Here is a 901,265-nt window from a genome sequence, read left to right on the forward strand (position 1 = left end):
CAGCCTGAGTGGAGCGGCGGACGCGCCGTACCGCCTGACTCGGACTGACGCCAAGGGCGAACGCCCAGGGGTCGGGCGCAGCTCTATGACGCCGCTCTCCGCTTGGCTTGTCGGAGGATGGCGAAAGACAAGAGGCCCGGCGTCGCCGCCGGGCCTCTGTTCAGTCGGGGCGGGACCTTACAGCCGTTCGACCTTGAACCCCCGCGCCGTCAGCATGTCGATGACGCTGTCCTGATCCATCAGGTGGGCGGCGCCGACGGCGACGAAGGCCGTGCCGGAACCCTGCATCATCGCTTCGATCTGCTTGGTCCAGTCGGCGTTGCGATCGATCAGGGCGGCGCGGTGGATGTCTTGGTGAATGTCGCGGGTGTTGATGCGGTTCAGGCGGCCCGCCTCGGCGGCGTCGCCCTTCAGCCAGGCGGCGACGGTGGCATCCAGATTGGCGACGATGCCGTCTGCATTGCGGACATAGTTGTTCAGATAGGCGACCTGCGCCTCTTCGCTCATGCCCGCGATCAGGCGCACCTGGACGTCGGCGGTTTCAAAGCCGTGCAGCGCCTTGCCCTGCGCCCTGGCGCGATCCATCAACGTCTTGTCGACGCCTGCTTCGGACCGATAGCCCGCGTTGGTCGGGCCCGACATGGAGATCATGAAGGCCGCCAACCAGGGGCGATAGGCGTCCAGCGCGGCGCCTGACGCGCCATTGGCCTGGGCGACCTTGTCGAAGGCGGCGAACTCCTCGGTCGATAGGATCGACGACAGAGGGCGGGAGGGATCGACGCCATGCTGCTGAATAACCGGCATGACCACGGCCTGATCGTCCTGATCGGCGACCTCGACCCAAATGTCCGAGGCGCTGGCGAAGGCGGCGTCCACCTTGTCCGAGCCCCAGGCCGTGCCGGGACGCAGCACATGGACCGTGCCGAACAGATAGACGGTGGAGTCCGCGTCCCTGACCACCCACAGCGGCGGGCCGGCGCCCTCGGCGCGAGGGATGGGCGCGGCGGCCGGAGCGGGCGCCGCCTGTTCAGCATGAGCGGCCCCGGGCGCGGCGGCGAGGGCGGCGGAGGCGGCCAGGGCGGCCAGCAGTCCGGCGGCGAAGCGCGAGACACAGTTGGCCGACTGGCCCATGCGGTGTGCGAGGGTCATTGCAAAGTCCTTGGATTTTAGGGGTTTGGATTAAGGTGAGGCCGGATCAGGCGATGAAGATGGCTTCGATCGGCTGGCCGAAGAGGCGGGAAATGCGGAAGGCGAGGGGTAGGGAGGGGTCGTAGCGGCCCTTCTCCAGCGCCTGGATGGTCTGGCGCGAGACGCCCAGGCGCTCGGCCAGATCGGCCTGGGTCCAGTCGCGCTCGGCGCGGAAGACCTTCAGGCGATTGACGAAGGCGCTGGTCATCGACGGGCGAACCACCAGCCGCACCAGGCGACGCCATAGCCCACCGCCTGGGCGGCGAAGGCGGCGGCGACGCCCAGGGCGATCAAGGCCGCATCGGTGTGCGGCACGGCGGCGGGCAGCAGGTTCACGCCTGCGAGGGCGGCGATGACGACGGCCGCGCCGCCGACGACGAAGCCCAGATTGCCGCCCCACCACCAGGCCCATTTGTGCGCCTCCTTGGCGGCCTCATCCAGGCCGCGCCACCAGTAGAGGGTGTGCAGGGCGGTGAAGACGGCCAGTCCGGCGGCCAGGACGACGACGCCGATCGACGGCGCGCGGCCCCAGGCGTCAGGCCAGAAGGGCGTGGCGGCGGTGGCGCTGACGCCCACCACGGTGAGGGCGCACAGAACGACGGTCAGGTCGTCCATCTTCTTCTTGTTACGGGCGGCGGCTGCGCCGGCGGCGGTGATCTCGGTATTCATGACAAGCTCCCCTGTCGTGTTGACAAGTGAGCTTTACCAACGAGGCCGCGTTTACGTCAAGCGCCTTTTACACAGAGACAAGCAGATTTTCCGTTCTTTGGAATTCAGCCTTACAAATCAGGGATCCAGTCGGGCTTCTCGACCCGGACGGGGCGGCCCTCGACGGTCAGATCGCCGTCCATGCGGTCCAAGCGCATCAGGGCGATGGCGCGCCCCTCGGCGCCGGTCATGACTTCGCCCGCCCGCAAGTCCCCGTTCAGCACTTCGGCGCCGCGTTCAGGGGCGGGGCCGTCGAAGGCGATGGCCATCATGCGGTTCTTGATCGTGCCGCGCCGTTTCATGCGCGAGGTCGTTTCCTGACCGATGAAGCAGCCTTTGTGGAAGTCGATGCCGTTCAGCAGGTCGAAGTCCGCCTCGATCGGATAGGTCTTGTCCTGCAGCGTGTCGGCCGTGGGATCGGGCACGCCCAGTGTCAGGCGGTGCGCCTGCCAGTCGGCCTCGGTCGCGTCGGTCTCGCTCTGATCGCCCCAGCGGCGGCCGCCCAGCGCCGGCAGGCGGGGATCGTCGACAAAGCCGTCCGGCCTGTCGGCGCCCCAGGCGACGAAGACGGCGTCGGGAATGGCCATCACATCCACGCTGGAGCGCAGCCTGTACATCGACAGGCGCTGGAGCAGGGCGTCGCGCCGGTCGGCCGCCACATCCAGGATGACGCCGTCTTCCTCGCCCCAGATGAACAGGTCGAACATCAGCCGTCCCGGCGGCGACAGCAGAGCGCCGAAGCGCAACTCGCCGGGCTGCAGCGTCTCCACGTTCTGGGTGAGCAGATTATGCAAGAAGGGGCGGGCGTCGGGGCCGCTGATGCGGATCAGGGCGCGACTGTCGAGGCGGGCGATGGGCATAAGGCCTAGATAGGCGGCCCGAGCCGCTTCCTCCAGTGCGTCACGCGGCGCCCCCGCCTTATCAGGCGAGACATCTGCTCACGGATTGTTGCGCCTGCAGCCTCGCCTTCGCAGGTGCAGCGCGCTAGTGAGGGCGTCCGTAAGGCGGGACTCAGAATATACCCGCACCCTTATACATATGCGGGGCTGGCACCCGCAGTCAGACCACGGTTCAGGAACTGCGAAATGACCAAGTGGGTGTACGGCTTTGGCGGCGGATCCGCTGACGGCGACGCTTCGATGAAGAATCTTCTCGGCGGCAAGGGGGCGAACCTGGCCGAGATGTCGTCCCTCGGCCTGCCGGTGCCGCCGGGATTCACCATCACGACCGAGGTCTGCACCTGGTATTACGCCAACGAAGAGACCTATCCGACCGACCTGACCGATCAGGTCAAGGCGGCCCTGGCCCATGTCGAGGGCGTGGTGGGCAAGACCTTCGGCGACGCCGCCAACCCGCTGCTGGTCTCGGTGCGCTCGGGCGCCCGCGCCTCCATGCCGGGCATGATGGACACCGTCCTGAACCTGGGCCTGAACGACCAGACGGTCGAGGGGCTGGCCCAGCTGTCGGGCGACCGCCGTTTCGCCTTCGATTCCTACCGCCGCTTCATCACCATGTACTCCAACGTGGTGCTGGGCCTGGGTCACGACTATTTCGAAGAGGTGCTGGACGACCACAAGGACCGTCTGGGCGTCTCGGTCGACACCGAACTGACTGCCGAGAACTGGGAGAAGGTGGTCGCGGACTACAAGGCTCTGGTCGAGCGCGAACTGGGCCAGCCCTTCCCGCAGGACCCCCAGGCCCAGCTGTGGGGCGCCGTCGGCGCCGTGTTCGAAAGCTGGATGAACGACCGGGCGAAATTCTATCGCCGCATGCACGACATCCCCGAAAGCTGGGGCACGGCCGTCAACGTCCAGTCGATGGTGTTCGGCAACATGGGCGAGACCTCGGCCACCGGCGTCGCCTTCACCCGCAACCCCTCGACCGGCGAGAACAAGCTGTACGGCGAGTTCCTGATCAACGCCCAGGGCGAGGACGTGGTGGCGGGCATCCGCACGCCGCAGTCCCTGACCAAGGCGGGCCGCGAGGAGATGGGCGAGACGGCTCCCTCGATGGAAGAGGCCATGCCGGAGGTCTTCGCCCAGTTCGTGGACGTGGTGGGGCGGCTGGAAAGCCACTACCGCGACATGCAGGACATCGAGTTCACGGTCGAGCAGGGCCGCCTGTGGATGCTGCAGACCCGCAACGGCAAGCGCACGGCCAAGTCGGCGCTGAAGATCGCCGTGGACCTGGCCTCCGAAGGCGTGATCTCTCAGGACGAGGCCGTCAGCCGCGTCGAGCCGGCCGCGCTGGACCAGTTGCTGCACCCGACGCTGGACCCCAAGGCGGCCCGCACCGTGGTGGCGGCGGGCCTGCCCGCCTCGCCGGGCGCGGCGACCGGCAAGATCGTGTTCGATTCCGATGAGGCGGAACGTCTGGGCCAGCAGGGCGACGCCGTCATCCTGGTCCGCGACGAGACCAGCCCTGAGGACATCCACGGCATGCACGCGGCGCGCGGCATCGTCACGGCGCGCGGCGGCATGACCAGCCACGCGGCGGTGGTGGCGCGCGGCATGGGGCGCCCTTGCGTCTCGGGCGCGGGCGAAATCTCGATCGACGAGAAGGCCGGAACCTTCACCGCGCGCGGCCGCACCTTCAAGGCGGGCGAGATCATCACCATCGACGGCGGCAAGGGCGAGGTGCTGGACGGCGCCGTGGCCATGATCGAGCCGGAGCTGACGGGCGACTTCCAGACCTTGATGAGCTGGGCCGACGGCATCCGCCGCCTGAAGGTCCGCGCCAACGCCGAGACCGCTCTGGACGCCAAGACCGCGTGGGGCTTCGGCGCCGAGGGCATCGGCCTGTCGCGCACCGAACACATGTTCTTCGACGAAGACCGCATCGCCGCCGTGCGCGAGATGATCCTGGCCGACGACGAGGCGGGCCGCCGCGCCGCCCTGGCCAAGATCGCGCCGTTCCAGAAGGCCGACTTCACCGAACTGTTCGCCATCATGAGCGGCCTGCCGGTGACGGTGCGTCTGCTGGACCCGCCGCTGCACGAGTTCATCCCGCACACCGAGGCTGAGATCGACGCCCTGGCCGTGCATCAGGGGCTGGACGCGGCCAAGCTGAAGCGCCGGGCCAAGGAGCTTCAGGAAACCAATCCCATGCTGGGCCACCGCGGCTGCCGCCTGGGCGTGGCCTATCCGGAAATCTATGAAATGCAGGTCCGCGCCATCCTTGAGGCGGCGCTGCAGGTGAAGGCGTCCACAGGCGTCGCCCCGATCCCGGAGATCATGCACCCGCTGGTCGCCCTGGGTCTGGAGATGAAATATCTGCGCGAGCTGACCGACCGCACGGCCAAGGCCGTCTTCGCCGAGGCGGGCGACAGCGTGGACTATCTGGTCGGCACCATGGTCGAGCTGCCACGGGCCGCCCTGCGCGCGGCTGATCTGGCCGAATACGCCGAGTTCTTCAGCTTCGGCACCAACGACCTGACCCAGACGACCTTCGGCATCAGCCGCGACGATTCCGGCCGCTTCCTGCAGGTCTATCTGGACAAGGGCATCTTCGAGAACGACCCCTTCGTCCGTCTGGACCAGAACGGGGTGGGGGACCTGATCCGCATCGCCGAGCAGCGGGGTCGCGCGGCCAAGCCGGGCATGAAGATGGGCATCTGCGGCGAACACGGCGGTGACCCGTCGTCCATCGCCTTCTGCGAAGAGGTGGGGCTGGATTACGTCTCCTGTTCGCCCTACCGCGTGCCGATCGCCCGTCTGGCGGCGGCGCAGGCGGCGCTGTCCGCCCGCTCGGGCGTAGAGCGCGAGAAGGATCGCTAGGGTCCGCTCTCAGCATCGATAAGGAAAGGGCGATCCGAAAGGGTCGCCTTTTTCTTGTCTTATAATAGTCGCTCTTGAAGGAACGTCGTGTGTGCTTCCTATTGCACAGTCATCGACTTCTTCATGAAGGGTAAGGAACGTCTGCGGGCGTGCGAGCTTTGTTTCTCCGCAAGGTGATCAGGCCAGTCCTGCTCATCGCAATAAGGAGTGATTGAAGCTCATGCGTAATGTTATTCTCACCGCCGCCGCGCTGTCTGTACTTGCCCTGCCGGCTGCGGCCCAGGTCGTGCAGCCGGGCGGCCCCACCTACTACGGTACGCTCGGCTATTCGCAACTGGACCATTCTGATGGGGACCTGGGCGCGGTGACCGGTCGTCTGGGCGCCAAGTTCAACCCCTATTTCGGCGTCGAGGGCGAGGGCTCGATCGGGGTGAAGGACGACGACTTCACCGTCGCCGGCGCCGAGGGCAAGATCAAGCACGACTATGATCTGGCCGCCTATGCGGTCGGCACGCTGCCGCTCACGCCCAACTTCGAACTGTTTGCACGCGGCGGTTACGGCACGACCCGTATCAAGGGCGAATTGGCCGGGTTTGAGAGCAAGGCCGACGGTGAAAGCTGGAACTACGGCGTCGGCGCCAACTACTACTTCGACGCTCAAAACGGCCTGCGCGGCGATTGGACCCGCCGTGACTTCACCGACGATGGCGGCGAGGTGGATATCTATTCGGTCAACTACGTCCGTCGTTTCTAAGCCGACTTATCAGCGACCGGATGGGGCGCGCTTCTCGGCGGAGCGCGCCCTTCTTTTTGAGATATAGATGTAACACCGTATGTGTCATTGGTGCACCATCGATCTGTATCTTTGATGATGGGTATGGAACGCCAAGTCCCGCCTACCCATTTGTCTCTGTGTTGGATGGGGCATGTGATCACAGAAGTCACATCATCTAAGGAGTATGAAATAATGCGTAACGTTATTCTCGCCGCCGCCGCTATGTCTGTTCTTGCCGTTCCGGCGTTTGCTCAATCGAATCCTGAGCCGCGCGGCTATGGCTCGCTGGGCTACACGCACATGGAAGGCGACGCCGCCCAGACCGGCGCGGTCAGCGGTCGCCTGGGCGTCGATCTGAACCGCTACCTGGCCGTCGAGACGGAAGTCGGGGTCGGGGTCAAGAATAAGGACATCACCGTCGCCGGCGTCGATGGCCAGATCAAGCACGAGTGGGACGCTGCCGGTTATGTCGTCGGCAAATACCCGATCGGCGACAAGCTGGAGCTGTTTGCGCGCGGCGGCTACGGCCACACCGAGCTGAAGCAGGAACTGGCCGGCGCCGAGACCAAGGTCGGCGGCGACAGCTGGAACTATGGCGTCGGCGCCAACTACTACCTGGACGGCGTGAACGGCGTCCGCGCTGACTGGACCCGTCGTGACTTCCGCGACGACCGCGGCGAGGCTGACGCCTATTCGGTCAGCTACATCCGACGCTTCTAAGAGCGCTCGCTCTTAAAATGACGAAGGCCCGCTCCGGTCGGAGCGGGCCTTTTTCGTTGACGGAACCCTTGAGGCGTCAGGCGACGTCAGGCGCCAGGGCCCAGCGCAGGGAGCCTTCGCCAAACGGGCGCACGAACAAGTCCCGATATCGCTCGAACACCTCGATGATCTTCATCTTGAGGTCGTGAGTGACCGACTCGCCGCGTTGGCGCTTCAACGCCGCGACGCAGTTGATGACGATATCCTGATGGGCGGAGCCGCCCATGCGTTGCAACACCGTGGCCACGTCGTGCGCCAGCGGATCACTGAGTTTTTCAGCCCAAGGCAAAGCTGTCTGAGTCATTCGGGCTTCATCCCCCCTGTTTCTCGACGCGTAACGGTTTGCAAAATTTTCCGAACAGTGCAAGCGCCGCCGGAAATATTGATTCCTGATTGGCGGGATCAGGGCCGCTTTTGCACAAAAACCGTGCCCGCTGAATAACCTGCGCCGAAGCTGCAGATCAGACCCGTATCGCCCGGCCCGAAGCCGTCGTTGTGCAGGTGGAAGGCGATGATCGACCCCGCCGAGGAGGTGTTGGCGTAATCGTCCAGGATGATGACGTTCTCGCCGGGCTCAGGCTCGCGACCCAGCACCTTCCTACCGATCAGGGTGTTCATGTTGATGTTGGCCTGGTGCAGCCACAGGCGCTTGAGCCCATGCGGGTCCAGGCTCAGTTCGGCGGCGTGGTCGAGGATCATCTCCGACACCATCGGCACGACTTCCTTGAACACCTTGCGGCCCTGCTGGACGAACATCTTGTCGCTCAGGCCGTCGGACGAGACCGGCTCATGCCCGTCAGTCGGCAGGGCGGCGCGGTTCAGGAAGCCGAAATTGTTGCGGATGTTGTTCGAGAAGCTGGTCTTCAGCTTGGTCCCGACAATGTCCCAGCCGCCCGGTCCGGCCTGATCCTCGGCCTCGATGATGACGGCGGTGGCCACGTCGCCGAAGATGAAGTGGCTGTCGCGATCCTTGAAGTTCAGGTGCGCCGAGCAGATTTCCGGGTTCACCATCAGCACGGCCTTGACCGAGCCCGAGGCCACGAAGTCCGCCGCCGTCTTGATGCCGAAGGTGGCCGAACTGCACGCAACGTTCATGTCAAAGGCGAAGCCCTCGATGCCCAGGGCCTGCTGGACCTCGATGGCCATGGCGGGGTAGGGGCGCTGCATGTTGGACGCGGCGCAGATGACCGCGCCGATCTCGCTGACGGGCTTGCCCCAGGCCTGGATGGCGTCCTCAGCGGCCTTCACGGCCATTTCGGCCAGGATCGACAGTTCGTCATCGCCGCGCGCGGGTAGATTGGGCAGCATCCGCTCCGGGTCGATGATCCCCGACTTGTCCATGACGTAGCGTGCCTTGATGCCTGACGCCTTTTCAATGAAGGCCTCGGACGAGGGCGTCTTGGCCTCGATCTCTCCGGCGGCGATCGCTTCAGCGTTGGCGGCGTTCCAGCGTTCGGCCCAGGCGTTGTAGGCGCCGACCAGCTCCTCATTCGAGATCGACTGTTCCGGCGTGAACAGGCCGGTGGCGGAGATGACGGCTTTTTGCACTTCTTGTTTCCCTAACGCTCGGCGCGCGGCGCCTCGCTGCATGAGGGAACATGGAGTCCCCGGCGCTCGACAAGCCTTATGTCGGCGCCTCGCGGCGAAGTTCGGGCGCCTCGCGGGCCGGACTCAGTCCGTTGCGATGACGAACCCTTCAATAGGCCGGGGGAAGGCTGCGGTCGAGACTGGCCTTGATCCCTCGCCACCATCGGTTGACCCGGCCGCGCGGCGGGGCGGGCAGGGGATGGTCGCGCGCGGCGATCAGGGCCTCGACCAGATCCTCGGCCTCGCACGGCCAGCCGTCCGGCGTGACATAGACGGGATAGCCGATCAGGGCCGCGTGGATCAGGCTCTGCAGGGAGGCGCGGCGGGTGCGGCGCTCGAACGTCAGCTTGTCGTCGGTCAGGCCCCAACCCGCATAGAAGGGGCGGCCATAGACGCTGACCGGCTTGCCCCGCATCAGGGCCTCGAACCCGGTCAGCGACGTCAGGGTGGCCAGCCGGTCGCAGGCGTTCAGGCAGTCGATGATGTCCAGATCGTCGGCCGAGGCGTCGACCTCCTCCATCGCCGCATGGTCCAGCAGGCCCGGCCGGTTGCCTGCCGTCACGTCCGGGTGGTTGCGATAGATCAGAAAGGCGTCCGGATGATCCGCTCGCGCCGCCTTCACCAGACCCGAGTTGGTGCGGATGTCCGGCCCGCAGCCCATCATGATCGAGCGGTCGTTCTCGACCTGACCCACGACCAGCAGGATCGGCCTGTCTTTCGGCCAGTGGGGCGGGACGCCCGCGCCTTTCAGATTGTATTTCGACAGGCCCGCCTCGACCACGCGGGCGCGAAGGGCCTCGGCGCGCGCGGCCTGATCCGGCGAGGGCTCGTCCGCCTCGATCAGGCTTTCCAGACGGCTGGGCCGGGTCGGGTCGTAGTAGACGCCCTGGTCGTCCAGCGCGACCGACAGGGCGCCGAAGAAGTCGGACCCCAGCCCGCGCGAGCGGATGAAGCCGTCCTCCATGCGCACGACCGGCCCTTCGAAGGCGTCGGCGGCGGCGCGGATCTGCGGCGTCTCCTTGCCGGCCCACCAGATCAGCTTGCCGCCCGTCGCGCGCGCATGGGCGACGGCGGCGGATGAGCGCCAGAAGTAGCGGACGCGGCCCTTGGGCGAGTTCAGCAGGCGGCGCACCGGCGGTCGCTTGGCCGGGGCGAAGCCGACGGCGGCCCAGTCGCCCGCCAGCCGGTCGGCCCGGTCGCGCAGCGCGATCAGCCGCTCCAGCGCCTGTTCGGCCTCGCACCGCTGGCCGGTTACCGGATCGACGTAGCGGGTGTAGGCGATCAGCGCCGCCGCCGCGACCTGATCCAGATCGCGCAGGACGCCGCGCCGCCCGGTCTGGACCGCATCCGTCGTCAGTCCCCATCCCGAATAGAAGGGCGCGCCGAAGCAGCGCACCGGCAGGCCCCGCAACAGGGCCTCGAACCCCAGGGCTGAGGTCACGACATAGACCGCGTCCACCGCCGCCAGCAGGTCGGAGGGCCGCACGTCCGTGTCGATCAGGGTGACGCCCTGAAGCTGATCGGCCGGGATGCAGCCCTGTTTGCGCCCGGCGGCCACCGCCGGGTGGCGCTTGACGATCAGCTGGGCGTCAGGCTCGTCGCGCCGGGCGGTCGCCAGCATTTCGGAGAAGCTGGCCTCGGTCGCCAGCCCATAGCCGATGGAGGCGTCGCCGAAGGTCTGGTCCACGATCAGCACCCGACGGCCGGGTTTCAGCAGGGCGGCGGGGGCCAGCGGCCCGCCCATATTGGTCTTGGACACGCCCGAGGCGACGATGCGGTCGATCAGGCCGCGCGCGCGGGCCTTCATGGCGGCGTCGCACCAGTCAGGGGCTGTGTCGATCAGTTGCTCCAGCCGACTGGGTCGGGTGGCGTCGTAATAGACGCCCAGATCATCGACGATCAGGCTCAGGCTGGTCGCCCCGCTCTCGCCGATGCCGACCGAGCGCAAGAAGCCGTCCTCCAGCGCGATGTAGGGTTTGCCGTGCTTCGCCGCCCAGCGTCGGCCCGCCTCCGCCGTCGGCTTCATGCCCCAGCCGAGAACGGCCTCGATCGACGATCCGGGCAGGGCGGACAGGTCGTAATCGGGCAGGAAGGCGGACAGGAACGGGACCTTCATCACCCCCGGCGCACAGACCCAGGAGCGGGGTTTCGACAGGGGCGGAAGCGGTGCGGTCATGGGGGGTGTCTACGGTTTGCCGTAAGAAGGCGCCACCCCTACGACCGCTCATCCCGGCGGACGCCGGGACCCAGTGAGAGCCACGCGCTCTGCATCCGGCCATAAGGGGAGCGCTAGATAAAACCTAGGGTTTGAAGCCAAAGCACTGGGTCCCGGCGTCCGCCGGGATGAGCGGATAGTTAGCGGTCGGCCAGAAGTGTTTCGGCGGCGTGCAGATGCAGCCGCTCCACCATCTCGCCCTCGACGCGGATGACGCCAAGCCCGACGGCTTCGGGTGCGGCGAAGGCGGTGACGACCTTGCGCGCCCATTCGACCTCGGCGGGAGACGGGCCGAACGCCGCGTTGGCGCCCTCGATCTGCGACGGATGGATCAGGCTCTTGCCGTCGAAACCATATAGCCTGCCTTGCACACACTCCGCCGCGAATCCGGCCTCGTCCTTGATGCGGTTGAACACGCCGTCGATGACGTTCAGGCCGTTGGCGCGGGCGTGGGCCACGATCGCCGCCAGCCACGGCTTCAGCGGCTCCCGGTCGGGCGCGGCGCCGGTCTTCAGATCCTTGGCCAGATCGTTGACGCCCAGCATCAGGCCGCTCAGGGCGCCGTCCGCTCCGGCGATGTCGCGCAGGTCCACCAAGGCTCGCGGCGTCTCGATCATGGCCCACAGGGCGACGCCGGGACGCAGCGCCGCCGACAGGGCGTGGACCATGGCCGCGCTCTCGACCTTGGGCGCGACGATCAGGTCGACCGGGGAGTCATGCAGGGCCTTCAGGTCGTCGGCGCCCCACGGCGTGTCCAGACCGTTGACCCGCACGCCGAGGCGCGGGCCGAAGCCGCCTTCCTGCGCCGCTGCGACGGCGGCCGCGCGGGCCTCAGCCTTCATTTCGGGCGCGACGGCGTCCTCCAGATCCAGCACCGCCACGTCGCAGGGCAGGGCGCGGGCCTTCTCGATCGCTCGCGCGTTCGAGGCGGGCAGGTAGAGGACGCTGCGCGCGCGCATCAGACCTTGCCCGTGACGGGGATCAGGGCGCCCGTCACCGCCCGCGCCTCGGGCGAGGCCAGGAACAGGATGACGGCGGCCAGATCGGCGGGCGCAACCCACTTGGCCGGATCGGCGTCGGGCATGTCGGCGCGGTTGGCCGCGGTGTCGATGATGGAGGGCAGGACGGCGTTGACCGTCACCGAGGTCGACTTCAGCTCCTCGGCCAGCGCCTCGGTCAGGCGGTGGACCCCGGCCTTGGAGGCGGCGTAGGCGCCCATGCCGTGCCCGGCCTTGATCGCCCCGTTGGCGCCGACGTTGACGATGCGGCCCTCGGCCGAGGCCTTCAGATGGGGCAGGGCGGCGCGGCTGGCGTTCAGCGTCGTCTTGACGTTGAGGGCGTGCATCCGATCGAATTCGTCGCCGTCGCCCTCGACCGGGCTCCAGACGAAGCCGCCGGCGATGTTCAGCAGGGCGTCCAGACGGCCGAGGCGGGCGACCACGGTCTCGATCGCCGCCTTGGCCTGAGCAGGGTCGGTCAGGTCGACGCCGCCGACCTCCAGCACGCCGTCAGGGACGACGTGGCCGCTGGCGTGATCGATGACGGCGATGGTCCAGCCGGCGGCCAACGCGGCCTCGACCACGGCTCGCCCCAGGGCGCCGTGCCCGCCGGTGATTGCTGCAACCCGTTCGCCCATCGTCTCGCTCCTGAATGGTTCGGCGCGGACCATAGCGGCGCCCGTCGCGGGATCAATCGGCGATCAGGCGTCCCACAGCCGCGCGGCGCCGCGCACGCCCGAGGAATCGCCCCATCTGGCCGGAACGATCCGCCCCTCCCAGTGGTCGGAGAAGACATGGCGGGCCACGACCTGCGGCAGGCGATCGTAAAGCTCGCCCACATTCGACATCCCGCCGCCCAGCACGAAGAGCTCCGGGTCGGCCAGATTGACCACCATGGCCAGCCCGCGCCCCAGCCGGTCGATGTAGCGCTCAAGCGCGGCGGCGGCCTGCACGTCGCCCTTGCGGGCGGCGTTGATGATGGCCTGCGCCTTCCACGCCCGCCCGGTCGCAGCTTCATGATCGCGCTGGAAGCCCGTCCCGGACACCCAGGTCTCCAGACAGCCGCTCAGGCCGCACCAGCAGGCGGGGCCGGGCGCTTCGTCCGCTGCGGGCCAGGGCAGGGAGATGTGGCCGATCTCGGCGGCGACCCCGTGCGCACCCTCGACCAGCTTGCCGTCGATGACCAGTCCTCCGCCGCAGCCGGTGCCGAGGATGACGCCGAACAGGCTGGCGGCGCCCGCGCCTGCGCCGTCGGCGGCCTCCGACAGGGCCAGGCAGTTGGCGTCGTTGGCCAGCCGCACCGGGCGGCCGAGCGCGGCCTCCAGATCCTCAGCGAAGCGGCGGCCGTTCAGATAGGTGGAGTTGGCGTTGCGGATCAGACCGGTGCGCGGCGAGGGCGATCCGGGAATGGCCAGGCCGACCGAGCGCGCCGGCCCTGCCTCGGCCTCGACCCGGCGCACCAGGTCGGCGACCAGGGCCAGGGCGGCGTCATAGCTCCCGGGGTTGGGCTCCCGGATGCGCGCGGCGAAGGCGCCCGCCGCGTCCAGCGCCGCCGCCTCGATCTTGGTGCCGCCGAAGTCGATTCCGATCCTCATGCGAGGGAGGTAGCACGGGTGGGGGCAGGCGTCGTGTGCGGAACCCTGTCCCGTCGGGAGAGGGGCAATGCCCTCAGCTCGCGCCGAACACCTTGGCTATCAGCCGCTCCAGCGCCTCGGCGTCCACGGCGTCGAAGGCCCCCTTCTCGGTCGCGTCCACGTCCAGCACGGCGATCAGGTCGCCCGCCGCGTCCAGCACCGGAACCACGATCTCGCTGGCCGAGCGGCTGTCGCAGGCGATATGGCCGGGGAAGGCGTGGACGTCCTCGACCACCTTCGTCTCGCGCGTCCGCGCCGCCGCGCCGCAGACGCCGCGGCCGAACGGGATGCGCAGACAGCCCAGCGTGCCCTGATAGGGGCCGACCACCAGTTCCTCGCCCTTGTCCCCATCCACGACGTAGAAGCCGGTCCAGAAGAAGGCGGGGAAGGCGTCAGCCAGCATCGAAGCGACCGTGGCCATGCGCGCGGTCAGGTTCGGCTCCCCGTCCAGCACGGCCATGATCTCGGCCTCGACCTCGGCATAGCGTTCGGCCTTGTCGGCGGGGCGGTCGTCACGGGCGACGTAGGACATGAAGCAGGCTCGGCGAAATCAGGACAGGTTGAACGCGCCGCGATCGAGCCGCGGCGTGTCGGCAACATAGGTCATTGCCGCCGGATCGAAAGGGGGCGGGCGTCAGTCCTCCGGCGGACCGTCGGGTTCGCCGTCCTGATCCTTGTCCGCAGCGCGCCGAGGTCCAGTGATCGCGCGATCCAGCCCGGTGAGCAGGACCGCCAGCAACAGAACGCCAAAGAAGAAAAGGCCAAGGTTCATGGATTCAGAACGGTCTTTGGTTTGCCGAGGTTCCCCTGAACGCGGCGCAGGGGAAGCGGGATCGGCGAGGCGCGCAGCGTCTTCCGCGCCGCGCCGAAACCCGGGCCGCTTATGGAGCCTTCGCCTCTTGAATCAGCGCAGCGGCTGACCGGAGCGGATGCGGGCGATCACGGCCTCCAGCTGGGCCTGGGGGATCCCGCCGGGGATCAGATTGCCGTTGATGACGAAGGCCGGCGTGCCGTTGAGGGCGAGGGCGGCGGCCTCTCGGCTGTTGAGCAGCAGGACGGCGTCGATGTCCTCGCGATGGGCGGCCAGGTCGCGGTCCAGCTGCTCCATGTCGACGCCGGCTTCCGTGGCGAGCTGACGCGCCTTCTGATTGGTCTGGATGCGATCGGGCGCGCTCATGAAGGCGTTGTGCACCGCGTGGTACTTGTCCTGATAGCCGGCGGCCAGCGCGATGCGCGCCAGGTTCTCGGACACCGGGCCGAAGATCGGCCATTCCTTGTACAGCACCCGCACCTTCGGATCGGCTTCCATCAGGCCGTTGAGCTCCGGGATCATCATTTTGCAGTAGGGGCAGTTGTAATCCATGAAGCCGATGATGGTGATGTCGGCCTGTTGGGCGCCGATGAAGGGCGTCGCCGGATTCTTCAGAAGGTCGCTGAAGCCGACCTCTGCGATCATGGGCATGTCCTGCGCGGCGCTGGCGTCGGCCGGACCACAGGCCGCCAGGCTCATCGTCGCGGCGATCATCAGGGCGAGCGCGGGCTTGTTCATGATCAGACTTCTCCGGGTGATGTGACGGCCATCCAGGGCCATGATCTTGGCGAGGCGCGCGCCTCAAAGGTGTGGGCTTCGTCCACGCCCGGTCTTAAGTCAGGCTTAAGACGCAGACGGGTGGGGGATGTTTCGTTTCATTCCAGCCGCGCGATTTCGGCGGCGATGCGCTCCGGCCCGATCTCGCCCAGATGGGCCTTGGCCAGCCGCCCGTCGCTTCCAAGGAAGAAGGTGATGGGCAGACCCACCGTGCCGTAGTGGCGCGGCAGATCCATGTGCGGGTCAAGCAGGACATGCTCCAACGTCAGGCCCTCGCGCGTCAGATAGGTCCGCACCGTCGCTTTGCCCTCGCCCTGATTCACGAACAGGAAGCGCACGTCGGGATGGGCCTTCTGGGCGGCGGCCAGGGCCGGCATCTCGCGGCGACAGGGCGGGCACCAACTGGCCCAGATGTTGATGACTGTCGGGCGACCGGACGGCGCGGCCAGGTCGAGCGGGGCGCCGTCCAACTGCGCCAGGGTGATTTCGGCGGGAGGCAGGGGCTCGGTCGCGGACGCCAGCTGATGCGCTGCGACCCAGGCCAGGGCGCTGACGGCGACGGGGGCCAGAGCCCAGGCGCGTTCCCTGGCGGTTTTGAGCAGCAAGGCGGTCGCCAGTACGACGACCGGGATGACCCAAAGCCAGGCGAACCCGCCCTGCCAGACGGCGAAGGCGCGCAAGGGGTCGGCCCTAAAGTGCGGCCAGTTGGCGGCCACATAGGCCAGGCGCGCGACCAGAACGCCGCCAAAGACGACGACAGAGCTCCATGCGTTGAAGCGGATGCTCACCCGGCTGGCCAGAAGGCCCGAGCCGATGACGAAGACGAAGATGCCGATGAGGATGGAAAGCCGCTCGCCGGACAGGACGAGGGGGCCGAGCTCTAGCGCGTTCATCGGGCGGCCTGCGCGCTGTCGAGGGAGGCCAGCACCTTGCTCACGGTGGTCTTGCCGACCAGGCGGGTGGACGCGGGCTCCTGTGATGCGGCCGAAAGGAAGACCAGCGTCGGCGGGCCGACCACGCCGTAGGTTTCCATCAGCTGGTGCGTTTCCGGGGTGTTGTTCGTCACATCGACCTTGATCAGATCGACGTTCTGCAGGGCGGCGAAAACCTGGTCGTCGGCGAAGACGTCCCGGTCCATCTGCCGACAGATGACGCACCAGTCGGCGGTGAAGTAGATCATGGCCGGGCGTGAGCGGCCGCCTGCTTCCTGAATGGCGCGCTTCAGCCCGGCGGAGTCAACGACCACGGCGGCGGGGACCGGCGCCGCCCCAGGCCCGGCGACGCCGGGCGCCGAGCGGGACGCGAGCGGGGCCAGCGGGCGCCAGGGATCGGCGGCGCCCATGCTGAGGCCGATCAGAAGCATGATCCCCCAGGCGGCGACGGCCAGTCCCGCGGCGCGGGCGAGGCCGGCCGGACGGCTGGCCGCGGGGCCGCTGAACAGGCCAAGGGCGGCGGCGGCGGCCAGAGCCAACATCGCGCCCAGCGTCAGCACGACGGCAGGCGGCAGGATGCGGCTCGCCAGCCACCATGCCATGCCCAGGAAGATGAAGCCGAACAGGGTCTTCACCCGATCCATCCAGGCCCCGGCCTTGGGCAGGAAGCGGGCGCCGGCCGTGCCGAAGACGATCAGCGGCGCGCCCTTGCCCAGCCCCAGGGCGAACAGAGCCGCCGCGCCGAGCCCGGCTTCGCCGGTTTGGGCGATGTAGAGCAGGGCGCCCGCCAGCGGGGCGGTTACGCACGGGCCGACGATCAGGGCGGAAGCGAAGCCCAGACCGGCGGCCGAGCCGACGGAGCGCCGCCCGGTCCCGTTGTCGCGCGAGAACCGGCTGGTCCAGGCGGACGGCAGCTGCAGCTCGAAACCGCCGAACATCGATGCGGCCAGCAGCAGGAAGATGATCGACAGGGCGCCGACGGCCCAGACCGATTGAAGCGCCATCTGCAGATTCTGACCGGACCAGGCGGCGACGACGCCCAGCAGGCCGAAGGCCGTGGCCAGTCCCAGGACATAGGCCGTGGAGAGCACCAGCCCGCGCTGGGTCCCGCGGCCATCGACGCCCCGTCCGATCACGCCGGCCAGGATCGGATACATGGGGAAGACGCAAGGCGTGAAGGCCAGCAATACGCCGAAACCGAAGAAGGCCAGCAGGACCCAAGCGAACCCTCCCTGATCCGCCAGCCGATCGACGAAGCCTGCGTTCTGGTCCAGCCGGACGGCGGGCGCGGGCGCTGCATCGGCGGCTTCAGCGACAAGGGATGCTTCGGGCTCTGAAACCGGCGAGGCAGCAGGGGCAGGCCGGGCCTCGGGCGCAGGCGGCGCCTTCAGGGCCAGTGCGGCGGCCGGTTCGGCAGGGGGCTGGGCCGCGCCCTCCACGGCCTGTCTTGCCGCGCCCGGCAGGGCGGGAACTGCGATGGTCCGCGTGGTCGGCGGATAGCAGATCGAGTCTTCCTTGCACCCCTGATAGGTGATGTTGATCGATCCGGGCGCGCCCGCGCGCTCCAACGTCGCCGCCGACAGGCGCGCCTGTCCGGCCGCGCGCCAGATGTCGACCACGCCGAAGCCGGGGTCGTCCTTCTTCTCGCCGGGCTGCAACTGCAGGCTGAGGCTCTCCTCGCCGCCCGGCGCCGTGGCGACGGTGTGATCCCGATAGAGATAATGTCCCGGCGCTATGGTCCAGCGGAAGGCCAGATCGCCGTTGGTCTCGCGCGAAACCTTGAGCGTGAAGGCCTGGTCCGGGGACAGGAAGGACTGGTCCAGGGACGCGAAGGCCTGGGCGCGCCCGACAGCCGGGGCGGCCAGCATCAGGGCGAACAGGATCGCCAGAAGGCGCCAGGAAATGAACTTCATGCGTCTCGGGTCGGCGTAAGAGCTTAAGTCAGGCTTAAGCCGGGCGGCGGAAGGCATAAGGCATGAGACTGCTCATAGTGGAAGATGATCCGGTGCTTTCGGACGGCCTTCAGGTCGGCCTGACGGCTTGCGGCTGGACGGTCGAGGCCACGACGCGCATCGAGGACGCCCTGGCTGCGCTTGAAAGCTCGGCGTTCGACGCTGTCGTCCTGGACCTCAATCTGCCCGATGGCGACGGTCTTCAGGTCCTGCGCTTCGTGCGGCAGCGCGACATGGACGTCGGGGTGGTCATTCTGTCGGCGCGCGACGAAAGCCGGGATCGGATCGGCGGTCTGGACGCGGGCGCGGACGACTATGTGGGCAAGCCGTTCGATCTGGACGAACTGGCGGCGCGGCTGCGGGCGGTGCGGCGTCGGCTACTGGGACGGTCGCGCCCGGCTCTGACGCACAAGGACGTTACGCTGGACCCGAAGGCGCGGCTGGCCTGGCGCGGCGAAGAGGATTTGCCGCTGTCGCGCCGCGAGTTCGCCATCCTGGAGGCTCTGATGGAAAGGCCGTCGGCTGTGCAGTCGCGGAGCCAGCTGGAAGAGCGTCTGTATGGCTGGCAGGAGGAGATCGGCTCTAATGCCGTGGAGGTTCACGTCCACCACCTGCGGGCCAAGCTGGGTTCCGCCTTCATCCGCACGGTGCGCGGCGTGGGATACACCCTGCGATGACCTCCATCCGGCTTAGACTGTTCGCCATTCTGGCCGTTGTGACCGCATTGGTATGGGGCGCAGCGGTGGTCTGGGTGGAGGTCCATACCCGCCATGAGGTTCAGCGCGTGCTGGACCGGCGTCTGATGGAATCGGCGCGCATGGTGTCGTCCCTGATGCGCACGGGCGAGATGACGCCGGTGGCGAACCCGGCCCTGCCAGGGCCTGTTCCGGCCTATGAGCGGCAGCTGTCGTGTCAGATCTGGACCATGAACGGCGAGTTGATCGCGCGCTCCCAGAACGCCCCCGCCGAGAGCCTGGCGCCGGACGAAGACGGCTTTTCCGAGCGTGTGATCCAGGGCGAGCTCTGGCGGGTCTACACCGTCAACGTGCCCGAGGGCGGCTATCGGGTGATGGTCGGCGACAGTCTGACGATCCGCGAGCATCTGGTCAGCAGCGTGGTCGCGGGTCTGCTCGGCCCGGCGGCCCTGGGGTTGGCGGCCCTGGGCGTGCTGATCTGGTGGTCGGTAGGGGCCGGGCTGCGGCCGGTCCGCCAGATGACCCGCATCCTGACCGAACGGGACGCTGACGACCTGTCGCCGATCGGCGTGGCGCCCGGCGGGTCTGACCTTCAGCCCTTTGTGCAGTCTCTGGACGCCCTGATGGACAGGGTGCGCGCGGCCCGATTACGGGAGACGGAGTTCACGGCCGCCGCCGCGCATGAGTTGCGCACGCCGCTGGCGGGGCTGCGTATCCAGGCCCAGATCGCCGCCGCGACGGCTGATGAGCAGACGCGCCGACATGCGCTGGAGCAGATCCAGGTCTCGGTCGACCGAACCGCGCGTCTGGTCGCCGGCCTGCTGGCCCTCGCGCGCGAGGATGTGACCGCCATCGACGATCGGGCAAAGCGGTGGACGGGGCTGGCGGCGCCTTTCCAGGCTCAGGGGCCGGAACCCCGCCTTGAGGCGCCGCAGGGCGGGATAGAGGTCTTCGCCGAGCCTGACCGTTTCAATCTGGTGGCGGCCAATATTATGGCGAATGCGCAACAGTTCGCCCGAAGCCGCATCCGCGTGTCGGTTGAAGGAGAGGGGCCGTCCGCCGTCATCGCCATCGATGACGACGGCCCCGGCGTTGCCGCCGCTGATCTTGAGAGGCTGGGCCAGCGATTTTTCCGACCGGCAGGCAGCCCCGGCGGCGGCAGCGGACTGGGCCTGTCGATCGTGGCGTCGGCGATGAAGGCGCACGGGGGCGAGGTTCGCTTCGTTCCCTCGCGGTTGGGCGGCTTGCGGGTGGAACTGCGCGGTCTGCCGGTCAGGGCGCGAACGGAACACAGCTGAAAAGCGACCGCCGCCCCTCCGGCGGACGGGCGGCGGCTTGCAGGCCAGGGTTCAAGGCCGATCTTAAGTGATTTTCTTGGCCACTGTGAAGCCAAGCACCAGGAAGATCGCAAAGATGATCAGCGCCAGAACAGCCAGGAATTTGGCGATGCCCGCCGCGGCGCCCGCGATGCCGCCGAAGCCCAGCAGACCGGCCACTATGGCGATGATGGCGAAGATAATGGCCCATTTGATCATGTCGTTCTCCTTCGTACCCGAGCGCAACGGGAGGGGGCGCTGAGGGTTCCGCCTGGCTTGGCCGTTGGCAAAAGCGGAAGCCGCTTGCCTATCGGACATCCAGATACATTATTCGATCGAGGCGCGCCTTCGGCTTGCGCTTGCGCGCGTTCAGTGTTCTGAACGCCCCTGTTAAATCGTCGGAGGGGGAAGCCGATGTTACGCAAGGTTCTGCTGGCGAGCGTCGCCGGTCTGGTGATGCTCGGGGCGTCGGCTCAGGCGACAGCGCAGTCTGCGCCCGCGACGGCGGCGGCCACGTCGGCCTGGCAGGACGGCCTGTTCGGCGTGCGGCTGGACCGGGAGAAGGGGCGGGTTCTGGCGCGTCTGTCGCCACCGGACGCCGAGGGCGTGATCGGCCGCTACCTGTATCAGCCGGGCCTGTCGGCAGGGCTGGGCATGGATAACGCCGGGCTGGACCGATCCGGTCTGGGCCAGACGCAGATCGTAGCCTTTCACAAGGTCGGCGGCCGGGTGTTCGCCCGGTTCGAGAATCACCGCTTCCGCGCCTTTGACGCCAGCGACGACGAACAGAGGGCGGTCGCCGCCTCCTTCGCCCCCTCGACCGTCTGGGCGACGGATGTGATCGAGACGGGCGCCGACGGCTCGGTGGTCGTCGATCTGTCGGGCTTCCTGACGCGCGATGCGGTCAATATCGCCGGGCGGCTGAAGCGAGCCAACCTCGGTTCGTTCAAGGCGGCGCAGGATCTGGGGCATCTGGCGCTGGAACAGACCCTGGTCTTCCCCGACAACGTCGAACTTCAGACCGTCCAGACCTTCACCAGCGACGAGCCGGGCGGCGAGCTGTCGCGCATCGCGCCGGATTCGCGCGCGGTGACCCTGACGGTCCAGCACTCCTTCATCCGTCTGCCGGACGACGGTTTCCAGCCTGTGCCGCACGATCCGCGCGGCGGCAGCGTCGGCCAGGCGATGGCCGTCGACTTCGCCGCGCCTCTGGACCAGCCGGTGATGAAGCGGATGGCGCGCCGCTTCCGGCTGGAGAAGACCGATCCCTCGGCCGCCCGTTCGCCGGTCAAGAAGCCGATCGTCTTCTACGTCGACCGGGCCGCGCCGGTCGCCATCCGCGAAGCCCTGATCGAGGGCGGCAACTGGTGGGCGCAAGCCTTTGAAGAGGCGGGATATCAGAACGCCTTCCGGGTCGAGGTGCTGCCTGAAGGGGCGCATCCGATGGACGCCCGCTACAGCATCATCGCCTGGGTCCACCGCGAGACGCGCGGCTGGTCGACCGGCAGCACGGTCAGCGATCCGCGCACCGGCGAGATCGTGCGCGGCGTGGTGCAACTGGGCTCGCTGCGCGACCGTCAGGACAAGATGATCATCGAGGGGCTGGTCGGCGCCGCGCGCGCCGGGACGGGCGCCGAGGACGATCCGGACCGTCTGGCCTATCACCGCCTGCGTCACCTGTCGGCGCACGAAATCGGCCATTCGATCGGCCTGGCTCACAACTTCGCCGCCTCCAGGTATGAGGGCCGCGCTTCGGTGATGGACTATCCCGCGCCCTGGGTGATCGCCGACGGCGACCGGCTGGATTTCAGCCAGGCCTATACGACCGGCGTCGGCGCCTGGGACCGCTACGCCATCGACTGGCTGTATGGCGACACGCCGGGGCAGGACCCGCAGGCGCGCCGTCTGGCCTTGGCGGCTGAGGCGCAAGGAAAGGGCTATCGCTTCGTCGGCGACAGCGACACCCGCCCGCTGGGCAGCCTTCAGCCCTATGGCGCCATGTGGGACAACGGCGAAGACCCGGTGGCCGAGTTCGCCAACACCCTGGCGGTGCGCCGCATCGCCCTGTCGCGCTTTGGTCTGGGCAACCTGCCGGCCGGAGCCCCGGCGGCGGACCTGCGCCGGGTCATCGTGCCGATCTATCTGTATCACCGCTATCAGACCACGGCGGTCGGGCGTCAGATCGGCGGCGTGGACTACAGCTACGCCGTCAGCGGCGCCGGGCATGAGCGGGCCGAGGTCGTGCCCGCCGACAAGCAGCGCGCGGCGCTGGAGGCCCTGATGCAGGCGCTGTCTCCGGCCGAGTTGGACCTCAGGGACGACCTGATCGACCTGCTGTCCTCGGTCCAGTCGGGCAATCCGGATCGCCAGACCCAGATCGAGCTGTTCGAAGGCAAGACCGACGCCGTGTTCGACCCGTCCTCGGCGGCGGCTGCGGCGACCGAGGTGGTGTTCGAGACCCTGTTGGCGCCCGAGCGGCTGAACCGCCTCATCGAACAGCAGCGCCGCGATCCGGGCCAACTGGGCCTGGTCGAGACGTTGGATCGGGTGGCGCTGGCCGTCGGTCCGGGCGCCGTCCTCAGCCCGCGACAGGCCGAGCTGCGCCGCGTCGCCCGCGCCCGCTACGCCGCCCATCTGTCGGCCCTGATGCAGGGCAAGGACCTGTCTTCGACCGCCCAGGGCGTGGTGCGCGACAGCGCCCGCCGCTTCGGCGAACAGTTGAAACGCTGCCGTGGCGATCGGCTGGAGACGGCGCAGTGCGCCTATCTGGCCGACGCCCTGATAGGACCGGTCGAGGGGCTGAAGGCGCTCAGCGCGACCCTTCCGGTTGCGCAGCCGGTTCCGCCGGGCGCGCCGATCGGCGGCGGCGAGTGGCATTGACGCAGGCCCAGGCTTCGGCCGACGCCCGTGCTGGTAAGAATAGGAACAGTATCATGAGAACCCTGCTGCTGACGGCCTGCGCCGTTTCGTCCCTTCTGGTCGCGTCGGACCCGGCCGCAGCGTTGGCCGCCGAGGCGTCTCCGTCCGCCGCGCAGATGCAGCAGGCCGGAGCGCGGCTGAAGGCGCTCTATGAGGCGGAAACGGAAACCAGCATGGCCCGCACCGGCCGGGTCAAAGGCGCTGACGGCGAGTATGGCCCAGCGGATCGTCTGGCCGACGTCAGCCCGGCGGCCCAGCAGCAGCGCCTGACCTATGTGCGCGAGCTGTTGCAGCAACTGGACGGCATTACGCTGGACGAACTGTCGGCGGAGGACCGCATCAACGCCGCCGTCTTCCGCACCAATCTGGAGCATGCCCTGATCGACGGTCAGGCTCGCCAGTGGGAGATGCCGTTCAACAGCGACAGCTCTTTCTGGACCTACCTGGACCAGTCGCGCAGCCTGCGGACCGCCGAGGACTACAGCGCCTTTATCTCGCGGATGCGCGACATCCCGCGCTATTTCGACCAGCAGAAGGCCAATATGCGCGACGGCCTGGCGCGCGGTTTCAGCGTGCCGCGCGTGACGCTGGAAGGCCGCGAGGCCTCCATCACCAACTTCATCACCGACACGGCCGAGGCCAACGCCTTCTACGCGGCCTTCCGCCAGATGCCCTCGACCGTATCGGCGTCCGACCAGGCGCGCCTGCGCGCCGAGGCCGCGACAGTCATCAATGAGGCGGTGATCCCGGCCTATCGGTCGCTGCTGGACTTCTATCTGAACGAGTATCAGCCGCGCGCCCGCACCACCTTGGCGGCCCGCGACATGCCCGACGGCGTCGCCTTCTACGAGTCCCAGGTCCGCAAATACACGACGCTGGAACTGAGCGGCGAGGAGATTCACCAGATCGGCCTGTCCGAAGTCGCCCGCATCCAGGCCGAGATGCGCCAGACGATGGCCGACGCGGGCTTCACCGGCTCGTTCGACGAGTTCCTGCATTTCCTGCGCACCGACCCGCAGTTCTACGCCAAGACGCCGGACGAACTGATGATGGTGTCGGCCTGGGTCGCGGTGCGGGCCGATGGCGAGATCGGCAAGCTGATCGGCAAGCTGCCGCGTCGTCGCTACACCATCATTCAGGTGCCTGAGGCGCTGGCCCCCTTCTACACGGCGGGGCGCGGCGGGCTGGAAGCCTGCCAGATGAACACCCACAACCTGCCTAGCCGGCCGCTGTACAACATCCCGGCCCTGACCCTGCATGAGTGCGCGCCGGGCCACAGCTTCCAGATGGCGCTGGCCGAGGAACAGGACGCAGGGCCGACCTTCCGTCGCCACACCTACTTCTCGGGCTATGGCGAGGGCTGGGGCCTCTATACGGAATGGCTGGGCGTCGAGATGGGCATCTATCGCACGCCCTATGAGAACTTCGGCCGCCTCAGCTACGAGATGTGGCGCGCGGCGCGTCTGGTGATCGACACCGGCGTGCACCTGAAGGGCTGGTCGCGCGAACAGGCCATCGACTATCTGGCGGGCCATACCGCCCTGTCGCGCCACGAGGTCGAGACCGAGGTGGACCGCTACATCAGCTGGCCCGGTCAGGCCTTGTCCTACAAGCTGGGCGAGCTGACCATCCGCCGTCTGCGCGGCGAGGCCGAGGCCGCTCTGGGCGAGCGTTTCGATCCGCGCCCGTTCCATGACGAAATCCTGGCTTTGGGCTCGGTGCCGCTGAACACGCTGGAGGAGCATATGCGCGCCTTCATCGCGCGCGGCGGCAAACCCGCTGAGACGGCCAAGGCGGTCGCCGCTCAATAAATACGGGCGACAGCCGAAAGAAGGCGAGGGCGCGTCAGGGCTTGGACGCGCCCTTCGTCTTCTGGTCGATCAGAACGGCCTTTTGCCATCGGCTGGGCGCCTTGTCGGTGCGATGGATGCAGCCCGCCCAGCAGCAGGGACGGCGCTTGCCCTCCCGCAGTTCCTCTACGGTCCGCCGGATGCGTCGCTGGCGCGTGGCAGGTTGTTTGGCGTCATCGACCCAGCAGATGAACTCGTTACGGCCCAGCGGGGTCAGGTTTCGCCACAGGTCGAAAATCTCGTCGTCTGCTTTCAGGGCGTTCTGAAGGTCGGCGGCCGCCTGATGCACGGTTCCCTGCGGAAAACCGTCTGGCATGGGCGCCTCCTGGAACTCGCGACCGATGTGTCGGCCTCTCTAGAATATAAGCGGCAACCCGATCGCGACCGCAAGATCGGGTCGCGCGCCGGACGAGACTTAAGCCTTCGCAGTGGTGAGGGGCAGCGCCAGCTCCACCGCCAGTCCCGGCTGATTGTCGTCCAGTCGAAGCTCGCCGCCATGGGCCCGCGCGACGGCCGCCACCATGGCCAGACCCAGACCTGCCCCGGACGTATGGTCGCTCGCGCCCTGATCCAGGCGATAGAAGCGGCGCAGGACCTTGTCGCGCTCGGTTTCCGGCACGCCGGGGCCGTGGTCGGCGATGCGGATGATCGCCCGGCCGCCCTCGCTGGTCGTGGATACCTCGATCTGCCCGCCGCCGTGGAAGACGGCGTTCTCGATCAGATTGGCCAGCGCCTGTTGCAGCAGGGCAGGGTCGGCCTCGATCGTTCCTGTTGGGGCCAAGGCGATGATCAGGCGCCCGCCCGCCTCTTCGACGAAGGGGCTGTAGATGTCTGCCACCGTGGCGGCCAGGGCGGCGAGATCCAGCCGTTCGGTCTGCAAGGCGGCGTCGTCGCTCTCGATCCGCGCCAGGGTCAGCAAGGCCTCGAACAGGGCGCTGACCTGGTCCGTTTCTTCAAGCGCGCGCTCGACAGCGGCTTCGCGCGCCTTGGCGTCATCCAGATTGGCGGCCAGGTCCTCCAGCCGGTGGCGAACCCGGCTCAGCGGCGCGCGCAGTTCGTGGGCCACGCCCTCGGACAGGGTCTTCAGCGTCGTCAGCGCCGCCTCCTGCCGGTCCAGCATTCGGTTGAGATTGGCCGACAGCTCATTGAACTCCCGCCCCAGGCCGACGGCGGGCAGGCGGGCCGAATCCTGACCGGCGATGATGCGGCCGACTGCCTGATTGACGTCTTCCAGCCGCCGCAGGAACAGCCGGCCGGCGAACCAGCCTCCGGCCAGGGCGAGCAGGATCAGCACGATCCCGCTCATCAGGGCATAGCGGCGGATGCCGCCGCGCAGTTCGTCCAGGTGCTGGATGTCGCGTCCGACCGCCAGCAGGCCGCCGTCGGACGCCCGCGCGCTCAGCGTCAGCATGTTCGGCGTCTGGTCGGGCCAGCGGGCGGGGCGCGCCTTGTTCGGCAGGTTGCGACGGAAGCCGGTCTCATTGACCGCCAGCCGCGTCAGACCGTTGGAGAAGGTGCGGCCGTCCGGCGCCTCGACCAACAGCAGATAGCGCCGGGCGTCGCGGTTGCGGGCCTCGGCGTTCAGCTCCTGCACCAGTTGGGCCGTGCCGTGCCGGTTGGCGTCGGCGCGCATGACGTCCATCTGGTGGTTCAGCCCGTCGCGGACCTCGGCCTCGGCGAAGCGCATCAGGCCGTAGTCCACCCCCGCGATCATCACCGCCGCGCCCAGGCCGAACAGGACCGAGAAGGCGGCGGCGTAGCGCAGGCTGGCCGTGGACCAGACGGAGGGGCGCTTCGGCTCAGTCGGGGGCCTTGAGGACATAGCCCACCCCCGAATGGTGTGGATCAACTCCTGATCGAAGCCACGATCGACCTTGGCGCGCAGGCGGCTGATGTGGGCGTCGATCAGATTGGCGCGCGGGTCGAAGTGGAAGCCCCACAGGCTTTCCAGCAGCATGGTGCGCGTTACGGCGTGACCGGCGTTGCGAGCCAGCCGCTCCAGCAGTTTGAACTCATGCGGGGTCAGGTCCAGCATCCGGCCTGCGCGGGTCGCCCGGTGGGCGGCCACGTCGACCTCAAGATCCGCCACGCGATGCCGCGTCGATGTCTCGGCCAGCGGCGGACGGCGCACCAGGGCCTGAAGCCGTGCGCTCAGCTCGCTGAAGGCGAAGGGCTTGACCAGATAGTCGTCGGCGCCCGCGTTCAACCCCGCCACCCGATCATCCACCGAACCCAGCGCCGTCAGCATCAGCACCGGCGTCTTCAGCCCGCCTGCGCGCATGGCCTGAACGGCCTCCAGGCCCGGCAGGCCAGGCATCATGCGATCCACGACAAGGGCGTCGTACTGGCCCTCCATCGCCATGTGCAGGCCCGTCTCGCCGTCGCCGGCTTCATCGACGGTGTGCCCTTGCTGGCGCAACCCTTCGGCCACGAAGGCGCGGGTTCGGGCATCATCGTCAATGACTAGCATTCGCATGAGCGCCCTTCTAAACCTCTGCGGCGAAACGACCAGACCGGCTTGGAATTAATCTGGCCGCAAGACAACGCGAAGGTTGCTCCGCTATAGGCCGATTGTTGCGAATGATATGCAACAGCTTGAGTGCAGCAGGGATCAGCATGGAGTCGAGAGTAGCGGAGTTTTGGGGCGCGCCCGATCTGTCGGTTCAGATCGGCGGCGGCGCATCCGAACGGCAAGAGGCCGCCGCTCCCAAGGACGACATGGACTGGGCCTTTGGACTGAGCACGCCCGAGCTTCGCCTTTTCACCACCGGTCTGAAGCAGCGCCTGACGCCGGGGCCGGCGGCGACGCTGGGGGCGCGCGTGCGCGGCTTCTTCGCTGATCTGCCCGTCGCGCCGGAAACCGATGAGCCGTCGCCGCGCCTGCTGGTCGGCGCGCTTCCGTTCGACCGCCGCGCCGACGACTGCCTGTTCCTGCCCGAGCGCGCCGCCAACCGTATCTGGGATATGCGCTCGAGCGCGCCGCGCCCCTCGATCCGCGCCCTGACGCCCGAGCCGTCGCGCGCGGCCTATGAGGCGGCGGTGACGCAGGCGCTTGCCGCCATGCGCGCTTCTCACGGCGGCGCCGAACCGATCAATAAGGTGGTGCTGTCGCGCAGCCTGAAGGTTCAGGGCGACGGCGCGATCGACCCCTTCGCCCTGTGGCGCGACCTGAAGGCCGACCCGACCGCCGCGCGCTTCCTGACGCCGCTGGGCAAGGGAGCCGGGGGGGCGATGCGCCGTCTGGTCGGCGCCACGCCGGAACTGTTGGTTTCCAAGCGTGGGCCCGCAGTCTTCTCTCACCCCCTGGCCGGGTCGGCGCGTCGCAGCGTCGACGTGGTGCAGGACGAGGCGGCGGCACAGAGCCTTTTGGCTTCGGACAAGGACCGCCGCGAACACGCCCTTGTGGTCGAGGCCATCATGGACCTGTTGGCGCCATACTGCAGCGACCTGCGCGCGCCGCCCGGACCGGCGCTGGTCTCGACGCGGACCATGTGGCACCTGGGCACCCGCATCGAGGGGCGGCTGCATCGTCCCGATGAAACCTCGGCCGCCGAACTGGCCGCCCTGCTGCATCCGACGCCCGCCGTCTGCGGCTCGCCGCGCGACCGCGCGGCTGAGAGGATCCACGCGCTTGAAGGCTATGACCGGGGCTTCTATGCCGGGGCCGTGGGCTGGACCAACGCCTTTGGCGATGGGGCGTGGTACGTCTCGTTGCGCTGCGCCGAGACGTGCGGCGATCAGGCGCGTCTCTATGCCGGGGCGGGCATTGTGGAAGGCTCCGACCCCGCCGCCGAGGCGGACGAGACGTCGGGTAAGTTCCAGGCCGTTCTGCGCGCCCTGGGCGTGGATGAGGCGAGCGTATGATTCCCCTGCAACAGATCTGGCCGGACGACATGGCGGCGCGTTATCGGGCCAAGGGCTATTGGCGCGGCGAGACCTTCTCCCAACTGCTGCGCAGCCGCGCCGAGGTGCAGGGCGACGCCGTCGCCGTGGTCGGCATGGACCAGCGCTGGACCTATGGCGAACTGCTGGAAAAGGCCGAGACGGCCGCCGCCGGTTTCCTGGCGCTGGGGCTGAAGCCCGGCGACCGGGTGGTGGTGCAGCTTCCCAACCTGCCTGAGTTCCTCAGCGTGATCTTCGGCCTGTTCCGGGCCAAGCTGATCCCCGTCTATGCGCTGCCCGCGCACCGTTCGACCGAGATTGTCCACTTCCTGCGTCGGGCCGAGGCCTCGGCCTATGTCGTGGCCGACCGACACGAGGGGTTCGACTACCGGGTCCTGGCCCGCGCCGTTCAGGCCGAGGTTCCCGAACTGCGCCATGTGGTCGTGGTGGGCGAGGCGGAGGAGTTCGCATCCTTCGAAGCCTTCCGCGCCCATCCGGCGTCTCTGCCGACCGAGGACGCCGATCCGTCCGATGTGGCCTTCCTGCAGATTTCGGGCGGCTCGACCGGCCTGTCCAAGCTGATCCCGCGCACCCACGACGACTATCTGTACAGCGTGCGCGAAAGCGCGGTGATCTCGAAACTGAGCGCGTCCAGCGTCTATCTGACGGCCCTGCCGGCGGCGCATAACTTCCCGATGAGCTCGCCGGGTTATCTGGGCGCCCTCTATGTCGGGGCGACGGTGGTGATGTCGCCGTCGCCGTCGCCGGACGCCTGCTTCCCCCTGATCGAGCGCGAAGGGGTGACGATCACTGGCCTGGTCCCGCCGCTGGCCTTGCTGTGGATGCAGGCGGCGCGGCGAAAGACCCACGACATCTCCAGTCTTGAGGTGCTGTTGGTCGGCGGCGCAAAGTTCCTGCCAGAGGCGGCGCGGCGCGTGCGCGCCGAACTGGGCTGCACCCTGCAGCAGGTGTTCGGCATGGCCGAGGGTCTGGTCAACTACACCCGGCTGGATGACCCCGAGAGCCTGATCGTCGAGACGCAGGGGCGACCGATCAGCCCTGACGACGAAATCCTGATCGTCGACGATGCGGGCGCGCCGGTCGCTGAAGGTCAGCCGGGCAACCTGCTGACGCGCGGCCCCTATACGATCCGCGCCTATCACAACGAACCAGCGGCCAATGCGCGGTCCTTCACCGACGACGGCTTCTATCGCACTGGCGACGTGGTGCGCCGCACGCCCGAGGGCTATCTCGTCGTCATGGGCCGGGCCACCGACCACATCAACCGCGCGGGCGAGAAGATCTCGGCCGAGGAGGTCGAGGATCACCTGCTGGCCCACCCGGCCGTGTTCGACGCCGCCGTGGTGTCGGTGCCGGACGACTATCTGGGCGAGCGCATCTGCGCCTTCATCATCCCCAACGGCGCCCCGCCGCGCGGCGTCGAGCTGAAGGCCTGGATGCGCAAGCGCGACATCGCCGACTTCAAGGTGCCGGACCAGATCGTCTTCGTCGACGACTTCGCCGTGACCGCCGTGGGCAAGGTCAGCCGCCGCGAACTGCGCGCGGCGCTTCGTCAGCGCATTCTGGAAGAGGAGGGCAAGGCGTGACCGCATCAAAGGGCCTGCCCACCGTCCCGGCCTACGCCCTGCCGACCGAGGCGGATATCCCCGCCTCGCGCGCCCAGTGGACGTTGCAGCGGGATCGCGCCGCCCTGCTGGTCCATGACATGCAGCGCTATTTCATGCGCCCCTATGCGCCGGGCGCCGAGCCGCTGCCCGGCCTGATCGCCAACATCGCCCGGTTGATCGCAGCGGCGCGGGCGGCGGGCGTGCCCGTCTTCTACACCGCCCAGCACGGCGATCAGGACCGCCGCGACCGGGGCCTGCAGGCCGACCTGTGGGGACCGGGCATGAGCCGCACGCCTGAGCATGAAGACATCCTGCCCGACTTGGCCCCGGCGCCGGGCGACTTTCCCCTGGTCAAGCACCGCTATAGCGCCTTTCAGCGCAGCAACCTCGAGACGCTGATGCGGGTGCGGGGGCGGGACCAGCTGATCGTCTGCGGCGTCTACGCCCACATCGGCTGCCAGCTGACGGCGGCCGAGGCGTTTCAGCGCGATATCGAACCCTTCTTCGTCGCCGATGCGCTTGGCGACTTCTCGCGCGACAAGCATATGGGCGCGGTGGCCTGGGCCGCCGACACCTGCGCCGTGGCCCTTTCGACGGCGCGCGTTCTGGAACGACTGACATGACCAAGCTGACCCCGCAGGATCTGACGCTGGAGCGGATGCGCGCCGATGTCGCCGCCCTGCTGCATGAAACGCCGGATTCCATCCTGGACGACGACAATCTGATGGACCTGGGCGTCGATTCCTTGCGCGCCCTCAACCTGTCGCTGGCGTGGAGCGAGGCCGTGCCGCTGGAGTTCAGCGAACTGGCCGAACACACCACGCTCGCAGGCTGGTGGAGCGTGGTTCAGGCGCGCCTGCGCGCCGCCGGTCACGACGCCTGACGCCTGTATCATGGACGACGGACGCATGGCGGCGGTGCTGGAACACCCGCTGACGGAAGCCCAATCCGGCCTGTGGTTCGCCCAGAGGCTGGACCCGGCCAACCCGATCTTCAACACGGCCCATTATCTCGACATCCGGGGCGATCTGGACGTCGAGGCCTTCCGCGCCGCCGTCGATCAGACCGCCGCCGAGGCCGAGGCGCTTTCGCTGCGTTTCGTCGAACGAGACGGCGAGGTGTTCCAGACCCTCGACCCGACCCATCGGCCTCTGCTTCAGATCGTCGACGTGTCCGCCGCCGCCGACCCGGTCGCCGAGGCCATGGCCGCCATGCGCCGCGACCATGAGACGCCGCTGGACCCGACGCGCGATCCGCTGGCCGCCAACATCCTGTTCCTGATGGGACCGCAACGCTTCCTGTGGAGCCTGCGCGTCCATCACCTGGCCACCGACGGCTTCGGCATGGCCCTGCTGACCAACCGCGTGGCCGAACTCTACAACGCCGCGCGCGGCGGCCCGGCGCCCGGCCCGGTCTTCAACCCCATCGCCAGGGTGTGGGACGAAGACGCCGCCTATCGCGCCTCGGACAAGCGCACGGCCGACGCCGCCTACTGGCGCGAGATCATGGGCGACGCGCCCGAGGTCGCTTCCCTGGCGCCCGGCAAGGCCACGACCGCCCACCGCTTCCACCGCATCGAACACGCTCTGCCGCCCGAGGTCACGGCCCGTCTGCGCGCCCGCGCCGACGCCGGACGCCTGTCATGGCCCGACGTGTTGACCGCCATCGGCGCCGCCTATGTTCGCCGTTTCTCGGGCGCGGAAGAGGCGGTGATCGGCGTGCCGTGGATGGGCCGGATGGGCAACGCCTCGGCGCGCACGCCCGCCATGATCATGAACGTCCCGCCGCTGCGCCTGACGCTGGACGAGGACGCGCCGCTGGACGAGCAGCTGGTCCTCGCCTCCAAGGCCCTGATCAAGACCCGCCGCCACGGTCGCTATCGCAGCGAGCAGTTGCGGCGCGACCTGGGCCTGATCGGCGGGGCGCGGCGTCTGTATGGGCCGCTGGTCAACGTCCTGCCGTTCGACCTGCCGCCGCGCTTTGCGGGACTGGACACCACGCTGAAGGTGCTGGGCACCGGCCCTGTCGACGACATCAGCTTCACCTTCCGTGGTGACGCTGCCCCGGCCCTGACGCTGGAAGTCGACGCCAACCCCGACCTCTATACGCTGGAGGAGGCTGCCGCCCACGCAGAGCGTCTGGCCGCCTTCCTGACGAACGCTCTGGACGCCGAAACGCTGGGCGAAGTCCCCATCGCCACGCCGCAAGAGGCCGCACGCGAACTGGACGCCTTCAACGCCACCGCCCATCCGGTTCCCCACACGACGCTGACCGCCCTGCTGGAGGCGGCCATGAAGGCGACGCCGGACGCCCCGGCGCTGACCTTCGGCGATCAGACCCTGACCTACGCCGAACTGGACCGCCGCACGGCGGCGCTGGCCTCGGCGCTGGCGGCGCGCGGCGTGGGGCGCGAAAGCCTCGTCGCCGTGGCCCTGCCGCGTTCGCTGGAGCTGGTGATCGCGCTCGTCGCGACCCTTCGCGCAGGCGGCGCCTATCTGCCGCTGGATCTGGAGCATCCGGCCGAGCGCATCGCCGCCATCGTCCGCGCCGCCGGTCCGAGCGTCGTCCTGGCCCATGACGACATCGGCGGCGCGTTTGGCGAGGCCCTGCTGGCGCCCGCCAAATGGCCGCTGGACGGGGCTGCGCCTGCCGTGGCGCACGCGGGCGAGGACGCGGCCTATGTCATCTACACCTCGGGGTCGACCGGGGATCCCAAGGGGGTGCTGGTCGAGCATCGGGCCATCGTCAACCGCCTGCTGTGGATGCAGGCCGAATACGGCATCGGCGCCCACACCCGCATCCTGCAGAAGACGCCCGCCACTTTCGACGTGTCTGTGTGGGAGTTCTTCCTGGCGCTGATTTCCGGCGGCGAACTGGTCGTGGCCCCGCCCGGCGCGCACCGCGATCCGGCCGCCATCGCCGGGCTGATCCGCCGCCATGCGGTCACCGACCTGCACTTCGTCCCCTCCATGCTGTCGGCCTTTCTGGCCGATCCGGCGGCCAAGGGGATCACGGTCGCCCACGTCTTCTGCAGCGGCGAGGAACTGCCCGCCGAACTGCGCGACCGTTTCCACCAGACGGTGAGCGCCGAACTGCACAACCTCTACGGCCCGACCGAGGCGGCGGTGGACGTCAGCTATTGGGCCGCCGGGCCGGAGGATACGTCCCGCCCCATGCCGATCGGCTGGCCGGTGTGGAACACCCGGCTGGTCATCCTGGACGAGCGGCTGCGCCCCGTGGCGCCCGGCATGGGCGGCCACCTGCATCTGGGCGGCGTCCAGTTGGCGCGCGGCTATCTGAACCGGCCCGACCTGACCGAGGCCGCCTTCATCCCCGACCCGCACCATCCGGGCCAGCGCCTGTATCGCACCGGCGACGTGGCGCGCCGGCGCGCCGACGGGGCGGTGGTCTATCTGGGCCGCAGCGACCATCAGGTGAAGATCCGCGGTCTGCGCATCGAACTGGGCGAGATCGAAGCCGCCGTCATCGCCAGCGGCCTGGCGCGCGAAACGGTGGTGCTGGCGCGCGAAGACCGTCCCGGCGAGCGCCGTCTGGTCGCCTATCTGGTCCCGGCCGAGGGCTATGACCCCGCCGCCCTGAAGGCGAAGCTGGCTGCGCGCCTGCCTGACTATATGGTGCCGGCCGCCATCGTGGCGCTGGACGCCCTGCCGACGACCTCCAACGGCAAGCTGGACCGCAAGGCGCTGCCCGCCCCGGTGTTCGAGGCCGCTGCGGGCCGGCCGGCCGAGACGCCGACCGAGAAAGTCATCGCCGAACTGTTCGCCGAGACGCTGGGCCGGGCCGAACCGGCGGGCGCCGACGACGACTTCTTCACCCTGGGCGGCGACTCCCTGCTGGCGGTGCATCTGATGATGCTGATCCGTGAGCGGTTGGGGCGCGATCCGGGGCTGGGCGCCCTGTTCGACCGACCGCGCGTGGCGGAGCTGGCCGCCCTGATCGACGCGGAGGCGCTGGACTTCGACAACGGGCTGGGCGTGCTGATCCGTCTGGCCGACGGCGATCCGGCCCTGGCGCCGCTGTTCCTGATCCACCCGGCGGGGGGGCTGTCGTGGGGCTATCGCACCCTGGCGCGCGCCCTGTCGCCGCGCCGTACGGTGTGGGGCGTGCAGTCGCCCGCGCTGGACCCCGATAACGCTTTGCCGGACGGTATCGAGGCGCTGGCGTCGGTGTATGTCGATCAGATTCTGGCGCTTGGCGCGCCCGGCCCGGTCCATATCGCCGGCTGGTCCGTCGGCGGCATCATCGCCCAGGCGGCGGCGGTCGAGCTGGAGCGGCGCGGGGTCAAGGTCGGCCTGATGGCCATGCTGGATTCCTATCCGGCCGAGTGCTGGCGCGCCGAGCCTGAGCCAGACCCGGTGGACGCCCTGCGCGCGCTTCTGGCCATCGCCGGCTACGACCCGACCCAGTATCCTGAACTGCGCAGCCGCGCGGCCATCCTCGCCTTTTTGAAGGCGGGCGACAGCGCCCTGGGCGGCCTGCCCGAGGCGGCTCTGGACGGGGTCATCCGCGTGGTGATGGACACCAATCGGCTGGTGCGCGAACACCATCACAAGCCTTTCGGAGGCCGCACCACCCACGTCCGCGCGGCTCTGGATCACACGGAGCGCGACCTGACGCCGGGCCTATGGCGCCCCTACGCCGCCGATCTGGACGTGGTCGAGGTTCCCTTCCTGCACCCGCAACTGACCGGCCCGGCGGCGACGGCCCTGATCGCCCCGGCGTTGGACGCCCGCATGACCGCCGCAGAGGATACGACACGATGAGAGACAGCGGACTGTCCGGCCGTCTGGCCCTGGTCACGGGCGCGGGCGGCGGCATCGGCGCGGCGGTGGTGCGCCTGCTGGTCGAGGAGGGCGCGCGCGTGGTCGCCACCGACCTGCCGTCCACCGCACTGTCAGGTCTGGCCTTCCTGAAGGGCGTCCGCATCGAGCCGCTGGACGTATCCGACGGCGCGGCGGTCGAGGCCCTGTTCGAGCGCATCGAGGGCGAGGACGGCCCCATCGACCTGGTGGCAAGCGTGGCGGGCGTCCTGTCCAATGTGACGGTGGATCAGACCTCGGACGCCGAATGGCGCCGCGTCTTCGCGGTCAATACGGATGGGCCTTTCCACCTGGGCCGTGAAGTTTCGCGCCGGATGGGCGAGCGAGGCAAGGGGGCCTTCGTCACCGTCAGCTCCAATGCTGCGGGCGTGCCGCGTCATGCGATGGCGGCCTATGCCGCGTCCAAGGCGGCGGCGACCATGTTCACCCGCTGTCTGGGGCTGGAGTTGGGGCCCAAGGGCGTCCGCTGCAACATCGTCGCCCCGGGCTCGACCCTGACGCCGATGCAGACGGGCATGTGGGCGGATGAAGATGGCGCCGCCCGCGTCATCGCCGGCTCGCCCGAGACGTTCAAGGCGGGCATCCCGCTGCAGAAGCTGGCGACGCCCGAAGACATCGCCGAGGCTGTGGTCTTCCTGCTGTCCGACCGCGCCGCCCACATCACCATGACGGATCTCTATGTCGACGGCGGAGCCACGCTGCGGGCCTGAACTGCAGCGGAGCCGTTTCAGGACATGGGCGGGGGAGGCGGCGTGCGGTCGGGCGGCAGGGGGATGAACTCCTGATCGTCCATGTCGGGCAGCTTCATGCGCCCGGCGCGCCAGTCAGCCTTGGCCTGTTCGATCCGGTCCTGCGACGAAGAAACGAAGTTCCACTCGATGAAACGCTCTCCCACCGGCTCGCCGCCCAGCACCATGACGGTGGTCGGCTGCAGGGCGTGGATGACCGATGGCGATCCCTTGGACAGCACCGCCATCTGCCCGTGGCCCAGGGGCCTGCCGTCGTCGATCTCGACCAGCCCCTGAACGACGTAGACGGCGCTTTCGGAATGGTCGGTCGGGGTCTGGAACCGGGCGCCGGGCTCAAGCTCCAGGTGCAGGTAGTGCAGGGGCGAGAAGGTGCTGACGCCCGCCTTCATGCCCATGGTCTCGCCCGCGACCAGACGGCCTTTGACGCCGTTCTCGATCCAGGTCGGCAGGTCGCCGGGGACGACGTGCTGGAAGGAGGGATCGATCTCTTCCTGACCATTGGGCAGGGCGACCCAGGCCTGGATGCCTTCAAGACGCAGACCCTCCATCCGCGCCCGCTCAAAGCGTTCGGAGTGGGTGACGCCGCTGCCGGCGGTCATCCAGTTGACCTCGGCCGGGCGGATGTCCTGCTGGACGCCCAGGCTGTCGCGGTGGGTGATCTCGCCGTCGAACAGATAGGTCAGGGTCGAGATGCCGATGTGCGGGTGCGGACGGACGTCGACCGTCTTGGGAATGCCCGCAGGCATATCCACCGGGCCCATATGGTCAAAGAAGACGAAGGGGCCGACCATGCGGCGCTTGGCGTAGGGCAGGACGCGGCCGACTTCAAAGCCGCCGAGGTCTTTGCGGCGCTGGTCGATGACGAGTTCGATCATGGGGGGCCTCCTTGAAAGGGCGGCGGCCCGGCGATGGCCGGGCCGCCTGTTGCTTAGTGTGTCACGCTGCGGCGGGGATGTCGCCGAAGCGGCCGCTGTTGAAGTCCGTGATGGCGGTGCGGATCTCGTCCTCGCTGTTCATCACGAAGGGGCCATAGCCGACGATGGGCTCGTCGATCGGCTCTCCGGTCAGGATCAGCAGGGTCGTGTCCGTATCGGCGCTCAGGGTCACGCTGTCGCCTTGGCGGTCCAGCAGCAGGGCCTCGGCGGCGCCGGCCGGCTGGTCGCCGTTGACGGTGACATGGCCCGACAGAACCACCACCATGGCCGTGTGGCCTTCGGGCAGATCCAGCGTCGTCTCGGCGTCCCGGTTCAACCGCACGTCCCACACATTGATGGGGGTGAAGGTGGTGGCCGGGCCTTTGGAGCCCTCCATCGCGCCGGCGATGATCCGCGCGGTCCCTGCATTGTCAGGCAGAGCGACAGACGGAATGTCGGCGTTCAGGATCGCCTGGTAGCCGGGGCGGGTCATCTTGTCCTTGGCGGGCAGGTTGACCCACAGCTGGACCATGCGGAACGGGCCGCCGGTGCGCGAGAAGGCCGGGGAATGGAACTCCTCGTGCAGGATGCCGCCGCCCGCCGTCATCCACTGGACGTCGCCGGGGCCGATGATCCCGCCCTGGCCGGTCGAGTCGCGGTGCTCGACCTCGCCGTCATAGACGATGGTCACGGTCTCGAAGCCGCGGTGCGGATGCTGGCCCACGCCGCGCCGCTCGGTCGTCGGCTCGAAGTTGTACGGACCGGCGTAGTCGAGCAGCAGGAAGGGGCTGACCTGTTTGCCCACCGCGTTGTAGGAAAACAGCGAACGGACGGGGAAGCCGTCGCCGACCCAGTGGCCGCGTTCGTTGCCGTAACGGCCCAGAACCTTCTTCATGGTCTTGTCTCCATTCGTTGGATCGGCCGCTGGGGGCAGGGCCGATCGCGTTGGAGACTTTATGACGCTGGAACGCCGGGCTGGACAGATTGCGAAATCGCCTCGCTGCGTCCTATCAATAGGACGATGAGAGACCTTAACGACCTCTATTATTTCGTGCAGGTGGTGGACCACCTCGGCTTCGCCCCGGCGGCGCGGGCGCTGGGGATGCAGAAATCCAAGCTCAGCCGCCGCATCGCTGCGCTGGAACACCAGTTGGGCACGCGGCTGATCCAGCGGTCCTCGCGCAGGTTCTCCGTCACCGAGATCGGTCAGGCCTATTACCAGCACTGCCTCGCCATGCTGGTCGAAGCCGAGGCCGCTCAGGCCCTGATCGACGGCGCCCGGTCCGAGCCGTGCGGCACGATCCGCGTCGCCTGCGCGCCCGGCCTGCTGACCTATCAGATGAGCGGGCTGATCGTGCGCTTCATGGCCCTGTATCCCGAGCTAGAGGTGCAGCTTCACAGCACCAGCCGCCGGGTGGACGTCATCGGCGAGGGGTTCGACCTGGCCATCCGCGTTCGCGAGCCGCCGCTGGAGCAGACTGATCTGGTCATGCGCAAACTGGACGAGAGCGTGCATCGCCTGGTCGCCAGTCCGGACCTGATCGCCCGCATGGGAGCGCCGACCGGCCCGGCGGATCTGGCGGGCTGGCCCAGCGTGGATTTCGGCCCGGCGCATCGCGATCATGTATGGGCCCTGCACCATAAGGACGGCATGACGGCGTCGGTGCGCCATGCGCCGCGTCTTGTCACCGACGACCTGCACATGCTGCACGAAGGCGCTCTGAACGGCCTGGGCGTGGCCCTGCTGCCCAGCGTGGCGGTGATGCGCGACCTTGAGGCGGGGCGGCTGATCGACCTGCTGCCGGACTGGCGGCCCAAGAAGTGGATCGTCCACGCGGTCTTCCCGTCCCGGCGTGGGCTGCTGCCTTCGGTGCGCATGCTGCTGGATTTTCTGGTCGAGGGTTGCGCCGAGCAGCAAATTCACGGCGAAAGGCTGTCGTCGCCTGATATGGCGGCGCTAGCGAAGACGAAGGACTGAAATGCGCCTGGTCGGACTGTCGGGCAGCCTGAGGGCGGCCTCCTACAACAGCGCCCTTTTGCGCGCGGCGCAGGAGACGGCCCCGCCGGACGTGGAGCTGATCGCCGCGACCATTCACGGCATCCCTCTTTATGACGGCGACCTGGAGGCTGAGCAGGGTCTGCCCGACGCCGTGGTCGCGCTGAAGGATCTGATCGCCGACAGCGACGGACTGATGCTGTTCACGCCCGAATACAACAACTCCATCCCCGGCCCGTTCAAGAACGCCATCGACTGGCTGAGCCGGCCCAGTTCAGACATCGCACGGGTGTTCGGCGGGCGGCCGGTGGCGGTGCTGGGCGCCTCGCCCGGACCGTTCGGGACGCTGATGAGCCAGGCGGCCTGGCTGCCGGTGCTGCGCACCCTGGGCGCGGCGCCCTGGTTCGGGGCAAGGGTGATGGTCACACGCGCGGGCGACGCCTTCGACGCCGAGGGGCGCCTGATCGACGCAGATACGCGCCGTCGCCTGACCGCCTTCGTCGCCGGTTTCGCTGATCACTGCCGGGGGCTGTCGGCATGAGCGGGGAAGCCTTCGCCATCGTCGCCTATCGGCCGGAGCATCGCGACGCCTGGCGGACCCTGAACGAAGCCTGGCTGGCCGAGGGCGGCTTCGCCATCGAAGCCAAGGACCGCAAGGTGCTGGGCGACCCCGAGGGGCAGATCCTGACGCCGGGCGGCCGCATCTTCTTCGTCGAGCAGGCGGGTCAGGCCGTCGGCTGCTGCGCCCTGATGGCGATGGACGACGGCGGCTATGAGGTCGCCAAGATGACTATTGCGCCGTTCGCGCGCGGTCAGGGGCTGTCGCGCCGGCTGCTGGACGCCTGCGAGGCGGCGGCCCGCGAGGCGGGCGCGCATCGTCTCTATCTGGAGACCAGTTCGACGCTCGGCCCGGCGCTGGCGCTTTATGACAGCTTCGGCTTTGTCCGCCTGCCGCCGCGCGACACGCCCTATGTTCGGGCCGACGTCTTCATGGAGAAGACGCTGGGTTTCTCCTCCCCATGACATGGGGAGGTGGATCGGCGGCCTAGCCGCCGAGACGGAGGGGCCGCTTGGTTCCGTAGCTCTAAGCCCCTCCACCGCTACGCGGTCCCCCTCCCCACGCAGTGGGGAGGAAAGATTCTACTCCTTCGACAGGTCCTGCCGCTGGAACCACGCCAGGGCCAGAAGGAAGGGGCCGAAACTCCATAGCGCTAGTCCCGCGATGGCGCGCCAGGCGGCGCCTGCGGGGACTAGGGCGGCCTCCATGCCGCCCTTGATCAGAAGCTTCAGCACTTCATAGGCGTCGCCGGGCAACAGCAGCATCGTCGCCCAGTCGCCCATCTGCCAGCCGAACAGCGGGCTCAGCTTGGCCAGGAAGAACTGGCCGACGCCGATGACCAGGGGCACGAACAGCGCCGCCAGCAGGGACCGCGTCACTGTCGCCGCCAGCAGGCTGAGCAGCAGGAACTGCACCACCCGCACATAGGACAGAAGCGCCAGCAGGCCGAACGCCTGCGCCTGTTCGCCGCCGAAGCCGAAGGTGAAGCTGCGTCCGAAGATCACGCCCTTGGCGACATCGGCGCCCAGGCCGGCGATCAATAGCAGGATCAACCCGGCCAGGGTCATCAGCTTGACCGCGCCCACCTTGCCCATGATCAGGTTCGGCCGGGTGTTGCGCGCCGTGATCAACCGCCAGGTCTCCCAGCGGTAGTCGCCGGCGAAGACGGTGGCCGCGCCGATCAACAGGAAGGCCAGCACGCCCGGATTGGCCAGCCCGCCGGCCGCATCGACCAGCGACTGGCCCAGATCGACGGCGCTGGCGGTCAGTTTCAGTTCGACCGGCAGGGTCTGCATCGCCCCGTCCATCTTGGACCGAATGAACAGGAAGCTTGCGGTCGCCAGCCCCAGCGAGATCAGGGGCACGAACACGACGCTCCAGAACACCGCCGTGCGGTTCTGCAGCAGGCGCCAGGTTTCGGCGCGGATGGCGTCAGCCAGCATCATGGGCGGCCTCCTGCGGCGGAAGAGGTTTCGGTCATGAAGACGCTTTCCAGATCGGCGCCGACCCAGCGGGCCTCGTCGATGTCCACGCCCTGTTCGATCAGGGCGCGCAGCAGGGCAGGGGCCTCGGCGCGGGAAATGGCGGCCATGACGGCGTCGTCCTGAACGCTGCCCCGCTCGCCCAGCACGGCCATGACCTTGGCCAGCGGCGTGGCGGACAGGCGCAGGCGCTCGCCCGAGGCGGTCAGGTCGCTGACCTTGCCCTCGGCCGCCAGCTTGCCCCGGTTCAGAATGGCGACGCGGTCGCACACGCGCTGGACCTCCAGCAGCTGGTGGCTGGCCAGAACGACGGTGACGCCGTCGTCGTCGGCCAGGCTGCGGATCAAGGCGCGCATCTCCTGAATGCCGGGGGGATCCATGCCGCTGGTCGGTTCATCCAGGATGACCAGATCGGGCCGGGTCATCAGGGCGGCGGCGACGCCGAGCCGTTGCATCATCCCGACCGAGAAGCCGCGCACCTTGCGGTCGGCCGCCTCGGCCAGGCCGACCCGATCCAGCCAGCGGTCGGTCTCAGCGTCAGCGCCCATGCCGTGCGCCAGCGCCAGCCAGCGCAGCGCCTGACGCGCGGTTAGATAGGGCGGATAGCGCGGCGTCTCGATCATCGAGCCCATGCGCCGGGTCACGGCCGGATCGCCGGCGTGCTGGCCCATCACCCGCACCTCGCCGGCCGTGGGCCGGATCAGGCCCAGCAGGATGCGGAACAGGGTCGACTTGCCCGCGCCGTTGGGCCCCAGCACCCCATAGACCCCGCCGCGCGGTATGCTGAGACTGAGGCCGTCAAGGGCGCGCACCGCGCCATAGGTCTTGGTCAGGCCGTTCGTTTCGATAACGCTGGTCATGAAGGGGAACGTGGCCCGCGGTTGAAAAACCGGCAAGCCGTCTTCTGTCTGTCGCGGATTAAGCTTAGGCAATGTTCGCGAAAGTCGGTTTGTCGGAGTTCCTCATGTTTGATCGTCTGTTCGGGCTGGCGCGCGCCGCCGTCCTGACGCTGGCCGTCGCCGCCTGCGCCGCCACGCCGCCCGTCGCGCCGGTCGAAACGGCTCAGGCGCCGAACGTCATCATGATCTCCATCGACGGCTTCCGTGCGGACTATCTGGAACGCGGGGCGACGCCGGTGCTGGCGCAACTGGCGGCCGACGGGGCGTCGGGGCCGATGAAGCCGTCCTTCCCCAGCGTGACCTTTCCCAATCACTATACGCTCGTCACCGGCCTGCATCCCGATCACCACGGCATCGTCGGCAACAATATGGTCGACGCTGAACTGGGCCGGTTCTCGCTTGGCAACAAGCAGGCGGTCACCGATCGCCGCTGGTGGGATCAGGGCGAGCCGATCTGGGTCTCGGCCGAGCGGCAGGGCGTGAAGACGGCCACCATGTTCTGGCCGGGCTCCGAGGCCGACATTCGCGGCGTGCGTCCCACCTATTGGACGCCTTTCGACCAGTCGATGCCGGGCGACGCCCGCGTTGATCAGGTGCTGGCCTGGATGGACCTGCCCGCCGCCCAGCGCCCGGCGCTGACCACCCTCTATTTCGATATCGTCGACACCATGGGCCACAATCACGGCCCCGACGCGCCGCAGACGTTGGAAGCGTTGCGTTCGGTCGACGCCTCCGTCGGGCGTCTGGTCGAGGGGCTGAAGGCTCGGGGCCTGTATGACAACACCATGGTGGTGGTGGTGTCGGACCACGGCATGGCGGCGACTTCGCCCGACCGCGTCACCGTGCTGGACGACATTATCGATCCCGAGGCGGTGCAGATCGTCTATTCGGGCGCGGTCGCCTTCCTGAACCCCGTGGCGGGCCGCGAGGCCGAGGTGGAGCAGGCCCTGCTGGGCTCGCGCCCGCATCTGGACTGCTGGCGCAAGAACGAGATTCCGGCGCGCTTCGTCCTTGGCTCCAACCCGCGCGTCTCGGCTATCGTCTGCGCGTCTGAGCCCGGCTGGCTGCTGGCGACCAAGGCGCGGCCGGTGAGCAAGCCCGGCGGCGCCCACGGGTATGATAACGCCGCGCCCGAGATGCAGGCTGTCTTCATCGCCCACGGTCCCGGCGTGATCGCGGGGCGGCGGTTGCAGAACCTGGACAGCGTCGACGTCCAGCCCTTCCTGGCGCGCCTGCTGGGCGTGACCGCGCCGCGCGGCGACGGCGATCCGAACGACACCCTGCCAGTCACGGTGCGCTGATCGGCGATCTCTCGGCACGCGGCGGAACGGGACGGGGTCACGTCCGTTTGATCGCCGCCGCGCCTTTGAGCGAACGAGGGCCTTGATCCTGTCGAAAAGCCGAGGCGGAATGAACGAAACGCCCAAGCTTGATAAAAATCGGGACGAGATGAGAACTTCCAGACTGGCCATCGCCGCCGCCCTGATCCTGTCCGCCTGCGGCCAGCCGCAGCCCACCAAGGCGCAGGAAGGCGTCTTCGCCGAACAGCCCCGCGTCGCCCCGCGCGACGCCGGGGCGCTGAAGACCAGCTTCGCCCCCGTGGTGCGCGAGGCCGCCCCCGCCGTGGTGAATATCTCGGCGCGCGGCATCCAGCAGGTGCGTGATCCCTTTTTCGAACTGTTCGGCGGCGGGCCGCAGTCGCGCGTCACCGGCTCCATCGGTTCGGGCGTGATTGTGCGCCCCGACGGGATCGTGGTGACCAACAACCACGTCATCCAGAACATGCAGCAGATCCGCGTCACTCTAAATGACCGGCGCGAATATCCGGCCAAGGTGCTGCTGGCGGACGAGCGGTCCGACATCGCCGTACTGCAACTGGAAAACCTGGACGGCGACCTGCCGGTCCTGCGCATCGACGATCAGGAACAGCAGCAGGTCGGCGATCTGGTGCTGGCCATCGGCAACCCGTTCGGCGTCGGCCAGACTGTGACCAACGGCATCATCTCGGCCTTGAACCGGACCGAGACGGGCATCAGCGATTCCGGCTCCTTCATCCAGACCGACGCGCCGATCAATCCGGGCAACTCGGGCGGCGCCCTGGTGGACATGGACGGCGAACTGATCGGCATCAATACGGCGATCTTCTCGCGCTCGGGCTCGTCCAGCGGCGTCGGCTTCGCCGTCCCTGCGGCCATGGTCAAGCGGGTGGTGGACTCGGCGGTCGGCGGGGCCAAGGCGGTCGAGCGCGCCTGGCTGGGCGTCAAGGGCGACACCGTCAGCGCCGACATCGCCCGCAGCCTGGGCCTTGAGCGACCGCAAGGATTGATGGTCACCGACGTTTACCCCGGCGGCCCGGGCGCGCGCGCAGGCATCCAGCAGGGCGACGTGATCACCGCCATCGACGGCGCCGAGGTCAATGATCAGGGCGGCCTGAACTTCCGCGTCGGCACCAAGTCGCCGAACTCGACGGTCGCCGTCACCGTGCTGCGCGACGGTCGGACCCAGACGCTGAACGCCCGCGTCTCGACTCTGCCGGGCGATGCCGATCCGGGGCAGGGAACGGTCGTGGGGCAGGGGGCTCTGGCGGGTCTTCAGGGCGTGGCGCTCAACCCGGCGCTGGCGGACCGTCTGGGCGGCGATCCCTTCACCAGCGGCGTGGTGGTGACGGGCCTGCAGCGCAACAGCATCCCGGCCCGCATCGGCCTGCGTCCCAATGACCTGGTGGTGCAGATCGACGGCCGCGCCGTCACGACGGTCGCCGCCCTGGGCCGGGCGCAGCGGGGCTCGGAGCTGGTGATCGTACGCGGCGGCCGCCGCCTGACGGGGCGCCTGCCGTAGGAAAACAGGCCACGCGTTTCTCCCTCCCCGTCTCGGGGAGGGTGGTCGCGCAGCGACCGGGTGGGGAGGGCCAGGTGATCCGAGTGCGGCGCTTGAATAGCCTCGCCGCCCCCACCCGGCTTCGGCTTCGCCTCAGCCACCCTCCCCATGAAGGGGAGGGAGAGGGTTGCGTTTCTATGGCTTACGGCAGCGGGGTCTTACCCCTTCACCGGCCCGCCGATGCTCCACAGGTGGCCGAACGGATCGCGGACCTGACCATAGCGGTCGCCCCAGAACTGGTCCTCCAGCGGCATGACCGGGATGGCTCCGTTGACCAGGGCGCGGCCCCACCATTCATCGGCGTCGTCGACCTGAAGGTGCAGGCTGACGCCGACTGGCTTGATGTCGGCCTCGCCGGTCCATTCGGGGAATTCGTCGGCCAGCATGAGGCTGCCGCCGTTGATGCGCAGATGGGCGTGCATTAGGCGCTCGCCGTCCTCGGCGGGCATCCGCATGACTTCCTCGGCTCCGAAGGCGCGGGCGTAGAATTCGATCGCTGCGGCCGCGCCGCGCGAGGGAATGGTCAGATGGGGCGTCACCCCGCCGCGCGGTCCCTGATCGGGCTTGGGTTCTGTCATGCGATTCCTCCTTGGAGGCGTTGTAGCGGGTGCAGTCGCCCGAACGAACGCCTATCTAGAGCGTTCCATGACTGATTTGTTCGAAGCCTCCGGCATTCATCCTCCCGACGCGCCGCTCGCCGACCGTCTGCGCCCGCAGGCGCTGGACCAGGTGGTGGGCCAGGATCACCTGCTGGGCGAGGGCGGCCCCATCCGCCGCATGATCGAGGCCGGGCGCCTCGGCTCCATGATCCTGTGGGGGCCGCCGGGGACGGGCAAGACCACCATCGCCCGCCTGCTGGCCAAAGCGGCGGGCTATGAATATCAATCCATTAGCGCCGTCTTCTCGGGCGTGGCCGACCTGAAGAAGGCGTTCGAGGCGGCGCGGATGCGCCGAGCGGCGGGGCAGCAGACCCTGCTGTTCGTCGACGAGATCCACCGCTTCAACCGCGCCCAGCAGGACGGCTTCCTGCCCTTCGTGGAGGAGGGGATCGTCACCCTGGTCGGCGCTACGACGGAGAACCCCAGCTTCGAGTTGAACGGCGCCCTGCTGTCGCGCAGCCATGTCTATGTGCTGAAGCGGCTGGACGACGCCTCTCTGGACCGGCTGCTGGACCGGGCCGAGGCGCTGATGGGCAAGCCTCTGCCGCTGACGCCGGAAGCGCGGCAGGCCATGCTGGCCCTGGCGGACGGCGACGGCCGCTACCTGCTGACCATGTCCGAGGTGCTGTTCGATCTGACAGACGTGCAGCCGCTGGACGTGCAGGCCCTGGCGGGCGTGCTGCAGAAGCGCGCCCCCGCCTATGACAAGTCGCGCGAGGAGCACTACAACCTCATCTCGGCCCTGCATAAGTCGGTGCGCGGCTCGGACCCGGACGCGGCGCTCTACTGGCTGGCGCGAATGCTGAACGGGGGCGAGGACCCGCTGTATCTGGCGCGGCGCATCGTGCGCATGGCGGTCGAGGACATCGGTCAGGCCGACCCCCTGTCCATTCTGGTCGCCAATGCGGCCAAGGACACCTACGATTTTCTCGGCAGCCCCGAGGGCGAGCTGGCCCTGGCGCAGGCGGTGGTCCATCTGGCCACCGCGCCCAAGTCGGTTGGCGTCTACGAAGCCTTCAAAGCGGCGAAGAAGGCGGCCCACGAGACCGGCTCTCTGATGCCTCCGGCGCATATCCGCAACGCCCCGACCAAGCTGATGAAGTCGCTGGGCTACGGCAAGGGCTACCAATACGACCCCGACACGCCCGAGGGCTTCTCGGGCGCCGACTTCTTCCCCGACGAAATGGAGCGCCGCACCTTCTACAAACCCAAGGGCGAGGGGCACGAAGAGAAGGTCAAGGCGCGCCTGGAACGCTGGGCGGCGATGCGGGCGCGGATGCAGGCGGATAAGACATAGGCCTTGCCGCTTTAGCGGGTTCTGTTCGCCGGGCGCACGACAGAGCCATGGGGCGTGAGATTCATCCGAAACCCTTGTTGCGGCGACCTATTTCGGCGTAGCTATTGGCGCTCAGGCTGTGGGGGAAGAATGATGGTCGATATTTCGAAGCGCCCGACGGCGCCGTGGCATCTGTGGGCCATCGCCGCCGCCTCGGTGCTCTGGAACGGCGTCGGAGTCTGGCAATGGTACCAGAAGGTGACCGGCGCGCAGGCCTATTGGAGCGCCCTGACGATGGAGCAGGTCTTCTATCTGCGCTCGGCGCCGATGTGGACGGACGTGGCCTTCGGCGTGGCGGTGTGGTGCGGCCTGCTGGGCGCGCTGATGCTGTTGCTGCGGCGCAAGCTGGCGTTCAACGCCTTCGTCGCGGGCCTTATCGCCATGCTGGCGCACTCCGTCTATGTGCTGGCGCTTAGTAACGGGCGAGAGGTGTTGGGCGCCGCGGGGCTGGCTTCTGTCGGGGCGGTCGCCGCCGTTTTCGTCATCCAGATCGCCTATTCCCACTGGGCGCGCCGCAAGGGTCTGATCCGCTGAGAAGCATGGCGAAGCGGGCCTTGCTCGGCTAAAGGCTAGGCGGGTGAAGACTCGCCAGCCTGTTTCCCTGACCGAAGAAGAGATCGCCGCCGTCCGTTCCTGGGTGGTGCATGAAGACGCGCATCTGATCGCCTTCAACAAGCCGGCGGGCCTGTCCAGTCAGGGCGGCCGCATTCAGGCGCATACGCTGGACGACTTGCTGTGGGCCTTCGCTCGCTCGAACGGCAAGCGGCCGGAGTTGGTCCATCGGCTGGATCGAGACACCTCGGGCGTCATCCTGGCCGCAAAGACCAAGCCCGCCGCCGGTTTCTTCGGCAAGGCGATGCAGATGCGCAAGTTCCAGAAAACCTATCTGGCGCTTGTCGCAGAGGCGCCGGAGCCCAAGGCTGGCCGCATCACCTCCGCCCTGCGCCGCGAAGAGATCGGCCGTGAAAGCTATATGCGGGTCGTGGCTTTCGATGCGCCGGGCGCGCAAGGGGCCGCCAGCAGCTACCGCACTCTGGCCTCCGGTCCGGACGGGGCGGTGGTCGAACTCTCGCCCGAGACGGGGCGGATGCACCAACTTCGCGTCCACATGGCTTCCATCGGTCGACCGCTGGTCGGCGATGTGCGCTATGGCGGGGCCCTGACCTTCGCCGGGCGCGCGGCGCCGCGCCTGATGCTGCACGCGGCGAAGCTGAGTTTTCCCCACCCCGACGGCGGCCGCGTGACGGTCGAGGCGCCGGAGCCTGAAGATTTCCAGTCCCTGCGCGAGGCTGCGGGCCTTTAGCAGATTCGGTGCGCTGTGCGGCGTGACGGCCTGCTCACCCGCCGTGATCCTCGGCCTTGAGCCGAGGAGGGGCCGACCTCCCGCGCGACGCGGATGATCCGAGCGCCCCGTACGCTCGACCCTCGGGTCAACGCCGAGGATGACGGTGGAACTGCGAGAGACGCCGGCGGCGCTTCATCCCCTATTCAGCTTCACAGCGGAACAATCCGGCCGGCCCGCGCGCTGTTCGGGCGTGGGAGACACGCGCATGAAACGCCTCGCCATCGTCACGATCGCCGCTTCGGCCTTGGCCCTGACCGCCTGCGCCAGCCTGGCGCCCTATGGCCAGCAGATGGGACCGAACGGGCAGGGCTATTCCGACCAGCAGATCGAACGCGACCGTTTCCGCGTGACCTACAGAGGCGTCGGCGCGCCCGGCCCGGTGGCCGACATGGCCCTGTTCCGCGCCGCTCAGTTGACGGTCGAGCAGGGCTACGACTGGTTCGAGGTGACGCAGCGCTGGATCGACGGCCGTCCCGACAGCGCCGGGGGCGTCCGTCCCAGCGTATCGGTGGGCGCCAGCTCCGGCCGCTACGGCGGATGGTCGACCTCGGGAGTCGGCGTCGGCCTCGGCTTCGACCTCAGCGGGCCGCAGCCGACATCGACGACGCTGGAGATCGTCATGGGGCGCGGCCAGCGCCCGGACCGTCGGGAATCTTATGACGCGCGAGGGGTCCAGGACGCCATTCGTCCGCGCCTATAAGGGTCTGGAACAGCCCAGCGCGGGATCGCCGCAACCTGGCGGCCTTCGCAAATGACGTCGGAACAGTATAAGCCGCCAGCATGACACGTTTCTTGCTGGTGGCGATCGGCGGCGGCCTGGGGGCAATGGCGCGCTATGGGCTGGGTCTGGCGGCGGGCCGCCTGGCGCCGGGCGCGGCCTGGCCATGGGCGACCCTGACCGCCAATGTCGTCGGCGGCCTGCTGATAGGACTGCTGACCGGATGGCTGGCGTTGAAGGCGGGGGCGGGGCAGGAGAACATCCGCCTGTTCGCCGCCGTCGGCGTGCTGGGCGGCTTTACGACTTTTTCCGCCTTCTCGCTGGAAACGGCCCTGATGATCGAACGCCGTGAAATCGTCTCGGCTTTGGTTTATGCGGCGGGTTCGGTGGTTCTCGCCATCGCCGCCCTGTTCGTCGGCCTGATGATCGCGCGCAAACTGTTTACCGGAGTGGGCGCATGAGCCGCGAAGTCCAGACCCTCTATGTCGCCGAGGATGAAGACGACATCCGCCTGGATCGCTGGTTCAAGCGCCGCTGGCCGCACCTGACCCACATCCAGGTCGAGAAGATGGCCCGCAGCGGCCAGATCCGCGTCGACGGCTCGCGCGTCAAGCCGCAGGACCGCCTCACCGCCGGCGCCGCCGTGCGCGTGCCGCCGCTGCCCGAGGCCAATCCGCGCAAGCCCGGCGACCTGCATGAACTGACCGAGCGCGATATCGCCTACGCCAAGTCGCTGGTGCTGTACGAAGATCACATGGTCATCGCCCTGAACAAGCCGCACGGCCTGGCCGTGCAGGGCGGCACCAAGACGACCAAGCACGTCGATCGCCTGCTGTCGGCCTGGGGGGAGGGGATGGACCGGCCGCGGCTGGTTCACCGCCTGGACCGCGACACCTCGGGTGTGCTGCTGCTGGGCAAGGGGCCGGAAGCGGCCAAGCGTCTGGCGGGCGCCTTCGCCCGTCGTCAGGCCAAGAAGACCTATTGGGCCATCGTCATCGGCAACCCCAAGCCTTCGGCCGGTCAGATCGACATGGCGTTGAAGAAGACGGGCATCAACGACTTCGAGATGATGCGCCCGGCCGAGCCCAAGGACCCCAAGGCCGAGCCGGCCGAGACCGCCTTCGCCACCATCAGCCGCGCCGCCCACCGCGCGGCCTGGATGGCGCTGCGCCCCTTCACCGGCCGGACGCACCAGCTGCGCGCCCACATGGCGGCCATCGGCCACCCGATCCTGGGCGACCCCAAATACGGCGACGACAAGTCCCGCGAACTGTCCGGCCCGCTGAAGCTGCAGCTTCACGCCCGACGCATCGAGCTGGACCACCCCGGCGGGGGCAAGCTGATCGTCGAGGCGCCGTTGAGCCCTGAGATGAAGGCCGGTTTCAACCACTTCGGCTTCTCCGAGGACGAGGCCGACGAGGATCCCTTCGAGGGCGTGCGGCGGATGCGATGAGTACCGCGCCGGAGGTTCATATGAGGCTCCAGCGGGCTCAGGCCCTGGCTCAACAGGGCGACCTGGCGGGTGCGCTGGCGGAGCTGGAGCAGGCGCCGCCGGCCAAACGCGCGGGCGTCCTGTCGTTTCAGGTCGATCTGCTGAAGGCGATGGAGCGTTTCGAGGACGCGCTGGCCATCCGGCGTGAGCAGGTCCAGGCGGCGCCGAACAGCGTCGCCGCACGGCACAATCTGGCCGCCCTGCTGGGCGACATGGGCCGCAATGCCGAGGCGGTCGAGACGGCGCATCAGGCATTCGCCAACGGTGGCGATGCGCCCGAGACCTGGCTGGTTCTGGCGCGCGCCCTATCCGGCTGCGCCCGGCTGGATGAGGCCGAAGACGCCTATCGCCGCGCCGTAGAACGCCGCCCTGCTTATGGCGAGGCGGTTCGCGAACTGGCCCAGCTGATCTGGATGCGCGGCGGGGATGTAGGGGCCGCCAGAGCGCCGGTGGTGAAGGCGCTGGCGACGGCGCCGGGCGACGGCGATCTGCTGACCTGTCTGGCCTTGGTGCTGATGTATGGCGGCGGCGATCCGCGCGAGGCGTGGGCCGAACTGACGCAGCGGGCCAAGGCGGGCGGCGCCCGTTCCGCGTCGGTCGAACTGGCGGCCGGACAACTGGCCCTGACCTTTGACCCGGCGCTCGCGATCGGACATGCGCGCAGGGCGACCGAGCTGGCGCCGCAGACGATCGATTCCTGGATCAGCCTGGCCGAAGCCCTTGTCGCCACGGGCGACGCCGACGGCGCCTTCGAAATACTGGACCAGCTTTCGGGCGCGCCGGTCGTGCATCAGAAGGTTCTGGCCCTGCACGCCACGGCCAGCCGGGTGAAGGGACAGGCCGATGCGCTGGGCCTCGATGATATGGACGGTCTTGTCAGCGCACAGACCATCGACACCCCGCCGGGCTGGAACGATCTGGGCGCCTATCTGGCGGACCTGCAGGCGGCCCTGCTGGCGCAGCACGCCTATCAGAACCATCCGCTGGGTCAGAGCCTGCGTCATGGGACGCAGACCCCGGTAGATCTGACCCTGGTCGATGATCCGGCCATCCGCGCCTTCTTCACCGCCATCGACGGGCCGATCCGTCGTCATCTGGCGCGGCTGGGACAGGGCGGCGACCCGGTTCGGCGTCGCAACAGCGGCGATTACAGGCTGAACGGCTGCTGGTCCGTGCGGCTGGCGCCCGGTGGTTTCCACGAACACCACATCCACCCCAAGGGCTGGTATTCCTCCGCCTGCTACATCGACGTGCCGCCGGTGGTCGAGGCGGGCGGTCGCGAGGGCTGGCTGGCCTTGGGTCAGCCGCCGTTCCCGACGCCGCAGCCCCTGGAGCCGCTGCGGTATGAAAAGCCGGAGCCCGGCAAGCTGGCGCTGTTCCCGTCCTGCCTGTGGCACGGCACCGTGCCCTTCACTGGCGACCAGCCCCGTCTGTCCGTCGCCTTTGACATCGTGCCTGTCTGACATGATCGCTTCCGACGCTCCCCTCGCCGTCTTCGACATCGACGGCACCCTGGTCGACAGCCGCGCCTCGATCCATCGCGCGGCCTGCGAGGCGGCGCTGGTGCTTGGCCTGCCGGAACCGGAATACGACCGAGTGCGCCAGATTGTCGGTCTGAGCCTGCCTCACGCCCTGCATGTGCTGGAGCCGGCGCTGACGGACGCCGAACTGGCGGACTTCGTCGCGGCTTTCCAGGCCAGCTTCCGCGCCATGTACGAGGCGGGGCATGAGGAGCCGCTCTATCCCGGCGTCATGGACACCCTGCGGCGGCTGAAGCGCGACGGTTGGCGGTTGTCGCTGGCGACGGGGCAGAACCGGCGCGGGGTGGCTCGCAACCTGGCGCGACCTGAGTGGAGCGATCTGTTCCTGTCCAGCCACTGCGCCGAGGATGGACCCGGCAAGCCGGACCCGGCCATGCTGCGCGCCGCCATGCACGCTTGCGGCGCCGACGCCGCCTCGACCGTCATGATCGGGGACACCAGCCACGACATCACAATGGCCGTAGCGGCTGGGGTGCATCCGCTGGGGGTCGGCTGGGGCTTTCACACGGTGGAGGAGCAGGCCGCTGCGGGCGCGCTGCACATCGCCGCCGATTTTCCTGATCTGGAGGCGGCGCTCGATCGTTTCGCCTCGACCAAGCTGTACGCCTAGAAGTTCATCATGTCCCACATTCCTCCGCTTGATCCCAACGTCGCCGCCCAGAAGGGCTTCCGTGAATCCGAGGAGCGCATCAAGCGCTTCTGGAAGGCCGCCGGGGTCGAAGCCCGCGACGGCGGCTGGATCGTCCTGCTGGACGGCCGCGCGCCCAAGACGCCCGCCGGAAACGCCATCGTCCTGCCGACGGAGACCGCCGCGGGACTGGTGGCCGAGGAGTGGAACGATCAGGGCGAGCACCTGTTGCCGGCCACCATGCCCGCGACCCGTCTGGCCTCGACCGCCATCGACCGGGTCAGCCAGACGCGCGGTCCCGTGGCCGAAGAGATCGCCCGCTACGCCGGGTCGGACGTGCTCTGCTACCTGGCCGAGACGCCGTCGGGGCTGATCGAGCGCCAGCAGGCGGAGTGGGGGCCGTGGCGCGACTGGGCCGCGCGCGAACTGGGGGTCGAACTGCAACCGGTCGAGGGCATCATTCATCGGCCGCAGGCGCCGCAGGCTCTGGCGCGGGTCGAGGCCCTGGCCCTCGAGATGGACGACTTCGCCCTGACCGGGCTGGCGACGGCCGTGCCTCTGTTCGGCTCGGCGGTGCTGGGGCTTGCGGTGCAGCGCGGCGCGCTGTCGGGCGAGACGGCGCTGGACCTGTCGCGGCTGGACGAAGCCTTCACCGAGGAGCGCTGGGGCGTGGACGAAGAGGCGGCTGCCCGAACCGCTGCTCACCGCGCCGAAGCTGCATTGCTGCAGCGGTGGTTCGAGGCGCTCAGATAACTTTCCCTCCTGGAAAGTTATGACTTGACGAAGTGGAAAGTCATCGTCATTTTCCGCTCTGGAAAGTGAGGGATTCATCCATGTCAGATACGCAAGACGCGAAGGCCGCTCTGGAGCAGATTCGCCAGACGCGCGAACAGGCGCTCGGAAAAATGAACTATTGGCCGTGGTGGTATGACGCCGGCTACGCCCTGGCGTGCGGGCTTCTCGTGGCGGGGCAGGGCTTCCCGACCGCGATCGCGATGGCCTGCGTGGTTGTCGCCATCGCCATTCTGGCGACGATCATGCGGGTTTGGCAGGATCGCACAGGCGTTTGGGTGAACGGATACGCCCCGCGTCGCGCCCGCTGGGCCGCCTTTGGCCTGGCGGCGATCCTGATGGGATTGATGGGCGTCAGCATCTGGTTCGGCCGGGTGCAGGGCGTCGTCTGGGTTCCCTTCGCCAACGGTTTGGCGGCCGCCGCTCTGGGCGTCGTCGGCATGAGGGTCTGGATGCGCCTGTACCGCATCGACGTGCGGAGCCTGTCGTGAAGCCGCCGGTTTTCGATCCTGTGATCCATGCGCCGGGCAGGCTGCAGATCTGCGCCATCCTGTCCGCCGCCGAAGCCGAGTTCGCGGTGGTGCGCGACGCCATTCAGGTGTCGGACTCCGTCCTGTCGAAACACGTGAAGACGCTGGAGGAGGCCGGTTACCTTGCTGTCCGCAAGGCGGCGCAGGGCGGGCGGCAGCGCACCTGGCTCAGCCTCACCGAGGCGGGCAAGGCGGCCTTCGCCTCTCATGTCGCCGAGCTGAGCCGCCTGGCGGCCATGACGGCGCCGATCAGCCCTTGATCAGCGCCGCCCGCTCGTCGGCCGTCAGCATCCGCCAGCGGCCTTCGGGCAGGTCGCCCAGCTTCACCGGGCCGATGCGGATGCGATAGAGGTCGACGACCTCCAGTCCGACCAGTTCGCACATGCGGCGGATCTGGCGGTTGCGGCCCTCGCGCAGCAGGAAGCGCAGGCGCTGGGGCTCCATCTGGGTGACGCGGGCGGGCTTCAGCTGGCGGCCGTCCAGCTCCAGCCCGTGGCGCAGTTGGGACAGCTTTGCTTCGGTCACGGCACCGGCGACGCGGACCAGATATTCCTTGTCCAGGTCCGACTGAGGGCCGATCACCGCCTTGGCCACCACCCCGTCCGACGACAGCAGCAGCAGGCCGCGCGAATCTTCGTCCAGCCGGCCGACCGGGGGCAGGGAGGCGTCGCGCGCCGGGACTTCGCCTTCACCGACCTTGTTGGCGGCGGTCAACAGGCGCGCGGCGGGGATCTTGCCGGGTTCCGGCTGGCCCGAGACGTATCCGACCGGCTTGTGCAGCAGGATGGCGACGCCCGCCGCCAGCGCCGCCTCGCCCTTGTCGTTCAGGGTCAACGTCTGGCCCGGTTCGATCTTGCGGCCCGCGTCGCGCACCACCTCGCCGTCGATGCTGACCAGGCCATCCGCGATCAGCCCCTCGGCCTCGCGGCGCGAGCAGACGCCGGTCTGGCCCAGCCATTTGTTGATGCGGACGGGTTCTGCGCCGTCATAGGTGCGGACGAAGGCCATGAGCTGACTGACTCTCTGCGATGCGATCGGCTGTGTAGGGCGGGGTTGTGGGCTCAGGCAAGGCTGGCCGCCGCTCGCCAGAGCCCAGATTGTCCGCCTTTGTGTTTCAGGTCACGTTTTCGTCGCCAAGTTGACCTTGAGCATCATAAGCCTATATCAGCAGTCACCCTGATGATTTTGACACGTTCGCTGCCGATCGATTCGGATCGCGACGTTTGCCGTGTCTGACCGAATTTCGACACGCAGGGCGCGACGGTTTTTAGGAACTGTCCGCGAATATTGATCGATAACCTTTGAAGGAGACGTTTTGTACGCTCAACGCAAGACCGCGACTGGCCCTCGTTCCCGCCAATACGGCAACCGCCCCGCACCGACCCGCCTGCGCTTCGGCCTGATCATGCGCAAGGGCATGGATTTCGGCGAATTGGGGGACATGGAGACCGCTCTGCGCTTTGAAGGCGTGTCGCTGGCTCCGATCTCGTCGGGCGAGGGCAGCTTGAATTCCGGCGGGTTGACGGTTCTGGCCACGGCGACGGCCGACGACATCACCGGCGGCCGTGTTCAGGGCGTGGTGGTTCCGGGCGGCGACTCGGACGAAGCCAGCCTGGTTCAGGTCAAGGCGCTGGTGAGCCTGGCCAAGGCGCAGGGACTGCCGGTTCTGGCTTTCGCCGACGGCGTGGCGTTGACGGCCGAAATCTTTGGCCAAGCCGCCGATGCGCCGGGCGCGGCCTTCCGCGACGGCAAGGTCGCCCTGCTGAACGACCGCGCCGAACTGACGGCCGTCGTCGCCGCCATCTAAATCCGGCGGAAGATCAGGCTCAGGTTGTTGGCGGGCATGGCTCGCCGCAGCGTCAGGGCTAGGCCATGCGACCGGGCGAGCGTTTCGACCTCGCCCCGGTCGCGTAGGCCCCAGGCCGGATCGCGCGCCTTCAGGCTCTCGTCGAAGGCCGCGTTGGACGGCGCCAGCGGAACCTCAGTCTCGCGATAGGGGCCATAGAGATACAGCAAACCGCCGGGACGCGTCAGCGACCGCTCGGCCAGTTGCATCAGGCCTTCGGCCGCCGTCCACGGGCTGATGTGGATCATGTTGATGCAGACGATGGCGTTCAGCCGCTGCGACGGCCAGCTGGCCTCGTCCAGCATGTCGACGGCTTGTGCAGGGTGCAGGTTTGCGACTCCTGTATGCGTCCGCCACGCCTCGATGCTGGCGCGGGCCTGAGGGCTGGGGTCGCTGGGGATCCAGTCCAGGCCAGGCAGGGCGGCGGCGAAGGCGGCGGCGTGCTGACCCGATCCGGCGGCGATCTCCAGCACCCGGCCCTGGGCGGGCAGATGGGCGCGCAGAACCTGAAGTATCGCCGCGCTGTTGCGTTCGGCTGCCGGCGAAATCAGCGCGTCAGGCGCGCCCGCCGATGTCGATATTGCAGAATCCATCGTCTTCACGCCGAAGGAGATAGCCCTTGGGGCGCGCTCTGACGATTTAATTGTGCGCGTGGGCGGCCTGGCCCGGATAACGGGGGAATGAAACGTGCAGCGGTTGACCTTACGTCCCGTCGGGTTCATTGCCCGCGTAACACAGCGTGATCAGCTTATTGCGTGACGGCGACGACAGATCGGCGCGCGCAGCTTCAGGAGAGCAAGACGTGACGCAATCGATTCCCGGACTCCATCCGGCGCCCACCGAACACAAGGGCCTTGTCGCCTGGGTGGAGCAGATCGCCGCCCTGACCAAGCCGGACCGTGTTCACTGGTGCGACGGCTCGGACGCCGAGAAGTCGGCCATCGTGGCCGACCTGATCGGCAAGGGCACGCTGAAGGAACTGGATCAGGCCAAGCGCCCCGGCTGCTACTACGCCGCCTCGGATCCCAAGGACGTGGCCCGCGTCGAGAGCCGCACCTTCATCTGCTCGCAGGACGAGGCTGACGCCGGCCCGACCAACAACTGGTCCGATCCGGTCGAGATGCGCGCCCGTCTGGACGGCCTGTTCGACGGCTGCATGAAGGGCCGGACGATGTATGTCGTTCCGTTCTGCATGGGGCCGCTGGGCTCCAAGATCTCCGCCCTGGGCGTCGAGATCACGGACAGCGGCTATGTCGCCGTGTCGATGGGCATCATGACCCGCATGGGCAAGGGCGCGCTGGACATGCTGGGCGCCGACGGCGTCTTCGTCCCGGCCGTGCACACCTTGGGCGCGCCGCTGGCCGAGGGCCAGGCCGACGTGCCGTGGCCCTGCAACGACGACAAGTGGATCGTCCACTTCCCCGAGACGCGCGAAATCTGGTCCTACGGCTCGGGCTACGGCGGCAACGCCCTGCTGGGCAAGAAGTGCTACGCCCTGCGCATCGCCTCGATCATGGCCCGCGACGAGGGGTGGCTGGCCGAGCACATGCTGATCCTCAAGCTGACCAGCCCCGAGGGCGTGTCGAAGTATGTGGCGGCCGCCTTCCCGAGCGCCTGCGGCAAGACCAACCTGGCCATGCTGCAGCCGGCGCTGGACGGCTGGAAGGCCGAGACGGTCGGCGACGACATCGCCTGGATGCGCTTCGGCGACGATGGCCGCCTGTACGCCGTGAACCCGGAAGCGGGCTTCTTCGGCGTGGCGCCGGGCACCAGCCGCAACACCAACAAGAACGCGCTGGAGACGCTGGCCAAGGACACCGTCTTCACCAACGTCGCCCTGACCGCCGACGGCGACGTCTGGTGGGAAGGCCTGACCAAGGAAACGCCCGAAGGCCTGACGAACTGGAAGGGCCAGCCGCACGATCCTGCCTCGGGCGAGCCCGCCGCCCACCCGAACGCGCGTTTCGCCGTCTGGGCCGGTCAGTGCCCGTCCATCGCGCCTGAGTGGGAAGACCCGGCGGGCGTGCCGATCGACGCCATTCTGTTCGGCGGCCGCCGCGCCTCGGCCGTGCCGCTGGTGACGGAAGCCTTCGACTGGGAGCACGGCGTCTTCCTGGGGTCGACCGTGGCCTCGGAAGGCACCGCCGCGGCTGAGAACAAGGTCGGCGAACTGCGCCGCGACCCCTTCGCCATGCTGCCCTTCTGCGGCTACAACATGGGCGACTACTTCGGTCACTGGCTGAAGATGGGTCAGAAGACCGACGCCGCGAAGCTGCCGCGCCTGTTCTTCGTCAACTGGTTCCGCAAGAACGACGAAGGCAAGTTCGTGTGGCCGGGCTTCGGCGATAACGCCCGCGTGCTGAAGTGGATCGTCGAGCGCCTGGAAGGCAAGGCCGAGGCCGTGGACACCCCGGTCGGCCGCGTGCCGTCCAAGGATGCCCTGGACCTGTCGGGCCTGACGCTGTCAGACGCCGATCTGAAGATCCTGCTGGACGTCGACGCCGACGTCTGGACCGAGGAAGCCGCCCTGATCCCCGCCTTCTACGAGAGGTTCCGCGATCGCCTGCCCAAGGCCCTGTGGGACCAGCACGCCGCCCTGACCAAGCGTCTGGAAGAGGCGCGCGCGGCCAAGCTGGCTGCTGAATAAAAGACCGCCATCGACGGTTGAAATCGGGGCGCGGGAGGTCGAAGGACATCCCGTGCCCCTTTCTAATTCTCCCGAACCTTCCTTCGACGCCGTGGTCATTGGCGCGGGCGCTCTGGGCCTGTGCGTGGCGGCGGAGCTAAGGCGACGCGGACGCCGCGTGGCGGTGGTCGACCCCGGCGGCGTCAACGCCTCGGCGGTGGCGGCGGGCATGATCGCGCCCGCGATGGAATGCGCCATCGACGATCTGTCGCCGGAAACGGCGCAGGTGCTGCGGCGAGCGCGCGACCTTTGGCCAACCTTCGCCAAGGCGACCGGCGTGCGGCTGTATGGCGATGTGGCTGAATGGCGCGGCGGGAACGTCGCCGAACTGGCGGCGCGGATGGCGGCGCTGGGTTTTCAGCATGACTACGACGAAGCCTATGCGCGCCTGACCACGCATGAGGACGCCAAGGTCGATCCCCCTCAGGCCCTGGCCGCCCTGGCGCAGGGGCTGACCCTGATCGAGGCGCCGGCGCAGCGCGTGGCGCGAGACGACAAAGGCTGGCGCGTCGAAACCCCGGCGGGCGCCTTCCGCGCCGATCATCTGGTGTTGGCGACCGGGGCCGAACCGGCGCTGGCGGGCCTGCCGTCCGAGGCGCAGGCGCTCGTGGCGCTCGTCACGCCTGTTCGCGGCCAGATCGGCCTGGTTTCGGAGGCTCTGGTCGACCACGTGGTGCGCGGGCCGGGCGCCTATGTCGCGCCTATGGGCGAGGGCAGCGTGATCGGGGCGACGATGGAGCCGGGCGAGCGGTCCCTGACCCCCGACGCCGCGCGCTGCGAAGCCATGCTGGCTGCGGCATGGCAGGTGCTGGGGCAGACGCCGCGCCCGCTGACGATCCACTGGCGCGCAGGGGTGCGGGGGACGACGCCGGACGGCCTGCCGATGGCGGGGCAGGTCGCGCCCGGCCTGTATGTCGCGCTGGGGCCGCGACGCAACGGTTGGCTGCTGGGGCCGCTGGTCGGCGCCGTCATCGCCGATGCGACAGAGGGTCGGCCCGTCGGCGAGCCGACCCTCCATCCCTCGCGGTTTCTTTAGTCTTTGGGCGGGTCGAAGCGGATGGCCATGGTGACGCGGGCGCCGTCCACAGCCTGTCCGTCCACCGTGCGCGGGCTGAGGCGGAAGTAGCGGCTCAGGCTGAGCGCCGCCCGGCCGAACCCCTGATCGCCGGGCGTCTCTGACGTGACCGAACAGCCGGTCAGGCTGCCGTCCACGCGCACCAGACAGGACAGTTCCGCCACCCCGCCGATGCCGCGCGCCTCGGCGGCGGACGGATAGGCGCGCATCAACTGCTCCGCCGTCGGCTTTCGCACCCAGTCAGGCTGGGTGATGACCGGCGCGGGCTTGGGCGGTTCGGGCGTGGCCGCCGTGCCGGTCGAAGGTTCGGCCGCAGGCGCGGTGATGTTGATGGCCGGCCCGGCTTCAGGGCTGACGACCGGGGCGACCGGGACCTCCAGGGGCGCGACATCGCTGGGCGTGACCTGCGTCGGCCGGTGGATCGGCGGCGTCGGCGCGGGCGAGGCCTGGGGCGGTGTTTCCGGTTTGGGCGGCAAAGGCGGACGGATCAGATCGATGATGGTGGGCGGCGGCTCTGCCGGCGCGGGCGGGGCTTCGGCCATTTCAAACCGTTGCTGATACAGCCAGACGCCGGCGCCCACGTGGACCAGGGCCGACGCGCCGATCATCGCCCACATCAAGGGGGACAGCGGCTTGCTGCGTTGTTGGAAGTCGAGGGGGCTGACCACGCCGTGGCCGCCCGCGATACGCATCATCATGACTTACGCGCCTCCTGTCGCGGGCCCTCCCCAGCGCCCCACGGAACGAAGTTCGCGCTTGGCTTGCGGCCTTATTGTGGCGCTTCGAATTGTTAATGGCGACGCTGCTGCGTTAAGGTTTGGTTTACCTAGGTTAGCGACCGTTCACACATGAGCGTGAAAGCGATTCCATCATCCGGCGGCGTGGAGGCGGCCATTCGGCGCGCCTCGACCTCGACCGGCGTGGACTTCGACTTTCTGATGAAGACCGCGCGTCGCGAAAGCGCGATGAACCCCAATGCGCGGGCGCCGACGTCTTCGGCCTCTGGCCTGTTTCAGTTCATCGAGCAGACCTGGCTGGGCACGGTGAAGCGGCACGGCGCCAAGCATGGCTACGGCCAGTATGCGGACCTGATCTATCAGGGCGGCGACGGGCGTTGGCAGGTGCGGGGCTCGGCCCGCAATGTCGTGCTGGACCTGCGCTTCGACCCCCACGCCGCCTCGACCATGGCCGGCGAATTGACCGCCTCCAACGCCGCCTATCTGCGCGGCCGCACGGGACGCGAGCCGAACGGGGGCGAGCTTTACGCCGCGCATTTCCTCGGCCCGGCGGGCGCGGCCAAGCTGATGGAGGCCATGCAGACGCGGCCCCAGTCCAGCGCCGCGGCCCTGTTCCCGGAAGCCGCCTCGGCCAACCGCTCGATTTTCTACCGCAACGGTCGGGCCGTATCGGTGGCCGAGGTGCACGCCAATCTGCAGCGCACGGCGGGCGAGGTCGCGCCTGCCGCAGGCGTCGGCGCCGTCAAGGCTGGACCCGAACTGGGCGACAAGGAGCGCGCGCTGGCCGCGCGCCTGGATCGTCTGAAGCAGGATCAAGGCCTGCTGGCCCTGCTGCTGGGTCAGGACGGGCAGGGGACGGGTGGCGGCTTCGGCGGCGCCTATGGACCGCCGCCGGACAGGTCGGTCTGAAGACCTTTGTTCGGCCGTTATTCCTAACGAGGCTTTAACTATGTAACGCTATGGGTGACGATTGATTCTTCGCCGCCCTGAGCCTCATCCATGACCGCCTACCGGGCCCGCCTGACGGAAAGCGACATCCGGCGCCTGATCAAGTCCGACGTCGAGGACGAACGGGCGGCGGCGGCGCACAAGCTGTTGCGCAGCATCGATCGCATGACGCTGGACGAGGCCGAACGGGCCGCGGCGCAGAAGATTCTCACAGTGCTGGCCGTCGATGCGGCTGAACTGGTGCGCCGCGCCCTGGCGGTGACGCTGAAGGCCTCCAGCCTGATGCCGCGCGACGTGGCGCGCCGCCTGGCGGCCGATGTGGACAGCGTGGCCCTGCCGGTCATCAACTGCTCGCCTGTCTTTTCCGACGATGATCTGATCGAGATCGTCCGCGCCGGGTGCGCGCTGCGTCAGGCCGCCGTGGCCTCCCGTCCAAAGGTGCCGCGCGATGTGGCGACCGTCCTGGCCGCCGAGGGGCGGCAGGAGGCGGTGCTGGCCCTGGCGGCCAACGACAACGCCGACCTGTCCGAGGAAGCGCTGGGCGTAGTGGTCGATCGCTTCGGTCATGCGCCGGAGATCGTATCGGCTCTGGCCTATCGCCAGGTTCTGCCGCTGTCGGTGACCCAGCGTTTGGTGGAACTCGCCGCCGACGCCGCGCGCGAGCATCTGATCACCCGCCACGCCCTGGCGCCTGAAACCGCCATTCGGTTCGCCGATTTCGCGCGGGAGCGGGCGACCGTGGACCTGATCGATCAGGCGCGGACGGCGACCGACCTGCCCGCCTTCGTCGCACGCCTGTATGGACGCAAGGCGCTGACGCCGTCGTTGCTGCTGAGGGCGCTGGCGCGCGGCCAGATGAGTTTGCTCGAGCACGCCCTGGCCGAACTGGCCGGCACGCCGCATCACCGCGCCTGGCTAATGGTGCACGATGCGGGGCCGCTGGGGTTCAAGGCCCTTTATGACCGGGCGGGGATGCCGCCGCGACTGTTCCAGGCGTTCCGCGCGGGCGTGGACACCTGGCGCGCGCTTCAGGCCGAGGGCGGCGACACCTCTGGCGAGCGCTTCCGTCAGCGTATGCTGGAACGCTTCCTCAGCCAGCGCCCCGACGCCGCGCGCGAAGACCTGGCCTATCTGATGGAGCGTCTGGATCGCCCGGCGCCCGAGATGCAGGCAGCGGCCGGCGCGGCATAGAAAAAGGGGCGTCCGACCGAACGCCCCTTCGTTATCTACGAGACTAAGATCTCAGCCGAGATGCTCGGCCACCCGCGCTTCCAGCGTCTCGGCCAGATCGCGTCCCACCGGGTGTTCGTCGGTTTGAATCTCATCGCGCACCACGGCCTTGATGGCGTCGATATGGGCGTCAACGAGGGGCAGGGGCGCCTGCAGCCGCTTGTCCGCGTGGTCCAGTATCCGGCACAGGGAGCCGGCGATGCGCGTCACCAACGGATATTGGTAGGTCGCGCCCAGTCCCTTGAGGTCATGAGCGCGGAAATACAGCGCCTCGGCCGTTTCGGCCGTATAGCCCTTGGCGCGGATGTCGGCCTGGGCCTGATCCAGCTTCGCGAGCTCGTCCTGCAGCCACTGGCCGAACTGGGACGACATCGCCTTCAGCGCCTCTTCGGCCTTGGCGATGGCGTTGGCGTCAATACCCCCGAAGCCGCCGCCCACCTTGGCGCGCAGGGCGTTGGGCGGGCGAAAGACGTTGGACGAATTGCTCACGGGCGGACTCCTGAACTATAAAATCCAATCTGCCGCGAGAGTTCTAAAAAATCGTGACGTTCAGGAGGCGAACTGCTCGGCCATCACGCGCTCCTCATAGGACCGGCCGGCGTCAAACAGCATGGTCAGGGCGATGTCGCGACGTTCGCGCACCTCGACGCGCGTGACGCGCCGCACTTCGAAGTTGTCGGCGGTGGCGCTGACGGGGCGCTTGTCGGCCTCCAGCACCTCGAAGCGGACGCGGGCCGTGTGCGACAGCAGCGCCCCGCGCCAGCGTCGGGGCCTGAAGGCGCTGATCGGGGTCAGAGCCAGGCTGGGCGCATCGAGGGGAATGATCGGCCCGTGCGCCGATAGATTATAGGCGGTCGATCCCGCCGGCGTCGCCACCAGACAGCCGTCGCAGGTCAGTTCTTCCAACCGCACCTTGTCGTTGATGCTGATGCGCAGCTTGGCGCTCTGGCGGGTCTGGCGCAGCAGGGAGACCTCATTGATCGCCAGGCCGCTGTGGACCTGACCGCTCTCGGTCCAGGCGTCCATCTGCAGCGGATGCAGGACGGTGCGATCCGCCTGGATAAGGCGATCCAGCAGGTCGTCTTCCTCATAGTCGTTCATCAGGAAGCCGACCGAGCCGCGGTTCATACCGTAAACCGGCGTCTGCAATTGCAGGTTGTTGTGCAGGGTTTCCAGCATGAAGCCGTCGCCGCCCAGGGCCACGATCACCTCAGCCTCGGCGACGGGAACGGAGCCATATCGTTCGGTCAGCCGCAGGCGCGCTTCTTCGGCCTCGGGCCGGTCGCTGGCGAGGAAGGTGACGGCGGTGGGGCGGAAGGGCTGGCTCACCAGCCTAGGCAAGCGGAGCCGGGGCCGCCTGTCAAACGGGATGACTGTCTTCAGGCGCCATCAGCAACTGGAATTCATAGGCCGCCTGCGCCGCCGAACGATGCGCCAGGCGCCAGTCGCCGCCGTCCGGATCGTGCGGGAAGCCGTTGTTCATCCGCCGCACCTCGTTCAGGACTGCAGGGAAGGCCGCGCGATCGAGGCCCGCAGCGGTGCAGGCCAGAAACAGCGGGCGGGCGGTGTCGGCCCGCAAGGCGCGACGCACCTGATCCAGATCCAGCCGGGCCAGGCGGCTCAGGGCGTGGATGAAGACCTCCAGTCGGTCTTCGCGCAGGGCCCGGATCAGGGTGGCGGGCCGAAGCTGGTCCGAGGCCTGAAGCTTGGCCGTCAGGCGGGCGGCGGCGACATCGGCGGGCGCGGTTTCCTGTGCGGCGGCGTGCGCCGCCTCGGCCAGCCGCGCTGGATCGAGGGTGAAGCGGTCCATGATGGCCTGGCGCAGGGCCTCGCCCACCCACTGATACAGGCGCGCGCCCAGTTCAGGCGTCATCTGCGGGTGGCGGGCGAGGGGCGCGCGCAGGGCGGCCAGTTCCCGCGACCGGCTGACCAGTCGGCTCATGCCTTCGGCGCCCAGGGCCGCCGTGCGGTTCGAGGCCAGGGCCGTCAGCACGGTCGGATCGTCGGCGCTGATGATGGCGCGGGCGACGGCGGCGCCGAGGCCGGGTCTCAACGCGACCTGGATGCGGTGATCCAGCGACGCCTCGGCCAGCAGGGTCAAAAGGTCGTCGTCCTGCAGCAGGGGGCTGGCCGCGATGACCGGGCGGGCGATTTCTATGGCGTCGGCGGCCAGCATCCGCACCAGGGCGACGGGAACCCAATCCGCATCCGCCAGTCGTTCCGACAGGGCCTGGCGAATATCCGCCTCAACCACGCGGACAAGAGCGATGAAGGCGTCGCCGAGCGCCTGGGGCGCGCGATCGCGCCCTCCTGTCGAGCGATACAGATCCGCCACGCCGATCAGCAGGCCGTGCTGACGCTCCGGCGGCTGTCCCTTCGCCAGGTCGACCAGTTGTTCAAGACTGTTCAGAGGCAGGGCGCCGTGCGTCTGCGGTCCGTTGCGCGTCACATTGGTGGGTTCCACGTCGCCCTCGCGGAAGAACTGCCTGCCCCTGAGGCGAAGGCACCTTGAGGCGGGGCTGTGAAAACAGGGTTAACGAAGTCTTGGGAAAGCGCGGCCTTGCGTCTTGACGCCGACGCCTGCCGGGGGGACGTTCACCTGAACGCTGATCAGGGGAGTGGTCATGGCGGATGGGATAAGCGGGGCGCCCTCGTTGCAGGGGCGGGTTTCGGAAGACGAATGGCGCACGCGCGTCGAACTGGCGGCCCTTTATCGGCTGGTGGCGTTGCACGGGTGGGACGACATGATCTTCACCCACATCTCGGCCCGCGTCCCGGGGCCCGAGACGCATTTTCTGATCAACCCCTACGGCTGGTATTTCGACGAGATTACAGCGTCGTCGTTGGTAAAGGTCGATCTGGACGGCAACATTGTCCAAGAGACCGACAGCTTCATCAATCCGGCGGGTTTCACCATCCACTCGGCCGTCCATGCGGCGCGCGAGGACGCGCATTTCGTCATCCACCTGCACACGGTGAACGGCGTCGGGGTGGCGGCCCAGAAGGACGGCCTGCTGCCCATCAGCCAGAACGCCTGCCTGTTGCAGCATCAGGTCGCCTACCACGGCTATGAAGGTCTGGCGCTGAACCATGACGAGCGCGAGCGTCTGGTCGCGGACCTGGGCGACCGGTCGCTGATGCTGCTGCGCAATCACGGCACGATGGCGGTCGGCAACACGGCGGCGCAGGCCTGGGTCGGCATCTTCTTCCTGGAACGCGCCTGCGCCCAGCAGGTCGCCGCCCTGTCGGCCGGGCGCGACAATGTCCTGATCGCCCCGGACGCGGCTCAGGCCGAGACCAAGGAACAGGGACGCGGCATCGGCTTCGTCTCGTCCCTGGCCTGGCCCGGCGCTCTGCGTCAGCTCCAGCGAAAATCGCCCGGCTACGACGCGTGAGGCCGCTGGGGGGCGGATCAAGGCGCAGCCCGATCGGCCTTCTGGCCGGTCTGGCGTGCATCGCTGTCGGCTGCCCGGCCCATGCGGGCGCCTGGAACCTGCCCAAGGGCGAAGGGCAGGCGATCGTCAAATATGAGACCATCCGCGCGGACCAGGCCTTCACCTCCGATGGCGAACGGGTTGACCTGTCGCACGACCGGCTGGACCGCTCGCTCTCCATCTTTGCCGAGTATGGGCTGGACGACCGCTTCACCCTGCAGATGAAGGGCGAGTGGCAACAGGGGCGCGACGCCTTCGTCGACTATCAGGGACGCGGCCCGATTGAGATCGGCGTGCGCTGGCAGGCCTATCGCGATACGCGCAACGCCGCCGCCGTCTATGTCGGCTACGCTCAGGGCGGCGAGGGGCGCAACGCCGGCTATGCGCCGCCCGGCGCCGGCGATCACGACTGGGAGGCGCGGGTGATGGCGGGGCGCAGCCTGGGCGCCGACGGGCAGGGCGGCTTCATCGAGGCGCAGGCGGCGAGGCTATTGCGCGCGGGGCTGAATGACGAGACGCGGCTGGACCTGACGGCGGGCCTGTATCTCGCGCCGGACTGGCTGCTGCTGGGCCAGGCCTATGCCGGAGCGGCGGATAAAGACGGGCCGCGCTGGCTTTCGCTGGAAACATCAGTCGTGCGACGACTCGGCGACTGGGGCCTGCAGGCCGGCTGGCGAACGGCGGTCGCAGGGCGCGAAACTCCTGCGGGGCAGGGACCCGTTATCGGAATTTGGCGACGCTTTTGAAGCAAATTTACGCGACGGAATCAGAGAGGACCCTCGTTACAGATACGTTATTTGCGTAACGGCGATGACCCGTTAAGCGATAGCGCTTGTTGTCGGGGAGACTGCGTCGCGTGTTCAAACGCCATTTTTTCATTATCGGCGCGGCCTGTCTGTTGGGGCTGATGATCGTCGCGGCGGTCTTGAAGATCGCCTTCAGCGACGGCGGCGCAGGCGATCGCAAGGGTCCGCGCGGGCCGGGCGCCGGGCGCGGCCAGGTGGTCGCCGAGGTCGTGGCCCAACGTCGTGAGTTTGCGGACCAGATTCGCGTTCTGGGCGTGGCGCGGGGGCGTCGCTCGGTCAACATCACCTCCAACACCACCCAGTTGGTGACCCAGGTCATGTTCTCTGATGGGCAGGCCGTGGCGGCGGGCACGCCCCTGGTCGAGTTGCAGGCGCGTGAGGAAGACGCAGACCTGATCCGCACCCGGGCCCAGCTGGAGAACGCCCAGCGCGAGTACGACCGCTACCGCATTCTTGCCGAGCGCGGCGTAGCGCCGCGCGTCATGGCCGAGACGGCGGAAACGGCTCTGAAGACGGCGCAGGCCGCCGTGGCGGCGGCGGAAGCCCGTCGCGGCGACCGGATCCTGCGCGCGCCTTTCGCCGGCGTGCTGGGGCTGACCTCGGTGACGCCGGGGACCCTGATCTCGCCGGGTTCGGTCATCACCACTCTGGACGACATCAGCGGCGTGCGCGTCGATTTCCCGCTGCCGGAGCGCTATCTGGGCGTGCTGCCGGTGGGTGCGCCGCTGACGGCGACGACGGACGCCTTCCCTGGCGAAGAGTTCAACGGGCGCATCGCCTTGTTGGACACGCGCGTCAACGAACAGACCCGCGCGATCATCGCCCGCGCTGAATTCACCAATCCTGGCAATCGCATCCGCCCCGGCATGATGATGCGCGTCGCCGTTCAGCAGGGCCGCCGCCAGAGCCTGGCCGTGCCTGAGGCCGCCGTTCAGTATGAGGGGCAGGGCGCCTTCGTCTATCGCATCGCGCGCGGCGAAAAGGGCTCTACCGCCCAGCGGGTCGAGGTCCAGACGGGCGCCGTCGAGGGCGGCTATGTCGAGATTGTTTCGGGGCTGGCCAACAACGACCACATCGTCGCCTCGGGCCTGAACCGCATTCAGCCCGGCGCTCCTGTCACCGTCGAGGGTGAAGCCGCTCAAGGGCGTGCTCCGAGCAAGGGCGGCGCCCGCGCGACGCAGGCGGCCCGCCCATGATGCTGTCCGATGTTTCGGTTCGGCGCCCCGTCTTTGCGGCGGTGGCGGCGATCGTCCTGTGCGTCATCGGCCTGGCGGCCTTCTTCTTCCTGCCGGTGCGCGAACTGCCGGACGTGGACCCGCCGATCGTTTCGGTCAGCACCGGCTACGCCGGGGCCTCCGCCGAGGTGATCGAAAGTCGGATCACCGAGCCGATCGAGCAGCAGATCGCCGGGATCCAAGGCGTCCAGCGTATCAACTCGACCAGTCGCGACGGCCGGTCCAACGTCAACATCGAGTTTTCGCTGGATCGCAACATCGACGATGCGGCCAACGACGTGCGCGACCGCATCTCGCGCGTGCTGGGCCGTCTGCCGGACCAGGCGGATCCGCCCGAGGTGGCCAAGGCCGACTCCGACAGCCAGCCCATCCTGATCATGTTCCTGCGCTCCACGACGATGGATCGTCTGGAGCTGACCGATTACGCCCGCCGCTATCTGGTTGACCGCTTCGCCACCGTGCCGGGCGTGGCCCAGGTCAATATCTTCGGCGAGCAGCGCTACGCCATGCGCATCTGGCTGGACGCCGGGGCGATGGCCGCGCGCGGCCTGACCGTCACCGACGTCGAGACCGCCCTCAACAACCAGAACGTCGAACTGCCCGCCGGCTCGCTGGAGTCGGCGCAGAAGGACTATACCGTCCGCGTGGCGCGCAACTACGCCGACCCGGCGGATTTCGCTCAACTGCCGATCGGCACGCGCGGCTCTGCCTCGACCGCCACCGGCGCGCAGGCGTCCGGTACGCTGGGCGCGGCGTCGGCGGCCATGACCAATGGCGTCACCGGCGCCCTGATCGGCAACGCCGCCTATGTCACCCGGCTGGGCGACATCGCCCGTATCGAGGAAGCGCCCGCCGAAGCGCGCCGCCTGTTCCGCGGCAACGGCATCGACCAGATCGGCCTGGCCATCACCCGTCAGGCCCAGTCCAACGACCTGCAGATTTCTGAAGGCGTGCGTAAGCTGATGGAGGAGGTGGGCCCCAGCCTGCCGCCGGGCACGACGCTGGAGATCGGTTCGGACAACTCGGTCTTCACCTCCCACGCCATCGACGAGGTGTGGGTGACGATCGGCATCTCCATGGCCCTGGTGGCTCTGGTCAACTTCATCTTCCTGGGCAGCCTGCGCGCCGCGATCATTCCGTCGGTCGTAGCGCCCATCTGCCTGCTGGCGACCTTCATCGTCCTGGCGCCGCTGGGCTTCTCGCTGAACCTGCTGACCCTGTTGGCTCTGGTGCTGGCGATCGGCCTGGTCGTCGACGACGCCATCGTCGTGGTCGAGAACATTCAGCGCCGCCTTGACGGCGGCGAGCCGCCGCTGGTCGCGGCTGAGCGCGGGGCGCGCCAGGTCTTCTTCGCCGTGGTGGCGACGACCGTCGTCCTGCTGTCCGTGTTCGCGCCTCTTCTGTTCCTCCCGGGCTACGTCGGACGGCTGTTCGTCGAGCTGGCGGCGGCGATTGCGGCGGCCGTGGCCTTCTCGGCCTTCCTGGCGCTGAGTCTGTCGCCGATGCTGGCGTCAAAAATCCTGAAGCCGGCGCAGACCGGCGGCTGGGTCGCGCGACGCGTGGATGCAGGCATGGAAGCGCTGAAGCGGTCCTACGCCGCTTCGCTGGACGCCTTACTGGGCCGCCGGGTCGCTGTCGGCGGGGTGGCCGCTTTGATCGTCCTGGTGGCGGCGGGCGCGACCGGCATCTTCCTGCATCTGCCCAACGAACTGGTGCCGAACGAGGACCGCGGCCGCGTCACCGTGCGGATTGCAGGGCCGGAAGGCACGGGCTTTGACTATACGCGCGAGATCATGCTGGGGCTCGAGCCCCTGCTGGCCGAGTATCGCGAGAACGGCGAGGCGGCCAACTACATGATTTCCTCGCCAGGGTTCGGCGGCTCTGGCTTCAGTTCGGGCAGCGCCGTGCTGAACCTGGCTGACTGGTCCGAGCGCGACCGCTCGGCGGACGAGATCGCACAGGAGCTGAACGGCAAGCTGCGCAATCAGACCGGCGCACAGGTCAACGCCTCGACGCCCGGCGCCTTCCAGCGCGGCGGGGGCAACTCCAACTCGATCGACATGATCGTCACGGGGTCGGAGTATTCCGCCATCTATAACTGGCTGCAGCCCATTCTGGCGGCGGCGCAGGACAACCCCGGCTTCTCGCGTCCGCGCCTGAACTATGAGCCGAACGCGCCGCGCCTGCTGGTCGATGTCGATCCGCAGAAGGCGGCGGCGCTCGGCGTCTCGTCACAGCAGATCGGCCGCACGCTGGAGACCATGTTCGGTTCGCGCCGCGCCACCACCTACATCAAGGGCGGCCAGGAATATGACGTCATCCTGCAGACCGACCGCGACAGCCGCCGCGAGGTTTCGGACCTTGAGGCGCTCTATGTCTCGACCGGCACGGCGCAGCTGGTGCCGCTGTCGGCGGTGGTCACCACCAAGACCTCGGGCGACACGCCGGATCGTCGCCGTCTCGATCGCCAGCGCGCCATCACCCTGCAGGCCGACCTGAACCCCGGCACCACCATCGACGACGCCGTCCAGTTCCTGATGGCCGAGGCCGCCAAACAGCCGCAGGGCGTGACCAATATCCGCTGGGGCGGCGCCGCCCGCGACCAGCAGGAGGCGGGCAGCGCCGTGGGCTGGGCCTTCGCCCTGGCTCTGCTGCTGGTCTTCCTGGTCCTGGCGGCCCAGTTCGAGAGCTGGATCACCCCGGCGGTCATCATGCTGACGGTGCCGCTGGCGGCGGCGGGCGGGCTGTTCGGCCTGCTGATGGCGGGCTCCAGCCTGAACATCTACAGCCAGATCGGCCTGATCATCCTGATCGGCGTCGCGGCCAAGAACGGCATCCTGATCGTGGAGTTCGCCAACCAACTGCGCGACCAGGGCCGGAGCATCCGCGAGGCCATCATCGAGTCCTCCAGCTTGCGTCTGCGCCCGATCATCATGACCTCGATCGCCACCGCCTTCGGCGCCCTCCCGCTGGTGCTGTGGCAAGGCGCGGGGGCGGGCAGTCGTCAGACCATCGGCGTGGTGATCTTCACCGGCGCCATGTTCGCCACGGTGCTGACCCTGTTCGTGGTGCCGGTGATCTACGGCGTGCTGGCGCGCTTCACCAAGTCGCCGGAATACACCGCCCGCAAGATCGAGGAGTGGGAAGCGCAAGAGAAGCGCCAGGGCGTCCAGCCGGACATGAGCCCGGCGGAATAGACCGCTCTGGTCCTTGCATATGCGAAGGGCGGCGGATCTCCATGGTCCGCCGCCCTTTTGCTTGTCTGGCTGTCTCGGCTCACTCGGCCTGGGGTTTGAACCCCGTCTCGACCTTCAGGAAGGCGATGACGTCGCGGCGGTCCGTGGCGTCGGGCAGGCCGGCGAAGCTCATCTTGTTGCCGGGCAGGAAGGTGCGGGGGTTCTGCAGCCAGTGGTCCAACGTCTCGGCGTCCCAGGTGAAGGCCGCCGTGCGCATGGCGTGGGAATAGCTGTATTTTTCCTTGGCGCCGGCCTTGCTGCCGAACACGCCATAGAGGTTCGGCCCCGTCATGTTCGGCCCGCCCGGCGTGATGGTGTGGCACGACCGGCAGCGCGCGAAGGCGCGGCGGCCGTTGTCCAGGTCGGCCTCGTTGTACGGCGCGGGCAGGGCGGCGAGCAGGGCCAGCTTTTCGGCTTCGCTGGGCGACGGCGCCTTGGGCGCTTGTGGCGCGCTGTCGGCGGGCGCGGCGTCGTTCGGGCCGCAGGCGGCCAGCGTCAGCGCGGCGCTCAGGGCGACAGCTGGGGCCGCGATGTTGCGCATCCAGGGGAAGGACGAAAGACGGGACATGACGCACTCCTAAGCCAACGATCATGCTTACCCCAGGAAGGCGCCGCCGCAATGGACAGCTTGTCCAAGCCAGCCAGGGGCGTCAGCGCCCGGTGGTCAGCTTCACAACGACATGGGCGGTGGTTTCGATGATGGCTTCGGGCGTGTCGGCGCGGCGCATCAGGTCGAAACCGGCGGCGACGGACTCCACCAGGTTCGCGGTCTCATAGGAGGCCAGCCGGGGATTCAGGCCTTGGGGGTGCAGGCCGTTCGCGTGGGCCTGGGCGATGCGGCGCTCCAGCGCCAGGTGAAGGCGCCGCAGGCGCCGGATACGGCTTTCGGCGAAGGCGGGCTCGCCCATGTCGGCCAGCATCTGTTCGACGCGCAGCACCGGCCCGTGGTCGTTCCAGAGGTTCAGCACCTCCAGCACATACGCCCGCGCGGCCTCGAACGCCCGGTCGCCCGACCAGTCCGCGTGGATGTGGGCGGCCAGCCGCTGAAAGTCCTCGCCCGCCTCTTCGCACAGCAGTTGCAGGCCTTCCTCGACCGAGGCGAAGTAGGTGTAGAAGGTCGGCGCCGATACGCCCGCCGCCATGGCCACGTCGGCGGCGCGAATCTCGCCCAGATGTTTGGTGTTCAGCAGGGCGCGCAGGGCGTCCAGCAGGGCGCGGCGGGTGCGCGCGCCGCGCGTTCGGATCCTGTGACCCAGTTTATTGGTCGTCTCGGACATGGGGGAGGCCGCGAGAGTGGTGCCGGTTGCAGGAATCGAACCCGCGACCTTCGGTTTACAAAACCGCTGCTCTACCAGCTGAGCTAAACCGGCGTGGCCCGCCTTATGCTGGCGGAATCTCTTTGACGCAAGCACACTGATCGAATGCCCACGCTGCCCTATCTCGCGCCCATCGTCATGCTGGCCCTGTCGAACGTCTTCATGACCTTCGCCTGGTACGGCCATCTTAAATTCGGGGCCAAGCCGCTGTGGATCGTGGTCCTGATCAGCTGGGGCATCGCCTTCTTCGAATACTGGCTGGCCGTGCCCGCCAACCGCATCGGCCATCAGGTCTATTCGGCGGCCGAGTTGAAGACCATGCAGGAGGTGATCACCCTGCTGGTCTTCGCGATCTTCTCGGTGCTCTATCTGGGCGAGAAGCTGACGGTCAATCACCTGATCGGCTTCGCCCTGATCGCCGGCGGGGCCTTCTTCATCTTCAAAGGGCCGCTGTAGGAGACGCTCAGTCGAGCGCGGCGGCGATCTTCCGGGCCAGGATTTTCAGCTCTTCGGCGTCGGCCATCGGGGCGTGGCCATGGCCTTTCATCGGGCGGTCGGACCAGCGCGGCACGATGTGGAAATGCAGGTGGAACACTGTCTGGCCGCCTGCGTCGCCGTTGAACTGCATCAGGCTGAGGCCTTCGGGCTTCAGCGCCTTCTCGACCGCGCGGGCGGTGCGCTGCACGGCGGCCGTCAGCTTGGCCAGCGCCTCGGGTTCGATCTCCAGGATGTTGCGGGCGGTCGAGGTCTTGGACACGATCAGGACGTGGCCCTCGGACTGGGGGAACACGTCCATGAAGGCCAGGACGTCGTCGTCCTCCCACACCTTCACGCTGGGCATGTCGCCGCGCAGGATCTTGGCGAAGATGTTGTCCGGGTCGTAGGCGCCGTGAAGGCTCATGGAAGTCTCCTTCGGGATAGGGCGGCCAGCCTAGCAGGCGATCCGGCCCGACGCACGGAGCGGAACGCCGCGATATGCGCTTATATGGTCAAGGTTCAACCGACGGAGGCGTCATGCTGGGTTTCATCGTTCAGGCCGTGGTTACGGCGATCGGCCTGTGGGCTTCGGCCAAGCTGGTGCCGGGAGTAGAGTTCACCTCGACCGGCTCGCTGGTCGCGGCGGCGATCATTCTGGGCCTGGTCAACGCCTTCGTGCGGCCGTTGATGGTGATCCTGACTTTGCCGCTGACCATCGTCACCTTCGGCCTGTTTCTGCTGGTGGTGAACGCGGCCATGATCGGGCTGACGGCCATGTTCCTGGGCGGCTTTGTCGTCGACGGTCTGTGGGCGGGGATCGGGGCGGCCATCGTCACCGGCGTAGTCAGCTGGATCGCCGGCGCCCTGTTCGGCGGCATGGCTGATCGGGCCTGACGATCTCTCCTGAAGGCCGCCGTCCCGGCGCTCGCGACAGCATCCGACCAGCCTCGTCCACGCTCATTCAGGACAAGGCCGGGGCGCCGGGAAGCACCGCCTTAGCTGGGACGCACCACCATGCAGGTGACCCGGCGTTCCGATAGGGCTTCGCACGCCGCCTCGGCCGCCTGCTGGGTCATGCCGGTGAAGCGCGAGCGATACCAGCCGTTGGCCGTCTGCACGTCACGCTGGGCGTTCGAGAATTGGCCGGAGAAGCGGCGGCTGATGTTGTTCAGCCAGTCGCGGGCCACGGCTTCTTCGCGGAAGGCGCCGACCTGGACGGTCCAGCGACCCGTCGGCGCCGGGGCGGCGGCGCGCGCGGGGGTGTTGCGGGTCGCACGGGCAGGGGCCGCCGACGTCGCAGCCGATCCGCCGTTCAGCGCGGCGGTGAGGTTTTCAGGCGGGCGGTTCTCGGCGCGGCGAGCCGACGGCGGCGGCGTCACCTCGGTCGGCAGGCTGCGCGGCGGCGGGCCGGAGACGTAGGCCACTTCGGTCGAGCCGCTGACGCCTTCGCCGTCCTCGTCGGATAGGGAGGCGTAGGCGACCGTGGCGGCAGGCTCGCTGCTGATCCCATAGCCGCGCTGTTCGAAGAAGGCCTGAGCCAGTTGGATGGTCTCGCCCTGACTGCGGCGACGCTGGACCTCGAAGCCGGTATCCATCAGCTCAGCAACGTGAGCGTTGCGGCTGGCCGTCGAGCGCCCGCCCATGACGATGGTGATCAGCCGCTTGCCGTCGCGCACCGAAGACGCCGCCAGATTATAGCCCGAGGCGTTGGTGAAGCCGGTCTTGATGCCGTCATAGCCGCGCCCGGTGGCCAGCAGGCCATTGGTGTTGCGGTAGTCGCGGCCTTTGTAGAACCAGTCGTGCAGGCCGAGGTAGCGATAGTATTGCGGATAGTCGCGCATCACCGCGCGGCTGAGGATCGACAGGTCGCGCGCCGTGGTCGCCTGGCGCGTGTCGGGCAGGCCGTTGGCGGTGGTGAAGCGGGTGTGCTCCATCCCCAGCTCGCGCGCCTTCTCCGTCATCATCTGGGTGAAGCGGCCCTCGGAGCCGCCAATGTGTTCGGCGATCACCACGGCCATGTCGTTGGCGCTGCGGACGGCGGTGGCGCGCATGGCGTCGTCCAGGCTGATCGTCTGACCGGCCGCCAGGCCCAGCTTGGACGGCGGCTGAGAGGCCGCCCGAGGCGAGACGGTCAGGTTGTCGTCCAGCTTGACCTTGCCCGACTCCAGCGCCTCGAACGCCAGATACAGGGTCATGACCTTGGTGATGGAGGCCGGATACCGGCGAGCATCGGCAAAGCGTGAGAACATCACCTCGCCCGAGGCGGCGTCCACCACAATGGCCGCGTATCGGCTGTCCGAGGACTGGGCTTCCGGAGGAGCGACGCCGACCGTCGGCGTCAGGACGATGCCCCCCAGGACCAGGGCGGCCAGGAAGCGACGGCGGAAGAGGGCGTTCATGGGCAAGCTACTAGCCTCGTCACTGTGGCGCGAAGACGGCTGCGATCACGCACGTTACAAACGCTAACATCGGCTCGCCCGGTTTCGAGAGGGTTAACGGCGCGTCAACAGACTTGTGATCGCTCCTGCGAAGTCGGCGGGAAGGTTATCAATGATAATATTGTGCAGCGCACAATTTTCACTTGAAGTCTTTTCGCAGGTGCACCATATCGCCGTTGTCGCGATGGGCTCCGCCTGTCGCAAGAAACCTTTCGCTTCAGGAGACTCCCCATGGCTGACGCCGCTGAGACCGTGAAGAAGACCGTCGAACAAACGACCGCCAAGGCCAAGGCCCAGGCTGAATCCATCCAGGCCGCCGGCGCCCAGGCGTTCCGCGAAGGCGTGGACAAGTCCGTCGCCTCGCTGAGCGAGCTGAATGCGCACGGCAAGAAGAACCTGGAAGCCGTGGTCGAATCCGCCGCCGCCGCCCAGAAGGGCGCCGAGGCCCTGTCGCAACAGGCCGTGGCCTACGGCAAGAAGACCTGGGAAGACGGCGTCGCCGCCGCCCAGTCCTTCTCGCAGGCCCGTTCGATGCAGGAACTGTTTGAGCTGCAGACCAACTGGGCCAAGTCCGCCGCCGAGGCCTATCTGGCCGAGTTCGGCAAGGCGACCGAGACCATGACCGCCTCGGTCAAGGACAGCTTCAAGCCGATCAACGAGCGCGTTTCGGCCGCTGTCGAACAGTTCCAGGGCGCTCGCTAAGACGCGCCTGCGTAACTCAGACTTTCGGAAAGGCCCCGGTGGAAACGCCGGGGCTTTTTCACGTTTAGCTATCAACTGGGCGTGCGTGAGCGTCTGCGGGCTGGACGCCTCTACAAATCAGGCCATCATTCCCTATCTGATCCTCGACACTCCCCGATTACGGACCACGAATGCCTAACAGACGGCCAGGTGAACAAGGCGGAGGCGCAGGCGCCGCCGTCGTCACCGAGACAAAGCCGAAACTTCAGCGCCCCTCGCTTTATCGGGTGCTGATCCTGAATGACGACTACACCCCCATGGAGTTCGTCATCTACGTGCTGGAGCGGTTCTTCCAGAAGAGCCGCGAGGACGCGACCCGCATCATGCTGCACGTGCACCAGCATGGCGTCGGGGTCTGCGGCGTCTTCACCTACGAAGTGGCCGAAACCAAGGTCGCCCAGGTGGTCGAGACGGCGCGGCGCCACCAGCACCCCCTGCAATGCACGATGGAAAAGGACTGAGAGGAACCTGCCATGCCTTCGTTTTCCCGTCCTCTCGAAGAGACCCTGCACCGCGCGGTCCACTACGCCAACGAGCGCCGGCACGAATACGCCACGCTTGAACACCTGCTGCTGGCCCTGATCGACGATCCGGACGCCTCGGCCGTGATGACGGCCTGCAACGTCGATCTGGGCGCGCTGAAGGCTGCGCTCGGCTCCTATGTCGACACGGACCTGGCCGCCCTGGCCACGGCCGACGGCGACGACGCCAAGCCGACGGCGGGCTTCCAGCGCGTGATCCAGCGCGCGGTCATCCATGTCCAGTCGTCCGGCCGCGAGGAAGTGACCGGCGCCAACGTCCTGGTCGCCATCTTCTCCGAGCGCGAAAGCCACGCCGCCTATTTCCTGCAGGAGCAGGACATGACGCGCTACGACGCGGTCAACTTCATCGCCCACGGCATCGCCAAGAAGGCCGGCGCCAGCGAAGCCCGCTCGGTGCGCGGCGCCAGTCCTGAAGAGGCCGAGGACGGCTCGGTCGTCAAACAGGGCGGCGAGGCGCTGGAGGCCTATTGCGTCGACCTGAACGAGAAGGCCCGCAACGGCAAGATCGACCCGCTGATCGGGCGTCAGGCCGAGGTCGAGCGCTCGATTCAGATCCTGTGCCGCCGCACCAAGAACAACCCGCTGTTGGTCGGCGACCCCGGCGTCGGCAAGACCGCCATCGCCGAAGGCCTGGCGCGCAAGATCGTCAACGGCGAGGTGCCGGAAGTCCTGAAGGACGCGACGATCTACAGCCTCGACATGGGCTCGCTGCTGGCGGGCACCCGCTATCGCGGCGACTTCGAGGAGCGGCTGAAGCAGGTCGTCAAGGAACTGGAGAGCCACGACAACGCGGTCCTGTTCATCGACGAGATCCACACGGTGATCGGCGCGGGCGCGACCTCGGGCGGAGCGATGGATGCGTCCAACCTGCTGAAGCCGGCGCTGGCGTCGGGCAGCCTGCGCTGCATGGGGTCGACCACCTACAAGGAATATCGCCAGCACTTCGAGAAGGACCGCGCCCTGGTGCGTCGCTTCCAGAAGATCGACGTCAATGAGCCGACGATCGAGGACACGGTGAAGATCCTCAAGGGCCTGAAGACGACCTATGAGACGCACCACAAGCTGCGTTTCACCGACTCGGCCATTCGCACGGCGGTCGATCTGTCGGCGCGCTACATCACCGACCGCAAGTTGCCGGACAAGGCCATCGACGTGATCGACGAGGCGGGGGCGTCGCAGATGCTGCTGCCGGAATCGAAGCGCAAGAAGGTCATCGGCCAGAAGGAGGTCGAGGCCGTCATCGCCAAGATGGCCCGCATCCCGGCCAAGTCGGTGTCGAAGTCGGACACGGAATCCCTGCGTGAGCTGGAGACCGATCTGAAGCGCGCCGTCTTCGGTCAGGAGCAGGCGATTGACCAGGTGTCGTCGGCGATGAAGCTGGCGCGAGCGGGTCTGCGCGACCCGAACAAGCCCATCGGCGCCTTCCTGTTCAGCGGTCCGACCGGCGTCGGCAAGACCGAAGTCGCCAAGCAGCTCGCCGCCACCCTGGGCATCGAGATGCAGCGCTTCGACATGTCCGAATACATGGAGCGCCACACGGTCAGCCGCCTGATCGGCGCGCCTCCGGGCTATGTCGGCCATGACCAGGGCGGCCTGCTGACCGACGCCGTCGACCAGCATCCGCACTCCGTCGTGCTGCTGGACGAAATCGAGAAGGCGCACCCCGACGTCTACAACATCCTGCTGCAGGTGATGGACAACGGGACGCTGACCGACGCGGTGGGCAAGAAGGTCGATTTCAGGAACGTCATCCTGATCATGACGACCAACGCGGGCGCCGCCGACAACGCGCGCGCGGCCATCGGCTTCGGCCGGGGCAAGGTCGAGGGCGAGGACGAAAAGGCCATCCAGCGCCTGTTCGCCCCTGAGTTCCGCAACCGTCTGGACGCCATCGTGGCCTTCAAGCCGCTGGGCGCCGAGACGATCCGCTCGGTGGTTACCAAGTTCGTGCTGCAGCTGGAAGCCCAGCTGGCGGACCGCAACATCACCATCGAACTGACCGACGAGGCGGCCGACTGGCTGGCCAAGAACGGCTTCGACGAACTGTATGGCGCGCGTCCGCTGGCCCGCGTCATCCAGGAGCACATCAAGAAGCCGCTGGCCGACGACATCCTGTTCGGCCGCTTGACCCGCGGCGGCCACGTCAAGGTCGAGCTGAAGGACGGCAAGATCGCCTTCGACATCACCCCGGCCAAGGGCGCGGCGGTGAAGGAAGCGGAAGAAGAAACGGCCTGATCTCGATCAGGCGCAAAAGAGAAAGGCCCGGGCATAACGCCTGGGCCTTTTTTCTGTCCTTCTCCCCTGGAGGGAGAACACGGCCCGTCCGGGCCTGGATGAGGGGTCTCGCGACGCAAAAGGGGTTGCGAGACTTGGATGCCTCGCAACCCCTCATCCGTCACGCTTCGCGAGCCGCCTTCGCCCGCAAGAGGAGAGGGCTTTGTTTAACGGCGACGGCCCAGAGCGCCCAAGAGCATCGCCGCGCCGGCGATGATGCCGGTGGTCAGCAGGGGTTTGCGGCGGGCGAAGTCCAGGCCCTTGCGGGCCGGGTCGCGCAGGTCGACGGGGGCCTTGTCGACCATGCCGTCGAGGCCGTCGATGACGCGGCCATAGGCGTCGAGCGCCTTGCCCTTGACCTCGTTCAGCTTGCCTTCGACTTGGAGCTTGCTGTCGCCCGTCACGCGACCGAGGCCGTTCTGGGCCTTGCCTTGCAGTTCGGTCGCGACGCCTTCGATACGTTGATCGGTCATGGTGATTCCTGATGTGAGGAGGGTACTCACAGGGAAAGCGTATTGCGACGCAGCAAGTTCCGTAGAAATTCGCGATGCGACGCCCTGTCAGCGGGCGCGATAGGGCGACAGAGCCGCCGTCATCGCGTCCATCTCGGCCTCGACCGCCGGGCGCTCGTTGTCGAGGTAGCGGGCGACAGGATCGCGCAGCGCCGGATCGGCGATGAAATGGGCGGAATAGACGGGCGAGGGCAGGTAGCCGCGCGCGATCTTGTGCTCTCCTTGCGCCCCCGCCTCGACACGCGACAGGCCGCGCGAGATGGCGAAGTCGATGGCCTGATAATAGCAAAGCTCGAAATGGAGGAAGGGCCGGTCGACCAGCGTCCCCCACTGGCGTCCGTAAAGCGCATCCCGTCCGATGAAATTCAGCGCCCCGGCTACCGGCGTCTCGCCTTCAAACGCCATCACCAGGGCGATGCGGTCAGCCATGGTCGCGCCGACGCGGGCGAAGAAGTCGCGCGTCAGATAGGGCCGTCCCCATTTTCGGTCGCCCGTGTCCATGTAGAAGGCGAAGAAGGCCTCCCAATGCGCCTCGGCGATCTGGGCGCCCGTCAGCACGCGGATGTCGAGGCCGGCTTGCGCCTCACGCCGCTCGCGCCGGATGGTCTTGCGCCGGTTGGAAGACAGGGCGGCCAGGAAGTCGTCGAAGCTCTGATAGCCGTCGTTGCGCCAGATGAACTGGATGTCGCGGCGCGGCAGCAGGCCCGCTTCGGCCATGGCGCGCCATTCGGCCTCTAGGGGAAAGTTGACGTGCAGGGACGACACGCCCAGCCGCTCGGTCAGCGTCAATGCGCCTTGCAGCAGCGCTTCACGCACCACGACGGCGTCCGTCCCCGGCGCATTCAGAAACCGTGGGCCCGTCGCGGGGGTGAAGGGCACAGCCCCCAGCAGCTTGGGATAGTAGCGCCCGCCTGCGCGCTGATAGGCGTCGGCCCAGCTGTGGTCGAAGACGTACTCGCCCTGGCTATGACCCTTCAGATAAAGGGGCATGACGCCGATCACGGCCCCGTCTTCATCGTGCAGGGACAGGTGGCGCGCCGCCCAGCCTTCAGACGGGACGGCGCTGCCGGACGCCTCGCAGGCGTCGAGGAAGTCGTAGGAGACGAAGGGATCGCCGGTCGGGGCCGCGCAGGCGTCCCACGCGTCCCGGCCTATCGCGGCGATCCCGTCGTGAACCTGAAGGGTGAAGCTCACTTCACCTCGATGACGGCGTCCACTTCGACGGCGAAGCCGAGCGGCAGCTTGTACACGCCGACGGCCGAGCGCGAGTGCTTGCCGGCGTCGCCGAAGACCTGGACCATCAGGTCCGAGCAGCCGTTGATGACCGCGGGGATGGCCTCGAAGTCCGGCCCGGCCTGGACGAAGCCGCCCAGCTTGACGATGCGGACCACGCGATCCAGGTCGCCGTCGACGGCGGCGTTGATCTGGGCCAGCAGGTTGACGCCGCACAGACGGGCGGCCTCGGCGGCCTGCTCCGGGGTCACGTCAACGCCGACGGTGCCCTTGATGCCGCCATTGGCGTCGTTCGACAGCTGGCCCGAGATGAAGATCTGCTCGCCCGAGCGGACGTAGGAGACATAGCTGGCGACCGGCTTGGCGGGCTCGGGCAGGGTGATGCCGAGTTCAGCAATGCGGGCGTGAATGCTCATGGGGCGACTCCGTATGAAAGGGTGCACGGGGTTTAGCGCGGCGCGGCGGCCGCGTCATCCGGGGCGTTCGTTGGGACGTTTCAGAGCGCGCCCCGCGACGACGGCGCCCGCCCCGAACTTGTCGCGTAGGGCGTCGATGGCGGTCTCGGTCTTCAGGGCGCGGGTCTCGGCCGTGGCGAACAGGCTGGCTGGCGCGTCGTGGGCGTCGGCGATGTCAGCCATGCCGATGCCGATCAGCCTGTAGGGCACGCCGATTTCGGGTTTCAGCAGGTCTCGCCCGGCGGCGAACAGGGCCCGCGCCGTCTGCACGGGCTCAGCCAGGGTGATGCGGCGGGTGACGATCTTGAAGTCCGTCTTGCGCAGCTTCAGCACCAGCACGCGGCTGGCGACGCCGTCTCGGCGGGCCTTGGAGGCCAGCTTCTCGCACAGGGGCCACAGTTCGGCCTCCAGCGCTTCGGCGGCGATCAGGTCTTCGTTGAAGGTGGTCTCGGCGCTCATGCCGCGCCGGTCGTGGTCGGGGTTCACCGGGCGGCTGTCGCGGGCGTGGCTGAGATCGTGCAGCCGCAGGCCCGTCTCGCCATACCGCCGGACCAGATCCTTCACCTCGGCGGCGGCCAGATCGCCGATGGTGGCGAAGCCGTCCGAGCGCAGGGTGCGGCCGAACACTGGCCCGACGCCGGGCAGGGTGGTCACAGGGCGCGGCGCAAGCAGACCTTGCGCCTCCGCCGCGCCGATGACGGAAAAGCCGCGCGGCTTGTCCAGTTCAGACGCGATCTTGGCCAGGAAGCGGTTGGGCGCCAGGCCGATGGAGACGCTCAGCCCCGTCTCATCCTCGATCCATTTCTGCAGGCGCGCCAACTGGAAGGCGGGCGGCCCGCCGTTCAGCCGCTCGGTGCCCTTCAGATCGATCCACGCCTCGTCCAGCGACAGGGTCTGAACCAGCGGCGTCAGGCGCTGCACGGCGCCGAAGATGCGCGCGCTCTCGGCATTGTATTTGGCGAAGTCCGGCTTGATGACCACGGCGTCGGGACAGGCCTTCAGCGCCTTGAACATCGGCATGGCCGAGCCGACGCCGTACAGCCGCGCCACATAGCAGGCGGTGGAGACGACGCCGCGCTTGCCGCCGCCGACGATCACGGGCCTGTCGCGCAGTTCGGGTCGGTCGCGCTTTTCGACCGAGGCGTAGAAGGCGTCGCAGTCCAGGTGGGCGATGTGCAGATCGCTCAGTTCGTCATGGGCGATCACCCGGCGCGACGTGCACGACGGGCACCGCGCGACCTTGCGGTCGCCGGTCCACAGGCAGTCGCGACAAAGGGCCGTTATGGCCAAACCCGAACTCCGTTTCCTCAGCTTCACGTCAACTTAAGACTGACGCGCCCACAGTGCACCCAAGAAGGCGTAACAGCCCGACGCGAAAGCGAATGAACCAGAGGCGCAACAGCCGGGTGGCGGATGTCCAAGAAGATCCTCATCGTCGAGGATAACGAGCTGAACATGAAGCTATTTCATGATCTGCTCGATTCTCAGGGGTACGAAGTGCTGCAGACCCGCGAAGGGCTGCAGGCGCTGGCGATTGCGCGCGAGCATCGCCCTGATCTGATCCTGATGGATATCCAGCTGCCGGAGATTTCGGGGCTCGAGGTGACCAAATGGCTCAAGGACGATGAAGAGCTGAACCATATACCCGTCATCGCCGTTACCGCCTTCGCCATGAAGGGTGATGAAGAACGAATTCGTCAGGGGGGCTGCGAGGCCTACATCTCCAAGCCGATTTCCGTCATCTCCTTCCTGGAAACGGTGCGGAAGCACCTGGGGTAGGGGATGAGTGCGCGAATTCTCGTGGTCGACGACGTAGAGGCGAACGTCCGTCTGCTCGAAGCCAAGCTGACTCTTGAATACTATGACGTCCTGACCTGCGGCGACGGGACCTCGTGCCTGCGCATCGCCCAGGACGAACAGCCCGACCTGATCCTGCTGGACGTCATGATGCCCGGCATGGACGGGTTCGAGACCTGCCGCCGCCTCAAGGCCGCCGAGGAGACGCGTCATATCCCGGTGGTGCTGGTGACGGCCCTGGACGGGCGTCATGACCGCATCCGGGGACTGGAAGCAGGCGCTGACGACTTCCTGTCCAAGCCGCTGGACGACGTGATCCTGATGGCGCGGGTCAAGAGCCTGACGCGCCTGAAAATGGTCATGGATGAACTGCGTGAGCGCGAGGAAAGCAGCCGCCGCCTGGGCATGGACGCAGGCGGCGTCGGCCATCTGAAGGGCTCGGGCGGCCGGGTTCTGGTCGTCGACGACAATGAGCTTCAGGCCGAGATGATCGCGCGCGAGCTGTCGATCGAGCACCGTCCCATGATTGCGGACACGCTAGCCGACGGTCTGGATGCGGCGCGCGGATCGGTCGATCTGGTGATCGTCAATGTGTCGTCCGAAGGGTTCGACGGCCTTCGACTGATCGCTCAGCTGCGGTCCAAGGAGGCGATGCGCCGCATCCCCATCCTGGCGCTGATCGACACCCATGACCGGCCGCGTCTGCTGAAGGCGCTGGATCTGGGCGCGCACGACATCCTCGCCCGCCCCGTCGACCCCGAAGAGATGTCGGCGCGGGTCCGCACCCAGGTGAAGCGCAAACGGTACGGCGACTTCCTGCGCGATAAGCTGGATTACAGCCTGGAATTGGCGCTCACCGACCCTCTGACGGGTCTGCACAACCGCCGCTACATGACTGGCCAGCTTCAGGCTCTTGTCGCGCGCGCCGCGCGGGGCGGGGACCCGGTGGCGGTGCTGGTGCTGGACATCGACCACTTCAAGGCTGTGAACGACACCTTCGGGCATGACGTGGGCGACGAGGTGCTGCGCGAGTTTTCGGTGCGGCTGGCGACCAATGTGCGCGCGGTCGATCTGCCCTGTCGGTTCGGCGGCGAGGAGTTCGTGGTGGTCATGCCGGGCACGACGCTGGAAGACGCACATCGCATCGCCGAACGTATTCGCCGCGACGTGGGGGCGGCCCCCTTCCGTATCAGCGGCGGGGATGTGCTTGGCGTGACCGTTTCGGTCGGCGTGGCGGCCAGTCTGGGCATGGACGACACGCCCGAGGCGCTGCTCAAACGGGCCGATGAGGGCGTCTATGAGGCGAAAGCTCAGGGGCGCGACCGCGTCGTAGCTCGGGCCGCCTGACGCAGCCTCGCTCTAACAAACGACCAAAGAAAAACGCCCGGTCGTGCGACCGGGCGTTTCGATTCTTGCAGATTCAAGCGGAGGGCGAAGCCCTTACTTGATCTTGCCTTCCTTGAACTCGACGTGCTTGCGGACGACCGGGTCGTACTTCTTGACGACCATCTTCTCGGTCATCGTGCGCGCGTTCTTCTTGGTGACGTAGAAGAAGCCGGTGTCGGCGGTGGAGTTCAGGCGGATCTTGATGGAAGCCGGTTTGGCCATCGGAATTAACCTCTGCGACGGCGAAAGCCGCTTGAAATAAGAGGCGCGGAACATACCCAGGACAGGCTCAAAGTCAACGGCTTCGATGTCGCGTTGAGCCTGGCCATACAGACGCTAGTGTTTCGCCATGAAAAAGCCCTGCTTCAAGCCCGCCTCCGCCCTTTCCGCCGCCGTTCTCGCCGCTGGTCTGGCCCTTTCCGCCTGCTCGTCCGAGCCTGCCGCTCCGGCGGCTGCGACTGCTGAGGCCCCAGCCACGGCGCAGGACGCCTTCTTCGCCAATCTGACCGCCCTGTGCGGCCAGCGATTCGAGGGCAAGGTCGTCACGAACGAGGCCGCCGATTCCGATTTCGCCGGCAAGCGCCTGCTGATGCACGTGCGCGACTGTTCGGCGGACGAGATCCGCATCCCCTTCTGGGTCGGCGAAGACCGCTCGCGCACCTGGGTGGTGACCCGCACCGATTCGGGCCTGCGCCTGAAGCACGATCACCGCCAGCCGGACGGCAAGACCGATCCGCTGCACTGGTACGGCGGCGACACGGCGAACGAAGGCACGGCCGAGCGTCAGGAGTTCCCGGTCGATCAGGAATCCATCGACCTGTTCAACGCCAACGACGCCTCGGTCTCGACGACCAACGTTTGGGCGATGGAGGTCCATCCCGACAAGACCTTCACCTATGAACTGCGTCGGCCGAACCGCCACTTCCAGGTCCATTTCGACCTGACCAAGCCGGTCGCCGAATAAGGCCTTGAGGCCGCCGCGTCAGTCCTGATGGTCGATGACGTGGCGGCCGCGCGCCATATGCACGAAGGGCAGGGGGCGCTGAGGCGTCTCCAGCCGCTCGGCCACCTCGCTGAGCACGAAGCGGGTAATGGCGGGCAGGTCCAGCCCTTGCGCCTCGTCCAGCGCAATCCAGGCGATCTCGTCCAGTTCGCCTGAGCCTTCGATGCGGTCCGGGTCGCGCAGGGCCTCGACCGGCGCCATGAAGAAGCGGGCGTCGAAGCGGCGCGATCGGCCCGGCGGCGTGATGGCCCGCGCCACATAGGACAGCACCGACAGATCGGGCAGGGCGCCGGCCTGGCGATACTCCCGCCACGGCCCGGCGACCGAGGCCGCCGGCGCGGGGCGCCCCAGGATCAGCCCCGTCTCTTCAAACGTCTCGCGTACGGCGGCCAGGGCCAGGGCGCGGGCGCGCCGGGCGGGCATTTCCGCCTCCAGCCGGCGTGCAGCGTCATGCGATAAGGGGCCGGCGTCCGCTGCGGTGAAATCCGCCCGCTCGATGCGCCCGCCCGGAAACACCCATTTCGACGCCATGAAGACATGGCCCGGCGCGCGGCGGCCCATCAGCACTTCGGGCCGTTTTGCCCCGCGCGTCAGGATCAGGGTGGCGGCGTCCTTGGGGCGCTGGGCGCCGCCGGTGCGGGGCGCGTCGGCCAGGTCTTGGGCCGCGTCGAAGGGGAGAGGTTTCATGGATGTCCTTCTCCCCTCGGGGGAGAAGGTGGCTCGCGCAGCGAGACGGATGAGGGGGACGCTGGCTGCGTCGTCACCATCAGTCGTTTTGCTTGCGGATAGAGCCCCCTCATCCGACCTGCTTCGCAGGCCACCTTCTCCCCCGAGGGGAGAAGGGACATGAGATTATTCAACGCCGCTTGCCCTTTCTGACGCCCTTCAGGCCGCCGGAGGGCTTGGCGCCGTTGCGGGGTTTGGGCCCGCCGGGGCGGCCCTTCCCACGCTTGGGCGGGCCGTCGCCGCCTCTCCCGCGCATGCCATAGCGCGGGGCCGGGGCGTTGGGGTCGCGCGGGTCCGGTTCGGACAGCATTTCCAGCACCAGACCGCCGGTGACGGGCGTGGCTTCCATCAGCCGGACTTCGACGCGGCGCCCCAGCGGGAAGCGCTTGCCGCTGCGCTCGCCGACCAGGGCGTGGGCGCGGTCGTCGTGGGTGAAGTATTCGTCGCCCAGCGTCGAGACCGGCACCAGGCCGTCGGCGCCCGTCTCGTCCAGCCGGATGAACAGGCCGAAGCGGGTGACGCCGGTGATCCGGCCGCTGAAGGTCGCGCCGACGTGTTCCTCAAGGAAGGCGGCGATGTAGCGATCCATCGCGTCGCGCTCGGCCGCCATGGAGCGGCGTTCGGTCTCGGTGACGTGCTCGGCGATGCCGCCCAGTTCGGCGATTTCCCGGTCCGTCAGGCCGTCCGACCCCAGTTTCAGCCCCCGGATCAGCCCGCGATGGACGATCAGGTCGGAATAGCGCCGAATGGGCGAGGTGAAGTGAGCGTAGCGGTCCAGGTGCAGGCCGAAGTGGCCGACGTTCTCGGGGCTGTAGATGGCCTGCATCTGGGTGCGCAGGACGACTTCGTTGACGACCTCGGCGTGCGGGGTGTCGCGGGTTTCCTCCAGCAGCTTGTTGAAGCGCTTGGTGTTCGGCGCCTCGCCCTTGTTCCAGGGTTTTCCAATGGTGTGCAGGAAGTCGGCCAGGTTGAAGATCTTTTCCTGACTGGGCGTGTCGTGGACGCGATAGATCAGCGGCGTGTGCGTTTTCTCCAGCGTCTCGGCGGCGCAGACGTTGGCCTGGATCATCATCTCTTCGATCAGGCGGTGGGCTTCCAGCGACTTGCGCGGCTCGATGCCGGCGATGCCGCCGTCGGGTGACATGATGATGCGGCGCTCGGGGCTTTCGATGGCCAGGGGGCTGCGGCGCTCGCGGCCCTTCAACATGGTGCGATAGGCGTTCCACAGCGGGTAGAGGATGGCCTCCATGATCGGCCCGGTGGCGTCGTCCAGCAGGCCGTCGATGGCGGATTGCGCCTGTTCGTAGGACAGCTTGGCGTGCGAGCGCATCAGCCCGCGCGTGAACTTGTGCCCGGTCTTGCGGCCGTCCTTGTCGAAGACCATGCGCACGGCCATGCAGGCGCGGTTCTCACCCTGCTTCAGGCTGCACAGGCCGTTGGACAGGACCTCGGGCAGCATCGGCTCGACCCGGTCAGGGAAGTAGGTCGAGTTGCCCTTGGCCCGCGCCTCGCGGTCCAAGGCCGTGTTCGGGCGCACATAGGCGGCGACGTCGGCGATCGCGACCCAGACGATCCAGCCGCCCGCATTGGCCGGGTCTTCGTCGCGCTCGGCATAGACGGCGTCGTCATGGTCGCGCGCGTCGGCGGGGTCGATGGTGATGAAGGGGACGTGGCGCAGGTCTTCACGCCCTTTCAGCGTCGGCACGTCCTGATCCTCGGCCTCGCGCTCCACGGCTTCAGAGAAGCCAGTCGGCACGCCGTGGGCGTGGATGGCGATGATGGAGGCGGCGCGCGGGTCGTCTTCACGCCCGATATTCTCAAGGATCTTGCCGCGCTTGGGGCCGTAGCGATGCTCGCCCTTTTCGATGGCGGCCAGCACCAGATCGCCGTCGCGCAGGTCCGCCGCCTGGGCGGCCGGCACAAGCAGAACATCCTTGGAGCGTTTGTCGACCGGCTCGACCCGCGTCTCGCGCCCGCCCTTGCGGATGACGCCCAGAACCCGGTTTCCGCCGGTGTCCAGCCGTTTGACCAGACGCGCCTCCCAGCCGTCGACGCCCTGGCTGAACTTGACCAGCAGGCGGTCGCCCATGCCGGGCGCCGGGCCGCGCCCTTCGCGGTCGGGCATCAGGATCGCACGCGGCGCGTCCTCGCCGCCCTTGACCAGTTGAACGTAAAGCTCGCCGTCGGCGTCGCGATCCACCACGTCGGCGACGCCGACCGGGGGCAGGGCGCCGACCTCGGAAAAGCCCTTGCGGCCGCGTTTGCTGAGCCGGCCCTCGGCCTCCAACTCCTTCAGCATTTCGCGCATCTGGCGCCGCTCGGCGCCTTTCAGGCCGAAGGCGCGCGCGATGTCGGCCTTTTCGGCTTCTCCGGCCTCACGCAGGAAGGCGATCAGGGATTCTTTGTCGGGCAGGCCCGCAGCGGGGCGTTTCGGAGTCTTGACCATTGCGCCCTTTCTAACGCGCTTCGCGCCGAAAGGGTGAAAACTTGCAGGAGTTGACCGCAGAGGGGCGGACGCCCAGCTTCACAAGTCACCCGTGCAACGGAGCCTGCTCTCATGTCGATGACCGACGCCCCTGTTCTCAGCCGTCCGGCCAAGTCCCTGCTGGACCTGATCGGCAAGACGCCGATGGTGGAGGTGACGCGGATCGACACCGGGCCATGCCGCCTGTTCCTGAAGCTGGAGAGCCAGAACCCCGGCGGCTCCATCAAGGACCGCATCGCCCTGTCGATGATCGAGGCCGCTGAGAAGGCGGGCTGGCTGAAGCCCGGGGGCACCATTGTCGAGGCCACGGCGGGCAATACCGGCCTGGCCCTGACCCTGGTCGGCAAGCAGAAGGGCTACAAGGTTCTGCTGGTCATCCCCGACAAGATGTCGAAGGAGAAGATCCAGCACCTGCGCGCCATGGGCGCCGACGTGCGCCTGACCCGCTCGGACGTGCCGCATGGCCACCCCGAATACTACACCGACATGGCCGAGCGCCTGGCCCAGCAAATTCCGGGCGGCTATTTCGTCAACCAGTTCGCCAACGACGCCAACTCCGAGGCCCACTTCAAGACGACCGGCCCCGAAATCTTCGAGCAGATGGAAGGTCAGGTCGACGCCTTCGTCGCCGGTATCGGCTCGGGCGGCACCATCACGGGCATCGCCCGCTATCTGAAGGCGCAGGGCTCGGACGCCAAGATCATCCTGGCCGACCCGGTCGGTTCGGCGCTGGCGGGCCTGATCAACGAAGGCGTGCCGGGGCCGGACGGCAGCTATACCGTCGAAGGCATCGGTCAGAACTTCATGCCCGAGACGACCGATCCCGACCTGATCGACGTCGCCTATTCCATCCCCGACGCCGAGGCGATCGCCACGGTGCGCGAGCTGCTGTTGAAGGAAGGCATTCTGGCGGGGTCATCCTCGGGCACCCTGATCGCCACGGCCCTGCGCTGGTGCCGCGAGCAGACCGAGCCGAAGCGGGTCGTGACCTTCGTCTGCGACACCGGCGCCAAATATCTGTCCAAGGTCTACAACGACGCCTGGCTGGCCGACCAGGGGCTGGCGGAGCGGGAATTGCACGGCGACCTGTCGGACCTCATCAACCGCAAATACGCCGCCGGCGACGTGGTGGTGATCGGGCCTGACGACACCTTGGACACGGCCTTCAAGCGGATGCGCGGCGACGGCCTGTCGCAACTGCCGGTCATTCAGGACGGTCGTCTGGTCGGCATTCTGGACGAGAGCGACATCGTCCACATCATGAACACCGACGACATCACCCGCCAAGAACGCTTCGCCAAGCCGGTCGCCTCGGCCATGACGCGCGATCTGGACACGCTGCAGGTGACGGAGTCGCTGGACGCCTTGATCCCGGTCTTTGACCGAGACCGCGTGGCCATTGTGCTGGACGGCGAGAGCTTCGTCGGCCTGATCACCCGCACCGACCTGATCAACCACCTCAGCCTGAACCGGTAAGCCCATGTCTGAACTGAAGAACCGCCAGGGCTTCTCGACCCGCGCCATCCATGCGGGCCAGCGGCCGGACCCGACGACGGGCGCGGTGATGACGCCGATCTACGCCACCTCGACCTATGCGCAGGAAAGCCCCGGCGTGAACAAGGGCTATGAATACGCCCGCGGCAAGAACCCGACGCGCGAGGCGTTCGAGGCCTGCATCGCCGATCTGGAGGGCGGGGTTCAGGCCTTCGGCTTCGGCTCGGGCATGGCGGCGACCTCGACGGCGCTGGAGCTGCTGGACGCCGGGTCGCACATCATCACCGGCGACGATCTTTATGGCGGCTCATGGCGGCTGTTCGAGCGGGTGCGCCGTCGGTCGATGGGGCTGGACTTCAGCTATATCGACCTGACCGATCTGGCGACGGTCGAGGCGGCGATCACCGACAAGACCCGGATGCTATGGGTCGAGACGCCGACCAACCCGCTGATGAAGCTGGCCGACATCGAGGCCCTGTCGCGGATCGCCAAGGCGCACCAACTGATCCTGGTCGTCGACAACACCTTCGCCACGCCGTGGAGCCAGCAGCCGCTGGCGCTGGGCGCCGATGTGGTCATGCACTCGGCGACCAAATATCTGAACGGCCACTCCGACATCGTCGGGGGGGTTCTGGTCGCCAAGGACGCCGAGATGGCGGCCCAGCTGAAGTTCCTGCAGAACTCCATCGGCGGCGTCATGGGGCCGTTCGACGCCTTCCTGGCCAATCGGGGGCTGAAGACGCTGGGCCTGCGCATGAAGGCGCACAATGAGAACGCCCTGGCCGTGGCCCGCTGGCTGGAAGACCGGGCCGATCAGAAGAATGGCGGCGTCGCCAAGGTGCTCTACCCGGGCCTGATCAGCCACCCGCAGCACGAACTCGCCGCGCGCCAGATGAACGGCCGCTTCGGGGGCATGGTCACATTGCTGATCGACGGCGACCTGGAGCGCACCAAACGCGTGCTGGAACGGGTGCAGGTCTTCACCCTGGCGGAATCGCTGGGCGGCGTCGAAAGCCTGGTGAACCACCCGGCCATCATGACCCACGCCAGCGTGCCGAAAGAGGTGCGCGAGGCGGGCGGCGTCACTGACAACCTGATCCGCCTTTCGGTCGGGGTCGAGGACATCGACGACCTGATCGCCGATCTGGATCAGGCCATCGGCTGAGACTGATTGAGGCGCCGGGGTTCAAATCCCCGGCCAGCCTGCCTAGGCTGCGGCCATGTTTAATTTTGACGCCATGCGCGAGCGCCTGGCGGAGTTCCCGACGGCGGAGATGCTGATCGGGCTCTGTCTTCTTGTCCTTGTCGCCCTTATTGCGGACTTTGTCGTCCGCCGAGTCCTGACCCGACTGATCCTGAAGGTCGTCGGGCGGGCGGTGCAGGATCTCGACGTCCTGTTGCAGCCGGTGGTCCGCAGCTTCACCCGCGTCGTTCCAGCCATCATCATCTACCGGGGCATCGGCGGCGTGCCCCATCTATCGCCCGGCGTCTTCACTCTGATCCAGAATGTGGCTGGGGCCTTTATGATCGTGGCGGTGGCTGTCGGCATCGGCGCCGCGCTGGACATGGCCAACGCCATCTACGCCCGCTCGCCGCGCGCGCATCGACGCAGCATCAAAGGCTATCTCCAGGTCCTGAAGATCGTCATCTACGCCGTCGCCACCATTCTGGTGATCGCGGCGCTGATCGACCGCTCGCCGTTGCTGCTTCTGTCGGGCCTGGGCGCGCTGGCGGCGGTGCTGATGCTGGTGTTCAAGGACACGATCCTGTCACTGGTGGCGTCGGTTCAGTTGAACTCCAACGACATGCTGCGCGTCGGCGACTGGATCGAGATGCCTCAGGTCAACGCCGACGGGGACGTCATCGACATCGCCCTGCACACGGTGAAGGTTCAGAACTGGGACAAGACCGTCACCACCATCCCCACATGGCGGATGATCAATGAGTCCTACAAGAACTGGCGCGGGATGCAGGAAAGCGGCGGGCGCCGGATCAAGCGCGCCCTGCTGATCGACCAGACCAGCGCGCGCTTCCTGACCGAGGCCGAGCGCGATCGGATGCGGCGCTTCCTCCTGATCGACGACTACCTGGCCGACAAGGCCGTCGAGATGGCCGACTGGAACGCCAAGCTGGTCGCGGCGGGACGGGACCCCGTCAATATGCGCCGCTCGACCAACATCGGCGCGTTCCGGGCCTATGTGCAGAACTATCTGGAGAACCACCCCCGCATCCGCCAGGACATGACCCTGCTGGTGCGCCAGCTGCAGCCGACGGAGACGGGCCTGCCGCTGGAGATCTACGCCTTCACCGCCACGGTCGCCTGGGCCGAGTATGAGGCGATCCAGGGCGATATCTTCGATCACCTGCTGGCGATCCTGCCCGAATTCGGTCTGCGCCTGTTTCAGTCGCCCAGCGGCGCCGACTTCGGCCAGTTGAAACCCGCATAAGAAAAGCGCGCAGAGGGCGACCTCTGCGCGCTTCAATCCTTGTCGCCTACGCCCGTCGTTGCCGACGGGGAGGGGACGGCTGGATCAGCCTTCGGTCTTCAGTTGACCGGCCGATTCCTTGCCCGAGCGACGGTCGCGCTCGATTTCGTACGAAACCTTTTGGTTTTCGTCCAGGCCGCGCAGGCCGGCTTGCTCGACGGCCGAGATGTGGACGAAAACGTCCTTGCCGCCGTCATCCGGCTGGATGAAGCCGTAGCCCTTGGTGGAGTTGAACCATTTAACAGTGCCGGTAGCCATTTTCAGGACCTCCGCTAGAAGTTGGCCTCAGAGAACGTCCCTGATGGCCTGTCGGGTCTGTATGGATCGGCTTAGACCTCGGTGCGCGGGGCAGAAGGCAGAGCGTTACGCAGTGAGATCGACCCCGATAAAGTGGACCGTTCCTCGTCCTAATGCAAGGGGCGCGGTTCAGGGCTCGGCGGTTTCGGGGGGCGAGACCCAGTTCTCCTGACATAATTTACGCAGGGCCGAGGTGATGGTCGAGCCATACAGGGCATCCTGGATCCGCTCATACCCCTCGGTCTTCAGGGCTTGTTTCACATCGCCTACCGTCCGGCAGGCGCCGCTTTGGGCCAGTTGGTACGCACGTTCCAAAGTCGTCGGTCGAAAAGTCATGGCGTCAGCCTAAGCCTTTTCGCGGCAAAGATGAAACCGGCGCCTGAAACGCGGCGCGGCCGGTCAGAAATAGACGCTGATTCCCGCCACCAGGGCGTCGGCGTATTGCTCGCCCGGAACCTTGGCGTTCGTGCCGTGCCAGCGCAGTTCGGCCTCCAGATTGGACGTCAGGGCGTAGGTCGCGCCGATGTTGTAGCCGGTGTAGTCGACGCTCTCGTCCTGCTCGCGGCGGCCGATCTCGGCCGAGACGTTCAGCTTGTCGGTGAAGTCCCAGCCGCCGCGCAGGGCGACCCAGGTCCAGGCCTTCACCGAACCGGCGCCGTCGGGCGAGTGCTGCAGCCGCAGGCGGGCGCTGGCCGGGCCGATCGAGCGCTTCATGTCGGCCGTGAATTCCCAGGCGTTGGCGTCATAACCGGGGGCGGCGTCCACCCGCCACTTGTGCGCGGCGTTCAGGTCGAAGTCGAAGCCGGCCCACTGCGGACGCACCCCGCCGGTCAGCTCCAGCTCCAGCTCCGAGCCGCCGCTCTTGATCGTTTCGGCGGCGGGGCTGACGTAGAAGAGGCCGCTGTCGCTTTCCCACTCGGCCGCGCCCCAGACGAAGGGATCGCCGTCGGACTTGGAGGCGTCCTTGGAGCGGTTGTCGCTGGCGGCGCCCGCGCTGAAGCTCCAGCGGCCGGGCATGTCCTGGGCCTGGGCCGTCGAGGCTAGGATCAGGAGCGGGGCGGTCGCCAAAAGGGCGGTCGTCAGGATGCGCATGGTCGGCCTCGTCAGGGGAGTGTCGAGGCCGCTTCCTAGAGACGCTTCTTGTCGAATTTATCACAGGCCTGCGAAAACTCGTCCGTCAGCCGAGCGACAAGCTGGGCCGTGGTCGGCACGTCGTGGATGGCGCCCGACCCCTGACCGGCCGACCAGACGGTCTTCCAGGCCTTCGCCTCTTCGCCCATGTCCAGCTTGTGCTCGGGCAGGGACTTGGGGTCGATGTTGTTCTCGACCAGCGACGGGGTCAGGAAGTTGGCCGGGATGCCCGACACGGCGGGGGTGTAGGTGATGTCGGCCGAGCCCGCCTGGACGATCATCTCCTTGTAGTGTGGCTGGGCCGCGCTCTCGGTCGTGGCGATGAAGCGAGTGCCCATATAGGCGAAGTCGGCGCCCATCATCAGCGCCGCCGCCACGTCCTGACCGGTCGAGATGGCGCCCGCCAGGATGATGGTCCCGTCGTAGAAGCTGCGCACTTCGTTGATCAGGGCGAACGGGTTGACGACGCCTGCGTGTCCGCCCGCGCCGTTGGCGACCAGGATCAGGCCGTCGACGCCGGCCTCGGCGGCTTTGCGCGCATGACGCACATTGGCGATGTCGTGGAAGACCACGCCGCCATAGCCGTGCACCGCGTCCACCACGTCGCGCACGGCGCCCAGCGAAGTGATGATCAGCGGCACCTTCTCCTCGACCGAGACCATCATGTCGGTCATTAGGCGCGGATTGGTCGGGTGGACGATGTGGTTGACGCCGAAGGCGGCGGCGTCGGGGTTCAGGCGCGCCTTGATCTCGTGCAGCCACTCCCGATAGCCCTCGGTCGTGCGCTGGTTCAGCGAGGGGAAGGTGCCGATCACGCCCGCATTACAGGCCTCCACCACCAGATCCGGCCCCGACACCAGGAACATGGGCGAGGCGATCACCGGCAGCTTCAGGCCGGACTGCAGGGAAGCGGGAATGGCCACGGGTCGTCTCTCCTGAGTTGCTTTTGGCTACGCTAACCGGCTGTCGTCAGGGAAGGCAATGCGTTCCAGCGCCCTTCTCCCCTTGTGGGAGAAGGTGGCAGGCGGAGCCTGACGGATGAGGGGTGTGAGCGCCCTGGCGGCCGATGATCGCACGGGACAGGCGCAGGACAGCAAACCTCGCGCCGACACCCCTCATCCGAGCGCCTCCGGCGCCCACCTTCTCCCACAAGGGGAGAAGGAGAAAAAAGAGAGTCCAATTCGTCTGAAATTCGCATCAGTGGATGCTGAAGGGCACGGTGACGACGAAGGTCGATCCGACCTCTTCGGGTTTGATCGTGGCGGGGTCCAGCCGGCCGCGAAGGACGATTTTGACGGCCGCCTCGCCGAAGCCGCTGCCGCGAGGAACCTCGCCGATCACGACGCAGTTGGTCGGCTTGCCTGAGAGCGCCACTTCGCAACGGACGGCGGCGCCGCCGGAAAGACCGCGATCGACCGCCCTTTGCGGATAATCCGACGCCTTCGGCTGGGGCGGCGTCAGCCATCGTGATTCAATGTTGGCCAACGTCCGGGGCGGTTCCTGCGGGGGCGGCTCGGGGGCGAGATTGAACGGCACGCGGACGGCGAAACGGCGAGAGGCCGCGTCAGCGCCGCCATCGCTGACCACCACGCGCCCGCGCTGGACGATGCCCAAGGCGGCCGGACCAAAACCCATGCCCGGCGGCGTTTCGGAACGGACTTCGCAGTTGACGGGCCGGCCGTCCGGCGCGGCGTCGCAGGCGATCACGGCGGCGCCGCTGACGTCCGCCTGCAGGGCCGCTTCGGGGAAGTCATCGACCGAGGCCTGCGGCGGGACGCTCCAGCGCGGGGGCGCCAAGGCCTGATCGGCCTCCTGGGCCGAAGACGCCGGGGGCAGGGCGGCGACGCCTGATGCGATCACCAGCGCGCTCAAGGCGAAGCCAAGCTTGGTGGGCAAGATCATGGATGCTCCTGAAACAGGCCGCCGAAATGTCTCTGCGGAAAAAAGAGAGTCCAATTCGTCTGAATCGTCTGAAATCGCCTCGTCACCGCACGGCCGGTCTCCCTCGGCCGGGGCGCAGTCTAGCACAGGTGAAACCGGGGGATGGCCGATTGCAGCGGGGGCGGCGTTTTCTTTGGCGGGGCGAAGGCCTAAATGGCGGGCATGACCCACTATACCGACAGCCTCAGCCAGCTCGGCGTCCAGACCGCCGCCCCGACGAACCCGCAAGAGGCGGTGCTGGAGCGCGTGCCCAATCCGCACGCCGACACGCTTTATGTGGCGCGCTTCACCGCGCCGGAGTTCACCAGCCTGTGCCCGGTGACGAACCAGCCCGACTTCGCCCACCTCGTCATCGACTATGTGCCCGGCGACTGGCTGGTCGAGAGCAAGAGCCTGAAGCTGTACCTGACCAGTTTCCGCAACCACGGCGCCTTCCACGAGGACTGCACCGTCGCCATCGGCAAGCGCCTGGCCGAGCTGCTGCAACCGAAATGGCTGCGCATCGGCGGCTATTGGTATCCGCGCGGCGGCATCCCCATCGACGTCTTCTGGCAGACGGGCGCGCCGCTGGAGGGCGTGTGGCTGCCGGATCAGGGCGTGGCGGGGTATCGCGGGCGGGGGTGAGGGTTAGTCACGGGAGTTCTGTTTGTGACTCAACAGGGACGTTCTGAAAATCTGCTTTGTCGCCCGCGACTAGGCAGCCTCTGGCTTCACTAAGGTTTGGATTTCAGCCACTGCCTCCTTGAAGCCGGCGCTCGTCAAACGGTAGCCGACCTTGGAGTCACCGTGAACGAACTTGGCCTGCTCCAGCTCTCGCAACTTATTGCCTGCTGTCGATGGCCCGCGCCGACTAAGGCTCGCTTTCACGACAGCCAGCGGCACAGCGTCGGGATAGTGGCTATGCAAGAGGATGAGTAGCTCTGACCTGACGCTAAGGTCCCCGTGCACCAGCCGGACGCCATCGATCTCCTCCACCAAGTCGCCAACTGGAGCTTGCAGGAGCGCGATTAGACGCCCGGCCTCCTCCATGCTGATCGCCGTCGAAATGCGGACAAGCTCCGCCATGATCCATGCAGCCGCATGATGTGCATAAGCTAAGTCGATCGTGTTCGGGTCTACTTCGCCTTTATGCGCAATATTTCTCTTGTTGCGAACGGTGTAGACGGATCGCGCTATCCTTGGTGCCGTAATCCGAAGGCTCTCGGGCAGCTTGCCTTGTGTCGCGGCCACCTTGTCGAGATAATGATCGACCTTTGGAACTGCGTCGTACGTCCCCGAAGCTATCTGCTGGAGGCATTGAACGAAGGTCTCCACAAACTTCCCGGGGGAGGCGCGTTCCAAGGTCTTGGTCGCGAGATCCGCTCGCATCTTGCGGAAGTCACGGACCAGCTCTCTAGCTAACTTGTCGCCAACCATAGCCTCGATGGCGGCGACGATCCGATCCTCCGCCATGGATCTAAGCCTCGCTCTTCAGCATACGTTCCACCGCTTGGATGCCGGCGGTTGTCAGCTTAAATTTTTTGCGGGCCTGTTGCGACTTGCCCGACTTCAATAGCTGTCGGACGAGCTGCGGCTTCGAAGACTTCAGCTTATCCATAGCCCGAGTGATATTTCCGACGGCCTCGCCGGTATCCTTGAGTTTATCGTTCACGGCCTGCGACGTGAAGTCCTCAGCACCTCCGACGACCTGAAACCAGTAGCCTCCAACCAGCGCCTTGTCGGCATCCGTCTGAGGCTGCGCTTCACCAAGCAGATCCGCGAACTCAGTAAAGGCGCTCGACCTCCGAGCGCCACCGGCTGGTGATGCCGCGTCTTCACCTTCATCAGAGTCCGTGTCGCGGTTCGTACCACTGTGGATCGAATTGCCGCCTGCCCCTGACATGGGCACTTCCAACGCGCCTACTGCCCATGCGATCGCACGGCTACGCCCCTCCGGCGACAGAGGCAGCAACGCCTCGTGTAGAGACTTCATTGCCGATAGCTCTTTGATCGGGTCGGCACCTTCACTCTCGTCCATTGCGATACTCCGTTCTAGCTTTGTACCAAAAATCGGTTGGAAGTGTCGGGCTGTCAAGAGTGTGTAGAAAGATTTGCAAAGTTGGTTGCAGGTGACCCTGACTGAAGCAGTCCATATTCTTACCACGCAGCACGTATTGGAAAAAATATTGTTTTAATTCAATAAAATACACCGTCATGTGGTGTGATCTGAATGTGCGTGTCATGGTATATTGTCCTAGGATGCCCGCGCGGGGGAGGCGGGGGGCGTCGAGCGCCGGAGCCAGTTGGCAAGGTTCGGTCTCGGACGTGGTCCTAATGTTGCCCCCTGGCGCTCAGCCGCTGTCGGTCTGACAAGCTTGTTCTGATGCTTTTTTTGATGTTTCTCCTTAGTCTCCGCACATGACTCCATCCCCCCGCCTCCCGCTCGAAGCTTGGGGTCGTCGCCTGATGACGCGCGCGGAGGCGTGGGCCGACCGCTCGCGGCTTCGTCGATACGCCTATGAGTTCCTGTGGTTCGGGCTGAAGCAGGGGTGGGCGTGTCTGTTCGGCGGGGCGATGCTGGCGCTGATCCTGGGGACGTTTCTGTTCTGGCCCGTCTTGTGGCCTGAAGGTGGGGCGCCGCTGGCGCGCTATGATTTTCTGGTGCTGGGGGCGCTGGGGATACAGGCGCTGATGCTGGCCTTCCGGCTGGAGAGCTGGGAGGAGGCGCGGGTCATCTTCCTGTTCCATGTCGCCGGGACGATCATGGAGCTGTTCAAGACCTATCACGGGTCGTGGATCTATCCGGAAGAGTCGGTGCTGAGGATCGGCGCCGTGCCGCTGTTCTCGGGCTTCATGTATGCGGCGGTGGGCAGCTACATCGCGCGGGTGCAGCGCATCTTCCATATCCGGGTGCGGAACTATCCGCCGCTGTGGACGACGTGGGTGCTGGCGGCGGCGATCTACGTCAACTTCTTTGCGCACCACTGGCTGCCGGACGTGCGGCTGGCGCTGTTCGCGGCGACGGGGCTGCTGTTCATGCGGGGGTGGTTCTACTTCACCGCCGACCGGACGCGGCGGTCGATGCCGCTGCTGCTGGGCTATGGGCTGGTGGCGCTGTTCATCTGGTTCGCGGAGAACCTGGGGACGTTCGCGCGGGCCTGGGTCTATCCGGGGCAGAGCGACGGATGGGAGATGGTCAGCCTGAACAAGCTGGGGGCGTGGTTCCTGCTGATGATCATCTCGGTGGTGCTGGTGTCGATCGTGCACCGGCCGGAGGAGGAGGCGGGGTAGGAAGGCCTTCTCCCCTTGTGGGAGAAGGCGGGCGCCGGAGGCGCTCGGATGAGGGGCGGCGGCGGGGCGTTTGCCGCCTGTGCTCGCCAGATGACGTAATCGGATGCCGGGGCGCTGACACCCCTCATCCGTCTCGCTGCGCGAGCCACCTTCTCCCACAGGGGGAGAAGGGGCGTTACGGCCTGACCGTCACCTTGTGCGCCAGGTTGGGGCGGGGGCGCTCCAGCGGGGGCTCGGACAGGGAGCCGACGTGGATGAAGCCGGCGATGCTCTCGCCGTCCTCGACGCCGAACAGGGCGACGGCGGCGGGGTCGTAGGCGTACCAGTCGGTGATCCAACTGGCGCAATAGCCCAGGGCGTTGGCGGCGTGCTCAAGGTTCATGCAGACGGCGCCGGCGGACAGCTGCTGCTCCCACACCGGAACCTTGTGGCCTTCGATGGGGGTCGAGACGACCAGGATGGTCAGCGGCGGGTTGGCCAGCTTGGCCAGGGAGGCGATCTCCTTGCCGGTGCGGTTCTGGGTTTCGCCCAGCACGGCGATGGCCTCGGACAGCTCGGCGCGGCTTTGGGGGCCAAGGATGACGAAGCGCCAGGGGAACAGCTTGCCGTGGTCGGGGGTGCGGGCGCCCAGGAGCAGGATCTGCTCGACCTCGGCGTCCGAGGGGCCGGGCAGGCTCAGCAGCTGGGCCGAGGCCGAGCGGCGCACGGCCAGACGCGACAGCAGCTCTTGCGAACGGACGGGCAGGGGCAGGGGGGCGGACAGGTCTGACGGGCTCATGGCCGCTTAGCTAGGATTTCCCGGCCTCCGGCGCCATAGCAGGGGCATGAGCAAGATCCGCGACATCAAGCCTCGCTGGGCCGAGGGCCTGCCTGACACGCCGCCGTGGCGCAGTCTGGGGACGAGCGTGATCGTCGATACGCCCTGGATGCAGGTGACGCGCCATCCCGCCGTGGCGCCGACGGGGGCGGATGCGGACTATATGGTCATGCGGCCCAAGAATGTCGGCACGGGGGTGCTGCCGCTGCATGACGACGGGACGGTCAGCCTGGTCGGGCAGCACCGCTTCGCCCTGATGCGCTACTCCTGGGAGATGCCCGAGGGCGGGGCGCCGCAGGGGGAAGACCCCTTCGAGGCCGTGAAGCGCGAACTGGCCGAGGAGGCGGGACTGACGGCGCAGCACTGGCGCGCGGCGCTGGACATGGACTTGTCCAACTCCATCACCGACGAGCGGGCGATGACCTGGGTGGCGTGGGGGCTTGAGGCGACCGAGACGGCGCCGGACGAGACGGAGGTCTTTCTGTCGGCGCGCGTGCCCTTCGGCGAACTGATGGCCGAGATCGCGCGCGGCGCGGTGCGCGACAGCCTGACGGTGGCGACGGCTTACCGCGCCTACCATATGGCGCGGGAGGGCGAACTGCCCGCCGCGCTGGCGCGTTCCATGCTGGGCGCGTAAGATCGCCGCCGAATGCGAAGGAAGCCGGATGGCCAAGCTGGAAGTCGTGCCGCAACAGCCGGACCTGTGGGCGCAGTTGCGCGCCGCAGCCCAGGACGCTGCGCGCGAGGAGCCTCGCCTGGCGTCGCAGCTGAACGCCGTGGTGCTGGCGCACGATGATTTCGCGGGGGCGCTGAGCTTCCAGATCGCGCGCAAGCTGGGCGATGCGGAACTGGGCGCCATGACGGTGCGCGAGGTGGCCCTGTCGGCCTTTACCGCCGATCCGGGCATCGTGGCCGCCGCCGAGGCGGACCTGAAGGCGGTGCAGGAGCGCGATCCGGCGATCCGCTCGCTGTTGCAACCCTTCATGTATTTCAAGGGGTTCCAGGCGCTGCAGGCCTGGCGCGTGGCGCACTGGCTGTGGACCCAGGACCGCGACACCCTGGCGTTTCACTTCCAGAGCCGGATTTCGGAGCTGTTCCAACTGGACATCCACCCGGCGGCGCGGATCGGCTCGGGCGTCTTCCTGGACCACGGCACGGGCATCGTCATCGGCGAGACGGCGGTGATCGGCGACGAGGTGTCGATGCTGCACGCCGTGACCCTGGGCGGGACCGGGGCCGAGCGCGGCGACCGCCATCCGAAGATCGGGCGCGGCGTCCTGCTGGGCGCCGGGGCCAAGGTGCTGGGCAACATCACGGTCGGCGACTACGCCAAGGTGGCGTCCGGCTCGGTGGTGCTCAAACCCGTCCCGGCGGGCTGCACCGTGGCGGGGGTGCCTGCGCGGCTGGTCAACTGCCCCACCGACGCCACGCCGGCGCGGACCATGGACCATACGCTGTCCGACATCGTCTATGACTTCGTGATCTGAGACTCTGCTGTGGGCTGATCCTGTCCGGGCTTCCAATCGGCAGACGGCTTCTCTACCCTTCGCGGCCAACGAGTTGAACGAGGCTACCCCGTGACCGAGAACGATCTGAAGCGCGTCGAGACGCACCTGAAGCGCACCTTCAACCACGGCGGCATCAAGGTGAAGGGCCGCAAGGTGGCCGATTCCGCCGAAGTCTATGTCGACGACGAGTTCATCGGCGTGGTGTTCGAGGATGAAGACGAAGCCGGTTCCTACATGTTCGAAATGGCGATCCTGGCGGAAGACCTGCCGCCGGCCTGAGGCCCGCCTGACGACGTGAATTGAAAAAGGCCGGAGAGGGCGTCCTCTCCGGCCTTTTTTCTTGGCGCTCAGCGCCGGATCACAAGCCGAACAGACGGGCGAAGAAGCCCTTCTTCTTTTCGGGGGCGGGCGTGTCGACCGGCTTCACCGGCTCGACCGCCGCAGCGGCGGCGGCGGGCGCCGTGGCCTGAACGGGCGGCTCGACCGGGGCGACGACGGCAGCCACGGCCGGCTCGGCCTTGGCCTCTGAGGCGGACGGCGCGGCTTTCACGGCGGGCTTGGCTGCGGGGGCCTTCTTCGGCGCTGCAGCCTTCTTGGGCGCGGCGTCCTTGGCGGCGGCCGTCTTCGCGGTCTTGGCGGCCGCCGGCTTCTTGGCCGGAGCGGCTTTGGCGGTCGTCGCCTTGGCGGCGGCGGGCTTGGCCTTGGGCTCAGCCTTGGGCGCGGCCGCCTTGGCGGGAGCCTTGGCCGCCGCAGCGGCCTTTACGGTCTTGGGCTTGGCGTCAGCTTTTGTCGCTGCGGCGCTCGACTTTGCCGCTGGTTTCGGCTTGGAAGCGACAGAAGCCGCTTTCGCGGCAGGTTTCGTCTCAGACGGTGCTTTGGCCATAAACTCCCCGACCCCTCGTTGGACGCGGGCGTGTGATCCAAGCCCGCACTGGCGATTCGTTATTATAACGGTGTTTGAAAAATGTCCGAATCCGCAGTTCAGGTGATCGCCCGCGGCGACCGCGCCCCGGCCGAAGCCGCCGCCGCCGCCATCGACGCCAACCCCCTGCTGGAAGGCGCCACCTACTCGATCCTGGAAGAGGATGAGGACAAGGAAATCTGGCGCATCGACGCCTTCCCGACCAGCGACGAGGAGGCCGAGGGCATCGCCGAGATCCTGCGCGCCACCCCGGGCCTGGAAGTGGTGGTCGAGAAGCTGGCGGACGCCGACTGGCTGGCCATGAGCCTGTCGGGCCTGCCGCCGGTCGAGGCGGGGCGCTTCTTCGTCTATGGCGCGCACGATCAGGGCAAGATTCCCGAGGGCCGGGTCAATCTGAAGATCGACGCGGGCGCCGCCTTCGGCACCGGCCACCACGGCACGACGGTCGGCTGTCTGGAGGCTTTCGACAAGCTGCTGGAAACCGAGAGCTTCGAAAAGGTGCTGGACGTCGGCTGCGGCACAGGGGTGCTGGCGATTGCGGCGGCCAAGACCGGCTCGCCCATCGCCGTCGGCACCGACATCGACGAGCCCTCCGCCCGCATCGCCAATGAGAATGCGGCGATCAACGACGCCAAGTGCGAGTTCTATTTCGCCGACGGCCTCAGCGACGCGCGCATCGCCCAGCACGCGCCCTATGATCTGGTGTTCGCCAATATCCTGGCCGCGCCGCTGGTGTTCCTGGCGCCCGAGATCGCCGGGGCGCTGAAGTCGGGCGGTGTCGCGATCCTGTCGGGCCTGCTGCGGACGCAGGAGGAGCGGATTCTGGAGGCCTATCTGCCGCTGGGCTTCGTGGTGGAGCAGACGATCCATCATGACGCGTGGAGCGCGTTGCAACTGCGTAAGAAGTAGGCGCACCGATTCTCCCTCCCCGTCCCGGGGAGGGTGGTCGCGTAGCGACCGGGTGGGGAGGGCCTGGTGATCCTGGCCTCGGCGCTCGAATAGCCTTGCCGCCCCCACCCGGCCTCGCCTTTGGCTCAGCCACCCTCCCCGGGACGAGGAGGGAGAATGTCTTGCCTCTCCTCAAACGCTGCAGGGAGAGTATATGGGCTTCATGCGCCAGACATTCGACGAAACCACCGATCCGTCCTTCGGGGCCAAGCACCTGCCTCTGCTCCGCGCCGAGATGGCGAAGCAGGGGCTCGACGGCCTGCTGGTCCCGCACGAGGACGAGCATCAGAACGAATATCTGCCCGACGCCAATGAGCGGCTGGCCTGGGTCAGCGGCTTCACCGGCTCGGCCGGGGCGGGCGTGGTGCTGATGGACAAGGCGGCGGTCTTCGTCGACGGCCGCTATACCGTCCAGGCCAAGGCCCAGACGGACGAGGCCCTGTTCGAGCGCCAGCCGCTGAACGCGCTGACCGACTGGCTGGCGGCCGTGCCGTCGGGTTCGGTGATCGGCTATGATCCGCGCCTGCACAGCCCCGATGCGCTGGCGACCCTGAAACGCGCGGTCGAGAAGGCCGGGGCGACGCTGAAGGCGGTCGAGGCCAACCCGATCGATCTGGCTTGGGGCGACGCTCGCCCGGCCCAGCCGCAGGCGCCGGTGGTCCCGCATGAGGACCGCTATTCCGGCGAGGGGGCCGCGTCCAAGCGCGCCCGCATCGGCAAGGCCATCGCGGACGCCGGGGCCGACGTCGCCGTGCTGACGGCGCCGTCGTCGCTGGCCTGGCTGTTCAACATTCGCGGCGGCGACGTGATCCGCACCCCCCTGCCGCTGGGCCAGGCGGTGGTGAAGGCGGACGGGACGGCCAAGGTTTTCCTCGATCCCGCCAAGGTGACCAATGAACTGCCCGGCTGGCTAGGCGACGCCGTGACGCTGGAGGCGCCCGAGGCGCTGCCCGGCGCGCTGGACGCCCTGGCGGGCCGCAAGGTGATGATCGACCCGGCCGTGTCCTCGGCCTGGTATTTCGACCGGCTGGAAGCGGCGGGCGCGGACATCGTGCGCGGCATGGATCCCTGCGCCCTGCCGCGCGCCTGCAAGAACGCCGTCGAGATCGAGGGCGCCCGTCAGGCGCACATCCGCGACGGCGCGGCCCTGACGCGGTTCCTGCACTGGGTCGATACGGTCGCACAGAAGGAGCTGCCGGACGAGCGGGCGGTGGTCGAGGCGCTGGAAGGCTTCCGCGAGGCGACGGGGATGCTGAAGGACCTGTCCTTCGACACCATCGCCGGGGTCGGGCCGAACGGCGCCCTGCCGCACTACAAGCCGGTCGGGGCCAAGATTCGGCCGATGGAAAAGGGCTCGCTGCTGCTGGTGGACGGCGGCGGCCAGTATCTGGACGGGACCACGGACGTGACCCGCACCATGGCCATCGGCGAGGGCGCGGCGGATCAGCGCCGGATGTTCACCCTGGTGCTGAAGGGCCATATCGCCATGGCGGTGATCCGCTTCCCGGCCGGGACCAGCGGGCGCCAGTTGGACGCCATCGCGCGCCAGCCGCTGTGGAACGCGGGCTTCGACTTCGACCACGGCACGGGCCACGGCGTGGGGTCGTATCTGGGCGTGCACGAAGGGCCGCAGCGCATCGCCGGCTGGGGCACGGACCAGCCTCTGCTGACCGGCATGATCCTGTCGAACGAGCCGGGCTATTACCGCGAGGGCGAGTGGGGCATCCGCATCGAGACGCTGCAGGTCGTCACGGAGCCGACGCAGGTTCCGGGCGGCGAGCGGCCGATGCACGGCTTTGAGCAGCTGACGCTGGCGCCGCTGGATCGCAAGCTGATCGACACAGCGCTGCTGACGGCGGACGAGCGGGCCTATGTCGACGCCTATCATGCCGAGGTTCTGGCCAAGGTCGGGCCTCTGCTGGCCGAGGGCGTGCAGAAGGACGCGGCGGCGCTGGAGTGGCTGAAGGCGCAGACGGCGCCGCTGTAAGGCGAGCGCGCAAGCGTGGATATGAAGATGCCTCCCTCGCGATCGCGGGGGAGGCGTTTTTCGTTGGCCTGTGCGCCTTGATTACTGGACGCGGGTCCAGGTCTGGGTCTTGCACAGGGGGGCGACGATGCAGCCGCGCAGGCGCAGCGTATTGTCGTTGGTCAGGGTGATGGTCCCGCGATAGGTCCCGCCGTCCTCGGGATTGTAGACGCTGCCGCCGCGCCACTCGGTCGGGCCGCCGGTGAAGCCCGACAGCATCCGCAGGCCGCGTAAGGGACGGTCGCGCAGGGCGGCGTCTTTGTTGCGAGCGTCGCGGGCGTTCGGATCGGCGCGGATGTGGCTGGAGGTGACGAGCGTGCCGCACAGGGCCTGGCCGCAGCGCTCGATGCGGACCTGGCCGCCGTTGGTCGGGGTCTGCCACAGGCCGGTCGGGTCGCTGGCGAGGGCGGGAGAAGCGAGGGCGGCGGCGGCGACGGCGAGCGCCGTCAGGACGGAGGTCTTCATCGGCGTTTTCCTTGCTGCGGATCGTTGAGCCGATCCCTTGGCCGGAGGGTGATCCGGGTTTCGGACGGAAACAAGGCCGAAATCTTGAAGTTCGCCAAAGGATTACGTGACCTTAGGTCAAGAGTTCTTCGCGCGCGTTCTCCTCCCCATTTCATGGGGAGGTGGATCGGCGGCGTAGCCGTCGAGACGGAGGGGCCGCTTGGTTCCGCTGTCGCAAAGCCCCTCCACCGCTAGGCGGTCCCCCTCCCCATTCCATGGGGAGGAAAGCGTCAGCCGCCGATCAGCGCCAGCCACTCGTCCTCGGTCAGGACGGCGACGCCGTGTTTTTCGGCGTCCTTCAGCTTGGACCCCGCGCCGGGGCCGGCGACGACGTAGTCGGTCTTCTTCGACACCGAGCCCGAGACCTTCGCCCCGAGGCTTTCGGCGCGGGCCTTGGCCTCGTCGCGGGTGAAGCGTTCCAGCGAGCCGGTGAAGACCACGGTCTTGCCCGCCACCGGGCTGTCGGTCGTGGGGGCGGCCACGTCCTCGACGCGCTCGAGCTCGGCCAGCAGGGCGTCGACGACCTGGAGGTTGTGCGGCTCGTGGAAGAAGTGTGCCAGGGCCTCGGCGGCGACCGGGCCGACGCCGGAGACGCCGGCGATCTGGTTCAGAATTTCGGATGGGCCTTCGTTGCGCGCGACGGCGGCCCAGCGGGTGAGGTCGCTCCAGCCGTCCGAGATTTCCGCCAGCGAGCGGCGGGCGGGCGCGGCCATGCCGGGGAAGGCGAGGGCGATCTTCTGATCCATGGGCGCTTCCGGCCACGGATCGTCGGCGGCGGGTCGGGCTTCGGCCATCAGCGTCAGGACGCGCGGCGAAATGGCGTGGGTCGCCGCCAACGTCTTCCAGTCGTCGCTGGCGAGGCCGTTCGCGGCGGCCATGCAGGCCCCCTGGAAGGCGGTCCAGCTGCCGAAGGCGCGGGCCAGGACGAGCGAGGTCTGTTCGCCGATCTCTCGCACGCCCAGGCCGAAGATCAGGCGGTCGAGGCTGATGACGCGGCGCGCGTCGATCCCGGCCATCAGGTTGCCGACGCTGGTCTCGCCATAGCCGTCTTCGGCGCGCAGCAGGGCCAGCTTCTGCTCGTCGCGGGCGAGGCGGAAGATGTCGGCGGGCTCCTTGATCCAGCCGCGCGCGTGGAAGGCGATCAGCTGCTTTTCGCCAAGGCCTTCAATGTCGAAGGCGCGGCGGCTGACGAAGTGCTTGAGGCGCTCGACGATCTGGGCGTCGCAGATCAGGCCGCCGGTGCAGCGGCGCTTGACCTCGTCACCCTCGCGCACGGCTTCGGAACCGCAGACGGGGCAGGTGGTGGGGAAGACGTAAGGGACGGCGCCGTCGGGACGCAGGGTTTCGACCACGCCGACGATCTGGGGGATGACGTCGCCGGCGCGTTGCAGGACGACGGTGTCGCCGATGCGGACGTCCTTGCGGGCGATCTCGTCCTCGTTGTGCAGGGTGGCGTTGCGGACCACGACGCCGCCGACGGTGACAGGGTGCAGGCGCGCGACGGGGGTCAGGGAGCCGGTGCGGCCGACCTGGATGTCGATGCCTTCCAGCACGGTCGTCGCCTGCTGGGCCGGGAATTTGTGGGCGATGGCCCAGCGGGGGCTGCGAGCGATGAAGCCGAGGCGCTGCTGCCAGTCCAGCCGGTCGACCTTATAGACCACGCCGTCGATGTCGTAGCCGAGGCGGCTGCGGTCGGCCTCCAGCGTCTGATAGACGCCGATCAGGCCTTCGGCGCCCTCGACGCGGGCCGAGCGGTCGTTGACCTGAAAGCCCCAGCTGCGGAAGGCCTCCAGCGCGCTGTGTTGCGTCTCGGCGAAGGGGGCGGAGGTCTCGCCCCAGGCGTAGGCGAAGAAGGTCAGGGGGCGCTGGGCCGTGATCTTCGGGTCCTTCTGGCGCAGCGACCCGGCGGCGAAGTTGCGCGGGTTGGCGTAGGTGCGCTTGCCTTCGGCCTCGGCCGCCGCGTTGAAGGCGTCGAAGGCGGCGTTGGGGGCGTAGACCTCGCCGCGGATCTCGATGACGTCGGGCCAGCCTGAGCCGGCCAGGGTCTGGGGAATGGCGGCGATGGTGCGCAGATTGGCGGTCACGTCCTCGCCCGTCTTGCCGTCGCCGCGCGTGGCGCCCTGGACCAGGACGCCCTTTTCATAGCGCAGGCTGGCGGAGAGGCCGTCGATCTTGGGCTCGGCGACGAAGGCGATGGGCTCCTCGCCGGGCAGCTTCAGGAAGCGGGCGATGCGGGCTGCGAAGTCGCGCACCTCGCCCTCGTCGAAGGCGTTGTCCAGCGACAGCATGGGCACGCCGTGGCGGACCTCGGCGAACTGGGTCGAGACGGGGGCGCCGACGCGTCTGTTGGGAGAGACTGTGAATGTGAGGGTCGGGAATTGCGCGACTATATCAAGCGAACGTCGTTTGAGAACGTCGTAGTCAGCGTCGGAAATCTCCGGCGCATCTTCGCCATAGTAGAGCGCCTCGTGACGCGCGAGTTCGTCTGATAGCCATGCCAGCTCTTCACGGGCTTCCTCGCGCGTCAAGGTGTGAACTGGTGTTTGGAGCATGGGAATCGAGGTCACTTTTAAAGATCGAATAAGCTCTTTAGCACCGCGACGTTCCACGCCCAGCCACCGCCATGACAGAAACGTAATCTGACGCAGCGGCCCGGGGCCGCTAGCGTCGCGCCTCAAAGATTCCTGCCGGAGCCCTCCATGCGTCCTGTCCTCGCCAGCCTGTCCGTGATCGCCGCCGCCCTGACGCTGGCCGCCTGTGAGACGACGACCGCGCCTGTGGTCGAGACGCCTGCGGTCGCGGCGTCGCCCTCGGTCGATTACGCCCAGTTGATGGAGGACCTGCGCATCCTGTCGGCCGACGACATGCAGGGGCGCGACACCGGTTCGGAGGGCGGGGCCAAGGCGCGCGCTTACATCGTCGGGCGGTTGGAGGCGCTGGGCGTGCAGCCCTCGCCGATGGGGCGGCTGCAGCCGTGGGAGATGCAGGGGCGGACGCGCGAAGGGACCAAGACCTTCAGCGGGACCAACATCATCGGCGTGATCCCCGGCACGCGGGTGGGCGACAAATACATCGTCGTGACCGCCCACTATGACCATGTGGGCGTCAACGACGGCCAGATATTCAACGGGGCGGACGACAACGCCTCGGGCGTGGCGACCATGCTGGAGCTGGCCAAACGGCTGAAGGCCAACCCGCCCGAACACAGCGTGCTGATCGTGGCTCTGGACGGCGAGGAGCGAGGCCTGCTGGGCGCCAAGCATTTCGTCGAGGCGCCGCCGGTGCCGCTGCACGCCATCGCGATGAACCTGAACTTCGACATGACGGCGCGGGCCGACAGCGACGGCAAGCTGTGGGTGACGGGGACGTATCAGCATCCCTATTTCCGCCCGGTGCTGGATCAGGTGGCGGCGCGTCCGAACGTGGCGTTGGCCTTCGGCAAGGACACGCCCCAAGATGAGGGCGCCGACAACTGGGTCGAGGCGTCGGACCACGCCGCCTTCCACCGCGCGGGGCTGCCGTTCCTCTATTTCGGGGTGAACTATCACCCGGACTATCACCGCCCCAGCGACCACTTCGAGAAGATCAACCCGGCGGTGTTCCAGGACTCGACCGAGCTGGCCATCGCCGGCTTCCGGGCGCTGGACCGGTGGCTGGATCAGTGACGGCTGTCGCAAAACACTTGCAAAGATAGGCCTTGAATCCGCCGTCAGAGCGGCGTTCTGTCGCAGCCTCAGCAGTCGAGGAATACAGTGATGTCGGCGACGCAAGGGTTTGACCTTCAACGGGTGCAGAAACTGCGCAAGGCGGCGCTGCTGGTCGGATTGATCGGCGTGGTCGGGCTGGCCTTCGTCAGCCGGTCCATCGGCGGCGAGACCATGCTGCACGAAGGGCTGGAAGCGTTCGGCCTGGGCCTGATCGTCGTCTGCATCGTCGGGCGGGCCTGGTGCTCCCTCTATATCGGCGGACGCAAGAAGGCCGAGATCGTGGATCGCGGGCCGTATTCGATCAGCCGCAACCCGCTGTATGTCTTCAGCTTCATGGGGGCGTTCGGCGTGGGCGCGCAGACGGGCAGCGTGACGCTGGCGACCGTCTTCCTGCTGCTGACGGTGGCGGTCTTCTACGCCACGGTGAAGCGCGAGGAGGCCTGGCTGGCGGGCGCCTTCGGCCAGACCTATGCGGACTATTGCGCGCGGACGCCGCGGTTCGGACCGGACTTCTCCAAATGGCGCGACGCCGACAGCCTGGAGGTGCGGCCGCAGTTCTTCCTGACGACGCTGCGTGATGGTCTGGTGTTCCTGCTGGCCGTGCCGCTGTTCGAGTCGGTCGAGCGGCTGCAGGATCTGGGCTGGCTGTCGACGCTGCTGCGCCTGCCATGAGGGCGTTGTCGATTCTGCTGGCGGGGGCCCTGGCCCTGACGGTCGCGGCCTGTGATCGGGGCGCCGTGCCTGACAAGGCTCCCTCGGCGACGGCGTTCAAGCACGACCTGCCCGAGGACGTGTCCGGTTACTACATCCCCACGACGGTGGTGCAGGTCGGCGACTGGCGGCTGCATCACCTGTTCATAGGGCAGGTTCCCGACTTCATGGCCTGGCGCGACGGTCAGCGCACGGCGGGGTTCGCGCCGATCATGATGGAGTTCGAGACGGGCGATAAGGCGCGGCGCACGCGGCTGATTCCGACGGCCTATGACGTGACCGAGGACCGGGTGCGGTTTGAGGCGTCGTCGCGCGAGCTGGGCGCGGTGTCGTTCGAGGGAGCGCTGGACCAGGGCGCGCTGGCGACGGCGCGGCGCAACCTGGGCGATCAGGGCGTGGTCCTGAAAGGACGGCTGAAGGTCGGGGACCGGACCTTCGACGGGGTGTCGATGCGGTGGTGGGCGGGGGACTGATCTTCTCCTCCCCATTTTATGGGGAGGTGGCGCGGCGCGTAGCGCCGTGACGGAGGGGCTGCCCGGTTCCGCTGTCGCAAGCCCCTCCACCACTTTGTGGTCCCCCTCCCCACGCCGTGGGGAGGAGATTTATGATCAGGCGACGGTCGCCTTGACGATCTTGCCCGGCGCGCGCGGGGGCTCGCCCTTGGGCAGGGCGTCGACGTGTTCCATGCCTTCGATCACTTCGCCCCAGACGGTGTACTGGCCGTCCAGGAAGCGGGCGTCGTCGAAGCAGATGAAGAACTGCGAGTTGGCGCTGTCCGGGTTGGCGGTGCGGGCCATCGAGCAGACGCCGCGGACGTGCGGCTCTTTCGAGAATTCCTGCTTGAGGTTCGGCTTGGACGAGCCCGAGGTGCCGGTGCCCGTGGGGTCGCCGCCCTGGGCCATGAAGCCCGGAATCACGCGGTGGAAGACCACGCCGTCATAGAAGCCTTCCTTGGCCAGGTCGGTGATCTGCTTGACGTGGTTCGGCGCCAGATCGTCGCGCAGCTTGATGACGACGTTGCGGTCTTCGCCGTCGCCGGTGTCCAGGGTGAAGGTCAGGGTTTGGTCGGCCATCGGGCGCTCCTTGAGGTTATGCGAGCCGGAATTGTGCGCGGGTCATAGCGGCTGAACGCCGTCAGGGCTATGTGGGAAGCATGAGTGAAGACGAAAAGCCCGCCGACAAGCCGCAGGAACGCCGCCGCATGGTGCGTCTGCCCACGGGCGGCACGGCCTCGGGCCGCAAGGTCGGTCAGAAGATCAAGACAGCCGACAAGAAGACGCTGTCCAGCCAGGCGTGGATCAAGCGTCAACTGTCGGACCAGTGGTCCGAGCGCGCCCGCGCAGAGGGCTGGCGCAGCCGCGCCGCCTTCAAGCTGATGGAGATCGACGACAGGTATCGGCTGATCAAGCGCGGCTCGCGGGTCATCGACCTGGGCGCGGCGCCGGGCGGTTGGGTGCAGGTGGCGCTGGATCGCGGCGCGGCGGCGGTGGCTGGCGTGGACCTGCTGATGATCGAGCCGATTCCGGGCGCGACGCTGATTCAGGCCGACTTCACCGATCCGGGCGTGGATCAGCAGATGCTGGACGCCATCGGCGGTCCGCCGGACCTGGTGCTGTCTGACATGGCGCACAACACCATCGGCCACCGCCAGACGGACCACCTGAAGATCATCGCCCTGATCGAGATCGCGGCCGATTTCGCCATCCGCACGCTGCGGCCGGGCGGGAACTTCGTGTCGAAGAACTTCCAGGGCGGCGACGCCGGCGGGGTGCTGACGCGCCTGCGCGAAGAGTTCGAGACGGTGAAATACGTGAAGCCGGAGTCGAGCCGAAAGGGCAGCGCCGAGGTCTTCCTGGTGGCGCTGAACAAGCGCTAGGCCGACGCGCCTTCCGCCTCGGCCGCAGCGCGCCGGGCGGCTTTTTTCGCTTCGGCGCGTGTCCACAGGCGGTCGTGCAGGGTGAAGAAGACCGTCTGCACCAGAGGCTCGATCGTGCCGATGGCCAGGGCGATGCGGATGTCGCGCGTCAGGGCGAAGGCCACCAGCACCGCGACGGCGAAGTGCATGACGCCGTAGGTGACGGTTTTCAACGCCACCTGCTTCAGGTTACGGGGCAGGGCGTGGCTGTGTCCGTGGCCGTGGTGGTTGTGGGCGCGGTTCTGCTCGTGCGCGTCCATCAGCTCCAGACGGGCGGTGAAGGCCTCGGCCGTCTCTTCCACCCCGGACAGCATCTTGCGGCGCTCGACCCGGTGCCAGACGCGGTCGTGGATCGAATAGGCGATGGTCTGGAAGATCGGCTCGACCACCCCGACCGCCAGCGCCAGCCGCCAGTCGCGCGTCAGGGCGAAGGCCACCAGGATCGCCACGATCAGGTGCATGGCGCCGTAGCTCGCAATCTTGAGAGCCAGCTCCCGCGCCGTGTTGATCAAGATGCGAACCATTATCGCGCAATGCGTCCCTTCGCCGCCCGTTTCAAGGCAATTCCTCTTATATGGACGATAGCGCGGGCTTGGGGTTGCGGTTCCCCGCCAACGGGGGCTATACGCGGCCCGCAAAATGGAGGCTCCAAATGGAGATACGCGAAGGCCTAACCTTCGATGACGTTTTGCTCGAACCCGGTCCGTCCGAGGTCATGCCCGCTGATGTCGATGTCTCGACCCAGCTGACGCGCGAAATCAGATTGAACATCCCGCTGCTGTCGTCCGCCATGGACACGGTGACGGAAAGCCGCCTGGCGATCGCCATGGCGCAGGCGGGCGGCCTGGGCGTGCTGCACCGGAACATGACCATCGAGGAGCAGGCCGAAGAGGTCCGCGCCGTCAAACGCTACGAAAGCGGCATGGTGGTGAACCCGGTCACGGTCGCCCCCGACACGACGCTGGGCGAAGTGCTGCAGATCGTCGAACGCAAGAAGATCACCGGCTTCCCCGTGGTCGATCCGAAGAGCGGCAAGCTGGTCGGGATGCTGACCAACCGCGACATGCGCTTTGAGACGGACCTGAATCTCAAGGCCGCCGATCTGATGACGACGGGCGAGCTGATCACCCTGCGCGAAGGCTCGGCCGGGCGCGAGGCGGCGCGCGAACTGCTGCGCACGCGCAAGATCGAGCGGGTCATCGTGGTGGACGACGCCTATCGCGCCGTCGGCCTGATCACCATGAAGGACATCCAGAAGGCCCAGGCCTTCCCCAACGCCTGCAAGGACGAGCAGGGCCGCCTGCGCGTCGGCGCCGCCTCGACCGTCGGCGACGCCGGGTTCGAGCGCGCCATGGCGCTGGCCGATGCGGGCGCCGACGTGGTGGTGATCGACACCGCCCACGGCCACTCGGCCTCGGTCGCCCAGGTGGTCGAGCGCATCAAGCGCGAGAACAACCGCGTCCAGATCATCGCCGGCAACGTCGCCACCTATGACGCCACGCGCGCCCTGATCGACGCGGGCGCCGATGCGGTGAAGGTCGGCATCGGGCCGGGCAGCATCTGCACCACCCGCATCGTCGCGGGCGTGGGCGTGCCGCAGCTGACAGCCATCGTCGACGCCGCCCGCGCGGCGCAAGGCACGGGCGCCTCGGTCATCGCCGACGGCGGCATCAAGTTCTCGGGCGATCTGGCCAAGGCCATCGCGGCGGGCGCCAATGTCGCCATGATGGGCTCGATGTTCGCAGGGACCGACGAAAGCCCCGGCGAGGTCTTCCTGTACCAGGGCCGGTCCTACAAGTCGTATCGCGGCATGGGCTCGGTGGGCGCGATGGCGCGCGGCTCGGCCGACCGCTACTTCCAGAAGGAAGTCTCGTCCGAGAAGCTGGTCCCCGAGGGCATCGAGGGCCAGACACCTTACAAGGGGCCGATCGCCCCGGTGGTGCACCAGCTGGTCGGAGGGCTGCGCGCCTCGATGGGCTATGTCGGCGGCGCCACCATCGCGGACTTCCAGGAGCGCGCGCGCTTCGTCCGCATCACCAATGCGGGCCTTCGTGAAAGCCACGTCCACGACGTGATGATCACGCGCGAGGCGCCGAACTATCGTCAGGGCTGACCTGATCCGCTCCCGGCCCCGGTCGGGAGCGGTTTTGTTTTGGGCTAGTGAAACAGGAGAAGAGCGTGACCACTGAACTCACCTATCTGGCGGCGACGCTGGTGCTGGCCCTGGTGCAGATCTTCCTGCCCGCCTTTGCCCGAACGCGCGAGTTCGGCCTGTCGTGGAACGCCGGGGCGCGGGACGAAACGCCCGAAGCCAAGAGCCCCGTCGTCGGCCGTCTGGAGCGGGCCCAGGCCAATCTGTTCGAGACCCTGCCGCTGTTCATCGGCGCCGTGCTGATCGCCCAGATGGCGGATCGGACCGGCGCGCTGACGGCGTGGGGCGCAGGCCTCTACTTCTGGGCGCGCGTCGCCTATATCCCGCTGTACGCCCTGGGCGTTCCCTATATCCGGTCGCTGGTGTGGCTGGTCTCGCTTGCGGGACTGGCGCTGTGCCTTCTGGCCCTTTTCATCCGAGTCTGATTTGACCCCAGCCGCCCGCCTGGCCGCCGCCGCCGCCATCATCGACAGCATTTCGCAAGGCCGCCAGCCCGCCGACGCCGTGCTCAAGGCCTGGAGCCAGCAGAACCGCTATGCCGGTTCGGGCGACCGCCGCGCCATCGCCGAACGCGTCTATCAGGTGCTGCGCGCGCGCGGCCGCCTGTCGGCCTTCATGGGCGGGCGTCAGGACGGACGCGCCCTGATCGTCGGCGCCCTGTCGCTGCTGGACGGCGCGACGCTGGAGGAGATCGAAGGCCTCTACAACGGCGAGGGCTATGGCCCACGCCCGCTGTCCAAGCACGAGCGCGGCCGCATCATGGCGCACGAGGACGCGGCCGATCTGGCCGAGGTCGCGCTGCCGGACTTCGTGACGGCCGACCTGAAGGCGGTTCACGGCGACCGCTGGCGCGACGAGGTGGAAGCCCTGAGCGGTCGCGCGCCGGTGGACCTGCGGGTCAATGGTCTGCGGGCCACGATCGAGGAGGTCGAGGCGGAGCTGCGCGGCGCAGGCCTGTCGCCCCAGCGCACCGAACTGTCGGGCTGGGGCCTGCGGCTGGACGCCGAGCCGGCGCCGAACGTGCAGCCGCTGGACGGCTTCCAGAACGGCCATTTCGAGATTCAGGACGAAGCCAGTCAGGTCGTCGGCTGGCTGTCCGGCGCCTTCCCCGGCGCGACGGTGGTGGACTATTGCGCGGGCGGCGGCGGCAAGACGCTGGGCCTGGTGCAGGCCATGCAGGGGCAGGGGGCGCTGATCGCCTGCGACGTCTCGGCCAAGCGTCTGGACAATGTGAAGCCGCGCCTGGCCCGCGCGGGCGTCGAGGCCGACCTGCGCCTGCTGGGCACGAACGGCGGCGGGGTCGAGGATCTGAACGGTCAGGCCGACGTGGTGTTCGTCGACGCGCCCTGCTCGGGCTCGGGCGCCTGGCGGCGTCGGCCGGAGGACAGCTGGCGCCTGACGGCCGAGGAAGTCGCGCGTTTGCACGCGCTGCAACTTCGTATTCTGGGGCAGGCGACCAAGCTGGTGCGGCCGGGCGGGCGTCTGGCCTATGTCACCTGCTCGGTGCTGGGCGCGGAGAACGAGGCTACAGCAGCCGCCTTCGAGGCCGCGCACGCGGACTTCAAGCCCGTCCCCATCGCCGATGCGGCGCACAGCGCGGATTTGACCGAGGCGGGGCGCGAACGCCTGACCGCGCTGGCGCAAGGCAACCGCCTGCGCCTGTCGCCCGCCGCCACGGGCACGGACGGCTTCTTCATCGCGCTTTATGAGCGCGCCGCATGAGGCTGGAACGCTACGGCGCCGTCACGGTCCTGCCCGTGATGGCGGCGCCTGCGGAATATGGCGAGCATCTGCGCGCCCGCGTCGACCCGCTGATGACCGGCATCGGGCCGGTCGAGGGGGCGGTGGCGCTGACGGCGGCGCTGGCGCGGCTGGAGGCGAGGGGAGAGGCGCCGGACCTGATCCTGTCGCTGGGCTCGTGCGGGTCGCGCGTGCTGCAACATGCGGCCGTCTATCAGGCGTCGTCGGTCGCCTATCGCGACATGGACGCCAGTCCGTTGGGGTTCGAGAAGGGCGTGACGCCGCTGCTCGATCTGCCCGCCGTTCTGCCGCTGCCGTGCCCCATTCCGAGCGTGCCGAGCGCGCGCCTGTCGACGGGCGCCAACGTCGTCTCGGGCGCCGCCTATGACGCCATCGACGCCGAGATGGTGGACATGGAGACGTGGGCGCTGGTGCGCGCGGCCCAAAGCTTCGGCCTGCCGCTGGTCGCGCTGCGCGGCGTGTCGGACGGCAAGGCCGAACTGACGGGCCTGCACGACTGGACCTCGACCCTGCATCTGGTGGATGAGAACCTGGCCCGGGCGTTGGACGGCCTGATCGCGGTGCTCGCGGATCAGGGCCTCTCGGCCCTTGAAATTCCGGCCCTGCAAGGCCAAACCCTCGCCCAATCGCTCGCCCCGGATTCGACCTCATGACCCAGCCGACCCAACACCAGAAGGTGCTCATCGTCGATTTCGGCAGCCAGGTGACGCAGCTGATCGCGCGCCGCCTGCGCGAGGCCGGCGTCTATTGCGAAATCCATCCGTTCAACAAGGCGGGTGAAGCCCTGAAGGCGATGCAGCCGCAGGCCATCATCCTGTCGGGCGGCCCCAACTCGACGACTGACGCCGACAGCCCGCGCGTCGACCGTTCCGTCTTCGACTATGGCGCGCCGATCCTGGGCATCTGCTACGGCGAGCAGCTGATCTGCGCGGAGCTGGGCGGCAAGGTCGAGAGCGGCCACCACGCCGAGTTCGGCCGCGCCGAGATCGTCATCACCAAGGACAGCCCCCTGTTCGCGGGCATCGGCGCCATCGACCACCGCGAGCCGGTGTGGATGAGCCACGGCGACCGCGTGACGGCTCTGCCGGAAGGCTTCCATGTCATCGCCACCTCGGAAGGCGCGCCCTTCGCCGCCATCGCCGATGAAACGCGCAAGATCTATGGCGTGCAGTTCCACCCCGAGGTGGTCCACACCCCTCGCGGCGCACAGCTGCTGAAGAACTTCACCCACGGCGTGGCGGGCCTGACCGGCGACTGGACCATGGCCGCCTATCGCGACGAGCAGATCGCCAAGATCCGCGAACAGGTCGGCGACGCCAAGGTCATCTGCGGCCTGTCGGGCGGGGTCGATTCATCGGTCGCCGCCGTGCTGATCCACGAGGCCATCGGCGACCAGCTGACCTGCGTCTTCGTCGACACCGGCCTGATGCGCAAGGGCGAGGCCGATCAGGTCACGACCCTGTTCCGCGAGCACTACAACATCCCGCTGGTGCATGTTGATGCATCTAAGGATTTCCTCGGCGAGCTGGCCGGGATTTCCGACCCGGAAACCAAGCGCAAGACCATCGGCCGCGTCTTCATCGAGGTGTTTGACCGCGAGGCGAACAAGATCGAAGGCGCCGCCTTCCTGGCCCAGGGCACCCTCTATCCCGACGTGATCGAGAGCGTATCCCCGACGGGCGGCCCCTCGCACGTGATCAAGAGCCACCACAACGTCGGCGGCCTGCCGGACTTCATGAAGCTGAAGCTGGTCGAGCCCCTGCGTGAACTGTTCAAGGACGAAGTCCGGGCTCTGGGCCGTGAGCTGGGCCTGACCGACGCCTTCGTCGGACGCCACCCCTTCCCCGGACCGGGCCTGGCCATCCGCATTCCTGGCGAGATCACGCCGGAGGCGGTCGCCACGCTTCAGGACGCGGACGCCATCTATCTGGACGAGATCCGCAAGGCGGGTCTGTACGACGACATCTGGCAGGCCTTCGCCGTGCTGCTGCCGGTCAAGACGGTCGGCGTCCAAGGCGACGCCCGCACCTATGAAAAGGTGCTGGCCCTGCGCGCGGTGACCTCGACCGACGGCATGACGGCCGACTTCTACCAGTTCCCCTGGGACGTCCTGGCCAAGACCGCCACGCGCATCATCAACGAAGTCCGCGGCGTCAACCGCGTCGTCTACGACGTGACGTCCAAGCCGCCCGGCACGATCGAGTGGGAATGAGAACGGGGGGGGTAGCGGTCGCGTTCGGCGAGTGCGGTCCCTCGGGTCTGCGGTAGTAGATCTACGGAGGCGGAAGGGGCGCAGTGGGCTTGATGCGGCTCATTAGGTCAGCTTCCGACTCATTTGAAAAAGGCGGCTGCTGAGATCGCCGCTTGAAGCGGACGCTGCGGTTTGCTCCCGCCTCACGCGGTCGCCGACGTCGGCGTCGGTCTCGGCGATGCCGCGGGCGAAGTCCTGGGCGCCTAGCGCTGGGTGTCACGAGGCGGGGCCTGGGTCCGGGGCGTCGAGAAGCCACGCCGACCGTGAACCCGCCAGTCCAGCATCTCGGCCGAGCCATAGGCCATGTCCGCCCCCAGCCGAGCGGGCCACAGATCATGATGCTCGCGCGCACGCTCGATCATGGTGCGGGCCGCCGTCGCTTCGGCCTCGTCCAGCACGGCCAGAGTACTCGTCGATAGCGCGGCTGGCGGCCTCGGGCGGCAGGCCTTGGTCGTCCGGGCACGCAGCGTTGGCGGCTGGCGTCGGCCTTGATCAGGCTGGATGCATCGCCGCAGCACCGTCTCGAGCAAAGCGCGCCCTTATGCAGGCGTTATGCTCGGCCGCGCTTTCCACATGGCCCGCTTAGGTCCTCAGGGCGTCTCTTCCGGCTCTCAGTCGAGCTGGAGGTGTCGGCATGGCCGATGTGATTTTTCTGGCGATCGGCGGCGGGGCTTTTCTGGCCTTCGCCGCCCTCGCTGTTGCGTTGAAGAGGTTGTGACGATGCTGCTGAACGTCCTGTGGGGCGCCGGCGCCCTCGTCATTGCTGGCTACATGGTCGCGGCCCTGCTGCGCCCCGAGCGGTTCTGAACGGAGCCGCCTTCTCATGAATATTCAAGGTTGGGCGGAAATCGCCCTGACCCTCGGCCTCGCCGTCATGCTCGGCTGGCCGATCGGGATCTATATGTCGCGCGTCTGGAACGGCGAACGCACCTGGCTGGACCCGGTGCTTAGGCCGGTCGAGGGCCTGTTCTATCGCGCCGCCGGGGTGGACCCGACGCGCAGCCAGGGCTGGCTGGGCTATGCCGGCGCCCTGCTGGCCTTCAACCTGACGGGGTTTGTCCTGCTGTACGCCATGCTGCGTCTGCAGGGCGTCCTGCCGATGAACCCGCAGGGGTTTGACGGCGTCAGCCCGCATCTGGCCTTCAACACGGCCGTCAGCTTCGTCACCAACACCAACTGGCAGAGCTATGGCGGCGAAACGACGCTGTCGACCTTCACCCAGATGGTCGGCCTGACGGTGCAGAACTTCGTCTCGGCGGCCACCGGCGCGACCATTGCCGCCGCGCTCGCCCGCGCCTTCATCGCCAATCGCGGCGAGGGCGTCGGCAACTTCTGGGCCGACCTGACGCGCACCAGCCTCTATGTCCTGCTGCCCATCGCCTTCATCGTGGCCGTGGTTCTGGCCGGACTGGGCGTGGTGCAGTCGCTGGCGGCCTCGGCCCAGGCGACGACGCTGGAAGGCGGATCGCAGACGATCAGCCTGTTCCCGACCGCCAGCCAGCTGGCCATCAAGCAACTGGGCATCAACGGCGGCGGCGTGTTCAACGTCAACTCGGCCCACCCGCTGGAGAACCCCACGCCGCTGACGACGCTGATCACGGCGATCAGCATCAACGTCCTGGGCTGGGCGGCCTTCTTCGCCTTTGGCCGCAGCGTCCTGGCCAAGAAGGACGTGCGCGCCCTGGTGATCGCGGCGATCCTGCTGCTGGGCGCCGCCGGCTCGGCGCTCTACGTCATCGAAAGCCAGCCCGCGCCGGCTCTGGTCGCCGCAGGGGTCGAGACCTCGGTCGGCAATATGGAGGGCAAGGAGGTCCGCTTCGGCGTCCCGGCCTCCGTGGCCTGGGCGGCCCAGACGACCGGCGCCTCGAACGGCTCGGTCAACTCCATGCACGCCAGCTACATGCCGCTGGGCGGGGCTGTGACCATGTTCCTGATGCAACTGGGCGAGATCCTGCCCGGCGGGATCGGCTCGGGCATCGCCGTCATGGTGCTGATGGCCATGCTGGCGGTCTTCGTGGCGGGCCTGATGGTCGGTCGCACGCCTGAATACCTGGGCAAGAAGATCGAGGCGCGCGAGATCCAGTTCGCCATGCTGTCGGTTCTGGTCGTGCCGCTGTCGGTGCTGGGCTTCTCGGCCGTGGCTGCGGTCCTGCCCGAAGCCCTGGCCGGTCTGCTGAACAAGGGGCCGCACGGCCTGTCCGAGGTCCTCTATGCCTATACCTCGGCGACCGGCAACAACGGTTCGGCCTTTGCGGGTCTGACCGCCAATGCCCCCTGGTGGAACACCACCCTGGGTCTGGCCATGCTGCTGGGCCGGTTCGTGCCTGCCATCGCGGTTCTGGCCGTCGCCGGCGCCCTGGTCGCCAAGCCCAAGCTGGCCCCTTCGACCGGGACCCTGCCGACCCATGGCCCGCTGTTCATCGGCCTGTTGATCGGGGTGATCCTGATCCTCGGCGGCCTGCAGTTCTTCCCCGCCCTCTCGCTGGGTCCGATCGGGGAGCATTTCGACATGCTCCAGGTCGTGGCCCGGTTCTGATCGGATAATCCTATGACCCAAGTCACGCTCGATCCGTCGAGCCCCCGGTCAACGCCCATCGCGGGCGGGCTGTCCGGGGCCATGCTCGGCCGGGCGCTCGGCGACGCCGTCGCCAAGCTGAACCCGACGAAACTGCTCAACAACCCGGTGATCTTCGCCACCTGGATCGTCGCCCTGCTGGCGACCGCTTCGGCGGTCGTGGCGGTGGCCAGCGGCCAGGCGGCGGGCTTCGCCATCCAGCTGGCGCTGTGGCTGTGGGCCACGGTCCTGTTCGCCAACGTCGCCGAGAGCATCGCCGAAGGGCGCGGCAAGGCGGCGGCGGACTCCTTGAGGGCCACCCGCGTCACCACCAAGGCCAAGCTGATCGTCGATCCCAAGACCGGCACGGTGGTCCCGACCCCGGCCGGGGAGCTGGAGATCGGCTCCATCGTCCTGGTCGAGGCCGGCGACGTCATCCCCTCGGACGGCGAGATCATCGAAGGCGTCGCCTCGGTCAACGAGGCCGCCATCACCGGCGAAAGCGCGCCTGTCATCCGTGAAAGCGGCGGCGACCGCTCGGCCGTCACCGGCGGCACCACGGTCGTCTCCGACTGGATCAAGGTGCGCATCACCTCGGCCCCCGGCGCCACCTTCCTCGACCGCATGATCGCCATGGTCGAGGGCGCGGACCGTCGCAAGACGCCGAACGAACTGGCGCTTTCGGTGCTGCTGGCCGGGCTGACCCTGGTCTTCCTGATCGCGGTGGCCAGCCTGCTGGGTCTGGGCGCCTATTCCGGGATCAAGCTGGACCCCATCGTCCTGGGCGCCCTTTTCATCACCCTGATCCCGACGACGATCGGGGGACTGCTGTCCGCGGTCGGCATCGCCGGCATGGACAGGTTGCTGAAGGTGAACGTGCTGGCGACCTCCGGCCGTGCGGTGGAGGCGGCAGGCGACGTCGACACCCTGCTGCTCGACAAGACCGGCACCATAACCCTCGGCAACCGCATGGCCTCCGAGGTCATCACCGTGCCGGGCGTGCGTCCCGACGCAGCGATGCGGGCAGCGGTGATGGCTTCGCTGGCGGACGAGACGCCGGAAGGCCGCTCGATCGTCGAGCTGGGCCGCAACGCCGGCGTGATGGGCGACCTGCCTACCGGCGCCAGGACCATCCCGTTCAGCGCCGTGACCCGCCAGTCGGGTCTGGAAGCGGACGGCCAGTCGTGGCGCAAGGGCGCGGTCGACGCCGTGCTGAAATCTCTGGGCATGGCCGAAGGCGCCGCGCCCGCCGAGTTCCGCGCCGCTGTGGACCGCATCGCCCGCTCGGGCGGCACGCCTCTGGCCGTGACCGAGAACGACGCCCTGGTCGGGGTCATTCACCTGAAGGACGTGGTCAAACCGGGCGTGAAGGCGCGCTTCGCCGATCTGCGCCGCATGGGTCTGCGCACCGTCATGATCACCGGCGACAACCCGGTGACGGCGGCGGCCATCGCGTCCGAGGCCGGGGTCGACGACTTCCTGGCCGAGGCGACGCCCGAGGACAAGATGCGCCTGATCAAGGCCGAACAGGCCAAGGGACGCATGGTCGCCATGTGCGGCGACGGGGCCAACGACGCCCCGGCTCTGGCTCAGGCTGACGTCGGCGTGGCCATGCAGACCGGGGCCCAGGCCGCCCGCGAGGCCGGCAACATGGTCGACCTCGACAGCGACCCCACCAAGGTCATCGAGATCGTCGAGGTCGGCAAGCAACTGCTGATCACGCGCGGCGCCCTGACCACCTTCTCCATCGCCAACGACGTGGCCAAGTATTTCGCCATCATCCCGGCGATGTTCGTGGTCGGCCTGCCGTCGCTGGCGGCGCTGAACGTGATGAAGCTGTCCAGCCCGGAGAGCGCCATCCTGTCGGCGGTCATCTTCAACGCCCTGGTCATCGTCGCCCTGATCCCGCTGGCGCTGCGCGGGGTGAAATACCGCGCCGTGGGGGCGGGCAAGCTGCTGGGCCGCAACCTGCTGATCTACGGCCTGGGCGGTCTGATCGCGCCCTTCGTCGGCATCAAGCTCATCGACATCGTCATCTCCGCCCTCGGCCTGGCCTGAAGCCCGCCCTGAGCGATCAAGGAAACCACCATGCGTAAACGCAAGAAACTCGACGGCTCGGACCTGAACAACGCCCTGGTGGGCGGGGCCTGCCTGGTCGCCGTCATCACCCTGGGCCTGTGCACGGCGCCCACGGACGCCAAGGCCCAGGACTTTGCGAAGGGCGCCCGTCCCGAGGTCGCCTTCAACGCCGCCATTGGATCTGACTACGTCTTCCGGGGCGTCAGCCAGAATGAAGGCGATCCGGCGATCTCGGCCGGGGTCGATGTGACGCAAGGCGTCTTCTACGCCGGGGCCTGGGCCGGGAACGTCTCCTTCGCCGGGGACGCCGACACCGACGCCGAGATCGACCTCTACGCCGGCGTCCGGCCCGAGTTCGGCGGCTTCAACTGGGACTTCGGCGTGGTCGGCTATGTCTACGCCGGCCAGCCGGACGGGGCCGACTACGACTATGTCGAGCTGAAGGCCGCGACCTCGCGCGCGGTCGGCCCGGCCACCCTGGGGGCGGCGATCTACTACTCGCCGGACTTCTTCGGCGCGTCCGAGGACGAGGCGACCTATGCCGAGATCAACGGCGCGATCAGCCCGGCCGACAAGTGGACGATCTCGGCGGCGGTGGGGCGCCAGTGGGTGTCGTCTGACTTTGACTACACAACCTGGAACCTGGGCGCGGCCTACCAGCTGACCGACAATCTGGCGCTGGACGTCCGCTATTTCGACACCGACGAACACGACTTCGGCGCCGCCTATGACGGTCGCGTCGCAGCCAGCCTGAAGGCGACCTTCTGATGCTGAACCACATCCGTCCGGCGGTCGTGATGATCGCCCTGTTCACCGGCGTTCTGGGCGTCGCCTATCCGTTCGCGGTGACGGGCGTGGCCCAGACGGTCTTCTCGGAGCAGGCCGACGGCAGCCTGGTCCGAGACAAGGCCGGCAAGGTCGTGGGCTCGGCCCTGGTCGGCCAGACCTTTGCGGAGCCGGTCTATCTGCATCCGCGCCCTTCGGCGGCGGGCAACGGCTATGACGCCTCGTCGTCTTCGGGCGCCAACCTCGGCCCTCTGAACCCGGACCTGATCGCCCAGGTCAAGACGGACGCCGATGCCTTGCGCGCCGCAACGGGTGCGGCGGTTATCCCCGCCGACGCCGTGACGGCCTCGGCTTCGGGCCTCGACCCGCATATCTCCCCGGCCTACGCTAGGCTTCAGGCCGCCCGCATCGCCCAGGCGCGGGGCGTGGCGGTGCAAGAGGTGAGCAAGGTGATCGAACAGCATGTCGAAGGCCGAACATTCGGTGTGCTGGGCCAGCCGCGCGTCAATGTGCTGCTGACCAATATGGCGCTGGACGCGCGCTTCCCTCGTCCCGCCGCGGAGGGCTGATGGCGCCGCCCATCCTCCCGACGACCAAGACCCCGGCCGCCCCGCGAAAGCGTGGGCGGCTGAAGGTTTTTCTGGGCATGTCGCCTGGCGTCGGCAAGACCTACGAGATGCTGCGCGCCGCGCGCCGCCGCAAAGCCGAGGGCGATGATGTCGTCGTCGGCGTGGTCGAGACCCACGGCCGCAAGGAGACCATGAGCCTGCTGCGCGGGCTGGAGGTCATGGCCCGCAGCCCCATCGCCTATCGCGACCGAACCCTGCTGGAGTTCGACCTGGACGGCGCCGTGGCGCGCCGCCCCGGCCTGTTGCTGGTCGACGAATACGCCCACTCCAACGCTCCCGGCTCGCGTCATCCCAAGCGGTGGCAGGACGTGGAGGAGATCCTGGACGCCGGGATCGACGTCTGGACCACGCTGAACGTCCAGCACCTGGAAAGCCTGTCGGACGTGGTGCTGCGCATCACCAGCGTCAGGCAACGTGAAAGCGTGCCGGACAGCGCCCTGTCGCGCGCCGATGACATCGAACTGGTGGACATCACCCCGGAGGAGCTGCGCAAGCGGCTGGCCGAGGGCAAGGTCTATGTGCCGGAGACGGCGCGGCTGGCCTCGGACAACTTCTTCAAGGTCGAGAACCTGACGGCCCTGCGCGAACTGGCCCTGCGCCGGGCGGCCCAGACGGTGGATGATCAGCTGGTGGCCCGACTGCGCGAGCAGGGGGTGCCGGGGCCGTGGGCGGCGGGCGAGCGGATTCTGGTGCTGATCGCGGGCGACGCCATGGCCGCGCCCCTGGTCCGCGCCGGTCGACGGTTGTCGGACATGATGATGGACGCGCCCTGGACCGTGACCCACGTCGACCGGCCCTCGGGCGCGCGGCACGGCGTGGGCTCGGCGGGCAAGCTGTCCGACGCGCTGAAGCTGGCCGAGCAACTGGGCGGGCGGACGGTGGTCCTGAGCGGCGACGACGTGGTGCGCGCCGTCATGGATCACGCCCATCAGAACAACGTCACCCAGATCGTCCTGGCCAAGGGGCGCGACAGCCGCCTGTCCGAATGGCTGGGGCGGTCGCTGGCGGCGGAACTGCTGCGTCAGGCCCGGGGCGTCGCCATCCACGTCATCACCGACGGGGTCGATCTGGAGGAGAAGACGCTGCGGGAGCCGCGTCTGCGTCTGACCGGCGGCTGGCGCGGCTATGCGGTCGGCGCCGCCTGCGTCGTGGCGGCGACGGGCCTGGCCCTGCTGCTGGATCGCACGTTCGAGCGTGTCGATCTGGGCGTCATCTACCTATCGGCGGTGCTGGCGGCGGGGGTGCTTTACGGCCTGAAACCGGCCCTGGCGGCGGCGACGGTCGCCTTCCTGACCTACAACTTCCTGTTTCTTCAGCCGAAATATAGTTTCGCCATCGGGTCGCCGACCGATGTCCTGACCCTGATCGTTTTCTGGGCCGTGGCCCTGACGACAGGCTTCCTGGCGGGTCGGGTGCGCGAGCAGGCGAAGACGGCGCAGCGCCGGGCCTCGGCGGTCTCCGCTCTGCTGGCCGCCAGTCAGAGGCTGACTGGCGTCGGCGATCGGACCACCGCCGCGCGCATCCTGGCCGAGCAGACGGCGGCGGCGGCGGGGGCGGGGGCCGTCGTCCTTCTGCCCGTCAACGACGAACTGACCCTGGTCGCCGGCGCGCCGACCAAGACCCCGCTAGACGCCGAGGCCATGGCCGCCGCGCGCTGGGCCTGGGAGAAGGGGGAACCGGCGGGTCACGGTACCGGCACCCTGCCGCAGGCGCGCTGGACCTTCCGCCCCCTGCAAGGCGTGCGCGACCGCGCGGGCGTGGCCGGGATCGAGGCCGCCGCCCTGTCGCCCGGCTCGGACGAGGAGAAACTGGCCCTGGCCCTGCTGGATCAGGGGGCGGTCGCGGTCGAGCGCGCCGATCTGGCCGGTCAGGCGGTCGAGACCGAGACCCTGCGCCGCACCGACCGTTTCCGGGGCGCGCTGATGAACTCGGTCAGCCATGACCTGAGGACGCCCCTGTCCACAGTGCTGGGCGCCTCGACCACGCTGATTGATCTCGGCGACAAGCTGAAGCCCGAGGTCCGCGCCGACTTGCTGTTGTCGATCCGCGAGGAGGCCGAGCGACTCAGCCGCTATGTCGGCGACCTCTTGGACATGACCCGGCTGGAGGGCGGGGGGCTGAACATCCGCGCCGACTGGGTCGATGTGCGCGACGTGCTGAATGCGGCGGGCAAGCGGGTGGCGCGGCGTCTGGGCGCGCGCAAGATGACCCGCGACTTCCCGGCCCAGCTCAGCCTGGTCATGGTCGATCAGGGGCTGCTGGAACAGGCCCTGGTGAACATTCTGGAAAACGCCATCGTCTACAGCCCCGACGGCTCGACCGTCGAGCTCGCCGCCTATGAAGACCGGGGCTCCGTAGTCATCTCCATCGAGGACGAGGGCAAGGGCATCCCGACCGCCGAACTGGAACGGGTTTTCGATAAATTCCGCCGCATGGAGGAGCCGTCGGACCGCACCAAGGGCGCCGGCCTGGGTCTGGCCATCGCCAAGGGCTTCGTCGAGGCCATGAACGGCCGCATCGCCGCCGCCAGCCCGATCATGGACGGAAAAGGGACCCGTATCCTGATCAGTCTGCCCAAGGCCGTCGTCACCCACCCGAGCCTGCTCTAAGGTCCGCCGATGGCCGCCGTTCGTCCCCAGATTCTCGTCATCGACGACGAGCCCCAGATCCACCGCTTCCTGTCCCCGGCGCTGGACGCCGCCGGCTATGAGCCGCGCCGCGCCGACAGCGGGCAGGAGGGTCTGCGCGGCATCGCCTTATGGAGCCCCGACGCCGTTGTGCTGGACCTCGGCCTGCCCGACATGGACGGCAAGGACGTTCTGGCGCGGGCGCGAGAGTTCTACGCCGGCCCCATCATCATCCTGTCGGCGCGCGACAGGGAGGCGGAGAAGATCGCGGCGCTGGATCTGGGCGCCAACGACTATGTCGAAAAGCCTTTTGGCGTCGGCGAACTGCTGGCCCGGGTCCGCGCCAACCTGCGGCAAGCTGCGTCGCGCGTCGAGATGCAGGGGCCGCTGACGGCGGGCGAGGTGATCATCGATCTGGAGCGCCGCCTGATTACCCGCGCCGACGTCGCCGTGCGCGTCACGCCCAAGGAATACGACGTCCTGGCCCATCTGGCGCGCAACGTCGGCAAGGTGGTCAGCCATCGCGACCTGCTGACCGCCGTCTGGGGCAAGGCTCACGCGGACGACACCCAGTACCTCCGCGTGGTCATCGGCCAATTGCGCCAGAAGCTAGAGATCGACCCCGCACAGCCCCGGTTGATCGTCACCGAACCAGGGGTCGGTTATCGCCTGGTGGATTGATCAACGCCTCAAGGCGCGACTTTGGGAGTACGGCTAAGCGCGTCTAGAGGTCAGCTTCGAAGGCGGGGCGCCATTGTCTGCATGGGGAGCCAGCCAGTCTTCCCCTGGCGCTTATCCGTGGGCGGCCTAATCGCAAAGCTATCTTCATCCAAACTTGGCGCGAATGTAGCTGAAGCGTGAGCGAGCGATCATGAACCCGCCCTAGACCCCCAGGCTGTCGCAGGGGGCAAGGATGAAGTTCAGTATTGCGCCGCTGAAGCGGGCGGGCGTGGCGTTTGTGACGGCGGCGCTAGTCGCGTGGCAGCCGCATCAGGCTACGGCCTCGACCGCCGAGCGACAGTCTCTGCTGCGGCTGCCTTTGAGCCAGAATGGCGGGACGTGGGACGCCGGCCATGTGCAGGGCGTCGCCGTCGATCTCGAAGGCGGCTTCATCTATTATTCCTTCACCAACCTGCTCGCCAAATACGACCTCGAGGGTCGGTTGGTGGGGACGCTGGTCGGGTGGACCGGGCACCTGGGCGACCTAGCCTTCAATCCAGCCGACGGAAAGCTCTACGGCTCGCTGGAATACAAGGCGGATCAGGCGTTCTACATCGCGGTGATCGATGTCAGCGGACTGGATCGGGTCGGGGTCAAGGCCGGCCGCAGCGACCTGTTCAAGACCGTTCATCTGGCCGAGGTCGCGCGGGACTACGTCGCCGACATGGACGGGGACGGACGCTTCGACGGCGATACGGCCAAGACGCGCGACCATCGCTACGGCGCCTCGGGCATCGACGGGGTGGCCTTTGGGCCGCGCTTCGGGCGCAGGGACGGACCCTCGCTGCTGACGGTGGCCTACGGCGTCTATGGCGATGTGACGCGGGCCGACAACGACCACCAGGTCCTGCTGCAATACGACATCGCCGACTGGGAGCGTCACGCCCGTCCGCTGTCCGAGGCCGCGCCGCATCGCGAGGGCCCCGCCGCCGTTGACGGCAAGTATTTTGTCCGTACCGGCAATACGACCTATGGGGTGCAGACCCTCGCCTACGACGCCGAACTCGGGCGCTGGTTCCTGGGGGTCTATCAGGGCCGCAAGGCGGAGTTTCCCAACTATCTGCTGTTCGCCGTCGAGGCCGGGAGCCGGCCCGTGCGCGGCGACCTGATCGGCGTGCCTGCGTCGTCCGGCCCAGGATGGGAGCAGGGGATGCTTCTGCCCCTGGCGGCCGATGGCCTGGAAGATCCAGCCACTGGCTTGCGCGGCTGGCGCTGGAAGGCGGATGTCGGCCTGGAGTCCTTGGGACGCGGCCTCTTCTATCTGGCGATGAATTCCGGCGGGAAGGGGAGCCAGACGGCCGACCTGACCCTGATGCGCTGGACCGGCGATCCGCAGACGCCGTTCGCGCCCGTCGACGCCGAAGAGCGCCGGCGACGAAGCTCCACGCCCTGAGCTGCGCCCGCCCTCTCGGCGCGCCGCTCGCTGTGAGCGGCATCCCCCTCGCTTTTTCTCTTCCCTCCTAGTTGTTCGAGTAAACTCCCATGAAGGCCCGTTCTCGCCACCTCGCCAGCGCCAGCCCGCGAGCCCTCTTGCTGTATCCGCTGATGGCGGCCGCCTTTGCGTCCGTGACGCCTCAGGCGGCGGTGGCGCAAACGACCAGCCAGCCCGCGGCCCAGGCGCCCGCCGCCGCCGGCGCCCTGCGCGGCCGGGTGCTCGACACCGTCAGCGGCGAGTATCTGCGCAATGCCGAGGTTCGCGTCGAAGGCACGGGCATCGTCGCCTATTCCGAGGACGGCGGCGCCTTCCGTCTCAGCGGCGTGCCGACGGGCGAGGTCACGCTTGTGGTCCGCTACGCCGGCCTGCAGGACGCGCGGGCCACAGCCAGCGTCGTCGCAGGCCAGACCACGGTTGTCGACATCGCGCTGAAGGCCCCGCTCTATGCTGGCTCCGATGAGGCGTCTGCCGTGGAGGACATCGTGGTCACTGCCGCACGCGGAGGCCAGGCCAAGGCGCTGATGGAGCGCCGCGTGGCGATGAACGCCAAGAACGTGGTCCCGGCCGACAACTTCGGCGCCCTGACCATGGGCGACGTGGGCGAGTTCATGAAGTCGATGCCGGGCCTGTCGATCGACTACACCGAGGTCGACGCCACCGCCGTGCGCATCGGCGGCCTGCCGCCCAAATATTCCACCTTCACCATGGACGGGGCCAGGATGGCCACGGCCACCTCGAACAACAACTCGGGCCGTCAGAACTCGTTCGAGCAGATGTCGATCACCGGCATCGAGACGATCGAGCTGAACCACACCCTGCTGGCCAGCATGGACGCGGACTCGCCGGGCGGCAGCATCAACCTGCGCAGCAAGTACGCCTTCCAGCTGCCCGGGCGGCAGCTGCGCTTCCAGGTGGGCGGGGTGGCGACCTCGGACTCGGCCCTGTCGCGTCACTACATGCCCGACGACAAGAAGCACGCCAGCCTCTATCCCTCGGCCCAGTTCTCCTACGCCGACGTGTTCCTGGACGGCCGCCTGGGCGTCGCGGTCAGCGCCAGCCATAACGCCAACTATGTGCAGCAGGATCGCATCCAGACCGACTGGTCCTATCTGGCTGACGGCCGGGTGATCCCCTACCAGGTCATGTGGCGCCCGGGGCCGAAGCTGACCAGCCGATCCGCCGCCAACTTGGCGGTGGACTACAAGTTCACCGAAGACCTGATCTTCTCGCTGCGCAGCAACTACTCGTTCTATGACGTCGAGTATTTCAACCAGTACACCTATCTGACGTTCGGCACGACGACGAAGTCCTACGCCACGCCTGAATCGACGGGCACGCATATCGTGGTCAATCCGGATGGCCGGAACACCCGTCTGCACACCGGCTATTCGCACCGCTACGCCGGAACGCCGACCTATCTGATCGCGCCGAAGCTGGAATATAAGGGCGAGACGTGGGAAGCGGCGCTGCGCGCCAGCTACTCGTCGGCGGAGTTCAACTTCCGCGACACCAGCAAGGGCTTCTTCCAGCGAACCGACAACCACCTGACGGGGATCGGCTTCGAGATGGAGCGCGAGTCCACGGACTCCAACGCCTGGTATCTGCGCCAGACGGCGGGTCGTTCGTGGAGCGATCCGATGAACTTCAATCGCGACATCGACATCGGCAACAACGTCCGCACGGCGGAATCGGACGCCGTCAACGACATGTATTCGCTGAACCTGGACGCGAAGAAGCGGCTCAGCCTGGGCGACGTCCACTTCACCCTGATGGGCGGCCTGGGCGCGCGCAGCAATGACTGGCGTACGGACGAGGGCTCCTATCAGCAGTTCCAGTATGTCGGCTCGACCGGCGATCTGACCCAGACCGCCGCCGAAGCCGTGGTGCCGTGGACGCAGAAATACCGCTTCGAGATGATCGGCTTCGATGCGGGCAACATGAACGCCCAGGGCTGGCGCGCCGACAGCCACTACGGAATGTACGACATCTACCGCGAACACCCTGAGTATTTCGTGGCGGACGAGGTCGGCAACCTGAAGCGCCGTCTCGACAACAACAAGCGGGTCAAAGAAGACATCACCTCGGCCTACGTCGAGGCCCAGGCCGACGCGGGCCGCGCGCGCTTCGACCTGGGGCTGCGCTATGAGAAGACCGAGACGGCGGCCCGTATCGCCGTCATCCGTCCGGCCAAGGAGGTCGCGGACGCCGGCCTGTCGGTCAACACGGTCGAGGGGCTGCTGTACCAGTACAACAACGGGACCTATCAGGATCGCAAGGGCGAGTACGACGACTGGTTCTGGAGCGGCGGGGTGAAGTACGACTTCACCGACAAGCTGGTCGGCCAGCTGTCCTTCAGCCAGGCGGTCCTACGCCCCGACTACGGCAACCTGGGCGGGGTGGTGTCGGTCAACGACGACACCATGATCGTGACCGTGCCGAACCCCGAGCTGAAGCCGGAGCATTCGACGAAGTATTACGCCAGCCTGCAGTATTATCTGGCGCCGGCGGGCATCATCGGTCTGTCGGCCTACCAGCTCGACATGCAGGACATGCAGGTCACCGGCATGACGGTGAACCCGGAGGACGTCGGCTTCGATCCGGCCGAGTACGCGGGCTACACCTTCCGCAGCGCCCAGAACCTGCCGGGGACCAGCACCAACCGGGGCTATGTCGCGGAATACAGCCAGCAGCTGACCTTCCTGCCGGGCGCCTGGCGCGGCCTGGGCCTGCATGGCTCGGTGACTTACCTGGATCCGGACGGCGAGCGTCAGGGCACGCCGAAACAGGCGGCCAACTGGGGCGTGCGCTACAACATCGGCCGCTTCGACTTCCAGCTGAACGGCAACTGGCAGTCGAAGTATCGCGTCAGCGGTCTGAACAACACGCCGACCACGGCCAACAACGGCGTCCTCTACCACTCGCCGCGCGAGCTGTGGAATGTCAGCGTCAACTACAAGATCAACGACCACTTCGACCTGATGCTGGCCGGTCGGAACATCTTCAACTCGCCGGACGTCATCTACTCCAACGAGCGTGATCGGGTGCAGCAGTACACCGTCTACGGCTCGATGTGGAACATCGGCGTCAAGGGCGTCTTCTGATCCGCCCGAACGTCTGAAGGCCCGGCGGCCGCGTCGTCTCGCGACGGCGCGGTCGTGCTGGGTCGAACCGGGCGGCCCTGTCGCTCGATTGCATTTCCAAAGGATATGGCATGCCTCTGATGCTTGATCGACGGCGGCTGGTGCTGGGCGGCGGCCTGGGGCTGGCGGCGCTGGGCCTGCCGGGCGGCGCGGCGCTGGCGCGCGAACTTCTCAGCGCCTCCGGCTTCACCCACGGCGTGGCCAGCGGCGAACCAGGGCCGGACTCCCTGCTGCTGTGGAGCCGCTACGTTCCCTCGGGCGGCGTCGACGAGGTCCGCCTGGACGCCGAGATCGCCCTGGACGCAAGCTTCCATCAGGTCGCGGCGCGCGGCGTGGTGCGGACCGGCGCCTATCGCGACTGGACGGTGAAGATCACCCTGGACGGTCTGCAACCGGGCACGACCTACTGGTATCGCTTCATCGGCCCAGACGGCTCGCGGTCGCAGACGGGGCGGGCGCGGACCCTGCCGGTCGGTCGGGCCGAGCGGTTCCGCATCGGCCTGTTCTCCTGCTCCAACCTGCCGATGGGCTGGTTCAACGCCTATGCCCATGCGGCGGCGCGCGACGACGTCGACCTGTGGCTGCACGTCGGCGACTATGTGTATGAGTACGGCCTGGGCTCCTACGCCGTGGACGACCGGATCGCCGAGCGCGCGGTCCTGCCCGCCCATGACCACGAGATGGTGGCTCTGGCCGACTATCGCCTCCGCTTCGCCTGCTATCGCGCCGACCCCGACCTGCAGGCCGTGCATGCGGCGGCGCCCATGGTCTGCGTCTGGGACGATCATGAATCGACCAACGACAGCTGGGAAGGCGGGGCGCAGAATCATCAGGCAGCCACCGAAGGCGACTGGAGCACGCGCCGCGCCGCCGCCGCTCAGGCCTATCTGGAATGGATGCCGATCTCGGAAGAGCCGTGGAAAGCCTATACGATCGGCGATCTGGCCACCCTCTATCGCACGGAATCGCGCCTGATCGGCCGCACGCGCCAGGCCGACATCGGCGCCGCCTATCGCGAGGGGACGGAAGCCGCCCTGACCGCCTTCCGCGACGGCGCCTGGCAGGACGCCTCGGCCTCCATGCTGGGCTCGACCCAGGAGGCCTGGTTGGCGCGCGAACTGCGGATCAACGCACCCAAGACAGCCTGGCAGGTGGTGGGTATGGGCACGATCATGGGGCGCACCGTCATGCCCCACGACGCCGTCAGCTGGCTGCGCTCGGACCTGAGCGAAGGCGCCGTCCGCTCCTTCACCAACGCCGCGCGGGCGGGGCGGGTCGGCCTGCCCATGTGGATGGACCGCTGGGACGGCTATCCGGCGGCGCGCTCGCGCTTCCTCAAGGCGGCGCAGGCGGCCGACGCGGATCTGGTCATGTTGGCCGGCGACAGCCACAACGCCTGGGCCTATTCACTGTCCGAGGACGGTCGCCCGGCCGGGGTGGAGTTCGCCGGTCAGGCCGTGACCTCCAACGGCATCGAAAAACAGTTGGGCGTGGCCCCCTCGGTCGCCGCCCGTTCCTTCGTCGCCGCCAACCCGGAGATGGCCTGGGCCCAGACCAGCGGGCGCGGCTATATGATGATCGACATCACGCCGGACCGCGTCGGCGGCGAGTGGATCTTCATGGAGACGATCAAGGCGCGCAGCACCGCCGTCGCAGGCGCGCACCGGATGACAGTCCAGAAGGGACGGCGACGTTTCGTCGCCTGAGGGTTTGCTGGTCTTCAGGCAGATCGACGCGCGGGCCCACCCGGACCGGCGTATCCGATCAGAAGCGGAACCGAGGTCCGGCCGTGAATTGGCGCTCAGCTACGCCATAGACTGCGGCTTCGGCCGTGGAGGTCACTTGGGCGTTGGCTCCGTCCATCACCCCACCCAGACCGGCGGCTTGCGCAGGTCCCATTGCAACTCGCGTTCAAGCTCGAAGGCTAGTTGAAGCAGGATGGCTTCGCCCCCGGGGCGGGTTGAGAACTGCAGGCCGAGAGGCAGGCCGTCACGACTCTGGCCCATCGGCAGGGTGATCGCGGGCGTGCCGGCGACGTTGTCGAGCCACGTCGGGGCGTAGCCGAACAGACGTTCCATCTGGGTTTCGACCGGCAGGGCCTGATCCAGATAGGACAGCGGGACCGGCGGCTTGTTCTGCGTCGGGGTGATGAAGACATCGATGCTGTCGAACTGGGCGAGGTAGCCCTCCATAGACCCGCCGAGGATTCCTAAGGCAGCGCTCATGGCTTCGGGGGCGAGCGTCGGCCGATCTCGGCCAGGGCGAGGGTCAGGGGCTCTAGGTCGTCGGGGCCTGCCTCGCGCCCCAGGTCGACCCTTGGGCTCGAGCTAGCGTCGCTCTTAGTGAACCATGAAGCTGACGGTCCCGGTCATGCGGTGGCCGTCCGGCGCCTCGGCGACCCATATCGCCCGATAGGTTCCGGGCGCGAGACGCGGCAGGGGCGCGCCGACGCTGAGCGCGGCAGGCGCTTCCGGCGCCGTGACCACGATCGGAGCATGGTCCTCCATCGTCAGGGTGACGGTCCTGAGCATCATCGGATGGGGGAAGGTCACGTTGAAGCGCTCCGGCGAGCCGTGCGTCATGGCGCCGTCGGCCGGGCTGGTGACGATGCCCGAGGCGGCCGATGCCTGCGGATGCATTCCAGCGTGGCCGGAATGGGGATCCTGCGCGAAGGCTGCGCCGGCGGTGAGAGCCAGCGCAGTGGTGAAAGCCAAGGTGCGCATCATTGTCAGCTATCCTTCAGTGTTAGAACCAGGCCTTCAGGCCGACCACGAAACGCATGTCCTCGGCGTCTTGGCCGCGGGCCTTGGCGTAATCGGCCGTGTCGCCCAGCGAGCGGCTCCACTCGACGCCGGCATAGGGCGCGAACTCCTTGCGGATTTCATAGCGCAGGCGCAGCCCCGCCGTGACCGAGGTCAGGCCCGAGCCCACCTCCAGTTCCGGGATGTCGCTCGCCGACATATGCAGTTCGACCGCCGGCTGCAGGATCCACTTCTGGGTGATGCGCTGGTCGTATTCGGCTTCGAAGCGGGCGGTCAGGTCGCCCTCGGTCGACAGGAAGGCGGCGGCGCCCATCTCGAACCAATAGGGGGCCACGCCTTGGACGCCGACGGTCAGATGGGTCGTGTCGTCGCCGTCGGGACGGATGTCCTGGCGCAGGCCTGCCTGCAGATCCCAGAAGGGGGCGACGGCACGGCTGTAGAGGGCCTGGAACTCGGCCTCGTGCAGGTTGCCGCCGAACTCGCCTTCGCCCTCGGTCTTCCACCAGAAGCGGTTGATGTCGCCGCCGGTCCAGCCCTGGGCCTCCCAACTGTAGCCGTCGGCGCCGTCGCCGAAGTTGGCTTCGAGGGAGTCGATGAATACGGCGGTCGAGCGGATGTCGCCGTTCTCGGCCAGCAACTGCTTGCGCGCCGCAGCCATGACGACCGGGTCGAACAGCAGGTCAGCGGCGTGGGCGGGGGCCGCGCGCGCGGCGGCGGGGGGAGGAGTCTCGACCATGCGGCCGCCGACGGCGTCCACGCTGGTCGGGATGTTCGGACCACCGCGTGTCGCGCCCATGTCATGACCGGCGTGCGGGTCGGCCTGAGCCGCTGGGGCGGAAGCCATGGCGTGGCTCGCGTGGGGATCGGCCGCAGCAGCGCCGTGTCCGGCGTGGCTGCTCATGTCATGACCGGCGTGCGGATCGGCTTGGGCCGCTGGGGCTGGAGCCGTGGCGTGGCCCCCGTGGGGATCGGCCGCAGCAGCGCCGTGTCCGGCATGGCTGCTCATGTCATGACCGGCGTGCGGGTCGGCCTGAGCGCCGGTGGCGGCTGCGCCGTGCGTGGGGCAGGGCTTGCCGTCACGCATCATCGGGCGGTCATGCGCGGGCTTGGCCGGCGGAGTCGCCGCTTGAGCAGCGGGAGCATGGCCGGCATGTCCGGCATGGCTCTGGGTCAGGGCGGGCCCGCCGGCGGCCACCATCAGCGGGGCGAGCGCGAGCGAAAGAGAAAGGGACTTCACGAGACGGTTCCATCCAGCGGGCGAACAGTGACGACGTTGAACATGCCCGCATGCATGTGCATCAGAAGGTGACAGTGGAAGGCCCAGTCGCCGGGTGCGTCGGCGGTTAGGTCGAAGGTGACCTTGCCGCCCGGGGCGACGTTGACCGTGTGCTTCAGCGGCTGATGTCCGTCGTGGCCGTTGACCAGTTCGAAGAAATGGCCGTGCAGGTGGATGGGGTGGGCCATCATGGTGTCGTTGACCAGGGTCACGCGCACCCGTTCGTTCAGCTCGAAGCGGATCGGCTCGACAACTTCAGAGAATTTCCGTCCGTCGAAGCCCCACATGAACCGCTCCATATTGCCGGTCAGGTGGATCTCCATGGAGCGCGAGGGCGCGCGATGGTCCTTGTTCGGCGTCAGCGAAACCAGATCGGCGTAGACCAGCACGCGGTGGTCGACGTTATCCAGACCCTGAGGCCTGTCGGCCAGACGGTTGGAAGGAGCGGGCGAAATCATGTCGACGCCGACGCCGACCGCCATGTCGGCCGGGGCGTTGTTCGGATCGCGCATGCTGTGGCTCATGCCGCCGTGGTCCATCGGCGCGGCGGTTGCGGCCGCGCCTGCGGCCGTACCGTGGCCTATGGCCGCGTGGTCGGCGCCGGCAGCGCCGTGGCCCATGGCGCTGTGGTCCATTCCGCCGTGATCCATGCCGCCCATGCCCATGTCCTTCATGGTCAGGTTCGGGACCTGGCGCAGCGGCGGGACCTCGGCCGTCATGCCCAGGCGCGGCGCCAGGGTGGCGCGGCCCATGCCCGAACGGTCGATGGCCTCGGAAACGATGGTGTAGGCGCGATCCTCAGTGGGACGGACGATGACGTCATAAGTCTCGGCGACCGAGATCTGGAACTCGTCCACCTCGACCGGGCGCACGTTCTCGCCGTCGGCGTTGACCACGGTCATGGCCAGCCCCGGAATGCGGACGTTGAAGATCGACATGGCCGAGGCGTTGATGATGCGTAGCCGCACGCGCTCGCCGGGCCGGACCAGGCCGGTCCAGTTCTCGTCCGGCCCGTGGCCGTTGACCAGATAGGTGTAGGTCGAGCCGTTGACGTCCAGGATGTCGCGCGGGTCCATCCGCATGGAGCCCCACATCCGCCGCTCGGCCAGGTTCATGCGATCAGATCCGTCGATCAGGCCCGCCAGCGTCGTCTTCTGCTGGTTGAAGTAGCCGGGGCTCTTCTTCAGTTTGTCGAGGATTTCGTGCGGATGCAGGAAGCTCCAGTCCGACAGGACCAGGACATGCTCGCGGTCATAGGCGACCGGGTCGGCGCCCGCCGGATCGATGACGATAGGGCCATAGTGGCCCATGGCTTCCTGAAGGCCGGAATGGCTGTGGTACCAATAGGTGCCCGACTGCTTGATCGGGAACTCATAGACGAAGGTCTCGCGCGGCTTGATGCCAGGGAAGCTGATGCCCGGCACGCCGTCCATTTGGAACGGCAGCAGCAGGCCGTGCCAATGGATCGAGGTGTCCTCGTCCAGGGTGTTCGTCACCGACAGGCGCACGTTCTGGCCCTCGCGCATCCGCAGCAGGGGGGCTGGCAAAAGGCCGTTCACCGTCACCGCATGGCCGGTGCGGCCGCCGACGGTGAAGTCGGAGCGCCCGACCCTCAAGTCGATGTTCGGCCCGGTCAGGGTCGGCAGGTCGGCGCGAAGGCCCGGCGATCCGGTCTGGGCCCAGGCGGGCAGTAGGCCCTGCAGGCCCAGGACGCCGCCGCCCAGGGCGGCGCCTCTCAATAGGGTTCGACGGTCCAGGGATGTTGTCGCCATGTCGTCCAGGTCTCAAGGAAGCCGTTCGCCAAGGGATGGCGGGCAGGGAAGAGGTTTGATCGGGATACGCGAAGAATGCGATGGCCCCTCGCCCCGCCGTTGCGGCAGGGCGCCGCAGGCTCGGCCAAGGTCCAGGTCTAGGGTGTCCGACGTGCGTCGGTCTCAACCCCTCAGGGCCAGGTTCAGTTTCTGTCGCGCGCGGGCGATGCGGGTTTCCACCGCCTTGGGGGTGACGCCGAGCACTTCGGCGATCTCTGCGTGAGAGCGGCCTTCCAGGGCTGCCAGCAGAAGCGGCGCCTTCAGCGCGTCGGGCAGGTCGGCCAGGACGCGATCAAGGTCGGCCATGCGGCGGCCGGCGTCCAGACGGGCCTCGGGCTCGGGCGCCTCCTCGCCCACGGCCATGGCTTCGGGACCGTCCAATCCCATGACGCCGCGCACGATGCGCCGCACCGTCCGCTTTCTGCCCCAGTCGCGGCACTTGTTGACGGCGATGCTGCGCAGCCACGTCGCAAAGGGCCGCGCCGGATCGTAGCGCCGGATGGCCATCCACGCGGAGGCGTAGGTTTCCTGCAGCAGGTCCTGAGCCTCGTCCGCATCGCCGACATACCGGCGGACGAAGCGGTACAGCTCGCCGCTGGTCGCCGCCATCAGGGCGGAGAAGGCGCGTCGATCGCCCTGCGCGGCCCGGATTTCGTCTGTGTCGTCGTCGGCCGCCACCCCGGGCTTACCTGGGCTCTTGCGTCAGGGCGCCGGCGATTTCCCTGTCGAAGACGCGAGCCTGTTCCGGCGTCAGCACCGCGCGCATCTCGAACACATGGGCGATGGTCGCTTTCTGCAGCGCGCCCATGGCGTCGTGGAAGTGATCGACCGCGGCGCGCACCTCGGGGCTGTCGCCCTGGCTGGCGGCGATGGCCTGGGCCAGTTCGCGGTTGGCGGCGCGAACGTCTGCCTCCAGAGCCTCGCGCCGAACGGCGAAGCGGGCTTCGATCTCGTCCAGGCGGACATCCTGTTCGGCAGTGAGGTCCAGCTTCTGATGCACGATCTCATGCAAGCCGGGCGTCTCATGCCGCTGCATCATCCAGCCGGCGCCAAGCCAGGCTCCGCCGGCGCTCGCCAGGGCCGCCATGACCACGGTCAGGGCGATCGACTTCCAGTTCGAGCTCATCCGCCAACCTCGACGCTCGTCATCGGCGACAGGCCGGCGGAGACGCTGAAGACCTGGATGTCGGACGGCCGGGGCTTGAAGGCCTGGCCCAGTACGCCGCCGTTGGTCACGCCGACCAGCAGCGCGAAGGCCAGGACGGCCAGGCGCACCTGACCCTGGCGGCGTTGCGCCTGCCGCTCCTCGATGCGGCGCCAGACGCGCCCTTCCAGCCCGGTCAGATGCGCGGTTTCGTCGCTTGAAAGCGGCGTCGCCAGCATGCGCTCGATGTCGTCGGTCATTGCAAATCCTCGCGGCCCCGACGGTGAATACGCAGCCCGTCGTTCCTTCCCTTGAAAGCGCATGAGGGGGCGCGCGTCGATAGGCGTATAGGGTTCATTCGGCCGTGGCGGCCGCGGCGCCTTGAGCTTGAGGGGAAGCTATGAAGGTCCTGCGTTATTCGACCCAGATTCACAAATGGGTCGGCCTGGTGGTGGGCTTGCAGGTGTTGTTCTGGGTCGGGGGCGGCCTGGTCATGACCGCAATCCCGATCGAAGCGGTGCGCAGCGAGCATCGGCTGAAGGCGGCGGCGCCGGTCGCCCTGGCCCTGGATCAGGCCTTGCCGCTGGCCGAGGCCGCGCGCCTGTCGGGCGTGGCGCCCGCGCGCGCCGAGTTGAAAACCACGCCGCGCGGACCTGCCTGGGTCCTGACCCCGCTTGAGGGCGCGCCTGTCACCGTGGCCGCCGCGACCGGCCGATCCTTCGCCGCCATGAGGGAGGACGAGGCCTCGGCCCTGGCAGCGGCCGCCTATCGGGGCGGGGCGGCGCCCAGGCAGGCGGTTCTGCTGGATCAGGCGCCGAAGGAGACGGGCCGCGAGGGGCCGATCTGGCGCGTGGAATTCAACGACGCCGAACGGACGGCTTTCTATCTGTCGCCGCAGACGGGCGATGTGGTGACGCGGCGCTCGGCGGTCTGGCGCTTCTACGACTTCTTCTGGCGGCTCCATATCCTGGACTTCAAGGACGGCGACAACTTCAACCATCCCTTGCTGATCGGCCTGACGGCACTGACGCTCAGCATCGTGATCACCGGCTTCATCCTGCTTTGGATACGCCTGGCGCGCGACCTGAAGACGGCGCGGGCGGTGCGGGCGGCCCGCCGCAAGGCCGCCCTCTAGGACTCGTCGCTACAGGGCTGCGGGTGGCGGCAGCGTTCCCATGACCGCGATCACGGCCAGAATCCCCAAGGCCGCAGCGAACTCGATCGTCAGGCTCTTCTTCAGATGGGGAAGCGCCTGGCCGGCGTCCCTGGCCATCAGAGGCGCGAGGCGAAAACGGTGGATCGCCGCCAAGCCGAGCATCAGGCCGAACAGGACCAGTTTGATCATCAGAAGGACGCCATACGGGCTGGTCCACAGTTCAAGCGCCTTCGACGGCCCGACCAGGAAGGCGCTGTTGATCAGGCCGGTGACGATCAACGTGCCGACCGCCGTCGCGCCGACCCCGGCGAACCCGGTCAAGCTGCGCGCCACGCTCGCCTCCCAGGCGGGATCCTCCGCAGGTCGCCGCACGACCAGGACCGCGAAGGCGGCCAGGGCGCCGATCCAGATGGAGGCGGCCAGGGCATGGAGGACGTCGGAGATCAGATGCGCCGCATGGCCTGCGCCTTCGGTCGCGGCGCCGTGGCCGGTCCAGGCGAAGCTGGCCGAGACGATGACGCCCAGCAGCGTCAGCACGCTCCACATCGGACGTCCGGGCCGCAGCAGCAGGGCCGCCCCCAACGCCAGGACGGCCGCCAGCGTCCGCACCATCAGCGCCTGGCCCAATCCCATGCCTGTGACCATAAACGCCAGGGTGGCGGGCTTGACGGCTTCGCTCAACGACCCGGCCATCATTGCGGTCTGGGTCACCAGGGCGGCGGGCGCGGCCACCGCCGCCGCCGCCGCCGCCCAGATCAGGACCTGACGCGGCCAGCGCAGACCCAGCGGCCCGACCGCCTGCTGACTGTAGAGCATGAAGGCGGGCAGCCCCAGCAGCAACGCCCCGGCGGCGTATTGCAGGCCGCGCAGGACGACGATCCAGACGTCGGCCATTTCAGCGGACGGTGAAGCCGTGGCGGCCGGTCATGCGGTGGCCGTCGCTGGAAGCGATGCGCCAATTGACGACATAGGCGCCGGCAGGCAGCGGCCGAGCCAGCGTTCCGGTCAGGGTCTTGCCGTCCTGTGACACAGCGACCCTGATCGCGATTTTCGCACCCGCGGCGTTTATCACGTCGAAGCTGGAAAAGGCCGCCATGGTCCGCTCGCTGAAGGTCAGGCTGATGGACCGGGGCGCCGACACGGCGGAACCGGGCGCCGGCGTCGCGCTGACGAGACGGGCGTGCGCCGCCGCCGGGCCGGCCGCGATCGTCACGGCCGCGACGGCGACGAAGGGGACGATATTTGAGTAACCCACGCGCGGTCTCCACGGTATTGGCCGATATTGGCCGCGTGATCATCTACGCGTCGGGCGGGCGCTTCCCTCATCGGATCGGTGTTGGCTGGCCGAAAGTGAAGACACAGTAGTCGAGCGTGACTCATTCAGGCCGTCCAGGAGGCGCCGGTATTGCTTCCGAAAGAGCCGAGGTCGCTGACATAAAAGTGGACTTTGACGCGGTCCTTCCAAGTTTTTCGGAGGGGCTCGCCTGATCGCCCAGGCCCGCGAAAAGCCTATCGACGTTCGTGGTGAACGTCCCGCTCCCGAGCGGAGGCGCGGCGGCGGCTCGGCCTCAGCCTGAGCTTCTTTTGCGCAGGATGTTGGACGCAAGCTTCGCGAGAAAGTCTTCGACGCGGCGGAACGGTTTGAATCCGGGCGGCTTCCTTCAACACCTCATCAAAGGAGAAAGTCCATGACAAGAGCCCTCATCGGCCTGGCGGGAGCCGCCCTTCTGCTCGGAGCGTGCGGCAATGGTCGCGACGCCGAGGCGCCTGTTGAAGGGCCTGTGGTGTCCGAGTCCGAAACGCCCAGGAACCCCGCCGTCGACACGACGCAGAACGCTGCAGACGGGACGCTCACGCCGGGCGCGAACTCCTTCACCGAGGGCCAGGCGCGAAGCGCCATTGAAAAACAGGGCTACGCCCAGATCGGCGCCCTGAGCCAAGGCCAAGACGGCGTCTGGACGGCGACCGCCGTCAAGGACGGCGTCCAGTCCAAGGTTTCCGTCGACTACAAGGGCGTTGTCAGCGCCTCGCCCGCTTCCTGATGCTTAAGGAGATTTCCATGTCCACGATCACGCGCCTTTACGATACTCACACCGAAGCGATGGATGCCGTGTCCGCCCTTGAAGCTGCAGGTTTTGCAGAGGGCGACATCAGCATCATCTCCAACAACTCCGATAACTGGCATGAGGGCCACCGCCATCACGGGCGCTCGCCGGGCGATATGAACGGCGATGGCGAGAACGACGTCGCAGAAGGCGCTGGCAAGGGCGCGGCGACGGGCGGCGCGCTCGGCGTGGGCGCCGGCGTTCTGGCAGGCTTGGGCATGCTGGCGGTGCCGGGCTTGGGCCCCGTGGTGGCTGCCGGCTGGCTCGCGTCGGCGGCGGCTGCGGGCGTCGCGGGCGCCGCTGCAGGCGGCGCGGTCGGCGGCATCCTCGGCGCGCTCAAGGAGGCGGGCCATGATGACAATGACGCCCACGTCTACGCCGAGGGCGTGCGTCGGGGCGGGACCTTGGTCAGCGTCCGCGTCGATGAAGCGGAGCGGTCCAGGGCGCAGGCGATCCTGGACGAAAGCCGGGGCTGGGACGCCGGCGCTCGAGGCGCAGCCTACCGCGAAGCCGGCTGGACGAACTTCGACCCTGCCGCCGCGCCCTATACCACCGAAGAAATCGCTGCCGAGCGCGCGCGATATCGATAAGGCGAAGAGGGGAGGCGGCGCGAACGCAATCGCGCCGCCTTCACGCCTAAGGCGGATCGCAGGACGGGGCGATGACGCGCAGATAAGGCTTCGTTCTGGCGCCCTGCCGCCGCGTGGCATGATCACGAGGGGGGCTCTCGAAGCTTCACCTAGGCGCAACGGCCGTTGCGCAGCTTAAGGGCGGCTTTGTGGTTTCGCGCTGGCCGCGGGGGCGGCCGATGTCTTCTTAAACGTGTCGCCAACCTCGCGGGCGTCAGGTCCGTCAGGCCCGGCGCGACGGCTGGATTCTCGTCCCACCCGACGCACGGCTTCATCGGACGTGGCCGCATCGGGCTTGCCGCCCGGAATGGCGGCGTTCTCCTCTCGACCTTTCGACTGCTTCGGTTGTCCCATCGGACTCTCCCGTCATGGCTTTGCCTCTGATGAGGGGACGGCGCCCGAAATGGTTCCCGCCCGGCAACAGGCGACTGGTGTCTATCGCTCGACGGTCGAACGGCTTGGGCGCTCCCCGTAGTCGCCGAACTGACCGCATTATGGGAGGTGCATCAAAAGCCGCGTGACTTCCAACGACGAGCGGAGTGCTTGGGCTAGTGATCCGCCCCACAGGCGGTCCACGTAACCGCGACGATCACTAGCTGGAGCCCCGCTTGAGGTCAGGCCTTGGAGTTCAGGGGGACGAAACTCTGGCCCAGCAGGCGTCCGAAGGTCAGGGCGGGCGTCGCCATCATGCCTCCGCAGACGGCGCGTCCCATGGTCTGGCTTGCGCCCAGCAGTTCGCCGGCGGCCCACAGCCCCGGTATGGCCGAGCCGTCGGGGCGGATCACCTGAAGCTGGTCGTTGACGGCCAGGCCGACCGCGCTGCTGACCGCCGCGCCCTGCACCCGGATGGCGTAGAAAGGGCCTTGCGCGATCGGGAGAGGCAGATGGCGGCGGCCCAGGAAATCGTTGCCGGAATGGACGCCGTAATTATAGCCGCGCACGGCGCGCATCAGGCCATGCGCGTCGACGCCCGCTTTCTGAGCCAGCGTCTCCAGATCATTCGCCTTGTAGAAGAAGGGGCGATCGTCCGCGAACAGAGCGCGTATTTCGCCGGCGTCGAAGCCGGCGATGAACGGCGGCGCCTCCGTCAGGATCCGCTCGTCGAACACGACCCAGTAACGTTGCACGGGCTGCTCCAGCAGCGCGTTTTCGCGGGCATCGACGGACTCCATGTCTTCGCGCACGAAGCGGTCGCCGTGGGCGTTGACGTAGATCTCCCACGGCGGACGACGCTGGGGATAGGTGTTCAACCGGCCGACCATGCCGGGGCGCGGTCCTTCGCCGTCCAGCAGGAAGCCGAAGTTGATGAAGAAGTTCTCCTGACCTCGCAGCCATCCGCCGACGCTGCAGCCCAGCCTGTGCCCGACCCCCTGCGAATAAGCATAGGGCAGATTGGTGTAGAGAGGGACGCCGTTCAGGGCCTGATAGACGTCGGGCGAGGCGGAATAGCCGCCCGTCGCCAGCACGGTCTGGGCGGCCTCGAAATGATGTTCGGCGCCTTGGGCGTCGCGGGTCGTAACCCCCGTCACGGCGCCGCCGGGGTTGGTCGTCAGGCTCAGTGCTTCATGGCCGAGCCGCAGGCTGATCCGGCCGTCCGCGACGGCTTGCTCGATGCGCGGGATCAGGACATCGCGCAGCGAGGCGCCGCCGTTTCGGCCCCAGTAGTAGCGGGCGCGCGAATAGGGCTCGTGGCCGACGCCGTCGACCGGACAGGCGGGGTCGATGTCGAACCCCTGTTCCATCAGCCAGTCGAACGTCTCGGCGGCGTTCCACACCGCCAGCCGTACCAGGGCCTCGTTCGCCGTGCCCCGGCTTAGGCGCATGATGTCGTCGAAATGCGCCTGGGCGTCGTCTTCGATCCCCTTGTCGCGCTGTAGGCGCGTGCCAGCCGCGCTCAACTGGCCGTTGGCGACCCAGAGGGTTCCGCCCAGCACATCGGCGTGGTCGATCAACAGGACGCGAGACGTGCGCTCCGCCGCGAAGATGGCGGCGGCCATACCGGCGGCCCCTCCGCCGACGATAACGAGGTCCCAGGGAGCGGCGCCTGAGGCCCTGTTCAACGCAGGGTCATTTCTTCATAGACCGGCACGCGGTGGCGGATTTTCACGTGGCCCACCCTGGGCGTATAGGCGAACAGGTCCTGGTGCTCGATCAGGAACAGCGAAGGCGCCGCCTCCCGGTACAGTCGACCCAGCGCCTGATAGGCCTTCAGCCGCTCGTCATCGTCCATGATCTCGCGCGCGGTCTTCAGCTTGTCGGTGATTTCCGCGTTGCAGAAGAAGGGCGTCGGCCGCATGCAGGAGAAGTCCTCCATGGCGCGGGTGACGTCGTAGTACTGGAAGCTGTTCCACGACAGGGCCAGCGCCTCGCCCGACCAGCTGTTGGTCTGATACTTCACCAGGAAGTCCGGCATGGTCATGACCTTGAGGCGGGTATCGACCCCGACGGCGCGCCAGTATTCGGCCACCGCCTGGGACATCATGTCGTCGCCCGGCGCCGCGTCGGTCAGGACCTCCATCGTCAGATTGAAGCCGTTCGGGTAACCGGCCTGCGCCAACAGGCGGCGCGCCTTGGCGGGGTCATAGGGGTAGGGCGCGATGGTCGGGTCGTAGCCGAACACTCCCTTGGCGGCAGGCTGGCCCGACGGCTTGGCGTTCTGCGGCAGCAGGGAGGCGATCGCCTCCTTGTCGACGGCGTAGTTGAGCGCCTGACGCACGCGAACGTCGCGCAAGGGCGAGGACGGATCGCCGCCCACGTTGCGGAAGGAGTAGGCCTTCACCTGCATGGAGGGTCTGTAAAGAACGTGGAAGCCGTTGCGCTCCAGCCGCTCCGTCTCCTCCAGGTCGACCAGAGACAGATCCACATCGCCCGACAGCAGGGCCTGAGTCCGCCCCGCCGCGCTCGGCAGTTCGTAGAAGACCACGCCGTCGATCGTCGACGACCGCCATGATTTCGGGTTTCGGGCCAGGGTCAGGCGGCGGGTGCGCTGGTCCCAGCCGGTCATGACGAAGGCCCCGGTGCCGACCGGCTTCTGGGCGTAGGCGTCCATGCCCACCTCGGCCAGGGCTTTCGGCTCGATCATCATGATGGCGGCCAGGCGGCGCGGCAGGACCGGGTCGGGACGCTCGGTGCGGATCTCCAGTTCCAGCGGTCCGACGGCGCGCGCTTCGACGATGCCGCGCGCTTCGGAGCCGATCAGGGTGCGCTTGCCCTGATCCGAGCGCAGGAAGGCGAATACCTCGGCCGCGACCTCGGCGTCGAACGGGCGATCGTTGGAATAACGCACGCCTTCGCGCAGCTTGAAGCGCCAGACCGTCGGTTCGATCAGCGTCCATTCGGTCGCCAGGCCCGGCCCCAACTGGTCGTCGTCGTTGATGGCGGTCAGGCCGTCGTAAATGGCCAGCCACAGCAGGGAGCCGGGACGGCTGTTGCCCCGGAACGGATTGCCGAGGCTGGAAGGCAGGCTGGCGGCGGCGACGCGCAGCACCTGGCTGCCGGTCGCAGGCGTCGGCTTGTTCGCGGCGCCCTGGCTGCAGGCGGCGACCAGGGCGGCGCCGAGACAGGCGGCGATGAAGCGGCGAAGGCGGTTCGGCGTCATGAGGGGGACTGCTCCTGCATGAGGGCGTTCGCGCCGATGATGTCCATCACGCCGGCCAGCGCCTCGTCCGTGATCGGGCCGCCGGCTTCCAGGGCGGCGCTCAGGCGCGGGTCGGCCAGGGCGGCGGCCGGATTGAGGGCGGCGGCCAGCAGCAACTGCGTATAGGCGCTCTTGGGGTGATAGAGGACCTCTGCGACCGGCCCCTGTTCGACCACCTGACCGCCTTCGATGACGCACACGTGGTCGGCCATGCGGCGAACGCTGCGCATGTCGTGCGAGACGAACAGCATGGCCAGATTCAGCCGATCCTTCAGCTCCAGCAGCAGGGCGGAGACCTTGTCCTGATTGGCGAAGTCCAGGGCCGACAACGCCTCGTCGGCGATCAGCAGGCGCGGCTCCATCGACAGGGCGCGGGCGATGGCGACGCGCTGTTTCTGCCCGCCGGACAGGGCGGAGGGCCGCAGGTCCAGCAGGCGACGGTCCAGATGAACGAGGTCCATCAGTTCTTCGACCCGCCGCCGTCGCGCCGCGCCGTCCAGCCTGCCCACCACGATCAGCGGCTCTTCCAGCACGGTGCGGATCGACTGGCGCGGATTCAGGCTGGCGCCGGGGTCCTGAAAGACCATCTGGATGCCGTGCAGCATGGCCTTGGAGCGCTTGCCCAGGGGCGGCAGGGCGACGCCTTCGAACATGATCCTGCCTTCAGCGGGCGTCGCCAGGCCGGCGACGGCGCGCACCAGGGTCGACTTGCCCGATCCCGACTCGCCGACGATGGCCATGACCTGACCGGGCGCCAGGTCGAAACCGGCGCCGCGCAGAACGAAGCGGCGGTCACGTCCGCTGCCGTAAGCGACCCCCAGGTTCTGAATCGACAGAAGCGGCGCGGTCATGCCCGTCTCCCCAGGTGAGCGGCGTCCCGCAGGCTGCGGGTGAAGGGATGCCGGGGCTCGTACAGCACCTGCGTCGTGGGACCTTCCTCGACGATCTCGCCTTCCAGCATGACGGCGATACGGTCGCAGACAGCGCCGGCGGCTGCGATGTCGTGGGTGATCATCAGGGCGGCGGCCTGCTGGGCCTGACGCCGCAGCAGGGCCAGAATCTGTAACTGGACCGTCGGGTCCAGCGCCGTGGTCGGCTCGTCGGCCAGGATCAGCGCGGGCTGATTGATTAGCGCCAGGCCGATCATGGCGCGCTGGCGTTGCCCGCCCGACAACTGGTGCGGGAAGGCGTCGACGCAGGCGTCGGCTCCCGGCAGGCGCATCGCTCGCAGGGTTTCGACGGCCAGGGCGCGGGCGGCCGCCTTGTCGAGGCCGCGATGGCGACGCGCCGATTCGATCAGAATGGAGCCGACCGTCTTCACCGGGTTGAACGAGGACAGGGGGTCCTGGAACACCATGCCGATGCGGCCGCCGCGCACGGCGCGCCAGTCCGCCTCGGCCAGATTGTCGATGCGGCGGCCTTCCAGATGAATCTCGCCGCCCGCAACGCGCACGCCCGGCGGAACCAGGCCGCCGACGGCGAAGCAGGTCAAGGTCTTGCCCGACCCCGACTGGCCGACCAGGCCGACGATCTCGCCGCGGCGGATCGTCAGGTCGAGGTTGGGGATCAACACGCGGCGGTCGGCGACGGTCTCCAACCTCAGCTTGCGGATATCCAGCACCATTTCGTGCGCCGTATTCAGCTCAGCAACGCTCATCGGGTCAGGTTCCGCAGGTGCTGGCCCACGCTGTGGGCGGCCACGATGATGATGACCATGGCGAAGGCCGGGCCCAGCGTCAGCCACGGAGCCTGAAGCATGAAGGCGCGCCCTTCGCTCAGCATGGCGCCCCAGGTCGCGGCCCCCAGCGGTGCGCCGATGCCCAGGAAGGACAGGGCGCTTTCAGCCACAATCATCTCGGCGAAGTGGAAGACCACCAGCACCGACAGCGTCGGGACGAGGGCCGGCAGAACGTGGTGGGCGTAAAGACGCGCGACGCCCATGCCGGTCATTTCGGCGGCCTGGACGTATTCACGCTGAAACAGGCTGCTGGCCTCGGCGTAGACGACGCGGGAGAAGACCGGCCAGGTCACCAGGCCGAGCGTCAGCGTGACCGCCCAGAAGCCGCTGTCGCCCAGCAGGGCGATCACCGTCACCGCCATGACGAAGGACGGAAAGGACTGGGTGAAGGTGGTCAGCAGCTTCAGGGCGCCGCCCAGCCAGGCGCCCTTGTGCGCCGCCGCCAGGCCGAAGGTCGTGCCGATGCTGAAGGCGATCAGGGTAGCGCACAGGGCCGATCCTACCGACCAGCGCATTCCGTTCAGCAGACGCGCCAGCACGTCGCGCCCCAGTTCGTCCGTTCCCAACAGATGGCCCGGCGCCAGCGGGGCGGCCAGACGTATCGACAGGTCGATGGCGCGGTGGTCATGGCCGGACAGGGCGTCGCCGAAGATCATGACGGCGAGGCAGAACAGGCCCACCACGCCGGCGCCGACAATGGCGGGGGACAGGCTGCGGCTCATGATGCAGCCCTCGCGCGGCTGCGGATGCGCGGGTCCAGCAGGGCCTGCACCGCCTCGGTGACGGCGTTGCTGAGGAAGACGCTGACCACCATGACGAAGACCACGGCCTGCACCACGGGGAAGTCCAGGTTCAGCGTGGACTGCACCAGCAGCCAGCCGATGCCGGGCCAGGCGAAGATGGTCTCGATGACCACCAGCCCCGTCAGCATGAAGGCCAGTTCAGCCCCGATCAGGGCGACGGCGCCCAGCAGGGCGTTGGGCAGGACATGGCGCCACAGGATCTGGTTCTCGGACGCCCCGGTCGAGCGCGCGGTGCGCACGAAGTCGGCGGCCAGGGCGGCATGAGTGTTGGCCTCGACCACGCGGATCAGCTTGGGGGCCAGGAAGGAGACGACCGAGATCACCGGCAGCACCCAGGTCGCCGGTCCGCCGTAACCGATCGAGGGCAGCCATTCGAGCCCGGCGGCGAACAGGTTGATCAACAGCAGGGCGATGACGAAACCGGGAAATCCCTGCATCACCGTCAGCACGCCGCGCACCGCACGACGCGCCGCCCCGGTGCGCTTCTGCCCCAGCCAGGCGCCCAGCGGCAGCGAGATCAGCAGGTTCAGACTCAGCGCCATGGCGGCCAGGAACAGGGTGGCGGGCAGGGAGGCCAGGACCTTGCCCAGAGCCGGGCTTCCATCGGTCAGCGACTTGCCGAAGTCGCCCTGGAGCAGACGCAGCATGGTCTGGCCGTACTGGACGATCAGGCTCCTGTCGAAGCCGTATTCGACGCGGATCGCCTCGATCTGAGCCGGAGAGGCGCCTTCGCCCGCAATGACCAGGGCCGGGTCGCCGGTCAGCCGCAGCAGGAAGAACAGCACTGTCATTGCGGCGATCAGGACAAAGGCGAAGTCCCTCAAGCCGCCAAGCATACGAGAAGAGGAAAACATCAGGGGCGGCGGCTCGCTTTGCTGCGGGCCGAAACGCTCGGTAGAGGCTTGGGCATGTCCTGAACGGTCTCCGCCGCAGAGTCGTATCTAAGTTAAGACATCATCCTTAGGGTAAGCGAAGCGCCTGTCAACGGCGCTCAATCGCCGGACATGAGATCGCTCAGCACATCTTCCGTATCCTGCCCCAGCTTCGGCGGCGGGGCGTCGTATCGCACCGGCGTCTTCGACAGGCGGATGGGCGAGGCGACGGTGCGGATCGGACCGGCCAGGTCGGCCCGGGTCTGTTCGACCATGAGGCCGCGATGGATCGCCTGAGGCTCGGCGAACACCTGATCGATGGTGTTGACGGGCCCGCAGGGCACGCCCGCCGCCTCCAGCGCCTGCATCAGCCCCTGCATGGTGAAGCCCGCCGTCTTCGCCGCGATCAGCGGCCCCAGCGCCTCGCGCTCGGCGACCCGCAGGGCGTTGGTGGCGAACCGATCTTCGACCTCCAGCCCCAGGGCGCCGCACAGGGCGCGGAACTGGCCGTCGTTGCCCACGGCGATGATCACCATCCCGTCAGAGCAGGCGAAGGGCTGATAGGGGGCCAGATTGGGGTGGGCGTTGCCCATCCGCGTCGGCGCGGCGCCGGACACGAAGTAGTTGGTCGCCTGATTGGCCAGCATGGCGGCCTGAACGTCGAACAGGGCGATGTCGACGTGTTGCCCCTCGCCGGTCGCGCGGGCGTGCCACAGGGCGGCAAGGATAGCGTTGGAGGCGTAAAGGCCGGTGAACAGGTCCACGACCGCCACCCCGACCTTCATCGGCTCGGCGCCCGGCGCGCCGTCGGGCTGGCCGGTGATGGACATCAGCCCGCCCATGGCCTGGATCATGTAGTCGTAGCCCGCCCGAGGCGCGTCCGGCCCGTCCTGTCCGAAGCCGGTGATCGAGCAGTAGACCAGCCTCGGATTGATCGCCGCCAGCGAGGCGTAGTCGAGGCCGTATTTCTTCAGCCCGCCGGTCTTGAAGTTCTCGACCACCACGTCGCAGGTCGCGGCCAGACGGCGCACGGCCTCGGCGCCCTCCGGACGGGCGATGTCCAGCGCGACCGACTTCTTGCCCCGGTTGGCGCACAGGAAATAGGCGGCGTCGCCGGGCGCGCCGTCGGCCGTGGTGGTGAAGGGCGGGCCCCAGTGGCGGGTATCGTCGCCGGCGCCCGGCCGCTCGATCTTGATGACCTCGGCCCCCAGATCGGCCAGGGTCTGCGTCGCCCACGGCCCCGCCAGCACCCGCGACAGGTCCAGAACCCGCACGCCGTGAAGCGGGCCGCAGGCTGTCTCGTAAATCGCGGGGCTGGGGGTCATGACAGTCTCCTGATCAGAAAGCGGCTTCGCCGGTGATGGCGCGGCCCAGGATGAGGGCGTGGACGTCGTGGGCGCCCTCATAGGTGTTGACGGTTTCCAGGTTCATGGCGTGGCGCATGACGTGCAGTTCGCCGGTGATCCCGGCGCCGCCGTGCATGTCGCGGGCCTCGCGCGCCACGGCCAGGGCCTTGCCGCAGTTGTTGCGCTTCATCAGGCTGATGGCCTCCGGAACCCAGGCGCCCGTGTCCAGCAGGCGGCCCAAGGCATAAGCGCCCTCGAAGCCGAGGAAGATCTCGGTCTGCATGTCGGCCAGCTTCTTCTGCACCAGCTGCCGCGCCGACAGCGGGCGACCGAACAGGGTGCGCTCGGCCACATAGTCGCGGCTGGCGTGGAAGCAGAACTCGGCGGCGCCCATCGCGCCCCAGGCGATGCCGAAACGCGCCTTGTTCAGGCAGGAGAACGGCCCGCGCAGACCCTGCACGCCCGGCAGGATATTGGCTTCCGGCACGAAGACGTCGTTCAGGCCGATGTCGCCGGTGATCGAGGCGCGCAAGGACAGCTTGTCGCCGATCTTGCCCGTGGTGAAGCCGTCGAAATCGCGCTCGACGATGAAGCCCCTGATGGTCCCATCCAGCTTGGCCCAGACGATGGCCAGGTCGCTGATGGGCGAGTTGGTGATCCAGTATTTGCCGCCGTTCAGGCGATAGCCGCCGTCGACCGCGACCGCCGTGGTCTTCATTGAGGCCGGGTCCGACCCGCCGTCGGCCTCGGTCAGGCCGAAGCAGCCGACCAGTTCGCCCGCCGCCATCTTGGGCAGGAACTTGGCCTTCTGCTCGTCCGAGCCGAAGGCGTAGATCGGATACATGGCCAGCGACGACTGCACGCTCATGGCCGAGCGGTAGCCGCTGTCGATCGCCTCGACCTCGCGCGCGATCAGACCATAGGCGACGTGCGACGCTTCGGAGCCGCCGTATTGCTCGGGCAGCATGGCGCCCAGGAAGCCCATCTCGCCCATCTCGGTCATGATGGCGCGATCGAAGACCTCGTCGCGGAAGGCGGCGACGACGCGCGGCAGCAGGGCCTCGCGCGCATAGGACCGGGCGGCGTCCTGCACCATCCGCTCTTCGTCGGTCAGACGCCCCGTCAGGTCGAAGGGATCATCCCAGCGGAACGTCTGGCCCGAGGGTTGTGGGGCGGAAGAAGCGGCGGGGTTCGACATGATGAGCGTTCCTGACGGACTGGAAGGTGCGGGAAGGCGCTTGCCAAGGCTGCGCGTTTAGATGATATAAAACTATATCATTTGATCCAGCAATGCCCTTGTGCGGCGCATCATCGGGAGAAGGCATGGGTCGGGGCTCCACGCTCGTTGAAAAGATCATCGCCCGGGCGGCCGGCGTGGACCGGGTTGCGCCCGGCCAACTGGTGACGGCTCAGGTCGATCTGGCCTTTGCGCACGACAGTTCGGGGCCGCGTCGCTGGGCGCCGATGCTGCGCGAACTGGGCGTGGGGCTGTGGGATCCGCACAAGGTCGCCATCGTCTCTGACCATTATGTCCCGGCGGTGGACGCTGAATCCGCGCGCATCCTGAAGCTGGCGCGAGAGTTTGCGGCCGAACATCAGGTCGGCGCCTTCTTCGACATGGTGGGAATCTGCCATCTGGTCCTGCCCGAGCACGGGCTGATCCGGCCGGGCGCCTTCGTGGCGGGGGGCGACAGTCACTCGCCGACGGCGGGGGCCTTCGGCGCCTATGCAGCAGGCTATGGCGCCACCGACATGGCCGCCATCGTCGCCACCGGCGAAACCTGGCTGGCGGTGCCCGAGACGATCCGCGTCGAGTGGTCGGGCCGGTTCGGCGCAGGCGTTGCGGCCAAGGACATCATGCTGTTCCTGTGCCGCGAACTGGGCATGGACAACGCCTTCAAGGCCATTGAATACGGCGGCGACACGGTCGAGGGCCTGTCGATGGCCGAGCGCATGGTCCTGTGCAACATGGCCGCCGAACTGGGCTGCGAAGCCGGGGTCGTGGCGCCGGACCGGACCACCTTCGACTATCTGCGCGCGGCCGGGCGTCCGGTCGAGGATGAGGCGGCGGCTCTGGCGCTGGCGTCGGACCGCGATGCCGCCTACGCCGCCGTTCATCGCTTCAATGCGGCGACGCTGCAGCCCCAGATTGCCGCGCCGCATGATCCGTCGCGCACTCAGGACGTGACCGAACACGCCGGGATCAAGGTGGATCAGTGCTATATCGGCGCCTGCGTCGGGGCCAAGATCGAAGACCTTCGCATGGCCGCCGCCGTGTTGAAGGGCCGCAAGGTGTCGCCGGATACTCGCCTGCTGATCGCTCCGGCGTCTCAGAAAACCACGACGACAGCGACGCAGGACGGCACCTTGCAGACGCTGATGGAGGCGGGCGCGGTCCTGCTGCCCTCCGGCTGCGGCGCCTGTGCTGGCTATGGCGCCGGGGTGCTGGCGGACGGCGAGGTCTGCATCTCTTCGACCAACCGCAACTTCAAGGGGCGCATGGGGTCCAAGGAGGCGCAGGTCTATCTCGGCTCGCCCTATTCCGTGGCCGCCGCTGCCGTTGCAGGCCGCATCGCCGATCCGCGTCAGTTCCTGGGAGAGGCGGCATGAGCGGTCGGGCCTTCGTCTTCGGCGACAATATCGACACCGACGTCATGGCGCCGGGGACGCTGATGAAGCTGCCGCCCGAGGAACTGGCGCAGCATTGTCTGGCCGCAGTCGATCCTGACTTCGCCCGCACGGTTGCCAAGGGCGACTTCGTCGTCGGCGGTCGCAGCTTCGGCATCGGCTCGTCGCGCGAGCAGGCGGCGGTGTCGTTGGGCCTGCTGGGCGTGCGCGCCGTGATCGCGCGCTCTTTCGCCCGCATCTTCTGGCGCAATGCGATCAATCTGGGGGTGCCCTGCATCACCCTTGAGCAGGCGGGCGAGATTTCCGCAGGCGACCGGCTGGAGGTCGATCTGGCGGCCGGGCGTCTGACGAATCTGACGACGGGGCAGGGTTATGATTTCACGCCCCTGCCGCCGCACCTTATGGCCATGATGGATGACGGGGGGCTGATGCCGCACCTGAAGAAGAAGCTGGCGGGCGCCGCATGAGCGAGCGTCTGAACCTGCGTCGCCGGCTCAAGCAGTCCCCCGCCCTTCTGGCACCGGGATGCTATGACGCCCTGTCCGGCCTGCTGATCCAGCAGGCGGGATTCGAGGCGGCCTATCTGTCGGGCGCCTCGGTCGCCTATACCCAGCTGGGGCGGCCGGATATCGGCCTGGTCAGTCTGGATCACGTCGTTGACGTGGCGGCGCGCATCACCGAGCGGATCGACATTCCCCTGATCGTCGACGCGGATACCGGCTTCGGCAACGCCCTGAACATGGGCCGCACGGTGCGGCTGTTCGAGCGAGCGGGCGCCCGCGCGATCCAGATCGAGGACCAGACCTTTCCCAAGCGGTGCGGCCATCTGCGCGGCAAGGGCGTGATTTCAGCGCAGGAGATGGCGGGCAAGGTCCGCGCCGCCGTCGATGCGCGCCACGACGACGACACCCTGATCATCGCCCGCACCGACGCCATCGCGGTCGAAGGCTTTGAAGCGGCGATGGATCGCGCCGAACTGTTCCTGGAGGCCGGGGCCGACGTCCTGTTCGTCGAGGCGCCGCGCGATCTGGAGCAGATGCGGGCGGTGGCCGAACGCTTCGCCGCCCGCGTTCCCCTGCTGGCCAATATGGTCGAGGGCGGAGACACGCCGCTAAGCTCGGCGGACAGCCTGTCCGAGTTGGGCTATCGCCTTGTCATTGCGCCGGGCGCGATTGTGCGGGCCGTCATTCCGGCTGTCGAAGCCTTCCTGTCGGTGCTGAAGCGCGACGGCGGCACGGCGGCGCACCGCGCGCACATGACCGACCTGATGGGGGTCAACGCCCGCATCGGTCTGGATGAGATGATGGCTCTGGGACAGCGATACGAAGCGCAGGAAGAGGAGAAGGCATGACCGTCGCGGACCCCAACCTCTACGACTACTGGCCCTATCGAGACCGGCCGAAGATCGTCTGGCCGGGCGGCAAGAAACTGGCCTTCTGGGTCGCTCCGAACATCGAGTTCTATGAGTTCGATCCCGCGAAGAATGCCGGCCGCGCCGGCTGGCCCAAGCCTGCGCCCGATGTCGTCGCCTATTCCCAGCGCGATTGGGGCAACCGGGTCGGCCACTGGCGGCTGATGGAATTGCTGGACAAATACGGCCTGCGCGGCTCGGTGTCGCTGAACGTCGCCCTTTGCGACCACCATCCCGAGATCATCGAGGCCTGCGTCGAGCGGAACTGGGAGTTCTTTTCGCACGGCGTCTACAACACCCGCTATTCCTACGGCATGGACGAGGCGCAGGAGCGCGCCATCATCGAGGACGCCATCCGCACGGTCGAAAAGGCCAGCGGCCAGCGTATTCGCGGCTATCTGGCTCCGGCTCTGACGCACACCGAACGGACGCTGGACCTGATCGCCGAGAACGCCTTCTGGTACACCTGCGACCTGTTCCAGGACGACCAGCCGCAGCCGGTGAAGACGGCGTCGGGCAAGCTGATCTCGCTGCCCTATTCGCTGGAGGTGAACGACGTCATCACCTACGGCGCCCTGGGGATGAGCCCGGCGCGCTACACCGACATCCTGAAGCGGCACTTCGACCAGTTGCTGGAAGAGGGCGAGCAGAGCGGCACGGTCATGTGCATTCCTTTGCACGCCTATCTGGTCAGCCAGCCGCACCGCATCGGCCCGTTCGAAGAGGCGCTGAAACACGTGATGGGCCACGCCGACGACGTGTGGTTCGCCACCGGCGCCGAGATCGCGGGCTACTATCGCGACCACTGCTGGGACCAGACGCAGGCCGATATTGCGGCCAAGGGCTGCGCGACCGGAGGAAAGGGGTTCGGCCATGGCGCTGCCTGAGGACTATCTGACCTATCCGCACCGCTCCTACGGCATGGATCAGACGCTGTATCCGTGGCGTCCGGCGACCGAGCGGCCGAAGATCGCCTGGCCGGACGGCAATACTGCCGCCGCCATGATCGTGGTCCCGCTGGAGTTCCATCGCCTGAACCCGCAAGGCAAGCCGTTCAAGCACCCCGGCGCCATGCAGACGACCTATCCGGATCTGCGCCACTTCACGACCCGGGACTACGGCAATCGGGTCGGGGTGTTCCGCATTCTGGACGCGCTGAAAGCGAGAGGGTTGAAGGCGGTGTTTCCGATCAATGCGGTCCTGCTGGAGCGTGCTCGACCGCTGGTCGAGGCCATCCTCGCCGACGGGCATGAGATCGCCGCCTATGGCTGGGAAGCGGACTGCATCCACTGGAGCGGGCTTGAGCCGGGCGTCGAGGCGGAATGGATCGGCCGTACGCGCGACGCCTTCGACAGGGCGGGGCTGAAGCCGCGCGCGTGGATGAGCCCGGCGCGGCAGCAGTCGTTCCAGACGCTGGAGCTGATCGCCGAGGCGGGCTTCGACATTTGTCTGGACTGGGAGCAGGACACGGTTCCCGTGCCGATGCAGACTGACAAGGGCGTGGTCTGGGCGGCGCCTTTGTCGAATGAACTGGATGACCGCACCCTGCTGACCGTGCGCCTTCAGACCGAAGACGAATGGGCCGATCAGGTGCTGGAGGCGATCCGCCTGCACAAGGCCGAGGCCGACCGCTTCGGCGGCCAGGTCGTCGGCTTCATCCTGACCCCCTACGTCAGCGGCCTGCCGTTCCGGATGAAAACTGTCCGTCGCGTGCTGGACGGTCTGGCGCAGGACGACGCCGTATGGACCGCCGGCGTCTCGGAGATTGTCGAGGCGGCGCGCGGCTGAGGCCGCCGTCGTCCCGGCTCCTGGCTCGGCCGTCGCCCCCAACCTTCGGCCGGGAAGCGTAAAAGCGTAAAAAGAAGGGCGGCGGATTTCGGTCCGCCGCCCTTCGATTCTTCAGGCTGCCGTCAGCTCAGCGCGCGGCCAGCCAGTCCAGCACTTCCCGTGCCGACACCACGTCGGCGTACTTCAGCTGAAGGTCGGTCAGATTGGCGTAGTGGTAGCTCTCGTGCTTGTCCGCCACGCACTCTTCGGCGACGATGGTGCGGAAGCCATAGGACAGGCTGTCCACCGCCGTGGCGCGCACGCAGCCCGAGGTCGAGCCCCCCGTCACCAGCACCGTGTCCACCTTGTGCCACCGCAGGTAGGAGTTCAGCGGCGTCTCGAAGAAGGCCGAGGGCATCCGCTTGGTGTAGATCAGGTCGGCGGCCTCATCGATCTGACAGCGCGGATCGAGGGCGTGGCGTTCGGAACCGTATTTGATGTTCTGCAGGCTGTCGGGCGTATCGGTGCGCGTGCCCCAGACGCCTGCGTCCCCGGCGTCGGCCTTATAGCCGACATGGCTCCAGATCACCGGCATCCCCTTGGCGCGCGCGGCGGCCGAGATGCGGTTGGTGAAGCCGATCTGGTCAGGGTGGGTCACATAGGCCGTCTTCGGAAACAGATCGGGGCGGGTGTAGGACTGCTGGAAGTCGACGTTCACGACGGCCAGTTTCTCGCCGAAGCCGAAACGGGCGCGGGCGGGATTGGCCTTGACCGCCTCGAACAGTTCGCGCGCCGTCTTGTTCTCGCAGATCATGGTCGGTTCGAAGACAAGGTCGCTCACGGTCGGTCTGTCCTTAATGGTATAAAGATATGCCAACTATAGACCGTCCTGCGGCGGGCGCCAGCCGGTCCTGAGGCGGTGCAGCGGAAATCAGGCGCCGTCCTGCCAGTTTCCGTCTTCGCGACGGCTGAGCAGGTGATAGCGGAAGCGGTCGGCGTGATAATGGGCGTGAATATACTGGACCGGTTCGCCGTCGGCCCGGCGCATGATCCGCTCGACCCTGAGCAGGGGCGACCCGATCGCCACCTGGAGCGCCGAGGCCGCAGCAGTGTCTGCGCCGACTGACGAGATCCACAGTTCAGCCTCATGCGGCGTCGCCCCGGCTCGCTCCAGCAGGTCCAGCATGGACTGTTCAGCGAAGGCGGCGTCGTCACATCCGCTGGCGACGAACTCCGGCAGCCACGACACCAGATAGGAAAAAGGCGTCTCGCCCAGCCGACGCAGGCGGATGATGCGCCGCACGGGCGCGCCGGGGCTGACCGCCAGCGCGTGCGCGACGTCGCTATCAGCCGCGACGGACCGGCTTTCCAGCAACTCGACCTGGGTTTCGTGCCCCATGGTCTTGAGCGAATCCATCAGGGTGGAGAAGGATCCTGTCACCACAGGCAGTTCGACCTGCGGCGCCACCACCGTGCCGCGGCCCCGATGGCGCGTGACCAGGCCCGCATCGGCCAGTTCATTCATGGCGCGCTTGATCGTGATTCGCGACGCGCCCAGCAGTTCTGCGATCTGATGCTCACCGGGCAACAGGCAGCCGGGCGGAAACACGCCGCGCCGGATCCGCTCGGCGAGCAGCAGCCGAACCTGATGATACAGGGGGATCGGCAGCCGGTCGTCCAGAAGCTCGGGACGCAGGTCCAAGGCGTCGTCTGTCGGCGGGGATGAGGTCATGCCGCCTTGTGTGGCGTGCGGCGGCGATGGAGACAAGCCGGAGTGGCCAACCCGCTAAGGTCTGATAATAAGCACAAGTTCGCTAATTGACGACGCAGGCCCTGACGCCGGCGTGTGGAGGATGAGCTTGGCCAGACAGGGCGCTGGGGCAGGGACCGATATCGGTCGACGCAGCCTCAAGGCGGACGGCGGTTCCAGCAGCCTGCCGATCTACCACCAGCTGACCACCATTCTGCGTCAGCAGATCAAGGACAGCGCCTTTGCGCCGGAGCAGCCGCTGCCGTCCGAAATGCAGCTGGCGGCGGCCTATGACGTGTCGCGCGTGACGGTGCGGCGCGCGCTGGATCTGCTGGAACGCGAAGGCTGGATTCGACGCAAGCATGGCGTCGGCACCTTCGTCGCCCCCCGTGCTGATGAGGCGCAGCGAGAGGAAAGCCGGGTGTCGGGCCTGGTCGAGAACCTCATCACCCTGGGGCTTGAGACGACGGCGCGGCTTTTGGCCTATGAACCCGAGGCGCCCACGCCGGCCGCCGTGCTTCAGGCGCTGGGCCTTCCCGCCGACGAGCGGGCGCTGCGGATCGAGCGCCTGCGTTTCTTCAAGGACAAGCCCCTGTCGGTGACGACGGTGTGGCTGCCTCGTTCCGTCGCCTCCCTGACGCCCCGCAGCGTCATCGATGACCGGCCGATCATGCGCATTCTGGAAAGCGGCGGAATACGCGCCCAGCGCGCCGAACAGACCATCAGCGCCATTCTCGCCGACGACGCGGCGGCCAATAAGCTGAATGTGGCCATCGGGGCGCCGCTGCTGCGCCTGCGCCGCACCGTGTTTGACGGCGACGGCCGCCCGTTCGAGCATCAGGTCGGCCTCTATAATCCCGATCAGTATGAGTACCACATGCTGCTGACGCGCGATAACAGCTCGGCCCGTCCGCAGTGGCGCCACATCGGCTGACGCGAAGCGCGGCGGGACAGGCCCGCCGCGACCCAGTCGGGATCAGACGCCGAACTTGCGCAGCGGCACGTCGGCCAGAGGAATGGTCGTCGTCTTCTCTTCGGTGAAGAAGGCCATGGAGGCGGCGGCGCCGTCGCGGCCCAGGCCTGAATCCTTCACCCCGCCGAACGGCGCGCGCAGTTCACGCACCATCGGGGTGTTGACCCACATCAGACCGGTACGAACAGCCTGACTGACCCTCAGGGCCTTGTCCACGTTCTGCGTCCAGCAATAGCCGACCAGGCCGAACTGGCTTTCATTGGCCATGCGGACGGCGTCCTCCATGTCGCTGAACTTCACGAAGGCGGCGAAGGGGCCAAAGATTTCCTCCTGACAGACGCGGTCGCTGTTGTTGGGCGCCAGGACGGCGGTCGGCTCGATGAAATAGCCCGGTCGGTCCAGCGCCTTGCCGCCGGTCAACAGGGTCGCGCCCTGACTTTTGGCGATGTCGACATAGGACAGGATGTGCTGACGGTGGCGGGCGGAGGCGATGGGGCCGATCTCGGTGGCGTCGTCCAGCGGGTCGCCGACGCGGATCTTTCGCGCCCGCTCGACGAAGCGATCAACGAACTCGTCGAAGATGGAATCCTGGACCAGGATGCGCGACCCGGCCAGGCACTGTTGCCCGTTGTTCGAGAAGATGGAGATCAAGGCGCCGTCCAGGGCCCGCTCCTGATCGGCGTCGGCGAAGATGATGTTGGCCGACTTGCCGCCCAGCTCCATCGCCGCCGGTTTCAGCCGCCGTCCGGCCGCCTGCATGATGTGGCGGCCCGTCTCGGTCCCGCCGGTGAAGGAGATCAGATCGACCTCGGGGTGATCCACTAGGGCGGCGCCCGTCACCGCCCCGCGGCCGTTCACCAGGTTGACCACGCCCGGCGGGGTGATGGTGTTGATGATCTCGACCATGCGGGCCAGGGACAGCGGAGTCTGCTCCGACGGCTTCAGCACGCAGGTGTTGCCGAAGGCGATGGCCGACGCGACCTTCATCGACGCCAGCGCCAGCGGCGAGTTCCACGGCGCGATCAGGGCAGCCACGCCGACGGGATGGCGCGTGACGAAGGTCAGGTGATCCTTGATCTGCTGCCAGACCTGGCCGGGCTGCTGGCTGATCGCCTCGGCGAAGAAGCGGAAATTATAGCCTGCACGCACGACCTGGCGGCTGAGAACGTCGCGCAGGACGATGCCGGCGTTCAGCGTTTCCAGCGTCGCCAATTCCACGGCGTGGGCGTCGATGGCGTCAGCGATCCGGTAAAGGATCGCCTGTCGGGCCTCTACCGACATCTCGCGCCAGGCGGGATCGTTGAAGGCCCGGCGGGCCGACCGGACCGCACGATCGACTTCCTCGGCGTCGGCTTCCTGCAGTTCGGAGATGACTTCTCCGTTGCCCGGATAATAGGCGGGCAGACGATGGCCGCCGCGCTCTGCGACATAGGCGCCGTCAATCAGGCTGGTGACCGTTTTGGGAGCCCAGTCGAACGGGGAAGCGGGGAGGGACATGAGCGGTCATCCTGATACTGTGGCGACTTGTGTTGTGTTTAAGCTAATACGTGATCGATGCGGATCGCAAGGCGAGAGGGTGCGGTGAGGCAAAAGCTGCTTCATTGGCTCTTTGAGGCGTCGAAGTTTCCTTAAATGCGCGAGGCTGCAGGGAAGTCTGCGACTCTTCCCTTGCTGGAATGCTGAACAAATGTATTAAGTCAGATACAAGTAGGCATGAGGTCGCCAATATGCAGCAATGGGACGCCCAAGTGGTCATCGTCGGCGCCGGCCCGGTCGGGTTGAGCGCGGCCTTGAGGCTGGAAGCTTTCGGGATTTCAGCCATCGTGCTTGAGGCCGAAACGGAGTTGCCTGAAGACCTGCGGGCGTCGACGTTTCATCCCCCGACGCTGGACATGCTGGCGCAGTACGGACTGGCCGAGCCGCTGATCGCTCAGGGGCTGAAGTGCGAACAGTGGCAGATCCGTCATCATGAAACCGGGGAACGCGCCGTATTCGACCTGTCCTATCTGCAGGGCGAGACGCTGCATCCCTTCCGGCTGCAGTGCGAACAGTTTCGTCTGTGCCGCATCCTGGCCGACCACCTGTCAGATGCGCGTCATGTCGAAATCCGTATGGGCGCAACGGTGTGCGCCGTGGATCAGGATGCAGACGGCGTCAACGTCACCTATGAGCAGGGCGGTCAGGAGCAGACTCTGCGCTGTCGCTATCTGATCGGGGCGGACGGCGCCCGTAGCGCGGTGCGGACCCTGCTGGGGTGGGAGCTTGACGGCAAGACCTATCCTGAGACGACCATCCTCGCGATCACGGACTTCCCCTTTGAAGACCATCTGGAGGGGCTGTCGAACGTCAACTACTGCTGGACGGACGGCGGCACCTTCTCCCTGCTCAAGCTGAAGGATTTCTGGCGCTGCAGCCTCTATCCGCGCGGCGAAGAGTCCATCGAGGACGCGCTGGACCCCACCAGCATCGAGCGCAAGCTTCAGGCCATCGTCGCCAGGGACGAGCCCTATAAGGTGCTGGAGATCCGTCCCTATCGCGTGCACATGAGGATCGCGCCTGATTACCGCAGCGGACGGGTCGTGCTGGCGGGCGACGCCGCCCACATCAACAGCCCGTCCGGCGGGATGGGCATGAACGGCGGCGTCCATGACGCCTTCAACCTGACCGAAAAGCTGAAGGCCGTTCTGGACGGCGCCGACGAGAGGCTGCTGGATCTCTACACCCGCCAGCGCCGCCCTATCGCCGAGCAGGAGATCCTGGCCCAGGCGGATCGCAACCGTGGCCGGATGCAGGAGCGCGACCCGGAGCGCCGCAAGGTCATGATGGCCGAGATGCAGGCCATGCTGGCCGATCCTGTGCGGCACAAGGATTATGTGATGCGGTCATCCATGATCGACGGCCTGCGCAAGGCGGCGACGCTGACCTGAGGCGAGCTCCTCCGTGCGTCGCTGCTTGAGGGAGCATCGGCGAAAGCGGAAGGGGGGGCGCGGGCGACGGGCCGGGATGCGAAGGCGTCCCGGCCCGTTTTCGCATCAGGCGCCTAACTGTCCCTTGAGGGCGTCGACCTCTTCCTGAAGTACGTAGAACACACGGTCGGTTAGCGCCGCGTGGCGCGCGCGGCGCGCGGCCTGTTCCTGCTCGGTCAGGACATGATGATCGACCGCGTCTGGCGACAGAACGCCCTGGGCGGCCAGCAGGTTTTCCAGCGTCGCCACCCGGTCGCTCAACCCGGCCACCTCAGTCACCAGGGCGGTGATGATGGCGGTCAGCCGGTCATTGGCGGTGTCTTCGAAGAAGGTCGGGCGGGGCGGCTTGGGCGTGGACATCGGGAAACTCCTCGAAACGAAATCAGAATAGGGCGTCAGGCGCTCTTCAGCCGGGCGTGAACGGCGGGGAAACGGCTCCATAACCGTTCGCGCCAGGGGGCGTCGGGCGCGAGCCAGTCCGTGATCAGCGGCCGCTCTTCCAGTCCCAAATGACGCGCGACCGACCAGGCTGTGGCCAGGTTGGAGGACAGGATCGGGATATCCGTTTCCTCGCTGGCGACGGCCAGGGCGGCCAGGCTTGGCGCGCCCGTTCCCATGACGATCACGGCGTCGGCGACGCCCGCCTTCAGGCCTTGGCGCAGCCCTGTCAGCAGGGTGGCGGCCGTCTGGCCGTAGATCGGGTGGGTCGCGCCATGCGCGAGGGGCGACTGGATGACAGCGGCCACATCATATCCCGCCGCGCGCCAGTGGTCCTGAGCGGCCTCGGTCAAGGCAGAAGGGTAAGGGCTGACCAGGGTGATGCGCTGCGCCCTCAGCGATTGCAGGCCATCCTTCAGCGCATCGGCGGCGCAGACGACGGGGCAGGGCCCGTGGCGACGCTCCAGCGCTTCCGGCCGACGCCGCGAAGGGCCCAGCAGATAGGTCGAGCCGGTGCAGGCGAACGCAACGGCGTCCAGCGGCGCGTCCCCGAAAGGGGCCAGCCATTCCTCAAGCCGCGTCTCATAGGCCCTCAGCCTGGCGCTCATCTCGGAAGCGGGCGCATACATGCGCGCTGTCAGCAGGTTCACGTCCGGCGGCAACAGCAGCGACAGCTCGGGCTCGGCGGTCGGGTTTTCGGCCGGGGTCAGCAGGGCGACCACGCCGCGCGCGCCCAGATCGGGCCGATCGTGCTCCACACCGGATGCAGCGTGAACAGGGGGCGGCGAGATTGAAGGCATGGTCCGATCCGACGAAGAGACTTCCGCATAAGAGGTATTTGAGATAATACATCATGAAAGGCTGAACGCCAGTCGAACATGGAGGAGAGCGCATGATCATCGACCGTACGGCCACCCATGAGCTTCTGGCGCGGCCGCTTCACGACGAGGCGGCGCGCACCCAGTACATCGTGCAGTTGAAAAACCGGCTGCGCCGCTATGAGGACGCCAACAAGGTCGCCCTGGACGCCCGCGCTGGGCCCGCCTTCAAGGCCGCCTCGGGCAGGGCGCCCGAAACCGTCGAGGACATCACGGCGGCCATGGTCCGTGATCCTTTCTATCAGATCTGGAGCGCCTTCAGCCGCAGCGCTCAGGACGTCATGTGGAACTCGGTGGGAGAGACCATTCATCGCGAACTGCCGCGCATGAAGGAGGTCGCCGTCAGTCTGGCCCAGGCGCCGGCGGGCGGCAGCTGCGAAACCAGCCCCGACTTTGCGGCTCCGGCCGACGCCTATGCCGGCCACATCCACGGCCAGCCCGGCGGCTATATGCTGGGCGAGGGTTCAGCCGACGACTTCACGGCCGGGGCCTTCTATGAAAGCGGGGGCAACGCCTATTCTCTGGGCGTCGGCATCGGCACGCGCGACTCCAAGTCTGCGGCCGTCATTGAATTCCTGGCTGAGCGTTATCCCGGCTTCAAGCCGCGTCGCATTCTGGATCTGGCCTGTTCTTCGGGCGGCGCCACGGTCGGCTATGCGGCGGCCTTTCCCGAGGCCGAGGTCTACGGCGTCGACGTGGCGCCGGGCCTGCTGCGCTACGCCCATATCCGGGCCGAGGCGATGGGATTGAAGGCGCACTTCCGTCAGATGGATGCGGGCGCCATGCCGTTCGAGGACGAAAGCTTTGATCTGGTCGTGTCGCACAACATGATGCACGAGGTCTCGCGCGCTTCGCTCGGCCGCATTTTCAGCGAGGCGCGCCGCGTCCTGCGCCCCGGCGGCGTGGTCGTGCATCAGGACGTGCCGATGAAGGGCGCCGATTTCAGCGCCTTCGAGAAGTTCATCTTCGCCTGGCAGACCAAGAACAACGACGAACCCTTCTGGGACGAGTTCCTGGCGACACAGGCGCCGGACGTCATGCTCGAAGCGGGTTTCGCGGCTGACGAAGTGCTGGAGACGACGGTGCGGATGCGGGACGGCCCGCGCGCCTGGTATATCGTGCTGGGCGAGAAGCCCGACGCTGAGGGACGTCGCGGCACGGCTCTCACCCGCTGATCGACCCGGCGATCAAATGATGAAAAAGGCCCCGGACGCATCGCCGTCCGGGGCCTTTTTGCATCACCGGCCAGAAGCTGCCCGAGGCCGGGGCCTCAAAGAAAAAGGGCCCGCAGCGTGAACTGCGGGCCCAACCAACTTCCGGAAGGCAGGTCAGAAGTTGGCTTCGTAGGTCAGGCCGATCTGACGACCGCGCGGCAGGGAGCCCACAAAGCCGCGACGGTTGGTGGTGAAGTCCGAATAGCGGACGATGCCGACAGGATCGATGTTGTCGAAGATGTTGCGGCCGAACAGGATCACCCGGTGCGGGCCGCGCTCCCACCCCAGCTGCACGTTGGCGGTGTCGCGGCCGTCCACCCAGGCGAGGTTGGCGACCTGATCATACTTCTTGGAGCGGAAGGAATAGGTGCCGTCGACGAAGAAGCGGTTCTCGCCGACGTACCAGGCGTAGTTGCTGCCCAGGGAGTACTGGATCTTGGGCGCGTTGGGGATCGCCTTGCCGCTGACGTCGCCGTCGCCCCCGGTCAGGGTGGCGAAGTCCGGGTCGAACGCATTGGTGTATTCGGAATCCGCATAGGCGAAGGTGCCGCGCACGGACCAGTCGGAAGTGATCTTGGCCTGGGCCTCGACCTCGACGCCCTTGACCTCGACCTCGCCGACATTGCGGATGAAGGAGACGGTTTCGGTCGAGGACAGGTTGGCCACCTGGGTCATCTGCTGGTTCGACCAGTCGATATAGTAGCCGGCGACGTTCAGGCGGACACGGCGATCGAACAGATCGCTCTTGAAGCCCAGTTCATAGTTCCAGGCGGTCTCTTCGCCGTAGGAGCGATCCGCGGGGCTCAGGCGCACGTCGGTGTTGAAGCCGCCCGGCTTGTTGCCGCGCGCCACCAGGCCATAAAACATCAGGTCGTCAGTGGCCTTATACGACATGGTGAAGCGCGGGTTGGTCGAGCGATAGGTCGCTTCGTAATCGAAGTTGGAATCGCCGCCGGTCAGGTGGAGCTTTTCTTCGGCGACCCGCACTTCGGCCGTGCCCGACAGCTTGTCGGTGAAGTCGAAGCCGACCAGGCCGAAGGCGGCCAGGTTTTCCGTTTCGATCGTGCCGTTGTCCTGCAGGGCGCGTGAGACATAGCGATAACGCCCGTCCCAGCGGTCGCTGTTGAAATAATAGGCCCCGGCCATCCAGTGCAGGCGTTCGCCGCGCGGCGAGGCGATGCGGAACTCCTGGCTGAAGCCCTTGATGTTCACCCGGTCGTCGACATGCAGCGAGCCGCCCAGCAGGCGCTGGGGCAGGTAATCAAGGTCGGCCTTTCGGTGCTCTTCGGAGTCGTTATAGGCGCTGATCGAGGTCAGGGTGTAGCCGCCGTGATCGTATTCGGCGGTCAGGCTCAGACGGCCGGTCTTGCGTTCAACGCCGCCGCCGCCGATTTCATCCAGATTCAGGCCGATCATGTCGGGCGTGACGTTGATGGCGCCGCAATAATACTGGGTGCGCGTGTTCAGATAGCAGTTGTTGGCGCTCGAGCGTTGGATCGCCATCGGCTCGTGGCCGTCGTTGTTATGGGCGTACGAGCCGCGCAGGATGAAGCTCAGTTCCGACGTCGGCGTGTACATCAGCGCCAGGGTGCCGCCGACGGTCTTTTCCTGACCGGTGGTCTTGCCGTCGCTGGGCGTGCCGGGCGCGTTGTTCCGGTACTCGCCGCCATAGGTGTAGTAGTTGACGGACGCCTGGGCCGACAGCACGTCCTTCACCAGCGGCCCGCTGAGGCCCATCAGGAAGTTGTATTCGTCATGCTCGGCCGCGGTGGCGCGGATCAGGGCCTCGACGTCCTGCGACGGCTTGCGTGTCGTGTAGCTGATCGCGCCCGAGAAGGTCTGGCGGCCGTACAGGGCCGACTGCGGTCCCTTGATCACCTCGACCTGATCGACGAAGGCCATTTCGGTGGCGAACAGGCTGTCCGGGATATAGACGCCGTCGATGAAGGAGGCGGCGTTGGGCGCGCCGAAGACGTTGGCCTGGCCGCGAATGACCGGGCGCTCGAAGCGGCGGCCCTGGTCTTTCTCGATGTTCAGACCCGGCGCGATCGAGGACAGATCCGTAACGTCTCGAATGCCGCGACGCTGCATTTCCTCGGCATTCAGGGCGGTAATGGCCAGCGGGACCTCTTGCAGACGCTCGCTGGTCTTGCGTGCGGTGACTATGATGTCATCGACCTGGGCGGTTTCTTGGGCTGCGGCGACGCTGGCCAGGACGCTGAAGCCGGCCGCGACGGCAGTCATGGCTAAGGCGTGGGTACAATGTTTCACGGTGGCTCCCCTGTCATGCCCTCTTGGCCGAGCATGTATCTTTATGAATACGTGCGATGTCGACATAACCTGAGCTTTCTGTCAATCAGTCCGCGTGAAAACCTGACAAACGCACGCGACGAGCCGTGCCGTTCGGTCGTCCCAGGGCTGGCCTAGAATTTAGAGGTATTCAAATGCACTCGTCATGGCTGGGCCGTGCGCGCAAGGCGCTGTCGTGCGGGCCCGCCCCCCGATAGCGCACGGTGGTCCGCTCGACGCCCAGAGCATGACCCTCCCGACTTTCGCCTAACTCCTAGGCGGACTGCAGGTGACCGGTCGCCTCGCGCCAACCGGCGGGCCTGACCGCCTTTCTCTCCAGCAGGTCCTTTCGAGGTTCAGCGTGTGACGCCAGCGCGGCTGATCCAGAGGTCGGGATGGGGCGTATTGTGCGCGGGTGCGGTTTGGAGTTCCGACGGTCGTGAAGCGCTTACCTCATCAGGCAGAGCCGGCGGATTCCGGGATGATCGTCTACTACGACGGCGGGTGCCCGCTCTGCTCTCGGGAAATCAGGGTGATGCGGCGGCTGGACCGTCACAGGCGTTTGTCCTTCCTCGACGTGACGCGGCACGATGTGGGGGATATGGACCGCGACGCGCTGCTCCGTCAGTTTCATGTGCGCGGGACCGACGGTCAGACCGTTAGCGGAGCCGCAGCCTTCGCCGCCGTCTGGCGCGAGCTTCCGGCCTTGAACTGGCTTGGCCGACTGGCGACAATCCGACCTGTCGCCGCAGTTCTGGAGTGGGCCTACCGAGGCTTCCTGCGCCTTCGTCCTCGCCTGCAGAGGGTCGTTCGCCGCCTGGAACGCGAAGGCGAGGGGGTATGATGCAGGCCCCGCGCTCAGCGATGATCCTGGGCTGGTCCGGCATTATACCCTTCGCCGGCCTTGTGGGGGCTCTGGCGTTTGGGCTGGGCGATTCTGATCAGGTCGCGGGCGCCCTTCGGCTGTACGGCGCGATTATTCTGTCCTTCATGGGCGGCGTCCACTGGGGCGTCGCGACGTTGAGAAATGAAGATAAGGCGCCGCCTTATGCCGTCAGCGTCCTGCCCGCGCTGTGGGCCTTTGCCATGGGGTTCGCCCCGACGACGATCGGTCTGGTCGGGCTCGCCGCCGGTTTCTGCCTCCTGCTGGCCTATGATCTGAGATGCGTCCGGCGTGGCGACCTTCCGCAATGGTATGGTCGGATCCGTGTATGGCTCACCTTGGCAGTCTGCGTTTGCCTGATCGCGGCGTCCGCCGTGCTCCTGACCGCTAGACTTTGACGCCGAGATCGCGGGTCTTCCCCAGGATCTGAGCCGCATCGTCGCCGAGCGCCGCGCTGACCTTCACCGGCCTAAGCCTTCGTCCGCGCCGCTGATCGGCGCAGCGCCGAGAGCCAGCCGCGCGGCTTCCGCCTCTGCCAGCAAGGCGGCGCGTTTCGCCTCTCCGAAGCCGTCCAGCGTGCGATAGGGCATGGCCAGGCGGGCGTTGTGGCGAAGGCGCGGGCGATTGCGTTCCAGGAAGCCCCAGTAGAGACGGTTGAACGGACAGGCGCCATCGCCGCTCTTGCCCTTCACGTCATAGCGACAGCCGCCGCAGTAGTCGCTCATGCGCTGGATATAGGCGCCGGACGCCGCGTAGGGCTTGGAGCCGACGATCCCCCCGTCCGCAAAGGTCGCCATGCCCCGCGTGTTCGGCATCTCGACCCACTCATAGGCGTCGGCATAGACGGTCATGTACCAGTCATCGACGGCGTCGGGATGAACCCCCAGCATCATGGCCAGATTGCCGGTGATCATCAGGCGCTGGATATGGTGGGCGTAGGCGTTGGCGCGGGTGGCGGACACCACGTCGGCGACGCAGGCCATGTCCGTCTCGCCTGACCAGAAGAACCAGGGCAGGGTGCGGTCCGCGTCCAGAAAGTTCATGCGCCCGTACTCGGGCGTTTTCAGCCAATAAACGCCGCGCACGAACTCTCGCCACCCCAGAATCTGGCGGATGAAGCCCTCGACCGCGTTCAGGGGCGCGGCGCCGGCCCGATAGACGGCTTCGGCTCGTCGGCAGACGTCCAGCGGGTCCAGCAGGCCCATGTTGATCGCCGTCGAGACCAGGCCGTGCCACATCCAGGGCTCGCCGTGGGCCATGGCGTCCTGCCAGTCGCCGAAGGCGGGCAGGATGCGCGCCAGAAAGGTCTCCAGCGCGGCCTCGGCCTCCTCGACCGTGGTCGGCCATCCGAAATCGTCCAGATCGCCGAAATGGTCGGGAAACAGGCGCGCGACGTCAGCGATCGCGCCTTGGGTCGTCGCCGAAGGGGCGGTGCGCAGCCGGGTCGGCGGGCGCAGTCCCCGGGTCAGCTTCTTGCGGTTCTCGGCGTCGAAGTTCCAGCGACCGCCCGCAGGCTCGGCGCCGTCCATCAGCAGGCCCGTTTCGCGGCGCATCTCGCGATAGAAATACTCCATTCTGAGTTCGCGCTTGTCGGCGGCCCAGCGTCGAAAACGGGCATGGGAACAGATGAAGCGCCGGTCCTCGCGGATCTCGACCGGCAGGCCGGCGGTCGCGGCGAATGCCGCGAAGGCTTCGGCCAGCCTGACCTCGCCGGGCTCGGTGATCACGACGCGGGCATAGGCGCCGTTCGTCAGCGCGCGGTGCAGCTCGCCTATGATGGAATGCGTGTTGTCGGGGTCGTCGATGCGGACATAGCGAACCGTCACGCCTTGCGCCGCCAGCCGGTTCGCGTGCGCGCGCATGGCGCCGAAGGTCAGCGCGATCTTCTGCTTGTGATGGCGCACATAGGTCGCCTCGTCCCGCACCTCCGCCATCAGCACGACGTCGCGCGTCGCCTCCAGATCAGTCAGGCCGGCAAGGCTGTCTGAAAGCTGATCGCCGAGTACCAGCCGCAGGACCCTCGCGTCATCCACCCGCGTCATGACGGCATCGACGAAGAACGGACAGGCTTGCCCGCCTCTTCGACGGGCGTCTTTCGGGAGGCGCAACGCGCGCTGCAGTAGATCACGTTCGGCCAGTCTCTTTGCCATTTCTTGCGCCACGCGAAGGGCCGGGCGCAGACGGGGCAGGTCTTGGAAGGCAGGTCCTTCTTCTGAACTCGCCGCATCCAAGTCACCTACCGCCCTGCAAGAGGGGTCCCGCCTCAGTCCGGCTTTATTACGCTCCAGCCCTTGGTTGGATCAGGTCTAGCCGCCTCCATTGAGCGGACCGTCGAGGAAGGGGCGGCTTTGGGGCCTGTCGAGGGGCCCTTTCTCTTCACGAGGAGGAGGCCTCAGAGGACCGGCCCCGCGTCTTCCAGAGCGACCACAACACCCCGGCGGCTAGGATGAAGGCTGTGATGGCCAGCGACCATTCCGCAGGAAACTTCTCCCAGCCCAAGAGGTCGGCCACAAAAACCTTGCCGCCGATGAACACCAGCAGCACGGCCAGCGCCTGCTTGAGATAGGCGAAGCGGTGGATGATGGCGGCGAGCGCGAAATAGAGCGCCCGGAGCCCCAGGATGGCGAAGATGTTTGAGGTGTAGACGATGTAGGGGTCAGTGGTGATGGCGAAAATCGCCGGCACCGAGTCCACAGCGAAGATCACGTCCGCGATCTCGATCATCACCAGCGCCAGGAAAAGCGGCGTGGCCCAGAGGGCCGGGCGTCCGGTCTTCGGGTGGGGCTCCCGCACGAAGAACCTCTGGCCGTGCAGCTGGTCGGTGATTCTGAGATGCCCGCGCATCCACTTCACCAGCGGATTGGCGCCCACGTCGGCATGTCCGTCGCCGGCGAAAAACATCTTGATGCCGGTGAAAATCAGGAAGGCGGCGAAGATGTAGAGCACCCAGCCGTACTGGCTGACCAGGGCCGCGCCCGCGCCGATCATGATGGCTCTGAGCACGATCACGCCCAGGATGCCCCAGAAAAGCACCCGGTGCTGCAGCGCCCTGGGGATGGCGAAGTAGCCGAAGATCATGGCGATGACGAAGACGTTGTCCATCGCCAGCGACTTCTCGATCGCGAAGCCTGTCAGGTATTCCATGCCCGACTGGCTGCCCAGCTCCCGCCAGACCCAGCCGCCGAAAAGGAGCGCGACGGCGATGTACATGCTGGAGAGCAAGAGGCTCTCACGCACGCCGATCTCGTGCTGGTCGCGGTGCAGGACGCCCAGGTCCAGCACCAGCAGCGCCACGACCACGCCCATGAACGCCAGCCACATCCCGGCCGGCTTGCCCAGCCATTCGGTCAGGAAGAAAGTCATCAGGTCCATAAGGACACCCCTTGTTCAAGGAGCGACCCCGGCGCGCAATTTGGGGGATCGACCAGAAGGGGGGTAGTCGCGCACCGAGATCACTCGATGCGGTCCGACATCACGTCTGCCATCAGACGTCAGAGGGGCCCGGTCCGCTGATCCATAATTTACCGGGCCCGAACTTTCCCGGCAAGCCGAAACCGATGCGGGGCGGCGGCGCCCTCGACCGAGAGCGGTCAGGCGCTGGTCTGGCCTGTTCCGCGCCGGGCGTCCTATCAGCCAAGCGAGGCGCCTGGGACCGCCTTTGCGCCGTCCCAGGCGGAAACCCCTCAGTAGGTGTAGGTCAGGTCGACGCCCCACATTCTGGGTTCGGTGATGTTCACGAACGGGGTGCCCAAGGTGGTGGCGGTGATGTTGTTCACGCCGGTCACATACTGGTTGTCGAACAGGTTGTTGACGTAGAAACCGACCTGATAGCGCTCGTCCGCATTGCGCCAGTAGAGACGAACGTCCGTTCGGTTCTGCGCCTCGGAGGGATCGAACCAGGGGGTCTGAAGGCAAGAACCCTGACCCGTGGACGTCTTGTTGCAGCGACCTTCGCCACGATAGGCGTGGATCAGCTGCATGTCGAGCGAGCCGGCGCCGCCGAGGTCGCGCCGATAGGAGGCGCCCGCCGCTGCGGACCACAGGGGCTCGCCGGTCGGCTGGCCGGCCAGATCGCCGTCGTCGGTCATTTTTCGCTTGTAGGTGGCGTCGATGTACTGGGCGTTGGCGAACAGGTTCAGGCCGTCCAGAGGCTGCACGTCCAGTTGCATGTCGAGGCCCCAGGCGGTGTCGTCGCTGGTCTCGACCAGATACTGCGGCACATTGGACCCCGCCGGCGTGACCAGCCGGATCGATTGCTTGCCGTCGTAGTCATACTGGAAGGCCGAGATGTTGACGCGGGCGTTGGGGCCCAGGCTGCTCTTCAGCCCGATCTCGAAATTCTGCACGTCTTCATTGTCGAAGCGCGAGGCGACCTCGACGCTGTTGAAGCCCCCGGCCTTATAACCCTTGGCGTAGGAGAAGAAGACCATGGCGTTGTCGGTCAGGTGATAGTCCGCGACGAAGCGCGGGCTGAGGTCGGACCAGGAGTCGGACAGCTTGCAGGCCACGCCTTCCTGGACCGTGACGCCGTTGTCGCACTGGACCCCCGCCAGGCCAGACAGGTCGAAGACGAAGTCGGAATACAGATAGCCCAGCGCCGGCCCCATGTAGGTATCCAGCACGAAGTTCACCGTGGGGTCGTTGAGCACGGCGTCCAGTCCGGGCGCGACGCGCGGGCCGTTCAGCCACTGGAACGTCTTCTTGTCGCGGGTATAGCGCAGGCCGAACGTCAGGTTCAGGCGGTCGTTGGCGGCCCAGATGACGTCGGCGAACACGGCGGTCGCATCGAAATCGCCCTCGTTGATCATGTCCTCCTGCCAGCTGTGGCCCAGCGTGCTGGCGGGGATTCCGGCCATGCCCAGGATCATGTCGGCCAGCGAGAACAACGGCTGTCCGGCCGCATTGGTCAGGATGGTGTTGATGCTGTCGGTGGTGGCGTAGGTGTCGCTGCGCTGTTCGGCGTGTTCGCTGTAGTAGCTGGCGCCGGCGATCCAGTTGAACGCGCCGTGTTCGCCGGCGAAACGGAATTCCTGGTACCAGGACCGGTTCTTTTCGCGGTTGTTGGTGTCGAAATACAGATCCGGCCGGTTGGTGCCGTCCTCGTCCTCGCGGTTCTCGGTGCTGAAGCGGCGAGCCGAGGTCAGGGAGGTGAAGTCGATGTCGCCGAAGGCGTGGGTGATCGTCAGCGTGCCCTCGTCCAGGCGACGCGTCTCGTGGTTGTCGATGACGTCGTTGCGGATTCCGGCCTTGAACGGGTTCAGATAGTTTGCCGGGTTCGACGGAAAGGTCGGCAAACCCGGTGCGGCGGGCAGGGGGGCGACGCCGATCGCCGGGCGGGCGTCCTGATCGATCTCGTCATGGGTCCAGCTGAGGATCATCTGCGTCTGGGGACCGACATCCCAGCGCAGGGCTGCACGCGCCGCCCAGTTGTCTTCGCGGTCATAGTCCTGGCCGGTGGCCTGATCGATGAGCCAGCCGTCGCGGCGGTTCACCAGGGCGTTGACCCGCAGGGCCAGGGCGTCGTTGATCGGCAGATTGACCAGACCCTCGAAGCGGCGCTTGTCGTATTCGCCCAGCCGGACGCCGAGGCGGGCTTCGAATTCGTCGCTGGGCTTGTTGGTGGTGATGGACACGGCGCCGGCGGCGCTGTTGCGGCCGAACAGGGTGCCTTGCGGCCCTTTCAGCACCTCGATCCGGGCCACGTCGCTGAACGCCAGCAGGCCGGCGCCCGAGCGCGCCGCATAGACGCCGTCGACATAGACGCCCACCGCCGGGTCGGTGCCGACGCCGAAGTCCGACGTCGAGACCCCGCGAATGCTGTACGTGGCCTGGGTCGGACTGGTGTTCGACACTGAGAGGCCCGGCACGAAGGCGGAGACGTCGCCCATGTCGTCCGCCGCCAGCGATTCCAGGGTCTTGGCCGTGACGACGCTGACCGTGATCGGGACTTCCTGCAGGCTCTGTTCGCGCCGTTGCGCGGTGACGACGACGTCATCGAGGGTCGTGGCCTCCTGCGCCGTCGCCAGACCCGGCGCGGCCAGGGCGGCCAGCGCCACGCTCCCCGCCAGCGTCGCCTTGCGACAGTGTTCCATCTTGATCATCGCAGCCCCTCCCAAAGCCCCGTTTCTCAAACTTCAAGAAACAGAATATTATTCCGTTTGACAAGGGGCTGTGGCTCGATGCGGCGTATGGAAAGGCGTCAAGTCATGTTAGACGGCCTGCAGACTGGAATGGAGGGCGGCAGTGACCTCGCGCGCGTCGCAAGAAATCATCACCACGCTGGAACGCCGCGCCGCGCCGATGCAGCAACGTGCGCGCGATAGAATCACCCGGGTGCTGGCGGCGACCGAGAAGCTCCTGGCCTCGACTTCCGTCGATACGATCACCACCAGCGCCATCGCGGCTGAAGCCAATGTGCCGGTCAGCTCGATCTATCGCTACTTCCCGAACGTCTTCGCCATCTACAAGGAGCTGTTCGAGACCCTGGTGGCGCAACTGCACGCCCGCATCGCCGAGATCATGGAGAACCCTGAGTTCACATCATGGCGCGAGCGCCATCTGCAGGTGATGCGGACCCTGCGCAAGATGCTGGACGAGGACCCCGCCTATCGCCCCCTGTTCCATCTGATGCTGACGACGCGCGAACTGCGGATCGTCAAGGAACAGGCCAACGCCCAGATCGCGGCCTATCTGGCGGCGCGGTGGGAACAGGGGCTGGACGGCTTCCATGGCGACGCGCCCCTGGCCGTCGCCCGCATGGCCACTGAGATTTTCACCTCGTTTGAAACCCTGACCAGCGGCGAGGCCCAGTCGGAATGGACCGACCGTCTGTTCGCGGAGGCGACCGTGGCGCTGGAGCGTTATCTGTCAGCCTATCTGCAGGACTGATCCGGCCCAGACGGCTCAGGCCATGCGTCGGAAAAGCGCCAGCTTGCCCGGGGTGAAGGGCGGATAGCGGATGCTGGCGTCCAGTGCGAAGCCGCGTTTCAGCACGGCGCGCCGATGGCTGAAGGCCTCGAAACTGTAGCGTCCGTGGTAGGCGCCCATGCCGCTGGCCCCCACGCCCCCGAACGGCAGGTTCGGATTGGCCATGAAGATTACAGCATCGTTGATGGTGGCCGAGCCGGATCGCGTGGCGGCGATGATCCGGTCAGCCGTCGCCTTGTTCCGGGTGAAGGCGTAGAGCGCCAGGGCGGGGGCGCGGGCGTTGATCGCCGCCAGGGGTTCGTCCAGCGTCTGATAGGGCAGCACCGGCAGGATCGGACCGAAGATCTCCTCGGCCAGAACCGGCGCATCGGCCGCGACATCCGTCAGGATGGTGGGCGCGACATAGCAGGCGTCGACATCGGCCTGGCCGCCCGTGACGGCGCGGCCGTCGGCCAGCAGGCTCTGCAGGCGCGCGGCGTGACGCGCGTTGATGATGCGGCCGTAGTCCGCGCTTTGCCGTGGATCGGGGCCGAACATGGCCGTGACCGCGCGCTTCAGCTCCTCCAGCAAACGGGCCTCGACCGAGGCGGCGACATAGACGTGATCCGGCGCCACGCAGATCTGGCCGGCGTTCAGGAACCGGCCCCAGACGATGCGCCGGGCGGCCACCGTCAGATCAGCGGTTTCATCGACGATGCAGGGGTTCTGCCCGCCCAGCTCCAGCACGACCGGGGTCAGATGGCGGGCGGCGGCCGCCATGACGATCCGACCGACCCGTTCGCCGCCGGTATAGAAGATCAGGTCGAAACGCTGGTCCAACAGGGCTGTCGAGACTGCGGCGTCACCCTCGACCACGGCGAAGGCGCGCGGGTCCAGATAGCGCTCCACCAGACGCTTCAGCAGGGCGGAGGACTGGACCGCCATCTCCGAGGGCTTGATGACCGCGCAGTTGCCCGCCGCGATGGCCCCGACCAGAGGGGCCAGCACCAGCTGGAAGGGATAATTCCACGCCCCGATGATCAGGGTCACGCCGTATGGCGCCGACTCGATAAAGCTCTTGCCGGGTTGGATCGCCAGGGGGGTGCGGGTCCGCTGGGGGCGGCTCCAGCGGCCCAGATGCTTGCGCGCGAGGGCCGCCTCGCTGGAGACGAGGTCGATCTCGGCCGTACAGGCCTCGGCGAACGGCTTGCCCAGATCCGCCTTCAGCGCAGAAGCGATCTCCGCTTCGTTCTCGACCATCATCCGTTTGAGGGCGGCGAGCTGGGCGCGGCGCCAGGCCAGGTCGCGCGTCAGGCCGCTGTCGAAGGCGGCCCGGAGGCGATCCAGGATCGCGGGGATCTGAGGGTCAGGGGGCTGAGGGGCAGGGGTCTGGTGCACAGGGGTCTGGGCCGCGTCTAACGACATGATCCCTCCAGTGAATCGATCCAGGACCGGATCAGGGCGACGCCTTCGTCATGGCGGGTCGAGCGGCCGATCTCGGGCATCATGACGGCCGGATGGGTCGAGTCCATGCGGTAGGCCATGATGGATTCATCCGCCTTGCCCGGCACGATGTCGAACCGCAGGTTCCCCGTGCCCGCGCCCGCCGCGACGGGCGGTTTGCACAGGCCTGCGGACCCGGACAGCGGCGAGGGCGCATCCAGATAGAGCCCCGAGGTGGCGGCGGCTCCCTTGGGGTTGTGGCAATGGCCGCAGTTGACGTCGAGATAGGCCCTGGTGCGGGCCTCGGTCGATGCGGCGGCGTCTGTCCAGGACACCTGAAGCGGCGCCTGGCCCGGATCGGCGACGCCCTTCAGATAGCCCATGGCGGTCAGGCGGCTCAGCTGGTTCTCCGTCCTGTCCGAATAGGCGAAGTCGCGGTTGAGCAGACGGGCCTTGGGGCCGATGGGCTGGATTTCGCGGGTGGCGACATTGGTCGCATGGCAGGCCGAGCACTGGGTCGCATTGGGGACGATGTAGGAGAAGGTTTCGTCCTTGCCGTCCGAGCCCGTCATCGTCAGCGGGACCGCGGCGCCGACGCGGTGCAGGACGGCGTCGGTCTGGGCCTCGTTCCACAGATAGGTCAGGGCGGTCCAGCCCTCGGGCCGGCGGATTAGCAGGCGGGTTTCGATCATGCGAACCTGCTTGAGCTTCAGGCCGTCGCCATCATGGAATTGCCTGGGGTCCCCCTGCCGCAGCACGCGGCCCTTGGCGCCGGTCGGGTAGAAGAAGGTCTTGGTGATGACCGTGCCGACCGGGAAGGACAGCGCGTCGTCCGGCGTGTAATCGGCCGAAACGCCCGGCGGCATCCAGATGGTCCGCAGCTTCTGCGCATAGTCGGTGAACAGCGGCGTGGTCAGGTCATAGGGCGTGACCCGGGCGCCGAGGACCAGAGCCCCGTCCGACGTCTGAACCATGCCCCATTCCCGAAGGGATTTGGGATTGGCGGCCTCGAAATAGGTCGGCTCCGCCAGAGGCTGGGCCGGGGCCGGAGGCTTGGAGCAGCCTGCTGCTCCGATCAGGAGCAGCAGGCCCAGCGAGAGCAGGCGAAGCGGTTTCATGGGCCGTGTCAGGCTTGCGGCAGGACGACCGGCTTGAGCCGGGGCAGGGTGCAGCGATGCGGCGTGATGTCGGTGTTGGGCTTGGCGTATTTGTTGGGCCCGTCGACGTTCAGGATTCCGGCGTCGCCGTTGTCGATGCAGATCCGCAGTTCAGCGGGCAACTGGCCGTTCACCAGCTTCTTCGGATTGACATAGCCGTCCCACAGGATGTCGGGGAAGCGGCCGGTGGGGCCGAATTTGGCGATGCGCAGAGCCTGGAAATCCATGCCGTCCGGCGCATTGCCGCCGCCGCTGAAGCGGTTGTCCTTGATCAGGATGGCCTCGGGATAGGGGTCGAAGTCCGCGCTCATGGCGCTGTCGGAATAGCCGGCGGAGAACAGGGCCGAGATGATGATGTTGGCCGTCTTGTTGTCGGCGATCTCATTGTCGAAGATCTCGACCTGATCGTTGGAGTTGACGATCACGCCCGTGCCTGCGGGCACGCTGGCGACCGGGGTGCCGGCGTGGCCGAAGTTGCGCGTGTTGTTGGCGATGGCGCGGTTGTTGTAGACGCGCGTCCGATAGCCGGCCTGCTGAAGCTGGGGCATGTTGAAGACCAGAATGCCGCCGGTGTTGTTGGTCGCCAGGTTTTCATAGACGTCGGCGTCGATGCAGTTCTCGATCTCGATGCCGGCCACGTTGAACTCGGCGCGGTTGCGGCGGACCACCACATTCTGCGACTGGCCGACATAGATTCCGGCGTCGGAGGCGCCGATCGCCACGCTGTCTTCGATCAGGACATTCTTGGTCTGAACCGGATAGATGCCGTAGGCGCCGTTTTCCGTCTTGGGGCCCTGAGTCCATTCCGTGCGGATCTTGCGCACGATGATGTTCTCGCCCTTGTTGATCTTGATGGCGTCGCCCTTGGTGTCCTCGATCGCCAGGTTTTCGATGGTGAAGTTGCTGGCGGTGACCAGCAGCCCCTGGGCGCCGGCCGCCTGGTTGCGGAAGTTCAGGATGGTCTTGTCCATGCCCTGGCCTCGGATGGTCACGCCGTCGACCACGAGGCTCAGCTCGGTATCGATGGCGAAGACGCCGGCGGGGATCTCGATCACCGCGCCCGGCTTGGCGTCCATCAACAGCTCCATCAGTTCGTTCTGATAGGTGGTGTTCGCCTTGCTGAGGTCCGTGCCCTTCTCGGCCGGTTTCGACCCGCAGGCGCTCAGAAACAATATCGCCGCGACCGGCAGCCAGATGCGCATTTTCATGATGTCCCCTCCAGAACGCTCGTGAGTGTTCGCCCAGCCCAAGGCTTTCACAAGCTTCATTACGCCGCAAGAAGAAAATGAAACTGTTTCTGTTTTTGGCTACGCTCGACGAATCGTCGGGGTTGTCTCGAGGGCCTTGGTCGCCAAGACCTTCGCTCCCGCGCCGCAGTTTCGGCTCGGAAAGGCGTTGCTTTACGTAGGAGCAGGCGGCCACGAATGTGATTTTTCCGCGCGCGCCGCCATTGGGTCGCGCATCCATATGCAGGGTCGCCTGACCCTTTCATCCAGGGATGAAGCCCTATGCTGACCGCATCCGCACCGCCACGGTTCGCCATGATCGGCGGCGTTCGTATCCCCTTTTGTCGGTCCAGCGCCGCCTGGGCCGTTGGGGCGAACCGGGCCAGGCTGACCGCCGCCCTGCGCGTCCATTGTCGCGAGGCGGCCGCAGGGCGCCGGTCGGCGTGGGCGGTCGAGAAATGAGCGCCGTGACTGATTCCGCTGACGACCTGGACCAACTGTGGGCCGAGCGTTTCTGGACGAAATTCTATCACAAGGGCGTGCCCCGCTGCATTGAGGACGAGCTGGCGCGCTGGACGTCGGTCCCTCAGTTGTTCGAGGCGGATGCGCTGAAGTTCGCCGACCGGCCCGGCTTCGTCAGCCTGGGTTCGGCAGTGACCTACGGCGATATGCTGAAGGCGGCCAAGAGCTTCGGCGCGTGGTTGCAGTCGATCGGCGTGCAGCCGGGCGAGCGGGTGGCGCTGATGATGCCGAACTGCCTGCAGTATCCGGCGGCCCTGTTCGGCGCGCTGTTCGCCGGCGCCATCGTGGTCAACGTCAATCCGCTCTACACCCCGCGCGAGTTGAACCATCAGCTCAAGGACAGCGGGGCGGTCGTCCTGGTGGTCATGGACATGTTCGCCGCCACGGTGGAGCAGGCGCGCGAAGGGACCCATCTTCGGGATGTCGTCGTCACCGCCATGGGCGACATGATGGGCGGCCTGAAGGGCGTCGCCGTCAGCGCCATGATGCGTCATGTTCAGAAGATGGTTCCGACCTATCGCCTGCCGGGCGCGCATCGGTGGACGCGCCTGATGGCCAAGGCGCGGCGAATGAGCTTGCAGCCGGCGCCGATCAGTCCCGAGGACATCGCCTTCCTGCAATATACGGGAGGCACGTCAGGCGTGGCGAAGGGGGCGATGCTGACCCATCGCAACATCCTGGCCAACACGATTCAGGGGCGGGTCTGGCTGCTGGATCAGATTGATCAGACACGGCCTTTAGGCAATGTCACCATGCTGCCGCTGTACCATATCTTCTCGCTGACCGCGAACCTGATGATGTTCACGGGGGCGGGCGGGCGCAACATCCTGATCGCCAATCCGCGCGACGCCAAGCGGGTGGAATGGATCCTGCGCAAGGAGCGCTTCGTGGCCATGACCGGGCTGAACACCCTGTTCGTCAGCCTGATGAAAAGCCAGGCGTTTCGAGACCGCGATTTCTCGGATCTGAAGCTGACCATCGCCGGCGGCATGGCGACCCAGAGCGTTGTGGCCCAGGAGTGGCAGGCGGTGACGGGCGCGCCGCTGATCGACGGCTATGGCCTGACGGAGACATCGCCGGTGGTCTGCATCGGGCGCGTCGATCTGGAGCATCCGGAAGGGATGGGCTTCGACGGAACGGTCGGCCTGCCGGTGCCCTCGACCGAGGTTCGCATGCGTCGCGAGGACGGCAGCTGGGCCGGGATCGGCGAAGAGGGAGAGCTGCATGTGCGCGGCCCCCAGGTGATGCTGGGCTATTGGAAACGGCCCGACGAGACAGCCAGGGTGCTGTCGGACGACGGCTGGCTGGCGACGGGGGACGTCGGGGTGATGCAGGCGGACGGGCGCGTGCGTCTGGTGGACCGGATCAAGGACATGATCCTGGTGTCCGGCTTCAACGTCTATCCGGGCGAGATCGAGGATGTGGTCGCCAGCCATCCTCTGGTCGAGGAGGTCGCCGCCGTCGGCGTGCCGGATGCGGCGCAGGGCGAGCGGATCAAGATCGTCGTCGTGCCGCGATCGCCTGAGCTGACGAAGGAGATGCTGATCGCCCACTGCCGCGCGCAACTGACCGGCTACAAGGTGCCGCGCATCGTCGAGTTCCGCAGCGAACCCCTGCCCAAGACGGCGGTGGGCAAGGTGCTGCGCCGCGAGCTGCGCGGCTGATCGCCTTCAGCCTGCGACGGCTGTTGCGCGCTTGCGGGTGATCAGCAGGCCGAACGCCGCCGCCAGGGGGAACATCAGCACGCCATAGACGGCGCCCGGCAGGGTCATCTCCGGGCTGCGCAGCACCGATTGGGCGATGACGATGGCGAGGGTGGCGTTGTGCAGCCCGACCTCGAAGGCGCTGGCGATGGCCTGCGGGCGTTCGATCTTCAGCAGGCGCGGCACGGCGAAACCTATGCCCAGGCTGAACAGGCAGAACAGGATGACGATCCCCGCCAGGGCCTGGAAGTTGGCTAGCAGCACATCCAGGCTGGACGCCGCCGCGCCCAGGATCACCAGGGTCAGGATCAGTATGGAGGCGATCCGCACCGGCCTGTCCATCGCCTGGGCGAAGCCGGGTTTCAGGCCGCGCACCAGCATCCCCAGCGCCACGGGAACCAGCACGATCATGAAGACCTCGAGGGTCTTGGTCAGCTGCAGGCCGACCTTCATGTCGCCGGGCTGGAAATAGGCCACGGCCAGGTTGACGATGACCGGCAGGGTCACGACGGCGATGACGGAGTTGATCGCTGTCAGGCTGATGTTGAGGGCCACATCGCCGCGGAACAGGTGGCTATAAAGGTTGGCCGTTGTCCCGCCCGGCGAGGCGGCCAGCAGCATCATGCCGACCGCCAGAAGCGGCGGCAGCTGGAACGCCAGCACCAGGGCGAAGCAGATCGCCGGCAGCAGAAGCAGCTGACAGGCCAGGGCCACCGCCGCCGCCTTCGGCTGTCGGCACACCCGGACGAAATCGGATGGCGTCAAACTCAGGCCCAGGCCGAACATGATGATGCCCAGCGCGATCGGCAGCCCGATCAGGGTCAACGGCGAGCCCATAGGTCATTCCCCCTGTCGTCAGGTCCGCCCTGACAGCGCCCCTTCCGCCGCCGAGCCCGGAAGCTTCGCCAGCGGTATGGAGACCTTCCAGCACAGGGTCGTCGCGCGTCAAGACGGTTCGGAACAGGGCTGGAATCCGGCTAGAACGCCTTTCCTCAAGGCGAGCGGGCGCGGCCCGTGCTTGCTTGACGCAACGGCGGCGCGTCAGGATCGTTGGGGCCGGACGTGATACGGGGTGAAGCGATGGTGATCAGTGGTGTCGGGCTGTGCGTCGCGCTGGCTGCGGGGCCGATGGCGAGCAGCCAGGAGGCGGAGCCGCAGGCGCAACTGACCGCATCTGCGCCTCGAAACGCCGAAACGTCCCGCACCCCGCTGAGCTATGCAGAGGCCGAGGCGCGGCTGCGTTCGACCTCCAGCCTGAACCGGGCGGCGGGTTATGCGGTGGAGGCGGCGGAAGCTCAGGCGCGCGCCGCAGACGGCCTGAACCGACCGACGGTGTCGCTGGACGCTCAGTTGATCCGCTATCGCAAGACGTTCGACCTGTCTCTGGGCGAGCCGCTGGACCGGGCGCAGTCCGACATCAGCGCGGCCATTCCGGGTCTGATTTCAGGTCTGCCCGGCGTGCCGGGCGATGTTCTGGGCGTCGTGGAGCAGAGGCTGCAGGCGGCTCTGCCAGAGATTTTCGCCGCCCTGCCGCACGATATCCGGCTGCAGGTGGACGACACGACGTTTCGCCCGACGGTGACGGCGCTTCAGCCGATCTATACCGGCGGCGCCATTCCGGCCCTGCGTCGGGCGGCGGAGGCCAATCTGGATATGGCCGAAGCCAAGCGTCGCGAAGCCGTCGATCTGGAAGGCGTCGGGCTGGCCCAGGCCTATTTCGGCCAGGTGCTGGCGGCGGAGGCGCTGAAGATCGCCATCGAAACGCGCGACGGCTTTGATCTGCATCTGAACAACGCGCGCCGCATGGAGAGCGAGGGTTTCCTCAGCCGCGCCCAGACGCTTCAGGTCGAGGTGGCGCGCGACGCCGCCCAGCGTCAGGTCAACCGCGCCGAACTGGAGCATGAAAACGCCGTCGCCTCGCTGGCGCGCGTGACGGACCTTGAGGACGGGGCGACGCCGACCACGCCGCTGTTCGTCAACCGCGGCCCGGTGGGACCGGCCGACCTGTTTGTGGACAGCGCGGGGCAGTCGAACGCGCGGGTCATTCAGGCGCAGGCCGGGCGCGATCTGGCCGAGGCGGGGGCGGATCTGGCGGCCTCGCGGCTGAAGCCGTCGGTGTTCGCCTTCGGGACCTACAACCTGAACCCCGATGATTCCCTGCCGACCGAGCCGGACTGGGCCTTTGGTCTGGGCGCGCGCTACACCCTGATGTCTTCGGTGGACCGGCGACGGCTGCTCGGCGCCGCGCGCGCCCAGGCCTCGGCGGCGTCCCAGATGGAGCGCAATGCCCGCGACGACGCCCGGCTGATGGTCACGCGCGCCTATAATCAGGTCGATCTGGCGCGGCGGCAGTTCCTGAGCATGGACAGCAGTCTGGAGGCCGCGCGCGAAAACCTGCGCGTGCAGGAGGTCGGCTTCCGCGAGGGCGAGGCGACGGCCGCCTCGGTGATCGACGCCCGCAACCTGTTGGGAACCGCGCGCCTGCAACGGGCGGCGGCGGCCTATGAATACGACCTGAGCCTGGCGGCGCTGTTGGCGGCGTCGGGCAATGGTCAGACCCTGAACGATTATCTGCAACGCGACGACCGGATCAGCGCCCCATGACTCAGCGCCCCATGAGCGAGACGCCTTCTTCGGCCTATACGCCGTCCAAACCCGCCGAGGCGCCGCCGCCGAAACCGCGCCGTCCGCTTCTGCCGTTGATCGTCGCGGCGGGGGTGGCGCTGCTGCTGGTCTTCATCGTCGTGGGTCTGTTCCTGGCCGCCCGTCCAGCGCCGGATCAGGTTCAGGGCATGGTCGAGGCCGAGACCTTCACTGTCGCCACCAAGGTGCCCAGCCGCGTCGAACGCTTCATGGCCGCCGAGGGCGATCGGGTGACGGCCGGGCAGGAACTGGCGCTGATGAGCAGCCCCGAGGTCGAGGCCAAGGACGCCCAGGCCCGCGCCCTGCTGCAGTCGACGCAGGCCATCCAGTCCATGAGCCGCGAGGGCGCCCGCGTCGAGGACGTGCAGACGGTCGAGTCCATCTGGCGCGCGTCTCAGGCGACGGCCCGTCTGGCCGATCAAACCGCGCGCCGGGCCGAAAACCTGTTCGCCGAGGGCGTCATTTCCGCCCAGCGCCGGGATGAGGCGGTGGCCGCCCGCGCCGCTACGGCGTCTCAGTCCGAGGCCGCGCGCCAGCAGTATCTGAAGGCGCAGGCCGGAACCCGTCCGCAGGAGAAGTCGGTCGCCGACGCCAATGTCAGCGGCGCCCGCGCCGCCGTCGCCGAGGTCGAAAGCCTGCAGGGCGAGACCCGCCTGACCGCTCCGCATGGGGGCGAGGTGTCGGAACGCTTCGCCAATGTCGGCGAGCTGGTGCTGACGGGGGTGCCGGTGTTCACCATCGTCGATACGGCCGAGCCGTGGGTCGCCTTCAGCGTGCGCGAGGATCAGTTCCGCGATCTGAAGATCGGCGCGACCGTGCGCGGGGACGTGCCGGCGCTGGGCGTGAAGGGCGCCGCCTTCCGCGTCACCGCCATCAGCCCGCAGGGCGAGTTCGCCACCTGGCGCTCGACCCGGCAGTCCAGCGGCTATGATGTCCGCAGCTTCCAGGTGAAGGCCAAGCCTGTCCGGCCGATCGAGGGCCTGCGGCCGGGCATGAGCGTCCTGTTCGACTGGTCGGCGCGATGAAGGGCGGGGCGGCCGTCTTTCTTGCGGCCGTTCAGGACGAGTCGCGGCGGCTGGCGACCCGCCCGTGGGACGCCTTCGTCGCTTTCGGCCTGCCGCTGATCCTGCTGGCGGTGATCGCGGCCATGCTGGCGCCCGGCGTGATCCGTCAGGCGCCGGTCGCCGTGGTGGATCAGGACAACTCAGCTTTCAGCCGGGCGGCCATCCGCAACATGGAGGCCAGCCCCGGCGTGCGGGTGGCCCACGCCCCGGCGACGGTGGATGAGGCCGTCGCCCTGATGCGGCGCGGCGAGGTCTACAGCATCGCGCACTTTCCCTCGGGCTTCAGCGAAGGCGCCTTCCGTCGTCCGGAGCAGGTGACGGTGTCGTTCAACGGCGCCTTCCAGACCGTCGGCGCCCTGTCGGCCTTGGGGCAGTCGGCGGCCATCGCCTCGGCCGCCGCGCCGCGACTGGAGGAGCGCGCGCGCCAGATGGGCCTGCCCGCCACGGCGCTGGAGCCGCCGGCAGTCCAGGTGTCGATCATCGGCAATCCGCAGTTGAGTTTCGAGCTGTTCCTCGGCGGCCTGCTGGCGCCCGGCGTGCTGCATCTGCTGGCGGCCTGTTCAGCGGTGCTGGCGGTGGGGCGGCTGATGCAGGGCGGCTCCTTCCAGACGTTCAAGGCCCAGAACGACGGGCGGACGACGGCGGCCCTGATCGGGACGCTGATCCCGCATTTCGTCATCTTCACCCTGTGGGGGCTGGCGTGGATCGGCTGGCTGTGCGGGATCAGAGGCTGGGGCGTGGCGGGGTCGTTGCCACTGCTGATGCTGGGCGTGGTCGCCCTGATGGCGGTCAGCGTCGCCCTGTCGGCCCTGCTGGTCGCCCTGCTGGGCGATGTCGACATGGCCTTCTCGGGCACCGCCATCTATTCGGGCGCGGCCATCGCCTTCTCGAACGGCACCCTGCCGCTGGATCACGGGCCGCGCTTCGCCCGGATCTGGAGCGACATCCTGCCCTACACCCACTATCTGCGCCTTCAGACCGGCCAGATGGTGACCGGCGCAGCGCCCGGCGGGGCCTGGCGGGACCTGATGATCCTGAGCTTCGTCGCCGTCATCGCCCTGATCCTGGCCGCCGTACTGATCCGCCTGCGCGCCCGGCGCGCGCCCAAGGCCGAAGCGCTGGCCTTTCCCCTGCCCGAACAGGGCGTCGGCGCCGCCTTCATCGCGACCTTCCGCAATCTGCCGCGCGCCCGGCCTGTCAGCAGCCTGCTGATCCTGGCTGTGGTTCTGTACGCCTTCTACTATCCGGCGGCCTATGCCGGGCAGGCGGCGACGGGGCTGCCGGTCGCCGTGGTGACGCCGACGCAGAGCGCCCTGACCCGCGCCCTGGTCGAAGACCTCAACGCCTCTCACGCGATCGAGGTCGCCGCTGTGATCCCCTCGACCGCCGAGGCGTCCGACCTGATGCGGCGCGGCGTTGTGGACGGCGTCGTCATCTTGCCGGACCGGTTTGAGAGCGACCTGGCGCGCGGCGCGCCCAGCGGCGTCGCCGTCTGGCTAAACGGCGGCTATCTGGTTCGGGTCACCTCGGTCGGCAAGGCGGTCGCGGCCGCTGCGGCCCACGTCGCCGAGACGCGGCTGGAGGGCCTGCCTCAGGCCGCCCGCGCGGCAAAGCTGGCCCCGACGCTGAAGCAGGAATCCCTGTTCAATCCGACGGAAGGGTATGGCGATTATGCCGTGCCGGCGGTCAGCCTGATCATCCTGCAGCAGACCCTGCTGCTGGGCGCAGGCGTCATCGCCGCCCTGCGCCGCGAGACCGGCGCAGCCCCCATGCGGCGCAGCGCAAGACTGGGTTTATGGCTGGCGCTGACGGCGATCGGCACGGGGTCCTGCCTGTTCTATTTCGGCTTCGTGTTCTGGGTGCAGGACTATCCGCGCGGCGGCGATCTAGGCGGGGTCGTCCTGTTGTCGCCCGTGTTCGCAGCCGGGGTTTCGGCGCTGGGGCTGCTGCTGGGCGGATTGTTCGATCGTCACGAGCGGGTCTTGCAGGTGCTGGTCGGAACCTCGGCGCCTCTTTTCTTCCTGGCGGGGGCGGCGTGGCCGCATTTCATGATGCCCAAGCTGCTGGTCTGGCTGGCTTGCCTGTCGCCCTCGACCGCCGCCGTCCAGGCCTTTGTGCCGATGAACGCCATGGGCGCCAGTCTGGCGGAGGTCGCGCCTCAGGCGGCGGGGCTGGTGGCATTGGCGGCGATCTTCGGCGCCCTGTGGTTGCTGCTCGATCCGCCGCGTAGCAGCCTCGTCCGTCGCAGCGGTAAATGATTAGTTAAAATTGACTAGTCCAAGATGAGTATCAACCTTGGGGATGTTGGCCTCTGGGGGGAGGTTTAAATGGCGAGATTGTGGCGATTGGCCGCAAGTCCAGACATCGGAAGCGACAGTCTGGAGTCTCGTTTAACAACCCATTCCCGGAGGCGAAGATGCGTACTTTGATGATCACTGCGGCCGCCACCGCCGCAGCAGCCCTGCTGGCTCTGCCCGGCGTTTCCAGCGCGCAAACCAATGTGACGGTCAGCACCAGCGTGACCAACTTCTGCGGCATCGGCCTGGCCAACGTGGCTGGCGGCAATGTCGCGGTGGCCAACGGCCAGCGCCAGAAAGTCACCACGCTGCGGATGTCGTGTAACGCCCCGACGGGCGCCAAGCTGACCTCCAGCGCCGCCAACGGCGACTTCAAGTCGGTCGACGGCGTGCTGATCAACTACGACTGGGACCTGGTGGTTCAGCAAGTGCCGACCCTGGGCTTCCCGGCTCAGGACACCTGGCCCGGCAGCCCGGCGATCGTCACCAACTCGGGCGGCTATAGCCAAGCCCTGGCTGACGGCATCTTCGCCGATCTGTTCCTGAACCTTTGCTACAACGTTCCGGGCGGCACCGGCGTCGGCGGCACGCAAGGCGACAACACCAACCCCGGTTCGACGGGCTGCGCGGCTGCGCCGTCTGGTCCGGGCGCGGCTACGGCCCCGGCCGGCACCTATACGGAGACCTTCACCTTCACGCTGAACCCGGCTTGATCGAGCCAGAACGGGGAGCCCGCAAGGCTCCCCGTTTTTCTTTCGCATTACTGCAGGGGAGATGCAGTTATGAGAGTTCAAGTCATCGCAGCTTCGGTGCTCTGTCTGATGATGGCCATGACGGCGCCGTCAGACACGCGCGCCATGGACGTCTCGCCGATGGTGGCCAAGATCACGCCTTCAGGAAGCGGATCCAGCTACCGACTGACCGTGCGCAACACCGCCACGGCGCCGGCCACGGTGGAGATAGAAGTTTATCGGATGAGGGTCGACGAAAACGGCGTCCGCAGCCTGGTCCCTGAAGAAGACGACATCGGCGTCTTCCCGGTGCAATCCGTCATTCCGCCCAATCGCGAACAGGTGGTGCAGGTGCGCTATCTCGGCGACAGCGGGCCGGAAGGCAAGATGTACCTGGTGCGTGCGGCGCAACTGCCGATCAATATGCAATCGGTCACCGGCGAGGACGAGGCCGGCGCCGACGTCAAACTGGCTTTCACGATCAACACCTATGTCTTCGTGGCGCCGACCAGCGCCAGGGCGGCGGTCGAGGTGACCTCCGTTTCCCGCGCGCCGAACGGCGACATTCTTCTGACGGCGCGAAACACGGGCGACGGCTTCGCCCATCTGCGCGAGGCGCGTTTCACGCTCAAGACGGCGGACGGGAAGACGCATGAGGTTCCTGCTGCCAATATTGATGTCGGAGAGGTCAGCGTGATGGCGGGCGGCGCCACGCGCAACATGCGTATCCCGGCTGCGCTGGCGGCTGACGCCAGCGGCGACGTGACCGCCTCGATCGTGCTGCTGTGAGATGTCCGGCCGCAAACGGATCTGGCGGCGCCTGGGCGCCGCGGCCTGCCTGGGCGGCAGCGTCGCCTCGGCCAGCAACGCCGAAGCGCCCTTCGCGGGGGATGAAGTCATCCGCACGGCGCGCAACTATTCCGAAGTCACCTACGGCGCCGCCGCCGTAGTCCCGGTCGAGCGAGACGCCCCTGACGTCCTGCTCGCCGCCGGCGCCGCGTCGAGTGTTCCCCCGCGCTCGATGCGGCGGCCGGCGGACCCCAGGATCAGGCGCCCTCGGCCCGGCCGACGCCGGTGCTGAGCCCGATCCAGGGGCCGCTGACCCTCGATGGCCGCTATCTGGGCGACCTGGCGGGGGAGGTGGATCTGCAAGGCCAGGGGCTGGTCGACGCCGAGGGGCTGATGGACCTTCTGGGTCCCAGTCTGGCGCCCGCCCAGCGCGACCGGCTGAAGACGATCATCGCGTCGCAAAAGCGCGTCAACATGGCGGACCTGAGAGGCGAGGGCTTTTCCTTGAGCTTCGATCCACTGGCCCTGACCTTCGTGGCAGAACTGTCGGCCGGGGCGCGTGCGCGTCGGGACGTCAGCTTCAACCGCAACGAGTTGGTCGATCCGGCGGCCTTTGATCAGCCCGCCAATTTTTCGGCTGGAGCGAATATCACCATGGCTCAGCAGTATTCGCATTCGGAGAACAGCTTTGCGCCCCTGGCGGGCGGGGTGGACATGTTCGCCAACTTCGGCGGCTTCGACGGCGTGACGTTAACGGCAGGCGTCGACTACGACGGCTCATCCGATGAGCGCTGGCGCCGCCGCGAAATCCGCCTCACCAAGGATCTGTTCCAGTCGGCGGTGCGCCTGACGGCCGGCGAGTTCGCACCGCCGGTTGAGAGCTTCCAGGGTTCGCGACGATTTCTGGGCCTGTCGGCGGCGCGGGCCTATTCGACGATCCGACCGTTCCAGAACGTGCGGCCATCTGGGCGGCGCCAGTTCGTGCTGGATCGCCCCGCCCTGGTGGTGGTCGAGGTCAATGGCGTGATTATCGAGCGGCTGCGCCTGGACGCCGGGCCCTATTCACTGGGCGACTTTCCGTTCGGCCAGGGCGCCAACACCGTGCGCCTGCTGGTCGAGGACAATACGGGCCAGAGAGAGATCGCCGTGTTCGACCTGTTCGGCGGCGCAGGACTGCTGGACCCCGGCGTGCTGGATTTCGGCGTCTCGGCGGGCGTGCTGGAGGAGGGCGGATCGCTGGAATACGGCTCCGCCTTGGGCGCGTCGGGCTTTGTCCGCAAGGGGATAAGCGACGTGCTGACCGTGGGCGCCAACGCCCAGCTGGCCGAAGGACGCGGCCAGGCCGGCGGGCTGGCCGTATGGGGCAGCCGCCTGGGCCTGATCCAGGCGAGCGCCGCTGTCAGTCATAACGGCGACACCGGACGGCAGGGCTATATCGGCTCGATCGACTATCTGCGCGAGACGACGTTCGGCCGGGAAGCTGATCTTCGCCTTGTAGCGTCAGTCCAGGCGACCAGCCGCTATTTCCAGAGCGCCTTCGAAACCAATGGCTTCAACCGTGAGAGATGGCGCGCCGCCGGCCAGGCGTTGTTGCGGTTCCGCGCCTATACGATGGGCTTTGGCGCGGCCTATGTGAAGGGGCGGGGCGAGCGGGATCGGACCGACCTCAATCTGAACTTCGGCCGCAGTTTCCGCCGTTTCGGCGTCAATATGACCGTGCAGCGCACGACCGCCCTGGACGGGCGGGAGGACACGCGGTTCGGCATCAACCTGACCACTCGTTTCGGCGGGCGGTGGAGCGGCGTGGCCCGCTACGACAGCCAGAACGACCTACGCGAGGTCGGTCTTTCGCGCGCCTCGTCAGGCCGCCTGAACGATCTGAGCGGGGATCTGCGCTTCTCCGAAGACGGGACGCAGCAGACCATCGCCGGCGACCTGCGCTACATCAACAACCGCTTCGATGCGGAGATCATCTCAAACCGCCTGGTTTCGAACCTGAACGACGGCGAGACGCGGCAGGAGTCGCTGTGGCGGCTCTCGACCATGGTCGGTTATGCGAACGGCGCTTTCGGCATTGGCCGATCGGCGCGCGAAGGCTTCGTCATCGCCACCGGCCACCCGACATTGAAGGGCGCGCAGGTCAGCTTGACGGACTCCAGCGGCTATCCGGTCGCCAAAAGCGGCTGGTTCGGCCCGGCGCTGGCGGGCATTGATCGCGGCTATGGCGTCCGGCGCTATGAGTTGGAGGTCGATCCCTTGCCGGAGGGGTATGATCTCGGCGCCGGCGTGATCCAGGCCTTTCCTGGTTTCGGCAATGGGTATCGTTTTGTCGTCGGCAGCGACGCCTCGCGTACGGCGCGGGGCTATCTGATTTCGCCCGAGGGGCCGGTGGCCTTGATGGGCGGCCTGATCGTCCCGGCCGGTGCAAAGGACGACGCACAGGGCAAGCCCTTCTTCACCAATCGCAACGGGCGTTTCATCGCCGACGGCCTGGCCCCCGGACAATACCGACTGGTGATCAAGGGGCGAACGGTGGGCGAATTTGTCATTCCGGACAACGCGGAAGGAGTAAGCGATGTGGGAGAAATCAAAACCCCTGGCCCGGTGTCATAGGGCGCAAGGGCGGCTGATGATCGGGACAGCGGGCCTGCTTGCGGCTGCAGCCCTGGCGTCCAGCGTCTCGGCCCAGACATGCGAGCTGGCGGCGCGGGACGGGCCGCAGACGGTGCGGATCGAGTACAACCCCTTCGCCATCGGACCGTCGTCCGGCGCGCTGGACATCGACCTGGAGAACCGGGGCGACGCCGCCTGCGATGTGCGGATGTCGTTCACCGACGACGTCGGCGTTGAAGTCACCAGCGTGATCCTGGGTAATGTGGGCGTGCAATTCCGGCCGCGTGAGGCGTCGGGCGTGCAGATGGCCGATGTGCAGACAGCCGTGTTCCAATATCAGCTCGCTCCGGGCGCCAAGGGGCAGGCCCAGTTCGACGCCGCTGTGGTGCAGGGAGCGGTGGCCGACGCCGGCGAATACGGCGTGAATCTGCGTCTGGTCGTGAAGACGGCGGACGGCGAACCGATCGGAGCGCCGATCCCGGTGCGGCTGATCCTTCAGGCGACGCCCAGAGCGCAACTGAATCTGGCGGGCGCAGCGGGAGCCTTCGGCACGGGCTCCAGCGTTGAGGTCGTGGATTTCGGCGAGGCGATCGCCGGCGTCACCCGGCGGATATTCCTTCAGGTCCGCGCCAATACGATGGCGACGGTGTCGGTTTCGTCTCAGCACGGCGGCGTCATGCGCCGGGTGGAGGAGGCGCCCGACGCCCCGGCCTTGCCCTACACAGTGGATTTGGACGGTGATGGTGTTGATCTGTCGACCCTGTGGACAAAACAGATTGATCCGCCGCGGACCCTGGCCGGTATTTCCATTCCGATGACCTTCATTTTGGGGTCTGTCGCCGGCGCCATGGAAGGTCGTTATGCGGACGTTCTGACGATAGACATCTCCCCCAAATGAACTGACCCATTTTGGGACTTTATAGCGGCGTGTTAAATTTCGTGCCAGAACGAATTTGTTTACAGCGCCAAGTATGCTGTTTGTCAGATCTGTGAAGTCATCGAAGTTTTTTATTTAGTGTTGATCAAACGTACCCACTAGGGAGAATCTTTAAAGCGCAGCTTATTAAAATCCCGATTTCTCATTTTGAACCTTGAAAAGCCACCGATATGCGACCAACAATGTGGAATTAGAGGATGCGCTGTTCAGCTTTCAGGAGCTGATGGTCCTTAGGGCCTGGCGTGCGGGAGGTTAGGGCGATGATCGGAGAGCAGACCACGACGACGCTTGGATCGGATACGGGGAGCCCCGTTGACGGGTTGTGGATAAGCCGATCTGAAGCGGCCTTCGGCGATATCCGCTCGTTCCATCCCCCTTCCGCGCCTAGCGATCTACCGGAAGCGGACGCTTGGTTTGAGGCCGATGATACGGCCCGCTTTATTCTGGATTCAGACGGTCGGGTTCTACGCACCAACGCCAAGGCGCGCGCCCTGGCTGACTGCGGCATGGTGGGGTCGCGCGGTCTGTTTATCTGCGCGGCGCATCGCAGCCGGGCGGAGCTGGACGCGCTGTTGCGGGACCTGGCCGATGGAAATCGGTCGAGCGGACGCATTCTGTTCCGCACCGGCGACGACGAGTGGTGCATCCTGGATCTGATGACGACGCCCGAGGCGCCGTGCCGAGTGTTCGCCACGGCCCAGCCGGTCAAACCGCTGGACGTGGCCAAGATCACGGCTCTCGGGGCGGTCTTCGGTCTGACCCGCGCTGAGACGGCGGTGCTGCTGCACCTGACCGCCGGCGCCACGCCCAAGGACATCGGCCGCAAGCTGGATATGTCGATCCATACCGTGCGGGCGCACCTGCGCTCGATCTGCATGCGGATGGGCGTCAAGGGCATCAACGGCGCCCTGCGGCTCAGTTTCCAGATGAGCTGACGCGCGGATCAGACGTCCAGGTCGGCGACGGCGAAGCGGGCGTTTTCCTGGATGAACTGATAGCGGGCCTCGGCTTTGCGGCCCATCAGGCGCTCGACCAGATCCTCGATCTCTTCCTCGCTGTCGGGCAGGGAGACGCGGGCCAGGGTCCGCTTCTTCGGGTCCATGGTGGTCTCTTTCAGCTGAGAGGCCATCATCTCGCCCAGGCCCTTGAACCGGCCGATCTCGGTCTTCTTGCCCTTGAAAACGGTGGCCAGAAGCTCGTCGCGGTGGGCGTCGTCGCGGGCGTACTCCGACAGCGGACCCGCCGAAATCCGATAGAGCGGCGGCAGGGCCATATAGAGCCGTCCCTGACGGATCAGGTCCGGCATGGAGCGGTAGAAGAAGGTGATCAGCAGGGCCGCGATGTGGGCGCCGTCGACGTCGGCGTCGGTCATGATGACCACGCGCTCGTAGCGCAGGTCGTCGACGCTGAAGCGGCTGCCCGCCTGCACGCCGAGCGCCAGCATCAGGTCGGTCAGTTCGATGTTCTGGCGCAGCTTGTCCGCCGTGGCCGAGGCGACGTTCAGGATCTTGCCGCGCAGGGGCAGGATGGCCTGGGTCGTGCGGTCGCGCGCCTGCTTGGCCGAGCCGCCGGCCGAGTCGCCCTCGACGATGAAGAGTTCGGTGCCCTCGGCGGCTTGTCGTGAGCAGTCCGACAGCTTGCCCGGCAGGCGCAGCTTGCGCGTGGCGGCGGCGCGCTGGACTTCCTTGTCCTTGCGGCGGCGCAAGCGGTCCTCGGCGCGGTCGACGACGAAGCCGAGCAGGGCGTTGGCCTGTTTCGGGCTTTCCGTCAGCCAGTGATCGAAGGGGTCGCGCAGCAGTTGTTCGGCCAGGCGCGCGCCCTCGGGCGATGACAGGCGGTCCTTGGTCTGACCCTGGAACTCGGGATTGCGGATGAAGATGGAGATCAGGGCGCCCGCATTGGCGATGACGTCTTCCGCCGTGATCTGGGCGGCGCGCTTCTCGTTGATCAGCTCGCCATAGGCCTTCAGCCCCTTGACCAGGGCGGCGCGGAAACCGGCCTCGTGGGTGCCGCCGTCGGGGGTCGAGACGGTGTTGCAGTAGGAGGCGACGAAGCTGTCCGCGTCGCCGAAGCCGATCGGCGACCAGGTGACGGCCCATTCCAGCGCGCCCGCCTCGCCCTTGCGCTCGACGCGCCCGGCGAAGACGGGGGTGACGGTTTCCAGTTCGCCCACGCGCTCGGCCAGGGCGTCGGCCAGGCCGCCGGGGAAGTGCAGGGTCGCCTGGGCGGGCGTCTGGTCGGTGATGCGCTCAGGGGCGCAGCTCCAGCGGATCTCGACGCCGCGGAACAGATAGGCCTTGGCCCGGGTCATGCGGAACAGGCGGGCGGGCTTGAAGGTCGCGCCGACGCCGAAGATCTGCTCGTCCGGCTTGAACCGGATCAGGGTGCCCTTCTTCTTCGACGGGCCGACCTGCTGGATCGGGCCTTGCGACAGGCCGCGGCTGAAGGATTGGCGCCATTCGAAGCCGTCGCGCCACACCGTGACGTCCAGGCTTTCCGACAGGGCGTTGACGACCGAGACGCCGACGCCGTGCAGGCCGCCCGAGGTCTCATAGGCCTTGCCCGAGAATTTGCCGCCCGAGTGCAGCACCGTCATGACGACTTCCAGCGCCGACTTGCCCGGATGGCGCGGGTGCGGATCGACCGGGATGCCGCGCCCGTCGTCGCGCACCGACAGATAGCCTTCGGCGTCCAGATCGACGGTGATCAGCTTGGCGTGCTTGGCGACGGCTTCGTCCATCGCATTGTCCAGCACTTCGGCGAACAGGTGGTGCAGGGCGCGCTCGTCGGTGCCGCCGATATACATGCCGGGGCGTTTGCGGACGGGCTCAAGCCCTTCCAGCACCTCGATCGAGGAGGCCGAATAGCCGGTGGCGGCCGCCGTCGCCGTGCTGGCGTGGGACGTCAGCTCGACCTTCGGCTCATGCACCGGCGCAGGCGCCGCCTGAAGGGCCGCAGGGGGCGTCGCCGCAGGAGCGGGCGCCGCAGCGGGAGCGGCGGGCTTGGTCGGTTCGGCGTCGTCGAGCTTGGAAAACAGATCGTCCATCAGGGCATTTTGCGGCGATTCGGGGCAGGGTCTGGTAGGCTTCGCAGAGAGCGGGGGCAAGCGTCGCTTCATTCAGGCCTGTTGACCATCAGGTTGCGGGTCATCAGGGCGACGAACAGGGTCCAGGGCAGGTCCTGGTGCCGCATCAGCACGCTCTCCGACAGGCTGAGCAGCAGGAAGGCGGCCAGATAGGCCAGGCTCCAGTAGCCCTCCTGTCGCCCCAGGCCGGTAAGGCGGATCAGGACGGCGGTCGAGGTCACGGCGACGACGGCGCCGACCAGGCCGACGCCCGTCCAGCCCAGTTCGGCGCGCAGGTCCAGCCAACCCTGGTGAGCGGACGGCACGCGCCAGCCCGTCTCATGGCGGATCCATTCCATCGGCTCGGCGTGCGGCAGCCAGAAGGCGCTGTAGCCATAGCCGAGCCAGGGTTTGCGCTCAGTCATGCGGCCGATGGCGTCCCAGATTTCGGTTCGGCCGGTGAGGCTGGGGTCCTTGCCGAACAGGGCCAGAATCTCCACGGAGAACTCGCTCCAGATCCACAGGCCGCCGAACAGGGCGACGCCCAGACACCAGACGGCGATGACGCCGAACACCGGACCCATCCGCCGGATCGCCAGACACAGGACCACCAGCCCGGCGCCCAGCATGGCCATGATGAGGGCGGTCTTGGATTGCGACCCCAACAGCGCCAGGGCGCAGACGCCCAGCGCGATCAGCGCCAGGTTCCGGTCGGCCTTCTGCTCCTGAGCGGCCACCAGGGCGGCGGCGGAGATCAGGCCCACGGCCATGACCATGCCCAGCTGGTTCTTTTCATACCACAGGCCGCGCCACATCCCGGCGTTGACGTCGGCGTGCACGCCAAAGCCGGGAAAGGCGAAGACGGAGATCAGGCTGCCGACGCCAAGGGCCAGGAAGGCGGCGGTCAGCATTCGGGGCAGGGCGATCCCGCGGAAAACCGCGCCCAGATAGATCGCGAAGACGCCGGTCAGAACCAGGGCCAGCACGCGGCGCTCGGTCACCTCCGGCGCCTGGGACCACAGGCTGGACGCCAACGCCAGCACCGCCATCAGCAGCAGGGGAATGAAGGCGGGCCAGGCCGCCGCCATGCGCCGCGCGCGAAAGGCGGCCAGCCCCAGGATCACCAGATAGATCGGCGGCCAGATCAGCCGAAGCACTGGCGTTTCCTGCTGCTGTGGTGCGAAGATCGGGCCGAGCAGGGCGCCGGACAACAGAGCCAGAATCAGAGCCGCCGCCGCCTGTTCCCACAGCGTGGGGGTGTCGGAGACCGGATGTCGAAGGGCGTCGGCCCCCGTCACGCCTTCTCCACGAAGGTGTCGATGACCTTCTTCTCGCCGGCCTTGTCGAAGGTGACGACCAGCTTGTTGCCCTCCACCGCGCGGACGTGGCCGTAGCCGAACTTCTGGTGGAAGACGCGATCGCCGCGGGACCAGCCGGACGCTGCCTTGGGATCGGCGGTGGCGATCAGGCGGCCTTCGCCCTCGATCACGGCGCGGCGGGCGTAGGCGGGCTTGGGCGTCTGGGCGGCGGTGTAGGTCTGGGCGCGCTTCCAGCCGGGGCTGGAATAGCCGCCGCCGAACGAGGGAGCCTCGTCCCAGCGGCTCTTGGCCTCCTTCATCCCGCTCGAGGCGCCGTAGTAGCCGGTGTCCGACTGCGGCTCGACGTGGGCCAGGGGCAGTTCATCGACGAAGCGGCTGGGCAGTTGCGAGGTCCAGCGGCCGTAGACCATGCGGTTGGCGGCGAAGCTGATGCGCGCGTCCTGCTTGGCGCGGGTAACGCCGACGTAGGCCAGGCGGCGTTCCTCCTCCAGCCCCTTCACGCCCTTCTCGTCGATGCTGCGTTGGCTGGGGAAGACGCCTTCCTCCCAGCCTGGCAGGAAGACCAGCGGGAACTCCAGCCCCTTGGCGCCGTGCAGGGTCATGATCTGCACCGAGCCTGAGCCGTCGGCGTTCTCGTCGCGGCGCTCCAGGTCCATGACCAGGGAGACATGCTCCAGATAGGCCTGCAGCGTCTCGAACGACTGCATCGACTGGGTCAGTTCCTTCAGGTTGTCGAGCCGCGTCTGGCCGCTGGTGCGGTCGGCCTTCTGCATGGCGGTATAGCCGCTCTCGTCCAGCAGGGTCTCCGTCACTTGCCAGTGCGGCGTGCCCATGGCCATCAGGTCGCGCCAGCGGTCCAGATCGCGCACAAAGTTGGCCAGCGGCGTGCGCGTGCGCGCCTGAAGCTCGTCCGTCGTGATCAGATGGCGCACCGCCCGCATGGCCGAGACGCCGTTCTCGCGCGCGATGTGCAGGATTTTCTGGACGCTGGTGTCGCCGATGCCGCGCTTGGGCGTGTTGACGATGCGCTCGAAGGCCAGATCGTCGTCCTCGGACTGGATCAGCCGCAGATAGGCGTGGGCGTCGCGGATTTCCGCTCGCTCGAAGAAGCGCGGGCCGCCGATGACGACATAGGGAATGGCCAGCATCAGAAAGCGTTCTTCAAACGCCCGCATCTGAAACGACGCGCGAACAAGGACGGCCATGTCCTTGTAATTCATGCCCTGCTTGCGCGCGGTCTCGATCTCGTCGGCGATCAGGCGGGCCTCGGCCTCGCCGTCCCAGACGCCGCGCACGCGGACCTTGTCGCCGCTGTCGTCCTCGGTCCACAGGGTCTTGCCCAGTCGGTCCTGATTGGCCGCGATCAGGGCCGAGGCCGCGCCCAGGATGTGCTTGGTCGAGCGGTAGTTGCGCTCCAGTCGGATGACCTTGGCGCCGGGGAAGTCGCGCTCGAAGCGCAGGATATTGTCCACCTCGGCCCCGCGCCAGCCATAGATAGACTGATCGTCATCGCCGACGCAGCAGACGTTGCCGGTCGAAGAGGTCAGCAGCCGCAGCCACAGATACTGGGCGACGTTGGTGTCCTGATATTCGTCCACCAGGATGTAGCGGAACCGGCGGCGATATTCCTCCGCCAGATCAGCGTGTTTCGACAGGATGGTGATGTTGTGCAGCAGCAGGTCGCCGAAGTCGCAGGCGTTCAGCGTCGCCAGCCGCGCCTGATAGGCGGCGTAGAGCGCCGGGCCCTTCCCGTTGGCGAAGTCTTCGCCGGGCGGCAGCTTGTCGGGCGTCCAGCCGCGGTTCTTCCAGTGGTCGATCATATGGGCCAGCGACTTGGGCGTGAACCGCTTGGTGTCGATGTTGGCCGCTTCCAGCAGCTGCTTCAGCAGCCGCTCCTGATCGTCGGTGTCCAAGATGGTGAAGCTGGACTTCAGCCCGACCAGTTCCGCATGACGACGCAGGATCTGTGCGGCCACCGAGTGGAAGGTGCCCAGCCAGCGCAACCCCTCGGCCGACGGGCCGATCAGGTGGCCGATCCGTTCGCGCATCTCGCGCGCAGCCTTGTTGGTGAAGGTGACGACCAGCAGCTCCCACGGCTTGGCCCGGCCGGTCGCCAGAATGTGCGCCAGACGGGTGGTCAGGACGCGCGTCTTGCCCGTGCCGGCTCCGGCCAGCACCAGAACCGGCCCCTCGGTCGTCTCCACCGCCTCGCGCTGTTCGGGGTTGAGCCCGGCCAGATAGTCGGACGTCGCGCCTTGCGGAGCACCTTGCGGACTCTGGGCGCGGGCGAGGTCGGAAATGCGGGGAGCGGGCAGGTCGGTCACAGGGGCGGGTACTCGGGACAGCGTCTGGGCGTCTGGGGCGGGCGGGGCGCCCATGCGGAATCTGGAAGAGGAGAACATAAGCAGCACAGCGGCCAAAGTCAGTCCCCTTCAGCCAGGGAATGAACGGAACCGTGAAGCCAGAGCGTCGTTGTCCCAAATGACAGGGACTACATAGGAAGGGATGCCTGATGGCGGAGAACTCAAGCAGCGGCGGCAACGCCGGTCTCGCCTTTATCGTAGGCGGTTTGGTGGTGGTGGTGGCCATACTGGCCTGGTTCCTGCTGGGCCGAGGCGCCGCGCCGGAGACCAAGAACGTCGATGTCGACGTCAAACTGCCTGAAGTTTCGGCGCCGGCCGTCCCGGGCGGCAACTGAGGTCGCGCGATGACGGACCCTAACCTCCCGCCCGAGCGCGTCGTTCATCAGACGACCATCAACACCGCCCCGCCGCCACGCAAAGGCGGGGGAGCGGGCCTGGCCTTCCTGGTGGGCGGGCTGCTGGTCGCCGTGGCGGTGATCGCCTGGTTCGTCTTCGCCGGGGGACGCGCGCCTGCGCCGGAGGCGCCGAACCTCGATGTGGACATAAGCGTACCCGCGCCGCGCATGCCCGACGTTCCAGATCGCCCCGCGCCGCCGGAACTCCCCCGCCCCAGCGAGACCCCTCAGGTGACGACGCCGGAACCCAAGGCCTGACGCCGTGACGGTCGGCCTGAAGCGCGTCTATGAGCCTCCGTCTCAGGCGGACGGGACGCGCATTCTGGTCGACCGCCTGTGGCCCCGCGGGCTGAGCAAGGACAAGGCGCAAGTCGACCTCTGGCTGAAAGAGGTCGCGCCCAGCACTGAGTTGCGCCAGTGGTTCAACCACGATCCCGAAAAATGGCCCGAGTTCCAGCGTCGGTACCGCGCCGAGCTGCGGGCGAACGGGGAGGCGGTCTCGAAGCTGAAGGCCGCGCTGGCGAGCGGTCGAGCGACTCTGCTCTATGGTGCGAAAGATGAAGCGCACAACGACGCCGTCGTGCTCGCGGCCTTTCTAGGCGGCGCCTGAGCCGGGCGGCTCACGCCAGCCCGGCAGGCGGGCCCGACTATTTCAAGCGGTAGCTGATCGTCGTGACCACGCGCACCTTCTTGTTGGGGGAACTGGCCTCGTCGCCCGTTCCGTCGCGCGAGAGGATCTCGAAAGACCCCTGGCCAGCGGTCTTGATGGGGCCGAGCGGCGCGCCGGAATCCTTGGCGAACTGTTCAGCGCCGCTGCGCGCGGCGGCGGTGGCCTCGGCGATCATCGCCGGTCGCACGTCGTTGAGCTTGGTGAACATGTAGGACGGGCCGTTGAAGTCCTGCAGCACCACGCCCTGACGCACCAGATCGTTCAGATTGCGCGTGGTCGTCTGCACCCGGTCCACGTCGGTGGTGCGCACGATCACGGTCTGGGTCAGGATGAAGCGCGGCCCGCCGGTCTGGCTCATGTATTCGCGCGAACGGGTGTCGGCGACGCCCAGCTGGCCCAGGTCGACCGCATCGTCAGGATAGCCCTGCGCCTTCAGGAACTGGCGCACGATGGCCAGGTCGCCGTCGATGCGGCTCTGGACCTCGGAAAGCACGTCGCCCGAGGTGGTGAAGCGGATCGGCAGGACGGCCAGGTCGGCCTTCACGTCCTTTTCCGCCAGGCCGCGCACCGTGACCGAGCGGTCGCCGGCGCGGGCGTTGACCACGCCCTGTCCGATCAAGGCGCCGCCGCCGATCAGGCCGATAGCCATCAGCCCGCCGAAGACAGCCGCCGGGATCAGGCGTCCGGTGTCGATGCGATTATCGCTCATGGGGTCTTCTCTTCTGCAAAGCTGCGGTCGCCGCCCGCCCATTGCAGGGCGAGGACGCGGCAGGATGACGCCAGGGGGCGGCGGCCCCGCCAGTCGTCGATACGGATCATCAGTCCGGCGCGGCTCAAGGAAAGCTCCGCCCCGATGGCGTCCAGAATGGCCCAGAACTCAGGCTCCAGCGCCACCGATGTGGCGTGGCCTGACAGCAGGACGGATCGTTTAATGAGACCGCTCAAGGCTTACCGCACGCCCACCATGACGATGTCGGCGCTGTTCGACGCGCCGCGGGTCAGCACCGAATGGCGTGTGTCGGTCGTGAAGCGCAGGGCGCCGGCGGCATCGCGAATTTCTGCGCGGGCGGCGTATTCAAAGCGGCTGTCGATCTCGTCGTTCGGAACGGACAGGGTGACGGCGTAAGGGGGCGCGCGGCCATCCAAAGGCTGCCGCGTCTCGGCGAGCACGCGCGATGGAGCGTCGGCGCGACTGACGTCCTCGATCCTGACCGTCAGGGTATGGCCGGGCGGAAGCATGATGCGCTCACGATAGGTCGCGGTGACCCGGACTTCGGTCGTGTCGCTCGAAGGTTCGGGCGAGGTGGTGCAGGCGGCCGCCATCAGGGCAGGGATCATGACGAGCGGGGCGAGAAAAGAGCGCATCAGCGCCTCCATTGCATAAGTTCAGCTTAGCAGAACGCATCAGCGCGCCATATGGCTGCAACGCTTGAGAGACGGGACGCCCGAGCGGTGGTATCGCCATGTTTCGTTTAGTCCTGTCGAGTGCGCCTGAGTGCCCCAGTCTGATGCTCCATCGCCAGAAGGCGGATCGTCGTTTCTCCGGTCGCCGGCCATGCTGGCCTTCGGCGGCGTGGGCGTCTGCGCCCTGATCTGGGGCACGACCTGGTACGCCATCACGTTCCAGTTGGGCGCCGTGGACCCGGTGGTGTCGGTGGTGCTGCGGTTCGGGATCGCCTCGGCCCTGCTGGCGCTGGTCGTCAAGGCGACGGGCGGGCGGCTGGCCCTGACGCGCACTCAGCATCTGGCGGCGCTGGGGCAGGGGCTGTTCTCGTTCGCCATCAGCTACGCCTTCGTCTACGCCTCGGAGGAGAAGATCGCCTCGGCGGTGGTGGCGGTGATTTTCGCCGCCCTGGCCTTCCTGAATCTGATCCTGTTCCGCGTCGCCTCGGGCCAGAAGGCGGCGCCGTCCGCCTGGCTGGGCGCGGGGATGGGCGTGGCCGGCGTCGGCGTTCTGTCTGCGGGCGAGGTGATGGGCGCGGGGCTGGGCGTCCATGCCGTGGCGGGCGTCAGCTTCGCCGTGATCGCCGTCGTCGCCTCGGCCTTCGGCAACTGGTTCGCCTGGCGCGGCCAGCAGGCGGGCTCGCAGGTTCTGCCTTCGACCGCCTGGGCGATGGCCTATGGCACGGGGACGCTGGCGCTGTACGCCTTGATCACCGGGGTGTCGTGGTCGGTAGCGTGGAGCCCGGCCTATATCGTTTCCCTGCTGTATCTGGCGGTGTTCGGCTCGGTCATCGCCTTCGGCCTGTACTTCACCATCGCCAGGGCGAGGGGCTATGCGCTGGCCAGCTACATCTCGGCCCTGACGCCGCCGATCGCCATGCTGGTGTCGGTGATGTTCGAGGGCGCCCGCTTCGGCGTCCTGGCCTTGGCGGGCCTGGCCCTTGTGCTGGCCGGGCAGCTGTTCCTGATCCGCGCGCCGAAGCGATCTGCGGCCTAGGCGTCGTCAGGCTTTTCCAACTTGTGACCGTCCAGCCGGGCGGCGTCGCGCTCGCGCTCCGTCTGGGTGGTCAGTCGTTCGGCCTTGGTGCGGCCGAAGGTCAGGCGGTTGGCCTCGGCCGTGCGTTTGGCGTCGACCTTGGCGCGCGCCTTGCGCGCCCGGTTCAAGTTGACGATCTCGGCCATCAGGCGCGTCCCGGCATCGGGCGGGGCATCGACATTGTGAACTCCCACGATAGGCTTGGCGGTGAACCCATGGCGGGCGGGCTCGTTGTCTCAGCGTCCCTCACAGCCATTGGAGTCAATCATGATAAACGCCTCGATGATCAAGGAACATCAGGAAGTCGTCGGTTCCGACGGCGGCCACGTCGGCCGGGTGGACCACGTAAAGGGCGATCAGATCGAGCTGGCCAAACTGGATCTGGGTTCAGGCCTGAAGCACCATATGATCCCGGTCAGCTGGGTGTCCCGCGTCGACGAGCACGTTCATCTCAACCTCAGCAAGGACGAGGCCAAGGCGCGCTGGACCGAGAAGCACTAGCAACGCCTTGCCGTGATTTCATCGAAGGCCCCGCTGCAATCAGCGGGGCCTTTCGCCATATGAGGGAGGTGGTCACGCGAAAGGGCCGATGATTTGATCCGATTGATCCTCAATCTGCTGTGGTTCTTCCTGGGCGGCTTCGCCTCGGGTCTGGCTTGGTTGTTCGGCGGACTGCTGCTGGCGTTGACCATCGTGGGCCTGCCGTGGGCGTTCTCGGCGTGGCGGATCGCCAGCTATTCCTTCTGGCCGTTCGGGCGCGAGATCGTCTGGCGCGATCCGAACCCGGCCGATCTGGGCGCAGGCTGTCTGGGCGTGGGGCTGAACGTGATCTGGCTGGTGCTGGCGGGCTGGTACATCGCCCTGGCGCATATCCTGATCGCCGTGCCGCAGTTCGTCAGCCTGATCGGCATTCCGTTCGCGCTGAAGAATGTCGAACTGGCGCGGCTGTCGCTGGCGCCTGTCGGGCGGACCATCCGCGACAAGGGCTGAACATGAAAAACGCCGGCCGGGGCGAACCCGACCGGCGTCTTCATATCTGGCGATGAGCGCGGCTTACTGCGGCGCGATCATCTTCTCGGGGCGGACGTATTCGTCGAACTCGGCGTCGGTCAGATAGCCGCCGCCGACGGCTTCCTGGCGCAGGGTGGTGCCGTTCTTGTGCGCCGTCTTAGCGATCTTGGCGCAGGTGTCGTAGCCCAGCTTGGCGTTCAAAGCGGTGACCAGCATCAGGCTGTTTTCCAGGCCATCCTTGATGTTGTCCTCGCGCGGCTCGATGCCGACGACGCAGTTGTCGGTGAAGCTGACGGCCGCATCGGCGACCAGACGCACCGACTGCAGGAAGTTGTAGGCCATCACCGGGTTGTAGACGTTCAGCTCGAAGTGGCCTTGCGAACCCGCGAACGAGATGGCGGCGTTGTTGCCGAACACCTGGGCGCAGACCTGGGTCAGGGCTTCGCTCTGGGTCGGGTTGACCTTGCCCGGCATGATGGACGAGCCCGGCTCGTTTTCGGGTAGCGACAGCTCGCCCAGACCGGCGCGCGGGCCCGAGCCCAGGAAGCGGATGTCGTTGGCGATCTTGAACAGCGAGGCGGCGACCGTGTTGATGGCGCCGTGGGTGAAGACCATCGCGTCGTGGGCGGCCAGGGCCTCGAACTTGTTCGGCGCCGTGGTGAAGGGCAGGCCGGTGATCTTGCCGATGTTCTCGGCGACCTTCTCGGCAAAGCCGATCGGCGCGTTCAGGCCAGTGCCGACGGCGGTGCCGCCCTGGGCCAGCTCCATCAGGCGCGGCAGGGTCAGTTCGATGCGCTCGATGCCCATGGCGACCTGGTGGGCGTAGCCGCCGAACTCTTGGCCCAGCGTCAGGGGCGTGGCGTCCTGGGTGTGGGTGCGGCCGATCTTGATGATGTGGGCCCAGGCCTTGGCCTTGGCGTCCAGCGCAGCGTGCAGGTGCTTCAGCGCAGGCAGCAGGTCGTTGACCACCTGCTCGGCGCAGGCGACGTGCATGGCCGTCGGATAGGTGTCGTTCGACGACTGGCTCATGTTGACGTGGTCGTTGGGGTGGACCGGCTTCTTGGAGCCCATCTCGCCGCCCAGCATCTCGATGGCGCGGTTCGAGATCACCTCATTGGCGTTCATGTTCGACTGGGTGCCCGAACCGGTCTGCCAGACGACCAGCGGGAAGTGGTCGTTCAGCTTGCCCTCGATCACTTCATTGGCTGCGGCGATGATGGCGTCGGCCAGCTTGGCGTCCAGCTTGCCCAGGTCGCGGTTGGTCTCGGCGGCGGCGCGCTTGACGACGCCGAGCGCACGCACGATCGGCAGCGGCATCTTCTCCCAGCCGATCTTGAAGTTGCCGAGCGAGCGCTGGGCTTGCGCGCCCCAATAGCGATCAGCGGCGACCTCGATGGGGCCGAAGGTGTCGGTTTCGATACGAACGTTGCTCATGTGCGCGGGACTCGTCTCTCAGGCGTGGCGGGAAGATGCCGGGCGGTGTAGCACGCAGGCGCGGCGGAGCAAGGCGAGCCGCTGATCACGAAAGGCGGACGGCGCGTGCACGGCTGGATCGGAACCGGAAAGGTCAGGGCGCGGGAGCAGGGCGAGGCGGTCGAGATCACCATCGACGGCCTGACCACCCAGGCCAAATACTACAAGCCGCTGGTCTATGAGTTCATGCGCAAGGAGTGGGCGTCGCGTCCCTCCTGGGGCGACTACGTCGTCGAAATCGTGATGGAGCACGTCGGCGACCCGCCGTGGATGGACCTGGACAACCTGGCCAAGGCCCTGCTGGACGCCATTAAGGGCTATCTGTTCCACGACGACAGCCAGGTCGCCCGCCTGCTGGTCGAACGCCGCGAAGGCGAGCGCGAGCGGATCAGCATCAGGGTGTTTCCGAGGGGGTAAAGGCAGGGGCGCTCGGTCCGTCTGGACAGGGGCCGGTTTCGGGACGGGGCCTAAGTCAAAAAGCGCCCGGTTGCGAACATTCGATATCTGCGCATATCGTCAGCGAATGCGGGCACCCGAGACTTTTGAAACCGAGCGATTGCGCCTGCGTCCAGTCCAGAGAATGGATGCTGCGGACATTTTTCAATATGCGGGCGAGATCCCTCCGACCCGTTTCATGCCGTTCCAACGCCATCAAGATATTGCTGACAGTCTGGCGTTCGCGCAGCGTTGTGAAGGCTGCTGGATCGAGGGCTCGGCTTTCCCTTGGGCTGTTACCGAGAAGATGTCTGAGCGCTTTTTAGGGGTGCTGGAACTGCGATTATCACCGCCCAAGGCTGACTTCGGCTACATCTTCGCTGAACCCTTCTGGGGAAAGGGCTTCGCCACCGAAGCCGCATCCGCCGTGGTCGCCTGGGCAATTGCTCAGCCCTCAATCCTTCGCGTCTGGGCAACATGCCATCCTAGCAACGTGGCGTCGGCTGCGGTCCTCCGTAGGGCGGGGCTAAGCTACGAAGCGACGCTGGCGAGTTGGGAAGCGCGCCCTCAAATTGGAGAAGTCGCCGGCCCGAGCGATTGCTACGCTCTCACGAGGTCCGCGACAGGATGATCGCCTTCACCCGTAGGCGAACCTCGCTTCACGACCCTGTGTGGATGTTTATGGAGCCTGAGTAACCTGGGGGTACCGGCGCTCGGGCGCTGAGGCCAAGGCGACGCTTGAAGCCTATTTCTTCCGGAACTGGTCCAGAGAGACGACCTTGGGACCGTCGTCGCCGGACGGCGGCGGGGCGGCCGCATCAGGGTCGCGCGCGGGCGGCGACAGGGGGGCGATCTCGGCCTCGACGATTTCCGGCTCGTCGAACTGCAGCAGGAACTGCACGCTGGGATCGTAGAAACGAACCACGGCGCTGTAGGGCACGGTCAGTACCTTGGGCGCGCCGCCGAACTTCAGCATCACCGAGAATAGGTCAGGCTCGACCGCCAGATCCCAATACTGGTGCTGCAGCACCACCGTCATCTCGTCCGGATATTTGGCCAGGACGTCGGGCGGGACGCTGACGCCCGCCGCGCGGGTCTTGAAGGTGATGTAGAAATGGTGGGCGCCGGGGATGCCCTCGGGCATGGCCGCGCGCTCCAGCGCCAGGCGGATCACGCCGCGCAGGGCGTCCTGGGCGAGCTGCTCATAGTGCATCTCGTCGACAGGGGGAGTTTGATCCGTCATCAGGGCCTCAAAACAGGGGAACGCGTGACTGTTACCCGCCAAGCGCAGGCGACGGAAGACGCAGAGTCGCCGCCGGATCAGGAATTTCGATTTTTGCGAGAAGCGCCGGGATTCTGTTGCCAGGCTCCCGACAGGCCCCGCCTAAGGATCTGAACCCCTAGGACTTAAGTGTTCGAAATCAACCGAACCGCATTACGCGGCGAGGCGGACTTCTCCAGCGAAGTTATCGTTCGCAGTTAGATAAAGGCCCGATACGGTGGGCCAGGACGAGCGAAAGCAATCCTCTTTACACGTCCGTCGATGCTAGTCGGCCCCATGCTGCCTCCGCCGATAACGCGGGGAAGAAGTTGGTGGAGCCGCCGGGATTCGCACCCGGGTCCGGTCCGCTTATTACAGGCGCGTTTATCGCCATAGCCCGGGCGAACCCGAGCAGGATCAATATAGTATGCGCGACGCCGCGTTCCAAGGGGCTGGCGCAGAAGTTCAGGCGAAACCGGGATGGCGGGGCCAGTCTCGCTGCTGGTTGCGGAACCAGGTCAACTGGCGCTTGGCGTAGTTGCGGGTGGATTGCTTCACGGCGGCGACGGCGTCGTCCAGCGACAGGTCGCCCGCCAGATGCGCCGCCAGCTCCCGCACGCCGACGGCCTTCATGGCGGGCAGATCGGGGGGCAGGTCCCGGGCGACAAGGGCGCGCACCTCGTCCAGAGCGCCGTGGGCCATCATTACATCGACGCGGGCGTCGCAGGCGGCGTAAAGGCGTTCGCGCGGGGGCTCCACGACAACGGCGTCATAGCTGCCGGGCGCCAGCAGGGAGCGGGTGTCGGCCTTCCAGTCGCTGAGGGCGCGGCCGCTCGCGCGATGCACGCTGAAGGCGCGGACCAGCCGCTGGCGGTCTGCGGGAAAGATGGCGGCCTCGGCGGCGGGGTCGACCAGCGCCAGGCGGCGGCGGAAGACGGCCTCGCCCTCGGCGTCGAACTCGGTCTGAACGGCGTCGCGGACGGCGGCTGGGACAGGCGGGATTTCGGCCAGCCCCTTGGTCAGGGCGTTGAAGTAGAGGCCCGTCCCCCCGACCAGCAGGCCCGGGCGGCCCTCGGCGGCCAGTTCGGCGAGCAGATCCATCACCGCACGGCTCCAGCGCCCGACGGACCAGGCGTCGGCGGCGTCGGCGACGCCGTAGAGGCGGTGCGGAATCTTGGCCTCGTCCTCGGCGGACGGCCGGGCGCTGAGCACGCGCAGGTCGGCGTACAACTGCTGGCTGTCGGCGTTGATGATGACGGCGCCCGTTTCGCGCGCGCGCTGCATCGCCAGCCGCGACTTGCCCGAGGCGGTGGGGCCGGCGATCAGGGTGAGGAGGGGTTGGGACAAAGGATCAACTCGCGAACGGACGCTTAGGGCGATAGAACGCCTGTCATCGGCCCGGCAAGTCCGTCGGGTCTTCAAGGAGTCTTCATCGTGACTGACCGCGCCGCCGTCCTCGCTGTCCTCGACGCCGTGACCGACCCCAGGTCGGGGCAGGGGTTGGCGACCGCCGGGCTGGTGCAGGGACTGGTGGTGGCCGAGGGGCGCGCGGGCTTCGTCATGGAGGTTCCCGCCAGGGAGACGGCGCTTTACGCCCCGGTGCGCGATGCGGCCGAGGCGGCGCTGAAGGCCATGCCGGGCATGGAGCGGGTGTCGGTCGTGCTGACGGCCGAGGCGGTGGCCGCGCCGGCGCGCCGCACGGCCGGACTGTCGAAGGCGGCGACGGATCAGGGGCGGCCCAAGGCGCCGGTTCCGACCGAGCGCCCGGCCCATGTGAAGCGCGTGCTGGCCGTGGCGAGCGGCAAGGGCGGGGTCGGCAAGTCGACGGTCTCGGTCAATCTGGCGGCGGCGCTGGCGGCGCGCGGCCTGTCGGTCGGGGTGCTGGACGCGGATGTTTATGGCCCGTCGCTGCCGACCATGCTGGGGATCTCGGGCCAGCCCGCCTATGAGGACGGGGCGATGGTTCCGCACGTGGCGCATGGGCTGAAGGCCATGTCGGTCGGCCTGCTGACCAAGGCCGAGGACGCCATGATCTGGCGCGGGCCGATGGCGTCGCAGGCCATCAATCAGATGCTGACCCAGACGCGCTGGGGAACGCAAGAGCAGCCGCTGGATGTTCTGGTCATCGACCTGCCGCCCGGCACCGGCGATGTGCAACTAACCCTGATCCAGAAGACGCCGCTGGACGGGGCGGTCATCGTCTCGACGCCGCAGGAGGTGGCCCTGGCCGATGCGCGCCGGGCGCATACCCTTTTCGACAAGGTCGGCGTCCCCACGCTAGGCTTGGTCGAGAACATGAGCGGCGAGGTGTTCGGAACCGGCGGCGCCGAGGCCGAGGCGGCGCGTCTGGGCGCGCCCTATCTGGGCGATCTGCCGCTGGACGGGGCGCTGCGGCGAGCCGGCGACGCGGGGCGGCCATTGGTCGCCGTTGACCCGCAGCATCCAGCGTCCGAGCGTTTCAGGCAGATCGCCGCGAAGGTCGCCCAGTCCTTGGGTCTTTAGGTCGCGGGCTCTTAGAGGGAGGCCATGATGGCTGAGCAGGAACAAGCCGTGGTCGTCTGCGGCATCGACGGCAGCGCGCACGCTGAAAGCGCCGTGCGCATCGCGGCGCAGTTCGCCAGGGTGAAAGGCGCCAGACTGGCGCTGGTGGCGGTCAATCCGCTCAGCTCGGCCAGCGGACACCCGGACATTCGCGCCTGGAAGGCCGAGGAGCAGGACGCCATTCTGATGCGGTCGATGACCGAGGCGCGGCGTTATTGCCCGTCGGTTGAAGCGGTCACGACCGAAGGGCACGACGTGGCTGACGCCCTGATCGCGGCCGCCGCCGCCCTGGGCGCGGATCACATCGTGGTGGGCACAGGCGACCGCAAAGGGCTGGTCAACTGGCTGATGGGCTCCACCGCCGAGGCTGTCGCCGCCCGCGCCCCGGTCAGCGTGACGATCGCGCGCTAGGGTCTCGGCTCAGGTGGGCTCGAATATCCCGCCGGGCATGATCTCATTGGCGTGTTCCCGAGGACCTCCTGAGGTTCAGCGGCGGTCCAGAACGGTGAAGGCGAAGGCGTGCTCGTCCTTTTCGCCCGCCTCATGCGGTTCAAACGCGGTGCGGACGAAGGCGGTTTCGTCAAAGGCGGGGAAGACGGCGTCGCCCTCCGGCTCGGCCTCGACTTCGGTGATGTACAGGCGTTTGGCGCGCGGCAGGGCGGCGGCGAAGACGGCCGTGCCGCCGATGACGCAGACCTCGTCCACGCCGTCGTCGGCGGCCTGTTCGCGCGCGATCGACAGGGCTTCGTCCAGCGTCGAACAGACAACAGCGCCCTTGGCCAGGCCCGCCTCGGCGTAGGATTCGTCCTTGGTCAGGACGATGTTCAGCCGATCAGGCAGGGGACGCAGGGGCAGGCTCTCCCAGGTCTTGCGGCCCATGATGCAGGGCTTGCCCATGGTCACCGCCTTGAAGCGCTGCAGGTCCGAGCGCAGCCGCCAGGGCAGGTCGCCGTCCCGGCCGATGACGCCATTACGGCCGCGGGCGACGACGAGGGCGATGCGGGGCAGGGCCAAGGCGGTTCTCCGAAGCGAATCGGGAGCCGCGCGACGCCGCTCCCGTCCGCAGGAGTTAGGCGTCCGGCTGGAGCAGTTTCAAGCCTCGGTGTTCAGCCAGCTCAGCCATTTGCGCTGCATCGCGGCGTTCAGGTCGACGCCGGCGCGGTCGCAGTAGATCAGCAGCATGCCCAACACGTCCGCCGCTTCATCGGCCAGCGCCTGAGCATCGGCGGCGCCGCGCGCCCTTTGGGTCAGGCGCAAGTGCTCGGCGGTCAGCTCGCCCAGCTCTTCCTGCAACTTCAGCAGGGCCCAGTCGCGGTCGCGGTTGATGGCGTGTTCGCGCGCGTAGATGTCGGAGATGCGCAGCACATCCGCCTGCAGGTCGGTCAGCTTCATGCGGGGATCAGACGGCGACGGCGGCCTTGATGTGCGGCCAGGATTGGTAGTCGTTCAGCACGAAGTCCGACAGCTCAAAGCCGAACAGGTCGGTCTTGTCCGCCACGCTCAGGGTCGGCAGGGGCAGGGGGGCGCGGCTGAGTTGAAGCTCGGCCTGCTCCAGATGGTTCAGATACAGGTGGGCGTCGCCGAAGGTGTGGACGAAGTCGCCCGGCTCCAGCCCCACGACCTTGGCCAGCATGTGCGTCAGCAACGCGTAGGAGGCGATGTTGAAGGGCACGCCCAGGAAGACGTCGGCCGAGCGTTGATACAGCTGGCAGCTCAGCTTTCCATCGGCGACGAAGAACTGGAACAGGCAGTGGCAGGGGGGCAGGGCCATGTCGTCCACGTCGGCCGGGTTCCAGGCGCTGACGATGTGGCGGCGGCTGTTGGGGTTGGTCTTCAGGCCGTGAACCAGCTTGCTGATCTGGTCGATGCTTTGGCCGTTCGGGGCGGCCCAGGAGCGCCACTGCTTGCCATAGACGGGGCCGAGGTCGCCCTCGGCGTCGGCCCATTCGTCCCAGATGCTGACGCCGTTGTCCTTTAGCCAGGCGATGTTGGTCTCGCCGCGCAGGAACCACAGCAGTTCGATAAAGATCGACCGCGTGTGCAGCTTCTTCGTCGTCAGCAGGGGGAAGCCCTTGGACAGGTCGAAGCGCATCTGACGGCCGAAGACGCCCAGCGTCCCCGTGCCGGTGCGGTCGTCACGCCGCACGCCGTTGTCGAGGATGTCCCGTAGCAGGTTCAGATACTGCCATTCGGGATGGTCGGCGGGCGCGGCCGCCGTGCGGGCTTGCAGGTCTGCGATCTGGACGGCGGCGTTCATGCCATGAGGATGCCGCTGATTCTCTCCGGAGGGCAGGGGCCTGATTCTCTTGCTCACAGAAAAGAGAAAACGCCCGCTGACGGATCAGCGGGCGCCCTCGGTTTTTAAGCGTTCGGCCGTTACTTGCCGGGCGCGAGGCGTTCGTTCTGGACCCAGCCGACGTTGTCGTTGTCGTCCATGACCTCCCACCAGGCGCCGTCGCGCTGGCCGGTCGGATAGAGGCGCAGGCCGGCGGGCAGGGCGCGCACGACTGAGCCGCCGTTCGGGGCCGAACGCAGCGTCGACGCCGTCTGGACCGTATAGCTCTGGATCGGGGCGGACTGGGCCGCCGAGCCGCCTTCCAGGCCGCCCATCTGGGTCACCATGTCGGTGTAGGCCTGTATGAAGGACTGGGCCACGATGCGGCCGATCTCGGTGTTTTCATAGCTGCCGCCGCCCAGGGCGCCTGCGCCGAAGCCTGCGGCGCCGACGCCCCAGCTCAGGTCGCGTTTGGAGGCGTAACCTTCGGTCACCAGCTCGGTTTCCGAAGTGCGGACGTTGGTCAGCGACAGGACGGTGTTGGCTTCCATGCTGCGCGTGCGCAGGCCGCCGACGAGGGCGCCGGCGCGCCCGCCCAGCGCCGCGCCGGCCAGACCGGCCAGGGCGTTGCCGCCGCTGTTGGCGTTCTGGCTGGCGATTTCGCCGACCAGCACATAGTCGGCCGCGCGCACCTGGCCGCCGCCGACGTTGGAGCCGCGCTGCAGGTCGCCGCCTGCGGCCATCTCGCGTTCGCGCTGGGCGACGCTCATGCCGGCGCCGCGATCGACCAGGGTGAAGCAGCCCGAACGCTGGATCACGACGCGCAGCAGGCTCTGCGGCGGCGACAGCTGCAGCTCGCGCCAATAGTCGGACTGGCCGTCAGTGATGGTGATGGAGCCGAGGCTGGACCGGCAGCGCGGGATCTGCGCCATCTGCGCGTCCTGGGCGCGCTGCGCGCCGCTGCGCGCCTGGGCCAAGGATGCGCTCGGCAGGGCCAAGGCGGCGATCGAGACGGCGAGGGCCGGGGCGATAAGATAGGTCTTCAAAACGTGATCTCCTGGTTTCGCTATCAAGCTTCACGGCCCTTGGCGCCGACACGCGGCGGGCGCGAACGCCGTAGCAATACGGTGAAGCTAAGGGAACCTTGTTTATTGAGCGTCGACCAATCGGTCCTGCGGCAGCCAGCCGATGTTGTCGTCAGCGTCCAGAACCTCGACCCATTGGTCATCAGACTTTCCAGTCGGGAACACCGCCGCCCCCGCCGCCAGGGGGCGAATGGCCTCGCCGTCTGGAGCCTTGCGCAGCACCGTCGGCAGGGCCAGTTGACGGCTGGCCAGGCTCTGCGCTGCGTCGGTGCGGCGACGGAGTTCGTCTTCCCGCCGGATTTCTTCGCGCAGGCGGCGTCGTTCTTCTTCGCGCGCGCGATCGAGACGCTCCTGCTCGCGGCGTTCCGCCTCGGCCTTGCGAGCGGCTTCGGCCTCGCGCTCGGCGGCGGCGGCGCGCACAGCCTCATGGTTGGCGAGCGTGACGTCCGGCGTCTGCGCGCCCGTGCCTCCAAGGCTGGTCACCAGATCGGCGTAACCGCGCACCAGGGCCAGGGCGATCACCTTCCCCTCATCCTGGCTTTCATAGCCGGCGCCGACGCGGCCGCCGAAATGGTTGTCGCGGATACGAAGGCGACGCAACTCGTCCTTGTTAGCCACGGCGCGCGTAGTGCCGACGGTTTCAGCCAGAGGCACGCTGGCCAGCGAAAACACGATCTGGGCGTCTTCCTTGCCGCGACCGATGTCCTTTTTCAGGTCGCGAATCCGCTCAACCGTATTGGCGTTCAGCGCCTGGGCCGGGGCGGCCTGAGCGCCCTTCGGGCCGCCGAGGGCGTTGCCGGCCATGTTCATGGCCGCATTCATGGCCTGCATCTGCAAGGGATTAAGCCCGGCCTCGGCGCCTAGACCGCCCAGACCACCGAGACCTCCGCCCAGATCGCCGCCCGTGGCTGCGGCCAGGCCGGCCGTGAGCAGGGCGCGCCCGCCGACCGCCGCCAGCGAGCCAAGTAGACCCGACCTGCGGTCGCTGTCGGTCGATTCGATGGGGTTCGCCAGTTCGGCGACCAGGACGAAGTCGGCCGTGCGGACGCGCGCGGCGCCGCCCAGGCTGCGCTCGCGCTCGACCAGATCCATCCCGGGGCCGCGCTCGATCAGGGTGAAGCAGCCGGAATCGCGAATCACGGTGCGCAGCAGTTCCGTCGGCTCGCCCAGCCCCATCTGCTCGAACAGGACGCCCTGGGTTTCGGCGATCGCCACGGTTCCCAGATTCTGGGTGCAGCGCGGCGCTTCGTTCACGACCTGAGCCGCTTCCGCGTTGGATCGGCGGTTGAAAATCTGCGCTTCAGCCGGGGACGCCGAGACGGCGAACAGGGCCGAGGTTGCCGTCAGGGCGAGCGCGAAACGATACATGATGAACAGGCCGATTGTGAAAAACCGGCCCGCCCTTAGCTTTGCCGTTGCTGCAAAGCAATCGACGTCTAGCCGGAAAAGCCGCCTGCGCTGAGGAAGGCCGCCTCCTCTGCGGATGTCACGCGGCCCAGACAGGCGTTCCTGTGCGGGAAGCGGCCGAAACGGGCGATGATGTCCCGATGAATCACGGCGAACTTGTACGTCTGCGCTTCGGTCGCTTCATCCAGCAGAGCCAGAAGGTGGTCCTGATCCTCCAACGACTCGGAGTGCATCAGAGGCATCAGCATGAAGGGGCGCAGTTCCGCCGCGACCTGGCGATCATGTCCGCGCTCAATCGCTTTCTTGGCGAAGGCGACGGCCAGGGGGTCGGTTGCGAACATGTGGGCGGTGTCGCGAAAGGCGTTTCGCGGCAACTGGTCCAGCAGGATGATCAGGGCCAGGGCGGCGTCGGGCGTCTCCAGCCAATCATCCAACTGGCGCGCGGCGGCGGCGAATTGGCTGTCGCGGCACAACTCAGTGAACGCGCGGTCGAAGGCGGCGTCCTTGGCGAACCATTTTTCGGGGCCGGCCTCGGTCCAGAAGGCGACGACTTCGGCGGGGGTCAGAACTTGGGTCATGCCGCCAGCCTAGCAGCCGCGCGCCAGCGGGCGCGACCTTGCGACGGCTCTGACTTCGCAATTAGAGAAAGAAATGGTCGGAGTGGCAGGATTCGAACCTGCGACCCCCGCGTCCCGAACGCGGTGCTCTACCAGACTGAGCCACACTCCGACTTTACGCAATCAGACGAGCCGTGGCCGCCGCTTGCGTCGAGGAGGGGGCTTATAGCCATGCCGACCGGCCCTCGCAAGCGGGTAAATGAGCCTCCGGAAAAAACTCTTGGGCCGATGAAAATTCTTTCCTTTTCAGGTGTTGCATCCCCCGAAACCTTGGCGTATCTGACCGCTCCTCGCCGGGACGCACTGCGCCGGCGGGAACACCGGACCGCTGGGGAATGGTGTAATGGTAACACTACGGTTTTTGGTACCGTCATTCTAGGTTCGAGTCCTAGTTCCCCAGCCACCGTCCGATAAGGGTAGAGCGCATCACGCGCCCCCTTCGGGGCTCAGGTTTTACATCGGGTTTTACAGTTGATCTTCTGTTCCGGGTCTCCTGGAGCCGCGCGATCGTGCTCAGGCCGATGGCCTCTCCCGTTACATAAGGCCGCGCGATCTCCTTCACGCGGTTGAACTCTCAGCCCAGGATCGTGGCGACATCATCCAGCGGCAGGCCTGCACGGACGAGTTGGTGGCGGCCGTGCCGCGCAGATCGTGGAAGCGCAGACCCTCAAGGCCGGCGCTGGACCTGCCAGACCGTTTCGCCGCCTCATCCGCCTCAAGGCGGGCGCGCCTCACGCCGCTATCCAGGCCGTTGCCGGGCGGCGTCCAGGGCAGACCATCCGACGTCTGCAGGACGGTCGGGCATTCGCCGCGATCCAGATCATCCAGCACGGCCCTGACATGCGTTGAAACCCACACGGTGGCCTCGTCTTGCGCCCTGGCTGCGCGCGGCGTCGGCGTGGCTATCGTCAACGAACGACTGGCGCAGGCCTATGTGCGGGATCAAACCGTGCTGGGTCGGTTCAATCCAGACATTCTGCATGAACACGCCTTCGTGGTGTCCAGCAGCGTCAAGCCGTCGCGTCTGGCCGAGGAGTTTCTTAGAATGCTGTCACCGGCTCAAGAACCGGCTGGGGACTCGCTTGGGGGCGATTTCGGTCCGTAGGTTTCATGCCGAAATCAGCCTAGTTAATCACAATCAGACTGGTGAATCCGCGATTGCCTATAAGGGCTGGGAAAGCAGGGGGGGCCGTCGGGTCATGGCCCCCCGCCCGATCTTGGGCCCCCGCTCGTGTCCGGGACGGACTTGATTTATGCGCTGCAGAGCTAGGCGACCCAAATCAGACGCTGCTTCACCCGGACCGGCACGATACGCGGAAGAGGTGCTTAACGCCGGGTTGCGTCGGCGATCAGGGCGCGTCCGCGCTCTACAGCAGCTTGGGCAGTCAATGTCCCTGCATTGATCTGGTCCGCCAGATCCATCAGAGGGGCGCTGGTGACGGCGCCGGTTTCGGCGACCTCCTGAACATGGACGCCTCCCTCACGTGCGATCACGGCGTCCCATGCGGCGCGGACCTCAGCCCAGTAGTCTTTGGTCGCGGCCCAATAGTCGTCGCCGGGCTTGGGCTCGAAGGCCGTCGAGGCGTCATAGGTGTTGACCACGTCTTCCTGAACCACGGCCTGAGGACCACCGCCGTTACGCCCAGTCATCTTGACGTTGTCTTGAATGTGGACCCAGCCGCCCGGACGGATAACGTGGCGATTGGTCCCAAGATAACGGTCATAGACCGGGTTGCGCACGGCGTCGCGACGGGCCAGCGGACGCCAGGTCGGGCCGGACGTCCACACGGTCATGCCATTGTCGTAGCTCCAACGTCCGACGCCGCCATAGCGAGGCGAATCGTCCGTTTGCCAGACAGTCTGGGACCAGGCGCCGCGACGCTCTTCGGCCGACACAGGAGTCAGGGTCCACTGGTTCGGTCCGGCGTAGGTCAGCACGGTCTCTGGCTGATAGGCCCAGTCCTGACGCCAGTGTTTGACCAGTATGGTCTGGCCCTGGTGATACATGACCAGGATGTGCTGAAGGCTGATGCGATCGCCGGTGTCGTAGACGATACGCACGATCTCGGTGCCGCCAGACCGCTTGGGCTCGAGCGGCTGATAGTCCGCCTGCAGGCCAACCGTCTCGCGCATGTCGAAACGCACGCGATAATCGCCGACCTGGGCCAGGATGGCCTGACGGTCCTGTTCAAAGGCGCTGGCGGGCGGCTGGGTCTGGCCTGTCGCCGGCGAGGCGGGCAACGCCTGGACAGCCGGGGCGCCGGTCAGAAGGGCGGCCGCGATCAAGATTGCGCGCATGGGGGGTCCATTGGTTTGCGAAGGACGGGGTTTCAACTGACGCTTCCGGGGCATGGTCGAGCTCACAGGCGCACGCTCAGAGACACGCCGAAGTTGCGGCCGGGCTGGGTAAAGGCGTCCAGCGTCGCCGGTCGGGCGCCGACGGCCGGGCTGTTCAGGCCGCGCACGTCGCTCCACCAGGCGTATTTCTCGTCAAAGACGTTGAAGGCGCCGGCGCGCAGAGTGGCCCGTTCGGTCACGTTCCAAAAGGCGGTGACGTCCAGCAGGGTGAAGCGCTCGCCCGGCCAGCACAGACCGCCGCCGCATTCGTGGTTCGACTTGCGGTCCGACCAGGTGACCGTGGCGCTTCCGCCCCAGACGCCCGAGGGGGCGGCGTAGTTCAGCCCGCCGACCAGCTTGATCGGATCGACGCTGGTCAGGGCGCCGCGTTCGCCTTCCGTCTCCTGTTCGCCGTTGGCGAAGGAGGCGGCGACGATGGTCGAAAAGCCGTTGTCCCAGTGAATGTCGCCGCGCGCTTCCAGGCCCCAGATCTCGACCTTGGTCAGGTTGACGTACTGATAGATCAGCGGATCGACGCCCGGCACGCCGGTCCCGCTCACCACGACCTGATTGATGAAGTCGTCGTATTCCGTGCGGAAGGCCGTGGCCTGCAGCGAAAGGGCGCCGCCGAAGGCCTCCAGATTGCGGAAGCGGAAACCGCCCTCGATGCTCTCGCTGGTTTCGGGCTTCAGGTCGGGGTTCGGAATGGACTCATAGCCGAACACCGGGTTGGCGAAGAAGTTGTTCACCTGCATCGGGGAGGGCGCCTTGAAGCCCTGGGCGTAGTTGGCGAAGACGCCGAAATGATCGTCGGCCCAGTAGATGGCGCCGATCTTGGGCGACAGATGGCTGTCGCTCTGCCCCTCGGCCGGGGCCGGGAACAGGGCGTCGGCCTGCGGCGTCAGCTCGTACCAATCATAGCGCAGGGCCGGGATGATGCTGAGGCGGCCGCCCAGCAGATCGATCTCGTCCTGGATGAACAGGCCCGCCAGGTCGAACTCGGTCTTGGGGAAAGGCCGGGCGGGGAAAGGCTCGCCCATGGGCGGGACCGTGCCATCGCGGATGCCTTCCTGGGTGGTGCGCGACCAGTCGGCGCCGAAGGTGACCCGGTGACGAACGGCCTCGCCGCCGAAGCTTCTGGAGCCCTGCGCCGCCAAGCCCCAGACGGCGTTGTCGAACGTCACGTCGCGCGTGCGATCGACCGCAGGCGTACGGTCCTCATAGGTGAACTGGCGCGTGGTCGAATCCTGCCAGAACGCGGCCACAGAGCCCGAATCCAGACCCAAAACATCATCGAAACGCCAGTCGAGGCTGACGCGATCGCGCCGGGTCTCGTCATGAGCCGTCAAGCCGACGACCGTGGCCGAATAACTGCTCAGCGCCTCGCCATCCATGTCCTGATCGAAGTGATCGTAGGTCAGGCGCAAGGTGTGATGGTCATTCACATCCCAGACCAGCTTGGCCAACACGGCGTTGGAGGCGAAGTCCTGGGGATTGGGCTGGGTTCGGGCCGCGCCGACGCCGCCGGTCTCAGCCCTGTTCTCGGTCTCTTGAGCGTCGCGGCGGGTGTAGGCCAGCAGACCCGACAGGGCGCCGCTGCGCCCGGCCAGGGCCAGGCCTTCGGTCCAGCCCTCATCAGCCGAACTGTAGCCGACCCGCGCACGGGCGCCGAAGCTGCGGCCCGCCTCGATGAAGTCGGTCGGGTCCTTCGAGGTGAAGCTGACCGCCCCGGCGATGCCATCCGAGCCATACAGAGCCGAAGCCGGACCGCGCAGAATCTCGACCGACTTGACCAGATCCAAGTCATTATAGCCGCCGCGTCCGACCGCCTGGGCGCCGAAGGCGAAGCCGTCCGGCACCCTCACGCCGTCCTGGACGATCAGGACGCGGTTGCCGCCCATGCCGCGGATGGTGAAACCCGAATTGCCGTCCCGCCCGGCGCCCGACAGGGCTGCCGAGAAGCGGGCCGGACTGGTCGGAACGCTAACGCCCGGCTCGAACCGGATCAGGTCCTTGATGTCCGTGACGAGGTTGGTCTCGATGTCTTTTGCGGTGATGACGCTGACGCTGGCGGGCACCTCGTCGACGCGTCGTTCGGTGCGAGTGCCGACGACGGTGACCGGAGCCACCCGCACCGGTTGATTCAGGTCGATCTCAAACCCGTCCTCCGCGCTGGCCGGCAAGGCGGCCCCAAGAGCCGCGGCCCCGGCGGAAATCATCAATAGCGAACGCATAGGCGGCACCCCGTTTGAAAGAGGCCTCGCCTTTAATGCGAACGATTATCAGAATCAATAGCACTATTTCTATTTGGCTAAGCACTCTTAGGCGATGGCATGTGGCAGCGTGTTCCGCATTCGCTCATGTCGACCGGACAGCGCTACCTTCGCACCGAAACAACAATCCCGCCGACGAAGTCATTGATTTTAGGGGAACCGGAAGTTGCCCGTTTTCCTGCCTAACGATTGATTCGGCATCACTCAGTCTCGGACTTCCAAATGGAAGGCCGAGCTTGGCGGACTCGACGTGTCGAGGCTCGGCGGCTGTATCGAGTTGTTGAACCGGCTTGGGTGATCGTTGGGTCGACGCCCGGCCTTGGACGGTTCTGTCGATCTCATCAGGTCGCCGACGTAGCGCGGGTTCCCTGACGAAGGTTCGTCAGGACATGAACCAGTCAACCCTCGAGACATCAGCTCACGACGGGGGCATGAAGCGGGATGGGCGCGATCCTCCGGTTCTGAAGGCCACTGGATCGCTAGACGGGCCTGGAGGTCTCCAGGAGTTTGACGGCGCGTCTGAGCTCGGCATCGTCGAGGCTGGCGAAGCCGAGCCGGAAGGCGTTCATTTGGCCATCCTCTTCCAGGCAAAGCTGGCCGCCATGTGTCAGCAAGAGACCCGAGCCCTCCGCGGCGGCGGCCCAGGCCGAGGCGTTGATCGACGGATGAACTTTCACCCAGAGAGCCAGTCCCCCTGCGGGACGATCGAAGGCGACGGCGTCGCCGAGCCGTGCAGTGAGTTCATCCGCCAGGTGGTCGCGGCGCTGTTCGTAGACCTTTCTCGCCTTGCGGGCGTGACGGCCGAGATCGCCTTCGTCGATCAGCTTGGCGAGAGCGGTTTCCAGGAGGACATCGCCTTGACGATCAATCGCTTCGCGCAGATCTTTCATTCTTTCCAACAAGGCGGAGGTTCCGGTGGCGTAGCCTATCCTCAAGGCAGGAGCGAGCAGTTTTGACACCGAACCGATGTGTATTATCCGGTCTTCAGCCTGCGCACGCGCCGCCATGGGCAGAACCGGCCGGCCTTCGAAACGGTATTCGTGGTCATAGTCGTCTTCGATCAGCGTCAGTCGGCGCCGGCGCGCAATGTCGAAGAGCCGCAGGCGGCGCCCTGCGCCAAGAGTCACGGTGGTGGGATACTGGTGATGCGGCGTCAGATAGATCGCGCGGATCCCCGGGTCCTGGTCGAGCAGGCTCTCCAGGCGGTCGATATCCAGACCCAGGCCGTCCACAGGAGCGCCCACGACGCGGGCGCCCGCGGCGCGAAATGACTTCCAGGCCATGGGATAGCCCGGGTCTTCGACGGCGACCGCTTCACCTGGCCTGAGAGCGGCGCCCGCCACGAGGAAGAGCGCCATCTGACTCCCACGCGTGACCAGGATGTCGTCGGCGCCGACAATCAGGCCGCGTTCCGAAGACAGATAGCGGGCGAGGGCCGATCGCAGGGGCGCTGCGCCGCGAGGATCGCCATATCCCGTCAGCATTCTCAGCCCTGAGGCGGACACGGCGCGGCGGAAGGCGCGCGCCAGTTCTGCGCCAGGCATCAGCCGGGCGTCAGGCGCGCCGTCGGAGAATTTCAGGGGAGGCAGAGCGGTTCGCGCTTTGATCGGTGCAGCCCGGGCTTTGGCATGCCCTGCCCAGCTTCGGGCGCCCAGGTCCGGCAGGTCCCTTGCGACAAATGTGCCGCGGGACGCCTCGGAAACCAGCCAGGCCTGAAGCACCAGCTCCTGATAGGCGGCGTCGACCGTATTCCGGTGCACGCCGAGCGTCCCAGCGAGAGCCCTCGTCCCCGGGAGGCGATCTCCAGGCTTGAGCCGGCCACGTTCAATCTCGCGGATGATCGATTCCGCCAGGTTGATGAAGATGGGCCTGGAGGCGTCTTCTATCAGTTCAATGACGACGGTGCTGCGCGCCATAATCCGGCCTATCAGGTTTCGAAATAGCGGCACTTATCACGGGGCCGTTTCGCCGGTTATCCCAGCCGCTCTCCCATTCAGCAACACCGCTGCGGGACCAGAAACACGAGAAAGCGTCATGTCCGGGAAAGCTGTTTTCTATCACGCAGGATGCACCGTCTGCCTTGATGCCGAGAGGGGCTTCGCGGGCGCCCTGGACCCGGCCGCCTACGCCGTTGAAGTGGTGCATCTTGGAGAGACGTCCGAGCGCCTGGCGGAGGCCGAGGCCGCCGGCGTCAAGTCGGTGCCCGCCTTCGTCATCGACGGCGCCGTGTACCACATCAATCACGGCGCGGATCTCTCGGCCCTGCGCGGGTGATCTGTTCGGCTACGCTTCTTCCCCCGAAGCGCGGCCGCTGGGCGGGCGGCCTCCCTCTCGTCAAGCCGCCCGCCTCTTTTTGTCAGACGGAGACGGCATGACTTCCGACCTTGCGACGTGGGCTCTGGACCCGCAACTGGCCCAAGCCCTGATGCAGGAGCGCCAGCGCCAGCAGGACAGCATCGAATTAATCGCGTCCGAGAACATCGTCAGCGCCGCCGTGCGTCAGGCGCAGGGCTCGGTCCTGACCAACAAATACGCTGAGGGTTATCCGGGCCGCCGCTACTACGGCGGGTGCGAGGCGGTCGACATCGCCGAGAAGCTTGCCATCGAGCGCGCCTGCACCCTGTTCGACACGGCCTACGCCAACGTCCAGCCGCACTCGGGCGTCAACGCCAATCTGGCCGTGCTGTTCGCCCTGATCAAGCCGGGCGACCGCATCATGGGGCTGGACCTGGCCTGCGGCGGTCACCTGACGCACGGCTCGCCGGTCAGCCTGTCGGGCCAGTGGTTCGAGGTCAGCGCCTATCGGGTGCGCGAGGACGACGACCTGATCGACTATGACGACATGGAACGGCGCGTCCTTCAGGATCGGCCGCGCCTGATCTATGCAGGCGGCTCGGCCTATCCGCGCCGCATCGACTTCGCCCGGATGCGCCAGATCGCGGACAGGGTCGGCGCCTGGCTGGTGGCCGATGTGGCCCACTACGCCGGGCTGATCGCGGCGGGCCTCTATCCCAATCCGACGCCGCACGCTCATGTCACCACCTCGACCACGCACAAGACTCTGCGCGGCCCGCGCGGCGGCCTGATCCTGTGCAACGACGCGGAACTGGCGCGGCGCATCGACAAGGCGGTCTTCCCCGGCACGCAAGGGGGGCCGCTGATGCACGTCATCGCCGGCAAGGCGGCGGCCTTCCACGAGGCGCTTCAGCCCGATTTCGTTGAATACTCCAGGGCGGTGATCGAGAACGCCCGCGTGCTAGGCCAGACGCTGGCGGACGGAGGCCTGCGCCTCGTGTCGGGCGGAACGGACTGCCATCTGGTGCTGGTCGACCTGCGCCCCTTCGGCCTGACCGGCAAGGCGGCGGTCGAGGCGCTGGAGGATCACGGCCTGATCGCCAACAAGAACTCGGTCCCCTATGACACGGCCTCGCCCATGGTGACGTCGGGGCTGCGGCTGGGTTCGCCGTCCTCGACCTCGCGCGGGTTCGACGCCGAGGCGTTCCGCACGGTCGGCGGCATGATCCTGACCATCCTCAAAGGCCTGCGAGACGGCGATCTCGACAGCGCGGCGGTGAAGGCGCAGGCAAGAGAACTGACGCGGGCCTGGCCGATCGCCGGACCGGCGCTGACGCCCGCCTAAGGAGGTTCTGAAGGCGCGTGCGGGTCATCTCGATTCAGAGCCAGGTCGTCTACGGCCATGTCGGCAACAGCGCGGCGGTCCAGCCGATGCAGGCCATGGGGCTGGAGGTGGCGGGGGTGCCGACCACCCTGCTGTCCAATCACCCGCACTATCCCACCATGCGCGGCCGGATTCTGGAGACGGAGCTGGTCGCCGACCTGCTGCTGGGGGTCGAGGAGCGCGACCTGCCGATGACGGCCGGGGCGGTGGTCACGGGCTATATGGGCTCAGCCGCCAATGCGGCGGCGACGGCGGGCTTCCTGCGGCGCTGGAAGGCGGAGAATCCGGCCCTGCTGCACATCTGCGACCCGGTGATCGGCGACGATGATCTGGGCGTCTTCGTCGCCGAGGGCCTGATCGAACAGTTCCGCGACGCGCTGACGCCGATGGCCGACATCATCACCCCCAACCAGTTCGAACTGGGCCGACTGGTCGGCGAACGGCCTGATACGGTCGCGGGGGTGATCGAGGCGACGCGCATCCTGAGCGCGCGCGGCACGGGGCGGACAGTGGTGACGGGCTGCGTCCTGACCGACACCGCGCCAGGCGAGGTCGAGACGGTGGCCGTCGAGGGCGGCGTCGCCCATCGCACCTCCATCCCCCGCATCCCGATCCGGCCCAGCGGCACGGGCGACCTGTTCACCGCCTATCTGACCGGCTGGCTGATGCGCGGCGAGGGGCTGGCCGAGGCCGCCGCCCGCGCCACCGCCGGGGTCCAGACCGTTCTGCTGCGGACCCAGGCGGCGGGCGCCTTCGAGATGCGCCTGACCGAGGGCTAAAAGCCCTCAGTCGAAGCTGGCGACGGCGGCGATCACCCGATCCTGCACGGCCTCGTCCAGATAGGCGCTCATCGGCAGGCTGATGACCCGTTCCGCCTTGGCCTCGGTCACGGCCAGACCGCCGGGGCCGACCGGGTGTTGGCGATAGGCGGGCTGGCGGTGCAGGGGGATCGGGTAATAGACGGCGGTGGGCACGCCTTCAGCCTTCAGATGGGCGGCCAGGGCGTCGCGATCGTCATGCTCGACGGTGAACTGGGCCCAGACCGACCGGCCGCCGGGAATGACCACCGGCGTCGCCGCCACATGACCGGCAAGCCCCTGCACATAGTGCTCGGCGATGCGGTTGCGGCGCTCGATCTCGTCCGGGAAGATCTTCAGCTTCTCCAGCAGGACGGCGGCCTGCAGCGTGTCCAGCCGTCCGTTCATACCCAGACGCGGGTTCAGGTATTTCGGGTCGTGGGCGAAGCCCTGCGCCGCTGGATCCGCCGCCGTCGCCTGACCGTGGACGCGTAAGGAGACGAGGTGATCCATCAGGGCCGCCTCCTTCATCAGCACGGCCCCGCCGTCGCCATAGGCGCCCAGCGGCTTGGCCGGAAAGAAGCTCAACGTCGTGGCGTCGGCCCAGTGGATGGGGTGCTGGCCGTTCAGGGTGCAGCCGAACCCCTGAGCCGAATCCGCGATCAGCTTAATGCCGTATTGCTGCGTGATTGCCGACAGGGCGGGATAGTCTGCGGGCTGGCCGAACAGGTCCACGGCGATGACGGCGCGGGGTTTCAGCACGCCCTCGCGCTCGACCGCCTCGACGGCGGCGCGCAGGTGGTCGGGGTCGATCGTCCAGGTGTCGGGACGGATGTCGATGAAGACGGGCGTGGCGCCCGCCAGCGCCACCACCTCGGCCGTAGCCGCAAAGGTGAAGGCGGGGCAGAAGACGGCGTCTCCCGGCCCCACGTCCCACGCCATCATCAGCAGCACCAGTGCATCCGTCCCGTTGGAGCAGGAAAGGGTGTGCGGCGCCTGTCCGAAGTCGCACAGGGCGTGTTCGAAGGCGCCGACCGCCGGACCCATGATGTACTGGCCGCTGGCGGCGACCTCCAGCAGGGCGGCGTCGATGGTCGCGCCGATGCGGCGGCGCTGGCTGAGAAGATCGATGAAGGGAATGGTCACGCGGTTACTCCGGGGAGTGGAGGAAAGTCAGGCCCAGTCGGCTCAGGCCCAGTCGGCTCAGGGCAAGTCAGCTCAGGCCAGACCTGGCCAGTAGTGCCCGTTCGGCGTCGGGCGCGGGCCGAAGATGGCCTGGCCGACGCGGACCACGGTCGCGCCTTCGCGCACGGCCAGTTCGTAGTCGCCGGTCATGCCCATCGACAGGCCGGTGATCCGCGCATCGATGCGCTCGGCCATGTCGCGCAGGGACCGCAACAGGGTGAAGCAGGGCCGCACCCTGTCCGGGTCCTCGCTGAAAACCGCCAGCGTCATCAGCCCCTGCGGCTTTAGCCGGGGAAAGGCTTCCAGCCGTTCGATGAAGTCCAGGGCATCATCGGGATGCAGACCGAACTTGCTCTCCTCGCCCGAGGTGTTGACCTGGACATAGACCTTCATGTCGCGGCCGTCGGTCTCCAGCCGCTTGTTCAGCACCTCGGCCAGCTTGAGACTGTCCAGCGCATGAAACTCGTCGGCCAGACGGGTCAGGTATTTGACCTTGTTCGATTGCAGGTGGCCGACGACGTGCCAGCGCATCGACAGGTCGGCCATGGCCTCGGCCTTGTCGCGGGCCTCCTGTAGCTTGTTCTCGCCGAAGTCGGTGACGCCCGCGGCCCAGGCCAGACGCAGGATCTCGGCCGGAACCGTCTTGGTGATCGGCAACAGACGCACGCTGTCGATCGGCCGTCCGACCTGTTCGCAGGCGGCGGCGATGCGGCGATGGACCAGCGCCAGATTGGCGGCGAACCGCTCGCGCGGGTCAGCACCGAAGCGTTCGAGGTTTTCAGGCGAAAGGGTCACGAAACATACTCCCGACACAGGCGGCGGCCCAGCCGCGCGATGACTTCATAGTCGATGGTCGCGCCGTCCCGAGCCAGTTGTTCCGGCGTGCGATTGGGGCCCAGAAGTTCGAGCTGATCGCCCGCTTTCAACGCATCGGGCGGCAGGTCGCTGATGTCCACGACCAGACTGTCCATCGAGATGCGCCCGACGAAGGGCAGCAACCGCCCCTCGAATGCTGCGCCGCCGGTGGCCGACAACTGACGCGGCCAGCCGTCAGCATAGCCCACGCCGATGGTGGCCAGACGCATTCCCTTCGCCGCCGTGACGGCCCAGCCGTAGCCGACCCCCGCGCCCGCAGGCACGGCGCGTGTCTGGATGACGCGGCCCGTCACCTCGACCACCGGCTGCATGGCCTTGGCCGAGGGCGAGGCGTCCAGACCGAACAGGGCGGCCCCGACCCGGCACACGTCATAGTGATAGTCTTCGCCCAGCCAGCAACCGGCCGAGTTGGCCAGCGAACGCGGAACGCCCGGCCGCGCGTGGGCCAGAATGCGCTCGAAGGCCTGACGTTGCCGTGCATTGCCCGCATGGCCGGGCGTGTCGGCGACGGCCAGGTGGCTGAGGATCAGGCGCGGTTCGATCCAGCGGATCGGGCCCTCTGGGTCGAAGGCGAAGGCGGCGTCCCCGGCCGGCAGGCCCAGCCGCGACATGCCGGTGTCGAACTGGATCGCCGCCGCCAGCGGCCGCCCGACCGCCCGGCCCAGACGCGCCCAGTCCTCCATCTGTTCGCGGCTGTTCAGCACCGGGATCGCTCCGGCGGCGAGGGCGGCGTATTCGGCGCCCGGCGCCAGACCGTTCAGCACGAACAACTCGGCGTCGGCGGGCAGGACGCGGCGCAGATCCACCGCCTCGAACAGATGGGCGACGAAGAAGGCGCGGCATCCGGCGTCATAGAGGGCGGGCGCGATGCGGGCCGCGCCTAGACCATAGGCGTCGGCCTTGACCACGGCGGCACAGGCGGCGGGCGCGATCCTGTCCCGCATGGCGCGATAGTTGGCGGCGACGGCGCTCAGGGAGACGCGTATCCGGCCGCCGCCGTGGTCGGATCGGCGGCCCGGCTGGTCGGTCGGGAACAGGGCGAGGGCAGGCAAGGGACGGAAGCTTTCACGGCGTCGGCTCACCGCCGACCTCTGCACCCTAGCCAGCGCCGCCCCGGCCATTCCCCGCCACGTCGGCGCAGATCGTCAGACCGCTTTGTAAGCGTCGATCACGCGGGGAACAGCTTCGCCAGCCGACCGACGGCGGCGTCGATCTCGGCCGGGGTCGAGGCGGCGAAGCCCATCAGCCAGCCGGGACGGCCTGCGCCTGCGTCGTGCAGGGGCGTCAGGCCGGTCAGGTGGACGCCCACGCGCCGGGCCGCGCGCACCGTCTCGGCCTCGTTGAAACCGTCCTTGAGAAAACAGGGCATCTGCAGCCCTCCGGCGGGCCGGTCGGGCGTGACGACGTGGGACAGACGCGCCGTAACCGCCGCCTCCAGCGCATCCAGCCGTTCCTCATAGACGCCGCGCATGGTGCGGACATAGGCGCCGAACCGGCCGTCCTCGATGAAGCGCGCCAGCGTCAACTGGGACACCGAGGCGGTGAAGCCGTCCATCAGGCTGCGGGCCGCGACCATCGGCTCGACCAGCCGGCGCGGCAGGATCAGATAGGCCAGCCTCAGCCCCGGAAACAGCGATTTGGTGAAGGTGCCCAGATACAGGGTCCGGTCGTGCGGGTCCAAACCCTGCACACAGGCGGTCGGCCGCCCGGCGTAGTGAAACTCGCTGTCGTAATCGTCTTCCAGAATCCAGGCGTCATGATCCGCCGCCCACTGGATCAGGGCCAGACGCCGGTCCAGCGACAGGGTGCGGCCTGTTGGAAACTGATGCGAGGGGGTGACGAAGACCGCCCGCCCGTCCTCACGCCGGGCCAGCAGGTCGTCGGTGCGCAGCCCCTGCGCATCGACCGCCACGGGCAGGCGCTTCAGACCCGCCGCGTCTATCGCCTTGGCGGCGCCCTGATAGGCCGGGTCTTCGATGAAGACGCCGTCGCCGGGATCGGCCAGCACCCGCGCGCACAGGGACAGGGCCTGCTGCGAACTGGTCAGGACCAGTATCTGGTCGGGATCGGCGCGCGCCCCGCGCTCCAGATTGGCGTATTCGGCGATGGCGCGGCGAAGGCGCGGATGCCCCTGCGGATCGCCGTGATGCAGGGCGGCGGCGCCTTCCTCGCGTAGGGTCAGGCGGTGCAGCCGGTCCCACTGAGCAAAGGGAAACAGCCGCGTCTCCGGTACGCCGGGCGAGAAGGCCAGCGGGGCGTAGGGGTCGCGCAAACGGCCGCTGTCGGCCATCGCCTGTCCGCGCCTGCTCAGGGTCGGCGCCGTTGCGGGTTGCAGGGCGGGACGGCGACCCGCCGGGCGCAGCACCCCGCGCTTCAGGCCCAGTTCGGTCAGTTCGCAGACGAAGCTGCCGCTGCCGACGCGCCGCTCGATGAAACCCTCGGCGTGAAGCTGGGCATAGGCCGTCTCGACCGTATCGCGCGACACGCCCAGCGACCGGGCCAGAGTGCGCGACGAGGGCAGGGGCCGCCCCGCCGTCAGCGACCGCTCGACGATCAACTGGCGCACGGCGCGCTGGATGCGGGCGTGCAGGGGCAGGCCGGACTGGGCCGGGTGGTCCATGAAGGCCTGGACGGAGTCCAGCTGGGCGCGCTTCAGCAATGGTCTGGGGCTTCTTTCCAAAGTGGCCGGAATGGCCCAGCCAATGCAGCGCTAGGTGTCACGCCCCCGGCGGGATGGCAATGTCGCCGCCCGTCCTGTGATGGGATTTGATGTCATGGGCGCTTTCGATTTCGCCGACTTCTTCAGCCGCGATCTGGACGACCTGAAGCAGGAGGGCCGGTATCGCGTCTTCGCCGATCTGGAGCGGCTGTCGAAAGGCGCGCCCTACGCCTGGGATCATCGGCGCGGGCGGACCATCACCATCTGGTGCTCGAACGACTATCTGTCGATGGGCGTCCATCCCGAGGTGGTCGAGGCGGCGCAAAATGCGATCCGCACTTATGGCGCGGGCGCGGGCGGCACCCGCAACATCTCGGGCACCAGTCACGAGCACGTCCTGCTGGAACGCGATCTGGCCGATCTGCACGGCAAGGAGGCGGCGCTGCTATTCACTTCGGGCTATGCGGCCAATGACGCGGCCCTTTCGACGCTGGCCTCGCGCCTGCCGGGCGCGGTGATCTTTTCCGACGCCCTGAACCACGCCTCCATGATCGAGGGCATGCGCCGCTCGGGCGTGGAAAAGCACATCTTCGCCCACAACGACTGGCGCGACCTGGACCGGCTGATGAGCGGGGTCTGCCGCTATCGGCCCAAGCTGGTCTGCTTCGAGAGCTGCTATTCGATGGACGGCGACTTCGCTCCCATCGCTGCCATCTGCGACGTGGCCGAAAAACACGGCGCCTTCACCTATCTGGACGAGGTCCACGCCGTGGGCCTGTACGGCGCGCGCGGCGCCGGCGTGGCCGAACGCGACGGCCAGTCGCGCCGCATCAGCATGATCCAGGGCACCCTCAGCAAGGGGTTCGGCGCCATGGGCGGCTACGTGGCGGGCGATGCGGCGGCGGTCGATTTCGTGCGCAGTCACGCGCCGGGCTTCATCTTCAGCACCGCCCTGCCGCCCTCGGTTGTGGCCGGGGTGCGGGCGGCTTTGCGGCATTTGAAGGCCGACGGCGCGCCGCGCCGGGCTCTGGCCGCGCGCGCCGCCTCGATCAAGACGGGGATGCAGCGACTGGGCCTGCCGGTCCTACCCAGCCCCAGCCACATCCTGCCGGTGATGATCGGCGACGCGGCTACGGCGCGGGCGGTGACGGACGCCCTGATGGATGAGCACGGGGTCTATATCCAGCCAGTCAACTTCCCCACCGTGCCGCGCGGGACCGAGCGGCTGCGCATCACGCCCACACCCCTCCATGATCAGGAGGACGAAGAGCATCTGCTCGAGGCGTTGGCAAAGGTCTGGCGCGAGAATGCCGACTGGCGTCGTTTTTCTTCTCTGGCGTTGATGAACCATCAGTACAGGGAACAGGTCTGGCCGTAGGTTTCCGTCCACCGCATCGCCTGACCCGTCAGGTATGCGTGTCTTGGGTGTAAATACACCTTGAAGCCTGAGGTGTAACCCTTTGTCATTATTAGGTTCTCTGCCATGGAGAATGTCACTTGTTCTTCTGATTATGAGTTCTGAGCCTGAGTCGTTCATCTTCGGTGGTTAAGAGGCTTGCTTGAGAGCGATCCAATCGTTGACGACGGCTTCAAGCTGGTCGAGCGGCAGTTGACCCTGCTGAAGGATAAGGTCGTGGTAGGCGCGAATGTCGAACGCTTCGCCCAGGGCCGTTTCGGCGCGGCGTCTTAGGTCGATGATTTTCAACTCGCCGACTTTATAGGCTACCGCTCCGGCGGGAGCGCCGATGTAGCGAGCCAACTCGGTGTCGATGTTGATGTCCGCCAGAGCGGAGTTCTCAGTGAAACACGCTCGGGCCTGTTCATAGGTCCAGCCAAGGGCGTGAATTCCCGTATCGACCACCATCCGGCAGGCGCGCCACATCTCGGTCGACAGGCTGCCAAAGCGTTCGTAGGGGCTGCGATAGACGCCCATCTCGTGGCCGAGTCGCTCCGCGTACAAGGCCCAGCCTTCGCGATAGGCCAGCATGTCGCGCGCTTGGCGGAAGCTGGGCAGTTCCGGGTTTTCTTTCGCCAGCGCCATATGGGTGTGGTGGCCCGGGGCCGCTTCATGAAGGGCTAGAGCGGGCAATTCATACAGGGGGCGCTGGTCCAGATGGGAGGTGTTGACCAGAAAGCGGCCGGGCTGTCCCGCCGCGAAGTCCCCGCCGCCGTAGCGGGCCGTGGTGTAGTTCTCTTCTACATCCAGAGGCACGGCTTCCACAGCAAAGGGTTGGCGAGGGAGTTGAGAGAACCAGGCGGGCAGGACGCCATCGATGCGTTTGGCGATGATGGCGGCCTGGTCCAGCAGAGCCTGCCGTGATGTGGCGTAGAACTGAGGATCGGTTCTGAGAAATTCCAGCCAAGCCGCGAAATCGCCCTGGAAGCCCGTTTCGGCGATGACCGCGTCCATCTCCTTGCGGATCCGCGCGACTTCGGACAGGCCCAATGCGTGGGTCTGCTCAGCCGTCATGTCGGTGGTCGTGTAATAGCTGAGCAGGAAATCGTAATAGGCCCGGCCGTTTGGTACGGTGTTGATGCCAAGTGCTGGGCGGGCGGCTGCCCGATAGGGACCCTCGATGTAGGCCAGGGCCGAGAGTTGGGCGGGCCGAACATGATCACGCAGAGCCGCTATGGCTGCGAGGCGAAGGTCTCGGCGTCGTCGCTCCGGAATGGTCGAGGCCAGGTGCTCCAATGGAGCGAGCAGTGCGTCATCTTCGATAGCGCGCCGGGTCTGAGCGCCCAGAACATCCATGGCGACGCGAACGACGATATCGGGATGCGTCCAGCCCGTTGCGACCCCACGCTGAAGATTGGCCTGCTGCTGCTCGAAATAGGCGGGAATGGCTGTCAGTCGCTCAATCCAAGCCTGGGCTTCAGCTTCGGTGCGGGTTCGAAGGCCGCGCGCCGTATAGTAGGGCACATTGTAGAAGCCGTCGTGCGCCACGAAGGCGAAGCGATGTTCGTCCATCGCCAGGCCGTCGAGCCGCCAGTCGATCAGGCGAGCCATATAGTCGCGGTTGAGCGCGTCTTCCCCCGTCAGCGCTTTGATGTGCGGCGACCCAAGGCGTTCTTTCAGCGCCTTCAGCGCCTCCGTACGCGCCGCCAAGTCCTGCGGAGCTTCCATGGGCCAGTGCAGGCGCGCTGAAGGTTGATCGGACCGGCCCGTCTCGATGGGGTGGGTGGTGCTGAAGCGCTCGTAATCAGTGAACAAGGTCTGCAACTCGGGCGACGTCGCCGATGCTGCGCCAGTTGGCGATATAACGCCTACCACGATGAGAGGCAGCAAAAGCCGTCTGCCGAGTTGGATAGTGTTCGCCATCATGGTCTTTCCTCCCTTATCTAAAATTAATATAACCAAAATCACGCGATTGTAGAGATATTTTTTGGCATCGTCCTTGATTGCGGCTAATGAAATTATATAACCATATTCACGCGATTTTGGGTTCGGTTGGTCCGGTCTCGTTATGAGCTGGCCGATTTGATCGAGGGGAAAGTGATCATGAAATGGCCTGCGCAACGTCTGTCGAGCGGATCCAAGAAGAGCTTCGGCATGTATCAGGAGGCGTCAGAACTGGCGCGAAACGGCGCCGATCTGATCCGCCTGGAGGTCGGCCGTCCATGGGCCGACACGCCGCTGCATATCAAGGAGGCGGCGAAGGCCGCCCTTGATGCGGGCATTGTGCATTATGGAGATTTTCGCGGAACCCTCAGCCTTCGTCAGGCGCTGGCGGCCAAGCTCAAGAGCTTCAACAGGATTGACGTTGATGCCGACGAAATCCTGATCACCAATGGTCTGACTCATGCCTCTTATGCAGCCTTTATGGCTGCTATCGACCCCGGCGACGAGGTCATCCTGCTTGAGCCCTATTATCCGCAGCACATCGGCAAGGTGGAGATGGCGGGCGGCGTCGTGGTGTCTGCGCCTCTCGATGCCTCGGACAATTTTTCAATCAAGCGCGAACTTATTGAAAGCCGGATCACGCCGCGAACGCGCATGATCGTCCTGGTGAACCCGTCCAATCCGACCGGGCGGGTCTATACGCGCGCTGAACTGCAGATCATCGCCGATCTGGCCCTTCAGTACGATTTGCTGGTCCTGTCGGACGAGGTCTATGAGTTCATCACCTATGAGGGCCACCAACACCTGAGCATTGCGGCCCTGCCAGGAATGCGAGAGCGCACCATTTCCTGCTACGCCTTCACCAAGGCCTACTCGATGGATGGCTGGCGGATCGGCTATGTCGTGGCGGACAAGGCGTTGATGCCCGCCCTGCTGTCGGTGACGATGAACGATGTCACCCACGTCAACGTCTTCGTTCAGGAGGGCGCTCTGGCGGCGGTGACGGGCCCTCAGGAGCCTATGCTGGCCATGGTCGCGGCGGATCAACGCAAGCGCGACATGGTGGTCGAGGCATTGAACCGCATTCCCGGCATCACCTGCGAAGCGCCTCAGGGAGCCATTTATGCGTTCCCGGACATCAGTGCGACGGGGATGGCGTCCGCAGATCTGGCGCGTGCGATTTTGCGCGACGTGCATGTCGTGACCGAAGCCGGGGGCTTCTACGGTCCAGCGGGTGATCGCCATCTGCGCGTCTGCTTCGGGTCGGAATCGCAGGAGCGGCTGGTCGAAGGCATGGCGAGGCTGACCGCCTTCTTCAGCAAGCTCTGACAGTCCCATCCCTGCATCGCCCGGAGGGGGAAGGCGATGCAGGGGCGATCTATTTTGGCAGGAGAGGGGAAACCAGATGAAAAAGATGAGGGTAGGTCAGCTCGCCGGCGCTTTGGCGCTTGTGTTGGCGTGGGGAGGCGCAGGCGTCGCCGCCGCCAGTGACCATGCGGCCCTGATAGGTCTCTATGATGAGTTCCGCAGTCTGACGCAGCCAGCGATCAAGAGCGGCGTGCCGGATTATACGCCCCTCGCGATGGAGCGGCAGCTGGACGCGCTCGAAGCGCTTAAGGCGCGGCTGGAGGCTATCGACGATTCGCGCTGGCCGGTGTCGGAACGGGCGGATTACATGCTGGTGCTCGCCGAGATGCGTGGACTGGAGTTCCAGCATCGCGTTCTTCAGCCGTGGAAACGCGATCCCGCCTACTATAGCGTCACCAACCTGGGCTTTGGCCCCAAGCTCCATAACGCCTTTGATGTGCCGCAGCTTCCGATCGCCGCTCCGGCGGTCGTCCAGTTGAAGGCGAGCCTAGAAGCGGCGCCAGCCATTCTTGCTCAGGCGCGGCTCAATCTGACCGATCCGCATCGTGATCTGGCGATGTTGGCCATTATTCAGAAGGACGTGGAGATCAACGTCTTTTCGCGACTGGCGGAGCAGGCGCGCCTTCATCACCCGGAATTGGTTCAGCCTGCACTAGCGGCGGCTGAGGCGTCACGTGAGTTCCGGGATTGGTTGAAGGAAATCCAGGCGGACCTTCCCGTTTATGCTGGCGTCGGCGACGCCAACTACGACTGGTATCTGAAGTACGTCCTGCTGTTTCCTTATAGTGCAGATGAAATCCGCATCATCGGTCAGCGAGAGCATCAGCGGACGACCGGCTGGCTGGCTATGGAAGCGCACCGGAACCGCAACCTTGAGCGGGTTGAACCCGTCGGATCGCGTGAGGCGTTCGATCGGGAGCGGGAGGAAGCGGATAACGAACTGCTCGCCTTTCTGCGCGACAATCAGATCGTCACTGTACCGGATTACCTGAGGCACAATCCTGATGAGGGGCCTTACATCCTGCCGTCGGAACGCGATCCGGCCCGAAAGGGCCTGTTTGAGCCGCCGCTTGACCTGCACTTCTTTTTCCAGGCCGAGTTCCGTGATCCGCGACCGTTACGCGCTCATAACCTGCCAGGTCATGCGTTCGATCATCTGGAATGGATGCGGGACGAGCGTCCGATCCGCGGCAAGCCTCGGCTGTTCTTTGTCAGCGGGGTGCGATCCGAAGGATGGGCCTTCTATCTGGAGGAACTGATCCTGCAGATGGGCATGCTGGACGGCCGGCCTACGGGACGCGAAATCGATTATGTGCTGGCGGCCAAGCGCGCGGCCAGACTGGAACCCGAATTGAACATGCACGCCAACCGCTGGACCTATGCTCAGGCAAAGGATGCTTTGGTGAAGGGCACGCCGCGATGGATGGAGGCGGATGACGCCATCGCCGCCTTCGATATCGAGCTTTATCTGCGCCAGCCCGGCTACGGCATCGGCTACTACATGGGCAAGGTCGAGTTGGAAAAGCTGCTCTCTGAGCGGTTCATGGATCAGCGTGACGACTTTGTCCTGGGCCGTTTTCACGACGAATTTCGTGCTTCGGGCGCCTTGCCTATCTCGCTTATCCGTTGGGAGATGACCGGCCGAGATGACGAAGTGCGTGAAATGCGTCAGGCGCCGCCTATCCCGCAGCCGCGTCCTTAGGCGGGGCTGAAGCCTGCGCGGAAAAAAAACGGGCGGGTCTGTTGCAGACCCGCCCGTTTTTTCGGTCAATCCTGGCTCAGGTCGACCTCGGACAGCGGAGTGTGATCCCACAGCTTTGATATTTCGTCGTCGTAACCCGTCAGGTCGTAACGCAACAAAGACACGGGGAGGCGGCCTGCGCGCATCAGGTAGTCGTGGAAGTCTTTCAGCACGAATTGATCGCCAAGTTGTCGAGCGCGATCCACCAGCAGTTTCTGTAGCTGGAACATTCCGACCGTATAACTCATCCCATAGCCGGGTGGTCGGCGCAGATAGATGGCGGCATCGACCCGAGCCACGTTATCGTCGAGGAACGGCGTCCACGTCTTCCAGTATTCCATGGTTTGCTCGACGGTCATTTCGTTGCGCTGCATGCGCACATCGCCGATGGTGCGCGCGGCGCGAAACAGGCCGAAGACATAGATGAACTCCCGCGTCCGGGGGCGTTCATCGAACAGGCCCAGTTGCAACGGAACTTCTTCGACATAAAGGCCCCAGCCTTCGGTCCGGCCGCTGTCGCTGATGTGCGCGCGGATCGGATGGGTCACGCGCCGGGCCATGTGGCCGTCAAAACGGTGTCCGGGAATGGTCGCGTGCAGATGATCCGGGGAGACGTCTCGGTACATGATCTGTTCCCAGAACATCGGCCCATCGCGGCGAACGACCCAGGGCGCGTTGAAGCCCATCTCCTGCCAGGTCTGCGGCACGAAGTCGGGAATGGTGATGAACCCTTCCTCGACAAGCCACTTGCGGATCAGGGCGTCGCTACCGGCCAATTGCCCATGATACGCCTCTGCCGAGGTCGGCAGGTCGAGTTCCGGCAGATCGCGATTGCGATGACGCTCCAATACATAAAAGGCCCAGGTTCGATCCAGTTCTCGTTGGGCGAGATCAACGATCTGATCCGAGTCGTAGGGCATCAGTCGGACATTGGTCAGGAACCAGTCATAGGCCTTGCGCCCGACGCCAGCCTTACCCGTCATCGAAGGACGGTTCCTGATCAACCAGTCTTGGTAGTCAGCAATGGCCCTGCGCGAGGCCTGGATGGCGGGAAGCAGTTCCGGCTGGTCCGTTGCTGCCCTTTGCTCCATGTCAGCATACCATCCCATCAGCCCGGCGGGTTCGACCGCTCGATAGGGCATGCCGTGGCCGACGCCGTCGCCGTTCGACAGGTTGTGAATGGCTAGATCGGCGTAGTCGGCCGCGACTGAGTCCAGATTGATCCGAGCCTGAGCCAGAAAGGCCGGGATGACCTCCAGGCGTGCGTGGAAGGCGGCCTTTTCATCGTCTGCGACCGGCAGGCTCGTATAGGCGAGTTGTTGTAGTTGATCGATGTAATAGCCGGGATCGCGGGCCCAAGGTTTGGTGACCTGCAACAGAAAGTCTCGCTGGTCCATCTGGGCGCGTACGGCCAAATAGTCGACTTTTTCGGACCGTCGCCACGAACCGGGATCCAGGGACGCAAAGCGAGCCTGCAGGGCCTGGAGCTCTGAAAGGCGGCGCTGGCTGGCGGCGGGGCTGTGGTCAGGCCAGGGGCCGACGCCTTGGTCCGCCGTTACGGCGCGAAACTCGGTGAACAGGTTCACCAGGGCGCTGTACTGGGAATGGCTCGCTACAGCCTGAGCCTGCGCGTCGGGTGTAGTGATTCTGGCCGATGCTCCGGACGCAATGGATAACGCTCCGATGGCTGTCAGGCTGAGTGCTAATAGGCGCGCTCTGGTCATGAAATCTCCCTCCTCCATTTTGGAATAACCAAAATAATACGATTTCGGTGATGATTGCATAAAATTATTTTAGAGATAAAGTATTTTCGCATCACCAATATCGAGAGATTGATGCTCCAATTAGACATACTCTGATAAAAAATTGCTAGTTGGATGGTTCCTGAGGATGGCTGTCGAATTTTTCTGGCGAGCGCTGGTCGCTTGACGGTCGGCAATTTGTCCATATACAGAATGACAATATAACCAAAATCACACGCTTATGGGTATGGTGGGGCGCTGTGAGGGACGAGGGGCGGCATGGAGGGGCGGCGGCATGTCGGCATCCAGGCCGAGTGCGGATTCAGCGTTGCCGTCGCCGAAGGGTGCGGACGCAAAATGGAGGTGAAGCTAATGAATAATCGAGTGTTTGGATTCAGGGCGTCGCTGCTGTGTGGGGCGGCCATCTTGTCCGTGACGTCGTTTGCGTCGACGGCGGTCGCGCAATCGGAAGAACAAGCGTCCAGCGTCGCCGATATTGTCGTGACAGGGTCGCGCATCCCGCGTCCGGACGTCGTTTCGAACAGCCCCGTGTCTGTCGTGTCGTCGGAAGAGATCGCGCGCTCTCGGACCGGCGAGGTGGAGCAGGTGCTCAATACCTTGCCGCAGGTTGTGGCCGGCTTCGGCGCTCAGTCCAATAATCCCGGCAACGGCACGGCGACGGTCGATCTGCGTAATCTGGGCGCGGTTCGCACCTTGGTCCTGGTGAATGGCCGCCGCGTGGTCGGTTCAGGCAATGACGGGGTCGTGGACCTGAATATCATCCCGCCGTCTCTGGTCAGTCGCGTAGAGGTAGCAACGGGCGGCGCCTCGGCTGTTTATGGTTCGGACGCCATGGCCGGGGTTGTCAACTTCATCATGAAGGACGACTTTGAGGGCGCTGAGCTAGGCGTTCAATATGGCGTCACCCAGCATGGAGACTCCGCGCGGGTCAACGTTGACTTTACAGTTGGGACCAATTTCGCCGACGGTCGCGGCAATATTGTCGGATATTTAAACTACTTTGACCGAGAGCAGACGACCGGCGCAGCGCGGGACTATACGTCTGAGTATCTGGTTGACGCCTTGGACGCCAATGGCAATCCGATCCTCGTGCCCGGCGGCAATGCGGTTACGCCGCAAGGCACTCTTGTTGCGCCGGGCCTGGTGGGGCTGAAGGATCCGTTCGGCGCCACGATTACTGGCTCCGGTATTTTCTTTGCCCCGGAAGGCTGGCGCGCCTACCAGGCGTCAGATGGCTATAATGACCGTCCGGTCGGCAATATTCAGCTGCCGATGGAGCGGTTCCAGGCCAATACTCATTTCAAATATGATCTGACGGATGCTGTCCGCGCTTATGGAGAAGTGTCCTTCGCCCGCACGGCCGTAAATTCGACCCTGGGCGCCCTGCCGATGGGATCTTCAGGCTTCATCCCTGGCTTCCAGCTTGATCTTCGCAATCCCTACCTCCCCGGTGATCTGCGTAACTTTCTGAGCACAAATCTTGACCAGGATGGTAACGGCCTGGTTCCGGTGAATATCAATCGCCGCATCGTGGAGTCCGGACCGCGAACAAACGATCAGACGCGCAATTTTTACCGGACGGTCTTTGGCCTTGAAGGCACCCTGGCCAATGGCATGAGCTGGGACGTCTTCTATAACTACGGTCGGAATGAGCTGACGGAAGTTCAGGGCGGCGGCTTGCTGATCGATAACTTCGCCGCAATGTTCCTGACTAATCCGAACGATCCTTATAAGTGCGCTAACGGCGACCCCAAGTGCGTCACCATAAACCCGTTCGGCCTGAATTCTCTGACCCAGGAGATGCGCGACTATTACGGCGTGACGCTGACTAACCGTAATGAGGTCGAGCAGAAGCAGTTCGGCGCCAGCATTGCGGGGACCCTATTCACCCTGCCTGCCGGTGATCTCGGCATCGCTGTCGGCATCGAGCGTCGCGAAGAGAACGCCCAGTTCAATCCGGACGCCTTGTATATCCAGGGCAAGGCCATTTCGCGGTCGGCCGGGATGCAGCCCACGGGCGGTGGATATGATGTTTCGGAAATCTATGCAGAAGCCTATGTGCCGTTGATTGCTGATCGACGAGGCATTGAGATGCTGGCCTTTGAGGGCGGCATCCGTTTTTCAGACTATTCGACCGCCGGGGCCGTCACGTCCTACAAGTACGGTGGGGAATACTCTCCGATGCCGGGCCTGAAGTTCCGCGGTTTGGCGCAGCGAGCGGTTCGCGCTCCGAACGTGACTGAGCTGTATTCCGGTCAGACCAACACTGCGCCAGTGGCGACCGACTTCTGTAATGCCGGTCCGGGCCGCACTGCGGCGGAACGCGCCTTCTGCCTGCAACTGGGTGTTCCGACCCAGGTGATTGATGTTTTCCAGCAGGAGAACACTCAAATCCGCATCATCACGGGGGGGAACCCAAACCTGGGCGTCGAAACCTCGGATACCTGGTCCTTGGGTCTCGTCTATCAGCCGCATTTCCTCAACAATGCGACGCTGACCCTCGACTACTATGATATCCAAATTCAGGATGCGATCGCCAACTTTGGCGGCGGACTGCCGACGACTATTGCAGCCTGTCAGGCTGACATGCGGTTGGACAACCCGTTCTGTGTTCCGTTGCGTAACCGGAACCCGGACGGCCAGCTGCAAGATCTCCCGATGCTCAACCAAAACATCGCGGACATCGCGTCCAAGGGCGTCGACTTCCGCGTCGACTATCGCCATTCGCTGGATAGCTGGGGTGATCTGACCTACTTCATCGCTGGCAGTTACCTGCTTGAGAACACCATTCAGGGCAGCCCAGTCGTCGATCCCATCGATTGCGCGGGCTATGTGGCCAATGGCGGTTGCGCCAGCGCCAACCCGGAGTGGCGCTTTACCCAGCGTCTGACCTGGGAGCATGGCCCGGCCAGCGTGTCGCTGCGTCATCGCTACATTGGGGAGGTGACGGATGGTCGTTATGCCGCCGCCATCGCCGCCGGGACCGCTATGCCCAAGCTGGCCAAGCCTGTTGCGCCAGCCACTCACTATGTGGATCTGAGCGGCGACTGGGAAGTGAACGAACGTGTCACCCTGTATGGCGGCATCGACAATCTGTTGGATCAAGAACCACCGTATCTGCACGAACGTCAGACCTATGACGTCCTCGGGCGGCGCTTCAACATCGGCGTCCGCGCGCGGTTCTGATCGCCTAGTGTTGGAAAGGGGCGGCGGCGTCCGTCCCTTTTTCTCGAAATCCCGCAGCTTGGTCTCGGGAGAACTTTCGATTGAGTGAGGGGATGATGCGTATAAAGGGTTTGATGACCGCTGCAGCGATGGCGGTTGTAATGGCTGCGCCTGCGAGCGCGGCGTGGGCTGCTGAAGCGTCCCAGGTCGCCAGCACCGCCGCCCCTCACATGTCGATCGATAACCTTTATCGGACGCAGAGTCTGGTCGGTACGACGCCCGAAGGTTTTGCCTGGTCGCCGGACGGTTCTCGGGTCGCTTTCCTCTGGAACGAGGAAGGCTATCCGTTCCGCGACGTCTGGGTGTTCGATCCTGTGACGGGCGACAAGGCCCGCCTGACGCACCTGGGGAGTGCTGAAGCAGCGGGCGCTGGCGTCAGCCAGGTCGTCATGAACGACGATGGCTCGATCTTCTACGTTCTGCAGGGCGAGTTGCATCATCGTGACGCCTCAGGAGAGGGGCGCCGGATCGAATCCGACAAGGGCGCCATCCGCCAGCTTACGCTCTCTCCGGATGGCCGGAGCCTGGCCTATGTTTCCGGGGGCGCCATAGATTCCCGCGCGGATCGCTATCTGGCGGGAGGCGGTCTGTGGATCAGGCCGGTGTCGGCGCAGGCCGATATCTCCTCACGTCATCTGGTCGGCTACGAGGATCCCAAGGTCTATGTCGAGCAGTTCAGCTACTCGGGCGACGGTTCGCACATTGCGTTCGTTCGCGCCGACAATCGTCCTTTGCCGGTTCGTGACATTCATTACGACGCCAACGGAGGGCAGGCGCAGGTCAGTCGGGTGGCTCGGCCATTTCCCGGCGAGCCGACCACCTTGTTCACGGCGGGCGTCGTCGACCTGTCTGCGAGCCGGGTCCGTTATTTCGAACGTCCGGCCGACGATCACCATATCTGGGATATCGGGCTAAACACGGACGGAAGCCGGCTGTTCATCAACAGTTCGGACCAACTGGCCGATGACCACACCATCTACATGGCCGACACGGCGACGGGCGCTCTGGAGATCTTTTATCACGAATACGATTTTGGCCACACACGGCCGGACTGGCGCGCGGCCTGGGCTCCGGATGACGATGGTCTGATCATCCTGACGGACCGGGACGGATACCTGCACCTCTATCACCAGCGGGCAGCGGGAGAGCCGCTGAAACGCCTGACCGACGGCGAGTGGGAGATCGAACAATTCCAGGTCGACCGTGCCAACCGCCAAATCTACTTTACCTCGAACCAATCGCACCTGGCGGAGCGGCAATTGTATCGGGTCCCTGCGGCTGGCGGGCTTGTCGAGCGTGTCAGCCCGGATCGGCCGGGCGTGCATGCTCCAGTTTTCTCGCCGGATCATCGCCGCGTCGCGAGTTTCTTTTCCGACGACAATACGCCGCCGGAGCTCTTCGTGTTCGACACGCGAGGCGGGCAGGCCGTGCAGGTCACGCGATCACCTCGGCCGGATTTCGATCAGTTTGCCTGGGCGGACATCCGTTATGTGACGTTCAACAGCCATGTCGACGGCGCCCGACTTCTGGGCCGCCTGACCATGCCGCCGAATTATGATGCGTCCCGTCGTTATCCGCTGATTGTCGGATCGGTGTATTCTGACGCCGTGAAGAACCAGTGGGGAGGGCGCCGGGCCCACCCGACCTGGGGGCTTGATCAGCATCTTGCGGCTCAGGGCTACATTGTCCTGAACGTCAATATCGCCGGAAGCTGGGGGCAGGGGCGCGCGCACGCCAAGCGCATGCATCATTCTTACGGCACGATGGACATTGACGATCTGGAGAGCGGGGTCCGCCACCTGGTCGCGCAGGGCATGGTCGATCCGGCGCGCGTCGGCATATGGGGGTCCAGCTACGGCGGACTGATGACCCTGATGTCGCTGTCGAAGAAGCCGGATGTCTATGCCGTCGGCATAGCGGGCGCGCCGGCCACCAATGTCTGGCACGCCTATCCTTCGCAAATGTGGATCATGGGGCCGCCGGACGGAGAAGACATGCCGGCGCGTTACGAGGCTCAGTCCGCGCTCTATCAGGTCCAGGGCATTCAGGATCCGGTGATGATCATCCACGGCACCCGCGATCAGGTGGTGCTCTATGCTGACACGGTCGCGGTCGTGGAAAAGCTGATCGCCGCGGAGACCCCTCATGAGGTGTTGACGATTCCGGGGGGCAGCCACAGCTGGGCGACCGACAATCTCGCCCAGACCCGTTACGCCTTCAAAAAGATGGTGGAATTCTTCAACCGCGCGCTGCGGCCTGACGCAGATGGAGGCGTCAAATGAGGCGCGTTCTGGCGGGAATCTCTGCGGCGCTGATCCTGTGCGCAGGCTCGGCCGCATCGGCCGAAACGGTCGCCGAACTGGGAGCGGACTTTTGGGCCTGGCGGGCCCAGACGCAGCCGGCTTCGGGAGATGATATCCCTCGTATAGTTCGCCCTGCGGTCTGGGTGCCGGATTGGAGCGCAACGTCGATCGAGGAACGCTATCGCCGCCTTGGCGACTATGAGGCCCGCTGGCAGGCGCTGGCAGGCGAAGCAAATGGGGCGGAGGCGGCTACGGACCATAGGCTGGTCGGCTCTGCCCTTGCGCGTGTGCGTTGGGAACTCGATCACGTGGCGGCCTGGCGTCGCCAGCCGCATTTCTACATCGAGCAGGCCCTGATCCCGATCTTTGAGGCGCTGCTTCCGCCGCCGCCGGTTCAGGCGGACAGAATCGACACGGTGCTGCGCCTGCTGGAGGCGGCTCCGGCCGTGCTGGAGGCGGGCAAGGCCAATCTGGATGATATGCGTTCTCCCTTTGCGGCTGCGGCCCTTGGTCAGTTGGAAGACGTGCCGGCCAGCCTGCGCGGCATGGCTGAGGGTTTGAAGCCCTATGCTGATCGGCGTCGCGGGGCGCGGCTGGATGCTGCGGTCGATCGCGCATTGACGGCCTTCGAAGCCTATAGAGATTTCGTCGTCAGCCGTCAGGATGGGCTGCCGCAACAGACGGCGGTCGGCCGCGAAGGATATGAGTTCTTCCTGCGGGAAGTTGCGGTCTATCCCTATTCGCCCGAACAGCTTCAGCTCATGGGCCGTCAGGAGTGGGCGCGCATGGTTCAGTTCGAGGAACTGGAACGCAACCGCAATCGGGCGCTTGAGCCGCTGCCGATCCGGACGCCTATCGACGCGGTGACAAGTCGCCTGGATGTCGAAGAACTAGACGTTCGCGCCTTCCTGGAGGCGGAGGGCCTGCTGTCTGTCAACAACGGCGTGGGCCACTACAACGCTCAGCCCTTTCCAGATTATCTGCGCCCGATCGGCTGGCTGGGCCGAACCTTTGATCTGACAAATCAGCATCGTCTGGACGAAAGTGCGACGGTCTATCTGCCTGATCCGTCGCCAAATCTGGGCTATTTCAATCTGTCGATCACGCGCGATCCGAAGCCGATCATCGTGCATGAAGGCGTGCCGGGACATTATTTCCAGTTGGCGACTTCCTGGTCCCACCCCAACCCCTTGCGGCGTCACTATTATGATTCAGGCGCGAACGAGGGCACCGGCTTCTACGCCGAGGAAATGATGCTGCAGGCGGGCCTCTTCGACGGAACGCCTCAAAGTCGCGAGGTGATCTATAACTTCGGGCGTCTTCGCGCTTTGCGCGTCGAGGTGGACGTGAAACTGGCCCTGGGCGAGTTCACCGTCGCGCAGGCGGCCGATTATCTGGAAACCATGGTGCCGATGGATCGGCAGACCGCCGAGGAAGAAGCCGTCTTCTTCGCCGCAGCGCCGGGCCAGGCGATCAGTTATCAGATCGGCAAGCTGCAGACGCTGGAGTTTCTGGCTGAGGCGCGAGTGCGTGAGGGCGATGCGTTTGATCTGAAGGCGTTTCATGACTTCCTCTGGCTTAACGGCAATGTGCCGATCAGCCTGCTCAAGTCGGAATACTTCCAGCGGCGCTAGCCCGATCAGGGGCGCGCGGGCGCTCTGTACAATATAACCAAAATCATGCGAATAAGGTCATATAAGGAGTCGGCGCGAGCGTGAAGCGTTCCGCTGACGAAGGGAGATGAAATGCGTCGGATCCGATTTGTTGAAGAGCGCTCAGGGCTGTCCGCGTGTTGCGATCTTTTGGAGAACGAAGCGCCCGAGTCGGCGGCTTTCCTTTGGGAGTTGGCGCAGCGTGGTCAGAGCTTCGACGCGATCCACGCCATGTGGACCGGCCCGGAAATTTCCGTCCCCATGCCGGCGGCGACGCTGCCGGAGGATCTGTCGTGTCGAGTCATACCGGAAGAGAACGCAACGTCGTTTCCTGCGGTTGGCGAGATTGTCCTGGCCTATGCGGGGGCACGTACGTTGAGGGGTTTGCCGCCGGGCCCCTTCTTCGACATCGGACTCTTCTACGGGGAGGGCGGGCGACTGCTGATGCCGTTCGGCTGGCTGAGAGCCAATGTCTGCGCGCGTATCGTGCAGGAAGACCTGGCGAAGGCGCAGGCCGATATGAAGACTATTCGGCGTAATGGTGCATGCCGCCTCGTCATTCAGACGGCCTGATCGGGGCGCAGCTAGAATGAATGAGATCACTATCATGAGCCTGTTGGGAGACTGGGTCCTTCCCGGCTCCCTCATCTGCATCATGTTCGCCATGGGCCTGTCGTTGACGGTCCGTGACTTTCAGGCGGTCTTCGGCAATCGGAAGGCTCTCGCCGTAGGCGTTGCGGCGATGCTGATCATTCCCCCGGTTATCGGGGTGACCATGGCCGCGCTGTTTGCTCCCAGCGCAGCCTTGGCTGTTGGATTTGTGCTGCTGGCGACGTGTCCAGGCGGGATGCTGTCGAACCTCTTTACAGATATGGCCAAGGGCGATCTGGCGCTTTCGATGTCGCTGACAATTATCGTCAGTCTCATCTATATTTTGGTGGTGCCCTTCTATGCTCACCTTGCGCTGTCCCATTTCATGGGTGTTCAGGCCGAGGTTTCCGTCCCTCTCGGCTCTTTTGTCTGGCAGATTTTCTCCATAACCATCCTGCCCGCCGGCGCAGGCTTCATTCTTCGGCATTATAACCCGGCTATTGCTTTGAAGTTGAAGGGGCCCGTGAAGCTGATGGGGGCCATTGTTCTCTTCACCGCGTTCGGCTTTATATTGGTCGATCAGATCCCAATGATCCGAGATCATTTTGGACAGCTATTGTGGATAACGGTCGCCATCAACGTTCTGACCCTGGGCGCAGTGCTGATGCTATGCCGCTTCATGAACCTGTCTGGTCCCGAAAACACTGCGATCGGCGTCGAGCACCTTATCCGCCAGGAGGGAACCGCTATCTATATCGCCGTATCGATCATCGGGAGTAATGAGATGTCGCTGCCCATGATCATGAATACGCCTGTCGCCTTGCCGATAGCGTTTATTTTCATGACGCTGGCGCGGCGCTATTTCTCGAAGTCGTCTCCTCAGGTTGCTCGGGCCTAGGGGAATGAAATTGAAGCGCGAGAGAGAAGCGATGCTTCCAGATAAAAATGACCCCGCAAAAGACAGCTTCGATCTTTTTTCGTCGCCATTTTACTTAATTGCTCATGCCGAATTCAAGTATCATGAAGATCTTGATAAGGCGATTTTGAAATTTGACCTGGACCGAGCCACATACCGTATTCTTACGGTTCTGATGCAGAAGAGTCCGATCAACATCAAAGAGCTTGCCCATCTCTCCTTGCTGAAGAGATCGACAGTGAGTCGCGCCTTGACGCGGATGAGCCGTGAGGGATGGGTTGAGACCTTCCTGAACGCAGACGACAACCGGATCACGGATGTCTATCTGACGCCTGGCGGCAAGGCCTTGTCGGCTGAGGTGATGAAATTGGCCAGCCGTCAGTTGCAACGTGCGGTGGCCGGTCTGGAAGCCGCGGACCTGGATGAGCTGACTCGCATACTCAAGCGCCTGATCGGCAACCTGTCCAAGCTTTCTATCGAGTAGGCCGAAAGTTGGCGCCTGTAGCGGCGCCGACGCGGTCAAGTTTCTGGTGATCTACATGCAGTCTCAGCCATCAGGCGGAGGCGGGGTTTCCCTGCGCCGTTCCCTGTGGACCTATCTTGCCTCCGCGCCCGAACGTTATGCGCCCCTGACCGCGGATCGTTCTACGGATGTGGTGGTCGTCGGAGCAGGTGTGGCTGGCGCCTCGACTGCTCTTCATCTGGCTTCAGCCGGCGTGAAGGTGGCTGTTCTTGAGGCAGAGCAGCCCGGAGCGGGCGCCACAGGACAGAGCGGCGGCCTGGTGGCGCCGAACTTTATCGGAATGACCCCGGACGGAGCCGATAAGGCTTTCGGTCTGGAACGTGGGGCGCGCCTCACCCGACTGATCGGGGGATCCGCTGGACAGCTTTTCGATCTGATCCGCCATCTGGATATCGCCTGTGATGCGCGCCAGGAGGGCTTTTGGACACCCGCCCACACCGCAGCCTTGGCGCAAGAGCAACGGCATCAGGCGAAGCAGTGGCAGGCGCGGGGTTTCGCCGTCAACTTTGTCGATGCGGATCACACTCGCGATGCGCTCGGTTCTGATCGGTATCATGGCGGGTTATATTTTGCCGATGGCGGCCAGGTGAATCCGCTGGCCTTGGCCTGTGGTCTGATCGAGCGGGCGATTGAGCAAGGCGCGCATGTATTTGGCGATAGCCCTGTTCTAGGTATCGAGCATGATGGAACCAGTTGGACGGTCAGAACAGCGGGGGGGAGCATCAGGGCTGCGAAAGTCGTGTTGGCGGCGAACGGGGGCAATGCGCAACTGCATCCGCGCCTGAGGCGCACGACTTTGCCGCTCCATGTGATGGAGTTCGCCACCACGCCGTTGAGCGCGGCGCAGAGAGCAGAAATCCTGCCGCGAGGCGGCTCGTTTACCGATAAACAGTCCTATCTGTTCACCGCGCGGTACGACGAGGAGGGGCGATTGATCTCTGCCGTTCCCTTGTCAGCGGCCCTGCGAGGACGTCAGGCTTATGAGCGCGAAGCTCAGGGGCGATTGATGCGGCATTTCCCGTCTCTGGGTCGCGAAGGCATTGAACATCTGTGGGTCGGCACGGCCTGGCTGAACACGTCATTCCTGCCTAGCGTTTATGCAGTAGATGACGGTCTCTACGCCATTCAAGCCTGCAATGGTCGAGGTTTGCCGACGAATGTCGTGTTAGGAGAAGAAGTCGCGCGCAGCCTTTCATCCGGCAGCTTCCAAGCCTTGTCCGTTGCTTTGCAGGAGCCGGATTCTATTCGTTTTCATGCGCTGGCTCGCTTTGCACCCTATGCGATGATGACATTCGCGTATCTGCAAGGAAGGTTGTGAGACGCTGGCAAGGTCACCACCTGAACCGCCTCCATGAATAGCTTGGGGTCGCCTTAGCTGACGACGGATAGGCGGCGATCATGTTTCGGGATTGAAGACTGGCGTCCACGCCAGACGGAAACAGGTCATCGGGATGCTGCGGGAGCAGGAGGCTGGGGTAACGACGGCGGAGGTTTGTCGGCCCGGCGGGGTCAACTCGGCGACCATTACAAATGGAAGGCCAGTTCGGCGGGTTCGACGCGTAGGAGGCTCTGCGGCAGACGACGCTTCAAGACGAGAACGCGCGGCTCAAGCGGGTGCTGGCGGACGCGATGCTGGACAATGCGGCTCTGAGCACCTGCTGACAAAAAGTGTTGGCGCCCACCGGCTGGCGCGACCGGCTGAAACCCCTCGCCCAAGAGCATCGCCGGTGCGGCTATCGCCCCCGGCGAGTCCTGCTGCCGCGCGAGGGCTATGCTGTCACCAAGAAGCGCGTGGATTGATCTAAGCTATTGATTTTAAGTGAAACAGGTTGTGCCCGTTTTCCTGCCTAACGATTGATTTCGATCACTCAGTCTCGGATTTTGGTACCGTCATTCTAGGTTCGAGTCCTAGTTTCCCAGCCACCGTCCGATAGGTGTAGAGCGCATCAAGCGCCCCCTTTGCGGTTCAGCTTCTATATCGGGCAGCTACGCCGCGGCGCATCGGGCGACGAGTGATGTAGTGCGCGACCGGCCGCTCGGGGACTTGAATCCGGCTGAGGGCGCTGTTCAGGGGCGCTGGGCATCCGATCGCGTCACTCGGCCACGCCGGGCCAGTAATGGGCGTCCGGAGTAGGACGCGGGCCGAAAATGGCCTGGCCGACGCGGACCATGGTGGCGCCCTCGCGGATCGCCAATTCATAGTCGCCGGACATCCCCATCGACAGCTCCGTCATCTGGGGATGAAGCCGCTGCGCCTGATCGCGCAGGCGACGCAGCAGGGTGAAACAGGGGCGCACCCGGTCGGCGTCGTCGCTGAACACGGCCAGCGTCATCAGGCCCTGCGGCTTCAGGCGCGGAAAGGCCTCTAGCCGTTCGATGAAGTCCAGGGCGTCGTCGGGGTGAAGGCCGAACTTGCTCTGCTCGCCCGAGGTGTTGACCTGGACATAGACGTTCATGTCACGGCCGTCGGCTTCAAGGCGGCGGTTCACGGGTCGACGGGAATGGGCGGCGGCCTTAGTTCCGCCGTTTCAAACGCGCTGCGAGCGCCTGAGGGGCGCAGGCCCCGTCGCCGGGCGCAATCAGCATCTGGCTCGTGCTTCGGCCCCAGGCGCGCTGTCGTTAGGCCATCAAGGCCTGCGCGCTCTGATAGAGCATGTAGAGGGCCACGACGAAGATCAGGCCCGCGAAGACGGTGTTCAGCAGGCCCTTGCGGCTAGACATCGTCTTGGCCAGCCGCGCGCCGATCAAGCCGCCGAGCACGCCGCCGCCGATGAAGACCGCCGCCAGCGGCCAGTCCACCCATCCCGCCAGCGCATAGTTGAAGGCGGTGGTCAGGCCGAAGGCGGTGACGCCGACCAGAGACGAGCCGACGGCGTAATAGATGGGCATGCCGGTCGAGCCCATCAGGCTGGGCACGATCAGGAAGCCGCCGCCGATGCCGAAGAAGCCCGACAGCATCCCCGTCGCCGTCCCCGTGCCGATCAGCTTGGGCGCATTGCGCGCGGTCAGGATCACATGCGGGTCCCCCGCCGCCGAGCGGCCGCGCAGCATCAGGGCGCCGACGACCAGCATCAGCACGGCGAACAGGGCCAGCAGCTTTTGCCCGTCCACCGCCTTTCCGAGGCTGGAGCCCAGGGCCGCCCCGACCACGCCCGCCGCCGCGAACAGCAGGGCGATCTTCCACTTCACCGCCCCGTGGCGGGCGTGGTTCAGCAGGTTGGCGAAGGCGTTGGCGGCCACGGCGAAGGCGCTGGTGCCGATGGCCAGATGCGGATCCTTCACCCCCACCAGATAGACGATCAGCGGTACGGCCAGGATCGAGCCGCCCCCGCCCACCAGGCCCAAGGTGAAGCCGACCAGCGACCCCGCCCCGGCGCCCAGTCCGTATTGCAGCAGGCTGAGCGGCTCGCCCATCAGGCGGCGCTCTTGGCGCGGGGGGCGACGCCCGGCTCGACGCAGTCGGGGGCGCACAGCCACTCGCGGCCCTTCAGCATCCCCACCCAGTAGATTTCCGGCAGGGCCTGCGCCTTCAGGTGCCAGGCGCGGCGCGTCGGCTGGCGGCCGTCCAGCATCCAAGCCGGGAAGCTGGGCAGCAGCTTGCCGCCATAGCCGAACTCGGCCAGCACGATCTTGCCGCGCTCGACCGTCAGGGGGCAGGAGCCGTAACCGTCGTAAACGGCCTTCAGCGCCTTGCCGTCCAGCAGGGAGATGACGTTCTCGGCCACGACCGGCGCCTGTTTGCGGGCGGCGGCGGCCGTCTTGGCGTTGGGCGCCGAGCAGGCGTCGCCCAGGCCGAAGACGTTGTCGAGGCGGTTGTGATGCAAGGTGGCCTGATCGACGTCGATCCAGCCGCTGTCGGCCGCCAGCGGGCTGTTGCGGATGAAGTCGGGCGCGGTCTGCGGCGGGCAGACATGGAGCATGTCGAAGTCGCGGTCGACTTCGCTGACGGCCCCATCGGCGTCGGTGACGGCAAAGGTCGCCTTGCGCGCCTCGCCATCGATGGCGGTCAGGCGCGAGTTGAAGCGCAGGTCGACGCCGTAACGCTCTATGTATTTCATCAGGGCGGGGACGTAGTCCTTGACCCCGAACAGCACGGCCCCGGCGTTGTGGAACTCGATGTCCACGTTCTTGAGGGCGCCGGTGCGCTGCCAGTGGTCGGCCGACAGATAGAGGGCCTTCTGCGGGGCGCCCGCGCATTTGATCGGCATGGGCGGCTGGGTGAACAGGGCGCGGCCGTCCTTCAGTTCCTGCACCAGCTTCCACGTATAGGGCGCCAGATCGAAGCGGTAGTTGGAGGTCACGCCGTTGCGGCCCAGCGTCTCGCTCAGGCCGGGGATGGCGTCCCAGTCCAGCTTGATGCCCGGCGCGGCGACCAGGGCGCGATAGCCGATGCGGCGGCCGTCCGACAGGCGCACCTGATCGGCTTCCGGCGTGAAGTCGACGACGCTGTCCTTGATCCAGCGGGCGCCGGTGGGGATCAGGCGGCAGGTCTCGCGCATGGTGCGCTCGGGCGTGAAGACGCCTGCGCCGACCAGCGTCCAGCCGGGCTGGTAATAGTGGCGCTCGGACGGCTCGACGATCACCACGTCAAGGCCGGGGCGGCGGCGCAGCAGGCTGGCCGCTGTGGCGATGCCGGCGGCGCCCCCGCCGACGATCAGGACGTCGCAGGTCTCGGGGCAGGTCTCGGAAGCTTGCGGATGGGCCATGCCTCAGCCCTCCAGGCGCGGGCCGAGCGGCGAGACGTCGTAGCCGGCGGCGGCGGCCAGGGCGACGATCTCTTCGGCCGGGCGCTCGCCTGCCTGCGACAGGGCCCACAGGAAGGTGGTGCGGGTGCCCGAGCGGCAGTAGCCGAGGATGGGCTGGGGCAGTTCGGCCAGCGCCGCCTTGAAGCGGGCCACGTCGTCGGGGGTCATGGCCCCGCCGCGCACCGGGATGTGGACGAAGGGCAGGCCCGCGGCCTCGGCGGCGGCGCGGATGTCCTCAGTCATCGGCTGGCCCGGCTCTTCGGCGTCGGGGCGGTTGGAGATGATGGCGCGATAGCCCTGGGCGGCCGCCGTCGGGACCTCCTCAGGCAGGATCTGCGGCGAGACGTGCAGGCGGTCTTCCAGGGTGCGGATGTCCATGAGGCTTCTCTGGCTTGAGGAAAGGGGTGCTCGGGTTAGAGCGCGTTGATGGGCACTTTCAGATAGCGGACGCCGTTGTCTTCAGGCTCGGGCATCCGGCCGCCGTTCATATTGACCTGAACCGAAGGCAGGATCAGGCGCGGCATGGACAGAGTGGCGTCGCGAGCGGTGCGCATGGCGACGAACTCATCCTCGGTCACGCCGTCGCGGACGTGGATATTGCCCTCGCGCTGGGCGCTGATGGTCGTCTCCCACGCGAACTCGGTGCGGGCGGGCGGCGCCTTGTAGTCGTGGCACAGGAAGACGCGCGCCGCCGGGGGCAGGGACAGCAGCCGCTGGATCGAGCGATACAGCGTCCGCGCGTCGCCGCCGGGGAAGTCGCAGCGCGCCGTGCCGTAGTCGGGCATGAACAGGGTGTCGCCGGGGAAGACGGCGTCGCCGATCACATAGGCCAGACAGGCCGGGGTGTGGCCGGGCACGTGCAGCACCGTGGCCTGAAGCCCGCCGATGGCGAAGCGGTCGCCGTCGTCAAACAGCTGGTCGAACTGGCTGCCGTCGCGGCGGAACTCGGTCCCCTCGTTGAAGACTTTGCCGAAGACGTCCTGCACCTTGATGATGTCGCGGCCGATGGCCAGACGGCCGCCGAGGCGCTCCTGCAGATAGGGCGCGGCCGACAGGTGATCGGCGTGGGCGTGCGTCTCCAGCAGCCACTGAACCTCAAGGTCCTCGGCTTCGACATAGGCGATCAGGGCGTCGGCCGAGGCGGTCGAGGTGCGGCCCGCGGCCTGATCATAGTCCAGCACGCTGTCGATGATGGCGCAGGCGTTCGAGCCGGGGTCGCGCACCACATGGCTGACGGTGAAGGTGGCGGGGTCGAAGAAGGATTTGACCACGGGGCGCTGGGCCGGGTTCGTCAGGGCGGTCTCGATCACTTCCCTGGCGTGATCACGGGCATGATCGCGGGCGGGGTCGATGGGGGCGTCGGTCACGGCGTCTCTCCGCATTGATCTGCATCAAGCAATTAGATATTTACATAGTATATGCAAGTAAATGTTTTCAAGGTGCGTCAGACCTCGGCTGCGCGTAGCCCTATGACATGGAAACCGACTCGATGACGGACACGCCTTTGCTGCGGCCGCTGCGGATCAATGAGGCGGCGCCGGATTTCGCCGCACGCACGACGCGCGGCCAGCGCCGGCTGAGCGACTATCGCGGGCATTGGCTGGCCTTCTTCTCGCATCCGGCGGATTTCACCCCGGTCTGCACCAGCGAGTTCATCGCCCTGGCCCGGCGTCAGGCGGACTTCACGGCGATCGGCTGCGAGCTGCTGGGCCTGTCGGTCGACAGCCTCTATTCTCACCTGGCGTGGCTGAAGGACATCCGCGACCGTTTCGGCGTGACGGTGGAGTTTCCGATCATCGAAGACCCCTCAATGGTCATCGCTCAGGCCTATGGCATGATCGACCCGGCGGCGCCCGACAGCGCCTCGGTGCGCGCCACCTTCGTCATCGACCCGAACGGGGTGGTGCGGGCGATCAGCTGGTATCCGATGAACGTCGGCCGTTCGGTCGAGGAGTTGCTGCGGCTGATCACGGCCCTGCAGACGGCGGATCGGGAAGGGGCCTCTGCGCCCGAAGGCTGGACGCCGGGGGCGCCTTTGCTTCAGGCGGCGCCGACCGACTTTGGCGACGTGCTGGCGGGCGATGACGCCTGGTATTATCGGCCGGGGCCGAAATGACGCGTGGCGATGTCGATCTGGAGCGGTTGAAGGCCGCCGCGCCCGAGGCGGCCGAACTGTTGCGGCAACTGGCCAACGCCAACCGCCTGCTGATCCTGTGCCATATCGCGCAGGAAGAGCGTTCCGTCGGCCAGTTGGAACAGGAGCTGGGTCTGCGTCAGCCGGGCCTGTCGCAGCAGCTGGCCGAACTGCGCCAGTCGGGTCTGGTGAAGACCCGGCGGGAATCCCGCTCCATCTACTACTCCCTCGCCGACGAGCGGGCGCAAGGGGTGATGGCCATGCTGTTCGAGATCTTCTGCCAGGACCCGGCGGCCCTGGCCGAAAGACTGCATCAGGCGCCCGCGCCGGAACCCACGCGGCCTGCAGGCGACGCAGCCCGGTTCGCCCGGATCCTTCCTCCGCGCGCGTGATGCGGCCCTTGCTGCCCTAGCCTCAGCTCAGGCGGTCTTCGACGATGCGGGCGAAGATCGACGAGGCGACGGGCAGGACGGCGTCGTTGAAGTCATAGACCGTCTGGTGGACCATCGGTCCGCCCTGGCCGAAGAACATATAGGCCCCCGGCGCGTGCTGCAGCATATAGGCGAAGTCGTCGGTGAAGGGATAAGGCTTCAGATCGCGCAGCACCTTGTCCGCGCCCAGCACGGCGGCGCAGGCGTCGGCGGCGATGGCGGCCTGAGCCGGGGCGTTGATGCAGGGCGGCACGCCGGCGATTTCCGTCACGGTGAGGGTGCAACCGGTCATGCGGGCGACGCCGTCGCAGATGGCCTGAAGCTGGCTCCACATGGTTTCGATCACCTCGGGCGAGGTGGCGCGCAGGGTGCCGGCCAGGCTGGCTTCGTGCGGCACGACGTTGTGCGAGGCGCCCGCCTGCAGCTTGGTGACGGTGAACAGGGCCGGCTCCATCGGATCGACATGACGGCCGATGATGGACGAGATTTCCGAGGCGACGCGGACGGCCGCCTGCAGCGGGTCCTTGGTCTTGTGCGGGGCCGCGCCGTGGCCGCCGACGCCCTGAATGTCGATCTCCCAGATCTTGTAGCCGTTCAGGGTCGCGCCCGGACGCACCGCCGCCTCGCCGAACGGCAGCAGGGGCATGTTGTGATAGGCGTAGATTTCGTCGCACGGATAGCGGTCGAATAGGCCGTCGTCGATCATGGCCTTGGCGCCCAGGCCGTTCTCTTCGGCGGGCTGGAAGATCAGCACCACGCGGCCGCGCGCAGGCGGATTGGCGCTCAGGTAACGGGCGACGCCCAGCAGGGTCGCCGTGTGGCCGTCGTGGCCGCAGGCGTGCGAGACGCCGGGCTTGGTCGAGGCGTGCTCGGCGCCGCTGTCGTCGTTCATGGGCAGGGCATCCATGTCGGCGCGCAGGCCGATGGAGGGGCCGGGCTCGCGTCCCTGAACCACCGCCACGACGCCCGCGCCGCCGATGCCGCCTTCGGGCGACAGGCCCATGTCCTTAAGGGCGTCGAAGACGATCTTCGCCGTGCGGCTTTCCTCGCCCGAGAGCTCGGGGTGGGCGTGGAAATCCCGACGCCAGGCGGTCATGTCCGAGGCGAGGGCGGCGAGGGCGGGCAGGGGCTTCATAGGTCTCAGGCATCCGGCGAAAAAGACGACGCCCAGACCCTTAGCACCCCCGCGCCGTCGGGGACATGGCGGCCCCCGGTCACGGTTCAGGCGGCGTCGTCTCGTCCGATGGCGGCCGGATCGTAGTTCAGGATCGGCGCCAGCCAGCGCTCGGCGGTCTGCACGTCCCAGCCCTTGCGGGCGGCGTAGTCCTCGACCTGATCGCGGTCGATCTTGCCGACGCCGAAATAGTGGCTGCCCGGATGGCCGAAGTAGAGGCCGCTGACTGAGGCCGGGGGGGTCATGGCATAGGATTCTGTCAGGCTCATCCCGGCGTTGGCGCCTGCGTCCAGCAGACGGAACAGCGCAGCCTTTTCCGTGTGGTCGGGCTGGGCCGGATAGCCGGGGGCGGGGCGGATGCCCTGATACTTCTCCTCGATCAGGTCCTGCACCGAGGTCTGTTCGTCGGGAACGTAGCCCCACAGCTGGGTGCGGACTTCCTTGTGCAGCCGCTCGGCGAAGGCCTCGGCCAGACGGTCGGCCAGGGCCGTGGCCATGATGGCGGAATAGTCGTCGCCCGCCGCCTTGAACTCGGCGGCCTTTTCCAGCTCGCCGTGACCGGCGGTGACGGCGAAGGCGCCCAGATAGTCGGCGCCGTCTTCGGCGACGAAGTCGGACAGGCACAGGTTCGGCTTGCCGTTGGACTTCTTGATCTGCTGGCGCAGGCCGTGGAAGCGGGCGGCCTCGGTCGTGCGGCTCTCGTCGGTCCAGACGATCACGTCGTCGCCGCGGGCATTGGCGGGCCAGAAGCCGACGACGCCCTTGGCCGTGAACCACTTCTCCTCGACAATGCGCTTCAGCATGGCCTGGGCGTCGCGGAACAGGTCCTGCGCCGCCTCGCCGACGATCTCGTCCTCCAGGATCAGCGGATAGCGGCCGATCAGCTCCCAACTGGCGAAGAAGGGCGTCCAGTCGATGTGGTCGGCCAGATCCTGAAGGTCCCACGCCTCATAGGCGCGCACGCCGAGGAAGGACGGCGCCGGGGCAGGGCTTTGCGCCTCGTCGGGCCGCCAGCGGTTGTCGCGCGCCTGTTCGATGGTGGCGCGGGCCTTCACCTCTTGCCCACGGGCGTATTGCTCGCGGATGCGGATGTATTCGTCGCGAGTGGCCGCTTCGTTCTTCGCCCGGTCGGTTGGAGACAGCAGGCCCGAGACCACGCCGACGGCCCGGCTGGCGTCGATGACATAGGTGGTCGAGCCCTTGCGATAGGCCGGTTCGATCTTCACCGCCGTATGGGTCCGGCTGGTCGTGGCGCCCCCGATCAGCAGGGGAATGTCGAAGCCGCGCCGCTCCATCTCGGCGGCGACGAAGGTCATTTCGTCCAGCGACGGCGTGATCAGGCCCGACAGGCCGATGATGTCGACCTTGTGCTCAATGGCGGCGTCCAGAATGCGGTCGGCGGGAACCATGACCCCCAGATCGACGACCTCATAGTTGTTACATTGCAGCACGACGCCGACGATGTTCTTGCCGATGTCGTGAACGTCGCCCTTGACCGTGGCCATCAGGATCTTGCCCGCCGCCTGCCGCTCCTGACCGGCCTTCTCGGCCTCCATGAAGGGCTCGAGGTGGGCCACGGCTTGCTTCATCACCCGCGCCGACTTCACCACCTGGGGCAGGAACATCCGTCCCGAGCCGAACAGGTCGCCGACCACATTCATGCCGTCCATCAGCGGGCCTTCGATGACGTGCAGCGGGCGCTCGGACGCCTGTCGGGCCTCTTCGGTGTCCTCGACGATGTAGTCGGTGATGCCGTGGACGAGGGCGTGTTCGATGCGCTTGGCGACCGGGGCGTCGCGCCATCTCAGGTCCACGACCTTGGCCGCGCCCTTCTCGCCCTTGTAGCGGGGCGCCATGTCCACCAGCCGCTCGGTGTTGGACACATTGGTGCGCTGTGGCCGGTTGAGGATCACGTCCTCGACCGCCTCGCGCAGTTCGGCGTCGATGTCGTCATAGACGGGCAGGTCGCCGGCGTTGACGATGCCCATGTCCAGACCAGCGTTGATCGCGTGATACAGGAACACGCTGTGGATCGCCCGGCGCACCGGCTCATTGCCGCGGAAGCTGAACGAGACGTTCGACACCCCGCCTGAGACACGGGCGTGGGACAGGGTGGCCTTGATGACCCGCGTCGCCTCGATGAAGTCGACGGCGTAGTTGTCGTGCTCCTCGATCCCCGTCGCCACGGCGAAGATATTGGGGTCGAAGATGATGTCCTCGGGCGGGAAGCCGACCTCGTTGACCAGGATGTTGTAGGCGCGGGTGCAGATCTCGATCTTGCGCGCGGCGGTGTCGGCCTGGCCGACCTCGTCGAAGGCCATGACCACGACGGCGGCGCCGTAGCGCAGGCACTGGACGGCATGGTGTCGGAAGGCATCTTCGCCCTCCTTCATGCTGATCGAGTTGACGATCGGCTTGCCCTGCACGCACTTCAGGCCCGCCTCGATCACCTCCCATTTGGAAGAGTCGATCATGATCGGCACCCGCGCGATGTCGGGCTCGGCCGCGATCAGGTTCAGGAAGGTGCGCATGGCGGCGGGACCGTCCAGCAGGCCCTCGTCCATGTTGACGTCGATGATCTGGGCGCCCGCCTCAACCTGCTGACGCGCGACCGACAGGGCGGCGGGATAGTCGCCCGCGATGATCAGTTTCTTGAACTTGGCCGAGCCGGTGACGTTGGTCCGCTCGCCGACGTTGATGAAGACAGGACGCATCAGCACGCACCAAAGGCAGTCCTTCTCCCCTTGGGGGAGAAGGTGTCATGCAGCGCATGACGGATGAGGGGTAGGGTTCCGCAGGCTGAACGGCTGAGGGTGAGCGCGTTGTGGGCAGCCCCCTCATCCGACCGCTTCGCGGCCACCTTCTCCCCCGAGGGGAGAAGGAAGGGGCAGGTGGTCGTCACGACACGAGCTCGAACGGTTCTAGGCCCGACAGGCGCAGGGCGACCGGGCGCTCCGGCACAACGCGCGGGGGCACGTCCGCGACCTCTTCGGCGACGTGGCGGATATGGTCGGGGGTGGTGCCGCAGCAGCCGCCGACGATGTTGACCAGACCCGACTGCGCCCATTCCTCGAGGAAGTGAGCCGTTTCGTGCGGCTGTTCGTCATACTGGCCCATGGCGTTGGGCAGGCCCGCGTTCGGATAGGCGCTGACCAGGGTGTCGGCCACCCGGCTCAGTTCGGCGATGTGGGGCCGCATCAGCTCGGCGCCCAGGGCGCAGTTAAAGCCGACGGCGAACGGCCTGGCGTGGCGGATCGAGTTCCAGAAGGCTTCCGCCGTCTGGCCGCTCAGCGTGCGGCCCGAACGGTCGGTGATGGTGCCCGAGATCCACAGGGGCAGGGGCTCCAGCCCTTCGTCCTCCAGATCCTTGATCGCCTTGATCGCGGCCTTGCAGTTCAGGGTGTCGAACACCGTCTCGATCAGGAACAGGTCGACGCCGCCGTGGTGCAGGGCGCGGGCCTGCTGCTTATAGGCCTCATAGACCTCGTCATAGGTGACGGCGCGATAGCCGGGGTCGTTGACGTCGGGGCTCAGCGACAGGGTGCGGTTGGTCGGGCCGATGGCGCCGGCGACGAAGCGGGGCTTGTGCGGCTCCTTCTCGGTCCAGCGGTCGGCGACCTCGCGTGCGATGCGGGCGCCTTCATAGTTCAGGTCATAGACCGCGTCTTCCAGCCCGTAGTCGGCCTGGGCGATGGTGGTCGAGGAGAAGGTGTTCGTCTCCGAAATATCGGCCCCGGCGGCGTAATAGACGTCGTGCAGGTCGGCGATGATGTCCGGGCGCGTCAGGATCAACAGATCGTTGTTGCCCTTCTGCGGATGGCTGTGGTCGTGGAAGCGCTCGCCGCGGAAGTCCTCTTCCGTCAGCTCGCGGCGCTGGATCATCACGCCCCAGCTGCCGTCAAGCACCAGGATTCGCTCTTTCGCCGCCGCGTGCAGGGCGGCGATCCGGTCGGGGCGGGTCAGGGGAGACGTCATCTACGCAACAGCCTTGGTTTCGCGCACGCCCAGGACCCGGCAGATCGCATAGACCAGCTCGGCCCGGTTCAGGGTGTAGAAGTGGAAGTCCGAAAAGCCCTCTTCCTGAAGGCGGGCGCAGGTTTCGGCGGCGATGGAGGCGGCCAGCAGCTTGCGCGTCTCCGGGTCGTCGTCCAGCCCGTCGAAGTGGCCTGCCAGCCAATCGGGCAGGGCCGCGCCGCACGCCGCCGTCATCCGTTGCAGTCCCGCGAAGTTGGTCACCGGCATGACGCCGGGGATCAGAGGAATGGTCACGCCCGCCGCCCGCACCCGGTCGCGGAAGCGCAGGAAGGCCTCGATGTCGAAGAAGAACTGGGTCACCGCGCGCGTCGCGCCTGCGTCGACCTTGGCCTTCAGCACCTCGATGTCGTGGTCGATCGACGGGCTTTCCGGGTGCTTTTCCGGATAGGCGCCGACCGTGACCTCGAACCCGCCGATGCGACCGAGGGCGGCGGTCAGTTCGGTGGCGTTGGCGTAGCCGTCGGCGCGCGGCGTATAGGCGCCGCCGATGCCTGCGGAGCCAGGCGGGTCGCCGCGCAGGGCGACGATGTGATCGACGCCGATGGCCTTATAGCCTTCGATGACTTCATCGACCTCGGCGCGGCTCGCCTCGACGCAGGTCAGGTGGGCGGCGGGGCGCAGGGTCGTTTCGCTGATGATGCGCTGGACGGTGCGGTGCGTCCGCTCGCGCGTCGAGCCGCCCGCGCCGTAGGTGACCGAGACGAAGGCCGGGTTCAGCGGCTCCAGCCGCCGGATCGCCGACCACAGATTGGCCTCGGCCGCGTCGGTCTTGGGCGGGAAGAACTCGAACGAGACGTTGACGGCGTTGCGGTTCGATCCGGCGCGCGCGACTGGGCCTAGCGGCGACAGCAGTAGGGCGCGGGCTTCGGCGAGAGAGGAGGGGGCCATCAGGCGGTCTTTCTGACGGGGCTCGCGGCGCGTTCGCCGGTCCAGATGTGAACGGTTAGCCCTTCCGTGTCGGGCGGCAGGGCGATAGGCGCCGAGGGCGTCAGGCCCGCCTCGGTCAGCCATTCGCGGATTTCAGCGTCGGGGAAGCCCAGGCGACGGTGCTGATGCGCCTCGCGCAGGTGCTCGAAGGCGTGCGGGGCGAAATCGACGATCAGCAGCTTGCCGCCCGGCATGACCAGACGCGCGGCTTCGGCCACGGCGGCGGCGGGATCGGCCAGGTAGTGCAGCACCTGATGGACGATCACCAGGTCGGCGCTCTCGTGCGGCAGGCGGGTCGAGAAGATGTCGCCGTGGCGCAGCTCGACCTTGTCCAGCCCGGCTTTGGAGACGTTGGCGCGGGCGATGTTCAGCATGTTCTGCGACAGGTCCAGGCCCACCGACATTTTTGCCTTCTTGCCGAACAGGGTCAGCATCCGGCCCGAACCGGTGCCCAGGTCGACCACCCGATCGAACGGGCCGGGACCAGCGGCGCGTTCGACCGCCGCCTCGACCGCGCTTTCGCAGACATAGAGGCTGCGCATCTGGTCCCACTGAGGCGCGATCTGCTCGAAGTAGCGGGCGGCGTCGATGGCGCGCTCCTTGCGCACCTCCTCCAGGCGGCGATGGTCGGCCTCGCCCTCGCCGTCGTCCAGCAGGTCCAGCACGGTGTCGATTAGCCGCCGCGACAGGGCGTCGTGCGACAGACGGTAGAAGACGCGCGCGCCATCGGGAAACCGCTCGATCAGACCCGCGTCGGCCATCAGCTTCAGATGGCGCGAGACGCGCGGCTGGCTCTGGTCCAGAACCCGCGACAGCTCCATCACCGACAGCTCCTCCGCAGCCAGCAGGGACAGGACGCGCAGGCGGGTCGGTTCGCCGGCGGCGCGCAGGGCTTCTACGGTCTGGTCAGCAGTCAGTGTCATAGGTCGTATAAAGATATCCTTATACGCTTATGCAAGCAAAATCTGGTCGCGTGCGTCCGCCAACCACCGAACGCAGGCACGGATCGTTCTTCTTGTGTCTGAATTCAGGGTCGAGAGCGCCCCAAAGAGCAAATCTCAGTCTGCGACAGGCGTCTGCAGCGGCTCGTTCGCAAAGTGGGCGGACAGATTGTGCAGGAGCAGCATCAGCATGCCCTGCACCGCTTCGGTCGTGGCGCCGCCGGTATGGGGCGTCAGGACGGTGTTGGGCACGCCCGCCCAACGCGCCGCGTCGGTCGGCTCCTCAGCGAAGACGTCGAGTGCTGCGGCGCCCAGGCGGCCCTCTCTCAGGGCGGCGATGACGGCGTCTTCGTCCACCAGTTGCCCGCGCGCGACGTTGACCAGCAGACCTAAAGGCCCAAGCGCATCGATGACATCTTGAGAGATGAGCCCCCGGTTGCTCTCGTCCGCGCGGCAGGCGACGACAAGAATGTCCGAATCGCGCGCCAGGGCGATCAGGCTGTCGGCGCGGGGCCAGGCGGCCTCTTTGGCGCGGGGCCCCCACCAGCGGACGTCCATGCGCATGACCTCGGCGCGCCGCGCTACGGCCTCGCCGATGTGGCCCAGACCGACGATTCCCAGACGCTGACCGCTCAGAGATGTGGTGATGCTGCGGCTGGACAGGCTCCATTCGCCCGCACGGACGGCGCGGTCGCCCTCGGCGATCTGACGGCGTGAGGCGAGGATCAGGCCGATGGCGTGGTCGGCCACGTCCTCATGGTTTACGCCGGGCGCATGGGTGACGGGCAGGCCGCGCGCGCGGCACCACGCGACGTCGATGCCGTCATATCCAGCGGTGAAGCAGGCGACCAGCGACAGGTTCGGCAGGCGCTCGATCAGATCCTTGTCGAGCTCGAACTCGCCGGCGACGATCAGGGCGCGAATGTCGCCGGCGGCCTCGATCGGCGGGCCTTCCCAGAAGCAATAGACTTCGTAGGCGCCTTCCAGGAAGGCGCTCAGCGGGGCCAGATGCCGCTGCATGATCAGGACGGCGGGACGCTGGGTCATGCTCGAACCTCCACCAGACGTGTTTCCTCGAGTAGGAGGGCCAGGATGGACGGCCAGCGTGGTTCAAGCCAGGCCAGCAGAGAGTGGGTCGTGGCGTTGCCGAGACGCAGCCAGACGACCTGGGGCCCAGCCCGGCGGGCCGACGCCCAGACGGCGAAGTCTCGGTCCTTGGTGACGATGACGCGGTCTTCGCGCTTCGCAGCGTCCCAGACGGCGGAGTCCGGCGCATGAACGCCGACCGAGTTCATGGCGTGAACAGCGTCATGCCCCTGGCCCCCTAGCCATTCGGCCAGGGCGGGAGGCAGTTGCGCGTCCACGATGAACTTCACGCGGCGATGACGGCCGTGTCGCCGATCGCCGCGGCGGCGTAGGCGAGGCTGGCTCGGATATCGTCCGCTTCGAGATAGGGAAAATCGGCGAGGATTTCCTCCGCCGTGGCGCCCCCCGCCAGCATGTCGAGGACATCCTGAACGCGAATGCGCATGCCGCGAATGGACGGACGGCCGCCGTTCTGCTCGCGGTCGATAGTGATGCGGGACAGGAGATCGCTCATGCCCCGCATCCTATCACAGTTCGATCAGCGGCCGAACTTCTGGTGCTGGACGCGCTTGGGAATGATGCTGTCCGCGCCCAGGCGGCGCATCTTGTCCTGCTCGTAGGCTTCGAAGTTGCCCTCGAACCATTCCACATGGCCGTCGCCTTCGAAGGCGAGGATGTGGGTGGCCAGGCGGTCCAGGAACCAGCGGTCGTGGCTGATGACCACGGCGCAGCCGGCGAACTCTTCCAGAGCCTCTTCGAGGTTCTGCAGGGTTTCGATGTCCAGGTCGTTGGTCGGTTCGTCGAGCAGGATCAGGTTGCCGCCAGTGGCCAGGGTCTTGGCCAGGTGGACGCGATTGCGCTCACCGCCCGACAGCTGGCCGACCTTCTTCTGCTGGTCGCCGCCCTTGAAGTTGAAGCTGCCGACATAGGCGCGGGTGTTAATCTCGCGCTTGCCGACCATCATGATGTCGGTGCCGCCCGAAATGGCCTGCCAGATGGTGTCGTCCGGCTTCAGGTCGTCGCGCGACTGATCGACATAGGCCAGCTTGACGGTCTCGCCGACCTTGATCGTGCCGCCGTCGGGCTGTTCCTGGCCGGTGATCAGCTTGAACATGGTCGACTTGCCGGCGCCGTTGGGGCCGATGACGCCGACGATGCCGTTGGGCGGCAGCTTGAAGTTCAGGTTGTCGAACAGGACCTTGTCGCCATAGGACTTCTTCAGCCCCTCGACTTCCAGCACCACGTTGCCCAGGCGCGGGCCGGGCGGGATCTGAATGACGGCGAAGGACTGGGCCTGACGGCTGTTTTCCTGCTCGGCGACCATCTTCTCATAGGCGGCCAGACGGGCCTTGGACTTGGCCTGACGGGCCTTGGCGCCCGAGCGGACCCATTCCAGTTCGCGGGTGAGGGCGCGCTGGCGGGCTTCGGATTCCGACTGCTCCTGCACCACGCGCTTGGTCTTGGCTTCCAGCCACGAGGAGTAGTTGCCCTCGTGCGGGTGGCCCTTGCCGCGGTCCAACTCCAGCGTCCACTTGGTCACCAGGTCCAGGAAGTAGCGGTCGTGGGTCACCAGGATGACGCAGCCGGGGAAGTTCTCCAGGTGATGCTGCAACCAGGCCACCGACTCGGCGTCCAGGTGGTTGGTCGGTTCGTCGAGCAGCAGCATGTCGGGTTTCGACAGCAGCAGGCGAGCCAGCGCGACGCGGCGCTTTTCACCGCCCGACAGATTGGTGACTTCCCAGTCGTCCGGCGGGCAGCGCAGGGCGCCCATGGCCTGATCGATGCGGCTGTCGATGTCCCACACGTCGCCGGCGTCGATCTTCTCCTGGAGGGCGGTCATCTCCTCCATCAGCTCGTCGGTGTAGTTTTCGCCCAGTTCGTTGGCGACTTCGTTGAAGCGGTTGACCCACTGCTTCTCTTCACACCAGGCCTCGACGTTCTGGCGAACGTTCAGGTTCGGGTCGAGCTGCGGCTCCTGCTCCAGGTAGCCGCGCTTGACGCCGTCGGCGGCGCGGGCCTCGCCCTGGAACTCGTGGTCCAGGCCGGCCATGATCTTCAGCAGGGTCGACTTACCCGAGCCGTTGACCCCGACGACGCCGATCTTGGCGTCGTTGTAGAAGCTGAGCCAGATGTTCTCGAAGACCTTCTTGCCGCCGGGATAGGCCTTGGTCAGGCCCTGCATCTGGAAGATATATTGTTGCGCCATGCGTCGCGTCGCGCCTTTGATTCAGTGCGGATGGGAAGTTGCCGGGGGATGTAGCGATCCCGAAGGCTTTGGGCAAATCTTCGGACGCCGACGCGGCTTTTCAATGGCGGCGTGGGCGCCCCGCCTTAGGCGTAGTTGAAACTGATGGAGATGCGCTGTTCTTCGGCGCGGTTAGCGGGCACTTCGTGGCGCAGCCAGCTTTCCCACATCAGCACCGTGCCGGGCGCCGGCTTCAGATAGACGAAAGGCTGTTCCGCCTCGCCGGCTTCGGCGGTCAGGCCGGGGCGGGCCATCATCATGGCCAGGCGCGGGTCCTCGATCTTCAGCGAGGAGGCGCCGTCGGGCACATGGATATAGAGCGTGCCGGACAGCACGGCGTGGGGGTGGATGTGTCCGGTGTGGCCGCCGCCGGGCATCAGGACATTGACCCACAGATTGTCCAGCCGCAGCTTCTTCGCCAAGTCGAAATGCAGGCTCTGCGCGAAGAGCGCCGCATGCTTGTCCAGCAGCTTCTTCAGCTCGCCGAACTCGGGAAACCGCTGAGGCAGGTCGTTGATCGAGCCGTAGGAGGTATAGCCGGGATAGTGGTTGGCCCGGCACCATTCGATCCCGGCCTCGTCCTCTTCCGCCATGACCAGGCACAGGTCCAGCAACTCCTCGTGCAGTTCCGTCCACCCGCGCGCCGAGGCGAGGGAGGCGTCATACACCTGGGTCGGGAAGAGGGAGCGAGAGGGCATGGCCCGCGATACCGCGTCTGGATTTATGCGAGAAGACGAAAACGGTCGCGCAGGGCGGGCGACGCGGTGTTTTCCGGCCCCTCGGCGGCGCCTTTCCGGCGAAACAGGTCGGGTATTTTAGTACCAACTATAAATAGATGATATTTTTCAACGAATTGCCCTGTTTTGCGCATCAAGGTCGGCGTTGACCTGTGCGCGTGGACCCTCTATCAGCACGGCCTCCGCCCGATCCATCTGGTTCGGGCCGCGTTTTTCGTCTTCCAGGACCCTCATCATGCTGAAGAGCACTACGGCTTCGCTGAAGCCGGCCGAGGTCGAGAAGAAGTGGATCCACATCGACGCCGAAGGCGTCGTGGTGGGCCGCCTCGCGACCTTCATCGCCAACCGCCTGCGCGGCAAGCACCTGCCGACCTACACCCCGCACGTTGACTGCGGCGACTACGTCGTCGTCACCAACGTCGACAAGGTGGTGTTCACCGGCAAGAAGAACACCGATAAGGTCTACTATCGCCACACCGGCCACCCGGGCGGCATCAAGCAGACGACCCCGGAGAAAGTCCTGGGCGGCCGCTTCCCCGAGCGCGTGCTGGAAAAGGCCGTTGAGCGCATGCTGCCCAAGGAGTCGCCGCTGGCTCGCAAGCAGATGACCCACCTGCGCCTGTTCGCCGGCGCTGCGCACGACCACGAAGCCCAACAGCCCACGACCATCGACTTCAAGTCGATGTCGTCCAAGAACACCCGGAGCGCCTGAGCATGACCGACGTGACTCAAGACACCGCCGCCGGCTTTGACGCCCTTAAGGGCCTGGGCACCGCTGCTGCCGAGGAAATCGTCCGCGAGCCGAAGATCGACGCCCTGGGCCGTTCGTACTCGACCGGCAAGCGCAAGAACGCCATCGCCCGCGTGTGGGTGAAGCGCGGCACCGGCAAGATCACCGTCAACGGCAAGGACGTGGCTGCGTATTTCGCTCGCCCCGTGCTGCAGATGATGGTTGCACAGCCGCTGAACGTTTCGGACCGCGCCACCCAGTACGACGTGATCTGCACCGTCGAAGGCTCGGGCCTGTCGGGCCAGGCCGGCGCCATCCGCCACGGCCTGTCGCACGCCCTGACCCACTACGAGCCGGAACTGCGCAAGGTTCTGAAGCCGCACGGCTTCCTGACCCGCGACAGCCGCGTCGTCGAGCGTAAGAAGTACGGCCGCGCCAAGGCGCGCAAGTCCTTCCAGTTCTCGAAGCGCTAAGTCGCGAACCCGCGACTGGGAATACAAAGGGCGCTTCGGGGAAACCCGAGGCGCCTTTTTCTTTTTGCATGTCCGAGGGCCCCAGATGACCCACACCATCTTCATCGACGGCGAGGCCGGTACCACGGGGCTGGAGATCCGCGAGCGTCTGGAGGCGCGCGGCGATCTGGAGCTGATGCTGCTGGGCGACCGCCGACGCGATGTCGAGGCGCGGCGCGAGGCGCTGAACAGCGCCGATGCGGTCATTCTGTGCCTGCCGGATGATGCGGCCCGCGAGGCCGTGTCGATGATCGAGAATCCGTCGGTGCGGGTCATCGACGCCTCGACCGCCTATCGCGTGGCGGACGGCTGGACCTATGGCTTCGCCGAGATGGATGCGGCCCAGCGCGCGGCCATCGCCGCCTCGACGCGGGTGTCGAACCCCGGCTGCTATCCGACCGGCTTCATCGGCCTGATGCGGCCGCTGGTGAAGGCTGGGCTGGTCCCGGCGGACTGGCCGGTTACGATCAATGCGGTGTCCGGCTATTCCGGCGGGGGCAAGGCGATGATCGCCGAGTTTGAAGCTGAGGGCGCATCCACCGCCTTCCGCGCCTATGGCCTGACGCTGAAGCACAAGCATGTGCCGGAAATGACCAAGCACGCGGGGCTGTCGCGGCCGGTGCTGTTCTCGCCCGCTGTCGGGAATTACCGCCAGGGAATGCTGGTCGAGGTTCCGCTGCACCTGTCGGCCCTGCCGGAGACGCCCTCGGTCGAGCGGCTACACGGCGCGCTGGTCGAGGCCTATGACGGCCAGCGTTTCGTCGAGGTCGCCGAGATCGACGAGACCGAGGCCATGACCGGCATCGAGCCCGAGGGCCTGAACGGCACCAACCGGATGCGCCTGCACGTCTTCGGCGATCGCGGCGGGGAGCAGGCGCGTCTGGTCGCCCTGCTGGACAATCTGGGCAAGGGCGCCTCGGGCGCGGCGGTTCAGAACCTTAACATCATGCTGGGTCTGGACGAGGCGACCGGCCTCAAGTGAAGCCGGTCCGGGCGCGCGATCAGCGCGCCCGCGCCGCCTTGATCGCTGACTCTACTGTTCCGCCGAAGAAGATGGCGGCGATGATGATCAGCAGGCCGTAGTCGTGGCCGGGAAAAACCACCGGCACGCCCGCCGCCAGGATGATCAGCGCCGGAAACAGGCTGGCCCAGACGGCGGTCGAGGCGGCGTGAGGATGGATCATCGGCGGGCGCTGCATGCCCATCCGCCGGGCCATGATGCCGTTCAGCGGCACGAAGGCCGCCGGCACGATAATGGCGATCGCCAGATACTTCACCAGCTGGCCGGGCGCTCCGAACAGGGTCGCCGTTGCGATCAGCAGGATCAGCGGAATGGCCGTGGCGACGGCCAGCAGCAGGTTAGGCTCGATACGCTTCAAGACTTTACTTTCACATAGGCGCCGGGCGCCGGTTCGATGGGCTTCAGCGGCCCGGCCTTGGGATCGCGAGCGGCGATCTTCTCGCCGGACTTCGCGCCCAGCCAGTCGGCCCAGTGCGACCACCAACTGCCGGGATGCTGTTGCGCCTCCGCTTGCCATTCCTCGAGCGTTTCGGGAAGGGCGGCGTTGACCCAGTGCTGATACTTGTTGGCCGATGGCGGGTTGATGACCCCGGCGATATGGCCCGACCCGGCCAGCGTATAGGTCACCGGCCCGCCGAACAGCCGCGCCGAGCGATACACCGAGTTCATCGGCGCGATGTGGTCCTCGCGGCTGGCCTGGAAGTAGAGGGGGATGCGGACCTTCGACAGGTCGATGGCCTCGCCGTCGATCTTCAGTTCGCCCTTGGCCAGGGCGTTCTGGCCGTACATCAGACGCAGGTATTGCAGGTGCAGCCGCTTGGGCATCCGCGTCTGATCGGCGTTCCACGCCAGAAGGTCGAAGGCGGGCGGCGCTTTGCCCATCAGATAGTTGGACACGAAGAAGGACCAGATCAGGTCGTTGGCGCGAAGGGCGTTGAAGGTGTCGGCCATCGCCGTGCCGGGCAGGACGCCGCCCGCCTCGTCCATCATGCGCTCGATCTCGGCCAGCCAGTGCTCGTCGGTGAACAGCAGCAGGTCGCCCGCCTCGGCGAAATCATGCTGGGCGGCGAAGAAGGTGGCGGAGCCGACGCGGTCGTCCCCCTTGGCCGCCATGTGCGCCAGGGTGGCCCCTAGCATAGTGCCGCCGATGCAGTAGCCGACGGCGTTCAGATGCTTCTGGCCGGTCTGTTCCAGCGTCTTCTCGACGGCGCGATAGACGCCCTTCTTCATATAGTCGTCGAGGCCGAACTCGGCCTTGTCGCGGTCCGGATTGACCCATGAGCAGACGAAGACGGTGAAGCCCTGCGCGCTCAGCCAGCGGATGAGGGAGTTCGCCGGCTGCAGGTCCATGATGTAGAACTTATTGATCCACGGCGGGAAGATCAGCAGCGGAATGGCGTGCTGCTGCTCCGTCGCGGCGTCGTACTGGATCAGTTCGAACAACTCGTCGCGCCAGACGACCTGACCCGGGGCCGTGGCGACGTTCTCGCCCAGGACGAAGCGGCCGTAGTCGGCCTGGCTGATCTTCAGCGAGCCAGCCCCGCGCTCCAGATCGGCGGCGAAGTTCTGCATCCCGCGCACCAGAGACTCGCCGCTGGTTTCGGCCAGCGCCTTCAGCGCCACGGGGTTCGAGGCCAAGAAATTGGCAGGCGAGAAGGCGTCGGTCAGCAGGCGGGTGAAGAACTCAGCCCGGCGTTTCACGCGCGGGTCCACGTCCTCGACGCTGGAGACCAGATTATTCATCCAGTCCGAGGTGGCCAGATACGACTGGCGCATCATATCGAACATGGGGTTTTCGGACCAGGCCGGATCGCGGAACCGCTTGTCGAACGGGGCGGGGCTGTCGACCGTCTCGCCCATCGCCCGGCGCGTGGTGGTCGACCACAGCTCCATATAGCGGCCGAACAGATCGGCCTGGGCCTGAAACAGCTTTTCGGGTCGGGCGGCCAGACTGGTCATGACCGAGGACATGGCCGGGGCCACATTGAACGGGTCGGGCGACAGGGCGGCGGGGCGGTCGGCCTGCGACAGAGCCGCCTCGGCCACCGCTGTCTGGGCCATCATCGCCGCCTTGGCGAGGTTCAACGACAGGGTCTCCAACTGCTGACGCTGTTCGGCGCTGAAGGCCATGAAGTCCGGCGTAGAGGCGGGGGCTTCGTGCTGCGGCGTCGGTTCCGGGGCGGGCGCCGGTTGCGGCTGTTCAGGCGGTGCGGCGGCCTTCTTGGCGCGCGGCTTGGCCGAGGTCGGGCGGCCGGCCTTGCGCGGGGCGGGCGCCGTTGGCTGGGGCGGGGCCTTGGTCGGGCGCTTGGCCATGGCGAACCTCCGTTGGGGACGAGCGAATGCGCGCGCCTTCCTCCCGACGCGATGATGGCATATGTCAGTGACGGAAATGAACGCGCTTATGCTGAAAAAGACGGGATGGACGGCAGCCTGGGGGGCGACCCTCGGTTCGGCCCTGATTTTGGGCGGCTGCGTCGGGGCTTTCGAGCCGAAGACCGACCCGACCTCGCCGTTGGCGCCCCGCATCCAGCAACTGGTGGATGAGAATCGCCAGTATCCGCGCTGGGCCGATTTCCCGCGCAGCAGCACCCCTTTGCCGGCGCCGACCGAGATCGCCGCCGATGTGGGACGCATGCAAGGCCGCAGCGCTGCTCTGACGGCTGAGATGGCCCGTATCGACTGGACGCTGAACAGCGATCCGGCCGCCTTCCTCGCCGAGATCAACCGCCGTTTGGACGCCAGCCAGATGTCGCCCCAGACGCTGAAGACCGCTCAGGAAGTCGAAGCCTACGCCGAAGAGCTGCGCCGCCGCGCCACGGCGCCGCCGCCTATCGACCGTCCGCGCTTCTGAGACGCACGACCGTATCAGGCGCAGTCGCGATATAAGGGGCATGAGGCGCGCAGATCGCGTCCGGCCTCGAATCCCGCGATCCTGAACGCTTCGGCCGCAGGCCGACGCTCGAATCTGCTGCAAAGGTCCGCATGGCCCGTTCTGTCTTCATTGTCGCTATTTTCGTCGGACGGACCTTCTGATGGCGGACGGTTACGGCCTGCCCGCCTTTCTGGGGGTCAGCCGCTCTCTGTCGGGGCGGGCGTGGCGGCAGCGTCCGGCGGAGACGGCGACGACCCGCGCCCATATGCAGGCGCTGGGGCTGGACGAGGTGATGGCTCGCGCCCTGTCGGCGCGCGGCGTGGCGGCGGATCAGGGCGCCGACTTCCTCAAGCCGACGCTGAAGGCGCTGTTCCCCGATCCGTCCAGCTTCATGGACATGGACGCCGCCGCCGCTGCCATCGTCGACGCCTTGCAGAGCGGCGCCAGCATCCACGTCTTCGCCGACTACGATGTGGACGGGGCGTCCAGCGCGGCCTTGCTGGTACGCTGGTTCCGGGCGCTGGGCGCCGACCTGCCGATCTATGTGCCGGATCGCCTGACCGAGGGTTACGGCCCCAGCGCCAGGGCGTTCGACACGCTGAAGGCGCGCGGCGCCGATCTGGTCATCACCGTCGATTGCGGGGCGGCGGCTAACGAAGCGGTGGCCCATGCGGCGTCCATCGGCCTGAAGGTCGTGGTCATCGACCACCATATGATGCGCGAGGAGCCGCCTGCCTGCCTGGCCGTGGTCAATCCGAACCGGCCGGGCTGCGGCTCGGGGCAGGGCAATCTGGCGGCCGCGGGGGTGGTCTTCGTCCTGCTGGCCGCCCTGAACCGCGAGGCGCGCGGGCGCGGCCTGTTCGAGGGCAAGACTGAGCCCGATATCCGTCAGTGGCTGGACCTGGCCGCCATGGGCGCCATCTGCGACGTGACGGGCCTGACCGGCTTCAACCGCGCTTTGACCAGTCTGGGGCTGGGGGTCATGTCGCACTGGCGCAATCCGGGCCTGCGCGCCCTGCTGGCGGCGGCGGGGGCTGAGCCGGGACCAGCCAAGACCAACCATGCGGGCTTTATCCTGGGGCCGCGCATCAATGCGGGCGGTCGGATCGGCAAGTCGGATCTGGGCGCGCGCCTTCTGTCCACCGACGATCCTGACGAGGCGCAGATGCTGGCGCAGGAACTGGACGCCTTGAACCTCGCGCGCCGCGAGGTCGAGGCCGAGGTGACGGAACAGGCTGTCCGCCGCGTCGAGGCGACGGGCGCCCATGCCGACGACAGCGCCGCCGTGGTCGTCTCGGGCGAAGACTGGCACCCCGGCGTGGTCGGCATCGTCGCCGGGCGCCTGCGCGAACGCTGGAGGAAGCCGGTCATCGTCATCGGCATCGACGCCATCAACGGCGTGGGCAAGGGGTCGGGCCGATCGCAGCCGGGAATGAATCTGGGCCGAGCGGTGCAGGCGGCGTGGACCGACGGCCTGCTGATCGCCGGCGGCGGCCACGCCATGGCCGCGGGTCTGACGGTGGCGGCCGGCCGCATCGACGAACTGCGCGCCTTCCTCAATGAGCGACTGTCGGACGAACGCGTCGAGGCCGTGGCCCAGGACTGGGTCGAGGTCGACGCCCTGATCGACCCGCGCGCCGCCACCCGCGATCTGTTCGACGCCTTTGAGCAACTGGCCCCCTACGGCCCCGCCAACCCAGAGCCTCTGTTCGCGCTGGAAGGGGTTCAGGCCCGCGAACCGGTGGCCATGAACGGCGGCCATGTGCGGTGCCGTCTGGTCGGGCCGGACGGCGCCTCGGTGCGCGCCATCGCCTGGCGCTGCGCCGACCTGCCGACGGGCAAGGCGCTGCTGGCGGGGCAGGGCGGCCTCAACGTGGCGGGCCGCCTGAAAGCCGACGACTGGAACGGCCGACGCGGCGTTCAGTTCGAGATCGAGGACGTCGCCGATCCGCGCATGGTCTGAAAGCGTCAGCCTTGGCTGTGAAACGACGCAGGTCTTTGAAAAAGTCGCATAAATCGCCTCCACCGAGCTTGCCATAAGCGGAATCGGCGGCTATTTACACGGTCCTCCGCGCAGCGGTCCCTTCGTCTATCGGTTAGGACGCCAGGTTTTCAACCTGGAAAGAGGGGTTCGATTCCCCTAGGGACTGCCACGCGGAGTTTATCTCCCCCTGACATTTAGATCTGTCGTCGCTCGTGAATACGCACGTTTGCCGTGTCGATTTTGCGCGATCGATCCGGCGTCTGCGTGCGGCTTTGTCGTTTTTTTGAAAAAGCGCGAAGCAGCCTCTTGCGTCGCCGAAAAGGGACGGCTATCAGGCCGCTCCTCCGCGCAGCGGTCCCTTCGTCTATCGGTTAGGACGTCAGGTTTTCAACCTGAAAAGAGGGGTTCGATTCCCCTAGGGACTGCCACGCGGAGCAAACACTTCCCCAAAATCTCCAGCCCCAAGACCGCCTGTGCAACGCACGGTTGCGCGCGTTTGTCTTGCGCCCGTGACGATAATGTGGCGTAAAAGGGGCGGCAAGATTGCCAATCTTGACATACCCGTGGTATGTCGACTGTCCCGGAGTGCTCGGGCGGGGAGTAGGTGATGAGTTTCGAAGAGAGCGATACGCTTGAGACCGTCAAGGTCGCCGGTAAGGTCAAGTGGTTCGATGCTGGCAAGGGGTACGGCTTCATCGTCCCGGACGATCCGGCTCTGACGGAAGGTCGCGACGTCCTGCTTCATGTCACCAGCCTGCGCCAGGCGGGGCGCGAGCTGGCGGGCGAGGGGGCGGCCATCACCTGCGAATGCGCCAAGCGGACAAAGGGCTGGCAGGTCGTGACGGTCATTGATCTGGAAGCGGCTGAGGCGACGCCTGTGACGCGGCGGGAAAACGTCCGGCCCTCGTCTATTGGTCAGGCTTTCTCTGCTGACACCCCGCTGGAAGCCGCCGTGGTCAAATGGTTCAATCGCACCAAGGGCTATGGATTCGTGGTGCGTGACGGCCAGGACGGCGATATCTTCGTTCACGTCGAGACGCTGCGACGCTGCGGCCTGGACGACCTGCTGCCGGGCGATCCGGTCAGCGTTCGCTTCGCCGAAGGTCCCAAGGGCCTCGTGGTGGCTGATATCAGACCGGGCGGCTGAGTTCGTCCGTAGAGGACGATGATGATGAACCTCACTCGCCGTTTCGCCCTGGGGGCCGCCCTGGGGATCGCCGTGATGGCTTCGGCCTGCGCGCGCACAGGGCCGATGGATGGCGCGGGGCAACCGCTTGAAGTTCTGTCCATCGTCACGTCGACGGGCGAGCACAAATTCATGGTCGAGATCGCGGACGACGACACTGAGCGCGCGCGCGGCCTGATGTTCCGCCCGCCGCTGGAAGACGATCGCGGGATGTTGTTCCAGTTCCCGACGGCGTCCGAGCAGAGCTTCTGGATGAAGAACACGCCCAGTTCGCTGGACATCCTCTATATCGACCCGCGCGGCCGCATCGTCTCCATCGCCAGCCATACCACGCCCAACTCAGAGACGCCGATCCCCTCGAACGGCGCGGCTAATGGAGTGCTGGAACTGCGCGCAGGGCGGGCTGACGAGATCGGCGCCAAGCCGGGCGACACGGTGAAACATCCTTTCTTTCGCCCTTGACGACTAAGGCGCCGCTTAGGCCGTTGCGGCGCCGCCGCCGACGTGCCATGAGAGCGCTCCGTCGGTCCGGGGTGTGGCGCAGCCTGGTAGCGCATCTGGTTTGGGACCAGAGGGTCGGAGGTTCGAATCCTCTCGCCCCGACCACGGTTTAAGCCCGTTTGGGCTGGATGAGTTTTACACTCGTCCCTGCGGCGGACGCGCTGCCTCTCAATTAAGTTTTCTCGATCGGCGCGGGCTTTGGTTGCGCAGAGCAGGCCCTTTGAACTTCGGCTATGGGTGGGAAGCGGACTTAAGGTCCCTTATGGTTGCCCTCTCGCGTGAGGAACGATCACAATGGACTTCACCTATTATGTGGCGTTCGCCCTTTCATTGGTTATCGGGTTCGTGGGCGCGCTGATTTTCGTCATGTTGAAAGGGCGCTCCTACTGGCGGTTCGCATTGACGACCTTGCTCGTTGCCGTGTTTGCCGACTTCGCGCTTCTTATCGATTGGAGCTACGCGGACGAAATGACCGATGTGTTGCTACTGGACGCCGCTTTTTTCACGGCTTACGGATTGGTCGGCTGCGCCATAGGCGCGGTGCCTGTTTTGGGCGCGCGTGGGATATATCGACTGGTCCGAGCACGCCGGACAAGGTGAGCCGGATGTCCGCTACGGGTCGTGAAGCGAAGTTCGCTTCGGCCTGTAAGACGGGCTTCGCGATCCATATGGACGATGACGCGGCTTCACTTATCGCCGCATCGCCCCGACCCGCGTCAGGTCGAGGCGTAGCCGCCGTTGATGGCGTAGGAGAAGCCGATCGGCAGGGCGGCGCGGAACTGGGTGAAGAAGGCCGCCAGTTCGCCCAGCGTCGAGCGCGGAACGAAGAGGATGTCGCCGCGACGCAGGGGCAGAATCTCGCCGCGCGGCGCGCGCAAGTCCAGCACCTTCAGCATGCGCAGATCGCCCGGCCCGCGACGGATCAGGGCGCAGTTTCGAGTGTTGGACGTCGGCAGGGCGCCGCCCGCCATGATCAGGGCCTGATAGGCGTCGATCGGGCCTGGCATGTCGAAAACGCCAGGATTGCGCACCTCGCCGTCGACCCAGACCTTGAGCGGGCCGGCCTGGCGCAGCGTCACCTCGACTTCGGGGCGCAGCAGGTGAGGGGCATAACCGGCCGAGATATCGCCCTCAAGCTCAGACAGGCTGCGCTCGGCGGCGGTCACATGACCGACGAGGGGCAGGGAGACACGGCCGTCCGGGCCGATCTTCAGCTGACGGGTCAGTTCGGTCGCGGTGGGCAGGGCGACCTCGATCTCGTCTCCGGCGTAGAGACGGTATTCAGGCTCGATATCGGTCCACGGCGCGAAGGGCAGGTCACGCGGCAGGTCGGCCACTGTCTGAGGCCTGGGCAGGACAGCGGCGGACTCGTTGCGCCCGCTTGACGCGCAGCCGGTCAGGCCGGCGCCCAGCGCCAGAAGAAGCAGGCGGCGATCAACGTCCATGAGCGGCCGGGTCCGATCGATTGCGAAACTGAAGTTCCGCCAAGTTGACGCCTTATGGGTAACGGCCGGTTAACGCCAACGCTTCAAGCTGTCCCGGTCTGACACTGGTGGATGATCCGGCCCGTATGCGTTCGCACGTCACAGCAACCCGTCCCCGGTACGGCGTCATGGACGTCGTGGCCCTGCTGTTCCGGGAGCTGCTGTTGATGGTCATCATCTTCGCGGTGATCTTCGGCATCGGCGCCGCTGTCGTGATGACGATGAAGAAGACCTACACGGCAGGAGCCAGCCTGTTTGTCGGCGTCGGCCAGGAATATGTCTACCAGCCGCGCGTCGGCCTGGGCGAGCGGGCGATGCCGCCTTCGGCCGCCGAGGTGGCTCAGTCCGAGGCGGCCATCCTTAACAGCCTTGAGGTCAAGCGTCGCGTGGTGCGCGCCCTGGGCGTCGAGAGCTTCCAGAGCCCCGATGCGCCCCCGCCCGCCGATCCGGCCCGCCGCGAGGCCTCGGCTGTCCGCGCGGTCGCCAGCGGTCTGGGCGTCGAGGTGACGCCGCTGAGCCCGGTGATCGGCCTGAGCTACAAGAGCGATGATCCGGCCAAGTCGGCGCGGGTCTTGAACACGGTCATCGACCAGTATCTGACCTATCGCCGGGAAGTGTTTCAGGACCGCGCGACGGCGGCGATCCGCACTCAGCGCCAGACGTTCGAGGACGAGCTGGGCGACGCTGACCGCGCGTATGAAGACTTCCTGCGCACCAATAATATCGGCGATTTCGCCACGGCCAGGGCGACGGTCGCCAGCACCTATCAGTCGATCTTCGCCGAGCGGATGGGCGTTCAGGCCCAACTGCAGCAGGCGTCGCAGCGTCTGGCGACGCTGGTAAGCCAGCTGTCGCGGACCCCGGCCGAGGTGGCCCTGTATAAGGATCTGAACGTTTCGGCCCAGGATCTGATCCTGCAACTGCGCACCGAGCGTGAGAGCCTGCTGGCCCGCTATCAGGCCGACGCCCAGCCGGTGCGCGAGATCGACGCCAAGATCGCCCAACTCCAGACCTATGTCGGCACCGGCACGGCGGTCGGCGCCAAGGAGGTCCGCACGGGACCGAACCCGATCTGGGTCGAGCTGGAGACCACCCGCATCAACGCCCAGGCCGAGCGGGACGCGCTGGCGGCGCGGCTGGCCGTTCTGGATCGGCAACTGTCGGACCTGCGCGCGCGTCAGTCGCGCCTGACCGAACTGGAGTCGCGCAACTCGACCCTGGCGGGCAATCGCGAGGTGCTGACCGCCTCGATCCGCGAGTTCCAGCAGCGCGAGACCCAGAGCCGCGCCGACAACGAACTGGTCAAGGCGGGCGCCGACAACGTCACCGTCATCGAGCGCGCCCAGCCGCCGTCGAAGGGCAAGAGCCTGAAGGCGCCGCTGATGATCGCCGTTTTCCTGTTCGCCGGCTTCACCGCCCTGTGCGTCGGCCTGCTGCGGGTGCTGCTGCGGCCGGGATTCGCCATGCCCGCGACCCTGAGCCGCACCCTCAACGCGCCGGTGCTGGCCGTAGCGCCCGCCAAGAGCATCTGAGCGCGTATGACGCGGATACGCGGCGATGACCGGCGGACGGCCCGTGCTAGGTTTCGCCAAATGGCGCGCGCGTAACCGATTCGCATGGTCGATCTGACGACAGAAATGGCTGGCCTGTGGGCTGCGTTGGGGCCGGCCCCGGCGCATCGCGGTCGCGTGATCCTGTTCGCCGCCGCGACCTCGGGCGAGGGCGTCTCGACGGTGGCGCGCGAGTTCGCCCGTATGGCTGCCGTGCGCGGACGCCGTCCGGTCTGGCTGATCGACGGCGACCTGTCGCAGCAGGGCCAGATGGAGCAGATCGCCGTCGAGCCGGATCGGTTCGGGCGCCTGGGGGCGTCTGTGCGGGCGTCGCCGGACGGGTCGGCCTTCTACGCCGTGTCGCCGCCGTTGCGCGGCCGTGACGGCAAGCCCGCCGCGCCGGGGCGCATCCTGACGGCCAAGGCCTGCCTGGGAGGGCGGCTGTATGTCACGCGCTTCCATATGGAGCTGCTGCGCGCAGGCCAGCGGGTCGAGGCGGTGGATGATCCGCGCTATTGGACCCGGCTGCGGGCGCATGCCGACACTGTGGTGATCGACGCCCCGGCGGCGGACCGTAGCGACATGGCCCTGACGCTGGCGCCGCTGGCGGACTCAACGGTGATGGTGGTGGCGGCCGATAGCACCGGCGCAGCCGCGCCTGCCGCCCTGCGTGAAGAGATCGACGCTGCTGGGGGCCGTGTCGCGGGTCTGGTGATGAACCGTTCGACCTGGAGCCCGCCCAAACTGCTGAAGCGGTTCTTCAGCTAGGCGCGCGCTGGCGGTTCAGGCGGTCCAGTTCGCTCTGGCCGTAGAAGCGCGGCTCGAAGCCCTTCATCCACATGATCTTGCCCAGACCGCGCGCGGCGCGGTCGGCCATCTGGGCGCGGCTGGCGCGGCCCATAACGGTCATGGCGAGGGCTGCTGCGCCCCAGACCAGCGTCTGTACCGCGCCGATGGCCATCCAGCGGCCGACGCCGAGCCAGTCGCGCGCCTCGGCGGCTGTCTGGCTGGGGCCCTGGCCATAGGCGAAGGCGCGGGTCAGGGCGTAGCGCAGGGTCGCCCGATGCGGAGGGGCGAACTCGTCCACCCAGGCGTCGGCCGCCCAGCCGAACCGGCCGCCGCGCGCCTTCAGCGCGGCGAACAGGACATCGTCCTCGCCGCCGATCTGATCCGAACCGACGTGGAAGGGCGCCTCGCCGGGCAGGGCGGTCGCGCGCACCAGAAGCGAGTTGCCGCAGCCATAGGGCTCGTCGATCAACTGGTCGCCTTCAGGTCCTTCGCGGCCGAAAAAGCGCTCCAGATAGGCCGTCGCCCAGCCGGTTCCGTCCGGTACGCGACCCTGGATCGGGCCGAACACGGCGTCGGCGCCGGTCGTCGCCTGACCGCGCAGCAGGGCGGCCAACCAGCCGGGGCTGGCGGCCTCATCATCGTCGAGAAAGGCGATCAGCGGCGCCTGGGTGGCGGAAAGGCCTGTGTTGCGCGCGGTGGCTACGCCGGGGCGCGGCGCATGGGTCCAGATCAGGGGAACTGGCGATTCAGCCTTCAACGCCTCGACAGTCGCGCGGGCGCTGGCCTCGGGGTCGTTGTCGGCGACGATGATTTCGCGCAGGCGGCTGTCGACGTTCCGTTGAGCGAAGACCGAACGCAGGGCGCGGGTCAGTTCGTCCGGGCGACGCAGGGTCGGAATGACGACGGCGACGTCAGGGCTGCTCATATCGCCTCTGCATAGAGGGCGGCGCGATACAGCCGCAGGCTGAGGCCGCGAACGGCGGGGGGCAGCAGGCCGACGCGCGCCGCCTGCTTGAACAGGGGCCGGATCAGGCGCAGGCCGGGCACGGCCTTCAGCTTCTTCGCCACGCGATAGCTGGGATAGGCGGCGACGAAGTCAGGGTGCCGGGCGGCCACGCGTGCGAAGTTGGGCGCCGATTGCTCATATTTGGCGGCGAGGGCCTCGACCGTGTCCAGACCCATGTGGGTGGCCGGATTGTCGATGTGCGTGACCGTGAACCGGCGCGAGACGCGCATGGCCCATTCGACGTCCTCCCAGCCCCAGCCGCTGAAACCGGCGTCGAAGCTCTCGGTGTCGAAGACGTCCCGGCGCACCAGAAGGTTGGAGGTGAAGACGTATTTTTCCGGCTGTAGCGCCCTCTGATCGGCGGGGATGCAGTCGGAGCGCGCCGCCATCTGGCGATGGACGGCGAAGCGCGCGTCGCCCGGCGCCTGAAGCAGGGAAAATCCGCCGAACGCCACGGCCGGTTCATCCTTCATCGCCAGATCGACCCAGTCGCTAAGGAAGCGCGGATGGTCGGGGCGCATGTCGCTGTCCAGGAACAGCAGGAAGCGGCCGCGCGCGGCCTCGGCCAGGCGGTTGCGGCCTTTTGAGCGCCCCTCGTTGGCGTTCAGGGTGATCAGTCGGGCGGGCAGGGACAGGGCGTCGATCAGGGCGGTCAGTCGCGCGGTCAGGGCCGGGTCCGCTGTGCCGTCGTCGAGAATGATCAACTCGGCGCGCTCTGCGACGGCATGAGCCTCGCGGTCCAGCATCCGCAGCAGCACTGACGGATCGTCGCGCAGGAAGGGCATCAGCACCGACAGGACGGGCGTCGCCGCCGCCCATGCCGTGTTGTCGTGAACCGAGACGCTCATGCCGCCGCCTTTCGCGCCTGCAGGAAGCCGCGCAGGCGACGCAGCAGGTCGCGCACGCCCGCGGCGTTCAGGGCGTAGGCGACGACGCCGTACACGGCTACGCCTACGGCAGCGTCCATCATGAGTTCCGCGAAACCTCCAATCGGCGGCAGCAACAGTACGACCGCAGCCATGACGGCGGCCGCCAGGCCGCAGCGCGCCAGCGCGTTCCACGGCACGGGCAGCGGCAGGATGCGGCGGCCGATGGTCATGGAGGCGCTCAGGCCCAGTGCAAAGCTGATCGCCGTCGCCCAGGCCGCGCCCATGACGCCGAAGCGCGGGATCAGCAGGATGTTCAGGATGATGTTGCTGCCCGCCGGAATGCTCATGGCGAGCAACAGCCAGCCGGTGCGGCGGCCCAGCGTGAAAGCCTGTCCGAAATAATAGGTCGTCATGCCCGACAGGAAGGCGCCCAGCGCGACCCACGGCGTGACGGAGGCGGCGACCGTGCGCAGGTCTTCGCCGATCATGAACTCGGCCAGCGGCCGTGCGACCAGGGCTACGCCCACGGCGGCGGGCAGGCCGATCAGCACCAGGGTCGAGGCCTGTTCGCGCGCGGCGGCCTGAAGATTCTCGCGCCCGCCGCGCTCCAGCGCCATGACGAGGGCGGGAGCGCCCGCTGCGCCCAGCCAGACGAACATGACGTCCAGCGTCCGGTTGGCGATGCTGTAGGCGGCGTGATAGGCGCCGACCGCCGCCTCGTTCATGAACAGTGCCAGCAGAAAGCGGTCCGTCGAGGCCAGCACCACGGTCAGCCCCAGTCCGACGGCGATGGGATAGCCATAGGCGGCGTAGGCCTTCAGCCGCTGGCGATCCAGCCGTCCGCGCTTGGCCTCGCGCAGTTCGGCGGGAAGGATGAAGGGCAGGGCGGCCAGCGGCGCCAGCAGCATACCCGCCAGCGGGGCCTCAGCCCCCAGCCCCAGCAGGGCCAGGCCGACGCCGAAGATCAGTCCGGCGACCGCGCTCCAGATATCGATGGCGGCGGCGGGGCCGACATCCCCCGCCGCGCGGAACCGTTCCTGCGCCAGCTTCAGGAAACAGCGCACCGGCACGCCCGCCAAGGCCACCGCTAGCGGCAGGCGGAAGCTGTCCGGCATGGGCCACAGCCACACCATGAGGCCGACGACGGGCACGAAGACGGCGGTCATAATTAGGGCGGCGCGATACAGGCTGGCGAAATGCCCTGCCATCTGCGCCTCGTCGGACTGGGCGGCCCAGAACCGGGCCATGGACGCTTCCAGCCAGCTGAACGTCGCCACATGAGCCAGTGTCAGCACTGAATAGGCCAGGGCGTAGCGCCCGAAATCCTCGGGCGACAGCAGGCGCGTGAAGATGATGATGGTCAGAAACCCGACCACGCCCTGCACGATGTTGGCCGGCAGATAGCCGAACACCCCCCGCCAGAACATCAGCGCACGGCCATCCGGTCGCCCAACAACACGGGGACGGTCACGGCTATGATCCACAGGTCCAGCCAGAAGGACTGGCGCTCGATGTATTCGATATCGAGCTGCACGCGGCGGCGCACCTCATCGGCCGTGTGTAAAGGCCCGCGCGAGCCCTTGATGGCGGCCCAGCCGGTCATCCCGGGCTTGATGCGGTGGCGATGAGCGTATTCAGCGACCAGACGCGCCGACTCGGCGTCGCCGGTCTTCATGCCGATAGCGTGCGGACGCGGCCCGACAAGCGACATCTCGCCGCGCAGGACGTTCACCAGCTGCGGTAGTTCATCCAGGCTGGTGGCGCGCAGGAACTTGCCCAGACGGGTGACGCGGTCGTCGTCGGCTGTGACCTGACGGCTGGCGGTGGCGTCGGAGGCTTCCTGACGCATGGTGCGGAACTTCCACACCACGATCTCTTCCTGGTTGAAGCCGTGGCGGCGCTGGCGAAACAGGGCCGGGCCCTTGCTGTCCAGCCGCACGGCCAGGCCGATCAGGAACAGAACCGGGCCGAGCGTGACCAAGGCCAGCGCCGACAGGATGATGTCGAGGATGCGCTTGTTGAACGCGCGCCGCTCGCCGTCCATCGCGCCGCCCAGCAAGGGCAGGGAGGCTGAAGCCAGCTTCTCCAGCGCCTCATTGCGTTGAGCGGCGCCCTTGGGATCGACCAGAAGCGTCAGCGGGATGGGCAGGACTTCCAGCCGGCGCGTCAGGGCGCGCACCCGCGCCTCGGCCTTGGGGTCGATGGCCAGGATGACGCGGTCGATATAGGGCGTCAGTCGATGGTCCAGCAGGGCGTCGGCGCCGCCCAGAACCGGCACTCCAGCCAGGGCGTCAGGCGTACGGGCCAGGCGGTCGTCGAAAACGCCCAGAATGTTCAGGTCGCGGCGATCCAGCGCCTCGCGGATCAGAGATTCGGCATGGCGCGTGGCGCCGACCACGACGACGTTGGGCGTTAAGTCGCCGCGGCTTCTCCATTGCGCCACCAGCATCCGCCAGATGGTATGCAGGCCGGTCACCACCACCGTGGACGCAATCGCCCACCAGCCGTACTCGGCCACGGGCGTTTCGCCGGGTAGGACGAGCCCCAGCGCGCAAGCGATGGCTCCGCCCAGGGCGGCCACGACAGCGACCCCCGCCAGATGGCGCGCCGGCGCCCGGCTGCTGTCAAAACGATATAGGCCCAGCGAGCGCATCAGGCCCAGAGTGACCAGTGCGCCGAGCAGGATCGGCAGGGCTTGAAACAGCCCGACCTGCATCAGACCGCCTGGGGCCAGCCGCTCGATCGCTACGACGCACAAGAAGGACGAGGCGACGATGTCCACCCCACGGAAATAGAAGACCCGGCGTCGCGCCGCAGCCCGCTGTCGGGTATTCAGCCAAACCTCTGGACGCAACGGCCCGCGCCGCGTCCGCCCGGTCGACCCTGTCGGCGCCGCGGCGCGCGATTCGGTTGTCGCGGCGCGAGATGCGCGCGCGCCATCCGTCGCGGATGCCAGGGTGTCAGCAGGGGTGATGGCCAATTCTCTTTCCCAAAATCGAGCAAAATGGGGCGATACCCCCCTCACACATGCCACTCTTATGCCGGGTTAACACAAAGGGCGTCAGTTCCGCATTGCGAAGCGTCGCGCGACTCGCTATCCACGCGGCCTGCCGGAGACGTGGCCGAGTGGCTGAAGGCAACGGTTTGCTAAATCGTCGTACCCTGTAAGGGGTACCGAGGGTTCGAATCCCTCCGTCTCCGCCAGAACCTTTCATTTTCATAATGATGATGTAGCCTCAGCCTTCGTTGGACGGGGCGGCTTTGGCGTCGGTGGGGCGGCGTACAGGGACGCCGTGCTGGCGCAGGATGCGACGGGCGACTTCGGGCGCGCCGACCATCGGCAGCGGTTGCCCGAAACGCTCGCGCCACAGTTGATCCAGGCGAACTTCCTCTGGAGTGAGCAGGCGAGTCATTGACGAGTCCTTGTTACGCAGACGCCTTGCTTTTAGGCCGTCCCGCCGGGGGCGAACGCAAACTCATGTAACCTGAGCCATATGTGAGGGGAGCCGCAGGTTGGGCCTCTTCAGGGGCGAGCTTCCCTAAGGTGATCTTGGCGCCGCGCGGCGCGCGGGTTAGGCCTGTGGCTCAACTTCTCAAAGGGAGAAACGCACATGGCCGATCTGGCCCTCGCCACCGACAAGATCCGCGCCGCCGTCGGCGAAAACTCGGGTCTGGGCAAGACCGTGAAGCTGGACTTCGGCGATGACGGCAAGATCTTCATCGACGGCGCCTCGGCTCCGAACACCGTCAGCAACGACGACAAGCCCGCCGACGCCACGGTCTCGATCAAGTGGGACGACTTCGTCGCCCTGGCCGAGGGTCGCCTGGACCCGATGATGGCCTTCATGCAGGGCAAGCTGAAGATCGCCGGCGACATGATGATCGCCCAAAAGCTGGCTCCGCTGCTCAAGGGCTAACGACAGGCTTAGGCCTGATGATCAACGGCGCGGCTCCGATGGGGCCGCGCCGTTTTCGTTTGGGGGGATGGCTCGCGCCAGGTTGGGGGTGGCGCGGGTCGTTCTATCCTGCCTTATCAGGCGGATTCCTGTGGTGGTGATGGACAGAAGGCGAACTGAAATCGCCATCGACGATGTCGCCCAAATAAAGATTCGTGCTTGATTTTTTGGGCGGAGCTGGCGGCCGGCCGAACAGCCAGTCCATAAGGCCGCGCTTGGCCGGACGGGGGTTTTGAGGTGGCGAAGGGTGTTGCGGAGTCATCATGGCGGACTCTCCTAAGGCTGGGAATTAAACCCCTTCAGAGAGGCGCTGTTCCTGCGGCGCCGCTGTTGCGGCCAGTATTATTTTAGCGTCATCGCCGACCCGGTTGCGCCGCCGGCCGATCACCTTCTTTTCCGTACGCCACGTGGCGACGCTGAGCCTCCGCCAGGGTCCGATCACGACTTAAGGAACCCCCTGCGCGCCGGCTGCATTTCGAGAAGGTGGCGACCGTCGAAATCAAAATGGGGGCGAAGCGGCTTCATGGGCAGCATGCAGCATAGGGCGACCGCACCCGTCGATGACCTGGAACGTTATCGCCGGACCCGCAGCGTGTTGCCGATACTGGCGGCGTCGCTGACGGATGAAGACCTGCAGGCTCAGTCGATGGCGGAGGCCAGTCCGGGCAAATGGCACCTCGGCCATGTGAGCTGGTTTTTTGAAACCATGCTGCTCGAAGAGCCGGGCTATCAGCCGATCGACCCCAGGCTGGGGCGGGTTTTCAACTCCTATTATGAGGCTCTGGGCGAACGGATCGGGCGCGCCGAACGGGGTCTGATGACGCGGCCTTCGCGGGCTGAGGTCATGGCTTATCGGGCAGAGGTCGATCGGCGAATGGAAGCGCGCCTTGCCGACGCTGCAAGGCCGCTTGGCGCGTTAGAACAATATCTCTTTGAGCTGGGGCTGAACCACGAGCAGCAGCACCAGGAGCTGTTCCTGATGGACATTCTCCATCTGATGTCGCGCTCGCCCCTGGATCCGGCCGTCTATGACGAAGAGCCGCGGTCATCGCCGTTGGAGGCTCCGCACGGCGGCTGGCAAGCTTTCGAAGGCGGGCTGGTCGAAATCGGCGACGCCGGCCACAGCTTCGCCTTCGACAATGAGCGGCCCGCTCACCGCGTATGGATGGAGCCGTTCGACCTGGCTGCGGACATGGTCACCAACAGCGAGTGGCTGGTCTTCATCAGCGACGGTGGCTACGCGCGGCCCGATCTGTGGCTGAGCGACGGCTGGGCGACGGTCCAAGCGCAGGGCTGGACGGCGCCGCTCTATTGGAGACGTGAGGAAGACGGCGGCTGGACGGTGATGACGCTGGCGGGGCGGCGGCCGGTCGATCCGGCGGCGCCGGTGCGTCATGTCAGCTTCTATGAGGCCGACGCCTTCGCGCGGTGGTCGGGGGGGCGCCTGCCGACCGAGGCGGAGTGGGAACACGCGGCCCGCAGCCGACCCGAGGCCTTCTCCAATCTGGACACCGAGGCGTGGCAATGGACCGCCAGCGCCTATGCCCCTTACCCCGGCTTTCGCCCGACCGAAGGCACGGCGGCCGAGTACAACGGCAAGTTCATGGCCAATCAGATGGTGCTGCGCGGCGGCGCCTTCGCCACTGCGCCGGGCCACGCGCGGCCGACCTATCGCAACTTCTTCTATCCGGACCAGCGATGGGCCTTCACCGGCGTGCGGCTGGCGTCGGACGCTGACGAGGCGAGGCGACGGGGCGAGAGCGACGACGAACATGAGGCGTTTCGTCGCGATCTGGTCGCCGGCCTGGCGGCGCGGCCCAAGAGCCTGCCGCCCAAGTGGTTCTATGACGCGCGAGGCTCGGACCTGTTCGAGGCGATTACGCGGCTGCCGGAATACTATCCGACCCGACAGGAAGCGGCGCTGCTGCGGCGGGTCGCGCCGCAGTGGGCGGGGCGGTTCGGCCCTGACGCCGTGCTGGTCGAACTGGGCTCGGGCGCCAGCGAAAAGACCCGGATCGTGCTGGACGCCGCGCCTGATCTGGCGGCCTATGTGCCCATCGACATCAGCCCTACGGCCTTGGAGGACGCGGCGGCCCGGTTGCGACAGGCCTATCCCGCGCTAAGGGTCCTGCCGCTGGTCGGCGATTTCGAGCATATGGGGGTCTTGCCGGCCGAAGCGGGGCAGGGGCGTCGCGTCGGTTTCTTTCCCGGCTCGACCATCGGCAACCTGACGCCTGAGGCCGCCGAGACCTTGTTGCGCGACGCGCGCGAGATGCTGGGGCCGGACGCCTTGTTCATTCTGGGCGTCGATCTGATCAAGGAGCCGTCGGTCCTGGTCCCAGCCTATGACGACGCGCAAGGCGTGACCGCCCGCTTCAACCTGAACGTGCTGGCGCGGGCCAACCGCGATCTAGGGACGGACTTTGATCTGGACGCCTTCGCCCATCGGGCGGTCTGGAACGAGGCCGAGGCGCGCATGGAGATGCATCTGGAGGCCCTGCGCCCCATGACGGTGCGCCTTGGGAAGCTTGTCTTCCGCTTTGCGCAGGGCGAGACGATCCATACCGAAAGCTCGCGCAAGTTCGACGAGGCCCGCGTGCGCGCCCTGGCCGAGGCGGCAGGCTGGCGGGTGGAGGCGTTCGAGGTCAGCGACGCCCCGCGCGTGGCCCTGGCGTTGCTGGCCAGCTAATCCTCGGGTCATAACGGTCAAAGAAAAACGGCGAGGTTTCCCGCGCCGTCTGTAAAGTCTGAAACGGGGTCGCTGGGATCAGCGCTTCGGCGTCGCCGGATCCTGAGCGGCCTTGTTGCGCGCGCCGTGTGAAGCTTCGCCGCCCTTGCGGCCGGCCTGGGCTGCAAGAGAGCGATCCTGAGAGAAGCTGCGCTTCTCGCTGGGGACGCTGGCGCCGCCCTTGCGGGCGATTTCGCGCTGACGTTCCGGGTCCATCGAGGCGAAACCTCGCTTGGAAACACCGGAGCCGCGAGTGGGCTGACCTTCGGCCATTTCGGATGTTCCTTTCGTAGACGGTGGCGCTTGCGAAAGAGAACCCAGCCCCGGCGCGGAGGTTCCGAGAAAGGATTAAAACCCTGTTCGGCGGCGCGCCTCGACAAGACGGAACCGCGCGGACTTCGGCGGGTTCATCGAGGCTCGGAGTGCAGTATTCAGGAGCTCAGTTCATGTCGGCATCCAACGACCCCTTCGCCCATACGGACGGCGCGCCATCGCCCGAGGACATCATCGAGGATCGCTCCACCCTTGGCGATCGTCTTGAGGGCGCCGCCGACGAGATTCTGGCCGCCGGGGCGCGGCCACGCCCCTTACGTCAGGCCGTGCGACAAGATGCGGCCGAGGTGCGCGACTGGGCGCGCCATCGCAGCTCTGAGGCCCGCGACGCGATTCGCGATGAGCCGATCCGTATGTCGCTCTACGCCCTTGGCATCGGCGTCCTGATCGGCCTGCTGGCCGCGCGTTAGACGACTATCAGGGAGGTCAGGCCGGCCCGGAGGCGGGGCGCGGGATCGGCGTCGCCTGCATGGCCCGATCAGAGACGAAGGGGTTGCTGCGCCGCTCGGCCCCGAAGGTCGAATGCGGCCCGTGGCCGGGCACGAAGGTTACGTCGTCGCCTAGCGGCCACAGCTTGGTGGTGATCGCGCTCAGCAGGGCCTGATGATCGCTCCGCGGGAAGTCGGTGCGGCCTACCGAACCCTGAAACAGAACGTCGCCGACCTGGGCGAAGCGAGCCTCGCGGTTAAAGAAGATCACGTGGCCGGGCGTGTGGCCGGGACAGTGGAAGACCTCCCACGTCGTCTCGCCCAGGGTCAGCACGTCGCCATCGTCCAGCCAGCGCGTGGGGGTGAAGGTGCGGGCTTCCGGCAGGCCGTACTTCTGGCCCTGGGTGGGAATCAGGTCGATCCAGAACTGGTCCTCAAGATGCGGGCCGACGATGTCGAGACCGGTCTTCTCCTGCATTTCGGCGGCGGCGCCGGCATGGTCCAGGTGGCCGTGGGTGATCCAGATGGCGTCCAGAGTCAGTCCGCGCCGCGCGACCTCGCCCAGGATAGCGTCGACCGAGCCGCCGGGATCGATGACGGCGGCCTTGTTCGTCTTGGTGCACCACACGGTGGTGCAGTTCTGCTGAAGCGGGGTGACGGGCGTGACAAAGACGCCGATAGGGGCTGCGAAAGAGGCTGACGACTGGCTCATGGGCCATCAGATAGCGGCCCTCTGACCACAAAGGAACCGCGTTGCGTTGACGTTTCAGCCCCTTCTCGACATAAGGGCGGGCTCCGAGGCGCCGCTCCCGAAAGGGGCGGCCCTGTTGCTTTATCCACCGCGCGCCTTTGCGGCGTCGCCACAGAGCGTCAGATATCCGACCATGCAAGTCGTCGAAAAGTCGAACGAAGGCCTCAGCCGCGTGATTGCGGTGACCATTCCCGTCGCCGAGCTCAATGAAAAGCTCGAAGCCCGCATCAAGGAAGTGGCCCCCCAGATGAAGCTGAAAGGCTTCCGTCCGGGCAAGGTGCCGGCCTCGTACGTCAAGAAGACCTTCGGCCGTGACTTCATGGGCGAAATCATCAACGCCTCGCTGAACGAGACCAGCCAGGGCGCTCTGGAAGAGCTGAAGCTGCGTCCGGCCGCGCCGGCCGAGATGAACCTGACCTCCGACATGGACAAGGTCATCGCTGGTCAGGAAGACCTGGCCTATGAAATGTCGCTGGAAGTCATGCCGGAATTCACCCCGGTCGACCCTAAGACCCTGAAGCTGACCCGCCCGACCTATGAGGCCTCGGAAGAGGACCTAGACGAGGCGCTGAAGGAACTGGCCTCGCAGGCGAAGTCCTACGAGGACAAGAAGGGCAAGACGGTCAAGGCCGCTGACGGCGACCAGCTGACCATCGACTTCGTCGGCAAGATCGACGGCGAAGCCTTCGACGGCGGCGCCGCCACCGACGCGGACCTGGTGATCGGCTCGGGCCGCTTCATCCCCGGCTTCGAAGAGCAGCTGAAGGGCGCCAAGGTCGGTGAAGAAAAGACCATCGAAGTGACCTTCCCGGAAGAGTACCAGGCCAAGCACCTGGCCGGTAAGGCCGCGACCTTCGACGTCACCGTCAAGGCCATCAAGGCCGAGGTCGAATCCAAGATCGACGACGAGTTCGCCAAGCGCATCGGCCTGGAGTCGCTGGACCAGCTGAAGGAACTGCTGAAGTCCAACCTGAACCAGCAATACGCCGGCGCCACCCGATTCAAGCTGAAGCGCGCCCTGCTGGACATCCTGGACGAAGGCCACGACTTCGCCCTGCCGCCGAAGATGGTCGACGCCGAGTTCGAAGGCATCTGGGCTCAGGTTTCGGCCGACAAGGACGCGGGCCAGCTGCCGGAAGAAGACGCCAAGAAGTCGGAAGACGAACTGAAGGCCGAGTACCGCAAGATCGCCGAGCGCCGCGTGCGCCTGGGTCTGGTGCTGGCCGAGATCGGCCGCGCCAACAACGTCGGCGTGACGGATCAGGAACTGTCGAACGCCATCATGGCCGAGGCCCGCAACTATCCGGGTCAGGAAAAGATGGTGCTAGACTTCTACCGCCAGAACCCGAACGCCGCGGCCCAGCTGCGCGCGCCGATCTATGAGGAAAAGGTCGTCGACCTGATCGTCTCGGTCGCCGAGGTGAAGGACGAAGCCATCACCAAGGAAGAGCTGATGAAGGAAGAAGACGAGGCGTAAGCCTTTCTTCCTCAGGCCCTGAGCCTTGCGATCCCCGCTCCGGTTTTCCGGGGCGGGGATTTTGCTTTCCGGCGCCGCCTTGCGCCGAGGCCTCATGAACGCGATATCGTAGGAGACAGGCGCGCGCCGTATGAGTCGTGCGACCCTCCTGAATTCGAGAAGGCCTTCATGCGCGATCCGATCGACTACATCTCCAATAACCTGGTGCCGATGGTGGTGGAGCAATCCAGCCGCGGCGAGCGCTCCTTCGACATCTTCTCGCGCCTGCTGCGCGAGCGGATCATCTTCCTGACCGGCCCGTTCGAGGACGGCATGGCCTCGTTGATCTGCGCCCAGCTGCTGTTCCTGGAATCGGAAAATCCGAAGAAGGAAATCAGCATGTACATCAACAGCCCCGGCGGTCAGGTGACCTCGGCGCTCGCGATTTACGACACAATGCAATACATCAAGTCGCCGGTCTCGACCGTCGTCATGGGCATGGCCGCATCGGCTGGCTCGCTGATCCTGACGGCCGGCGAGGCGGGCCAGCGCGTCGCCCTGCCGAACGCGCGGGTGATGGTGCACCAGCCCTCGGGCGGCTTCCGCGGCACGGCCTCGGACATCGAGCGCCACGCCGAGGACATCATCGCCACCAAGCGCCGCCTGAACGAAATCTACGTCCAGCACACCGGCCGCACCTATGAAGAGGTCGAGCGCACCCTGGACCGCGACCACTTCATGACCGCCGAAGAAGCCAAGGCCTGGGGCATCGTTGACCACGTCTATGACAAGCGCACCCAGGCCGACGACGACGGCGTCAAGGCTCCCTAAGCCTTAACCGCTCCGGCTGCGACAATTGGCGAGGCGGGATTCGGCGACGGATCCCGCCTCGAATCGTGTTTGAGACTCCGTATCAGCGGGAGGGGGCCTCATGGCGACGCAGTGGAGAGATGACGGCTTCAGATACGGCGCCGTGACGCGCGCCCTGCACTGGGCGATGGCCCTGTTGCTGGCGTGGCAGTTTACGGGCATGGCGATCAAGCTGACCGTCGGCAAGGCGCCGATCACCGCCTTCTGGGTCGGCACGCACAAGGGGATCGGCGTCATTCTGCTGGCCCTGATCGTGCTGCGCGCGCTGTGGGGGCTGTACAACATGAAGACGCGTCCGGCGCATGGCGGCGGCTTCTGGGGGCTGGCCGCCAAGGTCGGTCATCTGGCGCTCTACGCCCTGATGCTGATCGTCCCGGGGCTGGCCCTGCTGCGGCAGTATGGATCGGGCAAGCCGCTCGACGTGTTTGGCGTGCGTCTGATCGACGGGGGCTGGGCCGAGGTTCCGTGGATGACAGCCCCGGCCAACGCCGCTCATGGCCTGCTGGCCTGGGTGCTGCTGGCCGCGATTGCGGGCCATATCCTGATGGTGCTGGTCCATCGCTTTATCTGGAAGGACGAGACGACCCAGCGGATGATCGGCTAGCGATTATGGGCGGCCGGTGAAGACGCGGTAGCCCTTTTCGGCGGCCGCCGCGATCATCTCGGCATCGCCCGAGGTGTCGCCGTAGGCGGCGGCCAGCGTCATGTCGTCGCCGTAGGCGGCGCGAAGACGGCTCATTTTCTCTTCGCCCCGGCAGTTGCCGCCGAGGAAGCTGCCGGCCACGCGATCCTGGGCGTCGAACGCCAAGCGTGTGCCGATCAGGTTCTCGGCGCCCAGCCTGCGGGCGAAGGGGGCGACGGTTGTCTCAGGCGAGGCGGTGACGATGACGCGATGGGCGCCGCGACGGCCCCAGTCCTCCCAGGTCGCCAGCGCGTCCGGGCGCATGAAGCGCGGCCAGATCTCTGCGGCGAAGCGTTCGGCGTCAGCCTCCAGCGCCTTGCGGTCGACGTTCATCAGGAACTCGCGCACCGAGGCGACCTTGATCCGGCCCCGGTCGCGGTCGCCCAGATAGGCCAAGACCGCCGGGATCATCTGCGCCAGACCGGTTAGCCAACGAAGCGGCCCGGCTCGCCACTTCAGGAAACTGGTGAAGCTGTCGCGAATCGTCAGGGTGCCGTCGAAATCGAAGGCGACGATGGGCTGTCCGGGGTCAGGGGACTGGTGAAAGGCTTTTTGGCTTCCCATGTCAGACATTAGCCGTGATCCCCATATTATCTGTCCTGTCCGTCCCTGAAGCGCGTTGCAGCGCCGCAACGGGGTTGTGGCGGAACGTGTGATGGGTGATTGTCATTTTTTGAAGACCTTCGATGATAGATTCCCTGGATCGATCGTGAAGGAAGCGCTTTTCGTCTCAATGTCGGGGCGGATTGCGGATAGTGAGAAGGGTCTATGACCAAAGCCGCCGGCACAGACGCCAAAAGCACGCTCTACTGCTCGTTCTGCGGCAAGAGCCAGCACGAAGTCCGCAAACTGATCGCCGGACCGACCGTTTTCATCTGCGATGAATGCGTCGAACTGTGCATGGACATCATCCGCGAAGAACACAAGATCGCCTTCAAGACCTCCAAGGACGGCGTGCCTACGCCCAAGGAGATCCGCGACGTCCTCGACGATTATGTGATCGGTCAGAGCCACGCCAAGAAGGTTCTGAGCGTCGCCGTTCATAACCACTACAAGCGCCTGAACCACGCGACGAAGAACAACGACGTCGAACTGGCCAAGTCGAACATCATGCTGATCGGGCCGACCGGCTCGGGCAAGACGCTGCTGGCTCAGACGCTGGCGCGCATCATCGACGTGCCGTTCACCATGGCCGACGCCACCACCCTGACCGAAGCTGGCTATGTGGGCGAGGATGTCGAGAACATCATCCTGAAGCTGCTTCAGGCGTCCGATTACAACGTCGAACGGGCTCAGCGCGGCATCGTCTACATCGACGAGATCGACAAGATTTCGCGCAAGTCGGACAACCCCTCGATCACCCGCGACGTGTCGGGCGAGGGCGTGCAGCAGGCCCTGCTGAAGATCATGGAAGGCACCGTAGCCTCCGTGCCGCCGCAGGGCGGGCGCAAGCATCCGCAGCAGGAGTTCCTGCAGGTCGACACCGCCAACATCCTGTTCATCGTCGGCGGCGCCTTCGCCGGCCTTGAAAAGGTGATCTCGGCGCGCGGGGCAGGGGCCTCGATCGGCTTCGGCGCCAAGGTCAAGGAGATCGACGAGCGTCGCACCGGCGAAATCCTGAAGGGCGTCGAGCCGGATGACCTGATGCGCTTCGGCCTGATCCCCGAGTTCATCGGCCGTCTGCCGGTTCTGGCGACGCTGGAAGACCTCGACGAGACGGCGCTGATCACCATCCTGACCGAGCCGAAGAACGCCCTGGTCAAGCAGTACAAGCGCCTGTTCGAGATGGAGAACGTCACCCTGACCTTCACCGACGACGCCCTGTCGGCGGTGGCGAAGAAGGCGATCACCCGCAAGACCGGCGCCCGCGGCCTGCGCTCCATCCTGGAGGGCGTGCTGCTGGAGACCATGTTCGAACTGCCCACCTTCGAGGGCGTCGAAGAGGTCGTGGTCAACGCCGAGGTGATCGACGGCAAGGCTCAGCCGCTGCTGATCTATTCGGAAACCAAGAAGAAGACGGCCGACGGCGCCGCCTGACGCTGACGTCCGATCCAAGCGAAAAGGGGCGGCTCGCCACGGGCCGCCCCTTCATCGTTTCAGCGATGGCCCAGGCGGCCGTCTGAAATCACACGCTTTTTCACGCTTCTGTGGGCTGCCGGCCCGCCACGCTTGAACCGCGTCCAGACAGAACCACATACTCACACGAAAGCCGCTGAAAACAGCGGGTCGAGTCGGGACGAAGAGGCAGTAACGCCAAATCAGACCGGTTCGGCGGGCCGGAGATTCACGATGGCCCCGGAAAGTACGCATCATGACCGAGAGCAAAATCCTCCCTGTCCTGCCGCTGAGAGACATCGTCGTCTTTCCGCACATGGTCGTGCCGCTGTTTGTCGGGCGCGAGAAGTCCGTGCGCGCCCTCGACGAGATCATGAAGGGCGAGAAGCAGATCCTGCTCGCCACCCAGATGAACTCGGTCGATGACGACCCGGCGACGGACGCCATCTATTCGACCGGCGTGCTGGCCACGGTGCTGCAACTGCTGAAGCTGCCGGACGGCACGGTGAAGGTGCTGGTCGAGGGCAAGTCGCGCGCGCGCCTGACTCGCTTCACCGACCGTGAGGACTACTACGAAGCCGAGGCCGTCGAGATCGAAGACGAAGCCGGCGATCCGTCGCAGAGCGAAGCCTTGCTGCGCGCCGTGATCGAGCAGTTCGAAAACTATGTGAAGCTGAACAAGAAGGTCCCGCCCGAGGCCCTGAGCGCCATTCCTCAGATCACCGACCCGTCCAAGCTGGCGGACTCGGTCGCCGCGCATCTGTCGGTCAAGATCGCCGACAAGCAGGCCCTGCTCGAAACCGTCGTCATCCCGGCGCGGCTTGAGAAGGTCTACGGCATGATGGAAGGCGAAATCAGCGTCCTTCAGGTCGAGAAGAAGATCCGCAGCCGCGTGAAGCGGCAGATGGAGAAGACCCAGCGCGAATATTATCTGAACGAGCAGATGAAGGCGATCCAGCGCGAGCTGGGCGAGACTGACGACGCGCGTGACGAACTGCTGGAGCTGGAAAAGCGCATCAAGAAGACGCGCCTGTCCAAGGAGGCCCGCACCAAGGCCGAGGCGGAGCTGAAGAAGCTGCGCAACATGTCGCCGATGTCGGCGGAATCGACCGTGGTGCGCAACTACCTCGACTGGCTGCTGTCGATCCCGTGGTCCAAGACCCGGCCCAAGCCCATCGACCTCCAGAAGGCCGAGGACATCCTCGAAGAGGATCACTATGGCCTGGAGAAGGTCAAGGAACGGATCATCGAGTATCTGGCCGTTCAGGCGCGCACCGGCAGCCTGAAGGGGCCGATCCTGTGCCTCGTCGGCCCTCCGGGCGTCGGCAAGACCTCGCTGGCCCAGTCCATCGCCAAGGCGACGGGGCGTGAATACGTCCGCATGTCGCTGGGCGGCGTGCGCGACGAGGCCGAAATCCGCGGCCACCGCCGGACCTATATCGGCTCCATGCCCGGCAAGATCATCCAGTCGATGAAGAAGGCGAAAACCACCAACGCCTTCGTCCTGCTGGACGAGATCGACAAGCTGGGCGCCGACTGGCGCGGCGACCCGTCCTCGGCGCTGCTGGAAGTGCTGGATCCGGCCCAGAACTCGACCTTCGGCGACCACTATCTGGAGGTCGACTACGACCTGTCGCCGGTGATGTTCGTCACCACGGCCAACAGCCTGAACATGCCCCAGCCCCTGCTGGACCGCATGGAGATCATCCGCGTCTCTGGCTACACCGAGGATGAGAAGGTTGAGATCGCCCGCCGCCACGTCCTGCCCAAACAGCTCAAGGACCACGGCCTGAAGGAGGGCGAGCTGATCGTCCCTGACGACACGATCCGCGAGCTGATCCGCTATTACACGCGCGAAGCCGGCGTGCGTTCGCTGGAACGCGCCCTGGGCGGTCTGGCCCGCAAGGCGGTGCGCGAGATGGCCAGGACCAACGCCGCCTCGATCACCGTGGATGCGGCCAAGCTGGCCGAATACGCGGGCGTGAAGAAGTTCCGCTACGGCGAGACGGATGCGGAAGACCAGGTCGGCATCGTCACCGGCCTGGCCTGGACCGAGTTCGGCGGAGACATTCTGACCATCGAGGCCCTGAAGATGCCGGGCCGCGGCCGCATGACCGTGACCGGCAACCTGAAGGACGTCATGAAGGAGTCGATCTCGGCGGCGGCGTCCTACGTCCGCAGCCGCGCCCTCAGCTTCGGCGTCAAGCCGCCGCTGTTCGAGAAGACCGACATCCACGTGCACGTGCCGGACGGCGCCACGCCCAAGGACGGCCCCTCGGCGGGGGTGGCCATGACGGTGGCCATGGTGTCGGTTCTGACCGGCATTCCCATCCGCAAGGACATCGCCATGACCGGCGAGATCACCCTGCGGGGGCGGGTCACGGCCATCGGCGGCCTCAAGGAGAAGCTGCTGGCGGCCCTGCGTTCGGGCGTGAAGACCGTCCTGATCCCGCAGGAGAACGAGAAGGACCTCGAAGAGGTGCCGGAGAACGTCAAGGCGGCCCTGGAGATCGTGCCGATCTCTAACGCCGACGAAGCGCTGAAGTGGGCCTTGACCGGCACGCCGACCCCCGTCGAATGGGACGAGGCGGCCGAACCCATGACCCCGACGCCGCCGGCGCCGCTGGCCGGCGAGGGGGCCAGCATCAGCCACTGATACGGGCCTTGGCCTGAGAGTGAAGAGAGGCGGCTCGGGGCAACCCGAGCCGCCTCTTTTTTGACCTGCGCCCCAATAGCCGCTTAAGTTCCGCCTTCGTTCGCGAGGGGGCTTTCGACGTGACCAAGACTGAACTGATCGGCCGCATGGCCCAGGCGGCGGGGATCAGCCGCGACCAGGCCAAACTGGCGCTGGAGGCTTTCACCGATCAGGTGACCGCCTCGCTTGTCGAGGGGCGGGTGGTTCGCCTGGTCGGCTTCGGCAGCTTCGTCGCCGCCGAGCGCAAGGCGGGCGTGGCGCGCAATCCTCAAACCGGCCAGGAGATCGCGCGGCCCGCCTCTCGCACCGCGCGCTTTCGCCCGGGCGAAGGCTTGAAAAGCGCCTTGAACGGCTGATCGCCACAGGGCATGAAGCCTGTCCTCGACCTTGAGTCGAATGATGCGGGCGGCTAGCTCAGCTGGTCAGAGCACCTCGTTTACACCGAGGGGGTCGGCGGTTCGAACCCGTCGCCGCCTACCATCACTTCCGTTCGGACGGGCAGGGCGCTCTATTCTTCGGCGCCGGCGAGGCGGGCTTCACGCCAGGCGGCAGTGGTGAGGGCAGGCAGCATGGCCACGGCGTCGGCGGCCTTTGCGCTAGAGGCGTTGCCCGACAGCATTCGCTTTTTCACGCCCTGGATGATGCCGATCAGGCGGAACAGGTTGAAGGCGAAGTGCCAGTGCAGGTCCGGCAGGGTATCGCGCCCGATGGCGGCGCAATATCGCCGGGCCATGTCGTCCAGCGAAGGAATGCCCGCGGCCTCAAGGTCCAAACCGTTTAGCCCGGCGCGGCCGTCGGCGGGCAGAATCCAGTTCATGGCCAGATAGGCGAAGTCGGCCAGAGGGTCGCCCAGCGTCGCCAACTCCCAGTCCAGCACGGCCCGGACCGTCATGGAATCGGGGGCGTAGATCAGGTTGTCGATGCGATAGTCGCCGTGGATGATGGCGGTGCGGGTCTGTTCCGGCGCCGTGCGCGGCAGGAAGTCGATCAGGCGTTCGACCTCGGGCAGGTCGTCGGTCTGGGCGGCGCGATATTGCTTGGTCCAGCGCGCGACCTGACGCTCGAAATAGTTTCCGGGGCGCCCGAAATCCTCCAGTCCCACGGCGACCGGATCGACGCTGTGCAACTGGGCCAACGTATCGACCATGGCCTCATAGGCGGCGCGGCGCTCGGACGGCGACAGGCCCGGCAGGGCGCCGTTCCAGAAGGTGCGTCCCTCGACCAACTCCATCACATAGAAGGCCGAGCCGATGACGGCGTCGTCCTGACACAGGGCGAGCGGCGCAGGCACGGCAAAGCCGGTCGGATGCAGGGCGCTGATCAGCCTGTATTCACGCTCGACCGCATGGGCCGAGGGCAGCAGGGGGCCGAACGGGCGGCGGCGCAGGACATAGTCCCGGCCGTCGACGGTCATCCGATATGTCGGGTTCGACTGGCCGCCGGGGAATTTCTCCAGATGGATATCGGCGGGCGCGGCGGGCAGGACGCCCGCCAGCCACTGTCCCAGACGCGCGACGTCCAGATCGCTCATCGCGCCGCCTCAGCGTGGCGGGCGAACTCGGACCGGGCGATGGCGCGGGCGTGCACCTCGTCGGGGCCGTCGGCGAGGCGCAGGGTGCGGATACCCGCCCAGGCCGCCGCCAGCTCGAAGTCCTGGGACACGCCGCCGCCGCCGTGGGCCTGGATGGCGTCGTCGATTATGCGCAGGGCCATCATCGGCGCCTGGACCTTGATCATGGCGATCTCGTCCTTGGCCGCCTTATTGCCCGCGCGGTCCATCATGTCGGCGGCCTTGAGGCACAGCAGGCGCGTCATCTCGATGTCGATGCGGGCGCGGGCGACGCGCTCTTCCCAGACCGAATGCTCGCCGATCCGCTTGCCGAAGGCGACGCGAGACATCAGGCGGCGCGTCATCGCCTCCAGCGCCTCTTCGGCCGCGCCGATGGTGCGCATGCAGTGGTGGATGCGGCCGGGGCCAAGGCGCCCCTGCGCGATCTCGAAGCCGCGCCCCTCGCCCAGCAGGATATTCTCGACCGGCACCCGCACGTCGGTGAGGCTGACCTCCATGTGGCCGTGCGGGGCGTGGTCATAGCCATAGACGCTCAGCGGCCGCTCGATCTTCACGCCCGGCGCATCCATCGGCACCAGGATCATCGACTGCTGGCGATAGGTCTTCTCGTCCGGGTCGGTCTTGCCCATGACGATGGCGACGCGGCAACGCGGATCGCCCGCGCCCGACGACCACCATTTGCGGCCGTTGATGACATAGCAGTCGCCGTCGCGACGGATTTGCGTCTGGATATTGGTGGCGTCAGACGAAGCGACGGCCGGTTCGGTCATCAGGAAGGCTGAGCGGATCTCGCCGTTCATCAACGGAATCAGCCACTGCGCCTTCTGAGCGGGTGAGCCGTAGCGGTGCAGCACCTCCATATTGCCCGTGTCGGGCGCCGAGCAGTTGAACACCTCGCTGGCCCATTCGATGCGGCCCATCTCTTCGGCGCACAGGGCGTATTCGAGGTTGGTCAGCCGTTCGCCCGTGAACTGGAAATCGTCCGGCTCGGCCATGCCTTCGGGGGCGGGGGGCATGAACAGGTTCCACAGGCCGGCGGCGCGCGCCTCGGCCTTCAACGCCTCGATCGAGGGCAGGGGCGCGGCCCAGCGGTCGCCTTCAGCGATCTCGGCGTGGACGGCGGCGACGCGCGGACGCACCTTGTCGGCCATGAAGGCCCGGACGCGCGCCTGAAACGAACGCTCGCGTTCCGTCAGGGTGAAATCCATCGCTTAACTCCCTTAGGCATGGCCACAACGCCGAGTCGGTCTTTCAACCGGTCGAAGATTCTCGACAGGCTTCACCATGCCAGACCGTTCGTCATCTGAAATCGGCTGAAGCGTCCAAGGCAGAGGGCGCGCTCCTCCGTCTGCATGGGGGAGCGCGCCGGTCGCCTGAGCCTATTCCGAGGTCTTGCCGTCGAAATGTTCTTCGGCTTCGTCGGCCTTGGTCGGGTGGACCACGTCGTGGCGATGCTCCGGCGGGCCATAGATGGTGTAGAGCTTCAGCGGCTGCGAGCCGGTGTTGATCAGGTTGTGACGGGCGCCGGCCGGAACGATGATGCCGGACTCAGCCTTGGCGGGGCGCGACTGCCCGTCGATGACGATCTGTCCTTCGCCCTGTTCGATGCGGAAGAACTGGTCGTGGCCTTCGTGGACCTCTTCGCCGATCTCTTCGCCCGGTTGAAGCGTCATCAGCACCAGTTGCAGGTGACGGCCGGTGTAGAGCACGCGGCGATAGTCGTCGTTGTCGAGCGTGGCCCGTTCGATGTCGTCCAGATAGCCTTGCATGGCGGATCCTCATGAAGAACTGGGAGAGTTCGACTCATAACGCGCCTGATGCGGCCGGGTCTTGATCTTTCGCAAAGCCAAGAAAAAACGCCGGAGCTTTCGCCCCGGCGTTTGTGCAGTTTTACGCTTTTGATCGCTTAGCCGCGCTGGGCCAGCGGGACGTAGTCGCGCTCGGTCGGCCCGGTGTACAGCTGACGCGGGCGGCCGATCTTCTGCGACGGATCGGCCATCATTTCCTGCCACTGAGCGATCCAGCCCACGGTGCGCGCCAGGGCGAACAGCACGGTGAACATGGTGGTCGGGAAGCCCATGGCCGACAGGGTGATGCCCGAGTAGAAGTCGACGTTCGGGAACAGCTTGCGCGAGGTGAAGTATTCGTCCTGCAGGGCGACGGCTTCCAGTTCCTTGGCGACCTGGAACAGCGGGTCGTTCTCGCGGCCCGTGGCGGCCAGCACTTCATAGGCCGACTGCTGCATGACCTTGGCGCGCGGATCGTAGTTCTTGTACACGCGGTGGCCGAAGCCCATCAGCTTGTACTTGCGCGCCTTCACGCCCTCGATGAACTCGGGGATGCGGTCCGGGGTGCCGATTTCCTTCAGCATGTTCAGCGCCTCTTCGTTGGCGCCCCCGTGCGACGGGCCCCACAGGCAGGCGATGCCGGCGGCGATACAGGCGAACGGGTTGGCGCCCGACGAACCGGCCAGGCGGACGGTCGAGGTCGAGGCGTTCTGCTCGTGGTCGGCGTGCAGGATGAAGATGCGGTCCATCGCGCGCACCAGCGCCGGATCGACGTGGTAGTCCTCGGCCGGCACGGCGAAGCACATGCGCAGGAAGTTCTCGGCGTACGACAGGTCGTTGCGCGGCGAGATGAAGGGCTGCCCGATGTGATACTTGTAAGCGCGGGCCGCGATCGTCGGCATCTTGGCGATCAGGCGGATGGCCGAGATGTTGCGCTGCACCGGATCATGGATGTCCAGGCTGTCGTGATAGAAGGCCGACAGGGCGCCGACGGTGCCGACCATGATCGCCATCGGGTGGGCGTCGCGGCGGAAGCCTTCGAAGAAGCGGTCGAACTGCGCGTGCAGCATGGTGTGGCGCGTGACGCACTGCTCGAACTCTTCGTATTCGGCGGCGTTCGGCAGCTCGCCATGCAGCAGCAGGTGGCAGACTTCCAGGAAGTTGGACTTCGAGGCCAACTGGTCGATCGGATAGCCGCGGTGCAGCAGCACGCCAGCGTCGCCGTCGATATAGGTCAGGGCCGATTCGCAGGCCGCCGTAGAGGTGAAGCCGGGGTCGAAGGTGAAGGCGCCGGTGCCGCCGTACAGCTTGCGGATATCGATGACGTCCGGGCCGGTCGAGCCGGAAAGGACGGGGAGCTCTACAGTCTTGTCCTGATAGGACAGGGTCGCCGAGCCGGCGGGTTTCGCTTGTTCAGTCATCTAGGCCCCTTGTTCTTCCTTGGACCGGCGCGGGGAGGCGGTCGGCCTGAGTTGGTTATGGGAGATCACTTAGTCTGTTGCAGCGCATCATCCAAGCGTCCGAGACTTTCGTCACGCCCGAGAGCGCAAAGAGTTCGTGCGATATCGGGCGAGGTCGAACCGCCCGTCAAGGCGGCGCGCATGGAAGGTCCTATTTTTCCGAAACCTACGCCTTCTTCCTCGGCAAAAACCTTAAGTTCGGCTTCAAGGGCGAAGACATCCCAGCTTTGGAAAAGAGCCAGACGTTCACGCAGTCGTGAAATTCTCTGCCCGCTTTCGCCTTGCAGCAAACCGGCCGATTTCTCGTTGAGCGCGAGTGGACGCGCCTGCAACACGAATGCCGTTTGATCCGCCAGCTCGGGGATGGTCTTGGCGCGATCCTTGACGAAAGGCATGGCCCGCAGCAGCCGTTCCTCGTCGTCCGGCTCCAGGGTGCGGCCGCGCGCCAAATGGGCGTCGAGCGTCAGTTTGGCGAGGCGGTCGTCGTCCGCCAGCCGCAGCCAGTGGGCGTTGACGTGGGCCAGTTTGTCGAAGTCCAGGCGGGCGGGCGCTTTGTTGACGCCCGCCAGGTCGAACCAGGCGAGGGCCTGTTCGTCGCTGAACAGTTCATCGTCGCCGTGCGCCCAGCCCAGACGGGCCAGATAGTTGCGCATGGCTTCGGGCAGATAACCCATGTCGGCGTATTCGTGCACGGCCTGGGCGCCGTGGCGCTTGGACAGCTTGGCGCCGTCGGGGCCGTGGATCAGGGGGATGTGGGCGAAGGTCGGTCGGGCCCAGCCGAGCGCGTCGTAGATCAGGCTCTGGCGGGCGGCGTTGTTCAGATGGTCGTCGCCGCGGATGACGTGGGTCACGCCCATGTCGTGGTCGTCCACCACCACGGCCAGATTATAGGTCGGCGCCCCGTCGGAACGCAGGATGACCAGGTCGTCCAGCGACGCCGATTCCCAGCGCACCGTCCCCTGCACGGCGTCCTCGACGACGACGGCCTGATCCAGCGGCCGACGGAAGCGCACAGTGTGCGGCTTGGCCAGGTCATCGACGCTGGGCTCGCGGTCGCGCCAGGGCGAGACGAAGTCGCGCCCCTCGGCCTTGGCCTGGTCGCGCAGGGCCGTGGTCTCGTCGGCCGTCAGGAAGTCGCGATAGGCGTGGCCTGTCGCCAGCAGCTCATTGATCACCTCGCGGTGGCGGTCGGCGCGGCCGAACTGGAAGACGGGCTCTTCGTCGCCGAACAGCTCAAGCCAGGACAGGCCGTCAAATATGGCCTTCACCGCCTCGTCCGTCGACCGCTCGCGGTCGGTGTCCTCGATGCGGATCAGGAATTTGCCGCCGCGTCCCTTGGCGTAAAGCCAGTTGAATAACGCGGTTCTCGCCCCGCCGATATGCAGGTAGCCTGTGGGCGAGGGGGCGAAGCGGGTGACGACGGTCGATGAAGGGGAGGTCATAGAGGCAGCATCCATAGGGCAGGGTCTTATACGCCCGCCTGTGGGGAAGCGAACCCTTATGGCCCGGTTATTTGCCAGCTTGCTCGCGGACGCGCGGGCGCAGGCCGAACGCTGGCCGCTATGGTCGTCCGTCTGCTTTGGCGCCGGGTGCGCGGCCTACTTCGCTCTGAAGGGCGAGCCGGCGACCTGGCCGCTGGCGCTGGGCGCCGTCGTCCTGCTCGGCGCCTGGATCATGGGGCGGGCCAGAGGCCTGCCGCGTTGGGCGATCCTGATCCTGCTGATGCTGGCCTGTTTCGCGGGCGGACTGGCGGTGGCCAAGCTGAGAACAGAGACTGTGGCGGCGCCGATCGCGCTCGCGGACATGGCGCCCACCCAGGTCGAGGGCTGGGTCATCGACGTGGACTCGTCCGGCCAGAACGGGGCGCGCGTCGTGGTGGCGCCGGCGCGCGTGCGGGGTCTGACGCCTGAGCAGACGCCCGAGCGGCTGCGCGTGACGGTGAAGGGGGCGCCGCCGCCGCCGGGCGCGCCGATCCGGGTGTTCGGCATCCTGAACCCGCCGCCGCCGCCCGCCAGCCCCGGCGCCTACGACTTCGGCCGCAACGCCTATTTCAAGGGGATGGGCGGAACCCTGTTCGCCCTGGGGCCGACCCGTCCGGCGGTGCTCGCCCCGCCCCCGTGGCGGGTGAGGGCGGCGATGAAGGTCAATGCCGTCCGCTATGCCCTGGCTGCGCGGATCGTGGCGCGTCTGGGCGAGCGGACCGGCGGAGTGGCGGCGGCCATGACGACCGGTCACGAAACATGGATTCAGGATCCGGATCTGGACGCAATGCGCGATTCCGGGCTGGCGCACATCCTGTCGATCTCGGGCCTGCATATGGCGGTCGTGGGCGGCTTTGTCTTCTTTGCGGCCCGCCTTCTGGTTGCGGCGTGGCCGTGGCTGGCGCTGCGCGTCTCGGGCAAGAAGGCGGCGGCGATCGCAGGGTTGATCGCGGTCGGGACCTATCTCGTCATCTCGGGCGCGCCGCCGCCGGCCGAGCGCGCCGCGATTACCGCGTCGATCGCCTTTCTGGCGATCCTGACGGATCGGCAGGCGGTGACCATGCGGGCGCTGTCGGCGGCGGCTTTTGTCGTGCTCTTGTTGCGGCCAGAGGCGGTCGTGACGCCCGGGTTCCAGATGTCGTTCGCGGCGACGGCGGCGCTGGTGGCGCTTGTCGAGGTCTGGCCGCGCCGTATCCGCGAATTCGCCGCGCCCTGGCCTATCGTCGCCGCGCAGCGGTTCGGCAGTTGGCTGATGGCCGCCTGCGCCGCCAGCCTGGTGGCGGGCATGGCGACCGGACCGTTCGCCATGCAGCACTTCAATCGCACGGCCGTCTACGGGCTGATCGCCAATATGGCGACGGCGCCGCTGGCGGATTTCGTCATGATGCCCGCCCTGGCGCTGGGCGCAGCGCTGGAGCCTTTGGGACTGGGCGCGCCCTTCCTGTGGGTGGCGGGTCAGTCAGTCGACGCCATGCTGATGATCGGACACTGGGCGGCCAGTCTGCCCGGCGCCGTGAAGGCGATCCCCAGCGCTCCTGCGGCCGCCCTGCCGGTCGCCTTTCTGGGCATATTGTTCATGTGCCTGTGGCGGGGGCCGTGGCGGTTTCTGGGCTTGCCGTTTGCGGCGGCTGTGCTGATCTGGCCGCGCCCGGCCCCGCCGGATATCTGGATCGGCGATGGTGGAGCGAATGCGGCCTATCGGCTCGAAAGCGACGCGGTCGTGGTGCGGCCGGCAGTGCGCCAATTCGCCAGCGACCTTTGGTCCCGGCGTCGAGGGCTGGAGCCGGTCGCACGGTCGCCCGAGGGCTGGACCTGCAAGCGTTCCTACTGCGCGCCGGACGGCGAACCGGGGCCGCTGGCGCTGTGGTGGGGCAAGGCGGCGCCGACGCCCGAGCAGCTGGATCAGATGTGCCGTAGCGCGCAGGTGATCAGCGTGCGCGCCGTGATCACAACCCTGCCGTCGTCGTGCCAAGGGCGGCTGGTGCTGGACGGCGCCGACTATGCGCGCGGCGGTTCGGTGGAGTTATGGCGCGACGGCGCCGGCGGCTGGCGCGCCCTGTGGGCGGCGGAAGTGCGGGGACGGCGACCGTGGAGCGGTGGAGGAGCAGAATAGGCGCCGTCTCTTAATCCCGCTCATCCCGGCGGACGCCGGGATCTAGTAAGAGATACGCGTGCTGTCGCTGGCCAGATGAGGCGAGGGGACAATCAAACGGCCCCGTTTGAAGCCAAAGCACTGGGTCCCGGCGTCGGCCGGGATGATCGGAGTTTATAGGGCTGCGCCTCAGTGATACCGGCGCAGCAGGCCGACCAGCTTGCCTTGAACCTCAACCTGATCAGGGCCGAAGATGCGGGTCTCATAGGCGCTGTTGGCGGGCTCCAGGGCGATGGACTGGCCCTTCTTTCGCAGGCGTTTGAGCGTGGCCTCTTCGCCCTCGACCAGGGCGACGACGATTTCGCCGGAAGAGGCGTTCTCCACCCGCTTGATGATGACCGTGTCCCCGTCGAGGATCCCGGCCTCGATCATGGAATCGCCCTCGATTTCCAACAGGTAGTGTTCGCCGGCGCCCAGCATGGACTCCGGGACCGGCAGGCGCTCGCGTTCGTGCTGGATGGCGGCGATCGGGGTGCCGGCGGCGATCTTGCCCAACAGGGGCAGGTCACGAACGTCGTTGGCGGCCTCGGCCGCGGCCGGGCGCGGGCCCAGGCCGCCGCCCTGGATCACGTCGGGCTTGAAGGGAGCGCGCCCCTTGGCCGGAGCAGCGGTCGTCGCCTGTTCCGGCAGCTTCACGACCTCCAGCGCGCGAGCGCGGTGGGCCAGGCGGCGGATAAAGCCGCGTTCCTCAAGTGCCGTGATCAGGCGGTGGATGCCCGACTTGGACGCCAGGTCCAGCGCCTCCTTCATCTCGTCGAAAGAAGGCGACACGCCCGTCTCGCGGATGCGCTCATGAATGAACATCAGGAGTTCGTGCTGTTTCTTCGTGAGCATGGCGGCGAATCCAGAACAAGGCGTGAACCGTTGGTGATGTTCTGTAAGTGTTCTGGTTAAAAGTCAACTAACGTCACGCTTGAGGCCCTCAAAGCAGAAACCCGCGCCTGCCGTTCGACGGCGGGCGCGGGCTTCAGGGCTGGCGGAACCTGACCTTAGCGGGCGGGCGTCGCCGGAGCGCCGTCCTTGTAGCGCTCGAACCACTCGATCATGGCGTTCATCCGGGCCGCGTTCTGGGACGGGCGCACGGCCAGGCTGTGGCCGACGCCGGGGATCTTCACCAGGGCCGTGGGGACGCCGCGCAGTTGCAGGGCGGTATAGTACTGCTCAGACTCGCTGACCGGGGTGCGGTAATCCTCGTCGCCGACGACGACCATGGTCGGGGTCTTGACGTTGCCGACCAGCGACAGCGGCGACCGGCGCCAATAGGCCTCCGGGTTCTCCCACGGGAACTCGCCGAACCAGTAGCGGGCGAAGAAGGCCGGGTTGTCGGCCGTGAGCACGAAGCTGGCCCAGTCGATGACGGGCTTCTGGACCACGGCGGCCTTGAAGCGGTCGGTCTTGCCGACGATCCAGCTGGTCAGCACCCCGCCGCCCGAGCCGCCGGTGACGAACAGGCGGTTGGGATCGGCGACGCCCTGGGCGATGACGGCGTCCACGCTGCTGATCAGGTCGTCATAGTCGTTCGACGGATAGTTGTGGTGGATCAGGTTGGCGAACTCGTCCCCATAGGAGGTCGACCCGCGCGGGTTGACCGACAGCACGGCGTAGCCGGCAGCCGCGAACAGCTGGTTGTCGGTGGCGAAGTGCGGGCCGTAGGCGGCGAACGGGCCGCCGTGGATTTCCAGCACCAGCGGATAGCGTTGCCCCTCGACATAGTCGGCTGGAAGGGTCAGCCAGCTTTCGACCGCGCGCTGATCGTGAGACGAGGCGACCTGGATGCGGCGCACCTCGCCCAGACGCCGGGCGCTGAGGAAGTCGGCGTTGAGGCGCGTCAGCTGGGTGCTGCGGCCGCCCTTTAGCACATGGACGTCGGCCGGGCGTGTGGGCGTGCCGCGCGTGAAGGCGATGGCGCCGTCGTCGGCCACGGTGAAGTCGCCGCCGGTGTAGGGACGGCCGAAATCGTCGCCCGTCAGGTCGTCGATGAGGGGGGTGACGGCGCCGTCCAGCGAGACGCGGGCGACCTTGGTGCGGCCCTGATCGTCATAGGCGACATAGACCGAGCGGCCGTCGCGGCTCCACACCGGTGATTTGACCGACCGGTCCAGGTTCGCCGTCAGCACCCGGCTGTTCGCGCCGTCGGCGTCCATCACATAGAGGCGGGTGTTGTGATAGCCCATCCGCTTGTCGTCATAGCCGAGATAGGCGATGCGGCGGCCGTCGGGCGAGGCGACGGGCTGGTTGTCGGGACCGGCGCGGCTGGTCAGGGCGGTCAGGCCGCCGGTCTGCACGTCCAGGGCGAAGACTTCGCTGTCGGCGGCTTCGCGCTGCCAGTCGGGGCGACGGTTGGCGCTGAGGTACAGGGTGCGAGAATCAGCCGACCAAGACAGGCCGCCGCCGTGATTGAAGTCGCCGTGAGTCAGTTGGCGCGCGCCGCCGCCCTGGGCGCCGACGACGAAGACGTGACGGAAACCGGGCTTGAGATAGCCCTGACCGTCCGAGCGATAGGATACGGTGTCGATGATCTCCAGCGGCGGGGCCCATTTGGCGCCTTCCGGTTTGGCCAGAGGCGAGCCGATCTTGGGCTTGTCGCCGGGCACCAGGACCGAATAGGCCAACTGCTCGCCGTTGGGCGACCAGCTGATGCTGGACGGGGTGTTCGGCAGGTTGGTGACGCGCACCGATTCACCCGACGCCATCCAGCGCACGAACAGCTGGGGCGCGCCGCCCTCGGCGTTCGAGATGTAGGACAGGCGCGTTCCGTCCGGCGACCAGCGCGGCTGACGGTGGGAACCGGCCGAGGCGACCAGCGGCGAGTGCTGGCCCGTCTTCACGTCAATCAGCCAGATGGTCGGACGCATCTGATCGGTCATGATGTCGGCCGTCTGGCGGACATAGGCGATCCGGCTGCCGTCGGGGCTGATCTGGGCGTCGGAGGCGACCTCCATGCCGAACAGGTCCTGGGCCGTGAACAGGCCTCGGTCGGCGGCGGGCAGGGCGGTCTGACCGGCCGGCGCCGTCTGGGCCGGCACCGTTTGGGCCAGCGCCGGGGCATGGGCGCTAAGGATCAGGGCGCAGGCGGCCCAGGCGAACTTGTTCATATGAATCCCCCTCTGAACTGACAGGGATCATAGGAAGACGCGAGGCGACGACAAGATACGGAAAAGGCCGCCGGAACGAATCCGACGGCCCGTTTTGATCCGAATCCCGAAGAAGAATCAGAACTTGAAGCTGGCCCGCAGCAGCAGGGTGTAGCGGACGTAGTCTTCCAGCAGTTCGGCGTCGCCGGTGATGGCCAGCATCCCCAGCTCGTTGCCCACATTCAGACGGAAGCCCAGGATCGGGCCGCCGCCTTCGATGCTGGCGGGCGTCAGAGTGAAGGCGTCGCCGCCCGAGGCGAAGCGGGCGATGGTGGTCCCGGCGTCGACCGAGAAGTTCTGACGCCAGCCCAGACGGACTTCCGGGCGGATCCAGCCGTCCTTGCCGAAGCCGTAGCCGATGTTGACGGCCGCCACGCCCGAGAACAGGTGGCCGTCGCGCTCATCGATATCCAAGTCGAAGCCGTCGCCGCCACCGCGTTCGGAGCGGGCGTCCTCGCTCAGCGAGAAGTATTCGACATAGGCTTCAGGGCGGACGTTCACACGACCGAAGTGACGTTCGTAAGAAGCCCCGCCCGCTGCGGCCAGGGTGAAGCCGTGCCAGTCGGATTCATTCTTCAGGTTGACGCCTTCGGCGACCAGTTTGCGCGTCGCGCTGAAGGAGGCGTAGCCGCCCGCCGCGCGCGCCCAGGTCGACCAATACTGCCCTTGGGCGCGCCAATAGAGGCCCAGTTCCAGCAGGTTGGCCGACAGCACTTCTTCAGCGGCCGATTCCGGGTCTTCCAGATCGGACGAGGTGAAGGCGGCGGTGAGGCCAAAGGCGCCCATCGAGGTGCCGCGCTCGACGCCGCCCGCCAGGCCGAAGCCCTCCGAACGGAAGCCGTAGGTGTCGGTCTTGTCCTTGTCGGCGTAGAAGTTGATCTCCTGAACCCAGGCGCTGGTCTCGCCCGGCGTCGCCGCGGCGTTGCGGCCGGTCAGGGCGCGGGTCACGGCGTCGACGCCGCTGGCCAGCGACAGCAGGGGGCCGCCCGAGTGCTCGGGCAGCAGTTGCTGATAGACGTTGAAGAAGCCTTCCCGATCCGTCTGGTTCAGCAGGGCCGCGCGGATGATCTCATTATCGGCCAGCCCGGCGTAGAGCACGTCGTAGGCGGCGGCTTCCGAGTTGATCATCTTGGCCTCTTCGGCCGTGATCCTGCGGGCGTCGATCGACAGTTCGTTGCCGGTCACGTCGCCGATCTCGACGACAAAGGCGTACGGAGAATTGGACTGCAACTGCTCGGACGTAAGGTCTCCGGCGTTCAGGTCGCCGGCCTTGATCACCTTGAAGCTGGTCGTGCCTTCGGCTGCGATCAGGGAGTTGAAGCGCACGCCCAGGCTGCTGGCGCCCGCCAGGTCGGCCGAGCCGGACACGTTGTAGCGGAACTCGTCGGCCGTCGCCTCGTCCAGGGTCACGATCAGCTTGCCGTCTTTGCCGACGTTCAGGCTGGAGATATCCAGGCTGGTGGTCTGCTGAGCGTCCAGGACCCCCTTGGAAATGTCGATGTCGAGCTGGCCGTCGTCGTTCGACAGCTTGCCCTTGACCACGGCGCCGCCGCTGATCGACAGGCGGTCGGCCCCGGTCCCGAACGAGATGTCGCCGTTCACCGTGCCGTTGCGCAGATCCAGCACGTCGGCACCTGAGCCGAAGCGGATGTCGCCGACGATCCCAGGTTCATTGGCGTCCGGCACCCCGTCGCCGTCAGCATCAGGCAACTTGTTGTCCGGGATGACCACGCCGTCCTGGACGAAGGTCACGCCGGTCGTATTGGCGCTGACGTCCACGGCGATGGCGGAACCGGTGCGCTCGACATCCTTTTCGGGCGTGACGACGGCGATGATGCGACCGGTGTTGTTGATCGTGGAAAGCGTGCCGGATTCGTCGCGGATCGCCACGGCGGAACCCTTGGACCCGTTCAACGCCACGGCGATGTTGCCCGAGTTCGAGATCGAGCCGACGTTGGCGCCGCTCTGGATCAGGACGCCGCTGGCCGTGTCGGCGTCTGAGGTGGCGATGGAGCCCTGGATGGCGCCGCTGTTGAAGATGGTAGGCAAGGAAGCGCCGCTGCCGACCAGGACGGTGCTGCTGTTCGCGGAAACGGCGGACGAGACGATGGTGCCTTCGTTGCGGAAGCCGCCGACGACCGTCACGTCCTGCCCCGTGCCGCCGATCTGAACGGCCTTGGCGTCGACGTCCTTGTAGACGCCGGCTGCTTCGATGGAGCCGCGGTTGATCAGGCCATAGGCCGAATCGCCCGTGCCGGCCGCGCCAAGTGTGATCGCGCTGTCGGATGAACCGACAAGCACGGCCGCCGACCCGCCGAACGAGCGGATGGTAGCGGTCGTTTCCTGGGCGTCGGGGATGCCGTCGCCGTCGCGATCGTCGTCTTCGCGGTTCTTCTTGCCGTCGCCGTCGTCGTCCTCGTCGCCATTCTTGACGCCATCGCCGTCGTCGTCGCCGTCGATGCCGCCCGAGCCGTAGGACGGGGCGGTGTCGAAAACGACGCCCTTGCCGACATCGCCGGCGATTCGCACAGCCGGGCCGCCCTGCAGCAGGTCGTCCGCATCCAGGTTTTCGAGATAGGTCTGGCCGGGCCACGGTTCGCCCGTCGTGGGCTTGGACGGCGGGGCCGTGGTGTAGCGATAGCCGGTGGCGGTCACGGCGCCTTGAATCTTGACCTGGCCGCCGACATCGCCGTCGATGGCCACGCCGGTCGAGTTCTCGCCGACCACGCCGATGCCGCCCAGCAGGGTGACGTCGCCGCTGACATCGCCGGTCGTGCGGACGCCATAGCCGTTGTCGCCGATGACGTTGATCTGGCCCAAGCTGACGATATTGCCGGTCAGGGGCGCTTCGACCGACAGACCGGCGGAATTGTTGCCCTCAACCCGGATCGAACCGGAGTTCTCGATCCGAATGTTGCCCGTCAGGGGCGAAGCGCCGGTGACGCGAACGCCATAGCGGTTATTGCCCTCGGCGAAGGGACCGTCCAGGTCGCCGTCCTTGTCGTCGTCCTTATATTCGTCGATCGCATCGGTGATGGTGATGGGCCCGCCGATGGTGATGTCGCCGGTGTTGCCGCCGTTGGCGAGTATGCCCGTGGCGCCGTCGGCGGCCTTCAGCATGTCGATCTTGGAGCCGGCGTCGAGTTTGACGCTGTTGCTGGAATCCAGCGTCACGGCTGCGCCGGAGGTGACCGCGATGGAGCCGCCGTTGGCGATCCGCACGTCGTCGCGGGCGCCGTTATTGGCGGTCGAGGTGCTGATCGGCGTGGTGCGGCCGTTCGAGATGACCTGTTCGGCTTGGGCGCCGGCCGCAACCATCAGGGGAGCGATCGCTACAGCGGTCGCGAGCAGAATACGCATCGGTAGGAAACCCCTCGTGGTCGCACGCGCAAGGACTGAGCCGACCCTCCTAACAGGGTCCGCACCCACATGCCCCAAATTTCTTGAATTTGAGGCGATTGCAAGGCCTGGCGTTAGGCGGCTGAAGCTGAACGGCAGATGAAAACCACAGCGAGGCCGGGATGCAAGCTCGGCCTTGTGCGCTTCCGCCTTGCAGCGTAGCCGGGGACGGATATAGGGCGGAAAATCTGCAGGATGCTGATTTGCACCGTCCCGCATCCAAAGTCGGAGCCTTGGCGTTAGCGTGAAGAAGTTCAGCGGAAAGGCCCCAGGCATGAGCGTTAGCCCGATCAACGTCCAGGAAAGCGAACTGCGCCTGTTTCCGGGCTTGGATGACGAGGTCGCTGCGACCCTTCGCGCGCTGAAGGCTTGCGCGGCCCAGGATCGCCCCCGGCTGGTGGACACCACCATGCTGTTTGCGCCGCGCTCGGGCGGGGTGAAGCGTTACCTGCTGTCCAAGAAGGCGTGGCTGGCGGACAACCGCCCCGACGTGGCGCACAGCCTTGTCGTGCCCGGCGCCGGCTATAAGGCGAGCGCCGACGGCGTGGTGCGGCTGCAGGCCCCCAAGCTGCCGTTCGGCGACGGTTATCGTTGGCCCGGTTCGGTGCGTCGTTGGGGCGCCTGGGTGTCGTCGCTGAATCCCGCGCTGATCGAAGCGGGCGATCCCTATACGCCGGGGCAGGGCGCGCTGGAGGCGGGCCAGAGGGTCGGCTGTCCGGTCGTGGGTTTCTGTCATTCGGACCCGGCGAGTCTCGCGGCCCTGCATTTCGGCGAGTGGGCCAAGAAGCCGGTCGAGAAACGCTGGGCCAAGCTGTTCTCTCAGTTCGATCGCGTCGTCTCGCCCAGCCGCTTCATTGCCCGGCGGCTGGAAGAGGCCGGCGTCGGCGGCATCGTCGTGCGCCCGCTGGGCGTGGAGGTCGATACCTTCCATCCGGATCGTCGCGATCGCGACTGGCTGCTGAAGAAGCTGGGTCTGGGCGCCGACGCCCGCCTGCTGTGCTTCGCCGGGCGTCCGGCCAAGGAGAAAAACGTCGGCGTGCTGATCGACGCGGTCCAGCGTCTGGGCGCGCCCTATCATCTGGTGCTCGTCGGCGCGGGCGCCGGGATGCCGCCGGAAGATCGGGTGATCTCCCTGCCGTATGAGAAGGACCCGCGCGCCGTGGCCCGCATCATCGCCAGTTGCGACGCCTTCGTGCACGCCAATGACAAGGAGCCGTTCGGCCTGATCGTGCTGGAGGCGATGGCCTGCGGCAGGGCCGTGGTCGGCGTCAACGCGGGCGGCGTGGCCGAGACGGTCGATGATAGCGTGGGGCAACTGGCCGCCTCGGCCGACCCGGTCGACTACGCCGCAGCCATTGAGGCGCTGTTCGCCCGCGACGTAGAGGCGCTGGGCGCGGCGGCGCGGGTCAAGGCGGTCGAGCAGTTCGCCTGGAACCGCGTGTTCGAGGACCTGACCATGCTGTACGGCGAACTGACCGGGCAGGCCGCCTTTGTCACGCCGCGAGAGCGACTGCCGCTCAACTAGGGCTTGGGATGGACTGAACTGCGGGCGTGCGAAAGCGGCGCTTGCGGTCGGTTTCGATTTTCAGGAGAAGAGGGAAGGGCGGTGCGCCACTCCCTCAAAGCCTTGAGAGGAGTGGCGCGAGTGACGGGGCTCGAACCCGCGACCTCCGGCGTGACAGGCCGGCACTCTAACCAACTGAGCTACACCCGCGTTCCCATCCGAAGCGACTGTGCGCCCCGGCGAGGGGCGTCGTTTAGGCGGGGCTGCGCCGAAGGTCAAGCGACCTGGCTGTGGATAAATCAAATCATCTTGTCGGAGCGGCTGCGGCGGCCTGAGGCGGGGCGGCGGGACCGGCGATTCCGCCGTCCGCCGGAAGCTGAGAGGCCGTGGCCGGCGGGGGCGGTTCGTAGTGCACGCCCACGCCCGGCCCTAGCGGCAGGTCCAGCGCCACCCAGGCCGCCACCATGATCAGGCCCGCAACCAGGAAGGCTCCGGCGTAGGGCAGCATGGTCGCCATCAGCGATCCCAGGCCGAATCTCGGATCCCAGCGCTGGGCGAAGGTCAGGATCAGCGGGAAGTAGCTCATCAGCGGCGTGGCGATGTTGGTGACGGAATCACCCATGCGGTAGGCGGCGGTCGTCATCTCCGGGCTGATGCCCAGAAGCATGAACATGGGCACCACGATGGGCGCCAGAGCCGACCACTTGGCCGAGGCCGAGCCGATGAACAGGTCGAAGATGCAGGACACCAGCACCACCATGATCAGCAGCAGCGGCGTCGGCAGGGCCAGTTCGCGCAAGGAGGCGGCTGCATTGACCGCCAGGATCGGTCCCAGGCCGGACCAGTTGAACATGGCGACGAAGTGGGCGGCGAAGAAGGCCAGGACGATATAGGGCGCCAGTTGGCTGATCCCCTCGCGCATCATCCGCACCAGGTCGTGGTGGCTCTTGATCGAACCGGAGCCCGCGCCGAAGGCCGCGCCCGCCATGAAGAAGGTCAGGGCGAAGAAGGCCACCAGCGAGCGATACAGGGGATTGAAGCGCTGCTCCGGCTCGGCGTCGGCGTCGACAAACGGGGAGCCGGGCAGGAAGGTCACCGCGGCCCAGACGGCGATCATCGCCAGGATGGTCAGGCCGGCCCAGGCCAGGCCGCGCTTCTCGGCGGCGGTCAGGGGCGTCTTCTCCTCGGCCGCGACCGGGGCGGCGTCGTGTGGGCTCCAGGCGCCCAGGCGCGGCTCGATGACGCGGTCGGTCAGGAACCAGACAATGGGGGTGAAGACAATCACCACCCCGACGATGAAGAACCAGTTGCCCGCGATGCTGACGGCGTAGGACGGGTCGATCAGATGGGCCGCCGGCTCGGTGATGCCCAGGATCAGGGCGTCGCTGGCGCCGGGGAAGAGGTTGCCCGCATAGCCGCCCGACACGGCGGCGAAACCAGCGGCCAGGCCCGCCAGCGGATGGCGGCCGGCAGCGGCGAAGATGACGGCCGCCAGTGGAATCACCACGACATAGGAGGCGTCCGACGCGTGGTGCGACACCATGCCGGTGATCACCACGATCGGCGTCAGGATGAAGCGCGGCGCATTCAGCAGCGCGCCTCGGATCGCTGTCGAGAACAGGCCGGTCCGCTCGGCCACCGAGGCGCCGTAGATGATGGTGATGACGATCCCCAGCGGCGGGAAGTCGGCCAGGGTGCGCGGCATGCCGATGAACAGCCGCTCCAGATTGGCGGGCGACAACAGGCTTTGCGCCTGCAGCACTTCGCCGGTCACCGGGTTGACGGCGGACCAGCCCAGGCCGGCCCCGACCAGGCTCAGCACGACCAGACCGAGGATCAACCATAGGAACAGGAAGACAGGATCTGGCAGCCGATTGCCGATACGCTCGACGGTGTTCAGCAGGCGGGCGGCCAGGTTCATGCGCAAGCTCTGGGTTCAGGATAGACGACAGCGCATTTCGCGGATCACCGGCATAGGAGGCAATCGAAAGGGCTGCGGCAAATCGCGCAAAGAACTGCGAACCGTTCGCAACAAAAAACCTTTGCCGACATGGGTTTGAACCCTGGCGAGGTTGGGTCTAAGAAGCCCCGAATCCGCCCCCTACCTCCCGGCGGGCGAGGCAGCTCGAATGAACGAATTTCTTCTAGAATATCTTCCGATCGTCGTTTTCCTGGGCATCGCCATCGTGCTCGGCGCCGGCTTCATGCTGGCGGCCTGGGTGCTGGCTCCCAAGAACCCCGATACCGAGAAGCTCTCGGCTTATGAGTGCGGCTTCAACGCCTTTGACGATGCGCGCATGAAGTTCGACGTGCGCTTCTATCTGGTGTCGATCCTCTTCATCATCTTCGACCTGGAAATCGCCTTCCTGTTCCCGTGGGCGGTGTCGATGTTCGACCTGTCGCACGGCGGCATGGTCTTCGCCTTCTGGTCGATGATGGTCTTCCTGGGCGTCCTGACGGTCGGCTTCATCTACGAATGGAAGAAGGGAGCCCTGGAATGGCAGTGATCGCCCCCTCCAGTCCTCTGGTCCCCGCAGGTTCGGCTGCGCGTTCGACCGTCGAGGGCTATGATCCCAAGATCCACGACAAGTTCTTCGAGTCGGTGAACACCGAGCTAGGCGAGCGCGGCTTTCTGACGACCTCGCTGGACGACGTCATCACCTGGGCCCGCACGGGTTCGCTGATGTGGATGTCGTTCGGCCTGGCCTGCTGCGCCGTGGAGATGATCCACCTGTCGATGCCGCGCTTCGACCTGGAGCGCTTCGGCACCGCGCCGCGCGGTTCGCCGCGCCAGTCGGACCTGATGATCGTCGCCGGGACGCTGACCAACAAGATGGCTCCGGCCCTGCGCAAGGTCTACGACCAGATGCCGGACCCGCGCTACGTCATCTCGATGGGCAGCTGCGCCAACGGCGGCGGCTACTATCACTACAGCTACAGCGTCGTGCGCGGCTGCGACCGCGTGGTGCCGGTGGACGTTTACGTTCCGGGTTGCCCGCCGACCGCCGAGGCCCTGCTGTACGGCATCCTGCAGCTGCAGAAGAAGATCCGCCGCACGGGGACCATCGAACGATGAGCGAACTGGTGCGCGTTGCGGAGCGCGAATCCGCCCTGACGCCCCTGGGCACGGAAATGGTCGCGGCGCTCGGCGTCGAGGCTGTGGTGGCCTATGGCGAACTGACCCTGATCGCCCCGCGCGAGAACATCGTCGAGATCATGACGGCCCTGCGCGATCAGTTCGGCTTCCAGCAGTGCATGGATGTCTGCGGCGCCGACTATCCTGACCGCGCCGAGCGGTTCGAGGTGGTTTACCACCTGCTGTCGCTGACCCGCGCCGCGCGGGTTCGCGTCAAGGTGTCGACCGATGAGGTCAAGCCGGTCCCCAGCGTGACGTCGGTCTATCCGTCGGCCGGCTGGTTCGAGCGTGAGGCCTTCGACATGTACGGCATGATCTTCTCGGATCACCCGGACATGCGCCGAATCCTGACCGACTACGGCTTCCAGGGGCATCCGCTGCGCAAGGACTTCCCCATGACGGGTTATGTCGAGGTCCGCTACGACGAAGAGCAGAAGCGCATCGTCTATGAGCCGGTGAAGCTGACGCAGGAATTCCGCAACTTCGACTTCCTGTCTCCGTGGGAAGGCGCCGACTATCCGACATCGGTCCTGCCGGGCGATGAAAAGGCGGGAGCGCAGTAATGGCCGACGTCAAGAACATGCCCGCGCCGCTCGGTTCGGCTATCGACCCGTTCGAGGACTATGAGGACGGCCTGACCCCGCACGCGCGGGCGATGGACGACCGCAAGTTCACCATCAACTTCGGCCCGCAACACCCGGCCGCGCACGGCGTGCTGCGTCTGGTGCTGGAGCTGGACGGCGAGCTGGTCACGCGCGTTGATCCGCACATCGGCCTGCTGCACCGCGGCACCGAGAAGCTGATGGAGGCGCGCACCTACCTCCAGAACATCCCCTACCTGGACCGGCTAGACTACGTCTCGCCGATGAACCAGGAGCACGCCTTCTGCCTGGCCATCGAGCGCCTGCTGGAGATCGACGTGCCGTATCGCGGCCAGCTGATCCGGGTCCTGTACTCGGAGATGGGCCGCATCCTGAACCACCTTCTGAACGCGACCATGCAGGCCATGGACGTGGGCGCCCTGACCCCGCCGCTGTGGGGCCACGAAGAGCGCGAGAAGCTGATGGTCTTCTATGAGCGGGCCTGCGGCGCGCGCCTGCACGCCAACTACTTCCGTCCGGGCGGCGTCCACCAGGACCTGACGCCCGAGCTGATCGACGACATCGGCCGCTGGTGCGCCGAGTTCCCGGCCGCGCTGAACGACATCGAAAGCCTGGTCACCGAGAACCGCATCTTCAAGCAGCGCAACGTCGACATCGGCGTGGTGTCCAAGGAGAACGCGCTCGCGTGGGGCTTCTCGGGCGTCATGCTGCGCGGCTCGGACATTGCCTGGGACCTGCGCAAGGCCCAGCCGTACGACTGCTACGCCGACATGGAGTTCGACATCGCCGTCGGCAAGAACGGCGACTGCTGGGACCGCTACCTGTGCCGCGTCGAAGAGATGCGCCAGTCGGTGCGCATCATGGAGCAGTGCATCCACAAGCTGCGCAACTGCCCTGGCGAGCCTGTCCTGACCGAGGACAACAAGATCGCCCCGCCGCGTCGCGGTGAGATGAAGCGTTCGATGGAAGCGCTGATCCACCACTTCAAGCTCTACACCGAGGGCTTCCGCACTCCGGAAGGCGAGGTCTATGCGGCCGTCGAGGCGCCGAAGGGCGAGTTCGGCGTCTATCTGGTGTCGGACGGCACCAACAAACCCTACCGCGTCAAGCTGTCGGCGCCCGGCTTCCGTCACCTGCAGGCGATGGACTGGATGAACCGCGGCCACATGCTGGCGGACGTGTCCGCCATCCTCGGCTCGCTCGACATGGTGTTCGGAGAAGTGGACCGATGAGCGTTCGTCGTCTCGCCAAGGAGCAACCGTCCTCTTTCGAGTTTTCGAAGGAGACGATGGAAAAGGCTCAGTGGTGGATCAAGAAGTATCCGGAATCGCGTCGCCAGTCGGCCGTGATCCCGATCCTGTGGCTGGTCCAGAAGCAGGAAGGCTGGGTCTCTGAACCCGCACTGCGCGCCATCGGCGACCTGCTGGGCATGGCCTATATCCGGGTGCTGGAGGTCGCGACCTTCTACACCATGTTCCAGCTGACGCCGGTCGGCACGACCGCGCTGATCCAGGTCTGCGGCACGACGCAGTGCATGCTGCGCGGCTCCAATGATCTGATGCGCGTGTGCCGCGAGAAGATCGGACCCAAGGACGAGCTATCCGCCGACGGCCGCTTCACCTGGCAGGAAGTCGAATGCATCGGCGCCTGCTCGAACGCGCCGGTGGCCCAGATCAACGACCTCTATTACGAAGACCTGACGCCTGAGAACATGGCCCAGATCATCGACGACTTCGCCGCGGGCAAGACGCCGAAGGCGGGCAGCTATGTCGGCCGTCATACGTCTGAGCCGGTGGGCGGCCCGCGCGTTCTGACGGACCCGGCGCTGTATGACGGCTCGGCCGCCCAGAAGATTACGAAGCTGCCGAACTCGGAGCCCGTCGCTGAAAAGGCGCCGGCCTGATGGCGCGGCCGGACCTCGAGACAGATGCGGGCAGGGCGGCCTATCGGGCTGAACTGCGTCGCGTGGGCTGGCGTCAGCGTTGGGCTGGCCTGGCTTGCATCGTGGTCGCGGCCGCATTGGTTTTGTTCGCGCGCGACGGCCGTTTCGGCCTGACTGACAACGCGGTGATGGCGGCCTATGGCCTGTTGGCTATCGGATGGGTGCTGGTGATCTACGCCGTCTTCCAGCGCACCCGCCACCATAAACGCCGCATGGCGGAAGGACTTTAAGGGATCATGGTCGGCATCCTCCAAGACAAGGATCGGATCTTCACCAACCTCTATGGCTTCCACGACTGGGGCCTTGAGGGTGCGAAGACGCGCGGCGCGTGGAACGCCACCAAGGACATGCTGGACCTTGGCGGCGACTGGATCATCAACAACGTCAAGAACTCGGGCCTGCGCGGACGCGGCGGCGCCGGTTTCTCGACTGGGCTGAAGTGGTCCTTCATGCCCAAGGAAGTGAAGGATCGCCCTCACTACCTGGTCATCAACGCCGATGAGTCCGAGCCCGCGACCTGCAAGGACCGCGAGATCATGCGTCATGATCCGCACCTGCTGATCGAAGGCGCTCTGATCGCCTCCTTCGCGATGAAGGCCCACGCCTGCTACATCTACCTGCGCGGCGAATACATCCTCGAGCGCGAGCGCATGGAAGCCGCCGTCAAGCAGGCCTATGAGGCCAGGCTGATCGGCGACGACAACGTCCACGGCTGGGACTTCCACGTCTACATCCACCACGGCGCGGGCGCTTATATCTGCGGCGAGGAGACGGCCCTGCTGGAGTCGCTGGAGGGCAAGAAGGGCCAGCCGCGCCTGAAGCCGCCGTTCCCGGCGGGCGCCGGTCTCTATGGCTGCCCGACGACCGTGAACAACGTGGAATCGATCGCCGTGGTGGGCACCATCCTGCGTCGCGGCGCGGACTGGTTCGCCAGCTTCGGTCGTCCCAACAACACCGGCACCAAGCTGATGTCGCTGTCGGGTCACGTGAACACGCCCTGCGTGGTCGAAGAGGCCATGTCGATCCCGCTGCGCCAGTTGATCGAGGATCACGGCGGCGGCGTGCGCGGCGGCTGGGAAAACCTGAAGGCCATCATTCCGGGCGGCGCGTCCTGCCCGGTCATCACACGCGAACAGGCTGAAGTCGCCCTGATGGACTTCGATTCCATGCGCGAGCATCGCTCGTCGCTGGGCACCGCCGGCGTGACGGTCATGGACCAGTCCACCGACATCGTGAAGGCGATCGCCCGCATCAGCTACTTCTTCAAGCACGAGAGCTGCGGCCAGTGCACGCCGTGCCGTGAAGGCACTGGCTGGATGTGGCGCGTGCTGGAGCGTATGGCCATCGGCGACGCCGACCCGTCCGAGATCGACCTGCTGCTCGACGTGGCCGGTCAGGTCGAAGGTCACACCATCTGCGCCCTCGGGGACGCCGCCGCCTGGCCCGTGCAGGGCCTGATCCGGCACTTCCGTCACGAGATCGAAGAGCGCATCCACACCTACCGCAGCCGCCGCGCGAACTTCGCCGGCCACGCGATCGCGGCGGAGTAATCGTAATGCCTATCGCCAAGGTCAACGGCGTTGAAGTCGAGTTCGAACCGGGCATGACCGTGCTGCAGGTCGCCGAGCGCGCCGGGCAGGAAATCCCGCGCTTCTGCTACCACGAGCGCCTGTCCATCGCCGGCAACTGCCGCATGTGCCTGGTCGAGGTGAAGCCTGGACCGCCGAAGCCGCAGGCTTCGTGCGCGCTGCCGGCCGCCGACGGCCAGGAGATCTTCACCGACACGCCGATGGTCAAGAAGGCCCGCGAAGGGGTGATGGAGTTCCTGCTCATCAACCACCCGCTCGACTGCCCGATCTGCGACCAGGGCGGCGAGTGCGACCTGCAGGATCAGGCCGTCGGCTACGGCCGCGACGGCTCGCGCTACGGCGAGAACAAGCGCGCGGTCGAAGAAAAGAACATGGGCCCGACGGTCAAGACGTTCATGACGCGCTGCATCCAGTGCACGCGTTGCGTTCGCTTCATTACCGAAGTGGCTGGCGTGCCGGACATCGGCATGATCTCGCGCGGCGAAAGCGCTGAGATCACGACCTATCTGGAAAAGAACATCGACAGCGAGCTGTCGGGCAACGTCAACGACCTGTGCCCGGTCGGCGCCCTGACGCACCGTCCGTGGCAGTACCACTACCGCCCGTGGGAGCTGAAGAAGACCGAGACCATCGACGTGATGGACGCGCTCGGCTCCAACATCCGCGCCGACTCGCGCGGCGCCGAAGTCATGCGCGTGCTGCCGCGCGTGAACGAGGGCATCAACGAAGAGTGGCTGTCGGACAAGAGCCGCTACGCCGTCGATGGCCTGCAGGCGCGTCGTCTGGATCGCCCGTGGGTGCGCGAGAACGGCAAGCTGCGTCCCGCTTCGTGGGAGGAAGCCCTGTCGGTCGTGGCCGACAAGCTGAAGGCCGCTCCGGCTAACCGCATCGGCGCCATCGCCGGCGATCTGCAGGACGCCGAGTCGATGAAGGCGACGCTGGACCTGTTCCGCGCCCTGGGCTCGGCCAACACCGACTGCCGTCAGGACGGCGCGGCGCTGGGCGGCGAGGCTCGCGAGGGCTGGCTGTTCAACTCTGGCCTGCAAGGCATTGAAAACGCTGACGCCATCCTGATCGTGGGCGCCAATCCGCGCACGGAAGCGCCGCTGCTCAACGCCCGTATCCGCAAGAGCTGGCTGAAGGGCGGCGTCGAAGTCGGCGTCATCGGCCCGCAAGCCGACCTGACCTATGATTACGCCTGGCTGGGCGCCGGTTCGAAGACCCTGGCCAAGCTGCCCAAGGCCGCGACCGACTTCCTGACCCAGGCGGAACGTCCCGCCATCATCGTCGGCGCGGGCGCCCTGATCGGCGAGACCGGCCCGGCCGTGCTGAACGCCCTGGGCGCGCTGGCCAAGAAGGTCGGCGTGGTCAAGGACGGCTGGAACGGCTTCAACGTCCTGCACGCCGCCGCCGCGCGCGTCGCCGGTCTGGACATGGGCTTCCTGCCGGGCGAGGGCGGTCTGGACGTGGCCGGCATGCTGAAGCCGGGCGCGCTGGACGTGCTGTTCCTGCTGGGCGCCGATGAGGTGAACGCGGACGCATCGGGCGCCTTCCGCGTCTATCTGGGCTCGCATGGCGATCGCGGCGCGCACGGCGCGGACGTGATCCTGCCGGGCGCGGCCTACACCGAGAAGTCGGGCCTCTACGTCAACACCGAAGGCCGGGTGCAGATGGCCGAGCGCGTGGTCTTCCCGAAGGGCGAGGCCAAGGACGACTGGGCCATCATCCGCGCCCTGTCCGAGCGGGTCGGCCACAAGCTGCCGTTCGACACCCTTGAGCAACTGCGCGCCAAGCTGATGGGCGACCATCCGACCTTCGGCCGCATCGACTATCTGGCTCCGGCCGCGACGTTCGACGTCGCCAAGCTGGGCGCCAAGGGGGACCTGGGCGACGTCGCCTTCGTCTCCGTCATCGCCGATCCCTACCTGACCAACCCGATCGCGCGCGCCAGTGAAACGATGGCCCAACTGTCCGCTGAGCGGACGGCGCCGGTCGCCCTGGCGGCGGAGTAAGACATGGACGCTGCGACTTCCTTCTGGGCCACTCCCGTCGGCTGGACCCTCGCCACTCTGGGCGGGATTCTGCTGGTCGTGGTCGGCATCCTGATCTCCCTGGCCTTCCTGCTGCTGGCCGACCGCAAGATCTGGGCGGCCGTTCAGCTGCGCAAGGGTCCGAACGTGGTCGGCCCCTTCGGCCTGCTTCAGTCCTTCGCCGACTTCTTCAAGTTCGTGCTGAAGGAGATCGTCATTCCGGCCGGCTCGGACAAGGTGGTCTTCATCCTGGCGCCGCTGATCAGCTTCGTGCTGGCCTTCATCGCCTGGGCGGTGATCCCGTTCGCGCCGGGCTGGGTGGTGTCGGACCTGAACGTCGGCATCCTGTACATCCTCGCGATCAGCTCGCTGGGCGTTTACGGCATCATCATGGGCGGCTGGGCTTCGAACTCGAAGTATCCGTTCCTCGGCTCGCTGCGTTCGGCGGCGCAGATGGTGTCCTATGAGGTCTCGATGGGCCTCATCATCATCAACGTCATCCTGCTGGCCGGGACGATGAACCTGACCGAGATCGTGACCCAGCAACAGGGTTGGATCTGGAACTGGAACGCCTTCGGCGGCGGCCTTGAGACCCTGCCGACGATCATCGTCATGCTGCCGATGACGATCGTCTTCTTCATCTCGGCCCTGGCCGAGACCAACCGCCCGCCGTTCGACCTTCCGGAAGCGGAGTCGGAACTGGTGGCCGGTTATCAGGTCGAATACTCCTCGACCCCGTACCTGCTGTTCATGATCGGCGAGTACGCCAACATCGTCTTCATGTGCGCCATGATCACCCTGCTGTTCTGCGGCGGGTGGAATCCGGGCTTCCCGACCGACTTCCTGAACAGCGTCCCGGCCTTCGTCGCCAACCTGTTCTACCTGGCGGTCTTCGCCGCGAAGGTGGTCTTCTGGTTCTTCATGATCGCCCTGGTGAAGGCCTTCGTGCCTCGCTACCGGTACGACCAACTGATGCGTCTGGGCTGGAAGATCTTCCTGCCTGCCTCGCTGGTGGCCGTGGTTTTCGTGGCGGCGTGGCGCGTGTTCGTGGTGGGCGGCTGATGAGCATCCGCGTGCCCCTTCTGATCGGCCTGGCCGTCGCCGCGACGGCTGGCGCCTGCGCGCCCTATGAGGCCGAGCCCGTCTCGGTCTATCAGTGGGAGCGCAAGGTGCAGGAAGTTGAACGGCGCGAGGCGGAACGCCAGCGCCTGTGCCAGACTCTCGACAAGGAAAGCGCCCGCTATGAACGCGAGTGCGCCGGAGTGAAATCGTAATGCTGACCCGTATCGTTCAGGCGGCCAAGGGCGCGATGCTGACCGACGTGTTCGGCGCCGTCGGCCTGTCGCTGAAGTACATGGCCAAGCCCAAGGCCACGGTGAACTATCCGTTCGAGCGCAACCCGCAGTCGCCGCGTTTCCGCGGCGAACACGCGCTGCGTCGCTATCCGAACGGTGAAGAACGCTGCATCGCCTGCAAGCTGTGCGAGGCCATCTGCCCGGCGCAGGCCATCACCATCGAGGCCGAACCGCGCGCCGACGGCAGCCGCCGCACGACGCGCTACGACATCGACATGGTCAAATGCATCTACTGCGGCCTGTGCCAGGAGGCCTGCCCGGTGGACGCCATCGTCGAGGGACCGAACAGCGAGTTCGCCACCGAGACGCGCGAAGAACTGCTCTATGACAAGGCGCGCCTGCTGGACAACGGCGACCGCTGGGAGCGTCTGATCGCGAAGAATCTGGAACTCGACGCTCCGTATCGCTAAACGGAGCGGCGATTCCGCCACGCTGACCCTGACCTTCGGGCCGGGGCCGATTTCTGGAAGGGTCCGAGGCGTTCGCCCGGGCCATTGGTTTTGAAGAGGGGCGTCGTCCCGCACATGTTGCAAGGCCTGGCCTTCTATCTTCTGGCGACGGTCGCCGTGGTTTCCGCCCTTCTGGTGGTGACCGCGCGCAACCCCGTGCACTCCGTCCTCTGGCTCATCCTGACCTTCTTCTCGGCGGCCGGCCTGTTCGTGCTGCTGAGCGCCGAGTTCCTGGCGATGCTGCTGGTCGTCGTCTACGTCGGCGCCGTGGCGGTGCTGTTCCTGTTCGTCGTCATGATGCTGGACGTCGACTTCGTGAAGCTGCGCGAGGGTTACGCGCGCTACCTGCCGCTGGCGGGCATTGTGGCGGGCGTCCTGCTGGCCGAGATGATCATGGTGTCGATCAGCGTCGTTCAGGGCGGAGCCGCCCGCGACGCCGCCTCGCCGGTTCCGGCCGGGCCTGACGCGACCAACATCGAGACGATCGGCCGCGTGCTCTACACGGACTACGTCTACTTCTTCCAGGCGGCGGGCGTGGTCCTGCTGATCGCCATGATCGGCGCCATCGTCCTGACCCTGCGTCACCGTCCGGGCGTGCATCGCCAGGATCTGGCGGCCCAGGCCAACCGCGAACGCGCCAAGGCCGTCGAGGTCAAGTCCGTGACCACGGGCCAGGGCGTCACCCCCGAGGAGCTTCTGTGATGGATATCTCGCTCCAGCACTATCTGGCGGTCGCCGCCATGCTGTTCACCATCGGCGTGTTCGGCATCTTCGTGAACCGCAAGAACGTCATCATCATCCTGATGTCGGTCGAGATGATCCTGCTCGCGGTGAACATCAACTTCGTGGCCTTCTCGACCCACCTGAACGACGTGTCGGGTCAGTTGATGGCCATGTTCGTCCTGACCGTCGCCGCGGCCGAGGCCGCCGTCGGCCTGGCCATTCTCGTGACCTTCTTCCGTAACCGCGGCGACATCGCGGTCGACGACGCCTCCGTGATGAAGGGCTGATCGGAACCGTGACTATCCAGACTCTCGTCACTCTCGGCGTCTTCGCCCCCCTGCTGGGGGCCATGATCGCCGGCTTCTTCGGTCGCCGGATCGGCGACATTCCGTCTCAGGCCGTGACCACGGGCCTGCTGTTCTTCTCGTGCGCGGTCTCGTGGATCGTGTTCGGACAGTGGACCTGGGGCGGGCTGGAAGCCTTCACCGTCAAGATTGCGCCCTTCATCCACGTGGGCGACTTCCAGTCGAACTGGTCGATCCGCGTCGACGCCATGTCGGCGGTCATGCTGATCGTGGTGACCTCGGTGTCCTCGCTGGTTCACCTCTATTCCTGGGGCTACATGAAAGAGGACGACAGCCGTCCTCGCTTCTTCGCCTATCTGTCGCTGTTCACCTTCATGATGCTGGCGCTGGTGACGGCTGCCGACTTCGTGCAGATGTTCTTCGGCTGGGAAGGCGTGGGCCTGGCGTCCTATCTGCTGATCGGCTTCTGGTACAAGAAGGCCTCGGCTTCGGCCGCCGCCATCAAGGCCTTCGTCGTCAACCGCGTCGGCGACTTCGGCTTCCTGCTCGGCATGATGACCGTGTTCTGGATGTTCGGCACGATCGAGTTCGCCAAGCTGTTCCCGCTGATCGAAGGCAAGGTCGGCGCGGGGTGGGAGTTCCTGGGCTACACCTGGTCGGCGCTGGACCTGGCCGGTCTGCTGCTGTTCGTCGGCGCCATGGGCAAGTCGGCGCAGTTCTTCCTGCACACCTGGCTGCCGGACGCGATGGAAGGACCGACGCCTGTGTCGGCCCTTATCCACGCGGCCACCATGGTTACGGCCGGCGTCTTCATGGTCTGCCTGCTGTCGCCGCTGTATGAGCACGCGCCGGTCGCGTCGCAGTTCATCGCCATCATCGGTGGGATCACGGCCATCTTCGCCGCGACCGTCGGCATGATGCAGAACGACATCAAACGGGTGATCGCCTATTCGACCTGTTCGCAGCTGGGCTACATGTTCTTCGCTGCGGGCGTCGGCGCTTACCAGCCCGCCATGTTCCACCTATTCACGCACGCCTTCTTCAAGGCCTTGCTGTTCCTGGGCGCCGGTTCGGTGATCCACGGCATGCACCACGAGCAGGACATGCGGAAGATGGGCGGCCTGTGGAAGCTGCTCCCCGTCACCTATGCGACCATGATGATCGGCACCATCGCCATCACCGGCCTGGGCATGCCCGGCGTCGGCGGCTTCGCGGGCTTCTACTCTAAGGATTCTATCCTCGAGAGCGCCTATGCGGCGGCGACGACCGGCCACTCGGCTGCTGGCATGTTCGCCTTCGTCATCGGCATCTCTGCCGCCCTTCTGACGGCCTATTATTCGTGGCGTCTGGTGTTCATGACTTTCCACAACAAGCCCGTTTGGAAGGAAGAGGAGGGCGCGCACGCTCACGCGGGCGACGACCACGCCTCGCACGCCCAGATCGAAACCCATTCCGAACCTCTGGACGGCGACGATCACGCGCACGACGATCATCACCATGGTCCGCTGAAGCCGCACGAGAGCCCGTGGGTCATGGTGCTGCCGCTGCTGCTGCTGTCGATCGGCGCGGTGTTCGCGGGCATGATCTTCGCCCCGCACTTCATCGGCCATCATGAGGCCGAGTTCTGGCGCGGCGCCATCTTCGTCGGCGGCGACAACCACGTCCTGCACGAGAGCCACAATGTCCCGACCTGGGTGAAGTGGGCGCCGCTGATCGTGACTCTGCTGGGCACGGCCATCGCCTACTGGCTGTATGTCGTGAAGGAAGGCGCGGCCAAGGAAATGGCTGAGCGCAAGGGCCCGCTGTGGACCTTCCTCTACAACAAGTGGTTCTTCGATGAGCTGTATGACGCCGTCTTCGTGAAGGGCGCCAAGGCGATCGGCGACTTCTTCTGGAAGATCGGCGACGTGAAGATCATCGACGGCCTCGGCCCGAACGGCGCGGCCTGGGCTTCGCTGAAGTCGGGCGGCTGGTTGTCCCGGTTCCAGTCCGGTTTCGTCTACTTCTATGCATTCGTGATGCTGATCGGCGTGGCTGCGTTCCTTGCCTTCGCCATCTTCACGTGGGGAGCCTGAGCCTCGTGCCTCACATTCTGAGCATCGTCACCTTCCTGCCGCTTCTCGGCGCGGCCGCGATCCTGGTCGCGCGCCTGCTGAACAAGGGCGGTCAGGACGCCGCGGCCCCGGCCGCCCGCTGGATCGCCCTGGTCACCACCCTGGTGGTGCTGGCCGTGTCTGTCCTGCTGGTCGCGCAGTTCGACCCCTCGAACCCGGCCTATCAGTTCGTCGAGAATTACGCCTGGTTCGCCGGCGCCGGCTATCACCTGGGCGTGGACGGGATCTCGATCCTGTTCGTCTTGCTGACGGCCTTCCTGCTGCCGATCTGTATCGTGGCCAGCTGGAAGTCGATCCAGACGCGCGTCGTCGAATACATGATCGCCTTCCTGATCCTGGAGACGCTGGTTATCGGGGTGTTCACCTCGCTGGACCTGTTCCTCTTCTACATCTTCTTCGAAGGCACCCTGGTCCCGATGTATCTGATCATCGGCATCTGGGGCGGCGCCAACCGGATCTACGCGGCGTACAAGTTCTTCCTCTACACCTTGGCCGGTTCGGTCCTGATGCTGCTGGCCATGCTGTGGATGGCCCACACGACCGGCACCACCAGCATCCCGGAGTTGAAGCAGTACGCCTTCGACGCCTCGGTGCAGCCGATCCTGTGGCTGGCCTTCTTCGCCTCCTTCGCGGTGAAGATGCCGATGTGGCCGGTGCACACCTGGCTGCCCGACGCCCACGTTCAGGCGCCGACGGCCGGTTCGGTCATCCTGGCCGGCATCCTGCTGAAGCTGGGCGGCTACGGCTTCATCCTGTTCAACATCCCGATGTTCCCGTTGGCGTCGCAGATGTTCACGCCTCTGGTGTTCGCCCTGTCGGTGATCGCCATCGTCTACACCTCGCTGGTCGCCTTCCGTCAGACCGACATCAAGAAGCTGATCGCCTATTCGTCGGTCGCCCACATGGGTTTCGTGACCATGGGCGTCTTCGCCGGCAACGACACTGGGGTGCAGGGCGCCGTCTTCCAGATGCTGAGCCACGGCCTGATCTCGGGCGCGCTCTTCCTGTGCGTCGGCGTGGTCTATGACCGGATGCACACGCGTGAGATCGCCTTCTACGGCGGCCTGACGGCGCGGATGCCCTGGTATGCGGCCATCTTCCTGATGTTCACCATGGCCAACGTCGGCCTGCCGGGCACCTCGGGCTTCATCGGCGAAGTGCTGACCATGACGGGCGCCTATCAGGCGTCGACGTGGACCGCCCTGATCGCCGCCTCTGGCGTGATCTTCTCGGCGGTCTACGCGCTGACGCTGTTCCGCAACGTCATGTACGGCGAGATCACCAATCCGGCGCTGCAGACCATCACGGACATCGACAAGCGCGAGCTGTTGATCTTCGTGCCGTTGATCGTCGGCACCATCTGGCTGGGCCTCTATCCCAACGCCGTCCTCGACTACACCGGGCCAAGCGTTGAGGCCCTGACGACCGCCTATCGCGCAGCCATCGGCGGGTGAGAGCATAATGACTGATCTGTCTTCCGCCCTTCATCTCTCGGCCCCGGAACTGACCCTTGCGGTCGGCGGTCTGGTGCTGCTCATGGTCGGCGCCTTCTCCGGCGAGAAGTCGACGCGCCTGGTTTCGGGCCTGTCGGTTCTGCTGCTGCTGGCGGCGACGGCGTTGGCCGTCATCGGCCCCCTGGGTTCGGCCTTCAACGGGGCCTATGTGGCCGATCCGCTGGCCGTTTACGGCAAGGCGCTCATCTTCCTGTCCGCCGCTGTGGCCGTGGTGCTGGGCGACAGCTGGATGCACCGCAACAACATCGCCAAGTTCGAATATCCGGTCCTGATCGTGCTGGCCTCGGTCGGCATGGGCATGATGGCGTCGTCGGGCGACCTGATCTCGCTCTACATCGGCATCGAGATGCACTCTCTGGCCCTCTATGTTCTGGCCGCCTATCGCCGCGACGACCTGAAGGCCTCGGAAGCCGGTCTGAAGTACTTCGTCCTGGGCGCCCTGTCGTCGGGTCTGCTGCTGTACGGCGCCAGCCTGATCTACGGTTTCGCCGGGTCGATGCGGTTCGAGGACATCGCCGCCTTCGCCAGCGCCAACCCCGGTCCGGGCCTGATCTTCGGCCTGGTCTTCCTGATCTGCGGTCTGGCGTTCAAGGTTTCGGCCGCGCCGTTCCACATGTGGACGCCGGACGTCTATGAAGGCGCCCCGACCCCGGTCGTGGCCCTGTTCTCGACCGCGCCCAAGGTGGCGGCCATGGTGCTGATCATCCGCGTCCTGATCGAAGGCTTCGGCCTGGCGCACGCCCAGTGGGCCCAGGTGCTGATCCTGATCTCGCTGATCAGCTTCGCTGTCGGCGCCTTCGGCGGCCTGATGCAGAAGGACATCCAGCGCCTGCTGGCCTATTCCTCGATCATCAACATCGGCTACGCCCTGCTGGGCGTGGCGGCGGGCACGCAGGTCGGCGTGCAGGCGACCCTGATGTTCATGACCCTGTACGTCGTGGACCAGATCGGCTTCTTCGCCATCCTTCTGTCGCTGAGCCGCAACGGCCGTCCGATCCGCAAGATCGCGGATCTTGCGGGCCTGAAAAAGGACCGCCCGCTGACGGCCGTCGCCCTGACGATCCTGTCGCTGTCGGCCATCGGCATCCCGCCGATGTCGGGTTTCTGGGGCAAGTTCTACGTCTTCGGCGCAGCCGCCGACGCCGGTTACTGGATGGCGGGCGCCGCGGGCCTGGTGGCCTCGGTCGTGGCGGGCTTCTACTACCTGCGCATCATCAAGGTCATTTGGTTCGACACGCCCGAGTTCGACGTGACGACGGACAAGGCGCCGGTCAGCGCGCAGTGGATCGGCTGGGCGGCTGCGGCCTTCAGCTTCCCGGTGCTGCTGGTCGCACTGACCTGGCTGGAGCCGCTGACGCGCGCGGCGGCCGCAGGCGTCGGGATCGGATAAGGGGCCTTGGCGGCTCCGGTCCTGATCCTCGAAGAAACCGACTCCACCAACGCCGAGGCGCGTCGTCGCGCCGAGGCGGGCGAGGCCGGGCCGCTGTGGATCGCGGCCCGGCGTCAGACCGCCGGGCGGGGCCGGCGCGGCCGGGCCTGGGACAGCCGGGACGGCAACCTGGCCACGACCCTGTTGCTGACGCTGAACCGCTCGCCGGCCGAGGCGGCGCAACTGACCTTCGCCGCCGCGCTGGCTGTGGCGGACCTGCTCGATCTTTATGTTCCGCCCGCGCTGGTCCGCATCAAATGGCCCAATGACGTGCTGCTGGACGGGCGTAAGTCGTCCGGCATCCTGATCGAATCCGGTCCTGCGCCTTCCGGCGGCCTGTGGCTGGCCGTAGGCATCGGCGTGAACCTGTCCCATGCGCCCGAAGGGACCGAGCGGCCTACAACCTGCATCGCCGAGCACCTGCGTCACGACGTGGCGTCCGGGCCGTCTATGGAGGAGGGGGCCAGGGCGCTGGCCGAAACCTTTGACGCCTGGCTGGAACGCTGGACGCGGTTGGGCTTTCAGCCGGTGCTGGACGCCTGGGTGGCGCGGACGCCGGGTCTGTTCGGGCCGTGCACCGCGCGATTAAGCCATGAAACCGTGAGCGGGATCGCCGACGGCGTCGAGGCCGACGGCGCTCTGCGTCTGAAATTGCCGGACGGAAGCCTGCGAGTGATCTCTGCGGGCGACGTCTTCTTCGGAGAGGCCGCCTGATGCTGCTGGCGATCGAGCAAGGCAACACCAACACCCTGTTCGCCGTCCATGACGGTCAGGAGTGGATTTTCCAGTGGCGCACCGCCACCGATCCCATGCGCACGGCCGATGAATACGCCGTCTGGCTGCATCAGCTGTTCGAGATGCGCGGTCAGGGCCTGACGATGGCCGACATGGACGGTTGCATCATCTCCAGCGTGGTGCCGCAGTCGATCTTCAACCTGCGCAACCTGGCGCGTCGCTATCTCAGCGTCGAACCCCTGGTCATCGGCGAGAACGTCGAGCTGGGCATCGAGGTGCGCATCCATAAGCCCAGCGAGGCCGGGGCCGACCGCCTGGTCAACGCCATCGGCGCGCTACAGGCCTATGAGGGCGACCTGCTGCTGATCGACAGCGGCACGGCGACCACGTTCGACGTCGTCTCCGGCGCCAACGGCAAGGGCGGGGGCGCCTTTGAGGGCGGGTTGATCGCGCCGGGCATCAATCTGTCGCTGCAGGCCCTGCATGAGGCGGCGGCCAAGCTGCCGCGCATCGCCATTCAACGTCCCGAGACCGTCATCGGGCGCGACACCGTCACCTCCATGCAATCGGGCGTCTTCTGGGGCTATATCGCCCTGATCGAAGGGCTGGTGGACCGCATCAAGGCCGAGTGGGGCAAGCCCATGACGGTGATCGGCACCGGCGGCGTCGCCTCACTGTTCGAGGGCGCAACTGACTCTATCGACCGGTTCGATCCGGACCTGACCATCCGCGGCCTACTCGAAATCTGGCGGCGGAACTCCCATCTGTAAGGCCGTATGACTAAGAAAAATCAAAACGACGAACTCGTCTTCCTGCCGCTGGGCGGCTCGAACGAGGTCGGAATGAACCTGAACGCCTATGGCTTCGGCCCGGCGCATGATCGCAAATGGATCATCGTCGACGTCGGCGTGACCTTTGGCGACCAGTCCACGCCGGGCGTGGACGTGATCGTGCCCGATCCGACCTTCCTGGAAGGCGAGAACATCCTCGGCATCGTGCTGACGCACGCGCACGAGGACCATATCGGGGCCCTGGGCTGGCTGTGGCCGCGCATTCAGGCGCCTCTGTACGCCACGCCCTTCACCGCCTTCCTGATCCGCGAGAAGCTGCGCGACGCGGGCATCTATGAAGATGTCGAACTGATCGAGGCCCCGCTGGGTTCGACGGTGAACCTGGGCCCGTTCGAGGTGACCTATGTCACCATCACCCACTCGATCGCCGAGCCGAACGGCCTGGCCATCAAGACCCCGCTGGGCACGGTGCTGCACACCGGCGACTGGAAGATCGACAACGATCCGGTCGTGGGCGAGCGCACCGACGTCGACTTCATCCAGAAGCTGGGCGACGAGGGCGTCCTGGCCATGGTGTGCGACTCCACCAACGTCTTCGTCGACGGCGTCGCAGGCTCCGAGGGTGACGTAAAGGTCAAGCTGGCCGAGCTGATCCAGGGCCTGAAGGGCCGGGTGGCCGTGGGCTGCTTCGCCTCCAACGTCGCGCGCATGGACAGCGTGATCCGCGCGGCAGAGGCCGCCGGACGCCGCGTGGCCCTGGCCGGTCGCTCGATGCACCGCATCACCGCCGCCGCCAAGTCGGTCGGGATGTTGAGCGACCTCAAGCCCTTCCTGTCCGAACAGGAAGCCAGAGTCTGGCCGGCGGACGAGATCCTGTACCTGTGCACCGGCAGCCAGGGCGAGGCGCGTGCGGCTCTGTCGCGCGTGGCCGAAGGGACGCATCCCTTCATCAAGCTGGGGCAGGGGGATCACTGCATCTTCTCGTCGCGCGTCATTCCCGGCAACGAACTGGCCATCGGCCGGCTGCAGGACAAGATGGCCGAGCGCGGAGTACGCATCTATACCGAAAAGGATCACCCCGGCATCCACGTCTCGGGCCACCCGTGCCGCGACGAACTGCGTCAGATGTATCAGTGGGCCCGGCCGCAGATCGCCGTGCCGACCCACGGCATGCGCCGCCACCTGATCGAGCACGGCAATCTGGCCAAGGACATGCAGGTCCCCGAGACGGTGACGCCGCGCAATGGCGACATGGTGCGCCTGGCGCCTGGACCCGCGGCCATTATCGATGAAGTGCCCTCGGGCCGCCTGTTCGTCGACGGCGGCATGCTGGTCGAGGAGGGCGGCGAGGCCCTGCGCGAGCGCAAGCACGCGGCCAACAACGGCATCCTGATCGTCAGCTTCGCTCTGGATAAGCGCGGCCGCATCGCCAGCGACATTGACGTGCGCGGCATCGGCCTGCCTGGCGACGCGGATCGTCCGCTGGGCGACGTGCTGGACGACATGGCCGAGCGCGTCGAGAACACGGTGCGCGGCCTGAAGGGCGAGGCGCTGCAAGACGAAATGGTCATCGAACAGGCCGTCAGCCGGACCCTGAAGAAGGCCAGCCAGCAGATCTGGGACCGTCGTCCGATCGTCGAAACCGTGGTGCTGAGGCTCTGATGGCGGATCGGCTGTATCTACTGAACCCGGATTGGTTCGACGATCAGGGCGGGCCGTGGTTCTGTCCGCCGGGCGCGCGGATCGAAGGCGTGTTGGGCCTTTATCCGCGCCTGCGCGAGCACCTGACCGTGACCTATCTGGATCACCCGCGCCCGCGTCCGGCCGTGATCGCCGAGGTGGGGGAGGCGAACCAGAGCTGCCCGCTTCTGGTGCTGGACGGCGAGTTCGACTGGCCTGACGCTCAGGTCAGCGAGGAAACGGGCGCGCGCTTCCTGCAGGACGACGACATCCTGCCGTATTGGGCCGCGCGTTACGGCATCGGGCGGCCGCATCCGTAACCAGCGAATCCTTCTCCCTATGGGAGAAGGTGGCCCAAAGGGCCGGATGAGGGTCCCCGGCTGAAGTCGGCGTAAGCCGTCGACTGAACGGCTGATTGCGGAACCCTCACCCTTTCGCTTGGCGGATCGCCTTCGGCTTTCCGAAGCTCAAGCCCTCTCCCACCGGGAGAGGGTTTAAAGCGTGACCTTGCGATAGTTGTCGCGGTCCAGATTACCGATCTCGACCGAGATCTGGCGTGGGCCGTCATAGGGCGCGACGCCGGCCAGCAGGGCGGCTTGCACCGCTTCGCCCAGGGCGGTCTTCTGCTCCTGGGTGCGGCCGCTGAGGATGGGCAGGTCGCAGTGGACCATGGCCTGTTCCGGGGCGCCGTCGGCGACGATCAGGTTTTCGCAGCGCACGATGCGCGTCTTGCAGGCGGGCAGGGTGGCGCCGACCACCTCGACACAGAGGCGATGGATCTCCAGCGCCAGGGCGCGCCAGTCGGTCGCGTCGAAATGGGTGGGGTGTTCCAGCGTAATCTGTGGCATTCAGGGCGTCCTAGTTGCGGAGCCCCTCCCTATCGCCCCGCGACGATGATTGCGATGAACGGACTTTTGAGACGATGCCCCTTGGCCCCTTCACCCTGGTCGCCACTTTCCTGACGGTGTGGTGGATCGTGTTGTTCGCCATCCTGCCGCTGGGGATGTCTGATCAGGTCAAGGATCCGCCGACGGACGGCACCCAGTGGGGCGCGCCGAAGAATCCGAACCTGAAAAAGAAGTTCATCACCACGACCTGGGTGTCGATCATCGTCTGGCTGGTGATCGTCGCCTTCGTCTGGGTCGGTTGGACCCCAATCCCCGACATCACCCACGCGAACGCGCTCTAGCTTTCGTCCCCCTTGCCCGGTTAAACCTCGGGCCTGACTGAATTTGCCGAGAATCCTCCCATGCGCCTGTCGCGCTACTTCCTGCCGATCCTGAAAGAAGCCCCCTCCGACGCCCAGATCGTGTCGCATCAGCTGATGCTGCGCGCGGGCATGATCAAGCAGGAGGCCGCCGGCATCTACGCCTGGCTGCCGCTGGGCCTGCGGGTGCTGCGCAAGATCGAAAACATCGTGCGCGAGGAACAGGTCAAGGCCGGCGCTGTCGAGCTGCTGATGCCGACGCTGCAACTGGCCGACCTGTGGCGCGAGAGCGGCCGCTACGACGCCTATGGCCCGGAGATGCTGCGCATCACCGACCGCCACGAGCGCGAGCTGCTGTACGGGCCGACCAATGAGGAGATGGTCACCGACATCTTCCGCGGCTTCGTGAAGTCGTACAAATCCCTGCCGCTGAACCTCTTCCACATCCAGTGGAAGTTCCGCGACGAGCGCCGTCCGCGCTTCGGCGTCATGCGCGGCCGCGAGTTCCTGATGAAGGACGCCTATTCCTTCGACATCGACGAGGCGTCCGCCCGCATCGCCTACAAGCGGATGTTCGCCGCCTATCTGAACACCTTCGCCCGTCTGGGCCTGAAGGCTGTGCCGATGCGCGCCGACACCGGCCCGATCGGCGGCGACCTGAGCCACGAGTTCATCGTCCTGGCCGAGACGGGCGAGAGCGAAGTCTTCTGCGACCGCAAGCTGGTCGAGATGGCGCCGCCGGGCCACGACCTCAGCGTCGAGCAACTTGAAGGCGTGTTCACCGAGCGCACGGCCCTGTACGCCGCAACCGAGGAAATGCACGACGCGGCTCAGTTCGAGACCCAGACCGCCGAGGGCGACCGCCTGTCGGCGCGCGGCATCGAGGTCGGCCACATCTTCTACTTCGGCACCAAATATTCGGCGGCGATGAAAGCCAATGTCCAGGGGCCGAACGGCAAGGACGCGCCGGTCCACATGGGCAGCTACGGCGTCGGCGTCTCGCGCCTGCTGGGCGCCATCATCGAGGCCAGCCACGACGCTGGGGGCATCATCTGGCCGGACGCGGTCGCCCCGTTCGACGTGGTGGTGATCAACCTGCGCGCCAGCGACGAGGCCGTCTCGGCCGCGTGCGAAGAGGCCGTGGCCAAGCTGGAAGCGGCGGGCAAGGACGTCCTCTACGACGACACGGACGAGCGACCGGGCGGCAAGTTCGCCACCGCCGACCTGATCGGCGTGCCGTGGCAGCTGACGATCGGACCCAAGGGCCTGGCCGAGGGCGTGGTGGAGCTGAAGCGCCGCGCCACCGGCGAGAAGCAGAGCCTGTCGCTGGACGCCGCTCTGGAGCTGCTTACGAAATGACCGACGCCGCGACGGCTTCCGCTCCGCCGCCCGTATCCAAGCCCGCTGGCCCCTTCTCCAGTTGGGAGATCGGGCTGGCCCTCCGCTATCTGCGCGCCAAGCGCAAACAGGGCGGGGTGGCGCTGATCGCCATGATCAGCTTCATCGGCATCATGCTGGCTGTCGCCGTGTTGATCAGCGTCATGAGCATCATGGCGGGCTTTCGCGGCACGCTGATGGACCGCATCCTGTCGTTCAACGGCCATATGTACGTGCAGGGGCCGCTGCTCTATGCGCCTGACCGCGACGCGGCGTTGAAGCGGATCGCCGACGTACCCGGCGTCGTGGCGGTTACGCCTTTGACCGAAAGCGCCGCCATGTTCCGCGCGGGCAATCTGGCGACCGGGGGCATGGTGCGTGGGGTGAGGCCCCAGGATCTGGCCTCGATGAAGTTCGTCTTTGAAAGCCTGAGCCCCGAGGCGCGCGAGCAGTTCGGCAAGGGCGAATACGGCGGCGATCACGTCCTGATCGGCAAGACCCTGGCCGCAGAAGCGGGCCTGCGCGAAGGCGATCCTATCTCGCTATATTCGCCGACCGGCGCCGACAGCGCCTTCGGCAATCTGGGCGGGCTGGAGAAAACCTATATCGTCGGCGGCGTCTATACGTCGGGTGCGGCCGATTACGACCGGGCCTTCATCTTCATGCCGTTGGAGCAGGCTCAGCTCTTCTTCGGCAAGGACGGCGTCTGGGACATCATCGAGATGAAGGTGGCCGAGCCGGATAAGGTCGAGAACCTGCTGGCGCCGGTGCAGCGCGCGGCCGGGGCGGGCAACGTCGTGACCGACTGGCGCAACCGTCAGGCGGCAATCTGGGGCGCGCTTCAGGTCGAGCGCACGGCCATGAGCATCATCCTGGGCATGGTGGTCGCCATCGCCGCCATGAACATCATCAGCGGCATCGTCATGCTGGTGAAGAACAAGACGCGCGACATCGCCATCCTGCGGACCGTGGGGGCGAGCCAGTCGTCCATCCTGCGCATCTTCTTCGTCTCAGGCGCGGCCATCGGCATCGGCGGCACGATTGCGGGCCTGGTGCTGGGCCTGCTGTTCTGCTGGAACATCGGCGCGATCCAGCATTTCCTGGAGGGGCTGCTGGGCGTCCAGCTGTTCAACGCCGAAGTCTATATGCTCGATTCCGTCCCGGCCAAGGTTGATCTGTGGGACGTGGTCGGTGTGACCGTCTTCTCCTTCCTCATGAGTTGCCTGGCCAGCTTGCCCCCGTCGTGGAATGCGTCGCGCATCGATCCGGTGGAGGCCCTGCGTTTTGAATAGGCTGCTGAAGAAGAAGCCCGTCGTCGCCGCTGAGACGAACGGCGCCATCCTGTCGCTGCGCGGGGTCACGCGCACCTATCCGACGGCGCAGGGCGGGCTGACGGTGCTCAAGGGCGTCGATCTGGAGGTCATGCCGGGCGAGGTCGTCGGCCTGATCGGACCGTCCGGCTCGGGCAAGTCCAGCCTGCTGCACGCGGCGGGCCTGCTGGAGCGGCCGACCAGCGGTCAGGTGTTGATCGACGGCGAGGATGTCGGCGGGCTGGACGAGCGGGCGCGCACCCGCCTTCGCTTGCATCGCATCGGTTTTGTCTATCAGTTCCACCACTTGCTGCCGGAGTTCGACGCTCTGGACAACGTCGCCCTGCCGATGCGCATTGCAGGCGTGCGGGAAGGGGAGGCGCGTCGCCGCGCGACCGAGCAGCTGACCGCGCTCGGCCTTGGTCAGCGGATTACGCACCAGCCGGCGCAACTGTCGGGCGGCGAACAACAACGCGTTGCCATCGCCCGCGCCCTGGCCAACAGTCCGCGTCTGCTGTTGGCGGACGAGCCGACCGGCAACCTGGACCCAACCACCAGTCAGGCGGTGTTCGAGGCCTTGCGCGAACTGGCCAAGACCACGGGCGTCGCGGCTTTGATCGCCACGCACAACATGGAACTGGCCGGTCATATGGACCGCGTCTTCGCGCTGAAGGACGGCCATCTGGTGCAGCGCGCCGCCGAAAGTCAGGCCTATTAGCGGTCGACAAGCCTGTTCGCAGGCTTAAGCCCTCGTCCGATGGGGCGGCATGACCCAGGTCGCCTTCCTCGCGGATTGAGGGTTGACGAGAACAAATGAGCAACCTAGAACAAAAGGGCAACATCTGATCTGGGGATAAAATCAATGGCGCGTTGGGTGAGGGATCTTCTGTCGCTTGCGTCCTGCGGCGGCTTCGTCTGGATGGTCTGGCAGGCGGCCTTCCTGGTGACATGACCGCGCCCCGCTGAGGGGCGACTCCCTGCATGATGAAGAAGCGTCGTCTAAGCGGCGCTGCGATGCGGAGTTTTCGATTGGCGGATGCGGTGAACAGTCAGGGCTTTGTCCACCTGCGGGTCCGCAGCGCCTATTCGCTCCTGGAAGGGGCGATCAAGGCGAGCAAGATCGGCAAGATGGCCGCAGAGGCGGGCATGCCGGCGGTGGGGGTTGCGGACCGGGCCAATCTGTTCGGCGCGCTTGAGTTCAGCCAGACGACAAAGGAAGCCGGCGTCCAACCGATCGTCGCCTGCGCCCTGCCTGTTCTCGACATCGGCGGACAGTCGGCCCAGCGCTGGGCCAAGACGCCGACGATCATTTTAATCGCGCAGAACGAGCAAGGCTGGCTCAACCTGTGCGCCCTGTCATCCGCCGCCTACCTCGACGCAGGCGAAATGGCCGAGCCAGGGGTGCCCTGGGGGCAGGTTGTGGATAAGTCCGAAGGGCTCATCCTGCTGTCCGGCGGCCCTGACGGTCCCGTCGACCCTCTGTTCGTGCAGAAGAAACCGGTGGAGGCCGCCGCCGCCCTGGCTGAGATGAAGCGGGTCTTCGGCGATCGCTTCTATGTCGAGCTTCAGCGCCACGGCCTGGACAGCGAGACGGCGGCCGAGGGCGGGCTGGTCGAGTGGGCTTACGCCCACGATGTCCCGTTGGTTGCGACCAACGACGTCTATTACGCCAGGGCGGCGCAGGCGAAGTCGCACGACGCCTTGCTGTGCATCTCCGACGGCGCCTTCACCGGCCAGGAGGATCGCCGCCGCGTTACCGGCGAGCACTGGTTCAAGTCGGCGCAGGCGATGCGCGAGTTGTTCGCGGACCTGCCCGAGGCCTGCGACAACACCATTCAGATCGCCCGTCGTTGCGCCTTCCTGGTCAAGACGCACAAGCCGATCCTGCCGCGCTTCGACACCGGGGCGGGCCGTTCCGAGGCTGACGAACTGGCCCACCAGGCGCGCGAGGGGCTGAAGGCGCGGCTGGAGAAGAACAAGGCTTATGCGCCCGAGCAGGACTATTGGGACCGTCTCGAGTGGGAGGTCGGGATCATCCAGCAGATGGGGTTCCCCGGCTACTTCCTGATCGTTGCCGACTTCATCAAATGGGCCAAGCTGCATGACATCCCGGTCGGGCCCGGGCGGGGTTCGGGGGCCGGCTCCCTGGTGGCCTGGTCGCTGACCATCACCGACCTGGATCCCTTGCGGTTTGGTCTGCTGTTCGAGCGTTTCCTGAACCCGGAACGCGTGTCGATGCCCGACTTCGACATCGACTTCTGTCAGGAGCGGCGCGAAGAGGTCATCGACTACGTTCAGGACCGTTACGGCAAGGACCGGGTGGCCCAGATCATCACCTTCGGCACCCTGCAGGCGCGCGCCGTGCTGCGCGACGTGGGGCGGGTGCTGCAGATGCCGCTGGGCCAGGTGGACCGTCTGGCCAAGATGGTTCCGGCCAACCCGGCCAACCCCGTGACCCTGGCCCAGGCCATCGACCTGGAGCCGCGCCTGCGCGAGGCGCGCGACGCCGAAGCTTCAGTCAAGGCGCTGCTGGAGACGGCGCTGGAACTTGAGGGGCTGTACCGCAACGCCTCGACCCACGCGGCCGGCATCGTCATCGGCGACCGGCCGCTGACGGAACTGGTGCCTCTGTACCAGGACCCGCGCTCCACCATCCCGGCCAGCCAGTTCAACATGAAGTGGGTCGAGCCGGCGGGCCTGGTGAAGTTCGACTTCCTGGGCCTGAAGACCCTGACGGTTCTGGATCGGGCCAAGGGCTATCTGGAACGGCGCGGCGCGGCTCAGGACTGGGGCCTGCTGCCGCTGGACGATCCCAAGACCTATGAGCTGATGGCCTCGGGTCAGACCGTCGGGGTGTTCCAGCTGGAATCTCAGGGCATGCGCGACACCCTGCGCAAGATGCGTTGCGGCTCGATCGAGGAAATCACGGCCCTGATCTCGCTCTATCGGCCGGGGCCGATGGAGATGATCGACACCTATATCGACCGGAAGTTCGGCCGGGCCGAGGTCGATTACCTGCACCCCAGCCTGAAGGAGGTGCTGACCGAGACCTACGGCGTCATCATCTATCAGGAACAGGTGATGAAGATCGCCCAGATCCTGGCGGGTTACAGCCTGGGCGAGGCCGACCTGCTGCGGCGCGCCATGGGCAAGAAGAAGAAGGAGGAGATGGACTTCCAGCGCCTCCGCTTCGTGAAAGGGGCCTCCGAGAAGGGGGTGCCTGAGGCGCAGTCCGGCTCCATCTTCGATCTGGTGGCCAAGTTCGCGGGCTATGGCTTCAACAAGTCGCACGCGGCGGCCTATGCGCTGATCTCGTTCCAGACGGGCTGGCTGAAGGCCAATCATCCGGTCGAGTTCTTCGCCGCCTCCATGAGCCTGGACCTGTCGAACACGGACAAGCTGGCGGTCTTCTATCAGGACTGCCGCCGGTTCGAGGTCCCGGTGCTGGCGCCCGACATCAACCGCTCCTCCGCTGACTTCGACGTGTCGTGGAAGGACGGGCAGGGCAGCGTGCTGTATGCGCTCGGCGCCATCCGCAACGTGGGGCTTGAGGCGATGCGTCACGTGGTCGAGGTGCGCGAGACGGGCGGGCCGTTCGCCGATATTTTTGATTTCCTGGAGCGGGTCGATCCCAAGGCCGTCAACAAGCGGGCGCTGGAAGGGCTGGCGCGGGCGGGCGCGTTCGACAGCATTCATCCGAACCGCCGTCAGTTGTTCGAACAGGCTGACGTTCTGATCGCCTATTGCCAGAGCGTGGCGGCTGAACGTGCCTCGGCCCAGGTCAGCCTGTTCGGCGCCGATCAGGCGGGGGCTGCGCGTCCACGGCTGAAGAGCGTCGAACAATGGGCCGGCCCGGACAAGCTGGATCAGGAACTCTACGCCGTCGGCTTCTATCTGTCGGGCCACCCGCTGGAAGAACTGACGCCGGCCTTGAAGCGCAAGCGCGTGACCTTCGTGGCCGAAGCGCAGGGGCTGGCCGAGGCGGGGCACGAAGCGTTTCAGATGGCGGGCGTGGTGCGTCGCCGTCAGGAACGGGCCAGCGCCCGCACCGGCGAGAAGTTCGCCTTCGTCACCTTCTCGGACCCGACCGGCGAGTTTGAATGCCTGTTCCCGCCGGAGCAACTGCGGCGCTGCCGGGAGGTTCTGGAGGTCGGCACGTCGGTTCTGGTCAGGGTGCGGGCCAAGGCGGCGGACGGGGAGGTGCGTTTCTTCGGCGATGACGCCAGCCGCATGGACGTATTGCTGGACGACGCCCAGATCGGTTTGCGCGTCATCCTGTCGGCGCAGTCGGCCGATGCCGAGGCGTTGAAGGCGCGGTTGGACCGGGCGCGGGCGCAGGGCAAAGGCGGCGAGGTCTGGCTGCAGGCGACGCTGGGTGGCCGCACCGAGGTCGAGATTAAGCTGCCTGGACGATACCGGCTGGACGCGGCGCTGCGCGGCGCGTTGAAGTCGGCGCCGGGGGTGGTGATGCTGGAGGATGCATGATGAGCGAGACGAGCGTGAAGACCCATGCCGGGTCCTGCCACTGCGGCGCGGTCGCCTATGAAGTCGATGTCGGTCTGGATGGACTGGTCGAATGCAACTGCTCCCATTGCTACCGCAAGGGATTCGTTCTGGCGTTCGCGCCGCGCTCGGCGTTCCGCCTGACGAAGGGAGAGGGTGAAATGACATCCTACTTCTTCAATCAGCACAAGATCGATCATCGCTTCTGCAAGACCTGCGGTGTGCAGCCGTTCGGCTACGGCGTGGGGCCGGACGGAGCCGAGGTGGCCGCGATCAATATCCGCACCCTGACCGATATCGAGCCCTGGACCTGGACGGCGCAGCGCGTGGACGGCCGCAGCTTCTGATCCGGCCCAAGCGTCGGCTCGCGGGGTGACGTAGGGCCCGCGACGGCTGATGCGGCCATCTTGTTCGGCCGCTTGTGTTTTTCAGGCCTTTCGCCTATATGCGCGGCGCACTTCGCACGTGGGCGTGGCGTGGTTCGGGGAGACATCCCGGCCTGCACCGTTCCGAGGGATCAGCCGATCCTTTTAACCGCCCGCGCTAGGTTTGATCGGAAAAAGGAAAACACGATCATGGCTCTGCCTGAATTCTCGATGCGTACCCTGCTGGAAGCCGGCGCTCACTTCGGTCACCAGACGCACCGCTGGAACCCGAAGATGGACCGCTACATCTTCGGCTCGCGCTCGAACATCCACATCATCGACCTGTCGCAGACGATGCCGCTGCTGCACCAGGCTCTGGTCGCCGTGCGCGACGTGGCCGCCAAGGGCGGTCGCGTTCTGTTCGTCGGCACCAAGCGTCAGGCCGCCGACCCGGTCGCGCAGGCCGCCACGCGCTGCGCCCAATACTACATGAACAACCGCTGGCTGGGCGGCACCCTGACCAACTGGCGCACCGTCTCGAACTCGATCCAGCGCCTGCGCGAACTGGAAACCATCCTTCAAACCGGCGAAGGCCGTAACAAGAAGGAACTGCTGACCCTGCAGCGCGAGAAGGACCGTCTGGAACTGTCGCTGGGCGGCATCAAGGACATGGGTTCGGTGCCGGACATCATGTTCGTGATCGACACCAACAAGGAATCGATCGCGATCCAGGAAGCCCGCAAGCTGAACATCCCGATCATCGCCATCCTGGACACCAACTCGGACCCGGACGGCATCACCTATCCGGTGCCGGGCAACGATGACGCCGCCCGCGCCATCCAGACCTACTGCGACCTGATCGCCGACGCCGTTCTGGACGGCCTGGCCGCCGGCGCCGTCGCCCAAGGCATCGACCTGGGCGCTTCGGAAGCTCCGGTTGAGCCGATGCTGCGCGAAGCCTCGGCCCCCGTGGCCGCCGACCCGGCTCCGGCCGGCACGGAAGGCGTGGCTGAAGAGATGGTCGCCGCCGAGGCCGCTGCCGTCGAGACCCCTGCGGTCGAAGCCGCCGAGGCCGAGAAGGTCGAAGGCTAAGGACTGACGTTCCGGCGCCGCCAGCGCGCTGGACCGACGTCAACTTGACATGCGGCCGGGCTAAACAGTCCGGCCGCCCATTTTGAATTTCAGGAGAAAGACATGGCCGAGATCACTGCCGCCCTCGTGAAGGAACTTCGCGAGCGTTCGGGCGTCGGCATGATGGACTGCAAGAAGGCGCTGGTTGAGAACAACGGCGACATCGAAGCAGCCATCGACTGGCTGCGCGCCAAGGGTCTGTCCAAGGCCGCCAAGAAGGCCGACCGCGTCGCCGCCGAGGGCCTGGTGGCCGTCGCCGTGCGCGAAGACGGCAAGGGCGAAGTCGCCTCGGCCATCGAGTTCAACGCCGAAACCGACTTCGTGGCCCGCAACGACCTGTTCCAGGCTGCGGCCAAGGAATTCGCTCAACTGGGCCTGCACCATGACGGCGTCGACGCCATCCACGGCGCGACCCTGGAAAACGGCAAGACCGTCGAGGCCGAAGTCACCAACCTGATCGCCACGATCGGCGAGAACATGCAGCTGCGTCGTGCGGCTCGCCTGTCGGTTGGCGAAGGCGCGGTTGCGACCTACGTCCACAACGCCGTGTCGCCGGGCGTCGGCCGCATCGGCGTGCTGGTCGCCCTGGAAGGCGCCGGCGATAAGGAAGCCCTGCGCGAAGTGGGCCGCAAGATCGCCATGCACGTGGCGGCCACGGCTCCGCTGGCGCTGGACACCTCGGACCTGGACCCGGCGGCGATCGAGAAGGAACGCGCTGTCCTGATCGAGAAGGCCAAGGAAGAAGGCCGTCCGGAAAACATGATCGAGAAGATCGTGTCGGGCCAGATCGCCAAGTTCCAGAAGGACGTGGTGCTGACCAAGCAGCCGTTCGTCATGGACCCGGACGTGACCATCGAACAACTGGTCGCCAACACCGGCAAGGAGCTGGGCTCTGAGCTGAAGCTGGCCGGTTTCGTCCGCATGGCCCTGGGCGAAGGCGTCGAGAAGTCCGACGCTCCCGACTTCGCGTCGGAAGTCGCCTCGATGACCGGCGGCAACTAAAAAGACCTCTCCCTCCCCGCGACGGGGAGGGAGAATTATGCGTTTGGGCGCGTTCGGCTTTGAAGGCTGACGCGCCCTTCGTCTATGATGAGCCGCCGATTCACTTCGCGCGGATGCTAACCCCTGTATCCACGGACCCCTGACCATGCCCGACGCCCCCTCTGAGTTTCGTTACAAGCGCGTCCTGCTGAAGGTCTCGGGCGAGGTTCTGATGGGCGATCAGCCCTATGGAATCGACATGAAGACGGTGGACGTGGTCGCCGCCGCCGTCGCCGCCGTGGCGCGTCAGGGCGTGGAAATCTGCCTGGTCATCGGCGGGGGCAATATCTTCCGGGGCCTGTCCAAGGCCGCCGAGGGCATGGACCGCGCCAACGCCGACTACATGGGCATGCTGGCCACCATCATGAACGCCCTGGCCATGCAGGGCGCGCTGGAAAAAATCGGGGTCGACACGCGGGTCCAGAGCGCCATTCCGATGGCCGCGATCGCCGAGCCCTACATCCGTCGCCGCGCGCTGCGTCACCTGGAAAAGGGCCGGGTGGTGATCTTCGCCGCCGGCGTGGGCGCGCCCTTCTTCACCACGGACTCCGGCGCCGCGCTGCGGGCGGCCGAGATGGGCTGCGACGCCCTGCTGAAGGGCACCAGCGTTGATGGCGTCTACACGGCCGATCCGAAGAAGGACCCGACGGCCACCCGCTATGAAACGCTGACCTATCAGGATGTCCTGGCCAAGGACCTGCGGGTCATGGACGCCTCGGCCATCGCCCTGATGCGCGACAGCGGCATTCCGATCGTGGTCTTCTCGATTCGCGAGGAAGGTTCGCTGCACAAGACCTTGACGGGGCAGGGGACCTATACCGTCATCACCAACAAGCCCGCCTGAGCGGCTTCGCTATTCAACGACAGGACCAAGGACATTCGTCATGGCCAAACCCGATCTCAAAACCTTTCGTGACCGGATGGAAAAGTCGGTCTCCTCGCTGAAGGACGACTATGCGGGCCTGCGCACGGGCCGCGCCAACGCGGGCCTGCTGGAACCGGTCGTCGTCGAAGCCTATGGCGCGACCTCGCCGCTGACCGCCGTCGCCGCCATCAGCGTGCCGGAACCGCGCATGATCTCGGTCAGCGTCTGGGACAAGGGCATGGTGGTCTCGGTCGAGAAGGCGATCCGCTCCGCGGGCCTGGGCCTGAACCCGATCGTCGACGGCCAGAACCTGCGTATTCCGATCCCGCCGCTGACCGAAGAGCGCCGTAAGGACCTCGCCAAGCTGGCCGCCAAATACGCCGAGGACAAGAAGATCGCTGTGCGCAACGTGCGCCGCGACGCCAACGATGAGCTGAAGAAGGCTGAAAAGGCCGGCGATATCAGCCAGGATGAACAGAAGAAGATGGAAGCTGAGGTCCAGAAGGACACTGACGCCGCCATCAAGCGCATCGACGAGACCTTGAAGGCCAAGGAAGTCGAGATCATGCAGGTCTGACGCCCGCGTCAGGTCTGTCCAAGGAAGGTCTCATATGTCGGCCGAGCCCGTCGCCACGGCGCCTGCAAAGGGGCCTCGTCACGTCGCCCTGATCATGGACGGCAACGGCCGCTGGGCGCAGCGACGGGGCCTTCCGCGCGCCGTGGGCCACCGCGAGGGGGTCCAGGCCCTGCGCCGGACCATCAAGGCTGCGCCTGAACTGGGCGTGCAGTGCCTGACGGTGTTCGGTTTCTCGACCGAGAACTGGAGCCGTCCGGCCGATGAGGTGTCCGACCTCATGGGGCTGGTGCGCGCCTTCGTCGGCAGCGATCTGAAGCGGTTGGAGGCTGCGGGGGTGCGGGTGAAGGTTCTCGGGCGCCGGACGGGTCTGCCTGAAGATATCGCCGGCATCGTCGCGCGGGCCGAGGCGCAGACGGCTCACAACGACAAATTCCTGCTGCAGGTGGCCTTCAACTATGGCGGCCGGGCGGATCTGGCCGATGCGGCTCAGCGTCTGGTCGATCGCGCCCGCGCTGGCGAAGACTTCATCGTCGACGAAGAGGCGCTGGGCGCCGGCCTGTCGACGGCGGGCGCGCCCCCGGTCGATCTGATCGTGCGAACCTCGGGCGAGCAGCGCCTGTCCAACTTCCTGTTGTGGGAGGCGGCTTACGCCGAGATGGTTTTCCAGGACATCCTCTGGCCGGACTACGGCGCTGAAACCCTGGCCGAGGCCATCGCCCAGTTCGCCTGTCGCCAGCGTCGCTATGGCGGGCGCGAGGTCATGGACACCGCTTATGGCGAGGCGGCGGTCTGATATGGCGTTAAAGCCTCGCGACATCGCCCTGCGCGCCGCCTCTGCGGTCGTGCTGGCCCCGGCGGCGGTTCTGGCGACCTGGGCCGGGGGCGACTGGTTCTGCGCCTTAGTGGTCGCGGGCGCGGTGTTGCTGGCCTTCGAATGGGCCAGGATGTGCGCGCCCAGGCTGTGGCGGCCGATCGGCGTCGCGGTGGCTCTGGCCCTGGTCGTGGCGGTGATCGCCGCCCACGTCGGCCAGATTTCGCTGGCGCTGGTGTTGATGGTGTTCGGGGCGCTGGCGGCGGGCCTGTTCGCCCGGACGCGCGGCCAGTCGGCGCTTGATACCGCCTATGGCGTGCTCTACCTCGGCTGGCCCTGCGTTCTGTTGATCTGGCTGCGCGACCTGCATGAAGTGCAGGGGCTGTACTGGACCGTGCTGGTCTTCGCCGTCGCCTGGTCGGCGGACATTCTGGCCTATCTGGTCGGCAGCTTCGTCGGGGGCCCGAAGCTGTGGCCGCGCTTTTCGCCGAACAAGACCTGGTCCGGCTTCATCGGCGGGCTGACCGCCGGGATGATCGCCGGCGCCGCAATGGCGGGCTGGCTGGACATGGGGATGCTGACGGCCGTCTGGGGCGGGGTGCTGGGCCTGACCGCCGCCCTGGCCACCATGGGCGGCGATCTGTGGGAGTCGGCGCTGAAGCGGCGTTTCGGCGTCAAGGATGCGGGCAATCTGATTCCAGGCCACGGAGGTCTGCTGGACCGCGTCGACGGCCTGATGTTCGCCGTGGTCGTGGTCGCCGCCGGGCGGCTGATCGTCCTCATGTTGGAGCGGGCGGCGTGATCGCGCGGCGCGTCACGATTCTGGGCTCGACCGGGTCGGTCGGCTCGTCGACGCTGGACCTCATGGAACAGACGCAAGGCGCGGGCTCTGCGCGGTTCGAGGTCGAGGCCCTGACCGGCGGCGCCAATATCGCCCGGCTGGCCGAGCAGGCGCGCCGCTGGCGGCCGCGCATCGCCGTGACAGCCGATCCCGCGCGGCTGAATGAACTGCGCGAAGCCCTGACGGGAACCGGGATCGAGACGGCGGCCGGGCCGGACGCCATCGTGGAAGCAGCCACGCGGCCGGCCGACTGGATCATGGCCTCTATCGTCGGCGCGGCGGGCCTGCGGTCGGCCTGGGCGGCGGCGGAGACGGGCGCCACCCTGGCCCTGGCGAATAAGGAGAGCCTGGTCTGCTGCGGTCCTGCGCTGATCGAGCGGGTCCGGCGCAGCGGGGGCCAGCTGATCCCGGTCGATTCCGAGCACTCCGCCATCTTTCAGGTCTTCCCGCTCGAGGCGCCCGAGCGGGTGTCCAAGCTGGTGCTGACCGCGTCGGGCGGGCCGTTCCGCACTCTGCCCCGCTCGGCCATGACGCGGATTACGCCCGAGCAGGCGGTCGCCCATCCGAACTGGAGCATGGGCGCTAAGATTTCGGTCGACAGCGCCACCATGGCCAACAAGGGGCTGGAACTGATCGAGGCCGCCTATCTGTTCGACATGCCGGGTGAACGGATCGATGTGGTCGTCCACCCGGAATCGATCATCCACAGCCTTGTGGAATATGTGGATGGTTCGACGCTGGCCCAGATGGGGCCGCCGGACATGAGGACGCCGATCGCCTGCGCCCTGTCCTGGCCAGACCGACTGGCCTGGCCCGCGCCTAGGCTGGACCTGGCGTCGCTGGGACGACTGACCTTCGAGGCGCCGGATGAGGCGCGCTTTCCGGCCCTGAGGCTGGCGCGCGAAGCCCTGGCGGCGGGCGGCGAGGCGCCGATCGTCTTCAATGCCGCTAATGAAGTGGCGGCTCTGGCGTTTCTTGACCGACGGCTGGGCTTTCTCAATATTGCCGCAGTCGTCGCCGACACCCTTGAGAAGGCGACCAGCGCGGGCGTGTCTTGCGGTTCGGACGATGCCTGCGATGCGGCTCTGGCCGTCGATGCGCAGGCGCGGCGGATTGCGAGCGACGTCATCGCCTCGCTGAACATGGCTGCCTGAGGGCGCGGGAGAGACGAGCGGCATGTTAGGCGCGATCAGCCAGATTCTGACCTATGTCGTGCCGTTTCTGCTCGTCCTGACGCTGGTCGTGACGGTGCACGAGCTCGGGCACTTCCTGACCGCGCGCGCCTTTGGCGTGAAGATGGACCGCTTCGCCATCGGCTTTGGCCGCGCCCTCTTCAAACGCACCGACAAACACGGCGTCGAGTGGCGCGTCGGCTGGCTGCCGCTGGGCGGTTACGTCAAGTTTTCCGGCGATCTGGATGCGACCGGCGTGCCCGACCGGGCCGGGTTGGAGGCGATGCGCAAGCAGCTTGTCGCGGCCCACGGGCCGGGCGCTGAGCGCGACTATCTGTATTTCAAGCCGCTGTGGCAGCGCGCCCTGGTCGTGGCGGGCGGTCCGTTCGCCAACTTCGTCCTGGCCATTTTCATCTTCACCCTGCTGTTCAGCTTGGTCGGCGTCGAGCTTCGCCCGGCGCGGGTGATGCAGGTGCAGGCGGGATCGCCCGCCGCCGCCGCCGGTTTCCAGCAGGGCGACCTGATCACCCACGTCAACGGCAAGCTGATCTCGGACGGCGGCGAGGTGACGCGCGTCGTGGCCCTGAGCAGCGGCGATCCGGTGCGCTTCACCGTCGAGCGTGGCGACCGCGCCGTGGAACTGACGGCCACGCCAGAGCGCCGCGTCGAGACCGATCGCATCGCCGGCCGGGTCAGCGTGGGCCGCATCGGCCTGGCCCTGGGCTCGACCCGCGACGAGATTCGCCATGTCCGCTACGGTCCGGTCGCGGCCGTGGGGCAGGGCGTGCGCGAGACGGGCGCTATCCTGAACACGACCCTGACCTATATCGGCCGTATCTTCACCGGCCGCGAGTCGGGCGATCAGTTCAGCGGGCCGCTGGGCATCGCCAAGGCTTCCGGCGCCCTGACCAACGCCGCCGTGGCGGCCAATCCCGAGCCCTGGGCCATCGTCCGCAATCTGTTGCTGACGCTGACGAGCTTCGCGGCCATACTTTCGGTCGGAATCGGCTTTTTAAATCTGATGCCCATTCCCGTTCTGGATGGGGGGCACCTGCTGTTCTACGCTTACGAAGCCGTGGCGCGCCGTCCGATGGCGGCCAGGGTTCAGGAGGCGGGATATCGGGTCGGTCTTGCTTTGCTGGCGGGTTTGATGTTGTTCGCGACCTGGAACGATCTGCAGAAGCTCAATCTCTTCAAATTCCTCGGCGGGCTCGTCTCGTGAGCCGACGCCAGCCCCCGATGGTATCCGCATGAATCAAAACGACAGTCGCCTCATGACCCAGACCCGTGGCCGCATTATCGGGGTCAGCGCCCTGGCCCTGACCTTCGCCGCCGGCCTCGCGAGCCCCGCGCTGGCGCAACAGACGCCCAACGTCGTTGTTCAGGAAGCGCCGCCTCAGGCTGATCGCGCCGTGGTCAACCGCATCGTGGTGCGCGGCAACGAACGGATCGACCAGACGACGGTCCTGTCCTACCTGCCGATTCAGCCGGGGGACACCATCGACGCCGTGACCATCGACGTGGCGGTGCGGACCCTGTCGCGCACGGGGCTGTTCGCCGACGTCCAGCTGGGCCTGCAGGCGAACGGCGACCTGATCGTCGAGATCGCCGAGAACCCGATCATCAACCAGGTGACGTTCGAGGGTAACAAGGCGCTGGCCGAGAAGAAGCTGCGCGACGAGGTCACCATCAAGCCGCGCGGCATCTACACCCGCGCGCGGGTGCAGGAAGATGTCGGCAAGATCGTCGAACTGTACCGCCTGTCGGGCCGCATCTCGGCGACGGTGACGCCCAAGCTGGTCCAGCTGGACCAGAACCGGGTCGACGTGGTGTTCGAGATCGACGAGGGGCCTGAGACGGGCATCGCCGCCATCACCTTCCTGGGCAATCGGGCGTTCTCGGACAGCGACCTGGCTGGGGTCATGGTGACGAAGACCTCCAAGTGGTGGCGGCTGTTCAGCTCCAACGACAACTACGATCCGAACCGGCTGGATTACGACCGGGAACAGCTGCGTAAATTCTATACGAACCGCGGCTATTACGACTTCCGTATCCTGTCGTCCGTGGCCGAGCTGAAGCCGGACAACAGCGCCTTCGGCGTCACCGTCACGGTGGATGAAGGGGATCGCTACAACTTCGGCGAGATCAAGGTCGTCACGGAGAATGACCGGCTGAACGCCGACTTCCTGCAATTGCTGCTGCCGATCCGTAAGGGCGACCTGTACGAGAGCGATCGCATCCAGGCGGCGGTCGATACCCTGACCTTCGCCGCCGGTTCGGCCGGTTACGCCTTCGTCGAAATCAATCCGACCTATCGCGCGGACCCCGAGACGGACACCGTCAACGTCACCTTCAATGTCCGCGAAGGCCAGCGTGTCTACATCGACCGCATCAATGTGGTCGGCAACACCCGCACCCTGGACAGCGTCATCCGCCGCGAGCTGATGGTGGGCGAGGGCGACGCCTTCAACCGCTCGCTGGTCGAGCGGTCGCGCAATAACCTGCGCGCCCTGGGCTTCTTCAAGGACGTCAAGATCGAAGAGACGCGCGGCAGCGCCCCAGACCGTTCGGTCGTCAACGTCACCGTCGAAGAACAGCCCACCGGCGAACTGTCGGTCGGCGCGGGCTTCAGCTCGGTCGACTCCTTCGTGCTGAACCTGGGCATCACCGAGCGCAACTTCCGGGGTCGCGGCCAGAACGTCGTGGCCCGCGCCGAATGGGGTTCGCTGCGCCAGCAGATCGACTTCCGCTTCACCGAGCCCAAATTCCTGGGTCGCGACGTGCGCGCGGGCTTCGACCTGTTCCACACCCGCTACGACCTCAGCAAATATTCGTCCTATGACTACCGTTCGACGGGCGGCGGGGTGCGCATCACCTATCCGCTGAACGGTTACGCCAGCTTCAGCGCCCGCTACTTCCTGAAGGATGACGAGGTCATCATCCCGTACGGCTATTGCGGCGGCGTCGGCGCCGGCTCGTCGGCCCTGTGCGATCAGGCGGGCTCGTACCTGAACTCCTCGGCGGGCTACACCCTGCTGGTGAACCGGTTGAACGATCCCGTGCGCCCGACGCGCGGGTGGACCGCCTCCCTGCGTCAGGATTTCGCCGGCATCGGCGGCGACGTGAACTACATCAGGACCGAGGCGGACGCCTCCTGGTACTATGGCATCCGCCCGAACTGGGTGGTCAGCTTCCAAGGCCAGACCGGCTACGTCAGCGGTTGGAACGGCGATCCGATCCGGATCAACGACCGCTTCTTCAAGGGCGGAAACACCTTCCGTGGCTTCGAGACGGCCGGCATGGGCGCGCGCGACCTGACCACGACCGACGCCCTGGGCGGCAACTTCTACGCCATTGGTACGGTCGAGCTGACCGTGCCGAACATGCTGCCCGATGAATACGGCATCAAGACCTCGCTGTTCGCGGACTTCGGCACGATCGGCAAGCTGGACGATCGCTATCTGATCGATCCCTCTACGGGTTTGCGTAACCCCAACATTGTCGACGACCTGGCCTTGCGCGCAGCGGCCGGCGTCAGCATCCACTGGCGTTCGCCGATGGGGCCGATCCGTTTCGACCTGTCCAAGGTCTTGAACCGCGAAGACTACGACAAGACCGAGACGTTCCGCTTCTCGACCTCCACCCAATTCTAACTGCGGTCTGACCGCCGTCACTAAGGCTTAGATTATGAAACTCATCGCCATCGGCGCCTTCGCCCTTGCTTCGCTGACCGCCTCGGCCGCCCTGGCCCAGTCGCAGGGCCCGGCCAATCCCGGCCCGGCCATCCCCGGCGTCTGCGTCTACTTCAACCAACGCGTCCTGGCCCAGTCGACCGTCGGCCAGGCCGTGCAGACCCGCATGGAACAGCTGGCGCAGGAAGTTCAGGGCGAGATTCAGCCCTACGCCACCACCATTCAGTCCGAAGCCCAGGCCCTGCAGCAAGGTGCCGCGACCATCCCGGCCGACCAGATGAACCAGCGCCGCCAGCAGCTGCAGCAGCGCATCCAGGAAGCCCAGCAACTGGAAGCCACGCGCGACAATGAACTGCGCTACACCCTGGCTGAACAGCGCCGCAAGATTTCGGAGGCCATCGAGCCCCTGCTGGTCGCCGTCTATCAGGAGAAGGGCTGCGGCATCATGCTCGACCGTGAGAGCGTCTTCATCATGAACCCGGCCATGGACGTGACCGACACGGTGATCCAGCGCCTGAACGCCCAGCTGCCGACGCTGAGCTTCAACCGCATGCCGGTTCCGGCCCAGCCGCAGTCGTAAGACGGGCCATGCCCGATCCGAGGTTCTTTCAGACCCTGTCGCCCCTGACGGTCGCCGCCCTCGCCGAGCATATCGGCGGGGAGGTGGTCCGGGGCGGCGATGTCGTCATCTCGGCCGTTGCGCCCCTGTCCAGTGCGGACCGGGGCGCGATTGCGTTTTTAGGCGACCGCAAGTTCGCCGCTGCTCTGGCCGAGACGAAGGCCGGTTGCGTGATCGTGCCGTCGTCGGCCGTGGATGCGGCGCCCGCTGACGCCGCCGTCATCGTGTCGGGCGAGGCTCAGGCCGCTTGGGCGCGGGCGTCGGCCCTGCTGCATCGGCCGGTCCGTCTGGATCGCGCGATCAGCGCCGCCGAGGCCGCCGAGGACGACACTGTGGTGATCGAACCGGGCGTGATCCTGGGCGAGGGCGTCCGCATCGGCCGGGGCAGCCGCATCGGCGCCAACACCGTGATCGGGCCGGGCGTGCAGATCGGTCGCGACTGCCTGATCAGCCCCGGCGTCACCGTCGGCTTCGCCCTGTTGGGCGACCGGGTGAAGCTGCTGGCGGGCGCGCGTATCGGCGAGGCGGGCTTCGGCGCCGCCGGGTCGAAGGCCGGGCCTGTCGACATTCCCCAACTGGGGCGAGTGATCCTGCAGGACGGGGTGACGGTCGGGGCCAACTCCTGCATCGACAGGGGCGCCTATGACGACACTGTCATCGGCGAGAACACCAAGATCGATAATCTGGTCATGATCGGCCACAACTGCGTCATCGGCCGCAATAACCTGATGGCGGCGCACACCGGCATCTCGGGTTCGGTCACCAGCGGCGACAACTGCATCTTCGGCGGCCGGGCGGGCGTGGGCGACCACATCACCATCGGCGAAGGCGCCCGCGTCGCGGCCGGCGGCGGCGTCCTGGCCGATGTTCCGCCGGGCGAGATCTGGTCCGGCTATCCCGCCAAGCCGCTTCGCCAGTTCTTGCGCGAGACGGTATGGCTGTCCAAACAGGCGTCCCAGAAGAAGGGCGCGAAGGAATCGAAAGAATGAGCGAAGACAACAAGATCGACTACGCCGAGGTGATGCGTCGCCTGCCGCACCGCTACCCCTTCCTGCTGGTGGACAAGGCTGAGGACTTCGTGGCGGCGACCTCGATCGTCGGCATCAAGAACGTCACCCACAACGAGCCCTTCTTCCCCGGCCACTTCCCGATCGACCCGGTCATGCCCGGCGTGCTGATCGTCGAGGCGATGGCCCAGACGGGCGCGCTGCTGATGTCCAAGTCGCTGGACGTGGCCGTGGCGGACAAGGTCATCATGTTCATGTCGATCGACGGCGTGCGCTTCCGTAAGCCCGCGCGTCCGGGCGACCAGCTGCGCATGGAGGTCAAGGTGATCCGCGCGCGCGGCGACGCCTATAAGTTCCGCGGCGAGACCTTTATCGACGGCAAGCTGGCCGCCGAGGCCGAGTTCATGGCCATGGTCGTCACCGTAGCGGAGCCCGCCCAGTGACCATCCACCCGACCGCCGTGGTGGACGCCTCGGCGACCCTGGCGGACGGGGTCGAGATCGGCCCGTGGTGCACGGTCGGGCCGGCCGTGACCCTGGCCCCGGGCGTTCGCCTGGTCAGCCACGTCGTGATCCAGCAGGACGTGAGCGTCGGCGCGAACACGACCATCCACCCCTTCGCCGTCATCGGCGGCGATCCGCAGCACGGCGGCTACAAGGGCGAGCCGGTTCGGCTGGAGATCGGCGAGAACAACTTGATCCGCGAGCACTGCACCTTCAACCGGGGCACGCCTCAAGGAACGGGCGTCACCCGCGTCGGCTCGAACAACCTGTTCATGACCGGCGCCCACGTCGGCCACGACTGCGTGGTCGGCGACAACGTCGTCATGGCCAACAACGCCACCCTGGGCGGCCACGCCCAGATCGGCGACAAGGTCTTCCTGGGCGGCCTGTGCGCCGTGCACCAGAACGGCCGGGTCGGGCAGGGCGCCATCGTCGGCGGCTTGGCCGCAGTGACGCGCGACGTCATTCCCTACGGCTCGGCCTGGGGCAACCACGCCAGCCTGCACGGCCTCAACCTGATCGGGCTGAAACGCAAGGGCTACGGCAAGGATGCGGTGCGTCGCCTGCTGGCCGCCTATCGCGACCTGTTCGAAGGTACGGGCGTCTTCGCCGAGCGTCTGGATCGGGTCGAGCAGGCCTATGCCGACCTGCCCGAGATCATGGAGATCGTCGCCTTCATCCGTGACGGCGGCAAGCGCCCGCTGTGCCTGCCGGGCGCGGAATGATCGAGCCGCCCAAGCTGGCCCTGATCGCGGGTTCGGGCGATCTGCCCATCCGTGTCGCCCAGCGGTGCGAAGCCGATGGGCGCGAGGTCTTCATCATCCGCCTGAAGGGCTTCGCCGACGCCCACCTGCACCGCTGGCCCGGGCAGGACTTCGGCATGGCCGAGATCGGCAAGATCGTGAAGGCCATGCGCGCTGAGGGCTGCCGGGCTGTCTGTCTGGCGGGCTACGTCAACCGGCCGGATTTCAAGACGTTGAAGCCTGATCTTAAGGGCGCGTCCCTGCTGCCCGGCATCATCGCGGCGGCGTCCAAGGGCGATGACGCCCTGCTGCGGAAGATCCTGTCGGTATTCGAGGATGAAGGCTTCGCCGTCGAGGGCGCGGACGATCTCCTAGGCGGCGAGATGCTGGCGGCTGGGGCGCTGGGCCGCGTTGCGCCGACCGGTGAGCAGCTTTCGGATCTGAGGAAGGCGCTGCACGTCGCTGAAAAATCGGGCGAACTGGACATCGGTCAGGGCGCGGTCGTCTGCGACGGCCTGGTGCTGGCGGTCGAGGCGCAGGAAGGCACGGACGAGATGCTGCGCCGCGTGGCGCATCTGCCCGCCGACCTGCGCGGCTCGCCGGGTTTCGCGCGCGGCGCGTTGGGCAAGGCGCCCAAGCCGATCCAGGATCTCCGCGTCGACATGCCGGTGATCGGGCCGACCACGGTCGAACTGGCCGCCGCCGCGGGCCTGGCGGGGATCGGCGGGTTTGAGGGACGGCTGATCGTCATCGACCACGAAAGTCTGGTCGAGGCGGCCGATCGTCTGGGCCTGTTCGTCTGGGGCGTTGAGCGATGAGCCGTCCTCTGAAAGTCATGCTCGTGGCGGCCGAGGCCTCGGGCGACGCTCTGGGCGCCGGGCTGGCGCGAGCGCTGAAGACGCGGCTGGGCGACGACGTGGTCTTCGTCGGCGTGGGCGGCCCCAAGATGGCGGCCGAGGGCGTCGTCAGCCCCTTCGATATCGCCGAACTGTCGATCCTGGGCTGGATCGAAGGGCTGAAGGCTTATGGCCGGGTCAAGAAGCGCGTGGCCGAGACGGCGGCGCTGGCGGCGGCTGAAAAGCCGGACGCCGTGGTGCTGATCGACAGCTGGGGCTTCACCATCCGCGTGGCCCAGGCGATCCGCGCCGCCTCGCCGAAGACGCCGCTGATCAAATACGTCGGGCCGCAGGTGTGGGCCTCGCGACCGGGCCGGGCCAAGACGCTGGCCGGGGCGGTGGATCACCTGCTGGCCCTCTACGCGCTGGACGCGCCGTGGTTCGAGAAGGCGGGCCTGCCGACGACTGTCGTCGGCTCGCAGGCGCTGCACGTCGACATGGCGGGGGCCGACGGCGCCCGTTTCCGCGCGGCGCGGGGCATTGCGGCGGATGCGCCGCTGCTGCTGGTCCTGCCGGGCAGCCGGCCCAGCGAGATTACACGCATGACGCCTGTCTATGAGCAGGCGGTGAAGCAACTGAAGGGCGAGATCCCGGGGCTGGAGGTCGCCGTCGTCGCGGCGGGCACTGTCGCCGCCGATGTGGCGGGCCGCGTCGCCGCCTGGCCGTTCCGCGCCCACGTCGTGCAGGAAGCCGACAAGTACGACGCGATGAAGGCTGCGAACGCCGCCCTGGCCACCAGCGGCACGGTCTCGACCGAACTGGCGCTGGCGGGCGCGCCGATGGTCATCGCCTATAAGATCGACGGGCTGAGCTACGCCCTGATGAAACGGCTGGTGACGGCCAAACACATCACCCTGTTCAACATCGCTGCCGACGAGGCCATCGCGCCGGAGTTCATCCAGCATGAGGCGACGCCGCAGGCCCTGGCCAAGGCGGTGGGGCGGTTGCTGACCGATCGCGAGGCGGCGGCCGATCAGGCGCGTCGTCAGACCGAGGCTCTGGACCTGATGGGGCGCGGCGGACCGGACCCGTCGGACCTGGCGGCGGATGCGGTGCTGCGGGTGATTGCGGCGAAGGCGGGCTAACTCGCCGTCATCCCGGCCGCAGCCCCGCAGGGGCGAAGAGCCGGGACCGTCCAAGGCGCAGCGGATCGGTGTTCGGCGTTTCCGCCGGTCCCGGATAGCCCTTCGGGCTTCGGGGACGACGCGAGGGTGGGGGCTTAGGCCAGCAAGGCCCGCGTCGCGGCTTCCACGTCCGCCTGGCGCATCAGGCTTTCGCCGACCAGCAGGGCGCGGGCGCCCGCATCCGCCACGCGCGCTACATCCTCCGGCGTAAACAGGCCGCTTTCGGCGACCAGCAGCGCGCCGGCCGGGCTCATCGCCGCCAGTTGCTCCGTCGTCGCCAGATCGACCTCGAAGGTCCGCAGCGAGCGGTTGTTGACGCCGATCAAGGCGTCGTCGCGGCCGTCGACCAGTTGGGCGGCGCGCGCCATCTCGTCCGCGTCGTGCGTCTCGATCAGGGCGTCCATGCCCCAGCGGGTCGCCTCGGTGAGCAGTTCGGCGGCCAAGGCGTCGTCCACCATGTCCATGATGATCAGGATGCAGTCGGCGCCGAGCGCCCGGCTCTCGGCCACCTGCCACGGATCGACCAGAAAGTCCTTGCGCAGGCAGGGCAGGGCCACCGCCGCGCGCGCGGCGGTCAGATAGGCGTCGTCGCCCTGGAAGCTCGGCCCATCGGTCAGCACGGACAGGCAGGCGGCGCCGCCGCGCTCATAGGCCTGCGCCAGGACGGGCGGGTCGAAGTCGGCGCGGATCAACCCCTTGGACGGGCTGGCCTTCTTGATCTCGGCGATCAGGGCCGGGCGGCCGGTTTCGGCGAACCGGCGGGCCAGGGCGGCGCGGAAGCCGCGTGGCGCCGAGGCTTCACGGGCGCGGGCCTCAACGGCGTCCTGCGAAACGGCGGCCTTGCGGGCGGCGACATCCTCGCGCTTGTAGGCGGCGATGCGGTCCAGAACGTCGCTCATCAGGCGTCCTCGTCTTCGATCGGCGCGTGGGAGACGCGCACCAGTTCAGCCAGGGCGGCGGCGGCGCGGCCGTCATCGATGACGGCGGCGGCCAGTTCGGCGCCGGATTTCAGGTCTTCGGCCCGCCCGGCCACGACCAGGGCGGCGGCGGCGTTCAGTAGGACGATGTCGCGATAGGGGTCGCGCTCGCCCGCCAGCAGGGCGGTCAGGGCCGCCGCATTGTGCTCGGCGTCGCCGCCGCGCAGGTCGTCCAGCGTGGCCAGCGGCAGTCCGGCGTCGGCGGGCGTGACGGTGAAGCGGCGCACGGCGCCGTCCTTCCATTCCGCCACCTCGGTCGGACCTGTGGTGGTCAGTTCGTCCAGCCCTTGGCCGTTGACGGTCCAGGCGCGCCGGGCGCCCAGGCGGCCCAGAACCTCGGCCAACGGCTCCAGCAGGGCGGGATCATAGACGCCCATGACCTGATGCGTCGCGCCCGCCGGATTGCACAGCGGTCCCAGCAGGTTGAACACGGTGCGGAAGCCGATCTCGCCGCGCACCGGCCCGACGTGACGCATGGCGCCATGATAGGTCGGTGCGAACAGGAAGGCGACGCCGGCCCGGTCCAGCGCCCGCGCCTGCTGGGCGGGCGTGGCGTCCAGATTGACGCCCAGGGCGGCCAGAACGTCGGACGACCCGGACTTGGAGCTGACGGCGCGGTTGCCGTGCTTGGCGACCTTCAGCCCTGCGCCCGCCAGCACGAAGGCGGCGGCCGTCGAGACATTGTAGGTGTGCTGGCCGTCGCCGCCGGTGCCGCAGGTGTCGATCACCTCGTCGAACGGGTGGTTCAGCGATAGGGCGGCCTCGCGCATGGCGCTGGCGAAGGCGACGATCTCGTCCACCGTCTCGCCGCGGATGCGCAGGGCGGTGACGGCGGCGGCGACCTGGGACGGGGTGGGCTCGCCGCGCAGGCAGGCGGCGAAGAAGGCCTTGGCCTCGTCCAGGGTCAGCACCTGGCCCTCGACCAGCTGGGCCAGCAGGGGCTTTATGGTGTCCATCACACGCTCGCCAGATTCTTCAGGCTGGAATGGCGCTTGACGCCGGCCAGATCCAGGAAGTTGGCGATCATCTCATGGCCGTGTTCGGTGGCGATGGATTCCGGGTGGAACTGGACGCCGTGGATCGGCCGCGTGCGGTGCGACAGGCCCATGATCTCGCCGTCCTCGGTCCAGGCGGTGACCTCCAGCGCGTCGGGCAGGGTCGCGCGGCGCACGGCCAGGGAGTGGTAGCGCGTCGCCGTGAAGGGCGAGGGCAGGCCGCCGAAGACGCCGCGTCCTTCATGCAGGATGGGCGAGGTCTTGCCGTGCATCAGGGTCTTGGCGCGCACCACCTCGCCGCCAAAGGCCTGGCCGATCGACTGATGGCCCAGGCAGACGCCGAGGATGGGCATGGTCTCGGCGGCGGTCTCGATCAGCGACAGGCAGATGCCCGCCTGATCCGGCGCGCAGGGGCCGGGGGACAGCAGAACGGCCTCGGGCTTCAGCGCCCATGCCTCTTCAACGGTCAGGTCGTCGTTGCGGACGACGTGCGTCTGCGCGCCCAGCTCTGCGAGGTAGTGGACGAGATTGTAGGTGAAGCTGTCGTAGTTATCGACGACGAGGATCATGGCGAAGGCTTCTTGAAGACGGGGAGGCAGGGCGGCCCAAGCATGGAAGGCAAACGGGCCGATTGAAAGCGGACGTTAAGCTGTCCGGGCGATACAGGAGCATCGCCATCGGAAGAAATCCGTCTTGACCCCTGTAGAATGCATCCGTGACGCCCGCGCCCTGTTGAACGAGGCGCCGAGCGAGCCACCCCAGCCGCTGCGCCTGCTGGCGGCGGCCGCCTTCGCCGCGACGACGGCGGTTCTGTTGGCCGGAACCATGGTCGTGGGCCCGGGCGTATCGTTTGACCAGGCTGCCACGGTTTCCAATCCTTAGCCGTCGGAACCCTGGCCGCGAGTGGTCGCGGTGAATCGCCACGCGTCCTCGGCCGCCTTCATCGGCGCGCGGGCTTTCGCCAGCGTTTCAGCATATTCGGCGGCCGGGTCGCTGTCGGCGACGACGCCTGCGCCGGCCTGAACGAAGATCTGGCCCTTTGCGAACATGGCGGTGCGCAGGACGATGCAGATGTCCGCCTCGCCATTGGCCGAGATGTAGCCGACGCCGCCGCCGTAACCGACGCCGCGCTTTTCGGTCTCAAGCTCGTCGATGACCTCCATGGCCCGCACCTTGGGCGCGCCCGACAGGGTGCCGGCGGGCAGAGCGGCCAAAAGGGTGTCCACCGCGTCCAACTTCGGATCGGCGGCGCCGTTCACGTTGGAGACGATGTGCATGACCTGGCTGTAGCGCTCGACCACGAAGCTTTCCGTGACCTCGACCGAGCCGGGCGAGGACACGCGGCCCACGTCGTTGCGGCCCAGGTCCAGCAGCATCAGGTGCTCGGCCCGCTCCTTGGGGTCGGCCAGCAGTTCGGCTTCCAGGGCCTGATCCAGTTCGGGCGTGGCGCCGCGCGGACGGGTGCCCGCCAGTGGGCGAATGGTGACGCGCCCGTCCTTCAGCCGGACCAGGATTTCCGGGCTGGAGCCAGCCAGCTGGAAATCCACATAGTCGAGGAAGAACAGATAGGGCGACGGATTGCCGCGACGCAGCGAGCGATAGAAAGCGAACGGGTCCTGGCTCCACGGCGCCGAGAAACGGTGCGCCAGCACGACTTGGAAGATGTCGCCCGCGGCGATGTAGTCCTTGGCCCGCGCCACCATGCGGCCGAAGGCGGCCTCGCCCACGGGGGAGTGGAAGTCGGGCGCCGCAACAGGCTCGACCTCGCGCTGGATCGGCAGGGGGCCGCGCAGGCGGTCCTCGAAATCCTCCAGCCGGGCCTCGGCGGCGGCGTAGGCCTGAGCCGGGTCCGTCACCGTGTCGGGATAGGCGGCGGCGATCAGGACGATCTCGTGCTTCACCGAATCGAAGATGGCGACCAGCGCCGGACGCGCCATGACGGCGTCGGACAGGTCCAGCGGGTCCGGGTTGGCCGGGCCCAGCGGCTCCAGCAAGCGCACCATGTCATAGCCGAACACGCCGAACAGACCGGCGGCCATGGGGGGCAGGTCAGCGGGCAGCTCGAACTTCGTCGCCGCGATCAGGGCGCGCAGGGAGTCCAGCGCGGGCCGGTCTTCCGGCGTGAAGGTTTCCGTAAGGACGTCGGCGCCGCGCGCGATCTCGGCCTTGCCGTCCCGACAGCGCCAGACCACGTCGGGCGACAGGGTGACGAAGGAATAGCGGCCGTTGACGGCGCCGCCCTCGACCGACTCGAACAGGCTGGCGTAGCGCCGCCCGTGCCCGACCTTGAGGAAGGCCGAAACGGGTGTTTCAAGATCATCGACCAGACGGCGGACCAGAACCTGGGGGCGGCCCGCCGTCAGGCCGGCGATGAAGGCGTCGCGGTCTTGCAGCATTACTTCTTGGCGGGAGCGGCCGGGGCCGCCGCCGGAGCGGCGGGGGCCTCGACGCCCAGGGCCTGAAGGGCCAGGGCCGGGTCATTGCGCGACTTGGTGCGTGCGGCGGCGGCGGCGATGGTGCGGTCAGCCATCGTGTTGGCCAGTTCCTCGGTCAGGCGCGCCCGGGCTTGTTCAGCCAGCGGCGCCGCCTGCGCCGGATCAGCGGCGTGGATGGCGTCGACACGGCCGACGACGAAGCTGTCCTGGGCCTGCTGACCCGAGAACACCTGGCCCTTGGACTGACCGAACAGACCGCGCAGCACGCCGTCGCCGACCTGAGCCTGCGACTCGCGGCTTTGCTGGACGGCGGTGCGGACCGTCAACTGGGCGCCGGCGTCGGCGGCGACCTTGGCGATGTCTTCACCGGCGCGGATGCGACCGGCCAGCTCTTCAGCCTTGGCCGACAGCAGGCGGGCGTTCTCACGCATCGTCCATTGCTGGCCCAGAGGCGCGCGCACTTCGTCCAGCGTCGGCAGGGCCGACGGGCGGATCTCGTCCAGACGGACCGCGAAATACTGGCCGTCTCCGGCGTCGATGACGTCGCTCTCGCCGCCCTTGGACAGGGCGTAGGCGCTTTCCAGAACCTGACGCGGGGCGTTCATCGGCTGGCCGTCCGGCAGTTGGCCCTGTTCGGTGAAGGGCGGCAGCTGGATGACGCGGGCCTGGGCGGCGGTCGCGGCGTCGGCCAGGTTCTTGCCTTCCTGACGCGCCTTCTCGAACTGTTCGACCTTGGCGTAGGTCGCGGCCTTCACCGCTTCGGCCTGAAGCTCCTGAACCACGGCGGCGCGGGCGCTTTCCAGCGACACGGCCTCGCCAGCCTGGATCGCGGCGACCTTGGCGACCGTGAAGCCCAGACGGCCCTGGATCGGCGCCGACACCTGATCGGCGGCCAGGCCGAAGACGGCGGCGCCGACGGCGGGGTCGCCCACGGCGGCCTGCGGCGTGGCCTTGTAGTCGCCCAGTTGAATGTTGTTGGCCTTGGCGACCTCGGCCGGAGCCTTGCCGGCTCGCAGGTCGGCGGCGATCTTGTCGGCGGCGTCCTTGGTCGGGACCGTCAGGGTGACGAAGGTGCGCTTCTCCGGGTCGGCCAGGGCGGCCTTGCGGAACTCATAACGCTCCTTGATCTGCTCTTCGGTGATCGCCGGGCGGGCGTCGTTCGGGCCCGGCGAGAACAGGACCAGCGAGATCATACGGAACTCGGGGCTGCGCAGGCGCGCCTCGTTTTCCTTCATGAAGGCGGTCAGCTGGGCGTCGGTCGGCGCGCCGGCGCGGCCCGCCATGGCTTGAGTGACCGAGAACCAGCGGCCGTCGCGCGTCTCCAGCGCCTGGCCCGCCAGCAGGGCGGCGTAGACGCGCGGCGCCTGCAGACCGGCGAAGACGGCCGAGCCGACGTGGGCGGTGACATACTGGTCGCGCAGGTCGTCTTCCAGCATTTCGGACGTCAGGTTCTGCTGGGCCAGGGCCTGGGCGTACAGGTCTTTATCGAACTGGCCCGTGATCTGGTTGAAGAAGGCGGGAATCTTGCGGATCTGGGCCAGGATCAGTTCCTTGCCCGGACGGATGCCGGCCTTATAGGCCCAGTCCAGGAAGCCCAGTCGCTGGGTCTGGCTGTCGAGATACTGCTGGTGCAGGTTCTCCTTGACCATGTCGTCATAGCTGACGGGACGGCCGGCCTGTTCCTGAAGATTGGCGCGCACGCGCTCGAAGTCGGCGCGGAACTGCCCCGAATCCACGCTGCGGTCGCCGGCGCTGATGATGTGACGCGGCCCCAGGTTGGCGAAGATGTCGGATTGGGCGCCGACCACCAGGAAGCTGAGGATGATCAGGGCGAACAGGCCTGCGGCCCATTTCGACTTGGCGAAGTTTCGGAAGTACGTGATCATCGAAAAGAACCTGACGAGGGCCGGCGTCAAAGGGGCGCCAAGGGTCGCGTATAGGGGGTGCGGGGCCGCCGCCGCAAGTGAGGCCTGACGACATCTTGGCTTCTGTCGCGCTCGCCACTAGACAAGCCGCATGACACAATCTGTGAAGCTGGTCGCCGGCAACTGGAAAATGAACGGCCTGGGCGCGAGCCTGGCCGAGGCTGAAACTCTTGCAAAGGCGCTGAAGGAGCAGGCTGCGGCCTGCCGCGTGGCCCTGTGCCCGCCGGCCACCCTGATCGACCGGATGGCGCAGGCGCTGGAGGGCGGCGTCGTCGAGATCGGCGGGCAGGACTGCCACGCCGAAGCGTCGGGCGCCTACACCGGTTCGGTCTCGGCCGAGATGGTTCGCGAGGCGGGCGCCGGTCTGGTGATTCTCGGCCACTCGGAACGTCGCGCCGGGTTCGGCGAGACGGACGCCGATGTCGCCGCCAAGGTCGAGGCCGCCCTGGCCGCTGGTCTGGAGCCCATCATCTGCATCGGCGAGACGCTGCAGGAGCGCGAAGCCGGGCAAGCGGTCGAGGTCGTCAGCCGTCAGGTCGCCGGTTCGCTTCCGGCCTCGCTGGCGGGCAAGGCTTTTGCAGTCGCCTATGAGCCGGTCTGGGCCATCGGCACCGGCCTGACGCCGACGCTGGAGCAGATCGAAGAGGTCCACGCCGCCGTCCGCGCCGCCATGATCGCCAAGCTGGGGGAGGGCGGCCGCGCCGCGCCGATCCTGTACGGCGGCTCGGTCAAGCCGTCGAACGCCAAGGAGATCCTGGCCGTGGCCGAGGTCGGCGGCGCCCTGGTCGGCGGCGCCTCGCTGAAGGCCGAAGACTTCCTGGGCATCATCCGCGCGGCCTGAGCGCGCGGACTGTTTGCTCGAAACCCTCAACGGTGTTAGAGGCCGCCGCTTGATCGGCGCGTTTCTGCGCCCACATGAATGACGCCATGCTCCAGACCATTCTGCTCGTCGCGATGATCATCATCTCGGTCTCTCTGTCGGCCGTGATCCTGCTGCAACGTTCCGAGGGCGGCGCCCTGGGCATGGGCGGCGGACCGTCGGGCTTCATGACGGCGCGTGGCGCGGGCAACCTTCTGACCCGGGTGACGTCGATTTTGGCCGTGGCCTTCTTTGTCTGCGCCATCGGCCTGACGATCGCAGGCAACTATGCGCGCGGTTCGCGGTCGGTGATCGACGCCGACGCCGTCGGCTCCATCGCCCTGGATCAGCCTGAGCAGACGGCCCCGGCGCCGGAAGCCGCTCCGGCGACCCCGGCCGCTCCGGCCGCCCCGTCGCTGGACGATCTGGAAGCCAGCCTGCCCGCCGGCCAGGGCGCGCCCGCCCAGTAAGGGCGTCGCCGCCATCGAGTTTGGGGAAGCGCGCCGCGAGGCGCGCTTTCTTCTTTTGATCAACATTTGGATTTGTTCAGAGCCGCTCTCCGCTCAGGACGAATCATGGAGTAAGGTGTCCGCCCATGGCTCGCTATGTGTTCATCACCGGCGGCGTGGTTTCCTCTCTTGGAAAAGGCCTCGCTTCCGCCGCTCTCGGCGCTCTTCTGCAGGCGCGCGGCTACAAGGTCCGCCTGCGTAAGCTGGACCCTTATCTCAACGTCGATCCGGGCACGATGAGCCCCTATCAGCACGGCGAGGTCTTCGTGACCGACGACGGCGCCGAGACGGACCTCGACCTGGGCCACTATGAGCGCTTCACCGGCGTCTCGGCGGCCAAGTCGGACAACATCACGACCGGCCGCATCTATCAGACGATCATCGAGAAGGAGCGTCGCGGCGACTATCTGGGCGCGACCGTCCAGGTGATTCCGCACGTCACCGACCAGATCAAGCAGTTCTGCCTGAACCCGGCGAAGACCGACGCGGGCGAGGATGTGGACTTCGTTCTGGTCGAAATCGGCGGCACGGTCGGCGACATCGAGGGCCTGCCCTTCTTCGAAGCCATCCGTCAGCTGGAGCAGGACCTGCCGCGCGGCCAGTCGTGCTTCGTTCACCTGACCCTGCTGCCCTTCATCAAGACCGCCGGCGAGATGAAGACCAAGCCGACGCAGCACTCGGTCAAGGAACTGCGCTCCATCGGCATCCAGCCCGACATCCTGCTGTGCCGCTGCGAGGCGCCGATCCCGGCCGATGAAAAGCGCAAGATCGCCCAGTTCTGCAACGTCCGTCCCGACAGCGTCATTCAGGCGATGGACTCCGCCGACATCTACGCGGTGCCGCTGGACTATCACCGCGAGGGTCTGGACACTCAGGTGCTGGCCCACTTCGGCATGGACGACGCCCCGGCGCCGGAACTATCGGGCTGGAACGAGATCGTGCGTCGCCGCCTGCACCCGGACGGCGAAGTCACCATCGCCGTGGTCGGCAAATACACTGTCCTGAAGGACGCCTATAAGTCGCTGATCGAGGCGCTGCAGCACGGCGGTGTCGCCAACAACGCCAAGGTCAATATCGACTGGATCGAGGCCGACACCTTCGAGGGCGATCCGCAGGCCTGCGCCGAACGTCTGGAAGGCGCCCACGCCATTTTGGTGCCGGGCGGCTTCGGGGAGCGCGGCGCGGAGGGCAAGATCGAGGCGGCGCGCTATGCTCGCGAGCGCAAGATTCCCTATTTCGGCATCTGCTTCGGCATGCAGATGGCGGTGATCGAGGCGGCGCGGAACCTGGCGGGCTTCCCCAAGGCGACCTCGACTGAGTTCGGCCCCGCGGACGAACCCGTCGTCGGCCTGATGACCGAGTGGGTTCAGGGCAATGAGCGCGTCAAGCGCGAGCAGGGCGGGGACCTGGGCGGCACCATGCGCCTGGGCGCTTACGCTTCGACCCTGGCGCCGGGCTCCAAGATCGCCGAGATCTACGGCCAGACCGATATCAATGAGCGCCACCGTCACCGTTATGAGGTGAACATCAACTACCGCGAGGCGGTGGAGGAGAAGGGCGGTCTGTTCTTCGCCGGCATGTCGCCCGACGGCGTCCTGCCTGAAACGGTCGAGCGTCGGGATCACCCCTGGTTCATCGGGGTGCAGTACCACCCCGAGTATCGCAGCCGCCCCTTCGCCCCGCACCCGCTGTTCGCCAGCTTCATCGCGGCGGCCCTGGTGCAGAGCCGGCTGGTCTGATCACAGACGATTGTAGCGGTGTTATCCGGTTTTCGTGTCAACCTGTCGTTAACGATCTGGAACGACGCCCATGGCCGGAAACATTCTCTACTTCCTGCATCGCCACTTTCGTGCGGTGTTCGCGATCAGCGTGACGCTGGGCGTGGTGCTGGCTTTTGCGATGGCGCGCACGATGTTGCGTCTGATCGGCGGGATCTAGGAAGCGCCGCTCAGGAGAGCCTGGTTAGGGCGTCTCCTTTGTGCGCCGCGACATGGTCTGTCTTGTCGCTGGCGATCTCGTATTGGGGCGTGTCGTGTGATGCACGTCGTCTGTGCCCCTCGTAGTCAAAGTCCTGGCGATGGATGCGGATGATTTTACCGCTCACTCGGCCGGCTTCTGAATTCCAGCTGACATGATCGCCGATTGAGAATTTCGCCATTATCTCCCTGCCTCCAGAGGTCATAGAAGACGCCGTTGTCCGACGATCATCTTGACCAGGTCGTCGAGCGCCGAAAGCAGATATCCGCCAAATCCAGTCATGCTCAGTGAACCCGTCAACGCCATGATGGGTTGCGGCGGATAGAGGTCACGATGGCGGGAGCTTCTGGGCGCGGGGTCTGCCCTAAAGCGACTGACCAGCTGAGGCTGCGCGCTGAGTACGGCGCACGGTGATGAGTTTCTATTAGTTTCGAGATAGGAGTTTGCAGGGATGTTGCTGAAGGATCGGGTGGCGATCGTAACGGGTTCGGGCGGGGGTCTGGGCCGCTGTCACGCCCTGTATCTGGCCTCGCAGGGCGCGAAGGTCGTGGTCAATGATCTGGCCGAGGCGGCGGCGCAGGGCGTAGTCGATGAGATCGTCGCGGCGGGCGGCCAGGCGATGGCGGCGGCCGGGTCAGTGACCGATGTGGACGCGGTCCAGGCGATGGTGGATGCGGCGATGCAGGCCTGGGGCCGGATCGACATCCTGGTCAACAACGCCGGCATCCTGCGCGACAAGAGCTTCGCCAAGATGACGATGGACGACTTCCGCCTGGTGGTGGACGTGCACCTGATGGGCGCCGCCATCTGCTCCAAGGCGGTGTGGGAGATCATGCGCGCCCAGAACTACGGCCGCATCGTCATGACCACCTCGTCGTCGGGCTTGTACGGCAACTTCGGCCAGGCCAACTACGGCGCGGCCAAGCTGGCCCAGGTCGGGCTGATGCAGACCCTGGCCATCGAGGGCGCCAAATACGACATCAAGGTCAACGCCCTGGCCCCGACAGCGGCGACGCAGATGACGGCGGGCATCCTGTCCGAAGAGGTGCTGAAGGCGCTGGACCCGGCGCTGGTCAGCCCCGGCCTGCTGGCCCTGGTCAGCGAGGACGCTCCGACGCGCGCCATCCTGTGCGCCGGCGCCGGCCACTTCGCCACGGCCAACATCACCCTGACGCAGGGCGTGCGCATCGGCGGGGCCGAGGACGCCGGCGAACAGCTGATCGCGCGTTGGGCCGAGGCGGCTGACCGCACCGGCGAGGCGGTCCCCGCCTTCGGCTTCCAGCAGGCGGCCCAGGAAATGGCCTCGGCGGGCGTGGAAGGCCCGGTGACGGCGTGAAGCGGGCCTAGAAGCTGTCGTTGCTCATGGCGCCGGTCAGGTCGCTGGCTGATATGGCGGCGGCCAGCCACGGGCCGACCTTGGGAAGCTCGAACTCGAAGAAGTAGCGGCAGGCGGTCACCTTGCCCGCGTGGAAGGCGTCGGCGGGTGCCGGGCTGGCCGCCCTGGCCTGATCCAGCCACAGCCAGGCCATGACGACATGGCCGAACGCGCGCAGGAAGGCGGTCGCATTGTCCATGCGGGTCGCTTCGGGCAGGTTCTGAATCGCCCACAAAGCGCGCAGGATATCCTGCCAGGCGGCGCGCAGGGCGTCGGCGGCGGCAGCCAGATCGGCGTTCTGTGCGGCCTGGTCACAGGTCTCGCCCAGGCGGCGTTCCAGCACCGCAAGCCCGGCGCCGTCGGCGCGCAGGATCTTGCGGCCCAGCAGGTCGAGCCCCTGAATGCCGGTCGTGCCTTCGTGGATCGGGTTCAGCCGGTTGTCGCGATAGAGCTGCTCTACGTCGAAGTCCCGCGTGTAGCCGTATCCGCCGTGAATCTGGATGGCGATGTCGTTGGCGGCGAGGCCGTATTCCGACGGCCAGGTCTTGGCCACCGGGGTCAGCAGGCCCAGCAGGGCGGCGGCGTCCGGATCGTCGTGCTGATCGACCAGTTTGGCGCAATACAGGCACAGGGCCAGCGCGCCTTCGGCATAGGCTTTCTGCGTCAGCAGCATATGGCGAACGTCGGGGTGTTCGATGATGGCGACCGAACCGGCGTGGCCCGGCCGCTGGCCCTGCAGCCGCTCCTGCGCATAGGCCAGCGCATGGCGATAACCGCGATAGCCCAGGGCGGCGGCGCCCAGACCGACGCCGATGCGCGCCTCGTTCATCATCAGGAACATCTGTTGCAGGCCGCGCCCCGGCTCGCCGATGCGCCAGCCGATAGCGCCTTCACCCTCGCCGAAGTTGAGCAGGCAGTTGGCCGTGCCGCGATACCCCATCTTGTGATTGAGGCCCGCCACGCTGATGTCGTTGCGCCGACCGTCCGGAAGGATTTTGGGCACGATGAACAGCGACAGCCCCCTGGTGCCGTCCGGCAGGGCGCCGTCGTCCAGCGGGATCTTGGCCAGCACCAGGTGGACGATGTTTTCGCTGATGTCCTGATCTCCGCCCGAAATCCACATCTTGTTGCCCGACAGGCGATAGCGGGCGCCCAGTTCGTCTTCGCCGTCGGCCACGGCGCGCGTGCGCACGTCCGCCAGGTTCGAGCCGGCCTGCGGCTCCGACAGGCACATCGTGCCGAACCACCGGCCCGCGATCTGGGGCAGGGCGAAGGCCTCGACCTGAGCTGGCGTGCCGAACTCGGCGATCAGGCGCGCATTGGCCGTCGTCAGCATCGCATAGGCCGCCGTGGCGATATTGGCCGCGCCGAAGAAGGCGAACGACGCCGAACAGGCGAGATAGGGCAGGCCCAGCCCGCCCAACTGCTCGCTGAACCCGGCCGAGAACAGGCCGAGTTCGGCATACTGCTTCAGAGCGGTTTTGATCGCAGGCAGGGTGATCACCCGCCCATCCTCCAGCCGAGGCTCGGCCGCATCAGCCGCCTTGTAGTGAGGCAGGAACAGATCGACAGCCAGCGCTTCGGACAGGTCCAGCACCGCGTCGATGCTCTCGCGACTGTGATCGGCGAAGGCCGGCGCCTGGAACAGCGTCTCCATCTTCAGCCAGTCATTCAGCATGAAATCCAGGTCGCGACGGACGATCAGCGGATGGGTCATGCGGTCAGGGCTCCGGGGCGACGGTCGTGGCGGTCCGGCACGACTAATCCCCCGCGTTGGCGGCTTGATCGATGCCTGATAGCCGATGGTTGGATTGTTGGACAAAGAGAGGCGGCAAATCAACTGCAGCGCCTGAAGGCTGTTCGCCGGGCGTTGGAGGAAGAGATTCTCAGCGGCCGCATCCCGACGGGACCGCCTTGGCCGTCGGAAAGGGCTGGCGGGCCAGGGAATCCTTGGGGCGCGCCTTGATCGAAAAGCCCGGGCAGGTTGGCCGACCTGCCCGGGCCGCCGCTTAGAACGTGCGGCTCAGTTTGATGAAAGCCGTCCGTCCTGCGAAGTCATAGGACGACACCAGCGGTGCGTTTCCAAACACGGAGTACCAAGAGGTCGCCGAGATTTCGGGCGGATTGACGTTGAAGACGTTTCGAACGCCAACGGTCGCCGTCCATTCATGGGCGCGAACCTGGGCCGAGAGATGATGCAAGAAATAGTTGGGCGTCCGCAGGTTGTAGATCGACGTCGCCGGGTCGAGCTTTCGACGTTCGTAGCCGCTCATCTCGCCCACCCATTCGGTACCCCAGCGAACAAGCCAGTCGTCCACGCTATAGGCTAGGTCGGCCGTGCCGCTGTAACGGGGGGACCCGATATCGCCGGCGCTATTGATTGCGGGTTCGTCGTCGAACAGCATCTGTTCCTGAGTGGGCGTGTAGCTCACGGCCACGTTGAGGGCGACCTGGCCGGGGCCGACGTCGTTTCGATAGCGCAGATTGTAGTCCCAACCCTTGACGACATCCGTGGCTATATTGACGTAGGAGTCGATGACACGCAGGTGTCCGGTTTGCGGGTCGCGACTGATCAGACGGCAGAGCCCCGTCCGTGCTTTGAACTCGTCCGGCGTTGACGCGTAGCAGTCGTTCATGATGTTGGCCGAGCCGAGGCGAGAGACGCCATTATTGACTTCGATCTCGTAGTAATCGACCGCCACAGCCAGATCGCCCCAGCCTTGCTTAAGGCGCGGCGTGAAGACTGCGCCCAAGGAGAGATTGCTGCTGGTTTCAGCCGATAGGCCAGTGGCGGCGCCGCCACGCTGAATGACGGTGATGCTGCCTTTTTGTGTGAAACCGGGCGCCAGGCCTTCCGAAGCGCAGTTCGCCTTGATGTAGGCGTCCTTGCTCTCGAAGTTGTTGCACGGGTCCAAAAGAGCGTTGCCGAAACTGGAGGTGTCGCCGACGTATTGTTCATAAAGGGCCGGCGCGCGATACGAGGTTCCGTAGGATGCGCGGAAGTTCAGCCAGTCGTTCGTCTTCCAGAAGAGGCCCAGTTTGTAGGTCGTGTCGTCGCCGTACGAATCGTAATCGGTGTACCGGTAAGACGCGGTCAGGTTCAGGTCCTGAATCATCGGCAAGTCTTTAAGCAGGGGGACGTCAATCTCACCGAAGGCCTCAATCACAGAATCATCGCCTTTGGTGATGCCTGCGGATGTATAGTTGAGGATATCGGAGGCGCGCGACGCTTCAGACGGAGTGTCTAACAGCGAGGCATGGCGGTATTCGGCGCCGAAATACGCCATCACCTGTCCGGCCGGCAAGGTCCAGAGCGGTCCATCGAAGCCGGCGGCTAGGACGGTTTCTTCATACTTCGTCTTGCCGATGTGCACCGGGGAGACATAAGCGAAGAAGTCGGCCGGAACCTTGCCTTTCAGAAGGTCTGCGGAGAGGGCGGGCGCGGCGACGCAGCCCGGGTTTTTGGCGAGTTCGCGACAGACGAACCGGCCGTCGGGACCCACCACTACGTCAAGCGCTTCTGACAGCCGGCTCTTCAAATACTGCGGCTGGCGATATTCGGCGTCGGATCGGGCGAAGCTGAGATAGGCGTCATATCGCCAGCCGTCCAGGCTCGTGATGTCGCCCTTCAGGCCGACGACGTGACGCTGGAAGTCGACCGTCTGGTGCGCTGTATTCTGTTCGAGAGTGAACGCCTTGACCGCGACGTCCTTGCCCTTGCTCATGCCTTCGTCGGCGCCGTAGCGGCTCCAAGACAGGCTGTTTGGAAGCAGGGGGCTGCCTACCGCATAGTCGGGGTTAAATTGCCGCGTGCCGGTTTGGTACGACTCGCGACGCGAATACATGGTCTCTAGATAAAGCTCAGCGTCGCCCAGGGCGTTGAGCCCGTAGCCGCCTTCGGCATAGAGGTTGAGGGTCTTGGTCGGCGAAATCAGAGAGCGGTTCAGCATCCGGTCGTCGAATGAATCGCGCACGTCGAGGTTGACCCCCGTGCCGCCCACGCCTTCCCATCCGACAAACCCGGTATCAACGGCCGAGTTTGGGCGCCAGCGGTTGAACTGGGTTCCCACAGCCCCAGGGGCGCCGACACCTGTACGCGTGCCTGTGCCGATCAGATTAATCGAGGCCCCTGAGCCGTTCGTCGGAAAGCATTTGGCCTTCCCTGTGTTCGGGTCGATGTAATCGAGGCTGGCCCCTGTCTGCGGATTGCGCTGCATGAGGCGGTTGCAGAGGGTGAAGTCGCGATCCCTCAACGTCATTTCATTTCGTTCGAAATAATCAGCCGCCCCGCTCAATCGCCAGTTGGCGCCGCGCAAACCCCCTACGATGGACAGGCGGCTGCTCATGCCGGCCCCATCTGCGTCCATAGGGACATTGGCCGTGGCTTCGACGGACAGGCCTTCGAAGTTCTTGCGGGTCTGCAGATTGATGACCCCTGCCACCGCGTCCGAGCCGTAAACGGACGATGCCCCGTCCCGCAGGACTTCGACGCGTTCGATCATGGCGCTGGGCAGGACGTTGAGGTCAGCCGCGCCGACCGATCCGCGCGTGCCCGCGGGAGAGACGCGTCGGCCGTTGAGCAGCACCAAGGTGCGAGTGGGGCTCATGCCGCGTAGGCCGATGGTGTTCACCCCGGCGCCGCCGTTGACGGTGAAGCCGGCTCGCGAATTGTCCGTCTGGGTCGCGCCTCCGGTAATGGCGGTGCCTTGGAGAACCTCGGCCGTCGAGGCGTAGCCCTGAAGCGTCGCATCCTCGCGGGTCACGACCTGAACCGGCGAGGGGGAGTTATAAACGTCGCGGCGGATGCGCGAGCCGACGACGACCACGTCCTCGACGTTGGTGGCTTGGGTCTGATCGGCATCCGCCAGGGCGGGGGCGCCGGACATCGTCAGGGCCAGGGCCGAACCGGCCATTAGGAATGACTTTTGGTACTGCATGGGTTTCTCGATCTGGTCGCTTGCGCGACGCATGGTTGAAGTCTGCGTTTCAGAAGAAGCGCAGATCGAGAACGCTATTTTGCAAATAAATTACTTCAACACCAATTGTCATTGGCGATTTCAATTCGAACTAGTGATGCAAAATAGCATCTTTATGCGTAATATTACAGTATTTAGGCATGATTTTGTCTTAGCGTTACTTGGAGAAGGGCCGCTCTTCAGCGGCCCATCCCTCCTGGGCAGGGCACGGCGGGGGTGAAGCCGTCGATCTGGGCCTGAACCTGCTTGTCCAGGGCGCGGTAGCCGTCCTGGTTCACGGTGACGCCCGCCACGGCGACGCCCTTGCCCGGGCTGTAGTAGGCGACGGTGCCCCAGAAGCCGGAGTGCCAATAGGCCTGGGCCTGCCCCTCGCCGTAGGCCATCAGCCCCATGCGGTAGTAGTCGCCGCCGGGGTGGGCGCCGGGCCGGGTCATCTCGGCCAGGGTCTCGGGCCGGGCGAAGACGCGGCCCTCGAACAGGGCGGCCATGAAGCGGGCCATGTCGCGCGCCGACATCACCAGGCCGCCGCCGCCGTACAGGTCCATGGAGGCGTCGATGCCGGTGGCCTCGCGTTCGCCCAGAAACTGGCGGGCGCGGTCCGGCGCGGTCTCCGGCTGCGGCTCCATGATCTCCCACCAGGTCGAGGCCAGGCCCAGGCGGTCCAGGCTCAGCTGGTCGCGCACGGCGGCGGCCAGTGACTGTCCGGTGATCCGCTCGATCATGTCGCCCAGCAGGATGTAGCCGGTGTCGGAATAGAGGAATTTCTCGCCAGGCGCGCCTTGCGGCCCGGCGTAACTCATCGACAACCGCACCAGGTCCTCGCGCGACCAGCGCCGTTCGGGATCGCCGAACAGGGTCTGGGTGAAGCGCGGGTCCGAGCCGTGGTCATAAAGGCCTGCGCTGTGGGTCAGCAGATGGCGCACCGTGATCCGGCCGGTGTCATAGCCGCGCGCCCGCAACAGGGCGTCCAACTGGGGGTCGATCAGGCCCGCGATCGGCGCTTCCAGGTCCAGCAGCTCCTGCTCCCACAGGCGCAGGGCCGTAGCGGCGGTGAAGGTCTTGGTGTTGCTGGCGATGCGCAGAGGGGTGTCGACCGTCATCGGGCGACCGGCGTCCGCGTCGGCCAGGCCGACGGCGGCGCCCCGGCCCTGGGGCAGGCAGCGCCCCTCCAGATGGACGGCGGAGGAGCGGGGCAGGGCGGCGACGGCCGCCTGCAGCTCCGCCTCGGCGGGCGAGGCGGTCAGCAGGGTCGCGGCGGCGAGGACGGCCAGGCTCATGCGAACCCCCGCTTGCGCAGCAGGGCCGCCGGATCGGCGTCGCGACCCATCAGCATCCGATAGGTCTCGGCCGGATCGCGGCTGTTCCCGACCTTCAGGGCGATGTCGTAGTAGCGGCGCGACAGTTCGGGATCGAAGAAGCCCCCCGGCGCCTTGGCGAAGCGCTCGCCCGCGTCGGCCACCAGGGTGTCGGCCCACAGATAGGCGTAGTAGCCCGCCGAATAGCTGTCGGAGGCGAAGATGTGGCCGAAATGCGGGCTGCGGTGGCGCATGACCAACTCGTCCGGCAGGCCGATCTCGGCCAGCACCGCCTTCTCGAAGGCGGCCGGGTCGGACGGCGGCGTCTCGGCCAGGTGGTAACGCATGTCGACGATGGCGCTGGCCAGGAACTCGACCGTGGCGAAGCCCTGGTTGAAGTGGCGGGCGCGCTCGACCTTGTCCATCAGCTCGCTCGGCATCGGGCGGCCGGTTTCGTGATGCAGGGCGAAGCGGCTGAGGATCTGCCGGTCCGACAGCCACAGCTCCCACATCTGCGACGGGAACTCGAGGAAGTCGCCCGGCACATTGGTGCCCGAGACGGACGGATAGGCGACGTCCGAGGCCAGGCCGTGCATGCCGTGGCCGAACTCGTGGAACAGGGTGGTGGCGTCGTCCCAGGAGATCAGGGCTGGACGGCCCGGCGCCGGCTTCACGAAGTTCTCGTTGTTGGAGACGACGGGGGCCACGGCGCCGGCGAAGCGCTCCTGGCTGCGGATCTGGTTCATCCAGGCGCCCGACCGCTTGCCGCTGCGGGCGAAGGGGTCGAAGTAGAAATAGCCGACGTGGCGGCCTTGGGCGTCCTTCACCTGCCAGGCGGTGACGTCGGGGTGATAGACGGGCAGGTCGGCCGCAACGATGGTCCAGCCGAAGTTGCGGCCCGCGGCCCAGAACATAGCCTCGCGCAGCTTGTCCAACTGCAGATAGGCCTTCACCTCGCCCTCATCGAGGTCGTAGCGCGCTTTGCGCACCTTCTCCTGATAATAGCGGTAGTCCCAGGGCGCGATCTTGATCCCGGCGCCTTGGCCGTCGGCCAGGGCCTGCATGTCGCGGACCTCTTCGTGGACGCGGGCGACGGCGGGACGCCAGACCTGCTCCAGCAGCGTCATGGCGCGCTCGGGCGTCTGGGCCATGGTGTTGTGCAAGCGCATGTGGGCGTGGGTCGGGTGGCCCAGCAGGCCCGCCCGCTCGTGGCGCAGCTTCAGGATGTCGGCGATCAGCGCCTTGTTGTCGTTGGCGTCGCCGTTGTCGCCGCGCATGATGAAGGCGGTCCAGACGCGGCGGCGCAGGTCGCGGTCGTCGGCGTAGGTCAGCACCGGATCGACCGACGAGCGGGTGTTGACGATGGCCCAGCGTCCCTTAAGCCCGCGCTCCTCGGCGGCCATGGCCAGGGCGTCGATGAAGGCGTCGGGCAGGCCGCGCAGGGCCGCGCGGTCGTCGACGACGATCCAGGTCTCTTCGTCCGCCAGCAGATTGCGGCGGAAGGCGGTGAATTTCTGCGACAGTTCCTGGCTGATCTCGCCGACCCGGATACGGGCCGCGGGCGACAGTTCGGCGCCGCCGCGGATGAAGTCGGTGCGGTGCAGCCAGACGACGCGCTGCTGCTCCGGCGTCAGGTTGGACGTCTCGCGCGTCGCCTCGACCGCCTTGATGCGGGCGTAGAGGGCAGCGTTCTGGTTGATGGCGTTGGCGTGGGCGGCGAACAGGGCTTCCAGCTCGGACTGAACGGCGCGGAACTCCGGCGTGGACAGGCTGGACGACAGGACGCTGTAGATCGTTCCTGCCCGCTCCAGCGCGCGGCCGGAGGCCTCATAGGCGGCCACGGTGTTGTCGAAGTTCGGGGTCGCGCGGTTGGCGGTGATGCGGTCGATGTTGGCCAACTGGTCCTGCATGGCCTGGACCAGGGCGGGCTTCAGGTGCTCGACCTTGACCTTGTCCCACGGCGGAACCCCGCCGTTCGGGCCGGGCCAGGGGGCATAGACCGGATTGCCGGCCAGGGCGGCGGCGTCGCGCACGAAGGTCACGCCGCCGATCGAGGCCGCGCTGGGCCGGGCGGTCAGGAACAGGGAGGCGGCGGCCGAGGCGGCCAGAAGGCCGCGCCGCGACAGGGCGGTGGAAGTCGTCATCATGGTCTCCGGGTGATGGGGGCGCGATCAGGCCTTGGCCGTGCGCGTGTCGGGCGTCAGTTGTTCGAAGGTCAGCCGCCAGCGCCCCTCGGCGCGACGGAACAGGTTGATTCCCTGGCCGCCTCCGCTGAGCGGCCGGCCGTCGGCCAGGGTCCCGCTATAGCTGTAGCGGAAGGCGCAGGCGGCCGCGTCAGGGCCGTCGAGCAGCCACTTGGGATCGGTCATCTGATAGACCTCGTCGGGCAGGATGGACCAGGTGCGCTCGAACCCGGCGCGCACGGCGGCGATGCCTTCCTCGCGCCGGTCCGAGAAGACGAAGACGGCGTCGGGCGCGATGACGTGGCGTTCCAGCAGGTCGAAGTCGTGGCTGTTGATCAGGCCGCGATACAGCTGGAACACCCCTTCGGCCCAGCGGTCGTCGGGGCCGCGCGCGGCGACCCGCGTGGCGGGCAGCAGGGCGGCGCCGGCCGCCATCGTGAGGGCCAGACGTCGATTGAGGACGCTTTTCATCCGGCGCACCTCTGCAAGGCTTTGATGCGGGGCGCCGGGCTTGTCGACGCCTGGTTCTGGGTTTCGGCGCTGAGGCGCATCATCTCGTATCTCTGAGTGCGCGGCGCCGCGCCGAAGCGGCGCAGGGCCTGGGCGATGGGCGAGTCCGCCGGCTCGTCGCCGACGCAGAGGCGGCGTCCACGGACGCGTGCGGCCAGGGAAGCGATGATGGCCTCGGCCGCATGGCTGCTTTCCGCCGCCACGTCGATCAGCCGGGACACGCCGCCCGAGTTTTGCTCCACGGCATAGGCGGCGATGCCCATGCCAGAGCGCCAGCCGAGCAGGGTCAGCCGGTCGCGCATGACGGCGCGCATGACGTTGGCCTCGTTGCGCTGCCAGGGGGCGGCGCTGACCCCGATATGCAGCCGACGATGAAGATCGGGCAGCAGCTCGGGTTGAAGAACCACGAGAGGATCGGCGCCCCCGCCCATGGCGGGGCTGTTGAAGCTGAGCAGGCGGCGGCGGTCGACGAAGCCGGCCGAGGCGTAGAGCCGCCGCGCACGATTGGCGGTCATGACCTCAAGGCGCGTCTCGGTCACGCCGGAACCCTCCAGAATGCGGCACTGATGCCGCATCAGCGCCAGGCCGATGCCGGTGCGCCGATGGGCGTCGATCACGCCGAAGCCGCCAATCCAGGCCTCTGTTCCGGCGGCGGCGACGAAGGACAGGCCCACGGGCAAGTCGTTCGCGACTGCGACCAGCGAGAGGCCCAGATCGACGGCCGACATGGAGATGAAGCGCTCGAGTTCGTCTTCGGTGAAGGGCAGGGGGACGGGATAGTTGGCGTAAATCTCGCGCCACAGCAGGGTCAGTTCGCCCAGCGGCAGCACGTCGGCGGGATGGAAGTCGAGCGAAGGGGGTCTCACGCCAGGGCGCTCCGGTTGTCAGATGTCGAGAATAAGGGGGGCGACGCCGTCCTGGCGGATGCGCTGCAGACGGGGGGTCTGGCCGGGGGACCAGGCTGGCAGGCGATGGGCCACGCGATAGGCCAGGGGGATGCCCGCCTCGCCCTCGGCCGGGCGCGTCGGGCGCGGCGTGGCGACGAACTCGACCTCCAGGGCGTCATGCGCGGCGACGACGACGGCGTAGCCGTGGCCGCCCAGGTCGGCGAAGGCCAGGTGTGGGGCGACCTCGGGGTTGGACGCGGCCAGGGCGTCCTCGACCCGGCCGGTGGCCTTTAGCGCGTAACAGGCGCGCACCCCGTGGCGCACCGCCAGGTTCATGGCCGGCTGCACCGACCCGCCCGCGGCCGGGCGATGCAGATAGGCGGGCGACAGCGGCCGGTCCAGCGGCAGGGCCGCCTCGGCCGCCTCGAAGCTGGACGGCGTCGAGATGGAGCCGACCACGAACTCGGCCGCCGTCGGGCGATAGTCGCGCGGGGGCACGTCCGGCGACAGCAGGCCGGCGAAGAAGCTGTGCCGGTCCCCCACCAGGGTGGCGACATTGGTCACGCCCTCGGCCTCGAGGAAGGTCAGCAGTTCGCGCCGCTCGGCCGGATAGCCGCACCAGTCGTCCGTGCCGTAGAGGCCGTAGCTTGCAGACGGCCAATCGGCCTCGACGCCCTCGGGCAGGTTCTGCCAGTCGGTGCGCCGGTGCAGCATGCCGACCGAATTGCCCCACAGCTTCCAGCGCGCGGTCGAGCCGGTCAGCCGCTCCTTCAGCCACGCCTTCTGGCGGGCGCCCAGCATGCTGCCGGGAGAGGCGTCGCGGCGTGGGTTGGGCAGGGCCTGGCCGCCGAAACGGATCGTGTCGGGCGCGCCGCCGGGCAGGGCGCGGCCGGCGTCCAGAGCCTCGACCGCGTCCTGGGCCGCATACCAGGGGAAGCCGCGCACGACGAAGGGGGCGGCGTCCGCCCGCTCGGCCGACGCCTGCGAGCGGAAGGAGCGGTTGTCGGTCAGGATCAGCTCGACATTGGCGCCCCAGCGCAGGGCGCGGTTGATCAGCAGGCTGTTGATCGCCGCCTGATTGTCCGCCTGATGCGACAGGCCGTCGGCGTCGAAATCGGTCAGCGGCGCGTCCTTTACCGCCGGCGGCAGGAAGCGCCTCAACCCTTCAATGTCGCCGCGCACGCGGGCGGGGATGTATTCGAACCAGGCCTGGTTGGCCGCCGCCTTCAGGCTCTGGGCCGGGCGCGAGCCGTCGTAGTTGATCTGGCTCTGCCAACAGCGGTTCGAGAACTCATGATTGTCCCAGACGCAGATGAAAGGCCACAGGGCGCGCGCGTCCTGGATGTCGGGATCGGCCAGATAGGCCTGATAAACATGGCGATAGTCGGCCACGGTGGTGGGAACCTGGATGGTCCCGACGCGGTCGCCGGTCGGCAGGGGGCCGATCTCGCGCACCGCGCGCCCCTGCAGGGTCGGCTGGTCCTTGGGCGACCAGATCATCTCATAGATGAAGTCGCCCAGGTGCAGAACGAAGCGCAGCCGCTCGGCCTCGGGTTTGCCGGCGTCCTCGGCGATCATGCGCCGATAGGGCGTCGCGTAGCCCAGGTTGATGTTCTGGCAGCTGACGAAGGCGAAGCGGGCGGGCGCGATGTCGTCCTCGTTCGGGGCGGTGAAGGTGCGGCCCGTGCGGCTGGCCCCGCCGTCGGCGTCGATGAAGCGGTACCAGTAGGCTCGCCCCGGTTTCAGCCCGGCGACCAGCGCCCGGCAGGTCCAGTCGGCGGCGTCCAGCGGCGTGACCGAAGCCCGGGCGACCACGCGGCGGAAGCCCTCGTCCTCGGCCGCCTCGACGGTCAGGGCGCCGCCGTCCCGTCCCGCGACCGGCGGTCGGCGCGTCCACAGGATGACGCTGTCCGGCTGCGGATCGCCCGAGGCCACGCCCTGGGGGAAGCGCTCGGGCGCCGGACGCACAGCCCGCGATCCGGCGCGGACAGGACCGGCCAGGACCAGGGCGGCCCCGAAGGAGGCCGCGGCGGCGGCGAGCAATTCACGACGGTCGGCGGCAGGCATTGTCAGGGAACCTGGTCATGAGTCCGCGCCGCTGCTGTCGGCGGTCATGCCCAGCAAGCGGCGCAGCCCCGGCGGATGAAGGCCGGCGATGGAGAGTTGAGGTGCGAATTTGGGTTCGGTGAGCGGCAGGGCGTGGAGACGAAGCTCGGCCGCCAAGGCGTAATGTTCGTGGACCGCCAGATAGATGCTGTCGCTCCACAGGGCGTTACGGACCTCAGACAGGTCGTGAGCGAGCAGGCAGAGGAGATGTTCGGAGGCGTCGCAGGCCAATCGCAATGCAGCTCCCGGCCAGCGCGCCAGGACGCCTTCCGCCGTCCGCGAACGGATGACCTGATAGTCGCGGGCGCGGCTGTGCGCCTCGTCATAGACAATGCCCATGACCGCGACGCCGCGCGCCGCCGCCCGGGCGAAGGCAGGCGCCAGACGCGCTTCGACTTGCGGGAAGCAATCGAACAGCACCGTCTCGGTCGCCGCATCGATCATGGCCTCGGCCTGGGTCCAGACCTGCTCCGGCGAGCGAAGCTGATAGTAGCGATCCTCGGGCTCGGGCGACTTGAGCCGGGCCAAGGCGTCAGCAGCGGCGTGGACCTGGTCGGTGAAACGCCCTCTCAGGGCGCTGATCAGCTGATCCGGAGCCACCGCCCGAAACGCGCGGGGCTCGCCGCCGTCATCGATGACGGCGCCCTTCTGCACCAGCGTCGATAGCGCCTTGTAGGTATTGGCCTGCGCCTTACCGATGCCCTGAGCGATCCGATAGCCGGTCGACGGCCCGGCGCGCTGCAGCTCGCAATAGGCGAGCGCTTCGGTTTCGGTGAAGCCCAGGGGCATGAGGGTCTCTTCAGGCGACATGAACATAAACCTAGTTGCGTTAGCTGCTATGGAAAGTGAAATCGGCGTAATGTCGCCGACACAATTTCATCATTACAGATTTCTCATTTGACGACTAGTCGATGCTACTAGTCATTATCGTCGTATGAAGATTTCCGCTCTCCTCCTATCCGCCGCGGTCCTGGCGACCGCCGTCCCTGCGCTTGCGGAAGCGTCCCCGTCCGCCGAGGCCTTGCTGAAGCGCCATGCCGCCTGGCGCGGCGGCAGCGCCTTGGACGGCCTGACGGGGCTCAGCTTGTCTGGAACGGTGACCACCGCGGGCCTGCAGGGCGTAACGCGGGCTTGGCTCGCTGTCGGCCCGGATGACGTACGACGCTATCGGCAAGCGGATGAGCTGGGGCCGGTGCATGAAGAAACGGGCGCCGCCGAGCTCGGGGGCTGGAGCCGCACAATGAGCGGCCAGATCGAGACCCTGTCGCGCGAGCAGGCCGATGAGGCGTTGAACGCCGCCGCCCTGATGCTGGGCCGGCTGCCGCGCGGCGCGCGTCCCAGAGTAGGCGCGGCTGAAGATGTGGACGGGCGGGCCTGTGTGCCCGTAGCGGCTGATGCGGGGCGTCAGCTCTACGAGTTGCTCATCGATCGCATGGACGGCGCCCTGTGCGGCGTGCGCGTCAGTGCGCCGGGCGAGAGCCGAACCGTCCTCTATTCCGATTGGCGCTGGGTCGACGGCGTACGTATGCCCTTCCATCAGGCGGTGGACGACAGCGACGATAATAATGACGGCCACATTGCGATCGACAGATTGACGGTGAACCCGGCGCTGGACGACGCCGTCTTCGCCCGGCCTGCGGCTGTGCAGGTGGTCCGCTTCGATCCCGGCCGCACGGACAGCGGGTGGCTGGATTTCGAGTTGTTCTCGCAGCGCCGCCTTTTCATCCCCGTGACCATCCAGGGCCAGACGGTCGACGCCATGCTCGACAGCGGGGCGGAGGTCACCGTCGTCGACCGCGCCTTCGCCGAGAAGATCGGGCTGGTCGGTCAGGGCGGGGTCACCGCCATCGGCACCGGCGGCAGCGAGACAGTCTCTATCGCGCCCGGCTTTGACGTGCGTCTGGGCGGGGCGGAGTTGAAGGGCGTGACCGTGGCGGTCATGGACCTGTCGCCGATCACCCAGGCTCTGGGCCGCCCCGTCCCGGTTCTGCTGGGCAAGGAGATGATGAACCAGGCGATCACCGACATCGACTTCGCCGCGCGGCGAATTCGTCTGGTGGCGCCCGACGCCTTCGCGCCGCCGCCGGGCACGATCGAACTGCCCTTGACGCCGGTCAACGGCCTGCGCGCCCTGCCTGTGGTCATCGAGGACGGCCCGACCGTCATGGCGATGTTCGACCTGGGCAACGGTACGCCGATCGCCCTGTTTCCGGGCTACGCCGCGCAGGCGCGGTTGACGGAGGGACGGCGGGTCTCGGCCGTCATGGCGGGCGGGGTTGGCGGCGCGGCGCCGGCGGTCCTGTTCAACCTGAACAGCCTCAGCATAGGCGGTCATGTGTTCGAGAGCGTGCCGGCGACCGTGCGCGGCGAAGGCGTGTGGGCGCGCGAAGACGCGGCGGCCAACGTCGGCATGCCGATCCTGTCGCGTTTTCGCCTGATGATCGACTTCGGCGGCGACCGGCTGTTCCTGCAGCCCGGGCCGGACATGGCCAGGCCGTTGGCGCGCGACCGCTCGGGCCTGAACACCATTGTGCGCGACGGCAAGCGCGTCGTCCGCTTCGTCGCGCCGGGCTCTCCGGCCGAGGCGGGCGGATGGAAGGCGGGCGACGTCATCGTCGACATCGACGGCGGCGGCATCGACCCCGAGAACCACTGGGGCGAGGCTGCGGCCGGGCGCACCGTGACCTTGACGCTGGAGGGCGGCGAGCGCCGCGCCCTGACCCTGGCCGACTATTTCTGACGCTTCGGTGCCGCACCCGACAGAACCGGATCCAACCGGGAGGAAACCGTGAAGATGAACCTGCGCACCGTCCTTGCCGCCGCTTCGGCGCTCAGCCTGCTGGCCGCCTGCTCCAGCCCCGACGCGGGCCGGGCCGAGCGTAAGGCTCCCGTCTATGGGACCTTCGGCTTCGACGCCGCGGGCATGGATCGGGCGGTGCGGCCCGGCGACGACTTCTTCGCCTTCGCCAACGGCGGCTGGGTCAAGATGACCGAGATTCCAGCCGACCGCTCGGTGTGGAACACCTTCGGCGTCCTGGCCGAAAAGGCCGACGGCCGGGTGCTGGAGCTGATCACCCAGGCGCGGGCCGGCAAGGACAAGGACGCCGCAAAGGTGGCCGACTTCTACGCCAGCCTGATGGATGCGGCGGCAGCGGAGGCCAAGGGCGTCCAGCCGATCCAGGCCGAGCTGGCGCGCATCGCCGCCCTGAACGACCGCCGGGGCCTGTCGGCCTATCTGGGCGGGGTGATGCGGGCCGACGTCGATCCGCTGAACGCCACCAACTACTACACCGACCGGCCGCTGGGCCTGTGGGTGGCCCAGGACCTGGACGAGCCCGAACGCTACGCCCCCTATCTGATGCAGGGCGGGCTGGGGATGCCGGACCGCGACTACTACCTGGACCCGGCCCCGCGCTTCGCCGATCTGCGCCGCCAGTATCAGGCCCATGTGGCCGCGACCCTGCGCCTGGCGGGCCTCGACAAGGCCGACGAGCGCGCCGCCCGCGTCATGGCGCTGGAGACCCGCATCGCCCGCAGCCACTGGAGCCAGCTGGACACCGGCGACGTGCAGAAGGCGAACAACACCTGGACCAAGGCCCAGTTCGCCCAGCGCGCGCCGGGCCTGGACTGGGACGCCTTCTTCGCCGCCGCTGGCCTGGCCCAGCCGCAGACGGTCAAGGTCTGGCAGACCGACGCGGTGACCGGCCTGTCGGCCCTGGCCGTCTCCGAACCGATGGAGGCCTGGCGCGACTACCTGGCCTTCCACGCCGTGGACCGCGCCGCGCCCTGGCTGTCCAAGGCCTTCGTCGACCAGCATTTCGCCTTCCACGGCCAGGCCCTGTCGGGTACGCCGCAGCAGTCGCCGCGCTGGAAGAAGGCGGTGGCGGCCACCAACGGCGCGCTGGGCGACGCCGTGGGCCGCATGTACGTCGCCCGCTATTTCCCGCCCCAGGCCAAGGCCGAAGTCGAGGCCATGGTGACCAACATCAAGGCCGCCTTCGCCCGCCGCATCGAGGGGCTGGAGTGGATGTCGCCCGAAACCAAGGCCGAGGCCCAGGCCAAGCTGAAGTCCATGCGCGTCGGCGTCGGCTATCCTGACAAATGGCGCGACTATTCCAGCCTGACGGTGCGGGCCGACGACGCCTTCGGCAATCTCGAGCGGTCGAGCCTGCTCGAATACCGCCGCCAGCTGGCCAAGCTGGGCCAGCCGGTCGATCGCGGCGATTGGTTCATGGTCCCGCAGGAGGTGAACGCCCTGTTCGCCCCCTCGCAGAACTCCATCATCTTCCCGGCGGCCATCCTGGAGCCGACCTTCTTCGACCCGAACGCCGACCCGGCGGTCAACTACGGCGCCATCGGCGGGGTGATCGGCCATGAGATCACCCACGGCTTCGACAACCTGGGCTCTCAGTTCGACGCGCGCGGGCGGCTGCGCGACTGGTGGACGGCGTCGGATAAGGCGCGCTTCACCGCCGCCACCGACCTGCTGATCGCCCAGTACGACGCCTACAAGCCCTTCCCCGACGCCCAGGTGAACGGGCGGCTGACCCTGGGTGAGAACATCGCCGACGTGGCGGGCCTGTCGGCGGCCTACGACGCCTGGAAGCTGTCGCTGAAGGGCGCCGAGGCGCCGGTGCTGGACGGTTTCACCGGCGACCAGCGCTTCTTCCTGGGCTGGGCCCAGAACTACCGCAGCCGCTACCGTGACGCAGCCCTGCGCCGCCGTCTGCTGACCGACGTGCACGCGCCTGGCCCCTATCGCGCCGACGCCGCGCGCAATCTGGACGCCTGGTACGCCGCCTTTGACGTCCAGGCTGGCGAGGCGCTGTACCTCGCGCCGGCCAAGCGCGTGCCGGTGTGGTGAGCGGAAGCTGAAACGAGAAAGAGGGGGAGAGTACTCATGATTGACGCAAGGCGCATGAACCGGCGCGGCGTGCTGGCGGCGGGCTCGGGCCTGGCGCTGGCGGCCGCCGCCGGCCCGGTCTGGGCGGGGGCGAAGGACGGGGACGCGCAGTTGGACGCCCTTTTGGACGCCCAGCTTCAGGCCTGGCTGGACCGGGCTCCCGAACTGGTGACGGGCCTCGGCCTGGATGTCGGCGCGCGCGCGACCCAGCGCTTCAAGCTGGCCGACCGATCGCAGGCCGCGGCCGTGGAGGGCCGTGACAAGGCGGCGGCCGACCTGGCCGCCGTGCGCGCGGTCGATCCGGCGTCCCTCTCCCCCGAGGCTCGCTTGAGCCGCGACATCGCCCTGTTCCAGCTGGAGTGCACGGCGGCCTATCGGGCCTTCCCCTTCCACAAGTCCGAAGGCTGGCGCGAAAGCCCCTACATCGTCAGCCAGATCGGCGGCGTCTATTCCATGACGCCGGACTTCCTGGACGCCCAGCATCCGGTGAAGACGGCCCAGGACGTCGACGCCGCCCTGTCGCGCATGGCCGCCTTCGCCAAGGCCCTGGATCAGGACACCGAGCGGGCTGAGGCCAACGCCGCCGTTGGGATCGTGCCGCCCGACTTCCTGCTGGACGGCGCCTTGGCCCAGTTGAAGGCCCTGCGCGACGGCCAGGCTAAGGACAAGGCCATGATCCGCTCTCTCACGCGCCGCGCGCGCGAACAGGGGCTGGCCAATCCCGAGGCGGCGGCCGTCGCCCTGTTCGAGGGGCCGATCCGTCAGGCTCTGACGCGCCAGATCGCGGCCCTGGAGCGCCATCGCGCCCGCGCCGTCCACGACGCCGGGATCGGCACGCGCCTGCCGGACCCCGAGGCCTATTATGCGCTGAACCTGAAGACCTATACGACCACGGCCTATTCGGCGGACGAGATTCACCGCATCGGCCGCGATCAGGTGGCCGAGCTGACCGGCCGCCTCGACGGCCTGCTGAAGGCTCAGGGCTACACCAAGGGCACGGTGGGCGAGCGGGTCGCCGCCCTGAACCGCGAGCCGCGCTTCCTCTTCGCCAATACGGACGCCGGGCGCGCCGAGCTTCTGGCCTATCTGGAAACCGAGATGGCGCGGGTCCGGGCCCGCATGCCCGAAGTGTTCGCCACCGTACCGCGCGGCGGCTTTGAGATCCGCCGCATCCCCGTCGAGATCGAGGGCGGCGCGCCGGGCGGCTACGCCTCGGCGGGCAGCCTGGATGGGACGCGGCCGGGCATCTACTACATCAACCTGAAGGACACGGCGGACTGGCCGCGCTGGAGCCTGAGGACCCTCACCTATCACGAGGCGGCGCCCGGCCACCTGTTCCAGGGCGCCCTGGCGCGCGAGGCGGGGGATTTGCCGCTCTATCGCCGTCTGACCGGCTTCTCGGCCTATTCCGAGGGTTGGGGCCTCTACGCCGAGCGGCTGGCCGACGAGATGGGCTTCTACGACGACGATCCCTTCGGCCGCATCGGCTATCTGCAGAGCTTCCTGTTCCGCGCCGCGCGCCTGGTGGTCGACACCGGCCTGCACGCCAAGGGCTGGAGCCGCGAGGAGGCGATCCGCTACATGACCGCCACGGCCGCCGAGCCCGAAAACCGCGCGGCGCGCGAGATCGAACGTTACTGCGCCGCGCCTGGCCAGGCCTGCGCCTACAAGCTGGGCGAGATCGAGATCGCCCGCCTGCGGGCCGAGGCCGAGCGCCGTCGCGGCTTCTCGCTCAAGACCTTCCACGACCGCGTCGTGATGTCCGGACCGATGCCCATGACGGTGCTGGCGTCGCACCTCAACGCATCAACGTGAGCTGAAGAGCTCTACATTAGCAAAGGATCGACTTGATGAGAGTACTGCTCGCAGGGGCGGCCGCCGCCGCGCTTCTGGCGCCGGCCGCCGCCTTGGCTCAGGATGGACATGATCACGCCTGCATTGACCAGGCGTGCAGCGTCTTCGAATTGTTCCAGACGCCGGCGGCGCAAGGCGGCGCCTCGGGCTGGCAGGGCACGGAGGCGCCGAAATACGGGACCTGGGGCTTCGACCTGTCGGGCCGCGACACCTCGGTCGATCCTGGCGACAACTTCTTCCGCTACGCTAATGGCGCGGCGGTTGATCAACTGACCATCCCCTCGGACCGCACCTCTTACGGCTCGTTCGCCCTGCTGCGCGAACTGTCCGACAACCGCATGAAGAAGCTGGTCACGGATCTGGCCGCGCGCACCGACCTGGCCCCCGGTTCGGACGAGCAGAAGATCGCCGACGCCTACCGCGCCTTCATCGACGAGGCCCGCATCGAGGCGTTGGGAGCCCAGCCGCTGGCCCCCTATCTGGCCGCTATCCGCGCCGCCGACACCCATGAGAAGATCGCCGCCTACATGGGCCAGACCCAGGGCCGCGTGGGCGGCTCCTTCTTTGGCACCGGCATCACCATCGACCAGAAGAATCCGACCCGCTACGCCGTGACGACGGGCCAGGGCGGCTTGGGGCTGCCCAACCGCGACTACTATCTGGACGCCCGGTTCGCCGACAAGAAGGAGAAGTATCAGGCCTATATCGAGCGGATGCTGACCCACATCGGCTGGGCCGACCCGGCCGGTTCGGCGGCCGCCGTCGTCGCCCTGGAAGATCGGATCGCCCAGGCCCACTGGACCCCGATCGAGAACCGCAATCGCGATAAGACCTATAATGAATACTCGATCCAGGCCCTGGCCGCCGATGCGCCGGGCTTTGACTGGAACGGCTATTTCAACGCCGCCGGCCTGGGCTCGATCGACCGCCTGATCGTGCGTCAGAACACGGCCATGCCCAAGATCGCCGCCGTCTTCGCCCAGACGCCGGTGGCCACCCTTCAGGCCTGGCAGGCGTTCCACACTGCGGACGCGGCCGCTCCCTATCTTTCGCAACGCTTTGCCGACGCTCACTGGGAGTTTCGGTATAGAGATTTGGACGGGCAACCGGAGCAAAGCAGCCGCGAGAAGCGCGCCATCAGCTTCGCCGAAGGCGCCCTGGGCGAGGCGGCGGGTCGTCTGTACGTCGCCGAATACTTCCCGGCCGAATCCAAGGCCAAGATGGAAGAACTGGTCGCCAACCTGCGCACCGCCCTGTCGCACCGCATCGACAACCTGACCTGGATGGGCGCCGAGACCAAGGCGGCGGCTCAGGAGAAGCTGCAGAAATTCACCGTCAAGATCGGCTACCCGAACAAGTGGCGAGACTATTCGGGCCTCGAGATCAAGGCCGACGACCTGTTCGGCAATGCTCAGAGGCTGGCGCGCTTCGAATGGCAAGACGACGTATCGAGGCTGGGCCGGCCCGTGGATAAGGAGGAATGGGGAATGACTCCCCAGACGGTGAACGCCTATTACAGCTCAGTGAACAACGAAATCGCCTTCCCCGCGGCCATCCTGCAGCCGCCCTTCTTCGATCCGGACGCGGACCCGGCCGTCAACTACGGCGGCATCGGCGGCGTCATCGGTCACGAGATCGGCCACGGCTTCGACGACCAGGGCTCCAAGTCTGACGGCGACGGCGTTCTGCGCAACTGGTGGACGGACGAGGACAAGGCCAATTTCGATGGTCTGACCGCGCGCTTGGGCGCCCAGTATGACGAGTTCGAGCCTCTACCGGGTTTCCACATTCAGGGTAGCCTGACCATGGGCGAGAACATCGGCGACGCCGCCGGCACGGCGGTCGGGCTTGAGGCCTACCACCTGTCGTTGAAGGGCCAGCCGGCGCCGGTGATCGACGGCGTCACCGGCGACCAGCGCTTCTTCTACGGTTGGGCTCAGGTCTGGCAATCGAAGTATCGCGAGGATGCGCTGAAGAACCAGATCGCGCGGGGGCCGCATAGTCCGCCCGAGTACCGTGTCATCGGATCCGTTAGAAACGTCGACGCCTGGTATGATGCTTTCAAAATCAAATCCGGCACGCGCTTTTACCTTAAACCGGCCGATCGCGTGAGGATTTGGTGATTCCGTAGCTCGCTAGTCATTACGAGCAGACTAGCCGTGAGGGGCGCTTCGATCCGTCATCGGAACATGCCCTGCACGGCTAGTCAGGAACCTGATTTCCGTGATGTGAGGTCGCCAGTGGCGCCGCGTACTCTGGATGTGCGGCAGTTTCTTTGGGCGATTATGCTGCTGCACAGCCTATGAACCGCCGCCGCGGCCTCGCCCCAAGTAAACTCAGATGGGTAATTCGGGGGCAGGAAAAGTTCAATAAAAACAATGTGTGTGGCGGACAGGGTGTCAGCGGGAGCGCTATTTCAAGCCATTTCAGCGGAATGCTCACGCCGCTCAAACCCAGCCGTAGCCTGTATTGATTGGCCTCAGGACGTTTCATCGGTTATCACTCAGGCGCAGATTTTTTGATGGGTTGGTTGATGGGTGTAAAATGCCCCGAAAGGCTCAAGAGCTTGGCCCTCTGTCCGTGTCGAGACTGCGCGAACCCGGCCTGCATTTTGTCGGCGGGGTCGCGGGACTAGCCTTGCAGGTGTTGCCGACCGGCGGCAGGACCTGGGTGCTACGGGTCACGATAGGCTCGAAGCGTAGGGAGATGGGGCTAGGCGGCTTTCCCGATGTGACGCTTGCGAAGGCGCGGGAAGCGGCGCGGGACGCCCGTGATCAGATCCGCCGCGGCGTCGATCCCATTGAAACGGCGCGAGCAGCACGAAACGCTCTCAAGACTACTAGGACCGCGGGCATCACCTTCCGGGCTGCCGCTGAAGCCTACGTAGCAGCGCATGAGGCAAGCTGGAAAAACCCCAAACATCGAGCGCAATGGGCGGCGACGCTCGAAAAATATGTGTACGGGGTGATCGGAAATCTCGGCGTCGAGGAAGTCGCCCTGTCGCACGTGATGGAGATACTGGATCCCATTTGGACCACGAAGACGGAGACGGCCAGTCGGCTTAGAGGACGATTGGAAATGGTGCTCGATTGGGCGACAGCCCGTGCATACCGCTCCGGACCAAACCCTGCGAGATGGCGCGGCCATCTGGACAAACTATTGGCCAAGCCTTCGAGGGTGAAGAAGGTCGTTCATCACAGAGCTTTGCCGATTGACGAGTTGCCGGAATTCATGACGAAGTTGCGCGGCGTGTCAGGGTCGGGCGCCCGGGCGTTGGAGTTTGCTATCCTCACTGCGGCACGATCCGGCGAGGTAAGAGGTGCGCTTTGGTCAGAGATCGATCTCGATCGGCGCCTCTGGACCATTGGAGCAGAGCGAATGAAGGCGGGGAGGGTGCACCGAGTTCCACTTTCTGGTTCAGCGCTCAGTCTTCTGAAGGCCACGCCCAAATGGGCTGGCATAGACCTGGTATTCCCAGGATCAAGCGGTCAACCGCTTTCAGATATGACGCTGTCTTCCGTGCTCAGGCGCATGAAAATACCGGCCGTACCTCATGGATTCCGATCCACTTTCCGTGACTGGGTGTCCGAACGTACTACGTACCCGCAGGAAGCAGCAGAAATGGCTCTGGCGCATACCGTAAATAACAAGGTCGAAGCTGCCTATCGTCGAGGCGATATGATGGCTAAGCGATATCAGTTGATGGAGGACTGGGCCGCTTTCTTCAACGGGACTCAGTGATTTAAGTCATCGCCGAAAAGAATAGACGCATTTGAGAGGATTATCGTCTTAGCTGTGGCTATCGACGGCGCCAGGTTCAGGCAATGGACGTGAGAACATCGAGCTTTTGTGGGTAATGATCACGAGCCAATATTTTCACGCAATGGCGGCTAGTATCGCAATGCGGCGCAGGTGTATTCCCGTCGACTGCTGTCACGCAAGTCTCCGGCGTCGTGGCCCCCCATGCGGGGCGATGCTATCCCTGTCTGGCGGGTAGACGACCGTCCCGTCTATGACGCGCGCCCCGGTGGTAAGTCGAGCCGGTTCCAGACGGCCGCTTCCCATGATGTGCAGGACCGTCGCGCCGCGAGCGAGCAGGTTGTCGGCGATGAGCCTGCGATGGCACCGCCACCAGACCGCCTCGGCGCACATGACGGCGCAGCGTTGACGGCGGCCTGCCTCGATCAGGCTTTCCAGTCCTTCAACAAAGGCCTGTGAGAGGGCGTAGTCGGCGTAGTTATGAAAGCTCCTGTTGCGCCAGAGTCCGTTAACATCTTCCGCCAGGCCGCCGACTTTTCCGCGCCTGCCGGCGAGAGAAACGCTATGCTCATAGGAAATCTGAAACGCTTCCAGCGCGGCAGAAAGGGTTCCTTGGTTGAACTGAGGATTGGCTCTGGACATGGGAATCTTGCGAACGTCCACCACCCGCCTGATCTGCGACTCCTGCAACAGCCCGACGAAATCCTCAAAGCTCCGGTTCGAATGTCCGATCGTGTAGAAGGTCTGCGTCATTCATCGTGTCGCGCGTGTTGCAGAAAGGCGCTCGTGTCGCCATCGATATCGTTCGTTTCGCCGGTCGTGATCTCACAGAAAAGCTTAGCGGCCGAACGGGGGTACGCCTGGCTCGTGAAAGCGTACTCTCCAGTGTGGAGTCTTCGGATCCTGCCTGTCACTTGACCGTTTCCGGATCCCAGTTGACGTGATCGCCCCCGATTAGAGTTTTGGCCATTCCCTGATCTCCTTGAAGGACAATCAGGCTTCGCCGACTTCGTTCCCGCCGCTCCCCTAATCGCCCGGGCGATAGGCCTCGCTCAAATCGCGCAGGCGCCGCATTGGTCAACCCGCCCCGGTAGCGCCTGGCCCTTAGCATCGAAATCCGGGAGGCCGAGATGGGCGACGTGGACGGTTTCGAGGCTTTAACCTGCGGCGCAGCAGCCCCTAGCCGACCTTGCGGCGCGGCGTGGTCCGACGCGCTTTCGCCGGCGCCACGGAGCTCTTGGCGCCGGCCCGACGACGAGGCGAAGCGCCGCTGTCCAGGCTGGCGCGCAATGCGGCCATAAGGTCCGCCACGTCCGTATCTTCAGGCTCAGATGCGCGGATCGGCTTGTGGCCCTTCTGTTTCGCAGCGATGAGCGCCTTGAGCGCTTCCTCGTAGCGGTCGACGAACTGGTCGGGATCGAAGGGGCCGGCTTTCTGTTCGATGATCCGACGAGCGATATCGACCATGGCTGGGTCGGGCGCCTGATCTGCAATGGCTCCGAAAACGTCCCGCGACGGCCTGACCTCGTCGCGCGTGCGCAGGGAATAGGCCAAGATTCCCTGGTCGCGCGGCTCCAGCGCCAGCAGGCGTTCCCGGGTGGAAAGAACCACGCGTCCGAGGGCGATCTTGCCTTCCGACCTCATGGCTTCCCGGATGACGCCGAACGCCTCTTCGGCCAAGGCCCCCGCCGGCGCCAGATAGTAGGGGTTGTCCCAATAAAGGCGGTCGATCTCTTCCTCGGGGACGAAGCGCTCGATGTCGATCGTTTTGGTGCTCTCCAGCTTGACCGACTTGATCTCCTCGTCGGTCAGCAGAATGTACTCGTCCTTGGCGACCGCGTAGCCCTTGACCAGAGACGAGCGCTCCACAGGTCCAGTGTCAGGGTCGGTCGTCACCATTCGAATGCGGTTATTGGTCTCGGGGTTGATCAGATTGAACCGCACATCGCCGCCGGAGCTTGTCGCCGTGTAAAGCGCCACCGGGCATGTCACGAGGGAAAGGCGCAGGTGTCCCTGCCAGGTGGGGCGATAAGCCATGTCGGACCTCCGGGGGGCGCCGCATGCGCCGCCGACTCAACACCGGGCCCGGTGATTCGCTCCCTGAGCTCAGTTGCAGGGTTCGGCCTGGCCGTCTCCGAGATCGATGACGAAGCAGTGCTCCTGGCCGCCCTCAAGGTCGACCACGAAGACGCGAATCTCGTCATCTGCATCGACCGGCGGCGAGTAGAGCTCGGTGTAGCCTACAGCTGCAGCCTCAAAACTGCCGGCTTCCAGAACGTGGCCGTGCGCTTGGCCGAGGCCCTCGGCGTAGGCGAAATAGCGATGCTGTTCGGGTTCGATCATTCCGGCTCCTGACTGTTTGAATGCAGGAAGATGGAAAAGGATTCCATGATTCGGCTTCGGCTGGCGGATCTGCGGCCTAGCGGAAGTTCAAGACCGGTCTGCCCGCCGGGCTCTTCCAAGCCCAGGGCGTCATACGCAATAGCATCGGCGCCCAGTGCGACGACAGGGGCGGCCGATCCGGTAATCCGCCGGCGCCAGGTTGGGCAGACCGCCCCGAAAACACGAGGGTCCGTCCTGCGTCGCGGAACGGCTCATCGAGTTGATTGGCGGGGACGTGCAGGCGGTAGTTGTGCACACGGGTCAATCCTCTCACGGCCTCAGCCAGTTGTGGAATCCGGCGGCCCTAGCACGCTCTTCGACCTCGCGATTGCGCGAGCCATCCCTTCGTAGGGATAGCTCCAGCTTGAGCCTGCGCCGCTGAGATCGGTCCAGGCCGCTTTCACAGTGGCGGAGGCGGCCATCAGCGGGAAGCGCTGACACGAAACCGGGTTCAGCTGGCCGTGCAGCCTTTGAAGCCGGCGGTAGATGTCATCCAGCTCCGCCAGATCGTTCGCGTCCAAAACCTGCTTGCTGGACATGCCCTTGTATCGCGTCATCGGCGGCCTCCGGCAGCGGCGCTCAGCGAAACGCCACGGGCGCGCATGTCCTCAAAGGCGGCTTGCACTTTTTCGGCAGCGCCCGGAGCGATGCCGTTCAGGGTCGCTGCATGACGCGCCAGCATGTTAACCAGCACTGGGTCGTGCTTTGCCGCCTCACCTTGGCGCCAGACGGCGACCATTTGAGCGAGTTGCAGCTCGGCGGGGGTTGGGGAGAAGTCGCTCACTGAGAACGCCCCACGAGCCGCATACCCGCGACCAGGCCGACGATCAGATCGACCGTCGGCGCCGGGATATCCGCGAGCTCGCGCTGTTCGAGATTGCGGTCCAACTTCTGCAGATCGCGAGCGAAGGCCTCATCGGGGCCAGGGGGTTTCGTTTCCATGTTCGTTCTCCTCAAGAGCCGACCCGGGCCGGAATCCTACACGAGAACAAAAAAGGAACAATGGGGCGGCGGGTGGCGGGGTTCACGAGCGGTGGATGAATGGGGCGTAAAGCGCGGTCCTCGGACGCCCACGGAGCGTAGAGCCGCCTTTCAACTGCAAACATGGCCTTGGGTGCGCCAGTATGATCCAGCGCCGAGCTCCGGTTCTGTTGTCGAAGCCCGCCCTCCCGGAGGGCGGGCCTTCCTTCATCTAGGCTGGCACGTCCGCGCTACGTTTCAGCGACGCTCGCGCCAGCAAGCTGCCGCCGACCAAGAGCGGGCTGTCATCATCGGAGATCGGCGGAAGACACACGAAGCGCCCGGCCAGCTGTCCGTTGCGCAAGCTCAAATGGAGCTCGACCTGATCCCCCGCTGCAGCCAGCCTCTCCGCGATCCCTTTTGCGGCGTTTTCAGCCTCCCGCCCTCGCGCGAATAGCTGGGGCTCGGTATCCTCCACGCGAACGGACCAGACATCTCCAAAGGGTTCCACTACGACAGTTCGCATCCACCATCTCCAGTGAAGGTTGAAGGCGAGCGCTATTTGGGACGCCCCAGTGTCGCGTCAAGGGGAACTGTGTCCCGGCGCTTAGGCTTGATCGCGGCCTGCTCGATGCTACGGGCGCCCCCCCGCCCCCCCGCCGCCCCGGCGACCCGCGGGCAGGTCGTTCAGGATGGGCTTTGTCCGGCAGGCGACATAAGGAACCCCGGCGCGGCGACACCGTTCGCCAAAACTGTCGCGCGCGGGCGCTGGGGGAATTCGTCACATCAAATGGAAGACAACGAGCGTTACCGGCTGCTGGTAGAAGCGATCACCGATTATGCCGTCTATATGCTGGACGAAGGGGGGCGGGTCGTGAGCTGGAACGCCGGCGCCGAGAGGTTCAAGGGATACACGGCGCATGAGATCCTTGGACAGCATTTCTCTGGTTTCTACACGCCAGAGGATCGGGCTGTCGACTTGCCTGCGCGGGCGTTGGCCATCGCCGCGAAAGAGGGGCGTTTCGAACAGGAGGGCTGGAGACTCCGCAAAGGGGGAGAGCGCTTCTGGGCTCATGTTGTCATCGATCCTATCCGAAACGGGGAGGGCGGCCTAATCGGCTACGCCAAGGTGACACGCGACCTCTCTGAACGCCGCAAGGCCGCCGAGGCGCTGCGGCGGACCCAGGAGCAGTTTCAGATCCTTGTAGACGGAGTGACCGACTACGCCATCTACATGCTGGATCCAGCGGGACGGATCAGTAGTTGGAACTCGGGAGCCGAACGCATCAAGGGCTATAAGCGCCAAGATGTGCTCGGCTCCCATTTTTCCCGCTTCTACACGCCGGAAGACCGAAGGGACGGCAGACCCGGGCAGGCGCTGGAGATCGCGGCGCGCGAAGGGCGGTTCGAGAAGGAGGGGTGGCGCCTGCGACAGGACGGAAGTCGCTTCTGGGCCCATGTAGTCATTGACGCGATCCGAAACGACGAGGGCGAGCTCTTCGGCTTCGCAAAGGTGACGCGCGACATCACGGAAAGGGTTGAGTATCAGAAAGCCCTGGAGAAAACGCGCGAGGCCCTCTTCCAATCCAGAAAGCTGGAGGCAATTGGCGAGCTGACAGGAGGAATCGCTCACGATTTCAATAATCTGCTCGCCGCCATCCTCGGCAGTCTGGATCTCTTGCGCAAACGTCTCCCGTCGGATCCTCGCATAACGCCGTTGTTGGACAATGCGATCCTCGGCGCTGAACGGGGAGCGCAACTGACTCAACGCCTGCTAGCCTTCGCGCGGAAGCAGGAGCTCAACATCGAAACCTTTGATCTCGCCGCGAGGCTAGGAGAACAAAGAGATTTTCTAGAGAGCCTTTTAAGGTCGGTTCACGAAATACGCTTCTCGCTCGCGCCCGAGCTCGACGCGGTACGAACCGACCCCGTGCAATTCGATCGGGCTGTCGTGAACCTCGTGGTCAACGCTCGCGACGCCATGCCTCGCGGCGGGCGGATTGAAATGTCGGCGACCTGCGAGGTTGTGGAGGCGAACGACCCTGTGCTGACGCCCGGGCCATATGTGCGCCTCAGCGTCGCTGACGAGGGGGAAGGCATGGACCGCGAGACCGCGGCCCGCGCCACTGAACCCTTCTTCACGACCAAGGGCGTAGGCAAGGGAACCGGCTTGGGTCTGTCCATGGTTCACGGCCTGATGCTCCAGTCGGGAGGGAAGCTGGAGATTATGAGCCGGAAGGGGAAGGGGACCACGGTCAGTCTGTGGCTGCCCCGAGCGGCCTATGACAGCAAAACCCTTCTATCGGCGCGAAAGGAGCCTCAAGTTCCCAATTCGCCTCCGCTGCGGGTCCTGGCGGTTGACGACGACCCTTTGGTCCTGACGAATACTGCGGCCATGCTTGAAGAGCTGGGGCACTCCGTGGCGACAACCGATTCCGGACGGCAGGCGTTGGAACTGCTGACGTCGGGCTGGCCGGTGGAGCTCGTCATTGCAGACCACGTCATGCCGGGCATGACCGGGACGGAGCTTTTGGACACCCTGCGCCAACAGCAGCCGGAGTTGCCGGGCATACTAGCCACCGGCTACGCCGACAGCGAGGGTCGCGAGCCGGGATTGCGCACGCGATTAGCAAAACCTTTTACGCTTGATGACCTCAGAAACGCGATCCACCAAGCCATGGATCTTGGTCGGCGCGGTCTCAATACTTGAAAGCATGGAAGCCAGGATGACCGGTGGATGTAATCGCACACCGTTCAGCCTATCGATCAGGCGAGAGCCTGATTCCCGCTGACGACGCGTATGGGCCGATCCGACCAGAAACGATGTGCTGCGTCGTTGAGCTGTCGGCTTAACAATGAGGATCGAGATGAACGAAAGAGCTACAGCAGACGAGGGCGGTCTGCCCGGCTTACCGCCTGTCGCACCAAACGCCGTGATTTTTCTGGGCGCTATCCTGGATCGAGCCGGAACTAAACCGCGAGGCCCAGAGGGACTGGACCAGCGAAACGCGGGGGGCGGACGGGCCGGCCTCATCGCGGGTCAGCGGGCCAAGCGGCCGCCGGCTTCTGCGCGAGGTTCATCGATCTGCAAAGCCCGTACGAAGAGAGCCAACTGCCAGAGGCCCGAAAGCCCGACAAGAACGTAGACGCCGCGGGCGACCGCGGAGCCGTCGCCGAAGAGGGCGGAAACGAGGTTGAAATCAAAGGCGCCGACGAGGCCCCAGTTCACGGCGCCGATGATAACCAGCAGCAGGGTGACGAGATTGACGGCTTTCATTGTCTGTCCTCCATATGATGTCGACCAACCGGCTGGGCCCCGCTCGTGTTCCGGTAAGACCGGTATCGGTCCAAGACGTTGCCTATGCACGCCTGGCCCTCGATTGGCGGCGCGTCTCGTCCGGCCCGTCTTCGAACCCTAGGGCGAGTTCCGAGTTGATGTATGAGGCCCGACTTCGCAGGAGGCGCAGACTAATGAGCAGCAACCGATCGGCCGATGGGGCCGAAACCCGCAGCGAGGCGTCGAGAGCGGGGGAACAGCCCGTCCAGCGCGCGTCCGAGGCCGCTGGTCAGCAAGGCCAGGTCGAGACGCCCGAGGAACTGGGCGACGACGGTCCGGACGAACTGCTTATCGACGGTCAGGAGGAGGTGTTTTCCCGAACGGAGATCGAGAGCGGCCGGGTCGAACATCATGTCGGCGAAGAGCGCGCGGCCCCAGTGTCGTCTTCCCGAAAGACGGCTCCTGAATAGAAGCCCCAGTTTGGGTCATGGCTTCATATTCCGCCCATGGAGCCGCTTCTTACGAGCCTATCGGACGGGTTCATGGCGACAGTATTCGACCCGTTCGGGAGCCCGTAACGGGCGGGGCAGAAGCCTGGATATCCAAACGCAGGATTTCTCGGGCGTGTGGATCACGAACGACCAGGCCCAAGCTGATGGGTGTCTGCCCTGTTGAGGACTGTTCAGAGAGCATTTCGGCCGCGAAACGCACCCCTTCGCTATAGGCGACTGCGTCAGAAAGGGCTTCGTTCTCGAGCACCAGTTCCTTGTCCGGTTGGGTGACGATATATTTGTAAAGCGTCATGATGGACATCTATACGCGGGAACGTGAACATCGGATGATCTCGGGCCACACGCCGGCGCGGAGCCTGATCGCCAAGCTCGAGAAGCGGGACAGGCTCAGCCCCGCCGAGCGGACGGCGCTTGAGCACGCGGTTGACGCCCCTGTGCTGCATCGCGCAGGAGAACTGATCCTCCTTGCGGGCGTTCGGCCGTCCGACTGTCGCCTCCTCGTTTCGGGGCTCGCCGCCGGATCAAGGCCTTTCAGAGCTGCGCGCGCTCCATCAACCAGCTGAGCGTAGCGGGAGATTTTCTGGACCTGCACAGCTTGGTGATGAAGCAGGTGGACCATGGCGTCCTGGCGCTTACCGACTGTATCACTGCGGCCCTGCCTCACCGCCTTATGGCGGACCTGATCGAGACCCAGCCTCATCTTGGCCGGTTGTTCATGCTGGAGCTGGCGATCGACGGGGCGATCCAGCGTGAATGGTTTCACCGGCTAGGACGCCAGGACGCGCTCGGGCGGATGGCTCATCTCCTGTGCGAGCTCGACGTCCGGATCGCCATGGCGGGACTGGCAGACCAAGACGGGTTCAGCCTGACCATGACCCAGGAAGATTTCGCCGACTGCCTAGGGCTTTCGTCGGTGCACGTGAACCGCACGCTCGCTGAGTTGCGGGGCCGTGGTTTAGCGACCTGGCGCGCCGGCTGGGTCGAAATCCATGACCATGCGGCCTAGTGGCCCTAGCGAGTTTTAATCCAGCCTACCTTCGTGCGGACGCCGCGCCGATCTAGGGACGGCCGATCAGTCGGCCTCGGCTATCCGCAATCTGTCGCCCGGGGCGACGCCCCGCTGCAAATAGGTTGGGTCGAAATCGGCGAACCCGACCAACCGATCCCAGTCCAGAATGTGGACGGACCGGCCGGCGAGGGTCGCCGCGGGTCGGAGAGCTTTCAGGGTCCGGTTGACGTGGACGGAGGTCATGCCCGTGGCGTCGGCAATCTGGTTCTGGGTCAGGGGAAACCCGAAACAGTTCGACCGGCTCTCGCGGACGCCCTGGCGGGTCGCAGTTTCGCAAAGGAGATGAGCAATCCGGCCGACGGCGTCCCGCCGCCCCATGCTCACGACCCATTGCGACAAGATGGCGGCGTCAACCATGCAGTCGCGCCAGAACGCTTCGCCCACGGCGGGATACCGGGCAGCCGCGGATCTGAGGGCGTGATGAGGAATCTTGAAGACTTGGAGCTTGACGGGGTTGTCTGCCGTCCGCGCCTTAGCGCTCTCGTCAGCGCCTCGCGCTCCAAGGCGGCTGCGAAATTATTCCTCTGCCACTCTCTATGGAGACCTTATGTCGCATAGGCGTCTCATCCGGATCGGTCGCGAGGGAAGGCGTCGGCCGGGACATTAGGATTTCGCCACTCGGGGACCATTGTCCCTGAAGCGCCACTTCATGAACAGCACGCCCGACGCCATGGCCAGGGCGCAGGCGTTCGCGATCGTCACAGGCCAGGCTTCGGTCATGACGCCGTAGATCACCCAGAGGATGAAGCAGGTGACGGTCAGCCCATATGTCTTCAGGCTCACCGCCGAGGCGTCCTTCTCTTTCCAGATCTTGACGCCCTGGGGCGCGAAACTGGTGATGGAGCAGACGGCGGCGGCCGAGCCGACGATATTGGCGACGAGTTCACTCATAGAACCGCAACGTCAGGCGCCATCTGCTGTTCCTGGGTCGACGCACCTGCGGCGGCCTGGCCGCTAGGTCCGGCTCTGGAGCGTGGCCTGCTCCTGCTCGCGCAGCCAGTTGTGGGCCCTGGTGCCCGCTACGGCGCCGTGCCCCATGGCCACGCTGATCTGATCCAGGCCTTCGACAACATCTCCTGCGGCGAAGACGCCCGCCACCCGGCTTTCGAAGACAGCATCGGGGGTCACGCAGCCGGCCTCCGTGAGAACGAGCCCGAGCTGCTCCGCCAGGATTGAGCGCGGTCGACGCCCCAGGGCCGGGTAGATCACGTCGAACGCCAGCGAGGCGCCTGTGTCGAGACGCACGGTGACGTCATCGGCGCCTGGCTCGAGAGCGCGCAGGGCGCCGGCTTCCAGCCGGATCCCCGCATCGGCCAGAACCCGGGCCTCGGCGGAGGACAGTTCGGGACGATCAAGCGGCATGAGAGTGACGTTCTGGGAATACCCTCGCAGGAAGAGGGCTTCAGCAGCGCCATTGGTGTCGCATCCGATCACGCCTATGCGTTTGCCGAAGTGCTCATAGCCGTCGCAGATCGGGCAGTAGCGCAGCACCCCCGCGCGGATGGCCGCCTCATGGACCCTCTCCGGCAGATCGACCTGGTTGAGATCCACGCCGGTCGCCAGGATAACGGCGCGGCTCACGAGCGTAGGCCCGTCCGTAAGATTAAGGCTGAATCCGCCCGCCAAGGCCTTGACGGCGGCCACCTCCGCCTTCTGGATGGCGGCGCCGTACTGAACGGCGTGGCGCGTCATGCGGGCGATCAAATCCGGTCCCCGAACGCCTTCCGGGAATCCGGGAGCGTTATGGGTGAGAGGAATGCGTAGGGCCCGGCTCCTCCCGTCATGCAGCACGAGAACCTTCCGGCGATACCGCGCCAGATAGAGGGCCGCGGTCAGGCCTGCAGGCCCCGCGCCGATGACGACGACATCCAGTTCAGAGTTCGTTTCAGGATCTGCGGCCATGGGTTCATTTCGCGGCGCGGTTTCATACCAACAGATGCGTGGCGTTCTGGTCAACGCCTGAGACCGCAAAGGGCGCTACTGCCTTGATCTCGAGATGAAGCGGAGATCATGCTCCAGCAGCGACCAACTTGGAGCCGCGTCGCTTCGCATTACGAAACCGGGCGCCAGCGGCGAGCTGCCTTGATCCGATGCGCTGTCTCCAGGTCGCATTCTGGTGAGGAAACGCAGGCCGTGGGTGGCTATGAGGATTTTGGGTTGGCGCTCAGGGTGTGAACTGGATTGTGCGGGCAAACTGGAAGTCTGCTGAACCGGGCTTGACGGTAGCATCCTTCATCAAGGCCAGGGCCGCCTCACTGAAACCGAGTCCCGGATGCGTCTCACCGAGTACGCGACAGTTGACCACCTTACCGCTTGCACGGGCCGTGCACTCCAGCGTGACGGCTACGCTCACAAGAGACGCAGCCTGGATGTCCTGCGCTGCGATCTCGCGGCGGACGAGCTTGGCGGCCGTCTCTGCATTTGGCGAAGCGTCCAGCACAAGTGCGACGGACAAGGCGATGATGATCATGCTGATACCCTCCGTCAGCTTAACTTCCGGTGGGAGACGACGTTCCTTCACAAGTGTCGGACGGCCATTGTTTCGGTGCGGGCGCGCGCGCTCCATCGTAGGTCATCTCGTCGGACTCACTGTGCGGGATCGGCGACTTTCACCGACGTCTGCGACCGTTACGGCTACACGAAGCAGACGCGCGGCCTCCAGATTTGATCCAGCCGTCTCGCCAATCTGAAACACTCTAGGATAGTGCGGTGAACCTTGCCGGCCACGCTGGGATCAGGCGCGCGCCGCCTATATCGCACCCTCAATCATCGAAAGGGAGGGGACATTCATGGCCGGCGGCTGGACCCGAGACGGCGCTGTGCTCGATCAGATTCACGACACCGTCGTCGACGGCGTCCTCAACGCTCGCGCGCGAATGCCCACGGGACCCGGCCGAGAATTCTGTCTTGAGTGCGGCGACGCCATCCCCGAAGCGCGCCGACGCGCCATGTCGGGGGCGGTGACCTGCGTATCCTGCCAATCCGGTCGGGATGCACGGATGGTGACCGGGGGCATCAACCGGCGTGGAAGCAAGGACAGTCAACTGCGCTAGGCTCGCTCGCGTCATCATGGCTGGTCACCATCGAGGCTATGTCCGGTATCCGCCATTTGCGCACCGGGCGGCCGCCCGGACGTAGATGTCATCATGGCGACCTATGACTTCATTGTTAGCGGCGTTGATCCTGAGATGGCTCTCCAAAGCGTAGCGTCGTCGGATGCTGATGCCTGGCGGGAGGCGGTCCTCTTTCTTTCGGAAATCTTGCGCGAAAGGCCTGTCCGGGAGGGCGGCGCCTTCTTGCTTGAGATCATCGTCCGCAACGAGGGTCGCGAAGTCTGCCGGGTTTGCGCGTCTTCCGGCTGAATCAATAGCCGAAGACCGGCGGAAGACCGGCGATTACGCCTAAGGGGGAACCGCAGAGCCGACCGTCTGCCGATCTTACTGCCAAAGAAATCAGCGTTCAGTCAAAGTAGGCTCGGTGAGGCTGCGCCTTTGGCCGGGTTGCGGACTTGGCGGCGCGGATCAAGGATTTTGATAAGTCGGATGGAGCAGGGCGACCTGCGCGACGTTGCTTCGAAAGTGCAAGGAGCAGAACCATGAGCGCGCGCGAGCAGACTATCAGGACGCAGGAACTCCCGGCGCTTCCGGGAAAACTGGGCGAAATCGAGGCCCTTCTTCAGGCGGCGAGATCGCTTGGCGGGACGAGCGGCGAACAAGCCGTCCTGGATGAAATCTCCCGGATCATCGCCCGGTCATCCGGCGACATCTACCAGAAGCCGCTGGGCTGAAGCTGATTCACGCCTGCTCGGGATCATGCGTGCCGTGGCGGTCCGGTTGCGGCGACGTCTGCGGTCGGGCTGCGCGGTCGGACGCGCCGACCCCGGTGCGTGTCCAGACCGGGTCTGCGGCCTTCTCTTCGGGAAGGCGTCGCGCGCCTCCTGGCGACCTTCCTTCGCCTGCCATCCCCAGTGTCGTCAAGACGACATTCTCGTCCAGAACGCCGCTCCTCGCGTTATGGCGCCGAAAGGCTGGAGACATGGGCGTCGTCGTTTCTTTTCCCACCAAAGCTCGCGCATTTCGCAAGCGCCGCGCCTGGTCCCTGCTGGCGGCTGCGGCAGGCGCCGTGGTTGTGGTCGCGGTCGGCATTTTGCTCGCGGGCCAGGACCTTCTTCGCGGAGCCCAGGCGGACCCATCGACCCAGGCGGCGGGACTCCTGTCGCAATCCCTCGCCGACGTCCCCTGATCAGGCCGTGTCGTGCACGCGGACATCGCGGGAGACCCAGCTGGCGGCTTCCGGCGGACGGAGCGACGCGGTTGTCGCGGCCGCTGCGGAAACTCCGCGATCGCCGCAACCGCAAGAAACGGCCCGTAGGCCTGCCAGATTCAGGATTTGGACCTTCCCACGACCGAAACGCACGAGTCCTTGGGCCTGGAGGCGTCCAGCGGCCGCGTTGACGCTGGTTCTCTGCACGCCGAGCATGGCGCCGAAATCGGCCTGGGTCAGGCGCAGGGGAGCGCCGTTGGCCCCGCAATGCAGCCGGACCAGCCATTTGGCCAGCCGCTCCTGAACGAGATGGGAGGCGTTGCAGACCGCTTCGGCGGCCAGACCGCTCAGGCGACCAGATGACTGGCGGGCTACCAGACGAGTCAGCCAGTCGCGGCCGAGGTGCTCGACGACGCAGTCCGCGGGTACGCGGCAAAGAGTGGTGTCGATCAGCGCCCGAGCCGGAGGGCGGTCGCCGTCGGGTTCCAGGGCTTGATCCCAACCGTGGACAGACCCCGCGACGATGGTCGCAACGCAGACGCCGTCGCTTTTAGGGAAGAGGCCCAGGACCCCCGCCAGAACAAAGGAGAGGAAACCGTCTTCCTCCAAGGCTTGGCCGGCAGGCAAGGACGTCAGCCGGCGGCGGGCCAGAGCGGTCGATTGAAAGCGGTGGGGAAGCGCTTGGAAGACAGGGTGGTCGTCCAGATCCAGGTGCGGACGATGAAGGCCGCAGCCTGGATTGGCGAGGCTGATCATAGGTTGCATGTCGGACTCCTGAGCCCAGAGTGACGCCCTGGGCGCGAACCGCACTTACATAGGTTAGGAAAAGAGCGGGACGGCCGCTAGCCGCTAGGCGCGCGCCGCGTGTTTGATGAGAGTCCGGCTTCGTACAGAAGGAACGAGGGTCCTGATGCCGGATTCAGCTTCCGGAACAGGAGGCGATATGGCTCTCTACACTATCCGCTACAGCGCACGCGGGACCGGCGTGCTGAGAACCGAGATCGTCGTCGCCGACGAGCCGCAGGGGACGATCGCCCAGGTGAAGCGCCGTCTGGGCGGCAGCCGGACCTTCCAGGAGGCCAGCGTTTTCGAGGACGGCGAGTTGCGCTTCAACATCTCTTCCGACGTCAAGGGCGTGGCGACGGCGGGGGAGAGATCAACCTGAGAACCTGAGCGAGAGCGGAGCGTGACGGAACGCGTCCCGCGCCCGGGGATTATCCAAGGCACACCCTGGCTCGAGGAGACCGTCCTGATCAGCCCCCTGATCCAGAAGCTGTCGCGTCGGGACGAACTCACGGCAGCCGAGACGCGGGTTCTGGAAGAACTGCTGCAACCCCCGATCGTCATACCGGCGGGGACGGATATCGTCAGTCAGCATTCAACCCCCGGGTTCAGCACCTTGGTCCTCGACGGGTTCGCCGGACGTTATGTCATGCTGACGAACGGCTCTAGGCAAATCACGCAATTGAACGCGCCAGGCGACTTCGTCGATCTTCACAGTCTGATGATGAGCCCGATGGATCACGGGGTGGTCGCGCTGACCCGCTGTACAGTCGCGCGATCTCCCCATGAGGGCCTGCGCCGCTTGACGGAGTCTGAACCCCATCTCACCCGGCTGCTCTGGCTGGATACCCTGATCGACGCCGCCGTGCATCGGCAATGGATCGCAGGTCTTGGGCGTCGGACAGCGGTGGCGCGGCTCGCCCATCTCCTGTGCGAACTCTATCTCCGGCTGGAGATCGTCCATCGCGCGGGAAGCTGCAAGATGGAGCTTCCTGTCAGCCAGGCCGTGCTTGCAGACATCCTCGGCCTGTCGGAGGTTCACGTTAATCGTTCCATAGCCCAGCTCCGGACAGCGGAACTGGTCAAATGGAAAGGACGCGCCATTGAGATTTGCGACTGGGACGGTCTGGTCAGGCAGGCGGAGTTCGAAGCAACCTATCTGAGGCTGACAAGAGCGCCGGTCTAGGATTGGTTCAGCTCGAGGCCGTGATCACAAGAGCTGGGCGGACCCAGTCCGGTCTTGTCGGAACGTCATTCTTTATGGAACGGGAACAAGATGAATAATAGCCCGCCGGCCAAGCTTTGCCGGCTGGAGTCCGCTTTTGGTCACTGGCGCTGGGACGGCCTCGACAAACCCATTCGATCAGGTGGACAGGCGAGGCTCCGGATGTTTCGCAACCACTGCAGGACGCGGGGATTGTTTCCGGACGCACAACCAGATCGTAATCGGGGGCGGCGGGGCAGCGGACTTGAGCTCGCCGCCCGTCTCGGGCGCCGGCTGGACCCCTGCGACGGGCCTCGCCAGGTGCTTCTCATAGATCGCGCGGTCTTCAATTTGCGAAAGCCCTCCTTCACGAGGTCGCGGCCGGCTCGCCGGATTCGAGACAGGAAGGTGTCGACTATCTCATGCTCGCGCGCCGCAATCATTTCAGGTTAGTGCTGGGCGAGGTCGAAGGGCTCGACCCCGACGCGCGCCGCCTTCGCCTGGGCTAAACCTATGATGCCGATGGCGGCCTGCTAATCGTGGCGCGGTCGCTTGGCTTCGAGCGCCTGGTCCGGCCTGAAGCCGGCTCCACCGTCGGGTCTCAGGAAGGCTCAAGCTTCACTGACGACAGAACGCCCAGATCATCGGACGCCCGCGCTCAGGCGCGCGGCGTCGGCGCGGGCGGCGGGGGCGCGCCCCGGCTTCGGAGGCCGCCAGAGCGGCGCATCAGCGGCGGCCGGCCGAAGAGGAGCGCCAACAACCGGCCAAGAAGGCCGTCCGGTTTTGTCGATCTGGATCCCGCTCTGGACATCACGCCATCCTGACCCTGCCCGCAGGGGCGCCCAATAACATGGGTTAGGAAGGCGGATCTCCGTCAGAGCAAACGATGGGTTCGGCGGCGCCCGGCGTCAGGCCCGGACGCCCGGACTTGTGGTCAGGCCCGACACGGCGGATGTCCTCGTCAAACGACGGAACGCCGCCAGGGACTGTCCGGTCACCTGGTCCATGTTGTAGTAGCGATAGGTGGCGAGGCGACCCACGAAGCTGACATCGTGACGCGCGAGGGCGAGCGCCTCATATTGCTTGAAAAGCGCCTGGTTCTCCGGTCGGGGGACCGGATAATAGGGATCGCCCTCGTCGCACGGATACTCGTAGCTGATGCTCGTGCAGGGATGCTGTTGCCCCGTCAGGCGCTTGTACTCCGTAACCCGCGTATAGGGCACGGTCTCGTCCGGATAGTTGACGACCGCGGCGGGCTGGAAGGTTTCCTGCTGGAGCGTTTCATGGCGGAACTGGAGCGACCGGTAGGGCAGGCGCCCGTAGCAGTGGTCGAAGAACTCGTCGATCGGGCCCGTGAAAACCAGGTGGTCGTAGACCACCTCGGCCTCGACATCCCTGAAGTCCACGTTCGTCTCTACCCGGATGCCGGGATGATCGAGCATGTTCTCGAACATGCGCGTGTAGCCGTTCAGCGGCATAGCCTGGAAGGCGTCGGTGAAATAGCGGTCGTCGGTGCTGGCCCGCGTCGGAACGCGCGCCGTCACGGAACGGTCCAGCTGCGACGGGTCCAGGCCCCACTGCTTGCGGGTATAGCCTCGGAAGAAGGTCTCGTAGAGCTCGCGGCCGACGGCTGAGATCACGACATCCTCGGATGTGACCACCTTGTCGACCGGCTCCGCCCGCGACGCCAGGTAGGCTTCGGCCTGCTCGTCGGACCTGAGATCCAGTCCGTAGAGAAGGTTGAGCGTCGTGCGGTTGATGGGCATGGGGACGAGCCGGTCCCCCACGCGGGCCAGAACGCGATGTTCATAGGGGCGCCAAGGGGTGAAGCGGGAAAGATAGTCGAACACGTCCGCCGAGTTGGTGTGGAAGATGTGGGGACCGTACCTGTGAACCAGGACTCCCGCGGCGTCGGGCTCGTCGTAGGCGTTGCCTCCGATGTGGGACCGGCGATCAATCAGGAGCACCCGGCGTCCGCTCGACGCCAGACGCTCGGCCATGACCGAACCCGCGAACCCCGCGCCGACGACGAGAGCGTCGTAGTGCGAAGCCCGGCCCGACGGCCGGATGAAGGGAGCCTCAGGCGCCGCAGCGAGGGCGGAGGCGCTTTGGCTCTCGCGCCGGCCTCCGTCGTGCGGGGCAGGGTCTCTTTGCGAGGCGGCTCTGTCGACCATGACCGCCATCCGGGCCTGGGTCTGGTCCCATGACAGGTTGGCCAGCGCGGCGTCCGCCTCGTCCAGCCAGGCCCGGTTCTCTCTCTGAACGAGGGCTGCATCACAGCCGGCCACGAAGGCGTCGGCGCCGGCCGCGATGTGCACGCCTTGCAGCGTTCCGTAATGCCGCATCACGTCGGCGATCGGGGTCGAGACCACCGGCCGGCCCCCCGCCAGGTATTCGGGGGTCTTGGTGGGGCTGATGAAACGGGTGGACTCATTGATCACGAAGGGCATGAGAGCCGCGTCCCAGCCGCCCAGGAGGTCCGGGAGCTCTTCGTAGCGCCTTAATCCCAGGTAGTGGATGTTGGGACGGCGGGGCAGGTCCGCTTCGTCGATCTTGACTACGGGGCCCACGAAGATGAGCGACCAGTGGGGTCGGGCGTCGGCGACCGCCGCTATGAGATCCAGGTCCATCCGTTCGTCGATGACGCCGTAGAAGCCGAGTCGCGGGCCCGGCAGGCCTGCCTGGGCCGGATGATCGGCCCCGCGGCGCGCCCGCGCAAAATGCGGGACGTCGACGCTGGAGGGGAAGGGGTGGATGTTGGCGTGCCGGGTCCGCCTAGCTTCGTATAGGCTGAAACCTCCGGTGAACACCACGTCCGCCGCGCTCATCAATTCGGCCTCGAGGATTCGGAGCTCCGGCGGTGCGAACCGGAAGGCGGAGAGCTCGTCCATGCAGTCGAACACCACGGCCGCGGCCTCCACGTGTCGGGCGATCGGCAGCATCATGGGGGTGTAATACCAGAGCACGGGGCGGACCACCGCACGTTCCGCGAGAAGATCCTCCAGCAGCGGTCTCACGACGGCGTCCCGGCAGGGCCCATCGACGCCGTGCGGCAGTCGCGGCGTCGCAACCCGCACGCCCGTGTCCGGGCAGACCCGGACATCGAGGCCCACAGGGGCGCCCGGGTCGGCGGGGAGGGGTTCCTCAAGGAAGATCACCGGCCGGGTCCGTGCGAAACGGGCCATCAGATGCTGGGGCCGCTGGAAGACGAAATCCCACCGCAGATGAGAGAGGCAGACAACAGGATCCCGTCGCGCATGCGGAAGATCGAGAATGTCGGCGGCGGGGACGGCGGAAGACTGGGTCATGGCGGCTTTCATCAAGGGGTCCTTGATCAAAGCCTGCGGCCGCCGCCCGTATCCCTGTGTCGGGTCGAGGGCACAGGGCCGCCGCAGAGGCGTCGGTCGATCAGCAGATCCAGGGCGCGCCGCAGCGGGGTTTCCGAAACCGTGAAGGGCCAGGCCCCGGTTCCCGCATCGCCGTCGGCCGCCAGGCGCAATCCGCGCCGTTCACACTCCGCCATGAGCTCGGGGTCCAGGTCGATGCAGGAGATGGCCTGCGCCGGGGCGGCGTCGCCCGGTCGACGGGAAGCGCGCGTAGACGCCGCCGGCGTGTAGAGCAGGCGCTGGGCGCGCCGCCACCAGCCGGTCTCGGTCGCAAGCGCCATGCCCGTGTCCCCGTCCAGCGCCAGATCTCGCACCAAAGCGGCGAGGGCAGTCGCGCGAGGCGCGCCCTCCGAAAGGTCGAAGACGCCGGTTTCATAGCGCCCGTCCGCGCGGGTCAGGAGACTGTCCCAATCGAAGCTGCCCAGGAGATTCCAGACGGTCACCGCCTCCACCTTGACCCCCGAACGGCGAACCTCGAGAGCCGCCGACCAGCATTCGTGGAGCCAGCGCAACTGCTCCTCGCGGGTGCAGCCAAGGTGGCATTCGGTGACGATGAGGGGGATACGGTAGCGGTCCCAGAGCGCTTGCATGTGGGCTTTCCAGCCGGGCGGCGGGGGGTCGAGGACGCGCACCGCCTCGACATCGGCGTAGGCGAGACGCCCGTTTCCGCCATGCAGGGCCGCGGGGTAGCGATCCAGCCGGTGATCCAGAAAGCGATCGCTGGTGAGGTAGTGATTGAGGCCGATCACCGGCGGGCAGGGATCGGCCGAAACGGCGTCCAGCCGAGCGGCGAAACCCATGCGGGCCAAATGAGAATAGAGGTCGTGATCAGGCGTCACCCGTCCGCAGAGGAGGTCCCAGGTCATCAGCCTTCGGCGGTTCTCGTGATCGGCCTGCTCCTGACAAGGCGGGGTGGCGTAGGTCCGGCCGAAATCCTCGGTCTGGATCAGGCGGGCCTCCGGTATGATCCGGCGGATCTCGCGCATGGCGCCGCGCACGGCGTCGACCTGGTTCAGCAGGGCGAGCCAGAAAGACCATTCATCGCGAAGATGGGGATGCCACAGGCCATAGAGGGCGCTGAAGCGCGCTGTCGTCAGGGGTTCGTTCACCGGGGTCCAGTCCCGGATCCACGGATAACGTCGCGCGGCCGCGCCGGCAAAACGCGCCAGACCGGGCGCGAACTCCGGATCGAGAAGGCCGGTCCACGCCGGACCGGACCCGTGATGCACCAGGCCGGCGGTCACCCCCATGCCCAGGGCCCTGATCCGGCCCATCCTCCGGTCGGCCCAGGTCCAGTCTAGTACGCCCGGGGAAGTCTCCGTTCTTTCCCACAGGAGCGGGTAGCGCAGCGCCCGCAGGCCGAGCGCCGCGAACCGGTCCAGGTCCTCCTCCCTGTCCTCATGTCCGCTGAGGACGGTCTGGTCGCGAAAGGTTTCGCCGACGCGGTTCAGCGAGCACTCGTGACCGCCCCAGATTTCAAGAGGCGGCTGTTCAGGCGACATGGGCGTGGGCGGCGGCCGGGCCGAAGCGGGGCGCCAGGCGCCAGGCGAGGGCGGTCCCGATGATGGCGTCGATGTCCGTGAAGGTCGGCGACCAGTCCAGACGACGACGCGCGAGGCCCGGATCCGCTACGAGCACGGGCGGATCTCCGGCGCGCCGCGGCGCGGCCTCCCAAGGCACGGGGCGGCCCGTCGTCCGCTCGACCGCGGCGATGATCTCAAGCACGGACAGGCCTCGGCCCAGTCCGAGATTCATCGCCAGGAAGCCGGCTTCCCCCGTCGGAACCGTCAGGGCTGCGACATGGGCCTGCGCAAGGTCGGCCACATGGATGAAGTCCCGCACGCAGGCGCCGTCGGGCGTCGGGAAGTCCAGGCCGAAGAGCTTGAGGGGAGGTCCGAATCCCAGTGCGGCTTCAAGGGCGAGGGGAATAAGATGGCTTTCGGGCTGATGGGCCTCGCCGAGTTCTCCCTCCGGGTCAGCGCCCGAGGCGTTGAAGTAGCGCAAGGCTACGCCTTCCACGCCATGGGCGCGGGCATGGGCGGCGATCAGGCGTTCTGCGGCCAGTTTGCTGTCGCCATAGGGATTGACGGGACACGCCGCCGCCGTTTCGTCCAGAAGCCCGGATCCGGCCTGGCCGTAGACGGCCGCGGTGGAGGAGAAAACGATCCGCCGCACGCCCTGGGCGCGCATGGCGGCCAGCACCGAGGCGACGCCATTGAGGTTGACGTCCCAGAACGCCGCCGGGTCCTGGACGGATCGACCCACCTCGATCAGGCCGGCGAAGTGGATCACGCCCTGCACGGCGTGCCGCTGCATGCAGGCGCCGAGGGCGGCGCTGTCGCGCACGTCTCCTGTCACCAGAGGACCGTATCTGACGGCGTCGCGATGGCCGTTGCTCAGGTCGTCGAACACCACGGGTTCGAATCCGGCGGCGGCGAGCGCCTTGCAGGCGTGGGAGCCGATATAGCCGGCGCCGCCCGTCACCAGTATGGTTTTCATTAGAGACCTCCGTCGCCGGAGGGGAAGGGGCGAGCCGCCTCGAGGTTGCCAGTGTCCGATCCACGACTTGGGTCCGGCCTCGCCCGAGCGCACAGGCGCGGCGCCGACAAACTGGTTGAGAACGCTGGCGGCGCGACCTAGGTCCGGGTCGAGGCCGCCGTGGAACGGGTGTCGCCGCCCGCGTTCTGTCCGGCGCGGGAGATCTTGATGGGCTTCTTTTGCTCCAGACCGTCGGTGCGTCCGTCGGTCCGGGCCGGCGCTGTCACCGTGGGGTCGGTGTTCTCCTGGGGGTCGGGTCGGGGCGGCGTGTCAGGGTTTCGAGTCATGGCGTCCTCGCGAGCGGGCATGAGGTCAACCCGTCCCCGGCCGGCGGGTTCCGGCCGCGCGGTCCGTCTACGGCGGTGGAATGAGCGGCCCGCAGACGGCGCTGAGATTGGCCGCCTGAACAAGACCGGGCAGATCCTGCAGCAGAGTGCGTCCCGTCCGGTAGTCGACGAGGACGTTGCGTCGGAGCTGCTGCAGCGTGCGGTTCATGTGGACCGCGCTCAGGCCGAGGATATCGGCGAGCACGTCCTGGGTCAGGGGAAGGTGCAGGGCGCCGCCGCGCGCCGTTCCCAGACGCACCTGCCGTTCGTGCAGTTCCAGCAGCAGATGGGCCGTGCGTTCGTAGGCGTTGAGCCGGCCGAGCCGGACGACCTGGCGCGCCATGCGCAGCCGCTCGGCCGTCCGGCAGCGCCGCCAGGCCTCGCTCAGGGGAGAGGCCTGGGCGCCGGGTTCGGAAAGCGTGGTCCAGAAGGCGGTGGCGTCCACCGTGACGACATCGGTGAGGGCCCAGACCAGGAGGTCGGCGTCTACCGATCCGGAGGCGACGATCACGTCGCCGGGGAGGCTGAGACCGATGATCTGGCGTCGCCCGTCGTTCAGCATGGCGCCGCGCGCGATCCAGCCGCTCGCCACCAGCCGGGCCTGGTTGCGTTCGGGATCCATCGGAATGGCGGCGCCGGACGGCTGGTGCTGCGGCGCTCCGCTGAAGCTGCGACGGACCAGGTCTCTTCCTTCGATACCTATCGGGGCGAAGCTGGCCAACATAATCTCCAGAGGGGCGGTGAGCCGCGCTTCAAGACCTGCATCCGACTGATTCTTCATGGTCTTCGACCAACAGCACGGCTTCGGCGTCCAGTTCTTCACATAGGTTGGTTTTTGCGCATTTCGCCTGAGCCAGCGGGCGAAGTTCGGCGTCTCGAGCGGCCCTGCCGGTCCAGCAGGCGGCGCCGAGGCCGTTGCGCGGCAGGTGTCGGCTCTCAAACCCTCGGAGCGGATGTTTAGCGCAGGCGCCAGCCGCCAGGGCGAGAGGGCGCGGGGGCGTCGCGCGGCGTCCAGAGCATTTGGGCGTCGGCTGCCGCACAGGGGGGCCGCAGCTGGACTCTTCAGACGGTGACGACGGCGCCGACGGCGGCGATGCGCTCGACCTCGGCGTAGGAAGGCCGCGCGAGGCTGGCCCCGAAAACATCAGGATCGATCTCTTCATAGACCAGCCGCGCCCCCGCCTGGCCCGCCAGGGCGGCGAGGGCGGCGCGCACCAGGTCCTGGCCGGCCACGACCGGGGCGCCGGTGTAGAGCACGAAGGCTCCGCCAGGCGCGAGACGGGAGAGGGCTTCGCTCGCCCATCCCAGAGCGACCTCCGCCCCGTATTGACCGCCTCCGTCGCGATACAACCGCCCGTTGCGGCCAGCCATATAGGGCGGATTGGCGGCGATCAGGTCCCAGACGCCCTCGGCTGGAAAGCCGCCCGGGCGGAGGTCGATCGCGAGCCCGGCATGTCGGGCGTTGAGGCGGCTTAGGCGAAGGGCCTGGGGATTGATGTCGGTCGCGGCGACAGCGGCGGCCGGATCGAGGGCGGCGATCGCCAGGGCTCCGGCTCCCGCCCCGACGCCGATCTCCAGCGCCTGTCGCCAGGCGCAGCCGGACAGGGCCTGGCGCAGGAAACGCACGTAACGATAGCTGTCCGGTCCCAGAAAGACGGCTTGCTCGTCCGCGGACGAGGCGGAATGCAGGTGCAGGCGTCCGTCCAGACGGCTCACGCGCAGTCGGGCGCGCAAGCCATCGGGGTCTTCGGCGAGGGCGTCGGCCGCCGTCAGGACGTCCATAAGCCACGCGGGCGCGATTTCGGGACAGAAGGCCCGGCCCCAACCAAGGATATCGCGAAGAAGGTCGGCCTCGGCCGCCCGGCGCCGCCGCGCGACCAGGCGATGGACCGCCGGGGTCGGCGAGACGAAGTCATAACCGACGCTCTCCAGTCGGGAAAGCAGCTCAAGCAGCGCGGCGTCGCCGGGCGCAAAGGCCTGCGTCGTCACGCCGAGCGACGCAGGGGAGCCTGACCCCAAAGATGCGCCCGGTAGGCGTCGAAACAGCGGGCGCCGGCCATCAGCCGCATGATCGCGCCTTCAGCAAGGGCGCGGACGCACTCCGGCCGCTCCTGCGCTAGGGGGCGAAGCACTTCCTCGTTCCAGGCTTCGGAATGGGCGATGTCCAGGGTCGCGTGGAGGGCGAAATACTTGCGCTCCACGCCGACGCCCAGCCGTTTCAGGCCTTCGGCCACATGGGCGGCTCGCCATGGGGCCGTGAGCTCCACCGCCCCCAAGGCCCCGAGGGCGTGGTAGGCGTAGCGTCTCTGGGTGGAGAAGGCGACAAGGGTATTGCCCAGGGCGAGGGACGGCCACGCCGTTTCCTCGATCCGGGGATGCAGGTCGAGCGCCGTCGCTAGACGGTCCAGCATGGGACCATGCATGCCAGCCTCCGATCCGCGACCCATTTCGTCCCAGTAGTTGCGCGCCAGCTCGAGCTTGGGCCGGGTCGGCATCTTGACCTGGGCCATCGCCACGAGGTCCTCGAACCCCGCTTCGCCGGCCACCTCCTGCAGCAGGAACCAGCGCATCTCCTCCATCGAGGCCGTCTCGGCCAGCCAGGGGAAGAGCGGGTCCGCCTCGCCGGGACCGGATCCCTTGAGCGCCTCGAACCAGGCGACGAAGCCGTCCGCCGTGGCGGGGAGATCGGCGAGCCAGGGGGCGGCCTCGACCCGGGCCCGTTCGATGAAGTCGCCCTCGACCAGCATCATCTCCGCATCATGACGGACATCATCGCGCCAATCACGGCGCGGCGTGGCCGGGGCGAGGCGGCGGTGGTTCCAGTGCGCCAACCGGCGATGAAAGCCCGCCGGGTCCGAGGGTTCGGAGGCGAGAAGCGAGGCCGGACCTTCTGAGGACATGAAAGGCTCCTGTGAGTGGGGATTGCCATACGCCTTGCCGCGGCCCCGGGTTCCCGAAGGGACAGGAGGCGGCGAAATCCCGCTCTCGGTGTCCGGTTTCGGACAGTGGAACTGGGTTCGGGAAAGTCGGTTCAACCAATCCTTCAGGGAGGTGTCGAGTGGAACAGAATGGATTTGCATGGACGATCCGCCAGGTCGGGGAGACCTGGACCTGGGCTGTGACAGCCCCGGGAGGCGGGACCGTCCTTGTCTCCGGCCAAGCTCCGTCAAGGGCCGCAGCCGCCGCCATGGTGGTCCGCGCCCTAGCGCGAGGGATGACCGAGGCGGCGCCTCGGGAATTGGCCGCATAGGCATGACGGCGACGAGCGGAGAGCGGGTGATGCAGGTCCTGGAGCGAAGCGTCTATCGCGGCCCCCACCTGTACAGCGCCAGGCCCATGGTGCGGATCCGCCTGGATCTGGGGCGGATGGAGGACTGGCCGACGGATCGGCTGGGCGATTTTTCGACTCGCCTGCTGGAGGCGCTTCCCGGCCTGGATCGACACGGATGCTGCTACGGGGAACCGGGCGGATTTGTCCGTCGTCTTCGGGACGGAACCTGGTTCGGCCACGTGGCGGAGCACGTCGCCCTTGAACTGCAGACGCGCGCGGGAACCCCTGTCACCCGGGGTAAGACGCGTTCGGTGCGCGGGCAGCCGGGCGTCTACGACATTCTCTTCACCTATCGGGACGAAACGACGGCCCTTCTGGCCGGACGGCTGGCCCTGCAGGTCTGCAACGCCCTGCTGCCGGAAGCGCTCGCTGGGATCAGCGGCCTGGACCGGGTCTGCGCAGACAGTCTGGATCCGCGCCTCCCGGACGCCGTCCAGGCCGACGAGGCGGCGGCCATTCTCCGCGACGCGGTGCGCCGGACGGCGTTCGGCCCCTCTACCCAGGCTCTGGTCGACGCCGCGCGACGCCGAGGGATTCCCGTCGAACGTCTCAACACCGGGAGTCTCCTGCGCCTGGGATGGGGCGCCCGGCAGAGACGCCTGCGCGCCAGCGTGACGGACCGCACGGGCCTGATCGCGGCGGAGCTGGCAGGCGACAAGGCCCAGGCCAAGGCCTTGCTCGAAGCCGCAGGCTGTCCAACCGCGCGCGGGAAGGTGGTGCGCACCGCGGACGAGGCCGTGGACGCGGCCGCACGCCTCGGCGGCAGGGTCGTGGTCAAGCCGCTCGACGGCAACCACGGACGGGGCGTGACCACAGGCCTGGACACGCCCGAGGCCGTCAGGAAGGCTTTCGCTCTGGCCGCGTCCCACGCAAGACGCGTCATTGTCGAACAGGAGCTTCCTGGCCGGGATTATCGGGTCCTGGTGGTCGACGGCAGGGTCGTCGCCGTCGCCGAGCGTCGGCCGCCGTGCGTCGAGGGCGACGGGCGCCGGTCGGTGTCTGAACTGGTGGAGGAGGTCAACGCCGATCCGCGTCGGGGCGTCGGCCATGAGAACAGCCTGAGCGTGATCCGTCTTGACGAGGAGGCGCTGACGCTACTGGCCCGCCAGGGCCTGTCCCCCGAAAGCGTTCCGGGGCCCGGCGTCAGGGTCCTGCTGCGAACCGCGGCCAACCTTTCCTCGGGCGGGACGGCGACCGACCGGACCGACGAAATCCATCCGGCCAACGCCGCCATCGCCCGGCGGGCCGCCCTGGCCCTCGGCCTGGACGTGGCCGGGGTGGATCTTCTGGCGCCGGACATCCGCCGCTCGGTGCGCGACACCGGCGGGGGCGTGGCCGAGGTCAATGCGGCGCCGGGATTGCGGATGCATCTGTCGCCTTCGGAGGGCGAGGCGAGGGACGTCGCCCGGCCGATTGTGGACATGTTGTTTCCGCGCGGCGTCCGGTCCCGGATCCCAGTGATCGCGGTGACGGGCACCAACGGGAAATCGACGGTGGGCCGGATGATCGCCCATGTGCTGCAGACGGAAGGACGCGTCGTGGGTCTGACCAACACCAGCGGCGTCTATGTCGACGGGGAGAGGATCCGCGCCGGCGACGCCAGCGGTCCGCGCAGCGCCCGCATGGTGCTCAATGATCCTGTCGTCGATGTCGCGGTGCTGGAGTGCGCCCGAGGCGGCATCCTGCGCGAGGGGCTAGCCTTCGACCGCTGTGACGTCGGCTGCGTCCTCAACGTCCAACCGGACCACCTGGGGCTCAAAGGGGTGGACACGCTGGAGGACCTGGCGAAGGTCAAGTCGGTGGTGGCCGAGGCCGTGTCCCGGCGGGGGCTGAGCGTCCTCAACGCCGATGATCCCCTGACCCTGCGTATGGCGCGCCATGCCGGAGGCCGTGTCTGCTGGTTCTCCATGCGCGGCGGCGCCGAGACGCCGGGCTTCCTGCTCAAGCATGTGGCCGAAGGCGGCGCGGCGGTCCTCTATGACGCCGCGAGCGGCGTGATCGAGCTTCATGACCTTGGCGAGCGCCGCCGGTTGGGCCATGCGGCGGACCTGCCTTCGACCCTGGGCGGGGCGGCCGCCTTCAATGTGGCCAACATCCTGGCGGCTTCGGCAGCCTGCTACGGCGTGGGCGTGCCGCCGGAGCGGATCGGGGCGGCCCTGGGAAGCTTCACATCCAGCTACGAGCAGAATCCCGGCCGCCTCAACATCTGCGACCAGCACGGCTTCCGAGTCGTCATGGACTACGCCCACAATCCGGACGGCCTTCGGGCGCTCTGCGGCCTTGTGGCCGCGATCCGGCCCGCCGGCGGTCGGACCATCGCCATGATCAGCATCCCCGGCGACCGGCGGACGCAGGAGATCGTCGCCATGGGCGAGATCAGCGCCGGCTTTTTCGACGAGGTCGTCTTCAGGGAGACGCCTGACAACCGGGGTCGTCCCGCCGGTGAAGTGATCCGCCTTCTCGCCGAAGGCGCGCTGCGAAGCGGTGCGGACGGCTCGCGTTTCCGCGGCGTGCAGAAGGAAGAGGACGCCGTGGCCGCATGTCTTGAAGCAGCGCGACCCGGGGACCTCGTCATCCTGACGCCGACCCGTATCGAAGCAGTTTGGGCGCAGATCCTGGCCTTTCGTCCCGCCTTCCCGTCCTCGGCCCTGGGCTTGAATGCGCCCGGCGTCATCCTGGAGCCTCCCCATGGGTAAGGGACCCCTGATCATCATCGGCGGACATGAGGACAAGACCGGCGAGCGGGTCATCCTCAAGGAGGTCGCCCGGCGCCTCGACGGCGGCAAGCTGGTGATCGCGACCATCGCCTCCCATAAACCCGAGGGCTATTTCGACAGCTATCGGGAAGGCTTCAAGGGCCTCGGCGTCGGGGAACTGATCGAGCTCTATGTCGAGGACCGAGCCGAGAGCCATGAGCAGGACCTTCTCGACAGGCTCGAGGGAGCCGCCGGCGTCTTCTTCAGCGGCGGCGACCAGCTCAGGCTGGCCAGCCAGATCGGCGACACGCCGATCGAACGACGCATTCGCGATCTCCATGCGCGCGGGGGCCTGATCGCAGGCACATCGGCGGGGGCTTCGGTGATGAGCGAGACCATGTTGGTCAAGGGGCCGAACGCGGAATCCTATCGGATCGGCGAGGTGCACATGGCCCCCGGACTGGGCTTGCTCCCCAATGTCATTATCGATCAACATTTCGCTGAAAGGGGCCGGTTCGGCCGGCTGTTGGGCGCCGTGGCCCACAATCCGCGACTTATGGGGCTGGGAATCGACGAAAACACCGCGGTGGTGGTCGAGCAAGGGGCGCTGCGGGTGCTCGGAGACGGCGCCGTATACGTCGTAGACGGGGCGGACGCGACCCATTCCAATATCTCGGAAGGCGGCGCCGAGGACGCCCTGTCCATGTTCGACGTGCGCCTCCACGTCATGTCGCAAAGCGATGTGTTTGACCTGGACCGCCGTCGCCCCCAACGCGCCGGTTCGGAGGGAAAGGGTGAGAGCGGCGATCCGCTGTGACCTGAATCCGACACGCCGACCCGGGCGCCGGTTGGACGGGTTAGCCTCCTGTATCGATTGCAGGAAGGACAGCCGACATGACCAATGCAGACGACATCTGGCGTGATGTCTTCGTGACGGGCCTCAAGAACGCCCACGCCGTGGAAAACCAAGCCCTGGCCCTGATGGATCGCCAGATCGATCGGGCGCTGAACTTCACCGAGGTCGCCGACCGGTTGAAGGCCCACCGTCTTGAAACCGAGGGACAGATCCTGCGACTGGAGACCCTGCTGGAGGGCTTCGACGAGAAGCCGTCCGGCCTTAAGGACGCTGCGCTCTCGCTCGGCGGCAACCTGGCGGCCATCGGCCACAGCTTCGCCGAGGACGAGATCCTGAAGAACGCCTTCGCCAACTACGCCTTCGAGAACTTCGAGGCGGCCTCCTATCGGGCCCTGATCATTCTGGCTGAGAGCGGCGGCTATGCGGCGGCCTACGACCCCCTCGCGGCCACCTTGGAGGAGGAGGTGCGCATGGCGCGGTGGGTCGACGAAAGCCTGCCCATGCTGGTGGAGAAGCATCTCGAGCTGAGGCGCGCCGGCGAGAACTCCAGCCGCTGACTCAGCGGGAACCTATTTTCTTTATTATCATCTGGATAACTAGATCATGTTCATGCACAACAAGAAGCTGATGTACACGGTTAGGGTCGCCGAACCCAATCCCGCTCTCGCCACCCTGATGCTCGAACAGTTCGGCGGTCCCCAAGGTGAGCTCGCCGCCGCCATGCGCTACTTCACCCAAGGGCTCGCCGACGAGGACAGCGGCCGTCGCGATATGTTGATGGACATCGCCACGGAGGAGCTGAGTCACCTGGAAATCATCGGTTCGATCGTCGCCATGCTCAATCGCGGGGCTAAGGGCAAACTCGCGGAAGCCGCCGAGGAAGAAGCGGATCTCTACGCCAGCATGACCTCGGGCGGAGAAAGCCACACCATGTCCATCCTTTATGGCGGCGGCACGGCCCTGATCAATTCCGCCGGCGTGCCGTGGACGGCGGCCTATATCGACTCCATTGGTGATCCGGCCTGCGATCTGCGCTCCAATATCGCGGCCGAATCCCGGGCCAAGATCGTTTATGAGCGGCTGATCAACGTCACCGATGACGCGGGGATCAAGGACGCCCTGACCTTCCTCATGACGCGGGAGGTGGCCCACCAGAAGGCCTTCGAGAAGGCGCTTTACGCCATCCCCGCCAACTTCCCGCCCGGCAAGCTTCCCGGTCATCCGGACTTTGCCGACAAATATTACAACATGTCCCAAGGAGAGGGGGATGCGAGCGGGCCCTGGAACCAGGGCGAGCAGTGGGAGGTCGTGGACGACCGCGAAGCCCAGGCGGCGGTGGACGGCGGCGCGGGCGACGCCTCGGTCAAGCTGTCGGCGGCTGACAAGAAGTCAGTGCAGGCTTTTGCGGCCCGCACCCAGTCCGACCCTTCAGCCGATCCGATCACTGGAGCCGATCTCGGCGCCGGGCCTGGGGCCGGTCGCACCACGCCTCTGGCGGCTCCGGACTGAAGCGCCGCCAGACCGACGGCGCGGGCGGCCGGCGCCGGCCCGGGCATTGGTTATGAATGGGCCGGCTTGCTTGCGAAGGACGGCGATCACCTGATCCTATCCGCTGACCAGGAATTGTCCGACGCTCAGGCAAGCCGGGGCCTCGCCGGCGTGATCAGAACCTGGCCGAACTCCCACATGGGTCAGTATTACGGGGACGCTGCCTGGCCCTCTTGCAGCCGCCGCCTGGCAAGGCGAGGTGAAAACATAGAAGCCGCGGTCGGCCACGGCGGCGAAAAAGTCCTCATCGTAGACGCGATCCGCGCACATCGGACTCACGGTCTCCCTTCCGGTTATCAGGAGGGCGCAACGAGATCCTTGCGGCGGCGATCCAATGGGTCCGACTCCCGACCCTTTGATCGGGGCGTGGCGCAGGGCTCTCAGTCGTCAATCCCTCGGCGCCGGTCATCCGCGGGTTCGGCTGCTTTTCCTGATTTCCCAGAAATCCCGTCCATGCCGCGCCGACGCAGATAAGAGACGCCAGTAGATGGAGGAGGCTCCCGAACTGCAGGAGCCGCCGGGGTTGCGCAGACCGGCGGCCTGTCGGCGGATTTCACAGGAGCGTTTTCCTTCCCGTTGGGTTTTCGGGTGTCCGGAGCCGCCGCCTGTTCCCGGGCGGGATATGTCCCCGATCCGCCTTTTGGAGGCGATGCGTCCGGAACGCGTCGGTCGCCGAAGCGCTACCGGGAGCGGCCGGCCGCCGGACCCGCGTCCTTTGCGGTCGAAGAGACAACCCCTGGTCAGGTGAGGAATGGACGTGAAATTCTACGAGATCGTCGTCGCCGACGCCCACGGCGCCGAGCGCAGGTTGAGGGTTCCTTCTCCGACGGATGTCCAGGCGGCGGACGCCGCCGCCCCCCTGTTGAAAAGCGGCGATTCCATCCTTTCCATCCGCGAGACGCCCGACGACGGTCTTCAAAGAACCGATGGGCCGCCCTCCAAGACACAGGCCGAGGAACTGGCGCCGACCACGCCCGGCATGGCGGCCCGTCGCGATGCTTCGTGAGCCCTGAAGGCCTTGCCGGCAGCGCGGCCCCCGGCGAGATCACGCTCCGCATCGGGACGGCGGGCTGGGCCATTCCCGCAGGGGTTAGAGACCGGTTTCCGGTCGCGGGCGGCGGACTCGAACGCTACGCCAGCCGTCTCGGCGCCGTGGAGATCAACTCCACCTTCTACCGCCGTCACCGGGTCTCGACTTTTGAGCGCTGGGCCGCCGCCACGCCTGCGGACTTTCGTTTCGCGGTCAAGGCGCCGCGTGAAATCACGCACCGCCGCAAGCTGGAGAACTGCGAAGATCTGCTCGCGGACCTGGCCGTCGATCTCCGCGGGCTGGGAGACCGCCTCGGACCGGTCCTGATCCAGACGCCGCCGGGCCTGGCCTTTGACAAGACCCGGACAGGCGCTTTTCTGGACGCTTGTAAGGCCCAGATCGACGCGTCGATCGTGCTGGAGCCACGGCACGATTCCTGGTTCACGGCCGCTGCGGATCATTGGCTCGCCTCTCGGCGGGTCGCGCGTGTTGCGGCCGATCCGGAGCCGGCCCCGGGTGCAGGCCTTCCCGGCGGCTCCGAGGGCCAGGTCTATTTTCGCCTGCACGGCAGTCCGCACATGTATCGCTCGGCCTATGGAACCGATCGGCTCAAGACCATCCTTCAGCGGGTGGCGGCGGCGGGCGAAGTCGGGGCCGAGCGCTGGGTCATTTTCGACAACACCGCTTCGGGCGCGGCGGCAGCGGACGCGCTCGCGCTCGCTGGGTTGGCACGGTCCGCCCCGCCTGCGGTCTGGTCGTGAGGTTGCGACGACCGGCGTGTATTCGCGAGAGCCGAGCTGCCGCAGGAAGATCGCCAGGACCGCCAGGAAAGCCGTCGACAGACGCTCGCTCCGCCAGTCTGGACGATTCGAATCTGAGCCGGGGGGGCGGCGAGATAAGCGACGGTCCACTGGGCCGCTGCGCCATGCTCCAGCGCCTTCTAGGCGGCCGCTCGCGCGCTTTAAGTCCAGCGGAGCATGAAGGAGGCGAGGAAACGAACCAAGAGCGCCAGAGCGGCGACGAGGATTGCTCTATATCGCCGGAAGGACACCGCCCATGAACCCCCAGCAGTCCGGAGCGCTTTCGCTCGCCTCGACCGCCGCCTTTCAACCGACCCAGATCGACGCCTGGGTGGCTGCCTGAGCAGGAGGAGGCGGGGAGCCTCCTACTCTGCGCGGACGCCAAGTTTGGAGAGAGCGCGGCGAGGGATGTCGCCAGCGTATTTCTCACCGATCTTCGTCGGGACCTGGGGCTCATCGACGATCAGGGGCCCCGCCGCCGCGCGACGGGGCGACGGGGCGAGCGCAGGCTTCGCCTTGGCGCTCTCGGCTGACCGAGACCCCCAGCGCTCGGCCGGCGGTTCCCGAACGGAGAGCCAACGCTGGGGTTCCGCCAAGGCGAACAGGCGTTCGGGCTTGTGTCGTGTTCCCGACAAAGGCTCGCGGCCCCGCTGCTGCGGGCTCGCCCGGCTCTCGACGCCGCCCCAAGTCGCCAGGGGGAAACCCGTGGACGCGCGGCGCGCTTGTTTAGTCACACCCAAGAGGAGCTCATGACCTTGCGCCATGCCCCAATCATCGTCGCTTCCGTCGCCGGGCTTCTCCCCGCCCGCAATCCACAAGGGGACGACGGGGGCGTCGACAAGGCCCAGGACGCTATCTCAGCTCCAGTCGATCAAACCTTCGCCGCCATGGGGAACACTATAATCGGCTATGCGCCTGGCGCAGCCATGAGCGAGATCCGGTCCGGCGATGTCGCTCCTGAGCGGGCCAGGGGCCTGCTGGATCATCTGAGGTCGGCGGGCGTTGCGTATTTCAACCGGCTCTATAGCGACCGGCAGGCCTCCGCCCGCCAGGAGGTCGTGGTCCTGAATCGCGGCTTCACGGACAATAAGGATGCGCCGCCGCTTGCGGCTGATGCCCCGACAGTACCTGCGAAGGTCGTGCGTCACCTGCGGAGGGCGCGGGAAATCCAGGCGGCGATCTGATCGACATGGCTCCTAGGCTGAAGCTCTTTGAATGGTCGGACGGCTTCCATCGCTTCACGGTGGCTGCCTCCTCCAGGCCCAAGGCTCTGGCGGCCTGGGGCATCCGGCAGGATATCTTCGCTTCAGGCCTCGCCAGGGAGGCGCCCGATGCAGAGGACGCCGAGGCGGCAAAAGCGCGACCTGGAGAGGTGATCGAGCGTGGCTTGACCGTCGACATCGGCAAGGCCGGCCGCCGTGGGGCGCCACCCAGGGCGCGCAAGGGAGCGACCCCGGCCCAGCAGCATCGGGCCCAGCGCCTCGCTGAGGAGCTGAAGGCGCTCGATCAGGCGCATGCTGACAGCGCGGCTGCTGTCCGCGCCGAGATGAAAGGCCTTGAAGCGCGGGCCGCCGAAGAGAAGGCGCGGTTTGATAAGACGCGCGCCAGACTTGTTCGAGACCTCGCCAGAGCGCGCGAGAAACTATGATCGGAGGAGGCGTCGACGCCTCGCCGGAATCCGGAGAGAACCCCATGCCGACTGAGCCCAGAAGTACTGACGCGGACATGGCGTCGACAGGATTTCTGAACGAAGACGTCCACGATGGTGATCATGACGCCTCGTCTATTCAGGCCGTCATGATCAACCGGCCCCGATCCGAACTCTACGCCTTCTGGCGGGAGTTCCGGAACCTTCCTCTGTTCATGGCCAATGTGCGGTCGGTCAGCAGCGACGGACGCGACTGGGTCATAGCCGGGCCCGGCGGCATGGATGTCGAACTGGAAACCGAGATCGTAGAAGACCGGCCCGGCGAGAAGATCGCCTGGCGCTCCACGGAAGCGGCGGACGTCGATCACGAGGGTTGGGTCGAGTTCCGCGACAACGCTTTAGGGCGGGGAACCGAGGTCCGCGTCATGATCAGCTATGATCCGCCCGCCGGCGCTGTGGGCAAGCTCGTGGCCAAGGTGATGCAGCGTGAACCGCGCATCCAAGCCCGACGCGAACTTCGCCGCTTCAAACAACTGATGGAGACGGGGGAGGTTTCCACCTCCCAGGCTCCCGGCGCCGCGCCCCGCGGCTGATCATCAAGGACGAATTTCATGCGCGCACTGACCTGGCACGGCAAACACGATGTCCGGGTGGACACGGTTCCCGATCCCGAGATCGTCAATCCCCGCGACGCCATCATCAGGATCACCGCCACCGCCATCTGCGGCTCGGATCTCCACCTCTATGACAGCGTCATCCCCGGCATGCACCGCGGCGACATCCTCGGCCACGAGTTCATGGGCGAGGTGGTCGAGGTGGGGCGCGGAAACACCAGCCTGCGGGTCGGGCAGAAGGTAGTGGTCCCTTTCGTGATCGCCTGCGGCCAGTGCTTCTTCTGCGGCAAGGAGCAGTATTCGGCCTGCGACAACTCCAATCCAGCCGACAAGTCCGACGCCTCCGAGATCGCCTACGGCTATCCCGCCGCCGGGCTGTTCGGCTATTCGCACCTGACCGGCGGCTATGCGGGCGGGCAGGCCGAGTACGCGCGCATTCCCTATTCGGACTTCGGACCTATCGTCGTGCCTCACGGCGTCGAGGACGAGAGGGTGCTCTTCCTGTCTGACATCTTCCCGACCGGCTGGATGGCGGCGGAAAACGCCGGGATCGAGCCGGGCGACACCGTGGTGGTCTGGGGTTGCGGCCCGGTCGGCCTGTTCACCATCAAGAGCGCCATCCACATGGGCGCGGCGCGGGTGATCGCCATCGACCACCATCCGCGTCGTCTCGCCCTGGCGAAACAGAACGGGGCCGAGGTGCTCAACTATCACGAGGTCAAGGTGCTGGAGGCGCTCAAGGAGATGACGGCGGGCATCGGACCCGACGCCTGCATCGACGCAGTGGGCATGGAGGCGCACGGTTTCGCGCCGGACAACATCATCGACGCCGTCAAGCAGGAGACGAAACTGGGCACGGACCGTCAGCACGTCCTGCGCGAGGCGATCATGGCCTGCCGCAAGGGAGGGCGCATCTCCATGCCGGGTGTCTATGGCGGGATCGGCGACAAGCTGCCGATCGGGGCCTTCATGCAGAAGGGGCTGACCTTGAAGACGGGGCAGACCCATGTGCAGAAATACCTGCCCAAGCTGCTGGAGCTGGTGATGGACGGTCAGATCGACACCACGGACCTCATCAGCCATCGCCTTCCCCTTGAGGAGGCCGCAACGGCATACAAGAACTTCCACGACAATCCCAACGAGTGGACCAAGGTTGTCCTCAAACCTTGAACGCGCCTCCCGGCCCTCGGGCTTCTGCGGGCAGGACAAGGGACGTCTGCATTGGCGACGGGCATTCATGGCGGAGCCTGTTGGGAGGAGAAAATATGTTCCGGCTTTGTTCTCTTTCTGCTAGGCGTGGCTTATGGACGTCGCTCCGCCTCGCAAGATCATCCATGTGGACATGGACGCCTTCTTCGCCTCGGTGGAGCAGAGGGACGATCCCGCCCTGCGCGGTCGTCCCGTCGCCGTAGGCCACGCCGCTTCGCGCGGCGTGGTCGCCGCCGCCAGCTATGAGGCGCGCAAGTTCGGCGTGCGGTCGGCCATGCCCTCGAGCACGGCCTTGCGGAAGTGCCCGGAACTGATCTTCACGCCGCCCCGATTCGAGGTCTATCGCGCCGTCTCGGCGCAGATCCACGCCATCTTCGCCGACTATACGAACCTGATCGAACCCCTGTCCCTGGACGAGGCTTACCTCGACGTGACCGCGAACATCCGGGGCTTGCCGACGGCGTCGGCGACGGCGGAGGAGATCCGCGCGCGCATCCTCGAGGAGACTGGTCTGACGGCCTCGGCCGGGATTTCCTACAACAAGTTCCTGGCCAAGCTGGCCTCTGACCAGCGCAAACCCAATGGCCAGTTCGTGGTCCCGCCGGGGCGAGGAGAGGCCTTTGTCGAGGCCCTGCCGGTGAAGCGTTTCTACGGCGTCGGGCCGGTGACGGCGGAGAAGATGAACCGCCTGGGCATCGAGACCGGCGCGGACCTGCGACGCCAGTCCCTAGCCTTTCTTCAGCATCACTTCGGCAAGTCCGGCGCCTGGTACCATGGCGTGGCCCGGGGAGAGGATCATCGCCCGGTCAATCCGGATCGCGAGCGCAAGTCGAGCGGCTCGGAGACCACCTTCGCCAGCGATCTGGTCGATCCGGCGGCGATCGAAGCCGGGCTGGACGAGATGGCGGACGATGTCTGGGCCTGGTGCGAAAAGGCCGGATCGCTGGGCCGGACCGTGACGGTGAAGGTCAAATGGGCGGACTTCCAGCAATCGACCAGGAGCCGGTCCTTCAATGAGCCGGTCGCCTCGAAGGAACGGTTGCGCGAGATCGCCCGGCTGCTGGTGCGATCCCTCTATCCGCCGACCAGGGGCGTGCGGCTTGTCGGCGTGACCCTGTCCAATCTGGAGAAGGCGTCGCCGGGAGCGCCGTCTAGGGCTTCTGTGGGCGAGCTGGCGCTGTGACAGCCATGCTCCAGGCGGACCTGTTCGGGCACGCCCCCCAGCCTGCCGTGCCTCCGGGCTTCGACTATTGGCCGGATGTCCTGTCGGCGTTCGAGCAGGCAGCGGTGGTCGAGGAACTACAGCGGCTGGATTTCAGGCCTTATGAGCACATGGGCTACCAGGGCTTCCGACAGATCGCCGCCTTCGGACGCCGCTATGATCTGGAGCGGCGTCGACTGGAGACGGCCGCGCCGTGGCCGGACTTTCTGAAGGCGCTCCTGGGGCGTCTGACCGGACGGCTCGACCTTGATGAAGGGGCCTTCGTCCAGGCTCTGGTCAATGAATACGCCCCCGGAGCCGGTATCGGCTGGCACCGCGACAGGCCGGTTTACGGGGAGATCCTCGGCGTCTCCTTTCTCGCGCCTTGCGTGATGCGTCTGCGCCGGAAGGACGGGACGGGATGGCGTCGGTCAGCCGCGCCGCTGGCGCCCGGATCGGCCTATCGGCTGTCAGGCGCGGCGCGCAGCGACTGGGAGCATTCGATCTCGCCGATGACGGCGCTGCGCTATTCCATCACCTTCAGGACCCTGGCTGGCCAGAGCGTCTAGCTCGCCGGGATGTCGGCGGCTTCGGGAGGGCGATAAGCAGGCTGAACCTGATTTGCGTGCGCCACTCCTCTGCGTCCGCCGCCCAAGGCCTCTTCAACCCACCGTCGCTCCGTAGGGGCAGGCGATCTCTCTTGACGGCGGCGATGGGGGGACGGTCTTCGTCAACAAAACGCGAGATCTGCGGGAAGCGGAACATAGCATTGCTCTCGATCATTGGCGTTATGGACCCGCGATGGGCTCCGTCCCTTCGGCGGACGGGTGGGCGTCGCAGTCGAAGGGGCGCGACGTCCGCCATTCGCGGTGGATAATCCCGCCGCTCCCGGCTAGGCGCCACGCCCGAATTCCGGACCCGGGCCTGTGCCGGGCCTTAGACACAGGGAGATGGCGGCGGGGACGCGCGACTAAGGAGGCGAGAACCGGGAGCGATCAATGCCCTATCTGGTCACCTATGAAGCCGACGAGAAGGAACTCGCCACCTGCGTGTCCGACGAACGCGCCGCCCGGCGCCTGGCGGCTTCGTTCGAGGCTCAGGGCCTGACAGGCGTGGCCATTCAGGACCCGGGAACTGGAGAAGTGTATTCGCTCCTGGCCTTCGATCTGGGCAGGACGCAGGGGAGAACACAGCCCTTGGCTAGAAAGGTCTTGCAATGAGCGGCTAGCCGACGACGGCGCCTGACGTCAGGAAAAGGACAGCTCAGCGCGCTCGGCGCCGTGCCGCGCGACAAGGCGCGCCGAGCGGCCTCTCACCTGGAGGCGGTCGATTCTGACAGCCTCCCAGCCCGCTGGCAGGGTGATGGGGCGGCGGGCCCAGGTGTCCGGCTCCCCGTCGTTCACCACCAGTCCTGTCAGTCCGTAGCAGAGACCGAGCAGCATGCCGCCGAGGTTAGCGAAGAAGGGTCCGGCCGCGGGTCCGTCGGCGTGATCCAACCGGTATTCGAGGCATTGGTGAAACCGAGGCTGATCGTAGGCGGCGAAACCCTCCTCAAATAGCTTGAGCGCTAGCTCCCGGTCGCCGACCATGGCCGCCCAGACGCAGTAGAGCGCGGGCAGCATGGGCGATCCGACATAGTCGGGCCAGAGCTTGAGATAGAAGCCCAGCGTCTTGCGGCTTACCGCGGGCGAGGCTGGATAGTCATAGGGAAACAGTCCGGCCAGGGGAGAAGGCGTGGCGCCTTTTTCCTCGCGGCGGTCATAGTCGTCATGGGCGGCGATGACCCCGTCGGAGCGCACCGGTAGGTAGAGGTCGTCGAGAACCGCCTTCCAAGCGTCGGGCGCGGTCTTTCGCAGGCGCTCGGCGACCCGTAGGGCGCGCCGGAGAACGTCGGCGCCAGCCATGAGACTGAAGGCGTCGTTATCCGGAGGCGAAGGGACCTCGGCCGGACCCATAGACCGCAGGAGCTCGAATCCCCGACCGGTCCGGCTCACGCGACTCACGAACCAGTCGGCCACCCCGCTGATGATCGGCCAGGCCTCTTCCTCCAGAAATCTCTCGTCGCCCGTGGCGTCGGCGAAGAGAGAGAAGGCCCGGGCCACATGCAAAGAGACATGGTCCTCGTGATGAGCGGCGTCGCCGGCGCCGGGCGCCGCCTCCTGGCCAGTGCCGGGCGCGGCTTCCCACGGATACTGCAGCCCCTGACGATCGGAGAGGCGTGCATTGGCCGCCGCAGCAGGCCGTCCTCGACTCCGGAAGCCCAGCATGGCGCGCGCCGCGTCCGGCTGCATGAGAATCAGGGGCGGGAGGCAGAAAGCGTCCACATCCCACATCACGTGCCCGTAGTAGTAGTGATAGTCCCACCATGTCGCGAGGCCGAAGATCGAGGTGGACGCCGGCGAAGCGGGGTGGGCGGAAGCATTCAAGTAGTAGAAGGCGGCGTCGACCAGCGCCTGATGCCGCGAGCTTGCGCCGACAATGACGATCCGACCCTCCCATATTTCCGCCCAGGCTGCGCGGTTGCAGCGTCTCAGGACGTCGAAACCGTCCCGGGACGCTCGCGCCACGCGCCTGACGGCCTCCTCGTCCGGCCGCGCGTGGAGGGCGGAGGGGACCAGCGCCGCCAGTTGCCGGAAACGCGCAGGTCTTCCGGAAGTCAGCCGGATTCCATATTCTGTGCAGAGGGGCCCTGCTTCACACCAGGTCAAGACCTGACGACGGGCGGCCGCGGGGGCTTCGGTCACAAGGGCCAGGCCGCATTGGCCGAGCGCTTCGGCCGTTTCCCACAGGAGGCTGCCGTCGCAGGCAGGCTCGGGTTCGCCGGGCGTCTCGGTGCGCCGTCGGGCGACTCGTCCCGTCAGCCCGGCGATCGACACGACAGCCCGGAACTTCAGGTCGCAGGGGCCGTCGGCGGTGATCCGAACTTCCTGGGCGACGATCGAAGGGGCGGTGCGGCTGGCGAAGGCGATGACCTCCACCGAGAGGGTTCGGGTCCCGACCTGGTAGGTGAAGGCTGAGTGAAGCTCGGCGGTCGCGAAGTCGTAGGACTGCCTAAGCTCCCCGACGGCCCAGGGCTGCTCGCTCATCCAGACCCCGTCGATCGCCAGGTCCCCCGACAGGGGATAGGGCGCCGCTGCGGCGGCCTCGATCCCGCGCTCCGGGTGAGCGCCGGCCAGGCCGCTGACGAGAACCATGCCGGCGAAAAGGGGAACCTCGCGAACCCTCACGCCGATCAAGCCGTTGCCGAGATAGGCCGGCAGGTCGCCGTTGCGCGGTCCGGAAACGGGTTCGGGGCTCAGGGGCGGCGCGGGACGGTCATCCATTCGGCGGACGCTCCGCCGGCGTCCTGGGGCGGGTCTCTTTCGACCGCCGTCGATCAGGCGGCCTCTTGAAGAGGTCGCCGACCACCGTCGCGTCCGGGCCGTCCGGACCGGCGCGCTGGCGGGACTCCCGGCCCACGCGCACCACGGCCTCGTCGTGTTCGTCAGGCTTGGGCTTGCCGCCTGGCGTCGCGGCGTTGCGCGCCCGTCCTCGGGATTGCTGAGATGTCATGGTCGTGCTCCTGGCCGCCCCCGCTGTACAGACGACCTCCCGACGGGAATTGTTCCTCTCCACGCGCCAGAGCCCCCCTTGTGTCGGGCGCCGGTCTTTGGACTCTTGCCTGTTAGGAAGGGGGCGGAAGCGTCGCTTTCATCGTCGTCCTCCGTCGAGACCTGGTCGAGGCTGTCCTCTTGTTTATGGCGTCGGCGGCGAAGGGCCTTGGACCGGGAGCCTCGTCGGATGACGAGCGGCGACGCTCCGTCCCGCCTTAGATTTGCAGCCCGTGCACGGCGGGAATTCTTGCCGTGGAGAGCGGCCACAGGGTCATGCCATCGAGCTTCCGCACGGGCGGCTCCAAGTGATCCATGGAGCAGCGTGTGCGTCTCGCTCCTTGCCGCATGAATCGTGCTTCGCCGCTTGAGGGGCGGCGTTCGGCGTTGCGCCAACGGGGCGCTGGAGCCGGTTCTGTGTATCGCTCTGGCGAGGCGCGTAGGAAGTGGATGCGGCTCTACGTTTAGCCTAACCTCTTCAAAGCCTTGGGGTGGCAGGCGAAACTAACCCATAAGTAATTCGGCGGCTTCCGGATAACGCTGGGCTAGGCGGGTCGCCCAGTCCGCCGACATAGGGCGAGGGAGCCGCGCCTCGCTAGGTCGGGCCAGGACGAGGGCGGCCGCTTCCCGGTGGGCCGGCCAATCCATGAGGAGCTGCATGGCCACGTCGAAGTCCGGATGGCGCGCCGCGTGGTCGAAGGCCCGATCCAGGGCCGCGACGTCGTCGAAGTCGGGCAGGCGCGAGAGTTAGTTCCGAAGAACGGTCGGCTCGAACAGGCTCCAGCGCAGGTCCTGGGCCTCCTGGCGGTGTCCTTCTGCGTCCAGCACGTCGATGGAGGCGGCCTCCCAGGCCGGGGTCAGTCGCGGCGCGCCGTCGGTCGGGTTGCGGCGGTAGGTCCAGGGGCGGTTGAGCGGTGAAGGCGCCAGGGCGCCTTCCAGGGCGACGCGGGCCTCGGCGACGCGGCCAGCGTTAAGGAGACGGCGGGCCACGTCGGCGGCGACGTCAGGCGATCCAGCCTGCTCCGGCGTGACGAGCGACAGCCAGAGGTCGAGGTCGTCGGCCCGATCAGCGAGGCGGCGCAGCAGATTGAGGCGCCACGGGCGCCAGGCGTTCGAGGATCATCCGACGATGCGTGTTCAGATCATCAATCAGTTCGCCGCGTTTGCGCCAGGACACGCGGGTGCGGGCAGCGGAGATGGCGGTGATGCGCTTGTCGATTTCCAGGGCCAGCGTCTCCGGGCCCATTTCGGCCGCCAATTCGAGCCGAAGCCGGCGCTTCAGATTGGCGTTCCCCGCGGTCGCCTCGACCAGCAACTCCGCCAGGCGGGGCGCTCCGAGACGAACGAGGCTGGCGGCCGACAGCCGGGTCGAGATCCGTGGTTTTCGCGCCATGACGTCTTTGAATGGAGGCGCCGCTTCGCCGTATGCGCCGTCTCTACCACGTCCACGCCGGCGCCGCTTCTCAGGAAAGAAGATCGTCGTGTTTGCCCAAGAACGCACGACGCTTCCTTAAGCTAAACTCTACCAGCGGTGACTTTCTCAGACGCCTAGGGCGGCAAGAAGCCGCGGACCTATCGCGGAGCGCTTTTTCTTAGCGCCAAGGCTCCGGCGGGTATGTTCGGCGGAGCCTTGGCGAGACGGCGAAGGGAAAAAGGAAGGGCGGGCCGGGGCGCTCCGACTCGGAGCGAGCAGCCCTGGAGCCCGTCGTGTCGCAATCTGTCTCCGCTCTCCGCCCGTCCCCTTCTGCTTCCCCGTCCCCATACCCGTCGCCGAATTCATCGACCGACGCCGATATCGATCTCTTGGTCGCGGTCTTGTCCGGAGGCCCGTCCTCGCCAGCCGGCCGGACGACGGCCGCCGGCCTGGTCGACGCCTTCGGGGGGCTTGCCGGGATCGCGGCCGCCGATGAGGCCGCCTTGCGCCGCGAAGGGCTGTCGGAAGCCGAAATCACGATATTGACCCGTGTCCGGGCCCTGGCGGTCGCCATGGCGCGGGCTGAAGCCTGTCGGCGGCCGGTCCTGTCGTCCTGGAAAGCCTTGACCTCTTATCTGCGCACCGCCCTGGCCCATGCGCCAAGGGAACAGTTTCGCGCTCTGTATCTCGATAAGCGCAACATCCTCATCCGCGAGGAGTGGCGGGCCGATGGAACCGTGGATCACGCTCCCGTCTATCCTCGGGAGGTCGTGCGACGGGCGCTTGAGCTCTCGGCCTCGGCCGTGATCCTGGTCCACAACCATCCCTCTGGCGATCCAACCCCGTCGCGGGCGGATATCGAGATGACGCGCCGGATCATCGACGCCGCCCAGGTCTTCAACATCCAGGTCCACGACCATGTGATCGTCGGTCGAGAGGGCACGCAGAGCTTTCGCGCGCTCGGCCTGATGTGAGCCGGCCCATGACTCGCGCCCTCCATTGCATCCTGAGTCTCCGCGAGATCGTCGCTGCGCTGGGCGGCGACCTCCATCATGGCGGTCAGAGCGCTAACGTGCCGGCGCCGGGCCACAGCCAGGCGGACCGGTCCGTCTCCCTGTTGCTCGATGGGGACCGGTTGGTGATTCACGGCTTCGGTTCGGCGGACTGGCGCGCCGTCCGCGCCCATCTTCTCAGGCTGGGGCTGATCGATGCCAGGGGCCGCCTGACGGGCGCTGGGGCGGCCGCCGTGCAACTGCCGACGGGGCCCACAAGGCCGCCGCCTCATGTCCGGATCGCCGTGGCCCAGACGATCTGGGCGAACGCCCTGCCGCTGGCGGATGGCGACCTCTGCCGCCGCTACTTTCGTCATCGCGGCGTCCGCCTTTTGACGACGCCTGCGGATCTGCGTCGCCATCCGGCCGCCCCCGTGTCGGCGTTTCGTCCAGCCGGTCAGACCTGTCCGGCCTTGATCGCGGCGATCCGCGCGCCTGACGGCGCGATCTGCGCCGTGGAGATCGCCTATCTCGATCTCGACGGGCGAGCCGCGCGTCGTCTTCGGCTGCCCCGCAAGATGGTCGGGTCGGCGCCGACCGGCGTGGCGGTGCGCCTTTGCCCGCTCGACGCCGAGCTGCTTGTGGGCGAGGGGGTGGTGACGACGCTCTCCGCCATGGCTCGCTTCGAACGTCCCGGCTGGGCCCTGCTGACGGCTGGAAATCTGGCGCGCTGGTCGCCGCCCCCCGGCGTTCGCCGCGTGCTGATCGCGGGCGATCGCGGCAAGGCCGGGGAGGCGGCGGCTGCGAGTCTCCGCTCGCGCCTCCGGGCCATGGGCACGGGGGCCGAGATCCGTTTTCCGCCGGCGCCGTTCGGCGACTGGAACGAGGTCGAGGCCGTCGCCCGGGAGGAGAAGGAAGGGCCGGGTGGGGCGCCGGCAAGGCGGGGATAGGCTCCGCGGTCGGCGGGAGAAGACTCATGACCCGTTCCGTTTCAACCGCGCCGGCCGCCATCGCACCTACGCCGGCGCTTTGCGTGTCGACGCGCAGCCAGGCCGTCGTTCGTCTCGGCGACCTCGACGTCGCCCCGGAGAACCTCCGCCACGGGGAGGCTCCGGACGACGACATTTCCCAACTGGCTGACACCATCGCCGCCGCCGGCCTCCTGCAGTTGCCGACCGTCCGGCCGGGCCGTCGCGGCGAGGCCGCCTACATGGTCCTGGACGGCCGCCGGCGCCTTCTGGCTCTCCGGCGCTTGCGCGACGGCGGCTTCGTCGACGACGATCATCTGGTGGAGGTCTTCGTCGAGACCGACCGGGCGCGGCAGGCCGCGGCGACCGTCCTGACCAACACCGCCGTGCCTGTCCACGTCGCCGACGTCGTCGCCGCCATCGGTCGGATGCTGAGGGCGCGCCTCGGCGTGAAGGCCATCGCCCGCGCCCTGGGGTATGGCGAGATCGAGATTCGCCGCCTGGCGGCCCTGTCGAAGCTGCCGGCAGTCGCCCTGGAGGCGCTGAAGACCGGGCGGATCACCCTGCGTCAGGCCAGGCTCCTGGCCAGGCTTAAGGACGCCGAAGCCCAGGCGGAACTGGCCCAGGCGGCGTTTGACGGCCACGGCCTGCCGGAGTGGCGCATCCAGGAGCAATTGGGCGAGGGCCGCATCACCAACCGCGATCCCCGGTGCGGCCTGGTGACGCCCGAGCGCTATGCGGCGGAGGGCGGCCGAACGGAGGCTGACCTGTTCGGAGAGCTGCCGTCGGTCATGCTAGATCCCGAGGCCCTGACGCGCGCCTGGCTCAAACGCGCGGCCGAGGTCGCGGCGCCGCTGGAGGCGGAGGGGCTGACCGTGCATCTCAGCCCTGGCGACGACGGCCCGGACCTGCCCGAGGACCTTGAGCAACTCTATTACGCCTACGGCGGTCTGTCTGATGAGGCGACCCTTGCCTACCGCGAGGCCCGTGAACGGGCTCAGGCGACGGCCGAGGTCCTGGCGGCTGTTGAACCCGAGGCGTCGGACGAGGACAAGGCCGGAGGTCTTTTGACCTTTGTTCGGGCGCGCATCGCCCAGGATCAGGCCGGCGCCGGGCAGAAGCTGGCCACGGTCCTGGTGCTGCGTCCGTCGCTGCGGACGGGCCTGGAGGTCGACTGCTACGGAGCGGCGGAGGCGCCGGCCGAACCGATCTGGTTAGCGGACGATCAATCCCATGAGGTCGAGAACGCCGTGGAAGGACGGGGACGGCCGGCCGCCGGCGCCGCCCATGCGCCGCCCCGGGCCGAGGCCCCCGCGGCCGAGGTCGAGGGAATCAGCCACGTCCTGCACGCCACTCGCACGGATACGGCGACGCGGGGGCTGATCCGCGCCCTGGCGGAAGCGCCGGAGATCGCTCTCACGACCCTGGTGGCGCGCCTGTTCGGGGCCATGGCGATCTGGCCGCCGGTTGGACGGTCAGAGGCGGCCCTGGCGATCAGCGCCTCGGCCTTCAGCCCGTCGGGCGGGTGCATCGTCGACGTTCTCGACGGAGTGGTCCGAGAACGGCTCGATGAGCGCCGTCGCGCCTGGGAGGCCTCGGGCCTGACCATGCTCGCCTGGGTCCACGCCATGGAGCCGGCCGAGCGCATGGCCCTCCTGGCGGAGTTGACCGCCCTCAGCCTCGACCTTCGCGAGGATCGGACCAGCTTGGTGCGCAAAGCGGCGCGGAGCGAGGCCGCCGAGATCGCCGACCTCTGCCACGCCGATATAGCCCGCTGGTGGACGCCGGACGGGGCCTATCTGCGCCCGCATTCCCGAGAGCAGCTCCTGACCATGCTGGAGGCCATGGGGGCTGAGACCGAGGCGCCTGCCCGCATGAGGAAGGGGGAGCTTATCGTCTGGACGGAAGATCAGGCGAGGACCCGTAGCTGGGCTCCCGCCTGCCTGTCGTGGGGCCTGGCCCCCAATGACGCCTCCGACAGTGCTGACGTCCGTGATGCACCGGATGCCGATGTCGGCGGACGGCCCGATGTGGGCGAGGCCGAGGGCGATGACCGGACGGCCGACCTGGGCGTCGGCGTCTTCGTGGTTACGCCGGCCGGGGAGGCGGCCCTGGCGGGCGCGGCCCCGGTTGATGCGGCTCCCTTCGAGGCGGTTCCGAACGACGCGGCCGTCTGACCGAAAGGCCGGTTTCGTCGGGGTGCGCCCGGCGGAACCGGTCCCGGAGGGAGGAAGGGTTGGGGGAGGCGAGGCGAAACGGGGAGAAGGTCTTCCCGGCCTCGGATCGCAAGGAGACTGACATGCAGACCATGGTGTTCACCGGCCGGCTCGCGGCCGACCCCCAGATCAGCCCGGACTTCGCCAAGGCGGTGTTCCGGCTGCTCGAGAAGCGCGGCGTGGATGCGGGCGGCAAGGACCGCATCGTCGGCGTCAACTGCGTCAGCTGGGCCAGAGGGCTCAATGAGAAAGTCATCGCCCGCGCTCTGGCCAGGGGCTGCGAGGCTCTGGTCGTCGGCGTCTTCGTCGACACCGCCTACACGGCCCGCGACGGGACCGAACGCGCCGCCAAGGAACTGGTGGTGAACCGACTGACCGTCCTTGACTGGGCCGAAAACCGGTCCGCCGATCCCGACTTGGAGGGAGCGTCGAACACGGCCGACAAAGCCGTCGCGACCGCCCGCCCTCGCAAAGACCGCCGCGCGGCGGCCTGATCCTCGCCTCTATTTCAAGGAGACTGACCATGCAGACCCTCGTCATCGAAGGCTATCTAGCCGCCGACCCTTCCATCCTTTCGGCCCAAAGCTCGGGCCGCAAGCGCGCAAGCTTCCGCGTCCTCGAGACCACCCGCTATCGCCGCGCCGACGGCGAGCAGGGCGAACGGACGACCGGGTTCAACTGCGTCTGCTTCAACGAGGCGACGACGGAGAACTACATCGCTCCCTACGCCCGCAAGGGCAGCCGGGTGATCATCCAGGGCCATGTGGAGAATGACAGTTGGACCGGCAAGGACGGTGCAGAACACTACGACGTGCGGGTCGTGGTGGAAGACATGCGACTAAAGAACAGGCGCTCGCTCGTGTCGACCGAGGCCGATGCAGGCGACGCCTATGTGTCGGAGGCGGACTCGACCGCTCTGAACGACGACATCCCGTTTTGAGGCGATAGACAACGAACATCGATTTCGGGCCTGGCGCATCAGCGCCGGGCCTTCTTCATGACTCGGGAGGGAAGGAAGGGCGGGCGGGGGGTGAGCCGATTGGGCTTGCTGATGGAGAGAGCCGCAATGACATCCCCAATCTGGACACCTGAGAGAACCCGGCAACTGATGACCCTGTGGAAGGAAGGTCGGACGGCGGCCTGGATCGCCCGCGCCCTGGGACCGGGCGTTTCCCGCTGCGCGGTCCTCGGCAAGGTCTATCGGCTGGGCTTGGCGCGGGGACCGGAGGCGCGGCGCGTTCGCACGGTTTTGACGTCGCTGCAAACAAAGCCGCCCCGCAAGGCCGTTTCGATTGACCGCCTGGCCTCTCGCCCCTGTGCGGCATCGAAGAGCAAGGCGGGGGTCGCGCCTTCGGCGGCGGCGACCGAGACGCCGTCCGGTCCGACGGCCACCGTCCTGTCGGTCGGCTTCGGCCAGTGTCGCTGGCCCTATGGCGTCCCTGGCGAGGCGGGTTTCGGCCTGTGCGGACGTTCGGTCGCGCGCGGCGCCTTCTGCGCGGCCCATGCCGCCGTCGGCTACCAGAAGCGGCCCATTTCGGCCGAGAGCCTGTTGAGAATGGCGGGCCTCGGCTGAGGCAGGGCGGCGTAAAACACGATTGCCGCCGAGAGCCAGACAACGACGGCTCGGGCCGTCGTCGTGGCCTGCGGCGCCGGTCTGTCTAGCGTCGCTATCGGCGCGATGGCGCCGAAAGGCGTCCTCGTCCGAAGAGGGACGAGGACATGCCCCCACACAACGCCCTCCGATCCTGTCACGTCACCCCGGCCGTCAACGGCTTCGCCGTTTCCCTCCACGGCCCGCGAGAGGCGGGCCGTTCCGGTGACCGCCGGGGACCCCGACGTGGCCAGGAGCGGGGTCGTTGCGCATGGGGCGCTTCGACATTTCAGAAGGAATGATCCGATGCACAGCTCCAACACCGCCTTAACCTCGCCCTTCGCCCAGAAGTCCGACTCCGCCTTCAACGACCTCACCGCCTCGCTCGGCGATCGACGCCCGCACCCGACCGAGGAAGCCCTGGTTCAGCTCGGGCGGGCCCTCATGACCGAGTTGCTGGACGTGATCTCTGACACGGCCCTAGAGGATTTTCAGACCCTGCTCGGCGAAGCCCTGATCGGCGCCTTCCATTCAGCAGCAGGTCGGATCGAAAGGGAGGCCGACCGGGCGCGCGACGTGATGCGCCGGCTGGATCGCGACTTCGACGGATCGGAAGCGGCGGACGTCGAGCTGCAGGAGGCCACGGCCCGGGGGCGGGCCGGCGATGCAGCGACCCGGGCGGCCGAAACGATCCGCGACGCCGCGGCCGAGACCTGGACGGTCGCTACCGGCGAGGTCTGGACCGCCTGGCGCAGAAGCCGGCGCGGCGCCCATCTGACCGCCGCCCAGCTGGAGGCCAAGCAGGCGATCCGGGCGATCCGCAATCGGCGGGCGGGAGAGGCGGATCCGGGCGGACCGGTCGTCGCCTTCCGGGGGGCGCCGACGGCGGACAGCCGCAGCGATGCGGCGAGGATTTTCGACGCCCTCAACTGGGCCCTGGCGGAGTGGCCGGACATGGCGCTCGCGACCACGGGGGCGAAGGGCGCCGAGAAGCTCGCGATCCAGTGGGCCAGTCAGAAGGGGGTGAAGCTGATCCTAGCGCGGGCCGATTTCGACGCTCACGGTAAGGCGGCTCCCTTCAGGGCGAATGACGACCTGATCGCGCTCGAGCCGACCTGCTGCCTTACCCTGGCCCGGTCTCTGGACGAGGCGAGGGCGGCGGGCGGCCGACCGTTCGGCCCCGCGCTCAATCTCGGACAGAAGGCGATGGAGCAGGGCGTCCAGCATCTGGCAGTGAAGCTGCGGATGCACTGAGAGACGTCACGCATTGGCGACAGGCTTGACCCGCTCGGTTTCGGCCGGGCGGGTTTCTTCGTGTCGTCTGATCGCCGCAGTGGATGGTGGCGCGCAGGCTGGCGGCGAGGCGAGCGTCGTTTGCAGCGGTTTGATCAGATGTGCGCAGTGCTGAGGGCGATGTCTGGAAATCTGCGGAAAGCGGCTTAGGGCAAGATAAAAGGAGGTGTTTGCGGTCTGATCTTTCTTCTATTCTTTCGTATGGTTAGCCGATGAACGTTTGGCACCGGATGACTTGCGGAAAGTTGTCTGGCCTGGTTAGTCGGCGGCTCGTCCAGGAGGCGCGACATGCTCATTCGCGAGGCGATCGAGACCCGGTTGTCAATCGGCGCCGCGCCGGACGCCGAGGGTGTCCAGGTGCGCCTTCCTCGGTCCCTGAAGACCGACCGGGCGCCGGTGCGCGTGGGCATGTACCAGCGGCTGTCGGCCTCGCGGCAGTTCGCTCTCGGCGATCGTTCGGGCGTGCTCAGGACGGCGCTGGGCCGGTCAGGTCGCGCCTTCCGAATGGATGTCCGCCAGCGCGTCATCGTGAAGGCCCTGGTGTCGCGGCATGTGGGAAAGGGTGCCGTGCGGGCAGGGGCGTTGGCGTCGCACGTCGCTTATCTCGGCCGGCCGGGCGCGGGCGCGGATGGCGCGCGCCCGGGCTTCTTTGGCCGCACCAACGACGACGTGGAAGCGTCTCTCGTGACGCGAGGCTGGAGCGGGGACCGTCATCATTTCCGCTTCATCGTTTCGCCCGAGCACGGCGACCGGATCGCCGACCTGAGGGGGTATGTGCGGGAGGTGATGGCGCGCGTATCGGCCGATCTGGGCGAGTCGGATCTGCGCTGGGTCGCGACCTGTCACTACGATACGGATCAGCCACACGCCCATGTCCTCGTACGGGGGCGAAGGGCGGATGGACGCGATCTGGTTATTCCCCGGGCCTATATGGGCTACGGCTTCCGGGCGCGGGCGCAGGAGGTTGCGCAGGAACGGTTGGGCGACCTGTCGCGCGTGGAGGCGGAGCGGCGCGTCTGGAAGGAAACCCATGCGGATCGGTTCACCACGTTTGATCGGCGCCTGTTGGCGGCGGCGGATGAAGGGTGGACGGTCGATGACGGGGTAGGCGCCAATGACGCCTGGGCGGCGCTGACCCGCGGGCGCCTACGGTATCTGGAGGGACTTGGGCTCGCCACGCGGACAGGGCGGCGATACCGACTCGATCCGGAGATCGAGACGAAGTTACGCAAGCTTCAGGCGCGCCGAGACGTAATCAGAACGATGAACCAGCGTCGCCTGGAAGGGGCGCGAGAGGTGCGGCAGTTCGGGGAGGGGCGGGTGAAGGGCGTGGTGATGAAGGCCGGGTTTCACGATGAAGTCGGTGCGACGCCATTCATGGTTGTGAAGGATGGTGACGGGATTGAGCACTATGCCCGGTTAAAGGCGGGTTCTCGGCCATTGGCCATGGGGGAGACGGTGATGCTGACCCCCGGTTCAAACGGATTGGCGATGGCGGCGGCGCTAAAAGTGCGGGGCGTGGAGTTATGACAAGCTTAGCTGCCGCCGTCCTGGGGCCGGTTCTGACTCAACGCGGACGTTGAAAAGGTCCGGTTCTAGGCCTGCTGCAAAATACATTAAGGCGGACGGCAAAACAGAAACCCGTCTTTCTTCATCCACGATGAGCCAAGCTTGGGAAGGCCCCTGTGGCGTCTCGACGGTCAACCAAAAGCCGCGCGTATCCACGATAACGAAGACCAAAGGTCGTCCGTGGGTTTCCGTCCCGGCGCGTTAGCCGCATGGCGACCTCTAAAAGTGATATGGGCGCGCCCGCCCGCCCATATCATTCAATTGGCACGATGGGCTGCTGGCGCTTCTCGGTCATCACACGAGCGGCATTCCTGGCCACAAAGGCGTGCAGGGTCGCTGGCCCTCCGTCCAGATAGGCCCTGACGACCGGGCCGTTGATCAGCAGAAACTGTAGATGCGTGGAGGCCGTAATTTCGCGTGCGTAGTTGATGGCTTCGCGTGAAAAGTCGGAAGTCGTGACGACGGCGACAACATGCGACTTGCCGTAGATCGCCAGTCCGACCTCCTTGGCGACATCCCCCAGGCTCACGTTGGACTTCACGCACTTGCACTGGATGTTCCAGCGCGAGAACAGCAGTTGCGTACCCTCAGCGGTGAGGTCGACCTCGGCGTAGGCCGTATCCTTGCTGCGTTGACGGAAGGACCGCGGCTGAAGGCCAAGGTCGATCATCATCCGTAAGGCGAGCAGTTCCAGTCCAAGACCGCGATCGAAAGTCGCTTCGCTTAGCAACAGCCGCTGGATATCCGAGCGCGGCATGTCGATCTTGTCGCGCAGATCCGCCGGCACGACCTCATCGAAATCAGGCACAACGGCACTAAAAGGCACTTCCAGGAGTTTGGATGTCGCGGTCACCATCCCGCTCTTGGCGCCACGACCACCCGTTCGTGCTGTCAACTCGACCCAGCCCGCCGCCTCAAGCGGGCGCAGCACCTTCTTACTGAGTTGATCCTCGTGGAACTGGGTCGGATAGTCGCGCAAACACTCGTCGGTGACGAGTTTGGATGGAACGGTGTGGGCCGCCTCCGCCTCGGCGAGGCGGCGCAGGATTTTCAAGAAGATCTGCTGCTCGAGAGGAAGGGATGCGATCTCTGCACGCTCCTCCGAAGTCACGCCCAAGACGCGCTTTAGAGCGGCGTCGACAGGAAGATAGTTCGCGGACTTATCTAGCAGACCGGCCGCGGCCATCCAGTTCATGAGCGTCGTGTGATCGGTCGTCGCCGCAGAGAGCCCCTCCACTCCGAGAAGCTGAAGCTCGCGTTTCAGGCTGACTTTGCTGACCGGCTCGGCCCGCCGGTTCAGTGCCCGCACGGCCTCGATGATCATCATGCCGTTGCGGGTCTCAACAACATGTGCGCTAAGCGCCTCAGCGCCGGCGAGCGGCGTCGCTGCGGCCGCGATGACCTCGCCTTTCGGCGTCAGAGCGCAGGTCTTGCGGTCAAACAAACCTAAGCTGGTCAAGGTCGCGGGAATGTTGGTGCTGGCACGCTTATTGTCAGCACCTTTGAAATAGTCGTTCGCCCAGGCTGACACGACGGCGGAGAAATCCGGCGCGAGCCTTTGCAACGTCAGGAGAGGCTGACGCACATCGCCAATGATCCCCGGGGAGAAGTCGTTGAACGATGGCAACCTCACGCCGCCGCCTCCAACCGTCCCAGAAGATGGGCCGACAGTTGCCCGCCGACGGCTTCGGCTAGGCGCGGCGGAACCGCATTGCCGATCTGGCGCCATTGCTGCTCGATCGTGCCGGCGAGGTCGAAATCGTCGGGGAAGGTTTGCAAGCGTTTGATCTCCTCGATCCGGAGAATGCGGCTGCGCCAGTGGAAGGGCCCCATATTATTTGAGCGTCGCGCCTGGATGGTCCAAGACGGCATGTCCGGGCTTAGCTTCAAGAGGAAAGACCAATAGCGACCGCGCCATTTGAACCGGGGCTCGGGGTGACCGCGCTTCTCTGTGAAGAAGAGATAGTTGTCGCCGGGCGGCACCAACTTCAGCAGATCGTTATGTTGACCGCCGGCGTAATGGCCCTTGTCGCTCGCCGCTTCCTCCGTATCGAGATCGGCTAGGACTGCGCCAGCCGTCACCCAAGGCTTGAGATCTTCCAACGGCTCTTTCGAGTGGGTCGGTGAAGGAAGGGTGAGGGCGCCATCTAGCGAGCCCAGGACAAAGCACCGTTCTCGGATCTGAGGCACGCCAAAGTCCGCAGCGTTCAAGACACCCCAGGTGACCTTGTAACCCAGGCCTTCAGCCCGGCCGATAATGGTGTCGAGCGCCTCGCGGTGGACGTTGTAGGCTAGGCCTTTGACGTTTTCCATCAGGAAGGTCCGGGGGCGGAACCATTCTAAGGTCTTCAAGAAACCATCGACGGTTTCCCAGCCGTTCGGGTCGTCAAGGGCCCTAGGCATGTCCTGGCGATAGAAGCGGCTCTTCGAGAATGGCGGGCAGGGGGGGCCGCCGGCGATCAGATCAATGTCGCCGATCTTGCCGCCCATGGCGTCCACGAAATCCTGTCGGGAAAACCGTCCGATCCGGCCGGTGAGGAACGGCGTCTTTGGAAAGTTGCGTTCAAAGGTCTCGGTGCAAAGCGGCTCGCTGTCCGTCGCGAGCACGGTTCGAAAGCCCGCCGAATGCAGGCCGAGATCCAAACCGCCGCAGCCGCTGAACAGGCTGATGCTGCGCAAAGTCTGCGTGCTCCGGCTCACGTGACAGCCTCCGCCACGGCGCGCACCATCGCGGCCGCCATCGGCGGCGGAACTGCGTTGCCGATTTGGCGAACGCGATCGCGGCGAGATCCGGCGAATTGATATCCACGCGGGAAACCTTGCAGAGCGGCCATCTCGACCGTCCTCAGACGTCGCGTGTCCCAGTGGAAGGGGCCGGTCCAAGGTCCTGGTGAGGCTGCGATTGTCCAAGACGGGCGCTCAGGGGCGAGCTTTAACAGGAAGTTCCAGAACCGAGTCTCGGTCACGAAGCTCGGGTGGGGATGGCCGGCCCAGGCGGTGTGAGCCTTGTAGTTCGAGCCCGGAGGCACGGTCTTGAGATGCTCGGCCCAGCGGCCCGTCACCACTTCTTCCGGCTCGAAGTAATCCGCGCCATCCAGGCCTTCGAGCGCCGCACCGGCGGTCGCCGGCGCCTTCAGCCCCGTAGCCCTGTCGGAGGTCATAGCATGGGTCGCAGACGGCGCGACCGGCTTGCGCTTGCGCGAGCCCAGGAGGAAGACCCGCTCACGAGTTTGGGCCACACCGAAATGAGCTGCGTTGCCCAGGGTTTCGGTCACCTCATAGCCCGCAGCCTCGGCGGCGGCTCGGAACCCTTCCAGCACCGGCCTATTGCGGGGATGGCGGATCGAGGGGACGTTTTCGAAGACGAACCCGTCGGCGTTGGATTCAAAGATTAGCCGCCAAAACTCTTCCACGAGGGTACGCCGTTCATCCGGGCGTGCCTCAGTCGGAGCGGCGGGACGCAGCACCGACTCACCGGCGGCTCGGGCGCGCCGGTAGCGAGACTCTTCGCCATCTTCGACCCAATACGCGGCTTTAGAGAACGGCTGGCAGGGCGCGCCGCCGACGACAATCAGCGGATCTTTGGCTTTCAGCTTTGCGGCCTGGCGTAGGTCATCTCCAGTGAGTTTGGCGACATCCGCCTGCAGGACCTGGCCGTGATAGCCGTCATTGAGCCGCATCGTCTCGCAGGCCTTAAGGTCGAGCTCGAAGGCGGCCCGCACGTCACACCCAGCCGAAGTCGCTCCCACGCTGAGACCGCCAGCGCCAGCGAAAAGGTCCACGGTAGGGATCCCGAATTTGCGGGTCATTGGCAGGCGTACTCATGGAACGTAAATAGAACTTTGCTGCTACCACGATTCACTGAAGCGACACAGATTTTGGTTTGGTGTGCGTCCGATACTGACGTGTGAATGCTCTTCACGAGAACACAAAGCCACGGTGGGCGTTCGCCTTGTTGATAAGAGCGGCGTCAGGATGGTCTGACGGCTTGGACGGAAGCAGAAGCGCCGCCTTCAGAGTCGCGGCGAACGCTGTTCCGCCCCCGTCGCGGCCATCGGTCTTTAACTGCGCCATGCGCGGCTTGGAGATCCGAAGCTCGTAGCTGGTGTTGAAGGCGATCAGGCCTGCATCGTAGGCGCGGTGATGCAGGGCACAGAAGGCGACGCCGTTTGGCGTTTCGTCTGTGCTGCCGGGCTGACCGACGGGCAGGACGTGAGCGGCATCCAAAAGCTCAAGTTGGATGCCGCAGGCGGCGCATTGGTGAGCGTAAGCGGTGAGGACTTTCGCGCGAAACCGACGATCCCGGAGATAGCGGAGGATCGTCCTCAAAACTCGCTTCCGCTCTGGCGTCGTCACCGCGCCGTCGATATCTGTCTGACTGACAGTGGTCGGGTCTGATGTCATGTCGACCAACAGCGTCAGTTCGGCCGGGTCAACCTTAGCGTCGTGCAGGGCCCGAAGGTATTCGATGTAGAGGCCCAGGAACCCTGGTTTTATCGCGAAAACCAGTTCCGCACTGCTTTTCACATGTAGGGCGAGTCCTGTGGCGACCGCTGCATCCAAGGCCTTCGCCTTGATCTGAATTGAGGGGGAGGTACCGAGCGGCCCGGCATGGGCCTTGACGTCGAAGCCGGCGAAGACATCCCGGTCTTCGTCATAGCCGAGGATGACGGTCAGGTAGTCCGCACCTTGGGCGAAGATCTTCGCTGCGGTGGGTTGAATGCGCCACTCGTCCTTGGGGCGACCGGTTCCGCCCGGGGTTAAGGTCAAGAGATAGACCTTAAGGTCGAGGCGCTCGCCGCCGCGCCAGATCCGATAATCGCGCGGCTGGTGCTCCGAACTGGTTCGTAAGGACTGCCACCCACCCGCGCTCAGGCTTTGCTCGAACTTGGCGAAGAGAATCGTTGGGTGAACAGCTGGCATGCCGTCAGCTTCTCACAGATTGCACGGGCGAGGGATTGGTTCCACCGGAGTTGAGTCCGACATTTTAACGGCGACCGCCTGATTACCGTGGAGCTCGGCCTCGGCGATGGCCTGACGACGGCTCCGTGGGGGCCGACGGCCTTCGAGCCTGACCGCGCTGTCGTCTGAACCGACCCGATACTATGACTCGGAGTTGAGGTTGAGGAATGTCTCATCTGCTGCTCGACGCCAAGTTCTGCTCGTGGCGCTTTGCGGACTGCCGAAGGGCTGAACCTGACTCGTGTCGGACCTTGGGGGCGTCCGCTCAATGGCTGGGCCTAACCAGACCGCCTATGAGAATAGTTACCGGAGCTCGGCCTACTGGGCGTAGCTGCTTCCTCATCGGATAGAATCGACCCAGCTTCGCAACTCTTAATCACTGGACGCATAATGGGTTTCTCCGACCTCTTGGCCATATTGGGCGTCGTCGGCTTAGCCAGCCATGCTGGATGTCGCCGTTAGACCGGCCCAAAAGCAGGCATTCAGCGCTTGGCTCGGCCGTCTAGCTTCGCGTGCTGGGAAGATCGGTTACGGCGGCTCGGCTTTCCTCGACAAAGTCTTTGGAAAGCCGGTCTTCTCGCTAAAGGCGGTCCCCCGCTACGCGCTGATTTCGCTTTGCTCCATTGCCCTCTCCTACGCATTTGCCGTCCTTAGCTCACCTCCGCACGTTCAGCCCTTCATCACGATATTTCCGGAAGGAATGACGGCGCTTAGTGCGACGATCCTAACGTCCGCTTCCAGGCTCGTCACCAATGTGCGCTGTTGGCGCGTCGCCGACATCAGCGCGGATAGGCGAGGACACCTGGCGATAAGCCGACGAAAACCCCTCCGGTGAGGCAAGAATAACGAACCCTCTCAGGAGGGCTCATCAGTGCGACAGCCCGATGGGAAGATGGCTCTTGTCGTGACGGCCCACCCGCTCCACTAGAGTCTGTTCATCAGCGTTCATGCCAATGACCTCGACTTCGGCCCCCTGCTTCCGATAACGGAAAACGACCTTGTCGACAGCGGCGACGCCTGTCAGGTCCCACAGGTGGGCGTCGGTCATATCGATCTCCACGCGCCTGGGGCTGCCGTGGTGTTCGAAGGCTGCGGCGAAGACATCGGCCGAAGCGAAGAACAACTGCCCAGACACGCGGTAGCGCAAGACGCCGTCTTCCGGCGTTTCAATCTCTTCGACGACCACGGTCTTACCGACCTTGCGCATGAAGAAGACGGCCGAGAGGATCACGCCCAGGACGACGCCCTTGGACAGATCATGGGTGGCCACGACAGTCGCCGTCGTGGCGATCATGACGATGGACGACTGGAACGGCGTTGAGCGCAGCTTCAGGACTGAGCCCCAGTCGAAGGTTCCGATGGACACCATGATCATCACCGCCACCAGAGCCGCCATGGGTATCCGCGCCACCCAATCCTGAAGCACCAGGATCAGGAACAAGAGGAAAAGGCCGGCCCATAGCGTGGACAGGCGGCCTCGCGCGCCGGAGGTCACATTGATGATCGACTGGCCGATCATGGCGCAACCCGCCATGCCGCCGAACAGCGGCGACAGGATGTTGGCGATGCCCTGACCGCGCGTCTCGCGGTCCTTGTCGGAAGGCGTGTCGGTCAGGTCGTCGATCAGGTTCGCCGTCAGCAGGCTTTCCAGCAGACCGACGAAGGCCAGGGTGGCCGAGACCGGGGCGATGATGGCGAAGGTCTCCCAGGTCAGCGGGACGGCCGGCAGATGGAAGATCGGCAGGGACGAAGGCATCTGCCCCATGTCGCCGACCGTGCGGACATCCAGACCGGTCATCATCACGAAGCCGCTGATCAGGACGATGGCGACCAGGGGCGAAGGCACGGCCTTGGTCAGGCGAGGGAAGCCGTAGATGATGGCCAGGGCAGCGCCGACCAGAGCGAAGGTCTGCCAGTTGGCGCCGATCAGTTCCGGCATCTGAGCCAGGAAGATCAGGATGGCCAGAGAGTTGACGAAGCCGGTCATGACGCTGCGGCTGACGAAGCGGATGTAGCGGCCCAGTTTCAGCAGGCCGATGATGATCTGAAAGACGCCGCACAGGATCGATGCGGCGAACAGGTATTCCAGGCCATGATCACGGACGAGCGTAACCATGAGCAGGGCCATGGCGCCGGTCGCGGCCGAGATCATGGCGGGTCGCCCACCGACGAAGGCGATGGTCACGGCGATGACGAAGCTGGCGTAAAGGCCCACGGCGGGATCGACGCCGGCGATGATGGAGAAGGCGATGGCCTCCGGGATCAGGGCCAGCGCCACGACGGTGCCCGCCAGCAAATCGCGGCGAGGGTTGGCGAGCCATTGCTGGCGCGCGGAAGCAATAATGGACATTCGGGATTTCATTTGGACGAGCCGCATGCGGCGGCTCTGTTTCCCGACGGATCGGCGGACGGGATAGCCACCCGGCAGCCCAAGGGCGCCGAGTCCAAGGTGAACGACGGCATGCATGCCGCTACGGGGCTTTGAATGCAAGATCCGTCACGTTCACTGCGCAAGAGGTTTGGACGAATCGACGGGGGGCGGCCGCCTGTTTCAGGCACCCGCGACGGGTGCGGCTAGTGTCAAATCAATGCGACGGCGACCCCGCTTGCGGCGGTCAGGGCAACGACTATCCATGGTGGGCACTTCCACACCGTCAGCAGAACAAAGCCCGCCAGCGCCACGAAGAAGTCGATCGCACTCAGGATCGCGCCGGTTCCTACAGGGGTATAGAGGGCGAAAGCCAGAATGCCGACGACTGCCGCGTTCGCGCCGCGCATCGCCGCCTGGGCCGCCGGTCGGGCGCGCAGCAGACTCCAGAACGGCAGCACCCCTGTCACCAGCAGCAATCCCGGCGCGAAGATCGCCACTAGACAAAGGGCGGCCCCGGCCAATCCATTCGGAGAAGGCTCCATGGCGGCGCCCAGATAGGCGGCGAAGGTGAAAAGCGGCCCCGGTACGGCTTGGGCCGCGCCATAGCCCGCAAGAAAGCCATTGGAATCGATCCAGCCGGGCTGCACCACGCCTTCTTCGAGCAGGGGCAGAACGACGTGACCGCCTCCGAAAACGAAGGCGCCGGCTCGATAGAAGACGTCCAGCAAGGCGACGCCGTGGAGTCCTGTCGCCATGGAGGCGAGCGGCAAGCCCGCCAGAAGCAGAAGGAACACGGCCAGGGCCGTTGCGCCGGCGCGCCGTGAAATCGGGAAGCTTGGAGTCGATGCTGATGTGGCGCTCGTCGTCCGGCAGAGGCGCAGCCCCGCCAGGCCGCCGATGACGATGGCGACGATCTGACCTGTCGCTCCGCCGAGCAACATCAGGATTACAGCAGCGGCTAGGCCGATGGCCGCTCTTTGCCAGTCGGGGGTCAGGGTGCGGGCCATCCCCCAGACCGCCTGAGCGACCACAGCCACGGCCACCAGCTTCAGTCCATGCAGCAGGCCCATTCCAACCGGACCGTTGAGCGAGGCTGCGCCCATGGCGAACAAGACCAGAAGCGCGGCGGACGGCAGTGTGAAGGCGCACCATGCCGCAACGCCGCCCAATGGGCCGGCGCGCCACAAGCCCAAAGCGTAGCCCGCTTGGCTGGAGGCTGGACCGGGCAGGAATTGGCACATGGCGACCAAGTCGGCGTATCCGGCTTCATCGATCCAACGGCGTCGCGAGACCAACTCGTCCCGGAAATAGCCGAGGTGCGCCACGGGCCCGCCGAACGACGTGAGGCCGAGCTTGAGGAAGACCGCGAAGACCTCTGTCGGCGAACCGGCCAGTGGCGCGCTCGGGCGCCCGTGGACTGAGTTGGATTCGCCGCTGATTTCCGTGGCCATTCTCTAACAATCCAGCCTGAGGCTACGCAGACCTGGTCGCGATCGCGGACAGGTCGTTGGCCGCATCGATCGGCACGCCTGACGCCTTCCGCTCGGAATAGCGATCCACCAACTGGCCGGCATGGGCGCGGGTCAGGACGGTGAAGCGCACCAGTTCCTCCATCACGTCGACGATGCGATCATAGTAGCTGGACGACTTCATGCGGCCGTCGTCGCCGAACTCCATGAAGGCCTTGGCGACGCTGGACTGGTTGGGGATGGTGATCATCCGCATCCAGCGGCCGAGCAGGCGCAGGGTGTTGACGGCGTTGAAACTCTGCGAGCCGCCGGAGACCTGCATGACCGCCAGGGTGCGGCCCTGGGTCGGACGCATGCCGCCCATGCTGAGCGGCAGGTGATCGATCTGCAGCTTCATGATCCCGGAAATCTGGCCGTGGCGCTCCGGGCTGCTCCAGACCATGCCCTCCGACCACAGGGCGTGCTCGCGCAGTTCATGGACGGCGGGATGATCGTCGTAGGCGACCTGATCGGTCAGCGGCAGGTCGGACGGATCGAAGATGCGCGTCTCGCAGCCCATGAAGCGCAGAAGGCGGGCGGCCTCCTCGACGCACAGCCGGGAAAAGGACCGATCCCGCAGCGAGCCGTAGAGCAGCAGGATGCGCGGCGGATGGTCGTTCGGACCGAGGCCCAGCGCGGGGCAGCTGGACAGATAGGCCGGGTCGAGCGCGGGCAGGTGGTCGGGATCGGGCAGGTCGCGAAGGCGGGTCATTGGATACGCAGATCCTTGAACATGAAGGTCGCCGATGCCGGGCACAGGCCGCTGAACTGGCGAGAGGCGGCGATGGCGGGCGGCGCGGCTGACCGAAGGGCGACCGAGTAGCCGCGCCGCCGGAAGAAGGCGGCGGCCGAGGTCGTGAGCAGATAGAGGCTGGCAGCGCCTTGCTGGGCGGCTTCAGTTTCGAGCCAGGACAGGATCGCCCCGCCGTGACCGCCGCCGCGACGGCCGTCAGGGACGACGATGGAGCGGATCAGGACGTCGGGCCCGACCTGCTCCAGCCCGCCGTAGCCGACCAGCCCCTCGCCATTCTCAAAGCGGAAGAAGCGCCGGTCGGGTTCGTGGAGGTCATCCGTCGGCAGTCCGGCAGCCTCCAGCGCGGCGATCAGGTCGGCGGTGGGTTCGGGCAACGCCGAGACGTTGAAGGCCATCAGCAGGCGTCCTTCTTCGGGGCGGTCGCGGGGAAGTAGCGGCGGCCCAGCCACAGGGCGACCGACACCAGCAGGATCAGCACCGGGACCTCGACCAGCGGGCCGATGACCGCCGCGAAGGCGACCGGCGACGCCAGCCCGAAGGCGGCGATGGCGACGGCGATCGCCAGTTCAAAATTGTTGGAGGCGGCGGTGAAGGCCAGGGCCGTGGTGCGCGGATAGTCCGCCTCGATCAACCGTCCCATCAGGAAGCTGACCACGAACATGACGAAGAAGTAGATCGTCAGCGGAATGGCGATGCGCAGCGCATCCAGCGGCAGGGCGACCACCTCGCCGCCCTTGAGGCTGAACATGGCGACGATGGTGAAGAGAAGGGCGATCAGGGTGATCGGCGCGATGCGCGGCAGGAAGCGCGTCTCGTACCAGTCATTTCCCTTCCTCGCGACCAGCGCCCGCCGGGTCAGGAAACCGCCGAGGAAGGGCAGGCCCAGATAGACCAGGACGGCGCCGGCGATGGTCCAGACGGTGACGTCCACCACGCTGCTCTCCAGCCCGAACAGGGGCGGCAACACGGTCAGGAACAGCCAGGCGTAGAGGCTGAAGAAGGCGATCTGGAAGAGCGAATTGAAGGCGACCAGACCCGCCACATACTGGTTGTCGCCGCGCGCCAACTGGTTCCAGACCAGCACCATGGCGATGCAGCGGGCCAGACCGATCAGGATGACGCCGGTCATGTATTCCGGCTGGTCGCGCAGGAAGATGACCGCCAGCGCGAACATCAGCACCGGCCCCAGCACCCAGTTCTGGAACAGGGACAGGGCAAGCACGCGCCTGTCCGCGAAGACGCGCGGCAGTTCCTCGTACTTCACCCGCGCCAGCGGCGGATACATCATCAGGATCAGGCCGATGGCGATGGGGATGTTGGTCGTCCCGACCGACAGGCCGTCGATCCAGGCGGGAAGGCCCGGCACGACCGCACCCAGCAGCACGCCCAGCGCCATCGCGGCGAAAATCCAAAGTGTCAGCCAGCAGTCGAGGAAGGACAGGCGGCGCTTTGGCTGTTCAGTGATGACGGCGTCGACCATCAGCGGACCCTTCGGCCCTCAGTATCGATGACGACCTCGCCGTCCTCCTTGGTGAAGGGCTTAAGCCCCTCGGCCGGCAGAAGGTTGAGGACCGCCTCCGACGGTCGGCACAATCGCACCCCCAGCGGCGAGACGACGATCGGGCGGTTCAGCAGGATCGGATGGGCCTCGATGGCGTCCAGAAGCTGGTCATCCGTCAGGGCGGGATCGCCGAGGCCCAGTTCGGCGAAGGGCGTGCCCTTCTCGCGCAGAAGGCTGCGCAGCGGAACGCCCATGCGCCTGACCAGCTCCGTGATCATGGCGCGGCTGGGCGGCGTCTTCAGATACTCGATGACGTGGGGCTCGATCCCGGCGTGACGGATCAGGGCGAGGGCGTTGCGCGACGTTCCGCAGGCGGGGTTGTGATAGATGACGACGTCCATGAGGTCCTCAGGCGCGGCAGGGCGCGAGTTCGGCCAGAAGCGGCTCGCACAGGTCGGCGCGGCCCTGGCAGCAGTCCTTGAGCAGGAACAGGACCAGCGCCTGAAGACGGCTCAGATCGGCGCGGTAGATGATCGAGCGGCTGCGACGCTCCGAGCTGATCAGGCCCGCGCGGGACAGAACCCCAAGGTGCGCCGACATGGTGTTGGCGGGCACTGCCAGTGCGTCCGCGATCTCTCCGGCAGGCAGGCCAGCGGGTTCATGCCGGACCAGCAGGCGGAAGGTCTCCAGCCGCGTGGGCTGGGCCAGGGCGGCGAGGGCGAGAATGGCGGCTTCTGATTCCATGATTCCAAGATAATGGAATCAATAACGGAGTCAAAGGCCAACTAGCGCTCATGAATGTCGGCTTTGCGCGCGGATAAGAAAGGCCGCTTCTGGCGCTGTAGGGACCTTCGGCCTTCATCATCAATAAACGATGAGGCCCGAGGATCCGCAGCAGGGCAATTCGCTGAGCCTGACGAGGTGCCTTCGACACCCACCGGCCGCTATGACAAGGGTCTGGTTGTCAACGCGCCGGATCTGGCGCAGGTGGCCTGCCGGCTGGACGAGGAGGCGGACTTTTCGGACTGGGCTGAGGGGTCTCGGCGGTGCCCCGTCTCGCACGGGGCGCGGGGGGGACCTCGACCAGGCAGGCGAGGGCGGCCTGGATCTCCGGCTCCAGCTCCTTCAACGGGCGGTCGGTGGCCAGCCCGATGAACAGGGCGCCGTCGATCAGGGCGCTTATGCTGACTGCCGTCTGGCGCGGGCTCATCTTCAGGCGGATCTCCCCCCTGTGCGCCAGATGGGCGAGCCTTTCGGCGAGCAGGTCGAGGTTGCGTTCCAGAATGGGCCGGTGGAGGTCGTGCAGGGGGCCCGGGCGTACGCTCTCGGCGTGCATGTGCAGCCGGATGCGGGCGACGGTGGCGATGTCGAAGCCTAGCTGGCTCCTCAAGGAGGAGGCGACCTTGAGGAACTCCGGCCAGCTGTCCGGCAGGGTGGCCTCGGTCATGCTGCCGTAGCGCAGGGCTTCGGCGACCATCTCGTCCTTGTTGGAGAAGTGGACGTAGAGCGCTCCGGCGCTCAGTCCGGCGCGGCGGCGGATGTCGGCGATGGAGGTCCGCTCGACGCCCCGCTCGGCGATGCACTCGAACACCGCGCGCAGGATCCGCTCGCGCTGGGCGGCCATGTGCTCGGCGTTGCGTCTGGGCATGGGGACTCCGTCTGAACCCTGTTCGTCACGGATGGGCGGCCCCGGGTCAAGACCCTTGACAGCTCCTCAATAATGAATGAACGTCCGTTTTGTGACAAGGGAGGGACGTCATGAACTCGCGGACCTGGATGCTGGCCGGATCGGCTGTGGCGCTCGTTCTGGTTCCGGCGGCCCACGCCCAGGAGGCCCCCGCACAGGCGCATCGGATCGAGGACGTGATCGTCACCGCCGCCAAGCGCGAGGAGCGGGCGCTGGAGGCGCCCCAAGCCATCACCGCGCTCGGGGCTGAGGACCTGTCCCGGCTTGACGCCACCCAGTTCCGGGACTTCGCCGCCATGGTGCCCGCGCTCAGCTTTACCTCCGCCGGGGTCGGCCAGTCGCAGGTGTCGCTGCGCGGGGTGACCGCCGGCATCGACATCGGCCCGACCGTCGGGATCTACGTCGACGAGGTCCCCTATGGATCGAGCACCGCCTTCTCCAACGCCTCCTCCCTGGCCCTGGACGTCGGGTTGTTCGACGTCTCCCGCGTCGAGGTGCTGCGCGGGCCCCAGGGGACCCTTTATGGGGCTGGCGCCATGGGCGGCGTGCTCAAATATGTGACGCGGGCTCCCAGCCTCGCCGGGGACGACTATGCGCTGAGGGCGGGCGTGTCGGCGACCAGCGAAGGCGGCGTCAACGCCAACGCCGCGGCCTCGGGCAATGTGGTGTTGGCGGACCAGGCGGCGCTTCGCGGCTCCGCCTTCTATGCGCGCGACGCCGGCTTCATCGACAACCTCGCCGTGGACCGCGAGGATGTGGACCAGTCCACCGTCTACGGCGGCCGGCTCGACCTCCTGTTCCGGCCCAGCGATGACCTCGACCTCCGGCTGACCGCCTTCGCCCAGGAGATCTCGCGCGACGGCGTGCCCGCGGCGGACTTCACCCTGTCGGGTCAGCCGGTCGACGGGGAGCGCGAGCAGAGGCGCATGAAGGACGAGCCCTTCGAGCAGTCCTTCCGCTTGGTCAGCGCGACCGTCGACTACGACCTGGGTTGGGGGACCCTGACCTCGGTCTCCAGCTATCAGACGGCGGAGACGAGCTTCCGCCAGGACGCCTCGGCCCTCTATGTGCCGGTGCTCGGGGGGCTGGGGCTGGCGTTCAGCGCCGTGGCCGCCGACCAGGACCGCAGCGTCGACAAGTTCGCCCAGGAGATCCGCCTGGCCTCCGAGGGCGACGGCGTCCTGCAGTGGCTGGCGGGCGCCTACTACACTGACGAGCGCAGCCATAACGGCCAGCACGTCGTTGCCTACGACCTCGCCGGCGCCGTGTCGCCGATCAATCTGGCCACCGTCGCCATTCCCAGTCGCTACGAGGAGATCGCCGCCTTCGGCAATCTCACCTGGCGGATCAGCGACGACTTCGACGTGACCGGCGGCTTGCGCTACGCCCGCAACGACCAGAGCTTCGAGCAGATCGCCTCCGGCCTTCTGATCGGCCCGACCCCGCGGTCCGCGGCCAGCGACGAGGTGGTCACCTGGCTGGCCAACGCCCGCTACCGGCCCAACGAGCGGAGCATGGTCTATGCCCGTTTCGCCACGGGTTACCGGCCAGGTGGTCCGAACTTCGTAGTCAACGACCCGGTCACCGGCCTGCCGCTGGCCGACGCCACCTTCGCCTCCGACAGCCTGAAGAGCTACGAGCTCGGTTACAAGGCGGAGACGGCGGCGCGGGACTTCACGGTGGAGGCGGCTCTCTACCACATCGACTGGTCCGACATTCAGGTGACCACCGTGGCCGGGGGCGTGTCGGTGATCGCCAATGCCGGCGCCGCAGCCATCGACGGAGCCGAGGTGAGCGTCACCGCCCGGCCGTCGCCTCAGCTAACCCTGGGCGGCTCGCTCGCCTGGCAGGACGCGCGGCTCGACGAGGATGCGCCCCTGCTGGGCGGCGTCGCCGGCGACCCCCTGCCCAATGTGCCTGAGGTCTCGCTGGCCCTGACTGCGGACTATGAACTCTCCGGCGAGGGCTGGCGGCCGGTCGTAGGGGTCACGGTCCGCCACGTTGGAGAGCGCGTCGCCTCGTTCGACCTCAGCGCCGGCCTGCCGCAGTACGAGCTGCCCGCCTACACCGCCATCGACCTGCGGCTGGCGGGAACCTTCGGCTCCGTCGAGGGTCAGCTGTACGTGCGAAACCTGTTCGACGAGGCGGGCCAGCTTTCCGCCTCGACGGTCCTGTCCGGCGCCGGCGGCCCGGCCCAGGTGACCCTGCTGCAGCCCCGCACCGTCGGCGTGAGCCTCACCACCCGCTTCTAAGGCGGGTCCTCTTCCGCATTTGTACTGGAGACGCCGTGTCCGTCGCTGTCGCCATCGACCCCGCCGCCCTCGACCGCCTTCTCGACCCTTTCGACCGCACCGACGCGCCCGGCTTCGCCCTCGGCGTCGCCCATCGGGGCGTGCCGATCTACCGGCGAGGCGTCGGCATGGCCAGCGTGGAGCTGCCGGTGGCGCTGTCTCCCTCCATTCGCATGAGGATCGGCTCCACCTCCAAGCATTTCTGCGTGCTCGCGGTCATGCTCCTGGCCGAGGAGAGACGGCTCTCTCTCGACGACAGCCCGCGCCGGGTGATCCCGGAGCTGCCGACCTGGGCCGAGGCTATCACCCTGCGCCAGCTGATGTCGCACACCAGCGGCATGCGCGACAGCCTGGACCTCGTGATGCTGAGCGCCGGACCCGGGCGGCCGATCCCGCCGCGCGCCCAGCTAGAGATGCTGACTTCCATCGACAGCGTCAACTTCCCGCCCGGCGCCAGCTGGAACTACAACAACGGCGGCTATGTGCTGCTGACCGAAATCGTCGAGCGGATCACCGGCCAGAGTCTAGGCGAGGTGCTGCGCGAGCGCATCTTCGAGCCCGTGGGCATGCACGACACCTGCCTGCGGCTGCTGGACACCGACCTTCTGCCAAACAGCGCCACCCTGCACCTTCCGCGGCCTGACGGCGGCTGGACTCGCGGCGTCTTCGGCCCGCCGGTGGCGGGGGAGGGGGGGATCGTCTCCACCGTCGACGACATGCTCCGCTGGCTCGCCCACATGTCGGCGCCGCGGGTGGGAAGCCCCGCCTCCTGGGAGGCGATGACGACACCCCGGGCCAGCCATGGCTACGGCCTCGGCCTGACGGTGTCGGACCATCGGGGGCTGCGTACGGTCCATCACGCCGGCGGGGTGGTGGGCGGCTCCAGCCAGATGTTGAAGGTCCCGGACCATGAGTTCGACCTCATCCTGATGACCAACGGCCGCAACGCCCTGGCGATGTACGACCTGGCGGATGCGGTGATCGACGCCTGCTTCACCGGCCTTCCCACGCGGCCGCAGGACGTGGGCGGGGCGCCGGCGACCGGAGTGTTCCACTCCCGCGCCACCGGCCGGGTGCTGGGCCTGGGCGAGCGCGACGGCGACCAGGTCCTCGATATCGCCGGCATGAGCCTGCCGGCCCGGCGCGACGAAACCGGCGCGATCACCGCCCCCATTCTGCCGACGGACCTGAAGCTGCTGCCGGTGCGTCACGAAGACAAGGTGGTCGCCCTGGAGGCGGAGGAGTTCGGCCAGACCGAGCGGCTCGAGCGGGTGAAGCCGCCGGCGGACGCACGCCTTATGGAGCGCGACTACGCCTGCCCTTCGGCGGGTCTGAGTGCCTTCGTTCGGGTCGACGGAGAGCAGCCGACCCTGACGCTGGCGAGCCCCTGGGGATCGACAGACTACGGCCTGTCGGCGATCGGCCCAGATCTCTGGCTCGGGGCGGGCCTTTCCGCACTGCCCGTCGGGGTCAGCCTGGAGTTCGACGAGGTCGGCTTCCTGCTGACCAGCGGCCGCACCGTCCGGCTGCGGTTCGAACCCGCATGACCGGGCTCGCGGCGACTCCCACCTATCCGCCGGCGGCGGCCGCCCGGCGCGGCCTTACGGTGCTGGTCCTCCTGGCGTTCCTGACCTCGATGGACATCACCCTGACGGCGCTCCTGATCGAGCCGATGAGGCTGGAGCTCGGCCTGAGCGACGTCCAGATCGGCCTGCTCCAGGGCACCGTCTTCGGCCTGTCCTACGGCCTAAGCTCGCTGGCCATGGGCTGGCTCATCGACCGGCGCAACCGCGTGCGCCTCCTGCTGGCCGGGATCGTGGTCTGGGGGCTCGCCATCGCCGGCACCGGGCTGGCGGACTCCTTCGGGCCCCTGGTCGCCTGGCGCATCGCGCTGGGGGTGGTCACCGCGCTTTTGGTGCCGGCAGGGCTCTCGATCATCGCCGACCTGTTCCCGCCAGAGAGGCGATCCGTGGCCACCAGCCTGTTCGTCGGCGGCCAGGCGTGCGGCCAGGCAGCCGGCATCCTGATCGGCGGCTCCGCCTTCGACCTGCTGACGCGGCTGCCCCCGGTCCTCGCGGGCCTGACTCCCTGGCGCGCCCTCTATGTGGGGGCGGCGGCCCTCTGCCTGGTGCTGTTCCTTCTCCTGTTCGCGCTTCGCGAGCCGGACCGCCAGGAAAAGACGGCGGACGGAGGCGGCGCTGCCGGTTGGCGGGAGCTGTGGACCCATCGCCGCTTTCTGGCGCCCCTGCTGGGAGGGCTGCTGTTCGCCGTGGTCGCCGCCCAGGGCGCCCACGTCTGGCCGGCGCCTCTGCTGATGCGCAACTTCGCCCTCACCCCCGGCGCCTTCGCCGGCTGGCTGAGTGCGGTGACCCTCGCCGGCCTGATCATAGGCGCCTTGGCCGGAGGACAGCTGGCCGAACTCGGCCGGCGGCGGGGCGGTCGCGCGGCCGTGCTGCTGCCGGCGGCCGTCGCCGCCCTGTTGATCGCGCCGCTGTCGCTGTTCGCCGTCGCGACCACCGTTCAGATGTTCGCCGTCTTGATCGGACTCGCCCTGATCTGCGCCGGTCTTATTCCGACCGTCGGCGCCATCGCCCTGACCCTCAACCTGCCCAATGAGATCCGCGGCCGGGGCATCGCCGCCTATGTCCTGACCACGGCCCTGGGGACGGCGACGGCTCCCGCCGCCATCGCCCTGATCGGAGACCTGCTCGGCGGCGAGGCCATGCTCGGCCAAGCGGTGGTCGTGGTGTCGGCGCCGGCCGGCCTGCTGGGCGCCGCCTGCTTCATGCTGGCGATGCGGGGCGACCGGCGACCGGAGGCCACGGCGCGGGCATGAGGGGTCGGCGGCTGGAGGCGTGGATCGAGCCGCTCGCCTTTCGCGAACCCCTGCGCATCGCTGGCCGGACGCTTCCCGGTATCCCCGGCGTGCGGGTCAGGATCGTGGAAGGGCAAGCGGCGGGCCGCGGCGAGGCGGGGGGCGTCTTCTATCTTGGAGACGGTCCGGACGCGATGCTGGCGGCGATCGAGGAGGTGCGGGCCGAGATCGAGCGAGGCCTGGACCGGGGTCGGCTGCAGGCGCTGCTGCCCGCCGGCGGTGCCCGCAACGCGCTCGACGCGGCGCTCTGGGAGCTGGAGGCGGCGCTGGCTGGAGAGCCGGTCTGGCGCATGGCTGGCCTGCCCCAGCCGCGCCCGCTGGTCACCACCTGTACGCTAGGCGCCGATCCCCCGGACGTGCTGGCGGCGCGGCTGGCGGCGTTTCGCGAGGCGCGGGCGTTTAAGCTGAAGCTCGAGGGCGATCTGGAGGCCGACCGCGAGCGTCTGGCTCTGATCCGCAAGGCGTGGCCGGACGCCTGGCTGATGGCAGACGGAAACGAGGGATATCGTGCGGATCAGCTGGAGGCGCTCTTCAGCACGCTTGTGCGGTTCGGGGTGAGTTTGCTGGAGCAGCCGCTCCCTCGCGGGCAGGATGAGGTTCTCGCCGGATGCAATCCGCCCCTTCCAGTAGCCGCCGATGAGAGCCTCCAGGGGCTGGCAGACCTGGAGGGGCTCGTCGGGCGCTACCAGGTGGCCAACATCAAACTCGACAAGTGCGGCGGCCTGACGGAGGGGCTGAAGATGGTCGCCGTGGCCCGACGGCTGGGGCTCCGACTGATGATCGGCAACATGGGCGGCTCCAGCCTCGCCGCCGCTCCCGCCTGGCTTCTGGCCCAGGTTTGCGACTACGTGGACCTGGACGGGCCGATCTTCCTTGCCGCGGACGTGCCGGGCGGTGCCCGGTACGAGAACGGTCTCGTCGATATGCCGGACGACTTCTGGGGAACGGGCTCCCCTCCAGACTGACTGCTTCTCGCGCCAGGCTGCGTGGGCAGAAGCCCAGTGGTCTTGGATTCCGCTTCGCTGCTCGAGCGAAGGTCGTCTCTTCGGCAAGGTGAGAATGTCCGGTTCTGGCGCGTAGCGGCTATCAAGAGCGTAGAATGAATCAGACGGTGGGGCGATTTTAATGGAGGTTTGCCAGGCGCCAGATGATGCCTTGGAGATGTCAGAGCAGATCGACCTGTGACGTCATGCCGGGCTCGCAAGCGGGCCCGGTAAACGTGGCCTAAGGGTGGGAAGCGGGCACAGGAACTGACTGTTGCCCCTTTTGTTACGGGGAGGGAGGATATGTCTGATGTTCAAGACCCCCTGGATTCGTTGGGCGACCGTTGTGGGCTTCGCGCTCGGCGGGTTTTTCGACGGCATCTTGCTCCATCAGATACTCCAGTGGCATCACCTCCTCAGTCTGGTTCCGGAAGTCTCCAGCCTCCGCTTCCAAGTGCTCTGGGACGGCTATTTCCACGCGCTCATGTATATAATCGCTGCCGCGGGCCTCTGGGGGCTTTGGCGGGCGCGGGATCAGGTGATAGGGCGATGGGGGCTTCAAACCCTCGGAGCGATTCTGATCGGTTTTGGCATCTGGCACGCTATCGACAGCGTGCTCTCTCATTGGGTGCTCGGCATACACCGGATCAAATTGGACAGCCCCAACCCACTGGTATGGGATCTGATCTGGTTTTTCGCCTTCGGCGTCCTGCCGCTCATCGTCGGCTTCTTGCTCATGCGGCGTGGAACAGGGGAGCCCGGCCTTCGCTCGCCAACAACGACTGTCATGCTTCTCGGCTTGCTTACGGTGGGTATGGGTCTTTGGGCTATGCAGCAGCCGCAGGATCAACCGGAATTCACAACGGTTGTATTCCGGCCGGGGGACGGGCAGGAGGCGGCCATCAGAGCCATGTTCGCCACTGATGCTCGGTTGGTCTGGTCAGACACCGAAATGTCGGTCTTCGTCTTCAGTGTTGCTCCATCGCGCCGTTGGTCCTTTTACCAGCATGGTGCGCTGTTAGTCAGCGGCTCGGGACTGCCTGCAGGGTGCTTTGATTGGAGCCGTGCTTAGGTCAGCGACGGGTCGCTTAGCGACTTTGGCTCTGCTTTGTATGGCCCCGGCATCGTCAGGTTTGCGCTGAGCGAAGGGTGCGACCAGTGACGATGAACGCCCTTGACATCGCCAGAGCATAGCAGCGGCAAGGCCGCTTCGATTTGCGACAACGGCCAGTCCCACCAGCGCATTTCGAGCAACATCGCGAAGTCCTTCTCAGCAAACCTCCGGCGGATCACGCGCGCTCATATGGCGCGACATCTTTAGTAACGACCGCTCGGCTCCCGATCATGGCTCTATCGCCAACCCGAACGCCCGGCATAATCCCCTCTGCTGTTGATGCTTCGCCGAGCGCGCCGGAAAGGTCAGCTCCAAAGGCGTTGAAGTATCTCACCGCCATGCCTTCGATCCCGCCTGCCCGGTCATAGGCTGCAATAAGGCGCTCAGCGCCAGCTTGCTGACGACGTAAGGATTGACCGGGCTTGTGACGTCGTCCTCGTCCAGTTGACCCTTTGCAGCAGAGCCGTAGACGGCGGCCGTCGATAAAATGACAACACGCCGTACGCCGCGGTGCGCATGGAGGCCAGCACGGCTGCGACGCCGTCCAGGTTGACGTCCCAAAATTCTGGGGGCTTGACCATGGATCGACCGACCTCCATCAGACCGGCGAAATGGAGCACGGCCCCTATCGCGTAACGCCGGATGCAGTCCGCGAGCGCCCGGCTGTCCCGGACATCGTCAGTCACAAGAGGTCCAAACTGCACGGCCTGCGCGAGGTCGAAGACGACGGACTCCACGCCCGCCGCCGCCAGCGCCTTGCAGGCGTGGCGAGGCCAAGCCGCGACTATCGCTGCCGCACATAGACCAGAGTTGCGCCTTTCCAGACTTCGACCCGGCGCCTTCCGGGCATGCAAAGGAGCTCGGAAGCGCCGCGGCATCGAGCGGCGCTCGGCGAGGGCAGGCTCAGAAACTCGGAAACCGGATCGCCGCCCAAAGTGAAATATCGGAACTCATATATGTCGCTCATCCTGCCGGAAGCCGCGCTCACGCAGCCCGTTGCCTATGTCCAGAGTAGGACCTCGGCCAGCGAGGCGCCGGCTCGGGGATCGCTGGGAGTCAGAATGAAGCGACGGCGCGCCTACGACTTTAGCAGCTAGGAGGATGCCATATGAACGCACAAGAAACCCGGGCGAGCGCCCTGGCCGGCATGGCGCTTCAGCTCTCATTGTTGACAAGCTGGTGGAAAAGAAAGCGCTCACCTCGTAGGCTCGCCAAAGCATCTTGCGCGGGGCGGACGGGCGGCTAGAGGCAAGCGCCAATGGGGCGGTAAGCGGCGACTTCTTGGCTTCGCTTCGTAGCGAACTTGGGATCGAGACCGTAAAAAGATAAGGCCGAGCATTCGATGTTCCAGCGCCGCGCACGACGAGCGCGCTTTACGCGGCCGTCGTGCGCGGCGCAGATGCTAGATGTTCGAATCGGTTCTGACCCAATCGGCCGTCTCTTAATCTCTGGCTGAGGCGGGCGGTGTCCGAGGCCAGGGCTAGGCGTCAAGTCGCGTCGGCTCTGGTCGGCCTGTCCCGACATAGCGCTCATATTCTTCCAGAAAGCGGGTCTTCAGCCGGTCCTGATCAGGAGCGTTGCGCTTCAGATGGACAAACCATCCATGCTCCTCTTCGTACATGTGGGTGAGGACCGCCCCTTCGATATGTTCCCATTTGTCCCGCCAGGCCTCGTCACCTGGGTCGATGCTCTCAAGTTCCGCCATCTGCATCTTGGCCGTTGTTTGTTCCGTATAGGCGATTCCGGCCTGCGTCTTATGGCCATGCTGGGCCATGGCGGGGTAGAGGACCAGCTCCTCCGCTACGCTGTGGCCATTGAGGACCACCGCAAGCTGTTGGAACGCCTCGAGGCGCTCAGCGGCGCCCACGGCCGATCGCCCCTTCTCAAAAGCGGCTCGAATGGCCTGGTGGTGGTCCAGGGCAGCGCTTAGCCAGTCGTCCGGCTCGGCAAGCGCTCTTGCCTTGGCGGTGGCCTCGGCGCGTTTCTCTTCGGACGGGACGGGGGTGATGGCTGCGAGCGCCTTATCAATAATAGACATGAGCTTCCTTTCTGTGGCGCCCAAGCAACGATTGGCGGATCGACGGCGTTCCCAGAGTGGTCGAGCGTGGCCCCTTGCCCGCGAACGTGAAGCGCGGCGGGCCGGGATGTCGCGCATCGGGAGAGCTTTCACTGACGCGCAGTTCCGACCTCGCCCTGTCCCGGCATCACCGTCATTCCGGTCGTGCGCTCGTGGCTGGCCGCCTTGTCGTCCGGCTTCGCCTCGACCGCGGTCGGCGGTTTGGCCTTCGAGACAATGACGGATGTCGACGCGAGAAGGAGGTCGCCGGCCGCCCCGCACCGGCTCGCATCTCCGCGCATCTGTCAGCGAGGGAGAGGTGTTCAGGTCGCAATAGGCCGCTCTTTTCTCGACCCTCGGCGCGTGTCTTGATCACCGGCCGTCCTGCTTGGCGTGAATGGCCGCTGCATCTCGATTTTTAGCGCGCTCTCAATAGTGGTGCGCCACCGCGAGGATCTGGCGAAGCCGAGGCGGACGTTAATCGCCTCAGTCTGTGGTCTGGGAGCGCGATGACAGCCATGTTCGGCGAACATCCGCTCGAAGCGTTCCGCGGCCTTCTTCCCCTCAGCTTTGACAAACTCGGCGATAGAGGAGAACCGGCAGCCGTTCGTTGTTCGGCAACCAGTTGTTCTCACGAAGAATGAACGGTTCGGTCTCCATCATTTCCTCTTCTGAGCGGAGGCGTCCGCCGCATGCCTTTCGGCTCGCGAATCTCGATCCACACCGGCGCGTGATCGCTCGTTTTCTCCCAGCCACGCGGACGGGTATCGACTTCGGCCGCCACAAGCCGCGCGGCGGCGGCGGGGTTCAGCAATAGGTGATCGATCCTCAAGCCCGCGTTCCGCTCGAACGCACCGCGCCAGTATTTCCAGAAGGTGTAGATGACGTCGTCGGGGTGCAGGCGGCGGACGGCGTCCGTCCACCCTTGGTCAAGCAACCGGTGGTAGGCGGCCTTCACCTCAGGGGCGAAGAGGGCGTCGTCGCGCCAGCGCTCGGGGGCATAGACGTCCTTATCCGTCGGCATGACGTTGAAATCCCCGGCGACGATGACGGGCGCGTCAAGACCAACCAGACTCGCCAGGTGGGCATGCAGACGATCGAACCAGCGCAGCTTGAAATCGAACTTCGGACCCGGTCGGGGGTTGCCGTTCGGCAGATAGAGGCCGGCGACAAGCACGCCGTTCACGGCCGCCTCAATGTATCGGCTCTGTACGTCGACGGGGTCGCCTGGCAAGCTGCGTCGAGTCTCGTGAATCTCACCGATCCGGCTCAACAGCGCGACGCCGTTCCATCGGCTCTGACCTTGCCATATCACGTCATAACCAAGATCGCGGATGGCGCTCTCGGGAAATTTTTCCTGAGGGGCTTTCAGTTCCTGCAAGCAGACGATGTCCGGTTGAGCTAATTCCAGCCACCGAACAAGGACAGGGAGGCGGCCATTGACCCCATTCACATTGTAGGTTGCGATCTTCACAGGTCCGGCAGCGCCTGGTCAGCGCGTCCCCAAGACGACAGCGCCTTCAGACCTGCGCGCTTCAGCAGTTCGGCCTGATCGCCGACATGGAAGCGAGCCGGGCTTTCGATCGTCTCCATCTCCTTCCAGGTGATCGGCGCGGCGACGGGCGCGCCTTCGCGAGCGCGAGCGCTGTAAGGCATGACGGCGGTCGCGCCGCGCTGATTGCGCAGATAGTCGACGAAGATGCGTCCCTTCCGCTGGGCCTTCGGCAGGGCGGCTGTGAACTTGGTCGGCTCAGTCTGAGCGACTGCAATGGCAAGCCGCCGGGCGAAATCCTTCACTTCGGGCCATTCGGCCCGCGGCGTCAGCGGCGCGATGACGTGAACGCCCTTTCCGCCCGTCACCATGGGGAAGGTCTCCAGCCCGATCGTCTTCAGGATATCTCTGAAACGGAAGGCGGCGGAGCGCACGGCCTCGAAATCGAGACCCACGTCCGGGTCAAGGTCGAAGACCAGTCGGTCCGCCTTCTCGACGTCCTCGATGCGCGCGCCCCAGCCGTGGAATTCGATCGTGCCCATCTGCACGCAGGTCATCAGCCCTTCGGCCGTGTCGATATAGAGGTAAGGTTCCTCCTCGCCGTCCTTCTCCTCGATCGCCACATGACGGACCGCCTCGCCGAAGCTGCCGGCGTCATGTTTTTGGAAGAAGCATTTCTTCGCCCGGCCTTGCGGGCATCGGACGAGGCTGATCGGACGGGACGCGATCCAGGGCAGCATGATCGGCGAGACGGCTGCGTAATAGTCTGCGAGTTGGCCCTTGGTGATCTGGCTCTCGGGATAGATGATCCGCTCGGCGTTGCTGATCGGCACGTTCACCGGCGATTCCGCCGACCTGACCGGCGTCGCCTTCTCGATCACCACGGCCTCAGGCTTCTTGTCGTCTCGCAGGCCGAGATAGCTTGGATGGCGCAGCGTGCCTTCGTTGGTCATTTCGGTGAAGGCGACCTCCGCGACGAGCTTGGGGCGTAGCCAATGGGCGCCGCGGACGTCCGAACGCGGCGCCTCGACCGTCGGCGTGTCTTGCTCGAGCGGACCCATGATGGACATGAGCCGCTGCAGTTCCTTCGAATCGAAGCCTGTCCCGACCTTGCCGGCATAGCGTAGAGCGCCGTCCTCGTTGACGGCGAGGATCAGGGAACGGAAAGCGCGCGATTTGTCCGAAGGCGTCCATCCGACCACGGCGAACTCCTGGCGCTGGATGCATTTGGTCTTAACCCACCCGGATGATCGCGCGCCGACATAGGGGCCGTCGGCCAGCTTGGACACCACGCCCTCCAGACCGGCTGTGCAGAAGCTGTTCAACAGCTTTTCACCGCTCCCACGAATATGGTCGGAGTAGCGGAGTCGCTTCGGCTTCTTGGGCATCAGGTCGCGCAGAAGAGCCTTGCGCTCGAGCAGTGGCAGTCCCGTCAGATCCTCACCGTTTAATTCGAGGAGGTCGAAGGCGACATAGTCGATCCTGTCGGGATCGCCTTTCAATGCGCCCTGAAGCGTCTGGAAGTCGGAGCGGCCTTCGGCGTCGAACACGACAGCCTCGCCATCGAGCAACGCGGACTCGACCTTCAGGCCGGCGGCCGCCTCTACGATCCCGGCGAACTTCTCCGACCAATCCAGACCCGAGCGAGTGAACCCTCGCGCGCGACCGCCGCCGATCGCGATCTCCAGCCGATAACCGTCATATTTCATCTCGTGCAGCCAGCGGTTGCCGCTTGGCACGGCGTCAACGAGCGTCGCGAGCTGGACCGGACGGAAGGCGGGAAGGGAGGTTGTGGACGCCGGGGCGGCGCGGGCCATGGTCAGGACCGACGATCGCCGCGGTCGCCTTGGCCGGGCTTGCTCTCGTGCTTCGCCTTCTGCCGACGGTCAGCGGCGAGCGAGCGGCCCACGTCGTCGGATTCCTTGAACTGACCCTTTTCATCGCGCCGGACGTAGCGCTTGTCCGAGCCCGTATCGATTAACTCGCGTTTGGACATAGAAAGCCTCCTCTCGGGAGTCGCAACGCGACATGGGAGCAAAGGTGCCGTCTGCTGATTGGCAGGCCTTGTCCATGCGCATTGCTGATCTCTTAAAAGGACAATCAGGCTTTGCCGATTTCGTTCCCCCTCATTTCCGGCGGCCCGCAATTTCAGCGGCTCACACGACCGCACGTTGCGGCCGGCCCTGGACCACGTCGCCGCAGAGTTTTGCGCTCCAGGCTACGCGGTCGAGCAGACCGTCGTGCCGGGCATGAGGTCTTGAGGCTAGCTTAGCCTTAGGTGGTGGATTCCTTCGGCTGAGGGCAGTAGAGCGATCTGACGCTTGTGATAGCGAACGATGTCGGGGCTAGGCTCGGCGGTCACATAGCGAAGGCGCCGTCTTTGACGATGCGTTTTCTTCCTCTGCGCCTTGGGCTTAGTGAACTCCTAAAAGCCGTCGGCAGGGATGGGGCAGCGGGACGCGTCGGCGAAAGATCGCCCGTGCGAAAGGAAGTTGGAAGGTCGGCTGTCCGGCAGGGTTTTTCCGGCTCCAAGTCGTCATGGCCAACTGCGGCCCGTCAGCGCCCTGGGTCACGAGAGGACAACGTTGCCTATGCGGTAGTCGACGGGCCCAGGTTGGGCAAGCCAGAGAGGAAGGCCAGCCCGCGTCGCGGAAAGAGGCGGCGAGTGTTCGACATGGCGCATTCACCCGCCGGAATAAGCGGCTTTCACTTGCCGAGAGCGGGGGAGCCGCGAAAGCTCTCCATCCGGCGGCCGAGGGCCGCGCCAAAACCTGCATTCCTCGCGCGAGGACGGCTCGCCCCGGCCGCGGGCTGCTGGCCCCGGAGCGCCACGGCCACGTTAGCTGTGAACGTGTTGGGAAGCAGACTTTTGCGACCAGAGGCGCGCCGGGGGGTTTGGGCAGGGAGCACGGAGAGGAAGATCATGGCCGGACCACAGGAACGATATGGACAGCAATCCCACACGGCGACCGAGATTGCCGCCGACGATGCCGGTGTGAGCGCGGCGGCTGAACGTGTGGAACACAGCGGGGGCGATGAGCCCTTGTCAGATGGGGATCGAGCTATGGCGGCCATGGCTAGCCGGCACAACCGGTTCGCCGGTTCGGCGGTAGGCGTCGGCAGCGTCGGGTTTGACCAGGGCGGAGTCTATACCAGCGCGGATGGCGCTGTCGCCGAAGACGAAGAACTCCTGATGGATGGCCAGGAAGAGGTCTTCGCGGGAACCGATGTCGAACGTGGACGAACCGAACACCACGCCGGCGAAGACCACGCCCCCGTTCGAGGCGGGTCGCACGGCGGAGGTTAGGCCTGCGCTTATCCACACGGTAAGCGCAGGCAGCTCGAGCCCGATCAGGCGCTTCCGTTCCATGATCATACAGCCTTGGCCGCAAAGGTCCGCAACGGACGCAAGGAGCACGTCACATCTGCCTGAGAGAGCCCCGCCAGCCGTGGGGCGACGGGGCGAGGGAGGCGAGGACAGAGCGCGGGTTGATCGGTCGTCAGACACGCCGTCGTCGCCCTGTCCCTCCTGCAAAACGGCTGCCCGAAACAGTTGCCGCCGAATTAATTTCTGCCCTGCACGATGTCACGGTTTGCGGCCCTGGTCTTGGGACCCTGGGAGTCCATAGCCTCGGTCCGGTCGGGCCGATTCGTATGGTTGGCGCCCTGCTGAACCGCCTCTCCTTCAAGGGCGTCGCCCTCGTCCATGTAATCGGACACCTCGCCGGCAGCTGGCGGGGCGAGCGCACTATCGGCGACGTCCGAGGCTGCATAAGAGCGAGGTTCTCCTTTACGGTCCTGGTCTGTAGGCTGATCGCGCGGGGCCGCCGGATCGCTCGCGGCGTTCTGGGCGGTCGCGGTAGACGATGACGTGTTCTGATGTGGCATGTCTTGCTCCTTTGTCGCCTTTATCGAAGGACGCCCGACGCTCTCCGTTCCATACCGCTCAGGCTGGGCCGGCTATTCAGGAACCCAGCGCGGCGCCACGACCTTTACCTGCCTGTCCAGGAGGTCGGTCGTGATTGTGAGTTCTCGCGCCATCCTGCGCGAGCATGCAGGCGTCGAGCTAGTTCGGATTGAGCGGCGTGCCAAGCACCAGCGTGAGATTTCCTTTCGGCTCTCAACCCATCGCAATGACGATCAGCGCCTGATCATGGATGAAGCCGAGGCGCACCAAGCCTTTGCGCGCGAAGTGGCCGCCTCCTTACAAGAGCGCTGCCAGCCTGAGGCCGTACGAGAACTTACGGCTTGACGGCTGCCTGCAAAAGCCATTGGTGGGATCAGTCTAGGGCTTTGGGGGGACGATTGGTGCAAGGCAAATCGACTGAAGAACTGGTTGAGCTAGCGCGGTGCGGAGGCAGCATCACTGTCTATGCAGATACTCGCCCTGTCGACGAGCTTATCAGGATCGCCGGCGCCTTGCAGCCGAGCGCAACGCTGACCCTGATGGGCATGGCCATGCGCTCGACCCAAGACATGTGTAGAATAGCTGAGGCCGCGCCAGGGCGGGTGACGTTCGCTTAGAGTCCGAAGACCAGGAAGACGGACGGCAGTTCAATCAGCAACCCTGGCCTGCGGGGAGGGGGAAATGCACACTTCTTGCTAGGAGGATGAATCCGTCCGCGCCAAGCTTCCTGGTAAAGCCGTGGACCGGATCGAGGGGCGGCGGCGGACCGCACCGTCTCGGCAGCACGGAGACGCGGCTGGAATGGCTGACGCATGTAGAGCCTAGCTCGAGAGGGGCCGCCAAAAGAAGACGAACAACCACCAGTGCGACGGCGCGCGCGGGTCGGGAGGCGAAGTTCGCTAGGAGTGGTTATAAGCCCTGGTCGTGGCTGGCCATGCCCCGCCTCAAGACCATTTCCGAGATCAGCGACGGCGAGGACCCCGCTTCGCCGGGGCCTCCTATCTGATCCTAATCATGGGCGGCGTTTTCGTCCAAGTGGCGGTCTAGACGGCGCCCGAGAGCCCGCTGTCCGGATCACGGGAACGGAAGAGGGAGCTTCGGTTTAGAGTGAGATGGCTTCCGGCATTCATTTCGGCCGCATCCCGGCTAACGCTGTCCATCTGTGCGTCGACATGCAACGCCTCTTTGCGGAAGATACGGCCTGGCGCACGCCATGGATGCCGCGCGTCCTGCCCGTCGTCGTGCGTCTGTGCGAGCGTAAGGCCGAGCGCACCTGTTTCACCCGGTTCATCCCCGCCCGTTCGCCGGGCGAGGGGCGAGGAACGTGGCGGCGCTACTGGGAGCGATGGTCGTCGATCACGCTCGACAACCTGGGTGCCGACAAGGTGGAGCTGTTGCCCGAGCTTCAGACCTTCACCCCGCCCGCCAGGGTGCTGGACAAGGCGCATTATTCCCCGTGGGTCGATACCGGTTTAGCGAGCGCTCTGGCGGCGGGGCACGTGGACACTCTGGTCGTGACCGGAGCCGAGACCGACATGTGCGTGCTCGCGACCGTGCTTGGAGCCGTGGACCTGGGCTTTCGGGTGGTGGTTGTTGCCGACGCCCTGTGCAGTTCGTCTGACCAGTCGCACGACGCCTTGCTGGCTCTTTATCATGACCGGTTCGGCCAGCAGATCGAGACGGCGCAATGCGACGAAGTTCTGGACGCCTGGGCCTAGGCCTCGGAGCGAAGACCCATCCGTGGGAACACGAGCCGTTTGTCAGGGCCATGAAGCGAGATGACGGCCTTGGCTAAGCTCGGACTGCGGCCGGCCGAAACCGGGCATCTCCTCACCGCTTCGCGGACTCTGCCGTCGGCGGATCGGTCTTCGCAGCAAAGCGCTTATAGGCCATCGCAACTCAGCGTCGGCGCAGGAACACCGACGCCCCAGAACGGGGAGCCGGCCATTGAGCGAAGCGCCATTGATTGACCCGCAGATCATCTGGCCCGTGGTCGGTGCGGTTGTCGCCGGCGCATTGATCGGGCTGGAGCGCGAGTACCGCGCCAGCGCGGCCGGGTTCCGTACGCACATTCTGGTTTCTCTCTCCTCCGCGCTTCTCATGCTGGCCGCGGTGCACCAGGTCCACTGGCTGACCGACACGCCGCCGGATATCATCCGCATCGACCCTGTACGAATGGCCCATGGCATCCTCACAGGCATCGGTTTCCTCTGCGGCGGGGTCATCTTTCGCGAGGGCTTCACCGTGCGCGGGCTAACGACCGCTGCGTCCTTATGGTTCACGTCCGCGCTAGGCATCCTCTTCGGTGTGAGTTTTTTCAGTCTGGGGGCGCTAGGGACCATCGCTACCCTACTGGTCCTTGCAGCGGTCAGCCTGACCGACGCGCTCCTTCCCCAGCGACGGTACGCGGAGATCAAGGTCCGCTATCGGGCGGATGCGGCGATCAACATCGCAGGGTTTCGTCTGGCTCTTTCGGGGCACGCCTTGAACCCTCGTAAGATCGACTTGGAGGCCGATGCTCAGGCGCTGACGTTCACCACGATGGTGAGCGGCTATAGGGAGACGAGAGTCGATGCGCTGGCGGCGACGCTGCGGAAGGATGAATCCGTCCTCGCTTTCGAGTGCCGCGCCGGATCGCCTTGAGGCCAATGAATGGCCAAGTCGACCTACTTCCCGACCGCCTTGGCGGCATACTACTTGCGCGACAAGGGATCCACGAGGCCGACGGTCCTGCGTGAAAGAAGCGTTGGCGCACGGCCAACCCGAATTGAGGTGCTGCGTTGTTGAGCTATCGGTTCAACAACAAGGACGTGACGTGATGAACGAGAGAGCCACAGCAGACGAGGGCGGTCTGCCCGGTTTACCGCCTGTCGCACCAAAGCTTCGCTTTCGAAGAGTCGAGGCCGTCGGCGTTTCGATCATCGCCGCAGTGGTTTTTCTAGGCGCTATCGGCTTCATCAAGCCCGAGGAAAGCAACGGCCTGGATCTGGTCGTGCGGGTCGCGATCATCTTCGTCGCGCTGACCGCGGGCTTCCGCTTTCTCGGCAAGCGCGAGCTGAGCCAAATGTCGCCGTTCGAAATCGTCACGCTGCTGCTCATAGCCGAAATCGTGTCCCCCTCTCTCACCGCCGGTGATGAATCGATCCCGGGGGCTTTGATCGGGGCGGCTACCCTCCTGCTCCTCACCTTCATTGACTCGGTCATGACCTACCGACTGAAGTGGTTTCAGACCGTCAGCGAAGCGCCGCCGACGATCGTGATCAATAGGGGACGGCTTGTCGAAGACGTGTTGCACAAGGACCGTGTCAGACCTGACGAAATCCTTTCGGAAATGCGCAAGTCGGGGATCGAGCGCCTGGAGATGGTCAAGTGGGGGGTCTTGGAGCCCGATGGCCGGATGTCGTTCGTCCGCTATGACGGCGAAGACACCGGCGCGGAGGAGCCTATGGTGAGCTAGCATCGTACATGCAGATCCTAGCGACGCCGGAGGGGTGAAGCGGCCGTTGGAATGCGGGTAATCGCCCTCCTCCTTTAATGTCTTGGGGGCGCTCTGGGGCCGTTCCCTGAAACGCCGCGCCAACTGCGGTCTGCTCTGCGGGAACGCCCTACCGCCGCTCGCCTTATCTCCTGAGGCGAAAGGAGAGAGCCATGGTCAAAATGCCCCGCAATCCACCCGACTACCTCAATAATGAGGACGGCACCCTCACGCCGATCAAAGCCGACGCGGTATCTAGAGGCGACCCAGCAGAGCTGCTGCGCGGCGTAGGCCAGGAGAATATCTCAGCCCCCCTGATCACGCCAAGGCCGTCAGACCCGCCTCTTTCTCCGCCAAAGCTCGACGATGACGCCACGCAGATGAAGAAGATCGAAGACGCCGCCGGTACAGAGCCGTCGCCGCCGGGCGTCGCCGAGCCCGAGGGCGCGCGTGAGTTGCCCAGGCCGCCGCTCGCTGATCCTACCTGATGACTAAAGCTGACTTGCGCCGCGATCCGCATGGGCTTGTAGCTGACATGAAAGAGCGCGCGGAGGCGGACAAGACGGCTCAAGGCTCTACGGTAGCTTTGATCACAGGGCCGGTCGGCGTCGGCTCCGCCCTTGTTTAAATGGAGGCCCCATGGCGGCTAAACTAGATTTCGAACGCTGGATGCAAGGGCTGGGCGTGCCCATGGGCGAGGCTATGCGCGCGACCGGGCCCATCATGGAGCGACGGCTGTCAGAGAGCAGTGTCTCCTGGACCGAACTAGACGAGCGCCAAGTCATTGCCCTCTTTGTCTCAGCCTTCAGGGAAGCCGTACCAGCTATTTATCCTCATCGGGACATAGAAGTGCTCAACCAAGCTTTGGATCAGATGCTCGCGAACATCGAAATGGAAACGGCGGCGACGGCCGACGGAAGCAAGACGATTAACTGAGGCATAAGCTCCAGTAGGAGCCGAGCCCGGTGAGCGGCTACTGTCCGGAACTGAACTTATGGGCCCGCGTTCAGCAACCTCTTAGTTGCCTTTAGAGAATTGCTCGATGGCGTAACTATGGCCAAGGTTCAACAAACGATGCGGGAGAAGGTCGACTCCTATTTAAAAGACGCTCTAGCTGAGAACAGTGAGGCCGTCCGCGCTAAGCTTCTTGGCAAAGCCGTATACTGGAACGGCGTGGCCGCCAAGCAGCAGACCGAGTCGCCTTTTGCGGGCCGAGCGAGAAGCGGGCTCGGCACCGCGGGAGATCACGCAGGTTGCGGCTGAGGGCGCATTGAATGCGTCCAGGAAGCAGGAAGCCCGACCTTGGGGACAAAGCGGGCGTCCAAGGGAGCGAAGGTGCCCTTAGGCTGCGGACGACAGCGCCTCGGCGTTGACGGCGGCATCGGCGATACTCGTCAAATCCCCGTCCGTCTGAGACTCTTCCTAAAGGGTCTCGTCTAACAGAGCGGCGGCGTTTTTCAGAGTCACCTGCGCCCAACGGTTCGGTGTGCCGTATCGGGTGATCACATAGTGCTCGACCGCTTGGACCGCGGTTAGAAGCGCGGCATCAAGCGCAAGGGTGTCGTTGGCGCGCGCCTTTGCTGGCGCTCTCGCCAAGGTGCGAAACACTACTCGATCGAACGACCGGGGCTGACTCATTGCTGACCCGGTCGGCTGCTTAGGTTATGAGGAGAATTATTGAAAGCCTAGCCGTGGAGCGTGCCGGTAATGACATCTGCATTGTTAGAGCTGACCAAGACGAGGCAGATTGGTCAAAAGCAACGATCCCTTGGCCAACCTGCCGATGGGGCAGCGCTTGGACCATCTCGCTACGGGCCTCCCGATCATCCTGTCGAGCGCCGAGACCCTTTACGCATCGCGCGAAGCTGTCGGCGCTACGGGGCGCGTGCGCCAGATTCTGCGTAGCCACTCTCGGGAAAAAGCGGCGAAAATCATGATCCTCTTGGACTATGTCAGATGCCCGCCGGGCCTTTCGGATTGCGCCCAGAGCAGCTCGGCGTCGTCTATGACCACGACTCGCGACTGATATGCGCCAGCAACCCGGTTGAGCAGAAGGCTGCGTCAAGTTCGGTCGTGTGACCGTCCTCAGGGGGACATGGTACCCTCGAGCTCCTGCAATGTACGGCCCGAAACCGTGGCGGGTAGGTGCCGACAACAGACAAACGGCGCGTGATCCTGCGGAACTCCCGCAAGTTGACGCGCGATGGAGCGAAAGTCCGGTTTTTGGCCGATAGCCAATGCCCGCTTGTGGCGCGTTTCATACGTAACCCTCTTGAACTGCGGGCCGAGGGTGGCATGACGCCGCTAAGTCCAGCCGGCCTTTGAAGACCTCGGGCGTTCGAAGGCTTGCTACGCCAGGCCTGACCGGTGACAGTAGCCTGGTCCCCGGCAGGCCGCTGCTATGTCCAGGCGCAAGCTAAAGGCGGCGGCGCACGAGCTCTCGTGTTCTCAACTGTCCGGCGGACACCCCCTCATTGTGGCGCTTGGAGGAGAGGGGAGGTAGGCTTGGACGAGGTTGATTTGGGGCGGAAAGGAACGGGATGCGAACCCAGGCGAAAGGCAGGATGATCGACCTGGGGACCCTGCGGGCGCGCGGCGGGCGATTCCATGCGCGCTGATCTGGATCACCTTCCGGCCAAGCAGCAGCGCGAACTGGAGCGCGTCCGCACGACCCTGCTGACCGAATTCGAGGCCGCGATCAAAAGCGGAGGAGGGGGCACTCAGTCCTGGCGGCGCGACGGCCGGGTGCTGAAGATCATCCTGTTCGGATCCTACGCCCGCAACGACTGGGTCGATGAACCCGACAACGGCTATCTGTCCGATTTCGATCTGCTGGTGATCGTCAGCCATGAGAAACTGACCGACATCGCCGACTACTGGTATGTGGCCGAGGACAAGGTCCAGCGCGATCCCGCGGTGGGGAGGACGGTCAACATCATCGTCCACACCATGGCCGAGGTGAACCAGGCCCTGACCCGGGGCGAGTATTTCTGGACCGACATCCTGCGCGACGGCGTGGTGCTGTATGAGTTGCCGGGACATCCGTTCGTCCAGCCGCAGCCAATGACGGCGGCCGAGGCGGCTTCGGTGGCTCAACGGTCCTTTGAGCAGTGGAGCGTAAAGATTTCTGAGGCGTTGGCCGGAGTGGAGTTTTATCTCGGACGAGGTAACCGTAGAGACGCTGCTTTCCTACTTCATCAAGCCACTGAGCGGGCCTACGCCTGCTTCCTGCTGACCCACGCTTTCTATTTCCCGCGCTCTCACAATATCAAGTTTCTTCGCTCCCTCGCCGAGGACACTGACAATCGCCTGGCCGCGGCTTGGCCAAGAGAGCAGCGCACGGATCGCCGCCGCTTCGAACTGCTTAAGCGGGCCTACGTCGAAGCGCGCTATTCCGACCAATACGATCCTGATGTTGAAGACCTGCAGCGTTTGCTAGCGGGCGCTGAACGGCTTCGAACTCTCGTCGTGGAGGCAGGCGAAGAGCGGATCGCAAAGCTGGCTGATGCCGCCGAACGGACTACTTCGACCTAAGGTCGCGGTCTCAAATGCGCCAATAGCAGTCATTGGTGCACGATCCGAAAGGCGACATTCTAGGGCGGGGAATCCGCGCCTCTGGGCGATCAGGGAGCGCCAGACCTTGCGTCGCCCAACTTCGCTGACGGCGGCAACGGCACGCGCCGACACACGACGCGCGTGGACGCCACGGCGCGGGTTCGAGGCGATCGCGGCCAGGGCGTCGACGCATCCCGCCATGACGCCTTGCCAAGCCAGGCGCCCCAGGAAGAACACCACCTCGTCCTAGTCGCCGTATCGGTCGAGCAGCCCCCGTGTCGTCGCCTCTAGGTCCGACTGCGCGATACGCGCGACGGCGGCATTATCACTGCCGCTAAGGTTCCTTGCACTCGACGACCGGGGCGCCGGTCAAGCGGATCATGTCTGCCCTAGAAGCTGCGGCGCATTTCTCTGCTGGCGTCGTCGGCCCATTCAACATGGTCGAAACGGGCCAAGGGAGGCGCATGACCCCATTCGTCCGCGCCAATTATCCCGACGCCAGCAACCGCATCAGAATAGAAGTCCAGTGGGCTTCACACGATCTGTTAACTATCGCCCACGAAGCAACAAGCTATGCCGATGTCATTCCGGTCGCCAATTTCTGGTTCGACAAAGATAGCGATGATCTGATTGGGTTTTTAGAAGTGTTCCCGCCGCATGAGATCAGACCACACCCATTAGTTGAAGCGGCTAAGCTGAACGGGCTGTCCCTAGATGGTTCGAACGATGACGTAATGGATCGTTTGAAAAAGCATTGTCGGGAAGCAGCCTGATTTGACCTTATGGTCTATAGGCTATAGAACGAAATAAGGGGCGGCCCCGAAAGACCGCCCCTTACCCCTTCTATATTATCGTGAGGGGGTAGCGCAGCGCAGGTTCAAAGCCCGTCTGCGCTAGAGCCCACCGATGATTGCTCATCGGAACCTCCTTATCTTTCGGCCCGGATGGCAGTCCGGGTAACGTTACCAAGACGCCCCTGAGCTTGCTCAGGGGTGTTCTGCTTTGGCGAGATGCCTCCACACGCCTTCTTTACACCTGAATCGCGCGGCGGCGCAACCCCCCGGTCAAGTATACTGCCGGTTGAGCCACCCCCCGAGACACGCAACCGGGCTAAGAGTTGACGTTACGGTCAAGGCTTATGAACTCGCTTGACCGTAAAGTCGGTATCACATCCGGTTATACGACGTGCTGCGGTTAACGGGTTTCTTTCCGACATTATGTCGGTGCGTGTTTCGGTATCTGCTTTATATGCTTCGTTTTAGGTGGCGCAAAACATGTTGCGAAACTCACGTCGGAACCGTGCTGATATACTGACCGTAAAACTTGCTCCGAAATGGTGCTGTGATTTACGTCGTTATAATTGGTCTCAGTTAAACCGGCTTAACCGAACGCTTCGTTGTAGGTGCCGGAAATAACTTCTGTTCGGTGTCAGCGCTGTCGCGTTTGGCGTCACGTGAGTGATTAAAAGCACCTTCCGTCGTGGGACGGCTTCGGCTTTATCCTTGGTATCGCTGACCGAGGTTCCACCGCATGGCCCACGCACCAATCATTCCAGTTTCACGCGTTGGATTACGTTTCTGTTTTCCGACATCGACCGGCCCGATAATTAGGCGCAGGAATTTCTTGCTCTTCGCACCACAGAGTTTTCTCCTAATGGAGACCTGTGCGTGACGAAGCCCTCCCAACCTCCGACCTCACCCAACCGGCTTTCGATCCGTTGGCGCGACTTGCATCTGAGCGGTTATGGTCCTCACGGCGTGTGGGGCGTAGTCATCCTAATCGTGGTCGTTATCGGCGTGTTGGTGTTCGCCCAAAACGCCGTGTTGACGCTCATTGATGGGCTCAAAGGCTAAGTTGGAGCCCGCCCACGCCGTCACATTTAGCTTTCGTCATGGACGCTGCTTCGAGGTGTTAGGCGGGTGTAAGCTCTGCGCAATCGCAGGAGGCGACCACATGTTCGATCACCGACAAGAAGGCCGCTATCCCCGGCATCCCGAGATGTTTCCGAAGTGTTCTGTTGGCATACAACACGACCCTATTGACGCCGAGCCTGATTCGGGCGCAGCAATTCTTCTCTTCCCCCACACATCTTTTTCTTAATGAGAAGGTGTGTCCGGTGACGAAGATTCCCAAACCCCCGCCGAAGAGCAGCAGTCCCGCGAGCCTTGAGTTCAGCGGCTTCGGTATTCGGTTTGCCGCCATTGGAACGCTGCCGATCTGCGGCGGCTTGCTGCTGGCATTGGCCGCGCTGGCTGTGTTCTCGCTCTTCCCCGGCGCTTTCACCAACGTGGCTGGTTATGCCCGAGACGTTGCGATTACGCGTTTAGAGCCCGCTCAGCCGCCTCGGCCAGTCTCAGGGCCTCGGGAAGCTCAAACGCTGGCAACGGCCCCCTGAGCGTGCCAGTGCCAGCCGTGTAACACGGTCTGTCTCAGGTGCGTCGAAACTGGCCGTAGTGGTGGCGCCGTTCACACGACCGCTCCGCCAGACTTTCGCGCCAGCGCCGATATACACGCCGTCATTGACGACATCGCCAATCGGCATGATCCAGTCGAAGGCTTCGTTCAGCAGTGCGTTCGCCTTGGCGCGAGCCGCGAACAGTTCCTCATCCTCAAGACGGCTGAGATCGCTCCACCACGTGATCGCTTCAACCAGCGCATCTGACGCCCGGCGATTTGCGCGCCCCGCCACCGCGTTGCGCAGTTCGTCCGCCTGACCCTCAAGCCGCACCAATTCGGTCTGACGCTCACGAAGGCGTTCAGCGATGGCGGGAATGCTTAGTTCGAGTTGGTCGACCAGTGCGCCAATCCGCGCCTTTGTTTCCTCGATCCGCTCCACCTTCGTGATGAGATCGCGGTGATTGTCCGTAGGGTGGCCATCGTTGTTTCCGACGACCGCACTGTCGATGTGCTTCCCTTGCTTCTGCCGCGCCTCTCACGTGCAGAGCGAGGCTAACATCCAAGAACTCGAGTGTGCGACCAGGGAGGATTTCCACGCCTCGCGCCTCTTCCTTGACGATCACCGGTTCTATCTCGACGGGGCCCAGTGCCACCGTGTTAACGCGGCCATGGCAAGGATTGATGCCTTGCCTCACACCATGATGATCTATTGGAAGGTCGCGCCGTTCGCCCCAGATCCACTGCTGTCGGACGACTACTTGTACTGACGGTTGAAGGCCTGAAAGCACGGCCGAAACGTATATTGGCCAACTCCGACGACCTCGGCCGACGGTAGAACCGTGCTGCGCATCTACCGGCGGACAGACCCACAGCTAAGCCTCAAGTCACTTGCTTCGCGCAACGCCGACCTGATGATCCAGCTGCAGACCTTCCCTAGGTCTGTGTTGAGTCAGAATAAGGCGCAACTCATCTGGCGGGAGGCAGCGATCCGGCGACGGTTTGCGGGCCGCCGCCGGATCATGCCGGTCGAGAAAGGTCGGAATCTCGACGGCGCTGGAGTATAAGCTTTGCTTTGCGACGTTGTCTGCCTCTGGCCGGTGTCGCTGTTGATTGCCCTCGGGGCGCTGAAGGGAAAGCTGTCATGAGATCCATCGTCGTTCTGGCCGCCGTCGCCGCCCTGGTCGCGGGGTGCTCCAACCCCAAGGCCGCCGACAAGAAGAATTTCAAGACGGCCATCAACGACTGGATCAGCAGGAACCCGCCCTGTCTCTCGCTGCCGTCCGGCAGCGTGCGCGCTGCGGATCGCCCCGCCGACGCGGGCGTCTTCCCCCTCTATGTCGAGGCCGCCGTCAGCGACCATCCTATGCGGCTGGAGAACCAGAAGAAGGCGGCGGCGCCCTTTGAAGCCATGGCCGCGTCCGGTCTTCTGAAGGGCGAGCCTGCCGAGATCACCCAGAGCGGCTACTTCCCCGGTCCCGCGCCCAAGGTGGCGGTCGTCGCCTATACGCTGACGCCTGAAGGCGAGAAGGCGTTCAAGCCGCGGGGCGAGGGCGGGTTCTGGAGCTCGCAGCCGGGCTTCTGCTACGGCGAGCCCGCCGTGAAGGAGATCGTCCGCTTTACCGAACCGGGCGAGATGATGGGCATGACGGTGTCGCAGGTCGACTACACCTGGCAGCTCAAGAACATGCCGGAATGGGCGAAGTCGAAGGCGATGCAGAAGATTTTCCCGCAGCTGGCTCGCGACAACGCCGAGACGCTTGAAGGCAAGGCGGCCGTGGTTCTGATGAACGAGGGCTGGGTGCACGAGAAGGCGATGCGGCGCTGACGTCAGGTGCGGCACAGCGGACGCTGGCGGTCAAACTTCGTCCATACCACAGTCGTGCCGCTGCGGATCATGGCGCAGTTGATCTCGACCTGCGTCGGGGTCCAGCAGATGGCGGTGACGCGGTTGTAGCTCTGGCCGATTTGCTCGCAGCTGATCGTCCGGTCGGCGGCCAGGCGGCGCAGCTCGGCGGTCGCCGAAGCCGCCGACGCGGCGGGGCAGGGGTGGCCCGGCGAACAGGTTTCGTCGGCCTCCCTTGCGGCGACGGCGTGAAGGCGAACGCGCGTTCCGTCCTTGCAGCGCAGGGTGTCGCCGTCGTTCACATAGGCGACGTCGCAAAGGAAGCGGTCAGCAGGAGCGGGGGCTTCCCTATGGCTGAGCATCTTCTCGAGCGTGGGGACGAGGCGGCTCAGTTCGTCGTCCAGGGGCCATGAGTGGGCCGTCGCAAACGCCGCCGCTGCGGCGCCCGCAACGAGCGCGGCGAACCTCAGGTTAGGCCGGCGCCGACGGTCTGCGCGAAGGAAGCGGGCGGGTCGGCGACTACAACGAGGACGGGAATCACGCATAAAGGAAGCCTGCCCGGACCGTGTTGAGAGAGGGTTGATCCTCTGCAGGCCTGGGCGCCGCATCGCGGCGTCAACGGCGCGGGCGCAGCCCGCCGCATAATGCGCCTTGCCAAGTGAACACGGATGAATCAGGCTTGGGCTGCGTCTGATTTGACGCCGGGGCGTGAGAACCTCGCTTGAGCAGATCCTGAAAATCCCACTTCGCGCTCCGTGGCGGCGGGTGGCCGGCGTGCATGTCCAGGCTCCTTGGGGAGCTAAAGACGTCAGCGCATGTGTTTGAGCATGTTCTCAACACCCGGTGCTTCGGCCGGGCTCGCCTCTGAACAGGAGGCGAGCCCGTGTCGGATGGATTGGAAAAGCTGTCGCCTGATACGTCCTTGGGACTGGACGTCCTCTATGGGCGCTATGCTCGCTGGTTTCGGGCGCGGTTGATCCGGCGCTACGGGGCTCAGGACGCCGAAGACCTGGCGCAGGAGGCCTGGCTGCGGCTGGCGCCCTATCAGGCGACGCGGACGATCCGGCATCCGCGGGCCCTGCTGCTGCGCATTGCGGCGAACCTGATGGCGGATCGCAGGGCCCGGCGGTCGCTACGGGCGCGCTATCTGGAGGAAATCAGCGCCGCCGAGGGCCGGTTTCATGAAGCGCCATCGCAGATCGACGAGGTCATGGCGCGGGAACTGATCCTCGGCTTGCCAGAGCCCCTGCGCGATGTCTTTGTGCTATCAAGGTTCGGCGGATTGACGAATGCACAGATCGGGGAAAAGCTCGGGATTTCTCCCAAAACCGTTGAGTGGCGCATGACCAGGGCCCTGGCGCACTGCGCCGCCCAACTCCGGCGCTAGGGGGCGCATCATGAGCCACCCGAAAAATCGGGTTGAGGCCAGCGAGACCGAAGCGGCGGCGTGGCACGCCCGTCTCGGCGCGCGCAGCGTCAGTACCGAGACCATAGAAGACTTCTTCGCCTGGCGGTCCAAACCGGGCAACGCCGACGCCTATCGACGGGTCGAGCGGGTCTGGGGGGCCGCCGGCAGGCTGGAGAAGGACCCCGAGATAGCCCGGGCCTTCAGCGAGGCTCTGTCGCGCAAGGACAGCGCCGCGCGGCCGCGGCGGTTGGGAAGGGCGGTGATCGGCGCCGCGATCGGCGGGGCCGTCATGGCGGCGGCGGTCGCCGGGGCTCTATGGCTGCAGTCCCGAACCGTGTTCGCGACCGGCGTGGGCGAACAGAGGGTCGTCCAACTGGCCGACGGGTCGAACGTGCGGTTGGATACGGATTCCAGGATCAGGGTTCGTTTCGACGGCGACCGCAGATTGGTGGAGTTGGAGGACGGCCAGGCCCTGTTCACGGTGGCCCATGACGGCCACCGGCCTTTCGTGGTCCTGACGGATGATATCCAGGTGACGGCTGTAGGGACGGTCTTCGACGTGCGCCGCGACAGCAGCGGCGTGAAGGTGACCCTGGTGTCGGGCGTCGTCGATGTAGCGGAGCGCGTGGCGGGCAGGGCGGTGAAGCGGCTGGCGGCGGGACAGCAGAGCCAGTTGACGCCGCAGGGGCAGGTGACGCGCGCCGTGGACATCCAGGCCGAGACGAGTTGGACCGACGGGCGGATCGTATTTCGGGATACGCCACTGCGCGAGGCGGTGAGCGAGGTGAACCGGTATCTGACCCACAAGATCGTGCTCGACGCCGCCGCTCAGGAGGCGGCGTCGGTCAACGGGGTGTTCAGAACAGGGGACCGCGACGCCTTCGTGTCCACGGCGGCGGAGGTGTTCGGACTGAGGGCGAAAAAAGGGGTCGACGGCGAGGTTCTGCTGTCCGACGCAAAAAAATCAAGGGGCGCTCCGGGGTCGCCCGGGGCCTGAACCGTCTCTTCTCTGACGCCGCGTGGCGTGGAGGGGACAAAAGACCATGAGACGAACCAGCCTATTATCAGGAAGCATTCTCGCCGCCGGCTTGATCGCGGCAAGTTCGGCGGCCTGCGCCCAGGAAGCGCGGGAGTTCGACATCCCGGCAGGGACGCTGAGAGACGCCTTGAATCTCTTCGCGACCCAGTCGGATCAGCAGATCCTCTTTTCCGGCGAGGCGGTGGAAGGATTGAGGACGCAGGGCTTGCGGGGGCGCTATGCGCCGTCCGTTGCGCTAGACCGCCTGCTGGCTGGAACGGGGCTCGTCTGGTCCGAGACTCGGCCCGGAGTCATTTTCCTGAGGCGTTCGGAAGGAAGAGCGGCCCTGGATAGCGCTACGGCCGTGGACGACGTGATCGTGACCGGCACCTTGTTGAAATCGACAGGCGGCTTGGCTTCGCCCGTGACCATGCTGGACCGCGATGCGCTCGACCGCCGCGGTTTTGCGACGGCGGCCGAGGCTCTGACCGATCTGCCGCAGAACTACGCCGGCGCGGCGACGCCGCTCGTCCAGCTGGCGGGGACAGATCGGGCGGGCTCCAACTCCGTCTACGCCACAGGCGTCAATCTTCGCGGCCTTGGCGCGACCTCGACCCTGCTTCTCGTCAACGGCCGGCGTTTGGCTGGGACCGGGCTGCGCGGCGATTTCGGCGACGTCTCCGCCTTGCCCTCGGGCGCGGTGGAGCGGGTCGATGTCCTGCTCGACGGCGCCTCGGCCCTTTATGGAGCGGACGCGGTCGCCGGCGTGGTCAATGTGATCATGAGGCGATCCTTCGACGGCCAGGAGACGCGCGTCCGAGGGTCCGCCGCTCAAGGCGGCGCGGAAGATCTGATGATTTCCCATCTGGCGGGGCGGTCCTGGTCGTCCGGCGCGGCCTACCTGTCTTACGAATACCAGACGACGAACGGCCTCAGTTCATTGGATCGGTCCTATACGGCGGACGGGGATCTGCGTCGGTACGGCGGCACGGACCGTCGCAACTTCTACAGCGCGCCTGGCAATATCGTCGCCTTCAACTCGGCGACCTCCTCCTATCAGGCCCTGTACGCTATTCGACCGACGACCGGCGGGACGGCGCAGGGGCCGAGCGATTTCGTGGCGGGAGCCGCCAATCTGCAATCGACGACCTTGGGTGCGGATCTTGTCCCCTCGATCGAGCGGCACAGCCTTTACGGACGGATGAGCCAGTCTTTGGGGCCGCGCTTCGAGATGTCGGCGGATGTGCGTTACAATCGGAGAGCCCATGAGATCGTCGGCCCTGCCAGCGCCGGGGTCTTCACCGCCAACGCCGCCAATCCCTGGTTCGTGTCGCCGAGCGGCGCTTCCTCCCACACGATCGGCTACGCCTTCCTGGCTGAACTGGGCCCAACGCGGGCCGAGGGCTCTTCCGAAAGCGTGGGGGTGACGGTCGGCGGCCGTTATGCGCTGACGTCGGACTGGTCCTTGGACGGCTATCTGACCTGGGCGAGCGAACGGGGCGAAGCTGGCGTCTATAATCGGGTGCACAGCCGTTTCGCGAACGAGGCGCTGGGCCTGACGCCGGATGATCCGGCGACGCCCTTCAAGGCCGCCGTCGACGGCTATCTCAATCTGTTCGGCGACGGAGGGGCCAACAGTCGGGCCGTCCTCGACTTCATTGGCCAAGGCTATTCGATCGCTCGGGACGAGAGCCAGGCGAGTTCCGCCAACCTATTGGTCGAGGGGCCGCTGTTGCGGTTGCCGGGCGGGGATCTGCGCCTGGCGGCGGGCGTCCAGCACCGAAGGGATCAGTTCAACACCCAGACCGTCTCATTCGCGGCGACGCCGGCGCCTGTGCTCAATCGCAAGCCTCAACGCGAACGTTCGATCTCGGCGGTCTTCGTCGAGGCGCGAGCGCCGCTGATCGGCCGGTACAGGCTCGGCCCGGTTTGCGACGTCTGGATGTCTCCGTGGCCGGGCGTTTCGAGACCTATGACGACTTCGGGGATACAGCCAATCCCAAGGTCGGATTGATCTGGTCGCCGGCGGAGGATCTCGACCTGAGGGCCTCCTGGGGGACCTCCTTCCGGGCCGCCTCCCTGCCTCAGACCCATGACGCGCCGGCGGCGTCCGGCTCATTTCTCAACCGGGCGGACGGCTCTCGCGCCCTGGTGCTGTCCCTCATTGGCGGCAATCCGGACTTGAAGCCAGAGACGGCTGAAACCTTCACGGTCGGCTTTGACTATGCGCCCAAGGGCGGGCCGCGGCTGAGCGCGAGCTATTTCGACACCCGTTTCACCGACAGGATCGCGCGGCCTGTCAGCGACAACAGCGCTTTCGCCCTCATCGATCCGTCGCTGTCGCCCTTCGTCAAATTCATCAATCCGGCTTCCAATGCGGCCGATCTGGCCCTGGTCGAAAGCTATGCGGGCTTGCCGGGCTTTCCCTCCCTCTATCCGGCGACCGCCTATGCGGCCATCGTTGATGTTCGCTGGGTCAACACCGGTGCGGTGAAGGTCCGGGGCGTAGACGTGTCCGGACGCTATCCCTTCAGCCTTGGCGGTCATGATTTCACGGCCGAGGCGTCAGCCTCCTATGTGCTGGAGTTTGAGACCCAGGCCACGCCGACGGCCCCGCCCCGGCAGGTCGCCGGTCTGATCGGCTATCCCGTCGACCTGCGGGCGCGCACGGGCGTGAACTGGTCGCATGGCGAGTTCAGCGGAGGGCTTCATTGGAACCATGTCGCCGACTATCGCGACCTGGCGGGCAGACGGATCTCCGCCTGGAACACGGTGGACGGCCAGGTGAGTTGGCGCCCCTCCTGGCCGCGGTTCGACGGCTTGAGGCTGGCGCTGACGGTGCAGAACCTCTTCGACGAGGATCCGCCCTTCTACGATTCTCCCACGGGCTATGGTTTCGATCCGGGGCAGGGCGGCTTGCTCGGCCGTGTCGTCGCCCTGCAACTGATCCAGCGCTGGTGATCCCGCCATGCTGGACAGACTTGGCCGCGCTTTTGGCGCGGCGGCCTTTTCGTTCGGGATCGTCGTCCTGGTTTCTGCAACCTCGACCTCGGCCGAGGACCACTCTTCGGGGCCGGCGTCGCGTTCGCTGAAGGTCGAGGACATCACCGCCCTCGAAGCCTTCGGGCGTGGCGCGGTCTCTCCAGATGGTCGATGGGCGGTCTATGAGAAGCGGGGCGCCTATGAGGCCACGCCTCGCTTCGATTTCGCCCAACGGTCGCCTTGGGCGGCCATGGATCTCTGGCTGATCGACCTGAACCGTCCGCAGGAGCCTCCAGAGCAATTGGCTCCAGGCGAGGGTCCCGGCCTGCTGCGCGGGGCCTGGTCGCCCACGGGCGCGCGGTTGTTGATCTATCGGTTCCGCGAGGGGCGTTACGACATCGGGATCGTGTCCATGGCGGATCGGTCGGTGCATTGGACCGGCCTGACATCCGAACTGCCGGGCGCGGGGTCGGCCGCGGAATGGATATCCGACGACCGCCTGGCGCTGATGATCCGGCCGGACGGAAGCCTCCCGCGTCTCATGCGCTATTTCGGGGGCAGCCAGGCCGCGATGACCGCGGCCTGGGCGCGGACTGCGGAAGGACGCACGCCGTCCCGCACCGTGATCGACGCTCAAGCCGGGACGGCCGAAGCGGAGACGCCCGAACCGGCCCAGGCCCTGGCGTTGCTGGATCTGGCCCAAAGCCGCACGACCCTCCTGTTTGAGGGGCGGATATCCGATTTCGCTGTCTCCCCCGACGGAAAGGCGATCGCCCTTGTGGAAGGGACGGAGCAGACGCCTATCGCCCCGGGCATGATTCTTCAGGCGGAAGAGGCGCGGCGTCAGCGCCTCAGGATCATTGATCCGGAAACGGCATTGGTCCGCACGCCGGCGCCAGAACTCGATCTGGCGCCGCACCTGCTGCGATGGTCTCCGGATTCAAGCGAACTCCTCGTTTGGGCCCGACGGGACGGCGCCGATTGGGCGGCGGGAGAGCTGATGCGGATCGGCCCAGAGGGCGCAAGGCCGGTTGATCGATCCGGCCTGGCGACAGAGGCCGGCGCGGACATCCTGCGGGGCGTCCGAGCTGACTGGCTGGACGGGGCGCCGGTTCTCTATGCGAGGGCTGCGGGCGGGGAGCGCTATGATTGGCGCCGCCTGGCGCCGGAGGAACCGCCTTTGGCGGTGACCGCCGCCTTCGCCGTCGCCCCCTCGCAGATCGCCGCTGTCAGCGAGCGGGCGCTTTATATGTTCGCCGACGGCGGCTTTTGGGCGGTCGAGGCGGATGGGGTTCGCCGATTGACGCCAGCCGAGACGGTGGTGAAGGCCGCAGTCGAAATCGACCCCGAGAGGACGGCTCGGCTGCGGATCAATGATGCGCCGCGCCGGGATTGGGCGGCGGCGTCGAACGCCGAGGGAGAGGTGTTGATTGTCGGGGCGGAAGGCTTGCGGCGTCGGTTAGGCCGTAGCGCCGGCAGGGATTTCCGATGGCTCGCCGTCTCTTCGGAGGCTGCCCTGATGTTGGACCGAAGCGAACTGGTCGAAACCCTCCGCTTGGTCAGCGGCGGCGAGGCGACGAATCTGGATCGGGTTAATTCGGCGCTGGCTGACGTCGTCCTGGCCAAGCCGATCCCTGTGCCGCATCTGGATGCGCGCGGGCGGCCGACGCAGAGCCGCCTCTTCCTGCCGACCGGCGGCAGGATCAAGGGGCTTATCGTCAAGGTCTATCCGGGATCGCTCGATGGCGCGGCCTGGGCGGGGCCGCTGATCCTCACCTACGGCACGCGCGCCGAGGTCCTGGCGGGAGAGGGCTACGCCGTTCTCTCGCCCTCCATGCCGATTGATGAGGAAGGGGCCAATGAGGCCGACTTCTATGTGCGCAGCGTGGACCTTGCCGTCGACGCGGCGCTGGCCGCCTTTCCCCAGCTGCCGCGGGATCGCATCGCCGTCCTCGGACACAGTTTCGGGGGCTATGCTGCGCTCGTCATCGCCACCAGGACGGCTCGCTATCGCTCCTACGTCGTCTCCTCGGCCATCACCGACCTCTTTGGGGAATGGGGCGAGTTCAATCCCGCAAGCCGCATATTGCCGGAAGACGGCTTCCAGATGCGAAACCAGCAGGGCTGGGTGGAGGTCGGCCAAGGGGGGAGGAAGGGGCCGCCTTGGGCGAATATCCGAGCCTACGCGGATTTCAGCCCCTATCTGGCGGCGGACCGGATCAGCGCCCCCGTGCTTCTGATCACGGCCGATAAGGACTACATTCCCATGTCCCAGTCGGAACGAATGTTCAGCGCCCTCTATCGACTGGGAGGAACGGCCCGCCTGGTCACCTACTGGGGCGAGCATCATGCGCTCTGGAGTCCCGCCAACATCCGCGACCGCTATCGTCAGGTGTTTAGTTGGCTGGAGAAGACGTTGAACAAGCCCGCGGCTAAGGTCGAGGCGGCTGCAGCCGAGGCTCCCACGCCCTGACCCAGGCTTCAAAAGCCGCCGCCGCCATGATGGCGGTGTAGCGGCCGCGCCAAAGGAAGCGCTCCCGGGTCAGCTCCAGGTCGGCGGCATCGCGATCGATGACGCCGAGCGCGGCGAGGCGGCCGTCCATCAGCCAGGGTCTCAGAAACGGCAAACTGTCGACGATCATTCGTCCGTAGACTTGGGTCATGTCGCCCTTGGACCGCCGCTCGATAATCGCCGCAGGAAGACGATTTCGGAAGGCTCGCCGCGCTAGGCCTCGATCCCTCCCGCCCAGCGTCAGCAAGGGGGTGGGGATGGACAGGCCGGCTTCGATGACCGGTTGAGCGCAGAGGGGGTGGCGCACATCAACCGTTTCAGTCAGCACGGAGGGCCCGTGACGCGCGACGCTGTCAGCGACCCCCATGATCTGGAGCGTCTTGGCCGGCCCGAAAGCTTCGCAGTCGGTGATCCAAGGATGGGGGGGCGCATGGTCGCCGCTCGAGGTCAGCAAGGCTCCGTCTCTGACGGGTAGAGGTGCTCTTTCGCGATGACGGCGACGCGCCTTCGCCGCCATTGTCCAGACGGAGACCTCATTGGCGGCGGCCAAAGGCGCCGCATCCGGCCACCGCAAGGCGCGCCAACCTTGGGCGAGCCAGAGATCGGCGAAGACATCGGGGGCGGCTTGCAGCAGGATTGAATCGCCGCCCTTGCCCGTTAACACGGCCGAGATGCCGGCGGTCGCGAAGCGCTGAGCCCAATCGCGGTCGTGGGGCGTGTCGAGGGCGTTCAGTCCCGGTCGAAAATCCTGATTGGTCTCTAGCAGCCAGTCCTCCGTGACGCGGCCGGCAGCATGCGGAACGCTGACCGGGCTGATGCCGAGCGTTTCTGCCAGGGCGGCGACATAGGCGCGCTCGTCGGCTTCCGCGGCGGCGCCATAGGCGTTGATCCACAGGTTGACGGCGTCTGGAACGCTTCTGACGAGGCTTGAGGCCACGATGCTGGAATCAAGGCCGCCCGAGACCTCGGCGGCGATAGGCGCGGACAGGCCGCCGAGGGCCGCGACGCTCTCGTCGATGGCCGCCTTGAGCGTCTCGGCCGCCCCCTCAGCGGGCAGGGAGAAGTCGAGGCTCCGGCGGGCGATGACGCTGGGGCGCCAAAGAGAAACGGCAGGCTGCTCGGGCGGCAGAGGCTGAAGCGTCCCTGGATTGACGACAAGCGGGCCGTCCAGGAGAAGCGGGCCTGCCCCGGACAAGGGATCCCGCAAGGCCTGAGCCAGGCGCCGCCGGTTGATCCTCCATGGCGGGCGAAGTCGGCGGATCAGCCAATCCGGGGCGGAGGAACTGATGAGGGTCAGGCCGTCTTGTCGCCAGACGACGCATTCCAAGGCGCCCGAGGGATCTCTCAGGATCGCCGACGGCTGATGGTCTGGAGCGAACAGGACGCCGACGAAACGGCCCCATAAACGGGCCAGCATCTTCCGTTCATAGTCCCAGGGATCGGCGGCGTTCGAGGCTGGAAGTTGAGGCGATCGGCGATTGAAGACGTCGCCGATCAAGCGCCAACCTCCCACGGTCGTTAGGCGTGGGCGCTGCACCCCGCTGACCGCCAGCCAGGCCAGGGGCGTCAACTCGGAAAGCGAATGGCCGGCGCCCTGGGCGAGCTTAGCCAAATCGGCGGAAAGGGCGGCCGCGCCGTCGTGGCGCGGTGTTCGAGCGACGATGAGGAAGTGTCCCATGGTCAGGGCGCCGACATGATGGGGGTGTAGCGCCGAACGCGCTCTAACCGGTCCGCGACGACGCGGTCGCCGATCTGCAGCCAACAGTGGGCGCCGAAGGGCCAGGTACGGACGCCGAAAACCCAATCGACGGGGACGCCGTGGCGGCGCAGCAACCGACGGAGCTGATAGCTTCTCTGGAGGCATTCGCCCTCCAGCGGGATCCATGGGAGAGCAGCGCGGGCGGCGGCGACGATCCGGCTGGCTTCGGCTGCCGCAGCCTCATCAGGCCGCGCCGCGCGTCGTACGTCTGCCGCGATGAGGTCGAGGATCGACTTGCCTCGGCAGGCGAGGCCGGCGGCGAATAGGGCGGCACCGGCCTGAAGGATCTCCGCTGGAGAAGGGGCGCCGGTCGGGTTGTCGAGTTCGACGCGGGCAGACGGCGGATGAGGTCTTCGCGCGTCTTGGGGGGTTGAAGTCGCCAACCCTGCGCTGATCAGTTCGAGCGCCGTCGCCTCATCTCGCGCTCTTAGGGCGCCGCTGTCCGCGGTCTCGATGCTCGCCGCAGCATCGATGAGGCAGTGATACTGGTCGGCGTTCAAATCCAACACGACGATGTCATCCTGAACCTGAGCGAAGAATACCCCGGGCGCGCACCAGATCGGGTCGTTGATTGTCATTGCTTATCTCCCGAGCGGGCGGATCCCGAAGCGGTCCCTTGGAGTCGGGGGCGAAGGGGACGACGCGGGTGCGACCGGTCGGACGGCCGCCGAAGCGGCCGTCCTTGGAGGTCAGCCGAGAGGCGGTTCGCGGCTGTCGTTCATGTTCACCTCAGTGAAATCCCCGCCGATGAGGTCGCGCGTCAGGGCCCGGGCGCTGCCGAGGCTGACGATGCGCAGCTTGGAGGTCGTCATCACAGTCTCCTTGGGTTGATCGCCACCGCTTTGTGGCCGACCCAGTGAGCGCCTCCTGAGGCGTAGGGTGAAGCTATATCTGGCATATATCCGGCCGACCGAGGGTTCAGCGCCCAGGCCGGGGTCGCGTCTCGGCGAGCGCGTCCTGCCCGTTCCGAATCCAATCGCGGGCTTCAGACTGGGACGCGATCTCATCGCCCAGGCGGTCGAACATCGCCGTCACGGCGCTGACGATGGCGCGGACGTCGAGATCGGCGATACGCTCGCCATGCTTTCGGTTGAAGGTCTGAAGGCCGACTGTGAGGATGGCGCTGAACTGATTGTCGGCGGTCCAAACAGCCCACTCCGGCGCGCCGATCGCGACCGCTGTCATCAGGCCATGCGGGTCGCTTCGGGTGGCTCGGGCGAAGCGGTGAATATGATCGATGTTGGGGCGGTTTTCGCCGGCTTCGAAGCGTTGATAGGTGCGCAGCGGCATGTGCATGGCGGCGGCGACTTCACGCGCGGTCATGCCGCGCCGGCGTCGGATAGCGCGGATCGTGGTTGAGAGCAGAGCGCTGTCATCCACAGAAACCGGCGAGACGCCTTTTGTTTCCGCATCCATTATTTGCACCCCGAAATGACGGTCGGCGAGACCGAACAGGCCTATGGCGACGAAGGCCGCGCCGCTTTTTGGCGCATCCGCCGTTGGCTTCTGGCGGCGTTGGCGACGTTCTTCGACGCGGGAGAACGCTGATTGTCCTCTACTCATTGGAGAAGCTCGAGCCGCCATTCAATAGTTATGTTCTTCTAAAGGGGAGGCAGGCCTTGTCCCGGATCCGTGATCCGTTTCACCAAGCGCTCAGCAGCCTGCGGGAGCGGGTCGAACACGGCGTCTATGGCGCCGGCCGACCCGTGGTGATCGTCGACGAGGCCCAGCGTCTGCGCCTGTCCACCACGCCTATCCGCGAAGCCCTGGCGTGGCTGGCCGGCGCAGGACTGGTCGAGCGGGCGCCCATGGGCGGCTATGTCACGCTTCAACTGGATCCTGCGGCGGTCCGAGACCGACTAGGCTTTCGTCTTCATTGCCTCAGGCTCAGCCTAGAGAGCGCAGGGCCTCTTCCATCGGCGCTGGCCGCCGATGCGGGGGATGAGCGGGCGACGCTCGGTCGCGACCTGGAGCGTTTGGTCCAGAGCAGCGGAAGCCTCGCCCTTTTCGACGCCTTCCGTCGCGTGACGTCGCTCCTCGCCATGCTTGACGGGGCGGAACAGCGGATTTTCGACGACCTCGACGCCGAGGCGGCCAACATCTCAGCCTTGCTCGCGGAAGCGGACGGCGAAGCGCTGCGGGGCGCGCTCACCCTCTATCACGAGCGCCGCATGGAGGCCGCGCCTCTGTTGGTGTTGGAGGCGGCTGCGGCGATCCGCTCGCCGGACGACGCTCCGGATGGAACGCCATGAGAGCGCGCCTCGCCGGATTGGCCGCAGGAACGCTGATGGGGCTGACTGCGGCCACTCAAAGCTTCGCCTGGACCTACAGTTGGTCTCCGCTTCTCGGACCAGCCTGGCGGGCAGGGCCCGATCTCGCCCTCTATGCGCCTTGGTCCATCATCGCCTGGCGAAAGGCTTTTGGCGATGAAGCGCGAACCGCCCTCGATCGAAGCGGCCTGCTCGTTTTGCTGGGCGCCATGGGCGGCCTTGGCTTCGGCGTCGTCTGCAGCGAACCGGCCGCGGTCCGCAGGCGGCGAGGTTGGGGCGGATTGAGCGAGGCGCGCGCCGCCGGCCTGCTGGCGAAGTCCGGGGCCGTCATTGGCGTCTTTCGCAACCGGGTGCTGGCGACCGCCGACTTACGGCCGACCTTGGTGACGGGCGGAACGCGCAGCGGAAAAGGCCGAGGCCATGTGGTCCCCACGCTTCTGCATTGGAGGGGAAGCGTCCTGGTGCATGATCCTAAGGGGGAACTCTGGGCCGTCACCGCCGGATGGCGGTCTCGCTTCTCCCATGCCCTCTACCTCAACCCTCGCAGTCCGACCTCGGCGCGGTGGAATCCTCTGGCTGAGATTCGACCAGGGCCCGGCGAGTTGGCGCAGGTCCAGCGGTTGACGGCCATCCTCTCGGATCCCGGGGGAACGCGGGATGAGGAGGCCATTTGGGACAAGGCCGCCTCAGAAATCCTTGAAGCGGTGATCCTCCATGTCCTCTACACGGCCAAGGATCAGGACAAGACTCTTCTTGCGGTCAGAGATCTTCTCGCCGATCTCGATGGGGCTGCGGATGTCATGCTGAAGACCCTCCATCGTCCCGCAGTCGACGGAGAAGCCGAGACCCACCCCTTCATTCGGACGGCGGTGAAGGGCTATGCGGCTATGCATGACCGCTTCCGCACCTCGGTGCAGGGCACGGCCCGGTCGTATCTGAAATGGTTGGCGGGCGAGGACGTGGAGCGCACGCTGTCGGCTTCGGACTTCGCCATGGGCGACCTCATGTGCGCCGAGGCGCCCATGTCGCTCTATGTGCAGGTCGCTCCGGCGGACGCCGCGGCGCTTCGGCCCCTGGTCCGACTGTTCTTCTATGCGGCGGCGCAGGCCCTGACGGCGGAAGAGAGGCGCGACGCCGCCGGCCGCCCCAAACGCCACCGGCTTCTGATGGTGATGGACGAGTTTCCGCTTTTGGGCAGGCTGGGCTTCTTCGAGAAAGCGCTGCGGTTGATGAGCGGCTACGGCGTCAAAGTCATGTTCGTCGCCCAGTCTTTGAACGACATCGTCGAGACCTACGGGCCTCACAACACCATCCTGGATAACTGCCACGTCTACACCGCATTCTCGGCCCTGGACCCGCTGACCCAAGACAAGGTGTCGAAGCTGACCGGTTCGGCCATGGAAGTCCGGGTGAGCCGAAGCACGCCGTCGGGATGGTCGGCCGGACGCAGTTCGGTGTCGCGATCCGAGGTCGAGCGGCCCTTGTTGGATCCGGGGCAAATCCGTGCCCTGCCGGATCGTCAGCAACTCGTTTTCGTGGCTGGGCGGCGTCCGCTTAGGACTGACAAGCTTCTCTATGATCGGCGCGAGCCCTTCCGCAGCCGCGCGGGTGAAGCGCCGCCGGACCAGGCGCATCGCATCGATGCGCCCGCGCCGCCGCCTCATCCGTGGCTCGGGCGGCGAGGCCTGGGCCGCGACGCAGCGGCCAGCCTGCCTCTGTTCAAGGAGGCGGCCGGGGCCATGGACGATCGGAAGGCCGCGGCGCGCGCCGCCGACATCTATGCGCGGGTGGCCCAGGAGATGGCCGCTCAGCAAGCGGTTCTTGATCAACTGCAAGGAGGGAGGGATGGCTAGGAGGGATGCGCCGGCGACGCGCGTGCAGGTCTACATCAACGACCCCAAGGTGGTGTCGAGTCTTAACCGGGAAGCTCGGATAGGGCGGATGGCTCTGAGCCAGGCGGCCGGTCAGGCCATCGCTCGGGGCTTGCTGAGGAGTCCGAAGGCCGACCCCGACGACCGACTGCTAAATCTGGAGCGGTCGCTGCGGGATCACATGCGCGCCACCGGCCGGGACATGCAGATCGTTCAAGAGCTCCTCATCGAGGTGGCGAAAGCCTTCTTTCTGCGTCTGCCTGACGGGATCGTCGATGAAGATCCGACGGTCCAGGCGGCCGTGGATCGGCGCATTGAACGCCTGCTGGACGCGACCGCCGCTCGGATCGTCGCGGGGCGGCGCGATGGCGAGGGCGCCGCCGCAGCAAAGGAACCGCGATCGTTTGCGGCGACCAGCTAGGTGTCGACGCATCCGATCGTGGCCGAGCGAAAGCTCGATGCTCTGCGCCACGCTCTGGGGTCGACCGTGCTCGCCGCGCTTGAAGATCAGACAGTGGTCGAGATTCTCGCCAATCCAGACGGCCGGCTCGTCTTGGACAAGGTCGGCCAAGGCCGCTGCGACACGGGCCGCAGGCTGTCGTTCGAAGCCAGAGAGCGCGCTGTCAGGCTAATTGCAGACTATGTAGGCGAGACGGTCAACCGCGAGAACCCTAGGCTGTCAGGCGTTCTGCCTGGGAACGGAGAGCGGTTCCAAGCGGTGCTGCCGCCCGTCGCCCTGGCGCCGGCCTTCTCCATTCGCAAGCGCCCGCCAGTGATCTGGCGGCTCGACGATTATGTGCGCGGCGAGGTGATGACGCTGGCGCAGGCCCAGGCTTTGCGTCTTGCTGCATGTGCGCGCCATAACATATTGATTTCAGGTGGAACGGGCTCAGGCAAGACCACCCTGGCCAATGCCCTCCTGGCGGAGGAGGCCTTCGCCGAGGATAGGGTTTTCCTGATCGAGGACACGCCGGAATTGCAGTGCTCGGCCTGGGATGTCGTGGCGGTGACGACGCGTCGACAGCCCGTCGTGATCGGGGTGGCGGATCTTGTCCGCGACGCCTTACGCATGCGGCCTGACCGTATCGTTGTGGGGGAAATGCGCGACGGCGCCGCCGCGCTTGAAACCCTGAAGAGTTGGAACACAGGACATCCCGGAGGCTTGTCCACGGTCCACGCCAACTCGGCGCTCGAGGCGCTGCGGCGCATCGAGGATCTTGTCGGGGAAGTGACCAGCGTGGTTCCCCAGCGGATGATCGGCGATGCGGTGAAGTGCGTCATCCATATGCGGCGGACGCCCGCCGGCCGTCGCGTTGAGGCTGTGGTCGAGGTTATCGGCTATGCGGACGGCGCCTACCGCGTGCGAGAGATCGCCTGATCGCGTTGGAGACAGGGGCGTCGTGTCGCCCCAGTCATTTTCTGCGGCTCGTCGTCAGTTCCGCTCTCGCGGGTTGCGATAGGGCGCGCCCCGCTCGCCGCTCTCGGCCCGCGTAAGCACCTTCGTCCCCAGCGCCGAACTCACGTGGACTTGGATGTCCCGATAGCGCAACCCGTCGTCCAGGCTGGCGCACGTGGCACCAATGGAGGACAGGACGTACACCCAATGGTCGCTCTCCACGGTGATCAGGCCGGGCAGGAGGTCTGGGTTGTCGCCAGCGGCGGCGGCCATGGCGTCCAGGGCGGCGTCGAGTTCGTTCGGGGTCATGCGCTGCGGTGTAGCTGAGTCGGCTTTGCACCCGCCAGCGCCGGTCAGGGATAGACCTTCTGGACGGTCAGCGCTCCTGCCGGACAGGGACTTAGGATCAGATCTTCGGCCGCCGAGAGAGCGAGCCAGTGGACGCCTGCGCCGGGCGGCAGGACCACGATCTGGCGGTCATGATAGGGCGCGACGTCGGGCCCCGGCTCGGTGGTGAGCATGGTGAAGGCGCCGTCCTTGATGATGCCCGCGATCCAGAACCAGGGCTGGCCGGTCATGGTGAAGAGCCACTTGGTCTTCTTGCCCTCGACCTTGGGTTCGGTGAACTCGTAGAAGCCGTCCGCCGGAATCAGGCAGCGGGTCGACTGAGCGAAGGACCGACCATCGGAGCGGAAGTTGAAGACCGGCTTTCCGGTCGGCCCCTTCCAGGCCCAGGGCGTCATGGTCAGCTGCGGGCCATCGGCGCCGAGGGTGACGATCGGGGCGCGGTCTGAGATGCGGTAGTCGGTTGCTTCCAGGTTGGGCAGGCCGCCAGGGAAGGTCAGGGGCCGGCCGGCGTCTCGGAACGGCGCGGCCAGCAGGCTGGCTGGCACGTGCAGGCGGTAGTTGTTGCACATAGTCCGTTTCCTTCCCGCTTTGCTTCGGTCAATCAGCCCCATGAAGATCGAGTCTTCAAGAGAGGTTGCGGACCTCGTGGACGAAGGCCTGAAGGGCCTCGGCTTCGTCGACTGCAGAATGCGCCATGCGACGTAGGCCCTTTGACGTCGGCGAGACTGTTCCCTGGTCGGGGCCAGCTCGTCGGCCGGGCTCAGTTGTTTCACGACCCGCAGGACGAGCTTGTCCACCTGGTGCGTCAGGGTGCGTTGACCCAATTGCACCGGTGATCAACATCTAAGCGCATGCTCGCGGACGATGCCATCGCGAGCGCGCTGCCGCATGAAATATGGCCCTTGAGCCAGCCTGTCCGCTGAGCGGAAAGGACGGACGACTGAGGCGAGGGGTTCCAACCCCTTGTTGGGCGGGGGCTTTCGCCGGCCCTGTGCAACTCGTCTGAAAGTGCGACGACCGGGCACTGCCGCAAGTCGTCGAGACGTGCTCGAGGGTCGCGATAAACTCCCTGAAGAGTTAGATTTAACTCTCTGAAAATAATACATAAAATTAGTTGACGGCCTGTGGATTGTTCTGCTTGCAATGAGTCGAGGCGCACTGAAATGCGCTGTGCAAGGGAGGCGGATCATGGAGAGAACAAAGCGGCGGCGTCTGGGTGGCGCAGTCTTGACCTGCGGGCTTCTAGCGGCCGGGTCGGCCCTGGCGGGCGGCTCCGGGATGCCGTGGGAAGGTCCTATCCGGCAAGTGGTGCAATCCATCACCGGTCCCGTCGTTCAGGCCGCCGCGGTCATCGCTGTGGTGGCGTTCGGGGTCGGGGTGGCCATGAGCGAGAGCGGTTCGTCGATGCGCCGGGGACTGGCCATCCTGTTTGGCCTGTCCATCGCCTTCGCAGCCTCGACCTTCTTCCTCGACTTCTTCGGCTTCGCCGGCGGCGCGGAGATCGGGTGATGGCCGCCTTGATCGCCCAGGGGAAGCCTGAAGGCTGGGATCTTCCGGTAGCTCAGGCTCTGGTCGAACCGGTGCTGATGGCGGGGATGCCGCGGGACTATGCCATCGCCATGGGCACTACGGCCATGGTGCTCGGCCTCGCCTTGCGCATCTGGTGGCTCGGCCTTCTGTGGTGGGCGGCGGCTCATGCGGCCGGCCTTTGGGCCGCCCGCGTCGACAAGCGGTTCTTCGAAGTCCTGCGTCGCCATCTGGTCCTGCCTGGACATCTGGACGCGTGAGGTTGTCATGCGCTTCCTGCATGAGCACCGTCGGCGTCCCGCGAGCCTAGCGGACCATCTGCCCTGGGCGGCGCTGGTTTCGCCGGGGGTGGTCCTGAACAAGGACGGTTCCTTCACCACAGCTTTTAGTTTCAGGGGGCCGGATCTCGAGTCCTCGACCGAGGACGAGTTGATGGCTGTCCGGGCGCGGCTGAATAACGCCTTGAAACGTCTCGGCACGGGTTGGTGTCTGCATATGGAGGCGCGGCGGCGCGTATCGGCGGCCTATCCGCAGAGCGATTTCGACATGGAGACGGCGTGGTTGGTCGACGCCGAACGACGTGACCTTTTCCACAGCGCCGAACCGGCCTTCGAGACAGACTATCGACTGGCCCTGACTTGGCTGCCGCCAGCCGATGAAGCGCGGCGCGCGGAGCGCTGGCTGTTTGACGGCCTGAGCCGCGCCGGAGAGGACTGGCGACAGGGCCTGGCGACGTTTGGCCGCGAGGCGGATGCGACCCTCGATCTGCTGGCCGAGGCCCTGCCCGAGATCGCGCCTTTGGACGATTCAGCCCTGCTGACATGGTTGCACGCCAGCGTCTCGCCGGACGAACACCCCGTTCAGCCGCCGGAGACCCCCGTCTTCCTCGATGCGCTTTTGGCCGACGCAGCCCTTGCGGGGGGCTTGGCGCCGCGCCTGGGCGATCAGTGGCTCAAGACAGTATCCGTGCGGGGCCTTCCTTCGGCGACCCGGCCCGGTCTGCTCGACGGTTTGGGCGCCTTGCCATTCGCCTATCGCTGGACCGCTCGCTGGATCGGCCTGGACAAGGTCGATGCTGAGCGGGAGATCGTCAAACTTCGCAAGCGCTGGTTCGCCAAGCGCAAGGGCGTCGGAGCCTTGTTGAGAGAGGCGATCACCCGGGAAGAACAACCCCTTATCGACACAGACGCCGCCTCCAAATCTGAGGAGTGCGACGGCGCCCTTGAGATGCTTGGAGCCGAGGCCTGCGCCTTTGGCTACCTGACCATGACGGTCACGGTGCTGGACCCGACAGAAGAGGGGGCGACGGCCAAGGCCCGGGCGATTGAAGCCGCGCTCAACGCCCAGGGACTGACGGCGAGGGTCGAAGATCTCAACGCCGTGGAAGCCTGGCTCGGCTCCCTGCCGGGCGAGCCCTATGCGGATGTGCGTCGTCCGCTCGTCTCCACCCTGACCCTCGCCGATCTCCTGCCGGTTTCGGCGGTCTGGGCCGGGCCGCCCGGCGACGCCTGCCTGGACGGGCCGCCTCTGGCGGTCGCGCGCACTACAGGCTCCACCCCCTTTCGTCTCGTGCTCCACGTCGGCGACGTCGGCCACGTCATGGTCGTGGGACCGACGGGGGCCGGCAAGAGCGTCCTTCTGTCCTTCCTGGCCCTGCAGTGGTTTCGCTATCCGAACGCCCGCGTCGTCTTCTTCGACAAGGGACGCTCGGCGCGGGCGACGACCTTGGCCGCAGGCGGTCGCTGGCGGGCGCTAGAGCCCGGAGCAGGTTTCTCGCTTCAGCCTCTGGCTGGGATCGATCGGCAGGAGGAAAGAGCCTGGGCCGCTGAATGGATCGCCGAAACGGTGCGTCAGGCCGGTCTTGAGCCGACCCCTGCGATTCGGGAAGAGATATGGGCCGCTCTGGCGGCGCTCGCCGAAGCGCCGGTTGAGCAGCGCACCCTGACCGTCTTCTGCGCCCTGGTTCAGAACAGGGCGGTGGCGGCGGGACTAGAGGCGCTCACCCTGAAGGGGCCCCACGGCGCGATGTTGGACGGGGCGGGGGAGAGCTTGACGCCGAGCCGGTTCGACACCTTCGAACTCGAGGCTCTGATGGCGACGCCCTCCGCCGTCGGGCCCGTGCTCGCCGCCCTTTTTCACCATCTCGAAGAGAGCTTCGACGGCCGGCCGACCTTGTTGGTGCTGGACGAAGCCTGGCTCTTCCTGGGGGAGACGGCGTTTGCGGCCAAGATCCGCGAATGGTTGAAAACCCTGCGCAAGAAACGGGTGGCCGTGGTCTTCGCGACCCAGAGCCTGGACGATGTCGCGGCCTCATCCATCGCCGCCGCCCTGATCGAGTCCTGTCCGACACAGGTCTTCCTGCCCAACCCTCGGGCGCTCGAACCCGCATCAGCGGATCTGTATCGAGGTTTCGGACTGAACCGACGGCAGTTGGAGCTGATCGCCTTCGCGGCGCCTAAGCGCGCCTACTACTGGCGACAGCCTCACGGGCGACGGTTGTTCGACCTTCGACTGACGGGCGTGGGACTGGCGCTTTGCGGCGCCGGATCGCCCGAAGATCAGTCCCTCATCGATGCTGTCCTGCGCCGTTCCGACGCAGTCGGCTTCGCCCGTGAATTCCTCAAAGCCAAGGGAGTGCGAGATGTGGATCCGGTTTTCGACGCCTTCGCCGCGCAGTTGGCGGCTGAATAGGGCCTTCAGCCTGGCGCTGACGGTCGCGGCCCTCGCTGTCTGCGCGCCGGCGCAGGCCCAGCATGTCGTCTTCGACCCGCGCAATCACCTGGAGAACGCCCTTCAGGCCGCGCGTCAACTCGAGAGCCTCGCCAATGAAGCGCGGAGCCTTGCCGCCTCGCCCTACAGCCATCTGGCCCAGAACAGCCAGGCCCTGCAGGACATGGCCGAACTCGCCCGGACAGCGCGCGGTCTGGCGGCTACGGTCAGCGGGCTGGAGCGCCAGTTCGAGGACCTGTATCCTGAGAACCTGTCGGGGGCGGACGCTCTGCGTCTGCTCGAACAGGGGCGGGCCCGGACCGCCAATGCGCGACGCACGGCCGAGGACCTGGCCCGGACTGCGGCCGAGTTGGAGCGCCTGGGGCAGGGGCGGGGTCAACGTCTCGCGGGCGCCCTGAACGCCAGTCAGACCGCCCAGGGTCAAACCGCCGCCGTTCAGTCCTCCAACCAGATGCTGGCGGTCCTGGCCGAGGACCTGGCCGCCTTGCGTGTTCTCATGCTCGCCCAGGCCCGGTTGTTGTCCGAAGGCGCGGCGCGAGACGCCGCCGAACGCGCCGCCGGCGCCGAGGCGCGTCGACGCCGGTGGAGCCGACCGGTCGTGATCCCCGCCGCGCCCGCCTTCGACCCCTTGTCCAGCGCGCGGAACTGAGGGGGCAGGAACATGGCGGCGACCATCGGCGTAGAGACCCCCAATGAGCTGATGGCGGTCTTCTCCAATACGGTGTCGGAGGGCTTCAGCGCCCTCCAGGGTCCTGTCAACGGCGTGTTCGGCCTGTTGATCGCCCTGGTGGTGGCTCTGACCGGGATCCAGTGGGCCCTGTCGCCTAGTCGGGAGATTCTGGCCTCCGCTTTCGGCAAGATCCTGTTGATCGGGGCCTTCGCCTGGCTGATCAACGACTGGCAGGCCCTGTCCGAGACCCTCTATGCGGGGTTTTTGGAGGTGGGGCTGACAGCCGGCGGCGGGGAACTGAGCCGAGCCGACTTCCTCAACCCCGGCGCCATCCTCGGCGAAGGGTGGCGGATCGTAAAGGCTCTGGGCGACACCCCTGCGCCGCTCACGAACCCGTTTGACATCGCTGGAAACCTCACCGACGCCCTGATCCTCGGCCTGGCCATGATCGGCATCATGCTCGCCTTCGCCGTCTTGGCTCTGCAGATCATCGTCTCATTGGTCGAGTTCAAGATCGTGACCCTGGGCGGCTTCGTCCTTCTGCCTTTCGGCATCTGGAGCAAGTCCGCCTTTCTGGCCGAACGCCCCCTAGGCTATGTGGTCTCGTCCGGTCTTAAGGTGCTGGCCCTGGCCATTGTCGTCTCAGGCGCGCGCACCGTATTCGACCAGCTCCAGCCTTCGGCCAATCCGGACATCTATGAAGCCCTGACCATATTGGTAGCCGCCGTCCTCTTGGCGATGCTGGCCCTCTTCATCCCAAATCTGGCCTCGGCCCTGGTCACCGGCGGTCCGGCCTTAGGCGCGGGCGCCCTGGCCACCGGCGGGATGGCGGTCGGCGGCGCGGGGCTTCTCGCGGGCGCCGGCCTTGTCGGGACGGGCGTCGTGGCGGGAGGAGCGGCGGCGAGGCTGGCGGGTCCCGCCCGAGCCGCCTCTGGAGCGGGAGGGCGACGGCCCAGTCCGCCCCCTTCATCGCCGCCCCCTTCATCACCTGCGTCGCCGCGCACGTCGCCGACCTCGCCGTCTTCCTCGCCGTCTTCCTCACCTGCTGGCTCGACGAGGCCTCGGGGCGGCTCGGTCCGCGAGGGTCTCGGCGAGACGCGTCCTGCCGAGGCCGGGCCGCCTTCGGCTGAGAAGCCTGGCAGCCTTGGCGGGGCCCGCCCGGCAGGCGTCATCGCTCGAGAGGCTGAAACGGCGCGGGCTCGCTTCCACCAGGCTGCGGCTGCGGCTGCGAGAGGCGATCCAGCAGGCGGATCCAGGCCGTCGTCCCGATCTGCAGCCCTGCAGGCCTTCTTTGTCGCCAACGCGGGGCGCGGCCTGATGCCGTCAGGAGAAAACAGCGGCGTCCTAACGCCCAGCCTCAAGACAGAGGAGCCCTAAGATCATGCATCCCTTTTTCAAGCCCCGCAGGGCCTTGAGCGCGGCCCCGGCGTCCACGCCGTACCAGCGCGCCGGCCAGGTCTGGGACGAGCGGATGGGGCTGACCTTGGCTCATGCCCGGAACTGGCGGCGCATGGCCTTCGCCAACCTGGCCCTTGCCGCCTTTCTGGGGGCGGGTTGGTGGGTCCAGGCTGACCGGGCTGTCGTCAAACCCTTTGTGGTGGAGGTGTCCGACTGGGGCGAGACCCAAAGGATCACCGCCATCGGCGGGCGTTATCAACCGAGCGAGGCGCAGATCGGCCATGCGCTGGGCGGCTGGATCCGTGACGTTCGATCCAAAAGCATCGACCCGATCGTGATCCGGCAGAATTGGCTGCGGGCCTACGACCTGATGACGCCGCGGGCCGCCGCCTTCCTCAACGCCTGGGCCCAGGCTCACGACCCTTTCGCCGAGGTCGGCCGGGAGGCCGTCAACGTCGAGGTGCTCAATGTCGTGCGCCGCACCGAGCGGACCTACGACCTGCAGTGGCGCGAGAGCCGGTTCGTGAACGGCCAGCAGGCCGGGAGCGAGCGCTGGCGGGCGCTGATCACCACGGGTCTTCAGCCGCCGCGCACGGAGGCGGAACTGATGAAGAACCCCCTAGGACTGAAGATTGAGGACGTATCATGGACCCCCGACGCCTCCTGAAGTCGACGCCGGCCCTTGCTGCGGCCGCCCTGCTGATCGCCGGTTGCGCCGCCTGGTCGGGCGAAACGGAACTCCGGCCAGTTGCGGGCGCCGCGCTCGAACCGGCGGCGGCGCTCGATCATCCGGACGTGGCGGCCGAAGAGGCGCCGCTTGAGCCGGCGGCTTCCGCCGATAGCGACACGGCCGTGCCCTATCTGGCGGCGTCAAAGTCCGAAGTCGCAGAAGGTTCGTCCTCTGGCGCCCCGGTCTCTGTGGGGCGCGCCGCAATCGCTGTCGCCAATCAGGCGGCGCGTGCGCCGTCGCGTGGAGACAGTTTCGTCGGCGGCATGCAGATCTTCGCCTGGTCGCCCGGGCGTGTGTTTGAAATCTGGGCCGCGCCCTTGCGCGTCACGACCCTGACGCTGGGGGAGGGAGAGACCCTGGTGTCCAAGGCCGCCGGCGACACGGTTCGCTGGCAGATCGGCGAAACCCGGTCTGGCGCCGGAGCGATGGAGCGAACCCACGTCCTGCTGAAGCCGCTCGAACGCGGCTTGGAGACCAACCTCGTCCTGACCACCAATCACCGCGTCTATCTGCTTCATCTGAAGAGCGGTTCGGCAGAGGCGTTCAACGCTGCGATCGGTTGGGAATACGCGGCTGACGCCGCGAATTATGGGACGAAGGCAGGGGCTGGGGATCAGTCGTCCATAGATCCGTCCCTGGCACCCCAAGGACCGATCGACGCCGGTTACCGCATCGAACCCCAGGGACGTCGGCCGCGCTGGACGCCGTCATCCGTGTTCAACGACGGCGTGCAGACCTTCATCCTTTTCGGCGCCGATCTGCAGGTGGACGAAGCGCCTGGCCTTTTTGTCCTGACGCCGGGCGGCGAGCCTCAAATCGTCAACTATCGGCAGCAGGGCGGTCTGTTCATCGTCGATCGGGTGTTTGACCGCGCCGAGCTCCGTCTCGGAGACCGCCGCCCGCAAATCGTGCGGATCCGCCGTCTGACGGAGGCGGTCCGATGATCCGGCTCAGGTCCGCCAATACGGCCTCAACCGATGCTCCGAAGCCGAAGGAGCCCGTGCCGGATCTCTCGTTGCGCGCGCCGCGTCCTTCTGTGATGCGCCTTCGCAAATCCATGGTCCATCTGGTGGTCCTGAGCGGCGCTGTTCTGATCTCAGGATCCTTGGCCTGGGCCTTCGTCGTCCAGCCCGAGCTCAGGGCCAAGGCTCAGGGGCGCCTAGCCGACGGCCGATCGACTGATGCAAGGGGGCCGATCCGTGCGGCCGAGGTCATCACCCGACAGCCCTCTAGCTACGATCGCCTTCCTGAGCCGCGGTTGCCTGAACGCGACGCAGCGCCATCACTGGAGGCGGCGCCTGTTTCCGGCGCCCGAGACCCGGATTGGCGGCCGCCGCCGCCGAGATCGGCGGAAATGAGCGCTGCGGATCAGGCTGTGCGTTCGGGTTTGTTCTTCGAAGCCCAGGGCGCCGGACGCTCGCCCCCTGACGTTCAAGCGGCCGCGCCTCTGAGAGGCGAGGGGACTGCGACAAGCCAGGGAGTGGAGTCCGGCTATAGTCGTCATGTGCTGACGGCGCCGCTTTCCCCTTTTGAGCTCAAGGCGGGCGCCGTGGTTCCAGCGGTCCTGTTGAACGGCGTGGATACGACACGGGCGGGCCCGATCGTGGCCGCGGTGACCCAGAACGTCTTCGACACAGTGAGCGGACGCCACCTGCTGATCCCGCAGGGCGCGCGGTTGATCGGACGTCATGAGGGGGAAAGCGCCTATGGCGACCGACGCGCCTTCCTCATCTGGGATCGTTTGATCCTGCCGAACGGCAAGAGCCTGATCCTTGAAGGCGAACCGGGTGTAGACGCCCAGGGCGTGGTGGGCGTGCGCGGTCAAGTCGATCGGCGACTGCTGCCCCTGTTGGCCGGAACGCTCCTCGCCGGGGCCGTCACCACCCTGGGACAGATGGCTCGAGAAGACGACAACCGGCGCGATGGAGGGCGCCGCTCAGGCGGTTGGCTCGGCGACGCCGGCGACGCGGCCGCCATTGAGGCCGCGCAGGTCGGAGGCCGCCTGTTGGATCGCGAACTGACTGTCCGGCCTTCGATCCACCTTCGGCAGGGCGCTTCGGTTCGGGTTCTCATCACGCGGGATCTGATCCTGGAGCCGTATCAGCCATGAGACGGCGTCAGATCATTCGCCCTTCGGCGGCGGCGTTGGCGGGCCTCGCCCTTGCGACGGTCATAGGCCTTGAGATGCGCGGCGCGGCGCCCGCCCTGATTAATGAAACTTCGAGCCTGCCGCGCGGCCTCTATCTGCGCACCCAGGCTCCGATCCAGCGCGGCTCCGTCGTGGCGCTCGCCCAACCCGCGACGGCCCGCGCCTATCTGACGCGTCTCGGCATGCCGGACGACATCCTCTTGCTCAAACGCGTCGCCGCCGTCGAGGGAGACGCCATCTGCGATGAGGGCGGAACAGTCCGGACGCCGGGTCGCCAGGTTCTCAGGCTCGATCGCGATCGGCAGGGCGCCGTCCTGCCGGCCTGGAGCGAGTGCCGCCTCCTGGAGCGAGATGAGCTTTTTCTGCTCGGCGACACGCTGGAGAGCTTCGACAGCCGCTATTTCGGCCCTGTCCGAAAAGGGGAGGCGAAGGGGGTCTATCAGGAGGTTCTGACATGGTGAGAGTCTGGCTTGCGGCGGCCTTCCTTTTTGGCGCTCCTGCGGCGGCGGCTGCGCAGTCGATCGATTGGAGCCGTGCCGGCGGCGACCTGTTCGGCCTGCCGCTCGAGGGCGCTGAAGCGTTGCCGATGAACAGCGGCGGTCCGCGCGTCATTTCGCCGACCCAGCCTTTCGACGACGCCGTGGCGGCGGCGGCGGCGCATCACAACCTGGACCCTAAGTTGCTTCACGCCCTGGTCCTGACGGAGAGCGCCTATCGGACGGACGCGGTCTCGCCGGCCGGAGCGGCGGGCCTCACCCAGTTGATGCCGGGAACGGCCCTCGATTTGGGGGTCGCAGATCGCTTCGACCCGGTTGAAAATCTGAAAGGCGGGGCGGACTACCTGGCGCGCCAGATCAACCGTTTCGGGGACCTGAGGCTCGCCTTGGCGGCTTACAACTCAGGGCCGGCCCGCGTGGCGCGTCTCGGGCGCGTGCCGGACATCGCCGAGACGCGGGCCTATGTGGCCACGGTGATCGATTGTTACCTGGCCTTGGCGGCGGGCCGGTCCGTGCTGAACTCGCGTCAATGTCGGATCGAAGGAGGGAGGCCATGATCCCCCATGCTTCAGGCCAAGAGGCAGAGCCTCTGCCGGACGACGAAGACTTGCTCACCCGAGCGGAGGCCTCGGACTTTCTGGCCTTGATGGGCATCCGGATGAAGCCGGCGACGCTCGCGCGGATCTGGTCGACGGCGAGCGGCGGGCCGCCCTGCCGTCATATACGCGCCAAGCCCTACTATCCGCGTGGACTGCTGCGGGAATGGGGGCAAAGCCAGATTTCGGAACTGCGGACAGGGGCGCCTCCGGCGGCGCAAGGGCGACGTCGTGTCTAGCGCGCTGGAGCGGCGGGACCGGGATGGAAGGCCTGCAGTGAAGCGTCTTCGACGCGGCCCCGCTGCCTGTCAGGGAACTGGGCTATGACCTTTCGACTGGACGGAGAGCCCGTCGAGACGGGCGGGCGAGAAGACCGACTCCTGCCCTGGGTCAAGGTCAGGGCGATCGCCGGCATCAGTCGGACCACCGCTTGGAGGATGCAGAAGACGGGGGACTTTCCAGCGCCGGTGCCGGTGTCTCCTGGGCGGGTGGCTTGGTGGGAGAGCGAACTCACCGCCTGGAAGGCCGCACGTCGTTTGGCCCTGCCCATGGCTCCGCCCCCGAAACCCCGATCGCCCGGCCGGCTGACGCGGGCTTTAGAACGATCGACATTTTCGCCCCTTCTTGAACCCTCGCACCCGCCGGTCGTGAAGACCGCCTTGCAGCCGCCTGGACGCAAACGAGATGCGCGGGCGGCCCCTGACCAGTTGAAGTTCGATTTTTAGACGCGTCACCTAGGTTCGTCGGGTGAGGCGGGCGCGAGCCGACCGGCGGGCGTCTTGAACCCGTCCATCCAGACGGCGAGAACGGTTTCAGTGATTGGCGTCTTGTGCGCTGAGCGACAGGCCGAGCGTTTGGCAGGCCGCTAGCGCCTTGCCGAGTTCGATCGTCGGTTTGCCGGCTTCCAACTCGCAGATGAAGCGGCGTCCAACGCCGGCCCGCTCCGCCAACTGTTGTTGGGTGAGTTTCGCGCCAGGCGTTTAGCGCGCACCAGTCGTCCTAGCCCTGCAATATCCGGGATCCGCACAGGCGCTAGCCTCGAGGGACGGTCCTCCGTTCGGGGGTGATCCGATGATTTAAGGGAAGCGCCAGGGCGCCCGGAGAGGGCTTTGATCTGTCCGATGGCGATGGTTTTTCAGTCTTCGGGCGGGTGTGCGGTTGCGCCTTCTCGGCCATCTGCGAGCGGCAAACGAGAGAAGGACGGGGCGGGCTGGCGTCTAGCAAGGCTCGCAAGGCGTTCGACTGGGTAGAGTAGCGAACGAGACGCGAGGCCTTTCGTGCGCCCCCGGCCATGACCAGGCTGATGCGGGAGAGCGTCGCCGTGGGAGCGGACTTGGAAGGCGGGGGGCTATCTTGCTCATGGTCTTCTTCCCGTACGGGAACACATAGCCTACGCGTTAGGAATGCAAAGGCGCGATCCTGATCGGGATCATGTTGAGCGCTGAGGCTCAGGATTCTAGCAAGGTCAGCGGGGGCGCGTCGGCGCAGAAGCTCTTGCGCGATACGATGCTCGTCGCACTCTCCAGTTCAGGCTGTGGGGACTCGCTCTCTCCGGTAAGTAGAGATAACGTCGATTGCTGAGGCTGTGCCGCAGCGGCTTTTCTCTCCGACGTTCGCGGCAACCAGGCCAAGGGAGGACTCATGTCGAAGAGGTGGGGCCGCGGGCGGCGAGGCTGGTTGCGACGGCTGCTGACGCTGGAAAGCGCGTTGATCGCCTTGGCGATGGCGATCCTTGCCCTGCTGGCCGTCATGGCGGATGTCGGGGTACCATGATCTGGCCGTGGTGGGTTCAGGCGCTGCTGGGCGCCGGGGGCCTGAGTTGGTGCCTCGACACCTGGGCCAAGCTCCGCACCCGTCCGCCTTGGGCGCCGGCCTTGGTTCCGGTCACCGCCGGATTGACCGTCGTGAGCTTGGTGCTGCTCGCCGTCGGCCTCTGGCGGTGGGCGATCGGTTGAGTCGGTCTGGCAGCGGGCAGTTGGTCTCACAGCCGGACGCACATGGAGTCTCCTGCCTAACCACGAAACGGCCTGTAACGTCGCCGTTTTAAGCGCAATCTTTAAGGTGGGTGTTTTGATGGGTGAGGGGGAAACTTCCCAAATAACCCAATAAAAACAGCGCGTGTGGCGGACAGGGTGGGATTCGAACCCACGGTAGGCTTCCACCTACGGCGGTTTTCAAGACCGCTGCCTTAAACCACTCGGCCACCTGTCCAGCGCGACTCGGCGCGCTCGCGTGCATAGCCGTAAAGCTGTCCGCAATCCAAGCGGAAAGCGCGTCAGGTCGGCCTCGCGGCTCGTGTGGAGCGGGTGACCAGCCAGATGCCGCAGCAAACCAGGATCAGGGCGATCAGATAGCTCCATTTGAACATCGACTCGCCCAGGAAGGCGGCGGACAGCGTCACGCCGAAGACGGGGATCAGGAAGTTGAAAGCCGCGATCAGGCCGACCGGATGGTGCTTCATCAGCACGCTCCATACGGCGAAGGCGATCGATGACAACAGCGCCAGATAGAGCAACAGCGCGGCCGAGGCGGCGTTCAGCGCCTCCAGATGGCCGCCCGCCGCCCACCCGGCGCCGGTCAGGGCGGCGCCGCCGATGAACAGCTGCCAGCCCGTCATGATCATGGGATCCAACTGGCGCGAGACGCGCTTGCCGTAGATTGAGGCCGCCGCCAGCACAAAGGCGGCGATGACGATGAAGCCCTCGCCCAGCAGGCTGAAGTCGAACCCCAGGCCGGCCCCGCCCAGATTGACGACGACCACGCCCAGAAAGCCGATCAGGCAGCCGAGCGCCTTTCGCCCGTTGAGGCGGTCGTCGGCATACAGATAGTGGGCCAGAACCACGCTGAAGAAGACGCTGGTGGAGTTCATGATCGACGACTTCACGCCGGTCGCGTGCGCAAGGCCGATATAGAAGAATACGTACTGGATCGCCGTCTGCGTCAGGCCCAGCAGGGCGACCTGCGCCGTCTGGCGTGGCTCAAGCCTCAGCACGGGCCTCTTCAACGCCGCGGCGACGAACAACAGGATCAGTCCCGCCAGGGCGAACCGCCACCCGGCGAAAAGCAACTGGCTGGCGATATCGTCTTTCGCGATGTGCAGCAGGGCGTAGCCGCCCTTCACCGCGGGAAAGGCGCTGCCCCACAACGCGCAGCACAAAGTAGCGAGAATGAAGACGCCGGAACGGGTCTGATACAGCGATGGGGTCAAGATCGGCTTCAGCAAGGGGAGGGAAGAAGACGCACGACGTTCCGCCGCGCTCATAGGCGCAAACGCGACGTTAACCAAACCGGAAACCGTTCGGCCGCATAAGCAAGGTCTGTCAGTCGGTCGGAGTGCGTTGAACCATGTGGGCCAGGATCCTGAGAGCGGCGGTCGTCGCCGCCGCCTTTTCGACCCTGGCGGCGTGCGCCAGCTTGGGCGGAGGGCGCGAGGCGCCGCTGAAGCCGCCTGTCGTCACGGACCCTGCGCCGATCGTTTCGGGAACCATGCGGCCCTATCAGATCCGCGGTCGCTGGTATCACCCGAAGGAACAGCCCAACTATGACGAGGTGGGTCAGGCCTCGTGGTACGGCTCCTATCACCACGGCCGCTCGACCTCGACGGGCGAGCGTTTCGATATGAACGGCCTGACGGCGGCTCACAAGACCTTGCCGCTGCCCAGTCTCGTCGAGGTCACCAACCGGGCGAACGGGCGTCGGGTGATCCTGCGCGTCAACGATCGCGGCCCCTTCGTCGACGGGCGAATCATCGACCTGTCGCGCGGGGCGGCTGAGGAATTGGGCCTGCTGAATCAGGGCGTGGGCGAAGTGCGGGTCCGCTATGTCGGCCGGGCCCCGCGTCAGGGCGGCGAGACGCCGATGCAGCGCGCAGAGGCGACGCCTGCCGGCACCGACTCCGCGCCGAGCCGAGACGCGGGACCGCGCCCTTATTATGAAGTCGCGACGGCGCCGCCACCCGCACAGGCGCCTGCGCCTCAGCCTGTTCCGTCTTTCGCTGCTCCTGCCGCTGCCTATTGGGTGCAGGCCGGGGCCTATTCGGATCGGCGCGGCGCGGATCAGGTCGCGCGCCGCCTCGGCGACCGAGCCTCCATCCAGAACCTCGATCGAGACGGCCGAACCCTGTTTCGCGTCGTCGTCGGACCCTGGCCCGATGCGACGGCGGCGGAGCGCGCGCGTCAGGCCGTGATTGCGCGCGGTTTCAGCGACGCCCTGTTGATAGGCGGCTGACGGGTCTTGCGTCCGCCGCGCGGGTCGCCATTGTGCGCGGGTGCAGCGAGGCAGATTCATCACGTTCGAAGGCGGCGAAGGCGCCGGCAAGACCACGCAGGCGCGCCTGCTGGTCGAGCGGCTGCGCGCCGCTGGGCTGGACGTCGTTCAGACGCGGGAGCCGGGAGGCTCGCCGGGCGCCGAGGAAATCCGCAACATCGCCGTTTCGGGCGACGCCGACCGCTGGTCCGCGCGAACTGAGACCTTGCTGATGTACGCTGCCCGATCCGACCATCTGGAGCGCACGATCCGTCCCGCGCTGGAAGCCGGGCGCTGGGTGGTGTGCGATCGCTTCGCGGATTCGAGCCGCGTCTATCAGGGCGCAGGCGGCGGCGCGCCTGAAAGCCTGATCGAGGCGCTGGACGCGGCCGTGGTCGACGGCGATCAACCGGACCTGACCCTGGTGTTCGACCTGCCGGTGGATGTGGGGCTGGAACGCGCCTTCGGTCGCGGCCTGTTCGAGACGCGCTTTGAATCCAAGGGCATGGCCTTCCATCAGAAGCTCCGCGAAGGCTTTCTGGACGTGGCTGAGCGCCACCCCGACCGCTGTGTCGTCATCGACGCGACGGGCGAGGTCGATGAGGTGTCGCAACGCCTCTGGACGGTGGTGGAGGCGCGGCTGCTTTGAGCGAGCATCCGCGCGACCGGTTCGATCTGATCGCCGACCTCAAGGCCGAAGAGGCTTTTCTGGACGCGCTGGACCGTGGCCGTCTGCACCACGCCTGGCTTCTGTGCGGGGTCGAGGGATCGGGCAAGGCCAGCTTCGCCTATCGCGCCGCGCGGCGGCTGCTGGGCGCGGCGCCGGATTCTTCGCGCGGGCCGCTGGGCGCCGCGCCGCACGATCCCGTCAGTCGTCTGGTTTCGGCCCAGTCGCACCCTGATCTGCTGGTGCTTGAGCGTCTGGTCGAGGGCGGCAAGCAGAAGAAGTCGATCTCGGTCGAGCAGGCGCGCGACCTGCCGGAGTTCTTCGCCAAGAGCCCGTCTCAGGCGCGGCATCGGGTGGCGATCATCGACTCTGCCGACGACCTGAATGTCAATGCCGCCAATGCCTTGCTGAAAATTCTTGAGGAACCGCCTGAAAGCGGGGTTCTGTTCCTGGTGACGCACGCGCCGGGCCGTTTGCTGGCGACCATCCGCTCGCGGTGTCGCCGTCTCAGCTTTCCGGTCTGGCCTGAACATCGTCTGGCGGAACTGGTCGAGCGACGCACTGGCGTGTCGCTGTCCGAGGCGGATGAGGCGGCGCGCATGGCCGGCGGTTCTCCGGGCGCCGCGCTGGATCTGGCGTCTGGCGCCATGTCCGAAACGGATCGTCTGGCGCGCAGCTGGGTCGAAGGCGGCGCTGTGGACCGCGCCGAGCAACTGGCCGTGGCCGACGGCTTTCGCGGCGCTGAAGGGCAGGCGCGGTTCGACGCCCTGATGGATCGCCTGATCGCGGCGGTGAAGCGGCGCGCGGTCGAGACGGGCGGGCGCGAGGGCGCGCTGTGGGCTGAACTGTGGGGGCGGCTGTCGGAACTGCCGGACCGCGCGGCGGGCCTGAATATGGACAAGGGGGATGTGCTGGCTGGAGCTCTGGCCGACATCGCCCGCGTCAAGGCATCAGTATAAGGGCGTTCACCTGAAATGATCATCGACAGTCACGTCAATCTTCACGCGCCCCAGTTCGATGAAGACCGCGACGCCGTGGTCGCGCGCGCGCGCGAAGCGGGCGTGCGGCTGATGGTCGAGATTTCGGACAAGCTGTCGACCTTTGATGCGACCCATGCGCTGGCCATGAACAACGCCGACATCTGGTGCACGGTCGGGGTGCATCCGCATGAAGCCAAGGACTATGCCGATCTGACGGCCGATCATCTGGTGGAGTTGGCGCAGCGCCCGCGCGTCATCGGCATCGGCGAGTGCGGGTTGGACTTCCATTACGATCTCAGCCCGCGCGATGTGCAGGCGGCGGTCTTCCGCCAGCATATCGAGGCGGCGCGCCGCACCGGGCTGCCGCTAGTCATCCATACCCGAGAAGCGGACGAGGTCATGGCCGACATCCTGCGCGAAGAACATGGGCGGGCGCCGTTCAAATTCCTCATGCACTGCTACACCAGCGGCATGGAGCTGGCTGAACTGGCTATGGAATTGGGCGGTTGGTTCTCTGTTTCCGGCATCGCCACCTTCAAGGCGGCCGAAGAGGTGAGGGCGGTGATCCGGCGGATGCCCGAAGACCGCATCATCGTCGAGACGGACTGCCCCTATCTGGCGCCCATCCCGCATCGGGGCCGCCGCAACGAGCCCGCCTATGTCGGCCTGGTGCTGGCCAAGCTGGCCGAGATTCGCGGGTGGTCTCCGGAACAGGCGGATCGTCTGACGACCGACGCCTTCTTCAACCTGTTCGACCGTATCCCCCGGCCCGCCGAATGAGAGAGCTGGAGGTCGTCATCCTGGGGTGCGGTTCGTCGGGCGGGGTGCCGCGCGGCGACGGCGACTGGGGCGACTGTGATCCGGCCGAGCCGCGCAACCGGCGCACCCGCTGCTCCATGCTGGCGCGTCTTCATGGCCCGGATGGCGTCACCAGCGTGGTCATCGACACCTCGCCGGACTTCCGCCAGCAGATGCTGATGGCGGAAGTCCAGCATATCGACGGCGTCCTCTACACCCACGACCATGCGGACCAGACCCACGGCATCGACGATCTGCGGGTTTTCGCCCACGCGCGAGGCCGCATTCCCGCCTGGATGGATGAGCCGACCCATGCGGCGCTGACGCGGCGGTTTGACTACATTTTCGAGAGCCAGCACGGTTATCCGGCCATCGTCGAGGCGCGGCCGCTTCCGCCGCACGGCCGTCAATGGAGCGTGCCTGGGCCAGGCGGCGACCTGCCGGTGGCGACGTTCGATCAGGCGCACGGCCCGATCCGATCGGTCGGCTACAGGATCGGCGGCGTGGTCTATTCCAGCGACGTCTCAGACCTCGATGATGAGGCGCTGGAAGCGGTGCGCGGGGCTGACCTGTGGATACTGGACGCTCTTCGCTATACGCCCCATCCGACCCACGCCCATGTCGATAAGGCGCTGGACTGGATCGCGCGAGCGCGGGTGAAGCAGGCCGTCCTAACCAATCTGCACATTGACCTGGATTATCAGCGTTTGAAGCGGGAGCTTCCGACCAATGTCGATGTCGCTTATGACGGTTGGCGTAGCCGAATCTTGCTGGACGAGGCTCAGGCTGGGGAGTGACGCTCGCCTGTCCATGCAAGAATATGTGATGTGCCACAGGGGTTTTATCGGCTATTCGCTCCGGCTGAGCTGCGGGCGGTGGGGCCCTCCATTGGTGTAACGGCGGCGTTGGGGGATTCTGCGCCGCGAACCTGGACGACTGTATGAAACGTATTTTCGCTTACCTCATCGTCGGGGCTATGATCCTCGGCGTTGTGACGGGCTGGGGCCTGAATAAATTTCTGACGGCGGATCAGGCTTCGGCCGCCGCGTCGAACCTCAATCTCATCACCGACATCTTTCTGCGTCTGATCAAGATGATCATCGCGCCGTTGGTGTTCACCACCCTGGTGGCGGGCATCGCCCATATGGAAGACGCCGCCTCGGTGGGGCGGATCGGCGTCAAGACCATGACCTGGTTCATCGGCGCCTCGATCGTGTCGCTAGTGCTGGGCCTGGTGATGGTCCAACTGCTGCAGCCCGGCGCGAACATGCACCTGCCCGAGGCGGTGGCTGCGACGGCCCCGGCGGCCTCGACCGACGCCTTCTCGTTGCACGGCTTCATCGCCCACCTGGTGCCGACCTCGATCTTCGACGCCATGGCCAGGAACGAGATCCTGCAGATCGTCGTCTTCTCAGTCTTCGTCGGCACGGCGGTCGCCGCCCTGGACGACAAGGCGCCGGCGGTGCTGCACCTGGTCGAGCAGGCCGCCAGCATCATGCTGAAGGTGACCGAGTTCGTGATGAAGCTGGCGCCGTTCGCCATCTTCGCCGCCCTGGCCTCGACCATCGCCACCCAGGGGCTGGAGATGTTGGGCACCTACGCCAAGTTCGTGCTGGGCTTCTATGGTTCGATGGGCGTGCTGTGGGGCCTGCTGTTCGTGGCGGGCGCCGTGGTGCTGGGCAAGCGGGTGATCCCGCTGTTCCAGGCCATCCGCACCCCGACGCTGCTGGCCTTCTCGACGGCCAGCTCGGAAGCCGCCTATCCGCGCATCCTCGAGGCCCTGCCCAAGGTCGGCGTGCGCCGCCGTATCGTCAGCTTCGTCCTGCCGCTGGGCTATTCGTTCAACCTGGACGGGTCGATGCTCTACTGCACTTTCGGCACCATGTTCATCATGCAGGCCCACGGCGTGCATCTGAGCGTGTCGCAGCAGATCTTCATGCTCTTGCTGCTGATGGTGACGTCCAAGGGCATTGCGGGTATTCCGCGCGCCTCGCTGGTGGTGATCATGGCGACCCTGACCTACTTCGGCCTGCCGGAAGCCTGGATCGCTATCGTGCTGGGCGTCGACCACCTGCTCGACATGGGCCGCTCGGCCACCAACGTCGTCGGCAACTCCGTCGCCGCCGCCGTGGTCGCCAAGTGGGAAGGCGAACTGGACGACATCCCAGCAGCGGACAGCGCGGACGGCGAGCCGCAGCCCGCCGCCCTCTGACGCCGGTCCAGTCCAACAAGAAGCAGGGGGCGTGGAGAGATCATCTCCACGCTCTTTTTCTTGGGTGTAAGGTCGCAGTCCGCCATGCCGGGCCGGGCGTTGCTGTTGACCTGAACCGCGCGCGGCCCTACTGCGGCGGTCGCGTCAGGTTCCCCTCGACGGGGGATTAAAAGGGAACGGAGTGTGAAACTCCGGCTGTTCCCGCAACTGTAAGCGGTTAGCCCGCGCGTCAAACGCCACTGGCGGCTCGAGAGGTCACGACCTCATCGACTGCTGGGAAGGCGACGCGCACCGGCCTTGATCCGCGAGCCAGGAGACCTGCCTGTCGCCGTCGTTCTCCGCGCGGTCGGGATGTGCCGGGCGGTCGAGGCAACTCGTGTGACGACAGTCGTAAACCAGCCGCGTCAGCGGCCGCTTTCGCTCATCCGGGCGAGGGTCGGTCCGGCGCGGCGTCGTCATATGGAGACCCGGAATGAACCGGACCGCATTCGCCGCCCTGGCCGCCGCCAGCCTTCTGGCCGCCGCCCCTTCTTTCGCTGCTGAAGCGCTCGATCAGCAAGCCGCCGCCCCCGATGTCGCGGGCCGCGCCGGCGCCACCGCCGTCGAGGACGTGGTCGTCACCGCCAACCGCTCGGCCCAGCCGATCGAGCGGGTCGGCGCTTCGGTCGCCGTCCTGACCCAGGCCGCCATTGAAGCGCGCCAGACGACCGCCGTGGCCGAGCTTCTGGCGCAGACGCCGGGCGTCAGCTACAGCCGCAACGGCGGCGTGGGCGCGGCCAACAGCCTGTATATCCGCGGCGCCGAGGGCCACCACACCGTCGTCCTGATCGACGGGGTCAAGCTGAACGACCCGTCCTCGACCCAGGGCGGCTTCAACTTCGGCAATCTGTTGGTCGGCGACGCGGCCCGCATCGAGGTTCTGCGCGGCGCCCAGTCGACCCTGTGGGGCAGTCAGGCCATCGGCGGCGTGGTGAACATCGTCACAACCGAGCCGACGGACGCCTTCCAGGGCGGCCTGGACGCAGAAGCCGGCGCGCGCGGCACGACCTATTTCCGCGGCGGCGTGGGCGGCGCCAATGAGCGCCTGAGCTGGCGCCTGGCGGCCAGCCGCTACGCCACCGACGGTTTCTCGGCCTATGCCACGGGAACCGAAGACGACGGCTACGACAATACCGGCCTGTCGGGACGGTTGAATCTGAAGATCACCGACGCCGTGTCGCTGGATCTGCGCTCGGTCTGGTCCAGCGGGCGCGCAGACTTCGACGCCTGGAACGGCGACAGCCGCGACTATGGCAAGACGCAGGAGTTGGTCGCCTACGCCGGACTGAACATCGACCTTCTGGACGGCCGTTTCCGCAACCGCATCGGCTATGCCCACACCGATACGGATCGTCGCAACTTCAATCCGGACAACAAAATCCAGCCCCTGACCTTCGATTCCGAAGGCCAGAACCGCCGCTGGGAGTATCAGGGCGCCTTCGCCGTCGCCGAGACGCTGAACACGACCTTCGGCGTCGAGCACGAAAAGTCTGAAATGAAGGCGCGCTCGCTCGGCGATTGGAATCCCAACGCAGACTACGGGCGCGGCGAGGCTGAGCTGAACAGCGTCTACGGCCAGGTTCAGTGGACTGTTTTGGACGGCCTGACCCTGACCGGCGGGCTGCGCTATGACGATCACGCCCAGTATGGCGACAATCTGCTGGGGCAGGTCGCGGCGGCCTGGGCGCTGAACGACGGCGCCACCGTCCTGCGCGCCAGCTGGGGGCAGGGCTTCCGCGCGCCGGGTCTGTACGAGCTCTACAGCGAGTACGGCAGCCTGGATCTGCAGCCTGAAGAAGCCGAGAGCTGGGAGATCGGCGTCGAACAACGCCTGTTCGACCGCGCCGTCGTCTCGGCGACCTATTTCCAGCGCGATAGCGACAATGAGATCAACTACGCCAACTGCCTGCCCGGCGACGCTCACCCGATCTGCAGCCAGCCGTACGGCGGCTATTATCAGAACATCCAGAAGGCCGAGACCAAGGGCGTCGAACTGATCGGCCGTCTCGACGTGACCGAGCGCCTGCACCTGAACGCCAACTACACCTGGACGGACGCCAAGAACGCCGTCGGCGATCATGAAGGCAAGCGTCTGCGCCTGCGTCCCGAGCACATGGGCAATCTCGCGGCCGACTACGACTGGGCCTTCGGTCTGAAAACCGGCCTGTCCGTTCGCTACGTGGGCGAGACCTTCAATGACCTGGCGAACGCGGTGAAGGTCGACGCCTTCACCTTGGTCGACCTGCTGGCCTCCTATCCGATCGACGACAATCTGGAAGTCTACGGCCGGATCGAGAACGCCTTCGACGAGGACTACCAGACCGTGCTGGGCTACGGCACGGCCGGTCGCGGCGTCTTCGGCGGCGTGCGCGTCCGCTTCTGATGCGAAGGCCGGGCCGCCCTGATGTCGGGGCGGCCCGGCCAAACCTCTATTCCCGTTCGGCCCAGCGCAGCAGGGGAATGAGCGGCACGCCCCAGCCGATGCCCGCCACGGCGAAGAAGATCAGGTCGATCCACCAGGCCTTAGGCAACAGGGCGTGCAGCGTCACGGCGCCCCAGATCCAGAAGATCAGGAAGAACACCACCGCCACGGTGGCGACGAACCGGCGCGCGCGGGGCGGCATCAGCGCTTGTTCCTGAACAGGAAGAAGGCCGCCAGGCCGATCACCGTGGTCACCAGCGACCACAGCAGCCACTCCCAGTCCGTCAGGGCGGCGACCGCAAAGACGCGAATGGCCAGGAAGGCGCCGCAGGCCGCGCTGACCAGGGCCACCAGGATGACGGCCCCTATGCCTCGTCGTCCTGTCAGAAGGTCGGCGATCCACGCCAGGGCCACGGCGCCGATGATGGCGATGGCGATCTCGATATATTGCACCGGCCGGCGCTCCCTGACTGCTGTGCGACGCTTTGGCGAAGAAAGCGACTCGATCTTGCCACGCGGGAGGGGCATATCCCTCGGTTCCGCCGCCTGTGAAGAGGCGGCAAGCATATCGGGGCGAACGGCAGGCGTCGAATGAAGCGTATTGGGGATTTGGATCGCAGCCGCGCTGTGGCGCTGTGGCTGTTCTTCTGCGCGACCTTGGTGTTCGCAATGATCGTGGTCGGGGGCGCGACGCGCCTGACCGGATCGGGTCTGTCGATCACGGAATGGAAGCCCATCATGGGCGCGCTGCCGCCGATGAACCACGCCGACTGGGTCGAGGCGTTCGACAAGTACAAGGCCATCCCCCAGTACACCGAAGTGAACGCCGGCATGAGCATGGCGCAGTTCCAGTACATTTTCTGGTGGGAGTGGGCGCATCGGCTGCTGGGGCGTCTGATCGGCGCCGTCTTCGCCTTGCCCTTCATCGCCTTCCTGGCCTTCCGGGCGATCCCGCGTCGTCTGATCGGCCGCTGCGCCGTTCTTCTGGCCCTGGGCGGCCTGCAGGGGCTGATCGGCTGGTGGATGGTGTCCAGCGGCCTGGCCGAGCGCGTCGATGTAGCCCCGGAACGTCTGGCGACCCATCTGGGCCTGGCCTTCGTGATTTTTGCGGGCCTGATTTGGACGGGGCTGGAGGCGTGGGCCGGGGTTGACGCCAACCGTCCGTCGCGCGCCTGGACCTGGGCCGCGGGCCTGCTGCTGGGCGGGGTCTTCGTCCAGTGTCTGTTGGGTGGCCTGGTGGCGGGCGCCAAGGCGGGCCTGATCTACACGGACTGGCCGCTGATGAACGGAGCCTTCTTCCCGCCGATCGCGTGGGGGCAGGGGGCGTTGGCTTTCCTGCATGATCAGGGGCTGGTGCAACTGAACCACCGCATCGGCGCCTATGCCTTGCTGTTCGCCGGTACCTTCTATGCGGTCCAGGCCCTGCGCGGACGTCTGGACGGCGGGCTGGGCGTCGCCGCGGTCATCTTTGCGGGCGCGCTGTGGTTCCAGGCAGGCCTGGGCGTCATGACCCTGATCCACGCTGTGCCCGTGACCCTGGGCGTTATGCACCAGGCTGTGGCGGCGCTGGTGCTGGGCGTGGCGACCGCGAACCTTTGGCTGGTGCGACGTTCGCGGCCCCGGATGTTCGCGTCCACCCTGCGCTGAGCCGTCAGCACGGCTGAACAAAAAGGCCGCCCTCCGGATCGGAGGGCGGCCTTTTCAATATGGCGATGCGCTAGGGCGTCAGCCGATCTTCACCCGCGTTGCCGATTCCGGCAGGTCCTCGCCGAAGGCGCGCTGATAGAACTCGGCGATGGTCGGCCGCTCCAGCTCGTCGCACTTGTTCAGGAAGGTCAGCCGGAAGCTCAGGGCCAGGTCGCCGCCGAAGATGATGGCGTTCTGGGCCCAGGTGATGACCGTGCGGGGCGACATGACGGTCGAGATGTCGCCGTTCATGAAGGCGTTGCGGGTCATGTCGGCGACGCGGACCATGGCGGCGATCTGACGGCGGCCGTCGGCCGTGTCGTACTCAGGCGCCTTGGCCACGACGATCTCGGCTTCCACGTCGTGGTCGAGATAGTTCAGCGTGGTGACGATGTTCCAGCGGTCCAGCTGCGCCTGATTGATCTGCTGGGCGCCGTGATACAGGCCCGTGGTGTCGCCCAGACCGACCGTGTTCGAGGTCGCGAACAGGCGGAACCACTTGTTCGGACGGATGACCCGGTTCTGGTCCAGCAAGGTCAGACGCCCTTGCGCCTCCAGCACGCGCTGGATGACGAACATCACGTCGGGGCGGCCCGCGTCGTATTCGTCGAACACCAGGGCGACCGGGCGTTGCAGCGACCACGGCAGGATGCCTTCGCGGAATTCGGTGATCTGCTTGCCGTCTTTCAGGACGATGGCGTCCTTGCCGATCAGGTCGATCCGGCTGACGTGGGCGTCCAGGTTCACGCGCACCATCGGCCAGTTCAGGCGGGCGGCGACCTGCTCGATGTGGGTCGACTTGCCGGTGCCGTGATAGCCCTGGACCATCACGCGGCGGTCGTAGGCGAAGCCCGCGCAGATGGCGAGCGTCGTCTGCGGATCGAACCGATAGGATTCGTCGATCTCAGGCACATGGCTGTCGCGCGTCTCGAAGGCGGGCACGACCATGTCGGAATCGATGCCGAACGCTTCTTTCAGCGTGACCTTGCGGTGCGGTTCCAGCGTGACGAGCGGATCGGGGGAGGCGTCGAGCGGAGAGGTCATGGCCACCACCTAGCGCCCTCGCGCGCGCGGCTCAACACGCGCGAGGGGCCGGACTGATGATTAGCGCTGGGCCGGTCGGATTATTCCGCCGAAAGGGCGACCTCGACGTTGCCGCGCGTGGCGTTGGAGTAGGGGCAGACCTGATGCGCCTTGTGGATAAGGTCGTTGATAACCGCCTCGTCCAATCCGTGGTCCGTGACCTTCAGCGTCACATCCAGGTTGAAACCTTCGCCGCGGGTGTTCTTGCCGAACCCGATGCCTGCCTCGACCTTGGTGTCAGGTCCCACAGGCGTCCCCGCCTTGCCGGACACCAGACGCAGGGCGCCCAGGTAGCAGGCGGCGTAGCCGGTTGCGAACAGCTGCTCCGGGTTGGTTCCGTCGCCGCCCTTGCCGCCCATTTCGGTCGGGACGGACAGGCGGACGTCGATCTTGCCGTCGTCGGTGGCTGAGCGGCCCTCGTCGCGTCCTCCGCCGGACGCCGTGGCGTGGGCGCGGTACAGGATTTCCATGAGCAGGCTCCGAACATTTTGAAGGGCTGAAGCTGCTTCAACGCCTCTCAGAAACAACGGTTCTGTGATTCGGAATATCCACAGCGTGATGTTAACAATTGTCGCATCGCTCCCATTGGGGAGGGGCTGAGATGACCACGCTGCCGCAGTTCTTCTGCTATGTGTACGACGCGCCCGGCCGGACGCCTCAAATGCTTGCGCTTGAGGCCGACACCTTCCTTGAGGCGATCCGCGAGACGCGCCAGGTGATGCGCGGCGAAAGCGGCGCCGACGTCTTCGCGGAGATCTGGGACTCGTCTCAACTCGGCGGGCAGGTCACCCGCGTGGAGGCCTCGCCCGGCGGCGCGGGCCTGCTGAGGTCCCTCAAGCGTAACCGGCCTTTTTCAAGGTTTTCCAGGCCTTGATCACGCTCTGAAGTTTGACCTCGGCGCCACGGTCGCCGCCATTGGTGTCCGGGTGGAAGCGCTTCAAAAGCTCATGATAGCGGGCCTTCACCGCGGCCTTGTCGGCGCCCGGCTCCAGGTTCAGGTCCGCCAGGGCGGCGCGCTCCAGCTTGCCCATGCGCTGTTCGGGGGCCTCTGCGACCGGCGCTTCCTGGGTTCTGCGTCCGAACAGGCCGAAACTGTCGCGCCATGAACCGGCGCCTGAGGTGTTGTTCGTGCCGAACTTGGCGGCGAAGGCGGCCGCCTCGCGCGTCTGGGGCCCGGCCTTCATCTGCCAGGTGGGGCGGCCGCCGGTCATGGCCTCGTTTTCCTGGGCCGCGCGGATCTGGCCCTCGTTCATGCCGGCGTAGAAGTTCCAGCCCTTGTTGTACTGCCCCGCGTGGCCCTGACAAAAGTTGTAGAACTCGTTGATCTGCTCGCGCGACTTGGGCGCCTTGGCGGTCGCTGGGCGAGAGCAGTCGGGCCACTCGCAGCGCTTCTCGCCGGGCTTCAGGTGCAGGACGTCGGCCTCGGCCTGTTCCTCCTCGGGCCGGGGCGGCTTCACGCGGATATCGGTAAAGCGAGGCTTGTATTGAAAAGACGCAGACATCCTCCGAAGTGTAGGGCTGATTTGGACGGCTTCAAGGAACGACCGATGTCTAATGGCCCTGTGGCGACGATTATCCGTGAAAAACTGACAGCGGCCTTCGCTCCGAGCGTGATTGAGCTGGAGGACGACAGCTGGAAACACGCCGGCCACCACCACGAAGGGGGAATCGACGCCCAGGACGGCGGGGAAAGTCATTTCCAGCTGCGGATCGTTTCCACCGCCTTCGAAGGCATGAATCGCGTCGCGCGTCAGCGGGCGGTGAATACGGCTCTGAAAGACGAGCTCAGCGGCCCGGTCCACGCCCTGTCCATCCGCGCCCAGACGCCGGGCGAGGCCGCGGGCTGATATTCACCGATTTGGGATTACGTAGTTCTCCGCATTCATATCGTCTTAGAACTTTTGGCCATAGCGTCCGCCCCCGAAGCATATTGCAGCGAGCGGGGGCGTCGCCATGGTGGGTTCCGAAGGAATAGGGAAGGGGCTTGAAAGCCAGGAGGCCGGCAGCGCCGCCCAGGCTCTGTCCGCCATCCTGCAGACCCACTATCTGCGCTATCTGATCATCACCAGCTGGGCCGTGGGGCTGATCGCCACCGTGGGTCTGCTGCATGGCCTGCTGTGGTTCGCCGGAACCCTGGCCGCCGGGGCCCTGCGCGGCGTGGCGGAAAAGCGGATCAGCCGCAGCCAGAACGCTGAGGCCGGGTGGGACCGTATCTTCCCGATTGTGGGCGCTGTGACGACGGCCGCCTGGGCGGCGGCGCCCCTTATGGCCTGGTTTTCGGACTCGCTCTTCGGCCGCGAACTGGCGATCGCACTGCTGATCTCCGGCTATGTGCTGGTCTTCGCCCAACTGCGCAGCTCGCCTAAGCAGGCCATTGTGATTTCATCGCCCTACGGCGTCGCGGCGGCGATCATCGCTGTGACCTTGATCGGCGATCCGGCCTTCTGGCCCTTTCTCATGTTGGCGCCGTTCACGGCGGCCTCGCTGTTCGTCCTCGTGACGATGACCATGTTGCGCGAGGAACGCATCCGCGCCTTCCAGGAACACCAGGCGCATCTGATCGAGGAGCTGGAGGCGGCCAGGGACAAGGCGAACGCGGCCAATGAAGCCAAATCGAACTTCCTCGGCGTCATTTCTCACGAACTGCGCACGCCGATGAACGGGGTGCTCGGCGCGGCGCAGCTGTTGAGCGCGACGCGGCTGGACGGCGCCCAGCGCGAATATCTGGCGATCATCCGCAACTCGGGCGACAATCTGCTCAGCCTGCTTAACGACATCCTCGACATGACCAAGATCGAGGCGGGGCGGATGAACTTCGAATCCATCGACATCCAGTTGGACGACCTTCACCGCCGCATCGTCGGCCCCTTCGAGGCGCAGGCCGAGGCCAAGGGGCTGAGGTTCGTGTCCGAGTTCGAGGGCGATACGCCTGCCGTCGTGCGCGGCGACCCCTTGCGGGTCTGTCAGGTGGTGCAGAACCTGCTGTCCAACGCGGTGAAGTTCACCGAGAGCGGCGACATCCGCTTCGTGACGCGAAGCCGCCGTATCTCCGAGCGCCGCGTGGCGTTCGAGTTCGCGGTTCACGACAGCGGCGCAGGGATTTCAGAAGGCGACATGGATCAGTTGTTCCAGCCCTTCACCCAGATCGACGCTTCGTCGACACGACGCTTCGGCGGCACGGGTCTGGGCCTGACGATTTCGCGACGCCTGGCCAACATCATGGGCGGCGATATCACGGTGCAGTCCCAGGTCGGCTCGGGGTCGGTCTTCACCTTCGCTGTCGAGGGCGAGGTCGTCTGCTGGGAAGATGAGGCCGCTCAGGCCGACGCGGACTCCGATAGCATCGAACCGGACGGCATGAAGGTGCTGGTCGTCGAGGATCACCCGGTCAACCGCATGATCCTTGAGGCGTGGATGGGCTCGACCGGACGCCGCACCACGACGGCTGAAAACGGCCAGGAGGCGGTCGATATTGCTCAACATCAGGCGTTTGACCTGATCATCATGGACGTGAACATGCCGGTCATGGACGGCCTGACCGCCACCCGTCTGATCCGCGCGGGCGGCGCCAACGCGGAAACGCCGATCGTCGTGCTATCGGCGTCGGCCCGGAACGAGGACCACGAAGCCGGTATGGCGGCTGGAGCCGACGCCTACCTGAACAAGCCGATCGATTTCCGCAGTCTTGCCGGCCTTATGACCCAGGCCAAGGGCGGGCGGCCCGCGCTTCAACAGTCAGTCGAGAGCGAAGCCGCCTGACGGATACGGAAACGCTTGCGAGGTTCGGCGTTCCGTAAGGCCACGACCGAATCTCAGGAGCCGATTTGCGCCGTTTCGCCGAACTGCTTGATCGACTGTCGCTGACTGCGTCGCGCAAGGCGAAGCTGGTTCTCTTGCGCGATTACCTCCGGTCGACGCCCGATCCGGATCGGGGCTGGGCGCTGGCGGCGCTGACCGGCGACCTGACATTCTCCGCAGCCAAGCCGGCCATGATCCGCAAGGCCGCCGAGGCGCGGGTCGATCCTGTGCTGTTCGGCTGGTCCTACGACTATGTGGGCGACCTGGCTGAGACGGTCGCCCTGATCTGGCCGTCCGATCCCGACCACCGGCCCAACCGCGAGCCGTCGCTGGGCGAGGTCGTGGACGCGCTGCAGGGCGCAGGCCGGCAGGAGGCGCCCCGTCTGATCGAAGGCTGGCTGAACGCCCTGGAGCCGAAAGGGCGCTGGGCGCTGTTGAAGCTGGTCACAGGCGGTCTGCGCGTCGGCGTGTCGGCGCGCCTGGCGCGCACCGCCACGGCCATGATGCGGCCGGACGCCGTCAGCGCGCCTCCTACGCCGGAAGGCGGCGAGCAGGCCGCTGTCCTGCCGCCGGTCGACGTCGCAGACATCGAAGAGGTCTGGCATGGGCTGAGCGCGCCCTATGGCGACCTGTTCGCCTGGCTGGAAGGGCGAGGCGAGCGCCCCAGCGCCGAGGCTTCCGGCCGGTTTCGTCCCGTCATGTTGGCGACCGCCCTGGATGAGGCGACGGATATGCCCCGTCTGGACCCGACGGACTTCGTGGCCGAGTGGAAATGGGACGGCGTGCGGGTACAGGCTGTGCGCGAAGGCGGGGTGACGCGGCTATATTCCCGCACCGGCGATGACATCTCGGCGGCGTTTCCGGATGTGATCCAGGCGCTGGCCTTTGAGGGCGCGGTGGACGGCGAACTGCTCGTCGTGCGCGACGGCGCTGTCGCTCCGTTCGGCGACTTGCAGCAGCGGTTGAACCGCAAGACGGCCAGCGCGCGATTGATGCAGGACTATCCGGCGGCCATCCTGGCCTACGACCTGCTTGCCGAGGGCGAGCAGGACGTGCGCGCGCTGCCGCTGACGGAGCGTCTAGAGCGGCTCGAACGGCTGGTGGCTGAGCATACGGGCGATCGCTTGGCGCTGTCGCCGTTGCTGACCCACGCGACCTGGGACGATCTGGCGGCCTTGCGGGCCGATCCGCCGGTCGGCGCCGCTGCCGAAGGCCTGATGCTGAAACGCCGCGACAGCGCCTATGTCGCTGGCCGCCCGAAAGGGCCGTGGTTCAAATGGAAGCGCGATCCTCACGTCATCGACGCGGTTCTGATGTATGCCCAGCGGGGCCACGGCAAACGGTCCGGCTTCTATTCCGACTACACGTTCGGCGTCTGGACCGAGGAAGGCGCGCTGACGCCGGTCGGCAAGGCCTATTTCGGCTTCACCGACGAGGAGTTGAAACAGATCGACAAATTCGTGCGCGACCACACCACCGATCGTTTCGGCCCCGTTCGCGCGGTTCGCGCCGAACGCGATTTCGGCCTGGTTCTTGAGATCGCCTTCGAGGGGCTTCAACGCTCGACGAGGCACAAATCGGGGGTCGCCATGCGCTTCCCGCGCGTCAGCCGCATTCGCTGGGACAAGCCCGCGCGCGAGGCGGATACGCTCGAGACGGTGCTCGATCTGCTGGACGCCATCGAGCGCGGCGGCGGTCGGGTCAGCGCCGGTGAAAAAGCTTGAGCGTCGGGGCTTCCAATCGGCTCCACGTGCGTTAGACCCGGTTCATGCTCATGAATTTCCTGCATAGTCCCGTCGTGCTGGCCGAGCCCCTGGCTCAGGTGATGGCCGCCGGCGAGCAGAGGCTGAGCATGGACGCCGCTATCCTGGCCAAGGCTATGGATCTGCTGGGCGATTTCGCGGTCAACCTGGCCATTGCGGCGATCATCTTCGTCCTGACCCTGCTCGCTGCGCGCTGGGCCTCGGGGGCGGCGCGGAAGATTTTGGGCCGGACGCGGCTGGTGCGGCGCGATCCCACGGTGCTGGCCTTTATGGTGCAGATTGTGCGGGTGGTGGTCGTCATCATCGGCATGATCGCCGTACTGCAGCGTCTGGGCGTGCAGACGACCTCCATCATCGCCGTTCTGGGCGCCGCCTCGCTGGCGGTCGGCCTGGCTCTTCAAGGGACGCTGTCGAATGTGGCCGCGGGGGTGATGCTGCTGATCCTTCGTCCCTATCGCGTGGGCGAGGCCATCGACGTGGGCGGCGCCTCCGGAACGGTGCAGAAGCTTGATCTGTTCACCACCCAGCTGACCAACGCCAACAACCACAAGATCGTCATTCCGAATTCCAAGGTGTTGAGCGACGTCATCGTCAATGTGACGGGCCAGCGGACGCGCCGGATCGAGATCAAATTCACCGTGGGCTATGGCGAAAACCTGAAGGACGCCTGCGCCGTTCTTGCGTCAGTCGCCAGGGTGAACGACAGGGTGCTGAAGGATCCGGCGCCGTGGACCGGGGTCACGGGTCTATTGGACAGCTCGGTCCAGATCACCCTGCACGCCTGGGTCAACAACGCCGACTGGTGGCAGACCCAGTCCGACCTGATGCAGGCGGGCAAGGAGGCGCTGGACGAGGCCGGTATCGAGATTCCCTTCCCGCACCAGGTCGAGGTGCCGGCGAAGGACGCCAAGTTCGCGCGGGTCGTCATGGCCCCGCTGGAAAACGATGCGGCTCAGGACGGATCGTCCGGCCGAGGGGGAGAGTGACCCGTGCGCTTTGATTTCGGCTCGGACAATACGGCGGGCATGGCGCCTTCGGCGCTCCAGAGCCTGATTGCGGCCAATACCGGGTTCGCGCGGGCCTATGGCTCCGATGAGACCTCGGCGCGAGCCGCCGACCTGATCCGTCAGACGCTGGACGCCGACGCCGAGGTGCGCTTCCTGTTCAGCGGTACGGCGGCCAACGCCATCGGCCTGTCGATGCTGGCGCGCCCCTATGAGGCGGTGCTGGCCCACCACGCCGCCCATATCTGCACCGATGAGACCGGCGCGCCCGGCTTCTTCGGTCAGGGCGTCGGCCTGATCGGTCTGCCCGGCTATTCGGGCAAGGTCGACGTGGCGGCGCTGCACGCCGCTCTGGAAGAGCCTGTCGTCGGCCACCGCCAGCCTGCGGCCGCCCTCAGCCTGACCCAGGCGACGGAGTACGGCGCCGTCTATTCCGAGGAAGAGCTTCGTCACCTGATCGAGCCGGCCAAAGGCGCGGGGCTTGGCGTCCATATGGACGGGGCGCGGCTGGCCAACGCCGTGGCCGCGGGTTTCGACCCCAAGAATATCGCGCGGCTGGGCGTGGATGTCCTGTCGTTCGGCGGCGCCAAGGCCGGCGCCCACTGTGTCGAGGCGCTGGTCATCTTCGACAAGGGCCTGACACGGCGGATCGACAACCGGCTGAAGCAGGCGGGTCAGACGGCGTCCAAAGGGCGGCTGCTGGCGGCGCCGCTGTTAGGTCTGCTGGAAAGCGGCGACTGGTTGTCGGGCGCCGCCCACGCCAATCTGATGGCCCAGCGTCTGGCGGACGGCATCGAGGCCCGGACGTCCTTCGTTCTCGCTCATCCGGTCGAGTCCAATGCGGTTTTCGTGCGCATGCCTGACGAGGCGCATCAGGCGCTGAACGCCGCTGGTTGGGCCTGCTATCAGTTCGACGACGGTTCGGTGCGGTTCGTCTGTTCCTGGGCGACCGAAGAGGCGGCGGTGGACGCCCTCATCGACGCTGTGGCGAGCCTGAACTGAAGTGGCGGTCCGGTTCCGCCTCGATGGCATGACGACGGCGGAGCGCGGCGATGCGGGGTGAACGCTCGGGACGGCGCGGCGATGTCGCGACCAAGGCCATGAACGCTGGCGTCGATCCCTCTCAGCAGGACGCGCCGCCGACGCTGGAGGCGCTGAAGAACCTGATTGGCGTGGTGGCGCGGTCCGGCGCGCCGCAACTGCCTTGGCGCGTGACGGGCGCGATCCTGCTCACGCTGGCGGGCAAGGGGTTAGGCGTGCTCGCCCCTCTGGTGCTGGGCGCGGCGGTCAACCATCTGGCGGCCGATCAGGGGCCCGCGGCGTCCGTAGGGCTGGGCTTCGCCGCCTTCGCCGTGGGCTGGGCGGTGGTGCGCTTCCTGTCAGCGGCGACGCCGCAGTTGTCGGACGTGGTGTTCGCCCCCGTGCGCGCGGCGGCCCAGCGAAAGACGGCCGCCGAGACCTTCGCCCACGCCCTCAGCCTGTCGCTGGACTTCCACCAGACCAAGCGATCCGGCGCCTTGTCGCGCGTGATGGACCGGGGCTCGCGCGCGGTGGACTTCCTGCTGCGCATCCTGATGTTCAATCTGGGGCCGACAGTGCTGGAGTTGCTGCTGGCGGCGGCGGTGCTAGGCGGCAAATACGACTGGCGTTTCGGCGCGGTCGCAGTCGCGGTCGTGATGGTCTATGCGATCACGACCTTCGCCATGGCCAACTGGCGGCTGGAGCACCGGCGCGCCATGAACGCCGCCGACAGCGAGGCGGCGGGCCTGTCGGTGGACGCCCTGCTGAACTATGAGACGGTCAAGTCGTTCGGCGCCGAGAGCCGCGCGGCCGAGGCCTACGACCGATCCCTGTCGACCTATGTTCAGGCCTCGCTGAAGGCGAACACCTCCCTGGCGGCGCTGAACCTGATTCAGGGCCTGATCATGAACGTCGGCCTGGGCGTCATGGCGGTCATGGCCGGGTTCGAGGCGGCAGCCGGACGGATGGGGCCGGGCGATGTGACGGCCGCCGTGCTGATCATGATCTCCCTCTATGCGCCGCTAAACATCCTGGGCTTCGCCTATCGAGAAATCCGCCAGTCCTTCATAGACATGGAGGAGATGCTTAAGGTGACGCGACAAGCGCCGCAGGTGGCGGACGCGCCCGACGCCGCGGCCCTGACCCGGCCTGAGAGCGGTGGCGGCGCCGAGATCGTCTTTGATCATGTGGGCTTCCGGCATGATGCGCGGGCGGCGGGGCTGGACGACGTCAGCTTCGTCACGCCCGCCGGCACGACGACCGCCCTGGTGGGGCCGTCCGGCGCTGGCAAGTCGACGATCGTCAAACTGGCTTTGCGCCTGCTGGACCCACAGGAAGGCGCGGTGCTGATCGACGGTCGGGACGCGCGCGGCCTGACCCAGGCGTCGCTGCGGTCCGCCGTGGCCCTGGTGCCGCAGGACGTGGCGCTGTTCAACGACACCATCGCCGCCAATATCGCCTTCGCCCGTCCTGATGCGGACGACGCAGCGATCTGGGCCGCAGCCGAGGGCGCCGAACTGGCCGACTTCATCCGCAGTCTGCCCGAGGGCATGGAGACCCGCGTCGGCGAGCGGGGTCTGAAGCTCTCCGGCGGCGAGCGCCAGCGTGTCGGCATCGCCCGCGCCCTGCTGGCCGATCCCTGCATCCTGATCCTGGACGAGGCCACCAGCGCCCTGGACAGCCGCACTGAAGCGGCCATTCAGAAGACGCTGCGCAAGGCGAGGGCAGGGCGCACGACCCTGGTGGTGGCGCACCGCCTGTCCACCGTGGCCGACGCCGATCAGATCCTGGTGCTCAAGGCGGGCCGCGTGGTCGAGCGCGGCGCCCACCATGAGCTGGTGGCGCGTCAGGGCGGGGAATATGCGGCCCTGTGGCGCAAACAGACGCGCGGCGCCAGGACGCAGGCCCCTCAAACCTGACTGAGCTTAGTCCTTGGCGCCGGGGACCTTGGCCTTCAGCACGTCCTTGAGGCTGTCCAGCACCTGGGCGCGGGCGTCGTCGGCCTCGCTCGGCAGCGTCAGCAGAAGGCGCAACGCCTGGGCGTGGACAGTAACGATGCGCCAGTCGAACGCCTGATCTTCCGGCGCCGCGTCGATCAGATCGCACAGATTGGCGGCTGCGGTGCAGATGTCCTTCATCTCGAACGGCCCGGCCGCATCGATCACGGCGCTGGAGCGGGCATAGGCCTGATCCAACGCGGCGGAGGCTTCGTCGGGACTGGAGGGAGGCTTCATCCCCGCCAAAGCGGACACCTGTTCCTCGATGACCTCCCGGCTGCGGGTCTCATATTCCGCCAGGTTGGCGCGCGCCTGCTTCAGCGCGGTTCCGACGCTGACGCCGCCGGGCTGGTCGATCAGGGTCGACAGGCGCGAGCGACGACGATTGTGCGTGATGACGGTCATAGATTGATCGAGCCTCTTCGCTGGGCCTCGAATTCCGCCTTGCGGATCTCCTCGGAACGACGCTCGGGACCGGGCCAGGGTTCCTCCCTGAAGCGACGGTCCGGGCCGAAATAGTCGCCGACCCCCAGGAAGGGGCGATTATCCTTCGCCACCCAGACGATGCGTTCCAGCAGCACTCCGGCGCTGAACGGCTTGGTGATCAGGAAGTTGGCCCCGCAGTCGCGCGCCTCAGACACCTTGGAGCGGCGGACGTGGGCGGCGGTCATGATGACGGGCGCATAGGCGTTCGGTTCCAGCCCCGAGCGACGCAGCCAACGCACGAACTCATAGCCGCTCATGCCCGGCATTTCGCAGTCCACCAGGATCAGATCGACCGGGTGGGTCTGCAGGACCTTGATGGCTTCCGCCGCTTGGGCGCACGCATGGCGGACCTTGATGCCGAACCCTAGCAGAGCCTGAGTCGTCAGCTCCATCGCGAAGGGGGAGTCGTCGATGACCATGGTCATCGCCCCATCGAAGTTGAAGACCGCACTTTCGCGCAGGGTTTCGCCGACCCCGTTCATGCTGCGCATGAGAGCCTCGAATCACGCATTACGGAACCTTGGACGAATCGCATCGGCGCAGCTTCGACGCCGACGAGCCGCCTTGCAACGGCTCGCGCGTCCGATCAGCCCAGACGGCCGATGGCGTAGAAACGGTCGGCGCGCTGCTTCTTCAACTGCTCGGCCGACAGGCCGGACATGGCCTTGAGTTCTTCTTCCAGCACCTGGCCAACGTTCTGGATCGCCTTTTCGCGGTCGGCGTGGGCGCCGCCCAGCGGCTCGGGGATCACGCGGTCGACGATCTTCAGCTCGATCAGGTCCGGCGCCGTGATCTTCATGGCATTGGCCGCGTCCTTGGCCCGCGAGCCGTCGCGCCACAGGATGCCCGCCGCGCCTTCCGGCGAGATGACTGAATAGATGGAGTGTTCCAGCATCAGCACGCGGCTAGCGGCGGCGATGGCGATGGCGCCGCCCGAACCGCCTTCGCCCGTCACCGTGGCGATGGAGGGCACGCACAGCGTCAGGCCGCGCTCGGTCGAACGGGCGATGGCCTCAGCCTGGCCGCGCTCCTCGGCGCCAAGGCCCGGATAGGCGCCGGCGGTGTCGACGAAGGTCAGGACGGGCAGGCCGAACTGCTCGGCCATGTCCATCAGGCGCACGGCCTTGCGATAGCCCTCGGGGCGGGCCATGCCGAAGTTGTGGATGATGCGGGTCTGGGTGTCGTGGCCCTTTTCATGGCCCATGATCACGACCGGCTGGCCGCGGAAACGGGCCAGACCGCCCAGGATCGCCTGGTCGTCGCCGAACTGACGATCGCCGTGCAGTTCCACGAAGTCGGTGAACAGGCCGTCGACGTAGTCGATGAAGTGGGGACGTTGCGGGTGGCGCGCGACCTGGGTGCGCATCCACGGGTCAAGGTTGGCGTAGGCCTTCGTGCGCATGGCGTCTGCCTTTTTGCGCAGGGCGGCGATCTCGGTCTCGAAGGATCCGCTGGTCGGCGCCAGCAGCGACAACTCGGCGATCTTGGCGTCCAGTTCGGCGATCGGCTTTTCGAATTCGAGATAGTGCGTGGCCATTGGGCGTCCGTGAGGAGGAAGCGCGCATTGCGCTACGGAAGGCGGCGGAACCTAGAGCGCCGAACGCTTCGGAGCAAGCGCGGGTTCAGAAGGCTTTGGGAAGACCCGCCTGTTTCAGGACGCTGTTTGCCGTGTGTCGGCTCTTGGAGCGAGGCACGATCACGGCGTGGCCGATATCGGGATGTCGCCATTTCTCGTGGCTGCCCTTGGCGCTATCCATTCGTCGCCAGCCCGCGGCGTAAAGCATAGCTGCGAGTTCGGGATAGAAGTCCTTGGCCATGCAGTCAGATCATCGCATCGAGCGCGATCAGACAACGCACGGTTGGCGCGATCAAGCCGCCAGCACCTCAAAGCCGCCTGACGCCTCAAAACGGATGGGTACGGGGCCGTGGATGTCGAGGTTTTCAGCCAGGAGCTCCGAGGCGAACTGGCGGGCCAGGCTTTCGAACTCGGCCAGAGTCGCGGTTTCGATGACAAGGCCCGGAATGTCGGATTCGCTGCACCAGACCTCGACTTCGGGGTCCCAGATCGCCTTGACGTAGAAGGTGCGCGCCATGCCGGGAGTATGGGCGCTTAGTCGTCTTTCGCCAAGGGATGGTTGGCGTGGACCACCTGGGACAGGCGGTCGGTGGCGACGTGGGTGTAGATCTGGGTGGTCGAGATGTCGGCATGGCCTAACAGCGTCTGGACTACGCGCAGGTCGGCCCCGCCTTCCAGCAGGTGGGTGGCGAAGGCGTGGCGCAGGACGTGGGGGCTGACGCGCGACGGGTCGATCCCGGCGGAAACGGCCGCCTGATCCAGCAGCTGGGCGAAGCGGCGCGGCGTCAGATGGCCGCTCTTGCCGTGGGAGGGGAACAGCCACGAACTGTCGGGCGCGCCGGGCTTGCGCGCAGCGTCGCGGGCGTCGAGCCAGGCCTTGATGGCTTCCCGCGCGGCAGTGTTGAGGGGCGCCAGACGCTCCTTGCCGCCCTTGCCGCGCACGATCAGATAGGCCGGATCGCGGCGCACGGCCTCGACCTTGAGCGCCAGCAGTTCGGAGACGCGCAGGCCCGAGGCGTAGGCCATCTCGACCAGGGCGATCAGGCGCAGTCCCGCTGCGCCGTCGTGGGCGCTGGCGGCGGCCAGCAGGGCCTCGACCTCGTCGCGGCTCAGGGTTTTGGGCAGGCTGCGTCCCTGCCTGGGCGCATCGAGACGGCGCGACGGATCATCGGCCCGCCAGCCTTCGCCCAGGGCGAAGCGGTAGAACTGCCTCACCGAGGCGCGGCGGCGCGCGGCGGTAGCGGCGGACAGCCCGCGCCGCGACAGATCAGCGAACCACGCCTCCAGCGCCTCCTGCGGCGCAGCCATCAGGCCCCCGTCGCCCAGCCAGTTTTCCGCATCCGCCAGGTCCCGGCCATAGGCGGCCAGCGTATGGGGCGAGGCGTCGCGCTCGACCGCCATCATCTCAAGGAAGGCTTCGATCTGCGGTGTCATGCCGTGTCAGGTCGTCTCTTCTGAGGTGTGGAGCCGGGCGGCGTCTCGTGTAGAGGGTATAGGAGCCATGCCTTCCGACGCCTCGCCTGATTCCTTCCCGCTGTCTTCTGTCCGCACCATAGCCCTGGTGGGGCTGATGGGCGTCGGGAAATCGACCGTGGGGCGACGGCTGGCCCAAAGGCTGGGCCTACCGTTCGCCGATGGGGATCAGGTGATCGAGGAAGCGGCGGGCATGACCGTCAGCGAGATCTTCGCCTCGCGCGGCGAGGCCGAGTTCCGGGCGGGCGAGGCGCGGGTGATGCGCCGCCTGCTGGAAGGGCCGCCGATCGTGCTGGCCACCGGGGGCGGCGCAGTGCTCAACCCCGATACGCGCGCCTTGATGAAGCAACACGCTGTCAGCGTCTGGATGCGGGCCGATCTGAAGGTGATCGCCGAACGTGTAGGCCGGCGCGATACGCGGCCCCTGCTGCGGGGGCGCGACCCGCTGGTGGCGCTGAACGAGTTGGCGCGGGCGCGCTACCCCATCTACGCACAGGCCGATGTAACCGTCGATGTGGGCGGCGGCTCGCACGGTCAGGCCGTGGACGCCATTCTGAAACAGTTGCGCCGGTTCGGGCGGCAGGAGACCAAGCGATGACGACGACGATCCCGGTCGCGGGCGGCGCCTTCGCCCCCTATGAGGTCGTGGTCGGGCGTGGCTTGCTGAAGGCGGCGGGGGCCGAGGTCGCCGCCCTGAAGCCGTCGCGGGCCTTCATCGTCAGCGACGAGACGGTGGCGGCCATTCACGGCGAGACGGTGCGCGCCTCCCTGGCGGCGGCGGGTCTGGAGACCGGGCTGGCGACCGTCCCGGCTGGCGAGGCCTCCAAGTCGTTTGAACAGCTTGAGGCTGTTCTCGATCGCCTGCTGGCCGAGGGGCTGGACCGCAAGAGCATGGTCGTCGCCCTGGGCGGCGGCGTGGTGGGCGACCTGGCCGGCCTGGCGGCCGCCCTGTTCATGCGCGGCATTGATTTCGTGCAAATTCCAACCACCCTGCTGGCTCAGGTGGATTCCTCGGTCGGCGGCAAGACGGCGATCGATACGCCGCGCGGTAAAAACTTGATCGGCGCCTTTCACCAACCGCGCCGGGTGCTGGCGGACATCGAGGCGCTGGCCACCTTGCCTGTACGTCAGGTGCGCTCAGGCTGGGCCGAGGTGCTGAAGCACGGCCTGATCTGCGACGCGGCCTTTTTCGACTGGCTTGGCGGGGAGGGCGCGGCCGGCGCAAGCGGCGACCCGGATGCGCTGGAGAGGGCGGTGATCCGCTCGGTCGAGATCAAGGCCCAGATCGTCGGCGAGGACGAGAAGGAGGCGGGCCGCCGCGCCCTGCTGAACCTGGGCCACACCTTCGGCCACGCGCTGGAGGCCGAGCTGGCTTTCGCAGACACCCTGACCCACGGCGAGGCGGTGGCGTTGGGTTGCGCCTTGGCCTTCCGCTATTCGGCGCAGCAGGGTCTGTGCCCGGCCGCCGAGGCCGACCGCGCAGAGGCGGGCATCCGCGCGGCGGGCCTGCCGACGCGGCTGTCGGATGTGGATCATCGCTTCGCCGCCGACGCCTTGATCGCGCGCATGGCGGGGGACAAGAAGGCCGAGGGCGGGCGTCTGACGCTGATCCTGGCGCGGGGCGTGGGCGAGGCTTTCACCGATAAGGACGTCGATGCCGAGGCGGTGCGCGCCTTCCTGATCGGAGAGGGCGCGGCGGAGGCCTAGTCGACCGCCCGGCACTCCGTCGGTTCGCGATTGGCGGCGCTCCATGTCGCCATGACGCCCTTGCCGCGCAGTTCATAACCCGAGGCGCGATACCAGATGCCGTCAGCGGCGCGCTCCTGATACAGATCGACCGCTTCGCCGTTGGAGTTGCGCACGGTCGCCATCTGGCGCGGGTTGTCGAAATCGACCGACAGCCGCTCGGAGTTGTTGCAGAGGTAAACCGCGTGAATGACGCGGTTCAGAGCGCGGTCCTGAAGTTCTGCGCCGGTGCGTCGGCGGGCGGTCTGGGCGTCGATGGCGCGCTGGCGCACCGCGTCGCCGTCGGTCGGCGCCTCGCGCGGCTCCTGCCCACAGGCCGACAACAGAACGAGGGCGGAAACGGCGACGGTCGGCCATAGGGTGCGGGTCGGCAATGGAGGCCCTCTCAAGGTCAAGCTTGGAGCTTCAACGCCCGGTGTCGCCCGGCGTTCCTGCCCGGGGTTTCCGCCGGGAGCGGAAGAAGCCGCGAAGCATCTCGGCGGCCGCGCCGGCCAGGACGCCGCCTTCGGTCGAGGGCCGCCAGTGACAGGTCGGCTGGTCGAAGAACCGCCCGCCGTGCAGCACGGCGCCGCCCTTGGGATCGTCGGCTCCCCAGACCACCCGGCCGATGCGGGCGTGGCTGATGGCGCCCGCGCACATGGCGCACGGCTCCAGGGTGACATAGAGGGTTAGGTCCGTAAGGCGATAATTCTGCAACGTCGCCGCTGCATCGCGCAGCGCGATGATCTCGGCATGAGCGGTCGGATCATGGGCCGTGATGGGCCCGTTTTGCCCGCGCCCAAGCACTTCGCCGGTGTTTTCGTCCACGATCACGGCCCCGACCGGCACCTCGCCAGCCTCAGCCGCCGCTTGCGCCAGATCGAGCGCCATGCTCATGAACCGCTCATCATGGATCGCCATCCCAAAGACAACGACAAGAAGCCCCGCTCCCGTCAAGACGACGGTGCGCGCGGTCCCCGTAATTTCGCCGACAAGGGCCCGCGAAAGCCCTTCGACAAGGACGGCAAGCCGGGCGGGAAGCCCCGCGACCGCGCCGAGGGCCGTTCGGGGGGCAAGCCTGGAGCGGAAGCCAAGGCGCCCGAGCGCACCGAGCGAATCGCCAAGGTCATGGCCCGCGCCGGCATCGCCTCGCGCCGCGAGGTCGAACGGCTGATCGGTCTGGGCAAGGTGGCGGTGAACGGCCGCATCCTGGACACGCCCGCCGTGCTGGTGAAGCGCGACGACAAGATCACCGTCGACGGCAAACCGATCGGCGCCGCGCAAGCGACGCGCGTCTGGCGCTATCACAAGCCTGCGGGGCTGATCACCAGCCACAACGACCCGGCGGGCCGGCCCAATGTGTTCGACGCCCTGCCCAGCGGCCTGCCGCGCGTGATTTCGGTCGGTCGCCTCGATCTGGCGACCGAGGGTCTGCTGCTGCTGACCAACGACGGCGAACTGAGCCGGGCGCTGGAACTGCCGGATACCGCCCTGGTGCGTCAGTACCGCGCCCGTGCGCGCGGCCGCATCACCCAGGAGCAACTGGACAAGCTGAAGGACGGCGTGGTCGTCGACGGGATCCGCTATGGTCCGGTCGAGGCCACCATCGACAAGGCCAAGGAGAAGGCGGACGGCGAGAAGTCCTCGGCCAATCTGTGGCTCAGCGTCCAGATCACCGAGGGCAAGAACCGGGAGGTCCGCAAGGTGCTGGAGAGCGTCGGCCTGACGGTCAACCGCCTGATCCGCCTGGCCTACGGTCCGTTCCAGCTCGGCACCCTGCCGGTCGGCGCGGTCGAAGAAGTCGGGCCGCGCGTGATCCGCGAGATGCTGGCCGAGCATATCCGCCCCGAGAACCTGCCGACCGGCAACACGGTCGAAACGCCCGCGCCTACGCCCGGCCGCCGCACCGGCACGCCGATCGTGCGCGGCAAGTCCGGCTCGGCCATGTCCGACCCGTCGCGCAAGCCCAGCCGCGTGCGCGCCGCTGAAACGGCGGCCGAAGAGGGCGCCGAGTTCGGCAAACCCGCCAAGAAGGACGGCTGGGCCAAGGCCAAGCCGAAGTTCGAGCATTCCAAGAGCTTCAAGCCGCGCGCCCGTCCGGGCGAGGGTGAAGGCGCTGGGAACGACGACCGCCCGCGCCGCCCGTTCAAGCCGCGCGAACCGCGCGCCGACCAGTTCATCGACGACCGTCGCGGTCCGCCCAAGGGCGGCCGCCCGGGCGGCAAGCCCGGCGATAAGCCTTTCGGCCGTCCGAGCGGCGCCGGCGGGCGTTCCGACGCGCGTCCTAACGACCGCTTTGGCGAGCGGTCGGGCGACCGGCCCGGCGGGCCTCGCGGCGAGGGCAGGCCGTTCGGGAGTAAGCCGTTCGGGGCCAAGCCCTCTGGCGGCAGGCCTTTCGGCGGCAAGCCTTCGGGCGGCGGCGGTCGCGGCGGCCCGCGCGGGCGCGGCTGATCCATGCGCATCGTAGCTGGCAGCCTGAAAGGGCGCGCCATCGTCACGCCCGAGGGGCAGAACACGCGTCCGACCTCGGATCGGGCGCGTCAGGCGATCTTCAACGTGCTGGAGCACGCCCCGTGGGCCGAGGGGCTGCATGAGGCGCGGGTGATCGACCTGTACGCCGGATCGGGCGCGCTGGGGTTCGAAGCCCTGTCGCGCGGGGCGGCCTTCTGCCTGTTCGTGGACACGGACGACGGCGCGCGCGGCGCGATCCGCGAGAACATGGACGCCTATGGGCTGTTCGGGCGGTGCCGGGTGCATCGACGCAGCGCGACCGACCTGGGACCGCGCCCCGGTTCGGCGGGCGAGGCCTTCACCCTGGCCTTTCTGGACCCGCCCTACGCCAAGGGGCTGGGGGAACAGACGCTGGCGCGGTTGCTGGAGGGCGGCTGGCTGGCGCCGGGCGCCATCGTGGTGTTCGAGCGCGGCTCGGACGAGCCCGACATCGATACGCCTGGCTATGAGCGGTTGGACGCGCGCGACTACGGCGCCGCGCGCGTCCTGTTCCTCAGGGCGTCAGAAGCTTCGGCCTGAAGTCCGGTTGTCGGCCCGACTGCGCAGGCGGCTGAGGCCCTCGCGGTTGACGACATAGGGGCCGCCGTTGCGGGACTTGATGACGCCCTTGCGCTTCAGGCTGCGCCATTGATCCAGGTTGCAGCCGTCCAGCACCCAGCCTTCGCGGGTGAAGCAGCGCGCGGCCAGGATGCGGCCCTGTTCGTCGCGTTCCAGCAGGATGCGACCGCCCTGGGCCAGGGCGTGGAGCGTGCGTTGCTCCGCACGTGACAGGTTCATGGGATTGAGATTTCCAAGGCACGAGAAAACACGCGCCCGGCGCAACGAGGCGCGGGGCGGGCTGAGGAGGCCTCTGGACGATCAGCGTCCGGGCCTATGCCGTGGCTACAATCTCAAACATGGTGCGATCCCATTGGGGGACGGGTCGGACTTCTAGCGCGCGGAGGCGGCGACGGCTAGGCTTGGCCGCATGACCATGCACCGCCGCACCTTCCTCGCCGCAAGCGCCGCCGTCGCCGTTGCGCCCGCCGTAGCCTGTGCCGAAACCGGCTGGACGCCCCGCGCCTCGATGTCGTGGCCGACGCAGGAGATCTATTGCGCAGCGCTGGACGGCGAGATCACGGTCGCCGGCGGCCTGGTGCGCTCGGCCACAGGCGGACTTCACATCAATGATCGAACCGCCGTCTATGACGCGAGGGCCGACCGCTGGAGCGAGGGGCCGCGCCTGCCGCAACCGCGCCATCACCCGATGCTGGCCGCGGCGGCCGGGCGCGTCTGGGCCTTCGGCGGCTATGACCGGCGCGACGGCGGCGAGTGGACCGCTATGACGGATGTCTGGGCCATCGACCGAGGCGTCTGGGCCCAGGTCGGCCAGATGCCCGAGCGTCTGTGCGAGACCGTGGGCCTGTCGCTGGACGGCCAGGTGCACCTGATCACCGGCCGCTCGCCCAAGGGCGAAGCGAACGGCCAGTGGAACGATCAGGGCGACGTGGCGACGCACCTGGTCTTCGACGCCGCCGCCAACCGCTGGGACAAGGCGCGGCCGGCGCCGATGGCCCGCAACAGCGCGGCGGGCGCGGTGCTGGGCGGCAAGCTGTTCGTGGCCGGCGGCCGCACGGTGGATGGCGGCGGAACGGGGCGGCTGGACCGCTATGATCCCGCCGAAGACCGCTGGGACACCCTGGCCCCGATCCCGGCCTCGCCGGCGACCGGAAAGCAGGTCGGCGGCGGCCTCGCCATGGCCGAGGCGGGCGGCAGGCTGGTCGCCTTCGGCGGAGAATGGTTCGACCGGCCGGGCGGCGGGGTCTTCGCCGAGACCTGGATTTATGAGCCGACCCGCGACGCCTGGGCGGCCGGTCCGGCGATGCGGACGCCCCGGCACGGCCTGGCGGCGGCCAGCGTGGACGGCGTGTTTTACGCCATCGCCGGCGGGGAGGTGGTGTCAGGCGGCAAGGCCAGCGAGTTGGTCGAGGCGCTCAGCCTCTGAGGCGTCGAAGCTCGGCGGCCAGAGCGCCGGCGCCGGCCGTGACGTCGGCCCAGGTCACGTCGAAGCCGTCGTCCTCGCCGAAATAGGGATCGGCCACGGCCTGACCGGCGCGGCCCTCGACGTGATCAAGCAGCAGGGACAGTTCGGCCGTGGCACCGGGCGGCGCGAGGCGGCGCAGGGTCGACAGATTGTCGTGGTCCATCGCCACTAGATGGGTGAAGCGGCGGAAGTCGGCGGGCTTCACCTGGCGGCCCCGCAGGGCCGAGATGTCGACGCCGTTTCTGAGGGCGACCGCCTGGGCGCGGGCATCGGGGGGAGAGCCGACGTGCCAGCTGCCCGTGCCGGCGGAATCGACGATCGCATCCAGCTTCAGCCGCCGCGCCTCCTCGCGGAAGGCGGCCTCGGCCAGCGGCGAACGACAGATGTTGCCGAGGCAAACGAAGAGGATGCTGTAGGTCATACCGCCCTTATTCGCTCATCCCGGCCTGCGCCGGGATGAGCGGGGTGGTTGGATCAGCGACGCCCGAACAGCTTCTCGAGGTCGTTGAGCTTTAGTTCGACGTAGGTCGGGCGGCCGTGGTTGCACTGGCCGGAGTGGGGCGTGGCCTCCATCTGGCGCAGCAGGGCGTTCATTTCGGGGGCGCTGAGAACCCGGCCGGCGCGGACGCTGCCGTGGCAGGCCATGGTGCCGCAGACCTCGGCCATGCGCTCCTTCAGCGACAGGGCGGCGCCGTGTTCCGACAGGTCGTCGGCGATGTCGCGGATCAGGCCCTGAACGTCGGTGTCGCCCAGCAGGGCCGGGGTTTCCCGAACCAGCACCGCGCCCGCGCCGAACGCCTCGACGATCAGGCCCATCTCGGCCAATTCCTCGGCCTTGGCGGCGACGCGCTCGGCCTCGGCGGGATCCAGCTCGACCACTTCGGGGGTCAGCAGAGCCTGACGGGTGACCGCCCCCTCGGCCATCTGGACCTTCATCCGTTCATAAACCAGGCGTTCGTGGGCGGCGTGCTGATCGACCACGACCAGGCCGTCGCGGGTCTGGGCCACGATGTAGGTGCCATGCAACTGCGCGCGGGCGGCGCCGAGCGGGTAATCGATCAGGTCCGCCGGCGTCTGGGCGCCGGGCGCGATCTGGCCCGCGTGTTCGGCCTGGACCTCGGCCAGGGTGCGGAAGCTAGGGGCGGCGGCTTCGCCGCTCCACGTATGCTCGACGCGGGCGGATCGTTCGTTGAGGCCCGGCAGGTTCTGGGCCGCGGCGGCCGGTTGCGACCAACCCTGCCAGCCGCTCCAGCCCGGCGCGGCGCTGCTGAACGACTGTGGCGCGGCCGGGCTGTAGAGGGCCTCGCCCGTATGCGGCCGGAACCCTGACAAGGCGTCGGCGGCGACCGTGGTCGAGGCGCGGTGCCCCGCCGCGTGCAGGGCGTGGCGCAGGGCGCCGACGATCAGGCCGCGCACCAGGCTCGGATCGCGGAAACGCACCTCCGCCTTGGCCGGATGAACGTTCACGTCGACATACAGCGGGTCGATGTCGATGAAGAGGGCCGCCGCCGGGTGCCGGTCGCGCGCCAGGAAGTCGGCGTAGGCGCCGCGCAGGGCGCCCTGCAGCAAGCGGTCGCGCACCGGCCGTCCGTTGACGAACAGGAACTGGTGCGCCGCATTGCCGCGCGAATAGGTCGGCAGGCCCGCATAGCCGGACAGGCGCACGCCGTCGCGCTCCTGATCGATCAGCAGGGCGTTGGCCTCAAAGTCGCGGCCCAGAAGCGCGCCGAGACGTTTCAGCCGCCCCTCGTCGCCCGGATGTTCGGCGGGCAGGCGCAGCGTGGTCTTGCCGTCCAATGACAGGGTGAAGGCGACGGCCTCGTGCGCCATGGCCTGGCGCTTGATCTCTTCGGAGATGGCCATGGCCTCGGCCCGCTCGGACTTCATGAATTTCAGCCGAGCCGGGGTGGCGTAAAACAGGTCGCGCACCTCGACCCGGGCGCCATGCGGGCCAGGGAAGGCGGCGGGCGACAGGGGCCGCTGGGCGCCGCCCTCGACGGAGACGGCCCAGGCCTCGTTCTGGGGTTGACCCGCCTCGGCTTTGGCGCGGGTCGTGATGTTCAGCCGGGCGACGGAGCCGATGGAGGGCAGGGCCTCGCCCCGGAAGCCCAGGGTGAAGATGCGCAGCAGGTCCACGTCGCCTGCGTCGTCGGGCTCAAGCTTCGAGGTGGCGTGGCGCTCGATAGCGACGGGCAGTTCGTCGCGCGGGATGCCCTTGCCGTCGTCGGCGATCAGGATGCGGGTCAGGCCGCCGCCGTCCGCCTGGATCTCAATGCTGCGGGCGCCCGCGTCGATGGCGTTCTCGACCAGTTCCTTGATGGCGCTGGCCGGGCGTTCCACCACTTCGCCGGCGGCGATGCGGTTGACGGTTTCGGGGGGGAGGCGGCGGATGGTCATGTGAGTCGCGAGGATAGGCGCCGTCGCCGCCGGGCGCACCTCAATCCTGCTTTCGTGAGCTGAATGACGATTTTCGTGATGCGGGGACTTGAAGCGCGTTAATGGCAACTTATACTGTTGCAGTCGCGACGGCGAGGCCGAGCCGACACACGACCTGTTTGCGGACCTTCTGTCCAGTTATCGTTTCAACCGCCTGATTGAGGTTTTCTCCCCCATGAAGATCAAACCCGCCCTGATCGCCGTTTCGGCCGCCGCCCTGCTGGCCGCCTGCAGCCAGCCCGCCGACACCGCCGGCGCCCCGACGACCGACGCCGCCTCGACCGCTCCGGTCGCGCTGAAGGCGACGTCGGGCGTCTATGTGATGGACCCGACCCACGCCTCGCTGCAGTGGTCGCTGCCGCACAATTCGATCTCGAATTACACGGCGCGCTTCAACAAGTTCGACGCGAAGATCACGCTGGACACCGCCAACCTGGCCAACAGCACGGTCGAGGCGACCATCGACCCGACCTCGGTCGACGCCAACTATCAGGGGGATTACGTCGGCACCCACGCCGCCACCGGCTTCAAGAGCTGGAGCGAAGACATCGCCAAGAACAAGAACTTCCTGAACGCCACGGCCTTCCCGCAGATCACCTTCAAATCGACCAAGGTCGAGCTGACGGGCGCGCGCACGGCCAAGGTGACGGGCGACCTGACCTTCCTGGGCGTCACCAAGCCGGTGACCCTGGACGCCACGTTCAACGGCGACCTGGAGAAGCACCCCTTCGTGCCGGCGCCTGCCATCGGTTTTGCGGCTGAAGGCAAGTTCAAGCGCACCGACTTCGGCATGCCGCTGGGCCCGGTCGGCGACGAGGTGACCATTCGCTTCGACGCCGAGTTCATCAAGGAAGTCGCCCCGGCCGCTCCGGCTGCCTGACGGCTTGGGATAAGCTATAAGGGGCGGGGCCTTAAGGCTCCGCCCCTCTCATGCACCGCTTGCCGCGAGACATTTCATGATCGCCCGTCTTCGGACCGAGAGGCCCAACCGCTACAGCGCCGTCGCCATCGCACTGCACTGGGTCATCGCGATCGCCTTGCTGGCGATGATCCCGATGGGCTGGTGGATGAGCGACGCCATCGCCGAGCCGGGCAGCCAGGCGCTGGCCTATCGCGTCTTTCAGATTCACAAGTCGATCGGGTTTCTGATCCTGGCGCTGACCGTGCTGCGGATCGTGTGGCGACTGACGCATCCGGTCCCGGCCCTGCCGGGCGCCATGAAGGGGTGGGAGCAGTTCGCCGCGAGGGCGACGCACGCCGCCTTCTACGCCCTGATGCTGGCATTGCCGTTGACGGGGTGGGCCTATGTCTCGACCGGCTGGGCCGTGGTTACGGACACGCCCCTGGCCGTGGCGACCAGCTGGTTCGGCCTATTCGCTATTCCGCACCTGCCTTTCATCGAGCACGCCTCCGAAGCCGCGCGCCGCACGATCGCCTGGATGGCCATGGGCGCGCACAGCAAGCTGGCCTGGGGCGCGATCATCCTAATCGTTCTTCACGTCGGAGCGGCGTTGAAGCACCAGTTCCTGGATCGCGACGGCGTCCTCTCGCACATGATCCCGATGTTGCCGCACGGCGACGACAGCCACGGCGTAGCGCCCGAGCCGACGCCGGCCGTGCGCTGGGCCGAGCGGCTGGCGGGCGTGGCCTTCGTGGTCGTGATCGGCGTCGCCTTCGGCCTGGCCGCCAAGCCTGCGCCCAAGGCGGAAGGGCAGGCGGCGGCATCCGCTCCCGCCGCCGCGCCTGCGGCTGACGCCGCTGTGACACCCGGCACGGCGGCCGCCTGGACCGTGGACAAGGCCGGTTCGAGCATCCAGTTCACCGGAACCCACGCCGGCAAGGCCTTCACCGGCCAGTTCGAGCAGTGGGATGCGCAAGTCTGGTTCGACCCGGCCGATCTGGCAGGCTCGAAAGCCGTCGTGACGATCCAGACCGGTTCGGCGAAGACGGGCGACGCCACTCAGGAAGGCAGCCTGCCGGGCGCCGAATGGTTCGATACCGGGACTTATCCGACAGCCCGGTTCCAGGCGACGGCGTTCAAGGCGCTGGGCGGAAACCGCTATGAGGCGACCGGAACCCTGCGGATCAAGGCGACGACGGTCCCGGTCGTCCTGCCCTTCACCTTCGACGAGGCGAGCGGGACGGCCACGGTCGCAGGCCGGCTGGAGCTGGACCGCACTGCGCTGAACATGGGCATGGCGTCCGACGCGGGCGGCGACTGGGTGTCCAAGGCCATCGGCGTCGAGATCCGGGTAAAAGCCGAGCGGGCGGGGTAGGCCTCTTTCAGCCTATCTGCGCCCGATGCCGCAGCATGGCGTCGGCCAGGACGATGGAGGCCATGGCCTCGACCACCGGCACGCCGCGCAGGGCGACGCAGGGGTCGTGGCGGCCCTTGGTGCGCAGCTCGACTTCCTCGCCGTCACGGTTGATCGACTGGCGCAGGGTCAGGATGGAGGACGTCGGCTTGAAGGCCACCCGCGCCGTCAGGGGCTGGCCGGTGGATATGCCGCCCAATACTCCGCCTGCCTTGTTCGACAGGAAGACCGGCTGGCCGTCAGCGCTCATACGCATTTCGTCGGCGTTGTCCTCGCCGGACAGCTCGGCGGCGGCAAAGCCGGCGCCGATCTCGACGCCCTTGACCGCGTTGATCGACATAAGGCCCGCAGCCAGTTCAGCGTCCAGCTTGCCGTAGAGGGGCGCGCCCCAGCCGGCGGGCAGGCCCGTGACCTCCAGCGCCACGACGGCGCCGATGGACGAGCCGGCCTTGCGCACGCCGTCCAGATACTCTTCCCAGGCGGGCACGACCTCGGCCGAGGCGGCGAACAGGGGGTTGTCGTAGACGGCGCCGAAGTCGATGGCGTCGTCGGCGATGCGGTGCGGGCCAAGCTGGACCACCCCCGCGCGGATGCGGATGCTCTCGCCCAGCACCTTGCGGGCGACGGCGCCCGCCGCCACGCGGCTGGCCGTTTCGCGCGCCGAGGAGCGGCCGCCGCCGCGATGATCGCGCACGCCGTATTTGCTCTGATAAACGTAGTCGGCATGGCCGGGACGGAAGGCGCGGGCGATCTCGCCATAGTCCTTGGATCGCTGGTCGGTGTTCTCGATCATCAGGCTGATCGGCGTGCCGGTCGTGACGGGACCGTTTCCGTCATCAAAGACGCCCGACAGGATGCGGACCTGGTCAGCCTCCTGTCTCTGGGTGACGAAGCGGCTGCCGCCGGGCTTTCTCAGGTCCAGCCAGGGCTGAATGTGGGCTTCGGTCAGCGGGATCAGCGGCGGGCAGCCGTCGACGACGCAGCCGATGGCCGGGCCGTGGCTTTCGCCCCAGGTGGTGATGCGGAACAGATGGCCGAAGGTGTTGTGCGACATGACGGCGAGGCTTAAGCCGCCATGCGCTGCGGCGTCCAGACCCGAGTGAAACGAAGCAGCATGTCCTCGGCCGCCGAGGGCAGCTCGTCGGAGGGAATCAGCTTCACGAACAGGTCGCCGGCGGGACGCCGACCGCGTGCGGGCAGGCCCAGGCCGGGCAGGCGCAGACGAACCGGCGCGGTCATGTCGGGCACCAGCCAGGCCGCTTGCGGCCCGGCGTGGGTGTCGATCTCGATCCGCCCGCCGTCTCGCATCAGGCGGGATGCGATCGGCCAATCCATGAACAGGTCCGCGCCCAGCACCGACAGGCCATCGGCAGGGCGGATCAGGACCGGGATCAGTCCCTTGACGCCCTTCAGGCGAATGCGATCCGCCGTTCGCACCCCGGGGGGGACATGAACCAGCAACCGGCGTCCTGACGCCTTGACGGAGACGGTTCCGCCGGTCAGCGCCTGCATGGGCGTCAGCACGATCAGAGGCGGCACGGCATGATGCGCCCGAGGAAGCGTCTCGGCGCGGCTTTCCACGCGAACAGGCGCAGGCAGGGCAGGGAGTTGCGTTTGCAGCAGGCGGTAGGCGGCGACCGTTTTTCTGAACCGCTCGGCGTCCCCATCGGGACGGTCGGGGTGAACAGCCTTCACGGCGACGCGGAACGCCGCCGTCAGCCCATCGACGTCCGCAGGGCCGCGCAGGCTCAACAGACGTCGTGCCTCGTGCACGGAAAGAAACGACTGCGCGCTCATGGCGACACCGTGCGGGACTATGGTCAAGACGAGGTTAACCGTCTTCCGGCCGGGCGACGCGGAACAAGGCGCGCCACGACGCTTTGGGCTATTGACACAGGGGCCTAGTCAGCCAGGGATGGCCCGAGTGTATATCCGGCCTCAGGAAGCCTTGTTTTTGACTATGTCGGTGATCCCGCCCAGCCCCTCCGCAGACGACTACGCCGCCCAGTTGGCGGCCAACGCTGACGACACGATCTTTGATCGGGATGAGCCGATCGGCCTGTTTATCGAATGGCTGGAAGAAGCCAGGCGCAGCGAGCCGAATGACCCCAACGCCATGGCTTTGGCCACGGTCGACGCAGAGGGCATGCCCGACGTCCGCATGGTGCTCTTGAAAGACGTGGATGCGCGGGGCTTTACCTTCTTCTCCAACCAGGAGAGCGCCAAGGGCGAGCAGCTTTGGGCGCATCCCGCCGCCGCTCTGCTGTTTCACTGGAAGAGCCTGCGACGCCAGGTCCGCGTGCGCGGCGCGGTCGAGCGCGTCAGCGCCGAGGAGGCCAGCGCCTACTTCGCCAGCCGGGCGCGGGAAAGCCGCATCGGCGCCTGGGCGTCCGACCAATCTCGGCCCTTGGACAGCCGCGAAGCGCTGGAGGCCAGGGTGGCCGAACAGACGGCTCGGTTCGAAGGCGAGGATGTGCCGCGTCCGGACCGCTGGACTGGCTGGCGCGTCCTTCCCGAACAGATCGAGTTCTGGCGGGACCGTCCGTTCCGCCTGCATGATCGGCTGCGGTTCGATCGCGTGTCGGACACCTGGTCGACCAGCCGCCTGTGGCCGTGAAAACGTCCGATCAGGCCTGATAGCGAGACAGGAAGGTCTGTACGGCGTCGGCGGCGATCTCGGCTGTCGCGCGCTGGGTGCGGACCTGGCCTCCCGTGACCATGGGCACGAGAAAGACGGGATGTTCGACCATTCCCATCAATTGGCCGGCGGCCCAGGACGCTTTTTCAAACGTCAGATCGCCGCTGGCCTTCAGCTCGTCCAGGGCGGTGACCAGCGGGCCGGCGAAATCCCCCTCGGCCTGTTCGAAAAAGGCGATGGCCACGGATTCAAATCGCGAGCGCTCAGTCATGACCAGACGGAATATGGCTTGAACGAAGGGGTCGCTCATGAAATCTGCGTAGGTCGTGAGGAAGCTGAGAAGCCGCTCCTTCGGCGCCCCGGTGCAGTTCTTAACGGCTGACATCCGGGCGGCGAAGTCGGTCGCTGCTTCGGCTATGACGGCCGCAAACAGGGCGGCCTTGTTCTCGAACATCGCGTAAAGGGTGGCGGTTGAAACGCCGGCCTCTCGTGCGATCGGCTCCATCCGCGTGCCGACGTAGCCTTCGTTGATGAAATGATGCCGCGCCTGCCGTACCAGCGCCGCGCGCCGAGGGTCGTCGATATCGTGGATAGGGGCCGTCATGGCGTTCACCAGCCTTTCGCCGGAGAGTGCCTTTAAGTCGCCTCAATTGCAATGGGAGGGGAAAGCTCTGCCCCTGATCGAGGTTACGTCAGCCAGGCCGCCAACAGGGGATGAGCCAGGACCGGCGCGGCCAGTCGAACGACGGCTTGAGGGTCTTCCAAACGCACGGCCGCAGTGGCGTCGGCGACGATGAAGTCGGCATGGACGCGCGACGGTTCGGTCAGCCGTTCGTGGCCGGGCCGGACAGTGCCGAGATATTGCTGAATGACGGATTCCGCCGTGCGGCCGCGTTCGGTCTGATCGCGCAGCAGACGTCGGATGAAGCGGATGTCCGCCGGCGTGTCGACAAACACCTTGATGTCGAACAGCGCGGCTAGGGCGGGCGTGCACAGCAGGTGGGTGCCTTCGACCACGATCACCTCGGTGGCGCCGACAGCTTCGCCCTGAGGTTCGCGCCCGTGGTGGATGAAGGAATAGACCGGCGCCGTTATGGCCTGCCCCCGCTTCAGCGCCGTCAGGTCGGCGATCAGCAGATTGTGATCGCGCGCCGCCACGTCGTCGAAATCATGGGTCGCGGCGTCGAAGCCGGGAACCGACGCGGCGTCCAGATAGTAGGAATCTTCCCGCAACAGGGTGGCTACGCCGTCGGGCAGGGAGGAAATAAGGGCTTCGGCCAGGGTGCTCTTGCCCGAGCCCGAACCGCCGGTGATTGCGATCAAGATGGTCATGGGCGCTCTACTTCCTCCGCTCGCGTCTTAACGCAAGCCCGGGGAGGGCGGTTTTAAGGCGATCTGTCGCGGGCAGGCTTCCCTAAGGGCACGTTGCCTGTGGCGGTTCACCTGTCTTAGCGTGGCGACAAGCGCCGGTTTCAATCAGGCGCATATACGAGGGAAATGCCGAATGCTGGGTATGATGCAGGACTGGCCGCTGACGGTCGACAAGATCCTCGACCACGCGAAGAACTGGCACGGAGCACGCGAGGTCGTGACCCGTTCGGTCGAGGGGCCGATCGTCCGGACGACCTACGCCGCCATTCACGATCGCGCGCGCCGGGTGTCGAACGCCTTGCTGGCGTGGGGGATCAAGCCGGGAGACCGTGTGGCCACCCTGGCCTGGAACACCGGCAATCACATGGAGACCTGGTATGGGATCATGGGGATCGGCGCCGTCTGCCACACCCTGAACCCGCGCCTGTTTCCCGAGCAACTAGCCTACATCATCAACCATGCCGAAGACCGGGTCATCTTCACCGATCTGACCTTTGTGCCGCTGCTCGAAGCCGTTCTGCCGCACTGTCCGACAGTCGAGCGGGTCATTGTGATGACCGACGCCGCCCACATGCCTCAGGCCAAGCTGCCTAACGCTGAGGCTTATGAGACGGTGCTGGAGCAGGTCAGCAGCGACGTCGTCTGGGGCGGTTTCGATGAACAGACCGCCTGCGGCCTCTGCTACACCTCGGGCACGACCGGCAATCCGAAGGGGGTGCTGTATTCGCACCGCTCGAATTTCATCCATACCCTGCTGGGCCTGCAGTCGACGGTCATGGGCGCGACGCCCAGCGAGGTGATCCTGCCTATCGTGCCCATGTTCCATGCGAATGCTTGGGGCATAGCCTTTGGCGGTCCAGCGGCGGGGGCCAAGCTGGTCATGCCGGGCGCGAAGATGGACGGCGCCTCTGTCTATGAACTGATTGAGACCGAAGGCGTGACCTTCTCGGCCGCCGTGCCGACGGTCTGGCAGGGGCTGTATGGCCATATGGTCGAGAACGGGCTGAAGTTCTCAACCCTGCGCAAGGTTCTGATCGGCGGATCGGCCTGTCCCGAAGCCCTGATCCGCGGCTTCCAGGACCAGTTCGGCGTCGAGGTGGTCCACGCCTGGGGCATGACCGAGACGTCGCCGATCGGCACCATCGCTAACCTAACGCCTGAGCTGAAGGCCAAGCCCTATGACGAACAGATGGCCTGGCGCCTGAAGCAAGGCACGCCGCCGCTGGGCGTCGAGCTGAAGATCAAGAACTACGGCGGCCAGGAAATGCCTCACGACGGCAAGACCTTCGGCCGGGTGATGGTCAAGGGACCGACCGTCGCCGGCGCCTATTTCAAGGGAGAGGGCGGAGATATCCTCGACCACGAGGGTTTCTTCGACACGGGCGACATCGCCAGCGTGGACGCCTACGGCTTCATGCAGATCACCGACCGGGCCAAGGACGTGATCAAGTCTGGGGGCGAATGGATCAGCTCCATCGACATCGAGAATATCGCCGTGGGCCATCCGAAGGTCGTCCTGGCCGCCGTCATCGGCGCGGCGCACCCGAAGTGGGACGAGCGGCCGGTGCTGCTGGTCAAGCTCAAGGATGGCGAGGCCGAGGACAAGCAGGAGCATCTGGACTTCCTGCAGGGCAAGATCGCCAAATGGTGGATGCCGGACGATGTCGTCTTCGTGGACGACATTCCGCTGGGCGCCACGGGCAAGATTGATAAGAAGACGCTGAGAGAGCGGATGAAGGATTATCAATTGCCCGCCGCTGGTTAATTGCGACGGAGGACCTCCATGCCGAATTCCCGCCCCAAGGCAGGCGTGCTCGCCAAGCTGCTGCTCGCGACGGCGCTGTTGGCGCCGGGCCTGCTGTTGGTCGCCTCTGCAGGAACGCGAGGCGAGCTGTGGAGCACAGACTTCGGCATCGGGGTCCTGGCGCTCACGGTCGGCCGTATTCTGGCCTACCTCGGTCTGGCGGCGGCTTTGGCGGCCTGCCTGCTGGCGTTTCGCGAGCGCCGCCTCATAGGGATCGCCGGCGCCGCCCTGCTGATCGCGGGCGTGACGATCGCCGGCTATCTGATCCAGGAGCGTCGCTTCACCCCCGCCCCGCGCGATGTGACCACGGATGTGAATGAGCCGCCCGCGTTCGCCCGGGGCCTTGCGGCTGAAAGGCGCCTGGCGGGCGCAGACGACAGCCATCCTCGGGCCTGCGCGGGACTTGAGCCTGCATCGACCCAGGTTGCGCCTGAAACGGCCGCCTGGGCGCTTGAAAAGGCGGGCTTCACCGTGTTCGGCACGTCGCCGTTCCGGGTTGATGGGCGCCAGCAGAGCGCCTGGTTCGGCGTCACCCACGACGTCACCGTCCGCATCCGACCTGGCCGGACCGATGTGCGCGTCGCCGGGCGCGACAGCCTGAAAATTGGCGATGAAGCCTGCCGTCTCGCCAAGGCGGTGGTGGCTGAGCTGACGCCTTAAAGGTCCTCGGTCAGCCGCCAGTCGGCGCCAAGCCGGGCTTGAGGCTCGGCCCGCGCGCGTCCCTCCTTTTCAAGCTTGATCAGGTGCGCCAGCACCGACAGGCTGGCGGCGGGCCAAAGGCGTTCATCCACGGCGGCGTAGAGGATCGGCACCATTTGCGCGATGGTCCGGTCGCCCGCCGCCAGTCGGGCCATGATCTGGCCTTCCCGCTCTAACCGGTGCGCGCGATAGGCCTTCAGAAAGCGCGCGACCTGGGTGATCGCCGGGCCGTGCGTGGGCCAGATGGTCGAAAAGCCGCGCGCCAGCACCGCGTCGAGGCTCTGCATATAGGCCGTCATATCGCCGTCAGGGGGCGCCACCACGGTGGTGGACCACCCCATGATATGGTCGCCGCTGAACAGGGCGTTCTCGTCCCGAAGGATGAAGGCCATGTGGTTCGAGGCGTGGCCCGGCGTCGCCATCGCCTCCAGGGTCCAGCCGTCGCCCTCGATCCGCTCTGCGCCGGTCAGGACGATATCGGGACAGAAATCCTCGTCCTCATCCTCGTCCAGACTGCTGTCCGAGGCGTGCATCGTGCGCGCGGGCGGCTGCATGGCCAGGATCGGCGCGCCGCCGACCGCTTCGGCGAACGGGCGGGCGAGGGGGGCGTGGTCGCGGTGCGTGTGGGTGACCAGCACATGACTGACCGTGCGTCCGGCCACGGCGCGCAGCAGGGCGTCCAGGTGAGCGTCATCCAGAGGCCCAGGATCAATGACCGCCACGCCTGCGCCAGGCCGGTCTCTGCCGATGATATAGGTCCCCGTACCCGTGAAGGTGAACGGCCCCGGATTGTCCGCGATCAAGCGCTGAATCAACGGCGAGACCTGGTCGCGTCGTCCATAGGCGAAATCGAACTGGCGAACGTAAGGGATCATAGCTCTCTTCAGGCCCTAAGGGCGTCGAACAGGGGGCGATAGGACAAGGTCACTGTCTTTTCACTCTGATGGCGCGGGCATCGCCGACGTTGAGGAAGTAGCTGCCGAAGGCCGCGCGACGGACTCGTACCTCACTCCCGCTTTGAGGGCGAATATGGGCCGGCTCATTGTCGATCTGCCGCCATTCCCTCCCATCCGTCAGTTGGAAGACCCAGCGCCCGGCGCCGTCCCTCGCTGCCCGGACGAGGGCGGTCTGGATAGACGATATCTCTTCGCGATCGTCATTCGATCCGAGGAAGGCCGGCAGGGCCACATTGCTGAAGCCGAACAGGTTGCGTCGGGCTTCCCGCACCTGCTGGCGGTTTACAACCGTTACGTCTCCCGCCTCCTGGGCCCGGATCAGCGCCTCGGCCGCCTTGTCTAGACATGACAGACGGGCTTCGGGCTCGCCGATCGCGCGACAGGCGGCCAGTTCGCCGATCGTTCGACAAGGATCCGCCGCGTTACGCGAGCGGCTTCCAGTACCAGACCCGTAGACTTATGACGTCATCGGCCGTTACTTCTACATCGGCGCTCGCGCCCGCTTCTAAGAAGCATCGCGCCTGGCATTGAGGGCGGCGGGTCTAACGGCCCGCCGCCTTTTTTGTCGTTTCTAGGCGGGATCGCGGACGTTGAGGGCGCTTGTGCCGCGCGCACGCGAAAGCGGCGATGACTTTCTGATCATCACCGGATGGCGTCGTATCTAAAGTGAAGGGCGGCGCGCCACTCCCTCAAATGCTTGAGAAGGAGTGGCGCGAGTGACGGGGCTCGAACCCGCGACCTCCGGCGTGACAGGCCGGCACTCTAACCAACTGAGCTACACCCGCGTTGCTCCCCCCGCGAGGAGGAGAGGAAGGAGCGGATACGGGGCGTCGCCGCTTCGGTCAAGCGCGTTGTGGCGTTTTTGATAAAAAATCCGCGAATTCAGATGCTAGCAGGCAGAATGGGAGGAACCCGTGGGCCGGAGTTCCTCCCGTCTTCTCAGGCCTTCTCCCAGCCTTTTTCTACGGCCCAGACGGCGAAGGCGTAGTCGTGGGCGATGTCCTTCAGATAGTCGAAGCGCCCGGAGGAGGCGAAGTGGCCCGCCTCCATGTTGATCTTCAGCAGCACCGGCTTGCCGGAGGTCGAGGCGGGACGCAGTTTCGCCACCCATTTCTCCGGCTCCCAATAGGTCACGCGGGGGTCGGACAGGCCGCCAGTCGCCAACAGAGCCGGATAGGGCTTGGCCTCGATCTGGTCATACGGGCTGTAGGAGTGGATGTAGTCATAGGCCGCCGCGTCCTCCAGCGGATTGCCCCATTCGGGCCATTCCGGCGGCGTCAGAGGCAGGCTGGTGTCGCTCATGGTGTTGATGACGTCGACGAAGGGCACGCCGCCGATCACGCCGGCCCAGAGTTCGGGCCGCATATTGGTGACCGCGCCCATCAGCAGGCCGCCGGCCGAGCGGCCCTCTGCCACGATGTTCCCCGCCTTGGTGTATTTCTGCGCGATCAGGTGATCGGCGGCGGCGATAAAGTCGGTGAAGGTGTTCTTCTTGGTGAAGCGACGCGCGGTCAGGAACCAGTTCCAGCCCTTGTCCGAGCCGCCGCGGATATGGGCGATGGCGTAGATGAAGCCGCGATCCACCAGCGACAGCCGGTTGGTCGAGAAGCCGGCCGCCATCGGGATGCCGTAGGAGCCGTAGCCGTAGAGCAGCAGTGGCGCAGACCCGTCGACTGGCGTGTCCTTGCGGCGCAGCACCGTCACCGGCACCAGCTCGCCGTCAGAAGCGGGTGCGTTCAGTCGCTCGACCACATAGTCCGCCGGATTGTGGCCCGAGGGGATTTCCTGAACCTTGCGCAGCGTGCGCTCGCGCGTCTTCAGGTCGTAGTCATAGGTTGAGGTCGGCGTGGACGGCGAGTTGTAGCCGTAGCGCATGATCGTGGTGTCGAACTCGGACGCCCCGCCCAGCGACAGGGCGTAGGCGGGCTCGTCCACGGCGATTTCATGTTCGGCGCCGCTGCGGTCGCGGATGACGATCTTGGTGTTGGCGTCGGCGCGTTCCTGCCGGCCTATATAGTCCTTAACCAGGGCCACTCCCTCGATGAAGCGGCCGGGCGTGTGGGGGATCAGGTCCTTCCAGTTCGCCTTGTCGAGAGCGGCGGTCGGCGCCTCCATGACCTTGAAGTCGATGGCGTCATCGGCGTTGGTGCGGATCACCCAACGATCGCCCCAGTGGTCCAGGTCATACAGCCGGCCGACGTGGCGCGGTTCGACCACCATCGGCTTCGCGGTCGGGTCCGAGGCCGGGATGATGCGGCTCTCTGAGGTTTCCTGGTTGCCGATGGAGATGACGATGAAGGCGTCGTCGGCGGTGCGCTCGATGCCCTGGAACATGCCGTCGTCCAGTTCTTCGTTGACCAGGGCGGTCTCGCCGCCGCGCGCCGGGCGGCGGAAGATCTTGTCAGGGCGGCCGTTGTCGTCGCGGTTGGTCCAGAAGATCCACTGGCTGTCCGGCGAGAAGGTGAAGTTGGCGCTGGCCGATTCGATCGGGTTGGACAGCACCTCGCCCGTGGCCAGATCCTTCACATAGATCTTGTAGACTTCGGACCCCTGCGCGTCCTCGGCATAGGCGAACAGGGCGTGATCGGGGCTGTGTTCGGTCGCCGAGACTTCCGAATAGGCCTTCCCTTCGGCCAGCTTGTTGCAGTCCAGCAGGACCGTCTCGCCGTCCGCCTTGCCGCGCGGGCGGCGGCAGTAGAGCGGGTGCTGATCGCCGACGTTGTAGCGGACGTAGTATTCCCACGGGCCGTCTGCCGCAGGGACGGAGCTGTCGTCCTCCTTGATGCGCCCCTTCATCTCCTCGAACATCTGGGCCTGCAGCGGCAGGGTCGAGGCCATCATGGCTTCGCGATAGGCGTTCTCGGCGGTCAGGTGCTCCTTGACGTCGGCCTTGATCAGCGACGGATCGCGCAGCACGGCCTGCCAGTTGTCGTCCTTCATCCACTGATAGTCGTCGACGCGCACGCGGCCCAACTGCTCGATGCGGACGGGGACCTTCTTGGCGACGGGCGGGGTGGGCTTGGACATCGAGGCTCCGGGACTCTGGCGGGCAAGGGCGGGGGAGGCGGCGACCATGCCGACAGCGGCGGTCGAGGCGATCAGTTCGCGACGGTTCATGGCGTGGGCTTCCCCTCGATTATCATTCGAGCGGGACCTTGTGCCCGGCGACGCTCGGCGTCAAATGGCGTCATGGTCATTCAGGATCTTCCGCCCGAACAACCCGCTATCGTCTCCGCCCCGCCGCCCGAATGGGACCTGACGGTCGGGGTCATCAACGCCACCGTGCAACTGGATCAGGCGTTCGGCAGCGGACAGAGAAAGGTCGGTACGGGCTTCCTGATCTCCGCCCCCAGGCCCGACGGCGCCCCCCGCGTGGTGCTGGTGACAGCCCGGCACGTGCTGGACGTCATGCCCGGCAATGAAGCGCGCATCGGGTGGCGCACAGCCGAGGCGGACGGGGCGTGGAAGTTCACCCCCGAAACCTTGAGCATACGCGATGCGGGCGGCGCGCCGTTGTGGACTGCCCATCCTGAGCGCGATGTGGCGGTGATGGAGATCACGGCGCCGCCCGCCTTTGCCCAGGCGGCGATTCCGCTCGGCTGGCTGGCCGAGGCGGACGCCTTCGACCGCTGGCGCATGGGTCCCGGCGACGAACTTCTGGCCCTGGGCTATCCCCATGGGCTGTCGGCCAATCGGGCGGGATTTCCGATCCTGCGACTGGGGCGGATCAGCTCATGGCCGCTGACGCCGATCCGGCATTTCCCGATCTTCCTGCTGGATTTCGTGGTGGCGCAGGGGAACTCGGGCGGCCCGGTGTTCTGGACCCCGGCCGCGCGACGCGTGCCGGGCGCGCCGGCGCCGGATCATCCCTTTATCGCCGGGGTGCTGGTTCAGGAAGTTCAGGGCGGCGGAGAGGGGCTGGACCTCGGCGTCGTGGCCCATGCGCAATATGTGCGCGAGACGATTCAGCGGCTGGATATTTCCTCCCCATGAAATGGGGAGGGGGACCGCGTAGCGGTGGAGGGGTCAGCGCCGCCGGGCGCCCGAAAAGCCCCTCCGTCACGGCGCTAGCGCCCCGCGCCACCTCCCCATCGGCGACGCCGATAGGGAAGAAAAACCCTCAGCCGGCGAGCGCTTCGACGCTCATCCGTTGCAGCAGGTCGCCGCCCTGGCCCACGGCCGCCAGACGACTGGAGACGTGTCCAAGGACGTTGGCCGCATAGACTTCATACAGGTCCAGCTTGCCCTGCAGCCAGGCGGCGTCGCCCTCGTCAGCGTCCAGTTTCGCCCTGGCCGCCAGGGCGCCCTTGGCCAGCATCCAGCCCCCGACCACGTCGCCCATCAGCTTCAGATAGGCGTCGGCGCCGGCCAGCACGTCCGCGGCGCGGGCCGGGTCCGACTTGGCGTCCAGCAGCCACAGGGTGGCGTCCTCGACCGCCTCGATGGCGGTGGCGAAGCGCTCGACCGGCTTGCCGGTATAGAGGCGGTCGATCTGGGCCAGGGTCGTCTTCATTTCGGCGATCAGAGCCTTGGCCGACTCGCCGCCGTCCATCGACAGCTTGCGGCCGACCAGATCGATGGCCTGGATGCCGTTGGTGCCTTCGTAGATCGGGGCGATTCGGGCGTCGCGATAGTATTGGGCCGCGCCGGTCTCCTCGATGAAGCCCATGCCGCCGTGCACCTGAACGCCCATGGAGGCGACCTCGCAGCCTATGTCGGTGGACCAGGCCTTGGCGATGGGGGTGAACAGGTCCTCGCGGCCCTTCCAGGCCTTGCGTTCCTCCTCGGTCGCGGCGTGGCGGGCCAGGTCGGCGGCGACGCCGGTCGACAGGCAGATGGCGCGGGCGGCGGCGACCTTGGCCTTCATCACCGACAGCATCCGGCGCACGTCGGGGTGGTCGAAGATCGGGGCGTCCTTCTCGCCGGTCCAGACGCTGCGGCCCTGGCGGCGCTCCAGCGCATAGGCCAGGGCATGTTGATAGGCGCGCTCGGCGATGCCGACGCCCTCGACGCCGACGGCCAGGCGGGCGGCGTTCATCATGACGAACATATGGGCCAGGCCCTGGTTCGGCTGGCCGACCAGTTCGGCGCGGGCGCCCTCATAGCTCATGACGCAGGTGGGCGAGGCGTGGATGCCCAGTTTGTGCTCGACGCCGACCGGGCGGAAGGCGTTGCGCTCGCCTAGCGAGCCGTCGGCGTTGACGACGAATTTGGGCGTCAGAAACAGGCTGATGCCCTTCGGCCCGGCAGGCGCGTCGGGCAGGCGGGCCAGCACCAGGTGGATGATGTTGTCCGTGGCGTCGTGGTCGCCCCAGGTGATGAAGATCTTCTGGCCGGTCAGGGCGTAGGTCCCGTCGCCATTGGGAACCGCCGTCGCCGTCAGGGCGCCGAGGTCAGACCCGGCGTGCGGCTCGGTCAGCACCATGGCGCCGGTCCATTCGCCCGAAACCAGCTTGGGCAGATAGGTCGCCTTTTGATGCTCGTTGCCGACCTGCTCCAACGCCTCGATAGAGGCCAGCGACAGCATGGGGCACAGGCCGAAGGCCATGTTGGCGGCGTGGACGGTCTCATAGGCCGCCAGCTCCAGCGCCTTGGGAAGGGCCTGCCCGCCGGCCTCGACCGAGGCGGTCAGGCTGGTCCAGCCGCCCGCCGCGAACTGTTGGTAGGCATTGGCGAAACCGGGGGCGGCCGTCACCGCGCCGTTGGCGTATTTGGCGCCGGCCAGGTCGCCGGGGCGGTTCAGCGGGGCCAGAACCTCTTCCGAAAACTGGCCGGCGGCGTCCAGCACGGCCGAGGCGACATCTGCGTCGTAATCCGGAAAGGCGCCGGTCGCTGCGACCTGATCGATGCCGGCCACGGCGTCGAGGGCGAATGCGATGTCACGGACGGGGGCGCGGTAGCTCATCGGTTATCCTCAGAAAGACGTTGCGCTTCTGTCGACCCCTGCGCTCTGTGACGCAAGCCTGCTTGGACTTTGGTCGAGTTTCCGCGCACTCTATGCCTCTGTTTGAACGACTGACGCCGCGTAAGGAAAGAGCGACCGTGCCCGCCGACCGACCCGCCAGGGGCGACAGCCCAGAAATCGCCGCCGAGGCGCTGAAGACGGGACGTCTGGTCATCCTGCCGACCGAGACGGTCTATGGCCTGGCGGCCGACGCCTCCAACCCTCAGGCGGTGGCGCGCATCTTCGAGGCCAAGGGGCGGCCGCGCTTCAATCCTCTGATCGCCCATGTCGCCAACGCCGTGGACGCCGAAGACATCGCCGTGTTCGACGCCAGGGCGCGGGCGCTGGCCGAAGCCTTCTGGCCGGGGCCGCTGACGATCGTCGCGCCGGTTCGGGACCGCGATCGGGTGTGCGATCTGGCGCGGGCGGGGCTGGACAGCGTGGCCGTGCGGGTGCCGGCACATCCGCGGGCCCGGGCGGTCATCGGCGCCTTTGGCGGGCCGGTCGTCGCCCCCTCGGCCAACCGTTCCGGACGGCCCAGCCCGACGACCTTTGCTGATGCTCTGGAGGAGACGGGTCATGCCGTGGGCGCGGCGGTCGATGGCGGCTCCTGCGCCGTGGGGGTGGAAAGCACCGTCGTCTCGGTGCTCGACGGCAAGGTTTCCCTGCTGCGTCCCGGCTCCGTCACCCGCGAAGAACTTCAGGCCGTGGTCGGGCCGCTGGATGAAGGCGGGCAGGGGCATCGCTCGCCCGGTCGGCTGGCTCTGCATTACGCGCCCGACGCCCCGGTGCGGATCGAGGCGGAGGGCGCCAAGGACGGCGAAATCCTGCTGGGGTTCGGTCCAAACGTCGGCGATCCGCGCTGGAGCCTCAGCCCGACCGGGGACCTGCGCGAGGCGGCGGCCAATTTGTTTCGACTGTTGCGTGAGGCGGACCGGACGCGGCCCGCTGGGATCGCTGTGTCGCCCGTTCCGGCCAAGGGGCTGGGCGAGGCGATCAACGACCGTCTGCGTCGTGCGGCGGGCTTCGTCGGCTAGAGGAAGCGCGCCTTTACATCCACGCTGGACGCCTTGCCGACCTTGGGCAGACAGTTTTCAAGCCAGGCCTCGGCCGCCGTCCGGCCGTGCTGCTTCAGCTTGTTCAGATAGCGCCACTCCGTATCGAACTTGGAGTGGAGCGACTCGCCGCCCAGCCACTCATCCGCTTCGATGACGTGGATGCGGATGCCGCGCCGACGGTCCTCGCCGGGCTTCAGCTTGCCCTCGGCGATCAGGTCTTGAACGAAGGCGACGGCGCGCAGTTCGGCGACCAGCGGGGCGTTGAAGACGATCTCGTTCAGCCGGTCGTTGATGTCGCCCGCCTCGCGCGGGGCCTCGTCGCGCTGGAACGGATTGAGCGGCAGCAGCAGGATATCGTCCGGCGTGTCGGTGTAGAACAGCGGCCACAGCGCCGGATTGGCCAGATAACCGCCATCCCAATAGGGCTCGCCCTCGATCTCAACCGCCTGAAACAACTGGGGCAGGCAGGCAGAGGCCAGCAGCACCTCCGGCGCCATTTCACCCGACTTGAAGATGCGCGAGCGGCCCGCGCGCACCGCCGTCGTCGACACGAACATCTGGATGGAGGAGGCGCGCAGGGCCTCGAAATCCACCGCCGTCTCCAGCACCCGGCGCAGCGGGTTCAGGTTGAAGGGGTTGAAGGAGTAGGGGCTCATCGACAGGGCCAGCGTCTGTCCCGCCTGCCACATCGGCGTGCCCTTCAGCCAGTCGGGCGTCAGGGCCTTGGACCAGACGGCGCTGTCGCCGAAGACGTTGCGGCCGCCGGACTGGTTCACCTCGCGCCATAGGGTGTCGAGCGCTTCGCGACCCCCCTCGGCGCCGCCACGCTCCAGCCCGGTGATCAGGGCGGCGGCGTTCATTGCTCCGGCCGAGGCGGCGGTGACGGCGCGCACGTCCAGCACATCGGCCTCAAGCAGCCGGTCCAGTACGCCCCATTGAAAAGCGCCGTGAGCGCCGCCGCCCTGCAGGGCCAGACAGACAGGTTTGCGTTTCGCCGCCATCAGCCTCTCCGTCTTTCGGCCCGAGCGGCCGCTGAGAAGGCTATTGCGCCGTCCAGCCGCCGTCGACGGAGAAGTGGGCGCCGTTGGCCGAAGCGCCGAGGTCCGACGCCAGATAGAGGAAGATGCCCGCCAGTTCGTCGGTCGTGACGAAACGCTTGGTCGGCTGCGAGCCGAGAATGACGTTCTTCATCACGTCTTCCTCGCTCATGTTGCGGGTGCGGGCCTGGTCCTGGATCTGCTTGGAGACGATGGGGGTCTCGACAAAGCCGGGGCAGATGGCGTTGCAGGTGATGTTCTCCTGCGCCAGCTCCAGCGCCACCGTCTTGGTGAAGCCGATCACGCCGTGCTTGGCCGCGACATAGGCCGACTTGAACGGGCTGGCGACCAGGCCGTGGGCCGAGGCGACGTTGATGATGCGGCCGCGCCCCTGCGCCTTCATGATCGGGATCGCCGCCTTGGTGGCGTAGAAGGTCGAGGACAGGTTGATGGCGATGATCTTCTCCCACGCCTCGGCGGGGAAGTTCTCGACGGCTTCGACGTGCTGGATGCCGGCGTTGTTGACCAGGATGTCGAGGCGGCCCAGTTCGCGATGGGCCGTGGCGATCATGTCGTCGATCTGATCCGGCTGGGTCATATCGGCCGGGTGGTAGAGGACGCGCACGCCGGTCTCGGCCGCCAGATCGGCGCGGGTCTTCTCAATGGCGTCGGCGTCGCCCAGGCCGTTCAGCATCACGTCGCCGCCGCACAGGGCGACCGCCCGCGCAAACGCCAGTCCGATGCCCGAGGTCGAGCCGGTGACGACCGCGACCCGGCCCTTGAGATCGTTCATAGCGAACATGACAGAAAGAACCCGTGGCTAATGATGCTGCAACGCACCCTAGCGGCAGTCGTTCAATCTGGCGATCAGGAATTTCCTTCCCTGATGAATATCCAGTCCGTGTCCGTCGAAAGGCTCTTGTCGAAGCGATAGCCGTCGCGGTCGAAGGCCTTCAGGTCCACGGCTTTCTCCAGCCGGTTCTCGATGGCGAACCGGGCCATGCCGCCGCGCGCCTTCTTGGCGTAGAAGGAGATAATGCGGGCCTGGCCGTCCTTCTGTTCCTTGAAGTGAGGGGTCACGACCGGCAGCTTCAGCGCCTTGGCGTCGACCGCGCCGAAATATTCATGGCTGGCAAGGTTCACCAGCGTCTGCTCGGACAGTTTGCCGGCGTCCTCGTTCAGGCGCAGAGAAATCCGCTCGCCCCAGAAATCATACAGGGTGGCCCCGCGCTTGGTCTTAAGCCGCACGCCCATCTCCAGCCGATAGGGCTGGATCGCGTCCAGCGGACGCAACAGGCCGTAGAACCCCGACAGGATGCGCAGGTGATCCTGCGCCCAGTTCAGATCCTCGACCGACAGGGTGCGGGCCGACAGCCCGTCATAGACATCGCCCGCAAAGGCGAAGACGGCCTGCAGGGCGCCTTCCGACGTATCGTTGTCGAAGGCCTGGAAGCGCTGATAGTTCAGTTCGGCCAGGGCGTCGGAAATCGACATCAGGCGGCGCAGGTCCGCGCGGCTGAGTTCACGCGTCACCTTCGCCAGTTCGGCCGTCTCATCGGCGCATCGCCTTGGCGTCACAGGGGCGTCGATGGCGGGCGGGTTGAAGTCCAGCTTTTTGGCCGGGGACAGGACGATCAGCAAGACGATCGACTCCCTATGCGTCTCAAGAGCGGGCCTCATAGGCCGCTTCCATGACGTTTTGAACCGCCTGAAACGTCACAGACGGTCGCAAGTCCTCAGACGAGGACCGCCGGGTTCATGATCCGCTGGGGGTCGATGGCCTGACGGATCGCCTGCATGGTCGCGATTTCGAGCGGCGATTTGTAACGCCGGGCTTCGTCGGTTTTCAGCCGTCCCAGGCCGTGTTCAGCCGAAATCGAGCCGTCGTAACGGGCCACGACGTCGTGCACGACCTGCGATCCCTCCATCCAGCGGGCGATGAAGGCGGCGATGTCCTCGCCCTTCCCGGGGATCACGTCATAGTGAAGATTGCCGTCGCCGACATGGCCGAAGACCGACACGCGGCAACCCGGGTGGAACCGCTCCACCGCCGCCGTGGCCTCGTCGATGAAGTCAGCGATTCGCGATACGGGAACGGAAACGTCGTGTTTCCAGCCGCCGCCTTCGGGCTTGAGGGCGGCCGAATGCTCTTCGCGCAGACGCCAGAACTCGGCCTTCTGGGCGTCATTCTGGGCGATGGCGGCGTCGACGATCAATCCTTCCTCGAAGGCGGCGGTCAGCAGACGCTCCATCGCCGCCTCGGCGCCGTTCGGCTCGCCCGAAGCCAGTTCGATCAGCACATACCAGGGCGGCGTCGATTCCAGCGGTTCGCGCGTGTCGGGGATGTTCTTAAGCACCAGGCTCATGCCCAGCCGCTTCATCAGCTCGAAGGCCTCGACCCCGCCGCCCGTCTCGGCCTTGGCGCGGGCGAGCAGCACGACGGCGTCGTGGTGGCTTTCCAGGCCGACGATAGCCGTGGCGCGGCTGCGCATGATGGGGAACAGCTTCAGCGTCGCCGCCGTGATGACGCCCAGAGTGCCTTCGGCGCCGATGAACATCTGCTTCAGGTCGTAGCCGGTGTTGTCCTTGCGCAGACGCTTCAGGCCATTGAAGACCTGACCGTCGGGCATGACCGCCTCAATGCCCAGCACCAGATCGCGCATCATGCCGTAGCGCAGGACCGCCGTGCCGCCCGCATTGGTCGAGATGACGCCGCCGATGGTGGCCGAGCCCTCGGCCGCGAGGCTGAGCGGGAAGAAGCGGTCCTTCTCCTTGGCCAGTTCCTGCGCCTCCAGCAGGGTCACGCCCGCCTCGACCGTCATGGCGTCGTCCAGCGGCGTCACGTCGCGCACCGTCCGCAGCTTGCGCGTGGACAGCAGCACCTCGCCATAGGGAATTTGACCGCCGACCAGTCCGGTGCCGCCGCCCTGGGTCACAATGGCGGTACCGTGACGGGCGCAGATCTCGACAGCGCGGGCGACCTCCTCGGTCGTGCGCGGTTGCAACAGCAGAGGCGTCTCGCCCGTCCAGCGGCCGCGCCATTCGGTCAGCCACGGCGCCATCTCGGCGGCGTCTTGCGTCCAGGCGCCGGGCAGGGCGGCCTTGAGTTCAGCGAGCGATTCTGGCGTGGGGAGGGTCATATCGGCCTTGTGGCAAAAGGCGCGCCGTGGTGGAAGCGCAAAACCTTGCCTTCTGGCGGTCAATTCAAGGGCAAAACATGATTCCGACGCCGGCTGTGGGCGTGGTGTGCCTGAAAGGCGATGAAGTCCTGCTGATCCAGCGCGGCACGCCGCCGCGGGTGGGCGAGTGGAGCCTGCCGGGCGGGCGGCTGGAGCCGGGCGAGCGCCTGGCCGACGCCGCCTTGCGGGAACTGCGCGAGGAAACCGGCGTCGAGGCGGAGTTGATCGGTCTGGTCGACGTGGTGGACGGCCTGTTTCCAGAGGCTGGGCGTCATTATGTCCTGATCGACTACGCCGCGCGCTGGATCGCGGGCGAGCCCGTGGCGGCCGATGACGCTACGGAAGCGGCCTTTTTCCCGTTCGAGGCCGCGCTGGCCAAGGTGGATTGGGACGAAACGCGGCGGATCATCCGTATGGCGCGCCGGATGGCTGACGGTGATGTCATGTTGAGGGAACCGGATTCGATGGCGCAGCCGGCGTCCGGCGGATAAGCTGGTGTCCACATCGGAGGGCCTAATGAATTTTTCGCTGATTTTCTTTGTGATGTTCGCGGTCTTCGCGCTCATCTTCTTGTTCAGCGTGATCAAGATCGTGCCCCAGGGCCGTGAGTTCACGGTGGAGCGGTTCGGCAAATACACGAAGACACTGACGCCGGGCATCCACATCCTGACCCCGTTCGTCGAGCGCATCGGCCGCCGCATGAACATGATGGAGCAGGTGCTGGACGTCCCGACGCAGGAGGTCATCACCAAGGACAACGCCATGGTGAAGGTCGACGCTATCGTCTTCATTCAGGTCATGGACGCCTCGGCCGCCGCCTATCGCGTCGAGAATCTGCCTTACGCCATCACCCAGTTGTGCTCGACCAATCTGCGGACCGTGGTCGGCTCCATGGATTTGGATGAAGTCCTGTTCCAGCGCGACAACATCAACTCGCGCCTGCTGACCGTCATCGATGCGGCGACCGAGCCGTGGGGCGTCAAGGTCAATCGGATCGAGATCAAGGATCTGACCCCGCCCGTCGACATCACCAACGCCATGGCCCGCCAGATGAAGGCCGAGCGAGAGCGCCGCGCTATCATCACCGAGGCGGAAGGCGAGAAGCAGGCCGCCATCGCTCGCGCCGAGGGCGCTAAACAGTCCGCCATCCTGCAGTCGGAGGGCCGCAAGGAAGCGGCGTTCCGCGATGCTGAAGCCCGTGAACGCGAGGCGGAAGCCGAGGCCAAGGCGACGGCCATGGTGTCGGAAGCCATCGCGCGCGGCGACGTCAACGCCATCAACTACTTCGTGGCCCAGAAATATGTCGAGGCGTTCGGTGAACTGGCCCGCAACCCGACGGCCAAGACGGTCATCGTACCGGCCGAAATGGGCGGTCTGGTCGGCACCATCGCCGGGCTGGGCGAACTGGTAGGCTTGGCCAAGGAACAGCAACAGAGCCGGTCGGACATCCGTCGCGAACCGTCTCGCGCCGCGGCGGCTTCCTCGGCTTCGACGCCGCCCAGCCGCACCGTTTCGCCGCGTCGATCCGGCGGCGCCGTGCCGACGACGGAGTAGGGCATGGACTGGATCATCTCGCTGCACGCCTCGCAGCCGTTCTGGCTCTGGCTGGCCATTGGCGTCGTGCTGTTGGGGATCGAGGCTGCGGCCTCGACCGAGTGGCTGCTGTGGCCGGCGGTGTCGGCGGGGCTGACGGCCTTGCTGACGGCGTTGGCGCCGCAACTTGGCTTGCCGATTGAAATCGGCGTGTTCGCCGCCTTGACCGTCGCGTCCACGATCCTGTCGCGTCGCCTGATCAAGCGCGTGAATCCCCAGGATCAGCCCGACATCAACGACACCAACGTGCGCCTGATCGGCGAGCGGGCGCGGGTCGTGGAAGCCTTCGTCGATGGACGAGGGCGGGTCTTCGTGTCGGGCTCTGAATGGCCGGCCGAGATCGAAGGCGCAGGGCCTCTGGCCGGCGAGAGCGTCATCGTGGAATCAGTCATCGGTTCGCGCCTGAAGGTCAGGGCGGTCTAGGCGGCTCCAAGGACTGGAGGGGCTAGCGGCCCCTTAATTCGGCCACACCGCGATTGGCCAGGCCGTCGGCCCGCTCGTTCAAGGCGTGGCCGGCGTGGCCCTTGACCCAATGCCATTTGACCTCGTGGCGGCTGCGGGCCTCGTCCAGGCGCCGCCACAGGTCTTCATTCTTGACCGGCTTCTTGTCGGCGGTCTTCCAGCCCCGGGCTTTCCAGCCGCGAATCCATTCCGTCACGCCCTGCATGACGTATTTGCTGTCAGTGTGCAGATCGACGCGGCAGGGACGCTTCAGCGCGTCCAGCGCCATGATGGCCGCCATCAACTCCATGCGGTTGTTGGTGGTCAGAGCCTCGCCGCCCCAGAGTTCCTTCTCATGACCGCCGCCGGTTTGCAGGATAGCGCCCCAGCCGCCGGGGCCGGGGTTGCCCTTGCAGGCGCCGTCGGTGTGGATGATGACGTGATCGTTAGGATTCATGGTCGCGATGCCTACAGCCTCCCTTGGCGCATCGCCATCACTCAGCCTATATGACGCACAACAATCAGTCGGTGGGGCGCGCGTGGGCGCGGCCGCCCCTTGAGGAGGTATCGCCATGGGCTCCATGAGCATCTGGCACTGGGCCATTGTCGTCGTTGTCGTGCTGGTCCTGTTCGGCGGCCGCGGCAAGCTGTCCGGCATCATGGGCGACGCGGCCAAGGGCATCCGCGCCTTCAAGGACGGCCTGAAGGACGACACGGACGCCAAGGGCAAGGAAGCGCCGGGCGCACTGCCGCGCACCGAGGCCGAAAAAGAAGAACTGAACCGCTGAATTTCGCCGGAAGACGCTGAACCATGGGTGGTCTTGGCCCCGGCATCGGCGGGTTCGAAATCCTTGTCATCGGTCTGGTGGCCCTGCTTGTCGTGGGGCCCAAGGATCTGCCCATGCTAATGCGCAGGGTGGGCCAGTTCGTCGGCAAGGCGCGCGGCATGGCCAATGAATTCCGCGCCAGCTTTGATGAAATGGCGCGCCAGTCGGAACTGGACGACCTGCGCAAGGAGGTCGAGGCGCTGCGGTCGGGGCAGGGGATGTACGCCCTGGGCGCCGACGCGGACGAAGCTTTCAAGGACATCCGCAAGGAGCTTGAGGCGCCGCTTGAGACGCCGGCCGTCCCCGAGCCTGTCGAACAGGCCCCGGCGCAGATTGAGGTCACAGGCGTCGACGAATGGCCCGACAGCGCCACGCCCGCCGTTGCGCCCGAGCCCGCGCCCAAACCAGCGACGAAGCCGAGAGCCAAGAAGGCGGACGCCGCCGCTGGCGCGGCCGCTTCCAAGGTCAAGTCGCGCAAGGCTACGCCTAAGTCTGACGCCCCGCCGTCCTCGCCGAAACCAGCTGCTGCACGTGCAAGGGCTCAGCGCGCCAAGAAGGTCGATCTATGAGCCGCGCCGACCATGATGAAGCCGACATCGAGGCTTCGCGCGCGCCCCTGATGGATCACCTGATCGAGCTGCGGTCGCGGCTGATGATCTGCGTGGCCGCCTTCATCATCGCCTTCATCGGCTGTTTCGCCTTTTCAGAGACCCTCTACCTGTTTCTGGTGAAGCCCTATGTGGTCTCGGCCGCGTTCCACCAGACGGTGGGCGCGCACGGCCATGTGTCGCCGTTCAGCCTGATCCTGGGCACGGCCGGGCTGATCCCCGTGCCGGACGTGGACCACAACAGCGTGCGGTTGATCTATACGGCGCCGCTCGAAATCCTGTTCACCAAGATGAAGCTGGCGGGCTTGGGCGCGGTCATCGTCGCCTTCCCGATCCTGGCCTGGCAGTTGTATCGCTTCGTCGCGCCGGGCCTGTATCGCAATGAGAAGGGCGCCTTCCTGCCGTTCCTGATCGCGGCGCCGGTGCTGTTCCTGCTGGGCGCTGCGCTGGTCTATTACGTCATGCTGCCCTTTGTGATGTGGTTCTCGCTGAGCCAGCAGATCATCGGGGAGAATGTGGCCGCCGAACTGCTGCCCAAGGTGTCGGACTATCTGAACCTGGTGACGGCGCTGATTCTGGCCTTCGGCCTGTGCTTCCAGTTGCCGGTCGTCATGACCCTGCTGGGCCTTGCTGGTCTGATCAGCAGCGAACTGATGGCCAAGGGGCGCCGCTACGCTATCGTGGCGGTGGTCGTGGTCGCCGCCGTGGTGACGCCCCCGGATCCGATCAGCCAGCTGATGCTGGCCGTGCCGATGGTGCTGCTCTACGAGGTGTCCATCTGGTGCGTCCGCATCATCGAGCTGCGCCGCAGGAAGGCGGATACAACTGACGGGCTGACGGCCTGACAGCAGGCTGGGGCCAGCGTGGCCTAAACCGAACCTGAGCCGTTCAGCAGATCGGCGAGCACCGCGGGCAGCCCCTGCGGCAGGTCTTCTGAGATCAGCCCGGGCCCAAAGCGTCGCGCGGCCTCAGAATGTATCCACACCGCCGCCCGTGCGGCGTCGAAGCTGTCCATGTGTTGGGCGATCAATCCGCCGATCATGCCCGCCAATACGTCGCCGCTGCCCGCCGTGGCTAGCCAGGGCGAACCGTCGCCGTTGACCGCCAGGCGGCCGTCCGGCGCCGCGATGACCGTCGCCGCGCCCTTCAGCACCACGATCGCCCCGGCCAGACGCGCAGCCTCCTGCGCCGCGCCCTCGCGGCCTTCCGCCGCCAGCAGGCCGGGAAACAGCCGCTCGAACTCGCCTTCGTGCGGGGTCAGGACATCGTCCCGATCCAGCCAGGCGAACAACTGCTCAGGTCGATCGCGAAACAGGGTCAGGGCGTCCGCATCGACCACCAGCGCCGCCCCGGTACGTGCCAGCGCCGCCAGGTTCAGCGCCGTGCTTTCGACCAGGCCCGCTGCGGGACCGATCACGACGGCGTCCATCGGATCGGCCAGGGCCTGAAGCTGCTCGGGCGTCGCGAAGCTGGCCAGCATCACCGCCTCCAGCGACGGGGGCAGAACCGGCGCCGCGTCCGGCGGGCAGAAGACCTTGACCAGACCCGCCCCCACCCGAAGCCCGGCTCTGGCGGACAGGCGCGCGGCCCCGGTGGACAAGGCGCCGCCCGAGACGACGCCAAGCCTGCCGCGCACATGTTTATGGCTATCAGGCCCCGGTCGAGGCAGCAGATGACGCCACTCAGAGGGACTGTTACCGAACTTCATGTGGATTTCCGTTCACGGACGGCCTCTGGGCGCGAAAAACGCTTGCCAATTTGTGCGATGCAATGTCCCTTTACCGCCCGAGCGTCGGACCAAACAAGGAGCCGGCTCGGGACTTGCCATGAAGAAGATCGAAGCCGTCATCAAGCCGTTCAAGCTGGATGAAGTAAAGGATGCGCTCCAGGATATCGGGGTGCAAGGCATGACTGTGCTGGAGGCCAAGGGATATGGCCGCCAGAAGGGTCATTCGGAACTCTATCGCGGCGCCGAGTACGTCATCGACTTCCTGCCCAAGATCAAGATCGAGGTGGTGGTGGCCGATGACCTGGCTCCGGCTGTGGTCGAGGCGATTCAAAACGCGGCCCGCACCGGCAAGATCGGGGATGGCAAAATCTTCATCACCAGCCTCGAAGACGTGATCCGTATCCGCACGGGCGAAACCGGCGCCCAGGCCATCTAGACCAGCGGCCGCCTCTCGGGGCGGCCGATTTCAATTCCCAGTACAGGACCTCCTCCCCATGAGCGCCGCCGAAAAGATCCTGCAGGAGATCAAGGATAAGGACGTCCAGTACGTCGATCTCCGTTTCACCGACACGCGCGGTCGGGTCCATCACGTCACCTTCGACATCGGCATGGTCGATGAGGAATTCCTCGAAGACGGCACCATGTTCGACGGCTCCTCGATCGCCGGCTGGAAGACCATCAACGAGTCCGACATGCTGTTGAAGCCGGACCTGTCGAGCGCCTTCATCGACCCCTTCTACCAGCAGACCACCCTGTTCATGTTCTGCGACGTGCTGAACCCGGACACCGCCGAGCCCTACAATCGCGACAGCCGCTCGATGGCCAAGAAGGCCCTGGCCTATGTCCAGTCGTCCGGCGTGGGCGATACCGTCTTCTTCGGTCCCGAAGCCGAGTTCTTCGTGTTCGACGACGTGCGCTGGAACACGGCGCCGCACGACACCCGCTACAGCTTCGACTCCACCGAGCTGCCCGCCAACACCGGCGCCGAATACGCCGAGGGCAACCTGGGCCACCGTCCGGGGCCCAAGGGCGGCTACTTCCCGGTCAACCCGGTCGATTCGGGTCAGGATTTGCGCGGCGAAATGCTGGCGGTCATGAAGGATCTGGGCCTCGACCCTGAGAAGCACCACCACGAAGTCGCCCCTGCCCAGCACGAGCTGGGCCTGAAGTTCAGCGACCTGCTGACCATGGCCGACCGGATGCAGCTGTATAAGTATGTGATCCACAACGTGGCCCACGCCTATGGCAAGTCGGCGACCTTCATGGCCAAGCCGATGTTTGGCGACAACGGCTCGGGCATGCACGTCCACATGTCGATCTGGAAGGACGGCAAGCCTCAGTTCGCCGGCGACAAATACGCCGGCCTGTCGCAGGAATGCCTGTGGTACATCGGCGGGATCATCAAGCACGCCAAGGCCATCAACGCCTTCGCCAACTCGACCACCAACTCCTACAAGCGTCTGGTGCCCGGCTATGAGGCGCCGGTGAAGCTGGCCTATTCGGCGAGCAACCGCTCGGCCTCGATCCGCATCCCGCACGTCACCTCGGCCAAGGCCAAGCGTCTGGAAGCGCGCTTCCCCGACCCGATGGGCAACCCCTATCTGACGTTCGTGGCCCTGCTGATGGCGGGTCTGGACGGGATCGAGAACCGCATCGATCCGGGCGCGGCCGCCGACAAGAACCTGTACGATCTACCGCCCGAAGAGCGTCATTCGATCCCCGAGGTCGCCGGTTCGCTGCGCGAGGCTCTGGAAGCCCTCGACGCCGACCGCGCCTTCCTCAAGAAGGGCGGCGTCATGGATGACGACTTCATCGACAGCTATATCACCCTGAAGCAGGAAGAAGTCGCCCGGCTGCAACTGCACCCGCACCCGGTGGAGTTCGACATGTACTACAGCTGCTGATCAGCGGGCCTACGTTAAGGACCTAAAGGCGTCGGACCCCAGGTCCGACGCCTTTTCTACGCGCTCAGATCTCAGTCGCATCAGTTATGACGTCAACTGTGTTCCAACCATCCCGGCCTTGGCGCTATTTGCCGTCGCCGCGATAGTTCAGTTGGGGCGGGCCGTCACCGACCAGGGGGCGATAGACGAAATCCGCACCGCGACGTTCATGGAGCTCGGTAGTCGCCGCAGCGATCGTTTCGGGGCTGACGAACAGTTCAGCCGCCGTCAGGGCCAAGGTCTTGGCTGCGACGACGGCGCCTTTAACGCCAATGCTGGAGCCTGCGGCGGCGGTGTTCTGCCAGCTGTGGCCCGCAGAGCCGGGCACGAATGTAGCGGTCGCCAGGCCGACGGTGGGAACGACCCAACTGACGTCCGACACATCGGTCGACCCGCCTGCGCCATCGAAACTCAGCTTGGCGGGCTGGATTTCACCGACGCTCGACAGGGGCGGCTGGCTGGCCAGGGTCTGCTGGAGCTTGCTTGCGAAAGCCGTTTCCTCGGGCGTCCATGTGATGCCGCCGACGCGGTGCAGGTTGCGGTCCATGACGCTCATCAGCGCGCCGTTGGGCATCATGCTGTAGACGCCGCCGATCTGCTGGAACTCATATCGGGTTTCGGTGCCCAGGGCGGCGCCCTCGGCGGCCTTCTTCAGCCGTTCGATGACTGACAGGACGACCTCTGGGTCGCCGTGACGGACGTAGTAGTAGGATTCCGCATAGTTGGGCACCACGTTGGGCGCTTCGCCGCCATCGGTGATGACGTAGTGGATGCGCGTGCCGTCAGGAATGTGCTCGCGCATCATGTTGGCCATGGCGTTCATCGCCTCGACCGCGTCCAGGGCCGAACGTCCGCGATCCGGCGCGCCGGACGCGTGCGACGACGTGCCGTAGAAGCGGAATTTACCGCTGACATTGGCCTTGGTCGTTCCCTGGCTGGCGCTGTTGACGGTTGCCGGGTGCCAATGGAGCGCGACGTCCACGTCATTGAACAGGCCGTCACGGACCATGAAGGCCTTGGCCGAGCCTCCTTCTTCGGCGGGCGTGCCATAGAGGCGCAGTTCGCCCTTGATGTTGTTGTCGATCATCCATTGGCGGACAGCGATGGCGGCATGGCTGGAGGCCGCGCCGAACAGGTTGTGGCCGCAACCGTGACCGGCGATCGCATGCAGGGATTGTTCGACGGGCGATACAGCCTGAGACAGGCCGGGCAGGGCGTCGAATTCAGCCAGCAGGGCGATCACCGGGCCCTTGCCGTTCTTGAAGCTGGCGACGAATGCGGTGGGTTGGCCGGCGATGCCTGCGGTGATGGTGAAGCCGGCGGCCGTCAGATCCTGCTGCAGGAGGGCTGAGCTCTGGGTTTCCTGATAGCCGACCTCGGCGAACTCCCATATGGCCAGAGCAGTGGCCCCCAGATGCTCGCGGCCACGCTCGACGCTGTCGATGATGGCGGACTGCTGCGCCGCCGGCAGTTCAGCCGCCCACGCCGATGTGCCCGCAAGACATGATAGAGCGACGGTGATGGCGGTAAGACTGGTGAATTTCATATTCTGGATTCCGCTGTTCATGCGCATGTTTTTGAAGGGTGAATGATCGAGACGGCGAACCGACAGATGATCGCTCGCGGTCATCAGTTTCCGACCACTGAAAACGGCGTCTCCAGTGTGGGCGAAACAGGAATGGGAACCGGACCCAGCTTCATTGCGGCGAGGGGCGCAGAAGGATGGATCTGAAGGCCATCCTTCTGCGCCGCCCAGGCCGTTTAGAAGCTCTTGGTGACCGAGATTGAGTAGTAGCGGCCGAGCGTGTCGTAGTTCTGGCCATCATAGCTGCCGGCGAAGTTGCCCACCTGAGGCGGCGTTTCGTTGAGCAGGTTGGAGACGCCCACTCGCACGCTAAGGTCTTTCGGCAGGGTGAAGCGGCCGTTCAAGTCGAAGACGTCATAGGAATCGACGCCTCGGGTCGTGCTGGCCGCATTGCGCACCTGTTCGGCGCTGATCATTGCGGCGGTATGACGCCACCGCAGGCTGATGTTCAGCCAGTCCCGCGTGTAGGCGAGGGTCGTATTGGCCTTCCAGTCGGGGTGGGCCAGACCGGCGCCCTCTTCGACAGCGGTGCCGCGGCTGCCTGCATAGTTGTAGGACGGGCCGCCCGGCAGGTTCTGAATCTCGAACTTGTCGACATAGCTGACCACGGTGCCCAGAGACAGGCTGCCGGCCGAGGCGGGCAGGCCGACGTCAGCCAGGTCAAACGACCAGTCGATCTGCAGGTCGACGCCGCTGACCTTGAAGGCGCCAAGGTTCAGCGCGGGCTGGCCCGGCTCGAACAGGAATCCTGTGGTCGGGTTACGCTTGCCCATGACCTGACAGTAGTAGTTGTTCACGTCATAGGTGGGGTTGGCGCCATTCAGGTTGAAGCAGTTCTCCATGGTCTGGATGATCGGCAGGTTGCCGACCGCGCCGGTGACTTCGATCGCGTACCAGTCGATCGAGGTCGAGATCCGCTCCAGAAGCGGCGAAGAGAACGGCGACTGGATGACGGCGCCGATCGAGTAGGTGTCAGTGGTTTCTTCCTGCAGGTTGGGGTTGCCGCCGGTGAGAGCGAACACCTGGGTCGAGCCGAACTGATAGGTCGGAAGCACGCCCGCAGGCACGCCCATGGCCGCGCACAGAGCCTCGACCTTGGCGGCGTTGGCGCCGCTCTGACCGAAGCCGCCGCGATAGCCGGAGCGGACATCGCAGGGATCGCCGCCGAACGGCGTCGCCGCGCTGGGGCTGCCGATGCCCGTGCTGCCCGAAGATTCGGGGGCGTAGAGCTCGCCGACGCTGGGCGCGCGCACAGAGCGATTGTAACCGCCGCGCAGACGCAGGGAGTCTATGACGCTCCAGTCGACATCGACCTTATAGGCGCTGACGCCGCCCACGCTGCTGTAGTCGGAATAGCGATAGCCGAGGTTCATGTTGACCTCGCGAGCCATCGGCATGTCCTTCAGAATGGGGACCAGGGCTTCGAAGTAGATCTCGCTGACACTGGTGTTGCCGCCGGAAGGACGCAGGACGCTGTAGCCCAGGATGTCGCTGCCGACGCCTGGAATATTGTAAAGTTCATCGGAGTTGTACTGGAAGGAGTTGTAGCGATAGCCGAGACCAGTCGCCACGCGGACTTCCCCGGCCGGAAGGTTGAACAACCCGCCCTGCAGGTTCAGTTCGGCGACCCGCTGTTTCATCTCGTTGGTGTTCGAGGTCCGGCGGGTCATATAGTCCATACAGCTTTGGGAAAGCGCATGGTTGCCGAAGAAGTTGGCTCCGCCCTCGCAGAGCACGGGATAGGCGACCATGCCCACGGAAGCGCCTGTCACGGGGTCGTATTCCATCCGCGAACCGCCCGCGCCGCCGAACGGATCGTACAGCAGGTTCACGACGGCGGATTTGCTGAGCGCGCCGTGCTGGATGTTGTTGGTCTTGGTTTGCCCCACGCTTGCGAAGGTATCCCACGTCCAGTCGCGGTACGGCAGGACGCCATCTGCGCCCAAGACGATCTGATAGACGTCATAGGTGTTGGTCTGTAGGCGGTCGCCGGCGGCGGTGAAGGCCTTCTGGAAGGTGAAGTCGCCGTTGGGATTGGGGCGTGACGCCAGGATCAGCCGGGCGTCAGGCGTCAGGAAGGGGTTGGTGACCGGCGCGCTCAGCGCATAGGCCGCGCCCGACGCCAGGGTCGGGTTGAAGAAGGTCAACGCGTCATAGCTGGTGAAGGTCGCCTGGGCGAAGACCGAGGTGTTGTCGGTGACGTCGTAATCAAGCTTGGAGAAGACCGTGACGCGGTCGTTGGTGTTCACGACCTGGCTGTTGGGCCAGCCGAAGTTGAGCTGTTTGCGGCTGCCGGCGATGTATTGGGTGTCCGTCTCCGGGTCGCGGTAGTTCTCGACAAAATAGTTGCCGACTGGCGTCACGTGGCTGAACAGGGTGCCGTCCAGATTGAACCCCAGTTGGCCCGTGTAGGTCGCTGAACCGGTGATGGGACTGGTGCCATAGACATTGCGGAACAGGTTGTTGACCACAGCGGCGCTGGGCGCGTTTCCGGGAAAGAGCATGGCCCCGGAATCGAGCGTCGCCGTGCCGTTCTGGGGCGTTCGCATGATATTGAACGGCCGATCGCTCTGAAGCGCAGGCTCGCGTTGGGAGTAGTCGACCGAGACCATGGCGCGGCCGCGACCTTCCGCGAATCGTTGACCGGCGGTGACGGTCGCGCGGAACTGCTCGCCGTCGCCGTATTCGCTGACGCCGTACTGGCTGCTGAGCGTCAGGCCCTCAATGTTGCGCAGCCGGAAGTTGACCACGCCCGCCGTGGCGTCCGAACCGTAGGCGGTCGAGGCGCCGCCGGTGATGACTTCGACGTTGCCGATCAGGGCGTCAGGCAGGGTGTTCAGGTCGATCGAGCCGTCCGGAGACGACGGCTGCATCCGGCGACCGTCCAGCAGGATCAGCGTGCGCTTGGGGCCCAGGCCTCTGAGGCTGGCGTTGGCCTGGCCGGCGTTCAGGGTCGTGGTGCTGCTGCCCGTGCTGGCTTGACCGAAGGCGCCGGTGAATTGCGGCAACTGCGTCAGGGCGCGCTCGACAGACACCTGGCCCGTGTCTTCGATAGCCTCGGTCGAGACGGAGACGATCGGGCTGTTGGCCACATAGTCCGGGCGCGCCACCCGCGAGCCAGTGACGATGATATCGCTCACATGGGTCGCGGTTTCAGACTGATCTTCCTGGGCGTGTGCTGCACCGGCCATCAGGGCCGCATAGGCGCATGCGCTCGTTAGCAACACGCGGGAGGCCTTGGGCTTGGATCGCGTGTGTCCTTGGTTTTTCATGATTACCCCTCTGAGTTTACTGACTTCCTTCGAAGTCTCAGCGAATGACGTGTTGTTTCGACCTGAAGCGCTTGAGCGAGGACGAGCGGCAGCCAGCGCGTCGCAAGCGCCTGCTTCTCTTGTTGGCTTCAGGGTTTAGTCGGCGGCAGCGGCCGGGCCGTAGAGCAGGCCGTTGAAGAATAGCCGGAAGGTCCCCGCCGGTTGGGCGCGTTGCAAGACTTCGACGCCGTAGACGAACAGCTTGCCCTTGCCGATATCCACTTGGACGACGGCCGAGGTGTCTTTCAGCAACTCCTGATGGTGCGCCCAGCCGCTCCGCAAAGGCGCGTCGGTATCGAACCAGGCCACGGACTTCGCGCCTTCGCCGGCGATGCGATAGGTCTGGCCGTTGGCGAAGAAGACATCCGCCTGGGCCGGCATGCCGAAGGCCAGGGGGTCGGTGTTGTCCACCTTTGCGCTCAGGATCGAACCGGGCAGGAAGAACTCGGTCGTGGCCAGGGGCCGCTGCGTTCCATTCTCTTCCTTGACCAGGGCCGGAGCGATGGGCGCGCCCAGAAGGTGCGCTAGGCGATTGGCGCCGCCGATCGTGATGACCGAGCCGCCGTTGCGAGCGAACTCCGCGATCTGTGGCACGGCGCCGTCAGCAGTCACTTCGCCCAGCCAGGCGCGATAGGCTTCAGGGATGTCCTCGGCTTGCGGCAGAGGCTGGTTGCGCTGGGGACGATAGGCCGCGTGATCGAGCGCCGGCGTGGTCCCGTCGGTGAACACCAGGACGTCGAAGCGCTCGTTCAGGTTTCCGGCGCTGAGGGTCTGCGGATAGACCACCTCGAACGGGAACTCATATTGCTCCAGCAACCACCGGGTCCAGCCCGCGCTCATGACCCCGCCATAACGATCCACCAGCCCGACGCGAACGGGCTTCAAGGCGATGGAGCCGCCCGCCGGCTTGCGGTCTACGGCATAGGCGTTGAAGCCCAGCTCGCCGACCGCCGCTCGCACGGCTGCAGTGCTTTCGTGCGAGGCCTGCACCCACAGGGCGCCCGGCTGCAACTGGGTGCGCCCGACCTTGGCGCCGTTCTCCAGCCATTCGACGCTGGCCCCCGCCTTCAGCAGGCGGTTGGTCAGGATGAAGCTGTTGTTGACCTCATGGGGGATGACGAAGCCCGCACGACCCGAGCCGATGACGGCGCCCGGCGGCGCGGCCAGCAGGTCGCCCGCCCGGGTGAAGGGGCCGTCAAAGCCGTCCAGCACGCGATCGAACGTCACCCCCATCTGATAGGCCAGGGTGTAACCCGCCACGTCGTAGGGCAGCTTGGGCGGGCCGCCTGGATACTCGGTGTTGTGCGGATGGTCCTGCGGCTCGAACATGTCCAGCACGTGGGGGCGGAAGGCCTGGGCGGTCTTCACCACATAGGCGCCCTGCGGATAACGCTTTGCGCCAACGGTGAAGGGGGCGCTGGCGACCTCGACGTCGACGCCGCTCTTCATCAGGGCGTTGAGGAAGGCCACCGTGGTGGGCAGGTCGCGCTGTTCTTCAGGGTTGATGATGAAGCCGCGCGGATCTCGGTTCTCGGCCGTCTTCAGCACTGTATCGAACAAACCCGCATTGATGGCGCCGCGATCGGTGGTGGTGGCCGCCGCCTTCAGGTCGTCGACTTTCTGGGGCGTGATGGTCCAACTGTCCTCGCTGCCGCGCTCAATGCTGTTGGCGCCCATCTGATAAATGCCCATCAGCAGGCGTTCGCGGTTGCGCGAGGCGTAGTCGATGACAGCCCGGTTCATCGACCACTGGTAGTCGATGCTGTCCTGCAGGCGCCACATGCGGGGGCTGATCGGCATAGGCTCGTCATTGCGGGCCAGCTGGGTCTCGGGGATCAGCGGAATGGCTTCCGGCGTCGGCCCGCCGATGATCTCGGTCAGGATGCCGACCATGTTGTGGAAATAGGGGGCCGACCGATACATGCCGTTGTGCCAGGTCGAGTAGGGGGCGACGCTGTCCATCCCTGATCCGGCCTTGCCTTCAGAGATCAGGCGGCTGTGCATGATGGTCCCGACCTCGGTGGTCGTGGTCATCACCAGCGGGTCGAAGTTGTAGTTGAACGGGTCACGGAAGGGCGGAATGAACACCACCATGCCGCGCGGGCCGGTCTGGTGTTGATTGAAGACGATCTGGGGGAACCACTCGCGATAGTGGACCCTGTTGATGTTTTCGGTCTCGGGCATCAGCGACATGTAGGAGTCGCGGTTGTTATCGTGGCCCACATACTTCTGATACAGGCGCGGGATAGAGTTGAACTCGCGCTTCAGCGGGTCTTCGTTGCGCATATACCAGTCGGCCACCAGTTGCAGGCCGTCCGGGTTGGCGTGGCCGAACAGGATGATGACATCGTCGAGCGTGCGCCGGGTCTCGGCGTCGTTCTGGGACAGCAGCCGGTGGATGATCTGGATCTGGCCTTGCGTGGTGACGGTCTCGGTGGCGTGCAGGCCGGCGTCGATCCAGACAATGGCCTTGCCTTCCCGCGCCAGGTCCGCCGCCTGTTCTGCGGTCAGGTCTTCAGCGCGAGCCAGGCGCCGGGAAATGTCGCGATAACGATCCAGATTGGCCAGGTTTTCAGGCGAAGACACGATCGCCATCCACTGGGTGCGTCCTTCAGCGGAGGTTCCGAAGCTCTGCAGCTTCATCCGGTCAGATTCGCCGGCCAGGCGCTGAAGATAACGCTCATACTGATCATAGTCGGCAAGGAAGTAGTCCGTGCCGGGAGGCTGGGGGAAAAAGCGCTCAGGCGCCGTCACGATGTCCGAAGCCGGCGTGGCCGCCGTCGCGGGTTGAGCCAAGGCGGCTGAGGCGGGGCCTGCGGCGGTAAGCGCAGTGCTGGTCAGAAGCGCCGCGCAAAGCCGGCTGGCAAAGGTCGTCCGGAACATTGATTTCCCCCCATATACGCGCCCGGGATCGTCCAGCCGCCGTCGAAGGCTCGGACAAAAAATCGCCCCGTAAAAGACATATTCTCCCTCTGAGAACAATTTTTTGCCAAAAACGAAGGAAGACGCGCCCGGAGGGGTGGGAAACCGTCAGAAATTTGAAATTATGGCTTGGCTTCTGCAGGATGTGGTGGTTCCGACATCCGAGCTTTAACGCTCGATGCCGATTTGGGCGCTGCGGATGGTGCGCGCGCTGCATCGCCAGAAGCTCCTCACACCCGAGCGGCGAGTGGATAATCGTCGGATGATCTCAGGCGCCGCATATCGACTGGGCCAGGGCCGGTGGCTCGCGGGATGCGCCGGGGCCACAGGCCCCGCCTGCGAGCGTCTCAACTGCTATAATCGCAGGAATAAGGCAGGACCGTTGGCAACGGGGCTGTCGGCGCTGAACGAGGGGCGCGCCGCTGGCGCGCGGCCGAGAATGGTGCGGATGAGAGGACTCGAACCTCCACGCCTCGCGGCGCCAGAACCTAAATCTGGTGCGTCTACCAGTTCCGCCACATCCGCATAGGTTCGCCCGAGGCTGTAGGCGAGGGCGGCCGTTTCGGCAATCCCGTCCGGCCATGAAAAAGGCCCCGGATCGCTCCGGGGCCCTTCTCTTTTTTGGGCCTGCCGCGCTTCGCGCTGCTTGAGGCCGTCGGCCCGCTGCAACGTGCAGACGCGGTGTGCGGAACGACTGATCAGGATCAGTCGTCCTTCTTGTTGTCGACGCCATGACCGAAGGCGTCAGCCGCCGATTCCAGCTTCACGTCCTCGGTGATGTCGATGCCCTTGGCCAGCTTCGAGTGGGCGAAGCCGTACAGACCGTAGATAAGCGCCCCGACCACGGCGTAGACGCCTAGGATGGTCAGCGGCAGCGGGTTGTCGTTCAGGGCGTGCTGGACCATCGGCACGAAGTTGAACGACGCCAGCGTCAGACAGGCCAGGATGCCCAGCACGGCCGTGACCATGCCGCCCGGAACACGGAAGGGACGCTCCATGTCTGGGTGCTTGATGCGCAGGACGATGACCGACAGGCAGACGATGGCGAAGGCCGTCGCCGTGCCCAGCGACACCAGGTCGCCCAGGATCGAGATGGGCAGGAAGGACGCCGCGATGGCGATGACGATGCCCAGCAGAATGGTGCCGATCCACGGGGTGCGGAACTTCGGGTGCACCACGGCGAACGCCTTGGGCAGCAGGCCGTCGCGCGCCATCGTGTAGAAGATCCGCGTCTGGCCGTAGCACAGCACCAGCATGACCGAGGACAGGCCAGTGATGGCGCCGATCTTGATCAGGAAGGCGATCAGGTTGAGCTTGCCGCTCGGCGCGCCGGCCAGCGGAATGTCGGCCCAGGTGAGCGCCATGCGGTCGATGGCGACGGCGATCGGGGCCGGCGAAGCCAGCTCCAGGTAGGGAACGACGCCGGTCATGACGGCGGCCACGACCATGTAGATCAGAGTGCAGACGAACAGGGCGCCCAGGATCCCGATCGGCACGTCCTTCGACGGGTTCTTGGCTTCGGCGGCGGCGGTCGAAACCGCTTCAAAACCGACATAGGCGAAGAAGATGATCGAGGCGCCGCGGAAGATGCCGCCCACGCCGAATTGGTCCCAGCTGTCGCCCTGCGGCGGGATGAAGGGGTCCCAGTTGGCCGGGTTGATGTACTGCAGGCCCACAGCGATGAAGGTCAGCAGGACGATGATCTTGATGACCACGATGGCGTTGTTGATGTTCGCCGATTCCGACACGCCCAGCACCAGCAGGCCGCAGACGGCGGCGATGCCGACGGCCGCCACCAGGTTGAAGGTGCCCGTCAGCGGGAAGCCCGCGTCAGCGCCCGAGGCGACGTACTGGATCAGCGGGGTGGCCCACTGGGGTCCTTCGCCGCCTGGGTAACTTATTGTCGGAAACAGACTGGCGCTGATCCCGAAGTCATTCAGGATCGACACCACATAGCCGGACCAGCCGACGGCGACGGTCGAGGCCGCGACGCCGTATTCCAGCACCAACAGCCAGCCCATGATCCAGGCGAAGATTTCGCCCAGAGTGCCGTAGGCATAGGTGTAGGCCGAGCCCGAGACCGGCATGGTCGACGCCAGTTCGGCGTAGCACAGGCCCGCCAGGCCGCAGGCGATGCCGGCGATGACGAAGGAGAACATGATGGCCGGACCGGCGTGGGCCGAAGCCACCTGACCCGTCAGCACGAAGATGCCCGCGCCGATGATGGCGCCGATGCCCAGACTCATCAGATTCAGCGGGCCAAGCGTCCGCTTCAGCTCGCTTTTGGCGGCTTCCTTCTGAATTTGGGCGATGGATTTTTTAAGGAATAGCCGATTACCGGCAGGCTTTACGCCGTCTGCAGACATGCAGTTGCGCCCCCAACATATGCGACGACCCCTCCCGGGTCGCCTTCTTGGGCGGGGACGCTAGCCATCTGAGGCCGTGCGCGCAACGCGGTTTACGAGGGATGACGCGCCGACGACGCTTTCGTGAACCCCTTGGAAGGCGCTACAGCCGCTTTATGTTGCCGATTCACGCCGTTCTGGAGCCGCTGAAGGCCGCCCTGGCCCAGACCTCTGCGGTCGTCCTGGCGGCCCCGCCGGGCGCGGGCAAGACCACGGTCGTGCCCTTGGCCCTGCTGGATCAGCCATGGCTGGCGGGCGGCAAGATTTTAGTCCTGGAGCCGCGACGACTAGCCGCGCGCGCCGCCGCTGATCGCATGGCCGCTAATCTTGGCCAAAAGGCTGGCGGAACCGTCGGTTATCGCACGCGTCTGCAGAGCCGGATCGGTCCGGACACCCGAATCGAGGTCGTGACCGAGGGCGTCTTCACGCGGATGATTCTCGACGACCCGGGCCTGGAGGGCGTCGGCGCCGTCCTGTTCGACGAATTCCACGAGCGCAGTCTGGACGCCGATCTGGGTCTGGCGCTGGCGCGCGACAGTCAGTCGGTGCTGCGCGACGATCTGCGTCTGCTGGTCATGTCGGCGACGCTCGACATCGCGGGGGTGTCGCGCCTGCTCGACGGCGCGCCAGTGATCGAGGCCGAGGGACGGATGTTCCCGGTCGAGACCCGCTATCTGGGCCGCAACCCGGTCGAACGGTTCGAGGAGGCCATGGCCAAGGCCGTGGTTCAGGCCCTGCACGAGCAGACCGGTTCGATCCTGGCCTTCCTGCCGGGGCAGGGCGAGATTCACCGCACCGTCCAGCGCCTGAACGAGCGGCTGCGTGATCCGTCGGTCGATGTCGTCGCCCTCTATGGCGCGCTCGACAAGGCCGAGCAGGACCGCGCCATCGAGCCCGCCGCGCCTGGCCGCCGCAAGGTGGTTCTGGCGACCTCCGTGGCCGAGACCAGCCTGACCATCGAGGGGGTGCGCGTGGTGATCGACGGCGGCCTGTCGCGCGTGCCCCGCTTCGAACCGTCCAGCGGCCTGACCCGGCTGGCGACGGTCAAGGTCAGCCGATCCTCGGCCGAGCAGCGGCGGGGCCGCGCGGGCCGGGTCGAACCGGGCGTCTGCTATCGCCTGTGGGACGAGGAACAGACGCGCGGCCTGGTCGCCCATCAGCGGCCGGAAATTCAGGAGGCGGATCTGACCGCCTTCGCGCTCGATCTGGCGCGTTGGGGGGCGAAGTCGGTCGAGGGGCTGGCCCTGCTGGACCCGCCGCCCGTTGGCGCCATGGCCGAGGCGCGCAGAGTGCTGGCCCGTCTGGGCGCGCTGGACGCCAAGGGCGACCTGACGCCGCACGGGCGACGGCTGACCCGCATCCCCTTGGCGCCGCGTCTGGCCCACATGGTCGCTGTCGCCTCAGATCAGGGCGATGCCCTGGGCGGGGCGAGGATCGCGGCGGTGCTCAGCGAGCCGGGCCTCGGCGGAAACGGCGTCGATCTGCACGAACGCCTCAAGGGACTGGAGCGGGACCGTTCGCCGCGCGGCCGCGACGCGATGAAGCTGGCTGAGCGCTGGGCGCGGGCGGCGGGCGGCGGCCGGGACGGCGAGCCGGACGCCGGCCTGCTGCTGGCCGAGGCCTTCCCCGAACGCGTCGCGCGCGCCAAGGGCAAGCCGGGCGAGGTGCTGCTGGCCTCCGGGCGCGGCGCCTTCATCGAGCCGACGGATCATCTGGCGCGCGAACCGTGGTTGGCGGTGGCGGAACTGGGCGGCGGAGACGCTCGCGACCGCATCCGTCTGGCGGCGGCGCTGGACGCCGCGACGCTGGAAGCCGATCTGGCGCATCTGATCGAGGTCGAGGACCGGCTGGCGCGCGAGCCTTCCGGCAAGCCGGTGATCCGCCGCATCCGGCGCATCGGCGCGTTGGTGCTGGACGAGAAAGTGGTCGGCGCGCCGGATCGGGCGACCATGACCGCGGCGCTGAAGTCGGAAATCGAAGCGGGCGGCCTCGGCGCCTTGAAGTGGGGCGAGCAGGCGGGAGCGCTGCGGGCGCGGCTGGCTTTCATGCGCGAGCTGGACGGCGCCTGGCCCGACGTTTCGGATGAGGGGCTGCTGGCGGCGCGCGAGGACTGGCTCTGGCCTCTGCTGGACGGTGCGCGATCGCTGGCCGACATCAGCGACGGCAAGCTGGCTGAAGCCCTGCGCGGACTGATCCCCTGGGATTTGCAGCGCAAGCTGGATGAACTGGCGCCGACGCGCCTGACCACGCCGCTGGGCAGCGCGGGCATCGACTATGCCGCCGAGGGCGGACCGCGTGTCGAAATCCGGGTGCAGGAACTGTTCGGCGTAAAGGCGCACCCGATGGTCGGCGGGGGCCGTGTGCCCCTGACGCTCAGCCTGCTGTCGCCCGCGCGGCGGCCGGTGCAGGTGACCAAAGACCTGCCGGGTTTCTGGGCAGGGTCATGGGCGGCGGTGCGCAGCGAGATGCGCGGCCGCTATCCGCGCCACCCGTGGCCGGAAGATCCGGCCAATGCGGCGGCGACCAGCCGGGCCAAGCCGCGCGGAACCTGACGCGGCATCAGCCCGCCTTACAGCCCTTCGCCATAGGCGGCGTCGGTCAGCGCATAGACCATGATGCCGGTGGCGATGGCCAGGTTCAGGCTGTCGGCCCGGCCGCGCATGGGGATCTTGACGTTCAGGTCGCAGGCGGCGGCCAGATCGTCGGTCAGGCCCGCCTGTTCATTGCCCATCATGATCAGGGCGGGGTGGCGCGCCGGGCTGTCGCGATAGCCGTGGGTGGCGTCCAGGCGGGTGCCGATGACGCTGCCGGGCCAAGAGGCGCGCCAGGCCAGGAACTCTTCACGCGTCGCCTTGCTGATGCTGACCGCGAAGACCGAGCCCATGGTCGCGCGCACCGCCTCGACCGAGAAGGGATCGACGCAATCGCCGATGAGGATGACGCCGCCGCAGCCGGCCGAGTCCGCTGTGCGGATGATGGTGCCCAGATTGCCCGGATCGCGCACCTGCTCCAGCGCCACCCAGCAGGGCTTGGCGTCGGGCTGGATGGCGTCCAGCGGCGTATAGACCTGTTCGAACACGCCCAGCACCGTCTGCGGATTGTCGCGACGGCTGATCTTTTCGAGGATGGCGTGGGTGACGACGATGATCTGCCCGCCGCTCTTCAGCGTCTCGGCCTTGGCTCGGTCCAGCAGGGGGTGGGGCCGGGCGTCCTGACCGACCAGCAGCATGACCGGGGCGCGCCCCTGATCCAGCGCCTCGCCGATGAACTTCAGACCCTCGGCGAGGAAGCGGCCCGTCGCCTCGCGCTCCTTGCGCATGTGCAGGGCGCGGACGGCCTTGATGGTGTCGTTGGTGAGGGAGGTGATGAGGCGTTCGGTCATCAGGCGCTCCATCGGGCGAAGAAGCTGAGGCCGATCGCGCGGGCGCTCTCGCCGTCCTCCGACAGGGCCAGTTCGCCCCAGTCGATGCGGCCGCCGCGATCATGCGTCGCCTCGGCCATCATATGCGCCAGCGACAGGCCCGAAATGCGCGCCGCATAGGCGTTCAGCAGCAGGAAGGAGGCGTCGTCGGACAGCAGGGCGGCGCAGCCCTTCAGCAGCCCCGGCATGTCCTCGAACAGCCGCCAGACTTCGCCATTGGCGCCGCGCCCATACTTCGGCGGGTCCAGGATGATGCCGTCATATTTGCTGCCGCGCCGCACCTCTCGCGCCACAAACTTGCGGGCGTCCTCGACGATCCAGCGGATCGGGCGGTCGGCCAGGCCGGAAAGTTCGGCGTTCTCGCGGGCGTAGGCCACGGATTTCTTGGAGGCGTCGACGTGGGTGACGTGGGCGCCCGCCGCCGCGCAGGCCAGGCTGGCCACGCCGGTATAGCCGAACAGGTTCAGAATCTTCGGCTGCTTCAGGGTGCGGACGCGGGCGTCCAGCCACTCCCAGTTGGCCGCCTGCTCGGGGAAGAAGGCCAGGTGCCGGAACGGGGTGAACCGCCCCATGAAGCGCACGTCGCGCCACTTTAGCGGAAAGGCGTCGATCGGCCCGTGTTGATCGAACCGCCAGCGACCGGAATCCTCTTCCTCCTGCTGGGGGTCGAACATGGCGTTGGCGCGCTCGAAGGCTGCCTCCTCATGAGGCTTCCAGAAGCACTGGGGCTCGGGGCGCACGACGGTGTAGCGGCCGTAACGCTCCAGCTTGCGGCCGTCGCCGCTGTCCAAAAGGGCGTAGTCCGACCACCCGCGGGTGACCAGGGTTTCGGGCGTGGAGGAAAGAACCGGAGCCATGCGCGCTGATAGGCGCTCAGGCCGCTGCTCGTCCAGCGTCGGGATAGGGGTCAGGAACGATGATCAGTTCTATATCGTCCTGATGCGGGGTCTTGTCCCAGCGGTGCGGTTCCAGCGCCAGCCGGACGGCGGCGTGCATGAAGGCCAGGCTCAACAGGAACCAATAAGGCAGGGAGGCCGCCATATCGAGCGGGCCATAGGGCGTCCCGGCGATCCGCGCGCCGCGGTATTTGGTGATCCAGGCGGCTGCGACCCCCACGATCAGCACCGCCCATCCCAGAACGGAAAGGGACGGCAGTTGCCGGTCCATGGCCGACATCAGGCAAACCACGGCGACCCAGGCCATGCAGCCGGCATGGACCGCCGCCGATCCCAGGCCGGCGCCGATGGTCATGATCAACGCCGCCCAGCCGCGCCAGCCCATTCCCTCGGTCCAGCGCGTGTGCACCGCCAACGTCTGCAGATAGCCTTTCAGCCAGCGCGTCCGCTGCGGCAGCCAAAGGCGCACCGGACCGGGCGGCGTCTCATAGGTGGGCCGGCTGATGACGCCCAGTCGATATCCGGCACGCCAGATCCTGAAGCCAAGATCGGCGTCCTCGGTCACGTTCCAGGAGTCCCACCCGCCTAGCGCCCTCAGCACCGAAACGCGGAAATGATTGCTGGTCCCGCCCAGCGGAAAGGGCAGGCCAAGCCGAACCATGGCGGGCAGGGTGATCTCGAACAGGGCGGCGTATTCGGCGGCGAATTGGCGGTCGAGCAGGGGGTGAGGGCTGGTCTTCTGGCGACTGCGGATGCGCAGCGGAGCCTGAACGCAGGCCAGGCTGTCGCCCTCATCGCGAAACTTCATCGCCGCTTCCTTCAGTTGCAGCGGATCGGGGTCGTCTTCCGCGTCGTAGATGGTCAGGAAGTCGCCGGTCGCTCGCGCCAGGGCGTAGTTCAACGCGCGTGGCTTGGTCTTCGGCGTGCCGGGCGGCACCACCAGCACGCTCAACCAGTCGGGCAGCTCCAGCTGCGACGCTGCGGCGATCGTGGCGTGATCATCCGCTTCAAGCGCCAGGAAGCCTTGCAGGCGGTCACGGGGATAATCGATCTCATCCAGTCGCTCGACCAGATGGGGCAATATCTGCGCCTCGTGATAAAGCGCAGCTACGACGGTGTAGCGGGGCCAGTCCTCATGACGCCAACTGGAAGACAGGGCCGCCCTCGGCGCGCGGGCCTGAACCGCGATTAGGCCCAGCCGCCACGCCGCCAGCGCCAGAAAAGCGATCTGTGTCGATACGAGGAGCCATCCGGCCAGACGCGGCACAGCGGCGGCGCTGGTCATGCTCAGCGCCAGCGCGACGCCTATGGAGATCGCCTGAACGCGCGTCAGGGTGATGCGCGCTGACTCTGTCCTTGATTGTTGACAACCCACCACGCCCTCGTCCGATTTAACGCAATGTTAATATCATTGATATCCCAAAGCTTGGGTTTGGCTAGAGGGGTTGGTCGAGTTAACCTCGCCTCGGGACTCGGGTCCCTCGTTCAAGGAGCCAGTTGATTGTCGATCTCCACGACTTCCACGTCGCGATCGAACCGCAAGGCCAAGGGAGACGGGCACGAACGCCGGGCCGAGATCCTGACGGCGGCCGAACGCATCTTTGTCGAAAGCGGCTACGACGGCGCCACGATCCGCAAGATCGCCGATGAGGTGGGCCTGTCCTCGACGGCGCTCTACATGCATTTCGCCGATAAGAGCGAAATCCTGAACGAGATTTGTAGGAATACCTTCGAAAGGCTGGCCGAGCGCAACCGCAGCATCCTGGCGGATACGGAACCCTCGCTGGCGCGCCTGCGCCGGATCGCCGAGAGCTATGTGGCTTTCGGCCTGGAGCATCCCAACGCCTACCGCCTCGCCTATCTCACGCCGACGGCCGAGACCCGCCACGGGGCCGAGACCATTGCGCAGAAGGCGGGAGGAGAATTGTTTGAGGCCGTGGTGTCAGTTGTCGAAGACGCCGTGGAGCAGGGCGTCCTGCGCGGGGACGCGCGGATACAGGCGCAGGTCATCTGGGCTTGCGTGCACGGTCTGGTCTCCTTGCTGATCACCAAGCCCTATTTCGACTGGGCGGACCGCGAGGTTTTGATCCGCACTCAGTTGGACGTGCTGTTCAATGGGCTGGCCGCCCGGTGAGGCGATGCTGCTGCGGACTCGTCCTCCTGATCACCGCAACCTTGGCGACCGCAACCCAGGCGCGGCCGCTGCGGGTGATGGCGTTGGATCAGTGCGCCGATCAGTTCGTCCTGGCCCTCGCGCCTGACGCGGAGCTCGCCCTGTCGCCGCGCGCCGACGATCCCGATGCATGGATGCGACAGGCGGCGAATGGGCGGCGGATGGTTCGTCCGACCCTGGAGGCCGCGACAGGATTTCAGCCGGACGTGGCGGTTCGTTACTGGGGCGGCGATGCACGGCTTTTGAACGCGCTCGATCGGCGTGGAGTGCGCACGGTCGGCATCGACGACGCCACGGACATGGAGGGAATCAAAGCCAACATCCGCAAGGTGGCGGCCGCACTGGATCGCCGCGCGCGCGGCGAGGCCCTGATCCGCCAAATGGAGACGCGGCTGACGCAGGCGTCGGGCGCGGGGCGGGGGCGGGCGGCTGTCTATGTCACGGCCAGCGGCTTCACCAGCGGGCCGGGCTCGCTGATGGACGCCATCCTGCGCGCGGCCGGGTTCCGCAACGGGGTGATTCAGCCCGGCTATCAGCCGCTGGGGCTGGAGCGGGTGCTGCTTTCGCCGCCTGCGCTGTATGTGAAGGGATTCTTCGACCTGGCGCGGTCGGACTGGCGCGGCGCCGGGCGCCATCCAGTCATGCGCCGGGCGACAGCGGAACGCACGGCGGCCAGCCTGCCCGGCGCGGCCCTGACCTGTCCCGCGTGGTTCGCGGCGGACGCAGCTGCTCTGCTGGCGGAGCAGGCGAAATGACCGGCGCCGCGAGACTGAATATCGGCCTGGGTTTGGCCCTGGTCGCCGCGCTCGGCGTGGCGGTGACCCTGGGAGAAACCGCTTTCAGCGCGGGGCAGTACGCCGAGGGGTTTTCTAATCCTGCGTCCGGTCCGGGCGAGGTGCTGTGGTTGGTGCGGGCGCCGCGCGCGGTCTGCGCTCTGCTGGTCGGCGCGGCGCTCGGCCTGGCCGGGGCGGTGATGCAGGGACTGTTGCGTAATCCGCTGGCCGAGCCGGGGGTGCTGGGCGTGTCGGCGACCTCGGCTCTGGCCGCGGCGACCGCTATTGTTCTAGGGCTGGCCGCCATACCCGGCGCCGTCGAAAGCGCGGCCCTGTTCGGCGCGGCCGTCGGCGGCGGCCTGCTGATCGCCCTGGCGGCGCGGGTGCGAGCGCCTGAGGCGCTGATCCTGTTCGGCGTGGCCCTGTCCAGTTTCGCAGGCGCCCTGACGGCCCTGATCTTCAACCTGTCGCCCTCGCCGATCGCCTCGGCCGAGGTGATGAACTGGCTGCTGGGATCGGTCGAGAACCGCAGTTGGAACGATGTCGCCTGGGTGGCGCCGGCGCTTCTGATCTCGGCGTTTCTGGCGAGAAGCGCGTCGCCGGGGCTGAGGATGCTGACGCTGGGCGAGGAGGCGGCGCGGGCGTCCGGCCTGTCGATGGGGCGGATGCGAGTGCTGGCCCTGGCGGCGGCGTCGCTGGCCGCAGGCGCGGCGGTGGCCGTTGCCGGCGTCATCGGCTTCGTCGGCCTGGCGGCGCCGCATCTGGTGCGGGCGGCGGTTCGCGGCGATCCGGGACGGTTGCTGGCGCCCTCGGCTCTGGCGGGCGGCTTGATGCTGGTGCTGGCCGATCTTATGGCGCGGATGCTGCCGACGGATCAGGAGCTGAAGCTGGGGGTGTTCACCGCCCTGGTCGGCGCGCCGCTGTTCGCCCTGATCGCATGGCGGGCGGCGCGGGAGTGGCGGCTGTGAGCGGGCTGCTGGAGCTTGAGAACGCCCACGCGCGCCTCGGCGGGGTCGAGGTTTTGAAAGGCGCGTCCTTCGTTGTCCGGCCAGGCGAAGTCGTCGCCCTGTGCGGACCGAACGGGGCGGGCAAGTCGACGGCGGTTCGCGCCGCCCTTGGCTTGGCCCCGCTGACCGAAGGGACCGCTCGTCTGGGCGACCACGAGGCCCGACGCCTGTCGGAACGCCAGCGCGGCGAGCGCGCGGCCTATCTGCCGCAGGACCGTTCCATCGCCTGGAACCTGCCGGCCGTCGAGGTGGCGGCGCTGGGCGCGCCTTTTCTGACCGGGGGGGCGGCTCTCGAGCGCGCCCGCGCCGCGTTGGACGAGGTCGGCGTCGGCCATCTGGCCGATCGCGGCGTGGCCGATATGTCGGGCGGCGAACGCGCACGCGTGCTTCTGGCCCGCGCCCTGACGGTTCCGGCGCCTCTCTTGGTCGCCGATGAGCCGATCGCCGGTCTGGACCCGGACGCCCAGCTGCTGGTGCTGGAGCGGCTGCGCGCGCGCGCCGACGCAGGGCGCGGGGTCCTGGTCAGCCTGCACGACCTCAGCTTGGCGGCGCGTTTCGCCGATCGGGTCGTGGTGCTGGACCAAGGGCGCACGGCGGCGGAAGGCGCGCCGACCGAGGCCCTGTCGCCCAGCATCCTGAAGACCGTCTTCAACCTCGACGCCGTATGGCTGGAGGCGTCAGAGGGGCCGTGGCTAGCGGCCCGTCGCGCGTCACATCACGGCTGATAGGCGCGCGGTCCGGCGTTCGGCGGCGTGCCGCGCGCCAGGTCCGCCGACGGCGTCAGCGGGGCAGAGCCGCCGTTCAGCCGGGCGCGATAGACCTGCATGTTCTCCATCACCCGCATCATGTAGTTGCGCGTCTCGGTGAAGGGGGCGCACTCGATGAAGTCGATGGGATCGACCTGGGCCTGACGCGGGTCGCCGCAGCGGGCGGTCCACTGCGGCGGACGGGCCGGTCCGGCGTTGTAACCGACAGAGGCCAGCAAGGGCGATCCGCCGAAGTTGTTGATCAGCTCGCCCAGGTGATAGCTGCCCAGGGTCATGTTGATCTCCGGGTCCCAGAGCTGCTCTGAGTTGAACGAGCGGCCCATGCGACGCGCCACGCCCTGCGCCGTCGCGGGCAGAAGCTGCATCATGCCGCGCGCATCGGCGTGCGAACGGACCAGCGGATCGAAGCTGGATTCCTGACGGGTAATGGCCAGGGCGAACTCGTTCGGCGCCATGCCCGCGACCTGTTGCGGCAACTGAATCGGATACATCCGCTCGGGCATGACGAAGCCGCGCTGGCTGGCGGCGCGACCGACCATCATCGAGCCGAACTGGTCGCCATAGCCCTGCATCAGGTCGAACAGCTGCGCCAGGTCGTAGGGCGACGGCAGGGTATCATCCAGATGATAGGCGAACACCCGCATCAGCGTCTTCTCGCCGATCTGGCCCAGGATGCGGGTGGCCCGCACCACTTCATTGCCCTCGAAGCGGTTGACGTCTTCCGGCGCCGGCGCCGGTTCGCCCGGCAGGGTCAGGGTCGTCGCCCCGGCCTTTTCCGCCGCCAGCTGGCCATAGAAGGTCTGCCAGTGCTCGGCGCCCGCCTGATACCAGCGCTGGGCGCCCTCGCGGTCGCCGCGCGCCTCGGCCGCCCGGCCCAGCCAGTACAGGGCGCGCCCTTGCGTGATCGGGGTCGAGGAGGCGTTGCGCAGGGCCTCGAAATGCTGGGCCGCCGTGGCCGGATCATTGAGCTTGGTCAGGGCCACCCAGCCGGCGAAGAACTCGGCGTCGACCTTGCGCTCGCCCGAGGGGAAGCCGTGGCCGTTCATGGCGGCGTAGGCGGCGCGCGCGTCGCCCTGCTGCAGGGCGTCCAGGAAGTAGTTGCGGCGTTCGCTCCACAGGGTGTTCTGACCGTCCGCGTGCGACGGCGCGGCGGGCAGGGCCGACAGGAGCGGGAAGGCTTCGGACTGGCGCCCGGCCGAGCGCAGCAGGCGCACCCGCTCGAGCACCACGGCCGGGTCGTTGGCCTGCGAAGGCGACAGACCGCCGACGATGGCGTCGGGGGCGTAGGCGGTCCGAAGCGCCATCACCGTGTTGGCGATCGTCTGACGGTCGGCCGGGACCAGGGCGACCATGGCGCGCGTCGCCGGGCCGTGCGGCCCCAGCAGCAGCATGTTCAGCCGCGCCACATGATCGTCGCTGGTCAGCCACCCGCTCCAGCGCGAATAGATGCGGCTTTGCTGAGCTTCCTCAAAGCTCTGGGTGCGCCACCAGTCGCGAATCAGCGCCTGGGCCTCCTGGCGGCGGCCGGTCTGCTCCAGCGCGCCGGCCAGGGCGATGGCGCCCTGGGCCGTGGTCGGGGCGGTCCCGTTGAAGAAGGCGATGACGGCGTCCGGCGACTGGCCAGCCATGTCCAGCGCTCGCTCGCCGGCTGCTCTGCGCGATTCGCCGCGCGGCCAGTTCGCCAGGTCGGTCTGCGCCCGCGCCAGGTCGCTGTAGGACATCTGCCTGTCAGAGGTGTCGACCAGCGCCCACTCGACCAGCTTGCGCGCCGAGGGGTCGGAAATCCGGGCCATGACGGCCTGCGTGCCGACCACGTCGCGGGCTCGCGCGGCGGTCAGTCCCTGCTGCACCAGGGCGGCGTCCTGGCTGCTGATGATTCCGCCCTGGCTGGCGGAGTAGGGGGCAGGCGTGCTGTTCAGCACGTCCTGAGCCGGGGGAGTCAGAATCGCCAAGGCGGCGGCCACGGTCGTCGCGATCATTAGATATCTGATCCTCATTCATCTTTGGTTGCGGCCAGGCGGCGGGCAACCTACCCTTTGCCGATTAGTGACGGGCGGACCGCCGCCCATTCTCCGCGCAGGTATGTTGTTCCCATGACCGCCCCCTTGTTCAAGGGCGTGATCACCGCCCTGATCACACCTCTTCGTGACGGAAACGTGGACGAGGCCGCTTTCGAGCGCCTGTTGGAGCGCCAGATCGCCGCTGGGGTTCACGGCGTCGTGCCGATGGGCACCACGGGCGAGAGCGCCACCCTGCATCTGGATGAGCACAAGCGCGTGGTCGAACAGTGCGTCGCCATCGCCGCTGGTCGCATCCGCGTCATCGCCGGGGCGGGCTCGTCCGCCACGGACAAGGCGATCGACCTGACCCGTTTCGCCAAGACGGTCGGCGCCGACGGCGCCCTGGTCGTGACCCCCTATTACAACCGCCCGTCGCAGGTCGGAATGCAGGCGCATTTCGAGGCGGTGGCGGACGCCGTGCAACTGCCGATCCTGCTCTACAACGTGCCGGGGCGTACGGGGGTGGACCTGTCGAACGAGACGGTGGCGGCCCTGGCGGCGCATCCGAACATCGTCGGCATCAAGGACGCCAGCGCCGATGTGGCGCGGGCCAGCTGGATGCGGGCCAATATCGACGGCGCCTTCGACCTGATCTCGGGCGATGATTCCAGCTATCTTGGCTATGCCGCGCACGGCGGCGTCGGCGTCATTTCCGTGACCTCTAACGTCGCGCCTGAGGCGATGGTCGCCCTGCATGACGCCATCCAGGCCGGGGATTTCGCCGCCGCGCGCTCGTGGCAGGAACGGCTGATCGGTCTGCACAAGGCGCTGTTCCTCGACAACTCGCCGTCCCCGACCAAATACGCCCTGGCTAAGATGGGCCTGTGCACGCAAGAGGTTCGCCTGCCGCTGTCGCTGACGGCCGACGCGGTGCGGCCCGCCATCGACGAGGCGCTGGCCGCCGCTGGAGTCGCCTGATGGCCGCCGACGCCCCCAAACAGAAGACCATCGCCGAAAACCGACGCGCGCGCTTCGACTACTTCCTCGAAGATCATATCGAAGCCGGGCTCCAGCTGCGGGGCACCGAGATCAAGGCTTTGCGCGACGGCCGGGCCAATATCGCCGAGAGCTATGTCTCGCCCGAGGGGCGCGAGATGGTGCTGATCAACGCCGACATCCCGCCCTATAAGATGGCGAACCGCTTCAACCATGAGCCGCGCCGTCACCGTAAGCTGCTGCTGCACCGCAAGCAGATCGACAAGCTGATCGGCGCAGTCCAACGCGAAGGGCGCACCATCGTCCCTGTGCGCCTCTATCTGAATGAGGCGGGCAAGGCGAAGCTGGAGATCGCCCTGGCCAAGGGCAAGAAACTGCATGACAAACGCGAGACGGCGGCCGAGCGCGACTGGCAGCGCGACAAGGCGCGCCTGCTGCGCGACAAGGGATAAGTGCGGTTCCGCTTTGCGCGCCGCGCGACGCGCGATAAACGAGCGATGATGGGGTGCGTCTTGCGGAGTTCGTGGTGAAGATAGCCGAACGCTGGTTCGTCATGGCGGGCGTAGCCCTGCTGGGCGCTATCGCCCTGGCCGGGGTGGTGGTGGCCATCTACGCCGCCTGGGTCCTGCACGACATGCCGGACGCCTCTGAACTGGCGGACTATCGCCCCGCGACGGCGACGCGCGTCTATGCCGGCGACGGCACCCTGATCGGCGAGTTCTCGGACCAGCGGCGCATCTACGTCACCTATGACCAGGTGCCGCAGACGGTCGTGCACGCCTTCCTGGCGGCCGAGGATCAGAACTTCTTCAATCACGGCGGCATCGACGTGTCCGGCATCGGCCGGGCCATGTTCAAGAACGTGTTCAACGTCATGTCGGGCAAGCGGCTGGAGGGCGGCTCGACCATCACCCAGCAGGTGGCCAAGAACGTCCTGCTGACCAGTGAGACCAGCCTGAACCGCAAGCTCAAGGAAGCCGTCCTCTCCAGCCGTCTGGAAGCGACGCTGACCAAGGAGCAGATCCTCGAACTGTATCTGAACGAGATCTACCTGGGCTATCGCTCCTATGGCGTGGCTTCGGCGGCCTATAACTATTTCGGCAAGTCGCTGGATCAGCTGACGCCGGACGAGGCGGCCTTCCTGGCGGCCCTGCCCAAGGGGCCGACCAACTATCACCCGAAACGTTATCCGGCTGCTGCGCTGGGTCGTCGGAACTGGGTGCTGGGCGAGATGGCCGACAACAAATGGCTGTCCGACGAGCAGTTGAAGACAGCGCTGGCCCGTCCGCTGAACACCCGCTCTGCGCCCCGTCGAGCCGAGTACGCCGACGCCGACTTCTTCGTGGAGGAGGCGCGTCGTCGCGCCATCGCCCTGTTCGGTCAGGAAGAGGTCAATCGTGGCGGCTACTACCTGCGCACGACGCTTGATCCGCAGCTGCAGTCGGCGGCGCGTGACGCCCTGATGCGCGGGCTTGAGGACTATGACCGTCGACACGGCTGGCGCGGCGCCTGGGGCACGACCGACTTCGCCGACGGCTGGCAGGCCGAGGCGCAGAAACGCACGACCCCGCCCGAGCGCCGCTCGTGGCAGGCGGCCGCCGTTGAAAGCGTCAGCGGGGGCTCAATCCGCGTCCGCACGGCCAAGGACGATCAGGCGGGCGCGCTGCGCGCCGCCGATGTGGCCTGGTCCAACGCCGGACGTCGCCCGCTGAAGCGCGGCGACCTGATCTTCGTCGAGCGCCAGAACGGCCAGTTCGCCCTGAAGCAGGTCCCGGCCGTCAACGGCGCCCTGGTTGCGATCGAGCCGCAGTCGGGCCGCGTCCTGGCGATGGTCGGCGGCTATTCCTACGCCCTGTCCAGCTTCAACCGCGCGACCCAGGCGAAGCGCCAGCCGGGCTCGGCCTACAAGCCCTTCGTCTATGCGGCGGCGCTGGAAGGCGACTTCACCCCGGCCTCGATCGTGCTGGATGCGCCGATCAGCTTCCCGGGCGGCCCCGGCGGCCGCGCCTGGACGCCTCAGAACTACAGCCGCCAGTTCTATGGACCCCAGACGCTGCGGCGCGGGCTGGAGCTGTCGCGCAACGTCATGACCGTGCGCCTGGCGCAGGCGGTGGGCATGAAGAACGTCGTCGACCTGTCGAAGAAGATGGGCGTCGTGGACGACATGTCGCCGAACCTGGCCATGTCGCTGGGGGCCGGGGAAACCACGCCTTACCGCATCACCGCCGCCTATGCCGCCTTCGTCAACGGCGGGCGCCGCATCGATCCCTATCTCATCGAACTGGCTCAGGACCGGAACGGCCAGACCATCCACCGCGCCGACCGTCGCCAGTGCCGCGACTGCGGCCGGGGCTTCAGCGGCCAGGAATCGCCCCGCCTTCAGGATCGCGGGACCCAGGTGATCGACCCCATCACCGCCTATCAGATGACCTCCATGCTGGAGGGCGTGATCCAGCGCGGCACCGGCGCTCGCGCTCGCAGCCTGGGCCCGTGGGTCGGCGGCAAGACGGGCACCACCAATGAATATCGTTCGGCCTGGTTCGTCGGCTTCTCGGCCGACATCGTGGTCGGCGTCTTCGTCGGCTTCGACGACAACCGTTCGCTGGGCGGCGGTGAAGCCGGGGCCTCGACCGCCGTGCCGATCTTCATCGACTTCATGGAAGACGCGCTGAAGGAGCGGCCTGCGCGGCCGTTCGTGAAGCCGAAGAACGCCATTTTCCGCACCGTCAACGGCATCGAAGAGGCCTTCCGCCCGGGCACTGAGCGTCAGCTGCGCGAAGAAGCGCCGCCGCCGGCCCAGCCCGAAGGGCCGCAGAACTATTACGACGTCATCCGTCGTGAGCAGGAGGTCCGCTCCCAGACCCCGACGCCGACCGCGCCGCCTCCGGCTGCGCCGCCGCCGCCGAAGAAGGAGCCGGCCGAGGACTTGAGCGGCCTTTACTGAGGCTCTAGGTAAGCCATCAACCCGGCGCGCCTGCTTTCAGGCGCGCCGTTTCACCTGTCCTTCCCTATCGGACGCGCGTCGCGCGGTCCTGGTTGCGGGGGACTTCCGTTCGCAGGAGTTTGCGATGAGATCGGATGTCGAGGCCATGAAGGCCGACATCGAGCAGAGCGTCGCTCTGCTCAGGAGGCGACTTTGACTGGGATGTCGCTCTAAGAAAGCTCGATGAGCTGAACGCGCGGGTCGAGGATCCGACGCTGTGGGACAATCCCGAACAGGCCCAGGCCGTCAGCCGCGAACGCTCGCGTCTGGAAGTTCAGGTCAACGCCGTCAAGGAGATGGAGCAGGGTCTCGAAGACGGGATCATGCTGGCCGAAATGGCGGACGAAGAGGGCGACGAAGCCACCCTCGAAGAAGCGCGTGAACAGCTGAAGTCCATCAAGGACCGTGCCGCGCGCGCCGAACTGGAAGCCCTGCTGTCCGGCGAGGCTGACGGCAACGACGCTTATCTGGAGGTCAACTCCGGCGCGGGCGGCACCGAGTCCAACGACTGGGCGGGCATTCTGCTGCGGATGTACAGCCGCTGGGCGCGCTCGCACGGCTATGAGGTCGAGCTTCAGGAAGAAGAGTCCGGCGAACAGGTCGGCATCAAGTCGGCGACCCTGCTGATCTCCGGACCTAACGCCTATGGCTGGCTGAAGTCCGAATCGGGCGTCCACCGTCTGGTGCGCATCAGCCCCTATGATGCGGCGGCCAAGCGGCACACGTCGTTCGCCTCGGTCGGGGTCTCGCCCGTCGTCGACGACAGCATCGAGATCGAGATCAACCCGTCGGACGTGCGCACGGACACCTATCGCGCATCGGGCGCGGGCGGTCAGCACGTCAACAAGACGGACTCGGCGGTGCGTCTGACCCACATTCCGACCAATACCGTGGTCGCCTGTCAGGCGGGCCGCTCGCAGCACCAGAACCGCGACCAGGCCTGGAAGATGCTGCGCGCGCGTCTGTACGAGCTTGAGCTTCAGAAGCGTGAGGCTGCGGCCCAGGCTCTGGCTGACGCCAAGACGGACATCGGTTGGGGCCACCAGATCCGATCCTATGTCCTGCAGCCGTATCAGATGGTGAAGGACCTGCGCACCGAGGTCGAAACCTCGGACACGCAAGGCGTTCTGGACGGCGACCTGGACCAGTTCATGGGCGCGGCGCTGGCGGCTCGGGTGGGCGAAACCCGCGAGGGCTGACCCGCCTGACCGGTGCATAAAAAAGGGCGGCCTTTGCGGGCCGCCCTTTCTCGTTGTCAGCACTCGCGCCGATCAGGCTGCAGGCTTGGTTTGGATCGGGGCCTCGACCTTGGCGTCCGTCTTGGCGGGCGCAGGCTTTTCGGCCGCAGCAGGGGTCTCCAGCATATTGGCGCCCGGCGTGTCGCGCTTGGCCTGGGTGCAGCGGCCCTGGAACCAGGCGCCCTGTTCGATCGACAGCTGCTCCTGGGTGATGTCGCCCTCGACGCGCGAGGTGGCGAACAGCTTGACCTGCTTGGCGACGATGGCGCCCGAGACGCGGCCGCGCACCTCAAGGATGTCGGCGTGCACCGTGCCCTCGACCGCGCCGCCTTCGCCGATCACCACGCGCACCACGCGGATGTCGCCTTTCAGAGAGCCGTCGACCTGAAGTTCGCCTGCGCCGGAGATGTTGCCCTCATACTTTACGCCCGCCGATAGGGTCGAAAGGCTGGAGGAACGGGCGGCGGGGCGAGCCGGTTCAGGCGCGCGCGCAGGCGCAGCGGCGATCGGGGCGGCGGGCTCCGGCTTGGGCTGGACCGGCTCAGGCGGCTTGGGAATGCCCATTCCGCCAGAGGGGTTGTTGTCGAACGGTTTGTTCTTATTGAACATTCATGCTCTCCGCGTCACGCCGCGATTATCGGCGTTTGGTCAATGTCAGCCCCTGAGGATGCAATCCCTGGCGACACTTAGCGCGGGCTGAGGCGGAGAGGTCAAGCGGGGCCTTCCGAACCCCGCTCGCCGATCAAAGCGCTTCGACGGCGGCCAGAACCTCTTCGGCGTGGCCCTTGACCTTGACGTTGCGCCAGGCGCGGCGGACCGCGCCCTGGCCGTCGATCAGGAAGGTGGCGCGCTCAATGCCCATATATTCGCGGCCGTAGAGCTTCTTCTGCACCCACACGCCCCAGGCTTCGGTGACCACGCCGTCCTCGTCCGAGCCGAGCACGACCTTGAGGTCATGCTTGGCCTTGAAGCGGTCCAGCTTCTTCACCGTGTCGCGCGACACCCCGATCACGACCGCGTTCGCCGCCGCGAACCGGTCGATCAGGGCCGAGAAGTCCTGACCTTCGGTCGTGCAGCCGGGCGTGTCGGCCTTGGGGTAGAAGTAGAGCACGACGTTCTTGCCCCTCAGCCCGTCCAGCGACACGCGCCCGCCGCCGTCTGTCGCCAGATCGAAAGCAGGGGCGGGCGTATTTTCGGTGATGTCGGTCACAGCGCTCTCCTTAAACCGGGCGCACCAGCACTAGCTTCTTCTTGCCGGCGCCGAGCTTCAGCACGCCGTCCGCGTTCAGGTCGGCCTCTTCAATCAGGCGGGCGCCGTCGTTGACGACCTCGTCGTTCAGGCGAAGACCGCCGCCCTGGGCCAAACGACGCGCTTCGCCATTGGAGCTGCTGAGACCCGCCTTGGTCGTGACGGCGGCGATCATGGCGCCAATCACCTCGTCGCGCGGCAGTTCGACGGTCGGCAGGTCGGCCGACAGCTGACCCTTCTCGAAGGCGGCTTCAGCGGCCGCGCGCGCGGCCTGTGCGGCCTCGGCGCCGTGCAGCATGGAGGTGGTCGCGTCGGCCAGCGCCTTCTTGGCGTCGTTGATCTCGGCGCCTTGAAGCGCCTCATAGCGCTCTATCTGATCCAGCGGCAGGTCGGTGAACAGGCGCATGAAGCGGCCCACGTCGCCGTCTTCGGTGTTGCGCCAGTATTGCCAATAGTCGAACGGCGACAGGGCGTCGGCGTTCAGCCACACGGCGCCGCCGACCGTCTTGCCCATCTTCTGGCCCGAGGCGGTGGACAGCAGCGGCGTGGTCAGGCCGAAGGCGGCCTTGTGGTCCACCTTGCGGGTCAGTTCGACGCCGTTTATGATGTTGCCCCACTGGTCCGAGCCGCCCATCTGCAGCGAACAGCCATAGCGTCGGTTCAGCTCCAGGAAGTCGGTCGCCTGCATCAGCATGTAGTTGAACTCTAGGAAGGTCAGCGGCTGCTCGCGATCCAGGCGCAGCTTGACCGAATCGAAGCTCAGCATCCGGTTGATGGTGAAGTGCGTGCCGTAGTCGCGCAGGAACTGCAGGTAGCCCAGCTGCGACAGCCACTCGTCGTTATCCAGCATGATGGCGTCGGTCGGGCCGTCGCCGAAGGTCAGGAATTTCTCGAACACGCCTTTGATGCCGGCGATGTTCTCGGCGATCTTTTCCTCGGTCAGCAGGGGGCGCTGGGTGTCCTTGAACGAGGGGTCGCCGACCTTGGTCGTGCCGCCGCCCATCAGGACGATCGGCTTGTGTCCGGCCTGCTGAAGACGACGCAGCAGCATGATCTGGATCAGGTGGCCGACGTGCAAGCTGGGCGCCGTCGCATCGAAACCAATATAGCCCGTGACCACGCCCGACGCGGCCGCCTCATCCAGTTCGACCGGGTGGGTGATCTGGTGGATATAGCCGCGCGCCTTCATCAGGCGCAGGAAGTCCGATTTGAAGGCGGTTTCGGAAACGGTTTGGGTCGTGGGCTCGGTCATGGTCGGGTCCGTAGCATCAGAACCGGCGGCCGTCTTCCGAGGAATAATGCCGCCGAGGGAAGGGCGGCAAGGATCGCGGCCGCTCTCTAGTAGAGGCCGTAGTAATAGGCGGCGAAAAGGGCCGGTTGCGCGATCATGGGCGCTAGCTACGTCGCCCCCGACGTGGCAGTCAAGCCGCCATGACGACCTCCCCGAAAAAGACCCTGCGCGTGCTTGGATTCATGACCGGCACCTCGCTCGACGCCGTGGACATGGCGGTGATCGAAACGGACGGCCACGACATCCTGTCTTTCGGCCCCGCCGGCGAGATGAAACTGGACGCAGAGAGCCGCGCCATCATTGAGGACGCCATCGACGACGCCTTCGATTGGGAGCGCGACGAAGAAGAACCGGACAGCTTCGAAGACGCCCGCATGGCGGTGGCCGATGCGCATCTGGCCGCCGCGCTCGGCTTCATGGCGGTGAACGGGGTGAAGTCCAGTGCGCTGGATCTGGTCGGCGTCCACGGCCAAACGGTGCTGCACGAGGCGCCGACGCCCGACCTGCAGGGCCGCACCGTCCAGCTTATCGACGCCGCCAGTGTGGCCGAAGGGCTGGGGGTCCCCGTCGCCTATGATTTCCGCAGCGCCGACGTGGCGGCGGGCGGGCAGGGCGCGCCGCTGGCGCCGATCTATCACGCAGCGCTGGTCCGCAAGGCGGGGATGGAGGGGCCTGTCGCTGTGCTCAATCTGGGCGGGGTCGGCAACATCACCCTGATCCGCGCCGACGGCGACTTGGAGGCCTTCGACACCGGCCCGGCCAACGGCATGGTCGATCTGTTGGTCCAGTCGCGCATGAAGAAGCGGATGGACGAGGGCGGTCGTCTGGCGGCGGCGGGAACGGTCGATCAGGCTGTGCTGGACGCCTATCTAGCCCATCCCTATTTCGCCGCGAGCGGCCCGAAGTCCCTGGATCGTTTCGACTTCTCGCTGGAGCCGGTGGCGGATTTGTCGCTGGAAGACGCCGCCGCCACCCTGACCGCCTTCGCGGCGCAGGCCGTGGCCCTGGCCGTCGCCCGCTGTTCGGAGCAGGCGAAGGAGATCGTCGTTTGCGGCGGCGGGCGTCATAATCCGGCGCTGCTGGCCGCGATCCGCGAGCGCGTCGGCGTCCCTATCTCGACCGCCGAGGACATGGGCTGGCGCGGCGACGCGATCGAGGCCGAGGCCTTCGCCTTCCTGGCCGCGCGCTGTCGTCTGGGCCTGCCGATCAGCTTCCCCGGCACGACAGGCGTTCCGGCCCCTATGACCGGCGGCCGGATTGTCGAACCGGGAGCCGAATAATGGCGGCGTCTTCGCGTTTCTGGGGCGTCGCCAGCGGTCTGGCGGCGGGCGCTCTGTGGGGGCTGGTCTTCCTGGCGCCGAAGATGGTCCCCGAGGCCTCGCCCCTGCTGCTGACGGCGGGTCGCTACCTCGCCTATGGCCTGATCGCGGTCTTGCTGATCGCGCCCCGCTGGCGGCGGGTGACGGCCGCCCTGACGCGCGAAGCGTGGGGCGCGCTGGTCTGGCTGAGCCTGGCGGGGAACCTGGTCTACTTCGCCTTCCTGGTGGTCAGCGTGCATTACGCAGGCGTGGCGGCCTCGGCCCTGATCGTCGGCATGGTGCCCGTAGTCGTGGCCCTATGGGGCCTGCGAGACAACGATTCGCCGCCGCTGTCGCGCGTCGCGCCGCCCATCGCCGTGGCGGCGCTCGCGGTCGGTCTGATCGGGTGGCAGTCCTTGAGCCAGGGCGGCGGCGCCGCGGCGCAAAGCGGCACGGCCACGCTGATCGGTCTGGGGTGCGCCCTGGCTGCCCTGCTGTCCTGGACCGCCTTCGCCGTCGGCAACAGCCGCTGGATGGGGCGCCTGCCCGACGTCACCCCGCATGAGTGGTCGTTGCTGACCGGCGTGGTCACAGGAGGGCTGGCGCTGGTGCTGGTCATCCCGTCGCTGTTCACGTTGGGCGGCATGACGGATGACGCCTGGCTGCGTCTGATCGGCGTCAGCGCGGGCGTGGCGATCTTCGCCTCGGTCATCGGCAACGCCTTCTGGAACCAGGCCAGCCGCCTGCTGCCCCTGACCATGCTCGGCCAGATGATCGTGTCCGAGACCCTGTTCGCCTTTATCTACGGCTTCATCTGGGAACAGCGCGGCCCGACCGTGATCGAGATCGTCGCCATGATCCTGATGATCGTGAGCGTCGTCTGGTGCGTCCGCGCTCACCGTCCGGCGGCTGTGGCCGCTGCGGAAGGCGAACACTGACGAACGGCGCAATTAGAAACGGCGCCCCGAAGATCAGGACGCCGCTTCAATCAGGATATCGCTATGCCGATCAGGCCGGCTTTTCTTCCAGCCGCTTGTCCAGATAGGCGCCGACGCGGCGCTCGACCGCGCCGATGTGGTCCTGCCAGAAGTGGGTCGCGCCTTCTTCCAACTCGTAGTCGATGACGATGCCCTTCTGGGTGCGCAGCTTGTTCACCACGCGCTCGACATCGGCGGGCGGCACCACGGTGTCGGCCGTGCCGTGCAGGAACAGGCCCGAAGCCGGGCAGGGGGCCAGGAAGCTGAAGTCATAGATGTTTGACGGCGGGGACACCGAGATGAAGCCGTCGGTTTCGGGGCGACGCATCAGCAGCTGCATCCCGATATAGGCGCCGAACTGATAGCCGGCGACCCAGGTCTGGGTGGCGGCGGGGTTGTTGGCCTGCAGCCAGTCCAGCGCCGTCGCTGCGTCGGCCAGCTCGCCGATGCCGCTGTCGAACTCGCCCTGCGACTTGCCCACGCCGCGGCTGTTGTAGCGCAAGGTGGCGAAGCCGCGCTGGACGAACAGCTGGTGCATCGTCAGGGCGACGGGGTTGTTCATATGCCCGCCCGCCTTGGGGTGGGGGTGCAGGATCAGGGCGATCGGCGCGTCGGGACGCTTGCCAGGAGAGTAGCGGCCTTCGATGCGGCCGGAGGCGCCAGGCAGGATGACTTCAGGCATGGATGGCGGTCCCTACGATCAACAGTGGTTTCGCGAGCGGATAATACTTGACCACACAGGTAGGACTTTCTAAGTCCCCCCCTGCACGATGCGCTCGCCAGCAAGGCCGGGGGTCTTAGCACAGCGAGCCTGAAAAGCGGTAGAATTTTGAGGTATTGGGATGCGTCTGTCGACCAAGGGACGTTACGCCGTCATGGCGATGGCCGATCTGGCGAAGAACGGCGCCGATCGGGCCGTCTCCCTGGCTGAAATCGCGGCGCGTCAGGAAATCTCGCTCAGCTATCTGGAACAGCTTTTTGCGCGCCTGCGCAAAGGCGGTCTGGTCAAGAGCGTGCGGGGGCCGGGCGGCGGCTATCGGCTGGCCAAGGCGGCGGGCGAGATGGTCGTGGCCGACATTGTTCTGGCCGTTGATGAGCCGATCCGCGCCACGCGCTGCGCCGCCCACGGCACGCCGCGTGGCTGCATGACGGGCGGCGCCCGCTGCATCACCCATGACCTGTGGGAAGATCTGGGCGCAGAGATTCATCGCTATCTAGCCGGGGTCAGCCTCGCCGACGTGGTCGAGAAGCGGACGGGCCGGGCGCGCGTCGGCGCGGACTCGATGGAGGCCGCCGCATGAGCGTTTACCTCGACTACAACGCCTCCGGCCTGGTTCGTCCTGAGGTTCAGGACATCATGGCCAAGGCCTTGGCCGACAACGGCAATCCATCGGCGGTCCACGCCGCCGGACGTCGCGCACGAGCACGCGTCGAGACGGCGCGGGCGCAGGTGGCCGATCTGGTCGGGGCCGATCAGACGGCGATCATCTTCTCTTCGGGCGGCACCGAATCCAATGCTCAGGCCATCCATAGCGCCCTGGCCGCCGGCTGCGAGCGGCTGATCGTCAGCGCGACCGAGCACCCTTGCGTGGCCGAGGCCGCCGCCGTCAGCGGCGCGCCGGTCGAGGTGCTGCCGGTGGATTCGAACGGCGTGGTCGATCTGACCTGGCTGGCCGAGGCGCTGGCGCGCCCGGGTCGCGCGGTCGTCGCCATCCATCACGCCAACAATGAAAGCGGCGTGATCCAGCCGATCGCCGAGGCGGCGAAGCTGGTCCATGCGGCGGGCGGCTGGCTGCACGTCGACGCCATTCAGTCGGCGGGCAAGGTTCCGGTGACGATGAAGGCGCTGGGCGCCGACAGCCTGACCCTCTCGGCGCACAAGCTGGGCGGGCCGCAGGGCGTGGGCGCTTTGGTGCTGAAGGACGGCGTGTCGGCCGTCCGCATCCTGCACGGCGCGGGCCAGGAGCGCGGGCTGCGCGCCGGGACCGAGAACGTGCCGGGCATCGCCGGTTTCGGCGTCGCGGCCGACTGCGCCGCGCGCGATCTGGACGCCGCCATGACGCATGTCGTCTGGCGCGATGCTGCCGAGGCTAAGGTCAAGGCTGCGGGCGCGACGATCATCGGCGGCGCGGTGGAGCGTCTGCCCAACACCCTGTTTATGGCGGTTGAGGGCTGGGACAGCCCGCAGCAGCTGATCACCCTCGACCTTGTCGGGGTCATGGTGTCTGCCGGTTCGGCCTGCTCGTCCGGCAAGGTCAAGCCGTCCAAGGCGATCAGCGCCATGGGTCTTCATCACCTGGCGACCGGGGGCGTGCGCGTCTCCGGCGGCTGGGGCACGACCGAGTCGGACTGGACTCGCTTCGCCGATGCCTGGGTCGCGGCCTGGGAAAAGCATAGTGCGCGCCTGATTGAGCGCGCTAAGGAAGTCGCGTAAATTATGGCTATTGTTCAGGAAACCATCGACACAGTCGCCGCTCTCGAAAAATATGAGCACGGCTTTACGTCGGACATTGAGACGGAATATGCGCCGCGCGGCCTGAGCGCCGACATCGTCCGCTTCATCTCCGAGAAGAAGGGCGAGCCGGAGTGGATGCTGGAATGGCGCCTGGCCGCCTATGAGCGCTGGCTGGCGATGGAGGAGCCGACCTGGGCGGCGGTGAAATACGAGCCCGTCGACTATCAGGACCTCTACTACTACGCCGCGCCGGTGAAGAAGGAGGGGCCGAAGTCGCTGGACGAAGTCGATCCCGAACTGCTGGCCGTCTATGAAAAGCTGGGCATCCCGCTGAAGGAGCAGGAGGTCCTGGCAGGGGTCGAGGGCGCGCCGCGTTATGCCGTGGACGCCGTTTTCGACAGCGTCAGCGTGGTCACCACCTTCAAGGAGGAGCTGGCCAAGCACGGCGTGATTTTCATGCCGATTTCCGAGGCCTTGCGCGAATATCCTGATCTGGTGCGTCAGTATCTCGGCACGGTCGTGCCGGTCAGCGACAACTATTTCGCGGCCCTGAACAGCGCGGTCTTTTCCGACGGCAGCTTCGTGTACATTCCGCCGGGCGTGCGCTGCCCGATGGAGCTGTCGACCTATTTCCGCATCAACGCCAGCCAGACCGGCCAGTTCGAGCGCACCCTGATCATCGCCGACAAGGGCTCTTACGTCTCCTATCTGGAAGGCTGCACCGCGCCGATGCGCGATGAAAACCAACTGCACGCAGCGGTCGTGGAGATCGTCGCCCTGGACGACGCCGAGGTGAAATACTCGACGGTCCAGAACTGGTACCCCGGCGACGCTGAGGGCAAGGGCGGCATCTACAACTTCGTCACCAAGCGCGCCGACTGTCGCGGCGACCGCTCCAAGGTCAGCTGGACGCAGGTTGAAACCGGCTCGGCCGTCACCTGGAAATACCCATCTTGCATCTTGAAGGGCGAGGAAAGCTCGGGCGAGTTCTATTCCATCGCCATCACCAACGGCCATCAGCAGGCCGACACCGGCACCAAGATGATCCACCTGGGCAAGAACAGCCGCAGCCGCATCATCGCCAAGACGGTTTCGGCCGGTAAGTCGGATTCGACCTATCGGGGCCTGGTGTCGATCCACCCCAAGGCGACCGGCGTGCGCAACTTCACCCAGTGCGACAGCCTGCTGATCGGCAAGGAGTGCGGCGCCCACACCATTCCCTACATCGAGGTCCGCAACGGCTCGGCCCAGCTGGAGCACGAGGCGACCACCACCCGCCTGTCCGAAGCCCAGCTCTTCTACGCCCAGCAGCGCGGTCTGTCGGAAGAGGAGGCCGTGGCCTTGCTGGTCAACGGTTTCGTCCGCGATGTCCTGCAGGAATTGCCGATGGAGTTCGCCGTAGAAGCCCAGAAGCTGGTGGCGATCAGCCTCGAAGGCTCGGTCGGCTGAGTGAGTTGAAGAAGAAAAACAATGCTTAAGATCAATAATCTCCACGTCTCTGTCGCCGACAAGCCGATCCTCAAGGGTCTGACGCTCGATGTGCCTGCGGGCGAAGTTCATGCGATTATGGGCCCGAACGGGGCGGGCAAGTCGACGCTGGGCTACAGCCTCTCCGGCCGCCCCGGCTATGAGGTGACGGACGGTTCGGCCTCGTGGAACGGCGTGAACCTGCTGGACCTTGATCCGGCTGAGCGCGCGGCGGCGGGCCTGTTCCTGTCGTTCCAGTATCCGATCGAGATTCCGGGCGTTCCGGCCATGACCTTCATCCGCACGGCTCTGAACGCCCAGAAGCGCGCGCGCGGCGAGGAAGAAGTTTCAGCTCCCGCCTTCCTGAAGCTGGTCAAGGCGGCGTCGCAGTCGTTGAAGATGGACTTCGACATGCTCAAACGTCCTTTGAATGTCGGCTTCTCCGGCGGTGAGAAGAAGCGGATGGAGATCCTGCAGATGGCCCTGCTGGAGCCGTCGATGCTGATCCTGGACGAGACGGACTCGGGCCTCGACATCGACGCCCTGCGCATCGTCGCCGACGGCGTGAACGCCATGCGCAGTCCGGAACGGTCGATGCTGGTGATCACCCACTACCAGCGCCTGCTGGACTACATCAAACCGGACCGCGTGCACGTCCTGGCCGGCGGCCGCATCGTCGCCTCGGGGGGGCCGGAGCTGGCGCATCAGCTGGAGGCGGAAGGCTACGACAAGTTCCTGCCGGAGGCCGCATGAAAGCGCTCGCCCGGCTGGACCTGACCGACGCTGCGACCTTCCCTTCGCGGCGGGTCGAGGAGTGGAAATACAGTGACCTGAAGCGCTTTCTTCGCGAAGCGCCTAAACCGTCCGGCACGGCCGTCGTCGATGCGCCGGGGCCGTTCTACGACCTGGGCGGCGACGCCATCGTCTTCGCCAACGGCCGCCCGGTCGGGGTGAGGGACTACATCGCCTCGGGCGACCAGACCGTGCGCCTGCGCTTCATCTCGGACGCGACGGGCACAGGCCATACGGCGGCGGCGCGCATTGTCGCCCGACCCGGCGCGCGACTGCTGCTGCTGGAGACGCACGAGGGCAAGGGCTCGGCCTATGTCGCCCACAACAAGGTCGAGATCGACGTCGCCGCGGACGCCGAGGTCACTCGGATCGTCCTCAGCGACGAACCGGACGACGCCATTTCGGTGGCCGAGGCTGAGGTCAAGCTGGAAGCAGGCGGCCGCTATCGCCAGACCATCGTCGCCACCGGCGCCAAGCTGCAACGTCACGAGACCCGCCTGCGTCACGGCGCGGAAGGCGCCGATGCGCGCGTCGACGGAATCTATCTGCTCGGCGGCTCGCGCCACGCCGACCTGACCTCCGTCATCGACCACGTCGCGGCCAACGGCACGACCAGCCAGCTGATCAAGGGCGTCGTCCGTGACGAGGCGCGCGGCGTCTTCCAGGGCAAGATTCTGGTCCAGAAGGGCGCCGACGACACCGACGCCCGCATGGGCCACCACGGTCTGATCACGTCCGAGCGCGGCGAGATCGACGTCAAGCCCGAGCTGATCATCTATGCCGACGAGGTGCAGTGCGCCCACGGGGCGACCGTCGGGACGCTGGACGAAAGCGCCCTGTTCTACATGCAGCAGCGCGGCATCTCGGCTGATGAGGCGCGCGCCCTGTTGACCCATGCCTTCCTGATCGAGGTCGTCGACCGCATCGAGCATGAAGGCGCCAGAGAGGTGGTGCGGGAATGGCTGACGGCTCGCCTGTGATCAATGCGCCTGTGAACAAGGTTGGCGAGACGGGGTTCGACCCCTATGCCGCCCGCGCGCAGTTCCCGATCCTGTCGCGTCAGGTGAACGGCAAGCCCCTGGTCTATCTGGACAGCGCCGCCTCAGCTCAGAAGCCGCGCGCGGTGATCGACGCCCTGGTCGCGTCGATGGAAGGCTCCTACGCCAACGTTCACCGGGGTCTTCACACCCTGTCGAACGAGGCGACCGAGGCCTATGAGCAGGCGCGCGAGATCGTCGCCCGCTTCCTGAACGCCCCGTCGCCCGAGACCATCGTCTGGACCAAGGGCGGCACCGAGGCGATCAATCTGGTCGCCAACGGCGTCGGTCTGTCGATCCAGCCGGGCGACGAGATCATCGTCACCGAAATGGAGCACCACTCCAACATCGTGCCCTGGCACATCCTGCGCGAGCGGCGCGGGGCGGTGCTGAAATGGGCGCCGATCAAGGACGACGGTTCGCTGGACATGGAGGCCTTCGCCGCCCTACTGGGGCCGAAGACTAGGCTGGTCGCCGTCACCCATATGTCCAACGTGCTGGGCACCATCAATCCGGTCGCCGAGATCACCCGCCTGGCCCACGCGGCCGGCGCGCGAGTGCTGATCGACGGCTGTCAGGGCGCGGTCCATGCGACGCCGGACGTTCAGGCTATCGGCTGCGACTACTATGTCTTGACCGGCCACAAGCTGTTCGGCCCGACCGGCATCGGCGTCCTGTACGGCACGGCCGAGGCGCTGGAGGCCCTGCCGCCGTATCAGGGCGGCGGCGAGATGATCGAGACGGTCGAGAAGGATCGCGTCACCTACGCCAAACCGCCGCATCGCTTTGAAGCCGGGACGCCGCCGATCCTTGAGGCCATTGGTCTGGGCGCGGCGATCGAATGGCTGTCGCAGTATGATCCGGCCGCTGTTCAGGCGCACGAACAGGCTCTATATCGCCACGCCGTCGAGCGTCTGGCCGAGCGTGACTGGGTGCGGATTCTGGGCCAGGCGGAAGGGAAGGGCGCTTTGCTGACCTTCGCCGTCGAGGGCGCCCATGCTCATGACGTGGCGCAGATCATGGATCGTTACGGCGTCGCCGTGCGCGCCGGGCTGCACTGCGCCGAGCCGCTAGCGAAAAGACTAGGCGTGAGCGCAAGCACGCGCGCCTCCTTCGCCCTATATAACACCATGGAGGATACAGACGCCTTCGTGGACGCGCTGATCAAGGCGCGCAACTTCTTCGTGTGACGAGTATGGACGACGCCAAGACCGACAACGCGATCAGCGACAGCGACGCCTTCGCCGCCAGCTGGGACGAGCCGCAGAAGAGCGCCCTGTCTCAGGCCGAGCTGGACAAGCTGACGGACGACCTGATCGAGGCGCTGAAGACGGTGTATGATCCGGAAATCCCGGTCGACATCTATGAGCTGGGCCTGATCTACAAGGTCGACGTCTCCGACGACCGCGACGTCCTGGTCGAGATGACGCTGACGGCGCCGGGCTGCCCGGTCGCCGGGGAAATGCCCGGCTGGGTCGAGGATGCAGTGAAAAAGGTCGATGGCGTGCGCAGCGCCAAGGCCAATCTGGTGTTCGACCCGCCGTGGGACGCCTCCAAGATGAGCGACGAGGCCAAGCTGGCCCTGAACATGTTCTGAGGAGGCCCTGATGACCGAGCTTCAGACCACGACCCGACCCCGACGCCCCCGGCCCAAGGCGGTGACCCTGACGGACGCTGCCGCCGCGCGCGTGCGCGAGATCATGGACAACGCTGAGAAAGACTATGTCGGCCTTCGCGTCGGCGTGAAGAACAGCGGCTGCGCGGGGCAGGAATACACCTTCGCCTATGCCGAAGAGATCCAGCCGCTGGACGAGGTGGTCGAGGATAAGGGCGTGACCATCCTGATCGAGCCCAAGGCGGTCTTGTTCCTGATCGGCACCGAGATCGATTATGAGGTGACGAAGCTCGCCTCGAAATTCATCTTCCGCAATCCGAACGAGACGGACGCGTGCGGTTGCGGCGAGAGCGTCACCATCATCCCCGCCGCTGCTCTGGACGCCGACTGACATGATCCGACTGGAGGGGGTGACCCGGCGCTATCGCAGCGCGGCGGGCGACCTCACGGCGCTGGACGCCGTCGACCTGCATGTTGCGCGCGGCGAGGTGTTCGGCGTGGTGGGCCGTTCGGGGGCGGGCAAGTCCACCCTGATCCGCGCCATCAACCGGCTGGAGACGCCCGACGCGGGCAAGGTCTTCGTCGACGGGCAGGAGATCACCGCCCTGAACCCCGCCGAACTGCGCGCCGCGCGGCGCCGCATCGGCATGATCTTCCAGCATTTCAACCTGCTGAACGCCAAGACCATCGAGGACAATGTCGCCTTCCCCCTGAGGCTGGAAGGACGGCCCGAGGCCGAGGTGAAGGCGCGCACGGCCGAACTGCTGGCGCAACTCGGCCTCGCCGATCACGCCAAGAAGCACCCGGCCCAGCTGTCTGGCGGCCAGAAGCAGCGCGTCGGCATCGCCCGCGCCCTGGCCTGCGGGCCCAGCGTCCTGTTGTGCGACGAGGCGACCAGCGCCTTGGACCCCGAAACGACCGAAGACATTTTGACCCTGCTGGACGGGCTGAACCGCGATCTGGGCCTGACCATCGTCCTGATCACCCACCAGATGGAGGTGGTGCGCCGCGTCTGCGACCAGGTGGCGGTGCTGAAGGACGGCAAGATCTTGGAGCAGGGCGCGACGGCTGACGTCTTCCTGCACCCGCAACACGCCGTGACGCGCGCGATGTTGGCCGAGGGCGAGGAGGCGATCGACGCCTCGGTCGCTCCGGCGGGGGCGCGCATGGCACGCCTGACCTTCCGCGGCCCCTCGACCTATGAGCCGGAACTGAGCCGCGTCGCGCGCACGGCGGGGGTCGACTATTCGATCCTGTCGGGCCGCATCAGCCGTATTCGCGGCGAGCCCTACGGCCAGATGACGGTTGCCTTCACCAGCGGCGACGCCGAGGCGGCCCTGGCGCAATTGGCCGCGCGCGGCGTCGTGGTGGAGGCGGTCTGATGTTCGCCAATGTGGACTGGGCCGATATCGGCAAGGCGACGGTCGACACCCTGCTGATGCTGGGCGGGTCGCTGGTGCTGACCGTGATCCTGGGCGTGCCGCTGGGCGTGCTGCTATACTTGTCGGGCAAGGGGCGGCTGGCCGCCAATCCGGTGCTGAACGCCGTCCTGTCCTTCGTGGTCAATGTGCTGCGTTCGGTGCCCTTCATCATCCTGCTGATCGTCATGCTGCCGCTGACGGTGCTGCTGGTCGGCACGTCGCTGGGCGTGGCCGGGGCCATTCCGCCTTTGGTCGTCGGGGCCGCGCCCTTCTATGCGCGTCTGGTCGAGACGGCGCTGCGCGAGGTGGACAAGGGCGTCGTCGAGGCGACCCAGGCCATGGGCGGCTCGACCTTCCAGATCGTCACGCGCGCCCTGCTGCCGGAGGCCATGCCGGGCATCATCGCCGGCGCGACCGTCACCGCCATCGCCCTTGTCAGCTACACCGCCATGGCGGGCGTAGTGGGGGCGGGCGGTCTGGGCGACCTGGCCATTCGCTTCGGGTATCAGCGCTTCCAGACCGATGTCATGGTGGTGACCGTAGTTCTGCTGCTGATCCTCGTACAAATTCTGCAGATGATCGGCGACCGTCTTGTCGCTAAGGTCTCGCACCGCTGATTTTTATCGAAGGCCCGCTTTATGATCCGCCGTTCGCTGCTGCTGTCCGCCGTCGCTGTTCTGACGCTCGCCGCCTGCGGTCAGGGGGCGGACAAGAAGGCGGGGGCTGAGGGCGCGCCCCTGCTGGTCGGCGCCACCGCCGTGCCGCACGCAGAAATCCTGGAGCAAGTGAAGCCCATCCTGGCCGCCGAAGGCGTGCCGATCGAGATCAAGGTCTTCAACGACTACGTTCAGCCCAACGTGCAACTCGCTGAAAAGCGGTTGGATGTGAACTACTTCCAGACCAAGCCCTATCTGGACGAGTTCAACACCGCGCGCGGCACGTCGCTGATCACCGTCGCCGGCATCCACGTCGAGCCGCTGGGCCTGTATTCGCGCAAGCATAAGGCGCTGGCCGACCTGCCGAACGGCGCCCAGGTGGTTCTGCCCAACGACGCCTCCAACACCGGGCGCGCCCTGCTGCTGCTGCAGGCGGCGGGCCTGATCACCCTGAAAGATACGCAGAACCCGCTGCAGACGGTGCGCGACATCGCCACCAACCCCAAGGCGCTGAAGTTCCAGGAAGTCGAGGCCGCCACCATCCCGCGCATCCTGCCGCAGGTCGACGGCGCGGTGATCAACACCAACTACGCCCTCGACGCCGGGCTCAAGCCCAAGACCGACGCCCTTCAGCTTGAAGGCGCCGACAGCCCCTATGTGAACTATCTGGTCGCCCGCCCCGACAATCAGAACGACCCGCGCGTTCAGGCTCTCGCCAAGGCCCTGCGTGGTCAGGCGATCAAGGACTTCATCGCCTCGAAATACGAAGGCGCGGTGATCCCGGCGGCCTAGGCTGCAGCGCTGACCGCCTTGGCCGCTGCGGCGGCCTGGGCGGATTCTTCCTTGGATTCGACGAGGACGGCCGGCGTGACCGGCTGCCCGGTCGCCTCGGCGATCAGTTCGGCCGTCTTGCCTTCCACAGCGGCTTCCAGCCGGTCCAGGAACTCGGCCTTCGGCAGGCCCGTCGGGATTGGTTCGAGGAATTCGAGCGTCGCCGTGCCGGGGTTTTTGTGGAACTCCTCCAGCGGCCAGAACAGGCCCAGATTGGTCGCCAGCGGCACGACCGGCATGTCGAAGTCGCGATACATGTGCCAGACGCCCGAGCGATAGCGGAACTTCTCGCCGACCCGGGCCAGGTGGCCTTCGGGATAGATCAGGATCTTGCGCCCCTCGCGATTGGCGTCGGCGGCGCGTTCCCTGAGGGCGGCGCGGGCGGCGTGGCCGCCGCAGTTGTTGACGACGATGGCGCCCAGCTTCTTGAGCACCGTTCCCAGCAGGGGGAACTTCTCCAGATGGTCGCCGGTGACGAAAGCCACGTCGTCGAACTGGTCATAGGTGGCGAAGCCGTCGCCCCAGCTCTGATGCTTCGAGGCGATGATGAAGGCGCCTTGCGGGAGGCGTTCCTTGCCGCGCGTCTCGATGCGGATGCCTGCGAACAGGCTCATGGCCTGCACCATGCGCCGGACATAGCGGCGGATGATCCAGCTCGTGGCCTTGCGGCCCGGCGCCAGTGCCGCAAAGGCGGCGGCCAGGCCGTAGGTGATGGAAAGCGCCCAATAGGCGATGTTGAACAGCAGGCTTCGCATCGGGCGACTATGCCAGCAAGCGTCTCATAGGCGAGCTTAAAGTGAAGCCTCAGGCGGCGTCGGATACGGCCTCGGCGGCGGCGGTCACCTTGTTGCGCCCGCTGCGCTTGGACGCGTAGAGCGCTTCGTCCGCCCGCGCCAGCAGCTGCCCGGCGCTTTCGCCCGCGCGACGCACGCCAAAGCCGACGGATATGGTCACGGCGCCCAGGTCGTCGTTGGTCGAGCGGCGCCGCAGGGCGCGGGAGGCTATTTCCTCGCGGATCGCGTTCAACGCGGCCTCTATTGCGCCCGCCGTTTCACCTGGGAAGATGACTGCGAATTCCTCGCCGCCATAGCGGGCGGCGATACGCGGCGCGCGCGACACGCGTCCCAAGACGCTGCCGACATAGCGCAACACCTGATCGCCCGTCTGGTGCCCCCAGGTGTCGTTGAACCGCTTGAAATGGTCGATATCGATGATCGCAAGGCCGAGCGAGCCGCCGCCGTTTTCCGCCTGATCGCATAGGCGCAACAGGTGTTCATCGAACGCCTTGCGGTTGGCCAGATTGGTCAGGGCGTCCGTCATCGCGTCGCGGCGCACCTGCTCCATATGATCGCGCAGCTTGGTGACTTCGCGATTCGAGGATTCTAAACGGCGTTCCAGCGCGGCGGTATGACGTCGAATCCGGCGCGTCGCATCCGCCAGACACGCGACCAGATCGGTAAGATCGTCCGGGGTCCCTGAATTGGCCATGCGATCGGCGGCCTCGGCCAGGGTGTTGCCATAGGTGGCCTGGCTTTCGCGGGCCTTGTCGATGGCGCCGGCCACTGCGGCGAGCTCGCGATTCAGCACGGCGCCGGCGTCGCGGATTTCTTCGGACAGGCGCCCGCGCGGCAGGAATTCGGCGGCGAGCATTTCCGCCGTCGAATCGGTGAAGGGCGCGCCCGTGGCGAGCAGCCGCGAAATCTCCTGCCCCAGGGTTCCCTCGGGATCGCCCAGATAGTGAAGCCACAGCTCAAAATTCAGCGGCGTCGGCCAGACTGAGGCCGCCTGCATGGCGTCCACGGCGCGATGCGCCAGAGCATAGGCTTCCGGACTGCGAACCGTGGTTTCCACCTGCGTGGTCATGCCTGAACTGCCCCTGCGCTGCGTCATCCGGCAAGCTATACCGGTCTTCCGTAACGCAGGGTTAAGTTCGCAGACCCGCCTTATCCGGCCAGAACGACCGGACGACGCAGGAAGGCCGGGACATCATCGCCGAAAGGATTTCCAGTGAAGGACGCGGGCTGACGGTCTTCCGCCTGTTTAGCCTTTTGGGGCGTCTTCTGGGGCGCTGGCGTCGCCTTGGCCTCGGTCTTCTTGCGGCTGCGCGCGCGTTGAGGCGCCGCTTCGGCTTCGGGCGCAGGCGTCGGCGCTGTTTCAATCAGCGTTTCGGCCTCGACGGGGGCTTCTTCGACCGATCGACGCGAGCGGCTGCCGCGTTCGCTGCGTTCGCTGCGTTCGCCCCGTCCACGGCCGCGGCTTGAGCGGCTGTCGTCGCGGGGGCGGTCCTGGATGGAGGCGAAGTCGATACCGTCCAGCGGCAGTTCAACCGGCTCCTTCTTGATCAGCTTCAGCACCTTGTCCAACGACTTGTCGTCGGACGGCGTCACGATCATGAAGGCCTCGCCCAGGCGTCCGGCGCGGCCGGTGCGGCCGATGCGGTGGACGTAGTCGTCGGCGTGGTGCGGAACGTCATAGTTGAAGACGTGGCTGACCGCCGGGATGTCGAGGCCGCGCGCGGCGACGTCGGAGGCGACCAGCAGCTTCAACGCGCCGCTGCGGAAGTCGGCCAGGGTCTTCGTGCGCAGCGATTGGTCCAGGTCGCCATGGATCGGCGCGGCGTCGAAACCGTGGACCTGCAGAGACTTGGCGACAATGTCGACTTCCGACTTGCGGTTGCAGAACACGATGCCGTTCTGGACGTCGCCGCGCTGCACCAAAGCGCGCAGCGCCGTGCGCTTGGCCTTGGGGTCCGAGGTCGGCAGGCGGGTGATGTGCTGGGTGATGGTGTCGGCGGTCGTCGCCGGGCGCGACGCCTCGATCCGGGTGGGATCCTTGAGGAACTGCTGCGTCAGGCGCGTGATCTCCGGCGGCATGGTCGCCGAGAAGAACAGGGTCTGGCGACGCGGCGGCGTCAGTTTGAAGATGCGCTCGATGTCGGGGATGAAGCCCATGTCCAGCATGCGGTCGGCCTCATCGACCACCATCAGCTCGACGCCGGTCAGCAGCATCTTGCCGCGATCGAACAGGTCCAGCAGGCGGCCCGGCGTGGCGATCAGCACGTCCACGCCCTTGTTCAGGGCGGCGACCTGGTCGCCCATGGACACGCCGCCGATCAGCAGCACCCAGTTCAGCTTGGTGCCCTTGGCGTATTTGGCGAAGCTCTCGGCCACTTGGTCGGCCAGTTCGCGGGTCGGGGCCAGCACCAGGGCGCGCGGCATCCGGGCGCGGGCGCGCCCCGAGGCGAGGCGGTCGACCATAGGCAGGGTGAAGGCCGCCGTCTTGCCGGTGCCGGTCTGGGCGATGCCGAGGACATCGCGTCCGGCCAGGGCCACCGGGATGGCCTGTTCCTGGATCGGAGTGGCGATCGTGTAGCCGGTGTCGGCGACCGCCTGCAGGGTCGTGGGCGAGAGGCCCAGTTTAGAAAACTCAGTCATATAGTCCTGAAGGGACGGAGGATAACGTTCGCAAACGCCGTTAGCTGACGGAACCGCCCCTCGTGGGCGAGCGGGCGGCGCGCATCGCCAGTCCTGTTCCGAGCCTGAGGCGGTATATGGAAAGCCCTACTCGTCAGTCAAGTATTTCTGTTTGCACGGCTCAGCTTGGCAAGGGCGTTGCGGGCTGTATGTTCCGCCGTGGAGACAGGGAGAGGCAGATCGTATGCGCACAGCCGTATTGATCGCGGTGATGCTTGCCGCGCCGCTTGGCGCCCAGGCGTCGGATCGCGGACGGGGCGTCGAAGCCATGCAGGCGACCTTTGGAAATACTGTCGTTTCCCACTATCCCAACGGCAACTGGGTCAAGCACTGGTTTGATCGTGACGGGGCCTATCGCGCCCTGTTTTCAGACGGGCGTCGTCTGACGGCGCGCTGGGCGCAAGAGGACGACAAGATCTGTCTGAATGAGATCCGTCCCCGCATGATCATTTCGCGCTTCTGCACGCCCTACATCGAAGTCTCAGTGGGCGAGACCTGGTCGGGGCGCGATCCTTTGGGGCGCCGCGTTCGCAATGAGCTGGTCGCGGGGCGGTAGATTAAATACCCGCTCGTCCCGGCGTCCGCCGGGATGAGCTGTAATGGGAACAGAAGCAGGAAATGCCCCCGTCCGTGAGAACGGGGGCTTGAGCCTATTCCGCGTCTGCGGCCTTAGCCGCCTTCTTGGCCGGGGCCTTCTTCGCGGCCGGCTTCTTGGCTGCGGGCTCCTTCTTGGCCGCAGGCTTCTTCGCAGCCGCCTTCTTGGCGGGCGCCTTCTTTTTCGGCGCGGCGCCGGCCTTGGCGGCCAGCAAGGGCAGGGCGGCCTCCATCGTCATGTCTTCGGGCGCCGTGCCCTTGGGCAGGGTGGCGTTGATCTTGCCTGACTTGACGTAGGGGCCGTAGCGGCCGGCCATGACCTGCACGGCCTCGCCCGTTTCCGGGTGGGCGCCCAGTTCCTTCAGCGGCGCGGCGGCCGAGGCGCGGCCCGCACGACCCGCACGCTTTTCAGCCAACAGGGCCACGGCGCGGTTCAGGCCGACGTCGAACACCTCTTCGATGTCGGCGACATTGGCGTAGGTGCCCGCGTGCGCCACGAACGGCCCGTAGCGGCCCAGGCTGGCGGTGATCATCTTGCCGTCTTCGGGGTGCGGGCCCACGTCGCGCGGCAGGCTGAGCAGGCGCAGCGCCTTCTCAAGATCCATCGACGCCGGGGTCCAGCCCTTGGGCAGGGACGAGCGTTTGGGCTTTTCCGCGTCCGGCGGCGTGGTTTCGACATAGGGGCCGAACCGACCGATCTTCAGATGCACCGGCTGGCCGGTCGCCGGATCGACGCCCAGTTCGCGGTCGCCGCTCTCCGCGCCGCCCTCGGCCCCGTCGGGCGAGGCCACCGGGCGGGTGTATTTGCACTCCGGATAGCGCGAGCAGCCGATGAAAGCGCCGAAACGGCTGGTCTTCAGGCTCAGCTGGCCTTCATGACAAACCGGGCATTCGCGCGGGTCCGCCCCGTCGCCCTTGTCGGGGAAGATGTGCGGGCCCAGGGCGTCGTTCAGGTGATCCAGGATAGCCGTGGTGCGCAACTCGCCCGCAGCCTGGGTCGCGGCGTGGAAGTCTTGCCAGAAGCGGCGCAGCAGGGTCTTCCAGTCCAGATCGCCCGCCGACACCTCGTCCAGCTGGGTCTCCAGCGCGGCGGTGAAGTCGTATTCGACCCATTTGGCGAAGAACTGCTCCAGGAAGGCCGTGACCAGCCGCCCCTTGTCCTCTGGGAAGAAGCGGTTCTTGTCCATGCGGACGTATTCGCGGTCGCGCAGGGTCGTCAGGATGGAGGCGTAGGTGGACGGACGGCCGATGCCCAACTCTTCCAGCTTCTTGACCAGGGTGGCTTCCGAGAAGCGCGGCGGCGGCTCGGTGAAATGCTGGTCGGTGCGGATCGCCTCGACCTTGGCCTTGGCGCCTTCCTTCAGCGCGGGCAGGCGGCCGCCTTCGTCCTCGTCTTCCTCGGCGCCTTTCTGCTTCTCGTCCCGGCCTTCCTCATAGGCGGCGATGAAGCCGTCGAAGGCCACGACTTGGCCGGTGGCGCGCAGGCCGGTCTGGCCGTCGGGCGTCTCGATCTCGACCGTGGTGCGGTCCAGACGCGCCGATTCCATCTGCGAGGCGATCATACGCTTCCAGATCAACTCGTAGAGCCGCTGCAGGTCGCTATCGAGCCGGAGGGTGTCGGGGCTGCGCAGGATGTTGGTCGGACGGATGGCTTCGTGCGCTTCCTGGGCGTTCTTGGCCTTGGTCTTGTAGTAGCGCGGCTCGGCCGGGACGTAGGCCGGGCCGAAACGCTGGCCGATGGCCTCGCGCGCTTGAGCAATGCCTTCAGGCGTCACATAGACGCCGTCGGTACGCATGTAGGTGATCAGGCCGCCGGTGTCGTCGACGCCCTCGTACAGCTTCTGCGCCGCCTGCATGGTGCGCTGGGCGGTGAAGCCCAGCTTGCGTGCCGCTTCCTGTTGCAGGGTCGAGGTGGTGAAGGGCGGGGCGGGGGACCGCTTGGCCGGCTTCTTCTCGACCGACTTGATAGTGAAGTCGCCGCTATGGACGGCCTCGCGCGCGGCCATGGCCATGGCCTCGGACACGATGTCCAGGCGCTGGACCCGCTTGCCTTCATGCTTGACCAGGCGGGCGGTGAAGGGCGGGCTGTCAGCGATCAGGTCGGCCTCGACCGACCAGTATTCCTGAGCCTTAAACCGCTCGATCTCCATCTCGCGGTCGACGACGATGCGCAGGGCGACCGACTGCACCCGTCCCGCCGAACGGGCGCCCGGCAGCTTGCGCCACAGCACCGGCGACAGGTTGAAGCCCACCAGATAGTCCAGCGCCCGGCGCGCCAGATAGGCGTCCACCAGCTCCATATCCAGCTGGCGCGGGTTGGCCATGGCCTCCAGCACGGCGGACTTGGTGATGGCGTTGAAGGTGACGCGCTGGACGTCCTTGTCCTTCAGCGCCTTCTTCTTGTTCAGGATCTCCAGAACGTGCCAGCTGATCGCCTCTCCCTCGCGGTCGGGGTCGGTGGCCAGGATGACGCGGTCGGCGGCCTTGGCGGCCTCGGCGATCTCGGACAGGCGCTTGGAAGCCTTGGCGTCGACCTCCCAGTGCATGGCGAAGTCATCGTCGGGCAGCACCGAGCCGTCCTTGGACGGCAGGTCGCGGACGTGGCCGTAGGAAGCCAGAACCTTATAGTCCGAGCCCAGGTATTTATTGATGGTCTTGGCCTTGGCGGGGCTCTCGACGATGACGAGATTCATGGCGCTCTATCGGGGAAAAGGGGGCGCGAACGTGGTTGCGGCGCGCTCGGAAGTCAATCGGCGCATTTTAGTTGGGCAACCTTTCCGGGTAACGCGAGTTTGCAAACCATTGTAAGTTGTGTTCCTCTGAGGCGTTCTCGGGAGGGTTGACGATGAGCCAAACAGCACAGCGACGCCGCCAGGCGCCAAGCCCGGATCTGACGGACTATCCGGTTCGTGAATATGTAGCCGCCATGGCTATGGAGCTTGCCGGCATGGCCCGCTGGGACGGGGACGAACGGTTGGCCGGCATTCTTGAAAACGCGGCGGATCTGGCCCGCCGCACCGCCCCTGCCTAGACCGAGGCCATGCCGCCGGGCAGCAAGGTCGCCCGCCCTGCGAGATCAAGCTCCAGCAGGGCGGCGGCTGTTTCCGCGATTGACAATCTCGCCGCTCGGGCCAGTTCGTCGCGGCTGACCGGCGATGGGGACAGCAGGGCTTCTACCCGTTCCAGCACGTCGTCTTCGATCTGGTCAGGTCGGCCGGCGTCGAACGGCGAATCAGCGGGCGACTCTCGCAGGGTTCGCAGAGAGGCGAATGCCCGCTCGATGTCCTCCATCCCTTCACACAGGATAGCGCCCTGGCGCAGTAGTTCGTTCGGCCCTCGGGAGCGGGGGTCCAGCGGCGAGCCGGGCACGGCGAAGACGTCGCGGCCCTGTTCGCCCGCCAGCCGGGCGGTGATCAGCGAGCCTGAGCGGATTTCCGCCTCGACCACGACCACGCCACGCGACAGGCCCGAGATGATGCGGTTGCGGCGCGGGAAGTCGCGCGCCTGCGCCCGCGCGCCGACAGGGCTTTCCGAGACGATGCAGCCGCGCTCGGCGATCTTGCGATACAGGTCGGCGTTGTCGGACGGATAGACGTCGTCCACGCCGCCGCCCAGAACGGCGACCGTGCCGGTGTCCAGAGCGCCAAGGTGCGCCGCCGCATCGACCCCGCGCGCGAGGCCCGAGACGACGACGTGACCGCTTTCACCCAGTTGTTGCGCCAGTCCGCGCGCGATCTGCTGGCCGCCGGCCGAGGCGATGCGCGCGCCGACGATGGCCATGCAGGGCCGCCGCATCAGCGCCGGGTCGCCAAGGGTCCACAGCAAAGGCGGCGGCGGATCGACGGCGGCGAGGGCTTCGGGATAGTCGGCCTCGCCCCACAGGATCAGTTGCGCGCCGATGCGGGCGCCCGCCTCAAGCTCGGCCTCGACGGCGTCGGGCGCAGGTATGGCGTAACCAGTGCGTCCCCGATTGCGGATCAGATCGGGCAGGGCGTCTAGAGCGTGCTCGGCCGAACCGTACCGCTGGAGCAACTGGGAAAAGGCCACGGGGCCGACGCGGTCGGTCCGGGCGAGCCGGAGGCGGGCGAAACGCTCTGCCTCCGACAGGGGCGTCACGCCTTCTTCGCCCCGATCTTGGGCTCGGCGCCTTTGAGCAGGCGGCCGATGTTCTCATGGTGGCGGATGAAGATCAGCACGGCGGTGAAGACCGCCAGGACCAGGATGGGCGCAGGCGCAGGCAGGCCCAGCGCGGGCAGGGGCAGCAGGGCGTAGAGCGGCGTGAGCGCCGCCGCCGCCAGGGCCGACAGCGAGGAGTAGCGCAGGGCGAACGCCATGATCAGCCAGGTCGCCGCCGCCAGCAGGCCCAGCGGCCAGCACGCGGCCAGGATCAGGCCGAAGAAGGTCGCCACCCCCTTGCCGCCCTTGAACCCCAGCCAGACCGGGAAAAGGTGGCCCAGAAAGGCCGCGCCCCCGGCCATGGCGCCGGCGACGTCCGTTCCCAGCAGATGCCGCGCGATCAGCAGGGCGACCGCGCCCTTGCCCGCATCCAGGATCAGGGTGGCGATAGCCAGATCCTTGCGCCCGGTGCGCAGGACGTTGGTCGCGCCGATGTTGCCCGAACCGATGTTGCGCACGTCGCCCGCACCCGCCGCGCGGGTCAGGATGACGCCGAAGGGAATGGAGCCCAGCAGGTATCCGCCAATAGCCACAAGCCCGAGCGTAAGGAGCGCCGGCCCCGCCAGATCCTGCAAGTGATTCGCTCCCCTTAACGTGCGTCGTGGACGATGCGGCCCGAAACGACGGTGAGCAAGACCTTCCCTTGCAGTCGCCGCCCGTCAAAGGGCGAATTCTTCGATTTGGAGCGAAGCGTCGCGGCGTCGATCACCACCGGCGCCCCCGCGTCGAACAGCACCAGATCGGCGGGCGCCCCTTGCGACAACTCACCAGCTTCCAGCCCCAGCAGGGCTGCGGGCCCCTGCGTCAACGGCCGCAGCACGTCCAGCAGGTCGACGCCGTATTCGTGGTGCAGCGTCAGGGCGGCGGGCAGCAGGGTCTCCAGACCCACCGCGCCCGGCTCGGCCTCGGCGAACGGGCGGCGCTTGTTCTCGGCCGGTTCGGGACAGTGGGCCGAGGTGATGACGTCGATCAGGCCGTCGCGCACCGCCTCGACCAGAGCCTGCCGGTCGCTCTCGGCGCGTAAGGGCGGGTCCAGCCGGTAGAAGGTGCGGTAGTCGCCGATGTCGATTTCGTTGAAGCACAGGTGATTGATCGAGGCCGAGGCCGCGACCTCCAGCCCGCGCGCACGGGCGCGGGCCAGCGTCTCCAGCGCGCCCTCGGTCGAGATCTGGTCGATCAGGAAGCGCGCGCCGGTCTGCTCGACCAGGGCCAGGTCGCGCTCCAGCTGGATGCGCTCGGCGATGGCGGGCGCGCCCGACAGGCCCAGCCGGGTCGCCAGCTCGCCCGAGGTCGCCACCGCGCCTTCCGACAGCCACGGCTCGGTCGGACGGCAGGCGATCAGGGCGTTGAACGAGGCGGCGTAGCTCATGACCCGTTGCAGGGTGCGGGTGTTGCGGATCACCCGGTCGCCGTCGGTGAAATAAAGGGCGCCCGCCTCATGCATCAGGCCGATCTCGGCCATGCGCTCGCCGTCACGGCTTTGCGTCGCCGCGCCCGCCGCGCGGACGTGGACCAGATCCAGCGCCGCGCCGCGCCGCTGGATGTGGTCGATCATGGCCGGGTCGTCGATCGCCGGATCGGTGTCGGGCTGGACGACGATGGTGGTGACGCCGCCCGCCGCCGCCGACAGGCTGGCCGACTTCAGCGTCTCCTTGGGCTCGTTGCCAGGCTCGCCGGTCTTGACCCGGATGTCGATCAGGCCGGGCGCCAGGCAGCGGCCCTCGGCGTCTATGATCTGCACGCCCTCGGGGCGCTGGGTCGCCTGTCCGTGGATGACCTCGACGATGCGGCCGTCAGCGATCAGGACCGCGCCGGGACCGTCATAGTCGCTGGCCGGGTCCAGCAGGCGGGCGTTGACAATGGCCAGAGCCTTGGGGGCGATAGGTTGAGCGGCGGTCATGCGGCGCCTCCCGCGCGGCGGTGGGCGAGGGCGGCCAGAACGGCCATACGGGCGGCGACGCCCATCTCGACCTGATCCTGGATCAGGGAGACGCTCAGGTCGTCGGCCACGTCGGAATCGATCTCCACGCCCCGGTTCATCGGGCCGGGGTGCATGACCTTGGCGTTCGGCGCGGCCCAGGCCAGCTTTTCGCGGTCGAGGCCCCAGAAGCGGAAATACTCGCGCGTCGAGGGGATCAGGGCGCCCGCCATCCGCTCCAGCTGAAGGCGCAGCATCATGACCACGTCACAACCGGCCAGACCCTCCTTCATGTCGTGGAAGACTTCGCAGCCCCAGCGGTCGGCGTCGCCGGGCACCAGCGTCGGCGGTCCGATCAGCCGCACCCGCGCGCCCATCATCTGCAGCAGGGCGACGTTCGAACGCGCCACGCGGCTGTGGGCGATGTCGCCGCAGATGGCGACCGTCAGCCCGCCCACATCGCCAAAGGCGCGGCGGATGGACAGCAGGTCCAGCAGGGCCTGTGTGGGGTGCTCGTGGCGGCCGTCGCCCGCGTTGACCACGGCGCAGCCGACCTTCTGCGACAGCAGGTCCACCGCGCCCGAAGACGCATGGCGCACCACCAGAATCTCCGGCTTCATGGCGTTCAGCGTCACGGCGGTGTCGATCAGCGTCTCGCCCTTCTTCACCGAGGAAGAGGCGACCGGCATGGTCACGACGTCGGCGCCCAGACGCTTGGCGGCGATCTCGAACGAAGAGCTGGTCCGCGTCGAATTCTCGAAGAACAGGTTCACGACCGTCTGGCCGCGCATCAGGTCCACGCCCTTGGCTGACTGCCGGTTGAAGTCGACGAAGGCGTCGGCCAGGTCCAGCAAGGCCAAGGCGGCCGGCGGATGAAGATCTCCGGCGGCGAGGAAGTGGTCGCGAGGAAACGGCGTCAGCCGTTCCTTGATGAGATCGGTGACAGGCGCTGCGTAGGTCATTGAGACGCCGTAATAGGCGGGACTCAGGCCAGATGGAATAGCAGCAGGGCCGTAGGGATGCCGATGACCGAGAATACCGTGGTCGCCGCGATGATCCCGGCCATCAACGGCGCGTCTCCGCCCATCTGACGCGCCAGCACATAGGCCGAGGCGGCGCCCGGCGCGGCCCCGCACAGCAGGGCGATTCCCTGGGCCATCTCATCGCCGCCATACAGGCGCGCCAGCTGCCACATGGCCAGCGGCGTCACGATCATCTTGACCACGACCACGGCGCCGACCGTGACGCGGGTGCGCGCCAGTTCGCGGAAGCTGAGCCCGGCGCCCGCCACGATCAGGCCCAGCGGCAAGGCGGCCGATCCCAGCAGCTGCAACGTCTCGGCCACGCCCGGCGGTTTGGGCGCGCCCGAAAAGTTCAGCGCCAGCCCCAGCAGACAGGCCAGCAGTATGGGGTTGGACATCATCGCCCGGACCAGGGCCCTGGGCGAGGCGCCGCGCTGGTCCGCCCCCCATTTGGCCAGGACGATGACGCTCAGGATGTTGCTGACCGGGATCATCGCGGCGATGACCACGGCGGCCAGGCCCACGCTTTCCGGCCCGAAGGTCGCCTGCACGACCGGCAGGAAGACGAAGCTGTTCCAGCGGATCATGCCCTGAAACACGCTGGTGTAGGCCGGGCCGCTGAGGGGAAGCAGAGGCTTGGACAGCAGGGTCAGGGTCGAGACGATGATGGACACCGTCACGGCGGCGGCGCCCGCCGCGCCCGCGGCCGATCCTGAAAGGTCTGCGTTCCAGATCGCCGGGATCAGGAAGCCGGGATAGAGGACATTGATCGCCAGCTTCTCGATCGGCCGCCAGGCGGCGTCGGGCAGATAGTCCGACTTCTTCAGGCCATAGCCGAGCGCCAGCAGCAGGAAGACCGGCAGGACGCCCGCAAAGATGGCCGCCATATCAGGGGCGCAGCCGGTCCAGCGCGCCCTGCAGGATCCAGGCGGCGGCGGTGCGGTCCACCACATCGGCGCGGCGCTTGCGGGTCAGGTCCAACTCGTCGATCAGGAAACGCTCGACCGCCGTGGTCGACAGCCGCTCGTCCTGAAAGGCCACGTTGACCGGCCGGAACCGTTCCAGATTGCGGGCGAAGGCGCGGCACGACTGGGCGCGCGGCCCCTCGGTCCCGTCCATGTTCAGCGGCAGGCCGATGACCAGCGCCGAGACCTTGCGGCCGTCCATGATCCTGAACAGCTGTTCGGCGTCCTGGCTGAACTTGGTCTTGCGGATCAGCTCGAGCGGGCTGGCGATGATGCGCCCGGCGTCGGAGGCGGCGACGCCGATGGTGTTTTCGCCCAGATCCAGACCCAGCCACGGGGTGTTGGGCGGGCAGGCGGCGGACAGTTCGGAAAGGTCAAAGACAGGCACCAAGGCGCGTTAGGGCCAGATGAGGCGCGTGTCAAAGCGCAGGCCCTTTGACTCCCGCTCATCCCGGCGGACGCCGGGATCCAGTGCTTTGGCGACAAACGGATGGTTGGGCCGCATTGAGCAGTATCTGCGAACGTCTGCACGTGGGCTCTTACTGGATCCCGGCGTCCGCCGGGATGAGCGGTGAGGGGGAGTAACTCACACGTCGTCGTCCCCTACCGGCCCGCCTTCATTCTCCATGCGCCGGATCGAGCGGACTTCCTTGCGCGTGAACTTCAGCCGCACGCCCAGGCCGCCGTCGTCCTCGCCCAGGAACACGGCGCCGCCTTCCTCCAGCGCGGCCTGCAGGCGGCTGCGCGCCTCCTCGCCGGGGTCGACGTTCTCGCGCTCGAAGTCGGCCAGAACATCGGCCGTCAGGCCGGACAGGCGGGCCACATGGTCGCGCGGCCATTGCACCAGGGCGCGGGCGGCGCGGACTTGGGGGCCGGTGATCTTCATGGTCGGGTCTCCTTGTAAGGCGAGCCTTCATCTTCGCGGCGGGCGGTCTGTCAGGATAGGGGGTCTTTGGTCGCCATGGTCAAGCTGGACGAAGTGCGGCGCCCGATCCTTGTCGAACCGGCGTTGAAACGCTAATCCCGCCCCCTCAGACTCTCATGCTTTGGAGGGCCGCATGGCCATCGACGCCGCGACGGTGCGCAAGGTTGCGCATCTCGCCCGCATCAAGACCCCCGAGGACCGCCTGGAGCCGCTGGCCCAGGAGCTGAACGGCATCCTGCAGTGGATCGAACAGCTGGACGAGGTGGACGTGCAGGGCGTCGAGCCGATGACCTCCAACGTGTCTCAACCCTTGCGTCTGCGCGACGACGTGGTGACGGACGGCGGCAAGGTCGCCGACGTCCTGTCCAACGCGCCCAAATCCGCCGACGGCTTCTTCGTCGTGCCCAAGGTCGTGGAGTAAATCATGACCGATCTGACCAAGCTGACTCTGGCCGACGCCGTCGATGGCCTGAAGGCCAAGACCTTCTCGTCGGAAGAACTGACCCAGGCCTTCCTGACCAACATCGAGGCCTCGAACCCGACGCTGAACGCCTATATCGAGGTGACGGCGGACAAGGCGCTGGGACAGGCGCGGGCCTCCGACGCCCGTCTGGCCAAGGGCGAGGGCGGGGCGCTGGAAGGCGCGCCGCTGGGCATCAAGGACCTGTTCTGCACCGAGGGCGTGCAGACGACCGCCGCCTCCAACATGCTGCGCGGCTTCGTGCCGCCGTATGAATCGACCGTCACCGCCAACCTGTGGCGCGACGGGGCGGTCATGCTGGGCAAGTTGAACATGGACGAGTTCGCCATGGGCTCGGCCAACGAAACCTCGGCCTTCGGTCCGGTGAAGAACCCGTGGAAGGCCAAGGGTTCGGACACCGAGCTGACGCCCGGCGGTTCGTCGGGCGGTTCGGCCTCGGCCGTGGCCTCCGACCTGTGCTTGGCCGCGACGGCCTCTGACACCGGCGGCTCGATCCGGCAGCCCGCCGCCTTCACCGGCACGGTGGGCATCAAGCCGACCTACGGCCGCGCCAGCCGCTTCGGCATGGTGGCTTTCGCCTCCTCGCTGGATCAGGCCGGGCCGATCACCAAGACGGTGAAGGACGCCGCCCTGCTGCTGAAGTCCATGTGCTCGTTCGACGCCAAGGACTCGACCAGCCTCGACGTTGCGACCCCCGACTGGACCCAGTCCGTCGGCCAGTCGGTCAAGGGCCTGCGCATCGGCGTCCCGGCGGAATATCTGATCGACGGCATGTCCGAAGAGATCAAGGCGCTGTGGCAACAGGGCGTCGAGTGGCTGAAGGCCGCCGGTTGCGAGATCGTCCAGATCAGCCTGCCGCACACCAAATACGCCCTGCCGACCTATTACATCGTGGCCCCGGCCGAGGCGTCGTCGAACCTGGCCCGCTATGACGGGATGCGCTTCGGCCATCGCGCCGAGGACTTCTCGTCGCTGGACGACCTCTACGCCGCCTCGCGCGCCGAGGGCTTCGGCAAGGAGGTCCAGCGCCGCCTGACCATCGGCGCCTATGTGCTGTCGGCGGGCTTCTATGACGCCTATTACGTCAAGGCGCTGAAGGTGCGTCGCCGCATCGCCGAGGACTTCGACAACGTCTGGGGCCAGGTGGACGCCATCCTGACGCCGTCGACCCCGTCGGCCGCCTTCGCTATCGGCGACAAGCAGATCGACCCCCTGACCATGTATCTGAACGACGTCTTCACGGTGACGACCAACCTGGCCGGTCTGCCGGGCATTTCGGTGCCTGCCGGACTGAACAGCGAGGGCCTGCCGCTGGGCCTTCAGGTCATCGGCAAGGCCCTGGATGAGGCGACCGTCTTCCAGGTCGCGGGCGCCCTCGAAGACGCGGCGGGCTTCGTCGCCAAGCCGGACCGTTGGTGGTGAGCATGACTGAGAACTCCAAACTGATCCAGGGCCGCACGGGCGCTTGGGAAATCGTCATGGGTCTGGAGATCCACGCCCAGGTGGCCTCGAAGGCCAAGCTGTTCTCGGGCGCGGCGGTCGGCTTCGGCGCCGGGCCGAACGAGCAGGTGTCGCTGATCGACGCGGGCTTCCCCGGCATGCTTCCGACCCTGAACAAATACTGCGTCGAGCAGGCGGTGAAGTCGGGCCTGGGCCTGCGCGCCCAGATCAATCTGAAGAGCCAGTTCGACCGCAAGAACTACTTCTATCCCGACCTGCCGACCGGCTATCAGATCAGCCAGCTGTATCACCCCATCGTCGGCGAGGGCGTGGTCGAGGTGGAGGCCGAGGACGGCAGCTTCTTCAACGTCGGAATCGAGCGCCTGCACCTGGAACAGGACGCGGGCAAGCTGATCCACGACCTCTCGCCGACGGAATCCTACGTCGACCTGAACCGGGCGGGCACGGCGCTGATGGAGATCGTCTCGCGCCCCGACATCCGCTCGCCGGAAGAGGCGGTCGCCTACGTCAAGAAGATCCGGACCATCCTGATCTATCTCGGCACCTGCGACGGCGACATGGAGAAGGGCAACCTGCGCGCCGACGTGAACGTGTCGGTGTGCCGCGCCGGGAACTACGACAAGTTCAAGGAAACGGGCGACTTCAGCTTCCTGGGGACGCGCTGCGAGATCAAGAACGTCAACAGCTTCCGCTTCATTTCTCAGGCGATCCAGTATGAGGCGCGCCGCCAGATCGAGATCCTCGAAGACGGCGGTTCGATCACGCAGGAAACCCGTCTGTTCGACGCGGTGAAGGGCGAAACGCGTTCCATGCGCTCCAAGGAAGAGGCGCAGGACTATCGCTACTTCCCCGACCCCGACCTGCTGCCGCTGGTGCTGGAACAGGCCTGGATCGACGAGATCAAGGCCAGCCTGCCGGAACTGCCGGACGACAAGCGCCGCCGCTTCATGAGCGAATACGGCCTGTCGCAATACGACGCGGGCGTGCTGATCTCGGAACAGGCCAAGGCCGACTATTTCGAGGCGGCCGCGAAAGGCCGCGACGCCAAGCTCGTCTCCAACTGGGTGACGAACGAGGTCTCGGCGCGTCTGGCGGCCGACAGCAAGGACTTCAGCGACAACCCGCTGCCCGCCGCCCATGTGGCCCAGCTGGTCGAGCTGATCGAGACCAACGTCATCTCGTCCAAGATCGCCAAGGAAGTGTTCGACCACGTCTGGAACGGCGAAGGCTCGCCCGCCGAGGTGGTCGAAAAGCACGGCCTGAAGCAGGTCACGGACACCGGCGCCATCGAGAAGGCGGTGGACGAGATCATCGCCGCCAACCCCGACAAGGCCGCCGCCGTCGCCGAGAAGCCTCAGGCCATCGGCTGGTTCGTCGGCCAGGTCATGAAGGCCACCGGCGGCAAGGCCAACCCGGCCGCCGTCAACGACATCCTGAAGACCAAGCTGGGTCTTTGAGCCGAGGCCTGATCCTGGGGGCGTCGCTCCCAGGATCAGCGTCCTCGACAGGATTACAGGCTGTCGACCATCACCAGTTCGGCGTCTTCCTTGGCCGTGATGGTGATCGTCGGCTCGTCGATGATGCCCGCGCCGTCGCGCGCGTTCAGCGTCGTGCCGTTGACCTCCACCTGACCCACGGCGGGCACCAGATAGGCGCGGCGGCCGCTAGCCAGATCATAGGACAGGCTTTCGCCTGCCTTCAGCGTGGCGGCCAGCACCCTGGCGTCGGCGTTGATCGTCAGCGCCTCGTCCGCCGGATCGCCCGAGGCGACGACGGTGAAACGGCCCGAACGGTCGCTCTTGGGAAACTCGCGCTGCCCCCACGACGGCTGGGCGCCCGGCCGATCCGTCTCGATCCAGATCTGAAACAGCGTCGTGAGCTCGTTCTCCATATTGTATTCGGCGTGACGCACGCCGGTCCCGGCGCTCATCACCTGAACGTCGCCCGCACCGGTGCGGCCGGTGTTGCCCATCGAGTCCTGGTGGGTGATCGCTCCGGTGCGGACATAGGTGATGATTTCCATGTCGGCGTGCGGGTGGGGCGGAAAGCCCGACTGCGCGGCGATCTCATCGTCGTTCCAGACGCGAAGACGGCCCCAGCCCATGCGCTTCGGATCGTAGTGGTTGGCGAACGAGAAGTGATGCTTGGCGTTCAGCCAGCCGTGGTTGGCACCGCCGAGGGTGTTGAAGGGTCTGACGTCGATCATTGTGCGCTCTCCGATTGTGCGCAGCCTGCGCCGCGCCGTTGGAAAACCATATAGGCAACTAAGACTGTTACGAAAAGGGGTGCTTCGAAACCCCGCCTCAGCATTTGCCCGACTCCGCGCGGGGCGCTACAGCCTTCGGCTCTCCCTCCCTTGAGCGCCGAAAGAGCGACGCCATGCACGATATCCGAGCCATTCGCGACAATCCCGAAGCCTTCGTTGCGGGCTGGTCGTCGCGCGGCGTGGATGACGCCGCCGATGTCGTTGCGCGCATTCTGGCGCTGGACGTGGAACTGCGCGCCGCCCAGACGCGCGGTCAGGACGCCCTGGCCAAACGCAACGCCGCCTCCAAGGCCATCGGCGCCGCCATGGGCAAGAAGGACATGGCCGAGGCCGACCGCCTGAAGGCTGAGGTCGAGGCCCTCAAGGGCGAAATCGCTGCGGCGGGCGAGACCGAAGCCGCCAAGGGCGCCGAACTGCGCGACCTGCTGGCCGGACTGAAGAATCTGGCCGCCGCCGACGTGCCGGACGGCGAAGACGAGAACGACAACGTCGAGGTCCTGAAGTGGGGCGAACCCCGCACGACCGGCCCAGCCAAGGATCACGCCGATCTGGGCGAGGCCCTGGGCCTGCTGGACTTTGAAGCCGCCGCCAAGATGTCCGGCTCGCGCTTCGCCGTGCTGAAAGGCCAGCTGGCGCGTCTGGAGCGCGCCATCGGCCAGTTCATGCTGGACATGCAGACGGACAAGAACGGGTATCTGGAAGTGAACCCGCCTTATCTCGTCAAAGATGACGCGATGTTCGGCACGGGGCAGTTGCCGAAGTTCCATGAAGATCTGTTTCTCGCAGAGCGAGGCGAACTGATTTTGCCGGATGCTATTAGCGATATGCGCGTCGCAATTAATGCAGCTCTCGATGTGGCGTTAGAGGATGGGATCGACCAGGCGCGTCTCCAGTTTGCGGAGGAGCCGAAAGTTGATCTTGCGGACAACCCTGATCGACGCTGGCTCATCCCCACCGCCGAAGTCTCCCTGACCAACCTTGTGCGCGAGCAGATCCTGTCCGAGGACGAGGTCGCCCAGCCCATGCGCCTGACCGCCCTGACGCCCTGCTTCCGCGCCGAAGCCGGCTCGGCGGGGCGCGATACGCGTGGCCTGATCCGCCAGCACCAGTTCTCCAAGGTCGAGATGGTCTCCATCTGCCGCCCAGAGGATTCCGAGGCCGAGCACGAGCGTATGACCGGCTGCGCCGAGGCGGTGCTTCAGGCGCTGGAGCTGCCCTATCGCAAGGTGCTGCTGTGCAAGGGCGACATGGGCTTCTCGGCGCAGAAGACCTATGACCTCGAGGTCTGGCTGCCGTCGCAGAACACCTATCGCGAGATCAGCTCCTGCTCGAACTGCGGCGACTTCCAGGCCCGGCGCATGGACGCCCGGTTCAAGCGCGCGGGCGAGAAGAAGACCGAATATCTGCACACCCTGAACGGCTCGGGCCTGGCGGTCGGCCGCACCCTGGTCGCGGTGATGGAGAACTATCAGCGGGAGGACGGGACCATCGCAGTGCCGGCCGCCCTGCAGCCTTATATGGGCGGACTCAAGACTGTAGGCGTGGCGTCCAACTGATGCGTATCCTTCTGACCAACGACGACGGCATCGAGGCCGAGGGCCTGGCCTGCCTCGAGAAGATCGCCCGCACCCTGTCGGACGACGTCTGGGTCGTCGCGCCCCAGACAGAGCAGTCGGCCAAGGGGCGGGGCATCACCCTGACCGAACCGCTGCGCGTCAACAAGCTGGGCGACAAGCGGTTCGCCGTGACCGGCACCCCGACGGACTGCGTCATCCTGGCCGTCAACGACCTGATGCCCGAGAAGCCCGACCTGGTGCTGTCCGGCGTCAATCGCGGCCACAACGTGGGCGAAGACGTCAGCTATTCCGGCACGGTGGCCGGGGCTCTGCAGGGCATGGCTTTCGGCATCCGCTCCATCGCCCTGTCGCAGTCGCTGGAACGTTTCCACGACGACGTGGTGGCGCATTGGGAAACCGCCGAAGCCTTCGGTCCGGGCATCGTCGCCCGCCTGCTGGAGCAGAAGTGGGGGGAGGGCGTGGTCATGAACGTCAACTTCCCGCGCCTGCCGCCCGAACTGGTCAAGTCGGTCGAGGTGACGCGTCAGGGCTTCCGCGACATCGGCGAGATGCACGCCATCCGCCGCACCGACCTGCGCGGCCGAGACTACTACTGGATGGCCTTCCGGGGCGCGCCGCAGGAACACGCCGACGGCACCGACCTGCGCGCCATGGATGAGGGCCGCATCTCGGTCACGCCGCTGCACATCGACCTGACGCATATGCAGTCGGTCAACGACCTGAAGAAGGTGCTGGGCGGCGCCCCGCCCAAGGGGCCGCACGAAAAATGAGTCTCAGGGACGACCGCGCGGGCCGCTTGATCCTGTCGCTGCGGCGTCAGGGGGTGACGGACGCGCGGGTGCTCAAGGCGATGGAATCCATCGACCGCGCCGTCTTCGTCCATGAGAAATTCCTCGATCAGGCGTGGGAGGATCAGGCCCTGCCGATCGACTGCGCGCAGACGATCAGCCAGCCCTATATCGTCGGCCTGATGACCCAGGCGCTGGACGTCCAGCCGCGCCACCGGGTGCTCGAGATTGGGACCGGCAGCGGCTATCAGTGCGCGGTGCTCAGCCGCATGGCGCGCTTCGTCTACTCGGTCGAGCGTTACAAGAGCCTCTTAACTGAGGCCGAGAACCGATTGAAAATCCTCGGCATCGACAACGTCTTTACCCGCCACGGCGACGGCGGTCAGGGCTGGCCGGAACAGGCGCCGTTCGACCGCATCATGGTGACGGCGGCCTCGCCGCACGAGCCGACCGAACTGCTGAAACAACTGAAGCCCGGCGGCGTTCTGGTCGCTCCGGTCGGCCGCACCTCGGTGCAGATGCTGAACCGCTACACCGGCCAGCCGGACGGCAGCTTCCAGCGCGAAAGCCTTTGCGAAGTCCGCTTCGTGCCCTTGGTCGAAGGGACGGCGAAAGAGGGCTAGGGGCGAAATCTCACCGCTCCATTAACCTTTCCGCCCCACTTTTGCGCGGGTTAGCGGGTTGGATTCTCCGACGGGTCGGGGCAAACCGACAAGCATGGTTAATACGGAGAGACGCATGAGCGGCTTCACAGGCTGGATCAGGGCGGCGGCGGTCGTCGGCGGGGCGCTGGCGGTCACGGCCTGTTCGACCTATCCGAGCGAGCCGCGCTATTCGACCCGCCCGATCGGGGCGGGCGGCTATCCGCAGCCGCAAGGCCAGCAGCCGGGCGCCTATCCGAACAATCCCTATTATCAGGGCCAGCCGGCGCAACCGCAGCAGCCGGTACAACCGCCGATCGAAGAAGGCCCGCGCGCTCCGGCGGGCAGCATTGAGGGCGGCGGCCTACCGCCTCCTGGCGGTCCGGCCTATCCGTCGACCGGCGCGCCGGTCACGGTGACGCCGCCCCCGGCGGCCGGCAATCCCGCCATGCCGGGCGCGACTTATGTCATTCAGCCTGGCGATACGATTTCGGGGGTGGGCCGCCGTTTCCGTACGCCGGTGCAGATTCTGATCGACCTGAACGGCCTGGGGCCGCGCGGCGCCATTTCGGCCGGACAGCGCATCATCCTGCCCGACAGCGCCGTGGATGGGGGCTCCGACCCCTACGCCACCGGCCCGTCGCCGGTCGGCGTCCGCACGCCTAACAACGGCATGGCCCCGCCGCCGCCTCCGCCGCCCAGCGGCAACGCGCCCCTGCCGCCGCCACCGACGCGTGCGCCTGCGGCCACGGCGCCGACGGCTCCAGCAACCGCCATCGGCCAGCCGCTGGCCCTGCAATGGCCAGTGCGCGGCGACATCCTGCGTCGCTTCGGCCCGGTGGGCATGGGCGAGCGCAACAACGGCATCAATATCGGCGCCTCGGCGGGAACCGAGGTCAAGGCTTCGGCCGACGGAACCGTGGCCTATGTCGGCGACGATATCGTGGGGCAGGGGCTGACGGTCCTGATCGTTCACCGCGACGGCTGGCGCACGGTCTACGGCCATCTGGGCTCCGCCACCGTGCGCGACGGGGCGCAGGTGCGGGCCGGCCAGGCCATCGGCACAGTCGGCCTGACCGCCGGCGACGGCCGTCCCTCGATCCATTATGAAGTGCGCCAGATGCGCGGCGATGATCCGGTCGCGCTGGACCCTCTGACGGTCCTGCCGCGCTGAGGATGTGAAATGAGGCGTCCGGGCGGCTGCGTCCGGACGTTCTTGTCATCAGGTCGCGTTGCAAAACGGCCCGGCGCACCCTAGTTTCCGCGCCTTGATTTCGAAGGGCCCCCAATGAAGGCGCGGCCCGCGTCGGGGAGTTTCCTAATGACTGCAGCCCAAGACGGCGGCCTGATGGCTCTTGTCGTTCAGATCGCGCCGATCGTCGCGATCTTCATCCTGTTCTATTTCCTGATGATCCGCCCGCAGCAGAAGCGGATGAAGGCGCATCAGGCCCTGATCGCCGGCGTGAAGCGGGGCGACGAGGTCGTCCTGTCCAACGGCATGGTCGGCAAGGTCACTCGCGTCGAGGACGCCGAGGCCATGGTCGAAATCTCGCAGGGCGTGAACGTCCGCGTGGTCAAGGCGATGATCGCCGAGGTGCGCAACCGCACCGCCATCGCCGCCAACGACAAGGGCTGATAGCCTCGCCTCGGCGCGGCGCGCGCCGGCCCTGAAGAGAACCGAGACATGATTCAGCTTTCACGCTGGAAGATCACCCTGGTCGCGCTATCGCTCGTCCTCGGGTTGTTCCTGGCCTACCCGAGCGTGCTGTCGCCGGCGCAGCGCGAGGCTCTGCCGAGCTGGCTGCCGAGCAACGGCCTGAACCTGGGCCTGGACCTGCAGGGGGGCTCCTACCTCCTGCTTGAGGTCGACGTGCCCGAGATGCGCGAAAAGCGCGTCTCCAACCTGATGGAAGACGTTCGCGTCTCCCTGCGCGAAGACCAGGTCAACATCGTCGGCATGCAGCGCGAACCGGGCGGGGTCGTCGTCACCGTCGCCGAGGGCGCCGCCTATGACACGGCGTTCAACACCCTGCGGACCATGGCTCAACAGGGCATGGGCGCGACCGGTCAGCCCGACCGCGTGGCGACCAAGCTGGGCGGAGGCCGTATTCGTTACGCCTTCACCGAAGCCGCTCTGAACAGCATGGGCGCCACGGCGGTCGATCAGTCGATCGAGGTGGTGCGTCGCCGTCTGGACAGCTCGGGCACCAAGGAAATCGCCATCACCCGTCAGGGCGCCGACCGCATCGTCGTCCAGGCGCCGGGCCAGAGCGATCCGGCCGAGCTGGAGCGCCTGGTCGGTCAGACGGCCCAGCTGACCTTCCAGATGGTCGACACCTCGCCGACGGGCCTGAACGACGCCCTGGCCGGCCGCGTGCCGCCGGACGCCGAACTTCTGACCGACGACCAGGGCACGCCTTACCTGGTCAAGAAGCGCATCCTGGTGTCGGGCGAGAACCTGACGCGCGCCGGCATCGGCACGGACCAGAACCAGCGCACCGCCATCGACTTCCAGTTCGACGGCCAGGGCGCCCGCCGCTTCGCCGAGGCCACCTCGCAGAATCTCGGCAAGCCCTTCGCCATCGTCCTGGACGGCAAGGTGATCTCGGCCCCGACCATCCAGTCGGCCATCACCGGCGGCAGCGGACAGATCACAGGCAGTTATACGATCGCCTCGGCTTCGGAGCTGGTGAACCTGCTGAACGGCGGCGCCCTTCCGGCCCCGCTGAACGTCGAAGAGCGCCGCGTCGTCACCGCCGAACTGGGCGCCGACGCCGTGGCCGCAGGCGCCCTGTCGACCGCCCTGGGCTTCGTCGTCATCGTCGTCTTCATGATCCTGGCCTACGGCTTCCTGTTCGGGGGCGTGTCGGTCATCGGCCTGATCCTGAACGGCATCCTGATCGTCGCGGCCATGTCGTTGACCCAGGCGACGCTGACCCTGCCCGGCATCGCCGGTCTGATCCTGACCTTCGCCGTCGCCGTTGACGCCAATGTGCTGATCTATGAGCGGATGCGCGACGAGGCGCGTCAGGGACGTTCCGTGGTGGCGTCGATGGATGCGGGCTTCAACCGCGCCATGGGCACCATCATCGACGCTAACCTGACCACCCTGGTGGCGGCGCTCATCATGTTCATGTTCGGCGCCGGGCCCGTGCGCGGCTTCGCCTGGACCCTGACCATCGGCGTCTTCACCTCCGTCTTCTCTTCGGTGCTGACGGCCCAAGTCCTGCTCGGCTACTGGCTCAAGATCGCCAAGCCGAAGAAACTGCCGATCGCGGAGTGATGTCGATGAACGGTTGGCCTCTTATCAAACTGCTGCCGCACAAGACGAACTTCCAGTTCGTCAAATACGCCAAGGGCTTCGCCGTACTGTCGGCGATCCTGACGGTGGCGGCGATCATCGGCTGTTTCTATCCCGGCCTGAACCTCGGCATCGACTTCCGCGGGGGCGCCTCGATGGAGGTCGCCAAGCCTGCCGGTCAGGTGCTGGAACTGGACAAGCTGCGCGGCTCGGTCAGCGGACTGGATCTGGGCGACGTGCAGGTGCAGGGGATCGCCCGTCGCGACACCAATCTGGACGACGGCTCGACCGCCATCGTTCGCTTCCAGGTGCCGCCGGACCAGGACCAGACTGCCGTCGTCGAGAAGGTTGAAACCGCCATCAGCGACGCCGTCGGCCAAGTCACCTATTCCGGCGTCAGCGTCGTCGGCTCCAAGGTCTCGGGCGAACTGCTGACCAATGGGGTCCTGGCCCTGGTGTCGGCCGTGGTGCTGATGTTCCTCTACATCGCCTTCCGCTTCCCCTGGCAGTTCGGCATCGGCGCCGTGGCGGGGCTGCTGCACGACGTGGCCCTGACGTTCGGCCTCATCGTCGCCCTGCGCATGGAGTTCAGCCTGAACTTGGTCGCGGCCCTGCTCACGGTCATCGGCTATTCGATGAACGACACCGTCGTCGTGTTCGACCGCCTGCGCGAAAACCTTCGCAAATATAAAACCATGCCGCTGCGTGACGTGATCGACCTGTCGATTAACGAGACCTTGTCGCGGACCATCATCACGGGCCTTACGACCGTGATCGTTCTGATCGTCCTAGCCGTTTTCGGCGGCGAGGCCCTGCGCGGCTTCTCCATCACCCTGGCCTTCGGCGTGATCATCGGCACCTTCTCGTCCATCTATGTGGGCGCGCCGATCATCCTGCTGTGGGGCGTGGACCGCAGCGGCGGCGGCAAGGCTGACGCCACTCCGGTCAAGCTGGGCATGGCCAGCCGGCCGTAAACAGCTCTAACGGCTTACTGATCACGGCCCGTCTTCCGCAGGGGAGGCGGGCCGTGTGCATTCCGGGCTTGATGCCCCCGCCTCAATGGCCGAAGGGCCGTCGCCATGACTGTTGATCTTGACGCCCAGGTTCGCGCCGCCGACCTCGACCGCTGGCTGGCCAGCCGCTTCGTGTCCGATGAAAAGGCGCGCGCCGATCTGATCGCGCTGTACGCCTTCGAGGCGGAACTGATGGCCATTCCCACGCGCGTGACCCAGCCGCTGTTGGCCGAGATGCGTTACGCCTGGTGGTCGGAACAGATGGACGGCGTCTTCTCCGACACGCCGCGTCTGGGTCACCCCGTGCTGGAGGCGCTGACGGCGGCGGTCGGGCGTCATGGTCTGGAGCGCGCGCCGTTCGATGCGCTTATCGAGGCCCACATCGGCCGGGTGCATGGCGAGCCGCACGATCTGGACGCCTTCTACATCGGGCCGATGCAGGGGGCGGTGCGGATCCTCGCAGGGCGGGGGCATGAGGCGGCGGCCGCGGCCGCTGGTCGCGTGCGCGCACTGGCCCAGACCGGACAGGTCGATCACGCGCGCGCTTCCCGCCGCGACGCTAACAAGGCCCTGCGCGCCTTGCCTGCCGCCGCTTTTCCGGCCGTGGCCTCCGCCGCTCTGATCAAACCGGATGCGCCGGAGCCGTTCAAGCGGCTGCGTCTGTTCTGGGCGGTGCTGCGCGGCCGGATCTGAGCGGCGCGTGCCGTGTTCCATATTAGACATTGCTAATTTAGAATCATGGCATATATTCGGGCCATGGTTGATCTCGAACTTATGGGACTGGAGCGTTTTCAGGCCAACGCGGGCGACGCCTCGCGGCTGCTGAAGGCGCTGTCCAATGAGCACCGCCTGATGATCCTCTGCCAGATCGGCGAGGGAGAACGTCAGGTCGCCGACCTGCAGGTCGGCCTGTCGCAATCGGCCCTGTCCCAGCATCTGGCGCGCCTGCGCGACGACGGCCTGGTCAGCGCGCGCAAGAGCGGCACCGCCGTCTTCTATCGCATCGCCGATCCCGCCGCCCTGAAGGTGATCGCCGTCCTGGCCGAGATCTTCTGCCCGCCTGAGGCGCATTGAGCGCCGCCGCTTCCTCAAGGATTTTACGATGAACCCGCTGGTTTCCCTTTCCCCCGCCGATGTCGCCGCTCGCCTGAAGGCGGGCGCGGCCGTGCTGATCGACGTGCGCGAGCCTGATGAACACGCGCGCGAACACATCGCCGGCGCCGTAACTGCGCCCCTGTCCGCTTTTGAAAGCGCCGATCTCGGGCTCAAGCCCGGCAAGGACGTCATCTTCATGTGCCGCAGCGGCAACCGCACGGCCGGCAACTGCGATCGTCTGGCCGCCCGCATCGATGGGCCGTCGCACGTTCTGGCGGGCGGTCTGGACGCCTGGAAGAAGGCGGGCCTGCCGGTCGTGGCCGACCGCAAGCAGCCGCTGGAGCTGATGCGTCAGGTGCAGATGGCGGCGGGCGGACTGATCCTGCTGGGCGGGGCGCTGGGCGTCATGGTCCATCCCGCCTTCTGGGGGATCAGCGCCTTTGTCGGCGCTGGCCTGTTCGTGGCGGGCGCGACCGGATTCTGCGGCATGGCGCGGCTGCTGGCGGTCATGCCGTGGAACCGTCGGATGAAGCGGGCCTAAGTCTCGACCGTCGCAATCAGCCGCGCGAGCAGTGCGCCCAGCGCGGCCTGCTCTTCGCGCGACAGATCGGCCAGGATGGCCTGACTTTCCGCCATGTGCAGCGGCATCATGGCCTCGATCAGATCGAATCCCTTGGGCGTCAGCCGGACCAGTGAGGCGCGGCGGTCGCCGGGGTGGGGCGTGCGCTCGATCAGGCCGGACTTCTGCAACCGGTCCAGCCGCGCCGTCATGCCGCCGGACGACATCATCGTCGCCTCATAGAGGGCGGTCGGCGTCAGACCGTCGGGCGAAGGCGCACGACGCAGCGTCGCCAGCACATCGAACTCGCCATGCTGCAGCCCATAGCGCGCATACAACGGGGCCTGCCGCTCGCGCGCGACCAGAATGGACGCCTCATGCAGACGGCCCAGCGTCTCCATCGCCAACAGGTCCAGGTCGGGGCGCGCAACGGCCCACTGGGCGGCGGCGCGGGCGGCGCGATCGGTCATTGTCTTGACATCAAGATATTCGATATCGAGATACTATCGCCTTCTGCTGCCGGAGTCATCTCGGATGGATCAGTCGAACGCCTCGCCGCCGTCGCGCGGCGCGGGCCTGTTGTTGATCGCGGCGATCTTCGCCCTGGCGCTAAACCTGCGTCCGGCGATGGCGGCGGTCGGGCCGCTGCTCGACCTGATCGAGGCGACGACCGGCATGGATTCGACCACGGCCAGCCTGCTGACCACCCTGCCGGTGGCGATGATCGGCGTCGGAGCCCTGTCGATCCGCCCCTTGCGACGCCGTCTGGGCGAGCGGATGGGCATACTGCTCGGCGCCGGTCTCATCGCCCTGGCCTGTCTGGCCCGCTGGCCGTTCAACAGCGCGGGCGGCCTGATCCTGAGCGCCGTGGTGGTCGGCGTCGGCGTGGCCCTCATTCAGGCCCTGGCGCCCGTCGTCATCAAGCGCGCCTTTCCGACGCGGCTCGGTACGGTGATGGCCGTCTATACGACCGGCATCATGGGCGGCGCCGCCGTGGCGGCGGCGACGGCGGCGGGCTTCGCCGAGGCGTTCGGTTGGGCCGTCGCGCTGGCGCTATGGTCGGTTCCGGCCCTTGCCGCGGCCGTCGTCTGGCTCATCGCCTCGCGCACCCCGGCCGCCGAAGAACCGAACCGCCTGGCCGTGGCCGAAGGGACCGATCCCGAGGTTCCGTTCTGGAAACAGCCCCGCGCCTGGGCGCTGGTTCCCATTCTGGGGCTGGGCACCTCGGCCTATACGCTCGTGCTGGCCTGGTTGCCGCCCTACTATGTCGACATGGGGCAGGCGAGGGCGACGGCGGGCTTCCTGCTCAGCGGCATGACCAGCGCCGAGGTGCTGGCGGGCGTGCTGGTGTCGCTGTTCATCGCGCGCTTTCCCGACCGGCGCGGGCCGATGCTGCTGGCCGTGGCCCTGGCCCTGATCGGTCTGGCCGGACTGGTGCTCACGCCGGTCAGTCTGGCGGTCCCGGTCATGCTGCTGCTGGGCCTGGGGATCGGCGCCGTCTTTCCCCTGACCCTGATCCTGGCGATGGACCAGATCGACGACCCTGTGCGCTCCGGAGACCTTCTCGCCTTCGTTCAGGGCGGCGGCTACATCATCGCCAGCCTGTCGCCGCTGGCGGCCGGGCTGCTGCGCGACCGCCTGTCGGACCTCAGTCAGGCGTGGATGCTGATGGGGCTGGGCCTTCTGGTCATGGCCGCGATGACCCTGACCTTCCGCCCCGGCGGCGCCAAGCTGCGTTAGGCCGCCGCGTCGCGCCAGGCCTTCAGCGCCTCGATGGCGCGAATGCTCTGCAGGCGCTTCTTGGCGCGGCCGCGTTCCTTGGGATGGATGCGCTTGCCTTCCTCATCGACCTTGGGCGCCTCCAGCGGCGGCAGCAGGCCGTAGTTGATGTTCATCGGCTGGAACTTCGAGCCTTCCAGGTGCCCGCCGGTGATGTGCTCGACCAGGGCGCCCATGGCCGTTTCCGGCGGCGGCGGGGCCAGATCGCGCCCCAGCGCCTGAGCGGCGGCTAACCGGCCCGTCAGCAGGCCCATTGACGCGCTCTCGACATAGCCCTCGACCCCCGTCACCTGACCGGCGAAGCGCAGGCGCGGCAGAGCCTTCAGCCGCATCTGCTTGTCCAGCAGCTTGGGGCTGTTCAGGAAGGTGTTGCGGTGCAGGCCGCCCAGACGCGCGAACTGGGCGTTCTCCAGACCGGGGATAATGCGGAAGACGTCGGTCTGCGCCCCGTATTTCAGCTTGGTCTGGAAGCCGACCATGTTGAACAGGGTGCCCAGCGCATTGTCCTGACGCAGTTGCACGATGGCGTACGGCTTGACCGTGGGGTTGTGCTGGTTGGTCAGGCCGACCGGCTTCATCGGGCCGTGACGCAGGGTCTCGCGCCCGCGCTCGGCCATGACCTCGATCGGCAGGCAGCCGTCGAAATAGGGCACGTTCTCCCATTCCTTGAAGTCGGCCTTGGGGCCGTCCAGCAGGGCGTCGATGAAGGCCTCGTACTGGGCCTTGTCCATCGGACAGTTGACGTAGGCCGCCTTGTCGCCGCTGGGCCCTTCCTTGTCATAGCGCGACTGACGCCAGGCCACGTCGAAGTTGATGCTGTCGGTGTGGATGATCGGGGCGATGGCGTCGAAGAAGCTGAGGCTCTCTTCGCCCGTCGCCTTCAGGATCGCCTCGGCCAGGGCGGGCGAGGTCAGCGGCCCGGTGGCGACGATCACATTAGCCCACTCTTCGGGCGGAATGCCTGCGATCTCCTCGCGCACGATGGTCACCAGCGGGTGCGCTTCCAGCTTTGCCGTCACCGCGTCCGAGAAGGCGACGCGATCGACCGCCAGCGCGCCGCCCGCCGGCACCTGATTGGCGTCGCCGCAGGCCATGATCACGCTGTCCAGCGCCCGCATCTCGGCGTGCAGCAGGCCGACGGCGTTGAACTCCCAGTCGTCTGACCGGAACGAGTTGGAGCAGACCAACTCGGCCAGGCCCGTCGTGTGGTGGGCGTCGGTGCGCACCTGTTCCGGTTCGTCCCGGCGCATTTCGTGCAGGATGACGGGCACGCCCGCCTGGGCGATCTGCCAGGCTGCTTCGGATCCGGCGAGGCCGCCGCCGATGACGTGCACAGGCGCGGGGACGGGGCGGGGAGTAGAGGACGCGTTCGACATGGCGGCCTTCTAGCCGGGCGACGCAGTCCTGTCATGCGGCGCCTGTCGTGGTCGGCGCTGTCGCATGGGCTGCGGCTGCGTTAAGCTGATCAGGAATCGAGGAGCCAGCATGAGTTTCAACGCCACAGAGTCCGCCTTCGAAGGCTTCCGCCTAGCGCGGCGGGCGCCGCTCGCCATCCTGGCCTGGGCGGGCGCCTATGTCGCCTTCTTCCTGGTCTTCTTCGCTGTGGCGGGTGGGAACCTCGTCAACATCATCAGCCTGGCCGAACGGGTCGAGCAGAATCCGTCGCCGTCGATGAGCGACCTGACCATGCTGGGTCAGGCCTACGGCGCCATGATGGGGCTGGCCCTGCCGCTGTCGCTGTTGTTCGGCGCCGTGCTCGCTACCGCGGTCGCGCGCTCGGTCATCCGGCCGCAGGACAAGCGTTTCGGCTATCTGCGTCTCGGCCGAGACGAACTGCGCGTTCTGGGCGCGACCCTGTTGGTCGCCGTTCTGATGTTCGTCGTGACGATGGGCGGCGCCTTGATCGTCGGTCTTTTCGCGGGTCTCGCCGCCGGTACAGGCGCGTCCTGGCTGATCCTCCCGGCTGTGCTGGCCGGTCTAGCCCTTGTGGCAGTCGCCATCTGGCTGGCCGTGCGCCTCAGCCTGGTCGTCCCGATGACGTTCGCCGAGGAAAAGATCGCCCTCAAGGAAAGCTGGGCCATGACCAAGGGGCGTTTCTGGCCGCTGCTGGGCATGGCGATCCTAGCGGGCGTCATGTCCATTCTGGTCGGCCTGCTGGGCTCCATCGTGATCGCGCCGCTGAACCTGATTTTCGGCGGCCTGAACAGCCTGATCGGCGCCGAGACGACCAATGTCGTGGCGCTTCTGACGCGCTTCTGGCCGGCCCTGCTGATCTGGGGCGTGGTCAACGCCCTTCTGTCGGCGGCGCAGGCGGCGATCATCTACGCTCCGTTCTCGTCGGCCTATCTCGGCCTGAAGGGCGAGCGGCGCGCCTGACCGCAGGCGATCCCTGAAAAGTTAAGAACGCCGCGCTCCGGCAGGGGGCGCGGCGTTTCTCGTCGGGCTCAGGCGCTCTTGCGGGCCTTGGCGCGTCTGGCGGGCGCAGGCTCGGCCGTCAGGGCGGCGACACGGCCCTTGCGGCGCTCCTCGTGCCGGTCCAGCACCTCCTTCAGATAGCGGCCGGTCCAGCTGGCGGGGTTCTCGGCGACCCGTTCCGGCGTGCCGACAGCGACGATCTCGCCCCCGCCGTCGCCGCCCTCGGGGCCGAAGTCCAGCAGGTGGTCGGCGACCTTGATGACATCCAGGTTGTGCTCGATCACAACGATGGTGTTGCCGTTCTCGACCAGCTCCTGCAGCACCTCCAGCAGCTTCCTCGTATCCTCGAAGTGCAGGCCGGTCGTCGGCTCGTCGAGGATATACAGCGTCTTGCCGGTGGCCCGTTTCGACAGCTCCTTCGACAGCTTGACCCGCTGGGCCTCGCCGCCGGACAGGGTGGTGGCGGGCTGGCCGACCTTGACGTAGCCCAGGCCCACGCGCTCCAGCGTCAGCATCTTGTCGCGGATCGACGGCACGGCGGTGAAGAAGCGCGCCGCCTCTTCAACCGTCATGTCCAGAACGTCGGATATGCTCTTGCCCTTGAAGACGATTTCCAGCGTCTCGCGGTTGTAGCGTTTGCCTTTGCAGACGTCGCAGGTGACATAGACGTCGGGCAGGAAGTGCATCTCGATCTTGATGACGCCGTCGCCCTGACAGGCCTCGCAGCGGCCGCCCTTGACGTTGAAGCTGAAGCGGCCGGGGCCATAGCCGCGCGCCTTGGATTCCGGCAGGCCCGCATACCAGTCGCGGATCGGTCCGAAGGCCCCGGTGTAGGTGGCCGGGTTCGAGCGCGGGGTTCGGCCGATCGGCGACTGGTCGATGTCGATGACCTTGTCGAAATGCTCCAGCCCCTCGATCCGGTCGAAGGGGGCGGGGGCGTCGGACGCATTGTTCAGACGCCGCGCGGCGGCCTTGTACAAGGTCTCGATGGTGAAGGTCGACTTGCCGCCGCCCGACACGCCGGTGACGCAGGTGAAGACGCCGACCGGGATCTCGCCCGTGACGTTCTTCAGGTTGTTGCCTGTGGCGCCCGAGACTTTCAGCATCCGCTTGCGGTCGATGGGGCGGCGTCCCTCTGGCGGCAGTTCGATCTCGCGCGCCCCGGTCAGGTATTGGCCGGTCAGGGAGTTTGGATTGGCCATGACTTCCGCAGGCGTGCCCTCGGCGCAGACCGTGCCGCCGTGGACGCCGGCGGCCGGACCCATGTCGATGACGTAGTCGGCCGTCAGGATCGCCTCTTCGTCATGCTCGACCACCAGCACCGAGTTGCCGAGGTCGCGCAGCCCCTTCAGGCTGTCCAGCAGGCGGGTGTTGTCGCGCTGGTGCAGGCCGATGGACGGCTCGTCCAGCACATAGAGGACGCCGGTCAGGCCCGACCCGATCTGCGACGCCAGGCGGATGCGCTGGCTCTCGCCGCCCGACAGGGTGCCGGACGAGCGCGACAGGTTGAGATAGTCGAGCCCGACATTGTTCAGGAAGCGCAGCCGGTCGGTGATCTCCTTCAGGATACGCCGAGCGATCTCGACCTGCTTGTCGGTCAGCGCCTCTTCCAGGGTGGAGAACCACAGGAAGGCCTTGGAGATCGACAGGTTGGAGATGTCGGCGATGTCCTCGCCGCCGACCTTGACCGCCAGGGCCTCGGGCTTCAGGCGCTTGCCGCCGCACACCTCGCATGGGGTTTCGGACTGATAGCGGCCCAGTTCCTCGCGCACCCAGGCGCTGTCGGTCTCGCGCCAGCGCCGCTCCAGGTTTGGCAGCACGCCCTCGAACGGCTTGGAAACCTCGTATTTGCGGGCGTTGTCGTCATAGACGAACTTGATCTTGTCGCCGCCCGAGCCGCGCAGGATGACGGCCTGCGCCTTCTCCGGTAGGTCGCGCCACGCCTTGTCCATCGAGAAGCCGTAGTGCAGGGCCAGCGACTGCAGCGTCTGCGTATAGAGCGGCGAGGGACCGCGCGCCCACGGCGCCACCGCCCCCTTGTGCAGGGTCTTGTCGCGGTCCGGGATCACCAGATCCGCGTCGAAGGCCAGCTTGACGCCCAGACCATCACAGGCGGGGCAGGCGCCGAAGGGGTTGTTGAACGAGAACAGCCGCGGCTCGATCTCGCTGATGGTGAAGCCCGAAACAGGGCAGGCGAACTTCTCGGAAAAGACGATCCGGCGCGGCTCTTCGCCCTCGGGCGCCTTGGCCCATTCGGCGGTGGCGATGCCGTCGGCCAGAGCCAGAGCCGTCTGGATGCTGTCGGCATAGCGCGGCTCAAGACCCTCTTTGGTTACAATACGATCGACGACAATATCGATGTCATGCTTGAACTTCTTGTCGAGCGCGGGGGCGTCCTCGATGGCGTAGAACTCGCCGTCGATCTTCAGCCGCTGGAAGCCCTGACGCTGCCACTCGGCCATCTCCTTCTTGTACTCGCCCTTGCGGCCGCGCACGACCGGGGCCAGCAGCAGGATGCGCTCGCCGTCGGGCAGGGCGGTCAGCTTGTCCACCATCTGGCTGACGGTCTGGCTCTCAATCGGCAGGCCCGTGGCCGGCGAATAGGGCACGCCCACGCGCGCCCACAGCAGACGCATGTAGTCGTGGATTTCGGTGACGGTGCCGACGGTCGAGCGCGGGTTCTTCGACGTCGTCTTCTGTTCGATCGAGATCGCCGGGGACAGGCCCTCGATCAGGTCCACGTCCGGCTTGCCCATCAGCTCCAGGAACTGGCGCGCATAGGCCGACAGGCTTTCGACATAGCGGCGCTGTCCCTCGGCGTAGATGGTGTCGAACGCCAGCGAGGATTTGCCCGACCCCGACAGGCCGGTCATGACCACCAGCTGCTCGCGCGGAATGTCGAGATCGACGCCTTTGAGATTGTGCTCGCGGGCGCCGCGAACGCGAATGAAGTTATGCTTTTCGGTCATGGAATCCGGGAACGCGGAAGACCCCGAAACGGTCCGGGGCGACGACGCTATATGGGGATCAATTCGTCCGATACAGCAAGAACAATATAAGAACTTTTAGCCGACTTCCGGCGCCCACGGCGTTTCCGGTCGTCGATAGCGTTCGCCGGGACCGACCATCACGCCGTTGGCGTTGGCGACGCCCAGTTCCAGGCTTTCGGCGATGCGGCGGGCGCGGACGACGAAGTGTTCGGCGGCGACGGGCGGGCACAGCTCATGCGCAGTCGCCTCGAACAGCTTCAGCCAGTGATCGAAGTGGCGGGCGTCGATCGGCAGGGGCAGGTGCTTCGGCATGGGCCGCCCCTGATAGACGCCGGTCGACAGGGCCACGGACGACCAGAACAGCTTCATCTGCGCCAGGTGCGGACCCCAGTCGTCGATGCGCTCGGCGAAGATCGGACCTATGAAGTCATCCTCACGCACCTTGGCGTAGAAGCCTTCGACCAGGGCGTCGATCATGGCCTCGTCGATGCCGGTCTCGGCGCGGATGCGGGCCACGGCGGCTTCGCGGCGGGCGGCGGCCTCGGCCCGGTCCGGCGCGGGACGGTCGATGCGGAAGGCGAGGGTGCGCTCGGGCGTGTCCATGTCCGCCAACATAGGAAGCGACGCTTGCAAAGGCCATGACGCGGATTGTCCAAGACGGTCCTTCACGTCGCAGAGTGAAAGCGGAGCCGCAGTTTTGGGGTTGCGTTACGAAACGTCCGTCCCCATCCTTCACTCAGCCAACGCATCAGTGAGGAGGCACGACGATCATGATCAGCACCCTGGAAATCGGTTTCGCCCTTTCCATGCCGCTGCTCGCGCTCGCCTATGTCCTCGCTCAACCCAAGCCCAAACCGGCCCGCGTCCGCACTCGTGACGCTCAACGGCGTCGCGGCCCGCACGCCTGACGGCCGAGGCCTCTTCGACAATCTGACGCTCGCCTTCGGGCGCGAACGCACGGCCGTCGTGGGGCGCAACGGCGTGGGCAAGACCACGCTGCTGCGCCTTGTCGCCGGTCTGGCTGAGCCCGCCGAGGGTTCGGTCACGCGCATCGGAAGCGTCGGCTGGCTGGCGCAGGCCCAGACGCCGGCCGACGACGAAACCATCGCCGATACGCTGGACGTCGCCGGGTCTCTGGCGATTCTGCATCGCGTGCTGGCGGGCAACGGCTCGCTGGACGACATGGCGGAGGCGGACTGGACGCTGGAAGAGCGGATGCGGACCGCTCTGGCCGACGTGGGTCTGGCTGATCTGGCGCCCAACCGGCGCACGGCGGACCTGAGCGGCGGGGAGCAGACGCGCCTGCGCTTGGCGGGGCTGAAGCTGGCCGCGCCGGATCTGCTGGTTCTGGACGAGCCCACCAATCATCTGGACGCCGAGGCCCGCGCCATGATCGCCGATGTAGTGGCCGACTGGCCGGGCGGCGTGGTGCTGGTCAGTCACGACCGCGCCCTGTTGCGCCGCGTGGATCGCATCGTGGAGCTTTCCAGTCTGGGCGGGCGGGTGCATGGCGGCGGCTGGGACCTCTTTATCGAGCGCCGCGACGCCGAACGGGCCGCCGCTGAACGCGACCTGGAACAGGCCGAGCGCGCCATCGGCCGGGTGCAGCGCGAAACCCAGATGGCGCAGGAGCGTCAGGCCCGGCGCGATCGCACAGGCAAGGCGGCGCGCGCCAACAACTCCGATCCCAAGATCCTGCTCGACGCCCAGGCCCAACGCGCCGAGGAATCCGGCGCGCGCGGCCAGCGGCTGGCCGAACGCAAGCGTCAGGCCGTCGAGGCTGACCTGGCTCAGGCGCGTGAACGGGTCGAGCGGGTGCGACAACTGGCGCTGTCCATGCCCGCGACGGGTCTGCCTGTGGGCCGGCTGGTGCTGAATCTGAATGAGGCGGTTGTGACCGTCGAGGACGACCGTCGCCTGCTGGGACCGCTCTGCCTGCGTCTGACCGGGCCTGAGCGCGTCGCCGTCGTCGGCCCTAACGGCGCCGGCAAGACGACGCTGTTGAAGCTGATCGCGGGCTTGATCGAGCCCTCGTCGGGCAGCGTGGAACGGCCGGTTCGCGCCGCCCTGCTGGATCAGCAGGCGGCCATGCTGAAGGCTGACGAAACCCTGGTCGAGGGCTGGTTGCGGCTGAACCCGCAAGGGACCCCCAATGCGGCGCGGGCGGCGCTGGCGCGTTTTCTGTTTCGCAATGTGCAGGCGGATCGGCGCGTCGGCGAACTGTCAGGCGGAGAGCGGCTGCGCGCGGCACTGGCCTGCGTCATGACGGGCGCCCAGCCGCCGCAACTGCTGGTGCTGGACGAGCCGACCAACCATCTGGACATCGACGCCGTCGAGGCGGTGGAGGCGGCGCTCTCAGCCTATGACGGCGCCCTTGTGGTGGTCAGCCACGACGCTGATTTCATTCAGAACCTCCGCGTCGATCGGACCATCGTGCTGAAGTCAGGTCAGCTCCAGCCTTCGACCACGCCCTGACGGCGCCCGCGGATCGCGGGGCTGTTCAGCACGGTGCGCGGTTCGGCCTCGGCCCGCCCGAACAGCCAGCCCTGGCCGTGGGTGACGCCCAGATCGCGCAGGGCGTCGGCGACCTCATCCGTCTCGATCATCTCGGCGATGGTCTCCAGTTCCAGCGAGCCGCAAAGCTCGACCAGATGGGCGACCATCGTGCGGGTGCGGGCGTCGATGTCGATATCGCGCACCAGACCTCCGTCGATCTTCACCGCATCGACCGACAGGCCCCGCAGATAGTCGAAGGAGGCCGAACCCGCCCCGAAATCGTCGATGCAGACCTTGATCCCGGCGTTGCGCAGGGCTCCGAGCCGTCGGTCGGCGGCCGCCAGATCGGCCAGTGCGGCGGTCTCCGTCACCTCGACCATCAAACGCCGCCGATCCTCGGGCGCTGAGGCGGTCATCTTCATCAGGGCGGCGACATAGGCGTCGTTGGCCAGCGAGGCGCCCGACACATTCACGGCGATCTTCAACAGACCCCCGCCCGGTTCGCGCAGCCGTCGAACGGCTTTTTCCGCCACCACCAGATCGAAGCCGTCGATCAGGGCCAGTTCCTCGGCCATGCGGATGGCGGCGGCGGGCCCCGATCCCTTGCCGAAGCGCGCCAGAGCCTCGAAATGGTGCACGGCTCGCGTCTTCAGGTCGACGATCGGCTGATAGTAGAGGGCGAACTCCCGGTCGCGCACGATGCTGCGGAAACGGTCCGCGTCCGCCAGCGTGCGCTGCAGGGAATCGGCGAAGGAGAGCTCCGGCTGGTCCAGCCCGCCTTCCTTCAAGCAGCCTTCGATGGCGAACCGCATGGCGCGCAGCGCCGAGGCGGAGTCCCGGCCCAAACCGGCCTGGCTGGCGACGGCGCTCAGGGCCACGCCTTCCGCCTCACCGGCCATCCGCATCTCATTGGCCAGGTCGCGTTGATCGTCCGCCTGACGGATCAAGGCGTAGCGATCCGTGGTCAGTCGGCCCGCGCTGGCCCCGTCGTGCGACGCGGCGCTGAGCGTTGCGCCGATACGGCTGTGGATTCGCTGCAGGGTCGGCGGGTCGACGCCCTCTAGACCGCTCAGATCGATAAAGGCCAAGGCCAGACGCTGCAGGGCGTCCGCATCTCCGCCGGCCAGGGTCGCGCGGGCATGGCTCAGAAAGCCCTCAGCGTCCGGCGGCGGGGCGCCGATCTCAAGCGGCCCCCCATCGACGAGGAAAGGCTCGCCTTCATAGGACAGGGCGCACGACCGGGCCGGGGCGATGTCGGGCAGGGCGAAGGCGCGCAGGGTCGCGCGACGCATCCGGCCGTCGCCGCAGTCCACCAGCACCTCGGTCGCGGGACCTCGCCGACCCGGGCTCAGGCCGTCCAGCAGGGCCTGCAGCGCCGCGGCGCTGTTGATCGACAGGCGCTCGCTGAAGGGGTGGCCGACCCAGGCGGCCGTCTGCTGTCCCGCCACAGCGCCTGAGCCGAGCGCAAAGCGAACCACCCCATGTTGATCGACTTCGATCAGGGCGTCGGCGGCGGCGAAAGCCAGTCCGAGCAGGCGAGGGGTCAGGGTCATGCCGAATTCATAGAATGGAGGCCGTTAAAGAAAGGCGACGCCGCGCCTCAGGCCGTGCGATTCAGCGCCACCGCCCGGCCGTCTCCCTGCATGGCCTGACCGGAGGCGCCGTAGCCGACCCCCTGCGCCCGAGCCCCCGCCACCTCGGCGGCGATGGTGCGCACCAGTCCCTCAGAAATCTGACGGGCCGCCTCCACGGTCACGGCGTGCTCGGCCAGGATGGTTTCAAAGGCTTCCGTGGCGTCGATCAGCGCGCGGCGGTCAGCCTCTGGCGCGGCGGCGATGGCGGCCGGATTGGCCTTCACCTGGGCCGACTCGCGCCGATAGAGGTTCGCCATCTCCTGCGTCTGGGCCATGCCCTCGCTCAGGTCCTGGGCGCGGTGGGCGCGCAAGGCGTCCATTTCCAGCGACAGCCGGTCGGTCAGGTCCCGGGTCAGGCGCGTCAGGTGCTGCACGCGCAAGGCGGCGGTCTCGACATCGGCGGTCATGCGCCTTGCTCCTGCATCTTGATCATCTGCGCCAGAACGCTGTCGGCCAAGCCGACGCCGCCGGACTTGACGGTCTGCTGCGCCATCGCGTCCACCAGAAAGCCGCGCCATGCGGCTTCGCCTGCGCCGCCGCCGAACGGCGCCTCGGTGCTCAGGCCCTCGAACATCGGCTTCATCATCTGCGACAGGAAGCTGGCCTCAAAGGCCTCCGCCGTGCGGCGCATGGCTTGCAGATTCTGGCCTTCCAGGTTCTTCGGCTGGCCGGGCAGGGCCGAGGCGGGATCGCGCAACAGGTCGGGAGAGGCGGCGAGGGGGCCCATCAGATCACCTCGATTTCGGCCTGGAGGGCCCCGGCGGCCTTGATGGCCTGCAGGATGCTGATCATGTCGCGCGGGCTGACGCCCAGCGCATTCAGGCCATTAACCAGCGTCGACAGAGAGGTGGAGCCGCCCACCAGCCGCATTTCGCGACCTGCATCTTCGCTGATGCTGACATCCGACTGCGGCACCACGACAGTCTGGCCGCCGCGGCTGAACGGCTCGGGCTGGCTGACCATCGGCGTTTCCTGCACCGACACGGTCAGATTGCCCTGCGCCACGGCGACGGTGGAGATCCGCACCGCCTCGCCCATGACTATGACGCCGTTGACCTCGTCGATGATGACCCTGGCCGGGGAATCGATCTGGACCGGCAGATTCTCGACCCGGCTCAGGAAGCCCGCCATGCCGAAGTTCTGAGGCGCGCGAATGGCGACGACCGTGCCGTTCTCGGCGAAGGCGGTCTGGGGGTAGGTCTCATTGATGGCGGCGGCGATGCGCTGGGCCGTGGTGAAGTCCGGGTTGCGCAGGGTCAGCCGCACCGAAGGCATGGACGCCAGGTCAAAGCCGGTCTCGCGCTCAACCACCCCGCCTGAGGCGATGCGGCCCGCTGTGGGCACGCCGCGCGTGATCGACGACCCGGACGATCCCGAGGCCGAAACCGCGCCGGTCTGCACCGCCCCCTGCGACACGGCGTAGACCTCGCCGTCGGCGCCTTGCAGGGCCGTGACCAGCAGGGTCCCGCCTAACAGGCTCTTGGCGTCGCCCATCGCCGAGACGCTGACGTCCAGTCGCGAGCCCGGCGTGGCGAAGGGCGGCAGCTCGGCCGTGACCATGACCGCCGCCACATTCTTGGTGTTCAGGTTGGCGCCCCGGATATTGACGCCCTGACGCTCCATCATCCCTTCCAGCGACTGGCGGGTGAAGGGCGAGTTGCGGACGCTGTCGCCGGTGCCGTTCAGCCCGACCACTAGTCCATAGCCGACCAGTTGGTTCGAGCGAACGCCCTCGATCGAGACGATGTCCTTGATGCGCGACTGGGCCTCCGCCGCGCCGGGCGCGACGGTGAGGGCGACGGCCGCAATGGCCGGGGCGATAAGGGCGGTAAGCAACTTCTGCATGCGACGGACGTCCCTGCGTGAGCGTTCGCCATTAACCATGCGAGGATCGTGCCGCTTGGAAAGTCGAGCAATTACAATGAATGTGGTCGCTCGTCCCGGTGCCTGCGGGCAGGATTTGCCTAGCCGTTAACCAAGAGTTCAGCCCCTGCCGTCAAGGTGGCGGCGTAGAAGGAGACGTCTTGCATGAAGGTCACCGGACCCTTGGGCGCCGCTTCAACGCCGACCACGCGACCTGCGGCGCGCGCCGCCGGCGGTTTCGCCCTGCCGGCCACGGGCGGCGCGGCCGCCTCAGCGCAGGCCGGCGCGACATCCTCCGCCTCGGGCGTGGCGGGCGCCGCAGCCCTGATGGCGCTCCAGGGCGTCGAGGATCCGACCGAGCGTCGGCGCCGCGCCATCCGTCGCGGCTCCGGCCTGCTGGACCGTCTGGACGAACTGAAGCTGGCCCTGCTGGGCGGTCAGGACGGCGGGGCGGCTCTGAGCCGTCTGGCCCGCGATATTCGGGAACAGCGTGACGAAGAGGTCGAGCCGGGTCTGACCGCCGTGCTGGACCAGATCGACCTGCGCGCTTCGGTGGAATTGGCCAAAGCGGAAATGAGCCGCATTCGCGCCTAAAGGCGACGAAACTTCAGTCTTTTATTGTCCAAGATCGGCTTTGTGAGGATAATTCGCCACACTACCTCAGGGTGAATGCAGCTTAGCCATATCACGGAAACGCGAACGCCATTGCCGCGACTCTTACCCTTGCCTATACGGCCCATGCGCCGCAGGGGGGCGCGATAGGGAAATGAGTGTGAGTGCGATGACCGCATTGGCCTCTGTAGTGTCTGGGGACGCGGCTGTTTATCGGCCGTCCGACGACGAACCGTTCATGAACGAGCGGCAGGTCGCCTATTTCAAGAACAAGCTCCTGGCCTGGAAGGACGATATCCTTCGTGAATCGAAGGGTACGGTCACCAATCTGAAAGCCGAGACCGAGAACCACCCCGACCTGGTGGACCGGGCCTCGTCGGAATCGGATCGTGCGCTGGAACTTCGGACCCGTGACCGTCAACGCAAGCTGATCTCCAAGATCGATGAGGCCCTGCGCCGGATCGAGGACGGCTCCTACGGCTATTGCGAAGACACCGGCGAGCCGATCGGCCTGGGACGCCTTGAGGCCCGCCCGACCGCCACTCTGTCGGTCGAGGCGCAGGAGCGTCACGAACGCCGCGAGCGTGTCCACCGCGACGACTGACGTCTTTACGGGCGGTTCGGCTTGACTTGAGCGGACGGCGGCGCGACCAAGCCGCCTTCCTATCGAGGTCGTTGATCCCCATGTCCGTCAAGGTTCGTTTCGCTCCGTCTCCCACGGGTAAGCTGCACGTCGGCAATGTCCGCACGGCTCTGGTGAACTGGCTGTTCGCCAAGGGGCAGGGCGGCAGCTTCGTGCTGCGCATCGACGACACCGACCTGGTCCGCTCGACCCAGGAGTCGGAAGACAACATCGAGATCGACCTGAAGTGGCTCGGTCTGGCCTGGGACGAGCGCTACAATCAGTCCAGGCGGTTCGACCGCTATGAAGAGGCCGCCGCCCGCCTGAAGGCCGAGGGCCGCCTCTATCCCTGCTATGAAACCGCCGACGAACTGGACCGTCGCCGCAAGGTGCAGTTGTCGCGCGGCCAGCCGCCCATCTACGATCGCGCCGCCCTGTCGCTGACCGACGCTGAGAAGGCCGCCTTCGAGGCCGAAGGCCGCCGCCCGCACTGGCGCTTCAAGCTGGAAGGCAAGCGCGTCGCCTGGGAAGATCTGGCGCGCGGCCACGCCGAGGTGGACACCGCCTCCATGTCCGACCCGGTGCTGATCCGCGAGGACGGGCTGTTCCTCTATACGCTGCCGTCGGTCGTCGACGACATCGACATGGAGATCACCCACATCATCCGGGGCGAGGACCACGTCACCAACACCGGCGCCCAGATCGAGATCTTCGAGGCGCTGGGGGCCAAGGTTCCCGGTTTCGCTCACATGCCGCTGCTGGTCGGCGCGGACGGCACAGCCCTGTCCAAGCGTCTGGGCTCGCTGGCCATCATGGACATGCGCGCCGACGGCTATGAGCCGATCGCTATCACCAGCCACCTGGGCAAGATCGGCACCTCGGACAATCTGGAAGTCGCCGCCTCGCTGGCAGACCTGGGCGCCGCCTTCGCCTTCTCCAAGATGGGCCGCTCGCCCGCGCGGTACGACACGGCCGATCTGGATCGTCTGAACGCCCAGGCGGTGCACGCGATCGACTACGCCGAGGCGAAGCCGCGCCTGGAGGCTCTGGGCGTCGATCTGGGCGAGACCTTCTGGAACACGGTGAAGGGCAACCTCAACAAGTTCGGCGATGTCGTTGATATGGCGAAGATCGTCACCGGGCCGGTCACGCCGGTGATCGAGGATGCGGCCTTCGCCGCAGACGCCCTGGAGCTGCTGCCGGACACCATCGACGCCGACGCCTGGTCGGCCTGGACCGCAGCGGTGAAGGACAAGACCGGGGCCAAGGGCAAGGGCCTGTTCATGCCGCTGCGTCTGGCGCTGACCGGTCAGGCGCATGGACCGGACATGGCCGCCATGATCCCGCTGATCGGCCGAGCCCGTCTGGTTCAGCGGCTGAAGGGCAAGGCCGCCTGACGGGCTTCGTCCCACGGATACAAGAAAGGCCGCCTTCGTCGTGAAGGCGGCCTTTTTTATCTGGCGCTGAAGTATGGATCAGGCCGCGTTGCAGGCGGCGATTTCTTCTTCGTTCAGGCTCTGGCCTTTGTAGGTGAAGCTGGTCACCGGGCCGAGCTTGGCGACCACGCGGCGGCAGGCGCGCGTCGCCGGCTGGCTGGAGCCGCCCGTGGCGGTGCAGGCGTCGCCTTCACAACGCCAGGTCGCGCCGTCGACAATGACGCGGCCCGAAGGCGCGCTGGCGGCGTCCGCCAGGGTGGCGCTGGTAACGGGCGCCTGGGCGAAGGCGGGAGCGGCCGCGAACAGGACGGCGGCGGCGAGAAGAGCACGCATGGACAGTCTCCGATAAGGGTAGGGCGCACGCCCAGCAACGCCATAGACCGTTGTTTAAGAAAACTGTCAATCCAGCTTCTCGCCCGACGGACCGGCGTTACTGACGCACGTTTACTTACCGGCGATCATGTTGCAAGTGGGGCGTGTCCTGCGCCGATTTCATGGCCTCGATCGCGCCTTCGACCGAATCGACGCTGACATAGGCGTCCAGGAAGCTGCGCGGCGTCATGCCCTTCTCGACCGTGTGCTCGATCAGGGTGAAGAAGCCGTCCCAAAAGCCGTCCAGATTCAGGAAGATGACCGGCTTGGCGTGCAGGTCCAGCCGCTTCCACGACAGCAGCTCCACCACTTCCTCCAGCGTGCCGACGCCGCCGGGCGCGACGACGAAGACGTCGGACTCGTCGTACATCAGCTGTTTGCGCTCATGCATGGAGGTGACGACGATCGTTTCGACATCGTCGAACAGGCGCTCGCGGCTGCGCAGGAAGGCGGGCATGATGCCGACGACGCGGCCGCCCGCCGCATGGGCCGCGCGGGCCGAGGCGCCCATAAGCCCCACGCCGCCGCCGCCGTAAACGAACCGCCACCCCGCCTCGGCCGTCGCCTTGCCGAAGGCCGCCGCCGCCTCGACATATTTGGCGTCCGTGCCATCGGACGAGCCGCAGAACAGACAGACAGAGCGACCCTCGAACGGGGCGATGTTGACGGGGGGCAGGGACATGGAGTGTCTGACGACCTTTACGGTTAAGCTCCAGCACGAACCGGCTGGCCTGGATGAGGCAGCAACCTATAGTGATGCGAGCCAGGATGGAACGAGCGAAGGGCGAAGAGATGAAGGCGATGGCGGCGTGGGGCCGAGGCGGACTGAAGCTGTCGTTGGCCACGTGTCTCGGCCTGACCATCGTCGGCTGCAGTGGGCCGCGTCAGCCCATGGAAGAGCCGAACCAGGCAGATCAGGACAACTGGGCCGCCGCGCCGCATATAGATAAGGTCACCCTACAGGGCTCCGGCGTTGTGGTCAGCGGCCAGGCACCGGCGGGCGCGCGCGTCATTCTCAGCAACGCCCTGGGCCAGGCGATGGCGGCAGGCGCCGATTCCCAGGGGCGCTTTGAATTGCGCGTCGGCCGGGAAGCGCTCGGCCATGTCCTGACCCCTGAAATCCAGATCGGCCAGACCCCGACGCCGGGTCCGGAACGCCTTTTCCTGGCCGGAGACGGCGCCGTCGTCGCCGCCTTGCTCATCGACGGCGGTCCCAGCCGTCGACTGACGGACGGACCCGCTCTGGACGCCGTGGACGGCGATGGCCGCGCCCTGCTGGCGTCCGGCCGTTCCACGCCGGGCCAGCGCGTGGAAGTGAAGAGCGAAGGCGAAACGGCCGTGGCCGTGGCCGACGAAGCCGGCCTGTGGACCGCGCCGCTCTCGCGGGCCGGGGACCGAGCGGTGCAGATCGAGATCGGGGGCGAGCGTTACGCCTATCCCGGGCCGGGCCCTGCGACGGGACGGGCGGAACGCGCCGGACAGGGATGGCGGGTCACGCGCGCTTTGTCTGACGCCGCGCGCCAGACCAGCTGGTTTCCCGACAGGGCCGGCTCCACGGCGGCTTCCGAAACGTCGTTAACGCCGCATTAACCAAACCAGTTGATCTACGGACTGTCTTCTTTTGGGAGGACACCCACCATCACCGAATGACTTTAAGCCCGGCGCCTGGCGTCGGGCTCTCTTTTTTGGGTCACAGGGCTGAGTAATCGGCCAACATCCGCGCCAGCAGCCCTGCGACGACCTGGCGTCCGGCGTCGGCGTCCTGGCCCAGCATATCGCGCAGAGGATCGCCGATCAGGGCGTCGCCGAAGGCGCTCAGGGCGATGAAGAGGACGGCCGAGCCGATGACGCCGTCCGCCTGGCCGTCGCTGGCGCCGATCTTCTCCTTGATGGCGGCGACCAGGTTGCGCACCGCCGCCCGCACCGGCTCGAGGTGAGACAGATCCCCCGACATCGCGATCCAGGCGGCGAGCCGCCCGGCGCCGCCGGTCGAAAAGGCGGCGAAGACGGCGTTGACCACCTCCAGCGGCGCGCCGTCATCGGTCCTCAGCCGAACGATCGCGGCGTCCAGCGCGTCGCTCAGATCAGCAGTCATCGAGGCCATCACGGCGGACTGAAGCCCGGCCACAGAGCCGAAATGGTGGATCAGATTGGCATGGGTGACGCCGATTTCGCGTGCGACGGAGGTCAGGGTGACGGCGCTCGGCCCTTGGGTCAGCAGCAGGTCGCGCGCCGAGCTGATGGCTTCGCGGCGGGCTTCGTCAGGCGAACGGCGGCGACGCCGGGGCTTGTCTGCGACGGAGAGCGGCATCAAGGAACGACCTTTACGAAGTCCGATTTCTTACGGCCCGCCCGATTCGACTGCAAGGGATCAGAGGCGGCGGCTTTGTCGTTCGGCGCGGGTTGCGGTGCGCGTTCGGCGCGGCCTAACTAGAGGCGGGGCGAGTAAGAGGCGGTGAACGGCATGAAGGCGCAGTGGATCGGACCGGGACTGGCGGCGACGCTTGTGCTTCTGGGCGCTTGCGGAAAGCAGGACGAACCGCAGACCGACGCTATGCGCGAACCGACCCCGCGCGCCCCCGCGGCCCTGCCCGAGGTCAAGGAAAGTCCGACCCTGGCGGCGGTCCGACAGCGCGGCCGCCTGAACTGCGGCGTGCACGAAGGTCTGGTCGGTTTCGCCTATACCGACAACCGGGGCGCCTGGCGGGGCTTTGACGTGGATTTCTGCCGCGCCACGGCGGCGGCCATCTTCGGCGACCCGGATGCGGTGCGTTTCGCGCCGCTGACGACAGAGCAGCGCTTCGACGCCGTCCGCGCCGGTCGCGTGGACGTGCTGTGGCGCAATACGTCCTGGACCATGAGCCGCGACACGGCTTCGGATCTCAGTTTCGCCGGCGTGAACTACTACGACGGCCAGGGCTTCATGGTCCGCCGCTCGCTCAACCTGACCAGCGCGGCCGAGTTGAACGGCGCGCGCATCTGCGTCCAGTCCGGCTCGACGACCGAACTGAACGTCGAGGACTACTTCCGTCGTCGAGGCATTGAATACCGCCCGGTCGTCGTCGCCACCGAAGGCGAGGCGCGTCAGGCCTATGCGCGCGAGGCATGCGACGCCTTCACCGCCGACATCTCGGCCCTGGCCGCTGCGCGCACGACCCTGCCCAACCCGCAGCAACACATGATCCTGCCCGACGTGATCTCCAAGGAACCGCTGGGACCGGTCGTGCGCAGTGGAGACGACCGCTGGCTGGCGGTGATCCGCTGGACGCTGAATGCGTTGATCCTGGCTGAGGAACTCGGCGTCACCCGCGACAACGCTGCTGACCTGGCGAAGAATTCGGCGGATCCAAGAGTGCGACGCCTGCTTGGCGTGGAAGGCGACTTCGGCCCCAGCATCGATCTGCCGCGCACATGGGCGCTGGATGCGATCACAGCCAGCGGAAACTACGGCGAAATATTCAATCGAAACCTGGGCGAACAGTCGTCGCTTGATCTCGAGCGGGGACTAAATGCTCAATGGTCCGCTCGACCTGGCGGGTTGATCTACGGCCTTCCTGTCCGCTAGTCCTGTAAGGGGGAGCAGGGAAGGGACCGGATGGAGACTACAGCCAAGCGCGGACTGCCGCTTCACATGCTGATGCTGATCGGATTTCTGGTCGGCCTCATCGGCGGCCTCATCGTCAATCTGACCGTCGGCGGCGATGCCGGCTGGGTTCAGTGGCTGACCTCCAATATTACAGGACCGGCAGGCCAGATCTTCCTGCGCCTGCTGTTCATGCTGGTGCTGCCCCTGCTGTTCTCGGCGCTGGTGATCGGCGTGGCCGAGATGGGCGACCTCAAGGCCCTCGGCCGCGCGGGATCGCGCAGCTTGATCTATACCGTAGTGATTTCCGCCATGGCCGTGCTGATCGGCATGGTCATGGTCAATGTGTTCAGGCCGGGCGACGGCGTGGATCCAGTCCTCGCCCAGCAACTCTTGGATCAGGGACGCGCCGGGGCCGCCTCCATCATCGGCAATGCGCCGACCTCGGTCCAGGCCGGCGACTTCTTCCTCGACTTGATCCCCTCGAACGTCTTCACGGCGGCGGCCGAGAACCAGATCCTGCCGGTCATGGTCTTCGCCCTCTTCTTCGGCGTCGGCCTGGTCATGGCCAAGAGTCCGGCCACCGACCGCCTCCAACAGACGATCGAAGGCCTGTTCGAGGTGATGATGAAGCTCATCAACCTCGTCATCCGCGTCGCGCCTATCGCCATCGCCTGCCTGATGTTCAACCTGGCGGCCCTTTTCGGCTGGGACCTGCTGATCCGGTTAGGCGCCTTCGTCGCCGTCGCCGTGGGCGCGATGGCGATCCACATGTTCGTCGTCTATCCGCTGTTCGTGTGGCTGGCTGGCGGCATGTCGCCCGTGAAGTTCTTCCGCTCCATCCGCGAGGCCATGGTGGTGTCCTTCTCCACCGCCTCCTCGAACGCCAGCCTGCCCGTGTCGCTGCGTGTGGCGGAGCAGGAGCTAGGCCTGCCGCGCAAGATCGCCCGCTTCGTCCTGACCGTCGGCGCCACCGCCAACCAGAACGGCACCGCCCTGTTCGAAGGCGTGACGGTGCTGTTCCTGGCCCAGTTCTTCGGCGTCGACCTGACGCTGGGTCAGCAGGTCATCGTCATGCTGGTCTGCATTCTGGGCGGGGTCGGCACGGCAGGGGTGCCGGCCGGCAGCCTGCCGGTCATCGCCATGATCCTGGCCATGGTGGGCGTGCCGCCCGAGGGCATCGGCCTGATCCTGGGCGTCGACCGCTTCCTGGACATGTGCCGGACGTCGCTGAACGTCACCGGCGACCTGGTGATCGCCACCATCGTTTCGCGCGGCGAAACGGACGAAGAGGAGCCGGACGCGACCGCGCCGCCGCTGGCGGCAAGCGCGGCCTAGCCGGTCGCCAGGGGCGCGTCCGGCCGCGCGCCCCATTCGGCCCACGACCCGTCATAAAGCCGCGACGGCCGCCCCAGAACGGCCAGCCCCAGGGTCAGGATCGCCGCCGTCACGCCCGAGCCGCAGCTGGTGATGACGGGCCGTTCCAGATCGACGCCCGCCGCGCGAAAGGCGTCTTCCAGCGCCTGACCCCGTTTCAGCGTCCCATCCGCATTCAGCAGATGGCCGAACGGCAGGTTCAGCGCCCCCGGCATGTGCCCCGCGCGCACGCCGGGACGCGGTTCGGCCGCTTCGCCCCGAAAGCGGGCCGCTCCGCGCGCATCGACCACCTGCAGCCCCTCGGTCAGCGCGGCGCCGACCTGACCGAAGTCCGCCACGGCGTCCGCATCGAACCGCGCTTCAAACTGCGTCGGGACCGGCGCCCCGGCCGCGCCGTCTTCCAACGGTCGCCCTTCGGCCTTCCATTTCGGCAGGCCGCCATCCAGCACGCGCACGCGCTCGGCGCCCATGGTCCGCAGCGTCCACCAGACCCGCGCCGCCGAGAACAGCCCTTGGGCGTCATAGACCACGATGTCGTCGCTCTCGGCCACGCCCATCGCCCCCATCGCCTCGGCGAAGGCTGCGGGCGAGGGCAGCATGTGCGGATAGGGGCTTTCCCGATCCGACATGGCGTCCAGATCGAAGAAGACGGCGCCGGGCAGCCGCTCGCGCTCGAAATCCGCGCGCGCGTCCCGTCCATCCAGCCACCAGCTGGCGTCGATGATGCGCAGGTCGGGCTTGGTCATCTGCTCGGCGAGGGCTTCGGTCGAGATCAGGGGCGTGTCGGGCGCGTTCATGGCCTCAGATTACCACGATCACGCGAACAATGGTCAGGGCCTGAGTCGCCGGATAAGTTGCGCAAACGCATCCGCGACGCCACCTGTCCGACTCAAAGTCGCGGCACAGGCTCGCGAACCGCCGTTAAAACCAGTCGAAAGCGCCGCCGTGACCTCTCCGAACGCCGTCATCACCCTGTCCGAAGGCCTCAAGACCCCCGTCGTCATCGGCGGCGGCGCCCGCATCGTCTTCATCGCCGGCCCCTGCCAGATGGAAAGCCGCCAGCACGCGCTTGAGACGGCCCATCAGCTGAAGGAGATCGGCGAGCGGCTGAACCTCGGCATCATCTACAAGACCAGCTTCGACAAGGCGAACCGCACCAGCGCCAGCGCCGCGCGCGGCATCGGCCTGAAGGACGCCCTGCCGATCTTCGCCGAAATCCGTGAAGTCACCGGCCTGCCGACCCTGACCGACGTACACTCCGAGGCCCAGTGCGCGCCCGTGAGCGAGGCTGTCGATGTGCTGCAGATCCCGGCCTTCCTGTCGCGCCAGACCGACCTGCTGCTGGCCGCCGCCGCCACGAACAAGGCGATCAACATCAAGAAAGGCCAGTTCCTGGCCCCCTGGGACATGAAGAACGTCATCGCCAAGGTCACAGGCGCCGGCAACCCCAACGTCATGGCCTGCGAGCGCGGCGCCAGCTTCGGCTACAACACCCTGGTCAGCGATATGCGTGCCCTGCCGATCCTGCGCGAGATCGGCTGCCCCGTCGTCTTCGACGCGACCCACAGCGTCCAGCAGCCGGGCGGGCAGGGGACCTCCTCGGGCGGCCAGCGCGAGTTCGTGCCGGTGCTGGCCCGCGCCGCCGTCTCGGTCGGCGTCGACGCCGTCTTCATGGAGACGCACGAAGACCCGGACAACGCTCCGTCGGACGGCCCCAACATGGTGCCGCTGAGCCAGTTCGAGGCCCTGGCGGCCGAACTGATCGCCTTCGACGACCTGGCCATCAAGCTGGGTCACAAGGGGCCGATGGCGAAGACGGCGTGAATCCGCTAGTTCGGCGTCATGGCTGAACGTTCTCTCGATCTCGGCGCCCTGCAGTCCTTGCTGGAGCGCGTGCGCGACCTGAAGGTCGCCTGCGTCGGCGATCTGATGCTGGATCGCTATGTCTATGGCGAGGTCAGCCGCATCTCGCCCGAGGCGCCGATCCCGGTCCTGCACGCGCGCCGCACCGTGGCCATGCCCGGCGGCGTGGGCAATGTGGCGCGCAACGTCGCGGCCCTGGGCGGTCGGGCCCGTCTGGGCGCGGTCGCGGGCGATGACGCGGCGGGCGCCGAACTGGCCGATCTGATCGCCGCCGAGGACCGGATCGAGGACGCCCTGATCCGGCCCGAAGGCGCCGCCACCATCGTCAAGACGCGCTTCGTCGCCGCCGGCCAGCAGCTGCTCCGTCTGGACGACGAGGCCGCGACCCATTCGGGCTATGCCGACAAGGCGGTGTTCCAGGGCGCGGGCGCCATCCTGCTGTCCGACTACGCCAAGGGCGTGGTGGACGACGGCGCCATTCAGGCGGCGCTGTGGGCCGGGGCTGAATACGGCGCGCCGGTCATCGTCGACCCCAAGGGCCGCGACTTCGCCCGCTATGGCGCGGTTGACGTCATCAAGCCGAACGCCAGCGAACTGGCCGGCGCCACCGGCCTGCCGACCGAAACCGACGAACAGGTCGAGGCGGCGCTGGCCGCCCTGCTGGCCTCTACGACCGCCAAGGCCGTCATCGTCACCCGCGCGGGCAAGGGCATGACCCTGGCGAAACGGGGCGGCGGGGTCGTCCACTTCCCCGGCCGGGCGCGCGAAGTATTCGACGTCTCGGGCGCGGGCGACACCTGCCTCGCCGCGCTGGGTCTGGCGCTGGGCGCGGGCGCGACGCTGGAACAGGCGGTGCAGTTCGCCATCCTCGCCTCGGGCGTGGTCGTGGGCAAGAGCGGCACCGCCGTCGTGACCCCGGCCGAACTGATCGAGGCCGAGATGAGCCAGCACGCGGCCCTGGCCCAGTCCAAGGTCACGCCGCTGGACGAACTGGCCGATCAGGTCGAAGCGTGGAAGCGCCAGGGCCTGAAGGTCGGCTTCACCAACGGCTGCTTCGACATCCTCCACCGCGGCCACGTCGCCTATCTGGCCCAAGCGCGCAGCTGGTGCGACCGGCTGGTGGTGGCGCTGAACACCGACGCCTCGGTGCGCCGCCTGAAGGGCGAGGGCCGTCCCGTCAACGATCTGGACAGCCGCGCCGCCGTTATCGGCGGCCTGGCCAGCGTCGACCGCGTCACCGCCTTCGACGACCCGACCCCCATCGCCCTGATCCAGCGACTGAAGCCCGATGTGCTGATCAAGGGCGCGGACTACACCAAGGACAAGGTCGTCGGCGCCGCCGAGGTCGAAAGCTGGGGCGGAGAAGTCCGTCTGGCCGACTTCGCCGACGGCTATTCCACGACGAAGACGATTGAAAAGATGACTGGAGACAAGGCATGACCCTGCGAATGATCGTCGTCACGGGCGGCGCGGGCTTCATCGGCTCCAACATCGTCGCCCGCCTGTGCGAGAGCGGCGCCTGGGACGTGGTCGTCTGCGACCGGCTGGAGACGGCCGACCTCGCCAAGTGGAAGAACATCGCCAAACACCCCATCGCCGATCTGTGGGCGCCCGAAGAGCTGTTCGACCAGCTGGAGCGTCACGCCGACCGCATCGAGGCGGTGATCCACATGGGCGCCATCTCCTCGACGACCGAGCCGGACGCCGACCTGATCCTGCGCACCAACTTCAGCCTGTCGCGCGACATCTGGGACTGGTGCGCGGTGCGCAACGTGCGGATGATCTACGCCTCCTCGGCCGCCACCTACGGCGACGGCGAGGCGGGGTTCGAGGATCGCGACGATCCTGAGAGCCTGAATTCGCTTCGGCCGCTAAACGCCTATGGTTATTCGAAATACCTGTTCGATCAATACGCCGTCCGGCAGGCCGATCGCGACGAGGCGCCGCGTCAGTGGGCGGGGCTGAAGTTCTTCAACGTCTATGGCCCGAACGAGGGCCACAAGGGCGGCATGAAGTCGGTCGTGGCCCAGATCTGGCCCAAGGTTCAGGCGGGCGAGACGGTCAGTCTGTTCCGCTCGCACAACCCGAACTATCCCGACGGCGGCCAGCTGCGCGACTTCGTCTTCGTCGATGACGTGGTCAACATCATCCTGTGGCTGCTGGAGCGTGAAGACATCTCGGGCGTGTTCAACGCGGGTTCGGGCCAGGCGCGCTCCTTCGCCGATCTGGCGCGGGCGACCTTCGCCGCGGCGGGCAAGGAGCCGTCCATCGCCTATATCGATATGCCCGAGGCGATCCGCGACCGGTATCAGTACTTCACCGAGGCCCGCATGGATCGCATCCGCGCCCTCGGCTACGGCGGGCAGTCGACCCCGCTGGAGGAAGGCGTCCGCCGCTACGTCCAGGACTTCCTGGCCCAGTCGGACACGTACCGCTGATGCTGCCCCGGCTGACTGCGCGCCAGTGGGTCGGCTACGCGGGCTTTGCGCTCGTCTTCATTCTGACGGCGGCGGTCGTCGTCTGGCGCGGCGATATCCTGCGCTCAGCTCTGGATCCGCAGGTGCCGTTCCAGACCTATCAGCCGCCGGCCACGCCTGACTATGCGCAGACGGACGCCTGGGCGCTGCTGGACGCGCGCACGCCGACGGCCGGTCCTGCACACGTCTTCTTCGTCCATTCCACCACCTATAACGGCGGCAAGGAGTGGAACGGGGCCGTTGATGACGCCCGCGCCCTGGCCGGGCTGCGCGGCGCGGTCCTGCCCAACTACGCCGGGCCTCTGGCCCTGGCTGGAGACGTCAGCGCGCCCCTGTATCGCCAGGCCAGCCTCTACACCCGCCTGACCCTGCGCGAAGACGCCCGAGAGGCGCGCGCCTTCGCCTATCAGGACATATCCGCCGCCTTCGACGCCTGGCTGAAACGCCATCCGGACGGCCCCATCATCCTGGCCGGGGTAGAGCAGGGCGCCGAACTGGCCGACCGCCTGCTGCATGAACGGATCGCGCCCGATCCCGCCCTGCGCTCGCGTCTGGTCGCCGCCTACCTCATGGAGCACCTGGCCCCGACGTCTCGCTTCACCGCCATTCCCCTGTGCAGCAGCCGCGAGCAGGCTGGCTGCGTCATAACTTGGCGCTCGCTGGAGGAGAACAACGAGAGCGAGGCGCGCCGCGCGCTGCGGCGGGCTCTGACATGGGACGACCGGGGAACTCTGGTGACGTTCGACGGCCTGGCCTCGGCCTGCGTCAATCCGGTGACGGGATCAGCGGACGCCCCGCGCTCTGAAATGCGCGAAAGCCGCGGCGCCACCAACGCCACCAATCTGGAGTGGGGCGTACGTCCCGCCCTGCAGCGTCGTATCGTCGCCGCCGAGTGCCGCAACGGCGTCCTGTGGCGGTCACGCCTGAGTTCAGAGTCCTTCCGACCGACCGGCGCCTGGGCGGAACAGCGCAAGATCCCGCCCTACAACCCTTTCTATGCGGACATAGAAGCCGATGCGATGGCCCGCCTGTCGGCATGGTCGGCGCTGCATCCGTCGTAAGCGCGTCAGGCCCTCGGCGCTCAGGCCCTTTGCATGTTCAGCGCCGTCATCAAGGCGTCGCGAATGGCGCCTTCAGTGAAGGGCTTCTGCACTGTGGGGTTGCCGCGCCAATGTTCCGGCAGCCCCGCCTCGCCATAGCCGGTCGAGAACACGAACGGCACGCCCCTGGCCTTCAGCGCCTCGGCCACCGGGAAGATTTCTCGCCCCGCGACGTTGACGTCCAGCAGGGCGGCGTCGAGCGGCGCGGTCCCTGAGGCGACGTTCAGCCCGTCCTCGATATTGGATTCCGGGCCGACCACGTCGCAGCCCAGATCGGCCAGGATCGTCTCCAGCAGCATGGCCACCAGGGACTCGTCCTCAACGATGAGCACGCGTCTGCCGGAAAAGATATCGGTCATCAGGCTTCTGTCTCCAGCGGCAGGGTGAATCGGGCGCTCAGGCCGTCTTCTGTGTAACTCATATCGACGGCGCCGCGCAGGTCGTGACGAACATTGCGTTCGATCAGGCGAGTGCCGAAACCGCGCCGCTCCGGCTTCTTCACAGGCCGACCGACTTTTTCGCTCCAGATGATCTCCAACTGGGGCGAGGCATGAGGGATCACGCGCCAGTCGACCGACACCCGACCGTCGCCATGAGCCAGGGCGCCGTACTTCGCGGCATTGGTGGCCAGTTCATGGAAGATCATGCCCAGCGACAGGGCGCGGGCGGGCGACAGGGCGATGTGAGGCCCGTTCAGGCTCAGCCGCCCCACGCCATGCGCCAGCGTCTCGTGTTCCAACACCGCGCGCAGGTCCGCTCCTTCCCAGTGGCTCTTCGTGAGCAGGTCGTGGGTGTGCGACAGGGCCATCAGCCGCGCCTCAAAGGCTTCGGCGAACGAGCGGGGGTCCTGATGGGTGCGCGCCGTCTGCATGGCGATCGATTGAACGGTGGCCAAGGTGTTCTTCACGCGATGATTGAGCTCGTCGATCATCAGCTTCTGCCGTTCGGCGGCCATGACCACATCCGTCACGTCATGCCCTTGAACAAACACGCCGATCACGCGCGCGTTCTCGTCCCGGATGGGTTGATAGGCGAAGTCGATGTAGCGATTGGCGGCCGGTCCGTCGGGCGAATGCTGCAGGCTGAACGCGCGCTGCCGGCCCATGACCGGTTCCCCAGTCTCGTAAACGTCGTTCAGGAAGTCGAGATGACCTTGCTCGCCCAACTCGGGCAGGGCTTCTTTGACGGTGCTGCCCAGAATGTCGCGATGATTGACGAGCCGGTAGCAGGCCTCATTGCAGAACTGCACGACATGATCTGGTCCGCTCAGAACGGCTACAAAGCCTGGCGCGTTCAACAGAACGTCCGATAGCTGCCGCCGTTCGGCCTCCAGCCTTTGATTGTCGGCCTCGACCTTCAGCGCGCGACGGAAGACCCCGCCGCCTAGCATTTCATCGAGGGCGTTGCCTGAACCATCCTGGGTCGGCCGCGCCCTGATAAGGTCGGTGACATCGCTGGTGTGCTGCAGGATATGGGTGACTTCGCCCTGATCGTTCTTGATCGGCGTGTGGGTGCAGCTCCAGTAGCGCTCTTCGAACACGGCCTGGCCGTGGGCCCCTGTCGTACGGATCGGATAGTGAAGCAGGGCCAGATGATCGGACTGCCCGCTTCCCAGCACTTTTCTGAAGGACGCCTCCAGCCGCTGGCTGTCTTCACGACCAGGACCGTCCGCCGCCGCCCCGAAGACGTCCATGACGTGGGCGCCGATCAGCTCTTCACGCGTACGCTGGGTGACATCCAGATACGCCTGGTTCATCCCTGCAAACCTCAGGTCGCGATCCAGCAGCATATAGGGGTTAGGCGAGGCGTCGAAGGCCGCGACTAAGTCAATCGTTTTGGCCAGTGTCTTCAACACGCCCCCCGTCCTGTTGGGTCCCTAACGCAACGCGCGCGGAAAGGGTGCACGGCCTGCTGTTGAAACAGGAAAACTGTAAAGACGAGCGTTCTTAAGCATCAAGCTGACGGCGGCTTGTCGGAAGCAAGAAATCTTCAGGAGGAGGAATGGTGGACGCGACAGGGATTGAACCTGTGACCCCCTCGGTGTGAACGAGGTGCTCTCCCGCTGAGCTACGCGTCCGCCTGGGAACGGGGCGGTCAGTGACTGCGCCGTCGGGAGGCGGGGACATAGCCCGCGATTCCGACGACGGCAAGCCTCAATTCATCAAATAGCAGCGTCGCTTGCTCAGATTCCCGCCGCCCGCGCACCTTCCGGAGTTTCATCCTCGGGATCACCCGGCAGCCAGGCGACGTGGCCGTTGTAGATGTCCTCGTTCAAGAGGCCTTCCTCCTTGGCGACCAGGACCGGCACGACCATCTGGCCGGTGACGTTGGTGGCCGTGCGCATCATGTCGATGATGCGGTCGATGGCGATGATGTAGCCCACGCCTTCCAGCGGCAGGCCCGCCGTCGACAGCGTCAGGGTCAGCATGACGATGCTGGTCCCCGGCACGCCCGCCGTACCCAGCGATCCCAGCACCGCCGTCAGTCCGATCAGCGCATATTGCGTCAGCGTCAGGTCGATCTGGAAATACTGGGCGATGAAGATCGAGGCGATGACCGGATAGATGGCGCCGCACCCGTCCATCTTCACATTGGCGCCCAGCGGCACGGCGAAGGCGGCGTAGGCCTGGGGCACGCCCAGCCGCTCGACTGTCTGGCGCAGGGTGACGGGCAGGGTGCCCAGCGACGACGAGGTGGCGAAGGCCGTCTGCATGGCTGCAGCTCCGCCTCGGAAGAAGCTGACGACCTTCAGCCCGTGCAGCTTCAGCAGGCCCGAATAGACGACGAAGATGTGGAACAGGCAGGCCGCATAAATGGCGAAGATGAACTTGCCCAACGGCAGCAGCGCCTCCCAGCCATAGCCCCCGACGACCGAGCCGATCAGGCCGAACACCCCGAAAGGCGTCAGTTGGATCACCCAGCGGGTGATGCGGAACACCAGGGCCGCGCCTTCATCCACCAGCCTGCGCGCATTTTGCGCCCGGTCGCCCAGCGCCACCAGGGCCGCTCCCAGCAAGGCCGAGAAGAAGATAATCTGCAGCACCTTGCCTTCGGCCAGGGAGGCGAAGGGGTTGGTCGGCACGACGCCCAGCAGAACCTGCAGGGGCGAAGGAATCTCGCGCGCCTTCACCTCGCCCAGCGGCAGGTCGGACAGGCCGACGCCCGGATTGATGATGTGGCCGAACGCGAAACCCACCAGCACGGCCAGCAGGGAGGTGATGGCGAACCAGACGATCGTTCGCACCCCCAGCCGCACCGCGCCGACCCCTTCGCCCAGCTTGGCGATCGAACTGGCGATGGTGAACAGCACCAGCGGCGCCACCACCATGCGGATCAGGTTCAGATAGACGTCCCCGATGGGCTGCAGCCAGACGGTCGCCTGCTCCCGCAGGATCAGGCCGGCGATAATGCCCAGGGCGAAACCGGCGGCGGTGCGCTGCCACAGGGGAATGGCGAAGAAGCGACGAAGCATGACGACCCTTGGGGAGGAACAGGTCGACCTATGTGTTTCGCAGACGCGAAGACGGCAACAGCGACGGGCGCAGATGGGGTGCAGAAGTTCTAAAGTGTTCGATAGTTTTTCCTTCTCCCCTTGAGGGAGAAGGTGGGCGCCGGAGGCGCTCGGATGAGGGGTGCCGGCGCCTCGTATCCGATCCAACAGCCGCACGATCACGCGACTTTCAACCGTCGCGCAGACACCCCTCATCCGGCCCTGACGGGCCACCTTCTCCCTCAAGGGGAGAAGGGAGAGTTATGCTCTCATCACCCCGGCCAGCGCCGCTTCGAACGCATCGTAGTGATCAATCATCACATCGCCGCCCAATTCATTATGCGGCACGTCATTGTAACCGAAGCTGACGGCGATGCAGGGCACGCCCGCATCCTTGGCCGCCCTGGTGTCCGTGGTGCTGTCGCCGACCATGACGCAGCGCGCCGGATCGCCGCCCGCCTTTTGCACCGCCTCGATAATGTGCGCGCCGCTGGGCTTGCGGGCCGAGACCGCATCCGGGCCAGCGACGAAGGCGAAATGGCGCGTCAGCCCCAGCGCCTCGATCAGCGCCACCGACAGGTCCGTGCGCTTGTTGGTCGCCACGCACAGGATCGCCCCGCGCGCGCTCAAGCGGTCCAACGCCGCGACGCAGCCGTCGAACGGGCGGCTCTCGTCGGCGATGTGGGCCATGTAGTCCTCGATGAAACGCTCGAACAGACCGGGCGCATGGGCCTCGTCCCAGGCGGCGCCCGCTTCCATGAAGCCGTGGCGCAGCATGGCCATCGCGCCGTGCCCGACCAGATGCCGGGTCGAAGACATGGGCACGGGCGGCAACTCATACTCCGCCAGCATCCGGTTCAACGTGCCGATCAGGTCGGGCGCCGAGTCCACCAGCGTCCCGTCCAGATCGAAGGCGATGGTCCAGCCTTCCAGGTCGCGCTCAATGTTCACTCATCTGTCTCCCGGCTCGCGAAGACCCCGGCAATGGGCTAGATCGCAAGCAACGACAAGCCGCCGGATCGATTCATGACCTCACCCCATCCACAGAGTCATCCTAGGGCCGCCATCATCCTCGCCGCCGGGCAAGGCACGCGGATGAAGTCGCCGCTGCCCAAAGTGCTGCATCCTGTCGGTGGACGCGCCATGCTGGATCACGCCATCGACGCGGCGGAGGCTATGGGCTGCGAACGCATCGTCGTCGTGGTGGGCTCTCATTCGCCCGAGGTCCGCGCCCACGTCGAAAAGCGCCTCGGCGCCGACAGCATCGCCGTTCAGGACCCGCCGCTCGGCACCGGCCACGCCGTCCGCGCCGCCGAGGCGGTGCTGGGCGACTTCGTCGGCCATGTGGTCGTCACCTACGGCGACGTGCCCCTGCTGAAGGCCGCCGACATCGAGCCGGTTTTCGCTGATGCTCATGAAGGCGTCACCGTCATCGGTTTCGAGGCCCGCGATCCCGGCGCCTACGGTCGCCTGATCCTCGACGGCGACGACCTGCTGGCCATCACCGAGGCCAAGGAGGCGTCTGCTGACGTCCTGGCCGTCACCGCCTGCAACTCGGGCGTCATGGCCGCGCCGGTCAGCCTGCTGTTCGACCTGCTGGCCGAGGTCCGCAACGACAACGCCAAGGGCGAATACTATCTGACCGACGTAGTCGAACTGGCCCGCAAGCGCGGCGCCCCGACCCGCGCTGTCTTCGCCGCCGAAGACTCTGTCATGGGCGTCAACGCGCAAGGGGAGCTGGCTCAGGCCGAGGCCCTGTTCCAGAAGACCCAGCGCGAGCATTTCCTGGCGCAGGGCGTCACCATGAGCGCCCCCGACACCGTCCACTTCGCCTGGGACACGGACATCGGCGCTGGCACGACCATCGAGCCCTTCGTCGTCTTCGGCCCCGGCGCCCGCGTGGCCGAGGGCGCCCGCATACGCAGCTTCAGCCATATCGAGGGCGCCAAAATCGCCCGCGGCGCCGAGGTCGGCCCCTACGCCCGCCTGCGCCCCGGCGCCGACCTGGGCGAGGGCGTCAAGATCGGCAACTTCGTTGAGGTCAAGAACGTCCGCATGGACGCGGGCGCCAAGGCCAACCATCTGGCCTATCTCGGCGACGGCCATGTGGGCGCGAAGGCCAACATCGGCGCGGGCACGATCTTCTGCAACTACGACGGCTTCTTCAAACACCGCACCACGGTGGGCGAGGGGGCCTTCGTCGGCTCGAACGCCTCGCTGGTCGCCCCCGTGACCATCGGCGCAGGCGCCATGGTCGGCTCCGGTTCCGTGGTGACCAAGGATGTCGCGCCCGGCGACCTGGCCCTGGCGCGCGGTCAGCAGACGACGAAGCCGGGCTGGGCCGCCCGCTTCATGGAAACCATGCGCGCGAAGAAGGCGGCGAAATCCCAATGAGCGACCTGCAGAAGAAGAACGCCGGCGAAGCCGCCGCTCAATACGTCGAGGCCGGAATGGTCGTCGGCCTGGGCACCGGCTCGACCGCCGCCTGGTTCGTGAAAGCCCTGGCCGCCCGCAACCTGCCCGACCTGCGCTGCGTCCCGACGTCCGAGCGCACGGCCGATCTGGCGCGCGAGCTGGGTCTGACCCTGTCGACGCTGGAAGACACCCCCCGCATCGACCTGACCGTGGACGGCGCCGACGAGATCGGCCCCGGCCTGGCGCTGATCAAGGGCGGCGGCGCGGCCCTGCTGCGCGAGAAACTGGTGTGGGAAGCGTCCGCCCGCTGCATCTGCATCGCCGACGCGGCTAAGGTGGTTCCGGCGCTGGGAACCTTCCCCCTGCCGATCGAGGTCGTCGCCTTCGGCCACAAGACGACCGCCAACCGCATCGCCGACGTTCTTGCCGATCATGACATCGCTTCGCCGGCCCGCGTGCGCGAGGCCGAGCGCGGCCTGATCCGCACCGACGGCGGCAACCTGATCTACGACGCCGCCTGCAAGCTGATCGCCGAGCCGACCCGCCTCGCCTCCGACCTCAAGAGCCTGACCGGCGTGGTCGAGCATGGCCTGTTCCTCGACCTGACTGACCTGGCCGTCATCGGCACGGACGAGGGCGTCTATACGATCAATCCGTAGGCGGCGGCGCCTCATCGGCCAGTCGGGCATGCGCGCGACGGATCGAGGACTGGATCTCCGACTTGCCCGCCCGCACGTTCTGTCGAGTGCGCTGGGCGCCGTACAGGCCGTCCAGATAAGCCTTGTCCCACTCGGTCAGATAAGGAGCGCTGCCCGGATCGTTGAAGACGTTCAGGATCGAGGCATAGGCGCTGGTGTCCGCCGTCGGGTCGATCTGCGCCAGCGACACCATGGCGATATAGTCCGCCAGTTGCACCGAATTGACTGCGCCGGTCTTGCTGACGTCCACGACGATGATGGCGCGGAAGATGTTGTCGACGATCTGGGTCGTCAGCCGCGAAGCTGCGAATACGTTGATGGTCGGAGCATAGTCCATCGGTGCCGAGCAGGCGTCCGCGCATTCTCCGGGAATCCGGACCGCGCGCTGACCCGTTTCGGAATCGACCGGCATGCTGACCTGCCACCAGCGGACGGGGCGGCTCGTCTCCTGGAAGTCTCTCAGCGCCGCGGCGCCGCGATCCATGCCGGAGCCGCCCATGCGCAGGGCCCGACGGCGGCGTTCCACCAACTCCCGTGCGAAAGCGTCGCCATCGGCGGTCGCGACAATCAGCAGATTGGGCGTGCAGCCGGGGTCGCCGGCGTTCAATCCAAGGTCTTCCGCCACGGTCGAAACGCGGTCCACCAGATATTGCGCGGCTTCGCGGCGCAGATTGACGGCGCCCACGCAGACGCTGCGGTCCCATCGGGCGATGCCGCGCCCGCGATTGGGCGCTGCGACTTCGCTGACGAAGCTCTGGATCAGGTCGTCAAGGCGTCGGCCCGAGACCTGGATATCTTCCAGCCGAACCGCTTGATCCTCAGGGGCGGGCGCGGCCGACTGAGCTGACTGAGCGGGCGGGGCGCTGGCGCTGAGCGCAAGAGCGAGAAGGGCTGCGATCATCACCTGGCCTCACGACATATTCTGACCCAGCCACAGTATTTCATAACCGCGTCTGGTGAAAGCGGGGCGGTGGCTGTCCTCGCCCACTCGGGCTTCTTTGACACGGGCCTGCCTCGCGCCTTGCCCCCTCGCATCCGGGCGCCTAAGTCGGGGTCAGCGCTGCGGTTCGACCGCGCGATTTCAGACGATTCAGACGAATTGGACTCTATTTTTTTGGGTCCAGCCAGCCGGAGCCCCCGATGAGCCAATACGACTACGACCTCTTCGTCATCGGCGCCGGTTCGGGCGGGGTGCGGGCGGCGCGGCTGACGGCGTTGGGCGGCAAGAAGGTCGCCATCGCCGAGGAGTATCGGGTCGGCGGCACCTGCGTCATTCGCGGCTGCGTCCCCAAGAAGTTCATGGTCATGGCCGCCGAGGTCAGCCACGCGCTTGAGATCGCCGAGGGCTACGGTTGGTCGTTCGAGAACGCCAAGTTCGACTGGCCGACCTTCCTTCAGGCGAAGGATGTCGAGATCGCCCGTCTGTCCGGGATCTACGCCGCCAATCTGGGCAAGGCGGGCGTGGACCTTCTGCACGGCCGCGCCGTGCTGAAGGACGCCCACACCGTCGAGGTCATCGGCAAGGACGGCGGCGACAAGCAGACGATCACCGCCGAGAAGATCCTGATCGCCACCGGCGGCCGCCCGTGGAAGCCGGACAGCCTGCCGGGCATCGAGCACGCCATCACCTCCGAAGAAGCCTTCCACCTGCCCGAACTGCCCAAGCGCGTCCTCGTCGTCGGCGGCGGCTATATCGCGGTGGAGTTCGCGGGCATCTTCGCCGGGCTGGGGGTCGAGACGACCCTGATCTATCGCGGGCCCAACATCCTGCGTGGCTTCGACGACGACGTGCGCGCCCATCTGGCGGGCGAGATCGAGAAGCGCGGCATCAAGGTCATCCTCGGCTGCCAGCATGAATCGATCGAGAAGACCGAGGCGGGCCTGATCAACCATCTCGAAAACGGCATGAAGATCGAGACCGACGTGGTCATGTTCGCTACCGGCCGCGCGCCCTATGTTGAGGGGCTGGGGTTGGAAACCGCCGGGGTCGAGCTGAACGAGAACGGCGCCATCAAGGTCGACGAATATTCCAAGACCACGGCCGACAACATCTGGGCCATCGGCGACGTCACCGACCGGATGAACCTGACCCCCGTCGCCATCCGCGAGGGCGTGGCCTTCCATAAGACGGTGTTCAAGAACAACCCTCAGCGGTTCGACTATGAAGCCGTCGCCACAGCCGTGTTCAGCCAGCCGCCCGTCGGCGTCGTCGGCCTGACCGAGGCCGAGGCCCGCCACGCCTGTCCGGGCGAGGTGGACGTCTACGTCACCCGCTTCCGCCCGATGAAATACGCCTTCACCGGCTCGGACGAGCGGGTCCTGATGAAGCTGGTGGTCGAGGCCGAAACCCAGCGCGTCGTCGGCTGCCACATCGTCGGCCCTGACAGCCCCGAGATGATCCAGTTGGCCGCCATCGCCGTAAAGGCCGGCCTGACCAAGGCTCAGTGGGACGCCACCTGCGCCGTTCACCCGACGATGGCCGAGGAGTTGGTCACACTGAGAGAGAAGCAGGCCGCGGCGGCCATGACGGCCGGCTGATTATGCGTCGAAGCGGCTTGCCAGCCGCTCCGACCCCGCGCCTTATGATGTCTGAAGGCCCCGACCGGGGCAGCCGCAAGATCAAGGAATTCGTCATGAAACCGCATCTGCTCGCCGCCGCCGTCGCCGCCGCCTTCCTGGCCGCCGCGCCTGTTGTGGCCCAGGACGCCGCCGCGCCTGCCTATCAGGCCGCCGTCGCCGACTCTCTACGCCCCGCCGACGAGGTCGAGCGCGACGCCCTGCGTCATCCCGCCGAGATGCTGGCCTTCGCTCAGGTGAAGCCGGGCCAGCGCATCGCCGACATCCGCCCCGGCGCGGGCTATTTCACCCGCCTGTTCGCGCGCGTCGTGGGCGACGGCGGCCACGTCTACGCCTTCGTGCCCAACCGCACGGCCGAGCGCGAGAACCCGCGCGCCGACGCCCTGGTCGCCGCCTATCCCAACGTCAGCCGCGTCAACGGCGACCTGGACGCCATGAGCTTCGACCATCCGCTGGATCTGGTCTTCATGAGCCAGGAATATCACGACTTCCACATCCCCCGTTTCGGCGTGGACGTGGCCAAGATGAACGCCGACATCTTCAAGGCGCTGAAGCCCGGCGGCCTCTATGTCGTCATCGACCACCAGGCCGCGCCCGGCGCCGCCAACTCTGTGGTCGAGACCCTGCACCGCATCGAGGGCGCCCAGCTTCGCAAGGAGGTCGAGGCCGCCGGCTTCGTCTTCGACGGCGAGAGCGCCGCTGTCGCCAACCCGGCCGACGATCACAGCCTGAATGTCTTCGACGAGGCGATCCGGGGCAAGACCGACCAGTTCGTCTATCGCTTCCGCAAGCCGAACTGAGGCGTCTCGTCTCAAATTGGTGACTGGCGAAGCGGGACGTCCGGCGCTAACCCTCGGCCAAAATCCATAAGGGAAACGCACAGATGACTCGCATCGCCTTCATCGGCCTGGGCAACATGGGCGGCGGCATGGCCGCCAATCAGGCCAAGGCCGGGCATGACGTCGCCGCCTTCGACCTGTCGCCCGCCGCGCTGGAACGCGCCGCCGAGGCCGGGTGCCGCACCGTCAGTTCGGTCGCCGAGGCCGTGAAGGACGCCGAGGTGGTCATCACCATGCTGCCCGCCGGGCCGCACGTCCTCAGCGTCTATTCCGAACAGATCATCGGCGCGGCGCCCTCCAGCGCGCTGCTTCTGGACTGCTCGACCATCGACGTGGAGACGGCGCGCAAGGTGGCGGCCTTGGCCAAGGAAGCGGGTTACGCCTTCGCCGACGCGCCCGTCTCGGGCGGCACGGCCGCCGCTGACGCCGGGACCCTGGCCTTCATGGTCGGCTGCGACGAGGCCGACTTCGCCCGCGTCGAACCGGCGCTGGAGCCGATGAGCCGCATCACCATCCGCGCCGGTGACCACGGCGCGGGGCAGGCGGCCAAAATCTGCAACAACATGCTGCTGGGCATCAGCATGATCGGGACCTGCGAGGCCATCGCCCTGGCCGAGAAGCTGGGGCTCGAACCCGAGCGCTTCTTCGAGATCGCCTCCAAGTCGTCGGGCCAGTGCTGGAGCGTGACCAGCTACTACCCCTGGGCCGGTCCCGTGCCGACCGCCCCGTCGAACCGCGATTATGAAGGCGGCTTCGCCACAGCCATGATGCTGAAAGACCTCAAGCTGGCTCAGGACGCCGCCGCCAAGGCCGGCGCCTCGACGCCGCTGGGCGCCCAGGCCGAGGCCCTCTACGCCCTGTTCAACGGCCTCGGCTACGGCGGCAAGGACTTCTCCGCCATGGTCCAGATGCTGCGCGGGCGGATCGATACGCTGAGCTGAGCCATGGCTTTCCTCCCCATGCCAATGGGGAGGGGGACCACGAAGTGGTGGGGGGCCTGACGACGGCAGAACCAAGCAGCCCCTCCGTCTCGACCGCTCCGCGTCCGATCCACCTCCCCATTGGCATGGGGGAGGAAATCACGGGCTTTCTCAAAGCTGAGAACCGTTATCAATTAAGGGGTTGAGACGTTTTGTCCTGCGCCTGACATGGACAAGACCGGGCGGCGCGCGCAATTAGGCTCGCAAAGCTGCATAAGCGAAAGAAGCGCCGCCTTGTTCGACTATAAGTCCGCCTTTCAGAACTCTGTGGATCAGGTCCGCAGCGAAGGCCGTTACCGTGTCTTCGCCGATCTGAAGCGGGTGCGCGGGCAATTTCCTCTGGCCCGCCGTCGGCGCGCGGACGGCACGCACCAGGATGTGGTGGTCTGGTGCTCGAACGACTACCTCGGCATGGGCCAGCATCCGGCCGTGGTCGAGGCGATGAAGACGGCGATCGATCTCAGCGGCGCCGGGGCAGGGGGCACCCGCAACATCTCGGGCACCACGCGCTCGGCCGTCGATCTGGAAGCCGAGCTGGCCAGCTGGCACCAGAAGGAAGCCGCCCTGCTGTTCACCTCGGGCTATGTGGCCAATGAGGCGACGCTATCGACGCTGCAGAAGATTTTGCCGGGCCTGATCATCTTCTCGGACGCGCTGAACCACGCCTCCATGATCGCGGGCATCCGCAACGGCGGCGGCGAACGCCACATCTTCCGCCACAACGACCTTGAACATCTTGAGGAACTGCTGGCCGCCGCGCCGGTCAACGCGCCCAAGCTGATCGCCTTCGAGAGCGTCTATTCGATGGACGGCGACATCGCCGACCTGGCGGGCACCATCGCCCTGGCCAAGAAATACGGCGCCCTGACCTATCTGGACGAAGTCCACGCCGTGGGTCTGTACGGCGCGACCGGCGCAGGCGTCGCCGAGCGCGACGGCGTGCTGGACGGCATCGACATCGTCGAATGCACCCTGGGCAAGGCCATCGGCGTCATGGGCGGCTATATCGCCGCCGACGCGGTGATCGTGGACGCTGTGCGCAGCTGGGCCTCGGGCTTCATCTTCACCACCAGCCTGCCGCCGGCCCTGACCGCCGGCGCCTTGGCCTCGGTGCGCCATCTGAAAGCGCACCCCGAACTGCGCGACGCCCATCAGGAGCGCGCCGCCACCCTGAAGCGCCGTCTGTCCGAGGCGGGGATCCCGGTCCTGCCCAGCGTCAGCCACATCGTGCCGGTCCACGTCGGCAACCCGGTGCACTGCAAGCTGATCTCGGACATGCTGCTGGAAGAGCACGGCATCTACGTCCAGCCGATCAACTATCCCACCGTGCCCAAGGGGACCGAGCGCCTTCGCTTCACTCCGTCGCCTGACCATGACGATGCGATGATCGACAAGCTGGTCGATGCGATGGACAAGCTGTGGTCCCACTGTAACGTCGCGCGTCGTCCGGTCGCGGCGTGACGGCCGACGCTGACCTCGGCGAGATCATCGTCGAGTTCGTCCGCAACGGCCCGTATGTGAAATGCTCCGCCGTCCACACGGCCACGGGCGTAGAGGTCTCCGCCATAGGTCCCGCCGTCGAGCCGCGCGCGGTTGAACGCGTAGCGATCGCCAAACTGAAACGAGCGTTGTCACAGCGGTGACCCCCTAGATGTTGTGGTGTTCGGCGGCGCGGCCTAGAAGGGAGCGCCGTTTCAGCCTTCAGCCTCCGGGATGCCTCCAGTGACCGCCTTCACGCACGATTCCTATTTCACCAAGAGCCTCGCCGATGCTGATCCGGCGATCTTCAAGGGCATTCAGGGCGAGCTCGGTCGCCAGAAGGAGCAGATCGAGCTGATCGCTTCGGAAAACATCGTCTCTCAGGCGGTGCTGGACGCGCAAGGCTCGGTCCTGACCAACAAATACGCTGAGGGCTATCCCGGTCGTCGCTATTACGGCGGCTGCGAGTTCGTCGACGTCACCGAAGACCTGGCCCGCGAGCGCGCCAAGGAGCTGTTCGGCGCCGCCTATGTGAACGTCCAGCCCCACTCGGGCGCCCAGGCCAACCAGGCCGTCTTCTTCTCCCTGCTGCAGCCGGGCGACACCTTCCTGGGCATGGACCTGGCCTGCGGCGGCCACCTGACCCACGGCTCGCCCGCCAACCAGTCGGGCAAGTGGTTCCGCCCCGTCACCTATAAGGTGAACGAAGACGACCATCTGATTGATTATGATCACGTCGCCGAAATGGCCCAGAAGGAAAAGCCGAAGCTGATTCTGGCCGGCGCCTCGGCCTACAGCCGTCACATCGACTTCAAACGCTTCCGCGAAATCGCCGATTCGGTCGGAGCCTATCTGATGGTCGACATGGCTCACTATGCAGGCCTGATCGCCGGCGGCGCCTACCCCGACCCGATGCCCCACGCCCACGTCGTCACCACCACCACGCACAAGACCCTGCGCGGCCCCCGCGGTGGCATGATCCTGTCCAACGACCTGGACCTGGGCAAGAAGATCAACTCGGCGGTCTTCCCCGGCCTGCAGGGCGGCCCGCTGGAGCACGTCATCGCCGCCAAGGCCGTGGCCTTCGGCGAGGCGCTGAAGCCTGAGTTCAAGCTCTACGCCCAGCAGGTCGTGAAGAACGCCCAGGCTCTGGCCGCCGTTCTGGTCGATCGCGGTCTGGCCATCGTCTCGGGCGGCACGGACAGCCACCTGATGCTGGTCGACCTGCGTCCCAAGGGCGTGACCGGCAAGGCCACCGAGCATGAACTCGAGAAGGCTCTGATGACCTGCAACAAGAACGGCGTACCGTTCGACACCGCCCCCTTCACCATCACCTCGGGCGTCCGTCTGGGCACCCCGGCGGGCACCACGCGCGGCTTCGGCGAGGAAGAGTTCAAGCAGATCGGTCACTGGATCGCCGACGTCGTCTCTTCGATGAACGGCGGCGACGAAGCCGATCCGGCCGTCGTCGCGGGCGTTGCCGCTCAGGTGCGCGAACTGACCGCGCGCTTCCCGATCTATCGCTAAGAGGCCCATCGGATGAAGTGCCCCTTCTGCGGAAACGCCGACACCCAGGTGAAGGACAGCCGCCCGTCTGACGACGGCGCGGCCATCCGGCGCCGTCGGTCGTGCCCGCAGTGCAACGGGCGCTTCACCACCTTCGAGCGGGTGCAGCTGCGCGAACTGGTCATCCTGAAACGGAACGGCCGCCGCACCCCCTTCGACCGCGACAAGCTGGAACGCTCGCTGGGCATCGCCCTGCGCAAACGCCCGGTCCAGCCTGACCAGGTCGAGCTTCTGGTCAGCCGCATCGTGCGCCAGCTGGAAAGCCTGGGCGAGACCGAGATCCCGTCCAGCATCGTCGGCGACTTCATCATGAAGGCGCTGAAGTCGGTCGATGAGGTCGCCTACGTCCGCTACGCCTCGGTCTACAAGGACTTCCGCCACACCAGCGATTTCGCCAAATTCCTCGGCGACGAGGGTTTCGACGAGACCAAGTCCGGCCAGGACTGATGCGCCCGCGCGTCACCCTCAAGCTGGCCACGTCGCTGGACGGCCGCATCGCCACGGCCACGGGCGAAAGCCAGTGGATCACCGGGCCGGAGGCGCGCCTTCAAGGCCACCGCCTGCGCGCGACGCATGACGCCATCCTGGTCGGCGTCGAGACCGTGCTCGCCGACGACCCGGAACTGACCGTCCGTCTTCCTTCTCCACTCGGGGGAGAAGGTGGCTCGGGTAGCGAGACGGATGAGGGGGCTGTGTCATCACGCGAAACGGCTGAAGTCGAGGGCGCGTCCGGCGACCCCCTCATCCGAGCGGCTCCGCCGCCCACCTTCTCCCCCGAGGGGAGAAGGAACCCATTGAGGGTCGTGCTCGACAGTCGTCTGCGGACCCCAGCCACAGCCAAGGTCGCATCCGGCAACACCCTGATCCTTACGACCGCCACCCCCCGCGCCATAGGCCACGCCGAAGTCATCACCGTCGCCGCCTCCGACGACCGCCCCGCCATCCCTGCCGTCCTCGACGCGCTCGCCGCCCGCGCCATCACCTCAGTCCTGATCGAAGGCGGTGGCCGGGTCGCCGCCTCCTTCATCCAGGCGGGCGCAGTCGACGCCATCGAGTGGTTCCGCGCCCCGATCGTGCTGGGCGGGGAGGGCAGGCCCTGCATCGCCTCCCTGGCGCTTGCAAAGCTGGCCGACGCCCCCAAGTTCCGTCGTCTGGGCGTCGAGCCTGTCGGAGACGACCTGTGGGAACGCTACGCCCGGGTCTGACGCCTCCGCAGGCGCGATTTCAGACGAATTAGACTAATTAGACTCTGTTTTTTGGGTCCGAAGGGACCGGAGCTTTCATGTTCACCGGCATCGTCACCGACATCGGCCGCGTCCGCAGCGTCCGCCAAACCGACCGCGACCGTCGCTATGAGATCGAGACCGTGTGGGACACGGCGGGCATCGACCTGGGCGCCTCGATCAGCCACGCGGGCTGCTGCCTGACCGTCACGGAAAAGGGCGAGGGGTGGTTCGCCGTCGAGGTGTCGGGCGAGACCTTGTCCAAGACCAAGCTGGGCGACTGGAGCGAGGGCAGCCGCATCAATCTGGAACGCGCCGCCAAGCTGGGCGACGAACTGGGCGGACATATCGTCTCGGGCCATGTCGATGGTCTGGGCGAGGTCTTGTCCGTCACGCCCGAAGGCGGCTCGCACCGCATCGTGATCGAAGCGCCCGCGCCCCTGCACAGATTCATCGCCCCAAAGGGCTCAATCACGGTCGATGGGGTTTCCCTGACGGTGAATGGGGTGCATGAGCGCCGCTTCGACGTGAACATCATCCCGCATACGTGGAATGCGACCACCCTCGGCGGCCTAAAGGTCGGCGAAAAGGTCAATCTGGAGTTCGACATGCTGGCGCGTTACCTCGCGCGGTGGCAGGAGACCGCATGATGAAACTGGCCGTCCACAATACCGACAGCCCGATCAGCTCGATCGAGGACATTATCGAGGACGCCCGCAACGGCCGCCCCTACATCCTGGTGGACGCCGAGGACCGCGAGAACGAGGGCGACATCGTCATTCCGGCCCAGTTCGCCACGCCGGAACAGATCAACTTCATGATCCGCTATGCGCGCGGCCTGGTGTGCCTGGCCATGACGGCCGAGCGCGCCAAGCAGTTGCGCCTGCCGCCGATGGCCGCCGAGAACCGCGAGAGCATGGGCACGGCCTTCACCATCTCGATCGAGGCCAAGGAAGGCGTCACGACCGGCATTTCGGCCGCTGACCGCGCTCACACGGTCCAGGTGGCCGCCGACCCGTCGCGCACCGCCGACGACATCGTCTCGCCGGGACACATCTTCCCCCTGGTCGCGCGCGACGGCGGCGTCCTGGTGCGCACCGGCCACACCGAGGCCGCTGTGGACATCAGCCGCATGGCCGGCCTGATCCCCGCCGGGGTGATCTGCGAGATCATCAAGGACGACGGCGAGATGGCGCGGATGCCTGATCTGATCGCCTTCGCCCAGTTGCACGGGCTGAAGATAGGCACCATCGCCGACCTGATCGCCTATCGCCGCCGCACCGAGCGCTTTGTCGAGCGCGTGATGGAGACGCCGTTCCAGAGCGTCCACGGCGGCGAGTTCAAGCTGATCCTGTACCGCAACACCATCGAGGGCGCGGAGCACGTCGCCCTTGTGCGCGGCGATATCGATCCTGCCAGGCCGACTGTCGTGCGCATGCACCAGATCGACTTCGCCGCCGACCTGCTGGGCCATGTCGAGGCCCGCCAGGACTATATTCCGAAGGCGATGCAGGCGCTGGCGGCCCATGACGGCCCGGGCGTCGTCGTCTTCCTGCGCGATCCCGACCTGCATGGCCTGGCCGAACGGCTCGGCGGCGTGGCCAAGCCCGCGGCGGCGGATCGCTCGCTGAAAGCCTATGGCGTCGGGGCGCAGATTCTGCTCGACCTCGGCGTCAAAGACATGATCGTGATGAGTTCGACGCGACCCAATCCGACGGCGCTTGAAGGCTATGGCCTGCGCATCGTCGGCTGGCGCGACATGGACGGAGAAGACCAATCTTGAACGACCCCACTCGCGTCCTCATCGTTGAGGCGCGCTTCTACGACGAACTGGCGGACGCCCTTCTGGAAGGGGCGAAGGACGCCCTGCGCGCGCAAGGCGTCCAGTATGACGTCGTGACCGTGCCCGGCGCTCTGGAAGTGCCGACCGTGATCGCCATGGCCGAGGAGGCCGGGCGCTATCCGACCGCGCCGCGCTACGACGGCTATGTCGCCCTGGGCTGCGTGATCCGCGGCGAGACCTACCACTTCGAGATCGTCTCGGACCAGTCGGCCGCCGGCATCCGCAACCTGGGCCTCAAGGGCGTGGCTATCGGCAACGGCATCCTGACGACCGAGGACGAGGAGCAGGCCTGGGCCCGCGCCCGCCTCAGCGAGGGCGACAAGGGCGGCTTCGCCGCCCGCGCCTGCCTGGACCTGATCTCTATCCGTAAACGCCTGCGTGGGGGCCTGGCCTCGTGACCGAACCGACCAGCGCCCCGGCGACCGTCGCCGAAGTCATGGCTCAACTGGCCGAGGCTGAAAAAGCCCGGGCCGAACCCCAGCTGACCAGCCGCCAGCGCCGCGCCCGCACGGTCGCCCGTCTGGCCGCCGTTCAGGCCCTGTATCAGATGGAGCTGGCGGGCGAGGGCGTCGACAGCGTCGTGCGCGAGTTCCGCAATCACCGCTTCGACGCCGACATCGACGGCGCCCCTCTGGCCGAGGCTGACGAGGACTGGTTCTCCGAGATCGTCCACGGCGTGGTCGAGGATCAGCGCGGCATCGATGAGGCGATCAAGGCGCGCTTGGCCTCCAACTGGCGGCTGGAGCGTCTGGACGCCACGCTGCGGGCTCTGCTGCGCTGCGGCGCGTGGGAGCTGAAGCACAAGCCGGACGTGCCGCGTGAAATCGTCATCGACGAGTACGTCGAACTGGCCAAGGCCTTCTTCGACGACGCGGAGGCGAAGTTCGTGAACGCGGCGCTGGACGGCGTGGCGCGCGATGCCCGCGATTGACGTCGCGGGTGAATTCGAGACCATCCAGCGGCTGCTGAAGCCGCTGGCGCACCCGGAATGGGCGCGGGGGCTGGCCGACGACGTGGCCGCGCTGCCCTCGCGACCGGGACACGACCTGGTTCTGACCAAGGACGCGATCGTCGAGGGCGTCCACTTCCTGCCCGACGATCCGCTGGACACGGTGGCGCAGAAGCTTTTGCGCGTGAACCTGTCCGATCTGGCGGCCAAGGGCGCCGAGCCGTTCGGCTACCTGTTGGCCTGTCATTGGTCAGAGCGCTGCGGCTGGCCCGAGCGCGAGGCTTTCGTCGCCGGGCTGCGGCGCGATCAGGCTATTTTCGACATTTTCCTGCTGGGCGGCGACACGGTGAAGACGCCGGGCCCGGCCAGTTTCTCGGCCACAATGATGGGCTGGGCGCCGTCAGGCGCAGCGGTCAGCCGGGGGGGCGCGCGGCCGGGCGATCTGGTCTTCGTCACCGGAACCATCGGCGACGGCTGGCTGGGCCTTCAGGCCGCCCAGGCGACCCTGACGCTGGAGCCCGAACGCATGGACGCGCTGGAGGCCGCCTATCGCACCCCCATGCCGCGCGTGGAGTTCGCGCCCGTCGTTCTGGGCCTCGCCACGGCCAGCGCCGACGTGTCCGACGGTCTTCTGGCCGACGCCGCCCACATCGCCGAAGCCAGCGGCGTGCGACTCGAGATCGATCTGGAGGTGCTGCCGATGTCAGCGGCGGCCCAGGCCTGGTTCGAGGGACGTGTCGACCCTCAGGCGGCGCTGGAGCTGCTGGCCAGCGGCGGCGACGACTATGAGATCCTGCTGACCCTCCCGGCGGGCGCCGAGAACGCATTGCGCCGCGAGGCCGAGCGCCGCCACCTGCGCCTGACTTGCATCGGTCGCGTGACCGAGGGCAGGGGGCTGTCGCCGCGCTATCTGGGGCAGGCCATCACCCCGACCCGCACCGGCTGGACCCACGGCTGAGCGCAACGGAATCCTAACCGGGCACGGCCAGACTGAATTCATGAACCGCCGCGCCCTGATCCTCGCCGTCGCAGGCGCCGCCCTGTCGGGTTCGGCGCTCGCCTCGCCGTCGGCGGAAACGCCCGCCCAGCCCGCGAGCTTTAACCTCACCGGCGTGGGCCTGCCGATCATCGTGGGCGGCCGCGTCCGCAACTACGTCTTTGCAGAACTGAAACTGTATCTGGGCGAGGGCCAAACCCTGGATGCGGTAAGGGCTAAGGAGCCCTATCTGCGCGACGCCCTTGTCCGCGCCGGGCACCGGACCCCCTTCGTCCTCGCAGACGACTGGAATCAGTTGGACGCGGCCGCGCTGAGCGCCAGCCTGATACGCGCGGCCGACAGCCTGATCGGCAAGGGGGCGATCGCCCGCGTCGAGGTCGTCAGCCAGGCCGCGCGCCGCCGCACGACTGTGCGCGCCCTCTAAAAGAGCGCTGTTGCGCCACGGCTCTGCTTTTGGCACGATTTAGCCGCAATTCCCGAGGGGCGTGAATTTACGTCTGTAAGCGCACGGGGGGACCGGAAGGCGGCCGAGAGGCGACAACGCCCGTAGCGCAGCCCATGGATCCGCGCGTCTAGTTGCATAGGGCTTGGAAACGCCATGACGTCATATCTTTGGCTGGTCATCGCGGCCGGCGCTTTGGGGGTGCTTTACGGCGCCGTCCAGACGGCCGCCCTGATGAAGGCCGACAGTGGTAATGAACGGATGCGTGAGATCGCCGCGGCGATCCAGGAAGGGGCATCCGCCTATCTGAAGCGTCAGTACACAACGATTGGCATTGTAGGGGTCGTGATCTTGGTCGCGGCCTTTTTTCTTATCGGGATATGGGCGGCGCTCGGCTTCCTGATCGGCGCGGTCCTGTCGGGCGCGGCGGGCTATGCGGGGATGCTGATCTCCGTGCGCGCCAACGTCCGCACGGCCCAGGCCGCGTCGCAGAGCCTGTCCAAGGGCCTGGACCTGGCCTTCCGCTCGGGCGCCATCACCGGCATGTTCGTGGCGGGCGGCGCTCTTCTGGGCGTGTCCGGCTACTACGCCTTCATGACCCAGGGAATGGGCCACGCCTCAACCAGCCGCGAGGTCATCGACGGCCTGGTGGCGTTGGGCTTCGGCGCTTCTCTGATTTCCATCTTCGCGCGACTGGGCGGCGGCATCTTCACCAAGGGGGCCGACGTCGGCGGCGACATGGTGGGCAAGGTCGAGGCCGGCATCCCTGAGGACGACCCCCGCAACGCCGCCACCATCGCGGACAATGTGGGCGACAACGTCGGCGACTGCGCCGGCATGGCCGCCGACCTGTTCGAAACCTATGCCGTCACCACGGTGGCGACCATGGTGCTGGCGGCCATCTTCTTCCGCAACCAGCCCTATGTCGACGCGCTGATGCTGCTGCCGCTGGCGATCTGCGGCGTCTGCATCGTGACGTCGATCATCGGCACCTTCTTCGTCCGTCTGGGCAAGAGCGGCAATATCATGGGGGCCCTGTATCAAGGGCTGATCGTGACCGGCCTGCTGTCGCTGGTCGCCGTTTGGTGGGTGATCAACCAGCTTCTGCCGGGGGCGGTCGAAACCTCGGGCGGGCTGCTGATCCAGCCGATGAGCCTGTTCTGGGCCGGCGTCGTCGGCCTGCTGGTCACGGCGGCCATCGTAGTCATCACCGAATACTATACCGGCACGGGCTTCCGTCCGGTGAAGTCGGTGGCCAACGCCTCGGTCTCGGGGCACGGCACCAACGTGATCCAGGGCCTGGCCATGTCGCTGGAATCCACCGCGTTGCCAGCTCTGACCATCATCGTCGGCATTGTCGCGGCCTTCCAGTTGGCGGGCTTGTTCGGCATCGCCATCGCCACCACGACCATGCTGGGCGTGGCGGGGATGATCGTGGCGCTGGACGCCTTTGGGCCGGTCACGGACAACGCGGGCGGCATCGCCGAGATGGCGGGCCTGCCGCCGGAAGTGCGCGTCTCGACCGACGCCCTGGACGCGGTGGGCAACACCACCAAGGCCGTGACCAAGGGCTACGCCATCGGTTCAGCAGGCCTGGGGGCGCTGGTCCTGTTCGCCGCCTATGTGGAGGACCTGAAGTTCTTCGCGGCCGAGGCTCAGCCGGGCAGCTTCTTCTACGGTCTGGGGGAGGTCGCGTTCGATCTGTCCAACCCCTATGTCGTGGTCGGCCTGCTGTTCGGCGGCTTGCTGCCCTTCCTGTTCGGAGGGCTGGCGATGACGGCCGTGGGGCGCGCCGCAGAGGCCGTTGTGGCCGAGGTCCGGCGTCAGTTCCGGGAAAATCCCGGAATCATGACCTACGAAACGAAGCCGGAATACGGCCGGGCGGTCGATATCCTGACCAGCGCGGCCATCCGCGAGATGATCGTGCCGTCGCTGCTGCCGGTGCTCTCGCCGATCGTCCTGTTCGTCGTCATCCTGTTCATCCAGCCGGACAAGGCCAACGCCTTCGCTGCGCTTGGGGCCATGCTGATGGGGGTGATCGTGACGGGCCTGTTCGTCGCCATCTCCATGACGTCGGGCGGCGGCGCCTGGGACAACGCCAAGAAGCTGATCGAGGAAGGCTTCACTGACAAAAACGGCGTGGTCCACGGCAAGGGCTCGGAAGCGCACAAGGCCGCCGTCACCGGCGACACTGTGGGGGATCCCTACAAGGACACCTCCGGCCCGGCGGTGAATCCGATGATCAAGATCACCAACATCGTGGCGCTGCTGCTGCTGGCGGTGCTGGCGAGCGGCAAGATCGTCTGACAGCGCTCAGCTGGAACTGAAAACGCCCCGGAGAGCGATCTCCGGGGCGTTATCTTTTTTTGCGCCCTATGCTCGCGACGCGGTCGCTCGCGGCTTTAGGGCGACCGTATGCTGTGGCCGTTAGTCCGGGCGGCGCTGGCCGGGAACGTCGTCTTCGGTGCGCGGCAGTTGGCCGCGGCCGACGTTGCCGAGCAGTTGCTCGAGGATGGTCAGCTGGCGGCCGCGCGTCGGGGTCTCGCGGCTTTCCATGGCGATCTGGCGGCCGTCTTCCAGGCCCAGATTGCGCACCGTGGCGACCTTGCCGTCCGCCTCGTTGAAGGTGATCTCCGTCACCGTGCGCTGCGACACCTTCGGCTTGTTGTAGGTGTAGCGCTGGGTCGTCTGGGTCAGGTAGTACCAGACGTTCTCCGCCTCAAAGGTCGAGGCGGTGGAGGGCGTGCCCAGCTTTGTCAGCACGGTCTCCCGCGTGTCGACGCCAGCCTCGATATCCTGAGGTTTGACGTCCACGGCCTGAAAGCCCTGGGTGGCGACGACTGGCGCGCAGGCGCCGGCGGCGGCGGCGAGCGAGGCGGCGATGATGAGCGACGTAAAACGGGGCATCGGCGATGGGCCTCAAGAAATAAGGTCTTTGACCTAACCGTCGCTGCGTCCTAGTGCAACGGCGCGGCGGAAAAGGGGCCGTGAAATCCTATGTTCAAGACACTCTTCAAGCGCCAGACGCAAGATCGCCATGTCCAGGCCTTGTACGCCCTGGCCGTCGATCAGGCCCGCCAGCCTGATTTTTACACGCGCCTGGGCGTTGCAGACCGCATCGACGCGCGTTTCGAACTCTACACCCTGCATGTGCTGCTGCTGTTCGTGCGGCTGAAGCAGGACGGAGAGCGTGGCGCTGACCTGTCTCAGAAGCTGTTCGACGCCTATGTGTCGGCGCTGGACAACGTGCTGCGCGAACTGGGCGTGGGCGATGTCTCGGTGGGCAAGAAGATGCGCAAGCTGGGCGAAGCCCTCTATGGCCGCATGAGCGCCTATGAAAAGGCGCTGAGGGCAGGGGATCACGAGGGCCTTCAGGCCTCGATCGCCCGCAATGTCTTTGAGAGCGAAGACGCCGCCGCTGGCGCGGCCCTGGCGCGCTACACCATCGATTCGCATGAAAGGCTGGCCCGCCAGCCGTCGGCCGCCGTGGAAAAGGCGCCGGACTGGGCAATGATCGTCGCATGACCCTTCCTGCTCTTCCTTTTAGCGAACCCATCCGCCTGCATCAGGTCGGCGTATCCCTGAGCCGCCGGCTGGAACCGGACGACGCAGCGCGCGCGCGAATCGCGCGGGCCTTGAGCCTGAAATCGCTCGACCGATTCGTCGCCGATATGGAGATCGTCCCCACCGTGTCGGGTTGGCGCATGGACGGCCGGGTCCAGGCCGAGGCCGTTCAGGCGTGTGTCCTGACGCTAGAGCCGCTGCCTGTCGTCATTGATGAGACGTTCTCGATCAACCTGACCGAAACGGCGCCCGAGATTCAGGCCAACGAGGAAGGCGAGATCGATCTGGAGCTGGACGACGACTCGGCCGACGTGGTGGAAAATGGTCAGATCGACCTGGGCCAGTATGCGGTCGAGCAACTGGCCCTGCATCTGGATCCCTATCCCCGCAAGGAAGGCGCGGTGTTCCAACAGCCGCCGGAGCCCGGAGAAATCTCACCCTTCGGCGTGCTCAAGGCGCTGAAGCCAAACGGGCAAACCGACAAGAGTTGACCTTAGGTCGCTCAAGCCTCATCCACGGTGCGACATTTTCGTCCGCTCGCCTTAAACTGAAGCGCCGCGGCAAGACGGCGACGGAGTCGATTTTCACTTGGCATCACCGATACTGATCTCGCTCGACGCCATGGGCGGGGACCATGGGCCTTCCGTCGTGGTGGGGGGCGTAAAGGCTTATATCGACCGTTACGGCGGCGAAGGCGTTCGTTTTCAACTGCATGGCGATGAGACGGCTATCCGCGCCGAGGTCGCGCGCAATGGCCTGCCGGCGGATGTCTGCGAAATCCGCCACACGGACAAGGTCGTGGGCATGGACGAAAAGCCCGCCCAGGCCATGCGCCGGGGCAAGGGCTCCAGCCTGTGGAACGCCATTGAGGCGGTCAAGCTCGGCGAAGCGCAGGCCGCCGTGTCGGCCGGCAACACCGGCGCCCTGATGGCGATCTCGAAGCTGCTGCTGCGTATGGCGGTGGATGGGCTGGAGCGGCCCGCCATTGTCGCCAGCTGGCCGACGAAACGCGGCTTCACCGCCGTGCTGGACGTCGGCGCCAACATCGGCAGCGATGCGCGTCAGCTGGTCGAGTTCGCCATCATGGGCGAGGCTTTCCAGTCGGCCGTCCACGGCGTGGAGAAGCCTACCGTCGGGATTCTAAATGTCGGCTCCGAAGACATGAAGGGTCATGAAGAGGTTCGCGAGGCCCATGCCGTCCTGCGCACCGATGCGGTGCCTGTGAACTACACCGGCTTTGTCGAGGGCCACGATATCGCCGCCGGCACGGTGGACGTGGTGGTGACCGACGGCTTCACCGGCAATGTGGCCTTGAAGACGGCCGAAGGCACGGCCCGGTTCATTTCCGGCCTGCTGAAAGAGGCTTTGACCTCGGGCCCGATGGCCAAGATGGGCGCCTTGATCGCCATGCCCGCGCTGAAGAAGATGGCGCGCCGCATCGACCCCAGCAGCGTCAACGGCGGCCCCCTGCTGGGCCTGAACGGCATCGTGGTGAAGAGCCACGGCGGCGCCACGGCCGAGGGTTATGGAAACGCCATCCGTGTGGCTGTCGATCTGGCCCGGAGTGACTATCTGACCAAGGTCAGCGCCAATTTTGCGCGTCTGTCGGCCGTTCTGGATACGGCTGAGGCCGCGTCCGACAAAGAGCAAACGGGAGAGATCCAGTCGTGAGCGTCATCCGCAGCGTCGTCACCGGGGTCGGCTCCTTCCTGCCCGAACAGGTCGTCACCAACGCCGATCTGACCAAGATCGTCGACACCTCAGACGAGTGGATCATCGAGCGCACCGGTATTCGCCAGCGCCACAAGGCCCGTGACGATGAGCCGACCAGCGACCTGGCGCTCAAGGCGGCCGAGCGCGCCCTGGCTGACGCCGGCAAGACGGCGGCGGACGTCGATCTGATCATCGTCGCCACGACCACCCCGGACCAGACCTTCCCCGCCACCGCCGCCATCGTCCAGCGCAAGCTGGGCGCCCCGGTCGGCATCGCCTTCGACGTTCAGGCGGTTTGCTCGGGGTTCGTCTACGCCATGAGCATCGCCGACGGCTTCGTCGCGCGCGGCCAAGCCAAATGCGCCCTGGTCATCGGCGCCGAGGAAATGACCCGGCTGATGGACTGGACGGACCGCACCACCTGCGTCCTGTTCGGCGACGGCGCCGGCGCCTTCGTGCTGGAGCCCGGCGAAGGGCAGGGGACCAAGGATGATCGCGGCGTGCTGGGCTTCGCCCTGCGCTGCGAGGGCGCCAAGTCCGACATGCTCTACGTCGATGGCGGTCCCGCCACGACCGGCACGGTCGGCCACCTGCGGATGCTGGGCAACCAGGTGTTCCGCCACGCCGTGGTCAACATCGCCGAGGCGATCACCGCGGCCGCCGAGGTTGCGGGAGTCGATATCCCCGAGATCGACTGGTTCGTGCCGCACCAGGCCAATCAGCGCATCATCAAGGGCGTCGGCGACCGCCTGGGCCTGGACGAGGACAAGGTCATCTCGACCGTGGCCATGCACGCCAACACCTCGGCCGCCTCCATCCCGCTGGCGATGGACGTCGCCATCAAGGACGGACGCATCAAGAAGGGCGATCTGGTGCTGGTCGAAGCGATGGGCGGCGGCCTGACGTGGGGCGCATGCGCCTTCCGATTCTAGATTTTCATTGAGGGCTTTGATTTTCATTCATTTTGCCCTTCAATACCCCGCCATTGGAAAGCGGGGAGATGCCAGTGTCCCAGACCCTTACTCGGGCTGATCTGTGCGAGGCCGTTCACGAAGAGGTCGGCCTGTCGCGCCAGGAATGTTCCGGCATGGTCGAACGGACGCTTGAATTGATCGTCGAGTCGCTTGAACGCGGCGAGACGGTCAAACTGTCTGGCTTCGGCGTCTTCCAGGTGCGCGAAAAGCGCGCGCGCATGGGGCGCAACCCCAAGACCGGCGAACCCGCCGCCATCAACCCCCGTCGCGTCATCAGCTTCCGGGCCTCTCAGATCATGAAGGGCCGGGTGCACGACGCCGTCGTAGAGACCTGAGTTCATTGGCCAAAAGCCCTAGCGCCTTCCGCACGATCTCCGAAGCCGCCGAAGAAGTCGGCGCGCCTCAGCATGTTCTGCGCTTCTGGGAGACGAAGTTCGATTTCATCGTCCCGGTAAAGCGGGCGGGCGGACGGCGTTTCTATCGCCCGGATGATGTGATGGTGCTGAAGGCCGTTCGACGTTTGCTGCATGACGAGGGCCTGACCATTCGCGGCGTCCAGCGCCTGGTGAAGGATCAGGGCCTGGCGCGCGTGGCCGCCTATGGCGACCCGGGCGCAACGCTAGAAATCGATTCGGGTCTTTCACCTGCGCTTGAGGCCTCAGCTGTTTCGCCAGCACCGGATCATGACCGCTTGAGGCGCGTTTTAACCGAGCTGGAAGCTGCGCATGCGCGGCTTGAGGCGGTTCTGCGCCGATAGGGCGGAAGTTGTTGTCGATAATGCGTTTTAGGGTTTGCGGAGCGACAAACCCCCGTCTATACGGAGCGCCTTCGGAGCGTGGCGCAGCCTGGTAGCGCACTTGACTGGGGGTCAAGGGGTCGCAGGTTCGAATCCTGTCGCTCCGACCATTTCAGGTTTTGGCCTGATCTGTGGATTTACGGGCGGTCTCGCATCAGCGGGGCCGCCCGTTCCGCATGTACTCTTCACAGAGGCGGTGCGTTTACATCGCCGGTGGCCGATAAAGGCCGCCGGTTGGCATCTGCTTAGGGGCGCAAGATCTATAAAGGGCAACCAGATCTGCATGACCGCCGGATCATGGCGTCATGCAACTTGGAGCGCCCGCCTCCAGGGTAAGGCGTCGGCGTTCATCCACTGGCGGGAATAATAGGCCGCCGAGTTGATCCGTTCGATCGCGCCTCGCGTAAATCGGCTGCTGTCCAGCAAGGCAGCTCGTTTTTCGTGCCAACGAGATGTCACGCTGGCTCGTCCGTGACGTGCGACCGTCGCCTCGCGTCGTCGGCGTCTAGAAAGAGGGATGAAGAATGTTCAGGACGATTTTGCTCTCGAGTGTTGTCGCGCTTTCCGCCGCGGGCGCGGCCCAGGCTCAAACCGCGCCGGGCCGCTGGACGGTCAGCCTGGAAGCCGGCGCCGAGTTCCCGACCGGGGGCGACGTGCATGGCGGGGCGACCGCAGCGGTGCCGGATCTCGGCCCCCTCAATCCCGCTCTGGCCGGGGTGAACGCTGAACTGCGCATCCAGTCGCGCAGCTTCGACGATATCTACGGAGAGGGCATGAACCTGGGCGCCGAGTTCGCCTATGGCATGAGCAACAACGCCGAGGTCTTTGGATCGGTGCGCTACATGCAGGCTGACGAGGGCCGGGTGCAGGTGGGCGGCGCCTTCGTGCCGGCCCTGGCCACGACCCTGCCGGTGTACGGGACCTTCGGCGAATACAAGGCCTATGCCCTGGAAGCGGGCTACCGCCAGTATTTCGGCGCGGGCGCGCTCAAGCCCTACGTCACCGGCCGTTTGGGCGCGGTCTTCACTGACAAGATCAACGCCACGTTCGAGATCCCGGACGCCGCCATCACCATCGCTGACGCGCCCTTCTACGACAGCTCCACCAGCTTCACGGCGGGTCTGGACGTCGGTCTGTCCTACGCCTTCAACGACCGGGTGTCGGTGCAGGCCGAGACGGGCGTTCGCTATATCTCCAGCCTGAGCGACGACGACAGCGCCATCGGCGGTCTGGGGCTAGCGTCGATCAACGGCGTCGGCGACCGCACCTATGTGCCCGTGACCCTGCGGGCCAAGTTCGCCTTCTGAGTCCAGCCCCCGGGGTCGACAACCGGCTCCGGGGCTTTCCCCTCAGGCGAAAAGCCGCCTGTCGCGCGGCGCCCACAGGCTTGCCGATCCATGGCGACCGCCGCAGGATCGTTTCGTCGCGGACCGCGACCGTCAGAGATCCTTCATGCGGCCCAATCGAAAACAACTCATCGTCCTCGCCGTGGCCGTCCTGGTCGGACTGGCCGTGACGGCGGCCATCCTGTTGCGTCGCCCGCCCGAGGCGGCGGTGGCGACGGTCAAGCCGCAGACGGTGGAGCTTGGCCTCTCGGTGGTGGGGCGGGCGCGGCCTATGGATCTGGTCCAGGTGGCGTCGCCCAATCCGGGTCAGGTGGTGCGCCTGATGCATGACGACGGCGACCGCGTTGCGGCCGGCGAGCCCCTGGCCGTCATCCTCGCCTCCGTCGAGCAGGCCCAGACCGAGGCCGATCTGGCGCGTGAACGCGCCGCCCGCGCCGAGGCCGCGGATGCACGCCTGAAATACGAGCGCACCCGTACGCTGAGCGAGCGGGGCTTCGCGGCGCCGGCGGCGCTGGACGCTGCGCGCACCAGCCTGCAGGCGGCCGAGGCCAATGTCGCGGCCGCCGCCGCCGCCGTGCGCGCCTCCGCCGAACGCGCGCGAGAGTTCACCATTCGCGCGCCAATGAGCGGGGTGGTGCTGGTGCGGCCCATCGACAACGGCCAGGTGGTGGCTGCGGGCGAGACCCTGTTCGAACTGGGATCGGCGGCCGGCGTTGAAATCCGCGCCGAGGTCGAGGAAGCCTACGCCGACGCCATCCGTCCCGGCATGGCCGCCCGCGCGTCCCTGTCCGGGACCTCCACGATATTCGCCGCCCGCGTGACCGAGGTCTCGCCCCAGGTCGACGCGGCCACGGGCGGTCGGCTGGTGAAGCTGGCGCCCGAGGCGGGCCCCTCCCTGTCGCCCGGACGTTCAATCGACGTGACGATCGTCGTCGGACAGCGATCCGGCGCCATCGTACTGCCGCGCAACGCCGTAGCGGACGCCACCGCCGCGCCCAAGGTCTATGTGGTCGACGCCGACGACATCGTGCGCGAACGCGCGGTCGTGGTGGCGCGGTGGCCCACGGTCAACGCCCTGATCGAGCGCGGCCTGGCGGCGGGCGACCGCGTGGTTCTGGACCCCGCCTCGGCGCGGGCGGGCGCCCGCGTCCGACCCGTAGCGCCCAAGACGGAAGACTGAGGCCGTGTTCGCCCTCAAGGTCGCGCGGCGGTATCTGCTGTCCAACCCCAGCCAGACCCTGCTGCTGATCGCGGGGGTGGCGCTGGGGGTGACGGTGTTCATCTTCATCACCGCCCTGATCGCCGGCCTGGCCGTGCGGCTGACCGATCAGGTCACGGGCGACAGCGCCCATGTCAGCCTGGAGCCGCCGACGCGCGTGGCGCGGGTCCTGGCGGGGCCGGACCTGCCGGTGGAATCGGTCGCCCTGGTGTCCACCTTCCAGCGCAAGCAGATCCGCGACTGGCCGATGATCGTGCAACTGCTGCGGGCCAACCCCGCCGTCTCGGCCATCAGCCCGCAGATCTCGGGCAGCGCTTTCCTGGCGAAGAGCGAGGCGGTGTCGCCGGTGTCGATCCTGGGCGTGGACTCGCAGGGGATCGACGCCATCTCCCAGATCACGCCCAAGATCATCAGCGGCGACGGCGATCTGGGCGCGGACGGCCTGTTGATCGGGGTGCGCATGGCCGAGGATCTGGGCCTGAGCGCAGGGCAGTCCATCCTGCTGCGGACCGACCGCGGGGTGGAGCGTCAGCTGACGGTGAAGGGCGTGTTCCGCACCGGCCTGCAGAGCCTGGATGAACGGGTGGCCTTCATGTCGTTGCAGACGGCGCGGCCCTTGTTCGTCCTGCCCGAGGGCGTGACCAATATCGAGGTCAAGCTGAAGAACCCCGACGACGCCCGTGCGGTCGCGCGCTTTCTGGCCGGTGCGACGGGGCTGCGCGCCACGCCCTGGCAGGAAAAGAACCTGAGCCTGGAGGACGCGCTGACGGCGCAGGGCCAGACGGGAACCCTGATCCAGATCTTTTCGCTGATCTCCATCATCATCGGCGTGGCCAGCGCCCTGGTCCTGTCCGCCTACCGACGGCGCGGCGAGGTCGGCATCATGCGCGCCTTCGGCGTGCCGGGCGGCTTCATCCTGTGGGTCTTCCTGCTGCAAGGCCTGATCATCGGGCTGGTCGGCGCCCTGATCGGCTGCGCCAGCGGCTACGGCCTCTGTCTCTGGCTGCAGGGGATCGTCAAGCCTGACGGAACCTCGGCCCTGCCCATAGCGCCGGAGCAGGGAGGCTATGTCGCGGCCCTGGTGCTGACCACGCTCGGGGCGGTGATCGCCTCGATCCTGCCCGCCCGTTCGGCCTCCCGGGTCGATCCGCTGGAGGCGATTCAGCAATGACGCGCGTGCTGCAAGCGCGGGGGATCGAAAAGGTCTTCCGCAACGGGGAGGAAGAAACCCGTGTACTGAAAGGCGTCGACCTGGATCTGGATCGGGGCGAGCTGGTCGCCCTGCTGGGGGCGTCGGGGTCGGGCAAGTCGACCCTGCTGTCGATCATCGGCCTGTTGCTGCGCCAGTCGGCCGGCTCCCTGTCTATCAGCGGCGAAGCCGTGGACGGCCTGTCCGAGGCCCGGCGGGCGCGGTTCCGCAACGAGCGGCTAGGCTTCGTCTTCCAGTTTCATCACCTGCTGCCCGACTTCACCGCGATGGAGAACGTCGCCTTTCCCGCCGCCGCGCCGGCCGGCAGGATTTCGCGCCAGATGCGCGACCGCGCGCGGGGCCTGCTGGCGCGGGTGGGGCTTGAGGATCGCATTGATTATCCGGCCACGCGCCTGTCGGGCGGTCAGAAGCAGCGCGTCGCCATCGCCCGCGCCCTGATGAACCAGCCCGATCTGATCATCGCCGACGAGCCCACGGGCAACCTGGATCGCGACACTGCCGACCGCGTGCTGGACCTGATGCGCGAGGTGAACCGGGAGGAGGGGGCGACCTTCCTGATCTGCACCCATGACGAGGGCGTCGCCGCCCGCTGCACCCGCCGCCTGATGCTCAGCGACGGGCTGTTGGTCTCCAATCACTTGGTCGGACACGAGATTCGCCCCGACCTGCCTCATTCCTGACCCTGATGGCGGGGCATGGCCGCCGCTCTGATTCAAAGGACCAGACAATGACCTTTTCCCTTTCCCTTCTGGCGGCGGCCGCCTTCCTCAGCGCGGCTCCGGCGCAGGACGCCCCGGCGGCGGCCAATGGCGTTCTGGTTCGTCACGACGTGTCTCTGGACCTGGCCAACCGGCTGCTGGACGGCGTGCTGTCCACCTGTCACGCCCAGGGCCGGTCGGCGGTGGCGGCGGTGGTCGACCGCAGCGGCAACCTGGTCGCCTTGCAGCGCGACGACGTCGTCGGTCCGCACAACACCCTGGCGGCGCAGCGCAAGGCGTATACGGCCCTGTCGACCAAGACCGCGACCAGCGTCCTGGCCGAACGGGCGCGTAATGACCCGACGTCTCAGAACCTCAACACCCTGGACGAACTGCTGCTTCTGGGCGGCGGGGTGCCCCTGATCGTCGACGGCCAGGTCATCGGCGCCCTGGGCGTGGCGGGGGCCGGGGGCGCGGCCGGCGACGAGGGCTGCGCCATGGCCGCCATCCGTCAGCATCTGAAATAGAAGCGTCAGGTAAAGTCTTGCAGACTGGCTCCGGGCTTTGATCTTCGACGTCTAATAATTGACGATAGTCAAACCCTGTTGTCGGCTTGAGTGGGATCGTGGCTGGCAGTTCAGGACACGTCCAAGTCGCTGGTTGGTTAAACCTGCGGTTGGCCGTGATTGACGGTGAAATGTCGTTATGCCGCACAAGGTCTTTCCGCTTCATATCCTGGCGGACGCTTCCCACGCTCGCCTGGTAGTGCATCGATCAGAGCATCCCTTCCGGATCGAGACCGCGGAGGCGCTGGACCATGTCTCGGCGCTGGCGGCCCGGCGTGCCGAGATACGATCGCACCCGCCCGGAAGCGTCCATGAAAGCGCCCAGCCCGGCCGCCATCGGGTCGGCCCCGAGGACCGCATCCGACAGGAAAAAGCTGCCTTCATGGACGAGGTGGCCGATGAAGCGGTCCGCCTTGCCGCCCGCCATGCCACGGACAAGGTCGTGATTGTCGCACCGCCGCGCTTGGCCCCGGTGTTGCGAAAAGCGATCGGCGACCGACTGGTGGTGTCGGCCGAACTCCACCGAGATCTGATCAAGGTCGCCGACCGTGATCTTGGCGCGTGGTTGTCCCCGGAGATGCTGCGTCCCGATGACTGAAGCAGGCATGGATCGGGGAAGCGCATGAGCATCAACCTCGCCTTTCACGGTGCGGCGGAATGCGTCACGGGATCCTGTATGCTGGTGGAGAGCGGGGGCGCGCGCTTCCTCGTGGATTGCGGGATGTTCCAGGGCTCCAAATCGCTCAAGGCCCTGAACCACGAGCCCTTTCCGTTCGAAGCGGACTCGATCGACGCCGTCCTGCTGACCCATGCCCACATCGATCACTCCGGCCTGCTGCCCAAGCTGGTCAAGGCGGGCTATCGCGGCCCAATCTACGCCACACGGGCCACGCGCGATCTTTGCGAGGTGATGTTGGCCGACGCGGCCGAAATCCAGGAAGGCGACGTCGCCCACCTGAATCGCCGCAATCAGAGACGTGGCATCGGCGGGGTTGAGCCCATCTATTCAACGGCCGATGTCGCGCCGACGCTCAGACTGTTCCAGACCGTCAAGTTCGGCGAAACGATCGGTCCGCTGCCGGGAATCCAGGCTCGATGGTGGCCTGCCGGACATCTGCTGGGCGCCGCCTCAATCGAGGTTGAGCTGCATGAGGAAAAGGGCCCGGTGCGGTTGTTGTTCTCGGGCGATCTGGGGTCCGGTCATCAGCCCTTGCTGCCCACGCCGGAGGGTCCGGTCGGGGTCGATCATGTGATCCTGGAATCCACCTATGGCGACCGCGTTCGCCAGCCCCTCACGCCTGAAGAGCGCCGGGCGCTTCTGGCCAAGGAGATGCATGACGCCAAGGCGGCCGGGAGGCCGTTGCTGATGCCGAGTTTCGCCGTCGGCCGGGCGCAGGAACTGATCCTGGATCTGCTGGCGGTGATGCGCGACGAACCGGAGCTGGCGACCGAAATCTTCCTGGACTCCCCGCTGGCGATCGAAGCGACCGACGTCTTTCTGAGACGCGGATGGAATGCCGAGGCGGAAGAGAACCCGTATCTTGAGCTTCGCGACGCCGCGCGTCTTCACTATCTGATGCGGCCTCAGGAAAGCGATGGGCTGGAGCGCTTGCGCGACTGGCACATCATTCTGGCCGGCAGCGGCATGTGCGACGCGGGCCGCATCAGGCGGCACCTGAAACGATTGCTCTGGCGCCGTGAGACGACGGTTTTGATCACCGGTTTTCAAGCGGTGGGAACCCTGGGACGGGTGCTGTTGGAAGGGCGACGACTGGTCCGCATCCAGGGGGATGACGTGCGGGTCAATGCGCGCATACGCGAAATCGACGCCTATTCGGCTCATGCGGACGCCGAGGGGCTGGTGGCATGGCTCAAGAGCCGCATGCCGGTGACGGGAAAGGTCTTCCTGACCCATGGCGAGCCTGACGCGCGTTCCGGCCTGGCGTCGCGTCTCATGCAGGCGGGCGTGCAGGGCGACGCCATCGTCATGCCGCTGCTGGATTCGGCGTTCGCCCTCACGGCGGCAGGGGCCGAGCCTTTGGGCGGCGTTGGGCGGCTGATGCCTGGTGCGGCGGGTCGGCCGGACTGGCGCAACGGGCGCGCTGCGCTTCTGGGAGACATCAATGAGGCCCTGCAAGGCGCGCCTGACGACGAGGCTCGCGAGGCCCTGCTTGCAAGATTGCGCGACGTTCTGGAGGCGCCGTCCCGTCCTGATAACCCTCGCGCGCCGGCGGCTGAAAGGAGGGTCTGATGAAGCAGGTTCTGATCGTAAGCCACCCCAGGGTTCGAAGCTTCACCACGGCCATGGCGGAGGCCTACGCTGCGGCCGCCAGGGATGAAGGCGGCGAGGTGATCGTGCGCGATCTCTACCGCCAGGGTTTCGATCCCCTGCTGCACGCCGACGAACTGCCTGGCGACGAGGGCGCTCGGGCGCGTCCGGACGTGATGGCCGAACGCGCAGCCATCGGCGACGCTGACATCTTCGCCCTGTTCTATCCGCTTTGGTTCAATGCGCCGCCGGCCATGCTCAAGGGCTACGTCGAGCGCGTGTTCGGCATGGGGTTCGGCTATTCGAGGTTCGGACTCCGCGGCAATGAGCCCCTCCTTTCAGGTCGCCGACTGGTCAGCTTCACCAGTTCAGGCGCCCCTCAGCATTGGGTGGAAAGCAGCGGCGCGTGGGACGCCATGCGCAAGCATTTCGACGATCATTTGGCGGCCGTTACCGGGCTGGAGCTCATCGGCCACCACAACATCGGCGGTGTGACGTCTGGCCTGAGGGAGGACGTCGTAGAACGGCACGCTCAAGCGGTGGCCGCGACAGCCAGGCGGATCGCTCACGGCGGTCGTTGATCCCTGTGAAAGGACAGGAGGAGCTGATGGGACTGAAGCTGATCGTAGTGCTGGCGTCGGGCAGGGAGCGGGACGAACGAGCGATAAATTTCGGGGCCCAGATGGCCGTCGAACATGACGCGAAAGTCGAGATCCTGCCGGTCTACTCAGACTCGGCTGCCGATATGATCGCCATGGGCGCGGCCGTGGGAGCGACTCTATCCCAAACGGTTATCGATGAACTCCTGGCGGCCGAAGGAGAGGTGCAACGTCGCATAGAGACGGTCGCGCGCCTGGTGGCCGCCAAGAGGGGCGCCGCTTTTGGCTTCGGCGACGGCGGCTCCCGGATCTCGGTCCTCGCGCGGAAACTTCAACCAGCCTTGGCCTTGGCGCGACGGACGGCATTGGCCGATCTGGTGGTGCTCGCTCATGATCAATCCGGGGACAGCCCCATGCGTCGCCATCTGGGGGAGGTGCTGTTGAACCTGGGTGCGCCTGTTCTGGTAGCGAGGGGCGATGGCGGTGTCGCAGGCGCCGCCGCCATCGCCTGGGATGGGAGTCCTCAAGCCGGTCGCGCGATCCGCGCCAGCCTTCCCATGCTGCAGCGGGCCAGCTCGGTTCACGTGGTGCAGTGCCCGACGGGGCTAGATTTCCAGGTCAACGATCCCCACATCGGGCGGTTGAAGGACTATCTCGACCTCTACGGCGTCGGTATCGATGACGTAGAGCTGGCTGAAGGCGACGATGAAGGGGCGGCTCTGCTGTCGCTGGCGCAAAGCCGCGGCGCCACGCTGTTTGTGGCTGGAGCATGGGGCCGCTCGAGGGTGCGCGAGACCATCTTCGGCGGGGCGACGCGAACCTTCCTACAGAAGGATGATGGTCCTAGCCTGCTGTTGGCTCACTGAACGCTGCCCGATCCGGAGGCGCCCGGAGGGTAATCGCGTTCAAGCGGAGGCCAGGCGCAGCAGCCGAAAACGCTTTATGATACTGAACTCGCGGCAGGAGGCGAAGACGACGATCTCCTCCTCCTGGAAGCGACCCAGGACGCGTGAGACGGTTTCCAGCGCCAAACCCAGATAGTCCGCCATATCCTGACGGCTCATGGGCAGGGCCGCCTGATGCGCAGGGCCGGCGAGGGCCAGATCCAGGAGGAAACTGGCGATTTTCTCCTCGGCAGAGCGACGCCCCAGCATGGCCAGGTGCTGATTGGCGCGGCTCAGTTCCTGCAGGGCGGTTTCGATAATGACCCGTTGCGTGGCCGTCTCTCGACGGATCGACCTGATCCGCGTGGGCCGAATGGCTTCCGCTGCAAAGAGGCGCTCCTCCTCCGCTTCCAATCCGAAGAGCTCGCCAGGGTAGTAGAAGCCGCCAATCTGACGACGGCCATCGGCGGAATGCCGAACGGTGCGCACCGCGCCGGACACGACCGTGTAGACCGAATGGGCTCGGTCCCCTTCGGCGTAAATCTGCTGTCCGGAACCGTAGGTGAGGGCGAGATCCAGCGTTTGCGTCCACGCCCTGACCGGCAAGGTATGAACGGGGACCGCATCGTATGGATCGTCGAGCCCGGCCGTCATCTCGAAACTCGCTGGGAGGAAAGCGAGAGTATAGTTAAATATTCGGCGTTATGCGAACACGTTTCAGCGAGCCATGAACATACCTAGGGGACTGTCAACCAATAGCGACCGGTGACGCCTCTCAAGGCTTCCACCTCGGCCAGGGTCCCAGCAGCAACCTTGGCTTCGCTGAGGCTCACTGATGGAGTCTGCTCATTCCGGTCAGCAATTGAGTTTGGTCAAAAAACCTTGGAGCGGAATGCTGCATGACTCCTGCATAATAGGAGAAATCATATGAACGGCTGCAGTCGCACTTGCGTTCGTTTCGGCGCTGGCCTTCGCCAGTCCATCCGCAGCTCAACAGGAGCCTTCCGCCACCGACACCTTCCGCGGTGGGAGCGTCGCTGCGGGCCTCGGGTTTGTGGGGCGACGGCATGCTGACTTATCAGGGCAAAACCCGTGCGTTCCAGGTTCATGGCCTTAGTGCAGCGGGCGTCGGGACGGGCACGAGCCGTGGGACTGCGGAAGTCTATCACCTGCCCTGAACGGACCCGATCTTCATGTCCATGCGCCGCATTCCTAAGGATCGCCTAGCCGACCTAGGGGGTGACGATGTGGGTCTCACCAACGAGATGGCGTCGGCGCGTCGGGCCCGGTTCGGCTTCAACGACATCGTAGCGGAGGCGCCTTCTACCTGGCGGACCTTGCTCAGGAACACCGCGCGCGATCCCATGCTCTGGTTCCTCCTGACGTTGAGCCTGCTCTTTTCTGTTCTCGGAGATTATACGGAAGCAGCCGTTCTAGCCGTCGCCCTGGCGCCGATGATCGGCATGGATCTATTTCTTCATCGTCGAACGCAGGCCTCGACTCGCTCGCTGTCGCGCCGCCTTGCCGCTCAGGCGAGCGTTGTCAGAAGCGGCGTCTCCATTACGATCCCTGCGCGTGAAGTCGTTCCGGGGGATCTGATCGAAGTCGGAGCCGGCGCGCCTTTCCCCGCAGACGTCCTTGTTCTGGCGGGCCAAGAAATCCAGGTCGACGAGTCTTCCCTGACTGGCGAAGCGTGGCCGGTCGGCAAGCGGCCCGTGGAGGGTCCGCTGCAGGGCCTTTCTTCGGCCGAGGCGGCGCATTGGGGGTTCGCCGGCACGCAGGTCCTGACCGGTCAAGCTCGCGCGCGGGTCGTCAATACAGGGTCTGATACGCTGTACGGCGAAATCGCTCGATCCGCCCGCCTAGGCGGTCACGTCCGCACGCCTCTGCAACACGCCATCGCCCGGTTGGTGGGTTTGCTGCTGGCGGCTTCTCTTGCGCTATGCGTGGCGTTGGCGGCGATACGGCTGCTGCAGGGCCACGGACTGCTGGACGCCTTCCTCAGCGCCGCGACGCTCGCCATCGCCGCCATGCCGGAGGAGTTTCCTGTCGTCTTCACCTTCTTTCTCGGCGTCGGCGTCTACCGGATCGCTCGGCGCAAAGCGCTTGTTCGGCGTGCCGTGGCGATCGAGAACATGGGGCGGATCACCTGCATCTGTTCCGACAAGACAGGGACGCTGACGGAGGGGAGGCTGAGGCTGGCTCATAGCTGTCCCGCCTCTGACCTCACGGCAGAAACCTTAGGGGTTCTCGCGGCTGCGGCAGCGCGCGCAGACAGCGCCGATCCGCTTGACGAGGCCCTGATCGCGGCGGCGGCCGGGGAGAGGTTTCAACGGTTGGCGACCTTCCCCTTCACGGCGGCTCGGCGCAGAGAGACGGCGATCGTGCGGGGCGCGAATGGAGACTGCATAGCCGTGGTCAAGGGAGCGCCCGAGACCGTCTTCGACCTATGCGCCGGGAGTGAGGAGCAAGTTGATCGCCTGCGCAAGCAGGTCGGCCTCTATGCTGAAGGCGGCCATAAGGTCATTGCGATCGCAACCAAGACGCTCGACCGTCGCCCGGACTTGGCGAGCGAACCGGTTGACGGCTTTTCTCCGAGCGGTCTGCTCGCCCTGGAAGACCCGGTCCGCGAGGGCGTGCGCGAGGCCGTGATGGCGTGCCGGCAGGCTGGCATTCGCGTCGTCATGGTTACAGGCGATCATCCCGGAACAGCGAAGGCCATCGCGCGTGAGGCGGGGTTGGGCGCCGCGCGGCTGAACGTCGTGGAGGCCGACGAGCTGGACGGAAAGGATGAGGACGCCTTCGCTGCAGCGGCGCTTGATTTAGACGTCATGGCTCGGGCCGCGCCGGCCCAGAAACTCAGGCTCGTGCAAACGTTGCAGCGCTTGGGCGACGTCGTTGCGGTGACCGGCGACGGCGTCAACGACGTTCCGGCGCTCCAGATTGCGGACATCGGAATTGCGATGGGCGAGCGGGGAACCGAAAGCGCGCGGGAGGTCGCCGCCGTCGTGCTTCTCGACGACAACTTTCGAACAATCGTTGAGGCGATCCGCGAGGGGCGCCAGCTCTTTCGGAATCTGCAGCTGTCATTCATCTACCTTCTCATGGTGCACATTCCGCTGGTCCTGAGCGCCGCCGCGATCCCTCTGGCGGGATATCCGCTGCTCTATCTGCCGGTCCATATCGTCTGGCTGGAACTGATCATCCATCCAACTGCGATGCTTGCATTCCAGGAGGCCCCGCAGGCCGGTCAATTGCTGCCGACGCTGCGTAGCGGAAAAGCGCGCTTCTTTGGACCGCGCTCCTGGCTGATCATCGCCCTCTCCGGGGCGGCGCTCGCCGGCGTGATCTTTTTCGGATTTGATCACGCCCTCGGGGGCGGTGTCGATGTCGACCATGCTAGGGCGGTCGCGCTCGGCGCTTTGATCGCTATGAGCGCCGCCGTCGCCGCGGTGTTGAGCCGGCTGGCCAGTTTGACCTCGCGGATCGTCGTGGGCGGCACGATCGTCAGTCTGATCCTTTTTGTTCAAACCCCGGTGGTGGCGGGATTGCTGGCGCTGAAACCGCTGCATTGGATGGACTGGGGTATGATCGTCGCGGCGGCAGGCTTGACGGGAGTGTTTGCAAAGCTGGTCGTCAGATCGCTCGATGAAACCAGCGCAGCTGTCCGGTCAGGCAGCGACGCCGAAGAGGCGACCGACCCCGGCGGTGATGGCCATGGCGAGCGCTCCCCAGAAGACCACGCGCGCGACGGATCGGTTGACGGGAGCGCCTCCTGCTTTGGCTCCCAGAGCGCCCAGTAAGGCCAGTCCGAGCAAGGCCGATCCTGCGACCCACAGCCCCAGACCGTTCATGGGCGCGAAGGCGGCTACGACAAGGGGGAGGGCGGCTCCGGCGGAAAAGGTTACGGCCGAGGTGATCGCCGCCTGAATGGGACGCGCGGTTGTGATTTCGGATATGCCGAGTTCATCCCGGGCATGGGCGCCGAGCGCGTCATGCGCCATCATCTGTTTCGCGACTTCCGTGGCCAGGTCGGGGGCGACCCCGCGCGCGGCGTAGATTCCGGCCAATTCCCGAACCTCTGCCTCGGGGTCTCCGGCCAGCTCTGACGTCTCGCGCTGAAGATCCGCCTTTTCGGTGTCGGACTGGGAGCTGACGGAAACATCTTCGCCGGCGGCCATCGACATCGCGCCGGCGGCTAGGCCTGCGACGCCGGCGACCAGGACCGCGCCGTGGCCGGAGGCCGCTGCGGCGACCCCCACGATCAAGCTTGCAGTCGAGACGAGGCCGTCGTTGGCGCCGAGCACCGCCGCTCTTAGCCAGCCGATGCGTTCGACCCTGTGGGTTTCACTGTGGGGCATCGCTGTTCTCCCGATCGCCTTTGCACCAGACTCCGAAAGCCTAGTGAAGGCAAACCAGATCGGGGCGCGGCCAGCCCCCGCCCGGAAGGCCGGGCTAGTGGTCGTCGGCGACCGTCTACCGCGCCATGAGCAGACAGAGCTCGCTGTCGGCCAAGAGCGATCGCGTAACACCGCCCAGAACCCATTCCGTCAGCCGCAGGTGCCCATAGGCCCCCGCTACAATCAAACCTGCGTTTAATGCAGCGGCGCGATCCAGCAGACGACGGGCCGTCTTGGTCTCATTGCGTACGAGCACCTCAGACGAAGCCTTCACGCCGTGCCGGCCCAGCCAGGCTGCGACATCGGCGAGCTGGATGTTGGCGATGTCCGCTTGATCCTCGGGACAGACGGCGAGCACGTGGGCGTCCCTGGCCTTTTTCAGCAGGGGCAGGGCCGCAGCGGCGGCAAGGCGGCTTTCGCGACTGTCCTTCCACGCAATGACGGCGGGCCGACCGAGCGGGGAGGCGAGCGGCGCGGCCGGAACGACCAGAACAGGCCGTCCCGCGCCGGTGATCACTTCGACCGGGTCGGGGCCGCGAAACGGAGTCGTGTCGTTGGGACCGGCGACGAGGATGAGGTCTGCGGCGCGAGCGGCTGCGTTCAGCACCGTAGCGGGATGTTCGATCATGCCGATCCAGCCGGTCTCGGCCGCCCGAGCTGCGGCGACCATTTCGAAACTCGACCGGCCTTCGCTGACCTCCTGGGCGGCCATGTCGCGATAGAGGCCGAGCAGTTCTCCCGTCATGGCGCCCGCCCAGAAGGGATCGGTTGGAACCGCCTCCAACGCACAGGCGCCCACGCCGATCAGACGAGCGTGTAAGGCCTTGGCCAGATCGCAAGCAAGATCAAAGCGAGCGTCTCGTCCAACATCATTGCTCGCGCTGACCAGTAAGGTCTTGATCGTCATGTTTGCCGCTCCGAACGCAGCATATGGGCGGCTGGGCGGTACCTCGGCCTTGACGACGGTCAAATTCCGTCTGCGACGACAGGCGAAGCGTAAATCCCCGCGCCCCCTGCGTGCCGCGACCAGTCGCAAGCCGGTCATAGCCGGACTGAACCGATCCCGCTTAGAAGTCCTCTACCCGGCGGGCGGGCGCGAGGCAGCGTCCAGCAGACGGGTTAGAAGCGCTATCTGATCCTCTTGGCGGCGGATCAGTTGCTCCATGTCCTGGCTGCGCATCTGATCCAATTTGTCGTGAAGCGCGATGATCTCGATCTCGGCCTTGAGGTTGACCTCATAGTCGTGCGCCGCGTCCAGGCGGTCCTTCAGGGCCTGGCGGTTCTGACTCATCATAATGATCGGGGCCTGGATTGCGGCCAACATCGAGAGCAGAAGATTGAGAAAGATAAAGGGGTAGGGATCAAACGCCCTGGCCGCCAGCAAGCTGTTAAGGCCGACCCAAGCCGCCAGAACCAGACCAAAACCAATAATAAAGCCCCATGAGCCGCCGATTGACGCCACGCGATCAGCCAGTCTCTGCCCAAAAGTCAGCGCCTGTGTGAAATCGGCGTTCGTATCGAGGGCGATCGTTCGGCGCGCCTTGGTGCGTTTCAGCACACGGCGTTGACGTTCAGTGAGCTTGTCCGGCGCAAGATTGAACCATCGATGCGCTGCTGTCGCCAGATCCCATGGGTCGGACATGTCGGGTCTCCCAAAGCGCCAGGCCGTCGCGCGCCGGTAGGGGCATGGTTCGGAGTGACTGGCTTGAATATAAAGAGCGCCCCAAGGGCGCGTGATTGCTCATGGGCTGTCCCTCAGTTGACGCTCTTCACTGCAGAGAGGCCGTCGAGAGGAACCTCGAGCGGACAGCCGGTATCCAGCGCCAGATCCCTCTCCTCGACACGGGCGGTCATCGACGCTCCGCGCTCAAGGACGAGCGTCAGACGATTTGTCTGCTCAATCTCGCACCGGACCTGGCGGCCCCGCCATTGGAGCCTGAAGGCCATCCGGGTCCATCCAGGCGGAAGGCGAGGGGCGAAGCTGATCGCTTCCTCCCCATAGGCGACGCCCGCAAAACCGTGGATAGCGGTCATCCAGAGGCCCCCCAGAGCGCCGATGTGAACGCCGCCGCCGATGGCTGCTGCTGCGTCGGCCAGGTCGATGGCCGCCGTTCGATGAAAATAGTCCAGGGCCTTGTCGGTCTCGCCCAGGCGGGCGGCGACCAACCCGTGTAGGGCGGTGCTCAAGGAACTGCCGTGGCCGCAGCGGGGCTCGTAGTAGGAGAAGTTTCGTTTGCCCGCGTCTTCGACGAAGGCGTCGGGCAAAAGAGCCAGCAGAGCGAGTACGTCCGCCTGCTTGATCACCTGGCTTCGTCGCGTCCGCTCTCGTCCCAGGACAATGTCCATCGGCACGCTGCGCCCCGCATATCGAGACAGATCGATCGGCTCCAGGTCGAAGAAACCCGCGAACTGCTCATAGAGGCCGGCGCCCGGGTCGAAGCCTGTCTCTATCGTCTCGGCCGCGATGCGCCACTGGTCGATTTCGCCCGCCTCCAATCCCAGTTGGTCGGAGAGTTCTGTCCAACGCCGGGGCCACCGACTCTGAAGAAGGGAAGCTGCTTCGATCCCGCGATAGATGTTCCAGCGCGCCATAAGATTGGTGAAGGCGTTGTCGTCGATCCCCTCGTGATATTCGTCTGGTCCGATCACATTGCGGATCTGGCGGCGACCGTCCGGCTCTGGAACGGCGCGGCTGACCCAGAACCGAGCGGTCTCCAGCAAAATTTCAGCGCCCGCTTCGCGTAAAAATCCCTCATCCCCGGTGGCGATCCAATACCGCCAAACGCCGTAGGCCACATCCGCGCTGATGTGCTGCTCCCGCGTTCCGGTCAGGATGCCGAGAACCTGGCGATCCGGCGCGATGGAGAAGGGGGGGGCGGCCTCATCTCCGGTGTCGGCCGACTCCCATGCGTACAGGGCGCCGCGCCAGCCCAGACGCGCCGCCTTCCGCCGGGCGGCCTCTAGAGTGTGGAAGCGATACATCAGCAGAGCACGCGCCGCTTCGGGCCAGACGGCGCAGTAGAAGGGCAGCAGAAAGATTTCCGTATCCCAGAAGACATGCCCCCCATAGTCGCTCCCTGTGAGCCCCCGAGCGCCAATGGAGACATGGGCGTCGCTTGGATTGGCGGCGCTGTTGAGATGGTATGCGGCGAAGCGCAGGGCGCGCTGGGCTGCGGGGTCGCCGTCGATCTCAATGGCGCTGCAGGCCCAGCGCTCTGACCAGGCCGTCTCATGATCCGCGACCAGGCCTGCCGGGCCGCGCCGGACGGCACGGCTAAGCGCTGAATGCGCGGCGGCGGCGGCGTCATCGCCGGCGCGGGCGACACTGACTATGCGCTGGAACTCCACCACCTGACCGGGCTGGGTCTTCCACGCCCAGACGGAGCGCAAGGGGCCAATCGTTCTCGGCGCTGACGTCCATCCATCGATCTTCAGAGTCGGGGCCGTTGTGATGGCGATTTCGATGCCCGACCGTCGCGTTCGCCACAGCGTCAGGCCCGGCTCAGTGACGCGGTGAACCAGGCCGTGATGCGCCCCGTCGAGCGACGCTTCCAGGAAGACTTCCTGCGCGCCGTCCAGCATGTCCATCCGGATCAGCTGAAGTCCTATGGCACGATCCCTGAGCGACACGAGACGAAGCGTGCGGGTGCGGGCGCGCAAGCCGCCGACGACGTGGATGCAATCGCTGAGGACCATCCCGCGGCGCATATCCAGCTCCATCCTGTGGGATGGCGCGTCAGCCGGGTCCTCCACGAAGCCGACGCCGTCGATCTGGAGATGCACCTGCAGCCAGTCCGCGATGGGCAACAGCACAGGGACGCCGCCAGCTTCGCCAGTGCGGTCGAAAAGGCCCGCCACATAGGCGGCGTTCGGGAAGGCCCCCCGGCGGCCCCGTGTGAAGGATCGCTCGCCCCTGATTCCGAGAAAGCCGTTGCTGACCGCGAAACGCGAGGCTTGGCTGCTTTTACGCAGAGGGTCGTAGCCCACCTGCGACAGCCGCCACGTCGGATCGTCGGTTGGGGTGAAAACGACTTCGGGGACCCAGACGCGGCTCATGCGCAAGCGTCCATCCAGAGGCCGCTCGTCAGGCCTTCGATATCGACCTCGTCTAGACTGGACACGACGCGACAGGCGCCGGCTGCGCGGAGGGGGCCGGCGTCGCCCGATCGTGCCACGCCCAGCGCTAGGGCGCTCGCAGCGCGCGCCGCCCTCACGCCCGTCGGCGCGTCTTCTACGACCAGGCAGGCCCGCGGCGGGATCCTGAGTTCAGCGGCGGCGCGCAGGACGATCCAGGGATCTGGCTTTCCGGGACCGTTGTCACAGCCGTTCAGATTGACGCTGAAGCATTCTAGCAAGGACCCGCCGTCCGAGCGCTTGCAGCGTCTCAGCATGGCGTCGGCGTTGCGGGATGCGGAGGCGACCGCCATCGGCAGGCCGGCCGCAGCGGCGCGCTCGACAAAACGCAGCCCATCCAGAAAGGGCCGAACGCCGCCGCTTCGGATTAGGGCCTCCAGTCGGGCCTGTTTGCGGATTGCATAGGCGTCAGCCTCGCCTTCGGCGTTCCCGACGCCTAGGGCTTTCAGAGCGGAAACAGCACCCTGCAACCGAGGCTTTCCGGCGACCTCTTCCCGGTAGATCCGAGAGGTGAACCGCGAAGGATCGGCAAGCCCCGTCAGAGCGTCGCGCCAAGCTTGCTCATGAGGAGAATCCAGCAATACGCCGTCGACGTCCAGGATCAGGGCGCGCACCCGAAACCGATGGCGGCCTGCGTTCAAGGTTTCGCCTCCCATGGGCCGAGCGAGAAAACGAGCGACCTCGCGGATTGTCCAGTCTGAGGCCGGCCGCGAGCCGCCGCCTTGACGATGGTCAAGGCGAGGATGGGGAAACGGAGTCTCATGAGACGATGATCGCCATGTCTCTGTCTGCGCCCGGCATGCGGCTCGTCGAGGTCGCCCGACCGGATCCCGAACCGGGGCCGGGCGAGGTCCGATTGCAGGTCCGGGCCTGCGGCGTGTGTCGGACAGATCTTCATGTCGTGGACGGCGACCTTCCTTCCCTGAGACGCCCGCTTGTTCCCGGTCACGAAGTCGTCGGGATTGTGGAGGCTGTCGGCCCGCAGGCGCAGGGGCTCAAGATCGGGGACCGGGTCGGCGCTCCCTGGCTCGCCCAGACTTGCGGTTTGTGCCGATACTGCCGGGATGGAGAGGAGAACCTGTGCGATCATCCCGCCTTCAACGGCTGGACCCGCGACGGCGGCTACGCCGACCAGATGATCGCACGCGCGGATTACTGCCTGCCGATCCCATCAGTCCTGGGCGATGTCGAGGCGGCGCCCCTGTTGTGCGCCGGCCTGATCGGGTTTCGAGCCTGGCGCAAGGCCTGCGAGCACAGGCCGGTGCGTCATCTGGGGCTCTACGGCTTTGGCGCGGCGGCCCATCTTCTGGCGCAACTGGCGATTTTCGAGGGACAGTCCGTCTACGCCTTCACGCGGCCCGCCGACGCTGCCGGCCAGGAGCTTGCGCTCACGCTTGGCTGCAGCTGGGCGGGCGGCTCTGATGAAACGGCGCCTGTCGCCCTCGACGCAGCCGTTCTCTTCGCGCCGGTCGGAGACTTGATTCCGCTCGCGCTCAAGGCGGTGCGCAAGGGCGGCGTCGTTGTCTGCGGAGGCATCTGCATGAGCGATATACCTTCGTTTCCCTATGCCTTGCTGTGGGAAGAGCGACGGCTCGTCTCGGTCGCCAACCTGACCCGCCAGGACGGCAGAGACTATCTTGCCCGCGCTGCGCGGGCCGGCGTGCGCCCCACGGTCACGACCTATCCGCTGTCCCGCGCTAATCAGGCGCTTGACGACCTGCGCCGCGGCGCCTTTGTCGGGGCAGGGGTGCTCATTCCGCCGGGCAGATGATTTCTCTGTTGGCCAGTCTGGATTGGCGGACTGCCGCCTGCGTTCGAATTCGGCCCTGCGGATCGCAAAACTTGACGTCGATCAAGTGAGGACTGGCGCCAAGGCGTGATGATGGGGCCAAGCCGCCTGGTGATGCGGCTTTTCGATATCATGCCGGAGGAAGCCGCTATGAAGGCGCTTGTCTACAAAGGGCCCGGCCAGAAGGCGCTCGAGGACCGTCCAATCCCCGTAATCCAGGCTCCTGACGACGCCGTCGTCAAGATGGTCAAAACCACGATTTGCGGCACCGATCTGCATATTCTGAAAGGGGATGTTCCCACCTGCGCGCCGGGGCGGATTCTGGGCCATGAAGGCGTGGGGGTCATCGAAACGGTCGGCGCAGCCATCACGACTTTCAAGCCGGGGGACCGGGTTCTGATCTCCTGCATCTCGTCCTGCGGAAAATGCGAATACTGCCGCCGGGGCATGTATTCCCATTGCTCGACGGGCGGTTGGATCCTGGGAAACGCCATTGATGGGACCCAGGCCGAATACGTTCGAATCCCTCACGCGGAGACGAGTCTCTATCCTCTGCCTGACGGGGCGGACGAGGAGGCGATGGCCATGCTCAGCGACATTCTGCCGACGGGCTTCGAATGCGGGGTTCTAAACGGCAAGGTCGCGCCGGGCGCGAGCGTCGCCATTGTCGGGGCGGGGCCGATCGGGCTGGCCGCTCTGCTGACCGCCCAACTCTACTCTCCCGCCGAGATCATCATGATCGATCTCGATGACAACCGTCTGGACGTTGCGCGTCGCTTCGGCGCTACGCAGACGATCAACAGCAGCGCCGTCGATGCCGCCGACCATGTTTTGAAGCTCACCGGAGGGCGCGGCGTCGATACCGCCATTGAAGCGGTGGGCGTCCCGGCCACCTTTGAACTGTGCGAGTCCCTGGTGGCTCCCGGCGGCGTCATCGCGAACATCGGCGTCCACGGCAAGCCGGCCCAGCTGCACCTGGAAACCCTATGGTCGCGCAATATCGCCATCACCACCAGGCTGGTCGACACCTCGACGACGCCGATGCTCATGAAGACGGTGCAGTCCGGAAAGATCGACCCGACCCGCCTGATCACGCACCGATTCGCGCTCGACCAAATCCTGGAAGCTTATGACGCGTTCGGCCGCGCGGCCGAGACCAAGGCGCTGAAGGTGATCATCAACGCGGGCTGAAGCATCCGGCCTTGGCGACAGGGATCCCGCTCAGACGGAACCGGCGGGCCCGTCCGGGCGCCGCTGTGTGCTAGCGGGGCAAGGCATCCCGGTGCTTTTCAAAGACGGTCAGGACAGGGTCGCGCGTGGTTATGTGAACGAGGTCATCGGGCGGCGCCCTCATCCTTGTGACGGCGGCGGGACATACAGAGGCCGAGTGGGCATCCATCGTGGCTCGGATGGAAGCCAAGGGCACGCCGGCATCGGCGGACGACATCGACGCCGTCATCGCGTATCTCGCTAAGGCCTTGCCCCCCAGGTAGCGTCTCAGGAGAAGTAGAGTGCTCGAGTCTCAGCCGGTTTCCGTGGACGAAGTCGCGGTCACAGCGGCGCGTCTGCCGCCGGCGGCGGGGGAGGCGGCCTTTTCGATCGTGCGGCTGGATGGGCTTGCGCTCGATCGGTCGACGCGGCTGGACGAGGCTCTGGCCAGCGTGCCTGCGGTCTCCCTGTTCCGGCGCACCACCAGCCTGTCCGCCAATCCGACGACGCAGGGGATCTCCCTTCGCGCCATCGCGCCGTCAGGGGCGGGGCGCACCCTGGTGACTCTGGACGGCGTGCCGCTGAATGATCCATTCGGCGGCTGGGTCCTGTGGTCGCAACTGCCGACCGAGGCTCTGGAAAGCCTCGATATCGTGCGCGGCGCCGGGGCCGGTCCCTATGGCGCGGGCGCGCTGACCGGGGTGATCCAGCTGCGCGAACGGGAACGCGGCGGCGGGGTGGACGCCTCGATCGCCGAAAGGGGCGGGGCGCGCCTGGCCGGGGCGGGCGGGCTCGACGCCGGCCCTCTGCGCCTGACGGGCTCGGCCCTTTATGAGACCAGCGACGGCTATACGCCCGTGCGCGGCGCGGCGGCCGGGGCGGCGGACACGCCGCTGGATCTGACGAGCAAGGCGGCGGCGCTGCGGCTGGACGCGCCGCTGGGCGAGGCCCGTCTGTCGCTGCGCGCCTCGGCCTATGACGAAGAGCGCGGCTCGGGCCTCATGGGCGCGCGGTCCAGCGCCAGCGGCCACCTGCTGTCGGCCACGGCGGCGAAGCGGCCGCAGGACGGCGACTATGGCTGGCGATTGCAGGCCTGGCGACGCGCGAGCGACTTCGCCAACACCTCCGTCGCGGTTGCGGCGGACCGCAACGCGACCACGCCCGCTAATGATCAGTATGAGACGCCCGCAACCGGCTGGGGCGTCAACGCCGCGCTGCGCCGCGCCTCGCGCAACGTGGCGGGCGGACGGCTGGAATGGGAGTTGGGCGCCGACGCCCGCTTCAACGAAGGCGAGACCCGCGAACGCTTCCGCTTCATGGACGGCGCCTTCACCCGCGACCGCGTGGCGGGCGGCCAGACCTCGGTGGCGGGTCTGTATGCCGAGGCGTCGTGGCGCAACGATCTGTGGCTGGTGGCCGGGGGCCTGCGTCTGGACGGCTGGAAGAACAAGAACGGCCGCCGTCTGGAGCGTGATCGGGCCGTCGAAGCGGCGACCCTGGACGAGACTGACCCCGACCGCTCAGGCGAGGTGATCAGCGCACGTCTGGCGGCGCGGCGTTTCCTCGGCGGCGGCTGGGCGGGGCGGGCGGCCGCCTATTCCGGATTTCGGCCCGCCACCCTGAACGAGCTGCACCGCCCGTTCCGGGTCGACAACGACCTGACCGAGGCCAACGCCGCCCTGGTTCCCGAGACCCTTCAGGGTGCGGAGGCGGGCCTGGCCTATGAGGGGCCGATCGCGGCTTTCGGCGCGACCCTGTTCTGGAACCGGATCGAGGACGCTATCGTCAACGTGACCATCGGCGAAGGGCCGGGAACCTTTCCACGCGCGGGCTTTGTTCCGGCCGGCGGCGTGCTGCGCCAACGTCAGAACGCCGGGACCATCGAAGCGACAGGGATCGAGCTGACGGCGCGCCGCAGCCTGCCCGGCGGTCTGAGCTTGGACGGCGCCGTTTCCGTCACCGACGCCCGCATGGACGGCGGCTCGGCGGCGCCGCAGCTGACGGGCCTGCGTCCGGCCCAGGCGCCGATCTGGAGCGCCACAGCCGGCCTGGACTGGCGCGCCGGTGACCGCCTGACCCTGGCCGCCCAGGCTCGTTATGAGAGCAAACGGTTCGAAGACGATCTGAACAGCCGCGTTCTGGACGCTGCTGTCGTGGTGGACGCGCGCGCCGAATGGAGGCTGACGCCCGCCGCCATGATCTGGGTCGCCGCCGACAACCTGTTCGACGAAGCGGTCGAGGTGTCCGAGACGGGAACGGGTGTCGAGGGCTACAGCCCGCCGCGCACCCTACGCCTGGGCCTCCGCTGGAGCTATTGAGCGTCTCGACGGGCCGGGTTGCAAGCTCGTCTGGATGGCCTTGCGAACGGAGCCGCTACGCGCGAAGCACGTTTTCGGCTTCATCCATCCCGTCGTCCGCGTGGGACGATCCGGCCAGGATCGGATTGGAGGGGGAGCCTTCGGGTCATTCCCATTTCACAGACTGCACATGTTCGGAAACTGTTGCAGCCATAAATGGCTGAATTAACACCGAAAATAATGCAGTTTGAGAGAAGCGGCCGTTGCGCTCGGCGACAGCGCTTGTGTTGCAAACCTCAACGCGCTCAGGGCGGCTGCAGAGGCGCGATGGGCACGAAACACTAGACGTAGATAGGTTGTGGATAAACGCTAGAAGCGAAGACGGAGGTCCGCTTCTGACTCAAAGCGGCCCTCCAGAACAGCCGCTTTTGGTCAGGGTGACTGCCCCAAACTGTGGGCTGCTCGCTAGCTAGGCGCTGGCGAACAAGTCCGGCTGGGCCTGCAGGGAGCCTGCAGGCATGGTTCGTACAGGCGGCGCGAGCCGCCACTTCGGTGGAAAGAAGAGTTCAAGCGATGTCGATGAGGGACGGTAGCGAGCCTTTATCCGCGACCGATTGCTTGCAAGCTCGGGCGCGGCCTCTCTGCAGTATTTATCGGTCTCGCAGAAGAGACCCTGACAGTCGATTGCATGCAATGGCCGCCCGAACAGGCCAAGAAATGGCAGATCTAGCCGCTCGAACTCAGCCTCCTGCTGGTCGACCATCAATTTGATCGCTTCGGAGGGCGTGTAATCGCCTAAGTCCTCGAATACTTTGGCTAGGCCGCGCACAGCTCCCGGCCCGGCCTGCGTATAGTCATTCTCACTGAAATCCGTGAGTTCGGAATAGTTGAGATCAACTGCTGTCTGATAGGCCATAAACGGACCCATGAGAGGGTAGCCCTCAAGCGTTCGGACGATGCTCTCGAAGGCGTTCGCGCCGATCAGCCGATCCGCGACGGCGTCCTGCACGAACATCTTCTCAAACAGGGCGGCATGGTTGTGATGTTTCTCGTCGTGCCCAAACGCCTTGTTCGCGCACAAAATGAAGGCTCCTGTGTACAGGCCACCGTCCTCGCGCTTGATCTGATTGAGCGCGGCAACAAATCTGCCGTCCGCCAAGTCTTGGATACGCGGTGGCCCGTCCAAAAGCGTTGTCAATTTCTCCCAAGTACGGATCTTGCTGAAGGTCCTAAAGGCGACGATCTGAAAGGCGCGGTCAGCGGGACTGCCGGCGTCCTCGGCGTAGCAGACGTTCCGGATCATATACTGCGAGACTCGATCAGCCGCACGGTACACGTTGCAGAATTTAAACTCCTGCAGGATGGGATCGTCGGACCAAGGCGCGCATTTGCCCGCGAGACGACGTTCGAACGCAGCCTGCCGTCTAGAGGCGAACCGCCAATACAGCTCGTAAACGCCGCGCCGAGGCTTCGGCTTCTTGCGTGTCTTGATGACTATCATCACGAGGACTGCCGAAGAAATACGCCGGTGCCGTGCAGGTTGAAGAATCGGGGGTCGCCGAGAAGGCGCTTGGCGGCCACGCGTTCGCCCAAGGTGTACAGAAAACGGTCCACACCGGTGAAGTGGTCAAACACTATGGCGCCGCCAGGGACGATCTGATTTTGAACGGCATCGAGCGCTGCGGTCGCCGAAGTATAGTTGTCGGTATCGATGAACGCCAGCACGATATCCCGGTCCGCCAATCGGGATGCAGTTTTGACGATATCGCCGGAGATGATCTCGACGTTTCGTCCCGCGAGATACCGGCGCGCTGCGGCTTCGTCCAGAAAGACGCAGTCTGGGTGGGAATACATGTCCAGAGGACTGCGGGGCGAGGGAAAGCCGTCGAAGGTGTCAAACCCGACGACCGGCCAGTCCTTGCCCAGGCGCTCGGCGAAACGAGAGAGCAGCATGGTTGTCCCACCCCGGAACATTCCGAACTCCACGATCGTCCCGTCGAGGCCCAAGCGCGCGGCGTTCTGAAGGACCTGCCATAGATGGATTAGGCAGTTCGGATATCCGTTCGCGAAGGAGGGCACGAGCGCGTTGGCGGTTTCTTGCTCAAAAGTCGGATCACGGTATCGGAAGTGATCGAACCCTCCAATGAGCAGCCGAACGCTCGCCTCGATGTAGGGTAAAGCCGCCTCGATCAGCGCCTCCTTGCGCTTGTCCGAAGCTACGATCAGGACCTCGGGGCGATCGCGCACCAGCGCCTCCATCGGTCGGCAGCGGAGCCCGGCTTCGTGAGGCGTGTCGTAGACCCCTGTCAAACGGGCGCCCAATCCCCCAGCGTTCAGCCAGGCCTCGATATCATAGGCGGCGGGGCCGACGCCCAGGATGCCGAGAGTGTCGGTCTCGGGGCGAGCTGACAGCTCCTGCTTGAGAGTTTCGAGCAGCGTCGACAAGTCGTCGGGGCTCATATCAATGCTACGCGGCGGTGGGGGTTTCATCTCGCGTACTCCATTGACGAATGAACGCCGAAAGGACTTGAGGCTGAGACTGCGCGATCGCCCCGACCAGCCGCGCCGCATGAACGCGCAACCGCCCTGCCGCGGCGATGCGCGCCTCGAGGTCCGCTTCCGCTTCGACTTTGGGCCATAGGTCTTCGAAGCTGTCGACCGCCGCTGCCAACTCTCGGTCGACCTCGTGGTCGGGCGAAGGCGTCACCCCCGCATGGCGGAGCGCCACGGTGAAATCGTCGTCGAGATCACTATAGGCCCTCGCCGCACCTTGCAGGCCGATGCGCTCAGCCAGCGACGGAACCTGTTCCGCTAGAAACAGCTCATATTTGAGCGCGTACACCACCAGGTCGATTGCCGTGTCGAAGAGCGTCTCACCGGCGAGATCCACTCCAGAGCTGCGGAAGTGTCCGAGCCGATCGACCTTGCGCGCAATGTTGGGGAGAATGCTGATACGCTCGCCGCGCCGCTTCCAAGCCGCGCCGTAACCCGCGTTTTTCTCTCGATGTAAACAATCCATAGCCTGAATTAGACCATTAGTGAGGGAGGGCCGGTGCGTCGCCCGAGCGAAGTAAGCGCGCGCGCAGGGCTGTGGGATGTCGTCCAGCAAGCTCGGCAGACGCCGCGCCAGGCGTTCATAAGTCGCCGCGGTAAAATCGTCGTCCGGGCACGCATGAAGTTCGTTCTTCAGCCTGTCTTCCGTCCAGATTTCGGCTCCCCATTTGAGGCGAACTATCCGAAGCGAGGCGAGGAGGAATGGATCCGACGGCGCACTGTCGATCGGCCAGATGTCGGGGTCTTGGCGAACGCGCGCTTCGGCCGCGAACCATTCTGCAAGGGCGGCATCCATACGGTCGTGGGCGACACCCAGCCGCGGTGTCGCGACGTTGAAGTCGTACGGCGTCACGCCGGGAAACGCGTCCACGACTGCGGCCGCGCGTTCGAGATGCCGGTCACGTTCGTAAATGTGGAACGAGGAGGCCAGGAAATAGGTCGGGCCGGGTTCAACGCCTAGCCAGTTCGCCAACAGTTCCTGGAGGACGCTCCACTCGAACGCATTGATGCCCGAGAACCCCCACATCGCGTCGTTGCTGCGTACGGCGACATTGAGCAGGAGACGGCCGTCTCTGATCAACCAGCTCAGCCAGTTGTTGCATGGGATATCCTGGGAGGTACCGAAGTCGGACCCGGGATCGAACAGGCTCATGACTGCGCGTCGGGTAGCGTGGTCGGTGCTTAGAAGCCGAAAGACTTCGGCCAGCTGGTCGACCCCCTGCCAATCCCTGAGCCGCGGTCCATATCCCGCACGCCACACCATGCCGTCGTCGGAGAACTGGGCGGCGCGAGGAAGGTAATGGATCAGCCAGTCGAGGTCGTTTCGCCCCGCAAGGACCCAGAGACACTCGGCTACCAAGGCGAACGGATCACCCAGTCGCCCCGGTAGAAACGGAAACCGTTCCTGCGGGTGTTCGATGAGCGTGCCTCGCCCCAGCACTTCCCGCGTGGCTTCTCCGCGGACCGAAACGGTCTTGCCGTCTGTCAGTACCGCCTCGAAACCACCTACGGTCGCGTAGCTGATGTTGCGGTACCGCTCCGACTTCATCGAGATTGCCCCGTCTGCCCCACGCAATCTCTACCAGAGGTTTGATTCTATGCAGCCGTAAAGTAAGCCAGAAGTTGAGCCCACCCGATATCGATGGGCGATCATCACCTCCACCGGCGGGTAGCCCATGATCGATCATCTTCGCATACATGTTGTCTGGCCTGACGGCTCGTCGGAAGGCGCGCGCGTCGCTGAAATGATCTCCCGACATTTCGACGGGATCGGAATGGAACGGGACGGCGTGGCTTATCGGGTGCCTGTGCGCTTCGCGAGCGCGCCATGGCGTCCGGGCTTGCCCTTGCCGAGGCCCGTCGACCTATCGCGCGCGGATCACAACGCCGTAGTGCTCCTGCATGACGACTTCATGGATGAACAGGCGTCGGAGTGGGACCAGTTCTTGCAGTCGACACGTGCGGCCATGGAGGCGCGCGGCAACGCTGACGTCTACATTCCGTTCTGTGACTATAGCGGCAGCGCGATCCCCGCTTCAGACAGCGGGCGGAACACCCAGTATGTCTACAGAAAGGGCTGGACTGGGCTGAATGAGATCGCGCGGGACAAGCGTCTCTTACTCCATATCCTGGTCCAGATCCGCCGGCACCTGCGGAAGCTCAGCGCCGATGATCGCGACGAGCCGCTGTTCGTAAGCCACGCCAAAGCGGACGGGGACACCGCGGCCAGGGAAATCGTGGACTATGTTCAGTCACCGGGCCACGACGTGCCGCTTCACACCTTCTACGACGCCATGGAGCTGAATCCGGGCGAGGATTTTAAAGCCCGCTTTGACGCCGAAATCAGCCGGGGAACTCTGATCGCCATCGTTTCGGACGTTTACGATTCCCGGCCCTGGTGCGTGTTTGAGCTGACGACCGCCAAGCGGCACAGGCGGCCCATCGTCTTGGCAGATATCGGGGGGGTGCGGGTCAGTCGAACCTTCCCGTACGGCGCGAATCTCCCCCGGGTTCGTCTTGACGCTGGCGGGCCGGTCGGATCGTGGATCGACCCCCTGCTAGTAGAAGCCATGTCCGAAGGTTTGCGCTGCGACGTCTTCCTCGCTCAGGCTGCGAAGGTTGCGGCGGCCGCATCGGAGGTCTTGGTGATGCCGCGTCCGCCTGAGCTTTTTGATGTGATCGACGCCGAAGTATGCCCAAGAGTGATCCTGTATCCTGATCCCCCGCTGGGAGACATCGAGGCCCGGCTCGTAGTTCGGGCGATGGCCGCGATGCGAAGTGACAGCGAACTGAAAACCTTGGGCGAGTATCGGGCATGAAACTGACCGGATGGAAGGTCGCCCTGTCGATCAGCGATGCGCCCGACCGTGCGCGTCTGGGCTTCCCTGAGCGGGAGGTCGAACGGGCGCTCCTAGCGGTCTGCACCGCGATCATCCGCGAAGGGGGCGAGATCCTCTATGCCGGCGACCTGCAGCCCGAGCACTTCACCTTCAAGATATTCAGGCATCTCGCGGGCGCCTATGCCGGAAGCCGGGAGACAGCGCCCTTCCTGTACGTCATCGCTGAGCCGATCGCCCGGCGGACCCGGTTCGGCGACCTTATCGCAGCACTGAAACTCGCTCGCAGCGTAGCGAGCGTCCGGCTTTCGATCGCAGGCAAGCTGACGTCTGTGCGGTCATCAGGTGATCAGTTGATCGTCGGCGCGGTCGGAGAGGTCCGGCAGACCATATCCAATGAGGCGGAATGGGGCGGCTGGCTGAGGAGCCAGGCTGGGCGGTCTGACACCGAGGCCTACACCGCAGTCCGGCAGGCGATCGCGGCGGAAGCGGATGCCCGGTTGGCGATGGGCGGGAAGATGGGCGTGGTCGGGCTGGCGCAAGACCATTTCGAAGGTCGAATGCCAGGCGTCATTGAAGAGGCGATAATGACTTTGGAGGCGGAAAAGCCGCTGGTTCTGCTCGGAGCTTACGGCGGTGCGACGCGGGACTGTGCCATCGCGCTCAACCTGATGGAGCTTGCTGCCCGTGTCCCGCGTGGGGCGCAGCAGTCGGGGTATGATGACGGGATCGCGCGGATTGCGGCGCTAGGTGATCGGATACCAGCGCCGCTCAGGCCTGATCTTCGAGACATCGCCAACGACGATCGGAGCGAGCCAATGGGGTTCGCGGTCTGCGACCTGTTGACCCGCTGGCGCGCCGCGCTTGCCTAGCCCGCCAACCGGATACGCAGCCGGATTGGCGGGTCTAAACCATGCGCTGACGCGTCGCCGAGAAGCGTTTTGACGACGAATCAAAATTGATTGGGTCATCAAGCGGGATGTTGTCGTGGGCGTCGACCTGAGGCTTGAGCCAGTCAATCAAGCTCTCCGCTTCCGCCAGAGCGTACTTGCGCATGTCACGCGGATTTCGCGCATAATTCAGATTGGCTAGGATATCGGCCGGCACCGCCGGGGCTGCGGCTCCGAAATAGATGAATCGCTCGGACAGCAGCACCCGGTTGACCCGAGTGTCATGCGCCGTGTTCAGCGGGCATTGGGATCCATCTTCAAGGCTGTGAACAGAATCCTCTTGCACCCACGGAGCTGCCGGCTGGTCCCGATGATAGATGTTGTCGCCGACCTGTTTCTTGGCGGACCCGTTCCGCCTGGATTTTCGGGTTTCGAACTCAGCGTCGGCCCAATACTCGTCGAAGGTTATTGACCGCGTGACCTGCATGGCGAATACGCAACGCAACGCAGGGCGCAGTTTCGTGCCCGTCAGACCGACGATCCAGTCTCCATCCTTCGCGCCCGCACGGATCGCCGGCTTGCAGCAAGCGAGACTGCAGATTCCCCCGAACGGGTTCGGCGCGAAGCCCAGGTCATAACTGACAGCGTACAGGTACACGCTGGTCATCAGGCGGCGCACCCCCGCGAGCCGACACGAGTACCCCTTTCGACGCCTGTCGGCGTTTCCTGCGGGTCGCACCGCCCTTCGATGGCACCGATGATGTTCTTGGAATTCCACGCTACGACCGCATCCCCATACTTGTCCAAGGCGGGCGGGATGTCATTTTCTGTGCCGCCATGTTCGTAGACGCCGACGATGCGCTTGCCCAGACGATTGGCCATCTCGATCTCCCAGTTCACCCATGGGCGCTTGTGGGTATTCTTGCCGATGACGACCACGACCGTCGAAGCCCACGACATCTTCATGCGCAAGAGACGCTTGAGCGTCCTCTCGGCGATGAGACCTTTACGAAGCTTCTCAGCATTAGCAGGCTTGGCGCGGATGGAGCTGTTGCGGATCTCCAAAGCGTTCCGGCGGAGCATGTTGGTCAGGCTGGTGACACGAGCATCATCCGCGTGATGATGGCTGATGAACACATGGCGACGCTTAGCCATCGACTTCGTTCCGTTTCAATGCCTTTAGACCGACACCGACCATGTACTACATTTGTTCTTGAATGTGAATTAGCGGACGGGCCAGGCTTTCCAACGTCGCGCGCGGTTCTTCTTGGAGAGGGTCGAACGGAGCGGCTTGGGCAAAAGGACATCATGGCCATCGCCCAAGAAAAGGGCTGCATTCCGGCGTCGAACCAATGACCGCTTTTGGCGCATCGGCGACGTCATGCTGCTGCAAAACCTGACTCAAAGCGGCAGTCCGCGATGTCCGCTGCCAGGTTAAAGGCAACCAAAGTGTGGAGGTCCGGACCTGACTCAACGCTGGAGTTGGGACATTCCGCTCTGCAACTGTGCGTCGTCCAAGGTCGCGGAATACAAGGCGAATTCTATCTGTGTGTTTCATGCTTGGTCCAAACCCAGAGCCGGCGGCTAGCAAGCATCTGTGAGTGAGCCCCGAGGCTGTTCGTCACCGTCAGGTCGGGACGACCGATTTTGACACAGGGTCCGATTAGGATAAGCTTTCTACCTCAGGGGGAACACGTTTGGCCGCGAACACGATTACTCTTCCCGAGGCGCTCGCCCTTCTCGACGGGCCCCACGCCGCCGTCGTCAGTGAGATCGGATCGGCCGGCTACACTCTTTGGCTGGGGTCCGGAATCTCTCGCGGCCGCGTTATCGGACTGAGCGGATCGGACGGCGTGATCGCCAAACTCATCGAGTTCCTCAGAGCGAAGCGGACCGCGGCTGCGGACTGCAAGTTCAATCAGGCGCTGGAAACCTTGTTGACGCTCGCTGAACTCGACGTGGCGCAACGGGCCGCCCTGGATCTCACCGTGCCCGTGAAAGAGTGGCCTGCCGACCAGCTCAAACCGATCGTGGGGCGGCTGTGGAACAAGTATTCGGAGGTCCTCTCGATCGACATCGAGGGCGAGAAGCAGGACTTCCTGCTCTGGACCGGTCTCGATTTCCCCAACACTTTCGCCGACCAGGATCCCGACCTGGAGCATCTGGCGCTGGCCATCCTTGTTCTCGAAGGCGTTGCGCCTCAACTGGCCACCGCCAACTGGGACGGCCTGATCGAGGGCGCCATCGTCGAGCTTGGCTATCCCAAGGAACACCTCGCCATCACCGTCACCGGCGATGATCTGCGCAACGCCGCAGGCGCGGCAGCCAAGCTCTACAAATTCCATGGCTGCGCTCTTCGCGCAATCGAGAGCGAGGCGATCTACCGCCCGCTTTTGATCGCGCGTTCCGGTCAGATCGGGCGGTGGAAATACGAGAACGCTTTCACGATCGTCCGGCAGCAGCTGGGCGCGCTGATCCAGACGACCCGAACCCTGATGATCGGCCTGTCTGGGCAGGACGAAAACATCCGGGACATGTTCCAGAAGGTCGGCGGCGATAAGCCTTGGCCGTGGAAAGAACCGCCCGCCGTCGTGTTCTCGAACGACGCCCTGACTCAGGATCAGAAGGACATCCTGGAAGGGATCTATAGCACCGAAGAGTGGTCGGAGAGCCGAACTGATATCTGCACCTCCTCCTTGATTGAATCCTACGGTCGGCCGCTGTTGCCGGCGATCGTTCTGCACATCCTGACCCAGAAACTGCAGGTGCTGGCGTCCGATGCAGCCGCTCCGAATCTTGGGCCCGACGATCGTGAGAGATTGGACAACGGAATCGTACACCTCCGGGACAAGGCGGCGGAGGCTGGCCAGTCCGATCTCCTGGTGTTGATGCGCCATGTCGCCGCCGCGGTCGCCCGGGTCCGGCACCAGGTTGAAATCGGCGAGAGCCCGGCCGGACGCCTCAAATATTTCCCGATGTCGAGCGACCCGGTGCCCCGGATGAAGGACGCCATCGGGCTGAAGGCGACCGGCCAGCGCGAGGCTGCGACGGCGCTCGGCGTCATCGGCGACATCGCCAGCACCGGCGACTGGACGATCGACCTAGACAATCCGGAGAAGACCACGAGTGGTGCGCTGCGCATCGGGACTGACGGGGCAGCGGCTCGCGTCTTCTTCGCGGCGAACGACCACGTCATCAACGGCTTGTTGGAGGCCGGTGCGTTCAACGAGTCCGATCCGGACGTGGTGGTCGTCAGCGCGGCTCCGTTGAGGACACGGCAGACCCGGTCGCCAAGCGGCGTCTATCGCAACGCCAAGCCGCAGGCGCGCTTCATCGAGTTCGGTCCGATGCTGGCCAAGGCCGCCAATACCGACGATCTGGTGCGCTCGTTCCGTTGGGAGGCCGCGCTATGAGTACGACGGAAGACGTTGTCCGCATCCTCAAGGAAGACGGCGGCTACAAGGAGTTGCCCAAGCCTCTGCGTGTGGGCTCCCAAGACTTCGATTTCACCCATGCTTTGGTCGCCGGCGAGCGCGCCAATGACCTTGTCGTCGTCATGGAGGTGCGGAGCGACAAGAGGGATGAAGATCTCATCCGGCGTGTTCTCGGCCTTACGCGTGCCCTGGATGTCCTGCAGTCCAAACGCCCCGTCACCGCCGTTTTGACCTCGGGTCAGACCACCCCCGAGACCTTGAGGACGTTGAGCCAAGTCTGTCGGGTGCTCCCGATCGGATCCCAGATCGGCAAGGATGCGGATCGTGCCGTGCGTGACTGGCTCTCGGTCCTGTTGCCGCTCGAAGGCCCCTCCAGCGCGGAGGCTGTTCTCGTCTGGGAAGCGGACCTGACGAAGGCTCTTGCAGAGCAAGAGGACCAGGAACTGGTCGCCCAGTTGATCCAAGCCAGCTACACAAATGCCGAGGCCGTCGAACTGGCTTTTGCAGCGAGCATCAGGGCCGCTGTTCTGCCCGTGCTCGACGAAGAGAGCGCCGCATGACGCCCCGTCTCAAGAATCTCGTTCTCAATGACTTCAGAAGCCTGAAAGGGCCTGTTGTCGTTCCCCTCGACGCCCAGGTGGTGCTCGTCCATGGCTCCAACGGCATGGGCAAGACCAGTGTCCTGACCGGCATCGAACTGGGACTTACCGGCCAGATTTCCCACCTGGCCGAGGCGGGTAAGCCTTACCAGTCTCATATGGCGCACGTCGACGTTGGTCATGGATCCATCGAGCTCCAGACGACGGCGGCGCTCGACGGCGGGCGAACCTCTGGAAGCGTGACGTTTGGTGAGACTTTCACCGCCGCGCCCCTCCTAGATCCCGAACAGGCCAAGTTCTTCGCCAATCGCTGCTACCTGCCTCAGACCGCGCTCAGCAGGCTGCTTGAGCTCTACGATGACCAGTCGACCGGATCGTCATCCCGGCTGACCCAGTTCGTGAATGAGCTGCTGGGGCTCGATCCCCTGGACGCCCTGATCGATGGCCTGATGTCGGCTCACAATGTCACGCGTATCAGAAACGTCGTGCCCGAGTATCGCCGCTTCGAGGGCTTGGTGAACGGTGTGAACCAAGACATCGACGCGATCCGCAAGAACGCCGAACTCGCCGAGGCGAACTGGAAGGAGCGCCGTTCGGCGCTGGACGACCTTCTAAATGAGGTCGATCCGCTGCTCGAGCTGCCCGAAGACTTGGAGGAACGTCGCGGTTTCGAGATGGATTCCGGACTCGAGGAAGCCGAACTCGGTCTGGTGGGGCGGCTGCAGGCCAATCTTGACCGCGTGCGACAGGCCTGGGCCCAGCGCGGAGAGGGCGATCCCGCCGCGCGACGCGCAGAGCTCGAACAAACGTTGGACGCGACGTCGAAAAGGCTGGCCGAATGGCAGACGACCGACGGCGCGCGGTTCGCAGACATCGAAACCCTGCTCGCGCCCATCCTTCCCGACCTGCCGCCCTTTGCCACCGACCCAATGAAGGCGCGCGATCAGGCGGAAACCCGGGCGCGCGCCGAGACAGTGAGATGCCAGGCCCTGCTGACGCTCGCGAAAACGGCCGCGGACACACTGACTGCCGTGAAGGCGACCATTCAGCGCGCCAATGTGCGGATCGCTGAAATCGACGCTGAACTCGCCAAGAGCGCGGCCGACGCCCAGTCTCTCGCCAAGGCGCTGGCATCCGTCGCGCCGCATGTTCATGACGAGACATGCCCGGTCTGCGCACGCGATTTCCAGGAAGAGAAAAAGGGCTCGCTTTCAGCGTTCATCGCGAGCCGGATCGCTGATCTGACAAGCGAAGCGAGCCGTCTTCAGTCGCTGGCGACTGAGCGCGCGGCGGAGTCCAAGCGCCTGGCCGAGGCCCAGCGCCAGCAGCTCAGCTCCGAACGCGAACTGCTTCCAGAGCAGGAGCGAGCTGACCTGGCGAGCCGGATCCCCAAACTGAACGGCGCCCTGGTCGATCTGGCGGCCATGACAGTCAATGCTCGCGTGGGGGCGAGCATCATGAATGATTTGGCCTCCGCGCGCTCCCGGTTGAATGCGATGAACCGGATTCAGGATGACACGGCGTCCGCAGTCGCCGGGGCGGATCAGATCGTGCGGGACATCACTTCGACTGAACTCGCGGCCTACCCGACCGTGGCGGAGGCGTTCGAGGTGGCGGCGTCCACCCTATCGCAGCGCGCCGAACAGGCCGAGGCGGACTTGAGCGCGCGTAGCCGGGCACGATCGCTCCTGAGCATGGAGGTAGAGGCGGCCGCGAGGCTCAAGCGTCTGCGCGCCGAGTTGGCGGTTCAGGAAGCCAAGGCCGTCCGGATCGCAGCGGCGTCCCAGACCGCCAACGCCAGGCGCTTGACGAGCAGAGCTGTGGCCGATGCTGCGGACAAGATCCGATCGTCTCTGGTGACGACGGTCTTCAACACCTCTCTGAACAACAGATGGCGCGACCTGTTTGTGCGGCTGGCCCCAACCGAAAACTTCGTGCCCGCCTTCGAACTGAAGACCGTCAAAGGCAAGACCGAGGCGCATCTGAAGACGCTCCACCGATCTGGTGTCGGCTACGGTAACCCGGGGGCAATGCTCAGCCAGGGAAACCTGAACACGGCGGCCCTGACCCTTTTCCTAGCCTTGCATTTGTCCGTGCCCGCCAAACAGCCGTGGCTCATTCTCGACGATCCTGTGCAGTCGATGGACGATGTCCACATCGCTCAGTTCGCCGCCTTGCTCCGGACCCTGTCCAAACGCCTTGGCCGCCAGATCGTGATCGCCGTGCATGAGCGCGCCCTGTTTGACTATCTGGCTCTGGAGCTCAGTCCAGCCTTTTCGGGCGATAGTCTGCTCACGGTGGAGATCACCCGCGGTCCCGATGGAATGAGTTCGGCCGATCCGAAGGGTTTCGGCTTTGAAACCGATCAGGCGATCGCCGCCTGAGGACGTTGGCATCACGGCTGGGTCGATTGATCGACGCGTTTCGCCATTCGGCGCTTGTCCGCGCCCTCTATCGTCTGGTTCGCCATTTCAGAGGAGCGAAGGTCCGCGTGCCGAAACCGATCACTGAATACGAAACCTATACGTTGGAAGATCCGGATCGTCCCGGTGTGGAGATCCTGGTGGCTGAGGTCCCCGACGGACTATCCACCACCCATGAGGCCAGGCATCAGTACGACGACAGGTCGGTCGCAGTGCCTCACGGCATGGGTTCGATCTGGTTCACCGTGATCGGCCCAAGGCAAGTCGTTATGGCCCACGCCACTTTCGGCGGCGACCAAGGCAAGGTCCAGTGCTGCACGATCGAGGTTGAACCGGCTTTCCGTAAGCAGGGACTGGCGACTCTCCTGTATCTGCTGGCGAGCGACACCTTCGCTGCGCCTGTCATTCCGTCGGACAATCGGACAGCCCACGCCATTGCCTTTTGGAATGGCCGCACCGAGATTTCGGCCTGACACCGGATCCCGCGCCTCATAGGAGATCGAATGACTGAAACGCCGCCGCCACTGCCCGAAGGGTTGCGGTCCACCGGGGGCGATCTCGGCGTGGCCGGCTTCAAGGCGCTGCGCGCGTGATCATCGAGTTTGAGCGGTTCGTTCAGCTCTTAGCAGACAAAACACCGAGGAAAGAAAAAGGTGTCTGCTTCACGCACCGGAGCCAATGTCCGCTTCTGGCGCTTAGCTGGCTCGCCCCGTGGCCCACCGTCGGCATCAATCAGCCAGCCATCGACACTGGGAGCTCTGGCAGGGCACCTGCCGATGAGGCCCGGTCAGGACGATCCGGCAAAAAATCTCTCCTGACGCATGGTCCAGTGTACAAACTTCGCCGCCAGTCCCTTCAGGGCTGCTCGCAGCGAACGTTGATATGTTCAGTCTAAGGAGATGGCTTGAGGACGGGCGGCCCGGAACTGGGGCCACGCCTGCAGAAGCACCTTGATCGCCGACCGGAAGAAGAGGAGGGCGATCACGCCGCCGACCAGGATGTCAGGCCAGCCGGCGCTGAACAGATGCACGCCTCCGGCGGCGACGATGACGCCGGTATTGGCGATCACGTCGTTGCGCGAACACTCGAAGGTGCTGGACAGGTTCACGTCCCGGTTCCGGTGGCGATAGAGCAGCGCCAGGCAGACGAGATTGGCGACGAGGGCGATCACCCCGAACAGGCCCATAGTTTCAGCGGTCGGAGTGACGTCGCCCGCCACCTTGCGGACGACCTCCACGAAGACCCAGACGCCGAAGGCGGCGATGACGCCCGCCTTGACCAAGGCGGCGCCAGCGCGCCACCGCAGACTCCGGTTCAGGGCGTAGAGGCTCAGGCCGTAGACCAAGGCGTCGCCGAGCATGTCGATCGAATCAGCCATCAGGGCGGTGGACTGCGCGACGAGGCCGGCGCCGAATTCGGCGAAGAACATGACCACGTTGATCGCCAGAACCAGGATCAGGACACGACGCACGTCGGCATGGGCGCCGAGGGCGGCGATCTCGTCCCCTTTGGCCGAACAGCAGTCGTCACCCGCCAAATGGGCAGTCGGTGCCGGTTCAGTCTCGTTGGTCGAGCCGCAGGCGGTCGGTCCAGAACAACAGTACTGGGCGTCTGTGGGGGCGGGAGAGGGTGGCCGGCTCGAGCAGACGGCCTTCTCCGGCGCATCGGAAGAGGGCTTTGCGGAGGATGGGCAGCAGTCGGACATGAGGAACCAGGGTTGCGAATAGGGTTCGCCGACCGATATGCGACCTATAGCGGGTATAGGTTCAAGGGCATGGCCGAGAATTTCTCCATTGGCGATCTGGGGCGGCGCACGGGGTGCAAGGTGGTCACCATCCGTTATTATGAGCGGATCGGCGTCCTCGAGGCACCCCGTCGTGGCGAAGGCGGTCATCGCATCTATGGCCAGGACCATCTGGACCGGCTCGCCTTTGTGCGGCGCGCGCGAGATCTCGGCTTCTCCCTGGATGCTGTCCGAAGCCTGTTGAGCCTGTCAGGAGGGCCCACCTCTGCCCCTTGCGGGGCGGCCGACGCCGTCGCCATGGAGCATCTTGCAGAGGTGCGCGCCAAGATCATGGACCTGCGTCGGCTGGAGGACACCCTCGTCTCTGTCCTGGATCGCTGCGGCCGGACGACCGTCGAGGACTGTCGGGTGCTGGACGCCCTACGTGAGACGCCTCAGCCAGAGGACGCCGTCTCGGCGCCTTGAGCATGACCTGAGGGACCGGAGGCCTCGCTTGGGCGCGAAGCGCCGGCGTCGCCGTGAGCCGCGCCGGGCGGGCCGTGATAGTGGCGTAAAGGATTCAGGTCGTCGCGCACGGCGTAGAGAAAGCCGGAGCCTCCAAGCCAGAGCAGGCTGAACAGAAGGGTCAGGGCTAGGCCCGGACGGGCGCGTGGAGCGAGCCGCAGACCGGCCAGGGCAAGGAGGGGAAGGCCGACGCCTATACCACGTGCACCGGCCATCCGAGCGTGCTGAAGCAGAAGATGGCGAAGGTGAGAACAGCGCCGGCGCTCACCAAGCTCGCCGTCAGGACAGCGAGCCCGTCAAGAAGCGGGTTCGGCCGGGGCGGCGGAGGGCGTCTGCCGCGACGCTTGCCGGGCCGGCCTTCCTTCCATCGAACGGTGCGCGCCATGTCAGGCGCCGCTCTCCGGCGCAGGCTGAGTTTCGCGTCGCGCCAGCCAGAGGCGCATTCGAAGGATTTCCGTGTCGCGCGCCCGGATGAGGTCCTGGGCCAGCCCACGAGCGTCCTTGTCGGAGCCGTGCTGCAACTGGATCCGGGCCAGGGCGATCTCGCCCTCATGATGAGCGATCATGGCGCGCATGAAGTCGACGTCGGCGTCGCCGGTCCAGCGAATGTCAGTGGCCTGGTGAAGACGTTCATTGGCCTCCTTGAAAGAGCGGGTCGAGGCCGCGTCTCCCAGGGCGTCGGCATGGCCGGCGTGCTCGTCGATCGGCTGGACGGCCGCAGCCGCCGGACGATCGGGCGGGGATTGACGCGACATCATGCCGAACAGAAAGGCTGCAGCCGCCAGGAAGGCTGCGATGAGGGTGAGCCAGCTAAGGCGTTTCATGGGCTTTATCCCGGATAGGATGCGGGCGCCTGGCGATCGCGGTAGGCGAGCAGGCGCAGGGCGTTGAACACCACTAAGAGGGTGGAGCCTTCGTGCAGGGCGACGGCCGGGCCGATGCCGAGACCGAGGATGGTGGCTGGCACGAGGAAGGCGACCACGCCGAGGCTGACGAACAGGTTCTGGCGGATGACGGTTCGGGTGCGACGGCTCAGGCCGACCGTGAAGGGAAGATTGGACAGATCATCGGCCATGAGGGCCACGTCGGCGGTTTCCAGAGCGACGTCGGAGCCCGCCGCGCCCATGGCCACGCCGACCGTGGCCGTGGCCATGGCGGGGGCGTCGTTGACCCCGTCGCCGACCATGGCGACCTTGGTCTCGGCGCGGAGGCGCTTGATCGCCTCGACCTTGTCGTCCGGCATGAGGTCGCCCCAGGCCTCCGTCAGGCCGACCTGGCCGGCGATGGCTTCGGCCGCCTTCTGGTGGTCGCCCGAGATCATGATCATGCGCCGGACGCCCAGGGCTCTCAGTCTTGTCAGGGCGTCGCGCGCGGCCGCACGCGGCGTGTCCAGCAGGCCGATCACGCCGAGATCGCGTTCGCCCTGGCGCACCACCATCAGGGTGCGGCCCTGGGCGCGGAGGCGATCGACCGCCTCGGTCGCCTGGACGCTCAGAACCGGCACGCCGTCCGATCCGAACATCTCGGGCTTGCCGATCTGGACCGTGACGCCCTCGAGCTCGGCGGCGACGCCCTTGCCGGTCAGGCTCTGCAGGCTTGAAGCGGCAGGGACGGCGGCGCCGTCGAGACGCGCCGCGCCGTCCCGGGCGATGGCTTCAGCCAAGGGGTGATCGCTGAGCCGTTCCACGGCGACCGCCACCGTCAGCAGGGCGCGTTCGTCGGCGCCGTCGACGGGGATGACGTCGGTGATCCGCGGGCGGCCTTCCGTCAGGGTACCGGTCTTGTCGAAGGCGATAGCGTCGACGGCGCCGAGGCTCTCAAGCGGCGCGCCGCCCTTGATCAGGACGCCGGCGCGAGCGGCGCGGGCGACGCCCGACAGGACGGCGCTCGGCGTGGCGATAGCCAGGGCGCAGGGGCTGGCGGCCACCAGGACCGCCATGGCGCGGTAGAAGCTGTCGCGGAAGGGTTCGTCGACCACCACCCAGGCGAAGAGCAGGATGAAGGCCAGGCCCAGGACGAGAGGGACGAAGACGCGCTCGAACCGGTCGGTGAACCTTTGTGTGGGCGACTTCTGGGTCTCCGCCTCGCTGACCATGCGCACGACCTTGGCCAAGGTGGTGTCGCTGGACTTGCGGGTGGTCTCGATCTCGATGGCGCCGGCGCCGTTGATCGTCCCGGCGAAAACGGCGGATGCGGCGAGGATGGAGGCGGGGCGGGCCCGGGCCTCGGCGAGATCATCGACCGGCTGCTTGTCGACCGGCATGCTCTCCCCAGTGACGGGGGCCTGATTGATGCTGGTGGCCCCCTTGATGACGAAGCCGTCGGCGGGCAGGCGTTCATTGGGCCTGACCACCACCACCTCGCCGACTTCAAGCGCCTCGACCGGTATCTCGATCACCTCGCCGTCACGCCGCACCCTGGCGGTGCGCGGGGCGAGTTCCGCCAAGGCCTCGATGGCGCGCTTGGCCCGGCCCATGGCGTAGTGCTCCAGGGCGTGGCCGAGGCTGAAGAGAAAGAGGAGCAGGGCGCCTTCCGCCCAGGCGCCGAGCGCCGCCGCCCCCGCCGCCGCCACCAGCATCAGGGTGTCGATCTCGAAGCGCTTGCGCCTGAGGTTGTCGATCGCTTCGCGCACGGTGAAGAAGCCGCCCAGGCCGTAAGCGCTGAGGAAGAGCGCGAGCGGGATCCAGCCCGGCAGGCCCGACGCCAGTTTTTCCAGGGCGAAGCCGAGGCCCAGGGTGCCGCCGGCGGCAAGGGCGAAGATCAGTTCGGTGTTGGCGCCGAAAATCCCTCCGTGGGCGTGATCATGGTCGGCGTGATCCTCCTTCCCGGGATCGTGGTCGTGGCCGGCGTGGTCGTCTGCGGCGTGTTCAGCCCTGGCCGGGAAGGGCTGGGGGGAGAAGGTCAGGCCGTGGCCGGCGAGCGTCTTGATCAGCTGGTCGCGGGTGATCCGGTTCTGGTCGAACTCGACGCGGACCGCGCCGGCGGCGTCGAGGCCGACCTCAAGGAGGCCGGGCTCCGCCTTGAGGTCGGCCTCGAGCGAACGGGCGTGCCGCGCATGGCGCACGCCTTGGGTCCAGCCGACCAGGTGGCCGAAGCGACGGCTGATCTCGACCCCGGCCTGGAGCGCCTTGCGGCGCACCTCGTCCGGCGACAGGAGTTTGGCGTCGTAGTGCAGGCAGAGCTGGGGCCCGGTCGGGGATTCCGCGACGTGGATCTGGGACAGGCCGGGCGCGCCGGTCAGGCGTTTGACGAGGCGCTCGACGCAGGCGTCCAAGGCGTCGGGCGCTTCGGGGAGAAGGACCGGTATGTCGAGTCTGACGGTGCTAGGCATGCTTGAACTCCTCGGATGCGGAAGAGGGGGCTGAAGGCTAGGGGGCGCGTGACTCGGCCTGGACGTCGCGCTCGTGCGAAGCGAGGCGAACGGCGGCGCCCGCAAGGAAGGCGAGGGCCGCAAGAAGCGCCGCGAGAGAGGTCACAAGACGCTGGCGTTCCATGCTCCGTCTCAGGGCAGTTGGAAGATGACGCTGAACCAGCCGAACTGTTGCAGGCCTTCCAGCAATTCGAACAGGGGCAGGGCGAGAAGAAAGACGAGGCCGTCTCTCAGGGTGCGAAGGAAGAAGGCGGGTCGGACGGTGAGTTCCGCCTCATCGCGCCACAGACGGAGATCCGGAAGGAAACGCGGCGTCCGGAGGCGGTACCGTTCATAGGTCGCGCCAAAGGCGCCGGCGAGGAAGCGCTCCTCCCTTTCGACGACCGCCCGGAAGACCCCCCAGCAGGCCAGGGCGAACACAAGGCCGATGGTCAGGCTGCCCGACATGGCGCCGACGCCGAAGGCGCCGATGAAGCTGAAGACGTAGAGCGGATTGCGACAGAGGGAATAGGGGCCGTTCGAGACGATCTCCTGTTTCTTGCGACCGCCGATGTAGAGGGAGCACCAGGCGCGGCCAAAGATGCAGATCATGATGGCGATAAGGCCGAGGTGTTCGACGGGGTGTTCAAATTCGGGGCGGGCCCTGACCAGGGGCGTCCATGCCAGGAGAGCGAAAAGGCCCGCCAGGATGAAGAGCTTGCGCCATTTCTGGACGCCCTGGATGTCGATCGGGACGGCGGTGCCGTCACGCCCGTGTTGTTCGGGAAGATTCACGAGATTGCTCCTTCAACTGCGACGCTGCGTGCGTCGCGGAGGATGTCCATTCCGCCCTTGAAGGCGATGCCGGCGACGATCAGGCCTACCGCCAGATCCGGCCAGGCCTGATCCATGACCATGACCAGTCCGCCGGCGACGAGGATGCCCCCGTTCGAGGCGAAGTCATTGAAGCTGAAGGTTCGCGCCGCCCGCAGGTTGACGTCGTCGCCGTCTTGACGCCTGAGCAAGGCGAGGCAGATCAGGTTCACGGCCGCCGCGATGACGGCCAGGCCCATCATGGTCCAGCCGACCGGTTCGGTCCCGACGATCCAGCGCCGTCCGACGTCCAGCAGGACGCCGGCGGCGAAGATCAGCAGCATGATCCCCGACAACCGGGCGGCGCGGGTTTTCCAGATCATCGCCCGACCGACGGCCAGGAAGCTGATCAGATAGACCGCGGCGTCGGAGCCGTTGTCGAGCGCGTTGGCGAGGAGGGCGCTGGAGTCGGCGAACAGGCCGCCGACTCCGAGACCCACGAACAGGAGGACGTTGAGCGCCAGCACGACGAGAAGCGTGCGACGTTGAAGCATCTCCTGTTCCTGGGATCCGCCCATCAGTCCTCGATCCCTTCTGCCTTGCGATGACGGACCGCCTTGGCGGCGAAGGTCGGCAGGACCAGCAGCGTCAGGGCCGTGGCCGTCAGAAGGCCGCCGATGACCACGGTGGCCAAGGGTTTCTGGACGTCAGCGCCGGCTCCCGAAGCGATCGCCATGGGAATGAAGCCGACGATGGCCACCAGGGCTGTGGTCAGGACCGCGCGCAGGCGGCTGAAGGCGCCGAAGAGGGCGGCGTCGTGCGGGTTCTGTCCCGTCTGAAGCCGCTCTCGAATGGCCTGCATCAGCACCAGACCGTTCAGGGTCGCGACGCCCGACACGGCGATAAAGCCGACCGCCGCCGAGACCGAGAAGGGCATGCCCCTGAGCAGGAGGGCGAGCGCCCCGCCGACCAGCGCCAGAGGCACGCAGGCGAACACCAGCCCTGCCTCCGCGAAGGATCCCAGGGCCATAAACAGCAGGATGCCGATCAGGACGAAGACCACAGGGATGACTAGGCCCAGCCGCTGTTCGGCCCGCTTCAGGTTCTCGAACTGCCCGCCCCATTTGAGCGAATAGCCGGTCGGAAGCTTGACCTGGGCGCCGACCCTGTCTTGGGCGTCCCCGACGAAGCCGCCCAGATCGCGGCCGCGCACATTGGCCTGGACCACCATGCGGCGGCTGCCGTCGTTGCGACTGATCTGGTTCTGACCCTCGGCCACCTGGATGCGGGCGACCGAGGACAGGGGCACCGTCAGGCCGGTCGAGGTCGTGACCGGCAGGGCGGCGAGGGCGGCGGGATCGTTCCGCTGGGCGTCGTCCAGACGGACCACGACGTCGAAACGGCGGTCGCCCTCGAAGATCTGCCCCGCCTCGGCGCCGCCGACAGCGGCCGAGACCGCTTCCGACACGTCCGCAGCCGCCAGGCCGTAGTTGGCCGCCGCGAAGCGGTCGACGCTGACCGTCAGGGTCGGCAGACCTGACGCCTGCTCCACGCGAACGTCCGCCGCGCCCGGTGTGGCGCGCAGCGCGTTGGCCACTTGGTCGGCCGTCGCCTGGAGCTGGGCGAAGTCGTCGCCATAGACCATGACGGCCAGATCGGTGCGGACCCCCGAGATCAGCTCGTTGAAGCGCAGCTCGATCGGCTGGCTGAACTCGAAGCTGTTGCCCAGCTGGGTCGAGGCGGCCTTTTCGATGCGGGCGATCAACTCCTCCTTCGGCAGTTTCGGATCAGGCCATTCCTTGCGGTTCTTCAGCACGATGACGGCGTCGGAGATGTTCGCCGGCATGGGGTCGACCGCCGCCTCCGCGGTCCCCGTTCGGGAGAACATGGTCTTGACCTCGGGTTGGGCCTTGATGACACGCTCCAGCGCCATCTGCATGGCTAGGGATTGCTCCAGCGAGGCCGAGGGCACGCGCAGGGCCTGCATGGCGATGTCGCCTTCGTCCAGGGTCGGGATGAACTCCCGGCCGAGCGTGGTGAAGGCGACGCCGCCGATCACGAGGGCGCCGACTGCGGCGGCGAGGACCACCTTGGGGCGATCGACGGCCGCACGGATGGCCGGTTCGATCCAGCGGCGCGCGTGGCGCAGCAGGAAGGTTTCATGCTCCAGGGCTTCTCCCTTGTCATCGACATGGACGGTCTTGGGTTCGCGCACGAGCAGGGCCGTCATGGCCGGGACGAAGGTGAAGGAGAAGATGAAGGCGCCGACCAGGGCCAGCATGACCGTGGCGCCCATGGGGATGAAGGTCTTGCCCTCGACCCCTTCCAGCATCAGCAGGGGGGTGAAGACCAGCAGGATGATCAGCTGGCCGAAGGCGGCGGGCTTGACCATCTGGCGCGCGGCGCTGGCGGCGACGCCCAGACGTTCGTGGCGGGTCAGGGCGCGGCCCACATCCGCTCGGCGCTGGCTGAGCATGAGCAGGGTGTTCTCGACCACCACCACGGCGCCGTCGACCAGCAGGCCGAAATCGAGGGCGCCGAGGCTCATCAGGTTTCCGCTGATGCCAAAACGGTTCATGCCGATGACCGCGAACAGGAAGCTGATCGGGATCATCAGGGCCGTGATCGTCGCGGCGCGGATGTTCCCCAGCAGCAGGAACAGCACGACGATGACCAGCAGCGCCCCTTCGGTCAGGTTCTTGGCCACCGTCTTGATGGTGGAGTTGACCAGGGCGCTGCGGTTCAGCACGGGTTCGGCCACGATGTCGGGCGGCAGGCTGGCGCCCACCTCCTGGAGCCGGTCCGCAGCCGACTGGGCCACGGTGCGGCTGTTTTCGCCCGCCAGCATCAGGGCCGTGCCGATGACCGCCTCATGGCCGTCGCGGCTGGCCCCGCCCAGACGCGGCGCCTGGCCGATCTCGACCACGGCCACGTCGGCGACGCGGACGACCAGGCCGTTGCGGTTGACCACGGGGGCCTGGGCCAGATCTTCGATGGTCTGGGCCAGGGCGTCGGTGCGGACGGTCAAGGCTTCGCCCGCCCGTTGCACATAGCCGGCCCCCGCCTGGTTGTTGGCACGGTCCAGGGCCTGGATCAGGTCGTTGAGGCCCAGGCCGTAGCCGGCCAGGCGCGCGGGGTCAGGACGGACAGCGTATTCCTTCACATACCCGCCGTTGACGTCCACGCCCGCCAGGCCCTTGGCCGTGCGCATGCGCGGCGCGATGATCCAGTCCTGCACGGTGCGAAGATAGGTCGCCCTCGCCTGGGGGGTCGCCAGCCGCTCGCCGTCGGGCGTCAGATAGGCCCCGTCGGGCTGCCAGCCGGGCTGGCCGACCCGCGCCTTTTTGGCGTCGAAAGGCTTGAAGTCGACCGTCCACATCAGGACCTCGCCCAGACCCGTAGTGATCGGGGCCAGACCGGGCTCGACGCCCTCGGGCAGGTTTTCGCGGGCTTGGGCCATCCGTTCGGCCACCTGCTGACGGGCGAAATAGATGTCGGTCTGGTCGGTGAAGATGACCGTCACCTGGCTGAAACCGTTGCGGGTCAGGGAGCGGGTTGATTGCAGGCCGGGAATGCCGGCCATGGCCGTTTCCAGCGGATAGGTGACCTGGCGCTCCATCTGTTCAGGGGCCAGGGCCGGGGCCACGGTGTTGATCTGCACCTGGCGGTTGGTGATGTCGGGCACGGCGTCGATCGGCAGCTTGGTGAGCTGGAACAGGCCCCAGGCCGCGACCAGCGTCGTGGCGAGGACGATGAACCAGCGGAAGCGGACGGACGCCTCGATAATGGCTTTGAACATTGTCGCTCCCCCTAGTGGCCGTGCTCGGCTTCGCCCTTGGCCAGTTCGGCCTTGAGCAGGAAGGCGTTGGTCGAGGCGACGCGTTCGGCTCCGGTCAGGCCGCGCAGGATCTCGGTGGAGCCCCCGGCCTGACGGCCCGCGAGGACGGGCTGTGCGCGGAAGCCGTGATCATTCTGGACGAAGACCACGGTGGCGCCGTCGACTGTCTGCACCGCTTCGGACGGCACGGTCAGGGCGTCGCCGGCAGGATTTCCGGTGACCACGGCGCCGGTGACGGGCGAACCCGCCGGCGGCAGGCCGCCGCCGTCCGGACGGGCGCGGATCACGGTCGCGCCGCTATCCTGCAAGCCGGCGTCGGCCGCGACCCCGACCACCAGGGCGTCGAACTCGCCCTGTGGGCCGGTGACGCGCATGTGTGAGCCGACACGGACCTGGGCCGCCAGTTGCGGCGGGGCGTTGAAGACGAGTTCGACGCGGGCCGGATTGGTCACCTCGGCGACCACGCCGCCCTGGGCCACGAAGCCGCCCGGGCCCACCTGGACGTTGGTGACAACGCCCGAGATGGGGCTGACCACGCTCATCCGGCCCGAGGCGTTGGGCGAGCCGGCGGCCGTCGCCCGCGCCCGCGCGGCGCGGGCCATGGCCTCAGCGCTGGCGGCCTGGGCCTGGGAGGCCTCGACCTCCTGACGGGCGACAACGCCCTGGTCGGCCAGGTTGCGGTTGCGCTGGAAGGCCTGGCGGGCCGCCGTCGCCGCCGCCGAGGCGGCGTCGATATCGGCGCGCAGGGCGGCGCCTTCGCCGCTGACGAGGCTGACCAGGGGCTGGCCGGCGCGAACCGCCTGGCCCGGCGCCACCAGCACGCGCTCGACCGTGCCGCCGACCATGGCGCCGACGGCGGCGCGCGCGTCCGTCATGGCCTCGACCCGGCCGGACAGGCGCGTCTCGCCGCCGCCGCCGCGGGACACCGCCACGACGGAGATGCCGGCCGCCTTGAGCTGTTCGGCGCTGAGCTCGACCACGCCTTCCGGGGTCTCGCCTTCGTCGGCGTGGCCCGCTTCGCCCTCGGCCTGGTCCGCGGCCTTCGGCGGAGCGGCTTTTTCCGCCTGCGTCGCCGTCGGCTTCTGCAGGGTCATATAGAGCCCCCCGCCGCCCAGAAGGACCAGGGCGGCGACGCCGCCGATCAACAGGGTCTTGTTGGATGTCTTGAGGCGCATCAGGAGTTTCCTTGGAACGGGGCGCGGCCTTCCAGGCGCGCCAGATCGATTTCGGCGCGGACGCGCGAGAGGCGAGCGTCGACGGCGGCGGAGCGTGCGTTGATCAGGGCGGTGCGGCTGACGCGCAGTTCGAGCTGGGAGATGCGTCCGGCGTCTGCGCCGAGCCGCGACAGGCGGTAGGCTTCTTCGGCCGCCTTCACCCCTGCGTCGGCCGCCGAGACACGGCTGCCTGAGGAGGCGAGGCGGGCCGTCGCGGCCGACCGGTCTGCATTGGCGTCCTGCCGCGCCTGGAGGACGCGGGCCTCGGCGGCGCGGAACTCGGCTCGGGCCGCATCAATATTGCCGCGGTTCCTATTAAACAGGGGCAGGGGTAGGCTGAGGCCGACAGTCAAGGCGGTCTCGTCCTCCAAGCCGTACCGGGTCACGCCGACGCTGGCGGTGACGTCTGGTCGGCCGTTGATGCGCTCGACCTCGATGCGGCGCTCGGCGGCCGTGGCCTCGGACTCCGCGACACGGACCGTCGGGGCGCTGTCGACCGGAGTCGGTTGGACGCTGACTGCGGCGTCGAGCAGGCTGGCCTCGATCGAGGTGGCCGGAGCGGGCAGCATGGCGACAGCAGTCAGTCGGGCTAGGGCGGCCTGGCGTTCGGCCTGGGCTTCGTCCAGGCGGGCCCGGGCGGCGGCGGCTTCGCTCTCGGCCTGGACCCCGCGCAGGAGAGGCTCGCGTCCTTCCTCGACAAGGGCCAGGGCGGCGCGCGCGTCCGCCAGTGCCAGGGAAAGACCTTCCTCGGCCAGTTGGGTCCGGCGCTGGGCGGCTTCGGCCTCGGCGTAGGTCAGGGCCAGTCGGCCGCCAGCGTCAATGAGGGTCAGGTCGCGACGAAGAGCCGCTGATCCTGCTTCGGCCCGGGCGACGTTCACTCGCGCCGGCCTGCGCCCCCACAGTTCGAGATCCTGGCTGAAGGAGAGGCTGAGATCAGCCGCGCCGAAACCAGAGTAGGGACCCGAGCCGCCGACATTCTCGGCGGTGAGGGAAAGATTGGGATTGGGCCGAACGCGGGCCTGTCGAACACGGGCCTCGGCGGCGTCGACCAGGGCGACCGCTTCGGATGCGGCCGGCGTCTGGTCCAGGCGGGCCAGGAGTTCGGCATAGGCGGGCGCAGGCTCGGCCCAGGCCGGCCCGGCCGCAAGGGCGGCGAGCACGACCAGCGCGCAGCCGGCCGCGAGGCGCGGCCGACGACGAATTGTCGGAGACATGTTTGGACTTCCAGAATTGATTCAGAAGGAGGGCGCGCGAAGGCGCAGGCTTCTGATCAGGCTCTGGGAGGGCGCTTGAGGCCGTTGGGGGCGAAGGACACGGTCGTGTCGTCGCCGGGGATCAAGCGCGGGGCAGGCGCATGCGGCGCCGTCACGTCGACTTCGGGGATGGCGTGACGCTCGCTGGCCGTATGGTGGCAATGGCCGTGTGCGCAGGCCCCAGGTTCGGCGCCCTGGCCGTCATGCGTATCGCCGGGATGAGCATCGAGCACCTGCTCGAGAGCGGGGATCTCGGGGGCGCAGGCTGCGGCATCGGTCGCCGGAATCACGGCGAAGACGGCGATGACCAAGGTCAGCGCCGCAAAAATTCTCGCCAATCTGATTATCGACCGAGACATCAGGGCGTAGCTAACGGTGTCAGGCAACCATGGCAATCTGTTATAAGGTTCGCTTTGGAGCCGACTTATCTTGTTCGATACCTACGCATGAACAACCTCAGGCTGGGTAAGGCCCCAGCACAGCCCGTTCCAGTCTTCAACCGCGCTGACATCCAAATCCAGACGGCTTGGCTGTGCCTTAAGCCCTGGTCGGATCATCCGCAGATCATTTCTGGCAGCGGTTATTAACGATGCTAGGACGCCAATCCCTGACAGGCGAGTGCGTCCGCTACCTTATTTACGGAAGTATCAACCTTCTCTTGTTGGTGCAGCTTTGAACGTGATCCGAAGCCCAGCCGCTTTCCATAGAGTAACGACTGTAGCGAATGGTGGACTTCGCTTGCCGGAGAGGAGTCCTATAACTCTCTGTGACGTCAACCCTGCTGCTTTCGCTACATCCCCCAGCAACCCAAACTCCTCTAAGTCCTCGATAAAACACAGCAGTGCGGCGCTTGGACCTTCTGAGGCAAGGGCTGCGTTCATTCGCGCGGCCATGTGAAGCTGAACGTCGTGAACCGGCGTCATTACAGGTTCTTATATGCTTCGGTGTCGATATCCTCATGCCACTCGCTGAAAGCTGCAAAAGGATCACCTCCGCGTGGTTGATGTGCAGGTTGCGAACTGGCGCGTCTAGGAACGCTGTTCTGATCGGCTTTTGAAACCCCTTCAGTCTCGGATGCCGTTGAGGCCCGGCGCCCGGTCGTTGCCTTGCTTCGACCCGCCATCGTTACATCCCTAGGGGAAACGCTCCGCCTATTGGCGATCATGACGACTTTGGTAGCAAACTGCCGTGCGGCCTCGGAGATCGACTCGTTCATGAATTTCCCCGTGCTCGCGGCCTGCGAAGCCAACGCCAGAAATGCAGCATCCAACGCCTGGCTATTGCGAAACGCATCGCCCCCCAAATGGCGCATCAGCGAGTACTGGAATCCTGCAATCTCGAAATACATACCGAATATCCGTCCGCGCCCTGGATCCGTACGCAAATAGCCTAGTGGTAGTTGGGGCGGCGGCATGGGAGGACCTCCGCTGGCGAGGTTACTAACTATGACGTCATGATGCTGGCCAGTGATTTGGCTGAGCGCCTCGATCCGTTCAGCTAGCTCGGGCGATGGCGTGAATTGTATGGCGGCCACATCGATCGGGATGGCCAACCATGTTGGGGATGGTGCGACTAGCTCGACTGCGGCGCGCATCGAGACTAGGTCCGCAACGTACTGGGGCAGCGAGATACCCTCATTACGCGCCATTGCAGACAATTCACCACAGGCCGAATTGGCCACCAGAACCGTCCAGGCTGGGGAGGTGTCGGCTTCAGAATCCGGAGCATCAGTGAGGACCATGGAATGCTACTTAACGTCTGTCGACGTAAAGTCATCATCCATCGACGTTCCCGCTCATGTCAGAGGGGAGAGGAGAGGGGCTTCGCAATATCGTAGCGGCTAACGTGCGCCGCTTGCGTCGCGCCAAGCACCTAAGCCAGGAAGACCTGGGCGCGGCGTCGAACCTCCATCGAACCTATGTGGGCTCTGTCGAGCGATCGGAGCGCAATTTGTCGATCGACAGCATTGGCGCTTTGGCAGACGGCTTGGGCGTCGAAGCCTGGGTTCTGTTGCAGCCCCAATCTGACGATATGGCCGACGGAAGTTGAGCAACTTCGGCAGACGGAACTCCGCCCAACTCGCGTAGCTGCTTGAAGGCTTCGCTATAGACAGGGAAGTGCTCCTGCCATGCGGCGGCTCCCCCGAGGCGACCGATGGCGAGCAATGATGCCCGAAGCCCGGCAATGAGCAACTTGTTCTGATCCTCCAAGTCCCGGACACGGGCCTCGGCGGCGCTCAATCTTGCCGCGGTTACAAGTGGTCCAGACTTGCTTAGCTTTGAGGCGTGAACCCTCACCGCATTCTGCCGACGCCGGGCTTCTTCAACGGCATTCTTCAGCATTGAAGGCCTCGAAAGCGATGACGCAAAGGGGAAGTGACTTTGGGCCTTACGCGACACCGCGTTGAAGGTAATGGTCTCGTCGAGCAGAATCATCTCTTCGAGAATGCGGGCCAGTTCAACCTGCTTTGGATGTGGGGGCTTATTCATTCGGGTGGCAAATAGCGACTGTTAGAGCTAGGGAATACCTTCTCGCCAGGAGCTGCGTCCAACGCCGCATTCACTCCAGCGAGCCGTGATTCCGCATGCTGCATCTGTGTTTGAAAATGAGGGGCGCGGCTCCCAGTTTGCCTCAGCCTATCGATATGCACCTCAAATCGGCGCTTCAACGTCTGCAAGTTGTCCTGTTCCGCTGCCGCATCGGTCCGAACCAAGTGCGAGCAGCTATTGAAGCACTCGAGATGCTTCAAACACGGACTGGCAGCGAAGCTATTAAGGCAAAATCCGTAAGGTGTAATATGCAGAGATCCAGCTTCAGCATTAAGGTATTCAAATGCCGCTTCATCGCCCATGATAGTTTGAAGCTCCAGAAACCGCTTAACGACAGGGCCTTGGATCTTTCTACTGCGTATCAGATCGAACGCCTTGCGCGCTTTCGGGCCTAACATTTCGTCCGCCAGACGTGACTGTCCCGGCTCCATCTCCTCAAGGCGTTCAGATACAGACCGATGGTCATAAGTGTAGCTCTGAGCCACCGAAGTGCGATTGAAGCGCTTTGTAATGATGGTGTCAGCCACGCCCAACTTGAACATTTCAGTGGTCTGAAAATGTCGCAACGAATGAGGGTTTACTGAGAACGATCTAGCCTGCTCGCTCTTGCCGTACTTTTTGAATATGAGGCCCGGATTCTTCCCGCCCAGCTGTAGCTCTAGGTCTGCTTTGTCTGCCCTTTTCACCGAAAAATACCGGTCGATATCGACGATCGCATCGTACTTTTCTTCCGCGATGATCTTTCCAGGGAGCAGAAAAAGGAAAGCGTCGCTACGCAGATCTTTCTCGCCGAACTGCACCACCCTCTCGTCTGGCAATTTCAGTTGAAGATGATCGCGTGCGTAAACTTCCATGTCGCCTGCGCGAATATAAACACCTCGTCCGTCATTCCTCTCCCTCAGAGCGAAACTAAATAGTTCTCCTCGGCTGCGTCGAAGAATCGGCCTTTGCAACGCAGCTTCCATGCGACGGAAATATTCCCGGACCTGCTTGTGTTCTCCGCTCTGGTGAACGTGGTGGTCTTGATGATCGCGCATTTCGTTCAAAATTGCGGGATCATAGTTGGAGCGATATTTTGAGCGCAGGTCTGCTGGGATAGGCTCCTGGGACGTCTGCATAATACCAGACATTCGGCGATAAGCTTCAGCCCACGGGAGAAGATCGTCGTTAGACAGTCCGACAAAAAGCCGTTGTTCGGCGTGTTGGCGCTGCAACATGAGCCTTTGTGGCGCCGTTGCGCGAAGGACGGCTGCTACAGATTCTCGCACAATAGGAGCGAGCAGGCTCGGCACGTGATGCAGAGCTTCGACAAATTCTTGTCCCGGTCCATCCTGATGCTGCTTCTCAGCAAAATGAAGCAAGCCGGTCCCTGGCTCCGGTGGGCCGTATATGCGCGGATGGGGCGGGGAGTCATTCCTGTTTACGAGTGTTTTTTCGGGCAGGAGAACTAACTCTCCAACTCTAAAACCGGTTACAATAAGTACCCTTGCTTGATGGAATCGAATTAAATCTGAAGTGGTGCGCGGAGTTTCGCTAAACACGATCCGAACGAGTTCCGACAAATCTTCCTGTTCAGGAAGTTTATCCTCAAAATGACGAATGCTTAGTTTTGATCTAAGGGAGTCAGGCCTCTTCGTGTCAAGCTGACGCCGCGCCACCTGGACGAGCTTGGCCTCCTGTTCTTGAACGAGCGCCCTATCCGGATAGGCAGAACAATATTGGGCCAGAGGTCGACGTTCGGCTAACTGAAAAGCATCAAACCAGCCCGATATCATCCCCTTTAACAAGCGAGCCCACTGCCCCGAAGTGCTCGCCATGAGCCCAACATTGTAGGCCAAACGCACCTGATCGGAGGTTATTTGCGAGGGCGATGCTGACCCTACGCAGCCAGCAAGAAGGCGGAAGGGGTTGCCCAGGTTAGAGATCCCGTTCCTGGGCTTGTTTCGCTTTACGAAAAGATCGTGCAGCAAAAGCGCCTTGTAGAGTTCGATCCAATCACGTCCCATGACGGCAGGCATAACTCCACCACACAGCGTTTGGAGCGCCGCCGCACCCGACCCGAGAGTTCCGAATGTCGAGAGGAATGCGCGCTCTCCAGCGCCATGCTTCGCCGCAGCGCGCAAGTCCCACCAGCTCTCGCGAGGGATGCGTCCGTCCTCCAGATCGTATGGAACCTCCCAGTCCAGCTGATGATCAATTGCAATCTGCTGCGCACGAAGAATGAAAGAGTCCAGTTCAGACGGCATGTGATGCACCAGCACTCGCCATCCCGACGACCTCTTCTATGGCTTCGAGCGTGACACGGAGCTGCATCATTGCCGGACTAACGCGATCTATAAGTTGTGGTTGGTCAAATGAACGCACGACATCCCGCATTTCAACCAACAGTGTTGCGTGCACTTCAGGATCAGCCACAGGGAGAAACTTGTGACAAGTATAGCAAGCTAGGACTGGGTTCCTCTGGCATGACGATTGCCCTGCTTGGCAGGCGCCGATCCCCGAAATCGGGACGCCGTGAGGCATCCCTGAAATCTGCTGATCAACTGGTCTTGAGAGAAGCTGTGCGGCCGTGATCATATCACCGCGGGCCGCAGCAGCGACGCCTTGATATGTGGGCGAATAGCCCAACGCCATGTTCACCAGTTTGGCCTGGTTCTGAGACGCGGCAAAATACACTTGGGCGGCTGTCGTATCTGTATGCCCAAGAAAATCGCTCAGAGACTCGTGTGAAATTCCAGCGTCGACAAGGCGTTGAGCACTGGTGTGTCGAAGGGTCTGGCTTGAGTAACTGGCCCCTGTGATTTCAAGCAATGCGTCGGCAATCAAAGTGCCGATCCGCTCTGGTGCTAGGCCAAAGAACTTGACTTCACCAGCCGGACGGCAGGCAATCCATCGCCGGAGGATCGGTACCCAACTCTGCTGCATTCGCCGCGTCACCAACCTGCCGACTTTCTGACGCCGCTGCTTCAACAACTCGACACGTATATGCAACGCGTCATCGCTGTGAAAAGTAAAGTCAGACATCTCTAGCGATGCAATTTGAGTGCGCCGAAGGCCGAACTGGAAAGACAGGGCCAAGATGGCCGCAACTCGAATTCGATCTGAACCCGAACTGTCTAGGTTACGAACCGTTTGATCGATAAATTCTACTATCTGGCTTTGCGAAGCAGTGGGAAGAAAGCTCGAGGCGTCTCGAACGCCTTTATATTTATCCAGATCGTGTCCAGGAAGCGCGCGAACAAAATCCAAATCAGCGGGATGCCAGCGTCCAATTTCCCAAGCGCACGCGAAACGTATCGCAGATCTTATCGCAACAGCGTCATGCCTAGATAGTTGATCTCGGAACTGATCGATCCATAGTTTTTGAAAATCGTTAGGGGTCAAAGTCGCAACCGCAAACACTATCGCGTGAAGCTTTCCCTCGTCGTGCATCGCTATATAGCGATGGCCGTAGTTCATTACGGTTGTAACCGAACCTTCAATTAATCTGTCAGCTAAATGCGCCCGGATAAACTGATCGATCCATGGGTGATCAAAGCTCAATCTGAGGTTTCTAATACCTCCATTAATGTGCAGCGACCACTCGCTCAGAGCAGGCTGTTTAAGCGTCACATCTTTGCGGCCGTAACGATCCCTGTACCTGACCAAGGGCGGCATGGCCGGCAAAGCAGGGAGGGGAGGGGGCTGTTGATCGAGCGGAAAAAGTGAATACTGCACCACTAGCTCCACACTCCGCTTCGCAACGCTGCCAGAGTGTCATCGAAACTTTCGTTCCACATCTTCGCGTAGCGCGGCTCGAAGAATGCGCGAGCATAGTGAAATGGCATTTCTGAACCTGGAGCCCACCCCATAAAGGGACGAATCCTGCGCCCTATTTCCTCAAACTCCATCCCGCCCTCCGAAAATCGTTGATACCTGACTACAGCTGCTGTGTGTCGAAGCGAGTGGGGCGAGAGTTGGTCATTAGCTCGCGCGGCCAAGGCATTGCGCGCCTGAGCAGAAAGACTCCGTTTTATCTTCAGGAATATCTCATTGAGAGACTGCTTGGATATCGGAGCCCCTTCCTGCGAAGAGAATAGGTACCCATGCGCCGGGTCACCGCGATAATGAACGATATAGTTGTCAATCGCTGCTGTAAGTGCTCTCGACAGCGGCAGGTCGCGGCTTGCCCAATGGTTCTTCAGTTGCGGTGAACTGGATCGTCGATCTTCGTGCTCTGGCGGGCGAATACTGACCCAAAATACCTGTTCTCCCGTGCGAAAATCGAACTCATTCTGAAGGCTATCGGGTGTAAGAAGAAGCAATTCACTGCGACGCAAGCCAAGCTGGAATAGCATTAGAGCCATGGCATAATTCCGCCACCGATTTGTCTCAGTGCGAAACGGATTTCTCTCGCTGTCGGGGTTCACGATGTCAAACACATCTTCTAGGACAATGGCAGGCAAGGACTTTACTTGGATCGACGCAGTAGCTGCTTTTGGCTGGGCGCGTAGCTGCGAATAGGAGCGCTGAAGACGCTGCAGGTCCTTCGATAGATCTCGAGGATCGGCCCCGTTAATCATACTTAGGACACCGAACACGAAGCGCCTTTGGAGCGCCCAACGCTTCTCCGGCGCCGTTTGAGACTGATGACCTAACAAGGCTGAGGACAGTACGCGTTGGATAGCGTTGAGATCCGCAGCAACAAGCGCTCGATCGAGGTCGACTGGCGGATTCAGGCGTTCAGCATCATGATAGAGTTGGGATATAGCAAAGGCATGTTTTTCGCGCGTCGCGATGGCCTGGTGTGCGTTGAGAAAATCAAGCCATATCGTTGCGGCATACCGAGGTAGCCCGAGCGCATCGGTGCATACTGGACCGCGCAAGGATGCTGGGATCAAACTCATACGCCAAAACACACAACCAACCGTAGCTGTCGTAGCTTCAGCAGGATTAGACGGGAATGATCAAGGGCATACGTGTCGAATGGAGCCCGCCCAAGCCCAAGCTGCTGCGCTGTTTTGAATGGCTGCGCAGCTTGGGCTTGAGCTCATGTTGCAACGGAAATGAACTTGGTCGGCCTTCGCATAATATACCTTAGGCGATAACCGGATCCATCTCCCTACAGATCGTCCACTCCGGCCTCAGCCGCTGCGCGCACTTCATCTTTCAGCCAGGTCACGAACGTCCGTGCGGCCGCCGTAGCCCCGCTGCGTTTGATTAGGACGTGGTACGCGAAATCGGTCGTCAAGGCTCCGTCGGCGAACGGCGCAACCAGTCGGCCGGCTGCAAGGTCGTCGGCGACAAACGCATAAGGCGCCAAGGCTACGCCCTGGCCGTGAGCCGCCGCTTCGATCGCCAGGGCTGTCTGATCGAAACGCGGACCGGCCTGGACATCGATGTCGCTCAAGCCGCGCGCCTTCAACCAGGCGCCCCAGTCCGGTCGCGGCTCCTCCAGTTCGCTGGGCCTCAGGTGGATCAGCACATGTTGCGCCAGATCAGCCGCTTTTCGCAGCGGCCTTGAGCCCGCCATCAGGCTGGGCGCGCAAACCGGCGTTACGTCGGCGTTCAGCAGATATTCGGATCGCACGCCTGAATAGTCGCCCCGACCATAGCGCACCGCGACATCGACCCGGCCGCCGCTGAAGTCAGCCAGCCGCATGTCGGCCGACATCCAGACCTCGATCTCGGGATGGGCTGCCGAGAAGCGCGCAATGCGCGGCGCCAGCCATTTGGCGGCGAACGACGGCGGCACGCTAATCGACAAGGCGTGGCGACGCTCTGGACGATAGAGCAGGTCCCCTGCCCGTTTCAGATAGTCGAAGCCGTCACGCAGCAGGGGATAGAGCTCGGCGCCCAGCTCAGTCAGGGCGATCTGACGGCCCTCGCGGTGAAACAGAGGCGCTCCGGCGTGTTCCTCGAGGATGCGGATCTGCTGGCTGACGGCGCCGGGCGTGACGGACAGCTCCTCAGCCGCGCGCGTGATGTTCAGGCGTCTGGCCGCCGCCTCGAACGCCTTGAGCGCATTCAGCGGCGGGATGCGGCTCTCCTGCGCGGATGGGGTCTTGCGGCGCGTCATCAGCTCATCCACTGGGGCGTAGGCAGGTTTCGAGCGGCCAGGAAGGCCGGGTCATAGATCTTGCTGCCGTAGCGCTGGCCAGAGTCGCACAGCACCGTCACGATGGTGCGGCCTGGACCGAGATCGCGGGCCAGTCGGATGGCGCCGGCGATGTTGACGCCGCTGGACGGGCCAAGCGACAGGCCTTCTTCTCTTACCAGGTCGAACAGGATTGGCAGGAATTCGGCGTCCTCGATCCGATAGGCATGGTCGACTGACAGGCCCTGCAGATTGCCCGTGATACGGTTGACGCCGATGCCCTCGGCGATGGAGGTCCCCTCGCCTTTCAACACGCCATCGGTGAACCAGCTGTAGAGCGAGGCGCCCGGCACGTCGGCCAGACCGATGCGCACATCAGCCTTGCGTTCGCGCAGATAGGCGGCCGTGCCCGCAAGGGTTCCGCCCGACCCGACGGCGCAGATGAAGGCGTCGACGCGGCCGTCGGTCTGTTTCCAAATCTCCGGGCCGGTGGCCTCATAGTGGGCCAGGCGGTTGGCCTGATTGTCGAACTGGTCGGCGTAGAAGGCGCCGTTCGGTTCGCTTTCGTTCAGTTCTTCTGCAAGACGCCGTGAAAAATGGACGAAGTGGTTGGGGCTGGCGAAGGGCGCCGGATCGACCTCGATCAGGCGCGCGCCATGAAGGCGGACGGCGCGCTTCTTTTCTTCGGTCTGGGTGCGGGGCATGACGATGACGACGGGGTGGCCCAGGGCCGCGCCAACCAGCCCCAGGCCCACGCCCGTGTTGCCGGCCGTGCCTTCGACAATTGTCCCGCCGGGCCTGAGAGCGCCAGACGCCCGCGCGGCCCGGATGATGCTGAGCGCGGCGCGATCCTTGATCGAGCCCCCGACGTTCAGAAACTCGGCCTTGCCCAGAATTTCACAGCCCGTCGCCTCCGAGGCGCGCTTGAGGCGCACCAGAGGCGTGTTGCCGATCAGGCCGAGGACGTCAGGCGCGACAATCATGGAAAATCCGAACCGTGGCGAGGAGCGACCCTCTTAGCCACAGTTCAGATTTTCTAACAACCGGCCTTAGATGTGGATGACGCGTCCATAGGCGTCGAGCGCGGCCTCGTGCATGGCCTCGGACATGGTCGGGTGCGGATAGACGATGCCGTGGATGTCTTCCTCGGTGGCTTCCATCGTGATGGCGGTGACGTAGCCCTGGATCATCTCGGTGACGTCAGCGCCGATCATGTGGGCGCCGATCAGGGCGCCGGTCTTGGCGTCGAAGATGACCTTGACGAAGCCTTCGGTTTCGCCCGCCGCGATGGCCTTGCCGTTCACCTTGAAGGGGAAGCGGCCGATCTTGACCTCGCGCTTCTCGGCGCGAGCTCCCTGCTCCGTCACGCCCACCGAGGCGACCTGCGGCTGGGCGTAGGTGCAGCCGGCGATGGGCGAGTTGACGTTCGGCGTCTTGTAGCCGGCGATGTGTTCGGCGGCGTGAATGCCTTCGTGCGAGGCCTTGTGCGCCAGCCAGGGCGCGCCGGCGCAGTCGCCGATGGCGTACAGGCCCTTCACATTGGTCTGGCAGTGGCTGTCGGTCTTGATATGGCCGCGGTCCAGTTCGACGCCCAGCGCCTCAAGGCCGATGCCGTCGGTGTTGGCGGTGATGCCGACGGCCGAGATGCAGACCTCGGCTTCCAGGCTTTCGACCTTGCCGTTGACTTCAAGATCGACCTTCACACCCTTGGAATCCTTGGAGACCTTCGTCACCTTGGCGCCGAGCTTGAACTTGATGCCGCGCCTTTCGAAGCCCTTCTGAGCGGCCTTGGAGACCTCCTCATCTTCGACCGGCATGATGCGGTCGACGGCTTCAATGACCGTCACCTCGGCGCCCAGGGCGCGATAGAAGCTGGCGAACTCGATGCCGATGGCGCCGGAACCGATGACCACGAAGGTCTTGGGCAGTTTCTTCGGCGCCAGGGCGTCGCGATAGGCCCATATCTTGTCGCCGTCGGCCTCAAGCCCGATCTGCGGCAGGGCGCGGGCGCGGGCGCCGACGGCCAGCACGACCGCCTTGGCTTCGATGGCGCGCGAGCCGCCGGCCTTCAGAGCCACGACGACCTTCGGCGCTGCGGCGCCTTTCTCGAGCTTGGCCTCGCCCTCGATGACCTCGATCTTGTTCTTCTTCATCAGGAAGCCGACGCCCTGATTCAGTTGCTTGGCCACGCCGCGCGAACGCTGGATGATGGCGTCGAAGTCGAAGGACGCGCCCGAGGCGGACAGGCCGTAGTCCTTCAGGTGCGACAGGCTCTCGTACTTCTCGGCCGACTTCAGCAGGGCCTTGGTCGGGATGCAGCCCCAGTTCAGGCAAATGCCGCCGAGGTTCTCGCGCTCGACGATGGCGACCTTCTGGCCCAGTTGGCTGGCGCGGATGGCCGCGACGTAACCGCCGGGGCCCGAGCCGATGACGACGAGATCAAATTCAGCAGCCATGATCAGATCAACTTTTCGATGTCGGCCTTGATGGCCTCAGGTTCAGTCTGGGGCGAATAGCGCGCGACGACGCGGCCTTCGCGGTCGGTCAGGAACTTGGTGAAGTTCCACTTGATGGCGCGCGAGCCGAGGAAGCCCCTCTTCTGCGCCGTCAGCCAGGCGTAGAGGGGGTGGCGTTCAGGCCCGTTGACCTCGACCTTGTCGAACAAGGGGAAGGTCACGTCGAAGCTGCTGGCGCAGAAGGCGGCGATTTCCGCCGCCCCGCCCGGCTCCTGCTGGCCGAACTGGTTGCAGGGAAAGCCCAGGACTTCGAACGGCGCGTCAATCAGATCGCGATGCAGCTTCTCCAGCCCGGCGTATTGGCCGGTGAAGCCGCATTTCGACGCCGTATTCACGATCAGCAACGCCTGACCGCGAAAGCGATCTAGCGACACGTCCGCGCCATCGATGGCCCGGGCGGAGAAGTCATAGACCGAGGTCATGACCTCTCGGCTCCCTTACGCCAGCATCGCCACGGGATCTTCGATCAGCGGCTTGAACACCTGCAGGAAGCGAGCGCCCGTCGCGCCGTCGACCACGCGGTGATCGCAGGTCAGGGTGACGGTCATGACCGTGGCCACGGCCAGTTGACCGTCCTTGACGACCGGGCGTTGTTCGCCGGCGCCCACGCTCATAATGCAGCCCTGCGGCTCATTGATGATCGAGGTGAACTGCTTGATGCCGAACATGCCCAGGTTGGACACCGAGAAAGTGCCGCCCTGGAACTCTTCCGGCTTCAGCTTGCGCTCACGCGCGCGCTTGGCCAGGTCCTTGGACTCGGTCGCGATCTGCGCAAGGCCCTTGGTCTCGGCCTTCTTGATGATCGGGGTGATCAGGCCGCCGTCGATCGCCACCGCCATGGAGACGTCGGCGTTGTGGTGCATGGCGATGCCTTCGGGGGTGTAGGAGGCGTTGGCCTCCGGCACCATCTTCAGCGCCAGAGCGGCCGCCTTGATGACGAAGTCGTTGACGGAGACCTTGATCCCCTGCGGCTCCAGCATCTTGTTGACCTTGGCGCGAACGGCCATCAGCTGGTCGATCTCGACGTCGATGAACAGCGGGAAGTGCGGCACGTTCTGAACGCTGTCCACCATGCGGCGGGCGACGGCCTTCTTCATGCCGTCCAGCGGGATCAGGTCGTAGGTTCCGTCCGCGATGCCCATCTGAGCCAACGACAGAGCCTTGCGCGGTTCAGCGGAGGTCGCGGGCGCAGCAGCGGCGGCCGGTTGAGCGCCGCCCTTGCCTGCGGCCTCCACGTCGCGCTTGACGATGCGGCCGTGCGGGCCGGTGCCCTTGACGGTCTTCAGGTCCAGACCGGCCTGGGCGGCCAGACGGCGCGCCAGCGGCGAGGCGAAGATGCGTCCGCCGTCGTCAGACTTCGGCGCGGCCGGAGCGGGCGCGGTCTCAGCCTTGGGAGCCTCCGCCTTCGGCGCTTCAGCCTTGGGGGCCTCTGCCGGAGCATCAGCCTTCTTGGGCGCAGGCGCCACGTCGTCGCCGGACAGGCGGGCGATCGGCGTGTTGACCTTCACGCCCTCGGCGCCTTCCGGCACCAGGATTTCGAGCACTTCGCCTTCATCGACGGCTTCGACTTCCATCGTCGCCTTGTCGGTCTCGATCTCGGCGATCACGTCGCCGGCCGAGACGGTGTCGCCGACCTTGACGTGCCACTTGGCCAGCACGCCCTCTTCCATCGTCGGGGACAGGGCGGGCATCAGGATATCGGTCATCAGGCGTTCCCCGCTTGCGGTGAAACCGGCTCGGCGACGGTGCGGACGTTATCGGCCTTGATCACGTCGCTGAGCCCTTGAAGGATGCGGTCATAGGCGGCCTTCTCATTGTGGCCGTGACGCACGGCGTAGCCATGCGCCATGTGCCGCGCGGCGTAAGCCAGCAGTTCCCCGAACTTGATGGGGTCGGCGAAGGCGGGCTTCACCGACATCACCGGCTCGTTGTTCGACCACCACATGCGCAGCAGCTCGACCGCATCGGCGTCAGCAGCGACGCTGTCCGGCACGGCCAGTTCGAACTCTGCGGCCTCCGTCACGCCATCACCTTCTTCACGGCGGCGACGATCTTGTCGACGCCCGGCAGAGACAGGGCTTCCAGATTGGCGGCGTAGGGCAGCGGCACGTCTTCCTGGTGCACGCGTAGCGGCGGGGCGTCCAGGTAGTCGAAGGCGTGCTCGATCACGCGGGCGACCACTTCGGCGCCGACGCCCATCGGACCCCAGCCCTCTTCGGCCGAGACCAGGCGGTTGGTCTTCTTGACGCTCTCGACGATGGTCTCGTGGTCCAGCGGACGCAGGGTGCGAATGTCGACGACCTCGACCGAAATGCCCTCGCCGGCCAGTTGTTCGGCGGCCTGCAGGGCGAATCCGACCATGCGGCTGTGGGCCGTGATGGTGACGTCCGTACCTTCGCGGCGAACCTTGGCCTTGCCGATCGGCACGATGTAGTCCTCGACGTCCGGGACGTCGAACTCGTGGCCGTACATCATCTCGTGTTCGAGGAAGACGATCGGGTTCGGGTCGCGGATCGCCGCCTTCAGCAGGCCCTTGGCGTCGGCTGCGTCATAGGGCGCCACGACCTTCAGGCCCGGAATTTGAGCGTACCAGGCGGAATAGTCCTGGCTGTGCTGAGCCGCCACGCGCGAAGCGGCGCCGTTCGGGCCGCGGAACACGATGGGGCAGCCCATCTGGCCGCCCGACATGTACAGCGTCTTGGCCGCCGAGTTGATGATGTGGTCGATCGCCTGCATGGCGAAGTTCCAGGTCATGAACTCCACGATCGGCTTCAGGCCCGCGAAGGCGGCGCCGACGCCCAGGCCGGCGAAGCCGTGCTCGGTGATCGGGGTATCCACCACGCGGCGGTCGCCGAATTCCTGCAGCAGGTCGCGGCTGACCTTATAAGCCCCCTGATACTGGGCGACTTCCTCGCCCATCAGGAAGACGTTCTCGTCGCGGCGCATCTCTTCGGCCATGGCGTCGCGCAGGGCGTCGCGGATGGTCGTCTTCACCAGCTTGGCGTCCGCCGGAATTTCCGGGTCACGCAGTTCGACCTTGGGCTTCGCCGGGGCGTCGGCAGGCGCGCCTTCAGCCTTGACCTGGGGGGCGGCGGCCGCAGCAGCCTCGGCCTTGGGCGCGGGCGCAGCAGCGCCGTCTTCGCCCGCCAGGCGCGCAATCGGCGTATTGACCTTCACGCCCTCGGAGCCTTCCGGCACCAGGATTTCCAGCACTTCGCCCTCATCGACGGCTTCGACTTCCATCGTCGCCTTGTCGGTTTCGATCTCGGCGATCACCTGACCGGCCGACACGACGTCGCCAGCCTTGATGTGCCACTTGGTCAGCGTGCCCTCTTCCATCGTGGGGGACAGCGCCGGCATCAGAATGTCCGTCACGTATCAGGCCTCCACGTAGACGTCGGTGTAGAGCTCGGACGGATCCGGCTCAGGGCTTTCTTGAGCGAACTGCACAGCTTCAGCCACGATGGCCTTCACTTCGTTGTCGATCGCTTTCAGCTCTTCCTCGGTCGCCTTGGCGGCGGCGAGCAGCATCTTGATGTGGTCGATCGGGTCGCGGGTCTTCTTGACCTCGTCCACCTCTTCCTTGGTCCGGTATTTCGCGGGGTCGGACATCGAGTGGCCGCGATAGCGGTAGGTCTTCACTTCAAGGATATAGGGGCCTTCGCCGGCGCGGGCGCGGGCGACGGCGCGGGCGGCGGCGTCGCGCACGGCCAGCACGTCCATGCCGTCGACCTGTTCGCCCGGGATGCCGAAGCTGGCGCCGCGCTGGTACAGCTCGGTCGTCGAGGACGAGCGCTCGATGCTCGTGCCCATGGCGTACTGGTTGTTCTCGATGATGTAGATGGCCGGCAGCTTCCACAGCTGGGCCATGTTGAAGCTCTCGTACACCTGGCCCTGGTTGGCCGCGCCGTCGCCGAAATAGACGAAGCTGACCGAGTCGTCGCCGCGATACTTGCCCGCGAAAGCCAGGCCGGTGCCCAGCGCCACCTGAGCACCGACGATGCCGTGGCCGCCGTAGAATCCGGTCGGCACGTCGAACATGTGCATCGACCCGCCCTTGCCGCGCGCCGAGCCGCCGATACGGCCGGTCAGCTCGGCCATGACCTCATTGGGATCCATGCCCGCGGCCAGCATATGGCCGTGGTCGCGATAGCCGGTGATGATCTTGTCGTAGCCCTGCTTGACGCTCTCTTGAACGCCGACGGCCACGGCTTCCTGGCCGATGTACAGGTGGCAGAAGCCCCCGATCAGGCCCATGCCGTACAGCTGGCCCGCGCGCTCTTCGAAGCGTCGGATCAGGACCATCTCGCGATAGAAACGCAGCAGGTCTTCCTTGGAAGCCTGAGGCGTATTCGGAATCTTGTCGCCCGCGCTGGGCGAGTTTTTCTGAGCGGCGGCTTTCGCCATCCGGCATCTCCCGGCTTACACCCCTGTATCAGGGACTCTTATCGTTACGGAAAGGGGCTTTAGCAGCCTTCGTTCCCGAAACCAAAGCAGCCGGCTACGCTGTAACAATAGTTCAGGAGGCGCGCGTCGCCTCAGAGGCGCGTCCTGCGGGGCCGTTCAGCCGCACGACATAGTCGCGCGGGTCAGCGAAGCCGATGACCGCCCTCGCCCGCTCTTCCAGCAAGTCCCTGGAAAGGCTCTCGGTGCGCAGATACCGGACACGCACCTCCAGATCCTGACGCTGCTCATTCAGGCGGGCCAGCTGAGCCTGGCGCTTGGCCAATAGGGCGTCGCGCTCCGAACCGCTTAGCAGGCCGCGCTCACCCGTCAGGGCCTGCACGCCCAGATAGGCGATCAGCAGCAGCAACAGCACGGTCGGCAGGTATGGCTTCATCTGCTCGGGCACAACGGACGCTCCTTCTGAGCGCGCATAAACACGGTGACCTATCAGTGACCGAAAATGCCTAACGAACCGTAGCTTGGCCGTAATTGCGAACGCCGCCCCCGAGGTTCGAAGGCGGCGCCCGGCGCATCGTCGTGATGAGACTTATTTCAGCAGCATGCCGTCGCCGAAATAGGCGGCCTGGTCGCCCAGCATCTCTTCGATGCGCAGCAGCTGGTTGTATTTCGCGGTCCGGTCCGAACGGGCCAGCGAGCCGGTCTTGATCTGACCGCAGTTGGTGGCCACGGCCAGGTCGGCGATGGTGGAGTCCTCGGTCTCGCCCGAACGGTGCGACATGACGGCGGTGTAGCCTGCGCGGTGCGCCATATCGACGGCGTCCAGCGTTTCGGACAGGGTGCCGATCTGGTTCACCTTGATCAGGATGGAGTTGGCCAGGCCTTCGCCGATGCCGGCGGCCAGACGGCGCGGGTTGGTCACGAACAGGTCGTCGCCGACCAGTTGCACCCGGTCGCCCAGACGGTCCGTCAGCAGCTTCCAGCCGTCGAAGTCGTCTTCGGCGCAGCCGTCCTCGATCGAGACGATCGGGAAGCGCTCGACCAGGTCGGCCAGGTAGTTGACCATGCCCTCGGCGTCGAAGGATTTGCCTTCGCCCGTCAGCTCATACTTGCCGTTCTTGAAGAACTCGGTCGAGGCGACGTCGAGCGCCAGGTGGAAGTCCTCGCCCGCCAGATAGCCGGCCGCCTGACCCGCCTTGGTAATGAAGGTCAGGGCTTCGTCGGCCGAAGCCAGGTTCGGGGCGAAACCGCCCTCGTCGCCGACGTTGGTGTTGTGACCGGCATCCTTCAGCGCCTTCTTCAGCGCGTGGAAGATTTCGGCGCCCATGCGCAGGCCTTCCGAGAAGCTCTCGGCGCCGGTTGGCATGATCATGAATTCCTGAATATCGATCGGGTTGTCGGCGTGGGCGCCGCCGTTGATGATGTTCATCATCGGCGTCGGCAGGATGCGGGCCGAGACGCCGCCGATGTAGCGGTGCAGGGGCAGGCCGGCCGAAATGGCGCTGGCCTTGGCCACGGCCAGCGAGACGCCCAACATGGCGTTGGCGCCCAGGCGCGACTTGTTCTCGGTGCCGTCCAGTTCGATCAGGGCATCGTCGATGCGGCGCTGGTCCTCGGCGTCCATGCCGGACAGGGCGTCGAAGATTTCGCCGTTGACGGCGTCGACTGCCTTCTCGACGCCCTTGCCGCCCCAGACCTCCATGTCGCCGTCGCGCAGCTCAACGGCTTCATGCGCGCCCGTCGAAGCGCCCGACGGCACCGCCGCGCGGCCGAAGCTGCCGTCTTCCAGCATCACATCCACTTCAACCGTCGGATTGCCCCGGCTGTCGAGGATCTGGCGGGCGACGATGTCGACGATGTCGGTCATGAAAGACACTCTGTAGTGAATGGTGGGAGTTGTTCGAGGCGTTTAGCCCGACCGTGCGGAATCTCCAACCGCCGCCCGCGATCAGGAACATCCCTCGACATACTGAATGCTGGGCCCGCCCGCGTGAATGAAGGCGACCTTGCCGTCCTGGCCGATCACGAAACGCAGGCCGCGGGCAGCGGGGTCCATGACGTGGGTGTTCAACAGATCGTTTGTGCCCGGCCAGATGGTGACATAGGCGGCCGGCGCATCCTGATACTTGTGAGGCGTCGCTTCGGCGGCGGCGCCGTAGAGAGCCTTCACCTGCTCGCCGTCAGAGCCGACGCCGATCCCGGTCTCGGTCTTCACATCCGATCCTTTGATGGCGGTCAGGCGCGTCAGGACGCCCTGCTCCAGCATGACCAGAACGCCCTTGGGGCCGCGCGGCGGCTGATACTGACGGCATTCCGAAGGCTCGGCGTCGGCGGCGTTTGCGGGAGGCGGGCCGACGGCGGCGTCCACCTCAGCCTGGGTCATGCCGATTCGGAGCGGCCCATACCCTTGAGGCGTCAGAACATCCGCAGCAGCCGTCGGGGCCGCTGGAACAGAAATAGGGGATTCGGCTTCAGGCGTTTTGGCGGTTTCCGGAGCGTTGCAGGCGGCCAAGGCCAACAGGGCGACGGAACTGAGGACGGCGTTACGGATCATGAATGGCGCTCTTGTCTGGGACACGCCGGCCATAACGCACGAAAACGGCGCGCGATGTCATCGCGCGCCGCCAAAACTTTCGCCCGGCCGAAGCCGGTCAGACCCGAAAGACTTAGTCTTCCTGCTGGGTCAGGACCTGACGGCCTTTGTACATGCCGGTCTTCAGGTCGATGTGGTGCGGACGACGCAGTTCGCCGGTGTCCTTGTCTTCGACATAGGTGTTGGCGCCCAGGGCGTCATGAGCGCGACGCATGTTGCGACGCGAGGGGGAAGTTTTGCGCTTCGGAACGGCCATGTCCGTCTCAATCTCTAAGTCGGTGCGCCGGTAAAGACGCGAAAACAACAGCGGCGGCCCCCCGATAAGAGCCGCCACGCGAGGCCGGGCTTATGCATGAAGACGCAGCCGATTTCAAGACCCTCGGAACCGTCAGTTCCAATGGCCGTCAAACCCTTGCCGTCAGGCTTTGCGCCACGGCCTCGCCGATGGCCAGCGAGCTGGTCAGACCGGGGCTTTCGATGCCGAAAAGCGCCATCAGCCCATCGATTCCGTGATTCGTTGCGCCGTGAAGCTGAAAGTCAGGCTGTGGCTCGCCCGGCCCGTGCAGCTTGGGCCGGATGCCGGCGTAGTCGGGCGTCAGCCGCTCGACTGTCACGCCCGGCCAGAACCGGCGGATGTAGCGGGCGAACTCCTCCGCCTTGGCTGGATCGACGGAATAGTCCTCAGTCTGGACATAGGCCAGATCAGGGCCGAACACGCCCTGCCCGCCCAGATCCTTGCGGTAATGGGTGCCCAGCGCGCCGGGAATGGGAGGCGGATAGATTAGGCGATTGAACGGCGCCGCGCCGGTCAGGCGGAAGTAGATTCCCTTGCCCAGATGACGCGCGGGAACATCCGTGGCCGGATAGCCCTCGATTCGGGCAGCGACATCCTGAGCCGACAGGCCGGGCGCAGTGACCAGAAGACGACTGGTCAGGGTCATCGCCCCCTCCCCGCCCACACGAACTGAAAAGCCGCCGGCCGGCAGGCTTTCGGCGCCCTCGAACGGCGCCGAGACGACGACCGAGCCGCCCGCGTCCTCGATCTCGCCCTGAAGGGCCAGCATGTAGCCGTGGCTGTCGAACACCCCGCTCTCGGGCGACAGGATGGCGGCGTGGGCGTTCAGTTCCGGCTCCAGCGCCCGCGCCTGCGCGCCGGTCAGGTGCTCCAGGTTCTCGACGCCATTGGTCACGGCCTGCTGGAAGATGGCCTCGATGCGTTCGACCTCGGCTTCCTCGGTCGCCACGACCAGCTTGCCGCACTTCCAGTGATCGACCTTGCGACTCTCCAGGAAGTCATAGAGGGCGCGCCGCCCTTCGACGCAAAACTTCGCCTTCAGCGACCCGGTCGGGTAGTACAGCCCGCCGTGGATCACCTCGGAATTGCGCGAGGAGACGCCCTGGCCGATGTGCGACTCTTTCTCCAGCACCAGCACCGTCAGGCCGCGCCGCGACAGCGCCCGCCCGCAGGCCAGCCCCACAGCACCCGCGCCCACGACCGTCGCATCGAAGTCGAAAGGCGCGCCCATGGTCCTACCTCTTGCCGTAGAGGGCCTTGGCGCGGCCCTCGAAACACTGGATCAGCTTGTCGACCGCCCGGTCGAAGTTCGCCTGAAGCATCATGTCCAGCATGCGCGACTTGAAGGCGAAGTCGATAAAGAATTCCAGTCGCGTCCCCTGGGGGTGCGGATGGAACTCCCAGCGGTTCTTCAGGTGTTTGAACGGGCCACGGATCAGGCCGACCTCGACCTTGGGCGCATGGACGTCATGGCGGACCCACGTCGAGAACTTCTCGGTCAGGAAGGCGAAGCCGACGCCGGCCTCGGCGTCCAGCAGATGCAGGCCCGGCGCCTCGTCGCGCACGTTCCAGACGCGCATGGAGGTGATCCACGGCACGAAGTCGGGGTAGGCGCGCACGTCCGCCACCAGGGCGGCGAGCTGTTCCGGGGCATAGGGCAGAATGCGCGTTACGCGATGGACGGCCAAAGGATCAGCGGCCGTTCCGGGACGACAGCTGAGCCTCGCGCGCCGCCTTCAACCGGGCGAAGTCGTCGCCCGCGTGGTGCGACGAGCGCGTCAGCGGCGAGGACGACACCATCAGGAAGCCCTTGGCCCGCGCGATCGCCTCATAGGCCTTGAATTCTTCGGGCGTGACGAAGCGGTCGATCGGGGCGTGCTTGCGCGTCGGCTGCAGGTACTGGCCGATAGTGATGAAGTCGACGCCGGCGGACCGCATGTCGTCCATCACCTGCATGACCTCTTCCTTGGTCTCGCCCAGACCGACCATGATGCCCGACTTGGTGAACTGGTTCGGGTCGCGCTCCTTGACCATCTGCAGCAGGCGCAGCGAGTGGAAGTAGCGGGCGCCCGGCCGGATCTTCAGATACAGGCGCGGAACCGTTTCAAGGTTGTGGTTGAAGACGTCGGGCGTGGCGTCGATCATCACCTCGGCCGCGCCGTCCTTGCGCAGGAAGTCGGGCGTCAGGATCTCGACCGTGGTGTTCGGCGCCTGCAGGCGGATCTGGCGCACCACTTCGGCGAAGTGGGCGGCGCCGCCGTCCGACACGTCATCGCGGTCCACCGAGGTGATGACGACGTGGTTCAGGCCCATCTGGGCCACGGCCAGGCCAACCTTGGAGGGCTCTTCCGGGTCCAGCGGTTGCGGCAGGCCGGTCTTGACGTTGCAGAAGGCGCAGGCCCGCGTGCAGGTGTCGCCCATGATCATCAGGGTGGCGTGCTTCTGGCTCCAGCACTCGCCGATGTTCGGGCAGGCGGCCTCTTCACAGACCGTCACCAGCCCCTTGGAGCGAACGATCTCCTTGGTGGCGTTATACTGGCCCGAGCCGGGCGCCTTCACGCGCAGCCAGTCCGGCTTTTTCAGCACGACCGAATCCGGCCGGTTCTGCTTTTCCGGGTGACGAAGCTCGGACGGCTTCTTCTGCAAGGTGTCGATCAGCGTGACCATTGTCGGTGGTCTGAATCCTGTTTTCGAGGGCGGCCGGATTTCCGATGCTATGTCGGCTTTCCGTAGTGCAAACGCAAGGCACACTGCGTTTCAGTCCGACGCTGGAACAGCCTCACGCGGCGTTACGCATCTTTTCAAGCAGACCTTACGTCACTAGGTTCCGGCCTCTTGTAACCGAGAGGGCCGTCTTTAGAGCCCTCCGAAGGAGGACGTGCTTGCTGCGGGCAGCCCTGGACCCCAAGGTCTATGAAGAGACCCTGTTCGACGCGCTGGTCGATGCGCGCGCCCGCTATGGCGACAAGGAGATTCTGGAGGACCAGGATCGCCACCCCCTGACCTATACAGGCCTGATCCGCGCCGCCTTCGTGCTGGGCCGCAAGATCGCCAAACTGACAAAGTCGGGCGAGCGCGTCGGCGTGCTGCTGCCGTCCAGCGCGGGCGTGGTGGTGACCTTCTTCGCCCTGCACGCCTTCGGCCGGGTGCCGGTCATGCTGAACTTCACCTCGGGCGAGGCCAATCTGAAGGCGGCGCTGAAGACGGCGGGCGTGAAGAAGATCCTGTCGGCCAAGCGCTTTGTGACCCAGGCCAAGCTGGACGACCTGGTGGAGACTCTCGGCGAGGTCTCCGAGATCGTCTGGCTGGACGACATCCGCAAGACCATCGGCCTGACCGACAAGCTGTACGGCCTCAGCGCGGGCATGGCGCCCAAGCGCTTCCGCGTGAAGACCGATCCGGATTCGGCGGGCGTGGTCCTGTTCACCTCCGGTAGTTTCGGCGCACCCAAGGGCGTGGTGCTCAGCCAGAAGAACCTGGTCGCCAACGCGCGCCAGGTGGCGGCCCACATCGACCTGGATCCCGACTGGGTGATGTTCAACCCGCTGCCGACCTTCCACTGCTTCGGTCTGACCGGCGGGGTGCTGCTGCCCCTGTTGCAGGGGCTGAAGGCGTTTGAATACCCCTCTCCGCTGCACGCCAAGCAGATCACCGACCTGCTGCCCCAGGTGAAGGCGTCGATCCTGTTCGCCACCGACACCTTCCTGAACCAGTACGCCCGCGTGGCCGAGCCCGGCGACTTCGCCACCCTGCAGTTCGCCGTGGCGGGCGCAGAGAAGGTGCGCGACGAGACGCGCCAGATGTTCAACACCAAGTTCGGCGGCGTCGAACTGCTGGAAGGCTATGGCGCCACCGAGGCGGCGCCAGTCGTCGCCGTGAACCATCCCGACCGCAACCGGCCGGGCACGGTGGGCCAGATCCTGCCGGGCATGGAGTACCGGATCGAACCGGTCGAGGGCATTGCGGTCGGCGGCCGCCTGTTCCTGCGGGGCCCGAACGTGATGGAAGGCTATATCTCGCCGAACGACCCGGACAATCTGGAGCCTCTGGCCGACGGCTGGCACGACACGGGCGACATCGTCGACATCGACGCCGAGGGCTACATCACCATTCTGGGGCGCGTGAAGCGCTTCGCCAAGATCGGCGGCGAGATGGTGTCTCTGACCGCCGTCGAAGGCATGGCCGGCGCCGTCTGGCCGGCTGGCCACCACGCGGTGGTCGCCATCCCTGACAGCAAGAAGGGCGAGCGCCTGGTGCTGGTCACCGACGTCGCAGGAGCCGAGAGCGCTCAGCTGACGGAGTGGGCCCGCGAAAACGGAGCGCCCGAACTGGCCGTGCCAAAGCGGATCATCAAGGTCGACAGCATTCCCGTCCTGGGCACCGGCAAGACCGACTATGTGACGATCCAGAAGCGGGTCGAGAATGAATTGAAGGGCGCCTGACAAGGCGCTTGCCGTTCGCCGCCAGTGTCATAACCTCAACGGTTCGGTCCCGCTCTCGGGACGCCACGACCGAGGAGACTTCATGGCTCGACGTTCGACATCCCTGGCCGGCTGGGAGCCGCATTTCCTCAGCCTTCTCAGACTTGTCTCCGGCCTGCTGCTGCTTCAGCACGGCGCGCAGAAGGTCCTCGGCTTTCCCCCCGGCGGACGCGGCGGCGGGATCGACCTGTCGACGCTGGCGGGCTGGTCCGGACCAATCGAACTGGTCGGCGGCGTGCTGATGGTGCTTGGCCTGTTCAGCCGCCCGACCGCCTTCATCCTGTCCGGCTTCACCGCCGCAGCCTACTGGATGGTCCACGCGCCGCAGAGCCCCTACCCCATCAACAACGGCGGGGAACTGGCGGCCCTCTACTGCTTCGTCTTCCTGTATCTGGTCTTCGCCGGACCGGGGCCGTGGTCTCTGGACAGCGCCCTGCGCGGCGGCCGACGCTGACACGCGCGACGCGGCGTCCGGTCAGCCGATCCGGACGCCCGTCATAGAGATCGAACCGCCGTCGATCACATCATTGAAGAAGCTCAAGGGCTCGCCGGGCGCCTGCTGGGCGGCGACATAAAGCAGCGGCAGATAGTGCTCGTCCGTCGGCACGCTGAGCTGCGCCTGCTCGGCCAGATGGACCCAGTCGATCAGGGCGTCATGGTCGCCCGCCATGAAGGCGCGTTTCACCGCCTCATTGAAATCGACCGCCCAGTAGTACGGCTCGCCGCCCGCCCGCTTCCACGTCCGCAGATTGTGCACGAAGTCGCCCGAGCCAGCGACGATCACGCCCTCATGGCGCAAGGGCCGCAGACGCTTGGCCAGTTCATAATGACCACGGGCGTCAATGGTGCGATCCAGCGAAAGTTGCACCACGGGCACGTCGGCGTCGGGCCAGACGTGCGCCAGCACGGACCAGGTTCCGTGATCGAGGCCCCACTGGGTTGTCTGCACGGCGCCGGTCAGTTCCGACACGCGGCTGGCCAAGGCGGGAGACCCTGGCGCGGGATATTGCATGGCATGAAGTTCAGCCGGAAAGCCCCCGAAATCATGGATGGTTTCCGGTAGTTCCTGCGCCGTCACGCCCAAACCCTGCGTCTCCCAGTGAGCCGAGATCATGACCACGCCTTTCGGCCTTCCGATCTCCTGCCCCAAGGTCCGCCAGGCGTCGGCGAAAGGACCGCCTAGGGCGTTCATGGGCGAACCATGACCAAAAAACACTGCGGGCTGGCGCATAATCTTAACCGTGCTGCTTCTTGGGCGTTACGGCTCCGGGGAGAGTGAAATACGATGCTTATACAGCAACTGCGTCGGTGCCTAATCTAGGCGCTCTATCCGGAGCGGCAAGAGGCTCCGTCAAGAATCCGCCAGGCCGATGGGGCAGATGCGCTGATAGAACGCCGGCTCGCCCGGAACCCGCGCGCCTCGCGACAGCAGAAAGCGATGCTCGACCACCATGGCCTGCTGTTCGATGTTCAGGCCGATCCATTCACAGCGGTCATCGACGGGATAGGCGTAGGCGCCCGGCCCGTCGCCCGCCTTCAGCTTGCCGGTCAGCAGGTTGACGCCGTTCTGCGCCTGCCAGACGTGGACCAGTTCGTGGATGAAGACCGCCTGCGTTCTCAGCGGCGCCTGCGACAGGTCCGGCGCCAGCGTCGCACTGGGCCAGACGATCCAGTCACGTCCAAACCAGCGCCCCGGCACGAAGGCGCGATCGAACGGCCAGGGCGAGCCCAGAAAGCGGATGTCGTCCAGCCGCAGGTCGCGTCCGAACACCTCGCGCGCCAGCGCCGCCTCGCCGTGGGCTAAGGGTCGGATCATCGACCGACCCACTCCCAGTGCCAGGGCTCATAGACGTAGGGCACGAAGCCGAACCGCCCGGCGTTCTTGACCAGCCAGCGATAGGTCGGCGTCTGGCTCATGTGACGGCGGCTGTGAACATCGGTGGAATCGACCCCCATGCCCTGCAGGTGGCCGACATACAGATCCACCGCCGTGCCGGTCCGGTGGGGCGAGCAGACGGCGCGGCGCAGGCCGTCGCAATTGCCGTCACGCGCACATCGGGCGGCGTCGGCCTCCGGGTCGCGAAAGGAAGAGAAGACGCGCAGCAGTTCCGGCTCGGCGGCGATCTCGGGGACTTCGGCGCGCGCCGCCGTGGCCATCGCGCGATAGGCGTCCAGCACGTCGCGACGCAGCAGGCGCGTCAGACGCTCGGCGTGTTCCTCGCCTGTCGTCAGATAGGCCAGGTCGGAGACGGGCGGCGGATCAGGGCACTCTCCCCTCACCCGCGCCATGACGAAGGGCCGCCGCTCCTGCCACAGGCCCCGCAACACCTGAAACGTCGCCTGATCGAAGCGCCCGCTGGCCGCCAGTCCGTAACGCCCCTGAAACCCCGCCAAGGCCTCCGCGAACCCTGCCGATGTCGGATCGCAGGGCGAACCGACCTCATGCTGGATCAGCGGCACATAGGCTTCCCAGCCTAGTTCCGACGGCCCGAACGGAACCCACTCCAGCGCATATAAGGAGATGGCGTTCGCCTGGGCCGTATCGTCCCAGGCGCCGGGCGCCCGGTCGCAGATCTGGGCGGTCGGTGCGGGTTCCGGCGCCTCGGCGTAAGCCTGTCCGGCGACGGCGGCGGCCAAGGCGGCGATAACGGAGGCGGACGCTTTCCACATGCCCGCAGCAGGCCTCAGGATGAGAGTCGCCGCAAGCCCTCGCGGTCTTCGCGCCTGCGCCGAAAACCTGCATGCTGACGATTGCGGCCGACTCGCGCCGCGATCGGGCCGTGACCGCATGACCGCAACCGCCGCGCCTTCGTCCGCCACAGCTGCGCCCGACGCGCCGCGCCGCTCCAACGCCATCCTGGCCGCCTTCTCAGGGCCGTGCCTGCCGCTGGCGGCTTTCGGCGTGGCCCTGCCCGTCACCCTGCCGGAGTTCTACGCCACCCATGTCGGGATCGAGATGGGCATGGTGGCGGCTGTCTTCATGGCGGTGCGGCTGATTGATATCGTCTTCGACCCCTTTATCGGCTGGGGCATGGACAGGACGCGCACGCGGCTGGGCCGCTATCGCCCGTGGATGGCCGTGGCGACGCCCATCCTGATGCTGGCCGCGCTGATGATGTTCGTGACGGTCCAGCCGGGCGCCGGGCCGATCTACCTGTTCGCCTGGCTGCTGGTGCTCTACCTCGGTTTTTCGATGGGAACGCTGGGCCAGCTGGGCTGGGCCGCCGTTCTGGCGCCTCAGTACGACCAGCGCAGCCGCGTCTATGGCTGGTGGCAGGTGTTCAACATCATCGGCGTGATCCTGATCCTGATCCTGCCGACCATCGTGGTGAAGACGGGCCTGGGGAACTACGTCGACGGGGTGCGCATCATGGGCTGGGCCATCATCATCGCCCTGCCTCTGACCATCGGCTTGGCCATGGTCGCCGTACCCGAGCCGGTTAACGCAGGCGCCGCGCCGCACGGCGGTCCGCGCGCCTATCTGGCCCTGTTCAGGATGAAGACGGTGCGCAAGCTGCTGGTCGCCGACCTGCTGCTGGGCATTGCGCCGGGCATCACCGGGTCGCTGCTGTTCTTCTTCTTCGGCCAGATCAAGGGCTACGACCACACCCAGGCGTCGCTGTTCATGCTGATCTACTTCATGGCCGGGCTGGTAGGCGCGCCCATCTGGGCCTGGCTGGCGACCCGGATCGGCAAGGATCGCGCCCTGGCCGTGGCCAGCCTGATCTTCGCCGTCTTCTACGTCGGCGCGACCTTGGTTCCGGGCGGGAACTTCGCCCTGACGGCGGTCGCCATGTTCATCGCCGGCCTGCCCTATGCGGCGGGCTTGTTCCTGCTGCGCGCCATGATGGCGGACGCCGGCGACGAGGTGCGGCTGGAGACGGGCGTGGACCGCACTGGCCTGATGTTCTCCATCCTGTCGGCCACGACCAAGATGGGGCACGTCTTCGCCCTGCTGCCCTACGCCATCCTGCCGCTGGTCGGGTTCAAACCTCTCCCGGGACCAGAGGGGAACAGCGACTTCTCCTTGTTGATGCTGCAGATCCTGTTCATCGCCGTGCCGGGCCTGCTATTGGCGGCCACCACCTGGGTGCTGAAGGGCTATCCCCTGACCGCTCAACGACACGATGAAATCCGCGCCGCCCTGGCGCAAAGAGACGCCGGACACGCCTGAATGACCCACCCCGTCGACCGCCTGAAAGAGATCATGGTTCGCCTGCGCGATCCGAACGGCGGCTGCCCCTGGGACGTGGAGCAAACCTTCCAGACGATCGCCCCCTATACGATCGAGGAAGCCTATGAGGTCGCCGACGCCATCGAGCGTGGCGACATGGACGAACTGAGGGTCGAACTGGGCGACCTGCTGTTCCAGGTTGTCTTCCACTCGCGCATGGCCGAGGAGGCCGGGCATTTCCGGCTGGAAGACGTGGCCGAGGCTATGGCCGACAAGTTGGTCCGCCGCCATCCGCACGTCTTCGGCGACGAGGCCGCCAAGGCCACCGGCCCGGCCCAGAAGGCCCGTTGGGAAGACATCAAAGCGGCCGAGCGCAAGGCCAAGGAACAGCACGGCGTGCTGGACGACGTGCCGGTCGGCCTGCCCGCCCTGACCCGCGCCGCCAAGCTGACCAAGCGCGCAGGCCGCGTCGGCTTCGACTGGCCCTCGACCGACGAGGTGTTCGATAAGCTGGCCGAAGAGGTTCAGGAACTGCGCGCCGAAATCGCGGCGGGCGACAAGGACAAGGCGCGCGAGGAACTGGGCGACCTGCTGTTCGTGGTCGCCAACCTGGCCCGCAAACTGGAAGTCGAACCGGAAGACGCCCTGCGCGCCGCCAACGCAAAATTCGTGCGTCGCTTCGAGTTCATTGAAACCGAACTGCAAAAGGGCGGCCGCACGCCGGAACAGTCCGACCTGCGAGAAATGGACGCCCTGTGGGACGCCGCAAAGGCGGCCGAGCGAGCCTGAGCTAGATGTAGCGCAACTCCTGCAGATCGATCTCGCGGATCAGCTTGCGGGCCGTTTCTTCATCAATGAGCCGTTGGCGGCCGAGGCGGACCAGTTCCTCTCGCTCGGCGGCAAGCCCTGCCAGTCGAAGGCGGCGCTCGATGTCATCGGAGCGACGAGCCTGGACCACGGCGTCATCCTCCATGCTGGCGCGCATGTCGATGCGGTGCCGATAGACCTCCATGACCCGTGTCGCGGTTTCGGTGTAGAAGTCGGGGTCCGCCTTGCCCTCGGCCATCAAGTGCTGGGCGTCCTCGATGGCACGGATGGCGGCCCAGGCGGCGGCGACACGAGAGCGGTTTTCCTCGGCCTCATGGTCATCCTCGGGCGGCAGTTGGACGCCTTTCAACAGGCGCGGCAGGGCGATGGTCGCCAGCACCAGCGAGACGATGATCACGCCCGCCGCCAGAAAGATGGCCAGGTTGCGCGCCGGCATCGGCGACCCGTCGCCCAGATACAAAGGCAAGGTCAGGATACCGGCCAGGGTGATTGCTCCGCGCACGCCCGCCAGAGACATGACCGCCACGAGCCTCAAACCGACCTTGGGCTGGGCGCGACGGCCCTTGCGGCGGAACAGGGTCAGCTTCAGCGAGGTCCACACCCAGACGAAGCGCAACGCCGCCAGGGCTGCGACGATGGCGAAGACGTAAACGGCCAGCCACCATAGCTCGCTGTGCTGGGTCGTGCGGATCACCTCGGCCGCGCGCGCCATAATGGAGGGCATCTGCTCGCCCAGGATGACGAAGATCAGGCCGTTGCCGACGAACTGGACCGTGTCCCACACCACGGCGCGGCGAATGCGGGTCGCGGCCAGGGCCGATCCCTGCCGCTCGGCGAAGCTCATGGTCACGCCCGCCGCCACCGCCGCCAGGATGCCCGAAGCATGGATGGTTTCCGCCGCCAGATAGGCCGCGAAGGGCATCAGCAGGCTGATCAGGATCTGGCCGCCGACATCCTCGCCCCAGCGACGGCTGATGAAGGCCTTCACCAGCCCTATAGCCAGGGTGACGCCGATGCCGACCGCCACGCCCGCCAGAGCCAGCCAGGCGAAGGTCCCAAAAGCGCTGCTCAGGGAAAAGGCGCCGGTCGTCGCCGCGATCACGGCGATCCGCATGCAGGTCAGGCCGCTGGCGTCGTTCAGCAGCGATTCGCCTTCCAGGATGTGCATCAGCCGCTTGGGTATCGGCGCCCGCCCAGCGATGGCCTGGACGGCTATCGGGTCCGTCGGCGACAGGATGGCCGCCAGGGCGAAGGCCACCGCCAGGGGCATGGTCGGGATCATCCAGTGGATCAGAAAGCCCAGCCCCAGAACGGTGAAGACCACCAGTCCCAGCGCCAGCTCCAGGATCACCACCTTGTCCCGAAACAGGGCTTCCTTGGGGATGCGCCAGCCGTCCACGAACAGCAGCGGCGGAAGGAACAGCAGGAAGAAGACGTCCGGCTTCAGATCGACCGACTCGCCGGTGATCAGCACCACCCCGGCCCCCAGCGCGATCTGCACCAGAGGCAGGGCGATGCGCGTGATGCGAGCCACCCATCCCGACAGCACCACGGCCAGCAACAGGAAGAGGATGGTCTCGATCAGGTGCATGACGGGATCAGTCGATCACGTCCGGATACAGCCGTTCAAGTCGCCCTAGCGCGGCGGGATGCAGTCGAACCGTCAGATGGACCCGGCCGTCATCATCCGTCTCGCGCCCCGTCACCCGGCCGTTGGCGTAGAGCCACGCCAGCAGGTCGCCGCGATGCGGTTCGACCGTAAGCTGCGTGTCGGGGTCGTCGTCGATCAGGGCTGCGATGGTTTCGCGAAGCGCCTCGATCCCCTCGCCTGTCCACGCGGACACAGCCACCGCCGATCCCTCGCGCGCCAGACGTTCGGCCTGACCCACCACGGTTTCCCGCGTCTCGGGCTCCAGCAGGTCGATCTTGTTCCAGACCTCCAGGATGCGGCGCGTCTTGCCTTCCGGCGTCGGGATCTGCTCCAGCACCGTCTCGACGTCCTTGGCCTGGGCGGCGCTGTCGGGCGAGGCGATGTCGCGCACGTGCAGGATCAGGTCCGCCTCGCCCACCTCCTCCAGCGTGGCGCGGAAGCTCTCGACCAGTTCGTGCGGCAGGTCGGAGACAAAGCCCACGGTGTCAGCGATGATGGCCGGACGCCCCTGCGGCAGACGAATGGTGCGCTGGGTCGTGTCCAGGGTGGCGAACAACAGGTCCTTGGCCATTACTTCGGCCCCGGTCAGCCGGTTGAACAGCGTGGACTTCCCAGCATTGGTGTAACCGACCAGGGCGACAGACGGGAACGGGACCTGTTTGCGCGCCTTGCGGTGCAGGCCGCGCGTGCGCCGCACCTCTTCCAGTTCGGCCTTCAACCGGACGATGCGGTCGGCGATCATCCGCCGGTCCAGCTCGATCTGGGTTTCGCCGGGACCGCCGACGCCGCCCGTGCCGCCGCGTTGGCGCTCCAGGTGGGTCCAGGTGCGGACAAGGCGCGAGCGTTCGTATTCCAGCCGGGCCAGCTCGACCTGGAGGCGACCTTCACGCGTGCGGGCGCGACGGCCGAAGATCTCGAGGATCAGTCCGGTTCGGTCGATGACCTTGATGTCCCAGAACCGTTCCAGGTTGCGCTGCTGCACCGGAGTCAGCTGGTCGTCGACGACGACCGCCTCGGCGTCGGCCGCCAGGATCAGGGCCGCGATTTCTTCCAGCTTGCCTCGTCCGATCAGGGTGGCGGGCGTGACGGAGCGCAGGCGAACGATCTCCTGCGCTCGGACATCAAGATCCAGCGCCTGGGCCAGGCCCACGGCTTCTTCCAGGCGTTCGGAAGCATGGCGCGCATTGTCGCCGCGACGGTCGGGATGGATAACGACGGCCCGGATCAGCGGGACGGCGTGGTCAATGAGTTTGGAGGTCAATCAGTCTTCTTCGGCGTCGGGCTCGTACAACTGCACGGGCGCGGACGGCATGATGGTCGAGATGGCGTGCTTATACACCAGTTGCGACTGGCCGTCCCGACGCAGAAGCACACAGAAGTTGTCGAACCAGGTCACAATGCCCTGAAGCTTGACGCCGTTCACCAGGAAGATGGTCAGCGGGGTTTTCGTCTTGCGGACGCTGTTCAGGAAGGTGTCCTGAAGATTCTGTCGTTTGTCTTGCGACATGGCAGGTTGATCCTGTTCTTGGTCTTTTTCAGCGGCAGGGAGGCCGAGGCGGACGCGCCGCCCGCGTCAGCGACCTTAGCCACCCCCTCGCCGGTGCGGCAACGCCTTAAATGGCCTCGCGGCGCGCCTGTTCCAGATAAATCTCGCGCAGGCGGGTCGCCACCGGGCCGGGCTTGCCCTCGCCGATGCGGACCCCGTCCAAAGACACGATCGGCATGACAAAGGAACTGGCCGCCGTGACGAAGATTTCACGCGCGCGCTTGGCCTCCTCGACGCTGAAGGCGCGCTCTTCCAGTTCGATGCCTTCCGCCTCCACCAGCTTCAGGATCGCCGCGCGGGTGATGCCGCGCAGGATGTTGGCCTGAGTGTCGCGGGTCCGCAGCTTGCCGTTCTCGTCAACGATCCAGGCGTTGGTCGAGGAGCCCTCGGTCACCATGCCCATTTCGTCGAACAGGATGGCCTCATAGGCCCCGCGCTCGCGAGCCGCCTGTTTGGCCAGGGCGTTGGGCAGCAGGCCGACGGTCTTGATGTCGCAACGGCCCCAGCGCATGTCCGGGTGGGTGACGCCGGCGGCGCCCCTGGCGGCCAGGGCTTCGCCCTTCTTCAGGTCAACAGACTTGGCGGTGACGATGACGCTGGGCGCTACATCCTTGGGGAAGGCGTGATTGCGCGGGGCGGTGCCGCGCGTGATCTGGATATAGACTAGGCCGTTGCGCACCCGGTTGCGGCGGATGGTTTCACGCAAGACGATGCCTAGAGACTGGGCCGACATGGGAATGTCGATGCGCAGCTCGGTCAGGCTGCGCGCCAACCGGCCCAGGTGGCCCTCATAGTCAGCCAGCCTGCCGTCAAACACCGACCAGACCTCATAGACGCCGTCGGCGAACTGAAACCCGCGATCCTCGATATGGACCACGGCCTGGCCGTGCGGCTGATAAACGCCGTTTACATAGGCGACCCTGGACATCAGGCGCCCTCTCCTTCTTCGTCTCCGCCGCGTGCGGGCGACACGCCCAGCGACTTAAGCTTGCGATGCAGCGCCGACCGCTCCATGCCGATGAAGGCGGCCGTACGCGAGATATTGCCGCCGAAGCGCATGATCTGCGCCGACAGATATTCCCGCTCGAACACCTCCCTGGCTTCACGCAGCGGCAGGGCGATGATGCGATCGGCGCTGAGCGAGGCGGGGCTGGCGGACGACGCCACCTCCTGCGGCAGCATGTCCGCCGTTATCGGCTCGTCCGCCGTCCCGGTCGCCAGGATCAGCAGCCGTTCGACATTGTTGCGCAGTTGCCGAACGTTGCCGGGCCAAGGATGGACCTGCAGGACAGCCAGAGCGTCATCGGCGATGCGGCGATGCGGCAGCCCCTGCGACGCCGACAGGTTATCGACGAAATACTCGACCAGTTCGCTGATATCCTCGCGACGTTCGGACAGGGGCGGGACGCGGATCGGCACCACGTTCAGGCGGTGGAACAGGTCCTCGCGGAAACGCCCTTCGCTGATCTCCAGACGCAGATCGCGCGAGGTCGAGCTGATGACCCGCACGTCGACCTGAACATCCTGTTCGCCGCCGACGCGGCGGAACCGCTGCTCGACCAGAACGCGCAGGATACGGCTCTGGCTCTCGCGTGGCATGTCGGCCACGTCGTCCAGGAACAGGGTGCCGTTATGCGCCTGTTCAAAGACGCCGATCTTGCGCGGGCGACCATCGCCGCCTTCCTCGCCGAACAGTTCCACGTCAAGGCGCTCGGGCGTCATGCCGGCGGCCGAGATCGCCACGAACTCGGCCCTGGCGCGCGGGCTGGCGTCGTGAATCTGGCGTGCGACCAGTTCCTTGCCCGAGCCCGGAGGCCCCGCGATCAGAATTCGGCTGTTGGCGGGCGCCACCTTGGAGATGGTGCTGCGCAGCGCCTGCGCCGCCACAGACTTGCCGATCAGGCCGGTGGGCGTGAGCGTCTGGGCGCGCAGGCGACGGTTCTCGCGCTTCAGGGACGCCGCTTCCAGCGCCCGCTCGACCACCACCACCAGCCGGTCGGACTTGAACGGCTTTTCGATGAAGTCATAGGCGCCGCGCTTCAGGGCGCTGACCGCCGTTTCAATATTGCCGTGACCCGAAATCATGACGACCGGCAGGTCCTCATCCAGTTCGCGCACCACATCCAGCAGTTCCAGGCCGTCCAGTCCGCCGCCCTGCATCCAGATGTCCAGGACCGCCAGCGAAGGCTTGCGCGCCTTGATGGCGGCCAGGGCCTCGTCCGAGTTGGCGGCCGTGCGGACCGCGTGGCCTTCGTCCTCCAGCAGGCCGGAAACCAGCTCGCGGATATCGGCTTCGTCGTCGACGACCAGAATGTCGGCACCGGTGCTTTTCATGACGCCTCTCTTACTCCGCCGTCCGCATCGCGCTGGACGCGCGAGCGACGGCCTTATGATCCTGGCTCAGGGGGAAGGTCAGGCACACGCGCGCGCCTGACAAGGTTTCGGCGTCGGCCAGCTTCAGCTCTCCGCCGTGGTCTTCACAGATGCGCTTGACGATGGCCAGGCCCAGGCCCGTCCCCTTCTCGCGCGTGGTCACATAGGGCTCGGTCAGCCGGTCCCGATCCTTGGCAGGCAGGCCGACGCCGTCGTCCTCAATGACGAAGGAGGCGAAACCGTCCTCGACCGTCAGACGGGCGATGATGCCCAGACCGGGCTCCGTCACCCCGTCCCGCTCGCGCCGACCGGCCACCGCCTCGCCTGCGTTCTTCAGGATGTTGGCGAGGGCCTGACGCACCATGCGACCGTCAGCCTGCATCGCGACGTCCGGCAGGGGCTCAATCAGATCGACTCCGATATCCCCCGCCGCAACGCGCTGGGCGAACACCGCCTCGCGCAGCATTTCGGCCGGGTTCTCGCGTGAGAAACGAGGCGCGGGCATCCGGGCAAAGGACGAAAATTCGTCCACCATCCGTCCGATATCGCCGACCTGGCGGATGATGGTCTCGGTGCAGCGGTCGAAGACTTCGACATCTTGGCCGACCTGCTCGCGATAGCGGCGACGCAAGCGTTCGGCCGACAGCTGGATCGGGGTCAGCGGGTTCTTGATTTCATGGGCGATGCGCCGCGCCACATCGCGCCAGGCGGCGTTGCGCTGGGCTGTGACCAGACGCGTGATGTCGTCGAAGGTCAGCACCATCTCACCGCCCTGCCCGCCTTCGATACGGACCCGCAGGCGCAGGGCATCGCCGTTGCGGTCGATGTCGATGTCTTCTTCGATATGGGCCTCGCCGCGCTCGGACAGTTCGCCCAGTTCCGGCGCCACCTCGGCCAGACGACGCCCCTGCACATGGTCGGCGTCCAAGCCCAGCAGGTGGCTGGCGCTGTCGTTGATAGCCGAGATGCGGCGCTTGCGGTCAAGGCCGATGACGCCTGCGCTGACGCCCGACAGCACGGTTTCAATGAACAGGCTTCGGGCCTGAGCTTCGTCCGAGGCGGTCTTCAAGGCGGCCTGCTGGGTCTTGATGTCCTGCGTCATGCGGTTGAACGCTTCGGACAGGACGATCAGCTCTGCCGGCGCCTCAGCATTATCGACCCGCGCGTCCAGATCGCCGCCGGCGACCTGATCCGCCGCCCGGACCAGTCGCCCGATCGGCGCCGAGATCGAACTGGCCGCCGACATGGCTAGCCAAACCGCACCGACCAGCACCAGCAGGGCCGTCTCAAGATAGCTGAGGGCGAAAGCCGCCTGTATGCGGGCGCGGCTTTCCTCGGCCTCGCGATAGGCGGTGATGGATTCCTCGCCGTTGCGCATCCGCTGGATCAGGCCTGGCGCCAGCGGGCGCACAACGTAGAGATAGGCGTCGCCATAGTCAGGCAGCGGATAGAGAGCGCGAACCGTGTCGGGGTTCTCCGTCACCGTCGTGGGGGCCACCTCGCCGCCCGCGACCGTCTCCAAGGCTTCGCGAGGCGGCGCGACATAGGGCGGGGCCCCGGGCCGCTCGCCGCTGGCCAGCACGCGGCCGTTCTCGTCGAGGATATAAAGCGCCGGATAGCCGAAGAAGTCGCCGATCTGAGCCAGGGCGCGGGAAAACTGGATACGGTTGTCGAACAGGCCCCGCACCCCGCCCAGTTCGGTGGACATGGTCTCCATGTCCGCCTCAAGCCCGCTGCCGACGTCGGCGACATAGGCGCGGCCGATCTCGGCCCCGTTCCTGACCGCCGATTGCACATTCGCGCTGAACCACTGATCGACGCCGCGGTTGACCAGGACCCCGAACACCAGGGCGATCAGCACGGCGGGCACGACCGAAACCAGCGAGAACAGGGTCACAAAGCGCAGATGCAGCCGCGCGCCGGGGTTGTAGCGGTTGCGGAACAGGCGCAGCACCCGACCGCCGATCACAAAGGCCAGTCCGAAGATCAGGACCAGATTGGCCAGCAAGATGAACAGCACGGCATGACTGGCCGCTGAGCGCGCATCTCCGCCGACGGTCGCGCCGGGCGCGATGGCGACCAGCCATATCGCCGCCGCCGTGACGATGAAGGCGACCGCATAGGCTGTGCCGAACAGGGCGCGCGCCCGACCGCCAGCCAACCGCCCCCAGAGCGAAAGCTCCGAGTTGTGGTGATCAGCCGGGGCGGCGCGGTTCGACATCAAGCGATAGCTTCAACCACCTGTGGCCTATTTTCAACAGCGAAGTTGCGAGAATGCTTCACATCAAGCCACAGCGCCGTCAGCGCCTCCTCGACCTCCTCTGGCGTCTCCAGCCGGCAAAGACGCGCCTTGGCCGCTCGTCGCTCGGTTGGATCGGCCGGCCAGGGCGCCTGTTCGATGTACCAGCCCAGATGTTTGCGGAACATCTTCAGCCCCAGCGGCAGGCCGTAGAAGTCAGCCGACGCCCGCAGATGCCGGATGACGATCGCCAGCCGTTCGTCTCGATCCGGCTCGCGCAGTTGCGTCCCGTCGATCAGGGCGCGCTCCAGATGCGCGGCCAGCCACGGCCGCCCATAGACGCCTCGACCCAGCATCAGGGCGTCGGCGCCGGATCGCGCCAAGGCCTCGCGCGCCTGTTCAGCGGTGATGATGTCGCCGTTGACGATGACGGGAATGCCTACCGCCTGTTTCACCTCAGCCACGGCGTGCCAGTCGGCGATCCCGGTGTAGAACTGCTTGCGGGTGCGGCCGTGCACCGTCACCGCCGCCACGCCCAGCCCCTCGGCCCGACGCGCCAGATCAGCGGCGTTCAGACTGTTGTCGTCCCAGCCCAGCCGCATCTTGACCGTCACCGGCCGACTGACGGCCTGCACGACCGCCTCCATGATCCGCGCCGCCTGATCCGGCGTCCGCATCAGGGCCGAGCCGCAGGCGGCGCCGGTGACTTCCTTCGCCGGACAGCCGAAGTTCAGGTCGATGATGTCGGCGCCGGCCTTCTGCGCCATGCGCGCGCCCTCGGCCATCGCCTCGGCGTCGCCGCCGACCAGCTGGATCACCGTCAGCGGCAGGCCCCCGCCGACGGCGGCGCGCCGCACCACGTCCGGCCGCGCGCGCGCCAACTCGGCCGCCGCCACCATTTCGGTCGCCACGTAAGATGCGCCCAGCTGCGAGGCCAGCACCCGGAACGGCAGGTCGGTGATCCCGGTCATAGGCGCCATCAGCACCCGCCCGTCGATCCTTACGTCCCCAATTTGCAGGCCAGTGTTCATACGGCTCCCTTAGCACCGAAGGCGCCCCCTCTCGTCAAGCGGAACCGGGACGCCTAGAAGGCCGTCATGGGATTCTCAGCGATTGTCGTCGCCGCCGGTTCGGGTTCGCGGGCCGGAGGCGCCAAGCAGTGGCGCGTCGTCGCCGGACGCCCGGTCGTCGCCTGGTCGGTCGAGGCTTTGCTGAAGGCCGGCGCGCGTGAGGTCGTGGTGGTGATCGCCGCCGACGCCGCGCCGATGGCCCAGACTGCTCTGGCAGCGCTATCCGGCTGGCGCGCCGTGCCCGGCGGCGCGACCCGGGCCGCCTCGGTTCAGGCCGGCCTGTCGGCGCTGACGGCGGATGACGCCGAGCCCGTGCTGATCCACGACGCCGCCCGGCCGTTCCTGAGCGCCGACATCATAGAGGCGCTGCTGCAGGGCCTTAAGGACGCCGACGGCGCCCTGCCCGCCCTTGCCGTCGCCGACAGCCTGCGTCGCGCCGAGGATGATTTCATTGTCGGCGGCATCGATCGCGACAACCTCTGGCGCGCCCAGACGCCTCAGGCCTTCCGCCTGAAGACCATCCGCGACGCCTATGCCGCATGGCCGAACAATGAGACGGCGACCGACGAAGCCGCCGTGGTCGAGCGCGCCGGCGGCCGCGTCCGCTTGATCCCCGGCGATCCCCGCCTTTTGAAGCTGACCTACCCTGAGGATTTCGCCATGGCCGAGGCGCTCGCCGCCCCCCGCACCGTCGTTCGCATCGGACAGGGGTTCGATGTCCATCGCTGGGGACCGGGATCATCGGTCTGGCTGTGCGGGGTCGAGATACCACACGACCAGACCCTGATCGGCCATTCGGACGCCGATGCGGGCCTGCACGCCCTGACCGACGCTATTCTGGGCTCCATCGCCGACGGCGACATCGGCGACCATTTCCCGCCTAGCGATCCGCAATGGAAGGGCGCCGCCTCGGACCGTTTCCTGGTCTATGCGGCCGAGCGGGTGGCGGCGCGCGGCGGGCGCATCGTCAACGTGGACGTCACCCTGATCTGCGAGCAGCCCAAGGTGAAGCCTCATCGACAGGCGATGCGCGAGCGCCTGGCGGATCTGCTGAACTTGCCGCTGGACGCCGTCAGCGTGAAAGCGACCACCAGCGAGGGCCTTGGTTTCACGGGACGCGGCGAAGGTCTGGCGGCCCAGGCCGCCGTCTCGGTCGAACTGCCCGGCTAAGGCTTGACGTGCGCCAGTCCGGCGGCGGCTCGCTCAAGTAGGGTCAGCGCCGTGTCGTCGGACCTCAACTGGGCCACCCCTACGTCCAGTTCCACGACGAATGGAGGGCGATCCTTGCCGGCGTCGAAGGCGGTGCAGGCGATGACGGCCGCGATCCGCTCAGCCGTGACGCGGGCCGAGGCTTCGTCGGCGGCGGGCAAGGCCAGTGCGAAGGTCTCGCTGGACAGGCGCGCAGCGGTGTCCTCGACCCTCACCAGCCGCGACACCATGGCGCCGACCTGGGGCATGGCCCTGTCCAGCCAGCCGCCCGCCCGCAGTTCGCCCAACTGCTGACGTCCCGCCACGCGCAGAACACCCACAGACAAATGCCGCGAGCGCAGTCGGGCGCCGTCCGCCAGTCGGCCCAGATGCGAGGCGAAGAGGTCGCGGCTGAACAGCCCCGTCGCCGCGTCCATCAGTTCGCTGCTACGCACCGCATCCAGCGCCCGGCGCAGTCCCTGCTGGCGGCGATGGTTGCGCGCCAGGGCGACAATGCGGGCTGCGGCGTCCTCTTCCGGCGTGGTCGGATCGGCAACGTCGGCGAACCCTCGCCGGTAAAGGTCGCCCAAGGCCTCGCCCGCCTCCTCGTCCCGCAGGTAGAGCGTCAGCGGGATATGATAGAGACGCGTGTTGCGGCGCATTCCCGCAGCGATCGCCAAGGCCGGCGCGTGAGAGCGATCGCCCCACAGCACGGCGCCGTCGAACGCGCGCTCATGCAGATAGTCAAACGCAGTATATGGGGTCGGCGCCGCCACCACCTCAGCCCCCAACGCCACCAGGGCGTTAGAAAGCGCCAGGAAGCGACGATCTGCAGCGCCGGCCGTCAGGATGTTCAGCGGCGCCGATTCCATGTCGGGCGCCGCCAGGTTGACGCCGTGCTGGCTGAACGTGGCCTGGCGCAGAACGAATTCTTCCTCCGCCACCGCCGCACGGGTCATCTGCTCCAGACGCATGGCCGCCTGAGCGGGGTGCGGAGCCTTGGACAGCGTCAGATCGCATCCATTGAGACCGGCCCCGCTCGGCGCGCCGACGCCTAGAATGGTCAGATAGCGCGCGTCGGTCGCGGATCGCAGCCGCGCGATCGCCGAGGCGTCCAGCAGCGACGTATCCACCACGGCGGCGTCAATCGTCAGGTCGTCCAGCGCCAGGACAGCCGCATCGAGATCGCGCGCGGTCAGGGTTCGCCAACCCAGTTGATCCAGGCCTTCGCACAGAGAATCCAGGGAGTCGTCAGCGCCGGCGACGACCAGCACGCGCGGATTGGAATGCAAGCAAGGATCTCCTGGCTTCGGCCGGCCGCCCCCGCCGCCGTATCCGAGCCTTGGGGCATGATACCGGCGCAGCGGCCGCCCGCAATGGGCAAGGCGACATATCGCCGGGCGACGGATCAGGGGTTCCAACTTCATGCCGAATGGGGTTAATCCCCCCGCTTGTTCGACGACGAGGCCTTGGATTGACCCAGCCCTTACCGCTCGCGGACCTGCCCATGCACATGGCGCGCCTTGCAGGCCGCGCCTTCGCCAGAAGCTGGGGCCGGGACGTCATGCTCTATACCGGCGGGGTTTCCTTTTTCGCCCTGCTGGCCCTGTTCCCGGCCATCGCCATCCTGATCGGCTTCTATAAGGCCGTCCTGACGATAGGACAGGTGAGCGAGCAGGCGGCGGCGCTGGCGGACGTCATCCCCTCGGCCGCGCGCACCCTGTTCCTGAACGAGATCGACCGCCTGGCCAATACTTCGGCGCGGACCGTGTCGCTGCAGAGCGCGATCGCCCTGGTGATCGGCGCCTACGCGGCGCATCGGGGCTTCAAGGCCTTGCTCGCGGGGCTGAACCTGATCCACGACGAGACCAAGCCGCTGGGCTTTTTCAAGTTCAACCTACTGGCCTTCCTGGTCGCGCTTGCGGCCTTCGTGCTGTTCACCGTGGTGTCGGGCGCCGTCGTCACCTCACGCTTGATGGAGCACGCCTATGTCGACCAACCAGGCGGCTGGATGACCCTGCCGCTCGATGGCTTGTGGCCCGCTCTCGGGCTGTGGCTGGGGCTGACCATGCTCTATCGATACGCCATGGCGCACGCCAAGCGCGTCGCCTGGAAGGCCGCCGTCATCGGCGGCCTGGTCGCCACGGTCATGTCCAGCTTCTTCTCGTGGCTGTGCACCATCTATGTCGAGCAGATCGTACATCTGGGCGCGACCTACGGCTCGGTCGGCGCCGTGGTGGTGCTGCTGATCTGGCTATCGTGGAACGTGAACGCCGTCTTCTATGGCGGCGCCTTCGCCACGGAACTGGAGATCGACTGGGAAAAGCGCGCCGCCCTGCCCCCGCCCGAGGCCTATCCCGATACGGTTGTCAGCCTGTCCGAGCGTCGCCGCTCTCGACAGTGATCTGAAGCAGGCCGTCCGACTCTTCGATCTCAATGACCTGACCGCCCATTTCCTGCATCAGGAAGGGCACGTCGATCCGCGCCATCGGATCAGTCGCCAGCAACGTCCATTGCGCGCCCGCGCGGCCGCCCTCCATCGCCTTGCGTAGCCTGAGGCTGGGGACGGGACATTTATGACCCCGCGCGTCGACGACGATCGGGTCGCTCATCGCGTCACGGCGTCGTGCAACAGGCCCAAGGCCACGCGCACGCTTTCCAACCGCACTTGGTCCCGCCCGATGGCGCCGAAGCGCTTTTCAACATGGGCGACGGACCCGTCCGCCCGCGCGATGGCGAAGTGAACCAGGCCGACCGGCTTGTCGCCCGAGCCGCCGCCTGGCCCGGCGATGCCGGTGACCGACACCGCGAACTGGGCCCGCGAGCGCGCCTTCGCGCCCTCGGCCATGGCCCGCGCCGTCGGTTCCGACACCGCCCCGAAACGCGCCAGCACGTCCTGCGGCACGCCCAGCATCTCCGTCTTGGCCTCGTTGCTGTAGGTGACGAAGCCCCGATCCACGACGGCTGAAGACCCGGCGATCGCCGTCAGGGCGCCCGCCACCAGCCCGCCGGTGCAGCTTTCGGCCGTAGCGATCATCAGACCGGCCTTGATCGCATGGCCGATCACGCCTTCAGCGATCGCCTCGATATCCTGCGGCAACATGGGAATTCGCTCCATCCTCGAGTCGTCCTAGCCTCGACCTGCGGAATCACCCGTTCGAGGTCGAAAGCAGCGCATGACCGAACACGTCCTGTCCCCGGCGCATCGCAGGATCGACGCGATAACACCTGCCGCCTTCGCCGTCGCCATCTTCACCTCGGCCAGCCTGGTTTTCCTGGTTCAGCCGATGGCGACCAAGCTGGTGCTGCCGTTGCTGGGCGGATCGCCGTCGGTGTGGAACACCGCCATGGTCTTCTTCCAGGCGGCGCTGCTGGCGGGCTATCTCTACGCCCACCTGCTGCAACGGATACCGTCGGTGCGGTGGCAGGCCATGACGCATCTGGCGCTGTTGGCGGCGGCGGCCGTTTTCCTACCGCTGAGCATTACTGAGACGTTGGGGGATCCTGATCCAGCCGCCCCGATCGGCTGGCTGCTGGGCGCTCTGTTGCTATCGGTCGGGGCGCCCTTCGCCATCCTGTCAGCCACCGCGCCGCTGCTGCAGGCCTGGTACGCGCGCGCTCGCGTCGGCCGCCCCGACGGAGCCAACCCCTATGTGCTGTACGCCGCCTCCAACCTCGGCAGCTTCCTGGCGCTTCTGGCCTATCCGGTCCTGATCGAGCCGCTGGCGTCCCTGTCCGGGCAGAGGATAGGCTGGACGGTGGGATACGGAGTCTTCGCCGCCATGATCGTGGTGCTGGCGGTCATCCTGCCCCGCGGTCTCGGCGCCGCGCGCACCGCCGCCTCGGACGAGCGCAGTCCGGCAATCCCCTGGACGCGCAAGATCATCCTGATCCTGCTGGCCGCTGCGCCCTCCAGCCTGATGCTGGGGGTGACTGCGCACCTTTCGACAGACGTGGCTTCGGCCCCCTTCCTGTGGGTCGCGCCGCTGGCGCTCTACCTGCTGACCTTCGTCATCGCCTTCCAGACGCGGCCGTGGATTCCTCTGTCCGTCACCCTGATCCTGCAGGCGACCTTCACCGTGATGATCGGCGCCATGGTCGGCATGACGACGGGGCATTGGCTGATGCTGCTGGGGGCGCACCTGGCCGCCTTCTTCTTCACCACCCTGATGTGCCACCAGCAGTTAGCCGCCCGACGCCCGGCGCCGGACCGGCTCACCGAGTTCTACCTGTTGATGTCGCTGGGCGGGGTGCTGGGCGGGGCATTCACAGCCTTGCTGGCGCCGACGCTGTTCCAGACCGTGCTCGAATATCCGCTGGTCATGGCGCTGGTCTGTCTGGCGCGGCCGTGGCTGGGAGGACGTCCCGCCAAACATGAAGTCTGGCTGATGACGGCGGGCCTGACGATCGCCGTATCTGTACCGCTGCTGTTCGAGATGATGCGCTATGATGCATCGTTGCGCACGGTGTTCAGCGACTTCGGCCTGACTGCAACGGCGCAGATCATCCTCGGCGGCGCCGCCATCTGCGCCTTCCTGATCCGCGATCGCGTGCTGATGTTCACGGCTGTCGTCGCCGCCATGACGCTGTCGGCCCACTACATCGGCCGCGGTTACGACTGGAGCCTGTCCGAGCGCAGCTTCTTCGGCGTCATGCGTGTGGCGGTCACGCCGGACCCCAAGATGGGCGGCGACGTTCACGTGCTGATGCACGGCACGACCCTGCACGGCGCCCAGGCGCGCAACCCCGACTTCGCCTGCGCCCCGACCATGTACTATGCCGAGACCACGCCTCTCGGGCAGGCGGCCGAACTGATCCAGGCCCGCGGCCCGGGCGCCGTTATCGGCGTGGTGGGTCAGGGCTCGGGCGCAATGGCGGCCTATAAGCGCGCCTCGGATCAGATGACCTTCTTCGAGATCGACCCGATGGTCGACCGGCTGTCGCGCGATCCGAAGTGGTTCACCTTCATCTCGAACTGCGCTCAAGGCCCGGTCCGCACCGTCCTGGGCGATGCGCGGTTGACGCTGAACAAGGAAGCTCGCCGCTCCTACGACCTGCTGGTCATCGACGCCTTCTCATCCGACGCGGTGCCGACCCATCTGCTGACGCGCGAGGCGATCGAGGGCTATCTCAAGCTGCTGAAGCCGACGGGCGTCGTGGTGCTGCACCTGTCCAATCGCAACCTGGAGATCACCCTGCCCGCCGTCGCCGCCGCGCGCGAACTCGGCGCCGCCGAACTGCACCAGATCTACATCGAGCACCCCGACGCCGCCCTGATGGCCGAAGCCTCGACCGAAGCCCTGGTCATCTCGCCTACGCCCGAAGGTCTGGCCGACTTCAAGGCCGACGGCCGCTGGCGCAAGCTGGAGCCGACCGAAGTGCGCCCCTGGACCGACGACTACGTCAATCTGTTCGGCGCCCTTGTGCGCAGCATGAGGGGGCGCGCCGGCTAGGCCGCGCCCGCCACCCGCGCCAGATCGGCGGTGATGCGCTCGGCGACCTTCAGACGGTCGTCGGGCGTGGGCCATTCGCCCTTCACCACGATCTTCTGGTCCGGCCGGATCTTCCAGAAGGCGTGGTTCTTCTGGATCAGACCCACCAAGCCCATCGGATTGGGGAAGGTGTTGTTGCGCAGCGTCAGCACCGCGCCCTTGGGCCCGATGTCGATCTTCTCGATGCAGGCCGTCCGGCAGTTGGCCTTGACGCCGACGATCCGCAGGAGTTGCTGCGCCTCGTCCGGCAGCGGGCCGAACCGGTCGATCAGCTCGGCCGCGAGCGCCTCGCGATCCTCCATATTCTCGGCGTCCGACAGGCGACGATAAAGGCTGAGGCGAAGGTTCAGGTCCGGGACGTAATCCTCTGGAATCAATACAGCCGCGCCGACATTGATCGAGGGCGACCAGCCGCGATCCGGCGCCGCCTCGCCCTGCTCGCGCAGTTCGGCGACGGCGTCTTCCAACATCTGCTGATACAGTTCGACGCCCACCTCACGGATGTGTCCCGACTGCTCGTCGCCCAGCAGATTGCCGCCGCCGCGCTGGTCCAGATCGTGGCTGGCCAGTTGGAAGCCAGCGCCTAGGTTGTCCAGAGACTGCAGCACCTGCAGCCGCCGCTCGGCCGACAGGCTCAGGGGCTTGGTGGGGTCGGTCGTCAGATAGGCGAAGGCCCGCGCCTTGGACCGGCCGATGCGGCCTCGGATCTGGTGCAGTTGGGCCAGACCGAACATGTCGGCGCGGTGCACGACCAGGGTGTTGGCCGTCGGGATGTCGATGCCGCTCTCGACAATGGTGGTCGAGACCAGAACGTCATATTCGCCGTCGTAGAAGGCGCTCATCACCTCCTCCAGTTGGGTCGGGCTCATCTGGCCGTGGCCGACGACGAACTTCACCTCTGGCACCTGTTCGCGCAGGAATCGCTCGATGTCCGGCAGGTCCTTCAGGCGCGGCGCGACGTAATAGGCCTGACCGCCGCGATATTTCTCGCGCAGCAGGGCCTCGCGCACCAGCACCGGATCCCATGGCGTGACATAGGTCCGCACCGCCAGGCGGTCGACCGGCGGCGTGGCGATGATCGACATTTCGCGGATGCCCGACAGCGCCATCTGCAGTGTGCGCGGGATCGGCGTGGCCGTCAGGGTCAGCAGGTGAACATCGGCCCGCAAGGACTTCAGCTTCTCCTTGTGTTTGACGCCGAAGTGCTGCTCCTCGTCCACGATGACGAGGCCCAGATCCTTGAAGCCGACCTGATCGGCCAGCACGGCGTGGGTGCCGACGACGATCTCGAAGCTGCCGTCCTTCAGGCCCGCGCGCGTCTCGTTCGCGTCCTTGGCCGTGACCATGCGCGACAGGTGACGCACCTTGATCGGCCAACCGGCGAAGCGTTCGCTGAAGGTCTTGAAGTGCTGGCGGGCCAGCAGCGTCGTCGGACAGACAATGGCGACCTGGTGCCCCGTCATGGCCACGACGAAGGCGGCGCGCAGGGCGACCTCCGTCTTGCCGAAGCCGACGTCGCCGCAGATCAGACGATCCATCGGCGTGCCCTTGCCCAGATCTTCCAGCACGTCGCCGATGGCGTTCAGCTGATCGTCCGTCTCCTCATAGGGGAAGCGGGCGCAGAACTCGTCGAACAGGCCGGCCGGTGGCGTGATGGAGTCGGACACCCGCAGCGCCCGCTTGGCGGCCAGGGCGATCAGCCCTTCGGCCATGGCGCGCAGGCGCTCCTTGGCCTTGGCCTTGCGCGCCTGCCAGCCCGCGCCGCCCAGACGATCCAGCTGAACCCCTTCGGCGTCCGTGCCGTAGCGCGTCAGAAGGTCAATGTTTTCAACCGGCAGGTAGAGCTTGCTCTCACCGGCGTAGAGGAGTTCCAGGCAATCGTGCGGCGCCTCCTGGATCTCCAGCGTGCGCAGGCCCTCGTAGCGGCCGATGCCGTGATCCAGGTGAACCACCAGATCGCCCGCCGTCAGGGCCGAAGCCTCGGCCAGGAAGTTGGACGCCCGCCGCTTGCGTTTCGGCCGCGCCAGCCGGTCGCCCAGGATGTCGGTCTCGGAGATGACGGCCAGGTCGCCCGTTACGAAGCCGTGCTCGACCGGCAGCACCGCGCGCAGATAGACCCCCTCGGGCGCCACCTGCACGTCGTCCCAGTCGCGCACCGCCACGACGTGCGTCAGGCCGTGATCGCCCAGCATGGCGGCCAGACGCTCGGCCGAACCTTCGGACCAGGAGGCGAACAGAACGCGCTTGCCCTGCGCCTTCAGCGCCTCGGCGTGCTGGGCCACGGCGGCGAACAGGTTGACGCTGTCCTGCGACCGTTCGGCGGCGAAGCTGCGGCCCAGACGGCCGCCCGCGTCCTCGCCCGAACCGGCGGCCAGCGGCGACAGACGTCGCACGGCGCGGCCCGCCAGCGCGCTGTTCCAGTCGCCATCGTCCAGATAGAGCCGCGCGGGCGGCAGGGCGCGATAGGCGGCCCCGCCCTTGCCGCGCGCCGCCTCCTTGCGCGCCTCATAGGCGTCGACGGTCAGGTTCCAGCGCTCTGCGCGCGCCTGTTCCGTCTGGCTGTCGAGGAAGACCGGCGCCGCGGCCGGCAGATAGTCGAACAGCGTATCCAGCCGGTCGTAGAACAACGGCAACCAGTGCTCGACGCCCTGACGACGCGCGCCGTCGCTGACGGCGGCGTACATCGGCTCGTCGCCGGGCGCGCCAAACAGGTTCAGATAACCGCTGCGGAAACGCGAGATAGCGTCGGCGTCCAGCAGGACCTCCGACACCGGCGACAAGGAAACCGCCTTCAGCTGGCGCGTCGAGCGCTGGGTCTCGGGATCGAAGGCGCGGATCGATTCCAGTTCCGAGCCGAACATGTCGAGGCGGACCGGCTCGTCGAACCCCGGCGGGAAGACGTCGATCACCCCGCCGCGAATGGCGTATTCGCCACGCTCAGACACGGTCGAGGCCCGCATATAGCCGTTGGTCGAAACGTAGCGTTCCAGAGCAGCCGTATCGAGGTCGGCGCCGACCTTGGCCGCGAAGCCGGCGCCGGTCACGGCGCTGCGCGGCGGCGTGCGCTGGGCGGCGGCGGCGACAGTGGCGACCACCAGCAGCGGCGTCCTGTCCGCCGGATCGCGCGTCGCCAGCCGGGTCAGCGTCGCCATGCGCTGAGCGGCGACCGAAGCCGTTGGGCTCAGCCGGTCGTAAGGCAGGCAGTCCCACGACGGATATTCAAGAACTTCAACATCCTTGGCGAAAAAACGAAACGCCTGAATGAAGTTTCCCGTACGCTGATAATCGCGCGCCACGAACAAGGCGGTCCCGCCCTGCGCCTTGATCCGGTCGGCGACGATCAGGGCGTCCAGTCCCTCAGGCGCGCCGCCCAGCTCCATGTCGGCCCGCGCCGGCGCGCCGTCCATCAGCCGATGCCCCTGGCGACTTCGGCCGCAACGTGCTCGCGCATGAAGGCGCGGATGCGGGCGATCATCGGTCCGTCGAACTCAGGCGGGGTCGGTTCGCGCTCGATGATCCAGGCGTAGAGGTATTGATCCTCTTCATCCAGCAGGGTCTCGAGTTCGGTCAATTCGTCGTCGTTCAGCGTCGGCGCGACCTGGTCGGTGAAGGGCCCCAGCACCATGTCGGCCTCGCGAAAGCCCCGGCGCCAGGCGCGGAAGGACAGGCGCCCCAGGCGCGTCTTGCGGTCGTCGGTGTTCTGGGCGTCCTCAGGACGTGCGTCGATATCGGCCACGCTGTTTCCTTGCCTGTCCGTTCACTTCGGTAAGAGGCGGATCAGATAGCGTTCCAGACGCCGCTGCGCCAGCTATGCTGCACCATCATGAGGCCCGAGATTCTCTTTCCCCTGTTCGCGGACGTCACCACGCTGAAAGGCGTGGGGCCGCGCAGCGCGCCCCTGGTGCAGAAGGTGGCGGGTCCGCTGGTGCGCGACGTGCTGTTCCTGTCGCCCAGCGGCGTGATCCAGCGGCGCCGCACCACGGCGATGGAGGCCGTCGACGGCGAGATCGGCGTCTTCGAGGTCGTGATCGATCGCCTGATTCCGCCGCACAAACACGGCGCGCCGATCAAGGTGCGCGCCATCGACGAGACGGGCTTCATCCACCTGATCTGGTTCGCCGGGTCGCCGCGCCATATTGAGAGCCTCGCTCCGCGCGGGTCCCGGCGTCTGGTGACGGGCAAGGTCGAGCGCTTCAACAGCGAAGTTCAAATCGCCCACCCCGACTACATACTGCCGGTCGAGAAGGCGAATGAGATTCCGCTGTCCGAGCCGGTGTATCCGGCGACGCAGGGGCTGACCTCACGCCAAATCCGCAAGCTGGCGCAGGGCGCGCTGGCCCTCGCCCCCGAGCTTCCCGAGTGGCAGGAGCCGAACTGGCTGACGGCCCGGCGCTGGGCCGGCTGGCGCGCAGCGCTGGAGGCCCTGCACGCCCCGACGAACGAGGCCGATCTGGCGCCGGACGCCCCGGTGCGTCAGCGCCTGGCCTATGACGAACTGTTCGCGCACCAGTTGGCCTTGGCCCGCGGTCGTCGCGCCCGCCAGATCACGCCCGCCGCCCGCATTACGCCGGGCGAAGTCTCCGCCCGCCTGCTGGCCGCCCTGCCCTTCGCCCTGACCAGCGCACAGGAACAGGCCGTCACGGAAATTCGCGCCGATCTGGCTTCCGGCGAGCAGATGGGGCGGCTGCTGCAGGGCGATGTGGGTTCCGGCAAGACAGCCGTCGCTGCCCTGGCCCTGGCCGATGCGGCCTCCAGCGGCTTTCAGTCCGCCCTGATGGCGCCGACCGAGATTCTAGCGCGCCAGCACTACGACAAGCTGTCGCCGATGCTGGATCAGGCGAGCGTGTCCAGCCTGTTGCTGACCGGGCGCGACACCCCGGCCGAACGGCGCGGTAAGCTGGCCGCGCTCGCCTCCGGCGAGGCTCAGGTCGCCATCGGCACCCACGCCCTGTTTCAGGACGCCGTGCAGTTTCACCGGCTGGCTCTGGCGGTCATCGACGAGCAACACCGCTTCGGCGTGCGCGAGCGCCAGCGTTTGCAGGCCAAGGGCGACCCGCGCCTGGGCGGCGTCCACCTGCTGACCATGTCGGCGACGCCTATCCCCCGCACGCTGGAGCTAACACAGTACGGCGAGCTAGAGGTAAGCCGCCTAATGGAGAAGCCGCCAGGCCGCACGCCCGTGACCACGGCCGTCCTGCCGCTGGCGCGCATCGGCGAGGTGGCGAAACGGCTGAAGGCGGCGGTCGAGGCGGGCGCCCAGGCCTATTGGATCTGCCCTCTGGTGGCCGAATCCGAGGCCATCGACCTGGCCGCCGCCGAGGATCGGGCCGAAGACCTGCGCAAACTGCTGGGAACCGAGGTCGGCCTGGCCCACGGCCAGATGCCGGGGGCCGAGCGCGAGGCGGTTATGGCTGCGTTCGCGGAGGGCCGCCTGCCCGTCCTCGTCGCCACGACCGTGGTCGAGGTCGGCGTCGACGTGCCCAACGCCTCCATCATGGTGATCGAACACGCCGACCGCTTCGGTCTGGCCCAGCTTCACCAGTTGCGCGGGCGCGTGGGACGCGGCGCCAAGGCCAGTTCCTGCATCCTGCTGTACGGCGGCGAGGACGGCACCCTGGGCGAAACGGCAAAGGAACGGCTGGAGACCCTGCGCCGCACCGAGGACGGCTTCGTCATCGCCGAGGAGGACTTCCGTCTGCGCGGCGGCGGCGACCCGCTGGGCCTGAAGCAGAGCGGCTTCCCGGCCTATCGCTTCGCCGATCCGATCCGGCACCGCTCCCTGCTGCTGGCGGCGGCCGATGACGCGCGCCTGCTGCTAGGCCGCGACCCCGAGCTGGCAAGCGAGCGCGGCCAGGCCGTGCGCCTGCTGGAAGCCCTGTTCGACTGGAAAAACGAACGCCCCTCAGCGGACTGAGGGGCGTCGAAAAAACTCGGCGAAGCTCGAGCGATCAGCCCGCGCTGCGGGCGATGCGCTCGACTTCCTTGCGCACCTGGGCCTCGACGATGGCCGGCAAGTTGGCGTCCAGCCAGTCCTTCAACATCGGGCGCAACATCTCGCGGACCATGGCCTCGACCGTGTTGCCGCTCATGAAGGGCATGTCGCCCGTGGCGGCGACAGGCGCCGGTTCCGGCTTCTGGAAGCTGGCGGCCAGGCCGGCGAAGGCCGAGGCGGCGCTGGCGGCGGCGCTTTCGCCGACCAGGGCGTCCGTCTCAGGCGCGACGGCGGGCGCAGGCTCAGGTGCCACGACAGGGGCCTCGACCGGGAAAGGTGCTGCGTCCGCGACTTCCAGATCGCCGATGGCCTCGGCGGCCGGGGCCTCATAAGGCTCCGTCAGCTCAAGAACGTCTTCCTCGGCGGCCGCGATCGGAGCGGGCTCGGGTTCGGGCGCAGGGGCAGGTTCCGGCTCGGGCGCAGCGGCGGTTTCCGCCGGGGCGTCGTCTTCAGAGATAATCCGGCGAATCGACGCCAGGATTTCTTCCATCGTGGGTTCCTGAGCGGAGTGGTCGGTCATGTCGGAGCCTTAAACCTCGGTGCTCGATCTCGGTGATCACCCGCTGAGCCGGAAAGGGCGCAGGGCGAACGGGCGCGGCCGATACAGACTCGCCTCGCCCCTGCCCTGTCGTCGCATCAACCTCGGCCGGAATCAACGGACGTTTTCGTCCGTCCGCGCGGGCGAGGCCTCAGCCTTGCGGCGCCGTGCGAACGACCTCGCCCTTCAACTGGCGGTCGACTGGCGCGTCTTCGGCGTCAGCAGCGGGCGTCACAGCCGGCGCAGCGACCCGGTCCAGCGTCTCCAGCAGGCCGTCCCACGGCAGAGCGCCGCGATTGCGGATGGCGTTGTAGTTGTCAGCCGGATCATAGGCGTCGATGGCCGGATCCAGATTGGGGCCGCCCAACCGCCCCATCGCCGCCAGCAACTGAGCCTGAGCCACATATTCATTGCGGCGCGCGCTGGCCAGGGCGACCTCGGCGCTACGCAGTTCCAGTTCGGCGTTCAGCACGTCCAGAGTGGTGCGCAGGCCGACCTGCGCTTCCTGGCGCACGCCCTCAGCGGCGACCGACGCGGCGCGGACGGCCTCCTGACCGGCGGCGACGCTGGACCTCGCCGAGGCGCTTTGAGCATAGGCCGAGCTGACCGCTTGCAGCACGGTGCGGCGCTGGCCCTCGACGTTGATCTGGGCGGCGTTGGCGCGCTCAAGAGCCTGCGCGACGCGCGACCGGTTCAGCCCGCCCGTGAACAGCGGCACCGAGACCGAAGCCCCGGCGGTGAAGCTGGTGCGGTCCGTCAGGTCAAAGCCGGACAGGTCGTTGGCCGCACCGCCGTAGGAGGCCGTCAGGCGCGCCGAAGGCAGATATTCCGATCGCGCGGCGGCCACGTTCGCCTCAGCCGCCTGCTGGGCGTAGAGGGCGGCCAGAACGCCGGGGTTTTCAGCCAGACCCACATCCATCGCCGCATCGAAATCCGACGGCAGACCCGGCAGGATCGGCAAGGCCTGAAGGTTGGACGGCGCCTGCCCCACCACGGCGGCGTAGGCCGCGCGCGAGACGGATAACTGCGCCTGAGCGCCGGCCAGGTCGGATTCGGATTGCGCCAGACGGGCTTCTGACTGAGCCACGTCGGTGCGGGTGATCTCGCCCACTTCAAAACGGGCGTTCGATTCGTCCAGCTGGCGGCGCAGGACCTGCAGGTTCTCCTGGCGGATACGCAGGATCTCCAGATCGCGCACGACATCGGCATAGGCCTGGACGACCGAAGTCATCACCTGCTGCTCGACCTGACGCAGGTTTTCACGGCCCGCCATGACGTTGGCCTCAGCAGCAGAAATGCCGTGCGACACCCGGCCCGCCGTCCAGATGTTCTGGCTCAGGCTGACGCTGGCGCTGGCGCCGTCGCTTTCGATCGTGCCGCCGCTGGTGGTGCTGCTGCCTGGCAGCGTGCCCGTGGCGTCCGGCACGCCGTCGCCGTTCGTATCGATCGGGATGGTCTGGCCGGGAATGGTCGTGGTCACGCGATCCGTGCGGGTGCGGCTGTAGTCGACGCCCGCTGAGGCGTTGATGGTCGGCCGCAGCCCGGCGCGCGCCTGAACAATGGATTCGTCCAGGGCGCGTTGATTGGCGCGTTGGGCCAGAAGGGACGGATTGGTCCGATAGGCCAGACCGATCGCTTCCTGAAGCGACTCGGCCAGAACCGGCGTCGCCCCCATCGTCAATGCGACCAGAGCGACCGAAGCGAGCGCGCGCGAGCGTTTCAACATGAACCTGTCCCTGCCTGACGCCCCCCGTTCGGCGCGCCTGTAGTGCCTTCTAACGGCGTAGTTGGCGGCTAGCCTCGCCCGACGCCAGTTAAGTTTTTTTCACGCAGCGCGATGCCTGTTCCGTCGCGAAGCAGGCGTTAAAGCGCAAACGCCGGCGCCGGCGTCATTTCCGGCAGCAGGTCAGGCGCCGCATCGAACAGTTCGCGGCGCGACACGCCTTCACGGCCGCGCACATAAAGAACCGCCGCGCCGCTGGCGCCGTCGCGCTCCACCACGGCCAGACGGCCGCCGGGACGCAGGGCCGCGATCCAGGAATCGGGCCGCTCGATCACCGCGCCTTCGCTGACGATCAGGTCATAACCTTCACCCTGCGGCTGGCTCAGCGGCGCGACCGCCGTCTCGACGCCGGCCTCGGCAAGGGCCGCGCCGACCACGTCGAACACGGCCGCATCTGATTCCTGAGCCGTCACCTGCAGGCCCATCTGCGCCAGCACGGCGGCGGCATAGGGGGCGGCGATGGCCAGCGCCTTCTCGCCCGAACGGGCGTCTAGCCCCTGCAGCAGCTTGGCCACATCGCGCGGCAGCATCAGGCGGCGACCATTCGCGATCTCCGGCTCGACGTCGGCATAGGCCGAGAAGGCGCGGTCAGGGGCGCAGAATCGCTCGCGCTGCACAGCGCCGATGGCGGCGTGCAGTTGGCGGTCGGTGACGTCGTTCACGCGGACTTGCGAGTCCAGCATCACCTTGCGGGCGGCGGCGAAATCCATAATCCGAAGTCCTTCAGGTCGGCTTAGGCGAAGAAATGTGACGCGCTTATAGGTCCGTGCGTTGCAGCGGACAATCCGATCTGATAGCTGACGGCCCTCGCGATGGCGGGGCCTCTGGAAACGGGGGCCACGGCCTGATGGCGGAGTGGTGACGCAGAGGACTGCAAATCCTTGCACCCGGGTTCGATTCCCGGTCAGGCCTCCATCGCGATGAAACATCGAGAAAGCCGTCCCTCGGGGCGGCTTTCTTGTTTTCAGCCTTCAGCCAACTTCGCCGTCGTGATGTGATGCAAGGCCACGGCGCTGGTGGCCGCCACGTTCAGCGAATCGAATCCTCCCGCCATGCGGATGCCGACGGGGCGGCAGCGCGCGATGATCTCCCCCGGCAAGCCCGGCCCCTCGCTGCCCAACAGAATCGCAGTGCGTGGCGCGGGCGCCAGCTCGGCCAGCGCCTGATCCGCCGACGGCGTCAGAGCCAGCACTTCGAATCCCCTGCCCTGCAGCAGGTCGATCATGCTCCCTGCCTCCAGCCCCGTCGCCATAGGCGTACGCAGGACCGCGCCGACCGAAACCCGGATCGCCTTGCGGTAAAACGGATCGCAACAGGTCGGGTCCAGCAGCACCGCCCCGGCTCCGAAGGCGGCGGCGTTACGAAACAGCCCGCCCATATTGTCGTGATTGCCGATTCCGCACGCCATCACGACCACGGCCCGCTCCGGCAGTCGATCCAGTAGAGCGCCCGGCTCGGCTGGGTTCGGCTTGCGGCCCAGGGCGAGGATGCCCCGGTGCAGATCAAACCCCGCCACCGCGTTTAGAACCGCTTGAGCCGCCACATGGACGGGCACGTCGGACGGAAGACGCTCCAGCACCTCTCTCAGCCCCTCCAGCCGCTTCTCGGCGATCAGCACCGACACAGGCGCGCACACCGACGCCCTGGACGCCAGGACGCGCAGAACCACCTCTCCCTCGGCGACGAACAGCCCCTGCCGCCCGGTCAGGTCGCGCTCTTTCACATCGCGAAAGGCGGCGACGCGGGGATCATCAGGATCGAAAACAGTGATCGGAGTCATGCTGACCCTTGTAGCGCAGGGCTTTGCGAAAAAATTTGGCGATTTCTGCGTTTTACCCGTTGCATGAATCGAAAAGGCGCTGCTATACGCCGGCCTCCCCCGAGGGGATGTTCCGCGGTAGCTCAGTGGTAGAGCAGCCGACTGTTAATCGGCTGGTCGTAGGTTCGAATCCTACCCGCGGAGCCACTCGGGGGATTGAAATCCCAAAACAATCTCACGACGAGACCGCAGCGCTCAAATGACGCCGCCGCCCCGTCTCCATGGATCCCCCTCCCTCCTCACCCCGCAACGCCGGTTGCGGTGACGAATCGCTGTTGGAGCCCGTGCTATAGGCGCTGCTTAGGACGACTCCGCTCCTCCCGAGGGACCTCATGGCGCGACAACCCAGGATCTCGGCCAGACTGTCCGCAGCCAACCTCGTCCATCTCGGGGCGCCTCGCCTGGCGGACCTGCTGATCGAGGCCGGCGCCGGGAACGCCAATCTCAAGCGCCGCCTTCGTCTTGAACTGGCGGCCGAGGCCGGTCCCGACCTCCTCGCCCTTGAGATCGACAAGCGCATCGCCGCCGTCTCCGTCGCCCGCACACGTGTATCCTGGCGCAAGCGCGGCGAACTGATCGATGATCTGAACACGCACCGCGACATGATCGTGGAGCGCCTGGCGCCCGAGGCACCCGGCGAGGCGCTCGCCGTCCTCATCCGCTGGTTCGACCTCTATCCTGGTCTGGCCGCCCGCGTGAAGGACACCAAGGGGGAACTCTCCGCCGCCTTCGAGGCCGCCGCGCCGGATCTCTTCGCTCTTGCCGAGACCGTAGACGATCATGCATTGCGCGACCTGATCGACGCTCTGGGCCGACGTCCGCAGGATTACGCGCGCTGGGTCTTAGCCGCCGGCGAGGCCCTCGGCCCGCTTACGGCGCGTCGGCTGCTGGCCAGTCTGGACGCTTCGGCCACGAAAACCCCGTCGGGCCGCAACCTGCTTCGCCGCCTGGCGGACAAGGCGGAGGACCTCGACCTCTGGCTCTCGCTCGTCACGCCGGAGCAGGCCGGGTCGCCCGACATCGCCGCCGACATCGCCCGCCGCCTCCTTGCCGCGGGACGGATTGCGGAAGCCCGCGCCGCCCTCGAAGGCGTCCTGAACCCTTCACTGCTGAATCGTCGCTGGACCTTCGGCCACAACCCGACAGACGGCGCCCCGCGCCTGACCCCGGCCTGGGAAGCCGCATCCATCGACGTGCTCGACGCCGAAGGACACCGCCAGGAGGCCCAGGATCTGCGCTGGAGCCTGTTTGAGCGCGACCTGTCGGCGCCCGTTCTTCGCGATTACCTTTCGCGACTGCCCGACTTCGATGATGTCGAAGCGCTGGACCTGGCGTTCGCCCACGCCGCGGCTCATCCGGACTTCGAGGCGGCCATGCGGCTGCTGATGGATTGGCCCGCCCACAGGGAGGCCGCGGCGCTCGTTCTGGCGCGTCCCCGTGAAGCCCGGCTGCCCCGACCACAGTCAGGCGACTGGAAGGCGCGCCTGGCCCAGCGTTATCCCGAGGCCGCCGAAGTCCTCACAAACCAGTCGCCTTCCCCGTCCCTGAAGAAGCTCCGGCGGCCCTCGGGCCATTGAGAATAGCCGGCAGAAAGGGTCGTTGCCGGTCTCGGCAAGAAGCCGCCTCGCTCGGCCAATCCTCACGCAGCGATTTGAGACACACTCAGAGGACCTCGAACAGCCCCGCCGCGCCCATGCCGCCGCCGACGCACATGGTGACGACGGCATAGCGCTCACCCCGGCGCGTGGCTTCGATCAGGGCGTGGCCGACCATGCGGGCGCCGCTCATGCCGTAGGGGTGGCCGATCGAAATGGCGCCGCCGTTGACGTTCAACCTGTCATCCGGAATGCCCAGACGGTCGCGGCAATACAGCACCTGGACCGCAAAAGCTTCGTTCAGTTCCCATAGGCCGATGTCGGAGACCTTGAGGCCGAAGCGCTCCAGGAGACGCGGCACGGCGAAGACGGGGCCTATGCCCATTTCGTCCGGTTCGGTGCCCGCCACGGCCATGCCGACGTAGCGACCGAGGGGCTGCAGACCGCGGCGCGCCGCCTCCCCTGCCTCCATCAGAACACAGGCCGAGGCCCCGTCTGACAGCTGGCTGGCGTTGCCCGCCGTGATGATGCCGCCCTCGATCACTGTGCGCAGGCCCTGCAAGCCCTCCAGCGTGGTGTCGGCGCGATTGCCCTCGTCCTTCTCCAGCGTGACGTCGCGATAGGAGACCTCGCCCGTGGCCTTGTACACGACCTTCATGCGGCTGGTCAGGGGCACGATCTCGTCGTCGAACTTGCCCGCGGCCTGGGCCGCCGCCGTGCGCTGCTGGGATTGCAGGCCATAAGCGTCGCACGCCTCGCGCCCGATGCCATAGCGCTGTGCCACCACCTCGGCGGTTTGCAGCATGGGCATATAGGCGTCCGGCGCCTGGGCCAAAACTGAAGGGTCCGTGCTGACCCGCAGGGCCGCGTCCTGGACCATGGAGATGCTTTCCACGCCGCCCGCCACGACGATGGGCATCTGGTCGGTGATGATCTGCTTGGCCGCCGTGGCTATGGCCATGAGGCCGGAGGCGCACTGCCGATCGATGGTCATACCCGCCACGCTGACGGGGAAGCCGGCCGCCAGCGCCGCCGTGCGGCCGATGGTGTGCTGCACGCCCTGCGGCAGCGCCGAGCCGATGATGCAGTCGTCGATCTCAGCCGGATCAATACCGGCGCGGGTGACGGCGGCCTTCAGCGCATGGGCCATCAGGGTCGGCGACGGGGTGTCGTTGAAGGCCCCACGATAGGCCCGGCCGATCGGGGTGCGGGCGGTCGAGACGATTACGGCTTCACGCATGGCGGGTCCTCACTTGGCAGGGGTGTTGAAGGCGGGCGAACAGGTTTCAGTCTGCGGCACGGATGGAGCAATCAATCCGATATTCCAGAACCACGCCAGGTCTCCGGCGGCTCGGAGGCGACAGACCACCTCTTCATGCAACTCGTAGCCATTCTGAGTTTTGACGCGCGCCGCAGGGCGGTCGTCGACGTGCAGATAGGCCTGGGCGTCGCCATAGGCGGGCCAGTCGCTCTCTCCCTCGGCCATGGGGCGGCCCGTCTTGACGAAGCTGGCCCAGTAGCGGGTCATAGTCTGGGACAGTCCGTCTTCGTCCGGGGTCGCAGGCGGGCGCGGCCAGTAGGCGGGCAGGCGATCGGCTGTCCCGAACACGTAAGGGATTTCCGAAGCGTGGAAGGCCCGCAGATTATGGGCCTCCTGGGCCGGGTAGCCGTGATCCCAATAGTAGAGATAGCTATTTAGCCCGACTTTCTGCTGTCCCTCGACCAGCCGTTCGGCGCTCCAGCCATACAGACCGTCGCGCGTGGCCGCCAACATGGAGGCGTCGAGGTCGTCCCCCGAATAGAGCTCAAGGAAGGGACCGGCCAGATCGCCATATTTGGCGCGGATCTCACGGATCCAGGCCTCCTGGCTCTCAGGCTTTGGCGGCAGGAGAATCCGCAGGGAGCGGATTTCACCCTCATTGAAGCCCGCCAGAACCGGCGTCTTGGCCTGTTCGCCCGCGTCGATGGCGTCGATCACCTGCTTAGGCAGGATGTGGCCGTCCACGGTCCCCATGGGGAAATAGCCGGTCGCCGGCAGCTTGGCCAAAATCTCGTCGGCAGAGAGGGCGCGAAGCTCGTCAGCCGTCTGGGCCCCAAGCGCCGTGGCCACGGTCGTCCCCGCCAGCTCAGAGTCCGGCCAGCCGACATAGGGCGTGTCTCGCAACACAGGCGAGGTGATCATATAGGGGCTCTGAGCGATGGCGCCGTGGAACAGCCCCTCAGCCCTGGGCGAGGTCATCAGGTACATGACGCTGAGCGCGCCCGCGCTCTCGCCCGCGATGGTGACGCGACCGGCGTCCCCGCCAAAGGCGGCGATGTTGTCCCTCACCCACTCCAGGGCCGCGATCTGGTCCAACAGGCCATAGTTGCCCGAGATGTTCTCAGGCGTCTCGGCGCTCAGAGCCGGATGGGCCAGCCAGCCGAACAGGCCGAGGCGATAGTTGATGGTAACGACGACCAGCCCCTCGCGAGCCAAGGCGGCGCCGTCGTAAAAGGGCTCGTGCCCCGCCCCCATGCTCAGCGACCCGCCATGGATCCAGACCATGACCGGCAGGTCCTTGGCGCCCTCGGGCGCCCACACATTGAGGTAAAGGCAGTCCTCGCTGATGGCTTCATAGTCCGCGACCGGCGTCTTGGCCTGCATGCACGCCGCGTCGAAGCGCGTGGCGTCCTGCACCCCGTTCCACGCCTCCACCGGCTGAGGCGCGCGCCATCGCAAGTCGCCGACGGGCGGTTTTGCGAAGGGAACGCCCTTGAACACGGCAAGGCGACCCTCGACCTGACCCCTGACCTGACCGGCCGTGGTCATCGCCACCGGCGAACCGGCCAGGGCCGTCGCCGGCAGCAGGGCCAGCGACAACACCCCCGCGACAAGGAAAAATCGAAGACTGCTCATCTGCATCCTCAGATACCGGGGCCGAAACCGGCCTTGCCCAGTTCCAGCTTCGACTGGTCAAAGGCTTGATGGGGGACGATATCGTTGGCCGGGTCGATCAGCTCGTCGAACCGTTCGACCAGGATCTCAGCGATATCGTCGGCATCGGCAGGCACGTGGATGCCGCGCGTCATAGAGATGCGGGCGGCCTCGAAGCTCTTGGCTCCGGCGCAGATGATGGTGCGGTTGGGGGCATCGGCGTGCACAAGCGCCAGCACGGCCGGCGAAACGAACTCTGGCCGGATCAGGTCCACCGTCTCCTGAGGCATCAGGCCTTCCATCATCTGCGTGGCGGCGGTCGGCGCCAGCGCATTGACGCGGATGTTGTAGCGCTCGCCTTCCAGGCCCAGCGTCTGCATGAAGCCGACCACGGCCATCTTGGCGGCGCTGTAGTTGGCCTGGCCAAAATTGCCGAAGATGCCCGACGACGAGCTGGTCATGACGATCCGGCCATAGTTCTGGGCCCGCATGATCTCCCAGACCGCCTTGGTCGGAATAACCGAACCCATGACATGCACATCCAGGATCAGGCGGAACGAGTCGAGGTCCATCTTGCCGAAGCTCTTGTCGCGCAGGATGCCGGCGTTGTTCACCAGAATATCGATCCGGCCCCACTGTTCATGGGCCGTCTTGACCATGGCGTTGATGAAGGCCTCGTCCGTGACGGAGCCGATGGCGGCCATGGCCTCGCCGCCGGCGGCCTTGATCTCGGCCACGACCGCGTCTGCGCCGGCGCCCATGTCGTTGACGACCACCTTGGCCCCGCGCTTGGCCAACAGCAGGGCGTGGGAGCGACCCAGGCCGCCGCCGGCGCCGGTCACAATGGCTACCTGGCCGTCAAGTCTGATCATGAGCGTTCTCCATTGTCGTAAAGCGGCCAGCCAGGCCCCCCGTCCCGGCTGGCCGCGCCGTCACTCGGCGCCGGCCTTGCGGGCGTCCAGAGCGGCGATGATTTCCGCGTGGCGCTTGCGTGTCAGGCGGTAGCCAAACAGGAACAGCGGCGCGAGGAAGGCGATCAGGGCAGGCAGCGGGCCGGACGCCAGCGCCAGCTTGGTCAGGACCTCGCTGGGGATCACCAGATCCGGACGCGAAGCGATGTCCGTGGGGAAGCGGATCAAGTCCAGCGCCACGCCGGCGATCAGGCCCCCGACGCCCGAGGCCGCCTTGAACGCCAGCGTCAGACCCGAGAAGAACAGCCCTTCGCGGCGCACGCCGAACAGATACTCATGCTCGTCTGCGGTGTCGGCCATCATCGACTGGAAGCCGACGCCGCCGACCATGATGGCCGTGCCCATGAGCATGCCGTTGATCAGCAGCACGATCGCCGCTGCGTCCGGCGTCAGTTTCACCGGCGACAAGACTTGGTAAAGCGGCGGCCAGAACAGCAGCACCGCAATGGCGAAATAGGCGATCAGCGAAAGGGTGCGCTTTTCCATGCGGCGCAGGATCAGCTTGCTGAGCGGCGCCCCCAGCACCGGCCCCAGACAGGCGCTCAGCAGGATGATCTGGATCGCCGTCGTATCCAGCCCCCAGAAGTAGCGGCTTGAATGCAGGGCCAGCGACGAGTGGGTCGAATAAGCCAGAAAATACAGCAGCACCGTTCCGAACAGCAGCATGAAGGAGCGGTTGCGCTTCAACTCCTTCATCTCGCGGAAGAAGCCCAGCAGCAGGTTTTCCTTGCTCTCCTCCGGCCCATGCAGGCGGGGCTGAACCGACCAGACCGAACGAATGGCGATCATGCCCGCAAGGAACATGGCGAAGGCGCATGTCCAGCCGAAGGGACCATAGTTTTCGCGCTCCAACATCCCCGTGGCGCCGGACATGAAGACGCCCAGACCCAGGACCACGCCGAGCAGGATGCCGGCGTTCTGGAACGACAGGCGATAGGCCACGATGCTGGCCCGCTCCGTATGGTTGTCGGTCACCTCGGCGCCGACGGCCGTATAGGGCAGCACGAAACCCGACAGCGAGACCCGCAGCACCACCAGACAGACGGTGGCGTAGATGAACTGCGCCGCTCCGGTCAGGCTTTCGGGCATGGAGAACAGCAGGCCGAACGACAGGACGAAGGGGATCAGGCCCAGCGCCATGAAGGGGACCCGGCGGCCATAGCGGGATTTCAGCCGGTCGCTGGCCAGGCCGATGGCCGGATCGGCCACCCCGTCCACCAGCAGAGCGATCATCTTGGCCAGCCCGGCCATGGTGCCGCTCATGCCGCAGACGGCCGTGAGGAAGAACAGCAGGAAGAAGCCGAAGCCAGCGACGACAATGCCGTCGGCCAAGGCTCCCGAACCGTAGGTGAGTTTGAACACGCGTTTGAGAGGCTGGCTACGCAGCGCCGCCCGTGTCGCTGGATTACTGGTGTGACTCATGCCGCTCCCCACATGCTTTCGCCCCGAACTCCACGGCCAGATCAGGCCGAGCGCCCGGCCTCGTTGAGTGCGCCATAGATGCCTTGCTGGAACACCGGCAGGGCCTTGCGCCCGGCGGCGCCGCGCCCCGTGGCGATCGTCGAGCCGCTGTTGGCGGAAACCGGCACCTGGTGCTGGATCAGGAAGATCATCACCATGTCGTTGGCCGGATCGGCCTGCCACCACGTGCCGAACACGCCCGGCCAGGTGAAGCTGCCGACTTCGCCGTAGCCATAGGGGTTGTCGGTCAGATCCTCGGTGATCGCCAGACCCAGGCCGAAGCCGGACTTGGTCCACAGGTCCATGCCCGCGAACGGATACTTGCGCTGTTCCGGCGTCAGGCGGTTGGTCAGCATCAGCTTGACCGTCTCAGGCTTGAGCAGACGAACGCCGTCCAGCTCGCCGCTGTTCAGCAGCATGCGAGCGAAGCGGTGATAATCCGGTGCGGTCGTCACCAGTCCGCCGCCCGCAGGCGTATATTCGGGCGGGGCGTCGAAGACCGGGATGTCCACCCGGGCCAGTCCATCCACACCCTCCCGATAGGCATAGAGGCTGGCCAGACGATCCAGCTTGTCTTTCGGCAGCCAGAAGTCGGTGTCCATCATCCCCAGCGGATGCAGCACCTTCTCCAGCACGGCCTCGCGCACCGGAACGCCAAGGACGCGGCCGATCAGGAAGCCGAGAACCTCAGTCGAGTGCCCATAGTGGAAATGGTGCCCCGGCTGGCACGACAGCGGCAACGTCCCCAGCCCCGCCAGCCATTCATCGACCGACTTCTCATTGATGCCGGGATCCCCCAGCGCCGCGTTGTAGGCCGCCTGGATGGGCCCTTCGGAGAAGGGCGCATAGGCCAGTCCCGACCGGTGGGTCAGAAGGTCCTCGACCGTGATGTCGCGGTGAGCCGGCTCGGTCTGGTCCAGCGGCCCCGCCGGGTCGAGCAGAACCTGACGATTGGCCAGCTCGGGGATCCAGCGCGTGACCGGATCCTCGAGCGCCATCCGCCCGTCCTCGACCAGCATCATGGCCAGGACCGAGGTCACCGGCTTGCTCATCGAGGCGATGCGGAACTGGCTGTCCGGACGCATCGGCTTTTCAGCCTCGCGGTCCTGCCAGCCGATCTGCTCCTCATAGAAGACCTGCCCGTTACGCGAGGCCAGCGCCACCATCCCGGCCAGTTCGTCGCGATCGACGAAGGCCTGCAGTTTCGGGCGAATAGCCTTCAGGGCTTCCGGATCAAAGCCCAGAGACCGGGCCAGTGCTTCATGACTCATCACGCCACCACAGGTCGCTTCTTAGAACTTCTTGCGCAGGTTCAGCGCAACGAAACGACCGATGGGGTTGTAGGCCCCGCCGATGCCGTCGGTGGCGGGGAAGTATGGCGGGGTCTCGTCCAGCAGGTCATTGACCTGGAGCGAAGCCGTCATGCCTTGCGACCAGCCGGCGTCGGGCAGCGTCCAGGACACGCGCAGGTCGACCGTCACGTACGGCGACGAAGTGTACTGGGCCACGCCGGTCGGGGTGGCGTAGTTGTTGGTGTATTCGCCGCGGAAGTTGACGAAGCTCGCCACGCTCCAGGCGCCCACGTCGGCGCCAAGGGTGAAGCGCGCCGTCGTTTGCGGAATGCCCAGGTCCAGGCTGTCGGCCACCGCCGAGTTCGGCGTCTGTTTGACGTCGTAGTTCAGGATGTAGTTGGCCGACAGGTCCGCATAGACCAGACCGAAATCGGTCGGCCAGTTGTAGCGGAAGAACATGTCCAGACCGTCGGTGCTGCGCATCCCGAAGTTGTTGAGGCGCAGGTCGAGGAAGTTCACGGCCGCCGGGATCGCCGACGGAACGTTGACGTTCACATGGCCGGCCAGCAGGGCCTGAAGCTCGCTCGGGGTCGGGTCGCGATGGATGACCTTGGAGAAGGTCGGATCGGTGAAGACCATGGCGGCCGAGGGCACGCCGATCGTGTTGATGTACTCGATATTGTAGTAGGTGACGCTGGCCTTGAAGTTGGGTGCGAAGGACGGCGTCCAGTCCGCGCCCAGCGACCAGGTTTCAGCCTCTTCCGGCTGCAGGTTCTTGTTCCCGCCCAGCAGATAGATGGTGGCGACCTGATTGGGTCCGCGCGTCGGGTCATTGGCGCCGACCACTGAAGTCGCCGCATCCAGATAATAGGCCCCGACCGTCGCGCCGATCTGGCGCATGCCCGGCGCACGGAACGACTGGCCGTAAGAGGCGCGCAGGTCCAGACCGTTGGTAGGTGTCCAGTTTACGCCGACCTTCGGGTTCGAGGTTTCGCCGAAGTCGCCGTATTTGTCGTAGCGGCCCGACAGCGACAGCGACAGCTTCTGCACCAGCGGCAGGGCGTTGGCTTCGCTGACCAGCGGGGCGAAGATTTCGCCGTAAAATGAGCTGATATCGCGGTCGAGCTTCTCCGGCACCGGAGAGGCCCCGACGACCCCACGCTGCTCAAAGGTTTCCTTCCGGTACTCGGCGCCCAGAGCGATCTTCATCGTGCCGCCGGGCAGCTCGAACAGCGGACCGCTCAAACGGGCCGAGGCCATGTCCATGGTCTGGGTGATGCCCACCGCCGTAGCCGCATTGGCGAGGATCGCCTGTTTGACCGCTTCCGAAGTGCCGCTGCCGAACGGATCCAGCGCCGTCGCCGCCGTGGTTCCGAAACCCGCCGCCGTGATCGCCGCAGTGTTGATGGCCGGAATATAGGCGTCGTTGTCCGTCCGGCCGAACGTGCCGCCCAGCGTCAGTTCAAACTCGCGCGCCAGCTGGAAATCAACGCCCGCCGAGCCGTTGAAGACCTGCTTGTCGTCTCGGTTGATGAAGTGGTCGGCGCCGACGATGTTGTCCGGGCGGAACAGCACATAGGCCACATTGGCCGCGCCACCCGCCGGGCCTCTGAAGAAGGGATTGGCGGCGCTCATCGCCACCGATTGAACCGGCAGCCCCACGCGCATTTCGTCATGGCGGTCGGCATAGAGGGCCTCGCCCCACAGCCGGATCTTGTCAGAGACAAGATACTCGCCCGACGCGAACAGGCTGTGCAGTTCTGTCGAGGGGTAGAGATCGACTACGGCGCCGTTGTCACAGTAGTTCTTCGTGCCGGCGACCAGGCCCGGTGCCGCGTGATACACGGCGTAGAAGCTCGTATCGTACAGCACGTTCGGCGTCGGGCAGTTGACCGCCCGCGCGTCCAGCCCGCCCTGTTTGGTGAAGTCCTGCGTACGATAGTCGCGGTCGCCGCCGGTGATGCTGTCGTTCTGGGTGTACTGATAGGCGACCAGCGCCGAGCCGCGCGCGAACGTCTTGCCGGCCAGCACGCCGAAGTGGCCCTGATAATAGGCGTCGCCCACGCCGTAGTTGGCGCTCGCCTCGACGCCGTCGACACGGCGACGGGTGATGAAGTTGACCACGCCCGTGACAGCGTCGGAGCCGTAGATCGAAGAGGCGCCGTCGGCCACGACCTCCACACGCTCGATCGCCAGAGCCGGGATCAGCGGATAGTCGGGCGCGGTGTCATTGGCTGCAGCCGCCACCAGGCGGTGACCGTTCATCAGCGGCAGGGTGGCGCTGGACGGCAGGCCGCGCATGCCCGGCGCAAAGGTGCCGAAACCGCCGCTGGCGGCCACAGGCGCGGTGTTGAAGCTGTTCAGCTGGGGCACGGACGCCAGAATGTCCGGCGTATTGGCCGCACCAAGACGCTCGACATCCGCGCGGCTCACGCCGATGAGGTTGGAGCCCACGGGGGGCACGCCGCGGATGCTCGTACCCGTGACGATGATCTCGTCGACGGCGACAGCCTCTTCGTCCGGCCCGGCCTCTTGGGCCTGAACCTGGCCGGCCGCCAGCATGAGGGTGAGCAGAGAAGCGCCGCACACGGCTGCGCGCTTCGTCGAATGACGAACGACTTTCAAATTGACCTCCCGATGGCGACTTTGGCCGCTCTAGTTCGTGGCCGCCGCCTCGGCCAGCCACCCATTCATTCACTTAGCACTAAATGAAACTTTCCCGTCAAGTTCATTTTGTCGCAGCTAAATGAAATGCGTGTTATTCATGACGGAGCATCGCGCCAGCCGCTCGGATGGGTACCATTTCATCCAGATCGTCACGTCAGAGCGCCTACTGGAGAGTCCCGCCCCAATGGCCACCACGCCTGAGAAAAAAGTCCGCCGCTCGCGCGCTGAACAACGCGCAGCGACCGAAAAACTGATTCTCGACACGGCGGAGGATCTATTCTCTCAACGCGGCTACTTCGGCGTCACGATCAAGGATGTCGCAGACGCCATGGGCATCCACCCCGCCCTGATCCACTACTACCACGACGGCAAGCAGTCATTGTTCGAGGCTGTGTGGGAGCGGCGGGTTGAACTGGCCGTATCGGCGCGTATCGCCGGGCTGGACGACTACGCCAATGCCGTCGGCGACAACGTGACCATCGAGGGGGCCCTGCGCGCTTTCTACGACAACGCCTTTGACGCCTATATCCATGGCGAAGAAGGCTGGCGCAGCTTTGGCCGCATCTTCGCCCAGGTCAACAATGCGCCCGGCTACGGCACGGAGCTGATGGACGAGTATTTCGATCCCCTGGTGCTGCGCCTGATCGAACTGCTGAAGAAGGCCGTCCCTGATGCGAGCGACGAAGACCTCTTCTGGTGTTTCCAACTGACGTCCGGCGCCTACACCCTGATCCTGTCGCGCACGGGCCGGATTGACCGTCTATCGAACGGCGCTTGCAGTTCTGACGACTTTCAAGCCGTGCGGGAGCGTTTCGTCACCTTCATGGCCGCGGGCTTCGCCGCTGTCTTCGCCGCCAGCAAGAAAAAGGACGCGCCCCAGTCAAGCTGACGCGCGTCCCGACCGGCCGCAATCCTTATTGAGGCAGGCGCGCCTGCCTCAAAGCGGCGCGCCGGACCTTGCCCGCTTCGTCACGTAAGGCCTCGTTGGTGAACTCAATGCGTTTCGGCATCTTGTAACGGCTCAGCGTCGCGCTGATGAACTCCAGCAAAACCTCTTCGCTGAGGGTCGAGCCGTCCATCGGCTGCACGATGGCGTGCACCACTGAACCCCATTCGTCGTGCGGCAACCCGATCACGGCGCTGCCGCGCACGTCCGGGTGAGCTTCCAGCGCCGCCTCGACTTCGGCCGGATAGATATTGGCGCCGCCCGAGATGATCAGGTCGTTGCGACGGTCCGACAGATACAGATAGCCATCCGCATCCACGCTGCCGAGGTCGCCCATGGTCTCGTATTCGCCGACCAGGCGCGAGTCGCTGCCCAGATAATGGTAGGTCGACGACGGTCCGGTTTCTGGTCGGAAAAAGACCTCGCCCACCTCGCCCACCGCACATTCACGGCCATCGGCGTCCAGGATTTTGAGGTCATAACCCGGCCGGACCTTGCCCACCGAACCCTTGCGCTGCAGCCAGTCGGTCCCGGAAATGATGGTCGAGCCTGTCGCCTCTGTGGTGCCGTAATATTCCCAGACGCGATCGCTACCCAACCAGTCGATCCAGGCTTCCTTGAGCCAGGGCGCGCAGGGCGCCGCCATGTGCAGCATCATGCGCAGGGTCGGAAGCTTGTAGCGGCCCAGGACCTCCGGCCCCAGCTGCCAGATCCGATGCATCATGGTCGGGACCATCGTCACCCAGTTTACGCCATGCTCTTCGATCAGATCGAGGGCCCGCTGGGCGTCGAACTTCTGCATCTCCACAATGGTGTTGCCGGTGAAGATGGCCATGGTGATGCAGTGGAACGGCGCGTTGTGATACAGCGGCCCCGGGTTCAGGACGACCTCGCCGGGTTGCTGGTGCAGGAAACCTTCGGTGGTGTCCCACTGCGCCGGCATGGCGTCGACGATCACCTTGGGCCGCCCCGTGGACCCCCCGCTGGTCATGGCCTTCCAGTTTTTGGCGACAGCCGGCGGCAGAGGTTCGGCCGAGAGCGCTTGATAGCCCTCAAAAGCGCCATCTACCGTGGGGATGTCCTCACGCGGGCATTGGCCGACGAACAGGCTCGGCCCCACCAGGTCAAGGATGTGCTCCAACTCGACCGGCGCCAGGCGAGCGGACACCACGTTCGGGGTCGCCCCCAGCTTCCAGATACCAAAGATCGTTTCGTAGAAGTCCAGCCCGTTCGGCAGCGCCACGGTGACGTAGTCGTCCTGCCCCACCCCACGGGCCTGCATGAAGCGCGCGCGCTTCGTCGAGCGCGCGTCCAACTCCGCATAGGTCAGACGCAGGTCGTCCATGATGAGCGCAAGGCGTCCAGGCCTCCTCGCCGCGTGATGAGCGAGGATCGAGCACAGCGGCACAGTGTTATCAGTCACGTTTTTGAAGCCTCCCATACGCCGGGCTGGCTTCTAGAACCCTCTCCGGCCCTCATTCATTAACTTAGCACTAAATGAATGAAAAGCGGCATGACCCATCCGAGCACCAAAATACCTTAGGGCCGCCGCCCCGTTGCGTTGCACCAGCACGACCAAGCGCGCTCCGTCTTAGGCCAAGGAGTCGTAGCGTGTGGCGACATGCCGCCCGTCACCCAAACATCATCTCAAAGCGGCGCCGCCGTCTTATCATTGCAGGGGCGCTAAACGGAGATCGCCGGGTCCTAAGCTCAAGGCTGGATAATCTTTCTGCCTCGCTTGACTCCTCCCATGGGCAGGAGCGCATATAGAACAAATGAGGAACATGCGTTCACAACCAGAAGCGCTGACTGCGCTGAAGGCGCGGCTGGAGGCGCTTGAGCGATGTGATGCACGACGCGTCGCTACAACTGAACGTCATGCGGGTGAGGATGTCTTCGCCCCTCTGGCGACCGGCGTGGTTCACGATCTCTACGCCGCTGCGCCCGCCGACGCGGTGGCGGTCAACGCCTTCGGGCTGGGCATGGCGCTGCGGGCGACGGCGGAGCGGCCCATCGTCTGGGGCCTGCATGAGATGATGGCCCAGGAGGCGGGGCGACCGCACGGTCCGGGCCTGCATGAGATGGGCCTGTCGCCGCGGGACTTGCTGGTGGTGCGGGCGCGCGACGTGCAGACCCTGCTGGCCGTGGGTGAAGAGGCCCTCCGCAGTCCCGCCGTGGGCGCCGTGCTGTTGAGCTCCTGGGGCGAGGCCAAGGCCTTCAGCCTGACGGCCAGCCGGCGACTGGCTCTGGCGGCCGAGGCGGGCGGCGCGACCCTGTTCCTGGCGCGGGCGGGCGCCCTGCCCTGCCCCAGCGCGGCCGAGACCCGCTGGTCAGTGGCGTCCTGCGCTTCAGAACCCTTGGAAGGCGAGGCGCCGGGGCGGCCGTCTTTTTCGGCGACCCTGCTGCGGCGGCGCGGCGGCGGGGCGACCGGAACCTGGATCATGGAGTGGGATCGTGAACAGCGAACCTTCCGCGCACCCACGCCGCTATCTGGCGGTCTGGTTCCTCTGGCTGCCCAGCGACCGACTGCGGCGTCAGGAGCAGCGCGAAGACGCGCCGCCTGAGGATACGCCCGTCGTCCTGGCCGAGAAGATCAAGGGCGCCCTGCGGCTAGCGGCGGTCGATCCGACGGCCGCGCGAGCGGGACTGACCCCCGGTCTCGCCCTGGCCGATGCGCGGGCGCGAACCCCCGCCTTGCGCGTCGTCGCCCATCGACCGGACCTGGACGACGCCCTGCTGGGACGGGTGTTGGAGGACTTCGGCCGCTTCACCCCCATGATCGCGCTCGACCCGCCGCATGGCCTGATGCTGGACGTGAGCGGCTGCACGCACCTGTTCGGCGGCGAAGCGGACCTGATGCGGACGGTTCAGACGCGTGCCGAACGCGCCGGGCTTCAAACGCGATGCGCCCTGGCCGCAACGCCTCAGGTCGCTCGCGCCCTGGCGCGTTTCGGATCCGGCGGGCGGTTCGAGCCCGGGGAGGAGCGCGCCGCCGCACGCCGCCTGCCCGTCGCCGCTCTGGAGTTGCCGCAAAAGGAGGAGCAGGCCCTGCGCCGCGCAGGGCTGAAACGTCTGGCTGACTTGGACGACCGGCCCCGCGCGCCTTTGGCCGCCCGTTTCGGCGCCGATTTTCCCGCCCGGCTAGCGCGGGTTCTGGGCGACGAGGACGTGCGCATCACCCCGCATCGTGCGGCCGCACCCGTCGTGGTCGACCGCGTCTTCTTCGAGCCGATCTCGGCGCCTGAAGACATCGAGCGGGTTCTGTCCGACCTGCTGATCGAGACCATGGACCGACTGAGCCAGACAGGCCTAGGCGGCCGAGCCTTCGAGGCCGGCTTCTATCGCGTGGACGGCGAGACGCGTCGGATCGCCGTCCGCACCGGCCGTCCGACCCGCGAGGCGCACGCGACCCTGCGGCTGTTCCGCGAGCGGATGGCGGCCCTGGCCGTCCCGCTGGACCCCGGCTTCGGCTTCGACCAGATGCGGATGTCCGTGCCCTGGACCCAGATCCTGGCGCCGGCCCAGCAGGGACTGGAGCGCGAGACGCCCGGCGAGGAGGCCTTCAGTCATTTGGTCGACCGGCTGACCGCGCGCCTGGGGCCAGAGGCCGTGCTGCGTTTCGAGCCCTTCGCCTCGCACATTCCCGAACGGGCGGCGCGGCTGGTTCCGGCCTCGGCCCGCCATGGCGCCGAGACCTGGCCCGACCTCGATCCCGACGATCCGCCCTTGCGGCCCTTGCAGATGTTCGATCCGCCCCAGCCGGTCGAAACCCTGGCCGAAGTCCCTGACGGCTATCCTCTGAAGTTCCGCTGGCGCCGCGTCCTGCACGAGGTGACGCGCGCCGAAGGACCCGAGCGGATCAGCGGCGAATGGTGGCGCGCTCCGGGCCAACGCACCCGCGACTATTACCGGGTCGAGGATCGGGACGGCCGTCGCTTCTGGCTGTTCCGCCAGGGTCTCTATGGCGAGACGCCCGAGCCGCGCTGGTTCATCCACGGCCTGTTCGCATGAGCAGGCTCGACCCTGGCGGCGCCTATGCCGAACTGGCGACGGCCAGCAACTTCTCCTTCCTGCGCGGCGCCTCGCATCCCAAGGATCTGGTGCTGACCGCGATCCTGCGCGGCCATGCCGGACTGGGGCTGGCTGATCGCAACACCGTAGCGGGCGTGGTGCGAGCCTGGAGCGCGCTGAAGGAGCTACGGGCCGAAGGTCTGGCTCCGCCGGACAAGGTGCGCGAGGGCGGCAGTCCGGGCGAGATCGCCTTCATCGAGAATCCGCTGAACGATCCGGCCCTGTCCGAAGAGGTAAAGCGGCGCGCGACGGACTTCCGCCTGCTGACCGGCGCGCGGCTGGTCTTCAACGACGGGACGCCGGACGTCATCGCCTATCCCGAAACGCGCGCGGGCTGGGGCCGCCTGACGCGCCTGCTGACCCTGGGCAATCGCCGGACGAAAAAGGGCGAGTGCGAGATCGGCCTGCGCGACCTGCTGGCCGATCCTGAAGACCTGCTGCTGATCCTCGTCCCGCCCGATCGGCTGACAGGGCTGGAAGAGGTGCTGACTCGCATGACCGAGGCGGCGCCGGGCGCGGTCTGGCTGGGCGCCGCCCTGCACAGGCGCGGCGACGACCGGCGCCGGCTGGCCCGGCTGAAGGCCATGGCGGCGTGGGCGGACGTTCCGCTGCTGGCGCTGAACGACGCCCTCTACGCCGCGCCCGATGACCGTGACCTGCAGGACGTCCTGACCTGCATCCGCGAAGGCGTGAGCATCGAGACCGCCGGCCGTCGGCTGGAAGCCAACGCTGAACGCTGGCTGAAGCCCGTGGACGAAATGGTCCGCCTGTTCAAAGACGCGCCCGAGGCGGCAGCCGAGACGACGGCCTTCCTGTCGCGCGCGACCTTCGATCTGTCCGAACTCAGCTATCAATACCCGGAAGAGCCGGTCCCGCCCGATTGGACCCCGCAGGCCTGGCTGGAAGAGCTTACGGGGCGTCACGCCGCCATGCGCTATCCCGACGGCGTTCCCGACAAGGTCCAGGCCCTGCTGGACAAGGAACTGGCCTTTATCGCCCGCAAGGACATCGCCCCCTATTTCCTGACCATCTTCGACATCGTCCGCGTGGCGCGTGACAAGCGCATCCTGTGTCAGGGGCGCGGCTCGGCCGCCAACTCGGCGGTCTGCTACGTCCTGGGCATCACCTCGGTGGACCCGGCCGAATCCGACCTGCTGTTCGAGCGCTTCTTGTCCGAAGACCGTAACGAACCGCCCGACATCGATGTCGATTTCGAGCATGAGCGGCGCGAAGAGATCATCCAGCACATCTACGAACGCTATGGGCGCCACCGCGCCGGCATCGCCGCCACCGTCATCCACTTCCGCCCCCGCAGCGCCATCCGCGAGGTGGGCAAGGTCCTGGGCCTGACCGAGGACATCACCGCCCGTCTGGCCGCCAGCCACTGGGGCAGTTGGGGAACCGAGATCGACGATCGCCACGTCGTTCAGGCGGGACTGGACGCCGCCAACCCCATGATCGCCCGCGCGGTCGAGATGGCGTCTCGCCTGCTGAACTTTCCCCGTCATCTCAGCCAGCACGTCGGAGGCTTCGTCCTGACCCAGGACCGGCTGGACGAGATGGTCCCCATCGGCAACGCCGCCATGCCGAACCGGACTTTCATCGAATGGGACAAGGACGACATCGACGCCCTGCGCCTGATGAAGGTCGATGTTCTGGCGCTCGGCATGCTGACCTGCATCCGCAAGGCCTTCGACCTGATCCGCACGCATGAGCATGAGGACTGGGAATTGCACACCGTCCCGCGCGAGGACCCAGCCGTTTACGACATGCTGTGTCGGGGCCAGTCCATCGGGGTCTTCCAGGTCGAAAGCCGGGCCCAGATCAACATGCTGCCCCGCCTAAGGCCACGCTGCCTCTACGATCTCGTCATCCAGGTCGCCATCGTCCGCCCTGGCCCGATTCAGGGCGACATGGTCCACCCCTATCTGCGTCGCCGCAACAAGGAGGAGGAGGTCGTCTATTCCTCGCCCTCCCCCGATCACGGCCCGCCCGACGAACTGGAACAGGTGTTGCGCAAGACCCTCGGCGTGCCCCTGTTTCAGGAGCAGGCGATGAAACTGGCCATCGTCGCCGCCGAATTCAGCGACCGCGAGGCCAATGGCCTGCGCAAGGCCATGGGCACGTTCCGCGGCGACGGCAAACTGCACGCCTATGAGACTCGCATGGTCAGTCGGATGGTCGCGCGCGGCTATGATCCAGCCTTCGCCCAGCGCTGCTTCGACCAGATCAAGGGCTTCGGCTCCTACGGCTTCCCCGAAAGCCACGCCGCCAGTTTCGCCCGGCTGGTCTACGTCTCGTCGTGGATCAAGCATCGCCACCCGGCGGCCTTCGCCTGCGCCCTGCTAAACAGCCAGCCCATGGGCTTCTATGCCCCCGCCCAGATCGTGCGCGAAGCGCAGGAGGTCGGAAAGGTCGAAGTGAGGGCCATCGACGTCTCATACAGCCACTGGGACAACAGTCTGGAGGGCCCTGCCGACGCGCCCATTCTGCGCCTGGGTCTTCGCCAGATCGACGGCTTCAGAGAGGACTGGGCCAACGCCTTGTCGACAGCGCGGGCCGAAAGGCCCTTCGTCGATATCGAAACACTGGCCCGACGCGCCGAATTGCCCGGCGCCGCCATGCGCAAGCTGGCCGACGCGGACGCCTTCCGCTCCTTAGGTAAGGACCGTCGCGAGGCCTTGTGGACGGTGCGTCGCCTGCCCGACGATGATCCTCTGCCCCTGTTCGCCGCCGCCGAGGCGCGCGAGCGCGGCGCCCGCGAACTGGGGGCTGAGCCCGACGCCCATCTGCCCCTGATGCCGCTGGGCGAGCACGTCGCCGCCGACTATCAGACCGCGCGCCTGTCGTTGAAGGCCCACCCCATGGCCATCCTGCGCCCCATCTTCGCCGCTGACCGCGTGCTGACCTGCGCGGCGACTGAGGCCAAGCGCGGCGGCTCCGTCGTTCAGGTCGCAGGCGTGGTCCTGGTGCGTCAGCGGCCGGGCAAGGGCGCCGCCGTCTTCGTCACCCTGGAAGACGAGACCGGCATCACCAACGTGGTCCTGTGGGCGCGGATGCTGGACCAGTTCCGGCGCGAGGTCATGGGCGCCCGCCTGATGCAGGTCGAAGGCGTGGTCGAGAAAAGCCCTGAAGGCGTCGTCCACGTCGTCGCTCGCCGCATCCTCGACCGCAGCGCAGAACTGTCCCGCCTGTCGGAGGACCACGAGGCCCACATTCAACTGTCTCGCGCAGACGTCGTCGCTCACCCGCAGCCGTCGCGCCACCCGTCCCACCGACACCCGCGCGACGTGCGCATTCTGCCGGGGTCGCGGGATTTTCATTGATCTGAGTTCTTGGCGGCTGCTCCAATGATTGCTGCGCCCGCCCGCCGCAGGTCGGCAGCCCCTCGCCACGCCGAGCCATCGCGCGCCTTGTCGGCCTCGCCATCGAACGCCAACATGGCCTTGAACGCCCACACTACTCGGAGCCCCTATGCCGAAGCTGTCGGACCGCACGCGACTGATCGCCGGCGCCACGCGACGCGGCCTGGGTCGCCGGCCTGTCAATCCGCCGATCGAACGCGCCTCCACCATGCTGAGCGACGATCCGGCGGCGATGCAGGACCCCAGCGACGGGCCTGTCTATGGGCTGGACGGGACCAGCGCGGCGCGTGAGCTGCGGGCGGCTCTCGCCGACCTCGAGGGGGCAAGCGAGGCCTTTCTGGTTCCGTCCGGCCTGGCGGCGGTCACCGTGCCCCTCACCGCCCTTCTGCGGCCGGGCGACGAAGTGCTGACGACCGAGGCCGTCTATGGCCCAACGCGGCGGTTTCTGACACGCCACATGGCCGACAGAGGCGTCGCCGCGCGCTTTCACCCGGCCGGGGCCTCTGTCGAAGCGGTGATGGATCAGGTGCATGACCGGACGCGGGTGCTGCTGATCGAAGCGCCCGGCTCCCTCACCTTTGAAATGATGGATGTGCCTGCTCTCGCATCGGCCTGCAGGGCGCGTGGCGTGCTGACGGTGATGGACAACACCTGGGCGGCCGGTCTGGCCTTTCGCCCGCTCGCCCACGGCGTCGATGTCAGCGTTCAGGCCCTGACGAAATACGCAGGGGGGCATTCGGACCTTCTGATGGGCGGCGTCGCGGCGCAGGCGCCCGAAATCATCCGAGCCATCAGCAACGTCATCGAGGACATGGGCTGGCATGTCTCGCCAGACGACGCCTGGCTGGCGCTGCGCGGGCTGCGCACCCTGCCGCTGCGCTATGAGGCCCAGGCGCGCGCCGCCCTGCAGGTCGCTGAATGGCTTCAGGAACAGCCCGAGGTCTCCCGCGTGCTGTACCCGCCCCTGCCCGACTCGGTCGGGCACGCGCTTTGGCGCAGGGATTTCGACGGCGCGGCGTCCTTGATGGGCGTGGTGATGAAGGGCGGCGACAAGGCGGCGGACCACGCCTTCATGCGCGCGCTCAACCTGTTCGGCATGGGCTATTCCTGGGGAGGCTTCGAGAGCCTGATCACTTACGAGACGCCGCAGTTGGCCTATCGGCAGCACGCGCCCGACCTGCCCGGCCAACTGCTGCGCCTGCATATCGGGTTGGAGGATCCGGCCGATCTGCTCGCCGATCTGACGCGTGGATTAGAGGCGTGGCGCGCCCAGCAGGACTCGAACCTGCAACCGTCCGCTTAGAAGGCGGGTGCTCTATCCGGTTGAGCTATGGGCGCCTAGGGCCGGAAAGTGTTGCTCCGTAAGGGGTTTCGGCGACGGCGGCAAGGCGGGAGGCAAGAACGCCTTGCCGGAGGTCAAGGCGTTCAAGGGCAGCGAGCGGGACATCGTGGACCCGATCTCGGTGCTAATCGAGCGCACCTATCGCCTAAACAAACGCCTGCGCCAGAATGATCTGAACAACGCCTTTATCCGCCTCGGCGAAAGGCTGGAGGAGGACCAGCGCGCGGCGGGCATCACCGACGGCGAAAACGGCGGGCTGCGCAAGGTGGACACACCACGCAAGCCGATGAAGGTGTCGCGCGAAGAGATCGCCGCCCAGTCCAAGGCCCGGCCGGATCTGGTCGACCAGATGCTCGACGATGACGGCAACGAGATCTGGCGTCCCCTATCGGCTTTCCCAAGGTGTCCCGCCGTTCATTGAGGACCAGGCCACCAGCTCCGACACCATGTCCAGGCGAATGACGGCGCCTGGCGGATGCATGATATCGAAGGTGACTTCAACCGTTTGCCCCGGCAACACCGGCTCGTGGATAAACATGTAGCGTTCGGGTTCGCCCAACAAGGGCTTGCCATTCAGGAACGTCGAAACACCGAGGTTCACGCACCCCGCTTCACCACCAGAGGGCCGCCATGCGCCGCTGCCCACGTTAGTCAGGGCGGCTTTGATCGCACTACCGCCCTCGATCGGTCGGGCAACAGCCGAGATTGAGGCGGCGAAGGCCTGGAGATACCGGCTGTCCTGAGCCTCTTCGCCCGGCTTCACCATCACGAAGACCCGACGATTGACGCAACCCTCCGCCACAGCCTTTCCGAGATGGTTCATGATGATGTCCGAGCGCTGCTCGATAGCTAAGTCGTGGTCCTCCAAGGACACCATCACTGGCACGTCCTGGAACAGCGCCATCTTCATGTCGGTGAAGCCGAGGGCGTAGGCGGTGTCTCGGATTTCCGACGCGACAATGTTATTCTCGATCACGCCAAACTGGCGCATTTCGTGTTGGGAGGTGTCGCTTTCCGCATGGTTCGGCCCCGGCTCGTTGAAAGCCGCGCGACCGCCCGGCTTCAGCACCCTGTAGAACTCGCTGAGCCAAACGGCCTGATCCGCCACATGGTGGAAGCTGTCGAAGCAGACGAGGCGGTCAACGCTCTCGTCTTCAAGCGGGATCTTCCCGTCGCCGATCCTTAGGAAGGTGACCGGCCGGTCGCGGAGATAAGGATGCGCCGCCGTCGCATCTCGGGCGATATTCAAAGCGGCTTCTGAAATGTCGAGGCCGATCGCGCGGCACCCCATAAGCGCCATGGCGTGAGACAGCCAGCCAGTCCCGCACCCGAAATCAACGACAACCTGATCAGGGCGAGGCTGAAGCATTTGCAGCACGACGCCGTAGCTCGCCAGCATGGCCGGTGTCTCATGCAGGCTGGAAAAGGGCTTGCGCAGGTGGTGGGTCCATGGATCGGACACGCTAGCGAAATAGGCGTCGGCGCGCAGAGCGTGCTCTTCGTGACCATATGCCTTGATCAGCTTTTGGACATCAACACGCCCGTCCGGCCCAACATATTGGCTGGATTTGTCCTCAAGAATAATGTCGCTCATCAAGTTCTCCGTTCGGTGAACTATGGGCGAGGTAACGCGCGAAAAACAAGGGCGGCTTCCCCACGAAAGTCGGCGCGCTTTGTTGAGCACCCTTCCCTGCCGGATGGTGCGGCATCTCCGAAGCCCATCCGCAGAAGCTGGATCTGATCGCTGGCGTCGCCCCGCGATTGGGCAAGTCACAAAGGACAGAACCGATGCCGACCGCGCCGTTCGTCAAGCCAACGCTGCGTGCGTCGATGCTGCTGTTAGAGAGGGCGACCCTGAGCGCCTACGGGCATCTGACGGGTTTCGGCGGGACTTAGCCGGTGCGGGGGCGACAGCCATGAGCGCGAGACGGAGGCCATCAAGAGGGCCATCCGAACGGCCTTGGGATGCTAGCCGCCATCGTCGTCAGCCTGATCGCGTGGCTGGGCTCTCAGCTCTATGGATATGTGCAGCGAGACATCGCGGCGGCGCGTCCTGCCGCGGTCGCACACAGCGCTGGAGCCGTCAGACTCGCGCAGTCCGCCCCTTGAGCTATGAGCGCCAAGGGCCGCGGCGGACCTTAGTGGGTCCAGGACTGCTTGCGATCGGTCGCGAAGTTGTCGGCGTAGGCCTTGATGATGACCGGCACCTCGTTCGGCTCATGCAGGCGGAAGGCGATGCCGTGGCGTTCGGCGTATTCGATCGCCTCTTCCTTGGTGTCGAAGCTCAGGCGGACCTGGCCGTTCATGTCGGTCGAGCTGGTCCAGCCCATCAGCGGGTCGATCGTGCGCGCCGAGGCGGGCTCGAACTCCAGGCGCCAGTCGCGCGTCTTGGCCTTGCCGGACTGCATCGCGGTCTTGGCCGGGCGATAGATGCGAGCGAGCATGGACGGAATCCTTCGGACGGGGAACTTGCCGGGTGCATACCCCGCCGCCGCCGCCCGGTCCAGACGCCGAAGCCGTCTCGGTCAGCTCGAGATCAGGCCGCCAGAGACGATGAACCGGCGTCGATCCAACGACGCGCGGCGCGCTGGGCCTCGGCGATCTCGTCGTGTTCCATCTCCTGGCTGAGGTCGCGGCGATACCCTTTCGCATCAAGCGAACCCTTCATGGCCGCCAAGTTGAAGATCATATGGGCCGACACCCGGTCGATCGGGCATCCGTCCAGGCCGGACGAATAGGCCAGACCCAACCGGAACAGCGCATCGCCGTCCATATCCGGCGTGGGCAGGGGCAAGGGCGCGTAGTCGGTCTGTTGGCGCGCCGTATCATGGGCGTTCATCGCTAGTTTCCTCCTGAGAAGCACGTTCTGCGCCGCTCTCGGACCCGCATTCAAATACCGGCGGTTTGAAATTAGAGTTAACGCGCCATGCGCCCGCGGACGCGAGGCTGACAGACCGGTTCAGCCGCGGTTCATTCGCCGCCGCCGAAGCTGGCTCATGACAGGGTTTCGCCGCTTTGCATGGAGTTTAACATGAACCGCCTGACCAAGGCCGCCGTCATCGCCCTGGCGCTGGCGACCACGGCCGCTCCCATGATGGCGCAGGCCCAGGATCGCCACGACCGCCGCGAATGGCGCCAGGATCGCCGGGATGATCGCCGCGAGTGGCGTCAGGATCGACGAGACGACCGTCGCGAATGGCGCCAAGATCGTCGCGAGTGGCGTCACGACCGCCGCTCTGACCAGCGCGAGTGGCGCCAGGAGCAGCGCCGCTACGACCGCTGGAGCCGCGACAACCGCGACTGGTGGCGCGGACGCCCCGAATTCCGCGACTATCGCGGCGCGCGCAACGGCTATTGGTATGCGCCGGGCCACGGCTACTATCGGGTCGAGCCGCGTTATTATGGTTATCGCTGGCGCACGGGCGGGTACCTGCCGCCAGCGTATCGCAGCTACTATGTCAGCGACCCCTATTTCTATGGCCTGCGCCCTGCGCCGCGCGGTTACCGCTACGTCCACGCCGGCAATGACATCTTGATGATCGCGGTCGCCACGGGCCTGATCGCCAGCGTGATGAACAACGTCTACTAAACCCGCACCTGCGCAGTCTGTCAGCCCCGCAAGCATTTGTCTTGCGGGGCTTTTTCATGACGACGCTCTGTGACCGCCGTTCAGCCGCAGTTCATGCTCAGCCGTCTATTTTCCGTTCAAGCCGCCCAATCTGGGCGTGCGAGGACTTTGACCATGAAACGTTCTCTTCTCATGTTCGCGGCGGTTTCCGCCTTCCTCGTGCCCGCCGCAGCCCCCCTGTCGGCCCTGGCCCAGGAGCGCCCTGAACGCGCCCAGACCCGCGAGGACGGTCCCCGCCGCTCTGAACGCCGCGCCGCGCCGCAGCGCGATCGCGGCGATATGGCCATGCGGCCGCGCGAGCGTCACGAAACCCCGCGCCAGAGCGTGCAACCTCGTCCCGATCAGCCTCGCCCCCAAACGCCGGACGGCCCGCGCCCGCAGCGGCCCGAAGGCGAACGCCCCTCGGGCCAACGCCCTGATCATCAACGGCCCAACCGCCCGGATCGTCCAGAAGGACAGCGGCCCGAGCGTCCCAACCGTCCCGACTGGAATCAGCCGAACCAGCCTGGCCGCCCCGATCGTCCTGACCGTCCGCAACGGCCGGAAAGACCGGACCGTCCTGATCGACCGGGGGCGACGCGTCCCGACCGTCCCGATCGGCCCGACTGGAACCGTCCGAATCGTCCAGACGCCAACCGCCCGAACCGTCCTGACTGGAACCGCCCCGGCCGCCCTGACGTCAATCGCCCGCACCGGCCGGATCGTCCAGGTTGGAACCGGGATCGGGACTATCGCGAGTTCCACAATCGCTGGAACCGCGACCAGTGGCGCCGTGACTGGGACCGTCGTCATCGCAGCGATTGGTGGCGCTACGACAGCCGCTTCCGGGGCTGGAGCGGCGTGCGCGTCGGCTTCTATTTCGCACCGGGCTACGGCTACTACAGCGTGCCGCGCACCTATTGGAACCGGCAGTACTCCGTCGGTCAGTACCTGCCGGACGTCTTCTGGCGCTATCAGGTGAATGACTGGCGCACCTATGGCCTGGGCTATCCGCCTCCCGGCACGCGGTGGGTCTACGTCGACAATGCGATCTATCTGATCGACGACTACGACGGCTACATCATCGAAGTCGTCCGCGACGCCTGGAGCTGGTAAGCGGACGGACCCTAGCAAGAGACCCCGGAGAGCGATCTCCGGGGTCTTTCTTTTTTCCACGCTGACAGATGCAGCCGGCGCAGGCAGACTATCCCCATGATCACGCGCTTACCTACCCTCGCCCTCTGCCTGACCACCGCCCTGATGCTTCAGGGCTGCGTCGCGGGCGCCGTCGTCGGCGCCGGGGCCGCTGTGGTCGGCGGCGCGGCCAAGGTGACCGGCGCAGCCGTAGGTGCAGGCTTCGACGCCGTCACCACCTCGGATGAGGAAACCAAGGCCAAACGCGAACGCGAACAGCGCGCCTGGGAGCGTGAGCAACGCCGCTGCGAACAGAGACAGAAGCGCGGCAAGGACTGCTGAGGGCCTACCGCACCCCGATATATTTGTGCGTCTGGACGCTGAGACGCCATTTCGGATGGGTCAGGCAGTATTCAATGGCGGCGGCCGTGTTGGCGGCCTGGTCCGGTCCATCCATCGGCTGAAGCCAGAAATGCTCGAAATCGAGGTGTTCGAACCGGTCGGGCATGGCCAGCGGCTGAGGAAAGACCAGCTTCAGTTCCTGACCCGAGGTCTGAACCACAGGGGCGTCGGCCTTGGGGCTGATGCAGATCCAGTCGATCCCTACGGGCGCCGCCATGGTGCCGTTGCTTTCGATGGCGATCTGGAAACCGCGCGCATGCAGGGCGTCGATCAGCGGCGCGTCCAACTGCATCAAGGGCTCGCCGCCGGTGCAGACCACCAGCTTGGGGTCGCCGTGGCGACCGCGCCACATCCCGGCGACATGATCGGCCATCAGATCGGCGGTCTTGAACTTGCCGCCGCCATCGCCGTCCACGCCGACGAAATCGGTGTCGCAGAAGGTGCAGACGGCGGCAGCGCGATCCCGCTCCAGCCCGCTCCACAGATTGCATCCGGCAAAGCGCAGGAAGACCGCCGGGCGGCCCGCCTGCCCGCCCTCGCCCTGCACCGTCAGAAAGACTTCCTTGGCCGAATAGGTCATGCGGCCGCCCATTCGGCATAGCCCGCCGCGCGCAGTTCGCAGGCCGGGCACGTCCCGCAGCCATAGCCCCAGGCGTGGCGGCGGGTCCGGTCGCCCAGATAGCAGGTATGGCTGAACTCGATGATCGCTTCGACCAGGGCGCGGCCGCCGATCCGCTCGGCCAGTTCCCACGTCTGCGCCTTGGTCAGGAACATCAGCGGAGTCTCGACCGGCACGGGCTTGTCCAGGCCCAGCGACAGGGCGCGGGCCGTGGCTTGAATGGTGTCGTTGCGGCAGTCGGGATAGCCGGAATAGTCCGTCTCGCACATGCCGCCGATCAAGGCTTCCAGCCCCCGCCGGTCAGCCAAAGCCGCCGCGGCGACCAGGAAGATCAGATTCCGCCCCGGAACAAAGGTGTTGGGTAGGCCGCGCGCGTCGGCCTCAATGGCGCGCTCGGTGGTCATGGCCGTCTCGCCGATGGCGCCGAAGCCTGTCAGATCGACCACATGATCGTCGCCCAGCCTGCCCGCCCATTGCGGCAGGGCCTTAGTCACTTCGCGCCGGACCGCCTGGCGCGCCTCCATCTCGACCGCGTGGCGCTGGCCGTAATCAAAGCCGACAGTCTCCACCCGCTCAAACCTCTCCAGCGCCCAGGCCAGACAGGTGGCGCTGTCCTGTCCTCCGGAAAAGAGGATCAGGGCGGAGGCAGCGGGGTGAAGGTCGATTTCGCTCATGACAAATCTGCGGTCGGCCGGTCGGCCGCGCGCATCCAGAGGACGTTCCAGGATCAGGAAGATGGGTGGTCAAGACCCATAGACCAGACCTGTCCGCGTCGCAAAAGAAACCGGCCGCCGTCATTTGCGGGGCTGGCTTAACGGTTCAGCAAACAATCATAAGCGAATGTAAAATAGCCTCAGTAGGAGTCCGGCCGAATGCCGACCATCGAAGTGCTGACCGACAGGGCGGAGCCCGTACTCCCTTCTGCCAAGACAGGAGAGGTGTTTGCACGTTTCGAGCGGGAGCCGGACACCCTGGCGATTGCAGTCGTGGACGGAGATCGCCCGGTCGGCCTGATCGAACGCAGCGACTTCCTGATGAAGCTGGCCGGTCCGCTGGGCGTCAGCCTGTACGGCGGGCGCGAGGTCTCTCACCTGATGGACGCGGAACCGGCGGTGGTCGAAGCGGGCGTTCGCATTGACGCTTTCGCCGACATCATCCTGAAAAGCGGTCCCGGCGCGCTGATGCGAGGCTTCATCGTCACCCGCAACGGCGCCTATCGCGGAGTCGGCACGGCCGTGGCCCTGCTTCGCGCCGTCAACGAACAGCAGAGGCATGAAAACCAGCGGCTGGCAGAGCAGGCCCGCGCCGCCGTTGACGCCGATCACGCCATGCAGACCGCCGCCCGTGAGAAGAGCCGTTTCATGGGCCTGCTCAATCGCGAGCTGAGCACCTCCATGAACGGCGTGCTGGCCGTCGCGGAGCTCCTGCATCGACAGCCGCTGAATGAAGCGGCCAAGGCGCACGCGCGCACCATCATGGAATCGGCCGAAGACCTCTTAGGCAATCTGCACGATGCCCTAGACCTGGCTCGGGCCGAGGCGGGCGAGTTGCAGCTGTCCCCGGCGCCTACGCCGCTACGCACCTTGATGGACCAGCTTCAGACCCACTGGTCTCCGCGCGCCGCCCAGGACGGCGTGACCCTGATGGTCGGCTATGAGGGCGACACCGAACTGGCGGCCATTCTGGACGCCGAGCGCCTGAAACAGGTGTTCAACAACCTGATCGGCGCCGCCTTGGGCAATGCGCGTCACGGCATGGTCGAAGCCAGCCTGAAGGCTCACGCTCGAGGCGATCAGGTGGTGATCGAGGCCCGCGTCCGCGACGACGGCGCGGCCGACCCGGCCCGGTTCGACGACGCGGCCGAACAGGGCGGCGACCTGGGACTGATGGTCAGCCGCCGTCTGGTTCAATACATGGCCGGCGAGTTGCGCGCGGAGCACAATGCCGGTCGGGGCGCCACCTTCGCCTTTGAAATCGAAGCCCCCATCGCCTTGATGGAGCAGGAAACGCCATCCAACGTCGCGGACCTGGAACATCTGCACCTGCAGGCCCAGCCGCACATCCTTATCGCCGACGACAATGCGACCAACCGCGTCGTGGCCCAGGCCCTGTGCGAAATGTTCGGCTGCACCTCGGAAACCGTCGAGGACGGCCAGGAAGCTGTCGAAGCCGTGCAGTCACGGCCGTTCGATCTGATCCTGATGGACATCAAGATGCCGCGCCTGGACGGCGTCGGCGCCACGCGCGCAATCCGCGCCCTTTCGGGACCCGCCGGCCAAATCCCCATCATCGCCCTCACCGCCAACGCCGATCCGGACGACGCCAAGGGCTATCTGGCCGCAGGCATGGCCGCCGTGGTCGAAAAGCCCATCAAGCCTGAACGGCTGCGCCTGGCGATGAACACGGCTCTGGATCCTGCAGAAGAGAGTGTTGCACACAAGGATCGCGGAGCCGCCTGACCTCGGCTCAACCTGAGTCCTCCAGCACGTTCTGCTCGTCCTCGCCTTCTTCGTCATAGCCGACAAGACGCAAGGCGCGCGCCCGCATTCCCTTCAGTTCGCACCAACGCAGCAGGCCTTCCTCCCGGCCGTGGGTGATCCAAACTTCTTCCGGCGTGATCTCTTCGAACGTCTGCGTCAGTTCCGGCCAGTCGGCATGGTCGGAAATCACCAGCGGCAGTTCCACCCCGCGCTGACGCGCGCGCGCGCGCACGCCCATCCAGCCCGAGGCAAACGCCGCGATCGGCTCGGCGAACCTGCGCGCCCAGCGATCCTGAATGGCCGACGGCGGCGCAATGACCACCTCCCCGCCCAAGGCTCCGGCCTTCAGCCCCGTCGCAGGCGCCAGCGGACCGAGCGGGACGCCTGACGCCTGATAGAGGTCGTTCAGCCGCTCCAGCGCGCCGTGGACATAGATGGGCCGCTCCCAACCCGCTTCACGCAACAGCCGTATGATTCGCTGCGCCTTGCCCAGCGCATAGGCGCCGACCAGGTGCGCCCGCTCGGGAAACTGCGCCAGAGACGACACAAGCCGCTGGATTTCTTCTGTGTCCGGCGGATGAACGAAGACCGGCAAGCCGAACGTCGCCTCCGAAATGAAGACATGACACGGCGCCGCCTCGAAAGCAGCGCAGGTCGGATCGCGGCGGCGTTTATAATCGCCTGACACCGTCATGATCAGGCCGCTCTGACTGACGACCGCCTGCGCCGAGCCCAGAACGTGTCCCGCCGGGATCAGCCGCACCTCGACGCCGCCGATGGATATAGTCTCGCCATAGCCCGCCGCCTGCGTGCGCCCTGCGAAATCCGCGCCGTAGCGAACCGTCATGATCGCCAGGGTCTCGGGCGTCGCCAGCACCGTCCCATGTCCGGCGCGCGCATGGTCCGAATGACCATGCGTGATCACCGCCCGGTCCACCGGCCGCACCGGATCGACATAGAAATCTCCCGGCGGGCAATAAAGGCCTGCGGGCGTAGGTCGCAAAAGATCCTGAGGACGCATCATCGGTTTACAGTGTGGCTGGACAAGACAACCTCGGGCAGGCGACCAAAGGCGACGCTTATACAGGACGCCTTGATGACGGAATCGTTCCTCACCACCCTGCTGCCGCAACTGGCTTCGGGGGCCGCTCACACCCACGCCCTGGGCTTTGCCTATGAAGGGCTGGAGGGCGATCGGGTGCGGATGCGCGTGCCCTATCGCCACGATCTGGTCGGCGATCCCGAGACGGGCGTGCTGGCGGGCGGGCTGGTCACCACCCTGCTGGACCATGCGGGCGGTCTGGCGGTCTGGGTGGCGCTGGACGCCTTCCGGCCTATCGCGACGCTGGACCTGCGGGTCGACTACATGCGCGCCGCCCAGCCGGGGCGCGACCTGTTGGCCGAGGCCCGCTGCTATCGCCTGACGCGCAATCTGGCTTTCGTGCGGGCCTGGGCGTTCGAGGATGATCCTGCCGACCCCGTCGCGGCCGCCCAGTCCGCCTATATGGTCAGCGCCGAAGGCGACAGCCGCACCGGCGCCAATCTTAAGCCCCGCAGAGCCAAGGACCCCGCATGACCGCCGCCCTGCTGGACTCCCTGCCCTACGCCCAATTTCTCGGCCTCCAGACACAGGTGAACGGCGATGAAGTCACCGTCACCATGCCGTTTGACGACAAGCTGATCGGCAACCCGCTTCTGCCTGCCCTGCATGGAGGGTCCACCGCCGCTCTGTTGGAGATGACGGCCATGGCCCAGGTCTCTCTGACCTATCCCGGCCTGCGCCTGCCGCGCCCGATCAACGTAACGGTGGCCTATCTGCGCTCGGGCAAGCCCGTCGACGTATTCGCCCGCGCCCGCATCAACCGCGCCGGACGCCGCGTCGCCTATGTCATCGCCGAGGCCTGGCAGGAGAACCACGCCCAGCCGATCGCCAGTTTGACGGCGCATTTCCTGCTGGATGAAGCGGCCTCAGCCTGAGGAGCCGCGTCGTCTGACAGCCGGTCGCAACGTAAAGAATGGTAAACAAAACACTACCGAAGATCGTTAATGCATGTTAACTATTGCCCATTCGTTCTTTAGATGAGGGGTAAGCTATGCAACGTAACGAAGTCATCGCCGCAGTCGCCGGTGATCTGCACTCTGCTGAGAAGGCGATCGACGACGCGATCGTGCAGGCGACCGCCCTCGTGCAGTCGATGATCGGCGCCCGCTCCGCGCTCAACGTGTCAGCCGTGGCCGGAACGGTGTCGCAGGCCAAGGCGATGGAAGCCATCGCCGCCCTGAGCGCCGCGCGCGAAGCCATCGTCGCCAGCCATAACGAAATGGCCAAGGATCACCGCCGCATGGGCTACGGCGTCTACGCCGCAGGCCCGGTGGCCAAGCCCGACGAGTGGGATGACCGCCCGATGGGTCACCTGCGGGTTGCGTGAATTTAATCTAATCCAGCCATAGTGTTGGATGCGTTTCCTGCGCTTTGGTGACATGATACCCCCTTCGCTCACGGCGGAGGGGGTTTTTCATGTTCAGCTTCATGTCCGAGTACGTCGGCATGACGATCATGCTCGCGATAGGGCTGTTCGCACTCGCCAAGGGCGGGCGCCCCGAGAGGATCGGCGCTGCGACCATGCTGTTTGCTTGGTTTTTATCGATCCTGACCCAGAACTACATCGGCTATGCCGGCGTCCAGTGGCCGATGTTCGTGATTGATCTGGTGGTTCTGGGCGTTTTCGTCGCCTTGGTGTGGAAGTCGCCTCGTTCCTGGCCCGTTTGGGCCAGTGCGCTTCAACTGTTGACCGTGGCCAGCCACGTCATGGTTTTCATGAAGATGAAACCGACGGTTTCCGCCTTCTACACCGTGCTGAACATGACGGCCTATGGCATCATGATCGCAATCGCTGTCGGCGCCTTTTTGGCCTGGCAGGAGCGTCGAGCCGTCGGCCAGGATACCGAATAGGCTAATATTCCTATACACCGCCTGGCATGATAGGGTTGCATATGCCCCTGTCACACACGCAGATTTGGAACGCGATTGATGCGCTGGCGCGCCGCGAGGGCCTGTCGGCCTCGGGACTGGCGCGCCGGGCGGGCCTGGATCCCACCAGCTTCAATCCTTCAAAGCGGTTTGGCGCCGGGACCCCGACGCGGCCCAGATGGCCCTCCAGCGAAAGCCTGATGCGCGTCTTGCAGGCGACAGGCCTCAGCCTGGGCGAGTTCGCGGATCTGGCAGACGACGCTGGCCCTCGCGCCCTGCCGATTCCCTTGCTCGGCCTGGCGCGCGCTGGCGACGAAGGCTTCTTCGACGACGCGGGCCTGCCCCTGGCCGAAGGCTGGGAGCAGACGGCTCTGCCCACGCGCAAGGACAGCCTGTTCAGCCTGCGGATCGAGGGCGACTCGATGGCGCCCCTGTATCGCCCCGGCGACCGGGTGATTGTCGATCTGGACGCCACGGACGTTCGGCGAGGCGACCGCGTGGCGTTGCGGACGCGAAGCGGAGAAACGCTGGCGAAAGAAGCGGCTGTATTGGGCGCGCGAGAGATCGTGCTGGCCTCGATCAACCCCGAATATCCTCCACGCACCATTGCGCGCGATCAGATTCTCTGGATGGCGCGCATCCTCTGGGTCAGCCAATAAGGCGTAAAGGCCGCCCCTTTCGGGACGGCCTTCGCTCTGATCGATGCGGGGGAGAAAATCGATCAGTTCGGCGCGACGTAGTGGGCGTTCACCCAACCGCCGCCGGCGATCTGGACCCACTCGCCCTGCGAGCCGATGGCGGTGAACGGCTGACCGGCCGACAGGCTGCCGGTCTGGCGATAGTTGGCGCCCGGGCCCGTGCGAATGCGCAGATTGGAGGTCGCGCGGTAGGAGTTGGCGCCCGCCTGATTGGCCGACCGCGCACGTTGCTGGTTACAGCCGATGTAGGAGCCCGCCGCGGCGCCGGCGCCGGCGCCGACCACCGCGCCAAGCGCGCGCTCATTCTTGGAAACCTGGCTGCCGGCCAGGCCGCCCAGAACGGCGCCGATCGCGGCGCCTGCCTGCTGGCGACCGCCGGGCGCGTCGCAGTTGGTGATGCCGTTGGCCTGAGGCATGGCGGCGGCGCTCATCGGCACGGCGGCGGAACCCAGGGCGGCGAACATTGCGGTGGCGGCCAAACCCGCCTTGAACATCTTCGACATATGTCTCTCCTGTCATCGAGTTGTCGATGGAGGGACAATGCACCGGCGAAGCTGAAGGCTCCCCCAGCCTCGCCGTTATGTTGTGTTCATGTTTAGTGGGCCTACCGCGCTTCGCGCTACTTGAGGCCCTGTTGAGTGGGCCTACCCCCTTCGCGGGTACTTGAGGCCATAAGCCCCGTCATCCTGGCAACGGCAAAGCCGTTATCCGGGACCACAGGAGGCGCTGCCCGTCCAGCTCTGGGCGGTCCCGGCTCTACGCCTTGCGGCTTCGGCCGGGATGACGGTCAGGTCAGGCGGCCAGTTCGCCGTTGGCGCCCGCCTCGAGCAGGGAGATCGTCTGCGGCAGGCCGTAGATGGCCGCAAACGACCCGAAGCGCGGCCCCTGCGACGCGCCCAGCAGCACCTCGTAAAGCGCCTGGAACCAGGCCCGCAGCGGCTCGAACCCATGAGCCTTGCCCACGGCGTAGACCTCGCCCTGGATGATCTCGCCGTCGGTCGTATCGGCCGGCAGAGCCTTCAGCCGTTCGGCCAGATCCAGCAGCGCCGCCTTCTCCTTGTCGTCGGGCAGACGATAGGTCTTCGAGGGCTTCACGAAGTCCTCGTAATAGTTCAGCGCATAGCCCATCAGCCGGTCCAGCACGGGCTCGCTCTCAGGCGTGGCGTCAGGCAGGTATTTGGCGAAATAGGCCCACAGCTGGTCCTTGGTCGAGGCGTTGGCCACGCCCACCAGATTCAGCAGCAGGGCGAAGGAGACTGGCGAGGCGCTTTCAGGCGGCTGGCCCGAGTGGATGTGCCAGACGGCGTTGTCCATCCGCTTGGCCGGTTCCTGCGTCTTGTACTGCTCGATGAAGGACAGATAGTCGTCCGTCGCGCGCGGAATGACGTTGAAGTGCAGGCTCTTGGCCGACTTCGGCGACTGGAACATGTACCAGCTCAGGCTCTCGGGCGTGCCGTAGCGCAGCCAATCCTCCATCGTCAGGCCGTTGCCCTTTGATTTAGAAATCTTGCGGCCTTCGATGTCGAGGAAGAGCTCGTAGTTGAAGCCTTCCGGCGGGACGCCGCCGATGGCGCGGCACAGCTTGGACGACTCGCGCACGCTCTCGATCAGGTCCTTGCCCGACATCTCATAGTCGACGTCCAGCGCCGTCCAGCGCATGGCCCAGTCGGGCTTCCACTGCAGCTTCACATGGCCGCCGGTGACGGGAACCTCGGTGCGGCCGCCCGCAGGGTCGTCAAAGACGATCGTGCCCTTCTCGACGTTACGCTCGAGCGTCGGCACCTGCAGCACATGGCCGGTGATCGGGCTGATCGGCAGAAAGGGCGAATAGGTCGCCCGGCGCTCTTCGCCCAGGGTCGGCAGCATGATCCCCATGACCTTGTCGAAGCGCTCCAGCATGGTCAGCAGGGCCGCGTCGAACCGACCCGACCGATAGGTCTCGGTCGAGGACATGAACTCATACTCGAAGCCGAAGCTATCGAGGAAGGCGCGCAGGCGGGCGTTGTTGTGCGCGCCGAAGCTGTCGTGCGTGCCGAACGGATCGCGCACCTTGGTCAGCGGCAGATGCAGGTCTTCGCGCAGCATCTCCGGGTTGGGGATGCCCTCGGGCACCTTGCGCAGGCCGTCCATGTCATCGCTGAAGGCGATCAGGCGCGTGGCCCAGTGATCGCCGGTCAGGGCGCGAAACGCGTTCCGCACCATGGTCGTGCGCGCCACCTCGCCGAAGGTGCCCATGTGCGGCAGCCCCGACGGGCCGTAACCTGTCTCCAGGATCACCGGCTTGTTCAGCGCCTCAAAGGCGGCCAGAGCCTCGTCCGTCTTGCCCGCGTCGATCAGCAGCTTGGCCGCATCGCGCTCCGCGTCCGACAGCCGTTTTTTGAGCACGTGGGCCAGCAGGTTGCGCGCTTGCTCAAACGGCCACGAACGGGCCTCACGGGACAGGGTTTCGAGGTTCTGTAGCATGCACCGGGCTTTGACGCCTTGAAGGCCCGGGGTCAACAGCGGCCGCGTTTTACAGCTGCGCTTCGGCGTTCCGCGGCAGTTGCATCTGGTTCTCAAAGCTCATGGCCAGGTCGCCGTCCTGATTGGTCACGGTCGTCTTGGTGCGGACGACCCCGCGATCAGGCTGGCTCTTGGACGGACGGATCTCGATGATCTCGCGCCGCACCGTCAGGGTGTCGCCGGGCCGCACGGGCCGCACCCACCACAGGGCGTCGACATTCATGCCCAGCAGCGGAGTGTCGCCGAAATAGGCTTCATCCACGAACTGACGCATCACGCGCGAACAGACGTGCCAGCCGCTGGCGATCAGGCCGCCGAACCGTCCCGCCTCGGCCGCCGCCTTGTCGATGTGCATGGGTTGGGGATCGAACTCGGTCGCGAACGCGATGATCTCATCCTCCGTGATCGTGAAGGGTTCGCTGGTCCAGCTTTCGCCGACGGTCAGGTCGTCCAGATAGCGATCGGTCATGCACTCAAACTCCCATTGGCTGCGCCTGACATAGCGGCTGGAACAGTTTTCGCCAGACCGACTTTCCGCCGGGCCTCGCTTGACCGCAAAGGCGCGGCGTGAGCATTCCCCGCCCCATGCGGACCTCCGATTTCGACTTCGACCTGCCCGAGGCGTGCATCGCCCTGCGCCCCGCCGACCCGCGCGACTCGGCGCGCCTGCTGGTGGTGAAGGGCGGCGAGCTTCAGGATCGGGTCATCCGCGACCTGCCGGACTTTCTGCAGCCCGGCGACGCGCTGGTCTTCAACGACACCCGCGTGATCCCCGCCCGTCTGTCCGGCGTGCGCCACCGCACCGGACCAGAAGGCGAGCTTCTGTCCGTACCGGTCGAGGCCACCCTTCACCACCGCGACGCGCCCGATGTCTGGAGCGCCTTCATGAAGCCCGGCAAGCGGCTGAAGGTCGGCGACCGGGTGCGCTTCGGGCGCGAGGAAGACACCGCCTGCTTCCTGGGCCAGGTCGACGCCGAGATCACCGCCAAGGGCGAGGACGGCTTGGTCACCCTGCGCTTCGATCTGGCGGGCCCGGTGTTGGACGACGCCATCCGCGAGGTCGGGGTCATGCCTCTGCCCCCCTATATCGCGGCCAAACGAGCCGAGGACGATCAGGACCTGAAGGACTATCAGACCGTCTTCGCCGAGCATGACGGCTCGGTCGCGGCGCCGACGGCGGGCCTCCACTTCACCCCTGCCCTGCTGGACGCCATCCGGGCGCGCGGCGTGACGACCCATGCGGTGACCCTGCACGTCGGGGCCGGCACCTTCTTGCCGGTCAAGGCCGACGACACCGCCGATCACAAGATGCATTCCGAGTGGGGCGAGGTCTCAGCCGACACCGCCGCCGCCCTGAACGCCGTGCGCGCCGCGGGAGGGCGCATCGTCTGCGTCGGCACCACCTCGCTTCGCCTGCTGGAGAGCGCCACAAGCGAGGACGGCGTGGTCCAGCCCTTCCACGGCGACACGGCCATCTTCATCACGCCGGGCTATCGCTTCCGTGCCTGCGACGTGCTGATGACCAACTTCCACCTGCCGAAATCGACGCTGTTCATGCTGGTCAGCGCCTTCGCGGGACTGGAGACGATGCGCGCCGCCTACGCCCACGCCATCGACAGGGGTTACCGCTTCTATTCTTATGGGGACGGAAGCCTGCTGTTTCGGGAAGACGCCCAATGAGCCACATCGACCAACTGCCCGAAAACCTGGCCGCCACCTTTGACATCCTGGCGTCTGCGGCGAGCGAGCTTCAGGATCCCTGGTGGGTGTTCGGGGGCGCAGGCATGGCGCTGTCGGGCCTGTCGGAATGGCATGTGCCGGACGTCGATGTCATGACCAGCCCGCGCGACGCCCGCCGCCTGATAGAGACCCTGCACGGCGAGGCCGTGGAAGACCCCGGCGAGGGCCTGTTCCGCTCTCAGGTCTTCGGCCAAATCCTGACCACGCCCGTCCCGGTCGAGGTGATGGCGCAGATGGATGTGCGCGCAGGCGCCGACTGGACGCCGGTCATTTTCACCACGCGCCAGCCGATCGCCCTGGACGGCGGGACGCTCTATGTTCCCACGGTCGCCGAACAGATCGAGAAATGCCGCCTGTTTGGCCGCCCCAAGGATCTGCAACGCGCAGAGCGGCTGGCGACGCTGCTGCGCTGACTGGCGGTTCAGAAACAGAGGGCCTAAGACGCGGCTCCGCTGCAAGGAACGCTTAATGCCTTTCCCGTTTGAAATTTCCGCTGCCGAAGGCCGCGCCCGCACCGGCGTGCTGAAAACGCCGCGCGGCGACATCCGCACCCCCGCCTTCATGCCCGTCGGCACCGCCGCCACGGTCAAGGCCATGACCTTGGATCAGGTCAAGCAGACGGGCGCGGACATCATTCTGGGCAACACCTATCACCTGATGCTGCGGCCGGGGCCGGAGCGGATGGAGCGTCTGGGCGGCCTGCATAACTTCATGCGCTGGGACAAGCCGATCCTGACGGACTCGGGCGGCTTTCAGGTCATGAGCCTGTCGGGCATTTCCAAGTTGACCGAGGAGGCCGTGACCTTCTCCAGCCACATCGATGGCTCCAAACACGTCCTGACGCCCGAACGCTCGATTCAGATTCAGGCCGACCGCCTCGGCTCCGACATCGTCATGCAGTTGGACGAATGCGTCGCCTGGCCCGCCGAGGAAAAGCGCGCCCGCGAGGGCATGGAGCTGTCGGCGCGCTGGGCCCAGCGATCCAAGAACGCCTTCGGCACGCGCGATGCGCAGGCCTTGTTCGGCATCCAGCAGGGTTCGACCTATGAAAACCTGCGCCGCGAATCCTCGGAACGCCTGCAGGAGATCGGCTTCGACGGCTACGCCATCGGCGGTCTGGCCGTCGGCGAAGGCCATGAGGCCATGTGCGAGGTGCTGGATTATGCGCCCGAGTTCCTGCCCAAGGACCGACCGCGCTATCTGATGGGCGTCGGCAAGCCCATCGACCTGGTCGAGGCGGTCTATCGTGGCGTCGACATGTTCGACTGCGTCCTGCCGACCCGCGCCGGGCGTCACGGCCAGGCCTGGACCTGGGACGGCCCGCTGAACCTCAAGAACGCCCGCTTCGCCGAGGATCAGGACCCGCTGGATCCTGAGGTTCCCTGCCCCGCGTCGCAGGACTATTCAAAGGCTTACCTGCATCACCTGATCCGCGCCGATGAGATCCTCGGCAAGATCCTGCTCAGCTGGCACAACATCGCCTTCTTCCAGGCGCTGACGGCCGCCATGCGCGCCGCCATAGCCGAGGGCCGGTTTGAACAGTTCCGCCGCGATTTCCGCGCGCGGCACCTGAAAGCCTAGCCTCGACGGGGGACGAAGCCGGCAGGCGCGGCCGGCGGCGCGCAGTTCCGCTGCATCCCCACGCCCTTCAGGAAAGAGCGGCGACGCAGGCCCGCCTGAATCGCCGACTGCACGTGCTTGCTGTGCGCGTCGGCGCCGGTCAGACGACGAACCCAGCTGCGCGCCGGGATAAAATCGGTGACTGTCCCGCGAACGGCGTCAAGCGTCGCCCCAGCCGCAGCATCGGCCGCCCGCTCGCTCATATAGGAGCCGTCCTGCGACGGCGGTCCATCCGTGTCAGGCCCCAGCGCCTCGTCCAGCCGGGCGATCTCGGCCCCGATGGTGCGGCAGCTATTCAAGTTGCGCAGGTCATAGGGATTGGCTTCAGCTTGCAGAAGAATGGTCGGGATTTCATCGCGGCGCAGGTTCAGGTCTTCCAGCGGCGCGGTGACGGCGTCGCCCAGCCCAGCTCCGACCTTCTGCGCGCCCCCGCGCGCAGAAGCGCCCGCGTTACAGCCGCAAAGAGCAAGGGAAACGGCGACGGCGGGCAAAATGAGAGATCGCATGGCCCGCGTTAAATCACGACACCCTCAGGCACGCCAGGCAGCTGCCTCTGATCATTCGGCGCCCTACTTTTTGACAGCGCGCAGCCGCGCAAGTGCATCGAGTACTGTGCGTCGAATCCATCCTAGGATATGGCTGCGTCGGTGACGCGCCCGGATGGGGCTCGAGCACGGTCGTCACAGAGGCTCTTCGTAATGAAATCACCAAGCCGTCCGTCCGCAGGGTCGAAGATGGAAAAACTGGCGACGCTCGGAATGGCGCTCGTCCTGGCCTTTTTCCTCGCTACCGGCCTTGTCGCGTGGCGCAATGTCGATGTTCTGCGCGCAAACAACCGGCAGATCATTCACACCCACGAGGTGATCGTCGCCGTCGACGCGCTGCTGTCGGCGGCGCAAAACGCCGAAACCGGGCAGCGGGGCTATCTGCTGACCGGCGATGTGCAATATCTGGAGCCATACGAGGCGGCGTCGCGCGACCTGACGCACCAGCTGGAAAAGTTGACGGGTTTAACCCGCGACAACCCGACGCAGCAGGCGCACCTGAATGAGCTGCGCCGTCATCTCGCCGCCAAGATGAGCGAGCTGGACGCCACGCTTCAAGCCCGCCGCGCCGAAGGCGTTCAGGGGGCGATCTCACGCATGTCCTCTGGTCACGGCCTTCGTGAGATGGACGCCATTCGCGACCAGATCGCGTTGATGCGTCAGGAAGAACAGCGCGTCCGGCGCCTGCGCCTGAACGAAATGGACGGTGCTTATCGCACGGCGTTGATCAGCGGCCTGTTGTCCGGGCTGTTGGGAGCGGTGCTGAGCGTAAGCGTTTTCACCCTGATCCGCCGTTCGGCACGCAGCCGCGCGCGGCAGGAGTGGTTGCATGAAGGCCAGGTGGGTCTGGCCGCGGCCATGATGGGCGACCAGTCGCTTGAGATGCTCGCCGACAACATTCTGGCCTATCTCGGTCGCTATACCGGGGTCCAGGCGGCGGCGCTTTTCAAGGGCGAGGGCGGCCTTTACCGGCGAGTCGCAGCGCTCGGCGTTCCCTCCGACGCTTCCGTCCCCCAGCGATTTGGTCAGCGGGAAGGCCTGCTGGGCCAAGTGGCCTCAGAGGGCGAAATCCTGACCATAACCGATGTGCCGGACGGCTATCTGACAATCGGCTCGGCGCTCGGGCGCGATAAGCCCCGCCATCTGGTTATCGCCCCGGCGCGGGCTGACGGCGCCGTAAACGCGGTGATGGAGCTAGGCTTCCTCCATGCGCCGGATGACCGACTGGTCTCCCTGCTCGAAGAGGTCGGCCCCGCCATCGGAACCGCCCTGCGCTCGGCCCGCTATCGCGCCCAGTTGCAGAATATGCTGGAGGAAACCCAGCGCCAATCCGAGGAGCTCCAGGTTCAAAGCGAGGAGCTCCGCGTCTCTAACGAAGAGCTGGAAGAACAGGGTCGGGCGCTCAAGGAATCCCAGTTCCGCCTCGAACAGCAGCAGGCTGAATTGGAACAGACCAACAGCCAGCTGGAGGAACAGGCTCAGATACTGGAAACCCAGCGCGACGACCTGGAGCGCGGCGCCGCCGCCCTCACGCTCAAGGCCCGCGAACTGGAGCAAGCCAGCCAGTACAAGTCCGACTTCCTGGCCAACATGTCCCACGAGTTGCGGACGCCGCTGAATTCTCTGCTGATCCTGTCCAAGTTGCTGGCGGACAATCCCGAGGGGAGCCTGTCGGAGGAACAGGTCAACTACGCCCGCACCATTCAGTCGTCGGGGAACGATCTTCTGGCCCTGATCAACGACATCTTGGACCTGTCCAAGATCGAGGCCGGCCACATCCAGGCGCACCCGGAAGCCGTCTCGATGCAGCGGCTGACCGAGGACCTCCGTCAGACCTTCCAGCCCATCGCCGATGATCGCGGCCTGCCGTTCGAGATTGAGGTGGATGCGAGCGTCGATCTGATGGAGACGGACCGTCAGCGGCTTGAGCAGATTCTCAAGAACCTGTTGTCCAACGCCTTCAAATTTACCGAAAGCGGCTTGATTAAACTGGGCATATCCGCCCTGCTAGGCGACGAGATCGCCTTCGCGGTCTCAGACACCGGCATCGGCATTTCACCCGAGCAGCAGAAGGGCGTTTTCGAGGCCTTCCAGCAGGCGGACGGCACCATCAGCCGCAAATACGGCGGAACAGGGCTGGGGCTCTCAATCTCGCGCGAACTGGCGCGTCTTCTGGGCGGCCGAATCGAGCTGAAAAGCCGCGTCGGCGAAGGCAGCGTCTTCACCCTTGTTCTCCCGCGGACCTATGACGCCGGACGGGTGGCTTCGCGTCAGGCTGCGTCCGCGGCCGCGCCCCCGCCGCCTTCTCCGGCGGCGTCAAACCCCAGGCCCGCCGCCCCTCGCCCTCTGTCCGCGAGCGTTGAGGACGACCGGGACAACCTCGCCGGAAACCGACGGCTGCTGCTGGTGGTCGAAGACGACGGCCGGTTCGCCGCCATCGTGCGCGATCTGTCCCGCGAACTGGGCTTCAAATGCATCGTCGCCGGTACGGCGGAAGAAGCGCTGAAGCTGGCGAAACGCCACCGCCCCAGCGCGGTCGTGCTGGATATTGGCCTGCCCGACCAGTCCGGCCTGACCGTTCTGGACGAACTCAAGCGCGACGACGACACTCGCCACATCCCCATCCACGTCGTCTCGGGCGAGGATCACAGCCAGACCGCCCTTTCGCTGGGAGCGATCGGCTATCTGATCAAACCGGTAAAGCGGGAGGACCTCGCCGAGGTCCTGCGCAACCTGGAGGAAAAGCTGACCCGCACCGTGCGGCGCGTCCTGATCGTCGAGGACGACCTGGTTCAGCGCGATGCGGTCAGCCGCCTGCTGAGTTCCGGCGACGTCGAGACGGTCGGCGTCGGCACCGCCGCAGAGTGTCTGGAGCAACTCAAGACCCAGACTTTCGACTGCATGGTGCTGGACCTGACGCTGCCGGACGCCTCGGGCTTCTCTCTTCTGGAGACCCTCAGCCGCGACACCGGCCACAGCTTCCCGCCGGTCATCGTCTACACCGGCCGAGATCTGTCGCCTGATCACGAGCAACAGCTGCGCCGCTACTCCAGCTCCATCATCATCAAGGGCGCCAAGTCGCCGGAACGGCTTCTGGACGAGGTCTCCCTGTTCCTGCACCAGGTCGTTTCGGAACTGCCGCCCGAGCAGCAGAAGATGATCCGCAAGGCCCGCAACCGCGACGCTGTTCTCGAGGGCCGCCGCATTCTGATCGTCGAGGACGACGTGCGGAACGTCTATTCCTTGACCAATGTGCTGGAACCGCGCGGCGCCCTGGTCGAGATCGCCCGCAACGGCAAGGAGGCGCTGGAGGCGCTGGAGCGCTCATCCACCGACCCGTCCCAGGCGGTCGATCTGGTTCTGATGGATGTGATGATGCCGGTCATGGACGGTCTGACGGCGACCCGCGAGCTGAGAAAAGATCCGCGCTGGAAGACTTTGCCGGTGCTGATGCTTACGGCCAAGGCCATGCCGGACGATCAGGAACGCTGCATGGCGGCCGGCGCCAATGACTACATGGCCAAGCCGCTGGACGTGGACAAGCTGCTGTCCCTCGTGCGCGTCTGGATGCCGCGCTGAGCCCGTTCATGCCCCACCAGACCGAAGACATCGAGATCGGCCTGCTGCTGGAAGCGTTATACCAGCGCTACCATTACGACTTCCGCCACTACGCGCGGGCGTCCATCAAACGCCGTCTGTTGCAGGCGCGCAGCCATTTCAACATGCCCAGCCTGACGGCCCTTCAGGAACGCGTGCTGCACGATCCCGAAATGCTGCCGCGTCTTCTCGCATTCCTGACCGTTCAGGTCAGCGAGATGTTCCGCGATCCCGGCTATTTCCGGGCCCTGCGCGAACAGGTGCTGCCTCACCTGCGCACCTATCCGTCGCTGAAGGTCTGGATCGCGGGCTGCAGCGCCGGCGAAGAGCTCTATTCCATGGCCATTCTGTTTCGCGAAGAAGGCCTGTTCGACCGTACGCTGTTCTACGCCACGGACATCAATCCTGAGGCCCTGAGGGCCGCCGAGGCCGGGATATATCCGCTCGACCGCATCCGCAAATTCACTGAAAACCATCAAAATTCAGGCGGGCGATCATCCCTCTCCGACTACTACACGGCGGACTATGGGCGGGCCGTCTTCGACAAGTCGCTGCGCGCCAATGTCGTCTTCTCGGATCACAGCCTGGTCACGGACGCCGTTTTTGCGGAGATGCAGTTGATCTCCTGCCGCAACGTGATGATCTATTTCGATCGAGGTCTTCAGGACCGGGCCGTCGGGCTGTTCAAGGATTCTCTGGCGCGACAAGGGTTCCTGGGCGTGGGGTCTAAGGAAAGCCTGCGCTTTTCGAAGCACGCAGCCGCCTTCACCGAGTTTGTGCCCGAAGAAAAAATCTACAGGAAACGCGAGCCATGAGCCGCGCCTCGGACCGGGCCGTGGTGATCGGCGCCTCCGCCGGGGGCGTCCAGGCTCTGCTCGCCCTGCTGCCCGCCTTGCCTGCGGACTTTCCCTGGCCGATCTTCGTCGTCCTTCACGTCCCGGCCGACCGCAGCAATGTTCTGGCGCCTCTTTTCGAGGCCAAATGCGGGCTCAAGGTGAAGGAGGCCGAGGACAAGGAAACGGCCCGTCCTGGAGTGGTCTACTTCGCCCCCTCCGATTACCATCTCCTGGTTGAAGAAAACGGCGACCTGGCCCTGTCATCCGACGAAGCGATCAACTATTCACGCCCCTCCATTGACGTGCTGTTCGAGAGCGCGGCGGACGCCTATGGCGAGGGCTTGATCGGCATCATCCTGACCGGCGCTAACAATGACGGAGCAGCCGGGCTCAAGGCGGTGCACGCTGCGGGCGGCGTCGCCCTGGTGCAGGACCCGGCGGCCGCCTATGCCCGGGCCATGCCTCAGGCTGCTTATCAGGCCTGTAACGCCGCGCTCGTGCTGCCGCTCGAACGCATCGCCGACTATCTGAAAGGTCTCGACAGAGAATGACCAGCACGGAACAGCCGATTCATCTCCTGCTGGTCGACGATCTGGAGGAAAACCTGCTGGCGCTGGAAGCTCTGCTGAAAAGCGAGGGCGTCGTCTGCCTGAAGGCCCGTTCGGGCGACGAAGCGCTGGAACTTTTGCTGGTTCATGATGTCGCCCTGGCCCTGCTCGACGTGCAGATGCCTGGCATGGACGGTTTTCAGTTGGCCGAGTTCATGCGCGGCAATGTGAACGTCCGCCATATCCCTATCATCTTCGTCACGGCTGGGAGCGCCGACCTTCAGCGCCGCTTCAGGGGCTATGAAGCGGGCGCGGTGGACTTCATCCAAAAACCGATCGAGGCGGACATACTGCGCAGCAAGGCCAAGGTCTTCATCGACCTGTATCGCCAGCGCATGGAAAGCCTCGCCCAGCGCGACGAACTAAAGGCCTACGCCAACGCCCTGCGCGAGGCGGATCGGCGCAAGAACGATTTCATCGCCATGCTGGGCCATGAACTGCGCAATCCCATCATGGCTATTCACGCCGGACTTCAGCTGCTGCAACGCCAGTCGGACGAAGAGCGCAAGGCGGTGATTCACGCCCGCATGGAGGTCCAGGCTCATCACCTTTCGCGTCTGATCGAAGACCTTCTGGACGTCGCCCGCATCGACCAAGGCAAAATTTCGCTCAAACGCGAACGGATAAGCCTGCAAAGCGTCATCGACTCCGCCATCGACACCAGCCGCCCGAAAATCGAGGCGGCGTCGCACGAGCTAACGGTCTCCGTGCCGCCCGAACCGGTGTGGTTGCACGGCGACTTCACGCGCCTGTCCCAGGTGATCAGCAACCTGCTCGCCAACGCCGCCAAATACACCCCGTGCAAAGGCCGCATCCACCTGTCCGTCGACAGCGAGGAAGACCAGATCCGAATTAATGTCGCCGACAACGGCATCGGCGTCTCGCCTGAGCTGAAAGGCCGAATCTTTGAACTGTTCGCCCAGTCCAAAGGCCCCGACGACCGCTCCCGCGACGGCCTGGGCATCGGCCTGGCTCTGGTCAAGCAGTTGGTCGAACTGCACGAAGGCACGATCGATCTCGTCAGCGAAGGCCCTGGCCGGGGCAGCTGCTTCACGGTGCGTTTGCCGCTCAGCGCGTGACATTGGGACCAGCGTCTCGCCAAGGCGCTGTTTCAGGTCACGAGGCCAACAGGCCGCCTCGCCATGCAATGATTTCTGGGTGGGAAGTGGTACGCCCCCCCGGGCTCGAACCGGGGACCCTCTGATTAAAAGTCAGATGCTCTAACCAACTGAGCTAGGGGCGCACATCGCGTCTGCGAAGAGGCGCGGAACATACGGTCGAGTTTCTGATCCGGCAAGCCGATATTTCGGAAAATTTGTGGGAAAACAAACACCCCGGATATGCCAGGCCGGAAAGGGTCTGGAAGAGGCGCCGCAACACTCGTTCAGGTTCAGATTGCGTTCAGAGAGTCGGAGCCACACCGTGTCGAGCGGGAACCTCCGCGCCCTTTTTCACGTTTCCAGCCCCTGAAAGGGGGAATCTCCATGAGCCAATTCATTCCGAAGCGTCTGCTGCTCGGCGCCGTCGCCCTAGGCGCCGTGACTGCGTTGGCGGCCTGCGAGGAGCCTAGCCGGGAACCGGCCCCTGCCCCCGCGCCGGTCGTCGAACCCGAAACCCCCGCCGCCGAGGACGCCGCCGCGCCGACAGCAGCAGAAGCCCCCGACACGCCGCCGACCGCGCCTGTCGAGGCCCTGCCGCCCGACCAGCGGTCGTCCGAGGAGACGGTGCAGCCTGAAAGCGATACGCTGTTTTACTGATTCCATCGGCGTAGACGGCTAAGTGCGGCGCGTTCACCACTACACAGGGTTCAGATTTGACGTCGAGGCTCCCCCTCCTTCTCGCCACCGCGGCCCTGTGCGCCTTCGCCACACAGGCGGCTGCCGAGCCGAGGGCCCAGATTCGCGGCGAGATCGACGCCGATCTGAAACGACAGCTGGAACAGGCGGTGGGCCAGGTCGACGGCGCGCCGGCCAATCGCTTTGAAGCCCGTCGTCGCGCGCGGGCGGCGCTGGAATCGGCGCAGGCCCTGCTGCGGTCTGAAGGCTATTATCAGGCCACGGTCCAGGATCAGGTCGAAGGCGAGGAAACGCCTGTCGCCATCGTCGAGGTCACGCCCGGCCGCCGGTTCCTTCTGGGGGAAGCCAAGGTCAACTGGAGCGCGCCTGCCCCGGACGCAGACACCAGCGCGGCGGTGATAGAGAACATCAAGCTGAAGCCCGGCGAGCCCGGCCGGGCGGCCGACGTGCTGGCGGCTGAGGGACGCTTGATCGCCGATCTGACCCGTCGCGGCTATGCCGACGCCGTCGCCCAGCCCCGCCGCGTCGTCGTGGATCATGCGACTTTTCTGGTGGAGCCCGGCTTCAATGTGGCGTCGGGCGAACTGGTGCGGCTGGACGGCATCCAGTTGCGCACGCGCGGGCCGACCAAGCCCGATTGGGTCCAGAGCCTTGTCCCCTGGCGTGAAGGCGACCGCTACGATCCAGAAGACGTCGCCGAGCTTGAGCGCCGCCTGCTGGACACCGGGGTCTACGACGGCGTGGGCGTCGCCCTGTCGTCTCTGGACGATACGCGCCCGGACGGCTTGAGGCCGGTTGTCGTGACCCTGGCGGATCGGCCGGTCAGCCTGCTTGAGGCGGGCGCCAGCTATTCGACCTACGAAGGCGTCGGCGTCGATGTCTTCCGCACCCGCTACAACCGCTTCGGCCGCGCCGACACGCTGCGGTACGGCGCGCGGATCGCCAGCATCGACAGTCGTATCGGCGGCGAGTGGTCGCAGCCCCACTGGCGGCGGGCGGGTCGGACGCTGAAACTGTCGTCCTTCATCGTCAACGAACAGACCGACGCCTATGACCGCAGCGCCCTGACCATGGCCGCGGACCTGTCGCAGCGGCTCGGCAAGACGTCCTGGTTCAGCTACGGCGTCGGCGTGGACGCCGGGCGATACACGGAATACCGCTTCGATCCCGAAACGCAGACACCGATCACCCTGGACCGGGATCTGGCCATCGTCACCCTGCGGGGCAGCGCCTATATGGATCGCTCCAACGACCCGCTGAACCCGACGACCGGCTACCGCCTGTCCGTTTCGGCCCAGCCGACCGCCGTGACGGGCGAGGATACGGTCATGTTCCTGCGCACCGAGGGTCAGGCCAGCGCCTATCTGCCGCTGCAGGACGGCGCCAAGACGGTTCTGGCCGGGCGCGCCCGTATCGGCTCGATCATCGGCGGCGAAGAGCTGACGGTGCCCTCTGACCGCCTGTTCTATTCCGGCGGCGGCGGCTCGGTGCGCGGCTATTCCTATCAGAGCATCAACCCGCGCCTGCCGGACAACCGTCCGCGCGGTGGCCTGTCGCTGTTTGAAACCTCGCTGGAGGTGCGGCGCGATATCGGCGAGAAGTTCCAGGCTGTCGCCTTTGTCGACGGCGGCGCCGTCGGCTTTCAGGAAACGCCGAACTTCAGCAACATGCGTTACGGCGCAGGGGTCGGCGTCCGCTACAAGCTGCCGTTCGGTCCCGTCCGCGCCGACATCGCCTTCCCGCTGAACAAGCGCGAAGGCGATTCCGGATTCCAGCTCTACATCAGCATCGGCCAGGCGTTTTGACCGACACTCCTCCGCCTCACGAAACGGGCGCAGACGTCGCCGACACGCCCGCTGAAAAGGCGAAGCGCAAACGCACCCGGCTTCAACTGGCCGCCTTCATCGCTGGGATCGTTTCGGCTGGCGTTCTGGCGCTGGTCATCGTCGCCCTGGTCGGCGGGCGGATGTATCTGGTTTCCGATCCGGGCCGCGAGCTGATCACGAGCTTCGTCGCCGGCAAGAAGATCAGCCGCTACGGACGCATCAACGTCGAAGGCCTGCAGGGCGACCTGTTCAACGATTTCCGCCTGAGACGCATCACCGTGACCGACGAAAAGGGCGTCTGGCTCGAAGCGACCGACGTGCGCGTCGACTGGTCCTATTGGCCGCTTCTGGCGCGGCGGTTTCACGCCACCGAAATCAGCGCGGGTCAGATCCGTCTGCTGCGTCGCCCGGAGCTGGAGGCGCCCACCGAGCCGGGCGGCCCGCAAGCCATCTCTATCGACATCGACCGCTTCAGCGCCAACGTCGAATTGATGGAGGATTTCTCCAAGGAATACGGCCGCTGGACGCTGAGCGGCGACGCCGCCATTCCGCGCAAGGGCGTCAAGACCGCCAACGTCAACGCCTATAGCCTGAACCGCAAAGGCGACTACCTGCGCCTGGCCGCCGCCTTCGGCGACAAGCCCGAAGACCTGCGCGTCAACCTGCGCGCCAATGAGGCCCAGGGCGGGCCGATCGCAGGTTCGCTGGGCTATTCTCCCGATCAGCCCTTCTCGGCCGTCGCCGTGGTGAACGGCGAGGTCATCGACGTGACCGTGCAGACCGGCCAATTCCGCCCCCTGCTGGTCAAGGGGACCTATGGCGACAACGGCGCCAAGGTCTCGGGCTATGCCGACTTCTCGGGCTCCGACCTGCTGCAGCCGTTCGTCGAGCGCATCGGCCGGACCGCCCGCTTCGGCTTCGCCATGACGCCGGACGCCGAACGTGAGGGCTATCAGGGCGTGGCCTGGCGCCTGTACGCCGACAACATCGAATCCAGCGCGCGCGGCCTGATCCGCACGACGGACAACACCGCGCCGGAAGGCATCAACCTGGAAGTGACGACACCGTCGCTCAGCCGTCTGGTCGGCAGCCCGGTCGCCGGTCCGGCCGCCTATAACGGCGTGTTCAAGGGCGACGCTCAGGCATGGAGCCTGCAGGGCTCCGCTAGCCTGCTCAACGCTGACATCGCCTCCTATCGCGCCACGCGCATCTCCGGCCCGGTCAATATCGCCGCCAACAAGGGCCGCATCGACGTGACGACAGACGTTCGCGCTGTCGGCGGTTCGTCAGCAGGCATCATCGGGGCGCTCCTGGGCTCGACGCCGCGGATCCAGATGGAGGGTGCCCGCATGGCCGATGGCGCCATGCTGCTGAAGAAGGTCGATGCGCGCGGCCAGGGCCTGACCCTGACCGGCTCGGGCGGACGCAGCCTGAACGGCGGCCTGAACTTTACGGGTCGCGCTGAACTGACAGACCTGTCGCGCATCCGAAACGGCGCTAGGGGCGCCTTCGGCGGACCGATCCGCGCTTCCTCGGCAAGACCCGGCGCGCCCTGGGTCCTCAGCTTCGACGGGCGCGGCTCGCGCATGGCCATCGGCATGGAAGAGCTGGATCGTCTGCTGGGCGCCCAACCGCGCCTGCAACTGGCCGGGTCGCTCAACGACGGCGTCGTCTCCATCAACACCGGCGAACTGACCGGCGCCGCCGGACGCGCAGGCGCCAAGGGGCGTATCGAGGGCTCCAAACTGCGCCTCGCCCTGGACTGGGACGCACGCGGTCCCTTCGGCGTCGGCCCGGTCGCCATCGACGGCACCATGTGGGGCGACGGCGCCCTGACCGGCACCCTGGCCCAGCCGCGCGCCGACCTGCGCGCCGCCTTCGACAAGGTGGCTGCGGGCGGGCTGATCCTGACCAACGCTGACTTGATCCTCAGCTTCCGCAAGGGCGCCGACGCCTCTGACGGCCGCATCTTACTGACCTCCGGCTCGAACTACGGACCGGCGCGCGCCTCGGGCAACTTCTATCTGGGCGGGGCGCGACTGCGCCTGTCGGATGTCGACGTGAACGCCGGCGGGGTCACGGCCCAGGGCGACGTGGCCCTGTCGAACAACTTCCCCTCCAGCGCCGATCTGACCTTCACCGCGCGCCAGGGCGCTTTCCTGGCCTCGGGCGAGGCCAACGGCCGCGTGCGCCTGACCGAGGGCGCGGGCGATCAGACCGCCGTGCTGGACGTGACCGGCCGCAACGTGCGCCTGACGGGTCAGGACTGGACCCTGCGCAACCTGTCGCTGAAGGGCCAGGGCACGCTGGACCGCCTGCCCTTCACCGTGGCCGCCGACGTGGGCGGCGCCAATCCGGTCCAGTTCAACGGCGCGGGCGAATATTCCCGCCAGGGCCCGGCGCAGAGCCTGACGCTGCGGGGCGGCGGCCGCGTCCGCGACATCGCCTTCACCACCCGCGCCCCCGCTGTCTTCGCCATCAACGGCGACGGCCGCGTGGCGCGCCTGGATCTGGGCGTCGGCGGCGGCGTCCTGACCGGCGAACTGAAGCAGGACAAGCAGGGTGCGGCTATTCAAGCCGACATGACCAATGTCGAAATGGGTTCGCTCCTCCCCGATCTTCGCGGTCAGGTCACCGGCCGCATTTCGATGCAAGGCCAAGGCGACGCTCTGCGCGGCTCGGCCAATGTGGACCTTAAACAGCTGCGCAGCATCGACGCGCCGCGCGGTCTGGCGGTCGACGGCACACTGAACGCCGACCTGACCGGCGATGTCCTGCGCCTGCGCGCCCAGGCCCATGACGGAACCGCTGTCCAGGCGACAGCCGACGTCAGCCTGCCGGTCGAAACCTCGGCCGCCCCCTTGCGTCTGGCCATCGCCCGGACCCGGGACATGTCAGGCCAGGTGGCTATTCGTGGGCAGATCCAGCCGATCTGGGACCTGTTCCTGGGCGGCGCCCAATCCCTGTCCGGTCAGGTGAACGGTCAGGCCACGCTGGCGGGCACGCTGAACGCGCCGCGCCTGAACGGCCGACTGGACATGACGCAAGGCGCCTTCCGCGACAGCGCCTCGGGCCTGCGCCTGGAGAATGTGACCCTCGCCAGCCGCTTCAACGACAGCCAGGCCGTCATCGAGCGGTTCCAGGCTACCGACGGGCTGAAAGGCGAGGTGTCCGGCAATGGCGATCTGGGCCTGCGTCAAGGATCGCCCTCGACCCTGCGCCTGGAACTGACGCGCTTCCGCATCATCGACAACGACATCGCCCAGGCCCGCGCCAACGGCCGCTTGACCGCCGTGCGCGGCGCCGACGGCAACATCCAGCTGACCGGCGACCTGAACATCGACGAGGCCGAGATCTCGCCGAACCTGCCCGGCTCCAACGGCATCGTCAAAATGGACGTGGTCGAGATCAACCGCCCCGGCGGCGACCCTGTCGAAGCCGAGGAGAAGGCGCGGGGCGGTCCCAGGATCGGCCTGAACCTCAACCTGACCGGACGGGAAATTCACGTGCGCGGACGCGGGCTGAACGTCGAACTGTCCGCCAATGCGCGCGTGCGCGGCACTATCGCCGATCCCCAGTTGTCCGGCACGGCCAACGTCGTGCGCGGCGACTATGAGTTCGCAGGCAAGCGCTTTGTCTTTGATGATCGCGGCTCCGTCACCTTGTCGACCGACCTGGCGCGGATTCGTCTGAACCTTGAGGCTGTCCGCGAAGACCCGGCGCTCACCGCCGTGATCAAGGTCACCGGGACCGCGGCCGAACCCAAGATCCAGCTGACCTCCACCCCTGCCCTGCCCCAGGATGAAATCCTGTCCCAGGTGCTCTTCGGCCGATCGGCGGCGCAACTGTCGCCGTTCGAGGCGGCCCAGCTCGCATCGGCGGTGGCGTCCTTGGCCGGCGGCGGGGGCTTCGACGTGATCGGCAACCTGCGCGAACTGGCCGGGCTGGACCGCCTGTCCTTCAGCGGCGAGGCCTCCAGCCTCACCGTCGCGGGCGGCCGCTACATCACCGACGACGTCTACCTGGAAGTCATCGGCGGCGGAGAACGCGGTGCTGCGGTCAGCGTCGAGTGGCAGGTGCGCCGCAACCTTGCCGTGGCCTCTAAGTTCGGCGGCGAAGGCGACACCTCCCTGTCCGTCCGCTGGCGGCGCGAAGGCCCCCGCCCCGGCGGCGAACGCCGCGACCGCAGGCCTAACGCCTCCGCTCGACGCTGATCCGAGGCAGATCGGCGCGCCTTTCGCCCGTCGCGCTATTTGTTCTTGCTTTGTTCTGTGTCGTCCTGCATCCTGCAGTCATGAGTAAGGCGATTAACGGACGCGGCGCACGCTCCAACGCCTCGGGTCGGTACGAAGCCGACCGACGCGAGGCCTATGACGACGGCTGGACGGATCAGGACGAGGCGGCGGCCCCGCTTCGCACCACCCTGTCCTCGGAACGCGCTCGCACCATCATCGCCAAGAACACGAGTCCCGATATCGGCTTCGATCGCTCCATCAACCCCTACAAGGGCTGCGAACATGGCTGCATCTACTGCTACGCCCGTCCGTCCCATGCCTGGATGGGCCTATCCCCGGGTCTGGATTTCGAGAGCCGGATCTTCTTCAAGCCCGACGCCGCGCGTCTGCTGGAACAAGAGCTCTCAAAGCCCCGGTACGTCTGTCGGCGTATCCACATAGGGGGCAATACCGACCCCTATCAGCCGGTCGAGCGCGAGACAGCTTCCACGCGCTCGATCCTTGAGGTGATGCAGCGGTTCAACCACCCCTTCAGCATCATCACCAAGTCGGTGCTGATCGCGCGCGACGCCGACATTCTGGGCGACATGGGACGAAAGGGCCTGGCCTCCGCCTTCGTCTCCATCACCACCCTGGACCGCAAGCTGGCGCGGGCGATGGAGCCGCGCGCCTCAACCCCCGCCAAGCGGCTGGAGGCGATCAGCCGCCTCGCTGACGCCGGCTGCCCGGTCGGCGTCGGCTTCGCCCCCGTCATCCCTGGCCTGAACGACCATGAGCTGGAAGCGGTGCTGGAGGCGGCTCAGAAGGCCGGAGCGACCTCGGCCATGTATGTGACCTTGCGCCTGCCGCTAGAGATCAAGGACCTGTTCCGCGAATGGCTGGCCGACGCCCGCCCCGACCGGGCGGCGCGCGTCATGTCCCTGATCCGCCAGACGCGCGGCGGCAAAGACTATGATCCCGACTGGTCGCAACGGATGAAGGGAACCGGCCCCGTCGCCGAACTGATCGCTGCGCGCTTCAAGGCGGCGGTCAAACGCTATGGGCTGGATGGACCCCGTCATGCGCTCGACATGACCCAGTTCCGCGTCCCGGCAGACGCCCGACCGCAACTGGACCTGTTCGATCTGGCGTCCTGATCAGCGCCGGAACACGCCGACCAGTTCGATATGGGTCGACCAGATGAACTGATCGATCGGCGTGACCTTCTCCAGCCGGAAACCGGCGTCGACCAGCACCCGCGCGTCCCGAGCGAAGGTCTGAGGATTGCACGACACGCCAACGATGACCGACGCCTTCGTGCCGGGCAGTTGCTGCGTCTGCTCCAACGCGCCCGCGCGCGGCGGGTCCAGAACGATGGCTTCGCAGCCCTTGAGATCATAGGGCGACAAGGGACGGCGAAACAGATCGCGCGCCTGGGCCTCAATACCCTTCAAGCCTTGGGCCGTGCTCACGCCCGCCTTCAGGGCCGCGATGGAGGCGGCGGCGGAATCGGCGGCCATGACGCTGGCCACCTCCGCCAGCGGGAAGGTGAAGGTTCCGGCCCCACAGAACAGATCGGCGACCTTCTTGGCCCCCTTCACCGCCGCGACCGCGCGCGCGACCATGGCTGCTTCGGCGGCAGGCGACGCCTGAAGAAAAGCGCCCGGCGGCAAAGGCACTGACGCACGCCCGAACCGTACGCGCGGCTGGCGCGCCATGACCAGCGTCTCGCCATCCAGACTGAGCCGCGCCAGATCGGCCTCCGCCGCCGCCGCGATGGCCAGCGCCAGTTGATCTCCATTGAGGCCGCCTGACCGCTTTTCGACGCCGGTCACATCGACGTCCAGACCGCTGTCGGTCAGGGTGACGTGCAGCGTCGGCGCCGATTTGGGATGCCCCAGCAAAGGCGCGGCGATCTTGGCCAGCGCAGGCAGAGCCGCCGTCAGTTGCGGATCCGACAATGGACAGTCGGTCAGTTCGACCACCCGCCACGACTTGCGCGCCTTGAACCCCAGAATGACCCGCCCGTCCGGCAGCTTGCGCGCGTGCAGCGCCAGACGACGGCGGCTGCCCAGCGGCGTGGCCACGGCCGCCTCGACCTCAGTCTCCAAGCCTTCGCGCGCCAGCGTCTGGATCACCACCTCTCGCTTCCACGCCAGATAGGGTTCCTCGGCCCAGTGCTGCAGCGGGGCGACGCCGCATTCGGCATAGGTCTGCGAGTGGATCGGGCGCCGATCAGGGCTGGCCTCGATCAGGTCGAAGCGCTCGGCCCGGCCGTCCTTGACCTCGGCGGCGACGACCTCGCCCGGCAAGGCGCCGGGCACGAAGACCGGGCCGTCGGCGGTGTCGGCGATCCCGTCGCCCTGATGGCCCATGCGGGCGATGGTCAGCGTCTGCATCATGAGGCGGCTTCTAGCGGCTTCCGCGCGAAAATCGAAACATGAACGAAGATGAACGACGCGCTCAAAAGCCGTTCAGCTTCGCCGCCCTATCAATGGCTGCAACAGACGGCGACCTGATCCGTTCAGGTGCGGCCTCCGTCGAAGGAAAAGAACGATGATCGCTCTCATCTCGAAAAAAGCCTCGGCCGCCGCCATCGCCGCCCTGGCCTGCGCCTCGGCCGTCGCCCTGCCTGGCGTCGCCTCGGCCCAGAGCTATGGCTACGACTATCCGCCTGCCTATGGTTACGGCAACAGCGGCTACAGCCAGGGAACCTATTACGACCCCTGCGTCCGCGATCAACGTCAGCGCGCCACGACCGGCGGCGTTCTGGGCGCCGCCATAGGCGCCATCGCCGGTTCGCAAATGGCCGCGCGCGGCCGCCGTACCGAGGGCAGCGCCCTGGGCGGCGTTCTGGGCGCCGCGATCGGCGCGGGCGTGGGCAACAGCTCGGCCGCCTGCGACAGCCGCTACCGCCGCGACGCCGACTACGGCTATCAGGGGACGTATGTCCCGCCGGCCTATGGTTATGACAACCGGGGCTACGACAGCCGCAGCCATGACAATCGCGCCTATGACCGTCGTTATGACGACCGCCGCGACAGCTACGACTATTACCGGGACTACCCCGACACCTACGCCTCTGCGCCCCGCGACGCCGATCAGTGCCGCCTGGCCGAGAGCAACATCCGTCTTCCCGACGGTCGCATGGAGACGCGCTACGTGCGCACCTGCATGGACCAATCGGGCCGTTATCGCGTCGTCGATTAAGTTTCAGCCCCCCTGTCAATCGACGATGTGAAGAGGGCCGCCGGCGATCCGGCGGCCCTCAAATCATTTGGCATCAGGCTTTCTGGGCCCAGAGCAGAAACTCGACGTTGCCGTCGCCGCCGGTGATGGGACTGTCGGCGACCTCGCGCACGGTCCAGCCGCATTCCTCCAGCCAGTCGCGCACCCGGGCCACGGCTGCGGCGTGGGCCTCGGGGTCCTTGACCACGCCCTTCTTGCCGACCGCCCTGGGGCCCTCCGCCTCGAATTGAGGCTTCACCAAGGTGATCAGGTCCGCCTCCGGCGCCGCTAGTTCGAGGGCAGCAGGCAGCACCTTTAACAGACTGATGAAGCTGGCGTCGCAGACGATCAGGGACGGCGCCTCGGTGATGAGCTCAGGCGTCAGGTCGCGGGCGTCGGTCTTTTCCAGATTGATCACGCGGGGATCGTCGGCGACCGAGGGATGCAGTTGCCCCGTGCCGACGTCCACGGCGAAGATCCGGGCCGCGCCGCGATCCAGACAAACCTCGGTGAAGCCGCCAGTCGAGGCGCCGACATCCAGAACAACACGCCCATCGACCGCCACCGGCCACAGGTCCAGCGCCCGCTCCAGCTTCAGCGCACCGCGCCCGACCCAGCGATGGGCGGCCTCGGCCTCGATGAACGCGTCCTCCGCGACCTTTTCCGACGGCTTTGCGATCATGCGGCCGTCGGCTTTCACCAACCCGGCCTCGATGGCGGCGCGGGCGCGGGCGCGGCTGTCGAAGACGCCCCGCGCGACGAGCAGTTGGTCGATCCTCATGCCCTTTACAGGGCTTCCAGCCGCTTCAACGCGGCCTGCAGGCGGGCCTTGCCCTCCTCCGCTTCGGCCAGCTTGGCGCGCTGCTCCTCGACCACTTCGGCGGCGGCGCGGGCGACGAAGTTCGGGTTGCCCAGCTTCTTGTTCACATGGCCGATGTCGCTGTCGAAGGCGGCGATTTCTTTCTCGAGGCGCGCGCGCTCGGCGGCCAGATCGATGATCCCGGCCAGCGACAGGGCGACTGTCGCCCCGCCCGAGACGAAGGTCACGGCCCCGGCCGGCGCGGCCTCGGCCACGGCGACCTCGGACACGCGGCCCAGCGTCAGGATCGAGTCGCGGTGGCGCGCGATGCGCTCAGCCGTGGCTGCGTCCGGCGCAACGAAGGCCAGCGGCGGCTTGGCCGACGGCGGCACGTTCATCTCGGCCCGCAAGGCGCGGATTTCGCCGATCAGGTCGACCAGCCAGCCGATCTCGGCCTCAGCGCCGGCATCGACGAAGGCGTCCGGCAGCACCGGCCAGGTTTCGCCCATCAGCAGGCCGTCGCGGGCGGGGCCTTCCTTGCCCAGTTCCGCCCACAGCTCCTCGGTGATGTAGGGCATGACCGGGTGCAGCAGCTTCAGCGTCTGGTCGATGGTCCAGGCCGTCATGGCGCGAGTCTCGGCCTTGGCGGCTTCGTCCGAGCCGTTGAACACCGGCTTGGCCAGTTCCAGATACCAATCGCAGAACACGTTCCAGATGAAGCGGTACAGGGCGCCCGCCGCATCGTCGAAACGCCCGCCCTCGATGGCGTCCGATACCTGGCGCTCGGCCTTGGTCAGTTCGCCGCGAATCCAGCGGTTGATCGTCTGCTGCACGCCGGCGGGGTCGAAGCCCTCGACACGGCGCGCCTCGTTCATCTGGCTGAAGCGAGCCGCGTTCCACAGTTTGGTGCCGAAATTGCGATAACCTTCAATGCGCTGCTTCGACAACTTGATGTCGCGCGTGCCCGACAGAATCGCCATCGTAAAGCGCAGCGGATCGGCGCCCAGTTCGTCGATGATGTTCAGCGGGTCGATGACGTTGCCCTTGGACTTCGACATCTTCTGGCCCTTCTCGTCGCGGACCAGACCGTTGATGATGACGCGCTTGAAGGGGACTTCGCCGTCCATGAAATGCAGGCCCATCATCATCATCCGGGCGACCCAGAAGAAGATGATGTCCGCCGCCGTGACCAGGTCGCTGGTCGGATAGAAGCGCTGCAGATCCTCGGTCTTTTCCGGCCAGCCCATCGTCGAGAAGGGCCACAGGGCGGACGAGAACCAGGTGTCCAGAACGTCCTCGTCCTGGGTCAGCACGACCTCGGAATCATAGTCGGACAGCGCCTGCTCGCGGGCGTCCTCTTCCGTCTCGGCGACATAGATTTCGCCGTTCGGGCCGTACCAAGCCGGGATGCGGTGCCCCCACCACAGCTGGCGCGAGATGCACCACGGCTCGATGTTGCGCAGCCATTCGAAATAGATTTTCTCGTAGGACTTCGGCTCGAACACGGTCGCGCCGTCCTCGACCGCCTTCAGGGCGGGCTGGGCCATGACCTTGGCGTCGACGTACCACTGGTCCGTCATCCACGGCTCGATGACGACGCCTGAGCGGTCGCCGTGCGGGACCATGTGCTTGGTCTTCTCGATCTCGCGCAGCCAGCCTTCTTCCTCGGCGCGGGCGACGATAGCCTTGCGCGCAGCGAAGCGGTCCATGCCCTCGTACTCGGCGGGCACGTCCGGCGTGTCGGCGGCGGTGATGCGACCGAAGGCGTCCATGACGTTCAGGGCTTCAAGTCCTGCACGCTTTCCGACCCCGAAGTCGTTGAAATCGTGTGCAGGCGTGATCTTCACCGCGCCCGAGCCCTTGGTCGGATCGGCGTAGTCGTCGGCGACGATCGGCACGCGACGGCCGGTGATCGGCAGGGTCACGAACTTGCCCACCAGACCCTTGTAGCGCTCATCCTCCGGGTGAACGGCCACGCCGGTGTCGCCCAGCATGGTCTCCGGTCGGGTCGTCGCCACGACGATGAAGCCGCGCGTCTCGAACTCGGTCGCCTTGCCGTCCTCGTCGAAGGCGACCGGGTGCTGATAGGTCACGCCGTCGGCCAGCGGATAGGCGAAGTGCCAATAGGCGCCGTCGACCTCCTTCTGCTCGACCTCGAGATCCGAGATGGCCGTCTGGAAGTGCGGGTCCCAGTTCACCAGACGCTTGTCGCGATAGATCAGGCCGTCCTTGTGCAACTGCACGAAAACCTTGCGGACGGCGGCGTTCAGCCCTTCGTCCAGGGTGAAGCGTTCGCGGCTCCAGTCGCACGACGCGCCCAGGCGACGCAGCTGGCGCACGATGGTCCCGCCGGATTCGGCCTTCCATTCCCACACCTTCTCGATGAAGGCGTCGCGGCCCATGTCGCGCCGCCCCGGCGCGCGCTCAGCCGCCAGTTTGCGCTCGACCACCATCTGTGTGGCGATGCCCGCGTGGTCGGTGCCCGGCAGCCACAGCACGGCCTTGCCCTTCATGCGGTGATAGCGGGCAAGGATGTCCTGCAGCGTGTTGTTCAGGGCGTGGCCGATATGCAGGCTGCCCGTTACGTTCGGCGGCGGAATGACGATCGAATAGGCGTCGGCGGCGCCGTCAGTGAGCTTTGCCGCGCGCGGGGCGAACAGGCCGCTGTCCTCCCACTGGGCGTAGATGCGCGGCTCGGCGGCCTTGGGTTCGAACGTCTTCTCAAGCATGGTCATCTCGTTTCCCCGCGGCGCAGCGCGAATGCGCCGCCGATCGAGGCTGGAATTCTTCGGTAAAGCAAAGGGCGGCCCCGCCGGAACCGCCCTTAAGTGACTTAATGATCGTCGCAGCCCACGGCTAGGTCAAATCAGAAGCCGCGCGCCGAGAACCAACCTTCTCCCGCGCGCTGAACCGACCCCACTGCGGCCAGGATCGCCAGCATCTGTTCCAAGCGATCCATCTTGCGGCGGCCATTCGGCCCGGCGAAACGGCTCGACAGTTCACCCAGCGACAGCGGCCCGTCCTCGAGCCGCAGAACATCCAGAACCTCTGCGGCCAGTTCTTCCGGAGCCTCTGGCAGGGGTTTAACATCGGCCACACGCGAGCGCGGCGCCTGCGCCTGCGCCGCGCGGCCCCGTCGCGCCGGCTTCACACGATCCTGCTGATAATCCGGACGCAGAAAGAGGACATGCCCCTTCCCCTCCTGATCGGCGCGAACCTTGTTCAGCTCCAGCAGAGCGGTCAGCGTATCCTCATCCGTCATCGCGGAGGGCCAGCCGTATGCCCGCTGGACCTCGGCGTCCAAGCGCCGGTGCAAGTGGTCAAGAACGCCGAAGCGAGGTGAATCTCGCCGATTGTAGAGTTCCGTCATCGTCAGCGAGCGATCCTGAACCATCAACTCATTTCGCAAGGCGTCGATCTCATCTGCGATCACGCCGATCTCGTGCCCCACGGCGCCGTCCAGCGGAGGGAAAGGAAAGGCGTCGAAGCAAACCTTCTTGTTATAGACCGGACGATCTTCCAGACGCCCGCCCATCGCCAGCGCCCAAACGCCGTGCGCCCGCGAGGACAGCACGCCCAGAATGCGCGGATCATCCGACGCGACCGCCACCACCGTGTTGTCGGGCAGAACATCCGCATCCAGAAAGCGGAACCAGCGGTGCTTGGATTTCTCGACTGTGGCGATGTAGCGGGGCAGCCCGCGCAAGGCGTCGCGGAAGGCGCCTCGCGGCTCGCCGAACACCCACCATTTGTCGCGATAGGCAGCCCGACTGTTCCGGTCACGCTCGACCTTCACTGTGTCCGCCAGGCGCCGAAAAAGCTGTGGCCAGGAGCGCCGGACTTCGACCTCCTCCAGGCCGTACAGGTCGATCACCTTCACGCCTCGGGGGCTGGCGGCCAGATCGCGCCCGTTCCGATAGGCGCGGATCGGCGGCGCATCCACGCCATCGCGCGCCAGTTCGTCGGCCTCGGCTTCCGAGACGATAAAGCCCGCGCCGTGCAGCTTGACGCCCGGCGAACACAGGAGTGCGTTCGCCCTCAATGGCTGCGCGAAGGACACCCCGCCGCCTATGGTCAGATCGGCGCCGATATCGCCGCGCTGTTCATCGAACTGAGGGACGATCTCGCCCCCGGCATCCGGACGCTCCTCACGGATCGTCAGCCGACGCCCCTGTCCGTTCGGGCCTCCCCGCTCGGCCACCGTCATGGCGATGCGCACCTCAGCGCCGCGCTCCTCGCGCTTGCTCCAGGGATGGTCAGGAATGGCGAAGGTCAGCCGCATCGGCGGCTCACCGTTCAGATGATGCTCCAGCACGCGGCGCGAGAAATCCTGGGTGATGGAGTTGGTGGTGATGAAGCCGAACCGACGCAACTGGCTATTCGGCGCCGTCAGAATCTCAGCCGCCCGATCCCACCACGCCATGACCAGGTCGGCCGAGCGGAACCGCCCCTGCCGCACCCGCCACAGGGCGTCGACATACCCGTCGCCCAGCTCCCGCCGCAGATTCTTGGCCGCAATAAAGGGCGGATTGCCGATGATGAAGTGCGCCACAGGCCATTGGGTCGGCTGGGGCTGACGATATTGCACGACCTCTGTTTCCTGGTTGAACCGCCACAGACTGATCGGGCGACCGCGCGCATCGCGACGCAGGTCTTCGCCCGCCGATACCAGCAGAGCGTCGGCCCGGATAATACGGTCGCGCCCCTGTCTTGGCGCCAGTAGGCCGGCAGCGGCCAGTTGGGACGGCGCCTCGCCGTTGCGGATGCGCCATTGCAGGTATCCGATCCACATAACGACCTCGGCGATCGAGGCCGCGTGATCGGATTTCTCAATGCCCCAGAACTGGGCCGGGCTGATCTTGCGGCGCACAGCCCCGTCGGTCGTCTCGCCCCCGAGCCGCTGCAAGACGCTGAGGACCTCCCGCTCCAGGTCCTTCATCATGGTCATGGCGACATAGAGGAAGTTGCCTGTTCCGCAGGCGGGGTCCAGCACCCGGATCGCGCAGAGGCGCCGCTGGAACCGCCGGACCGCCGCTCGAGCAGCCACGGCTTCGCCCCGCGCGTAATCGCTGACTGCACAGGCTCGCACCGCCTCCCAGTCCGCCCGCAGAGGTTCTATGATCGTGGCATCCACCAGCCGCTGCACATAGGCTCTTGGCGTGTAATGCGCGCCGAGTTCGGTGCGGTCACCGGGTTCCAGCGCGCGCTCCAGAAAGCTTCCGAAAACAGCAGGCTCTACGGCCGACCAGTCGCAGGCAGCGGCGCGTATCAATACCTCCAGATCAGCCTCGCTGAGCGGCAGCGCCACCTCCTCGCGGAACAGGCCGCTGCCGAATGCCGGCACATCCTGACGCAAAGCGGCGCAGTGGCCTCCGCGCGCCAGATTGCGGAATACGGTCGCCGCGCTCAGGTGAAAGCGAGCCGCATTTCCGCGATAGCTTTCCAGCAACGTCAGAAAACCCTTGTGGCGGATCAGACCGACGCTGTCGGCGTACATCGCCAGAATGCACTGCATCACGAACATGAAGATGCGGCGATCCGTGATCGGCTGAAACGCCTGCGATGGATCCTGCAACGCCCGATCCCGCATTGAACGAACTAATTGCCCAAGCAGGCCCGAAATCTCGTGCGTCGCCGCGTTCACCGGGCGTTGCGGATCAAGGCTGTGCGGGTCGTCCCATACCCGTCGCAGACGTTCCCTGATCGACGGATCACGCAAATCCGTCAGATCGATGCGGCTGCTCTTCACATCTGGAAACGGCGCATAGCCCCTCCCCGCCCGCTCGAAGTCAGCCCACAGGTGAATGGCCGCGCCGACATCGACCATCATCAAAAACGGCGGACATTCCGGCAGGGCCGCCGCATAGTTTTCGGCTTGAGCGTGCGCCTTGCCCATCAAGCGATTCAAGGCCTCCACGCCGCCTTTCGGCGCCTTTCGTCCCGGGCCATTCAACAAGGCCGCCAACTGACGCAGGTCCATATCCTCGCCCGTAGCCTGTTGGGGCGACAGCTTGAGCTCCATCACGAAAGAACCGTGCTTGAAGCAGTCGATGGATTTGTTGCTGATGCGCCCCTCGCCGAGAGGGAATTTTACCGTGCGCTCGAAACAGTAGTCACGGTCCCCAACCGCCTGCTGCCCCGGCGCCGCGACGCCCAGGATGGCACAGAGTTCGATGATGAAGCTCTGGCCGTTCGCCCTTTCGCTGATCGTCGCTTCGCTCCAGCGCGCAATAAAAGCCTCGACGTCCATAGATTGTCCCTCCCACGAACACGACCTTAACGCGAGCATGTCAATTGTAACAACTTAACATTGTATTACAGGCGTGTTTGACCGTTCCGGCGGTCTGCCGGGGCTGAGGGCTGGAAAGATGATGGCTTTTGGGCTGCGGTTAGCGCCGCGTCGTCTTCGGCCTCAGGCCCGGGACGAGACTCCGGCCAGATAGCGGCTGTGAAGCAGGGGCTTGCCCAGCCAATAGGCCAGTTCGGCCGGGCGGCTGATGTCCCAGACGGCCAGATCGGCGGCCTTGCCCGCCTCCACCGTGCCGATCTCATCGTGCAACCCTAACGCGCGGGCTGCATTGCGCGTGGCGCCCGCCAGCGCCTCTTCCGGCGTCAGGCGGAACTGGACGCAGGCCAAGTTGATCGCCGCCGTCATTGAGGCGACCGGCGAGGTGCCGGGGTTGCAGTCCGTCGCCACCGCCATGCGCGCGCCATGCTGGCGCAGCAGGGCGATCGGCGGGACCTGCGTCTCGCGCAGCATCAGGAAGGCGCCGGGCAGCAGCACCGCCACCACGCCCGCCTCGGCCATCGCCTTTACGCCCGCCTCGGTCGTGTGCTCGATATGGTCGGCGGACAGGGCGTGATAGCGGGCGGCCAGAGCCGCGCCGCCGCCATCCGACAGCTGGTCGGCGTGCAGCTTGACCGGCAGGCCCAGTTCCTCAGCCTTGTCGAACAGGCGGCCGACCTCCTCGACCGAGAAGGCGATGGGTTCGCAATAGGCGTCCACCGCATCGACCAACCCCTCGGCGTGGGCGGCGGGCAGGATTTCACCCACAGCCTTGTCCACATAGGCGGCGCGGTCGGCCTTATGCTCCGGCGGCACGGCGTGAAGGCCAAGATAGGAGGTGCGCACCCGCACCCCTGCCTCGCGCCCGATGCGGCGGGCGACGCGCAGCATCTTCAGCTCGCTGTCGTGATCCAGACCATATCCGGACTTGATCTCGACCGTGGTGACGCCGGTGGCCTTGAGTCCCTCCAGCCGCGCCAGGGCCGAGGCGTAGAGCTGGTCCTCGCTCTCCTCGCGCGTGGCGCGCACGGACGATACGATGCCGCCCCCGGCGCGCGCGATCTCCTCATAGGTCGCGCCCTCCAGCCGCCGCTCGAACTCGCCCGAGCGGTCGCCGCCGAAGACCAGATGGGTGTGGCAGTCGATTAGCCCAGGCGTGACCCAGCGCCCGCCCAGACGGTCGGTTTCCACAGCCTTGTGCACAGGCAGATCCGCGCGCGGCCCGACCCAGGCGATGCGCCCGTCCTTGATCAGGATGGCGGCGTCCTCGATCGCGCCATAGGGCTCGCCGCCCTCGGTCATCGCGGCGACGTGGCAGTCGGTGATCAACAGGTCGGCGTCGATCATCGCGCGGCCACTCCGCTGAGGATTTCACAGAACCAACGACCCGCCGTCAGGGAGCCGAGGTCGCCGACTTCCAGCGACGGGTCGTATTCGGTCAGGTCGACGGCGCGCACCTTGGCATGGGCGCCGATGGCGCGGGCGGCGTCGAAAAAGTCATGCACCGACACGCCGCCTGGCCGCGCGCCGGGGCTGGCAGGCCACTGGCTGCGGTCGATCACGTCGATGTCGAAATCGACGTAGATGACCTCGCACAGAGACGACAGGCGCTCCAGTTCCTCGACCACGATATTGGCCAGACCGCGCTGACGGCACTCGCGGGCGGTGCGGACGCTTATGCCGGCCGCCTCGGCCTTTTCGTGGGCGCGACGGGTATTGGCGAAGGGGGCGAGGCCCACTTGGCTGATGCGATGGCCGTCCATCCCGTCATCCAGCAGCGCCTGAATAGGATTGCCGTTGGTCAGGCCCTGATCCGTGTCGCGCAGGTCAAAATGGGCGTCGAGCGTCAGGACGCCGACGCGGTCGAGACCGAAAGCATGAGCGCTCGGCCGAGTGATGGCGTTGTTGCCCCCGACCAGAATGGTCAGGTCGCGATGGGCCTGCGCCGCCACCGCGTCGCGCACCGGCTCGAAAGCATCGAAGGGCGAGACGGCCTTCAGCGCCACATCACCGGCGTCATGGACCAGCACGTCCAGCTCGAGCCCCGTTTCGACATCATAGGTCGACAGGCGCGGCAGCACGCCTCGCAGCGCCTTCGGCCCGAGATCACAGCGGCCTGGCGTCAGCGACCGCTCGTTCAGCGGCGCGCCTATCAGGGCGACGGGGGCGTCGGGATAATGGCCCACCAGATCGCCGACAGAACGCCACCCCAGGGCTTCAGAAGGTTGGCTCATCGGGGTCATCCTTTGGTCGGAGAAAAGCGTGCGACCAGATCATAGGCCGCGCCGGGGAAGGTCTGCCACGCCCAGGTCACGCCCTGACCGTCGCGCCAGGTGCGGCGTTCCAGTCGCAGGCAGGCCGCGCCGTCGGCCAGACCCAGATGGGTCGCCGTCTCGGGGTCGGCGCCGACGGCGGAGATGCGATGCTCGGCCTCGGTCCAGGGCATGTGGGCCAGCAGCCAGCCGCCAGGCGGCTGGGCGGCGAAGTCGGCGGCCTCGGCCTCGGAGGCGGCGCTCAGCGAAATCAGGCGGCGCTCGAAGACGAAGGGCAGGTCGTCGGCCAGATGCAGGGTTTCCAACTCGATCACTCGCTCGCCCAGACCTTCGTCAGGGCGCGCCGGGCGGACGATGCGGCCCAGCAGGCGGTGGGCATAGGCCAGCCCCCTGCCCTCGACCTCGGACTGAATGTCGGGGATGGCGACCAGGGCGGAGGAATGCACCGGCGGATGGGCCACGACCGTCCCGGCGCGGCGCCGCCGCACCACCAGAGCTCGCGCCGACAGGTCCGACATGGCGCGCGACACCGTCATCCGCGCGCAGCCGTATTCGGCCATCAGCTCGGCCTCGGTCGGGATGCGGAAACCGGGCCGCCACTCGCCCGAGGCGATGCGGCGCTCGATGTCGCCGGCGATCCGTCGATGAAGCGGCTCCTGATCCATGAATCGAAACTGCCCCTTGCACGCGATAATGTCTAGACATAACACTGAGCCCAACGCACGACGGCAGCCGACGCCGCATGGAGGATTCAATGGCCACGCCCAGCACCCGCCCCAATACAAGAGTGGTCCGCAGCCCGCGCGGCTCTGAAAAGACCGCCAAGACCTGGGCGGCCGAAGCCGCCATGCGCATGCTGATGAACAACCTCGACCCCGAGGTGGCCGAGCGTCCCGAAGACCTGGTCGTCTATGGCGGCATCGGCAAGGCGGCGCGCAACTGGCAGGCCTTCGATACCATCGTGGAACAGCTGCAAAAGCTGGAAGCCGACGAGACCCTGCTGGTCCAGTCGGGCAAGCCGGTCGGCGTGTTCCGTACCCACGCCGACGCCCCGCGCGTGCTGATCGCCAACTCCAACCTGGTGCCCAAATGGGCGACGTGGGACCACTTCAACGAACTCGATAAGAAGGGTCTGGCCATGTACGGCCAGATGACCGCCGGGTCGTGGATCTACATCGGCACCCAGGGCATCGTCCAAGGCACCTATGAGACCTTCATGGAGGCGGGCCGCCAGCACTATGGCGGCGACTGGTCGGGCAAGTGGATCCTGACGGCTGGCCTGGGCGGCATGGGCGGCGCCCAGCCTCTGGCCGCGACCATGGCCGGCGCCTCCTGCATCACCATCGAGTGCCAGCGCAGCCGCATCGAGTTCCGCCTGCGCACCCGCTACGTCGACGTCATGGCCGAGACCCTGGACGAGGCCCTGGCCCTGCTGGAGCAGTCGTTCAAGGACAAGAAACCCTTGTCGATCGGCCTGTTGGGCAATGCAGCTGATCTTCTGCCTGAAATGGTCAAGCGCGGCGTCCGCCCCGATCTGGTGACCGATCAGACCAGCGCCCACGACCCGGTCAACGGCTACCTGCCCTCCGGCTGGACCGTCGCCGAGTGGGAGGAAAAGCGCGTTAGCGACCCTGCCGCCGTCGAGGCCGCCGCGCGTCAGTCGATGGCCGTGCACGTTCAGGCCATGCTCGACTTCCACGCCATGGGCATCCCCACCGTCGACTATGGCAACAACATCCGTCAGGTCGCCTTCGATCAGGGCGTGAGCAACGCCTTCGACTTCCCCGGTTTCGTCCCCGCCTATATCCGCCCGCTGTTCTGCCGCGGCATTGGCCCCTTCCGCTGGGCCGCCCTGTCGGGCGATCCCGAGGACATCCGCAAGACGGATGAGGCGATGAAGAAGCTGTTCCCCGACAACGCCGGCCTGCACCGCTGGCTGGACATGGCGGGCGAGCGCATCGCCTTCCAGGGCCTGCCCGCGCGCATCTGCTGGATCGGTCTGGGCGACCGCCACCGCGCGGGCCTGATGTTCAACGAGATGGTGGCCTCGGGCGAACTGAGCGCCCCCATCGTCATCGGCCGCGACCATCTGGACAGCGGCTCCGTCGCCAGCCCGAACCGCGAGACCGAGGCCATGATGGACGGCTCGGACGCCGTGTCCGACTGGCCCCTGCTGAACGCCTTGCTGAACACCGCGTCGGGCGCGTCCTGGGTGTCGCTGCACCACGGCGGCGGGGTCGGCATGGGCTATAGCCAGCACTCGGGCGTCGTCATCGTCGCCGACGGCACGCCGGAGGCCGCCAAGCGTCTGGAGCGCGTCCTGTGGAACGACCCGGCCACCGGCGTCATGCGCCACGCCGACGCCGGATACGACATCGCCAAGGACGCCGCGCGCGAACATGGCCTGAACCTGCCGAGCCTGACATGAAATCCCTTCTCCCCTCGGGGGAGAAGGTGGCTCGCGCAGCGAGGCGGATGAGGGGGCTGCGTCCTCATGCTCATCGTCGGCTGGCGAGCCTGCTGAACCCTACCCCTCATCCGAGCGGCTCCGCCGCCCACCTTCTCCCCCAAGGGGAGAAGGCAAAGGACTACCAATGACTCAGATCATTATCGGCCAAGACCCGCTCACCCTCGCCCAGCTTCGCACGGTCCTCGACGGCCCCGTCACGGTCAGTCTGACCGACGCCGCCTGGGCCAATGTCGAGAAGGGCGCGGCGGTCGTCGCCGCCATCCTGGCCGAGGGGCGCACGGTCTATGGCATCAACACCGGCTTCGGCCTGCTGGCTAACACCAGCATCGCGGCGGAAGACCTTGAAACCCTTCAAAAGAACCTGGTGCTCAGCCACGCCTGCGGCGTCGGCGAACCGCTTAGCGAGAACGTCACCCGCCTGCTGATGGTGCTGAAGATCGCCAGCCTGTCGAAGGGCGCCTCGGGCGTTCGGCGTCACACGCTGGAGACCCTGATCGGCATGGTCAACGCCGAAATCCTGCCGCTGATCCCGTCCAAGGGCTCGGTCGGCGCGTCGGGCGATCTGGCGCCGCTGGCCCATATGTCGTGCGTCCTGATCGGCGTCAGCGAGGCCCGCTATCAGGGTCAGACGCTGGACGCCGTGACGGCCCTCGCCAAGGCCGGGCTGAAGCCGGTCGTCCTGGGCCCCAAGGAAGGTCTGGCCCTGCTGAACGGCACCCAGTGCTCGACGGCCCTGGCCCTGACCGGCCTGTTCGCGGCCGAAGACGTCTTCGCCGCCGCCGTCGCCGCCGGCGCCCTGTCGGTCGATGCGCTTCTGGGTTCGGACGCGCCGTTCGATCATCGCATCCACGCCCTGCGCGGCCAGCCGGGCCAGATCGACGTGGCGCGCCGCCTGCGTGAACTGCTGAGCGGCAGCGCCATCCGCGACAGCCACCGCCACGACTGCGCCAAGGTGCAGGACCCCTACTCCCTGCGCTGCCAGCCGCAGGTCATGGGCGCGACGCTAGACGTGCTGCGCAACGCCGCCGCCATGCTGGAGCGTGAAGCCAACGCCGTGACCGACAACCCCCTGGTCTTCATCGAAGACGGCGACGTCATCTCGGGCGGCAACTTCCACGCGGAACCTGTGGCCTATGCAGCCGATCAGATCGCCATGGTCCTGTGTGAGATCGGCAATATCAGTGAGCGCCGCACCTCCATCCTGGTCGATCCCAAGATGACCGACCTGCCCGCCTTCCTGGTCAAGGACAGCGGCGTCAACTCGGGTTTCATGATCGCCCAGGTGACAGCGGCGGCCCTGGTGGCCGAGAACCGCATGGTCGCCCACCCCTGCGTCATCGACACCGTGCCGACCAGCGCCAACCAGGAAGACCACGTGTCGATGGCCACCCACGGCGCGCGCCGCCTGCTGGACATGGCCGAGAACACGGCGACCGTGGTCGGCATCGAACTGCTGGCCGCGGCGCAAGGCATCGAGTTCCGCCGTCCGCTGACCTCCTCGCCGGAGTTGGAGCAGACCTACGCCATCGTGCGCGAGGCATGCGGCGCCTATACCGAAGACCGCTATTTTGCGCCGGACATCGCCCGTGCAACCGAGGGCGTCCGTGCTGGCCGCTATCGCCCCTTCGCCGGCGATCTGCTGCCTTCGGCTTGAACCAGACGGCGGTTGAGCGCTTTCGTAATCAGCACGAACGCAGGATGCCGCCGATCATGAGCAGAAGCGCCGTCATTTTGGTCTCCGCCGCCCTGGTTCTGACCGGACTGGGGGCGGCGTGCTGGGCCGTCTGGAACTCCACCTCGGCCGCGCACGGCGAGGGGGCGCCCGACTCCGGCGTGACGGTCGAGGTCGTGCCTCCGATTGAGCCCGACCTGCCGCCCGGCTCCATCATGGCCGTGGGCGAGTTGCGCGACGGATATGAACACGATGCCGAGCGCGTCGCGGCCCTTTCCAGCGAGGACGCGCCCTATGTCGAAAGCGCATGGCTGGAACTGACGCCGGAACCGTCGCAGCCGCCCTACTATGACACGCTGGCCGATTATGGCCCGCCTCTCTCGTCCCGACCGGCGCCGGAGCTGGCGCGCGACGACTACGGCTTCGGCTTCGATACGCCACAGCCGGACTACGCCGCCGAACGCGCCGCCCGTCAGTCGGCGCTGCGGGAGCGGCCTCAGCCCCAAAACAGGCCGAGGGCCGAAGAGATGTTCTATTGAAAAAGGCCCCGGTTTCGCCGGGGCCTTTTGCGCATCACCGCATCGTGGTGACGGAAACGGTGTAGTCGCCTTCCTGCGCCGAGCTGAGGCTGTTGGCGCGGAAAGAATAGGAACCGGGGCGCAGGGTCTCTGTGATCATGGCGCTGGTCCCGCCGCCGCTGTCGTCGTCGGCGGCCAGGCTCTCGCCATCGCACTGCGGCCCTTCGTGCAGCGACAGGTAGGCGTCGAACTGCGCCGAATCCATCCGGATCGACACATTGCCCCGGGCGCCGATGTTCAGGGCATAGCAGTCGTAGAAGGAGCCGTCGTCGGCCTGACGGTCGCTGAACTCCAGACGACCCTGGCGGCTCTCACCAACCGAGATCGGCACGATCTGGGTGGTCGGACGCAGGCGCTGGCCTTCCGAAACAGTGAGGCGGAACGACCCGGTCTCGCCTTCGCTCAGGGTGTTGGCTCGGATGATCCAGTTCCCGCCGTTCGAGATGAAGCGCAGTTGCGAGTCGGTGCCCATGTCCGGCCCGTCGTCGTTCGTCACCGAGGTCTCGTCGCAGTCGGTCCCGGCGCCGGCCATCAGATAGGTGTCGAAATCGGACGAGCGCAGAGTCACCGTATAGGCCTGACCGGCTTCCGTCTGGATCACGTAGCAGCGATAGTGCGAACCATCGTCCATGCGCGCGTCCTTGGCGCTGAAGTTCCCGTTCACGGTCTGCCCCGGCCGGATGGAGCTCTGGGCAGCCGCAGCGCCGGCCAAAATCAGCGAGGACGCCAGAACCGACGTCATCAACACAGCGCGCATGGGAATCTCCTTGGGTGCGACGCAAAAATACAGGGCGGGAATGCCCCGCTCAGGCGACAGGAAGCAACGGAACTCGTTTCAGCGCCGCTAAATTTGAAGCGTTTACGCAGAAACACACGCTACGCAGCTGCCTTATGACCAGTTGGAACTGGTCAATGACGGCCTCGGTCGAGACGGTCGCGGCCTGAATCACGCCTGAGGCCATGCCCACCATGTCGGCGCCCAGGCGGATCGCCTTGGCCGCGTCCACCCCGTCCCGGACCCCGCCCGACCCGATCAGCAGAGCGTCCGGCAGGGCGTTGCGCGCCTCGGCCAGGGCGCGGGCCGTCGGTATCCCCCAACCGGCGAAGGCCAGGGCATGAGCCTTATCCGCGGGATCGGTCGCCCGTTCGCCTTCGATCAGGCCCCAATTTGCGCCTCCCGCTCCGGCGACATCCACGCCCGCCGCCCCCATGGCGATCAGGCGCTGGGCCGCAACGGCGGAGATCCCGGCCCCCGTCTCCTTGACGATGACCGGCGCGTCCAGATCGCGGATCAGGGCCTGGAGCGCCGCGCCCACGCCCCACCAGTCGCGGTCTCCCTCGGGCTGGCAGGCCTCCTGAAGAGGGTTCAGGTGAACGACCAGGGCGTCGGCGCCGATCATGTCCAGCGCCCGGCGCGCCTCGTCCCGGCCGAAGCCGCGCGTCAGCTGGGCCGCGCCGATATTGGCCAGGATCGGCGTGTCCGGCGCCTTGAGCCTGAGCGCGAAATCCAACCCGCCGGCCGCGCCGCCTTCCAGCGCCGCCCGCTGCGAGCCGACGGCCAGGGCGATGCCCAAATGCTGGGCCGCTTCGGCCAGGCGCGCGTTGATCGCCTCAGCCCTGGCAGGCCCGCCGGTCATGGCGCTGATCAGCAGGGGCGCCTTCAGCCGCCGCCCCAGAAAATCGACGCCCAGATCGATGCGGGCGTGATCTACGTCCGGCAGGGCTTCGTGCACGAAGCGCCAGTCGTCGAACCCCGCCGAGACAGCGTGACGCCCTCCGCCCGCCAGCACCACGTCCAGATGCTGATCCTTGCGGCCCAGGATCAGGGCCGAGGCGGCGGTGTCGCTGGCGTCGGTCAGGGCTGTCGCTCCGTGATCAGCACATAGTCGCCGGTCGAGTTGGGGCTGAAGCTGCGGGCGCGCAGCACATAGGTCCCGTCGCGCGGCGCGGTCCAGCTCAGGCGGGCGTGGGTGTCGGACAGGCTGTCGTCATCCGTGTCCAGCTCGAAGTAGTCGCCGTCCTTCTCCTCGCCGACCTCGACCACCGCGTCAAAGCTGCTGGCGATCAGGGTGAAGCGCAGTTTCTCGTCGGCCTTGGCCTTGAAGCGATAGGCGTCGAAATAGACGCCTTCCTCGGTGATGCTGGCGCGCTCGCTCAGCTGTCCGCGGACGGTCGCTCCGATCAACAGGCTGCCCGGCGCAGGCTCGCCGCCCAGATCGGTCAGTTCCAGCGAATAGAGGCCCTTGGCCTCACGCGACCACGAGCGCGCGCGCAGCACATAGTCGCCGCTCGCAGGCAGCGTGAAGATCAGGCGCGCGTCCGTCCCCTGACCCAGGCCGTCGTCGTCGCTGGCGAGCTCGCTGAAATCGTCCTCGTCCTGACCCAGTTGCAGATAGGCGTCGAAGTCGCCCGACCGCATGACAGCCTGGATCCGCTGCCCCTCGGACCCGCTGAATACGAAGGCGTCATACAGGCGTCCGTCGTCGTCGGTGGCGTCGCTGCTCGTCAGTTCGCCCTCGACCGTCTGGCTGAAGGCGATGGCGGAGGGCGGCGGAGGCGGCGCGATCTCCTCGATCTTGAGCGTATAGGGCCCTTCGCCGCTGGAGAAGGCGCGCGCCTCGATCAGATAGTCGCCGTCCTCGGCCAGGGTGTGCGTCAGGCGAGAGTTCAGGTCCCCGGCGCTGTCGTCGTCGCTGGCCAGGCTGTTGTGGTTGGCGTCGAACAGTTCAAGGAAGGTGTCGAACCCATCCGCCTTCATGGTGGCCGCGATGCGTTGCCCGGCGCGGCCGCTGAACCGGTAGAGATCGGCCGGAGCGCCGGAGTCGCTGCTGGCGCTGTCCGGCGTCAACCGCCCGCGCGTTTCCTCCCCGACCGCGACGGGCGTAGCGGTCGGTGCTGGCGGCCCCTGTTCCAACGCCAGTCGATACGACCCCTGCGCCGAGCCGTCATAGGAGGTGGCGCGGACCAGATATTCTCCGTCCTGCGGCGCCGTGAACACCAGTCGCGCGTTCAGGCTGGACCCGCCGTCGTCATTCTCGGCCATCTGCACGAAGGCGCCGTTCACAATGCGGCCGACGCGCAGCAAGGCATCGAAGTCATCTGATTCCAGATCGATTTTCACCCGCTCGCCCGCAGAGGCCCGGAACGTGTAGGCGTCGTAGCGATTGCCGTCGTCATCCTCGGCGCTGTTGGCGCCCAGGCGGCCAGAGGCGTCACGGCCTATGGCGACGCGGCCAGGACGCGGCAGGCGAGGCGCGGCGCGCTCCTTCAGCGACAGCCGATAATCGCCGGTCTCCATCCCCGAGAAGGTGCGGGCGCGCACGATATAGACCCCGGCCTCCGGCGCGGTGAAACGCAGGCGCGCATTCATATCGCCTGCGCTGTCGTCGTCGCTGGCCAGCGACTGTCGCATCGAGCCTTCGGCGTAGACTTCCAGATAGGCGTCGAAATCATCCGCCGTCATCTCGGCTTCCAGCCGCTGTCCCGCGCGCAGATTCAGCCGATAGTCGTCATAGCGATAGGCGTCCCCGCCGCGCGTGCGGGCGTCCCCCTCTTCCAGCCGCCCCCGGATGTCGTCTCCCAGCCGGGCGTCAGCCGGCGTTTGGGCGCTGGCCCCGCCAGCGACCATGAGAGCGACAGCGCTGGCCGCGGCGAACAGGGAGTAACGCATAAACACCTCTTTGCTGGCGTCATCATAGACGCCGAACCGCAGCGCCTGTAAATCGCGGCCCACGCTTTCCAGTTCCCGACCGATGGAGCCGAACATGGCTGTCGAACCCGCCCGCGCCTCTGTAATCGACGGCAAGGCCTTCTCACAGACCTTGGTGGAGCGCGTCGCAGCGGCGGCCGCCCGGCTGGAATCCGCCCACGGCGTCAAGCCCGGTCTGGCTGTCGTCATCGTCGGCGAAGACCCCGCCAGCCAGCTTTATGTCCGCAATAAGGGCGAGACGACGCTGAAGGCCGGAATGCGATCCGACACCCACCGCCTGCCGGTCGAAACGACTCAAGACGAACTGCTGGCCCTGATCGCCCAGTTGAACGCCGATGCGGGCATCCACGGCATCCTGGTGCAACTGCCGCTGCCCAAACACATCGATTCGTCCGCCGTGCTGGACGCCATCTCGCCGGACAAGGACGTGGATGGCTTCCACGTCGTCAACGCCGGGCGCCTGGCCGTGGGCCTGCCGGGCATGATTCCCTGCACCCCGCTGGGCAGCCTGATGCTGCTGAAGGATCAGTTGGGCGACCTGTCGGGGCTGAACGCCGTCATCGTCGGCCGCTCCAACATCGTCGGCAAGCCGATGGCGCAACTGCTGCTGGGCGAGAGCTGCACCGTCACCATCGCCCACTCGCGCACCCGCGACCTGCCCGCCCTGTGCCGCACCGCCGACATTCTGGTGGCCGCCGTCGGCCGTCCGGAGATGATCAAGGGCGACTGGATCAAGCCGGGCGCCGCCGTCATCGACGTCGGGATCAACCGCGTCTCTTCGCGCGATCCGGTCAAGGCCGCCGAGGGCAAGACCCGCGTGGTGGGCGACGTGGACTTCAACGAGGCGGTCGAGGTCGCCGGACGCATCACCCCTGTCCCCGGCGGCGTCGGCCCCATGACGATCGCCTGCCTGCTGGCCAACACCTACACCGCCGCCTGTCGCGCGGCGGGGGTCGACCCGGAAGAGTTGAATGGCTGAGGGTCGCTCCCTCTTCCCGCTCACCCCGGCGGACGCCGGGGTCCAGTGAGAACTTCACACGCCGCGCGACTAACGGCCAAAGAACTGGATCCCGGCGTCCGCCGGGATGAGCGGATCAAGTTGCAAAAATCCAGCCTTGAAGCGGAGCCTTTCGGCCCCGATAGTCTTTAGCGATCAGCGGTCATGAGGACCGCCCGCAGGAGCTTCTTCATGGCTGGATTTTCGCCTCGCATCGCGGCCGTCGCCGCTGTCGTCGTCCTGGCCCCCTCCGTGGGCGCCTGCGGCTACAACACCATTCCGACCAAGCAGGAGCGGGCCGAGGCCGCCTGGGCCGACGTCCAGAGCCAGTATCAGCGCCGCGCCGATCTGGTCCCGAACCTGGTCGCCACAGTCCAGGGCGCCGCCATTCAGGAACGCACCACCCTGACGCAGGTGATCGAGGCCCGCGCCAAGGCCACCAGCGTCAACATCGACGCCTCCAACCTCGATAACGCCGCCGCCTTCCAGCAATATCAACAGGCTCAAGGCGAGCTTTCCAGCGCCCTGTCGCGGCTGCTGGTGACGGTCGAGGCCTACCCCCAGCTGCAGGCCAACCAGAACTTCCTGACCCTGCAGTCTCAGCTGGAAGGCACCGAGAACCGCATCTCCGTAGCCCGCCGCGACTACAATGAGGCCGTGCGCGACTACAACACCACCCTGCGCACCTTCCCGAGCGTGATCTGGGCCAAGACCCTGCACGCCGGCTCCAAGCCCATGCAGCTGTTCACCGCCACGTCCGAGGCCCAGTCCGCGCCCAGCGTGAACTTCGACCTGGGCGCTCAACCCGGCGGCGGCGCACCTGCGACCACGCCCGGATCGACGCCGCCCGCGCCCGCCCCGGCGGCGCAGTAAGCTTGGAAATGACTCCTTCCGTCCTCGCCCGCAGGGCCGGCGTCGCGCGCGGCTTGCTCGCTGCGGTGATGCTGGTCCTCGTCCTGTGGCTGTCGGCCCTGCCCGGCGCCAGTCTGGCCGCCGAAATCAAGTTCCCGACGCTTACCGGGCGGGTGGTCGACGATGCCCAGTTGCTGACGCCGCAACAGGAACAGGCGCTGACGGGCAAGCTGGCGACGCTGGAACAGCAGACCGGCGACCAGTTGGTCGTCGTCACCCTGCCCTCGCTTCAGGATCAGGAGATCGAGGATTTCGGCTATCAGCTCGGCCGTCACTGGGGCATCGGCCAGAAAGAGAACGACGGCGGCGCCCTGCTGATCGTCGCGCCGAACGAGCGTAAGGTGCGAATCGAGGTCGGCTATGGCCTGGAGGGCGTGCTGACCGACGCCTATTCCTCGCTCATCATCCGCAACGACATCCTGCCCGCCTTCCGCCAGGGCGACTATGCTGCGGGCATCATCGCTGGCGCCGATTCCATCATCGCCCAGCTGACCGCCGACCCGGCCGAGGCGCAAGCGCGAGCGGAAGAGGCCAAGAGCGCGGCGACGGCGACCGCCAAGCCCGTGATTCCCGCCGTCGTCATCTTGATGGTGTTCGCCTTCATCTTTTTCAGCATGATCGGCGCGGCGGCGGGCGGCCGTAAACGGCGCGGCGGGCGCGGAGACGGCCTGACGCCCATCCTCATCTGGGCCGCCAGCGAGGCGCTGAAAGACCGCGATCGCGGAGGAGGCGGAGGCTGGGGCGGCGGAGGCGGGTTTGGCGGCGGTGGTTTCGGTGGAGGCGGCGGCGGCTTCGGCGGCGGCGGCGCTTCGGGGGGATGGTGATGCAGTTCACGACAGACGACCACGCGCGGGTGACCCAGGCCATCGCCGAGGCCGAAGCGCGCACCTCTGGCGAGATCTTCTGCGTCGTGGCGCGACAGGTGTCGTCCTATCGAGACATCAGCCTGGGCTGGGCGGCGGCGGCGGCCCTGCTGCTGCCGCTGGGGCTGATCCCGCTCGGTTTCAATGGCGACTGGCTGTCATTCGGCAGGGGCTGGGAAATCGCCCATGCGCCTGCCGCCTCGGTAGAGATCGGCCGCGCGCTGGCGGCGTATGGACTGGTTCAAGCCGGAGTGTTCCTGGCCGTTTTCCTCCTGTCGCTGATCCCCGCCGTGCGGCGCCTGCTGACGCCAGCCGCCCTGCGCCGCTCGCGCGTTCGCCGCGCCGCCATGCAGCAGTTCCTGGCCCACGGCCTGCACGTAACCGAGGCGCGCACCGGCGTCCTGATCTTCGCCGCCCTGGCTGATCATCAGGTCGAGGTGGTGGCGGACGAAGGCATCCATTCCTGCGTCAGTCCTGAGGTCTGGGCCGACGCCGTCGCCGCCCTGACCGGCGCCCTGCGCCGCAACCGCCCGGTCGAAGGCTTCGAACAGGCCATCAACCTGTGCGGCGGGGTGCTGGCGGAACGCTTTCCGCCCAAGCCCGCTGATCAGAACGAGATCCCCGACCGACTGGTTGTCATCTAGTCTGGCTATCAGGGCCTCGCGACCGCCGCATTGAGCCGCGACAGTCGCTGCGATTGCGGGCAAGGAATCCATGCCGAGACTTCTGACCTACAACGTCCATCGCTGCGTCGGCGTCGACCGAAAGCTGGACGTGAAACGCATCGCCGATGTCATCGCCGAGTATGAGCCTGACGTCGTCTGCCTGCAGGAACTGGATGTCGGCCGCGCCCGCACAGGCCATGTCGATCAGGCCAGCGCCATCGCTCAACACCTGGCTATGAGCGTGCAATTCCATCCCGCCATGAAGGTCGAGGCCGAGCTTTATGGCGACGCCATCCTGACTCATAGGCCAGAGCGGCTGGTGCGCGCCGCCGCTCTGCCCACCCTACGCGGCATCAAGGGGCTGGAGCCGCGCGGCGCCCTGTGGTCTGCCGTCGATTTCGACGGGGTGATCGTCAACATCCTGAACACCCACCTGGGGCTCGTTCCCCGCGAGCAGAGGCTTCAAACCGCCGCCCTTATCGGCCGCGACTGGTTGGGCGATCCGATGTGTCAGGGGCCGACCATCCTGACCGGCGACTTCAACGCCACCTCCATCACCCGCCCCTACCAAGCCTTGGCGCGCCGGCTGGACGACGCTCAGCGACGCCTGGGGCTGAGGCCTTCGATCAAAACCTTCCCGTCCAGCTTTCCGGCCATTCGCATCGACCACTGCTTCGTCAGCCGAGAGATCCGCGTGACGGGCGCCAGCACCCCGAACTCGCCTCTGGCCCGAGCGGCGTCAGACCATCTGCCTCTGGTCATCGACTTCGAGATCGAGTCTCAGCCTGGCGCCTGACCGCCCTCGGACTGCGGGCGAGTGCGATGCGAGCGGTTCAACCGCTTCCACGGCCGCCAGGCGTCGGTCGCCGCCATCGGGTCGCCGAACTGCCACTCGGCGAACATCCGCTCTACGCGCGTCGGCTCAGCGGCGCCCAGCGGCTTCATCCGCTCCTGGCCAAAGGTCTGGATCGCCTTGCCGACCGAGCCCAGCAGGGTTTCCGCCTCGGCGAAGGCCTCGCCCGAGACGCCGATGAAATGGCCCAGCGAGCGGCGGCGAAAGCGCCGGATCACATCGCGCTGCTGATCCGTCTGCGCCTCGACGGCTACATCGCATTCCGTATCCAGCCCCATCGAGCGGTTGTTCAGGTTGCTGGAGCCGATCCGCAGCAGTTTGTCGTCTATGATGGTCATCTTGGCGTGGACGATGATCCGCTCGCCCTCGTCGGTCACGGGGTAAAAGGCGGTGAAGCGGTCGTGACGGTCCGCCTGCTCCAGGCGATACAGCACCTCGGCCCGCGCCGTATCCATCGTCAGGCCGTCGAACCAGCTGGGGCTGCGCCCGGTGGAGACCAGCACCACCTCAGGGCCGTCCGGCTCGGCCAGACGCTCGGCCAGCGCCGCCGCCAGCAGGGGCGAGGTGAAATACTGGTTCTCCATATAGATCAGCGACCGCGCTTGCCGGATGGCCTGCAGGTGCAGGGCCTCGTTCTCGCGCACCTCAGATCGGCCCCGGACCTGCGGTTCCGTGCGGGATATGGCGACCGGAACATCATGCAGCGTCGGCTCGACGCCATCGGGCCAGGCGTCGCCGTCGCGCGGCGGGGAGATTTCCAGCACCTCGCCCGTCGCCCGCCGCCAGCGTTCGCGCGCCAGGTCGCCCAGGTTCTGCGCCGCCGGTCCGTCCAGCACGCACATCACCTCATGCCTCGGGGCCGGAATGACGCCGGTCGGCTCGCACCGGCGCGGATCGCCCGAGAAATGCTCCTCGGTGTCCCAGCGATCGGTCGAGATGTCGCCGCCCCCGCAGAAGGCGATCTGATTGTCGATCACCACCACCTTCTGATGATGGCAGGCGCCCAGGATGCCAGGACCGTCGAGCCGGAACTCCACGATCCGGCGGCGGAACCACCTCTGGGCCTTGTGCGGATAGAAGCCCTGCGACGCGGCGATCAGCAGGGGCGAGCGCCAGATCAGCAGGCGTACGTCCAGGTCCGGTTTTTGCCGCACCAGGGCCTTTAACTGATGACCGATCTCGGCCCGGCGGTCGGTCAGCGGCCCCTCCGGATCGAGCCGCGTGCGGGGATCGAACTGCCAGCCCAGAATCAGGATCGACCGTTTCGCCTTGTGCAGCGCCGAGGACAAGGCGTCGAAATAGGCCTTGTTCTCCATCAGCGGCGCGAAACGATGCGCAGGCGCAGACCGCCACACGCCCGGACCTGGCTCGATCAGACTGGCTTCATAAGAACGATCTGGCCCCATGACCCTCCGATGGCCGATTCGCGTGACGGCTTGATGCGCGGCCTCTACAGCAGAGGTCGAGCGGCCGCAGATCGTTCCATTTTCGCATCAGCACGGTCAATGGCGACGCTCCTTCACTTCGCCGCATTGTCGCCGGAACCGTGATCTGTCATTATGGCCGCCATGCAAGCTCTGATCGAAATGGTGATCGGCCTCATCGCACTGCTCGCCGCAGTCGCGCTGTCGCAGTTCGGCGTCGATCTCAGCCCGACGAAGAAGTCGGACGGCGAGATCCACCGGGTCGAAAAGAAGTGCGGCGACGCCCCGTCCACCCACATTCAGGTCAACGCCCCGGCCTCCTGCTGATCCACAGCTTAGGCTCAGTGAAGCCGCTGCTTCAGACCGGATAATACGCCCTCCAGCCTTTTCGCTTCTCGTTACAGTCGTTAGGGTCGCTCCGCACACGACCTCGCCCGCGTCTCCAGGCGACCAGTAATCGAGATCGACGCCCATGAAATCCCGCCCTCGGCCGCCGCTCAACCTGACCGACCCCGAGCCCGCCCTCGAGGACGAGGCTTCCGCCGTCACGCCCGACTCGCTGGCCGATGCGGTCGCACCCGACGCGATGCCTCAGCATGCGGCGGCCCCTCCACGCCCGATGTCCGAGCGTCAGCGTCGTCGCCTGGCCGAGCAGCAAGCGATCGCCGAACAGCGCGCCGCTGAGGCGGAAAAAGCAGCGCGCACCCTAGCCATCCTCGGCGAGTCCGCCGACGCGCCGCCCGCCACCGTCGAATCCACGCCCCTCACCGTGCCAGCGGCCCCTCGCAGCAAACCGGCCAAAAGCGGCGGCAATCACGCCTATCTGATCGCCGGCCTGGCCTCGGCCCTGTGGGTCGGCGGACTGGCGTCCTGGTTCGCCTATGAACTCGGCTCCGGCATGATGGAGCTGGATCCGCTGCGCCTGGCGGTCTACGCGCTGATCCTGTTAGCGCCGGTCGGCCTGTCTATCCTGCTGGCCCACGCCGTGCGTCAGGGCGCCGGTCTGGCCCAAGAGACCCAGCGCGCCCGCGAGATGGCGAACGCCCTGGTCGCGCCGACGGCCCTGGCCGCCAACGAAGCCGGCCAGGTGCTGACCGGTCTGCGCGGCGATATCGAGCTGGCCGCCCAGGCCGCCGAACGCGCGCGCAACGACATGGCCCTGTTGCGCGAGGCCCTAGCCAAGGAAACCGCCCTGCTGAACGAGGCGGCCGAACGCGCCGGCGGCACGGCCCGCCAACTGACCGAAAAGATGTCGGCCGAGCGCGAACAGATGCACGGCCTCAGCGGCCGTCTGGAAACCCAGGCCTCAAAGGTGGTCGAAACGGTCGAACGCCAGTCGCGCATGGTGGCCGACGCCTCTGATCTGGCTCAGACGCAGCTGCGCGAGGCCGAAGCCGCCCTGGCCGCCCGCGCCGCCGACCTGGCCGCCGCCGCCAGCGAGGCGCAGGACGCCGCCCGCGCCGCCGCCGACGATCTGGCCCGCCAGACCATCCGGCTGGAAACCGCCGGTACGGGCGTCGCCGAGCAGATTCAGTCGGTCGAGGAAGGCTTGGGACAGCAGCGCGCCGCCCTGGTCACCGCGGCCTACGCTCTGCGCACCGATCAGGAAGACTTCTCGGCTCAGGTGGAGAGCCAGCGCGCCCAGCTTCTGGATCACCTGTCCCAGAGCCGCACCGCCGCCGACGAGCTGAACCTGAAGGGCGAAGAAGCCGCCAACGCCATCAAGGCCCAGGTCGAGGCCGTGGTCGATCAGTTCCAGGCCCTGGTGCAGATGTCCCAGCGCGAGGCCGATGGCTTCGACCACGCCACCAAACTCGCCCTAGACCGGTTCGAGGCGCTGTCCGCCGACTCCCGCGATCTGCTGGTCGAAGAGACGCGCCGCGCGCTTGAGGCGCTTCAGGCCACAGCCGACGCGCAGCGTCAGGCGGCCGAGAAAGCCATCGAGCAGGCGCAGATCCGCGCCGACCGCCTGGGGGAATCCCTGTTTGACGCCGCCCAGCAGGCCGACGCCGCCGCCGAGGCGCGCATCGAAGGCGCACGCCGCATCATCGGCCAGACCGCTGAAATGGTGGACCAAACGGGCGAGCGCCTGATCGATAGCCTTCAGGCCACCCTGACCCGCGTTACAGAGGCCCTGAGCCAGGTCGAACAGGCCGTGGCCGACATGGACGAGCGCGCCAGCCGCCTGCCGCTGGAGGCGCAAAGCCGCGTGGAATCGGTTCGGGCGGCCGTCGAGAACGGCCTCACCGCCCTGAGCGCCGCCTCGCGCAAGGCGGCCGAAGACACAGAGGCGTTGGAAAGCGGCTTCCAGGAGCGCGTGCGTCGCAACTACGACATGCTGACCGAGGCCGTGCGCCTGATGGGCGCCGTGTCCGGCGAAGGCGGCCGACGCCGCCCCTTGAGCCAAGCGGCCATGTCCGAGCGGTCCCCTGAGCAACCGCAGGACGGCCTGCGCGGTCGCCTGCGCCCCCAAGCCGCGCCTGAAAGAGACATCGAAGCGATCCCGGCCGCGCCGCCCGTCCGGACCGCGCAGCCGCCCCGGGATACGACGCCCGCAGCGCCGCCCCTCCGGGACGCGCCCGCCGCCGATCTGGACTGGAGCGACCTGACCGCAAGCGGCCCGGCGCTGGCGGCGACCAGCCCGGCGCCGATCGGCTCGCCCGACGAGATCGACGCCCTGGCTTCGCGCATCACCGACGCCATCCGGCGCATGGGCGTGGACCCCAACGCCCTGTTGCCGCGGCCCCGCATCGAGGAGACGGCCCAGGCGTTCGCCGCCCGCGATCCCGCGCGCGCGCGCCAGATCGTCCGCCGGGTGGCGCCCGCCGCCGTCCGCAGCGTCTCGCGCCGTGTGCTGAGCGACGACGGCTTGCGCGCCGACGCCGAAGCCTATGTCCGCGCGTTCGCCCATGGCCTAAAGCTCCAGGCCGAGCGCGGCGACGCCCATGACATTCAGGCCCGGCTGGCCACGGACGAAGGCCGCGCCTTCATGCTGCTGGACGCCGCCGTCGGCGACTTGAGCTGAGAGATCAGCTCAGGCTTGACCTCACAACGATTTTACCGGCACGCTCGCCGGACCTAGCGCCATCCCGACGTACAGGAGCCACGCCCCTTGGTGGACACGGATTCCCGCGCCCGTCCTGATCGACGCCCCGCCCTCGCCATCTGCGTGTGGAATCCGGATTACCCCACCTGGGATCTGGTCGAGGACCTGTCCGGCGAGCCTTGGAGCCCGCCGGGCGCCCGCACCCAGCCGATCCGGGGCGACAGGGACGCCCAAGCCCTGGCCGGCCGTCTGATCGTCGCGCTGAAAGACCAGGACTGCGCCGGCCTGCTGCTGATCGGCCGCACCAGCCATCCCGGGCCTTTCCGCCTGCAGATGCGGGCCGAGAACCGGCGTCTAGAGGGCTCTGGCCGACTGGATGAGACCGGCCCAGGCGTGGCGCGCGTCACCGCCCCCGTGGCCGAGATGCTGCGCGATCTGACGGCTACAGGGCTGCCGGCCATCGCCGCCTCCGACGCTGAAGAGGACGCGGGCAGCTACATTCTTTACCGCGCCCTCGCCGACCTGCCGGACAGCCTGAACTCGCCCTCCATCGGCCTGCTGCGCGCGCCCGACGGCGCGACTGAAGAGGCCATGCGCACCGCCATCAAGGCCGTCGCCTCGGCGATGGCGCGTCACCTCACGCCCCTGCCCCGCTCAAGCGCGGCCTGAGCCGCCCAACCGTCGCGCCAACAGCACTCCCGTCACTCCGCCGACCAGCGCCAGTCCGGCCATGCTGAGATAGGCGCGCGAACCAAAGGCGTCGTACAGCGGCCCGCTGGCCAGGGTCGCCAGACCGATCAGCACCCCCGCCGACAGGGCCGAGCTCAGAGTCTGCGCCGCCGTATGGCTATCGGGCGGACACAGGCGCTCGACGATCTGCACGCCCGCCAGATAGGTGGCCGCAAACGTCAGGGCGTGCAGCGTCTGCAACGGCCACAGCAGCCACAGCGGGGGCGCAAAGGCCATGACAGACCAGCGCAGCACCGCCGCCCCCGCGCCCAGCGCCAGCATGAACCAGGGCCCGATACCCCGCCTGCGGCGCCACGGCTCGACCACCCACATGAAGCCGATCTCGACCAGGACGGAAAAGGCCCACAGCAGGCCCGTCATGCTTTCGGCCACGCCCTGCGCCCGCCACAGGATAGCGGAGAAGCCGTAGTAGAAGGCGTGCGCCGCCTGCACCGCCCCCACGGCGAAGATGGCGGTCATGAACACCGGGTCCGCCGCCAGACGCCCCAATCCGCGAAACCGCTCGAACCCCGACAGCGGCCCGTCTTGGCCCACCGGTTCATCGGGCAGGATGCGCCACGCCGCCACGGCGATCAGCAACGACGCCGCCACCGCCCAGACGATCACCACATCCGCCGACATCCGCGTCAGCAGCCAGCCCATAGCGACATTGGCCACGACAAAGGCCGCCGAGCCGCACCCGCGCGGCAGGGAGAATGCAAAGCCCTCTCGTCCCGCGACCTTAAGGGTGAGCACGTCGCTGAGCGGGATCAACGCGGCCGCAGCGGTCGCCCCGACCAGCCAGAAGAGCGCCCACGGGATGATCCCCTGCACCAGCCCCGCCCCGCCGTAACCGACCGCCATCGCCAGCCCCAGCAGGGCGATCGGGGTGCGCCGGCGCCTGAAACCGTCGGCCCAGACGGCGATCAACGGCCCCGTCAGCGCGCGAGCCAGCATGGGAATGGCCAACAGGACGCCGATCTGCGCTCCGCTCAGTCCCTGGCTGCGAAACCACAGTCCGGCGAACGGCAGCGTCACGCCGCTGGCGCCGAACAGGAGGATGTATTGCAAGGCCAGGCGCGGGGCGGACGTCATGGCGCGCCATAGCAGACTTCCCCCATTTTGTGGTCTAGACATAAGTGATGAGTCCCGACCGCAACCTCCTCGTCTTCGCCGGGTTCAACGGCGCCATGGCTGTGGCGCTGGGCGCCTTCGCAGCCCATGGCGCGGCGCCCGCCGTCAAAACCCTGCTGACCACGGGGGGCCAGTATCAGATGGTCCATGCGGTCCTGGCGGTGGCGCTGGCGTTGTGGAGGGGCGGCGGGCGGCTGGCGCGTCTCGCTGGATGGCTGGCGAGCGCCGGGGGGCTGATCTTCTGTCTCGCCCTGGCCATGATCGGACTGCTCAGCCTGCCCGTCATGGGGGCCGTCGCCCCGATCGGCGGCGTCATGATGATCGCGGGCTGGTGCCTGGTGGTCGCCGCCGCCCTCAAGTCCGCACCCAACAACGCCTAGTTACAAGCAGAACAGGGTCCCAGCATGTTTTCCGTGAACGACACGTCCCGCCGTGACCTCTACCCCGAGATCGAAGCCTACGCCTCGGGCTGGATGCCGACCGACAGCGTCCACGAGATCTACTACGAGGAAAGCGGCAATCCGCACGGCGTGCCGGTCATTGTCCTGCACGGCGGCCCCGGCGGGGCGGTCAATCCGGGGATGCGTCGCTATTTCGACCCGGCCAAATACCGCATCGTCATGTTCGACCAGCGCGGCTGCGGCCTGTCGCGACCCAACGCCTCGCTGGAAAACAACACCACCTGGGACCTGGTCGCCGATATCGAGCGCCTGCGCGAGAAGCTGGGCATCGACAAATGGGTCGTGTTCGGCGGGTCGTGGGGTTCGACCCTGTCGATGACCTACGCCATCAAACACCCGGATCGCTGTCTGGCGCTGGTGCTGCGCGGCATTTTCCTGCTGACCAAGAAGGAACTGCACTGGTTCTATCAGGACGGCGCCTCGATGATCTTCCCGGACGCCTGGGAACGCTTCCTGGCCCCGATCCCCGAGGCTGAGCGCGGCGACCTGATGGCTGCCTATTACAAGCGTCTGACCGGCGACGACATTGAGGAGCGGAACCGCTGCGCCGTCGCGTGGGCCACCTGGGAAGGCGAAACCGTCAGCATCCAAGGGCCGTCCGGCAAGCCAGACAAGTTCGCCGATCCCGAGTTCGCCGTCGCCTTCGCCCGGATCGAGAACTGGTACTTCACCAATGGCGGCTTCATGGACAGCGAGAACTGGATCCTCGAAAACATCGGGACCATCCGCCATATCCCGTGCTGGATCGCACAGGGGCGCTTTGACGTGGTGACGCCGATCTCGAGCGCCTGGTCTCTCCACCGCGCCTGGCCCGAGGCCAAGCTGGACATCATCGGCGACGCCGGCCACGCCTCGTCCGAACCCGGCATCATCGACAGCCTGATCCGCGCCACCGACTGGGCGGCGGCCCTTTAAGCCCGAAGGACGGCTGCGTCGCGCGACACGATCAGCCCGCCGGTTTCGGGGTGGTCTTCTGCACCATCTCGTTGAGCTGGAAGCCGATGCGGCGCGCCTCGCGCTCCTCTGGCTTCTTCACCGCGCTGAGCACAACGTTGATCTGGCTATAGTGCTGGATCAGACGCACTGGCTTGCCGTCGGCGTTGCGGCCGAAAAACATAATCAGGTCCGGCCCCCAGAAGCCGACGTCCACGATCTGCATCGTCCCGTCGCCCGGCAGGCCGACCACGCGCGCGCCGATCTCCTCGTCCTTGTCGAGATTGGCCTCGAATTCCTCGATCAGCTTGGACAGGCGGACAAAGGCCCATTCCGCCGGATTATCCCGCATCCGCACGCCCTCAGCCAGGGCGGCCGCCTCGTTCTGAGGATCCGTCAGCACGGGCTGCGGACAGGGCGTGTCGCCGCAGTCCGAGAACATGGCGGGATCGGCCTTGGGGGTCTCGGCGGCGGCGGGTTTGTCAGGCGTGTGTTCAGTCATCTGCTCAGCCTAACGCGGCCGGGCGATCAGAACAGCCCCTGCCCCTTCGGCAGTTCGACATAGCGGTGCACGCGCGTCGACAGGATCAGGCCGAAGCCGACCATCACCGTCATCATCGACGATCCCCCATAGGACAGCATCGGCATAGGCACGCCGACGACCGGCGCCAGCCCCATCACCATCGCCCCGTTGATGAGCATGAACAGGGCCACGAAGGCCGTCATGCCCGCCGCGCTCAGACGACCGAAATGGCTGTGCGACAGCGCCGCGATCCGCAACGAAATCAGGATCAGCGCCACATAGCAGGCCAGCACGGTGAACGAGCCGATGAAGCCGAACTCTTCCGACACCGTCGAGAAGATGAAGTCCGTGTGGCGTTCCGGCAGGAATTCCAGCTGGCTCTGACTGCCCAGGCCATAGCCCTTGCCCATCAATCCGCCCGAACCCAGGGCGATCTTGGACTGGATGATGTTGTAGCCCGTGCCCGAGGGGTCGGCTTCCGGGTTCAGGAAGGTCAGGACCCGGTTGCGCTGATAGTCGTGCATGCCGAACATGACGAAGGGCGGGATCACGGCCACGGCGGCGGCGACGCCTGCGCCGATCACGCGCCAGCTCAACCCCGCCATGAACATCATCACCGCCCCGGTCAGGCCGATGATCATGGCCGAGCCGAGGTCCGGCTGCTTGGCCACCAAAATGAAGGGAACACCGATAATCCCGGCCGGAAACAACAGCTTCCACGACCAGCGCGCGTCCTGAGCCGAATGTCCGTGGTACCAGCGCGCCAGGGCCAGCACGAGGCCGATCTTGACGAACTCGGCAGGCTGAATGCGGATGAAGCCCAGGTGCAGCCAGTTCTTGGCGCCGCCCGCCACGTACCCCAGCGGGGTGAACTCAACCAGCATCACCATGAACAGCAGGACGCCATAGACGGGATAGGCCGCGTGGAACCACCACTTCGGGTGGACCATGGCCAATGCGAGCATGCCGGCCAGCAAGACCCCGAAGCGGATCAGATGCTTGGCCGCCCACGGCTGCCAGTGACCCCCCGCAATGGAATAAAGCATGGCCGTGCCGATCCCGGCCAGGATGCACAGCAGGCCGATGATGCGCCAGTCCAGCTCTGCGAACTTGGTGGACAAGCGGTCGCGTTCGCCGGGGCGGGTCAGGGCGGAAGCGGTCATTGTCCGGGCTCCGTCAACGGCGGCGGGGCGACGGCGGCGCCGGGGTCGGCATCGCCGTTGTCGATGGGCTCGCCTCTGGCCTCCGCTTCGCGGACGCCGGCGTCCTCCTGAGCCTCAAAACCGGCCGATTCGATGCGGGCGCGGATTTCGGGGTCCTTGAGCAGGGCCACCTTCATCGCTTCACGCGCGCGCGGCGCCCCGGCCGTGCCCCCGCCCAGACCGCCATGCTGGACGATAACCGAGACGGCGTAGCGCGGGTTGTCGGTCGGCGCATAGGCGACGAACAGGTTGTGGTCCTTCTGGTCCCACGGACGCCCCGCCCCCTTGCGCGACCCGGAACCATAGTTGCGCGCCTGGGCCGTGCCGGTCTTGCCCGCCATCTTGACCGTGCCCAACCCCAGCTGGCTGTTGCGGAAGCCCGTGCCCCCGGCGGCGGTCACCGCCTCCATGCCGTCGCGCAACACCTGCAGCATCTCGGGCGTGTAGGGCAGATCGGCGAAGGCGCTGCCGCCCTGCTCCACCCCGCCGATCGACTTGATCAAGCGCGGCGTCACCGCCTTGCGTCCATTGGCCACCCGCGCCGTATATACCGCCAGTTGTAGAGCGTTCACCGTCAGCGCGCCCTGGCCGATGCCATAGCTGGGGTTCTCGCCCGGGTACCATTTCGTATCGCCGCGCACCGGATTCCTGCGGCGCCACTCGCGGTCCGGCACCAGCCCGGCCTTCTGGCCGCCGATGCCGATGTCGAAAGTCTGCCCAAAGCCCAGATCCCGCGCCGTCTCGGCGATGGCGTCCGGCCCCATCTCGGTCGCCAGGGTCATGAAGTAGACGTTGCACGACGCCTTGATGGCCCCGCGCAAATCCAGCGCGCCGTGTCGCCCCAGACAGGCGAACCGCCGCCCCAGATAGAAGCTGCCGCCGCAGAAGATGCGCCGCGACGGGTCCAGCCCGCGCTTCATCGCCGCCAGCCCCACGACCGGCTTGAACGTCGAGCCCGGCGCGAAGGTCCCGCTCAGCGCCTTGTCCAGCAGGGGACGGCGCTCATAGTCGGCCAGGGCGCGATAGATCTTGGACGGCACCCCCGACACGAACAGGTTCGGATCGAACGACGGCGACGACACCATCGCCAGGATGTCGCCGTTGCGCACATCCATGACCACCATGCTTCCGGCTTCTTCGCCGAAGACTTCGAGCGCCCGCTGCTGGACGTCGTTGTCCAGCGTCAGAACGACCTCTGAGCCCTGCACCGCCGGACGCGATCCGGCGATGTCCTCGGCTACGACGCGGCCGCGCGCATTGACCTCGACGCGCTTGCCGCCCTCGACGCCGCGCAAGTCCAGATCCAGCGAGCGTTCAAGGCCTTGGCGGCCGATCCTAAACCCCGGATTGAACAGGATGGCGGGCGGTTGTTCGCCCTTGTCGCGCAGCGCCTGAACGTCGCGATCCGACACCTTGGCCACATAGCCGACCACATGGGCGTAGGCGCCGCCGTGCGGATAGTAGCGGGCCTCGTTCATGTCAGCCATGACGCCGGGCAGCTCGGCCGCGTGCAGATTGACCTTGGAGAACTCTTCCCAGGTCAGGTCGCTCTTGACCGGAACCGGCGAGAAGCGCGGCGCGGCGTTGACCTCGCGAATGATGGTGCGGCGCCGCTCCAGCGTGTCCGGCAGCAGTTGGCCCAGTAGGTCCAGCGTCTGGTCCAGGTCCTTGGTCTCGTCGCGCACGACCAGCACGCGGAAGCTGGGCCGGTTGCCGGCGATGACGACGCCGTTGCGATCCTTGATCAGACCGCGCGGGGGCGGGACCTGACGGAAGTTGAACTGGTTGCGCGTCGCCAGGGTGGCGAACTCTTCGGACTTGAACAGTTGCAGGTGCGCCAGCCGCCCGACCAGGGCCAGCCCGCCCAGCGCCGTCGCCCCGCCCATCAGCATGGTGCGCCGCAGGAAGGAGCCCTGCCGCTCGTTCACATCGGAAAAGAAGATATGCGGTTCGCTGCTCATCGGAATCGCACGTCCGCGTCGTCGAAACGCTCGATCAGCCAGTTGGCCAGGGGAAAGAGCAGCAGCGTCGGGATCATCTGCCCCATGATAGCCAGCAGGTTGGGGGCATTCCCAAGGCTGCCCAGCGTCACGAAATAGGCGACTGCAAACGCCAAGCCCGTCGAGGCGACATACAGGGCGAACAGGACGATGGTCGCCTGCCCCGCCAGATATTTCGCCGTCAGCAGGATGGCGCCGTAGATCAACAACAGGCTAAGCGCCCACATCCCCGCCTTGCCGCCCCAGAAGAAGTCCAGGAACAGGCCAAGGCCGAACAGCACGACCGGCGCCAGCATGGACGGCCGGATCAGCGGCCAGGCGAAGGCCAGCACCATCGGCCAGACCGGCTCAGGCAAGGTCAGGCCGAACAGGCGCAGCGGAATGGCGAACAGAATGGTCGCGGCTGCGGCGATCAGCGCCGGGTAGCCGATCCACTGCATCGGACCGACCATCCGCACGGTGATCGTCCGTCTCACTCGCGGCCTCCGTCGGGCCTTCCAGCCGCCGGTGCGGCAGGCTGGGTCGCGGCCGGGAGCGGCGGGGCGTCCGCAACCGGCGGCGGCGCAGCGTTGGCGGCGCGCACACGCTCAGCGACGGCCTGGGCGGCGGCGGCGCGGCGCGTGGCTACATCCTGAATGGCGGCGGCCTGGGCGGCGGTCGGCGGCGGCGCCGTCTTCAGGCCGGAAAGCGGCGGCGCGTTCAGCGCGTTCTGATCAGCCAACTGACCGAAGTCCTGGAACAGGAGGACCCGCACATAGTCGATGGCGGTGCGATCGCTGTACAACTTGACCCGCCACGACCCGTCGACCCCCTTGGCCACAACGCCGACCGGCAGGCCGCGCGGGAACCCGCCGCCATCGCCCGAGGTCAGGATGCGATCGCCGTCCTGCACCGCGCCTTGCCCTCGCACATAGTCCAGCCGCGGACTGCGGCTGCCGTCGCCGGTCAGCACGGCGCGTGCGTCGGTTCGCTCGACCATCACAGGAATGCGCGAGGCGACGTCAGTCAGAAGCACCATGCGGCTGTAACCGCCGGCGGCGCCTACGATGCGGCCGACCAGACCGTGCTCGCTCAGAACCGGATTGCCGATTCGCACGCCCTTGGCGGCGCCGACGTTCAGCAGGCGCGAGCGGGCGAAGGGGCCGCGCGCATCAGTGATCGCCCGCCCGGCCGTCATCTCGATCGGCGGTTCGGTTTGCAGGCCCAGCAGTTGTTCGTAGCGCGCGTTCAGGCTCTTGAGAGCCAAGGCGTCGTCGCGCCATGCGCTCATCTCCGCCAGTTCGCGGCGCAGGCGACGGTTCTCGGAGACGGCGAAGAAATAGCCTTTGACGAAGCCGACGGCGTCGCCCGTCCACCGTACGGGAGCCGCCAACACCCCGCCCGTCGTTCCAGCGGCGGCGTCGAACCCCGCCTGGGCAGGCTGAAGATCGTCCGCAATGGCTGGCGGGCGATCGGCGAGCAGAAGCATGATCGCCGCGACGATGCCGCCGACAACCATGACCGCCGCCGTCCAGGCCAGCGGCACCTTCAGATTCTCGAATGGTCCGTCGCGAAACGCCACGGCCAGCCCTTCCTGCTAGAGCTTAGGAATAAGCGGGCCGAAGCCCGCCTATGTGTGTGTGAAACGACCGTTGGGATGCGCCCCATTGCAGGTCTGCGGCGCCCCCGGGGGCCGGACAGTCTGTTCTTTAGAGCGACGCCTCGAGCACGCCCTTCATCCACGACGGGTGCTCCAGCACCTTGCCGCAGCCGATGGCGACGCACGACAGCGGATCGTCCGCCACCTGGACCGGCAGGCCCGTGTGGTCGCGGATCTCGGTATCCAGACCGCGCAGCAGCGCGCCGCCGCCCGTCAGCATGATGCCCTTGTCGGCGATGTCGGCTGCCAGCTCCGGCGGCGTGGCTTCCAGCGCGACCTTCACGGCCTCGACGATCTGGGCCACCGGCTCGGCCAGGGCTTCCGCCGCCTGGCGCTCGCTCATCTTCACTTCGCGCGGCACGCCCTGCATCAGGTCGCGGCCCTTGACCTCGATCGACAGGCCTTCGCCGTCGGCCGGGACGCGGGCGGTGCCGATGTCCTTCTTGATGCGCTCGGCGGTCGTCTCGCCGATCAGCAGGTTATGGTTGCGGCGCATATAGGCGATGATGGCGTCGTCCATCATGTCGCCGCCGACGCGCACCGAGCGCGAATAGACCACGCCCGACAGCGACAGCACGGCCACTTCGGTCGTGCCGCCGCCGATGTCGACGACCATCGAGCCGGTCGGCTCGTGGATCGGCAGGCCAGCGCCGATCGCGGCGGCCATCGGCTCGGGCAGCAGGCCGACGCGGCGCGCCGAAGCGTTCAGGCAGCTGTCGTGAATGGCGCGGCGCTCAACCGCCGTGGCGCCCGAGGGAACGCAGACGATCATCTTGGGATTCACGAAACCCTTGCGGTTGTGAACCTTGCGGATGAAGTGCTTGATCATCTCTTCGGCGACTTCGAAGTCGGCGATGACGCCGTCGCGCATCGGGCGGATGGCTTCCATGTGGCCAGGCGTCCGGCCCAGCATCTGCTTGGCCTCAAGGCCGACAGCGTGGACGATCTTGCGGCCGCCGACGTTGCGCAGGGCGACGACCGACGGCTCGTTCAGGACGATCCCCTTGCCGCGCATATAGATCAGGGTGTTGGCCGTCCCCAGATCCATCGCGATGTCATTAGAAATCATGCCGAAGAGGGGTGAAAGCATGGGCGTCGGTTACCGCTTAGTTCGGGCCTGCAAGGGCGTGAATTTCATTCGTCCGCTATGGCGACGCCCTACCCCCGCTTCGCGTGACCGCAAAGCCGTCCTGACCGTCTTCGCCGAGCCGACTACAGGCCCGTTTGCCCTCATGCCGCGGGGATTGCAAGCGCCTATGGCTTGTCGATCACAGGCTTGTCACGGCAAGGCTTGAAAGCCTTGCCGGTCAAGCTTTCCAGCCCCGCTTGAGGGGCGCGCGGGTCAGACCGCCTGAATGCCTTCGGCCTCAAGCACGCGCTGTACGGCCGGGCGCGTCTGCACCCGGTCCAGGTGATCGTTCAGCTTAGGGAACCGGGTCTTGTCCAGCAGGCCCGCCTGACGCGCCCAGCGCGTGAAGACCATCAGATAACCATCCGCCATCGAATAATCTTCGCCCAGGACCCAGGGGCCGGTCAGCAGATGATTCTCAGCCAGGTCGTACTTCTCCAGCGCGACCTTCACGGCCTCCTCCTTCGCCTCGCCTTCCAGCGGCGGCTTGGAGAACAGCGCCTTGCCGATGGCCGGATGCAGCGACGAGGCCAGCCAGCCGTTGACGGCCTGAAGACGCGCAAAGGCGAACGGGTCGTCCAGATCGGCCAACCCCGCCTGCGGATGCGTCTGCGCCACATAGGCCAGGATGGCCGCATTCTGGGTGATCACGCCCTCGGAGGTCTTCAGCGCCGGGGTCACGCCCGCCGGATTGATCGCCAGATATTCGGGCGTCCGCTGCTGACCGGCGCGCAGGTCGATCTTCTCGATCTCATAGTCGGCGCCCGCCTCTTCCAGGCCGATGTGCGAGGCGACGGCGCAAGCGCCGGGAGAGTAATAGAGCTTCAGCATGGTCGTTCTCCGATCAATCGACTGACAGGCCGCGCGCAGCCTCACGGCGCTTCACCCACTCACGCACCGCCAGCATCAATACAAGCCAGACGGCCGCGACCGCCGCAAGGATCACCGAGGTCCAGACCCCGTCGCCGCTGACCGCCGCCATGAAGGAGCCGCCGAAGAAGGCGACCAGGGCCGTCTTGGGCAGGACGCCCAGCGCGCACCCCGCCAGATACGCCGGGAACGAGGCGCGCACGGCGCCGAAGGCCATGTTCACGACGATGAAGGGCGCCGAGGGCACATTGCGGATGATGAAGCTGGCCGAAAAGGCGTTGCGTCCGACGAACCTGCGGATGCGCTCGACCGTCCCGCCGCCGTACCGCTCCAGCGTGCGCGCGGTCGGCCCGCGCCCCAGCCAATAGGTCACGGCCGCCGAGGCGATGGTGGCGATCCAGCTATAGAGGAATCCGAACCACGGCCCGAACGCCACCACGCAGGCGGCGATCAGCAAGAACTGCGGCACGCCGATGAAGGCCGACAGGGTGAAAACAACAACCGCCGCAACCAGCCCCCACGGCCCGACGCGATACCCCGCCAGCCAGTCCTCCAGCCGATCCTCGGCCCCCAGCGCCAACTGCGTCTTGCCCAGGGCGAACAAGGCGACGATTCCCCCCAGCAGCAGCAGGGTCACGGCCAGGGTTCGCCACCGTCTGGCCTCCATATTCAGCAGAAAATCGACGACTCGCCGCATAGATTTCGCCCAAATCGCCTTTTGATCGTCCGGGACGCGCACAAACGTTGTGCGGCCCTGCGGGGTTGCGTATCAAGCCTTCGCCTCCCCGGCTTTCTTCCCATCCTCCAGACAGGATAGCCATGTCCAGCCTTCAGTCCGCCTCCCTCGCCCGCGTCAAGCCTTCGGCCACCCTGGCCGTGACCGCCCAGGCGCGCGAGCTGAAACGCCAGGGTCGCGACGTGATCGGCCTGGGCGCTGGCGAGCCGGACTTCGACACCCCGGACAACATCAAGGCCGCGGCCATCGAAGCCATCAAGCGCGGCGAGACGAAATACACCGACGCCGACGGCATGCCCGAGCTGAAGGCCGCCATCGTCGCAAAGTTCGCCCGCGAAAACAGCCTGACCTACGAGACCAATCAGATCCACGTCGCCTCGGGCGGCAAGCCGGTGATCTACAACGCCTTCGTCGCCACCCTGAATCCGGGCGACGAGGTGATCGTCCCCGCGCCCTACTGGGTGTCCTACCCGGACATGGTGCTGCTGGCCGGCGGCGAGCCCGTCACCGTGATCGGCGAGGAAGCCGACGGCTTCAAGCTGCGCCCCGAAGTGCTGGACGCGGCCATCACGCCCAGGACCAAATGGCTGATCCTCAACTCCCCGTCGAACCCGACCGGCGCGGCCTATACTCGCGCCGAGCTGGAAGCCCTGGCCGAGGTGCTGCGCAAGCATCCGCAGGTCTGGATCCTGACCGACGACATGTATGAGCACCTCGTCTATGGCGACTTCGACTATGTCACCATCGCCCAGGTCGCGCCGGACCTGTACGACCGCACCCTGACCTGCAACGGGGTGTCCAAGGCCTACGCCATGACCGGCTGGCGGATCGGCTATGCGGGCGGCCCCAAGCCGCTGATCGACCTGATGCGCAAGGTCGCCAGCCAGACCACCTCCAACCCCTCCTCCATCAGCCAGTGGGCCGCCGTCGAGGCTCTGAATGGTCCGCAGGACTTCCTGGCCGAGCGCGCCGCCGCCTTCGAGAAGCGCCGCGATCTGGTCGTCTCCATGCTGAATCAGGCCGACGGCATTCGTTGTCCGAAGCCGGAAGGCGCCTTCTACGTCTATCCGTCGATCGAGCAGTTGATCGGCAAGACGACGCCTTCGGGCGCGGTCATCGACAATGACGAGACCTTCACCGCCGAACTGCTGAACGCCGAGGGCGTGGCCGTGGTCCAGGGCGCGGCCTTCGGCCTCAGCCCCTATTTCCGCATCAGCTACGCCACTTCGGAAGACGTGCTCGAAGAAGGCTGCCGCCGCATCCAGCGCTTCTGCGCCAGCCTGAAGTAAGCTCTCAGTGAACCGGCGCCGGCGGAATGTTCAACGTCGGCGCCGTTTTCAGGATGAACTCGCTGCACCAGACAATTGCGCGACGCGAGTTGTCGACCACCCCGCCGGGAATGCGCGACAGTCGGCAGGCGGCGTCCGGCTCGCCCTCGACCTCGGGCCCTGCGTAAAGCACGATCGGGCCGTCGGGCAGGCTGCCCTCGCGATACAGCATGATCAACGGCGGCACGGAACGGACGGCCAGCGCCGCGTCATCCCGCGTCATGTCCTCGCCCAGAAGGGCGCGCGCCTGACCGCCCGGGTCGCCCGGCTCCAGACGAAACAGCTGCGCGCTCAGGGCGTCGCCCGGCTCTGGCCTCAATGTAAAACTTGGCGGCTGTTGCGCGCCCAGTTGCCCGGCGACAAGAAGCGCCGCCAGCATCAGGTCGCCCGGCTGACAGCGAAGTCGGCCAGGGCCTCCAGCGCCGAGCGCCACGGCCCAGCGGGCAGCGCCTGCAAGGCGGCCTTGGCCCGGTCGGCGTATTCAGTCGCCGTATCCAGCGTGGCTTCGACGGCGCCGCTGCTGACGATCAACTGGCGCGCCCGCTCGAAATCCTCGGGCTTGCGGTCGCCCTTGGTGATGACGCGGTCCCAGAACAGGTCCTCGGTTCCCTTGGTCCGCTGAACGGCCAGCAACAGCGGCAGGGTCGCCTTGCCCTCGTTGAAGTCGTCGCCCGCGTTCTTGCCCAGCGTCTCGGTCGCGCCGCCGTAATCCAGCGCGTCGTCCGCCAACTGGAAGGCGATGCCCAGGCCCATGCCGTAGTCACGCAGGGCCGCGACCTGTTCATCCGTGGCGCCCGCCCCGACCGCGCCGGATTCGGCGGCGGCGGCGAACAGCTCGGCCGTCTTGGCGCGGATGATCTGCAGATAGGTGTCCAGATCGAGATTCAGGTCGTGGGCGCGCGTCAGTTGCAGGACCTCGCCCTCAGCGATGACGCTGGACGCCGTGGCCAGGATGCCCAGGGCCCGCAGCGAATCCGTCTCGACCATCAGCTCGAACGCGCGGGCGAACAGGAAGTCGCCGACCAGCACCGACGAGGCCGCGCCCCAGATCAGATGCGCCGCGACCTTGCCCCGACGCATCTCCGAGCCGTCGACGATATCGTCATGCAGCAGGGTGGCGGTGTGGATGAACTCGACCGAAGCGGCCAGTTTCTTGGGGCCTTCGATATCGCCCGTCTGTCCCGTCGCGCGGGCCGCAGCGACAGTCAGGAGAGGACGCAGACGCTTGCCGCCCGCCGACACCAGATGCTCGGCCAGCAGGGGGATCACCGGCACGTCGGACTGCATCCGCGCGATGATCAGGGCGTCGACCGCCGCCATGTCGTCCTTGGCCAGACGAACCAGGGCGTCCACGTCGCCCTTGGGCCGGGAGGCGACGGCGAGAGCTGCGTCCACGAAAATCTCTTTCAGCACAGGGGCGAAGGGGGAGATTCGCCCGAAATTCACACGCATCCGCTTGCCCGGACGCGACGCGGCGCACAATGGTGGCGGCGTCATGATGGGTCAAGCCGAGTCATCCCTTACAACCGCCGCCGACGTTGCGGAATCCGCCCTGCTGGGCGGACGCGTCCGCCTGCGCCAGCCGGCGCGCGGCTATCGCGCCGGTCTGGATGCGGCTCTGCTGGCCGCCGCTGTGGGTGCCCGACCGGGCGAACGGGTGATCGAGGCCGGTTGCGGCGCCGGGGCCGTGCTGATGCAGATCGCGGCGCGGCGGCCCGAGGCCCTGCTGACCGGGCTGGAGCGCGACGCCGCCGCCGCCGCCCTGGCCCGCCAGAACGCCGAGTTGAACTGCGCCGCCTCGCGTACGACCATATTGGACGGCGACGTGGCCCACGCCTTCCGCGCCCTGGACCTGCCGCCGTTCGACTGGGCCGTCAGCAATCCGCCCTTCTTCGACGACCCCGGCGCCCTGCGCGCTCCGGCAGAGGGCAAGCGCGGCGCCTGGATGGCCGACGACGGCCTGGCCGCATGGACCGGGTTTCTGTTGAAGGCGGTGCGCGAGGGCGGACGCATCGTCATCATCCACCGCGCCGACCGACTGGCCGACATCCTGTCGCTGCTCGCGCCCAAGGCCGGCTCGTTCGCCATTCGCCCGATCCAGCCCTACGTCGATCAGCCAGCCAAACGGGTGCTGGTTCAGGCCATCAAGACGGGCAAGGCGCCGCTGCGCCTTCTGCCGCCGTTGATCGTCCACGACCGCGCGGGGGCCAAGCACACCCTGCAGGCCGAGGCTATTTTGCGCGGCGAGGCCGAACTCGGCTTCTAACCGAGCCCCCTACTCCTTCAGCAGGCGATCGCGCGCGGCATTGACGCGGGCGGCCAGCCCTTCGGTGCCGCCCTGATCGGGATGGGCGCGCGCCATCAGACGTCGCCAGGCGGCCTGCACCGTCTGGGCGTCAGCGCCTAGAGGCACGCCCAGGATCGCTCGCGCCTCGGCTTCGCTCATCCGCTCTGAGGGCTGAGCCTTCGGCGCGACGGGCCTGACGCGCGACTGCACCGCCAGCCAGACGCCCGCCAGCGCCATGCCGCCGCCGATCAGCCACGCCCCGCGCGCCGCCGCCAGCACCGCCCCGGCCAACAGGGCCGCGCTCAATATGGTCGCCGAGATGCGCCAGTGGCCGCGCCGCGCGCGCTCGGTCTGACGGCCCAGCCGCACCAGAGCCCACAGGGCCACGGCGGCCAGCCCCAGCCAGATCAATCCCATGAAGCTCTATCGGCCAATTAAGCGATCAAGCCGCCGCGTCCATCGCCGAGATGGCGTCGTCGAGACCCAGGGCCTGCATCAGGTTGCGCATCTCCTGACGCGCGGCGACGTGCGCCAGGGACACCGACACCGGGCGGATGTCATTCGACAGGTCCGCCACCGTCAGACCGAACGGGAAGAGTTCGCGATAGATGACCCGGTCGCGCAGGCCGGGCCCGACCCGGAAACCGACCCGCTTGGCCAGCTTGGCCATCCGCGAGGCCAGACGGCGACGGTTGCGCGCCTCGGCCACGGCCAGACGGTTGGTGACGACGATCCAGTCGATGGTCACCTGGCGGCCCTCGGCGATGGCGCGGTGCTTGCGCGCCTCCCAGACGCTTTCCGAATAGATGGACGGACGGATCAGATCCAGCGTCACCGGGTCCACCTCGCCGAGCAGGTCGAAGTCGACGAAGCTGTCGTTCATCGGGGTGACGATCTGATCGGCCCGGCCGTGCGCGGCGCGCGACAGCGGGGTGTCCCCGCCCGGCGTGTCGATGACGATGACGTCCGCCGACGACTTGGCGTAGCTGAACGCCGCCTCGAAGCGCGACATTTGCTCGGCCTCATCCGCCTTATGCAGCAGCTTGCCGTCGCCCATGTCCGGAACGATGGGCAGCGGCAGCTCATGGCCGTTGGCCTTGGTCCAGGCGATACGGTTGGCGAAGAAGCGCTCCAGCGAACGCTGGCGCAGGTCCAGGTCGATAATCGCGACCTTGCGCCCGGCGTGCAGAAGGCCGGTGACGATATGAATGGCCAGGGTGGACTTGCCCGCCCCGCCCTTTTCATTGCCGATGACGATGACCTGAGGCTGCGCCATGTGAAATCCCACTGTGATCAGCAGGCGCGACTCATCTCTGTCCGCAGCCCGCCCATGCCGCGCAGGATCGGGCCGCGAGGGCCAATCGTCAACGAAACCTTAAGCTGAGCCTGTGGACGATCAGGCCGCCGCGCCGCCGGCGCGCGCGCACCAGGGGTCCGACGCCGCCAGATCGCGGCACAGAACCTGCGCCTGTTCAGCCGTGGCGGCGACCTTCAGCCGGACCAGCCGGCGCCCGCCGACCTCAACCGCTTCATAGGCGGGCTGAAGCCCCGACAAGGCCGCGCCGCCAGCCCCCTGGCTCATCCGTCGCCATGCCGCCCGGGCGCTGTCCTCGCTGGAGAAGGCGCCCAGTTGCACATGGCGGGCCGTCGGCGCGGGCGCGCCTGGCAGGGGAACGACGGGCGCAGCGGCGACGGGCGGGGGGGCCTCGAAATCATGATAGCCGGCCGGAGCAGGCGCGGGAGCCGACATCCGGCGAACCTTGGCGCCCAGCCCGTCGCGGGCGTCCCACAGCTCGTGCGGGGTCATCAGCTCAACCTTCAGAGGCGCTGCGCGCTGATGTGAAGCGCCGGGAGCCGCGGCTGGCCGCGTCGTGTCGTCCCTATCTCCGCCCTCGTCTGCCGATACAGGAATGGCGGCGACCGACTGGGCCAGGGCCTCGAACCGATGCGGGTCGGCTTCGTTCACGCCGCACCCCGCAAGCGCCAGAGCGGCCGCCGAGAGGGCGACGACACGCGGCAGTCGATGCAGGACGGGCTGGGCCATGCCGCCACACTCGCCCGCCCTGCTTTGAGACGGAGTTAACGCCCTGCGTCAGCCGATGGCGCCGACGCCGCCCTCGACCTCGCCCGGCGCCACATCGGCGTCGGTCAGGGCCAAGGTCCAGCCGTGGTGGGTGTTCAGGCCCCAGCGGCGCGCGCCCGAGCCGTCGCCCGCATCGCCGCCCGCGGTGACGACGACGCGACGCCCCTTGGGCAGGGCCGGCGGATCGATCTTGCCGACAGCCAGAGACGTCGGCGTCTCGCCCCCGTAACCGTCGAACACGCTGAGCATCGACCACTCGCGGCGCAGACCGATCCACCAGGGATCATCGCCGCTGATGGACAGGACGGCCACGCCCTTGCCTTCGGCCGCGTGGGCCAGGGCGGCCTGCGGGTCGAGGACCAGCTTGATGTCGGCGGCGGCGCCGAAGCGCAGCCGGGCGCCGTCCACCGCCTTGGACGGGTCGATCGGGGCCCAGACCTGGACCTGCAGACGGCCCTGGCGCGCCAGGCCCCAGCCGACGATCTCGCGCCACAGGTGCTCGACGGCTTCACGGTTCTCGGGATCGCACTGTTTCAGGATGCGGGCCTGAACGGCCTGTTCGCGGTCGGGACGCAGCTTGGTGTGGGGACCGACGGGCGCGTCCTTGGCCTGGCCCACCTGGGCAGCGACGGCCAGACGGCGCTCGAACAGTTCGAGGATCTGATCGTCCAGGCTGTCGATTTCGGCGCGCAGGGCGGCCAGCGCCTTCTGTTCTGCGCTCATTTCAGTGATTTCAGCGGGCCAGACTTGCTGGATGGCGGACTGCGGCATGGGGGATGGCTTTCGGCATAGGATTTCGATGGGGGGTCGCGTCCCGCCGACAGAAGGTCAGGCGTGAACGCGCGTACTGGCCGCTTGGGGAGAAGCGGTCGCCAGCGAGACAGTCAGGGTTTGGTTAGAAGCCCGACGCCTCAGCCGGCGTATCGAAAGCCGTAATAGCCGCAGCCAAAATAAAAGCCGGCCACCGCGCGCGTGGTGGTTTCAAGGGTCATTTGTGCGCGCAGCGAGGACATGAATCCGGTCCGGTTTCTGGATCAGGGTTGATCCGACCGGGCCTTACAACAGCAAATTTTATGCGCGGTCAAGCCTCAGGGGCCGTGAACAGGACAAAACGCGTCCGGTTGTCGCTGAAATCCTGCAAATCGTTGCGTAGAACGATCAGCCCATAAACCTCGGCCGCGCGCGCTGGCGCGACGGCGGCGCGCGAGACGTCCCCCGCCTCGGCGACGGCGGCGGCGGCGCCCCCGGTGTCGAACACTTCAATCGCCGAGATCTTCATCTCGTTCAGAGCCTTGGAGCACTGCTGCAGGGCGACGGGATGGCTTTCGGCCGTTTTTATGTCGGACAGGCGCGCGTCAGGCACGCCCATCAAGGCCAATCGGATCGGCCGCCAGGCGTCGCTGACCGCCACCAATCCCGCCTCCCGCACCAGAGTGGCGGCGGGCTCGACCACGCCCACGGTCGAGTTCTCGACCGGGATCAGGGCGCAGTGGCAGTCGCCGCTCAGGACCGCGTCGATCGCCCCCTGAAAGGTTTCAAAGCCGACCGCCTCGTCCCACGGGCGCAGGTCCAGGCAAGCCTCATGGCTGAAGGCGCCCGGCGCGCCCTGATAGGCGACACGGCCGGGCGTGTGGTCTTCTGCCGTCATGCGGCCTCGGACCGGGCCTGCCGCCCGGCCTTGAGACGTTCGGCGACCAGGAAGGCCAGCTCCAGCGCCTGATCCGCGTTCAGGCGCGGGTCGCAGTGGGTGTGATAGCGGCTCGACAGGTCGTCCTCGGTCACCGCCTGGGCGCCGCCGATGCATTCGGTGACGTTCTGGCCTGTCATCTCCAGGTGGACGCCGCCGGGATGGACGCCCTCGGCCTCCGCCACGTCGATGAAGGTGCGGACCTCGCCCATGACGCGGTCGAACGGACGGGTCTTGTAGCCGTTGCCCGCCTTCAGCGTATTGCCGTGCATCGGGTCGATCGACCAGACGACGCGCTTGCCCGCCGCCTTCACCGCCCGCATCAGGCCCGGCAGGCGGTCGCCCGCCTTGTCGTGGCCGAAGCGGCCGATCAGCGTCAGACGGCCCGGAATATTGTTCGGGTTCAGGGCGTCGATCAGCGGCAGCAGGTCGTCCGCCGTCATGGTCGGCCCGCACTTGACCCCGATGGGGTTGGAGATCCCGCGCATGAACTCGATGTGAGCGCCGTCCAGCTGGCGGGTGCGCTCGCCGATCCACAGCATGTGGGCCGAGGTGTCGAACCATTCGCCGGTCGAGCCGTCCAAGCGCGTCAGGGCGCTCTCGACGTTCAGCAGCAGGGCTTCGTGGCTGGTGAAGACCTCGACGCGCGACAGGTCGGGGTGGGTCTCGGGCGTGACGCCGACCGCCTCCATGAAGGCCAGGGCCTCCGTGATCTTGTCGGCCAGTTCGCGGTAGGCCGCGCCCGCGCCGTCGTCGGCGAAGCCCAGCGTCCAGCGGTGGATGTTGTAGAGGTCCGCATACCCCCCGCCCGCAAAGGCGCGCAGCAGGTTCAGCGTCGAGGCCGACTGATTATAGGCGCGGATCAGACGCTGCGGATCGGGCGTGCGCTCTTCCGGGGTGAAGCCCATGCCATTGATGATGTCGCCGCGATAGGACGGCAGCTCCACCCCGCCGATCTCCTCGACCGGGGACGAGCGCGGCTTGGCGAACTGACCGGCGATGCGGCCTACCTTCACCACCGGCTTGCGGCCGGCGAAGGTCAGCACCACCGCCATCTGCAGGATCAGGCGGAAGGTGTCGCGGATGTTGTCGGTCGAGAACTCCTTGAAGCTCTCGGCGCAGTCGCCCCCCTGCAGCAGGAATGCGTCGCCCGCCTCAACCTGGGCCAGATGGCTGGTGAGCTTGCGCGCCTCGCCCGCAAAGACAAGGGGCGGCATCGCGCGCAGCTCGTCTTCGACGCGCGCCAGTTCGGCGGCGTCCGGATAGTCCGTCGGCATATGCAGGACGGGCTTGTTTCTCCAGGATTCGGGGGTCCAGCGCTTACTCATTTCGCCAAGATAGGCTTTTCCCCCGAGCCGGACAACAAAGCTTGCGCGAAATCAGTCGATCAGCGGTTTCCATGCCTCAGCTGCCGACAAGGGCTCGAACAAGGACTCGATCTGGGCGTCGGAAACCGAAGAAAGCTCGGCGGGCGACCACTTCGGCGCATTGTCCTTATCGATGATGACGGCGCGCACGCCTTCCTGGAAGTCATGGGTCTGAACCACGCGGCCGCCCAGGGCGTATTCCATCGCCATGTTGTCGGCGAAGTCGGTCAGCGTCGCGCCAGTGCGGATCTGGCGCAGCGACACCTTCAGCGACTGCGGCGACTTGGTCTTCAGGATATCCAGTTGCTTCAGCGCCCACTCGGAACCGTCAGCCTGAAGCGCGGCGACGATCTCCTCGACCGTGTCGAAGGCGAACAACCGGTCGATGGCTTCGCGGTGCGCGGCCAGCGGCGACGGCCCGACGTCTGCGGCGACGCGGTCCGCGACCGCTTTCGGGTCGGCAGGCGCGGCCAGCAGTTCGGCCTTGAACGCCTCCACGCCCTCGCTCGGCACGAAGTGGGTGTGAATGCCCAAGGCCACCGTATCCGCCGCCTTCAGCCGCGCGCCGGTCAGCGCCAGCCAGACGCCCGTCTGCCCCGGCAGACGCGGCAGGAACCAGCCCCCGCCCACGTCGGGGAACAGGCCGATGCCGGTCTCGGGCATGGCGTAGGTGGTGCGCTCGGTAGCGATGCGGATGTCGGCCGGCTCGCTGATGCCCACGCCGCCGCCCATGACGATGCCGTCCACCACCGCCGTGATCGGCTTGGGATAGACGAACATCAGATGGTTCAGCTGATACTCGGTCTTGAAGAAGGCCTTCGCCTCTGACGCGTCCCCCGCCCCGCTCTCGGCGATCATGCGGATGTCGCCCCCGGCGCAGAAGCCGCGCTCGCCCGCATGGTCGATCAGCACCGAGGCCACGGCGGCGTCGTCCCGCCACGCCAACAGCGCCTCGATCATCGCCTCGCACATGGCCCGGTTCAGCGCATGGATCGCCTTGGGCCGGTTCAGGGTGATGCGGCCGACGCCGTTTTCGATGCGGGTGATGACTTCAGCTTCGCTCATTTCGCCAGCTCCCGCGCGATGATCACCCGCATGATCTCGTTCGTGCCTTCCAGAATGCGGTGCACCCGCAGGTCGCGCACGATCCGCTCCAGCGGATAGTCCTTCAGATAACCGTAGCCGCCGTGCAGTTGCAGCGCCTGGTCGGCGATCTGGAAGCAGGCGTCGGTCGTCAGGCGCTTGGCCATGGCGCACCACTTGGTTTTCTCGGGGTGGCCGGTGTCGATCGCCCATGCGCCGCGCAGCACCATCAGGCGGGCGGCCTCCAGATCCGTGGCCATGTCCGCCAGCTCGAACTGGGTGTTCTGGAACTGGCCGATGGCCTGTCCGAACTGCTTGCGGCCGGCGACGTATTCCTGCGCCGTCTCCAGCGCCAGACGCGCCCCGCCCAGCGAGCAGGCGGCGATGTTCAGGCGCCCGCCGTCCAGACCGGCCATGGCGTATTTGAAGCCCGCGCCTTCCTCGCCCACCAGATTGGCGACCGGCACCCGGCAATCGTCAAAGCTGACCACGGCGGTCGGCTGGGCGTTCCAGCCCATCTTCTTCTCATTGGCGCCGAACGATAGGCCGGGCGTCCCCGCCTCAACCACCAGGGTCGAGATGCCCTTCGGCCCCTCCCCGCCCGTGCGTACCATGACGACATAGACGTCCGACGTTCCGGCGCCGGAAATGAAGGCCTTGGAGCCGTTCAGCACATAGTGGTCGCCGTCGCGCACCGCCGTCGTCCGCAGCGCCGCCGCGTCCGAGCCCGAGCCCGGCTCGGTCAGGCAGTAGCTGGCGATCTTCTCCATCCCGACCAGCGACGGCACCAAGCGCGCCCGCAGTTCGCCGGAACCGAAGCTGTCGATCATCCACGTCGCCATGTTGTGGATCGAGATGAAGGCCGCCGTCGCCACATCGCCGCGCGACAGTTCTTCAAAAATCAGCGCCGCCTCGACCCGGCCCAGACCCATGCCGCCATGTTCCTCGCCCGTATAGATGCCGGCGAAGCCCATCTCTGCGGCGGCCTTCAGCACGTCGACCGGGAAATGCTTGTCCTCGTCCCAGCGGGCCGAGTGCGGGGCCAGCTCGGCCTCGGCGAAGGCGCGGGCCGCGTCCTGAATGGCGCGTTGATCGTCGGTGAGGGCGAAGTCCATGAAAGCTCCCGCATTACAGCCTGCCCTCTGACGGGGCGTTCGGGGCGCTTCTAACGGCTGGCGGCGCGCGCGTCACCTTGCTGTCGGCTCACACCCTAGATTTCCGCTCATCCCGGCGGACGCCGGGATCCAGTACTTTGGCTTCAAACCTGCCCATTCAAGTTCATGCTATGACGCCGCCAATGTCAGCGATGCGCGCGGGGCTCTCACTGGGTCCCGGCGTCCGCCGGGATGAGCGGGAGATAGGTCGATCATAGGGTGGACAGTTCGCCTTTTGCCTCTCCTCTCGCTTTGTTTTAAGCCCCGCCCATGACCATGCCCTTCCAGCCCGCCGCCTTCCCCTACGCCCGCCCGCGTCGCCTGCGTTCGCAGCCCTGGGTGCGCCGTCTGGTCGCCGAGACGACCCTGACGCCGGCCGACCTGATCTGGCCGCTGATCGTCCATGACGGCCCGGAAGCCCGTCAGCCGGTCGCCTCCATGCCGGGCGTCTTCCGCCTGTCGCCCAAGGAAGCCGCCAAGGCCGCCGTCGAGGCGCGCGACCTGGGCATCCCGATGGTCGCCCTGTTCCCCAATGTGAACGACGGCCTGAAGGACGATGTCGGCACGGCGGCCACCGACCCGGACGGCCTGATCCCCGACTGCATCCGCGCCATCAAAGACGCCGCGCCCGAGATCGGCGTCATGACCGACGTGGCTCTGGACTGCTACACCGACCACGGCCACGACGGCGTTCTGGAGAACGGCCGCATCGTCAACGACCCGACGCTGGAACGGCTGGCCGAACAGGCCTTCATCCATGCCCACGCGGGTGCCGACGCCGTGGCCCCGTCCGACATGATGGACGGCCGCGTCCAGGCCATCCGCGAGGCGCTGGAGGCCAACGGCCTGAGCGACACCCTGATCATCAGCTATGCCGCCAAATACGCCTCGGCCTTCTATGGCCCCTATCGCGACGCGGTGGGCTCGTCCAAGTCGCTGACCGGCGACAAGAAGACCTATCAGATGGACTTCGCCAACGCCGAAGAGGCCCTGCGCGAAGTGGCGATGGACCTGTCGGAAGGCGCCGACGCCCTGATCGTCAAGCCGGGCCTGCCCTATCTGGATATCGTCCGGCTGGTGTCCCAGACCTTCAAGGTGCCGACCTTCGCCTATCAGGTGTCCGGCGAGTACGCGATGATGCAGGCCGCCTTCGCCAACGGCTGGCTGGACCCGGACCGCGCCATCCTGGAAAGCCTGCACGCCTTCAAGCGCGCGGGGGCGTCCGGCGTCATCAGCTACTTCGCGCCGCAAGCCGCGCGGATGATGGGCTGATCTTTTCCTTCTCCCCTTGTGGGAGAAGGTGGGCCCGAAGGGCTCGGATGAGGGGTGTTGGCGGGCGGTATGAAGCGGGAAACGCGAGCGCGTGTCTTCGCACCCCTCATCCGTCTGGCTCCGCCATCCACCTTCTCCCACAAGGGGAGAAGGAAGCGTCACGCTGTCGGATCGACCGCCTTGCCGTACTTGCCTCGGAAATAGGTCAGCGCGTCCCCGGGCCGCGTATCGAACGCCTCGACCCGGCCGACGATCACCAGATGATCGCCCATGACGATGCGGTCGTGGGTCCGGCAGGTGAGACGCGTCACGGCGTTCCGCAGGCGCGGCGGCTCCGGGTCGTCCACCGCGAACTCATCGTCCGACAGGCGGCACGCGCCCCAGGCGAAGCGGTCGGACATGGCCTTGTCCTCGACCGGCAGCATATGGACGGCGAACCGCTCCGCGCCGGCGAAGGCGTCGTGGCGGTCGGATTTGACGTCCATGCACCACAGCACCAGCGGCGGGTCCAGCGACACAGAGGTGAAGCTGTTCACCGTGATCCCCAGCGGCCCGTCGCCCGTATGGGCCGTCACCACGCACACGCCCGTCGCAAACCCGCCCAGCGCCCGGCGATAGGCGCGAGGATCGAAATCAGCGGCAGGAGAAGCGGACGCATTGGTCATGGCCATCAGCTAGGCCGTGAAGTCCGCATCGGCAAGGGCGCGGCGCGCCGCCGCAGCTCGCCGCAACCGCTTCTTAAGCCCCGCATGGGATGTAAGGCGAACGAACACGGTTAAGACGGACCCGCCCCCCATGGCGCTGAACGATCGCCCGATCCTGATCAAGAAGGTGAAAAAGGTTTCCGGCGGCGGGCACCACGGCGGCGCGTGGAAGGTGGCCTATGCCGACTTCGTCACCGCCATGATGGCCTTCTTCCTGCTGATGTGGCTGATCAACACGACCGACCCGGAACAGAAACGCGGCATCGCCGAATACTTCGCCCCGGCCAGCGTATCCGCCTCCACCTCGGGCTCGGGCGGTATTCTGGGCGGCACGTCGCTGGGCGATTCCGAAGGGGCCAAGGGCGCCGGCTCCAACGCCGTGATTGAACAACTGGCCCCGGCCGCGCCCGACGCCCCCCAGGACGCTGGCCAGAACTCCAACCTGGCCTCGGCCAGCGAAGCCGCCCTGCGCGCCGAGATCGCCCGGCGCGAGGCCGCCGACTTCGCCAGCGCCGCCGAATCCCTGCGTCAGGCCATGCAGTCCATGCCGGAACTGGCCGAGCTGTCGAAACAGCTGATCATCGATCAGACGCCCGAAGGCCTGCGCATCCAGCTGGTCGATCAGGAAGGCCGCTCGATGTTCGAGAACGGCTCGGCCCGCCCCAACCCGCGCGCGCAGTTGCTGCTGCGCGCCGTGGCCAAGGTCATCAACCAGCTCCCCAATCGCATCTCCATCACCGGCCACACCAGCGCCGTCGCCGGCTCCAGCCGCGCCAGCAGCCCCGGCGACTGGCCCCTGTCCTCGGCCCGCGCGGACGCCTCGCGCCTGACGCTGCAAAGCGCGGGCGTGAACGCCGACCGCGTCTATTCCGTCGCGGGCAAGGCGGGGTCCGATCCCCTTTATCCCGACGACCCGTCGCTGGCGGGCAACCGCCGCATCGCCATAGTCCTGCTGCGCGAAGCGCCGGTCCTGCCCATGGACACCAGCCTGTGACAAAGCGCGGCGAGACGCCCGCCGCGCGAAGAAGGCTTGCGAAATCGGCTGGTTGCGCGCCAAATCAGGACATGAGCCGCGCGTACCCATCCAGCCCCTATGCGGGCGCTGACACCGTCACGGAGCGACAGCCGTGACCCAGCACTTCTTCTCGCGCCAGCTCCGCTTCTTCATGACGGCCAGCGCCCCTTGCCCTTACCTGCCGGGGAAGTTCGAGCGCAAAGTCTTCGCCAACCTGGCGTTCAGCGACGGGGCGGACGTCAACGACGCCCTGACCCAGGCCGGCTTCCGTCGCAGCCAGAACATCGCCTATCGCCCCGCCTGCGAGGCCTGCGCGGCGTGCGTTTCGGTGCGGATTCCGGTGGCGGATTTCGAACCCTCTCGCTCGCGCCGCCGCATCCTGGCCCGCAACGGGGACCTGTCGCGCGGTCTGGTCGAAGCCGAGGCGACGATGGAGCAGTTCGACCTGCTGCAACGCTATCTGAACGCCCGCCACCCCGGCGGGGGGATGAGCGACATGGGCTGGTCCGACTATGTTTCCATGGTCGAGGACACGGCCGTCCGCACCCATCTGATCGAATACCGCCTGCCCAGCGAAGACGACGGGCCCGGCCGTCTGGTCGGCGTCTGCCTGACCGACCTGCTGCATGACGGCTTGTCGATGGTCTACAGCTTCTTCGACCCGGATCTGGAGCGCCGCAGCCTGGGCCGCTTCGCCATTCTGGATCACCTGCAGCAGGCCGAGACGGTGGAACTGCCCTACGTCTACCTCGGCTACTGGGTCCAGGGCTCGCCCAAGATGGACTACAAGGCCGAGTTCCGCCCGCTAGAGGCGCTGCGCCCCTGGGGCTGGGAGCGGTTTTAAAGCCGCACCTTCCTTCTCCCCTTGTGGGAGAAGGAAAACCTACGTCGTCGGCACCGCCGTGCCTCTGGCTTGGGATGCCTCGCCGCCCCACGGCCCATCATCGCGGCCGCCAGCGAACTGCACCAGCGCCGCGATGCGTTTCTCAATCGGCGGGTGCGTGGCGAACAGGCCCGAGAACCCCGTCTTCTCGGCCGTATTGTCCAGGAACATGCCGCGCAGTTCGTCCGGCGCCTCGATCTTGGACTGACCCGACACCTTCCTCAGCGCCGAGATCATCGCATCCGGGTTCTTGGTCAGCTCCACAGCCCCCGCATCCGCCACATACTCCCGCGTCCGCGACAGGGTCATGCGGATGACGGCGGCCAGACCAAAGCCGATCACCCCGATGGCCAGGCCGATCAGGATCAGCGGCATGGCGTTCTTGTTGTCCCGCCCGCGCCCGCCGCGCATGTAGAACAGGCTGCGGAACACCAGTTCGGCGATCACGCTGATGATGCCTGCAAAGATCGAGGCGATCACCATGGTCCGCACGTCCTTGTTGATGACGTGGGTCAGCTCGTGCGCCAGGACGCACTCCATCTCGTCCCGGCTCAGGGTCTGCATCAGGCCCCGCGTGACGGTGACGCTGTAGTTCCCCTCATGCAGGCCGGACGCATAGGCGTTCAACGAAGGGCTCTCGATGATGCGCAGGGTCGGCGTCTTCATCCCGCGCGAGATCGCCAGATTCTCCAGCAGGTTATAGAGTTCCGGCTCGACCCGGCGCTCGACCTTTCGCGCCCCGGTCATGACGTCGATCATAAGCTGGTTGCCGAAATAGGCGATGACGAACCAGATCGCCGCGGCGATGACGGCGAAGGGCACGGTCCAGCCCAGCATGGAGGCCGCCAGCGCCAGGTCCTGACCCAGGTCCCCGCCCGAGTTGGGCAGCAGGCCGAAGCCCATCATCAGCACCTGAACGCCGAACAATATGCTGACCAGCAGCACCGGGAACCCGGCCAGCAGGATCGCTGACCGGGCGTTGTTCTGCCATATGTGGGTCTTGAGGCCGACGGCCTGACCGAAAACCGCCATTGGGGCTTAGAACTGCACCGTCGGCGGCGCGGCGTTCAGACCGGCGCGCTCGCTCTCGCCCACGTCAAAGAAGGGCTTGTCGGCGCCGAAGCCGAACATCCCGGCGAACAGGACGGTCGGAAACTGGCGGCGCACGGCGTTGAACTCGCTGACCGCATTGTTGAAGAAGCGGCGCGCGGCGGCCAGCTTGTTCTCAATGTCCGACAGGTCCATCTGCAGTTGCTGGAAGTTGGCGTTGGCCTTCAGGTCCGGATAGGCCTCAGACACGGCGAACAGGCGGCCCAACGTCGCCGTCAGCATGTTCTCGGCCTGCACCTTCTCATCCACCGTACGAGCCCCCGCAGCGGCGGCGCGCGCCTGGGTGACGGCGTCCAGGGTGCCGCGCTCATGCGTGGCGTAACCCTTCACCGTCTCCACCAGATTGGGGATCAGGTCCTGCCGCTGCTTCAGCTGCACGTCGATATCCGCGAACGACTGGTTCGCCGTCTGATCCAGCTTCACCAGCCGGTTGTAGGCGCCGACCACGACGAACAGCAGAATGGCGACGATGACGCCGATGATGATCAGGGTGATCATTGAGCCTCCTCCGAAAGATGGGCGGAGTATGGGGTGCGAATCCCGCCCCAACCAATGAATTCGCCGTCACCTCTCCTCCCCATGCAATGGGGAGGAGAGGTGACGGAGTGGCGTCCTGGTTCTGCCGTGGTCAGGCCCCTCCACCGCTTCGCGGTCCCCCTCCCCACAAAGTGGGAAGGAAAGACACGCACCAACCTTCTCCCTCCTCGTCCCGGGGAGGGTGGCTGAGCCCGAAAGGGCGAAGCCGGGTGGGGACGGCAAGGCTATTCAAGCGCACCCTGATCACCAAGCCCTCCCCACCCGGTCGCTGCGCGACCACCCTCCCCGGGACGGGGAGGGAGACAGGGATCAGCGGAATTTCCTCAGCCCGCGCGGACCCTGCCGCCCAGCCCCGGCGCGCTTGCCCAGCCAGTCCTTCCAGTCCGGCCAGTTGCGGCGGCGGCCGCCGCCATCGACCCATTCCGGTCCCTGCTCGGCGTTGAACACCGTCACATCGGCCAGGCCGCCCTGCTTGTAGTTCTGCAGCTTCACGCCCTTGCCCCGGCCCATTTCGGGAAGTTCGGCCAGGGTGAAGACCAGCGTCTTGATGTTCTCGCCGATGACGGCGACGTGGTCGGCCTGCGGGTTCGAAGGCACGCGCAGCATGGCCAGCATCTCGCCGTTCAGCACCTGCTTGCCGCCGCGCTTCTGCGCCAGAAGGTCGTTCTCGGGGGCCACGAAGCCGTAGCCGGCCTTTGACGCGATCAACAGCTTGGCGTCCGGCTCGTGCGCCACGACGTTGATGATGTCGGCCTTCTCGTCCAAGTCGATCATCAGGCGCAACGGCTCGCCGTGGCCGCGCCCGGAGGCCAGCTTGTCGGCGCCGATGGTGAAGATGCGCCCGTCCGAGGCCCCGACCAACAGCTTGTCCGTCGTGAAGGCGGGGATCAGGAAGCCCAGCTTGTCGCCTTCCTTGAACTTCAGCTCGGAGGGATCGTCGACCTTGCCCTTGGCGGCGCGGATCCAGCCGCGATCCGACAGGATGACGGTGATGGCTTCGCGCGGGATGAAGGCTTCCGGCGCAACGAAGGCCGAGGCGTCGACCGCCTCTCCGATCACGGTGCGGCGCGGCGAGATCAAGGCCTTGCGCACGGCCTCCAGCTCCTTGCCGATCGCCTTCCACTGTTTCGCCTCGGAGGACGTCAGCGCCTGCAACGCTGCAAGTTCTTCCGACAGCTCCTTGAATTCCTTCTCGATCGTCATCTCTTCGAGACGGGCCAGCTGACGCAGGCGGGTGTCGAGGATGAAGTCGGCCTGAAGCTCGCTCAGCCCGAAGGTCGCGATCAGGGCCGCCTTGGGCTGCTCTTCCTCGCGGACGATGCGGATAACCTCGTCCAGGTTCAGGAAGACGATGCGCAGGCCTTCCAACAGGTGCAGGCGCTTCTCGACGCGGGCGATGCGCCACTGGCTGCGGCGGTTCAACACCACCCGGCGGTGATCCAGGAAGGCCCGCAGGCATTCCTTCAGCCCCATGACGCGCGGCGTGCCGGTGGCGTCCAGCACGTTCATGTTGATGGGGAAGCGCACCTCGAGATCAGACAGCTTGAACAGGCTTTCCATCAGCATTTCAGGCTCGATGGTGCGGTTCTTCGGTTCGAGGATGAGGCGGATGTCTTCGGCCGACTCGTCGCGCACGTCGCCCAGCAAGGGCGCCTTCTTGTTCTCGATCAGATCCGCCAGCGCCTCGATCAGGCGCGACTTCTGCACCTGGTACGGCATCTCGGTGACGACGATCTG

General features: G+C 66.6%; 840 protein-coding genes, 18 tRNA genes, 1 other RNA gene, 7 pseudogenes, 1 riboswitch and 1 other annotated feature (2 of these 868 running past the window's edge). Of the genes and pseudogenes, 461 read left to right on the plus strand and 405 right to left on the minus strand.

Annotated features, from left to right (window positions below; genetic code table 11):
- On the plus strand, positions 1 to 48 hold the final stretch of the coding sequence (locus DA69_RS02275) for a DUF3313 family protein (protein ID WP_025977664.1). Its footprint begins 747 nt before the window's first position; 48 of the gene's 795 nt are visible here — the last part of the coding sequence; the start codon falls outside the window, past its left edge; the stop codon is at positions 46 to 48.
- Positions 49 to 177: 129 nt separating this feature from the next.
- Here the strand turns inward: DA69_RS02275 and DA69_RS02280 are convergent, their stop codons facing one another.
- From DA69_RS02280 to DA69_RS02295, 4 genes are all read right to left on the minus strand, one after another.
- Positions 178 to 1,149, minus strand: a complete 972-nt coding sequence (locus DA69_RS02280) for a TraB/GumN family protein (protein WP_025977663.1) — start codon at positions 1,147 to 1,149, stop codon at positions 178 to 180.
- 46 nt (positions 1,150 to 1,195) lie between these two features.
- Entirely contained in the window at positions 1,196 to 1,396 is a 201-nt protein-coding gene (locus DA69_RS02285) for a helix-turn-helix transcriptional regulator (protein ID WP_024353899.1), read from the minus strand.
- Positions 1,393 to 1,857 (minus strand): hypothetical protein, encoded by a 465-nt coding sequence (locus tag DA69_RS02290; RefSeq protein WP_025977662.1) that lies wholly within the window; start codon positions 1,855 to 1,857, stop codon positions 1,393 to 1,395. The genes DA69_RS02285 and DA69_RS02290 overlap by 4 nt, the downstream gene beginning before the upstream one ends.
- A gap of 110 nt (positions 1,858 to 1,967) precedes the next feature.
- Positions 1,968 to 2,756, minus strand: a complete 789-nt coding sequence (locus DA69_RS02295) for a YgfZ/GcvT domain-containing protein (protein WP_025977661.1) — start codon at positions 2,754 to 2,756, stop codon at positions 1,968 to 1,970.
- A 225-nt stretch (positions 2,757 to 2,981) separates the two neighbouring features.
- Here DA69_RS02295 and ppdK point away from each other — a divergent pair, with 225 nt between their 5' ends.
- The 3 genes from ppdK to DA69_RS02310 all read left to right on the plus strand — a co-directional run bounded on the left by ppdK (position 2,982) and on the right by DA69_RS02310 (position 7,167).
- On the plus strand, positions 2,982 to 5,672 hold the full coding sequence (gene ppdK, locus DA69_RS02300) for a pyruvate, phosphate dikinase (protein ID WP_025977660.1): 2,691 nt from the start codon (positions 2,982 to 2,984) through the stop codon (positions 5,670 to 5,672).
- 220 nt (positions 5,673 to 5,892) lie between these two features.
- Positions 5,893 to 6,426 (plus strand): porin family protein, encoded by a 534-nt coding sequence (locus DA69_RS02305; RefSeq protein WP_025977659.1) that lies wholly within the window; start codon positions 5,893 to 5,895, stop codon positions 6,424 to 6,426.
- Between the two features lie 213 nt (positions 6,427 to 6,639).
- Positions 6,640 to 7,167: a porin family protein gene (locus DA69_RS02310; protein WP_025977658.1), complete on the plus strand. Its 528-nt coding sequence runs from the start codon at positions 6,640 to 6,642 to the stop codon at positions 7,165 to 7,167.
- A 76-nt stretch (positions 7,168 to 7,243) separates the two neighbouring features.
- On the opposite strand, the gene DA69_RS02315 is transcribed toward DA69_RS02310, so the two are convergent.
- From DA69_RS02315 to dsbD, 11 genes are all read right to left on the minus strand, one after another.
- The gene (locus tag DA69_RS02315) at positions 7,244 to 7,510 is read right to left on the minus strand and encodes a hypothetical protein (RefSeq protein WP_025977657.1); all 267 of its coding nucleotides are present in this window, start codon (positions 7,508 to 7,510) and stop codon (positions 7,244 to 7,246) included.
- A gap of 98 nt (positions 7,511 to 7,608) precedes the next feature.
- Positions 7,609 to 8,754, minus strand: a complete 1,146-nt coding sequence (locus tag DA69_RS02320; protein WP_025977656.1) for a beta-ketoacyl-ACP synthase III — start codon at positions 8,752 to 8,754, stop codon at positions 7,609 to 7,611.
- 148 nt (positions 8,755 to 8,902) lie between these two features.
- Complete coding sequence (locus DA69_RS02325; RefSeq protein WP_235599193.1) at positions 8,903 to 10,969, minus strand: capsular polysaccharide biosynthesis protein; 2,067 nt, start codon at positions 10,967 to 10,969, stop codon at positions 8,903 to 8,905.
- Positions 10,970 to 11,148: 179 nt separating this feature from the next.
- Positions 11,149 to 11,967 carry an HpcH/HpaI aldolase/citrate lyase family protein gene (locus DA69_RS02330; protein WP_025977654.1) on the minus strand — a complete coding sequence of 273 codons (819 nt, stop codon included), beginning with the start codon at positions 11,965 to 11,967 and terminating at the stop codon, positions 11,149 to 11,151.
- Positions 11,967 to 12,644, minus strand: coding sequence for an SDR family NAD(P)-dependent oxidoreductase (locus DA69_RS02335; protein ID WP_025977653.1), 678 nt, complete (start codon positions 12,642 to 12,644; stop codon positions 11,967 to 11,969). Before DA69_RS02335 ends, DA69_RS02330 begins: the two co-directional genes overlap by 1 nt.
- A 63-nt stretch (positions 12,645 to 12,707) precedes the next feature.
- A complete protein-coding gene (locus tag DA69_RS02340) occupies positions 12,708 to 13,601 on the minus strand; it encodes an ROK family protein (RefSeq protein ID WP_025977652.1) in 894 nt (297 codons plus the stop codon).
- A gap of 73 nt (positions 13,602 to 13,674) precedes the next feature.
- A complete protein-coding gene (locus DA69_RS02345) occupies positions 13,675 to 14,172 on the minus strand; it encodes a GAF domain-containing protein (RefSeq protein WP_025977651.1) in 498 nt (165 codons plus the stop codon).
- Positions 14,173 to 14,274: 102 nt separating this feature from the next.
- Positions 14,275 to 14,412: a hypothetical protein gene (locus DA69_RS14660; RefSeq protein ID WP_167309484.1), complete on the minus strand. Its 138-nt coding sequence runs from the start codon at positions 14,410 to 14,412 to the stop codon at positions 14,275 to 14,277.
- Positions 14,413 to 14,544: 132 nt separating this feature from the next.
- Positions 14,545 to 15,189 (minus strand): DsbA family protein, encoded by a 645-nt coding sequence (locus DA69_RS02350; protein WP_025977650.1) that lies wholly within the window; start codon positions 15,187 to 15,189, stop codon positions 14,545 to 14,547.
- Between the two features lie 137 nt (positions 15,190 to 15,326).
- Positions 15,327 to 16,121, minus strand: a complete 795-nt coding sequence (locus DA69_RS02355) for a TlpA disulfide reductase family protein (protein WP_025977649.1) — start codon at positions 16,119 to 16,121, stop codon at positions 15,327 to 15,329.
- Positions 16,118 to 18,073 (minus strand): protein-disulfide reductase DsbD, encoded by a 1,956-nt coding sequence (gene dsbD, locus DA69_RS02360; protein ID WP_025977648.1) that lies wholly within the window; start codon positions 18,071 to 18,073, stop codon positions 16,118 to 16,120. The genes DA69_RS02355 and dsbD overlap by 4 nt, the downstream gene beginning before the upstream one ends.
- Before the next feature lie 62 nt (positions 18,074 to 18,135).
- Between dsbD and DA69_RS02365 the strand changes: the two genes are divergently transcribed.
- Both DA69_RS02365 and DA69_RS14990 read left to right on the plus strand, forming a co-directional pair.
- Positions 18,136 to 18,789: a response regulator transcription factor gene (locus DA69_RS02365; RefSeq protein ID WP_025977647.1), complete on the plus strand. Its 654-nt coding sequence runs from the start codon at positions 18,136 to 18,138 to the stop codon at positions 18,787 to 18,789.
- Positions 18,786 to 20,105, plus strand: coding sequence for an ATP-binding protein (locus DA69_RS14990; RefSeq protein WP_025977646.1), 1,320 nt, complete (start codon positions 18,786 to 18,788; stop codon positions 20,103 to 20,105). The genes DA69_RS02365 and DA69_RS14990 overlap by 4 nt, the downstream gene beginning before the upstream one ends.
- A gap of 63 nt (positions 20,106 to 20,168) precedes the next feature.
- Here the strand turns inward: DA69_RS14990 and DA69_RS14150 are convergent, their stop codons facing one another.
- A complete protein-coding gene (locus DA69_RS14150) occupies positions 20,169 to 20,342 on the minus strand; it encodes a DUF1328 family protein (RefSeq protein ID WP_025977645.1) in 174 nt (57 codons plus the stop codon).
- 195 nt (positions 20,343 to 20,537) lie between these two features.
- On the opposite strand from DA69_RS14150, the gene DA69_RS02375 reads away from it, so the two are divergent.
- On the plus strand, positions 20,538 to 23,003 hold the full coding sequence (locus tag DA69_RS02375) for a zinc-dependent metalloprotease (protein ID WP_025977644.1): 2,466 nt from the start codon (positions 20,538 to 20,540) through the stop codon (positions 23,001 to 23,003).
- 53 nt (positions 23,004 to 23,056) lie between these two features.
- Entirely contained in the window at positions 23,057 to 24,853 is a 1,797-nt protein-coding gene (locus DA69_RS02380; protein WP_025977643.1) for a DUF885 domain-containing protein, read from the plus strand.
- A gap of 34 nt (positions 24,854 to 24,887) precedes the next feature.
- Here DA69_RS02380 and DA69_RS02385 read toward each other — a convergent pair whose 3' ends face one another.
- The 3 genes and pseudogenes from DA69_RS02385 to DA69_RS15085 all read right to left on the minus strand — a co-directional run bounded on the left by DA69_RS02385 (position 24,888) and on the right by DA69_RS15085 (position 27,368).
- Complete coding sequence (locus tag DA69_RS02385) at positions 24,888 to 25,208, minus strand: YdeI/OmpD-associated family protein (protein ID WP_025977642.1); 321 nt, start codon at positions 25,206 to 25,208, stop codon at positions 24,888 to 24,890.
- Positions 25,209 to 25,307: 99 nt separating this feature from the next.
- Complete coding sequence (locus tag DA69_RS15065) at positions 25,308 to 26,714, minus strand: sensor histidine kinase (RefSeq protein ID WP_025977641.1); 1,407 nt, start codon at positions 26,712 to 26,714, stop codon at positions 25,308 to 25,310.
- Positions 26,692 to 27,368, minus strand: a pseudogene (locus DA69_RS15085) (response regulator). The gene DA69_RS15065 and the pseudogene DA69_RS15085 overlap by 23 nt, the downstream one beginning before the upstream one ends.
- 140 nt (positions 27,369 to 27,508) lie before the next feature.
- Between DA69_RS15085 and DA69_RS02400 the strand changes: the two are divergent.
- The 6 genes from DA69_RS02400 to DA69_RS02425 are packed head-to-tail and all read left to right on the plus strand — an operon-like array spanning position 27,509 to position 35,953.
- Positions 27,509 to 28,756 (plus strand): isochorismate synthase, encoded by a 1,248-nt coding sequence (locus tag DA69_RS02400; RefSeq protein ID WP_025977639.1) that lies wholly within the window; start codon positions 27,509 to 27,511, stop codon positions 28,754 to 28,756.
- A complete protein-coding gene (locus tag DA69_RS02405) occupies positions 28,753 to 30,381 on the plus strand; it encodes a (2,3-dihydroxybenzoyl)adenylate synthase (protein ID WP_025977638.1) in 1,629 nt (542 codons plus the stop codon). The genes DA69_RS02400 and DA69_RS02405 overlap by 4 nt, the downstream gene beginning before the upstream one ends.
- Positions 30,378 to 31,025: an isochorismatase family protein gene (locus DA69_RS02410; protein ID WP_082891411.1), complete on the plus strand. Its 648-nt coding sequence runs from the start codon at positions 30,378 to 30,380 to the stop codon at positions 31,023 to 31,025. The genes DA69_RS02405 and DA69_RS02410 overlap by 4 nt, the downstream gene beginning before the upstream one ends.
- Positions 31,022 to 31,285 carry a phosphopantetheine-binding protein gene (locus DA69_RS02415; protein ID WP_025977636.1) on the plus strand — a complete coding sequence of 88 codons (264 nt, stop codon included), beginning with the start codon at positions 31,022 to 31,024 and terminating at the stop codon, positions 31,283 to 31,285. The genes DA69_RS02410 and DA69_RS02415 overlap by 4 nt, the downstream gene beginning before the upstream one ends.
- Before the next feature lie 10 nt (positions 31,286 to 31,295).
- Entirely contained in the window at positions 31,296 to 35,186 is a 3,891-nt protein-coding gene (locus DA69_RS02420; protein ID WP_025977635.1) for a non-ribosomal peptide synthetase, read from the plus strand.
- On the plus strand, positions 35,183 to 35,953 hold the full coding sequence (locus tag DA69_RS02425) for a 2,3-dihydro-2,3-dihydroxybenzoate dehydrogenase (protein WP_025977634.1): 771 nt from the start codon (positions 35,183 to 35,185) through the stop codon (positions 35,951 to 35,953). The genes DA69_RS02420 and DA69_RS02425 overlap by 4 nt, the downstream gene beginning before the upstream one ends.
- A 17-nt stretch (positions 35,954 to 35,970) precedes the next feature.
- Here the strand turns inward: DA69_RS02425 and DA69_RS02430 are convergent, their stop codons facing one another.
- The gene (locus tag DA69_RS02430; RefSeq protein WP_025977633.1) at positions 35,971 to 36,867 is read right to left on the minus strand and encodes a pirin family protein; all 897 of its coding nucleotides are present in this window, start codon (positions 36,865 to 36,867) and stop codon (positions 35,971 to 35,973) included.
- 61 nt (positions 36,868 to 36,928) lie between these two features.
- Positions 36,929 to 37,801, minus strand: a complete 873-nt coding sequence (locus DA69_RS02435; RefSeq protein WP_025977632.1) for a pirin family protein — start codon at positions 37,799 to 37,801, stop codon at positions 36,929 to 36,931.
- Positions 37,802 to 37,927: 126 nt separating this feature from the next.
- On the opposite strand from DA69_RS02435, the gene DA69_RS02440 reads away from it, so the two are divergent.
- The 3 genes from DA69_RS02440 to DA69_RS02450 are packed head-to-tail and all read left to right on the plus strand — an operon-like array spanning position 37,928 to position 39,925.
- Positions 37,928 to 38,884 carry a LysR substrate-binding domain-containing protein gene (locus DA69_RS02440; protein ID WP_025977631.1) on the plus strand — a complete coding sequence of 319 codons (957 nt, stop codon included), beginning with the start codon at positions 37,928 to 37,930 and terminating at the stop codon, positions 38,882 to 38,884.
- 1 nt (position 38,885) lies between these two features.
- On the plus strand, positions 38,886 to 39,443 hold the full coding sequence (locus DA69_RS02445) for an NADPH-dependent FMN reductase (RefSeq protein WP_025977630.1): 558 nt from the start codon (positions 38,886 to 38,888) through the stop codon (positions 39,441 to 39,443).
- Entirely contained in the window at positions 39,440 to 39,925 is a 486-nt protein-coding gene (locus DA69_RS02450) for a GNAT family N-acetyltransferase (RefSeq protein WP_025977629.1), read from the plus strand. The genes DA69_RS02445 and DA69_RS02450 overlap by 4 nt, the downstream gene beginning before the upstream one ends.
- Positions 39,926 to 40,042: 117 nt before the next feature.
- Here the strand turns inward: DA69_RS02450 and DA69_RS02455 are convergent, their stop codons facing one another.
- Both DA69_RS02455 and DA69_RS02460 read right to left on the minus strand, forming a co-directional pair.
- A complete protein-coding gene (locus DA69_RS02455) occupies positions 40,043 to 40,906 on the minus strand; it encodes a hypothetical protein (RefSeq protein ID WP_025977628.1) in 864 nt (287 codons plus the stop codon).
- Complete coding sequence (locus DA69_RS02460; protein ID WP_025977627.1) at positions 40,903 to 41,802, minus strand: ABC transporter ATP-binding protein; 900 nt, start codon at positions 41,800 to 41,802, stop codon at positions 40,903 to 40,905. The genes DA69_RS02455 and DA69_RS02460 overlap by 4 nt, the downstream gene beginning before the upstream one ends.
- Before the next feature lie 104 nt (positions 41,803 to 41,906).
- Here DA69_RS02460 and DA69_RS02465 point away from each other — a divergent pair, with 104 nt between their 5' ends.
- Together DA69_RS02465 and DA69_RS02470 are read left to right on the plus strand one after the other, a co-directional pair.
- Positions 41,907 to 43,142, plus strand: a complete 1,236-nt coding sequence (locus DA69_RS02465; protein ID WP_025977626.1) for an ectonucleotide pyrophosphatase/phosphodiesterase — start codon at positions 41,907 to 41,909, stop codon at positions 43,140 to 43,142.
- Positions 43,143 to 43,290: 148 nt separating this feature from the next.
- Entirely contained in the window at positions 43,291 to 44,679 is a 1,389-nt protein-coding gene (locus DA69_RS02470) for a Do family serine endopeptidase (protein WP_025977625.1), read from the plus strand.
- A gap of 197 nt (positions 44,680 to 44,876) precedes the next feature.
- On the opposite strand, the gene DA69_RS02475 is transcribed toward DA69_RS02470, so the two are convergent.
- On the minus strand, positions 44,877 to 45,296 hold the full coding sequence (locus DA69_RS02475) for a VOC family protein (RefSeq protein ID WP_024353942.1): 420 nt from the start codon (positions 45,294 to 45,296) through the stop codon (positions 44,877 to 44,879).
- A gap of 67 nt (positions 45,297 to 45,363) precedes the next feature.
- Between DA69_RS02475 and DA69_RS02480 the strand changes: the two genes are divergently transcribed.
- From DA69_RS02480 to DA69_RS02530, 11 genes are all read left to right on the plus strand, one after another.
- Positions 45,364 to 46,674: a replication-associated recombination protein A gene (locus DA69_RS02480; protein WP_025977624.1), complete on the plus strand. Its 1,311-nt coding sequence runs from the start codon at positions 45,364 to 45,366 to the stop codon at positions 46,672 to 46,674.
- Positions 46,675 to 46,806: 132 nt separating this feature from the next.
- Positions 46,807 to 47,247, plus strand: a complete 441-nt coding sequence (locus tag DA69_RS02485; protein ID WP_235599194.1) for a hypothetical protein — start codon at positions 46,807 to 46,809, stop codon at positions 47,245 to 47,247.
- 43 nt (positions 47,248 to 47,290) lie between these two features.
- Positions 47,291 to 48,016 (plus strand): RluA family pseudouridine synthase, encoded by a 726-nt coding sequence (locus tag DA69_RS02490; RefSeq protein ID WP_025977622.1) that lies wholly within the window; start codon positions 47,291 to 47,293, stop codon positions 48,014 to 48,016.
- 247 nt (positions 48,017 to 48,263) lie between these two features.
- Positions 48,264 to 48,758, plus strand: a complete 495-nt coding sequence (locus DA69_RS02495) for a CC0125/CC1285 family lipoprotein (RefSeq protein WP_025977621.1) — start codon at positions 48,264 to 48,266, stop codon at positions 48,756 to 48,758.
- Between the two features lie 80 nt (positions 48,759 to 48,838).
- Positions 48,839 to 49,237, plus strand: coding sequence for a fluoride efflux transporter CrcB (crcB, locus tag DA69_RS02500; RefSeq protein WP_025977620.1), 399 nt, complete (start codon positions 48,839 to 48,841; stop codon positions 49,235 to 49,237).
- Positions 49,234 to 50,229, plus strand: coding sequence for an RluA family pseudouridine synthase (locus DA69_RS02505; RefSeq protein WP_025977619.1), 996 nt, complete (start codon positions 49,234 to 49,236; stop codon positions 50,227 to 50,229). The genes crcB and DA69_RS02505 overlap by 4 nt, the downstream gene beginning before the upstream one ends.
- A 20-nt stretch (positions 50,230 to 50,249) precedes the next feature.
- Positions 50,250 to 51,731 (plus strand): putative 2OG-Fe(II) oxygenase, encoded by a 1,482-nt coding sequence (locus DA69_RS02510; RefSeq protein ID WP_025977618.1) that lies wholly within the window; start codon positions 50,250 to 50,252, stop codon positions 51,729 to 51,731.
- 1 nt (position 51,732) lies between these two features.
- The gene (locus tag DA69_RS02515) at positions 51,733 to 52,419 is read left to right on the plus strand and encodes an HAD-IA family hydrolase (RefSeq protein ID WP_025977617.1); all 687 of its coding nucleotides are present in this window, start codon (positions 51,733 to 51,735) and stop codon (positions 52,417 to 52,419) included.
- A 9-nt stretch (positions 52,420 to 52,428) separates the two neighbouring features.
- Complete coding sequence (locus DA69_RS02520) at positions 52,429 to 53,190, plus strand: ATP12 family chaperone protein (protein ID WP_025977616.1); 762 nt, start codon at positions 52,429 to 52,431, stop codon at positions 53,188 to 53,190.
- Between the two features lie 80 nt (positions 53,191 to 53,270).
- Complete coding sequence (locus tag DA69_RS02525) at positions 53,271 to 53,720, plus strand: hypothetical protein (RefSeq protein ID WP_025977615.1); 450 nt, start codon at positions 53,271 to 53,273, stop codon at positions 53,718 to 53,720.
- Positions 53,717 to 54,019: a winged helix-turn-helix domain-containing protein gene (locus DA69_RS02530; RefSeq protein ID WP_025977614.1), complete on the plus strand. Its 303-nt coding sequence runs from the start codon at positions 53,717 to 53,719 to the stop codon at positions 54,017 to 54,019. Before DA69_RS02525 ends, DA69_RS02530 begins: the two co-directional genes overlap by 4 nt.
- Here DA69_RS02530 and DA69_RS02535 read toward each other — a convergent pair.
- The gene (locus DA69_RS02535) at positions 54,009 to 54,767 is read right to left on the minus strand and encodes a pseudouridine synthase (RefSeq protein WP_025977613.1); all 759 of its coding nucleotides are present in this window, start codon (positions 54,765 to 54,767) and stop codon (positions 54,009 to 54,011) included. The genes DA69_RS02530 and DA69_RS02535 overlap by 11 nt on opposite strands.
- Positions 54,768 to 55,074: 307 nt before the next feature.
- Here DA69_RS02535 and DA69_RS02540 point away from each other — a divergent pair, with 307 nt between their 5' ends.
- A complete protein-coding gene (locus DA69_RS02540) occupies positions 55,075 to 55,566 on the plus strand; it encodes a hypothetical protein (protein WP_235599195.1) in 492 nt (163 codons plus the stop codon).
- Here DA69_RS02540 and DA69_RS02545 read toward each other — a convergent pair.
- On the minus strand, positions 55,563 to 56,198 hold the full coding sequence (locus DA69_RS02545; RefSeq protein WP_025977611.1) for a DUF938 domain-containing protein: 636 nt from the start codon (positions 56,196 to 56,198) through the stop codon (positions 55,563 to 55,565). The genes DA69_RS02540 and DA69_RS02545 overlap by 4 nt on opposite strands.
- Before the next feature lie 209 nt (positions 56,199 to 56,407).
- Here DA69_RS02545 and DA69_RS02550 point away from each other — a divergent pair, with 209 nt between their 5' ends.
- Together DA69_RS02550 and DA69_RS02555 are read left to right on the plus strand one after the other, a co-directional pair.
- Positions 56,408 to 58,252, plus strand: coding sequence for a phosphoenolpyruvate carboxykinase (GTP) (locus DA69_RS02550; protein ID WP_025977610.1), 1,845 nt, complete (start codon positions 56,408 to 56,410; stop codon positions 58,250 to 58,252).
- Between the two features lie 52 nt (positions 58,253 to 58,304).
- The gene (locus tag DA69_RS02555) at positions 58,305 to 59,327 is read left to right on the plus strand and encodes an NAD(P)/FAD-dependent oxidoreductase (RefSeq protein ID WP_235599196.1); all 1,023 of its coding nucleotides are present in this window, start codon (positions 58,305 to 58,307) and stop codon (positions 59,325 to 59,327) included.
- On the opposite strand, the gene DA69_RS02560 is transcribed toward DA69_RS02555, so the two are convergent.
- Complete coding sequence (locus DA69_RS02560) at positions 59,324 to 60,064, minus strand: TonB family protein (RefSeq protein ID WP_025977608.1); 741 nt, start codon at positions 60,062 to 60,064, stop codon at positions 59,324 to 59,326. The genes DA69_RS02555 and DA69_RS02560 overlap by 4 nt on opposite strands.
- A gap of 150 nt (positions 60,065 to 60,214) precedes the next feature.
- Between DA69_RS02560 and DA69_RS02565 the strand changes: the two genes are divergently transcribed.
- Positions 60,215 to 61,012: a transglycosylase SLT domain-containing protein gene (locus DA69_RS02565; protein WP_025977607.1), complete on the plus strand. Its 798-nt coding sequence runs from the start codon at positions 60,215 to 60,217 to the stop codon at positions 61,010 to 61,012.
- A 90-nt stretch (positions 61,013 to 61,102) separates the two neighbouring features.
- Positions 61,103 to 62,242, plus strand: coding sequence for a DUF2336 domain-containing protein (locus DA69_RS02570; RefSeq protein ID WP_025977606.1), 1,140 nt, complete (start codon positions 61,103 to 61,105; stop codon positions 62,240 to 62,242).
- A gap of 51 nt (positions 62,243 to 62,293) precedes the next feature.
- Here the strand turns inward: DA69_RS02570 and DA69_RS02575 are convergent, their stop codons facing one another.
- Genes DA69_RS02575 through DA69_RS02585 form a run of 3 tightly spaced genes read right to left on the minus strand, consistent with a single transcriptional unit; the run spans position 62,294 to position 64,745 of the window.
- Positions 62,294 to 62,770 (minus strand): Hpt domain-containing protein, encoded by a 477-nt coding sequence (locus tag DA69_RS02575; RefSeq protein WP_025977605.1) that lies wholly within the window; start codon positions 62,768 to 62,770, stop codon positions 62,294 to 62,296.
- 60 nt (positions 62,771 to 62,830) lie between these two features.
- Positions 62,831 to 63,610, minus strand: a complete 780-nt coding sequence (locus tag DA69_RS02580; RefSeq protein WP_025977604.1) for an NAD kinase — start codon at positions 63,608 to 63,610, stop codon at positions 62,831 to 62,833.
- Positions 63,611 to 63,641: 31 nt separating this feature from the next.
- Positions 63,642 to 64,745: a DUF2336 domain-containing protein gene (locus tag DA69_RS02585; protein ID WP_025977603.1), complete on the minus strand. Its 1,104-nt coding sequence runs from the start codon at positions 64,743 to 64,745 to the stop codon at positions 63,642 to 63,644.
- Between the two features lie 160 nt (positions 64,746 to 64,905).
- Between DA69_RS02585 and DA69_RS02590 the strand changes: the two genes are divergently transcribed.
- The 4 genes from DA69_RS02590 to DA69_RS02605 all read left to right on the plus strand — a co-directional run bounded on the left by DA69_RS02590 (position 64,906) and on the right by DA69_RS02605 (position 70,953).
- Positions 64,906 to 65,676 (plus strand): class II aldolase/adducin family protein, encoded by a 771-nt coding sequence (locus DA69_RS02590; RefSeq protein ID WP_025977602.1) that lies wholly within the window; start codon positions 64,906 to 64,908, stop codon positions 65,674 to 65,676.
- Positions 65,673 to 66,461 (plus strand): hypothetical protein, encoded by a 789-nt coding sequence (locus DA69_RS02595; RefSeq protein ID WP_025977601.1) that lies wholly within the window; start codon positions 65,673 to 65,675, stop codon positions 66,459 to 66,461. Before DA69_RS02590 ends, DA69_RS02595 begins: the two co-directional genes overlap by 4 nt.
- A 110-nt stretch (positions 66,462 to 66,571) precedes the next feature.
- Positions 66,572 to 67,717, plus strand: coding sequence for an efflux RND transporter periplasmic adaptor subunit (locus tag DA69_RS02600; RefSeq protein ID WP_025977600.1), 1,146 nt, complete (start codon positions 66,572 to 66,574; stop codon positions 67,715 to 67,717).
- A complete protein-coding gene (locus tag DA69_RS02605; protein WP_035302429.1) occupies positions 67,717 to 70,953 on the plus strand; it encodes an efflux RND transporter permease subunit in 3,237 nt (1,078 codons plus the stop codon). Before DA69_RS02600 ends, DA69_RS02605 begins: the two co-directional genes overlap by 1 nt.
- A gap of 79 nt (positions 70,954 to 71,032) precedes the next feature.
- Here DA69_RS02605 and DA69_RS02610 read toward each other — a convergent pair whose 3' ends face one another.
- The 3 genes from DA69_RS02610 to DA69_RS02620 all read right to left on the minus strand — a co-directional run bounded on the left by DA69_RS02610 (position 71,033) and on the right by DA69_RS02620 (position 72,362).
- Positions 71,033 to 71,560, minus strand: coding sequence for a c-type cytochrome (locus DA69_RS02610; protein ID WP_029972571.1), 528 nt, complete (start codon positions 71,558 to 71,560; stop codon positions 71,033 to 71,035).
- Between the two features lie 82 nt (positions 71,561 to 71,642).
- Positions 71,643 to 72,269 carry a TetR/AcrR family transcriptional regulator gene (locus DA69_RS02615; RefSeq protein WP_025977597.1) on the minus strand — a complete coding sequence of 209 codons (627 nt, stop codon included), beginning with the start codon at positions 72,267 to 72,269 and terminating at the stop codon, positions 71,643 to 71,645.
- A 17-nt stretch (positions 72,270 to 72,286) separates the two neighbouring features.
- Positions 72,287 to 72,362, minus strand: a tRNA-Thr gene (locus DA69_RS02620).
- Positions 72,363 to 72,413: 51 nt separating this feature from the next.
- Here DA69_RS02620 and DA69_RS02625 point away from each other — a divergent pair.
- Positions 72,414 to 72,764: a DMT family protein gene (locus DA69_RS02625; protein ID WP_025977596.1), complete on the plus strand. Its 351-nt coding sequence runs from the start codon at positions 72,414 to 72,416 to the stop codon at positions 72,762 to 72,764.
- A 7-nt stretch (positions 72,765 to 72,771) separates the two neighbouring features.
- On the opposite strand, the gene DA69_RS02630 is transcribed toward DA69_RS02625, so the two are convergent.
- Positions 72,772 to 73,209: an HIT family protein gene (locus DA69_RS02630; protein ID WP_025977595.1), complete on the minus strand. Its 438-nt coding sequence runs from the start codon at positions 73,207 to 73,209 to the stop codon at positions 72,772 to 72,774.
- A 113-nt stretch (positions 73,210 to 73,322) separates the two neighbouring features.
- Here DA69_RS02630 and DA69_RS02635 point away from each other — a divergent pair, with 113 nt between their 5' ends.
- Positions 73,323 to 73,679 carry a phage holin family protein gene (locus tag DA69_RS02635; protein WP_025977594.1) on the plus strand — a complete coding sequence of 119 codons (357 nt, stop codon included), beginning with the start codon at positions 73,323 to 73,325 and terminating at the stop codon, positions 73,677 to 73,679.
- 101 nt (positions 73,680 to 73,780) lie between these two features.
- Here the strand turns inward: DA69_RS02635 and DA69_RS02640 are convergent, their stop codons facing one another.
- On the minus strand, positions 73,781 to 75,184 hold the full coding sequence (locus DA69_RS02640; RefSeq protein ID WP_025977593.1) for a D-alanyl-D-alanine carboxypeptidase: 1,404 nt from the start codon (positions 75,182 to 75,184) through the stop codon (positions 73,781 to 73,783).
- A 270-nt stretch (positions 75,185 to 75,454) separates the two neighbouring features.
- On the opposite strand from DA69_RS02640, the gene DA69_RS02645 reads away from it, so the two are divergent.
- The 3 genes from DA69_RS02645 (at position 75,455) to clpA (ending at position 78,741) form a co-directional block, all read left to right on the plus strand.
- Positions 75,455 to 75,925, plus strand: a complete 471-nt coding sequence (locus tag DA69_RS02645) for a phasin family protein (RefSeq protein ID WP_025977592.1) — start codon at positions 75,455 to 75,457, stop codon at positions 75,923 to 75,925.
- A gap of 170 nt (positions 75,926 to 76,095) precedes the next feature.
- Positions 76,096 to 76,425 (plus strand): ATP-dependent Clp protease adapter ClpS, encoded by a 330-nt coding sequence (gene clpS, locus DA69_RS02650; protein WP_003164443.1) that lies wholly within the window; start codon positions 76,096 to 76,098, stop codon positions 76,423 to 76,425.
- Positions 76,426 to 76,437: 12 nt separating this feature from the next.
- Positions 76,438 to 78,741 carry an ATP-dependent Clp protease ATP-binding subunit ClpA gene (gene clpA / locus DA69_RS02655; protein WP_025977591.1) on the plus strand — a complete coding sequence of 768 codons (2,304 nt, stop codon included), beginning with the start codon at positions 76,438 to 76,440 and terminating at the stop codon, positions 78,739 to 78,741.
- 206 nt (positions 78,742 to 78,947) lie between these two features.
- On the opposite strand, the gene DA69_RS02660 is transcribed toward clpA, so the two are convergent.
- The 4 genes from DA69_RS02660 to DA69_RS02675 all read right to left on the minus strand — a co-directional run bounded on the left by DA69_RS02660 (position 78,948) and on the right by DA69_RS02675 (position 82,270).
- Entirely contained in the window at positions 78,948 to 79,253 is a 306-nt protein-coding gene (locus tag DA69_RS02660) for a CsbD family protein (RefSeq protein ID WP_025977590.1), read from the minus strand.
- 87 nt (positions 79,254 to 79,340) lie between these two features.
- Positions 79,341 to 80,486 (minus strand): GNAT family N-acetyltransferase, encoded by a 1,146-nt coding sequence (locus DA69_RS02665; RefSeq protein WP_025977589.1) that lies wholly within the window; start codon positions 80,484 to 80,486, stop codon positions 79,341 to 79,343.
- Positions 80,483 to 80,941, minus strand: a complete 459-nt coding sequence (locus DA69_RS02670; RefSeq protein WP_025977588.1) for a RidA family protein — start codon at positions 80,939 to 80,941, stop codon at positions 80,483 to 80,485. The genes DA69_RS02665 and DA69_RS02670 overlap by 4 nt, the downstream gene beginning before the upstream one ends.
- Before the next feature lie 54 nt (positions 80,942 to 80,995).
- Positions 80,996 to 82,270 carry a DNA polymerase IV gene (locus DA69_RS02675; protein ID WP_025977587.1) on the minus strand — a complete coding sequence of 425 codons (1,275 nt, stop codon included), beginning with the start codon at positions 82,268 to 82,270 and terminating at the stop codon, positions 80,996 to 80,998.
- Positions 82,271 to 82,393: 123 nt separating this feature from the next.
- On the opposite strand from DA69_RS02675, the gene DA69_RS02680 reads away from it, so the two are divergent.
- On the plus strand, positions 82,394 to 82,759 hold the full coding sequence (locus DA69_RS02680) for a response regulator (RefSeq protein WP_003167338.1): 366 nt from the start codon (positions 82,394 to 82,396) through the stop codon (positions 82,757 to 82,759).
- 3 nt (positions 82,760 to 82,762) lie between these two features.
- Entirely contained in the window at positions 82,763 to 84,124 is a 1,362-nt protein-coding gene (locus DA69_RS02685) for a PleD family two-component system response regulator (RefSeq protein ID WP_025977586.1), read from the plus strand.
- Between the two features lie 93 nt (positions 84,125 to 84,217).
- Here DA69_RS02685 and rpmG read toward each other — a convergent pair whose 3' ends face one another.
- Complete coding sequence (gene rpmG, locus DA69_RS02690) at positions 84,218 to 84,385, minus strand: 50S ribosomal protein L33 (protein ID WP_003164451.1); 168 nt, start codon at positions 84,383 to 84,385, stop codon at positions 84,218 to 84,220.
- A gap of 127 nt (positions 84,386 to 84,512) precedes the next feature.
- On the opposite strand from rpmG, the gene DA69_RS02695 reads away from it, so the two are divergent.
- On the plus strand, positions 84,513 to 85,127 hold the full coding sequence (locus DA69_RS02695) for a hypothetical protein (RefSeq protein WP_025977585.1): 615 nt from the start codon (positions 84,513 to 84,515) through the stop codon (positions 85,125 to 85,127).
- 18 nt (positions 85,128 to 85,145) lie between these two features.
- On the opposite strand, the gene DA69_RS02700 is transcribed toward DA69_RS02695, so the two are convergent.
- Positions 85,146 to 85,853, minus strand: coding sequence for an NUDIX hydrolase (locus DA69_RS02700; RefSeq protein WP_025977584.1), 708 nt, complete (start codon positions 85,851 to 85,853; stop codon positions 85,146 to 85,148).
- 169 nt (positions 85,854 to 86,022) lie between these two features.
- Positions 86,023 to 88,338 carry a ribonuclease R gene (gene rnr / locus DA69_RS02705; RefSeq protein WP_025977583.1) on the minus strand — a complete coding sequence of 772 codons (2,316 nt, stop codon included), beginning with the start codon at positions 88,336 to 88,338 and terminating at the stop codon, positions 86,023 to 86,025.
- Between the two features lie 111 nt (positions 88,339 to 88,449).
- Here rnr and DA69_RS02710 point away from each other — a divergent pair, with 111 nt between their 5' ends.
- From DA69_RS02710 to DA69_RS02720, 3 genes are read left to right on the plus strand one after another with little or no spacing between them, the layout of a single operon-like run.
- Positions 88,450 to 89,853 (plus strand): pyridoxal-phosphate dependent enzyme, encoded by a 1,404-nt coding sequence (locus DA69_RS02710; RefSeq protein ID WP_025977582.1) that lies wholly within the window; start codon positions 88,450 to 88,452, stop codon positions 89,851 to 89,853.
- Positions 89,854 to 89,857: 4 nt separating this feature from the next.
- Entirely contained in the window at positions 89,858 to 91,036 is a 1,179-nt protein-coding gene (locus tag DA69_RS02715) for a trans-sulfuration enzyme family protein (protein WP_025977581.1), read from the plus strand.
- A gap of 55 nt (positions 91,037 to 91,091) precedes the next feature.
- A complete protein-coding gene (locus DA69_RS02720; RefSeq protein ID WP_025977580.1) occupies positions 91,092 to 92,318 on the plus strand; it encodes a mechanosensitive ion channel family protein in 1,227 nt (408 codons plus the stop codon).
- 84 nt (positions 92,319 to 92,402) lie between these two features.
- Here the strand turns inward: DA69_RS02720 and DA69_RS02725 are convergent, their stop codons facing one another.
- The 5 genes from DA69_RS02725 to DA69_RS02745 all read right to left on the minus strand — a co-directional run bounded on the left by DA69_RS02725 (position 92,403) and on the right by DA69_RS02745 (position 95,687).
- Positions 92,403 to 92,615, minus strand: a complete 213-nt coding sequence (locus tag DA69_RS02725) for a cold-shock protein (RefSeq protein ID WP_003164457.1) — start codon at positions 92,613 to 92,615, stop codon at positions 92,403 to 92,405.
- Positions 92,616 to 92,783: 168 nt separating this feature from the next.
- Positions 92,784 to 92,915, minus strand: a complete 132-nt coding sequence (locus DA69_RS14995) for a hypothetical protein (protein ID WP_268750900.1) — start codon at positions 92,913 to 92,915, stop codon at positions 92,784 to 92,786.
- A gap of 138 nt (positions 92,916 to 93,053) precedes the next feature.
- Complete coding sequence (locus DA69_RS02735) at positions 93,054 to 93,746, minus strand: TorF family putative porin (protein ID WP_025977578.1); 693 nt, start codon at positions 93,744 to 93,746, stop codon at positions 93,054 to 93,056.
- Positions 93,747 to 93,781: 35 nt separating this feature from the next.
- Positions 93,782 to 94,708 (minus strand): NAD(P)H-dependent flavin oxidoreductase, encoded by a 927-nt coding sequence (locus tag DA69_RS02740; protein ID WP_025977577.1) that lies wholly within the window; start codon positions 94,706 to 94,708, stop codon positions 93,782 to 93,784.
- A gap of 274 nt (positions 94,709 to 94,982) precedes the next feature.
- Positions 94,983 to 95,687: a TonB family protein gene (locus DA69_RS02745; protein WP_025977576.1), complete on the minus strand. Its 705-nt coding sequence runs from the start codon at positions 95,685 to 95,687 to the stop codon at positions 94,983 to 94,985.
- Positions 95,688 to 95,888: 201 nt separating this feature from the next.
- Here DA69_RS02745 and queF point away from each other — a divergent pair, with 201 nt between their 5' ends.
- Positions 95,889 to 96,350: a preQ(1) synthase gene (queF, locus tag DA69_RS02750; protein WP_025977575.1), complete on the plus strand. Its 462-nt coding sequence runs from the start codon at positions 95,889 to 95,891 to the stop codon at positions 96,348 to 96,350.
- 69 nt (positions 96,351 to 96,419) lie between these two features.
- Here the strand turns inward: queF and DA69_RS02755 are convergent, their stop codons facing one another.
- Together DA69_RS02755 and DA69_RS02760 are read right to left on the minus strand one after the other, a co-directional pair.
- Positions 96,420 to 97,178 carry a hypothetical protein gene (locus tag DA69_RS02755; protein WP_025977574.1) on the minus strand — a complete coding sequence of 253 codons (759 nt, stop codon included), beginning with the start codon at positions 97,176 to 97,178 and terminating at the stop codon, positions 96,420 to 96,422.
- A 4-nt stretch (positions 97,179 to 97,182) separates the two neighbouring features.
- Positions 97,183 to 97,743, minus strand: coding sequence for a hypothetical protein (locus tag DA69_RS02760; protein ID WP_025977573.1), 561 nt, complete (start codon positions 97,741 to 97,743; stop codon positions 97,183 to 97,185).
- A gap of 428 nt (positions 97,744 to 98,171) precedes the next feature.
- Here DA69_RS02760 and DA69_RS02765 point away from each other — a divergent pair, with 428 nt between their 5' ends.
- Entirely contained in the window at positions 98,172 to 98,996 is an 825-nt protein-coding gene (locus tag DA69_RS02765) for a DUF817 domain-containing protein (protein WP_029972567.1), read from the plus strand.
- Positions 98,997 to 99,171: 175 nt separating this feature from the next.
- Here the strand turns inward: DA69_RS02765 and DA69_RS02770 are convergent, their stop codons facing one another.
- The gene (locus tag DA69_RS02770) at positions 99,172 to 99,774 is read right to left on the minus strand and encodes a nitroreductase family protein (RefSeq protein WP_025977571.1); all 603 of its coding nucleotides are present in this window, start codon (positions 99,772 to 99,774) and stop codon (positions 99,172 to 99,174) included.
- A gap of 46 nt (positions 99,775 to 99,820) precedes the next feature.
- On the opposite strand from DA69_RS02770, the gene DA69_RS02775 reads away from it, so the two are divergent.
- The 3 genes from DA69_RS02775 (at position 99,821) to DA69_RS02785 (ending at position 101,600) form a co-directional block, all read left to right on the plus strand.
- Positions 99,821 to 100,450: an NUDIX domain-containing protein gene (locus tag DA69_RS02775; protein WP_025977570.1), complete on the plus strand. Its 630-nt coding sequence runs from the start codon at positions 99,821 to 99,823 to the stop codon at positions 100,448 to 100,450.
- 28 nt (positions 100,451 to 100,478) lie between these two features.
- Positions 100,479 to 101,300 carry a serine O-acetyltransferase gene (cysE, locus tag DA69_RS02780; protein ID WP_025977569.1) on the plus strand — a complete coding sequence of 274 codons (822 nt, stop codon included), beginning with the start codon at positions 100,479 to 100,481 and terminating at the stop codon, positions 101,298 to 101,300.
- A gap of 90 nt (positions 101,301 to 101,390) precedes the next feature.
- On the plus strand, positions 101,391 to 101,600 hold the full coding sequence (locus tag DA69_RS02785) for a DUF3126 family protein (RefSeq protein ID WP_003167318.1): 210 nt from the start codon (positions 101,391 to 101,393) through the stop codon (positions 101,598 to 101,600).
- Between the two features lie 79 nt (positions 101,601 to 101,679).
- Here DA69_RS02785 and DA69_RS14490 read toward each other — a convergent pair whose 3' ends face one another.
- Positions 101,680 to 102,204 (minus strand): hypothetical protein, encoded by a 525-nt coding sequence (locus tag DA69_RS14490; protein ID WP_025977568.1) that lies wholly within the window; start codon positions 102,202 to 102,204, stop codon positions 101,680 to 101,682.
- A gap of 81 nt (positions 102,205 to 102,285) precedes the next feature.
- Here DA69_RS14490 and DA69_RS02795 point away from each other — a divergent pair, with 81 nt between their 5' ends.
- Together DA69_RS02795 and DA69_RS02800 are read left to right on the plus strand one after the other, a co-directional pair.
- Complete coding sequence (locus tag DA69_RS02795; RefSeq protein ID WP_025977567.1) at positions 102,286 to 103,152, plus strand: 50S ribosomal protein L11 methyltransferase; 867 nt, start codon at positions 102,286 to 102,288, stop codon at positions 103,150 to 103,152.
- 202 nt (positions 103,153 to 103,354) lie between these two features.
- The gene (locus DA69_RS02800) at positions 103,355 to 105,178 is read left to right on the plus strand and encodes an aminopeptidase P family protein (protein ID WP_025977566.1); all 1,824 of its coding nucleotides are present in this window, start codon (positions 103,355 to 103,357) and stop codon (positions 105,176 to 105,178) included.
- An 81-nt stretch (positions 105,179 to 105,259) separates the two neighbouring features.
- On the opposite strand, the gene DA69_RS02805 is transcribed toward DA69_RS02800, so the two are convergent.
- Both DA69_RS02805 and ligA read right to left on the minus strand, forming a co-directional pair.
- Entirely contained in the window at positions 105,260 to 105,682 is a 423-nt protein-coding gene (locus tag DA69_RS02805) for a DUF2147 domain-containing protein (protein ID WP_025977565.1), read from the minus strand.
- 269 nt (positions 105,683 to 105,951) lie between these two features.
- Positions 105,952 to 108,273, minus strand: coding sequence for an NAD-dependent DNA ligase LigA (gene ligA, locus DA69_RS02810; protein WP_025977564.1), 2,322 nt, complete (start codon positions 108,271 to 108,273; stop codon positions 105,952 to 105,954).
- A 147-nt stretch (positions 108,274 to 108,420) separates the two neighbouring features.
- On the opposite strand from ligA, the gene DA69_RS02815 reads away from it, so the two are divergent.
- From DA69_RS02815 to DA69_RS02825, 3 genes are all read left to right on the plus strand, one after another.
- Positions 108,421 to 109,386 (plus strand): M20/M25/M40 family metallo-hydrolase, encoded by a 966-nt coding sequence (locus tag DA69_RS02815; RefSeq protein ID WP_025977563.1) that lies wholly within the window; start codon positions 108,421 to 108,423, stop codon positions 109,384 to 109,386.
- A 90-nt stretch (positions 109,387 to 109,476) separates the two neighbouring features.
- Positions 109,477 to 110,100: a methyltransferase family protein gene (locus tag DA69_RS02820; protein ID WP_025977562.1), complete on the plus strand. Its 624-nt coding sequence runs from the start codon at positions 109,477 to 109,479 to the stop codon at positions 110,098 to 110,100.
- On the plus strand, positions 110,097 to 110,612 hold the full coding sequence (locus tag DA69_RS02825; protein WP_029972565.1) for a hypothetical protein: 516 nt from the start codon (positions 110,097 to 110,099) through the stop codon (positions 110,610 to 110,612). Before DA69_RS02820 ends, DA69_RS02825 begins: the two co-directional genes overlap by 4 nt.
- Before the next feature lie 135 nt (positions 110,613 to 110,747).
- On the opposite strand, the gene DA69_RS02830 is transcribed toward DA69_RS02825, so the two are convergent.
- Complete coding sequence (locus DA69_RS02830) at positions 110,748 to 111,212, minus strand: peptidylprolyl isomerase (RefSeq protein ID WP_003167307.1); 465 nt, start codon at positions 111,210 to 111,212, stop codon at positions 110,748 to 110,750.
- 80 nt (positions 111,213 to 111,292) lie between these two features.
- Between DA69_RS02830 and DA69_RS02835 the strand changes: the two genes are divergently transcribed.
- Complete coding sequence (locus DA69_RS02835; protein WP_025977560.1) at positions 111,293 to 112,015, plus strand: RlmE family RNA methyltransferase; 723 nt, start codon at positions 111,293 to 111,295, stop codon at positions 112,013 to 112,015.
- Here DA69_RS02835 and DA69_RS14205 read toward each other — a convergent pair.
- Positions 112,012 to 112,578, minus strand: a complete 567-nt coding sequence (locus DA69_RS14205) for a DUF2061 domain-containing protein (RefSeq protein WP_025977559.1) — start codon at positions 112,576 to 112,578, stop codon at positions 112,012 to 112,014. The genes DA69_RS02835 and DA69_RS14205 overlap by 4 nt on opposite strands.
- A 128-nt stretch (positions 112,579 to 112,706) precedes the next feature.
- Here DA69_RS14205 and guaB point away from each other — a divergent pair, with 128 nt between their 5' ends.
- The 5 genes from guaB (at position 112,707) to guaA (ending at position 118,179) form a co-directional block, all read left to right on the plus strand.
- The gene (gene guaB / locus DA69_RS02845; RefSeq protein ID WP_025977558.1) at positions 112,707 to 114,167 is read left to right on the plus strand and encodes an IMP dehydrogenase; all 1,461 of its coding nucleotides are present in this window, start codon (positions 112,707 to 112,709) and stop codon (positions 114,165 to 114,167) included.
- Positions 114,168 to 114,232: 65 nt separating this feature from the next.
- Positions 114,233 to 114,631 (plus strand): MAPEG family protein, encoded by a 399-nt coding sequence (locus DA69_RS02850; protein WP_025977557.1) that lies wholly within the window; start codon positions 114,233 to 114,235, stop codon positions 114,629 to 114,631.
- A 1-nt stretch (position 114,632) separates the two neighbouring features.
- The gene (locus DA69_RS02855; protein WP_025977556.1) at positions 114,633 to 115,928 is read left to right on the plus strand and encodes an RsmB/NOP family class I SAM-dependent RNA methyltransferase; all 1,296 of its coding nucleotides are present in this window, start codon (positions 114,633 to 114,635) and stop codon (positions 115,926 to 115,928) included.
- A complete protein-coding gene (locus DA69_RS02860) occupies positions 115,925 to 116,620 on the plus strand; it encodes a 5'-methylthioadenosine/S-adenosylhomocysteine nucleosidase (RefSeq protein WP_025977555.1) in 696 nt (231 codons plus the stop codon). Before DA69_RS02855 ends, DA69_RS02860 begins: the two co-directional genes overlap by 4 nt.
- Positions 116,617 to 118,179, plus strand: a complete 1,563-nt coding sequence (gene guaA / locus DA69_RS02865) for a glutamine-hydrolyzing GMP synthase (protein WP_025977554.1) — start codon at positions 116,617 to 116,619, stop codon at positions 118,177 to 118,179. The genes DA69_RS02860 and guaA overlap by 4 nt, the downstream gene beginning before the upstream one ends.
- A 242-nt stretch (positions 118,180 to 118,421) precedes the next feature.
- Here guaA and DA69_RS02870 read toward each other — a convergent pair whose 3' ends face one another.
- Positions 118,422 to 118,616: a hypothetical protein gene (locus DA69_RS02870; RefSeq protein WP_025977553.1), complete on the minus strand. Its 195-nt coding sequence runs from the start codon at positions 118,614 to 118,616 to the stop codon at positions 118,422 to 118,424.
- 322 nt (positions 118,617 to 118,938) lie between these two features.
- Between DA69_RS02870 and DA69_RS14665 the strand changes: the two genes are divergently transcribed.
- From DA69_RS14665 to DA69_RS02915, 10 genes are all read left to right on the plus strand, one after another.
- Positions 118,939 to 119,025 carry a potassium-transporting ATPase subunit F gene (locus tag DA69_RS14665; RefSeq protein ID WP_327020087.1) on the plus strand — a complete coding sequence of 29 codons (87 nt, stop codon included), beginning with the start codon at positions 118,939 to 118,941 and terminating at the stop codon, positions 119,023 to 119,025.
- 16 nt (positions 119,026 to 119,041) lie between these two features.
- The gene (gene kdpA, locus DA69_RS02875) at positions 119,042 to 120,754 is read left to right on the plus strand and encodes a potassium-transporting ATPase subunit KdpA (protein WP_025977552.1); all 1,713 of its coding nucleotides are present in this window, start codon (positions 119,042 to 119,044) and stop codon (positions 120,752 to 120,754) included.
- Positions 120,755 to 120,766: 12 nt separating this feature from the next.
- On the plus strand, positions 120,767 to 122,830 hold the full coding sequence (gene kdpB, locus DA69_RS02880) for a potassium-transporting ATPase subunit KdpB (protein WP_025977551.1): 2,064 nt from the start codon (positions 120,767 to 120,769) through the stop codon (positions 122,828 to 122,830).
- A 30-nt stretch (positions 122,831 to 122,860) separates the two neighbouring features.
- Positions 122,861 to 123,619, plus strand: a complete 759-nt coding sequence (locus DA69_RS02885; protein ID WP_025977550.1) for a TorF family putative porin — start codon at positions 122,861 to 122,863, stop codon at positions 123,617 to 123,619.
- Positions 123,619 to 124,206, plus strand: a complete 588-nt coding sequence (gene kdpC / locus DA69_RS02890) for a potassium-transporting ATPase subunit KdpC (protein ID WP_025977549.1) — start codon at positions 123,619 to 123,621, stop codon at positions 124,204 to 124,206. The genes DA69_RS02885 and kdpC overlap by 1 nt, the downstream gene beginning before the upstream one ends.
- Positions 124,206 to 126,875, plus strand: a complete 2,670-nt coding sequence (locus DA69_RS02895) for a sensor histidine kinase (protein ID WP_025977548.1) — start codon at positions 124,206 to 124,208, stop codon at positions 126,873 to 126,875. Before kdpC ends, DA69_RS02895 begins: the two co-directional genes overlap by 1 nt.
- A 9-nt stretch (positions 126,876 to 126,884) precedes the next feature.
- The gene (locus DA69_RS02900) at positions 126,885 to 127,574 is read left to right on the plus strand and encodes a response regulator (RefSeq protein WP_025977547.1); all 690 of its coding nucleotides are present in this window, start codon (positions 126,885 to 126,887) and stop codon (positions 127,572 to 127,574) included.
- 232 nt (positions 127,575 to 127,806) lie between these two features.
- Positions 127,807 to 129,006, plus strand: coding sequence for a hypothetical protein (locus DA69_RS02905; RefSeq protein ID WP_025977546.1), 1,200 nt, complete (start codon positions 127,807 to 127,809; stop codon positions 129,004 to 129,006).
- An 89-nt stretch (positions 129,007 to 129,095) separates the two neighbouring features.
- Complete coding sequence (locus DA69_RS02910) at positions 129,096 to 132,149, plus strand: TonB-dependent receptor (RefSeq protein WP_082891413.1); 3,054 nt, start codon at positions 129,096 to 129,098, stop codon at positions 132,147 to 132,149.
- A gap of 110 nt (positions 132,150 to 132,259) precedes the next feature.
- A complete protein-coding gene (locus tag DA69_RS02915; RefSeq protein ID WP_025977544.1) occupies positions 132,260 to 133,894 on the plus strand; it encodes an alkaline phosphatase D family protein in 1,635 nt (544 codons plus the stop codon).
- A gap of 156 nt (positions 133,895 to 134,050) precedes the next feature.
- Here DA69_RS02915 and DA69_RS02920 read toward each other — a convergent pair whose 3' ends face one another.
- The 7 genes from DA69_RS02920 to DA69_RS02950 all read right to left on the minus strand — a co-directional run bounded on the left by DA69_RS02920 (position 134,051) and on the right by DA69_RS02950 (position 139,441).
- Entirely contained in the window at positions 134,051 to 134,380 is a 330-nt protein-coding gene (locus tag DA69_RS02920; protein ID WP_025977543.1) for an amidase family protein, read from the minus strand.
- A 147-nt stretch (positions 134,381 to 134,527) separates the two neighbouring features.
- The gene (locus tag DA69_RS02925) at positions 134,528 to 134,914 is read right to left on the minus strand and encodes a copper resistance CopC family protein (protein ID WP_025977542.1); all 387 of its coding nucleotides are present in this window, start codon (positions 134,912 to 134,914) and stop codon (positions 134,528 to 134,530) included.
- 19 nt (positions 134,915 to 134,933) lie between these two features.
- Positions 134,934 to 136,187 carry a copper resistance protein B gene (locus tag DA69_RS14845; RefSeq protein WP_235599197.1) on the minus strand — a complete coding sequence of 418 codons (1,254 nt, stop codon included), beginning with the start codon at positions 136,185 to 136,187 and terminating at the stop codon, positions 134,934 to 134,936.
- Positions 136,184 to 137,998, minus strand: a complete 1,815-nt coding sequence (locus DA69_RS02935; RefSeq protein WP_025977540.1) for a copper resistance system multicopper oxidase — start codon at positions 137,996 to 137,998, stop codon at positions 136,184 to 136,186. The genes DA69_RS14845 and DA69_RS02935 overlap by 4 nt, the downstream gene beginning before the upstream one ends.
- 162 nt (positions 137,999 to 138,160) lie before the next feature.
- Positions 138,161 to 138,715, minus strand: coding sequence for an RNA polymerase sigma factor (locus tag DA69_RS02940; RefSeq protein ID WP_025977539.1), 555 nt, complete (start codon positions 138,713 to 138,715; stop codon positions 138,161 to 138,163).
- A gap of 7 nt (positions 138,716 to 138,722) precedes the next feature.
- The gene (locus tag DA69_RS02945; protein ID WP_025977538.1) at positions 138,723 to 139,163 is read right to left on the minus strand and encodes a Spy/CpxP family protein refolding chaperone; all 441 of its coding nucleotides are present in this window, start codon (positions 139,161 to 139,163) and stop codon (positions 138,723 to 138,725) included.
- The gene (locus DA69_RS02950) at positions 139,160 to 139,441 is read right to left on the minus strand and encodes a hypothetical protein (RefSeq protein WP_025977537.1); all 282 of its coding nucleotides are present in this window, start codon (positions 139,439 to 139,441) and stop codon (positions 139,160 to 139,162) included. Before DA69_RS02950 ends, DA69_RS02945 begins: the two co-directional genes overlap by 4 nt.
- Positions 139,442 to 139,581: 140 nt before the next feature.
- On the opposite strand from DA69_RS02950, the gene DA69_RS02955 reads away from it, so the two are divergent.
- Positions 139,582 to 140,316, plus strand: a complete 735-nt coding sequence (locus DA69_RS02955) for a PepSY domain-containing protein (RefSeq protein ID WP_025977536.1) — start codon at positions 139,582 to 139,584, stop codon at positions 140,314 to 140,316.
- Between the two features lie 9 nt (positions 140,317 to 140,325).
- Here the strand turns inward: DA69_RS02955 and copD are convergent, their stop codons facing one another.
- Both copD and copC read right to left on the minus strand, forming a co-directional pair.
- Positions 140,326 to 141,231 (minus strand): copper homeostasis membrane protein CopD, encoded by a 906-nt coding sequence (gene copD, locus DA69_RS02960; protein ID WP_025977535.1) that lies wholly within the window; start codon positions 141,229 to 141,231, stop codon positions 140,326 to 140,328.
- Between the two features lies 1 nt (position 141,232).
- Positions 141,233 to 141,550, minus strand: a complete 318-nt coding sequence (gene copC / locus DA69_RS02965; protein WP_235599198.1) for a copper homeostasis periplasmic binding protein CopC — start codon at positions 141,548 to 141,550, stop codon at positions 141,233 to 141,235.
- A gap of 475 nt (positions 141,551 to 142,025) precedes the next feature.
- Here copC and DA69_RS02970 point away from each other — a divergent pair, with 475 nt between their 5' ends.
- Together DA69_RS02970 and DA69_RS02975 are read left to right on the plus strand one after the other, a co-directional pair.
- Positions 142,026 to 142,379: a hypothetical protein gene (locus DA69_RS02970; RefSeq protein WP_025977533.1), complete on the plus strand. Its 354-nt coding sequence runs from the start codon at positions 142,026 to 142,028 to the stop codon at positions 142,377 to 142,379.
- 17 nt (positions 142,380 to 142,396) lie between these two features.
- Entirely contained in the window at positions 142,397 to 143,032 is a 636-nt protein-coding gene (locus DA69_RS02975; RefSeq protein WP_025977532.1) for a hypothetical protein, read from the plus strand.
- Positions 143,033 to 143,685: 653 nt separating this feature from the next.
- On the opposite strand, the gene DA69_RS02980 is transcribed toward DA69_RS02975, so the two are convergent.
- The 8 genes from DA69_RS02980 to DA69_RS03015 all read right to left on the minus strand — a co-directional run bounded on the left by DA69_RS02980 (position 143,686) and on the right by DA69_RS03015 (position 152,665).
- Positions 143,686 to 145,131: an FAD-dependent oxidoreductase gene (locus tag DA69_RS02980; protein WP_419177560.1), complete on the minus strand. Its 1,446-nt coding sequence runs from the start codon at positions 145,129 to 145,131 to the stop codon at positions 143,686 to 143,688.
- The gene (locus DA69_RS02985; RefSeq protein WP_025977530.1) at positions 145,128 to 146,669 is read right to left on the minus strand and encodes an ABC transporter substrate-binding protein; all 1,542 of its coding nucleotides are present in this window, start codon (positions 146,667 to 146,669) and stop codon (positions 145,128 to 145,130) included. Before DA69_RS02985 ends, DA69_RS02980 begins: the two co-directional genes overlap by 4 nt.
- Positions 146,666 to 147,559 (minus strand): ABC transporter ATP-binding protein, encoded by an 894-nt coding sequence (locus DA69_RS02990; protein WP_025977529.1) that lies wholly within the window; start codon positions 147,557 to 147,559, stop codon positions 146,666 to 146,668. The genes DA69_RS02985 and DA69_RS02990 overlap by 4 nt, the downstream gene beginning before the upstream one ends.
- Positions 147,556 to 148,365: an ABC transporter ATP-binding protein gene (locus tag DA69_RS02995; protein WP_035302268.1), complete on the minus strand. Its 810-nt coding sequence runs from the start codon at positions 148,363 to 148,365 to the stop codon at positions 147,556 to 147,558. Before DA69_RS02995 ends, DA69_RS02990 begins: the two co-directional genes overlap by 4 nt.
- Positions 148,362 to 149,168: an ABC transporter permease gene (locus DA69_RS03000; protein ID WP_025977527.1), complete on the minus strand. Its 807-nt coding sequence runs from the start codon at positions 149,166 to 149,168 to the stop codon at positions 148,362 to 148,364. The genes DA69_RS02995 and DA69_RS03000 overlap by 4 nt, the downstream gene beginning before the upstream one ends.
- Positions 149,165 to 150,103 carry an ABC transporter permease gene (locus tag DA69_RS03005; protein ID WP_081602762.1) on the minus strand — a complete coding sequence of 313 codons (939 nt, stop codon included), beginning with the start codon at positions 150,101 to 150,103 and terminating at the stop codon, positions 149,165 to 149,167. Before DA69_RS03005 ends, DA69_RS03000 begins: the two co-directional genes overlap by 4 nt.
- 137 nt (positions 150,104 to 150,240) lie before the next feature.
- Positions 150,241 to 151,446, minus strand: coding sequence for a CaiB/BaiF CoA transferase family protein (locus DA69_RS03010; protein ID WP_025977526.1), 1,206 nt, complete (start codon positions 151,444 to 151,446; stop codon positions 150,241 to 150,243).
- A gap of 13 nt (positions 151,447 to 151,459) precedes the next feature.
- Complete coding sequence (locus tag DA69_RS03015; RefSeq protein WP_025977525.1) at positions 151,460 to 152,665, minus strand: acyl-CoA dehydrogenase; 1,206 nt, start codon at positions 152,663 to 152,665, stop codon at positions 151,460 to 151,462.
- A gap of 125 nt (positions 152,666 to 152,790) precedes the next feature.
- Between DA69_RS03015 and DA69_RS03020 the strand changes: the two genes are divergently transcribed.
- The 5 genes from DA69_RS03020 to DA69_RS03040 are packed head-to-tail and all read left to right on the plus strand — an operon-like array spanning position 152,791 to position 157,294.
- On the plus strand, positions 152,791 to 154,077 hold the full coding sequence (locus DA69_RS03020; RefSeq protein WP_025977524.1) for an aconitase/3-isopropylmalate dehydratase large subunit family protein: 1,287 nt from the start codon (positions 152,791 to 152,793) through the stop codon (positions 154,075 to 154,077).
- Positions 154,074 to 154,562 (plus strand): 3-isopropylmalate dehydratase, encoded by a 489-nt coding sequence (locus tag DA69_RS03025; protein WP_025977523.1) that lies wholly within the window; start codon positions 154,074 to 154,076, stop codon positions 154,560 to 154,562. The genes DA69_RS03020 and DA69_RS03025 overlap by 4 nt, the downstream gene beginning before the upstream one ends.
- Positions 154,559 to 155,446: an isocitrate lyase/PEP mutase family protein gene (locus DA69_RS03030; RefSeq protein ID WP_029972559.1), complete on the plus strand. Its 888-nt coding sequence runs from the start codon at positions 154,559 to 154,561 to the stop codon at positions 155,444 to 155,446. Before DA69_RS03025 ends, DA69_RS03030 begins: the two co-directional genes overlap by 4 nt.
- Positions 155,443 to 156,393 (plus strand): polysaccharide deacetylase family protein, encoded by a 951-nt coding sequence (locus DA69_RS03035; protein ID WP_025977521.1) that lies wholly within the window; start codon positions 155,443 to 155,445, stop codon positions 156,391 to 156,393. The genes DA69_RS03030 and DA69_RS03035 overlap by 4 nt, the downstream gene beginning before the upstream one ends.
- Positions 156,380 to 157,294, plus strand: coding sequence for a polysaccharide deacetylase family protein (locus tag DA69_RS03040; protein ID WP_025977520.1), 915 nt, complete (start codon positions 156,380 to 156,382; stop codon positions 157,292 to 157,294). The genes DA69_RS03035 and DA69_RS03040 overlap by 14 nt, the downstream gene beginning before the upstream one ends.
- Before the next feature lie 127 nt (positions 157,295 to 157,421).
- Here DA69_RS03040 and DA69_RS03045 read toward each other — a convergent pair whose 3' ends face one another.
- Together DA69_RS03045 and DA69_RS03050 are read right to left on the minus strand one after the other, a co-directional pair.
- The gene (locus tag DA69_RS03045; RefSeq protein WP_235599199.1) at positions 157,422 to 158,114 is read right to left on the minus strand and encodes an isochorismatase family protein; all 693 of its coding nucleotides are present in this window, start codon (positions 158,112 to 158,114) and stop codon (positions 157,422 to 157,424) included.
- Between the two features lie 90 nt (positions 158,115 to 158,204).
- Positions 158,205 to 159,005: a GntR family transcriptional regulator gene (locus DA69_RS03050; protein ID WP_025977518.1), complete on the minus strand. Its 801-nt coding sequence runs from the start codon at positions 159,003 to 159,005 to the stop codon at positions 158,205 to 158,207.
- Positions 159,006 to 159,126: 121 nt separating this feature from the next.
- On the opposite strand from DA69_RS03050, the gene DA69_RS03055 reads away from it, so the two are divergent.
- Positions 159,127 to 159,957, plus strand: a complete 831-nt coding sequence (locus tag DA69_RS03055) for a GntR family transcriptional regulator (protein WP_082891416.1) — start codon at positions 159,127 to 159,129, stop codon at positions 159,955 to 159,957.
- A gap of 42 nt (positions 159,958 to 159,999) precedes the next feature.
- On the opposite strand, the gene DA69_RS03060 is transcribed toward DA69_RS03055, so the two are convergent.
- Positions 160,000 to 161,493, minus strand: coding sequence for an aldehyde dehydrogenase (locus tag DA69_RS03060; protein WP_025977516.1), 1,494 nt, complete (start codon positions 161,491 to 161,493; stop codon positions 160,000 to 160,002).
- 230 nt (positions 161,494 to 161,723) lie between these two features.
- Between DA69_RS03060 and DA69_RS03065 the strand changes: the two genes are divergently transcribed.
- Positions 161,724 to 162,923 carry an FAD-dependent oxidoreductase gene (locus DA69_RS03065; RefSeq protein ID WP_025977515.1) on the plus strand — a complete coding sequence of 400 codons (1,200 nt, stop codon included), beginning with the start codon at positions 161,724 to 161,726 and terminating at the stop codon, positions 162,921 to 162,923.
- A gap of 105 nt (positions 162,924 to 163,028) precedes the next feature.
- Here the strand turns inward: DA69_RS03065 and DA69_RS03070 are convergent, their stop codons facing one another.
- Together DA69_RS03070 and DA69_RS03075 are read right to left on the minus strand one after the other, a co-directional pair.
- Positions 163,029 to 163,322 carry a hypothetical protein gene (locus tag DA69_RS03070; RefSeq protein ID WP_024354889.1) on the minus strand — a complete coding sequence of 98 codons (294 nt, stop codon included), beginning with the start codon at positions 163,320 to 163,322 and terminating at the stop codon, positions 163,029 to 163,031.
- Between the two features lie 35 nt (positions 163,323 to 163,357).
- Positions 163,358 to 164,200 carry a hypothetical protein gene (locus tag DA69_RS03075; protein WP_145915885.1) on the minus strand — a complete coding sequence of 281 codons (843 nt, stop codon included), beginning with the start codon at positions 164,198 to 164,200 and terminating at the stop codon, positions 163,358 to 163,360.
- 92 nt (positions 164,201 to 164,292) lie between these two features.
- On the opposite strand from DA69_RS03075, the gene DA69_RS03080 reads away from it, so the two are divergent.
- On the plus strand, positions 164,293 to 165,453 hold the full coding sequence (locus DA69_RS03080; protein WP_025977513.1) for a class I SAM-dependent methyltransferase: 1,161 nt from the start codon (positions 164,293 to 164,295) through the stop codon (positions 165,451 to 165,453).
- A gap of 153 nt (positions 165,454 to 165,606) precedes the next feature.
- Here DA69_RS03080 and DA69_RS03085 read toward each other — a convergent pair whose 3' ends face one another.
- The gene (locus tag DA69_RS03085) at positions 165,607 to 167,736 is read right to left on the minus strand and encodes a TonB-dependent receptor (RefSeq protein ID WP_025977512.1); all 2,130 of its coding nucleotides are present in this window, start codon (positions 167,734 to 167,736) and stop codon (positions 165,607 to 165,609) included.
- 526 nt (positions 167,737 to 168,262) lie between these two features.
- Here DA69_RS03085 and DA69_RS03090 point away from each other — a divergent pair.
- Positions 168,263 to 168,625, plus strand: coding sequence for a thiol-disulfide oxidoreductase DCC family protein (locus DA69_RS03090; RefSeq protein WP_025977511.1), 363 nt, complete (start codon positions 168,263 to 168,265; stop codon positions 168,623 to 168,625).
- 20 nt (positions 168,626 to 168,645) lie between these two features.
- Positions 168,646 to 169,062 carry a DUF3429 domain-containing protein gene (locus DA69_RS03095; protein WP_167349627.1) on the plus strand — a complete coding sequence of 139 codons (417 nt, stop codon included), beginning with the start codon at positions 168,646 to 168,648 and terminating at the stop codon, positions 169,060 to 169,062.
- A 63-nt stretch (positions 169,063 to 169,125) separates the two neighbouring features.
- Here the strand turns inward: DA69_RS03095 and DA69_RS03100 are convergent, their stop codons facing one another.
- The 4 genes from DA69_RS03100 to DA69_RS03110 all read right to left on the minus strand — a co-directional run bounded on the left by DA69_RS03100 (position 169,126) and on the right by DA69_RS03110 (position 174,765).
- Entirely contained in the window at positions 169,126 to 170,706 is a 1,581-nt protein-coding gene (locus DA69_RS03100) for a cryptochrome/photolyase family protein (protein ID WP_029972555.1), read from the minus strand.
- The gene (locus DA69_RS14215) at positions 170,703 to 170,891 is read right to left on the minus strand and encodes a DUF2256 domain-containing protein (RefSeq protein ID WP_082891418.1); all 189 of its coding nucleotides are present in this window, start codon (positions 170,889 to 170,891) and stop codon (positions 170,703 to 170,705) included. Before DA69_RS14215 ends, DA69_RS03100 begins: the two co-directional genes overlap by 4 nt.
- A 149-nt stretch (positions 170,892 to 171,040) precedes the next feature.
- Positions 171,041 to 172,036 carry a TerC family protein gene (locus tag DA69_RS03105; protein WP_025977508.1) on the minus strand — a complete coding sequence of 332 codons (996 nt, stop codon included), beginning with the start codon at positions 172,034 to 172,036 and terminating at the stop codon, positions 171,041 to 171,043.
- A 311-nt stretch (positions 172,037 to 172,347) separates the two neighbouring features.
- Positions 172,348 to 174,765, minus strand: a complete 2,418-nt coding sequence (locus DA69_RS03110) for a TonB-dependent receptor (protein ID WP_025977507.1) — start codon at positions 174,763 to 174,765, stop codon at positions 172,348 to 172,350.
- Positions 174,766 to 174,907: 142 nt separating this feature from the next.
- Between DA69_RS03110 and DA69_RS03115 the strand changes: the two genes are divergently transcribed.
- The gene (locus tag DA69_RS03115) at positions 174,908 to 175,552 is read left to right on the plus strand and encodes a TetR/AcrR family transcriptional regulator (RefSeq protein WP_025977506.1); all 645 of its coding nucleotides are present in this window, start codon (positions 174,908 to 174,910) and stop codon (positions 175,550 to 175,552) included.
- A 15-nt stretch (positions 175,553 to 175,567) separates the two neighbouring features.
- Here the strand turns inward: DA69_RS03115 and DA69_RS03120 are convergent, their stop codons facing one another.
- The 3 genes from DA69_RS03120 to DA69_RS03130 are packed head-to-tail and all read right to left on the minus strand — an operon-like array spanning position 175,568 to position 179,378.
- Positions 175,568 to 176,995, minus strand: coding sequence for an aldehyde dehydrogenase family protein (locus tag DA69_RS03120; RefSeq protein ID WP_082891419.1), 1,428 nt, complete (start codon positions 176,993 to 176,995; stop codon positions 175,568 to 175,570).
- A complete protein-coding gene (locus DA69_RS03125; RefSeq protein ID WP_025977504.1) occupies positions 176,986 to 178,131 on the minus strand; it encodes an SO2930 family diheme c-type cytochrome in 1,146 nt (381 codons plus the stop codon). Before DA69_RS03125 ends, DA69_RS03120 begins: the two co-directional genes overlap by 10 nt.
- An 8-nt stretch (positions 178,132 to 178,139) precedes the next feature.
- Entirely contained in the window at positions 178,140 to 179,378 is a 1,239-nt protein-coding gene (locus DA69_RS03130) for a parallel beta-helix domain-containing protein (protein WP_025977503.1), read from the minus strand.
- Positions 179,379 to 179,403: 25 nt separating this feature from the next.
- Between DA69_RS03130 and DA69_RS14500 the strand changes: the two genes are divergently transcribed.
- Both DA69_RS14500 and DA69_RS03135 read left to right on the plus strand, forming a co-directional pair.
- Positions 179,404 to 179,685: a hypothetical protein gene (locus DA69_RS14500; RefSeq protein WP_145915886.1), complete on the plus strand. Its 282-nt coding sequence runs from the start codon at positions 179,404 to 179,406 to the stop codon at positions 179,683 to 179,685.
- A 169-nt stretch (positions 179,686 to 179,854) separates the two neighbouring features.
- Positions 179,855 to 181,582 (plus strand): AMP-binding protein, encoded by a 1,728-nt coding sequence (locus tag DA69_RS03135; RefSeq protein WP_025977502.1) that lies wholly within the window; start codon positions 179,855 to 179,857, stop codon positions 181,580 to 181,582.
- Between the two features lie 6 nt (positions 181,583 to 181,588).
- Here DA69_RS03135 and DA69_RS03140 read toward each other — a convergent pair whose 3' ends face one another.
- Positions 181,589 to 182,458, minus strand: a complete 870-nt coding sequence (locus DA69_RS03140) for a bile acid:sodium symporter family protein (protein ID WP_025977501.1) — start codon at positions 182,456 to 182,458, stop codon at positions 181,589 to 181,591.
- Between the two features lie 243 nt (positions 182,459 to 182,701).
- Here DA69_RS03140 and DA69_RS03145 point away from each other — a divergent pair, with 243 nt between their 5' ends.
- The 9 genes from DA69_RS03145 to DA69_RS14225 all read left to right on the plus strand — a co-directional run bounded on the left by DA69_RS03145 (position 182,702) and on the right by DA69_RS14225 (position 193,630).
- Positions 182,702 to 184,225 carry a TolC family protein gene (locus DA69_RS03145; RefSeq protein ID WP_025977500.1) on the plus strand — a complete coding sequence of 508 codons (1,524 nt, stop codon included), beginning with the start codon at positions 182,702 to 182,704 and terminating at the stop codon, positions 184,223 to 184,225.
- Positions 184,222 to 185,289 carry an HlyD family secretion protein gene (locus DA69_RS03150; RefSeq protein ID WP_235599200.1) on the plus strand — a complete coding sequence of 356 codons (1,068 nt, stop codon included), beginning with the start codon at positions 184,222 to 184,224 and terminating at the stop codon, positions 185,287 to 185,289. The genes DA69_RS03145 and DA69_RS03150 overlap by 4 nt, the downstream gene beginning before the upstream one ends.
- Positions 185,286 to 187,586: an ABC transporter permease gene (locus DA69_RS14220; protein ID WP_025977498.1), complete on the plus strand. Its 2,301-nt coding sequence runs from the start codon at positions 185,286 to 185,288 to the stop codon at positions 187,584 to 187,586. Before DA69_RS03150 ends, DA69_RS14220 begins: the two co-directional genes overlap by 4 nt.
- A gap of 158 nt (positions 187,587 to 187,744) precedes the next feature.
- Positions 187,745 to 188,338, plus strand: coding sequence for a hypothetical protein (locus DA69_RS03160; RefSeq protein ID WP_134581194.1), 594 nt, complete (start codon positions 187,745 to 187,747; stop codon positions 188,336 to 188,338).
- A 69-nt stretch (positions 188,339 to 188,407) separates the two neighbouring features.
- Positions 188,408 to 189,145 carry a hypothetical protein gene (locus DA69_RS03165; protein ID WP_145915887.1) on the plus strand — a complete coding sequence of 246 codons (738 nt, stop codon included), beginning with the start codon at positions 188,408 to 188,410 and terminating at the stop codon, positions 189,143 to 189,145.
- Between the two features lies 1 nt (position 189,146).
- Complete coding sequence (locus DA69_RS03170; RefSeq protein ID WP_064108268.1) at positions 189,147 to 189,437, plus strand: hypothetical protein; 291 nt, start codon at positions 189,147 to 189,149, stop codon at positions 189,435 to 189,437.
- A complete protein-coding gene (locus DA69_RS03175; RefSeq protein ID WP_064108269.1) occupies positions 189,431 to 191,758 on the plus strand; it encodes a fimbria/pilus outer membrane usher protein in 2,328 nt (775 codons plus the stop codon). The genes DA69_RS03170 and DA69_RS03175 overlap by 7 nt, the downstream gene beginning before the upstream one ends.
- Before the next feature lie 16 nt (positions 191,759 to 191,774).
- The gene (locus DA69_RS03180) at positions 191,775 to 192,656 is read left to right on the plus strand and encodes a hypothetical protein (RefSeq protein ID WP_025977494.1); all 882 of its coding nucleotides are present in this window, start codon (positions 191,775 to 191,777) and stop codon (positions 192,654 to 192,656) included.
- A 299-nt stretch (positions 192,657 to 192,955) separates the two neighbouring features.
- The gene (locus DA69_RS14225; RefSeq protein ID WP_082891420.1) at positions 192,956 to 193,630 is read left to right on the plus strand and encodes a helix-turn-helix transcriptional regulator; all 675 of its coding nucleotides are present in this window, start codon (positions 192,956 to 192,958) and stop codon (positions 193,628 to 193,630) included.
- Between the two features lie 8 nt (positions 193,631 to 193,638).
- On the opposite strand, the gene DA69_RS03190 is transcribed toward DA69_RS14225, so the two are convergent.
- The 3 genes from DA69_RS03190 to DA69_RS03200 all read right to left on the minus strand — a co-directional run bounded on the left by DA69_RS03190 (position 193,639) and on the right by DA69_RS03200 (position 199,456).
- Positions 193,639 to 195,741, minus strand: coding sequence for a DNA topoisomerase IV subunit B (locus tag DA69_RS03190; protein ID WP_029972552.1), 2,103 nt, complete (start codon positions 195,739 to 195,741; stop codon positions 193,639 to 193,641).
- A gap of 68 nt (positions 195,742 to 195,809) precedes the next feature.
- Positions 195,810 to 197,057: an O-antigen ligase family protein gene (locus DA69_RS03195; RefSeq protein ID WP_025977491.1), complete on the minus strand. Its 1,248-nt coding sequence runs from the start codon at positions 197,055 to 197,057 to the stop codon at positions 195,810 to 195,812.
- Positions 197,054 to 199,456 (minus strand): ATP-dependent helicase, encoded by a 2,403-nt coding sequence (locus tag DA69_RS03200; protein ID WP_051582104.1) that lies wholly within the window; start codon positions 199,454 to 199,456, stop codon positions 197,054 to 197,056. The genes DA69_RS03195 and DA69_RS03200 overlap by 4 nt, the downstream gene beginning before the upstream one ends.
- Positions 199,457 to 199,590: 134 nt before the next feature.
- On the opposite strand from DA69_RS03200, the gene DA69_RS03205 reads away from it, so the two are divergent.
- Genes DA69_RS03205 through DA69_RS03215 form a run of 3 tightly spaced genes read left to right on the plus strand, consistent with a single transcriptional unit; the run spans position 199,591 to position 200,446 of the window.
- Entirely contained in the window at positions 199,591 to 199,776 is a 186-nt protein-coding gene (locus DA69_RS03205; RefSeq protein ID WP_025977489.1) for a hypothetical protein, read from the plus strand.
- A 9-nt stretch (positions 199,777 to 199,785) separates the two neighbouring features.
- Positions 199,786 to 200,094 carry a hypothetical protein gene (locus DA69_RS03210; protein WP_025977488.1) on the plus strand — a complete coding sequence of 103 codons (309 nt, stop codon included), beginning with the start codon at positions 199,786 to 199,788 and terminating at the stop codon, positions 200,092 to 200,094.
- A 4-nt stretch (positions 200,095 to 200,098) separates the two neighbouring features.
- Entirely contained in the window at positions 200,099 to 200,446 is a 348-nt protein-coding gene (locus DA69_RS03215; protein ID WP_025977487.1) for a DUF488 domain-containing protein, read from the plus strand.
- A gap of 37 nt (positions 200,447 to 200,483) precedes the next feature.
- Here DA69_RS03215 and DA69_RS03220 read toward each other — a convergent pair whose 3' ends face one another.
- From DA69_RS03220 to DA69_RS03230, 3 genes are read right to left on the minus strand one after another with little or no spacing between them, the layout of a single operon-like run.
- Positions 200,484 to 201,215 (minus strand): SIMPL domain-containing protein, encoded by a 732-nt coding sequence (locus tag DA69_RS03220; protein WP_025977486.1) that lies wholly within the window; start codon positions 201,213 to 201,215, stop codon positions 200,484 to 200,486.
- A complete protein-coding gene (locus DA69_RS03225; RefSeq protein WP_025977485.1) occupies positions 201,212 to 201,451 on the minus strand; it encodes a ribbon-helix-helix domain-containing protein in 240 nt (79 codons plus the stop codon). The genes DA69_RS03220 and DA69_RS03225 overlap by 4 nt, the downstream gene beginning before the upstream one ends.
- A gap of 3 nt (positions 201,452 to 201,454) precedes the next feature.
- Positions 201,455 to 201,883 carry a YbaY family lipoprotein gene (locus DA69_RS03230; RefSeq protein ID WP_235599201.1) on the minus strand — a complete coding sequence of 143 codons (429 nt, stop codon included), beginning with the start codon at positions 201,881 to 201,883 and terminating at the stop codon, positions 201,455 to 201,457.
- A 178-nt stretch (positions 201,884 to 202,061) separates the two neighbouring features.
- Here DA69_RS03230 and DA69_RS03235 point away from each other — a divergent pair, with 178 nt between their 5' ends.
- On the plus strand, positions 202,062 to 202,946 hold the full coding sequence (locus DA69_RS03235) for a DMT family transporter (protein ID WP_025977483.1): 885 nt from the start codon (positions 202,062 to 202,064) through the stop codon (positions 202,944 to 202,946).
- Here the strand turns inward: DA69_RS03235 and DA69_RS03240 are convergent.
- Complete coding sequence (locus DA69_RS03240; RefSeq protein ID WP_419177561.1) at positions 202,943 to 203,179, minus strand: DUF4169 family protein; 237 nt, start codon at positions 203,177 to 203,179, stop codon at positions 202,943 to 202,945. The two genes, DA69_RS03235 and DA69_RS03240, sit on opposite strands and share 4 nt — an antisense overlap.
- Positions 203,180 to 203,252: 73 nt before the next feature.
- Here DA69_RS03240 and DA69_RS03245 point away from each other — a divergent pair, with 73 nt between their 5' ends.
- Together DA69_RS03245 and DA69_RS03250 are read left to right on the plus strand one after the other, a co-directional pair.
- Entirely contained in the window at positions 203,253 to 203,486 is a 234-nt protein-coding gene (locus DA69_RS03245) for a DUF2171 domain-containing protein (RefSeq protein ID WP_003167222.1), read from the plus strand.
- A 93-nt stretch (positions 203,487 to 203,579) separates the two neighbouring features.
- A complete protein-coding gene (locus DA69_RS03250) occupies positions 203,580 to 203,975 on the plus strand; it encodes a YccF domain-containing protein (RefSeq protein WP_025977481.1) in 396 nt (131 codons plus the stop codon).
- 63 nt (positions 203,976 to 204,038) lie between these two features.
- On the opposite strand, the gene fumC is transcribed toward DA69_RS03250, so the two are convergent.
- Positions 204,039 to 205,430, minus strand: coding sequence for a class II fumarate hydratase (gene fumC, locus DA69_RS03255; protein ID WP_025977480.1), 1,392 nt, complete (start codon positions 205,428 to 205,430; stop codon positions 204,039 to 204,041).
- 105 nt (positions 205,431 to 205,535) lie between these two features.
- On the opposite strand from fumC, the gene DA69_RS03260 reads away from it, so the two are divergent.
- Positions 205,536 to 205,886 (plus strand): RusA family crossover junction endodeoxyribonuclease, encoded by a 351-nt coding sequence (locus DA69_RS03260; protein WP_025977479.1) that lies wholly within the window; start codon positions 205,536 to 205,538, stop codon positions 205,884 to 205,886.
- Positions 205,887 to 205,956: 70 nt separating this feature from the next.
- The gene (locus DA69_RS14230) at positions 205,957 to 206,535 is read left to right on the plus strand and encodes a GNAT family N-acetyltransferase (RefSeq protein ID WP_145915888.1); all 579 of its coding nucleotides are present in this window, start codon (positions 205,957 to 205,959) and stop codon (positions 206,533 to 206,535) included.
- A gap of 114 nt (positions 206,536 to 206,649) precedes the next feature.
- Here DA69_RS14230 and DA69_RS03265 read toward each other — a convergent pair whose 3' ends face one another.
- The 3 genes from DA69_RS03265 to miaA form a co-directional block, all read right to left on the minus strand.
- Positions 206,650 to 207,147, minus strand: coding sequence for an SspB family protein (locus tag DA69_RS03265; RefSeq protein WP_025977478.1), 498 nt, complete (start codon positions 207,145 to 207,147; stop codon positions 206,650 to 206,652).
- A gap of 101 nt (positions 207,148 to 207,248) precedes the next feature.
- Positions 207,249 to 207,617, minus strand: a transfer-messenger RNA (tmRNA) gene (ssrA, locus tag DA69_RS03270).
- 13 nt (positions 207,618 to 207,630) lie between these two features.
- A complete protein-coding gene (miaA, locus tag DA69_RS03275; RefSeq protein WP_025977477.1) occupies positions 207,631 to 208,512 on the minus strand; it encodes a tRNA (adenosine(37)-N6)-dimethylallyltransferase MiaA in 882 nt (293 codons plus the stop codon).
- 87 nt (positions 208,513 to 208,599) lie between these two features.
- Between miaA and DA69_RS03280 the strand changes: the two genes are divergently transcribed.
- On the plus strand, positions 208,600 to 209,667 hold the full coding sequence (locus DA69_RS03280) for an Mrp/NBP35 family ATP-binding protein (RefSeq protein ID WP_025977476.1): 1,068 nt from the start codon (positions 208,600 to 208,602) through the stop codon (positions 209,665 to 209,667).
- A gap of 27 nt (positions 209,668 to 209,694) precedes the next feature.
- Complete coding sequence (locus tag DA69_RS03285) at positions 209,695 to 210,117, plus strand: universal stress protein (RefSeq protein WP_029972550.1); 423 nt, start codon at positions 209,695 to 209,697, stop codon at positions 210,115 to 210,117.
- A 75-nt stretch (positions 210,118 to 210,192) separates the two neighbouring features.
- Here the strand turns inward: DA69_RS03285 and DA69_RS03290 are convergent, their stop codons facing one another.
- The 7 genes from DA69_RS03290 to DA69_RS03320 form a co-directional block, all read right to left on the minus strand.
- Positions 210,193 to 210,720, minus strand: a complete 528-nt coding sequence (locus DA69_RS03290; RefSeq protein WP_025977474.1) for a dihydrofolate reductase — start codon at positions 210,718 to 210,720, stop codon at positions 210,193 to 210,195.
- Between the two features lie 78 nt (positions 210,721 to 210,798).
- On the minus strand, positions 210,799 to 211,098 hold the full coding sequence (locus DA69_RS03295; RefSeq protein WP_025977473.1) for a phosphoribosyl-ATP pyrophosphohydrolase: 300 nt from the start codon (positions 211,096 to 211,098) through the stop codon (positions 210,799 to 210,801).
- A gap of 7 nt (positions 211,099 to 211,105) precedes the next feature.
- A complete protein-coding gene (locus DA69_RS03300) occupies positions 211,106 to 211,963 on the minus strand; it encodes a thymidylate synthase (protein ID WP_025977472.1) in 858 nt (285 codons plus the stop codon).
- A 119-nt stretch (positions 211,964 to 212,082) separates the two neighbouring features.
- Entirely contained in the window at positions 212,083 to 213,027 is a 945-nt protein-coding gene (locus DA69_RS03305; protein WP_025977471.1) for a CsgG/HfaB family protein, read from the minus strand.
- 102 nt (positions 213,028 to 213,129) lie between these two features.
- Positions 213,130 to 214,434: an SH3 domain-containing protein gene (locus DA69_RS03310; protein ID WP_025977470.1), complete on the minus strand. Its 1,305-nt coding sequence runs from the start codon at positions 214,432 to 214,434 to the stop codon at positions 213,130 to 213,132.
- A gap of 68 nt (positions 214,435 to 214,502) precedes the next feature.
- Positions 214,503 to 215,051, minus strand: a complete 549-nt coding sequence (locus DA69_RS03315; RefSeq protein ID WP_025977469.1) for a DUF924 family protein — start codon at positions 215,049 to 215,051, stop codon at positions 214,503 to 214,505.
- Between the two features lie 74 nt (positions 215,052 to 215,125).
- Positions 215,126 to 215,202: transfer RNA gene (locus tag DA69_RS03320), tRNA-Pro, on the minus strand.
- A gap of 217 nt (positions 215,203 to 215,419) precedes the next feature.
- Here DA69_RS03320 and DA69_RS03325 point away from each other — a divergent pair.
- Positions 215,420 to 215,493, plus strand: a tRNA-Gln gene (locus DA69_RS03325).
- A gap of 155 nt (positions 215,494 to 215,648) precedes the next feature.
- Here DA69_RS03325 and DA69_RS14670 read toward each other — a convergent pair.
- Positions 215,649 to 215,948, minus strand: a complete 300-nt coding sequence (locus DA69_RS14670) for a hypothetical protein (protein WP_167349617.1) — start codon at positions 215,946 to 215,948, stop codon at positions 215,649 to 215,651.
- A 1-nt stretch (position 215,949) separates the two neighbouring features.
- On the opposite strand from DA69_RS14670, the gene DA69_RS03335 reads away from it, so the two are divergent.
- Complete coding sequence (locus tag DA69_RS03335; protein ID WP_025977467.1) at positions 215,950 to 216,195, plus strand: hypothetical protein; 246 nt, start codon at positions 215,950 to 215,952, stop codon at positions 216,193 to 216,195.
- A gap of 221 nt (positions 216,196 to 216,416) precedes the next feature.
- Here the strand turns inward: DA69_RS03335 and DA69_RS03340 are convergent, their stop codons facing one another.
- From DA69_RS03340 to DA69_RS03350, 3 genes are all read right to left on the minus strand, one after another.
- Positions 216,417 to 217,388 carry a DUF6607 family protein gene (locus DA69_RS03340; protein WP_025977466.1) on the minus strand — a complete coding sequence of 324 codons (972 nt, stop codon included), beginning with the start codon at positions 217,386 to 217,388 and terminating at the stop codon, positions 216,417 to 216,419.
- Positions 217,389 to 217,450: 62 nt separating this feature from the next.
- Positions 217,451 to 219,661: a TonB-dependent hemoglobin/transferrin/lactoferrin family receptor gene (locus DA69_RS03345; RefSeq protein ID WP_025977465.1), complete on the minus strand. Its 2,211-nt coding sequence runs from the start codon at positions 219,659 to 219,661 to the stop codon at positions 217,451 to 217,453.
- Between the two features lie 518 nt (positions 219,662 to 220,179).
- Positions 220,180 to 221,616, minus strand: a complete 1,437-nt coding sequence (locus DA69_RS03350) for a PLP-dependent aminotransferase family protein (RefSeq protein WP_029972549.1) — start codon at positions 221,614 to 221,616, stop codon at positions 220,180 to 220,182.
- Between the two features lie 118 nt (positions 221,617 to 221,734).
- Between DA69_RS03350 and DA69_RS03355 the strand changes: the two genes are divergently transcribed.
- The 3 genes from DA69_RS03355 (at position 221,735) to pdxY (ending at position 224,158) form a co-directional block, all read left to right on the plus strand.
- On the plus strand, positions 221,735 to 221,974 hold the full coding sequence (locus DA69_RS03355) for a thioredoxin (protein ID WP_025977463.1): 240 nt from the start codon (positions 221,735 to 221,737) through the stop codon (positions 221,972 to 221,974).
- 97 nt (positions 221,975 to 222,071) lie between these two features.
- The gene (gene glyA / locus DA69_RS03360; RefSeq protein ID WP_025977462.1) at positions 222,072 to 223,340 is read left to right on the plus strand and encodes a serine hydroxymethyltransferase; all 1,269 of its coding nucleotides are present in this window, start codon (positions 222,072 to 222,074) and stop codon (positions 223,338 to 223,340) included.
- Between the two features lie 17 nt (positions 223,341 to 223,357).
- On the plus strand, positions 223,358 to 224,158 hold the full coding sequence (pdxY, locus tag DA69_RS03365; RefSeq protein ID WP_025977461.1) for a pyridoxal kinase: 801 nt from the start codon (positions 223,358 to 223,360) through the stop codon (positions 224,156 to 224,158).
- 6 nt (positions 224,159 to 224,164) lie between these two features.
- On the opposite strand, the gene DA69_RS03370 is transcribed toward pdxY, so the two are convergent.
- The 4 genes from DA69_RS03370 to DA69_RS03385 all read right to left on the minus strand — a co-directional run bounded on the left by DA69_RS03370 (position 224,165) and on the right by DA69_RS03385 (position 228,896).
- Positions 224,165 to 225,322, minus strand: coding sequence for a DegT/DnrJ/EryC1/StrS family aminotransferase (locus tag DA69_RS03370; protein ID WP_025977460.1), 1,158 nt, complete (start codon positions 225,320 to 225,322; stop codon positions 224,165 to 224,167).
- Between the two features lie 72 nt (positions 225,323 to 225,394).
- Positions 225,395 to 226,156 carry a YggS family pyridoxal phosphate-dependent enzyme gene (locus tag DA69_RS03375; RefSeq protein WP_025977459.1) on the minus strand — a complete coding sequence of 254 codons (762 nt, stop codon included), beginning with the start codon at positions 226,154 to 226,156 and terminating at the stop codon, positions 225,395 to 225,397.
- The gene (gene alr, locus DA69_RS03380; RefSeq protein ID WP_235599202.1) at positions 226,153 to 227,319 is read right to left on the minus strand and encodes an alanine racemase; all 1,167 of its coding nucleotides are present in this window, start codon (positions 227,317 to 227,319) and stop codon (positions 226,153 to 226,155) included. Before alr ends, DA69_RS03375 begins: the two co-directional genes overlap by 4 nt.
- Before the next feature lie 86 nt (positions 227,320 to 227,405).
- A complete protein-coding gene (locus DA69_RS03385; protein ID WP_025977457.1) occupies positions 227,406 to 228,896 on the minus strand; it encodes a PLP-dependent aminotransferase family protein in 1,491 nt (496 codons plus the stop codon).
- Positions 228,897 to 229,011: 115 nt separating this feature from the next.
- Between DA69_RS03385 and hemA (DA69_RS03390) the strand changes: the two genes are divergently transcribed.
- Positions 229,012 to 230,274 carry a 5-aminolevulinate synthase gene (hemA, locus tag DA69_RS03390; RefSeq protein WP_051582103.1) on the plus strand — a complete coding sequence of 421 codons (1,263 nt, stop codon included), beginning with the start codon at positions 229,012 to 229,014 and terminating at the stop codon, positions 230,272 to 230,274.
- 168 nt (positions 230,275 to 230,442) lie between these two features.
- On the opposite strand, the gene DA69_RS03395 is transcribed toward hemA (DA69_RS03390), so the two are convergent.
- On the minus strand, positions 230,443 to 232,218 hold the full coding sequence (locus DA69_RS03395; protein WP_082891423.1) for a DUF885 domain-containing protein: 1,776 nt from the start codon (positions 232,216 to 232,218) through the stop codon (positions 230,443 to 230,445).
- 177 nt (positions 232,219 to 232,395) lie between these two features.
- Here DA69_RS03395 and DA69_RS03400 point away from each other — a divergent pair, with 177 nt between their 5' ends.
- Positions 232,396 to 233,565: a pyridoxal phosphate-dependent aminotransferase gene (locus tag DA69_RS03400; RefSeq protein WP_025977455.1), complete on the plus strand. Its 1,170-nt coding sequence runs from the start codon at positions 232,396 to 232,398 to the stop codon at positions 233,563 to 233,565.
- Between the two features lie 76 nt (positions 233,566 to 233,641).
- Positions 233,642 to 235,306, plus strand: coding sequence for a DUF885 family protein (locus DA69_RS03405; protein ID WP_082891424.1), 1,665 nt, complete (start codon positions 233,642 to 233,644; stop codon positions 235,304 to 235,306).
- 65 nt (positions 235,307 to 235,371) lie between these two features.
- On the opposite strand, the gene DA69_RS03410 is transcribed toward DA69_RS03405, so the two are convergent.
- Positions 235,372 to 237,069, minus strand: a complete 1,698-nt coding sequence (locus tag DA69_RS03410; RefSeq protein ID WP_167349628.1) for a DUF885 family protein — start codon at positions 237,067 to 237,069, stop codon at positions 235,372 to 235,374.
- 297 nt (positions 237,070 to 237,366) lie between these two features.
- Here DA69_RS03410 and DA69_RS03415 point away from each other — a divergent pair, with 297 nt between their 5' ends.
- The 8 genes and pseudogenes from DA69_RS03415 to DA69_RS15090 all read left to right on the plus strand — a co-directional run.
- Positions 237,367 to 240,294 (plus strand): TonB-dependent receptor plug domain-containing protein, encoded by a 2,928-nt coding sequence (locus tag DA69_RS03415; protein ID WP_082891426.1) that lies wholly within the window; start codon positions 237,367 to 237,369, stop codon positions 240,292 to 240,294.
- Positions 240,295 to 240,407: 113 nt separating this feature from the next.
- Positions 240,408 to 242,615 (plus strand): prolyl oligopeptidase family serine peptidase, encoded by a 2,208-nt coding sequence (locus tag DA69_RS03420; RefSeq protein WP_167349629.1) that lies wholly within the window; start codon positions 240,408 to 240,410, stop codon positions 242,613 to 242,615.
- A complete protein-coding gene (locus DA69_RS03425) occupies positions 242,612 to 244,270 on the plus strand; it encodes a DUF885 family protein (RefSeq protein ID WP_025977450.1) in 1,659 nt (552 codons plus the stop codon). Before DA69_RS03420 ends, DA69_RS03425 begins: the two co-directional genes overlap by 4 nt.
- Positions 244,271 to 244,381: 111 nt before the next feature.
- Positions 244,382 to 244,861 (plus strand): DUF3830 family protein, encoded by a 480-nt coding sequence (locus DA69_RS03430; RefSeq protein WP_025977449.1) that lies wholly within the window; start codon positions 244,382 to 244,384, stop codon positions 244,859 to 244,861.
- A gap of 34 nt (positions 244,862 to 244,895) precedes the next feature.
- Positions 244,896 to 245,777 (plus strand): bile acid:sodium symporter family protein, encoded by an 882-nt coding sequence (locus tag DA69_RS03435; protein WP_167349630.1) that lies wholly within the window; start codon positions 244,896 to 244,898, stop codon positions 245,775 to 245,777.
- Positions 245,778 to 245,787: 10 nt separating this feature from the next.
- Positions 245,788 to 246,279: a MarR family winged helix-turn-helix transcriptional regulator gene (locus tag DA69_RS14235; protein ID WP_167309468.1), complete on the plus strand. Its 492-nt coding sequence runs from the start codon at positions 245,788 to 245,790 to the stop codon at positions 246,277 to 246,279.
- Between the two features lie 55 nt (positions 246,280 to 246,334).
- A complete protein-coding gene (locus DA69_RS14240) occupies positions 246,335 to 247,636 on the plus strand; it encodes an NAD(P)/FAD-dependent oxidoreductase (protein WP_235599241.1) in 1,302 nt (433 codons plus the stop codon).
- A gap of 133 nt (positions 247,637 to 247,769) precedes the next feature.
- Positions 247,770 to 248,112 (plus strand): annotated as a pseudogene (locus DA69_RS15090) (transposase); the annotation flags it as partial.
- 299 nt (positions 248,113 to 248,411) lie between these two features.
- On the opposite strand, the gene DA69_RS03450 reads toward DA69_RS15090, so the two are convergent.
- The 5 genes from DA69_RS03450 to DA69_RS03470 all read right to left on the minus strand — a co-directional run bounded on the left by DA69_RS03450 (position 248,412) and on the right by DA69_RS03470 (position 252,445).
- Positions 248,412 to 248,807 (minus strand): alanine racemase, encoded by a 396-nt coding sequence (locus DA69_RS03450; RefSeq protein ID WP_025977445.1) that lies wholly within the window; start codon positions 248,805 to 248,807, stop codon positions 248,412 to 248,414.
- A gap of 130 nt (positions 248,808 to 248,937) precedes the next feature.
- Entirely contained in the window at positions 248,938 to 249,732 is a 795-nt protein-coding gene (locus DA69_RS03455) for a sulfite exporter TauE/SafE family protein (protein WP_025977444.1), read from the minus strand.
- Positions 249,732 to 251,024: an NAD(P)/FAD-dependent oxidoreductase gene (locus DA69_RS03460; RefSeq protein WP_025977443.1), complete on the minus strand. Its 1,293-nt coding sequence runs from the start codon at positions 251,022 to 251,024 to the stop codon at positions 249,732 to 249,734. The genes DA69_RS03455 and DA69_RS03460 overlap by 1 nt, the downstream gene beginning before the upstream one ends.
- A gap of 3 nt (positions 251,025 to 251,027) precedes the next feature.
- Entirely contained in the window at positions 251,028 to 251,441 is a 414-nt protein-coding gene (locus tag DA69_RS14850; RefSeq protein ID WP_025977442.1) for a TIGR01244 family sulfur transferase, read from the minus strand.
- A gap of 35 nt (positions 251,442 to 251,476) precedes the next feature.
- Positions 251,477 to 252,445, minus strand: a complete 969-nt coding sequence (locus DA69_RS03470; RefSeq protein WP_029972545.1) for an MBL fold metallo-hydrolase — start codon at positions 252,443 to 252,445, stop codon at positions 251,477 to 251,479.
- Between the two features lie 92 nt (positions 252,446 to 252,537).
- On the opposite strand from DA69_RS03470, the gene DA69_RS03475 reads away from it, so the two are divergent.
- Both DA69_RS03475 and DA69_RS03480 read left to right on the plus strand, forming a co-directional pair.
- On the plus strand, positions 252,538 to 253,179 hold the full coding sequence (locus DA69_RS03475) for a peroxiredoxin (protein WP_025977440.1): 642 nt from the start codon (positions 252,538 to 252,540) through the stop codon (positions 253,177 to 253,179).
- The gene (locus DA69_RS03480) at positions 253,176 to 253,589 is read left to right on the plus strand and encodes an ArsR/SmtB family transcription factor (RefSeq protein ID WP_025977439.1); all 414 of its coding nucleotides are present in this window, start codon (positions 253,176 to 253,178) and stop codon (positions 253,587 to 253,589) included. Before DA69_RS03475 ends, DA69_RS03480 begins: the two co-directional genes overlap by 4 nt.
- Before the next feature lie 22 nt (positions 253,590 to 253,611).
- Here DA69_RS03480 and DA69_RS03485 read toward each other — a convergent pair whose 3' ends face one another.
- The 10 genes from DA69_RS03485 to DA69_RS03530 all read right to left on the minus strand — a co-directional run bounded on the left by DA69_RS03485 (position 253,612) and on the right by DA69_RS03530 (position 264,734).
- Positions 253,612 to 254,763, minus strand: a complete 1,152-nt coding sequence (locus tag DA69_RS03485) for an amidohydrolase (protein ID WP_025977438.1) — start codon at positions 254,761 to 254,763, stop codon at positions 253,612 to 253,614.
- A gap of 86 nt (positions 254,764 to 254,849) precedes the next feature.
- The gene (metH, locus tag DA69_RS03490) at positions 254,850 to 257,516 is read right to left on the minus strand and encodes a methionine synthase (protein ID WP_025977437.1); all 2,667 of its coding nucleotides are present in this window, start codon (positions 257,514 to 257,516) and stop codon (positions 254,850 to 254,852) included.
- Positions 257,517 to 257,700: 184 nt separating this feature from the next.
- Positions 257,701 to 258,777: a homocysteine S-methyltransferase family protein gene (locus DA69_RS03495; RefSeq protein ID WP_025977436.1), complete on the minus strand. Its 1,077-nt coding sequence runs from the start codon at positions 258,775 to 258,777 to the stop codon at positions 257,701 to 257,703.
- Positions 258,778 to 259,725, minus strand: coding sequence for a methylenetetrahydrofolate reductase [NAD(P)H] (gene metF, locus DA69_RS03500; protein ID WP_025977435.1), 948 nt, complete (start codon positions 259,723 to 259,725; stop codon positions 258,778 to 258,780).
- Positions 259,725 to 260,687 carry an ArsR/SmtB family transcription factor gene (locus tag DA69_RS03505; protein WP_025977434.1) on the minus strand — a complete coding sequence of 321 codons (963 nt, stop codon included), beginning with the start codon at positions 260,685 to 260,687 and terminating at the stop codon, positions 259,725 to 259,727. Before DA69_RS03505 ends, metF begins: the two co-directional genes overlap by 1 nt.
- A 135-nt stretch (positions 260,688 to 260,822) precedes the next feature.
- Complete coding sequence (locus DA69_RS03510) at positions 260,823 to 261,752, minus strand: 2-hydroxyacid dehydrogenase (RefSeq protein ID WP_025977433.1); 930 nt, start codon at positions 261,750 to 261,752, stop codon at positions 260,823 to 260,825.
- A complete protein-coding gene (locus tag DA69_RS03515) occupies positions 261,749 to 262,069 on the minus strand; it encodes a DUF5615 family PIN-like protein (RefSeq protein ID WP_235599204.1) in 321 nt (106 codons plus the stop codon). The genes DA69_RS03510 and DA69_RS03515 overlap by 4 nt, the downstream gene beginning before the upstream one ends.
- An 8-nt stretch (positions 262,070 to 262,077) precedes the next feature.
- Positions 262,078 to 262,305, minus strand: a complete 228-nt coding sequence (locus DA69_RS03520; RefSeq protein ID WP_025977431.1) for a DUF433 domain-containing protein — start codon at positions 262,303 to 262,305, stop codon at positions 262,078 to 262,080.
- 24 nt (positions 262,306 to 262,329) lie between these two features.
- Positions 262,330 to 263,997 carry an energy-dependent translational throttle protein EttA gene (ettA, locus tag DA69_RS03525; protein ID WP_025977430.1) on the minus strand — a complete coding sequence of 556 codons (1,668 nt, stop codon included), beginning with the start codon at positions 263,995 to 263,997 and terminating at the stop codon, positions 262,330 to 262,332.
- Positions 263,998 to 264,122: 125 nt separating this feature from the next.
- Entirely contained in the window at positions 264,123 to 264,734 is a 612-nt protein-coding gene (locus DA69_RS03530) for a TIGR02466 family protein (RefSeq protein ID WP_025977429.1), read from the minus strand.
- 277 nt (positions 264,735 to 265,011) lie between these two features.
- Between DA69_RS03530 and rplM the strand changes: the two genes are divergently transcribed.
- From rplM to argC, 3 genes are all read left to right on the plus strand, one after another.
- On the plus strand, positions 265,012 to 265,485 hold the full coding sequence (gene rplM / locus DA69_RS03535; RefSeq protein WP_201105658.1) for a 50S ribosomal protein L13: 474 nt from the start codon (positions 265,012 to 265,014) through the stop codon (positions 265,483 to 265,485).
- Positions 265,486 to 265,487: 2 nt separating this feature from the next.
- Complete coding sequence (gene rpsI / locus DA69_RS03540; RefSeq protein WP_024354145.1) at positions 265,488 to 265,976, plus strand: 30S ribosomal protein S9; 489 nt, start codon at positions 265,488 to 265,490, stop codon at positions 265,974 to 265,976.
- 85 nt (positions 265,977 to 266,061) lie between these two features.
- A complete protein-coding gene (gene argC, locus DA69_RS03545) occupies positions 266,062 to 266,997 on the plus strand; it encodes an N-acetyl-gamma-glutamyl-phosphate reductase (RefSeq protein WP_025977427.1) in 936 nt (311 codons plus the stop codon).
- 19 nt (positions 266,998 to 267,016) lie between these two features.
- Here argC and DA69_RS03550 read toward each other — a convergent pair whose 3' ends face one another.
- Both DA69_RS03550 and phaC read right to left on the minus strand, forming a co-directional pair.
- Positions 267,017 to 267,394, minus strand: coding sequence for a hypothetical protein (locus DA69_RS03550; protein WP_025977426.1), 378 nt, complete (start codon positions 267,392 to 267,394; stop codon positions 267,017 to 267,019).
- Positions 267,391 to 269,349, minus strand: a complete 1,959-nt coding sequence (phaC, locus tag DA69_RS03555; RefSeq protein WP_025977425.1) for a class I poly(R)-hydroxyalkanoic acid synthase — start codon at positions 269,347 to 269,349, stop codon at positions 267,391 to 267,393. Before phaC ends, DA69_RS03550 begins: the two co-directional genes overlap by 4 nt.
- A 76-nt stretch (positions 269,350 to 269,425) precedes the next feature.
- On the opposite strand from phaC, the gene DA69_RS03560 reads away from it, so the two are divergent.
- The 8 genes from DA69_RS03560 to DA69_RS03595 all read left to right on the plus strand — a co-directional run bounded on the left by DA69_RS03560 (position 269,426) and on the right by DA69_RS03595 (position 274,179).
- Positions 269,426 to 269,887 carry a hypothetical protein gene (locus tag DA69_RS03560; RefSeq protein ID WP_235599205.1) on the plus strand — a complete coding sequence of 154 codons (462 nt, stop codon included), beginning with the start codon at positions 269,426 to 269,428 and terminating at the stop codon, positions 269,885 to 269,887.
- A 181-nt stretch (positions 269,888 to 270,068) separates the two neighbouring features.
- Complete coding sequence (gene recJ, locus DA69_RS03565; RefSeq protein WP_025977423.1) at positions 270,069 to 271,871, plus strand: single-stranded-DNA-specific exonuclease RecJ; 1,803 nt, start codon at positions 270,069 to 270,071, stop codon at positions 271,869 to 271,871.
- 115 nt (positions 271,872 to 271,986) lie between these two features.
- Positions 271,987 to 272,061: transfer RNA gene (locus tag DA69_RS03570), tRNA-Glu, on the plus strand.
- A 184-nt stretch (positions 272,062 to 272,245) separates the two neighbouring features.
- Positions 272,246 to 272,320 (plus strand) — tRNA-Glu (locus DA69_RS03575).
- 179 nt (positions 272,321 to 272,499) lie between these two features.
- The gene (locus DA69_RS03580; protein ID WP_025977422.1) at positions 272,500 to 273,039 is read left to right on the plus strand and encodes a cold-shock protein; all 540 of its coding nucleotides are present in this window, start codon (positions 272,500 to 272,502) and stop codon (positions 273,037 to 273,039) included.
- Between the two features lie 24 nt (positions 273,040 to 273,063).
- The gene (locus DA69_RS03585) at positions 273,064 to 273,540 is read left to right on the plus strand and encodes a DUF192 domain-containing protein (RefSeq protein WP_235599206.1); all 477 of its coding nucleotides are present in this window, start codon (positions 273,064 to 273,066) and stop codon (positions 273,538 to 273,540) included.
- 67 nt (positions 273,541 to 273,607) lie between these two features.
- Positions 273,608 to 273,684 (plus strand) — tRNA-Pro (locus DA69_RS03590).
- A gap of 189 nt (positions 273,685 to 273,873) precedes the next feature.
- A complete protein-coding gene (locus tag DA69_RS03595) occupies positions 273,874 to 274,179 on the plus strand; it encodes a hypothetical protein (protein ID WP_025977420.1) in 306 nt (101 codons plus the stop codon).
- A 116-nt stretch (positions 274,180 to 274,295) separates the two neighbouring features.
- Here the strand turns inward: DA69_RS03595 and DA69_RS03600 are convergent, their stop codons facing one another.
- Positions 274,296 to 275,024: a polysaccharide biosynthesis/export family protein gene (locus DA69_RS03600; RefSeq protein ID WP_025977419.1), complete on the minus strand. Its 729-nt coding sequence runs from the start codon at positions 275,022 to 275,024 to the stop codon at positions 274,296 to 274,298.
- 125 nt (positions 275,025 to 275,149) lie between these two features.
- Here DA69_RS03600 and DA69_RS03605 point away from each other — a divergent pair, with 125 nt between their 5' ends.
- Entirely contained in the window at positions 275,150 to 276,595 is a 1,446-nt protein-coding gene (locus DA69_RS03605; protein ID WP_025977418.1) for a GumC family protein, read from the plus strand.
- Positions 276,596 to 276,700: 105 nt separating this feature from the next.
- Positions 276,701 to 277,381 carry a hfsB gene (locus tag DA69_RS03610; RefSeq protein ID WP_235599207.1) on the plus strand — a complete coding sequence of 227 codons (681 nt, stop codon included), beginning with the start codon at positions 276,701 to 276,703 and terminating at the stop codon, positions 277,379 to 277,381.
- Here the strand turns inward: DA69_RS03610 and DA69_RS03615 are convergent.
- From DA69_RS03615 to DA69_RS03630, 4 genes are read right to left on the minus strand one after another with little or no spacing between them, the layout of a single operon-like run.
- Complete coding sequence (locus DA69_RS03615) at positions 277,374 to 278,327, minus strand: glycosyltransferase (protein WP_025977416.1); 954 nt, start codon at positions 278,325 to 278,327, stop codon at positions 277,374 to 277,376. The two genes, DA69_RS03610 and DA69_RS03615, sit on opposite strands and share 8 nt — an antisense overlap.
- Positions 278,324 to 279,256: a glycosyltransferase family 2 protein gene (locus DA69_RS03620; RefSeq protein ID WP_025977415.1), complete on the minus strand. Its 933-nt coding sequence runs from the start codon at positions 279,254 to 279,256 to the stop codon at positions 278,324 to 278,326. Before DA69_RS03620 ends, DA69_RS03615 begins: the two co-directional genes overlap by 4 nt.
- Complete coding sequence (locus DA69_RS03625) at positions 279,253 to 280,704, minus strand: lipopolysaccharide biosynthesis protein (protein ID WP_025977414.1); 1,452 nt, start codon at positions 280,702 to 280,704, stop codon at positions 279,253 to 279,255. The genes DA69_RS03620 and DA69_RS03625 overlap by 4 nt, the downstream gene beginning before the upstream one ends.
- On the minus strand, positions 280,704 to 282,131 hold the full coding sequence (locus DA69_RS03630) for an exopolysaccharide biosynthesis polyprenyl glycosylphosphotransferase (protein WP_327020081.1): 1,428 nt from the start codon (positions 282,129 to 282,131) through the stop codon (positions 280,704 to 280,706). Before DA69_RS03630 ends, DA69_RS03625 begins: the two co-directional genes overlap by 1 nt.
- 258 nt (positions 282,132 to 282,389) lie before the next feature.
- Here DA69_RS03630 and DA69_RS03635 point away from each other — a divergent pair.
- Positions 282,390 to 282,481: transfer RNA gene (locus DA69_RS03635), tRNA-Ser, on the plus strand.
- Between the two features lie 32 nt (positions 282,482 to 282,513).
- Here the strand turns inward: DA69_RS03635 and DA69_RS14675 are convergent.
- Positions 282,514 to 282,690 (minus strand): hypothetical protein, encoded by a 177-nt coding sequence (locus DA69_RS14675; protein ID WP_167349631.1) that lies wholly within the window; start codon positions 282,688 to 282,690, stop codon positions 282,514 to 282,516.
- Positions 282,691 to 282,888: 198 nt separating this feature from the next.
- Here DA69_RS14675 and DA69_RS03640 point away from each other — a divergent pair, with 198 nt between their 5' ends.
- Complete coding sequence (locus tag DA69_RS03640; protein ID WP_024354161.1) at positions 282,889 to 283,194, plus strand: SCP2 sterol-binding domain-containing protein; 306 nt, start codon at positions 282,889 to 282,891, stop codon at positions 283,192 to 283,194.
- 562 nt (positions 283,195 to 283,756) lie between these two features.
- Positions 283,757 to 285,922 carry an ergothioneine biosynthesis protein EgtB gene (gene egtB, locus DA69_RS03645; protein ID WP_025977412.1) on the plus strand — a complete coding sequence of 722 codons (2,166 nt, stop codon included), beginning with the start codon at positions 283,757 to 283,759 and terminating at the stop codon, positions 285,920 to 285,922.
- Positions 285,923 to 286,000: 78 nt separating this feature from the next.
- On the opposite strand, the gene DA69_RS03650 is transcribed toward egtB, so the two are convergent.
- On the minus strand, positions 286,001 to 286,234 hold the full coding sequence (locus DA69_RS03650; protein ID WP_029673451.1) for a general stress protein: 234 nt from the start codon (positions 286,232 to 286,234) through the stop codon (positions 286,001 to 286,003).
- Between the two features lie 173 nt (positions 286,235 to 286,407).
- On the opposite strand from DA69_RS03650, the gene DA69_RS03655 reads away from it, so the two are divergent.
- The gene (locus DA69_RS03655) at positions 286,408 to 286,704 is read left to right on the plus strand and encodes a hypothetical protein (protein WP_025977411.1); all 297 of its coding nucleotides are present in this window, start codon (positions 286,408 to 286,410) and stop codon (positions 286,702 to 286,704) included.
- 16 nt (positions 286,705 to 286,720) lie between these two features.
- Here the strand turns inward: DA69_RS03655 and DA69_RS03660 are convergent, their stop codons facing one another.
- Positions 286,721 to 287,434: an MBL fold metallo-hydrolase gene (locus tag DA69_RS03660; protein WP_025977410.1), complete on the minus strand. Its 714-nt coding sequence runs from the start codon at positions 287,432 to 287,434 to the stop codon at positions 286,721 to 286,723.
- Between the two features lie 172 nt (positions 287,435 to 287,606).
- On the opposite strand from DA69_RS03660, the gene tig reads away from it, so the two are divergent.
- The 3 genes from tig to DA69_RS03675 all read left to right on the plus strand — a co-directional run bounded on the left by tig (position 287,607) and on the right by DA69_RS03675 (position 290,403).
- The gene (tig, locus tag DA69_RS03665) at positions 287,607 to 288,950 is read left to right on the plus strand and encodes a trigger factor (protein WP_025977409.1); all 1,344 of its coding nucleotides are present in this window, start codon (positions 287,607 to 287,609) and stop codon (positions 288,948 to 288,950) included.
- A 168-nt stretch (positions 288,951 to 289,118) separates the two neighbouring features.
- Positions 289,119 to 289,760 carry an ATP-dependent Clp protease proteolytic subunit gene (locus DA69_RS03670; RefSeq protein ID WP_024354168.1) on the plus strand — a complete coding sequence of 214 codons (642 nt, stop codon included), beginning with the start codon at positions 289,119 to 289,121 and terminating at the stop codon, positions 289,758 to 289,760.
- 100 nt (positions 289,761 to 289,860) lie between these two features.
- On the plus strand, positions 289,861 to 290,403 hold the full coding sequence (locus DA69_RS03675; RefSeq protein ID WP_025977408.1) for a cytochrome b: 543 nt from the start codon (positions 289,861 to 289,863) through the stop codon (positions 290,401 to 290,403).
- Positions 290,404 to 290,406: 3 nt separating this feature from the next.
- Here DA69_RS03675 and DA69_RS03680 read toward each other — a convergent pair whose 3' ends face one another.
- Positions 290,407 to 291,054, minus strand: a complete 648-nt coding sequence (locus DA69_RS03680) for an HAD-IB family hydrolase (RefSeq protein WP_025977407.1) — start codon at positions 291,052 to 291,054, stop codon at positions 290,407 to 290,409.
- Positions 291,055 to 291,249: 195 nt separating this feature from the next.
- Here DA69_RS03680 and clpX point away from each other — a divergent pair, with 195 nt between their 5' ends.
- The 4 genes from clpX (at position 291,250) to DA69_RS03700 (ending at position 295,711) form a co-directional block, all read left to right on the plus strand.
- Positions 291,250 to 292,518, plus strand: a complete 1,269-nt coding sequence (clpX, locus tag DA69_RS03685; RefSeq protein WP_025977406.1) for an ATP-dependent Clp protease ATP-binding subunit ClpX — start codon at positions 291,250 to 291,252, stop codon at positions 292,516 to 292,518.
- A 274-nt stretch (positions 292,519 to 292,792) separates the two neighbouring features.
- Complete coding sequence (gene lon, locus DA69_RS03690) at positions 292,793 to 295,192, plus strand: endopeptidase La (RefSeq protein WP_025977405.1); 2,400 nt, start codon at positions 292,793 to 292,795, stop codon at positions 295,190 to 295,192.
- Between the two features lie 119 nt (positions 295,193 to 295,311).
- Positions 295,312 to 295,587: an HU family DNA-binding protein gene (locus DA69_RS03695; protein ID WP_003170215.1), complete on the plus strand. Its 276-nt coding sequence runs from the start codon at positions 295,312 to 295,314 to the stop codon at positions 295,585 to 295,587.
- Between the two features lie 47 nt (positions 295,588 to 295,634).
- Positions 295,635 to 295,711, plus strand: a tRNA-Val gene (locus DA69_RS03700).
- A gap of 28 nt (positions 295,712 to 295,739) precedes the next feature.
- On the opposite strand, the gene DA69_RS03705 is transcribed toward DA69_RS03700, so the two are convergent.
- The 5 genes from DA69_RS03705 to gltX (DA69_RS03725) form a co-directional block, all read right to left on the minus strand.
- Entirely contained in the window at positions 295,740 to 296,762 is a 1,023-nt protein-coding gene (locus DA69_RS03705; RefSeq protein ID WP_025977404.1) for a phosphotransferase family protein, read from the minus strand.
- On the minus strand, positions 296,759 to 298,009 hold the full coding sequence (locus DA69_RS03710; RefSeq protein WP_025977403.1) for an acyl-CoA dehydrogenase family protein: 1,251 nt from the start codon (positions 298,007 to 298,009) through the stop codon (positions 296,759 to 296,761). Before DA69_RS03710 ends, DA69_RS03705 begins: the two co-directional genes overlap by 4 nt.
- A gap of 171 nt (positions 298,010 to 298,180) precedes the next feature.
- Positions 298,181 to 298,570, minus strand: a complete 390-nt coding sequence (locus DA69_RS03715) for a cupin domain-containing protein (RefSeq protein ID WP_025977402.1) — start codon at positions 298,568 to 298,570, stop codon at positions 298,181 to 298,183.
- A gap of 137 nt (positions 298,571 to 298,707) precedes the next feature.
- Positions 298,708 to 300,009 (minus strand): citrate synthase, encoded by a 1,302-nt coding sequence (gene gltA, locus DA69_RS03720; protein ID WP_025977401.1) that lies wholly within the window; start codon positions 300,007 to 300,009, stop codon positions 298,708 to 298,710.
- Between the two features lie 65 nt (positions 300,010 to 300,074).
- A complete protein-coding gene (gene gltX / locus DA69_RS03725; protein WP_025977400.1) occupies positions 300,075 to 301,490 on the minus strand; it encodes a glutamate--tRNA ligase in 1,416 nt (471 codons plus the stop codon).
- 58 nt (positions 301,491 to 301,548) lie between these two features.
- On the opposite strand from gltX (DA69_RS03725), the gene DA69_RS03730 reads away from it, so the two are divergent.
- Positions 301,549 to 303,642, plus strand: coding sequence for a ComEC/Rec2 family competence protein (locus DA69_RS03730; RefSeq protein WP_035302247.1), 2,094 nt, complete (start codon positions 301,549 to 301,551; stop codon positions 303,640 to 303,642).
- Between the two features lie 168 nt (positions 303,643 to 303,810).
- On the opposite strand, the gene lexA is transcribed toward DA69_RS03730, so the two are convergent.
- The 3 genes from lexA to DA69_RS03745 form a co-directional block, all read right to left on the minus strand.
- Positions 303,811 to 304,515 carry a transcriptional repressor LexA gene (gene lexA, locus DA69_RS03735; RefSeq protein ID WP_025977398.1) on the minus strand — a complete coding sequence of 235 codons (705 nt, stop codon included), beginning with the start codon at positions 304,513 to 304,515 and terminating at the stop codon, positions 303,811 to 303,813.
- Positions 304,516 to 304,670: 155 nt separating this feature from the next.
- On the minus strand, positions 304,671 to 306,776 hold the full coding sequence (locus DA69_RS03740) for an alpha/beta hydrolase family protein (protein ID WP_025977397.1): 2,106 nt from the start codon (positions 306,774 to 306,776) through the stop codon (positions 304,671 to 304,673).
- A 117-nt stretch (positions 306,777 to 306,893) separates the two neighbouring features.
- On the minus strand, positions 306,894 to 310,175 hold the full coding sequence (locus tag DA69_RS03745) for an autotransporter outer membrane beta-barrel domain-containing protein (RefSeq protein ID WP_025977396.1): 3,282 nt from the start codon (positions 310,173 to 310,175) through the stop codon (positions 306,894 to 306,896).
- 313 nt (positions 310,176 to 310,488) lie between these two features.
- Here DA69_RS03745 and DA69_RS03750 point away from each other — a divergent pair, with 313 nt between their 5' ends.
- Positions 310,489 to 311,739: a glycosyltransferase gene (locus DA69_RS03750; RefSeq protein WP_025977395.1), complete on the plus strand. Its 1,251-nt coding sequence runs from the start codon at positions 310,489 to 310,491 to the stop codon at positions 311,737 to 311,739.
- Positions 311,740 to 311,851: 112 nt separating this feature from the next.
- On the opposite strand, the gene DA69_RS03755 is transcribed toward DA69_RS03750, so the two are convergent.
- Together DA69_RS03755 and DA69_RS03760 are read right to left on the minus strand one after the other, a co-directional pair.
- Positions 311,852 to 311,928: transfer RNA gene (locus tag DA69_RS03755), tRNA-Asp, on the minus strand.
- Positions 311,929 to 312,022: 94 nt separating this feature from the next.
- Complete coding sequence (locus tag DA69_RS03760; RefSeq protein WP_025977394.1) at positions 312,023 to 313,639, minus strand: AbgT family transporter; 1,617 nt, start codon at positions 313,637 to 313,639, stop codon at positions 312,023 to 312,025.
- Positions 313,640 to 313,847: 208 nt separating this feature from the next.
- Here DA69_RS03760 and DA69_RS03765 point away from each other — a divergent pair, with 208 nt between their 5' ends.
- The 20 genes from DA69_RS03765 (at position 313,848) to DA69_RS03860 (ending at position 332,432) form a co-directional block, all read left to right on the plus strand.
- A complete protein-coding gene (locus DA69_RS03765) occupies positions 313,848 to 314,225 on the plus strand; it encodes an NADH-quinone oxidoreductase subunit A (RefSeq protein WP_003164585.1) in 378 nt (125 codons plus the stop codon).
- Entirely contained in the window at positions 314,195 to 314,794 is a 600-nt protein-coding gene (locus tag DA69_RS03770; RefSeq protein ID WP_087141646.1) for a NuoB/complex I 20 kDa subunit family protein, read from the plus strand. Before DA69_RS03765 ends, DA69_RS03770 begins: the two co-directional genes overlap by 31 nt.
- On the plus strand, positions 314,791 to 315,417 hold the full coding sequence (locus tag DA69_RS03775) for an NADH-quinone oxidoreductase subunit C (protein ID WP_025977393.1): 627 nt from the start codon (positions 314,791 to 314,793) through the stop codon (positions 315,415 to 315,417). Before DA69_RS03770 ends, DA69_RS03775 begins: the two co-directional genes overlap by 4 nt.
- A gap of 92 nt (positions 315,418 to 315,509) precedes the next feature.
- Positions 315,510 to 316,688 (plus strand): NADH-quinone oxidoreductase subunit D, encoded by a 1,179-nt coding sequence (locus DA69_RS03780; RefSeq protein ID WP_225212312.1) that lies wholly within the window; start codon positions 315,510 to 315,512, stop codon positions 316,686 to 316,688.
- Positions 316,685 to 317,359, plus strand: coding sequence for an NADH-quinone oxidoreductase subunit NuoE (gene nuoE, locus DA69_RS03785; protein ID WP_025977391.1), 675 nt, complete (start codon positions 316,685 to 316,687; stop codon positions 317,357 to 317,359). The genes DA69_RS03780 and nuoE overlap by 4 nt, the downstream gene beginning before the upstream one ends.
- A complete protein-coding gene (locus tag DA69_RS03790) occupies positions 317,359 to 317,628 on the plus strand; it encodes a hypothetical protein (RefSeq protein WP_025977390.1) in 270 nt (89 codons plus the stop codon). Before nuoE ends, DA69_RS03790 begins: the two co-directional genes overlap by 1 nt.
- 6 nt (positions 317,629 to 317,634) lie before the next feature.
- Entirely contained in the window at positions 317,635 to 318,948 is a 1,314-nt protein-coding gene (nuoF, locus tag DA69_RS03795) for an NADH-quinone oxidoreductase subunit NuoF (protein WP_025977389.1), read from the plus strand.
- A gap of 5 nt (positions 318,949 to 318,953) precedes the next feature.
- Entirely contained in the window at positions 318,954 to 320,999 is a 2,046-nt protein-coding gene (gene nuoG / locus DA69_RS03800; RefSeq protein ID WP_025977388.1) for an NADH-quinone oxidoreductase subunit NuoG, read from the plus strand.
- A gap of 3 nt (positions 321,000 to 321,002) precedes the next feature.
- On the plus strand, positions 321,003 to 322,079 hold the full coding sequence (nuoH, locus tag DA69_RS03805) for an NADH-quinone oxidoreductase subunit NuoH (protein WP_025977387.1): 1,077 nt from the start codon (positions 321,003 to 321,005) through the stop codon (positions 322,077 to 322,079).
- Positions 322,079 to 322,291 carry a hypothetical protein gene (locus DA69_RS03810; protein ID WP_025977386.1) on the plus strand — a complete coding sequence of 71 codons (213 nt, stop codon included), beginning with the start codon at positions 322,079 to 322,081 and terminating at the stop codon, positions 322,289 to 322,291. The genes nuoH and DA69_RS03810 overlap by 1 nt, the downstream gene beginning before the upstream one ends.
- On the plus strand, positions 322,291 to 322,782 hold the full coding sequence (gene nuoI / locus DA69_RS03815; protein WP_003170180.1) for an NADH-quinone oxidoreductase subunit NuoI: 492 nt from the start codon (positions 322,291 to 322,293) through the stop codon (positions 322,780 to 322,782). The genes DA69_RS03810 and nuoI overlap by 1 nt, the downstream gene beginning before the upstream one ends.
- A gap of 114 nt (positions 322,783 to 322,896) precedes the next feature.
- Positions 322,897 to 323,523, plus strand: coding sequence for an NADH-quinone oxidoreductase subunit J (locus DA69_RS03820; RefSeq protein WP_025977385.1), 627 nt, complete (start codon positions 322,897 to 322,899; stop codon positions 323,521 to 323,523).
- Positions 323,523 to 323,831: an NADH-quinone oxidoreductase subunit NuoK gene (gene nuoK / locus DA69_RS03825; protein WP_003164596.1), complete on the plus strand. Its 309-nt coding sequence runs from the start codon at positions 323,523 to 323,525 to the stop codon at positions 323,829 to 323,831. The genes DA69_RS03820 and nuoK overlap by 1 nt, the downstream gene beginning before the upstream one ends.
- Positions 323,832 to 323,845: 14 nt before the next feature.
- On the plus strand, positions 323,846 to 325,924 hold the full coding sequence (nuoL, locus tag DA69_RS03830; protein ID WP_025977384.1) for an NADH-quinone oxidoreductase subunit L: 2,079 nt from the start codon (positions 323,846 to 323,848) through the stop codon (positions 325,922 to 325,924).
- Between the two features lie 5 nt (positions 325,925 to 325,929).
- Positions 325,930 to 327,417, plus strand: coding sequence for an NADH-quinone oxidoreductase subunit M (locus tag DA69_RS03835; protein WP_025977383.1), 1,488 nt, complete (start codon positions 325,930 to 325,932; stop codon positions 327,415 to 327,417).
- 7 nt (positions 327,418 to 327,424) lie between these two features.
- Entirely contained in the window at positions 327,425 to 328,867 is a 1,443-nt protein-coding gene (nuoN, locus tag DA69_RS03840; RefSeq protein ID WP_025977382.1) for an NADH-quinone oxidoreductase subunit NuoN, read from the plus strand.
- A gap of 6 nt (positions 328,868 to 328,873) precedes the next feature.
- Positions 328,874 to 329,620 (plus strand): biotin--[acetyl-CoA-carboxylase] ligase, encoded by a 747-nt coding sequence (locus DA69_RS03845; protein WP_025977381.1) that lies wholly within the window; start codon positions 328,874 to 328,876, stop codon positions 329,618 to 329,620.
- Positions 329,617 to 330,411: a type III pantothenate kinase gene (locus tag DA69_RS03850; RefSeq protein WP_035302244.1), complete on the plus strand. Its 795-nt coding sequence runs from the start codon at positions 329,617 to 329,619 to the stop codon at positions 330,409 to 330,411. The genes DA69_RS03845 and DA69_RS03850 overlap by 4 nt, the downstream gene beginning before the upstream one ends.
- Before the next feature lie 6 nt (positions 330,412 to 330,417).
- A complete protein-coding gene (locus DA69_RS03855) occupies positions 330,418 to 332,094 on the plus strand; it encodes a ribonuclease J (protein WP_025977379.1) in 1,677 nt (558 codons plus the stop codon).
- Entirely contained in the window at positions 332,094 to 332,432 is a 339-nt protein-coding gene (locus DA69_RS03860) for a DUF3088 family protein (RefSeq protein ID WP_025977378.1), read from the plus strand. Before DA69_RS03855 ends, DA69_RS03860 begins: the two co-directional genes overlap by 1 nt.
- Before the next feature lie 174 nt (positions 332,433 to 332,606).
- Here the strand turns inward: DA69_RS03860 and DA69_RS03865 are convergent, their stop codons facing one another.
- A complete protein-coding gene (locus tag DA69_RS03865) occupies positions 332,607 to 332,960 on the minus strand; it encodes a 5-carboxymethyl-2-hydroxymuconate Delta-isomerase (protein WP_025977377.1) in 354 nt (117 codons plus the stop codon).
- Positions 332,961 to 333,034: 74 nt separating this feature from the next.
- Between DA69_RS03865 and DA69_RS03870 the strand changes: the two genes are divergently transcribed.
- From DA69_RS03870 to lpxB, 21 genes are all read left to right on the plus strand, one after another.
- Complete coding sequence (locus DA69_RS03870) at positions 333,035 to 333,301, plus strand: DUF1467 family protein (protein ID WP_025977376.1); 267 nt, start codon at positions 333,035 to 333,037, stop codon at positions 333,299 to 333,301.
- A gap of 60 nt (positions 333,302 to 333,361) precedes the next feature.
- Positions 333,362 to 334,678 carry a proline--tRNA ligase gene (gene proS / locus DA69_RS03875; protein ID WP_025977375.1) on the plus strand — a complete coding sequence of 439 codons (1,317 nt, stop codon included), beginning with the start codon at positions 333,362 to 333,364 and terminating at the stop codon, positions 334,676 to 334,678.
- The gene (locus tag DA69_RS03880) at positions 334,675 to 335,988 is read left to right on the plus strand and encodes a lipoprotein-releasing ABC transporter permease subunit (protein WP_025977374.1); all 1,314 of its coding nucleotides are present in this window, start codon (positions 334,675 to 334,677) and stop codon (positions 335,986 to 335,988) included. The genes proS and DA69_RS03880 overlap by 4 nt, the downstream gene beginning before the upstream one ends.
- Positions 335,981 to 336,724 carry an ABC transporter ATP-binding protein gene (locus DA69_RS03885; protein ID WP_025977373.1) on the plus strand — a complete coding sequence of 248 codons (744 nt, stop codon included), beginning with the start codon at positions 335,981 to 335,983 and terminating at the stop codon, positions 336,722 to 336,724. The genes DA69_RS03880 and DA69_RS03885 overlap by 8 nt, the downstream gene beginning before the upstream one ends.
- A 311-nt stretch (positions 336,725 to 337,035) precedes the next feature.
- Positions 337,036 to 340,491, plus strand: coding sequence for a DNA polymerase III subunit alpha (gene dnaE, locus DA69_RS03890; RefSeq protein WP_025977372.1), 3,456 nt, complete (start codon positions 337,036 to 337,038; stop codon positions 340,489 to 340,491).
- A complete protein-coding gene (locus DA69_RS03895) occupies positions 340,491 to 340,856 on the plus strand; it encodes a GFA family protein (RefSeq protein WP_029972540.1) in 366 nt (121 codons plus the stop codon). The genes dnaE and DA69_RS03895 overlap by 1 nt, the downstream gene beginning before the upstream one ends.
- Before the next feature lie 228 nt (positions 340,857 to 341,084).
- Positions 341,085 to 341,966, plus strand: coding sequence for a 30S ribosomal protein S2 (rpsB, locus tag DA69_RS03900; protein ID WP_025977370.1), 882 nt, complete (start codon positions 341,085 to 341,087; stop codon positions 341,964 to 341,966).
- Between the two features lie 102 nt (positions 341,967 to 342,068).
- A complete protein-coding gene (gene tsf, locus DA69_RS03905) occupies positions 342,069 to 343,007 on the plus strand; it encodes a translation elongation factor Ts (RefSeq protein WP_025977369.1) in 939 nt (312 codons plus the stop codon).
- 145 nt (positions 343,008 to 343,152) lie between these two features.
- Complete coding sequence (gene pyrH / locus DA69_RS03910; protein WP_024352572.1) at positions 343,153 to 343,890, plus strand: UMP kinase; 738 nt, start codon at positions 343,153 to 343,155, stop codon at positions 343,888 to 343,890.
- Positions 343,891 to 343,930: 40 nt separating this feature from the next.
- The gene (gene frr, locus DA69_RS03915; RefSeq protein WP_024352573.1) at positions 343,931 to 344,488 is read left to right on the plus strand and encodes a ribosome recycling factor; all 558 of its coding nucleotides are present in this window, start codon (positions 343,931 to 343,933) and stop codon (positions 344,486 to 344,488) included.
- A gap of 34 nt (positions 344,489 to 344,522) precedes the next feature.
- Complete coding sequence (uppS, locus tag DA69_RS03920; protein ID WP_025977368.1) at positions 344,523 to 345,281, plus strand: polyprenyl diphosphate synthase; 759 nt, start codon at positions 344,523 to 344,525, stop codon at positions 345,279 to 345,281.
- A 1-nt stretch (position 345,282) separates the two neighbouring features.
- Positions 345,283 to 346,101, plus strand: coding sequence for a phosphatidate cytidylyltransferase (locus DA69_RS03925; RefSeq protein WP_025977367.1), 819 nt, complete (start codon positions 345,283 to 345,285; stop codon positions 346,099 to 346,101).
- A complete protein-coding gene (gene dxr, locus DA69_RS03930; RefSeq protein WP_025977366.1) occupies positions 346,098 to 347,294 on the plus strand; it encodes a 1-deoxy-D-xylulose-5-phosphate reductoisomerase in 1,197 nt (398 codons plus the stop codon). The genes DA69_RS03925 and dxr overlap by 4 nt, the downstream gene beginning before the upstream one ends.
- A gap of 22 nt (positions 347,295 to 347,316) precedes the next feature.
- A complete protein-coding gene (locus tag DA69_RS03935; RefSeq protein WP_025977365.1) occupies positions 347,317 to 348,534 on the plus strand; it encodes a M50 family metallopeptidase in 1,218 nt (405 codons plus the stop codon).
- Positions 348,535 to 348,586: 52 nt separating this feature from the next.
- The gene (gene bamA / locus DA69_RS03940) at positions 348,587 to 350,965 is read left to right on the plus strand and encodes an outer membrane protein assembly factor BamA (protein WP_029972539.1); all 2,379 of its coding nucleotides are present in this window, start codon (positions 348,587 to 348,589) and stop codon (positions 350,963 to 350,965) included.
- A 34-nt stretch (positions 350,966 to 350,999) separates the two neighbouring features.
- Positions 351,000 to 351,584: an OmpH family outer membrane protein gene (locus DA69_RS03945; protein ID WP_025977363.1), complete on the plus strand. Its 585-nt coding sequence runs from the start codon at positions 351,000 to 351,002 to the stop codon at positions 351,582 to 351,584.
- An 8-nt stretch (positions 351,585 to 351,592) separates the two neighbouring features.
- A complete protein-coding gene (gene lpxD / locus DA69_RS03950) occupies positions 351,593 to 352,612 on the plus strand; it encodes a UDP-3-O-(3-hydroxymyristoyl)glucosamine N-acyltransferase (RefSeq protein WP_025977362.1) in 1,020 nt (339 codons plus the stop codon).
- On the plus strand, positions 352,609 to 353,073 hold the full coding sequence (gene fabZ / locus DA69_RS03955; RefSeq protein ID WP_025977361.1) for a 3-hydroxyacyl-ACP dehydratase FabZ: 465 nt from the start codon (positions 352,609 to 352,611) through the stop codon (positions 353,071 to 353,073). Before lpxD ends, fabZ begins: the two co-directional genes overlap by 4 nt.
- Positions 353,070 to 353,858, plus strand: a complete 789-nt coding sequence (gene lpxA / locus DA69_RS03960; RefSeq protein ID WP_025977360.1) for an acyl-ACP--UDP-N-acetylglucosamine O-acyltransferase — start codon at positions 353,070 to 353,072, stop codon at positions 353,856 to 353,858. The genes fabZ and lpxA overlap by 4 nt, the downstream gene beginning before the upstream one ends.
- Complete coding sequence (gene lpxI / locus DA69_RS03965; RefSeq protein ID WP_025977359.1) at positions 353,855 to 354,694, plus strand: UDP-2,3-diacylglucosamine diphosphatase; 840 nt, start codon at positions 353,855 to 353,857, stop codon at positions 354,692 to 354,694. The genes lpxA and lpxI overlap by 4 nt, the downstream gene beginning before the upstream one ends.
- Complete coding sequence (gene lpxB, locus DA69_RS03970) at positions 354,691 to 355,857, plus strand: lipid-A-disaccharide synthase (RefSeq protein WP_025977358.1); 1,167 nt, start codon at positions 354,691 to 354,693, stop codon at positions 355,855 to 355,857. Before lpxI ends, lpxB begins: the two co-directional genes overlap by 4 nt.
- 134 nt (positions 355,858 to 355,991) lie before the next feature.
- Here the strand turns inward: lpxB and trpC are convergent, their stop codons facing one another.
- From trpC to DA69_RS03985, 3 genes are read right to left on the minus strand one after another with little or no spacing between them, the layout of a single operon-like run.
- Positions 355,992 to 356,795: an indole-3-glycerol phosphate synthase TrpC gene (gene trpC / locus DA69_RS03975; RefSeq protein WP_025977357.1), complete on the minus strand. Its 804-nt coding sequence runs from the start codon at positions 356,793 to 356,795 to the stop codon at positions 355,992 to 355,994.
- Positions 356,795 to 357,832 (minus strand): anthranilate phosphoribosyltransferase, encoded by a 1,038-nt coding sequence (gene trpD, locus DA69_RS03980; RefSeq protein ID WP_025977356.1) that lies wholly within the window; start codon positions 357,830 to 357,832, stop codon positions 356,795 to 356,797. The genes trpC and trpD overlap by 1 nt, the downstream gene beginning before the upstream one ends.
- Entirely contained in the window at positions 357,829 to 358,437 is a 609-nt protein-coding gene (locus DA69_RS03985) for an anthranilate synthase component II (protein WP_025977355.1), read from the minus strand. The genes trpD and DA69_RS03985 overlap by 4 nt, the downstream gene beginning before the upstream one ends.
- 124 nt (positions 358,438 to 358,561) lie before the next feature.
- On the opposite strand from DA69_RS03985, the gene DA69_RS03990 reads away from it, so the two are divergent.
- Positions 358,562 to 358,750 carry a hypothetical protein gene (locus DA69_RS03990; RefSeq protein WP_025977354.1) on the plus strand — a complete coding sequence of 63 codons (189 nt, stop codon included), beginning with the start codon at positions 358,562 to 358,564 and terminating at the stop codon, positions 358,748 to 358,750.
- On the opposite strand, the gene trpE is transcribed toward DA69_RS03990, so the two are convergent.
- Positions 358,747 to 360,264 (minus strand): anthranilate synthase component I, encoded by a 1,518-nt coding sequence (gene trpE / locus DA69_RS03995; RefSeq protein WP_025977353.1) that lies wholly within the window; start codon positions 360,262 to 360,264, stop codon positions 358,747 to 358,749. The two genes, DA69_RS03990 and trpE, sit on opposite strands and share 4 nt — an antisense overlap.
- Complete coding sequence (locus DA69_RS04000; protein WP_025977352.1) at positions 360,264 to 362,189, minus strand: peptidylprolyl isomerase; 1,926 nt, start codon at positions 362,187 to 362,189, stop codon at positions 360,264 to 360,266. The genes trpE and DA69_RS04000 overlap by 1 nt, the downstream gene beginning before the upstream one ends.
- 130 nt (positions 362,190 to 362,319) lie before the next feature.
- Here DA69_RS04000 and tpiA point away from each other — a divergent pair, with 130 nt between their 5' ends.
- The 4 genes from tpiA (at position 362,320) to DA69_RS15000 (ending at position 365,534) form a co-directional block, all read left to right on the plus strand.
- Positions 362,320 to 363,069, plus strand: a complete 750-nt coding sequence (gene tpiA, locus DA69_RS04005) for a triose-phosphate isomerase (protein ID WP_025977351.1) — start codon at positions 362,320 to 362,322, stop codon at positions 363,067 to 363,069.
- Positions 363,070 to 363,143: 74 nt separating this feature from the next.
- Complete coding sequence (gene secG, locus DA69_RS04010) at positions 363,144 to 363,557, plus strand: preprotein translocase subunit SecG (protein WP_024352592.1); 414 nt, start codon at positions 363,144 to 363,146, stop codon at positions 363,555 to 363,557.
- A gap of 125 nt (positions 363,558 to 363,682) precedes the next feature.
- The gene (locus DA69_RS04015; protein WP_025977350.1) at positions 363,683 to 365,335 is read left to right on the plus strand and encodes a CTP synthase; all 1,653 of its coding nucleotides are present in this window, start codon (positions 363,683 to 363,685) and stop codon (positions 365,333 to 365,335) included.
- 70 nt (positions 365,336 to 365,405) lie between these two features.
- Entirely contained in the window at positions 365,406 to 365,534 is a 129-nt protein-coding gene (locus DA69_RS15000; protein ID WP_268750902.1) for a hypothetical protein, read from the plus strand.
- A 10-nt stretch (positions 365,535 to 365,544) separates the two neighbouring features.
- Here the strand turns inward: DA69_RS15000 and DA69_RS14245 are convergent, their stop codons facing one another.
- Positions 365,545 to 365,778, minus strand: a complete 234-nt coding sequence (locus tag DA69_RS14245) for a DUF2945 domain-containing protein (protein ID WP_327020082.1) — start codon at positions 365,776 to 365,778, stop codon at positions 365,545 to 365,547.
- A 246-nt stretch (positions 365,779 to 366,024) separates the two neighbouring features.
- On the opposite strand from DA69_RS14245, the gene DA69_RS04020 reads away from it, so the two are divergent.
- Positions 366,025 to 366,909 carry an SDR family NAD(P)-dependent oxidoreductase gene (locus DA69_RS04020; protein WP_025977349.1) on the plus strand — a complete coding sequence of 295 codons (885 nt, stop codon included), beginning with the start codon at positions 366,025 to 366,027 and terminating at the stop codon, positions 366,907 to 366,909.
- Positions 366,910 to 366,916: 7 nt separating this feature from the next.
- Here the strand turns inward: DA69_RS04020 and DA69_RS04025 are convergent, their stop codons facing one another.
- The 8 genes from DA69_RS04025 to DA69_RS04060 form a co-directional block, all read right to left on the minus strand.
- Positions 366,917 to 368,665, minus strand: coding sequence for an acyl-CoA dehydrogenase (locus DA69_RS04025; RefSeq protein WP_025977348.1), 1,749 nt, complete (start codon positions 368,663 to 368,665; stop codon positions 366,917 to 366,919).
- Between the two features lie 292 nt (positions 368,666 to 368,957).
- Positions 368,958 to 371,861: a TonB-dependent receptor plug domain-containing protein gene (locus tag DA69_RS04030; protein WP_235599208.1), complete on the minus strand. Its 2,904-nt coding sequence runs from the start codon at positions 371,859 to 371,861 to the stop codon at positions 368,958 to 368,960.
- Positions 371,862 to 372,103: 242 nt separating this feature from the next.
- A complete protein-coding gene (locus tag DA69_RS04035; RefSeq protein WP_025977346.1) occupies positions 372,104 to 373,201 on the minus strand; it encodes a serine hydrolase domain-containing protein in 1,098 nt (365 codons plus the stop codon).
- Positions 373,198 to 375,363, minus strand: coding sequence for a M3 family metallopeptidase (locus DA69_RS04040; RefSeq protein WP_025977345.1), 2,166 nt, complete (start codon positions 375,361 to 375,363; stop codon positions 373,198 to 373,200). Before DA69_RS04040 ends, DA69_RS04035 begins: the two co-directional genes overlap by 4 nt.
- Positions 375,364 to 375,390: 27 nt before the next feature.
- The gene (locus DA69_RS04045) at positions 375,391 to 375,873 is read right to left on the minus strand and encodes a YybH family protein (protein WP_082891432.1); all 483 of its coding nucleotides are present in this window, start codon (positions 375,871 to 375,873) and stop codon (positions 375,391 to 375,393) included.
- Positions 375,870 to 376,778, minus strand: a complete 909-nt coding sequence (locus DA69_RS04050) for a GNAT family N-acetyltransferase (RefSeq protein ID WP_145915890.1) — start codon at positions 376,776 to 376,778, stop codon at positions 375,870 to 375,872. The genes DA69_RS04045 and DA69_RS04050 overlap by 4 nt, the downstream gene beginning before the upstream one ends.
- An 18-nt stretch (positions 376,779 to 376,796) precedes the next feature.
- Entirely contained in the window at positions 376,797 to 378,866 is a 2,070-nt protein-coding gene (locus DA69_RS04055) for an alkaline phosphatase D family protein (RefSeq protein ID WP_025977342.1), read from the minus strand.
- A 15-nt stretch (positions 378,867 to 378,881) separates the two neighbouring features.
- Positions 378,882 to 379,694, minus strand: a complete 813-nt coding sequence (locus DA69_RS04060; protein ID WP_235599209.1) for a TrmB family transcriptional regulator — start codon at positions 379,692 to 379,694, stop codon at positions 378,882 to 378,884.
- Positions 379,695 to 379,926: 232 nt separating this feature from the next.
- Between DA69_RS04060 and DA69_RS04065 the strand changes: the two genes are divergently transcribed.
- The 5 genes from DA69_RS04065 to DA69_RS04085 all read left to right on the plus strand — a co-directional run bounded on the left by DA69_RS04065 (position 379,927) and on the right by DA69_RS04085 (position 389,403).
- A complete protein-coding gene (locus DA69_RS04065; protein WP_029972537.1) occupies positions 379,927 to 381,645 on the plus strand; it encodes a retropepsin-like aspartic protease in 1,719 nt (572 codons plus the stop codon).
- Between the two features lie 54 nt (positions 381,646 to 381,699).
- A complete protein-coding gene (locus DA69_RS04070) occupies positions 381,700 to 383,769 on the plus strand; it encodes a M13 family metallopeptidase (RefSeq protein WP_029972536.1) in 2,070 nt (689 codons plus the stop codon).
- A gap of 36 nt (positions 383,770 to 383,805) precedes the next feature.
- The gene (locus DA69_RS04075; protein ID WP_025977338.1) at positions 383,806 to 385,623 is read left to right on the plus strand and encodes a DUF885 domain-containing protein; all 1,818 of its coding nucleotides are present in this window, start codon (positions 383,806 to 383,808) and stop codon (positions 385,621 to 385,623) included.
- 35 nt (positions 385,624 to 385,658) lie between these two features.
- Entirely contained in the window at positions 385,659 to 387,785 is a 2,127-nt protein-coding gene (locus DA69_RS04080) for a M13 family metallopeptidase (protein WP_025977337.1), read from the plus strand.
- 457 nt (positions 387,786 to 388,242) lie between these two features.
- Positions 388,243 to 389,403, plus strand: coding sequence for a tyrosine-type recombinase/integrase (locus DA69_RS04085; protein ID WP_235599210.1), 1,161 nt, complete (start codon positions 388,243 to 388,245; stop codon positions 389,401 to 389,403).
- Between the two features lie 192 nt (positions 389,404 to 389,595).
- Here the strand turns inward: DA69_RS04085 and DA69_RS04090 are convergent, their stop codons facing one another.
- The 6 genes from DA69_RS04090 to DA69_RS14680 form a co-directional block, all read right to left on the minus strand.
- On the minus strand, positions 389,596 to 390,174 hold the full coding sequence (locus DA69_RS04090; protein ID WP_025977336.1) for a DUF488 family protein: 579 nt from the start codon (positions 390,172 to 390,174) through the stop codon (positions 389,596 to 389,598).
- 426 nt (positions 390,175 to 390,600) lie between these two features.
- Positions 390,601 to 391,458 (minus strand): Ku protein, encoded by an 858-nt coding sequence (locus DA69_RS04095; RefSeq protein ID WP_025977335.1) that lies wholly within the window; start codon positions 391,456 to 391,458, stop codon positions 390,601 to 390,603.
- A 69-nt stretch (positions 391,459 to 391,527) separates the two neighbouring features.
- Positions 391,528 to 391,764, minus strand: a complete 237-nt coding sequence (locus DA69_RS04100; RefSeq protein ID WP_025977334.1) for a DUF5961 family protein — start codon at positions 391,762 to 391,764, stop codon at positions 391,528 to 391,530.
- Positions 391,765 to 392,081: 317 nt separating this feature from the next.
- Positions 392,082 to 392,360, minus strand: a complete 279-nt coding sequence (locus DA69_RS04105; protein WP_025977333.1) for a hypothetical protein — start codon at positions 392,358 to 392,360, stop codon at positions 392,082 to 392,084.
- Positions 392,357 to 392,587 (minus strand): hypothetical protein, encoded by a 231-nt coding sequence (locus DA69_RS14505; RefSeq protein ID WP_145915891.1) that lies wholly within the window; start codon positions 392,585 to 392,587, stop codon positions 392,357 to 392,359. The genes DA69_RS04105 and DA69_RS14505 overlap by 4 nt, the downstream gene beginning before the upstream one ends.
- Positions 392,584 to 392,745: a hypothetical protein gene (locus DA69_RS14680; RefSeq protein ID WP_167349633.1), complete on the minus strand. Its 162-nt coding sequence runs from the start codon at positions 392,743 to 392,745 to the stop codon at positions 392,584 to 392,586. The genes DA69_RS14505 and DA69_RS14680 overlap by 4 nt, the downstream gene beginning before the upstream one ends.
- An 808-nt stretch (positions 392,746 to 393,553) precedes the next feature.
- Here DA69_RS14680 and DA69_RS04115 point away from each other — a divergent pair.
- Positions 393,554 to 395,473 (plus strand): hybrid sensor histidine kinase/response regulator, encoded by a 1,920-nt coding sequence (locus tag DA69_RS04115; RefSeq protein WP_025977331.1) that lies wholly within the window; start codon positions 393,554 to 393,556, stop codon positions 395,471 to 395,473.
- Positions 395,474 to 395,803: 330 nt separating this feature from the next.
- Here the strand turns inward: DA69_RS04115 and DA69_RS04120 are convergent, their stop codons facing one another.
- Complete coding sequence (locus tag DA69_RS04120) at positions 395,804 to 396,040, minus strand: DUF378 domain-containing protein (protein WP_025977330.1); 237 nt, start codon at positions 396,038 to 396,040, stop codon at positions 395,804 to 395,806.
- Between the two features lie 194 nt (positions 396,041 to 396,234).
- Here DA69_RS04120 and DA69_RS04125 point away from each other — a divergent pair, with 194 nt between their 5' ends.
- Entirely contained in the window at positions 396,235 to 396,510 is a 276-nt protein-coding gene (locus tag DA69_RS04125) for a hypothetical protein (RefSeq protein ID WP_025977329.1), read from the plus strand.
- A gap of 70 nt (positions 396,511 to 396,580) precedes the next feature.
- On the opposite strand, the gene DA69_RS14510 is transcribed toward DA69_RS04125, so the two are convergent.
- Positions 396,581 to 396,844: a hypothetical protein gene (locus tag DA69_RS14510; RefSeq protein ID WP_145915892.1), complete on the minus strand. Its 264-nt coding sequence runs from the start codon at positions 396,842 to 396,844 to the stop codon at positions 396,581 to 396,583.
- A 309-nt stretch (positions 396,845 to 397,153) separates the two neighbouring features.
- Here DA69_RS14510 and DA69_RS14260 point away from each other — a divergent pair, with 309 nt between their 5' ends.
- The gene (locus DA69_RS14260; RefSeq protein WP_082891434.1) at positions 397,154 to 397,558 is read left to right on the plus strand and encodes a Crp/Fnr family transcriptional regulator; all 405 of its coding nucleotides are present in this window, start codon (positions 397,154 to 397,156) and stop codon (positions 397,556 to 397,558) included.
- 66 nt (positions 397,559 to 397,624) lie between these two features.
- Here the strand turns inward: DA69_RS14260 and DA69_RS04135 are convergent, their stop codons facing one another.
- From DA69_RS04135 to DA69_RS04150, 4 genes are all read right to left on the minus strand, one after another.
- The gene (locus tag DA69_RS04135; RefSeq protein ID WP_051582083.1) at positions 397,625 to 397,978 is read right to left on the minus strand and encodes a Crp/Fnr family transcriptional regulator; all 354 of its coding nucleotides are present in this window, start codon (positions 397,976 to 397,978) and stop codon (positions 397,625 to 397,627) included.
- 246 nt (positions 397,979 to 398,224) lie between these two features.
- Positions 398,225 to 398,512 (minus strand): SemiSWEET family sugar transporter, encoded by a 288-nt coding sequence (locus DA69_RS04140; protein ID WP_025977328.1) that lies wholly within the window; start codon positions 398,510 to 398,512, stop codon positions 398,225 to 398,227.
- Positions 398,513 to 398,575: 63 nt separating this feature from the next.
- The gene (locus DA69_RS04145) at positions 398,576 to 399,523 is read right to left on the minus strand and encodes an NAD(P)/FAD-dependent oxidoreductase (RefSeq protein WP_035302236.1); all 948 of its coding nucleotides are present in this window, start codon (positions 399,521 to 399,523) and stop codon (positions 398,576 to 398,578) included.
- Between the two features lie 262 nt (positions 399,524 to 399,785).
- Positions 399,786 to 400,091 (minus strand): energy transducer TonB, encoded by a 306-nt coding sequence (locus DA69_RS04150; protein ID WP_025977326.1) that lies wholly within the window; start codon positions 400,089 to 400,091, stop codon positions 399,786 to 399,788.
- A gap of 319 nt (positions 400,092 to 400,410) precedes the next feature.
- On the opposite strand from DA69_RS04150, the gene DA69_RS15095 reads away from it, so the two are divergent.
- From DA69_RS15095 to DA69_RS04165, 4 genes are all read left to right on the plus strand, one after another.
- Entirely contained in the window at positions 400,411 to 400,674 is a 264-nt protein-coding gene (locus DA69_RS15095) for a DksA/TraR family C4-type zinc finger protein (protein ID WP_025977325.1), read from the plus strand.
- Between the two features lie 93 nt (positions 400,675 to 400,767).
- Positions 400,768 to 400,983, plus strand: coding sequence for a DUF6894 family protein (locus tag DA69_RS04155; RefSeq protein ID WP_025977324.1), 216 nt, complete (start codon positions 400,768 to 400,770; stop codon positions 400,981 to 400,983).
- 233 nt (positions 400,984 to 401,216) lie between these two features.
- The gene (locus tag DA69_RS04160) at positions 401,217 to 401,408 is read left to right on the plus strand and encodes a hypothetical protein (RefSeq protein ID WP_025977323.1); all 192 of its coding nucleotides are present in this window, start codon (positions 401,217 to 401,219) and stop codon (positions 401,406 to 401,408) included.
- 248 nt (positions 401,409 to 401,656) lie between these two features.
- Positions 401,657 to 401,863 (plus strand): hypothetical protein, encoded by a 207-nt coding sequence (locus DA69_RS04165; protein ID WP_025977322.1) that lies wholly within the window; start codon positions 401,657 to 401,659, stop codon positions 401,861 to 401,863.
- Here the strand turns inward: DA69_RS04165 and DA69_RS14270 are convergent, their stop codons facing one another.
- Positions 401,864 to 402,640: a Crp/Fnr family transcriptional regulator gene (locus DA69_RS14270; protein WP_235599211.1), complete on the minus strand. Its 777-nt coding sequence runs from the start codon at positions 402,638 to 402,640 to the stop codon at positions 401,864 to 401,866. It abuts the gene before it with no gap.
- Positions 402,641 to 402,827: 187 nt separating this feature from the next.
- Between DA69_RS14270 and DA69_RS04180 the strand changes: the two genes are divergently transcribed.
- A complete protein-coding gene (locus DA69_RS04180) occupies positions 402,828 to 403,049 on the plus strand; it encodes a hypothetical protein (RefSeq protein WP_025977319.1) in 222 nt (73 codons plus the stop codon).
- A 21-nt stretch (positions 403,050 to 403,070) separates the two neighbouring features.
- Positions 403,071 to 403,853: a Crp/Fnr family transcriptional regulator gene (locus DA69_RS04185; protein ID WP_235599212.1), complete on the plus strand. Its 783-nt coding sequence runs from the start codon at positions 403,071 to 403,073 to the stop codon at positions 403,851 to 403,853.
- A gap of 926 nt (positions 403,854 to 404,779) precedes the next feature.
- Here DA69_RS04185 and glf read toward each other — a convergent pair.
- The 7 genes from glf to DA69_RS04215 all read right to left on the minus strand — a co-directional run bounded on the left by glf (position 404,780) and on the right by DA69_RS04215 (position 413,021).
- The gene (gene glf / locus DA69_RS04190) at positions 404,780 to 407,179 is read right to left on the minus strand and encodes a UDP-galactopyranose mutase (RefSeq protein ID WP_025977317.1); all 2,400 of its coding nucleotides are present in this window, start codon (positions 407,177 to 407,179) and stop codon (positions 404,780 to 404,782) included.
- A 26-nt stretch (positions 407,180 to 407,205) separates the two neighbouring features.
- Positions 407,206 to 408,759, minus strand: a complete 1,554-nt coding sequence (locus DA69_RS04195) for a hypothetical protein (RefSeq protein ID WP_064108273.1) — start codon at positions 408,757 to 408,759, stop codon at positions 407,206 to 407,208.
- Positions 408,749 to 409,756: a UDP-glucose 4-epimerase GalE gene (gene galE / locus DA69_RS04200; protein ID WP_025977316.1), complete on the minus strand. Its 1,008-nt coding sequence runs from the start codon at positions 409,754 to 409,756 to the stop codon at positions 408,749 to 408,751. Before galE ends, DA69_RS04195 begins: the two co-directional genes overlap by 11 nt.
- A gap of 137 nt (positions 409,757 to 409,893) precedes the next feature.
- The gene (locus tag DA69_RS14515; protein WP_145915894.1) at positions 409,894 to 410,082 is read right to left on the minus strand and encodes a hypothetical protein; all 189 of its coding nucleotides are present in this window, start codon (positions 410,080 to 410,082) and stop codon (positions 409,894 to 409,896) included.
- A gap of 67 nt (positions 410,083 to 410,149) precedes the next feature.
- Positions 410,150 to 410,902 (minus strand): Crp/Fnr family transcriptional regulator, encoded by a 753-nt coding sequence (locus DA69_RS04205; RefSeq protein WP_025977314.1) that lies wholly within the window; start codon positions 410,900 to 410,902, stop codon positions 410,150 to 410,152.
- Positions 410,903 to 411,183: 281 nt separating this feature from the next.
- Entirely contained in the window at positions 411,184 to 412,110 is a 927-nt protein-coding gene (locus DA69_RS04210; protein WP_029972528.1) for a methyltransferase, read from the minus strand.
- Positions 412,107 to 413,021, minus strand: coding sequence for an iron-containing redox enzyme family protein (locus DA69_RS04215; RefSeq protein ID WP_025977313.1), 915 nt, complete (start codon positions 413,019 to 413,021; stop codon positions 412,107 to 412,109). The genes DA69_RS04210 and DA69_RS04215 overlap by 4 nt, the downstream gene beginning before the upstream one ends.
- A 352-nt stretch (positions 413,022 to 413,373) precedes the next feature.
- Here DA69_RS04215 and cphA point away from each other — a divergent pair, with 352 nt between their 5' ends.
- From cphA to DA69_RS04285, 13 genes are all read left to right on the plus strand, one after another.
- A complete protein-coding gene (gene cphA / locus DA69_RS04220; RefSeq protein WP_051582082.1) occupies positions 413,374 to 416,148 on the plus strand; it encodes a cyanophycin synthetase in 2,775 nt (924 codons plus the stop codon).
- Positions 416,141 to 416,965, plus strand: coding sequence for a cyanophycinase (locus DA69_RS04225; RefSeq protein WP_035302233.1), 825 nt, complete (start codon positions 416,141 to 416,143; stop codon positions 416,963 to 416,965). The genes cphA and DA69_RS04225 overlap by 8 nt, the downstream gene beginning before the upstream one ends.
- Positions 416,966 to 417,042: 77 nt before the next feature.
- On the plus strand, positions 417,043 to 417,561 hold the full coding sequence (locus DA69_RS04230) for a ferritin-like domain-containing protein (RefSeq protein WP_025977310.1): 519 nt from the start codon (positions 417,043 to 417,045) through the stop codon (positions 417,559 to 417,561).
- Between the two features lie 46 nt (positions 417,562 to 417,607).
- Complete coding sequence (locus DA69_RS04235) at positions 417,608 to 418,513, plus strand: manganese catalase family protein (RefSeq protein ID WP_025977309.1); 906 nt, start codon at positions 417,608 to 417,610, stop codon at positions 418,511 to 418,513.
- A 796-nt stretch (positions 418,514 to 419,309) separates the two neighbouring features.
- Positions 419,310 to 419,558, plus strand: coding sequence for a hypothetical protein (locus DA69_RS04240; RefSeq protein WP_025977308.1), 249 nt, complete (start codon positions 419,310 to 419,312; stop codon positions 419,556 to 419,558).
- Positions 419,555 to 420,343 carry a DUF72 domain-containing protein gene (locus DA69_RS04245; protein WP_235599213.1) on the plus strand — a complete coding sequence of 263 codons (789 nt, stop codon included), beginning with the start codon at positions 419,555 to 419,557 and terminating at the stop codon, positions 420,341 to 420,343. Before DA69_RS04240 ends, DA69_RS04245 begins: the two co-directional genes overlap by 4 nt.
- Positions 420,344 to 421,131: 788 nt before the next feature.
- Positions 421,132 to 421,566, plus strand: coding sequence for a hypothetical protein (locus DA69_RS04255; RefSeq protein ID WP_064108275.1), 435 nt, complete (start codon positions 421,132 to 421,134; stop codon positions 421,564 to 421,566).
- 5 nt (positions 421,567 to 421,571) lie between these two features.
- The gene (locus DA69_RS04260) at positions 421,572 to 422,030 is read left to right on the plus strand and encodes a hypothetical protein (protein ID WP_025977305.1); all 459 of its coding nucleotides are present in this window, start codon (positions 421,572 to 421,574) and stop codon (positions 422,028 to 422,030) included.
- 77 nt (positions 422,031 to 422,107) lie between these two features.
- The gene (locus DA69_RS04265) at positions 422,108 to 422,623 is read left to right on the plus strand and encodes an SRPBCC family protein (protein ID WP_025977304.1); all 516 of its coding nucleotides are present in this window, start codon (positions 422,108 to 422,110) and stop codon (positions 422,621 to 422,623) included.
- 18 nt (positions 422,624 to 422,641) lie between these two features.
- Positions 422,642 to 423,814: a zinc-dependent alcohol dehydrogenase gene (locus tag DA69_RS04270; protein ID WP_029972524.1), complete on the plus strand. Its 1,173-nt coding sequence runs from the start codon at positions 422,642 to 422,644 to the stop codon at positions 423,812 to 423,814.
- Positions 423,815 to 423,947: 133 nt separating this feature from the next.
- Positions 423,948 to 425,036 (plus strand): DNA polymerase IV, encoded by a 1,089-nt coding sequence (dinB, locus tag DA69_RS04275; RefSeq protein ID WP_025977303.1) that lies wholly within the window; start codon positions 423,948 to 423,950, stop codon positions 425,034 to 425,036.
- A gap of 5 nt (positions 425,037 to 425,041) precedes the next feature.
- On the plus strand, positions 425,042 to 425,623 hold the full coding sequence (locus DA69_RS04280; protein WP_025977302.1) for an alpha-ketoglutarate-dependent dioxygenase AlkB: 582 nt from the start codon (positions 425,042 to 425,044) through the stop codon (positions 425,621 to 425,623).
- A gap of 429 nt (positions 425,624 to 426,052) precedes the next feature.
- A complete protein-coding gene (locus DA69_RS04285) occupies positions 426,053 to 426,274 on the plus strand; it encodes a hypothetical protein (RefSeq protein WP_025977301.1) in 222 nt (73 codons plus the stop codon).
- A 27-nt stretch (positions 426,275 to 426,301) separates the two neighbouring features.
- Here DA69_RS04285 and DA69_RS04290 read toward each other — a convergent pair whose 3' ends face one another.
- From DA69_RS04290 to DA69_RS14860, 3 genes and pseudogenes are all read right to left on the minus strand, one after another.
- The gene (locus DA69_RS04290) at positions 426,302 to 428,377 is read right to left on the minus strand and encodes a glycoside hydrolase family 65 protein (RefSeq protein ID WP_025977300.1); all 2,076 of its coding nucleotides are present in this window, start codon (positions 428,375 to 428,377) and stop codon (positions 426,302 to 426,304) included.
- Positions 428,378 to 429,148: 771 nt separating this feature from the next.
- A pseudogene (locus DA69_RS15070) lies at positions 429,149 to 429,730 on the minus strand (DUF6880 family protein).
- On the minus strand, positions 429,711 to 430,145 hold the full coding sequence (locus DA69_RS14860; protein WP_235599214.1) for a DUF6880 family protein: 435 nt from the start codon (positions 430,143 to 430,145) through the stop codon (positions 429,711 to 429,713). Before DA69_RS14860 ends, DA69_RS15070 begins: the two are co-directional and overlap by 20 nt.
- Before the next feature lie 206 nt (positions 430,146 to 430,351).
- Here DA69_RS14860 and radC point away from each other — a divergent pair, with 206 nt between their 5' ends.
- From radC to DA69_RS04335, 8 genes are all read left to right on the plus strand, one after another.
- The gene (gene radC / locus DA69_RS04300) at positions 430,352 to 431,032 is read left to right on the plus strand and encodes a RadC family protein (protein ID WP_082891437.1); all 681 of its coding nucleotides are present in this window, start codon (positions 430,352 to 430,354) and stop codon (positions 431,030 to 431,032) included.
- 8 nt (positions 431,033 to 431,040) lie between these two features.
- Positions 431,041 to 432,000, plus strand: coding sequence for a DUF7146 domain-containing protein (locus DA69_RS04305; protein ID WP_235599216.1), 960 nt, complete (start codon positions 431,041 to 431,043; stop codon positions 431,998 to 432,000).
- A 26-nt stretch (positions 432,001 to 432,026) separates the two neighbouring features.
- Complete coding sequence (locus DA69_RS04310; protein WP_025977295.1) at positions 432,027 to 434,195, plus strand: ParB/RepB/Spo0J family partition protein; 2,169 nt, start codon at positions 432,027 to 432,029, stop codon at positions 434,193 to 434,195.
- A 122-nt stretch (positions 434,196 to 434,317) separates the two neighbouring features.
- Entirely contained in the window at positions 434,318 to 434,728 is a 411-nt protein-coding gene (locus DA69_RS04315; RefSeq protein WP_025977294.1) for a single-stranded DNA-binding protein, read from the plus strand.
- A gap of 29 nt (positions 434,729 to 434,757) precedes the next feature.
- Positions 434,758 to 435,174 (plus strand): single-stranded DNA-binding protein, encoded by a 417-nt coding sequence (locus DA69_RS04320; RefSeq protein ID WP_025977293.1) that lies wholly within the window; start codon positions 434,758 to 434,760, stop codon positions 435,172 to 435,174.
- 126 nt (positions 435,175 to 435,300) lie between these two features.
- A complete protein-coding gene (locus DA69_RS04325) occupies positions 435,301 to 435,807 on the plus strand; it encodes a GcrA family cell cycle regulator (protein WP_025977292.1) in 507 nt (168 codons plus the stop codon).
- A gap of 324 nt (positions 435,808 to 436,131) precedes the next feature.
- A complete protein-coding gene (locus DA69_RS04330) occupies positions 436,132 to 437,079 on the plus strand; it encodes a DUF2493 domain-containing protein (protein WP_025977291.1) in 948 nt (315 codons plus the stop codon).
- A 327-nt stretch (positions 437,080 to 437,406) separates the two neighbouring features.
- The gene (locus tag DA69_RS04335; RefSeq protein ID WP_025977290.1) at positions 437,407 to 438,648 is read left to right on the plus strand and encodes a DUF3363 domain-containing protein; all 1,242 of its coding nucleotides are present in this window, start codon (positions 437,407 to 437,409) and stop codon (positions 438,646 to 438,648) included.
- A gap of 292 nt (positions 438,649 to 438,940) precedes the next feature.
- Here the strand turns inward: DA69_RS04335 and DA69_RS04340 are convergent, their stop codons facing one another.
- The 12 genes from DA69_RS04340 to DA69_RS04395 all read right to left on the minus strand — a co-directional run bounded on the left by DA69_RS04340 (position 438,941) and on the right by DA69_RS04395 (position 451,431).
- A complete protein-coding gene (locus tag DA69_RS04340; RefSeq protein WP_025977289.1) occupies positions 438,941 to 440,320 on the minus strand; it encodes a restriction endonuclease in 1,380 nt (459 codons plus the stop codon).
- Positions 440,317 to 441,387 carry a DNA cytosine methyltransferase gene (locus DA69_RS04345; RefSeq protein WP_201105638.1) on the minus strand — a complete coding sequence of 357 codons (1,071 nt, stop codon included), beginning with the start codon at positions 441,385 to 441,387 and terminating at the stop codon, positions 440,317 to 440,319. The genes DA69_RS04340 and DA69_RS04345 overlap by 4 nt, the downstream gene beginning before the upstream one ends.
- Entirely contained in the window at positions 441,384 to 442,496 is a 1,113-nt protein-coding gene (locus DA69_RS04350; protein ID WP_025977287.1) for a DNA cytosine methyltransferase, read from the minus strand. Before DA69_RS04350 ends, DA69_RS04345 begins: the two co-directional genes overlap by 4 nt.
- Before the next feature lie 109 nt (positions 442,497 to 442,605).
- Positions 442,606 to 443,610 (minus strand): HNH endonuclease, encoded by a 1,005-nt coding sequence (locus tag DA69_RS04355; protein WP_025977286.1) that lies wholly within the window; start codon positions 443,608 to 443,610, stop codon positions 442,606 to 442,608.
- A 907-nt stretch (positions 443,611 to 444,517) separates the two neighbouring features.
- Entirely contained in the window at positions 444,518 to 445,993 is a 1,476-nt protein-coding gene (locus DA69_RS04360) for a SulP family inorganic anion transporter (RefSeq protein WP_235599244.1), read from the minus strand.
- Positions 445,994 to 446,036: 43 nt separating this feature from the next.
- Positions 446,037 to 446,098, minus strand: a sequence feature (sul1 is cis-regulatory element that is thought to sense ions involved in sulfur or methionine metabolism; They are found in Alphaproteobacteria).
- A gap of 131 nt (positions 446,099 to 446,229) precedes the next feature.
- Positions 446,230 to 447,471: a chromate efflux transporter gene (gene chrA, locus DA69_RS04365; protein ID WP_029972516.1), complete on the minus strand. Its 1,242-nt coding sequence runs from the start codon at positions 447,469 to 447,471 to the stop codon at positions 446,230 to 446,232.
- Between the two features lie 22 nt (positions 447,472 to 447,493).
- Positions 447,494 to 448,240, minus strand: a complete 747-nt coding sequence (gene arsH / locus DA69_RS04370; RefSeq protein ID WP_025977283.1) for an arsenical resistance protein ArsH — start codon at positions 448,238 to 448,240, stop codon at positions 447,494 to 447,496.
- Positions 448,237 to 448,677 carry an arsenic resistance N-acetyltransferase ArsN2 gene (arsN2, locus tag DA69_RS04375; RefSeq protein WP_025977282.1) on the minus strand — a complete coding sequence of 147 codons (441 nt, stop codon included), beginning with the start codon at positions 448,675 to 448,677 and terminating at the stop codon, positions 448,237 to 448,239. The genes arsH and arsN2 overlap by 4 nt, the downstream gene beginning before the upstream one ends.
- On the minus strand, positions 448,677 to 449,762 hold the full coding sequence (gene arsB / locus DA69_RS04380) for an ACR3 family arsenite efflux transporter (protein ID WP_029972515.1): 1,086 nt from the start codon (positions 449,760 to 449,762) through the stop codon (positions 448,677 to 448,679). Before arsB ends, arsN2 begins: the two co-directional genes overlap by 1 nt.
- Positions 449,762 to 450,184, minus strand: coding sequence for an arsenate reductase (glutaredoxin) (arsC, locus tag DA69_RS04385; RefSeq protein WP_025977280.1), 423 nt, complete (start codon positions 450,182 to 450,184; stop codon positions 449,762 to 449,764). The genes arsB and arsC overlap by 1 nt, the downstream gene beginning before the upstream one ends.
- Before the next feature lie 7 nt (positions 450,185 to 450,191).
- Positions 450,192 to 450,527: an ArsR/SmtB family transcription factor gene (locus DA69_RS04390; protein ID WP_025977279.1), complete on the minus strand. Its 336-nt coding sequence runs from the start codon at positions 450,525 to 450,527 to the stop codon at positions 450,192 to 450,194.
- 220 nt (positions 450,528 to 450,747) lie between these two features.
- Entirely contained in the window at positions 450,748 to 451,431 is a 684-nt protein-coding gene (locus tag DA69_RS04395; RefSeq protein WP_025977278.1) for a TetR/AcrR family transcriptional regulator, read from the minus strand.
- 110 nt (positions 451,432 to 451,541) lie between these two features.
- Between DA69_RS04395 and DA69_RS04400 the strand changes: the two genes are divergently transcribed.
- The 5 genes from DA69_RS04400 (at position 451,542) to DA69_RS04420 (ending at position 458,691) form a co-directional block, all read left to right on the plus strand.
- Complete coding sequence (locus DA69_RS04400) at positions 451,542 to 453,722, plus strand: TonB-dependent receptor (protein ID WP_025977277.1); 2,181 nt, start codon at positions 451,542 to 451,544, stop codon at positions 453,720 to 453,722.
- Positions 453,723 to 453,757: 35 nt separating this feature from the next.
- Complete coding sequence (locus DA69_RS04405; protein WP_025977276.1) at positions 453,758 to 455,308, plus strand: serine hydrolase domain-containing protein; 1,551 nt, start codon at positions 453,758 to 453,760, stop codon at positions 455,306 to 455,308.
- Positions 455,305 to 456,597, plus strand: coding sequence for an MFS transporter (locus tag DA69_RS04410; RefSeq protein WP_051582080.1), 1,293 nt, complete (start codon positions 455,305 to 455,307; stop codon positions 456,595 to 456,597). Before DA69_RS04405 ends, DA69_RS04410 begins: the two co-directional genes overlap by 4 nt.
- Positions 456,594 to 457,601, plus strand: coding sequence for a dipeptide epimerase (locus DA69_RS04415; RefSeq protein WP_025977273.1), 1,008 nt, complete (start codon positions 456,594 to 456,596; stop codon positions 457,599 to 457,601). Before DA69_RS04410 ends, DA69_RS04415 begins: the two co-directional genes overlap by 4 nt.
- A 328-nt stretch (positions 457,602 to 457,929) precedes the next feature.
- Positions 457,930 to 458,691, plus strand: coding sequence for a DUF2243 domain-containing protein (locus DA69_RS04420; RefSeq protein WP_025977272.1), 762 nt, complete (start codon positions 457,930 to 457,932; stop codon positions 458,689 to 458,691).
- An 83-nt stretch (positions 458,692 to 458,774) separates the two neighbouring features.
- Here DA69_RS04420 and DA69_RS14280 read toward each other — a convergent pair.
- The 7 genes and pseudogenes from DA69_RS14280 to DA69_RS04450 all read right to left on the minus strand — a co-directional run.
- Positions 458,775 to 458,998: pseudogene (locus DA69_RS14280) on the minus strand (type B chloramphenicol O-acetyltransferase); the annotation flags it as partial.
- 65 nt (positions 458,999 to 459,063) lie between these two features.
- Positions 459,064 to 459,611, minus strand: a pseudogene (locus tag DA69_RS15100) (NAD-dependent epimerase/dehydratase family protein).
- A 602-nt stretch (positions 459,612 to 460,213) separates the two neighbouring features.
- A complete protein-coding gene (locus tag DA69_RS04430; protein ID WP_025977270.1) occupies positions 460,214 to 460,771 on the minus strand; it encodes a hemerythrin domain-containing protein in 558 nt (185 codons plus the stop codon).
- A 649-nt stretch (positions 460,772 to 461,420) separates the two neighbouring features.
- On the minus strand, positions 461,421 to 462,263 hold the full coding sequence (gene xth, locus DA69_RS04440; RefSeq protein WP_025977268.1) for an exodeoxyribonuclease III: 843 nt from the start codon (positions 462,261 to 462,263) through the stop codon (positions 461,421 to 461,423).
- Positions 462,260 to 464,098 (minus strand): DNA ligase D, encoded by a 1,839-nt coding sequence (gene ligD / locus DA69_RS04445; protein ID WP_025977267.1) that lies wholly within the window; start codon positions 464,096 to 464,098, stop codon positions 462,260 to 462,262. Before ligD ends, xth begins: the two co-directional genes overlap by 4 nt.
- 2 nt (positions 464,099 to 464,100) lie before the next feature.
- Complete coding sequence (locus tag DA69_RS14520; RefSeq protein ID WP_145915895.1) at positions 464,101 to 464,277, minus strand: hypothetical protein; 177 nt, start codon at positions 464,275 to 464,277, stop codon at positions 464,101 to 464,103.
- A gap of 1,050 nt (positions 464,278 to 465,327) precedes the next feature.
- Positions 465,328 to 465,651, minus strand: a complete 324-nt coding sequence (locus DA69_RS04450) for a hypothetical protein (RefSeq protein ID WP_145915896.1) — start codon at positions 465,649 to 465,651, stop codon at positions 465,328 to 465,330.
- A gap of 648 nt (positions 465,652 to 466,299) precedes the next feature.
- On the opposite strand from DA69_RS04450, the gene DA69_RS14525 reads away from it, so the two are divergent.
- From DA69_RS14525 to DA69_RS04480, 6 genes are all read left to right on the plus strand, one after another.
- A complete protein-coding gene (locus DA69_RS14525) occupies positions 466,300 to 466,533 on the plus strand; it encodes a hypothetical protein (protein WP_145915897.1) in 234 nt (77 codons plus the stop codon).
- A gap of 767 nt (positions 466,534 to 467,300) precedes the next feature.
- Positions 467,301 to 467,906, plus strand: a complete 606-nt coding sequence (locus DA69_RS04460; protein WP_025977264.1) for a cysteine hydrolase family protein — start codon at positions 467,301 to 467,303, stop codon at positions 467,904 to 467,906.
- Between the two features lie 229 nt (positions 467,907 to 468,135).
- A complete protein-coding gene (locus tag DA69_RS04465) occupies positions 468,136 to 468,831 on the plus strand; it encodes an MgtC/SapB family protein (protein ID WP_025977263.1) in 696 nt (231 codons plus the stop codon).
- 175 nt (positions 468,832 to 469,006) lie between these two features.
- Positions 469,007 to 469,645 carry a DUF421 domain-containing protein gene (locus DA69_RS14285; RefSeq protein ID WP_167349634.1) on the plus strand — a complete coding sequence of 213 codons (639 nt, stop codon included), beginning with the start codon at positions 469,007 to 469,009 and terminating at the stop codon, positions 469,643 to 469,645.
- 191 nt (positions 469,646 to 469,836) lie between these two features.
- Positions 469,837 to 470,151, plus strand: coding sequence for a hypothetical protein (locus DA69_RS04475; RefSeq protein WP_025977261.1), 315 nt, complete (start codon positions 469,837 to 469,839; stop codon positions 470,149 to 470,151).
- A 151-nt stretch (positions 470,152 to 470,302) separates the two neighbouring features.
- Positions 470,303 to 470,599, plus strand: coding sequence for a hypothetical protein (locus tag DA69_RS04480; protein ID WP_025977260.1), 297 nt, complete (start codon positions 470,303 to 470,305; stop codon positions 470,597 to 470,599).
- Between the two features lie 486 nt (positions 470,600 to 471,085).
- On the opposite strand, the gene DA69_RS14865 is transcribed toward DA69_RS04480, so the two are convergent.
- A complete protein-coding gene (locus tag DA69_RS14865) occupies positions 471,086 to 471,301 on the minus strand; it encodes a DUF892 family protein (protein ID WP_235599218.1) in 216 nt (71 codons plus the stop codon).
- Positions 471,302 to 472,270: 969 nt separating this feature from the next.
- Between DA69_RS14865 and DA69_RS04490 the strand changes: the two genes are divergently transcribed.
- Positions 472,271 to 473,197, plus strand: a complete 927-nt coding sequence (locus DA69_RS04490; RefSeq protein WP_025977258.1) for a HEPN domain-containing protein — start codon at positions 472,271 to 472,273, stop codon at positions 473,195 to 473,197.
- 401 nt (positions 473,198 to 473,598) lie between these two features.
- Entirely contained in the window at positions 473,599 to 473,991 is a 393-nt protein-coding gene (locus DA69_RS14530; RefSeq protein ID WP_145915898.1) for a hypothetical protein, read from the plus strand.
- Positions 473,992 to 475,571: 1,580 nt separating this feature from the next.
- On the opposite strand, the gene DA69_RS04495 is transcribed toward DA69_RS14530, so the two are convergent.
- The gene (locus tag DA69_RS04495; RefSeq protein ID WP_025977257.1) at positions 475,572 to 476,054 is read right to left on the minus strand and encodes a hypothetical protein; all 483 of its coding nucleotides are present in this window, start codon (positions 476,052 to 476,054) and stop codon (positions 475,572 to 475,574) included.
- Between the two features lie 702 nt (positions 476,055 to 476,756).
- Here DA69_RS04495 and DA69_RS04505 point away from each other — a divergent pair.
- Positions 476,757 to 477,440, plus strand: a complete 684-nt coding sequence (locus DA69_RS04505) for a hypothetical protein (protein ID WP_025977255.1) — start codon at positions 476,757 to 476,759, stop codon at positions 477,438 to 477,440.
- Between the two features lie 2 nt (positions 477,441 to 477,442).
- Here the strand turns inward: DA69_RS04505 and DA69_RS04510 are convergent, their stop codons facing one another.
- Positions 477,443 to 477,820 carry a thermonuclease family protein gene (locus tag DA69_RS04510; protein ID WP_025977254.1) on the minus strand — a complete coding sequence of 126 codons (378 nt, stop codon included), beginning with the start codon at positions 477,818 to 477,820 and terminating at the stop codon, positions 477,443 to 477,445.
- A gap of 560 nt (positions 477,821 to 478,380) precedes the next feature.
- On the opposite strand from DA69_RS04510, the gene DA69_RS04515 reads away from it, so the two are divergent.
- From DA69_RS04515 to DA69_RS04535, 6 genes and pseudogenes are all read left to right on the plus strand, one after another.
- On the plus strand, positions 478,381 to 478,845 hold the full coding sequence (locus DA69_RS04515) for an RNA polymerase sigma factor (RefSeq protein ID WP_025977253.1): 465 nt from the start codon (positions 478,381 to 478,383) through the stop codon (positions 478,843 to 478,845).
- A 10-nt stretch (positions 478,846 to 478,855) separates the two neighbouring features.
- Entirely contained in the window at positions 478,856 to 479,863 is a 1,008-nt protein-coding gene (locus tag DA69_RS04520; protein WP_025977252.1) for a FecR family protein, read from the plus strand.
- 46 nt (positions 479,864 to 479,909) lie between these two features.
- Positions 479,910 to 480,200, plus strand: a pseudogene (locus DA69_RS15105) (STN domain-containing protein); the annotation flags it as partial.
- Between the two features lie 48 nt (positions 480,201 to 480,248).
- Entirely contained in the window at positions 480,249 to 481,898 is a 1,650-nt protein-coding gene (locus DA69_RS04525; protein ID WP_051582077.1) for a TonB-dependent receptor, read from the plus strand.
- Positions 481,835 to 482,845 (plus strand): TonB-dependent receptor domain-containing protein, encoded by a 1,011-nt coding sequence (locus DA69_RS04530; RefSeq protein ID WP_167349636.1) that lies wholly within the window; start codon positions 481,835 to 481,837, stop codon positions 482,843 to 482,845. The genes DA69_RS04525 and DA69_RS04530 overlap by 64 nt, the downstream gene beginning before the upstream one ends.
- A gap of 7 nt (positions 482,846 to 482,852) precedes the next feature.
- On the plus strand, positions 482,853 to 485,339 hold the full coding sequence (locus DA69_RS04535) for a prolyl oligopeptidase family serine peptidase (RefSeq protein ID WP_025977251.1): 2,487 nt from the start codon (positions 482,853 to 482,855) through the stop codon (positions 485,337 to 485,339).
- Here DA69_RS04535 and DA69_RS04540 read toward each other — a convergent pair.
- From DA69_RS04540 to DA69_RS04550, 4 genes are all read right to left on the minus strand, one after another.
- Positions 485,299 to 486,876, minus strand: a complete 1,578-nt coding sequence (locus tag DA69_RS04540) for an asparagine synthase C-terminal domain-containing protein (RefSeq protein ID WP_025977250.1) — start codon at positions 486,874 to 486,876, stop codon at positions 485,299 to 485,301. The two genes, DA69_RS04535 and DA69_RS04540, sit on opposite strands and share 41 nt — an antisense overlap.
- Before the next feature lie 182 nt (positions 486,877 to 487,058).
- Positions 487,059 to 487,715: a lasso peptide biosynthesis B2 protein gene (locus DA69_RS04545; RefSeq protein ID WP_025977249.1), complete on the minus strand. Its 657-nt coding sequence runs from the start codon at positions 487,713 to 487,715 to the stop codon at positions 487,059 to 487,061.
- A gap of 111 nt (positions 487,716 to 487,826) precedes the next feature.
- Positions 487,827 to 487,949 carry a hypothetical protein gene (locus tag DA69_RS15005; protein WP_268750903.1) on the minus strand — a complete coding sequence of 41 codons (123 nt, stop codon included), beginning with the start codon at positions 487,947 to 487,949 and terminating at the stop codon, positions 487,827 to 487,829.
- A 106-nt stretch (positions 487,950 to 488,055) separates the two neighbouring features.
- Entirely contained in the window at positions 488,056 to 488,700 is a 645-nt protein-coding gene (locus tag DA69_RS04550; RefSeq protein WP_167349638.1) for a helix-turn-helix domain-containing protein, read from the minus strand.
- On the opposite strand from DA69_RS04550, the gene DA69_RS04555 reads away from it, so the two are divergent.
- The 4 genes from DA69_RS04555 to trbB are packed head-to-tail and all read left to right on the plus strand — an operon-like array spanning position 488,700 to position 492,656.
- Complete coding sequence (locus DA69_RS04555) at positions 488,700 to 489,389, plus strand: GntR family transcriptional regulator (RefSeq protein WP_025977247.1); 690 nt, start codon at positions 488,700 to 488,702, stop codon at positions 489,387 to 489,389. The genes DA69_RS04550 and DA69_RS04555 overlap by 1 nt on opposite strands.
- On the plus strand, positions 489,386 to 491,260 hold the full coding sequence (locus tag DA69_RS04560; protein ID WP_029972503.1) for a type IV secretory system conjugative DNA transfer family protein: 1,875 nt from the start codon (positions 489,386 to 489,388) through the stop codon (positions 491,258 to 491,260). Before DA69_RS04555 ends, DA69_RS04560 begins: the two co-directional genes overlap by 4 nt.
- A complete protein-coding gene (locus tag DA69_RS04565; RefSeq protein WP_025977245.1) occupies positions 491,253 to 491,699 on the plus strand; it encodes a hypothetical protein in 447 nt (148 codons plus the stop codon). The genes DA69_RS04560 and DA69_RS04565 overlap by 8 nt, the downstream gene beginning before the upstream one ends.
- Positions 491,700 to 492,656, plus strand: a complete 957-nt coding sequence (gene trbB / locus DA69_RS04570; RefSeq protein ID WP_025977244.1) for a P-type conjugative transfer ATPase TrbB — start codon at positions 491,700 to 491,702, stop codon at positions 492,654 to 492,656.
- Positions 492,657 to 492,710: 54 nt separating this feature from the next.
- On the opposite strand, the gene DA69_RS04575 is transcribed toward trbB, so the two are convergent.
- Together DA69_RS04575 and DA69_RS04580 are read right to left on the minus strand one after the other, a co-directional pair.
- Positions 492,711 to 492,983 (minus strand): hypothetical protein, encoded by a 273-nt coding sequence (locus DA69_RS04575; RefSeq protein ID WP_025977243.1) that lies wholly within the window; start codon positions 492,981 to 492,983, stop codon positions 492,711 to 492,713.
- Between the two features lie 44 nt (positions 492,984 to 493,027).
- The gene (locus tag DA69_RS04580; RefSeq protein ID WP_025977242.1) at positions 493,028 to 493,591 is read right to left on the minus strand and encodes an SOS response-associated peptidase family protein; all 564 of its coding nucleotides are present in this window, start codon (positions 493,589 to 493,591) and stop codon (positions 493,028 to 493,030) included.
- Positions 493,592 to 494,210: 619 nt separating this feature from the next.
- Here DA69_RS04580 and DA69_RS04585 point away from each other — a divergent pair.
- The 11 genes from DA69_RS04585 to DA69_RS14310 all read left to right on the plus strand — a co-directional run bounded on the left by DA69_RS04585 (position 494,211) and on the right by DA69_RS14310 (position 504,044).
- Entirely contained in the window at positions 494,211 to 494,531 is a 321-nt protein-coding gene (locus DA69_RS04585; RefSeq protein ID WP_025977241.1) for a TrbC/VirB2 family protein, read from the plus strand.
- Positions 494,531 to 494,809: a VirB3 family type IV secretion system protein gene (locus DA69_RS04590; protein ID WP_025977240.1), complete on the plus strand. Its 279-nt coding sequence runs from the start codon at positions 494,531 to 494,533 to the stop codon at positions 494,807 to 494,809. Before DA69_RS04585 ends, DA69_RS04590 begins: the two co-directional genes overlap by 1 nt.
- Positions 494,810 to 494,816: 7 nt before the next feature.
- Entirely contained in the window at positions 494,817 to 497,240 is a 2,424-nt protein-coding gene (gene trbE, locus DA69_RS04595) for a conjugal transfer protein TrbE (RefSeq protein WP_025977239.1), read from the plus strand.
- A complete protein-coding gene (locus tag DA69_RS04600) occupies positions 497,191 to 497,928 on the plus strand; it encodes a conjugal transfer protein TrbJ (RefSeq protein ID WP_025977238.1) in 738 nt (245 codons plus the stop codon). The genes trbE and DA69_RS04600 overlap by 50 nt, the downstream gene beginning before the upstream one ends.
- Before the next feature lie 12 nt (positions 497,929 to 497,940).
- Positions 497,941 to 499,326, plus strand: a complete 1,386-nt coding sequence (gene trbL / locus DA69_RS04605) for a P-type conjugative transfer protein TrbL (protein WP_025977237.1) — start codon at positions 497,941 to 497,943, stop codon at positions 499,324 to 499,326.
- 4 nt (positions 499,327 to 499,330) lie between these two features.
- Complete coding sequence (trbF, locus tag DA69_RS04610; protein ID WP_025977236.1) at positions 499,331 to 500,014, plus strand: conjugal transfer protein TrbF; 684 nt, start codon at positions 499,331 to 499,333, stop codon at positions 500,012 to 500,014.
- The gene (locus tag DA69_RS04615) at positions 499,993 to 501,021 is read left to right on the plus strand and encodes a TrbG/VirB9 family P-type conjugative transfer protein (RefSeq protein ID WP_025977235.1); all 1,029 of its coding nucleotides are present in this window, start codon (positions 499,993 to 499,995) and stop codon (positions 501,019 to 501,021) included. Before trbF ends, DA69_RS04615 begins: the two co-directional genes overlap by 22 nt.
- A 410-nt stretch (positions 501,022 to 501,431) precedes the next feature.
- Positions 501,432 to 502,187 carry a TrbI/VirB10 family protein gene (locus DA69_RS14685; RefSeq protein WP_262922515.1) on the plus strand — a complete coding sequence of 252 codons (756 nt, stop codon included), beginning with the start codon at positions 501,432 to 501,434 and terminating at the stop codon, positions 502,185 to 502,187.
- The gene (locus tag DA69_RS14300) at positions 502,184 to 502,687 is read left to right on the plus strand and encodes a S26 family signal peptidase (RefSeq protein ID WP_025977233.1); all 504 of its coding nucleotides are present in this window, start codon (positions 502,184 to 502,186) and stop codon (positions 502,685 to 502,687) included. Before DA69_RS14685 ends, DA69_RS14300 begins: the two co-directional genes overlap by 4 nt.
- Positions 502,681 to 503,280 (plus strand): lytic transglycosylase domain-containing protein, encoded by a 600-nt coding sequence (locus DA69_RS04630; RefSeq protein ID WP_025977232.1) that lies wholly within the window; start codon positions 502,681 to 502,683, stop codon positions 503,278 to 503,280. The genes DA69_RS14300 and DA69_RS04630 overlap by 7 nt, the downstream gene beginning before the upstream one ends.
- Before the next feature lie 362 nt (positions 503,281 to 503,642).
- Positions 503,643 to 504,044: a helix-turn-helix transcriptional regulator gene (locus tag DA69_RS14310; RefSeq protein WP_035302229.1), complete on the plus strand. Its 402-nt coding sequence runs from the start codon at positions 503,643 to 503,645 to the stop codon at positions 504,042 to 504,044.
- 87 nt (positions 504,045 to 504,131) lie between these two features.
- On the opposite strand, the gene DA69_RS14870 is transcribed toward DA69_RS14310, so the two are convergent.
- Positions 504,132 to 504,269 (minus strand): hypothetical protein, encoded by a 138-nt coding sequence (locus DA69_RS14870; RefSeq protein ID WP_235599219.1) that lies wholly within the window; start codon positions 504,267 to 504,269, stop codon positions 504,132 to 504,134.
- A 691-nt stretch (positions 504,270 to 504,960) separates the two neighbouring features.
- Here DA69_RS14870 and DA69_RS15010 point away from each other — a divergent pair.
- On the plus strand, positions 504,961 to 505,092 hold the full coding sequence (locus DA69_RS15010) for a hypothetical protein (protein WP_262922513.1): 132 nt from the start codon (positions 504,961 to 504,963) through the stop codon (positions 505,090 to 505,092).
- Between the two features lie 348 nt (positions 505,093 to 505,440).
- Here the strand turns inward: DA69_RS15010 and DA69_RS04640 are convergent.
- Together DA69_RS04640 and DA69_RS04645 are read right to left on the minus strand one after the other, a co-directional pair.
- Positions 505,441 to 505,530: transfer RNA gene (locus tag DA69_RS04640), tRNA-Ser, on the minus strand.
- A 64-nt stretch (positions 505,531 to 505,594) separates the two neighbouring features.
- Entirely contained in the window at positions 505,595 to 506,527 is a 933-nt protein-coding gene (locus tag DA69_RS04645; RefSeq protein ID WP_025977230.1) for a DMT family transporter, read from the minus strand.
- Between the two features lie 137 nt (positions 506,528 to 506,664).
- On the opposite strand from DA69_RS04645, the gene DA69_RS04650 reads away from it, so the two are divergent.
- The 7 genes from DA69_RS04650 to DA69_RS04680 all read left to right on the plus strand — a co-directional run bounded on the left by DA69_RS04650 (position 506,665) and on the right by DA69_RS04680 (position 514,643).
- Positions 506,665 to 507,546 carry a septal ring lytic transglycosylase RlpA family protein gene (locus DA69_RS04650; protein WP_025977229.1) on the plus strand — a complete coding sequence of 294 codons (882 nt, stop codon included), beginning with the start codon at positions 506,665 to 506,667 and terminating at the stop codon, positions 507,544 to 507,546.
- Positions 507,547 to 507,586: 40 nt separating this feature from the next.
- Positions 507,587 to 508,213, plus strand: coding sequence for a dTMP kinase (gene tmk, locus DA69_RS04655; protein WP_025977228.1), 627 nt, complete (start codon positions 507,587 to 507,589; stop codon positions 508,211 to 508,213).
- The gene (locus tag DA69_RS04660; RefSeq protein ID WP_025977227.1) at positions 508,210 to 509,190 is read left to right on the plus strand and encodes a DNA polymerase III subunit delta'; all 981 of its coding nucleotides are present in this window, start codon (positions 508,210 to 508,212) and stop codon (positions 509,188 to 509,190) included. The genes tmk and DA69_RS04660 overlap by 4 nt, the downstream gene beginning before the upstream one ends.
- A 15-nt stretch (positions 509,191 to 509,205) precedes the next feature.
- Positions 509,206 to 509,991 (plus strand): TatD family hydrolase, encoded by a 786-nt coding sequence (locus DA69_RS04665; protein WP_025977226.1) that lies wholly within the window; start codon positions 509,206 to 509,208, stop codon positions 509,989 to 509,991.
- The gene (locus tag DA69_RS04670) at positions 509,988 to 510,806 is read left to right on the plus strand and encodes an MBL fold metallo-hydrolase (protein ID WP_025977225.1); all 819 of its coding nucleotides are present in this window, start codon (positions 509,988 to 509,990) and stop codon (positions 510,804 to 510,806) included. Before DA69_RS04665 ends, DA69_RS04670 begins: the two co-directional genes overlap by 4 nt.
- A gap of 143 nt (positions 510,807 to 510,949) precedes the next feature.
- Positions 510,950 to 512,221, plus strand: a complete 1,272-nt coding sequence (locus tag DA69_RS04675; RefSeq protein ID WP_025977224.1) for a dicarboxylate/amino acid:cation symporter — start codon at positions 510,950 to 510,952, stop codon at positions 512,219 to 512,221.
- 129 nt (positions 512,222 to 512,350) lie between these two features.
- Positions 512,351 to 512,562: riboswitch (cobalamin riboswitch) on the plus strand.
- Positions 512,563 to 512,693: 131 nt separating this feature from the next.
- Entirely contained in the window at positions 512,694 to 514,643 is a 1,950-nt protein-coding gene (locus DA69_RS04680; RefSeq protein WP_025977223.1) for a TonB-dependent receptor plug domain-containing protein, read from the plus strand.
- 46 nt (positions 514,644 to 514,689) lie between these two features.
- Here the strand turns inward: DA69_RS04680 and DA69_RS04685 are convergent, their stop codons facing one another.
- A complete protein-coding gene (locus DA69_RS04685; RefSeq protein ID WP_025977222.1) occupies positions 514,690 to 514,884 on the minus strand; it encodes a DUF2842 domain-containing protein in 195 nt (64 codons plus the stop codon).
- A complete protein-coding gene (locus tag DA69_RS04690) occupies positions 514,884 to 515,135 on the minus strand; it encodes a hypothetical protein (RefSeq protein WP_025977221.1) in 252 nt (83 codons plus the stop codon). The genes DA69_RS04685 and DA69_RS04690 overlap by 1 nt, the downstream gene beginning before the upstream one ends.
- Before the next feature lie 138 nt (positions 515,136 to 515,273).
- Between DA69_RS04690 and DA69_RS04695 the strand changes: the two genes are divergently transcribed.
- Positions 515,274 to 516,329 (plus strand): COX15/CtaA family protein, encoded by a 1,056-nt coding sequence (locus DA69_RS04695; protein ID WP_025977220.1) that lies wholly within the window; start codon positions 515,274 to 515,276, stop codon positions 516,327 to 516,329.
- A 78-nt stretch (positions 516,330 to 516,407) separates the two neighbouring features.
- Here DA69_RS04695 and cobS read toward each other — a convergent pair whose 3' ends face one another.
- Complete coding sequence (cobS, locus tag DA69_RS04700) at positions 516,408 to 517,412, minus strand: cobaltochelatase subunit CobS (protein ID WP_025977219.1); 1,005 nt, start codon at positions 517,410 to 517,412, stop codon at positions 516,408 to 516,410.
- A gap of 80 nt (positions 517,413 to 517,492) precedes the next feature.
- Positions 517,493 to 517,921, minus strand: coding sequence for an organic hydroperoxide resistance protein (locus DA69_RS04705; protein WP_025977218.1), 429 nt, complete (start codon positions 517,919 to 517,921; stop codon positions 517,493 to 517,495).
- A 131-nt stretch (positions 517,922 to 518,052) separates the two neighbouring features.
- On the opposite strand from DA69_RS04705, the gene DA69_RS04710 reads away from it, so the two are divergent.
- Complete coding sequence (locus DA69_RS04710) at positions 518,053 to 518,325, plus strand: hypothetical protein (protein WP_025977217.1); 273 nt, start codon at positions 518,053 to 518,055, stop codon at positions 518,323 to 518,325.
- Here DA69_RS04710 and DA69_RS04715 read toward each other — a convergent pair.
- Positions 518,285 to 518,953 carry a J domain-containing protein gene (locus tag DA69_RS04715; protein ID WP_025977216.1) on the minus strand — a complete coding sequence of 223 codons (669 nt, stop codon included), beginning with the start codon at positions 518,951 to 518,953 and terminating at the stop codon, positions 518,285 to 518,287. The two genes, DA69_RS04710 and DA69_RS04715, sit on opposite strands and share 41 nt — an antisense overlap.
- A 45-nt stretch (positions 518,954 to 518,998) precedes the next feature.
- Between DA69_RS04715 and DA69_RS04720 the strand changes: the two genes are divergently transcribed.
- The 6 genes from DA69_RS04720 (at position 518,999) to DA69_RS04745 (ending at position 526,955) form a co-directional block, all read left to right on the plus strand.
- Positions 518,999 to 519,298 carry a BolA family protein gene (locus DA69_RS04720; RefSeq protein ID WP_025977215.1) on the plus strand — a complete coding sequence of 100 codons (300 nt, stop codon included), beginning with the start codon at positions 518,999 to 519,001 and terminating at the stop codon, positions 519,296 to 519,298.
- Positions 519,299 to 519,404: 106 nt separating this feature from the next.
- Positions 519,405 to 521,210, plus strand: a complete 1,806-nt coding sequence (locus DA69_RS04725) for a response regulator (RefSeq protein ID WP_025977214.1) — start codon at positions 519,405 to 519,407, stop codon at positions 521,208 to 521,210.
- A 65-nt stretch (positions 521,211 to 521,275) separates the two neighbouring features.
- The gene (locus DA69_RS04730; RefSeq protein ID WP_025977213.1) at positions 521,276 to 522,973 is read left to right on the plus strand and encodes a cisplatin damage response ATP-dependent DNA ligase; all 1,698 of its coding nucleotides are present in this window, start codon (positions 521,276 to 521,278) and stop codon (positions 522,971 to 522,973) included.
- A gap of 44 nt (positions 522,974 to 523,017) precedes the next feature.
- On the plus strand, positions 523,018 to 523,998 hold the full coding sequence (locus tag DA69_RS04735) for a mechanosensitive ion channel family protein (RefSeq protein ID WP_025977212.1): 981 nt from the start codon (positions 523,018 to 523,020) through the stop codon (positions 523,996 to 523,998).
- 3 nt (positions 523,999 to 524,001) lie between these two features.
- Positions 524,002 to 525,018 carry a threonine aldolase family protein gene (locus DA69_RS04740; RefSeq protein ID WP_025977211.1) on the plus strand — a complete coding sequence of 339 codons (1,017 nt, stop codon included), beginning with the start codon at positions 524,002 to 524,004 and terminating at the stop codon, positions 525,016 to 525,018.
- 50 nt (positions 525,019 to 525,068) lie between these two features.
- Positions 525,069 to 526,955, plus strand: coding sequence for an ABCB family ABC transporter ATP-binding protein/permease (locus tag DA69_RS04745; protein WP_025977210.1), 1,887 nt, complete (start codon positions 525,069 to 525,071; stop codon positions 526,953 to 526,955).
- A 6-nt stretch (positions 526,956 to 526,961) separates the two neighbouring features.
- Here DA69_RS04745 and DA69_RS04750 read toward each other — a convergent pair whose 3' ends face one another.
- The 6 genes from DA69_RS04750 to DA69_RS04775 all read right to left on the minus strand — a co-directional run bounded on the left by DA69_RS04750 (position 526,962) and on the right by DA69_RS04775 (position 530,529).
- The gene (locus DA69_RS04750; RefSeq protein ID WP_025977209.1) at positions 526,962 to 527,438 is read right to left on the minus strand and encodes a hypothetical protein; all 477 of its coding nucleotides are present in this window, start codon (positions 527,436 to 527,438) and stop codon (positions 526,962 to 526,964) included.
- Positions 527,435 to 528,010, minus strand: coding sequence for a response regulator (locus tag DA69_RS04755; protein ID WP_029972498.1), 576 nt, complete (start codon positions 528,008 to 528,010; stop codon positions 527,435 to 527,437). Before DA69_RS04755 ends, DA69_RS04750 begins: the two co-directional genes overlap by 4 nt.
- 95 nt (positions 528,011 to 528,105) lie before the next feature.
- A complete protein-coding gene (locus DA69_RS04760) occupies positions 528,106 to 529,056 on the minus strand; it encodes an acetyl-CoA carboxylase carboxyltransferase subunit alpha (RefSeq protein ID WP_025977207.1) in 951 nt (316 codons plus the stop codon).
- 85 nt (positions 529,057 to 529,141) lie between these two features.
- Positions 529,142 to 529,336, minus strand: a complete 195-nt coding sequence (locus tag DA69_RS04765; RefSeq protein ID WP_025977206.1) for a type II toxin-antitoxin system HicA family toxin — start codon at positions 529,334 to 529,336, stop codon at positions 529,142 to 529,144.
- A gap of 51 nt (positions 529,337 to 529,387) precedes the next feature.
- On the minus strand, positions 529,388 to 529,612 hold the full coding sequence (locus DA69_RS04770; protein WP_025977205.1) for a DUF1902 domain-containing protein: 225 nt from the start codon (positions 529,610 to 529,612) through the stop codon (positions 529,388 to 529,390).
- A gap of 17 nt (positions 529,613 to 529,629) precedes the next feature.
- Positions 529,630 to 530,529: a site-specific tyrosine recombinase XerD gene (locus tag DA69_RS04775; protein ID WP_025977204.1), complete on the minus strand. Its 900-nt coding sequence runs from the start codon at positions 530,527 to 530,529 to the stop codon at positions 529,630 to 529,632.
- 67 nt (positions 530,530 to 530,596) lie between these two features.
- Here DA69_RS04775 and DA69_RS04780 point away from each other — a divergent pair, with 67 nt between their 5' ends.
- Positions 530,597 to 531,166, plus strand: coding sequence for a shikimate kinase (locus DA69_RS04780; RefSeq protein WP_025977203.1), 570 nt, complete (start codon positions 530,597 to 530,599; stop codon positions 531,164 to 531,166).
- The gene (gene aroB, locus DA69_RS04785) at positions 531,163 to 532,275 is read left to right on the plus strand and encodes a 3-dehydroquinate synthase (protein WP_025977202.1); all 1,113 of its coding nucleotides are present in this window, start codon (positions 531,163 to 531,165) and stop codon (positions 532,273 to 532,275) included. The genes DA69_RS04780 and aroB overlap by 4 nt, the downstream gene beginning before the upstream one ends.
- On the opposite strand, the gene DA69_RS04790 is transcribed toward aroB, so the two are convergent.
- Both DA69_RS04790 and tadA read right to left on the minus strand, forming a co-directional pair.
- On the minus strand, positions 532,272 to 532,688 hold the full coding sequence (locus tag DA69_RS04790; protein ID WP_025977201.1) for an MliC family protein: 417 nt from the start codon (positions 532,686 to 532,688) through the stop codon (positions 532,272 to 532,274). The genes aroB and DA69_RS04790 overlap by 4 nt on opposite strands.
- A gap of 31 nt (positions 532,689 to 532,719) precedes the next feature.
- The gene (gene tadA, locus DA69_RS04795; RefSeq protein ID WP_025977200.1) at positions 532,720 to 533,190 is read right to left on the minus strand and encodes a tRNA adenosine(34) deaminase TadA; all 471 of its coding nucleotides are present in this window, start codon (positions 533,188 to 533,190) and stop codon (positions 532,720 to 532,722) included.
- A gap of 12 nt (positions 533,191 to 533,202) precedes the next feature.
- Between tadA and DA69_RS04800 the strand changes: the two genes are divergently transcribed.
- Both DA69_RS04800 and rsmD read left to right on the plus strand, forming a co-directional pair.
- Complete coding sequence (locus DA69_RS04800) at positions 533,203 to 534,744, plus strand: pseudouridine synthase (protein WP_025977199.1); 1,542 nt, start codon at positions 533,203 to 533,205, stop codon at positions 534,742 to 534,744.
- A 3-nt stretch (positions 534,745 to 534,747) separates the two neighbouring features.
- On the plus strand, positions 534,748 to 535,323 hold the full coding sequence (gene rsmD, locus DA69_RS04805; protein WP_025977198.1) for a 16S rRNA (guanine(966)-N(2))-methyltransferase RsmD: 576 nt from the start codon (positions 534,748 to 534,750) through the stop codon (positions 535,321 to 535,323).
- Here the strand turns inward: rsmD and DA69_RS04810 are convergent.
- On the minus strand, positions 535,306 to 535,581 hold the full coding sequence (locus tag DA69_RS04810; protein WP_025977197.1) for a YjhX family toxin: 276 nt from the start codon (positions 535,579 to 535,581) through the stop codon (positions 535,306 to 535,308). The two genes, rsmD and DA69_RS04810, sit on opposite strands and share 18 nt — an antisense overlap.
- Before the next feature lie 190 nt (positions 535,582 to 535,771).
- On the opposite strand from DA69_RS04810, the gene DA69_RS04815 reads away from it, so the two are divergent.
- On the plus strand, positions 535,772 to 536,788 hold the full coding sequence (locus DA69_RS04815; RefSeq protein ID WP_025977196.1) for a Kelch repeat-containing protein: 1,017 nt from the start codon (positions 535,772 to 535,774) through the stop codon (positions 536,786 to 536,788).
- Here the strand turns inward: DA69_RS04815 and DA69_RS04820 are convergent.
- Both DA69_RS04820 and mutL read right to left on the minus strand, forming a co-directional pair.
- Entirely contained in the window at positions 536,778 to 537,248 is a 471-nt protein-coding gene (locus DA69_RS04820; protein WP_025977195.1) for a low molecular weight protein-tyrosine-phosphatase, read from the minus strand. The two genes, DA69_RS04815 and DA69_RS04820, sit on opposite strands and share 11 nt — an antisense overlap.
- Positions 537,249 to 537,301: 53 nt before the next feature.
- Positions 537,302 to 539,224, minus strand: a complete 1,923-nt coding sequence (mutL, locus tag DA69_RS04825) for a DNA mismatch repair endonuclease MutL (RefSeq protein WP_025977194.1) — start codon at positions 539,222 to 539,224, stop codon at positions 537,302 to 537,304.
- Positions 539,225 to 539,438: 214 nt separating this feature from the next.
- On the opposite strand from mutL, the gene DA69_RS04830 reads away from it, so the two are divergent.
- Together DA69_RS04830 and DA69_RS04835 are read left to right on the plus strand one after the other, a co-directional pair.
- Positions 539,439 to 540,143 (plus strand): YceI family protein, encoded by a 705-nt coding sequence (locus DA69_RS04830; RefSeq protein ID WP_025977193.1) that lies wholly within the window; start codon positions 539,439 to 539,441, stop codon positions 540,141 to 540,143.
- Between the two features lie 76 nt (positions 540,144 to 540,219).
- Positions 540,220 to 541,539 carry a YceI family protein gene (locus tag DA69_RS04835; RefSeq protein WP_025977192.1) on the plus strand — a complete coding sequence of 440 codons (1,320 nt, stop codon included), beginning with the start codon at positions 540,220 to 540,222 and terminating at the stop codon, positions 541,537 to 541,539.
- Between the two features lie 7 nt (positions 541,540 to 541,546).
- On the opposite strand, the gene aroC is transcribed toward DA69_RS04835, so the two are convergent.
- Both aroC and DA69_RS04845 read right to left on the minus strand, forming a co-directional pair.
- Positions 541,547 to 542,632, minus strand: coding sequence for a chorismate synthase (gene aroC / locus DA69_RS04840; RefSeq protein ID WP_025977191.1), 1,086 nt, complete (start codon positions 542,630 to 542,632; stop codon positions 541,547 to 541,549).
- A gap of 11 nt (positions 542,633 to 542,643) precedes the next feature.
- Positions 542,644 to 543,375: a J domain-containing protein gene (locus tag DA69_RS04845; RefSeq protein WP_025977190.1), complete on the minus strand. Its 732-nt coding sequence runs from the start codon at positions 543,373 to 543,375 to the stop codon at positions 542,644 to 542,646.
- Positions 543,376 to 543,538: 163 nt separating this feature from the next.
- On the opposite strand from DA69_RS04845, the gene pdxH reads away from it, so the two are divergent.
- The gene (gene pdxH / locus DA69_RS04850) at positions 543,539 to 544,195 is read left to right on the plus strand and encodes a pyridoxamine 5'-phosphate oxidase (protein WP_029972495.1); all 657 of its coding nucleotides are present in this window, start codon (positions 543,539 to 543,541) and stop codon (positions 544,193 to 544,195) included.
- A 10-nt stretch (positions 544,196 to 544,205) separates the two neighbouring features.
- Here the strand turns inward: pdxH and DA69_RS04855 are convergent, their stop codons facing one another.
- Positions 544,206 to 544,820, minus strand: coding sequence for a TetR/AcrR family transcriptional regulator (locus DA69_RS04855; protein ID WP_025977188.1), 615 nt, complete (start codon positions 544,818 to 544,820; stop codon positions 544,206 to 544,208).
- 83 nt (positions 544,821 to 544,903) lie between these two features.
- Complete coding sequence (udk, locus tag DA69_RS04860; protein WP_025977187.1) at positions 544,904 to 545,548, minus strand: uridine kinase; 645 nt, start codon at positions 545,546 to 545,548, stop codon at positions 544,904 to 544,906.
- Positions 545,549 to 545,720: 172 nt separating this feature from the next.
- Between udk and DA69_RS04865 the strand changes: the two genes are divergently transcribed.
- Entirely contained in the window at positions 545,721 to 547,352 is a 1,632-nt protein-coding gene (locus tag DA69_RS04865) for a long-chain-fatty-acid--CoA ligase (RefSeq protein WP_025977186.1), read from the plus strand.
- 18 nt (positions 547,353 to 547,370) lie between these two features.
- A complete protein-coding gene (locus tag DA69_RS04870; RefSeq protein WP_025977185.1) occupies positions 547,371 to 548,051 on the plus strand; it encodes a DUF1499 domain-containing protein in 681 nt (226 codons plus the stop codon).
- Here the strand turns inward: DA69_RS04870 and DA69_RS04875 are convergent.
- Positions 548,048 to 548,965, minus strand: a complete 918-nt coding sequence (locus DA69_RS04875) for an MBL fold metallo-hydrolase (protein WP_025977184.1) — start codon at positions 548,963 to 548,965, stop codon at positions 548,048 to 548,050. The genes DA69_RS04870 and DA69_RS04875 overlap by 4 nt on opposite strands.
- A gap of 154 nt (positions 548,966 to 549,119) precedes the next feature.
- Between DA69_RS04875 and DA69_RS04880 the strand changes: the two genes are divergently transcribed.
- Complete coding sequence (locus tag DA69_RS04880) at positions 549,120 to 549,389, plus strand: hypothetical protein (protein WP_025977183.1); 270 nt, start codon at positions 549,120 to 549,122, stop codon at positions 549,387 to 549,389.
- A 365-nt stretch (positions 549,390 to 549,754) separates the two neighbouring features.
- Here the strand turns inward: DA69_RS04880 and DA69_RS04885 are convergent.
- Positions 549,755 to 549,831, minus strand: a tRNA-Asp gene (locus DA69_RS04885).
- 154 nt (positions 549,832 to 549,985) lie between these two features.
- Positions 549,986 to 552,163, minus strand: a complete 2,178-nt coding sequence (locus tag DA69_RS04890) for a S9 family peptidase (RefSeq protein ID WP_025977182.1) — start codon at positions 552,161 to 552,163, stop codon at positions 549,986 to 549,988.
- 72 nt (positions 552,164 to 552,235) lie between these two features.
- Between DA69_RS04890 and DA69_RS04895 the strand changes: the two genes are divergently transcribed.
- Positions 552,236 to 553,039 (plus strand): trypsin-like serine peptidase, encoded by an 804-nt coding sequence (locus tag DA69_RS04895; protein WP_029972494.1) that lies wholly within the window; start codon positions 552,236 to 552,238, stop codon positions 553,037 to 553,039.
- A 127-nt stretch (positions 553,040 to 553,166) separates the two neighbouring features.
- On the opposite strand, the gene DA69_RS04900 is transcribed toward DA69_RS04895, so the two are convergent.
- The gene (locus DA69_RS04900; RefSeq protein WP_025977181.1) at positions 553,167 to 554,951 is read right to left on the minus strand and encodes an acyl-CoA dehydrogenase; all 1,785 of its coding nucleotides are present in this window, start codon (positions 554,949 to 554,951) and stop codon (positions 553,167 to 553,169) included.
- 137 nt (positions 554,952 to 555,088) lie between these two features.
- Here DA69_RS04900 and DA69_RS04905 point away from each other — a divergent pair, with 137 nt between their 5' ends.
- Positions 555,089 to 556,027: an L-threonylcarbamoyladenylate synthase gene (locus tag DA69_RS04905; RefSeq protein ID WP_025977180.1), complete on the plus strand. Its 939-nt coding sequence runs from the start codon at positions 555,089 to 555,091 to the stop codon at positions 556,025 to 556,027.
- Here the strand turns inward: DA69_RS04905 and DA69_RS04910 are convergent.
- The 4 genes from DA69_RS04910 to DA69_RS04925 form a co-directional block, all read right to left on the minus strand.
- Positions 556,024 to 557,049, minus strand: coding sequence for a patatin-like phospholipase family protein (locus DA69_RS04910; protein WP_025977179.1), 1,026 nt, complete (start codon positions 557,047 to 557,049; stop codon positions 556,024 to 556,026). The two genes, DA69_RS04905 and DA69_RS04910, sit on opposite strands and share 4 nt — an antisense overlap.
- Before the next feature lie 40 nt (positions 557,050 to 557,089).
- Positions 557,090 to 557,887 carry a 3-hydroxybutyrate dehydrogenase gene (locus tag DA69_RS04915; RefSeq protein ID WP_025977178.1) on the minus strand — a complete coding sequence of 266 codons (798 nt, stop codon included), beginning with the start codon at positions 557,885 to 557,887 and terminating at the stop codon, positions 557,090 to 557,092.
- Positions 557,888 to 557,952: 65 nt separating this feature from the next.
- Positions 557,953 to 558,726: a peroxide stress protein YaaA gene (gene yaaA / locus DA69_RS04920; protein WP_025977177.1), complete on the minus strand. Its 774-nt coding sequence runs from the start codon at positions 558,724 to 558,726 to the stop codon at positions 557,953 to 557,955.
- Positions 558,727 to 558,821: 95 nt separating this feature from the next.
- Positions 558,822 to 560,225, minus strand: coding sequence for an FAD-binding oxidoreductase (locus DA69_RS04925; protein WP_025977176.1), 1,404 nt, complete (start codon positions 560,223 to 560,225; stop codon positions 558,822 to 558,824).
- A gap of 77 nt (positions 560,226 to 560,302) precedes the next feature.
- On the opposite strand from DA69_RS04925, the gene DA69_RS04930 reads away from it, so the two are divergent.
- The 3 genes from DA69_RS04930 to DA69_RS04940 are packed head-to-tail and all read left to right on the plus strand — an operon-like array spanning position 560,303 to position 562,280.
- Positions 560,303 to 560,755 (plus strand): NUDIX hydrolase, encoded by a 453-nt coding sequence (locus DA69_RS04930; protein WP_025977175.1) that lies wholly within the window; start codon positions 560,303 to 560,305, stop codon positions 560,753 to 560,755.
- 52 nt (positions 560,756 to 560,807) lie between these two features.
- Positions 560,808 to 561,818: an SPFH domain-containing protein gene (locus DA69_RS04935; RefSeq protein ID WP_419177564.1), complete on the plus strand. Its 1,011-nt coding sequence runs from the start codon at positions 560,808 to 560,810 to the stop codon at positions 561,816 to 561,818.
- Positions 561,819 to 561,821: 3 nt separating this feature from the next.
- On the plus strand, positions 561,822 to 562,280 hold the full coding sequence (locus DA69_RS04940) for an NfeD family protein (RefSeq protein WP_025977173.1): 459 nt from the start codon (positions 561,822 to 561,824) through the stop codon (positions 562,278 to 562,280).
- 22 nt (positions 562,281 to 562,302) lie between these two features.
- Here the strand turns inward: DA69_RS04940 and rnhA are convergent, their stop codons facing one another.
- On the minus strand, positions 562,303 to 562,755 hold the full coding sequence (rnhA, locus tag DA69_RS04945) for a ribonuclease HI (protein ID WP_025977172.1): 453 nt from the start codon (positions 562,753 to 562,755) through the stop codon (positions 562,303 to 562,305).
- A 115-nt stretch (positions 562,756 to 562,870) separates the two neighbouring features.
- On the opposite strand from rnhA, the gene DA69_RS04950 reads away from it, so the two are divergent.
- From DA69_RS04950 to tatC, 3 genes are read left to right on the plus strand one after another with little or no spacing between them, the layout of a single operon-like run.
- Positions 562,871 to 563,086: a twin-arginine translocase TatA/TatE family subunit gene (locus DA69_RS04950; RefSeq protein ID WP_003166998.1), complete on the plus strand. Its 216-nt coding sequence runs from the start codon at positions 562,871 to 562,873 to the stop codon at positions 563,084 to 563,086.
- A gap of 23 nt (positions 563,087 to 563,109) precedes the next feature.
- Positions 563,110 to 563,694, plus strand: coding sequence for a Sec-independent protein translocase protein TatB (gene tatB / locus DA69_RS04955; protein WP_025977171.1), 585 nt, complete (start codon positions 563,110 to 563,112; stop codon positions 563,692 to 563,694).
- Complete coding sequence (tatC, locus tag DA69_RS04960) at positions 563,691 to 564,578, plus strand: twin-arginine translocase subunit TatC (RefSeq protein ID WP_025977170.1); 888 nt, start codon at positions 563,691 to 563,693, stop codon at positions 564,576 to 564,578. The genes tatB and tatC overlap by 4 nt, the downstream gene beginning before the upstream one ends.
- Before the next feature lie 23 nt (positions 564,579 to 564,601).
- Here tatC and DA69_RS04965 read toward each other — a convergent pair whose 3' ends face one another.
- Entirely contained in the window at positions 564,602 to 565,441 is an 840-nt protein-coding gene (locus DA69_RS04965) for an NAD(P)H-hydrate dehydratase (protein WP_025977169.1), read from the minus strand.
- A 118-nt stretch (positions 565,442 to 565,559) separates the two neighbouring features.
- On the opposite strand from DA69_RS04965, the gene DA69_RS04970 reads away from it, so the two are divergent.
- A complete protein-coding gene (locus DA69_RS04970) occupies positions 565,560 to 565,898 on the plus strand; it encodes a P-II family nitrogen regulator (RefSeq protein ID WP_025977168.1) in 339 nt (112 codons plus the stop codon).
- Between the two features lie 58 nt (positions 565,899 to 565,956).
- The gene (glnA, locus tag DA69_RS04975; RefSeq protein ID WP_025977167.1) at positions 565,957 to 567,366 is read left to right on the plus strand and encodes a type I glutamate--ammonia ligase; all 1,410 of its coding nucleotides are present in this window, start codon (positions 565,957 to 565,959) and stop codon (positions 567,364 to 567,366) included.
- Between the two features lie 124 nt (positions 567,367 to 567,490).
- Here the strand turns inward: glnA and DA69_RS04980 are convergent, their stop codons facing one another.
- From DA69_RS04980 to DA69_RS05000, 5 genes are all read right to left on the minus strand, one after another.
- On the minus strand, positions 567,491 to 568,972 hold the full coding sequence (locus DA69_RS04980; RefSeq protein WP_235599221.1) for an amidohydrolase: 1,482 nt from the start codon (positions 568,970 to 568,972) through the stop codon (positions 567,491 to 567,493).
- 194 nt (positions 568,973 to 569,166) lie between these two features.
- A complete protein-coding gene (locus DA69_RS04985; protein WP_167349640.1) occupies positions 569,167 to 572,181 on the minus strand; it encodes a TonB-dependent receptor domain-containing protein in 3,015 nt (1,004 codons plus the stop codon).
- A 216-nt stretch (positions 572,182 to 572,397) separates the two neighbouring features.
- Entirely contained in the window at positions 572,398 to 575,097 is a 2,700-nt protein-coding gene (locus DA69_RS04990; RefSeq protein ID WP_025977164.1) for a M14 family metallopeptidase, read from the minus strand.
- 566 nt (positions 575,098 to 575,663) lie between these two features.
- A tRNA-Leu gene (locus tag DA69_RS04995) sits at positions 575,664 to 575,748 on the minus strand.
- A gap of 179 nt (positions 575,749 to 575,927) precedes the next feature.
- Complete coding sequence (locus DA69_RS05000) at positions 575,928 to 577,589, minus strand: amino acid permease (protein WP_025977163.1); 1,662 nt, start codon at positions 577,587 to 577,589, stop codon at positions 575,928 to 575,930.
- A 155-nt stretch (positions 577,590 to 577,744) separates the two neighbouring features.
- Between DA69_RS05000 and hrpB the strand changes: the two genes are divergently transcribed.
- On the plus strand, positions 577,745 to 580,180 hold the full coding sequence (gene hrpB, locus DA69_RS05005) for an ATP-dependent helicase HrpB (RefSeq protein ID WP_025977162.1): 2,436 nt from the start codon (positions 577,745 to 577,747) through the stop codon (positions 580,178 to 580,180).
- A gap of 17 nt (positions 580,181 to 580,197) precedes the next feature.
- Here the strand turns inward: hrpB and DA69_RS05010 are convergent, their stop codons facing one another.
- Genes DA69_RS05010 through DA69_RS05020 form a run of 3 tightly spaced genes read right to left on the minus strand, consistent with a single transcriptional unit; the run spans position 580,198 to position 583,230 of the window.
- Positions 580,198 to 581,010 carry a TrmH family RNA methyltransferase gene (locus tag DA69_RS05010; protein WP_025977161.1) on the minus strand — a complete coding sequence of 271 codons (813 nt, stop codon included), beginning with the start codon at positions 581,008 to 581,010 and terminating at the stop codon, positions 580,198 to 580,200.
- Positions 581,010 to 581,906 (minus strand): class I SAM-dependent methyltransferase, encoded by an 897-nt coding sequence (locus tag DA69_RS05015; RefSeq protein WP_025977160.1) that lies wholly within the window; start codon positions 581,904 to 581,906, stop codon positions 581,010 to 581,012. Before DA69_RS05015 ends, DA69_RS05010 begins: the two co-directional genes overlap by 1 nt.
- A gap of 16 nt (positions 581,907 to 581,922) precedes the next feature.
- Entirely contained in the window at positions 581,923 to 583,230 is a 1,308-nt protein-coding gene (locus DA69_RS05020) for a glycosyltransferase family 2 protein (protein WP_235599222.1), read from the minus strand.
- A 216-nt stretch (positions 583,231 to 583,446) separates the two neighbouring features.
- On the opposite strand from DA69_RS05020, the gene DA69_RS05025 reads away from it, so the two are divergent.
- Genes DA69_RS05025 through DA69_RS05040 form a run of 4 tightly spaced genes read left to right on the plus strand, consistent with a single transcriptional unit; the run spans position 583,447 to position 586,623 of the window.
- Positions 583,447 to 584,079: a TetR/AcrR family transcriptional regulator gene (locus DA69_RS05025; protein WP_025977158.1), complete on the plus strand. Its 633-nt coding sequence runs from the start codon at positions 583,447 to 583,449 to the stop codon at positions 584,077 to 584,079.
- 41 nt (positions 584,080 to 584,120) lie between these two features.
- Entirely contained in the window at positions 584,121 to 584,873 is a 753-nt protein-coding gene (locus DA69_RS05030) for an ABC transporter substrate-binding protein (protein ID WP_235599223.1), read from the plus strand.
- Positions 584,870 to 585,859: a FecCD family ABC transporter permease gene (locus DA69_RS05035; protein ID WP_025977156.1), complete on the plus strand. Its 990-nt coding sequence runs from the start codon at positions 584,870 to 584,872 to the stop codon at positions 585,857 to 585,859. The genes DA69_RS05030 and DA69_RS05035 overlap by 4 nt, the downstream gene beginning before the upstream one ends.
- Positions 585,856 to 586,623, plus strand: coding sequence for an ABC transporter ATP-binding protein (locus DA69_RS05040; RefSeq protein ID WP_025977155.1), 768 nt, complete (start codon positions 585,856 to 585,858; stop codon positions 586,621 to 586,623). Before DA69_RS05035 ends, DA69_RS05040 begins: the two co-directional genes overlap by 4 nt.
- Here DA69_RS05040 and DA69_RS05045 read toward each other — a convergent pair.
- Positions 586,614 to 588,644: a lytic transglycosylase domain-containing protein gene (locus tag DA69_RS05045; RefSeq protein ID WP_235599224.1), complete on the minus strand. Its 2,031-nt coding sequence runs from the start codon at positions 588,642 to 588,644 to the stop codon at positions 586,614 to 586,616. The genes DA69_RS05040 and DA69_RS05045 overlap by 10 nt on opposite strands.
- Positions 588,645 to 588,758: 114 nt before the next feature.
- On the opposite strand from DA69_RS05045, the gene dapA reads away from it, so the two are divergent.
- From dapA to prfB, 4 genes are all read left to right on the plus strand, one after another.
- Positions 588,759 to 589,643 carry a 4-hydroxy-tetrahydrodipicolinate synthase gene (gene dapA, locus DA69_RS05050; protein WP_025977153.1) on the plus strand — a complete coding sequence of 295 codons (885 nt, stop codon included), beginning with the start codon at positions 588,759 to 588,761 and terminating at the stop codon, positions 589,641 to 589,643.
- The gene (smpB, locus tag DA69_RS05055; protein ID WP_025977152.1) at positions 589,643 to 590,113 is read left to right on the plus strand and encodes an SsrA-binding protein SmpB; all 471 of its coding nucleotides are present in this window, start codon (positions 589,643 to 589,645) and stop codon (positions 590,111 to 590,113) included. The genes dapA and smpB overlap by 1 nt, the downstream gene beginning before the upstream one ends.
- A 101-nt stretch (positions 590,114 to 590,214) precedes the next feature.
- On the plus strand, positions 590,215 to 592,605 hold the full coding sequence (locus DA69_RS05060) for a penicillin-binding protein 1A (RefSeq protein WP_029972487.1): 2,391 nt from the start codon (positions 590,215 to 590,217) through the stop codon (positions 592,603 to 592,605).
- Between the two features lie 124 nt (positions 592,606 to 592,729).
- A protein-coding gene (gene prfB, locus DA69_RS05065; RefSeq protein WP_145915899.1) for a peptide chain release factor 2 occupies positions 592,730 to 593,843 on the plus strand; the annotation gives its coding sequence in 2 pieces (ribosomal slippage) (positions 592,730 to 592,798 and positions 592,800 to 593,843; 1,113 coding nt in all).
- A gap of 72 nt (positions 593,844 to 593,915) precedes the next feature.
- Here prfB and DA69_RS05070 read toward each other — a convergent pair.
- The 3 genes from DA69_RS05070 to tyrS form a co-directional block, all read right to left on the minus strand.
- Positions 593,916 to 594,491, minus strand: coding sequence for a bactofilin family protein (locus DA69_RS05070; RefSeq protein WP_025977149.1), 576 nt, complete (start codon positions 594,489 to 594,491; stop codon positions 593,916 to 593,918).
- A gap of 133 nt (positions 594,492 to 594,624) precedes the next feature.
- Entirely contained in the window at positions 594,625 to 595,092 is a 468-nt protein-coding gene (locus DA69_RS05075) for a peroxiredoxin (RefSeq protein ID WP_025977148.1), read from the minus strand.
- A 10-nt stretch (positions 595,093 to 595,102) separates the two neighbouring features.
- The gene (gene tyrS, locus DA69_RS05080; RefSeq protein WP_025977147.1) at positions 595,103 to 596,383 is read right to left on the minus strand and encodes a tyrosine--tRNA ligase; all 1,281 of its coding nucleotides are present in this window, start codon (positions 596,381 to 596,383) and stop codon (positions 595,103 to 595,105) included.
- Between the two features lie 179 nt (positions 596,384 to 596,562).
- Between tyrS and DA69_RS05085 the strand changes: the two genes are divergently transcribed.
- Together DA69_RS05085 and DA69_RS05090 are read left to right on the plus strand one after the other, a co-directional pair.
- Positions 596,563 to 597,702 carry an anhydro-N-acetylmuramic acid kinase gene (locus DA69_RS05085; RefSeq protein ID WP_029972486.1) on the plus strand — a complete coding sequence of 380 codons (1,140 nt, stop codon included), beginning with the start codon at positions 596,563 to 596,565 and terminating at the stop codon, positions 597,700 to 597,702.
- Positions 597,702 to 598,658 (plus strand): DMT family transporter, encoded by a 957-nt coding sequence (locus tag DA69_RS05090; RefSeq protein WP_025977145.1) that lies wholly within the window; start codon positions 597,702 to 597,704, stop codon positions 598,656 to 598,658. Before DA69_RS05085 ends, DA69_RS05090 begins: the two co-directional genes overlap by 1 nt.
- A gap of 70 nt (positions 598,659 to 598,728) precedes the next feature.
- Here DA69_RS05090 and DA69_RS05095 read toward each other — a convergent pair whose 3' ends face one another.
- A complete protein-coding gene (locus DA69_RS05095) occupies positions 598,729 to 599,379 on the minus strand; it encodes an alpha/beta hydrolase (RefSeq protein WP_003167032.1) in 651 nt (216 codons plus the stop codon).
- Between the two features lie 160 nt (positions 599,380 to 599,539).
- Here DA69_RS05095 and DA69_RS05100 point away from each other — a divergent pair, with 160 nt between their 5' ends.
- From DA69_RS05100 to DA69_RS05150, 11 genes are read left to right on the plus strand one after another with little or no spacing between them, the layout of a single operon-like run.
- The gene (locus tag DA69_RS05100; RefSeq protein WP_025977144.1) at positions 599,540 to 599,998 is read left to right on the plus strand and encodes an Rrf2 family transcriptional regulator; all 459 of its coding nucleotides are present in this window, start codon (positions 599,540 to 599,542) and stop codon (positions 599,996 to 599,998) included.
- The gene (locus DA69_RS05105) at positions 599,995 to 601,131 is read left to right on the plus strand and encodes a cysteine desulfurase family protein (RefSeq protein WP_025977143.1); all 1,137 of its coding nucleotides are present in this window, start codon (positions 599,995 to 599,997) and stop codon (positions 601,129 to 601,131) included. The genes DA69_RS05100 and DA69_RS05105 overlap by 4 nt, the downstream gene beginning before the upstream one ends.
- Positions 601,132 to 601,134: 3 nt before the next feature.
- Positions 601,135 to 602,601, plus strand: a complete 1,467-nt coding sequence (gene sufB / locus DA69_RS05110) for a Fe-S cluster assembly protein SufB (RefSeq protein WP_025977142.1) — start codon at positions 601,135 to 601,137, stop codon at positions 602,599 to 602,601.
- A 21-nt stretch (positions 602,602 to 602,622) separates the two neighbouring features.
- Positions 602,623 to 603,372: a Fe-S cluster assembly ATPase SufC gene (gene sufC / locus DA69_RS05115; protein ID WP_025977141.1), complete on the plus strand. Its 750-nt coding sequence runs from the start codon at positions 602,623 to 602,625 to the stop codon at positions 603,370 to 603,372.
- A complete protein-coding gene (sufD, locus tag DA69_RS05120) occupies positions 603,369 to 604,391 on the plus strand; it encodes a Fe-S cluster assembly protein SufD (protein ID WP_025977140.1) in 1,023 nt (340 codons plus the stop codon). The genes sufC and sufD overlap by 4 nt, the downstream gene beginning before the upstream one ends.
- Positions 604,370 to 605,638: an aminotransferase class V-fold PLP-dependent enzyme gene (locus tag DA69_RS05125; RefSeq protein WP_025977139.1), complete on the plus strand. Its 1,269-nt coding sequence runs from the start codon at positions 604,370 to 604,372 to the stop codon at positions 605,636 to 605,638. Before sufD ends, DA69_RS05125 begins: the two co-directional genes overlap by 22 nt.
- Before the next feature lie 5 nt (positions 605,639 to 605,643).
- Positions 605,644 to 606,045, plus strand: coding sequence for an SUF system Fe-S cluster assembly protein (locus DA69_RS05130; RefSeq protein WP_025977138.1), 402 nt, complete (start codon positions 605,644 to 605,646; stop codon positions 606,043 to 606,045).
- Positions 606,046 to 606,055: 10 nt separating this feature from the next.
- Positions 606,056 to 606,454 (plus strand): HesB/IscA family protein, encoded by a 399-nt coding sequence (locus tag DA69_RS05135; RefSeq protein ID WP_025977137.1) that lies wholly within the window; start codon positions 606,056 to 606,058, stop codon positions 606,452 to 606,454.
- A gap of 1 nt (position 606,455) precedes the next feature.
- Entirely contained in the window at positions 606,456 to 607,445 is a 990-nt protein-coding gene (locus DA69_RS05140) for a methionine ABC transporter ATP-binding protein (RefSeq protein ID WP_025977136.1), read from the plus strand.
- On the plus strand, positions 607,445 to 608,101 hold the full coding sequence (locus DA69_RS05145; protein WP_025977135.1) for a methionine ABC transporter permease: 657 nt from the start codon (positions 607,445 to 607,447) through the stop codon (positions 608,099 to 608,101). The genes DA69_RS05140 and DA69_RS05145 overlap by 1 nt, the downstream gene beginning before the upstream one ends.
- 21 nt (positions 608,102 to 608,122) lie before the next feature.
- Complete coding sequence (locus DA69_RS05150) at positions 608,123 to 608,932, plus strand: MetQ/NlpA family ABC transporter substrate-binding protein (RefSeq protein WP_025977134.1); 810 nt, start codon at positions 608,123 to 608,125, stop codon at positions 608,930 to 608,932.
- Here DA69_RS05150 and DA69_RS05155 read toward each other — a convergent pair.
- The 3 genes from DA69_RS05155 to DA69_RS05165 all read right to left on the minus strand — a co-directional run bounded on the left by DA69_RS05155 (position 608,929) and on the right by DA69_RS05165 (position 612,405).
- Positions 608,929 to 609,726 carry a lysophospholipid acyltransferase family protein gene (locus DA69_RS05155; RefSeq protein ID WP_025977133.1) on the minus strand — a complete coding sequence of 266 codons (798 nt, stop codon included), beginning with the start codon at positions 609,724 to 609,726 and terminating at the stop codon, positions 608,929 to 608,931. The genes DA69_RS05150 and DA69_RS05155 overlap by 4 nt on opposite strands.
- A gap of 49 nt (positions 609,727 to 609,775) precedes the next feature.
- Positions 609,776 to 610,834: a GGDEF domain-containing protein gene (locus DA69_RS05160; protein WP_025977132.1), complete on the minus strand. Its 1,059-nt coding sequence runs from the start codon at positions 610,832 to 610,834 to the stop codon at positions 609,776 to 609,778.
- Between the two features lie 80 nt (positions 610,835 to 610,914).
- The gene (locus tag DA69_RS05165; protein WP_025977131.1) at positions 610,915 to 612,405 is read right to left on the minus strand and encodes a DEAD/DEAH box helicase; all 1,491 of its coding nucleotides are present in this window, start codon (positions 612,403 to 612,405) and stop codon (positions 610,915 to 610,917) included.
- Positions 612,406 to 612,628: 223 nt separating this feature from the next.
- Between DA69_RS05165 and DA69_RS05170 the strand changes: the two genes are divergently transcribed.
- Positions 612,629 to 613,000 carry a hypothetical protein gene (locus tag DA69_RS05170; RefSeq protein ID WP_025977130.1) on the plus strand — a complete coding sequence of 124 codons (372 nt, stop codon included), beginning with the start codon at positions 612,629 to 612,631 and terminating at the stop codon, positions 612,998 to 613,000.
- 94 nt (positions 613,001 to 613,094) lie between these two features.
- On the opposite strand, the gene topA is transcribed toward DA69_RS05170, so the two are convergent.
- A complete protein-coding gene (gene topA, locus DA69_RS05175) occupies positions 613,095 to 615,731 on the minus strand; it encodes a type I DNA topoisomerase (RefSeq protein WP_025977129.1) in 2,637 nt (878 codons plus the stop codon).
- A 152-nt stretch (positions 615,732 to 615,883) separates the two neighbouring features.
- On the opposite strand from topA, the gene DA69_RS14535 reads away from it, so the two are divergent.
- Positions 615,884 to 616,069 carry a hypothetical protein gene (locus DA69_RS14535; RefSeq protein ID WP_134580910.1) on the plus strand — a complete coding sequence of 62 codons (186 nt, stop codon included), beginning with the start codon at positions 615,884 to 615,886 and terminating at the stop codon, positions 616,067 to 616,069.
- On the opposite strand, the gene dprA is transcribed toward DA69_RS14535, so the two are convergent.
- The 7 genes from dprA to DA69_RS05210 form a co-directional block, all read right to left on the minus strand.
- On the minus strand, positions 616,066 to 617,154 hold the full coding sequence (gene dprA, locus DA69_RS05180; protein WP_025977128.1) for a DNA-processing protein DprA: 1,089 nt from the start codon (positions 617,152 to 617,154) through the stop codon (positions 616,066 to 616,068). The two genes, DA69_RS14535 and dprA, sit on opposite strands and share 4 nt — an antisense overlap.
- Positions 617,151 to 617,789 (minus strand): glycerol-3-phosphate 1-O-acyltransferase PlsY, encoded by a 639-nt coding sequence (gene plsY / locus DA69_RS05185; RefSeq protein ID WP_025977127.1) that lies wholly within the window; start codon positions 617,787 to 617,789, stop codon positions 617,151 to 617,153. Before plsY ends, dprA begins: the two co-directional genes overlap by 4 nt.
- 14 nt (positions 617,790 to 617,803) lie before the next feature.
- Positions 617,804 to 619,114 (minus strand): dihydroorotase, encoded by a 1,311-nt coding sequence (gene pyrC / locus DA69_RS05190; RefSeq protein ID WP_029972485.1) that lies wholly within the window; start codon positions 619,112 to 619,114, stop codon positions 617,804 to 617,806.
- A complete protein-coding gene (locus DA69_RS05195; protein ID WP_025977125.1) occupies positions 619,111 to 620,094 on the minus strand; it encodes an aspartate carbamoyltransferase catalytic subunit in 984 nt (327 codons plus the stop codon). Before DA69_RS05195 ends, pyrC begins: the two co-directional genes overlap by 4 nt.
- Positions 620,095 to 620,117: 23 nt before the next feature.
- The gene (locus DA69_RS05200; protein ID WP_025977124.1) at positions 620,118 to 621,041 is read right to left on the minus strand and encodes an AEC family transporter; all 924 of its coding nucleotides are present in this window, start codon (positions 621,039 to 621,041) and stop codon (positions 620,118 to 620,120) included.
- Between the two features lies 1 nt (position 621,042).
- Complete coding sequence (ruvX, locus tag DA69_RS05205; protein ID WP_025977123.1) at positions 621,043 to 621,507, minus strand: Holliday junction resolvase RuvX; 465 nt, start codon at positions 621,505 to 621,507, stop codon at positions 621,043 to 621,045.
- 198 nt (positions 621,508 to 621,705) lie between these two features.
- A complete protein-coding gene (locus DA69_RS05210) occupies positions 621,706 to 622,005 on the minus strand; it encodes a hypothetical protein (protein WP_025977122.1) in 300 nt (99 codons plus the stop codon).
- 172 nt (positions 622,006 to 622,177) lie between these two features.
- Between DA69_RS05210 and gatC the strand changes: the two genes are divergently transcribed.
- The 3 genes from gatC to gatB are packed head-to-tail and all read left to right on the plus strand — an operon-like array spanning position 622,178 to position 625,443.
- A complete protein-coding gene (gene gatC / locus DA69_RS05215) occupies positions 622,178 to 622,465 on the plus strand; it encodes an Asp-tRNA(Asn)/Glu-tRNA(Gln) amidotransferase subunit GatC (RefSeq protein ID WP_025977121.1) in 288 nt (95 codons plus the stop codon).
- Between the two features lie 3 nt (positions 622,466 to 622,468).
- On the plus strand, positions 622,469 to 623,947 hold the full coding sequence (gatA, locus tag DA69_RS05220; RefSeq protein ID WP_025977120.1) for an Asp-tRNA(Asn)/Glu-tRNA(Gln) amidotransferase subunit GatA: 1,479 nt from the start codon (positions 622,469 to 622,471) through the stop codon (positions 623,945 to 623,947).
- A gap of 2 nt (positions 623,948 to 623,949) precedes the next feature.
- On the plus strand, positions 623,950 to 625,443 hold the full coding sequence (gene gatB / locus DA69_RS05225; RefSeq protein ID WP_025977119.1) for an Asp-tRNA(Asn)/Glu-tRNA(Gln) amidotransferase subunit GatB: 1,494 nt from the start codon (positions 623,950 to 623,952) through the stop codon (positions 625,441 to 625,443).
- Positions 625,444 to 625,496: 53 nt separating this feature from the next.
- On the opposite strand, the gene DA69_RS05230 is transcribed toward gatB, so the two are convergent.
- Positions 625,497 to 626,192, minus strand: coding sequence for a pirin family protein (locus DA69_RS05230; RefSeq protein ID WP_025977118.1), 696 nt, complete (start codon positions 626,190 to 626,192; stop codon positions 625,497 to 625,499).
- A gap of 173 nt (positions 626,193 to 626,365) precedes the next feature.
- On the opposite strand from DA69_RS05230, the gene serS reads away from it, so the two are divergent.
- The 10 genes from serS (at position 626,366) to DA69_RS05280 (ending at position 635,208) form a co-directional block, all read left to right on the plus strand.
- Positions 626,366 to 627,808 (plus strand): serine--tRNA ligase, encoded by a 1,443-nt coding sequence (gene serS / locus DA69_RS05235; RefSeq protein ID WP_025977117.1) that lies wholly within the window; start codon positions 626,366 to 626,368, stop codon positions 627,806 to 627,808.
- A complete protein-coding gene (gene surE / locus DA69_RS05240; RefSeq protein WP_025977116.1) occupies positions 627,808 to 628,599 on the plus strand; it encodes a 5'/3'-nucleotidase SurE in 792 nt (263 codons plus the stop codon). Before serS ends, surE begins: the two co-directional genes overlap by 1 nt.
- Positions 628,596 to 629,240, plus strand: coding sequence for a protein-L-isoaspartate(D-aspartate) O-methyltransferase (locus tag DA69_RS05245; protein ID WP_003167066.1), 645 nt, complete (start codon positions 628,596 to 628,598; stop codon positions 629,238 to 629,240). The genes surE and DA69_RS05245 overlap by 4 nt, the downstream gene beginning before the upstream one ends.
- A 115-nt stretch (positions 629,241 to 629,355) precedes the next feature.
- Entirely contained in the window at positions 629,356 to 630,432 is a 1,077-nt protein-coding gene (locus DA69_RS05250) for a peptidoglycan DD-metalloendopeptidase family protein (RefSeq protein ID WP_025977115.1), read from the plus strand.
- A gap of 147 nt (positions 630,433 to 630,579) precedes the next feature.
- Positions 630,580 to 630,894 (plus strand): preprotein translocase subunit YajC, encoded by a 315-nt coding sequence (gene yajC, locus DA69_RS05255; protein ID WP_025977114.1) that lies wholly within the window; start codon positions 630,580 to 630,582, stop codon positions 630,892 to 630,894.
- Between the two features lie 48 nt (positions 630,895 to 630,942).
- Positions 630,943 to 632,541: a protein translocase subunit SecD gene (gene secD / locus DA69_RS05260; protein WP_025977113.1), complete on the plus strand. Its 1,599-nt coding sequence runs from the start codon at positions 630,943 to 630,945 to the stop codon at positions 632,539 to 632,541.
- Positions 632,541 to 633,533, plus strand: coding sequence for a protein translocase subunit SecF (secF, locus tag DA69_RS05265; protein WP_025977112.1), 993 nt, complete (start codon positions 632,541 to 632,543; stop codon positions 633,531 to 633,533). The genes secD and secF overlap by 1 nt, the downstream gene beginning before the upstream one ends.
- Before the next feature lie 105 nt (positions 633,534 to 633,638).
- The gene (locus tag DA69_RS05270; protein ID WP_025977111.1) at positions 633,639 to 634,265 is read left to right on the plus strand and encodes a squalene/phytoene synthase family protein; all 627 of its coding nucleotides are present in this window, start codon (positions 633,639 to 633,641) and stop codon (positions 634,263 to 634,265) included.
- A 63-nt stretch (positions 634,266 to 634,328) separates the two neighbouring features.
- Positions 634,329 to 634,646: an ArsR/SmtB family transcription factor gene (locus DA69_RS05275; RefSeq protein WP_025977110.1), complete on the plus strand. Its 318-nt coding sequence runs from the start codon at positions 634,329 to 634,331 to the stop codon at positions 634,644 to 634,646.
- A gap of 28 nt (positions 634,647 to 634,674) precedes the next feature.
- Positions 634,675 to 635,208 (plus strand): rhodanese family protein, encoded by a 534-nt coding sequence (locus tag DA69_RS05280; protein WP_025977109.1) that lies wholly within the window; start codon positions 634,675 to 634,677, stop codon positions 635,206 to 635,208.
- On the opposite strand, the gene DA69_RS05285 is transcribed toward DA69_RS05280, so the two are convergent.
- Positions 635,205 to 635,696: a MarR family winged helix-turn-helix transcriptional regulator gene (locus tag DA69_RS05285; protein WP_025977108.1), complete on the minus strand. Its 492-nt coding sequence runs from the start codon at positions 635,694 to 635,696 to the stop codon at positions 635,205 to 635,207. The two genes, DA69_RS05280 and DA69_RS05285, sit on opposite strands and share 4 nt — an antisense overlap.
- Before the next feature lie 64 nt (positions 635,697 to 635,760).
- Here DA69_RS05285 and DA69_RS05290 point away from each other — a divergent pair, with 64 nt between their 5' ends.
- Positions 635,761 to 636,966 carry an MFS transporter gene (locus DA69_RS05290; protein ID WP_029972483.1) on the plus strand — a complete coding sequence of 402 codons (1,206 nt, stop codon included), beginning with the start codon at positions 635,761 to 635,763 and terminating at the stop codon, positions 636,964 to 636,966.
- Here DA69_RS05290 and trmFO read toward each other — a convergent pair.
- Positions 636,963 to 638,381, minus strand: coding sequence for a methylenetetrahydrofolate--tRNA-(uracil(54)-C(5))-methyltransferase (FADH(2)-oxidizing) TrmFO (gene trmFO, locus DA69_RS05295; protein WP_025977106.1), 1,419 nt, complete (start codon positions 638,379 to 638,381; stop codon positions 636,963 to 636,965). The two genes, DA69_RS05290 and trmFO, sit on opposite strands and share 4 nt — an antisense overlap.
- 109 nt (positions 638,382 to 638,490) lie before the next feature.
- On the opposite strand from trmFO, the gene DA69_RS05300 reads away from it, so the two are divergent.
- Positions 638,491 to 639,381 (plus strand): glycerophosphoryl diester phosphodiesterase membrane domain-containing protein, encoded by an 891-nt coding sequence (locus DA69_RS05300; RefSeq protein WP_025977105.1) that lies wholly within the window; start codon positions 638,491 to 638,493, stop codon positions 639,379 to 639,381.
- Positions 639,382 to 639,449: 68 nt separating this feature from the next.
- Here DA69_RS05300 and uvrA read toward each other — a convergent pair whose 3' ends face one another.
- Both uvrA and DA69_RS05310 read right to left on the minus strand, forming a co-directional pair.
- Complete coding sequence (gene uvrA, locus DA69_RS05305; protein ID WP_025977104.1) at positions 639,450 to 642,389, minus strand: excinuclease ABC subunit UvrA; 2,940 nt, start codon at positions 642,387 to 642,389, stop codon at positions 639,450 to 639,452.
- Positions 642,390 to 642,485: 96 nt separating this feature from the next.
- The gene (locus tag DA69_RS05310; RefSeq protein WP_025977103.1) at positions 642,486 to 643,025 is read right to left on the minus strand and encodes a group III truncated hemoglobin; all 540 of its coding nucleotides are present in this window, start codon (positions 643,023 to 643,025) and stop codon (positions 642,486 to 642,488) included.
- Between the two features lie 155 nt (positions 643,026 to 643,180).
- Between DA69_RS05310 and DA69_RS14690 the strand changes: the two genes are divergently transcribed.
- Together DA69_RS14690 and DA69_RS05315 are read left to right on the plus strand one after the other, a co-directional pair.
- Positions 643,181 to 643,318 (plus strand): hypothetical protein, encoded by a 138-nt coding sequence (locus tag DA69_RS14690; RefSeq protein ID WP_167349641.1) that lies wholly within the window; start codon positions 643,181 to 643,183, stop codon positions 643,316 to 643,318.
- Positions 643,284 to 644,885: an ABC-F family ATP-binding cassette domain-containing protein gene (locus DA69_RS05315; protein ID WP_025977102.1), complete on the plus strand. Its 1,602-nt coding sequence runs from the start codon at positions 643,284 to 643,286 to the stop codon at positions 644,883 to 644,885. Before DA69_RS14690 ends, DA69_RS05315 begins: the two co-directional genes overlap by 35 nt.
- Here the strand turns inward: DA69_RS05315 and DA69_RS05320 are convergent.
- The 4 genes from DA69_RS05320 to DA69_RS05335 are packed head-to-tail and all read right to left on the minus strand — an operon-like array spanning position 644,858 to position 648,385.
- Positions 644,858 to 646,459, minus strand: coding sequence for an EAL domain-containing protein (locus tag DA69_RS05320; RefSeq protein ID WP_025977101.1), 1,602 nt, complete (start codon positions 646,457 to 646,459; stop codon positions 644,858 to 644,860). The genes DA69_RS05315 and DA69_RS05320 overlap by 28 nt on opposite strands.
- A gap of 47 nt (positions 646,460 to 646,506) precedes the next feature.
- Entirely contained in the window at positions 646,507 to 646,947 is a 441-nt protein-coding gene (locus DA69_RS05325; protein ID WP_025977100.1) for a hypothetical protein, read from the minus strand.
- On the minus strand, positions 646,944 to 647,267 hold the full coding sequence (locus tag DA69_RS05330; RefSeq protein ID WP_025977099.1) for a rod-binding protein: 324 nt from the start codon (positions 647,265 to 647,267) through the stop codon (positions 646,944 to 646,946). The genes DA69_RS05325 and DA69_RS05330 overlap by 4 nt, the downstream gene beginning before the upstream one ends.
- Complete coding sequence (locus tag DA69_RS05335; RefSeq protein ID WP_025977098.1) at positions 647,267 to 648,385, minus strand: flagellar basal body P-ring protein FlgI; 1,119 nt, start codon at positions 648,383 to 648,385, stop codon at positions 647,267 to 647,269. The genes DA69_RS05330 and DA69_RS05335 overlap by 1 nt, the downstream gene beginning before the upstream one ends.
- Positions 648,386 to 648,568: 183 nt before the next feature.
- Here DA69_RS05335 and DA69_RS05340 point away from each other — a divergent pair, with 183 nt between their 5' ends.
- The 3 genes from DA69_RS05340 to gltX (DA69_RS05350) all read left to right on the plus strand — a co-directional run bounded on the left by DA69_RS05340 (position 648,569) and on the right by gltX (DA69_RS05350) (position 651,034).
- Positions 648,569 to 648,997 carry a flagellar assembly protein FliX gene (locus tag DA69_RS05340; RefSeq protein WP_025977097.1) on the plus strand — a complete coding sequence of 143 codons (429 nt, stop codon included), beginning with the start codon at positions 648,569 to 648,571 and terminating at the stop codon, positions 648,995 to 648,997.
- 187 nt (positions 648,998 to 649,184) lie between these two features.
- The gene (dksA, locus tag DA69_RS05345; protein WP_082891449.1) at positions 649,185 to 649,619 is read left to right on the plus strand and encodes an RNA polymerase-binding protein DksA; all 435 of its coding nucleotides are present in this window, start codon (positions 649,185 to 649,187) and stop codon (positions 649,617 to 649,619) included.
- Between the two features lie 80 nt (positions 649,620 to 649,699).
- On the plus strand, positions 649,700 to 651,034 hold the full coding sequence (gene gltX, locus DA69_RS05350) for a glutamate--tRNA ligase (protein WP_025977095.1): 1,335 nt from the start codon (positions 649,700 to 649,702) through the stop codon (positions 651,032 to 651,034).
- Between the two features lie 78 nt (positions 651,035 to 651,112).
- On the opposite strand, the gene DA69_RS05355 is transcribed toward gltX (DA69_RS05350), so the two are convergent.
- Both DA69_RS05355 and DA69_RS05360 read right to left on the minus strand, forming a co-directional pair.
- Complete coding sequence (locus DA69_RS05355) at positions 651,113 to 651,406, minus strand: CC_3452 family protein (RefSeq protein ID WP_025977094.1); 294 nt, start codon at positions 651,404 to 651,406, stop codon at positions 651,113 to 651,115.
- A gap of 115 nt (positions 651,407 to 651,521) precedes the next feature.
- Positions 651,522 to 652,127 (minus strand): TIGR00730 family Rossman fold protein, encoded by a 606-nt coding sequence (locus tag DA69_RS05360; RefSeq protein ID WP_025977093.1) that lies wholly within the window; start codon positions 652,125 to 652,127, stop codon positions 651,522 to 651,524.
- An 86-nt stretch (positions 652,128 to 652,213) separates the two neighbouring features.
- Here DA69_RS05360 and DA69_RS05365 point away from each other — a divergent pair, with 86 nt between their 5' ends.
- Positions 652,214 to 653,035 (plus strand): hypothetical protein, encoded by an 822-nt coding sequence (locus DA69_RS05365; RefSeq protein WP_025977092.1) that lies wholly within the window; start codon positions 652,214 to 652,216, stop codon positions 653,033 to 653,035.
- Between the two features lie 100 nt (positions 653,036 to 653,135).
- On the opposite strand, the gene DA69_RS05370 is transcribed toward DA69_RS05365, so the two are convergent.
- Positions 653,136 to 653,756, minus strand: coding sequence for a TetR/AcrR family transcriptional regulator (locus tag DA69_RS05370; RefSeq protein WP_025977091.1), 621 nt, complete (start codon positions 653,754 to 653,756; stop codon positions 653,136 to 653,138).
- A 153-nt stretch (positions 653,757 to 653,909) separates the two neighbouring features.
- On the opposite strand from DA69_RS05370, the gene DA69_RS05375 reads away from it, so the two are divergent.
- Together DA69_RS05375 and DA69_RS05380 are read left to right on the plus strand one after the other, a co-directional pair.
- Positions 653,910 to 655,010: an amino acid ABC transporter substrate-binding protein gene (locus DA69_RS05375; RefSeq protein ID WP_029972480.1), complete on the plus strand. Its 1,101-nt coding sequence runs from the start codon at positions 653,910 to 653,912 to the stop codon at positions 655,008 to 655,010.
- Between the two features lie 30 nt (positions 655,011 to 655,040).
- Positions 655,041 to 656,366 carry a dicarboxylate/amino acid:cation symporter gene (locus DA69_RS05380; protein ID WP_025977089.1) on the plus strand — a complete coding sequence of 442 codons (1,326 nt, stop codon included), beginning with the start codon at positions 655,041 to 655,043 and terminating at the stop codon, positions 656,364 to 656,366.
- On the opposite strand, the gene sseA is transcribed toward DA69_RS05380, so the two are convergent.
- Positions 656,363 to 657,202: a 3-mercaptopyruvate sulfurtransferase gene (gene sseA / locus DA69_RS05385; RefSeq protein WP_025977088.1), complete on the minus strand. Its 840-nt coding sequence runs from the start codon at positions 657,200 to 657,202 to the stop codon at positions 656,363 to 656,365. The two genes, DA69_RS05380 and sseA, sit on opposite strands and share 4 nt — an antisense overlap.
- 148 nt (positions 657,203 to 657,350) lie before the next feature.
- Between sseA and kdsA the strand changes: the two genes are divergently transcribed.
- From kdsA to DA69_RS05405, 4 genes are read left to right on the plus strand one after another with little or no spacing between them, the layout of a single operon-like run.
- Positions 657,351 to 658,229, plus strand: coding sequence for a 3-deoxy-8-phosphooctulonate synthase (gene kdsA, locus DA69_RS05390; RefSeq protein WP_025977087.1), 879 nt, complete (start codon positions 657,351 to 657,353; stop codon positions 658,227 to 658,229).
- 18 nt (positions 658,230 to 658,247) lie between these two features.
- The gene (gene rfaE2 / locus DA69_RS05395; protein ID WP_025977086.1) at positions 658,248 to 659,708 is read left to right on the plus strand and encodes a D-glycero-beta-D-manno-heptose 1-phosphate adenylyltransferase; all 1,461 of its coding nucleotides are present in this window, start codon (positions 658,248 to 658,250) and stop codon (positions 659,706 to 659,708) included.
- On the plus strand, positions 659,705 to 660,706 hold the full coding sequence (gene rfaD / locus DA69_RS05400; RefSeq protein ID WP_035302217.1) for an ADP-glyceromanno-heptose 6-epimerase: 1,002 nt from the start codon (positions 659,705 to 659,707) through the stop codon (positions 660,704 to 660,706). The genes rfaE2 and rfaD overlap by 4 nt, the downstream gene beginning before the upstream one ends.
- A complete protein-coding gene (locus tag DA69_RS05405) occupies positions 660,706 to 661,806 on the plus strand; it encodes a DUF3089 domain-containing protein (protein WP_025977084.1) in 1,101 nt (366 codons plus the stop codon). Before rfaD ends, DA69_RS05405 begins: the two co-directional genes overlap by 1 nt.
- Positions 661,807 to 661,826: 20 nt before the next feature.
- Here DA69_RS05405 and DA69_RS05410 read toward each other — a convergent pair whose 3' ends face one another.
- From DA69_RS05410 to DA69_RS05430, 5 genes are all read right to left on the minus strand, one after another.
- Positions 661,827 to 662,204 carry a response regulator gene (locus DA69_RS05410; protein ID WP_025977083.1) on the minus strand — a complete coding sequence of 126 codons (378 nt, stop codon included), beginning with the start codon at positions 662,202 to 662,204 and terminating at the stop codon, positions 661,827 to 661,829.
- Positions 662,204 to 663,700 (minus strand): sensor histidine kinase, encoded by a 1,497-nt coding sequence (locus DA69_RS05415; protein WP_029972479.1) that lies wholly within the window; start codon positions 663,698 to 663,700, stop codon positions 662,204 to 662,206. Before DA69_RS05415 ends, DA69_RS05410 begins: the two co-directional genes overlap by 1 nt.
- A gap of 147 nt (positions 663,701 to 663,847) precedes the next feature.
- A tRNA-Val gene (locus tag DA69_RS05420) sits at positions 663,848 to 663,922 on the minus strand.
- 105 nt (positions 663,923 to 664,027) lie between these two features.
- On the minus strand, positions 664,028 to 665,317 hold the full coding sequence (locus DA69_RS05425) for a dicarboxylate/amino acid:cation symporter (protein ID WP_025977081.1): 1,290 nt from the start codon (positions 665,315 to 665,317) through the stop codon (positions 664,028 to 664,030).
- A 279-nt stretch (positions 665,318 to 665,596) separates the two neighbouring features.
- Positions 665,597 to 666,286: an HAD-IA family hydrolase gene (locus DA69_RS05430; protein ID WP_025977080.1), complete on the minus strand. Its 690-nt coding sequence runs from the start codon at positions 666,284 to 666,286 to the stop codon at positions 665,597 to 665,599.
- A gap of 75 nt (positions 666,287 to 666,361) precedes the next feature.
- Between DA69_RS05430 and glmU the strand changes: the two genes are divergently transcribed.
- Positions 666,362 to 667,729, plus strand: coding sequence for a bifunctional UDP-N-acetylglucosamine diphosphorylase/glucosamine-1-phosphate N-acetyltransferase GlmU (gene glmU, locus DA69_RS05435; protein ID WP_025977079.1), 1,368 nt, complete (start codon positions 666,362 to 666,364; stop codon positions 667,727 to 667,729).
- Positions 667,726 to 668,409, plus strand: coding sequence for a ribose-5-phosphate isomerase RpiA (gene rpiA / locus DA69_RS05440; protein WP_025977078.1), 684 nt, complete (start codon positions 667,726 to 667,728; stop codon positions 668,407 to 668,409). The genes glmU and rpiA overlap by 4 nt, the downstream gene beginning before the upstream one ends.
- Here rpiA and DA69_RS05445 read toward each other — a convergent pair.
- Positions 668,399 to 669,349, minus strand: coding sequence for a hypothetical protein (locus tag DA69_RS05445; protein ID WP_025977077.1), 951 nt, complete (start codon positions 669,347 to 669,349; stop codon positions 668,399 to 668,401). The two genes, rpiA and DA69_RS05445, sit on opposite strands and share 11 nt — an antisense overlap.
- Before the next feature lie 239 nt (positions 669,350 to 669,588).
- Between DA69_RS05445 and gor the strand changes: the two genes are divergently transcribed.
- The 15 genes from gor (at position 669,589) to DA69_RS05515 (ending at position 683,650) form a co-directional block, all read left to right on the plus strand.
- On the plus strand, positions 669,589 to 670,986 hold the full coding sequence (gene gor, locus DA69_RS05450) for a glutathione-disulfide reductase (RefSeq protein ID WP_025977075.1): 1,398 nt from the start codon (positions 669,589 to 669,591) through the stop codon (positions 670,984 to 670,986).
- 95 nt (positions 670,987 to 671,081) lie between these two features.
- Positions 671,082 to 671,825: a class I SAM-dependent methyltransferase gene (locus tag DA69_RS05455; RefSeq protein ID WP_025977074.1), complete on the plus strand. Its 744-nt coding sequence runs from the start codon at positions 671,082 to 671,084 to the stop codon at positions 671,823 to 671,825.
- Between the two features lie 83 nt (positions 671,826 to 671,908).
- Entirely contained in the window at positions 671,909 to 672,805 is an 897-nt protein-coding gene (gene mmsB / locus DA69_RS05460) for a 3-hydroxyisobutyrate dehydrogenase (RefSeq protein ID WP_025977073.1), read from the plus strand.
- A gap of 273 nt (positions 672,806 to 673,078) precedes the next feature.
- On the plus strand, positions 673,079 to 674,305 hold the full coding sequence (gene hemA / locus DA69_RS05465; protein ID WP_025977072.1) for a 5-aminolevulinate synthase: 1,227 nt from the start codon (positions 673,079 to 673,081) through the stop codon (positions 674,303 to 674,305).
- A complete protein-coding gene (locus tag DA69_RS14320; protein ID WP_082891450.1) occupies positions 674,302 to 674,487 on the plus strand; it encodes a DUF6898 family protein in 186 nt (61 codons plus the stop codon). Before hemA (DA69_RS05465) ends, DA69_RS14320 begins: the two co-directional genes overlap by 4 nt.
- 79 nt (positions 674,488 to 674,566) lie before the next feature.
- Positions 674,567 to 675,850 carry a serine hydroxymethyltransferase gene (glyA, locus tag DA69_RS05470; protein WP_025977071.1) on the plus strand — a complete coding sequence of 428 codons (1,284 nt, stop codon included), beginning with the start codon at positions 674,567 to 674,569 and terminating at the stop codon, positions 675,848 to 675,850.
- A gap of 12 nt (positions 675,851 to 675,862) precedes the next feature.
- Entirely contained in the window at positions 675,863 to 676,336 is a 474-nt protein-coding gene (gene nrdR, locus DA69_RS05475) for a transcriptional regulator NrdR (RefSeq protein ID WP_024352817.1), read from the plus strand.
- Entirely contained in the window at positions 676,336 to 677,094 is a 759-nt protein-coding gene (locus DA69_RS14325) for a RibD family protein (RefSeq protein WP_025977070.1), read from the plus strand. Before nrdR ends, DA69_RS14325 begins: the two co-directional genes overlap by 1 nt.
- Positions 677,095 to 677,171: 77 nt before the next feature.
- A complete protein-coding gene (locus DA69_RS05485) occupies positions 677,172 to 677,762 on the plus strand; it encodes a riboflavin synthase (RefSeq protein WP_025977069.1) in 591 nt (196 codons plus the stop codon).
- Positions 677,759 to 678,895: a 3,4-dihydroxy-2-butanone-4-phosphate synthase gene (gene ribB, locus DA69_RS05490; protein ID WP_025977068.1), complete on the plus strand. Its 1,137-nt coding sequence runs from the start codon at positions 677,759 to 677,761 to the stop codon at positions 678,893 to 678,895. Before DA69_RS05485 ends, ribB begins: the two co-directional genes overlap by 4 nt.
- Positions 678,892 to 679,353: a 6,7-dimethyl-8-ribityllumazine synthase gene (gene ribH / locus DA69_RS05495; RefSeq protein WP_029972475.1), complete on the plus strand. Its 462-nt coding sequence runs from the start codon at positions 678,892 to 678,894 to the stop codon at positions 679,351 to 679,353. Before ribB ends, ribH begins: the two co-directional genes overlap by 4 nt.
- Complete coding sequence (gene nusB, locus DA69_RS05500) at positions 679,350 to 679,886, plus strand: transcription antitermination factor NusB (RefSeq protein WP_035302214.1); 537 nt, start codon at positions 679,350 to 679,352, stop codon at positions 679,884 to 679,886. The genes ribH and nusB overlap by 4 nt, the downstream gene beginning before the upstream one ends.
- Positions 679,873 to 680,862: a thiamine-phosphate kinase gene (gene thiL / locus DA69_RS05505; protein ID WP_025977065.1), complete on the plus strand. Its 990-nt coding sequence runs from the start codon at positions 679,873 to 679,875 to the stop codon at positions 680,860 to 680,862. The genes nusB and thiL overlap by 14 nt, the downstream gene beginning before the upstream one ends.
- A 40-nt stretch (positions 680,863 to 680,902) precedes the next feature.
- The gene (locus tag DA69_RS05510) at positions 680,903 to 681,325 is read left to right on the plus strand and encodes a hypothetical protein (protein WP_025977064.1); all 423 of its coding nucleotides are present in this window, start codon (positions 680,903 to 680,905) and stop codon (positions 681,323 to 681,325) included.
- A gap of 174 nt (positions 681,326 to 681,499) precedes the next feature.
- The gene (locus DA69_RS05515) at positions 681,500 to 683,650 is read left to right on the plus strand and encodes a sodium-translocating pyrophosphatase (protein WP_025977063.1); all 2,151 of its coding nucleotides are present in this window, start codon (positions 681,500 to 681,502) and stop codon (positions 683,648 to 683,650) included.
- A gap of 120 nt (positions 683,651 to 683,770) precedes the next feature.
- Here the strand turns inward: DA69_RS05515 and bamE are convergent, their stop codons facing one another.
- Positions 683,771 to 684,250, minus strand: coding sequence for an outer membrane protein assembly factor BamE domain-containing protein (gene bamE / locus DA69_RS05520; protein WP_025977062.1), 480 nt, complete (start codon positions 684,248 to 684,250; stop codon positions 683,771 to 683,773).
- A gap of 90 nt (positions 684,251 to 684,340) precedes the next feature.
- Between bamE and DA69_RS05525 the strand changes: the two genes are divergently transcribed.
- The 16 genes from DA69_RS05525 (at position 684,341) to DA69_RS05600 (ending at position 697,163) form a co-directional block, all read left to right on the plus strand.
- Complete coding sequence (locus DA69_RS05525) at positions 684,341 to 684,868, plus strand: ubiquinol-cytochrome C chaperone family protein (RefSeq protein WP_025977061.1); 528 nt, start codon at positions 684,341 to 684,343, stop codon at positions 684,866 to 684,868.
- Positions 684,865 to 685,398 carry a DUF177 domain-containing protein gene (locus DA69_RS05530; protein WP_025977060.1) on the plus strand — a complete coding sequence of 178 codons (534 nt, stop codon included), beginning with the start codon at positions 684,865 to 684,867 and terminating at the stop codon, positions 685,396 to 685,398. The genes DA69_RS05525 and DA69_RS05530 overlap by 4 nt, the downstream gene beginning before the upstream one ends.
- A 97-nt stretch (positions 685,399 to 685,495) precedes the next feature.
- Positions 685,496 to 686,578, plus strand: coding sequence for a phosphate acyltransferase PlsX (gene plsX / locus DA69_RS05535; RefSeq protein ID WP_262922554.1), 1,083 nt, complete (start codon positions 685,496 to 685,498; stop codon positions 686,576 to 686,578).
- Positions 686,575 to 687,552 (plus strand): beta-ketoacyl-ACP synthase III, encoded by a 978-nt coding sequence (locus tag DA69_RS05540; protein WP_025977058.1) that lies wholly within the window; start codon positions 686,575 to 686,577, stop codon positions 687,550 to 687,552. Before plsX ends, DA69_RS05540 begins: the two co-directional genes overlap by 4 nt.
- Positions 687,553 to 687,620: 68 nt before the next feature.
- Complete coding sequence (locus tag DA69_RS05545) at positions 687,621 to 687,929, plus strand: integration host factor subunit alpha (protein ID WP_025977057.1); 309 nt, start codon at positions 687,621 to 687,623, stop codon at positions 687,927 to 687,929.
- Between the two features lie 5 nt (positions 687,930 to 687,934).
- Positions 687,935 to 688,351 carry a MerR family transcriptional regulator gene (locus DA69_RS05550; protein WP_025977056.1) on the plus strand — a complete coding sequence of 139 codons (417 nt, stop codon included), beginning with the start codon at positions 687,935 to 687,937 and terminating at the stop codon, positions 688,349 to 688,351.
- Positions 688,352 to 688,423: 72 nt separating this feature from the next.
- Positions 688,424 to 688,500, plus strand: a tRNA-Pro gene (locus DA69_RS05555).
- Between the two features lie 414 nt (positions 688,501 to 688,914).
- Positions 688,915 to 689,697 (plus strand): hypothetical protein, encoded by a 783-nt coding sequence (locus DA69_RS05560; RefSeq protein WP_025977055.1) that lies wholly within the window; start codon positions 688,915 to 688,917, stop codon positions 689,695 to 689,697.
- A 145-nt stretch (positions 689,698 to 689,842) separates the two neighbouring features.
- Complete coding sequence (locus DA69_RS05565) at positions 689,843 to 690,916, plus strand: efflux RND transporter periplasmic adaptor subunit (RefSeq protein ID WP_029972473.1); 1,074 nt, start codon at positions 689,843 to 689,845, stop codon at positions 690,914 to 690,916.
- Positions 690,917 to 690,920: 4 nt separating this feature from the next.
- A complete protein-coding gene (locus tag DA69_RS05570) occupies positions 690,921 to 692,126 on the plus strand; it encodes an ABC transporter permease (RefSeq protein WP_025977053.1) in 1,206 nt (401 codons plus the stop codon).
- The gene (locus DA69_RS05575) at positions 692,123 to 692,845 is read left to right on the plus strand and encodes an ABC transporter ATP-binding protein (RefSeq protein ID WP_025977052.1); all 723 of its coding nucleotides are present in this window, start codon (positions 692,123 to 692,125) and stop codon (positions 692,843 to 692,845) included. Before DA69_RS05570 ends, DA69_RS05575 begins: the two co-directional genes overlap by 4 nt.
- A 47-nt stretch (positions 692,846 to 692,892) precedes the next feature.
- Complete coding sequence (locus tag DA69_RS05580; protein ID WP_025977051.1) at positions 692,893 to 693,390, plus strand: GlcG/HbpS family heme-binding protein; 498 nt, start codon at positions 692,893 to 692,895, stop codon at positions 693,388 to 693,390.
- 178 nt (positions 693,391 to 693,568) lie between these two features.
- Positions 693,569 to 694,027: a host attachment protein gene (locus DA69_RS05585; protein ID WP_025977050.1), complete on the plus strand. Its 459-nt coding sequence runs from the start codon at positions 693,569 to 693,571 to the stop codon at positions 694,025 to 694,027.
- 24 nt (positions 694,028 to 694,051) lie between these two features.
- A complete protein-coding gene (locus DA69_RS05590) occupies positions 694,052 to 695,680 on the plus strand; it encodes an MBL fold metallo-hydrolase RNA specificity domain-containing protein (protein WP_025977049.1) in 1,629 nt (542 codons plus the stop codon).
- On the plus strand, positions 695,680 to 696,279 hold the full coding sequence (locus DA69_RS05595; protein WP_025977048.1) for an NAD(P)H-dependent oxidoreductase: 600 nt from the start codon (positions 695,680 to 695,682) through the stop codon (positions 696,277 to 696,279). The genes DA69_RS05590 and DA69_RS05595 overlap by 1 nt, the downstream gene beginning before the upstream one ends.
- Before the next feature lie 26 nt (positions 696,280 to 696,305).
- The gene (locus DA69_RS05600; protein WP_025977047.1) at positions 696,306 to 697,163 is read left to right on the plus strand and encodes a universal stress protein; all 858 of its coding nucleotides are present in this window, start codon (positions 696,306 to 696,308) and stop codon (positions 697,161 to 697,163) included.
- A gap of 39 nt (positions 697,164 to 697,202) precedes the next feature.
- On the opposite strand, the gene DA69_RS05605 is transcribed toward DA69_RS05600, so the two are convergent.
- The gene (locus DA69_RS05605) at positions 697,203 to 697,835 is read right to left on the minus strand and encodes a helix-turn-helix domain-containing protein (RefSeq protein WP_025977046.1); all 633 of its coding nucleotides are present in this window, start codon (positions 697,833 to 697,835) and stop codon (positions 697,203 to 697,205) included.
- Positions 697,836 to 698,380: 545 nt separating this feature from the next.
- Here DA69_RS05605 and DA69_RS05610 point away from each other — a divergent pair.
- A pseudogene (locus DA69_RS05610) lies at positions 698,381 to 700,798 on the plus strand (cation-translocating P-type ATPase); the annotation flags it as partial.
- Between the two features lie 54 nt (positions 700,799 to 700,852).
- Here the strand turns inward: DA69_RS05610 and DA69_RS14875 are convergent.
- The 5 genes from DA69_RS14875 to DA69_RS05630 all read right to left on the minus strand — a co-directional run bounded on the left by DA69_RS14875 (position 700,853) and on the right by DA69_RS05630 (position 706,356).
- The gene (locus tag DA69_RS14875; protein WP_025977044.1) at positions 700,853 to 701,542 is read right to left on the minus strand and encodes a VIT1/CCC1 transporter family protein; all 690 of its coding nucleotides are present in this window, start codon (positions 701,540 to 701,542) and stop codon (positions 700,853 to 700,855) included.
- Between the two features lie 115 nt (positions 701,543 to 701,657).
- A complete protein-coding gene (locus DA69_RS05615; RefSeq protein WP_025977043.1) occupies positions 701,658 to 702,488 on the minus strand; it encodes a universal stress protein in 831 nt (276 codons plus the stop codon).
- 171 nt (positions 702,489 to 702,659) lie between these two features.
- The gene (locus DA69_RS05620; protein WP_025977042.1) at positions 702,660 to 703,223 is read right to left on the minus strand and encodes a DUF1003 domain-containing protein; all 564 of its coding nucleotides are present in this window, start codon (positions 703,221 to 703,223) and stop codon (positions 702,660 to 702,662) included.
- 113 nt (positions 703,224 to 703,336) lie between these two features.
- The gene (locus tag DA69_RS05625; protein WP_025977041.1) at positions 703,337 to 705,637 is read right to left on the minus strand and encodes a glycosyl hydrolase family 65 protein; all 2,301 of its coding nucleotides are present in this window, start codon (positions 705,635 to 705,637) and stop codon (positions 703,337 to 703,339) included.
- Entirely contained in the window at positions 705,634 to 706,356 is a 723-nt protein-coding gene (locus DA69_RS05630) for an HAD family hydrolase (RefSeq protein ID WP_035302299.1), read from the minus strand. The genes DA69_RS05625 and DA69_RS05630 overlap by 4 nt, the downstream gene beginning before the upstream one ends.
- A gap of 128 nt (positions 706,357 to 706,484) precedes the next feature.
- Here DA69_RS05630 and DA69_RS05635 point away from each other — a divergent pair, with 128 nt between their 5' ends.
- From DA69_RS05635 to DA69_RS05645, 3 genes are all read left to right on the plus strand, one after another.
- The gene (locus DA69_RS05635; protein ID WP_025977039.1) at positions 706,485 to 707,486 is read left to right on the plus strand and encodes a zinc-dependent alcohol dehydrogenase family protein; all 1,002 of its coding nucleotides are present in this window, start codon (positions 706,485 to 706,487) and stop codon (positions 707,484 to 707,486) included.
- A 168-nt stretch (positions 707,487 to 707,654) separates the two neighbouring features.
- Positions 707,655 to 708,695 (plus strand): zinc-dependent alcohol dehydrogenase family protein, encoded by a 1,041-nt coding sequence (locus tag DA69_RS05640; RefSeq protein WP_025977038.1) that lies wholly within the window; start codon positions 707,655 to 707,657, stop codon positions 708,693 to 708,695.
- Positions 708,696 to 709,015: 320 nt separating this feature from the next.
- Positions 709,016 to 711,031: a TonB-dependent receptor gene (locus DA69_RS05645; protein WP_025977036.1), complete on the plus strand. Its 2,016-nt coding sequence runs from the start codon at positions 709,016 to 709,018 to the stop codon at positions 711,029 to 711,031.
- Between the two features lie 448 nt (positions 711,032 to 711,479).
- Here DA69_RS05645 and DA69_RS05650 read toward each other — a convergent pair whose 3' ends face one another.
- From DA69_RS05650 to DA69_RS05660, 3 genes are read right to left on the minus strand one after another with little or no spacing between them, the layout of a single operon-like run.
- Positions 711,480 to 712,511 carry a nucleotide kinase domain-containing protein gene (locus DA69_RS05650; RefSeq protein WP_025977035.1) on the minus strand — a complete coding sequence of 344 codons (1,032 nt, stop codon included), beginning with the start codon at positions 712,509 to 712,511 and terminating at the stop codon, positions 711,480 to 711,482.
- Positions 712,511 to 713,455, minus strand: coding sequence for a class I SAM-dependent methyltransferase (locus DA69_RS05655; RefSeq protein WP_201105644.1), 945 nt, complete (start codon positions 713,453 to 713,455; stop codon positions 712,511 to 712,513). The genes DA69_RS05650 and DA69_RS05655 overlap by 1 nt, the downstream gene beginning before the upstream one ends.
- A 22-nt stretch (positions 713,456 to 713,477) precedes the next feature.
- The gene (locus tag DA69_RS05660) at positions 713,478 to 715,112 is read right to left on the minus strand and encodes a thymidylate synthase (RefSeq protein WP_025977033.1); all 1,635 of its coding nucleotides are present in this window, start codon (positions 715,110 to 715,112) and stop codon (positions 713,478 to 713,480) included.
- Between the two features lie 127 nt (positions 715,113 to 715,239).
- On the opposite strand from DA69_RS05660, the gene DA69_RS05665 reads away from it, so the two are divergent.
- A complete protein-coding gene (locus DA69_RS05665; RefSeq protein ID WP_082891451.1) occupies positions 715,240 to 716,382 on the plus strand; it encodes a toll/interleukin-1 receptor domain-containing protein in 1,143 nt (380 codons plus the stop codon).
- A complete protein-coding gene (locus DA69_RS05670; protein WP_025977031.1) occupies positions 716,379 to 717,272 on the plus strand; it encodes a hypothetical protein in 894 nt (297 codons plus the stop codon). Before DA69_RS05665 ends, DA69_RS05670 begins: the two co-directional genes overlap by 4 nt.
- 34 nt (positions 717,273 to 717,306) lie before the next feature.
- Here the strand turns inward: DA69_RS05670 and DA69_RS05675 are convergent, their stop codons facing one another.
- Both DA69_RS05675 and DA69_RS05680 read right to left on the minus strand, forming a co-directional pair.
- Entirely contained in the window at positions 717,307 to 717,957 is a 651-nt protein-coding gene (locus DA69_RS05675) for a hypothetical protein (RefSeq protein ID WP_025977030.1), read from the minus strand.
- A complete protein-coding gene (locus DA69_RS05680; protein ID WP_025977029.1) occupies positions 717,957 to 718,445 on the minus strand; it encodes a TIR domain-containing protein in 489 nt (162 codons plus the stop codon). The genes DA69_RS05675 and DA69_RS05680 overlap by 1 nt, the downstream gene beginning before the upstream one ends.
- A gap of 542 nt (positions 718,446 to 718,987) precedes the next feature.
- On the opposite strand from DA69_RS05680, the gene DA69_RS05685 reads away from it, so the two are divergent.
- From DA69_RS05685 to DA69_RS05700, 4 genes are read left to right on the plus strand one after another with little or no spacing between them, the layout of a single operon-like run.
- The gene (locus tag DA69_RS05685) at positions 718,988 to 720,703 is read left to right on the plus strand and encodes an SIR2 family protein (RefSeq protein ID WP_025977028.1); all 1,716 of its coding nucleotides are present in this window, start codon (positions 718,988 to 718,990) and stop codon (positions 720,701 to 720,703) included.
- A complete protein-coding gene (locus DA69_RS05690; protein ID WP_025977027.1) occupies positions 720,700 to 721,284 on the plus strand; it encodes a hypothetical protein in 585 nt (194 codons plus the stop codon). Before DA69_RS05685 ends, DA69_RS05690 begins: the two co-directional genes overlap by 4 nt.
- The gene (locus DA69_RS05695; protein WP_025977026.1) at positions 721,281 to 723,707 is read left to right on the plus strand and encodes an AAA family ATPase; all 2,427 of its coding nucleotides are present in this window, start codon (positions 721,281 to 721,283) and stop codon (positions 723,705 to 723,707) included. The genes DA69_RS05690 and DA69_RS05695 overlap by 4 nt, the downstream gene beginning before the upstream one ends.
- A 26-nt stretch (positions 723,708 to 723,733) precedes the next feature.
- Positions 723,734 to 724,219, plus strand: coding sequence for a hypothetical protein (locus DA69_RS05700; RefSeq protein WP_143276086.1), 486 nt, complete (start codon positions 723,734 to 723,736; stop codon positions 724,217 to 724,219).
- A 413-nt stretch (positions 724,220 to 724,632) separates the two neighbouring features.
- Here the strand turns inward: DA69_RS05700 and DA69_RS05705 are convergent, their stop codons facing one another.
- Entirely contained in the window at positions 724,633 to 725,283 is a 651-nt protein-coding gene (locus DA69_RS05705; protein ID WP_025977024.1) for a cation transporter, read from the minus strand.
- Positions 725,284 to 725,520: 237 nt separating this feature from the next.
- Here DA69_RS05705 and DA69_RS05710 point away from each other — a divergent pair, with 237 nt between their 5' ends.
- A complete protein-coding gene (locus DA69_RS05710; protein ID WP_025977023.1) occupies positions 725,521 to 725,955 on the plus strand; it encodes a MerR family transcriptional regulator in 435 nt (144 codons plus the stop codon).
- 425 nt (positions 725,956 to 726,380) lie between these two features.
- Here DA69_RS05710 and DA69_RS05715 read toward each other — a convergent pair whose 3' ends face one another.
- The 9 genes from DA69_RS05715 to DA69_RS14545 all read right to left on the minus strand — a co-directional run bounded on the left by DA69_RS05715 (position 726,381) and on the right by DA69_RS14545 (position 738,202).
- Positions 726,381 to 726,818, minus strand: a complete 438-nt coding sequence (locus DA69_RS05715) for a DUF305 domain-containing protein (protein ID WP_025977022.1) — start codon at positions 726,816 to 726,818, stop codon at positions 726,381 to 726,383.
- Between the two features lie 5 nt (positions 726,819 to 726,823).
- A complete protein-coding gene (locus DA69_RS05720; protein ID WP_025977021.1) occupies positions 726,824 to 729,325 on the minus strand; it encodes a heavy metal translocating P-type ATPase in 2,502 nt (833 codons plus the stop codon).
- 171 nt (positions 729,326 to 729,496) lie between these two features.
- Positions 729,497 to 730,138 carry a methyltransferase family protein gene (locus DA69_RS05725; RefSeq protein ID WP_025977020.1) on the minus strand — a complete coding sequence of 214 codons (642 nt, stop codon included), beginning with the start codon at positions 730,136 to 730,138 and terminating at the stop codon, positions 729,497 to 729,499.
- A complete protein-coding gene (locus tag DA69_RS05730; protein WP_234288684.1) occupies positions 730,135 to 730,710 on the minus strand; it encodes a cation transporter in 576 nt (191 codons plus the stop codon). The genes DA69_RS05725 and DA69_RS05730 overlap by 4 nt, the downstream gene beginning before the upstream one ends.
- A gap of 23 nt (positions 730,711 to 730,733) precedes the next feature.
- Positions 730,734 to 733,955 carry an efflux RND transporter permease subunit gene (locus tag DA69_RS05735; protein ID WP_025977018.1) on the minus strand — a complete coding sequence of 1,074 codons (3,222 nt, stop codon included), beginning with the start codon at positions 733,953 to 733,955 and terminating at the stop codon, positions 730,734 to 730,736.
- A gap of 11 nt (positions 733,956 to 733,966) precedes the next feature.
- Positions 733,967 to 735,169, minus strand: coding sequence for an efflux RND transporter periplasmic adaptor subunit (locus tag DA69_RS05740; protein WP_025977017.1), 1,203 nt, complete (start codon positions 735,167 to 735,169; stop codon positions 733,967 to 733,969).
- Positions 735,169 to 736,422 (minus strand): TolC family protein, encoded by a 1,254-nt coding sequence (locus DA69_RS05745; RefSeq protein ID WP_025977016.1) that lies wholly within the window; start codon positions 736,420 to 736,422, stop codon positions 735,169 to 735,171. The genes DA69_RS05740 and DA69_RS05745 overlap by 1 nt, the downstream gene beginning before the upstream one ends.
- A gap of 56 nt (positions 736,423 to 736,478) precedes the next feature.
- On the minus strand, positions 736,479 to 736,772 hold the full coding sequence (locus DA69_RS05750) for a hypothetical protein (RefSeq protein WP_145915901.1): 294 nt from the start codon (positions 736,770 to 736,772) through the stop codon (positions 736,479 to 736,481).
- A 611-nt stretch (positions 736,773 to 737,383) separates the two neighbouring features.
- Positions 737,384 to 738,202, minus strand: a complete 819-nt coding sequence (locus DA69_RS14545; protein WP_145915902.1) for a hypothetical protein — start codon at positions 738,200 to 738,202, stop codon at positions 737,384 to 737,386.
- A 56-nt stretch (positions 738,203 to 738,258) separates the two neighbouring features.
- Between DA69_RS14545 and DA69_RS05755 the strand changes: the two genes are divergently transcribed.
- The gene (locus tag DA69_RS05755; protein WP_025977014.1) at positions 738,259 to 738,510 is read left to right on the plus strand and encodes a helix-turn-helix domain-containing protein; all 252 of its coding nucleotides are present in this window, start codon (positions 738,259 to 738,261) and stop codon (positions 738,508 to 738,510) included.
- 436 nt (positions 738,511 to 738,946) lie between these two features.
- On the opposite strand, the gene DA69_RS14550 is transcribed toward DA69_RS05755, so the two are convergent.
- The 18 genes from DA69_RS14550 to lipA form a co-directional block, all read right to left on the minus strand.
- Positions 738,947 to 741,256, minus strand: a complete 2,310-nt coding sequence (locus tag DA69_RS14550) for a hypothetical protein (RefSeq protein WP_145915903.1) — start codon at positions 741,254 to 741,256, stop codon at positions 738,947 to 738,949.
- The gene (locus tag DA69_RS14335; RefSeq protein WP_145915904.1) at positions 741,246 to 742,727 is read right to left on the minus strand and encodes a site-specific integrase; all 1,482 of its coding nucleotides are present in this window, start codon (positions 742,725 to 742,727) and stop codon (positions 741,246 to 741,248) included. The genes DA69_RS14550 and DA69_RS14335 overlap by 11 nt, the downstream gene beginning before the upstream one ends.
- A 2-nt stretch (positions 742,728 to 742,729) precedes the next feature.
- Positions 742,730 to 743,890: a site-specific integrase gene (locus DA69_RS14340; protein WP_167349643.1), complete on the minus strand. Its 1,161-nt coding sequence runs from the start codon at positions 743,888 to 743,890 to the stop codon at positions 742,730 to 742,732.
- A gap of 221 nt (positions 743,891 to 744,111) precedes the next feature.
- Positions 744,112 to 745,068 (minus strand): transcriptional regulator GcvA, encoded by a 957-nt coding sequence (gcvA, locus tag DA69_RS05765; RefSeq protein ID WP_025977012.1) that lies wholly within the window; start codon positions 745,066 to 745,068, stop codon positions 744,112 to 744,114.
- Entirely contained in the window at positions 745,068 to 746,069 is a 1,002-nt protein-coding gene (locus DA69_RS05770) for a cysteine synthase A (protein WP_025977011.1), read from the minus strand. The genes gcvA and DA69_RS05770 overlap by 1 nt, the downstream gene beginning before the upstream one ends.
- Positions 746,070 to 746,135: 66 nt before the next feature.
- Positions 746,136 to 747,542, minus strand: a complete 1,407-nt coding sequence (gene lpdA / locus DA69_RS05775; protein ID WP_025977010.1) for a dihydrolipoyl dehydrogenase — start codon at positions 747,540 to 747,542, stop codon at positions 746,136 to 746,138.
- A 2-nt stretch (positions 747,543 to 747,544) separates the two neighbouring features.
- Positions 747,545 to 748,024, minus strand: coding sequence for a glutathione peroxidase (locus tag DA69_RS05780; RefSeq protein WP_025977009.1), 480 nt, complete (start codon positions 748,022 to 748,024; stop codon positions 747,545 to 747,547).
- 15 nt (positions 748,025 to 748,039) lie between these two features.
- Positions 748,040 to 749,308, minus strand: a complete 1,269-nt coding sequence (locus DA69_RS05785; protein WP_025977008.1) for a pyruvate dehydrogenase complex dihydrolipoamide acetyltransferase — start codon at positions 749,306 to 749,308, stop codon at positions 748,040 to 748,042.
- Complete coding sequence (locus DA69_RS05790) at positions 749,308 to 749,625, minus strand: DUF5076 domain-containing protein (protein ID WP_025977007.1); 318 nt, start codon at positions 749,623 to 749,625, stop codon at positions 749,308 to 749,310. The genes DA69_RS05785 and DA69_RS05790 overlap by 1 nt, the downstream gene beginning before the upstream one ends.
- Positions 749,622 to 750,977 carry a pyruvate dehydrogenase complex E1 component subunit beta gene (locus tag DA69_RS05795; protein WP_025977006.1) on the minus strand — a complete coding sequence of 452 codons (1,356 nt, stop codon included), beginning with the start codon at positions 750,975 to 750,977 and terminating at the stop codon, positions 749,622 to 749,624. The genes DA69_RS05790 and DA69_RS05795 overlap by 4 nt, the downstream gene beginning before the upstream one ends.
- 3 nt (positions 750,978 to 750,980) lie before the next feature.
- Positions 750,981 to 752,009: a pyruvate dehydrogenase (acetyl-transferring) E1 component subunit alpha gene (gene pdhA, locus DA69_RS05800; protein WP_025977005.1), complete on the minus strand. Its 1,029-nt coding sequence runs from the start codon at positions 752,007 to 752,009 to the stop codon at positions 750,981 to 750,983.
- Positions 752,010 to 752,121: 112 nt separating this feature from the next.
- The gene (locus DA69_RS05805) at positions 752,122 to 752,442 is read right to left on the minus strand and encodes an FtsB family cell division protein (RefSeq protein WP_035302209.1); all 321 of its coding nucleotides are present in this window, start codon (positions 752,440 to 752,442) and stop codon (positions 752,122 to 752,124) included.
- A 153-nt stretch (positions 752,443 to 752,595) separates the two neighbouring features.
- A complete protein-coding gene (gene eno / locus DA69_RS05810) occupies positions 752,596 to 753,873 on the minus strand; it encodes a phosphopyruvate hydratase (RefSeq protein ID WP_025977003.1) in 1,278 nt (425 codons plus the stop codon).
- 81 nt (positions 753,874 to 753,954) lie between these two features.
- Positions 753,955 to 754,560: a hypothetical protein gene (locus tag DA69_RS05815; RefSeq protein ID WP_025977002.1), complete on the minus strand. Its 606-nt coding sequence runs from the start codon at positions 754,558 to 754,560 to the stop codon at positions 753,955 to 753,957.
- A 112-nt stretch (positions 754,561 to 754,672) separates the two neighbouring features.
- Positions 754,673 to 754,855 carry a 50S ribosomal protein L32 gene (gene rpmF, locus DA69_RS05820; RefSeq protein ID WP_024352840.1) on the minus strand — a complete coding sequence of 61 codons (183 nt, stop codon included), beginning with the start codon at positions 754,853 to 754,855 and terminating at the stop codon, positions 754,673 to 754,675.
- A gap of 148 nt (positions 754,856 to 755,003) precedes the next feature.
- Positions 755,004 to 756,125 carry an NAD(P)/FAD-dependent oxidoreductase gene (locus tag DA69_RS05825; RefSeq protein WP_025977001.1) on the minus strand — a complete coding sequence of 374 codons (1,122 nt, stop codon included), beginning with the start codon at positions 756,123 to 756,125 and terminating at the stop codon, positions 755,004 to 755,006.
- 4 nt (positions 756,126 to 756,129) lie between these two features.
- Positions 756,130 to 756,582, minus strand: coding sequence for a type II toxin-antitoxin system RatA family toxin (locus DA69_RS05830; protein WP_025977000.1), 453 nt, complete (start codon positions 756,580 to 756,582; stop codon positions 756,130 to 756,132).
- Positions 756,583 to 756,586: 4 nt separating this feature from the next.
- Positions 756,587 to 757,561 carry a lipoyl synthase gene (lipA, locus tag DA69_RS05835; RefSeq protein WP_025976999.1) on the minus strand — a complete coding sequence of 325 codons (975 nt, stop codon included), beginning with the start codon at positions 757,559 to 757,561 and terminating at the stop codon, positions 756,587 to 756,589.
- 218 nt (positions 757,562 to 757,779) lie between these two features.
- Between lipA and DA69_RS05840 the strand changes: the two genes are divergently transcribed.
- Together DA69_RS05840 and DA69_RS05845 are read left to right on the plus strand one after the other, a co-directional pair.
- Positions 757,780 to 759,336: an AMP-binding protein gene (locus DA69_RS05840; protein WP_419177565.1), complete on the plus strand. Its 1,557-nt coding sequence runs from the start codon at positions 757,780 to 757,782 to the stop codon at positions 759,334 to 759,336.
- 82 nt (positions 759,337 to 759,418) lie between these two features.
- Entirely contained in the window at positions 759,419 to 759,829 is a 411-nt protein-coding gene (locus DA69_RS05845; protein ID WP_025976997.1) for a DoxX family protein, read from the plus strand.
- Between the two features lie 21 nt (positions 759,830 to 759,850).
- On the opposite strand, the gene ygiD is transcribed toward DA69_RS05845, so the two are convergent.
- The 3 genes from ygiD to DA69_RS05860 form a co-directional block, all read right to left on the minus strand.
- A complete protein-coding gene (gene ygiD, locus DA69_RS05850) occupies positions 759,851 to 760,606 on the minus strand; it encodes a 4,5-DOPA dioxygenase extradiol (RefSeq protein WP_025976996.1) in 756 nt (251 codons plus the stop codon).
- A gap of 120 nt (positions 760,607 to 760,726) precedes the next feature.
- Positions 760,727 to 761,191, minus strand: coding sequence for a hypothetical protein (locus tag DA69_RS05855; RefSeq protein WP_035302206.1), 465 nt, complete (start codon positions 761,189 to 761,191; stop codon positions 760,727 to 760,729).
- Entirely contained in the window at positions 761,188 to 762,045 is an 858-nt protein-coding gene (locus DA69_RS05860; protein WP_025976994.1) for a M15 family metallopeptidase, read from the minus strand. The genes DA69_RS05855 and DA69_RS05860 overlap by 4 nt, the downstream gene beginning before the upstream one ends.
- 118 nt (positions 762,046 to 762,163) lie before the next feature.
- Between DA69_RS05860 and DA69_RS05865 the strand changes: the two genes are divergently transcribed.
- Entirely contained in the window at positions 762,164 to 763,549 is a 1,386-nt protein-coding gene (locus DA69_RS05865; protein ID WP_025976993.1) for an MFS transporter, read from the plus strand.
- Positions 763,550 to 764,338, plus strand: coding sequence for a nucleoside triphosphate pyrophosphohydrolase (mazG, locus tag DA69_RS05870; protein ID WP_025976992.1), 789 nt, complete (start codon positions 763,550 to 763,552; stop codon positions 764,336 to 764,338). It begins immediately after the preceding gene.
- 1 nt (position 764,339) lies between these two features.
- On the opposite strand, the gene DA69_RS05875 is transcribed toward mazG, so the two are convergent.
- The 7 genes from DA69_RS05875 to dusB form a co-directional block, all read right to left on the minus strand.
- Entirely contained in the window at positions 764,340 to 765,968 is a 1,629-nt protein-coding gene (locus DA69_RS05875) for a Na+/H+ antiporter (RefSeq protein ID WP_025976991.1), read from the minus strand.
- Positions 765,969 to 765,975: 7 nt separating this feature from the next.
- Positions 765,976 to 767,289 carry a GTPase HflX gene (gene hflX, locus DA69_RS05880; RefSeq protein WP_025976990.1) on the minus strand — a complete coding sequence of 438 codons (1,314 nt, stop codon included), beginning with the start codon at positions 767,287 to 767,289 and terminating at the stop codon, positions 765,976 to 765,978.
- Positions 767,290 to 767,535 (minus strand): RNA chaperone Hfq, encoded by a 246-nt coding sequence (hfq, locus tag DA69_RS05885; protein ID WP_003164861.1) that lies wholly within the window; start codon positions 767,533 to 767,535, stop codon positions 767,290 to 767,292.
- Between the two features lie 106 nt (positions 767,536 to 767,641).
- Positions 767,642 to 768,502, minus strand: a complete 861-nt coding sequence (locus tag DA69_RS05890) for a D-amino-acid transaminase (RefSeq protein WP_025976989.1) — start codon at positions 768,500 to 768,502, stop codon at positions 767,642 to 767,644.
- Positions 768,502 to 769,908, minus strand: a complete 1,407-nt coding sequence (locus tag DA69_RS05895) for a sigma-54-dependent transcriptional regulator (RefSeq protein ID WP_025976988.1) — start codon at positions 769,906 to 769,908, stop codon at positions 768,502 to 768,504. The genes DA69_RS05890 and DA69_RS05895 overlap by 1 nt, the downstream gene beginning before the upstream one ends.
- Before the next feature lie 10 nt (positions 769,909 to 769,918).
- Positions 769,919 to 772,168 carry a sensor histidine kinase NtrY-like gene (locus DA69_RS05900; RefSeq protein WP_025976987.1) on the minus strand — a complete coding sequence of 750 codons (2,250 nt, stop codon included), beginning with the start codon at positions 772,166 to 772,168 and terminating at the stop codon, positions 769,919 to 769,921.
- Positions 772,168 to 773,217: a tRNA dihydrouridine synthase DusB gene (gene dusB, locus DA69_RS05905; RefSeq protein WP_025976986.1), complete on the minus strand. Its 1,050-nt coding sequence runs from the start codon at positions 773,215 to 773,217 to the stop codon at positions 772,168 to 772,170. Before dusB ends, DA69_RS05900 begins: the two co-directional genes overlap by 1 nt.
- A gap of 66 nt (positions 773,218 to 773,283) precedes the next feature.
- Between dusB and DA69_RS05910 the strand changes: the two genes are divergently transcribed.
- Positions 773,284 to 774,426, plus strand: a complete 1,143-nt coding sequence (locus DA69_RS05910) for a bifunctional 2-C-methyl-D-erythritol 4-phosphate cytidylyltransferase/2-C-methyl-D-erythritol 2,4-cyclodiphosphate synthase (RefSeq protein ID WP_025976985.1) — start codon at positions 773,284 to 773,286, stop codon at positions 774,424 to 774,426.
- On the opposite strand, the gene DA69_RS05915 is transcribed toward DA69_RS05910, so the two are convergent.
- Positions 774,423 to 775,736 carry a diguanylate cyclase domain-containing protein gene (locus DA69_RS05915; RefSeq protein WP_025976984.1) on the minus strand — a complete coding sequence of 438 codons (1,314 nt, stop codon included), beginning with the start codon at positions 775,734 to 775,736 and terminating at the stop codon, positions 774,423 to 774,425. The genes DA69_RS05910 and DA69_RS05915 overlap by 4 nt on opposite strands.
- 215 nt (positions 775,737 to 775,951) lie before the next feature.
- Here DA69_RS05915 and DA69_RS05920 point away from each other — a divergent pair, with 215 nt between their 5' ends.
- Positions 775,952 to 776,848 (plus strand): YihY/virulence factor BrkB family protein, encoded by an 897-nt coding sequence (locus DA69_RS05920; protein WP_051582071.1) that lies wholly within the window; start codon positions 775,952 to 775,954, stop codon positions 776,846 to 776,848.
- On the opposite strand, the gene DA69_RS05925 is transcribed toward DA69_RS05920, so the two are convergent.
- Together DA69_RS05925 and DA69_RS05930 are read right to left on the minus strand one after the other, a co-directional pair.
- On the minus strand, positions 776,814 to 777,056 hold the full coding sequence (locus tag DA69_RS05925) for a sulfurtransferase TusA family protein (RefSeq protein WP_025976982.1): 243 nt from the start codon (positions 777,054 to 777,056) through the stop codon (positions 776,814 to 776,816). The two genes, DA69_RS05920 and DA69_RS05925, sit on opposite strands and share 35 nt — an antisense overlap.
- Entirely contained in the window at positions 777,053 to 777,547 is a 495-nt protein-coding gene (locus DA69_RS05930; protein ID WP_145915905.1) for a CinA family protein, read from the minus strand. Before DA69_RS05930 ends, DA69_RS05925 begins: the two co-directional genes overlap by 4 nt.
- Before the next feature lie 73 nt (positions 777,548 to 777,620).
- On the opposite strand from DA69_RS05930, the gene DA69_RS05935 reads away from it, so the two are divergent.
- Positions 777,621 to 779,897, plus strand: a complete 2,277-nt coding sequence (locus DA69_RS05935) for a fused MFS/spermidine synthase (RefSeq protein WP_025976980.1) — start codon at positions 777,621 to 777,623, stop codon at positions 779,895 to 779,897.
- Here the strand turns inward: DA69_RS05935 and mfd are convergent.
- The gene (gene mfd / locus DA69_RS05940) at positions 779,894 to 783,343 is read right to left on the minus strand and encodes a transcription-repair coupling factor (protein ID WP_025976979.1); all 3,450 of its coding nucleotides are present in this window, start codon (positions 783,341 to 783,343) and stop codon (positions 779,894 to 779,896) included. The genes DA69_RS05935 and mfd overlap by 4 nt on opposite strands.
- Positions 783,343 to 783,672 (minus strand): succinate dehydrogenase assembly factor 2, encoded by a 330-nt coding sequence (locus tag DA69_RS05945; RefSeq protein WP_025976978.1) that lies wholly within the window; start codon positions 783,670 to 783,672, stop codon positions 783,343 to 783,345. The genes mfd and DA69_RS05945 overlap by 1 nt, the downstream gene beginning before the upstream one ends.
- 87 nt (positions 783,673 to 783,759) lie before the next feature.
- Between DA69_RS05945 and recG the strand changes: the two genes are divergently transcribed.
- Positions 783,760 to 785,850 (plus strand): ATP-dependent DNA helicase RecG, encoded by a 2,091-nt coding sequence (gene recG / locus DA69_RS05950; RefSeq protein WP_025976977.1) that lies wholly within the window; start codon positions 783,760 to 783,762, stop codon positions 785,848 to 785,850.
- 34 nt (positions 785,851 to 785,884) lie between these two features.
- Here the strand turns inward: recG and DA69_RS05955 are convergent, their stop codons facing one another.
- The 3 genes from DA69_RS05955 to DA69_RS05965 form a co-directional block, all read right to left on the minus strand.
- Positions 785,885 to 786,448, minus strand: coding sequence for a DUF2497 domain-containing protein (locus tag DA69_RS05955; RefSeq protein ID WP_025976976.1), 564 nt, complete (start codon positions 786,446 to 786,448; stop codon positions 785,885 to 785,887).
- A 169-nt stretch (positions 786,449 to 786,617) separates the two neighbouring features.
- Positions 786,618 to 788,192, minus strand: a complete 1,575-nt coding sequence (locus tag DA69_RS05960) for a TolC family outer membrane protein (RefSeq protein ID WP_025976975.1) — start codon at positions 788,190 to 788,192, stop codon at positions 786,618 to 786,620.
- A gap of 137 nt (positions 788,193 to 788,329) precedes the next feature.
- A complete protein-coding gene (locus DA69_RS05965) occupies positions 788,330 to 788,959 on the minus strand; it encodes a protein-L-isoaspartate O-methyltransferase family protein (protein WP_025976974.1) in 630 nt (209 codons plus the stop codon).
- Between the two features lie 131 nt (positions 788,960 to 789,090).
- Here DA69_RS05965 and DA69_RS05970 point away from each other — a divergent pair.
- Positions 789,091 to 789,164 (plus strand) — tRNA-Cys (locus tag DA69_RS05970).
- A gap of 49 nt (positions 789,165 to 789,213) precedes the next feature.
- Here the strand turns inward: DA69_RS05970 and DA69_RS05975 are convergent.
- Entirely contained in the window at positions 789,214 to 790,029 is an 816-nt protein-coding gene (locus DA69_RS05975; RefSeq protein ID WP_025976973.1) for a TrmH family RNA methyltransferase, read from the minus strand.
- Positions 790,030 to 790,140: 111 nt separating this feature from the next.
- On the opposite strand from DA69_RS05975, the gene DA69_RS05980 reads away from it, so the two are divergent.
- Positions 790,141 to 790,215: transfer RNA gene (locus DA69_RS05980), tRNA-Asn, on the plus strand.
- 185 nt (positions 790,216 to 790,400) lie between these two features.
- On the plus strand, positions 790,401 to 791,645 hold the full coding sequence (locus tag DA69_RS05985; protein ID WP_025976972.1) for a DUF6880 family protein: 1,245 nt from the start codon (positions 790,401 to 790,403) through the stop codon (positions 791,643 to 791,645).
- Between the two features lie 85 nt (positions 791,646 to 791,730).
- Here DA69_RS05985 and DA69_RS05990 read toward each other — a convergent pair whose 3' ends face one another.
- From DA69_RS05990 to DA69_RS06015, 6 genes are read right to left on the minus strand one after another with little or no spacing between them, the layout of a single operon-like run.
- Positions 791,731 to 792,903, minus strand: coding sequence for an acetyl-CoA C-acyltransferase (locus DA69_RS05990; RefSeq protein ID WP_025976971.1), 1,173 nt, complete (start codon positions 792,901 to 792,903; stop codon positions 791,731 to 791,733).
- Positions 792,904 to 792,912: 9 nt separating this feature from the next.
- Positions 792,913 to 794,559 carry a carboxylesterase/lipase family protein gene (locus tag DA69_RS05995; RefSeq protein ID WP_025976970.1) on the minus strand — a complete coding sequence of 549 codons (1,647 nt, stop codon included), beginning with the start codon at positions 794,557 to 794,559 and terminating at the stop codon, positions 792,913 to 792,915.
- A gap of 8 nt (positions 794,560 to 794,567) precedes the next feature.
- Positions 794,568 to 795,449: an SDR family NAD(P)-dependent oxidoreductase gene (locus DA69_RS06000; protein ID WP_025976969.1), complete on the minus strand. Its 882-nt coding sequence runs from the start codon at positions 795,447 to 795,449 to the stop codon at positions 794,568 to 794,570.
- A gap of 60 nt (positions 795,450 to 795,509) precedes the next feature.
- Positions 795,510 to 796,970 (minus strand): MFS transporter, encoded by a 1,461-nt coding sequence (locus DA69_RS06005; RefSeq protein ID WP_082891455.1) that lies wholly within the window; start codon positions 796,968 to 796,970, stop codon positions 795,510 to 795,512.
- 41 nt (positions 796,971 to 797,011) lie between these two features.
- On the minus strand, positions 797,012 to 798,280 hold the full coding sequence (locus DA69_RS06010; protein ID WP_025976967.1) for a serine hydrolase domain-containing protein: 1,269 nt from the start codon (positions 798,278 to 798,280) through the stop codon (positions 797,012 to 797,014).
- 21 nt (positions 798,281 to 798,301) lie between these two features.
- Positions 798,302 to 800,890: a TonB-dependent receptor plug domain-containing protein gene (locus DA69_RS06015; RefSeq protein WP_235599225.1), complete on the minus strand. Its 2,589-nt coding sequence runs from the start codon at positions 800,888 to 800,890 to the stop codon at positions 798,302 to 798,304.
- Positions 800,891 to 801,065: 175 nt separating this feature from the next.
- On the opposite strand from DA69_RS06015, the gene DA69_RS06020 reads away from it, so the two are divergent.
- Positions 801,066 to 801,857 carry a TetR/AcrR family transcriptional regulator gene (locus DA69_RS06020; protein ID WP_327020085.1) on the plus strand — a complete coding sequence of 264 codons (792 nt, stop codon included), beginning with the start codon at positions 801,066 to 801,068 and terminating at the stop codon, positions 801,855 to 801,857.
- A 25-nt stretch (positions 801,858 to 801,882) separates the two neighbouring features.
- Here DA69_RS06020 and DA69_RS06025 read toward each other — a convergent pair whose 3' ends face one another.
- Positions 801,883 to 803,355 (minus strand): AMP-binding protein, encoded by a 1,473-nt coding sequence (locus tag DA69_RS06025; protein WP_029972419.1) that lies wholly within the window; start codon positions 803,353 to 803,355, stop codon positions 801,883 to 801,885.
- 343 nt (positions 803,356 to 803,698) lie between these two features.
- Here DA69_RS06025 and DA69_RS06030 point away from each other — a divergent pair, with 343 nt between their 5' ends.
- The 4 genes from DA69_RS06030 (at position 803,699) to metC (ending at position 810,653) form a co-directional block, all read left to right on the plus strand.
- Positions 803,699 to 804,478, plus strand: coding sequence for an ImuA family protein (locus tag DA69_RS06030; protein ID WP_025976853.1), 780 nt, complete (start codon positions 803,699 to 803,701; stop codon positions 804,476 to 804,478).
- Positions 804,369 to 805,925 carry a Y-family DNA polymerase gene (locus DA69_RS06035; protein WP_025976852.1) on the plus strand — a complete coding sequence of 519 codons (1,557 nt, stop codon included), beginning with the start codon at positions 804,369 to 804,371 and terminating at the stop codon, positions 805,923 to 805,925. The genes DA69_RS06030 and DA69_RS06035 overlap by 110 nt, the downstream gene beginning before the upstream one ends.
- Entirely contained in the window at positions 805,922 to 809,311 is a 3,390-nt protein-coding gene (locus DA69_RS06040) for an error-prone DNA polymerase (RefSeq protein WP_025976851.1), read from the plus strand. Before DA69_RS06035 ends, DA69_RS06040 begins: the two co-directional genes overlap by 4 nt.
- A gap of 148 nt (positions 809,312 to 809,459) precedes the next feature.
- A complete protein-coding gene (gene metC / locus DA69_RS06045; RefSeq protein WP_082891522.1) occupies positions 809,460 to 810,653 on the plus strand; it encodes a cystathionine beta-lyase in 1,194 nt (397 codons plus the stop codon).
- Here the strand turns inward: metC and DA69_RS06050 are convergent.
- A tRNA-Arg gene (locus DA69_RS06050) sits at positions 810,612 to 810,688 on the minus strand. The genes metC and DA69_RS06050 overlap by 42 nt on opposite strands.
- Positions 810,689 to 810,756: 68 nt before the next feature.
- Here DA69_RS06050 and DA69_RS06055 point away from each other — a divergent pair.
- Positions 810,757 to 811,113: a hypothetical protein gene (locus DA69_RS06055; RefSeq protein WP_025976849.1), complete on the plus strand. Its 357-nt coding sequence runs from the start codon at positions 810,757 to 810,759 to the stop codon at positions 811,111 to 811,113.
- Here DA69_RS06055 and DA69_RS06060 read toward each other — a convergent pair.
- The 3 genes from DA69_RS06060 to DA69_RS06070 all read right to left on the minus strand — a co-directional run bounded on the left by DA69_RS06060 (position 811,078) and on the right by DA69_RS06070 (position 813,531).
- Positions 811,078 to 812,286 (minus strand): class I SAM-dependent methyltransferase, encoded by a 1,209-nt coding sequence (locus tag DA69_RS06060; RefSeq protein ID WP_025976848.1) that lies wholly within the window; start codon positions 812,284 to 812,286, stop codon positions 811,078 to 811,080. The genes DA69_RS06055 and DA69_RS06060 overlap by 36 nt on opposite strands.
- Before the next feature lie 544 nt (positions 812,287 to 812,830).
- A complete protein-coding gene (locus tag DA69_RS06065; protein ID WP_025976847.1) occupies positions 812,831 to 813,136 on the minus strand; it encodes an ETC complex I subunit in 306 nt (101 codons plus the stop codon).
- A 92-nt stretch (positions 813,137 to 813,228) separates the two neighbouring features.
- Positions 813,229 to 813,531: a hypothetical protein gene (locus DA69_RS06070; RefSeq protein ID WP_025976846.1), complete on the minus strand. Its 303-nt coding sequence runs from the start codon at positions 813,529 to 813,531 to the stop codon at positions 813,229 to 813,231.
- Positions 813,532 to 813,723: 192 nt separating this feature from the next.
- On the opposite strand from DA69_RS06070, the gene DA69_RS06075 reads away from it, so the two are divergent.
- The 3 genes from DA69_RS06075 to DA69_RS06090 all read left to right on the plus strand — a co-directional run bounded on the left by DA69_RS06075 (position 813,724) and on the right by DA69_RS06090 (position 815,775).
- On the plus strand, positions 813,724 to 814,281 hold the full coding sequence (locus tag DA69_RS06075; protein WP_025976845.1) for an RcnB family protein: 558 nt from the start codon (positions 813,724 to 813,726) through the stop codon (positions 814,279 to 814,281).
- Positions 814,282 to 814,434: 153 nt separating this feature from the next.
- A complete protein-coding gene (locus DA69_RS14880) occupies positions 814,435 to 815,415 on the plus strand; it encodes an RcnB family protein (RefSeq protein ID WP_235599227.1) in 981 nt (326 codons plus the stop codon).
- 96 nt (positions 815,416 to 815,511) lie between these two features.
- Positions 815,512 to 815,775, plus strand: coding sequence for a hypothetical protein (locus tag DA69_RS06090; protein ID WP_025976842.1), 264 nt, complete (start codon positions 815,512 to 815,514; stop codon positions 815,773 to 815,775).
- Positions 815,776 to 815,779: 4 nt separating this feature from the next.
- On the opposite strand, the gene queE is transcribed toward DA69_RS06090, so the two are convergent.
- Positions 815,780 to 816,415: a 7-carboxy-7-deazaguanine synthase gene (queE, locus tag DA69_RS06095; protein ID WP_025976841.1), complete on the minus strand. Its 636-nt coding sequence runs from the start codon at positions 816,413 to 816,415 to the stop codon at positions 815,780 to 815,782.
- A complete protein-coding gene (gene queC / locus DA69_RS06100; RefSeq protein ID WP_025976840.1) occupies positions 816,412 to 817,128 on the minus strand; it encodes a 7-cyano-7-deazaguanine synthase QueC in 717 nt (238 codons plus the stop codon). The genes queE and queC overlap by 4 nt, the downstream gene beginning before the upstream one ends.
- Before the next feature lie 198 nt (positions 817,129 to 817,326).
- Between queC and DA69_RS06105 the strand changes: the two genes are divergently transcribed.
- Complete coding sequence (locus DA69_RS06105) at positions 817,327 to 818,913, plus strand: response regulator (RefSeq protein WP_025976839.1); 1,587 nt, start codon at positions 817,327 to 817,329, stop codon at positions 818,911 to 818,913.
- 7 nt (positions 818,914 to 818,920) lie between these two features.
- Here the strand turns inward: DA69_RS06105 and DA69_RS06110 are convergent, their stop codons facing one another.
- A complete protein-coding gene (locus DA69_RS06110) occupies positions 818,921 to 819,958 on the minus strand; it encodes a ligase-associated DNA damage response exonuclease (RefSeq protein WP_025976838.1) in 1,038 nt (345 codons plus the stop codon).
- A gap of 72 nt (positions 819,959 to 820,030) precedes the next feature.
- Between DA69_RS06110 and DA69_RS06115 the strand changes: the two genes are divergently transcribed.
- The 5 genes from DA69_RS06115 (at position 820,031) to DA69_RS06135 (ending at position 822,564) form a co-directional block, all read left to right on the plus strand.
- Positions 820,031 to 820,510: a PaaI family thioesterase gene (locus DA69_RS06115; protein ID WP_025976837.1), complete on the plus strand. Its 480-nt coding sequence runs from the start codon at positions 820,031 to 820,033 to the stop codon at positions 820,508 to 820,510.
- The gene (locus DA69_RS06120; protein ID WP_025976836.1) at positions 820,507 to 820,911 is read left to right on the plus strand and encodes a PaaI family thioesterase; all 405 of its coding nucleotides are present in this window, start codon (positions 820,507 to 820,509) and stop codon (positions 820,909 to 820,911) included. Before DA69_RS06115 ends, DA69_RS06120 begins: the two co-directional genes overlap by 4 nt.
- Positions 820,912 to 821,027: 116 nt before the next feature.
- Entirely contained in the window at positions 821,028 to 821,363 is a 336-nt protein-coding gene (locus tag DA69_RS06125) for a hypothetical protein (protein ID WP_003168195.1), read from the plus strand.
- A gap of 89 nt (positions 821,364 to 821,452) precedes the next feature.
- A complete protein-coding gene (locus DA69_RS06130) occupies positions 821,453 to 821,887 on the plus strand; it encodes a hypothetical protein (RefSeq protein WP_025976835.1) in 435 nt (144 codons plus the stop codon).
- 41 nt (positions 821,888 to 821,928) lie between these two features.
- The gene (locus tag DA69_RS06135; protein ID WP_025976834.1) at positions 821,929 to 822,564 is read left to right on the plus strand and encodes a S24 family peptidase; all 636 of its coding nucleotides are present in this window, start codon (positions 821,929 to 821,931) and stop codon (positions 822,562 to 822,564) included.
- Between the two features lie 62 nt (positions 822,565 to 822,626).
- Here DA69_RS06135 and DA69_RS06140 read toward each other — a convergent pair whose 3' ends face one another.
- The 3 genes from DA69_RS06140 to DA69_RS06150 form a co-directional block, all read right to left on the minus strand.
- Positions 822,627 to 823,106, minus strand: coding sequence for an SH3 domain-containing protein (locus DA69_RS06140; RefSeq protein WP_025976833.1), 480 nt, complete (start codon positions 823,104 to 823,106; stop codon positions 822,627 to 822,629).
- Positions 823,107 to 823,395: 289 nt separating this feature from the next.
- Complete coding sequence (locus DA69_RS06145) at positions 823,396 to 825,066, minus strand: lysine--tRNA ligase (RefSeq protein ID WP_025976832.1); 1,671 nt, start codon at positions 825,064 to 825,066, stop codon at positions 823,396 to 823,398.
- 49 nt (positions 825,067 to 825,115) lie between these two features.
- Entirely contained in the window at positions 825,116 to 825,574 is a 459-nt protein-coding gene (locus DA69_RS06150; RefSeq protein ID WP_025976831.1) for a MaoC family dehydratase, read from the minus strand.
- A 116-nt stretch (positions 825,575 to 825,690) separates the two neighbouring features.
- Between DA69_RS06150 and queA the strand changes: the two genes are divergently transcribed.
- Genes queA through tgt form a run of 3 tightly spaced genes read left to right on the plus strand, consistent with a single transcriptional unit; the run spans position 825,691 to position 828,426 of the window.
- Positions 825,691 to 826,785, plus strand: a complete 1,095-nt coding sequence (gene queA, locus DA69_RS06155) for a tRNA preQ1(34) S-adenosylmethionine ribosyltransferase-isomerase QueA (protein ID WP_025976830.1) — start codon at positions 825,691 to 825,693, stop codon at positions 826,783 to 826,785.
- Positions 826,782 to 827,258: a hypothetical protein gene (locus DA69_RS06160; RefSeq protein WP_025976829.1), complete on the plus strand. Its 477-nt coding sequence runs from the start codon at positions 826,782 to 826,784 to the stop codon at positions 827,256 to 827,258. Before queA ends, DA69_RS06160 begins: the two co-directional genes overlap by 4 nt.
- 55 nt (positions 827,259 to 827,313) lie before the next feature.
- A complete protein-coding gene (tgt, locus tag DA69_RS06165; RefSeq protein WP_025976828.1) occupies positions 827,314 to 828,426 on the plus strand; it encodes a tRNA guanosine(34) transglycosylase Tgt in 1,113 nt (370 codons plus the stop codon).
- On the opposite strand, the gene DA69_RS06170 is transcribed toward tgt, so the two are convergent.
- Positions 828,423 to 828,971, minus strand: a complete 549-nt coding sequence (locus DA69_RS06170) for a hypothetical protein (protein WP_025976827.1) — start codon at positions 828,969 to 828,971, stop codon at positions 828,423 to 828,425. The two genes, tgt and DA69_RS06170, sit on opposite strands and share 4 nt — an antisense overlap.
- Positions 828,972 to 829,199: 228 nt before the next feature.
- Between DA69_RS06170 and DA69_RS06175 the strand changes: the two genes are divergently transcribed.
- The 4 genes from DA69_RS06175 to DA69_RS06190 are packed head-to-tail and all read left to right on the plus strand — an operon-like array spanning position 829,200 to position 835,130.
- On the plus strand, positions 829,200 to 832,589 hold the full coding sequence (locus tag DA69_RS06175) for a response regulator (RefSeq protein WP_025976826.1): 3,390 nt from the start codon (positions 829,200 to 829,202) through the stop codon (positions 832,587 to 832,589).
- Between the two features lie 8 nt (positions 832,590 to 832,597).
- Complete coding sequence (locus tag DA69_RS06180) at positions 832,598 to 833,422, plus strand: CheR family methyltransferase (RefSeq protein ID WP_025976825.1); 825 nt, start codon at positions 832,598 to 832,600, stop codon at positions 833,420 to 833,422.
- Positions 833,419 to 833,994 (plus strand): chemotaxis protein CheB, encoded by a 576-nt coding sequence (locus tag DA69_RS06185; RefSeq protein WP_025976824.1) that lies wholly within the window; start codon positions 833,419 to 833,421, stop codon positions 833,992 to 833,994. Before DA69_RS06180 ends, DA69_RS06185 begins: the two co-directional genes overlap by 4 nt.
- On the plus strand, positions 833,991 to 835,130 hold the full coding sequence (locus tag DA69_RS06190; RefSeq protein WP_025976823.1) for a hybrid sensor histidine kinase/response regulator: 1,140 nt from the start codon (positions 833,991 to 833,993) through the stop codon (positions 835,128 to 835,130). Before DA69_RS06185 ends, DA69_RS06190 begins: the two co-directional genes overlap by 4 nt.
- 87 nt (positions 835,131 to 835,217) lie before the next feature.
- Here the strand turns inward: DA69_RS06190 and DA69_RS06195 are convergent.
- Positions 835,218 to 835,294: transfer RNA gene (locus tag DA69_RS06195), tRNA-Lys, on the minus strand.
- Positions 835,295 to 835,535: 241 nt separating this feature from the next.
- On the opposite strand from DA69_RS06195, the gene DA69_RS06200 reads away from it, so the two are divergent.
- The 4 genes from DA69_RS06200 to DA69_RS06215 all read left to right on the plus strand — a co-directional run bounded on the left by DA69_RS06200 (position 835,536) and on the right by DA69_RS06215 (position 843,044).
- Positions 835,536 to 835,808: a hypothetical protein gene (locus DA69_RS06200; RefSeq protein ID WP_025976822.1), complete on the plus strand. Its 273-nt coding sequence runs from the start codon at positions 835,536 to 835,538 to the stop codon at positions 835,806 to 835,808.
- A 56-nt stretch (positions 835,809 to 835,864) separates the two neighbouring features.
- The gene (locus tag DA69_RS06205) at positions 835,865 to 837,652 is read left to right on the plus strand and encodes an autotransporter assembly complex protein TamA (protein WP_025976821.1); all 1,788 of its coding nucleotides are present in this window, start codon (positions 835,865 to 835,867) and stop codon (positions 837,650 to 837,652) included.
- Positions 837,649 to 841,887, plus strand: a complete 4,239-nt coding sequence (locus tag DA69_RS06210) for a translocation/assembly module TamB domain-containing protein (RefSeq protein ID WP_025976820.1) — start codon at positions 837,649 to 837,651, stop codon at positions 841,885 to 841,887. Before DA69_RS06205 ends, DA69_RS06210 begins: the two co-directional genes overlap by 4 nt.
- A gap of 80 nt (positions 841,888 to 841,967) precedes the next feature.
- A complete protein-coding gene (locus tag DA69_RS06215; RefSeq protein WP_025976819.1) occupies positions 841,968 to 843,044 on the plus strand; it encodes a PA0069 family radical SAM protein in 1,077 nt (358 codons plus the stop codon).
- Here the strand turns inward: DA69_RS06215 and DA69_RS06220 are convergent, their stop codons facing one another.
- Positions 843,045 to 844,286, minus strand: coding sequence for a class I SAM-dependent RNA methyltransferase (locus tag DA69_RS06220; RefSeq protein ID WP_025976818.1), 1,242 nt, complete (start codon positions 844,284 to 844,286; stop codon positions 843,045 to 843,047).
- Between the two features lie 157 nt (positions 844,287 to 844,443).
- Here DA69_RS06220 and DA69_RS06225 point away from each other — a divergent pair, with 157 nt between their 5' ends.
- Positions 844,444 to 845,097, plus strand: a complete 654-nt coding sequence (locus DA69_RS06225) for a glycine zipper 2TM domain-containing protein (protein WP_025976817.1) — start codon at positions 844,444 to 844,446, stop codon at positions 845,095 to 845,097.
- A 73-nt stretch (positions 845,098 to 845,170) separates the two neighbouring features.
- Here the strand turns inward: DA69_RS06225 and DA69_RS06230 are convergent, their stop codons facing one another.
- From DA69_RS06230 to DA69_RS06255, 6 genes are all read right to left on the minus strand, one after another.
- The gene (locus DA69_RS06230) at positions 845,171 to 845,896 is read right to left on the minus strand and encodes a TlyA family RNA methyltransferase (protein ID WP_025976816.1); all 726 of its coding nucleotides are present in this window, start codon (positions 845,894 to 845,896) and stop codon (positions 845,171 to 845,173) included.
- 5 nt (positions 845,897 to 845,901) lie between these two features.
- The gene (locus tag DA69_RS06235; RefSeq protein ID WP_025976815.1) at positions 845,902 to 848,643 is read right to left on the minus strand and encodes a valine--tRNA ligase; all 2,742 of its coding nucleotides are present in this window, start codon (positions 848,641 to 848,643) and stop codon (positions 845,902 to 845,904) included.
- Positions 848,644 to 848,780: 137 nt separating this feature from the next.
- Positions 848,781 to 852,164 carry a class I SAM-dependent DNA methyltransferase gene (locus tag DA69_RS06240; protein ID WP_025976814.1) on the minus strand — a complete coding sequence of 1,128 codons (3,384 nt, stop codon included), beginning with the start codon at positions 852,162 to 852,164 and terminating at the stop codon, positions 848,781 to 848,783.
- Between the two features lie 162 nt (positions 852,165 to 852,326).
- Positions 852,327 to 853,544 (minus strand): imidazolonepropionase, encoded by a 1,218-nt coding sequence (gene hutI, locus DA69_RS06245; protein WP_419177566.1) that lies wholly within the window; start codon positions 853,542 to 853,544, stop codon positions 852,327 to 852,329.
- Positions 853,544 to 854,434 (minus strand): agmatinase family protein, encoded by an 891-nt coding sequence (locus DA69_RS06250; protein ID WP_025976812.1) that lies wholly within the window; start codon positions 854,432 to 854,434, stop codon positions 853,544 to 853,546. The genes hutI and DA69_RS06250 overlap by 1 nt, the downstream gene beginning before the upstream one ends.
- A gap of 5 nt (positions 854,435 to 854,439) precedes the next feature.
- Positions 854,440 to 855,138 (minus strand): UTRA domain-containing protein, encoded by a 699-nt coding sequence (locus tag DA69_RS06255; protein ID WP_025976811.1) that lies wholly within the window; start codon positions 855,136 to 855,138, stop codon positions 854,440 to 854,442.
- An 89-nt stretch (positions 855,139 to 855,227) separates the two neighbouring features.
- On the opposite strand from DA69_RS06255, the gene hutU reads away from it, so the two are divergent.
- The 3 genes from hutU (at position 855,228) to DA69_RS06270 (ending at position 859,154) form a co-directional block, all read left to right on the plus strand.
- Positions 855,228 to 856,901: a urocanate hydratase gene (hutU, locus tag DA69_RS06260; RefSeq protein ID WP_029972411.1), complete on the plus strand. Its 1,674-nt coding sequence runs from the start codon at positions 855,228 to 855,230 to the stop codon at positions 856,899 to 856,901.
- A gap of 166 nt (positions 856,902 to 857,067) precedes the next feature.
- The gene (gene hutH, locus DA69_RS06265) at positions 857,068 to 858,597 is read left to right on the plus strand and encodes a histidine ammonia-lyase (RefSeq protein ID WP_025976809.1); all 1,530 of its coding nucleotides are present in this window, start codon (positions 857,068 to 857,070) and stop codon (positions 858,595 to 858,597) included.
- Between the two features lie 56 nt (positions 858,598 to 858,653).
- Positions 858,654 to 859,154, plus strand: a complete 501-nt coding sequence (locus tag DA69_RS06270) for a hypothetical protein (protein ID WP_235599228.1) — start codon at positions 858,654 to 858,656, stop codon at positions 859,152 to 859,154.
- Positions 859,155 to 859,188: 34 nt separating this feature from the next.
- On the opposite strand, the gene DA69_RS06275 is transcribed toward DA69_RS06270, so the two are convergent.
- Genes DA69_RS06275 through DA69_RS06285 form a run of 3 tightly spaced genes read right to left on the minus strand, consistent with a single transcriptional unit; the run spans position 859,189 to position 862,998 of the window.
- The gene (locus DA69_RS06275; RefSeq protein WP_025976807.1) at positions 859,189 to 859,950 is read right to left on the minus strand and encodes a hypothetical protein; all 762 of its coding nucleotides are present in this window, start codon (positions 859,948 to 859,950) and stop codon (positions 859,189 to 859,191) included.
- A gap of 49 nt (positions 859,951 to 859,999) precedes the next feature.
- A complete protein-coding gene (gene fni / locus DA69_RS06280; RefSeq protein WP_419177567.1) occupies positions 860,000 to 861,052 on the minus strand; it encodes a type 2 isopentenyl-diphosphate Delta-isomerase in 1,053 nt (350 codons plus the stop codon).
- Positions 861,049 to 862,998 carry a PPC domain-containing protein gene (locus DA69_RS06285; protein WP_235599229.1) on the minus strand — a complete coding sequence of 650 codons (1,950 nt, stop codon included), beginning with the start codon at positions 862,996 to 862,998 and terminating at the stop codon, positions 861,049 to 861,051. Before DA69_RS06285 ends, fni begins: the two co-directional genes overlap by 4 nt.
- Here DA69_RS06285 and folD point away from each other — a divergent pair.
- The 5 genes from folD to DA69_RS06310 all read left to right on the plus strand — a co-directional run bounded on the left by folD (position 862,958) and on the right by DA69_RS06310 (position 867,135).
- Positions 862,958 to 863,881 (plus strand): bifunctional methylenetetrahydrofolate dehydrogenase/methenyltetrahydrofolate cyclohydrolase FolD, encoded by a 924-nt coding sequence (gene folD, locus DA69_RS06290; RefSeq protein ID WP_025976804.1) that lies wholly within the window; start codon positions 862,958 to 862,960, stop codon positions 863,879 to 863,881. The genes DA69_RS06285 and folD overlap by 41 nt on opposite strands.
- A gap of 210 nt (positions 863,882 to 864,091) precedes the next feature.
- Positions 864,092 to 864,772: a LemA family protein gene (locus DA69_RS06295; protein ID WP_025976803.1), complete on the plus strand. Its 681-nt coding sequence runs from the start codon at positions 864,092 to 864,094 to the stop codon at positions 864,770 to 864,772.
- A gap of 8 nt (positions 864,773 to 864,780) precedes the next feature.
- Complete coding sequence (locus DA69_RS06300) at positions 864,781 to 865,635, plus strand: TPM domain-containing protein (protein WP_025976802.1); 855 nt, start codon at positions 864,781 to 864,783, stop codon at positions 865,633 to 865,635.
- A complete protein-coding gene (locus DA69_RS06305) occupies positions 865,635 to 866,318 on the plus strand; it encodes a TPM domain-containing protein (protein ID WP_235599230.1) in 684 nt (227 codons plus the stop codon). Before DA69_RS06300 ends, DA69_RS06305 begins: the two co-directional genes overlap by 1 nt.
- A 70-nt stretch (positions 866,319 to 866,388) precedes the next feature.
- Positions 866,389 to 867,135, plus strand: a complete 747-nt coding sequence (locus tag DA69_RS06310) for an endonuclease/exonuclease/phosphatase family protein (RefSeq protein ID WP_025976800.1) — start codon at positions 866,389 to 866,391, stop codon at positions 867,133 to 867,135.
- Here the strand turns inward: DA69_RS06310 and DA69_RS06315 are convergent.
- The gene (locus DA69_RS06315) at positions 867,120 to 868,598 is read right to left on the minus strand and encodes a phospholipase D-like domain-containing protein (protein ID WP_025976799.1); all 1,479 of its coding nucleotides are present in this window, start codon (positions 868,596 to 868,598) and stop codon (positions 867,120 to 867,122) included. The two genes, DA69_RS06310 and DA69_RS06315, sit on opposite strands and share 16 nt — an antisense overlap.
- Positions 868,599 to 868,751: 153 nt before the next feature.
- Between DA69_RS06315 and DA69_RS06320 the strand changes: the two genes are divergently transcribed.
- The 3 genes from DA69_RS06320 (at position 868,752) to DA69_RS06330 (ending at position 872,331) form a co-directional block, all read left to right on the plus strand.
- Positions 868,752 to 868,943, plus strand: a complete 192-nt coding sequence (locus DA69_RS06320; RefSeq protein WP_029972408.1) for a hypothetical protein — start codon at positions 868,752 to 868,754, stop codon at positions 868,941 to 868,943.
- Positions 868,944 to 869,088: 145 nt separating this feature from the next.
- Positions 869,089 to 871,641, plus strand: coding sequence for a hypothetical protein (locus DA69_RS06325; RefSeq protein WP_025976797.1), 2,553 nt, complete (start codon positions 869,089 to 869,091; stop codon positions 871,639 to 871,641).
- A gap of 90 nt (positions 871,642 to 871,731) precedes the next feature.
- Positions 871,732 to 872,331 carry a hypothetical protein gene (locus DA69_RS06330; RefSeq protein ID WP_235599246.1) on the plus strand — a complete coding sequence of 200 codons (600 nt, stop codon included), beginning with the start codon at positions 871,732 to 871,734 and terminating at the stop codon, positions 872,329 to 872,331.
- Here DA69_RS06330 and DA69_RS06335 read toward each other — a convergent pair.
- Positions 872,317 to 873,486, minus strand: a complete 1,170-nt coding sequence (locus DA69_RS06335; protein ID WP_025976795.1) for an MFS transporter — start codon at positions 873,484 to 873,486, stop codon at positions 872,317 to 872,319. The two genes, DA69_RS06330 and DA69_RS06335, sit on opposite strands and share 15 nt — an antisense overlap.
- Positions 873,487 to 873,533: 47 nt before the next feature.
- Between DA69_RS06335 and DA69_RS06340 the strand changes: the two genes are divergently transcribed.
- Positions 873,534 to 873,905, plus strand: a complete 372-nt coding sequence (locus tag DA69_RS06340; RefSeq protein WP_025976794.1) for a DUF423 domain-containing protein — start codon at positions 873,534 to 873,536, stop codon at positions 873,903 to 873,905.
- 24 nt (positions 873,906 to 873,929) lie between these two features.
- Complete coding sequence (gene pip / locus DA69_RS06345; RefSeq protein WP_025976793.1) at positions 873,930 to 874,901, plus strand: prolyl aminopeptidase; 972 nt, start codon at positions 873,930 to 873,932, stop codon at positions 874,899 to 874,901.
- 31 nt (positions 874,902 to 874,932) lie between these two features.
- Here the strand turns inward: pip and DA69_RS06350 are convergent, their stop codons facing one another.
- The 8 genes from DA69_RS06350 to DA69_RS06385 all read right to left on the minus strand — a co-directional run bounded on the left by DA69_RS06350 (position 874,933) and on the right by DA69_RS06385 (position 882,979).
- Positions 874,933 to 875,421 carry a DUF6173 family protein gene (locus tag DA69_RS06350; protein WP_025976792.1) on the minus strand — a complete coding sequence of 163 codons (489 nt, stop codon included), beginning with the start codon at positions 875,419 to 875,421 and terminating at the stop codon, positions 874,933 to 874,935.
- 26 nt (positions 875,422 to 875,447) lie between these two features.
- Complete coding sequence (gene rodA, locus DA69_RS06355; protein ID WP_025976791.1) at positions 875,448 to 876,605, minus strand: rod shape-determining protein RodA; 1,158 nt, start codon at positions 876,603 to 876,605, stop codon at positions 875,448 to 875,450.
- Entirely contained in the window at positions 876,602 to 878,605 is a 2,004-nt protein-coding gene (mrdA, locus tag DA69_RS06360) for a penicillin-binding protein 2 (protein WP_025976790.1), read from the minus strand. The genes rodA and mrdA overlap by 4 nt, the downstream gene beginning before the upstream one ends.
- Positions 878,602 to 879,096, minus strand: coding sequence for a hypothetical protein (locus tag DA69_RS06365; RefSeq protein WP_029972406.1), 495 nt, complete (start codon positions 879,094 to 879,096; stop codon positions 878,602 to 878,604). Before DA69_RS06365 ends, mrdA begins: the two co-directional genes overlap by 4 nt.
- 20 nt (positions 879,097 to 879,116) lie before the next feature.
- Positions 879,117 to 880,205, minus strand: a complete 1,089-nt coding sequence (gene mreC, locus DA69_RS06370; RefSeq protein WP_025976788.1) for a rod shape-determining protein MreC — start codon at positions 880,203 to 880,205, stop codon at positions 879,117 to 879,119.
- Between the two features lie 127 nt (positions 880,206 to 880,332).
- Positions 880,333 to 881,373, minus strand: a complete 1,041-nt coding sequence (locus tag DA69_RS06375; protein WP_003168146.1) for a rod shape-determining protein — start codon at positions 881,371 to 881,373, stop codon at positions 880,333 to 880,335.
- A 252-nt stretch (positions 881,374 to 881,625) separates the two neighbouring features.
- Entirely contained in the window at positions 881,626 to 882,243 is a 618-nt protein-coding gene (locus tag DA69_RS06380) for a glutathione S-transferase family protein (RefSeq protein ID WP_025976787.1), read from the minus strand.
- A 13-nt stretch (positions 882,244 to 882,256) separates the two neighbouring features.
- Positions 882,257 to 882,979: a TVP38/TMEM64 family protein gene (locus DA69_RS06385; RefSeq protein WP_025976786.1), complete on the minus strand. Its 723-nt coding sequence runs from the start codon at positions 882,977 to 882,979 to the stop codon at positions 882,257 to 882,259.
- Between the two features lie 122 nt (positions 882,980 to 883,101).
- Between DA69_RS06385 and DA69_RS06390 the strand changes: the two genes are divergently transcribed.
- On the plus strand, positions 883,102 to 884,307 hold the full coding sequence (locus tag DA69_RS06390; protein WP_025976785.1) for a pyridoxal phosphate-dependent aminotransferase: 1,206 nt from the start codon (positions 883,102 to 883,104) through the stop codon (positions 884,305 to 884,307).
- A gap of 4 nt (positions 884,308 to 884,311) precedes the next feature.
- On the opposite strand, the gene DA69_RS06395 is transcribed toward DA69_RS06390, so the two are convergent.
- A complete protein-coding gene (locus DA69_RS06395; protein ID WP_025976784.1) occupies positions 884,312 to 884,725 on the minus strand; it encodes a hypothetical protein in 414 nt (137 codons plus the stop codon).
- Positions 884,725 to 885,699: a polyprenyl synthetase family protein gene (locus tag DA69_RS06400; RefSeq protein ID WP_025976783.1), complete on the minus strand. Its 975-nt coding sequence runs from the start codon at positions 885,697 to 885,699 to the stop codon at positions 884,725 to 884,727. Before DA69_RS06400 ends, DA69_RS06395 begins: the two co-directional genes overlap by 1 nt.
- 142 nt (positions 885,700 to 885,841) lie before the next feature.
- On the opposite strand from DA69_RS06400, the gene DA69_RS06405 reads away from it, so the two are divergent.
- The gene (locus tag DA69_RS06405) at positions 885,842 to 886,612 is read left to right on the plus strand and encodes a tRNA1(Val) (adenine(37)-N6)-methyltransferase (protein ID WP_025976782.1); all 771 of its coding nucleotides are present in this window, start codon (positions 885,842 to 885,844) and stop codon (positions 886,610 to 886,612) included.
- Positions 886,613 to 886,621: 9 nt separating this feature from the next.
- On the opposite strand, the gene DA69_RS06410 is transcribed toward DA69_RS06405, so the two are convergent.
- The 8 genes from DA69_RS06410 to DA69_RS06445 form a co-directional block, all read right to left on the minus strand.
- The gene (locus DA69_RS06410; RefSeq protein ID WP_025976781.1) at positions 886,622 to 887,050 is read right to left on the minus strand and encodes a molecular chaperone DnaJ; all 429 of its coding nucleotides are present in this window, start codon (positions 887,048 to 887,050) and stop codon (positions 886,622 to 886,624) included.
- A gap of 25 nt (positions 887,051 to 887,075) precedes the next feature.
- On the minus strand, positions 887,076 to 887,909 hold the full coding sequence (locus DA69_RS06415; RefSeq protein ID WP_025976780.1) for a division plane positioning ATPase MipZ: 834 nt from the start codon (positions 887,907 to 887,909) through the stop codon (positions 887,076 to 887,078).
- A 120-nt stretch (positions 887,910 to 888,029) separates the two neighbouring features.
- The gene (locus tag DA69_RS06420; RefSeq protein WP_025976779.1) at positions 888,030 to 888,677 is read right to left on the minus strand and encodes an SPOR domain-containing protein; all 648 of its coding nucleotides are present in this window, start codon (positions 888,675 to 888,677) and stop codon (positions 888,030 to 888,032) included.
- 48 nt (positions 888,678 to 888,725) lie between these two features.
- A complete protein-coding gene (locus DA69_RS06425) occupies positions 888,726 to 889,439 on the minus strand; it encodes a chorismate mutase (protein ID WP_235599231.1) in 714 nt (237 codons plus the stop codon).
- A gap of 358 nt (positions 889,440 to 889,797) precedes the next feature.
- Positions 889,798 to 890,364 carry a prephenate dehydratase domain-containing protein gene (locus DA69_RS06430; RefSeq protein WP_025976777.1) on the minus strand — a complete coding sequence of 189 codons (567 nt, stop codon included), beginning with the start codon at positions 890,362 to 890,364 and terminating at the stop codon, positions 889,798 to 889,800.
- Positions 890,361 to 891,731, minus strand: a complete 1,371-nt coding sequence (locus tag DA69_RS06435; protein WP_025976776.1) for a class II 3-deoxy-7-phosphoheptulonate synthase — start codon at positions 891,729 to 891,731, stop codon at positions 890,361 to 890,363. Before DA69_RS06435 ends, DA69_RS06430 begins: the two co-directional genes overlap by 4 nt.
- 51 nt (positions 891,732 to 891,782) lie before the next feature.
- Positions 891,783 to 892,835, minus strand: a complete 1,053-nt coding sequence (locus DA69_RS06440) for an enoyl-CoA hydratase/isomerase family protein (RefSeq protein WP_025976775.1) — start codon at positions 892,833 to 892,835, stop codon at positions 891,783 to 891,785.
- Positions 892,832 to 893,968 (minus strand): isobutyryl-CoA dehydrogenase, encoded by a 1,137-nt coding sequence (locus DA69_RS06445; protein ID WP_025976774.1) that lies wholly within the window; start codon positions 893,966 to 893,968, stop codon positions 892,832 to 892,834. Before DA69_RS06445 ends, DA69_RS06440 begins: the two co-directional genes overlap by 4 nt.
- Before the next feature lie 309 nt (positions 893,969 to 894,277).
- On the opposite strand from DA69_RS06445, the gene hemB reads away from it, so the two are divergent.
- Complete coding sequence (gene hemB / locus DA69_RS06450) at positions 894,278 to 895,279, plus strand: porphobilinogen synthase (protein WP_025976773.1); 1,002 nt, start codon at positions 894,278 to 894,280, stop codon at positions 895,277 to 895,279.
- A 158-nt stretch (positions 895,280 to 895,437) separates the two neighbouring features.
- On the opposite strand, the gene DA69_RS06455 is transcribed toward hemB, so the two are convergent.
- Positions 895,438 to 895,950 (minus strand): flavin reductase family protein, encoded by a 513-nt coding sequence (locus tag DA69_RS06455; RefSeq protein WP_227157889.1) that lies wholly within the window; start codon positions 895,948 to 895,950, stop codon positions 895,438 to 895,440.
- A 124-nt stretch (positions 895,951 to 896,074) separates the two neighbouring features.
- Between DA69_RS06455 and DA69_RS06460 the strand changes: the two genes are divergently transcribed.
- Together DA69_RS06460 and DA69_RS06465 are read left to right on the plus strand one after the other, a co-directional pair.
- Positions 896,075 to 896,977, plus strand: coding sequence for a flagellar motor protein MotB (locus tag DA69_RS06460; protein WP_025976771.1), 903 nt, complete (start codon positions 896,075 to 896,077; stop codon positions 896,975 to 896,977).
- Between the two features lie 133 nt (positions 896,978 to 897,110).
- On the plus strand, positions 897,111 to 897,842 hold the full coding sequence (locus DA69_RS06465) for an arginyltransferase (protein WP_025976770.1): 732 nt from the start codon (positions 897,111 to 897,113) through the stop codon (positions 897,840 to 897,842).
- Positions 897,843 to 897,881: 39 nt separating this feature from the next.
- Here DA69_RS06465 and DA69_RS06470 read toward each other — a convergent pair whose 3' ends face one another.
- The 3 genes from DA69_RS06470 to parC all read right to left on the minus strand — a co-directional run.
- Positions 897,882 to 898,913 carry a M48 family metallopeptidase gene (locus tag DA69_RS06470; RefSeq protein WP_025976769.1) on the minus strand — a complete coding sequence of 344 codons (1,032 nt, stop codon included), beginning with the start codon at positions 898,911 to 898,913 and terminating at the stop codon, positions 897,882 to 897,884.
- 6 nt (positions 898,914 to 898,919) lie between these two features.
- Positions 898,920 to 899,489, minus strand: a complete 570-nt coding sequence (locus DA69_RS06475; RefSeq protein ID WP_025976768.1) for a LemA family protein — start codon at positions 899,487 to 899,489, stop codon at positions 898,920 to 898,922.
- Between the two features lie 348 nt (positions 899,490 to 899,837).
- A protein-coding gene (gene parC, locus DA69_RS06480) for a DNA topoisomerase IV subunit A (protein WP_025976767.1) crosses the window boundary here: on the minus strand, positions 899,838 to 901,265 show its 3' portion. The gene runs 786 nt beyond the window's last position; 1,428 of the gene's 2,214 nt are visible here — the last part of the coding sequence; its start codon lies beyond the right edge, outside the window; the stop codon is at positions 899,838 to 899,840.

The sequence above is a fragment of the Brevundimonas naejangsanensis genome (genome assembly GCF_000635915.2).
GTDB lineage: Bacteria > Pseudomonadota > Alphaproteobacteria > Caulobacterales > Caulobacteraceae > Brevundimonas > Brevundimonas sanguinis.

Excerpts from the sequence above, each read along its gene's own strand:
- DA69_RS06445 (WP_025976774.1), bottom strand. The coding sequence starts at position 893,968 with ATGGACTTCGCCCTCACCGACGATCAACGCGCCATTCAGGACGCGGCC.
- DA69_RS03295 (WP_025977473.1), bottom strand. The coding sequence starts at position 211,098 with ATGAAGCTGACCGACCTGCAGGCGGATGTGCTGCGCATCTCCGACATC.
- DA69_RS04755 (WP_029972498.1), bottom strand. The coding sequence starts at position 528,010 with ATGCGCAGCATGAACGGGGTCGGCGAAACCCTGCGCGAAAGTGCGGTC.
- DA69_RS06255 (WP_025976811.1), bottom strand. The coding sequence starts at position 855,138 with ATGGATCAGGAGCCGCTTCATCGACGGATCGCCGGCGACATCGAGCGC.
- DA69_RS02545 (WP_025977611.1), bottom strand. The coding sequence starts at position 56,198 with ATGGATTCTGCAATATCGACATCGGCGGGCGCGCCTGACGCGCTGATT.
- lon (WP_025977405.1), top strand. The coding sequence starts at position 292,793 with ATGACCGAGAGCAAAATCCTCCCTGTCCTGCCGCTGAGAGACATCGTC.
- DA69_RS04880 (WP_025977183.1), top strand. The coding sequence starts at position 549,120 with ATGGGCCGGCTCATTGTCGATCTGCCGCCATTCCCTCCCATCCGTCAG.
- DA69_RS02280 (WP_025977663.1), bottom strand. The coding sequence starts at position 1,149 with ATGACCCTCGCACACCGCATGGGCCAGTCGGCCAACTGTGTCTCGCGC.
- DA69_RS05975 (WP_025976973.1), bottom strand. The coding sequence starts at position 790,029 with ATGACTCCGATCACTGTTTTCGATCCTGATGATCCCCGCGTCGCCGCC.
- DA69_RS04265 (WP_025977304.1), top strand. The coding sequence starts at position 422,108 with ATGGCGTCGACAGGATTTCTGAACGAAGACGTCCACGATGGTGATCAT.
- pdhA (WP_025977005.1), bottom strand. The coding sequence starts at position 752,009 with ATGGCGAAAGCCGCCGCTCAGAAAAACTCGCCCAGCGCGGGCGACAAG.
- DA69_RS02970 (WP_025977533.1), top strand. The coding sequence starts at position 142,026 with ATGACAAGAGCCCTCATCGGCCTGGCGGGAGCCGCCCTTCTGCTCGGA.
- DA69_RS02335 (WP_025977653.1), bottom strand. The coding sequence starts at position 12,644 with ATGGGCGAACGGGTTGCAGCAATCACCGGCGGGCACGGCGCCCTGGGG.
- DA69_RS04830 (WP_025977193.1), top strand. The coding sequence starts at position 539,439 with ATGAAGATCAAACCCGCCCTGATCGCCGTTTCGGCCGCCGCCCTGCTG.
- DA69_RS03030 (WP_029972559.1), top strand. The coding sequence starts at position 154,559 with ATGAGCGAGCGTCTGAACCTGCGTCGCCGGCTCAAGCAGTCCCCCGCC.
- DA69_RS04230 (WP_025977310.1), top strand. The coding sequence starts at position 417,043 with ATGACCAATGCAGACGACATCTGGCGTGATGTCTTCGTGACGGGCCTC.
- DA69_RS04950 (WP_003166998.1), top strand. The coding sequence starts at position 562,871 with ATGGGCTCCATGAGCATCTGGCACTGGGCCATTGTCGTCGTTGTCGTG.
- DA69_RS03765 (WP_003164585.1), top strand. The coding sequence starts at position 313,848 with ATGAACGAATTTCTTCTAGAATATCTTCCGATCGTCGTTTTCCTGGGC.
- DA69_RS06220 (WP_025976818.1), bottom strand. The coding sequence starts at position 844,286 with ATGCAGACGCTGACCATCGCCCGCATGGGCCATCAGGGCGACGGGATC.
- tatB (WP_025977171.1), top strand. The coding sequence starts at position 563,110 with ATGGGTGGTCTTGGCCCCGGCATCGGCGGGTTCGAAATCCTTGTCATC.
- ygiD (WP_025976996.1), bottom strand. The coding sequence starts at position 760,606 with ATGCGCCAGCCCGCAGTGTTTTTTGGTCATGGTTCGCCCATGAACGCC.
- DA69_RS02375 (WP_025977644.1), top strand. The coding sequence starts at position 20,538 with ATGTTACGCAAGGTTCTGCTGGCGAGCGTCGCCGGTCTGGTGATGCTC.
- DA69_RS14685 (WP_262922515.1), top strand. The coding sequence starts at position 501,432 with ATGAGCGCTGCGGATCAGGCTGTGCGTTCGGGTTTGTTCTTCGAAGCC.
- DA69_RS04095 (WP_025977335.1), bottom strand. The coding sequence starts at position 391,458 with ATGGCTTATCGCCCCACCTGGCAGGGACACCTGCGCCTTTCCCTCGTG.
- DA69_RS02915 (WP_025977544.1), top strand. The coding sequence starts at position 132,260 with ATGCCTCTGATGCTTGATCGACGGCGGCTGGTGCTGGGCGGCGGCCTG.
- DA69_RS06235 (WP_025976815.1), bottom strand. The coding sequence starts at position 848,643 with ATGCTTGAGAAGACGTTCGAACCCAAGGCCGCCGAGCCGCGCATCTAC.
- DA69_RS06435 (WP_025976776.1), bottom strand. The coding sequence starts at position 891,731 with ATGAGTAAGCGCTGGACCCCCGAATCCTGGAGAAACAAGCCCGTCCTG.
- DA69_RS04180 (WP_025977319.1), top strand. The coding sequence starts at position 402,828 with ATGGCTCTCTACACTATCCGCTACAGCGCACGCGGGACCGGCGTGCTG.
- hemA (WP_051582103.1), top strand. The coding sequence starts at position 229,012 with ATGGGCGCTTTCGATTTCGCCGACTTCTTCAGCCGCGATCTGGACGAC.
- DA69_RS02800 (WP_025977566.1), top strand. The coding sequence starts at position 103,355 with ATGCGCCAGACATTCGACGAAACCACCGATCCGTCCTTCGGGGCCAAG.
- DA69_RS06305 (WP_235599230.1), top strand. The coding sequence starts at position 865,635 with ATGCAGTTCACGACAGACGACCACGCGCGGGTGACCCAGGCCATCGCC.
- DA69_RS05745 (WP_025977016.1), bottom strand. The coding sequence starts at position 736,422 with ATGTCTCCGACAATTCGTCGTCGGCCGCGCCTCGCGGCCGGCTGCGCG.
- dksA (WP_082891449.1), top strand. The coding sequence starts at position 649,185 with ATGACCGCATTGGCCTCTGTAGTGTCTGGGGACGCGGCTGTTTATCGG.
- DA69_RS14680 (WP_167349633.1), bottom strand. The coding sequence starts at position 392,745 with ATGGAAACGAAACCCCCTGGCCCCGATGAGGCCTTCGCTCGCGATCTG.
- nuoE (WP_025977391.1), top strand. The coding sequence starts at position 316,685 with ATGAGCGTTCGTCGTCTCGCCAAGGAGCAACCGTCCTCTTTCGAGTTT.
- gor (WP_025977075.1), top strand. The coding sequence starts at position 669,589 with ATGAGCCAATACGACTACGACCTCTTCGTCATCGGCGCCGGTTCGGGC.
- DA69_RS03000 (WP_025977527.1), bottom strand. The coding sequence starts at position 149,168 with ATGAGCCGCAGCCTGTCCCCCGCCATTGTCGGCGCCGGCGTGGTGGGC.
- DA69_RS06125 (WP_003168195.1), top strand. The coding sequence starts at position 821,028 with ATGCAACGTAACGAAGTCATCGCCGCAGTCGCCGGTGATCTGCACTCT.
- DA69_RS03285 (WP_029972550.1), top strand. The coding sequence starts at position 209,695 with ATGGCTGAGCAGGAACAAGCCGTGGTCGTCTGCGGCATCGACGGCAGC.
- sseA (WP_025977088.1), bottom strand. The coding sequence starts at position 657,202 with ATGAACGCGCCCGACACGCCCCTGATCTCGACCGAAGCCCTCGCCGAG.
- DA69_RS02465 (WP_025977626.1), top strand. The coding sequence starts at position 41,907 with ATGTTTGATCGTCTGTTCGGGCTGGCGCGCGCCGCCGTCCTGACGCTG.
- hemB (WP_025976773.1), top strand. The coding sequence starts at position 894,278 with ATGACCATGCCCTTCCAGCCCGCCGCCTTCCCCTACGCCCGCCCGCGT.
- DA69_RS05310 (WP_025977103.1), bottom strand. The coding sequence starts at position 643,025 with ATGTTGGCGGACATGGACACGCCCGAGCGCACCCTCGCCTTCCGCATC.
- DA69_RS05455 (WP_025977074.1), top strand. The coding sequence starts at position 671,082 with ATGAAACCGCATCTGCTCGCCGCCGCCGTCGCCGCCGCCTTCCTGGCC.
- sufB (WP_025977142.1), top strand. The coding sequence starts at position 601,135 with ATGGCTATTGTTCAGGAAACCATCGACACAGTCGCCGCTCTCGAAAAA.
- DA69_RS03750 (WP_025977395.1), top strand. The coding sequence starts at position 310,489 with ATGAGCGTTAGCCCGATCAACGTCCAGGAAAGCGAACTGCGCCTGTTT.
- DA69_RS03400 (WP_025977455.1), top strand. The coding sequence starts at position 232,396 with ATGAAATGGCCTGCGCAACGTCTGTCGAGCGGATCCAAGAAGAGCTTC.
- dusB (WP_025976986.1), bottom strand. The coding sequence starts at position 773,217 with ATGAACACTGGCCTGCAAATTGGGGACGTAAGGATCGACGGGCGGGTG.
- DA69_RS05200 (WP_025977124.1), bottom strand. The coding sequence starts at position 621,041 with ATGGCGGCCATCTTTGCGGGCGTCCTGCCGGTCTTCCTGCTGCTGGCG.
- DA69_RS03080 (WP_025977513.1), top strand. The coding sequence starts at position 164,293 with ATGATCATCGACCGTACGGCCACCCATGAGCTTCTGGCGCGGCCGCTT.
- DA69_RS05250 (WP_025977115.1), top strand. The coding sequence starts at position 629,356 with ATGAGCGGCTTCACAGGCTGGATCAGGGCGGCGGCGGTCGTCGGCGGG.
- DA69_RS02685 (WP_025977586.1), top strand. The coding sequence starts at position 82,763 with ATGAGTGCGCGAATTCTCGTGGTCGACGACGTAGAGGCGAACGTCCGT.
- DA69_RS05590 (WP_025977049.1), top strand. The coding sequence starts at position 694,052 with ATGAGCATCAACCTCGCCTTTCACGGTGCGGCGGAATGCGTCACGGGA.
- DA69_RS05010 (WP_025977161.1), bottom strand. The coding sequence starts at position 581,010 with ATGACCGAACGCCTCATCACCTCCCTCACCAACGACACCATCAAGGCC.
- DA69_RS05925 (WP_025976982.1), bottom strand. The coding sequence starts at position 777,056 with ATGAGCGACCCGATCGTCGTCGACGCGCGGGGTCATAAATGTCCCGTC.
- DA69_RS05170 (WP_025977130.1), top strand. The coding sequence starts at position 612,629 with ATGCGCACAGCCGTATTGATCGCGGTGATGCTTGCCGCGCCGCTTGGC.
- DA69_RS05965 (WP_025976974.1), bottom strand. The coding sequence starts at position 788,959 with ATGGATTTCGCCGCCGCCCGCAAGGTGATGCTGGACTCGCAAGTCCGC.
- nuoG (WP_025977388.1), top strand. The coding sequence starts at position 318,954 with ATGCCTATCGCCAAGGTCAACGGCGTTGAAGTCGAGTTCGAACCGGGC.
- DA69_RS05300 (WP_025977105.1), top strand. The coding sequence starts at position 638,491 with ATGAGTTTCAACGCCACAGAGTCCGCCTTCGAAGGCTTCCGCCTAGCG.
- DA69_RS05565 (WP_029972473.1), top strand. The coding sequence starts at position 689,843 with ATGCGGCCCAATCGAAAACAACTCATCGTCCTCGCCGTGGCCGTCCTG.
- DA69_RS03520 (WP_025977431.1), bottom strand. The coding sequence starts at position 262,305 with ATGAGCGATCTCCTGTCCCGCATCACTATCGACCGCGAGCAGAACGGC.
- DA69_RS05715 (WP_025977022.1), bottom strand. The coding sequence starts at position 726,818 with ATGAAACGCCTTAGCTGGCTCACCCTCATCGCAGCCTTCCTGGCGGCT.
- DA69_RS03310 (WP_025977470.1), bottom strand. The coding sequence starts at position 214,434 with ATGTATCGTTTCGCGCTCGCCCTGACGGCAACCTCGGCCCTGTTCGCC.
- lexA (WP_025977398.1), bottom strand. The coding sequence starts at position 304,515 with ATGCTCACGAAGAAACAGCACGAACTCCTGATGTTCATTCATGAGCGC.
- DA69_RS14880 (WP_235599227.1), top strand. The coding sequence starts at position 814,435 with ATGAAACGTTCTCTTCTCATGTTCGCGGCGGTTTCCGCCTTCCTCGTG.
- DA69_RS14300 (WP_025977233.1), top strand. The coding sequence starts at position 502,184 with ATGAGACGGCGTCAGATCATTCGCCCTTCGGCGGCGGCGTTGGCGGGC.
- DA69_RS04450 (WP_145915896.1), bottom strand. The coding sequence starts at position 465,651 with ATGGAACGGAAGCGCCTGATCGGGCTCGAGCTGCCTGCGCTTACCGTG.
- lipA (WP_025976999.1), bottom strand. The coding sequence starts at position 757,561 with ATGGTCACGCTGATCGACACCTTGCAGAAGAAGCCGTCCGAGCTTCGT.
- DA69_RS05815 (WP_025977002.1), bottom strand. The coding sequence starts at position 754,560 with ATGATCCGTAACGCCGTCCTCAGTTCCGTCGCCCTGTTGGCCTTGGCC.
- DA69_RS05595 (WP_025977048.1), top strand. The coding sequence starts at position 695,680 with ATGAAGCAGGTTCTGATCGTAAGCCACCCCAGGGTTCGAAGCTTCACC.
- DA69_RS04590 (WP_025977240.1), top strand. The coding sequence starts at position 494,531 with ATGGCCGCCTTGATCGCCCAGGGGAAGCCTGAAGGCTGGGATCTTCCG.
- DA69_RS04270 (WP_029972524.1), top strand. The coding sequence starts at position 422,642 with ATGCGCGCACTGACCTGGCACGGCAAACACGATGTCCGGGTGGACACG.
- rnr (WP_025977583.1), bottom strand. The coding sequence starts at position 88,338 with ATGGTCAAGACTCCGAAACGCCCCGCTGCGGGCCTGCCCGACAAAGAA.
- DA69_RS03895 (WP_029972540.1), top strand. The coding sequence starts at position 340,491 with ATGAGCGAGACGAGCGTGAAGACCCATGCCGGGTCCTGCCACTGCGGC.
- DA69_RS04150 (WP_025977326.1), bottom strand. The coding sequence starts at position 400,091 with ATGATCATCATCGCCTTGTCCGTCGCACTTGTGCTGGACGCTTCGCCA.
- DA69_RS03775 (WP_025977393.1), top strand. The coding sequence starts at position 314,791 with ATGAGCGAACTGGTGCGCGTTGCGGAGCGCGAATCCGCCCTGACGCCC.
- DA69_RS14545 (WP_145915902.1), bottom strand. The coding sequence starts at position 738,202 with ATGGTCCTCACTGATGCTCCGGATTCTGAAGCCGACACCTCCCCAGCC.
- DA69_RS14245 (WP_327020082.1), bottom strand. The coding sequence starts at position 365,778 with ATGACCTCTGGAGGCAGGGAGATAATGGCGAAATTCTCAATCGGCGAT.
- tyrS (WP_025977147.1), bottom strand. The coding sequence starts at position 596,383 with ATGACCGAGCCCACGACCCAAACCGTTTCCGAAACCGCCTTCAAATCG.
- tatC (WP_025977170.1), top strand. The coding sequence starts at position 563,691 with ATGAGCCGCGCCGACCATGATGAAGCCGACATCGAGGCTTCGCGCGCG.
- DA69_RS04565 (WP_025977245.1), top strand. The coding sequence starts at position 491,253 with ATGGCTAGGAGGGATGCGCCGGCGACGCGCGTGCAGGTCTACATCAAC.
- DA69_RS03595 (WP_025977420.1), top strand. The coding sequence starts at position 273,874 with ATGGACTTCACCTATTATGTGGCGTTCGCCCTTTCATTGGTTATCGGG.
- DA69_RS03860 (WP_025977378.1), top strand. The coding sequence starts at position 332,094 with ATGGCGGATCGGCTGTATCTACTGAACCCGGATTGGTTCGACGATCAG.
- DA69_RS06295 (WP_025976803.1), top strand. The coding sequence starts at position 864,092 with ATGGCTGGATTTTCGCCTCGCATCGCGGCCGTCGCCGCTGTCGTCGTC.
- DA69_RS03100 (WP_029972555.1), bottom strand. The coding sequence starts at position 170,706 with ATGACGCGGGTGGATGACGCGAGGGTCCTGCGGCTGGTACTCGGCGAT.
- DA69_RS04125 (WP_025977329.1), top strand. The coding sequence starts at position 396,235 with ATGAGCAGCAACCGATCGGCCGATGGGGCCGAAACCCGCAGCGAGGCG.
- DA69_RS05755 (WP_025977014.1), top strand. The coding sequence starts at position 738,259 with ATGTCAGAGGGGAGAGGAGAGGGGCTTCGCAATATCGTAGCGGCTAAC.
- DA69_RS03760 (WP_025977394.1), bottom strand. The coding sequence starts at position 313,639 with ATGAACCTGGCCGCCCGCCTGCTGAACACCGTCGAGCGTATCGGCAAT.
- DA69_RS03480 (WP_025977439.1), top strand. The coding sequence starts at position 253,176 with ATGACGCGTGGCGATGTCGATCTGGAGCGGTTGAAGGCCGCCGCGCCC.
- DA69_RS06040 (WP_025976851.1), top strand. The coding sequence starts at position 805,922 with ATGAGCAGGCTCGACCCTGGCGGCGCCTATGCCGAACTGGCGACGGCC.
- DA69_RS03865 (WP_025977377.1), bottom strand. The coding sequence starts at position 332,960 with ATGCCACAGATTACGCTGGAACACCCCACCCATTTCGACGCGACCGAC.
- DA69_RS06405 (WP_025976782.1), top strand. The coding sequence starts at position 885,842 with ATGATGGGTCAAGCCGAGTCATCCCTTACAACCGCCGCCGACGTTGCG.
- DA69_RS02295 (WP_025977661.1), bottom strand. The coding sequence starts at position 2,756 with ATGCCCATCGCCCGCCTCGACAGTCGCGCCCTGATCCGCATCAGCGGC.
- DA69_RS06420 (WP_025976779.1), bottom strand. The coding sequence starts at position 888,677 with ATGGCCCAGCCCGTCCTGCATCGACTGCCGCGTGTCGTCGCCCTCTCG.
- DA69_RS02445 (WP_025977630.1), top strand. The coding sequence starts at position 38,886 with ATGCGCCTGGTCGGACTGTCGGGCAGCCTGAGGGCGGCCTCCTACAAC.
- DA69_RS04865 (WP_025977186.1), top strand. The coding sequence starts at position 545,721 with ATGCTGGGTATGATGCAGGACTGGCCGCTGACGGTCGACAAGATCCTC.
- DA69_RS02520 (WP_025977616.1), top strand. The coding sequence starts at position 52,429 with ATGTCCCACATTCCTCCGCTTGATCCCAACGTCGCCGCCCAGAAGGGC.
- DA69_RS06070 (WP_025976846.1), bottom strand. The coding sequence starts at position 813,531 with ATGAACGCCCATGATACGGCGCGCCAACAGACCGACTACGCGCCCTTG.
- DA69_RS05340 (WP_025977097.1), top strand. The coding sequence starts at position 648,569 with ATGAAGGTCACCGGACCCTTGGGCGCCGCTTCAACGCCGACCACGCGA.
- DA69_RS06425 (WP_235599231.1), bottom strand. The coding sequence starts at position 889,439 with ATGAGCGCAGAACAGAAGGCGCTGGCCGCCCTGCGCGCCGAAATCGAC.
- DA69_RS04770 (WP_025977205.1), bottom strand. The coding sequence starts at position 529,612 with ATGGCGCGCACCTTCTACGTCAAGGCGATCTGGGACCCCGAAGTCGAG.
- DA69_RS14490 (WP_025977568.1), bottom strand. The coding sequence starts at position 102,204 with ATGGCCAAAGCACCGTCTGAGACGAAACCTGCCGCGAAAGCGGCTTCT.
- DA69_RS03820 (WP_025977385.1), top strand. The coding sequence starts at position 322,897 with ATGTTGCAAGGCCTGGCCTTCTATCTTCTGGCGACGGTCGCCGTGGTT.
- DA69_RS04900 (WP_025977181.1), bottom strand. The coding sequence starts at position 554,951 with ATGAGCTACCGCGCCCCCGTCCGTGACATCGCATTCGCCCTCGACGCC.
- DA69_RS06460 (WP_025976771.1), top strand. The coding sequence starts at position 896,075 with ATGGCGCTGAACGATCGCCCGATCCTGATCAAGAAGGTGAAAAAGGTT.
- DA69_RS02345 (WP_025977651.1), bottom strand. The coding sequence starts at position 14,172 with ATGTCCTACGTCGCCCGTGACGACCGCCCCGCCGACAAGGCCGAACGC.
- DA69_RS04155 (WP_025977324.1), top strand. The coding sequence starts at position 400,768 with ATGGCGACCTATGACTTCATTGTTAGCGGCGTTGATCCTGAGATGGCT.
- DA69_RS04930 (WP_025977175.1), top strand. The coding sequence starts at position 560,303 with ATGATTCCGACGCCGGCTGTGGGCGTGGTGTGCCTGAAAGGCGATGAA.
- DA69_RS04260 (WP_025977305.1), top strand. The coding sequence starts at position 421,572 with ATGGCTCCTAGGCTGAAGCTCTTTGAATGGTCGGACGGCTTCCATCGC.
- DA69_RS06140 (WP_025976833.1), bottom strand. The coding sequence starts at position 823,106 with ATGTCGAAGATGTTCAAGGCGGGTTTGGCCGCCACCGCAATGTTCGCC.
- DA69_RS02720 (WP_025977580.1), top strand. The coding sequence starts at position 91,092 with ATGTTTAATTTTGACGCCATGCGCGAGCGCCTGGCGGAGTTCCCGACG.
- DA69_RS05575 (WP_025977052.1), top strand. The coding sequence starts at position 692,123 with ATGACGCGCGTGCTGCAAGCGCGGGGGATCGAAAAGGTCTTCCGCAAC.
- cobS (WP_025977219.1), bottom strand. The coding sequence starts at position 517,412 with ATGACCTCTCCGCTCGACGCCTCCCCCGATCCGCTCGTCACGCTGGAA.
- pyrC (WP_029972485.1), bottom strand. The coding sequence starts at position 619,114 with ATGACCGCCGCTCAACCTATCGCCCCCAAGGCTCTGGCCATTGTCAAC.
- DA69_RS05230 (WP_025977118.1), bottom strand. The coding sequence starts at position 626,192 with ATGATCGACGTCAGACCCTTCAACACCCTCGGCGGTGCCAACCACGGC.
- DA69_RS03925 (WP_025977367.1), top strand. The coding sequence starts at position 345,283 with ATGGCGTTAAAGCCTCGCGACATCGCCCTGCGCGCCGCCTCTGCGGTC.
- DA69_RS02820 (WP_025977562.1), top strand. The coding sequence starts at position 109,477 with ATGTCGGCGACGCAAGGGTTTGACCTTCAACGGGTGCAGAAACTGCGC.
- DA69_RS05370 (WP_025977091.1), bottom strand. The coding sequence starts at position 653,756 with ATGCCGCTCTCCGTCGCAGACAAGCCCCGGCGTCGCCGCCGTTCGCCT.
- DA69_RS02955 (WP_025977536.1), top strand. The coding sequence starts at position 139,582 with ATGAAGGTCCTGCGTTATTCGACCCAGATTCACAAATGGGTCGGCCTG.
- DA69_RS04545 (WP_025977249.1), bottom strand. The coding sequence starts at position 487,715 with ATGACAATCAACGACCCGATCTGGTGCGCGCCCGGGGTATTCTTCGCT.
- ligA (WP_025977564.1), bottom strand. The coding sequence starts at position 108,273 with ATGCTCCAAACACCAGTTCACACCTTGACGCGCGAGGAAGCCCGTGAA.
- DA69_RS05165 (WP_025977131.1), bottom strand. The coding sequence starts at position 612,405 with ATGACTGAGTTTTCTAAACTGGGCCTCTCGCCCACGACCCTGCAGGCG.
- DA69_RS02775 (WP_025977570.1), top strand. The coding sequence starts at position 99,821 with ATGAGCAAGATCCGCGACATCAAGCCTCGCTGGGCCGAGGGCCTGCCT.
- DA69_RS03660 (WP_025977410.1), bottom strand. The coding sequence starts at position 287,434 with ATGAGCCAGTCGTCAGCCTCTTTCGCAGCCCCTATCGGCGTCTTTGTC.
- DA69_RS06130 (WP_025976835.1), top strand. The coding sequence starts at position 821,453 with ATGTTCAGCTTCATGTCCGAGTACGTCGGCATGACGATCATGCTCGCG.
- DA69_RS03055 (WP_082891416.1), top strand. The coding sequence starts at position 159,127 with ATGAGCTTGGCCAGACAGGGCGCTGGGGCAGGGACCGATATCGGTCGA.
- DA69_RS02565 (WP_025977607.1), top strand. The coding sequence starts at position 60,215 with ATGAGCGTGAAAGCGATTCCATCATCCGGCGGCGTGGAGGCGGCCATT.
- mutL (WP_025977194.1), bottom strand. The coding sequence starts at position 539,224 with ATGACCATCCGCCGCCTCCCCCCCGAAACCGTCAACCGCATCGCCGCC.
- DA69_RS02480 (WP_025977624.1), top strand. The coding sequence starts at position 45,364 with ATGACTGATTTGTTCGAAGCCTCCGGCATTCATCCTCCCGACGCGCCG.
- DA69_RS03180 (WP_025977494.1), top strand. The coding sequence starts at position 191,775 with ATGATCGGGACAGCGGGCCTGCTTGCGGCTGCAGCCCTGGCGTCCAGC.
- DA69_RS04000 (WP_025977352.1), bottom strand. The coding sequence starts at position 362,189 with ATGATCACGTACTTCCGAAACTTCGCCAAGTCGAAATGGGCCGCAGGC.
- queC (WP_025976840.1), bottom strand. The coding sequence starts at position 817,128 with ATGAGCGAAATCGACCTTCACCCCGCTGCCTCCGCCCTGATCCTCTTT.
- DA69_RS02510 (WP_025977618.1), top strand. The coding sequence starts at position 50,250 with ATGAGGCTCCAGCGGGCTCAGGCCCTGGCTCAACAGGGCGACCTGGCG.
- DA69_RS05335 (WP_025977098.1), bottom strand. The coding sequence starts at position 648,385 with ATGCAGAAGTTGCTTACCGCCCTTATCGCCCCGGCCATTGCGGCCGTC.
- DA69_RS04915 (WP_025977178.1), bottom strand. The coding sequence starts at position 557,887 with ATGTTCGCTATGAACGATCTCAAGGGCCGGGTCGCGGTCGTCACCGGC.
- rnhA (WP_025977172.1), bottom strand. The coding sequence starts at position 562,755 with ATGAATCCTAACGATCACGTCATCATCCACACCGACGGCGCCTGCAAG.
- DA69_RS04225 (WP_035302233.1), top strand. The coding sequence starts at position 416,141 with ATGGGTAAGGGACCCCTGATCATCATCGGCGGACATGAGGACAAGACC.
- DA69_RS06310 (WP_025976800.1), top strand. The coding sequence starts at position 866,389 with ATGCCGAGACTTCTGACCTACAACGTCCATCGCTGCGTCGGCGTCGAC.
- cphA (WP_051582082.1), top strand. The coding sequence starts at position 413,374 with ATGACGGCGACGAGCGGAGAGCGGGTGATGCAGGTCCTGGAGCGAAGC.
- DA69_RS03620 (WP_025977415.1), bottom strand. The coding sequence starts at position 279,256 with ATGAGCGTCTCGGTTCACGACAACACGGCATGGGCGGCGGCGACGCCC.
- DA69_RS04165 (WP_025977322.1), top strand. The coding sequence starts at position 401,657 with ATGGGCGTCGTCGTTTCTTTTCCCACCAAAGCTCGCGCATTTCGCAAG.
- rfaE2 (WP_025977086.1), top strand. The coding sequence starts at position 658,248 with ATGGCTGAACGTTCTCTCGATCTCGGCGCCCTGCAGTCCTTGCTGGAG.
- eno (WP_025977003.1), bottom strand. The coding sequence starts at position 753,873 with ATGACCGACATCGTCGACATCGTCGCCCGCCAGATCCTCGACAGCCGG.
- DA69_RS05525 (WP_025977061.1), top strand. The coding sequence starts at position 684,341 with ATGTTCAAGACACTCTTCAAGCGCCAGACGCAAGATCGCCATGTCCAG.
- DA69_RS06270 (WP_235599228.1), top strand. The coding sequence starts at position 858,654 with ATGAGCAGAAGCGCCGTCATTTTGGTCTCCGCCGCCCTGGTTCTGACC.
- DA69_RS06150 (WP_025976831.1), bottom strand. The coding sequence starts at position 825,574 with ATGACCGATCGCTATCTGGACGACCTGACCGTCGGCGAAAGCTGGACC.
- DA69_RS06410 (WP_025976781.1), bottom strand. The coding sequence starts at position 887,050 with ATGGGATTGATCTGGCTGGGGCTGGCCGCCGTGGCCCTGTGGGCTCTG.
- DA69_RS14550 (WP_145915903.1), bottom strand. The coding sequence starts at position 741,256 with ATGCCGTCTGAACTGGACTCTTTCATTCTTCGTGCGCAGCAGATTGCA.
- DA69_RS14220 (WP_025977498.1), top strand. The coding sequence starts at position 185,286 with ATGAAGGGCGGGGCGGCCGTCTTTCTTGCGGCCGTTCAGGACGAGTCG.
- DA69_RS04510 (WP_025977254.1), bottom strand. The coding sequence starts at position 477,820 with ATGCTCAGCCATAGGGAAGCCCCCGCTCCTGCTGACCGCTTCCTTTGC.
- DA69_RS03530 (WP_025977429.1), bottom strand. The coding sequence starts at position 264,734 with ATGCCCTCTCGCTCCCTCTTCCCGACCCAGGTGTATGACGCCTCCCTC.
- DA69_RS04745 (WP_025977210.1), top strand. The coding sequence starts at position 525,069 with ATGCGGGGTGAACGCTCGGGACGGCGCGGCGATGTCGCGACCAAGGCC.
- DA69_RS06200 (WP_025976822.1), top strand. The coding sequence starts at position 835,536 with ATGAGCCAATTCATTCCGAAGCGTCTGCTGCTCGGCGCCGTCGCCCTA.
- DA69_RS05895 (WP_025976988.1), bottom strand. The coding sequence starts at position 769,908 with ATGAAAAGCACCGGTGCCGACATTCTGGTCGTCGACGACGAAGCCGAT.
- metH (WP_025977437.1), bottom strand. The coding sequence starts at position 257,516 with ATGCGTCCTGTCTTCATCAACGTCGGCGAGCGGACCAACGTCACCGGC.
- DA69_RS05280 (WP_025977109.1), top strand. The coding sequence starts at position 634,675 with ATGAACCCGCTGGTTTCCCTTTCCCCCGCCGATGTCGCCGCTCGCCTG.
- metC (WP_082891522.1), top strand. The coding sequence starts at position 809,460 with ATGCCGAAGCTGTCGGACCGCACGCGACTGATCGCCGGCGCCACGCGA.
- DA69_RS06275 (WP_025976807.1), bottom strand. The coding sequence starts at position 859,950 with ATGCGCGCTGTGTTGATGACGTCGGTTCTGGCGTCCTCGCTGATTTTG.
- DA69_RS05510 (WP_025977064.1), top strand. The coding sequence starts at position 680,903 with ATGAACCGCCGCGCCCTGATCCTCGCCGTCGCAGGCGCCGCCCTGTCG.
- DA69_RS14535 (WP_134580910.1), top strand. The coding sequence starts at position 615,884 with ATGAGCCAAACAGCACAGCGACGCCGCCAGGCGCCAAGCCCGGATCTG.
- DA69_RS06415 (WP_025976780.1), bottom strand. The coding sequence starts at position 887,909 with ATGGCGCAGCCTCAGGTCATCGTCATCGGCAATGAAAAGGGCGGGGCG.
- DA69_RS03670 (WP_024354168.1), top strand. The coding sequence starts at position 289,119 with ATGCGCGATCCGATCGACTACATCTCCAATAACCTGGTGCCGATGGTG.
- DA69_RS04115 (WP_025977331.1), top strand. The coding sequence starts at position 393,554 with ATGGAAGACAACGAGCGTTACCGGCTGCTGGTAGAAGCGATCACCGAT.
- DA69_RS03210 (WP_025977488.1), top strand. The coding sequence starts at position 199,786 with ATGACGGACCCTAACCTCCCGCCCGAGCGCGTCGTTCATCAGACGACC.
- recJ (WP_025977423.1), top strand. The coding sequence starts at position 270,069 with ATGGCGGACGGTTACGGCCTGCCCGCCTTTCTGGGGGTCAGCCGCTCT.
- DA69_RS05445 (WP_025977077.1), bottom strand. The coding sequence starts at position 669,349 with ATGATCGCAGCCCTTCTCGCTCTTGCGCTCAGCGCCAGCGCCCCGCCC.
- DA69_RS06090 (WP_025976842.1), top strand. The coding sequence starts at position 815,512 with ATGATCACGCGCTTACCTACCCTCGCCCTCTGCCTGACCACCGCCCTG.
- DA69_RS04215 (WP_025977313.1), bottom strand. The coding sequence starts at position 413,021 with ATGTCCTCAGAAGGTCCGGCCTCGCTTCTCGCCTCCGAACCCTCGGAC.
- clpX (WP_025977406.1), top strand. The coding sequence starts at position 291,250 with ATGACCAAAGCCGCCGGCACAGACGCCAAAAGCACGCTCTACTGCTCG.
- DA69_RS03135 (WP_025977502.1), top strand. The coding sequence starts at position 179,855 with ATGAGCGCCGTGACTGATTCCGCTGACGACCTGGACCAACTGTGGGCC.
- DA69_RS05675 (WP_025977030.1), bottom strand. The coding sequence starts at position 717,957 with ATGACCAGCGTGTACCTGTACGCTGTCAGTTATGACCTGGGCTTCGCG.
- DA69_RS03505 (WP_025977434.1), bottom strand. The coding sequence starts at position 260,687 with ATGACACTGACTGCTGACCAGACCGTAGAAGCCCTGCGCGCCGCCGGC.
- rpiA (WP_025977078.1), top strand. The coding sequence starts at position 667,726 with ATGAGCGACCTGCAGAAGAAGAACGCCGGCGAAGCCGCCGCTCAATAC.
- DA69_RS02485 (WP_235599194.1), top strand. The coding sequence starts at position 46,807 with ATGGTCGATATTTCGAAGCGCCCGACGGCGCCGTGGCATCTGTGGGCC.
- nrdR (WP_024352817.1), top strand. The coding sequence starts at position 675,863 with ATGAAGTGCCCCTTCTGCGGAAACGCCGACACCCAGGTGAAGGACAGC.
- DA69_RS02910 (WP_082891413.1), top strand. The coding sequence starts at position 129,096 with ATGAAGGCCCGTTCTCGCCACCTCGCCAGCGCCAGCCCGCGAGCCCTC.
- rpmG (WP_003164451.1), bottom strand. The coding sequence starts at position 84,385 with ATGGCCAAACCGGCTTCCATCAAGATCCGCCTGAACTCCACCGCCGAC.
- DA69_RS14260 (WP_082891434.1), top strand. The coding sequence starts at position 397,154 with ATGAAGCAGGTGGACCATGGCGTCCTGGCGCTTACCGACTGTATCACT.
- DA69_RS06215 (WP_025976819.1), top strand. The coding sequence starts at position 841,968 with ATGAGTAAGGCGATTAACGGACGCGGCGCACGCTCCAACGCCTCGGGT.
- DA69_RS03125 (WP_025977504.1), bottom strand. The coding sequence starts at position 178,131 with ATGAAACCGCTTCGCCTGCTCTCGCTGGGCCTGCTGCTCCTGATCGGA.
- DA69_RS04070 (WP_029972536.1), top strand. The coding sequence starts at position 381,700 with ATGAACCTGCGCACCGTCCTTGCCGCCGCTTCGGCGCTCAGCCTGCTG.
- hrpB (WP_025977162.1), top strand. The coding sequence starts at position 577,745 with ATGTTGCCGATTCACGCCGTTCTGGAGCCGCTGAAGGCCGCCCTGGCC.
- DA69_RS05625 (WP_025977041.1), bottom strand. The coding sequence starts at position 705,637 with ATGAGCCGCGTCTGGGTCCCCGAAGTCGTTTTCACCCCAACCGACGAT.
- DA69_RS04325 (WP_025977292.1), top strand. The coding sequence starts at position 435,301 with ATGACATCCCCAATCTGGACACCTGAGAGAACCCGGCAACTGATGACC.
- DA69_RS06365 (WP_029972406.1), bottom strand. The coding sequence starts at position 879,096 with ATGGTCGGTCCGATGCAGTGGATCGGCTACCCGGCGCTGATCGCCGCA.
- DA69_RS03605 (WP_025977418.1), top strand. The coding sequence starts at position 275,150 with ATGCGTTCGCACGTCACAGCAACCCGTCCCCGGTACGGCGTCATGGAC.
- DA69_RS03300 (WP_025977472.1), bottom strand. The coding sequence starts at position 211,963 with ATGAACGCCGCCGTCCAGATCGCAGACCTGCAAGCCCGCACGGCGGCC.
- metF (WP_025977435.1), bottom strand. The coding sequence starts at position 259,725 with ATGGCCCCCTCCTCTCTCGCCGAAGCCCGCGCCCTACTGCTGTCGCCG.
- trpE (WP_025977353.1), bottom strand. The coding sequence starts at position 360,264 with ATGCTGCAAGACCGCGACGCCTTCATCGCCGGCCTGACGGCGGGCCGC.
- DA69_RS03945 (WP_025977363.1), top strand. The coding sequence starts at position 351,000 with ATGAAACTCATCGCCATCGGCGCCTTCGCCCTTGCTTCGCTGACCGCC.
- DA69_RS03060 (WP_025977516.1), bottom strand. The coding sequence starts at position 161,493 with ATGTCCCTCCCCGCTTCCCCGTTCGACTGGGCTCCCAAAACGGTCACC.
- trbF (WP_025977236.1), top strand. The coding sequence starts at position 499,331 with ATGCATCCCTTTTTCAAGCCCCGCAGGGCCTTGAGCGCGGCCCCGGCG.
- DA69_RS04765 (WP_025977206.1), bottom strand. The coding sequence starts at position 529,336 with ATGGCCAAGGACTTCTATCCCGAACTCGCAGCTATGCTTTACGCCGCG.
- DA69_RS04355 (WP_025977286.1), bottom strand. The coding sequence starts at position 443,610 with ATGCCAGCTGTTCACCCAACGATTCTCTTCGCCAAGTTCGAGCAAAGC.
- DA69_RS02920 (WP_025977543.1), bottom strand. The coding sequence starts at position 134,380 with ATGGAGGGCTACCTCGCCCAGTTCGACAGCATCGATGTCTTCATCACC.
- DA69_RS03425 (WP_025977450.1), top strand. The coding sequence starts at position 242,612 with ATGAGGCGCGTTCTGGCGGGAATCTCTGCGGCGCTGATCCTGTGCGCA.
- DA69_RS04935 (WP_419177564.1), top strand. The coding sequence starts at position 560,808 with ATGTTCGCGGTCTTCGCGCTCATCTTCTTGTTCAGCGTGATCAAGATC.
- DA69_RS02990 (WP_025977529.1), bottom strand. The coding sequence starts at position 147,559 with ATGACCGCGCCGCTTCTGTCGATTCAGAACCTGGGGGTCGCTTACGGC.
- DA69_RS03160 (WP_134581194.1), top strand. The coding sequence starts at position 187,745 with ATGCGTACTTTGATGATCACTGCGGCCGCCACCGCCGCAGCAGCCCTG.
- DA69_RS06135 (WP_025976834.1), top strand. The coding sequence starts at position 821,929 with ATGCCCCTGTCACACACGCAGATTTGGAACGCGATTGATGCGCTGGCG.
- DA69_RS02805 (WP_025977565.1), bottom strand. The coding sequence starts at position 105,682 with ATGAAGACCTCCGTCCTGACGGCGCTCGCCGTCGCCGCCGCCGCCCTC.
- DA69_RS05015 (WP_025977160.1), bottom strand. The coding sequence starts at position 581,906 with ATGGCTCCGGTTCTTTCCTCCACGCCCGAAACCCTGGTCACCCGCGGG.
- ppdK (WP_025977660.1), top strand. The coding sequence starts at position 2,982 with ATGACCAAGTGGGTGTACGGCTTTGGCGGCGGATCCGCTGACGGCGAC.
- DA69_RS03675 (WP_025977408.1), top strand. The coding sequence starts at position 289,861 with ATGGCGACGCAGTGGAGAGATGACGGCTTCAGATACGGCGCCGTGACG.
- DA69_RS05045 (WP_235599224.1), bottom strand. The coding sequence starts at position 588,644 with ATGATCGCGACGACCGTGGCCGCCGCCTTGGCGATTCTGACTCCCCCG.
- DA69_RS05890 (WP_025976989.1), bottom strand. The coding sequence starts at position 768,502 with ATGTCCAGGGTCGCCTATGTAAACGGCGTTTATCAGCCGCACGGCCAG.
- DA69_RS04925 (WP_025977176.1), bottom strand. The coding sequence starts at position 560,225 with ATGACCCTCCCCACGCCAGAATCGCTCGCTGAACTCAAGGCCGCCCTG.
- DA69_RS03105 (WP_025977508.1), bottom strand. The coding sequence starts at position 172,036 with ATGGACCTGATGACTTTCTTCCTGACCGAATGGCTGGGCAAGCCGGCC.
- DA69_RS03020 (WP_025977524.1), top strand. The coding sequence starts at position 152,791 with ATGGGTCGGGGCTCCACGCTCGTTGAAAAGATCATCGCCCGGGCGGCC.
- DA69_RS04675 (WP_025977224.1), top strand. The coding sequence starts at position 510,950 with ATGAAACGTATTTTCGCTTACCTCATCGTCGGGGCTATGATCCTCGGC.
- DA69_RS05285 (WP_025977108.1), bottom strand. The coding sequence starts at position 635,696 with ATGACCGATCGCGCCGCCCGCGCCGCCGCCCAGTGGGCCGTTGCGCGC.
- DA69_RS02435 (WP_025977632.1), bottom strand. The coding sequence starts at position 37,801 with ATGAAGAAGGTTCTGGGCCGTTACGGCAACGAACGCGGCCACTGGGTC.
- DA69_RS03110 (WP_025977507.1), bottom strand. The coding sequence starts at position 174,765 with ATGATCAAGATGGAACACTGTCGCAAGGCGACGCTGGCGGGGAGCGTG.
- DA69_RS02765 (WP_029972567.1), top strand. The coding sequence starts at position 98,172 with ATGACGCGCGCGGAGGCGTGGGCCGACCGCTCGCGGCTTCGTCGATAC.
- DA69_RS04320 (WP_025977293.1), top strand. The coding sequence starts at position 434,758 with ATGCAGACCCTCGTCATCGAAGGCTATCTAGCCGCCGACCCTTCCATC.
- DA69_RS03560 (WP_235599205.1), top strand. The coding sequence starts at position 269,426 with ATGAACGCGCTTATGCTGAAAAAGACGGGATGGACGGCAGCCTGGGGG.
- DA69_RS04695 (WP_025977220.1), top strand. The coding sequence starts at position 515,274 with ATGAAGCGTATTGGGGATTTGGATCGCAGCCGCGCTGTGGCGCTGTGG.
- arsN2 (WP_025977282.1), bottom strand. The coding sequence starts at position 448,677 with ATGGCCTTCAACGTCTCGGCGTTGCCCGAACCCACCGCCGACCTGATC.
- DA69_RS05680 (WP_025977029.1), bottom strand. The coding sequence starts at position 718,445 with ATGGCTAAGCGTCGCCATGTGTTCATCAGCCATCATCACGCGGATGAT.
- DA69_RS03430 (WP_025977449.1), top strand. The coding sequence starts at position 244,382 with ATGCGTCGGATCCGATTTGTTGAAGAGCGCTCAGGGCTGTCCGCGTGT.
- DA69_RS04145 (WP_035302236.1), bottom strand. The coding sequence starts at position 399,523 with ATGGCCGCAGATCCTGAAACGAACTCTGAACTGGATGTCGTCGTCATC.
- DA69_RS04750 (WP_025977209.1), bottom strand. The coding sequence starts at position 527,438 with ATGACCGTCATCACGCACAATCGTCGTCGCTCGCGCCTGTCGACCCTG.
- DA69_RS14990 (WP_025977646.1), top strand. The coding sequence starts at position 18,786 with ATGACCTCCATCCGGCTTAGACTGTTCGCCATTCTGGCCGTTGTGACC.
- DA69_RS02460 (WP_025977627.1), bottom strand. The coding sequence starts at position 41,802 with ATGACCAGCGTTATCGAAACGAACGGCCTGACCAAGACCTATGGCGCG.
- DA69_RS02985 (WP_025977530.1), bottom strand. The coding sequence starts at position 146,669 with ATGACGCCGAACCGCCTTCGCCGCTTCATCGCCGCCTGTCTCGGCGCC.
- DA69_RS03005 (WP_081602762.1), bottom strand. The coding sequence starts at position 150,103 with ATGTTTTCCTCTTCTCGTATGCTTGGCGGCTTGAGGGACTTCGCCTTT.
- DA69_RS03745 (WP_025977396.1), bottom strand. The coding sequence starts at position 310,175 with ATGCGTATTCTGCTCGCGACCGCTGTAGCGATCGCTCCCCTGATGGTT.
- DA69_RS05325 (WP_025977100.1), bottom strand. The coding sequence starts at position 646,947 with ATGACCGCCGATGTCGAGACCGCCGCCTTGCGCGTGCAGCACCTGACG.
- rpmF (WP_024352840.1), bottom strand. The coding sequence starts at position 754,855 with ATGGCCGTTCCGAAGCGCAAAACTTCCCCCTCGCGTCGCAACATGCGT.
- DA69_RS04060 (WP_235599209.1), bottom strand. The coding sequence starts at position 379,694 with ATGCCCCTGGGCTTCACCGAAACCGAAGCGCTCGCCTATTGCGAGCTG.
- DA69_RS04310 (WP_025977295.1), top strand. The coding sequence starts at position 432,027 with ATGACCCGTTCCGTTTCAACCGCGCCGGCCGCCATCGCACCTACGCCG.
- DA69_RS14205 (WP_025977559.1), bottom strand. The coding sequence starts at position 112,578 with ATGGTTCGCATCTTGATCAACACGGCGCGGGAGCTGGCTCTCAAGATT.
- DA69_RS05270 (WP_025977111.1), top strand. The coding sequence starts at position 633,639 with ATGACTGTTGATCTTGACGCCCAGGTTCGCGCCGCCGACCTCGACCGC.
- sufD (WP_025977140.1), top strand. The coding sequence starts at position 603,369 with ATGAAAGCGCTCGCCCGGCTGGACCTGACCGACGCTGCGACCTTCCCT.
- DA69_RS06325 (WP_025976797.1), top strand. The coding sequence starts at position 869,089 with ATGAAATCCCGCCCTCGGCCGCCGCTCAACCTGACCGACCCCGAGCCC.
- DA69_RS05150 (WP_025977134.1), top strand. The coding sequence starts at position 608,123 with ATGATCCGCCGTTCGCTGCTGCTGTCCGCCGTCGCTGTTCTGACGCTC.
- DA69_RS05275 (WP_025977110.1), top strand. The coding sequence starts at position 634,329 with ATGGTTGATCTCGAACTTATGGGACTGGAGCGTTTTCAGGCCAACGCG.
- DA69_RS04335 (WP_025977290.1), top strand. The coding sequence starts at position 437,407 with ATGCTCATTCGCGAGGCGATCGAGACCCGGTTGTCAATCGGCGCCGCG.
- lpxD (WP_025977362.1), top strand. The coding sequence starts at position 351,593 with ATGCCCGATCCGAGGTTCTTTCAGACCCTGTCGCCCCTGACGGTCGCC.
- DA69_RS04280 (WP_025977302.1), top strand. The coding sequence starts at position 425,042 with ATGCTCCAGGCGGACCTGTTCGGGCACGCCCCCCAGCCTGCCGTGCCT.
- DA69_RS02745 (WP_025977576.1), bottom strand. The coding sequence starts at position 95,687 with ATGATCTTGCCCACCAAGCTTGGCTTCGCCTTGAGCGCGCTGGTGATC.
- DA69_RS03585 (WP_235599206.1), top strand. The coding sequence starts at position 273,064 with ATGAACCTCACTCGCCGTTTCGCCCTGGGGGCCGCCCTGGGGATCGCC.
- glmU (WP_025977079.1), top strand. The coding sequence starts at position 666,362 with ATGACCTCACCCCATCCACAGAGTCATCCTAGGGCCGCCATCATCCTC.
- DA69_RS03090 (WP_025977511.1), top strand. The coding sequence starts at position 168,263 with ATGATCGTCTACTACGACGGCGGGTGCCCGCTCTGCTCTCGGGAAATC.
- DA69_RS14690 (WP_167349641.1), top strand. The coding sequence starts at position 643,181 with ATGATCAGCACCCTGGAAATCGGTTTCGCCCTTTCCATGCCGCTGCTC.
- DA69_RS02710 (WP_025977582.1), top strand. The coding sequence starts at position 88,450 with ATGTCGATGACCGACGCCCCTGTTCTCAGCCGTCCGGCCAAGTCCCTG.
- DA69_RS04285 (WP_025977301.1), top strand. The coding sequence starts at position 426,053 with ATGCCCTATCTGGTCACCTATGAAGCCGACGAGAAGGAACTCGCCACC.
- DA69_RS03140 (WP_025977501.1), bottom strand. The coding sequence starts at position 182,458 with ATGGGCTCGCCGTTGACCCTGATCGGGCTGCCGATCGCGCTGGGCATC.
- glyA (WP_025977462.1), top strand. The coding sequence starts at position 222,072 with ATGACTTCCGACCTTGCGACGTGGGCTCTGGACCCGCAACTGGCCCAA.
- DA69_RS05125 (WP_025977139.1), top strand. The coding sequence starts at position 604,370 with ATGGCTGACGGCTCGCCTGTGATCAATGCGCCTGTGAACAAGGTTGGC.
- DA69_RS06065 (WP_025976847.1), bottom strand. The coding sequence starts at position 813,136 with ATGCTCGCTCGCATCTATCGCCCGGCCAAGACCGCGATGCAGTCCGGC.
- topA (WP_025977129.1), bottom strand. The coding sequence starts at position 615,731 with ATGAATCTCGTCATCGTCGAGAGCCCCGCCAAGGCCAAGACCATCAAT.
- DA69_RS04460 (WP_025977264.1), top strand. The coding sequence starts at position 467,301 with ATGGCTTCCGGCATTCATTTCGGCCGCATCCCGGCTAACGCTGTCCAT.
- DA69_RS04585 (WP_025977241.1), top strand. The coding sequence starts at position 494,211 with ATGGAGAGAACAAAGCGGCGGCGTCTGGGTGGCGCAGTCTTGACCTGC.
- DA69_RS06470 (WP_025976769.1), bottom strand. The coding sequence starts at position 898,913 with ATGGCGGTTTTCGGTCAGGCCGTCGGCCTCAAGACCCACATATGGCAG.
- DA69_RS03035 (WP_025977521.1), top strand. The coding sequence starts at position 155,443 with ATGACCGTCGCGGACCCCAACCTCTACGACTACTGGCCCTATCGAGAC.
- DA69_RS04135 (WP_051582083.1), bottom strand. The coding sequence starts at position 397,978 with ATGGTTGACGCCGCCATCTTGTCGCAATGGGTCGTGAGCATGGGGCGG.
- DA69_RS05375 (WP_029972480.1), top strand. The coding sequence starts at position 653,910 with ATGAAGGCGCAGTGGATCGGACCGGGACTGGCGGCGACGCTTGTGCTT.
- DA69_RS04410 (WP_051582080.1), top strand. The coding sequence starts at position 455,305 with ATGACCGGGCTCGCGGCGACTCCCACCTATCCGCCGGCGGCGGCCGCC.
- DA69_RS06005 (WP_082891455.1), bottom strand. The coding sequence starts at position 796,970 with ATGAGTCACACCAGTAATCCAGCGACACGGGCGGCGCTGCGTAGCCAG.
- DA69_RS05930 (WP_145915905.1), bottom strand. The coding sequence starts at position 777,547 with ATGTTGCCGCAGGATATCGAGGCGATCGCTGAAGGCGTGATCGGCCAT.
- DA69_RS04580 (WP_025977242.1), bottom strand. The coding sequence starts at position 493,591 with ATGTGCAACAACTACCGCCTGCACGTGCCAGCCAGCCTGCTGGCCGCG.
- DA69_RS02560 (WP_025977608.1), bottom strand. The coding sequence starts at position 60,064 with ATGATGATGCGTATCGCGGGCGGCCACGGCGTGGTCAGCCCCCTCGAC.
- DA69_RS03610 (WP_235599207.1), top strand. The coding sequence starts at position 276,701 with ATGGCTGGCCTGTGGGCTGCGTTGGGGCCGGCCCCGGCGCATCGCGGT.
- DA69_RS05920 (WP_051582071.1), top strand. The coding sequence starts at position 775,952 with ATGCACATGGCGCGCCTTGCAGGCCGCGCCTTCGCCAGAAGCTGGGGC.
- DA69_RS06395 (WP_025976784.1), bottom strand. The coding sequence starts at position 884,725 with ATGCTGGCGGCGCTTCTTGTCGCCGGGCAACTGGGCGCGCAACAGCCG.
- rpsI (WP_024354145.1), top strand. The coding sequence starts at position 265,488 with ATGACCGACGTGACTCAAGACACCGCCGCCGGCTTTGACGCCCTTAAG.
- mfd (WP_025976979.1), bottom strand. The coding sequence starts at position 783,343 with ATGGACGGCGCGCCGGCGCGGGCCGACATGGAGCTGGGCGGCGCGCCT.
- sufC (WP_025977141.1), top strand. The coding sequence starts at position 602,623 with ATGCTTAAGATCAATAATCTCCACGTCTCTGTCGCCGACAAGCCGATC.
- DA69_RS02905 (WP_025977546.1), top strand. The coding sequence starts at position 127,807 with ATGAAGTTCAGTATTGCGCCGCTGAAGCGGGCGGGCGTGGCGTTTGTG.
- DA69_RS05660 (WP_025977033.1), bottom strand. The coding sequence starts at position 715,112 with ATGAAGTCGGAGCGGTACCGCAACATCAGCTACGCGACCGTAGGTGGT.
- DA69_RS04475 (WP_025977261.1), top strand. The coding sequence starts at position 469,837 with ATGGTCAAAATGCCCCGCAATCCACCCGACTACCTCAATAATGAGGAC.
- trpC (WP_025977357.1), bottom strand. The coding sequence starts at position 356,795 with ATGAGCGACGTTCTGGACCGCATCGCCGCCTACAAGCGCGAGGATGTC.
- queA (WP_025976830.1), top strand. The coding sequence starts at position 825,691 with ATGCGGACCTCCGATTTCGACTTCGACCTGCCCGAGGCGTGCATCGCC.
- DA69_RS04255 (WP_064108275.1), top strand. The coding sequence starts at position 421,132 with ATGACCTTGCGCCATGCCCCAATCATCGTCGCTTCCGTCGCCGGGCTT.
- DA69_RS02325 (WP_235599193.1), bottom strand. The coding sequence starts at position 10,969 with ATGACCGCACCGCTTCCGCCCCTGTCGAAACCCCGCTCCTGGGTCTGT.
- DA69_RS05580 (WP_025977051.1), top strand. The coding sequence starts at position 692,893 with ATGACCTTTTCCCTTTCCCTTCTGGCGGCGGCCGCCTTCCTCAGCGCG.
- DA69_RS02755 (WP_025977574.1), bottom strand. The coding sequence starts at position 97,178 with ATGGCGGAGGATCGGATCGTCGCCGCCATCGAGGCTATGGTTGGCGAC.
- DA69_RS04075 (WP_025977338.1), top strand. The coding sequence starts at position 383,806 with ATGATTGACGCAAGGCGCATGAACCGGCGCGGCGTGCTGGCGGCGGGC.
- DA69_RS04195 (WP_064108273.1), bottom strand. The coding sequence starts at position 408,759 with ATGTCGCCTGAACAGCCGCCTCTTGAAATCTGGGGCGGTCACGAGTGC.
- lpxB (WP_025977358.1), top strand. The coding sequence starts at position 354,691 with ATGAGCCGTCCTCTGAAAGTCATGCTCGTGGCGGCCGAGGCCTCGGGC.
- DA69_RS03410 (WP_167349628.1), bottom strand. The coding sequence starts at position 237,069 with ATGACCAGAGCGCGCCTATTAGCACTCAGCCTGACAGCCATCGGAGCG.
- DA69_RS05785 (WP_025977008.1), bottom strand. The coding sequence starts at position 749,308 with ATGACCGATATCCTGATGCCCGCCCTGTCCCCGACGATGGAAGAGGGC.
- DA69_RS02670 (WP_025977588.1), bottom strand. The coding sequence starts at position 80,941 with ATGAGCATTCACGCCCGCATTGCTGAACTCGGCATCACCCTGCCCGAG.
- DA69_RS06315 (WP_025976799.1), bottom strand. The coding sequence starts at position 868,598 with ATGGGGCCAGATCGTTCTTATGAAGCCAGTCTGATCGAGCCAGGTCCG.
- DA69_RS05100 (WP_025977144.1), top strand. The coding sequence starts at position 599,540 with ATGCGTCTGTCGACCAAGGGACGTTACGCCGTCATGGCGATGGCCGAT.
- DA69_RS02420 (WP_025977635.1), top strand. The coding sequence starts at position 31,296 with ATGGACGACGGACGCATGGCGGCGGTGCTGGAACACCCGCTGACGGAA.
- bamE (WP_025977062.1), bottom strand. The coding sequence starts at position 684,250 with ATGCCCCGTTTTACGTCGCTCATCATCGCCGCCTCGCTCGCCGCCGCC.
- DA69_RS06475 (WP_025976768.1), bottom strand. The coding sequence starts at position 899,489 with ATGATCACCCTGATCATCATCGGCGTCATCGTCGCCATTCTGCTGTTC.
- tpiA (WP_025977351.1), top strand. The coding sequence starts at position 362,320 with ATGACACAATCTGTGAAGCTGGTCGCCGGCAACTGGAAAATGAACGGC.
- DA69_RS02515 (WP_025977617.1), top strand. The coding sequence starts at position 51,733 with ATGATCGCTTCCGACGCTCCCCTCGCCGTCTTCGACATCGACGGCACC.
- DA69_RS05955 (WP_025976976.1), bottom strand. The coding sequence starts at position 786,448 with ATGACCGACCACTCCGCTCAGGAACCCACGATGGAAGAAATCCTGGCG.
- DA69_RS04670 (WP_025977225.1), top strand. The coding sequence starts at position 509,988 with ATGAGAGAGCTGGAGGTCGTCATCCTGGGGTGCGGTTCGTCGGGCGGG.
- dsbD (WP_025977648.1), bottom strand. The coding sequence starts at position 18,073 with ATGAAGTTCATTTCCTGGCGCCTTCTGGCGATCCTGTTCGCCCTGATG.
- DA69_RS04015 (WP_025977350.1), top strand. The coding sequence starts at position 363,683 with ATGGCTCGCTATGTGTTCATCACCGGCGGCGTGGTTTCCTCTCTTGGA.
- DA69_RS02330 (WP_025977654.1), bottom strand. The coding sequence starts at position 11,967 with ATGCGCGCGCGCAGCGTCCTCTACCTGCCCGCCTCGAACGCGCGAGCG.
- DA69_RS02495 (WP_025977621.1), top strand. The coding sequence starts at position 48,264 with ATGAAACGCCTCGCCATCGTCACGATCGCCGCTTCGGCCTTGGCCCTG.
- nuoI (WP_003170180.1), top strand. The coding sequence starts at position 322,291 with ATGCTGACCCGTATCGTTCAGGCGGCCAAGGGCGCGATGCTGACCGAC.
- DA69_RS04855 (WP_025977188.1), bottom strand. The coding sequence starts at position 544,820 with ATGACGGCCCCTATCCACGATATCGACGACCCTCGGCGCGCGGCGCTG.
- DA69_RS03435 (WP_167349630.1), top strand. The coding sequence starts at position 244,896 with ATGAGCCTGTTGGGAGACTGGGTCCTTCCCGGCTCCCTCATCTGCATC.
- DA69_RS04720 (WP_025977215.1), top strand. The coding sequence starts at position 518,999 with ATGTCTAATGGCCCTGTGGCGACGATTATCCGTGAAAAACTGACAGCG.
- DA69_RS05600 (WP_025977047.1), top strand. The coding sequence starts at position 696,306 with ATGGGACTGAAGCTGATCGTAGTGCTGGCGTCGGGCAGGGAGCGGGAC.
- glf (WP_025977317.1), bottom strand. The coding sequence starts at position 407,179 with ATGACCCAGTCTTCCGCCGTCCCCGCCGCCGACATTCTCGATCTTCCG.
- DA69_RS05855 (WP_035302206.1), bottom strand. The coding sequence starts at position 761,191 with ATGATCCGACCCTTAGCCCACGGCGAGGCGGCGCTGGCGCGCGAGGTG.
- DA69_RS02475 (WP_024353942.1), bottom strand. The coding sequence starts at position 45,296 with ATGACAGAACCCAAGCCCGATCAGGGACCGCGCGGCGGGGTGACGCCC.
- uvrA (WP_025977104.1), bottom strand. The coding sequence starts at position 642,389 with ATGACCGAAAAGCATAACTTCATTCGCGTTCGCGGCGCCCGCGAGCAC.
- kdpB (WP_025977551.1), top strand. The coding sequence starts at position 120,767 with ATGACCCAAGTCACGCTCGATCCGTCGAGCCCCCGGTCAACGCCCATC.
- DA69_RS04105 (WP_025977333.1), bottom strand. The coding sequence starts at position 392,360 with ATGACGCGATACAAGGGCATGTCCAGCAAGCAGGTTTTGGACGCGAAC.
- DA69_RS04315 (WP_025977294.1), top strand. The coding sequence starts at position 434,318 with ATGCAGACCATGGTGTTCACCGGCCGGCTCGCGGCCGACCCCCAGATC.
- DA69_RS03460 (WP_025977443.1), bottom strand. The coding sequence starts at position 251,024 with ATGGCCCATCCGCAAGCTTCCGAGACCTGCCCCGAGACCTGCGACGTC.
- DA69_RS04870 (WP_025977185.1), top strand. The coding sequence starts at position 547,371 with ATGCCGAATTCCCGCCCCAAGGCAGGCGTGCTCGCCAAGCTGCTGCTC.
- DA69_RS15010 (WP_262922513.1), top strand. The coding sequence starts at position 504,961 with ATGTCGAAGAGGTGGGGCCGCGGGCGGCGAGGCTGGTTGCGACGGCTG.
- fabZ (WP_025977361.1), top strand. The coding sequence starts at position 352,609 with ATGAGCGAAGACAACAAGATCGACTACGCCGAGGTGATGCGTCGCCTG.
- DA69_RS05990 (WP_025976971.1), bottom strand. The coding sequence starts at position 792,903 with ATGCGTGAAGCCGTAATCGTCTCGACCGCCCGCACCCCGATCGGCCGG.
- DA69_RS06390 (WP_025976785.1), top strand. The coding sequence starts at position 883,102 with ATGTCCAGCCTTCAGTCCGCCTCCCTCGCCCGCGTCAAGCCTTCGGCC.
- DA69_RS04560 (WP_029972503.1), top strand. The coding sequence starts at position 489,386 with ATGAGAGCGCGCCTCGCCGGATTGGCCGCAGGAACGCTGATGGGGCTG.
- DA69_RS04810 (WP_025977197.1), bottom strand. The coding sequence starts at position 535,581 with ATGAACCTGTCACGTGCGGAGCAACGCACGCTCCACGCCCTGGCCCAG.
- lpxI (WP_025977359.1), top strand. The coding sequence starts at position 353,855 with ATGATCGAGCCGCCCAAGCTGGCCCTGATCGCGGGTTCGGGCGATCTG.
- DA69_RS02355 (WP_025977649.1), bottom strand. The coding sequence starts at position 16,121 with ATGAACGCGCTAGAGCTCGGCCCCCTCGTCCTGTCCGGCGAGCGGCTT.
- DA69_RS03395 (WP_082891423.1), bottom strand. The coding sequence starts at position 232,218 with ATGATGGCGAACACTATCCAACTCGGCAGACGGCTTTTGCTGCCTCTC.
- DA69_RS03015 (WP_025977525.1), bottom strand. The coding sequence starts at position 152,665 with ATGTCGAACCCCGCCGCTTCTTCCGCCCCACAACCCTCGGGCCAGACG.
- DA69_RS05620 (WP_025977042.1), bottom strand. The coding sequence starts at position 703,223 with ATGTCCGACCCATGGGATCTGGCGACAGCAGCGCATCGATGGTTCAAT.
- DA69_RS06115 (WP_025976837.1), top strand. The coding sequence starts at position 820,031 with ATGACGGAATCGTTCCTCACCACCCTGCTGCCGCAACTGGCTTCGGGG.
- DA69_RS03510 (WP_025977433.1), bottom strand. The coding sequence starts at position 261,752 with ATGACCCAGCGTCCCGCCGTCCTGATCATGCAGCGGCATCTGGCCCCG.
- DA69_RS03165 (WP_145915887.1), top strand. The coding sequence starts at position 188,408 with ATGAGAGTTCAAGTCATCGCAGCTTCGGTGCTCTGTCTGATGATGGCC.
- crcB (WP_025977620.1), top strand. The coding sequence starts at position 48,839 with ATGACACGTTTCTTGCTGGTGGCGATCGGCGGCGGCCTGGGGGCAATG.
- DA69_RS03265 (WP_025977478.1), bottom strand. The coding sequence starts at position 207,147 with ATGACGGATCAAACTCCCCCTGTCGACGAGATGCACTATGAGCAGCTC.
- trmFO (WP_025977106.1), bottom strand. The coding sequence starts at position 638,381 with ATGTCGAACGCGTCCTCTACTCCCCGCCCCGTCCCCGCGCCTGTGCAC.
- DA69_RS04680 (WP_025977223.1), top strand. The coding sequence starts at position 512,694 with ATGAACCGGACCGCATTCGCCGCCCTGGCCGCCGCCAGCCTTCTGGCC.
- DA69_RS06120 (WP_025976836.1), top strand. The coding sequence starts at position 820,507 with ATGACCGCCGCCCTGCTGGACTCCCTGCCCTACGCCCAATTTCTCGGC.
- DA69_RS02715 (WP_025977581.1), top strand. The coding sequence starts at position 89,858 with ATGTCTGAACTGAAGAACCGCCAGGGCTTCTCGACCCGCGCCATCCAT.
- DA69_RS14850 (WP_025977442.1), bottom strand. The coding sequence starts at position 251,441 with ATGGACATCCGCACCCTGGAAGACCGCCTGCACGTCTCGCCGCAGATC.
- ribB (WP_025977068.1), top strand. The coding sequence starts at position 677,759 with ATGATGAAACTGGCCGTCCACAATACCGACAGCCCGATCAGCTCGATC.
- DA69_RS04430 (WP_025977270.1), bottom strand. The coding sequence starts at position 460,771 with ATGTCTATTATTGATAAGGCGCTCGCAGCCATCACCCCCGTCCCGTCC.
- DA69_RS02795 (WP_025977567.1), top strand. The coding sequence starts at position 102,286 with ATGTCCGAATCCGCAGTTCAGGTGATCGCCCGCGGCGACCGCGCCCCG.
- DA69_RS04045 (WP_082891432.1), bottom strand. The coding sequence starts at position 375,873 with ATGAAAAGCGTCCTCAATCGACGTCTGGCCCTCACGATGGCGGCCGGC.
- DA69_RS06430 (WP_025976777.1), bottom strand. The coding sequence starts at position 890,364 with ATGACGGCAGAAGACCACACGCCCGGCCGTGTCGCCTATCAGGGCGCG.
- guaB (WP_025977558.1), top strand. The coding sequence starts at position 112,707 with ATGGAGATACGCGAAGGCCTAACCTTCGATGACGTTTTGCTCGAACCC.
- nuoN (WP_025977382.1), top strand. The coding sequence starts at position 327,425 with ATGACTGATCTGTCTTCCGCCCTTCATCTCTCGGCCCCGGAACTGACC.
- DA69_RS03495 (WP_025977436.1), bottom strand. The coding sequence starts at position 258,777 with ATGACGTCTCCCCTGACCCGCCCCGACCGGATCGCCGCCCTGCACGCG.
- DA69_RS06170 (WP_025976827.1), bottom strand. The coding sequence starts at position 828,971 with ATGCGATCTCTCATTTTGCCCGCCGTCGCCGTTTCCCTTGCTCTTTGC.
- ettA (WP_025977430.1), bottom strand. The coding sequence starts at position 263,997 with ATGGCGCAACAATATATCTTCCAGATGCAGGGCCTGACCAAGGCCTAT.
- DA69_RS04910 (WP_025977179.1), bottom strand. The coding sequence starts at position 557,049 with ATGGCGGCGAAACGCAAACCTGTCTGTCTGGCCCTGCAGGGCGGCGGC.
- DA69_RS06300 (WP_025976802.1), top strand. The coding sequence starts at position 864,781 with ATGACTCCTTCCGTCCTCGCCCGCAGGGCCGGCGTCGCGCGCGGCTTG.
- DA69_RS05070 (WP_025977149.1), bottom strand. The coding sequence starts at position 594,491 with ATGTTCAATAAGAACAAACCGTTCGACAACAACCCCTCTGGCGGAATG.
- DA69_RS05690 (WP_025977027.1), top strand. The coding sequence starts at position 720,700 with ATGAGTACGACGGAAGACGTTGTCCGCATCCTCAAGGAAGACGGCGGC.
- DA69_RS02700 (WP_025977584.1), bottom strand. The coding sequence starts at position 85,853 with ATGAAACCTCTCCCCTTCGACGCGGCCCAAGACCTGGCCGACGCGCCC.
- cysE (WP_025977569.1), top strand. The coding sequence starts at position 100,479 with ATGGCCAAGCTGGAAGTCGTGCCGCAACAGCCGGACCTGTGGGCGCAG.
- DA69_RS05875 (WP_025976991.1), bottom strand. The coding sequence starts at position 765,968 with ATGCACCTGATCGAGACCATCCTCTTCCTGTTGCTGGCCGTGGTGCTG.
- DA69_RS05090 (WP_025977145.1), top strand. The coding sequence starts at position 597,702 with ATGGCGGCGTCTTCGCGTTTCTGGGGCGTCGCCAGCGGTCTGGCGGCG.
- tig (WP_025977409.1), top strand. The coding sequence starts at position 287,607 with ATGCAAGTCGTCGAAAAGTCGAACGAAGGCCTCAGCCGCGTGATTGCG.
- DA69_RS14665 (WP_327020087.1), top strand. The coding sequence starts at position 118,939 with ATGCTGCTGAACGTCCTGTGGGGCGCCGGCGCCCTCGTCATTGCTGGC.
- DA69_RS03715 (WP_025977402.1), bottom strand. The coding sequence starts at position 298,570 with ATGCAAGGCTATCTGGACGACATCGAACGGGCCACGCTCGACAACGAC.
- DA69_RS03315 (WP_025977469.1), bottom strand. The coding sequence starts at position 215,051 with ATGACCCAAGTTCTGACCCCCGCCGAAGTCGTCGCCTTCTGGACCGAG.
- DA69_RS02830 (WP_003167307.1), bottom strand. The coding sequence starts at position 111,212 with ATGGCCGACCAAACCCTGACCTTCACCCTGGACACCGGCGACGGCGAA.
- DA69_RS04685 (WP_025977222.1), bottom strand. The coding sequence starts at position 514,884 with ATGCCGCCCCGCGCGCGCCGGTTCGTCGCCACCGTGGCGGTGGTGTTC.
- DA69_RS04505 (WP_025977255.1), top strand. The coding sequence starts at position 476,757 with ATGAGATCCATCGTCGTTCTGGCCGCCGTCGCCGCCCTGGTCGCGGGG.
- fumC (WP_025977480.1), bottom strand. The coding sequence starts at position 205,430 with ATGAGCAACGTTCGTATCGAAACCGACACCTTCGGCCCCATCGAGGTC.
- DA69_RS03655 (WP_025977411.1), top strand. The coding sequence starts at position 286,408 with ATGTCGGCATCCAACGACCCCTTCGCCCATACGGACGGCGCGCCATCG.
- DA69_RS04415 (WP_025977273.1), top strand. The coding sequence starts at position 456,594 with ATGAGGGGTCGGCGGCTGGAGGCGTGGATCGAGCCGCTCGCCTTTCGC.
- glnA (WP_025977167.1), top strand. The coding sequence starts at position 565,957 with ATGAGCGCCGCCGAAAAGATCCTGCAGGAGATCAAGGATAAGGACGTC.
- DA69_RS05710 (WP_025977023.1), top strand. The coding sequence starts at position 725,521 with ATGGCCGAGAATTTCTCCATTGGCGATCTGGGGCGGCGCACGGGGTGC.
- DA69_RS14530 (WP_145915898.1), top strand. The coding sequence starts at position 473,599 with ATGTCTGCCCTAGAAGCTGCGGCGCATTTCTCTGCTGGCGTCGTCGGC.
- DA69_RS02615 (WP_025977597.1), bottom strand. The coding sequence starts at position 72,269 with ATGTCCGAGACGACCAATAAACTGGGTCACAGGATCCGAACGCGCGGC.
- hutU (WP_029972411.1), top strand. The coding sequence starts at position 855,228 with ATGGCCACGCCCAGCACCCGCCCCAATACAAGAGTGGTCCGCAGCCCG.
- DA69_RS02415 (WP_025977636.1), top strand. The coding sequence starts at position 31,022 with ATGACCAAGCTGACCCCGCAGGATCTGACGCTGGAGCGGATGCGCGCC.
- DA69_RS05770 (WP_025977011.1), bottom strand. The coding sequence starts at position 746,069 with ATGATTGTCGCGCCTGACGTCCTCGGCCTGATCGGCAACACGCCTCTG.
- DA69_RS04100 (WP_025977334.1), bottom strand. The coding sequence starts at position 391,764 with ATGATCGAACCCGAACAGCATCGCTATTTCGCCTACGCCGAGGGCCTC.
- secG (WP_024352592.1), top strand. The coding sequence starts at position 363,144 with ATGAATGACGCCATGCTCCAGACCATTCTGCTCGTCGCGATGATCATC.
- DA69_RS05410 (WP_025977083.1), bottom strand. The coding sequence starts at position 662,204 with ATGACCGATATCTTTTCCGGCAGACGCGTGCTCATCGTTGAGGACGAG.
- DA69_RS06240 (WP_025976814.1), bottom strand. The coding sequence starts at position 852,164 with ATGGACGTCGAGGCTTTTATTGCGCGCTGGAGCGAAGCGACGATCAGC.
- pyrH (WP_024352572.1), top strand. The coding sequence starts at position 343,153 with ATGCCCGACGCCCCCTCTGAGTTTCGTTACAAGCGCGTCCTGCTGAAG.
- rsmD (WP_025977198.1), top strand. The coding sequence starts at position 534,748 with ATGCGCATCGTAGCTGGCAGCCTGAAAGGGCGCGCCATCGTCACGCCC.
- trbE (WP_025977239.1), top strand. The coding sequence starts at position 494,817 with ATGCGCTTCCTGCATGAGCACCGTCGGCGTCCCGCGAGCCTAGCGGAC.
- folD (WP_025976804.1), top strand. The coding sequence starts at position 862,958 with ATGGCTGTCGAACCCGCCCGCGCCTCTGTAATCGACGGCAAGGCCTTC.
- DA69_RS05530 (WP_025977060.1), top strand. The coding sequence starts at position 684,865 with ATGACCCTTCCTGCTCTTCCTTTTAGCGAACCCATCCGCCTGCATCAG.
- DA69_RS02950 (WP_025977537.1), bottom strand. The coding sequence starts at position 139,441 with ATGACCGACGACATCGAGCGCATGCTGGCGACGCCGCTTTCAAGCGAC.
- DA69_RS05020 (WP_235599222.1), bottom strand. The coding sequence starts at position 583,230 with ATGACCAGCGCCGCCGCTGTGCCGCGTCTGGCCGGATGGCTCCTCGTA.
- DA69_RS04890 (WP_025977182.1), bottom strand. The coding sequence starts at position 552,163 with ATGAACCGTCGCGAACTGATCGCCTCGACCGCCGCTGTCGGCATGGTC.
- DA69_RS02895 (WP_025977548.1), top strand. The coding sequence starts at position 124,206 with ATGGCGCCGCCCATCCTCCCGACGACCAAGACCCCGGCCGCCCCGCGA.
- DA69_RS04615 (WP_025977235.1), top strand. The coding sequence starts at position 499,993 with ATGGACCCCCGACGCCTCCTGAAGTCGACGCCGGCCCTTGCTGCGGCC.
- DA69_RS03095 (WP_167349627.1), top strand. The coding sequence starts at position 168,646 with ATGATCCTGGGCTGGTCCGGCATTATACCCTTCGCCGGCCTTGTGGGG.
- DA69_RS05635 (WP_025977039.1), top strand. The coding sequence starts at position 706,485 with ATGATCGCCATGTCTCTGTCTGCGCCCGGCATGCGGCTCGTCGAGGTC.
- pdxH (WP_029972495.1), top strand. The coding sequence starts at position 543,539 with ATGTCGGTGATCCCGCCCAGCCCCTCCGCAGACGACTACGCCGCCCAG.
- DA69_RS04140 (WP_025977328.1), bottom strand. The coding sequence starts at position 398,512 with ATGAGTGAACTCGTCGCCAATATCGTCGGCTCGGCCGCCGCCGTCTGC.
- DA69_RS03070 (WP_024354889.1), bottom strand. The coding sequence starts at position 163,322 with ATGTCCACGCCCAAGCCGCCCCGCCCGACCTTCTTCGAAGACACCGCC.
- DA69_RS03420 (WP_167349629.1), top strand. The coding sequence starts at position 240,408 with ATGACCGCTGCAGCGATGGCGGTTGTAATGGCTGCGCCTGCGAGCGCG.
- DA69_RS14865 (WP_235599218.1), bottom strand. The coding sequence starts at position 471,301 with ATGAGTCAGCCCCGGTCGTTCGATCGAGTAGTGTTTCGCACCTTGGCG.
- DA69_RS04980 (WP_235599221.1), bottom strand. The coding sequence starts at position 568,972 with ATGAACAGCGGAATCCAGAATATGAAATTCACCAGTCTTACCGCCATC.
- DA69_RS05145 (WP_025977135.1), top strand. The coding sequence starts at position 607,445 with ATGTTCGCCAATGTGGACTGGGCCGATATCGGCAAGGCGACGGTCGAC.
- DA69_RS03985 (WP_025977355.1), bottom strand. The coding sequence starts at position 358,437 with ATGATCCTCGTCGTCGATAACTACGACAGCTTCACCTACAATCTCGTC.
- DA69_RS02995 (WP_035302268.1), bottom strand. The coding sequence starts at position 148,365 with ATGAGCGTTGCTGAGCTGAATACGGCGCACGAAATGGTGCTGGATATC.
- DA69_RS02535 (WP_025977613.1), bottom strand. The coding sequence starts at position 54,767 with ATGGCCTTCGTCCGCACCTATGACGGCGCAGAACCCGTCCGCATCAAC.
- DA69_RS06110 (WP_025976838.1), bottom strand. The coding sequence starts at position 819,958 with ATGATGCGTCCTCAGGATCTTTTGCGACCTACGCCCGCAGGCCTTTAT.
- DA69_RS02605 (WP_035302429.1), top strand. The coding sequence starts at position 67,717 with ATGCTGTCCGATGTTTCGGTTCGGCGCCCCGTCTTTGCGGCGGTGGCG.
- copD (WP_025977535.1), bottom strand. The coding sequence starts at position 141,231 with ATGGCCGACGTCTGGATCGTCGTCCTGCGCGGCCTGCAATACGCCGCC.
- DA69_RS03190 (WP_029972552.1), bottom strand. The coding sequence starts at position 195,741 with ATGGACGATCTGTTTTCCAAGCTCGACGACGCCGAACCGACCAAGCCC.
- DA69_RS05960 (WP_025976975.1), bottom strand. The coding sequence starts at position 788,192 with ATGTTGAAACGCTCGCGCGCGCTCGCTTCGGTCGCTCTGGTCGCATTG.
- DA69_RS02945 (WP_025977538.1), bottom strand. The coding sequence starts at position 139,163 with ATGAGCTCGAACTGGAAGTCGATCGCCCTGACCGTGGTCATGGCGGCC.
- mrdA (WP_025976790.1), bottom strand. The coding sequence starts at position 878,605 with ATGAGCAGCGAACCGCATATCTTCTTTTCCGATGTGAACGAGCGGCAG.
- DA69_RS03455 (WP_025977444.1), bottom strand. The coding sequence starts at position 249,732 with ATGGGCGAGCCGCTCAGCCTGCTGCAATACGGACTGGGCGCCGGGGCG.
- DA69_RS06375 (WP_003168146.1), bottom strand. The coding sequence starts at position 881,373 with ATGCTTTCACCCCTCTTCGGCATGATTTCTAATGACATCGCGATGGAT.
- DA69_RS06320 (WP_029972408.1), top strand. The coding sequence starts at position 868,752 with ATGGCCGCCATGCAAGCTCTGATCGAAATGGTGATCGGCCTCATCGCA.
- DA69_RS04025 (WP_025977348.1), bottom strand. The coding sequence starts at position 368,665 with ATGACCCATCCGCTGATCGTCCGTCGCGACCTGGATTTCATGCTGAAT.
- hutH (WP_025976809.1), top strand. The coding sequence starts at position 857,068 with ATGACTCAGATCATTATCGGCCAAGACCCGCTCACCCTCGCCCAGCTT.
- DA69_RS05720 (WP_025977021.1), bottom strand. The coding sequence starts at position 729,325 with ATGCCTAGCACCGTCAGACTCGACATACCGGTCCTTCTCCCCGAAGCG.
- DA69_RS06020 (WP_327020085.1), top strand. The coding sequence starts at position 801,066 with ATGACGGAGCATCGCGCCAGCCGCTCGGATGGGTACCATTTCATCCAG.
- DA69_RS14510 (WP_145915892.1), bottom strand. The coding sequence starts at position 396,844 with ATGACGCTTTACAAATATATCGTCACCCAACCGGACAAGGAACTGGTG.
- DA69_RS05910 (WP_025976985.1), top strand. The coding sequence starts at position 773,284 with ATGGGATTCTCAGCGATTGTCGTCGCCGCCGGTTCGGGTTCGCGGGCC.
- DA69_RS06380 (WP_025976787.1), bottom strand. The coding sequence starts at position 882,243 with ATGCTGAAGCTCTATTACTCTCCCGGCGCTTGCGCCGTCGCCTCGCAC.
- DA69_RS03075 (WP_145915885.1), bottom strand. The coding sequence starts at position 164,200 with ATGCCTTCAATCTCGCCGCCCCCTGTTCACGCTGCATCCGGTGTGGAG.
- DA69_RS05865 (WP_025976993.1), top strand. The coding sequence starts at position 762,164 with ATGACCGCAACCGCCGCGCCTTCGTCCGCCACAGCTGCGCCCGACGCG.
- DA69_RS04080 (WP_025977337.1), top strand. The coding sequence starts at position 385,659 with ATGAGAGTACTGCTCGCAGGGGCGGCCGCCGCCGCGCTTCTGGCGCCG.
- DA69_RS02425 (WP_025977634.1), top strand. The coding sequence starts at position 35,183 with ATGAGAGACAGCGGACTGTCCGGCCGTCTGGCCCTGGTCACGGGCGCG.
- DA69_RS15000 (WP_268750902.1), top strand. The coding sequence starts at position 365,406 with ATGGCCGGAAACATTCTCTACTTCCTGCATCGCCACTTTCGTGCGGTG.
- clpS (WP_003164443.1), top strand. The coding sequence starts at position 76,096 with ATGCCTAACAGACGGCCAGGTGAACAAGGCGGAGGCGCAGGCGCCGCC.
- rfaD (WP_035302217.1), top strand. The coding sequence starts at position 659,705 with ATGACCCTGCGAATGATCGTCGTCACGGGCGGCGCGGGCTTCATCGGC.
- DA69_RS05900 (WP_025976987.1), bottom strand. The coding sequence starts at position 772,168 with ATGTCGAACCGCGCCGCCCCGGCTGATCACCACAACTCGGAGCTTTCG.
- rodA (WP_025976791.1), bottom strand. The coding sequence starts at position 876,605 with ATGACCGCTTCCGCCCTGACCCGCCCCGGCGAACGCGACCGCTTGTCC.
- clpA (WP_025977591.1), top strand. The coding sequence starts at position 76,438 with ATGCCTTCGTTTTCCCGTCCTCTCGAAGAGACCCTGCACCGCGCGGTC.
- DA69_RS06060 (WP_025976848.1), bottom strand. The coding sequence starts at position 812,286 with ATGAGCGACATTATTCTTGAGGACAAATCCAGCCAATATGTTGGGCCG.
- DA69_RS03040 (WP_025977520.1), top strand. The coding sequence starts at position 156,380 with ATGGCGCTGCCTGAGGACTATCTGACCTATCCGCACCGCTCCTACGGC.
- dapA (WP_025977153.1), top strand. The coding sequence starts at position 588,759 with ATGACCGCCCCCTTGTTCAAGGGCGTGATCACCGCCCTGATCACACCT.
- gltA (WP_025977401.1), bottom strand. The coding sequence starts at position 300,009 with ATGACTGAACAAGCGAAACCCGCCGGCTCGGCGACCCTGTCCTATCAG.
- secD (WP_025977113.1), top strand. The coding sequence starts at position 630,943 with ATGATTCAGCTTTCACGCTGGAAGATCACCCTGGTCGCGCTATCGCTC.
- DA69_RS03790 (WP_025977390.1), top strand. The coding sequence starts at position 317,359 with ATGGCGCGGCCGGACCTCGAGACAGATGCGGGCAGGGCGGCCTATCGG.
- DA69_RS02695 (WP_025977585.1), top strand. The coding sequence starts at position 84,513 with ATGAAAAAGCCCTGCTTCAAGCCCGCCTCCGCCCTTTCCGCCGCCGTT.
- DA69_RS05360 (WP_025977093.1), bottom strand. The coding sequence starts at position 652,127 with ATGTCCCTGCCCCCCGTCAACATCGCCCCGTTCGAGGGTCGCTCTGTC.
- gatA (WP_025977120.1), top strand. The coding sequence starts at position 622,469 with ATGACCGATCTGACCAAGCTGACTCTGGCCGACGCCGTCGATGGCCTG.
- DA69_RS03220 (WP_025977486.1), bottom strand. The coding sequence starts at position 201,215 with ATGAGCGATAATCGCATCGACACCGGACGCCTGATCCCGGCGGCTGTC.
- udk (WP_025977187.1), bottom strand. The coding sequence starts at position 545,548 with ATGACCATCTTGATCGCAATCACCGGCGGTTCGGGCTCGGGCAAGAGC.
- gltX (WP_025977095.1), top strand. The coding sequence starts at position 649,700 with ATGTCCGTCAAGGTTCGTTTCGCTCCGTCTCCCACGGGTAAGCTGCAC.
- DA69_RS02525 (WP_025977615.1), top strand. The coding sequence starts at position 53,271 with ATGTCAGATACGCAAGACGCGAAGGCCGCTCTGGAGCAGATTCGCCAG.
- DA69_RS05935 (WP_025976980.1), top strand. The coding sequence starts at position 777,621 with ATGACCGAACACGTCCTGTCCCCGGCGCATCGCAGGATCGACGCGATA.
- DA69_RS05000 (WP_025977163.1), bottom strand. The coding sequence starts at position 577,589 with ATGTCTGCAGACGGCGTAAAGCCTGCCGGTAATCGGCTATTCCTTAAA.
- gltX (WP_025977400.1), bottom strand. The coding sequence starts at position 301,490 with ATGACCTCCCCTTCATCGACCGTCGTCACCCGCTTCGCCCCCTCGCCC.
- hfq (WP_003164861.1), bottom strand. The coding sequence starts at position 767,535 with ATGTCGCAAGACAAACGACAGAATCTTCAGGACACCTTCCTGAACAGC.
- mmsB (WP_025977073.1), top strand. The coding sequence starts at position 671,909 with ATGACTCGCATCGCCTTCATCGGCCTGGGCAACATGGGCGGCGGCATG.
- queF (WP_025977575.1), top strand. The coding sequence starts at position 95,889 with ATGACCCACTATACCGACAGCCTCAGCCAGCTCGGCGTCCAGACCGCC.
- DA69_RS06225 (WP_025976817.1), top strand. The coding sequence starts at position 844,444 with ATGATCGCTCTCATCTCGAAAAAAGCCTCGGCCGCCGCCATCGCCGCC.
- bamA (WP_029972539.1), top strand. The coding sequence starts at position 348,587 with ATGACCCAGACCCGTGGCCGCATTATCGGGGTCAGCGCCCTGGCCCTG.
- DA69_RS14270 (WP_235599211.1), bottom strand. The coding sequence starts at position 402,640 with ATGATCAGCCTCGCCAATCCAGGCTGCGGCCTTCATCGTCCGCACCTG.
- DA69_RS06010 (WP_025976967.1), bottom strand. The coding sequence starts at position 798,280 with ATGAGTCATGAAGCACTGGCCCGGTCTCTGGGCTTTGATCCGGAAGCC.
- DA69_RS03705 (WP_025977404.1), bottom strand. The coding sequence starts at position 296,762 with ATGAGCGATCTGGACGTCGCGCGTCTGGGACAGTGGCTGGCGGGCGTC.
- trbL (WP_025977237.1), top strand. The coding sequence starts at position 497,941 with ATGGCGGCGACCATCGGCGTAGAGACCCCCAATGAGCTGATGGCGGTC.
- DA69_RS03810 (WP_025977386.1), top strand. The coding sequence starts at position 322,079 with ATGAGCATCCGCGTGCCCCTTCTGATCGGCCTGGCCGTCGCCGCGACG.
- yajC (WP_025977114.1), top strand. The coding sequence starts at position 630,580 with ATGACTGCAGCCCAAGACGGCGGCCTGATGGCTCTTGTCGTTCAGATC.
- DA69_RS03855 (WP_025977379.1), top strand. The coding sequence starts at position 330,418 with ATGACTAAGAAAAATCAAAACGACGAACTCGTCTTCCTGCCGCTGGGC.
- DA69_RS04035 (WP_025977346.1), bottom strand. The coding sequence starts at position 373,201 with ATGAGCCTGGCCGTCCTCGCCGCCGCGACCCTGCTGACCGCCTCGCCC.
- DA69_RS05160 (WP_025977132.1), bottom strand. The coding sequence starts at position 610,834 with ATGACCACGCAGGTGGAAACCACGGTTCGCAGTCCGGAAGCCTATGCT.
- secF (WP_025977112.1), top strand. The coding sequence starts at position 632,541 with ATGTCGATGAACGGTTGGCCTCTTATCAAACTGCTGCCGCACAAGACG.
- DA69_RS05155 (WP_025977133.1), bottom strand. The coding sequence starts at position 609,726 with ATGCGAAGCCTGCTGTTCAACATCGCCTATTGGGCGCTTTCCATCACC.
- DA69_RS05290 (WP_029972483.1), top strand. The coding sequence starts at position 635,761 with ATGGATCAGTCGAACGCCTCGCCGCCGTCGCGCGGCGCGGGCCTGTTG.
- arsH (WP_025977283.1), bottom strand. The coding sequence starts at position 448,240 with ATGACCCGCCTTCGCGACCTGCCCGATCCCGACCACCTGCCCGCGCTC.
- aroC (WP_025977191.1), bottom strand. The coding sequence starts at position 542,632 with ATGTCGCACAACACCTTCGGCCATCTGTTCCGCATCACCACCTGGGGC.
- DA69_RS06025 (WP_029972419.1), bottom strand. The coding sequence starts at position 803,355 with ATGGGAGGCTTCAAAAACGTGACTGATAACACTGTGCCGCTGTGCTCG.
- DA69_RS04715 (WP_025977216.1), bottom strand. The coding sequence starts at position 518,953 with ATGTCTGCGTCTTTTCAATACAAGCCTCGCTTTACCGATATCCGCGTG.
- DA69_RS04600 (WP_025977238.1), top strand. The coding sequence starts at position 497,191 with ATGTGGATCCGGTTTTCGACGCCTTCGCCGCGCAGTTGGCGGCTGAAT.
- recG (WP_025976977.1), top strand. The coding sequence starts at position 783,760 with ATGAGGCCCGAGATTCTCTTTCCCCTGTTCGCGGACGTCACCACGCTG.
- DA69_RS03780 (WP_225212312.1), top strand. The coding sequence starts at position 315,510 with ATGGACGACCGCAAGTTCACCATCAACTTCGGCCCGCAACACCCGGCC.
- DA69_RS04550 (WP_167349638.1), bottom strand. The coding sequence starts at position 488,700 with ATGAGTAGAGGACAATCAGCGTTCTCCCGCGTCGAAGAACGTCGCCAA.
- DA69_RS04020 (WP_025977349.1), top strand. The coding sequence starts at position 366,025 with ATGTTGCTGAAGGATCGGGTGGCGATCGTAACGGGTTCGGGCGGGGGT.
- DA69_RS03475 (WP_025977440.1), top strand. The coding sequence starts at position 252,538 with ATGGAAACCGACTCGATGACGGACACGCCTTTGCTGCGGCCGCTGCGG.
- DA69_RS06190 (WP_025976823.1), top strand. The coding sequence starts at position 833,991 with ATGACCAGCACGGAACAGCCGATTCATCTCCTGCTGGTCGACGATCTG.
- DA69_RS03235 (WP_025977483.1), top strand. The coding sequence starts at position 202,062 with ATGCTGGCCTTCGGCGGCGTGGGCGTCTGCGCCCTGATCTGGGGCACG.
- DA69_RS04710 (WP_025977217.1), top strand. The coding sequence starts at position 518,053 with ATGACCACGCTGCCGCAGTTCTTCTGCTATGTGTACGACGCGCCCGGC.
- DA69_RS03145 (WP_025977500.1), top strand. The coding sequence starts at position 182,702 with ATGGTGATCAGTGGTGTCGGGCTGTGCGTCGCGCTGGCTGCGGGGCCG.
- DA69_RS05355 (WP_025977094.1), bottom strand. The coding sequence starts at position 651,406 with ATGCGTGCTCTTCTCGCCGCCGCCGTCCTGTTCGCGGCCGCTCCCGCC.
- ligD (WP_025977267.1), bottom strand. The coding sequence starts at position 464,098 with ATGGCCCGCGCCGCCCCGGCGTCCACAACCTCCCTTCCCGCCTTCCGT.
- DA69_RS02935 (WP_025977540.1), bottom strand. The coding sequence starts at position 137,998 with ATGGCGACAACATCCCTGGACCGTCGAACCCTATTGAGAGGCGCCGCC.
- DA69_RS03355 (WP_025977463.1), top strand. The coding sequence starts at position 221,735 with ATGTCCGGGAAAGCTGTTTTCTATCACGCAGGATGCACCGTCTGCCTT.
- DA69_RS05640 (WP_025977038.1), top strand. The coding sequence starts at position 707,655 with ATGAAGGCGCTTGTCTACAAAGGGCCCGGCCAGAAGGCGCTCGAGGAC.
- DA69_RS02825 (WP_029972565.1), top strand. The coding sequence starts at position 110,097 with ATGAGGGCGTTGTCGATTCTGCTGGCGGGGGCCCTGGCCCTGACGGTC.
- DA69_RS04780 (WP_025977203.1), top strand. The coding sequence starts at position 530,597 with ATGCCTTCCGACGCCTCGCCTGATTCCTTCCCGCTGTCTTCTGTCCGC.
- DA69_RS04535 (WP_025977251.1), top strand. The coding sequence starts at position 482,853 with ATGCTGGACAGACTTGGCCGCGCTTTTGGCGCGGCGGCCTTTTCGTTC.
- tgt (WP_025976828.1), top strand. The coding sequence starts at position 827,314 with ATGCCTTTCCCGTTTGAAATTTCCGCTGCCGAAGGCCGCGCCCGCACC.
- DA69_RS02450 (WP_025977629.1), top strand. The coding sequence starts at position 39,440 with ATGAGCGGGGAAGCCTTCGCCATCGTCGCCTATCGGCCGGAGCATCGC.
- dinB (WP_025977303.1), top strand. The coding sequence starts at position 423,948 with ATGGACGTCGCTCCGCCTCGCAAGATCATCCATGTGGACATGGACGCC.
- DA69_RS02735 (WP_025977578.1), bottom strand. The coding sequence starts at position 93,746 with ATGCGCATCCTGACGACCGCCCTTTTGGCGACCGCCCCGCTCCTGATC.
- DA69_RS02470 (WP_025977625.1), top strand. The coding sequence starts at position 43,291 with ATGAGAACTTCCAGACTGGCCATCGCCGCCGCCCTGATCCTGTCCGCC.
- DA69_RS03050 (WP_025977518.1), bottom strand. The coding sequence starts at position 159,005 with ATGACCTCATCCCCGCCGACAGACGACGCCTTGGACCTGCGTCCCGAG.
- argC (WP_025977427.1), top strand. The coding sequence starts at position 266,062 with ATGACCCACACCATCTTCATCGACGGCGAGGCCGGTACCACGGGGCTG.
- DA69_RS03350 (WP_029972549.1), bottom strand. The coding sequence starts at position 221,616 with ATGGCGCGCAGCACCGTCGTCATTGAACTGATAGAAGACGCCTCCAGG.
- DA69_RS04665 (WP_025977226.1), top strand. The coding sequence starts at position 509,206 with ATGATCATCGACAGTCACGTCAATCTTCACGCGCCCCAGTTCGATGAA.
- DA69_RS02505 (WP_025977619.1), top strand. The coding sequence starts at position 49,234 with ATGAGCCGCGAAGTCCAGACCCTCTATGTCGCCGAGGATGAAGACGAC.
- DA69_RS05805 (WP_035302209.1), bottom strand. The coding sequence starts at position 752,442 with ATGAAGCCATACCTGCCGACCGTGCTGTTGCTGCTGCTGATCGCCTAT.
- DA69_RS05650 (WP_025977035.1), bottom strand. The coding sequence starts at position 712,511 with ATGATAGTCATCAAGACACGCAAGAAGCCGAAGCCTCGGCGCGGCGTT.
- DA69_RS05665 (WP_082891451.1), top strand. The coding sequence starts at position 715,240 with ATGATCGATCATCTTCGCATACATGTTGTCTGGCCTGACGGCTCGTCG.
- DA69_RS06350 (WP_025976792.1), bottom strand. The coding sequence starts at position 875,421 with ATGACTGAACACACGCCTGACAAACCCGCCGCCGCCGAGACCCCCAAG.
- DA69_RS04875 (WP_025977184.1), bottom strand. The coding sequence starts at position 548,965 with ATGATCCCTTACGTTCGCCAGTTCGATTTCGCCTATGGACGACGCGAC.
- DA69_RS04120 (WP_025977330.1), bottom strand. The coding sequence starts at position 396,040 with ATGAAAGCCGTCAATCTCGTCACCCTGCTGCTGGTTATCATCGGCGCC.
- DA69_RS04800 (WP_025977199.1), top strand. The coding sequence starts at position 533,203 with ATGGATCGCCATCCCAAAGACAACGACAAGAAGCCCCGCTCCCGTCAA.
- DA69_RS04820 (WP_025977195.1), bottom strand. The coding sequence starts at position 537,248 with ATGACCTACAGCATCCTCTTCGTTTGCCTCGGCAACATCTGTCGTTCG.
- DA69_RS04940 (WP_025977173.1), top strand. The coding sequence starts at position 561,822 with ATGGACTGGATCATCTCGCTGCACGCCTCGCAGCCGTTCTGGCTCTGG.
- DA69_RS04760 (WP_025977207.1), bottom strand. The coding sequence starts at position 529,056 with ATGGCCACGCACTATCTCGAATTCGAAAAGCCGATCGCCGAACTGGAC.
- DA69_RS03485 (WP_025977438.1), bottom strand. The coding sequence starts at position 254,763 with ATGAAGCCCCTGCCCGCCCTCGCCGCCCTCGCCTCGGACATGACCGCC.
- DA69_RS03615 (WP_025977416.1), bottom strand. The coding sequence starts at position 278,327 with ATGAGCAGCCCTGACGTCGCCGTCGTCATTCCGACCCTGCGTCGCCCG.
- DA69_RS05485 (WP_025977069.1), top strand. The coding sequence starts at position 677,172 with ATGTTCACCGGCATCGTCACCGACATCGGCCGCGTCCGCAGCGTCCGC.
- DA69_RS04395 (WP_025977278.1), bottom strand. The coding sequence starts at position 451,431 with ATGCCCAGACGCAACGCCGAGCACATGGCCGCCCAGCGCGAGCGGATC.
- DA69_RS04985 (WP_167349640.1), bottom strand. The coding sequence starts at position 572,181 with ATGGCCGGTGCAGCACACGCCCAGGAAGATCAGTCTGAAACCGCGACC.
- DA69_RS02350 (WP_025977650.1), bottom strand. The coding sequence starts at position 15,189 with ATGAACAAGCCCGCGCTCGCCCTGATGATCGCCGCGACGATGAGCCTG.
- DA69_RS03170 (WP_064108268.1), top strand. The coding sequence starts at position 189,147 with ATGTCCGGCCGCAAACGGATCTGGCGGCGCCTGGGCGCCGCGGCCTGC.
- DA69_RS04480 (WP_025977260.1), top strand. The coding sequence starts at position 470,303 with ATGGCGGCTAAACTAGATTTCGAACGCTGGATGCAAGGGCTGGGCGTG.
- DA69_RS05515 (WP_025977063.1), top strand. The coding sequence starts at position 681,500 with ATGACGTCATATCTTTGGCTGGTCATCGCGGCCGGCGCTTTGGGGGTG.
- DA69_RS15065 (WP_025977641.1), bottom strand. The coding sequence starts at position 26,714 with ATGTCCTCAAGGCCCCCGACTGAGCCGAAGCGCCCCTCCGTCTGGTCC.
- DA69_RS02835 (WP_025977560.1), top strand. The coding sequence starts at position 111,293 with ATGAGTGAAGACGAAAAGCCCGCCGACAAGCCGCAGGAACGCCGCCGC.
- DA69_RS03010 (WP_025977526.1), bottom strand. The coding sequence starts at position 151,446 with ATGACCCCCAGCCCCGCGATTTACGAGACAGCCTGCGGCCCGCTTCAC.
- DA69_RS04290 (WP_025977300.1), bottom strand. The coding sequence starts at position 428,377 with ATGGATGACCGTCCCGCGCCGCCCCTGAGCCCCGAACCCGTTTCCGGA.
- DA69_RS06335 (WP_025976795.1), bottom strand. The coding sequence starts at position 873,486 with ATGACGTCCGCCCCGCGCCTGGCCTTGCAATACATCCTCCTGTTCGGC.
- DA69_RS14285 (WP_167349634.1), top strand. The coding sequence starts at position 469,007 with ATGAACGAGAGAGCCACAGCAGACGAGGGCGGTCTGCCCGGTTTACCG.
- tadA (WP_025977200.1), bottom strand. The coding sequence starts at position 533,190 with ATGAGCATGGCGCTCGATCTGGCGCAAGCGGCGGCTGAGGCTGGCGAG.
- DA69_RS03650 (WP_029673451.1), bottom strand. The coding sequence starts at position 286,234 with ATGGCCGAAGGTCAGCCCACTCGCGGCTCCGGTGTTTCCAAGCGAGGT.
- DA69_RS02380 (WP_025977643.1), top strand. The coding sequence starts at position 23,057 with ATGAGAACCCTGCTGCTGACGGCCTGCGCCGTTTCGTCCCTTCTGGTC.
- proS (WP_025977375.1), top strand. The coding sequence starts at position 333,362 with ATGCGCCTGTCGCGCTACTTCCTGCCGATCCTGAAAGAAGCCCCCTCC.
- DA69_RS02305 (WP_025977659.1), top strand. The coding sequence starts at position 5,893 with ATGCGTAATGTTATTCTCACCGCCGCCGCGCTGTCTGTACTTGCCCTG.
- DA69_RS14675 (WP_167349631.1), bottom strand. The coding sequence starts at position 282,690 with ATGACTCGCCTGCTCACTCCAGAGGAAGTTCGCCTGGATCAACTGTGG.
- DA69_RS05405 (WP_025977084.1), top strand. The coding sequence starts at position 660,706 with ATGCTGCCCCGGCTGACTGCGCGCCAGTGGGTCGGCTACGCGGGCTTT.
- DA69_RS04390 (WP_025977279.1), bottom strand. The coding sequence starts at position 450,527 with ATGGAATCAGAAGCCGCCATTCTCGCCCTCGCCGCCCTGGCCCAGCCC.
- tsf (WP_025977369.1), top strand. The coding sequence starts at position 342,069 with ATGGCCGAGATCACTGCCGCCCTCGTGAAGGAACTTCGCGAGCGTTCG.
- DA69_RS15005 (WP_268750903.1), bottom strand. The coding sequence starts at position 487,949 with ATGACGACCTCCAAGCTGCGCATCGTCAGCCTCGGCAGCGCCCGGGCC.
- DA69_RS03730 (WP_035302247.1), top strand. The coding sequence starts at position 301,549 with ATGGCCCGGTTATTTGCCAGCTTGCTCGCGGACGCGCGGGCGCAGGCC.
- serS (WP_025977117.1), top strand. The coding sequence starts at position 626,366 with ATGCACGATATCCGAGCCATTCGCGACAATCCCGAAGCCTTCGTTGCG.
- DA69_RS03625 (WP_025977414.1), bottom strand. The coding sequence starts at position 280,704 with ATGTTCTGGCGGGGGGTGTTCGGCTATCTGCCGGCCAACATCGTGCAG.
- DA69_RS02430 (WP_025977633.1), bottom strand. The coding sequence starts at position 36,867 with ATGATCGAACTCGTCATCGACCAGCGCCGCAAAGACCTCGGCGGCTTT.
- DA69_RS02290 (WP_025977662.1), bottom strand. The coding sequence starts at position 1,857 with ATGAATACCGAGATCACCGCCGCCGGCGCAGCCGCCGCCCGTAACAAG.
- DA69_RS02885 (WP_025977550.1), top strand. The coding sequence starts at position 122,861 with ATGCGTAAACGCAAGAAACTCGACGGCTCGGACCTGAACAACGCCCTG.
- DA69_RS06000 (WP_025976969.1), bottom strand. The coding sequence starts at position 795,449 with ATGATCAGACTTGACGGCCAGGTAGCCATTGTGACCGGCGCCGGCGGC.
- DA69_RS02570 (WP_025977606.1), top strand. The coding sequence starts at position 61,103 with ATGACCGCCTACCGGGCCCGCCTGACGGAAAGCGACATCCGGCGCCTG.
- DA69_RS14310 (WP_035302229.1), top strand. The coding sequence starts at position 503,643 with ATGACCTTTCGACTGGACGGAGAGCCCGTCGAGACGGGCGGGCGAGAA.
- DA69_RS06455 (WP_227157889.1), bottom strand. The coding sequence starts at position 895,950 with ATGGCCATGACCAATGCGTCCGCTTCTCCTGCCGCTGATTTCGATCCT.
- DA69_RS05585 (WP_025977050.1), top strand. The coding sequence starts at position 693,569 with ATGCCGCACAAGGTCTTTCCGCTTCATATCCTGGCGGACGCTTCCCAC.
- DA69_RS03600 (WP_025977419.1), bottom strand. The coding sequence starts at position 275,024 with ATGGACGTTGATCGCCGCCTGCTTCTTCTGGCGCTGGGCGCCGGCCTG.
- DA69_RS02660 (WP_025977590.1), bottom strand. The coding sequence starts at position 79,253 with ATGACCGATCAACGTATCGAAGGCGTCGCGACCGAACTGCAAGGCAAG.
- DA69_RS04965 (WP_025977169.1), bottom strand. The coding sequence starts at position 565,441 with ATGAAGTTCGGTAACAGTCCCTCTGAGTGGCGTCATCTGCTGCCTCGA.
- DA69_RS03025 (WP_025977523.1), top strand. The coding sequence starts at position 154,074 with ATGAGCGGTCGGGCCTTCGTCTTCGGCGACAATATCGACACCGACGTC.
- DA69_RS02405 (WP_025977638.1), top strand. The coding sequence starts at position 28,753 with ATGATTCCCCTGCAACAGATCTGGCCGGACGACATGGCGGCGCGTTAT.
- arsC (WP_025977280.1), bottom strand. The coding sequence starts at position 450,184 with ATGGACGTCGTCATCTATCACAACCCCGCCTGCGGAACGTCGCGCAAC.
- DA69_RS04895 (WP_029972494.1), top strand. The coding sequence starts at position 552,236 with ATGGTCATTCAGGATCTTCCGCCCGAACAACCCGCTATCGTCTCCGCC.
- rpsB (WP_025977370.1), top strand. The coding sequence starts at position 341,085 with ATGGCTCTGCCTGAATTCTCGATGCGTACCCTGCTGGAAGCCGGCGCT.
- DA69_RS05740 (WP_025977017.1), bottom strand. The coding sequence starts at position 735,169 with ATGCGCCTCAAGACATCCAACAAGACCCTGTTGATCGGCGGCGTCGCC.
- gcvA (WP_025977012.1), bottom strand. The coding sequence starts at position 745,068 with ATGACGCGCCGCAAGACCCCATCCGCGCAGGAGAGCCGCATCCCGCCG.
- DA69_RS05615 (WP_025977043.1), bottom strand. The coding sequence starts at position 702,488 with ATGACGATCAAGACCTTACTGGTCAGCGCGAGCAATGATGTTGGACGA.
- DA69_RS04725 (WP_025977214.1), top strand. The coding sequence starts at position 519,405 with ATGGTGGGTTCCGAAGGAATAGGGAAGGGGCTTGAAAGCCAGGAGGCC.
- DA69_RS02440 (WP_025977631.1), top strand. The coding sequence starts at position 37,928 with ATGAGAGACCTTAACGACCTCTATTATTTCGTGCAGGTGGTGGACCAC.
- DA69_RS02860 (WP_025977555.1), top strand. The coding sequence starts at position 115,925 with ATGAGGCTGGAACGCTACGGCGCCGTCACGGTCCTGCCCGTGATGGCG.
- DA69_RS03740 (WP_025977397.1), bottom strand. The coding sequence starts at position 306,776 with ATGAACAAGTTCGCCTGGGCCGCCTGCGCCCTGATCCTTAGCGCCCAT.
- DA69_RS14225 (WP_082891420.1), top strand. The coding sequence starts at position 192,956 with ATGATCGGAGAGCAGACCACGACGACGCTTGGATCGGATACGGGGAGC.
- DA69_RS06105 (WP_025976839.1), top strand. The coding sequence starts at position 817,327 with ATGCCGACCATCGAAGTGCTGACCGACAGGGCGGAGCCCGTACTCCCT.
- DA69_RS05085 (WP_029972486.1), top strand. The coding sequence starts at position 596,563 with ATGACGACCTCCCCGAAAAAGACCCTGCGCGTGCTTGGATTCATGACC.
- aroB (WP_025977202.1), top strand. The coding sequence starts at position 531,163 with ATGACGACGACGATCCCGGTCGCGGGCGGCGCCTTCGCCCCCTATGAG.
- DA69_RS04815 (WP_025977196.1), top strand. The coding sequence starts at position 535,772 with ATGACCATGCACCGCCGCACCTTCCTCGCCGCAAGCGCCGCCGTCGCC.
- DA69_RS14660 (WP_167309484.1), bottom strand. The coding sequence starts at position 14,412 with ATGAACCTTGGCCTTTTCTTCTTTGGCGTTCTGTTGCTGGCGGTCCTG.
- DA69_RS14325 (WP_025977070.1), top strand. The coding sequence starts at position 676,336 with ATGCGCCCGCGCGTCACCCTCAAGCTGGCCACGTCGCTGGACGGCCGC.
- DA69_RS03345 (WP_025977465.1), bottom strand. The coding sequence starts at position 219,661 with ATGCGTTCGCTATTGATGATTTCCGCCGGGGCCGCGGCTCTTGGGGCC.
- DA69_RS14520 (WP_145915895.1), bottom strand. The coding sequence starts at position 464,277 with ATGTCCAAACGCGAGTTAATCGATACGGGCTCGGACAAGCGCTACGTC.
- DA69_RS02645 (WP_025977592.1), top strand. The coding sequence starts at position 75,455 with ATGGCTGACGCCGCTGAGACCGTGAAGAAGACCGTCGAACAAACGACC.
- DA69_RS02635 (WP_025977594.1), top strand. The coding sequence starts at position 73,323 with ATGCTGGGTTTCATCGTTCAGGCCGTGGTTACGGCGATCGGCCTGTGG.
- DA69_RS06160 (WP_025976829.1), top strand. The coding sequence starts at position 826,782 with ATGAGCCACATCGACCAACTGCCCGAAAACCTGGCCGCCACCTTTGAC.
- nuoF (WP_025977389.1), top strand. The coding sequence starts at position 317,635 with ATGGTCGGCATCCTCCAAGACAAGGATCGGATCTTCACCAACCTCTAT.
- DA69_RS03085 (WP_025977512.1), bottom strand. The coding sequence starts at position 167,736 with ATGACTGCCGTCGCGGCCGGCTTCAGCGTCCTGGCCAGCGTCGCCGCA.
- DA69_RS04575 (WP_025977243.1), bottom strand. The coding sequence starts at position 492,983 with ATGACCCCGAACGAACTCGACGCCGCCCTGGACGCCATGGCCGCCGCC.
- DA69_RS03580 (WP_025977422.1), top strand. The coding sequence starts at position 272,500 with ATGAGTTTCGAAGAGAGCGATACGCTTGAGACCGTCAAGGTCGCCGGT.
- queE (WP_025976841.1), bottom strand. The coding sequence starts at position 816,415 with ATGACCTATTCGGCCAAGGAAGTCTTTCTGACGGTGCAGGGCGAGGGC.
- DA69_RS03405 (WP_082891424.1), top strand. The coding sequence starts at position 233,642 with ATGAAAAAGATGAGGGTAGGTCAGCTCGCCGGCGCTTTGGCGCTTGTG.
- DA69_RS06030 (WP_025976853.1), top strand. The coding sequence starts at position 803,699 with ATGCGTTCACAACCAGAAGCGCTGACTGCGCTGAAGGCGCGGCTGGAG.
- DA69_RS02760 (WP_025977573.1), bottom strand. The coding sequence starts at position 97,743 with ATGGACGAGAGTGAAGGTGCCGACCCGATCAAAGAGCTATCGGCAATG.
- DA69_RS14150 (WP_025977645.1), bottom strand. The coding sequence starts at position 20,342 with ATGATCAAATGGGCCATTATCTTCGCCATCATCGCCATAGTGGCCGGT.
- DA69_RS05105 (WP_025977143.1), top strand. The coding sequence starts at position 599,995 with ATGAGCGTTTACCTCGACTACAACGCCTCCGGCCTGGTTCGTCCTGAG.
- DA69_RS14875 (WP_025977044.1), bottom strand. The coding sequence starts at position 701,542 with ATGCCCCACAGTGAAACCCACAGGGTCGAACGCATCGGCTGGCTAAGA.
- DA69_RS04650 (WP_025977229.1), top strand. The coding sequence starts at position 506,665 with ATGTGGGCCAGGATCCTGAGAGCGGCGGTCGTCGCCGCCGCCTTTTCG.
- DA69_RS03415 (WP_082891426.1), top strand. The coding sequence starts at position 237,367 with ATGGAGGGGCGGCGGCATGTCGGCATCCAGGCCGAGTGCGGATTCAGC.
- DA69_RS05985 (WP_025976972.1), top strand. The coding sequence starts at position 790,401 with ATGGCGCGACAACCCAGGATCTCGGCCAGACTGTCCGCAGCCAACCTC.
- DA69_RS04520 (WP_025977252.1), top strand. The coding sequence starts at position 478,856 with ATGAGCCACCCGAAAAATCGGGTTGAGGCCAGCGAGACCGAAGCGGCG.
- DA69_RS03770 (WP_087141646.1), top strand. The coding sequence starts at position 314,195 with ATGGAAGAAGGGAGCCCTGGAATGGCAGTGATCGCCCCCTCCAGTCCT.
- DA69_RS05670 (WP_025977031.1), top strand. The coding sequence starts at position 716,379 with ATGAAACTGACCGGATGGAAGGTCGCCCTGTCGATCAGCGATGCGCCC.
- nuoK (WP_003164596.1), top strand. The coding sequence starts at position 323,523 with ATGGATATCTCGCTCCAGCACTATCTGGCGGTCGCCGCCATGCTGTTC.
- DA69_RS05560 (WP_025977055.1), top strand. The coding sequence starts at position 688,915 with ATGTTCAGGACGATTTTGCTCTCGAGTGTTGTCGCGCTTTCCGCCGCG.
- galE (WP_025977316.1), bottom strand. The coding sequence starts at position 409,756 with ATGAAAACCATACTGGTGACGGGCGGCGCCGGCTATATCGGCTCCCAC.
- DA69_RS03205 (WP_025977489.1), top strand. The coding sequence starts at position 199,591 with ATGGCGGAGAACTCAAGCAGCGGCGGCAACGCCGGTCTCGCCTTTATC.
- DA69_RS04705 (WP_025977218.1), bottom strand. The coding sequence starts at position 517,921 with ATGGAAATCCTGTACCGCGCCCACGCCACGGCGTCCGGCGGAGGACGC.
- chrA (WP_029972516.1), bottom strand. The coding sequence starts at position 447,471 with ATGGCCACGGAAATCAGCGGCGAATCCAACTCAGTCCACGGGCGCCCG.
- DA69_RS05130 (WP_025977138.1), top strand. The coding sequence starts at position 605,644 with ATGGACGACGCCAAGACCGACAACGCGATCAGCGACAGCGACGCCTTC.
- DA69_RS04835 (WP_025977192.1), top strand. The coding sequence starts at position 540,220 with ATGATCGCCCGTCTTCGGACCGAGAGGCCCAACCGCTACAGCGCCGTC.
- DA69_RS02680 (WP_003167338.1), top strand. The coding sequence starts at position 82,394 with ATGTCCAAGAAGATCCTCATCGTCGAGGATAACGAGCTGAACATGAAG.
- mazG (WP_025976992.1), top strand. The coding sequence starts at position 763,550 with ATGACCCACCCCGTCGACCGCCTGAAAGAGATCATGGTTCGCCTGCGC.
- uppS (WP_025977368.1), top strand. The coding sequence starts at position 344,523 with ATGTCGGCCGAGCCCGTCGCCACGGCGCCTGCAAAGGGGCCTCGTCAC.
- DA69_RS03130 (WP_025977503.1), bottom strand. The coding sequence starts at position 179,378 with ATGAAAATGCGCATCTGGCTGCCGGTCGCGGCGATATTGTTTCTGAGC.
- DA69_RS14215 (WP_082891418.1), bottom strand. The coding sequence starts at position 170,891 with ATGCGGCGAGTTCAGAAGAAGGACCTGCCTTCCAAGACCTGCCCCGTC.
- smpB (WP_025977152.1), top strand. The coding sequence starts at position 589,643 with ATGGCCGCCGACGCCCCCAAACAGAAGACCATCGCCGAAAACCGACGC.
- DA69_RS04735 (WP_025977212.1), top strand. The coding sequence starts at position 523,018 with ATGCTCATGAATTTCCTGCATAGTCCCGTCGTGCTGGCCGAGCCCCTG.
- DA69_RS05060 (WP_029972487.1), top strand. The coding sequence starts at position 590,215 with ATGGCGGGCGTAGCCCTGCTGGGCGCTATCGCCCTGGCCGGGGTGGTG.
- DA69_RS05605 (WP_025977046.1), bottom strand. The coding sequence starts at position 697,835 with ATGACGGCCGGGCTCGACGATCCATACGATGCGGTCCCCGTTCATACC.
- DA69_RS04845 (WP_025977190.1), bottom strand. The coding sequence starts at position 543,375 with ATGAGCGCGCAGTCGTTTCTTTCCGTGCACGAGGCACGACGTCTGTTG.
- DA69_RS02590 (WP_025977602.1), top strand. The coding sequence starts at position 64,906 with ATGGCGGATGGGATAAGCGGGGCGCCCTCGTTGCAGGGGCGGGTTTCG.
- DA69_RS03880 (WP_025977374.1), top strand. The coding sequence starts at position 334,675 with ATGACCGACGCCGCGACGGCTTCCGCTCCGCCGCCCGTATCCAAGCCC.
- DA69_RS06185 (WP_025976824.1), top strand. The coding sequence starts at position 833,419 with ATGAGCCGCGCCTCGGACCGGGCCGTGGTGATCGGCGCCTCCGCCGGG.
- pip (WP_025976793.1), top strand. The coding sequence starts at position 873,930 with ATGTTTTCCGTGAACGACACGTCCCGCCGTGACCTCTACCCCGAGATC.
- DA69_RS02315 (WP_025977657.1), bottom strand. The coding sequence starts at position 7,510 with ATGACTCAGACAGCTTTGCCTTGGGCTGAAAAACTCAGTGATCCGCTG.
- DA69_RS02770 (WP_025977571.1), bottom strand. The coding sequence starts at position 99,774 with ATGAGCCCGTCAGACCTGTCCGCCCCCCTGCCCCTGCCCGTCCGTTCG.
- DA69_RS02340 (WP_025977652.1), bottom strand. The coding sequence starts at position 13,601 with ATGAGGATCGGAATCGACTTCGGCGGCACCAAGATCGAGGCGGCGGCG.
- phaC (WP_025977425.1), bottom strand. The coding sequence starts at position 269,349 with ATGGCCAAGCGCCCGACCAAGGCCCCGCCCCAGCCAACGGCGCCCGCC.
- DA69_RS03710 (WP_025977403.1), bottom strand. The coding sequence starts at position 298,009 with ATGGATTTCACCCTGACGGAACGCGAGCGTTCGTTTCAGGCGCGCGTC.
- DA69_RS02385 (WP_025977642.1), bottom strand. The coding sequence starts at position 25,208 with ATGCCAGACGGTTTTCCGCAGGGAACCGTGCATCAGGCGGCCGCCGAC.
- DA69_RS06180 (WP_025976825.1), top strand. The coding sequence starts at position 832,598 with ATGCCCCACCAGACCGAAGACATCGAGATCGGCCTGCTGCTGGAAGCG.
- DA69_RS03200 (WP_051582104.1), bottom strand. The coding sequence starts at position 199,456 with ATGGGCGCCCCGCCCGCCCCAGACGCCCAGACGCTGTCCCGAGTACCC.
- DA69_RS02610 (WP_029972571.1), bottom strand. The coding sequence starts at position 71,560 with ATGTCCCGTCTTTCGTCCTTCCCCTGGATGCGCAACATCGCGGCCCCA.
- DA69_RS06075 (WP_025976845.1), top strand. The coding sequence starts at position 813,724 with ATGAACCGCCTGACCAAGGCCGCCGTCATCGCCCTGGCGCTGGCGACC.
- DA69_RS04970 (WP_025977168.1), top strand. The coding sequence starts at position 565,560 with ATGAAGAAGATCGAAGCCGTCATCAAGCCGTTCAAGCTGGATGAAGTA.
- DA69_RS04330 (WP_025977291.1), top strand. The coding sequence starts at position 436,132 with ATGCACAGCTCCAACACCGCCTTAACCTCGCCCTTCGCCCAGAAGTCC.
- DA69_RS03120 (WP_082891419.1), bottom strand. The coding sequence starts at position 176,995 with ATGTCGTTAGACGCGGCCCAGACCCCTGTGCACCAGACCCCTGCCCCT.
- DA69_RS02975 (WP_025977532.1), top strand. The coding sequence starts at position 142,397 with ATGTCCACGATCACGCGCCTTTACGATACTCACACCGAAGCGATGGAT.
- DA69_RS05320 (WP_025977101.1), bottom strand. The coding sequence starts at position 646,459 with ATGACCCTGACCCCTCGCCTGCTCGGACTGGCTTTCGCCGCCGCCGAC.
- DA69_RS04305 (WP_235599216.1), top strand. The coding sequence starts at position 431,041 with ATGACTCGCGCCCTCCATTGCATCCTGAGTCTCCGCGAGATCGTCGCT.
- DA69_RS03065 (WP_025977515.1), top strand. The coding sequence starts at position 161,724 with ATGCAGCAATGGGACGCCCAAGTGGTCATCGTCGGCGCCGGCCCGGTC.
- DA69_RS02725 (WP_003164457.1), bottom strand. The coding sequence starts at position 92,615 with ATGGCTACCGGCACTGTTAAATGGTTCAACTCCACCAAGGGCTACGGC.
- DA69_RS05695 (WP_025977026.1), top strand. The coding sequence starts at position 721,281 with ATGACGCCCCGTCTCAAGAATCTCGTTCTCAATGACTTCAGAAGCCTG.
- guaA (WP_025977554.1), top strand. The coding sequence starts at position 116,617 with ATGACCCAGCCGACCCAACACCAGAAGGTGCTCATCGTCGATTTCGGC.
- DA69_RS04090 (WP_025977336.1), bottom strand. The coding sequence starts at position 390,174 with ATGACGCAGACCTTCTACACGATCGGACATTCGAACCGGAGCTTTGAG.
- DA69_RS05035 (WP_025977156.1), top strand. The coding sequence starts at position 584,870 with ATGACCGGCGCCGCGAGACTGAATATCGGCCTGGGTTTGGCCCTGGTC.
- DA69_RS02925 (WP_025977542.1), bottom strand. The coding sequence starts at position 134,914 with ATGATGCGCACCTTGGCTTTCACCACTGCGCTGGCTCTCACCGCCGGC.
- DA69_RS02625 (WP_025977596.1), top strand. The coding sequence starts at position 72,414 with ATGCCCACGCTGCCCTATCTCGCGCCCATCGTCATGCTGGCCCTGTCG.
- DA69_RS05730 (WP_234288684.1), bottom strand. The coding sequence starts at position 730,710 with ATGCTTCAACGTCGCACGCTTCTCGTCGTGCTGGCGCTCAACGTCCTC.
- DA69_RS03150 (WP_235599200.1), top strand. The coding sequence starts at position 184,222 with ATGACTCAGCGCCCCATGAGCGAGACGCCTTCTTCGGCCTATACGCCG.
- DA69_RS03680 (WP_025977407.1), bottom strand. The coding sequence starts at position 291,054 with ATGTCTGACATGGGAAGCCAAAAAGCCTTTCACCAGTCCCCTGACCCC.
- DA69_RS02640 (WP_025977593.1), bottom strand. The coding sequence starts at position 75,184 with ATGAACGCCCTCTTCCGCCGTCGCTTCCTGGCCGCCCTGGTCCTGGGG.
- DA69_RS06145 (WP_025976832.1), bottom strand. The coding sequence starts at position 825,066 with ATGCTACAGAACCTCGAAACCCTGTCCCGTGAGGCCCGTTCGTGGCCG.
- gatC (WP_025977121.1), top strand. The coding sequence starts at position 622,178 with ATGGCCATCGACGCCGCGACGGTGCGCAAGGTTGCGCATCTCGCCCGC.
- DA69_RS05780 (WP_025977009.1), bottom strand. The coding sequence starts at position 748,024 with ATGACCTCGGTCTATGACTTCTCCGCCCGGGCCATCGATGGCGCGGAC.
- DA69_RS03245 (WP_003167222.1), top strand. The coding sequence starts at position 203,253 with ATGATAAACGCCTCGATGATCAAGGAACATCAGGAAGTCGTCGGTTCC.
- DA69_RS05195 (WP_025977125.1), bottom strand. The coding sequence starts at position 620,094 with ATGACCTACGCAGCGCCTGTCACCGATCTCATCAAGGAACGGCTGACG.
- DA69_RS03470 (WP_029972545.1), bottom strand. The coding sequence starts at position 252,445 with ATGCGGAGAGACGCCGTGACCGACGCCCCCATCGACCCCGCCCGCGAT.
- DA69_RS02630 (WP_025977595.1), bottom strand. The coding sequence starts at position 73,209 with ATGAGCCTTCACGGCGCCTACGACCCGGACAACATCTTCGCCAAGATC.
- DA69_RS14515 (WP_145915894.1), bottom strand. The coding sequence starts at position 410,082 with ATGACTCGAAACCCTGACACGCCGCCCCGACCCGACCCCCAGGAGAAC.
- DA69_RS05135 (WP_025977137.1), top strand. The coding sequence starts at position 606,056 with ATGACCGAGCTTCAGACCACGACCCGACCCCGACGCCCCCGGCCCAAG.
- DA69_RS06385 (WP_025976786.1), bottom strand. The coding sequence starts at position 882,979 with ATGCGGCGAGTCGTCGATTTTCTGCTGAATATGGAGGCCAGACGGTGG.
- DA69_RS06230 (WP_025976816.1), bottom strand. The coding sequence starts at position 845,896 with ATGAGGATCGACCAACTGCTCGTCGCGCGGGGCGTCTTCGACAGCCGC.
- DA69_RS04160 (WP_025977323.1), top strand. The coding sequence starts at position 401,217 with ATGAGCGCGCGCGAGCAGACTATCAGGACGCAGGAACTCCCGGCGCTT.
- DA69_RS06250 (WP_025976812.1), bottom strand. The coding sequence starts at position 854,434 with ATGAGCCAACCTTCTGAAGCCCTGGGGTGGCGTTCTGTCGGCGATCTG.
- DA69_RS04350 (WP_025977287.1), bottom strand. The coding sequence starts at position 442,496 with ATGACCCGCAAATTCGGGATCCCTACCGTGGACCTTTTCGCTGGCGCT.
- gatB (WP_025977119.1), top strand. The coding sequence starts at position 623,950 with ATGACTGAGAACTCCAAACTGATCCAGGGCCGCACGGGCGCTTGGGAA.
- DA69_RS05425 (WP_025977081.1), bottom strand. The coding sequence starts at position 665,317 with ATGCTTCGTCGCTTCTTCGCCATTCCCCTGTGGCAGCGCACCGCCGCC.
- DA69_RS02365 (WP_025977647.1), top strand. The coding sequence starts at position 18,136 with ATGAGACTGCTCATAGTGGAAGATGATCCGGTGCTTTCGGACGGCCTT.
- DA69_RS04235 (WP_025977309.1), top strand. The coding sequence starts at position 417,608 with ATGTTCATGCACAACAAGAAGCTGATGTACACGGTTAGGGTCGCCGAA.
- DA69_RS05545 (WP_025977057.1), top strand. The coding sequence starts at position 687,621 with ATGCCAGTGTCCCAGACCCTTACTCGGGCTGATCTGTGCGAGGCCGTT.
- DA69_RS03230 (WP_235599201.1), bottom strand. The coding sequence starts at position 201,883 with ATGGAGGCGCTGATGCGCTCTTTTCTCGCCCCGCTCGTCATGATCCCT.
- surE (WP_025977116.1), top strand. The coding sequence starts at position 627,808 with ATGCGTATCCTTCTGACCAACGACGACGGCATCGAGGCCGAGGGCCTG.
- DA69_RS05210 (WP_025977122.1), bottom strand. The coding sequence starts at position 622,005 with ATGAAGATCACCGGCCCCCAAGTCCGCGCCGCCCGCGCCCTGGTGCAA.
- DA69_RS05330 (WP_025977099.1), bottom strand. The coding sequence starts at position 647,267 with ATGGGCCCCCTCGCCGCCTCTCCCGACCTGTTGCGCGATCCCGCCTCG.
- lpdA (WP_025977010.1), bottom strand. The coding sequence starts at position 747,542 with ATGGCTGCTGAATTTGATCTCGTCGTCATCGGCTCGGGCCCCGGCGGT.
- DA69_RS05825 (WP_025977001.1), bottom strand. The coding sequence starts at position 756,125 with ATGGGCGCGCCTTTCGACTTCGATGCGACGGTCGTGGGCGCGGGTGCT.
- DA69_RS03340 (WP_025977466.1), bottom strand. The coding sequence starts at position 217,388 with ATGCGCGCAATCTTGATCGCGGCCGCCCTTCTGACCGGCGCCCCGGCT.
- DA69_RS04630 (WP_025977232.1), top strand. The coding sequence starts at position 502,681 with ATGGTGAGAGTCTGGCTTGCGGCGGCCTTCCTTTTTGGCGCTCCTGCG.
- DA69_RS05245 (WP_003167066.1), top strand. The coding sequence starts at position 628,596 with ATGAGTCTCAGGGACGACCGCGCGGGCCGCTTGATCCTGTCGCTGCGG.
- DA69_RS04420 (WP_025977272.1), top strand. The coding sequence starts at position 457,930 with ATGTTCAAGACCCCCTGGATTCGTTGGGCGACCGTTGTGGGCTTCGCG.
- DA69_RS02285 (WP_024353899.1), bottom strand. The coding sequence starts at position 1,396 with ATGACCAGCGCCTTCGTCAATCGCCTGAAGGTCTTCCGCGCCGAGCGC.
- DA69_RS05735 (WP_025977018.1), bottom strand. The coding sequence starts at position 733,955 with ATGTTCAAAGCCATTATCGAGGCGTCCGTCCGCTTCCGCTGGTTCATC.
- frr (WP_024352573.1), top strand. The coding sequence starts at position 343,931 with ATGGCCAAACCCGATCTCAAAACCTTTCGTGACCGGATGGAAAAGTCG.
- egtB (WP_025977412.1), top strand. The coding sequence starts at position 283,757 with ATGGGCAGCATGCAGCATAGGGCGACCGCACCCGTCGATGACCTGGAA.
- DA69_RS05380 (WP_025977089.1), top strand. The coding sequence starts at position 655,041 with ATGGAGACTACAGCCAAGCGCGGACTGCCGCTTCACATGCTGATGCTG.
- kdpC (WP_025977549.1), top strand. The coding sequence starts at position 123,619 with ATGCTGAACCACATCCGTCCGGCGGTCGTGATGATCGCCCTGTTCACC.
- DA69_RS04490 (WP_025977258.1), top strand. The coding sequence starts at position 472,271 with ATGCGCGCTGATCTGGATCACCTTCCGGCCAAGCAGCAGCGCGAACTG.
- DA69_RS04205 (WP_025977314.1), bottom strand. The coding sequence starts at position 410,902 with ATGAAGAATCAGTCGGATGCAGGTCTTGAAGCGCGGCTCACCGCCCCT.
- DA69_RS02900 (WP_025977547.1), top strand. The coding sequence starts at position 126,885 with ATGGCCGCCGTTCGTCCCCAGATTCTCGTCATCGACGACGAGCCCCAG.
- DA69_RS15095 (WP_025977325.1), top strand. The coding sequence starts at position 400,411 with ATGGCCGGCGGCTGGACCCGAGACGGCGCTGTGCTCGATCAGATTCAC.
- DA69_RS02815 (WP_025977563.1), top strand. The coding sequence starts at position 108,421 with ATGCGTCCTGTCCTCGCCAGCCTGTCCGTGATCGCCGCCGCCCTGACG.
- DA69_RS05845 (WP_025976997.1), top strand. The coding sequence starts at position 759,419 with ATGGCTCGACGTTCGACATCCCTGGCCGGCTGGGAGCCGCATTTCCTC.
- DA69_RS06175 (WP_025976826.1), top strand. The coding sequence starts at position 829,200 with ATGGAAAAACTGGCGACGCTCGGAATGGCGCTCGTCCTGGCCTTTTTC.
- DA69_RS04400 (WP_025977277.1), top strand. The coding sequence starts at position 451,542 with ATGAACTCGCGGACCTGGATGCTGGCCGGATCGGCTGTGGCGCTCGTT.
- DA69_RS06440 (WP_025976775.1), bottom strand. The coding sequence starts at position 892,835 with ATGAGCGAAGCTGAAGTCATCACCCGCATCGAAAACGGCGTCGGCCGC.
- thiL (WP_025977065.1), top strand. The coding sequence starts at position 679,873 with ATGCCCGCGATTGACGTCGCGGGTGAATTCGAGACCATCCAGCGGCTG.
- DA69_RS04055 (WP_025977342.1), bottom strand. The coding sequence starts at position 378,866 with ATGCCTGCCGCCGACCGTCGTGAATTGCTCGCCGCCGCCGCGGCCTCC.
- DA69_RS02455 (WP_025977628.1), bottom strand. The coding sequence starts at position 40,906 with ATGATGCTGGCTGACGCCATCCGCGCCGAAACCTGGCGCCTGCTGCAG.
- DA69_RS03640 (WP_024354161.1), top strand. The coding sequence starts at position 282,889 with ATGGCCGATCTGGCCCTCGCCACCGACAAGATCCGCGCCGCCGTCGGC.
- DA69_RS02310 (WP_025977658.1), top strand. The coding sequence starts at position 6,640 with ATGCGTAACGTTATTCTCGCCGCCGCCGCTATGTCTGTTCTTGCCGTT.
- arsB (WP_029972515.1), bottom strand. The coding sequence starts at position 449,762 with ATGGTCGACGCCGTCATCACTGAACAGCCAAAGCGCCGCCTGTCCTTC.
- DA69_RS05140 (WP_025977136.1), top strand. The coding sequence starts at position 606,456 with ATGATCCGACTGGAGGGGGTGACCCGGCGCTATCGCAGCGCGGCGGGC.
- DA69_RS03870 (WP_025977376.1), top strand. The coding sequence starts at position 333,035 with ATGCCCCTTGGCCCCTTCACCCTGGTCGCCACTTTCCTGACGGTGTGG.
- kdpA (WP_025977552.1), top strand. The coding sequence starts at position 119,042 with ATGAATATTCAAGGTTGGGCGGAAATCGCCCTGACCCTCGGCCTCGCC.
- DA69_RS05995 (WP_025976970.1), bottom strand. The coding sequence starts at position 794,559 with ATGAGCAGTCTTCGATTTTTCCTTGTCGCGGGGGTGTTGTCGCTGGCC.
- DA69_RS04030 (WP_235599208.1), bottom strand. The coding sequence starts at position 371,861 with ATGGCCGGTTCGGCCCTGGCCCTGACGATGTCCGGCGCCCCCGCCCTG.
- DA69_RS05365 (WP_025977092.1), top strand. The coding sequence starts at position 652,214 with ATGGAACGAGCGAAGGGCGAAGAGATGAAGGCGATGGCGGCGTGGGGC.
- DA69_RS04775 (WP_025977204.1), bottom strand. The coding sequence starts at position 530,529 with ATGACACCGCAGATCGAAGCCTTCCTTGAGATGATGGCGGTCGAGCGC.
- DA69_RS04040 (WP_025977345.1), bottom strand. The coding sequence starts at position 375,363 with ATGACGACTTCCACCGCCCTGTCGCGGCGCGGCCTTCTGGCCGCCTCG.
- DA69_RS05095 (WP_003167032.1), bottom strand. The coding sequence starts at position 599,379 with ATGCCTGAAGTCATCCTGCCTGGCGCCTCCGGCCGCATCGAAGGCCGC.
- DA69_RS06340 (WP_025976794.1), top strand. The coding sequence starts at position 873,534 with ATGAGTCCCGACCGCAACCTCCTCGTCTTCGCCGGGTTCAACGGCGCC.
- DA69_RS05860 (WP_025976994.1), bottom strand. The coding sequence starts at position 762,045 with ATGTGGAAAGCGTCCGCCTCCGTTATCGCCGCCTTGGCCGCCGCCGTC.
- DA69_RS03935 (WP_025977365.1), top strand. The coding sequence starts at position 347,317 with ATGTTAGGCGCGATCAGCCAGATTCTGACCTATGTCGTGCCGTTTCTG.
- DA69_RS02400 (WP_025977639.1), top strand. The coding sequence starts at position 27,509 with ATGGAGTCGAGAGTAGCGGAGTTTTGGGGCGCGCCCGATCTGTCGGTT.
- nuoH (WP_025977387.1), top strand. The coding sequence starts at position 321,003 with ATGGACGCTGCGACTTCCTTCTGGGCCACTCCCGTCGGCTGGACCCTC.
- DA69_RS14240 (WP_235599241.1), top strand. The coding sequence starts at position 246,335 with ATGCAGTCTCAGCCATCAGGCGGAGGCGGGGTTTCCCTGCGCCGTTCC.